846 protein-coding genes, 6 tRNA genes, 1 other RNA gene, 13 pseudogenes, 2 riboswitches and 3 other annotated features (2 of these 871 cut by a window edge) are annotated in these 922,746 nt (G+C 43.1%); of the genes and pseudogenes, 370 read left to right on the top strand and 496 right to left on the bottom strand.

Going from position 1 to position 922,746, the window contains the following annotated elements; genetic code table 11:
• The 3 genes in view from rapZ to whiA are tightly spaced (each overlapping or abutting the next) and all read left to right on the top strand, a layout consistent with a single transcriptional unit that may run on beyond the window.
• Positions 1-580: the 3' portion of an RNase adapter RapZ gene (gene rapZ, locus FOC72_RS06290; protein ID WP_002895963.1), read on the top strand. It extends 311 nt beyond the left edge of the window; 580 of the gene's 891 nt are visible here — the last part of the coding sequence; the start codon falls outside the window, past its left edge; the stop codon is at positions 578-580.
• The gene (locus FOC72_RS06285; RefSeq protein WP_002895961.1) at positions 577-1,554 is read left to right on the top strand and encodes a YvcK family protein; all 978 of its coding nucleotides are present in this window, start codon (positions 577-579) and stop codon (positions 1,552-1,554) included. Before rapZ ends, FOC72_RS06285 begins: the two co-directional genes overlap by 4 nt.
• Positions 1,551-2,462 (top strand): DNA-binding protein WhiA, encoded by a 912-nt coding sequence (gene whiA / locus FOC72_RS06280; RefSeq protein ID WP_002895960.1) that lies wholly within the window; start codon positions 1,551-1,553, stop codon positions 2,460-2,462. Before FOC72_RS06285 ends, whiA begins: the two co-directional genes overlap by 4 nt.
• Positions 2,463-2,495: 33 nt before the next feature.
• Here whiA and FOC72_RS06275 read toward each other — a convergent pair whose 3' ends face one another.
• Both FOC72_RS06275 and FOC72_RS06270 read right to left on the bottom strand, forming a co-directional pair.
• Positions 2,496-3,464 (bottom strand): NAD(P)/FAD-dependent oxidoreductase, encoded by a 969-nt coding sequence (locus FOC72_RS06275; RefSeq protein ID WP_002895958.1) that lies wholly within the window; start codon positions 3,462-3,464, stop codon positions 2,496-2,498.
• 111 nt (positions 3,465-3,575) lie between these two features.
• A complete protein-coding gene (locus FOC72_RS06270) occupies positions 3,576-4,892 on the bottom strand; it encodes an FAD-containing oxidoreductase (RefSeq protein WP_002895956.1) in 1,317 nt (438 codons plus the stop codon).
• A gap of 189 nt (positions 4,893-5,081) precedes the next feature.
• On the opposite strand from FOC72_RS06270, the gene FOC72_RS06265 reads away from it, so the two are divergent.
• From FOC72_RS06265 to rpsU, 6 genes are all read left to right on the top strand, one after another.
• Positions 5,082-5,438, top strand: a complete 357-nt coding sequence (locus FOC72_RS06265; RefSeq protein WP_002895955.1) for a DUF1304 domain-containing protein — start codon at positions 5,082-5,084, stop codon at positions 5,436-5,438.
• 114 nt (positions 5,439-5,552) lie between these two features.
• On the top strand, positions 5,553-5,930 hold the full coding sequence (locus FOC72_RS06260) for a BlaI/MecI/CopY family transcriptional regulator (protein ID WP_002895954.1): 378 nt from the start codon (positions 5,553-5,555) through the stop codon (positions 5,928-5,930).
• A 15-nt stretch (positions 5,931-5,945) separates the two neighbouring features.
• Positions 5,946-7,403, top strand: a complete 1,458-nt coding sequence (locus tag FOC72_RS06255; protein ID WP_002895952.1) for a M56 family metallopeptidase — start codon at positions 5,946-5,948, stop codon at positions 7,401-7,403.
• 379 nt (positions 7,404-7,782) lie between these two features.
• Positions 7,783-8,514 carry a polyphosphate polymerase domain-containing protein gene (locus FOC72_RS06250; protein ID WP_002895950.1) on the top strand — a complete coding sequence of 244 codons (732 nt, stop codon included), beginning with the start codon at positions 7,783-7,785 and terminating at the stop codon, positions 8,512-8,514.
• 11 nt (positions 8,515-8,525) lie between these two features.
• Positions 8,526-9,209, top strand: coding sequence for a DUF4956 domain-containing protein (locus tag FOC72_RS06245; protein ID WP_002895949.1), 684 nt, complete (start codon positions 8,526-8,528; stop codon positions 9,207-9,209).
• 147 nt (positions 9,210-9,356) lie between these two features.
• Positions 9,357-9,533 carry a 30S ribosomal protein S21 gene (gene rpsU / locus FOC72_RS06240; RefSeq protein WP_000048054.1) on the top strand — a complete coding sequence of 59 codons (177 nt, stop codon included), beginning with the start codon at positions 9,357-9,359 and terminating at the stop codon, positions 9,531-9,533.
• Between the two features lie 113 nt (positions 9,534-9,646).
• On the opposite strand, the gene mscL is transcribed toward rpsU, so the two are convergent.
• Positions 9,647-10,030: a large conductance mechanosensitive channel protein MscL gene (mscL, locus tag FOC72_RS06235; RefSeq protein ID WP_002895947.1), complete on the bottom strand. Its 384-nt coding sequence runs from the start codon at positions 10,028-10,030 to the stop codon at positions 9,647-9,649.
• 154 nt (positions 10,031-10,184) lie between these two features.
• Here mscL and dnaG point away from each other — a divergent pair, with 154 nt between their 5' ends.
• The 7 genes and pseudogenes from dnaG to FOC72_RS11725 form a co-directional block, all read left to right on the top strand.
• Positions 10,185-11,969 (top strand): DNA primase, encoded by a 1,785-nt coding sequence (dnaG, locus tag FOC72_RS06230; RefSeq protein ID WP_302479831.1) that lies wholly within the window; start codon positions 10,185-10,187, stop codon positions 11,967-11,969.
• Between the two features lie 2 nt (positions 11,970-11,971).
• A complete protein-coding gene (rpoD, locus tag FOC72_RS06225; protein WP_002895944.1) occupies positions 11,972-13,084 on the top strand; it encodes an RNA polymerase sigma factor RpoD in 1,113 nt (370 codons plus the stop codon).
• A gap of 127 nt (positions 13,085-13,211) precedes the next feature.
• Positions 13,212-13,550 carry a metal-sulfur cluster assembly factor gene (locus FOC72_RS06220; protein ID WP_002895943.1) on the top strand — a complete coding sequence of 113 codons (339 nt, stop codon included), beginning with the start codon at positions 13,212-13,214 and terminating at the stop codon, positions 13,548-13,550.
• Between the two features lie 81 nt (positions 13,551-13,631).
• Positions 13,632-13,980: a transfer-messenger RNA gene (gene ssrA, locus FOC72_RS06215) on the top strand.
• A gap of 166 nt (positions 13,981-14,146) precedes the next feature.
• Entirely contained in the window at positions 14,147-14,998 is an 852-nt protein-coding gene (locus FOC72_RS06210) for a DUF695 domain-containing protein (protein ID WP_002895941.1), read from the top strand.
• A 38-nt stretch (positions 14,999-15,036) separates the two neighbouring features.
• Positions 15,037-15,124 (top strand) — tRNA-Ser (locus FOC72_RS06205).
• Positions 15,125-15,333: 209 nt separating this feature from the next.
• Positions 15,334-15,525, top strand: a pseudogene (locus FOC72_RS11725) (KxYKxGKxW signal peptide domain-containing protein); the annotation flags it as partial.
• Positions 15,526-15,614: 89 nt separating this feature from the next.
• Here the strand turns inward: FOC72_RS11725 and FOC72_RS11720 are convergent.
• The gene (locus tag FOC72_RS11720; RefSeq protein WP_032914197.1) at positions 15,615-15,860 is read right to left on the bottom strand and encodes a hypothetical protein; all 246 of its coding nucleotides are present in this window, start codon (positions 15,858-15,860) and stop codon (positions 15,615-15,617) included.
• Here FOC72_RS11720 and FOC72_RS11715 point away from each other — a divergent pair.
• The 15 genes and pseudogenes from FOC72_RS11715 to FOC72_RS06135 all read left to right on the top strand — a co-directional run.
• Positions 15,823-16,668 (top strand): annotated as a pseudogene (locus FOC72_RS11715) (sialoglycan-binding domain-containing protein); the annotation flags it as partial. The gene FOC72_RS11720 and the pseudogene FOC72_RS11715 overlap by 38 nt on opposite strands.
• 414 nt (positions 16,669-17,082) lie before the next feature.
• Entirely contained in the window at positions 17,083-22,758 is a 5,676-nt protein-coding gene (locus FOC72_RS06200) for an LPXTG cell wall anchor domain-containing protein (protein WP_437344466.1), read from the top strand.
• A 343-nt stretch (positions 22,759-23,101) separates the two neighbouring features.
• Entirely contained in the window at positions 23,102-26,326 is a 3,225-nt protein-coding gene (locus FOC72_RS06195) for an SP_1767 family glycosyltransferase (protein ID WP_002895939.1), read from the top strand.
• 16 nt (positions 26,327-26,342) lie between these two features.
• Positions 26,343-27,347 (top strand): sugar transferase, encoded by a 1,005-nt coding sequence (locus FOC72_RS06190; RefSeq protein ID WP_002895938.1) that lies wholly within the window; start codon positions 26,343-26,345, stop codon positions 27,345-27,347.
• A gap of 32 nt (positions 27,348-27,379) precedes the next feature.
• Positions 27,380-28,603 carry an accessory Sec system protein translocase subunit SecY2 gene (gene secY2 / locus FOC72_RS06185; protein WP_002895937.1) on the top strand — a complete coding sequence of 408 codons (1,224 nt, stop codon included), beginning with the start codon at positions 27,380-27,382 and terminating at the stop codon, positions 28,601-28,603.
• An 8-nt stretch (positions 28,604-28,611) separates the two neighbouring features.
• The gene (gene asp1 / locus FOC72_RS06180) at positions 28,612-30,192 is read left to right on the top strand and encodes an accessory Sec system protein Asp1 (protein WP_002895936.1); all 1,581 of its coding nucleotides are present in this window, start codon (positions 28,612-28,614) and stop codon (positions 30,190-30,192) included.
• Entirely contained in the window at positions 30,182-31,711 is a 1,530-nt protein-coding gene (gene asp2 / locus FOC72_RS06175) for an accessory Sec system protein Asp2 (RefSeq protein WP_002895935.1), read from the top strand. The genes asp1 and asp2 overlap by 11 nt, the downstream gene beginning before the upstream one ends.
• Positions 31,708-32,187 carry an accessory Sec system protein Asp3 gene (asp3, locus tag FOC72_RS06170; RefSeq protein WP_002895934.1) on the top strand — a complete coding sequence of 160 codons (480 nt, stop codon included), beginning with the start codon at positions 31,708-31,710 and terminating at the stop codon, positions 32,185-32,187. Before asp2 ends, asp3 begins: the two co-directional genes overlap by 4 nt.
• On the top strand, positions 32,180-34,561 hold the full coding sequence (secA2, locus tag FOC72_RS06165; RefSeq protein WP_002895933.1) for an accessory Sec system translocase SecA2: 2,382 nt from the start codon (positions 32,180-32,182) through the stop codon (positions 34,559-34,561). Before asp3 ends, secA2 begins: the two co-directional genes overlap by 8 nt.
• A gap of 12 nt (positions 34,562-34,573) precedes the next feature.
• On the top strand, positions 34,574-36,094 hold the full coding sequence (gtfA, locus tag FOC72_RS06160; RefSeq protein WP_002895931.1) for an accessory Sec system glycosyltransferase GtfA: 1,521 nt from the start codon (positions 34,574-34,576) through the stop codon (positions 36,092-36,094).
• Positions 36,078-37,430, top strand: a complete 1,353-nt coding sequence (gene gtfB / locus FOC72_RS06155; protein ID WP_002895930.1) for an accessory Sec system glycosylation chaperone GtfB — start codon at positions 36,078-36,080, stop codon at positions 37,428-37,430. The genes gtfA and gtfB overlap by 17 nt, the downstream gene beginning before the upstream one ends.
• The gene (gene asp4, locus FOC72_RS06150) at positions 37,423-37,605 is read left to right on the top strand and encodes an accessory Sec system protein Asp4 (protein WP_002895929.1); all 183 of its coding nucleotides are present in this window, start codon (positions 37,423-37,425) and stop codon (positions 37,603-37,605) included. Before gtfB ends, asp4 begins: the two co-directional genes overlap by 8 nt.
• 1 nt (position 37,606) lies before the next feature.
• Positions 37,607-37,828: an accessory Sec system protein Asp5 gene (asp5, locus tag FOC72_RS06145; protein WP_002895928.1), complete on the top strand. Its 222-nt coding sequence runs from the start codon at positions 37,607-37,609 to the stop codon at positions 37,826-37,828.
• A gap of 173 nt (positions 37,829-38,001) precedes the next feature.
• On the top strand, positions 38,002-38,382 hold the full coding sequence (locus tag FOC72_RS06140) for a CidA/LrgA family protein (protein WP_002895927.1): 381 nt from the start codon (positions 38,002-38,004) through the stop codon (positions 38,380-38,382).
• Positions 38,375-39,070, top strand: a complete 696-nt coding sequence (locus FOC72_RS06135; RefSeq protein WP_002895926.1) for an LrgB family protein — start codon at positions 38,375-38,377, stop codon at positions 39,068-39,070. The genes FOC72_RS06140 and FOC72_RS06135 overlap by 8 nt, the downstream gene beginning before the upstream one ends.
• Positions 39,071-39,112: 42 nt before the next feature.
• Here the strand turns inward: FOC72_RS06135 and FOC72_RS06130 are convergent, their stop codons facing one another.
• Positions 39,113-39,946 carry a hypothetical protein gene (locus FOC72_RS06130; protein WP_002895925.1) on the bottom strand — a complete coding sequence of 278 codons (834 nt, stop codon included), beginning with the start codon at positions 39,944-39,946 and terminating at the stop codon, positions 39,113-39,115.
• Positions 39,947-39,960: 14 nt separating this feature from the next.
• The gene (locus FOC72_RS06125) at positions 39,961-40,668 is read right to left on the bottom strand and encodes an ABC transporter ATP-binding protein (protein WP_002895923.1); all 708 of its coding nucleotides are present in this window, start codon (positions 40,666-40,668) and stop codon (positions 39,961-39,963) included.
• Positions 40,669-40,848: 180 nt separating this feature from the next.
• On the opposite strand from FOC72_RS06125, the gene FOC72_RS06120 reads away from it, so the two are divergent.
• The 5 genes from FOC72_RS06120 (at position 40,849) to FOC72_RS06100 (ending at position 48,233) form a co-directional block, all read left to right on the top strand.
• Positions 40,849-43,959 (top strand): DNA polymerase III subunit alpha, encoded by a 3,111-nt coding sequence (locus tag FOC72_RS06120; protein WP_302479830.1) that lies wholly within the window; start codon positions 40,849-40,851, stop codon positions 43,957-43,959.
• A gap of 84 nt (positions 43,960-44,043) precedes the next feature.
• Entirely contained in the window at positions 44,044-45,054 is a 1,011-nt protein-coding gene (pfkA, locus tag FOC72_RS06115) for a 6-phosphofructokinase (protein WP_002895919.1), read from the top strand.
• Positions 45,055-45,110: 56 nt separating this feature from the next.
• Positions 45,111-46,616 carry a pyruvate kinase gene (pyk, locus tag FOC72_RS06110; protein ID WP_002895918.1) on the top strand — a complete coding sequence of 502 codons (1,506 nt, stop codon included), beginning with the start codon at positions 45,111-45,113 and terminating at the stop codon, positions 46,614-46,616.
• A 182-nt stretch (positions 46,617-46,798) separates the two neighbouring features.
• A complete protein-coding gene (gene lepB / locus FOC72_RS06105; protein ID WP_002895916.1) occupies positions 46,799-47,356 on the top strand; it encodes a signal peptidase I in 558 nt (185 codons plus the stop codon).
• A 139-nt stretch (positions 47,357-47,495) separates the two neighbouring features.
• Entirely contained in the window at positions 47,496-48,233 is a 738-nt protein-coding gene (locus FOC72_RS06100) for a hypothetical protein (RefSeq protein WP_032914194.1), read from the top strand.
• Between the two features lie 32 nt (positions 48,234-48,265).
• On the opposite strand, the gene FOC72_RS06095 is transcribed toward FOC72_RS06100, so the two are convergent.
• Positions 48,266-49,462, bottom strand: coding sequence for a cation diffusion facilitator family transporter (locus FOC72_RS06095; RefSeq protein WP_032914321.1), 1,197 nt, complete (start codon positions 49,460-49,462; stop codon positions 48,266-48,268).
• A 259-nt stretch (positions 49,463-49,721) separates the two neighbouring features.
• On the opposite strand from FOC72_RS06095, the gene pcrA reads away from it, so the two are divergent.
• The 8 genes from pcrA (at position 49,722) to FOC72_RS06055 (ending at position 62,693) form a co-directional block, all read left to right on the top strand.
• Entirely contained in the window at positions 49,722-52,010 is a 2,289-nt protein-coding gene (gene pcrA / locus FOC72_RS06090) for a DNA helicase PcrA (protein WP_002895912.1), read from the top strand.
• Positions 52,007-52,405: an NUDIX hydrolase gene (locus FOC72_RS06085; RefSeq protein WP_002895911.1), complete on the top strand. Its 399-nt coding sequence runs from the start codon at positions 52,007-52,009 to the stop codon at positions 52,403-52,405. Before pcrA ends, FOC72_RS06085 begins: the two co-directional genes overlap by 4 nt.
• Before the next feature lie 98 nt (positions 52,406-52,503).
• Positions 52,504-53,784 (top strand): O-acetylhomoserine aminocarboxypropyltransferase/cysteine synthase family protein, encoded by a 1,281-nt coding sequence (locus tag FOC72_RS06080; RefSeq protein ID WP_002895910.1) that lies wholly within the window; start codon positions 52,504-52,506, stop codon positions 53,782-53,784.
• 100 nt (positions 53,785-53,884) lie between these two features.
• Positions 53,885-54,811: a glycosyltransferase family 2 protein gene (locus FOC72_RS06075; RefSeq protein ID WP_002895909.1), complete on the top strand. Its 927-nt coding sequence runs from the start codon at positions 53,885-53,887 to the stop codon at positions 54,809-54,811.
• Positions 54,808-56,292: a glucosyltransferase domain-containing protein gene (locus tag FOC72_RS06070; protein ID WP_002895908.1), complete on the top strand. Its 1,485-nt coding sequence runs from the start codon at positions 54,808-54,810 to the stop codon at positions 56,290-56,292. The genes FOC72_RS06075 and FOC72_RS06070 overlap by 4 nt, the downstream gene beginning before the upstream one ends.
• Positions 56,293-56,553: 261 nt before the next feature.
• Positions 56,554-57,408, top strand: coding sequence for a dTDP-4-dehydrorhamnose reductase (rfbD, locus tag FOC72_RS06065; protein WP_002895907.1), 855 nt, complete (start codon positions 56,554-56,556; stop codon positions 57,406-57,408).
• A gap of 280 nt (positions 57,409-57,688) precedes the next feature.
• Positions 57,689-58,447 carry a triose-phosphate isomerase gene (tpiA, locus tag FOC72_RS06060; RefSeq protein ID WP_002895906.1) on the top strand — a complete coding sequence of 253 codons (759 nt, stop codon included), beginning with the start codon at positions 57,689-57,691 and terminating at the stop codon, positions 58,445-58,447.
• 64 nt (positions 58,448-58,511) lie between these two features.
• A complete protein-coding gene (locus tag FOC72_RS06055; RefSeq protein WP_002895905.1) occupies positions 58,512-62,693 on the top strand; it encodes a GBS Bsp-like repeat-containing protein in 4,182 nt (1,393 codons plus the stop codon).
• Between the two features lie 187 nt (positions 62,694-62,880).
• Here FOC72_RS06055 and FOC72_RS06050 read toward each other — a convergent pair whose 3' ends face one another.
• Genes FOC72_RS06050 through FOC72_RS06035 form a run of 4 tightly spaced genes read right to left on the bottom strand, consistent with a single transcriptional unit; the run spans position 62,881 to position 67,457 of the window.
• Positions 62,881-64,116 carry an aminoacyltransferase gene (locus FOC72_RS06050; protein WP_002895904.1) on the bottom strand — a complete coding sequence of 412 codons (1,236 nt, stop codon included), beginning with the start codon at positions 64,114-64,116 and terminating at the stop codon, positions 62,881-62,883.
• Between the two features lie 14 nt (positions 64,117-64,130).
• Entirely contained in the window at positions 64,131-65,345 is a 1,215-nt protein-coding gene (locus tag FOC72_RS06045; RefSeq protein ID WP_002895903.1) for an aminoacyltransferase, read from the bottom strand.
• A complete protein-coding gene (gene yidA / locus FOC72_RS06040; protein ID WP_032914191.1) occupies positions 65,345-66,154 on the bottom strand; it encodes a sugar-phosphatase in 810 nt (269 codons plus the stop codon). Before yidA ends, FOC72_RS06045 begins: the two co-directional genes overlap by 1 nt.
• A 1-nt stretch (position 66,155) precedes the next feature.
• On the bottom strand, positions 66,156-67,457 hold the full coding sequence (locus FOC72_RS06035) for an HD domain-containing protein (protein ID WP_002895900.1): 1,302 nt from the start codon (positions 67,455-67,457) through the stop codon (positions 66,156-66,158).
• A 115-nt stretch (positions 67,458-67,572) separates the two neighbouring features.
• On the opposite strand from FOC72_RS06035, the gene FOC72_RS06030 reads away from it, so the two are divergent.
• The 3 genes from FOC72_RS06030 (at position 67,573) to FOC72_RS06020 (ending at position 71,821) form a co-directional block, all read left to right on the top strand.
• Positions 67,573-67,959 carry a YwiB family protein gene (locus FOC72_RS06030; protein WP_032913111.1) on the top strand — a complete coding sequence of 129 codons (387 nt, stop codon included), beginning with the start codon at positions 67,573-67,575 and terminating at the stop codon, positions 67,957-67,959.
• 285 nt (positions 67,960-68,244) lie between these two features.
• Positions 68,245-70,941, top strand: a complete 2,697-nt coding sequence (locus tag FOC72_RS06025; RefSeq protein WP_032914189.1) for a cation-translocating P-type ATPase — start codon at positions 68,245-68,247, stop codon at positions 70,939-70,941.
• A gap of 88 nt (positions 70,942-71,029) precedes the next feature.
• Positions 71,030-71,821 (top strand): DUF2785 domain-containing protein, encoded by a 792-nt coding sequence (locus tag FOC72_RS06020; protein ID WP_002895895.1) that lies wholly within the window; start codon positions 71,030-71,032, stop codon positions 71,819-71,821.
• On the opposite strand, the gene FOC72_RS06015 is transcribed toward FOC72_RS06020, so the two are convergent.
• A complete protein-coding gene (locus tag FOC72_RS06015; protein WP_002895894.1) occupies positions 71,815-72,675 on the bottom strand; it encodes a metallophosphoesterase in 861 nt (286 codons plus the stop codon). The genes FOC72_RS06020 and FOC72_RS06015 overlap by 7 nt on opposite strands.
• A 310-nt stretch (positions 72,676-72,985) precedes the next feature.
• Between FOC72_RS06015 and prfB the strand changes: the two genes are divergently transcribed.
• The 3 genes from prfB (at position 72,986) to ftsX (ending at position 75,737) form a co-directional block, all read left to right on the top strand.
• A protein-coding gene (gene prfB, locus FOC72_RS06010) for a peptide chain release factor 2 (protein WP_097677707.1) occupies positions 72,986-74,081 on the top strand; the annotation gives its coding sequence in 2 pieces (ribosomal slippage) (positions 72,986-73,057 and positions 73,059-74,081; 1,095 coding nt in all).
• Between the two features lie 44 nt (positions 74,082-74,125).
• A complete protein-coding gene (ftsE, locus tag FOC72_RS06005; protein ID WP_002895890.1) occupies positions 74,126-74,818 on the top strand; it encodes a cell division ATP-binding protein FtsE in 693 nt (230 codons plus the stop codon).
• Entirely contained in the window at positions 74,811-75,737 is a 927-nt protein-coding gene (ftsX, locus tag FOC72_RS06000; RefSeq protein ID WP_002895888.1) for a permease-like cell division protein FtsX, read from the top strand. The genes ftsE and ftsX overlap by 8 nt, the downstream gene beginning before the upstream one ends.
• A gap of 68 nt (positions 75,738-75,805) precedes the next feature.
• Here the strand turns inward: ftsX and FOC72_RS05995 are convergent, their stop codons facing one another.
• Positions 75,806-76,444 (bottom strand): MBL fold metallo-hydrolase, encoded by a 639-nt coding sequence (locus FOC72_RS05995; protein WP_002895886.1) that lies wholly within the window; start codon positions 76,442-76,444, stop codon positions 75,806-75,808.
• Between the two features lie 135 nt (positions 76,445-76,579).
• Between FOC72_RS05995 and FOC72_RS05990 the strand changes: the two genes are divergently transcribed.
• The 9 genes from FOC72_RS05990 to FOC72_RS05950 all read left to right on the top strand — a co-directional run bounded on the left by FOC72_RS05990 (position 76,580) and on the right by FOC72_RS05950 (position 88,470).
• The gene (locus FOC72_RS05990; RefSeq protein WP_002895885.1) at positions 76,580-79,024 is read left to right on the top strand and encodes a bifunctional DnaQ family exonuclease/ATP-dependent helicase; all 2,445 of its coding nucleotides are present in this window, start codon (positions 76,580-76,582) and stop codon (positions 79,022-79,024) included.
• Between the two features lie 99 nt (positions 79,025-79,123).
• A complete protein-coding gene (locus FOC72_RS05985; protein WP_002895880.1) occupies positions 79,124-80,104 on the top strand; it encodes a YeiH family protein in 981 nt (326 codons plus the stop codon).
• Between the two features lie 12 nt (positions 80,105-80,116).
• Positions 80,117-81,349, top strand: a complete 1,233-nt coding sequence (locus FOC72_RS05980; RefSeq protein ID WP_002895877.1) for an FtsW/RodA/SpoVE family cell cycle protein — start codon at positions 80,117-80,119, stop codon at positions 81,347-81,349.
• A gap of 72 nt (positions 81,350-81,421) precedes the next feature.
• Complete coding sequence (locus FOC72_RS05975; protein WP_002895873.1) at positions 81,422-81,970, top strand: DJ-1 family glyoxalase III; 549 nt, start codon at positions 81,422-81,424, stop codon at positions 81,968-81,970.
• A gap of 235 nt (positions 81,971-82,205) precedes the next feature.
• Complete coding sequence (locus FOC72_RS05970) at positions 82,206-82,772, top strand: HAD-IA family hydrolase (RefSeq protein ID WP_032914317.1); 567 nt, start codon at positions 82,206-82,208, stop codon at positions 82,770-82,772.
• A gap of 12 nt (positions 82,773-82,784) precedes the next feature.
• On the top strand, positions 82,785-84,734 hold the full coding sequence (gyrB, locus tag FOC72_RS05965; RefSeq protein ID WP_002895870.1) for a DNA topoisomerase (ATP-hydrolyzing) subunit B: 1,950 nt from the start codon (positions 82,785-82,787) through the stop codon (positions 84,732-84,734).
• 86 nt (positions 84,735-84,820) lie between these two features.
• Positions 84,821-86,545, top strand: coding sequence for a septation ring formation regulator EzrA (gene ezrA, locus FOC72_RS05960; RefSeq protein WP_002895867.1), 1,725 nt, complete (start codon positions 84,821-84,823; stop codon positions 86,543-86,545).
• A gap of 149 nt (positions 86,546-86,694) precedes the next feature.
• Positions 86,695-87,342: a phosphoserine phosphatase SerB gene (gene serB / locus FOC72_RS05955; protein WP_002895866.1), complete on the top strand. Its 648-nt coding sequence runs from the start codon at positions 86,695-86,697 to the stop codon at positions 87,340-87,342.
• A 9-nt stretch (positions 87,343-87,351) separates the two neighbouring features.
• The gene (locus tag FOC72_RS05950) at positions 87,352-88,470 is read left to right on the top strand and encodes a glycerate kinase (protein ID WP_002895864.1); all 1,119 of its coding nucleotides are present in this window, start codon (positions 87,352-87,354) and stop codon (positions 88,468-88,470) included.
• On the opposite strand, the gene FOC72_RS05945 is transcribed toward FOC72_RS05950, so the two are convergent.
• A complete protein-coding gene (locus FOC72_RS05945; RefSeq protein ID WP_002895862.1) occupies positions 88,467-88,805 on the bottom strand; it encodes a hypothetical protein in 339 nt (112 codons plus the stop codon). The two genes, FOC72_RS05950 and FOC72_RS05945, sit on opposite strands and share 4 nt — an antisense overlap.
• Position 88,806: 1 nt before the next feature.
• Positions 88,807-89,256, bottom strand: coding sequence for a DUF1694 domain-containing protein (locus FOC72_RS05940; protein ID WP_002895860.1), 450 nt, complete (start codon positions 89,254-89,256; stop codon positions 88,807-88,809).
• A gap of 208 nt (positions 89,257-89,464) precedes the next feature.
• Here FOC72_RS05940 and eno point away from each other — a divergent pair, with 208 nt between their 5' ends.
• Together eno and mgtE are read left to right on the top strand one after the other, a co-directional pair.
• Positions 89,465-90,769 carry a surface-displayed alpha-enolase gene (gene eno / locus FOC72_RS05935; RefSeq protein WP_002895859.1) on the top strand — a complete coding sequence of 435 codons (1,305 nt, stop codon included), beginning with the start codon at positions 89,465-89,467 and terminating at the stop codon, positions 90,767-90,769.
• 351 nt (positions 90,770-91,120) lie between these two features.
• The gene (mgtE, locus tag FOC72_RS05930) at positions 91,121-92,461 is read left to right on the top strand and encodes a magnesium transporter (RefSeq protein WP_002895858.1); all 1,341 of its coding nucleotides are present in this window, start codon (positions 91,121-91,123) and stop codon (positions 92,459-92,461) included.
• A gap of 48 nt (positions 92,462-92,509) precedes the next feature.
• On the opposite strand, the gene FOC72_RS05925 is transcribed toward mgtE, so the two are convergent.
• Together FOC72_RS05925 and FOC72_RS05920 are read right to left on the bottom strand one after the other, a co-directional pair.
• Positions 92,510-92,695: a hypothetical protein gene (locus FOC72_RS05925; protein ID WP_002895857.1), complete on the bottom strand. Its 186-nt coding sequence runs from the start codon at positions 92,693-92,695 to the stop codon at positions 92,510-92,512.
• A gap of 67 nt (positions 92,696-92,762) precedes the next feature.
• Positions 92,763-93,773, bottom strand: coding sequence for a lactonase family protein (locus FOC72_RS05920; RefSeq protein WP_002895856.1), 1,011 nt, complete (start codon positions 93,771-93,773; stop codon positions 92,763-92,765).
• Between the two features lie 54 nt (positions 93,774-93,827).
• Here FOC72_RS05920 and FOC72_RS11660 point away from each other — a divergent pair, with 54 nt between their 5' ends.
• From FOC72_RS11660 to FOC72_RS05855, 14 genes and pseudogenes are all read left to right on the top strand, one after another.
• A complete protein-coding gene (locus tag FOC72_RS11660; RefSeq protein ID WP_002895854.1) occupies positions 93,828-94,019 on the top strand; it encodes a hypothetical protein in 192 nt (63 codons plus the stop codon).
• Positions 94,016-94,288: a YgdI/YgdR family lipoprotein gene (locus FOC72_RS05915; protein ID WP_002895853.1), complete on the top strand. Its 273-nt coding sequence runs from the start codon at positions 94,016-94,018 to the stop codon at positions 94,286-94,288. Before FOC72_RS11660 ends, FOC72_RS05915 begins: the two co-directional genes overlap by 4 nt.
• 28 nt (positions 94,289-94,316) lie before the next feature.
• Positions 94,317-95,582 (top strand): efflux RND transporter periplasmic adaptor subunit, encoded by a 1,266-nt coding sequence (locus FOC72_RS05910; protein ID WP_002895849.1) that lies wholly within the window; start codon positions 94,317-94,319, stop codon positions 95,580-95,582.
• Positions 95,569-96,243 carry an ABC transporter ATP-binding protein gene (locus FOC72_RS05905; protein ID WP_002895848.1) on the top strand — a complete coding sequence of 225 codons (675 nt, stop codon included), beginning with the start codon at positions 95,569-95,571 and terminating at the stop codon, positions 96,241-96,243. The genes FOC72_RS05910 and FOC72_RS05905 overlap by 14 nt, the downstream gene beginning before the upstream one ends.
• Positions 96,244-96,255: 12 nt before the next feature.
• Positions 96,256-97,473 (top strand): ABC transporter permease, encoded by a 1,218-nt coding sequence (locus tag FOC72_RS05900; protein WP_002895844.1) that lies wholly within the window; start codon positions 96,256-96,258, stop codon positions 97,471-97,473.
• A 21-nt stretch (positions 97,474-97,494) separates the two neighbouring features.
• Entirely contained in the window at positions 97,495-98,151 is a 657-nt protein-coding gene (locus FOC72_RS05895) for a response regulator transcription factor (protein WP_002895843.1), read from the top strand.
• Positions 98,148-99,521, top strand: a complete 1,374-nt coding sequence (locus FOC72_RS05890) for a HAMP domain-containing sensor histidine kinase (protein ID WP_002895840.1) — start codon at positions 98,148-98,150, stop codon at positions 99,519-99,521. Before FOC72_RS05895 ends, FOC72_RS05890 begins: the two co-directional genes overlap by 4 nt.
• A 170-nt stretch (positions 99,522-99,691) precedes the next feature.
• The gene (locus FOC72_RS05885; RefSeq protein WP_002895838.1) at positions 99,692-100,870 is read left to right on the top strand and encodes an AI-2E family transporter; all 1,179 of its coding nucleotides are present in this window, start codon (positions 99,692-99,694) and stop codon (positions 100,868-100,870) included.
• A complete protein-coding gene (locus FOC72_RS05880; protein WP_002895836.1) occupies positions 100,857-102,086 on the top strand; it encodes a tetratricopeptide repeat protein in 1,230 nt (409 codons plus the stop codon). Before FOC72_RS05885 ends, FOC72_RS05880 begins: the two co-directional genes overlap by 14 nt.
• Before the next feature lie 147 nt (positions 102,087-102,233).
• Positions 102,234-102,953: an acetolactate decarboxylase gene (budA, locus tag FOC72_RS05875; RefSeq protein WP_002895835.1), complete on the top strand. Its 720-nt coding sequence runs from the start codon at positions 102,234-102,236 to the stop codon at positions 102,951-102,953.
• Positions 102,954-103,027: 74 nt separating this feature from the next.
• A pseudogene (locus FOC72_RS05870) lies at positions 103,028-103,520 on the top strand (flavodoxin family protein).
• 171 nt (positions 103,521-103,691) lie between these two features.
• On the top strand, positions 103,692-113,870 hold the full coding sequence (locus tag FOC72_RS05865) for a CshA/CshB family fibrillar adhesin-related protein (protein WP_174606301.1): 10,179 nt from the start codon (positions 103,692-103,694) through the stop codon (positions 113,868-113,870).
• A gap of 210 nt (positions 113,871-114,080) precedes the next feature.
• Positions 114,081-119,981 carry a CshA/CshB family fibrillar adhesin-related protein gene (locus FOC72_RS05860; RefSeq protein WP_174606300.1) on the top strand — a complete coding sequence of 1,967 codons (5,901 nt, stop codon included), beginning with the start codon at positions 114,081-114,083 and terminating at the stop codon, positions 119,979-119,981.
• A 341-nt stretch (positions 119,982-120,322) separates the two neighbouring features.
• A complete protein-coding gene (locus FOC72_RS05855; protein WP_174606299.1) occupies positions 120,323-128,332 on the top strand; it encodes a CshA/CshB family fibrillar adhesin-related protein in 8,010 nt (2,669 codons plus the stop codon).
• A gap of 188 nt (positions 128,333-128,520) precedes the next feature.
• Here FOC72_RS05855 and fbpA read toward each other — a convergent pair whose 3' ends face one another.
• Positions 128,521-130,170, bottom strand: a complete 1,650-nt coding sequence (fbpA, locus tag FOC72_RS05850) for an Rqc2 family fibronectin-binding protein FbpA (protein WP_002895820.1) — start codon at positions 130,168-130,170, stop codon at positions 128,521-128,523.
• 171 nt (positions 130,171-130,341) lie between these two features.
• Positions 130,342-130,576, top strand: a binding site (T-box leader).
• Between the two features lie 125 nt (positions 130,577-130,701).
• Between fbpA and trpX the strand changes: the two genes are divergently transcribed.
• From trpX to FOC72_RS05805, 9 genes and pseudogenes are all read left to right on the top strand, one after another.
• Complete coding sequence (gene trpX / locus FOC72_RS05845) at positions 130,702-131,709, top strand: tryptophan ABC transporter substrate-binding protein (RefSeq protein ID WP_002895817.1); 1,008 nt, start codon at positions 130,702-130,704, stop codon at positions 131,707-131,709.
• 110 nt (positions 131,710-131,819) lie between these two features.
• A complete protein-coding gene (locus tag FOC72_RS05840; protein WP_002895815.1) occupies positions 131,820-132,119 on the top strand; it encodes an AbrB/MazE/SpoVT family DNA-binding domain-containing protein in 300 nt (99 codons plus the stop codon).
• 220 nt (positions 132,120-132,339) lie between these two features.
• Positions 132,340-133,090: pseudogene (locus FOC72_RS05835) on the top strand (ABC transporter ATP-binding protein).
• On the top strand, positions 133,087-133,821 hold the full coding sequence (locus tag FOC72_RS05830; RefSeq protein WP_002895812.1) for an ABC transporter permease: 735 nt from the start codon (positions 133,087-133,089) through the stop codon (positions 133,819-133,821). Before FOC72_RS05835 ends, FOC72_RS05830 begins: the two are co-directional and overlap by 4 nt.
• 282 nt (positions 133,822-134,103) lie before the next feature.
• Positions 134,104-135,153 carry a phenylalanine--tRNA ligase subunit alpha gene (pheS, locus tag FOC72_RS05825; RefSeq protein WP_002895811.1) on the top strand — a complete coding sequence of 350 codons (1,050 nt, stop codon included), beginning with the start codon at positions 134,104-134,106 and terminating at the stop codon, positions 135,151-135,153.
• A 45-nt stretch (positions 135,154-135,198) separates the two neighbouring features.
• Positions 135,199-135,708, top strand: coding sequence for a GNAT family N-acetyltransferase (locus FOC72_RS05820; protein ID WP_002895810.1), 510 nt, complete (start codon positions 135,199-135,201; stop codon positions 135,706-135,708).
• Positions 135,709-135,955: 247 nt separating this feature from the next.
• On the top strand, positions 135,956-138,361 hold the full coding sequence (pheT, locus tag FOC72_RS05815) for a phenylalanine--tRNA ligase subunit beta (RefSeq protein WP_002895808.1): 2,406 nt from the start codon (positions 135,956-135,958) through the stop codon (positions 138,359-138,361).
• Positions 138,362-138,519: 158 nt separating this feature from the next.
• Complete coding sequence (locus FOC72_RS05810; RefSeq protein WP_002895806.1) at positions 138,520-138,912, top strand: YbgA family protein; 393 nt, start codon at positions 138,520-138,522, stop codon at positions 138,910-138,912.
• Between the two features lie 150 nt (positions 138,913-139,062).
• Complete coding sequence (locus FOC72_RS05805) at positions 139,063-139,890, top strand: alpha/beta fold hydrolase (RefSeq protein ID WP_002895805.1); 828 nt, start codon at positions 139,063-139,065, stop codon at positions 139,888-139,890.
• Positions 139,891-140,013: 123 nt separating this feature from the next.
• Here the strand turns inward: FOC72_RS05805 and FOC72_RS05800 are convergent, their stop codons facing one another.
• Both FOC72_RS05800 and FOC72_RS05795 read right to left on the bottom strand, forming a co-directional pair.
• A complete protein-coding gene (locus FOC72_RS05800; protein ID WP_032914186.1) occupies positions 140,014-141,159 on the bottom strand; it encodes a cobalamin-independent methionine synthase II family protein in 1,146 nt (381 codons plus the stop codon).
• 132 nt (positions 141,160-141,291) lie between these two features.
• Entirely contained in the window at positions 141,292-141,759 is a 468-nt protein-coding gene (locus FOC72_RS05795; protein WP_002895803.1) for a GNAT family N-acetyltransferase, read from the bottom strand.
• Between the two features lie 234 nt (positions 141,760-141,993).
• Here FOC72_RS05795 and FOC72_RS05790 point away from each other — a divergent pair, with 234 nt between their 5' ends.
• Together FOC72_RS05790 and FOC72_RS05785 are read left to right on the top strand one after the other, a co-directional pair.
• Positions 141,994-142,464, top strand: a complete 471-nt coding sequence (locus FOC72_RS05790; RefSeq protein WP_002895802.1) for an SP_0198 family lipoprotein — start codon at positions 141,994-141,996, stop codon at positions 142,462-142,464.
• Positions 142,465-142,644: 180 nt separating this feature from the next.
• Positions 142,645-143,682, top strand: coding sequence for a zinc-binding dehydrogenase (locus FOC72_RS05785; protein ID WP_032914184.1), 1,038 nt, complete (start codon positions 142,645-142,647; stop codon positions 143,680-143,682).
• 90 nt (positions 143,683-143,772) lie between these two features.
• Here FOC72_RS05785 and FOC72_RS05780 read toward each other — a convergent pair whose 3' ends face one another.
• On the bottom strand, positions 143,773-144,498 hold the full coding sequence (locus tag FOC72_RS05780; RefSeq protein WP_002917414.1) for a hypothetical protein: 726 nt from the start codon (positions 144,496-144,498) through the stop codon (positions 143,773-143,775).
• Between the two features lie 109 nt (positions 144,499-144,607).
• Here FOC72_RS05780 and FOC72_RS05775 point away from each other — a divergent pair, with 109 nt between their 5' ends.
• From FOC72_RS05775 to FOC72_RS05600, 36 genes are all read left to right on the top strand, one after another.
• On the top strand, positions 144,608-145,216 hold the full coding sequence (locus tag FOC72_RS05775; RefSeq protein WP_002895799.1) for a TetR/AcrR family transcriptional regulator: 609 nt from the start codon (positions 144,608-144,610) through the stop codon (positions 145,214-145,216).
• A gap of 67 nt (positions 145,217-145,283) precedes the next feature.
• Positions 145,284-146,345, top strand: a complete 1,062-nt coding sequence (locus tag FOC72_RS05770) for an ABC transporter permease (protein ID WP_002895798.1) — start codon at positions 145,284-145,286, stop codon at positions 146,343-146,345.
• Positions 146,346-147,011, top strand: a complete 666-nt coding sequence (locus tag FOC72_RS05765) for an ABC transporter ATP-binding protein (RefSeq protein WP_002895797.1) — start codon at positions 146,346-146,348, stop codon at positions 147,009-147,011. It abuts the gene before it with no gap.
• A gap of 50 nt (positions 147,012-147,061) precedes the next feature.
• Positions 147,062-147,478 (top strand): GNAT family N-acetyltransferase, encoded by a 417-nt coding sequence (locus FOC72_RS05760; RefSeq protein WP_002895795.1) that lies wholly within the window; start codon positions 147,062-147,064, stop codon positions 147,476-147,478.
• A 173-nt stretch (positions 147,479-147,651) separates the two neighbouring features.
• Entirely contained in the window at positions 147,652-148,263 is a 612-nt protein-coding gene (locus FOC72_RS05755) for a TetR/AcrR family transcriptional regulator (protein WP_002895793.1), read from the top strand.
• An 18-nt stretch (positions 148,264-148,281) separates the two neighbouring features.
• Positions 148,282-150,048, top strand: a complete 1,767-nt coding sequence (locus FOC72_RS05750) for an ABC transporter ATP-binding protein (RefSeq protein WP_002895792.1) — start codon at positions 148,282-148,284, stop codon at positions 150,046-150,048.
• Complete coding sequence (locus tag FOC72_RS05745) at positions 150,041-151,786, top strand: ABC transporter ATP-binding protein (RefSeq protein WP_002895789.1); 1,746 nt, start codon at positions 150,041-150,043, stop codon at positions 151,784-151,786. Before FOC72_RS05750 ends, FOC72_RS05745 begins: the two co-directional genes overlap by 8 nt.
• A 97-nt stretch (positions 151,787-151,883) precedes the next feature.
• Positions 151,884-152,858 carry a hypothetical protein gene (locus FOC72_RS05740; protein ID WP_002895788.1) on the top strand — a complete coding sequence of 325 codons (975 nt, stop codon included), beginning with the start codon at positions 151,884-151,886 and terminating at the stop codon, positions 152,856-152,858.
• A gap of 198 nt (positions 152,859-153,056) precedes the next feature.
• A complete protein-coding gene (locus FOC72_RS05735; RefSeq protein WP_002895787.1) occupies positions 153,057-154,325 on the top strand; it encodes a DUF2130 domain-containing protein in 1,269 nt (422 codons plus the stop codon).
• A 5-nt stretch (positions 154,326-154,330) separates the two neighbouring features.
• The gene (locus FOC72_RS05730; RefSeq protein WP_002895785.1) at positions 154,331-154,717 is read left to right on the top strand and encodes a hypothetical protein; all 387 of its coding nucleotides are present in this window, start codon (positions 154,331-154,333) and stop codon (positions 154,715-154,717) included.
• Complete coding sequence (locus FOC72_RS05725; RefSeq protein WP_002895784.1) at positions 154,714-155,151, top strand: GNAT family N-acetyltransferase; 438 nt, start codon at positions 154,714-154,716, stop codon at positions 155,149-155,151. The genes FOC72_RS05730 and FOC72_RS05725 overlap by 4 nt, the downstream gene beginning before the upstream one ends.
• On the top strand, positions 155,132-155,929 hold the full coding sequence (locus FOC72_RS05720; protein WP_002895783.1) for a hypothetical protein: 798 nt from the start codon (positions 155,132-155,134) through the stop codon (positions 155,927-155,929). Before FOC72_RS05725 ends, FOC72_RS05720 begins: the two co-directional genes overlap by 20 nt.
• Before the next feature lie 177 nt (positions 155,930-156,106).
• On the top strand, positions 156,107-156,985 hold the full coding sequence (gene truB, locus FOC72_RS05715) for a tRNA pseudouridine(55) synthase TruB (RefSeq protein ID WP_002895782.1): 879 nt from the start codon (positions 156,107-156,109) through the stop codon (positions 156,983-156,985).
• A 248-nt stretch (positions 156,986-157,233) separates the two neighbouring features.
• On the top strand, positions 157,234-158,163 hold the full coding sequence (locus tag FOC72_RS05710) for a bifunctional riboflavin kinase/FAD synthetase (protein ID WP_302479836.1): 930 nt from the start codon (positions 157,234-157,236) through the stop codon (positions 158,161-158,163).
• Between the two features lie 111 nt (positions 158,164-158,274).
• Positions 158,275-158,676: a Spx/MgsR family RNA polymerase-binding regulatory protein gene (locus FOC72_RS05705; protein ID WP_002906786.1), complete on the top strand. Its 402-nt coding sequence runs from the start codon at positions 158,275-158,277 to the stop codon at positions 158,674-158,676.
• 2 nt (positions 158,677-158,678) lie between these two features.
• Entirely contained in the window at positions 158,679-158,957 is a 279-nt protein-coding gene (locus FOC72_RS05700; protein ID WP_002895777.1) for a UPF0223 family protein, read from the top strand.
• The gene (locus FOC72_RS05695) at positions 158,947-159,717 is read left to right on the top strand and encodes an inositol monophosphatase family protein (protein ID WP_032914182.1); all 771 of its coding nucleotides are present in this window, start codon (positions 158,947-158,949) and stop codon (positions 159,715-159,717) included. The genes FOC72_RS05700 and FOC72_RS05695 overlap by 11 nt, the downstream gene beginning before the upstream one ends.
• Complete coding sequence (locus FOC72_RS05690) at positions 159,718-161,022, top strand: RsmF rRNA methyltransferase first C-terminal domain-containing protein (RefSeq protein ID WP_002895775.1); 1,305 nt, start codon at positions 159,718-159,720, stop codon at positions 161,020-161,022.
• Positions 161,023-161,153: 131 nt separating this feature from the next.
• Positions 161,154-162,035 (top strand): phosphate ABC transporter substrate-binding protein PstS family protein, encoded by an 882-nt coding sequence (locus tag FOC72_RS05685; protein WP_002895773.1) that lies wholly within the window; start codon positions 161,154-161,156, stop codon positions 162,033-162,035.
• Positions 162,032-162,949 carry a phosphate ABC transporter permease subunit PstC gene (gene pstC, locus FOC72_RS05680; protein WP_002895771.1) on the top strand — a complete coding sequence of 306 codons (918 nt, stop codon included), beginning with the start codon at positions 162,032-162,034 and terminating at the stop codon, positions 162,947-162,949. The genes FOC72_RS05685 and pstC overlap by 4 nt, the downstream gene beginning before the upstream one ends.
• Entirely contained in the window at positions 162,939-163,823 is an 885-nt protein-coding gene (pstA, locus tag FOC72_RS05675) for a phosphate ABC transporter permease PstA (protein WP_002895770.1), read from the top strand. The genes pstC and pstA overlap by 11 nt, the downstream gene beginning before the upstream one ends.
• A gap of 10 nt (positions 163,824-163,833) precedes the next feature.
• A complete protein-coding gene (gene pstB, locus FOC72_RS05670; RefSeq protein WP_002895769.1) occupies positions 163,834-164,637 on the top strand; it encodes a phosphate ABC transporter ATP-binding protein PstB in 804 nt (267 codons plus the stop codon).
• Between the two features lie 75 nt (positions 164,638-164,712).
• A complete protein-coding gene (gene pstB / locus FOC72_RS05665) occupies positions 164,713-165,471 on the top strand; it encodes a phosphate ABC transporter ATP-binding protein PstB (RefSeq protein ID WP_032913561.1) in 759 nt (252 codons plus the stop codon).
• Between the two features lie 14 nt (positions 165,472-165,485).
• Positions 165,486-166,139 (top strand): phosphate signaling complex protein PhoU, encoded by a 654-nt coding sequence (gene phoU, locus FOC72_RS05660; protein ID WP_002895767.1) that lies wholly within the window; start codon positions 165,486-165,488, stop codon positions 166,137-166,139.
• A 157-nt stretch (positions 166,140-166,296) separates the two neighbouring features.
• The gene (locus FOC72_RS05655; protein ID WP_032914179.1) at positions 166,297-166,887 is read left to right on the top strand and encodes a hypothetical protein; all 591 of its coding nucleotides are present in this window, start codon (positions 166,297-166,299) and stop codon (positions 166,885-166,887) included.
• Positions 166,888-167,144: 257 nt separating this feature from the next.
• A complete protein-coding gene (locus FOC72_RS05650) occupies positions 167,145-167,774 on the top strand; it encodes a hypothetical protein (RefSeq protein ID WP_002895763.1) in 630 nt (209 codons plus the stop codon).
• Positions 167,765-169,108 carry a hypothetical protein gene (locus FOC72_RS05645; RefSeq protein WP_002895762.1) on the top strand — a complete coding sequence of 448 codons (1,344 nt, stop codon included), beginning with the start codon at positions 167,765-167,767 and terminating at the stop codon, positions 169,106-169,108. Before FOC72_RS05650 ends, FOC72_RS05645 begins: the two co-directional genes overlap by 10 nt.
• A gap of 10 nt (positions 169,109-169,118) precedes the next feature.
• Positions 169,119-169,415, top strand: coding sequence for a hypothetical protein (locus tag FOC72_RS05640; protein WP_002895761.1), 297 nt, complete (start codon positions 169,119-169,121; stop codon positions 169,413-169,415).
• A gap of 8 nt (positions 169,416-169,423) precedes the next feature.
• Entirely contained in the window at positions 169,424-169,750 is a 327-nt protein-coding gene (locus FOC72_RS05635) for a hypothetical protein (protein ID WP_002895760.1), read from the top strand.
• A 168-nt stretch (positions 169,751-169,918) separates the two neighbouring features.
• Positions 169,919-172,459, top strand: a complete 2,541-nt coding sequence (locus FOC72_RS05630; protein WP_002895758.1) for a M1 family metallopeptidase — start codon at positions 169,919-169,921, stop codon at positions 172,457-172,459.
• A 306-nt stretch (positions 172,460-172,765) separates the two neighbouring features.
• Complete coding sequence (locus tag FOC72_RS05625; protein WP_002895756.1) at positions 172,766-173,245, top strand: hypothetical protein; 480 nt, start codon at positions 172,766-172,768, stop codon at positions 173,243-173,245.
• 104 nt (positions 173,246-173,349) lie between these two features.
• A complete protein-coding gene (locus tag FOC72_RS05620; protein WP_002895755.1) occupies positions 173,350-174,024 on the top strand; it encodes a response regulator transcription factor in 675 nt (224 codons plus the stop codon).
• Entirely contained in the window at positions 174,014-175,405 is a 1,392-nt protein-coding gene (locus tag FOC72_RS05615) for a sensor histidine kinase (RefSeq protein WP_002895754.1), read from the top strand. Before FOC72_RS05620 ends, FOC72_RS05615 begins: the two co-directional genes overlap by 11 nt.
• A 15-nt stretch (positions 175,406-175,420) precedes the next feature.
• Positions 175,421-176,359, top strand: a complete 939-nt coding sequence (locus tag FOC72_RS05610; RefSeq protein ID WP_002895751.1) for a ketopantoate reductase family protein — start codon at positions 175,421-175,423, stop codon at positions 176,357-176,359.
• A gap of 113 nt (positions 176,360-176,472) precedes the next feature.
• Positions 176,473-176,859 (top strand): lactoylglutathione lyase, encoded by a 387-nt coding sequence (gloA, locus tag FOC72_RS05605; protein ID WP_002895748.1) that lies wholly within the window; start codon positions 176,473-176,475, stop codon positions 176,857-176,859.
• A gap of 61 nt (positions 176,860-176,920) precedes the next feature.
• On the top strand, positions 176,921-178,318 hold the full coding sequence (locus FOC72_RS05600) for a polysaccharide deacetylase family protein (RefSeq protein ID WP_002895744.1): 1,398 nt from the start codon (positions 176,921-176,923) through the stop codon (positions 178,316-178,318).
• A 92-nt stretch (positions 178,319-178,410) separates the two neighbouring features.
• Here the strand turns inward: FOC72_RS05600 and FOC72_RS05595 are convergent, their stop codons facing one another.
• Together FOC72_RS05595 and FOC72_RS05590 are read right to left on the bottom strand one after the other, a co-directional pair.
• The gene (locus FOC72_RS05595) at positions 178,411-179,502 is read right to left on the bottom strand and encodes a DEAD/DEAH box helicase (protein WP_002895743.1); all 1,092 of its coding nucleotides are present in this window, start codon (positions 179,500-179,502) and stop codon (positions 178,411-178,413) included.
• Positions 179,492-180,472, bottom strand: coding sequence for a Gfo/Idh/MocA family protein (locus FOC72_RS05590; protein ID WP_002895742.1), 981 nt, complete (start codon positions 180,470-180,472; stop codon positions 179,492-179,494). Before FOC72_RS05590 ends, FOC72_RS05595 begins: the two co-directional genes overlap by 11 nt.
• Positions 180,473-180,580: 108 nt before the next feature.
• On the opposite strand from FOC72_RS05590, the gene udk reads away from it, so the two are divergent.
• The 22 genes from udk to FOC72_RS05480 all read left to right on the top strand — a co-directional run bounded on the left by udk (position 180,581) and on the right by FOC72_RS05480 (position 200,524).
• On the top strand, positions 180,581-181,216 hold the full coding sequence (gene udk, locus FOC72_RS05585; protein ID WP_009660533.1) for a uridine kinase: 636 nt from the start codon (positions 180,581-180,583) through the stop codon (positions 181,214-181,216).
• Between the two features lie 163 nt (positions 181,217-181,379).
• On the top strand, positions 181,380-182,048 hold the full coding sequence (locus FOC72_RS05580; RefSeq protein WP_002895737.1) for a YoaK family protein: 669 nt from the start codon (positions 181,380-181,382) through the stop codon (positions 182,046-182,048).
• An 80-nt stretch (positions 182,049-182,128) separates the two neighbouring features.
• Positions 182,129-182,587: a hypothetical protein gene (locus FOC72_RS05575; protein ID WP_002895735.1), complete on the top strand. Its 459-nt coding sequence runs from the start codon at positions 182,129-182,131 to the stop codon at positions 182,585-182,587.
• 146 nt (positions 182,588-182,733) lie between these two features.
• Positions 182,734-183,156: a hypothetical protein gene (locus FOC72_RS05570; protein WP_002895733.1), complete on the top strand. Its 423-nt coding sequence runs from the start codon at positions 182,734-182,736 to the stop codon at positions 183,154-183,156.
• Positions 183,149-184,888, top strand: a complete 1,740-nt coding sequence (locus FOC72_RS05565) for a cutinase family protein (protein ID WP_002895731.1) — start codon at positions 183,149-183,151, stop codon at positions 184,886-184,888. Before FOC72_RS05570 ends, FOC72_RS05565 begins: the two co-directional genes overlap by 8 nt.
• Entirely contained in the window at positions 184,869-185,183 is a 315-nt protein-coding gene (locus FOC72_RS05560; RefSeq protein WP_002895729.1) for a hypothetical protein, read from the top strand. Before FOC72_RS05565 ends, FOC72_RS05560 begins: the two co-directional genes overlap by 20 nt.
• An 11-nt stretch (positions 185,184-185,194) precedes the next feature.
• Entirely contained in the window at positions 185,195-185,506 is a 312-nt protein-coding gene (locus tag FOC72_RS05555) for a hypothetical protein (protein ID WP_002895727.1), read from the top strand.
• Between the two features lie 523 nt (positions 185,507-186,029).
• Positions 186,030-187,598, top strand: coding sequence for a 2-isopropylmalate synthase (locus FOC72_RS05550; RefSeq protein WP_032914313.1), 1,569 nt, complete (start codon positions 186,030-186,032; stop codon positions 187,596-187,598).
• A 12-nt stretch (positions 187,599-187,610) separates the two neighbouring features.
• On the top strand, positions 187,611-188,648 hold the full coding sequence (leuB, locus tag FOC72_RS05545; protein WP_002895725.1) for a 3-isopropylmalate dehydrogenase: 1,038 nt from the start codon (positions 187,611-187,613) through the stop codon (positions 188,646-188,648).
• Positions 188,645-188,911: a DUF1294 domain-containing protein gene (locus FOC72_RS05540; protein ID WP_002895724.1), complete on the top strand. Its 267-nt coding sequence runs from the start codon at positions 188,645-188,647 to the stop codon at positions 188,909-188,911. The genes leuB and FOC72_RS05540 overlap by 4 nt, the downstream gene beginning before the upstream one ends.
• Position 188,912: 1 nt before the next feature.
• Positions 188,913-190,295 carry a 3-isopropylmalate dehydratase large subunit gene (gene leuC / locus FOC72_RS05535; protein WP_002895723.1) on the top strand — a complete coding sequence of 461 codons (1,383 nt, stop codon included), beginning with the start codon at positions 188,913-188,915 and terminating at the stop codon, positions 190,293-190,295.
• A gap of 9 nt (positions 190,296-190,304) precedes the next feature.
• On the top strand, positions 190,305-190,895 hold the full coding sequence (leuD, locus tag FOC72_RS05530) for a 3-isopropylmalate dehydratase small subunit (protein WP_002895722.1): 591 nt from the start codon (positions 190,305-190,307) through the stop codon (positions 190,893-190,895).
• A gap of 99 nt (positions 190,896-190,994) precedes the next feature.
• Complete coding sequence (locus tag FOC72_RS05525; protein ID WP_002895721.1) at positions 190,995-191,774, top strand: L-threonylcarbamoyladenylate synthase; 780 nt, start codon at positions 190,995-190,997, stop codon at positions 191,772-191,774.
• Positions 191,775-191,972: 198 nt separating this feature from the next.
• Entirely contained in the window at positions 191,973-193,703 is a 1,731-nt protein-coding gene (locus FOC72_RS05520) for an McrB family protein (RefSeq protein ID WP_002895720.1), read from the top strand.
• Complete coding sequence (locus tag FOC72_RS05515) at positions 193,666-194,967, top strand: McrC family protein (RefSeq protein ID WP_002895718.1); 1,302 nt, start codon at positions 193,666-193,668, stop codon at positions 194,965-194,967. The genes FOC72_RS05520 and FOC72_RS05515 overlap by 38 nt, the downstream gene beginning before the upstream one ends.
• A gap of 136 nt (positions 194,968-195,103) precedes the next feature.
• Positions 195,104-195,541, top strand: coding sequence for a MarR family winged helix-turn-helix transcriptional regulator (locus tag FOC72_RS05510; RefSeq protein ID WP_002895717.1), 438 nt, complete (start codon positions 195,104-195,106; stop codon positions 195,539-195,541).
• 3 nt (positions 195,542-195,544) lie between these two features.
• Positions 195,545-196,309, top strand: a complete 765-nt coding sequence (locus FOC72_RS05505; protein WP_002895716.1) for a nuclear transport factor 2 family protein — start codon at positions 195,545-195,547, stop codon at positions 196,307-196,309.
• Positions 196,310-196,323: 14 nt separating this feature from the next.
• The gene (locus tag FOC72_RS05500) at positions 196,324-197,052 is read left to right on the top strand and encodes an ATP-binding cassette domain-containing protein (protein ID WP_002895715.1); all 729 of its coding nucleotides are present in this window, start codon (positions 196,324-196,326) and stop codon (positions 197,050-197,052) included.
• Complete coding sequence (locus tag FOC72_RS05495) at positions 197,045-198,565, top strand: ABC transporter permease/substrate-binding protein (protein WP_002895714.1); 1,521 nt, start codon at positions 197,045-197,047, stop codon at positions 198,563-198,565. Before FOC72_RS05500 ends, FOC72_RS05495 begins: the two co-directional genes overlap by 8 nt.
• Positions 198,566-198,715: 150 nt before the next feature.
• A complete protein-coding gene (locus FOC72_RS05490; protein ID WP_032914176.1) occupies positions 198,716-199,033 on the top strand; it encodes a TfoX/Sxy family protein in 318 nt (105 codons plus the stop codon).
• A gap of 91 nt (positions 199,034-199,124) precedes the next feature.
• Complete coding sequence (locus FOC72_RS05485; RefSeq protein WP_002895712.1) at positions 199,125-199,790, top strand: SatD family protein; 666 nt, start codon at positions 199,125-199,127, stop codon at positions 199,788-199,790.
• On the top strand, positions 199,787-200,524 hold the full coding sequence (locus FOC72_RS05480) for a DUF3307 domain-containing protein (protein ID WP_002895711.1): 738 nt from the start codon (positions 199,787-199,789) through the stop codon (positions 200,522-200,524). Before FOC72_RS05485 ends, FOC72_RS05480 begins: the two co-directional genes overlap by 4 nt.
• 59 nt (positions 200,525-200,583) lie before the next feature.
• On the opposite strand, the gene FOC72_RS05475 is transcribed toward FOC72_RS05480, so the two are convergent.
• A complete protein-coding gene (locus FOC72_RS05475; RefSeq protein WP_002895710.1) occupies positions 200,584-201,345 on the bottom strand; it encodes a DNA/RNA non-specific endonuclease in 762 nt (253 codons plus the stop codon).
• A gap of 193 nt (positions 201,346-201,538) precedes the next feature.
• Between FOC72_RS05475 and FOC72_RS05470 the strand changes: the two genes are divergently transcribed.
• The 9 genes from FOC72_RS05470 to FOC72_RS05430 all read left to right on the top strand — a co-directional run bounded on the left by FOC72_RS05470 (position 201,539) and on the right by FOC72_RS05430 (position 207,865).
• Entirely contained in the window at positions 201,539-202,120 is a 582-nt protein-coding gene (locus tag FOC72_RS05470; RefSeq protein WP_002895709.1) for a GrpB family protein, read from the top strand.
• Positions 202,117-202,728 (top strand): class I SAM-dependent methyltransferase, encoded by a 612-nt coding sequence (locus FOC72_RS05465; protein WP_002895708.1) that lies wholly within the window; start codon positions 202,117-202,119, stop codon positions 202,726-202,728. Before FOC72_RS05470 ends, FOC72_RS05465 begins: the two co-directional genes overlap by 4 nt.
• A gap of 11 nt (positions 202,729-202,739) precedes the next feature.
• Positions 202,740-203,360, top strand: coding sequence for a Type 1 glutamine amidotransferase-like domain-containing protein (locus FOC72_RS05460; RefSeq protein WP_002895707.1), 621 nt, complete (start codon positions 202,740-202,742; stop codon positions 203,358-203,360).
• A gap of 114 nt (positions 203,361-203,474) precedes the next feature.
• The gene (locus FOC72_RS05455; RefSeq protein WP_002895706.1) at positions 203,475-203,885 is read left to right on the top strand and encodes a helix-turn-helix domain-containing protein; all 411 of its coding nucleotides are present in this window, start codon (positions 203,475-203,477) and stop codon (positions 203,883-203,885) included.
• A gap of 6 nt (positions 203,886-203,891) precedes the next feature.
• On the top strand, positions 203,892-204,188 hold the full coding sequence (locus FOC72_RS05450; RefSeq protein ID WP_002895705.1) for an AbrB/MazE/SpoVT family DNA-binding domain-containing protein: 297 nt from the start codon (positions 203,892-203,894) through the stop codon (positions 204,186-204,188).
• Positions 204,189-204,227: 39 nt separating this feature from the next.
• Complete coding sequence (locus FOC72_RS05445) at positions 204,228-205,328, top strand: alpha/beta fold hydrolase (RefSeq protein WP_002895704.1); 1,101 nt, start codon at positions 204,228-204,230, stop codon at positions 205,326-205,328.
• 139 nt (positions 205,329-205,467) lie between these two features.
• Positions 205,468-205,965 (top strand): GAF domain-containing protein, encoded by a 498-nt coding sequence (locus FOC72_RS05440; RefSeq protein WP_002895703.1) that lies wholly within the window; start codon positions 205,468-205,470, stop codon positions 205,963-205,965.
• The gene (dnaX, locus tag FOC72_RS05435; protein WP_002895702.1) at positions 205,965-207,635 is read left to right on the top strand and encodes a DNA polymerase III subunit gamma/tau; all 1,671 of its coding nucleotides are present in this window, start codon (positions 205,965-205,967) and stop codon (positions 207,633-207,635) included. The genes FOC72_RS05440 and dnaX overlap by 1 nt, the downstream gene beginning before the upstream one ends.
• A 38-nt stretch (positions 207,636-207,673) precedes the next feature.
• Positions 207,674-207,865, top strand: a complete 192-nt coding sequence (locus FOC72_RS05430; protein ID WP_002895701.1) for a DUF3272 domain-containing protein — start codon at positions 207,674-207,676, stop codon at positions 207,863-207,865.
• A 52-nt stretch (positions 207,866-207,917) separates the two neighbouring features.
• Here FOC72_RS05430 and birA read toward each other — a convergent pair whose 3' ends face one another.
• Positions 207,918-208,853, bottom strand: coding sequence for a bifunctional biotin--[acetyl-CoA-carboxylase] ligase/biotin operon repressor BirA (birA, locus tag FOC72_RS05425; RefSeq protein WP_002895700.1), 936 nt, complete (start codon positions 208,851-208,853; stop codon positions 207,918-207,920).
• 16 nt (positions 208,854-208,869) lie between these two features.
• On the bottom strand, positions 208,870-209,871 hold the full coding sequence (locus FOC72_RS05420) for a LacI family DNA-binding transcriptional regulator (protein WP_002895698.1): 1,002 nt from the start codon (positions 209,869-209,871) through the stop codon (positions 208,870-208,872).
• Positions 209,872-210,065: 194 nt separating this feature from the next.
• On the opposite strand from FOC72_RS05420, the gene FOC72_RS05415 reads away from it, so the two are divergent.
• The 16 genes from FOC72_RS05415 to FOC72_RS05340 all read left to right on the top strand — a co-directional run bounded on the left by FOC72_RS05415 (position 210,066) and on the right by FOC72_RS05340 (position 240,490).
• The gene (locus FOC72_RS05415) at positions 210,066-211,244 is read left to right on the top strand and encodes a galactokinase (protein WP_002895697.1); all 1,179 of its coding nucleotides are present in this window, start codon (positions 210,066-210,068) and stop codon (positions 211,242-211,244) included.
• Positions 211,245-211,463: 219 nt separating this feature from the next.
• Positions 211,464-212,945, top strand: coding sequence for a UDP-glucose--hexose-1-phosphate uridylyltransferase (galT, locus tag FOC72_RS05410; RefSeq protein WP_002895695.1), 1,482 nt, complete (start codon positions 211,464-211,466; stop codon positions 212,943-212,945).
• A gap of 45 nt (positions 212,946-212,990) precedes the next feature.
• Positions 212,991-213,992, top strand: a complete 1,002-nt coding sequence (galE, locus tag FOC72_RS05405; protein WP_032914174.1) for a UDP-glucose 4-epimerase GalE — start codon at positions 212,991-212,993, stop codon at positions 213,990-213,992.
• 350 nt (positions 213,993-214,342) lie between these two features.
• Positions 214,343-214,933 carry a CDP-archaeol synthase gene (locus FOC72_RS05400; RefSeq protein ID WP_002895693.1) on the top strand — a complete coding sequence of 197 codons (591 nt, stop codon included), beginning with the start codon at positions 214,343-214,345 and terminating at the stop codon, positions 214,931-214,933.
• A 14-nt stretch (positions 214,934-214,947) separates the two neighbouring features.
• Complete coding sequence (locus tag FOC72_RS05395) at positions 214,948-217,443, top strand: PEP/pyruvate-binding domain-containing protein (RefSeq protein ID WP_032914172.1); 2,496 nt, start codon at positions 214,948-214,950, stop codon at positions 217,441-217,443.
• The gene (locus FOC72_RS05390) at positions 217,430-218,062 is read left to right on the top strand and encodes a CDP-alcohol phosphatidyltransferase family protein (RefSeq protein ID WP_002895691.1); all 633 of its coding nucleotides are present in this window, start codon (positions 217,430-217,432) and stop codon (positions 218,060-218,062) included. The genes FOC72_RS05395 and FOC72_RS05390 overlap by 14 nt, the downstream gene beginning before the upstream one ends.
• Complete coding sequence (locus FOC72_RS05385; protein ID WP_002895690.1) at positions 218,055-218,927, top strand: phosphatidylserine decarboxylase; 873 nt, start codon at positions 218,055-218,057, stop codon at positions 218,925-218,927. Before FOC72_RS05390 ends, FOC72_RS05385 begins: the two co-directional genes overlap by 8 nt.
• Complete coding sequence (locus FOC72_RS05380; RefSeq protein WP_002895689.1) at positions 218,912-219,811, top strand: UbiA family prenyltransferase; 900 nt, start codon at positions 218,912-218,914, stop codon at positions 219,809-219,811. Before FOC72_RS05385 ends, FOC72_RS05380 begins: the two co-directional genes overlap by 16 nt.
• Positions 219,811-222,294, top strand: a complete 2,484-nt coding sequence (locus tag FOC72_RS05375; protein WP_002895687.1) for a phosphoenolpyruvate synthase — start codon at positions 219,811-219,813, stop codon at positions 222,292-222,294. The genes FOC72_RS05380 and FOC72_RS05375 overlap by 1 nt, the downstream gene beginning before the upstream one ends.
• Positions 222,281-223,354 (top strand): hypothetical protein, encoded by a 1,074-nt coding sequence (locus tag FOC72_RS05370; protein ID WP_002895686.1) that lies wholly within the window; start codon positions 222,281-222,283, stop codon positions 223,352-223,354. Before FOC72_RS05375 ends, FOC72_RS05370 begins: the two co-directional genes overlap by 14 nt.
• A gap of 203 nt (positions 223,355-223,557) precedes the next feature.
• Positions 223,558-231,711 carry an SIALI-17 repeat-containing surface protein gene (locus FOC72_RS05365; protein ID WP_002895685.1) on the top strand — a complete coding sequence of 2,718 codons (8,154 nt, stop codon included), beginning with the start codon at positions 223,558-223,560 and terminating at the stop codon, positions 231,709-231,711.
• Positions 231,712-232,099: 388 nt separating this feature from the next.
• Positions 232,100-234,517: a Spy0128 family protein gene (locus tag FOC72_RS05360; protein WP_002895684.1), complete on the top strand. Its 2,418-nt coding sequence runs from the start codon at positions 232,100-232,102 to the stop codon at positions 234,515-234,517.
• Between the two features lie 237 nt (positions 234,518-234,754).
• The gene (locus tag FOC72_RS05355; RefSeq protein ID WP_002895683.1) at positions 234,755-235,201 is read left to right on the top strand and encodes a hypothetical protein; all 447 of its coding nucleotides are present in this window, start codon (positions 234,755-234,757) and stop codon (positions 235,199-235,201) included.
• A 140-nt stretch (positions 235,202-235,341) separates the two neighbouring features.
• On the top strand, positions 235,342-236,379 hold the full coding sequence (locus FOC72_RS05350; protein ID WP_002895682.1) for a M42 family metallopeptidase: 1,038 nt from the start codon (positions 235,342-235,344) through the stop codon (positions 236,377-236,379).
• Between the two features lie 97 nt (positions 236,380-236,476).
• A complete protein-coding gene (locus tag FOC72_RS05345; protein ID WP_002895680.1) occupies positions 236,477-237,592 on the top strand; it encodes a glycosyltransferase in 1,116 nt (371 codons plus the stop codon).
• 12 nt (positions 237,593-237,604) lie between these two features.
• Positions 237,605-240,490, top strand: coding sequence for a MucBP domain-containing protein (locus FOC72_RS05340; RefSeq protein WP_002895679.1), 2,886 nt, complete (start codon positions 237,605-237,607; stop codon positions 240,488-240,490).
• A gap of 45 nt (positions 240,491-240,535) precedes the next feature.
• Here FOC72_RS05340 and FOC72_RS05335 read toward each other — a convergent pair whose 3' ends face one another.
• Complete coding sequence (locus tag FOC72_RS05335; RefSeq protein WP_002895677.1) at positions 240,536-242,002, bottom strand: alpha-amylase; 1,467 nt, start codon at positions 242,000-242,002, stop codon at positions 240,536-240,538.
• A gap of 179 nt (positions 242,003-242,181) precedes the next feature.
• On the opposite strand from FOC72_RS05335, the gene FOC72_RS05330 reads away from it, so the two are divergent.
• The 3 genes from FOC72_RS05330 (at position 242,182) to FOC72_RS05320 (ending at position 247,657) form a co-directional block, all read left to right on the top strand.
• A complete protein-coding gene (locus FOC72_RS05330) occupies positions 242,182-245,133 on the top strand; it encodes a CocE/NonD family hydrolase (RefSeq protein ID WP_002895675.1) in 2,952 nt (983 codons plus the stop codon).
• Positions 245,134-245,286: 153 nt separating this feature from the next.
• Complete coding sequence (locus tag FOC72_RS05325; protein ID WP_002895673.1) at positions 245,287-246,030, top strand: ABC transporter ATP-binding protein; 744 nt, start codon at positions 245,287-245,289, stop codon at positions 246,028-246,030.
• Positions 246,020-247,657: a hypothetical protein gene (locus tag FOC72_RS05320; RefSeq protein ID WP_002895671.1), complete on the top strand. Its 1,638-nt coding sequence runs from the start codon at positions 246,020-246,022 to the stop codon at positions 247,655-247,657. Before FOC72_RS05325 ends, FOC72_RS05320 begins: the two co-directional genes overlap by 11 nt.
• Before the next feature lie 82 nt (positions 247,658-247,739).
• On the opposite strand, the gene FOC72_RS05315 is transcribed toward FOC72_RS05320, so the two are convergent.
• Together FOC72_RS05315 and FOC72_RS05310 are read right to left on the bottom strand one after the other, a co-directional pair.
• Positions 247,740-248,513, bottom strand: a complete 774-nt coding sequence (locus tag FOC72_RS05315) for an XRE family transcriptional regulator (RefSeq protein WP_002895669.1) — start codon at positions 248,511-248,513, stop codon at positions 247,740-247,742.
• A 104-nt stretch (positions 248,514-248,617) separates the two neighbouring features.
• Positions 248,618-249,460, bottom strand: coding sequence for a DegV family protein (locus FOC72_RS05310; RefSeq protein ID WP_002895667.1), 843 nt, complete (start codon positions 249,458-249,460; stop codon positions 248,618-248,620).
• Between the two features lie 134 nt (positions 249,461-249,594).
• On the opposite strand from FOC72_RS05310, the gene FOC72_RS05305 reads away from it, so the two are divergent.
• Positions 249,595-250,170 (top strand): TetR/AcrR family transcriptional regulator, encoded by a 576-nt coding sequence (locus FOC72_RS05305; protein ID WP_002895666.1) that lies wholly within the window; start codon positions 249,595-249,597, stop codon positions 250,168-250,170.
• Positions 250,171-250,180: 10 nt separating this feature from the next.
• Here the strand turns inward: FOC72_RS05305 and FOC72_RS05300 are convergent.
• The 3 genes and pseudogenes from FOC72_RS05300 to coaA all read right to left on the bottom strand — a co-directional run bounded on the left by FOC72_RS05300 (position 250,181) and on the right by coaA (position 252,097).
• A pseudogene (locus FOC72_RS05300) lies at positions 250,181-250,799 on the bottom strand (P-loop NTPase family protein).
• Positions 250,800-250,869: 70 nt separating this feature from the next.
• On the bottom strand, positions 250,870-251,106 hold the full coding sequence (gene rpsT, locus FOC72_RS05290) for a 30S ribosomal protein S20 (protein ID WP_002895661.1): 237 nt from the start codon (positions 251,104-251,106) through the stop codon (positions 250,870-250,872).
• 70 nt (positions 251,107-251,176) lie between these two features.
• Positions 251,177-252,097: a type I pantothenate kinase gene (gene coaA / locus FOC72_RS05285; RefSeq protein ID WP_002895656.1), complete on the bottom strand. Its 921-nt coding sequence runs from the start codon at positions 252,095-252,097 to the stop codon at positions 251,177-251,179.
• Between the two features lie 94 nt (positions 252,098-252,191).
• Here coaA and FOC72_RS05280 point away from each other — a divergent pair, with 94 nt between their 5' ends.
• The 8 genes from FOC72_RS05280 to FOC72_RS05245 all read left to right on the top strand — a co-directional run bounded on the left by FOC72_RS05280 (position 252,192) and on the right by FOC72_RS05245 (position 259,961).
• A complete protein-coding gene (locus FOC72_RS05280) occupies positions 252,192-252,779 on the top strand; it encodes a class I SAM-dependent methyltransferase (protein WP_002895653.1) in 588 nt (195 codons plus the stop codon).
• 1 nt (position 252,780) lies between these two features.
• Positions 252,781-254,058, top strand: coding sequence for a pyrimidine-nucleoside phosphorylase (locus FOC72_RS05275; protein WP_002895651.1), 1,278 nt, complete (start codon positions 252,781-252,783; stop codon positions 254,056-254,058).
• Between the two features lie 17 nt (positions 254,059-254,075).
• Positions 254,076-254,738, top strand: a complete 663-nt coding sequence (gene deoC, locus FOC72_RS05270) for a deoxyribose-phosphate aldolase (RefSeq protein WP_002895649.1) — start codon at positions 254,076-254,078, stop codon at positions 254,736-254,738.
• Positions 254,725-255,114 carry a cytidine deaminase gene (locus FOC72_RS05265; RefSeq protein ID WP_002895647.1) on the top strand — a complete coding sequence of 130 codons (390 nt, stop codon included), beginning with the start codon at positions 254,725-254,727 and terminating at the stop codon, positions 255,112-255,114. The genes deoC and FOC72_RS05265 overlap by 14 nt, the downstream gene beginning before the upstream one ends.
• 71 nt (positions 255,115-255,185) lie before the next feature.
• The gene (locus FOC72_RS05260; RefSeq protein WP_002895645.1) at positions 255,186-256,241 is read left to right on the top strand and encodes a BMP family lipoprotein; all 1,056 of its coding nucleotides are present in this window, start codon (positions 255,186-255,188) and stop codon (positions 256,239-256,241) included.
• Between the two features lie 139 nt (positions 256,242-256,380).
• Entirely contained in the window at positions 256,381-257,916 is a 1,536-nt protein-coding gene (locus FOC72_RS05255; protein ID WP_002895644.1) for an ABC transporter ATP-binding protein, read from the top strand.
• Positions 257,909-259,003, top strand: a complete 1,095-nt coding sequence (locus tag FOC72_RS05250) for an ABC transporter permease (protein WP_002895642.1) — start codon at positions 257,909-257,911, stop codon at positions 259,001-259,003. Before FOC72_RS05255 ends, FOC72_RS05250 begins: the two co-directional genes overlap by 8 nt.
• A gap of 1 nt (position 259,004) precedes the next feature.
• Positions 259,005-259,961, top strand: coding sequence for an ABC transporter permease (locus tag FOC72_RS05245; protein ID WP_002895641.1), 957 nt, complete (start codon positions 259,005-259,007; stop codon positions 259,959-259,961).
• 103 nt (positions 259,962-260,064) lie between these two features.
• Here the strand turns inward: FOC72_RS05245 and FOC72_RS05240 are convergent, their stop codons facing one another.
• Complete coding sequence (locus FOC72_RS05240; RefSeq protein WP_002895640.1) at positions 260,065-261,030, bottom strand: polysaccharide deacetylase family protein; 966 nt, start codon at positions 261,028-261,030, stop codon at positions 260,065-260,067.
• A 140-nt stretch (positions 261,031-261,170) separates the two neighbouring features.
• On the opposite strand from FOC72_RS05240, the gene FOC72_RS05235 reads away from it, so the two are divergent.
• The 7 genes from FOC72_RS05235 (at position 261,171) to FOC72_RS05205 (ending at position 268,541) form a co-directional block, all read left to right on the top strand.
• On the top strand, positions 261,171-262,457 hold the full coding sequence (locus FOC72_RS05235; protein WP_002895639.1) for a homoserine dehydrogenase: 1,287 nt from the start codon (positions 261,171-261,173) through the stop codon (positions 262,455-262,457).
• A gap of 1 nt (position 262,458) precedes the next feature.
• Positions 262,459-263,325: a homoserine kinase gene (gene thrB / locus FOC72_RS05230; protein ID WP_002895638.1), complete on the top strand. Its 867-nt coding sequence runs from the start codon at positions 262,459-262,461 to the stop codon at positions 263,323-263,325.
• Between the two features lie 347 nt (positions 263,326-263,672).
• Positions 263,673-264,578, top strand: coding sequence for a UDP-N-acetylmuramate dehydrogenase (murB, locus tag FOC72_RS05225; RefSeq protein ID WP_002895636.1), 906 nt, complete (start codon positions 263,673-263,675; stop codon positions 264,576-264,578).
• 181 nt (positions 264,579-264,759) lie between these two features.
• Positions 264,760-265,917, top strand: coding sequence for an ABC transporter ATP-binding protein (locus FOC72_RS05220; RefSeq protein WP_002895635.1), 1,158 nt, complete (start codon positions 264,760-264,762; stop codon positions 265,915-265,917).
• Positions 265,898-266,704: an ABC transporter permease gene (locus tag FOC72_RS05215; protein ID WP_002895634.1), complete on the top strand. Its 807-nt coding sequence runs from the start codon at positions 265,898-265,900 to the stop codon at positions 266,702-266,704. The genes FOC72_RS05220 and FOC72_RS05215 overlap by 20 nt, the downstream gene beginning before the upstream one ends.
• Complete coding sequence (locus FOC72_RS05210) at positions 266,701-267,474, top strand: ABC transporter permease (protein ID WP_002895633.1); 774 nt, start codon at positions 266,701-266,703, stop codon at positions 267,472-267,474. The genes FOC72_RS05215 and FOC72_RS05210 overlap by 4 nt, the downstream gene beginning before the upstream one ends.
• Complete coding sequence (locus tag FOC72_RS05205) at positions 267,471-268,541, top strand: ABC transporter substrate-binding protein (protein WP_002895632.1); 1,071 nt, start codon at positions 267,471-267,473, stop codon at positions 268,539-268,541. Before FOC72_RS05210 ends, FOC72_RS05205 begins: the two co-directional genes overlap by 4 nt.
• A gap of 70 nt (positions 268,542-268,611) precedes the next feature.
• Here the strand turns inward: FOC72_RS05205 and FOC72_RS05200 are convergent, their stop codons facing one another.
• Together FOC72_RS05200 and ppdK are read right to left on the bottom strand one after the other, a co-directional pair.
• Positions 268,612-269,028: a DUF6556 family protein gene (locus FOC72_RS05200; protein ID WP_002895631.1), complete on the bottom strand. Its 417-nt coding sequence runs from the start codon at positions 269,026-269,028 to the stop codon at positions 268,612-268,614.
• 184 nt (positions 269,029-269,212) lie between these two features.
• Positions 269,213-271,834, bottom strand: coding sequence for a pyruvate, phosphate dikinase (gene ppdK, locus FOC72_RS05195; protein ID WP_002895629.1), 2,622 nt, complete (start codon positions 271,832-271,834; stop codon positions 269,213-269,215).
• A 245-nt stretch (positions 271,835-272,079) separates the two neighbouring features.
• Here ppdK and FOC72_RS05190 point away from each other — a divergent pair, with 245 nt between their 5' ends.
• The 10 genes from FOC72_RS05190 (at position 272,080) to FOC72_RS05145 (ending at position 281,463) form a co-directional block, all read left to right on the top strand.
• On the top strand, positions 272,080-272,709 hold the full coding sequence (locus tag FOC72_RS05190; protein WP_002895628.1) for a CBS domain-containing protein: 630 nt from the start codon (positions 272,080-272,082) through the stop codon (positions 272,707-272,709).
• Between the two features lie 5 nt (positions 272,710-272,714).
• Entirely contained in the window at positions 272,715-273,533 is an 819-nt protein-coding gene (locus FOC72_RS05185) for a pyruvate, water dikinase regulatory protein (RefSeq protein WP_002895627.1), read from the top strand.
• Positions 273,534-273,575: 42 nt separating this feature from the next.
• The gene (locus tag FOC72_RS05180; RefSeq protein ID WP_002895626.1) at positions 273,576-275,486 is read left to right on the top strand and encodes a fructose-bisphosphatase class III; all 1,911 of its coding nucleotides are present in this window, start codon (positions 273,576-273,578) and stop codon (positions 275,484-275,486) included.
• Positions 275,487-275,586: 100 nt separating this feature from the next.
• On the top strand, positions 275,587-276,729 hold the full coding sequence (locus tag FOC72_RS05175) for a cysteine desulfurase family protein (protein WP_002895625.1): 1,143 nt from the start codon (positions 275,587-275,589) through the stop codon (positions 276,727-276,729).
• 3 nt (positions 276,730-276,732) lie between these two features.
• A complete protein-coding gene (thiI, locus tag FOC72_RS05170; protein WP_002895623.1) occupies positions 276,733-277,947 on the top strand; it encodes a tRNA uracil 4-sulfurtransferase ThiI in 1,215 nt (404 codons plus the stop codon).
• Positions 277,948-277,968: 21 nt separating this feature from the next.
• Positions 277,969-278,490 carry a methyltransferase family protein gene (locus FOC72_RS05165; RefSeq protein WP_002895622.1) on the top strand — a complete coding sequence of 174 codons (522 nt, stop codon included), beginning with the start codon at positions 277,969-277,971 and terminating at the stop codon, positions 278,488-278,490.
• 384 nt (positions 278,491-278,874) lie between these two features.
• The gene (gene rplU / locus FOC72_RS05160; RefSeq protein WP_002895621.1) at positions 278,875-279,189 is read left to right on the top strand and encodes a 50S ribosomal protein L21; all 315 of its coding nucleotides are present in this window, start codon (positions 278,875-278,877) and stop codon (positions 279,187-279,189) included.
• 15 nt (positions 279,190-279,204) lie between these two features.
• A complete protein-coding gene (locus FOC72_RS05155; RefSeq protein ID WP_002895620.1) occupies positions 279,205-279,549 on the top strand; it encodes a ribosomal-processing cysteine protease Prp in 345 nt (114 codons plus the stop codon).
• Between the two features lie 17 nt (positions 279,550-279,566).
• Complete coding sequence (gene rpmA / locus FOC72_RS05150; RefSeq protein ID WP_002895619.1) at positions 279,567-279,860, top strand: 50S ribosomal protein L27; 294 nt, start codon at positions 279,567-279,569, stop codon at positions 279,858-279,860.
• A gap of 250 nt (positions 279,861-280,110) precedes the next feature.
• Positions 280,111-281,463: a vWA domain-containing protein gene (locus FOC72_RS05145; protein WP_002895617.1), complete on the top strand. Its 1,353-nt coding sequence runs from the start codon at positions 280,111-280,113 to the stop codon at positions 281,461-281,463.
• 97 nt (positions 281,464-281,560) lie between these two features.
• On the opposite strand, the gene FOC72_RS05140 is transcribed toward FOC72_RS05145, so the two are convergent.
• Complete coding sequence (locus FOC72_RS05140) at positions 281,561-282,301, bottom strand: hypothetical protein (RefSeq protein WP_002895615.1); 741 nt, start codon at positions 282,299-282,301, stop codon at positions 281,561-281,563.
• Between the two features lie 236 nt (positions 282,302-282,537).
• Between FOC72_RS05140 and FOC72_RS05135 the strand changes: the two genes are divergently transcribed.
• The 50 genes from FOC72_RS05135 (at position 282,538) to sdbB (ending at position 340,101) form a co-directional block, all read left to right on the top strand.
• Positions 282,538-285,336, top strand: coding sequence for a glycoside hydrolase family 3 protein (locus FOC72_RS05135; RefSeq protein WP_002895614.1), 2,799 nt, complete (start codon positions 282,538-282,540; stop codon positions 285,334-285,336).
• A 285-nt stretch (positions 285,337-285,621) separates the two neighbouring features.
• Positions 285,622-287,583, top strand: a complete 1,962-nt coding sequence (locus FOC72_RS05130) for a peptide ABC transporter substrate-binding protein (protein ID WP_002895613.1) — start codon at positions 285,622-285,624, stop codon at positions 287,581-287,583.
• 111 nt (positions 287,584-287,694) lie between these two features.
• Positions 287,695-288,552 carry a GNAT family N-acetyltransferase gene (locus tag FOC72_RS05125; protein ID WP_002895611.1) on the top strand — a complete coding sequence of 286 codons (858 nt, stop codon included), beginning with the start codon at positions 287,695-287,697 and terminating at the stop codon, positions 288,550-288,552.
• Between the two features lie 119 nt (positions 288,553-288,671).
• Positions 288,672-289,574, top strand: coding sequence for a LysR family transcriptional regulator (locus tag FOC72_RS05120; RefSeq protein WP_032908183.1), 903 nt, complete (start codon positions 288,672-288,674; stop codon positions 289,572-289,574).
• A 3-nt stretch (positions 289,575-289,577) separates the two neighbouring features.
• On the top strand, positions 289,578-290,045 hold the full coding sequence (lspA, locus tag FOC72_RS05115) for a signal peptidase II (RefSeq protein WP_002895609.1): 468 nt from the start codon (positions 289,578-289,580) through the stop codon (positions 290,043-290,045).
• Positions 290,029-290,925, top strand: a complete 897-nt coding sequence (locus FOC72_RS05110) for an RluA family pseudouridine synthase (protein ID WP_002895607.1) — start codon at positions 290,029-290,031, stop codon at positions 290,923-290,925. The genes lspA and FOC72_RS05110 overlap by 17 nt, the downstream gene beginning before the upstream one ends.
• Before the next feature lie 115 nt (positions 290,926-291,040).
• Positions 291,041-292,150 (top strand): glutamate 5-kinase, encoded by a 1,110-nt coding sequence (proB, locus tag FOC72_RS05105; RefSeq protein ID WP_032914170.1) that lies wholly within the window; start codon positions 291,041-291,043, stop codon positions 292,148-292,150.
• Positions 292,151-292,171: 21 nt separating this feature from the next.
• Positions 292,172-293,434, top strand: a complete 1,263-nt coding sequence (locus FOC72_RS05100) for a glutamate-5-semialdehyde dehydrogenase (protein ID WP_002895605.1) — start codon at positions 292,172-292,174, stop codon at positions 293,432-293,434.
• A gap of 2 nt (positions 293,435-293,436) precedes the next feature.
• Positions 293,437-294,237 carry a pyrroline-5-carboxylate reductase gene (proC, locus tag FOC72_RS05095; RefSeq protein ID WP_002895604.1) on the top strand — a complete coding sequence of 267 codons (801 nt, stop codon included), beginning with the start codon at positions 293,437-293,439 and terminating at the stop codon, positions 294,235-294,237.
• 65 nt (positions 294,238-294,302) lie between these two features.
• Positions 294,303-295,265: an aminoglycoside phosphotransferase family protein gene (locus FOC72_RS05090; RefSeq protein ID WP_002895603.1), complete on the top strand. Its 963-nt coding sequence runs from the start codon at positions 294,303-294,305 to the stop codon at positions 295,263-295,265.
• Between the two features lie 116 nt (positions 295,266-295,381).
• Positions 295,382-296,512, top strand: a complete 1,131-nt coding sequence (gene hemW / locus FOC72_RS05085) for a radical SAM family heme chaperone HemW (protein ID WP_002895602.1) — start codon at positions 295,382-295,384, stop codon at positions 296,510-296,512.
• Positions 296,513-296,515: 3 nt separating this feature from the next.
• On the top strand, positions 296,516-297,271 hold the full coding sequence (locus tag FOC72_RS05080; RefSeq protein WP_002895601.1) for an acyl-[acyl-carrier-protein] thioesterase: 756 nt from the start codon (positions 296,516-296,518) through the stop codon (positions 297,269-297,271).
• A complete protein-coding gene (locus FOC72_RS05075; RefSeq protein WP_002895600.1) occupies positions 297,268-298,038 on the top strand; it encodes a TIGR01457 family HAD-type hydrolase in 771 nt (256 codons plus the stop codon). Before FOC72_RS05080 ends, FOC72_RS05075 begins: the two co-directional genes overlap by 4 nt.
• Positions 298,031-298,660 (top strand): TIGR01906 family membrane protein, encoded by a 630-nt coding sequence (locus FOC72_RS05070; protein ID WP_002895599.1) that lies wholly within the window; start codon positions 298,031-298,033, stop codon positions 298,658-298,660. The genes FOC72_RS05075 and FOC72_RS05070 overlap by 8 nt, the downstream gene beginning before the upstream one ends.
• Positions 298,661-298,673: 13 nt before the next feature.
• Complete coding sequence (locus tag FOC72_RS05065) at positions 298,674-299,657, top strand: CPBP family intramembrane glutamic endopeptidase (RefSeq protein WP_002895598.1); 984 nt, start codon at positions 298,674-298,676, stop codon at positions 299,655-299,657.
• Positions 299,658-299,827: 170 nt separating this feature from the next.
• On the top strand, positions 299,828-300,571 hold the full coding sequence (locus FOC72_RS05060) for a DeoR/GlpR family DNA-binding transcription regulator (RefSeq protein ID WP_002895597.1): 744 nt from the start codon (positions 299,828-299,830) through the stop codon (positions 300,569-300,571).
• A complete protein-coding gene (gene pfkB, locus FOC72_RS05055; RefSeq protein WP_002895596.1) occupies positions 300,568-301,479 on the top strand; it encodes a 1-phosphofructokinase in 912 nt (303 codons plus the stop codon). The genes FOC72_RS05060 and pfkB overlap by 4 nt, the downstream gene beginning before the upstream one ends.
• Complete coding sequence (locus FOC72_RS05050) at positions 301,476-303,437, top strand: PTS fructose transporter subunit IIABC (RefSeq protein ID WP_002895595.1); 1,962 nt, start codon at positions 301,476-301,478, stop codon at positions 303,435-303,437. The genes pfkB and FOC72_RS05050 overlap by 4 nt, the downstream gene beginning before the upstream one ends.
• A gap of 126 nt (positions 303,438-303,563) precedes the next feature.
• On the top strand, positions 303,564-303,938 hold the full coding sequence (locus tag FOC72_RS05045; RefSeq protein WP_002915309.1) for a DUF1149 family protein: 375 nt from the start codon (positions 303,564-303,566) through the stop codon (positions 303,936-303,938).
• Between the two features lie 2 nt (positions 303,939-303,940).
• Entirely contained in the window at positions 303,941-304,789 is an 849-nt protein-coding gene (locus tag FOC72_RS05040; protein WP_002895593.1) for a DegV family protein, read from the top strand.
• 40 nt (positions 304,790-304,829) lie between these two features.
• Positions 304,830-305,597 carry a 4-hydroxy-tetrahydrodipicolinate reductase gene (dapB, locus tag FOC72_RS05035; RefSeq protein WP_002895592.1) on the top strand — a complete coding sequence of 256 codons (768 nt, stop codon included), beginning with the start codon at positions 304,830-304,832 and terminating at the stop codon, positions 305,595-305,597.
• Positions 305,594-306,793, top strand: coding sequence for a CCA tRNA nucleotidyltransferase (locus FOC72_RS05030; protein WP_002895590.1), 1,200 nt, complete (start codon positions 305,594-305,596; stop codon positions 306,791-306,793). Before dapB ends, FOC72_RS05030 begins: the two co-directional genes overlap by 4 nt.
• Complete coding sequence (locus tag FOC72_RS05025) at positions 306,790-308,658, top strand: ABC-F family ATP-binding cassette domain-containing protein (RefSeq protein ID WP_002895589.1); 1,869 nt, start codon at positions 306,790-306,792, stop codon at positions 308,656-308,658. The genes FOC72_RS05030 and FOC72_RS05025 overlap by 4 nt, the downstream gene beginning before the upstream one ends.
• Positions 308,659-308,698: 40 nt before the next feature.
• Complete coding sequence (locus FOC72_RS05020; RefSeq protein WP_002895588.1) at positions 308,699-309,109, top strand: GNAT family N-acetyltransferase; 411 nt, start codon at positions 308,699-308,701, stop codon at positions 309,107-309,109.
• Between the two features lie 112 nt (positions 309,110-309,221).
• The gene (locus tag FOC72_RS05015) at positions 309,222-310,181 is read left to right on the top strand and encodes an ROK family glucokinase (RefSeq protein ID WP_002895587.1); all 960 of its coding nucleotides are present in this window, start codon (positions 309,222-309,224) and stop codon (positions 310,179-310,181) included.
• A 104-nt stretch (positions 310,182-310,285) separates the two neighbouring features.
• Positions 310,286-311,125, top strand: a complete 840-nt coding sequence (locus FOC72_RS05010) for a thymidylate synthase (protein ID WP_002895586.1) — start codon at positions 310,286-310,288, stop codon at positions 311,123-311,125.
• 124 nt (positions 311,126-311,249) lie between these two features.
• Positions 311,250-311,762, top strand: a complete 513-nt coding sequence (locus FOC72_RS05005; protein WP_002895585.1) for a dihydrofolate reductase — start codon at positions 311,250-311,252, stop codon at positions 311,760-311,762.
• A gap of 224 nt (positions 311,763-311,986) precedes the next feature.
• The gene (gene clpX, locus FOC72_RS05000; protein WP_002895582.1) at positions 311,987-313,216 is read left to right on the top strand and encodes an ATP-dependent Clp protease ATP-binding subunit ClpX; all 1,230 of its coding nucleotides are present in this window, start codon (positions 311,987-311,989) and stop codon (positions 313,214-313,216) included.
• Between the two features lie 10 nt (positions 313,217-313,226).
• Entirely contained in the window at positions 313,227-313,814 is a 588-nt protein-coding gene (gene yihA, locus FOC72_RS04995) for a ribosome biogenesis GTP-binding protein YihA/YsxC (RefSeq protein ID WP_002895581.1), read from the top strand.
• Positions 313,815-313,961: 147 nt separating this feature from the next.
• Positions 313,962-314,660 (top strand): glucosaminidase domain-containing protein, encoded by a 699-nt coding sequence (locus tag FOC72_RS04990; RefSeq protein ID WP_002895579.1) that lies wholly within the window; start codon positions 313,962-313,964, stop codon positions 314,658-314,660.
• 63 nt (positions 314,661-314,723) lie between these two features.
• Positions 314,724-315,671: a homocysteine S-methyltransferase gene (gene mmuM, locus FOC72_RS04985; protein WP_002895577.1), complete on the top strand. Its 948-nt coding sequence runs from the start codon at positions 314,724-314,726 to the stop codon at positions 315,669-315,671.
• 114 nt (positions 315,672-315,785) lie between these two features.
• Positions 315,786-316,583, top strand: coding sequence for a formate/nitrite transporter family protein (locus tag FOC72_RS04980; RefSeq protein WP_002895576.1), 798 nt, complete (start codon positions 315,786-315,788; stop codon positions 316,581-316,583).
• A 237-nt stretch (positions 316,584-316,820) separates the two neighbouring features.
• Positions 316,821-317,162 carry a hypothetical protein gene (locus tag FOC72_RS04975; RefSeq protein ID WP_002895574.1) on the top strand — a complete coding sequence of 114 codons (342 nt, stop codon included), beginning with the start codon at positions 316,821-316,823 and terminating at the stop codon, positions 317,160-317,162.
• Between the two features lie 106 nt (positions 317,163-317,268).
• Complete coding sequence (locus FOC72_RS04970) at positions 317,269-317,898, top strand: hypothetical protein (protein ID WP_002895573.1); 630 nt, start codon at positions 317,269-317,271, stop codon at positions 317,896-317,898.
• 110 nt (positions 317,899-318,008) lie between these two features.
• Positions 318,009-318,144, top strand: a sequence feature (ribosomal protein L10 leader region).
• 37 nt (positions 318,145-318,181) lie between these two features.
• Positions 318,182-318,682: a 50S ribosomal protein L10 gene (rplJ, locus tag FOC72_RS04965; protein WP_002895572.1), complete on the top strand. Its 501-nt coding sequence runs from the start codon at positions 318,182-318,184 to the stop codon at positions 318,680-318,682.
• A 73-nt stretch (positions 318,683-318,755) separates the two neighbouring features.
• Positions 318,756-319,124: a 50S ribosomal protein L7/L12 gene (rplL, locus tag FOC72_RS04960; protein WP_002895571.1), complete on the top strand. Its 369-nt coding sequence runs from the start codon at positions 318,756-318,758 to the stop codon at positions 319,122-319,124.
• 116 nt (positions 319,125-319,240) lie between these two features.
• Complete coding sequence (locus FOC72_RS04955) at positions 319,241-320,965, top strand: AIPR family protein (RefSeq protein ID WP_002895570.1); 1,725 nt, start codon at positions 319,241-319,243, stop codon at positions 320,963-320,965.
• A gap of 336 nt (positions 320,966-321,301) precedes the next feature.
• A complete protein-coding gene (locus FOC72_RS04950; protein ID WP_002895569.1) occupies positions 321,302-326,866 on the top strand; it encodes a ZmpA/ZmpB/ZmpC family metallo-endopeptidase in 5,565 nt (1,854 codons plus the stop codon).
• A 367-nt stretch (positions 326,867-327,233) separates the two neighbouring features.
• Positions 327,234-328,970 carry an ABC transporter ATP-binding protein gene (locus FOC72_RS04945; protein ID WP_002895567.1) on the top strand — a complete coding sequence of 579 codons (1,737 nt, stop codon included), beginning with the start codon at positions 327,234-327,236 and terminating at the stop codon, positions 328,968-328,970.
• Positions 328,971-328,983: 13 nt separating this feature from the next.
• Positions 328,984-330,762, top strand: a complete 1,779-nt coding sequence (locus tag FOC72_RS04940) for an ABC transporter ATP-binding protein (RefSeq protein WP_002895566.1) — start codon at positions 328,984-328,986, stop codon at positions 330,760-330,762.
• Positions 330,763-330,816: 54 nt separating this feature from the next.
• Positions 330,817-331,371, top strand: coding sequence for a GNAT family N-acetyltransferase (locus FOC72_RS04935; RefSeq protein ID WP_002895565.1), 555 nt, complete (start codon positions 330,817-330,819; stop codon positions 331,369-331,371).
• 412 nt (positions 331,372-331,783) lie between these two features.
• Positions 331,784-333,112 (top strand): branched-chain amino acid transport system II carrier protein, encoded by a 1,329-nt coding sequence (gene brnQ, locus FOC72_RS04930; protein ID WP_002895563.1) that lies wholly within the window; start codon positions 331,784-331,786, stop codon positions 333,110-333,112.
• A 157-nt stretch (positions 333,113-333,269) separates the two neighbouring features.
• Positions 333,270-333,980: a thiol-disulfide oxidoreductase-associated membrane protein CcdA2 gene (gene ccdA2, locus FOC72_RS04925; protein WP_002895561.1), complete on the top strand. Its 711-nt coding sequence runs from the start codon at positions 333,270-333,272 to the stop codon at positions 333,978-333,980.
• A gap of 26 nt (positions 333,981-334,006) precedes the next feature.
• Positions 334,007-334,327, top strand: a complete 321-nt coding sequence (locus tag FOC72_RS04920; protein WP_002895560.1) for a hypothetical protein — start codon at positions 334,007-334,009, stop codon at positions 334,325-334,327.
• A gap of 70 nt (positions 334,328-334,397) precedes the next feature.
• Complete coding sequence (locus FOC72_RS04915; protein WP_002895559.1) at positions 334,398-334,961, top strand: redoxin family protein; 564 nt, start codon at positions 334,398-334,400, stop codon at positions 334,959-334,961.
• 15 nt (positions 334,962-334,976) lie between these two features.
• Positions 334,977-336,086, top strand: coding sequence for a peptide-methionine (R)-S-oxide reductase MsrB (gene msrB, locus FOC72_RS04910; protein WP_002895558.1), 1,110 nt, complete (start codon positions 334,977-334,979; stop codon positions 336,084-336,086).
• A gap of 59 nt (positions 336,087-336,145) precedes the next feature.
• Positions 336,146-336,880, top strand: coding sequence for a response regulator transcription factor (locus FOC72_RS04905; RefSeq protein WP_002895557.1), 735 nt, complete (start codon positions 336,146-336,148; stop codon positions 336,878-336,880).
• The gene (locus FOC72_RS04900; RefSeq protein WP_002895556.1) at positions 336,877-338,580 is read left to right on the top strand and encodes a cache domain-containing sensor histidine kinase; all 1,704 of its coding nucleotides are present in this window, start codon (positions 336,877-336,879) and stop codon (positions 338,578-338,580) included. The genes FOC72_RS04905 and FOC72_RS04900 overlap by 4 nt, the downstream gene beginning before the upstream one ends.
• Before the next feature lie 221 nt (positions 338,581-338,801).
• Positions 338,802-339,509, top strand: a complete 708-nt coding sequence (ccdA2, locus tag FOC72_RS04895; protein WP_002895555.1) for a thiol-disulfide oxidoreductase-associated membrane protein CcdA2 — start codon at positions 338,802-338,804, stop codon at positions 339,507-339,509.
• A 16-nt stretch (positions 339,510-339,525) separates the two neighbouring features.
• A complete protein-coding gene (sdbB, locus tag FOC72_RS04890; RefSeq protein ID WP_032914169.1) occupies positions 339,526-340,101 on the top strand; it encodes a thiol-disulfide oxidoreductase-associated lipoprotein SdbB in 576 nt (191 codons plus the stop codon).
• A gap of 50 nt (positions 340,102-340,151) precedes the next feature.
• On the opposite strand, the gene FOC72_RS04885 is transcribed toward sdbB, so the two are convergent.
• From FOC72_RS04885 to FOC72_RS04875, 3 genes are all read right to left on the bottom strand, one after another.
• On the bottom strand, positions 340,152-341,396 hold the full coding sequence (locus tag FOC72_RS04885) for an NAD(P)H-dependent oxidoreductase (protein ID WP_002895552.1): 1,245 nt from the start codon (positions 341,394-341,396) through the stop codon (positions 340,152-340,154).
• 17 nt (positions 341,397-341,413) lie between these two features.
• Positions 341,414-342,019 carry an NADPH-dependent FMN reductase gene (locus tag FOC72_RS04880; protein ID WP_002900396.1) on the bottom strand — a complete coding sequence of 202 codons (606 nt, stop codon included), beginning with the start codon at positions 342,017-342,019 and terminating at the stop codon, positions 341,414-341,416.
• A gap of 171 nt (positions 342,020-342,190) precedes the next feature.
• On the bottom strand, positions 342,191-343,126 hold the full coding sequence (locus FOC72_RS04875; RefSeq protein ID WP_002895550.1) for an FAD:protein FMN transferase: 936 nt from the start codon (positions 343,124-343,126) through the stop codon (positions 342,191-342,193).
• A 258-nt stretch (positions 343,127-343,384) separates the two neighbouring features.
• Between FOC72_RS04875 and nox the strand changes: the two genes are divergently transcribed.
• The 15 genes and pseudogenes from nox to FOC72_RS04800 all read left to right on the top strand — a co-directional run bounded on the left by nox (position 343,385) and on the right by FOC72_RS04800 (position 362,206).
• Complete coding sequence (gene nox, locus FOC72_RS04870; protein ID WP_002895549.1) at positions 343,385-344,761, top strand: H2O-forming NADH oxidase; 1,377 nt, start codon at positions 343,385-343,387, stop codon at positions 344,759-344,761.
• A gap of 143 nt (positions 344,762-344,904) precedes the next feature.
• A complete protein-coding gene (locus FOC72_RS04865; protein WP_002895548.1) occupies positions 344,905-346,461 on the top strand; it encodes a ClC family H(+)/Cl(-) exchange transporter in 1,557 nt (518 codons plus the stop codon).
• A 118-nt stretch (positions 346,462-346,579) separates the two neighbouring features.
• Positions 346,580-347,452, top strand: coding sequence for an iron uptake system protein EfeO (gene efeO / locus FOC72_RS04860; RefSeq protein WP_002895547.1), 873 nt, complete (start codon positions 346,580-346,582; stop codon positions 347,450-347,452).
• Positions 347,453-347,456: 4 nt separating this feature from the next.
• On the top strand, positions 347,457-348,665 hold the full coding sequence (gene efeB, locus FOC72_RS04855) for an iron uptake transporter deferrochelatase/peroxidase subunit (protein WP_002895546.1): 1,209 nt from the start codon (positions 347,457-347,459) through the stop codon (positions 348,663-348,665).
• A complete protein-coding gene (locus tag FOC72_RS04850) occupies positions 348,643-350,343 on the top strand; it encodes an FTR1 family iron permease (RefSeq protein WP_002895544.1) in 1,701 nt (566 codons plus the stop codon). Before efeB ends, FOC72_RS04850 begins: the two co-directional genes overlap by 23 nt.
• On the top strand, positions 350,336-351,052 hold the full coding sequence (tatC, locus tag FOC72_RS04845) for a twin-arginine translocase subunit TatC (protein WP_002895543.1): 717 nt from the start codon (positions 350,336-350,338) through the stop codon (positions 351,050-351,052). The genes FOC72_RS04850 and tatC overlap by 8 nt, the downstream gene beginning before the upstream one ends.
• Positions 351,052-351,240 carry a twin-arginine translocase TatA/TatE family subunit gene (locus tag FOC72_RS04840; RefSeq protein WP_002895542.1) on the top strand — a complete coding sequence of 63 codons (189 nt, stop codon included), beginning with the start codon at positions 351,052-351,054 and terminating at the stop codon, positions 351,238-351,240. The genes tatC and FOC72_RS04840 overlap by 1 nt, the downstream gene beginning before the upstream one ends.
• A gap of 65 nt (positions 351,241-351,305) precedes the next feature.
• A complete protein-coding gene (locus FOC72_RS04835; RefSeq protein WP_002895541.1) occupies positions 351,306-351,887 on the top strand; it encodes a xanthine phosphoribosyltransferase in 582 nt (193 codons plus the stop codon).
• 112 nt (positions 351,888-351,999) lie between these two features.
• Positions 352,000-353,343, top strand: coding sequence for an MATE family efflux transporter (locus FOC72_RS04830; RefSeq protein ID WP_002895540.1), 1,344 nt, complete (start codon positions 352,000-352,002; stop codon positions 353,341-353,343).
• Between the two features lie 115 nt (positions 353,344-353,458).
• Positions 353,459-354,400, top strand: a pseudogene (locus tag FOC72_RS04825) (AAA family ATPase); the annotation flags it as partial.
• 210 nt (positions 354,401-354,610) lie between these two features.
• A complete protein-coding gene (gene lpdA / locus FOC72_RS04820) occupies positions 354,611-355,951 on the top strand; it encodes a dihydrolipoyl dehydrogenase (protein ID WP_032914168.1) in 1,341 nt (446 codons plus the stop codon).
• A gap of 15 nt (positions 355,952-355,966) precedes the next feature.
• On the top strand, positions 355,967-357,040 hold the full coding sequence (locus FOC72_RS04815; RefSeq protein ID WP_002895537.1) for a thiamine pyrophosphate-dependent dehydrogenase E1 component subunit alpha: 1,074 nt from the start codon (positions 355,967-355,969) through the stop codon (positions 357,038-357,040).
• An 18-nt stretch (positions 357,041-357,058) separates the two neighbouring features.
• Positions 357,059-358,090, top strand: a complete 1,032-nt coding sequence (locus FOC72_RS04810) for an alpha-ketoacid dehydrogenase subunit beta (RefSeq protein WP_002895536.1) — start codon at positions 357,059-357,061, stop codon at positions 358,088-358,090.
• A 13-nt stretch (positions 358,091-358,103) separates the two neighbouring features.
• Positions 358,104-359,363 (top strand): dihydrolipoamide acetyltransferase family protein, encoded by a 1,260-nt coding sequence (locus tag FOC72_RS04805; RefSeq protein WP_002895535.1) that lies wholly within the window; start codon positions 358,104-358,106, stop codon positions 359,361-359,363.
• A 242-nt stretch (positions 359,364-359,605) separates the two neighbouring features.
• A complete protein-coding gene (locus FOC72_RS04800; protein ID WP_002895534.1) occupies positions 359,606-362,206 on the top strand; it encodes a PRD domain-containing protein in 2,601 nt (866 codons plus the stop codon).
• A gap of 111 nt (positions 362,207-362,317) precedes the next feature.
• Here FOC72_RS04800 and FOC72_RS04795 read toward each other — a convergent pair whose 3' ends face one another.
• The 3 genes from FOC72_RS04795 to FOC72_RS04785 all read right to left on the bottom strand — a co-directional run bounded on the left by FOC72_RS04795 (position 362,318) and on the right by FOC72_RS04785 (position 366,297).
• Complete coding sequence (locus FOC72_RS04795) at positions 362,318-363,703, bottom strand: MATE family efflux transporter (protein ID WP_002895533.1); 1,386 nt, start codon at positions 363,701-363,703, stop codon at positions 362,318-362,320.
• A gap of 115 nt (positions 363,704-363,818) precedes the next feature.
• Complete coding sequence (locus FOC72_RS04790) at positions 363,819-365,780, bottom strand: family 20 glycosylhydrolase (RefSeq protein ID WP_002895532.1); 1,962 nt, start codon at positions 365,778-365,780, stop codon at positions 363,819-363,821.
• Between the two features lie 79 nt (positions 365,781-365,859).
• Entirely contained in the window at positions 365,860-366,297 is a 438-nt protein-coding gene (locus tag FOC72_RS04785) for a DUF3284 domain-containing protein (RefSeq protein ID WP_002895530.1), read from the bottom strand.
• A 371-nt stretch (positions 366,298-366,668) separates the two neighbouring features.
• Here FOC72_RS04785 and FOC72_RS04780 point away from each other — a divergent pair, with 371 nt between their 5' ends.
• Genes FOC72_RS04780 through FOC72_RS04765 form a run of 4 tightly spaced genes read left to right on the top strand, consistent with a single transcriptional unit; the run spans position 366,669 to position 370,012 of the window.
• Positions 366,669-367,001, top strand: coding sequence for a PTS sugar transporter subunit IIA (locus FOC72_RS04780; RefSeq protein ID WP_002895529.1), 333 nt, complete (start codon positions 366,669-366,671; stop codon positions 366,999-367,001).
• On the top strand, positions 366,998-367,288 hold the full coding sequence (locus tag FOC72_RS04775) for a PTS sugar transporter subunit IIB (protein ID WP_002895527.1): 291 nt from the start codon (positions 366,998-367,000) through the stop codon (positions 367,286-367,288). The genes FOC72_RS04780 and FOC72_RS04775 overlap by 4 nt, the downstream gene beginning before the upstream one ends.
• A 13-nt stretch (positions 367,289-367,301) precedes the next feature.
• Entirely contained in the window at positions 367,302-368,609 is a 1,308-nt protein-coding gene (locus FOC72_RS04770) for a PTS sugar transporter subunit IIC (protein ID WP_002895526.1), read from the top strand.
• Positions 368,606-370,012, top strand: a complete 1,407-nt coding sequence (locus tag FOC72_RS04765) for a glycoside hydrolase family 1 protein (protein WP_002895525.1) — start codon at positions 368,606-368,608, stop codon at positions 370,010-370,012. The genes FOC72_RS04770 and FOC72_RS04765 overlap by 4 nt, the downstream gene beginning before the upstream one ends.
• Before the next feature lie 46 nt (positions 370,013-370,058).
• Here the strand turns inward: FOC72_RS04765 and FOC72_RS04760 are convergent, their stop codons facing one another.
• Entirely contained in the window at positions 370,059-370,241 is a 183-nt protein-coding gene (locus tag FOC72_RS04760) for a 4-oxalocrotonate tautomerase (protein ID WP_002895524.1), read from the bottom strand.
• Positions 370,242-370,364: 123 nt separating this feature from the next.
• Between FOC72_RS04760 and FOC72_RS04755 the strand changes: the two genes are divergently transcribed.
• From FOC72_RS04755 to FOC72_RS04710, 10 genes are all read left to right on the top strand, one after another.
• Entirely contained in the window at positions 370,365-370,937 is a 573-nt protein-coding gene (locus tag FOC72_RS04755) for a thymidine kinase (protein WP_002895523.1), read from the top strand.
• Between the two features lie 36 nt (positions 370,938-370,973).
• The gene (prfA, locus tag FOC72_RS04750; RefSeq protein ID WP_002895522.1) at positions 370,974-372,053 is read left to right on the top strand and encodes a peptide chain release factor 1; all 1,080 of its coding nucleotides are present in this window, start codon (positions 370,974-370,976) and stop codon (positions 372,051-372,053) included.
• Complete coding sequence (gene prmC, locus FOC72_RS04745) at positions 372,053-372,883, top strand: peptide chain release factor N(5)-glutamine methyltransferase (protein ID WP_002895521.1); 831 nt, start codon at positions 372,053-372,055, stop codon at positions 372,881-372,883. The genes prfA and prmC overlap by 1 nt, the downstream gene beginning before the upstream one ends.
• Positions 372,876-373,466 (top strand): L-threonylcarbamoyladenylate synthase, encoded by a 591-nt coding sequence (locus tag FOC72_RS04740; protein ID WP_002895520.1) that lies wholly within the window; start codon positions 372,876-372,878, stop codon positions 373,464-373,466. The genes prmC and FOC72_RS04740 overlap by 8 nt, the downstream gene beginning before the upstream one ends.
• Positions 373,467-373,497: 31 nt before the next feature.
• Complete coding sequence (locus tag FOC72_RS04735; protein ID WP_002895518.1) at positions 373,498-373,995, top strand: hypothetical protein; 498 nt, start codon at positions 373,498-373,500, stop codon at positions 373,993-373,995.
• Positions 373,996-374,009: 14 nt separating this feature from the next.
• Positions 374,010-375,272, top strand: a complete 1,263-nt coding sequence (gene glyA, locus FOC72_RS04730) for a serine hydroxymethyltransferase (protein WP_002895517.1) — start codon at positions 374,010-374,012, stop codon at positions 375,270-375,272.
• A 1-nt stretch (position 375,273) separates the two neighbouring features.
• Complete coding sequence (locus FOC72_RS04725) at positions 375,274-376,248, top strand: nucleoid-associated protein (protein ID WP_002895516.1); 975 nt, start codon at positions 375,274-375,276, stop codon at positions 376,246-376,248.
• Positions 376,248-376,850, top strand: a complete 603-nt coding sequence (locus FOC72_RS04720; protein ID WP_002895513.1) for a lysozyme family protein — start codon at positions 376,248-376,250, stop codon at positions 376,848-376,850. The genes FOC72_RS04725 and FOC72_RS04720 overlap by 1 nt, the downstream gene beginning before the upstream one ends.
• Positions 376,851-376,964: 114 nt before the next feature.
• On the top strand, positions 376,965-377,819 hold the full coding sequence (locus FOC72_RS04715) for an alpha/beta hydrolase (RefSeq protein WP_002895512.1): 855 nt from the start codon (positions 376,965-376,967) through the stop codon (positions 377,817-377,819).
• Positions 377,820-378,095: 276 nt separating this feature from the next.
• Positions 378,096-379,076, top strand: a complete 981-nt coding sequence (locus tag FOC72_RS04710; protein ID WP_002895511.1) for a DUF1002 domain-containing protein — start codon at positions 378,096-378,098, stop codon at positions 379,074-379,076.
• Between the two features lie 75 nt (positions 379,077-379,151).
• On the opposite strand, the gene FOC72_RS04705 is transcribed toward FOC72_RS04710, so the two are convergent.
• The gene (locus tag FOC72_RS04705) at positions 379,152-379,913 is read right to left on the bottom strand and encodes a TraX family protein (RefSeq protein ID WP_002895510.1); all 762 of its coding nucleotides are present in this window, start codon (positions 379,911-379,913) and stop codon (positions 379,152-379,154) included.
• 85 nt (positions 379,914-379,998) lie between these two features.
• Entirely contained in the window at positions 379,999-381,561 is a 1,563-nt protein-coding gene (guaA, locus tag FOC72_RS04700; protein ID WP_002895509.1) for a glutamine-hydrolyzing GMP synthase, read from the bottom strand.
• A 238-nt stretch (positions 381,562-381,799) separates the two neighbouring features.
• Between guaA and FOC72_RS04695 the strand changes: the two genes are divergently transcribed.
• The 7 genes from FOC72_RS04695 to xerS all read left to right on the top strand — a co-directional run bounded on the left by FOC72_RS04695 (position 381,800) and on the right by xerS (position 387,455).
• Entirely contained in the window at positions 381,800-382,498 is a 699-nt protein-coding gene (locus FOC72_RS04695; RefSeq protein ID WP_002895508.1) for a GntR family transcriptional regulator, read from the top strand.
• A 152-nt stretch (positions 382,499-382,650) separates the two neighbouring features.
• A complete protein-coding gene (locus tag FOC72_RS04690) occupies positions 382,651-382,983 on the top strand; it encodes a putative DNA-binding protein (RefSeq protein ID WP_032906723.1) in 333 nt (110 codons plus the stop codon).
• Between the two features lie 2 nt (positions 382,984-382,985).
• Positions 382,986-383,201, top strand: a complete 216-nt coding sequence (locus FOC72_RS04685; RefSeq protein ID WP_002895505.1) for a hypothetical protein — start codon at positions 382,986-382,988, stop codon at positions 383,199-383,201.
• Positions 383,202-383,229: 28 nt separating this feature from the next.
• Positions 383,230-384,804: a signal recognition particle protein gene (ffh, locus tag FOC72_RS04680; RefSeq protein WP_002895504.1), complete on the top strand. Its 1,575-nt coding sequence runs from the start codon at positions 383,230-383,232 to the stop codon at positions 384,802-384,804.
• A gap of 78 nt (positions 384,805-384,882) precedes the next feature.
• Positions 384,883-385,683: an alpha/beta hydrolase gene (locus FOC72_RS04675; protein ID WP_002895503.1), complete on the top strand. Its 801-nt coding sequence runs from the start codon at positions 384,883-384,885 to the stop codon at positions 385,681-385,683.
• 72 nt (positions 385,684-385,755) lie between these two features.
• Positions 385,756-386,199 (top strand): MepB family protein, encoded by a 444-nt coding sequence (locus tag FOC72_RS04670; protein ID WP_002895501.1) that lies wholly within the window; start codon positions 385,756-385,758, stop codon positions 386,197-386,199.
• A 185-nt stretch (positions 386,200-386,384) separates the two neighbouring features.
• Positions 386,385-387,455: a tyrosine recombinase XerS gene (xerS, locus tag FOC72_RS04665; protein WP_032914167.1), complete on the top strand. Its 1,071-nt coding sequence runs from the start codon at positions 386,385-386,387 to the stop codon at positions 387,453-387,455.
• 79 nt (positions 387,456-387,534) lie between these two features.
• Here xerS and FOC72_RS04660 read toward each other — a convergent pair whose 3' ends face one another.
• The 26 genes from FOC72_RS04660 to FOC72_RS04535 all read right to left on the bottom strand — a co-directional run bounded on the left by FOC72_RS04660 (position 387,535) and on the right by FOC72_RS04535 (position 413,789).
• Positions 387,535-388,173, bottom strand: coding sequence for a hypothetical protein (locus FOC72_RS04660; protein WP_002895498.1), 639 nt, complete (start codon positions 388,171-388,173; stop codon positions 387,535-387,537).
• A gap of 165 nt (positions 388,174-388,338) precedes the next feature.
• Positions 388,339-389,328, bottom strand: coding sequence for a lipoate--protein ligase (gene lplA, locus FOC72_RS04655; protein WP_002895497.1), 990 nt, complete (start codon positions 389,326-389,328; stop codon positions 388,339-388,341).
• A 66-nt stretch (positions 389,329-389,394) separates the two neighbouring features.
• Positions 389,395-391,101 carry a dihydrolipoyl dehydrogenase gene (gene lpdA / locus FOC72_RS04650; protein ID WP_002895496.1) on the bottom strand — a complete coding sequence of 569 codons (1,707 nt, stop codon included), beginning with the start codon at positions 391,099-391,101 and terminating at the stop codon, positions 389,395-389,397.
• 78 nt (positions 391,102-391,179) lie between these two features.
• The gene (locus tag FOC72_RS04645; RefSeq protein ID WP_002895495.1) at positions 391,180-392,223 is read right to left on the bottom strand and encodes a dihydrolipoamide acetyltransferase; all 1,044 of its coding nucleotides are present in this window, start codon (positions 392,221-392,223) and stop codon (positions 391,180-391,182) included.
• A 459-nt stretch (positions 392,224-392,682) separates the two neighbouring features.
• Entirely contained in the window at positions 392,683-393,675 is a 993-nt protein-coding gene (locus FOC72_RS04640; protein WP_002895494.1) for an alpha-ketoacid dehydrogenase subunit beta, read from the bottom strand.
• An 18-nt stretch (positions 393,676-393,693) separates the two neighbouring features.
• Positions 393,694-394,662 carry a thiamine pyrophosphate-dependent dehydrogenase E1 component subunit alpha gene (locus FOC72_RS04635; protein ID WP_002895492.1) on the bottom strand — a complete coding sequence of 323 codons (969 nt, stop codon included), beginning with the start codon at positions 394,660-394,662 and terminating at the stop codon, positions 393,694-393,696.
• 222 nt (positions 394,663-394,884) lie between these two features.
• Positions 394,885-396,051, bottom strand: a complete 1,167-nt coding sequence (locus FOC72_RS04630; RefSeq protein ID WP_002895491.1) for an ATP-grasp domain-containing protein — start codon at positions 396,049-396,051, stop codon at positions 394,885-394,887.
• A 12-nt stretch (positions 396,052-396,063) separates the two neighbouring features.
• Positions 396,064-396,804, bottom strand: coding sequence for an esterase family protein (locus FOC72_RS04625; RefSeq protein WP_002895490.1), 741 nt, complete (start codon positions 396,802-396,804; stop codon positions 396,064-396,066).
• Positions 396,805-396,836: 32 nt separating this feature from the next.
• A complete protein-coding gene (locus tag FOC72_RS04620; protein ID WP_002895489.1) occupies positions 396,837-397,661 on the bottom strand; it encodes an alpha/beta hydrolase in 825 nt (274 codons plus the stop codon).
• Positions 397,662-397,825: 164 nt separating this feature from the next.
• Positions 397,826-398,176, bottom strand: a complete 351-nt coding sequence (locus FOC72_RS04615; RefSeq protein ID WP_002895488.1) for a DUF1801 domain-containing protein — start codon at positions 398,174-398,176, stop codon at positions 397,826-397,828.
• A 99-nt stretch (positions 398,177-398,275) separates the two neighbouring features.
• Positions 398,276-399,610, bottom strand: a complete 1,335-nt coding sequence (gene trmFO / locus FOC72_RS04610; RefSeq protein ID WP_002895487.1) for a methylenetetrahydrofolate--tRNA-(uracil(54)-C(5))-methyltransferase (FADH(2)-oxidizing) TrmFO — start codon at positions 399,608-399,610, stop codon at positions 398,276-398,278.
• A gap of 93 nt (positions 399,611-399,703) precedes the next feature.
• Positions 399,704-400,198, bottom strand: coding sequence for a hypothetical protein (locus tag FOC72_RS04605; RefSeq protein WP_002895485.1), 495 nt, complete (start codon positions 400,196-400,198; stop codon positions 399,704-399,706).
• Between the two features lie 58 nt (positions 400,199-400,256).
• A complete protein-coding gene (gene topA, locus FOC72_RS04600) occupies positions 400,257-402,350 on the bottom strand; it encodes a type I DNA topoisomerase (protein WP_002895483.1) in 2,094 nt (697 codons plus the stop codon).
• A gap of 84 nt (positions 402,351-402,434) precedes the next feature.
• Positions 402,435-403,277, bottom strand: a complete 843-nt coding sequence (dprA, locus tag FOC72_RS04595; protein ID WP_002895481.1) for a DNA-processing protein DprA — start codon at positions 403,275-403,277, stop codon at positions 402,435-402,437.
• A gap of 131 nt (positions 403,278-403,408) precedes the next feature.
• Positions 403,409-403,972, bottom strand: a complete 564-nt coding sequence (locus FOC72_RS04590; RefSeq protein WP_002895480.1) for a sugar O-acetyltransferase — start codon at positions 403,970-403,972, stop codon at positions 403,409-403,411.
• Entirely contained in the window at positions 403,948-404,790 is an 843-nt protein-coding gene (locus tag FOC72_RS04585; RefSeq protein ID WP_002895479.1) for a PRD domain-containing protein, read from the bottom strand. The genes FOC72_RS04590 and FOC72_RS04585 overlap by 25 nt, the downstream gene beginning before the upstream one ends.
• A gap of 17 nt (positions 404,791-404,807) precedes the next feature.
• Entirely contained in the window at positions 404,808-405,572 is a 765-nt protein-coding gene (gene rnhB / locus FOC72_RS04580) for a ribonuclease HII (protein ID WP_002895478.1), read from the bottom strand.
• Complete coding sequence (ylqF, locus tag FOC72_RS04575) at positions 405,559-406,410, bottom strand: ribosome biogenesis GTPase YlqF (protein ID WP_002895477.1); 852 nt, start codon at positions 406,408-406,410, stop codon at positions 405,559-405,561. The genes rnhB and ylqF overlap by 14 nt, the downstream gene beginning before the upstream one ends.
• A gap of 141 nt (positions 406,411-406,551) precedes the next feature.
• A complete protein-coding gene (locus FOC72_RS04570; protein WP_002895476.1) occupies positions 406,552-406,890 on the bottom strand; it encodes an ATP cone domain-containing protein in 339 nt (112 codons plus the stop codon).
• Between the two features lie 245 nt (positions 406,891-407,135).
• A complete protein-coding gene (locus tag FOC72_RS04565; protein WP_002895471.1) occupies positions 407,136-407,735 on the bottom strand; it encodes a hypothetical protein in 600 nt (199 codons plus the stop codon).
• Positions 407,736-407,795: 60 nt separating this feature from the next.
• Complete coding sequence (gene dapA / locus FOC72_RS04560; RefSeq protein ID WP_002895470.1) at positions 407,796-408,731, bottom strand: 4-hydroxy-tetrahydrodipicolinate synthase; 936 nt, start codon at positions 408,729-408,731, stop codon at positions 407,796-407,798.
• Positions 408,732-408,813: 82 nt separating this feature from the next.
• Positions 408,814-409,890 carry an aspartate-semialdehyde dehydrogenase gene (locus FOC72_RS04555; RefSeq protein WP_002895469.1) on the bottom strand — a complete coding sequence of 359 codons (1,077 nt, stop codon included), beginning with the start codon at positions 409,888-409,890 and terminating at the stop codon, positions 408,814-408,816.
• 353 nt (positions 409,891-410,243) lie between these two features.
• A complete protein-coding gene (locus FOC72_RS04550; RefSeq protein ID WP_002895468.1) occupies positions 410,244-410,897 on the bottom strand; it encodes a DNA alkylation repair protein in 654 nt (217 codons plus the stop codon).
• A gap of 3 nt (positions 410,898-410,900) precedes the next feature.
• A complete protein-coding gene (locus FOC72_RS04545) occupies positions 410,901-411,512 on the bottom strand; it encodes a DUF5052 family protein (RefSeq protein ID WP_002895467.1) in 612 nt (203 codons plus the stop codon).
• On the bottom strand, positions 411,509-412,042 hold the full coding sequence (locus FOC72_RS04540; RefSeq protein ID WP_238525725.1) for a GNAT family N-acetyltransferase: 534 nt from the start codon (positions 412,040-412,042) through the stop codon (positions 411,509-411,511). The genes FOC72_RS04545 and FOC72_RS04540 overlap by 4 nt, the downstream gene beginning before the upstream one ends.
• A gap of 76 nt (positions 412,043-412,118) precedes the next feature.
• On the bottom strand, positions 412,119-413,789 hold the full coding sequence (locus tag FOC72_RS04535; RefSeq protein WP_002895464.1) for a formate--tetrahydrofolate ligase: 1,671 nt from the start codon (positions 413,787-413,789) through the stop codon (positions 412,119-412,121).
• Positions 413,790-414,002: 213 nt separating this feature from the next.
• Between FOC72_RS04535 and FOC72_RS04530 the strand changes: the two genes are divergently transcribed.
• From FOC72_RS04530 to FOC72_RS04510, 5 genes are all read left to right on the top strand, one after another.
• Complete coding sequence (locus FOC72_RS04530) at positions 414,003-414,686, top strand: phosphopantothenate--cysteine ligase (protein ID WP_002895463.1); 684 nt, start codon at positions 414,003-414,005, stop codon at positions 414,684-414,686.
• An 11-nt stretch (positions 414,687-414,697) separates the two neighbouring features.
• Positions 414,698-415,249: a phosphopantothenoylcysteine decarboxylase gene (coaC, locus tag FOC72_RS04525; protein ID WP_002895461.1), complete on the top strand. Its 552-nt coding sequence runs from the start codon at positions 414,698-414,700 to the stop codon at positions 415,247-415,249.
• Positions 415,233-415,796, top strand: coding sequence for an ECF transporter S component (locus tag FOC72_RS04520; protein ID WP_002895459.1), 564 nt, complete (start codon positions 415,233-415,235; stop codon positions 415,794-415,796). The genes coaC and FOC72_RS04520 overlap by 17 nt, the downstream gene beginning before the upstream one ends.
• Positions 415,797-416,034: 238 nt before the next feature.
• Positions 416,035-417,753: a phospho-sugar mutase gene (locus FOC72_RS04515; RefSeq protein WP_002895458.1), complete on the top strand. Its 1,719-nt coding sequence runs from the start codon at positions 416,035-416,037 to the stop codon at positions 417,751-417,753.
• A 124-nt stretch (positions 417,754-417,877) separates the two neighbouring features.
• Positions 417,878-418,225: a DUF6568 family protein gene (locus tag FOC72_RS04510; protein ID WP_002895457.1), complete on the top strand. Its 348-nt coding sequence runs from the start codon at positions 417,878-417,880 to the stop codon at positions 418,223-418,225.
• A 46-nt stretch (positions 418,226-418,271) separates the two neighbouring features.
• On the opposite strand, the gene mutY is transcribed toward FOC72_RS04510, so the two are convergent.
• From mutY to yjbM, 5 genes are all read right to left on the bottom strand, one after another.
• The gene (mutY, locus tag FOC72_RS04505; RefSeq protein ID WP_002895456.1) at positions 418,272-419,432 is read right to left on the bottom strand and encodes an A/G-specific adenine glycosylase; all 1,161 of its coding nucleotides are present in this window, start codon (positions 419,430-419,432) and stop codon (positions 418,272-418,274) included.
• A 65-nt stretch (positions 419,433-419,497) separates the two neighbouring features.
• Entirely contained in the window at positions 419,498-420,475 is a 978-nt protein-coding gene (gene pta / locus FOC72_RS04500; RefSeq protein WP_002895455.1) for a phosphate acetyltransferase, read from the bottom strand.
• A 23-nt stretch (positions 420,476-420,498) separates the two neighbouring features.
• Complete coding sequence (locus FOC72_RS04495) at positions 420,499-421,386, bottom strand: RluA family pseudouridine synthase (protein ID WP_002895454.1); 888 nt, start codon at positions 421,384-421,386, stop codon at positions 420,499-420,501.
• Entirely contained in the window at positions 421,383-422,201 is an 819-nt protein-coding gene (locus FOC72_RS04490; RefSeq protein ID WP_302479835.1) for an NAD kinase, read from the bottom strand. Before FOC72_RS04490 ends, FOC72_RS04495 begins: the two co-directional genes overlap by 4 nt.
• Positions 422,185-422,856 (bottom strand): GTP diphosphokinase, encoded by a 672-nt coding sequence (gene yjbM / locus FOC72_RS04485; protein ID WP_002895452.1) that lies wholly within the window; start codon positions 422,854-422,856, stop codon positions 422,185-422,187. Before yjbM ends, FOC72_RS04490 begins: the two co-directional genes overlap by 17 nt.
• 95 nt (positions 422,857-422,951) lie before the next feature.
• On the opposite strand from yjbM, the gene FOC72_RS04480 reads away from it, so the two are divergent.
• The 7 genes from FOC72_RS04480 to FOC72_RS04450 all read left to right on the top strand — a co-directional run bounded on the left by FOC72_RS04480 (position 422,952) and on the right by FOC72_RS04450 (position 427,903).
• A complete protein-coding gene (locus FOC72_RS04480; protein ID WP_032914310.1) occupies positions 422,952-423,515 on the top strand; it encodes a CYTH domain-containing protein in 564 nt (187 codons plus the stop codon).
• Positions 423,516-423,650: 135 nt separating this feature from the next.
• Positions 423,651-424,607 carry a ribose-phosphate diphosphokinase gene (locus FOC72_RS04475; RefSeq protein WP_002895448.1) on the top strand — a complete coding sequence of 319 codons (957 nt, stop codon included), beginning with the start codon at positions 423,651-423,653 and terminating at the stop codon, positions 424,605-424,607.
• Positions 424,608-424,617: 10 nt separating this feature from the next.
• On the top strand, positions 424,618-425,730 hold the full coding sequence (locus tag FOC72_RS04470; RefSeq protein ID WP_032914309.1) for a cysteine desulfurase family protein: 1,113 nt from the start codon (positions 424,618-424,620) through the stop codon (positions 425,728-425,730).
• A gap of 1 nt (position 425,731) precedes the next feature.
• Complete coding sequence (locus tag FOC72_RS04465) at positions 425,732-426,079, top strand: DUF1831 domain-containing protein (protein WP_002895445.1); 348 nt, start codon at positions 425,732-425,734, stop codon at positions 426,077-426,079.
• Positions 426,080-426,195: 116 nt separating this feature from the next.
• On the top strand, positions 426,196-426,417 hold the full coding sequence (locus FOC72_RS04460; RefSeq protein WP_002895443.1) for a DUF4649 family protein: 222 nt from the start codon (positions 426,196-426,198) through the stop codon (positions 426,415-426,417).
• A gap of 121 nt (positions 426,418-426,538) precedes the next feature.
• Positions 426,539-427,186 carry a redox-sensing transcriptional repressor Rex gene (locus FOC72_RS04455; RefSeq protein ID WP_002895441.1) on the top strand — a complete coding sequence of 216 codons (648 nt, stop codon included), beginning with the start codon at positions 426,539-426,541 and terminating at the stop codon, positions 427,184-427,186.
• 24 nt (positions 427,187-427,210) lie between these two features.
• Positions 427,211-427,903: a gamma-glutamyl-gamma-aminobutyrate hydrolase family protein gene (locus FOC72_RS04450; RefSeq protein WP_002895440.1), complete on the top strand. Its 693-nt coding sequence runs from the start codon at positions 427,211-427,213 to the stop codon at positions 427,901-427,903.
• A 73-nt stretch (positions 427,904-427,976) separates the two neighbouring features.
• Here the strand turns inward: FOC72_RS04450 and radC are convergent, their stop codons facing one another.
• The 3 genes from radC to gyrA all read right to left on the bottom strand — a co-directional run bounded on the left by radC (position 427,977) and on the right by gyrA (position 432,038).
• Positions 427,977-428,660, bottom strand: a complete 684-nt coding sequence (gene radC / locus FOC72_RS04445; protein ID WP_002895439.1) for a RadC family protein — start codon at positions 428,658-428,660, stop codon at positions 427,977-427,979.
• A gap of 148 nt (positions 428,661-428,808) precedes the next feature.
• Entirely contained in the window at positions 428,809-429,564 is a 756-nt protein-coding gene (locus tag FOC72_RS04440) for a class A sortase (protein WP_002895438.1), read from the bottom strand.
• Positions 429,565-429,578: 14 nt separating this feature from the next.
• Entirely contained in the window at positions 429,579-432,038 is a 2,460-nt protein-coding gene (gyrA, locus tag FOC72_RS04435; RefSeq protein WP_032914161.1) for a DNA gyrase subunit A, read from the bottom strand.
• 194 nt (positions 432,039-432,232) lie between these two features.
• Here gyrA and FOC72_RS04430 point away from each other — a divergent pair, with 194 nt between their 5' ends.
• A complete protein-coding gene (locus FOC72_RS04430) occupies positions 432,233-433,219 on the top strand; it encodes an L-lactate dehydrogenase (protein ID WP_002895436.1) in 987 nt (328 codons plus the stop codon).
• A 46-nt stretch (positions 433,220-433,265) separates the two neighbouring features.
• Here FOC72_RS04430 and FOC72_RS04425 read toward each other — a convergent pair whose 3' ends face one another.
• The 13 genes and pseudogenes from FOC72_RS04425 to parE all read right to left on the bottom strand — a co-directional run bounded on the left by FOC72_RS04425 (position 433,266) and on the right by parE (position 444,965).
• Positions 433,266-433,682: an NUDIX hydrolase gene (locus tag FOC72_RS04425; protein WP_032914160.1), complete on the bottom strand. Its 417-nt coding sequence runs from the start codon at positions 433,680-433,682 to the stop codon at positions 433,266-433,268.
• 54 nt (positions 433,683-433,736) lie between these two features.
• A tRNA-Arg gene (locus FOC72_RS04420) sits at positions 433,737-433,808 on the bottom strand.
• Between the two features lie 87 nt (positions 433,809-433,895).
• Positions 433,896-435,098 carry a 30S ribosomal protein S1 gene (gene rpsA, locus FOC72_RS04415; protein WP_002895434.1) on the bottom strand — a complete coding sequence of 401 codons (1,203 nt, stop codon included), beginning with the start codon at positions 435,096-435,098 and terminating at the stop codon, positions 433,896-433,898.
• 163 nt (positions 435,099-435,261) lie between these two features.
• Positions 435,262-435,333 (bottom strand) — tRNA-Gln (locus FOC72_RS04410).
• Positions 435,334-435,382: 49 nt separating this feature from the next.
• Positions 435,383-435,463 (bottom strand) — tRNA-Tyr (locus tag FOC72_RS04405).
• A 49-nt stretch (positions 435,464-435,512) separates the two neighbouring features.
• Entirely contained in the window at positions 435,513-435,743 is a 231-nt protein-coding gene (locus tag FOC72_RS04400; protein ID WP_002895433.1) for a DUF2969 domain-containing protein, read from the bottom strand.
• A 107-nt stretch (positions 435,744-435,850) separates the two neighbouring features.
• Positions 435,851-436,870 (bottom strand): branched-chain amino acid aminotransferase, encoded by a 1,020-nt coding sequence (locus FOC72_RS04395; protein ID WP_002895431.1) that lies wholly within the window; start codon positions 436,868-436,870, stop codon positions 435,851-435,853.
• 173 nt (positions 436,871-437,043) lie between these two features.
• Positions 437,044-439,494 (bottom strand): DNA topoisomerase IV subunit A, encoded by a 2,451-nt coding sequence (gene parC, locus FOC72_RS04390; protein WP_032914308.1) that lies wholly within the window; start codon positions 439,492-439,494, stop codon positions 437,044-437,046.
• A gap of 242 nt (positions 439,495-439,736) precedes the next feature.
• Positions 439,737-440,555 (bottom strand): aminoglycoside 6-adenylyltransferase, encoded by an 819-nt coding sequence (locus tag FOC72_RS04385; RefSeq protein WP_032914306.1) that lies wholly within the window; start codon positions 440,553-440,555, stop codon positions 439,737-439,739.
• A gap of 16 nt (positions 440,556-440,571) precedes the next feature.
• A pseudogene (locus FOC72_RS04380) lies at positions 440,572-440,790 on the bottom strand (GNAT family N-acetyltransferase); the annotation flags it as partial.
• A 79-nt stretch (positions 440,791-440,869) separates the two neighbouring features.
• Entirely contained in the window at positions 440,870-441,616 is a 747-nt protein-coding gene (locus tag FOC72_RS04375) for a DUF6261 family protein (RefSeq protein WP_002895428.1), read from the bottom strand.
• Between the two features lie 276 nt (positions 441,617-441,892).
• On the bottom strand, positions 441,893-442,999 hold the full coding sequence (locus FOC72_RS04370) for a hypothetical protein (protein WP_002895426.1): 1,107 nt from the start codon (positions 442,997-442,999) through the stop codon (positions 441,893-441,895).
• A 16-nt stretch (positions 443,000-443,015) separates the two neighbouring features.
• Positions 443,016-444,965: a DNA topoisomerase IV subunit B gene (gene parE / locus FOC72_RS04365; RefSeq protein WP_002895424.1), complete on the bottom strand. Its 1,950-nt coding sequence runs from the start codon at positions 444,963-444,965 to the stop codon at positions 443,016-443,018.
• Positions 444,966-445,155: 190 nt separating this feature from the next.
• On the opposite strand from parE, the gene plsY reads away from it, so the two are divergent.
• A complete protein-coding gene (plsY, locus tag FOC72_RS04360; RefSeq protein WP_002895423.1) occupies positions 445,156-445,806 on the top strand; it encodes a glycerol-3-phosphate 1-O-acyltransferase PlsY in 651 nt (216 codons plus the stop codon).
• 39 nt (positions 445,807-445,845) lie between these two features.
• Here the strand turns inward: plsY and nt5e are convergent, their stop codons facing one another.
• The 12 genes from nt5e to FOC72_RS04300 all read right to left on the bottom strand — a co-directional run bounded on the left by nt5e (position 445,846) and on the right by FOC72_RS04300 (position 458,474).
• Entirely contained in the window at positions 445,846-448,002 is a 2,157-nt protein-coding gene (gene nt5e, locus FOC72_RS04355) for a cell surface ecto-5'-nucleotidase Nt5e (RefSeq protein ID WP_002895421.1), read from the bottom strand.
• Between the two features lie 163 nt (positions 448,003-448,165).
• Entirely contained in the window at positions 448,166-449,434 is a 1,269-nt protein-coding gene (locus tag FOC72_RS04350; RefSeq protein ID WP_032914305.1) for a dihydroorotase, read from the bottom strand.
• Positions 449,435-449,446: 12 nt separating this feature from the next.
• Positions 449,447-449,911 (bottom strand): NUDIX hydrolase, encoded by a 465-nt coding sequence (locus tag FOC72_RS04345; protein ID WP_002895418.1) that lies wholly within the window; start codon positions 449,909-449,911, stop codon positions 449,447-449,449.
• Between the two features lie 8 nt (positions 449,912-449,919).
• On the bottom strand, positions 449,920-450,573 hold the full coding sequence (locus FOC72_RS04340; protein ID WP_002895416.1) for a uracil-DNA glycosylase: 654 nt from the start codon (positions 450,571-450,573) through the stop codon (positions 449,920-449,922).
• A gap of 35 nt (positions 450,574-450,608) precedes the next feature.
• A complete protein-coding gene (locus tag FOC72_RS04335; RefSeq protein WP_002895415.1) occupies positions 450,609-451,361 on the bottom strand; it encodes a DUF4336 domain-containing protein in 753 nt (250 codons plus the stop codon).
• Positions 451,358-452,896 carry a glycosyltransferase-like membrane protein gene (locus tag FOC72_RS04330; protein WP_002895414.1) on the bottom strand — a complete coding sequence of 513 codons (1,539 nt, stop codon included), beginning with the start codon at positions 452,894-452,896 and terminating at the stop codon, positions 451,358-451,360. Before FOC72_RS04330 ends, FOC72_RS04335 begins: the two co-directional genes overlap by 4 nt.
• Before the next feature lie 111 nt (positions 452,897-453,007).
• Positions 453,008-453,637, bottom strand: coding sequence for an orotate phosphoribosyltransferase (gene pyrE / locus FOC72_RS04325; protein ID WP_032914157.1), 630 nt, complete (start codon positions 453,635-453,637; stop codon positions 453,008-453,010).
• Positions 453,638-453,716: 79 nt separating this feature from the next.
• Positions 453,717-454,409, bottom strand: coding sequence for an orotidine-5'-phosphate decarboxylase (gene pyrF / locus FOC72_RS04320; RefSeq protein ID WP_002895411.1), 693 nt, complete (start codon positions 454,407-454,409; stop codon positions 453,717-453,719).
• A gap of 247 nt (positions 454,410-454,656) precedes the next feature.
• Positions 454,657-455,595 (bottom strand): dihydroorotate dehydrogenase, encoded by a 939-nt coding sequence (locus FOC72_RS04315; RefSeq protein WP_002895409.1) that lies wholly within the window; start codon positions 455,593-455,595, stop codon positions 454,657-454,659.
• An 11-nt stretch (positions 455,596-455,606) separates the two neighbouring features.
• Positions 455,607-456,413, bottom strand: a complete 807-nt coding sequence (locus FOC72_RS04310; protein WP_032914155.1) for a dihydroorotate dehydrogenase electron transfer subunit — start codon at positions 456,411-456,413, stop codon at positions 455,607-455,609.
• A gap of 210 nt (positions 456,414-456,623) precedes the next feature.
• Complete coding sequence (locus FOC72_RS04305; protein WP_002895405.1) at positions 456,624-457,598, bottom strand: hypothetical protein; 975 nt, start codon at positions 457,596-457,598, stop codon at positions 456,624-456,626.
• 30 nt (positions 457,599-457,628) lie between these two features.
• Positions 457,629-458,474: a hypothetical protein gene (locus FOC72_RS04300; RefSeq protein WP_002895404.1), complete on the bottom strand. Its 846-nt coding sequence runs from the start codon at positions 458,472-458,474 to the stop codon at positions 457,629-457,631.
• A gap of 246 nt (positions 458,475-458,720) precedes the next feature.
• Here FOC72_RS04300 and FOC72_RS04295 point away from each other — a divergent pair, with 246 nt between their 5' ends.
• The gene (locus tag FOC72_RS04295; RefSeq protein ID WP_002895403.1) at positions 458,721-459,629 is read left to right on the top strand and encodes a LysR family transcriptional regulator; all 909 of its coding nucleotides are present in this window, start codon (positions 458,721-458,723) and stop codon (positions 459,627-459,629) included.
• Positions 459,630-459,670: 41 nt separating this feature from the next.
• Here FOC72_RS04295 and FOC72_RS04290 read toward each other — a convergent pair whose 3' ends face one another.
• The 7 genes from FOC72_RS04290 to rpiA form a co-directional block, all read right to left on the bottom strand.
• Positions 459,671-460,402, bottom strand: a complete 732-nt coding sequence (locus FOC72_RS04290; RefSeq protein ID WP_002895402.1) for an NAD-dependent protein deacylase — start codon at positions 460,400-460,402, stop codon at positions 459,671-459,673.
• Positions 460,403-460,413: 11 nt separating this feature from the next.
• Positions 460,414-461,175, bottom strand: a complete 762-nt coding sequence (locus tag FOC72_RS04285) for a Gbs1250 family HEPN protein (RefSeq protein ID WP_002895401.1) — start codon at positions 461,173-461,175, stop codon at positions 460,414-460,416.
• Entirely contained in the window at positions 461,172-461,885 is a 714-nt protein-coding gene (gene deoD / locus FOC72_RS04280) for a purine-nucleoside phosphorylase (RefSeq protein WP_002895400.1), read from the bottom strand. The genes FOC72_RS04285 and deoD overlap by 4 nt, the downstream gene beginning before the upstream one ends.
• A gap of 290 nt (positions 461,886-462,175) precedes the next feature.
• A complete protein-coding gene (locus FOC72_RS04275) occupies positions 462,176-463,459 on the bottom strand; it encodes a chloride channel protein (RefSeq protein ID WP_002895399.1) in 1,284 nt (427 codons plus the stop codon).
• Positions 463,460-463,461: 2 nt separating this feature from the next.
• Positions 463,462-464,274 (bottom strand): purine-nucleoside phosphorylase, encoded by an 813-nt coding sequence (locus FOC72_RS04270; RefSeq protein ID WP_002895398.1) that lies wholly within the window; start codon positions 464,272-464,274, stop codon positions 463,462-463,464.
• Between the two features lie 29 nt (positions 464,275-464,303).
• On the bottom strand, positions 464,304-465,515 hold the full coding sequence (locus FOC72_RS04265) for a phosphopentomutase (RefSeq protein WP_002895396.1): 1,212 nt from the start codon (positions 465,513-465,515) through the stop codon (positions 464,304-464,306).
• A gap of 13 nt (positions 465,516-465,528) precedes the next feature.
• The gene (rpiA, locus tag FOC72_RS04260; RefSeq protein ID WP_002895395.1) at positions 465,529-466,206 is read right to left on the bottom strand and encodes a ribose-5-phosphate isomerase RpiA; all 678 of its coding nucleotides are present in this window, start codon (positions 466,204-466,206) and stop codon (positions 465,529-465,531) included.
• A 176-nt stretch (positions 466,207-466,382) separates the two neighbouring features.
• Here rpiA and mnmE point away from each other — a divergent pair, with 176 nt between their 5' ends.
• Entirely contained in the window at positions 466,383-467,756 is a 1,374-nt protein-coding gene (gene mnmE, locus FOC72_RS04255; protein WP_002895393.1) for a tRNA uridine-5-carboxymethylaminomethyl(34) synthesis GTPase MnmE, read from the top strand.
• A gap of 424 nt (positions 467,757-468,180) precedes the next feature.
• On the opposite strand, the gene csn2 is transcribed toward mnmE, so the two are convergent.
• The 12 genes from csn2 to FOC72_RS04200 form a co-directional block, all read right to left on the bottom strand.
• On the bottom strand, positions 468,181-468,843 hold the full coding sequence (csn2, locus tag FOC72_RS04250; protein WP_002895391.1) for a type II-A CRISPR-associated protein Csn2: 663 nt from the start codon (positions 468,841-468,843) through the stop codon (positions 468,181-468,183).
• Entirely contained in the window at positions 468,833-469,177 is a 345-nt protein-coding gene (gene cas2 / locus FOC72_RS04245) for a CRISPR-associated endonuclease Cas2 (protein WP_002895389.1), read from the bottom strand. Before cas2 ends, csn2 begins: the two co-directional genes overlap by 11 nt.
• Positions 469,174-470,040: a type II CRISPR-associated endonuclease Cas1 gene (gene cas1 / locus FOC72_RS04240; protein WP_002895387.1), complete on the bottom strand. Its 867-nt coding sequence runs from the start codon at positions 470,038-470,040 to the stop codon at positions 469,174-469,176. The genes cas2 and cas1 overlap by 4 nt, the downstream gene beginning before the upstream one ends.
• Positions 470,040-473,543, bottom strand: coding sequence for a type II CRISPR RNA-guided endonuclease Cas9 (cas9, locus tag FOC72_RS04235; RefSeq protein ID WP_002895385.1), 3,504 nt, complete (start codon positions 473,541-473,543; stop codon positions 470,040-470,042). Before cas9 (FOC72_RS04235) ends, cas1 begins: the two co-directional genes overlap by 1 nt.
• Positions 473,528-474,304, bottom strand: coding sequence for a type II CRISPR RNA-guided endonuclease Cas9 (gene cas9, locus FOC72_RS11555; RefSeq protein WP_002895383.1), 777 nt, complete (start codon positions 474,302-474,304; stop codon positions 473,528-473,530). The genes cas9 (FOC72_RS04235) and cas9 (FOC72_RS11555) overlap by 16 nt, the downstream gene beginning before the upstream one ends.
• A gap of 266 nt (positions 474,305-474,570) precedes the next feature.
• Positions 474,571-474,642, bottom strand: a tRNA-Arg gene (locus FOC72_RS04230).
• 40 nt (positions 474,643-474,682) lie between these two features.
• Positions 474,683-475,030, bottom strand: a complete 348-nt coding sequence (gene rplS / locus FOC72_RS04225) for a 50S ribosomal protein L19 (protein ID WP_002900259.1) — start codon at positions 475,028-475,030, stop codon at positions 474,683-474,685.
• Positions 475,031-475,148: 118 nt separating this feature from the next.
• Positions 475,149-475,475 (bottom strand): fluoride efflux transporter CrcB, encoded by a 327-nt coding sequence (gene crcB, locus FOC72_RS04220; protein WP_002895380.1) that lies wholly within the window; start codon positions 475,473-475,475, stop codon positions 475,149-475,151.
• Entirely contained in the window at positions 475,472-475,846 is a 375-nt protein-coding gene (crcB, locus tag FOC72_RS04215; protein ID WP_002895379.1) for a fluoride efflux transporter CrcB, read from the bottom strand. The genes crcB (FOC72_RS04220) and crcB (FOC72_RS04215) overlap by 4 nt, the downstream gene beginning before the upstream one ends.
• Positions 475,846-476,109, bottom strand: coding sequence for a chorismate mutase (locus FOC72_RS04210; protein ID WP_002895378.1), 264 nt, complete (start codon positions 476,107-476,109; stop codon positions 475,846-475,848). The genes crcB (FOC72_RS04215) and FOC72_RS04210 overlap by 1 nt, the downstream gene beginning before the upstream one ends.
• 359 nt (positions 476,110-476,468) lie before the next feature.
• Positions 476,469-477,851: a Fe-S cluster assembly protein SufB gene (gene sufB / locus FOC72_RS04205; protein ID WP_002895377.1), complete on the bottom strand. Its 1,383-nt coding sequence runs from the start codon at positions 477,849-477,851 to the stop codon at positions 476,469-476,471.
• 123 nt (positions 477,852-477,974) lie between these two features.
• Positions 477,975-478,415 carry a flavodoxin gene (locus FOC72_RS04200; protein WP_002895376.1) on the bottom strand — a complete coding sequence of 147 codons (441 nt, stop codon included), beginning with the start codon at positions 478,413-478,415 and terminating at the stop codon, positions 477,975-477,977.
• Between the two features lie 105 nt (positions 478,416-478,520).
• Between FOC72_RS04200 and FOC72_RS04195 the strand changes: the two genes are divergently transcribed.
• Together FOC72_RS04195 and FOC72_RS04190 are read left to right on the top strand one after the other, a co-directional pair.
• The gene (locus FOC72_RS04195) at positions 478,521-479,456 is read left to right on the top strand and encodes a DHH family phosphoesterase (RefSeq protein WP_002895375.1); all 936 of its coding nucleotides are present in this window, start codon (positions 478,521-478,523) and stop codon (positions 479,454-479,456) included.
• Between the two features lie 107 nt (positions 479,457-479,563).
• The gene (locus FOC72_RS04190) at positions 479,564-479,806 is read left to right on the top strand and encodes a type B 50S ribosomal protein L31 (RefSeq protein WP_002895374.1); all 243 of its coding nucleotides are present in this window, start codon (positions 479,564-479,566) and stop codon (positions 479,804-479,806) included.
• A gap of 209 nt (positions 479,807-480,015) precedes the next feature.
• Here the strand turns inward: FOC72_RS04190 and FOC72_RS04185 are convergent, their stop codons facing one another.
• The 23 genes from FOC72_RS04185 to uvrC all read right to left on the bottom strand — a co-directional run bounded on the left by FOC72_RS04185 (position 480,016) and on the right by uvrC (position 499,427).
• Positions 480,016-481,944, bottom strand: a complete 1,929-nt coding sequence (locus FOC72_RS04185; RefSeq protein WP_080555791.1) for a cell wall protein — start codon at positions 481,942-481,944, stop codon at positions 480,016-480,018.
• A 706-nt stretch (positions 481,945-482,650) separates the two neighbouring features.
• Complete coding sequence (locus FOC72_RS04180) at positions 482,651-482,941, bottom strand: cupin domain-containing protein (RefSeq protein ID WP_002895366.1); 291 nt, start codon at positions 482,939-482,941, stop codon at positions 482,651-482,653.
• 29 nt (positions 482,942-482,970) lie between these two features.
• Positions 482,971-483,711: an LD-carboxypeptidase LdcB/DacB gene (ldcB, locus tag FOC72_RS04175; RefSeq protein WP_002895365.1), complete on the bottom strand. Its 741-nt coding sequence runs from the start codon at positions 483,709-483,711 to the stop codon at positions 482,971-482,973.
• A gap of 344 nt (positions 483,712-484,055) precedes the next feature.
• A complete protein-coding gene (locus tag FOC72_RS04170; protein ID WP_002895364.1) occupies positions 484,056-484,370 on the bottom strand; it encodes a rhodanese-like domain-containing protein in 315 nt (104 codons plus the stop codon).
• Positions 484,363-485,325, bottom strand: a complete 963-nt coding sequence (locus tag FOC72_RS04165) for a zinc-binding alcohol dehydrogenase family protein (protein WP_002895361.1) — start codon at positions 485,323-485,325, stop codon at positions 484,363-484,365. The genes FOC72_RS04170 and FOC72_RS04165 overlap by 8 nt, the downstream gene beginning before the upstream one ends.
• A 272-nt stretch (positions 485,326-485,597) precedes the next feature.
• A complete protein-coding gene (locus FOC72_RS04160) occupies positions 485,598-486,086 on the bottom strand; it encodes a prolyl-tRNA synthetase associated domain-containing protein (RefSeq protein ID WP_002895359.1) in 489 nt (162 codons plus the stop codon).
• A gap of 12 nt (positions 486,087-486,098) precedes the next feature.
• Positions 486,099-486,683, bottom strand: a complete 585-nt coding sequence (locus FOC72_RS04155) for a uracil-DNA glycosylase family protein (protein WP_002895357.1) — start codon at positions 486,681-486,683, stop codon at positions 486,099-486,101.
• 53 nt (positions 486,684-486,736) lie between these two features.
• Entirely contained in the window at positions 486,737-488,143 is a 1,407-nt protein-coding gene (gene pepV / locus FOC72_RS04150; protein WP_032914154.1) for a dipeptidase PepV, read from the bottom strand.
• Positions 488,144-488,212: 69 nt separating this feature from the next.
• On the bottom strand, positions 488,213-488,818 hold the full coding sequence (locus FOC72_RS04145) for a nitroreductase family protein (RefSeq protein ID WP_032914153.1): 606 nt from the start codon (positions 488,816-488,818) through the stop codon (positions 488,213-488,215).
• A gap of 118 nt (positions 488,819-488,936) precedes the next feature.
• Positions 488,937-489,470 carry a T6SS immunity protein Tdi1 domain-containing protein gene (locus FOC72_RS04140; RefSeq protein WP_032914304.1) on the bottom strand — a complete coding sequence of 178 codons (534 nt, stop codon included), beginning with the start codon at positions 489,468-489,470 and terminating at the stop codon, positions 488,937-488,939.
• Between the two features lie 13 nt (positions 489,471-489,483).
• A complete protein-coding gene (locus tag FOC72_RS04135) occupies positions 489,484-489,960 on the bottom strand; it encodes a hypothetical protein (protein ID WP_174606298.1) in 477 nt (158 codons plus the stop codon).
• A 249-nt stretch (positions 489,961-490,209) separates the two neighbouring features.
• Positions 490,210-490,695 (bottom strand): Imm6 family immunity protein, encoded by a 486-nt coding sequence (locus FOC72_RS04130; protein WP_002895350.1) that lies wholly within the window; start codon positions 490,693-490,695, stop codon positions 490,210-490,212.
• Positions 490,696-490,699: 4 nt separating this feature from the next.
• Positions 490,700-491,188: an Imm6 family immunity protein gene (locus tag FOC72_RS04125; protein ID WP_002895348.1), complete on the bottom strand. Its 489-nt coding sequence runs from the start codon at positions 491,186-491,188 to the stop codon at positions 490,700-490,702.
• Positions 491,189-491,546: 358 nt separating this feature from the next.
• On the bottom strand, positions 491,547-492,029 hold the full coding sequence (locus tag FOC72_RS04120; RefSeq protein WP_002895347.1) for an Imm6 family immunity protein: 483 nt from the start codon (positions 492,027-492,029) through the stop codon (positions 491,547-491,549).
• 20 nt (positions 492,030-492,049) lie between these two features.
• On the bottom strand, positions 492,050-492,283 hold the full coding sequence (locus tag FOC72_RS04115) for a hypothetical protein (RefSeq protein WP_002895345.1): 234 nt from the start codon (positions 492,281-492,283) through the stop codon (positions 492,050-492,052).
• 77 nt (positions 492,284-492,360) lie between these two features.
• A complete protein-coding gene (locus tag FOC72_RS04110; RefSeq protein WP_002897455.1) occupies positions 492,361-492,837 on the bottom strand; it encodes a hypothetical protein in 477 nt (158 codons plus the stop codon).
• A 255-nt stretch (positions 492,838-493,092) separates the two neighbouring features.
• Entirely contained in the window at positions 493,093-493,425 is a 333-nt protein-coding gene (locus tag FOC72_RS04105) for a hypothetical protein (protein ID WP_002895343.1), read from the bottom strand.
• A gap of 17 nt (positions 493,426-493,442) precedes the next feature.
• Positions 493,443-495,554 (bottom strand): hypothetical protein, encoded by a 2,112-nt coding sequence (locus FOC72_RS04100; protein WP_002895342.1) that lies wholly within the window; start codon positions 495,552-495,554, stop codon positions 493,443-493,445.
• Positions 495,551-496,030, bottom strand: a complete 480-nt coding sequence (locus tag FOC72_RS04095; RefSeq protein WP_002895341.1) for a hypothetical protein — start codon at positions 496,028-496,030, stop codon at positions 495,551-495,553. Before FOC72_RS04095 ends, FOC72_RS04100 begins: the two co-directional genes overlap by 4 nt.
• Positions 496,006-496,500, bottom strand: coding sequence for a hypothetical protein (locus tag FOC72_RS04090; protein WP_002895340.1), 495 nt, complete (start codon positions 496,498-496,500; stop codon positions 496,006-496,008). The genes FOC72_RS04095 and FOC72_RS04090 overlap by 25 nt, the downstream gene beginning before the upstream one ends.
• 196 nt (positions 496,501-496,696) lie before the next feature.
• Positions 496,697-497,032, bottom strand: coding sequence for a hypothetical protein (locus tag FOC72_RS04085; RefSeq protein WP_002895338.1), 336 nt, complete (start codon positions 497,030-497,032; stop codon positions 496,697-496,699).
• Positions 497,033-497,464 (bottom strand): hypothetical protein, encoded by a 432-nt coding sequence (locus FOC72_RS04080; RefSeq protein ID WP_002895337.1) that lies wholly within the window; start codon positions 497,462-497,464, stop codon positions 497,033-497,035.
• 127 nt (positions 497,465-497,591) lie between these two features.
• Positions 497,592-499,427, bottom strand: coding sequence for an excinuclease ABC subunit UvrC (gene uvrC / locus FOC72_RS04075; RefSeq protein ID WP_002895334.1), 1,836 nt, complete (start codon positions 499,425-499,427; stop codon positions 497,592-497,594).
• Between the two features lie 364 nt (positions 499,428-499,791).
• On the opposite strand from uvrC, the gene FOC72_RS04070 reads away from it, so the two are divergent.
• The 3 genes from FOC72_RS04070 (at position 499,792) to FOC72_RS04060 (ending at position 503,324) form a co-directional block, all read left to right on the top strand.
• Positions 499,792-501,048 (top strand): extracellular solute-binding protein, encoded by a 1,257-nt coding sequence (locus FOC72_RS04070; protein WP_002895331.1) that lies wholly within the window; start codon positions 499,792-499,794, stop codon positions 501,046-501,048.
• An 81-nt stretch (positions 501,049-501,129) separates the two neighbouring features.
• The gene (locus FOC72_RS04065; protein ID WP_002895330.1) at positions 501,130-502,488 is read left to right on the top strand and encodes a carbohydrate ABC transporter permease; all 1,359 of its coding nucleotides are present in this window, start codon (positions 501,130-501,132) and stop codon (positions 502,486-502,488) included.
• Positions 502,488-503,324: a sugar ABC transporter permease gene (locus FOC72_RS04060; protein WP_002895328.1), complete on the top strand. Its 837-nt coding sequence runs from the start codon at positions 502,488-502,490 to the stop codon at positions 503,322-503,324. Before FOC72_RS04065 ends, FOC72_RS04060 begins: the two co-directional genes overlap by 1 nt.
• A gap of 162 nt (positions 503,325-503,486) precedes the next feature.
• Here the strand turns inward: FOC72_RS04060 and FOC72_RS04055 are convergent, their stop codons facing one another.
• The 3 genes from FOC72_RS04055 to rimM all read right to left on the bottom strand — a co-directional run bounded on the left by FOC72_RS04055 (position 503,487) and on the right by rimM (position 507,468).
• Positions 503,487-506,048 (bottom strand): CAP domain-containing protein, encoded by a 2,562-nt coding sequence (locus FOC72_RS04055; RefSeq protein WP_002895326.1) that lies wholly within the window; start codon positions 506,046-506,048, stop codon positions 503,487-503,489.
• Between the two features lie 189 nt (positions 506,049-506,237).
• Entirely contained in the window at positions 506,238-506,960 is a 723-nt protein-coding gene (gene trmD / locus FOC72_RS04050; RefSeq protein WP_002895324.1) for a tRNA (guanosine(37)-N1)-methyltransferase TrmD, read from the bottom strand.
• Complete coding sequence (gene rimM / locus FOC72_RS04045) at positions 506,950-507,468, bottom strand: ribosome maturation factor RimM (protein WP_002895323.1); 519 nt, start codon at positions 507,466-507,468, stop codon at positions 506,950-506,952. The genes trmD and rimM overlap by 11 nt, the downstream gene beginning before the upstream one ends.
• A 260-nt stretch (positions 507,469-507,728) precedes the next feature.
• Here rimM and FOC72_RS04040 point away from each other — a divergent pair, with 260 nt between their 5' ends.
• Complete coding sequence (locus FOC72_RS04040) at positions 507,729-508,124, top strand: hypothetical protein (RefSeq protein ID WP_420794757.1); 396 nt, start codon at positions 507,729-507,731, stop codon at positions 508,122-508,124.
• Between the two features lie 85 nt (positions 508,125-508,209).
• Here FOC72_RS04040 and FOC72_RS04035 read toward each other — a convergent pair.
• A pseudogene (locus FOC72_RS04035) lies at positions 508,210-509,019 on the bottom strand (alpha/beta fold hydrolase).
• A gap of 226 nt (positions 509,020-509,245) precedes the next feature.
• Here FOC72_RS04035 and FOC72_RS04030 point away from each other — a divergent pair.
• The gene (locus FOC72_RS04030) at positions 509,246-509,578 is read left to right on the top strand and encodes a VOC family protein (protein WP_080557398.1); all 333 of its coding nucleotides are present in this window, start codon (positions 509,246-509,248) and stop codon (positions 509,576-509,578) included.
• Here FOC72_RS04030 and FOC72_RS04025 read toward each other — a convergent pair.
• From FOC72_RS04025 to lepA, 14 genes are all read right to left on the bottom strand, one after another.
• The gene (locus FOC72_RS04025) at positions 509,500-510,021 is read right to left on the bottom strand and encodes a GNAT family N-acetyltransferase (protein ID WP_002895319.1); all 522 of its coding nucleotides are present in this window, start codon (positions 510,019-510,021) and stop codon (positions 509,500-509,502) included. The two genes, FOC72_RS04030 and FOC72_RS04025, sit on opposite strands and share 79 nt — an antisense overlap.
• A gap of 172 nt (positions 510,022-510,193) precedes the next feature.
• A complete protein-coding gene (locus FOC72_RS04020; RefSeq protein ID WP_032913402.1) occupies positions 510,194-510,865 on the bottom strand; it encodes a potassium channel family protein in 672 nt (223 codons plus the stop codon).
• Positions 510,866-510,875: 10 nt separating this feature from the next.
• The gene (locus tag FOC72_RS04015; protein ID WP_002895317.1) at positions 510,876-512,225 is read right to left on the bottom strand and encodes a TrkH family potassium uptake protein; all 1,350 of its coding nucleotides are present in this window, start codon (positions 512,223-512,225) and stop codon (positions 510,876-510,878) included.
• Positions 512,222-512,773 (bottom strand): putative immunity protein, encoded by a 552-nt coding sequence (locus FOC72_RS04010; protein WP_002895316.1) that lies wholly within the window; start codon positions 512,771-512,773, stop codon positions 512,222-512,224. Before FOC72_RS04010 ends, FOC72_RS04015 begins: the two co-directional genes overlap by 4 nt.
• Before the next feature lie 252 nt (positions 512,774-513,025).
• Positions 513,026-513,265 carry an RNA-binding protein KphA gene (kphA, locus tag FOC72_RS04005; protein WP_002895313.1) on the bottom strand — a complete coding sequence of 80 codons (240 nt, stop codon included), beginning with the start codon at positions 513,263-513,265 and terminating at the stop codon, positions 513,026-513,028.
• A 19-nt stretch (positions 513,266-513,284) separates the two neighbouring features.
• Complete coding sequence (gene rpsP / locus FOC72_RS04000; protein ID WP_002895310.1) at positions 513,285-513,557, bottom strand: 30S ribosomal protein S16; 273 nt, start codon at positions 513,555-513,557, stop codon at positions 513,285-513,287.
• 178 nt (positions 513,558-513,735) lie between these two features.
• Positions 513,736-514,425 carry a pyrimidine 5'-nucleotidase PynA gene (gene pynA / locus FOC72_RS03995; protein ID WP_032914152.1) on the bottom strand — a complete coding sequence of 230 codons (690 nt, stop codon included), beginning with the start codon at positions 514,423-514,425 and terminating at the stop codon, positions 513,736-513,738.
• A gap of 190 nt (positions 514,426-514,615) precedes the next feature.
• A complete protein-coding gene (locus tag FOC72_RS03990) occupies positions 514,616-515,542 on the bottom strand; it encodes a YobF C-terminal domain-containing protein (RefSeq protein ID WP_032913592.1) in 927 nt (308 codons plus the stop codon).
• Between the two features lie 51 nt (positions 515,543-515,593).
• Entirely contained in the window at positions 515,594-516,427 is an 834-nt protein-coding gene (locus tag FOC72_RS03985) for an AraC family transcriptional regulator (RefSeq protein WP_002895307.1), read from the bottom strand.
• A gap of 196 nt (positions 516,428-516,623) precedes the next feature.
• Positions 516,624-517,118 carry a YkgJ family cysteine cluster protein gene (locus FOC72_RS03980; RefSeq protein WP_002895306.1) on the bottom strand — a complete coding sequence of 165 codons (495 nt, stop codon included), beginning with the start codon at positions 517,116-517,118 and terminating at the stop codon, positions 516,624-516,626.
• A 167-nt stretch (positions 517,119-517,285) separates the two neighbouring features.
• The gene (locus FOC72_RS03975; protein ID WP_080557397.1) at positions 517,286-517,930 is read right to left on the bottom strand and encodes a hypothetical protein; all 645 of its coding nucleotides are present in this window, start codon (positions 517,928-517,930) and stop codon (positions 517,286-517,288) included.
• Positions 517,931-518,035: 105 nt separating this feature from the next.
• Positions 518,036-518,827 (bottom strand): nicotinamide riboside transporter PnuC, encoded by a 792-nt coding sequence (gene pnuC / locus FOC72_RS03970; RefSeq protein ID WP_002895303.1) that lies wholly within the window; start codon positions 518,825-518,827, stop codon positions 518,036-518,038.
• 327 nt (positions 518,828-519,154) lie between these two features.
• Positions 519,155-519,784 (bottom strand): hypothetical protein, encoded by a 630-nt coding sequence (locus FOC72_RS03965; RefSeq protein WP_002895300.1) that lies wholly within the window; start codon positions 519,782-519,784, stop codon positions 519,155-519,157.
• A 42-nt stretch (positions 519,785-519,826) separates the two neighbouring features.
• Positions 519,827-521,650, bottom strand: a complete 1,824-nt coding sequence (lepA, locus tag FOC72_RS03960; protein WP_032908149.1) for a translation elongation factor 4 — start codon at positions 521,648-521,650, stop codon at positions 519,827-519,829.
• Positions 521,651-521,772: 122 nt separating this feature from the next.
• On the opposite strand from lepA, the gene FOC72_RS03955 reads away from it, so the two are divergent.
• Positions 521,773-522,588: a Cof-type HAD-IIB family hydrolase gene (locus FOC72_RS03955; protein ID WP_002895295.1), complete on the top strand. Its 816-nt coding sequence runs from the start codon at positions 521,773-521,775 to the stop codon at positions 522,586-522,588.
• Between the two features lie 78 nt (positions 522,589-522,666).
• On the opposite strand, the gene FOC72_RS03950 is transcribed toward FOC72_RS03955, so the two are convergent.
• The 6 genes from FOC72_RS03950 to FOC72_RS03925 form a co-directional block, all read right to left on the bottom strand.
• A complete protein-coding gene (locus FOC72_RS03950; protein ID WP_002895294.1) occupies positions 522,667-523,032 on the bottom strand; it encodes a TIGR02328 family protein in 366 nt (121 codons plus the stop codon).
• 51 nt (positions 523,033-523,083) lie between these two features.
• Positions 523,084-524,178, bottom strand: coding sequence for a ferrochelatase (hemH, locus tag FOC72_RS03945; protein WP_002895293.1), 1,095 nt, complete (start codon positions 524,176-524,178; stop codon positions 523,084-523,086).
• 194 nt (positions 524,179-524,372) lie between these two features.
• On the bottom strand, positions 524,373-525,656 hold the full coding sequence (locus FOC72_RS03940) for a glycosyltransferase (protein WP_002895292.1): 1,284 nt from the start codon (positions 525,654-525,656) through the stop codon (positions 524,373-524,375).
• A complete protein-coding gene (locus FOC72_RS03935) occupies positions 525,625-526,272 on the bottom strand; it encodes a hypothetical protein (protein WP_002895291.1) in 648 nt (215 codons plus the stop codon). The genes FOC72_RS03940 and FOC72_RS03935 overlap by 32 nt, the downstream gene beginning before the upstream one ends.
• Positions 526,265-527,407, bottom strand: a complete 1,143-nt coding sequence (locus FOC72_RS03930; RefSeq protein ID WP_002895290.1) for a glycosyltransferase — start codon at positions 527,405-527,407, stop codon at positions 526,265-526,267. Before FOC72_RS03930 ends, FOC72_RS03935 begins: the two co-directional genes overlap by 8 nt.
• 2 nt (positions 527,408-527,409) lie before the next feature.
• Positions 527,410-528,180, bottom strand: coding sequence for an SDR family NAD(P)-dependent oxidoreductase (locus tag FOC72_RS03925; RefSeq protein ID WP_002895289.1), 771 nt, complete (start codon positions 528,178-528,180; stop codon positions 527,410-527,412).
• A 139-nt stretch (positions 528,181-528,319) separates the two neighbouring features.
• On the opposite strand from FOC72_RS03925, the gene pepT reads away from it, so the two are divergent.
• The gene (pepT, locus tag FOC72_RS03920) at positions 528,320-529,543 is read left to right on the top strand and encodes a peptidase T (RefSeq protein WP_002895287.1); all 1,224 of its coding nucleotides are present in this window, start codon (positions 528,320-528,322) and stop codon (positions 529,541-529,543) included.
• Between the two features lie 144 nt (positions 529,544-529,687).
• On the opposite strand, the gene FOC72_RS03915 is transcribed toward pepT, so the two are convergent.
• From FOC72_RS03915 to FOC72_RS03865, 11 genes are all read right to left on the bottom strand, one after another.
• A complete protein-coding gene (locus tag FOC72_RS03915) occupies positions 529,688-530,485 on the bottom strand; it encodes a hypothetical protein (protein ID WP_002895285.1) in 798 nt (265 codons plus the stop codon).
• A 201-nt stretch (positions 530,486-530,686) separates the two neighbouring features.
• Positions 530,687-534,238, bottom strand: a complete 3,552-nt coding sequence (locus FOC72_RS03910) for a pneumococcal-type histidine triad protein (RefSeq protein ID WP_002895282.1) — start codon at positions 534,236-534,238, stop codon at positions 530,687-530,689.
• Positions 534,239-534,247: 9 nt separating this feature from the next.
• Complete coding sequence (locus tag FOC72_RS03905) at positions 534,248-535,177, bottom strand: metal ABC transporter solute-binding protein, Zn/Mn family (RefSeq protein ID WP_002895281.1); 930 nt, start codon at positions 535,175-535,177, stop codon at positions 534,248-534,250.
• Between the two features lie 282 nt (positions 535,178-535,459).
• Complete coding sequence (gene carB, locus FOC72_RS03900; RefSeq protein ID WP_002895279.1) at positions 535,460-538,639, bottom strand: carbamoyl-phosphate synthase large subunit; 3,180 nt, start codon at positions 538,637-538,639, stop codon at positions 535,460-535,462.
• A gap of 23 nt (positions 538,640-538,662) precedes the next feature.
• Positions 538,663-539,739, bottom strand: a complete 1,077-nt coding sequence (locus FOC72_RS03895; RefSeq protein ID WP_032914151.1) for a carbamoyl phosphate synthase small subunit — start codon at positions 539,737-539,739, stop codon at positions 538,663-538,665.
• 114 nt (positions 539,740-539,853) lie between these two features.
• Positions 539,854-540,771 carry an aspartate carbamoyltransferase catalytic subunit gene (locus FOC72_RS03890; protein WP_002895276.1) on the bottom strand — a complete coding sequence of 306 codons (918 nt, stop codon included), beginning with the start codon at positions 540,769-540,771 and terminating at the stop codon, positions 539,854-539,856.
• A 97-nt stretch (positions 540,772-540,868) separates the two neighbouring features.
• Positions 540,869-542,161 carry a uracil-xanthine permease family protein gene (locus FOC72_RS03885; protein WP_002895273.1) on the bottom strand — a complete coding sequence of 431 codons (1,293 nt, stop codon included), beginning with the start codon at positions 542,159-542,161 and terminating at the stop codon, positions 540,869-540,871.
• An 8-nt stretch (positions 542,162-542,169) separates the two neighbouring features.
• Positions 542,170-542,688: a bifunctional pyr operon transcriptional regulator/uracil phosphoribosyltransferase PyrR gene (gene pyrR / locus FOC72_RS03880; RefSeq protein WP_002895270.1), complete on the bottom strand. Its 519-nt coding sequence runs from the start codon at positions 542,686-542,688 to the stop codon at positions 542,170-542,172.
• Between the two features lie 231 nt (positions 542,689-542,919).
• On the bottom strand, positions 542,920-545,466 hold the full coding sequence (locus FOC72_RS03875; protein WP_002895268.1) for a pneumococcal-type histidine triad protein: 2,547 nt from the start codon (positions 545,464-545,466) through the stop codon (positions 542,920-542,922).
• Positions 545,467-545,602: 136 nt separating this feature from the next.
• Positions 545,603-546,235, bottom strand: coding sequence for a Pr6Pr family membrane protein (locus FOC72_RS03870; protein WP_002895266.1), 633 nt, complete (start codon positions 546,233-546,235; stop codon positions 545,603-545,605).
• Between the two features lie 7 nt (positions 546,236-546,242).
• The gene (locus FOC72_RS03865) at positions 546,243-546,581 is read right to left on the bottom strand and encodes a zinc ribbon domain-containing protein YjdM (protein ID WP_002895265.1); all 339 of its coding nucleotides are present in this window, start codon (positions 546,579-546,581) and stop codon (positions 546,243-546,245) included.
• A 273-nt stretch (positions 546,582-546,854) separates the two neighbouring features.
• Between FOC72_RS03865 and FOC72_RS03860 the strand changes: the two genes are divergently transcribed.
• Together FOC72_RS03860 and FOC72_RS03855 are read left to right on the top strand one after the other, a co-directional pair.
• Positions 546,855-547,379, top strand: a complete 525-nt coding sequence (locus FOC72_RS03860) for an ECF transporter S component (protein ID WP_002895264.1) — start codon at positions 546,855-546,857, stop codon at positions 547,377-547,379.
• A 20-nt stretch (positions 547,380-547,399) separates the two neighbouring features.
• Entirely contained in the window at positions 547,400-547,930 is a 531-nt protein-coding gene (locus FOC72_RS03855; RefSeq protein WP_002895263.1) for a transcription repressor NadR, read from the top strand.
• Positions 547,931-547,976: 46 nt separating this feature from the next.
• Here the strand turns inward: FOC72_RS03855 and FOC72_RS03850 are convergent, their stop codons facing one another.
• The 9 genes from FOC72_RS03850 to FOC72_RS03810 form a co-directional block, all read right to left on the bottom strand.
• On the bottom strand, positions 547,977-548,444 hold the full coding sequence (locus tag FOC72_RS03850) for an 8-oxo-dGTP diphosphatase (protein WP_002895262.1): 468 nt from the start codon (positions 548,442-548,444) through the stop codon (positions 547,977-547,979).
• A gap of 22 nt (positions 548,445-548,466) precedes the next feature.
• Positions 548,467-548,892, bottom strand: coding sequence for a hypothetical protein (locus FOC72_RS03845; protein ID WP_376738822.1), 426 nt, complete (start codon positions 548,890-548,892; stop codon positions 548,467-548,469).
• Positions 548,893-548,964: 72 nt separating this feature from the next.
• Positions 548,965-549,408, bottom strand: coding sequence for a hypothetical protein (locus FOC72_RS03840; RefSeq protein WP_002895260.1), 444 nt, complete (start codon positions 549,406-549,408; stop codon positions 548,965-548,967).
• Complete coding sequence (locus FOC72_RS03835; RefSeq protein ID WP_002895259.1) at positions 549,386-549,922, bottom strand: hypothetical protein; 537 nt, start codon at positions 549,920-549,922, stop codon at positions 549,386-549,388. The genes FOC72_RS03840 and FOC72_RS03835 overlap by 23 nt, the downstream gene beginning before the upstream one ends.
• Positions 549,912-550,457 carry a DUF1697 domain-containing protein gene (locus FOC72_RS03830; RefSeq protein WP_032914150.1) on the bottom strand — a complete coding sequence of 182 codons (546 nt, stop codon included), beginning with the start codon at positions 550,455-550,457 and terminating at the stop codon, positions 549,912-549,914. Before FOC72_RS03830 ends, FOC72_RS03835 begins: the two co-directional genes overlap by 11 nt.
• 121 nt (positions 550,458-550,578) lie before the next feature.
• Positions 550,579-551,355, bottom strand: a complete 777-nt coding sequence (locus FOC72_RS03825) for a hypothetical protein (protein WP_002895257.1) — start codon at positions 551,353-551,355, stop codon at positions 550,579-550,581.
• A 105-nt stretch (positions 551,356-551,460) separates the two neighbouring features.
• Positions 551,461-553,449, bottom strand: coding sequence for an excinuclease ABC subunit UvrB (gene uvrB, locus FOC72_RS03820; protein WP_002895256.1), 1,989 nt, complete (start codon positions 553,447-553,449; stop codon positions 551,461-551,463).
• Positions 553,450-553,609: 160 nt separating this feature from the next.
• The gene (locus FOC72_RS03815) at positions 553,610-554,557 is read right to left on the bottom strand and encodes a CPBP family intramembrane glutamic endopeptidase (protein WP_002895254.1); all 948 of its coding nucleotides are present in this window, start codon (positions 554,555-554,557) and stop codon (positions 553,610-553,612) included.
• 76 nt (positions 554,558-554,633) lie between these two features.
• Positions 554,634-555,569 (bottom strand): CPBP family intramembrane glutamic endopeptidase, encoded by a 936-nt coding sequence (locus tag FOC72_RS03810; protein ID WP_002895252.1) that lies wholly within the window; start codon positions 555,567-555,569, stop codon positions 554,634-554,636.
• 195 nt (positions 555,570-555,764) lie between these two features.
• Between FOC72_RS03810 and FOC72_RS03805 the strand changes: the two genes are divergently transcribed.
• Together FOC72_RS03805 and FOC72_RS03800 are read left to right on the top strand one after the other, a co-directional pair.
• Entirely contained in the window at positions 555,765-557,933 is a 2,169-nt protein-coding gene (locus FOC72_RS03805; RefSeq protein WP_032914149.1) for an ABC transporter substrate-binding protein/permease, read from the top strand.
• Positions 557,933-558,673 carry an amino acid ABC transporter ATP-binding protein gene (locus tag FOC72_RS03800; protein WP_002895249.1) on the top strand — a complete coding sequence of 247 codons (741 nt, stop codon included), beginning with the start codon at positions 557,933-557,935 and terminating at the stop codon, positions 558,671-558,673. The genes FOC72_RS03805 and FOC72_RS03800 overlap by 1 nt, the downstream gene beginning before the upstream one ends.
• Positions 558,674-558,731: 58 nt before the next feature.
• Here FOC72_RS03800 and FOC72_RS03795 read toward each other — a convergent pair.
• The 5 genes and pseudogenes from FOC72_RS03795 to FOC72_RS03775 all read right to left on the bottom strand — a co-directional run bounded on the left by FOC72_RS03795 (position 558,732) and on the right by FOC72_RS03775 (position 565,563).
• Positions 558,732-560,509 (bottom strand): annotated as a pseudogene (locus FOC72_RS03795) (serine hydrolase domain-containing protein).
• 64 nt (positions 560,510-560,573) lie between these two features.
• Positions 560,574-562,355 carry a serine hydrolase domain-containing protein gene (locus tag FOC72_RS03790; RefSeq protein WP_002895246.1) on the bottom strand — a complete coding sequence of 594 codons (1,782 nt, stop codon included), beginning with the start codon at positions 562,353-562,355 and terminating at the stop codon, positions 560,574-560,576.
• A gap of 102 nt (positions 562,356-562,457) precedes the next feature.
• Positions 562,458-563,270, bottom strand: a complete 813-nt coding sequence (locus FOC72_RS03785; protein WP_002895245.1) for a CPBP family intramembrane glutamic endopeptidase — start codon at positions 563,268-563,270, stop codon at positions 562,458-562,460.
• A gap of 206 nt (positions 563,271-563,476) precedes the next feature.
• Positions 563,477-565,258: a serine hydrolase domain-containing protein gene (locus tag FOC72_RS03780; protein ID WP_002895244.1), complete on the bottom strand. Its 1,782-nt coding sequence runs from the start codon at positions 565,256-565,258 to the stop codon at positions 563,477-563,479.
• Between the two features lie 113 nt (positions 565,259-565,371).
• The gene (locus FOC72_RS03775) at positions 565,372-565,563 is read right to left on the bottom strand and encodes a hypothetical protein (RefSeq protein ID WP_002895243.1); all 192 of its coding nucleotides are present in this window, start codon (positions 565,561-565,563) and stop codon (positions 565,372-565,374) included.
• A gap of 617 nt (positions 565,564-566,180) precedes the next feature.
• Here FOC72_RS03775 and FOC72_RS03770 point away from each other — a divergent pair.
• Positions 566,181-567,707, top strand: coding sequence for an ATP-binding cassette domain-containing protein (locus FOC72_RS03770; RefSeq protein WP_002895242.1), 1,527 nt, complete (start codon positions 566,181-566,183; stop codon positions 567,705-567,707).
• A gap of 75 nt (positions 567,708-567,782) precedes the next feature.
• On the opposite strand, the gene FOC72_RS03765 is transcribed toward FOC72_RS03770, so the two are convergent.
• From FOC72_RS03765 to FOC72_RS03715, 11 genes are all read right to left on the bottom strand, one after another.
• Positions 567,783-569,519, bottom strand: coding sequence for an ABC transporter ATP-binding protein (locus FOC72_RS03765; protein ID WP_002895241.1), 1,737 nt, complete (start codon positions 569,517-569,519; stop codon positions 567,783-567,785).
• Entirely contained in the window at positions 569,509-571,251 is a 1,743-nt protein-coding gene (locus tag FOC72_RS03760) for an ABC transporter ATP-binding protein (RefSeq protein ID WP_002895239.1), read from the bottom strand. The genes FOC72_RS03765 and FOC72_RS03760 overlap by 11 nt, the downstream gene beginning before the upstream one ends.
• A 96-nt stretch (positions 571,252-571,347) precedes the next feature.
• Complete coding sequence (locus FOC72_RS03755; protein ID WP_002895236.1) at positions 571,348-572,535, bottom strand: MFS transporter; 1,188 nt, start codon at positions 572,533-572,535, stop codon at positions 571,348-571,350.
• 156 nt (positions 572,536-572,691) lie between these two features.
• On the bottom strand, positions 572,692-574,038 hold the full coding sequence (asnS, locus tag FOC72_RS03750; protein ID WP_002895235.1) for an asparagine--tRNA ligase: 1,347 nt from the start codon (positions 574,036-574,038) through the stop codon (positions 572,692-572,694).
• 21 nt (positions 574,039-574,059) lie between these two features.
• Positions 574,060-574,425: a VOC family protein gene (locus FOC72_RS03745; RefSeq protein ID WP_002895233.1), complete on the bottom strand. Its 366-nt coding sequence runs from the start codon at positions 574,423-574,425 to the stop codon at positions 574,060-574,062.
• A gap of 179 nt (positions 574,426-574,604) precedes the next feature.
• Positions 574,605-574,955, bottom strand: a complete 351-nt coding sequence (locus tag FOC72_RS03740; protein WP_002895231.1) for a hypothetical protein — start codon at positions 574,953-574,955, stop codon at positions 574,605-574,607.
• A 9-nt stretch (positions 574,956-574,964) separates the two neighbouring features.
• Positions 574,965-575,558: a hypothetical protein gene (locus FOC72_RS03735; RefSeq protein WP_002895229.1), complete on the bottom strand. Its 594-nt coding sequence runs from the start codon at positions 575,556-575,558 to the stop codon at positions 574,965-574,967.
• 14 nt (positions 575,559-575,572) lie between these two features.
• A complete protein-coding gene (locus FOC72_RS03730) occupies positions 575,573-575,992 on the bottom strand; it encodes a hypothetical protein (RefSeq protein ID WP_002895228.1) in 420 nt (139 codons plus the stop codon).
• Positions 575,993-576,224: 232 nt separating this feature from the next.
• Complete coding sequence (locus tag FOC72_RS03725; protein ID WP_002895227.1) at positions 576,225-576,677, bottom strand: hypothetical protein; 453 nt, start codon at positions 576,675-576,677, stop codon at positions 576,225-576,227.
• A 265-nt stretch (positions 576,678-576,942) separates the two neighbouring features.
• Positions 576,943-578,124 (bottom strand): pyridoxal phosphate-dependent aminotransferase, encoded by a 1,182-nt coding sequence (locus FOC72_RS03720; RefSeq protein ID WP_002895226.1) that lies wholly within the window; start codon positions 578,122-578,124, stop codon positions 576,943-576,945.
• Positions 578,121-578,609 (bottom strand): cell wall elongation regulator TseB-like domain-containing protein, encoded by a 489-nt coding sequence (locus tag FOC72_RS03715; RefSeq protein WP_002895225.1) that lies wholly within the window; start codon positions 578,607-578,609, stop codon positions 578,121-578,123. The genes FOC72_RS03720 and FOC72_RS03715 overlap by 4 nt, the downstream gene beginning before the upstream one ends.
• 114 nt (positions 578,610-578,723) lie before the next feature.
• On the opposite strand from FOC72_RS03715, the gene FOC72_RS03710 reads away from it, so the two are divergent.
• Positions 578,724-579,170: a MarR family winged helix-turn-helix transcriptional regulator gene (locus FOC72_RS03710; protein ID WP_002895224.1), complete on the top strand. Its 447-nt coding sequence runs from the start codon at positions 578,724-578,726 to the stop codon at positions 579,168-579,170.
• 85 nt (positions 579,171-579,255) lie between these two features.
• Complete coding sequence (locus FOC72_RS03705; RefSeq protein WP_002895223.1) at positions 579,256-579,804, top strand: NADPH-dependent FMN reductase; 549 nt, start codon at positions 579,256-579,258, stop codon at positions 579,802-579,804.
• 99 nt (positions 579,805-579,903) lie between these two features.
• Here FOC72_RS03705 and FOC72_RS03700 read toward each other — a convergent pair whose 3' ends face one another.
• The 11 genes and pseudogenes from FOC72_RS03700 to FOC72_RS03655 form a co-directional block, all read right to left on the bottom strand.
• Entirely contained in the window at positions 579,904-580,203 is a 300-nt protein-coding gene (locus FOC72_RS03700; RefSeq protein WP_002895221.1) for a DUF4176 domain-containing protein, read from the bottom strand.
• A gap of 31 nt (positions 580,204-580,234) precedes the next feature.
• Entirely contained in the window at positions 580,235-580,780 is a 546-nt protein-coding gene (locus FOC72_RS03695) for a hypothetical protein (protein ID WP_002895220.1), read from the bottom strand.
• Positions 580,777-581,319 carry a hypothetical protein gene (locus FOC72_RS03690; RefSeq protein WP_002895219.1) on the bottom strand — a complete coding sequence of 181 codons (543 nt, stop codon included), beginning with the start codon at positions 581,317-581,319 and terminating at the stop codon, positions 580,777-580,779. Before FOC72_RS03690 ends, FOC72_RS03695 begins: the two co-directional genes overlap by 4 nt.
• Positions 581,320-581,424: 105 nt before the next feature.
• Entirely contained in the window at positions 581,425-581,976 is a 552-nt protein-coding gene (locus tag FOC72_RS03685) for a hypothetical protein (RefSeq protein WP_002895218.1), read from the bottom strand.
• An 89-nt stretch (positions 581,977-582,065) separates the two neighbouring features.
• A pseudogene (locus tag FOC72_RS11550) lies at positions 582,066-582,588 on the bottom strand (hypothetical protein).
• Between the two features lie 39 nt (positions 582,589-582,627).
• Complete coding sequence (locus FOC72_RS03680) at positions 582,628-583,260, bottom strand: hypothetical protein (protein WP_002895217.1); 633 nt, start codon at positions 583,258-583,260, stop codon at positions 582,628-582,630.
• A 1-nt stretch (position 583,261) separates the two neighbouring features.
• On the bottom strand, positions 583,262-584,896 hold the full coding sequence (locus FOC72_RS03675) for an ATP-binding protein (protein ID WP_002895216.1): 1,635 nt from the start codon (positions 584,894-584,896) through the stop codon (positions 583,262-583,264).
• Complete coding sequence (locus tag FOC72_RS03670) at positions 584,887-585,246, bottom strand: hypothetical protein (RefSeq protein WP_002895214.1); 360 nt, start codon at positions 585,244-585,246, stop codon at positions 584,887-584,889. Before FOC72_RS03670 ends, FOC72_RS03675 begins: the two co-directional genes overlap by 10 nt.
• Positions 585,246-585,545, bottom strand: a complete 300-nt coding sequence (locus FOC72_RS03665; RefSeq protein WP_002895211.1) for a hypothetical protein — start codon at positions 585,543-585,545, stop codon at positions 585,246-585,248. The genes FOC72_RS03670 and FOC72_RS03665 overlap by 1 nt, the downstream gene beginning before the upstream one ends.
• Before the next feature lie 61 nt (positions 585,546-585,606).
• Positions 585,607-586,335 (bottom strand): peroxide stress protein YaaA, encoded by a 729-nt coding sequence (yaaA, locus tag FOC72_RS03660; RefSeq protein WP_002895209.1) that lies wholly within the window; start codon positions 586,333-586,335, stop codon positions 585,607-585,609.
• Between the two features lie 16 nt (positions 586,336-586,351).
• Entirely contained in the window at positions 586,352-586,936 is a 585-nt protein-coding gene (locus FOC72_RS03655) for a VanZ family protein (RefSeq protein ID WP_002895207.1), read from the bottom strand.
• A gap of 129 nt (positions 586,937-587,065) precedes the next feature.
• On the opposite strand from FOC72_RS03655, the gene FOC72_RS03650 reads away from it, so the two are divergent.
• Both FOC72_RS03650 and trhA read left to right on the top strand, forming a co-directional pair.
• On the top strand, positions 587,066-587,527 hold the full coding sequence (locus FOC72_RS03650) for a DUF1836 domain-containing protein (RefSeq protein ID WP_002895206.1): 462 nt from the start codon (positions 587,066-587,068) through the stop codon (positions 587,525-587,527).
• A complete protein-coding gene (gene trhA / locus FOC72_RS03645; protein ID WP_002900134.1) occupies positions 587,511-588,158 on the top strand; it encodes a PAQR family membrane homeostasis protein TrhA in 648 nt (215 codons plus the stop codon). Before FOC72_RS03650 ends, trhA begins: the two co-directional genes overlap by 17 nt.
• 62 nt (positions 588,159-588,220) lie before the next feature.
• On the opposite strand, the gene FOC72_RS03640 is transcribed toward trhA, so the two are convergent.
• A complete protein-coding gene (locus tag FOC72_RS03640; RefSeq protein ID WP_002895204.1) occupies positions 588,221-588,787 on the bottom strand; it encodes an ECF transporter S component in 567 nt (188 codons plus the stop codon).
• Complete coding sequence (locus FOC72_RS03635; protein WP_002895203.1) at positions 588,768-589,634, bottom strand: pyridoxamine kinase; 867 nt, start codon at positions 589,632-589,634, stop codon at positions 588,768-588,770. Before FOC72_RS03635 ends, FOC72_RS03640 begins: the two co-directional genes overlap by 20 nt.
• A gap of 39 nt (positions 589,635-589,673) precedes the next feature.
• Here FOC72_RS03635 and FOC72_RS03630 point away from each other — a divergent pair, with 39 nt between their 5' ends.
• Positions 589,674-590,993, top strand: coding sequence for an aminotransferase-like domain-containing protein (locus FOC72_RS03630; RefSeq protein ID WP_002895202.1), 1,320 nt, complete (start codon positions 589,674-589,676; stop codon positions 590,991-590,993).
• 49 nt (positions 590,994-591,042) lie between these two features.
• Here FOC72_RS03630 and FOC72_RS03625 read toward each other — a convergent pair whose 3' ends face one another.
• The 27 genes from FOC72_RS03625 to miaA all read right to left on the bottom strand — a co-directional run bounded on the left by FOC72_RS03625 (position 591,043) and on the right by miaA (position 617,372).
• Entirely contained in the window at positions 591,043-592,782 is a 1,740-nt protein-coding gene (locus FOC72_RS03625; protein ID WP_002895200.1) for an ABC transporter ATP-binding protein, read from the bottom strand.
• Position 592,783: 1 nt separating this feature from the next.
• Positions 592,784-594,526 (bottom strand): ABC transporter ATP-binding protein, encoded by a 1,743-nt coding sequence (locus tag FOC72_RS03620; RefSeq protein ID WP_002895198.1) that lies wholly within the window; start codon positions 594,524-594,526, stop codon positions 592,784-592,786.
• Positions 594,527-594,613: 87 nt separating this feature from the next.
• On the bottom strand, positions 594,614-595,285 hold the full coding sequence (locus FOC72_RS03615) for an MmcQ/YjbR family DNA-binding protein (RefSeq protein ID WP_002895197.1): 672 nt from the start codon (positions 595,283-595,285) through the stop codon (positions 594,614-594,616).
• A 32-nt stretch (positions 595,286-595,317) separates the two neighbouring features.
• Positions 595,318-595,950: a copper homeostasis protein CutC gene (locus FOC72_RS03610; protein WP_032914146.1), complete on the bottom strand. Its 633-nt coding sequence runs from the start codon at positions 595,948-595,950 to the stop codon at positions 595,318-595,320.
• Between the two features lie 64 nt (positions 595,951-596,014).
• On the bottom strand, positions 596,015-596,875 hold the full coding sequence (locus FOC72_RS03605) for a GNAT family N-acetyltransferase (RefSeq protein ID WP_002895195.1): 861 nt from the start codon (positions 596,873-596,875) through the stop codon (positions 596,015-596,017).
• Positions 596,876-596,965: 90 nt separating this feature from the next.
• Positions 596,966-597,565, bottom strand: coding sequence for a hypothetical protein (locus tag FOC72_RS03600; RefSeq protein WP_002895194.1), 600 nt, complete (start codon positions 597,563-597,565; stop codon positions 596,966-596,968).
• A gap of 203 nt (positions 597,566-597,768) precedes the next feature.
• Positions 597,769-598,815 (bottom strand): dTDP-glucose 4,6-dehydratase, encoded by a 1,047-nt coding sequence (gene rfbB, locus FOC72_RS03595; protein WP_032914145.1) that lies wholly within the window; start codon positions 598,813-598,815, stop codon positions 597,769-597,771.
• 213 nt (positions 598,816-599,028) lie between these two features.
• A complete protein-coding gene (locus FOC72_RS03590) occupies positions 599,029-599,622 on the bottom strand; it encodes a dTDP-4-dehydrorhamnose 3,5-epimerase family protein (protein WP_032914144.1) in 594 nt (197 codons plus the stop codon).
• 4 nt (positions 599,623-599,626) lie between these two features.
• Positions 599,627-600,496 (bottom strand): glucose-1-phosphate thymidylyltransferase RfbA, encoded by an 870-nt coding sequence (gene rfbA, locus FOC72_RS03585; protein ID WP_002913447.1) that lies wholly within the window; start codon positions 600,494-600,496, stop codon positions 599,627-599,629.
• Between the two features lie 124 nt (positions 600,497-600,620).
• Positions 600,621-601,445, bottom strand: a complete 825-nt coding sequence (tmpA, locus tag FOC72_RS03580; protein WP_002895189.1) for a ZIP family manganese transporter TmpA — start codon at positions 601,443-601,445, stop codon at positions 600,621-600,623.
• 22 nt (positions 601,446-601,467) lie between these two features.
• Positions 601,468-601,938 (bottom strand): 8-oxo-dGTP diphosphatase, encoded by a 471-nt coding sequence (locus tag FOC72_RS03575; RefSeq protein ID WP_002895188.1) that lies wholly within the window; start codon positions 601,936-601,938, stop codon positions 601,468-601,470.
• Position 601,939: 1 nt separating this feature from the next.
• On the bottom strand, positions 601,940-603,034 hold the full coding sequence (locus FOC72_RS03570; protein ID WP_002895187.1) for an NAD(P)/FAD-dependent oxidoreductase: 1,095 nt from the start codon (positions 603,032-603,034) through the stop codon (positions 601,940-601,942).
• A gap of 11 nt (positions 603,035-603,045) precedes the next feature.
• A complete protein-coding gene (locus FOC72_RS03565) occupies positions 603,046-603,843 on the bottom strand; it encodes a Nif3-like dinuclear metal center hexameric protein (protein WP_002895186.1) in 798 nt (265 codons plus the stop codon).
• Positions 603,830-604,519: a tRNA (adenine(22)-N(1))-methyltransferase gene (locus tag FOC72_RS03560; protein WP_002895185.1), complete on the bottom strand. Its 690-nt coding sequence runs from the start codon at positions 604,517-604,519 to the stop codon at positions 603,830-603,832. Before FOC72_RS03560 ends, FOC72_RS03565 begins: the two co-directional genes overlap by 14 nt.
• A 141-nt stretch (positions 604,520-604,660) precedes the next feature.
• Positions 604,661-605,449: a glutathione-dependent disulfide-bond oxidoreductase gene (yghU, locus tag FOC72_RS03555; protein ID WP_002895183.1), complete on the bottom strand. Its 789-nt coding sequence runs from the start codon at positions 605,447-605,449 to the stop codon at positions 604,661-604,663.
• Positions 605,450-605,516: 67 nt separating this feature from the next.
• On the bottom strand, positions 605,517-606,197 hold the full coding sequence (locus FOC72_RS03550; protein WP_002895182.1) for a DnaD domain-containing protein: 681 nt from the start codon (positions 606,195-606,197) through the stop codon (positions 605,517-605,519).
• 8 nt (positions 606,198-606,205) lie between these two features.
• The gene (metA, locus tag FOC72_RS03545; protein ID WP_002895181.1) at positions 606,206-607,147 is read right to left on the bottom strand and encodes a homoserine O-acetyltransferase MetA; all 942 of its coding nucleotides are present in this window, start codon (positions 607,145-607,147) and stop codon (positions 606,206-606,208) included.
• A gap of 147 nt (positions 607,148-607,294) precedes the next feature.
• Positions 607,295-607,807: an adenine phosphoribosyltransferase gene (locus FOC72_RS03540; protein ID WP_002895180.1), complete on the bottom strand. Its 513-nt coding sequence runs from the start codon at positions 607,805-607,807 to the stop codon at positions 607,295-607,297.
• A 274-nt stretch (positions 607,808-608,081) separates the two neighbouring features.
• Positions 608,082-610,304, bottom strand: coding sequence for a single-stranded-DNA-specific exonuclease RecJ (gene recJ, locus FOC72_RS03535; RefSeq protein WP_002895179.1), 2,223 nt, complete (start codon positions 610,302-610,304; stop codon positions 608,082-608,084).
• 105 nt (positions 610,305-610,409) lie between these two features.
• On the bottom strand, positions 610,410-611,000 hold the full coding sequence (locus FOC72_RS03530) for an HD domain-containing protein (RefSeq protein WP_002895177.1): 591 nt from the start codon (positions 610,998-611,000) through the stop codon (positions 610,410-610,412).
• 235 nt (positions 611,001-611,235) lie between these two features.
• Positions 611,236-612,045: an acyltransferase family protein gene (locus FOC72_RS03525; RefSeq protein ID WP_002895174.1), complete on the bottom strand. Its 810-nt coding sequence runs from the start codon at positions 612,043-612,045 to the stop codon at positions 611,236-611,238.
• 147 nt (positions 612,046-612,192) lie between these two features.
• Complete coding sequence (locus FOC72_RS03520; protein ID WP_002895171.1) at positions 612,193-612,903, bottom strand: class I SAM-dependent methyltransferase; 711 nt, start codon at positions 612,901-612,903, stop codon at positions 612,193-612,195.
• 6 nt (positions 612,904-612,909) lie between these two features.
• Positions 612,910-613,665, bottom strand: coding sequence for an SDR family NAD(P)-dependent oxidoreductase (locus FOC72_RS03515; RefSeq protein ID WP_002895169.1), 756 nt, complete (start codon positions 613,663-613,665; stop codon positions 612,910-612,912).
• Positions 613,662-614,591, bottom strand: coding sequence for a ribonuclease Z (gene rnz, locus FOC72_RS03510; RefSeq protein ID WP_002895167.1), 930 nt, complete (start codon positions 614,589-614,591; stop codon positions 613,662-613,664). The genes FOC72_RS03515 and rnz overlap by 4 nt, the downstream gene beginning before the upstream one ends.
• 10 nt (positions 614,592-614,601) lie before the next feature.
• On the bottom strand, positions 614,602-615,225 hold the full coding sequence (locus FOC72_RS03505; RefSeq protein WP_002895165.1) for a hypothetical protein: 624 nt from the start codon (positions 615,223-615,225) through the stop codon (positions 614,602-614,604).
• A complete protein-coding gene (hflX, locus tag FOC72_RS03500) occupies positions 615,218-616,456 on the bottom strand; it encodes a GTPase HflX (RefSeq protein WP_002895163.1) in 1,239 nt (412 codons plus the stop codon). The genes FOC72_RS03505 and hflX overlap by 8 nt, the downstream gene beginning before the upstream one ends.
• A 31-nt stretch (positions 616,457-616,487) precedes the next feature.
• Positions 616,488-617,372 carry a tRNA (adenosine(37)-N6)-dimethylallyltransferase MiaA gene (gene miaA, locus FOC72_RS03495; protein ID WP_002895162.1) on the bottom strand — a complete coding sequence of 295 codons (885 nt, stop codon included), beginning with the start codon at positions 617,370-617,372 and terminating at the stop codon, positions 616,488-616,490.
• Positions 617,373-617,454: 82 nt separating this feature from the next.
• Here miaA and FOC72_RS03490 point away from each other — a divergent pair, with 82 nt between their 5' ends.
• Positions 617,455-617,625, top strand: coding sequence for a DUF3042 family protein (locus tag FOC72_RS03490; RefSeq protein ID WP_002895160.1), 171 nt, complete (start codon positions 617,455-617,457; stop codon positions 617,623-617,625).
• Between the two features lie 135 nt (positions 617,626-617,760).
• On the opposite strand, the gene FOC72_RS11545 is transcribed toward FOC72_RS03490, so the two are convergent.
• The 45 genes from FOC72_RS11545 to FOC72_RS03280 all read right to left on the bottom strand — a co-directional run bounded on the left by FOC72_RS11545 (position 617,761) and on the right by FOC72_RS03280 (position 661,435).
• On the bottom strand, positions 617,761-618,117 hold the full coding sequence (locus FOC72_RS11545) for a hypothetical protein (RefSeq protein WP_002895151.1): 357 nt from the start codon (positions 618,115-618,117) through the stop codon (positions 617,761-617,763).
• Positions 618,118-618,313: 196 nt separating this feature from the next.
• A complete protein-coding gene (locus FOC72_RS03485; protein ID WP_002895148.1) occupies positions 618,314-618,679 on the bottom strand; it encodes a nuclear transport factor 2 family protein in 366 nt (121 codons plus the stop codon).
• Between the two features lie 83 nt (positions 618,680-618,762).
• Positions 618,763-619,689 (bottom strand): helix-turn-helix transcriptional regulator, encoded by a 927-nt coding sequence (locus FOC72_RS03480; protein WP_002895145.1) that lies wholly within the window; start codon positions 619,687-619,689, stop codon positions 618,763-618,765.
• A 13-nt stretch (positions 619,690-619,702) separates the two neighbouring features.
• Positions 619,703-620,176: a GNAT family N-acetyltransferase gene (locus FOC72_RS03475; RefSeq protein ID WP_002895142.1), complete on the bottom strand. Its 474-nt coding sequence runs from the start codon at positions 620,174-620,176 to the stop codon at positions 619,703-619,705.
• 11 nt (positions 620,177-620,187) lie between these two features.
• A complete protein-coding gene (locus FOC72_RS03470) occupies positions 620,188-620,937 on the bottom strand; it encodes a PHP domain-containing protein (RefSeq protein WP_002895141.1) in 750 nt (249 codons plus the stop codon).
• A gap of 33 nt (positions 620,938-620,970) precedes the next feature.
• A complete protein-coding gene (hisE, locus tag FOC72_RS03465) occupies positions 620,971-621,285 on the bottom strand; it encodes a phosphoribosyl-ATP diphosphatase (RefSeq protein WP_002895140.1) in 315 nt (104 codons plus the stop codon).
• 112 nt (positions 621,286-621,397) lie between these two features.
• A complete protein-coding gene (gene hisI, locus FOC72_RS03460) occupies positions 621,398-621,742 on the bottom strand; it encodes a phosphoribosyl-AMP cyclohydrolase (RefSeq protein WP_002895139.1) in 345 nt (114 codons plus the stop codon).
• Entirely contained in the window at positions 621,742-622,500 is a 759-nt protein-coding gene (gene hisF / locus FOC72_RS03455) for an imidazole glycerol phosphate synthase subunit HisF (RefSeq protein WP_002895138.1), read from the bottom strand. The genes hisI and hisF overlap by 1 nt, the downstream gene beginning before the upstream one ends.
• Before the next feature lie 2 nt (positions 622,501-622,502).
• Complete coding sequence (gene hisA / locus FOC72_RS03450) at positions 622,503-623,225, bottom strand: 1-(5-phosphoribosyl)-5-[(5-phosphoribosylamino)methylideneamino]imidazole-4-carboxamide isomerase (protein WP_002895137.1); 723 nt, start codon at positions 623,223-623,225, stop codon at positions 622,503-622,505.
• A complete protein-coding gene (gene hisH, locus FOC72_RS03445) occupies positions 623,203-623,826 on the bottom strand; it encodes an imidazole glycerol phosphate synthase subunit HisH (RefSeq protein ID WP_032914143.1) in 624 nt (207 codons plus the stop codon). The genes hisA and hisH overlap by 23 nt, the downstream gene beginning before the upstream one ends.
• Positions 623,827-623,860: 34 nt before the next feature.
• Positions 623,861-624,445, bottom strand: coding sequence for an imidazoleglycerol-phosphate dehydratase HisB (gene hisB / locus FOC72_RS03440; RefSeq protein WP_002895135.1), 585 nt, complete (start codon positions 624,443-624,445; stop codon positions 623,861-623,863).
• Between the two features lie 11 nt (positions 624,446-624,456).
• Positions 624,457-625,749 carry a histidinol dehydrogenase gene (hisD, locus tag FOC72_RS03435; protein ID WP_002895133.1) on the bottom strand — a complete coding sequence of 431 codons (1,293 nt, stop codon included), beginning with the start codon at positions 625,747-625,749 and terminating at the stop codon, positions 624,457-624,459.
• Positions 625,746-626,390, bottom strand: a complete 645-nt coding sequence (hisG, locus tag FOC72_RS03430; protein WP_002895131.1) for an ATP phosphoribosyltransferase — start codon at positions 626,388-626,390, stop codon at positions 625,746-625,748. The genes hisD and hisG overlap by 4 nt, the downstream gene beginning before the upstream one ends.
• Positions 626,387-627,376 carry an ATP phosphoribosyltransferase regulatory subunit gene (locus tag FOC72_RS03425; protein WP_002895130.1) on the bottom strand — a complete coding sequence of 330 codons (990 nt, stop codon included), beginning with the start codon at positions 627,374-627,376 and terminating at the stop codon, positions 626,387-626,389. The genes hisG and FOC72_RS03425 overlap by 4 nt, the downstream gene beginning before the upstream one ends.
• Before the next feature lie 55 nt (positions 627,377-627,431).
• Entirely contained in the window at positions 627,432-628,490 is a 1,059-nt protein-coding gene (hisC, locus tag FOC72_RS03420; protein ID WP_002895128.1) for a histidinol-phosphate transaminase, read from the bottom strand.
• Between the two features lie 472 nt (positions 628,491-628,962).
• Complete coding sequence (locus tag FOC72_RS03415; protein ID WP_002895127.1) at positions 628,963-629,268, bottom strand: DUF4298 domain-containing protein; 306 nt, start codon at positions 629,266-629,268, stop codon at positions 628,963-628,965.
• 33 nt (positions 629,269-629,301) lie between these two features.
• The gene (gene addA, locus FOC72_RS03410) at positions 629,302-632,976 is read right to left on the bottom strand and encodes a helicase-exonuclease AddAB subunit AddA (protein WP_002895126.1); all 3,675 of its coding nucleotides are present in this window, start codon (positions 632,974-632,976) and stop codon (positions 629,302-629,304) included.
• Positions 632,973-636,254, bottom strand: coding sequence for an ATP-dependent nuclease subunit B (gene rexB, locus FOC72_RS03405; protein WP_002895125.1), 3,282 nt, complete (start codon positions 636,252-636,254; stop codon positions 632,973-632,975). The genes addA and rexB overlap by 4 nt, the downstream gene beginning before the upstream one ends.
• A 201-nt stretch (positions 636,255-636,455) precedes the next feature.
• Positions 636,456-636,767 (bottom strand): hypothetical protein, encoded by a 312-nt coding sequence (locus FOC72_RS03400; protein WP_002895124.1) that lies wholly within the window; start codon positions 636,765-636,767, stop codon positions 636,456-636,458.
• Positions 636,768-636,813: 46 nt separating this feature from the next.
• Positions 636,814-637,659 carry a DUF4300 family protein gene (locus FOC72_RS03395; protein ID WP_002895121.1) on the bottom strand — a complete coding sequence of 282 codons (846 nt, stop codon included), beginning with the start codon at positions 637,657-637,659 and terminating at the stop codon, positions 636,814-636,816.
• Between the two features lie 33 nt (positions 637,660-637,692).
• A complete protein-coding gene (locus FOC72_RS03390; RefSeq protein ID WP_002895120.1) occupies positions 637,693-638,235 on the bottom strand; it encodes a ClbS/DfsB family four-helix bundle protein in 543 nt (180 codons plus the stop codon).
• A gap of 59 nt (positions 638,236-638,294) precedes the next feature.
• Entirely contained in the window at positions 638,295-638,792 is a 498-nt protein-coding gene (locus tag FOC72_RS03385) for a hypothetical protein (protein ID WP_002895119.1), read from the bottom strand.
• Positions 638,793-638,878: 86 nt separating this feature from the next.
• Positions 638,879-640,636: a glycoside hydrolase family 13 protein gene (locus tag FOC72_RS03380; protein ID WP_032914142.1), complete on the bottom strand. Its 1,758-nt coding sequence runs from the start codon at positions 640,634-640,636 to the stop codon at positions 638,879-638,881.
• A 238-nt stretch (positions 640,637-640,874) separates the two neighbouring features.
• Positions 640,875-641,753, bottom strand: a complete 879-nt coding sequence (locus FOC72_RS03375; protein WP_002895116.1) for an aminoglycoside phosphotransferase family protein — start codon at positions 641,751-641,753, stop codon at positions 640,875-640,877.
• A 309-nt stretch (positions 641,754-642,062) separates the two neighbouring features.
• Complete coding sequence (gggC, locus tag FOC72_RS03370) at positions 642,063-643,604, bottom strand: streptosactin export ABC transporter GggC (RefSeq protein WP_002895114.1); 1,542 nt, start codon at positions 643,602-643,604, stop codon at positions 642,063-642,065.
• 168 nt (positions 643,605-643,772) lie between these two features.
• Positions 643,773-644,354 carry an ABC transporter permease gene (locus FOC72_RS11540; protein WP_002895113.1) on the bottom strand — a complete coding sequence of 194 codons (582 nt, stop codon included), beginning with the start codon at positions 644,352-644,354 and terminating at the stop codon, positions 643,773-643,775.
• Entirely contained in the window at positions 644,347-645,087 is a 741-nt protein-coding gene (locus FOC72_RS03365) for an ABC transporter permease (protein WP_002895112.1), read from the bottom strand. Before FOC72_RS03365 ends, FOC72_RS11540 begins: the two co-directional genes overlap by 8 nt.
• A complete protein-coding gene (locus FOC72_RS03360; protein WP_002895111.1) occupies positions 645,077-645,976 on the bottom strand; it encodes an ABC transporter ATP-binding protein in 900 nt (299 codons plus the stop codon). Before FOC72_RS03360 ends, FOC72_RS03365 begins: the two co-directional genes overlap by 11 nt.
• Positions 645,977-646,219: 243 nt before the next feature.
• Positions 646,220-646,591 (bottom strand): GNAT family N-acetyltransferase, encoded by a 372-nt coding sequence (locus tag FOC72_RS03355; RefSeq protein WP_427195848.1) that lies wholly within the window; start codon positions 646,589-646,591, stop codon positions 646,220-646,222.
• A gap of 23 nt (positions 646,592-646,614) precedes the next feature.
• Complete coding sequence (locus FOC72_RS11710; RefSeq protein WP_002895109.1) at positions 646,615-646,746, bottom strand: GNAT family N-acetyltransferase; 132 nt, start codon at positions 646,744-646,746, stop codon at positions 646,615-646,617.
• Positions 646,747-647,019: 273 nt separating this feature from the next.
• Positions 647,020-647,259 carry a hypothetical protein gene (locus FOC72_RS03350; RefSeq protein ID WP_002895108.1) on the bottom strand — a complete coding sequence of 80 codons (240 nt, stop codon included), beginning with the start codon at positions 647,257-647,259 and terminating at the stop codon, positions 647,020-647,022.
• 18 nt (positions 647,260-647,277) lie between these two features.
• Positions 647,278-648,639, bottom strand: coding sequence for a hypothetical protein (locus FOC72_RS03345; protein WP_002895106.1), 1,362 nt, complete (start codon positions 648,637-648,639; stop codon positions 647,278-647,280).
• Positions 648,639-649,166 carry a hypothetical protein gene (locus FOC72_RS03340; RefSeq protein ID WP_032914141.1) on the bottom strand — a complete coding sequence of 176 codons (528 nt, stop codon included), beginning with the start codon at positions 649,164-649,166 and terminating at the stop codon, positions 648,639-648,641. Before FOC72_RS03340 ends, FOC72_RS03345 begins: the two co-directional genes overlap by 1 nt.
• A gap of 234 nt (positions 649,167-649,400) precedes the next feature.
• Positions 649,401-650,771 carry a 23S rRNA (uracil(1939)-C(5))-methyltransferase RlmD gene (gene rlmD, locus FOC72_RS03335; protein WP_080557391.1) on the bottom strand — a complete coding sequence of 457 codons (1,371 nt, stop codon included), beginning with the start codon at positions 650,769-650,771 and terminating at the stop codon, positions 649,401-649,403.
• 84 nt (positions 650,772-650,855) lie between these two features.
• Positions 650,856-652,205 carry an LCP family protein gene (locus FOC72_RS03330; protein ID WP_002895101.1) on the bottom strand — a complete coding sequence of 450 codons (1,350 nt, stop codon included), beginning with the start codon at positions 652,203-652,205 and terminating at the stop codon, positions 650,856-650,858.
• An 18-nt stretch (positions 652,206-652,223) separates the two neighbouring features.
• A complete protein-coding gene (gene pheA, locus FOC72_RS03325; RefSeq protein ID WP_002895100.1) occupies positions 652,224-653,057 on the bottom strand; it encodes a prephenate dehydratase in 834 nt (277 codons plus the stop codon).
• A complete protein-coding gene (locus tag FOC72_RS03320; protein ID WP_002895099.1) occupies positions 653,054-653,530 on the bottom strand; it encodes a shikimate kinase in 477 nt (158 codons plus the stop codon). The genes pheA and FOC72_RS03320 overlap by 4 nt, the downstream gene beginning before the upstream one ends.
• Entirely contained in the window at positions 653,523-654,806 is a 1,284-nt protein-coding gene (aroA, locus tag FOC72_RS03315; RefSeq protein WP_002895098.1) for a 3-phosphoshikimate 1-carboxyvinyltransferase, read from the bottom strand. The genes FOC72_RS03320 and aroA overlap by 8 nt, the downstream gene beginning before the upstream one ends.
• Positions 654,807-654,938: 132 nt before the next feature.
• Entirely contained in the window at positions 654,939-655,277 is a 339-nt protein-coding gene (locus FOC72_RS03310; protein ID WP_002895097.1) for a YlbF/YmcA family competence regulator, read from the bottom strand.
• 18 nt (positions 655,278-655,295) lie between these two features.
• A complete protein-coding gene (locus FOC72_RS03305) occupies positions 655,296-656,402 on the bottom strand; it encodes a prephenate dehydrogenase (RefSeq protein WP_002895096.1) in 1,107 nt (368 codons plus the stop codon).
• Positions 656,403-656,418: 16 nt separating this feature from the next.
• Positions 656,419-657,585, bottom strand: coding sequence for a chorismate synthase (aroC, locus tag FOC72_RS03300; RefSeq protein ID WP_002895095.1), 1,167 nt, complete (start codon positions 657,583-657,585; stop codon positions 656,419-656,421).
• A 90-nt stretch (positions 657,586-657,675) separates the two neighbouring features.
• Positions 657,676-658,743, bottom strand: a complete 1,068-nt coding sequence (aroB, locus tag FOC72_RS03295) for a 3-dehydroquinate synthase (RefSeq protein WP_002895093.1) — start codon at positions 658,741-658,743, stop codon at positions 657,676-657,678.
• Between the two features lie 10 nt (positions 658,744-658,753).
• A complete protein-coding gene (locus FOC72_RS03290) occupies positions 658,754-659,608 on the bottom strand; it encodes a shikimate dehydrogenase (RefSeq protein WP_002895091.1) in 855 nt (284 codons plus the stop codon).
• Positions 659,598-660,275 carry a type I 3-dehydroquinate dehydratase gene (aroD, locus tag FOC72_RS03285; protein WP_002895088.1) on the bottom strand — a complete coding sequence of 226 codons (678 nt, stop codon included), beginning with the start codon at positions 660,273-660,275 and terminating at the stop codon, positions 659,598-659,600. Before aroD ends, FOC72_RS03290 begins: the two co-directional genes overlap by 11 nt.
• Positions 660,272-661,435 carry a class I SAM-dependent rRNA methyltransferase gene (locus tag FOC72_RS03280; RefSeq protein ID WP_002895085.1) on the bottom strand — a complete coding sequence of 388 codons (1,164 nt, stop codon included), beginning with the start codon at positions 661,433-661,435 and terminating at the stop codon, positions 660,272-660,274. The genes aroD and FOC72_RS03280 overlap by 4 nt, the downstream gene beginning before the upstream one ends.
• A 250-nt stretch (positions 661,436-661,685) precedes the next feature.
• Between FOC72_RS03280 and FOC72_RS03275 the strand changes: the two genes are divergently transcribed.
• A complete protein-coding gene (locus FOC72_RS03275; RefSeq protein WP_002895083.1) occupies positions 661,686-663,881 on the top strand; it encodes an LTA synthase family protein in 2,196 nt (731 codons plus the stop codon).
• A gap of 122 nt (positions 663,882-664,003) precedes the next feature.
• Positions 664,004-664,700 (top strand): annotated as a pseudogene (locus FOC72_RS03270) (ISL3 family transposase); the annotation flags it as partial.
• A 100-nt stretch (positions 664,701-664,800) separates the two neighbouring features.
• Here the strand turns inward: FOC72_RS03270 and FOC72_RS03265 are convergent.
• The 6 genes from FOC72_RS03265 to FOC72_RS03240 all read right to left on the bottom strand — a co-directional run bounded on the left by FOC72_RS03265 (position 664,801) and on the right by FOC72_RS03240 (position 673,646).
• The gene (locus tag FOC72_RS03265) at positions 664,801-665,682 is read right to left on the bottom strand and encodes an alpha/beta fold hydrolase (RefSeq protein ID WP_032914138.1); all 882 of its coding nucleotides are present in this window, start codon (positions 665,680-665,682) and stop codon (positions 664,801-664,803) included.
• The gene (locus FOC72_RS03260; protein ID WP_002895080.1) at positions 665,667-667,463 is read right to left on the bottom strand and encodes a serine hydrolase domain-containing protein; all 1,797 of its coding nucleotides are present in this window, start codon (positions 667,461-667,463) and stop codon (positions 665,667-665,669) included. Before FOC72_RS03260 ends, FOC72_RS03265 begins: the two co-directional genes overlap by 16 nt.
• A 321-nt stretch (positions 667,464-667,784) precedes the next feature.
• Positions 667,785-670,082, bottom strand: coding sequence for a type I pullulanase (pulA, locus tag FOC72_RS03255; RefSeq protein WP_002895078.1), 2,298 nt, complete (start codon positions 670,080-670,082; stop codon positions 667,785-667,787).
• 24 nt (positions 670,083-670,106) lie between these two features.
• Positions 670,107-671,057, bottom strand: coding sequence for a diacylglycerol kinase family lipid kinase (locus FOC72_RS03250; RefSeq protein WP_002895076.1), 951 nt, complete (start codon positions 671,055-671,057; stop codon positions 670,107-670,109).
• Positions 671,058-671,066: 9 nt separating this feature from the next.
• On the bottom strand, positions 671,067-673,025 hold the full coding sequence (gene ligA, locus FOC72_RS03245) for an NAD-dependent DNA ligase LigA (protein ID WP_002895069.1): 1,959 nt from the start codon (positions 673,023-673,025) through the stop codon (positions 671,067-671,069).
• Between the two features lie 105 nt (positions 673,026-673,130).
• Positions 673,131-673,646 (bottom strand): QueT transporter family protein, encoded by a 516-nt coding sequence (locus FOC72_RS03240; protein WP_002895067.1) that lies wholly within the window; start codon positions 673,644-673,646, stop codon positions 673,131-673,133.
• Positions 673,644-673,780: riboswitch (PreQ1 riboswitch) on the bottom strand. Its footprint overlaps the gene before it by 3 nt.
• 28 nt (positions 673,781-673,808) lie before the next feature.
• Between FOC72_RS03240 and FOC72_RS03235 the strand changes: the two genes are divergently transcribed.
• The gene (locus FOC72_RS03235) at positions 673,809-674,249 is read left to right on the top strand and encodes a GtrA family protein (protein ID WP_002895065.1); all 441 of its coding nucleotides are present in this window, start codon (positions 673,809-673,811) and stop codon (positions 674,247-674,249) included.
• Positions 674,250-674,319: 70 nt separating this feature from the next.
• Here the strand turns inward: FOC72_RS03235 and FOC72_RS03230 are convergent, their stop codons facing one another.
• From FOC72_RS03230 to FOC72_RS03155, 16 genes are all read right to left on the bottom strand, one after another.
• Entirely contained in the window at positions 674,320-675,027 is a 708-nt protein-coding gene (locus FOC72_RS03230) for a B3/B4 domain-containing protein (protein WP_002895063.1), read from the bottom strand.
• A gap of 17 nt (positions 675,028-675,044) precedes the next feature.
• Positions 675,045-675,494, bottom strand: a complete 450-nt coding sequence (locus FOC72_RS03225) for a MarR family winged helix-turn-helix transcriptional regulator (RefSeq protein ID WP_002895062.1) — start codon at positions 675,492-675,494, stop codon at positions 675,045-675,047.
• 119 nt (positions 675,495-675,613) lie between these two features.
• Positions 675,614-676,633, bottom strand: a complete 1,020-nt coding sequence (locus FOC72_RS03220) for a hypothetical protein (protein WP_002895060.1) — start codon at positions 676,631-676,633, stop codon at positions 675,614-675,616.
• A 32-nt stretch (positions 676,634-676,665) separates the two neighbouring features.
• Positions 676,666-677,592, bottom strand: coding sequence for a YihY/virulence factor BrkB family protein (locus tag FOC72_RS03215; RefSeq protein ID WP_002895057.1), 927 nt, complete (start codon positions 677,590-677,592; stop codon positions 676,666-676,668).
• A gap of 34 nt (positions 677,593-677,626) precedes the next feature.
• Positions 677,627-678,484: a methionyl aminopeptidase gene (locus tag FOC72_RS03210; RefSeq protein ID WP_002895055.1), complete on the bottom strand. Its 858-nt coding sequence runs from the start codon at positions 678,482-678,484 to the stop codon at positions 677,627-677,629.
• Positions 678,485-678,505: 21 nt separating this feature from the next.
• On the bottom strand, positions 678,506-679,783 hold the full coding sequence (spxR, locus tag FOC72_RS03205) for a CBS-HotDog domain-containing transcription factor SpxR (RefSeq protein WP_032914135.1): 1,278 nt from the start codon (positions 679,781-679,783) through the stop codon (positions 678,506-678,508).
• Positions 679,776-680,327, bottom strand: coding sequence for a GNAT family N-acetyltransferase (locus tag FOC72_RS03200; protein WP_002895050.1), 552 nt, complete (start codon positions 680,325-680,327; stop codon positions 679,776-679,778). The genes spxR and FOC72_RS03200 overlap by 8 nt, the downstream gene beginning before the upstream one ends.
• Before the next feature lie 33 nt (positions 680,328-680,360).
• A complete protein-coding gene (gene murA / locus FOC72_RS03195) occupies positions 680,361-681,620 on the bottom strand; it encodes a UDP-N-acetylglucosamine 1-carboxyvinyltransferase (protein ID WP_002895048.1) in 1,260 nt (419 codons plus the stop codon).
• Positions 681,621-681,863: 243 nt separating this feature from the next.
• Positions 681,864-683,054, bottom strand: a complete 1,191-nt coding sequence (gene metK / locus FOC72_RS03190; protein ID WP_002895046.1) for a methionine adenosyltransferase — start codon at positions 683,052-683,054, stop codon at positions 681,864-681,866.
• A gap of 262 nt (positions 683,055-683,316) precedes the next feature.
• Positions 683,317-683,739, bottom strand: coding sequence for a hypothetical protein (locus FOC72_RS03185; RefSeq protein ID WP_223313307.1), 423 nt, complete (start codon positions 683,737-683,739; stop codon positions 683,317-683,319).
• Between the two features lie 172 nt (positions 683,740-683,911).
• Positions 683,912-684,379: a deoxycytidylate deaminase gene (locus tag FOC72_RS03180; protein WP_002895042.1), complete on the bottom strand. Its 468-nt coding sequence runs from the start codon at positions 684,377-684,379 to the stop codon at positions 683,912-683,914.
• Between the two features lie 217 nt (positions 684,380-684,596).
• Positions 684,597-684,956: a 50S ribosomal protein L20 gene (gene rplT, locus FOC72_RS03175; RefSeq protein WP_002895040.1), complete on the bottom strand. Its 360-nt coding sequence runs from the start codon at positions 684,954-684,956 to the stop codon at positions 684,597-684,599.
• Positions 684,957-685,000: 44 nt separating this feature from the next.
• Entirely contained in the window at positions 685,001-685,201 is a 201-nt protein-coding gene (rpmI, locus tag FOC72_RS03170; protein ID WP_002895038.1) for a 50S ribosomal protein L35, read from the bottom strand.
• A gap of 33 nt (positions 685,202-685,234) precedes the next feature.
• Positions 685,235-685,765: a translation initiation factor IF-3 gene (infC, locus tag FOC72_RS03165; RefSeq protein WP_002895037.1), complete on the bottom strand. Its 531-nt coding sequence runs from the start codon at positions 685,763-685,765 to the stop codon at positions 685,235-685,237.
• 16 nt (positions 685,766-685,781) lie between these two features.
• Positions 685,782-685,912, bottom strand: a sequence feature (ribosomal protein L20 leader region).
• Positions 685,913-685,938: 26 nt separating this feature from the next.
• Positions 685,939-686,616 (bottom strand): (d)CMP kinase, encoded by a 678-nt coding sequence (gene cmk, locus FOC72_RS03160; protein ID WP_002895036.1) that lies wholly within the window; start codon positions 686,614-686,616, stop codon positions 685,939-685,941.
• A gap of 9 nt (positions 686,617-686,625) precedes the next feature.
• The gene (locus FOC72_RS03155) at positions 686,626-687,063 is read right to left on the bottom strand and encodes an SAG1386/EF1546 family surface-associated protein (protein WP_002895035.1); all 438 of its coding nucleotides are present in this window, start codon (positions 687,061-687,063) and stop codon (positions 686,626-686,628) included.
• A gap of 45 nt (positions 687,064-687,108) precedes the next feature.
• Here FOC72_RS03155 and FOC72_RS03150 point away from each other — a divergent pair, with 45 nt between their 5' ends.
• Positions 687,109-687,306: a ferredoxin gene (locus tag FOC72_RS03150; RefSeq protein WP_295345912.1), complete on the top strand. Its 198-nt coding sequence runs from the start codon at positions 687,109-687,111 to the stop codon at positions 687,304-687,306.
• Here FOC72_RS03150 and FOC72_RS03145 read toward each other — a convergent pair.
• The 19 genes from FOC72_RS03145 to ftsW form a co-directional block, all read right to left on the bottom strand.
• Entirely contained in the window at positions 687,303-687,791 is a 489-nt protein-coding gene (locus FOC72_RS03145) for an EbsA family protein (protein WP_002895031.1), read from the bottom strand. The genes FOC72_RS03150 and FOC72_RS03145 overlap by 4 nt on opposite strands.
• 79 nt (positions 687,792-687,870) lie before the next feature.
• A complete protein-coding gene (locus FOC72_RS03140) occupies positions 687,871-690,339 on the bottom strand; it encodes an LTA synthase family protein (RefSeq protein WP_002895029.1) in 2,469 nt (822 codons plus the stop codon).
• Positions 690,340-690,395: 56 nt separating this feature from the next.
• Positions 690,396-692,066 (bottom strand): rhamnan synthesis F family protein, encoded by a 1,671-nt coding sequence (locus tag FOC72_RS03135; RefSeq protein WP_002895028.1) that lies wholly within the window; start codon positions 692,064-692,066, stop codon positions 690,396-690,398.
• Positions 692,067-692,082: 16 nt separating this feature from the next.
• A complete protein-coding gene (locus FOC72_RS03130; RefSeq protein ID WP_002895026.1) occupies positions 692,083-693,288 on the bottom strand; it encodes an ABC transporter ATP-binding protein in 1,206 nt (401 codons plus the stop codon).
• On the bottom strand, positions 693,288-694,094 hold the full coding sequence (locus FOC72_RS03125; RefSeq protein WP_002895024.1) for an ABC transporter permease: 807 nt from the start codon (positions 694,092-694,094) through the stop codon (positions 693,288-693,290). The genes FOC72_RS03130 and FOC72_RS03125 overlap by 1 nt, the downstream gene beginning before the upstream one ends.
• Before the next feature lie 5 nt (positions 694,095-694,099).
• A complete protein-coding gene (locus tag FOC72_RS03120) occupies positions 694,100-695,035 on the bottom strand; it encodes a glycosyltransferase family 2 protein (protein ID WP_002895022.1) in 936 nt (311 codons plus the stop codon).
• Positions 695,032-696,180 carry a beta 1-4 rhamnosyltransferase Cps2T gene (cps2T, locus tag FOC72_RS03115; protein ID WP_002895020.1) on the bottom strand — a complete coding sequence of 383 codons (1,149 nt, stop codon included), beginning with the start codon at positions 696,178-696,180 and terminating at the stop codon, positions 695,032-695,034. Before cps2T ends, FOC72_RS03120 begins: the two co-directional genes overlap by 4 nt.
• Positions 696,181-696,293: 113 nt before the next feature.
• Positions 696,294-697,541 (bottom strand): glycosyltransferase family 4 protein, encoded by a 1,248-nt coding sequence (locus FOC72_RS03110; RefSeq protein WP_002895017.1) that lies wholly within the window; start codon positions 697,539-697,541, stop codon positions 696,294-696,296.
• Positions 697,542-697,544: 3 nt separating this feature from the next.
• Positions 697,545-698,852, bottom strand: coding sequence for a DUF2142 domain-containing protein (locus FOC72_RS03105; RefSeq protein ID WP_002895014.1), 1,308 nt, complete (start codon positions 698,850-698,852; stop codon positions 697,545-697,547).
• The gene (locus FOC72_RS03100) at positions 698,839-701,820 is read right to left on the bottom strand and encodes a rhamnan synthesis F family protein (protein WP_002895013.1); all 2,982 of its coding nucleotides are present in this window, start codon (positions 701,818-701,820) and stop codon (positions 698,839-698,841) included. The genes FOC72_RS03105 and FOC72_RS03100 overlap by 14 nt, the downstream gene beginning before the upstream one ends.
• Before the next feature lie 24 nt (positions 701,821-701,844).
• Complete coding sequence (locus FOC72_RS03095; RefSeq protein ID WP_002895012.1) at positions 701,845-702,624, bottom strand: glycosyltransferase family 2 protein; 780 nt, start codon at positions 702,622-702,624, stop codon at positions 701,845-701,847.
• On the bottom strand, positions 702,614-702,973 hold the full coding sequence (locus tag FOC72_RS03090; RefSeq protein ID WP_002895011.1) for a DUF2304 domain-containing protein: 360 nt from the start codon (positions 702,971-702,973) through the stop codon (positions 702,614-702,616). The genes FOC72_RS03095 and FOC72_RS03090 overlap by 11 nt, the downstream gene beginning before the upstream one ends.
• Complete coding sequence (locus FOC72_RS03085) at positions 702,973-703,689, bottom strand: glycosyltransferase family 2 protein (protein WP_032914130.1); 717 nt, start codon at positions 703,687-703,689, stop codon at positions 702,973-702,975. Before FOC72_RS03085 ends, FOC72_RS03090 begins: the two co-directional genes overlap by 1 nt.
• Complete coding sequence (locus FOC72_RS03080) at positions 703,686-704,657, bottom strand: glycosyltransferase family 2 protein (RefSeq protein ID WP_002895009.1); 972 nt, start codon at positions 704,655-704,657, stop codon at positions 703,686-703,688. The genes FOC72_RS03085 and FOC72_RS03080 overlap by 4 nt, the downstream gene beginning before the upstream one ends.
• Positions 704,658-704,683: 26 nt before the next feature.
• A complete protein-coding gene (locus tag FOC72_RS03075) occupies positions 704,684-705,631 on the bottom strand; it encodes a glycosyltransferase family 2 protein (protein ID WP_002895007.1) in 948 nt (315 codons plus the stop codon).
• 7 nt (positions 705,632-705,638) lie between these two features.
• Positions 705,639-706,913, bottom strand: a complete 1,275-nt coding sequence (locus FOC72_RS03070) for a lipopolysaccharide biosynthesis protein (RefSeq protein WP_002895005.1) — start codon at positions 706,911-706,913, stop codon at positions 705,639-705,641.
• Between the two features lie 310 nt (positions 706,914-707,223).
• The gene (gene tuf, locus FOC72_RS03065; protein ID WP_002895003.1) at positions 707,224-708,420 is read right to left on the bottom strand and encodes an elongation factor Tu; all 1,197 of its coding nucleotides are present in this window, start codon (positions 708,418-708,420) and stop codon (positions 707,224-707,226) included.
• A 254-nt stretch (positions 708,421-708,674) separates the two neighbouring features.
• Entirely contained in the window at positions 708,675-711,521 is a 2,847-nt protein-coding gene (gene ppc / locus FOC72_RS03060) for a phosphoenolpyruvate carboxylase (protein WP_002895000.1), read from the bottom strand.
• Between the two features lie 46 nt (positions 711,522-711,567).
• Positions 711,568-712,800 (bottom strand): cell division peptidoglycan polymerase FtsW, encoded by a 1,233-nt coding sequence (ftsW, locus tag FOC72_RS03055; protein WP_002894999.1) that lies wholly within the window; start codon positions 712,798-712,800, stop codon positions 711,568-711,570.
• A 155-nt stretch (positions 712,801-712,955) separates the two neighbouring features.
• Here ftsW and FOC72_RS03050 point away from each other — a divergent pair, with 155 nt between their 5' ends.
• From FOC72_RS03050 to lysS, 6 genes are all read left to right on the top strand, one after another.
• The gene (locus FOC72_RS03050) at positions 712,956-713,432 is read left to right on the top strand and encodes a glutathione peroxidase (protein WP_002894997.1); all 477 of its coding nucleotides are present in this window, start codon (positions 712,956-712,958) and stop codon (positions 713,430-713,432) included.
• 207 nt (positions 713,433-713,639) lie between these two features.
• Positions 713,640-714,497 (top strand): glycoside hydrolase family 25 protein, encoded by an 858-nt coding sequence (locus tag FOC72_RS03045; RefSeq protein ID WP_002894996.1) that lies wholly within the window; start codon positions 713,640-713,642, stop codon positions 714,495-714,497.
• 142 nt (positions 714,498-714,639) lie between these two features.
• Positions 714,640-715,488: a DUF368 domain-containing protein gene (locus tag FOC72_RS03040; RefSeq protein ID WP_032914127.1), complete on the top strand. Its 849-nt coding sequence runs from the start codon at positions 714,640-714,642 to the stop codon at positions 715,486-715,488.
• Entirely contained in the window at positions 715,481-715,966 is a 486-nt protein-coding gene (locus FOC72_RS03035; protein ID WP_002894994.1) for an aminoacyl-tRNA deacylase, read from the top strand. The genes FOC72_RS03040 and FOC72_RS03035 overlap by 8 nt, the downstream gene beginning before the upstream one ends.
• 62 nt (positions 715,967-716,028) lie before the next feature.
• Positions 716,029-716,664 (top strand): histidine phosphatase family protein, encoded by a 636-nt coding sequence (locus tag FOC72_RS03030; RefSeq protein ID WP_002894993.1) that lies wholly within the window; start codon positions 716,029-716,031, stop codon positions 716,662-716,664.
• Positions 716,665-716,764: 100 nt separating this feature from the next.
• Positions 716,765-718,255, top strand: coding sequence for a lysine--tRNA ligase (gene lysS, locus FOC72_RS03025; RefSeq protein WP_002894992.1), 1,491 nt, complete (start codon positions 716,765-716,767; stop codon positions 718,253-718,255).
• A gap of 97 nt (positions 718,256-718,352) precedes the next feature.
• On the opposite strand, the gene FOC72_RS03020 is transcribed toward lysS, so the two are convergent.
• The 3 genes from FOC72_RS03020 to FOC72_RS03010 are packed head-to-tail and all read right to left on the bottom strand — an operon-like array spanning position 718,353 to position 721,466.
• Positions 718,353-719,621 (bottom strand): ABC transporter permease, encoded by a 1,269-nt coding sequence (locus FOC72_RS03020; RefSeq protein ID WP_002894991.1) that lies wholly within the window; start codon positions 719,619-719,621, stop codon positions 718,353-718,355.
• Positions 719,621-720,319, bottom strand: coding sequence for an ABC transporter ATP-binding protein (locus FOC72_RS03015; RefSeq protein WP_002894990.1), 699 nt, complete (start codon positions 720,317-720,319; stop codon positions 719,621-719,623). Before FOC72_RS03015 ends, FOC72_RS03020 begins: the two co-directional genes overlap by 1 nt.
• Positions 720,303-721,466: an efflux RND transporter periplasmic adaptor subunit gene (locus FOC72_RS03010; RefSeq protein ID WP_002894989.1), complete on the bottom strand. Its 1,164-nt coding sequence runs from the start codon at positions 721,464-721,466 to the stop codon at positions 720,303-720,305. Before FOC72_RS03010 ends, FOC72_RS03015 begins: the two co-directional genes overlap by 17 nt.
• Before the next feature lie 209 nt (positions 721,467-721,675).
• Between FOC72_RS03010 and gorA the strand changes: the two genes are divergently transcribed.
• Complete coding sequence (gene gorA / locus FOC72_RS03005; protein WP_032914123.1) at positions 721,676-723,025, top strand: glutathione-disulfide reductase; 1,350 nt, start codon at positions 721,676-721,678, stop codon at positions 723,023-723,025.
• A 273-nt stretch (positions 723,026-723,298) separates the two neighbouring features.
• Here gorA and FOC72_RS03000 read toward each other — a convergent pair whose 3' ends face one another.
• On the bottom strand, positions 723,299-724,030 hold the full coding sequence (locus tag FOC72_RS03000) for a cyclase family protein (protein ID WP_032914119.1): 732 nt from the start codon (positions 724,028-724,030) through the stop codon (positions 723,299-723,301).
• Between the two features lie 471 nt (positions 724,031-724,501).
• Between FOC72_RS03000 and FOC72_RS02995 the strand changes: the two genes are divergently transcribed.
• The gene (locus FOC72_RS02995; RefSeq protein WP_032914116.1) at positions 724,502-725,047 is read left to right on the top strand and encodes a biotin transporter BioY; all 546 of its coding nucleotides are present in this window, start codon (positions 724,502-724,504) and stop codon (positions 725,045-725,047) included.
• 24 nt (positions 725,048-725,071) lie between these two features.
• Here the strand turns inward: FOC72_RS02995 and FOC72_RS02990 are convergent, their stop codons facing one another.
• Positions 725,072-725,284, bottom strand: a complete 213-nt coding sequence (locus FOC72_RS02990) for a YdbC family protein (protein ID WP_002894983.1) — start codon at positions 725,282-725,284, stop codon at positions 725,072-725,074.
• A gap of 90 nt (positions 725,285-725,374) precedes the next feature.
• Here FOC72_RS02990 and FOC72_RS02985 point away from each other — a divergent pair, with 90 nt between their 5' ends.
• Positions 725,375-725,731: a hypothetical protein gene (locus tag FOC72_RS02985; RefSeq protein WP_002894981.1), complete on the top strand. Its 357-nt coding sequence runs from the start codon at positions 725,375-725,377 to the stop codon at positions 725,729-725,731.
• 26 nt (positions 725,732-725,757) lie between these two features.
• Here the strand turns inward: FOC72_RS02985 and FOC72_RS02980 are convergent, their stop codons facing one another.
• From FOC72_RS02980 to FOC72_RS02970, 3 genes are all read right to left on the bottom strand, one after another.
• Entirely contained in the window at positions 725,758-726,081 is a 324-nt protein-coding gene (locus tag FOC72_RS02980; protein WP_032914113.1) for a CHY zinc finger protein, read from the bottom strand.
• A gap of 72 nt (positions 726,082-726,153) precedes the next feature.
• Positions 726,154-727,440 (bottom strand): peptidase U32 family protein, encoded by a 1,287-nt coding sequence (locus tag FOC72_RS02975; RefSeq protein WP_032906623.1) that lies wholly within the window; start codon positions 727,438-727,440, stop codon positions 726,154-726,156.
• 225 nt (positions 727,441-727,665) lie between these two features.
• Positions 727,666-728,595 (bottom strand): peptidase U32 family protein, encoded by a 930-nt coding sequence (locus tag FOC72_RS02970; RefSeq protein WP_002894978.1) that lies wholly within the window; start codon positions 728,593-728,595, stop codon positions 727,666-727,668.
• 130 nt (positions 728,596-728,725) lie between these two features.
• Between FOC72_RS02970 and FOC72_RS02965 the strand changes: the two genes are divergently transcribed.
• Positions 728,726-729,028 carry a DUF3270 family protein gene (locus FOC72_RS02965; RefSeq protein WP_002894977.1) on the top strand — a complete coding sequence of 101 codons (303 nt, stop codon included), beginning with the start codon at positions 728,726-728,728 and terminating at the stop codon, positions 729,026-729,028.
• Positions 729,029-729,155: 127 nt separating this feature from the next.
• On the opposite strand, the gene FOC72_RS02960 is transcribed toward FOC72_RS02965, so the two are convergent.
• The 8 genes from FOC72_RS02960 to FOC72_RS02925 form a co-directional block, all read right to left on the bottom strand.
• On the bottom strand, positions 729,156-729,638 hold the full coding sequence (locus tag FOC72_RS02960) for a YtxH domain-containing protein (RefSeq protein WP_002894976.1): 483 nt from the start codon (positions 729,636-729,638) through the stop codon (positions 729,156-729,158).
• A gap of 15 nt (positions 729,639-729,653) precedes the next feature.
• Entirely contained in the window at positions 729,654-730,052 is a 399-nt protein-coding gene (locus FOC72_RS02955) for a DUF948 domain-containing protein (RefSeq protein WP_002894975.1), read from the bottom strand.
• Between the two features lie 56 nt (positions 730,053-730,108).
• On the bottom strand, positions 730,109-730,894 hold the full coding sequence (gene lgt, locus FOC72_RS02950) for a prolipoprotein diacylglyceryl transferase (protein ID WP_002894973.1): 786 nt from the start codon (positions 730,892-730,894) through the stop codon (positions 730,109-730,111).
• Positions 730,887-731,822 (bottom strand): HPr(Ser) kinase/phosphatase, encoded by a 936-nt coding sequence (gene hprK / locus FOC72_RS02945; RefSeq protein WP_002894971.1) that lies wholly within the window; start codon positions 731,820-731,822, stop codon positions 730,887-730,889. Before hprK ends, lgt begins: the two co-directional genes overlap by 8 nt.
• Before the next feature lie 137 nt (positions 731,823-731,959).
• Complete coding sequence (locus FOC72_RS02940) at positions 731,960-732,451, bottom strand: NUDIX hydrolase (RefSeq protein WP_002894968.1); 492 nt, start codon at positions 732,449-732,451, stop codon at positions 731,960-731,962.
• 205 nt (positions 732,452-732,656) lie between these two features.
• Positions 732,657-732,932 (bottom strand): PspC domain-containing protein, encoded by a 276-nt coding sequence (locus FOC72_RS02935; protein WP_032907817.1) that lies wholly within the window; start codon positions 732,930-732,932, stop codon positions 732,657-732,659.
• Between the two features lie 138 nt (positions 732,933-733,070).
• Positions 733,071-733,508 carry a SprT family protein gene (locus tag FOC72_RS02930; protein ID WP_002894964.1) on the bottom strand — a complete coding sequence of 146 codons (438 nt, stop codon included), beginning with the start codon at positions 733,506-733,508 and terminating at the stop codon, positions 733,071-733,073.
• Entirely contained in the window at positions 733,495-735,627 is a 2,133-nt protein-coding gene (locus tag FOC72_RS02925; RefSeq protein WP_002894963.1) for a Tex family protein, read from the bottom strand. The genes FOC72_RS02930 and FOC72_RS02925 overlap by 14 nt, the downstream gene beginning before the upstream one ends.
• A gap of 178 nt (positions 735,628-735,805) precedes the next feature.
• On the opposite strand from FOC72_RS02925, the gene FOC72_RS02920 reads away from it, so the two are divergent.
• From FOC72_RS02920 to zwf, 4 genes are all read left to right on the top strand, one after another.
• A complete protein-coding gene (locus tag FOC72_RS02920; protein ID WP_002894961.1) occupies positions 735,806-735,943 on the top strand; it encodes an SPJ_0845 family protein in 138 nt (45 codons plus the stop codon).
• Positions 735,940-736,845 carry a permease gene (locus FOC72_RS02915; RefSeq protein ID WP_002894958.1) on the top strand — a complete coding sequence of 302 codons (906 nt, stop codon included), beginning with the start codon at positions 735,940-735,942 and terminating at the stop codon, positions 736,843-736,845. The genes FOC72_RS02920 and FOC72_RS02915 overlap by 4 nt, the downstream gene beginning before the upstream one ends.
• Positions 736,842-737,660, top strand: a complete 819-nt coding sequence (locus tag FOC72_RS02910) for a TIGR03943 family putative permease subunit (RefSeq protein WP_002894956.1) — start codon at positions 736,842-736,844, stop codon at positions 737,658-737,660. Before FOC72_RS02915 ends, FOC72_RS02910 begins: the two co-directional genes overlap by 4 nt.
• A 174-nt stretch (positions 737,661-737,834) precedes the next feature.
• Positions 737,835-739,295 carry a glucose-6-phosphate dehydrogenase gene (gene zwf, locus FOC72_RS02905; protein ID WP_002894953.1) on the top strand — a complete coding sequence of 487 codons (1,461 nt, stop codon included), beginning with the start codon at positions 737,835-737,837 and terminating at the stop codon, positions 739,293-739,295.
• 49 nt (positions 739,296-739,344) lie between these two features.
• Here the strand turns inward: zwf and ftsY are convergent, their stop codons facing one another.
• The 9 genes from ftsY to yycF form a co-directional block, all read right to left on the bottom strand.
• Positions 739,345-740,865 (bottom strand): signal recognition particle-docking protein FtsY, encoded by a 1,521-nt coding sequence (ftsY, locus tag FOC72_RS02900; protein ID WP_002894952.1) that lies wholly within the window; start codon positions 740,863-740,865, stop codon positions 739,345-739,347.
• A gap of 3 nt (positions 740,866-740,868) precedes the next feature.
• Positions 740,869-741,687: a Cof-type HAD-IIB family hydrolase gene (locus FOC72_RS02895; protein WP_002894948.1), complete on the bottom strand. Its 819-nt coding sequence runs from the start codon at positions 741,685-741,687 to the stop codon at positions 740,869-740,871.
• Entirely contained in the window at positions 741,687-742,481 is a 795-nt protein-coding gene (locus tag FOC72_RS02890) for a Cof-type HAD-IIB family hydrolase (RefSeq protein ID WP_002894947.1), read from the bottom strand. The genes FOC72_RS02895 and FOC72_RS02890 overlap by 1 nt, the downstream gene beginning before the upstream one ends.
• Position 742,482: 1 nt before the next feature.
• Positions 742,483-746,019: a chromosome segregation protein SMC gene (gene smc / locus FOC72_RS02885; protein ID WP_002894944.1), complete on the bottom strand. Its 3,537-nt coding sequence runs from the start codon at positions 746,017-746,019 to the stop codon at positions 742,483-742,485.
• The gene (gene rnc / locus FOC72_RS02880) at positions 746,010-746,708 is read right to left on the bottom strand and encodes a ribonuclease III (protein WP_002894942.1); all 699 of its coding nucleotides are present in this window, start codon (positions 746,706-746,708) and stop codon (positions 746,010-746,012) included. The genes smc and rnc overlap by 10 nt, the downstream gene beginning before the upstream one ends.
• A gap of 121 nt (positions 746,709-746,829) precedes the next feature.
• Positions 746,830-747,189 (bottom strand): DUF454 family protein, encoded by a 360-nt coding sequence (locus tag FOC72_RS02875; RefSeq protein WP_002894940.1) that lies wholly within the window; start codon positions 747,187-747,189, stop codon positions 746,830-746,832.
• A 91-nt stretch (positions 747,190-747,280) separates the two neighbouring features.
• Complete coding sequence (locus tag FOC72_RS02870) at positions 747,281-748,081, bottom strand: exodeoxyribonuclease WalJ (RefSeq protein WP_002894939.1); 801 nt, start codon at positions 748,079-748,081, stop codon at positions 747,281-747,283.
• A 9-nt stretch (positions 748,082-748,090) separates the two neighbouring features.
• On the bottom strand, positions 748,091-749,437 hold the full coding sequence (vicK, locus tag FOC72_RS02865) for a cell wall metabolism sensor histidine kinase VicK (protein WP_002894938.1): 1,347 nt from the start codon (positions 749,435-749,437) through the stop codon (positions 748,091-748,093).
• Positions 749,430-750,131 carry a response regulator YycF gene (gene yycF, locus FOC72_RS02860; protein WP_002894937.1) on the bottom strand — a complete coding sequence of 234 codons (702 nt, stop codon included), beginning with the start codon at positions 750,129-750,131 and terminating at the stop codon, positions 749,430-749,432. Before yycF ends, vicK begins: the two co-directional genes overlap by 8 nt.
• A 339-nt stretch (positions 750,132-750,470) precedes the next feature.
• On the opposite strand from yycF, the gene FOC72_RS02855 reads away from it, so the two are divergent.
• The 5 genes from FOC72_RS02855 to FOC72_RS02835 all read left to right on the top strand — a co-directional run bounded on the left by FOC72_RS02855 (position 750,471) and on the right by FOC72_RS02835 (position 753,929).
• Complete coding sequence (locus FOC72_RS02855) at positions 750,471-751,232, top strand: amino acid ABC transporter ATP-binding protein (protein WP_002894934.1); 762 nt, start codon at positions 750,471-750,473, stop codon at positions 751,230-751,232.
• 14 nt (positions 751,233-751,246) lie between these two features.
• On the top strand, positions 751,247-752,059 hold the full coding sequence (locus FOC72_RS02850) for a transporter substrate-binding domain-containing protein (protein WP_002894933.1): 813 nt from the start codon (positions 751,247-751,249) through the stop codon (positions 752,057-752,059).
• Positions 752,060-752,071: 12 nt separating this feature from the next.
• Complete coding sequence (locus tag FOC72_RS02845; RefSeq protein ID WP_002894931.1) at positions 752,072-752,752, top strand: amino acid ABC transporter permease; 681 nt, start codon at positions 752,072-752,074, stop codon at positions 752,750-752,752.
• Between the two features lie 10 nt (positions 752,753-752,762).
• Positions 752,763-753,422, top strand: a complete 660-nt coding sequence (locus tag FOC72_RS02840) for an amino acid ABC transporter permease (RefSeq protein WP_002894927.1) — start codon at positions 752,763-752,765, stop codon at positions 753,420-753,422.
• A gap of 108 nt (positions 753,423-753,530) precedes the next feature.
• Positions 753,531-753,929: a hypothetical protein gene (locus tag FOC72_RS02835; protein ID WP_002894925.1), complete on the top strand. Its 399-nt coding sequence runs from the start codon at positions 753,531-753,533 to the stop codon at positions 753,927-753,929.
• Positions 753,930-754,032: 103 nt separating this feature from the next.
• Here the strand turns inward: FOC72_RS02835 and thrS are convergent, their stop codons facing one another.
• The 6 genes from thrS to ccpA all read right to left on the bottom strand — a co-directional run bounded on the left by thrS (position 754,033) and on the right by ccpA (position 761,002).
• Positions 754,033-755,976 carry a threonine--tRNA ligase gene (gene thrS, locus FOC72_RS02830; protein ID WP_002894922.1) on the bottom strand — a complete coding sequence of 648 codons (1,944 nt, stop codon included), beginning with the start codon at positions 755,974-755,976 and terminating at the stop codon, positions 754,033-754,035.
• A complete protein-coding gene (locus FOC72_RS02825; RefSeq protein ID WP_032914108.1) occupies positions 755,973-756,614 on the bottom strand; it encodes an adenylate kinase family protein in 642 nt (213 codons plus the stop codon). Before FOC72_RS02825 ends, thrS begins: the two co-directional genes overlap by 4 nt.
• A 262-nt stretch (positions 756,615-756,876) precedes the next feature.
• The gene (locus tag FOC72_RS02820; RefSeq protein WP_032914105.1) at positions 756,877-757,359 is read right to left on the bottom strand and encodes a hypothetical protein; all 483 of its coding nucleotides are present in this window, start codon (positions 757,357-757,359) and stop codon (positions 756,877-756,879) included.
• Between the two features lie 70 nt (positions 757,360-757,429).
• Positions 757,430-758,752 carry a glycosyltransferase family 4 protein gene (locus tag FOC72_RS02815; RefSeq protein WP_002894916.1) on the bottom strand — a complete coding sequence of 441 codons (1,323 nt, stop codon included), beginning with the start codon at positions 758,750-758,752 and terminating at the stop codon, positions 757,430-757,432.
• 1 nt (position 758,753) lies between these two features.
• Positions 758,754-759,752, bottom strand: a complete 999-nt coding sequence (locus tag FOC72_RS02810) for an LTA glycolipid anchor biosynthesis glycosyltransferase, IagA/BgsA family (RefSeq protein ID WP_002904961.1) — start codon at positions 759,750-759,752, stop codon at positions 758,754-758,756.
• A 245-nt stretch (positions 759,753-759,997) separates the two neighbouring features.
• Complete coding sequence (ccpA, locus tag FOC72_RS02805) at positions 759,998-761,002, bottom strand: catabolite control protein A (RefSeq protein ID WP_002894913.1); 1,005 nt, start codon at positions 761,000-761,002, stop codon at positions 759,998-760,000.
• Between the two features lie 162 nt (positions 761,003-761,164).
• On the opposite strand from ccpA, the gene FOC72_RS02800 reads away from it, so the two are divergent.
• The 5 genes from FOC72_RS02800 to FOC72_RS02780 all read left to right on the top strand — a co-directional run bounded on the left by FOC72_RS02800 (position 761,165) and on the right by FOC72_RS02780 (position 766,225).
• Entirely contained in the window at positions 761,165-762,247 is a 1,083-nt protein-coding gene (locus FOC72_RS02800; RefSeq protein ID WP_002894912.1) for a M24 family metallopeptidase, read from the top strand.
• Positions 762,248-762,664: 417 nt separating this feature from the next.
• Complete coding sequence (locus FOC72_RS02795) at positions 762,665-763,711, top strand: FecCD family ABC transporter permease (protein WP_032914101.1); 1,047 nt, start codon at positions 762,665-762,667, stop codon at positions 763,709-763,711.
• A gap of 1 nt (position 763,712) precedes the next feature.
• Positions 763,713-764,468, top strand: a complete 756-nt coding sequence (locus FOC72_RS02790) for an ABC transporter ATP-binding protein (protein ID WP_002894909.1) — start codon at positions 763,713-763,715, stop codon at positions 764,466-764,468.
• A 55-nt stretch (positions 764,469-764,523) separates the two neighbouring features.
• The gene (locus FOC72_RS02785; RefSeq protein WP_002894907.1) at positions 764,524-765,552 is read left to right on the top strand and encodes an ABC transporter substrate-binding protein; all 1,029 of its coding nucleotides are present in this window, start codon (positions 764,524-764,526) and stop codon (positions 765,550-765,552) included.
• A complete protein-coding gene (locus tag FOC72_RS02780; RefSeq protein WP_002894905.1) occupies positions 765,533-766,225 on the top strand; it encodes an alpha/beta hydrolase-fold protein in 693 nt (230 codons plus the stop codon). The genes FOC72_RS02785 and FOC72_RS02780 overlap by 20 nt, the downstream gene beginning before the upstream one ends.
• Positions 766,226-766,334: 109 nt before the next feature.
• Here FOC72_RS02780 and FOC72_RS02775 read toward each other — a convergent pair whose 3' ends face one another.
• The 6 genes from FOC72_RS02775 to FOC72_RS02750 all read right to left on the bottom strand — a co-directional run bounded on the left by FOC72_RS02775 (position 766,335) and on the right by FOC72_RS02750 (position 772,836).
• Positions 766,335-766,838, bottom strand: a complete 504-nt coding sequence (locus FOC72_RS02775; RefSeq protein WP_002894903.1) for a methylated-DNA--[protein]-cysteine S-methyltransferase — start codon at positions 766,836-766,838, stop codon at positions 766,335-766,337.
• Positions 766,839-766,873: 35 nt separating this feature from the next.
• Entirely contained in the window at positions 766,874-767,731 is an 858-nt protein-coding gene (locus FOC72_RS02770) for a VOC family protein (RefSeq protein ID WP_032914099.1), read from the bottom strand.
• Positions 767,732-767,960: 229 nt separating this feature from the next.
• Entirely contained in the window at positions 767,961-768,410 is a 450-nt protein-coding gene (locus FOC72_RS02765; RefSeq protein WP_002912933.1) for an Rrf2 family transcriptional regulator, read from the bottom strand.
• A gap of 56 nt (positions 768,411-768,466) precedes the next feature.
• The gene (locus FOC72_RS02760) at positions 768,467-769,315 is read right to left on the bottom strand and encodes a metallophosphoesterase family protein (protein ID WP_002894897.1); all 849 of its coding nucleotides are present in this window, start codon (positions 769,313-769,315) and stop codon (positions 768,467-768,469) included.
• A 94-nt stretch (positions 769,316-769,409) separates the two neighbouring features.
• Positions 769,410-772,133, bottom strand: coding sequence for an FtsX-like permease family protein (locus FOC72_RS02755; RefSeq protein ID WP_002894896.1), 2,724 nt, complete (start codon positions 772,131-772,133; stop codon positions 769,410-769,412).
• Position 772,134: 1 nt separating this feature from the next.
• Positions 772,135-772,836, bottom strand: a complete 702-nt coding sequence (locus FOC72_RS02750; protein ID WP_002894894.1) for an ABC transporter ATP-binding protein — start codon at positions 772,834-772,836, stop codon at positions 772,135-772,137.
• 143 nt (positions 772,837-772,979) lie between these two features.
• Between FOC72_RS02750 and FOC72_RS02745 the strand changes: the two genes are divergently transcribed.
• On the top strand, positions 772,980-773,540 hold the full coding sequence (locus tag FOC72_RS02745) for a TetR/AcrR family transcriptional regulator (protein WP_002894893.1): 561 nt from the start codon (positions 772,980-772,982) through the stop codon (positions 773,538-773,540).
• Between the two features lie 90 nt (positions 773,541-773,630).
• On the opposite strand, the gene FOC72_RS02740 is transcribed toward FOC72_RS02745, so the two are convergent.
• The 24 genes from FOC72_RS02740 to FOC72_RS02625 all read right to left on the bottom strand — a co-directional run bounded on the left by FOC72_RS02740 (position 773,631) and on the right by FOC72_RS02625 (position 800,011).
• On the bottom strand, positions 773,631-775,679 hold the full coding sequence (locus FOC72_RS02740; protein WP_002894891.1) for a C69 family dipeptidase: 2,049 nt from the start codon (positions 775,677-775,679) through the stop codon (positions 773,631-773,633).
• Between the two features lie 124 nt (positions 775,680-775,803).
• The gene (locus FOC72_RS02735; RefSeq protein ID WP_002894889.1) at positions 775,804-776,625 is read right to left on the bottom strand and encodes a PrsW family glutamic-type intramembrane protease; all 822 of its coding nucleotides are present in this window, start codon (positions 776,623-776,625) and stop codon (positions 775,804-775,806) included.
• Complete coding sequence (locus FOC72_RS02730) at positions 776,618-778,282, bottom strand: C69 family dipeptidase (protein WP_002894887.1); 1,665 nt, start codon at positions 778,280-778,282, stop codon at positions 776,618-776,620. Before FOC72_RS02730 ends, FOC72_RS02735 begins: the two co-directional genes overlap by 8 nt.
• Before the next feature lie 401 nt (positions 778,283-778,683).
• Complete coding sequence (locus tag FOC72_RS02725; RefSeq protein WP_002894885.1) at positions 778,684-780,699, bottom strand: M13-type metalloendopeptidase; 2,016 nt, start codon at positions 780,697-780,699, stop codon at positions 778,684-778,686.
• Between the two features lie 477 nt (positions 780,700-781,176).
• Positions 781,177-782,040, bottom strand: coding sequence for an SAM-dependent methyltransferase TehB (gene tehB / locus FOC72_RS02720; protein WP_032914096.1), 864 nt, complete (start codon positions 782,038-782,040; stop codon positions 781,177-781,179).
• A gap of 194 nt (positions 782,041-782,234) precedes the next feature.
• Positions 782,235-782,702, bottom strand: coding sequence for an SsrA-binding protein SmpB (gene smpB, locus FOC72_RS02715; RefSeq protein WP_002894882.1), 468 nt, complete (start codon positions 782,700-782,702; stop codon positions 782,235-782,237).
• On the bottom strand, positions 782,665-785,013 hold the full coding sequence (gene rnr, locus FOC72_RS02710; RefSeq protein WP_002894879.1) for a ribonuclease R: 2,349 nt from the start codon (positions 785,011-785,013) through the stop codon (positions 782,665-782,667). The genes smpB and rnr overlap by 38 nt, the downstream gene beginning before the upstream one ends.
• An 89-nt stretch (positions 785,014-785,102) precedes the next feature.
• Positions 785,103-785,336, bottom strand: coding sequence for a preprotein translocase subunit SecG (secG, locus tag FOC72_RS02705; RefSeq protein ID WP_002894878.1), 234 nt, complete (start codon positions 785,334-785,336; stop codon positions 785,103-785,105).
• A gap of 42 nt (positions 785,337-785,378) precedes the next feature.
• Positions 785,379-785,528, bottom strand: coding sequence for a 50S ribosomal protein L33 (rpmG, locus tag FOC72_RS02700; RefSeq protein WP_072074309.1), 150 nt, complete (start codon positions 785,526-785,528; stop codon positions 785,379-785,381).
• Positions 785,528-786,730, bottom strand: coding sequence for a multidrug efflux MFS transporter (locus tag FOC72_RS02695; protein WP_302479834.1), 1,203 nt, complete (start codon positions 786,728-786,730; stop codon positions 785,528-785,530). Before FOC72_RS02695 ends, rpmG begins: the two co-directional genes overlap by 1 nt.
• A gap of 3 nt (positions 786,731-786,733) precedes the next feature.
• Positions 786,734-787,330 carry a dephospho-CoA kinase gene (coaE, locus tag FOC72_RS02690; RefSeq protein WP_002894876.1) on the bottom strand — a complete coding sequence of 199 codons (597 nt, stop codon included), beginning with the start codon at positions 787,328-787,330 and terminating at the stop codon, positions 786,734-786,736.
• A 5-nt stretch (positions 787,331-787,335) separates the two neighbouring features.
• On the bottom strand, positions 787,336-788,160 hold the full coding sequence (gene mutM / locus FOC72_RS02685; RefSeq protein WP_002894875.1) for a DNA-formamidopyrimidine glycosylase: 825 nt from the start codon (positions 788,158-788,160) through the stop codon (positions 787,336-787,338).
• 25 nt (positions 788,161-788,185) lie between these two features.
• Complete coding sequence (locus FOC72_RS02680) at positions 788,186-788,335, bottom strand: helix-turn-helix domain-containing protein (protein WP_097677706.1); 150 nt, start codon at positions 788,333-788,335, stop codon at positions 788,186-788,188.
• A 2-nt stretch (positions 788,336-788,337) separates the two neighbouring features.
• Positions 788,338-791,295, bottom strand: a complete 2,958-nt coding sequence (locus FOC72_RS02675) for a type I restriction endonuclease subunit R (protein ID WP_002894874.1) — start codon at positions 791,293-791,295, stop codon at positions 788,338-788,340.
• A 9-nt stretch (positions 791,296-791,304) separates the two neighbouring features.
• Positions 791,305-792,210, bottom strand: coding sequence for a Fic family protein (locus FOC72_RS02670; protein WP_002894873.1), 906 nt, complete (start codon positions 792,208-792,210; stop codon positions 791,305-791,307).
• Positions 792,211-792,384: 174 nt separating this feature from the next.
• A complete protein-coding gene (locus FOC72_RS02665) occupies positions 792,385-792,864 on the bottom strand; it encodes a hypothetical protein (protein ID WP_002894872.1) in 480 nt (159 codons plus the stop codon).
• Entirely contained in the window at positions 792,854-793,699 is an 846-nt protein-coding gene (locus FOC72_RS02660) for a DUF6731 family protein (RefSeq protein WP_002894871.1), read from the bottom strand. Before FOC72_RS02660 ends, FOC72_RS02665 begins: the two co-directional genes overlap by 11 nt.
• A complete protein-coding gene (locus tag FOC72_RS02655; protein WP_002894870.1) occupies positions 793,700-795,001 on the bottom strand; it encodes a restriction endonuclease subunit S in 1,302 nt (433 codons plus the stop codon). It lies immediately after the preceding gene.
• Positions 794,994-797,102, bottom strand: a complete 2,109-nt coding sequence (locus FOC72_RS02650) for a type I restriction-modification system subunit M (protein WP_002894868.1) — start codon at positions 797,100-797,102, stop codon at positions 794,994-794,996. The genes FOC72_RS02655 and FOC72_RS02650 overlap by 8 nt, the downstream gene beginning before the upstream one ends.
• A gap of 150 nt (positions 797,103-797,252) precedes the next feature.
• A complete protein-coding gene (gene era, locus FOC72_RS02645) occupies positions 797,253-798,152 on the bottom strand; it encodes a GTPase Era (RefSeq protein ID WP_002894867.1) in 900 nt (299 codons plus the stop codon).
• Positions 798,153-798,217: 65 nt separating this feature from the next.
• Positions 798,218-798,616, bottom strand: a complete 399-nt coding sequence (locus FOC72_RS02640) for a diacylglycerol kinase family protein (RefSeq protein ID WP_002894866.1) — start codon at positions 798,614-798,616, stop codon at positions 798,218-798,220.
• Positions 798,597-799,094: an rRNA maturation RNase YbeY gene (gene ybeY / locus FOC72_RS02635; protein ID WP_002894864.1), complete on the bottom strand. Its 498-nt coding sequence runs from the start codon at positions 799,092-799,094 to the stop codon at positions 798,597-798,599. The genes FOC72_RS02640 and ybeY overlap by 20 nt, the downstream gene beginning before the upstream one ends.
• A gap of 226 nt (positions 799,095-799,320) precedes the next feature.
• Positions 799,321-799,393, bottom strand: a tRNA-Thr gene (locus FOC72_RS02630).
• A gap of 48 nt (positions 799,394-799,441) precedes the next feature.
• Complete coding sequence (locus FOC72_RS02625) at positions 799,442-800,011, bottom strand: GNAT family N-acetyltransferase (protein WP_002894863.1); 570 nt, start codon at positions 800,009-800,011, stop codon at positions 799,442-799,444.
• Between the two features lie 129 nt (positions 800,012-800,140).
• Between FOC72_RS02625 and ald the strand changes: the two genes are divergently transcribed.
• A complete protein-coding gene (gene ald / locus FOC72_RS02620; RefSeq protein ID WP_002894862.1) occupies positions 800,141-801,253 on the top strand; it encodes an alanine dehydrogenase in 1,113 nt (370 codons plus the stop codon).
• Between the two features lie 67 nt (positions 801,254-801,320).
• On the opposite strand, the gene FOC72_RS02615 is transcribed toward ald, so the two are convergent.
• The 8 genes from FOC72_RS02615 to rplK form a co-directional block, all read right to left on the bottom strand.
• Positions 801,321-802,310, bottom strand: coding sequence for a PhoH family protein (locus FOC72_RS02615; RefSeq protein ID WP_002894861.1), 990 nt, complete (start codon positions 802,308-802,310; stop codon positions 801,321-801,323).
• 90 nt (positions 802,311-802,400) lie between these two features.
• Complete coding sequence (locus FOC72_RS02610; protein WP_002894860.1) at positions 802,401-802,616, bottom strand: YozE family protein; 216 nt, start codon at positions 802,614-802,616, stop codon at positions 802,401-802,403.
• Positions 802,617-802,684: 68 nt separating this feature from the next.
• The gene (gene cvfB / locus FOC72_RS02605; protein WP_002894859.1) at positions 802,685-803,539 is read right to left on the bottom strand and encodes an RNA-binding virulence regulatory protein CvfB; all 855 of its coding nucleotides are present in this window, start codon (positions 803,537-803,539) and stop codon (positions 802,685-802,687) included.
• Between the two features lie 104 nt (positions 803,540-803,643).
• Positions 803,644-804,201 (bottom strand): ribosome recycling factor, encoded by a 558-nt coding sequence (gene frr / locus FOC72_RS02600; protein ID WP_002894858.1) that lies wholly within the window; start codon positions 804,199-804,201, stop codon positions 803,644-803,646.
• Positions 804,202-804,220: 19 nt separating this feature from the next.
• Positions 804,221-804,946 carry a UMP kinase gene (gene pyrH / locus FOC72_RS02595; RefSeq protein ID WP_002894857.1) on the bottom strand — a complete coding sequence of 242 codons (726 nt, stop codon included), beginning with the start codon at positions 804,944-804,946 and terminating at the stop codon, positions 804,221-804,223.
• Positions 804,947-805,136: 190 nt separating this feature from the next.
• Positions 805,137-806,588: an APC family permease gene (locus tag FOC72_RS02590; RefSeq protein ID WP_032914093.1), complete on the bottom strand. Its 1,452-nt coding sequence runs from the start codon at positions 806,586-806,588 to the stop codon at positions 805,137-805,139.
• Between the two features lie 130 nt (positions 806,589-806,718).
• Positions 806,719-807,408 carry a 50S ribosomal protein L1 gene (gene rplA / locus FOC72_RS02585; protein ID WP_002894855.1) on the bottom strand — a complete coding sequence of 230 codons (690 nt, stop codon included), beginning with the start codon at positions 807,406-807,408 and terminating at the stop codon, positions 806,719-806,721.
• 101 nt (positions 807,409-807,509) lie between these two features.
• On the bottom strand, positions 807,510-807,935 hold the full coding sequence (gene rplK / locus FOC72_RS02580; RefSeq protein WP_002894851.1) for a 50S ribosomal protein L11: 426 nt from the start codon (positions 807,933-807,935) through the stop codon (positions 807,510-807,512).
• A 151-nt stretch (positions 807,936-808,086) separates the two neighbouring features.
• Here rplK and FOC72_RS02575 point away from each other — a divergent pair, with 151 nt between their 5' ends.
• Positions 808,087-808,434, top strand: coding sequence for a DUF3397 domain-containing protein (locus FOC72_RS02575; RefSeq protein ID WP_002894848.1), 348 nt, complete (start codon positions 808,087-808,089; stop codon positions 808,432-808,434).
• 110 nt (positions 808,435-808,544) lie between these two features.
• Here FOC72_RS02575 and gloA2 read toward each other — a convergent pair whose 3' ends face one another.
• The 3 genes from gloA2 to FOC72_RS02560 all read right to left on the bottom strand — a co-directional run bounded on the left by gloA2 (position 808,545) and on the right by FOC72_RS02560 (position 811,664).
• Positions 808,545-808,931: an SMU1112c/YaeR family gloxylase I-like metalloprotein gene (gene gloA2 / locus FOC72_RS02570; RefSeq protein ID WP_032914091.1), complete on the bottom strand. Its 387-nt coding sequence runs from the start codon at positions 808,929-808,931 to the stop codon at positions 808,545-808,547.
• Between the two features lie 114 nt (positions 808,932-809,045).
• The gene (locus FOC72_RS02565; protein WP_002894845.1) at positions 809,046-811,352 is read right to left on the bottom strand and encodes a DNA translocase FtsK; all 2,307 of its coding nucleotides are present in this window, start codon (positions 811,350-811,352) and stop codon (positions 809,046-809,048) included.
• Positions 811,353-811,481: 129 nt separating this feature from the next.
• Positions 811,482-811,664 (bottom strand): PspC domain-containing protein, encoded by a 183-nt coding sequence (locus tag FOC72_RS02560; protein ID WP_002894843.1) that lies wholly within the window; start codon positions 811,662-811,664, stop codon positions 811,482-811,484.
• A gap of 227 nt (positions 811,665-811,891) precedes the next feature.
• Here FOC72_RS02560 and FOC72_RS02555 point away from each other — a divergent pair, with 227 nt between their 5' ends.
• From FOC72_RS02555 to FOC72_RS02545, 3 genes are read left to right on the top strand one after another with little or no spacing between them, the layout of a single operon-like run.
• The gene (locus FOC72_RS02555) at positions 811,892-812,311 is read left to right on the top strand and encodes an NUDIX hydrolase (protein ID WP_032914088.1); all 420 of its coding nucleotides are present in this window, start codon (positions 811,892-811,894) and stop codon (positions 812,309-812,311) included.
• 54 nt (positions 812,312-812,365) lie between these two features.
• The gene (locus FOC72_RS02550; protein ID WP_002894840.1) at positions 812,366-813,184 is read left to right on the top strand and encodes a peptidylprolyl isomerase; all 819 of its coding nucleotides are present in this window, start codon (positions 812,366-812,368) and stop codon (positions 813,182-813,184) included.
• Positions 813,185-813,219: 35 nt separating this feature from the next.
• Positions 813,220-813,456: a zinc-ribbon domain-containing protein gene (locus FOC72_RS02545; RefSeq protein ID WP_002894836.1), complete on the top strand. Its 237-nt coding sequence runs from the start codon at positions 813,220-813,222 to the stop codon at positions 813,454-813,456.
• Positions 813,457-813,625: 169 nt separating this feature from the next.
• Here the strand turns inward: FOC72_RS02545 and FOC72_RS02540 are convergent, their stop codons facing one another.
• From FOC72_RS02540 to FOC72_RS02385, 33 genes and pseudogenes are all read right to left on the bottom strand, one after another.
• Entirely contained in the window at positions 813,626-814,513 is an 888-nt protein-coding gene (locus tag FOC72_RS02540; protein WP_002894834.1) for a class C sortase, read from the bottom strand.
• Between the two features lie 72 nt (positions 814,514-814,585).
• Complete coding sequence (locus FOC72_RS02535; RefSeq protein ID WP_002894832.1) at positions 814,586-816,028, bottom strand: isopeptide-forming domain-containing fimbrial protein; 1,443 nt, start codon at positions 816,026-816,028, stop codon at positions 814,586-814,588.
• Positions 816,029-816,088: 60 nt separating this feature from the next.
• Positions 816,089-817,528, bottom strand: coding sequence for an isopeptide-forming domain-containing fimbrial protein (locus tag FOC72_RS02530; RefSeq protein WP_002894830.1), 1,440 nt, complete (start codon positions 817,526-817,528; stop codon positions 816,089-816,091).
• Between the two features lie 56 nt (positions 817,529-817,584).
• Complete coding sequence (locus FOC72_RS02525; RefSeq protein WP_002894829.1) at positions 817,585-819,045, bottom strand: isopeptide-forming domain-containing fimbrial protein; 1,461 nt, start codon at positions 819,043-819,045, stop codon at positions 817,585-817,587.
• An 89-nt stretch (positions 819,046-819,134) separates the two neighbouring features.
• Positions 819,135-821,204 carry an Sgo0707 family adhesin gene (locus FOC72_RS02520; protein WP_002894828.1) on the bottom strand — a complete coding sequence of 690 codons (2,070 nt, stop codon included), beginning with the start codon at positions 821,202-821,204 and terminating at the stop codon, positions 819,135-819,137.
• A 141-nt stretch (positions 821,205-821,345) separates the two neighbouring features.
• Positions 821,346-822,887 (bottom strand): ABC-F family ATP-binding cassette domain-containing protein, encoded by a 1,542-nt coding sequence (locus FOC72_RS02515; RefSeq protein ID WP_002894827.1) that lies wholly within the window; start codon positions 822,885-822,887, stop codon positions 821,346-821,348.
• A 111-nt stretch (positions 822,888-822,998) separates the two neighbouring features.
• Positions 822,999-823,307, bottom strand: a complete 309-nt coding sequence (locus tag FOC72_RS02510; protein WP_002894826.1) for a DUF898 family protein — start codon at positions 823,305-823,307, stop codon at positions 822,999-823,001.
• A 13-nt stretch (positions 823,308-823,320) separates the two neighbouring features.
• Positions 823,321-824,013, bottom strand: coding sequence for a 5'-methylthioadenosine/adenosylhomocysteine nucleosidase (locus tag FOC72_RS02505; protein ID WP_002894825.1), 693 nt, complete (start codon positions 824,011-824,013; stop codon positions 823,321-823,323).
• A gap of 76 nt (positions 824,014-824,089) precedes the next feature.
• On the bottom strand, positions 824,090-824,512 hold the full coding sequence (gene macP / locus FOC72_RS02500; RefSeq protein WP_002894824.1) for a cell wall synthase accessory phosphoprotein MacP: 423 nt from the start codon (positions 824,510-824,512) through the stop codon (positions 824,090-824,092).
• Between the two features lie 12 nt (positions 824,513-824,524).
• Positions 824,525-825,076, bottom strand: a complete 552-nt coding sequence (locus tag FOC72_RS02495) for an NUDIX hydrolase (RefSeq protein ID WP_002894822.1) — start codon at positions 825,074-825,076, stop codon at positions 824,525-824,527.
• 8 nt (positions 825,077-825,084) lie between these two features.
• Positions 825,085-826,464, bottom strand: coding sequence for a bifunctional UDP-N-acetylglucosamine diphosphorylase/glucosamine-1-phosphate N-acetyltransferase GlmU (glmU, locus tag FOC72_RS02490; protein WP_002894821.1), 1,380 nt, complete (start codon positions 826,462-826,464; stop codon positions 825,085-825,087).
• A gap of 127 nt (positions 826,465-826,591) precedes the next feature.
• A complete protein-coding gene (locus tag FOC72_RS02485) occupies positions 826,592-827,386 on the bottom strand; it encodes a hypothetical protein (RefSeq protein WP_002894819.1) in 795 nt (264 codons plus the stop codon).
• Positions 827,387-827,540: 154 nt separating this feature from the next.
• Entirely contained in the window at positions 827,541-827,675 is a 135-nt protein-coding gene (locus FOC72_RS11645; protein ID WP_002894817.1) for a hypothetical protein, read from the bottom strand.
• The gene (locus FOC72_RS02480) at positions 827,672-828,430 is read right to left on the bottom strand and encodes a GNAT family N-acetyltransferase (protein WP_002894816.1); all 759 of its coding nucleotides are present in this window, start codon (positions 828,428-828,430) and stop codon (positions 827,672-827,674) included. Before FOC72_RS02480 ends, FOC72_RS11645 begins: the two co-directional genes overlap by 4 nt.
• Positions 828,431-828,434: 4 nt before the next feature.
• Positions 828,435-829,133 (bottom strand): 3-oxoacyl-ACP reductase, encoded by a 699-nt coding sequence (locus FOC72_RS02475; protein ID WP_002894814.1) that lies wholly within the window; start codon positions 829,131-829,133, stop codon positions 828,435-828,437.
• Entirely contained in the window at positions 829,126-829,362 is a 237-nt protein-coding gene (locus FOC72_RS02470; protein WP_002899859.1) for a DUF2829 domain-containing protein, read from the bottom strand. The genes FOC72_RS02475 and FOC72_RS02470 overlap by 8 nt, the downstream gene beginning before the upstream one ends.
• Before the next feature lie 130 nt (positions 829,363-829,492).
• On the bottom strand, positions 829,493-829,957 hold the full coding sequence (locus FOC72_RS02465) for a GNAT family N-acetyltransferase (protein WP_002894810.1): 465 nt from the start codon (positions 829,955-829,957) through the stop codon (positions 829,493-829,495).
• Positions 829,947-830,826: pseudogene (locus tag FOC72_RS02460) on the bottom strand (hypothetical protein). The gene FOC72_RS02465 and the pseudogene FOC72_RS02460 overlap by 11 nt, the downstream one beginning before the upstream one ends.
• 19 nt (positions 830,827-830,845) lie before the next feature.
• On the bottom strand, positions 830,846-831,271 hold the full coding sequence (locus FOC72_RS02455; protein WP_002894805.1) for a GNAT family N-acetyltransferase: 426 nt from the start codon (positions 831,269-831,271) through the stop codon (positions 830,846-830,848).
• Positions 831,272-831,334: 63 nt separating this feature from the next.
• Positions 831,335-832,345 (bottom strand): S41 family peptidase, encoded by a 1,011-nt coding sequence (locus tag FOC72_RS02450; RefSeq protein ID WP_002894804.1) that lies wholly within the window; start codon positions 832,343-832,345, stop codon positions 831,335-831,337.
• Positions 832,346-832,416: 71 nt separating this feature from the next.
• A pseudogene (locus tag FOC72_RS02445) lies at positions 832,417-832,685 on the bottom strand (hypothetical protein).
• 193 nt (positions 832,686-832,878) lie between these two features.
• Entirely contained in the window at positions 832,879-833,385 is a 507-nt protein-coding gene (locus FOC72_RS02440) for a hypothetical protein (protein ID WP_002894801.1), read from the bottom strand.
• A 69-nt stretch (positions 833,386-833,454) separates the two neighbouring features.
• Positions 833,455-834,855, bottom strand: a complete 1,401-nt coding sequence (locus tag FOC72_RS02435) for an amino acid permease (RefSeq protein ID WP_002894800.1) — start codon at positions 834,853-834,855, stop codon at positions 833,455-833,457.
• Positions 834,856-835,011: 156 nt separating this feature from the next.
• Entirely contained in the window at positions 835,012-837,000 is a 1,989-nt protein-coding gene (locus tag FOC72_RS02430) for an ABC transporter permease (RefSeq protein WP_002894799.1), read from the bottom strand.
• Positions 837,000-837,761 carry an ABC transporter ATP-binding protein gene (locus tag FOC72_RS02425; RefSeq protein ID WP_002894797.1) on the bottom strand — a complete coding sequence of 254 codons (762 nt, stop codon included), beginning with the start codon at positions 837,759-837,761 and terminating at the stop codon, positions 837,000-837,002. The genes FOC72_RS02430 and FOC72_RS02425 overlap by 1 nt, the downstream gene beginning before the upstream one ends.
• A gap of 178 nt (positions 837,762-837,939) precedes the next feature.
• Positions 837,940-838,071, bottom strand: a complete 132-nt coding sequence (locus FOC72_RS11640; RefSeq protein ID WP_009659231.1) for a hypothetical protein — start codon at positions 838,069-838,071, stop codon at positions 837,940-837,942.
• A 272-nt stretch (positions 838,072-838,343) separates the two neighbouring features.
• Positions 838,344-843,563 (bottom strand): SpaA isopeptide-forming pilin-related protein, encoded by a 5,220-nt coding sequence (locus FOC72_RS02415; protein WP_002894793.1) that lies wholly within the window; start codon positions 843,561-843,563, stop codon positions 838,344-838,346.
• A 328-nt stretch (positions 843,564-843,891) separates the two neighbouring features.
• Positions 843,892-844,632 (bottom strand): class I SAM-dependent methyltransferase, encoded by a 741-nt coding sequence (locus tag FOC72_RS02410; RefSeq protein ID WP_002894791.1) that lies wholly within the window; start codon positions 844,630-844,632, stop codon positions 843,892-843,894.
• Between the two features lie 185 nt (positions 844,633-844,817).
• Positions 844,818-846,671: a SpaA isopeptide-forming pilin-related protein gene (locus FOC72_RS02405; protein WP_002894787.1), complete on the bottom strand. Its 1,854-nt coding sequence runs from the start codon at positions 846,669-846,671 to the stop codon at positions 844,818-844,820.
• Between the two features lie 291 nt (positions 846,672-846,962).
• The gene (locus FOC72_RS02400; RefSeq protein ID WP_002894785.1) at positions 846,963-847,148 is read right to left on the bottom strand and encodes a hypothetical protein; all 186 of its coding nucleotides are present in this window, start codon (positions 847,146-847,148) and stop codon (positions 846,963-846,965) included.
• Between the two features lie 33 nt (positions 847,149-847,181).
• A complete protein-coding gene (locus tag FOC72_RS02395) occupies positions 847,182-847,538 on the bottom strand; it encodes a class Ib ribonucleoside-diphosphate reductase assembly flavoprotein NrdI (RefSeq protein ID WP_002894783.1) in 357 nt (118 codons plus the stop codon).
• A complete protein-coding gene (locus FOC72_RS02390; RefSeq protein ID WP_002894781.1) occupies positions 847,539-847,886 on the bottom strand; it encodes a hypothetical protein in 348 nt (115 codons plus the stop codon).
• 198 nt (positions 847,887-848,084) lie between these two features.
• Positions 848,085-848,696, bottom strand: coding sequence for a TetR/AcrR family transcriptional regulator (locus tag FOC72_RS02385; RefSeq protein WP_002894779.1), 612 nt, complete (start codon positions 848,694-848,696; stop codon positions 848,085-848,087).
• Positions 848,697-848,801: 105 nt separating this feature from the next.
• On the opposite strand from FOC72_RS02385, the gene FOC72_RS02380 reads away from it, so the two are divergent.
• Positions 848,802-849,755, top strand: a complete 954-nt coding sequence (locus tag FOC72_RS02380) for a hypothetical protein (RefSeq protein WP_002894775.1) — start codon at positions 848,802-848,804, stop codon at positions 849,753-849,755.
• A 119-nt stretch (positions 849,756-849,874) separates the two neighbouring features.
• Here FOC72_RS02380 and FOC72_RS02375 read toward each other — a convergent pair whose 3' ends face one another.
• From FOC72_RS02375 to FOC72_RS02330, 10 genes are all read right to left on the bottom strand, one after another.
• Positions 849,875-850,291 (bottom strand): DUF3021 domain-containing protein, encoded by a 417-nt coding sequence (locus tag FOC72_RS02375; RefSeq protein WP_002894774.1) that lies wholly within the window; start codon positions 850,289-850,291, stop codon positions 849,875-849,877.
• A 10-nt stretch (positions 850,292-850,301) separates the two neighbouring features.
• Positions 850,302-850,757, bottom strand: a complete 456-nt coding sequence (locus FOC72_RS02370; RefSeq protein WP_002894770.1) for a LytTR family DNA-binding domain-containing protein — start codon at positions 850,755-850,757, stop codon at positions 850,302-850,304.
• 22 nt (positions 850,758-850,779) lie between these two features.
• Positions 850,780-851,625 carry an ABC transporter permease gene (locus FOC72_RS02365; protein ID WP_002894768.1) on the bottom strand — a complete coding sequence of 282 codons (846 nt, stop codon included), beginning with the start codon at positions 851,623-851,625 and terminating at the stop codon, positions 850,780-850,782.
• A 1-nt stretch (position 851,626) separates the two neighbouring features.
• Complete coding sequence (locus FOC72_RS02360) at positions 851,627-852,493, bottom strand: ABC transporter ATP-binding protein (RefSeq protein WP_002913286.1); 867 nt, start codon at positions 852,491-852,493, stop codon at positions 851,627-851,629.
• 149 nt (positions 852,494-852,642) lie between these two features.
• Positions 852,643-854,643 carry an ABC transporter permease gene (locus tag FOC72_RS02355; RefSeq protein ID WP_002894764.1) on the bottom strand — a complete coding sequence of 667 codons (2,001 nt, stop codon included), beginning with the start codon at positions 854,641-854,643 and terminating at the stop codon, positions 852,643-852,645.
• Complete coding sequence (locus FOC72_RS02350; protein WP_002899832.1) at positions 854,624-855,403, bottom strand: ABC transporter ATP-binding protein; 780 nt, start codon at positions 855,401-855,403, stop codon at positions 854,624-854,626. The genes FOC72_RS02355 and FOC72_RS02350 overlap by 20 nt, the downstream gene beginning before the upstream one ends.
• A gap of 169 nt (positions 855,404-855,572) precedes the next feature.
• The gene (locus FOC72_RS02345) at positions 855,573-856,328 is read right to left on the bottom strand and encodes a TraX family protein (RefSeq protein WP_002894762.1); all 756 of its coding nucleotides are present in this window, start codon (positions 856,326-856,328) and stop codon (positions 855,573-855,575) included.
• 148 nt (positions 856,329-856,476) lie between these two features.
• Positions 856,477-856,857 carry a class Ib ribonucleoside-diphosphate reductase assembly flavoprotein NrdI gene (locus tag FOC72_RS02340; protein WP_002894760.1) on the bottom strand — a complete coding sequence of 127 codons (381 nt, stop codon included), beginning with the start codon at positions 856,855-856,857 and terminating at the stop codon, positions 856,477-856,479.
• 11 nt (positions 856,858-856,868) lie between these two features.
• Entirely contained in the window at positions 856,869-857,849 is a 981-nt protein-coding gene (locus FOC72_RS02335) for a sensor histidine kinase (RefSeq protein WP_002894757.1), read from the bottom strand.
• Positions 857,833-858,519, bottom strand: coding sequence for a response regulator transcription factor (locus FOC72_RS02330; RefSeq protein WP_023916543.1), 687 nt, complete (start codon positions 858,517-858,519; stop codon positions 857,833-857,835). The genes FOC72_RS02335 and FOC72_RS02330 overlap by 17 nt, the downstream gene beginning before the upstream one ends.
• Positions 858,520-858,668: 149 nt before the next feature.
• Between FOC72_RS02330 and FOC72_RS02325 the strand changes: the two genes are divergently transcribed.
• Together FOC72_RS02325 and FOC72_RS02320 are read left to right on the top strand one after the other, a co-directional pair.
• Positions 858,669-859,883: a DUF2974 domain-containing protein gene (locus tag FOC72_RS02325; RefSeq protein WP_032910379.1), complete on the top strand. Its 1,215-nt coding sequence runs from the start codon at positions 858,669-858,671 to the stop codon at positions 859,881-859,883.
• A gap of 157 nt (positions 859,884-860,040) precedes the next feature.
• A complete protein-coding gene (locus tag FOC72_RS02320) occupies positions 860,041-861,237 on the top strand; it encodes a ferredoxin reductase family protein (protein WP_002894750.1) in 1,197 nt (398 codons plus the stop codon).
• Positions 861,238-861,388: 151 nt separating this feature from the next.
• On the opposite strand, the gene FOC72_RS02315 is transcribed toward FOC72_RS02320, so the two are convergent.
• Both FOC72_RS02315 and FOC72_RS02310 read right to left on the bottom strand, forming a co-directional pair.
• A complete protein-coding gene (locus FOC72_RS02315) occupies positions 861,389-861,949 on the bottom strand; it encodes a hypothetical protein (RefSeq protein ID WP_002899828.1) in 561 nt (186 codons plus the stop codon).
• 76 nt (positions 861,950-862,025) lie between these two features.
• Positions 862,026-862,745: a suppressor of fused domain protein gene (locus FOC72_RS02310; RefSeq protein WP_002894743.1), complete on the bottom strand. Its 720-nt coding sequence runs from the start codon at positions 862,743-862,745 to the stop codon at positions 862,026-862,028.
• Positions 862,746-862,941: 196 nt separating this feature from the next.
• On the opposite strand from FOC72_RS02310, the gene FOC72_RS02305 reads away from it, so the two are divergent.
• Positions 862,942-863,469: a DUF2975 domain-containing protein gene (locus tag FOC72_RS02305; RefSeq protein WP_002894740.1), complete on the top strand. Its 528-nt coding sequence runs from the start codon at positions 862,942-862,944 to the stop codon at positions 863,467-863,469.
• Between the two features lie 12 nt (positions 863,470-863,481).
• Entirely contained in the window at positions 863,482-863,691 is a 210-nt protein-coding gene (locus FOC72_RS02300; RefSeq protein ID WP_002894739.1) for a helix-turn-helix domain-containing protein, read from the top strand.
• Positions 863,692-863,745: 54 nt separating this feature from the next.
• On the opposite strand, the gene lacG is transcribed toward FOC72_RS02300, so the two are convergent.
• The 14 genes from lacG to FOC72_RS02235 all read right to left on the bottom strand — a co-directional run bounded on the left by lacG (position 863,746) and on the right by FOC72_RS02235 (position 876,582).
• Complete coding sequence (gene lacG / locus FOC72_RS02295; RefSeq protein WP_002894737.1) at positions 863,746-865,152, bottom strand: 6-phospho-beta-galactosidase; 1,407 nt, start codon at positions 865,150-865,152, stop codon at positions 863,746-863,748.
• Positions 865,153-865,235: 83 nt separating this feature from the next.
• Positions 865,236-866,942, bottom strand: coding sequence for a lactose-specific PTS transporter subunit EIIC (locus FOC72_RS02290; protein ID WP_002894736.1), 1,707 nt, complete (start codon positions 866,940-866,942; stop codon positions 865,236-865,238).
• Positions 866,942-867,259: a PTS lactose/cellobiose transporter subunit IIA gene (locus FOC72_RS02285; RefSeq protein WP_002894735.1), complete on the bottom strand. Its 318-nt coding sequence runs from the start codon at positions 867,257-867,259 to the stop codon at positions 866,942-866,944. The genes FOC72_RS02290 and FOC72_RS02285 overlap by 1 nt, the downstream gene beginning before the upstream one ends.
• A gap of 48 nt (positions 867,260-867,307) precedes the next feature.
• Positions 867,308-868,141 carry a PRD domain-containing protein gene (locus tag FOC72_RS02280; protein WP_002894731.1) on the bottom strand — a complete coding sequence of 278 codons (834 nt, stop codon included), beginning with the start codon at positions 868,139-868,141 and terminating at the stop codon, positions 867,308-867,310.
• A 196-nt stretch (positions 868,142-868,337) separates the two neighbouring features.
• Entirely contained in the window at positions 868,338-869,318 is a 981-nt protein-coding gene (gene lacD, locus FOC72_RS02275; protein WP_002894728.1) for a tagatose-bisphosphate aldolase, read from the bottom strand.
• Positions 869,319-869,321: 3 nt separating this feature from the next.
• Positions 869,322-870,251 (bottom strand): tagatose-6-phosphate kinase, encoded by a 930-nt coding sequence (locus tag FOC72_RS02270; protein ID WP_002894725.1) that lies wholly within the window; start codon positions 870,249-870,251, stop codon positions 869,322-869,324.
• A 12-nt stretch (positions 870,252-870,263) separates the two neighbouring features.
• Positions 870,264-870,779: a galactose-6-phosphate isomerase subunit LacB gene (lacB, locus tag FOC72_RS02265; protein ID WP_002894723.1), complete on the bottom strand. Its 516-nt coding sequence runs from the start codon at positions 870,777-870,779 to the stop codon at positions 870,264-870,266.
• A gap of 16 nt (positions 870,780-870,795) precedes the next feature.
• Positions 870,796-871,221, bottom strand: coding sequence for a galactose-6-phosphate isomerase subunit LacA (gene lacA / locus FOC72_RS02260; RefSeq protein ID WP_032914074.1), 426 nt, complete (start codon positions 871,219-871,221; stop codon positions 870,796-870,798).
• 208 nt (positions 871,222-871,429) lie between these two features.
• Positions 871,430-872,185 carry a DeoR/GlpR family DNA-binding transcription regulator gene (locus tag FOC72_RS02255; protein WP_002894718.1) on the bottom strand — a complete coding sequence of 252 codons (756 nt, stop codon included), beginning with the start codon at positions 872,183-872,185 and terminating at the stop codon, positions 871,430-871,432.
• A gap of 217 nt (positions 872,186-872,402) precedes the next feature.
• Positions 872,403-873,059 carry a DUF4230 domain-containing protein gene (locus tag FOC72_RS02250; RefSeq protein ID WP_002894715.1) on the bottom strand — a complete coding sequence of 219 codons (657 nt, stop codon included), beginning with the start codon at positions 873,057-873,059 and terminating at the stop codon, positions 872,403-872,405.
• 4 nt (positions 873,060-873,063) lie between these two features.
• Positions 873,064-873,198: a hypothetical protein gene (locus FOC72_RS11635; protein WP_002894713.1), complete on the bottom strand. Its 135-nt coding sequence runs from the start codon at positions 873,196-873,198 to the stop codon at positions 873,064-873,066.
• A gap of 174 nt (positions 873,199-873,372) precedes the next feature.
• A complete protein-coding gene (gene metG, locus FOC72_RS02245) occupies positions 873,373-875,370 on the bottom strand; it encodes a methionine--tRNA ligase (protein WP_032914071.1) in 1,998 nt (665 codons plus the stop codon).
• Between the two features lie 127 nt (positions 875,371-875,497).
• Entirely contained in the window at positions 875,498-876,130 is a 633-nt protein-coding gene (locus FOC72_RS02240) for a DUF421 domain-containing protein (protein WP_002894710.1), read from the bottom strand.
• Positions 876,127-876,582 (bottom strand): DUF3290 family protein, encoded by a 456-nt coding sequence (locus FOC72_RS02235; RefSeq protein WP_002894708.1) that lies wholly within the window; start codon positions 876,580-876,582, stop codon positions 876,127-876,129. Before FOC72_RS02235 ends, FOC72_RS02240 begins: the two co-directional genes overlap by 4 nt.
• A 136-nt stretch (positions 876,583-876,718) precedes the next feature.
• On the opposite strand from FOC72_RS02235, the gene FOC72_RS02230 reads away from it, so the two are divergent.
• A complete protein-coding gene (locus FOC72_RS02230; protein WP_002894705.1) occupies positions 876,719-877,546 on the top strand; it encodes an exodeoxyribonuclease III in 828 nt (275 codons plus the stop codon).
• An 11-nt stretch (positions 877,547-877,557) separates the two neighbouring features.
• On the top strand, positions 877,558-877,944 hold the full coding sequence (locus FOC72_RS02225; protein ID WP_002894702.1) for a bleomycin resistance protein: 387 nt from the start codon (positions 877,558-877,560) through the stop codon (positions 877,942-877,944).
• A gap of 27 nt (positions 877,945-877,971) precedes the next feature.
• Here FOC72_RS02225 and nth read toward each other — a convergent pair whose 3' ends face one another.
• The 8 genes from nth to tmk all read right to left on the bottom strand — a co-directional run bounded on the left by nth (position 877,972) and on the right by tmk (position 884,449).
• Positions 877,972-878,601 (bottom strand): endonuclease III, encoded by a 630-nt coding sequence (gene nth / locus FOC72_RS02220; protein WP_002894698.1) that lies wholly within the window; start codon positions 878,599-878,601, stop codon positions 877,972-877,974.
• A 94-nt stretch (positions 878,602-878,695) separates the two neighbouring features.
• On the bottom strand, positions 878,696-879,049 hold the full coding sequence (locus FOC72_RS02215) for an arsenate reductase family protein (protein ID WP_002894697.1): 354 nt from the start codon (positions 879,047-879,049) through the stop codon (positions 878,696-878,698).
• Positions 879,050-879,173: 124 nt separating this feature from the next.
• The gene (locus tag FOC72_RS02210; protein ID WP_002894695.1) at positions 879,174-880,349 is read right to left on the bottom strand and encodes a 3-phosphoglycerate dehydrogenase family protein; all 1,176 of its coding nucleotides are present in this window, start codon (positions 880,347-880,349) and stop codon (positions 879,174-879,176) included.
• A 12-nt stretch (positions 880,350-880,361) separates the two neighbouring features.
• Positions 880,362-881,453, bottom strand: coding sequence for a 3-phosphoserine/phosphohydroxythreonine transaminase (serC, locus tag FOC72_RS02205; RefSeq protein ID WP_002894694.1), 1,092 nt, complete (start codon positions 881,451-881,453; stop codon positions 880,362-880,364).
• Between the two features lie 259 nt (positions 881,454-881,712).
• The gene (gene rsmI, locus FOC72_RS02200; protein ID WP_002894691.1) at positions 881,713-882,579 is read right to left on the bottom strand and encodes a 16S rRNA (cytidine(1402)-2'-O)-methyltransferase; all 867 of its coding nucleotides are present in this window, start codon (positions 882,577-882,579) and stop codon (positions 881,713-881,715) included.
• A gap of 2 nt (positions 882,580-882,581) precedes the next feature.
• Positions 882,582-882,899 carry a DNA replication initiation control protein YabA gene (gene yabA / locus FOC72_RS02195; protein WP_002894690.1) on the bottom strand — a complete coding sequence of 106 codons (318 nt, stop codon included), beginning with the start codon at positions 882,897-882,899 and terminating at the stop codon, positions 882,582-882,584.
• A 24-nt stretch (positions 882,900-882,923) separates the two neighbouring features.
• Complete coding sequence (locus tag FOC72_RS02190) at positions 882,924-883,814, bottom strand: DNA polymerase III subunit delta' (RefSeq protein ID WP_002894688.1); 891 nt, start codon at positions 883,812-883,814, stop codon at positions 882,924-882,926.
• Entirely contained in the window at positions 883,811-884,449 is a 639-nt protein-coding gene (tmk, locus tag FOC72_RS02185) for a dTMP kinase (protein WP_002894687.1), read from the bottom strand. Before tmk ends, FOC72_RS02190 begins: the two co-directional genes overlap by 4 nt.
• 313 nt (positions 884,450-884,762) lie before the next feature.
• On the opposite strand from tmk, the gene FOC72_RS02180 reads away from it, so the two are divergent.
• Positions 884,763-885,650 carry a YitT family protein gene (locus tag FOC72_RS02180; protein WP_002894684.1) on the top strand — a complete coding sequence of 296 codons (888 nt, stop codon included), beginning with the start codon at positions 884,763-884,765 and terminating at the stop codon, positions 885,648-885,650.
• A gap of 32 nt (positions 885,651-885,682) precedes the next feature.
• Here the strand turns inward: FOC72_RS02180 and FOC72_RS02175 are convergent, their stop codons facing one another.
• The 14 genes from FOC72_RS02175 to FOC72_RS02110 form a co-directional block, all read right to left on the bottom strand.
• Entirely contained in the window at positions 885,683-886,339 is a 657-nt protein-coding gene (locus tag FOC72_RS02175) for a CBS domain-containing protein (protein ID WP_002894682.1), read from the bottom strand.
• A 261-nt stretch (positions 886,340-886,600) separates the two neighbouring features.
• Entirely contained in the window at positions 886,601-887,311 is a 711-nt protein-coding gene (locus FOC72_RS02170) for an ABC transporter ATP-binding protein (protein ID WP_002894681.1), read from the bottom strand.
• Positions 887,311-888,075, bottom strand: coding sequence for an ABC transporter ATP-binding protein (locus FOC72_RS02165; protein ID WP_002894680.1), 765 nt, complete (start codon positions 888,073-888,075; stop codon positions 887,311-887,313). The genes FOC72_RS02170 and FOC72_RS02165 overlap by 1 nt, the downstream gene beginning before the upstream one ends.
• Positions 888,075-889,028 (bottom strand): branched-chain amino acid ABC transporter permease, encoded by a 954-nt coding sequence (locus FOC72_RS02160; protein ID WP_002894679.1) that lies wholly within the window; start codon positions 889,026-889,028, stop codon positions 888,075-888,077. The genes FOC72_RS02165 and FOC72_RS02160 overlap by 1 nt, the downstream gene beginning before the upstream one ends.
• A gap of 3 nt (positions 889,029-889,031) precedes the next feature.
• The gene (locus tag FOC72_RS02155) at positions 889,032-889,901 is read right to left on the bottom strand and encodes a branched-chain amino acid ABC transporter permease (RefSeq protein WP_002894678.1); all 870 of its coding nucleotides are present in this window, start codon (positions 889,899-889,901) and stop codon (positions 889,032-889,034) included.
• Positions 889,902-890,146: 245 nt separating this feature from the next.
• Positions 890,147-891,307, bottom strand: coding sequence for an ABC transporter substrate-binding protein (locus FOC72_RS02150; protein ID WP_002894677.1), 1,161 nt, complete (start codon positions 891,305-891,307; stop codon positions 890,147-890,149).
• Positions 891,308-891,395: 88 nt separating this feature from the next.
• Positions 891,396-891,665, bottom strand: a complete 270-nt coding sequence (locus FOC72_RS02145) for a YlbG family protein (RefSeq protein WP_002894676.1) — start codon at positions 891,663-891,665, stop codon at positions 891,396-891,398.
• Positions 891,666-891,826: 161 nt separating this feature from the next.
• Positions 891,827-892,417: an ATP-dependent Clp protease proteolytic subunit gene (locus FOC72_RS02140; protein ID WP_002894674.1), complete on the bottom strand. Its 591-nt coding sequence runs from the start codon at positions 892,415-892,417 to the stop codon at positions 891,827-891,829.
• A gap of 108 nt (positions 892,418-892,525) precedes the next feature.
• The gene (gene upp / locus FOC72_RS02135) at positions 892,526-893,155 is read right to left on the bottom strand and encodes a uracil phosphoribosyltransferase (protein WP_002894672.1); all 630 of its coding nucleotides are present in this window, start codon (positions 893,153-893,155) and stop codon (positions 892,526-892,528) included.
• A gap of 97 nt (positions 893,156-893,252) precedes the next feature.
• Entirely contained in the window at positions 893,253-895,913 is a 2,661-nt protein-coding gene (mgtA, locus tag FOC72_RS02130) for a magnesium-translocating P-type ATPase (protein WP_002894669.1), read from the bottom strand.
• 157 nt (positions 895,914-896,070) lie between these two features.
• Entirely contained in the window at positions 896,071-896,682 is a 612-nt protein-coding gene (locus FOC72_RS02125) for a glutathione S-transferase family protein (protein WP_032913640.1), read from the bottom strand.
• Positions 896,683-896,832: 150 nt separating this feature from the next.
• Positions 896,833-896,989, bottom strand: a riboswitch (M-box (ykoK) riboswitch).
• Positions 896,990-897,063: 74 nt separating this feature from the next.
• Entirely contained in the window at positions 897,064-898,239 is a 1,176-nt protein-coding gene (locus FOC72_RS02120) for a MalY/PatB family protein (protein WP_002894666.1), read from the bottom strand.
• The gene (locus FOC72_RS02115) at positions 898,232-899,389 is read right to left on the bottom strand and encodes a cystathionine gamma-synthase (protein WP_002894665.1); all 1,158 of its coding nucleotides are present in this window, start codon (positions 899,387-899,389) and stop codon (positions 898,232-898,234) included. Before FOC72_RS02115 ends, FOC72_RS02120 begins: the two co-directional genes overlap by 8 nt.
• Positions 899,390-899,485: 96 nt before the next feature.
• Entirely contained in the window at positions 899,486-901,114 is a 1,629-nt protein-coding gene (locus tag FOC72_RS02110) for a putative polysaccharide biosynthesis protein (RefSeq protein WP_002894664.1), read from the bottom strand.
• Between the two features lie 86 nt (positions 901,115-901,200).
• On the opposite strand from FOC72_RS02110, the gene FOC72_RS02105 reads away from it, so the two are divergent.
• The gene (locus tag FOC72_RS02105) at positions 901,201-902,646 is read left to right on the top strand and encodes a UDP-N-acetylmuramoyl-L-alanyl-D-glutamate--L-lysine ligase (protein WP_002894663.1); all 1,446 of its coding nucleotides are present in this window, start codon (positions 901,201-901,203) and stop codon (positions 902,644-902,646) included.
• A 45-nt stretch (positions 902,647-902,691) separates the two neighbouring features.
• Here FOC72_RS02105 and FOC72_RS02100 read toward each other — a convergent pair whose 3' ends face one another.
• Positions 902,692-903,447: a CPBP family intramembrane glutamic endopeptidase gene (locus FOC72_RS02100; RefSeq protein WP_032914299.1), complete on the bottom strand. Its 756-nt coding sequence runs from the start codon at positions 903,445-903,447 to the stop codon at positions 902,692-902,694.
• A gap of 220 nt (positions 903,448-903,667) precedes the next feature.
• On the opposite strand from FOC72_RS02100, the gene FOC72_RS02095 reads away from it, so the two are divergent.
• The 4 genes from FOC72_RS02095 to FOC72_RS02080 all read left to right on the top strand — a co-directional run bounded on the left by FOC72_RS02095 (position 903,668) and on the right by FOC72_RS02080 (position 907,580).
• Entirely contained in the window at positions 903,668-904,453 is a 786-nt protein-coding gene (locus tag FOC72_RS02095; RefSeq protein WP_002894661.1) for an ABC transporter ATP-binding protein, read from the top strand.
• Between the two features lie 79 nt (positions 904,454-904,532).
• Positions 904,533-905,468: an iron-hydroxamate ABC transporter substrate-binding protein gene (locus FOC72_RS02090; RefSeq protein ID WP_032914065.1), complete on the top strand. Its 936-nt coding sequence runs from the start codon at positions 904,533-904,535 to the stop codon at positions 905,466-905,468.
• A 98-nt stretch (positions 905,469-905,566) separates the two neighbouring features.
• Entirely contained in the window at positions 905,567-906,586 is a 1,020-nt protein-coding gene (locus FOC72_RS02085) for a FecCD family ABC transporter permease (RefSeq protein WP_002894658.1), read from the top strand.
• The gene (locus FOC72_RS02080) at positions 906,576-907,580 is read left to right on the top strand and encodes a FecCD family ABC transporter permease (protein WP_002894657.1); all 1,005 of its coding nucleotides are present in this window, start codon (positions 906,576-906,578) and stop codon (positions 907,578-907,580) included. Before FOC72_RS02085 ends, FOC72_RS02080 begins: the two co-directional genes overlap by 11 nt.
• Positions 907,581-907,607: 27 nt before the next feature.
• Here FOC72_RS02080 and FOC72_RS02075 read toward each other — a convergent pair whose 3' ends face one another.
• The 8 genes from FOC72_RS02075 to treP form a co-directional block, all read right to left on the bottom strand.
• Positions 907,608-907,802, bottom strand: a complete 195-nt coding sequence (locus FOC72_RS02075; RefSeq protein ID WP_002894655.1) for a CsbD family protein — start codon at positions 907,800-907,802, stop codon at positions 907,608-907,610.
• Between the two features lie 100 nt (positions 907,803-907,902).
• A complete protein-coding gene (locus FOC72_RS02070; RefSeq protein WP_002894651.1) occupies positions 907,903-908,556 on the bottom strand; it encodes a DUF1803 domain-containing protein in 654 nt (217 codons plus the stop codon).
• A complete protein-coding gene (locus FOC72_RS02065) occupies positions 908,549-909,061 on the bottom strand; it encodes a YiiX/YebB-like N1pC/P60 family cysteine hydrolase (RefSeq protein ID WP_002894649.1) in 513 nt (170 codons plus the stop codon). The genes FOC72_RS02070 and FOC72_RS02065 overlap by 8 nt, the downstream gene beginning before the upstream one ends.
• A gap of 92 nt (positions 909,062-909,153) precedes the next feature.
• On the bottom strand, positions 909,154-910,089 hold the full coding sequence (locus tag FOC72_RS02060) for a manganese-dependent inorganic pyrophosphatase (RefSeq protein ID WP_002894647.1): 936 nt from the start codon (positions 910,087-910,089) through the stop codon (positions 909,154-909,156).
• Between the two features lie 138 nt (positions 910,090-910,227).
• On the bottom strand, positions 910,228-911,037 hold the full coding sequence (gene pflA / locus FOC72_RS02055; protein WP_002894645.1) for a pyruvate formate-lyase-activating protein: 810 nt from the start codon (positions 911,035-911,037) through the stop codon (positions 910,228-910,230).
• A gap of 223 nt (positions 911,038-911,260) precedes the next feature.
• Entirely contained in the window at positions 911,261-913,510 is a 2,250-nt protein-coding gene (locus FOC72_RS02050) for a DUF8508 domain-containing protein (protein ID WP_002894643.1), read from the bottom strand.
• A gap of 189 nt (positions 913,511-913,699) precedes the next feature.
• Positions 913,700-915,331 (bottom strand): alpha,alpha-phosphotrehalase, encoded by a 1,632-nt coding sequence (treC, locus tag FOC72_RS02045; RefSeq protein ID WP_002894641.1) that lies wholly within the window; start codon positions 915,329-915,331, stop codon positions 913,700-913,702.
• A gap of 72 nt (positions 915,332-915,403) precedes the next feature.
• Complete coding sequence (treP, locus tag FOC72_RS02040) at positions 915,404-917,401, bottom strand: PTS system trehalose-specific EIIBC component (RefSeq protein ID WP_002894639.1); 1,998 nt, start codon at positions 917,399-917,401, stop codon at positions 915,404-915,406.
• Between the two features lie 187 nt (positions 917,402-917,588).
• On the opposite strand from treP, the gene treR reads away from it, so the two are divergent.
• On the top strand, positions 917,589-918,302 hold the full coding sequence (gene treR, locus FOC72_RS02035) for a trehalose operon repressor (protein ID WP_032914063.1): 714 nt from the start codon (positions 917,589-917,591) through the stop codon (positions 918,300-918,302).
• Positions 918,303-918,668: 366 nt separating this feature from the next.
• Here treR and FOC72_RS02030 read toward each other — a convergent pair whose 3' ends face one another.
• Together FOC72_RS02030 and FOC72_RS02025 are read right to left on the bottom strand one after the other, a co-directional pair.
• Complete coding sequence (locus tag FOC72_RS02030) at positions 918,669-920,009, bottom strand: hemolysin family protein (RefSeq protein WP_002894637.1); 1,341 nt, start codon at positions 920,007-920,009, stop codon at positions 918,669-918,671.
• Between the two features lie 151 nt (positions 920,010-920,160).
• The gene (locus FOC72_RS02025) at positions 920,161-921,285 is read right to left on the bottom strand and encodes an AI-2E family transporter (RefSeq protein ID WP_002894636.1); all 1,125 of its coding nucleotides are present in this window, start codon (positions 921,283-921,285) and stop codon (positions 920,161-920,163) included.
• A 74-nt stretch (positions 921,286-921,359) separates the two neighbouring features.
• Between FOC72_RS02025 and FOC72_RS02020 the strand changes: the two genes are divergently transcribed.
• Together FOC72_RS02020 and FOC72_RS02015 are read left to right on the top strand one after the other, a co-directional pair.
• On the top strand, positions 921,360-922,154 hold the full coding sequence (locus tag FOC72_RS02020; protein ID WP_002894635.1) for an ABC transporter ATP-binding protein: 795 nt from the start codon (positions 921,360-921,362) through the stop codon (positions 922,152-922,154).
• Positions 922,151-922,746: the start of a glycosyltransferase family protein gene (locus tag FOC72_RS02015; RefSeq protein WP_002894634.1), read on the top strand. The gene runs 967 nt beyond the window's last position; 596 of the gene's 1,563 nt are visible here — the first part of the coding sequence; it begins with the start codon at positions 922,151-922,153; its stop codon lies beyond the right edge, outside the window. The genes FOC72_RS02020 and FOC72_RS02015 overlap by 4 nt, the downstream gene beginning before the upstream one ends.

Below are 922,746 nucleotides of genomic sequence, written 5' to 3'. Positions count from 1 at the left end.
CAAGGAAACGCGTCGCAGCCATCCGTTGGCAGCTGATGGACGGATTTTAGATGGGATTAAGCTGGAGCGCGAACTTTTAGCCCCTCTGAAGAATCTTAGCCAAAATGTTGTGGACACAACAGATTTGACACCACGGGAGCTCAGAAAGACCATCTCTGAGCAATTCTCAAATCAGGACGAGATGCACAGTTTCCGTATTGAAGTCATGAGTTTTGGTTTCAAATACGGTCTGCCTTTGGATGCAGACTTGGTCTTTGATGTGCGCTTTCTGCCCAATCCCTACTATAAGACTGAGCTGCGCAATCAGACAGGCTTGGACAAGGATGTCTTTGACTATGTCATGAACCATGCCGAGTCAGAAGAATTTTATCAGCATCTGCTGGGCTTGATAGAGCCGATCTTGCCAGGCTATCAGAAGGAAGGTAAGTCTATCCTGACTATTGCTGTGGGCTGTACGGGTGGTCAGCACCGCAGTGTAGCCTTTGCTCAACGCTTAGCAGATGATTTGGCTAAAAATTGGCCGGTCAATGCCAGTCACCGCGACAAAAACCGTCGGAAAGAAACGGTGAACCGCTCATGAGAAAGCCAAGAATTACAGTCATTGGCGGTGGAACAGGAATTTCAGTTATTTTAGACAGCCTGCGTAAAAAGGACGTAGAGATTACAGCCATTGTTACAGTAGCAGATGATGGAGGCAGTTCTGGTGAGCTGAGAAAAAACATCCAGCAGCTGACTCCGCCGGGTGACCTGCGAAATGTCCTGGTAGCTATGTCCGACATGCCAAAGTTTTATGAGAAGGTCTTCCAGTATCGCTTTGCGGAAGGAGACGGCGTTCTAGCGGGGCATCCTTTGGGCAATCTGATTATTGCTGGCATTTCCGAAATGCAGGGCTCAACTTATAATGCCATGCAGCTTTTGACCAAGTTCTTCCATACGACAGGAAAAATTTACCCTTCTAGCGACACCCCCCTAACTCTGCATGCTGTGTTTGCAGATGGGACGGAAGTTGTCGGTGAAAGCAATCTGACCAGCAAGAGTGGGATGATTGAGCGGGTCTATGTGACCAATACCTATGATGACAAGAAGCCTGCTGCCAGTAAAAAGGTGGTTGAAAGTATCCTAGAGAGCGATATGGTGGTTCTGGGGCCTGGTTCGCTATTTACCTCTATCTTGCCTAATCTCGTTATTGAGGAAATTGGCCAAGCTCTTCTAGACACCAAGGCTGAAGTGGCCTATGTCTGCAATATTATGACCCAGCGAGGTGAAACAGAGCATTTTTCAGACAGCGACCACGTCCAAGTTCTGCACCGTCATTTAGGCAGGAAGTTTGTAGATACAGTCTTGGTCAATATCGAACCTGTCCCTCATGAGTATATGGACAGTAACCAGTTTGACGAATATCTGGTACAGGTGGAGCATGATTTTCAGGGGTTGCAAGAGCAGGTTCCGCGCGTTATTTCTTCGAATTTTCTTCGTTTGGAAAATGGCGGAGCTTTCCATGATGGTGAGTTGGTCGTTGACGAATTGATGCAGATTATACAGGTACGTAAATGAGCTTTACAGTAAAAGTAAAAGAAGAACTGCTGAGTCTGGCAAACAGAGATAAAAATGAGCTGTCAGCCATGATCAAGATGTCTGGCAGTCTGGGCTTAGCCAGCAGTGGTTTGACCCTATCTGTCACAACAGAAAATGCTAAGATTGCCCGCCATCTCTATGAGTTGCTGTCGGACCTCTATCAGGTCAAGTCAGAAATCCGTCACCATCAGAAGACCAATCTGCGCAAGAACCGTGTTTATACAGTATTTCTGGATCAGAAAGTGGAAGAAATCCTTTCTGACCTGCACTTGGCTGACTCCTTTTTTGGTATCGAGGCAGGGATTGACCAGGCTATTTTGACTGATGACGAAGCCAGTCGAGCCTACCTACGGGGAGCCTTTCTCTCAAATGGCAGCATGCGGGAGCCAGACTCAGGCAAATACCAGCTGGAAATCCTGTCCGTTTATCTGGATCATGCTGAGGATTTGGCTGCCTTAATGCGCCGTTTTCTGCTGGATGCCAAGACCATTGAGCGCAAGAAGGGGGCTGTTACTTATCTGCAGCGGGCTGAGGACATCATGGATTTTCTCATTGTCATCGGGGCTATGGAAGCCATGGCTGAGTTTGAGTCTCTTAAGCTCATGCGGGAAGCGCGTAATGACCTCAATCGAGCTAATAATGCGGAGACAGCGAACATCGCTCGCACGGTCACAGCCAGTATGAAAACCATCAACAATATTGCTAAAATCAGTGATAATATTGGCATTGAGAGTCTACCTGTAGACCTGCAGGAGGTAGCCCAGCTTCGCATCCAGCATCCAGACTACTCCATCCAGCAGTTGGCTGATAGTCTGAGCCGGCCACTGACTAAGAGCGGCGTCAATCATCGCTTGAGAAAAATCAATAAAATCGCAGATGAATTATAAAAGCTGCTGAGCTTGAGCTCGGCAGCTGTTTTTTTATAGGCTTGTAGAATGTTTGGGTTGGACTTTTTGCTCAGGATAGATATGGTTAATGGCATTGTTGACAGCAGTAGGTGCCTCACCTAACCCAGTCGCAATCAAGTCAATCTTTCCCTCGTAGCTGCAGCAGTCACCAGCTGCATAGATACCTGGCACGGAAGTTTCTTGCTTGCTATTGACTAAGATTTTGTGACGGTTGAGCTCCAAGCCCCAATCTTTGAGATTGCCGACAGAGGATTTAAAACCGTAGTTGACAAAGAGGTGATCCAGAGGCAGAAGCTGACTTTCCTCTCCTTTGACTTGGCTGATTTCCAAGTGGGTTATCTTGCCATTTTCACCAACCAATCGGCTCGGTATAAATGGTGTCTTAATCTCAACACTAGAAGCCTTGAGTTCTTCCACACTATGCTCTAAAGCTCGGAAGTTGTCCCGACGATGAACCAGACTGGTTTCTGCAATCTTTTCAAAAGCTAGCGCCCAGTCAACAGCCGAGTCACCGCCGCCCAGAACAACAACCTTTTTGCCTGCGTACTGACTGATGTTTGAAACGTGATAGTGGAGGTTGCTGTAGGCTTCAGCATCGTCTAGCTCCAAAGCTCTCGGTTTGAAGGCGCCACCTCCCATGGCGATGATGATGGTTTTGGTTTGATGCTGGACTTGAGAAGTCGTGATAGAGAAGCCATCACCAGATTTAACGATATTCAGAACCGTTTCATTGAGGCAAATCTCTGTCTGGAATGTTTCTAGTTGCTCAATCAGACGCTGTGTCAACTCTTCGCCACTTAGATTGGTAAAGCCTGGCACATCCAGAATCTTCTTCTCTGGATAGAGAATGGCCGGCTGACCACCCAGCTGAGGCAGGGAATCAATGATTTTAACCTTGGCTTGGCGTAGATGAGCGTAAAAAGCTGCGAATAGGCCAACTGGGCCGCCGCCGACAATCGTAATATCATACAGTTCAGACATAATTTTCCTCAATCTTTTTAAAATAAACTAGCATTATTGTACCACAAAAAGTGGTTGAAATGTAAGCAAATGTTTTGAAGCCATCTTAAAAGCCCCAGCTGGGGCTTAAAATTAGATAACAAATAAATCATTGAGGTTTTCAGCCAGCGTTGGGTGGGTGAAGATTTGCTTGCTCAAGTAGGTGTAAGGAATCTTATTATCCATGGCTACAGTCAGGATATTGATAATTTCCTGAGCCCCTGCTGAGAAGATTGTTGCTCCGACGATTTCCTTGGTCTCTGTATTGACAACAGCCTTGAAAGCACCGCGTAAGTCAGCGTTGACATGTCCGCGAGGCATTGCGGCAACTGGAATCTCCTTAACTGCAATCGGCAATCCTTGCTCTTTGGCTTCTTTCTCAGTCAATCCGATTTGAGCCAAAGGTGGTGTGATGAACATGCTGGTAGGGACGTTTTTACGGTCTTCCAGTGTGTAGCTGCCATCGCCAGCCAGATAGCTATAAAGGATACGGAAGTCATCCAATGAGATATAAGTAAACTGCAGACCACCATTGACATCGCCCGCTGCAAATACACCAGGTACAGATGTTTCCAAGTGCTTATCGACCTTAATCGCTCCGCGCTCTGTCAGCTCGATATCTGTATTTTCCAACTGTAGTGGTTCAACATTCGGCTTACGACCGGTAGCATAGAGTAGGGCATCAAAGCGGAATTCTCCAGATTCTGTCACAACTACAACTTCGTCACCATCATTTTTGACCTGTGTGGTACGTACATTTTGTAAGAGTTGGATTCCGTCTTCTTCCATGTACTGCTTAGCTAGAGCAGCGATAGAAGGCTCTACTCGAGGGAGAAAGACCGGAGCAGCATCCAGCACAGTCACCTGACTGCCCATTTTATTGTAAAGTCCAGCAAATTCTAGGCCAATGTTACCGCCACCCAGAACTCCTAAACGTTTAGGAAGTTCCTTCAGATTTTGAATGCCAGTTGAGTCATAGACATGCTTGGTTTCAGTCAGTCCAGGAATTGGCAGGACGTTGGAAACAGCACCAGTATTGATGACAATAGTTTCAGCAGTCAGTTCCTCTTTCTCATCGCCAGCTGTGATTTCGATGACCTTATTTGAAAGAAAATGAGCTTCCGCATCAATGATGTCGACACCAGCGCCACTGATTGCTGCGTAGTTCTTCCCGTTGAGACGGCTGGTTACAGCGTTCTTTTCAGCCATGACTTGATCGAAAGCCAGGCCTTTTTCAGCAGCGACAAGCAGGGTTTTGGTTGGGATGCAGGCGATATTAATGCAGGTTCCCCCGTACATAGCCTTGCTTCGCTCAATCAAAGCAACTTTTTTTCCTTGGGCCGCCATTTTGGCTGCGAATGTTTTACCGGCCTTACCAAAGCCGATGACAATTAAATCATAGGTTAACATAATTTACCTCCATTTTTCAAAAAAGATTGTATCACATCTAGTCAGAAATTGCTGATTTCTGCTACGCTTTTTTTCTTCAGTATTTTTAGTGTTTATTTTTATACAGAATGTCCATTTTTGAGCAATGTTTTCGCAGTTCCAGTCAGTCTGTGTTATACTAAGTTTCATTATTTATTTTAGGAGGGCAAAATGTCTATTATTACACTTATTTTGGCAAGCTTGGTTGCCTTGGAATTTTTCTACATCCTGTACTTGGAGACCTTCGCGACGACTTCTGCGGCGACAGCTCGGGTTTTCGGCATGTCGCAAGAGGAGTTGGAGCAGCAGTCGGTCAATACTCTTTTCAAAAACCAAGGAGTTTATAACGGATTGATAGCTGTTTTGGTCTTGATTGCGGCCTTTGTACAGCCTAGTTCGTTTTGGCTGGGAATTTTTATGGTTTATATCATCTTGGTAGCAGCTTACGGTGCAGTGACCAGTGACCCCAAAATCCTGTTCAAGCAGGGAGGGCTGGCTATGCTGACCCTGCTTAGTTTATTTTTCTAAATAGAGTGAGGAAAATTGATTTCCCACTCTTTTTTATATAATAATTGACTTTTTTGTTAGACAAGTGTAGAATAAAAATAGAAATAGCATTAATTTAGAAAGCGCGTGGGAACGATGAAAAGATCTATTAAACGTTTGCCAGATGGGGAATTTACTATTTTAAAAGTAATTTGGCAACTGCCTACCCCGACGACCTCTGCCCGTATCATGGAAAAGCTGGGACCAGACAATCACTGGAAGCCCCAGACTTTGCTGACAGTCTTGGCTCGCTTAACAGAAAAGGGCTTTTTAGAAAGTGTCCGCAAGGGGCGTGAAAGGCAGTATACAGCCTTGATCTCAGAAGATGAGTATTTGGAAGTTGAGGCTTCGGATTTCTTGAAGCGTCACAGCGGCCGTTCTATGGGCGGGTTTGTCAAAACACTTTTTTCTTCTAACTCCTTTTCGGAAAATGAATTGGATGAGCTGCGCAGTTTGCTCAACCAAGGAAAGTAGGATGGAGGGATAAGCATGAAACAGTTCCTTCTTTCTTTTCTTCTGACCAGTTTGTCGACATCCATTTTGGTGCTTTTGCTTAGTCTGCTTTTTACGGCCTTTAAGACTAAGATTTCGGTCAGAGTGAAGTATTTTATTTGGTTTCTGATATTGCTGAGTTTTCTGTTTCCGTTCCGTCCCCAATTTGGCTCAGGCCTGATTCGGCTGAATACAGGATCGGTAGTTCAGACAGCAGTGACTGCCACCCAGACAGGTGGAACGCAGGGCGCCTCTCAAACTGTTGAAAAAGCTGCTCAGCCAAATCTGTGGGAGGCTTTTCTAAATCTGCCTTGGTTTGAAATTCTCTTTGCTATCTGGCTGATTGGCTTTGTCTTTAGTATTGGAAGATATGCTTATTCTTATATTCGCTTCAGAAAGATGCTGAAGCGCTGGGGCACGGAGTTTCAGGACGAAGAAGCGATGGCTCAGCTTCAGGCTGTTCAGCAGGAGATGGGAGTTAAGGGCCGGATTCGTCTGCTCCACTATCCTATGTCCCAAAGTCCTATGCTGCTAGGCTTCAGAGATATTTTAATCGTGCTGCCAGAGTTGGACTACACAGAAGAAGAGCTGCAGCTGATTTTTAAACATGAGCTGACTCACTACAAACACCGCGATGTTTTAATCAATCTCTTAGGGATTTTTGCCAAGAGTCTTCATTGGTTTAATCCGGTTGTCCGCTTTGCCTGCCGTGAAACCCAGGAAGCAGGAGAAATGTACTGTGATTACGATGTTCTAAGCAGTAGAGATACAGAGTATCGGACTTTCTACGGCGAAACGATTCTGACCATGATAGACCGCAGTAAGAAGACTCCAATTGCTCTGACGACCTGCTTTTACTCTGATAAGTTTAATCTCAAGCGGCGGATTGTTGGTATTATGGATAACCGCCTACCCAAGAGGTTTCTGTCTGCTGCCTTTGTAGTAGCAGTTCCTCTCCTTTTGCTCCTGACTAGCTCGGTCTTTGCTCTAGAAAGTCCAGCTGCCCAACAAAGCAGACCTGTTGCAGGGCAAAAACAGTCTCAAGGACTCAGTCAGCGTCAGGTTCTAGCGGCCGTCTTAAAAGAGCTGTCTCTTTCTGAAAAAGATATTAAAGATTTACAAATTTCGCGTGAGAAAGACACCTATAAAATCCGCTTCTCACATGGGCAAACAGCCCATGAAACCATTGTCAATGCTAAGGATGGAAAACTAATCCAATCCAAGCAGCATACCATTGTCGAAAAGACGGTAACGGTCGAAAAAGAAGTCAGTCCATCCTCGTCTGCTGAATCGAATCAAGCTGACAACAGTTCTACTGCAGGCGCAGGGAATACGGGAGCAGCGGGCTCTACTGGAGCTAGTACAGCGACTGTTCAAACTCCGACTCAGAACAGTTCCTCTCATACGACAGACACCGATGATCCGGACGATGATGATGACCATGATGACGATTAAATAAAGGATTCTGCCAGTTTAAGTTTCTTAAAAGCTTAGACTGGTAGAATTTTATTATCTTCTCAAAGGGGGATTTGGTAATCCTCCAAGAGCAGTTTGTCATCAGTTTATCTTTATTTTAGGACGATTTTGCTTACAGTTTGTACTTCGTTTCCTAATACCAAAAACAATCTGAAAGATTATTTATCTTTTTTCTTGACATTCACAAACGACAATTGTAGAATAAATTTATAAACTACATTTGTAGAATGTTTTTGAAAAATACTGCTTGGAAAGGAGAAGAAAGTAAAACTTATCTAGACGCTTGTAGGATGCAGAGCGGAAGCTCTATTTCTTTTAAAAGCACAAACTACATTTGTAGAATCAAAGGAGAATTCAAATGAAACAAAAGCAAATCCAAACAAATTTCCAACGAATCGAAACGAAGTATATTCTTGACCGAGCAATGCTAGCTCGTCTTGAAGCTGACATGAGGCCTCACCTCACCGCAGATGATTATGCGACATCAACCATTTCCAATGTGTATTTTGATAATGATGAGTTCCAGATGATTCAGGATTCCATTGCTAGAAAAGGTGGTCGCGAAAAAATGCGGATGCGGACTTATGCTGAGCAGCCAAATGATGATAGTCAAGTTTTCTTAGAAATCAAGAAGAAACGTGATGAAGTAGGCTTCAAATACCGTTTGGTTTCGAATCCTCTCTCTGTGACCAACTATATTGTGAACGGTGTGGCAGACCATACTATTTCTGATGATCGGGTCAAGGCAGAAGTGGAGCAGTTACAGGAGCGCTATATAGACTTGAAGCCAAAAATGGTGATTAGCTATGATCGCTACTCTATGAGAGGCTTGGAAGATAAAAAAGTCCGTGTGACAGTTGATTCCAACATCCGCTACCGTGATTATGATGTAGACTTGGCTTTAGGCCGCTATGGACTGCCCTTGCTGGATGACGACAAGGTGATTATGGAAATCAAGGTTCCTGGTCAATATCCTCAGTGGTTGGCTGATATTCTGAATAAATACGGTCTTGAAGACCAGTCCTTCTCAAAATACGGCAATGCCTACCTGAAAACTAAAGAAAGGCTGACTCGAACAGTCAAGGCCTGAGGAGGTAGTCTATGCTCAATCAGTTATTTAACAGTATCTACTCCTCCACGGAAGTCAAGATAAATCCTTTAGCATTGATTTTTTCACTAGCAACTAGTGTGGTTCTAGGAATTATCTTGGCCAAGGTCTATAAGCGCCAAACCATTTATACTAAGGAATTTGTCGTCACTCTCTCCCTTTTGCCAGCCATTATTTCCATTATCATCTTCTTGGTTAATGGAAATCTGGGTACCAGTGTCGCCGTAGCAGGGACTTTCAGCTTGATTCGTTTCCGGTCGGCCGCTGGTGGCTCCAAGGAGCTCCTAGCCATCTTTATGGCGACGGCTATCGGGATTACAACAGGGATGGGCTTTGTAGCACTGGGAATTGTCTTTACTCTAGCTATTTCAGGCATCTGGATGCTCTTTGAAAAGATGAGCTTTACTTCAGTCAGTCCGACCAGACGTTATGTTCAGGTTCAGGTTCCAGCTGACTTTGACTACGAAGTACTCTTTGATGCTATCTTTGAAACGACTTGTAAATCAGCCGAACTGACATCTCTCAAGTCGGCTGAAAAGAAGTCTATTAAGCTGGACTATGTTGTTGACTTGAATCCTGACATGAGCGACAGAGAGCTCATTCAGCAGTTCCTGTTCTATGATAAGGTGCAGGACATTTCCCTTTCCAAAGCTGCCAAGAAGCGGAAAACCCTCTAAGCAAAAGAAGACCAGCTGCAACAGAGCAGTTGGTTTTCTTGTTTGTATCATAAAAAGGGGATACATCATACTTACAGAAAATACTTGACACTCTTTTCTATATGTGGTATGATTATATAGATTTTGGACTTGAAGGGAGTGAAAAAAATGTCAAAAACAGTAGTACGCAAGAATGAATCACTTGATGATGCACTTCGTCGTTTCAAACGTGCGGTTACTAAAGCTGGTACTCTTCAAGAAACACGCAAACGTGAATTCTATGAAAAACCTTCTGTAAAACGCAAACGCAAATCAGAAGCAGCTCGTAAACGTAAAAAATTCTAATTGAACAAAAAAGCAGACTCCGGTCTGTTTTTTGTTTTCACTCTTTGGAGAGAAGGGGATGATTGTGAGCAATAGGCAAGAAAAAAACACTGATTTTCATCAGTGAATTCTCTTTATTTTTTCTCAGCCAACAAAGCTTTGATTTCTTGCAGGACTTCCAATTCAGTTGGTCCAGCTGGCGCTTCTTCAGCTTCTTCCTTCTTCTTAGCAAGGCTTTGTGCTTTTTCAGCAGACTTAACGATGAAGAAGAGAACAGTACCGATTACCAAGAAGTTAATTACAGCGCTCAAGAAGTTACCATAAGCGATCCCGTTCCATTTCAATTGAGAAATTTGCTCCAAGTTTGCAGCTTTCAAAATTGGGTTGAGGAAGAGGGGAGTGATTACGTCAGTAATCAATGAAGTGACGATTGCTCCAAAAGCGTTGGCGATGATCACACCGACTGCCAAATCAATCACGTTCCCACGCAGCAAGAATTCTTTAAGATCCTTTAACATTCTTTCTTTCCTTTCAAGAATTTATTAATGTGATTATATTATAGCTTATTTATATGACATCTACAAGATATTTGTTTGTCAAATATTTTACATTTGCTTCATTTTAGTATAAAATATAGAATGATATTCTATGATAAATTGGAGGTATTGTCTCTTGATTGATAAAGAAATCATTTCTGAAATTAAAAACAGCGTCAATATCGTCGATGTCATAGGAGAAACGGTGGCCTTGACCAAGGCTGGGCGGAATTTCCTGGGACTCTGTCCCTTTCATGGCGAAAAGACGCCCTCTTTTAACGTTGTAGAGGACAAGCAGTTTTATCACTGTTTTGGCTGCGGCAAGTCGGGCGATGTCTTCAAATTCATTGAGGATTATCGAGGCGTTTCCTTTATGGATGCTGTGCAGATTGTAGCAGATCGGGCAGGGATTCCCTTGGCTGTAGAGACAGCGGGCAACGACCGACTGAGACAAAGCCATCCGCACCAGGCTCTCTACGATATCCATACCGAGGCAGCGAAATTTTATCATGCGGTTCTGATGACGACCAAGATGGGAGAGGAAGCGCGGGCTTATCTCTACCAGCGGGGGCTGACAGATGATGTTCTTAAGCATTTTCAAATCGGGCTGGCTCCTAATGAGGGGAATTATCTTCATAAGAGTATGGCTGGCAAATTTGATGAGAATACCATCATGAACTCGGGACTCTTTAATCTGGCGGAGAATAATCTGGTCTATGATGCCTTTCAGAATCGGATTATGTTTCCCCTGACCAATGACAGTGGGCAGGTTGTGGCTTTTTCCGGACGGATTTGGCAGGCAGCGGCTTCAGACGGGCATCAGGCCAAGTATAAAAACAGTCGCAGCACCGCTATTTTCAATAAAAGCTACGAACTTTATCATCTGGATAAGGCCAAGCCGGTTATCAAGAAGAGCCATGAGGTTTATCTGATGGAGGGCTTCATGGACGTGATTGCGGCCTATCGGGCAGGGATTGAAAATGCGGTTGCCTCGATGGGAACAGCTCTGACGCCTGAGCATATTCAGCATCTGAGCAAGTATTGCAAGAAGATTATCCTGTCTTACGATGGAGATCGGGCAGGGCAGGCAGCGACTGCTAAGGCTTTGGATGAGCTGAGAGATATGACGGTGGAAATTGTTCGGATTCCGGATAATTTGGACCCCGATGAATTTCTAGCTAAAAATTCTGAGGAAGATTTGCAGCATTTGCTGAGCAAAACGCGAATAAGTAATGTGGAGTTTCTGCTGCATCATCTGAAACCAGATAATATTGAAAATCTACAGGCTCAGATTGAGTTTGTAGAGAAGATGGCGCCGATTATTGCGAAGACCAAGTCCATCACAGCTCAGAACTCCTATATTTACATGCTGGCTGAGTTGCTGCCGGACTTTGACTATCAGCAGGTGGAGCAGACGGTAAATAACAGTCGGCTTGCTGAGCGCTCTAGTCGCAGTCAGGAGGCGCCGATTCAGCAGTCTCAACCAGCCGTCATGCAGTTTTCGCCTTCGAACCGGCTGAGTCGGCTCATGAGGGCGGAAAATCATATCTTCCACCGCATGATACATCATCCTTTGATTTTGAACCAATACCGTCTGAGAGAAGATTTTGTCTTTGACTCGGAAGAATTGCAGGCCTTGTATGAGATTTTACTGGCAAATGGCGAGGTGACACCGCAGGATTTGTCCCAGCTGCCGGATCATGTCCAGCAGGCTTGGTACCGCGTCTTGGAAGAAGACTTGCCGGATGAGGTTTTGGAAGATGAATTGAAAGAAGTGGAAGAAACCAGAGAGCGGGAGATTTTGCGCAAGCATAATCAGTTTATTAGTAAGAAGATTCGAGAAGCCTCTCACAGCGGAGATACGGATACAGCCCTGTCCGAGTTGGAGCGCTTGATTGAGCAAAAAAGAAGAATGGAGTAGGAATGGCTACAAAACAAAAAGAAGTAACAACATTAGACGTTCAAATTGCAGAATTTATCCGCAACCACAAGCAGACTGGAGTTGCGACAGATGATGAAATCAATGATCAGTTGGTCATTCCTTTCACTTTGGACGCTGATGGGATTGAGGATTTGCTGCAGCGCATCCAGGATGCTGGCATCTCAATTACAGATAAGGAAGGAAATCCCAGCGCGCGCGTCTTGAATACTGAAGAGGAAGAAGCGGAGCTGACAGATGAAGAGCTCTTGGGCAGCAATTCAGCCAAGGTCAATGACCCAGTCCGCATGTATCTGAAAGAAATCGGGGTTGTGCCCCTTCTCAGCAATGAAGAAGAGCAGGAGCTGGCTATCTTGGTAGAGCAGGGAGACTTGGAAGCCAAGCAGCGTCTGGCTGAGGCCAATCTTCGTCTGGTTGTTTCCATTGCTAAGCGCTATGTTGGCCGTGGCATGCAGTTCCTTGATTTGATTCAAGAAGGGAACATGGGGCTGATGAAAGCCGTTGATAAGTTTGACTACACCAAAGGATTTAAGTTTTCAACGTATGCGACTTGGTGGATTCGTCAGGCCATTACCCGTGCGATTGCTGACCAAGCTCGGACTATTCGGATTCCAGTCCACATGGTGGAAACTATTAACAAGCTAGTCCGCGAGCAACGCAATCTCTTGCAGGAATTAGGTCAAGATCCTACGCCTGAGCAAATCGCTGAGCGTATGGATATGACACCTGACAAGGTTCGTGAGATTCTCAAGATTGCCCAGGAGCCAGTGTCGCTGGAGACCCCTATCGGTGAGGAAGACGACAGTCATCTGGGTGACTTTATCGAAGATGAAGTGATTGAAAATCCAGTCGACTATACTACTCGTGTTGTCCTTCGTGAGCAGCTGGATGAGGTCTTGGATACGCTGACAGACCGCGAAGAAAACGTCTTGCGTCTGCGCTTTGGTCTGGACGATGGGAAAATGCGGACACTGGAAGATGTCGGTAAGGTCTTCAATGTTACCCGCGAGCGGATTCGCCAGATTGAAGCCAAGGCCCTGCGTAAACTTCGCCATCCAAGCCGCAGTAAACCACTCAGAGACTTTATTGAAGATTAAGAAGTGAAGAGCAAAAAGGGGCAGAAATTTTTCATTAGGAAGCGTTAAGTCGGCAATTCTAGCTGAAAAACAAAAGCCCCCTCAAGCTAACTTGAAATTTTTGCTCTATCTATAAGGAGGATATTGCATGTCAGAAAAAAAATACAGCCCTGAAGAAGTTGAAAAGATTAAAACGCGTATTTTAGAGAGCTTGGAGCAAGTCATTGACCCAGAATTGGGAATTGATATTGTCAATCTAGGTCTAATCTATGAAATCCGTTTTGACGAGACCAATGGAGAAACGGAAATCGATATGACCCTGACAACCATGGGGTGCCCTCTGGCGGATCTTCTGACTGACCAGATCTATGATGCCATGTCAGATGTTCCAGAGGTTACCAAGACTGATGTTAAGTTGGTTTGGTACCCAGCTTGGACGGTGGAAAAGATGAGCCGTTATGCTCGGATTGCTTTGGGGATTCGCTAAGAACTGATAGTAAGTGCTGGCCTGCTGCGTGCAGGCTTTTGCTTTTTTTAGCAGATTCTGTTATAATGTTCCTATTGTCTTGGGGTCGTTACGGATTCGACAGGCATTATGAGGCACATTTTGCAACTCATCTAGCGGATGTAAAACGCCAGTTAAATATAACTGCAAAAAATAACAATTCTTACGCTGTAGCTGCCTAAAAACCAGCCAGCGTGACCCGATTCGGATTGCTTGTGTCTGATGACAGGTCTTATTATGAGCAAGCTACGGCAAAATCTGGTCTAGGGATTTTGCAAGAGATTGATAGACTCGCTTGACTTGGGCTTGAGCTATGTGTCAAAGTGAAGTTAAACCAATACATAGCCTATGGTTGTAGACAAATGTGTTAGCAGGTGTTTGGACGTGGGTTCGACTCCCACCGGCTCCATTATTTTAAAATCTTTCTAAAGCGTTGAGAAATCAGCGTTTTTTGCTTTTACAATGTCCAGGAAATCTTGATTTCTATCTGAAAAAGTAATACAATGATGTTAGTGATGACAAAGGAAATATTTGTATTTCTATTGGGTTGATTTCATAAGTATTAAGGGAAGTTTGATATGAGTTTTTTTAAGAATCTGTTTGGTAAGCAGCGAGAGCGAGAGCAAGAGGAAGAGAAAGTAGAAAAGGTTGAAGAAGCAGTGCTTGATGTGCCTTCTGAAGATTCTTTTCCGAGTGAGTGGGGATCTTTCTCAACCTATATTGATGACAAGTTGGCTAGTATCCGTCTGAATCTAGCTCTTGCTGATGAGGCACCCTATTCTCTCTATACCTATGCTATGAGGCTTAAGATTTCGCTCCTCCAGTATGATGGGGAGACGGGTTTTCCATCTAGCAGTGAGTTTGGAGAGCTGAATGTGATTGAGGACCGGCTTACTGAGGCTTTGGGCCAGGTCGGTGGCATTCATGTCGGTGTGATTACGACAGATGGAAATATTGAGTTTTACTACTATCTGCAAGATAAGAAAAGCCATCTGGAGCCGATTGCAAACGTGATGCGTGACTTTCCAGACCGCCGCTATGACTCAGCGACCTTGGAAGATGAGGAGTGGGATCAGTACTTTGACTTTCTCTATCCTAATGAATACGAGTATCAGACCATTCTCAACCAGCGGGTCTGGTACCAGCTGGAGCAGGACGGCGATGACCATAGTCAGGAGCGCGAGATTGACCATTGGGCCTATTTCGCTTCTGAGGAAGACCGAGATGGTTTCCTAAAGGAAATCGAAGAACTGGGATATAGCCTCGTATCTGCTGAAAAGATAGAAGATGCGGACAAACCATATCAGCTGCACGTGATTCGTATGGATACGACGGAAATCTTTGATTTGAACCAGAATGTTTGGACTTTGGTCGAATTTGTGAAAAAATTTAACGGAAACTATGGCGGTTGGGGCTGTAATGTGGTATAATGGTTAAAGTTTTGAGAAAGCTGGACTTTCTCTTTTGTGGAAGATTACTCAAGAGGCTTAAGAGGCTGTGTTGGAAACGCAGTAGGCGTGTAAAAGCGTGCGTGGGTTCGAATCCCATGTCTTCCGTCATAAGTTGCAAGAAACGCTATTTGGCGTTTTTTCTATTTGAAAAGGGTTATGAAAGTAAGGTGATTCTTTTTGAAAATGAGTTTTTTGGAAATGCTTGAAAACAATTTCAGCAAAAAAAATAAGTAAATTATTGTTCAATTTCTCTAATAGTGTGGTAAAATGGGATTAATGGATTTTTAAAAAGGATATAAATTAAAGGGAGAATTATGTTTTTTAAACGTCAAAAAGGTAAGTACCACGAAGTAGAGCGTGTGACTCGTTTTAAGCTGATTAAATCGGGTAAGCATTGGCTACGTGCTGCAACATCGCAGTTTGGCCTTTTTAGATCAATGAAGGGGGGAGGCCTTTCAACGATCGAGCTCAAGGTAACCGAGCAACCAGTTACCGATAAGAAGAGCGGCATAGACTTTTTGAGGGGCATTGTCGCTACGGGGGCCGTCCTGGGCGGTGCTCTTGTGACCAACACAACCGTCCACGCAGAAGAAGATCAGGCTCTGGAAAAAGTCATCGACACGACAGACGTTTTAGCGACACGTGGTGAAACAGTTTTAGGAGAAGAAAGCAGTGCTGCTGAGGCAGCGACCGCAACGACAAGCTCACATACTGAGTCAGAGTCTGTATCAGATACATCCTCAGCCAGTGCCAGTGCTTCTGTCAGTGCATCTATCTCTGCCAGCATCTCAGCTTCAGAGTCAATGTCACAGTCTAGCTCTGCCTCTATCAGTGCTAGCACATCTCAAGTAGTCTCAGATTCCTTAAGTGTATCTGAGTCTCTTTCAGTATCTTCAAGTGCATCTGATTCAGTCAGTGCTAGTACTAGTCAGCCAACCAGTTCTTCTCAGTCAGTTTCTGCCAGTCAGACCTCTGCATCGTCTGCATCAGAAACCGGCAACTCTACAAGCAACCAGCAGTCTACAGAATCCTCTAGTCAGACTGGGCGTAGAAGAACGCGTCGTGATGTAGCGAATGCTACTGATACAGAGAGACCTGTTGTTGATTTTCCTGGAGAAATAACTGTCTATCGTGGCGAAAGTTTTGAGTTTGTTGCGACAGCGACTGATAATTCAAATGCTTTCGATATCAATAAGACATATGTTCGTTGGTATAATGGTACTGATTCTGGTAGGGGAACTGAATGGATTGAAAAAACTGTCACTCAAGAAGGTAATCTACTAAAGGTCAAGGTTCATGGGAATGTGCCAGTAAATACAGATATTGGTCACTATACTCGGTATGTTATGGTTACTGATGCTGCAGGGAACCAAAACGTTTCTAATGAGGAATTTTCAGCTGCTCTTACAAACAAGGACAGAATTCTTAATGGTCAGTTTAGGATTGTTATTCGATACAGACCAAATCTTCCGGAGAATACTGTATTAGTCAACAATCCTAATCAATTATCTGAGGCTGAAAAAAATCAGGTCAGAGAAGCGATTAAACGGAGCAATCCAAACTTAAGAGTGATAGATGTAGCAAATAGAAACTTAAATACAGCTATTTCTGTTTCTAATAATGGTACGACTACTATAACATTCGCAGATAAGCGAACGGCCACTGTTGAGGGCAGTAAGTTGGTAGATACAAGAGAAGGAAGTACTTCCAAATCTGCAAGCACCTCCGCATCCGTCAGTGCCTCTACCTCAACAATCGAATCTATTGCGGAAAGTAAGTCAGCCTCTGCTAGTGCCTCAACTTCAGCAAGCAGTTCCGCGTCCACGAGCGCGTCGGTAAGTGCAAGTACCTCAGCATCGACGAGTGCATCAGTAAGCGCAAGTACTTCAGCGTCCACAAGTGCATCTGTATCTGCAAGCACATCCGCGTCCACGAGCGCGTCGGTAAGTGCAAGTACATCTGCCTCAGTGAGCGCAAGTACGTCCGCTTCAACGAGTGCATCAGTATCCGCAAGTAGGTCTGCGTCGACGAGTGCGTCAGTATCTGCAAGCACCTCGGCTTCTATGAGTGCATCAGTGTCAGCCAGCACGTCTGCGTCGACTAGCGCTTCAGTATCAGCAAGTACATCGGCGTCCACAAGTGCGTCAGTCAGCGCCAGCACCTCCGCGTCCACGAGCGCGTCAGTCAGCGCCAGCACCTCCGCGTCCACGAGCGCATCAGTAAGTGCAAGTACGTCTGCTTCAACGAGTGCTTCAGTCAGCGCAAGTACATCCGCCTCGACGAGTGCCTCAGTCAGCGCAAGCACATCGGCATCTACGAGCGCGTCAGTCAGCGCAAGTACCTCAGCATCGACGAGTGCGTCCGTATCAGCAAGTACGTCCGCGTCCACGAGTGCGTCAGTGAGTGCAAGTACGTCAGCGTCCACGAGCGCATCAGTAAGTGCAAGTACGTCAGCATCGACAAGTGCGTCTGTATCTGCCAGCACGTCAGCATCTACTAGCGCGTCAGTGAGCGCAAGTACGTCAGCATCGACAAGTGCGTCTGTATCTGCAAGCACCTCAGCGTCGACAAGTGCATCTGTGAGTGCAAGCACCTCAGCCTCCACAAGTGCATCCGTATCTGCAAGCACCTCAGCGTCTACTAGCGCATCGGTAAGTGCAAGCACGTCCGCATCGACTAGCGCGTCAGTATCAGCAAGTACGTCAGCATCTACTAGCGCGTCAGTATCAGCAAGTACGTCTGCCTCCACGAGTGCTTCAGTATCAGCAAGTACGTCAGCGTCCACGAGCGCATCTGTATCAGCAAGTACGTCCGCATCGACTAGCGCATCGGTAAGTGCAAGTACGTCGGCATCGACCAGCGCGTCCGTAAGCGCAAGTACGTCAGCGTCCACAAGCGCTTCAGTATCCGCAAGTGAATCAGCGTCAACCAGTGCGTCAGTGTCTGCCAGCACGTCCGCCTCAACGAGTGCGTCAGTATCCGCAAGTACGTCCGCGTCGACGAGTGCATCAGTAAGTGCAAGTACGTCTGCTTCAACGAGTGCATCAGTGAGTGCAAGTACGTCCGCGTCGACTAGCGCATCAGTGTCAGCCAGCACGTCTGCGTCGACTAGCGCTTCAGTATCCGCAAGTACGTCCGCGTCGACGAGTGCGTCCGTAAGTGCAAGTACATCAGCTTCAACGAGTGCATCAGTGTCAGCCAGCACGTCTGCGTCGACTAGCGCTTCAGTATCAGCAAGTACATCCGCGTCTACCAGCGCATCAGTAAGTGCAAGTACGTCAGCCTCCACAAGTGCGTCTGTATCTGCCAGCACGTCCGCATCGACAAGTGCTTCAGTGAGTGCAAGCACCTCCGCGTCTACTAGCGCGTCAGTCAGCGCAAGCACCTCAGCCTCAACGAGTGCATCAGTAAGTGCAAGTACCTCAGCCTCAACGAGTGCGTCAGTTAGTGCAAGTACGTCCGCGTCTACCAGCGCCTCTGTATCTGCAAGTACGTCTGCTTCAACCAGTGCGTCCGTTTCAGCAAGTACGTCCGCATCGACGAGCGCATCAGTGAGTGCAAGCACGTCCGCGTCCACAAGCGCGTCAGTGTCTGCCAGCACGTCCGCATCGACGAGTGCGTCAGTGTCTGCAAGTACATCTGCGTCCACAAGCGCGTCAGTATCTGCAAGCACGTCCGCATCGACGAGTGCGTCAGTATCTGCAAGCACCTCGGCTTCAACAAGTGCGTCGGTAAGTGCAAGCACGTCCGCATCAACGAGTGCATCAGTGTCAGCCAGCACGTCTGCGTCGACTAGCGCTTCAGTATCAGCAAGTACATCCGCGTCTACCAGCGCATCAGTAAGTGCAAGTACGTCAGCCTCCACAAGTGCGTCTGTATCTGCCAGCACGTCCGCATCGACAAGTGCTTCAGTGAGTGCAAGCACCTCCGCGTCTACTAGCGCGTCAGTCAGCGCAAGCACCTCAGCCTCAACGAGTGCATCAGTAAGTGCAAGTACCTCAGCCTCAACCAGTGCGTCAGTTAGTGCAAGTACGTCCGCGTCTACCAGCGCCTCTGTATCTGCAAGTACGTCTGCTTCAACCAGTGCGTCCGTTTCAGCAAGTACGTCCGCATCGACGAGCGCATCAGTGAGTGCAAGCACGTCCGCGTCCACCAGTGCATCAGTTTCAGCAAGCACATCTGCGTCCACGAGCGCGTCAGTGAGTGCAAGCACATCGGCATCAACCAGTGCCTCAGTGAGCGCAAGCACGTCCGCGTCCACCAGTGCATCAGTTTCAGCAAGCACATCTGCGTCCGCAAGCGCGTCAGTATCTGCAAGTACGTCTGCATCAACGAGTGCGTCAGTATCAGCAAGTACATCGGCGTCCACGAGCGCATCTGTATCAGCAAGTACGTCCGCATCGACTAGCGCATCGGTAAGTGCAAGTACGTCAGCCTCCACAAGTGCGTCAGTTTCTGCAAGTACTTCCGCATCGACTAGCGCGTCTGTATCTGCAAGTACGTCCGCTTCAACGAGCGCGTCTGTAAGTGCCAGCACGTCCGCGTCGACGAGTGCGTCTGTAAGTGCAAGTACATCCGCGTCCACGAGCGCGTCAGTGAGTGCAAGCACGTCCGCATCGACAAGTGCTTCAGTGAGTGCAAGCACCTCCGCGTCTACTAGCGCGTCAGTCAGCGCAAGCACCTCAGCCTCAACGAGTGCATCAGTAAGTGCAAGTACCTCAGCCTCAACCAGTGCGTCAGTTAGTGCAAGTACGTCCGCGTCTACCAGCGCCTCTGTATCTGCAAGTACGTCCGCTTCAACGAGTGCGTCAGTTTCTGCAAGTACGTCCGCGTCTACCAGCGCCTCTGTATCTGCAAGTACGTCCGCTTCAACCAGTGCGTCCGTTTCAGCAAGTACGTCCGCATCGACGAGCGCATCAGTGAGTGCAAGCACGTCCGCGTCCACCAGTGCATCAGTATCAGCAAGCACATCTGCGTCCGCAAGCGCGTCAGTATCTGCAAGTACGTCTGCATCAACGAGTGCGTCAGTATCAGCAAGTACATCGGCGTCCACGAGCGCATCTGTATCAGCAAGTACGTCCGCGTCTACCAGCGCCTCTGTATCTGCAAGTACGTCCGCTTCAACCAGTGCGTCCGTTTCAGCAAGTACGTCCGCATCGACGAGCGCATCAGTGAGTGCAAGCACGTCCGCGTCCACCAGTGCATCAGTATCAGCAAGCACATCTGCGTCCGCAAGCGCGTCAGTATCTGCAAGTACGTCTGCATCAACGAGTGCGTCAGTATCAGCAAGCACATCTGCGTCCGCAAGCGCGTCAGTATCTGCAAGTACGTCTGCATCAACGAGTGCGTCAGTATCAGCAAGTACATCCGCGTCTACCAGCGCATCAGTATCTGCCAGCACCTCGGCTTCCACGAGTGCGTCTGTATCAGCAAGTACATCCGCGTCTACCAGCGCATCAGTATCTGCCAGCACCTCGGCTTCCACGAGTGCGTCTGTATCAGCAAGTACATCCGCGTCTACCAGCGCATCAGTAAGTGCAAGCACGTCTGCATCAACGAGTGCGTCTGTATCTGCAAGCACGTCCGCATCGACAAGTGCTTCAGTGAGTGCAAGCACCTCAGCGTCTACTAGCGCGTCAGTCAGCGCAAGCACCTCAGCCTCAACGAGTGCATCAGTAAGTGCAAGCACATCTGCGTCCGCAAGCGCGTCAGTATCTGCAAGTACGTCTGCATCAACGAGTGCGTCAGTATCAGCAAGTACATCCGCGTCTACCAGCGCATCAGTATCTGCCAGCACCTCGGCTTCCACGAGTGCGTCAGTATCAGCAAGTACATCCGCGTCTACCAGCGCATCAGTATCTGCCAGCACCTCGGCTTCCACGAGTGCGTCAGTATCAGCAAGTACATCCGCGTCTACCAGCGCATCAGTAAGTGCAAGCACGTCTGCATCCACGAGTGCGTCTGTATCTGAAAGCACATCCGCATCGACAAGTGCTTCAGTGAGTGCAAGCACCTCAGCGTCTACTAGCGCGTCAGTCAGCGCAAGCACCTCAGCCTCAACGAGTGCATCAGTAAGTGCAAGCACATCTGCGTCCGCAAGCGCGTCAGTATCTGCAAGTACGTCTGCATCAACGAGTGCGTCAGTATCAGCAAGTACATCCGCGTCTACCAGCGCATCAGTATCTGCCAGCACCTCGGCTTCCACGAGTGCTTCAGTATCAGCCAGCACCTCAGCGTCTACCAGCGCCTCAGTAAGTGCCAGCACGTCTGCATCTATCAGCGCCTCAGTTTCAGCAAGTGAGTCAGCTTCAATTAGCTCATCTGCGAAAGCGAGTGAATCTGCATCGACGAGTGCATCTGTAAGTGCAAGTACGTCTGCATCGACGAGTGCATCAGTGAGTGCAAGTACGTCCGCGTCGACGAGTGCGTCCGTATCCGCAAGCACATCCGCGTCGACGAGTGCGTCAGTGAGTGCAAGTGAATCTGCATCGACGAGTGCATCCGTAAGTGCAAGTACATCTGCCTCAACGAGTGCATCAGTTTCTGCAAGCACATCAGCGTCTACCAGCGCATCTGTATCTGCCAGCACATCAGCGTCTACCAGCGCATCTGTATCTGCAAGTGAATCTGCGTCAACCAGTGCGTCAGTATCTGCAAGTACGTCCGCATCAACGAGCGCGTCTACAAGTGCAAGCACGTCAGCTTCAACTAGTTCATCTGCGAAAGCGAGTGAATCAGCGTCAATCAGTGCATCAGTATCAGCAAGTACATCCGCTTCCACGAGTGCGTCCGTATCAGCAAGTATGTCTGCTTCCACGAGTGCGTCCGTAAGCGCAAGTACGTCCGCCTCAACGAGTGCATCTGTATCAGCAAGCACATCTGCATCGACCAGTGCTTCAGTGAGCGCCAGCACGTCCGCCTCAACGAGTGCATCTGTATCAGCCAGCACGTCTGCATCGACAAGTGCATCAGTGAGTGCAAGTACGTCCGCGTCTACAAGTGCGTCAGTGAGCGCCAGCACGTCCGCCTCAACGAGTGCATCTGTATCAGCCAGCACGTCTGCATTGACAAGTGCATCAGTGAGTGCAAGTACGTCCGCGTCTACAAGTGCGTCAGTGAGCGCAAGCAAGTCTGCCTCCACGAGCGCTTCAGTATCCGCAAGTATGTCCGCATCAACCAGTGCATCAGTATCAGCAAGTACATCCGCATCCACCAGTGCATCCGCTTCAACGAGCGAATCCACTTCAGTAAGTGCATCTGCTTTAGCGTTGGCAAGTATATCTGCTTCAGTAAGTGCCTCAGAATCTGCCAGCACTTCGGCTAGTCTGTCTGGTTCAGAAAGTGCTTCGATTAGTGATTCTCAGTCAATCAGTGAGTCTACCTCAGTAAGCACCAGCACATCAGTCTTGCATAGTCAGCTGGATCTGGTTCATGAGAAGGAATTCTACTCATTAAGCATTTCTACAAGTGAGTCACTGTCAGCAGCAGTCAGCCTCAGTGAGCTTGTTCGTGTCAGTCAGTCTGTATCGGAAAGCCTGTCTACGAGCCTGTCAGCTAGTCAGAGCACATCTGAAAGCCTGTCCGCTTCAGCAAGACAGTCTGAACTGGATCTGATTTCCAGAGGTCGTCTGCCTCAGACAGGGGAAACGGAGAGCAAGGCTTCCATCCTGGCTTTGGGCTTAGGAGCATTGGGCTTGGCCTTCAAGAGACGTAAAAAGAAAAGCGACTCTGAGGAGTAGCAGTAAATAGAGCCAATCAGTTTATCTTTTAGTCCGTCAAAAGTCCACTCTGTTAGTGAGCTGTGGAAGTGATGGACAAAGTAAGCCTTAAGGAAATAATTTGATTATTTCTGGTGCTTGCTTCCTAAAATCCTAGACTAGAAACTAGTAAAAAGAAACCGAGAGGCAATAGAAACAGGAAGTTTTGACAACTTCCTGTTTTTTTGACAATTTAGTAGAAAAAAGTGTTCTTTATTCTGTAGGAAAGTCTTTGAGAATATAGATTTTTTGGACAATATTTTATATAATATCAAGTATAGAAATGATGTTTTAGAGTTTATGAAATGAAAGAGTAAGGGAAGAAATGAAAACGATTGTTTTGGTTGGGGATCAGGCCTATCAAGAGCAAGTTTCGACTGCAATTAAGTCGATTTTATATTACAATAAAAATGTAAAAATCTATGTTTTCAATCAGGGATTGAGCGACGAATGGTTTCGTGATTTTAATGAGCTGGCTGAGCAGCTGGATAGTGAGTTGGTCAATATCAGCTTGGAGCAAGTGACTATCAGTCCAGAGTGGCTGACTCAGGACCATATCAGCTCAGCAGCCTATGCTCGCTATTTCATTCCGCAGTTTGTGGCAGAGGAGCGCGTCCTTTATCTGGACAGTGATCTGGTGGTCAATAGAGATTTGCAACCTTTATTTGATATTCCTCTGGAAGGTAAGCTTGTGGCAGCGGTTGGAGATGCCGGCGGTTATGGCTTTAACTCTGGCGTTCTGCTAATTGATAATCGAGCTTGGAAAGAAAGGCAGCTGCAGGAGATCTTTATCAAGGAAACGGACCGCATCATGGGCTTGGTCCAGTCTGGCCAGATGGAGGATTTTAACGGCGATCAGACAGTTTTAAATCATGTGCTGGCTCAGGATTGGCTGCCCTTGGATAAGATTTACAATCTGCAGGTAGGCCATGACTTAGTGGCCTTTTACAGCGGCTGGGATGGTCATTTTGAGCTGGCTCAGGAGCCGTTGATTATTCATTATACGACCTACCGTAAGCCTTGGAATTCTGAGATCAGCTATCGCTACCGTCAGCTTTGGTGGGACTTTCAGGCCTTGAGCTTGGCGGAGATTTCAGCCCATCATCGGGGAGAGTTTGAGATGCAAGACCGTTGGGAGAAGGCAGCTCTGAACTGCATGCTCCTGACAGATGTACAGGAGCTGGAGCAGATTGAATTTTTAGCCCAGTCCCTGCCTAGCGTTCATTTTTATATAGCCTGTTACACAGATATGGGAGATTATCTGCGCTCTTTGGATCGCTATGAAAATATCCATCTCTATCCGCAGGTTATTCATGCAGTGCTGGATGAGCTCATTGATAAGTGCCAGGTCTATTTGGATATTCACCATGGAAGCGAGCACTATCAGCTGAGTAGTCGTTTCAAGGCACTTGGCAAGCCGGTTCTGGCTTTTGACAATACTAAGAAAAATGAAAAGGAAGAACTGGTCTATCCCCATGAGCACCCTCAGGAGATGGTGAGAAAGCTGCGCAGTCTGATGAAAAAAGAGAAGCCGCAAGTCTTTCGGGCTGTGGTGCTGGCGGCTAATGCTGCCTATAGTGAGCAGGTCTTAACCACCATTAAGTCCATCGTCTGCCACAATCGCTTTATCAAGTTTTATGTCATCAACAGTGATTTTCCGACAGAGTGGTTTGTCAGCATGCGGAAAAAGCTGGCCAAGCTGGACTGCCAGATTGTCAATGCTCGGGTGGATGGCAGTCATATTAGTCAATATAAGACTAATATCCATTATTCAGTTTTTTTGAGATATTTTACGGCTACTTTTGTACAGGAAGATCAAGCTCTTTATTTGGATTGCGATATTGTAGTAACTCGTGATTTATCGGAAATTTTTGCAGTTGATTTAGGTTCCTATCCGCTTGGAGCGGTAAGAGATCTGGGTGGAGAAGTTTACTTTGGCGAGCAGATTTTTAATTCAGGTGTTTTACTAATTAATGTGAACTACTGGAGAGAAAACGATATTGCGGGTCAATTGATTGAGATGACTGATAACTTACATGATAAAGTTACTCAGGATGATCAAAGCATTCTCAATATGCTCTTTGAAAACCGCTGGCTGGAGCTGCCTTTTGCTTATAACTGCATTACGCTACACACGACCTTTTCGGACTATGAACCTGAAAAAGGTCTCTATCCGCCTGTGATTCACTATCTGACCGAGCGCAAGCCTTGGAAAGAGTATACCCAGTCTATCTATCGTGAGGTCTGGTGGTTCTATCAGGGACTGGATTGGTCGGATATGCAGGAGCCTGTCGGAGCCCTGACTCAAAAGATGGTGGAAGGTGAAAGGGGCTCAAGTCTGTCCTGCCTAGTCTACACCTACTCTTGTGACCTGATGCATATCAACTATCTGATTCAATCCCTGCCTGCCTGTCATTTCTACATCGCTGCACCGGTAGTGGTAGCAGAGCCAATCACGCGTCTGCTCCAGTATCCTAATGTCAGCGTCAGTTCAGATATTGCGGGCATTCCGGCTCTCTTGGAGTCGCTGGAAACCAAGTCTCAGCTGTTGCTGGATATCAATGCTGGTGATGAGGTAGGGGACATTATTGCTCGCTTTAAGTCTGCCGGCAAGCCAGTCTTTGCCTTTGATAGTATAGTCCATGGCCAGCAGGGGCAGGAAGTCTTTCCAGCTGATAATCCTGAAGCCATGGTGCAGGCTATTGAGAAACTAGCCTTGGCCGAGCCTGAGGAGCGGCAGATTTCTGTACTCTCTATTGACCAATCGCTGGATTATCTCTTGGAGAAAGGTGCTTCAGTGGTTCGTTTTGGAGATGGGGAGATGGATTTGATTGCGGGCCGTAGTATCGTCTATCAAGACTTTGATCCAGAGCTGTCATCACGCTTGAGAGAGATTATGTCTATGGAAAGCAATGAGCGTTTGATGATTTGTCTGCCCGATGTCTTTACAGGGCTAGAGCGCTATTCCATCGATGCCCAGAATTTCTGGAGTCTAAATCATTTGCCACATTTTCTTGAGAAATATAAAAATATTTGCCGAGCACCTTGGTATGGATCGACCTTTATTTCCCGTCCTTATATTGACTTGGAAGATAAGACGCCGTCTGCGGGCTATTTTGCAAAGCTTAAGCAGCTTTGGCAGGACAAGGATCTCTTGATCGTAGAGGGCTTGACTTCCCGCTCTGGTGTGGGCAATGACCTCTTTGATGGGGCTAAATCCATCAAGCGGATTATCTGTCCTTCGCGCAATGCTTACAGCAAGCTGGAGGCGATTAAGCAGGCTGTTCGAGAGCATGCGGATAATCGTCTGATTTTGACCATGCTGGGTCCGACGGCCAAGGTCTTGGTCTATGATCTGGTTCAGGAAGGTTATCGAGCGCTGGATATTGGGCATATTGACTCAGAGTATGAATGGTTCCAGATGGGAGCTAGCCACAAGGTCAAGCTGTCGCACAAGCATACGGCTGAGCACAACTTTGATCAGGATATTGAGTTTAGAGACGACCAAGCTTATGACAGTCAGATTGTTGCCAATCTGGCTCAGGAATGAAGATTAGAAAAAGAATATGAAAGTTAATATTACCAATCTATACGGTATGTCTGGCCAGAGTACGGCTTTGATTGCCCAGAATGATGTGACCAAGCTAGCCAAGCAGCTGGGCTTCAATGAACTGAGTTTTTATTTTTACGATATTTACAGCGATAGCCAGTCGGAGCTCAGTCGTCGTCTGGACGGTATCATGGCTAGTGTGGGCTATGGCGATGTGGTTATCTATCAGTCGCCGACTTGGAATGGCCGGGAGTTTGACCAGGCCTTTATCAGCAAACTGAAGATTTTGCAGGCTAAGCTGATTACCTTTATCCATGATGTGCCGCCGCTGATGTTCCCGTCAAACTACTATCTGATGCCGGAGTATATCGATATGTACAATCAGTCAGATGTAGTCATCGTTCCTTCTGAGCAGATGCGGGACAAACTTCTGGCAGAGGGGCTGACTGTGGACAAGATTTTGGTCCAGCGCATGTGGGATCATCCCTATGATCTGCCCCTGCACCAGCCTCAGTTTGCACCTAAGCTGTATTTTGCCGGAAGTGTGGAGCGTTTTCCACATCTGATTAATTGGTCTTATGCAACGCCACTGGAGATTTTTTCGCCTGAGGAAGAATCAAATCCAGAGGCCAATGTCAGCTATCGCGGCTGGGTCAGCCGGCCAGAATTGCTCTTGGAGCTGTCCAAGGGCGGTCTGGGTCTGGTCTGGGGTGTTGAGGAAAATCCAGCAGACGAGCCGGAATACTACGGTCTCAATATCTCTCATAAGTCTGCCACTTATCTGGCAGCTGGGATTCCGGTCATCGTCCCTTCTTACCTGTCCAATGCAGAGCTGATCCGCGAGCGCGGTCTGGGCTTTGTTGTAGATAGTCTGGAAGAGGCCAGTCGGATTGTTGAAAATCTGACTGCAGAGGAATATCAGGCTATGGTCGAGCGGGTTAGAAAATTCTCTTTCCTGCTCAAGGAAGGTTATTTTAGCAAAAAAGTCTTAGTAGATGCGGTGATGGAAGTCTTATCTTAGAGCTTTTCCAGCCATCGTCATGAGGAGTCAGTGTGAAGTCATTTTTTAAATCGGTCATTATCAAGAAGTTTCTGTGGACCTTATTTTTCTTATTTATCTATGTCTTGGGAACCAAGCTGACCCTGCCTTTCGTCGATATGAGTAAGGCAGCTGCCATGGACGGAACCTCTACGACCTTGAACTATGCGACAGCCCTGATGGGGGGGAATCTGCGCAGTATGTCGCTCTTTTCTGTCGGCTTGTCTCCTTGGATGTCCTCTATGCTGATCTGGCAGATGTTTGCTGTGTCCAAGCGCCTAGGCTTGAGTAAGCTCCCTCTGGAAGTGCAGGAAAGGCGGCGGATGCTGCTGACCTTGGTCATTGCCTTGATTCAGTCAGTAGCGCTGGTCCTAAATCTGCCATTGCAAGAAGCAGGTGGGGTGGATATGACTACGATTATGGTCTTAGATACCTTGGTCTTGATGGCTGGGACTTACTTTCTCATCTGGCTGACGGATTTGAATGCTGCCATGGGACTTGGCGGCTCCATCATGATTGTCATGGCCAGCATGATTGCCTACATTCCGCAGGATATTTGGAACTCCATTCAGGAGCTGAAGATTTCTTCACTTTGGCTGGCCTTGATGCTGGTTTTCAGTCTAGTCTTTCTCTATCTGGCTGTTACAGTTGAACGGTCCAAGTACCGAATTCCAGTCAATAAGATCAATATCCATAACCGTTTCAAGAAATACTCTTATCTGGATATTCGTCTGAATCCTGCTGGTGGGATGCCGATTATGTACGCTATGACCTTGGTCAGCATTCCCCAGTATTTCCTTTTGATAATCCACTTTCTCCAGCCGGACAACCAGTTGATTGACCATTGGATAGAAGCACTGTCTATGGGAAGTCCAGCTTGGTTTATCCTCTATCTGCTGACTATTTTCATCCTGGCACTGGCCTTCGCCTTTATCAATATCAGTGGCGACCAGATTGCTGAGCGGATGCAGAAGAGTGGAGAGTATATTGAAAATGTTTATCCGGGAGGAGCAACCCGCCGGTATATCAATGGTTTGGTGACCTATTTTGCACTAGTGGGGGCTTTCTATCTTATCCTGATTTCTGGTCTGCCTATGATGGTGGTCCTTCTGGACATTCGCTATCTGCGGCTCAGTATGATTCCGGGGATTTTTATGATTTTTATCGGGATGGTCTTTTCTATTAAGGACGAGGTGGATGCCTTGACGCTTAATGACCGTTATCGTTCATTGTTATAGGAGAAACTATGTATTACTTTATTCCTTCATGGAGTGGCAGTGGGAATCGGGTTTGGCACCGGGATATTGTCCCTTGGTACCGCTCCATGCAGCGACTGGAGTTTGATGACTCGATTCATCAGATTCGGATTTTTCAAAGTGAGAATCTGCCAGTCCAACTGCTTTTGCCAGCCTATATGCCGCATGCCCGCTACCTCTTGCATCGGCAGGATATTTTTGAGACGGACTATTACTCGGTTTTTGATGAGATTCAGGGAATCCAGTCTAAAGAAATGCAGGTCTTGCAAATCAAGGATCTGGATTGGGAACCAGACTGTGAGTTTGTCTATACGCCCTTTCTAATCATGGTCCGCAGGCAGGGACAGCTCTATGCCCATGTCGAGTTTGGAGTAGAAGGCTTTATCAGCTTCATCAAGTTTTTCAAGGATGACCGGCTGGAGAAGTTTTATATCTTTGATGATCGGGGCTTTGTCTCCAGTATTACCTACTATGAAGAGGAGCAGCCCCTTTATCAGGACTACCTGCAGCCGGATGGTGACTGGCGGATTCGTGAGCATCTCAAGCCTGACGACTTTCGGGTAGAGGTTAATCCTGCTTACTTACTGGACTTTGATAAGCTGGAGTATGAGCGGATGCCGGACTTGATTTTGGAGAAATTGGGCCACTATATCGAGCGTAATGCAGAACCGGACAGCCGCTTCGTCCTGGCAGCGCATCCTTTATACACTCAAGCCATTCTGCGCTTATTGCCTAAGAATGTTCAAATTATTCTCAGCTTTTTCCACGAGCGCAATCATACAATAGATTGGCCAGCTTTAGAAGCAGATTTGCAGCAGGCAGATTTAGTCTTGACTGATCGTATGGATTTCAAGAAGGCTATTCAGCGCTACCTGCCTGGGCAGGCTCAGAAGGTGCATTACCTGTCGCCTTTTGATACTCGTCTGCAGCTGGGCAAGAGCCAGCGTCGTCGTGAATCCAAGATTTTTTATCAGATTAATCTGGAAGAAGGGCTTAATGACTATGCCGTTTTCAAGGTTCTCCACTATGTGGCCAAGCATCCGGATACGGAGCTGACTATCGGTGTTTACAATGCCTGGCAGGAAGGAATCCAAAAGGTGGAGACCAAGGTGCGGGAGGTTATTGATGAGTATCTGAATCAATATGAATTTGTCAAGAACTACCGCCGCAGTGAGCAGGCTGAGAATGCCCTGCTGGAAAATCAGGAGCAGGACCTCCGTTTCACTATTAAGAATATCACGGACGAGCTCAGCTTGATTCAGGAGTTGGACGATACGAGGTTAATCATTGACCTGAGTGAGCAGCCCAATCTCTATACGCAGATTGCTGGGATTTCTGCTGGGATTCCGCAGATCAATCTGGTGGGCTCGGACTATGTGACCCATCTGCAAAATGGCTATATCTTGGGCTCTATCTCTGATGTTCCGACTGCTGCAGACTATTACTTGGAAGGTTTGAAAAATTGGAACCAGGCCTTGATTTATTCTATTGAAAAAATCCATCATAATACTGGTCTGGAGCTGATTGGCCGGTGGGAGCAGTGGCTCAAGGAGGCTGAGAATGCAAAATAAGCTGAAAATCTTACAGATTGGCTCAAGCGATTGGAGCAAGGAGCTTGCTATTCCGGACAATATGGCCTGGTATTATTTCTTTCCCAACTCCAATCTAGCTATCAAAAAGGTCATGGAGATGGATAAGATTGGCAAGTTTGATGCGATTCTGGTGGACGATTTGCGTCGGATTCCAGATTTGTTTATGATTGAGTCCAAGATTATTCCTTATACAGTTTTCTATGATCAGGAACAGGAAACCCAGGAAGCGGATATTGAGTACTTCCTCAAGCGTCACTGTGCTCAGCCGACGGATATGAGCGATCGAGTTGACCTGCTCCGCAAGCTGTCCAAGGCTCTCTTTTCCGGTCAATATGGGGATAAGATGACCCCGCTTGATATGGTGGTTAGCCCCGGATTTCGGGGCAAGATTTGCTACAATGGCTATGAAAATCTAGAGTTGGAAGGTGACTTTGGTCAGGACTTTCAGTCAATCCTGTCTTGGAAATACAATATTATAGCCAACAAGTTCAATCCAGTTGAACTTTGGCTTGAATATGAAAAGTCAGGCAGCTGTGAGCTGCGGCTGCGCCTCTATAATATCCAGGAAGGCTCGACTGCAGACATTGCTCGCGAGACTGTTTTCGCAGAAGAGGATATGCGGGAATCCATGGTTCTGGACAATGACTTTACTTCCTATCTGGGCGTCAGTTTGGAGGCTAGAGGCGAGGGACGGATTCAGGTCGGCGCTCTGCATCAGCGCTTGACCCGCTATGAGTTTGGTAAGTATGTTCTGGGTGGGAAGATTTTTCGTGATAGCCACCGTCAGGAGATTAATTACTTCTTTTATCCGGGTGATTTGAAGCCGCCTTTGGCTGTTTATTTCTCTGGTTACCGTCGGGCGGAAGGCTTCGAGGGCTTTGGAATGATGCGGAGTTTAGGCTGTCCTTTTCTCTTGTTTTCAGATCCGCGCGTGGATGGCGGTATGTTTTATCTGGGCAGTCAGGAGCTGGAGAGCAGTATTCATAAGATTATCCAAGAGCATTTGGACTTTCTGGGCTTTACCGAGCGGGATCTAATCCTATCAGGTATGTCTATGGGGACCTACGGTGCGGTTTATTACGGCTCAGAGTTTCGTCCGCGGGCTATTGTTTTGTCCAAGCCCTTGGGAAATCTAGGCACTATTGCCCAACGTGGTCGTTTACGCCTGCCTAAGGTCTTTCCGACGGCGTTAGATGTCCTTCACCGTCACACAGGTGGCAAAGATCTGGAGCATGTAGAGGAGCTGAATCGCCGCTACTGGCGTAAGTTTGAGAAGGCTGATTTCAGCCGGACGACCTTTGGTATCGCCTACATGAAGGAAGAAGACTATGATCCGACGGCCTATGAGGACCTGGTAGCGGCTCTTCATCTAACCGAAGCTAAGCTGATTAGCAGAGGTGTCCCTGGTCGGCATAATGATGACTCTACTATAGCTATATCTTGGTTTATGAATTATTATCGAATGATATTGGAAAAGGAATTTGGGAGAAAGAAATGAACATTCAAAAAAGAAAGGGCATTTACTGGGGAGAGCTGAGAGGGGTTTCGGCAGCTGGTAAAATGACTGACTTTACCTATCTATATGGAACTACCCTTATTATTCATTCCCCTTCACATATATTTTTTGAAAATAAACTGATGGCATCCGGCCAGACCATCCATGAATGGTCTTCCAAATGGAACTATCAGCGAGACCGGCAGGTGCCTGCTCTCCCCTTGCTCAAAAAGGGAGCTCGCTATTGCCTGTCTAGAGATATGACCACCTATCCTGAATCCAGCGTCTTTCTGAAAATCATCTTCTTTGACCGCTATGAGAAAGAAATCAGTAATCAAGTGGAGCGCTCGGAGAGTATGATCTTTACCTACCCAAACGAAGCCTATAGCTATAAGGTTCAGCTGCTGAGTGCAGGAGTTGAGTCCTTAGAGTTTCATTGCCTAAACATTGACCAAATCATAGAGGAGTCTGATGATTAAAAATCATTTTCAAATTCAGCGCTTAAAGAAAATCTTAGCCAAAGTCAAGAGCTTTGAGTCAGAAATGGCTGGCCTGTCAGACGCTGAGCTGCGGAAGAAAACTCAGGAATTTAAGGAGAAATTGGCCGCAGGTGAGACTTTAGACGACCTGCTGCCGGAGGCTTATGCTGTGGTGCGGGAAGCGGACAAGCGGGTGCTGGGCATGTTCCCCTACGATGTTCAGGTCATGGGGGCGATTGTTCTCCATGAAGGCAATGTCGCTGAGATGGCTACAGGCGAGGGTAAGACCCTGACGGCTACCATGCCGCTCTATCTCAATGCCCTGTCTGGTCAAGGAGCTATGTTGGTGACCACCAATACCTATCTGGCTCTGCGGGATGCTCAGGAAATGGGGCAGGTCTATCGTTTTCTGGGGCTGACTATTGAGGCTGCGGTGGTAGCAGATGAGACTGAAAATCTGACGCCCAAGCAGAAGCGGCTGATTTACCAGGCGGATATTGTCTATACGACCAATAGTGCCTTGGGCTTTGACTATCTGATTGAGAATCTTGCAGAGAATAAGGATAGCCAATATCTTAGTCCTTTCAACTATGTCATCATAGACGAGATTGACTCCATCCTCTTAGACAGCGCTCAGGTGCCTTTGGTTATCTCTGGTGCTCCTCGGGTTCAGTCAAACTTCTATAGTATCATGGATACCTTCATTACGACTTTGAAAGAAGACGAGGACTACCACTACGATGACGAGAAGAATGAAGTCTGGCTGACATCAAAAGGTATTTTAGCGGCAGAGTCTTTTCTTGACTTGGAGCATCTTTTTTCCAAGGAAAATCAAGAGTTGGTCCGCCATCTCAATCTAGCCTTGCGGGCTCATAAACTCTATAAGAAGGACAAGGACTATGTTGTCCGCCAGGGTGACAAAGAAGCAGAAGTTGTACTTCTGGACCGCGCAACCGGCCGTCTGCTGGAAATGACCCGGCTTCAGGGAGGCCAGCACCAGGCCATTGAGGCCAAGGAGCATGTCAAGCTGACGGAGGAAACGCGGGCCATGGCTTCCATCACCTATCAGAATCTCTTCCGGCTCTTCCGGAAAATCTCTGGTATGACTGGGACTGGCAAGGTGGTTGAGAGCGAATTTATGGAGACTTACTCCATGTCTGTCATCAAGATTCCGACCAACCAGCCAGTTATTCGACAGGATTTGCCAGACCAGCTTTACCAAACCCTGCCAGAAAAAGTCTTTGCTTCTCTGGACGAGGTCAAGCACTACCATGCTCAAGGCAATCCACTCTTGATTTTCACCGGCTCAGTGGAGATGTCAGAGATTTACTCTTCCCTACTGCTGAGAGAAGGCATCGCCCACAATCTGCTCAATGCCAACAATGCGGCGCGTGAGGCGCAGATCATCGCAGAGTCTGGGCAGAAAGGTGCTGTGACGGTGGCTACATCCATGGCCGGCCGCGGTACGGATATAAAGTTGGGACCGGGTGTCGCTGATTTGGGTGGTCTCGTGGTGATTGGTACTGAGCGGATGGAGAACCAGCGGATTGACCTACAGATTCGTGGCCGTTCAGGCCGCCAAGGTGATCCGGGGATTAGTAAGTTTTTCATCTCGCTAGAGGATGATCTGCTCAGGAAGTGGGGGCCAGATTGGCTCAAGAAGTTCTATAAGGACTACTCAACTGAAGAAGTTCAGCAGCATCCAGTCCACCTGGGACAGCGCCGCTTTAGACGCTTAGTAGCTAAGGCCCAGAGAGCGAGCGAAAGCAGTGCCAAGATGTCCCGTCGGATGACGCTGGAATATGCCCAGTGTATGAAGATTCAGCGGGAGATTACCTATGCTGAGCGCAATCGCTTGATTCAAGCTGAAGAGCGGATTGATGAAGAAATCAGCCGTGTCCTCAGTCAGGTCATTCATCAGGCGGCCTATGAGCAGTCCTATGAGACGCGAGCTGACCTCTATCGCTTTATTTTAGACCATTTCAGCTATCATGCTGAGCGTATTCCTTATGATTTCGATATTTATTCGCCGGAGAAAATTGCAGAGCTCTTGCAGGATATTGCCGAGCAGGAATTGCAGGCAAAGAAAGACTATCTCAAGTCTGACAAGCTCTTTACCCATTTTCAACGGGTGTCCGTTCTCAAGGCTATTGATGAGAACTGGGTCGAGCAGGTGGACTATCTGCAGCAGCTCAAGACAGCCTTGAGCGGTCAGCATTTCTCTATGAAAAACCCTCTGGTAGAATACTACCAGGAGGCTTACGATGGCTTTGAATATATGAAGGAGCGCATGAAACAGCAGATTGTCAAGAATCTTTTGATGAGTGAATTGGCACTCAACCCTAAAGGAGAAGTCATCATGTACTTCCCGTAAGACGAGGAGAATATGACAGTATATAACATCAACTTAGGCATCGGCTGGGCGAGCAGCGGTGTAGAATACGCCCAAGCTTATCGGGCCCAGCTTCTGCGCAGAATCCAGCAGCCGGCTAAGTTTATCTTTATGGATATGATTTTAGCGGATAATATTCAGCATCTGACGGAAAATATTGGTTTTCTGGATGAGGAAGTTATCTGGCTTTATAATTACTTTACTGATATCAAGATTGCACCGACGACGGTGACGCTGGATCAGGTGTTGGCTCAAGTCGCAGGTCAGCCGGAGCGCTCGGAGAGAGAGGGCAAGATTGTCCGTTATTTCTATCCGCAGGATGATCAGTTTATCACTTGCTATCTGCGACAGGAAGATCAGGACTTTGTGGAGCATGTGGAGTATGTCTCGCGGGGGAGATTGATTCGCAAGGATTATTTCTCCTATGTCCGCTATGCCAGCGAGTACTTTGCACCCCACAATGACGCTGCAACCCTCTACCAGCGCCGTTTCTACCATGAAGACGGCAGTGTTGCCTATGACATGCTGATAGAGGATGGTCAAGAAGAGCTCTATCGTTTTCCAGACCGGATTTTCTATTCCAAGGCTGAGCTGGTTCGTTATTTTCTCCAGTGTTTGCAGCTGCAGGCGGATGATGTGGTCATCTTGGATAGGGAGACAGGGATTGGTCAGGTTGTCTTTGAAGAGAGCCAGAAGGCTAAGCTGGGAGTAGTGGTCCATGCGGAGCATTTCAGTGAAAATGCCAGTAGCGACGACTACATTCTCTGGAACAATTTCTATGACTACCAGTTTACCAATGCAGACAAGGTGGACTTCTTCATCGTGGCAACAGAGGCTCAGAAAAGGATTCTAGAGCAGCAGTTCCAGCATTACTCGGACAAGCAGCCCAAGATTGTTACCATACCGGTAGGGAGCCTGGACCAGCTGACTTATCCCAAAGAGCCTCGCAAGCCTTTCTCTATGATCACGGCTTCGCGTCTCGCTACGGAAAAACATATTGATTGGCTAGTGGCAGCAACTGTCCAAGCCCATGCCCAGTTGCCTGAGCTGACTCTGGATATTTACGGTAAGGGGGGCGAAGAGGACAAGCTGCGTCGCAAGATTGAGGAAGCAGGAGCTCAGGACTATATTCGGCTCAAAGGGCACGCAGATTTGAGTCAGATTTATGCAGGCTATGAGCTTTATCTGACAGCTTCAACCAGTGAAGGCTTTGGTTTGACTCTCATGGAAGCGGTCGGATCAGGTCTGCCTCTCATCGGCTTTGATGTCCGCTATGGCAATCAGACTTTTATCGATGATGGTAAAAATGGCTATCTGCTGCCGGTCAGTTCCAATCAGGTCGAGGACCAGATTATTGCTGCTTTTGTGGAGAAAATAATAGCTCTCTTTAGCCAAGGACGCCAGCAGGAGATGAGCCAACACTCTTATCAAGTGGCCGAGAATTATTTGACCAGCCGGGTTGAAGCGGCTTGGTCCCAGCTTTTAAAGGAGGTCAGAGATGATTCAGCTCTTTGATTATTACAATCAGGAAACACAGGATCTGCATGATTCCCTCCTTGCAGCTGGCTATGACTGTCCGACCATTGTCATTGAGGCCAATGGCTTTCTGCCGGACGACATGATTTCCCCCTATACTTATTTTTTAGGGGATGAAGAGGGAGCAGACCACCCGCTCTTTTTCAATCAAGTACCAGTGCCACCTTTCTGGGAAATCACAGGCGATTATCAGGCGGCGCGTGTCAGTGACATGGGAGAAGAAAGAGCACGGATTCACTATGCAAGTCAGGCCAAGGGTCGCTTGGTCAAACAGGTGGATTGGCTGGATAAAAAAGGCCAGCGGCGACTGAGTGAGCGCTATAATAAGCAAGGCCGCTGCTTTGCCAAAACAGCCTATAAATCAGGCCAGGAGGCTTTCAACACAACCTACTATAGCACAGACGGTCAGGAGCGCATCGTGGAAAATCATGCCACTGGTGACATCATCCTGACTCTGGACCAAGAGCCGATGCGGATGTTCAAAAGCCGAGTGGATTTTATCCGTTTCTTTTTAGAGCGGCTAGACTTTGACTTGGATCACATTCTCTTTAATTCGCTGGCTTATTCTTTCCTGGTTTCCCACAGCTTGACAGGCCGAGCTGGGCAGGATATTCTTTTCTGGCAGGAACCTCTGTATGACGAGCTTCCGGGCAATATGCAGCTGATTCTGGAAAATAGCCAGCTGCGGACGCAGACCATTGTCATTCCAGATTTAGCAACTTATGAAAAGGCCAAGAGTCTGGCAGCGACTGACCAGCAGCAGAAGTTCCTGCATCTGGGCTATCATTATGACTTCAAGCGGGACAACTACCTACGAAAAGATGCCTTAATCTTGACCCATTCGGATCAGATTGAAGGCTTAGAGACCTTGGTTCAGTCCCTACCACAGCTAGTCTTTCGCATTGCTGCCCTTACGGAAATGTCACCTAAACTCTTGTCTATGCTGTCCTATAAAAATGTCGTCCTTTATCAAAATGCCAGTCTCAAGCAGATCGAGCAGCTCTACTTGGAATCGGACATTTATCTGGACATCAATCACGGAGGTCAGGTCCTGCAGGCAGTTCGCAAGGCTTTTGAGAACAATCTCTTGATTCTAGGCTTTGAGCAGACCCTGCATGACAGGCACTACATTGCCCAACAGCATATTTTCGACAGCAGCCAGCCAGCTCAACTGGCATCAACTTTGGAAGAAGCCTTATCTGGTGTTGAGCAGATGCGGTCGGCCTTGCAAGCTCAAGGTCGACATGCCAATGATGTACCCGTCAGTCTTTATCAGGAGACTCTCCAAAGCTTGTTAGGAGGTCAGCATGGCTAAAAAAGATTTATTTTATAAGGATATTGAGGGACGGTTAGATGAGCTCAAGCAAGCCAAGCCCAAGAAAGAAAAGGCCAGCTTGGGAGAAAATCTCAACAAGGCCTTTGTCATCGCCTTGGGCATGATGATCTTGATTGGCTTGATTTTTACATTGATTGGAGCCTTGAGGAAATAAAATGCAAACAATATTGATTACATTTACCATTGTAGTAGCCCTTATCTTGATTTTGCTGGTTAGTCTGCTTCCTAGAGAAAACCAGCAATTTTATAGAGAAACTAATACATCGATTGGCAAGTCAGGCTACTGGGAAACCCACCTCGCAAAGAAAATCCTCGTTCTTTTGGCAAGCGTTGCCTTGATTATTCTCATGATTTTTTTTATGATTCAATCCCTCTAGCATCTGTTTAGGAAGTTACTCAGACGACTGCTAAATAAGAAAGACCCTCTATTGCAGACAATAGAGGGAATTTTTATAAGCAAATTTTGGATGTAAAGGTTTTAATTTCTGAAAGCAGCTTGATATTTTTCTGAAAAGGAGTAAACTGGATATACAAGTGATGGAGGTTTGGTATGAAATTATACGTTCAGTTGATGATTATTTTTATGATTTCCCTCGTTGGAGAAGGGATTTCAAGTGTTTTCCAACTGCCTGTTCCAGGTAGTATCATTGGTTTGGTCTTGCTGTTTTTGGCTCTGCAGTTTAAGCTCCTGCGCCTGCGTCATATCAGCATGGTTGGCAATTTTCTTTTGGCAAATATGACCATCCTTTTTCTGCCTCCTGCAGTTGGTATCATGGATAAATTTCAGGTCATTGCACCTTATCTGCTGCCGATTATTTTGATTGTTTTAGGAGCAATTGTGCTCAATGTCTGCGTGATTGCAGTTGTGGTGCAGCTGATTAAGACTCGTTTTGAAGGAGATTATGAGGAAGGAGACGCCAGCAATGTCTGATTTATGGAGCAACCCTCTCTTTGGCCTTGCCTTGTCTATCTTGGCCTATCTGTTCGGTCTATTGATTTTTCGGAGATTTCCTCATCCTTTGACAACTCCTTTGCTGATTGCAGCAGTTTTGGTTATTGCTTTTTTGAAACTATCTGGTATTTCCTACAAGGATTACTATGTCGGCGGCTCCTATTTAAACAATCTAATCGTGCCATCTACGGTTGCTTTGGGGATTCCGCTTTACAAGACTTTTCATTTGATGAAGCATCATGCACGCAGTATTTTGATTGGGACCTTTGCGGCGGTTGTAGTCAATACCAGCTTCACTGCTCTACTGGCTAAGTTTTTCGGCATGGATTTCTTTCTGGCTGTTTCTCTTTTTCCGAAATCTGTCACAACGGCCATGGCTGTCGGTATCACAGACAAGCTGCAAGGTCTTGCTACAGTGACATTAGTGGTGGTGGTTGCGACGGGCATTCTGACCAGTGTCTTAGGACCAACGCTTCTTAAGCTCTTAAAAATCACAGACCCGGTAGCTATTGGTCTAGCTTTAGGGGGAACAGGCCATGCGGTAGGAACGGGGACCGCCTTTAAATACGGTCAGGTCGCAGGAGCTATGGCAGGACTTGCGATTGGCGTGACGGGCCTCATGTACGTTCTGGTCAGCCCCATCGTGGCAGCGATTATTCTGAAGTAAAAATAAACAAGGTTGAAACGTTTTGTTTCAACCTTGTTTTGCTTATTGCAGATTTAGTTTGTTTTTTACGATGGCATAGATTGTAAAATAGAAACCGAAAATTTTGACGAGTTCAAAGACGATTCGGATAATAATGAAGCCATCTAGCATCTGTTCAAAGTCCGAAGAGGAGTAACTGTAATCATATAAACTAAGTAGTCCATATGAATCAAAAGAACTAGGTAAGAAGAGTGACAAGACTGCTAGAACAGTCCAAATCAAAAATCCGAAGAGCACAGCCATCATAATCCGATTCTTCTTGAAAAGCTGTCCGACTGAGATTGCTAGGTAAAAGAAGAGGATACCAGAAAGGATTTGAAGGAGATTAAGGAAGCCGTATTTGACAATCCATAGCCAGAAATTTTGTATTCCGTCTATAAATTTAAAAATCTCATTGAATGAAAAGCCTACAAGGGGAAGAGCAATGCCAAAGATGACTAAACCACTAATAAACATGGTCAGCATACACAAGAGGGTCCAAACAAATGCGGAAAGAAGCTTGGACAGAAGAATCTGATGCGGGGTGACCGGCAAGGTCCAAGTCAGATAGCCTTCTCTCCCAAAGACATTTTTATAAAATCGACGGATAATAATGATGGTATTGGATAGAAAGACTGCGCAAGATGCAGAAAACAGCAAGAGAAATAGTAGATAGAAAGTGATGATAACACCACTAATAGACAATGGATGTTCACTATAGCGATTCATTGCCTCAGGTCTTAGGATGCTGCCAGCTATGAATCCCATGAAGATAGATAGAGTGAGAAGAATGGCAAAGGTGATACAATACCATTTGTAATTAGACTTAAAGTCGTATTTAAACAGTTTTCCAAACATATAATGAAGACCTCCTAATAAAAGCGAAACTGGCTGCGGAAGAGATTATCAATGGATTGATTGTACTGTTGACGCAGCTGATTAGCATTTTCATGCAAAAGAATCTGACCTTGGTTAATCAGGATTACTTCATCCAAGATTGGCTCGATATCCGCAATCAGGTGGGTGGAAATGATGACAGAAGACTGAGGTGTGCGGTTTTGAATGATGGTCTGCAGGATATAGTCACGAGCAGCCGGATCCACACCACCGATAGGCTCGTCTAGGATATACAGTTCCGCATGGCGGCTCATGACCAAAATGAGCTGCATTTTTTCCTTGTTACCTTTTGAAAGGCTTCCGATGCGCACTTGAGGATCGATATGAAGATCCTTTAGAAGCTGCATGGCTTTCGCGCTGTCAAAATTATCATAAAAATCTTGGAAATATTTTACAGCTTCGATTACTTTAGAGCTGTCGCTTAGATAAGTCGTATCTGGTAGATAGGAAACGATTCTTTTGGTCTCAGGTGAAGGTTTAACTCCTTTTAGATAGATATGACCAGAGGTGGGCTGCAAGAGACCATTGATAAGCTTAATAATAGTTGTCTTGCCGCTGCCATTAGGACCTAGAAGTCCGATAATTCTGCCAGGCTGGATGTTTAAGCTCACATCATAGAGGGCGGGTGCGTCGCCATAATTTTTATGGACATGGTCAAGATAGACCAGAGGATACTGATTCATACATGTCTCCTTTGTTTTCTTCAATTTACAATTATTATACCTTTTCCTTAGGAAAATGGCAAAGAAAGCCGGAAAGGGTGAATGGAATCTTTCTGTTCAGTCAAACTCCTATTTCCCTCATTCAGTGAATTGCGGTATAATAGTTATAAGAAGAAGCAAAGCATGTTCAAGGAGAAAAATGTGGTGATACAACTTGATACCAAAACTGTTTACAGTTTTATGGATAGCTTGATCCCGATAAAGAAATATGTGCAGAAAGCCAAGGAGTTAGGATACAGTCATCTGGGCATGATGGATGTGGACAATCTCTATGGGGCTTATCATTTCTTAGAGGAAGCCGAATCTGCGGGACTACAGCCGCTTTTAGGATTGGAGCTGAGTCTGATCAAGGCAGAGCAGGAACTTCATCTCCGTCTGCTGGCCTTAGACAGTCAGGGCTATCGCAATCTGATGAAAGTCTCGACTCTCAAGATGATGGGACAAAAAAACTGGGAGGATTTCCAGCATCTCTTTAAGGGATTGGCTGTGATTGTTCCTGCTTTTGACGGAGTAGCAGATCTGGATTTGGGGTTGGATTTTTATGTTGGTGTCTTTCCAGCAACGCCCAAGCAGGAGTTCGGTCGGCCAACCCTGCCCCTGCATACCGTCCGATATTTTGACACGGGGGATTTGGAAACCTTGCAGATGCTCCGGGCTATTCGAGAAAATGCCAGCCTGCGGGAGATTGGCAGCCTTCCCAATCATGAGTTTTTGCTGGGACCAGATGCTCTGGCAGGAGCTTTTAAGGAAACTTTCCCAGAGAGTTTGGCTAATCTTGAGAAGCTAGTCCGTCATGTTCACTATGATATCAATAGGGAGCTGAAACTGCCCCGCTTTAATCGGGAGCGACCAGCCGTGGAAGAGTTGCGGGAGCGCTCCGAAGCTGGCTTGAAAAAACGCGGTTTAACAGGTAAACTTTATCAGGAACGGCTGGATCAGGAGCTGGATGTCATTCATCAGATGGGCTTTGATGATTATTTCCTCATTGTCTGGGATTTGCTGCGCTTTGGTCGCAGTCAGGGTTATTATATGGGCATGGGCCGAGGATCTGCTGTTGGCAGTCTGGTGGCCTATGCTTTGGAGATTACTGGGATTGACCCAGTCAAGAATAACCTACTCTTTGAGCGCTTTCTAAATCTAGAGCGCTATACAATGCCCGATATTGATATCGATATTCCTGATGTTTACCGGCCAGAGTTTATCCGTTATGTTCGGGATCGCTATGGCAGCATGCATGCGGCTCAGATTGTAACCTACTCGACTTTCGGAGCCAAGCAGGCCATTCGCGATGTTTTCAAGCGCTTCGGTCTGCCAGAGTATGAGCTGACCAATATTACCAAGAAAATCCGCTTTGGCGATAGTCTGACCTCTGCTTATGAGAAAAACATGGCCTTTCGTCAGATTATCAACAGCAAGCTGGAATATCAAAAGGCCTTTGATATTGCTAAAAAAATCGAAGGTCATCCCCGTCAGACTTCTATCCACGCAGCCGGCGTTGTGATGAGCGACAATGACCTGACAGACCAGATACCGCTCAAATACGGTGAGGACATGTATATCACCCAATATGATGCCCACGGTGTGGAGAGCAATGGACTGCTCAAGATGGATTTTCTGGGCTTGCGCAATCTGACCTTTGTTCAGCGGATGAAAGAAGCAACCCTGAAAAAATATGAGGTAGATATTGAGATTGCAGAGATTGACTTGGAGGATGCAGGCACTCTGAAACTCTTTGCGGCTGGCCAGACCAAGGGAATTTTCCAGTTTGAGCAGCCTGGCGCTATCAGCCTGCTCAAGCGGGTTCAGCCTGTTTGCTTTGAGGAAGTAGTGGCCACGACTTCTCTCAATCGTCCTGGAGCCAGTGATTACATCGACAATTTTGTCAAGAGAAAGCATGGGCTGGAGCAGGTGGAGCTGATTGATGACAGTTTGGCTGATATTCTAGCTCCGACTTACGGTATCATGCTCTACCAAGAGCAGGTTATGCAGGTAGCCCAGCGTTTTGGTGGCTTTAGTCTGGGGAAAGCCGATATTTTACGAAGAGCAATGGGTAAGAAAAATGCTGCTGAAATGCATCGCATGCAGGAGGACTTTGTTGCAGGTGCTCTCAAGCTAGGGCATTCGGAATCCAAAGCCAAGGAAGTCTTTGCTATTATGGAGAAGTTTGCTGGTTATGGCTTTAACCGCAGCCACGCCTATGCCTACTCAGCTCTGGCCTTTCAGTTGGCTTTCTTCAAGGCTCACTATCCAGATGTTTTCTTTGATGTCATGCTCAATTATTCTAGCAGTGACTATATCACCGATGCCCTGAGTTTTGACTTTGAAACAGCACCCCTTAGCATCAATAATATTCCCTACCATGATAAGTTTCAGGATAAAAAGATTTTTTTGGGTCTGAAAAATATCAAAGGCCTGCCTAGGGATTTGGCCTACTGGATTATCGAAGAGAGACAAAATGCCGCCTTTACTGGGGTGGAAGACTTTATTCTGCGTCTGCCTCAGAATTACCATAAAATTCCTCTGCTGACTCCTCTGATTCAGCTGGGGCTCTTTGACAGTTTTGAGAAAAATCGCCAAAAAATTCTAGCCAACCTGCCTAATCTATTTGTATTTGCGGATGAGTTGGGCAGTCTCTTTGCGGATACGACCTATTCTTGGACAGAGGCTCAGGATTTCAGCGATGCCGAAAAGTTTGAGCTGGAACAGAGCATTATCGGTGTGGGGCTTAGCGATCACCCCTTGGTTAAACTGGCCAAAGAAGCGGACCAGCCCTTTAGCTGGATTAGTGAGCTGACCGAAAATAGCAGAGCTAGGATTCTAGCTGAAGTCCAGTCTATTAAGACTATCCGGACCAAAAAGGGCGAGAATATGGCTTTCTTGCAGGTTTCAGATACTAAGAAAAAACTAGATGTTACTCTCTTTCCTGATACCTATCGCCAGCTGGGTGACCGTATTAAGGAGAAGGGGATTTACTACTTGACCGGCAAGGTGCAGGAACGGGATGGACGCTTACAGTTGGTCTTGTCAGATATCGAAGAAACCACTACAGAACGCTTCTGGATAAAGCTTGCGGGCCATGAACATGATCGGGAAATATCTCAGATTTTGCAGAAATACCCCGGCAATATTCCGGTCGTCCTACGTTATGAAGATGAGAAGCGAACCATGTCTGCACCGCATTTTCGAGTGGAGAAATCGGAGCAGCTGCAAGAGGAATTGAAGAATTATACTATGAAAACGATTTTTCGTTAAAAAATATGGAAAATAAGAGAATTTTCATGATGATTGTGGTATAATCTATAAGAATGTTAAAAAGAAAAAGGAGCAAAAAGCGAAATGAAACGTATTGCTGTTTTGACTAGTGGTGGTGATGCCCCTGGTATGAATGCTGCCATCCGTGCGGTTGTTCGTAAAGCAATTTCCGAAGGAATGGAAGTTTACGGTATTTATGATGGTTACGCTGGAATGGTAGCTGGCGAGATTTACCCACTTGATGCAACATCAGTTGGTGACATTATTTCTCGCGGTGGAACTTTCCTTCACTCTGCTCGTTACCCTGAGTTTGCCCAAGTTGAAGGGCAGCTGAAAGGAATTGAGCAGCTTAAAAAACATGGAATCGAAGGTGTCGTTGTTATCGGTGGTGATGGATCTTACCATGGTGCGATGCGCTTGACAGAACATGGCTTCCCAGCTGTCGGTGTTCCAGGAACCATTGATAATGATATCGTCGGAACAGACTTCACTATCGGTTTTGATACTGCTGTTACTACAGCTATGGATGCGATTGACAAGATTCGGGATACCTCATCCAGTCACCGCCGTACTTTCGTTATCGAAGTAATGGGTCGTAATGCTGGTGATATTGCTCTTTGGGCAGGTATTGCATCTGGTGCGGATGAAATCATCGTTCCAGAAGAAGGTTTCAAAATCGAAGAAGTTGTTGAAAGCATTAAGAATGGCTATGCCAAGGGTAAGAAACACAACATCATCGTCTTGGCTGAGGGTGTCATGTCAGCGGATGAATTCGCTGAGAAGCTGAAAGAAGCTGGAGATATGAGCGATTTGCGTGTCACAGAGCTCGGACATATCCAGCGTGGAGGCTCACCGACTGCGCGTGACCGTGTTCTTGCATCTCGTATGGGAGCACATGCTGTTAAACTGCTTAAAGAAGGTATCGGCGGAGTTGCTGTTGGAATCCGCAATGAGCAGATGGTTGAAAGCCCAATTCTGGGAACTGCTGAAGAAGGAGCACTCTTTAGCTTGACTGCTGAAGGCAAGATTGTTGTCAATAATCCGCACAAGGCTGATCTGGACTTGGCTGATTTGAACCGCAGCATCAATATTTAACTATTATTTGTTATTCAGGCCAAGAGGCCAAATAGAAGAAGGAGTTTCATACAATCATGAATAAACGTGTAAAAATCGTTGCAACATTAGGTCCTGCGGTAGAAATCCGCGGCGGTAAAAAATTCGGTGATGACGGATATTGGGGAGAAAAGCTGGATGTTGAGGCATCAGCTCAAAACATTGCTAAGTTGATTGAAGCTGGCGCAAACACATTCCGTTTCAACTTCTCACACGGTGACCATGCTGAGCAAGGAGAGCGCATGGCAACTGTTAAGCGTGCAGAAGAAATTGCCGGCCAAAAAGTTGGTTTCCTACTTGATACAAAAGGACCAGAAATTCGTACAGAATTGTTTGAAGGCGATGCAAAAGAGTACTCTTACAAAACTGGTGAAAAAATCCGTGTTGCTACTAAGCAAGGTATCAAATCAACTCGTGATGTGATTGCTTTGAACGTTGCTGGTGCCCTTGACATCTACGATGATGTTGAAGTTGGTCACCAAGTTTTGGTTGACGATGGTAAACTTGGTCTTCGTGTTTTCTCAAAAGACGATGCAACTCGTGAATTTGAAGTAGTCGTTGAAAATGACGGTATCATTGCTAAGCAAAAAGGTGTGAACATCCCTAACACTAAGATTCCTTTCCCAGCACTTGCTGAGCGCGATAATGATGATATCCGTTTCGGTTTGGAACAAGGTATCAACTTCATCGCGATTTCATTCGTACGTACTGCAAAAGACGTCGACGAAGTTCGTGCAATCTGTGAAGAAACTGGCAACGGCCATGTTCAATTGTTCGCGAAAATCGAAAACCAACAAGGTATTGATAACTTGGACGAAATCATTGAAGCTGCTGACGGTATCATGATTGCCCGTGGTGACATGGGTATCGAAGTACCATTCGAAATGGTTCCAGTTTACCAAAAGATGATCATCACTAAGGTCAATGCAGCTGGTAAAGTGGTTATCACAGCAACTAACATGCTTGAAACCATGACAGAAAAACCACGTGCAACTCGTTCAGAAGTATCAGACGTATTTAACGCTGTTATCGATGGAACTGACGCAACTATGCTTTCAGGTGAGTCTGCAAATGGTAAATACCCACTTGAGTCAGTAACAACAATGGCGACTATCGATAAGAATGCTCAAACCCTTCTTAACGAATATGGCCGCTTGACAACTGATAACTTTGAGCGTAACTCTAAGACTGAAGTTATGGCTTCAGCGGTTAAAGATGCTACAAACTCAATGGATATCAAGTTGGTAGTTACCCTTACTAAGACTGGTCACACAGCTCGCTTGATTTCTAAATACCGTCCAAATGCTGATATCTTAGCTATCACTTTTGACGAATTGACTCAACGTGGTCTTATGCTGAACTGGGGTGTTATTCCAGTGACTACTGAAACTCCATCTAACACAGATGATATGTTTGAAATCGCTGAAAAGATTGCAGTTGAGCAAGGCTTGGTTGAATCTGGTGATGATATCGTTATCGTTGCTGGTGTGCCGCTTGGTGAAGCAGTTCGTACCAACACAATGCGCATCCGTACAGTACGTTAATCTAAGATAATAAGAAGAACCGTTGATTGAAAAATCATCGGTTTTTTCTCTTGTCGAAGTGACGACCATTATCTTGTGTGGGAAGAAGGACACATCAGCGTTTTGATTTTTGAAATAAGATTGTCCCTTTGTCTATTTTATCTAAAAATGATATAATGGTATAAAAGAGATGGGGGAGACGAATGTTAAAGAGAGATTTATTAAGAAATATCATTATTTTTTCAGTACTGGCAGCTATTATTATAGGGCTGAGAGTTTTTATTTATACGCCTTATCGGGTGACTGAGCAAGACAGCAATTCCTATTTGGCAAAGAATGACTTGGTCTTGGCAACGAGAAAGCAAGACATCAAGCGTGGGGATTTTGTCCTCTATGAAGTGGACGGCAAAGACTATGTCGGCCGGGTCATTGCCCAGGAAAAGGATCAGGTAACCTATATGGATGACCTCCTTTATCTGAACGGTCAGGTCATGTCGGAAGAGTATATCGAGAAAATGCGCGAGAAATATCTGGCTTCAGCAGGAAGTTCGGGTTACTATACTCATGATTTCTCTATTATGGATTTAAAAGATTCAAAGTCTGATAAAATTACTAAAGATTCTTATCTGATTCTTAATGACCGACGTGAAAATACGAAGGACAGCCGAGAATTTGGGCTCATCAAAGCCAGTCAAATCAAGGGAGTAGTGGAGTTCCGACTCTCACCGCTTAATGAATTTGGTTTTATTAAGAATAAATAATTGAAGTCTATTTTCAACCAAGGCAGGGCAAGCCTTGGTTTTTTCTTTGAAAATCAACTTTAAAGTTACAAGTAAACATAAAGATACTTGTCCTGATATGGTATACTAATATCAAAAGACCGCAAAAAGGAGAGTGCTTTTGAAGTCAAGAAAGACAAAAATATTATTTTTGGTTATACTGGCTCTGAGTTTTCTGACTGCATGTAGCAGCATAGTAAATAGAGATGGTGAAAAAATATGGATGTCAGATACAGAAATGACAGAGCTTCATAAGAAAGAGCAAAAGCTTGCACTTTATATCATTAATCATTATGAAGATGTTCAAAAAATTGAATTTGATGAATTTTCCAAGGGAAATTTATGGAAAGGGGATTCCGTTAGTCTCATTGTAAATGACACCAGTTATATCCCACATATTTCTTTGGAGTCAAAGGATGAAAGCTATAATATAAATGATGATTCTCACACTGATTCGACAGAATTGACTTTTCGTCTGAAAAAGAAAGAGAAGGTCACAAATTTTAAAGATACGGGTGAGACAGATGTTATTTACTCTGGAGAAAATGCTTGGCTGACGACTGAGGAAAAAGTAAAGGTACGCAACCAGGAAGAGGGGCTGGCTTTATTTTTACTGAATCACTATGAAAATGTTGAAAAAATTGAATTTACAAAGATTTCAAGAAAGCCTTTTGGACAGGCAAGATATGCTGCTTTACTTGTTAATGATAAGATAAAGATTTATACCGACCTAGATGATAGCTATGACAACTATTATTTGTCTGACAATCCTGAAAAAGACGGCCTGAAAGCTAAAGAGAAACCAACAAATTTGCAAAGTCTAGATAATATTACTGTTATTTATTATACAGGGAAATGAAGGATGTGTTGCAATGAAAAAGCCAGACTGACTTAATCATCAGACTGGTTTTTTCGTGTCTCTTGGTGAAAGATGTTTTGCCATACTTCGTGGCGGCGCCAGTGGCTGGTATGGATAACACCGTCCATTTCATAGCGGATGAGTTTGGTTTTCTGGCTGACAGAAAGCAGTTCAACGTTTTTGAGAGGAGTTTTTGAGGCTCTTTCTGCCTGAAATTCAGCCTTGTTTAGCTGTCGGCCATCTTGGGAAATGTAGAGAAATTCGGCGGACAGAAGTGTATCCAGTTGGTTGCCTTGCTCCACGAGCTGTTCACGCATGAGCAGGTTTGGGTAAAGATTGTCCAGCGTCTCATCCTCGGGAATGGGAGCAGGCTCAATATGAATGTCAATATCAAAGACTCCGAAGCGCTCCATAAGCATATCCTCAACTTGGTCCGCAATCTCATGGCTTTCAAAAACAGACAAATCCGGATTCATTTCCAAGATAATATCCAGATATATATTACTGCCATAGGTCCGGCCGCGCTGTGACTTGACTTGAGTGATTTTAGGAATTTCCAAGATAGCTTGCTTATAGTCCTGCAGCAGGCTTTCATCAAATCCGTCGGACAGGCTGAAGGAAGATTCCATAAAGATATCGTAGGCCGTCTTGAGAATGAAGAAGGTAATGATAATGGCTGCTAGCTTATCAACGATTGGAAAGTTAAAGGCGCTGGCAATGATAGCAACTGAAGTGCCGATAGAAGTGACAGCGTCTGATAGGTTATCCTTGGCTGCGGCATCCAGAGCCTTGGAGTGAGCTTTTTTAGCCAGTGTTTTATTGTAAAAATAAACACCTAACATAATGATTGCCGAGATGATTCCGACCACGGCACCAACTGGGTCAAGCTTGGTCTCTTGATTGGAAATAATTTTCTGAATGGTCTCTATCAAGACATCAAATCCAACGAAAAACATGATGAAAGATGTGATGAGACTGGCCAGATCTTCTATCTTCCAGTGGCCAAAGCGATGGTCACGGTCGGCTGGTTTTCTAGCCATACGCAGGCCAATTAAAACGGCGATATTAGCCACGATATCAGAGACGTTGTTGAAGCCATCGGCCGTCAGACTGGAGGACTGGAGGGTCGAGCCTGCGATAATCTTGACCGCTGAGAGAATCAGATAGGTAGCGATGGACAGGATGGCTCCTCTCTCCGCTAGCTTCAGATTGTTACTAGGATTTTTCATGACAGCCTTTCTTTCTAGTGGGGCAGCAGAATGGAAAAGAGACTTGCGAAAAAATGTCATCTCTGGACAGGTACTCTAAGTCTCATATGGGCATATTATAGCAAAAATAGGCCTGATTTTCAATTTGAATCGGGCTTAGGGTGCCTTAAATGACTTTGCCGAAAATCTAATCTAAAATCAGAAATTCCTCTTCTTTCTGGTTTAGCTTCATCAGGATTTTTGTTATAATAGTAGCATTGACTTTGAAAGAGGAAGAAAAATGCATCCTTTATTAAACGGTATGAATGACCGTCAGGCTGAGGCGGTTCAAACAACAGAAGGGCCTTTGCTGATTATGGCGGGAGCTGGATCGGGTAAGACCCGTGTCCTGATCCACCGCATTGCCTATTTGATTGATGAAAAAATGGTCAATCCATGGAATATCTTAGCCATTACCTTTACCAATAAGGCGGCGCGGGAGATGAGAGAAAGGGCTGAAAAACTTAAAACGGAGGCCCAAGATTGCTTAATCGCTACCTTCCACTCCATGTGTGTGCGTATTCTGAGACGAGAAGCAGATCATATTGGCTACAACCGCAACTTTACGATCGTTGATCCTGGCGAACAGCGGACTCTGATGAAGCGAATTCTCAAAAATCTCAATCTGGACCCTAAAAAGTGGAATGAGCGTGCCATTCTGGGAACTATTTCCAATGCTAAGAACGACCTGATTGATGAGGTAGCCTATGCAAATCTAGCTGGTGATATGTATACAGAGATTGTAGCTAAGTGCTACACGGCCTATCAAAAGGAATTGCGCCAGTCTGAGGCTATGGACTTTGACGACTTAATCATGCTGACCCTGCGACTCTTTGATCAAAATCCTGACGTTTTGACCTACTACCAGCAACGCTACCAGTACATCCATGTGGACGAGTATCAGGATACCAATCATGCTCAGTATCAGCTGGTCAAGCTCTTGGCTTCCCGCTTTAAGAATATTTGCGTAGTCGGAGATGCTGACCAGTCTATCTATGGCTGGCGGGGAGCCGATATGCAGAATATCCTGGACTTTGAAAAGGATTATCCAGAAGCTAAGGTAGTTCTGCTAGAGGAAAACTATCGTTCCACCAAGACCATTCTTCAGGCAGCTAATGAAGTCATCCGAAACAACCGCAACCGCCGTCCTAAAAATCTCTGGACTCAAAACGAAGACGGTGAGGAAATTGTCTACTATCGGGCTAATGACGAGCAGGATGAGGCTCTTTTTGTCGCCCGAACTATTGATCAGCTGAGCCGAGAAGGATATAGTCATAAGGATTTTGCAGTTCTTTACCGGACCAATGCCCAGTCACGGACAGTGGAGGAAGCCCTGCTAAAGTCCAATATTCCCTATACCATGGTCGGTGGAACCAAGTTCTACAGCCGCAAGGAAATCCGAGATGTTATTTCTTATCTCAATCTCATCGCCAACCCTAGCGACAATATCAGCTATGAACGCGTGGTCAATGAGCCTAAGCGTGGTGTCGGACCAGGAACGGTGGAGAAAATTCGGGATTTTGCGTCCAGTCAGGAAATCTCCTTGCTAGATGCGTCGGCCAATATCTTGCTGTCTCCGGTCAAGGGAAAAGCGGCTCAGGCGGTCTATGATTTTGCCAATATGCTTCTGGATTTGCGGGAGCGCTTGGACGACTTTACAGTAACGGAGCTGGTAGAAGCCGTATTGGAAAAGACAGGCTATTCTGCAGCCTTGGCTGCCCAAGCAACCTTGGAAAGCCAAGCACGGATTGAAAATATCGAAGAATTCCTGTCTGTAACTAAGAACTTTGATGAAAGTCCAGATAATCCTGCTGATGAATCTGGTCTTGATAAGCTCAGCCGTTTTCTCAATGACTTAGCCTTGATTGCAGACACAGATGACGGAGATACGGAGAGTTCCGAAGTGACTCTGATGACCCTCCACGCAGCCAAGGGATTGGAATTTCCGGTCGTCTTTCTGGTTGGTATGGAGGAAAATGTCTTCCCTCTAAGTCGGGCGTCTGAAGATGAGGATGAGTTGGAAGAGGAACGACGTCTAGCTTACGTTGGCATCACCCGAGCAGAGAAGATTCTCTATCTGACCAATGCTAATTCCCGTATGCTTTATGGTAAAACCAACTATAATCATCCTACACGCTTTTTGAGAGAAATCAGCTCAGACTTGCTAGACTATCAGGGACTGGCTCGACCGTCAAATAGCTCCTTTAAGGTTAGTTATACCAATAGTGATACCAGTCAATTCGGTCAAGGCATGAGTCTGGCCCAGGCCCTGCAAGAACGGAAGCGTCAGGCAGCACCAAGCTCGATTTCTACAGGCAGTCTGCCTTTTGGAAAGAGCAGTCAGAGCCAGCCATCTAAGCCAGAAGTTGCTTGGGCTATCGGGGATATTGCCCACCATAAGAAATGGGGAGATGGGACAGTTCTGGCAGTCTCTGGCAGCGGAAACAGTCAAGAGCTTAAGATTAATTTCTCAGAAGTCGGTCTGAAGAAAGTGCTGGCCAGCATAGCACCGATTGAGAAAAAATCATGATGAGGCAGTCAATTGAAGCCTGGATCTATCATCCAGAGGATGGAGAAATCTTGCTATTGAAAGTGGAAGCTGAGAAAGTTTCCTTTTGGCAGCCCATTACTGGTGGGATTGAGAGTGGTGAGAGCCCAGAAGAGGCCTGCCTTCGTGAAATAAAAGAAGAGACAGGCTTGATCTTAGCTTGTTCAAACCTGACGGGTCTTGGAAATTTCACAGTAAAGATTGATGAAAATCTGACTATCCACAAAAATCTCTTTCTAGTTCTGACTGAACAGAAGGCAATCCAGATTTCTGATGAGCATGTGGGAGCTCAGTGGGTAGCTTTAGACAAAGTTTCGTCGCAGTTGTACTGGCCCAGCAATCAAGCGACTTTTGAGATTATAAAAGAGAAGCTATAAGATATAGCTTCTCTTTATTTCTTTTGATAAGGAAATTCTATTAGTCAAGTGAGGCGTTTAGTGGTAGACTTATCACATAACTATAGTGAGGTGACCTTATGACACGTGAATTTAAATTTGAAACCCTGCAACTTCATGCTGGACAGACAGTTGACCCGACAACCAAGTCGCGGGCTCTGCCTATTTACCAGACAACTTCCTATGTGTTTGATGATACTCAGGAGGGAGAAGATCTCTTTGCCCTGCGCAAACCGGGCAATATCTACACTCGGATTACCAATCCGACCCTGTCTGCTTTTGAGGAGCGCATTGCAGCTTTGGAGGGTGGAGTCGGAGCTCTAGCAACAGCTTCTGGTATGGCAGCTGTTACCTATACCATTTTAGCCTTAGCTCATGCTGGCGATCATGTAGTGGCAGCCTCTACCATCTACGGCGGTACCTTTAATCTGCTCAAGGAAACCTTGCCTCGCTATGGCATTACCACGACTTTTGTGGATATTGAAAATCTGGCTGAAGTAGAAGTGGCCATTCAGGACAATACCAAGCTGGTTTTGATTGAAAGCTTGGGCAATCCGCTGATTAATATTCCAGACTTTGATGCTTTGGCAGAGCTGGTTCATGCTCATAAAATTCCGCTGATTTCCGACAATACCTTTGCCACTCCTTATCTGATCAATGTCTTTTCTCATGGAGTGGACATCGCGGTGCATTCTGCGACCAAGTTTATCGGTGGTCATGGAACCAGCATTGGCGGTGTGATTGTGGACAGCGGTCGTTTCGACTGGGAAGCTTCTGGCAAGTTTCCGCAGTTTGTTGATCCGGACCCGAGCTATCATGATATCAGTTATACACGTGATGTTGGAGCAGCAGCCTTTGTTACTGCTGTCCGGACTCAGCTCTTGCGCGATACGGGCGCAGCCATGTCTCCCTTCAATGCCTTTCTCTTCCTGCAGGGGTTGGAAACTCTCTCTTTGCGTGTAGAGCGCCATGTGTCCAATGCCGAGAAGATTGTAGATTTCCTAGCAGAGCATCCTAAGGTCGAGCAGGTCAATTATCCCAAGCTCGCTGGCAGTCCTTACCATGCTTTGGCAGAAAAATATTTCCCTAAAGGTGTGGGCTCTATTTTCACCTTTAATGTCAAAGGTGGAGAGAAAGAAGCTCGTAAGGTTATTGACAGCTTAGAGATTTTCTCTGACTTGGCCAATGTAGCAGATGCTAAGTCCCTGGTCGTCCATCCAGCTACGACGACTCACGGTCAGATGTCACCAGAAGCTCAGCTGGCAGCAGGCATTACACCAAATCAAATTCGTCTCTCTATCGGCTTGGAAAATGTGGATGACTTGATAGAGGATTTGAGAATCGCCTTGGAATCTATCTAATTTTCAAGGCCTCTAGACTGTGAAAATGAGAATAAAACTAGGTTTTCGCCTAGTTTTTTGTTATAATAGGATGAAATATATAAAATAGTAGGAGATTAAAATGACAATTTCGGTGATTGTTCCGTGTTTCAATGAAGAAGAGTCTATTCCTCTGTTTCATGAAGCTATGGAAGCGGTCAAATACCAAATCCGTGACCAGTTTGAATATATTTTTGTCAATGACGGATCGACAGACCGGACCTTGGCTGTTTTGCGTGAGCTCAGCAGTCGCTGTCCAGACGTGCACTATCTGTCCTTTTCTCGCAATTTCGGAAAAGAAGCAGCCCTCTATGCTGGTTTGCAAGAGGCGAGAGGGGAATTTGTGACGGTCATGGATGTAGATTTGCAGGATCCGCCTGAGCTCCTGATTGAGATGAAGGCCATGCTGGACTCGAATCCTGAGCTGGACTGCGTGGGGACTCGTCGGACTACTCGCGAGGGAGAGCCACCTATCCGGAGCTTTTTTGCTAATCTGTTCTATAAGCTGATTAACAAGATTAGTCAGGTAGAGATGGTAGATGGTGCGCGGGACTTCCGCCTGATGCGCCGCCAGATGGTAGAAGCTATTCTGGAAGTTTCAGAGTACAATCGCTTCTCCAAGGGGATTTTTGCCTGGGTTGGCTTCAATACCGAGTATTTGGAATACAAAAATGTTGAACGAGTAGCTGGTAAGACCTCTTGGAATTTCTGGTCACTATTCAACTATTCTTTGGAAGGCATCGTTAATTTCTCTGATGCGCCGCTCAACATCGCCTTTTTAGGAGGTATCCTGTCTTGGATTTTAGCCTTCATCCTGATGGCAGTGATTATTATTCGCACCTTGGTTTTTGGTGACCCGACATCGGGTTGGCCGTCCCTTATGACTGTCATTCTCCTTATCGGCGGCTTCCAGCTGCTGACCATCGGCATACTGGGTAAATACATTGGTAAAATATTTATGGAAACCAAGCATCGGCCGATTTATGTGATTAAGGAGAAGAGTAAATGATTTTCCAGAAACGTTTTTCTGATTTTAAAAACTATCTTCTTTTAAATAAATCGTCTGCCCTAGTTATTTTTATTATTTATTCAGTAGTCAATATTAATATCGGTTTAGCTGAGTATCCCTATATTGATGATATTGGAAGACAATTACAAGGCTATTCAAAATTCTCTGAACATTATTCAAGATATTTAAGTGAGTATTCCGCTCGTTTAATACAAGGTGGGGATCATCTGACAGAACTAGGCTTGACTTCAAATATTCTGTCAGCTTGTTTTTTAACTTTAGCGAGCTTAATTTTATTATTTGTCTTATATCCCAATAAAAAGATTTCTTTTATAACAGCATCTGTTTCAACTATTATAGGGATTAATCCGTGGTTTTTAGAGCCATTAAGTTTTAGATTTGACAATCCTTTTATGACTTTAAGTATATTAGTTTCTATCATTCCATTTATTTTCTGGGATAATAAAAAAATATTTGGAGTTATGTCAGTTGTTGGTATATTCTTAATGTGCAATTCATACCAAGCTTCTTCAGGAGTGTACATTATTGTAACCATGACGCTAGTATTTTTAGAATTATTGCAAGGAAGTTATTTTAAAGATAAAATTCCTAAAATTGTTATTTCTATCTTGTCTTATGTAGTTGGTTTGCTTTTATATCGTATACAACTTTTTATAAAGCCTCCTATTTTTGCTGATCAAGCTGATATTCCAAAGGGATTAGAGATAATTAAAATAATTGGGGTGAATGCTACAGGATATTTGAACAATATATTTTTTCAAAGTTCAACTATCTGGGTTTTATTAACGATAATTGCTATATTTCTCTTAACTATCAGTGTGATTCGCTTATCCAGTACTAAATTCCTTTTAAACTTTATTTACATGCTGATTTGGCTAAGTTTAGGAAGTGTATTTAGTTATGGAACTTATTTGATTTTGTCTAATCCTTATTATCTTATGAGACCAAGATATGAATATGGTTTCGGAATTTTTTTAGCGATTATCTTAATTGTTAGCTTAGAGTGCGTTGAAAAGAGTAAAATTCTACGTAGAGGGAAGTCCTTCGTCTCGGGATTATTAGTTTTTTATTTCTTATCTTTCTCTTTTACTTATGTAAGCAGTTTAAAACAACAAAATGAAATGTTCAAAGCGCAGAGCATATTGCTAGCTTCCTCTCTAAACAAGTACATTACACCCGAAAAAACAGTTATTAATGTGAATCGCTTTCTTTCTGATTCGCCAGTATTTAGCAATACAGCTTCTGTTTATCCAATGTTAAAAAGTTTGATTATGCCAAATACAAATGTTTCTTGGGATATGACATTGAGATTTAATAGCATAACGAATTTAAACGTCGATTTCAAATTAATCGATATTGCTAATATAGATTTTAGTAGTGAAAACTATACATTACTTGAAGAAACAAAGTTATATAATATTTATCTTAAAAATAATGAATTATTTGTTATCATGAAGTAGAATCTTTCTAAGAGAGAAATAAAGAAAAGATTCATTTTAATATGATTATGCATTGTTAAAGTTTATACAGTCAATTTAAAATGATGCTAAGTTTTCTGATTATCACTTGCATAATGTTGCATCATTTATATATGGAGTGTAAAAAGTATGAGATTTTATTTCCTAAAAAAGACTAGAGGTATGATTCGACCAAGCAGATTTTTTCTGCTTTTTTTGTTATAATAAACTTATTGAATGTTTATGATGTGAAAGGAAAGACAAATGATTTTAATTACAGGTGCAAATGGACAGCTGGGTACAGAGCTCCGCTATCTTTTGGATGAGCGCAATGAGGAGTATGTGGCTGTTGATGTGGCGGAAATGGATATTACCAATGCGCAAATGGTGGACAAGGTCTTTGCGGAAGTCAAGCCAAGCTTGGTTTATCACTGCGCAGCTTATACTGCAGTTGATGCGGCTGAGGACGAAGGAAAAGAGCTGGACTATGCCATCAATGTGACCGGGACCGAAAATGTTGCAAAAGCAGCAGAAGCACACGGAGCGACCTTGGTCTACATCTCAACAGACTATGTCTTTGACGGACAAAAGCCTGTCGGAGAGGAATGGGAAGTAGATGACCGGCCGGATCCACAGACAGAGTATGGCCGTACCAAGCGCATGGGTGAGGAGCTGGTTGAGAAATATTCCAGCCGTTTCTATATTATCCGTGCTGCCTGGGTCTTTGGTAACTACGGTAAAAACTTTGTCTTTACCATGCAAAATCTTGCCAAGACGCACAAAACTTTGACTGTAGTCAATGACCAGCATGGCCGTCCGACTTGGACTCGTACGCTGGCTGAGTTTATGACTCATCTGGCTGAAAATCAAAAGGAATTTGGTTATTACCATCTGTCTAATGATGCGGCAGAGGATACCACTTGGTATGACTTTGCAGTAGAAATTCTCAAAGATACAGATGTGGAAGTCCAGCCGGTTGATTCCAGCAAGTTCCCAGCCAAGGCTAAGCGGCCTTTCAACTCAACTATGAGTCTGACCAAGGCTAAGGCTACAGGCTTTGTCATTCCGACTTGGCAGGATGCCTTAAAAGAGTTTTACAAGCAAGAGAAGAAACAGTGATTCTCTTTGAAGTTGATAACAGCGACAGAACTTAGTCTTAGACTAGGTTCTGTTTTTTCTTCTAGCAGCCTGAAGAAGTGATTTTCAGGTGCGTGCTCTGCTGGAGAAAGATTTGGCTTGAAGATGAGGGTGGGAAATGATAACGAGAAGAATTTTCCACAGATCTTATCCCCTTAAAATAAAGATGTTTCAATTTGATGAAATTCTGTGGATAACCTTTATTATTTCATGCAACTGTGTTACAATGTTACTATAAATAAAATAGAAGAGGTGTGTGAATATGTCACGTAAACCATTTATTGCTGGTAACTGGAAAATGAACAAAAATCCTGAAGAAGCAAAATCTTTTGTAGAAGCGGTTGCTGCTAAGCTGCCTTCTTCAGACTTGGTAGAAGCTGGTATCGCTGCTCCAGCACTTGATTTGACAACTGTTTTGGCAGCAGCTAAAGGAAGCAATCTTAAAGTTGCAGCCCAAAACGCTTACTTTGAAGATGCAGGTGCCTTCACTGGTGAAAACAGCCCTAAAGTTCTTGCAGAAGTTGGAGTTGACTACATCGTTATCGGTCACTCAGAACGCCGCGATTATTTCCATGAAACAGACCAAGACATCAACAAAAAAGCGCACGCTATCTTCCGCAATGGTCTGGTACCAATCATCTGCTGTGGTGAGTCGCTTGAAACTTACGAAGCTGGCAAAGCTGTAGATTTCGTTGGTGCTCAAGTATCAGCAGCATTGAAAGACTTGACAGCAGAGCAAGTGGCTTCACTGGTTATCGCTTATGAGCCAATCTGGGCTATTGGTACTGGTAAGTCAGCAACTCAAGACGACGCTCAAAAGATGTGTAAAGCAGTTCGTGACGTTGTAGCAGCTGACTTTGGTCAAGAAGTAGCAGACAAGGTTCGTGTTCAGTACGGTGGTTCTGTAAAACCTGAAAATGTTGCGTCTTACATGGCTTGTCCAGATGTTGACGGTGCTCTTGTTGGTGGTGCATCACTTGAAGCTGAAAGCTTCTTGGCATTGCTTGATTTTGTAAAATAAAAAATGTTGAAAAAAGACTTGTCCTCCCAAAGGTGACAAGTTTTTTAAAAGTTGGAGAGAAAAGTTGAAATCGAAAGAATTGGTTTATTTAGCGAGTACGGCTATTTTGTTGGCAGCGACTGCCAATGTTGCAAAAGCCGAGGAACATACGATCGCTGAGTCAGAAGTTTTAAAAACAGAAAGGTCTGTTAGTTCCCAGAATCAGATAGTGAATGCGGCTGCATCACAAACGTCTAATCAGCCGACTGTAGCAGTATCATCTGCAGAACAGTCAGTTCAAGCAGTTAAGCAAGAGGAGCAAGTAACGAATGCTGTAGGAACAGTTGTTGAGTCTGGAGGAGCAGCTCAATCAGCAACTGCAGAGGTACAAACAGCCCCTGCTAAGCCAGAAGGGCAAACTCAGTCAGATGCAAATGCTTCTAATCAGAATGAAACTGCAGCTGATCAGTCAGCAAAAGCAAGATCTTCTGTTGCAGATTCTGCTACTACCTCAGAGCCAAAGGCCAGTCCTGCAGTAGCATCAGCACCAAAAGCTAGTAATGCTGGAAAAACTGTATTTTATAATGCTGGGTCAAAGGCTCAGGCAGCCCGCGGGAATTCCCAAGCAGAGATTAAAGGTACTTCCTTTGTAGATGTCAGCAGCCACAATGGCCATATCAGCGTAGACGACTATCGTAAATTAGCCCAGCAAGGGGTTGGCGGTGTCGTTGTCAAACTAACTGAAGGAACCCATTACACCAATCCATTTGCCGAGTCTCAGGTGAGAAATGCGCAGGGGGCTGGTTTACAAGTATCGACCTATGCCTTCTCGCACTATACCAGTGATGAAGAAGCGAGAGCTGAAGCTCGTTATTATGCAGCCTTTGCTAATAGACTAGGTCTGCCTAAAAACACAGTCATGGTCAATGACATGGAAGATCCTAAAATGCAAAATGGGATTAACCAGCATACCCAGGCTTGGGCGGATGAGATGCGCAGACTGGGTTATTCTAACCTGATGTACTATACCAGTGCTAGCTGGCTGGATCAAAATAATCTTCGCAGCAAGGGACCGGTTAGTACATCGCAATTTGGCTATAGCAACTTCTGGGTTGCCCAGTATCCGTCTTCTAATTTAAATCTTGATGGAGCTAAATCTCTCAAATACAATAGTGGCGCTGGAGCATGGCAGTTTACAGCTCAGGCTCAGCTGTTAGCTGGCAAGCATGTATTTGACCATAGCGTTGATTACACTGGGAGATTTACCCAGCAGTCTGCTCTTGCTAAGCAGCCTTTAAAAGGTAACATCAGTATTCAGAATAAGAATAATGTCAACGGCAGCTTTGATGTTGTGATTTCAAACGTTTCTGCTCCTTATGGAGTGTCTGTTGTTAGTGTTCCAGTATGGTCTGAAGCTAATGGTCAAGACGATATTATCTGGTACACAGCTACTCAGCAGGCCAATGGTACTTATAAAGTTTCTGTTGAGTCTAGCAGACATAAAGATTCAGTTGGCAAGTACAATGTCCATCTCTATTATGTCCGCAACGACGGTCAATTAGTCGGTGTTGGCGGTACTACAACTAATGTATCTGTCATCAAGCCACAGGGCAAAATCAGCATTCAGAATCGTAACAGCGAAACTGGTGATTTCGATATTGTGGTTTCAGGTATCTCATCCCCTGGTGGTCTTAAGACTGTCTCTCTGCCGACTTGGTCAGAGGCCAACGGCCAAGATGATATCAAGTGGTATACTGCTGAACGTCAGGCCGACGGCACCTATCGTAAGCGGGTAAGCATAAGCGATCACAATCATGTGCAGGGCGAGTACAATGTTCATCTCTACTATGTCCAAAATGACGGCCGCTTGGTCGGTGTAAGCGGCACTAAAACGACCGTTTCTCTTGGCAAACCTAAGGGCACCATCAGTATTCAAAATCGAAACAAAGAAACTGGCGATTTTGATATCGTGGTTTCAGGTATTTCATCTCCGGGCGGTCTGAAGAGCGTTTCTCTGCCAACTTGGTCTACTGTGAATGGTCAAGATGATGTTAAATGGTACAACGCTGAGCGTCAAGCTGATGGCACTTATCGTAAGCATGTCCGTCTGAGTGATCACAATAATGTTGAGGGCGAGTACAATGTGCACCTTTACTATGTGCAGAATGACGGCAACTTGGTCGGTGTGGGCGGCACTAAAACGACTATTTCCATTGAGAGACCAAAAGTCCAAGGCAAAATCAGCATTCAGAATCGAAACAGCGAAACTGGCGATTTTGATATCGTGGTTTCGGGTATTGTCTCTCCAGGCGGTCTCAAGAGCGTATCATTGCCGACTTGGTCTGAAGCCAACGGCCAAGATGATATCAAGTGGTATGACGCAGAGCGTCAGGCTGATGGCACTTATCGGAAACGAGTTCGCCTGAGCGACCATAACAATGTCCAAGGCGAATATAATGTGCATCTTTACTATGTGCAAAATGATGGCAAGTTGGTAGGAGCAGGCGGCATCAAGACCAATGTTTCTATCAGTAAGCCGCAAGGTAAAATCAGCATCCAGAATCGCAACAGCGAAACTGGCGATTTTGATATTGTAGTTTCAGATATCGTATCGCCAGGCGGTCTTAAGAATGTTTCCTTGCCAACCTGGTCAGAGGTCAATGGTCAAGATGATATCAAGTGGTACAACGCAGAACGTCAGCCGGATGGTACCTATCGTAAGCGAGTCCGTGTGAGTGATCACAAAGATGTTGAGGGCGAGTACAATATTCATCTCTACTATGTGCAAAATGATGGCAAGCTGGTTGGTGCTGGCGGCATCAAGACTAATGTTTCTCTAGGCAAGCCGAAGGGCAACATCAGTATTCAAAATAAGAATAATGTCAACGGCAGTTTTGATGTTGTGATTTCAAACGTTTCTGCCCCTTATGAAGTGTCTGCTGTCAGTGTTCCGGTTTGGTCTGAAGCTAACGGTCAAGATGATATTATTTGGTATACAGCTACTCAGCAGGCTAATGGTACCTATAAAGTTACTGTTGAATCTAGTAAACATAAAGACTCAGTTGGTAAGTATCATATCCATCTTTACTATGTCCGTAACGACGGGCAGTTAGTCGGTGTTGGTGGTACTACAACCAATGTGTCAGCAGTTAAACCACAGGGCAAAATCAGTATCCAAAATCGTAACAGCGAAACTGGCGATTTTGATATTGTGGTTTCAGATATTGTATCTCCAGGCGGTCTCAAGACTGTTTCCCTGCCAACTTGGTCAGAGGCCAATGGTCAGGATGATATCAAGTGGTACAACGCAGAACGTCAGCCGGATGGTACCTATAAGAAGCGAGTTCGTGCGAGCGACCATAACAACGTTCAGGGCGAATATAATGTACATCTCTACTATGTCCAAAATGATGGCAAGCTAGCAGGAGCAGGTGGCATCAAGACCAATGTGTCAATCAGTAAGCCACAGGGTAAAATCAGTATTCAAAATAAGAATAGTGACACTGGAGATTTTGATATTGTAGTATCAGGCATTGTGGCACCAGAAGGTCTCAAGACAGTTTACCTGCCGACTTGGTCAGAAGCGAATGGCCAAGATGATGTCCAATGGTACACAGCGGATCGTCAGGCTGACGGTACTTATCGTAAGCATGTATATGCGCGTGACCATAAGAATAATGCAGGTGAGTACAATGTTCACTTGTATTACTTAAATAATCAAAATCAGCTGCAGGGAGCTGGTGGAGAAAAGACCTCTATCTCTGTAAACCGTCCTCAGGCAGCTAGTCAGCGAGACCGTGTTCTTGCAGCGGCAGCTGCTATGGTAGGTGTCAGGGGAGGCAGTGCTGAGCATCAGCGCTTGGTCAACGATTATAACAGTGTCAGACCGCTGCCAGTTGGCTATGCTGTGAAGAACACGGATGACTGGTGCGACATTTTTACTACAGTTATTTTCCAAAGAGAGGGCTTGAGCGATCTTATCGGCCGCGAGTGTGGCGTAGAGCGTCATATTCATATTTTCCAAAGACTAGGTATCTGGAATGAAGATGGCAATTCGACTCCTAGCGCAGGCGATATTATCACCTTTAACTGGGACAAAGATACCCAGCAAAATGATGGCTGGGCTGATCATATCGGTATTGTCGAAAAAGTAGAAAATGGCATCATTCACACGATTGAAGGCAACAGCAATAACGTAGTTAAACGCAATACTTACCGCATCGGTCATGGAAATATCCGTGGTTTTGCGACACCTCGTTATAAATAAACATACAAAAGAGGCTGGGACAAAAGTCCTAGCCTCTCAATTGTCTTTGGATTGTCAAGCAAGACGCAGTGGTTTAGTGGGCTCTACTACGCTGATTTCATCAGCTTTTACAGCCCTACTCAACTGTGCGGAGGTGGGACGACGAAATCGAATTCTAACGAATTACCGATTTCTGTCCCACTCTCTTTTAACGTCTTAGAATTTTCTTTATGAGCTGAAGTAGCTTAAATTTGAGAGGGTTAGGATAATAACGGAAAGTCCCCATTTTTCGGACGATGAAGCCGTTGAAGTTCTGTTTGAAGCGCAGAACACCGTCAGAACCATCGAAAATTCCCATAATACCGAGGAAATTATAAAATGGAATGCCTCTCTTGATACTTTCGGTCATAACGTATTCCTGCAGCAGGGCTGGGGCGTAGAATTTATTAAACTCAGGATAGGAGCCGCTGAAGAGGTAGGTTGCTTCCTGAGGGGTGTAGATAAAGAGGCTGGCAGCCAGGATCTGGTCTTGGTCGCCGTACTTGTCAATCAGTTCTTGGGCTTCAGCTTTGCGGGTTTCAAAGCTGTCAAACTGGCTGGAAAGTTCTCGCAGCTGATTTTGCTTCTTTTCAGATTGAGGATTGTTTTCCAAGTCCGCCTGCAGTTTCTGAATTTTCTGGCCCAGTTTCTCTTGGTCTTTTTGTAAGTTCTGAAGATAGTCCTTGAAGTTGAGACTGGCTGTCATAAAGTCCGCCTGTTGACCAAAGCTGTCATAAAAATCTTGGTAATAGTCCAGTGGCTTGTCATCGTATTCACGCCGATCAGAAGTGGCAGAGGTAATGTCTTTGAAAAGATTGAGCTGGTCGCGTTCCAGCCTTTTTAGTTTGATACCAAAGGTATTCGCCTTTTTGACGGTCGCCTTGCCGTTTTTACTGAAGGACTTGAGCAGGTCTTTCTCCGTCAGACCAGCTAAATCTTTGACATAATGCCAATCAGGCTCCCCGCCTGGATAGCCTGTCTGTAGGCCGTCAAAGTCAAAGCCCAAATCAGTCAGTTGCTGGATAAGATCGACCTTTTCATCAGATGTGGGCTGGCCATTGCTGTCAAAGGTCTGATAAGTCTCGTAGGGCTTGATGATCAGCTCCAAGGCGCCTTCTTTTTTAGCGTAAGCCTGCAAAGCTTGATAGAAGGGAGTCAAGTATTGAGCATCGGTAGAGACAGGGCCGCAGTTGATTTCCATATGGAGGCCGCCAGTCATCGGCATACTGTAGAGGACAGCAGACACCACTACCTGTCCCTGCGGGTCAGTGTAGCCGATATACTGGCTACTGAAGCCCCGCTTGCTCAGCAACTCTGCCATTTCCACGGTCTGCATAAAAGAGCGTTGGGAGCTAGCTGAGGTATGCTGGATGAATTCTTCTTGGCTGAGAAGTTTAAAGGTCATAGGCTTCCTTTCTGTTAATGCTTGCTGCGCAGTTTCTTTCTGAGAGTGTAGGCTAGATTGGAGAGGTGGTAAAGAGGATTAGTTGGCAGGTTAAACTCACCAGCAAATTCCTCAATCGTCGGATTGAACTTGGATTTAAAGCTGTAGAGACCGCCCTTGAGATCGTTTTCGATTCCGCCCATATTTTGCCAATCTGCTCCGCGCTCAAAAGCATGTTTTGCTGTTTCATACCAAGTGATGATGGCTGGCTGATAACGACGGTACTCCTCGTCCATTCCGGCATAGATATTTTCAGAGGTCTTGCCATATTCTAAGACCAGTGTGCCAGACAGGGGAACGACAGCAGCACCTTGGCTGATTTTGTCCTGCAGAAAGTCAATCTCTTCTTGGAGGCGTTTCTGTTCTTGCTGGTTATTCTCAATCTTGCCGGGCTTGGTTTTCTCGGTAAATTTCTCTGATTCTTTAAGTGTCTTGGCCAACTGAGTTTGTAAGTCTTCCAAGCGTGCCTTTAGATCAATGCTGGATAAGGTGACATAGGAATGCTCAGGATAAGTATCCAAGAGTTTTTGGTAATAGTCTTTTCCACGCAGGTGGATGTTTTTTCTGTTTTCTGTCTTTTTCATCAAGGCTGAAAAGTCATCCAGTAATTCTGCTCCGCCAAATTGGATTTGGATGCCTTTGTTACGGGCTGTGCGAATAGCCTGCCGAGTACTCTTAGAAAGCAGATCCTCGCTGAAATCTTCTTTATGGATATTGGCCTGCAAGCGAGGCTGGATGGTTTCGTCCAGAGACTCAGTCCGTCCGACCCAGACAGTTCCTGCTTCCTGTAACTGTTGAATCAGCTCAACCGTCTCTGTATTGTCTTGCAATTCAGCACCCATCTTGCTTTCTGCCAGAAAGAGGCTAGGGTCAAACTTGACAAAGAGCGCTTTTTTCTCCTTGGCAAATTTCTTGAGCGAGGCCAAAACAAAGGTCAGCAGCTCCTTGTCACCATAGTCCATGATGGGACCGCGCGGAATATAAAGCATGGTCATCCCTAAGGGCAGTGGCTTGATCAGGACACTGGCTGCAGCAACCAAGCGGTCGTCTTTATAGAAGCCCAAGCGCTCATTGGCCCAGTTATCCTTAATCTGAGCCCAGGCTGAACTCTGCAGAAGATTGGCCTGGGGATGAGCTGTGACAAAATCGTCGTGTTCCCGAGCTGAAATTCCAATTTTGTAACTAAACATTATTTTAAAACCCACTCTCTAATAGCGTGTGCTACGCCGGATTCGTCGTTTGATTTGGTGATATACTTGGCGATTTTCTTGAGTTCTTCCTTGCCGTTTTCCATGACAACAGGAGAGCCGACGGCTTCCAGCATGGCGCGGTCATTTTCTTCATCACCGATAGCCATAGTCTGCTCCTTGCTTAAGCCAAGTTTTTCAGCCAGATGAAGGATAGCAGCCCCTTTATTGACAGTCTTTTTGACAATTTCCAGATAGAAAGGAGCTGATTTAACCAGTGTATATTTTTCAGCTAATTCCGGTGGCAGCTTAGCAATGGCCGCGTCCAAAATTTCCGGCTCATCAATAAACATGCACTTGACGATTTCTTTATTGGCCATTTCCTCAGGTGTACGGTAGAAAATAGGCATGCTGACCAGATTGGACTCGTAAACAGTGTACTTGCCGATGTTACGATTGGCTGTATAAATGCCGTCCTTGGTGATGGCATGCATGTGGACACCTAATTTTCGCCCGAGCAGTTCGATATCCAGATAGTCGTCATAGGTCAGTGTTTCTTTGATTAATTCTTGACCTGTAACAGTATCCTGTACCAGTCCGCCGTTGAAGGTAACGACATAGTTGTCTGGCTGATTAAGTTCTAGCTCCTCAAGAAGCTTTTGAACACCTGCAATAGGACGGCCGGTTGCAATAACGATTTTGACACCAGCAGCCTTGGCATCCTGAATAGCGCTGAAGACTTCAGGAGTGATTTCTTTTTGGTTATTTAAAAGGGTGCCGTCAATATCAACGGCAACTAATTTAATAGACATGTTATTCTCCGTAGGTAAATTGGTCATTTTTGATATATTGCATAAAAGTCTGGTTTTTTTCGCTGAAAAGTCCGGTCTCTGCCAGCATTTCCTTGGGGAAGTAGAAGCGATTATCGCCCTGTCTGGTTCCAGCTAGCGAATGAACGATAGGAGACAGACTGGAAAGTTCTGCTAAGCTGCCATCTTTTTGCAGGATTTCTATCTGAGTCCGGGGTTTTTCAACGTCAGGCCGGTAGAAATCATAAGGCAAATCAAAATTACGATGGATAGCAGTATAGTAATCAGGGTCGAAACCAACTTGTCCAACTAGGTCTCGCATGATATCCAAATGCGCTTCGTTTTCCTGAGAGAAGACGATAGACTTAAAGACCTTGCGGTTGATAAAACGCTGAGCCAAGTCAGATAAAATCTTGTCTGGACTAGTCATCCAAACTTGGAAATAGGTATTCATAACACCATCATCCAAGGCCAGATAATTCTGCAGGGTCACTCTGTTTTCAAAGAATGGAATGAGATTGGGCGATGACAGCGCAAAATAATCCTTCTGAGCTGGATAGAGAAACTTGGCCCGCTTGAGCAGATTTTGCAGCAGAACTTCCATAGCACGGCTAGCTGGGTGGAAATAGACCTGCATATACATTTGGTAGCGGCTGACTACATAGTCCTCCACCGCATGCATGCCATTGCGCTTGAAGGCGATGCCGTTTTCTACTGGACAAATCACTCGTAAAATTCTGGTTAAGTCAAATTGCCCATAGGAAGCTCCGGTGAAAAAGGAGTCTCGTAAGAGATAGTCCATTCGATCCACATCAATCTGGCTGGAAATCAGCTGGACCACCTGCTTATTGGGATAGGTATGGTTAATAACGCTAGCTACCTTTTCTGGAAAATCTGGTGAAACCTGCACCAGTACCTGATGAATCTCTGTTTCAGGACTGGTGATGATTTGCCGCGTAATGTCCTCGTGATTGGTATCAAAGAGGCGCTCAAAAGTGTGTGAATAAGCTCCGTGCCCCAAGTCATGCAGGAGAGCGGCTGTCATGGTCAGCAGGCTTTCGTGGCTGTCCCAGTTGGATTGGTATTTTTCATTGAAAATCTTGGTGATGCGCCGAGCAATCTCGTAAGCTCCCAGACAATGCGAAAAACGGCTGTGCTCCCCGCCGTGGAATGTATAGCCGGAAGTACCCAGCTGTTTGATGCGGCGCAGCCGTTGAAATTCTTTAGTATTGATTAAATCATAAATAACCTGATGGTCCACATGAACATAATTATGAACCGGGTCCCGAAATACTTTTTCAATCATGTTACCATTATACCACAAATCATAGTAGGAAAAAAATCAAAGCTGCAACTGAAAGAAGAGCAATTTTATCCTTTTTTTGATAAAATAGGGAAAGAAAAAGAGAAACGAGATGAAGATGCAAATCAGAATAAAAAATCACATCCAGCTGGACGGGCATACCGAGCTAATCGATCAGGTCTACGATACGGACTGGACGCAAAAAGGAGACTTTCATTATCTGCTATACAAAAATGAAGAAGGAGAGAAAGTAGTTCTGAAGTTTCACGATAAAGAGCTGGTTATGACGCGTTTTTCTGAGCCTAAGTCCATCATGCGCTTCATCAGTCAAGGGCAGGCGTTGGTTGGTATCCATACACCTGTGGGCTTGCAGCAGTTTGTGACCGATACTTCTTTCTATAAGGTTGATTTTACTCAGCAGGTTCTGCAACTTCATTATCAGCTGAAAACTGTTGACAGAGAGCAGATTTTTGCTAGCTATGAAATGGAGATTAGCTGGGGTTAGCTGCTATTTTACGAGAAAACTCTTGAAAATCATAATGTTTCCCCTTGCAAAAGCTTGAAAATTTGGTATAATAGTTTCTAACTCAAGGGAGTAGCTAACGGAATAACCGTTACAAGGTCGTCAATACGAAAGAAATTTCCGGCCTTGTATGAAATAGCGAGACTTGTTAATAAACAGGTCTCTTTTTTGTTTCTGACTTTTTGGATATGACTGATGCGGCTCGAGATGATAAGTCGTAGTGGTCAGAAAAGTTCAGAAATAAAAGAGGCCAAGAGGAGGAATACATTGTCAAAAGAACAAAAGCGCCAAGCTTTTTACACTCAGAGTCCTGAGGAAATTTTCAAAACTTTGGACGCTTCAGAGCAAGGTTTGTCCAGTCAAGAAGCAGCCAAGCGTTTAGCTGATTATGGCCGCAATGAACTGGATGAAGGGGAGAAAAAATCTCTCTTAATGAAGTTTTTGGAGCAGTTTAAGGATTTGATGATTATCATCTTGTTGGTAGCAGCTGTCTTGTCTGTTGTCACATCAGGTGGTGAAGATATTGCAGATGCTTTAATCATCTTAGCTGTCGTAATCATCAATGCCATCTTTGGTGTCTATCAGGAAGGCAAGGCTGAAGAAGCGATTGCGGCTCTCAAATCCATGTCCAGCCCAGCTGCGCGTGTCCTGCGCGATGGCCATGTCACAGAAGTAGATTCTAAGGACTTGGTACCTGGTGATATCGTTAGATTGGAAGCTGGTGATGTTGTCCCAGCAGATATGCGACTTTTAGAAGCTAATTCACTGAAAATCGAAGAAGCGGCTCTGACAGGTGAGTCTGTGCCGGTTGAGAAAGATTTGACTGTTGAGGTAGCTGCAGATGCTGGTATTGGCGACCGGGTCAATATGGCCTTCCAAAACTCAAATGTGACCTATGGTCGTGGGGTTGGATTGGTTGTCAACACAGGGATGTATACGGAAGTCGGTCACATCGCGGGTATGTTGCAGGATGCGGATGAAACGGACACACCACTCAAGCAAAATCTTAATAGCCTGTCTAAGGTTCTGACCTATGCTATCTTGGTGATTGCTGCAGTGACTTTTGTAGTTGGTGTCTTCATTCAAGGGAAAAATCCACTGGATGAGCTGATGACCTCTGTAGCCTTGGCAGTTGCCGCTATCCCTGAAGGTCTGCCTGCTATCGTTACCATCGTGCTGGCTTTGGGAACTCAGGTTCTGGCTAAGCGGAATTCGATTGTCCGTAAGCTTCCGGCTGTTGAGACTTTGGGATCAACTGAGATTATCGCTTCAGATAAGACTGGTACCCTGACCATGAATAAGATGACAGTCGAAAAAGTCTTTTATGACGGAGTCCTGAATGAAGCTGGACAAGATATTGAACTTGGCTTGGAGCTGCCTCTCTTACGTTCAGTTGTCTTAGCCAATGATACTAAGATTGACCAAGAAGGAAAGCTGATTGGTGACCCAACAGAAACAGCCTTTATCCAGTATGCTTTGGACAAGGGCTATGATGTGAAGGCCTTTTTAGAGAAATATCCTCGTGTAGCTGAGCTGCCCTTTGATTCAGACCGTAAGCTCATGTCTACTGTCCATCCATTGCCAGATGGGAAATTCCTTGTGGCAGTAAAGGGAGCACCAGATCAACTCTTGAAACGCTGTGTTGCCCGTGATAAGGCTGGAGATGTTGCAGCGATTGATGATGCTACTTCACAGCTGATTAAGTCTAACAACTCAGAGATGGCTCACCAAGCTCTGCGCGTGCTGGCTGGTGCTTACAAGATTATTGATGCAGTTCCGACTGACCTGACATCTGAAAATCTAGAAAATGATTTAATCTTTACTGGTTTAATCGGTATGATTGACCCAGAACGTGCAGAAGCAGCAGAAGCTGTTCGTGTAGCCAAGGAAGCAGGTATTCGTCCGATTATGATTACTGGTGACCATCAGGATACAGCTGAAGCTATCGCTAAGCGCTTGGGTATCATCGAAGAGGGAGATACTGAAGACCATGTCCTGACTGGTGCAGAGCTCAATGAGCTTTCTGATGCAGAATTCGAAAAGGTTGTTGGCCAATACTCTGTCTATGCCCGAGTTTCTCCTGAGCATAAGGTTCGGATTGTCAAAGCATGGCAAAACCAAGGTAAGGTCGTAGCCATGACAGGTGATGGTGTTAATGATGCACCAGCTCTGAAGACAGCTGATATCGGTATCGGTATGGGTATTACAGGTACAGAAGTATCTAAGGGTGCCTCTGATATGATTCTGGCAGATGATAACTTTGCGACCATCATTGTAGCCGTGGAAGAAGGACGTAAGGTCTTCTCTAATATTCAAAAGACCATCCAGTATCTCCTTTCAGCTAATACAGCTGAGGTGCTGACTATTTTCTTAGCAACCCTCTTTGGTTGGGATGTGCTGCAGCCAGTTCATCTGCTTTGGATTAACCTAGTAACGGATACCTTCCCTGCCATTGCTCTGGGGGTTGAACCTGCTGAGCCAGGTGTCATGAGTCATAAGCCTCGCGGCCGTAAGTCTAGCTTCTTCTCAGGTGGAGTGATGAGCTCTATCATCTATCAGGGTGTCCTGCAAGGGGCTTTGGTTCTGGCGGTTCATGGTTATGCTATCTCTAATCCCGTCCATGTCGGTGATATCAAGGCTATCCATGCGGACGCTCTGACAATGGCCTTTGCAACGCTTGGTCTCATCCAGCTCTTCCATGCTTACAATGTAAAATCTGTTTATCAATCTATCTTTACAGTTGGGCCATTCAAGTCTAAGACCTTTAACTGGTCTATCTTGGTTTCTTTCATCCTATTGATTTCAACTATTGTAATTGATCCACTGGAAAAGATTTTCCATGTGACCAAGCTGGACTTGTCACAATGGTCAGTAGTTCTGATTGGTAGCTTTGCCATGATTGTCATTGTTGAAATTGTTAAGTTCATCCAACGTAAATTAGGTATGGACAAGAATGCTATTTAACAGCAAAAAGTCATCTGCGGATGGCTTTTTTGCGTACAAGGCGGTATAATCAAATTCAAAGAAAGCAACTCGAAAGGAGGTTGAAAGTATGTATCAAAATTTACGAAAGAAGTTGGAAGAAGTTTCTGCTTTATATTATGAGGAAGAAATCTTATGGTTACTGGATCATATTGGTCATCCAGAAGCGACAATCCGTGATGAGTTAGTCTTTTCGTCCTTAGCAAGGGGACTTCAAGATGACCTGTTTTCAGCTGAACAGTTTCGTTTCTTGGCTCAAGAAGCAGTCAAAAGACAAGGACTTTTTTACAAGAGTGATAAAAATGGTCAAGCCACCTTAACACGTTCCTTCACGGCTTTACTTTATGCCAATCTCTTAAACTGTGATGGTAATCCAAACTCTTCGTATTATCAGGCTCTATCAGTGCAAGGAAGAAAATATTTACTAGATAAGGGGCTAACCTACCTGTCAGTAGAAAGAGACACAAGGGGTTACTCCAGGAAATACGGTTGGGTTCATGCCTTCGCTCATGGAGCAGACTTATTGACAGAAGTGGCTTGTCACCCGGACTTTCCCTCTAGCAGGATGACAGAGGTTTTAGAGGTCATTCATCAAGCTTTTAAAAGAGTTTCAGTCCGTTTCGGAAATGATGAGGATTGGCGCTTATCCCAGGTGCTATATCAAGCTGTCTTAAAGGAAAAACTATCGCAGCGTGAACTTAGACTATGGCTTCAATCACAGAGTTTTCCATTGGAAAGCAACCAAGACTTCATTGCTTTTTCCAATTTTCGCTCCTGCTTATTAGAAGTCTATGTGCAGTTGGACAGCAAAAAACAACTCTCAGATGAGCTGAGAGCTGCAATTCAACATTTCCATTACTGAACTTCAATTACTGTTAAAGCATCTCGCAGTTCGTCTGCCAGGTGTTTTTTCTTATAGTCTCGGAATTCAACTAAATCTTTAACAGCATTATAACGCTTGTGCAGGCGGTACATCTGGGGAATCTTATACTGAGGAAAGTCATTGAAAAAATTCCGAGTCAGTTCCCATTCACGAATGTAGCCCAGAGGACGCATATGATAGCGGACACCTTCGATAACACGGCTTTGGTGGCGGTGATGAAGATGGCCGAAAACAACCTCTTTCACCCCGTATTTGACAAAGAGCCGATGAAAAGCTTGGCTTCCTAGGAAGGCGTTGAAGCGCTGGAAATAGGGATGGTCGTATAGAAAGTCTTGATGGGGGACAAAATGCAGAGCAACAATAATGGGACCATCTAAAGTCATCAGCAGTTTTTCTAACTCTTGCAGCGTCTGAGCTGTAATGCTAGGGTCGTCGAGTTGGCGCTCCAATCTGCGGTCAAACCAGAAGTTGGTCTTGGTTCTCAGATGTTCTTCTTTGCTTTTTTCTGGAACAAAGCTGTAGTCATACCAGCCAGAAAAGCTGACGAGCTTGGTCTGGCCGAAATGCTGCACCTGAAAATCATAGTCCTTAATTTCTTGCTCAGAGAGGCCCAGCATATCGTGGTTTCCCAGATTAAAAGAAAGGGGAATCTCTTGCTTCAAAGTTTCAAGAAAGGGCAAACTGATCTTGGTCAGGTCGTTGGACAAATCCCCTGCGATGTGTAGGTGGCCAATCCCTTCCTCTTTTAAAAGCTGGCGAAGAGCTTGGTGCTCAAAATCCCCAAATTGATTGGAATCCAGATGGAGGTCGCTCATAAATCCGATTCTTGTCATGGTTTTAGTCTAGCATATTTTTCAAAACTTGAAAATGCTTAAGGCCCTATAGAGTGCCTCCCTTTTATCTGAACACCTTATAAATTTTTGTAATTTTGTATTTCGTTTATCCATGGACGAAGTCTAGGAAGTCTTGAAATAATTCTTCCAACCCCATGTCATTATATTACTTTTCTAACAATTAGGTGACAAGGAGTCGCTTGTCTTGCCTAGCTAGGGAAAATCCGATAAAATGTAAGCTGCTGAATGTGAGATTAGGCAAACTGTTTAATTTATGTTATAATTAAACGATATGTGAAAAGAGGTATTTATGGACATTTCAGAAATTCGTCAAAAGATTGACGCAAATCGTGAAAAATTAGCTTCTTTCAGGGGGTCTCTTTGACTTAGAAGGTCTGGAAGAAGAAATTGCCATCTTAGAAAATAAGATGACAGAACCCGACTTTTGGGATGACAACATTGCAGCCCAGAAGACATCTCAAGAGCTGAATGAACTCAAGCAAACCTATGAAAATTTCCATCAGATGACCGAGCTTTTTGATGAATCGGAAATCTTGCTTGATTTTCTGGCTGAAGATGAGTCGGTTCAGGGTGAGTTGGAAGAAAAGCTGGCTGAACTCGAGAAAATGATGACCAGCTATGAAATGACCCTGCTCCTATCTGAGCCTTATGATAATAACAATGCCATCCTTGAAATTCACCCGGGCTCTGGTGGTACAGAGGCCCAGGATTGGGGAGATATGCTGCTGCGTATGTATACACGCTTTGGCAATGCCAAGGGCTTCAAAGTTGAGGTCTTGGACTATCAAGCTGGAGATGAAGCAGGCATTAAGTCGGTGACACTTTCATTTGAAGGACCGCACGCTTATGGTCTGCTCAAGTCAGAAATGGGAGTCCACCGTTTGGTCCGGATTTCGCCATTCGACTCAGCTAAACGTCGTCATACTTCCTTTACCTCAGTAGAGGTCATGCCGGAGTTGGATGACACCATTGAGGTGGAAATTCGCGATGACGATATTAAGATGGACACTTTCCGTTCGGGAGGAGCCGGCGGACAGAACGTCAATAAAGTTTCTACTGGTGTGCGACTGACCCATATTCCTACGGGAATTGTGGTGCAGTCTACCGTTGACCGGACTCAGTATGGAAACCGCGATCGGGCGATGAAGATGCTACAGGCTAAGCTTTATCAGCTAGAGCAAGAGAAACAAGCAGCCGAAGTCGACTCACTCAAGGGAGATAAGAAGGAGATTTCCTGGGGCAGCCAAATCCGCTCCTATGTCTTTACGCCTTATACTATGGTCAAAGACCATCGGACCAGTTACGAAGTAGCACAGGTGGACAAGGTGATGGATGGAGATTTGGATGGTTTCATCGACGCTTATTTGAAATGGCGTTTGAACTAGGAAATGTAAGAGATTAGAATTAGATTGAAAGGAAATTTCAATAGATGTCAATAATTGAAATGAAAGATGTTGTCAAGAAGTATGGCAACGGGACCACTGCCTTGCGTAGTGTGTCTATTAACGTAGAACCTGGGGAGTTTGCCTATATTGTAGGTCCTTCAGGAGCGGGGAAGTCAACTTTTATTCGTTTGCTTTACCGGGAGATAAAGCTGGATAAGGGAAGTCTGAAAGTAGCTGATTTTGACTTAGCTAAGATTAAGAAGCGAGATGTTCCAATGCTGCGCCGTCAGGTTGGAGTCGTCTTTCAGGACTATAAACTTCTTCCTAAAAAGACAGTGTATGAGAATATTGCCTACGCCATGGAAGTTATCGGTGAACGCCGCCGCAATATTAAAAAGCGGGTTATGGAAGTGCTGGATCTGGTTGGTCTTAAGCATAAGGTCCGCTCATTCCCTAATGAGCTTTCCGGTGGTGAGCAGCAGCGGATTGCCATTGCGCGTGCTATTGCTAACAACCCTAAAGTCCTGATTGCGGATGAGCCGACAGGAAACTTGGACCCAGATAATTCTTGGGAGATTATGAACCTGCTGGAGCGGATTAACCTTCAGGGAACAACTGTCCTGATGGCAACCCACAACAGCCAGATTGTAAATACTCTGCGTCACCGCGTTATTGCTATTGAAAATGGCCGTGTGGTACGTGATGAAGCGGAAGGAGAATACGGATACGATGATTAGAAGATTTTTTCGTCATTTGATTGAGTCGCTTAAGAGTCTTACGCGGAATGGTTGGATGACTGTAGCGGCTGTCAGCTCGGTTATGATTACCTTGAGCTTAGTGGCTGTTTTTGCTTCAGTAATTTTAAATACAGCCAAGTTGGCAAATGATATTTCCAATAATGTCCGCGTCATGGTATACATGCGTAAGGATGTTTTCGATAATAGCGAAACGATTGTAAAAGAAGGTCAAACAGTTCAGAATGAAGACTATCACAAGGTCTATGATGCTCTGACTTCTATGAAAAATGTAGAGAAGGTTACTTTTTCTAGTAAGCAAGAGCAGTATAATAAGCTAACAGAGACCATGGGTAGTGAGTGGGATGTTTTTGATGAAGAAAATAATCCTCTTTACGATGCTTATATTGTTGAGACCAAGGCACCTAAGTATGTAGAATCTGTTACAAAAGATGCTCGTAAGATTGATGGTGTTTCAGAGGTTCAAAATGGGGGTACCAATACCAAAAATCTCTTTGCGTTTTCTAATTTCATCCAAACATGGGGATTGATTGGGACAGCGCTTCTGATTTTCATTGCTATCCTTCTCATTTCCAATACTATTCGGATTACCATTATTTCCCGAAGTCGCGAGATTCAAATCATGCGCTTGGTTGGTGCCAAGAATAGCTATATCCGCGGACCATTCCTGTTTGAGGGAGCATGGATTGGCTTGTTAGGAGCAACAGTTCCGTCACTTGTAGTTTATTTGACATATGGTATAGCCTACCAGACTATGAATAAGAGCTTGGTAGGTCAAGGACTTTCTATGATTGATCCAAAACTCTTTAGTCCGATTATGATAGCAGCACTCTTTGTGTTGGGAATTCTTATCGGATCATTGGGGTCTATCATCTCTATGAGACGCTTCTTGAAGATTTAACAAATCATAAAAAAACAGAGTTTGAAGAATTTCAAACTCTGTTTTTGTTATAGGTATTGCTTAAATGGCTACTGAGCTAAAAATGGATTAAAGATTTTTTCATGTGAAATAGTGGTATCATGACCATGACCAGGATAAACAGCGTAGTCTTTGGGCAATACCAGAAGTTTCTCACGAATAGACGTCAATAATTGCTCCATGTTTCCAGTCGGCAGATCCGTTCGTCCGATGCTTTCCCGAAAGAGGGCATCACCTGTCAAAACAAGGCGGTCATCTGGAAAGACTAGAGAGACACCTCCGATGGAGTGGCCGGGTGTTGCAAGCACATAGAAGTGAAAGCCTCCAAGATCATAGTCTGTCTCGTAGGAGAAAAACTCCTCTGCTGGTCGACAGATAATATCATCCATATCGGCATGGCGCGCCAGACCAGATAGGTTATCTGTCGGTGTGTAGAGCCAGCTGCTTTCACTCTCAGCCACATAGACAGGTGGGGCAGCATAGTGCTCCCGGACCTTTTCTAAACTCATAATGTGGTCATAATGGGTATGGGTCAAGAGTATAGCAATCACAGGCTTGGCGAGTTCCTCCAGCTTGCGTTCAATCTTTTTCCAGTCACTGCCAGGATCGACGATTAGGAGGCCTTGATTATTTTCTAAGATATAGGTGTTTTCAAATGCAACAAGGTTGATAATTTTATGAATCTTCATTTGATTTCCTCGGAAAATGTATTCTGCTATTGAGTGTAACAGAAAAGAAAATTTTTTGCACAGAATTGCTTTCTAGGCTAGGGCTGAAAATTTTCAGATGTCTCAGAATGGCTTTTATGATATAATCATAGCAGTATGACACAAAATGATTATAAGTATGCCGTTGTGGACTTGGAGGCTACAGGAACGGGCAGCAATGCAAAGATTATTCAGATTGGCATTGTTCTGATTGAGAATGGAATCATCACCAAGACTTATGAAACAGATGTCAATCCTCATGAGGAACTGGATGAGCATATCAAAGAGCTGACGGGATTGAATGATGAGCGGCTTGGCCGAGCCCCGGAGTTTTCTCAGGTAGCAGCTGAGGTATATGAGCTGATTCAGGATGCGATTTTTGTCGCTCATAATGTCAAGTTTGATGCCAATCTACTAGCGGAGGCCCTTTTCTGGGAAGGGTTTGACTTGCTGACACCGCGTGTGGACACGGTAGAGTTGGCTCAGGTCTTTTACCCTACCTTTGATAAATATTCCTTGGGTAATCTCTGTAATTTGCTGGATATTTCTTTAGAAAACGCCCATACTGCGCTGGCAGATGCTCAAGCAACGGCTCAGCTATTTTTAAAAATACAAGACAAAATCAAGAGCCTACCCAAGGCCTTGGTTGAGAAAATGCTAACTTTGGCTGACAGCATTATCTATGAGTCGCGCTTGGCTATCGAGGAAGTTTATCAGACGATGCCGGATCAGCAAGATAAGGAACTGCAATCCTGGCATGGTATTTTCCTGCGACGTTCCCAAAAGCTGACTTCGGAAAAGAAGCTGTCGCAGGATTTCCTCACCAATCTATACCTGCTAGGCTTAGAAGAGCGGTCTGAACAGCTCAAATTTGCTCGTTTTATGGAGGAAGCTCTGGACCAGCAGGAGCCTAGTTTTTTAGAGGCGCAGACAGGCTTGGGCAAGACTTTTGGCTACTTGCTGCCTATTCTATCTAGAGGTCAAGAAAAAGTACTAGTGACGGTTCCGACTAAGATCCTGCAGGACCAGCTGCTGCAAAAGGAAGGGCGATTGTTGGAGGAAGTATTTGGTATTTCCTTTCACAGTCTCAAGAGTCCGGAGAATTATCTCAAGCTGGACCATTTCTATCAGACACTGGACAGGGAATATGACAACCGTTTGGTTAATCGCTGCAAACTGCAACTCTTGGTTTGGCTGACAGAAACCAAAACGGGTGATTTGAATGAAATCGGACAGGCTCATCGCTTCTCAAGCTACTTTAATGAAATCCGTCATGATGGCAAGCTAAGCAAACATTCTCTTTTTTATGAGGAAGATTTTTGGCGGTTGGGACAGGTCAAGTCAGCTACTAGTCGAGTCGTGGTTACCAATCATGCATACCTGCTGACGCGTTTAGAGGATGACCAGTCTTTGCTGGACAATCGTATTCTAGTAGTTGATGAAGCTCAGAAGATGTTTTTCGCCTTGGAAAGCTTCTCTCAGTCCAGTATAAATCTAACTAAAACGCTGCAGCAGATAAATCATCTCCTTCAGGAAGAAGGGAAACTTCTGCAGCAACGGCTTTTGCAAAGCATTCAGTTTGAGCTGGCTGATGCCGCAGAGAAGCATCGCAAGAAAGCATCAGAGCTAAGTCCGGAAAAGATTTCCCGACTTCTTCAGGATGTGTCCGAGTTAAAGACAAGTTCATTGCCTGAGCTGCAGCACTTGTTCAGTGGCAAATACCAGTATTATTGGTTGGTTGATGAAGTTTTGGCAGATCATCGCTTGATGACTCTGCATGCTGGCCGTTCAGAATTGCTGCATTTTACAGACTTTTTGCCTGAAAGGGCCAAGGTTATCTTGGTTTCGTCTACTCTGGAAATCAGCTCAAAGGTCAATCTGGCGCAGTTGCTAGGCTTTGAAAGTTATCATTTTTACAAGCTGAAAAGCAAGAAGAAGCCACTGCAGAAGCTCTTTTTAGATGAAAGTTTTCCAGCAGTAGTGGATTTGTCAACTGAGGATTTTGCTCGAGAGATTGTTGCTTGCTTGCGAGAAGTGACGGAACTCGGTCTGCCTATCGTCGTCCTCTTCACCTCTAAAGACTTGCTTTTAACTGTTTCGGACTTGCTGGCTTTGCCGCATTTGGCCCAATATAAAAATGGCGATGCCGGCAATATCAAGCGGCGTTTTGATAGAGGAGAGGCAGGTATCCTTTTGGGCTCTGGCAGCTTCTGGGAGGGGGCTGATTTTGCTGAGCAAGATCAGATTATTCAGTTGATCACTCGGATTCCATTTGACAATCCCAAGGATTTCTTTGTACAGAAGATTAACAGCCGCTTGAAAGCGGAAGGTAAGAATGCCTTTTATGATTATCAACTGCCTCTTGCCATCTTACGGCTTAAGCAGGCTATTGGTCGAACCCGTCGCAATGAGCATCAGAAGTCAGCTGTTATTCTTTTGGACAATCGCATTTCTAGTAAACGCTATGGCAAGCAGATTCAGCATCATCTATCACAATTGGCTTCTTTAGATATTCTGCCAGAGGCAGCCATTATGCAGGAATTACAAGCCTTTTTTGACTGAAACTATCTGAAATCAGCTGATTTTTATTGGCTGATTTTTTAGGTTCATTCAGATTTTTGGGACAAAATTTGTTATAATGAGAGGCATAGGAAAGAAGGGGTGTTCGTGAAAAAATATTTACCAGGAATTCTGTTATCCTTTGGCATAGCAGCTGTTTCTATCTTTTTAGGCGGCTTGCTTCCCTTGATAGGCTCTAGTGTTTTGGCTATTGTCTTTGGGATTGTTTTGAACAACAGCATGAAGCTACCGGCTGCTTTTCAGGAAGGACTCAGCTATTCGGGGAAGAAATTGCTGCAGTATTCCATCATCTTTTTGGGATTTTCCATGTCCATTGGTCAGGTTTCTGAGACAGGGATTTCTTCTCTTCGTATCAGTCTTATTACGATTCTGATAGCCTTTCTGGCAGCCTATCTGGCTGGCCGTTTCTTTAAGATGAATCGTGTCTTGACTATTTTAATTGGTTTTGGAACAGCCATCTGCGGTGGCTCTGCCATAGCGGCTGCTTCACCAATCTTGGAAGCTGATGAAGAGGAAATCGCTCTGTCTATCTCCACTATTTTCTTTTTCAATATTTTAGCAGTATTCATTTTCCCTTTTTTAGGGCATTTGCTGCAGATGTCGGATGCATTTTTCGGGACTTGGGCTGGAACAGCCATCAATGATACTTCGTCAGTAGTGGCAGCAGGCTATACATATAGCTCGTCAGCTGGAGACTTGGCGACCATTGTTAAGCTTAGTCGGGCCCTGATGATTGTACCGGCCTGCTTGCTCTTCGCAGCTTATCGCTATATCAAGTCTAAGAAGTCGTCACAAAAGACAAACTTGAAACAGATTTTTCCTTGGTTTATAGCTTGGTTTGTCCTAGCTTCACTTATCAGCAGTCTTGGATTTCTACCTGCTGCTGTCATCCCTTATACAAAATTCATTTCTCAGTGGCTGATGGCTATGGCCTTGGCAGCTATTGGCGCAAAGGTTTCCTTTAAGCAGTTTAAGCAAGCAGGAGCAGCGCCTTTGCTGACTGGTGCCTTTGCTTGGTTTTGCGTCGCTGTTTCTAGCTTGATTATCCAGTATTTTTTCTAAAAAGGAGGGACTATGCCCTATCAAAGACGGACGTTTGAGTCTCGGATTGATTATAGTTTAATTTTGCCTGTTTTGATGCTGCTCTCAATCGGTGTTGTGGCTATTTACATTGCTGTTAGTCATGATTATCCTGACAATGCCTGGCCCATGGTTGGTCAGCAGATTGCCTGGATTGCGGTGGGCTTCTTGCTCAGCTTTATCCTCATGTTTTTTAACACCAAGTTTCTCTGGAAAATTACGCCTTATCTCTATGTTTTTGGTCTTGGCCTCATGGTCTTACCACTGATTTTTTACAGTGAATCTCTGGTAGCCTCTACTGGTGCCAAAAACTGGATTGCTATTCGTGGTGTGACCCTCTTTCAGCCCTCGGAGTTCATGAAGATTTCATATATTCTCATGCTGTCGCGGCTGGTGGTCCATTTTCTCCAGCAGCACAAGCAGGATGAGCGAACCTTGGCTTTAGACTTTTTTCTGATTCTGAAGCTTGGGCTCTACACAGTGCCTGTTCTGGTTCTGTTAACTCTCCAAAGTGATTTGGGGACGGCTCTGGTTTTTGTTGCTATATACGGTGGCATCGTTCTACTGTCAGGTGTTTCTTGGAAGATTATCCTGCCGGTCTTTCTGACGGGAGTCTTGTTGTTGGGAGGATTTCTCTTTATCTTTATTTCTGATGGCGGTCGTGCCTTTCTGCATAATCTAGGCATGCCGACCTACCAAATCAATCGGATTTTGGCTTGGCTTCATCCTTTTGATTACGCTCAGACGACCACTTTCCAGCAAGCACAGGGACAAATCGCTGTCGGAAGTGGTGGTCTGACTGGCCAAGGCTTTAATGTTTCCAATCTCTTGGTGCCTGTTCGGGAAAGCGATATGATTTTCACCGTTATTGCAGAAGATTTTGGTTTCTTAGGTTCAACCTTGGTTATCATGCTCTATTTACTGCTGATTTATCGCATGCTCAAGATTACGATTAAATCCAACAATCAGTTTTATACCTACATCTCAACTGGCTTTATCATGATGCTGCTCTTCCATATTTTTGAAAATATTGGAGCGGTGACAGGAATTCTGCCTCTGACAGGGATTCCGCTGCCCTTTATCTCACAGGGGGGCTCTTCCATTATTAGTAATCTTATCGGAGTCGGTCTCCTGCTGTCCGTCTCCTATCAGAACAGCCTGACGGATGAAAAGAAGGAGCGAATTCCTGCTGTCCGCAAAAAAGTCGTACTGAAGAAATTAAAATAAACAGATAGCAAGTTTTTGACTCACAAATCAGATGGGATTTTGTGACTGGCTCATCTCAGAAAGGATATTTTCATGAAAAAAGCAGCTTTACTCTTAGCTCCCGGCTTTGAAGAAATCGAGGCCTTGACAGTTGTGGATGTCTTGCGCCGTGCAGGTCTTGTCTGTGATATGATTGGTTTTGCTGAATCAGTGACTGGCTCTCACGCCATCACTGTTCAAGCGGATCAGGTCTGGAAGGGGCGACTGGATGACTACGATATGGTCATTTTGCCAGGGGGGATGCCAGGATCGGCCAATCTTCGTGACGATGACCGCCTGATGCAGCTTTTGCAGGACTTTCAGCAGGCGGATAAATTCATCGCTGCCATCTGTGCCGCCCCCATTGCTCTTGACCGCGCAGGTGTCTTGACTGGTAAGTATTTCACTTGCTATGATGGTGCGCAAGACAATATTAAAAATGGAACTTACCGTAAAGAAACAGTTCTTGTTGATGGGAAGCTGATTACTAGCCGTGGTCCATCAACTGCCTTGGCTTTCGCCTATGAGCTGGTTCGCCAGTTGGGCGGAGACGCTGACCAGTTGGCTGATGCTATGCTTTATACAGATGTATTTGGAAATTAAAAATAGGCTGGGACTCAAACTATGTCCCAGCTTTTTTGAACCCTTATGATTCTTTGCCGTCCTCTATATGGAACGGGTTTAGAGCTGTTGAAAAGGACGAAACCAGCAGCCATTTTTAAATTTTGGATTCTTTGAGATATTTTGTTTAGAAAAAGGCTTGAAAAAAGTCGGAAAAGTGCTGGATTCGGGCAAATATTAGCCCCTTTTTCATGAAAATTATGGTATAATGAAAGGTATGAATTATCAAGATTACATCTGGGATTTAGGTGGAACACTCTTGGATAATTATGAAACTTCGACAGCAGCTTTTGTTCAAACCTTGAAAGAGTTTGGTCTGCAAGCTGGTCACGACGAAGTTTATAAGGCCCTCAAGGTGTCTACGGACTATGCAGTCCAGCAGTTTGCTCCCCAAGAAAAAGACTTTTTAAAGTTTTATAAGGCCAATGAAGCAGAAGAGTTGACTCACCCTGTCTTATTTGACGGCGCGGCAGACTTGCTTAGGCGGATTGTGGCCAAGGGGGGTCGGAACTTTCTGGTCTCCCACCGGGACAACCAAGTGCTGGAAATCTTGGAGAAAACGGCCATTGCATCAGCATTTACAGAAGTGGTGACATCGGCGAATGGCTTTCCGAGGAAACCCTCTCCAGACTCCATGCTCTATCTAAAAGACAAGTATCAGATTGCCTCTGGCTTGGTCATTGGTGACCGTCCGCTGGATATTGAAGCAGGGCAGGCAGCTGGCTTTGACACCTATCTCTTTGATAATATGCAGCATCTTGAAGAATTTATAGATATTGATTAGAAAAGGAACACTATGACAGAAGAAAAGCAGCAAGATATACAGGCCCAGGAATATGATGCCAGTCAGATTCAGGTCTTAGAAGGCTTAGAAGCCGTTCGTATGCGTCCAGGAATGTATATCGGTTCGACCTCCAAGGAAGGTCTTCACCATTTAGTATGGGAAATTGTTGACAACTCAATTGATGAGGCGTTGGCTGGTTTTGCCAGTCACATTCAGGTCTTTATCGAAAAAGACAATTCCATCACGGTAGTAGATAACGGTCGGGGAATTCCCGTTGATATTCAGGAGAAAACAGGCCGTCCGGCCGTGGAAACCGTCTTTACCGTGCTCCACGCCGGAGGAAAATTCGGCGGTGGGGGATACAAGGTATCAGGAGGTCTGCACGGTGTGGGCTCTTCCGTTGTAAATGCCCTATCCACTCAGCTGGATGTCCGTGTTTATAAGAACGGTCAGATTCATTACCAAGAATATCGTCGTGGTCATGTAGTCGCTGATCTAGAAATCATCGGTGAGACAGACCGTACTGGTACGACAGTTCATTTCACACCGGATCCAGAGATTTTCACTGAAACAGTAGAATTTGACTTTGAAAAGCTCAATAAGCGGGTACAAGAACTGGCCTTCCTCAATCGTGGTCTCAGAATTTCCATCACTGATAAGCGAGATGGAATGGAGCAGGTCAAGGATTACCACTATGAGGGTGGGATTGCCAGCTATGTCCAATACATCAATGAAAATAAGGATGTAATCTTTGAAACGCCGATTTATACTGACGGCGAAATGGACGACATTACGGTTGAAGTAGCTATGCAGTATACGACTGGCTACCACGAAACAGTCATGAGCTTTGCTAATAACATCCACACCCACGAGGGTGGAACACATGAGCAAGGCTTCCGGACAGCCCTGACAAGGGTTATCAATGATTATGCCAAGAAAAACAAGCTTCTCAAAGAAAACGAGGACAATCTGACTGGAGAAGATGTGCGTGAGGGACTGACAGCGGTCATCTCTGTCAAGCATCCTAACCCTCAGTTTGAAGGTCAGACCAAGACCAAGCTAGGCAATAGCGAAGTGGTCAAGATTACCAATCGTCTCTTCAGTGAAGCTTTCTCCGATTTCCTTTTGGAAAATCCTGCGGTAGCTCGAAAAATCGTTGAAAAAGGAATTTTGGCTTCTAAAGCAAGAATTGCTGCCAAGCGAGCTCGGGAAGTAACCCGCAAGAAGTCTGGCTTAGAAATCTCCAATCTGCCAGGTAAATTGGCTGACTGCTCGTCCAACGACCCGCAGGAAACTGAACTTTTCATCGTGGAGGGGGATTCAGCGGGTGGTTCAGCTAAGTCCGGCCGTAACCGTGAATTTCAGGCCATTTTGCCAATTCGTGGTAAGATTCTCAACGTTGAAAAAGCCAGCATGGATAAGATTTTGGCCAATGAAGAAATCCGCAGTCTCTTTACTGCTATGGGAACTGGTTTCGGTGCTGACTTTGATGTCAGCAAGGCCCGCTACCAAAAACTAGTCATCATGACCGATGCCGATGTAGACGGTGCTCACATTCGGACCCTGCTCTTGACTTTGATTTACCGCTATATGAAGCCGGTGCTGGAAGCTGGATTTGTCTATATCGCTCAGCCGCCAATCTATGGTGTCAAGGTCGGAAGTGAAGTCAAAGAATACATCCAGCCAGGTGCCAACCAAGAAGAAGAGCTTCAAGCTGCTTTGGCTCGCTACAGTGAAGGTCGCTCCAAGCCAACCATTCAACGCTATAAAGGGCTCGGAGAGATGGATGACCATCAGCTGTGGGAGACAACTATGAATCCTGAACATCGCTTGATGGCACGGGTTTCAGTGGATGATGCAGCGGAAGCTGACAAGATTTTTGACATGCTGATGGGGGATCGCGTTGAACCTCGTCGTGAATTTATCGAAGAAAATGCTGTATACAGTACGCTCGACGTCTAAAAAAATCAGAAAAATCAACCATTATGGGCAAAAATATGATATAATCATTATGTTTGCTTTATAGTAACAATGTGAAGGAGTTCTATATGTCTATTGGACTAGTTATTCTCGTTGCTGTGGTAGCTCTGCTTTTGGTTGTCGGCTATGGTACTGCAGTTTTGATGAGAAAGAGAAATGAAGCTTTACTTCAAAATTTGGAGGAGAGAAAAGAAGCACTCTATAATCTCCCTGTGAATGATGAAGTTGAAGAAGTAAAAAATATGCATTTGATTGGGCAGAGTCAGGTAGCCTTCCGTGAATGGAATCAAAAATGGGTAGACCTGTCCTTAAATTCATTTGCTGATATTGAAAATAATCTATTTGAAGCAGAAGGGTACAATAATTCTTTCCGTTTCATAAAAGCCAAGCATGCTATCGGCAATATTGAGAGTCAGATTGATTTGATTGAAGAAGATATCAAGATGATTCGTGCAGCCTTGGAAGATCTTAAAGAGCAAGAGTCTAAGAACAGCGGTCGTGTGCTCCATGCCTTGGATTTGTTTGAAAAACTGCAAACCCAGGTGGCGGAGAATGCAGACTCGTATGGGCAAGCCCTAGCTGAGATTGAGAAACAGCTGGAAAATATCCAGTCAGAGTTTTCTCAGTTTGTGACCCTTAATTCTTCAGGTGACCCGGTTGAAGCAGCTGAAATCTTGGATAAGGCAGAGGATCATATCCTTGCTCTGACACATATTGTTGAGAAAGTTCCTGCCATTGTCGAAGAGTTGACTGTGAAACTGCCAGATCAGTTGGAAGACTTAGAATCTGGTCACCGTAAGCTCTTGGAATCTGGTTATCACTTTATCGAAACAGATATAGAGTCTCGTTTCCAACAGCTTCACGCAAGCCTCAAACGCAATGAAGCTAATATTTCAGCCCTAGAGCTGGATAATGCTGAGTATGAAAATGAGCAGGCGCAAGAAGAGATTAACGCTCTCTATGAAATTTTTACGCGGGAAATTGACGCCCATAAAGTAGTGGAGAAGTTGATTAAAAACTTGCCTAGCTACCTGGCTCATACAAAGGAAAACAACCAGCAACTCCAAAAAGAGATAGAACGTTTATCTCAAACCTTCCTTATCTCTGATACAGAAACTTCTCATGTCAAGGAGTTGCAGGCCGAGCTTTCTGCCCAGGAAGATGTAGTACTTAGCGCGGTAGAAGATTCTTCTGAAACCAAGCAAGCTTATTCTGTGGTTCAGGAAGAGTTGGAAGCTATCCAAGAGCGTTTGAAAGAAATCGAAGATGAGCAGATTTCTCTTGGTGAAGCACTTGCAGAGATTGAAAAAGATGATGCCAACGCTCGCCAGAAGGTCAATATCTATGCTAACAAATTGCATACCATTAAGAGATATATGGAAAAACGCAATTTGCCAGGTATTCCAGACTCTTTCTTAGAAATTTTCTTCTCAACCAGCAATAATATTGAAGAGTTGGTAAAGGAATTGGAAGCTACACGAGTCAATATCGAATCAGTTAACCGTTGGCTGGAAATTCTAGGGAATGATATGGAGCAATTGGAAGAAGAAACCTATCGTATCGTCCAAGATGCTACCTTGACTGAGCAGCTGCTGCAGTATTCAAACCGCTATCGTTCCTTTGATGATAATGTACAGGCGGCCTTCAACAAGTCCTTGTATGTCTTTGAACATGACTACGACTATGCTCAATCTTTGGAAATCATTTCAAAAGCTTTGGATCTTGTCGAGCCAGGCGTGACAGAGCGTTTTGTGACATCCTACGAAAAAACACGCGAGAATATTCGTTTTTAAAAGAAGTTCCTTCGGGAACTTTTTTCTTTTACAAAGAGAACGTTAGAGAACAGTCAATAACAAGGATTCTGAGATTTCAATTTTTCCCAGCTTGTTTTGAAATAGAATTTCTTGTATAATACAAAAAATAGAAAGAATGAGGTCGGACAATGAAAACAGTCAAAGGCTTGTTAGTCATGGATGTAGATAGCACCTTAATCATGGAAGAAGGGATTGACCTGCTAGGAGAGGAGGCTGGTGTAGGAGCTCAGGTTGCGGCCATTACTGAGCGTGCCATGCGAGGAGAGTTGGACTTTGAAGCTGCCTTACGTGAGCGGGTGGCCCTTTTAAAAGGGCTGCCAGAGGATATTTTTGCTCGAATTGCTGAAAGGATAAACTTCACGCCAGGAGCCGAGGACTTGGTCGATGAGCTGCATAAACGTGGTTATAAAGTAGGCTTGGTGTCAGGTGGTTTTCATGAGACGGTGGACAGACTGGCTGAGCAGCTTGGAATTGACTACGTCAAGGCAAATCGTTTGGAAATTCAACATGGCTTTTTGACAGGCCGAGTCTTAGGAGAGATTGTCACTAAGGATACCAAGCTCGCCATGCTAAAAGCATGGGCGGCTGAAAATAAGTTTGAATTAAATCAAACAATTGCTATGGGAGATGGCGCCAATGATCTGCCTATGATTCGAGCGGCAGGGATAGGAATTGCCTTTATGGCCAAGCCTATAGTGCGCGAGCAGGCCCCTTATCAGATTCAAGAATGCAATCTCTATCGGGTCATTGATCTTTTAGACAATAGAAAAGAGTAGGAGAGAGGCATGCAGATCCTAATTGCACCGGATTCTTTCAAGGAAAGTTTGTCAGCTACTCAGGTTGCTCAAGCTCTGCAGACAGGATTTTCTCAGGCCTTGCCAGATGCCAGCTTTGACTTGCTACCGGTCGGTGACGGCGGCGAGGGGACAATGGCTGCGCTGACAGCAGCCTTGGGCTGGGCTGAATTTCATCACACTGTGACTGGACCCTTTGGCCAGCCAGTAAAAATGCCCTACGCCAGAAATGGTCAGCAAGCGCTTTTTGAAATGGCTGACTTGGTAGGACTTGCCTCTATTCCTAAGGAAAAACGAAATCCCTTGGCCTTAGAGACCAAAGGGTTGGGAGAATTGATTTTGCACCTAGCTGAAGACGGTGTTAGAAAAATTTTAGTTGGTGTTGGAGGTTCGGCCAGCAATGACGGTGGAATTGGACTGGCAGCGGGCCTGGGCTATGAATTTTTCGATGCGGACAATCATAGACTGCGCCCCATTGGCTCGTTTTTGGGAAAGGTTGCCCGAATATCAGCTGAGCAGGTTCCTGCTTTCTTGAAAGAAGTTGAGATTGAGATTTTGACGGATGTAGACAATCCTCTATGCGGTGAGCGTGGTGCGACAACTGTTTTCGGAGGTCAGAAAGGTCTAGCACCCTTATTATTCTCTCAAGTGGATCAAGCCATGGCAGATTTCTATCAGTTGGTTGATCCTCAGGTGATTGATATGGATGGAGCTGGAGCCGGAGGCGGAATGGCTGCAGGACTGGTCGCTTTTGCTGGAGGAAAAATCGTTTCGGGTATCGAAACCTGTTTAGATTTACTGGATTTTGATGACAGAGTTAAAAAAGCGGACTTGGTCGTCGTTGGCGAAGGACGGATGGACCGTCAGTCTTTGGCGGGTAAGGCACCAATCGGGGTCGCAAGACGAACACCTGAAGGCATTCCTGTACTGGCTATTTGCGGCAGTCTGGCAGATGATTTACCGGATTTCCCAGTTGAGAATATTCAGGCAGCTTTTCCTATTATTGCACAAGCAGATAGTTTAGATAAGATCCTAGAGCAGGCCGAGCAAAATTTGATTCGAACAGCCAGAAATATTGGGCATCTACTAAAAATGAAAAAAAGCGGTTAGTCCGCTTTTTTTAGTAGGTATTCAATTTCTTTGACTATCATGCCCTTTTCAAAGAAGAAGATATCACAAGACAGGTCACCCAACTCATTTTCTAAAATAGTCACAATCCGACTCTGGTCAGGACTAAGCTGATAATAAGTACAACGAAATTGGACGGGGTTGTTATGGTAGGCTTTTTGAATCTTAGTCAAGTAGTCCGCTTTTCCTTCGATGATTTCGGTTGTGTCACCTTCTAATTCCCAGCTAACTTGATTAGAAAGAAAGCTCTGATAGGTTTGCCAATCACGTTGATTTTCTGCTTCAAAGAAGGCAAAAAGTTTTTCTAAATTTTTCATCCTATCCAAACCATTTTTTCCAGAGGGAGCGCTTTTCTTTTGCTGGTTTTTCTGCTGGCTGAAGGAGTCCAGCAAACTGTTGGTTCATATCCTTATCATCTACTTGGACAAGATGGTCGCTATGGACAATCAGGCCAAAAGGAGAAGACTGGTAATCGCTTGAGACAATAGTAGCCTCGCAGCCCAGTTCCTTGGAGGTTTTTAGATAAAAGATTTGATTGCCTGACTCGACTTCTGGGGAAATTTTGACAATTACAGGTTGGCAGTTTTTCATGATGCTGCTGAGCATTTCCTTGAAATGACTGCGAATGAGAGTCTCGTTGGCTTGCTCAATAGAGCAGGAGGCCAGCACTCGCTCCTCAAAAGTCCCTAAAAATCTACGCTGTTCATCAGGGTTGAGCTTGACTCCGCCCTGGGCTTTTTCCATGATTACTTTATTAATATCAGTCATAATAAAATTGTACCATAAAAGGAGAAATTCTAAAAGGTTGAATATTCGTTCTGGCTCGCTGGAAAAACATTTATATAGTAAATTTGGAATCGTTTTCTTGTGCAAAATTTCTCAAATTTGCTTAGATTCTCTATTTTTCCTTGAAAAAAAAGCGTTTTTGAGGTATCATAGACTAGTAAATAATTTTAAATAATAAGGAGAGTAAGAAATGTCAATTATTACTGATGTTTACGCTCGCGAAGTCCTAGACTCACGCGGTAACCCAACACTTGAAGTAGAAGTTTATACTGAATCAGGTGCTTTCGGACGTGGTATGGTTCCTTCAGGAGCTTCTACAGGTGAACACGAAGCAGTTGAACTTCGTGATGGCGACAAATCTCGTTACGGTGGTCTTGGTACACAAAAAGCAGTTGATAATGTAAACAACGTTATCGCTGACGCTATTATCGGTTACGATGTTCGTGACCAACAAGCTATCGACCGTGCAATGATTGCTTTGGACGGTACTCCTAACAAAGGTAAATTGGGTGCGAACGCAATCCTTGGTGTGTCTATCGCTGTAGCTCGTGCTGCTGCTGACTACCTTGAAATCCCTCTTTACAGCTACCTTGGCGGATTCAACACTAAAGTTCTTCCAACTCCAATGATGAACATCATCAATGGTGGATCTCACTCTGATGCTCCAATCGCATTCCAAGAGTTCATGATCTTGCCAGTTGGTGCTCCAACATTCAAAGAAGCTCTTCGTTACGGTGCTGAAATCTTCCACGCTCTTAAGAAAATCCTTAAATCTCGTGGTTTGGAAACTGCCGTTGGTGATGAAGGTGGATTCGCTCCTCGCTTTGAAGGAACTGAAGATGGTGTAGAAACTATCATCGCTGCTATTGAAGCTGCTGGCTATGTTCCAGGTAAAGATGTATTTATCGGATTTGACTGTGCATCATCAGAATTCTACGATAAAGAACGTAAAGTATACGACTACACTAAATTTGAAGGTGAAGGCGCTGCTGTTCGTACATCTGCAGAGCAAATCGACTACCTTGAAGAGTTGGTTAACAAATACCCAATCATCACTATCGAAGATGGTATGGATGAAAATGACTGGGATGGTTGGAAAGCTCTTACTGAACGTCTTGGTAAGAAAGTACAACTTGTTGGTGACGACTTCTTCGTAACAAACACTGACTACCTTGCACGTGGTATCAAAGAAGGTGCTGCTAACTCAATCCTTATCAAAGTTAACCAAATCGGTACTCTTACTGAAACTTTTGAAGCGATTGAAATGGCTAAAGAAGCTGGTTACACTGCAGTTGTATCACACCGTTCAGGTGAAACTGAAGATTCAACAATCGCTGACATCGCTGTTGCAACTAATGCAGGTCAAATCAAGACTGGTTCACTTTCACGTACAGACCGTATTGCTAAATACAACCAATTGCTTCGTATCGAAGATCAACTTGGTGAAGTTGCTCAATACAAAGGTCTTCAAGCTTTCTATAACTTGAAAAAATAATCTAACAACCTTTAAGAGGAGCTAGGACTTAGTCCTAGCTTTTTTGATGTGTAAAGATGTAACAATGGATATTTTTTGATTTAGGAACCACCCTAATTGATGAGAGGGAGATTTATCATCTTTTCCGAGAAAATTGCCTAGAAGTACTGTGTGGGTCTGGTCATGCTCTTTCCCTTGAAAAATTAGAGGACAAGATGACAGTTTTTCTTTCGGAAAATATAATCAAGTAATCCCTGCGTTTCCTTGTGACTACATGCTTGAAAAAGTGAGCGATTTACTGAAGATTTTATAGCTTTCTTGTATCAAAATCAGTCTTTTATGGTATACTAGCAAAGTGGAAGGAGGAGTACAATGGAAGAATTATTAAATCAGGTCTTACTATCACAGGATAGTGAAGTTTTCAATCAGATATTTGACGATTACTATCCCATTGATATTGCTCTTTCTTTGGAGGCCTTGGAGGATGATGAAGGGAATCTTCTCAAAACCTTTACAGAAATGGCTAGTGATGATCAATTGGTAGAGATTTTAAAAGAAGCCGAGCCGGAGTTGCAACGAAAGATTATCCAATCGATTTCTTTCAAACGTACCAGCACTCTTTTTCATCTTATGCCAGATGATGATGTGGTAGATATTTTGGGTTACTTGAGTGTGGACTTGCGTAAGCAATACTTAAGTATGATGAAAAATACCAGTCAAGAGAATTTGAAAGCTATGTTGGCTTACGATCCTCAGACAGCTGGTGGTCTGATGACGACAGAATTCATTACCTTAAATGAAAATCTGACCGTCTCAGCAACTCTCAATAAATTGAGGGAGATTTCGCCCAATACGGAAGTTATTGATACCTTATTTATAAGGAATGTGCATCATTCGCTAGTTGGCTGGATTGATATCCGTGATTTGTTTATTCATGATGCGGAGATGAAACTCAGTGAATTTATGAATACTCAGATAGTGAGTGTAACACCAGAGGTTGACCAAGAGGAAGTGGCACAGCTTTCTGCCAAATATAATTTATCTGTCGTACCGGTCGTCAATCATCGGCAGGTATTGCTAGGAATCATCACTATTGACGATATCGTCGATGTTTTGCAAGAAGAGTATCAAGAAGATATCTTGCGGATGGGTGGTGTCCAAGAAAGTGAAGAAATTGGAGGACCTTTCAAAGAATCACTCAAGAAACGCTTACCTTGGTTGATGATTAACCTAGTGACAGCCTTTCTAGCTTCTGCGACAGTGGCACTTTTTGATGATACGATTTCAAAAGTTGTAGCATTAGCAGCGATTAGTCCTATTATCACAGGAATGGGCGGAAATTCTGCCTCTCAGACACTTGCTTTAGTTATCCAGGGAATTGCCTTGGGGAAACTGGATCTGAAAGAAGATCGGAATTTAGTATTCAAAGAAATCGTGCTAGCTTTGGTTAATGGTTTCTTTACTGGCTTGATTGCAGCGATTGTCATGTTCGTCTTCTATCAAAATTTCTATCTGTCTGTTATTGTGGTATTGGCTATGATGATCAATCTAGCATGTGGTGCTCTATTTGGTTACTTTGTACCGTTGATTATCAAGACCCTGCATCAGGATCCGGCTCTAGCCTCGACCATTTTCATTACCACAGCAACAGATGTGTTAGGTTATCTAGCTTTTCTAGGCTTAGCACAAATTTTCTTACCATTGATTTTATAAAAAAGAATAAAAAACGCTTGATTTTTCAAGCGTTTTTGTTATGTTTACTTAGAACAAACCTTTAATTTTATCAATTGCGCCGCTGGCCATTTCATTTCCAGCTACTAATTTTTTGGCTTGATCTAGGTATTCACCGAGTTTGTCTTTGTTTTCTTCGATAAACTTTTTGGCGCCATCAAAGTCTTTCTTTTCAATCATTTCTTTTACTTGATTAAATAAATCTACTGGATTCATGGTAGTTGCTCCTTAATAATTTTTATACTATTTAATCAAATTTCTAATAGAAAGACAAGAATTCTGCTTATTTAAAGGTCACACAAACAGCTTCGGGAACGTAGAAATCATGGGAGATTTCTGCCAATTTTCCACTTTCCGCATCGCGTTTGAAGATGGTTGCATTGTCTGAGTCTTGATGGACAGCGATGATATGATTTTGATCCGGTGTGATGTTGAAATCTCGTGGATTTTGGCCATTGGTAGGTGCAATCTGGATTAACTCCAAACTGCCATCAGCTAAGATTTTGTAAACAGCAAGAGAGTCATGGCCGCGGTTGGAAGCGTAGAGGAACTTGCCGTCAGCAGACAGGCGGATAGCAGCTGTTCCATTGGCTCCTTCAAAGTCCTCTGGCAAGGTGGAGACAGTTTGCAGGTATTCAAAATGGCCGACTCCATCGTAAATTAGGACTTCAATAGTAGAATTAAGCTCACAGATTAAATAGGCGATTTTATAATGATGGTGGAAAACGATATGGCGGGCACCAGCTCCAGCGGCACACTTGTAGGTATCCAGAGGAGCGATCTTTCCATCTTCAGCAACATCATAAGTAGTTACTTCATCAGTTCCCAAGTCGCAGGTGATCAGGTATTGATCTGGTGTTAGGTCAGCATAGTGGACGTGAGCAGAGGCCTGATTGGCATGTGGTCCTTGACCTTGGTGGGTAGCTGAGTCAGCTAGTTCCAGTCTGCCGTTAGCTAGGCGTCTGTAAACCAAGACTTGTCCTTTATGATAATTGGCACCGTAAACTAAGTCACGATCCTCGTCGACTGCCACATAGCAGAGCGGAGCCCCTTCTTCAACAACATGGTTGAGGAGCTGACCTGCTTGATCAAAGGCTGCAATACCTCCCTGTCCGTCCTTTGCTCCGACAGAATAGAGATGTCCAGCCTTATCAAAGGCTAGGTAGGTCGGACTGGGCTCTTCAGCAAACAAGGTCAAGTTTTCTAAAGTTCCTTTGTTAGAATTAAAATCTGCCTTATAAATTCCCTTGGAATCTCTGCGAGTATAGGTTCCAAAGTAAACTGTTTGTGCCATGACATTACCTCGTATTTATTTAGATTGCTTGCTACTATTATATCATAAAAGCAGATGATAGGTCTTAGAGCGGAAGATTTGCCTGATTTTCAAAAGAATAGTATTAGTTTCGAAAAAACAGATAAAAAACAGATAGTGGGTAGGAAGGGGATAGATGGCTTTGTTAGAATAGAATTGTTCAAAAAAACAATTACTGTCAGGAAGCAACAAACTTCCTGCTTGTCAAACAAAGGAGAAATCAAATGAACGTTAAAAAAATTGCTATGCTCGTTGCTCTTATCGGAATGTCAGGATTCTTTTTAGCCGCATGCGGAAATAAAGAAGCTGATAACTCAGAAATTAAGGATGGAAAACAAGTGGACTTCCAGAAAGATGCTGTTGATAAGAAGACCAAGACAGTTGATGGCAAAGAAGTGACAGAATACACAATGCCTGATGGGAACGTTATCCAAATTCCAGCAGATGGTGAGGAAATTCCAGAAGATGGATCAGGATCTAGCTCAGAAGCTGAATAAAGATTAAAACATGTAGGTTGGAGGCAATATGTTTCGAAGAAAAAAAATGAATCGTAAGACCATTCTATTGGGCAGCACGGTCATTCTCGCTTGTGCTGGACTGGGAGGCTATCTGTATTTTAGACAGATCAATCAACAACAGGCCATGAAAATGGTAGATAAGACGATTGATTCGCTGACAGTCCAAGAAGCTGTCAATAACAGTAAAAAAACAAGCCTGGTTTTATCTGGGGAAGTAGTTGCCAACAATAGCAGTAAGGTCAAGATTGACCCTTCGAAGGGGGAAGTCAAGGAAGTATTTGTCAAAAATGGTGATACCGTTACACAAGGACAGCCGCTCTTTTCCTATGCGACAGAGCAGCAATTGACAGCCCAGTCGGCTCAATATGATGCCCAGTCCAAGGCAAATGGCATTACAGCCGCTCAAAACAGCGCTGCGATTAAATGGGAAACCTATAATCGCAAGTTGGCCAGCTTAAACTCACTCAAGGACAAATACAATTCCAGTCAGGATGAGTCATTGCTGGAGCAGATAAAGTCAGCTGAAGACGAGCTGGCTCAGGCACTGAGCGATGCTAAGACTGCGGATAGTGAAGTGACGACAGCTCAGATTGAGGCTGAAAAGGCTCAGGTGACAGCTCAGACTGAATCAGACCGGATGAAGTATGATACTGTGACTGCCGATACAGCAGGAACAATTACCTCTATGAATGAAGATTTGCCTAATCAGTCCAAGGCCAAAAAAGAAGAAGAAAACTTTATTGAGATTATGGACAAGTCCAAAACTCTGGTCAAAGGGACTGTCAGTGAATTTGACCGTGAAAAGCTGAGTGTCGGCCAGAAAGTGGAAGTGGTGGATCGCAAGGATCCTAAGAAACGCTGGAGTGGTACGGTAACTCAGGTCGGCAGTCTGACAGCAGAAAATACTTCCAATAATAATGGTGGGAATAAGCAACAGGAAAATCCCAACCAAGGTAAGTATCCTTATACAGTTGAGCTGGATCAGGGTGGCGAAATGCCACTGGTGGGCTCCCATTCCTATGTCAACATCGTGGAGAATGCTCCCGAGGCAGGAAAGGTAGTTGTCAATAAGGCATATACTTTCAGTAAAAATGGCAAGACCTATGTCTGGAAGGTAGAGGGCAAGACTCTGAAAATGCAGGAAGTCAAGACCAAGAAAGTTTCTGACCGTTTGGTAGAGATTACAGAAGGTCTGACTATGCAGGATACCATTTCAACACCGAGAGCAGGTATGGAAGAAGGGATGGAGGTAGGACAGCATGTTAAAGCTTAAGGATATCCACAAATCTTATCAGCAGGGCAGTCAGGAATTTCCAATTTTAAAAGGAATTGATCTGCATGTGAAAGAGGGGGATTTTCTGGCTATCATGGGACCGTCTGGATCTGGCAAGTCCACTCTGATGAACATTATCGGCTGTCTGGATAAGGCAAGTTCAGGGACTTATCATATTGAAGGGACCGATGTGTCTGAGCTATCTGACAATCAGCTTTCCGATCTGCGTAATCAGAAGATTGGCTTTGTTTTTCAAAATTTTAACCTCATGCCCAAGCTAACGGCCTGTCAAAATGTGGAACTGCCTCTGACTTACATGAAAATTCCTAAAAAAGAGAGACGGGAGCGGGCTCTGGAAATGCTGCGGTTGGTCGGGCTGGAAGAAAGAAGTGATTTCAAACCTATGGAGCTGTCCGGTGGTCAGAAGCAACGGGTAGCCATTGCGCGAGCCTTGGTAACTAATCCCAGCTTTATCCTTGGGGACGAACCAACGGGGGCACTGGATACCAAGACCAGTGTGCAGATTATGGACCTCTTTAAGCAGTTTAATGATGAGGGTAAGACCATTGTCATCATTACCCATGAGCCGGAAGTAGCCCAACTCTGCAAGCAGACGGTTATCCTGCGGGACGGTAATATAGAGAGCAAAGCGATAGGATAGAAAGGAAGCTGTATGGAAGATATTTTTGTAGCTCTGAATTCAATCTTGTCGCATAAAATGCGCTCTATGCTGACCATGTTGGGGATTATCATCGGGATAGGCGCTATCATCGCTATCTTTTCTATCATTGAGGGAAATACGGAAAATACCAAGCGTCAGCTCATCGGCGGCAACAATAACACAATCAAGGTCGTCTATGACAAGAAAAGCGCCATCGATCCGACCATTCCAGAGAAATCTCAAGCTCAGAAGCCTTCTTATATTCCCTTTATGGGAGAGGATGTATTAAGCAAGATTAAGGAAATCTCTGGGGTCAAGAATGCTCTGCTGACCTATGGTACAGATGAGAAGATTTACTATCTGAGCCAAAAGTCATCTGGGAAGATTCAGGCTGTTTCGCAGACAGCCGCTGACATCAAGCAGCAACGTCTGCTAGAAGGTGAAGAATTTGACTCAGAAGCCTTTAAAAATCAAGAACAGGTGACCTATCTGGAAAAGTCCCTTTATGACAGTCTTTTTCCAAAGGGGGATGGCATTGGCAAATATGTGGAAGTTTTGGGCAATCCTTTCAAGGTCATTGGCGTGTTTGAGTCCACAGAGCAGAGTGGCTTAACAGCTGGTGCGGAAAAGGTGGCCTATATTCCCCTGCAGCAGTGGCATCGGATTTTTGATACCATTAATGTCAGTCCTGAAGTGACCGTCCAAACCCATAAGGCAGATGATTTGAAGAAGGTAGCCAAGAAGGTTAGTGATTACCTCAATCAGCAAATGCCACCGTCAGACTATATGTTTGGCGTGCTCAACCTACAGGAATTTGAACGGCAGCTGGATAATCTCAACAAGTCTAACTTCGTCTTGCTAGCGGGTATTGCCAGTATCTCCCTCCTAGTCGGAGGTATCGGTGTTATGAATATCATGCTGGTTTCAGTGACAGAGAGGACTCGTGAAATCGGGATTAAAAAGGCTCTGGGAGCTCGGCGGAAGATCATTCTCAAGCAGTTCCTGATTGAGGCAGTTATCCTGACTCTGATGGGAGGGATTATTGGCGTGGTAGCTGGTATCGCCTCGGGCTTTGCCATCACCCAGTCTCTAGCCTATCCGTATATTCTATCCCTCTTTTCTGTCTTTGTAAGTTTGCTCTTTTGTTGTATAATAGGAGTAGTATTTGGGCTCCTGCCAGCTGTGAAAGCATCTAAGCTGGATCCGATCGAAGCCCTGCGATTTGAATAGGTAAAGGAGAAAAAGCTAAGTATGCACAAGATTCTAGTGGTGGAAGATGATACGACGATTAATCAAGTGATTTGCGAGTTTTTAAAGGAAAGTCAGTATGAGGTAAGGCCAGTATTTGATGGTGGCGATGCCTTACAGGCTTTTGAAGAAGAGCCCTTTGATCTGGTCATCTTAGATATGATGCTTCCTACCAAGAGCGGTCTGGAAGTACTGAAGGAAATCCGCAAGACTTCTCAGATTCCGGTCATGATTTTGACAGCTCTGGATGACGAGTATACCCAGCTAGTCAGCTTTAATCATCTCATCAGTGATTATGTAACCAAGCCTTTTTCACCGCTAATCTTGGTCAAACGGATTGAGAATATTCTGCGCAGAAATACAGTTGCTTCAGAGATTGCTGTTGGCGACCTGACGGTTTCTATTGATGACTGCACGGTTTACTGGCAGGGTGAGAAGATGCCTCTGACCAAGAAAGAATATGAAATCTTGCAGACTCTGGCTAAGAGGAAGGGGCATTTGGTGACCCGAGATCAGCTGATGACTACCATTTGGGGCTACAGCGAGCTGGATAGTCGGGTGCTGGATAATCATATCAAGAATATCCGCAAAAAGATTCCAGGTGTGCCGCTGAAAACCATTACGGGTATGGGTTATCAGCTTGGAGGAGAAGACAAGTGAAAATTGTCAAAAAGAACTTTCTCTTGACCTCGTCCATCATTTTCGTGGTGGTGACTATCGTTCTAGCCAGTCTTTACTTTGCCATGCCGGTGTATTATCAGCAGGTTAAGAGTGGAGAAGCTCAGCGGGAATTTGACCAAGTTTCCAAGCAAGTCAAGGGAAAGTCCAGTCAGGAAATCGGCGAGCTGTTGAGTGATTATAGTAAAAAGAGCAATCTGATTTGGTTTACCTTGCTAGCGAAAGACAATACGATCCTCTATCCCTCTCTTGAAGCTGGCGATGAAAGCTCTCTGCAGCTGACTATCGTTCCAACGATTGCCAATAGTGACTATGAGAGCAAGAGTTTATCAGAAAGCTTTCGAACTTCAGATGGTAAAGAAGTTGTCCTGAGAGGGGAATATTCCTTACAGCCGGTTTCTGATGCTAGTCGGATTTTGCTCAATCTCTATCCATTTGTCTTGCTCATATCTCTGAGTCTGGGTGGCCTGGCTGCCTATCTCTACAGTCGGACTTCCAGTCAGCGTATCAAAGCCATCTCTAAGAGTACCCGTCAAATGACGAGTCTGGCTCCAGATGTGACCTGTCAGGTCAAGGGGCGTGATGAGATTGCCGAACTGGCCCAAGACATCAATCACCTCTATGCTAATCTACTGACCAGTATTGAAGCTCTGCGCCTAGAAAATGAAAAGGTAGCAGAAAGCGAGCGGGAAAAGGCTGAGTTCTTGCGGATGACATCACATGAGCTCAAGACACCCATTACCAGCATGATGGGGATGGTTGATGGCATGATCTATGGTGTAGGAGAGTTCAAGGATCGCGACAAGTACTTGCAGAAGTGCCGAGAAATCCTAGAGGAGCAGTCGGAGTTAGTCCAGTCTATCTTAGCCATTTCTAAACTGGAGATGAAGACTGAAACCGAACAGGAAGTCTTTTCACTCAAGCAGGTCTTGGAGGAAAATCTGAGCACCTATCGAGTTTTAGCAGATGTCAGACACTACCATTTTCAGGTTGAGCTGGCAGAAGCGAAGGTCAAGGGTAACCGCACCTATCTGCTCAAGGCTATCAAAAATCTTCTGGACAATGCCTTTCATTATACAGTAGAAGGCGGACAGATTCTACTCAGGCTGGAAGAGCGTAAGCTAGTCATCGAAAATGAGGCGGAACGAGTTTTGAACAAAGACCAAATTCAGCAGATTTTTCAGCCTTTCTACCGGCCAGACTACAGTCGCAATCGCAAGGATGGCGGAACTGGTCTGGGACTCTTTATCGTTCAGCAGATTTTGGATAAGCATGGTCTGCGATATCAGTTTGAAGCCGTTGATGGGCGGAAGATGCGCTTTAGCATTTTTCTGCCAACTGTCGAGAAATAACCTTGCATTCTAGCTGGCCTTGCAGGAACCGAAGAGGGAAGTCAGAAGCTGTATTTTGCGAAAAATACAAGTTTTCTGGCACCTCTCTTTTTTTGCTTTTCCCTATAGCTGAGCAGAGAATTTTTCTCCGAAAAATGTTACAATGAAATGACAAGTCAAAGGAGGAGAATATGGAGCACAAAGAGAAAGATTTTAGCCTATCTTGGTTTTTTAAATGGTTTTTGGATAACAAGGCCATTACAGTATTTTTAGTAACACTTTTGATGGGACTGAATATTTTTATACTTAGTAAAATCAGTTTTATTTTTAGTCCAGTCATTGAATTCTTGGGAGTGATTATGCTGCCGGTTATTTTAGCTGGCCTGCTTTATTATCTGTTAAATCCAATCGTCGACTGGATGGAAAAGCATAAGATTAATCGACTGGTTGCTATTACCATTGTCTTTGTTTTAATTGCTTTTTTGATTATCTGGGGCTTGGCTGTTGCTATTCCTAGCTTGCAGCATCAGGTCATGGCCTTTGTCAGAAATGTTCCGGCTTATCTGAAGCAGGCTGACAAGTTCATCGACGATGTTGTGACCAAGTATATTTCGGCAGATTTCAAGCCGCAGATTGAAGAATACACTAGCAATCTATCTAGCCAGATTACCGATTGGGCCAGCAATTTTTCATCGCGAGCAGTTAACTGGGCGGGGAACTTAATCAGTACAACTTCGCAGATCATCGTGGCAATTATCATCATGCCTTTTATCCTTTTTTACCTGCTGAGAGATGGGAAAAATCTGAAAGGCTATGTGACCCAGTTTCTGCCAACTAAATTCCGCGAATCCTTTGGTCAAGTGATGACGGATATCAACAGCCAGTTGGCTAATTATGTGCGAGGTCAGGTGACGGTTGCTATCATTGTAGCTCTGATGTTTATTGTTTTCTTCAAGATTATTGGTCTGCGCTATGGTGTCACTCTTGGAGTAATTGCCGGCGTTCTCAATCTGGTGCCTTATCTGGGCAGCTTTTTGGCTATGCTTCCGGCTCTGGCCATCGGTTTGATTGCTGGCGGTCCAGTGATGCTGGCTAAAGTCATTGTTGTTTTCATTGTTGAACAGACTATCGAGGGGCGTTTTGTTTCTCCTCTGGTCTTGGGCAGTCAGCTCAGCATTCATCCAATTACGATTTTATTCGTATTATTGACTTCTGGTACCATGTTTGGCATTTGGGGCGTTTTCCTGGGAATTCCCGCCTATGCTTCAGCAAAAGTAGCCATTGCAGCCATCTTTAAGTGGTATCAGAAAGTAAGTGGCCTCTACGAAGCCGATTTTGAACAAGAAGGAGAAATCAGTGAGCAAGAGTGAGCAAATGTTGGCAGCTTTACAGGAGCAGGACCTAGCTCTGGCTGATCGCTATTTCGAGCAAGCCCTGACTACAGACAGCGAAGAAGAATTATTGGATTTGGCCGATTACTTAGAGAGTATCGGCTTTTTCCCTCAGGCCAAGCGTATTTTTGAAAAGTTGGCCCCTGACTATCCGGCTTCTTATATCAGCTTGGCAGCTATTGCCAGTGATGATGGAGAGTTGGAGCAGGCTTTTGCCTATCTGGAGGAGATTCAGCCAGATAGTGATTGGTATGTTGCTGCTCTCTTGGCTAAGGCTGACCTCTATCAGCTAGAGGGGCTTCCTGATGTGGCTCGAGAAAAATTAGCTCAGGCAGCAGAGCTGACTGATGAGCCTTTGATAACCTTTGGTCTGGCTGAGATAGATTTGGAGCTGGGGGATTTTTCACAGGCGATTAAGGAATACTCCCAGCTAGACAATCGCTCAATCTTAGAGCAGACAGGCGTCTCAACCTATCAGCGAATTGGGGTATGCTATGCCAGTCTTGGAAAATTTGCAGCGGCTATTGAGTTTTTGGAGAAAGCGGTTGAGCTGGAGCATGACGATGCTGCGGTTTATGAGCTGGCAACTATATTAGCGGACCAGGAAGAATACCAGAAGGCCAATCTTTATTTCAAGCAACTGGATACTCTGTCACCGGATTTTGAAGGCTACGAATATGGCTATGCCCTGTCTCTTCATGCGGAGCATCGGACGGCTGAAGCCTTGACTCTTGCCCAGCAGGGCTTGGCTAAGAATCCTTTTGAGACTCGGCTCTTGCTTTTAGCCTCGCAGCTTTCTTATGAACTTCATGATGAGAAAGCGGCTGAACATTATCTCTTGCAAGCTCAGGAAGATGCGGATGATTTGGAAGAGATTGCCTTGCGATTGACTACTCTTTATTTGGAGCAGGAGCGCTATGAAGATATTTTAGAATTTGCTGAGCAAGAAGTCGATAATGCCTTGACCCGCTGGAATCTGGCGCGTGCTTATCAGGCTTTGGAAAATCTGGAAAAAGCAGAGGAACTCTATAATCAACTGGCTCGTGAATTGCATGATAATCCAGAGTTTCTAGAGCAGTATGTCTATCTTTTGCGAGAATTAGGCAGATTTGAAGAAGCTAAAAGGGCTGCTGCTTCTTACCTGAGATTGGTACCTGATGATGCTAGTATGCAGGAGCTTTATGAAAGTTTATAATAGCTGAAGAAGCACTCGCTCAGCCCTTTCCCGAGATTTATGGTATAATGATTGGCGTAGAAATTCAGTAAGCCAATGTAATAAAGATGAAAAAACTTAGCTGGATGGGCAATAATATTTATAAGAAGAGAAAGATTAAGGAAAAAGATGGCAGAACCAATCAAATTATTTCAATATAATACTTTGGGAGCTTTGATGGCTGGTCTTTACGATGGCAGTATGACTGTTGGAGAGCTGCTTCAGTATGGAGATTTGGGCTTGGGAACACTGGACTCTATTGATGGTGAGCTTATTATTCTCGATGGTAAGGCTTATCAAGCAAAGGGCTCTGGAGAAGTGCCAGAAGTGGTTGAGGTGTCACCGGATATGACAGTACCTTATGCGGCAGTTGTTCCACATCAGGCGGAGGTCATTTTCCGTCAGCGCTTTGAGATGGATGACAAGGAGCTAGAAAAGCGAATTGAGTCTTACTATGATGGGGAAAATCTTTTCCGCTCTATCAAGATTCACGGTGATTTTGCTCATATGCATGTTCGGATGATTCCCAAGTCTACGACGGAACGGAAGTTTGCAGAAGTAGCAGTCAACCAGCCTGAGTATCGTAAGGAAAATGTCACGGGCACCATCGTTGGTATCTGGACGCCTGAGATTTTCCACGGGGTCAGTCTGGCAGGCTATCATCTGCATTTTGTATCGGATGATTTAACTTTTGGTGGACATGTTATGGATTTTGTTATCAAGGAAGGTGTCGTCGAGTTGGGCGCTGTAGACCAGCTGGATCAGCGTTTCCCGGTACAAGATCGCAAGTATCTCTTTGCTAAGTTTAATATGGATGAGATGAAAGAAGATATGGAAAAGTCGGAATAAATAGTAGGGGTGAGCATTGTTTGCTTCCCTCTTTTTTGATATAATTGGAAAAAGAATAGAGGAGAAGAGAAGCTATGATTTATTTGGTAAACGCCAGTCCGAATAGGAATGGTAATAGTTTTAAGTTTGGGCATTTTTTTTTTGCGGGATAGAGATTACGAGGCCCTTCAATTAGTGGACTACCACATTGAGCAATATGGCCAGTCAGCAGAAAACGACCAGTTCTTTCAAGTCTATGAGCAACTGAGTCAGGCTGATGTACTGGTCTTTACCAGTCCTATTTATTGGTGGTCTTTTTCGGGTCTGCTAAAAACCCTGTTGGACCGATTGGCTGATGTGCATGAGCCGCAGGAAGCACTCAAGGGCAAAAAGGTGTTTTTCCTCCTGCAAGGTTCTCAACCTAGCAAAGAAATTGAAATGCTGGACTACGTGATGAGCCGCTTTTGCCAGAACTGCGGACTCGAATATGAGGGGCTGGCAGTAACCAATCATGAGCTAAAAGAAATCGAAGGTTGGGAATTAGCAGCCCTACAGGAAAAATTAGATAAGGTTTTATCAGAAGGTTAAAAGTGAGAAGATTCGTTTGCGGATCTTCTTTTTTTGCTATAAAAATGGAGTCTTTTTTTTATGTGTCTATTTTTGGACACTATGCCCCTCAACTACAGTCATATCCATGGCTAACTAAATATAAATGTTGTATAATACCAATTGCTATTAAATATTAATATAGGAGATTCTATGGGAAAAGAATTATTTAACCCCCATTTAAACAAGTTTTCGATTCGAAAATTAAATGTCGGAGTTTGCTCGGTATTATTATCTACCGTTTTCCTTTTAGGTACTGCGGCTACAGTCAATGCAGATGAAACTGCCAGCGGATCTGTAGATGATAATATCTCACTGCCCGAAAAACCGACGGACTCTGCTATGAGTCAGCCAGTCAGTCAGCCTGCTCTTGAGAATACAGCAACATCCGCTGTTTCTGAAACAGCTAACTCAGAAGCAATTGTTAATCAAAATCAGCTGGTAAGTCCAGCTTCTGCCCCAGAGCAAGTGACACCTGAAAAGGCGCAAGAAGCTAATCAAACAGCTGAGACCTCTAATGAAGCAAGACCTGCTGAAGCTAGTCGGACTCGCTCTTATTCAGTACAATATACGCCAAAACCAAGTTCTGCAGCTATACCGAGGTCTGAGCGTAATGGCCAGCCAATGGAGGCAGGAACATCATTCCGTACAGCCAGTCCTGCTGGTCAAGCTAGCTCTGCTATACAAGATGCAACACCTAATCCTACAGTTTCTAAACCAACACTGGAAGAATCAGTGAGGAAACGTTCTGATGAGTTGATGAAGCAGGTAAACTGGCTAGATTTTGGTGATACTAAATCACTGAGAAATCTAGATAAAGATGGCTCCTTTAAAGTTGGAACAGTATATGAGAAGGAAATTTCTCCAGGCTATGTGGTCAAACTGACTGTTACTGAATTGAAACCTTTCTATGCGACAGAGATCTATCGTGATCGAGTAAAGGGAACTGAGTACGAAAGCAGTTATGATCCCAATGCAAAAAATACTTGGCTTCAATATAACAATAGCAATAATTATGCTTATCAGTATTGGTATGGTGATGATTACCGTCCTAAAATTACTGGTGCTGCTCAGAATCAATATTCAGCTATTAAGTCAGAAGGAATTGATACCAAAGGCCGTAAAACCCAACTCCAGGTTCCTAAAGATGAAGCCAACTATGGCGTGAAGTTCAAAGTTGAAGCTAGATATCGTGGGAAGCCTGTTAAAGCAACCGTTGTCATGGCTGATGGAGAAGAGGCAAACCCTGGTGAGTATGCTATCTTTACAACCAATGGTAAGGGTTGGGAACATTTGGCCGAATGGAAGCGTACAGTTACAGGCGCAAATGGTGTGACTACTGAGATTACAGAAACCTATAAGCCAATGAAGCCTACTACAGAAGGCCAATTTATTGGAAATGACGGTACTGGGGTTCATTGGCAGGCCTATGTCAGTCCTGATCAAAAGACTGGCGGACTGGGAAGTCAAGTATTTGGACCGAACGTTTCTAGACACAATACAATTCCGCTTGTCATGACACGTGGTGCATCAGAGGTTGGTATTTATATAGCTTCTTCTGGCCAGCAGGCTGCGATGATTGGTTTTATGGCAATTGATGAAGGGGATGCACCGGATTCTTATGGAAAAGCTATCCATGCTATTTCAAGATACAATGCTGAAACTGGCGGTCAAAATCCACAGCCATTCTTGGGCCGAGTGGAGGCTGATATTGATACCACATCTGGAAACAACTGGAAGCATGACGATCAGAATGATTTAGCCGATGAAGGTATTAATCAGCTCTTGTCTGATGATTTAGTCGGGAAAACCAATGGTCTTTTTCCAGTAAACCGTCTGCATGACGGAGATTATTCTCTCGGCATCCATGCTTCAGCTAACGGATACGAAAAAGCCTATGTCCGCGCCTGGATTGACTTCAATAATAATGGTGTCTTTGACGAAGACGAAGCCAGTGAATTTACCGAAGTAACAACTGCGGGAGATTATACTGTCAACTTTAAGAAGAATCCAGCCATGACCAATCCTGAACTTAGCAAGCTGGGAATGCGGGTTCGTATTGCCTTGAACAAGGGAGATATTGAAAAGCCTACTGGAACAGCATTTAGTGGTGAGGTTGAAGACCTAGAAGTTGAACTGACCTATCCACCAAAAGGGGAGAAGAAGGAAAGTACTGGAATCCGTGATCAGAGACAGACAGCCACTCTTCATTTCACTCCTCAGGGGATTGCTAAAAATACTGAAAATAAGAGAGTAGCGATTGATACTACTAAAGCTCCGATTGTATTGGATGCGAGAGGAAATGCCCTGACTGCTGATGCAGCAGGCTGGTATAACACTGCTGAAGGCCGTTATAAAGTAACAGCAAACGGTGCGGATGTAGATGTGGTATATGAGCCTAAGACTGGCTTTGTCGGCACAGCCCAGGGGATTAACATCCGTCGTTTTGATACTAACGGCGCAAGTACAGATTGGATTGCCAAGAATCAGGCTGAAGCAGCCATCAATGACCAGCTCAACACCATGGATGGACGCTATGTGCCAACCGTGCTCAATGTTCCTAAGTATGAAACAACGGATGCTCAAGGACTAAAGCAAGAAAAGACGCCTGTCTTTAATGATGGTGATGCTGGCAAAACTCCGGCAAATCCGACTGCAGCAAATCCTGTGAAATTTGTGAAAGCAGATGGAGCGACTACAGATGATACTAGAGTTCCAGCTTTATCAAATGGTCGGGAAGTCGGTCGTTTTGAAATCCAACCTGCAACAGGTAAGATTACTTTCAAACCAAACAAAAACTTTGTTGGGACTGTAGACCCTGTTTCCGTTCAGCTGACTGATGGCAAAGGTATTCCGCATCAAGCTGTTTATCAGCCAAAGGTGACTCCTGTTAGACCAACTGCTCAAGGTGCCAGCAGCGAGGGCATTCAAGGTGCAGTTCAGACAGGGCAATTGACCTTCAATCCAGGCAATAATCGTGTTCCTATTGATAGCAAGAAGTTGCCAACCTTTGATAATGACAGCCAAACTAAAACAGTTGCTGGTGTCGGCACTTATCAGGTGGATAATCAAGGCCTAGTAACCTTTACTCCACTGCCGACTTATACTGGACGTCCAGCGGCAGAGACTGTCAAGCGAGTAGATGTCAATGGAACAGAAGTAACAGCTACCTATCAGGCTGATGTGAAAGCAGCAGCACCAAGTGCAACGAATGCTGAAACCAGTGGTAGACAAGGTCAAGTTCAGCGAGGAAAAGTCAGCTTCACAGAAGGTTCTGCGCAAGTCAATGGTCAAAAACAAACGGTGGCCTTTCCAGCTGGCTCAACTCCGCTCTTTGACAATGGTTCGGCTGTTAAAGAAGTGCCTACTGTTGGTAAGTTTGAAGTGGATGAGGATGGAAATGTAACCTTTACTCCAGAGAAACAATTTAAAGGCCTTACGCCAGACATCAGGATTACTCGTACAGATAGGAATGGTAGCACAGCTACAGCTATCTACAAGGCAACAGTCACTGCTGTTACTCCAACAGGGACAAACATTACCAGCACTGGTAAACAAGGCCGTCCACAGATAGGTAAGCCAAACTTTGTAAGTGGCAATCCAGATGTACCAATGGATAATGACACTCCTGCGACTTTCGATGATGGAAGCAAGCGCAAGGTGGTTCCAAATGTCGGTATCTTTGAAGTAACACCAGATGGATCTGTCACTTTCACACCTGACAAGCAATTTGTTGGGACACCAGACCCAGTTCTTGTTAAGCGAGTGGATAAGAATGGTACGCCAGTGACTGCTAAGTACACGCCTACTGTTGAGAAAGTGGCCCCAAGAGCAACAGGCGCTCAGACAAAAGGGCCACAAGGTCAAGTTCAAAAAGGCAAGGTTACTTTTGAACCAGGAAGTCCTCAAGTTGGTTTCCCAGAAAACAGCACGCCAGTCTTTGACACCGGCACTAATGTCAAAGAAATTGCCAAAGTCGGTAAGTTCGAAGTGGACGGAGAGGGTAATGTCACCTTTACTCCAGTCAAAACCTTTGTAGGTAAAACTCCTGAAGTTGAACTCAGTCGTACAGATGTCAACGGTACATTAGCCAAGGCCAAATATCGAGCGACTGTGACCGCTGTGACTCCGACGGGAACTGGAGATCAGACAGAAGGTCCGCAAGGCCAAGTTCAAAAGGGCCGTGTAACTTTTAAAGCTGGCGATCCAAAAGTCGGATTCCCAGCCAACAGCACGCCAGTCTTTGACACGGGTACGAATGTCAAAGAAATTGCCAAAGTCGGTAAGTTTGAAGTAGATGCGGAGGGCAATGTCACCTTCACGCCAGACAAACAGTTCAAGGGTGAAACACCAGAAATTAGCATTTCTCGCAAAGATGCAAATGGTATTGCCGCGAAAGTCACTTATATCGCGACGGTCACATCAGTAACTCCAACAGGAACTAATGTGACTAGCACAGGTCCTCAAGGTCTTCCGCAAACGGGTACCCCAACTTTCCAAGGTGGTGATCCGTTAGTTCCGATTGATGAAGCAGTAGAGCCAACTTTCGAAGATGGCAGTAAGAAGAAAGCTATTCCAGGTCAGGGAACCTACACCATTGCACCAACTGGCACAGTGACCTTCACGCCAGAGAAGCAGTTTGTAGGCAAGCCAGATCCAATCACTGTAAAACGAGTCGATAAGAATGGTACACCAGTCACTGCGACTTACAGTCCAGAGTTTACCAAGGTGACTCCAACTGGTACTGGTGATAAGACAGAAGGATTGCAAGGTCAGGTTCAAGAAGGTCATGTCACCTTCACGCCTGGTCATGCTTCTGTACCATTCCCAGCTGAAACAACTCCACTCTTTGACAATGGTTTGACTGTTAAAGAGATTCCAACCGTTGGTAAATTTGAAGTGGATGCCAATGGTAAGGTTACTTTCACGCCAGAGAAGCAGTTTAAGGGAACCACTCCTGAGCTGACATTGGTTCGAGCTGATGTGAATGGCACTCCTGTCACCGTCAAATACCAAGCTGTAGTGAAAGAAGTGGTTCCAACGGGAACAAATATTACCAGCATTGGTGAGCAAGGCCGTCCACAAACAGGCAAGCCAAACTTCGTGAGCGGCACTCCGGGAGTTCCACTGGATAATGATACTCCGGCTACTTTCGATGATGGAAGCAAGCGCAAGGTTGTTCCAAATGTCGGTATCTTTGAAGTGGCACCAGACGGTTCTGTTACCTTTACCCCAGATAAGCAATATGTTGGGACGCCAGATCCAGTTGTTGTTAAGCGAGTGGACAAAAATGGCACTCCTGTGACAGCTAACTATACGCCAACTGTTGAGAAAGTGACTCCAAGAGCGACAGGTGCTCAGACGGAGGGGCTTCAAGGCCAAGTTCAAAAAGGCAAGGTTACTTTTGAAGCAGGAAGTCCGCAAGTCGGCTTCCCAACCGGCAGCTCACCGGTCTTTGATACTGGTACGAATTTCAAAGAAATTGCCAAAGTCGGTAAGTTCGAGGTTGATACAGAGGGGAATGTTACTTTCACACCAGTCAAATCGTTTGTTGGTAAGACACCAGAAGTTGAACTTAGCCGTACAGATGTCAATGGTACAGCAGCAAAAGCCAACTACCAAGCAACTGTGACAGCTGTTACTCCGACAGGTACTGGTGATAAGACAGAAGGATTACAAGGTCAGGTTCAAAAAGGTCATGTCACCTTCACGCCAGGCCATGAATTAGTTCCATTCCCAGCAGGCTCGACTCCGCTATTTGGTAACGGAAAAAATATTAAAGAAATACCAAATATCGGTAAGTTCGAAGTAGATGCAGATGGCATTGTGACCTTCACTCCAGACAAACAGTTCAAGGGTGAAACACCAGAATTAGGAATTATTCGTGTGGATGCCAACGGAACTCCTGTTACAGTTAAGTACCAAGCGGTAGTGAAAGAAGTAACTCCGACAGGTACCACCGTGACGAGCATCGGTCCACAAGGTATGCCGCAAACAGGAACTCCAACTTTCAAAGGTGCAGACCCACTAGTTCCAATCGATGAAACTGTTGAGCCAACTTTCGCAGATGGAAGTAAGGAGAAGAAGATTCCAGGCCAGGGAACGTACACCATTACTCCAGATGGCGTAGTGACCTTCACGCCAGAGAAGCAGTTTGTAGGCACACCGGACCCAATCACAGTGAAGCGAGTGGACAAGAACGGCACACCAGTGACGGCAACTTACAGTCCAGAGTTTACTAAAGTAACTCCAACAGGTACCAATGCAACAAGCACCGGTCCACAAGGTCTTCCTCAAATTGGCACACCGACCTTTGCAGGTGGTGATCCATTGGTTCCGATTGACGAAACAGTTGAACCGACCTTTGAAGATGGAAGCAAGAAGAAGACCATTCCAGGTCAAGGAACGTATACCATCACTCCGGATGGAGCAGTGACCTTCACGCCAGACAAGCAATTTGTAGGTAAACCAGATCCAGTCACAGTAAAACGAGTGGATAAGAACGGCACACCAGTGACAGCGACCTACAGTCCAGAGTTTACCAAGGTAACTCCAACAGGCACCGGTACTAAGACAGAAGGCTTGCAAGGTCAGGTTCAAGAAGGTCATGTTAGCTTCACTCCAGGCCATGATTCAGTTCCATTCCCGGCAGGTTCAACTCCATTATTCGATAATGGTACCGCAGTTAAAGAAGTGCCAAATGTTGGTAAGTTCGAAGTGGATGCGGACGGCAAGGTGACTTTCACTCCAGACAAACAATTCAAGGGTGAAACGCCAGAACTTGAATTGACTCGTGTAGATGCCAACGGTACCCCTGTTACAGTTAAGTACCAAGCGGTAGTGAAAGAAGTCACTCCGACAGGTACTACCTCAACCAGCTCTGGCCCACAAGGCCGTCCACAAACGGGTAAACCAAACTTTGTTGGTGGCGACCCGAATGTACCACTGGATAATGATACCCCAGCGACTTTCGATGATGGAAGTAAACGCAAGGAAGTTCCAAATGTCGGTACCTTTGAAGTAGCACCAGATGGATCTGTCACTTTCACACCTGACAAGCAATATGTTGGTACACCAGATCCGGTAACTGTTAAGCGGGTAGATAAGAATGGTACACCAGTGACGGCTAAGTACACACCAACTGTTGAAAAAGTCACTCCAAGAGCCACAGGTGCTCAGACAGAGGGGCTTCAAGGCCAAGTTCAAAAAGGTAAGATTACTTTTGAAGCAGGAAATCCGCAAGTCGGCTTCCCAGAAAACAGTACACCAGTCTTTGACACTGGCACGAATGTCAAAGAAATTGCCAAAGTCGGTAAGTTCGAGGTTGATATGGAGGGTAATGTTACCTTTACTCCAGTTAAAACGTTTGTCGGTAAGACACCAGAAATCGAAATCAGACGCGCCGATGTCAATGGTACAGTAGCTAAGGCTAACTACCAAGCGACTGTGACTGCTGTTATTCCGACAGGTACTGGCACCAAGACAGAAGGTCTTCAAGGCCAAGTCCAAGAAGGCAAAGTGACCTTCACGCCTGGTCATGATTCAGTTACATTCCCAGCTGGTTCGACTCCGTTATTTGACAATGGCTCTTCTGTCAAAGAAGTACCGAATGTTGGTAAGTTCGAAGTGGACGCAGACGGTAAGGTTACTTTCACTCCAGACAAACAATTCAAGGGTGAAACACCGGAACTCGAATTGACTCGTGTGGATGCCAATGGAACATCAGTAACCGTCAAGTACCAAGCGGTAGTGAAAGAGGCAGCTCCAACAGGCACCACCTCAACCAGTACAGGCCCACAAGGCCGCCCTCAAACAGGTAAACCAAACTTTGTTGGTGGCGACCCGAATGTACCACTGGATAATGATACTCCAGCGACTTTCGATGATGGAAGCAAACGCAAGGAAGTTCCAAATGTCGGAATCTTCGAAGTAACACCAGATGGATCTGTCACTTTCACACCGGACAAGCAATTTGTTGGAACACCAGACCCAGTTGTTGTTAAGCGAGTAGATAAGAATGGTACTCCAGTGACGGCTAAGTACACGCCTACTGTTGAGAAAGTGACCCCAATAGGAACTACCGCAACTAGCACTGGCCCACAAGGCCTTCCTCAAACGGGCACCCCAACCTTTGCAGGTGGTGATCCATTGGTTCCGATTGACGAAACAGTTGAGCCAAGCTTCGACGATGGTAGCAAGGAAAAGACCATTCCAGGTCAGGGAACTTACACCATTACTCCAGATGGCTCAGTGACCTTTACTCCAGACAAGCAGTTTGTAGGCAAACCTGATCCAATCACTGTTAAACGTGTGGATAAGAATGGTACTCCAGTAACTGCGACTTACAGTCCAGAGTTTACCAAGGTGACTCCAACAGGTACCGGCACTAAAACAGAAGGCTTGCAAGGCCAAGTTCAAGAAGGCAAAGTTACCTTCACTCCAGGCCATGATTCTGTTCCATTCCCAGCAGGTTCGACTCCGTTATTTGACAATGGTTCCACAGTTAAAGAAGTACCAAATATTGGAAAGTTTGAAGTGGACGCAGACGGCAAGGTTACTTTCACTCCAGACAAACAATTCAAGGGTGAAACGCCAGAACTTGAATTGACTCGCACTGATGTCAATGGTACCTCTGTTACAGTTAAGTACCAAGCGGTAGTCAAAGAGGTAACTCCAACAGGCACCACCGCAACGAGCACAGGTCCTCAAGGTCTTCCGCAAACCGGCACTCCAACTTTCAAAGGTGCAGACCCACTAGTTCCGATCGATGAGACAGTTGAGCCAACCTTTGCAGATGGCAGCAAGCAGAAGATCATTCCAGGTCAAGGAACGTATACCATCACTCCGGATGGAGCAGTGACCTTCACCCCAGACAAACAATTTGTAGGCACACCGGACCCAATCACTGTGAAACGAGTAGATAAAAATGGTACACCAGTGACTGCGACCTACAGTCCAGAGTTCACCAAGGTAACTCCGACAGGTACTGGTACCAAGACAGAAGGTCTGCAAGGTCAGGTTCAAAAAGGTCAAGTGACTTTTACGCCAGGACATAAATTAGTTCCATTCCCTGCTGGTTCGACTCCACTCTTTGGTAACGGAAAGAATATTAAAGAAGTGCCAAATGTTGGTAAGTTCGAAGTGGATGCGGATAACAAGGTGACCTTTACTCCAATAAAACAATTCAAGGGTGAAACGTCAGAACTGGGATTGATTCGTTTAGATACTAACGGAACTCCTGTTATTGTCAAATATCAAGCAATAGTGAAAGCAGTAGTCCCAACTGGTAAAAATGCTTCCTCTACGAATATCAAAGGCCATGTTCAGACTGGCAAACCTGTCTTCGAAGCAGGTGATCCATTGGTTCCAATTGATGAATCAGTAGAGCCAACCTTCGAAGACGGAAGCAAGGAAAAGACTATTCCAGGTCAGGGAACATACACCATCGCACCAGACGGTACAGTCACCTTCACTCCAGATGCTGATTTCCTTGGTCAGGGTACTGGTGTGACCCTTGTCCGTCGTGATAAGAATGGCACTTCAGTTACAGCTCGCTATGTTCCAACCGTAGTTGAACCATCAACTAGCAAGGACAGTGTATCTAGCGGCCGCAAGGGCCAAGCTCAAACGGGCACGCCAATCTTTGAAGGAGCGATTGACCAGGCAGTAGCACCGACCTTTGCGGACGGCAGCACAGAGATGGTTGTCCCAGGAGAAGGAACATATCGGTTCAATATGCTGGGAGCAGTGACCTTTGTGCCGGAAGCCGACTTTGTCGGAACTGCTCGCGGAGTTGTCGTGAAACGTTCAGATATTTATGGCAATGCCGTGACGGCAACCTATACCCCAACTGTTTTGGGAAGTACTGCTACAGAAGATACCAGCAGCATAGGTCTAAAAGGACAGCCGCAGACTGGCAAACCAATCTTTGAAGGCGACGTGGATCCAACTGTTCCGCCAACTTTCGAGGATGGAAGTACTGAAAAGGTTGTTCCAGGCCAAGGAACCTACACGATTGCGCCAGATGGCACTGTAACCTTTGTACCAGAAACGGGCTTTGTCGGCCAAGCTGATGGCGTAACAGTGATTCGCAAAGACCGTAATGGCCAGACGATTTCAGCGGTTTACGTTCCAACTGTGACAGAAAATCCTGTTCAGCCAGAGCGGACGATTACGCCTGCACCGCCATCACTTTCTAAGAGTGCGGGTGCAAAATCTCTTCCTAAGACCGGTACAGAAGAAACCTCCTACTTGGCAGCAAGCTTACTTGCGGGAGTATCAGGTTTAGGACTGATTGGTTTAGAGAAGAGAAAGAAGAAGTCTGAAGACTAAAAATTAAGAATTTAGGTTTCAGATACTAAATTAAAAGAGGAAAGATTCGTTTATGGATCTTTCCTCTTTTTTTGTTAAAAATAGACTGTTTTCAACAAAGTGTCTAATTATAATGTTGGTTTCTTACAATTATAGTTATATATATGGATAACTAAAATAGAATAGTGTATAATAAAATCTGCAATTTAAATGATTATTTAGGAGATTATTATGGGAAAAGATTTATTTAATCCTCACCTGCGTAAGTTTTCGATTCGGAAACTAAACGTCGGTGTTTGTTCTGTGCTCTTATCAACCCTGCTTCTTTTGGGTGCGGCAACGCAGGTTAGCGCTGATGAGACTGTTTCTTCTGGGACTCAAAGCGAGGTTTCTCAAGCAGGCATAGCAGATTCCGCAGGAAGTACTGCAGAATCAGTAAATTCACCAGCTGAGGAAAGTAAGCCTGACACTATTGCAGTTCAAGCAGAAGATGCGTCTTCAGTAGCGGCTGCAAGGCCTGATTCAGTTGATAAGCCAACAAGTGAGCAGCCGACTGCAGAAACTGCCTCTTCGCAAACAACTGTTCCTGCAGAAGTTAAGTCTGAGGAAAACAGCCAACCAGCTCCTGCTCAACCGGCAGGAACTACAGAGACTCCTCAGCCTAGTCGCTCTCGTCGCGTAAGACGGGATGCGGCACCTACTGGTCTGCGAGATGGTGACCCTAACAACACCATTGAGAAGCCTACTTTGGCTGATTCTGAAAAAAAGAACCCGACAGACTTGATGAAGCAGATTAACTGGCTGGATCTTGGTGATAAAAGTGCCATCAGCAACTTAGATACGGACGATTCCTTTAAAGTTGGTACTGTCTATGAAAAAGAAATTTCACCAGGCTATCGTATCAAACTGACAGTGACGGAATTAAAACCTTTCCACTCAACAGAGATTTATCGTGACCGCGTCAAGGGTACTGCGTATGAAAATAGCTATGATCCGAATGCGAAAAACACTTGGTTCAGGTATGTAAATGAAGACTATAAAAAGCAAGAAGCTGAGGGAGATTCAGCTAGACCAAAAATTATAGGAGCGGAGCAGAATCAATGGACATCTGTTCGAGACCAAGGGATTAACACCAATGGCCGAAAGACTCAATTACAAGTCCCTAAAAATGGTGCTAGCTACGGAATAAAATTCAAGGTAGAAGCGACTTACCTTGGGAAACCTGTAAAAGCGACGGTTATCATGGCAGATGGAGAAGAAGCCAACCCAGGAGAGTATGCTATCTTCACGACCAACGGCCAAGGATGGGAACACTTGGCAGAGTGGAAACGTGTTCGGCCAGATGGGTCTGTAATTACCGACACTTATGCACCGATGAACCCTAACAGATATGGACAATACATAGGGGATAATGCGACTATACCTGTAATCGACTGGACTGCTTTTACTAATCCAGATCAAAAAACAGGAGGCTTAGGTTCTCAGGTCTTTGGTCCTAATACTTCTAAAGATCGCACTGTTCCGATTGTGATGACACGAGGTGCTTCAGAAGTTGGGATTTATATTGCTTCTTCAGGTCAGCAAGCTGCTATGATTGGTTTTATGGTAGTTGATGAGGGGGATGCACCGGCTTCTTATGGAAATGCTGTTCATGCTATTTCTGGTTATGATGCCAATACGGGTGCAAGAACTCCTCAGCCATTCTTGGGTCGAGTTGAAGCTGATATTGATACTACTTCGGGTAATGACTGGATGCATGATGACAGTACTGATCACGCAGACGAAGGGGTTAATCAGCTTTTGCCTTCAGATTTGACCGGTAATACAAATAACCTTTTCCGAGTCAATCGTCTTCAAAATGGTGACTACTCAGTTCGCCTGCAAGCCTCTGCCAATGGCAATAGCAAGGCCTATGTCCGTGCTTGGATTGATTTCAATCAAAACGGTGTTTTTGATGAAAATGAGGCTAGCGAATTTACTGAAGTAACAATAGCTGATGACTATACTGTTAATTTCAAGAATAATCCAGCGATGACCAATCCTGCAGTTAGCAAGCTGGGAATGCGGGTCCGTATTGCCCTGAATAAAGGAGATATTGAGAAACCTACTGGAACAGCCTTTAGTGGGGAAGTTGAAGACTTAGAAGTCATCTTGACCTATCCGCCAAAAGGTGAAAAGAAGGAAAGTTCAGGAATAATCGGCCAGCCTCAGAAAGCTACTCTTCAGTTTACACCTCAAGGTATTGATCAAAATGATGAAAGCAAGAAAGCGGCTATTGATACAACTGTAGCACCTGTCGTTTTGGACAATGCTGGCAATACATTAACAGCAGATGGCGACGGTTGGTACAGTACTGCTGAGGGACGATATAAAGTAACAGCCAAGGGTGCAAATGTGGATGTGATATTTGAACCTAGCAATGGCTATATTGGTACTACTCAAGGAATTAATATCCGACGTGTTGATACTAATGGTGCAAGTACTGATTGGATTGCGAAGAATAATGAAGAACCTGTTATCAACGATAAGTTGAATAACATGGATGCCCGCTATATTCCGACTGTTTTGAATTTCACGGAACATCGTTCGACGGACGCACAAGGTTTGTCTCAAGTACAAGATATTGTCTTTAATGATGGAAATCCTGCTAAGACACCTGCTCAACCATCTGCAACGAATCCTGTCTTTTTCTTGGATGCTGATGGCAATCGTATTGCTGGAACAAGCGTGAAAGCAACCTCGCAAGGCCAAGAAGTGGGAACCCTTGAGTTAGATCCAGCTACTGGGCGTGTGACTTTCACTCCGAATAAGTCATTTGTGGGGACGGTCGACCCTGTTAACCTACAATTGTATGATACCGATGGAACAGAGCACCGTGCAACCTATCAACCGACAGTAACGCGTCTTGTTCCAACAGCACAAGGAGCAAACTCTGAAGGTATTCAAGGTGCTGAACAATCTGGTATTTTGATCTTTACGCCAGGTGATAATCGTGTGCCAATTAATGAGGCAGTTGCTCCAACTTTTGATAACGGTCAAACAACTAAGGTTGTTCCGAATGTTGGAACTTATATGGTTGATAACGCAGGTCGCGTAACCTTCCAACCAGTTCCTAGCTACACTGGCCGTCCAAGTGCTGAATATGTTAAACGTGTTGATATGAACGGGACAGAAGTAACCGCAACTTATCAAGCTGAAGTTAAGGCTGCGACCCCAACTGGTCAAGATACACAGACTGTTGGGCTTCAAGGACAACTTCAAACTAGCCAGCTTAACTTTACTCCAGGTCAAGCAACTGTTAATAACCAAACACAAACAGTCCCATTAAACCCAGCAGGACCACAATTCGTTGTGGATGGGCAGGTTCAACAGGGTAATACCTTGGCAGTTAACGACGCAAGTGGCAAGCTACAAGGAACTTACACTGTTCAAGCTAATGGAGATATTAGCTTCCAACCTGCTCCTGATTTCTACGGAACGCCTACTCCTGCACATCTTCGTGTAAGGGATAAGAACGGTTCTACTGCAGATGCAGTTTATTGGCCAAACGTTACGCAAGTAACTCCAACTAGCACTGATGCGACTAGCACTGGTCCTCAAGGTGTGCCACAAACTGGCACCCCAAGCTTCCAAGGTGGTAATTCACTGGTTCCAATCGATGAAACAGTTGAGCCAACTTTCGAAGGTGGAAGCAAGAAGAAATCCATTCCAGGTCAAGGAACATACACGATTGCCTCAGATGGGGCAGTGACCTTCACACCAGAGAAGCAGTATGTTGGTACACCAACACCAGTCACAGTAAAACGTGTGGATAAAAATGGCACGGAAGTGACTGCAACTTACACGCCAACTGTGACTAAGGTAACGCCGGTAGGTACTAATGCGACTAGCACTGGCCCTCAGGGTGTTCCTCAAACTGGTACACCAACTTTCCAAGGTGGTGATCCATTAGTTCCAATTGATGAAACCGTTGAGCTGACCTTGGAAGATGGCAGCAAGAAGAAGACTATTCCAGGTCAAGGAACCTACACGATTGATCCAGATGGCTCAGTGACCTTCACCCCAAACAAGCAATTTGTAGGTAAACCAGATCCAATTACTGTGAAACGTGTTGATAAGAACGGCACACCAGTAACGGCTACCTACAGCCCAGAGTTTACTAAGGTAACGCCAACCAGCACTAACGCAACAAGTACAGGACCTCAAGGTGTTCCACAAACGGGCACTCCGACTTTTGCGGGTGGCGACCCACTAGTTCCGATTGATGAAACCGTAGAGCCAAACTTCGAAGATGGAAGCAAGAAGAAGACCATTCCAGGTCAAGGAACCTATACCATTGCTCCAGATGGCTCAGTGACCTTTACTCCAGACAAGCAGTTTGTAGGTAAACCAGATCCAATCACTGTGAAACGTGTTGATAAGAATGGAACTCCAGTAACTGCGACATACAGCCCAGAGTTCGCCAAGGTAACTCCAACTGGCACCACAGCGACTAGCACCGGTCCTCAGGGTGTTCCGCAAACCGGTACCCCAACCTTTGCGGGGGGTGATCCACTGGTTCCAATTGATGATACAGTGGAGCCTACTTTCGCTGATGGCAATAAGGAAAAAGTGATTCCAGGTCAGGGAACCTATACCATTGCACCAGATGGTGCAGTGACCTTCAGTCCAGACAAGCAATTTGTGGGTAAACCAGATCCAATTACTGTGAAACGTGTTGATAAGAACGGCACACCAGTAACGGCTACCTACAGCCCAGAGTTTACTAAGGTAACTCCAACCGGCACCACAGCGACTAGCACTGGTCCTCAGGGTGTTCCGCAAACAGGCACTCCAACTTTCCAAGGTGGTGATCCACTTGTTCCAATCGATGACACAGTGGAGCCAACCTTCGAAGATGGAAGCAAGAAGAAGACTATTCCAGGTCAAGGAACTTACACGATTGCTCCAGATGGTGCAGTGACTTTCACGCCAGACAAGCAATTTGTGGGTAAACCAGATCCAATCACTGTGAAACGTGTGGACAAGAATGGAACTCCAGTAACTGCGACATACAGCCCAGAGTTCGCCAAGGTAACTCCGACTGGTAAAGATACCACATCTATAAATATCAAGGGGCATGTTCAGACTGGCAAACCTATCTTCGAAGCAGGTGATCCATTGGTTCCAATTGATGAAACAGTTGAACCAACTTTCGAAGATGGAAGTAAGGAAAAGACAATTCGAGGTCAAGGAACTTACACCATCACTCCAGATGGCTCAGTTACATTCACACCAGACAAGCAATTTGTAGGAAAAACCGATCCAGTCACAGTGAAGCGAGTGGATAAGAATGGCACCTCAGTGACGGCTCGCTATGTTCCGACCGTGGTTGAACCATCAACCAGTCAGGACAGTGTATCTAGCGGTCGCAAAGGTCAAGCTCAAACGGGCACGCCAACCTTTGAAGGGGCGATTGACCAAGCCATAGCACCGACCTTTGCGGATAGTAGCACCGAAATGGTTGTCCCAGGTGAGGGAACATATAGCTTTACCGTTCTGGGAGCAGTAACCTTTGTACCGGAAGCCGACTTTGTCGGAACTGCTCGCGGAGTTGTCGTGAAGCGTTCAGATATTTATGGCAATGCCGTGACGGCAACCTATACCCCAACTGTTTTGGGAAGTACTGCCACAGAAGATACCGGCAGCACCGGTCTCAAAGGCCAGCCGCAGACTGGTAAACCAATCTTTGAAGGAGACGTGGATCCAACCGTTCCTCCAACTTTCGAGGATGGCAGTACTGAAAAGGTTGTTCCAGGCCAAGGAACCTACACGATTGCGCCAGATGGCACTGTAACCTTTGTACCAGAAACGGGCTTTGTCGGCCAAGCTGATGGCGTAACAGTGATTCGCAAAGACCGTAATGGCCAGACGATTTCAGCGGTTTACGTTCCAACTGTGACAGAAAATCCTGTTCAGCCAGAGCGGACGATTACGCCTGCACCGCCATCACTTTCTAAGAGTGCGGGTGCAAAATCTCTTCCTAAGACCGGTACAGAAGAAACCTCCTACTTGGCAGCAAGCTTACTTGCGGGAGTGTCTGGTTTGGGACTTCTTGGCTTAGAGAAGAGGAAGAAAAAGTCTGAAGACTAAGAGGTGAGAACTTAGGTTCTAACACCTGAATTAAAAGAGGAAAGATTCATTAGTGAATCTTTTTTCTTTATATTCAAAGAAATAGATCTTAAAAACTTCATGATAGCATTTCTAAAATGTTAAACATTAAAGTAGAATCTGAGATACTCTCAGATTTATTTAATTTATAAGGATTTTTCTATGGTCTATTTTTTCTTTTGTTTTCAAAAATAGACTATAAAATGCTTTGTGTCAATTTTTTTAAAAATTTTTTATATAATTATAGTTATATATATAGCTAACTAAAATGGAATGTTGTATAATAAAACTATTGTAACTAGATGATTATTTAGGAGATTATTATGGGAAAAGATTTATTTAATCCTCACCTGCGTAAGTTTTCGATTCGAAAACTAAACGTCGGTGTTTGTTCTGTGCTCTTGTCAATCCTGCTTCTTTTGGGAGCAGCGGCACAAGTTAGTGCTGATGAAGCTAGTGATTCTGGTGCCCAAAACGAAGTTTCGCAAACAGGAATAGCCGAATCATCAGTGAATTCTGCTGAAACTGTGGCTTCTGAACATTTACATGCAAAAGAAAGTTCAGCACTTCCTTTTGCTACTGATACCCCTCAATCAGATGATAATCCTAGTCCAAGAAGCTCAGATTCTGAGAAAGTTGAAGAACCTACTGAATCTACAACAACTAAACCAGTTGAGAATACTCAACCAATCACTGTTCAACCAGAAACATCCAACGCGGCTGTCGTGGCTGAAAAGTCAGAAGCAACCGCAGATCTAGCTCAGCCTAATCGGTCTCGTCGTGTGAGACGGGATGCTACACCTACTGGACAACAGAACAGCGTAACAACAGGAGTTCCGATAGGTACTGGACCAGCTGGGGCAGATGATGCTATCTCTACGCCACGAGTACCTAAACCAAGCTTGGAGGAATCTGTCAAGAAAGATAGTACCCAATTAGCCAAACAAATTACTTGGCTTGATTTTTCGGATACTGCAAGTTGGAAAGGATTGGATTCACGAGGCGGACTCCAAGTAGGAACGACCTTCAAGAAGGAAATTTCACCTGGCTATGAAGTAACCCTGACGGTCACTGAGCTTAAACCTTTTAACTCGACTGAAACTTATAGAAAACGGGTTGAAGGAACACCGACAGCAAATACTTATGACCCAAATGCTCAGAATGGATATCTAAAGTCTGCTCCACAATATGGGAAAACACCTCCTACAGTGACGGGGGCAATCCAGAACCAATGGACTTCTATCCGTGATCAAGGTTTTAATACGCAAGGACGAAAGACGCAGCTTGTCTATCCAGAGAACTCTACCAACTGGGGAGTGAAATTCAATATTGAGGCAACCTATCTCGGTAAGCGCGTGGCCCCTACGGTGGTTATGGCCGATGGTGAAGACGCCAACCCAGGTGAATTTGCTATCTTCACTACTAACGGAGAAGGATGGGAATATCTCGGTGAATGGAAGAATAAGAGTACTGCCAAAGAAGCCTACACCGTTATTACCAAGCAAATGCTGGATGATGAAAATGTAAAGAGAAGAGGTCTCTTAATCTTAAGAGATACAAGCGTAGACTGGTATAAGTACCTCAGTCCGGATACAGTGACAGGTGGCTTGGGGACTCAGGTCTTTGGACCAAACCGTTCGAACGAACGGACGGTTCCTGTGGTGATGACACGCGGAGCTTCTGAAGTAGGATTTTACGTAGCATCATCTGGGCAACAGGCTATGATGATGGGATTTTTAGTGGTGGATGGCAGTGATGCGCCAGCGACTTATGGCGAAGCCTTCCATACCATTTCAGGTCGTGATTCGGTGACTGACGCTCCCATTAATCAACCTTATTTAGGAACAACGCCAGCTGATATAGATGTTGAGTCATCCAATGATTGGGTTCTGGACGATAAAAAGGAACATAAGGACGAGGGGGCCAGCCAATTACTAGCGGACGATCAATTAAGTAATTCTAATGATTTGCTTGATTTAGACAAAGCAAAAAATGGAACTTACACAATTAAAATCAAAGCTAATCCAAATGGCAATGCTAAATCCTATGTCAAGGCATGGATAGACTTCAACAATGATGGAGTCTTCAATGAAAGCGAAGGTAGCAACCTACAAGAGATTACAGCTGCTGGTGACTATACCTTGACCTTCAATGCCAACCCAAATATTACTGGCGGTCAAGTAGACAAATTGGGTATGCGTTTCCGTATTGCCACAAACGCAGGCGATATTGAGCAATCAACCGGTATTGCCTTTAGTGGTGAAGTAGAAGATATGCTCTTGCACCGAATTTATCCTCCAAAGGGGGAGAAGCAGACTACGGACGGATTTACAGGTGAGACTCAAACTGCTGTCCTTCACTTCACACCTAAAGGAACGGATCGCTCAGACGACAGTGTCAATGCAGTTATGAGCACCCAAGCGCCTCAGATTTTGGATAAGCAAGGCCAAGTTCTGACAGCCGTTGATGGCAACTATATTCGTCCAGAAGGGACCTATCACTTGACCGTCAATGGCAATGATGTGCAAGTAACCTTTACACCAAAAGCGGACTTTTCTGGAACTGCTGACGGAATTAATATTCGTTGGACTGACAGCAATGGTACATCAACTGGATGGACTTCGACGGATGCTTCTGACCCTAATAAAAATGATCAATTGACTAGTATGGACGGCCGTTATGTGCCGACAGTTCGTAAGATTCCAAACTACGAATCAAGTGGTCTTCAGGGACTGGAACAAAACAAAACGCTAGTCTTTAACGATGATGATGCGAATATGCCTCCTGTTACGCCAGACGCTTCTCATCCTGCTAGTTTTGTTGATGCGAGTGGACGACTGGTAACAGAAAATACGGTGCCTGCCATGGCCAATGGCCAGCAAGTGGGAACCTATGAATTGGATCCAAATACCGGCCAAGTGACTTTTAAGCCAAACAAGAGCTTTTATGGCACGCCAGACCCAGTGGTAGTTCAAGTCAGTGATACCGATGGTAAAGCACACCGAGCACGTTATCAACCTAAGGTAACCCAAGTAACGCCAAGAAGTATCAATGCTGAATCAACTGGTCTCCAAGGTCAAGCACAAAGTGGTAAGCCAACTTTCACTGCAGGTGACCAACAAATCCCAATTGACATGAGCAAATCCATGACTTTTGAAAATGGGATGAACACCTTGGAAGTAGCTAATGAAGGAACTTATACTATCAATTCAGATGACACCATTACCTTCAAGCCACTTAAGCAATTCACTGGCAAGGCGACTCCAGTGACAGTCAAACGTGTTGATACCAATGGCACCGAAGTGACTGCAACCTATACACCGAACGTGACTAAGGTCACACCAACCAGCACACCTGCTACTTCATCAGGTCCTCAAGGGGTGCCACAAACAGGAACGCCAGTCTTCAAGGAAGGCGACCCAGCAGTCCCAATTGACTATAACAAGCAAATGACCTTTGACGATGATCAACCTAAGAAGATTGTTGCGGGCGTGGGAGAATACACCATCAATTCAGATGGTTCTATTACCTTTACTCCAGATAAGAAATATGTGGGAACCCCAGCCGCGGTGACAGTCAAACGAGTTGACGAAAATGGCACAGAAGTAAGAGCAACCTATACGCCAACTGTGACGGAAGTGACGCCAAGAAGTACCAATGCCGTTTCAAGCGGCTTGCAAGGACAACAACAAAGTGGCAAGCCGATCTTCACCCCAGGCGACAAAGCTGTGCCGATTGATATGGCCCAACCAATGACCTTTGAAGATAATCAAACAACCAAGAAGGTAGACAAGGTCGGGACTTATGTCATTGAGTCAGATGGTACGATTACCTTCACGCCAGACAAGCAATATGTGGGTACCCCATCTCCAGTAACAGTTAAACGCGTTGATACGAATGGAACGGAAGTAACCGCCACTTACACGCCAACGGTAAAACGTGTCACACCAAGAAGCACAAATGCTGAGTCAACAGGCCTGCAAGGACAACCACAAAGTGGTAAGCCGACTTTCACCCCAGGTGACCAAGCAGTTCCAATCGATATGACAAAGCCCATGACCTTTGAAAATGGGACTGACACGTTGGTAGTAGCTGATCAAGGAATTTATACTATTAATTCAGATGGTTCCATTACTTTTAAGCCAGAGAAGAAATTTACTGGCAAGGCGACCCCAGTCAAGGTTAAACGAGTTGATACAAATGGAACAGAAGTAACGGCCACTTACACACCTACTGTTGAAGAAGTTATTCCAAACGCAACTGGCGATCAGACTGAAGGTCCACAAGGATTGGTTCAGAATGGTAAGATTACTTTTGAAGCTGGAAGACCAGAAGTAGGTTTTTCAGTAGACAGTACCCCAGTTTTTGACACGGGTACCAATGTGAAAGAAATTGAAAATGTTGGCAAGTTTGAAGTGGATATTGATGGTAATATTACCTTTACACCTGTTAAGACATTTGTAGGTAAAACACCTGAAATTGAAGTCAGTCGTGCAGATGTCAACGGTACCATCGCTAAGGCAAAATATCAAGCAACGGTGACAGCAGTAAAGCCAACTGGTGTTGGAAATAAGACAGAAGGTCTGCAAGGTCAAGTTCAAGAAGGTAAAGTGACCTTCACACCAGGGCACGACTCTGTTCCATTCCCAGCTGGTTCGACTCCATTGTTTGATAACCATTCAACAGTGAAAGAAGTACAGAATGTCGGTAAGTTTGAAGTGGACTCTGATGGTAAGGTTACCTTCACTCCAGTCAAGCAGTTTAAGGGGGAAACACCAGAACTTGAATTGACTCGCACCGATGCTAATGGCACTCCAGTAACCGTCAAGTACCAAGCAGTTGTGAAAGAAGTGGTTCCAAGAGGAACTGACGCGACTAGCACAGGTCCTCAGGGGGTTCCGCAAACAGGTAGCCCAAGCTTCCAAGGTGGTGATCCGCTAGTTCCGATTGATATGGATTCTCCAATGACCTTTGACGATGGTCAACCTAAGAAGACTGTTCCAGGAGTAGGGGTATACACTATTAACTCAGATGGTTCTATCACCTTTACTCCAGATAAGCGGTATGTGGGTACCCCAGTTCCAGTGACAGTGAAACGTGTAGATAAGAACGGCACGGAAGTGACTGCTAGCTATACGCCGACTGTTACCAAGGTAACTCCTACTGGCACCAACGCAACCAGCACTGGTCCACAGGGTGTTCCGCAAACTGGTATACCAACTTTCCAAGGAGGCAATCCACTAGTTCCAATTGATGAATCAGTAGAGCCAATTTTCGAAGATGGAAGTAAGGAGAAAAAGATTCCAGGTCAAGGAACTTACACCATTGCACCAGATGGCGTAGTGACTTTCACACCTGAAAAACAATATGTTGGTAAACCAGATCCAGTCACTGTGAAACGTGTAGATAAGAACGGCACGGAAGTGACGGGGACTTACAGTCCAGAATTTACGAAAGTAACTCCAACTGGTACTGGCACTAAGACAGAAGGCTTGCAAGGCCAAGTTCAAGAAGGCAAAGTAAGCTTCACTCCAGGCCATGACTCTGTTTCATTCCCTGCTGGTTCGACTCCGCTGTTTGATAATGGTTCTGCAGTTAAAGAAGTTCCAAATGTCGGTAAGTTTGAAGTTGATGCGGACGGCAAGGTGACCTTCACTCCAGACAAACAATTCAAGGGTGAAACGCCGGAACTCGAATTAACTCGGACTGATGCGAATGGAACTCCAGTAACCGTCAAATATCAAGCGGTAGTGAAAGAAGTTATTCCTACAGGTATCAACGCAACTAGCACTGGTCCTCAAGGTGTTGCGCAAACGGGCACTCCGACTTTTGCTGGCGGTGATCCACTAGTTCCAATCGATGAAACCGTTGAACCAAGCTTCGAAGATGGTACCAAGAAGAAGACTATTCCAGGTCAAGGAACATACACGATTGCACCGGATGGCGCAGTGACCTTCACGCCAGACAAACAGTTTGTAGGTAAACCAGATTCAATCACTGTAAAACGTGTGGACAAGAATGGCACTCCAGTGACGGCTACCTATAGTCCAGAATTTACGAAAGTAACTCCAACTGGCACTGGTGCCAAGACAGAAGGCTTGCAAGGTCAAGTGCAAGAAGGTAAAGTGACCTTCACCCCTGGTCACGATTCAGTTCCATTCCCTGCTGGTTCGACTCCGTTATTTGACAATGGTTCTTCTGTCAAAGAAGTACCAAATGTTGGTAAGTTCGAAGTGGATGCAGATGGTAAGGTGACCTTTACTCCAGACAAACAATTCAAGGGTGAAACACCGGAACTCGAATTAACTCGTGTGGATGCCAACGGTACTCCTATCACCGTCAAATATCAAGCAGTAGTGAAAGAAGTGATTCCAACTGGCACCAATGCGACTAGCACTGGTCCTCAAGGTGTTCCACAAACTGGTACACCAACTTTCCAAGGTGGTGATCCATTAGTTCCAATTGATGAAACCGTTGAGCCGACCTTTGAAGATGGAAGCAAGGAAAAGACTATTCCAGGTCAGGGAACTTACACCATTACTCCAGATGGAGCAGTGACCTTCACGCCAGACAAGCAGTTTGTAGGCAGACCAGATCCAGTCACTGTGAAACGTGTAGATAAGAACGGAACTCCAGTAATGGCAACTTACAGCCCAGAGTTTACTAAGGTTACGCCAACAGGTACTGGCACTAAGTCAGAAGGCTTGCAAGGTCAAGTCCAAGAAGGTCAAGTCACCTTCACTCCAGGCCATGACTCTGTTCCATTCCCAGCTGGTTCAACTCCATTATTCGATAATGGTACCGCAGTTAAAGAAGTACCAAATGTTGGTAAGTTCGAAGTTGATGCGGACGGCAAGCTTACTTTCACTCCAGACAAACAGTTCAAGGGGGAAACACCGGAACTCGAATTGACTCGGACTGATGCGAATGGAACTCCAGTAACCGTCAAATATCAAGCAGTAGTGAAAGAAGTAACTCCAACTGGTACTAGTGCAACGAGCACAGGTCCTCAAGGTGTTCCACAAACTGGCACCCCAATTTTTGCGGGTGGTGATCCACTAGTTCCAATTGATGAAACCGTAGGGGCAACCTTCGCAGACGGCAACAAGGAAAAAGTGATTCCAGGTCAAGGAACTTACACGATTGCCCCAGATGGCTCAGTGACCTTCACTCCAGACAAGCAATTTGTAGGCAAACCGGATCCTATCACTGTGAAGCGAGTGGATAAGAACGGTACGCCAGTGACGGCTACCTACAGTCCAGAGTTTGCCAAGGTTACTCCAACTGGTAAAGATGCGACCTCTACGAATATCAAAGGCCATGTTCAGACTGGCAAACCTGTCTTCGAAGCAGGTGATCCATTGGTTCCAATTGATGAATCAGTAGAGCCAACCTTCGAAGACGGAAGCAAGGAAAAGACTATTCCAGGTCAGGGAACATACACCATCGCACCAGACGGTACAGTCACCTTCACTCCAGATGCTGATTTCCTTGGTCAGGGTACTGGTGTGACCCTTGTCCGTCGTGATAAGAATGGCACTTCAGTTACAGCTCGCTATGTTCCAACCGTAGTTGAACCATCAACTAGCAAGGACAGTGTATCTAGCGGCCGCAAGGGCCAAGCTCAAACGGGCACGCCAATCTTTGAAGGAGCGATTGACCAGGCAGTAGCACCGACCTTTGCGGACGGCAGCACAGAGATGGTTGTCCCAGGAGAAGGAACATATCGGTTCAATATGCTGGGAGCAGTGACCTTTGTGCCGGAAGCCGACTTTGTCGGAACTGCTCGCGGAGTTGTCGTGAAACGTTCAGATATTTATGGCAATGCCGTGACGGCAACCTATACCCCAACTGTTTTGGGAAGTACTGCTACAGAAGATACCAGCAGCATAGGTCTAAAAGGACAGCCGCAGACTGGCAAACCAATCTTTGAAGGCGACGTGGATCCAACTGTTCCGCCAACTTTCGAGGATGGAAGTACTGAAAAGGTTGTTCCAGGCCAAGGAACCTACACGATTGCGCCAGATGGCACTGTAACCTTTGTACCAGAAACGGGCTTTGTCGGCCAAGCTGATGGCGTAACAGTGATTCGCAAAGACCGTAATGGCCAGACGATTTCAGCGGTTTACGTTCCAACTGTGACAGAAAATCCTGTTCAGCCAGAGCGGACGATTACGCCTGCACCGCCATCACTTTCTAAGAGTGCGGGTGCAAAATCTCTTCCTAAGACCGGTACAGAAGAAACCTCCTACTTGGCAGCAAGCTTACTTGCGGGAGTGTCTGGTTTGGGACTTCTTGGCTTAGAGAAGAGAAAGAAGAAGTCTGAAGACTAAAATAGCCTTGAAGAAATTCCGTTAATAAACTAGAAGAATTTCGGAAAAGCTCAAAAACAGGTAGAACTTATGTTCTACCTGTTTTTTTTTAACAAAAAATTGTTGGAATTAATAGAAAGAATAGAAAGCTTCAGCTAGCTAATGACCGTCCTGCTCCTAAGTCAGTTTGATAGTTAAAGAGGGTAACTTTATATCTTCATGCTTTTAATTTTCTCTTCATCTGGTGTGACGCGCAAGGTTTTCTGGCCTGTATAGGTGACAAATCCTGGCTTGCCACCAGTTGGTTTATTGAGTTTTCTAGTCTCAATCATATCTACTTGGACCAGATTAGAGAGTCTGGCCTTGGAGAAGTAGGCCGCTAGCTCAGCAGCGTCAGTCTTAACTTCATCGCTGGGCTGAAGATTGCCTGTGATGACCACATGACTACCTGGAATATCCTTGGCGTGGAACCAAAGCTCGTCTTTCTTGGCTATCTTAAACGTCAGCTCATCATTTTGTAGATTGTTGCGGCCAACTAGGATAATGGTTTGGCCATCTGTTGCCAAATATTTCTCCGGTTTCTGCCTTTTCTGGATTTTCTCTCTCTGGCGCCGTCGGATAAAGCCAGTCTGGACTAGTTCTTCTCGGATTTCTGCGATTTCAGTCAGGCTGGCCTGAGCAAGGGCTGTTTCCACGCTCTCTAGGTAGAGAATCGTAGCCCGAGTCTCCTCAATTAAGCTGGTCAGGTGTTTGACAGCTTCCTTGAGCTTCTGGTAGCGTTTAAAATAGCGCTGGGCATTTTGGTTGGGAGTTAGGGCTTTGTCAAGCGAGATGATAATCTTCTCACCTGTGTAGTAATTGTCTAGCTCTACCTGGTCCTGATCGTTGGGCACCTGATGGAGAAAGGTGGTCAAGAGTTCCCCTTTTTGGCGGAATTCTTCTGCATTCTCCGTTGCTAGGAGCTCTTCCTCTTGCTTACCTAGTTTTTTTCGGTTCTTTTCCAACTCATTTTCTACTCGGCGTATGAGCTCGCTGGCCTGCTGGTTGACCCGATCGCGCTCCGCCTTGTCCTTGTAGAAAGTGTCTAAAAGCTCGGATAAGGTGCAGATTTGGGTCTTGCTGTCGGAAAATAGCAGAGCAGAGAAGGATTTTTCGGTCAGGCTTGGCTGAGTCGGACTGGCAAAGAAGGCTCGGAAAGTTTTGAGCTTGTCAGTTGTCAGACGGGCACTGAGTTCAGTAGCCGTATCCCGCCCCAATCCCTGAAAAATTTGCTGCAGGCGTTTGGGCTCTAAGTCTTCAGTATGTAGGATTTCAAAGAGCTTTTCATCGCCCACAGTGAAAGGATTGAGACTGCCAGTCTGAGGAGGCGCGACATAAGTTGAACCCGGCAGAATCGTTCGATAGCTATTTTGCGAAAATCCGACGTGTTTGATAGCCTCAATAATCTTACCGCTAGCCTTATCCAAGAGAATGATGTTGCTGTGCTTGCCCATGATTTCGATGATCAGAGTCACAGCCACGCTATCGCCGATTTCGTTCTTATTGGAGACACTGATTTCCAAAATCCGGTCATTCTCCACTTGCTGGATTGCTTCAATAACAGCGCCCTGCAGGTATTTGCGCATCACCATGATAAAGGTATTGGGAACAGCTGGATTTTCAAACGTGGTATCTGTCAGCTGGACGCGCCCAAAGATCGAGTGAGCTGATAGGAGCAGCTTGTGGCTTTGGCGGTTGCTGCGAATCTGTAAAACCAGCTCCTGTTCAAAGGGCTGATTAATCTTCTGAATACGGCCGCCCAGCAATTCGCGGCGGAGCTCCTCTGTCATGTGGTGTAAAAAAAATCCGTCGAAAGACATGCTTTTCTCCTTGAAAGTTGCTACAGAAAATTATAACAAAAAACCAAGCTAAAAGCTTCTAAAGTCTCGTCAAAAAGTAATTTAATTTTTGCCTATAACTGCCTCGATAAATCAAATCCGAACATTTTATAAAAATTTTCAAAAAGGTCTTGACATCCTTTCAGGAAAAACTTAAAATATAGGAAATTAGAAAAGTAGTAGATGCATTTGTTTATAGCGAGCTTGTGGTTGGTGGGAATAAGCAGCAAATCTTTACGAAATTGGGCTAATTGATAAAATGAATTTGAAACAATAAGAATTCGGTTGGCACACCTTACAGTGCAGCTTGTTTGATGACAAGATAGAGACATGGGGAATATTAGCTATTTTCCATAATTGAGGTGGCACCGCGATTTTCGCCCTCACACAGAATACCTGTGTGAGGATTTTTTGTTGCTTATTATAAAAAACAAGGAGAATTGCCTATGTTTAAACGATGGCGTCCCTAGGGATTAAATAGGAAATTATAAAACATAGAAATGGAGAAAGAACATGAAAAACAAACGATTAGTAACTATCTTAGGCCTTCTGGCCGTTTTGGCAATCGGTGGGATTGTCTATTCCAGCTTGAACAGCAAAGGTAACACCACTAAGACTAGTGGCGACAGTCAGACAGTCAAGGTCGGCGTGCTGCAGTATGTCAGCCACCCTTCGCTGGATTTGATTTACAAGGGGATTCAGGATGGTTTGGCTGAGGAAGGCTATAAGGGAGACAAGATTAAGATTGACTTTATGAATGCTGAGGGCGATCAGAGCAAGGTCTCTACCATGAGCAAGCAGTTGGTTTCCAATGATAATGATGTGTTGATTGGGATTGCGACTCCGTCTGCACAAGGACTGGCAGCAGCTACTAAGGACAAGCCTATCGTCATGGGAGCTATCACAGATCCGGTCGGAGCAAACCTAGTGAAAAATCTTGACAAGCCAGGTGGCAATATCACTGGTGTCTCTGACCGCAATCCAGCTAAGCAACAGCTAGAGCTGATTAAAAAATTGACTCCAGATGTCAAAACTATCGGTGCGCTATACTCTAGCAGCGAAGATAACTCTAAAACTCAAGTGGAAGAGTTCAAAAAATTGGCTGAAGAGGCAGGCTACAAGGTAGAGGAATACTCTGTTCCTTCGACCAATGAAATTGCTTCAACTATGAATGTCATGACTGGCAAGGTTGACGCTATCTGGATTCCAATTGACAATACCATTGCTTCAGCTTTTGCGACAGTTGTGTCCAGCAATAAAGAAGCTAAGAAACCAATTTATCCAAGTGCGACAGCCATGGTAGAAGAAGGAGGCCTTGCCTCTGTTGTTGTAGACCAGTATGACCTAGGTGTTGCGACTGGTAAAATGGTAGCTAAAGTCCTTAAAGGTGCTAAACCTGCTGACACTGCAGTAGATATTTTCGATACAGGTAAATCTGTTATCAATACCAAAAATGCCAAAGAACTGGGCATTACTGTACCAGAAGATGTTCTGAAAGAAGCAGGACAAGTGATCAAATAGAAAGAAGGAAGTCTGTTGTTTGACGGACTTCTTTTTCTCGATAGTCTCTTCTTGTAAAACCTTTCTCGCAGTTGTATAATAGAATTGGCTCAAGTGAATGAGAAGAGCAAATGAAGTGCAGTTTGCTCCAGTGGATTTTACGAAGAGATAGAAGCGGAAAGGGAGTTAGTCAAGAAAGAATGGAAGAAGATATTCAAAAAAACCGCTATATGGGATCGGTCAAGGTTGGCCCCAAGGGGCAGATTGTCATTCCAAAAGAAGTGAGAGATATGTTTGAAATTCGACCTGGGGATGCTCTGGTCCTCTTTGCAGATGCCCAGCAAGGTATTGCCATCCAGCGTTACGAGCTCTATGAAGATCTATTTAATCAGACCTTCAATGGAGACAAAAATTCAAAAAGTGATTTATAAAACAGAAATCTGCGTGAGCAGATTTTTTCTTTTGCTTTTATTTGCTATTACTAATGAATAGGTGTATAATAAGTATAAGAAGTTATACAAATTATACAAAACTCTTTCGAAATTGAGTTAAAATAGCTTAGTTTTTAGCTAAATGAGTAAGTTGTGACTAGCTTTAGATGTCAAAGTCATATCTTTAAATAACATTTCATTTTTTAGTTCCTCATATCTGATGAAAGGAGATGTCCTTATGTATGCAGTTGAGATGCAGGATTTGACCAAACAATACGGCTCAAAGACGGGTTGTTGATGGTTTGGATCTAAAAATTGAAGAGGGTGAATTCTTTGCCATGCTGGGTTCTAATGGTGCGGGGAAGACAACGACAATCAAGATGCTGTCCTATCTAGTTGAACCGACAGCAGGAGATGCCCTAATGCTAGGTCATAGCATTCGCAAGGAGGAAGATGCTGTCAAGGAAATGATTAATGTTTCACCTCAGGAAACAGCTGTTGCTCCCAAGCTGACTGTCAAGGAAAATCTGGAGATGATTGCGCGTCTTTATGGATTTTCTAAGGAAAAAGCGGCGCAAAAGACAGAGCATCTGATGGAGACATTTGACCTGACGGATAGGCAGCATGATCGGGCCAAGTCCCTGTCAGGTGGCTGGCAGCGCAAGCTCAGTATTGCAATGGCTCTAATCAGTCAGCCCAAGATTCTGTTTCTGGATGAACCGACCTTGGGGCTGGATGTAAGGGCTAGAAGGGAGTTATGGAAGAATATTGAGCAACTAAAGGGAAAAGTTACAGTGATTCTGACCACCCATTATCTAGAAGAAGCCGAGGCTTTGGCCGACCGACTTTGCATTATGGATAAGGGAGTGGTGCAGATCTTGGGAACAGCAGAGGAAATTATCCAAGCTTCCGGCAAGAAGGATTTTGAAGAGGCCTTTTTGTCCTATACGGAAGGAGGGGAATTAGCATGAGAGCCTTCATTTTTGCAAAGCGCAATTTCAAAGAAATCATGCGTGATTATGTCAGCAGTCTGATGGGAATTGGTTTTCCTGTCTTTCTGATTATCGCCCTGTCCCTTATGAAACAGAGCCTCAAAGGGATGCCAGCTATATTTTCCATTGAAAATTTTGCCCCAAGTATGATGGTGTTTGGTGCTTCCTGGCTAACTATTTTTGTTGGCAGTTTAATGACCACGGATCGCAATAGCTCTTTTCTCATGCGTCTCCTATCAACTCCGCTTCGGAGTGTGGATTACATTTTGGGCTATTCGATTCCAGTTCTGCCTCTGGCTCTTTTACAGGGCATAGCCAGTTTTGCGACTGCCATGATTTTTGGCTTATCCTTAAATCTGGGAACTTTTTATGCCCTCTTGGTTTTGATTCCAGTGGCTTTGTTCTTTATTTCCTTGGGCTTGCTTTTAGGATCAGCCTTCTCTAGCAGTAATGCAGTCAGTGGTTTTGGAACTATTCTTGTCAATGCCACGGTTTTTCTCAGTGGAGCAGTGCTTCCGATTGAGATGATAGGAGGTGGTTTTGAAGCATTTTGCAATACCTTGCCATTTGCCCATGCAGCAAAGGCTGTTCAGTTGGCATTGGCTCAAGATTTGAATTCGCTTTTGCCTCATCTGTTTTGGGTTCTGCTCTATGCTTTCCTATTCTTTATCCCTTCTGTCTGGATCTTCAAAAAGAGGATGAAAGGGTAGGGCTTCCATTCGAGCGTGGAAATCAGCTGGATTAGCTTGCGAAATGTTTAGAAATCTGTTAGAATGAAATATAACTAAATAGCAATCCGCAAGACCAGTAACCTAGGGGAAGTTTAACAGGGAGGGGAGCCATCGACTGAAAGCTCTCTAGATGAAAGCTAGGTGAATTCACTTGCTCTAGGATTGATAAGTAAGGTCTGGCTTGCCAGATAAAAAACGGATGGTACCGCGTGTCAACGCTCCGCTTATGGAGATTGGCGCGCTTTTTATTTTGGAGGGAAAATGACGAAAACGATTGAAGAACAACTAAAAAGCTTGCGAGAAGAGACTCTAGCTTCTCTCAAGCAGCTCAAGGCTGAGAATCAAAAAGAACTGCAAGACTTGCGTGTAGCTGTCTTGGGTAAAAAAGGTTCACTGACTGAAGTCTTGAAAGGGATGAAGGATATCTCAGCTGAAATGCGTCCGATTATCGGGAAGCATGTCAATGAAGCGCGAGACATTCTGACAGCAGCCTTTGAGAAGACTGCTCAACTGATGGAAGAGCAATTAGTAGCTCTGAAACTGGCTGAGGAATCCTTGGATGTGACTCTACCAGGCCGTCGAATTCCAGTAGGGAACCGTCATATTCTTAGTCAGACTAGTGAAGAAATTGAAGATATTTTCATCGGGATGGGCTATCAGGTCGTGGACGGCTTTGAAGTGGAAAAGGACTATTACAACTTTGAGCGGATGAATCTGCCTAAGGACCACCCAGCACGGGATATGCAGGACACTTTCTACATTACAGAGGAGATCCTGCTCAGAACCCACACTAGTCCGGTACAGGCGCGAGCTATGGACGCTCATGACTTTTCTAAAGGGCCACTCAAGATGATCTCACCAGGGCGCGTTTTCCGTCGGGATACCGATGATGCGACTCACTCCCACCAGTTCCATCAGATTGAAGGCTTGGTGGTTGGAGAAAATATTTCCATGGCCAACCTGCAAGGAACGCTGCAGCTGATTGTCCAGAAGATGTTTGGCCAAGACCGCAGTATCCGTCTGCGTCCGTCTTACTTCCCATTCACAGAGCCGTCTGTTGAAGTGGATGTTTCCTGCTTTAAGTGTGGCGGAGCCGGCTGTAATGTCTGCAAGAAGACCGGCTGGATTGAGATTATGGGAGCCGGTATGGTGCATCCACGCGTGCTGGAAATGAGCGGCATTGATGCAGAGAAATACTCTGGATTTGCCTTTGGTCTCGGCCAAGAGCGGGTAGCTATGCTCCGCTACGGTATCAACGATATTCGTGGCTTCTACCAAGGAGATATTCGTTTTTCTCAGCAGTTTAAGTAGAAACCTGTATTCATAGATGCAGCTTTTCTGAGAAAGGAGTGCAGTATGCTAGTCAGAGTCAAGAAAGAAGAAGCGAGTCTCTTGCGAGAGTTGGAGGTCGCGACTTATCAAGAAACTTTTGGTCCTTTTATCAAGGAAGCTGATATGGCTCATTATTTTGACAATGAGCTGTCGCTTGCAACTATCGAAAAGGAACTGGCAGATCCTGAGTCAGAGACCTATTTTGTTGTCAAAGATGATAAAATTGCTGGTTTTCTCAAGTTTAACTGGGGCCGGGCTCAAACAGAGCAAGAACTGCCACAAGCCTTTGAGGTTCAGCGAATCTATGTCTTGAAAACCTATCATGGTCAAGGTTTGGGCAAGGAAATGTTTGAATTTGCCTTAGATGAAGCCGAGAAACGAGGCTTTGACTGGGTCTGGCTGGGCGTCTGGGAAAAGAATTTTAGAGCTCAAGATTTTTACTTCAAATACGGCTTTGAAAAATTCAGTCAGCACGACTATATTACTGGCGAGACAGTAGATACAGACTGGCTGCTGCGCAAGAAATTAAAATAAACAAGAAAATTTAAAGAGAGGAAATGAATACGACCTAAAAGCTCGAAATTTAGATGATTAGTTTCTGAAATCAGGATTTCAGACAAATCCCTAAAATTTGGTCGGTCAAGTTCCTCAGCGATAGAATAGAGAAAGGAATTGAACCCGGGCTAAAAACTCGAAAAAAAGATAGACTTGCGATCATTCGTCGAATGTTTAGCAAATCTCCTATTTTTCAGTCGTTTTTGACGCCCTTGGTATCTTAAATATGCTAGTAAGTTATAAGTGGTTAAAAGAGTTAGTAGACATTGATGTGGCGAGCGCTGAGCTGGCTGAGAAAATGTCAACGACAGGAATTGAAGTGGAAGGTGTGACATCACCAGCTGCGGGCCTGTCTAAAATTGTCGTTGGTGAGGTGGTATCGTGTGAGGATGTTCCTGATACCCACCTGCATGTTTGTCAAGTCAATGTCGGAGAAGAGGAGAACCGTCAGATTGTCTGTGGTGCTCCAAATGTTCGTGCAGGCATCAAGGTTATGGTGGCTTTGCCAGGTGCTCGCATTGCGGATAATTATAAGATTAAAAAAGGGAAAATCCGGGGCTTGGAGTCGCTGGGCATGATCTGCTCTCTGGGTGAGCTGGGTATTTCTGATTCTGTTGTGCCAAAGGAATTTGCGGATGGCATTCAAATCCTGCCTGAAGAAGCAGTGCCGGGCGAGGAAGTCTTCTCTTATCTGGACTTGGATGATGAGATTATCGAACTTTCCATCACACCAAACCGGGCTGATGCTCTGTCTATGCGTGGGGTGGCTCATGAAGTGGCTGCGATTTATGATAAGTCAGTACATTTCAAAGATTTTTCGCTGGTGGAAAATGAAAAGCAGGCAGCGGACAGTCTTTCAGTAGCCCTTGAGACAGAGAAAGCTCCTTATTACGCGGCTCGTATCTTGGAAAATGTCACTATTGCCCCAAGTCCTCAGTGGCTGCAAAATCTCCTCATGAACGAAGGAATCCGTCCGATTAACAATGTAGTGGATGTGACCAACTATATTCTGCTCTACTTTGGTCAGCCCATGCATGCCTTTGATTTGGATACGTTTGAGGGTGACGAGATTGTCGTGCGGGAAGCGCGTGCTGGTGAAAAACTGGTGACGCTGGATGGCGAAGAGCGGGAGTTGGAAGTGAGCGACCTAGTCATCACTGTGGCAGATAAGCCTGTTGCTCTGGCTGGTGTCATGGGTGGTCAAGCAACAGAAATCTCTGAGAAATCTAGTCGTGTCGTCTTGGAAGCAGCTGTCTTTGATGGAAAATCAATTCGCAAGACTAGCGGTCGCCTTAACCTGCGCTCGGAATCATCTTCCCGCTTTGAAAAAGGAATCAATGTGGCAACTGTCAATGAAGCTCTGGATGCGGCAGCAAGTATGATTGCAGACTTGGCAGGTGCAACTGTTCAGGCTGGTATCGTATCCGCTGGCAGCTTAGACACTAGTGATATAGAAGTGGTATCCAGTCTAGCGGATGTCGACCGAGTTTTGGGAACAGACTTACTTTATACAGATATTGTGGATGTCTTCCGCAGACTTGGCTTTGGCTTGTCAGGAAATGCTGAACAGTTCACTGTCAGCGTCCCTCGCCGTCGTTGGGATATTTCAATCGAAGCAGACCTCTATGAAGAAATTGCCCGCATTTACGGCTATGACAAATTGCCAGCTAGTCTGCCAAAAGATGACGGGACTGCTGGTGAATTGACTGCAACACAACAACTGCGCCGTCAAGTGCGGACCTTAGCAGAGGGAGTTGGTCTGACAGAAATCATTACCTATGCTTTGACGACACCAGAAAAGGCGATTGAGTTCACTCTCAATCCTAGCAACTTGACTGAGCTCATGTGGCCAATGACAGTGGAGCGCTCTGTTCTTCGTCAGAACATGGTTTCCGGTATTTTGGACTCCTTAGCCTACAATGTGGCTCGTAAGAATAAGAACCTAGCCCTCTATGAGATTGGTAAAGTCTTTGAGCAGACTGGCAATCCTAAGGAAGACCTGCCAAACGAAATCAATAGCTTTGCCTTTGCTTTGACAGGTCTGGTTAATGAAAAAGACTTCCAGACCAAGCCAGTAGCAGTTGATTTCTTCTATGCTAAGGGTGTAGTGGAAGCACTCTTTGCTAAGTTGGGCTTGAAAGCTGAATACGCAGCTAGCAACCAGATTAAGAGCCTGCATCCTGGGCGTACTGCCTTAATCTCTATCAATGGCCAGCCTGTCGGCTTTGTCGGCCAAGTCCATCCTGCGACAGCCAAGGCTTACGACATTCCTGAAACTTATGTGGCTGAGCTCAATCTGTCTGCTATCGAAGAGCAGCTCCAGCCAGCACAGCCATTTACGGAAATCACTAAATTCCCAGCTGTCAGCCGTGATGTGGCCCTTTTGCTCAAGGCTGAAATCACTCACCAAGAGGTCCTTGATGCAATCCAAGCTGCTGGTGTTAAGCGCTTGACAGATATTAAGCTCTTTGATATCTTCTCTGGTGACAAGCTAGGTGTCGGTCTCAAATCCATGGCCTACAGCCTGACTTTCCAAAATCCAGAAGCTAGCCTGACTGACGAGGAAGTGGCTAAATACATGGAAAAAATCGAAAAATCTCTGATCGAAAAACTCGGCGCAGAGTTGCGTTAATGAATTATTCCCCAGTCATGTGATTGGGGATTTTGATTAATACTCTTCGAAAACCTATTCAAATCATATTTGATTTGCTTTCTATCTTACTAGGATGCGAGCAGTGATGCAGATGAACGAGTAGTGTTTGAAATTGAAAATCAGTAGGAAAAGTAATTATGGAAAATTCAAACCAAATATCCCAATGTCAGACTCTTTGGGCTAGAAATAAATATCTGGTTCTCAGTCATTCCAGTAAGATCTATCTGGAAATCCGCAAATATCTAAAAAGCGACTCGGTGGAAGCAGCACATGTTCAAGGCTTGATTGACCAGGCGGTAGCCTTGCCTGAAAATCGTGGTCAGGTCAGCAATGCCTTTCAGCATATATGGGGCTATTTTAAGAAAAAAGCGAGTACGACTGAAAAAGAAGATTTTATGCATCTTTTGCTTCGTTACCAATCCGGTCAGGCTGAGCAGAAAGACTTGGTAACAGCTGTAAGGAACCTGCTAGTCAAGTATCCCAATCCTTATCTGCAGAAATCCACTTTGTTATTTGGTGATGAAGAATGAGGAACTGAAATCAAGGGGAAAGAATAAGCTTGCTCGTCTAGTAGCTTTGAGGGGTGTAGATGGTAAGAATAATTTGTTAGGCTCATAAACAATATTATTTTGACTGGTTTCGATACAGGCTCCACCTCGAGCAAAACGTGTCTTTAAGGTATGATTGGAGAAAAAATGTTTTTTACTTATCAGGGAAATAAATTATATTATAAAGTGATTGGTCAAGGAAAGCCAGTCTTGGCAATTCATGGTTTGGGCTGTTCATCTGAATTGATGGAAGGATGTTTGGAACCTATTTTTGAGAAACATGCTGACTATAAAAGGATATATTTAGATTTGCCTGGCATGGGTAAGTCTGATGCCAATCCTGCTTTTGCAAGTGCGGATGCGATTTTAGAGATGCTCTTGAACTTTATAGAGACTGTAATCAGCGGACACACCTTTCTCTTAGCTGGAGAGTCTTATGGTGGCTATCTTGCTAGAGGAATTTTGGCTAAGAAAAGGTCGGAGATTGATGGTTTGCTGCTTATTTGTCCAGTAGTTGTACCCAATCCGCAAGAAAGAATTCTGCCAAAAGACAGCCTGCTAATTAGAGAGGTAGGTTTTGATACAGCAGGCAAAAGCGAAGATTTCGTTGATTTAGCGATTTTACAGACTAAAGAAACTTATCGACGGTTTGCAAAAGAAATCCTAGTAGGGCTTCAGATGATGAATGCTCCCTTTGTCCAAAAGCTGCAAGAAAACTATGCTTTTTCGTTTGAAGTGGATCAAGAGATACAGGAAAAGAGCTATGACAAGCCCAGTCTTTTTATAGCAGGAAAGCAGGACCAAGTCGTGGGCTTCCAGCAGTTAGCCCAGCTGTCTCACTATTATCCAAGGGCAACTCATGCTGTAATGGATCTTGCTGGCCACAATGCACAGATAGATCAAGAGGCTCTCTTTACGGCCTTGGTTGAAAATTGGCTCAAGCGAATTGAACTTTCCTGATACTCCAAGATTTAATATGTTGAACAGATGTAGATGAAACTGGAGTTCATCAAAGAGATCTAATTCAGCTCACAATTGATTTTAAAAGCATAGAAAAAGCGGTCATACCGCTTTTTTTGCTTATTATCCCCAGAATTTCTGGGCGATTTCTTGGCCTTGTTTGATTTTGGCCCATTGTTGTTCAATGGTGAGTTCGTTTCCAGAGTCACAAGAGGCGAAGCCGCATTGGTGGGAGAGCAGGAGACGCTCTTTTGGTAGAACGGTTGCTGCTTTCTCGAGGAGGTCTAGGACACGCTTTTCATCATCCAAGCCTGTCGTCTTACTAGAGAGCAGTCCTAAAACGACTTCTGCATCCTTGTCTTTAAAAGCTGCTAGAGCTGATACATCACCAGCTACATCGCTGTCCCACTCTAGGAAGTAGCGATCATAGTGTTGGTCGCGCAGGAATTTTTCCGCGATAGCTTCGTAGGTGCCTTCAGCAGCAGAACGGCTTTCGTAGTTGCCACGGCAGTTGTGGGTCCAGACAGTCAGTCCTAGCTCATGAGCGTAGTCTACAACTTCGTTATTAATAGCGACAAACTCGTCTGCCAGGTCAGCCAGACTAGCATTGCCCTCCGCAAAGAAGCTAGCAGGATTGGACTCGTCAAAGAGTTCCCAGAGGCAGTCGTCAAACTGGATAATCTGTCCGCCAGCAGCCTTATAGTCGTCCAAAAACTCTTTGTAGGCTTGAATCAAGCCTTTTTTCAAGTCTTCATTGGACTCATAAACTTGTCCCGGTCCTGCCAAGCGGTCAAAGACAGCTAACTCAGTATAAGCATGGGCAGGTCCCCAGACAGTCAGCTTGGTATCGTCACCAGCAGCCTCTTCCTTGACTAGCTTATAAATCTCGATAAAGTGATGGTTTTTACCAGAGAGTGGCGCTGTGATGCGGATACCAATATCCTTACGGGTCTCGTATTGCCCGCCGTCGTGGTCCTTGAAGGTATAGCCGTGGTCAGCAATGTAGCGCTCGATTCCCTTAAGTCCCCAGACAAAGTCCAGATGCCACATAGACTTGGAGTATTCTCCATCCGTCAGGATGTCAATACCCTTAGCCTTTTGCTCAGCGATAATCTCCTTGATGTCTGCTGTCTCCGTCTCATGGTAGCCTGGGAAGCTGTCGTAGAAGGGATATTGAATATCATCGCGGTGCTCAATTTCTGTTTTATACTGGCGCAGATTTTCTGGGCGCAGAAGAGATCCAACTAGTTGAAATTTTGATTTTGTCATAAGATTTCTCACTTTCATTAGGGATTACGGTCTATTGTATCGAAAATTCCTCGGCAAATAAAATAGTTAATTATACTGGTAGAGTATAGCCGAAAACTATTGCTAGCGCTTCCTAAAATTTGTCTTTCAAGATCAAAGAATCTTCTCCATCACTGTTTCCTGAGCCTGAAGCCCTAATCGCTCATAGAAACGCAGGGCTCCAACATTGTCGTTCCAAACATTGAGAGTCAGATTATAGCAGCCGATTTTTCGAGCATAGTCTTCTGCAAAGCGATAAAGCTGCTCGCCGACCTTTTGCCTTCTGGCTTTCTCATCCACACATAAGTCCTCAATAAAAAGTGTTTTGATGGGATTGAGTATAGGACTGACAGGTTCCTTGATGGAGCAAAAGAGGTGACCGAGGATTCCTCCAGTTTCATTTTCAAAGACAAAAATAGGGGTGGATTCTTGACCCAGAATCTTCTCTAATTCTTCATTGCTAAACTTGCTGCCCTTGGCCTTGAAAATGTCCGGACGAGCCTGATGGTGGACAAGCAAGATTTGCTGAAGGAGTTCTTGGAGTTCAGGAATATCGCTGACTTGGGCTTTTCTGATTGGCATAATCTTCTCCTTTTATCTTTTTAAGAATCATTATACGACAGGGAACTATTTTGTCAAGTTAGCTCGGGAAACCTATCAGAACAATTGGCGTCTGAATAGCAAAGTTCAGTCAGAGTGAGTCATTTCCTTTAGATGTATTTTCCTTATGGTAAAAACTGCTTTTTCTTGACAAATGAAACAGACAAGTGTAGAATATAAGTATAAACTACAAATGTAGAAAAAGGAGAAAGCGATATGACTATTACAAAAAAAGCCTTTATCGGAATTCTATCTCTGACAGCAGCAGTCCTATTGGCTGCCTGCTCAGGCAATACTAACCAAGGAGGGAATACTAGTTCATCACAGAATACACAAGGCCAAACATCACAATCTGCGCAAAATCAGACTTCGCAGTCATCAGCTGCATCTTCCTCTAATCAGCCTTCGTCATCATCAAATACAGGGCAGGCTACAAATCTAGATGGGCGCTACCAAGCAACCGACCATGATGGTGACCAGCATGTCCTAGAAATCAATGGTTCGACTGGTACTTGGACTGAGACCGAGGTCGATGGCAGTAAGGAAATCAAGCAGGTACAAGTAGATAGTGCTAATCAAAGACTGATTGTTGGCGATGATGTCAAAAGTTACCGCCAAAATGGCAATCAGCTGATTGTGGATGAATTGGATGATGATCCAGACACTATGACCTTTACTAAGCAGTAAAGTGCTTCTCATTCTGCTCAGGACAACAGGAAGAGCAGTGAGGAAATCTAACTAGGAAACTCTGAGAAAGGAGTTTCCTTTTTTATGAGAATTTTATCGTAAATGATACCAAAAATTTGACTTATGGGGTGCCCTAAGTTGTATAATAGTTACTATAAAGATATCAAAGGAGAAGAAACGATGAAATCAGCAGTTTATACAAAAGCGGGCCAAGTTGGGCTGACTGAGATTGATCGTCCGCAAATCATTGAGGCAGATGATGCCATTATTCGGATTGTTCGGACCTGTGTCTGTGGCTCTGATCTATGGCGCTACCGCAGTCCAGATATTGAAGCAGGCCATCAAAATAGTGGGCACGAAGCGATTGGAATTGTCGAGGAAATTGGCGATGCAGTAACGACTGTTAAACCTGGCGATTTTGTTATTGCTCCATTTACTCATGGATGCGGGCAATGTGATGCCTGTCGAGCAGGATTTGATGGCACTTGTGATTCTCATATTGGGAATAACTGGTCAAATGGGGTGCAGGCAGAATATATGCGCTTCGAATTTGCGAACTGGGCTCTTATCAAAATCCCTGGTCAGCCCTCTGATTATACAGAAGGAATGCTCAAATCACTCTTGACACTGGCTGATGTCATGCCAACCGGCTATCATGCTGCGCGAGTGGCAGATGTTAAGCCTGGTGATAAGGTGGTCGTGATTGCTGACGGAGCTGTGGGACAATGCGCTGTTATCGCAGCTAAAATGCGTGGCGCTTCCCAAATCGTTCTTATGAGTCGTCACGAAGATCGACAAAAGATGGCCTTGGAATCCGGTGCGACAGCTGTTGTGGCAGAACGTGGCGAAGAAGGAATTGCCAAAGTCCGTGAAATCCTTGGTGGCGGGGCAGATGCAGCTCTGGAATGTGTTGGAACAGAAGCTGCTGTTGATCAAGCTCTAGGAGTCCTTCACAACGGCGGCCGCTTAGGCTTTGTCGGTGTGCCACACTATAATAACCGAGCACTTGGTTCTACCTTTGCTCAAAATATTACAGTGGCAGGCGGAGCAGCCTCTGTCACGACTTACGACAAGCAAATATTGCTCAAGGCAGTTCTTGACGGCGATATTAATCCGGGGAAGGTCTTTACTTCAAGCTACAAACTGGAAGATATCGATCAAGCTTATAAAGATATGGATGAACGCAAGACTATTAAGTCCATGATTGTCTTTGATTAGGTAAAGAAGAAAACAGCCTTGCTGCGGTCTCTTTAAGATGGCAGTGGGCTGTTTTTGCATGGCTTGGTAGTTCTTTTCATGAAAGGAAATTCATTCTTTATGCTCTGTGCACCAAGTTATCCATCTTGACCATTCGGCAGCCAGGTGGAGCTGGTGTTCTTTGATAAGGCTGTCTGGACAAAGGCCGGGAAATTCGACGCAGAATCGGGCTTCTAGGCCTTTTTCTGTGTCGCGAAATTGATGGCGAATTCCACCGATATTGCAACCATTTGCTAGACTGGCAGCACCGACAGTTTGGAAGGGATAAGACGCATCACGAGGCTCCTCTATCTCAGCTTCACCACCAAGGTCAAGAAAAAACTGTGTCGGTAGCGGGCTGTTTCCTGCTGTCTCAATGACTTCCAGTTTGCTGCCGTACGGCTGCAAGGCATAATGGTCTGGACAGGCACCAAGATTGACTCGTTTATGAACATTTGTCTTTTCTAACATCAACTTTTCTAGCATTTTACTGAAAGAAGCAGCAGTCAGTCCATTTGCAAAAATCGTGATGATAGCTCTTTTTCGTGGTTTATTGGACCATTTGGCCGCCCATTTCATCAAATATTGGCTCCATTTGAGTTTGGTTCCGATTTGCTGGATTAGCTCTTCGTATGTCAGCTTCATTTTTGCTTCCAGTAGGGCTTGGTCTAAAATCTCCGTGTTGTCAGTATTAGGTAGCTGTAGATTAAGTATCTTAGCTGCTTTAAGGATTCTCTGCTTCCGCCATTGCTCAATTCTTTCTTGACTGACTTCCTTTTGATTGATCATAATCTTCATTTTTTGATCCTCTTGTTCTTGTCTTCTGCTTATATTTATTATATAGTGGAAGCTGGATGGCATACAAGCATCAATTTTAGAGAGACTGTTGCATTTTGAGGTGAATGACATGTATGAGAAAAAAAGAAGAAAGACAGAAAAGCAGATAGAGGATAGCTTGCTGCAGCTGATGAAAGAGCAGACTTTTGAGACTATCAGTATTCGCCAATTGATTGATTTGGCAGAGGTGAATCGCAGTACCTTTTATCGTCATTATTTGGATAAATATGATCTGCTGGAGAAGATAGAAGACCGCTTGCTAGGTGATTTGCAGACATATTATCAAAAGTCTCTAGAATCTGCCTGCTTGTTCAAGTTAGAAAAGGATTTTAAAGTGGAAGACTATATCCATGAGAAACAAAATCTTTTTCATTTTTTTGAGCCTTACTTGGAAGACTTGGCCATTCTTTTGGGTCCAAATGGCAGTCCAACTAGTTCGAGGCGGTTGCAGGAAGCTCTGAGGGAGATTTTCTGGCAGAGTATTTCCTTGGCTGATCCACATTTAGAGGAGGTTGAGGTGGACTTGCTCCTGAATCATCAAGCCGTGTCCTTTATGGGAACACTGACTTACTGGCTGGCTCATCTTCGCTATAAGGCTCAGCAAATGAGTGATTTTCATGCTAGGGTGACCTCTGTCGGTCTGGCGGGCTTTGTCAGAGAGCATATGGAGGGGGATTGACAGGATAGTTTTTCCAGCTTGCTTCTTTATGGTATAATAGTCTCGAATATCTCAAAGGAGGACAGTTTTGTTTTTAGCTTTTAAAGAGATTGTCTACAGCCGCGGACGCTATCGTTTAGTGGTTGCTGTGGTCTTTCTCATTACCTATATGGTTTTCTTTTTATCTAGTCTTTCCGTCGGTTTGGCTAGGCTCAATCGCTTGGCTTTGGACCAATGGCATGCTGAGTCGATCGTCTTGTCAGAGTACGCCAATAAGAATCTAATAGCTTCGACTCTCAAGGAAGAGGAGTACAGTCGCCTGCTTCAAGGGGGCTCAATCGCTGCTTTGGGACAGACGTCAGCAGTGGCCAATTATGAAGATGGGACTGATAAACTCAATGCTCAGGTTTTTGGTCTCTCTTGGGATAGTTTTCTAGCGCCTGACATTATTGAGGGACGTCCTGCTGAGAATGCTTATGAAGTTATTGCGGATAAGCGTCTGCAGCAAAAAGGTGTGAAACTAGGCGACCAGCTTCAGCTTAATGGCAGTGAGCGCCTCTATCAGGTTGTTGGTTTCACAGAGGATAATAGCTTCTTTACGCAACCTGTAATTTTTATGGATCTAGATGATTTCAGGGAATTAAAGTACGGCTCTAGTCAGGTTAAGAATATCAGTGCACTTGTGGTCAAGGATGGTCAGAAGATTGAAGAAGCTGGACTTAGTCAGCTCTCTATGAGTGATTTTATAGAAAATATCCCTGGTTATCAGCCTCAGGTACTGACTTTTTCCTTTATGATTGGGGCCATGGTTCTGATTACATTTTTGGTATTGGGAATTTTCATGTATATTATTACCATCCAAAAGACGCATCTTTACGGTATTATGCGCGCCCAAGGAATTGCCAGTGGGAAGATTATTGCTTCTATTTTTTGGCAGATTTTCATCCTGTCCACTCTGGGAATCAGCTTAGCTGTCTTGGCTCTCTTGGGAACCCAGCTAGTCTTGCCGGCTTCTATGCCTTTTTACAGTGACTGGAGAGCTTATGCTGGTTTAATTATCCTCATTGTTTTCATGTCACTGGCTGGCGGACTCTTGTCCATTCATCGGGTTCTGAAAATTGACCCTATCACAGCGATTGGAGGTGAGTAAATGTCAATCATAGAACTAAAAGGGGTTACAAAAGAATACGGCCAGGGGCATACGCTAGTCCAAGCTCTGAAACCAACTGACTTCCAACTGGAAGCGGGGCAGTTTGTAGCTATAATTGGGCCGTCAGGCTCAGGTAAAACAACCTTTCTGACCTTGCTGGGGCATCTGCAAACTCCCTCAAAAGGACAGATTCTGCTGCATGGGAAAGATACTTCCCAGCTCAAGGAAAAGGAACGGGCAGCCCTGCGTTTCAATGATTTCGGCTTTATTTTGCAGGCTTCCAATCTCATTCCTTTTTTGAAAATCGAAGACCAGTTCCAGCTGATTGACCGCTTATCTAAAAAGGAAAGGACGGATCTAGACAGTCTGATTGAGCTGCTGGATCTACAAGGAACACTCAAGCAGTATCCGAAAGAATTGTCCGGCGGAGAACGGCAGCGGGCTGCTATCGCCCGAGCACTATACAATAGCCCAGATATTATATTGGCTGATGAGCCGACAGCTAGTCTGGATACGGAGCGGGCCAAGCGCGTGGTCCATCTGCTCAAAGAGGTGACCCAGAAATTCCATAAGAGCGTGGTCATGATTACTCATGATACCCGCTTGCTGGACGAGGTTGACAAGGTTTATGAGATGCAGGACGGAGTACTGACTCAAGTTCGATAAAGCGTTAGAAGCTTTAGGCAATCAAACAGAGAAAAAACAAGGAGATAGCCATGATTCATTATAAAATAAATCCTCAGCTAGATTTTGCGGCAGTGCTAGACCTCTACGCTTCGGTTGGTTGGAGCAATTACACTAATCGACCTCAGCAGTTAGAGCAAGCCTTCCATCAGTCCTTGTTTGTGATGGCGGCCTATGATGGTGAAGAGTTGGTTGGTTTGATTCGAGCGGTCGGAGATGGGCTTACCATTGTCTTTATTCAGGATTTGTTGGTGTATCCGCAGTACCAGCGTCAGGGGATTGGCCGGAGCCTTCTTCAGCAGACGTTGGGAAGATTTAAGGATGTTTACCAAATCCAACTGGCAACGGAGCAGTCAGATAAAAATCTAGCTTTTTATCGAGAGCTCGGCTTTCGCCGACAGGAAGATTTCGACTGTACTGGCATGATTTATGCACCTGATAAAAAGTAAATTTTTAGAGGAGCTTGTTAATAAGCTCCTTTTGTCATGTTTACAAGAAAAAAAGGAATAGAACTAGACCGATGAAAATATTTCTCGGTCTTTTTTGTTTTTCCTTGACACTTAAATTGTCAGAATTTATAATAAAAGAAGAAAGGCGATAACAGTGTTATCGAATTGAAAGCATGAAAAAAGAAACAGATGAGTTAAACGAAAAAATCTTGGAAAGCGCGAGGAGTGAGTTCTTAGCTTATGGCTATCAGAATGCTTCACTGCGGAGAATTTGTCGCGCTGCTGGCTTGACGACTGGGGCTCTTTATAAGCGCTATGAGAGTAAGGACAGTCTCTTTGTTGCCCTGCTTGAGCCTACTCTGACAGCCTTAGACCAGTATGGACAAGAGCAGAAGCGACGTGACTATGCTTTCCTAGAAGAGGGGCACCTGTCTGATATGTGGGCCCATCGCTTGGTGGATCTCCAGTCCCTGATGCGGATTCTCTATGAACATAAGGATATTATGCAGCTCTTGCTCTTTAAATCTCAGGGATCTTCGCAAGCGGACTTTAGGATGCGTCTGCCTCATTTGGCTGCAGACGAGACTTATCGCTATTTGGAGCTGGCTTACAAAGAGGGGAAGATCAATCATTTGGTCAAACACGAGTTTCTGCGATCGTGCATGACAGCTTATTACACTGCTGTATTTGAGCCCTTGGCTCAAGACTGGCCCCAAGAGCAGGCGCTGGAATTTTGCCATTCCATCATGGACTTGTTTGACTGGGGAGGTTTGCTAGGTTTTTGATAGAAAGAAGGAAATTCTATGAAGAAAAAATCTGTCCTTGCTTGGATCTGGGATTTTGTTTCCCTTCATAAGATATATTTTGTGCTCAGTCTGATCTTTGCCTTTGCCTCTGTGATTTCAGGATTTCTGCCTTATTTCTTTATTGGTAGAATGATTAATCAGCTCTTGGCTGGCAATAAAAACTGGGATTTCTACCTGCTGCAGTCGGCATGGGCGGGTCTGGCCTGGATTGGCTACTGGGGATTTCACGGTATTTCCACCATGCTGTCGCATACGGCTGCTTTTAAGATTCTAGCGGAAATGCGGCACCGCCTGACAGACAAGCTAGCTAGGCTGCCTCTGGGTACAGTGCTTAGTCAGTCATCAGGAAGTTATAAGAACATTATCGTTGAGCGGGTGGATGCGACCGAAACGACCTTGGCTCACCTGATTCCAGAGTTTACCGCTGGGATTTTTGGTCCGATTATTGTGCTCATTGCTATGCTGGTTATTGATTGGCGGCTGACTTTGCTGTCTTTCCTGACTATTCCCATCGTGGCGCTGGCCTATATGCGTATGGTTGCCAATAGCGAAGCAGACTATCAAAATACTCTGGTCAAGACCAAAAAGCTCAATGATACAGCGGTGGAATACATCAATGGGATTGAGGTTATCAAGGTTTTTGGCAAGGAAAAGTTCTCTTACGATAAGTTTGTGACGGCTGCTAGAGAAGGAGCAGACTGCTTTATTGAGTGGATGCGCAAGTTCAATCTGGAGATGGGCATTGTGACTGCATTTTTGCCATCAGGCTTGCTTTTTCTGCTGCCGGCTGGCTGTTATTTCTATCTGCAAGGTAGCTTGACTGCTGGCAATTTCATTCTGATGATTATTCTTTCGCTCAGTCTTCTGACTCCTCTGATTTTAGTGGCTAGTTACATGGACGATTTACGGAAAATCGGGACTATTTTTGGCCAAGTCATTGATATTCTGGAAAAGCCTGATTTGAAAAGGCCTCAGGAGCTGCGAGAACTTCCAAAAGGAAGGGATCTAGTTATGATGGATGTCAGCTTTGGCTATACAGGTGAAGAGGAAGTACTGCATGGTATTTCGCTAGATATTAAGTCTGGCAGCATCAATGCTTTAGTTGGGCCATCAGGCTCAGGTAAGTCTACAATTGCCAAGCTTCTAGCTTCTTTCTGGGATGTCACTTCTGGTCAGATTACCTATGGTGGATTGGACATTCGCCAGCTTCCGCTAGATTATTACAGTCGGCAGATTGCTTACGTGACCCAGGATAACTATCTCTTTGATGAGACTATTATGGAAAATATCCGGATGGGAAATCCAGCAGCTTCTGATGAAGAGGTCATCGAAATTGCCCGTCGCTGTGGCTGTTATGACTTTATCATGAACTTAGAAAACGGCTTTGAGACGCAGGTCGGATCTGGCGGCGGGCATCTATCTGGTGGTGAGCGCCAGCGGATTGCCATCGCCCGTGCCATGCTTAAGGATGCGCCGATTCTTATCTTGGATGAAGCGACTGCTTATACAGATCCGGAAAATGAAGCGCGGATTCAGTCCAGTCTAGCTCGTCTGATTGAGGGTCGGACCTTGATTGTCATTGCTCACAGGCTGTCTACGATTATGAGTGCAGACCAAATAGTTCTGGTCAATGATGGTCGGATTGAAGCTAGAGGCCGGCATGAAGAGTTGCTGACAGCCAGTCCGCTTTATGCTTCCATGTGGCGAGCCCATATTGCAACCAGGGATAGTGGTGAGATGGAAGGAGGGCTGACTCATGCTTAATATACTGAAGAAATTCTTTGATTTCTGTACGTCAGAGGACCGTAGGAAATTTTATCAATCCATTTATCTGGGCGTCATCAAGTCCTTTATCATCGCTCTGCGTATCCCAGCAATCGGCCTAGTCGTTATGGGACTGATTGAGAAGAATCTCTCTATGCAGACTTTCTGGCTGGCTCTGGGTATCATGCTGGTATCCACCGTACTAAACGTCTGGATTACCCTGAAAATCACCATGTTGCAGACGGAAGCGGGCTATCATACCTGTGCTCAGAAGCGGATTGAAATTGCCGAGCACATGCGCTATCTACCCATGGGTTACTTTAATCAAAATAGTTTGGGCAAGATTACCAGTGTTACGACCAATACGCTGGAAGGTTTGTCTGATGTGGCTACGCGAGTGGTTATGATGACTGTGCAGGGATTTCTGACAACTGGCCTCATCACTATTTTGGTTTTTCTTTATGACTGGCGGGTTGGTCTGGTTCTCTTGGTGGGTCTCGTCCTCTTTCTCCTGCCCAATACCCTCATGCGTTGGCAAGTTGGCAAGATTTCTGATGACAAGTATCAGGCGGATATGGACCTAGTAGCCGTTGTTTTGGAGTACAGCCAAGGAATTGCTGAAGTAAAGAACTATAATCTGGTCAACCGTTCTGCCAAGAAGCTGTCCAAAGCTATTGAAGGCAAGAGTCAGCTAGATACCAAAATGACACTCGTGACCTCACCTTTCATTGCCCTCCAAGGCATCGTGACCAAACTGACCGGTCTCTTTATGGGGCTTTTCTCTATTTATTTTTATCTCAATGGCAGTATGGAGCTGCTGGTAACCATTATGATGATTGTCAGTGGTTTTATGATTTATGAAAATCTAGACGGCGTTGGCTCATTCTCTTCTCTCCTGCGCATTGTTGATCTGTCGGTTGACATGGTCAATCAAGTCTTGGCTATCCAGCCGATGGACATCAGCGGTCAGGATATTGAGCCTAAGAGTAGCCGGATTGAGCTGAGAGATGTTAGCTTCTCTTATGGGAATAAGAAAATTATTGACCGGGTTTCCCTCACCATTCCAGAAAAAACGACAACTGCCCTGGTCGGACCTTCTGGATCAGGCAAAACAACGCTCTGCAATCTCATCGCCCGCTTCTGGGATGTGGATCAGGGAAGTATCAGTCTGGACGGGCATGATGTCAGGGATTACAGCTATGACAGCCTGATTCGTAATTTCAGCTTTGTCTTTCAAAGCGTCTATCTCTTTGAGGATACCATTGCCAATAACATTCGTTTTGGCAAGCCGGAGGCCAGTCAGGAAGAAGTGATAGAAGCTGCCAAGAAAGCAGCCTGTCATGACTTTATTCTCTCGCTGCCTGATGGCTATGATACCAAGATAGGTGAAGGAGGTGCCAGTCTTTCTGGAGGTGAGCGCCAGCGCATTTCCATTGCTCGGGCAATTATCAAGGATGCGCCTATCATCATTATGGATGAAGCAACAGCCAATGTTGATCCAGAAAACGAAGAAGCTCTCATGCAGGCTATTCAGGCTCTGACTAGCGATAAGACCATTATCATGATTGCCCACCGACTCAAGACAGTTGAGCATGCAGATCAGATTTTGGTGCTGGATCAAGGCCGCATTGCCGAACAAGGCAAACACCAAGACTTACTAGCTAAACAAGGCATTTACAGTAAGTTTATCCAAGAAAGAAAAACTGCTGCCAGCTGGCGGATTGAGATGGGGGAGTGATAACCTGAAACAGCAGGCCAACGGCTTGCTTTTTTTCATCTGATAAAAGAATGGTATAATAAAACTATCTTTGTTAATTAAAATAAGAGGGGGTCCTATGTTTAAATCGAAAAAGTGGATTTTTATTCTTTTCATTGTTATTGCCCTTCCGATTCTTATTATAAATCTACCATTTTTGACTAAGCCTCAATATAGTAACGATGGTAAGTTTATTCTTGAGCATCAAGATTCTATCAAAAAAAAGATAATTGAAAACTTGGATTTCGAAAAGAAACGTATAAAGTCTGTGACACTTTTGCCAGGTTCTGCTAGCGGAGAGTATGACAATGGCGGTGACGTGAGTGGGAATTATCATATCTATTTTTCAGCCTACGTCAATGATAATAAAGAACAATCATTAAGAGCGGAATTGTCTTTTCCAGATGCTGGCATTGCACCCTTTACTTTTATCCATCCTAACCCTTATAAAGACAAAAGTCAGGATATGAGTACCTGGTATATGAGCGAGATTGAAATATCGGAAGACTCTTCTTGGGATTGGAAGCGAGAGCAGGATGAGGCAAAGGAAGCCTTGTATAATTTTTCGAATGCTCTTGCTGATTCAGGAGAGAATATCGTGTATCGGGTTCAAAAAGAAAGGGCGACTCGTTTCTTTAATGAATGGTTGCAAGTACATCAGGAAAATTTCAAATCAGCGATTCAATCAGAACTGTATAGGGAACTTCCAGAACTCGAACAATCATTGGGAAAGATTCAAAGTATTCGTCTGAGTGAATATCAAGCCTATTTTCCATCTTCTTCTAGAGAACTTAGTTTTGATATATCCTTTGAAAAATACCCTGAAGAAGTTGCAACCATAAAAGGAGTGGTTCGTTCTCAGAGTGAACAATCTATCTTTCAAGGTTCTTCAGCGTCTGCATCTATAAGTTTTGACAATGGACGTTTTGTCATTGATTCTGAGAATGATTCAAAGCTATATTCCATTTTTAGTAAGAGTAGACTAGGAAGCAGCGCAGGGGACATATCTTATTACCTCCCAGAGGATCATGGACATAGCATTTTAATTCCGTGAAAATCGAGCAAGCCAATGGCTTGCTGTTTTTCATTTATTGGCAGGAATGGTATAATAGTTGATAGTCGTGAGAAGTAGATTAGTGAATTTGGGAGAATATTGAAAAAAGAATAACAAAGAATAAATGATAGCGATATAATCTATCAGCTTGAAAAAAACAAGGAATAAAATGTTTAATTTTAAATAAAGAGGTACCCCATGAACGAAATCAAATGCCCCAACTGTGGGGAGGTTTTTACTGTTAATGAGAGCCAGTACAGTGAGCTTTTGTCGCAGGTTCGGACTGCAGAGTTTGACAAGGAAATTCATGCTCGGATTGAGCAGGAACTGGCTTTAGCAGAGCAAAAATCCCAGAATGCCCAACAAGCTCTGCTATCGCAGAAAGAGCAGGAAATTAGCAATCTTCAAAGTCAAATTGCTCAGTTTGAGACCCAGCAGGAATTGGCAAAGAAAGAGGCGGAGCAGGCAGCTAGTCTTCAATTGCAGGAGAAGGATAAGGAAGTCCAGCAACTGGAAAATCAGCTGACAACTCTGCGCTTGGAGCATGAAAATCAACTGCAAAAGACCTTGTCTGCGCTGGAAAAAGAGCGAGACGAGGTTAAGAACCAGCTAGTCTTACAAGAAAAGGAAGCAGCGCTGGCTCAGACCTCGCTCAAAGAGCGTTATGAGGTAGAGCTGCGGCAGAAAGATGAGACCATAGAGTTCTATAAGGATTTCAAGGCCAAGCAGTCTACTAAGATGATTGGTGAGAGTTTGGAACAGCACTGTGAGTACGAGTTTAACAAGAATCGCATGGGGATGTTTCCACGAGCGGAGTTTGGCAAGGACAATGATGCCAGAACAGGCAGCAAGGGCGACTACATTTACCGTGAGGTGGATGAAAATGGTGTAGAAATCCTCTCCATCATGTTTGAGATGAAAAATGAAGGCGATGAGACAGCGACCAAGAAGAAAAACGAGCATTTCTTCAAAGAGCTGGATAAGGACCGGCGGGAGAAAGGCTGCGAGTATGCTATTCTGGTGACGCTTCTGGAGGCTGACAGCGAGCTCTACAATTCGGGTATTGTCGATGTGTCCTATGCCTATGAGAAGATGTATGTTATCCGGCCTCAGTTCTTCCTGCCTATGATTACCCTCCTGCGTAATGCTGCGCTTAACTCGCTCCAGTACAAGCAGGAACTGGCCTTGGTGAGGGAGCAGAATATTGATATTACGCATTTTGAGGAAGATTTGGATGCCTTTAAAGTAGCTTTCGCCAAGAACTATCAGTCTGCATCAACCAACTTTGGCAAGGCCATCGAAGAGATTGATAAGGCCATCCGCCGGATGGAAGAAATCAAGAAATTCCTGACAACCTCTGAAAACCAGCTACGATTGGCAAACAACAAACTGGACGATGTCTCTGTCAAAAAATTGACACGTAAAAACCCTACCATGAAAGCTAAGTTTGAAGCTTTGAAAGAGTGAGAAAAATGGACTTAACAACCCGTTGGATACAATCAACCAAATTTGCTGAGATTGATCGAATTATAGAAAGACTGCCACAAGAAGGGAAGGCAACTTTTTATCAGCAATGGCAGGCTGCTTCTTCAGAATTACGTAAAGAAATTTGGATTGAACTAGGCAAACAAGTACTGTTAGCTAATGTAGTTTATTTTTTACTACTTTGCTATTTAGTCTTTTTTCAAGGGATGCCCTTATCTGTTAAGGATTTACCTTGTCTTGGACTAGGTTTGTTAGTTTTTTCAGGGATTGGATTTATGGACGATGAAGAGGCGACTGACTTAGTTATTAAGAAAAGACGTCAGATAGCAGTAACTATTTATAAGCAGTATTTTGAAAGAAAAATAGAAAAATGATAGATCAATTGACTGTTCAAGAATATCAGAAAGAAGACACAGAAGTTCTGCCACCCCTGTATGAAGCATTAGGCTATTCAGTAAAAGAAGATAAATTGCAAAGTAGACTCAGGGATGTTCTTGCTAATCCAGCTTACGGTTGTTTAGTTGCTGAGAAAGAATCTCAGATTCTTGGCTTTATCGGCTATGTTAAGCTTTACTTTTTCGAGGCCACAGTTTTCTACTATCGGATTTTATCTCTGGCGGTCAGTCGAAATGCTAGGCGGCAAGGAATTGCGACATCTCTGATGGACAAGGTCAAGAAGATAGCTAGTCAAGACGGCGCCAATGATGAACGGTTGGCTGCGCATGCCCAAAATTATGGCTTTCGTCAGACTAGCCTAGCTTTTGCGATGAACGTAGAGGAGGATGAGTATGGGAAAGAAAAAAGCTAAGACTAGACCGGAAATACCGAAGGAGCCCGACCTCAGCCCTGCTATGCAAGCCCTTTTAGAAGAGGCCTACACCCTGTTTAGTTGCGATTTACACTTTCCTCTGACCCTTTGTACCTGCCCCGTCTGCATCTCCGAGGAGAATCTCAGAGCTTTGCAAACCATTCCTGTCAGGGAACTGAGTGAGGTGTTAATCTATGAATACCTCAACGCGGTGGTTACTAAGAGTGATGACGACTACCAAATCAGGCATTTTCTGCCTCGGATTTTAGAGATGATTGCTCACTACATTGAAATCAGAGTCGATGATTCTCTTAATCTGGATCGGTGTCACTTTGAAAGTGACAGTTGGAAGCCACAGGAGTTAGATTTTATGCGGCGCTTCTCACGTCAGTTTATCCTTGATACGATTAATTTTAGACCCAGTCAAGCTGATGGTGTGGCGGTTTATTTGGTTATGTTTGATCTGGCTGGCCTTGAAACCAGCCATCTGCTAGATAGGAGTCTTTGGCTGGAGGAAGTTGATCCCATCAAGGCACTACTTGCTCTGGAGGAGATTTACTACTATTACACCAAGAATTATGCTCACTTTGACTATATTTTTTCGGATAATCCTGCCTTTAACCAGCAGATGACAGATTGGCTGAACAGTCGAGAACTGGCTCAAGGTTTTTTTCCAATATTGGAAAATGTTCTCCTATCGGAGGAAGAAATGGTGACTACTGAGGACTACCGCCTTGAACAGCTTTATCAGATTTTTGAAAGTCGGATAGAAGTGTGACGGTTTCGTTAAGTTTTTGAAGTCAATCATTAACATCCATATAAACTGATGAAATTTTTGGAGAAAATCAAGAATAAAAAGTGACTGCTGATTCAGGCTCAGACCTTTCAAGAATATGATGCAAGAGCAGACAAGGATTTCCAAAAGAGAGTTTTACTATTTTTAGAAAGTTAATCAATGAACGGAATTATCAACCTAAGAAAAGAAGCGGGCATGACCTCGCATGATGCGGTATTTAAGCTGCGCAAGATTTTAAAAACCAAGAAAATCGGTCATGGGGGAACCTTGGATCCAGATGTAGTAGGGGTGCTTCCGATTGCTGTGGGCAAGGCGACGCGCTTGGTCGAGTTTATGCAGGAGGAAGGCAAGGTCTACGAGGGGGAGATTACTCTAGGCTGCTCAACGACGACAGAGGATGCCAGCGGAGACATCTTAGAGCGGACGCCAGTGACAGAGCTTTTAGAAGAAGCCCTTATCGATGAAGTGATGGAGTCTATGACTGGTGAGATTCGCCAGATTCCACCCATGTATTCAGCAGTCAAGGTCAATGGCCGCAAGCTTTATGAGTATGCAAGAGCGGGTCAAGAAGTGGAGCGGCCAGAGCGGCAGGTGACCATCTATAGTTTCGAGCGTACCAGTCCGATTTCCTATGAAGGTGAACAAGCCCGCTTTCGTTTTCGAGTCAAGTGTAGCAAGGGGACCTATGTCCGAACCCTGTCTGTTGATTTGGGAACCAAGCTTGGCTTTGCCAGTCACATGTCCCAGCTGACACGGACTTCCTCAGCAGGTATGAGCTTAGATGATGCCTTGACCTTGGATGAAATAGCAGAGCGAGTAGCAGTAGATGATTTCTCCTTTCTCCAACCACTCGAGTTAGGAATCGGAGATTTAGTGAAAGTTGAGCTCTCTGACGAGCAGGTTGAGGATGTGAGAAATGGCCGTTTTATCAACTTGGTGTCAGAAGAAGCTGAGCTAGCTGGCTTTTATGAGGAGAAGTTAATAGCTATTTTGGAAAAGCGGGAAGCAGCCTACAAGCCCCGCAAAGTCTTCCTTTAATATCCGCAGTAGAATTGTCAAAAGATTGTTACTCTTTTGTAATATGAAATGTGCGCTTGCATGTTATAATAATTTTATTAAACCTCACAAAAGGACAGCAACTGCACAACTGCTGTCCTTTTGTTTTGCTTTTTTCAGATTTTGACAAACAATCTGACTAGAGCAGTAAAAATCTTTTTGCTTATTTTGCGTTTTCACACGGTAGGTATATTGTAAAAATCCCAAATGCGTAGTAAAATAGAGGAATGATGATAACCAAGAGAATTATAGATGAAAAAGGGATTGATCAGACAGAAGATACGGTCCTTGTTCTAGGCTATTTCGATGGGCTGCATAAGGGCCATCAGGCACTCTTTGAGAAAGCGAGAGAGATTGCAACGGAGCAAGGTCTCAAGATTGCAGTACTAACCTTCCCAGAGTCTCCTAAGCTGGCCTTTGTCCGCTATCAGCCTGAGCTCATGCTGCATCTAGCTAGTCCTGAAGACCGGATGGCGCAGCTGGAAAATCTAGGTGTTGACTATCTTTACCTGATTGACTTTACTAGCCATTTTGCAGGCAATACAGCCCGAGACTTTTTTGAGAAGTACGTATCTCGTCTGCGCGCCAAGGCTGTGGTGGCTGGCTTTGACTATCATTTTGGCTCAGACCGCAAAGAGTCACATGAGCTAAGAGATTATTTTAACGGTAAGATTGTTATCGTTCCCTCGGTTAATCTGGATAATCGGAAGATTTCTTCCACTCGGATTCGGGAGACGATTGCTGTCGGAGATATGCTAAAAACTCAAGAATTGCTAGGCTATCCTCTATCTACGCGTGGCATTGTGGTTCATGGAAATGCCAGAGGACGGACGATTGGCTATCCAACAGCCAATCTAGCTCCTTTGGATCGAGTCCTTCTCCCAGGAGATGGCGTCTATGTCGCGGATGTTGAGCACAATGGTCAGCGCTATCGTGGTATGGCTAGTGTTGGGAAAAATGTAACTTTTGACGGGGATGAACTTCGTTTTGAGGTTAATATATTTGATTTTTCTCAGGATATCTATGGTGATACCATTCGGATTTTCTGGCTGCATAAGATTCGCGAGATGGTTAAGTTTGATGGTATTGACAGCTTGATTGCTCAGCTGCAGAGTGATGAACGGATCGCTAGAAGTTGGACTGCTTATCGAAATAGTTGAAAAATTTATATTTTCATGACATTCGGCAGTAATTTTCAAAAAAATATAGTCAAGCCAAATAAAATTTAGTATAATAGAGGTAGTTATTATACAGAATTAGAAGAGAAACGCATGATTACATTATTTTTATCGCCGAGTTGTACTTCTTGCCGTAAGGCGCGTGCTTGGCTGCTAAATCATGAAGTGCCCTTTCAGGAACATAATATCATGACGAGCCCTCTGTCAGCTCCCGAATTGCAACACATTCTTTCTCTGACAGAGAACGGTACAGACGACATTATTTCAACTCGCTCAAAAATTTTTCAGAAATTAGATTTGGATGTGGAGGATTTGTCCATTTCAACCTTGATTCAGTTGATTGAGGAAAATCCCAGTCTTTTGCGACGCCCAATTATTTTAGACGGCAAAAGGATGCAAATCGGCTTTAACGAGGATGAAATTCGTGCATTCCTGCCTCGGAGTTATCGTAAGGAAGAGTTAAGATCCGCAACTATGCGGGCAGATATTCAGTAAAGATGAACAAAAATTATAGTTACCCACTAGATTTATCGTGGAGCACTGAAGAGCTTGCTTCGGTGCTCTCTTTTTTTAATGATGTAGAAGCAGCCTATGAACAGAAAGTCCAAGCGGACAAGCTCTTGAAGTCCTATGCGGCTTTCAAGCAAGTTGTTCCTAGCAAGGGCCAAGAGAAGCGAATCGACCGTGAGTTCGAAAACGTCAGCGGTTATTCGCTTTATCGTGCTGTTCAAGAGGCAAAAAGTAAAGGTAAAGGAAGCATTTCTCTTGGAAAATAAATTTCATTTTGCTAAAGAAATCATCTACCAAGCTGGTGCTTTTTTGAGAGAACATCTCTATGATGATTTGGATGTGAGTCAAAAGACCAGTGCTACCGACTTGGTCACCCAGATGGACCGGAAGGTTCAGGATGACTTGGTGGCTAAGATTCTAGCCCGCTATCCCCAGGATGCTATTTTAGCGGAGGAAAATGGACTCCGACATAATATTGCTGATGGCAATGTCTGGGTGATTGATCCGATCGATGGGACCACCAACTTTATCACTCAGAAAGCTGATTTTGCAGTCATGATTGCCTATTTTGAAGAGGGCATTGGCCGTTTTGGCCTGATTTATGACGTGACCAGAGATCAGCTCTATCATGGTGGCGGAGACTTTGATGTCTATTGTAACGACCGGAAACTTCCTGCTTTTGAGGACCGGCCTTTTCAAGACTTTCTCATGGCTTCTAATGCCGGTATGCTGCAAGCCAATGATTGGGGCTTGGCAGACTTGGCCCAGGAGTGTTTAGGGGTTCGTGTTTATGGCAGTGCTGGGATTAGCTTTAGCAAGGTGCTGTCAGGCGGTCTCTTGGCTTATTTTTCCTACAACTGGCCTTGGGATTATGCGGCGGCTTCGATTATGGCGGAGAAGTTGGGCTTTGTCGTCCAGACCTTGGATGGCAGTCAGCTAAATTTCCAGACTCGGCAGCCTGTCATGATGGCACCTAAATGCAAACTATCAGCTCTGAAGCCTTATTTAGAAAAGGGGAAGCAGTAGATGGACTTTCCTAAAGGTTTTGAAGAAAAATATGAGCAGATTTTAGGCGAGGAAGCGGCGGACTTTTTTGCGACCTTTGACGAGGAGCCGATTTCGTCCTTTCGTAGCAATCCTCTAAAAGAAGGCCAGCAGAATTTCTCAGATGCTATTCCTCAGACAGACTGGGGCTTTTATGGTAAGGTGTCTGGCAAGTCTGCTGAGCATGTGACTGGTCTGGTTTATTCGCAGGAGCCAGCAGCTCAGATGGTGGCTCAGATAGCAGCGCCATCTAAGGAGATGAAAGTCTTAGATTTGGCGGCAGCACCAGGTGGCAAGTCAACTCATCTTTTATCTTTTTTAGATAATACGGGCCTGCTTGTCTCCAATGAAATCAATAGTAAACGCTCTAAAATCTTAGTGGAGAACATTGAGCGCTTTGGTGCTAGAAATGTGCTTGTTACCAATGAATCTGCTGAGCGGTTGGCTCAGGTTTTCGAGGGCTATTTTGATTTGATTGTGCTGGATGCCCCTTGTTCGGGGGAGGGCATGTTTCGCAAGCAGCCAGATGCTACCCAGTATTGGACTCCAGATTATCCAGCTCAATGCGCCCAGCTCCAGCGAGAGATTTTAACAGCTGCTATGAGCATGCTTGCCAAGGACGGTCGTCTGGTTTATTCGACCTGTACTTGGGCTCCTGAAGAAAATGAAGACATCGTTGCTTGGTTACTGGAAGAATTCCCTCTTGAACTGATTGATATTCCTAAGATAAACGGGATGACTGAAGGAATTGGCTTTCCTGAGACGGCTCGGATGTATCCGCATCGCTTCAAAGGTGAAGGTCAGTTTGCAGCCCACTTTCGTTTTACTGGTGAGAATAATAGTAAGAAGATTAAATCAGCTAAGAATCGCTTGACGAGTGAGCAAAGAAAGCTATGGCAGGACTTTGAGAGCAAGCATCTAAAAACGGTCTTGACTGGAGAACTGCAGACCTTTGGGGACAATCTTTATTTGTTGCCTGCTGGCCTGCCAGACCTGTCCAAGATTAAGATTGCGCGTAACGGTTTGCATCTAGGAATGTTTAAGAAAAATCGCTTTGAGCCTAGCTTTGCCCTAGGCTTGGCTATGAAGCCCAGCGAGGTTCTGAATCGAGTTGAAATCAATAATCAGGACTTCAAGAAATATGCGGCAGGAGAGACGATTGAACTGGCAGAACCGCAGCCGAACGGCTGGTACCAGCTGGTCCTTGGCAGGAACGGTCTGGGCTTTGCAAAAGTCACTGGAAAAACCCTGAAAAATTATTTTCCAAAAGGCCTGAGATTTAGATAAAATATTAGGAAAAGCTGGTATTATATGATATAGTTGAAGATGTGAATGTATTGAAAAAAAGCTTCTTTCTGCTAAGTAAGAAATACTCAAGATACTTCCCATCCTCTTGATTTTATTAAAGGAGAAATCTTTTGAACAAATTGAAAAAATTTGCTTTAGCGCTGACAGCTCTGGGCTTAGGACTCACCTTATCAGCTTGCTCATCTTGGATTGACCGTGGTGAATCTATGACAGCGGTAGGCTCAACTGCCCTGCAGCCTTTAGTTGAAGCAGCAGCTGATGACTTTGGCTCTAACAACATCGGTAAAACGGTCAATGTGCAGGGTGGCGGATCTGGTACAGGTCTTTCTCAAGTGCAATCAGGAGCTGTTGAAATCGGGAACTCTGATGTTTTTGCTGAAGAGAAGGAAGGGATTAAGGCATCTGACTTGGTGGACCATAAGGTCGCTGTGGCTGGTATTGCGGTGATTGTCAATAAAGAAGTTGATGTGGATAATCTAACGTCTGAGCAGCTGCAGAAAATTTTCACTGGTGAAATCACCAACTGGAAAGAGCTGGGCGGTAAAGACTTGGAGATTTCGATTATCAATCGTGCGGCTAGCTCTGGATCCCGCGCAACCTTTGACAGTGTCATTATGGAGGGGAAATCAGCTGTGCAGAGTCAAGAGCAGGATTCCAACGGTATGGTAAAAAATATCGTTTCGCAAACTCCTGGTGCGATTTCTTACCTAGCCTTTGCCTATGTTGACGAGTCTGTAAAAACCTTGAAACTTAATAACTACGAGCCAACAGCAGAAAATGTTGCTACCAATAACTGGTCGCTCTGGTCTTATGAGCATATGTATACACTAGGCAAGCCGACTGGTCTGGCTGCTGAGTTTCTGGACTATATGCTGTCAGACGATGTTCAAAAAGGCGTTGTTACTAGCATGGGCTATATCTCAATCAACGATATGAAAGTCAGCAAGGATGCTGATGGGAATGTCACAGCAATAGAAGGAGATTCAAAATGAAAAATGAGGAATTAACCAAAAAGTTGTTATCGCCTTCTAAGAATTCTCGCTTGGAGAAGTTTGGCCGCTATCTGACTTTTGCCTGTCTGTCACTGATTGTGGTGATTGTGGCTATGATTCTAATCTTCGTTGCTCAGAAGGGTCTATCTACTTTCTTTGTCAACGGCGTTAATGTTTTTGATTTTCTTTTTGGTGGCGTCTGGAATCCTTCTGGTAAGGAATTCGGTGCCCTGCCAATGATTTTAGGCTCCTTTATCGTTACCATTCTGTCAGCTCTGATAGCAACTCCCTTTGCGATTGGTGCAGCTGTCTTTATGACAGAGGTTTCTCCAAAAGGAGCGAAAATACTTCAACCGGCGATTGAGCTTTTAGTTGGTATTCCGTCTGTTGTTTATGGATTTATCGGTCTGCAAATCGTGGTGCCTTTTGTCCGTACAGTCTTTGGCGGGACTGGTTTTGGGATTTTGTCTGGTATTTTTGTGCTCTTTGTCATGATTTTGCCGACAGTAACCTTTATGACAACGGACAGTCTGCGTGCTGTGCCACGTCATTACCGTGAAGCAAGTCTGGCTATGGGCGCAACGCGCTGGCAGACCATTTGGCGGGTAACACTCAAGGCTGCTCGCTCAGGTATTTTTACAGCTGTGGTCTTTGGAATGGCGCGTGCCTTCGGTGAAGCCCTAGCTATCCAGATGGTCGTTGGTAACTCTGCGGTGATTCCAACTTCTCTGACAACACCAGCAGCTACACTGACCTCTGTCTTGACCATGGGAATTGGAAATACCGTTATGGGAACTGTGGACAATAACGTTCTCTGGTCTCTGGCCCTGGTGCTCTTGATGATGAGCTTGGCCTTTAACAGTGTGATTAAACTAATTACAAAAGAAAGAGGTAAGAAAAACTATGCACGCTAAGAAATTAGATAAATTGGCGACTGGTGTTCTCTACACAATAGCGAGTATCATTGTTGCCATCCTTGCCTCTCTTATCCTCTATATCTTAGTTAGAGGTCTGCCACATGTTTCCTGGTCTTTCTTGACAGGGAAATCCTCTTCTTACCAAGCTGGCGGTGGTATTGGCATTCAGCTATACAATTCCTTCTTCCTGCTGGTGATTACTCTGATTATCTCTGTGCCTCTTTCTATGGGGGCTGGGGTTTATCTGTCAGAGTATGCTAAGAAAGGTCCAGTGACCAACTTTGTCCGTACCTGTATTGAAATCCTGTCTTCACTGCCTTCGGTAGTAGTTGGGCTCTTTGGTTATTTGATCTTTGTTGTCCAGTTTGAGTATGGCTTCTCAATTATTTCTGGGGCCTTGGCTCTGACAGTCTTTAATCTGCCTCAGATGACGCGGAATGTTGAGGATAGCTTGCGCCACGTCCACCATACGCAACGTGAAGCTGGTTTGGCCTTGGGAATTTCCCGCTGGGAAACGGTCTTGCATGTGGTCATTCCGGAAGCTTTGCCTAGTATTGTGACAGGGATTGTACTGGCTTCCGGTCGTATCTTTGGTGAAGCAGCAGCCTTGATTTATACAGCAGGTCAGTCAGCTCCAGCTCTTGACTGGTCAAATTGGAATATTTTCAGCGTCACCAGTCCTATCTCTATCTTCCGTCAGGCTGAGACCTTGGCCGTCCATATCTGGAAGGTCAACAGTGAGGGTACAATTCCTGATGGAACAGCTGTTTCTGCTGGTTCAGCAGCAGTTCTCCTGATCTTCATTTTGATTTTCAATCTGGGAGCCCGCAAACTGGGCAGCTATCTGCATAAGAAATTAACCTCTGCTTAAAGGAGAAGAAATGACAGAATATAATTGGAATGAAAAACATATCATTACTTTTCCTGAAGAAAAGGTAGCCCTGTCGACCAAGGATTTGCATGTTTACTACGGTAAAAAGGAATCCATCAAGGGCATTGATATGCAGTTTGAAAAAAACAAAATCACTGCTTTGATTGGCCCCTCTGGATCAGGTAAATCAACCTATCTTCGCAGCCTCAACCGCATGAACGATACCATTGATATTGCCAATGTGACTGGAGAGATTCTCTATGAGGGGATTGATGTCAATCGCCCTGAAATCAATGTTTATGAAATGCGCAAGCATATCGGCATGGTTTTCCAACGGCCAAATCCTTTTGCCAAGTCCATCTATCGAAATATCACCTTTGCTCATGAACGGGCTGGTGTCAGAGATAGAAAGGTTTTGGATGAGATTGTGGAGACCTCGCTTAAGCAAGCAGCTCTTTGGGATCAGGTCAAAGATGACTTGCACAAGTCAGCCCTGACCCTCTCTGGGGGTCAGCAGCAGCGGCTCTGTATTGCCCGTGCTATCTCAGTCAAACCAAACATTCTGCTCATGGATGAGCCAGCGTCAGCCTTGGATCCGATTGCGACCATGCAGCTGGAAGAAACCATGTTCGAACTTAAGAACAACTATACCATTATCATTGTGACCCACAATATGCAGCAGGCTGCCCGTGCTAGTGACTACACTGGATTCTTCTATCTGGGCGACTTGATTGAGTACGATAAGACGGCTAATATTTTCCAAAATGCCAAGCTTCAGTCCACTAATGACTATGTTTCAGGTCACTTTGGTTAAGCTGCCGTCCGTATTCATCACGATTCAACAAGCTTAGTCTTTGCTTGAATGTAAAATAAAATGAAGGAAAAACGTATGACAGAACCTATTTTGCAAGTCAAGGACTTGTCGGTTTATTATAATAAAAAGAAAGCCCTTAATAGCGTTTCACTTGATTTCATGCCAAATGAGATTACAGCTTTGATTGGACCGTCAGGCTCAGGTAAGTCAACCTTGCTCAAGGCCATCAACCGAATGGGCGACCTGAATCCAGAAGTAACAACTACAGGAACGGTCATTTATAACAGTCACAATATCTATGGTCCGAGGACAGATACGGTAGAGCTTCGCAAGGAAATCGGCATGGTTTTCCAGCAGCCCAATCCTTTCCCTATGACCATCTATGAAAATGTGGTCTATGGACTTCGGATTAATGGTGTCAAGGAAAAGGCTGTTTTGGACGAAGCAGTAGAACGATCCCTGATTGGAGCTTCTATCTGGGACGAGCTCAAGGACCGTCTGCATGATTCCGCTATCGGTCTTTCCGGTGGTCAGCAGCAACGGGTTTGTGTTGCTCGCGTGCTAGCTACTAGCCCTAAGATCATTCTCTTGGACGAGCCGACATCAGCCTTGGACCCAATCTCTGCTGGGAAAATCGAGGAAACCCTCTACAGTTTGAAAGACAAATATACCATGCTTTTAGTCACTCGCTCCATGCAGCAGGCGTCTCGGATTTCTGAAAAAACAGGCTTCTTCCTTGGTGGAGACTTGATTGAATTTAATGAAACCAAGAAGATGTTCCTCAATCCAGCCCATAAAGAGACCGAAGATTACATTACTGGTAAATTCGGATAACAGAAAGGAATCTTATGCTTAGAGTACAATTTGAAGAAGATTTAGAAAAACTTCATAATCAATTCTACGCGATGGGAAACGAAGTCCTATCGCAGATTAACCGAACGGTTCGTGCCTTTGTCACACATGACCGTGAACTGGCTCGTCAGGTCATTGAAGACGATGCCGAAGTCAATGAATACGAAGTGAAACTGGAGAAAAAATCTCTGGAAATCATCGCCCTGCAGCAACCTGTATCTCAGGACTTGCGGACTGTTATCACCGTGCTGAAAGCCAGCAGTGACTTGGAACGCATGGGTGACCACGCCGTATCGATCGCCAAAGCCACTGTTCGGATGAAGGGAGAGGTCCGCATCGAGTCTGTAGAAGATGCCATCAGCAAGATGGGGCGCGATGTTAAGAATTTCGTTGAAGAAACCCTAAACGTCTACCTCAATGGGAACGTAGACCAAGCTTATGCCGTAGCAGCTATGGATGAGAAAATCAACCAATACTTTGATGATATTCGCGATCTTGCTACAGAGGAAATCAAACAAAATCCAGAACTGATTGTGACTGGCCGTGACTACTTCCAAGTTATCTCTTACTTGGAACGAATCGGCGACTATGCCAAGAATATTTGTGAATGGGTTGTTTACTTTGAAACAGGTAAAATTATTGAGTTGTGATGATAAAAAAGGTACGATTTGTTTCGTGTCTTTTTTGTATATTCATGATTATGCTGAAGTATCCTGTTTTTCATTGGAACTTGAGTCCGACTATGTTACACTATAAGAATATAAAGAATGTAATGTATTTTCATAATGAAGAATTTAGGAGAAAATGATGAAGAAAAAAATTTTTACGACACTTGCTCTTATTCTTGTTTTGGTATCAGGCGGAATCTATATATACAACAAAGTAACCAAACCTAACTTAAGTCCCAAAACAACCAAGCTCTATCAGCATGGCTTTCGACTTCTGGAAGAGCAACTAGGAACTTATATAAAAGAGCATTACTCAGGGGTTGAAAAGATTGAGTTTTCCCCAATCTACGTTACTGAGGAAGGGTCAACTTTCTCAAATGTCTATATCCGTCCAACTATTTATGATAAGCATGGAAATAAAGCCACTCTTGGCACTAAAGTTAATAATGTGTATCCAAGTAGCTTTGGTATCGTCTCACATATAATTCTTAATTTTGATGGTTCAGGAAATGATGTTATAGAATTAATGGACTCAGAAGGTAATGACATTGATGTTTCAAATGCAAAACATTTGCCAGACGAAGCAAAGCTCACGAAGGCTAGAAGTACAGATGAAAATATTTCTTTATTGGTTGAAGACAGTCAGTTAAAGGATGTTGTTAAGGATGAAAAAGGAAGCCCAGAAGCTGAAATCATTTACAATGTTAAGCTAAGTAAAGAGGAAGAATGATGTGGCTTTGCCCGATCAAGAGGTTCGAAGAATGTAGTTAGATCTTAAGAAAGACGTAAAGAATGAAAGCGAAGTTATTTATAGGATTTGAAATAAAACTTTTTTATGTAAAAGACTCCAGATATTATAAACAGATAATTGAGAGCGCTTTTATAAAAAATGAATGAGACCAGAAATAATGGTATGACTAGAAATATTATGATATACTATAATTAAAAAATAAAAGCGTTTTCATAAAGGTGTGAGGTAGGTAAACAATGAAGAAAAAAAAATTTGCGCTCATTGCAGTTCTTATAGTTTTAATTTCAGGAGGAGTATATTGTATGACAAAATGGATTGAACACAAAAACTCTCCATATAATGTTAGTGATGTTTTAGACGACAAAGGAGTGAAACTTTACAAACGAGGATTTCGTTTGTTGGAAGAACAACTGGCAACTTACATTAAAGAGCACTATTCCGGAGTCACTAAAATAGAATTTTCACCTATACTAGTTCGAGGAGGTGACGGACGATATATGTTTCATGCCAATATTGTTCCTATAGTTTATGATGAATATGGAGATAAGGCGTATTTAGGTAAAAAAATTGGAAATCAAACATTTGCTCATTATGATGATTTTAGTAGTATTAGACTCGATTTTAATGGCTGGGATGAAGAAATCATTGAAATAAGAGTTGGTAGTGAATTTATTGATATATCTGATAGTAAATGTTTACCTGAAAATGCAAAACTTAATTCTGTTAAAGAAATTGATGAAAATATTGAAGCGCTTGTCAATGCTGGTCACCTAAAAGATGTGGTAAAAAGTGAAAAAGGTAGTCAAAAAGCGGAAATTCTCTATAATACAGAAATTAGGAAAGGAGACCATTTGGAATGGCGTTGACAGATGAAAAAATACAAGAGCTACAAGTCAATGTGCTTGATATAATAAAAGAAAGCGATGCTGGAAAAGACTATACAATCCCCAGAACTAATTATAAGTATAGGTTAATCAACGAAATCAATGAAACCACCCAAGCTATTGCTGTTGCGCCTCTTGATAAGGAAGGGAATCCAGATTTCAGTCAAACTACTATTGTTGTTGCTGGTACTCAATCACCTAATAACGAAAATAATAACCATGTTATAGAATCTGGATTTAATGCGGTACTGGCAAGAAATCAATTAACAGAACAGACAAAGGACGTTCGAGAATTTTATAATCAATCATTAGCTAGTGCTAAAAAAATGGCTGGCAAAGGACAAGAAGTTGATATCAGTAATATGTCGGGATTTAGTCAAGCGGGACCAGCAGTTGCTAAAGTAGCTGCGGAAATGAAAGTCCAAAAGATTACAAATTTCATGGACTGGGGTGCGTGGAATTCGTTGACAAAAAATACAGCCGACTATAGAGGTATTAGTGATGAAGAATTAGCATATATTAATAAACACTTACATTCATACAGTGATCAAGGGAAAGATTTAACAAGTTGGGATGGTCATGGAGGGATCATTCCGTATGGAAAAGTATTTACTGTAGAGGGAAAACATCATAATGCTGGGTTACCAAAGATTAAAGGTAATAGGCCAGATTTTGAATGGTATGAAAAAAATGGTCTTTTCTGCTCTGGCATGACCGAAAAGCAAGTCAAAAAGATTGCAAAACTTAAAGCAAAAATGTACGAAATAAATGCCGCAACCGCAAATTATGGATTAGACTATGCAAAAAAAAATCCTGATCATTATGTCCTTGAGTATTTAAAGGAATATGGAGACTTCGCTCCTGAGCCTTCTAAGCAGGATTTAATCGCTATAAATAGAGAATACATTGATGAATTGCATGCCTCATTAAGAACCAGTTCTGGCGACAAAACAATTAGTTTAAGAGAGGAACTCGTTCGTACAAGTGCTCAAACTGCTCAGCTTCAAGCTGAGCAGTTTGAGCAAGAGATTAAAGATAAGTTAGCAAGTGCAAAATCAAAAGTTGAGGCGCACATCTCAGAACTAAGAAACGCATCTTTTACATTAGCTCACAAACTTTCATCTGGAGAAGTAGAAGATCTCTTGTCTGAACTGACCTTATCCAAAGCTTGGAATGGCGGAACAGAAGCCTCTACTCTCGCCTCAGCAAGTGCATATACGACTAAAATGACGGAAATCGCTGGTAATTTAAACAAGGCCGCTGATAATATCGTAGCGATTGATCAAAAAGGCGCCCAGATTTTCGAGAAAAGCTAGGAGGAAGAGCATGATTGAACCAAATACAGAAGATCGAGCTGAAGCCGAACGTATAAAAAAAGAATATTTAAAGATTCAGGAACGCATAGCTATTCGTGGTTTAATTTCAGCTAAAATAGCTGTCCTTCTTGAAGAAAGTCAAGCTTTGCAGAGTTGGCTAGATAGTCAAGCAGATACTATGAAAACTTTTGCCTCTACTCAAGTACCTGCTGACTTATCTGGAGCTTTCACAGGTGGAGCAGCAGATTCAATCAAGGAGGTACTAGGCGCTGTTCCTAAGCCTAGTTTGACCAGCCCTATCTTATAGGAGGCTTTATGGATATTCAGAAAAAGATTGATCGTCTTGATGACGATCACATAGCTTTTCGAAAGAAAGTTAGTGAGTATGAATGGGATTACCAAGATATGAGACGAGAGGCTAAAAATGTTTCAGAGCGATTGAGCGAATGGATAGTATCTTTTTGTCGTAATAGTCCTGATACCGTGCCCTCATATGAATTAAGACAAATAGAAGAAAATAGAGAAATTTTTGAGAGAAAAATTCAGCGTTATGAAGAACGGCTAAACAAAACTTATCACGAAGAAAATCGAATCTATAATAAAAAATTAGAGGAACTTGAGAAAGAAAAGAAGAACTCTTGACCTTTCTTCCATTTTCATAAACTACATAGATAGGTTATTCCCCTGTCTTTTTGTTTACATTTATTCTGCAACGAAATCTTCTAAATATGATACAATAATAACAGATTATAAGCGGACAAGTATGGCGGAGTAATCTTGCCATGATGTTCGTTAGATGAGGAGAAGCTGATGCAAGCAGTTAAACATTTTATTGAAACATTTGTTCCTGAGCACTATGATCTCTTTTTGGATCTGAATCGTGCTGACAAGACTTTTTCAGGCAAGGTGACCATTACTGGGGAAGCTAAGACGAGTAAGATTTCCCTACATCAAAAAGATTTGACAGTTGAAGCTGTAGAGGTTGCTGGCCAAGCTCGCCCTTTCACACTTGATAAGGACAATGAAGCTCTTTATATCGAGCTGGAAGCAGCTGGGTCTGTAGTGGTGACAATAACTTATACTGGTAAGATTACGGACAATATGACGGGGATTTACCCATCTTACTACACGGTAGATGGTGTGAAAAAAGAGATTATTTCTACGCAGTTTGAGAGCCATTTTGCCCGCGAAGCCTTTCCGAGTGTGGATGAGCCAGAGGCTAAGGCAACTTTTGATTTGGCTTTGAAATTTGACCAAGCAGAGGGTGAGTTGGCTCTGTCTAATATGCCAGAAATTGATGTTGAAAACCGCAAAGCGACTGGCGTTTGGAAGTTTGAAACGACTCCACGTATGTCTTCCTATCTCTTGGCTTTTGCTGCAGGTGATATGCAAGGAATTACTGCTAAAACCAAGAATGGAACTTTGGTAGGAGTTTATGCGACCAAGGCCCACCCAGAGAGCAATCTTGAGTTTGCTTTGGACATTGCGGTTCGCTGTATTGAATTTTACGAGGAATACTACGGAGTCAAGTACCCTATTCCTCAGTCCCTCCATGTGGCCCTGCCTGACTTTTCTGCTGGGGCTATGGAAAACTGGGGCTTGGTAACCTATCGGGAAATTTATCTGCTGGTAGATGAAAATTCAACAGCCCTAAGCCGCCAGACAGTTGCCTTGGTTGTTGCGCACGAACTAGCCCACCAATGGTTCGGAAATCTAGTGACCATGAAGTGGTGGGATGACCTCTGGCTCAATGAAAGCTTTGCCAATATGATGGAGTATGTTTCAGTTGATGCAATTGAGCCTAGCTGGAAGATTTTTGAAGATTTCCAGACCAGTGGAGCCCCTTATGCCCTCAAGCGTGACGCGACTGATGGCGTTCAGTCGGTCCATGTAGAGGTCAAGCATCCTGATGAAATCAATACTCTTTTTGATGGAGCGATTGTCTATGCCAAGGGTAGCCGTCTTATGCACATGCTGCGTCGTTGGCTGGGAGACGATGCCTTCCGTAAGGGGCTAGGCGCCTACTTTGAGAAGCATCAGTATGGACATACCATCGGTCGTGACCTTTGGGATGCTCTTTCTCAAGCTTCTGGCCGTGATGTAGCTGCCTTTATGGATGCTTGGTTGGAACAACCGGGTTATCCAGTTGTCACTGCTAAGGTTGAAAATGACTGCTTGATTTTGACCCAGAAGCAGTTCTTCATTGGAGAGCACGAAGACAAGGGCCGTCTCTGGCCAGTACCGCTCAATAGCAACTGGCAAGGACTTCCTGATACTCTGACGACAGAAAGACTGGAAATTCCTAATTATGCAGCCCTGGCAGCGCAAAATGAAGGAGCCCTGCGCCTCAATACAGAGAATACAGCCCACTATATTTCAGATTATCAGGGTGAGTTGCTGGATGCTCTTCTGAATAATCTCAGCTCTTTGGACAATATTAGTAAACTGCAAATCGTGCAGGAGCGCCGACTTCTGGCAGAGTCAGGTATGATTTCCTATGCGGACCTGCTGCCAGTTATCAGCAAGCTGGCAAACGAAACTTCTTATATGGTGGTTTCAGCTGTTTCCCAAGTGCTGGAAGGATTGAATCGCTTTGTGGATGAAGGCAGTCAGACAGAAGAAGATTACAAAGCCTTGCTGAAAGTACTTAGTCAAAGCAATTTCGACCGTCTTGGTTTTGAAAAACAGGAAGGCGAAAGCGATGAGGATGAGATGGTTCGTCAACTGATTGTGGGTAATATGATTAAGGCCGACGACGAGACAGCTAAAGCTCAAGCTAGCCAGATTTTTGACCGCTATCGTGATAATTTGGAAAAACTCCCTGCCGCTATTCGTCTGCAGGTATTGGTCAACCAAATCAAGCATCATGAAAGCAAGGAGCTGACTAAGCTTTATCTGGACTTATATGTCGCTTCAAATGACGGAAGCTTCAAAAATGCACTTTCTACAGCCCTTTCTTATACGAAGAACAAGGAAACCTTGGATGAACTGTTAGCGACTTGGAAGGATAAATTTACTGTTAAACCGCAGGATTTGTCAGCTTGGTATGCCCGTTTCCTCAGCCGAGATTTTACTCAAGAAGCAGTGTGGACTTGGGCGCGTGAAAATTGGGACTGGATCAAGGCAGCACTAGGTGGCGACATGAGCTTTGATAGCTTTGTCATTAGCCCAGCAGTGGTCTTCAAGACAGAGAAGAGATTGGCAGAGTACAAAGCCTTCTTTGAGCCGCAGTTGGACGATATGGCGATTAGCCGAAACATCAGCATGGGAATCAAGGAAATCGCTGCGCGTGTTGAATTGGTGAAGCGTGAGAAAGAAGCAGTGGAAAAAGCAATTCGAGCTGCTATCTGATAGTTTTAATTAAATTGAGAAGAAAGTCTGAGATATTATCCTATCTCAGGCTTTTTGTTTTATAAAATTTCGAAAATGAAAGTTCAATTTATTGCTTTTTATGAATGACAATAAAGAACTTTATATCCATTTTTCCTATCTTTCAGCCTTTTTTAAGAAAAAATTCAGTCCTGTTTAAGTAAAAAACTATATGATAATGCTATTCTAGTGAAAGGATGTGCATGGGATGACTTGTAAGCTGCATTAGCTTCTTGCTTGAAAGAATGAGTCAGAAAAATTTACAAAAGAAAGAAGGAATCGTATTAAATGGATATGGAAAAAATGATTGTTGTAGAAAAAAGTACTAAATGGTGGCTGACGGTTGCGACGGGTGGTGCTCTAGCAGTCGGACTTCTAGGTGGCTATGGTCTTGCGACAGCTATTCACGATACAAACAATCAGCAATCAGCTATTCAACAGACAGCTACTATACCAGGAGCACCGGAGCAGGGACAGAATGGTCAGAATGCAGGAAATGGCATGCCACCGCAGCCAGGTCAGAATGGTCAAAATGGTGGACCAGATAATGGAATGCCACCGCAGGATGGTGGTTCAGGACAAAGCGGTCAAGACCAAGGAATGCCGCCTCAAGACGGCCAGCAGTCGGGTAATGACAAGAGCAAGAATTCTTCTGCTCAGCAAAATGACAACGGGAAGAAAAACAAGAAAAAGTCTTCAACGAACACAAATGAACAATCGGACAAGAATAATAAGTCTACAAAAGAAAATAAAACGTCGCAGTCGTAGAAAAAACTTACTGATTTTGACCCAAGTCATGATATAATAAGAATAGCAAATAAAACAAAAACCAAAAGACGTGATCTTGGTAAGTTTTATTGGAGGAAAGAAAGATGATTAAAATTCTATTGGTAGAAGATGACCTTGGACTGTCAAACTCAGTTTTTGATTTTTTAGATGATTTTGCGGATGTAATGCAGGTTTTTGATGGTGAAGAAGGTCTATATGAAGCAGAAAGCGGTGTTTATGACCTCATCTTGCTGGATCTCATGCTGCCTGAAAAGGACGGTTTCCAAGTGCTGAAAGATCTCCGAGCAAAAGGAGTTACAACACCTGTTCTCATCATGACAGCTAAGGAAAGCTTGGATGACAAAGGACATGGCTTTGAGCTTGGGGCTGATGACTATCTGACAAAACCTTTCTATTTGGAAGAACTGAAAATGCGGATCCAGGCGCTCTTGAAACGCGCTGGCAAGTTCAACGAGAATACTCTTTCTTATGGCGATGTGACGGTCAATCTATCCACAAATTCAACATTGAAAGACGGTAAAGACGTGGAGTTGCTTGGTAAAGAGTTCGACCTCTTGGTTTATTTCCTGCAAAATCAAAATGTAATCTTGCCTAAGACTCAAATTTTTGACCGTCTGTGGGGCTTTGACAGTGATACCACTGTTTCCGTTGTCGAAGTGTACGTTTCAAAGATTCGTAAAAAACTGAAAGGAACGGCATTTGCGAAAAACCTACATACTCTTCGTAGTGTCGGCTACATTTTAAAAGATGCTGAATAAAATCAAGAAGACCTTTTATGCGGATGATTTCTCTTATTTCATTCGCTATTTTGGGTTGTTTACATTAATCTTCTCAGCCATGACCTTGATTATTATTCAGGTTATGCGCTCCAGCCTTTATACGTCAGTTGATGAAAATCTGAAAAACCTGAGTAATGATCCTAGTTCAGTAGCTGATTTGGCCTATCGGACGACAGGTCAGCAGTCTGATCCGAGCAATAAGGTCAATTCTAAAAGTCCTAAAAGCAGTAAAGAGCCAGATGGTGATTCAGATGAAGAGCCTAAGCCTAACAATCTAACTACGCCAAATGTCAGCTCTAATACTTTTGCCCTGCTTTTGGATGATGATTATAAAAATATTTCCACCAGCAAGAGCGATGGTTTTCTGGACTTTAACTCGCTGGAATTTAACAAGTCCTATCTGAATCAAATCAAGGAAATCGTGATTGGTAATAGCTTTGGCCAGACAGAAAGCTATCGGGCTTATCTCTTTGATATTGATCCTAAAAATGAGTATCCTGATATCAAGTATGCTGTGGTCATGACTAGTATCAGCCAGCTGGAGCAGACCAGCAGCAAGCATGAGCAGTTGATTGCCATGGTTATGGTCAGTTTTTGGGGAATTTCCCTGATTGCCAGTATTTACCTTGCTCGGATGAGTGTCAAGCCTCTGCTGGAAAGTATCCAGAAGCAGAAGGCTTTCGTGGAAAATGCCAGCCATGAGCTGCGGACACCTTTGGCTGTTTTGCAGAGCCGCTTAGAAACGCTCTTTCGTAAGCCTGAAGCAACAATCATGCAGAGCAGTGAAAATATCGCTTCTAGCTTGGATGAAGTGCGCAATATGCGCTTGCTGACGACTAATCTGCTCAATCTGGCCCGTCGCGATGATGGCATCAAGCCTCAATATGGTGAAGTTGAACCAGAATTTTTTGATACGACCTTTGCTAATTACTGTATTATCGCAAGGGAGAATAAAAAAGCCTTTCATTCAGAAAATATGATCAAGCACCCTATTGTGACCGATCAAATTTTTCTCAAACAACTGATGACTATTCTATTTGATAATGCTATCAAGTATACAGATGATGATGGCGTAATCAGTGTCATGGCTACTTCGACAGATCGCTACCTTATTTTCCGAGTAGCGGACAATGGCCCTGGTATCAGTGATGAAGATAAGAAGAAGATTTTTGATCGCTTTTATCGGGTGGACAAGGCTCGGACTCGTCAGAAAGGTGGCTTTGGTCTGGGACTTTCTCTGGCCAAGCAGATTGTCGATGCTTTCAAAGGCTCTATTTATGTCAAGGACAACAAACCAAAAGGTACGGTCTTTGAAGTTAAACTGCTATTGAAAGAAACGAAAAAGCGCCCTGTTAAATAGCGGGAGAGGCCTAATATGAACATTTTGGTTTATGGTGCTGGCACAATTGGTTTGACATACGCTTGGTTACTGTCTAATCAGCATCAAGTTACTGTCTTAGTTAGAGAGCATAAGCTGTCGACTTTAGAGCAAGGCTTCACACTTTCTATTAAAGATTTAAGAAAAGATGATCAGGTCTATAAAGAACATCATTTCCAGCCGCCGTTGGTGACGATCATTGATCAAGACTATGACCTGATTCTCTTAACGGTAAATAGTTTGCAACTAGAGCAGGCATTGGATCATTTGGCGGCTATAAAGGAAAAAGCTCATTTACTTATTTTACAGAATAACTGGAATATCAACTCCAAGATTCCTTCTTATTTGGACAGAAAGCAGGTGTCGCTAGCTTTTCCTTCTTCTGTTGGAGGAGGGCGAAAGAGTGATGGTCGGATCCAAGCTATCATTTTCAAAGAAGCTACGTTACTTGATGATGATTCTTACACATCAAAGTTGTCTCCTATCTTCACAGCTAGTGGGATAGGCATTGATGCTATGCCCGACTTGGCTTCTTGGATGAAGGTTCACTGCCTTCAGGAGGCGGTAATGGCAGGTGCAGTTGCAGAAGCGGGGAGTTTTGATGCACTCTTGAAAGATAAAAAAGCAATTCGAAAGATGATTTGCGCTTGGCGAGAAGGTTTAGAACTCTGTCAGCGATATGGCATTCCTAAACATCGTTATAAACCTACTAAATATCTATCCCTGCCCCTATTTCTCTTGGTTCCAGTAATGAAGTTCATGTTGAGTCAGCCTTTGGTTTCCGAAATGGTCACAAATCACATGCATTCAGGCTATGCCGAATGGGTTGATCAATATTTTGAAATCAAAAGAAGTGCTGAGAAAGAAAGCATTCCCATGCCTCAATGGAATTCGTATAGCGACTTCATCGAACAGTTTTTGAAAAACAATTCTTAGCAGGCCTTATTGGCTTGCTTTTTATCTGGTACCTATTTACTTTTTTAAAAATTTAATATAAGTTTTGCCCAAAATAGGGTATAATAATAAACAAGAAAGAATGAGGTGAAATTATGGCATCAAAAATGTTACATACTTGTTTGCGTGTGGAGAATTTGGAAGCGTCTATCGCTTTTTATGCAGAGGCTTTTGGCTTTAAAGAGCTGCGCCGCAAGGATTTTCCAGATTATCAGTTTACTATCGTTTATCTAGGTTTGGAAGGCGATGATTATGAGCTTGAACTGACCTATAACTATGACCATGGTCCTTATGTGATTGGGGACGGTTTTGCTCATGTGGCACTTAGCACGCCAGACTTGGAAGGTCTGCACGCTGAGCACAAGGCCAAAGGCTATGAAGTGACAGATCCAAAGGGTCTTCCTGGCAACCCGCCTAATTATTATTTTGTAAAAGATCCTGATGGCTACAAGGTGGAAGTCATTCGTGAGAAGAGTCTCTAACATCTAGCTGCAGTTAATTTTGCAAGATAAATGATGATTTTTATTCATTTAGGACAGGTGTATGAAAAGACAAAATAACAAGAAACACGTTAAGAAAACATTCATTGTTCTCAGCTTGCTAGGTTTAGCTTTTGTTGCTGCTCTATTTCTGGGTGCTGTAAAGATTTACGCTATTTTCCAAGAAAAGGAACTGCAAGAGAAGGTTAGTGTGCTGATTTCTCAAGAAGAGACCTTCCACGCTGAAAAAACTGAAAAGCAGAATAAGATGATTGGCAGTCACTATGTAGAGTCCTTCTATCCTCTGCTGGATGGTCAGGTTATGGCAAGTGTCAAGGAGCAGATGGACGCAGATAGCCAGACGATTAAGGATAATCAGAAGAAGGGTGATAAGATTGAGGAATTGACCTTCTACTATGCTGAGGAAAAAGAAACGAGCCTGAAGGATGTCAAAGAAGTACTGGTGCATCGAAAGGACTATCATGTTAAAGAGATGAAAATCAGTAAAGGAGAAGAGCGGGAAGTTGCTGACAGCTATCTCGGTCCAGACGGCAGCCCTTTCACTCTGGATAAGCTCTTTCAGGATCCAGATGTAGCTAAGGAAATCTTCATCAACGAGATATCCAGCCAGCTGACCTTTAGACAGGCCGATGAGGCGGTGCAGACAGAAATTCTCAACACCCTCAATGGAACGGAGTTGGGTCAGTGGTCCTTCCGTTATGAGTACAGCCATTTTTCTATTAAGCTGAGTAAGGAAGTGCAAGGCTTAACCAGCATTGACGTTCCTTTATCTAGCTTTTATGACCAGATCAATGCGGACTATCTGACTGGAGATGACTTGGCAGCTTATCAGAGTTTTGAAGCTAAGAAGCATGTGAAGATGGTTGCTCTGACCTTTGATGACGGTCCAGATCCTAAGACAACACCCCAGGCTCTAGATATCCTCAAGAAATATGGTGTCAAGGCGACCTTCTTTATGGTTGGTCAAAACATTGCTGGTAATGAAGCGATCGTCAAGCGCGTGCACAATGAAGGTCATCAGATTGGGATTCATACATGGGACCATCCAGTCTTAACCAAACTTCCTCTGGAGTCGGCCCAAAAAGAAATCCTTGATACCCAGACCGCTATTAACAATGTCATAGGCATCAAGCCAACGATTACGCGGCCTCCTTATGGAGCTATTAATGCTACAATTCAAAATTCGGTTGACCAGTCCTTTATCATGTGGAATGTGGACAGTCTAGACTGGAAGACACGCAATACTAAAGCTATTATGCAAGAGATTGCTAAAACCCAGCCAGGTTCAATTATCCTCATGCATGATATTCACCAGACCAGTATTGACGCTCTGCCAAGTGTCCTCGAGTATCTGAAGAGCAACGGCTATACTCTGGTAACGATCGATGAGCTGCTGGAAGGTCAGCTAGAGCCCCATCGTATTTATTACGGCAGAGACTAAGACGGTCCTTGGGTTTAGATTTTGGAAATCATTGTTGGTAATGAGTAAAAGCAAAAAGCTTTGGAAACATTTGATTTCCAAAGCTTTTTAGCTTAACTCGTTACATAAAGTTCTTGATTTTTTAGTACAATTTCGCGAACGGAAGCGTATTTTTTTAATGTCTTCAGCTCTTCTGGATGGCTGATGAGGGTGATGACGTAGCCTTCCTTGCCCATGCGGCCGGTTCGCCCAGAGCGGTGGGTATAGGTTTCTAAATCGCGTGGAAGATCATAGTTGACGACACATTCTAGCGAGTCAATATCAATGCCGCGAGCAACCAAGTCAGTGGCTAGCAGGAGAGTAATCTGGTGTTCTTTGAACTTATCTAGAATCACCTTGCGGAACTTAACATTGACATCGCTGGCTAGAGAAACCGCGTTGGCTTCACGATACTGGAGTTTTTCCTCGGCGCTTCCTAGGTCTGACAGAGCGTTGAAAAAGACCAGTCCGCGAAAATCTTCAACATTTGATAACTTGCGGAGCAAGTCCACCTTATCACGTTTCTCAACTTGCATGTAAAAATGCTGAATATTGTCCAAAACTTGGTCGTCAATGCTGATTTCTAGGGTATTTTCAGCAATCTTATCGTGGTCGAACTTAGCAGTAGCGCTCATATATATCAGCTGGTGGTCACGAGGCGCATAGTGGGTGATTTTATCTACAAAGTGATACTGAGAATCGCTGAGCAGCTGGTCAAATTCATCCAAAATGATGGTTTCGACATTCATCATCTTGATCTTCTTGAGCTTGATTAATTCGAAAATCCGCCCAGGCGTTCCGATGATAATTTCCGGACCTTTCTTAAGGCGCTCAATCTGTCGCTTCTGGCTGGATCCGGAGAGCAGAAGCTGGGCTGTCAACCCTAAAGGCTCCGCCCAAGTCTTGCAGACCTCAAAAATTTGTCCAGCCAACTCAGTATTAGGAGCTAAAATCAAGAGATGTTGGGCTTTTCTAGGTGTCAGCTTGAGTAGACTAGGAAAGAGATAGGCCAGAGTTTTACCAGTACCAGTCGGACTGATTCCCAGCACCGTATCGCCTGCAGAAATAGGCCCAAACATCTTCTCTTGAATAGCCGTCAAATCTTCAAAGCCAAGCTGAGCCAGCTGATTTTGCCAGCTCGGGGGAAATTGTTCCTTAATCATCATCAACCTCAAATCTAATGCCAGCGTCCTTGCGCATGGCAAATAAGCTTTCATGAACAGCCGCTGCCGCATCTAACCATTTCTCGTAAGCCTCATCCTGTCCGCCCTTGAGCACTCGTGCGAAAGCCTGAGCTTCTTCCAGCATGGTATAGGAAGCACGCTGGATAGGCAGCACCTCTTCTTGACCGTCCAGATTTTGGAAAATAGCAGAGCTGATAAATTCAATCCCGTCTAAAGTCAGAGTTCCCTGATCCGTATAAATCTCTGCTGGCAGATTGCTGTTTATATTTTTACCGGCCTGAATCTGAACTTGAAAATCCGGATAGATGAGACAGCCGGATCCATTTAAATCAATCGTATTAGCTAGCTGCTGGGCGCTATAGCGAGCGAAGCGCGGATGGCCGAAAAGTCTGATAGCCGCATAGACAGGATAGACACCCAGATCCATCAAAGCGCCGCCAGAAAATTTAGCTGAGAAAACGTTGGGCTGCTCTCCTGCAAGCAGAGCCTGCATTTTTGAAGAATACTTGGCATAGGTGAAGTTGGCTCCCAAGACGGTCTTGTCCTTGAGAAAATCACTGATTGTATCAAAGGCCTGCTCATGATAGTTGCGGGCAGCTTCAAAGAGATAGACTTGATGCTCGTCAGCCAGCTTGACCAATTCCCGCCATTCTTTGGGACGAGAAACCGCAGGCTTTTCGACAATGACATGTTTCCGAGCCAGAATAGCTACCTTGGCATGATTAAAGTGCAGACTGTTGGGACTGGCGATATAAACAACATAGATATCGGACGACAGAAAGTCCAGCATTTCAGTATAGACGGCTGTATTTTCATAGTTTTGCACAAAGCGCTCAGCAGAAGCCAGAGTCCGAGAGTAAACAGCTGCCAGCTGATAGTCGCCTGTTGAGTGAGCAGCCTTGATGAACTCATGAGAAATAGAACCTGTTCCGATGATTCCAAGTTTGAGCATAAAAACCTCCTTTTTCTATTTTTAAGCATGTACTTTTTTTATTTTAGCTCTTTCATTATAACATGAATTGCGGTAAAATAGATAAGATAACAAGAGATGGAGCTTATAATGCAAAATAGACCTATTATTATTGGTGTAACTGGTGGTTCCGGAGGGGGAAAGACCAGTGTTTCTCGAGCAATTTTGGCTAATTTTCCAAACGAAAAAATTGCCATGATTGAGCATGACTCCTATTATAAGGATCAGACGCATCTGACTTTTGAGGAGCGGGTGAAAACCAACTATGACCATCCTTTTGCTTTTGACACGGACCTGATGATTGAGCAAATCAAGGAGCTCTTGGCTGGTCGGCCTGTGGATATTCCTACTTATGACTATACGGAGCATACCCGCAGCAAAAAGACCTATCGTCAGGAGCCTCAGGATGTGTTCATCGTTGAGGGGATTTTGGTATTGGAGGATCAACGCCTGCGGGATTTGATGGATATTAAGATCTTTGTGGACACAGATGATGATGTTCGGATTATCCGCCGGATTAAGCGGGACATGGAAGAGCGTGGACGCAGTTTGGATAGTGTTATTGAGCAGTATTTGGGTGTCGTTAAGCCTATGTACCATCAGTTCATCGAGCCGACCAAGCGCTATGCGGATGTCATCATTCCAGAGGGAGCTTCTAATAAGGTGGCTATTGACCTGATTACGACCAAGATTGAAAAAATCCTTAAGGAAGCCAGAGAAGGCTAGCACACGTAGCTTTCTGCTCTGTCATTTGAGGAAATAAAAGTTTGTGAATCTGGCGAATCACAGTAGCTACAAGATTTTGAAATGTAATCTAGCAAGGGGAAGTGGACGGACTGAAATCTATGATTTTCGGAGTCTGGTCACTCCCTTATTTTGTAGGTGATTTATGAAACAATTTGTAAAAAGAGAGTTTCACTCTCGTTCAAAATTTTTTGCCTGCCTCTTGACCTTTTGTGCAGGATTTATCGACGCTTATACCTTCATTGAGAGGGGAGGGACCTTGGTGGCAGGTCAGACGGGAAATGTCGTTTTCCTTTCGGTTGAACTCATCAATCAGGAGACAAGAGGAATCGAAGTGAAATTGGCAACTATGTTGGCCTTTATGCTGGGGATTTTTCTGATGACCGTTTTTCAGCATCATTTTGAGCATTCTTGGCGCAGGCTGTCCAGTGTTTTTCCTTTGATATTGACGACAGTTATCGCTGGATTTTTGCCAGCAAATGTACCTCATCTCTATATCGTGCCGCCACTGGCTTTCTGCATGGGCCTGGTTGCGACGGCTTTTGGCGAGGTGGATGGTATTGTCTATAACAACTCCTTTATGACGGGGAATATCAAGAAAACCATGGTAGCTTTTGGCAACTATGCTCGAAACAAGGAAGGAAAAGATTTGAAAGAAGGCCTTTTCTTTGTTGCCCTATTGGCAAGTTTTGTAGTCGGAGCCATCATCTCTACCTATCTGATTCAGTTTTACCTCTTGAAGACCATCTGGCTTGTTTCCCTGATTCTAACAGCCTTTCTCCTTTTCCGAGGCGTTCAGTATATGAGGAGGTGAAGATGGAATATTCTTAGAAACGAAGTGACTTAAGAAGTGATATTGTGAAATTATAGAAAGAAGTAGAAATATAAGAGAAAATGATGAAAAAAAGCAAAATAGCGACTCTATCTATCGTAGCGCTAATCTCTGCTCTAGTCGTAGGAGGAACGATTCTGACAGTTCAAAATAAAAGTTTGTTTACACATGAAACTAATCAGGAGAAAAAGAAAGAGCAAAATCCGCGTGAAAAGCAGCTTGATTATCTTAAAAATCATGAAGAAGAGTTGGCTGAGTTTGCTAAAGCTTTGAATCCTAAAGTTGAAAGTGTTCAATTTGATTGGGACAGTATGAAAGTCGAAGACACAGGGAATGGCACCCCTCAAGGTGGAGGATATATTCTGACTTTGGATGGCGGAATAAATAATAATAAAGACACTGAATTTACATTGGGAATTCCTTTAAACCACAATTCAAATGAAGTTCCTGATAAGCTAGTTATTTATGAAATGCAGCCGATAAGAATTTTACGAGATGGAGGTTGGTTCTTATATGAGTAACAGTAATTTAAAGAGTTTTGACAATCTTTATGCAGATTTGGCGCAATCAGCCAATTTCTAATTTAACTAGAATACTTTTCAAAAGTATTTTTTTAATGCATTCATGATATAATAATAGTAACTTCTATTCACAAGGAGGACAAATAATGAAAAAAAGCAAAATAGCTATTCTATCAATCGTAGCGCTAACTGCTACTCTAGTCATAGGAGGGACGATTATGACAGTTCAAAACAAAAGTTTATTCACAGATGGTATTTTTGATTTTCGGAGTTCAAAAGAAAAGCAGTTGGCTTATTTGAAAGAGCATGAAGAAGAGATTAAGGAGTTTGTAAAATCTCAAAATTCAAAGATAGAATCGGTTCAAATTGATTGGGAACAAACACAATGGGATCAGATAGGGAATGGAACACCCCAAGGTGGAGGTGATATTGTTCAGGTTTATGGAGGCTTTAATAATATAGAAAAATCAAGCTGGAGTGTTGTAATTGAGATTGAAAATGGAAAAGTTTTAATTGATACTATTGGAATAGTTAGCCCTTTAAGTATAGGAGGTGATTTGTTTGAGTAACAGCAATTTAAAAACATTTGATAATTTTTATGCAGATTTAGCGCAGTCTTCTTATAGGGGACGTCCAAACCTTTTCCCTTATGAGAGGTTGCCTAAGCATAGAAAAGAAATATTAGATTCGGGGGGATCAATCTCATTTGATTTTTCCCAAGATGTTGTTTATAAGAAAGAAATCACCTCTGGAGGTAAGAATCTCGATAATGATGGCAAAGTTTACCTGCAGCCAGATCCAGATCTTCACACAGAAAGAATTATTGATTACCCTTATTTGGATGATGACAATGAATTTATCAAAGATTTTAAGTCAAAATTGGGAATTGGAGATTATCAAAAAGGATTGATGACTGATGAATTAGCTGGATTTAATTCTTATTTTCTGACCGATACGCCGACCTTGGAAAAGAATACAAAGAAAACTTATATGCCTATTCGAGGCAGTGATGGATTTAACATAGATAAATTATCGGAGCTTGGTATTAAAGGGCTGAATCTAAATGATTGGGTAGCTAATGATGGTCAATTTGCTATCAATCATATCCATATTCCACAAGCTCCTTTGGCAACCGAGGCCATGAAAACTCGTATTCAAGAAATGAGAGAGAAAGCGCCTAATGCAACAATGGATCTTACTGCACACTCGCTAGGAACCATGGTGACGGTTCAAGGTATTGCTGGATTGAGCAGTAAAGATATAAATAAGATTGGAAGAGTAGTCCTGTTCGACGGACCAGATACAACAAAGAGCTTAAAGAAAATGGGACTCAGTGATGAGAAAATCAAAAAAATCAGCGAAAAAATAGAGTATTATGTCAATCCCTTTGATATGGTGAGTATGCTCAATCGGGAACATACTATCGCTCATCTACCTGGTGATTCCAATGAACCACTTAAAAAGCCAGTTGGTAAAGTCAATATTGTGGTTCCCTTATACTATACCCAGAGTTTCGATTCGGAGAGTGCCCATGATTTTGGTGTTTTTCAGGGAGACGGTAAAGGTTCTTTTTTGACCGCTTCTGCTGATTATCATCCAGAACTGCTGAGAGCGGGTGAAAAGCTAGCTCGTCTAATTGCTAAAACTCTGGATGCTCTTCGAAAACTGGGAGTTGATGAAGAAACCGCTTCAAATATATTCAATTCTCTAATGAAAGGAGATCTTCCTGATAGGGCTGTTTTGGGGTATGCCTTCTATCATCAATTTGAGACAGAATACAAGGAAATTATTAGGGTTGCTCGCTTGGAATCTATGGCTTGGGATCGTGAAGCTATTACTCGCTATCAGGAACAGTTGGGAAATGGCAATCTTACAGGAGAAGATAGAATTTTGGTTCGTGCTCGTCTCCTTCAGACTGCAGCACAGCTGGCTATCTTTGAAATGGAAGATAAAGTTAAGCATGTTCAAACCTTATTGTCGGATGCCAAAGAATTTGTCCAAAATACAGTAAAGGATACGAGTACAGAGGCGATGGGAATGGTGACCTATCTGAGTGGTACAGAGGTAGCGAGTTTATTGGCTGATTTTAATGTTTCTCGTTTTTGGGATGATACGATTGAAAGCAACACAGAGACATCTGCAAAAGGCTTTATGACAGAGATTGAACAGTTGGGAATGACTTTGGTTAGAGCTAGTGGAGATTTTGCAGCAGTCGATACTCAGCAAGCTGAGGATTTCAATAATCTCTTGGCAGATGTAAAAGGAACATGGAGGGGTAAGAATGGTTCTGATAGTAAATGATGATGCCCTCATAACTAAAACGGAGTTGGCAAAACAGTTTAAAGAAAAGATGAAAGAGCAGGAGCGGCAAGCTATCAAGGCTTTGATAGCAGCCAAAGAGCAGCTTATTCTTGCTAAAGGAGCGGAGTTAGCAACTCAGCTACAGGCGGTGGCTTTGGATATGAAAAATTATGCGTCTACTAACTATGTTAAAAACATTCAGGGTGGATTTGAAGGTAAGGCAGCGCAAGCTGCTGAAACTCATCTAACTCAGACGATGCAGACCCCTTCTTTGGATAGCCCGATTAAGGGATAGGTGATGAGGCAATGCTGGATAAAAAGAAGCTTCAGGAACTGGAAGATGAACATGCTCTAAAAATGCGTGAGTTTGAGCGAGTAGAGACAGACTTAGATACATACTATCATAAGTTTGACAGAGAGACGAACAAACTCTTAGAGGCGATTTCTTATGCATGTAGAGAGGTTCCTTTGACAGCAGCTCAACCTTATATTTTTCAAATAGAGGATAATCTGGATCAATACCATCAGCAATACAAAAAATGCATAGACGATGTTCTAGAAGCTCGCTATCAGGAGAACAGACGCTTTCAGAATAAGCTGGATGAAGTGAGTAAATAAACTATGTTACGATTCCTGAAAAAATAGAAGAAGTGAGACTTACCTTACTTCTTTTTTCTCGTATTTACAGTTTTAAATCCCCCAAAATAATCCAGCATATTAAAAATTTTCAGAAAATATCGACTTTTTCTTGACAGGTTTATGATACTGTGTTAAAATACTAAACAATAAGAAACCATCTCAAAAAGGAGTTAGTCAAACATGAAGTCAACCCAATCTTCAAACTTTGCTTTGTTGTTGCGTTACTCGGGCTAGTGCAAAAGCATTAGTCCTGTTTGGCTTACCAAGCGGGAGTAAATCAACATCTCGCTTGTTCCTCAAGTGAGATGTTTTTTATTTCACCTATCTTACCTCAAATTCTGATGAGGAAGAAATGGTTTCTAAAGGAACGACGGGAGTGGGGCTACATCTTGATTTTTCTGAAATCAATTTGTCTCATACTGTCTCAGTCATTGAACATGACCTAGAAGTTGGGAAAGAGTTTTTCCTAAATGGTCTATGTATTTTAGAAAAGGAGTTGTCTATGACACGCAAAGTTGAGTTTTTTGATACCAGCCTCCGGGATGGTGAGCAGACACCAGGAGTGAATTTCTCTATCAAGGAAAAGGTTGCTATTGCCAAGCAGTTAGAGAAGTGGGGGATTTCAGTCGTTGAAGCCGGTTTTCCAGCTGCGAGTCCAGATTCATTTGCGGCGGTGCAGGAGATTGCTAAAGTCATTACAAAAGCTTCTGTTACTGGTCTGGCGCGTTCAGTCAAATCCGATATTGATGCCTGCTATGAAGCGCTCAAGGATGCCAAGCATCCACAGATTCATGTCTTCATTGCGACCAGTCCTATTCACAGAGAGTTTAAGCTGAAAAAGTCTAAGGAAGAGATTTTAGAAGCTGTGAAAGAGCATGTCTCCTACGCGCGCTCCAAGTTCGATATAGTCGAGTTTTCACCAGAGGATGCGACACGAACAGAGCTGGATTTCCTTTTTCAGGTGGTACAAACAGCAGTTGATGCAGGTGCGACTTATATCAATATTCCAGATACAGTCGGCTTTACTACTCCGGAAGAGTTTGCAAATATTTTCGACTACCTAGTGGCAAATGTGACTTCTGATCATAAGGTTGTATTTGGTGTTCATTGTCATGATGACCTTGGCATGGCAACGGCCAATACTTTGACGGCTATCAAGCACGGTGCTGGTCGTGTTCAGGGAACTATCAATGGAATCGGTGAGCGGGCTGGAAATGTAGCATTGGAAGAAGTAGCAGTTGCCTTAGAGATTCGTCAGGACTATTACCAAGTTGAGACAGATATTGTCCTTAATGAAACCATCAACACTTCTGAGCTGGTGTCCCGCTTCTCAGGTATTCCAGTGCCTAAGAATAAGGCGGTCGTTGGTGGCAATGCCTTCTCTCATGAGTCCGGTATCCATCAGGATGGTGTTCTTAAGAATCCACTGACCTATGAAATCATCACACCTGAGCTGGTTGGAGTCAAGAGCAATTCACTGCCGCTTGGCAAACTGTCTGGCCGTCATGCTTTTGTCGAAAAACTCAAAGAACTGGCTCTGGACTTTGCGGAATCTGAAATCAATGATCTCTTTGCTAAGTTTAAGGTCTTGGCTGATAAGAAAAATGAAGTCACTGACGCTGATATTCGGGCTTTGATTGCCGGAACGACGGTCGAAAATCCTGAAGGCTTCCACTTTGATGATCTGCAGCTGACGACCAATGATGACCATACCATCACAGCAGATGTGCAGCTAGTTAATGGAGATGGTGAAACGGTTAGCTGTGTGGCGGAAGGCAAGGGAAGCGTCGAAGCCATCTTTAATGCCATTGACCAATTCTTTAACCAGTCTGTCCAGCTTTTGTCTTATAACATCGAAGCGGTAACGGACGGTATTGACTCTCAGGCTCGCGTCTTGGTAGCTGTTGAAAATACGGATACAGATACAATTTTCAACTCCTCTGGTATTGACTTTGATGTTCTTAAGGCCAGCGCCATTGCCTATATCCATGCTAATACCTTTGTGCAAAAGGAAAATGCTGGTGAAATCGGCCATCAGATATCCTACCGCGATCTGCCTGCAAATAATTAGAAGGAAGCGACTATGACAAGAGAAATTGTAGCACTGGCGGGTGATGGTATCGGCCCAGAAATCATGGAAGCGGGTCTCCAAGTTCTAGCTGCTGTTGCGGATAAGTTTGGCTTTACTTACCATGTCACAGAGAAGGCTTTTGGTGGTGCTGGTATTGATGCGGAAGGTCATCCTCTGCCTCAGTCAACTCTAGAAGCGGCCAAGGAGGCGGATGCTATTCTCCTAGCAGCTATCGGCAGTCCCCAGTATGATAATGCACCGGTTCGTCCTGAGCAAGGCTTGCTCGCTCTGCGTAAGGAGCTTGAACTTTATGCTAATATTCGGCCGGTTAAGATTTTTGATGCTCTTAAGCATTTGTCGCCTTTGAAGGCAGAGCGTATTGCTGGTGTAGACTTCGTGGTCGTGCGTGAGCTGACTGGTGGGATTTACTTTGGCGAGCATATTTTAGAGGACAGATCTGCGCGGGATATCAACGACTACAGCTATGAAGAGGTGGAGCGGATTGTCCGTAAGGCCTTTGACATTGCACGTGGTCGCAGAAAGCGTGTGACTAGTATTGACAAGCAAAATGTACTAGCGACATCCAAACTCTGGCGCAGAGTAGCAGATGAGGTGGCCAAGGATTATCCAGATGTGACCTTAGAGCACCAACTGGTGGACAGCGCTGCGATGCTCATGATTACCAATCCTGCTAAGTTTGACGTTGTTGTAACGGAAAATCTCTTTGGGGATATTCTCTCAGATGAGTCCAGTGTCTTGTCAGGAACGCTGGGAGTTATGCCATCAGCTAGTCATTCGGCTACTGGACCAAGTCTTTATGAGCCTATTCACGGCTCGGCTCCAGATATTGCAGGGCAAGGCATTGCCAACCCAATTAGTATGATCCTTTCTGTAGCAATGATGCTACGGGATAGTTTTGCAGAGCTTGAAGCTGCAGAAGCGATTGAAGCAGCAGTGGAGAAGACTTTGGCTCAAGGTATCTTAACCCGAGATCTTGGTGGTCAGGCAGGGACAGCTCAAATGATGGAGGCAATTATTAATAATTTATGAAATGGATATTAACAGGTATTTGCCTGCTATGGAACCTTGTCGTTTTCCTGCTGTATGGCTGGGATAAGCGAAAGGCTAAGAAAAATCACTATCGCATTCCAGAGAAGACTTTGCTCTTGTCAGCATTGGCAGCCGGAGGTTTGGGCGCTTTATTAGGCGGCCGCCTCTTTCATCACAAGACCAGAAAATGGTATTTCTGGTTGGCTTGGATTTGCGGAATAATAGTGGAAATCGGAATTTTATATTACATATGGAGAAGCTAGTATGGCTGGAAAATCGATTTTTGATAAGCTGTGGGAAAGGCATCTGATAACAGGTGAAGAAGGCCAGCCCCAGCTTATGTATGTGGATCAACATTATATTCATGAAGTGACCAGCCCTCAGGCTTTTCAGGGCCTTCGAGATGCAGGTCGCAAAGTTAGACGGCCGGATTTAACCTTTGGAACCTTTGACCATAATGTACCTACGGTCAATATCTATGATATTCGGGATGTGATTTCCAAGGCTCAGATTGATAAACTTTCTGAGAATGTCAAGGATTTTGGCATTGAACACGCGGCTCACGGATCGGAACTGCAGGGGATTGTCCATATGGTTGGACCGGAAACGGGCAAGACTCAGCCGGGCAAATTTATCGTCTGCGGTGACAGTCACACGGCCACTCACGGAGCTTTTGGAGCTATTGCTTTTGGAATCGGTACTTCGGAGGTGGAGCACGTCTTTGCCACGCAGACCATTTGGCAGGTCAAGCCTAAGAAAATGCTGGTCAAATTTACTGGGGTGCCACCTAAAGGTGTCTATTCCAAGGACTTTATCCTCGCTCTGATTGCCCGATATGGTGTGGCTGCAGGTGTCGGTCATGTGGTCGAGTATGCTGGTGATGCGATTGACCATCTGACCATGGAAGAGCGCATGACCATCTGCAATATGTCCATAGAGTTTGGCTCAAAGATGGGCATTATGAACCCCGACCAGAAGACCTATGATTACGTTCAAGGTCGGCCGGGCGCTCCAAAGGACTTTGAGGCGGCGGTAGCTGATTGGAAGACTCTAGTCAGTGATCCTGATGCTGTCTATGATAAGGTCATTGAGATTGATGTCTCTGAGCTGGCACCTATGGTGACTTGGGGAACCAATCCTTCTATGGGAGTAGAGTTCGGTGCGGCTTTCCCAGAAATTCGCGATATGAACGACGAGCGGGCCTACAATTACATGGACCTCTCACCGGGTAAGAAAGCAGAAGATATCGACCTAGGTTATATCTTTATCGGCTCCTGCACTAATGCCAGACTCAGCGACTTGCAGCTTGCAGCTAAGTTTGTCGCTGGAAAGCATATCGCTCCCAATCTTACAGCTATCGTCGTACCAGGCTCTCGTCCGGTCAAGCGGGCTGCTGAAAAGATGGGGCTGGATAAAATTTTCATGGATGCTGGCTTTGAGTGGCGCGATCCAGGTTGTTCCATGTGCCTGGGAATGAATCCAGATAAGGTGCCAGACGGAGTCCACTGTGCCTCTACAAGTAATCGGAACTTTGAGGATCGTCAGGGATTTGGCGCTAAAACCCATCTTTGCAGTCCTGCCATGGCAGCAGCGGCAGCAATTGCCGGGCGATTTGTAGACGTCCGCCAGCTACCGGAGGTCCAGTAAGGAAGGCTTATGGAAAAATTTACAATCTACACGGGGACAACGGTTCCCCTCATGAACGATAATATCGATACAGACCAAATTTTGCCCAAGCAGTTTCTCAAGTTGATTGATAAAAAAGGCTTTGGCAAGTATCTCATGTACGCATGGCGCTATCTGGACAATCAATACACCGAAGATCCTGATTTTGTCTTTAATAGACCGGAGTACCGTAAGGCGACTATTCTGATTACAGGTGACAATTTCGGAGCCGGTTCCTCTCGGGAGCATGCCGCCTGGGCCTTGGCTGACTATGGCTTCAAGGTAGTCATTGCTGGATCTTTCGGGGATATTCACTACAACAACGAGCTTAATAACGGTATGCTGCCTATCGTCCAGCCATTGGAAGTCCGACAAGCCTTGGCTAACCTGAAGCCGACAGATGAAGTGACGGTGGATTTGGAGCAGCAGAAGATTTTTTCACCGGTGGGGGAATTCTCCTTTGACATTGATGGAGAATGGAAGCATAAGCTCCTCAACGGCCTGGATGACATTGGCATTACGCTGCAGTATGAGGATTTGATTGCAGAATACGAAAAGAATCGTCCATCTTATTGGCAGTAACCATATTTTTGCTATATTGAGAAAATTCTGAAAAAACCTTGTCTCCGATAAAAATATATGGTAAAATAAATCTTAATTTAATAGAAAAGGAAGAAACTTATGACAAAACACATTCAATGGAACGGACAGCTTTCACAAGAAGGTTATGACATCTTGAAAGGCGACGGCGGCTGTATCGTTTGCCCGACTAAGGTGGGTTACATCATCATGACCAGCGATAAAGCTGGCTTAGAGCGTAAGTTCGAAGCTAAGGCTCGTAACCGTAATAAGCCAGGTGTTGTCCTCTGTGGCAGTATGGATGAGCTCCGTGCTTTGGCTCAGCTAAATCCGGAAATTGAAGCTTTTTATCAAAAGCATTGGGATGAAGACATCCTCTTGGGCTGTATCCTTCCATGGAAGCCAGAAGCATTTGAAAAGCTTAAAGCCTATGGTGACGGTCGGGAAGAGCTGATGACAGATGTTCGTGGAACTAGCTGTTTTGTTATTAAGTTTGGTAAGGCGGGCGAGCAGCTGGCAGCTAAGCTTTGGGAAGAAGGCAAGATGGTTTATGCTTCCTCAGCTAACCCATCCGGTAAAGGAAACCGCGGCAAGGTCGAAGGAATTGGCGAGCGTATCGAAAATGCTGTTGATTTGGTCATTGAAGCAGATGACTATGTAGCCTCTATCCAGCCAGACAAGACAATTGAAACTCGCTACGAGCAAGGCGTTATGGTCTCTATGGTGGATAAAAATGGAAAACTGATTCCAGAACAAGGTGGCCAACGTTCCATCTCACCAGCACCAGTGGTCATCCGCAAAGGCTTGGACATTGACAAAATCATGATGCACCTGTCCGATACTTTCAACTCATGGGATTACCGTCAGGGTGAATATTACTAAGATAAAAAAATAAGCTCAGTGTAAGAAGGGGATTTCCTGTTTATACTGGGCTTTTTTGTTTATAATTTCTTTTATTTTTCCTATAATTATGCTATGATAGAAAATGATATATTAACAGATTACAAAGCTATTTAAGTTATACTCATAAAATAATTTTAAAAGACAGTAATAGGTTATAAAATTGGAGGTGTTTTATTAATGAATAATAAAAACTTTTATTTTGTTGGTACAAAATTTGGAAATGATGATTATCTTGAGTATTTTAATAAAGAAGGGAAGTGGGAACTAGGATGGCATAATGATGAAGAAAATAAACAGTATCAAAAAATGTTAAAATTATTCAATAAAATAAAACAAGGAGATATCTTATTTGCCAAGTCTTCATATACAAAAAAGCATAATCTACCTTTCTTAAAGAAAAGTGAAATGAAAGTCTCTGTTATGAAAATTCGTGGTAGGGGTATTGTAAAAGAGATTCTAAATGATGGGCATACAGTAATTGTTGATTGGGAACAAGGCTATTTAGAACGGGAATGGTATTTCTTAACTAGCCAAGAAACAATCTGGTGTCCCTTAGATAATAATTATCGAAAGAAAGAAGCAAATCAGTTAATTGATTTTGCTCTGAGTGATGACATTAAAGAGCAAGATTATAATTATTTCTTAAATCATCTTGATTGGAAAAGGTATAAAGTGGAAAACGATGTAAACAGTGAACAGAAAGGGGACTCGATGAAATATGCTAACGTATTAAAACAATCCAAAAACCTCATCCTCCGTGGTGCTCCTGGTACGGGAAAAACCTATCTTGCTAGACAAATTGCAAGGGAGTTGACTGGAGGAACTGAGGAACAAATCGATTTTGTTCAATTCCATCCCTCTTATGACTATACGGATTTTGTAGAGGGTTTGCGGCCTGTTTCTAATGATAATAGCCAGATAAGTTTTGAGTTACAAGATGGAATTTTTAAGAAGTTTTGTCAGAAAGCTAACGAAGCTCAAAAAACAGGAGGACAAGATAATTTTGATGAAGCTTGGAATGCCTATCTTGAATATGTAAATAATAGAGATGAAAAAGAGCGTTTGACAGATTTTTCTTATCTTACTGTTAATAGCCGGAATAATTTTAATGTCAATTATGAGAGCAAAAGTCAAGGGACAGTCTTGACTAAATCCTATGTCTATGAACTCTATAAAGATGAAAATTATTTAAAACAGACTTATTATCGTAGTCAGGGAAAAAAAGTTCTTGAAACGTTAAGAAAAAAGTTTGGTCTAAAAGACTATATTTTTCCAACAGAGATTGATACGGATAAAAACTTCGTATTCATCATCGATGAAATCAATCGTGGTGAGATTTCTAAGATTTTTGGCGAACTTTTTTTCTCTATTGATCCGAGCTATCGTGGGAAGGATGGAGAGGTTTCGACTCAATATGCTAATTTACATGAAACTAATGAGAAGTTTTATATCCCAGAAAATGTCTACATAATTGGAACAATGAATGATATTGACCGTTCGGTAGATACCTTTGATTTTGCCATGCGCCGTCGTTTCCGTTTTGTAGAAATCACGGCTGAAAGTCAGCTGGGAATGCTTGATAAACTTCTTGGAGATGATGCTGAAGAAGCGAAAATACGTCTAAGAAACTTGAACGCTGCTATAGAAAAAGTAGAAGAGCTCAATAGTCATTACCATGTTGGACCAAGTTATTTCCTTAAGTTGCAGGAAGTAGACTTTGACTATGAATTGCTCTGGTCTGATTATATTAAGCCGCTCCTAGAGGACTACTTGCGAGGTTCTTATGAAGAGGTTGAAACTTTGGAAACTTTGAAAAAGGCATTTGATAAGACAAGTAACGAGCGAACCAATCAGTCAATAACTGGTGACAATGAAAGCGATGGAAATGACGATAAGGATAACAGATAATCAGCAACTTATAAAAAAAGAGGATTTTGTTGAAATCTATCCAAAAATTAGTCAGGTACTTTTAGATAGAACTTTAGAAAGCCTTTCTCAAGAGGATAGTATTTTCATTTTCCCAAATGACTTGAAAAATATTTCTGACTTGGACAAGGACCATAGAATTTTTGAAACTGTAAATCAGAACATTAAGACAGGAAATGTGATTGGTTTTCTGGGTTACGGTCAGGAAAGATTAACGATTTCCTCTCGTTTTTCAAATGCTAATAACGACTATTTTTTACATTATCTCTTACAAAAGGTTCTCAATATCAATCTCACTAATTTGGATGTTGGTTTATCTAGCGAAGATAAACTCTATCAACTATTGGTTTACCTCTTTCCAAAATATCTGCAAGTGGCTTTGAGAAAAGGGATTTATAAGGAATACCAGAGGTTTTTCCATAATGATAGCCATGTAAAGGGAGCGATTGATGTAGGAAATCATCTTAAGAAAAATGTTCCTTTTATAGGAAATATTTCCTACACTACTAGAGAGTTTGCTTATGATAATCCACTTATGCAGTTGATTCGGCATACGATTGAGTACATTAAGAATCAAAAAAGTTTTAGAGCACTACTCGATAGTAATCGTGAAACTATAGCTGAAATTAATCGTGTAACCCCTTCTTATAAACTAGCTAATCGTGTTAAGATTATCAGACTAAATCAAACTAAACCCGTCCGCCATGCCTATTTTCGAGAATATAGAAAATTACAGGAACTCTGTCTGTTGATTCTAAGTAGAGAAAAGCACGGTTTAGGACTTCAAGAGCAAAAAATACACGGTGTTCTCTTTGATGTTGCTTGGCTTTGGGAAGAGTATGTCCAGACATTATTGCCAGAAGGTTTTATTCATCCACGAAATAAAGAAAAGACGGAAGGGATTTCTGTATTTAGCAGTCATGTTCGAAAGGTTTATCCAGACTTCTATCATAAAGATTTAAAAATCGTACTAGATGCTAAATATAAAAAGCTAGAATTTACTGAAAAAGGAATCAATCGTGAGGATTTATATCAACTGATTTCCTATGCATACATTTTAGAAGCTAAAACAGCTGGTCTTATTTTCCCAAGTGTGGAGAAGGTTGTTGATAACGACATAGGTAAATTATCAGGTTACGGGGCACTCTTGAAAAAGTGGTCCATTCTTATTCCTCAAGAAGCTGAAAATTATGACCATTTTGTTCAACAGATACACCAATCGGAAACAATAAATTTTAGATTTTAAAGCAGGATGAACCTGCTTTTTTTCTTTGCCCCAGTTTAAAATTATTTCGAAACAGAACAAAATCCTTGACAGATGTAATTCTAGATGTTACAATCAACAAAAAACGATTCGATATAGAAATAAATTGGGAGAAAGTATGAAAGACAGTCATTTAGTTGCCCATCATATTCATTTGTTGAATGGGCGGATTTTTCAAAAGTTACTGAATCAGGATCCTGAAGCCCTTTATCGGAGTGAACAGGGCAAGATTCTCACAGTTTTATGGAATAGTGAAACGGGTTGCGCTACGGCGACAGATATTGCACTGGCGACAGGATTGGCCAATAATACGCTGACGACTATGCTGAAAAAGCTGGAAGAACAGGGTTTGGTGACCTTTAGTCAGTGTGGTTTAGACAAGCGAAAAAAATATGTCAAGTTGACGGAGCAAGGTTGGTCCCAGAAAGAAGTTGGCCATCGCGTCAGTCAAAAATTGGATGCTATTTTTTATAAAGGTTTCTCAGAGGAAGAAATTCGCCAGTTTGAAAGTTATCAGGAACGTATTTTAGCAAACCTTAAAGAAAAAGAGGGATAAATCATGTCAAAACAAGTTGAAAATGCACAAAATTTATACATTCATGCCATTCAAGACGGGCGAGTTGCTGAGGCTCAAGCTCAGTCTGTAGGAGATACCTACATTCAACACTCGACAGGTGTGCCAGATGGGAAAGAAGGGTTTGCGGCTTTCTTTGCAAATTTCTTTGAGCGTTATCCCGAGCGTGAGATGAAGATTGTTCGCACCATTGAAGACGGCAATCTGGTCTTTATCCATGTCCATCAATATCTCAATGGCGGGGAAGCTCAATGGGTGACGACAGATACTTTCCGTGCGGATGAGAATGGTCGTATCGTGGAGCATTGGGATGTCATTGACTACTATCGTGCTCCGGAAAATGGACAGTTAGATCAGATCTTTGGAGATTTTGAAATCACGGATTTGGATAAGACAGCAGAAAATAAAAAGTTAGTCCGCCGTTTCTTGACAGAAATTTTCCAAAATGGGGAGCTAGAGCAGTGGAGTGATTATGTGGCAGAAGATTTGATTCAGCATAATCATGAGATTGGACAAGGAAGTCAGGCTTATAAAGACTATGTAGCTGAGCACGATCTTACTTTTGACTTTGTTTTCCAGCTTTTGGGTCAAGGGAACTATGTGGTTAGCTATGGGCAGACTCAGATAGATGGGGTGGCTTATGCCCAGTATGATATCTTCCGTTTGGAGAATGGATTAATTGTGGAGCATTGGGACAATAAAGAAGTCATGCCTAAGGTAGAAGACTTAACTAATCGAGGGAAGTTTTAAATTGAGGACAAACAATGATTGAATACAAAAATGTAGCGTTACGCTATACAGAAAAAGATGTCTTGAGAGATGTCAACTTACGGATTGAGGATGGAGAGTTCATGGTTTTAGTGGGTCCTTCTGGATCTGGTAAGACGACCATGATTAAGATGATCAACCGTCTCTTAGAGCCAACAGATGGTAATATCTATATGGATGATAAGAGGATCAAGGACTATGACGAGCGTGAACTCCGCCTTTCCACAGGCTATGTCTTACAAGCGATTGCCCTCTTTCCAAATCTAACGGTGGCTGAAAATATTGCTCTCATTCCTGAAATGAAAGGATGGAGCAAAGCAGATATTCAGCAGAAGACAGATGAATTGTTGGAGCTAGTGGGCTTGCCTGCAGAAGACTATGCTCAGCGTATGCCAAGCGAGCTGTCTGGCGGTGAGCAGCAACGGGTGGGCATTGTCCGTGCCATTATCGCCCAACCCAAAATCCTGCTGATGGACGAGCCTTTTTCAGCTCTTGATGCCATCTCGCGTAAGCAATTGCAGAGCTTGACCAAGAGTATCCATGACCAGTTTGGGATGACGACAATCTTTGTGACTCATGACACGGATGAGGCTTTAAAGTTGGGGAATCGGATTGCTGTTTTGCAGGACGGAGAGATTCGTCAAGTGGCGACACCTGAGGAAATTTTATCTGCACCTGCAACCAGCTTTGTAGCAGATTTGTTTGGAGGTGTTCAACATGGCTAATTTGTTTTCTACCTTTCAGGAGCGCTTTGGCGAATGGTTGGCAGCCTTAGGGCAACATCTCCAGCTGTCTCTTCTGACCTTATTAGTGGCGATCTTCTTGACCATTCCGCTCGCTATCTATCTTCATAGTCACAAAAAGACAGCCAATTGGGTGCTGCAAATTGCAGGAATCTTTCAAACCATTCCTTCAATGGCCTTGCTGGGACTCTTTATCCCCCTTATGGGGATTGGTACACTACCAGCACTGACTGCTCTGGTGATTTACGCTATTTTCCCGATTTTAGAAAATACTGTCACGGCTTTGAATGGGATTGATCCTAGTTTAGAGGAAGCTGGAATCGCCTTTGGGATGACCAAGTGGGAGCGGCTCAAAAAGTTTGAACTGCCTCTAGCTATGCCCGTCATCGTGTCAGGAGTTCGGACGGCAACGGTTATGATTATCGGGACAGCAACTCTGGCAGCCCTTGTCGGAGCTGGCGGACTAGGTTCCTTTATCCTTCTAGGAATTGACCGTCGCAATGCCAGTCTAATCTTGATTGGAGCTATTTCATCCGCAGTTTTGGCTATTCTTTTCAATAGTCTCCTTAAATGGATGGAAAAGGCTAAGCTTCGGACTGTATTTACAGCTTTTGCTGTCTTAATACTCGGACTTGGCGCTTCTTATACGCCAAGTTTTCTACCAAAACAGGAGAAGGATCATCTGGTTATTGCTGGAAAATTGGGTCCAGAGCCAGAAATTCTCATGAATATGTATAAACTTCTCATAGAGGAAAATACGGATATGACTGTGACAGTCAAACCTAATTTTGGGAAGACCGACTTCCTTTATCAAGCTCTGAAAAAAGGTGATGTTGATATCTATCCTGAGTTTACCGGTACGATTACTGGAACTCTCTTGCAGCCTGCTCCAAAGGTTAGCAATGATGCTGAAGAAGTTTTTGAAGCAGCACGTGATGGAATCAAAAAACAGGACAATCTAGTCTTACTCAATCACATGGCCTATCAGAATACCTATGCAATTGCAGTTCCCAAGAGTATCGCCAAAGAATACAATCTTAAAACCATTTCTGACCTTAAGACAGTTCAGGATAAGCTAAAAGCGGGTTTTACCCTAGAGTTTAACGATCGTGAAGATGGAAACAAGGGACTCCAGTCTGTCTATGGACTGAATCTCAATGTATCAACCATGGAACCAGCCCTTCGCTACCAAGCTATCCAGTCGGGTGATATTCAAATCACGGATGCCTATTCGACTGACGCAGAACTTGCGCGTTATGATTTACAAGTTTTAGAAGACGATAAGCACCTTTTCCCTCCTTATCAAGGGGCGCCTCTCATGAAGGCTGAATTGTTAGAAAAACACCCTGAATTGGAAGGTGTTCTCAATAAGCTGGCTGGTAAAATTACGGAAAGCCAGATGAGCCAGATGAATTATCAAGTTGGCATTGAAGGCAAAAAAGCGGAAGCTGTTGCGCGTGACTATCTGGTCAAGGAAGGACTTCTAAAAAAATAAGAAGTAAAAAAGTTAGACTTGTAAGGTCTAGCTTTTTTGCTTACTTGAGGATAGACAGACTACGGATTGAAGGAGATGAGTTTATCTCTTAGTCAGGAAATCTTCATCCATTTTTGGTATAATAAAGTATCAATTCATGGAGGTATTCCGATGGCATCTAGTCAAGAATATTTGGATTTTATTCTGAAGCAGCTGCAGGGCTTAGGCCAAGAAATTAGCTTTCGCAAGATGATGGGAGAGTATTTGCTCTATTATCGGGGGCGCTTATTTGGCGGGATTTATGACAATCGCTTGTTGCTTAAGTCAGTCCAGCCAGCCCTGGATTTTTTTGAAAATCCGGTTTATGAGTTTCCTTATCCAGGCGCAAAGCCAATGCTTTATATAAAAGAAGTAGAAGATGCTGCCTTTCTCTGTAATTTGATTGAAGCTGCCTATCCTGCCTTACCAGCACCCAAAAAGAAAAAATAGTCTTTTCTTTAAAATAGACATTCTAAAAAATTGCCGTTTAAATAGACATTTTTAAAATTTTCCTTTATAATGGACTTAAAGGAGGTTTGGTATGCTTTATATTGCTCTTATTGGAGATTTAATAGAATCCAAACTGCTGAAAAATCGTAAGCAGGCGCAGAAGGACCTGCAGGACATGATGGCGGTGCTAAATCAGGATTATCGGGATTGTCTGGTGTCACCTTTCACGGTAACGACTGGAGATGAGTTCCAAGCTTTGCTACGGCCTAATCCAGAAATCATGCAGCTCCTTGATCAGATTGCCTTGGGCTTTCCTCATCCGATTCGCTTTGGACTTGGTCTGGGAGAGATTGTGACGGATATCAATCGGGAGCAGAGTATTGGTGCGGACGGTCCGGCCTACTGGAGGGCACGCGCAGCCATTGAGGCTATTCATGAGAAGAACGACTATGGTAGCAGCCGTATAGCTGTATCCTTGGGAGATGAAGAGCTCAGTCAGGCGGTCAATACGGTGCTGGCAGCTACTTCATTTATCCAGAGCAAGTGGAATAACAGTCAGAGAGAGGTTCTGGAGCGGATGCTCATGGAATATATCTATGACGAGAATTTTTCTCATGGAGAAATAGCAGAGCTGTTGCAGATTAGTCCCAGTGCGCTTAGTAAGCGACTCAAGTCCTCTGGTTTGAAGATCTATCTGAGAAATCGCCGTTTAGCTATGAGAATGATTCTACAGGCAGCAAAGGAGGCTGAACAATGACAAATTTTATGGGATTTTCAGAATTTTTCATGCAGAATCCGATTCTTGTGTTGACTTTGCTGGCTCATGTACTAGCTGATTTTCAGCTTCAAAGTCAGAAATTGGCCGACCTTAAAAGCCAGCGGTTGAATTTTTTGATTCTCCACTTGGGAATTGTTCTGCTGCCCTTATTGCTCTTGGGGCTTATCTTACCTAATTATCTGCTATATTTCGCCTTGGTCTGGCTCAGTCATGCGCTTATTGACTTCTTGAAGAATAGGTTGAATTCATCGATTGTCCGACATCATGCTCAAAAATCAGCCTTTTTACTGGATCAGATCTTGCATTTGATTAGTATTTTTGCTCTTTATTTTCTCTTAGGGCAGCAGCAAATTCCAGCTCCTAATTGGCTGTCTGACCGCTACCTCATGCTGCAGGCTCTCTTTTTCTTCGCACTTACTGGTAAGCCAATTAATATCCTCTTTAAACTCTTCTTCAGTAAGTATCAGGCAGGAGAAGACAGTGGGGAGACTATTGCGGGGGCTGGTGCCATGATTGGGATTTTGGAGCGCTTGATTATGGGACTTTCTCTTATTTTCGGGCAGTTTACTGCCATTGGGCTAGTCTTTACGGCTAAGTCTATTGCCCGCTATAATAAGATTTCAGAAAGCCAGTCCTTTGCTGAATACTACCTGATTGGCTCGCTTTTCAGTATGATTGCAGTCTTGTTGGTTTATGGCTGTCTGTATTGGTAAAAAAATAAAAAAACAGATCATCATAGCGATGGTCTGTTTGTATGTTCTGATCTGTAACTCTACTCAATCATGGTATTGACAGCAGTGCCTGTCTGGTAGTCAATCTCTGCATTTGGAGAAACATTGTCCAAGAGGACATGAGACATTCCGTCTTCGTCTATGGTTTCCTTGCCCCCTAGCTGGATGCTGACAACATTGCCTTCTGCGTCAAGCCCGACATACTGGAGCTCAATCTTGCGAGGAAGAAGCTCATTATCCGTGTAAATCGGAGTGACCTTGTAATCCAGCCAGTAATCTGGATTTTCCTCTAGCCAGCGTTCCAAGCGATGTTCATAATAGAGCATGCTATCTGGGTTATTGTCGTCCAGTCCTTGGAAACTGCCAGAGTTGAGCCAAGCGGTCATTGGAACGAGGTTTTTCCCTTCGTTATTGAGGCCGCTGAAAGTGAAGCCAATCAGATGAGCGCGATTCATGAGCCAAGCCCGATCATCTCCATTTCCGTAGTAGAATTTGTAATTGTGCCAACCGATGGGATTGTAAGTGACCTTGGTCTCCTTTTTCTTTTTGGCTTTGTGTTGCTCCTGCATTTGAACATGAGCAGCAGTAGCCCGACCGTATTTGTCCTTTTTCCCAAGCTTTAGCTGATACTCCCCATTCAACTCCAGAGTGCCGATAGCTGTTTCATCGCTATGGTTAAGCAGCTGGACCTTGATCTGGTTCTTCTGATTAGCAGCGACATTCTCTGCAGGAAGAGCCTGTGAAAGTAACAACAAAGAGCCGGCTGACAGGACAAGCCAAGTGCCAAACCTAAACTTTTTCATAAAGAACTCCTTTTAAATAATATATCTCCGACATCATTCTACTAAAAAATAGATTGTTTGACAACTAAAACTTTTCAAAAATATTACAAAAATAAATATCTGTTCAATAAGTGCAAGGTTTGACTAGGATGTGTATTTTTTCTATAATTATAACTAGAGAAAACGCTTGTATATATTACCTAAGGAGGTGCTTATGAGTCCATCTTTAGAGAAAATGTCACTAGAGGAGCTGTGGCAGCTTTTTCCGATTTTTCTGAGAGAGCATCAGGATGAGTGGAAAGAATGGTATGATGAGGAACGGCTTCGGCTTTTGATTTTTTTGCCTGCAAATCAGCTGGTTCGGATTAGTCATATTGGCTCTACATCCCTTGAGACCATCTGGGCCAAGCCTATAGTGGATATCTTGCTGGAAATTCCCAAAGAAACAGATATGGCAGTGATGAGAGACTTGTTTCTGAAAAATGGCTATCTGCTTATGTCAGAAAGCCAAGGGCAGATGTCATTCAATAAAGGCTACACACCGAGTGGTTTTGCGGAGCGGGTTTTCCATCTGCATCTGCGCTATGAGGGTGATCATGATGAACTTTACTTTAGAGACTATTTACAGGAGCACCCTGCTGTAGCTAAAGACTATGAAAAGCTCAAGCTATCCTTGTGGAAGCAATATGAGCACAACCGTGATGCCTATACAGAGGCGAAAACGGATTTTATCAAGAACTATACAGAGAAAGCTAAAAAGCTTTATGGCGGAAGATACGAGAGGGAAGACAGATGATTTATCCAATTATTGGCTTTCTGGTTATTCTTGCTTTTCTTTACTTAATTTATCAATCAAAAAGGCCGTTCGGCTTTGTAGGATTGTGGATGATGAAGTTATGGAATCGTGTTTATCTGCCCATGGTTGTATGGTCGATCAGTCAGCTGGATCATAAGAAGCGATTTTATGCCATTTTGGATGTTGGAGTTGGAAACGGAGCGTCCTCAAAATATTTGAAAAACTACTTTCCTAATAGTCGAGTTCTGGGGATTGATATTTCTTCTACAGCTATTAGAGCAGCTGAAAAATTGGATGAGCCTGGCCTATCTTTTGAGGTGAAAAATGTTGAGAATACAAATCTTCCAGTTGAGGAATTTGATTTGATTACAGCCTTTCAGACTCATTTTCATTGGTCGGATTTAACTCAAGCATTCACAGAACTTAAACGGATACTTAAGCCAGATGGAATCATCTTACTAGCATGTGAATGGAGCAAATTAGCTTATTACCTACCAGACTTTACAAAGCAAGAAAAACTGGAAAACTATTTGACAGACTTGGATTTACATCTCATCGATAGTCCAAGAAAGGGCCAATGGATTCTTTATAAAATTAGGAAAAAATAAGGAGGTATCCTATGAAACAATTATTTTTATGTTCATATTTTGCAGGAGTCAAGGACTTGTTCAGACAATATGCGTCTGAAAAGCAATTGGACAAACAAGTACTTTTTATCCCGACGGCTGGAAATGTAGAAGAGTACAGAGGTTATATTGACGAAGCCCTGCAGACCTTTGCAGACTTGGGATTTCAAGTAGAAATTTTAGATATCTCAGCTTGTGATAGAGAGACAGCTCAGGCCAAAATTTTCCAAAGCAAACTCCTCTATGTCTCTGGTGGCAATACTTTTTATCTTCTGCAAGAACTTAAGAAAAAGCAGCTTCTATCCTTGATAACAGAGCAGATTGCGGATGGCATGGTTTATGTGGGCGAATCCGCTGGTGCTATCATCACAGCCCAAGACATTGACTACAATAAGCTTATGGACGATAAGGCGGTCGCTAAGGAACTGAATGATACAGAGGCACTAAACGAGGTGGATTTTTATGTTCTTCCTCATGTTGGCGAAGAACCCTTTGTCGAAAGCGCTCAGGCAACTCTGGATACTTACAGCGACCAGCTGAATCTGCTTCCCCTCAATAATCACCAAGCTGTGCTTGTGAAGGGTAAAGAAGTGAGGGTTTTAGAGGTGGAATAAAATATTTTTGCCACGAATTTTAACAAAAGGTCTATAAAAAGTAAGAAAAGCTTGGTTGAAGCAACCAGCTTTTTTGCTATACTAACAGTGTAATCATAAAAAGGAGATTAAAAAATGATTTCTAAAAATATTGCTATTTTAAGAAAAAGAGAGAATATTTCTCAGGAAAAACTGGCCGAGGAAATAGGTGTATCAAGGCAGACTATAGCAAAATGGGAAGCAGGAGAAAGCGTTCCAGATGTGATTTATTCCTCTCAATTAGCTGATTTTTTTGATGTGAGTTTGGATGAACTAGTACATTTAGAAAGCAATTTATTGACAACTCCTAGTTTCAAAGGGAAATATATTTTTGGAACAGTAACGGTGGGAGAGCGTGGTGAAATCCACTTACCCCCTCGGGCACGAAATATTTTTCAAATAAAAGCGGGAGATCAGCTTCTTTTGCTAGGAGATGAAAATCAAGGATTGGCGTTATTAGATCCGAATTTTTTTCTAGAAACTCCTAAGTATTTTTCAGAAAAGTAGCAGGCGATGAATGAAAAGGACAATGATGTTAGTTATTTTGATATTGATAGCTCTTATATTAGTAAGTGCGCTGATTTTTTTGATGTGAGTTTGGATGAACTAGTACATTTAGAGAGCAATTTATTGACAACTCCTAGTATCAAAGGGAAATATATTTTTGGAACAGTAACGGTGGGGGAGCGTGGTGAAATCCACTTACCCCCTCGGGCACGAAATATTTTTCAAATAAAAGCGGGAGATCAGCTTCTTTTGCTAGGAGATGAAAATCAAGGATTGGCGTTATTAGATCCGAATTTTTTCTAGAAACTCCTAAGTATTTTTCAGAAAAGTAGCAGGCGATGAATGAAAAGGACAATGATGTTAGTTATTTTGATATTGATAGCTGTTATATTGGTAAGTGCAGGGTGGTTTGCTTATCGTAATCTTCACTATGATAAGGCTAATCTTGAATATATCCGACAAGCTGGGATGCTAGAAAAGCAAGTGACTTTACCAGATGGATCTCTTATTAATTATGGCGAAGGTCCCAAAAATGGTCCCCCTTTACTCCTGATCCATGGCCAGCAAGTATCTTGGGAGGACTACGCCAAGGTTTTTGGAGAATTGTCTAAGCGATATCATGTATATGCAGTAGATTGTTATGGACATGGTGGGTCTAGTAAAAATCCTGCTAAATATTCAGCACTGGAAAATAGTCAGGATTTCATTTGGTTTATTCATAATATTATAAAAGCTCCTGTGTTCATTTCAGGACATTCATCAGGAGGGCTTCTGGCAACAATGGTAGCTGCACTAGCTCCTGATACTGTTAGAGGACTATTGATAGAAGATGCACCGTTCTTTTCAACAGAGCCTAGTCGAGCACTTTCTACTTTTTCTTGGTTAGGATTTAAAGATATGTGTGATTTCTTAAAAAGCGGTAAAAAAAATTATACTGCCTATTTTTTAGAACATACTTATTTAAAAAAACTTTTTGGTGAGGAAAATTTTAATAAAATTGTCAAAAAACCAGCTCTGAACTATATGAAAAATCATCCAGGAAAGATTCCTAGAATTTGGTACTATCCGCCAGAATTACAAGTGAATCTCATCTATGACTTAACAGCTAATTTACAGGATGGAACAGGAGATTACGATCTTCGTTTTGGCTCAACATTTTATGATTTTTCTTGGTTCAAGGGATTTGAACAGGAAGAAATCTTGAAAAAAGTTCAATGTCCATCTATATTGTTTCATGTGGCTCGGCCTTTGAATCAGAAAAATTACTATGACAAAAATGGGATTCTCTTGAGTGCTATGGATGACAAAGATGCTAAGCGAGTAGACAAACTTTTGTTGAACAATCATCTAATAGATAATATCAAGAGTGGGCATGATATTCATGCTGAAAAACCTGAGATTTTTATTCGGGCGATTGATGATTTACAAAAAAGGTGTAAATAGAATCTTAAAGGTGAGAGATGTTTTTGCTTTATCTATTGGGATTTTCACTTGACAAAAAGTTTAAAGTCTATTTTAGTTGTGCTTCTTATTTTTATTTCAAAAACAGCCATCAGACTGTTTTTTTGATATAATAGACTCTATGAATACAAAAGAAAAAATTTCAAGTTATCAACTTTTACTGGCTCAGCTGGAAGCCTTGTTAGAGGGTGAGACCAATGCTTTGGCTAATCTTTCCAATGCTAGCGCTCTTCTCAATCAAGCTCTGCCTCATTCGGTATTTACAGGTTTCTATCTTTTTGATGGGAGTGAGCTGATTTTAGGGCCTTTTCAGGGTGGTGTTTCCTGTGTCCATATTGCGCTAGGCAAGGGGGTCTGTGGGGAGTCTGCTGAGAAAGAGCAGACGATTATCGTGGATGATGTGACCCAGCATGCCAACTATATCTCTTGTGATAGTAGAGCGAAAAGCGAGATTGTGGTGCCCATGGTAAAAGACGGTCGTTTTCTGGGAGTGTTGGATTTGGACTCAGCCTTGGCGGGTGATTATGATCATGTGGATCAGGAATATCTGAAAAAATTTGTCCAGATTTTGCTTGAAAAAACGACTTGGAATTTTGAAATGTTTGGAGAAAAAGCCTAATGTATCAAGCTTTATATCGAAAGTACCGCAGTCAGACCTTTGGACAGCTGGTGGGGCAGCAGGTAGTAGCTACCACTCTACGGCAGGCTGTTGAGCAAGGCAAAATCAGCCATGCTTATCTCTTTTCTGGTCCTCGTGGAACAGGGAAGACCAGTGTTGCTAAGATTTTTGCCAAAGCTATGAATTGTCCGAATCAAAAGGACGGCGAGCCCTGCAATGACTGCTATATTTGTAAGGCCATTACTGAGGGGAGCCTTGAAGATGTCATCGAAATCGATGCGGCTTCTAATAATGGGGTAGATGAGATTCGTGACATTCGGGACAAGTCAACCTATGCACCCAGTCTAGCCAAGCATAAGGTCTATATCATTGACGAGGTCCACATGCTCTCGACTGGGGCCTTTAACGCCTTGCTCAAGACCTTGGAAGAGCCAACGGAAAACGTAGTCTTTATCCTAGCGACGACAGAGCTGCATAAGATTCCAGCGACCATTCTTTCCCGCGTCCAGCGTTTTGAGTTTAAGTCTATCAAGACGCAGGACATTATTGGTCATATTGAGTGGATTTTAGAGCAGGAAGGCATTGATTTTGAGCAAGAAGGTGTGCAGATTATTGCCCGTCGAGCTGAGGGCGGTATGCGGGACGCCTTGTCTATCCTCGATCAGGCTCTTAGCTTGACTCAGGAAAATCGTTTAACTACAGACATAGCTGAAGAAATCACTGGATCCATCAGCTTAGGAGCCTTGGATGCCTATGTAGCAGCCTTGATTTCTCATGATGCAGTAGCAGCCTTGGATAATCTCAATCTGATTTTTGACAGCGGTAAAAACATGGCTCGTTTTGTGACGGACCTCCTGCAATACCTGCGTGACTTGATCATTGTCAAAACTGGCGGGGAGAATCATCATGCCAGTGAGCTCTTTCTGGAAAATCTCAAGACACCGCAGGACACTCTCTTTGCCATGATCGATATGGCGACCAAGAGTTTGGCAGATATCAAGAACAGCCTGCAGCCCAAGATTTATACAGAAATGATGACCATTCGACTGGCAGATACTGTCAGTCATCCTGCAGCGGCAGTCATTCCAGATAATCTAGCTGATGAACTTAAGGGATTGAGACAAGAGATTGATAGTCTTAAACAGCAGCTGGCTAATGGCAATGGGAAACCTGCAGAAGCTGTCAAAACTTCGGATATTCGGCCGCAGAAGTCTAAGGGCTACCGAGCAGACCGCAATAAGGTCAATGCCATCCTAGAAGAGGCTGTTGAGAATCCTAGTCTGGCTCGCAGCAATCTGACTAAGCTGCAGAATGCTTGGGGCGAGATTATCGAAAGTCTGGCTGGAGCTGATAGGGCCTTGCTGGCAGGATCGCAGCCGGTGGCGGCCAACGAAAGCCACGCTATCTTAGCTTTTGAGTCTAATTTCAACGCTGAGCAGACCATGAAGCGGGACAACCTCAATACCATGTTTGGCAATATCCTCAGCAATGCGGCGGGATTTTCACCAGAAATTTTGGCCATTTCTTTGGAAGAGTGGACCAAGATTCGGGCGGATTTTTCGGCTCGCAGCCGCAATGGCAAGGCAGAGGTTAAAGAGAAGGAAGAGGAAAGTTTGATTCCAGAGGAATTTGACTTTTTAGCAGAAAAAATTACCATTCAAGAGGATTAAAAAAAGATTTTTCTAAGCTTTCGTGTTATAATAAATCTATGAACAGACGACAATTTATTGTGATGGCTGTTTTCACAGCCTTAGAAACCTATTTTTTCAATGAATCCATCATGGCGGGGCGCTATTTCATGGCTGCTTTCTGGGCTGTTTTGGTGCTGCGCAATCTGCAGATTTCCTATGTCATGGGGCGGATTGTGGATGAAATCGATAAACATTTAGGACCGAAATAATGAAAACAGGACTGAGCTATGAGACTCAGTCCTTTTGAAATGAAATTTTTGATTACCAACTAGTCAGCGAGACTTCGCCGCTATTGAGCCAGATTTCCTGACCATCTGTCAGCTGGACTAAAAGTTGCCCGCTGTCTGAGATATCCTTGGCCAAACCTTGGTAGTCCACGCCTTTTTGGCTAAAGGTCACTTGTCGTCCTAGCGCCAAGGAGCGCTGCTTGTAGAGATAGATGAGCTCTTCTGGGTCACTTTCGTAGAAGCATTTCCAAATCTCGGCAATGATCTCATTGCGACTAATGGCTGGTTTCTCTTCAAAGAGGGAGCCAGCTTTTTCTTTAATCTCAGCGGGAAAGTCTTTAATGAAAAAATTAAAGCCAACACCAATGATAACATCAGTGACGAGCCCTGTCTCAATAGAAGTTGTAGCCTCGGTCAGGATGCCGGAAATTTTCTTGTTTCGATAGTAAATGTCATTGACCCACTTGATATCAACCTCTATAAGGGTTAGATTTTTTACTGCCTTGTAGATAGCTCCTGCGGTCAAGATAGTATAGGAGGGGAGCTGGTCGAAGGGAAGGTTGGGCTTGAGATGGAGAGACATATAGAAGCCGCCCTGGCTGGGGCAGAAGAAAGCACGACCGAAACGGCCACGGCCAGCAGATTGGGCAGCAGCCAGATAGAGAGTGTCGGCAGGGCGTCCGGCTTCCATGCCAGCCTTGGCATCCATCTGAGTGGACTGGCAGTCAGGATTAAAGGAGACCTGAACAGGGGAATTTGCTTCAATCCAATCAGGAATCAGCAAGTCACCCGCTGTCAATCGATAGCCTCGGTTTTTGACTGACTCGATTTGGATGCCTTCTTTCTCCAGTTTTTGAATGGCTTTCCAAATGGAAGTTCGTGAAACGCCCAATTCTTGGGCTATTTTTTCGCCGTTGACATAGTCGTCAGCCTGACTGAGGATGTCAAAGATTTTTTCGTAGGTTTTCATAGGCGGTCTTTCTAGCTTAAAGGCTGCTTTCTCTTAGTGTCAGCTTGGTTGAGAGCTTAATCATGTAAGGGATGAGGTTTTCGTCGGTTTTAATCACCTGGTCTAGCATTTGCAGAGCTTGCTTGCCCATTTCCTCTGTAAAGACTGTCACAGTGCTGAGAGGCGGATAGACGTATTTGGCAATGGATGTATCATTAAAGGAAATAATCTGGACATCTTGGGGAACAGCTATTCCCGCTTCCTGAAGAGCACGGAGGGCACCGACAGCCAGAGCATCGCTGGCTATGAAGAATGCTTTGGGCATCTGTTCTTTTTGTTGGTCAATCATGTCTTTCATCAGCTGGTAGCCAGACTCTGAGGAGAACTTGCCTATCTTGACATAGGCCGGCTGATAAAGGCCTTTGTCACTAAGGTAACGGCAGAAGCAGGCCAAGCGCGGATCGTCAAGACTTGTCGTTCCATCTGCTGTTTCTTCACGTCCAGCAATCATACCGATTTCTCCAATACCCTGCTGAAGAAAATGGTCGAGAACATGAGTAACGGCATGCTCAAAGTCTGTTGTTACACAGCTGTGGCCTTGGTCGATCGTATCGCTATCCACGAAAACCAGGGCAGGACTGTATTGCTCCAGCTCCTTGACTTGCTTGCTGCTGAATTTTCCGATGGCAATGATGCCGTCAATCTGTTCTAGCTGGCTCAGAGAGTCGTTGTTGAAAATCCTCACGATATCATAGCCCAGTTCTCGGGCTTTCTTTTCAATGCCTAGGCGGATGGAGTAATAGTAAAGATCATCCAGCTCTTCCAGCTCGGTGTACCATTCAACGATAGCAATGCGATGGGTCTGAGGTGAAGTTTTTTTCTGTTTTTTGCTTTTTTTGTAGTTGAGCTGTTCAGCGATATCGAAAATCTTCTTACGCGTCTCATCGCTGACAGACATGGACTTGTCATAGTTCAAAACCCGCGAAACAGTTGCGGGAGAAACACCAGCTGTCTGGGCGATATCTTTGATAGTAGCCATTTGATTGGATCCTTTTCAATTTACTGTCTACATAAATTATAACTCAAAAATTAGTAAATAACAAAGAAGAATTTAGTAAACATTTTGTTAAGTAAAAATTTACTAAATTTATTGAAGTTTTACTCGGAAACAGTTATAATAAATATAAGAAAACGATTACAATGTCGATTATTCATTTTAAAGGAGTTTAGCTTATGTCAAACCTAATTTCAGCGGAGCAAGTCCGCGCAGATTTTGCCAAGGTTTTTGGAGTAGAAGCGGACCACACTTTCTTTTCACCCGGTCGGATCAATCTGATTGGTGAGCATACGGACTATAACGGCGGCCATGTTTTTCCTGCTGCGATTTCTCTAGGAACTTATGGAGCGGCTCGCAAGCGGGACGATCAGCTCTTGAGATTCTTCTCAGGGAATTTTGAAGAAAAAGGGATTATTGAAATGTCGCTGGAAAACCTGCACTTTGAGCCTGAGCATAACTGGACCAACTATCCGAAAGGAGTTCTGCATTTTCTGCAGGAGGCAGGCCATACAATTGACCGAGGCATGGATGTCTATGTTTATGGAAATATTCCAAATGGTTCTGGCTTATCATCTTCTGCATCGCTAGAGCTTTTGACGGGTGTCATTGCTGAGAAACTCTTTGATTTGCAGTTGGAACGTTTGGACCTAGTGAAAATCGGTAAATTAACTGAAAATGAGTTTATCGGGATTAATTCTGGCATTATGGACCAGTTTGCTATCGGAATGGGTGCTGACCAGCGGGCTATTTACTTAGACACCAATACTCTCGAATATGATTTGGTGCCGCTTGATCTTAAGGATAATGTCGTAGTGATTATGAATACCAACAAGCGTCGTGAGTTAGCTGACTCTAAGTACAATGAGCGTCGAGCGGAGTGCGAAAAAGCTGTTGAAGAGCTCAATCGCAAGCAGTCTATCGCTACTTTGGGTGAGTTGGACGAGTGGTCCTTTGACGAGTATAGCTATCTGATAGAGGACGAAAATCGTCTCAAACGGGCTCGCCATGCTGTTTTGGAAAATCAACGCACTTTGCAAGCGCGGGCAGCTTTGCAGGCAGGCGATCTTGACAAGTTTGGCCGTCTCATGAATGCGTCCCATGTTTCTTTGGAACATGACTATGAGGTGACTGGTCTAGAGCTGGACACCTTGGTTCACACGGCCTGGGAGCAAGAAGGTGTTTTGGGTGCTCGTATGACTGGAGCTGGCTTCGGTGGTTGCGCCATTGCTTTAGTTGCTAAGGATGCGGTGGAATCTTTCAAAGAAAATGTTGGCCGCAAGTATCAAGAAGTCGTCGGCTATGCCCCTAGCTTTTACATTGCAGAAGTAGCTGGCGGAAGCCAAGTGCTGGACTAATTCACAGAAAAGAAACTTGGGTCTGGGACAAAAGTCCTAGTCTCTCAATTGTCTTTGGATTGTCGAGCAAGACGCAGTGGTTGAGTGGGCTCTATTACGCTGATTTCATCAGCTTTTACAGCCCTAATCAACTGTGCGGAGGTGGGACGACGAAATCGAATTCTAACGAATTACCGATTTCTGTCCCACTCTCTTTACTAGCAAAAGAAAGGAAGAACTATGTCCAAGAAGTTACTGGATGCTTTTGTATCTGCAGTGATTGACAATAGCACTTTTGAGGAAATGGACACCATCTATCTGAACAATCGTGTCATGGCTCTGGTTGGAGAGGCAGTGGCAGAGCAGGAGACCGAGGCTGAGCAGCTAATTGACCTTAAAGATGACTTGGTAGCTGTAGCTGTGAAGAATGGGAAGATTGGTGATACTCTGGCTGAGCAGGATATACTGGGAGCTGAGCTTATGAACTTGATTACTCCTACCCCTAGCCAGCTCAATCAGGACTTCTGGACTTCTTATGCCTCCAATCCTGAGCAAGCTGTGGCTGATTTTTACCAGCTTAGTCAAAAGAATGACTATATCAAGGTCAAGGCCATTGCTAAAAACATTGCCTTCAAATCGCCAACTGAATATGGAGATTTGGAAATCACCATCAATCTCTCTAAGCCAGAAAAGGATCCCAAGGAAATTGCGGCAGCTAAAAAGGTTAAGAATAGTAATTATCCAGCCTGCCAGCTTTGCATGGAAAATGAAGGTTATCAAGGTCGCTTGGACCACCCAGCCCGCGCTAACCATCGGATTGTTCGTTTTGAATTGGCTGGACAGGAGTGGGGCTTCCAGTATTCGCCCTATGCCTATTTTAATGAGCATTGCATCTTTCTGCACAGCCAGCACCTTCCCATGGCTATCAGTCGGCTGACCTTTGAGCGCTTGTTGGACATCGTTGAGACCTTTCCAGGCTATTTCGCAGGATCCAACGCCGATTTGCCTATTGTCGGTGGCTCTATCCTGACCCACGACCACTATCAGGGCGGACGTCATACCTTTCCTATGGAAATAGCAGAGCTGGATTGCAGCTTTACTTTTAGCGGATTTGAAGAGGTAGAGGCAGGCATTGTCAAGTGGCCTATGTCCGTCATTCGGCTGAAATCTGAGAAGAAGGAACATTTAATCAAGTTGGCTGACAAAATCTTGAAAGTTTGGCGGACTTATTCTGACCCAAGTGTGCAGGTATTGGCAGAGTCTGAGGGGGAGCCACACCATACCATCACACCGATTGCCCGCAGGAAAGATGGATGCTTTGAGCTGGACTTGGTCTTGAGGGACAATCAAACATCCCCAGAACATCCAGACGGCATTTACCACCCTCATAAGGATGTGCAGCATATTAAGAAAGAAAATATCGGCCTGATTGAGGTTATGGGACTGGCTATTCTGCCGCCTCGGCTCAAGGAAGAACTCAAGCAGGTGGAACTTTTCTTGCTGGGAGAAGACTGTCAGGTTGCAGCCTATCATCAGGAGTGGGCCAATCAGCTCAAAGACCAGAATCCAGATGTTACCGCTGAGACAGTGGAAGGAGTAGTTCAGGCATCGGTTGGACAAATTTTCAGCCGAGTACTGGAAGATGCGGGTGTTTACAAGCGGACAGAGGAGGGGCAGGAAGCATTCATGCGCTTTGTCCAATCCGTCGGCATCCAGCCCTAGGAAATGTGTTATAATGAATCTAGCGTAACAGGGAAAGGAAGTTTTATGGCAATTTTAGTATTAGGTGGAGCTGGCTATATCGGTTCGCACATGGTAGACCGTCTGGTAGCAGCAGGTAAGGAAGAAGTAGTCGTCGTTGATAATTTGGTGACTGGCCATCGGGCAGCTGTCCATCCGCAAGCTGTCTTTTATGAGGGGGATTTGGCGGATAAGGATTTTATGCGTAGTGTATTTGCCAAACATCCATCCATCGATGCAGTCATTCACTTTGCTGCCTTTTCACTGGTCGCCGAGTCCATGGTGGACCCGCTCAAGTATTTCGACAATAACACAGCTGGCATGATTTCTCTCTTGGAAGTCATGCAGGAATGCGGCGTTAAAAACATTGTCTTTTCTTCGACTGCGGCGACTTATGGCATTCCTGAGGAAGTGCCGATTCTGGAAACGACTCCGCAAAGGCCGATCAATCCTTATGGTGAGAGCAAGCTTATGATGGAAACTATTATGCGCTGGGCTGACCAGGCCTATGGCATCAAGTTTGTAGCCCTGCGTTATTTCAATGTGGCCGGTGCCAAGCCCGACGGCTCAATCGGCGAGGACCACGGACCTGAAACCCATCTCCTGCCCATTGTGCTTCAAGTGGCTCAGGGCAAACGTGAGAAGATTGCTGTTTTTGGTGATGATTACGATACTCTGGACGGGACCAATGTACGCGATTATGTCCATCCTTTCGACTTGGCTGACGCCCATATTCTGGCTGTCGAGCACCTGCGTGCTGGTCAACCATCAGATGCCTTTAACCTTGGCTCTTCGACTGGTTTTTCCAACCTGCAGATTGTAGAAGCAGCACGAAAGGTGACCGGACATCCTATTCCTTTGGAAATAGCAGAGCGGCGCCCAGGCGATCCGGATACGCTGATTGCTTCCTCTGAGAAAGCAAGAAATGTTCTGGGTTGGCAGCCGAAATTTGACAATATCGAAACCATTATCGAAACTGCTTGGAAATGGCATTCCAGTCATCCAAATGGCTATGATGACAGAAGATAAACTGACAAACCAGCTAGAAAAGCTGGTTTTTTACTTTGAATTATAAAACCCTTCTTTACAAATTTTTAAAAGCCTTTTATAATAAAAAGAAGATTGATTGACATATTATCTACAATCTTGTTTATTTGTTACTAATTATTAGAATATCTTGATAAATCATTGTAGTCACAGATGCAAGGAGAAATAAAAATGTAGAATAGCGAATTTTTTGCACCACTATCAGATGAGACAGTTGTTGACAGTTTGTTGTGTAAGGGCTTTAGAGACTTATGATATAATGAAGCCATAAAAGTTTGAGAAGTCTCTTAATCTTTTCAAGCTGATTTTCATAAAAAGAATAGGAAATAAGTATGCACTCGATTCTTGCCTTATATATCACCTTGATGCCGGTCATTCTGGCTGGAGTTCTGAATATGATCTTTTGCAAGTCTTCACTGCTAGAGGTGGCTTATCGACCCATGGACGCTGGGCTGATTTTAAAGGATGGGAAGAGGCTTTTTGGGGCTAACAAGACCTGGAAAGGTTTCTTTGGTATGATTGTCTGGGGAGCCTTGGCTCAGATCCTTTGGGGTTTGCTCTTAAAGAGTATTCCTACCCTAGAGAAGCTGCACTTAGTCTATGCTTTCTACGAAAATACCGTGCTCTTTAATCTGGTACTTGGGGCTCTTTTGGGGCTGGCTTATGTTTTGTTTGAGCTGCCCAATAGTTTTATCAAGCGCCGTTTGGAAATCAGAGAGGGCAAGACGGCGGAGAATGGCTGGAAATGGACCTTTATCTGGATAGACCAGATTGATTCCTTGATTGGCTGTATTATTTTCTTGCTTTTCTATATCTCTCTGTCTTGGCAGCAGATGCTGGGCATACTTATTCTCGGGGCGGGCACGCATCTAGGAGTCAATCGTCTGCTCTACTGGGCTAAGCTTAGAAAAAATCGTATGTGAGATGGGAGTTTTTGATGAAAGAACTATGGCTGGAAAAAGAGCCTTCGGCCGTCTATGGCGGTAAAATCAATCAGTTAATCAACCTTTGTCAGCTGGGACTTTCGGTTCCTAAGGCTCTGATTTTGCCAGCGGACCAAGTAATGGATTGGCTAAGAGCGGCTCTGCCAGAATATTCAAAAGAGGGACTTAAAGAGTTAATTCATTTGTGTAAGGAGGAAATCGCGGAGCGTTTGCAGCAGTATCCCTTGGATCCAGCTTGGCAGCTGGAGTTAGCAGACTTTTGTCAGGAAAATCAAGCTTATATTGTTCGCAGCAGTGCCCTTTTAGAAGATGGACTGAACATGTCATTTGCTGGTCAATATGACTCGATTGGTAACTGCCGGACACTGTCAGAAATTGAGCAGGGTATTCGTTCATGTCTGCTTTCCCTCTTTAATCCAGAAGCCTTGGCTTACTGGCAGCGTCAGGGTCTGGCAGAGCAGAATTTTGCCATGGCAGTGCTGATTCAGGAGCAGATTGAGCCTGACTTCAGCGGTGTCTGCTTTTCCTTAGACGTAGCGACTAATCAGGACCAGACCATGCTGTTGGAGTACGTAAAAGGCTCGGCTGAGAGCTTGGTTAGCGGTCAAGTCAATCCTGAGCAGCTGACTCTTGCTTGGTACAAGCCGGACTGGCTCCAGTTTGAAAAGGCTGAAATCTCTCTGGGAGTCTTGCAGAAGCTGCATGCGCAGGTTTTGCAGATTGTGGCGTATTTTGGTCGGCCGATGGATATTGAGTGGTGTGCCGTACAAGAGCAAGTCTATCTACTACAGGCTCGGCCCATCACAACAGTACCAACTAAAATCGACAGTGGTCGCTGGACGACGGCGAATTTTCGGGATGGAGGCGTGGCGGCTCAGCCCTGCCCAAACCTAATGTGGAGCCTTTATCGCCATTCTTGGCAAGAGGCACTCTCCAGCTTTTTGCTGGCAATTGGCCTAGAGCCTGAAGGTGTGATGCCGCCACTGATGTGCCTGCATTATGCTCGGCCTTTCTGGAACTTAGGCGTGGTCAAGCAAGGTATGGAGCAGATTCCGGGCTATATTGAGCGAGACTTTGATGATGAGCTGGGAGTCAATAAAGACTACCAAGGTCAAGGTTTTACCAGCAAATTAAGCCCAGTCTTGCTCTTGAATTTCCTGCGGGTAGCTTTGAAAACGCAAAAAGTAACTAAGACTTTTCTGCATCAGGCGCCAGACAAGCTGCAAGAGCTGCGCCAGCAATTTACCCGCCTGAATCAAGAAATACGAGAACTGAACGACCAAAGCCCGCTCCAGCAGGTCGAAAGTCTTTGGCAGTTGGTGCTAAATCAGGCTTATTTAGACAGTGAGGGAACTTATTTCTGGCAGGCCTACATCAATACGGTCCAGCTGTCTATGAAAAAGACCAGTCTGCTTAAATGGCTGACGGTCGATGAATTTTTCCAACTGATAGCTAAATTGGGAAATGTTTCGCATACCAAGCCTTTGGCTGGAATGCTGGAAGCTGCGGATCTTGTTTTGGCAGACGAGAAACTGACAAACGATTGGCTGAAGCTATCGGTAGAAGAGTTGCAGGGACTGGCAGCACAATATCCTGAGCGAGCTGATTTTATCAAGATTCAGGATTTCCAAAAGGACTTTGGCTATCACTCGGCACGGGAGCTGGACTTGCGAGTAGCTAGTTACGAAGAAGATGCTCATCAGGTACTGAGAGCGGTTCAGCAGTTGGTTGCTGATTCAACGTATTACCAAGCGGCCAAAGCTTCGCTCAGTCCTGTCTCAGAGTCTGAGCTAGATCTTGCTCATCTATCTCGAGCCAAGCAGAAAAAGATAGAAAAAATCAATCAAGACCTTCGGAACTTGCTCTGGTGGCGAGAGGAGTTCAAGGATATTTCCACGCGCTATTACCACCTCATTCGTCAAATTAGCCTCAAACTCGGCCGATCCTATGAAAAGCGAGGTTTTCTGAAAAATGAACAAGATATTTTTTACATTAAGAAAGAAAGTCTGACTGCCTTTATGAAAGGGCAAAAGACTGCTGACCAGCTTCAAGAAGAGGCTGCTGATAATCAGCATTATTGCCAGGCCTATCGGAATTTTGAACCAGTGGGTGATTTGACCGACAAAGAGATGAGCTTGGAGGAGGTAGCCCATGACAGTCGGACTCTGCTGATGGGAATGCCAGCCAGCAGTGGTCAGGTGACCGGTCGGGTTCGCGTCCTCTTGGAATTAGCTGATATTGAGACGATTGAGCCGGGAGAAATTCTTGTCACTCGCTATACAGATACGGGTTGGAGTTATGTTTTCGGTATTCTAGGCGGTCTTGTGACAGAGTATGGCGGGGTTCTCTGCCATGCATCCATTGTCGCTCGGGAATGTGGGATTCCTGCTCTGGTCTGCGCTAAGAATGCAACTCAGCTGTTAGAAACTGGCATGCTAGTAACCTTAGATGGAAGAAGAGGAGAAATAAGAATTCATGAAGAAGAGTAAACCTTTGTTTATCGGTGAATACGATAAATCTGTTATCCTGACTTATATGGGCGCTGCTTTTGCACTGTTGGCAGTCTATGCCGTCATTCAGTCCCAGCTGCGGCTGGCCATGATGGCCTTTATCGTTAGCGGTATCTGTGACCTCTTTGACGGTGTGGTTGCGCGGCGGATGAAGCGGACTGAAAGCCAGAAGCGCTTCGGCATTGAGATTGATTCGCTCTGCGACATGATTAGCTTTGCGGCTCTTCCGGCTGTGCTTCTCATGACCCAGCTGCCCTTGGGAGCGGCCAATATCATCTTGGCTGTCCTCTATGTCTTGGCTGCTGTCACGCGCTTGGCGCATTTTAACCGCTTGGCCAAGCATGATGAAGGATTGGGCTCTTATTTTATCGGCTTGCCCGTGACTTACAGTGCCCTATTTTTTCCTCTGACCTATCTGGTCTGTCAATGGCTGGCACTTGATCTCTATGCTTGGGTGTGGCTGGGCTTGTCTCTTTTGCTGACCTTCCTATTTGTCTACAACTGCCGAATTCCCAAGCCGAATAAGCTGGCCTACCTGGTCTTTGCGATTCTGGCTGTTGCTAGCTTGATTGGTCTGGGGGTTCTCCCGCATGGTTAAGGTCTATCAGAGAAGGACTGGCCAAGTAGTGGAACCGACAGAATACAAGGCGGGTCTGTTAGACAAGCTTTATGGTACTGCTTGGGGCCGCTTTCTGTTACCTGTCCTGACCCGACCCAGCCTGTCTTATCTTCTGACTTTGAAAGACTACACTCCTTTTTCTCGCAAGAAAATTGCAGCTTTTGTGGAAAATTATCAGCTGGATTTAGCTGACTATGAAGATGGCCCCTATTCTAGTTTTGCGGCTTTCTTCCAGCGAAAAATCAAGCCTGGTCTGCGTCCAGTCTGTTCTGACAATCAAGTACTGGCAGTGGCGGATGCCAAGCTAGAGGCTTTTACCATCAGTCAGGACTTGCAGCTGCTGATTAAGGGGCAAACATACAGGCTACCTGACTTACTGCTGGATGATGACTTAGCTCAGCTGTTCACTGGCGGAACAGCGCTGGTCTATCGTTTAGGAGTGGAAGACCTGCACCGCTATTTGGCGGCTGAATCTGGCAAAATTACCCAAAGACGAAAAATCAAGGGACGCCTCCATACGGTCAGACAGGTAGCCCAGAAGCGGCGTTTGATTTATAAGGAAAATAAAAGAGAATACTGTCTTTTAGATACCGACCTAGGACCTGTCCTGCAGATGGAAGTAGGCGCTCTCTTGGTCGGAAGAATATACAATCACAGTCAGGACCATTTGGTCAGGGGACAGGAGAAGGGCTGCTTTGGTCTGGGCGGCTCAACCATCCTTGTCCTCTATCCAGCAGGCACGATTCGCTTGGATCAGGATATCCTGACTTACTCAGACCTCGGAATAGAAACCCAGATTCAAATGGGGGAAAAGATTGGAGAAAAGCTATGTTTAAACGATTAGCTGTTTATTATAAGGAAATGTTTCCTTTGCTGCCACGTTTTTTTGTGGCTGCCATCATGTTTTTTGAGATTTATTTTGTCCTTCTGCTCAATGACGGAGTGACTACCTTTCACTTTGACCATCAGGAGTTGATTGGGATTTTTACGATTTTCGTCTTTCTGATGATTCTGCGGATTGCGGATGATTTCAAGGACTACGAGACCGACAGACGCCTCTTTCCTCATCGAGCTCTGCCATCTGGCCGGGTGAAAAAGAAGGACTTGGCTATTGCCCTCAGCTTTATCGTAGCTGTATCTGTACTTCTCAATGTTCTCTTTATGAACAATATCGGCTGGTTCCTCTTTCTCTACATCTACGGAACTCTCATGTCCTTCTGGTTCTTCAAGCGTGACAAGATTCAAAATTCTCTGCCTCTGGCTCTAGTAACCCATAATCCAGTCATGATGATTTTGAATCTCTATACTATCTCTTTTGTCTGCTACAAGTACAATCTGCCTCTCTTGTCTTTACCGACCGTCTTGCTGGCCTTTACCATGTATTTCCCAAGTCTGATCTGGGAAGTCTGCCGCAAGATTCGGGCGCCAAAAGACGAGACAGAGTATGTGACCTATTCTAAGCTTTTTGGCTACAAAAAAGCCACTCGCTTTATCGAGGTGGTGACTCTGCTGGATATCTTGACCAATTTCGCCCTTCTCTGGAATATTTCCCATGTCGGAGTGGTAGTCTTGGTGCTGAATGTCATCTGGATGACCGTCCAGTTTGAGCAGTTTATCAAGGATCCGACTTGCTTTAATATACGGGAGCGGGTGGAACGTTATACTTATATCACGGAGACGACCATGGTTCTGTCCGTTGCTGTTTATCTCTTGATGGGGGTACTTTGATGAAAAGAATCAAGCAGACAGGGCTTGACCAGGTCGGAGGCAAGGTCTATCATTTGCTGAAAATGCAGGCTGCTGGTTTGCCGGTTCCTGACTTTGCAGTGTTTGCTTTTGACTTTTTTCAAAATCTGGCCACCTCTGCTGACTTGAAGCGGATGGAAGAAGCTTATCGGTCTGGAGAGTTGGACTTGTCCCAACTCAGTCAGCAATTGCAGGATTGGGCTAAAGAGCAGTTTGCGCAAGAAGATCTGACAGCAGCAGAAAACTGGATTCGGCAGGAGCTTTCTCAGACAGACTGTCGCTTCGCAGTCCGCTCATCTGCTACCATTGAGGATGGGAAGACCTCATCCTTTGCCGGTCAGTTTAAGAGCCAGCTCAATGTGAAGCCAGAGCAGCTTAAAGAAGCCATCCAAGCAATCTTGCTCTCTCTTTATCAGGAGTCAGCACTTAGCTATCTATTTGAGCAAGGACTATCGTTGAAGCAAGCGCAGATGATTTGCCTTGTGCAGGTCATGCAGGAGGGAGACTTGTCTGGGATTTACTTCACAGCTAATCCCAAGGGCATTTTGAACGAGCATATCATTGTTATCGGTCGAGGTTTGGGGAACAAGGTTGTCGAGGATAAGATTCCTACAACAATGGTGACCCTCCATCCCAAGGACCAGCTCTTTTATATAGAGCAGACGGAGGACTCACCAGGCGTATCATTGGAACAACTTGAGGAGTTACAGGCCTTGGCGAGTCAGGTAAGTCAGCTTTTCGGACCTTATATGGATATGGAATTTACCTTCGCCAATGGCCAGCTCTATCTTTTGCAAGCACGACCTATTACTACCTTGCCAGAGGGACAGCGGGTTATTCTGGATAACAGCAACATTGTCGAGAGCTATCCGGGCGTTTCTAGTCCTTTGACCATTAGCTTTATCCAGGAGGCCTATGCTAGCATTTTCCGCAGTCTGGCCCAGCGCTTGGTTGGCAAGGATGCCCCTGAGTTTGCTGCCTATGAAGCCACCTTTCAAAATATGCTGCAGCCGGTCAACAGCCGGGTTTATTACCAGATTCAGAGCTGGTATCAGCTCTTGCAGCTTCTGCCTTTTTCGAAGAAAATCATTCCTATCTGGCAGGATATGCTGGGCGTTCGAGAGACAGAGGTACCTCAGATGCCAGTGCACCTGTCTGCTTTCAAACGCCTGCAAATCATGCTCCGTATCATCCGAGAGTTCTGGACAGCGCCCAAGCAAATGCGGCAATTGGAAGAGCAGTTTGCCCAGATTCAGCGCGAATACGAAGCGAACTTTTCTCCCGACGCAGATGCTGAGACCTTGATTGCCTTGGTCAGTAAGCTAAAAGAGGATATTCTGGCTCACTGGGACATTACCCTGGTAAATGATCTCTATGCTTTTGTCTATACCGGACTCCTGAAGAAGTCGCGTCGCGGCGGGGCTGTTCAGGCTGAGATTGCAGGAATTGAGCAGATTGAAAGTATGCAGCCGGCTTTGGCTCTGCAGGCTTTAACAGCTCAGCTGAAAGCAGAAGAAAATGCAGAGATTAGACAGGCCATGGCAAGTGAAAGTCCAGCAGTCTTTCTAAGTCGCCAGCACCCTTTGGTCCAAGAAATTGCCCATTTTATCCATGAATTTGGCGATCGGGCTCCGGAAGAGTTGAAATTAGAAACTCCAACCTTTCGAACGCACCCAGAGCGTCTGCTTAAGCTCCTGCTGCAAATGTGCCAACAAGAGGAGAAGAAGTTGGCGCCTCAAAAACTTGAAGAAGAGGTGCAAAAATCAGGCTGGTGGACGAATTTTCTTCGCAAGCGAGCCATGACTGGTGTTAAATATCGGGAAAGCTCCCGCTTAAACCGCACACGGATCTATGGCATGATGCGGCAGATTTTCAGAACATTTGGCCAGCAATTAGCCGAGCAAGGGTTGCTGGCTAACCCTGACGATGTTTTTTACCTGACAAAGGAAGAGTTGTTTGAGCTGACCAGAAAGCCCAGAGATGTTAGCGGCTTGATAGCCGAGCGTCGAGAGAAGTTGGAGGCTGATAAGGAGCTGCCAACCTTTAGTCGCTACGTTTTTGCTGGACAGGTCTTTGAGAAATATCTGAAACCGCAAAACCGTACCAGCAGTCATAATACGGGCAATCAAGCCTTACAAGGGATTGGCTGCTCACCTGGCTGCGTCAAGGCTCAGGTTTTGGTCGTGAAAGATGTGCAGGAGATTGAGTCTGCTCAGGACCGGATTATCGTGACCAAGATGACCGATCCGGGCTGGGTCTATCTTCTGACCCAAGCCAAGGGTGTCATTGCCGAGCAGGGGTCTTTGCTCTCGCACACGGCAATTATTTCCCGCGAGCTAGGTATTCCTTCCATTGTCAATGTCAGAGGTGCCTGCAGCCAGCTGCAAAACGGTGATTGGATTGAGATGGATGGCCTTACTGGCAAGATTCGACTGATCAAGGAGGAAGACCATGCTGCAAATTAAACCAGTCAAACCCAATACGACAGAGCTGGATGATTTTCTAGCTCTGCCCAAGCGGATTTACCAGCCAGACCACCTTATGCAGTCTGAAGAGGAAGAACTGGCTTTGATTGAGGGCAGTCACCCGCTGAGTTCTGACCTAGAAACCTATGCCTTTGTTGGCTATGAGGAGGGTCAGCCTCGTATTCGAGGTATCCTGACCTTCTATTCAGGGGATGAGGCTGCTTACTTGGGATTTTTCGAGTCGATCAATGACCAACAGATTGCATCTGCTTTTATCGAGCATTTAGCAGGTTTTGCCCGCAGTCTCGGAGCTATTAAGATAATCGGTCCCGTACAGGCAAGTTTTTGGCTGGGCTATCGAATGCAGCTGACTGGAACAGAGGCTCTCCCTTTTACTGGTGAACCTCATAATCCAGCCTATTATCCCCAGCTGTGGCAGGTTGCTGGTTTTGAACTCAAGGAGCGCTATCTGTCCAATTTTTATCCCAAGGTCAGCAATCAAACTCATCAGGACAAGCTGGCTCATCGCTTTGAGTCTTTTGAAGAAGCGGGTTTCACCATTTGCTCTCCCAAAAAGAAGGACTGGGAAGAAGCCTCGCTGCAGGTTTTTGAGCTTCTCAATCGTCTCTATCAAGATTTTCCGATTTATCGGTCAATTTCTAGTCAGCAGTTCAGTCAGATTTTTCAAAAATACCAGTATATTCTTGATTTTTCAATGGTTAAGCTGGCTTATAAGGAGGGTAAGCTTGCTGGTTTTCTGATTGCCATGCCGGACTACGGCTCTCTGGTTTATCAAAAACTGACTCCGCTTAACCTAGCCAAGCTTTTTTGGACCAAGCGTTTTCCAAAACGTTATACGATTATGTATCTAGGAGTAGATGAGCAATTCTTGGGGTTGGGCTCTGCCTTGGCCTATCCGATTTTTAAAGAAGCGCAGAAGCGACAAGCTTCAGCTATTGGGGCCTTGATTCATCAAAAAACTGTCACGCGCCACTATGCGGCAGAACTGCAAGGGGACAAGCATGAGTATGGCCTCTTTGAATTGGATTTAAACTCTTGATTAACAAATTAAAATATAGACAAAAAAGCAAATTTTCTAACCGAAGATTTGTTTTTTAGTTAAAAATGAACACTATTTTCAGGTTGTTCAAAAATCAAAAGATTTCAGCCTTCAAAGATATATTTTTAAGCAAAAGCATTGAATTTTTGTAGGAAATTCTGTAAAATTTTAAGAGATTATTATATGAAGAAAAGGGAATTATTATGGAAAAAAGAATCACTGGCGATACGCTCCAGCGTTATTCTTTTAGAAAGTTATCAGTAGGATTGGTTTCCGCCACTATCGGAAGCTTCTTTTTGAGTACCGCCATAGGGGGAAATATAAGCACGGTTGAGGCCGCAGAAGTCTCAGCCGGCAAAACCGTTCCAGTTCAGTATCACTACGTAGTAGAGTCTGAACTGACTGAAGCTGAGAAGAATGCAGTTGTTAAGGAGCTTCCAAAGTTTGTGGAAGAAAACTCTGATGCTTATTACCTGGTTTACCGTCCTAAGACCCAGGGCCTTTCGGCAAAAAGTTTGCCAAAGACGGGCTACTCAAGTCTGTGGGAAGCGACATTTGCAGCTGCTGGGTTGACCTTAGCAGTCTTAGTAATTGCACGAGGTCGAAATGGTAAGCGGTACCTGTCTTCTATTTTGCTGGTGACAGGTCTAGGCTCTATTCTCCTAGCTCCTTCTGTATTTGCGGTGACCAATATTGAATTAGCCGCCTACAATCAAAGGCTGAATTTGACGGTGGGAGATAAACTGCCGGAACCTTTAGAGATTGCTGGTTTTGAGTATGTTGGCTATCTGAAAAGCGGTGAACAGGGCAAGGAGAACGCAACAGGAAGTCATCAGCTTCCTACGGCACAGAAGGACTTGTCAGCTGTCGAAGTCGATCAACAGGCGGGCAAATCTGCTAGCCTTTCTGGGAATCCGGGTACTGCCAACAAGCCTGTATCTACTGAAACAGAGAAACTGACCGAGCAAGAAAAAGAGATTATTGCTGCCAAAGAACGCGAATTTGCTCGGTTTTCTCCAGTCACTGAAGTACCAGAACTGGAATTCGAGAGCCAAGAAAGCAGCCAGACCCAAGTCCTGCCTTATCAAACAGAATACCAATATTCAAATGAACTCGCAGAGGGGCAATCTCAGGTCATTCGCGCAGGTGTCGCTGGTACACGTACTGTCGTCACTCGCAATTATATTGCTGGTAAAGAAATTGTAAAAAGCGAAGTGATTTCAGACCAGGTAACTGCAGAGCCAGTTTCGGAAATTGTGTTGGTCGGAACTGCCGCAGTCAAATCTGTTCCAAAAGAAGCGCCAGTGCAAGAAATTCCAGAGCTCACCAGCTATGGAACTGCATCAGATACTGCACCGGTTCAAGAAGTGCCTGAGCTAACAACTTATGGTACCGCACCAGATACTGCACCAGTACAAGAAATCCCAGAATTGACGACTTATGGCACAACGCCCGATACCGCACCGGTTCAGGAAGTGCCAGAGCTAACGACTTATGGCACGGTACCAGACACTGCTCCCGTGCAAGAAGTTCCGGAACTAACCACTTATGGCACTGCGCCCGATACCGCACCGGTTCAAGAAGTCCCAGAATTGACGTCTTATGGCACAGCACCAGACACTACACCGGTTCAAGAAGTTCCAGAATTAACGACGTATGGCATTGCACCAGATACAGCGCCAGTTCAAGAGATTCCGGAGCTAACGACTTATGGCACAGCACCAGACACCGCGCCAGTACAAGAAGTTCCGGAACTAACAACTTATGGTACCGCACCAGATGAAGCACCCGTGCATCAACCCCCAGAATTAGAGCTGACTGCGACGGATGAAACAAGAAGAGAAAAGATAGATTTTTCTGTCGAAGAACAGTATACTGATGAGATTCCAGAAGGCAGCCGCCAAATTGTCACACCAGGAGTACAGGGTGAGCGGGCTATTACCACTCGTATCTATACCTCGAATGGCCAAGAGGTTGATCGCCAAGTTTTATCGGATGAAGAAATTCTTGCAGCAGTCACTCAAATTATTAAGGTCGGTACAAGTAAGTCAAGTCTGATTCCGGCTGATGCACCAAAGGTAGAAGAGCTATCAGAATACCCGCTAACTTACACGGACGAAACGCGCGTAGAGAAAATCAACTATATTATTCGTGAAGAGGAAACGGACGAACTTGTTCGAGATGCCCGTCAAATCACAACTCCAGGTGTGCAAGGTGAGCGAACAATCAAGACCCGTGTCTACAGTTCCAACGGTCAGGAAATTGATCGTCAAGAACTATCTAATGAAGAGACTCTAGCGCCAGTAACACAAATTGTCAAAGTTGGTACGGCTAAGCCAAATATGGTACCAGGCGATGCACCAAAAGCAGACGCTTTGCCAGAGTATCCATTAACATACACGGACGAAACTAGAGTTGAAAAAATTAACTTCACAATTCGTGAGGAAGATACAGATGAGCTGGTTCGTGATGCTCGTCAAATCGCAACACCGGGTGTTCAGGGCGAGCGTACCATCAAGATCCGCGTCTACAGCTCTAACGGTCAAGAAATTGACCGGCAAGAGCTTTCGAATGAGGAAACTCTCGCTCCAGTAACGCAAGTTGTCAAAGTTGGCACGGCTAAGCCAACCATGGTCCCAAACGCTGCGCCAAAAGCAGAAGTTCTTCCAGAGTATCCTCTGACTTATACGGACGAAACCCGAGTAGAGAAAGTTGCTTTCAACATCGAGGAACAATATACCGATGAGTTGCCACAGGATGCCCGTCAAATCGCAACTCCGGGAGTGCAAGGTGAGCGTACGATTAAGACCCGTGTCTACAGTTCTAACGGTCAAGAAATCGAACGCCAAGAGCTTTCTAACGAGGAAACATTGGCTCCAGTAACGCAAGTCGTCAAAGTTGGCACGGCTAACCCGCACATGGTACCAGGTAATGCACCAAAAGTAGATACTTTACCAGAGTACCCGCTGACATACACCGACGAAACTCGTGTAGAAAAAATCAACTTCACCATTCGTGAAGAAGAGACGGACGAGCTTGTACGAGATGCTCGTCAAATCGCAACACCGGGTGTCCAGGGTGAACGAACCATCAAGACCCGTGTCTACAGTTCCAACGGTCAGGAAATTGATCGTCAAGAGCTGTCCAACGATGAGACTCTAGCTCCAGTAACACAAATTGTTAAAGTTGGTACCGCTAAGCCGAACATGGTACCAGGTGATGCACCAAAAGCAGATGCTTTGCCGGAGTATCCACTGACTTACACGGACGAAACGCGTGTAGAGAAAATCAACTTCACAATTCGTGAAGAAGAAACGGACGAATTGGTTCGTGATGCCCGTCAAATTGCCGCTCCGGGTGTGCAAGGCGAGCGAACCATCAAGACCCGCGTCTACAGCTCTAACGGTCAAGAAATTGATCGTCAAGAGCTATCCAATGAAGAAACCTTGGCTCCGGTAACGCAAGTTGTCAAAGTTGGTACGGCTAAGCCAACCATGGTACCAAGTGAAGCTCCGAAAGTAGAAGCTCTGCCAGAATATCCGTTGACTTACACGGACGAAACCCGAGTGGAGAAAATTAACTTCACCATTCGTGAAGAAGAGACAGACGAACTTGTTCGTGATGTCCGTCAGATTGCGACTCCTGGCGTTCAGGGCGAGCGCACCATCAAGACTCGTGTCTACAGCTCTAACGGCCAAGAAATCGACCGCCAAGAGCTTTCGAATGAGGAAACTCTAGCTCCAGTAACGCAAGTTGTTAAAGTTGGTACAGCTAAGCCGCATATGGTACCGAACGATGCGCCAAAAGCAGAGGTTTTAGAAGAGTTCGATTTAATTCCACTGCATAATCTATTAGCAGAAGCGGATCAGATTAAAGCTCAGGCACGTTATTTCAATGATAGTCTGAGTCATCAATCTAGCTATGATACTGCTTTGACAGCAGGTCAAGCACTCCTGAACCAATCACATGCTAGCCAAGCAGAAGTCAACCAACTGGTGGGACAAATCAATCAAGCCAAGGCTCAGTTAAGCGGTCTTGAGGTTGTCAAAACGGCTCTTCAAAACGAGTACGATTTAAATCCAACTGTTAAAACAACTGCTAAATATAAAAATGCGGATTCAGATAAGCAGACAGCTTATACTGACGAATTGACAAAGGCAGAAGGAGTTCTGAATAATCAAACTGCTACACAAGTGCAGGTTAACCAAGCTTTTGCTAGTCTGACAGCAGCCAAAGAAGCTCTAAATGGAGTGCCTAAAGTCAAGCCTACGGTTTCCATTCTAAGTCTGACAGAAAATGCGGACGATAAGTCGGTTACAGTCCAATATAGATTAGAAGACCAGACCCAGTCCTTCCGTTCAGCAACTGCAGAATTGTACCAGGGTGATCAGCTTGTCCGCACTCTTCCGATTACCAATTTCGCAGGAAGTCTGAAGATTGGCGACTTAGACTACTACACAGGCTATAGCCTGAAAACCAAGCTGACTTATGAACTGGATAATGGCAGCTTCACAGGCCTTGAAACGGACAGCCGCAATTTTGAATTGGAATACAAGAAGATTGCCTTCCGAGATATTGATTCGGCAGAGTTTTACAGAAAAGAAAACGACCAGTTTAAGCGCGTCGTGTCCATGAACTCTATGCCTACGGATCTGTCAAACTACTTCGTCAAAGTCAAATCAAGTGAATCTAAGGAAATGCTCCTGCCAGTTCACAGCATAGCGGAAAGTCATAAGGATGGCAGGGATGTCTATAAGGTGACAGTCTCTCTGCCTGAGCTGGTACAAGAAGGTGAGGCAGGCTATAAGTCTGGCTATGATTTCTATATCAGTAAGGCAGTCCCTAGCCAGCAAAATGTCTACACCAGCTTTGCTGGTTTGGTAGACGCTATGAAGCAAAATATGGCTGGCAACTATGTTCTGGGAGCAGATTTGGATGCTAGCGAAGTTAGTCTGGCACCTGCGGACTATGTCTACCTCAAAGGGAACTTCACAGGCAGTCTGACAGGTAACCATAATGGCAAGCAGTACGCTATTTATAATCTAGCCAAGCCTTTATTTGAAAACCTCAAGAGTGGTTCCTCTATTTCTAATCTGGATTTGAAAGAGGTCAATATTGTCGGTACTTACGACTCAGCTGCCCTAGCTCGCAATGCAGAAAATGCTCGAATCACAGATGTTTCAGTCCAAGGTAGAGTAGAAGTAAAAGAAAATGCTTCACAGGTAGCAGGTTTGGTAGTTATTGCTAACAATACCCAAATTACCAATAGCTCCTTTACTGGAACTATCGTGTCAAATGATAAGCAGGGCAAGGAATACAATGTCGGTGGTTTGGTTGCTAATCTTAAGGGAGGAAACTCCTTGATTAGCCAGAGCAGGGCAGATGTGACCATTCTAGCAGGTGCTAGAGCCAACAACCAACGCTTTGGCGGTTTAGTCGGCCGTTTAGAAAACAATGCCCGCATCAGCCGCTCTTATGTAGCTGGTAAGATTCAAAACTCTACTAAAAACGGTCAGATTGGTGGCGTAGTTGGTTCCAATTACTTCAATGGCTTAATTGATAATGTCATCAGCAATGTCAGCGGTACAAATGTTTACAGTATTTCTGGCGATCAGGGATATGAGAATAACCGTATCACAGAAGCTTATGCCGTTGAAGGAAATAAAACGCTGGAAAATGACAAGTTTGTCACTTCAACACTGACTCTGAACGAGGCAGAAGAGAAGCTAACTAGCTTAGACATTACGACCACTCTAGAAGACACGAATCTCAATATTTATTCTGTCAACTATGCTCAGGAAAAGAATGCCCGAGAAGATCGTCTGATAGCTTATGCTAACATGGAAAAGCTCCTTCCATTCTACAATAAGGAGACCATCGTTGCCTATGGAAATAAACTTCCAGATAATCACAAGCTCAATACAGAGTACTTGCTGGACGTTGTTCCGATGAAAGGCGACCAGATTATCACTGATATCAATAGCAACAAGACTGGGATTAACCGTCTGATGCTGCACTTTGAGGATAATACGGTTGACTACCTGGATCTGACCTATAAGGGAGATTTCAAATATAAGGCAATTGCAGAGTACAGTGTAAACGGCTTAGACCTCCTTTATACGCCAGAAGCTTTCCTATCAGACTACAGCAGGGTTCTCAATCAAGTGCTGCCAGAGTTGAACAAGGTTGTCCTTGACTCCCCCGCTATGCGAACTGTTTTAGGCGTGAATGCTGACACTTCTCTGGATGATCTCTATCTGGATACAGCCTTTGACCAAGTCAAGACCAAGCTGTCAGAAGAGTTGCGCAAAGTTCTGGCTATGGATAAGTCCATCAATACTGAAGGCGATGTCGTGGCTGACTATGTAGCTCAGAAGATTACAGCCAATAAGGAAGCCTTCCTACTGGGTCTAACTTATCTCAACCGTTGGTATAATATCAACTATGACAATATCAATGTTAAGGATTTGTCGGCCTATAAGTTTGACTTCTTTGGAAATCATAATGCTTCAACCTTAGATACCATTATTTCACTTGGTAAGTCAGGCATGAACAATCTTAAAGCTAAGAACAACTATATGGCTTATGATGCCTCGCTTTCTGAAGCGACTGGTAAGCGTGGACTCTTTAACTATCTAGAAGGTTATCGTCAGCTCTTCCTTCCGGACAAGAGCAACAATGAATGGCTCAAGACCAATACAAAAGCCTATATCGTTGAGGCTAAGTCGGATGTGCCAGAAGCTAGACAGCTTCAGGATGGAGCCGAGGACAAGAGCAAGTATTCTGTCGGCGTTTATGACAAGATTACTGCAGATAACTGGGAACACAAGGGCATGCTTCTGCCGCTCTTGACCATGACTGAGAAGGGCGTCTATGCTATCTCCAATATGTCTACCATCTCCATGGGGGCTTATGACCGTTATCGCCTTGATGCCAATGGCAGGGTTCGGACAGATGCAGAGCTAGCTGAATTTGTCGAAGACAGAGTGAGAAAAACTGCTGAATACCAGCGCGATCATTATGACTTCTGGTATAAGATTCTAAGCGATGAAAGCAAGGACAAGCTCTTCCGTTCTGTTCTGGTTTACGATGGATTCTCATTGGTTGACAAGGATGGTAAAAGATATTGGGCTCCAGCTAATGACAAAAAATCACTGGCTATGCAGGAGTTCTTCGGACCAGCCGGCAAGTGGTATCCAAGCAAGGGCTATAATGCCTATGCTACAGGAAATGTAACCCACTTTGATGCCGCTCGCTTGTTAGAAGACTATGGTAACTCTGTCTACACGCATGAGATGACCCATAACTCTGACGGAGGCATCTACTTTGAGGGCAATGGTCGTCGCGAAGGTCTGGGAGCTGAGCTTTATGCTCGCGGACTCTTGCAGTCTACTCCAAGTGCAGATGAGGCAACTATTACGCTCAATACCCTCTTCAAGGTGGACAAGGACTCTAAGACGCGCCTACACACATATAACTTCAAGGAACGCGTTCAAAATGCAGAAGACCTGCAGCACTATGTCCATGGTATGTTTGACATGATCTACACCCTAGATTACCTAGAAGGGACCTCTATGCTGAAGCAGAGTGATGATGCTAAGCTTCAGTGGTTCAGGAAAATGGAGAATTACTATATTACAGATAAGTATGGTAAGGAGACCCATGCCGGTAACCAGACGCGAAGCTTTACTGCTGAGGAAATCAAGCAGCTGAAGACTTTTAACTCACTGATTGAAAATGATGTTATCACTCGTCGGGAGAATAAGGATAGTGGGAAATACGGCCGAAATGGCTACCTCAGTCTCAGCCTCTTCTCACCAATCTACTCAGCCTTGAGCAATCCAAATGGAGCTCCGGGTGATGTCATGTTCCGCCGTACAGCCTATGAGTTACTAGCAGCCAAGGGTTACCATGAAGGATTTATCCCTTATGTTTCTGGTAAGTACTCTAAGGAAGCCTTTGATGAAGGTAAGAAAACTTGGGATGGATGGTCCGGAAGAGATGTTGGTCTCGTGACTGACCAGAAAGTCTTGGAAAATGTATTCAAGGGTGAATATGACTCTTGGCTAGCCTTCAAGAAAGCTATGTATAAGGAGCGGATTGATCAGCTGACCAAGCTCAAGCCAATCACTATTGAGTACGAGCTCAGAAACCCAAGCAGTACCAAGAAAGTAACTATTCGCTCTTATGAAGAGATGCAGAAGCTGATGGACGAAGCAGTAGCAGAGGATGTACGAAACATTACCAATGCTACCAGCCGTGTTGATGCTAGCTGGGTCAACCTGCTCAAGAAGAAGATTTATAACGCATATCTTCGTGAGACAGATGACTTCAGACAATCAATCTTTAATAAGTAAGCGGCAAAATGTTTTTCAGAAATACATTTAAAAATATCTAGACTAAAAAAGTCTAGGTATTTTTTCTGCCATTTATTTCTAATATATCAATAATAATCCATCCGAGTCTGAATAAAACAATTTTTTGTGACTTTTTTGTAACGATAGTAGACAAAGAATAGAAAAATGATAATAAAAATTATAGTTTACAGGTCGTAAATTATAATTTTTATGTTATAATTGATATGTATATGTCATATTTGCTTATCATATACGAGTACTATCATTTTTAGTTTGGTAATAAATCTTGATTTAGAATTGGCTGAAAATGAGGGGGTAGACAAGTGATGGTGTGCCTGCCAGCATTTGTCAAAAATAAAATATAAAAAGAAGGAGGACCGCATTCAAGGTGAAACAAACTTATCATAAAGTGTCTCATGCTCTGATGACTTTGCTGCTTTTGGTATCAACCTTTCTTCCCTTGTTAAGCTCAAGTCCTAGGGTTTCTGCTGCAGAGTTAGGTGAAAGTGATTATCATCTAACTACAGATGTCACTATTAATACTAATCCTTTAAAGGATACAGGCTACGGTGAAGGTAAATTTTACATTGCTCCGACCTATACATTTGCAGATAGCAAAGTATTAAATAATGGTGATACCATGGTTTATCGTGTTCCATCACAGTTCAAAATTGAGCGAACTTTGGAGGAAAACATAAGTGCACCGGATGGTACTGTTGTTGCCAAGTTGGTGACAGATCCTGTTACCAATACAGCGACCATTACTGTCACAAATGCTGAGTATTTTGCGAAAATGCCAGATACCAAGCGTATTCAATCTTCTTTCACAGTGGTTTGGGCTGATAATATGCCTTATGACCAAGAGCAAGAAGTTAATTTCCCAGGTGCTAGAACCTATAGGCTGAAGCGTATCAAGGTTGATGAAGAACCTCAGGGGTATTCCAAGTGGGGTGTTCAGGATTCTAAGGATCCAAACTACGTCAACTGGCGTATCCGTGTCAATCGTGATGTCCAAAATCTTGGTCAAGTTGTCATTGAGGACGCTATTCCAGAAGGTCAAGAGCTGGATGAAGATTCAGGGATTACAGGTTACTACTTTACTGAGTGGGAAGGTGCTTCTGGCACACGTAAATCCTTTAACCCAAGCGATGTCGTTTCAATTACAGACTCCAATCATTTCACAGTTAATGCTGGGGATTTGAGTGGAAGAGGTATTTATGTTATCTACCGGACACGTTTGACAGAGCCAGTTGATAAGGTGACCAAAAAAGCCTTTAACGATGTAACCGTTACGGCTAATGGACAAAAGATGCCAGATTTAGTATCACGTCCATTTGCACCTTTGACAACTCTTGATGGTGTCGGGGAAGGTACCCGTTCGGATGAAGTTATCTTCAAAGTCAAAAAGGAATTGACTGGCCGCAATTTGGCAGATGGTGAATTTACTTTTGATTTGATCAATAAGGATGACAACGACAAAGTTGTTCAAACGGTAACAAACAAAGATGGTGCCGTAACCTTTAAGAAACTTCGTTTCAAAAATGAGGGAACCTTTAACTATGTCATTCGTGAACGAGCAAGCAATCTACCAGGTGTGACAAACGATGCCAATTCAGACATCAATGTCACTGTTACTGTAACAGATAACAATGGCGTTAAGACAGCAGCGGTTACCTATGACCGTGATGCTTTCACCAATACATACAAGTTAGAGCCAGCGACTGCAGCAATTACCGCTAAGAAACTTCTGGATGGTAAAGCACTTGAAGCTGGTAAGTACACTTTCAAGCTGACTGAAGTTGGCGGAAATAACGTGGAACTTCAAGCAACAAATGACGCCAATGGTAATATCAAGTTTCCTGAAATCAACTATGATAAAGAAGGGACTTATACCTACAAGCTGAAAGAAGTGGCTGGAAATGAAGCTGGAGTAACGTATGACAGTAAAGAACATACTGTGACTGTCACAGTGACTGAAAACAATGCTAAATTGGAAGCTGCTGTCGCAGGTAACAATCCAACATTCACCAACAGTTATAAAGACTATGGTGTCAGCTATGAGTTTCTCAGCTCTAACCCAGCCTATCCAAACCTGCCAAAAGAAGTAACGGATTTGCTTCCAGCAGATACTAATCGCTACACTAGTGGTACTAATGTAGACGCTAAGCAGCCTGCTAAAACAAGTGTTACAGTTACTGAAGGCACATGGACTTTCGAAGGCTATGCAGAAACGAATGCACAGACTGTTGCGGATAAGGACCTTAAATTTACTGGTAAATGGAATTTCACTCCAGCACCGAAATATAAGGTAACGTATGAATTTGTAAGCGAAGATCCGAATCGCGCCTTGCCAGCAGAGGTAACAGAATTGTTGCCGACCGATGCCAATGAATACACAGATGGTACTGCAGTTCAAGCGGTTCAGCCAGCTAAGGATTCTATTGAAGTAACTGGAGGTACTTGGAAATTCCTTAAATATGACGCGGATAGTAAAACTATTGCAGGCTCAGATGTCAAATTTACAGGCACATGGACATTTGAAGCTAGACGTCCACAAGGACCAACACCACCACCATCTTCTTCAGATTCTACACCACCGTCATCATCTGGTGACAAACCAGTCGGTTCGACGGATGGAACCCCAGGTAATTCATCAGATAAAGATGGAAAAGATGTTCGTGGATCAGCAACTGGCAAAAAAGTTTTGCCGAAAACTGGCAGTGAAACATCTATCTTTGCGATAGCAGCAGGATTTGCACTGATTCTTTTATCAGCTCTTGTCTATCGTTTCAAAAAAGCTAATTAATTTTAGCTAAACGAATCATCTCAGCTAGCTGAGATGATTTTTTTGTCTTTGTCACCATCTATCCTTGATAATGTACTGACGCTTAAACATATAAACTCTAAAGTAAGCAGGCATTTGAATGGCTGTTTTTACGGTGACTAATATTTTCTGACCTTATTTTGACATTCAGTGAATACTTGTTTTATAAAGAAGATTTGTTATAATAAAATGATAAAAAGTTTCTTTATTTAAAGGGAGATGTTGATGAAAAATAAGAAGTTTAGGGTGATTCCTTTTTTGCCCCTAGTTTTGTATCTACTGGTGTATCTGTACGGTTATTCGGGAATTGAGCCAGAGCCGGAGGTTGCTTATGGTTATCTTTACCTTTTTCTATTTTTAGTTCCTGTTGTCATTGTTTATTTTGTAATTGCTGTTATGAATTTTGCAACACTGATGGGGGAAGTTACTTATTTATTCAAAGGACAGCTGCTAGGGCATCTCTATCGGCTTTATTTTTCTATCTTTTTCTTTTCGATTTTGTTTTGCGGTCTTAATTATTATCAGTTGATAGCTCCATATGGCTCTCAGATGAAAATTAGTGCTGGAGAAGCTTATAATCCCCTAGCAGCTTATGCCATTCCTATCTTGCTTTTTCTCTTAGGATTGTTGGGCAATCTATTCTTTTGGGAGTTGAAAAAGAATTAAGTCCAGGAGGATAAAGAGCAGCAGTACAGCGATAGTAATTGAGGAGTTTTTCTTGCATTTGATCATTAAAAGCCTGCTGAAAATCTATTTGCTCAGGCTTTCTTTGTGCTATAATAAAGAAAAACGATGAGGAGACATTCATGAATCAAACTGTTCAATATTTACAAGAATTAACGGCTATGCCTTCCCCAACAGGCTTTACGGCTGAGGTGGCAGACTATTTGATAAAAACGCTGGAAAGATTGGGCTATGAGCCTGTCCAGACTAATAAAGGCGGCGTCCATGTTGTGGTTAAGGGTGAAAATGATGCCCAGCATCGGGTAGTGACTGCCCATGTGGATACACTGGGGGCTATTGTTCGGGCTATTAAGTCTGACGGTCGTCTCAAGCTGGATCGGATTGGTGGTTTCCCTTGGAACATGATTGAAGGAGAAAACTGTCTAGTCCATGTGTCTAGCAATGGTAAGACTATCAGTGGGACTATCTTAGTTCACCAGACATCTTGCCATGTCTATAAGGATGCTGGGACGGTTGAACGTACTCAGGACAATATGGAAGTCCGTTTGGATGAAAAGGTGACGAATGAGAAAGAAACACGAGATTTAGGAATCGAAGTCGGTGATTTTATTTCCTTTGATCCGCGTACCACGGTTACTGAGTCCGGCTTTATCAAGTCCCGCTTTCTGGATGACAAGGTCAGCGCAGCTATTTTACTCAATCTCTTGCGCATCTATAAAGAGGAAAATATTCAGCTACCAGTGACGACGCATTTTGCTTTCAGTGTCTTTGAAGAGGTTGGTCATGGGGCTAATTCCAGCCTGCCGGAGCAAGCGGTAGAGTATTTGGCGGTTGATATGGGGGCAATGGGTGACGATCAGCAGACAGATGAGTATACGGTTTCTATCTGTGTCAAGGATGCATCAGGACCTTATCACTATGGCTTCCGCCAGCATTTGGTAAATTTGGCTAAGGAGCAGGACATCCCTTACAAACTGGACATCTATCCATTCTACGTGTCAGATGCCTCTGCAGCCATGAGTGCAGGAGCAGAAGTCAAGCATGCTCTGTTAGGTGCCGGCATCGAATCCAGCCATTCTTATGAGCGAACCCATATCGATTCGGTTTTCGCGACAGAGCGCATGGTGGATGCTTATCTAAGGAGTGGCTTGGTGGAGTGAGCAATCAAATTTTTAAAAAATCATCTGAAACGCTTGCATAAAATTGTAAGTTGTGAGATATTATTATATAGAATTACTTTAGGTTAAAAGGGAGAAAATGAAAGTAGTTTGTGTGGATTCTTGTATCCGTTCTAGGGCGTTTGGGATTGACATAGCTCTCCGCAATCGATTTGAACTTTTTGAAGGCATGAAAGTGCCTTATGAATTGTGGGTTTCTGAAACGGATACAGATATATATGCTAATGCCTCTTCTAGACAGCTTGTGCTGGATAGTTATGAAGCCTTGGGCATTGATAGAACCAAGGTTCGTTTTCTGGGCTTAGAATTAGCTGGTAGGAGCCTGCAGGAGTTTGCTGAGGAGGAGCTTGAGCCAGAAGACTGGCTGATGATGGAACGTTTGGATATTCCAGAAAATATTCTCTTGAGACGTGTACAAGATTTTCATGTAGCGCGCGTCCTTCATCAGGATCACATGATAGCCCTCGGACAAGAGTTAAATAAAAAGGTCATGGGCTGGCTTGACCAAGATGTTTTAGACTGTTTGATTTTGGTTGGAGAAGGTCAGGAGGCCTATCTGCCTCAAAAGATGAGGGAAAAGGCCCTCTTTATCCCAACTACCTATGCAGATCAAGTGCTCCAAAATCCAGGAGAGAGAGTCTTTGATCCAAAGGATATTCGCTTGGTGACAGTCAGTCGTTTATCTGAGGAGAAAAACGTTCTATTATTGCTGAAAATCATGGCTTTATTGAAATTTAAAGGTCATAGGCAGTTTACTCTTGACATCTATGGAGATGGTCCAGACATGGCCATGCTACAAGATGTAGTCCAGCTCAATGATTTGGAAGATATGGTTCATTTTAAGGGCTATCACTCTCAGGTGCCTTATCAAGCTTATGATGCCTATATTAGCAGCTCCTTATCGGAAGCCTTTGCGACATCGCTCTATGAGTCTCTGGTCAATGGCTTGCCTCTGATAGGTCTGGATGTGCGTTATGCCAATCGAGCTTATATTAAGCATGGAGAGAATGGCTGGCTGATACCGCAAAATGACGCTAATCAATATATTGCCTATCTGGAGCAATTTAGCCAATTTGGAGAAAAAGAATGGAGGGGATTTTCGGAAAAATCCAAAGAACTTGCCTATCGTTATAACAAAGAATTACTAGTCAATCTATGGGAAAAAGTTTTTAAAATTTCAAAAATAGGAGATTAAAAGAAGAATAATATGAAAAAGACTTTAGGGAAAAAAGTAGAACTGGGAATGAAATTAGTCCCAATTCCTCTGTCTTTACTGCTTGCTGGGACAATGGCAGTGACTGTGCAGGCTGAGGAGGTAAGTAGTGAAACAGAGGGGAATCAAGTCCAAAATAACCAAGCGACTCCTCCTGTCAATCAAGAATTGCCAAATGATGGGACAATCAAAAATACACCAGCAGAGGGACCTTCTGGTCTGACTATCTCAGAAGAAGGAGAGAAGGGAGCAGCCCAAGTCACGCCTGAAATCAAACAGTTAGCTCAAGAATTTTATGACTATCATACTCAGGAAGAGAGCTATGAAATAACTAAGGCTGCAACCATGACATCTGTCATGCCAGAGATACAGTCGGTGGAGCAAATAGAAGAAGCAGCTAAAAAGTATGATCATGCTTATGCGATCCGTAAGATGGATGGTGTCTTTAAATACATTAACTTAAAGGAAGTTGAAAATTTAAATCTAGTCAAAGATGAGGATTTTAGACAAGTTCCATCAAAAAGAGTATCTAGTTGGGATTCATTTATTCAAAATAATACAGCACTCTTCTTTTTGAATAAGTGGGAGTCTATATTCAATCCAAATCCAACACCTGAAGAAGTTGCTAAGATACCAAAAGCCATCATTCCGCGTTCTGAGTTGGATTTGACTGACGAGGGAACCTTTCCTACAAAGAGATTTTTGGAGATGAGACTATGGGGTTACTCAGGTTTAACATTTGAAGAGGCATTTTCTAGAAAGTATTTACCTGAGTCAGATAATAGAGTATTATCTATGAAAGAGATTAAGGAGATTATCCTCACCAGCCCTGCATTCTTTCAAATTCAAGCAGTCGCTGAGGATAATATTTATTATATGAACCCTTTCTTTCAAAAACTGTTTATCAATGGAAAGGAAGTTGAAGATGTTTATGGTAATTTTCCAGGAAAAAAATTCTTATTCTTAATAGATTCAAGAGAAAATGATACGTATAAACTTCGTTTTCAATCTTTTGATTATAACTCTCGATATCCTGTAGGATTTGCGTCTTTAGAATGGAAAAATCCTGAAACATATGATATTGTTAAGAATATTTTGACAAAATATAATCTAGTTGAAAAGCCTTGGGTACATATTGATTGGCTGGGTAAAAATCCTTCTCTAGAGAGACCTTGGTTTGGTAAGGATAATATCAAGACCTTCCACTATAGACTATATCTTATGAAACCTAATGATAAGACCCGCTATTATCTTGATCGAGACTATACGATTGATATCGCAGGAGTTCCTAATATTGCTGAAACACCAGATGGTGGCTTCAAGTTTATAGAAGATACTATCCTTGGTGGTGGAGAGACAACAGGTGGTTATAAAACTGATCAAGGAGAGCTAGACAAACTTTTCAGAACGGTCAAAGCTGAAGGTTTCGTCTTTAAACTTTCAGATGTTAAGAAGGTTAATGAGAGAGAGATCGGACCGGGCAAGGTTCTTGTCCGCTACCAAGACGAGCAGGGGCATTCTATTGCTAACCCTATTACGGATGAGAAGCCGGGTAAGACTAGATACACAGTCAGTCCTAAACCTCTAATTTCCTATAATAACAAGCTCTATACTTATAAATCTCGGCTAACTGCCTATGATGCTGAATCGGGAGAGTATGAAGCAGGAAGAACCAAAGAAATCGTCTATGAGTATGAACTCAGCCAGTTCCAGCTTCCAAATGATGCACCAAGTGAAGACAAGCCCATCATGGAAATGACCCGCTTTGTAGATGAATCGGGTCAAGAGCTATCAGATCCAGAGCGCGGTTTAGTAGCTTCTAAGACTATCGCTGGCTATGACTTCCAGTCTAGCAGTGATAAGGACGGCATTCGCACGCATGTCTATCGCGCCAGTGTGCATGAATTACCGTCAGACGCTCCAAGTGAAGAGAAACAAGTTTTAGAAATAACCCGCTTTGTAGATGAATCAGGTCAAGAGCTGTCAGACTCTGAGCACGGTTTGGTAGCGTCTAAGACTATTGCCGGCTATGATTTCCAATCCAGCAGTGATGAGGACGGCATTCGTACGCATGTCTATCGTGCTAGTGTGCACGAAGTACCAACAGATGCACCAAGTGAAGAGCGCCCAGTCATGGAAATGAGTCGTTTTGTAGATGAATCAGGTCAAGAATTATCAGCCCCAGAGCGCGGTTTAGTAGCTTCTAAAAGTATCGCTGGTTATGATTACCAGTCCAGCAGTGATGAGGATAGCATTCGCACGCATGTCTATCGTGCTAGTGTGCATGAAGTGCCGTCAGACGCTCCAAGTGAAGAGCGCCCAGTCATGTCGATGACTCGCTTTGTAGATGAAACAGGTCAAGAGTTATCAGCCCCAGAGCGTGGTTTGGTGGCGTCTAAGACCATCGCTGGTTATGACTTCCAATCCAGCAGCGACGAGGACGGTGTTCGCACTCATGTCTATCGCGTCAGTGTGCACGAAGTACCGAAAGATGCTCCGGTTGAGGACAAGCCATCTATCGAAATCACTCGCTTTGTAGATGTAGAAGGAAGACCTTTAGCAGCAGCTGAATTCGGTTTGCTTGATGCTAAGACTATTGAGGAGTATGGTTTTGTTTCAGTGTCAGATGCCAATGGCGTTCGTACTTATGTTTACAAGCCAAAAACGCACATTCAGACAGCTTTGGGGACAGAAACATCTGAGCAGAAGAGTCCTGCAAGGGTTGAAAACTCTGAGACTAGTCCGGTTCTGTCTCGAGTGTCCAAACACACATTACCAAATACAGGTAGTGCACCTTCATCATTCTTGGGAGAAGCAGTCGTTAGCCTTTTGGCTTCCTTTGGCTTACTACATTCCAAGAAAGAAAGAAGAAAAAAATAAGGCCAATTCGGTCTTATTTTTCTTTTTCCATATGTTTTCTGTGACTTATCTAGCACTCCAAACACTGACTGATTTTTCCTCCACAGGAAATTCTCCCCAGCCTTGGTCGTCAATAGTTACGATTTGAGAGCTGTTGCCTAGATAATCGCTGAATTCTCTGCCAGCCCATTCTAGACCGATTAGCATGGATTTGCTAGCGGCTTGAGCATTGCTGATAAGGACAGCGATTGGCTGACCATCGTGCTTACCTTGACGAGTCCAGCCGATACAGTTGGCATCGTCGAAGTAGTCGGTTTGCTCACCATAAGCCAGATTGAGACGGATGTCTAGGAGTTTATCCAGTATCTCTTGAAAGCTCTCTTGTGCAAATTCTCCGCTAATGCCATAGTAGTCTCCATAAAAGACGCAGGGCAATCCGGCTTCTCTTAGAAGTATAAGAGCATAGGCGGCTGGTTTGAACCATTCTTCGATAGTAGACTCCAAAGCCTGACCTCTCTGGGTATCGTGATTGTCCACAAAGGTTACAGCCGATTCGGGATGATTTTTTGCAAGTGTTTGATCAAAAATAGTTCGCAGGTCATAGTCTGCTCCAGATTTGCTGGCATCAAATAAATTCTGATGGAGCTTGACATCGACTAGGTCAAAGCGATAGTCAATATTTTCTAGATAATCGTTATTAGCTGTCTCGTCACTATTCCAAAATTCCCCAAAGACATAGAAATCATCGCCGTATTTTTCAGTAATATCTCGGATGAAATTCTTCATAAAGAAGGAATCAATATGCTTAACAGCATCTAAGCGAAAGCCATGTACACCAGTGCTTTCAATAAACCAATGAGCCCAGTCGTAGAGATTTTGGATGACTTCGGGGTGCTTGAAATCAATATCCGCATACATGAGATAGTCGTAGTTGCCATTCTCGTTGTCCACTAGCTCATCATCTGCCCAACCTTTATTGTCCCCTTGGATGAGAAAAATGCCTGACTTGTTGTTTTTGGCATCATAGTCAGTACCGGTGAAGTGGTACCAGTGCCATTCGAAGTCATTATAGGCTTTTTTGCGGCCTGGGAAGACAAACTTAGTCCAGCCTTTGATCTCGAAAGGTTCTGACAAGATCTTTGTGCGGTCGTTAGGATCAACTTCAACAACGGTAAAGCGCTCTTTATAGTCAGCTGCGGCCTTGTGATTGAGGACAACATCCGCAATCGCTTCGATGCCGTTCTGTCCAAGCACCTCAATTGCTCGGAGGTATTCTTCTTTCAATCCATACTTGGAGCGTACGGTTCCTTTTTGGTCAAACTCTCCTAAATCAAAGAGGTCATATACGCCATATCCGACATCATTAGAGCTGGTTCCCTTGAAAGCCGGCGGCATCCAGACCTTGCGAATTCCTTTCGCTGCTAAGTTAGGTGCGTCTTCTGCCAAGCGATTCCAATGCTGACCGTCATCTGGCAGATACCATTCAAAATACTGCATTAAGGTTTGGTTTTCCATATAAATTCTCCTCTTCATTCTCACTGATTGGCTTTATTGTACCAAAAGAAGCAGAAAGGCGCAAACGTTTGCGTCTTTCTGCTTCTATAGATATTTTGACATTTCCATAGATAAAAGATAGAATAGATTGAAATAAAAGCGCTTACATAGTATAATGGGCTTATTATAAAAGATTTTATCTAAGGAAAGGTGTCTTTATGAGAAAGAAAAGACTAGTTACATTACTCTTACCAAGTTTGTTACTTGCACCTTTGGTATTGGCGCAAGCTGTTCAGGCGGATGAGGCGACTCAAGCTAGTAGCGAGCGCACGGACAATCTCAAGACAGAAACAGTTGCAAAGGCTTCTGAAACTGGCTCTCAGGATCAACAATCAACGGCAGTAGAAACTGCAAGTCAGACTTCTTTAGAAGAACCGGTTTCGGAAAAGCAAGAAAAGGCACCACTTGTGCCTGATGAAGCAGCACCTAGCCTTAGCCAAGCGCAGGAGCAGGAGCTTCTGGCTCTGGCTAAAGATGTCAGCTCAGCGCCTTCCGCTGGCTCAACTGCTGTGAAAGGCCAAGATTTGTCTGCCTATACTGGCGGCCTTTCAAACCCTTCCCTCGCTGATAAGGAAATAACCCTGCAAGAGGCTGTAGATGAATTGCTCAAATGGGCAGCAGTCAGTGATTCTCAGTTGGGCAGCAGTGCAGAGGACAGAGCAAATCTTGCAAAGAGTCTGGGGATGATTGAAAAAGAAGCTGATTTGACAGCCAGTGTCCAGGGAGCCAATCTGCAATCTATGTATTCGGTTGCCAAGCGACTGCATGATGCTTATCGCTCTGAAAAGAAAGTGCCCCTCTTTTTGAATGGTCGTTCACAGCCAATTTTTCCATATAGTAGTGGTGAAGATAGATATGAGGAGTATACTTATGAAGGCAGTGAGATTGTTCGTTTCCCTGTCTATGTAGAGACTGACTACGATACGGATGGTGACGGTAAGCGAGATTTGGTCAAGGCTATTGTGCAGCTTCCTAAAGCAGCTGCTAAGGGTGATTATAAGGCTGCGACAATCTTGGAAGCTCGTCCCTATGTCGCTGGAACTTTAGACGAAGATCATGTGACGCTGGAAAGTCTCAATCTGCCGACAAACGGCTCTTATGACATGAATAGCCTCCGCAATCAGCCAGCTAAGCGCCAGCCAGTTTCTAGCATGAGCAGTATTGAGGCGGCAAAAAGAGCAATGTCATCGGATTGGTATTATTACAGTCCTTATGAGGGGATTTATGACTATGAAAACTTGAACTGGTATGATTATTTCCTCGTCCGAGGCTATGCTTTTGTTTCTAGCGCTGGTCTAGGAACCAAAGGTTCTGAAGGTTTTAATACAACCGGCTCTGATTTAGAAATTGAAGCATTTAAAAATATTGTCGAATGGATTAATGGTAAACGAACGGCCTACACAGATAGGACTAATAATATCGAAATCAAGGCCGACTGGGCTAATGGAAAGGTCGGTATGACTGGTCTGTCTTGGGCTGGTACGACAACTTTCGGTGTGGCCACGACTGGTGTTGAAGGCTTGAAAACCATTGTTCCAGCTGCTGGAATTGCCAGCTGGTATGATTATTTCAATAGTCAGGGGTCGGCTTACACCAATCCGCCTTACAGTGATTTATCTTGGCTTTCTCTCTATGTCGCTACACGCTTGCTGGATCAAAAAGATTGGGCTGCTATTGGTAACAAGTATGCTGACTACATTAATCAGTTAAATAAGGACCAGAATGCGCACGGCCGTAACTATAGTCCGGTATGGCAGGAGCGGGATTATACACTGCATCCAGAAAAGATAAAAACCAGTGCTCTGCTAGTTCATGGTTTGAATGATGACAATGTCAAAACCAAGCACTTTGAGCTCATGTATGATGCGCTAAAAAAAGCCAGCCAAGATGTGAAACTTTATCTTCACCAAGGAAATCATATCAATCCAGCTGCCGTATCTAGAGGCTTTGGTATTACAGCTAACAAGCAAGATTTTTATGACTTACTCAATACCTGGTTCTCTCATTACCTTTATGGTGTAGAAAATGATGTCAGCAAACTTCCTGCTGTTTTGGCGCAAAATAACTATGATCCAAATAAATGGACCAGTTATGATAACTGGAAAAGCAGTAATCGCTTGATTCTGACAGCTCAGTCCAAGCGCTTAGAAGAAACGATTTCTAGTGACTACGCGGGAGCGGGAATTGATACTAGCAAGCGTGATGAAGCGGTTAGCAAAGCTTCTTCTAAAGCTAATTTGACCTTTATGACAGATGTCAAAGAGGATATGACCATTAAAGGACATATCCCAGTCCATTTCAAGGCGGCTCTTGCCAAGGGGGGCGGCAGTAATCTGCAAGTCAATGCCCTCCTAGTAGATGTATCAGACCAAGAGTTTGATGTGGTTGGAAACGGTGCAGCCAGCGATGAAAGTCAGAAAAACGGCTTTTGGATGGGCAGCAATCTCAGCAATATGGATATCAAAAATTTTGCGACTGTCAAAACTAAATACAAAGTCATTGCCAAAGGATGGGTCGATCTGGCTAATCCAGAATCGGGCTATGCACCGTCTAGCTCGCAAAATAGTATTGAGCCTCAGATTGGCCAGTTCCACGACTATACAGTCTATTTGCAGCCTAATCTCTATACGGTGAAAAAAGGCCATAAGCTGGCTCTGGTTTTCAACACATACGACCCAAGCGACCTCAAAATTGATCGTCAATATGAAGTGACTTTCAAGACGGACTCCATCAGTGCCCTAATACCTACTTTGGAAGCTAGTCGCCTGCAAAAGGCAAACTATATACCGAATGCTCTTGATACAGCTTATGCAGCTCTACCAGAGATTATTGGTGCGAAATTAGTCGCACCAGCAATTTTAGAAGTTCCTGAGTATATCTTAGATAACGTGGAAAGTAGAGAGGCTCCATCAGTTCAGGTGGTGGTTCACTATGCAGAACATTATGAACAGGCAGTAGGAAAAGTTCAGAAGATAAGCAAGCAGCAAGCTCCAACTGCCTTACCTGAAACTGGCAGCAATTCAGATAAGGGAATCCTGCATTTTGGTCTTGCTCTGCTAATCAGCACACTAGGCTTATCTAGTTTAGCAAAGAAACACAAACAACCTTAGTGGTTCTATTTAAAAAAGCAGCTAGAATTTCATAGTTAGATGAAGTTCAGTTGCTTTTTGCTTTATCTTGTAGCAGTCGTTAGGCAGAGACGAGACAAAAAGGCGCAAAAAGAGTATACTAATCTGTATAGAAATCGGTAAAGGAGCTCTCTTATGATTGAATTTAAAGATGTCACTAAAGTTTATGAAGGAACGGTAGCTCTCAATCAGCTGAATTTGACCTTGCAAAGCGGAGAAATCGTCGGTCTGATTGGTCACAATGGCGCCGGAAAATCTACCACCATTAAGTCATTGGTCAGCGTCATCAATCCTAGTAGTGGACAGATTTTTGTAGATGGGAAAGAATTATCCGCTAATCGCTTGGAAGTCAAGAAAAAAATCGGCTATGTAGCTGATTCACCAGATTTATTTTTGCGCCTAACTGCCAATGAGTTCTGGGAACTGGTAGCGACTTCTTACGATATGACAAATGCTGAAGTAGAAGAGCGATTGGGAAATCTGCTCCATCTTTTCGACTTTGGCTCTCATCGGTATGAGGTCATTGATTCATTTTCTCATGGGATGAGGCAAAAAGTCTTCGTTATTGCAGCTCTTTTGTCTGATCCAGATATTTGGGTGCTGGATGAGCCGCTGACGGGTCTTGATCCGCAGGCAGCTTTTGACCTCAAGCAGATGATGCGCCAGCATGCAGATAAAGGAAATACAGTTCTCTTTTCAACCCACGTCTTGGAAGTTGCAGAGCAGCTCTGTGATAAGGTGGCTATTCTCAAAAAAGGGAAATTGATTTTCTATGGAACCATTGAAGAACTAAAAGGCCAACATCCAGAACAGTCTCTTGAAACCATTTATCTTGGTCTAGCAGGCCGCAGAGAAGAGGTGAGTCCTGATGCGCATTAAAGCTATAAAAAAACTCGTTGATATCAACATCCTCTATGCTATTCAGCCGTCTCAGCTGCAACAGTACCGCAAGATGCAAGCTAAGAATCCTGAGCGCAAGGTCAATGTATCGCTGAAGGCCATCCGCATGTATCTGATTTTAGGACTGGTCTATCTCTTTCTTTTCGGCTTGATGGGCTCCCTGAACCAACTGGTTGGCAATCCTGGTCTCTTTGCCAATTTGGTTTCTGCTTTTGCTCTCTTTTCTATGTCTCAGGGCTTTCTGGTTTTTTACAATGTCTTTTATGAAAGCAAGGACTTGCAGTCTTATCGTCCCTACGCTTTTAGCGAAGCAGAAATCATCGTCGGCAAAAGCATTTCAGTTATTCTGACCTTGCTGATTGCCATTTTGCCTATGTTCAGTTATTTCTTGGTTTTGGCTTTTCAAGGTGGCAATCCTTTCTTTGGGCTTCCCTTGGCTCTGCTTGCCATTCTGATTTTAAGTTCAGTCATTACCTTTCTTATTTTGATTGCCGTCCACTTTACTACCAAGACAGCCTTTTTCAGGAAGTACAAGACCATCCTGTCCAATGTCATTCTGGCTCTTGTTTCCGTTGGCTCCTTTTTCCTCTATTTTATGATTAATCAAATGAACAGCAGAAGCGTTATAAATCGTACGGAGGTTAAAGCTTTCTTCCCTCCAGTTCAAGCTTTTTATGATTTTATCCTTCATCCTTTTCATACAGCGTCCTTGCTGGGATTTTTGGGATGGGTGGCAGTTGCGGCTCTTCTATTTTTCATCGTAAAGACCAAGGTGATTCCAGAATTTTATGAGGCCGCTCTCATGACGGGTTCCTCAGTAGGAAAGCGGGAGCGCGTGCATGACATCAATATTGCGGAAGCAAAAAATCTCAAAAAGTTTGTCTGGCGCTACAATATCAGGCTCTTGAGTGAGGGTTCTGTCATTATGCAGGCTATCTTTATGTCGGCCTTTCTCCCTTACATTGTCATTTTCAGTATGGGAATGGGCATGATACAAGGCGGCCTGTCTTTGACTTCTTATCTGGGACCACGTTTCCTCTTGCCAATGATGGCCCTGGCTGTTTTGATTGCAACACTAAACTCAGGCGGCAGCAACCTTACGGCTATTGGGATTTCTCTGGAAAGGGAAAATTTTGATTATCTCAAGGTTCTCCCCTTTGATTTGAAGCAGTATATTCATCTGAAGTTTTGGCAGCTCTTTGCCGTCCAGTCTATCCTGCCTTTGACCTTGCTTTTGATAACCAGTCTTGTTTCCGGTATGCATCCAGTTACTTTCTTGGGCATGGTGATTGTTTGGGCCTTGATTAGTCTAATGTGGAGTTCTTGGGGTTACTACCGAGACTATAAGCATCTCGTGACTAATTGGTCCAATGTCACAGAATTGATGAGCCGAGATAATAGTATGGTGAAAACTCTCTTAGCCATCGCTCTGATTTTAGGAATGTTGATTGTCATTACTCTTCTCTTCTTTATATCCAATGTTATTGCGCCTCTAGTAATTTATACGATAGTAGCTCTAGTTCTAGTAGGATTAGCTGTGTTGTCTTACATAGTCCACAAACACTACATGAAAAAGCTGAATGAAGAGTTAGCAGTATTTTATTAAAAGAGCATCAGGAAGTCGAAAGACTTTCTGATTTTTTGACTGATAATCATCAAAATAACAGTTCTGCAAATGTACAGAACTGTTATTTGTTTTTCTTTATTTTTTCTACATCCAGTGGCATGAAAGTCGCCATAACTCGACCGATGAGTTTAGGTTCTTCCTCATGCGGGATAAACTTATCACTGTATTTTTTATTAAGGGAAATTAAGCGAATTCCTGTTGGATCATTGAAAACCCTTTTAATAATGGTTTGGCCGTCATAGTCAATTGCATAGATAGCACCGGCAAGCTCAAAATGAGTCTGCTTGATTAGGGCTACGGAATCTCTCGGATACTTAGGCTCTAGCGAGTCAGTTCGCACCCAGAGGGCAATATCGTAGTCGATTTCTCTGTCCAACCAGACTAAATCAGCTTGTTCAGGCTTATGCTGAGAGAGATAGTAATTCTCATAGACCAAGTAGGGAAAGTAGTCATCCTTTAAGCTGGCTTGTGTTTCTTGCTCAGTCAGGCTAGCTTCTAGTAGCTTTAATCCTTTCTCCTGTCTGTCTTGGTCAAGTTGCTGATAAATACGATTTAAATCGGGAAATCGTTGAGGGATATCTGCAATTAGTCGGTAACGAGGGTCGATTTCTTCGACCTCTACCTCAAAAAATCTTGCAATCTTTTCTAGATTGGCTGCGATAGGCAGAGATGTCCCTTTGATATAGCCAGTCAGTGTACTAGCAGGAATGCCTGTTTCACGAGACAGTTCGACTTGTTTTTTCCCTGTTTCCTTGAGAAGTTCTTTGAGCTTTTTAGAAATGAGAAGACTTGCTTCCTTATCTTGGGGGCTTGCGGCGCCTCTTCCTCTGGCCATAATATCAACTCCTTTACTTGGTTTTATTATAGCGAATTAAATCGAAAAAGTAAAGGGATAGGTCAATTATCTTAGCCTAATCCTTTACTTTTTTAGATACCTTATTAAATTTCGTAGCCCATTAAGATTCCGCCTTCCTCAGCGTAGAAGCTGCAGAGACCTGAAGTTGGTATTGTTTCGATTTGAGCTTGGGGATACTTTTCTTGTATCAGCTGACTAAATTGCTGGCAGAACTTCTCGTTATTGCGGTGAGCGATGATGAGTCGGCCACCCTTGTAACCAGCTTTGAGTAGCTCTTCGATTGCAGAAGCAAGAGCCTTTTTCGAGCCGCGTGCCTTTTGCAGAAGCTCTAGCGTGCCAGTCTGGCTAGCTTCACCGACCATACGGATATTGAGCAAGCCGACAACGGTTCTCAGAAGTTTGCTAAGCCGGCCGTTTTTGACCAAGTTATCTACCTTTGCCAGAACGAAGAGAAGCTTGGTTTTCTCTTGATAGCGACTAATGACTTGAACGACTTCATCAAAGCTGAGATCTTGCTGAATGAGTTCATTGAGTTTAGTCACAAGTAAGTCCACCTCGCCGCCAGCAGAAAGACTATCAATGACATGAATATGGGCATCAGGATGTTCTTCCAAAAAGATTTTCTTAGCAACCTGTGCACTATTATTGCTGCCAGATAGAGTTCCAGTGATAGTCACCACAAAGATCGTGTCGGCTCCCTCAAAGCTTTTGAGATAGTCATCTGGACTAGGGCAGGCAGACTTTGAAGCAGCAGAAGAAGCATACATCTTCTCCATCATCAGGTCAATATCAAGCTGCTTGTCATCTACAAAAATCTCATTTTCCACTTGAATGGTTAAGGGAACACTTTCAAACTGGGTGTCTTTAGCCAAGTTTTTCATTTCACGAAAGTCACAGCCAGAGTCAGCTATAATTTTCCAAGTCATATTTTTCTCCTTTTTTGTCAAGTATGTACAATAAAAAAATTGACAAAAAACCTGTCTTTTTTTAAAATTATAACATGAAGAATGCTTACTAGAAAGCGGAAACTGTCAGCTGAGACAAGAGGGAAGAAATTGTTATGTCGGAAAAGAAAATATCGGAAAAATCACTCGCGAATTTAAAGAAATACAATCAGGAATCCAATCAAATCACGAGAGAGTCTCTGGAAATTTCTCTCATGCAGCTGCTGGAGAAGAAAGAACTCAAAAAAATTACGATTTCAGAGCTGGTTGAGCGAGCAGGGGTTTCCCGCGCTGCTTTTTACCGCAATTATAGCTCTAAAGAGCAGATTCTGGAAGAGATTTTTAAAAACACTGTTCAAGGTATTACGGATAAATTGGAAGAGTTTAACTTTAAAACTGAGATGTACCAAATTTGGCTTTTTCTTTTTAAGGAAGCCAAGAAAGAAGCTCGGGTTATCAGTCTAGCCATTGACTATAATTTTGAAAAGCTGCTGACTCAGGCCGTGTTTGACTTTTTGGAAAAGCGCAATCGCAATGCTAAGAAAACGACTAACTCTTACATGAATTCCTTCTGGAGTTCGGCAGTTGTTTCCGTTCTTTCCAAGTGGATTAAGGACGGGATGAAGGTTCCAGCTGAAAAAATAGCTTCTCTAGGCCTGCCTCTTTTCCCACAGAAAAAGAAAATTAAATAAAACAAGTGAGTCACAACGGCTCACTTGTTTTTAGCTTCTGTAAGAAGCTAGTCAGTTCTTTTTGGTTCCTTAATTCGTAGAATTTCTGAGGAAAGGTTTGACGGATTCTCTTATATCTTGCCAGTGCTGTTTGACGTCGTCCTTTCCAAAGAACCCAGCAGATAAATTCCCAGTCAAACTTTTCTGGACAGCCTGGAGTCATGCTTTCTCTGGTCCGGTTGCGGTATTTTAGATAGCGTTTGAAAGCTCGATAGAGGCAGTTCCAGCGAGAGAAGTTCAGAAAGATAATTTGGTCGGCTTCTGCCATCCGCCGTTCATAAAAACACCAAGAATAGCTGCCGTCAATGATCCAGTCGGTATTTTTTGACAAAAAATTGTCCATCTGTTCTCGCATCCAATCATGGTCACTATCCTTCCAGCCAGGTTGATACTCTTCGAAAATCAAATTCAAACTACGTCAGCGTCGCCTTGCCGTACGCCAGTACTGCCTACGGCTAGCTGCCTAGTTTGCTCTTTGATTTTCATTGAGTAAAAAATAGCAATCTATCCATGTGAAGTTTGGGAATGGGGTAGTGGTTGAACAGTTGTGCTACTAAAGTGGATTTGCCAGAACCGGAATAACCAATAATTGCTTTTTTTCATCCCTATCTCTTTTATGTTAGAAACAAAAAAAGCTCCTGAGAGCTCCCTTTGTATGCATTATTTAGCAAGTTTAGCTGAAAGGCGTGCTTTATCGCGGCTTGCTTTGTTTTTGTGGATCAAACCTTTTGTTTCTGCTTTATCGATAGCTGAGCTAGCAGCACGGAAAAGTTCTTCAGATGGGTTTGCTTCAAATGCTTTGATTGCAGTACGCATAGCTGACTTTTGAGCTGAGTTTTTTTCGTTATGTTTCACGTTCAATTCAGCGCGTTTGATAGCTGATTTAATGTTTGCCAAGTTGTTTCACCTCCATTGAAAATACTAACTATCTAATTATATATGAAAAGTTAGGATTTGACAAGCTTTTTTATTTTTTTAAGTAAATTTCATCAATTTCATGATTTCCAGCTTTGTGCAGGATAATTTCTGCCCGATTGCGAGTTGGCTCAATGTAGTCTAGCAGGTTGACAAGGTTAATGCTTTTCCAAACATTATGGGCGAAGGTTACTACTTCCTCTTCTGATTGAGTGGTGAAGCGGTGGTAGTAGTTTTTGGGGTCATTTTCAGCCAGCGTCAGCATTTTTTTAAAGCGATCCAGATACCAATTTTCAATATTTTCGACTTCAGCATCAACATAGATAGAAAAGTCAAAAAAGTCTGTCATATATAGGCGCTCGTTCTGTGGATTTTGGAAAACATTGATGCCTTCGACGATAACAAAATCTGCAGCCTTTACCTCCTGCATTTCCTGAGGGACGATATCATAAGTTTCATGCGAGTAGACTGGAATTTGGAAATCCTGACCGTTTTTTATGCTGTCCAGAAAGGAAAGAAGTAGCTCCATATTATAGCTTTCTGGGAAACCCTTGCGGTTTAAAATGCCATGATCTTCCAAGGTTTTATTCGGAAATAAAAAACCATCTGTGGTAACTAGCTCGACTGTCGCATTTGAAAAAGTCCGAGAAAGCAAAATCTGCAGCAAACGGCTGGTGGTGGATTTCCCAACGGCCACACTACCAGAAACTCCGATAATAAAAGGTTGTTTTCGGCTTTCCTTTTGTAGAAAAATCCCCTTGGAAAAAGCCAAGTCTTCCTTGGAACGTTTATAAATCTGAATGAGATTGGTCAAGGGTAAATAAATGTCCGTCACGTCCTGCAGGCTGATCTTATCATTGAAACTCTTGATGGAGTTAAGTTCCGCCTGAGTCAGAGGCGGAGTTGTTTTACGGTGCAGGTTTTGCCAAGTATGGCGGCTGATTTTTTCAAAGTGAAGAAATTCGTTAGTCATAAGTTACTCCTGTATGATGGACTTTAGTATAACATACTTTTTGGAGAAATGAAAACGATTTACAAATCTAGGAAAATTATGATAAAATGGTTGTATGACTAAAATGTATTTTGCAGAAAATCCTGATGCCAAACATGATATTCATGAATTAAATGTGGAACTGTTAGGACAGCGGCTGACTTTTTTGACAGATGCTGGTGTCTTCAGTAAAAAGATGATTGATTATGGCAGTCGGGTTCTTTTGTCTGTCTTGGACTTTGAAGCTGGAGAACGGGTCTTGGATGTTGGCTGCGGCTATGGGCCACTAGGTTTGACTTTAGCCAAAGCGTACGGAGTGGCTGCGACCATGGTAGATATCAACCAGCGGGCCTTGGACTTGGCTCAGAAGAATGCTGAGAGGAATCAGGTATCTGCTCATATCTTCCAGTCAAATGTTTATGAAAAGGTCAGTGGCATTTTCGACCATATTATCAGTAATCCGCCTATCCGTGCTGGTAAGCAGGTTGTACATGAGGTTATCAGCGGAAGCTATGAGCATTTGACAGAAGGCGGTGATTTGACCCTTGTGATTCAGAAGAAGCAAGGAGCGCCCAGTGCCAAGTCGAAGATGGAAGCTATCTTCGGTAATTGTGAGATTGTTAAGAAGGACAAAGGCTACTATATACTAAGGAGCGAAAAATAGGATGCGTGCTGTAGATATTATCCAAAAGAAGAGAGACGGTCTGGAACTAACCAGTCAGGAAATTCAGTGGCTGATTGAGGGTTATGTGGACGGGACGGTGCCTGATTATCAGATGGCAGCCTTTGCAATGGCTGTCTATTTTAAGGGAATGACAACTCAGGAAATTTCAGACTTAACCATGACGATGGTTGGAACTGGTGAGCAGTTTGACCTGTCGGAAATCGCAGGTATAAAAGTAGACAAACATTCCACCGGTGGTGTTGGTGATAAAGTGACTCTGGTCTTGGTTCCTTTGGTGGCTAGCTTTGGTGTGCCCGTTGCTAAAATGAGCGGCCGCGGGCTGGGCCATACTGGAGGAACCATTGATAAATTGGAATCCATTAACGGATTTCAGGTGGAGCGCAGTCAAGAAGACTTTATCAAGCAGGTGCAGGAAATCGGCTTATCAGTAATCGGGCAGTCAGATCAGTTGGTGTTGGCGGATAAGCTACTCTATGCCTTGAGAGATGTAACAGCAACTGTTGATACGATTCCGCTGATAGCCAGCTCTGTCATGAGTAAGAAGATTGCGGCTGGTGCAGACAGCATCCTTCTGGATGTGACGGTTGGTGAAGGCGCCTTTATGAAAAATATAGAGGATGCTCGCGTGTTAGCTCGCACTATGGTCGATTTGGGCAAGGCTGTTGGCAGAAAAACAGTAGCCGTTCTGACAGATATGAGTCAGCCTTTGGGAACCAGCATTGGCAATCGTCTGGAAATCTTAGAAGCTCTGGATATCTTGCAGGGCAGGGGTCGTGAAGACATCACAACTTTCATTTGTGAGTTGGCTCAGATTATGCTCGGACTGGCAGATGTTGAGAAAACGGTGGAAGAAGTAAGAGAACAGCTGACCAACGGTGCTGCCTTGAAGAAATTTGAAGCTATGGTTGTAGCTCAAGGTGGTGACTTGGAAGATCTCTATCGTCCATCAAGTGCAGTTCATATTGTAGATGTGAAAGCAGAACAGGCAGGTTATATCACTGAACTGCCTGCTATGGAATTCGGCCTCTTTGCCATGAGACTTGGAGCAGGACGGGCAGTTAAATCTGACGACTTAGATTATGAAACAGGAATTGTTTTCGAAAAGAAAGTCGGAGACAAGGTCGAAATTGGAGAAGTTTTCGCAAAAATTTATTCAAATGAAAAAATTTCTCAAGAACTAGTTACAGATTTTCAAAAAAATGTTAAAATAGGTGATGAAAGCGTTGCAGTAAGCGAGATTATCGAGGTTATTGCTTAATTCTAGGAGAAGCCAACATGAAATTAAACAAATACATAGACCATACGCTTTTAAAACCTGAAGCGTCAGAAGAGCAGATTCTGAAGTTAATTGAAGAAGCAAAAGTTTATGATTTTGCCAGTATCTGTGTCAATCCAACCTGGATAGAGTTTGCTGCGGAGCAGCTGAAAGGATCAGATGTCAAGGTTTGTGTGCCAATTGGTTTTCCTTTAGGAGCCAATACTTCCGATGTGAAAGCTTTTGAAACGCAGGACGCAATTCAAAAGGGTGCGGGCGAAGTGGATATGGTCATCAATGTCGGCGCTCTGAAGTCTAAAGATTATGATTTGGTAGAGCGAGACATCCGTGCGGTTGTAGAAGCTGCTAACGGTACCTTGGTCAAGGTAATTCTGGAAACTTGCTTGCTGACAGATGAGGAAAAGGTTAAGGCTTGCCAACTGGCTCAGAAAGCTGGAGCTGATTTTGTTAAGACCTCTACAGGATTTTCAACTGGAGGTGCGACAGTCGAAGATGTCGCCCTCATGAGAAAAACAGTTGGTCCTGACATGGGGGTTAAGGCTTCTGGTGGCGCTCGTTCTTACGAAGATGCTCTGGCCTTTATTGAAGCTGGTGCGACTCGGATTGGAACTTCGGCCGGTGTGGCTATTATGAAGGGAGAAGAAGCTAGTGGCGACTACTGAGTTGATTGACTTGGCTGTCCAAGCTAGTAAAAATGCTTATGTTCCCTATTCTCATTTCCCTATCGGAGCAGTTTTGGTCGCTAAAGACGGACGGATATTTACTGGCGTTAATGTTGAAAATGCCAGTTTTGGCTTGACCAACTGTGGAGAGCGGACAGCTATATTTAAGGCAGTTTCAGAAGGAGTTTTAGACTTCGAGGAGCTGATTGTCTATGGTGAGACGGAAAAACCCATATCACCCTGTGGTGCCTGCCGCCAAGTAATGGCAGAATTTTTTGCTGAGGATCTAAAAGTGACCTTGGTCGCTAAAGATAAATCGACGGTCGTGATGACGGTCAAGGAATTACTTCCATATTCTTTTACAGATTTAACATAAGTCTGTTATCGGTCATCTGACCAAACTCAAACTTGCAACTGTGTTGCACATCTTAATTAGGAGGTTCAGAAATGAACAAAAAACAATGGCTAGGTCTTGGTCTAGTAACTGTCGCAGCAATCGGACTTGCTGCATGTGGAAACCGTGCTTCTCGCTCAGATTCTTCAGATGCGAAAACTGACTTGAAAGCTGCTATCGTAACAGATACTGGCGGTGTTGATGATAAATCATTTAACCAGTCAGCTTGGGAAGGTTTGCAAGCTTGGGGTAAAGAAAACGGTCTTTCAAAAGACAATGGTTACACTTACTACCAATCTAATGATGAGTCTCAGTACGCAAACAACCTGAATCAAGCTGCTACAGATGGTTACAAGCTAGTATTTGGTATCGGATTTGCCCTTCGTGATGCGGTTGAATCTGCTGCCAAAGATAACACAGAAATCAATTATGTTATTATCGATGATGTTATCGAAGGACAAAAGAATGTTGCTTCAGCTGTCTTTGCTGATAATGAAGCTGCTTACCTTGCTGGTGTTGCTGCTGCAAAAACTACTAAGACAAAACAAGTTGGTTTCGTAGGTGGTATAGAAGGCGCAGTTATCACACGTTTTGAAAAAGGTTTCGAAGCTGGTGTGAAATCAGTTGATCCATCTATCAAGATTCAAGTAGACTATGCTGGCTCATTCGGCGATGCTGCTAAAGGTAAGACAATTGCTGCTGCTCAATATGCTGCAGGTGCAGATGTGGTTTATCAAGTTGCTGGTGGAACTGGTGCTGGAGTATTTAACGAAGCTAAGTCAATCAACGAAACAAGAAATGAAGATGAAAAAGTTTGGGTACTTGGTGTTGACCGTGACCAAACTGAAGAAGGTAAATACAAGTCTAAGGATGGTAAAGAGTCTAACTTTGTTTTGGCATCAAGCTTGAAACAAGTTGGTAAGACTGTCCAAGACATCGCTAACCAAACTGCTAAAGGTAAATTCCCAGGCGGTAAAACTACAACCTTCGGTCTGAAAGACGGTGGAGTTGACTTGACAACTACAAACCTGTCAGAAGATACTAAAAAGGCTGTTGAAGAAGCGAAAGCAAAAATCCTTGACGGCAGCATCACTGTTCCTGACAAATAAAACAATTTAAGAGCGATCCGACCGTGTAGGGTCGCTTCTTTTTGAAATTGAGACGCCTTTGTGTCAATAGAATTTATTAGCACTGGCTGTGCTAGTAAATTTTATTGAAATAAAATGAAATTCTGGAAAGGAAAGAGCCATGACACATGAAAATGTCATTGAAATGCGAGAAATCACCAAAATTTTTGGTGAATTTGTAGCCAATGATAAAATCAATTTGGAACTCAGAAAAGGTGAAATTCACGCTCTTTTGGGAGAAAATGGTGCCGGCAAGTCAACCTTGATGAATATGCTGGCTGGCCTGCTTGAGCCGACCAGCGGTGAGATTGTAGTGAATGGAAAGTCAGTTAAACTGGACTCTCCATCAAAGGCGGCCTCACTTGGTATCGGGATGGTGCACCAGCACTTTATGCTTGTTGAAGCTTTTACTGTCGCTGAAAATATCATCCTTGGAAGTGAAATCACAAAAAATGGTGTGTTGGACTTGAAAGGTGCCACTAAAGAAATTAAGGAACTGTCTGAGAAATACGGATTGGCAGTTGATCCATCTGCTAAGGTAGAAGATATCTCTGTCGGTGCCCAGCAGCGGGTTGAGATTCTGAAAACTCTTTATCGTGGGGCGGACATTCTCATCTTTGACGAGCCAACAGCCGTTCTGACGCCAGCTGAGATTGATGAATTGATGAAAATCATGAAGAATCTGGTAAAAGAAGGAAAATCTATCATTCTCATCACTCACAAGTTGGATGAGATTCGGGCAGTTTCTGACCGAGTAACGGTTATTCGTCGCGGAAAATCCATTGAAACAGTTGAAATCGCTGGTGCAACTAACCAAGATTTGGCTGAAATGATGGTGGGCCGGGCTGTTTCCTTCAAGACTGCGAAAGAGCCTGCTAATCCTCAAGAAACTGTCTTGTCAATAAAAAATCTTGTTGTTGAAGAAAACCGTGGTGTTCCAGCTGTTAAGGGCCTTTCTCTTGATGTCCGTGCTGGTGAGATTGTTGGTATTGCTGGGATTGACGGCAATGGTCAAACTGAGCTGATTCAGGCTATTACAGGTCTTAGAAAGGCTAGCTCTGGCGAGATTACAATTAAGAACCAGTCTATTATTGGTAAGCAGCCGCGGCAGATAACTGAAATGAAAGTCAGCCATGTTCCTGAAGACCGTCACCGTGATGGTTTGGTCCTGGCAATGTCCATTTCTGAAAATATTGCTCTGCAGACTTACTATAAAGAACCGCTCAGTAAAAATGGAATCCTGAACTACGGTAACATTTATTCTTACGCACGCAAGTTGATGGATGAATTTGATGTTCGGGCGGCTAGTGAATATGTACCTGCTTCAGCTCTTTCAGGAGGAAACCAACAGAAAGCTATCATTGCTCGGGAAGTGGACCGTGATCCAGACCTTCTGATTGTCAGTCAGCCAACTCGCGGACTTGACGTGGGAGCTATTGAATACATTCATAAACGTTTGATTGAAGCACGGACTCAAGGCAAGGCTGTCCTAGTTGTTAGCTTTGAGCTAGACGAAATCCTCAATGTTTCTGATAGAATCGCCGTTATCCACGATGGTAAGATTCAGGGAATTGTAACTCCAGAGGAAACTAATAAGCAAGAGCTTGGTATTCTCATGGCTGGTGGTAAGATTCAGAAGGGAGCTTCAAATGTCTAAAAAAGCACAACAGATTGCAGTTCCTTTAATCTCAGTTCTTCTAGGGATTTTATTGGGAGCGGTTGTCATGGCCATCTTTGGTTATGATGCTATCTGGGGGTATGAATCCCTCTTTAAAACAGCTTTTGGTTCTTTGAGAAGTTTGGGTGAGATTTCTCGTGCGATGGGACCTCTGATTCTCATTGGTTTGGGCTTTGCTGTAGCTAGCCGTGCTGGATTCTTTAATGTTGGGCTTCCAGGACAGGCTTTGGCCGGCTGGATTATGGCTGGCTGGTTTGCACTTTCCTTCCCAAATTTACCTCGTCCACTGATGTTATTGGCGACTGTAGTCATTGCAGCAGTAGCTGGTGGTATTATCGGATCTATTCCAGGAATTCTGCGTGCTTATCTGGGAACGAGTGAAGTCATCGTAACCATTATGATGAACTATATTGTTCTTTTTGTTGGAAATGCCCTTATTCATAGTTTCCCAGAATCTGTGATGCAGAGTGTTGACTCTAGTAAGCGTGTCAGTGCAAATGCGATTTATCAAACAGAGTGGTTGAGAAGTCTTACATCTAACTCTCGTATGAATATCGGTATCTTCTTTGCCTTGATTGCAGTAGTGGTTATTTGGTATTTGCTTAAGAAAACAACACTTGGTTTTGAAATTCGTGCTGTAGGGCTTAATCCAAATGCATCTGAATATGCAGGGATGTCATCTAAGCGTACTATTATCGTATCTATGATTATTTCAGGTGCTCTTGCAGGACTTGGAGGAGTAGTAGAAGGACTTGGAACTTATCAGAATGTCTTTGTTCAAGGAAGTTCCTTGAGTGTTGGTTTCAATGGTATGGCGGTAAGTCTCTTGGCAGCCAATTCTCCAATTGGAATCCTCTTTGCAGCCTTCCTCTTTGCAGTTTTGAGTGTTGGTGCTCCAGGTATGAATGTGGCTCAGATTCCAACAGAACTTGTAAACATCGTAACAGCTTCTATTATCTTCTTTGTCAGCGCCCACTATCTGATTGAGCGTATGACAGGTATGACAATCTTTGATTTCCTTAAAAATCGACGTCAAGAAGCTAAAAAAGTGAAGGAGGGAAACTAGGATGAATATTGTAACGGTATTAAGTTTATTAGTATCATCTATGCTGATTTATGCGGCTCCCTTGATTTTCACAAGTATTGGCGGGGCTTATTCTGAACACGCTGGTGTTGTTAATGTCGGCTTGGAAGGAATCATGGTTATGGGGGCTTTTACAGGCGTTCTCTTTAACCTGACTTTCGAGAAGAGCTTGGGTAGCGCGACTCCGTGGCTTTCTTTGATTGCTGCTGGTTTAGTCGGAGTTGTCTTCTCTCTTATCCATGCTGTTGCGACCATTACCTTCCGTGCTGACCACGTTGTGAGTGGTACAGTGCTGAACTTGCTGGCGCCAGCCTTGGCAATTTTCCTTGTTAAAGCTATTTATAACAAGGGACAAACAGATAACATTCAGCGTTCATTCGGGAAGTTTAATTTCCCTGTTCTGTCTGATATTCCAGTCTTGGGAGACATTTTCTTCAAGCATACAAGCTTGGTTGGTTACCTTGCTATTGCTTTCTCTTTCCTTGCTTGGTTTATCATGTTTAAGACCAAATTCGGACTGCGTCTTCGCTCAGTCGGAGAGCATCCGCAGGCGGCAGATACCTTGGGAATCAATGTTTATCTCATGCGTTATTGCGGTGTCATGATCTCTGGTCTGCTCGGTGGTATTGGTGGAGCTATTTATGCTCAGTCAATCTCGGTTAACTTTGCTGTGACAACTATCGTAGGTCCAGGATTTATCGCCTTGGCAGCTATGATTTTTGGTAAATGGAGTCCTATCGGAGCTATGCTGGCGAGTCTCTTCTTTGGAGCTTCCCAAAGTTTGGCGGTTATCGGGAACCAGTTGCCATTGCTTTCAAGTGTTCCAACGGTTTATCTGCAGATTGCACCTTATGTATTGACGATTGTAGTCCTTGCGGCATTCTTTGGTAAAGCTGTTGCTCCGAAAGCGGATGGTATCAACTATATCAAGTCTAAATAAACCTTTACACCAGTTCTTTGGAGCTGGTGTTTTTGGTGTTTGAAAGAAGCTATAATCATAGGAATAGAAAAAGCCTGCTTCAAGTGAAGCGGGCTTTTTAAGATTAGTTGGTTGCAATTTCATTTAGCAGGTCTTCTGCAGTGGTGGTTGGGTTTATGCGAACGCGGTTGAGTGAGAGTAAGCCATTGGATAGAGAAGCTAGTCCGTTATTGGTTGTCAGTCCCATTTTATAGCCAAGGCTTTCAGCAATCTGCAAGGTTGCATCACTGTATCGTCCAGATGGATAGGCAACGGTTGTTGTTGTTTGAGACAGTTCTTTGTCTAAGTAAGACTTGGAGTCTTTTAACTCAATTTTTTGTTGGTCTTCTGCAGTCGCTGAGAGATCAGGATGGTTGACGGTGTGATCTTCAAAAGACATGCCTTTGTCCTTCATTTCCTTTATCTCATCCAGTGTCAGCATATCTTCACGACCCGCTTGAACAAATCCAGTAATGACATTATTGGTTGCTTTCATGTCATATTTCTGGAGAAGTGGAAAGGCATTAGTATAGAAATCCCTTAAACTATCATCGAAGGTCAGCCAGACGACTTTTTTGTTTTCTGGTAGGACATTTTCCGTCAGTACCTTGTATGCTTCTGCTGGTGTTAGTGGATAGTAGCCTGCGTCTTTCAAGGCTTTCAGATGACTTTCAAATGTGGCTGGGTCCACAATCAAACCGGCGTTAGCTGCTTCTGATGGATCCATGACGTGAATAGCATGATACATCAAGATAGGTACTTGAACTGGTTGGTCTTGCTTAACCCATTTGACCTTGTCTTTGCTACTGTCATCCGAAGTCGTCTTTTTTTCCCGAGTCGGTGCTGACGAAGTTTTAGATGAAGTATTGACTTGGTTCGTTGACACGTTATTAGCTTCTTTTTGGTTGTGCGAGTTTTGCAGCTTGGCTAGTAAAGAAAAGCCACCTACAATCAGGACAAGAAAAAGTAATAAACTTGTTAAAGAAAGCAAAATAGCTCTTTTCCTAGCTTTGCGTTGCTGCATGCGATTTCCTCTATGTTTTCCTGTCATAATATCTCCTTTTTTAAAAAAATTACAATTCCTTGCGGAAATTTACATCTATTATAACAAATAAAGAAGTAGTTTTGTAGGCATTTTTATATAATTTTGTTATAATATTTTTTATACAAGAAATTTTCAAGGAGTGCTTCATGTCTATTAAAATAGCTTTACTTGGTTTTGGAACAGTGGCCAGCGGTGTGCCTTTTTTGCTGAAAGAAAACGGAGAAAAAATCGTTCAAGCAGCTCATTCAGAGATTGAGGTTGCTAAAGTCTTGGTCAAAGATGATGACGAAAAAGATCGTCTTTTAGCAGCTGGAAATGACTTTAACTTTGTCACAAATGTTGAAGAAATTCTGAAGGATCCTGAAATTACTATCGTTGTGGAATTGATGGGACGAATCGAGCCAGCGAAAACGTTCATCACTCGTGCTCTTGAAGCTGGCAAGCATGTGGTAACGGCCAATAAGGACTTGTTGGCTGTTCACGGAGCAGAGTTGCTGGAAATCGCTCAAAAGCAAAACGTTGCTCTCTACTATGAAGCAGCTGTTGCTGGCGGGATTCCAATCTTGCGTACCTTGGTTAATTCACTGGCTTCTGACAAAATCACTCGTATCTTGGGTGTGGTTAATGGGACCTCTAACTTTATGATGACCAAGATGGTGGAAGAGGGTTGGTCTTATGAAGACGCTCTTGCTGAAGCACAACGCCTTGGCTTTGCTGAAAGCGACCCAACTAATGACGTAGATGGCATTGATGCGGCTTACAAGATGGTGATTCTTAGCCAGTTCGCCTTTGGTATGAATGTTAAATTTGAAGATGTGGGCCATCAGGGAATTCGAAATATCACACCAGAGGATGTGGCTGTTGCCCAAGATTTGGGCTATGTAGTCAAGCTGGTAGGTTCTATCGAAGAAACGGCATCAGGTATTGCAGCAGAAGTGGCTCCAACTTTTCTGCCAAAAACTCATCCGCTGGCTAGTGTCAACGGGGTGATGAACGCCGTCTTTGTCGAATCCATCGGCATCGGAGAATCCATGTACTACGGACCGGGAGCTGGTCAAAAACCAACTGCAACTAGTGTTGTAGCAGATATTGTCCGCATCAGCCGCCGTTTGAATGAAGGAACAGTTGGCAAGGCCTTTAATGAATTCAGCCGTGAGCTTGTGCTAGCTAAGCCAGAAGATGTGAAGAGCAGCTATTACTTCTCTATCTTGGCACCTGATTCTAAAGGCCAAGTTCTGCATTTGGCTGAGATTTTCAATGCTGAGGATATTTCCTTTAAGCAGATTCTGCAGGAAGGTACAGATGGTGAGAAGGCTCGGGTGGTGATTATTACCCATGCTGTCAGCAAGACACAGCTGGAAAATGTCACTGCTAAGCTTAAAGAAGTTGCTGAGTTTGACTTGCTCAATACCTTCAAAGTATTAGGAGATTAAGATGAAAATTATTGTACCAGCGACCAGTGCCAATATCGGTCCTGGCTTTGACTCTGTTGGGGTAGCCCTCTCAAAATATCTGGAAATTGAAGTCTTGGAAGAAAGTCAGGAGTGGGTGATTGAGCATGACCTCAATCCGAGAATTCCTAAGGACCGGCGTAATTTACTGGTTAAGATTGCCCTGCAGTTGGCTCCAGATATTCAGCCGCGTCGTTTAAAAATGACCAGTGATATTCCATTGGCTCGCGGGCTTGGATCTTCTAGCTCGGTCATCGTAGCTGGGATTGAATTGGCCAACCAGTTGGCTCATCTTAATTTGTCGGATTATCAGAAGCTGAAAATCGCTACAAAGATTGAAGGACATCCTGACAATGTTGCGCCGGCGATTTATGGTAATTTGGTCGTATCTAGCTCGTCCAGGAATCAGGTATCTGCTGTTGTAGCGGACTTTCCGGACGCAGACTTCATCGCCTATATCCCAGACTATGAGCTTCGGACGGTTGAGAGCCGCCAAGTCTTACCAAATCGGCTTTCTTACAAGGAAGCTGTTTCAGCTAGCTCCATTGCCAATGTTGCGATTGCAGCTCTTTTAAAAGGTGATATGAAAATCGCTGGTCGGGCTATCGAGTCTGATTTGTTCCACGAAAAATACCGTCAACCTTTAATCAAGGAATTTTCAGATATTAAGTTCTTAGCCAGAAAAAATGGCTCTTATGCAACCTATATCTCAGGAGCGGGACCAACTGTCATGGTCTTATCGCCTAAGCACAAGACAGAGAAGATTTATCAGCTTCTGCAAAAACAGAATTTCAAGGGGCAAATCTTCCGGCTTCAGGTGGATACTGAGGGTGTCCAGGTAGAAAAATAAATCATCAAGAGGTTTTCCATGAGCCTCTTTTTTCTTTTCTAGGAACACGTATACAATAGAAGGAGTGGATATCCCTATCTTTTTATACCTAACTGTGCTATAATGGGTCTAGCTTAAAGGAGGATAATTCACTTTATGGATCATTTAGAATTACAGGCTCTGGCGAGTGAGCTAGCTTTCGGTGCCATCAGGAATGCTCTTTCTAGCCAAACACAGCGTTTCACTACTAGACAATTATAAGCGTTAAAAAGCTGACCTTTCTCAGCTTTTTCTTTGTAATCTATCGTAAATGCTATAGATTTTTGATATAATAGAGTGTATTTTGTTTACATAAAAGAGAGAAAATCATGCAAAAACTAGAGAAATTAAAAACTGAATTAGAGGGAATCGACATTCGCTTCAATGAGCCTTTGAGTCAATACACCTACACAAAGGTCGGGGGTGCAGCCGATTTCTTAGTTTTTCCCCGCAATCGTTATGAGCTGGCTCGTATTGTCAATTTTGCCAATCAAGAAGATATTCCTTGGATGGTGCTGGGAAATGCCAGCAATATCATTGTGAGAGACGGTGGTATCCGAGGTTTCGTGATTATGTTTGACAAGCTCAACAATGTAGCGGTAGATGGCTATATGATTGAGGCAGAGGCTGGTGCGAATCTGATCCAGACTACCCATATTGCCTTACAGAATAGTCTGACAGGCTTTGAGTTTGCCTGTGGTATTCCGGGCAGTGTCGGCGGAGCTGTCTTTATGAACGCTGGGGCTTATGGCGGCGAGATTGCTCATGTCTTGGTATCTTGCAAGGTACTGACTCCTCAGGGCCAAGTCAAAACGTTGGACGTTCGGGATATGAAGTTCGGCTATCGTCACTCACTTGTTCAGGAAACAGGCGACATTGTTATTTCTGCTAAGTTTGCTCTTTCGCCTGGTGTTCACAGAACGATTCGTCAGGAAATGGAGCGCTTAACCCATCTGCGGGAGCTCAAGCAGCCTTTGGAATATCCATCCTGTGGCTCTGTTTTCAAGCGTCCTTTGGGTCACTTTGCTGGTCAGCTCATTAGTGAAGCAGGACTCAAAGGTCATCGGATCGGTGGTGTAGAGGTATCTGAGAAGCATGCCGGCTTTATGATTAACGTTGATAAAGGAACGGCTCAAGATTACGAAAATCTTATCGCTCATGTGATTGAAAGGGTGCGGGAAAATTCAGGTATTACTCTGGAGCGCGAAGTCCGCATCATTGGTGAATCTCTGTAAGACAGATATGATTTCCAGTAGAAGTATGCTGGATAAGGAACTGCAGTTGGCTGCAACTTAGTAAGGGGGTGAAAGCCTATCGACACGGAATTTATAAAGGGCCTTTACAGCCCTCACGAGGTAGCAGCGGTCTGACAGAACCCTTAATCTGTTAATACGAGAAAGAAGGAATTTATGACAATTGAAAAAACCAATCATCGAGTTTAAAAACGTTTCAAAAGTTTTTGAAGATAATAATACTGTCGTCCTGAAAGATATTAATTTCGAGCTGGAAGAAGGAAAGTTCTATACTTTGCTGGGGTCTTCTGGTTCTGGCAAATCAACGATTCTGAACATCATTGCTGGACTTTTGGACGCGACGGACGGGGATATTTTTCTTGATGGCGTCCGCATCAATGATATTCCAACTAATAAACGAGACGTCCACACGGTTTTTCAGTCCTATGCACTGTTTCCGCATATGAATGTTTTTGGAAATGTGGCCTTTCCGCTGCGTCTGCGCAAGGTTGATAAAAAAGAAATTCAAGAGCGGGTTGTTGAAGTACTGAAAATGGTTCAGCTGGAAGGCTTTGAGCGCCGTTCTATTCGCAAATTGTCGGGCGGTCAGCGACAGCGTGTAGCCATTGCGCGGGCAATCATTAATCAGCCGCGGGTTGTTTTGCTGGATGAGCCTCTGTCTGCTCTGGATTTGAAGCTGCGTACAGATATGCAGTATGAGTTGCGGGAATTGCAGCAGCGTCTGGGTATTACCTTTGTCTTTGTCACGCACGACCAAGAGGAAGCTCTGGCTATGAGCGACTGGATTTTCGTTATGAATGACGGCGAGATTGTTCAGTCGGGGACGCCTGTTGATATTTATGACGAGCCCATCAACCACTTTGTTGCAACCTTCATTGGCGAGTCCAATATTCTGCCAGGTAAGATGATTGAGGACTATCTGGTTGAGTTTAACGGCAAGCGCTTTGAAGCAGTGGATGGTGGGATGCGCCCAAATGAATCTGTTGAAGTGGTGATTCGGCCGGAGGACTTGCGGATTACTCTGCCAGAAGAAGGCAAGCTGCAGGTTAAAGTTGACACCCAGCTTTTCCGTGGCGTTCACTATGAGATTATCGCTTATGATGAACTGGGCAATGAATGGATGATTCACTCAACTCGCAAGGCCATTGTTGGTGAAGAAATTGGCCTGCATTTCGAGCCTGAAGATATCCACATCATGCGTCTCAATGAAACTGAAGAAGAATTCGATGCCCGTATCGAAGAATATGTAGAAGTAGAAGAGCAGGAAGCGGGTCTGATCAATGCTATTGAGGAGGAACGTGATGAAGAAAACAACCTCTAATCTTTTTCTCTTGCCTTACCTGCTCTGGATTTTCCTCTTTGTTTTGGCACCTGTTGTTATGATTATCTGGAAATCCTTCTTTAACATTGAAGGCCAGTTTACGCTGGAAAACTACCAGACCTACTTCACATCGCAGAACTGGACCTATCTCAAGATGAGTCTGAATTCGGTTCTTTATGCAGGGATTATTACTGTCGTAACCCTGCTGATTTCCTATCCGACCGCATTCTTTTTGACTCAGCTCAAGCACAAGCAGCTCTGGCTGATGCTGATTGTCCTGCCGACCTGGATCAATCTCCTGCTCAAAGCTTATGCTTTCATTGGTATTTTCGGTCAGAATGGCTCAATTAATCAATTTTTGACTTTTATCGGAGTAGGACCGCAGCAGATTCTCTTTACGGACTTTTCATTTATCTTTGTAGCTAGCTACATTGAGCTACCCTTTATGATTCTGCCCATTTTCAACGTTCTGGATGATTTGGATCCTAATCTTATCAATGCCAGCTACGACTTGGGAGCTAATCGCTGGGAGACATTCCGTCGGGTTGTTTTCCCTTTGTCCTTGAATGGTGTCAGAAGTGGAGTGCAGTCAGTCTTTATCCCTAGTCTCAGTCTCTTCATGCTGACCCGCTTAATCGGTGGTAATCGAGTGATTACTCTGGGAACTGCCATTGAGCAGCACTTCCTGACTACTCAAAACTGGGGCATGGGCTCTACTATCGGAGTGGTACTGATTGTTGCTATGCTCTTTACCATGTGGGCAACCAAGGAAAGGAGAGGGCGATGAAAAAAATTGCAAATCTCTATTTGGCCTTTGTCTTTTTGGTGCTCTATATCCCCATCTTTTACCTGATTGCTTATGCTTTTAATGCTGGGGAAGATATGAATCGCTTTACAGGATTCAGTCTCAGCCATTTCCAGAATCTCTTTGAGGATTCACGTTTGATTCTGATTTTGGTTCAGACTTTCTTTCTGGCTTTCCTGTCATCACTGATTGCGACGCTGATTGGAACTTTTGGAGCCATCTATATCTATCAAGCCCGCAAGAAATATCAGGATGCCTTTCTGTCTATCAACAATATCCTCATGGTGGCGCCGGATGTCATGATTGGAGCAAGTTTTCTGATTCTCTTTACCACAGCTAAATTCCAGCTGGGCTTTCTCTCTGTGCTGGCTAGCCATGTGGCCTTTTCCATTCCGATTGTGATGCTGATGATTCTTCCGCGTCTGAAAGAAATGAATGATGATATGATTAAGGCTGCCTATGACTTAGGCGCCAGCCAATTGCAAATGCTGAAAGAAATCATGCTGCCCTATCTGACTCCAGCCATTATCGCTGGCTACTTCATGGCCTTTACCTACTCACTAGATGACTTTGCTGTGACCTTCTTCGTTACAGGCAATGGCTTCTCTACTCTGTCTGTTGAGATATACTCCCGCGCTCGTCAGGGAATTTCTCTGGAAATCAATGCCCTGTCAGCCTTGGTCTTTCTCTTCAGCATTGCTTTGGTAATTGGGTATTACTTTATCACCCGTGAGAAGGAGGAGACTGTATGAGAAAGCTCTATTCATTTTTAGCGGGGATTCTGCTGATTATCTTAGTCTTGTGGGGTGTCAGTTACCAGATTGAAAGTCGGACGCAGAGCAAGGAGAGCGATAAGCTGGTCATTTACAACTGGGGTGACTATATTGATCCTGAGCTGCTGACTGAGTTTACTAAGGAAACTGGTGTCCAAATCCAGTACGATACCTTTGACTCGAATGAAGCCATGTATACAAAAGTGAAGCAGGGCGGCACAACCTACGACATTGCTATTCCCAGTGAATATATGATTGCAAAGATGATGAAGGAAGGCTTGGTGGAGAAGCTAGATCATAGCCAGATTAAAGGCTTGGAAAATATTGGATCTGACTTTTTAGACCAGCCTTTCGATCCAGGAAATCAGTACTCGATTCCTTATTTTTGGGGAACGCTGGGTATTGTCTACAATGAAAAAATGGTTGATAAAGCTCCAGAGCATTGGAATGACCTCTGGCGTCCTGAATACAAGAACTCCATCATGATGATTGACGGAGCCCGCGAAGTCATGGGAATTGGTCTGAACTCGGATGGTCATAGTCTTAACTCCAAAGATACTAATCAGCTGCAGGAGGCTGTCGATAAGCTCTACACTCTGACGCCAAATATCAAGGCTATTGTGGCTGATGAGATGAAGGGATACATGATTCAGAACAATGCAGCTATTGGTGTGACCTTTTCTGGTGAGGCTCGTCAGATGCTGGAGGCCAATGAAGACCTGCGCTATGTCGTGCCTACAGAAGCCAGCAACCTTTGGTTTGACAATATTGTCATTCCCAAAACCGTCAAAAATAAAAAAGCAGCCTATCAGTTTATTAACTTTATGCTGAGACCGGAAAATGCTTATAAAAATGCCCTTTATGTCGGCTATTCGACACCAAATCTTCCTGCCAAGGCCATGTTGCCTAAGGAAGTTCAGGAAGATGAGGCTTTTTATCCGACTGAGGAAACGATGAAACATCTGGAAGTTTATGAGCAGTTGGGCCCTAAATGGCTGGGGACTTACAACGACCTCTATCTTCAAGTCAAGATGTATCGGAAGTGATCATCAAACAAGCTTGCTTGATGAATACAAAAAAACGCCTAGCTCAATGAGCCGGGCGTTTTCTGCTTTCTTAGTTTGAAGCTTCTGTTTGAGTATTGGTTGCAGTGTCTTGACTCTGGCTAGAAGCGGTAGTGTCGCCTGCTGCTGTATCTGCAGCGGAGCTAGACGCACTAGTCTCAACAGCTGCTGTATCACTGCTGGAAGCTGCTGTATCAGTTGCAGTTGTTGAAGCAGGGTTGCTAGTTTCTTTTTCGATTTCCTTGATGATGGTAGTCGTTGCAGTAGAGCTACTGGTATCAGTTTTTGATTTTTCATCCTTTTGGCCGGTTAGATTCATGATCGTGATGCTGGCAATGATGATAGATAAGATACTGGCAACAGTTGCAATAGTCTTTTGGAAGGCTGAAAGGCCAGTTTTAATATGCTGTTTAGTAGGTTTTTTAGATGATTTTGTCTTGTTTTTATTGCTGCGAGAATAGTTTTCCATGCTCGAAAGAATCTCCTTTTAAAATTTCAATGATTTCTTATCTCTCATTATACGTTTTTTATCTGAAAATGTCTTTAAAAAATCAAATTTTTATCTATGAAAACGCACACAGAAGATTGCTGTCAAGAAAAGAGGCTGCTCAAGTTTTGGTTGAGCAGCTTCTTGAGCTAGAATAGCAAAGTAATTACGCTTTTTCATCTTGGAGTACCGTTTGAGCGACAGCCAGCCTTGCTGCTGGAACCCGATAAGGAGAGCAGGAGACGTAGGTGACACCAATTTCTTGGAAGAAGGGGATGGAAGCCGGATCGCCACCGACCTCACCACAGATGCCGATTGAAAGGTCAGGCTTGACTTGACGGCCCTTGCTGATAGCTATCCGCATCAATTCACCAACACCGGCTTGGTCGACACTTTGGAAAGGATCGAAAGGAAGGATTTCTTTCTCCTTATAATGGCCGATGAATTTTCCAATATCGTCCCGTGAGAAGCCATAGGTCATCTGGGTCAGGTCGTTAGTACCAAAGCTGAAGAAGTCCGCTTCCTGAGCCAGCTGGTCTGCAACCAGACAGGCACGCGGAAGTTCAATCATGGTGCCAATTTCATAAGGGAAAGGCTCCTGACCTTGATGCCTAAAGAGCTTGTTGATATGTTGGGTGAGAAAGGCTCTGACAGAGTCCAGCTCAGCCTTATCTGCAATCAGCGGAATCATGATTTCTGGCTTGACGGTCAATCCTTCCTGACTCAGCTTGATAGCACTCTTGAAGACAGCTTCGACCTGCATTTTGTAAATCTCTGGTTGCGTAATCCCCAGACGGCAGCCGCGGTGACCTAGCATTGGATTGCTTTCTTGCAGCTGTTCAATGCGGCGAGTCAGTTTCTCTGGTGACTTGTGCAGCTTGTCAGCCAAAGCCTTGATTTCCTGTGAATCTTTAGGTAAAAATTCGTGCATCGGTGGATCCAAAAGACGGATAATCATAGGTTTGTCCTGAACTGCTTGTAACATTTGATAGAAGTCTTCTTCTTGGAACTCCAGCAGTTTTTTGAGGGCGGATCTGGTTTCCAATTCGTTGTCGGCTAGAATCAGGCGCCGCATTTCTAGAATCCGTTCCTGGCCAAAGAACATGTGTTCGGTACGAGCCAGACCAATGCCCTTTGCCCCAAACTTAATAGCTGTTTTTAGATCTTGAACGGTCTCTGCGTTGGCACGGACTTTGAGCTGTGCGACTTCGTCTGCCCATGAAAGCAGTCGTTGGAGTTCTTGGTCATTTTCGACTAGGACGGTCGGAATCTCACCGCTATAAATGCGCCCAGAGCTGCCATCAACTGAAATGACGTCACCTTCGGTCAAGACAAGACTTCCGCAGGAAACGGTCTTGCTGTCCTCGCTGATGGTCAGCTCTCCACAGCCAGCCACACAGCAGGTTCCCATTCCCCGGGCTACGACAGCTGCGTGAGAAGTCATCCCTCCCTGGCTTGTCACGATGGCCTGGCTGACCACCATGCCCTCAATGTCTTCAGGTGATGTTTCCTGACGGACTAAAATGACCTTTTTACCCAAGGAGTGGTAGTCTTTCGCGCGCTCAGCTGTAAAGACAATCTCGCCAGTTGCAGCACCAGGGCTTGCTGGCAGTCCTTGAGCCAAGAAAGGAGCATCTTGCAGAGCTTTTTCTTCAAATACAGGATGGATGAGCTGGCTAATCGTAGCAGGAGATACGCGTTGTAGAGCTTCTTTTTTGCTGATAATGCCCTCGTCTACCAGATCTAAGGCGATTTTCAAAGATGCTTTGGCGGTCCGTTTACCGTTTCTAGTTTGGAGAATATAGAGTTTACCCTTTTCTATGGTAAATTCGATATCTTGCATGTCCTTGTAGTGGTTTTCGAGAATCTTAGCATAGTCTTGGAAGGCTGCATAGGCCTGAGGGAGAGCTGTCTCAAGTGCAGCAATAGGCTCAGGGGTTCGAATGCCGGCTACGACATCCTCTCCTTGAGCATTGAGCAAAAATTCACCAAATAGCTGATGCTCACCGCTGGCGGGGTTTCTCGTAAAGACGACTCCTGTACCACTGGCTTGGTCGCTATTGCCAAAGACCATGGCTTGGACATTTACCGCTGTTCCCAGGTCGTGAGGAATATTATTCAAGTTGCGGTAGACCTGAGCTCGGGGATTATTCCAAGACTTGAAGACTGCCTTGATAGCAGCATAGAGCTGCTCTTTTGAGCTTTGGGGGAAGGTCTGATGATGCTCACGATAAAGCTGCTTGTACTGGTCGATTAACGCTTGATGTTCTTCCGATGTAAAATCCTTGGCCTGTTTGCCAGCATTCCTTTCAAAATAGCCCAATAGGTCATCGAACTCATCCTTGGAAATGCCATAAACCACATCAGCAAACATTTGCAGCAGACGTCGGTAGCAGTTGTAGGCAAAGTCAGCATTGGTCTGCTCAGCCAGAGTCTGGGTTCTTAAATCGTTTAGACCTAGATTGAGAATAGTGTCCATCATGCCGGGCATGGAAAACTTGGCTCCGCTTCGAACAGACACTAAGAGCAAGGCTGAGTCGTTGCCACTGAAATATTTACCTGTTTTTTCTTCTAATTCAGTAACCGCTTTCAAAACATCTTCTTTTAAAGAAGATTCAAAGAAATAAGGGCTTTTTAAATATTCGATACAGCTTTCTGTAGTAATAGTAAAACCTGGAGGGACAGGCAGTCCCAAATTGGTCATTTCAGCTAGATTGGCTCCTTTTCCGCCAAGCAAAGCCTTGTCATCTGCACATCCTTCCTCGAAGGAGTAAATCCATTTCGCCATATTTACCTCCAAAATTATGAAATATGTGTCATATTGTAGGACAACTACATTGTAATATACATCACATATATTTGTCAACCGAAAAAATTATCCTATTTTATTGACAATTTTTCTTTTTTTGTTATAATGTGTTACAAAATGATGATTATTTAAACGTCTGAAAATGAAATATGAGCAATAATTCCTAAATTTTAAGCGAAATCAGGCTAATCATCTATTATAAAGAACGAAGGAGTCAGACCTATTTGAAATTAAGTGAACGGCAAAAGAAAATTGTAGAAATTGTTAAAGAACACCAGCCACTCAGCGGCGAGAAAATTTCAGAATTACTCGATATTTCTCGGGCGACTCTGCGCTCGGACCTGTCTTTTCTGACTTTGGTTGGGATTTTGAAGGCTACACCTAAAGTTGGTTACACGTACTCGGGCTCGGATTTAGAGACGCTTTTCTTTTTCGATACCTTTCGAAAGGAAGTGGCGGAAATTATGACATCGCCTGTTTTGGTATCTCATGATTCTTTTATTCAAGATGCCATTATTACCTTATTTATGTATGATGCGGATGTTCTCTATGTCATTGATGAGCATAAGCTGCTCTTGGGGATTTTGTCGCGTAAGGACTTACTGCGGGCTTCGCTCAATACTAACATTGACAGCACTCCTGTAGCGGTCTGCATGACCCGAATGCCCCATATCAAAACTTGCTACAAGGATATGAATATTTTGGAAGCAGCAGCAGTTTTGCAGGATTTTTCGATTGATTCGCTGCCGGTAGTGGATAAGGATAATGAGCGTAAAATTTTAGGAACTGTGACCAAGTCAGCTCTGTTGGATTACATTATTCAAGAGGCCAGAAGCGCTGAGGTTAATAGATAAGAGGAATGAACATGAAGAAAGAAATTATTGTTTACAGCATTTCAGATTCTTTGGGGGGGACTTCGCAGAAGCTATTGTCTGCGGTGACAGCCCAGTACCCAGATATTATTTTTAATAACAGCTATCGTTTCCCATTTATCAACAAGGAAGAAGAATTGCTGGAAATTCTGCGTGATGCCATCAAGGATGATGCCCTTGTCATCAGTACACTGGTTGATGGCAGCTTGGCAGCAGCTGCTAGGGAGTTCAGTCAGGCCAATGGCCTTGCTTATCTGGATTTGATGCATCCATTTTTTGAGATTATCAGAGAAAAGACAGGCACCAGTCCTATAGAGGTGCCGGGTACTCTGCACCGGCTGGACACTGAGTATTTTAATAAGATTTCCGCTATTGAGTTTGCAGTTAAATACGACGATGGCAAGGCGCCGCAAGGATTTTTGGATTCGGATTTGGTGCTCTTGGGCGTCTCCCGAACATCTAAAACACCACTCAGTATTTATCTGGCTAATAAAGGCTACAAGGTTTCCAATCTGCCTTTGATTCCAGAAGTTCCTCTACCTCAGGTCTTGGATAAGGTTGATCCGGAGCGGATTATCGGCCTCTTATGTGAGCCAGAAAAACTGTCTAAGATACGCAGTAATCGCTTGAATTCTCTGGGATTGACCCAGTCGACCAGCTACACAGATCTGGAAAAGATATACGAAGAACTAGACTACTCAAAAGAAGTCTTTAAAAAGTATCGGGCTCATGTCATCAATATCACGGATAAATCAATTGAGGAGACGGCTTTCTTGATTGAAGACCGTTTGAAGAAATTGAGATAAGAGAGAAGATTGCAAAAAGCGGTTATAGAGTGAGGGCTGAAGATGGAGCAATATAAGCGTATTTTATTGAAAGAATTTGATAGTCGGCAGAAGGTCATTACAGAGCTGACCAACCTAGAGGCAATTTTGAACCTGCCCAAAGGAACGGAGCTGTATATCAGTGACATTCACGGGGAGTTTGCTGCTTTTGACTATATTTTGAGAAGCTGTGCAGGTATCCTCAATGAGAAGATTAAGGACTGTTTTGGGGACAGCTTGTCAGAAGCTCATAAGGACCGCCTGTCAGCGCTGGTTTCCTATCCTGAGCTTGTGCTGGGGGAAGAAACTAAAGGCCAAGACTGGTATCAGGAAACCATTCCTCAGCTCTTGAACTTGCTGGCTTTTGCAGGTGCAAAATACAGTCGCTCCAAGGTCAGAAAGGCCTTGCCGCCACAGTATGCCTATATTATCGAGGAACTCCTCTATAGCGACAGGGCTCTAGCTGATAAAAAGTCCTATTTTGAGAATATCCTGACTTATGTGATTGAGCTGAGAGAAGCGGCGCCCTTTATCCTAGGCTTGTCCCGAAGTATCCGGCGGTTGTTGATCGACCATCTACATGTGGTTGGAGATATTTTTGACAGAGGAGCTGGCAGCGCTCAGGTCATGGATGAACTGCAGCATTTTCACTCGCTTGATATTCAGTGGGGAAATCACGACATTATCTGGATGGGAGCATTTTTTGGCTCCAAGGCTTGCTTGCTAAATGTGCTGCGCATAGCAGCTCGCTACGGTTATCTCTGGGATATCGAGAAAGATTATGGTTTAAACCTGCGCTCCTTGACTCTTTTTGCGGACAAGACTTACCAGTCTAATCCTAAGTTTAGACCCATTCTAGGCGGTAGAGAGCAGGAGTTTTCAGATGAGGAAATTCTGCAGCTGGAAAAGGTTCACCAAGCCTTAGCGATTATCCAGTTCAAGCTGGAAAATCAACTCATCAAACGACGGCCTGAATTCCAGATGCAGGACCATGTGATGCTAGACAAGATTGATTATTGGGAAGAAAGTGTTACGATTGACGATACCAAGCATGCCCTAGTCAACACCTGCTTCCAAACTATCGATCCTGAAAATCCGTCAGCCTTGACACCTGAAGAAAATCAAGCAGTAGACAGTATGCTGGCCTCATTCCAAAGTTCTCTAAAGATGGCTGAGCATATGAGTCTTCTTATGAACAAGGGCTCTATGTATAAGATTTACAACCAGCACTTGCTTTTTCACGGCTGCATCCCGCTGGAGCCGTCAGGAGAATTCCAGCCTTTCATTCTCAATCAAGCCCATTATGCGGGCAAGGAATTGCTGGATTTCTTTGAGTATCATATTCGGCAGGCGGCCAAGGACAAGGAAGTGGGCGATGATTTGTCGACTGATTTGATTTGGTATTGCTGGAAAGGTAAGTTATCGCCCCTGTTTGGCAAAGAAAAGATGACCACCTTGGAGCGCTATTTCATTGAAGATAAGGATACCCACAAGGAAGTAGAAAATTCTTATTTTTCTTATCGAAATTCTGAGAAAGTCTGCCAGCTGATTTTGGAAGAATTTGGCCTCTTTTCTCAAGAGTCTAGGATGGTCAATGGCCATACTCCGGTTAAGACGGGCAAGGGAGAGTCGCCTATCCGTGGGGGCGGTCTGCTTTTTGTCATTGATGGTGGCCTCTGCAAGGCCTATCAGAAGAAGACTGGAACGGCCGGATATTCACTGCTCAATAATTCCTATGGCTTCCAGCTAGTGACCCATCAGCCTTTCCAAAACGCTCAAAAGGTTGTGGAATCGCCGTTTGCTCAAACCTCCCTGAAAAAGGTAATTGAAAATGTAGAGGAACGAACCCTCATCAAATCTACTACCATCGGTCAGAGCTTGTTAGCTCAACAACAGGAACTCTTTGGCTTGCTGCATGAGTTTTATGACCGGTGAAGTTTAGCCTTAAGTTCTAACAGAATTTAGGGCTTTTTCTTTCTTGTTCCAGTTTCTCTTTCGTGTTACAATAGGAGTATTGAAATTTAGAGGAAAGAACATGATTTATTTAGATAATTCAGCGACAACCAAACCTTATCCTGAGGCTTTGGCCGCTTACACGGAGGTAGCTTCTAAAATCTGGGGAAATCCATCCAGTCTGCACAGTTTAGGCAATCAGGCAACCCGTCTCTTAGAAGCTTCACGCAGGCAAATAGCAGAGCTTTTAGGCAAGTCTTCGTCGGAGATTTTTTTTACGTCTGGTGGGACAGAAGGTGACAATTGGTTACTTAAGGGAGTTGCCTTTGAAAAGATTCCCTTTGGAAAACACATCATCGTATCCAACATTGAGCATCCCGCGGTCAAAGAGTCAGCCCTCTGGCTGCAGAGTCAAGGCTTTGAAATAGATTTTGCGCCAGTCGATAAGGCAGGTTTTGTTGATATAGACAAGCTAGCAGAGCTAATTCGACCAGACACCACTTTAATCTCCATCATGGCTGTCAATAATGAAATCGGCAGTATTCAGCCCATTCAGAAAATATCAGACCTGCTAGCAGATAAGCCGACTATTTCCTTTCATGTGGACGCTGTACAGGCTGTTACGAAGATTCCTACAGGGGCTTATCTGACGGACCGTGTGGATTTCGCGACATTTTCCAGTCATAAATTTCACGGTCTTCGGGGTGTGGGATTTGTCTATATCAAGTCTGGCAAGAAAATCAGTCCGCTTTTGACTGGTGGCGGTCAAGAGTCGGACAAGCGATCAACGACGGAAAATTTAGCTGGCATTGCAGCGACAGCTAAGGCTCTGCGATTGTCCATGGAAAAACAAGAAATATTTGCCCAGCGGACGGCTCAGATGAAGAGACTTCTCCTTGAAGAGTTGCAGAAGTATCCAGATGTGATGATTTTCTCAGGCCTGGAAAAATTTGCGCCTCATATACTAACCTTTGGTATCAAGGGAGTGCGGGGTGAAGTCGTCGTCCATGCATTTGAAGACTACGAGATTTATATCTCGACTACCAGCGCTTGCTCTTCTAAGGCTGGAAAGCCAGCAGGAACCCTAATCGCTATGGGCGTTGAGAAATCTCTCGCTCAGACTGCTGTTCGTATCAGTTTGGATCTTGACAATGATATGAGCCAGATGGAGCAGTTTTTGACAACCTTTAAAATCATTTACGAAAAAACCAGAAAAGTAAGGTAAACAATGCAATATTCAGAAATTATGGTGCGCTACGGTGAGCTGTCTACTAAGGGCAAGAACCGCATGCGTTTTATCAACAAGCTCAAACGCAATATCCAGGCTGTTTTGTCAGTCTATCCGCAGGTCCATGTCAAGGCTGACCGTGACCGGACCCATGTCTATCTGCATGGAACAGACTATCAGCCAGTCGCTGAGTCACTCAAGCAGATCTTCGGGATTCAGAATTTCTCGCCGTCTTACAAAATTGAAAAATCTGTACCAGCCCTAATCGAAGCTGTCCAAACCATCATGAAGGAAGTCTATCAAGAGGGCATGACCTTTAAGATTTCCAGCAAGCGCAGTGACCACAGCTTTGAATTGGATAGCCGCGAGCTTAACCAGACACTTGGTGATGCTGTTTTTGAGGCTATTCCCAATGTTCAGGTCAAGATGAAAGCGCCTGATATTGAGCTTCGTGTCGAGATCCGTGAAGAAGCGGCCTATATCTCTTACGAGACGATTCGTGGTGCTGGAGGCCTGCCAGTCGGGACTTCAGGAAAAGGAATGCTTATGTTGTCAGGTGGGATTGACTCACCAGTGGCTGGCTATCTGGCTCTCAAGCGAGGTGTAGATATAGAGGCGGTTCACTTTGCCAGTCCGCCTTACACCAGTCCAGGTGCGTTGAAAAAAGCTCAAGATTTGACGCGAAAATTGACCAAGTTCGGTGGCAACATCCAGTTTATCGAAGTTCCTTTTACAGAGATTCAAGAGGAAATCAAGGCCAAGGCTCCAGAAGCTTACCTGATGACACTGACACGTCGTTTTATGATGCGCATTACAGACCGGATTCGGGAGGAGCGGGGCGCTCAAGTCATTATCAACGGAGAAAGTCTCGGTCAGGTAGCAAGTCAAACGATTGAAAGTATGCAGGCTATCAACGCAGTGACCAATACACCGGTTATTCGTCCTGTCGTGACCATGGACAAGCTGGAAATCATTGAGATTGCAGAGAAAATTGATACTTTCCAAATCTCTATCCAGCCATTTGAAGACTGCTGTACTATTTTTGCTCCAGACCGTCCTAAGACCAATCCGAAAATCAAGAATGCTGAGAAGTACGAAACTTACCTAGATGTTGAAGGCTTGGTTGAGCGCGCTGTTGCAGGCATCATGATTACAGAAATCACACCACAAGCAGAGGCTGATGAAGTTGACGAGTTGATTGAAGGGCTGTTGTAAAAGCGAGAGAAGGTGACGTTTATGCTTGCTGTTTTTCTCTTAATTCCTTTTTTGCTGATTCGTTTTCCTTTATTGAGTCATTTCGGCAAAAATGCTTTATCACGCGCAGCTTATTTTGCACCTGTCCAAGGAAAAGAAAAGATAGCTTATATGATTTATCAATTGAGCAATCTAGCCTTGTTCATAACTTCTTTTTTGCTTGAAATTAAGTTTGATTTTTCTGTTTACTTTTATGCTGGAGTAGCTATCTATCTGCTTGGTTTGGCTTTGTGTGCTATCAGTATGAGGGACTTCGCTAGACCAGATGAAAACGGTATGAATACAAAGGGGCTTTATCGCTATTCCCGTAATCCCATGTATGTAGCTTACCTTGTTTGTTTTTTGGGAATAGCTTTTTTGACCAAGTCAATGATTTTCATTTTGATTCTAGTCATGTTTCAGACTGCGGCCCACTGGATTATCCTCTCTGAGGAGCGCTGGTGTCTTGAAAAATTCGGGAAATCTTATCAAGAATATCAAGATAGGGTGCGGCGTTATATTTAGAAATTTTTTGAACTAATAATTTTTTAATAAAGCAGTTAGCGGATACCAGAAGTAGTCTTTGTGCATTAGCAGACAAAATCTAAAAACAATTCTTAAAAATCCGTTTTCATGAGATGAAAAAGCTTGCTAAAGAGCTGCAGAAGTGCTATACTTATAGAGTTGACTATGCACATTCCTGTGCAACCGCACGAACATCGTTGCTCGTCGTATAACAAATTTAAACTTGGTCATTGTCGCCTTGCCTAACACAAGTTATGCCTTCGGCTCAATTCCTAGTTTATTCTTTGTTATACTTAGAGCTCTTCTCTTAAGCGGTTCGTCCCACGATGCTAGGCGAGTCTTCACAAAATCCGGGGAAACCCTAAAAAACATAGGAGGTGCATAATGAGCACATACGCAATCATTAAAACTGGCGGAAAACAAGTTAAAGTTGAAGTTGGTCAAGCAATCTACGTTGAAAAGTTGAACGCTGAAGCTGGTCAAGACGTTACTTTTGACGAAGTTGTTCTTGTTGGTGGTGAAAACACTGTTGTCGGAACTCCGCTTGTTGCTGGAGCTACTGTTGTCGGAACTGTTGAAAAACAAGGCAAGCAAAAGAAGGTTGTTACTTACAAGTACAAACCTAAAAAAGGCAGCCATCGTAAACAAGGTCACCGTCAACCATATACAAAAGTTGTCATCAACGCTATCAACGCTTAATTTTAAGGAGATTAAATGATACAAGCAGTCTTTGAAAGAGCCGAAGATGGCGAACTGAGGCGTGCAGAAATCACAGGTCACGCCGCGAGTGGTGAATACGGCTTTGACGTCGTGTGTGCGTCCGTTTCGACGCTCGCCATTAATTTTGTCAATTCAGTTGAGAAATTCGTAGGCTACGAACCAAACTTAGAATTAAACGAAATAGAAGGCGGTTATCTGAAGGTCGAAATTCCTCAGGATATACCGTCGCACCAAAGAGAAATGACTCAGCTTTTCTTTGAATCATTTTTCCTAGGAATGGCAAACTTATCGGAGGACTCATCTGAGTTCGTCCAAACCAGAGTTATCACAGAAAACTAACACGGAGGAAAAACATTATGTTAAAAATGAATCTTGCTAACTTGCAACTATTCGCCCACAAAAAAGGTGGAGGTTCTACATCTAACGGACGTGATTCACAAGCGAAACGTCTGGGAGCTAAAGCAGCTGACGGTCAAACCGTAACAGGCGGCTCTATCCTTTACCGCCAACGCGGCACTCATATCCATGCAGGTGTCAATGTTGGACGCGGCGGAGATGATACTTTGTTCGCAAAAGTTGAAGGCGTAGTACGCTTTGAACGCAAAGGACGCGATAAGAAACAAGTTTCTGTTTACCCAATCGCTAAATAATTAATAAGAAATCCCCATGCTCGGATAATTGAGCATGGGGATTTCTTATTAGAGACGGCACGATAAAGCATTTGTTTAATGATTCATGATGATGCTCATCAATTTTAGCATACAAACTCTGATAATATTCTAAAATTTTAATTTTTAGACTAATAAATATCTGAAATCGCTTGCAGTTCCTATTTTTTATGTTATTCTATATAAAATAGATGCAATCATGTTTCTAAATCTAAAAAGATAAGGAGAAATTATGGAAAAAGAATCATTTAAACTTCCAGGCTTTTCATTGTACAAATTGAAAGTTGGATTAGCATCAGCAACTCTTCTATTTGCCTTTTCACAAGTTTCGCATGTTTTTGCAGACCAGGTTGGGACACCACCTTCAAGCAGTATAGCAAAAACTGAAGCAGTAAGCTCTCCGATTGAAGCTGCTGGTGCTGAAATTGCTGCTGATACGACGAAACCTGTTGTTGAAGAATCTGCAGCGAAACCAGGAGATTTGATCGATGTCTCAAAAAATGTATCGCCTGTTGATGTCAAAGAAAGTCAAGAAGGCAATCAAACAGTCCGTGTAGAAACGGCAACCGTTGATGTTACAAAGACAGAAGTGGCTCCAGGAAAGGTTGATAAGGCGCCAGAGCCAATAACTAGACGTACTGAAAATACTTTATCTGGCACAGATGAAAATGGGAATCCCTATACGCAGTATGAGCGAGTAGATAAGACTACAACCATCACCTACACCTCAACGCCACCAACTGTGACAAAAGCTGGTTCAGCTGATATTGTCTTTGTTGTCGACCGTTCAGGATCCATGGGTGGCACAATTGATATTGTTCGTGCAAATATTAATGAATTTGTGCGAAATATTACTAAAGAGGGGATTACAGCACGTTTTGGCTTGGCGACATTTAGTGATGAAGTCTACGGCCGTAATTCTGGCAGTAAAGATGAAGATACGGTTCTAACACGGTTTGGGTCATCTTATTTTACAACTGATCCTACTGAGCTCGAAAAGGCATTGGCTGCGATTCGTATAGCGAGTGGAGGGGATACTCCAGAAACACCAACGCCTGCCCTGAACCAGATTATTTCGACCTATGATTGGTCTAAGTCATCTAAAAATAAGAAATTCGTCGTTTTATTGACAGATGCTGAGATGAAAGAAGATCCTTCAATTCCAACGGTTGCTGATACACTTGCGGCTCTAAAAGCTGCTGGTATAGAAAGAACTGTAGCGACGGTAAAAGCGATTGAGGGAATTTACAAAAATTTTGCAACAGAAGGCAGAGTGCTTGATATCGAAAATAACTTGGCAGATGCTCTGACAAAGGGAACCACTTCATGGATTGTTGAAAGTGTCAATGAAGCTCGTTACTATAAAATCATAAAAGATAGTTATCAATTCTATCTTGAGCGTCGTACTACAATGCCTACATCTACCGTCTACCATGTTCAGGCACCAACACTTTTGGCCAAATCTGAACAGTCTCTTCCTAAAACAGGAAGTAGCGAAAAGGCGGTCTATAGTGTTGTGGGACTTGGTTTGCTTCTGGCTGGATTGGGGCTAGGTATTAGTGTAAGAAAATCAAAAGAACAATAAGCATCTGCTTATAAAAAATGAATTTTCTATTTGAGTGATTTTGAATAAAATAAATACCAGAAACGAAGACATGCGTCCTCATTTCTGGTATTTTTCGTTATGGTGTAACTTCTTCGTCTTTTATATTAACAACGCCATACCAATTAGTATAATAGGTCTTTCCTTTGTAGTCGAAAGAACCTTGCCTCAAAAGATCGCCATACTCGGTAAAGTAATAATAGTACTTGCCAATCTTATAAAGTCCGTTTTTATAAGGTGTCCCATCTTCTCCAAAGTAATAAGTGTATTCAGAGTAACTAACAAATCTGTTTTTAACCATTTCTCCGTAAGAATCAAAGAAGTATTGCTTGCCGTCTACACTGTAAAGATTGATGACCCTTCGTCCTTTTTCGTCAAAATAATAGACCTTACCTGTTGGGCTAGTATAGAAAGAGTTTTTTAGATTCGTCGGAATTTGTTCTCCTGGATCATCCCGAACTTCGTATATAGATCTATTAGGATCAAGTGCATAGTATTTACCCTTGTAAAGAACTATTCTATTTCTAATCCTTTCACCAGTTTCTTCATCAATAGAGCTAGGAAGGTCACGCTTAGGAGCTTCCGGAACCTTGATAGGTCCTGGATCATCAAAGATAGTAGGGTCGTCCTCAATATCTGGTACACTAGGATCGTAAATACCAACTTCACGTCTAGAAACCCAGTCAGGGATTGACTTGTTCTCCGCTTGAACTGTTCCGGTGGAAATCAAAGCAGCGGCCAAAGTCGCAGCAGAAGCGAGAGAGAGGCCCAGCCAATAGCGGCGGTTGAACATTGCTTTGGTGTTCTTTTCTTGTCTCATAGCAAATCCTTTCTATGCAACTGTTAGCACAAGATAAAAGATTCTTGTTTTTAACAGTTAGGTTATGTTATTTCTATAAAATTATACCTCTGTAACATTTCTATAATATTGTAATACTATTTCATTTTTATAGAGATTATATTACTAATTGGTGATAAAAACAAACAATCATTAGATAATATGTAAACGTTTACAAACATCGTTTTTTATGCTATTATTATAGGGATGAAAGGAGAATGCCTATGATGAAAAGGTATAAATTGCTATTGGCGCTTGCCTTATCATTACTAGTTTTTTGGCCATTGGGAGCCATAAAAGCAGATTCGGTTAATCAGCCGCCAGAATCTGCTAACCAGTCTGAACAAGCAAGTGCAGCAGTTGTAACGGACTCTTCTGATAGTGTTGCAGGGGCTAGTGGCACGACAAGTCAGGATAGTCAAATTGCCGCAAAAGCCTTGCCAGTCTCTGATGCTTCGGAAGTTGCAGCTACTGAAACGGCTGCTTCAACCCAAGAAGCCAATACTGGTAATTTGGTAGAAGATTCTGCCAAACCAGCGACCGCTCAGTCTGCAGAAGTTTCCTCAGATGCCAATCAGGCGCAAGGTCAAGCGGCGACTGATGCGCCACCAGCTTCTAAGAGAGTACAGGAGCTTGTGGCAGATATGACGCTTCGTCAGAAGATTACCCAGATGCTGATGCCAGACTTCAGAAAATGGCAGCAAGAGGGCCAAGCCGCCCAGTCCGATATGACGGAGCTTAATAAAGAAGTGGCAGAAGCGGTTGATAAATACGACTTTGGCGGAGTTATTCTTTTTGCTGAGAATGTGAAAGGAACTGCTCAAACCTTAGCCTTGACGCAGGCCCTGCAACAAGCAGCTATCAGCAACCAAGCTAATAATGGTAAGTTGCCGCTCTTGCTTGCTATAGACCAAGAAGGTGGTATTGTCTATCGTTTGGGCAGTGGGACTGCTCTTCCAGGCAATATGGCAGTTGGCGCGACGCGAGATCCAGAATTAGCCAATCAAGCAGGTCAAATCATCGGACGGGAATTATCGGCTCTAGGTTTGAATGTCAACTTTGCCCCAGTATTTGATACAAATAATAATCCGCAGAATCCCGTTATTGGTTTGCGGTCCTTCTCTTCTGATCCTAAGGTGGTTGCCCGTTTGGGAACGGCTATGATGGAGGGGATTCAGAAATACAATGTTGCAGTAGCGGCTAAGCATTTCCCTGGGCATGGTGATACGGCGGTAGATTCTCATACTGGTCTGCCTCTGGTAGATAAGTCCTATGCAGAGTTAGAAGCACTGGAGTTGCTTCCTTTCAAGGCTGCCATTGACAAAAACGCTGATATGCTGATGACAGCCCATATTCAGTATCCTCAGATTGAAAAAGACACGGTTATATCTAAACAAACTGGAGAAACCATCTATATCCCTGCTACCTTGTCTGATGACATTATTACCGGCATTGTTCGCAAGAAATTTGGCTACAAGGGAGTGGTAGTGTCTGATGCTATGGGCATGGATGCGATTGCCAAAAATTTCGGAGAATCTGAAGCGGCTATCATGGCAATCAAATCAGGTGTAGATGTGGTGCTGATGCCAACCGTCTTACGTAGCAAGAGTGATTTAGCCAAGATTGATAAGATTATCAACGATATTGAACAGGCGGTTCAGAGAGGTGATATTCCAGTCAGCAGATTGGATGAGTCTGTGACCCGCATCTTGAACCTAAAAGAAAAACGAGGTATTTTAGACTTTGACCCATCTGAGCGCACACAAGCTAAGGCTGAAGCAACTGTTGGCTCAGAGTTAAACAGAGATACTGAACGAAAAATCGCTGCTAGCGCAGTGACTGTAGTTAAAAACGATGATACTGTTCTGCCCTTTAAAGTCAAATCTGGCGACAGGATTTTGCTGTTAGCGGCTTATGACGATGAAGTGCCTGGACTAGAGCTGGGTGTCAAGCGTCTGATAGCGGACGGAGTGATTCCAGCAGGTGTCACATACGAAGCGCTAAACTACAACAAAACAACCAAGTTAGAAGATTTGAAAGGAAAAATTGACCAGGCGACACACCTTGTCTTGATTTCTGAAATTGGGCGTCAATCTCAACTGGCCAGCGATTTCTGGTTGACAAGAGTTCCGACAGAAGTCGTGGACTATGTAAATGCAACTGGAAAACAGGTGGCTGTCATGAGCATTTCTAAACCTTATGATGTAGCGAATTATCCTAATGCCAAGGCTATTGTAGCAGTTTATGGAAACAAGGGAATGGATCCAACCGAGTCTCTGAAGCCTGACAATGCCTTCGGACCTAATATCCCAGCTGGTGTGGAAGTCATTTTTAATGGTCAAAATCATGTTGGGAAGTTACCAGTAAATGTGCCGAGTATCAAGGATGGTATCATGTCTGAGACAGAGGTTGCCTATCCTATCGGGCATGGTCTCTTTTATACAGATCCGGTTAAGGATATCAAAGTCAATATCCCTGCATCTGCTCAGCTAGATCAGCCTTTTACAGCTACGGTTACCCTGAGTGAATTAAACGGTCTAGAGAAAAATGACTACCGTCTTGCCCTTAAGATGGATAGTCAGCATTTCAACATCCTGCCAAGTCCTGACTATACCATCTCTGGCGATACTGTTCTGATTTCTAAAAAAGCCAATGATACCAATCCGGTTGAGATCAGCTTGAAAGGTTTAGTAGAGGGTCAGTTCAGTCCAGTGCTTTCCCTAACCTTGATTGACAGTCAAGATAGAGAATTCGGCATGGGAGAAGGTTATTATAAGGAGCTTATTCAGATTACTGCAGCTGGGCAGAACACGATTCCAGGCCAACAAACTCCTCCTCAGTTGAGTTTGCGTTCTGTTGAACCTGTAAGTTCTCGTCGGCAACTAAGTCAGCAGGCTACACAGTTTAGCCAACTTCCTGAAACAGGAGCCGGAAGCAGCTTGTTCTTGTCCTTGCTGGGTGCTTTGTTCTTGTTTGGAGCTGTCTATCTATATGACTTGTCTTCTCGCAGACTATAATCAATAAAAGAATGAGCGAGCAGTGTTGAAGGGCTCACAGTTTTACTTATTCTTGATAACATAACAAAAAGGAAGAATCCAAAGCAAGTTTGCGGTAAAAGCGGATTCTTCTTTTTTTGCTTGGAAATTTGCAGGAATGCGGTAACAGAAAGCTTTGTGTATTTCCTAAAAACACACGGGCTTGAATATTTTACTCATCTGTCATCGGTTTACTATTTACTTTTTATACGCTTTTTGGTATAATAGTTCATGTTATAAAATGTAACATCAAAGGAGGTTCTATCCATGAAAGCATCAAAGTGGCTGATTGCGACTGGAGTTGCACTGAGTGCCGGGCTATTGCTGACGGCTTGTAGCCAGTCTTCATCTAGCACAAATAATTATACTTACGTTTATAGTTCAGACCCTGACAGCTTGAACTATCTTGCTACAAACCGTGCAACGACAGGTGATGTCATTTCCAACCTGGTCGATGGACTTTTTGAAAATGACAAGTACGGGAATCTAGTTCCCTCAATCGCGAAGTCATGGACAGTTTCTAAGGACGGTCTGACCTATACTTATAAGCTGCGTGATGATGCTAAATGGTACACATCCGATGGTGAAGAATATGCAGAAGTAAAAGCCCAGGACTTTGTGACTGGCTTGAAATATGCAGCGGATGAAAATTCTGAAGCTATTTATCTCGTTCAGGACTCTGTGAAGGGCTTGGATGCTTATATCAAGGGTGAAGATAAGAATTTTGACAATGTTGGTGTCAAGGCTATTGATGACCATACCCTGCAATACACTCTGGCCCGCCCTGAGCCTTACTGGAACTCTAAAACAACCAGCACGATTCTCTTCCCAGTCAATGAAGAGTTTCTGAAAGCAGAAGGAAGCAATTTTGGCTCTGTCAAGCCATCTAGCATCCTCTATAATGGTCCTTACTTGCTTAAGTCTCTGACTTCCAAGTCTGTGATGGAATTTGTCAAGAACCAAAACTACTATGACAAAGACAATGTCACTCTGGATAGTATTAAACTGACCTACTACGATGGAAATGATCAGGAAGCGCTGATTCGTAACTTCAGCGATGGCGTTTACAGCACAGCTCGTCTCTATCCGAATAGCTCTGGCTTTGCTTCAGTCAAGAAGAAATATGCGGACAATATCGTGTACAGCCCGCAGGATTCTACTTCTTATTACTATAATTTCAACTACAACCGTCAGTCTTACAATCATACTTCTAAAACAACAGACGCTCAAAAATCTGCGACCAACGAAGCAATCATGAACAAGGACTTCCGTCAGGCTATTAACTTTGCCTTTGACCGTACATCTTATGGTGCGCAAGGAAATGGTGAAGACGGAGCGACTAAGGTCTTGAGAAATACCTTGGTACCACCTAGCTTTGTTCAAATTGGCGACAAGGATTTTGGAACTGTTGTTGGAGAAAAATTAGTCAACTATGGCAGCCAATGGCAAGGAATTGACCTCTCTGACGCTCAAGACCCTTACTACAATCCTGAAAAGGCTAAGGCGAAATTTGCAGAAGCGAAGCAGGCCTTGCAGGCTAAGGGAGTTGAATTCCCAATTCACTTAGATATGCCTGTGGATCAGTCTAGCACGATTGGCGTTCAATGGGCTAGCTCAACCAAGCAGTCTATCGAATCGGCTCTTGGAGCAGAAAATGTCGTCATTGACCTGCAAAAGATGAGCACAGACGACCTTAATAATATCACTTATTTTGCTAACTCTGCTGCTCAGAAAGACTATGATATGTCTACTGGTGGCTGGACTGGTGACTACCAAGACCCATCTACCTATCTTGATACTCTCAATATCAAGAACGGCGGAAGCTTGCAAAACTTTGGTTTTGAGCCAGGTCAAGACAATGATAAGATTAAAGAGCTAGGCTTGGATACTTATACCAAGATGCTGGAAGAAGCTAATGCTGAAACCAACGATGTGCAGTTGCGTTACGAAAAGTATGCAGAAGCGGAAGCTTGGTTGCTAGATAGTGGCTTGATTATCCCGACTGTTTCACAAGGGGCAACACCGTCTGTTACTAAATCAGTGCCATTTACAAAGGCCTACTCACCAGTTGGTGTTAAAGGTTCAGGCTACAACTTCAAGCTGACTAAGCTTCAGAAGGATGTTGTAACGACCAAAGAATACGAAGCAGCTAAGAAAAAATGGAAAGAAGAAGCTACTGCGGCAAATAAAAAAGCCCAGGAAGAACTTGCTGACCACGTTGAAAAATAAAAACGATTCACTTAGCGACATTGGGGCTGGATTTTTCCAGCCTCTTTTTGAATGACTTGACTAAGGTTTTTGTAGTAAAATAGAAAGAAATACTGGAAGGAAGTGAGACGGATGCAAATAGGAATTTATAGTGCATTGCCTAAGAAAGAAAAGCAAGTATTGTTTGAATTAGTTCAAGAGTGTAATAAGGTGGACGGAGGCTATAGACTGCCCTATCTGGATAATAATTATAATGCAGATCCTGAAATGCCAGCCTTTTTCTTAGCTGAGATGGATGGCCGAACCATCGGATTTTTATCAGTCTATGCGGACGAACCTGGTCAAGCAGAGGTTTCTCTCTATGTTCTGCCGACGTATCGCCGTCAGGGTGTGGCTAATCAGCTTCTGGCAGCTTTTGCAAAAGTAGCTGATAAGTATAATTTGACCGAGATTGAGTATGTAGCGGAGCTAGCTTTTTTGAACGGTCATCCCGATTTTGCTAAGAGATTTGATTACCAAGAGGATGAAGCAGAAATCTGGCTAGCGCAGTCTGCTCAAATTTTTCCTCTGGAAGAAAGAGAAGGGATAGAGGTCTTGCTAGGGAGTTTGGACTTGGCCGAAGAGATTGCAGCCTTTCAGTCCCAAGTATTTGAGACACCCCTGGATGTTGCCTTGAAATACGCCCAAGAATCCATAAGTAGTGGCTCCAGTCTGCTTTATATCTTGAAGAAAGATGGTCGGGTTGTGGCTTCTGTGTCGGTTGATACGGATTTTGGGACCAATTATTTCTTTGGCTTGGCGGTTTATCAAGATTTTCAGGGGCAGGGGTTAGGAAGCTATCTCTTGCTTGCAAGTATGCAGGATTTGAATGAGCTCAATGGACAGGAGTTTCAGATTGTCGTAGAAAAGCAGAATACTCGAGCTTTGAAACTCTATAAAAAGCTAGGCTTCAAAGAGATGACAGAGGTTGTCTATCTAAAAGAAAAATAGCAAATTTGTCTCAGATTGCTCATTAACTTAAAAAGAGAAACTGGCTTCTTACAGCTGGTTTCTTTTGTTCTGCCTTTGTTTATGGTATAATGAGACGATATGTAAAGAAGGAAAATGTTATGAATATTCAACAATTGCGTTATGTGGTCGCCATTGCTAATAGTGGGACTTTTCGAGAAGCTGCGGAAAAAATGTATGTCAGCCAGCCTAGTCTGTCTATCTCTGTCCGTGATCTGGAAAAAGAGCTGGGTTTCAAGATTTTTCGACGGACCAGCAGCGGGACTTTTCTGACTCGCCGAGGAATGGAGTTTTATGAAAAGGCTCAAGACTTGGTCAAGGGTTTTGATGTCTTTCAAAATCAATATGCCAATCCCGAGGAGGAGCGTGATGAGTTCTCAATTGCCAGCCAGCACTATGATTTTTTGCCGCCTTTGATTACTCAATTTTCTCAGACCTACCCTGAGTACAAGAACTTCCGGATTTTTGAGTCAACAACTGTGCAGATTCTGGATGAAGTAGCGCAAGGCCACAGTGAAATCGGCATTATCTACCTTAATAATCAGAATACCAAGGGCATTATGCAGCGGGTGGAAAAGCTAGGCTTGGAAGTAATTGAGCTGATTCCTTTTCAGACCCATATTTACCTGCGGGAAGATCATCCTCTGACTCAGAAGAAGGAGTTGGTCATGGAAGATTTGGCTGCCTTGCCGACTGTTCGCTTTACCCAGGAAAAGGACGAATATCTCTATTATTCAGAGAATTTTGTCGATACCAGTGCCAGCTCACAGATGTTCAATGTGACGGACCGTGCAACTTTGAATGGGATTTTGGAGCGTACCGATGCCTATGCGACCGGATCTGGCTTTTTGGACAGTAACAGTGTAAATGGTATTACTGTCATCAAGCTTCGTGACAATTTGGACAACCACATGGTCTATGTCAAGCGTGAAGATGTGGAGTTGACCCAGGTCGGAGAAGACTTTGTATCAGTTATGAAAGAGTATTTTGCACAGAAAAAATAAAGTATGAAAAGAAAAATTATTATTCCGTTTGCTGTCTTGGTTCTTATTGTTGTGGATCAGCTGGTTAAGTTGTATATTGTCAGCGATTTTAAGCTGGGACAGGTCAAGAGTTTCATTCCTCATCTGGTGAGTCTGACCTATCTTCAGAATACCGGCGCAGCCTTCTCCATGCTGGAAAATCAGCAATGGCTCTTTACTTTGGTAACGTTTCTGGTTATTGGCGGAGCAGTTTACTACCTCATCAAGCACCTCCACGCCTCAAAGTGGATGTTGGCTGGGCTGACCTTGGTGATTGCTGGTGGTTTGGGAAACTTTATTGACCGGATACGCCAAGGTTTTGTCGTGGACATGTTTCAGTTAGATTTTATTAATTTTGCTATTTTCAATGTGGCAGATATGTATCTAACCTTTGGTGTAGCTATTTTACTGCTGATGATTTTGAAGGAAGAAAAAGATGGAAGTAAGAATTGAGGCTTCAGTAGCCAGTCAGCGATTGGACAAGGCGGTGGCAGAGCTGACAGACCTATCGCGGAGTTTGGCTCATGAGCAGATCAAGGACGGCCGGATCTTGGTCAATGGACAAGCCAAAAAAGCCAAATACGCTGTCAAAGAAGGCGATGTCATCTCCTATGAGCTGCCTGAGCCGGAAGTGGTTGAGTATGTGGCAGAGGATATTCCGCTAGAAATCGTCTATCAAGATGAGGATGTGGCAGTCATCAATAAACCTCAGGGAATGGTGGTTCATCCTTCTGCGGGCCATACCAGCGGTACGCTAGTCAACGCCCTTATGTACCACATCCAAGACCTCTCTGGCATCAACGGTGTCCTCCGTCCGGGGATTGTTCATCGGATTGACAAGGACACTTCAGGGCTTCTTATGATTGCAAAAAATGACCAAGCTCATGTGGCTCTGGCTGATGAGCTCAAGGATAAGAAATCCCTACGCAAGTATTGGGCTATTGTTCATGGAAATCTGCCTAATGACCGTGGAGTGATTGAAGCACCGATTGGTCGCAGTGAAAAAGACCGCAAGAAGCAGGCAGTGACTGCCAAAGGCAAGCCAGCTCTGACGCGTTTCCAAGTCTTGGAACGTTTTGGTAACTATAGCTTGGTTGAGCTTCAGCTGGAAACAGGACGAACTCATCAGATCCGAGTCCATATGGCTTACATTGGACATCCTGTGGCTGGAGATGAAGTCTACGGACCTCGTAAAACTCTGAAAGGACATGGCCAATTTCTGCACGCGCGAACGTTGGGCTTCACCCATCCTCGAACCGGTGAAGAGCTGGAATTTACAGCTGAAGTGCCAGCCATTTTCCAAGAAACCTTGGCAAAACTGCGACAAGAATAGGTAGGTTTGTTCATTGTTAAAATACAAATTTTCCTTTGACCGCTTCAATCGCGGTCGTTTTTATTTTCCGTAAATCGTGGTATAATAAGACAATCTAGCAGTGAAGGAAAAGGAAATGAAAGCAAAGCGTATCGTATTTAAGGTGGGGACTTCGTCATTGACCAACGCAGATGGCAGTCTGTCACGCGCCAAGGTAAAGGAAATTACTCGGCAGTTGGCTCTCTTGCATGAGGCGGGACATGAGTTAATCTTGGTCTCATCAGGAGCTATTGCGGCAGGTTTTTCTTCTCTAGGCTTTAAAAAGCGACCGACCAAGGTAGCAGATAAACAAGCTTCAGCTGCGGTTGGACAGGGTTTGCTCTTGGAGGAATATACAACCAATCTTCTTTTGAAACAAATCATATCTGCTCAGATTCTTTTGACCCAGGATGATTTTGCAGATAAGCGGCGTTACAAAAATGCCCATCAGGCCTTGTCTGTCTTGCTGAATCGTGGCGCTATTCCTATCATCAATGAAAATGACTCGGTGGCTATCGAGGAGCTCAAGGTCGGGGATAATGATACACTGAGTGCTCAAGTGGCTGCCATGGTTCAGGCAGACCTCCTGGTGCTCTTGACAGATGTAGATGGACTCTACACTGCCAATCCCTCTACCAATCCAAATGCTCGTCGACTTGAAAAGATTGAGAAGATTTCTTCTGAGTTGATTGATATGGCGGGCGGTGCAGGAACGAGCAATGGGACTGGCGGTATGCTGACAAAGATTAAGGCTGCAACCCTGGCGACCATGTCTGGTGTTCCGGTATATATCTGTTCCTCGCTCAAGACGGATGCTCTGCTGGAAGCTGCGGAGAAAACCAAGGATGGCAGTCTCTTTTTGGCACAGGAAAAAGGTCTAAAAACGCAGAAACAATGGCTTGCTTTCTATGCTAAAAGTCAAGGGGAAATCTATGTAGACCAAGGAGCAGCCGACGCTCTCAGAAATAAGGGAAAAAGTTTGTTGGTATCCGGACTTGTATCTGTATCGGGTAGCTTTGCCTATCAAGATACGGTGACGGTTTATGAAGAAGGAAACGGAACTATTCTCGGTAAAGGGCGAGTTCGTTTTGGCAAGTCAGCTCTTAAAGATATGCTCAAGTCCAATAAACCTAAAGGTGTTGTCATTCATCGGGATGACTGGATCTCTTTGACGCCGGAATTGAATGATTTATTTGCAGAATTTTAGAAGACGAGGAAAGGAGAAGGGATGACCTCAACACAAGCGATTTTTGAAAAGGTTCAGAAAGTCAAGAAGACGATCAACACGGCTACAACGGCTGAGAAAAACCATGCTTTGGAAGAAATGGCAAAGCAGCTCTGGCTCTCTCGTGCGGACATTTTAGCAGCCAATGAATTGGATATGACCACGGCTAAAGGTAAGATTTCAGATGTAATGCTGGACCGCCTCTATCTGGATGAGGATCGGATTGTTGCTATGGCAGAGGGAATTCGCCAGTTGATTGACTTGGAGGATCCTGTAGGGCAAGTCTTGGAAAGGACCGAGCTTGAGAACGGCCTTGTCATCAGTAAGAAGCGGGTGGCCATGGGCGTGATTGGGATTATCTACGAAAGTCGGCCTAATGTCACCTCTGACGCTGCGGCTCTGGCTCTAAAGAGTGGTAGTGCAGTCGTCCTCAGAAGCGGCAAGGATGCCTATCAGACAGCGCTAGCCATTGTCACAGCTTTGAAAGAAGGTTTGGCTCAGACGAAGATTTCGCCGGATTGTATCCAGTTGGTTTCTGATACCAGTCGGGCTTCCGCCCAGGCCATGATGAAGGCCAAGGGATATCTGGATTTACTCATTCCTCGCGGAGGTGCTGGACTGATTCAGGCGGTTGTGGAGAATGCGACTGTGCCGGTTATTGAGACGGGTACTGGAATTGTCCATGTCTATGTAGATAAGGATGCTAATCAAACCAAGGCTTTGGCGATTATTGAGAATGCCAAGACCAGTCGCCCCTCTGTCTGCAATGCCATGGAGGTACTGCTGGTTCATGAAGAGATTGCTGCAGCATTTTTACCACGTTTACAAAAGATTTTGGTAACAGATCGTGATGCTGCGCGAGAAAACCCTGTTGAATTGCGTTTGGATGAGAAAGCGGCTCAGTATATCTCGGGCTCGCAAGCTAAACCAGAAGATTTTGATACCGAATTTTTGGACTATATCTTAGCAGTCAAGTTGGTTTCTTCGCTGGAAGAAGCGGTGGAGCATATTGAAGCTCACAGCACCCATCATTCGGATGCCATTGTGACGGAGAACGATTCAGCGGCAGCTTACTTCACAGAGCAGGTGGATAGTGCGGCAGTTTATGTCAATGCCTCAACCCGCTTTACAGATGGCGGTCAATTTGGCCTCGGCTGCGAAATGGGGATTTCTACTCAGAAACTGCATGCCAGAGGTCCTATGGGGCTGAAAGAGTTGACCAGCTATAAATACGTCATCCAAGGGACTGGTCAAGTGAGGAAATAAAGATGAAAATTGGATTTATCGGTCTGGGAAATATGGGGGGTAGTCTTGCTCGCCTAGTTTCCCAAGATGAAAGATTTAGAAGCGAATTACTCCTGGCCAATCGCAGTCGTGACAAGGCTGAAAAGATTGCTGCGGAAGTTGGTGGACAACCGGTTAGTAATGAAGAGGTTTTTGCTCAGGCAGAAGTGATTTTTCTGGGTATCAAACCGGCTCAATTTACTGACTTGCTGGCTGAGTATCAGGCAATTCTAGAAAAACGGGAGTCTATTTTGTTGGTTTCAATGGCTGCTGGTCTAACCTTAGAGCTATTAGAAAAATTTACACCTGGCCAGCATCGTTGGATTCGAATCATGCCTAATACACCAGTAGCTGTTGCCGAGGGTGTTATTACCTATGCTTTATCCCCAGAAGCGAATCAAACGGACGAAGACTTGTTACGTGAGCTTCTGTCTTCAGCTGGCCTTTTAGTCAAACTAGAGGAAAAGCAGTTGGATGCAGCGACAGCTCTTGCTGGCTGTGGCCCAGCTTTCGTCTATCTCTTTATAGAGGCCTTAGCGGACGCTGGGGTGCGGGCGGGACTCAGTCGCGATATATCACTTGAACTGGCCAATCAAACTCTCTTAGGCGCTGCCAAGTTAAGTCGGGTCAGCGGGCAACATCCGGCTCAACTCAAAGATCAGGTCTGCAGTCCGGCCGGATCGACTATCGCCGGGGTAGCCAGTCTGGAAGAAAATGCTTTTCGAGGAACGGTCATGGATGCCGTTCAAGCTGCTTACAAGAGGACGCAGGAGTTGGGAAAATAAAAAAATCTACCAGTTTTAAGCTGGTAGATTTTGTATAGCTTGGTAGTCAAATCAGAGGGGGAATTATGTTCTTTCAACAATTTGCAGATGAAAATTTTATCTTGAATAATCTTCATAAATGGTATGGTCATGATTGTCAGATTTCTCAACTCTCAAAAGGTAGTGAAAATCTAAATTATTTGCTCGACGGCCAGTTGGTGGTTCGTGTGCTTTATTTGGCCAAAAGTTCGCCAATTTTTTCGCAAGCCTTTCCGTATCTAGAAAGAGAAGTGTATTTTGTCAATACTTTATACGAGAACAAGTTAAATCCGCTTCGGTATCTGTCTTTTCCAGATGGGAAGTTCATTCATCGGTTGGATGTGAAGGATGGAAGTCTCTTTTTTCTGAAATATCCTTATTTAAGAGGTGAACGAATGACTTTCTCTTCCTATAATTTGACAAAACTTGCTCGAAAATTAGCAAATATACATGATTTTTCTCAGAGATATTTGATGACATTTGAAAGAGTCCCCTTTTATGACGACTTGATTTCTTCTTTACATTTCAGAGCTTTTTCTTACAATCCTCAGCTTGAAAGAATCATTCCAGGCTATCAGGCATTGTGGAAAATATTTCAAGAGAACACAGAAACTTTGAAGTCAATGAAGTGTGAGAAGAGGAATATTTTTATTCATAACGACTTACATAATGAAAATTTGCTGCTTTGCGAAAAGGAAGTAGCCATATTGGATTTTGGAGATTGCAGATATTCATTGCCTGAAGAGGATATTGGAACCTTATTTTGGGGAATCCTGCAAAAAGTTGAAAGGTCAAAATATGAAGAAATGCTAGATCATTTTTTTAAATATTATTCCAGACCAATCGATAAAATAGTTTGTTTTCGTTATGCCTTGCAGAGATTTTTAGATATTCATTTGTATTATCTGAATGAAAATCTAAAAGAAGTAGGCTTAATCAAGTATCAAAAAGAAAAATTCAACAAAGAAGAAGCGATGATTGATTTTCTTATATCGAAAATTACTGAATAACACTTGCTTAATAAAAGTGTTTAAAGCTTGAAGCAGGGATTTGGCGATTATGATTTTAACCGTATTAATTCAACATTTCTCCCGCTTGTCTTTGTGATTTATGTTATAATCTTACTATGCAAACCAAACCGACTTCTGCTTATGTGCATATTCCTTTTTGTACTCAGATTTGTTATTACTGCGATTTTTCCAAGGTTTTTATCAAAAATCAGCCGGTAGATAGTTATCTGGAGCATTTGATTGAGGAGTATCATTCTTACGATATCAAAAAGCTCCGTACACTCTATATCGGTGGCGGAACTCCGACCGCTCTATCGGCGCGTCAGTTGGCTTTTTTGCTGGAAAAGCTGACAGACAAGCTGGACTTGTCTTATCTAGAAGAGCTGACTATTGAAGCCAATCCTGGGGACTTGGATCAGGAGAAGATTGCTGTACTTAAAGACTCGCCTGTCAATCGGGTTTCGTTGGGCGTACAGACTTTCAATGACCACATGCTCAAGCAGATTGGCCGCAGTCACTCAGAAAAGGACATCTACGAGAATATTGCCAATCTCAAAAAAGCAGGTTTTGATAATATCTCGATTGACCTGATTTATGCCCTGCCCAAGCAGACTATGGAAGATATGAAAATCAATGTAGCTAAGGCTATTGCTCTGGGCATTCCCCACATGAGTCTGTACAGCTTGATTTTGGAAAACCATACGGTCTTTATGAATCGGATGCGGCGTGGGAAGCTGCCTCTGCCCAAGGAAGACTTGGAAGCGGAGATGTTTGAATACATTATAGCTGAGCTGAAAAAAGCAGGTTTTGAGCATTATGAGATTTCAAACTTTTCCAAGCCAGGCTTTGAGAGCCGCCATAATCTCATGTACTGGGACAATGCGGAATATTATGGTATTGGAGCGGGAGCGTCTGGCTATGTCGATGGTGTTCGCTATAAAAACCACGGGCCGATTCGTCATTATCTGCAGGCGGTGGAAGCGGGCAATGCCCGTGTGCAGGAAGAAGCGCTGACATTGAATGAAAAGATGGAAGAAGAGATGTTTTTAGGCTTGCGTAAGAAGTCAGGTGTTTCAAAAAAACGCTTCGAGGAAAAATTTGGTATATCCTTTGAAGAACAGTATGGAGCTATTGTGGCTGAACTGACTGAGCAGGGTTTGCTAGTGCCTGACAGAAACATTGTGCGTATGACCAAACAAGGTCTCTTTTTGGGCGATACGGTTGCTGAGAAATTTATATTGGAGTAAATCATGGGCTTAACTTATCAAATGAAAATGAAAATTCCTTTTGATATGGCAGATATGAATGGCCATATCAAGCTGCCGGATGTCATCTTGCTGTCCTTGCAGGTATCGGGGATGCAGTCAATCGAGCTTGGCGTCAGTGACAAGGATATGCTGGAGCGGTATAACCTAGTCTGGATTATCACGGACTATGATATTGATGTGACACGTCTGCCACGATTTGCAGAGGAGATTACTATCGAAACAGAAGCCTTAACTTATAATCGGCTCTTTTGCTACCGTCGCTTTACGATTTTTGATGAAGCGGGTGAAGTCATTATACAGATGATGGCAACCTTTGTTCTTATGGATCGGGATAGCCGCAAGGTTCGTGCCGTTGATCCGGAGATTGTGGCGCCATATCAATCTGACTTTTCCAAGAAATTACTGCGCGGTCCTAAGTATCCAGACTTGGAAAATCCTGTCAGCAAGGACTACCATGTGCGCTTTTACGACTTGGATATGAATGGCCATGTCAATAATAGCAAGTATCTGGACTGGATCTTTGAGGTCATGGGTGCAGACTTCCTCACGAAACATATTCCTAAGAAGGTCCATCTCAAGTATGTCAAGGAAGTTCGACCAGGCGGCATGATTGCTTCTAGCTACGACCTAGAAGGTCTGCAGAGCAATCACCAAATTTCCAGTGACGGCGAAGTCAATGCCCAGGCTTTGGTTACCTGGCAAGAGTTTAAACATGAGAATGAGGAAGAGCAGAAATGACTTATAAAGGATATTTGATTGATTTAGACGGGACGATTTATAAGGGCAAGAGCCGGATTCCGGCTGGTGAAGCCTTTGTGCATGACTTGCAGAGGCGCAAGATTCCCTATCTTTTCGTGACCAATAATACCACGCGCACGCCAGAAACAGTGCAAACCATGTTGGCGGAGAATTTTAATATTGAGACGCCACTTGATACCATTTACACAGCAACTCTAGCTACCATTGACTATATGCAGGAGAAAAATCTGGGCAAGAAAGTCTACGTCATTGGTGATGTGGGACTTAAACATGCTATTGAAGAAGCTGGATATATAGAAGACACAGAAAATCCAGATTATGTAGTAGTTGGGCTGGACTGGGAAGTGGATTATGAGAAGCTGACAATAGCGACTCTGGCTATTCAAAAGGGTGCCCACTTTATCGGAACCAATCCAGATCTCAACATTCCGACTGAGCGAGGTTTGCAGCCGGGAGCTGGCGCAATCAATGCCCTCTTGGAAGCAGCCACTCGGGTTGAACCGACCTTTATCGGCAAGCCCAATGCCATCATCATGGAAAAAGCCATAGAGCATCTAGGGTTGGCGCGTGAAGAAGTGGTCATGGTGGGCGATAACTATCTGACAGATATTCGAGCAGGAATCGACAACGGCATTCCGACTCTATTGGTTACGACAGGTTTTACCCTGCCAGAAGAAGTGCCCAATCTGCCGATCCAACCGACGCATGTCTTGTCCAGTCTAGCGGAGTGGGATTTCGATGCGTGATAAGTTGAGATTTTCAGCCAGCGCTTTGTGCTTGTTGGCAGCAGCGATATTGCTAACCATTTATCTGGCTTGGCTCTTATACCCGATGGAGATTTCTTATTTCAACTTGCCAGATAAAGTATATTTGAAAGCAGAGACCATCCAGTATAATTTTAATATTTTGATGAATTACCTGACCAATCCTTTTAATCAGAAACTGGCGATGCCAGATTTTCGTTCGTCAGCAGCAGGGCTGCATCATTTTCAGGCGGTCAAGTATCTTTTTCACTTGGCGCAAGCTATTTTTCTAATAACTTTGCCGGCTTTGATTTTCTTTATCAAAAAAGTGGTTAAAAAGGGATTTTTGGGTCTTTACAGACTGGCTTTTCTGGTGATTAGTCTCTTGCCACTTGTCTTTGCTGGACTGGCTTTTATGATTGGTTTTAATAATTTTTTTACACTCTTTCATCAAGTCCTCTTTGCCGGAGACAATACCTGGATGTTTGATCCAACTAAGGATCCAGTCATTTGGATTCTACCAGAAGAATTTTTCATGCACGCCTTTATTCTTTTTGCTTTACTTTATGAGGGAATCTTTTTAACCTTGTATTTTCTAAGCCGAAAGGGTAAAGAGAAAATTTAATATAGGAGATTTTATGTATTATATGCCCGAACCTTTAAATCCTAAAAAAGATCTAGGCCGATTTTCAGCAACTTGCTTTACTTATTTATGGGTTATGCTTGCTTCTGTTTTCGTTTATGCATTTGTAGCTTTTTTCGTTATTATGCCAGGGCAAGATATGGATATCCAAAAGACCCAGGAAGTTCTCACTAAATTTATTGAAAAGGACGGTGGAGCTTATATTTTAGCTTCTTGTCTCGGTGTTCTTACTTTCACGGTGTCTCGGGGTAAGCAGCTCTTTAAATACGACCTTCGTCGCAAGGGACGGAAGATGACTCCTAAAGTTTTCTTTTGTATGATTTGCTTCCTTTTGTTCGCCCAATTGTTTACAGCTGTTGTCAATCAGATGATGCAGGCTATCATGCAACTCTTCAATATAGACCTATCTGGTATGGAATCAGGGAGCGGTGGTTCTGAGACACTGACTATGCTGATTTATTCATCTTTGATGGCCCCAGTTACAGAGGAAATTATTTTCAGAGGCGCTGGTTTGCGAGCTTTAGAGAAGCATGGAAAGATTTTTGCCATTCTTATGACTTCGATTTTATTTGGCCTTTTTCACGAAAATCTTTATCAGCTTTATTTTGCTAGTTTAATTGGTTTGGGGCTTGGCTATATCGCTTTTGAGTATTCGATTATCTGGTCTATCATTTTTCATGCTATTAATAATTTTGTTATAGCAGAAGGTTTAGCTTTTCTTTCAAAAAGAGCTCCGGAGCCTATAGTTAACATCTTTTTTTACGGCTTATTAATTGCTGGAAGCACAGTATTTCTTTTGTTTTTAATCTTGAAATGGCCAAAATTTAAGGAATACATTGCTTCCAATCGTTCGCTCCCAGGGACCTACAAACAGGCTTTTAAATCAGTCTGGTTCTGGGTTCTGGTTGTGTTTACTTTTCTTGGAACTTTTCTGCCTGTCATGGCAGCCTATATTGTATCCTTAATCAATAATAGCTAATTGCCTTTTATTTGGCAGCTATGCAACGATATGAAAGGAGTTGGATGTAGTCCAGCTCTTTTTTTGTTCGATAAAAAGATAGAAATTGAAAGTTTTTGATAGAAAATGCTTGACATTGAAAATTAAAGAGGTATAATAATAATCGTAAACGATTTCAAAGGAGGTGCTTTATGCTGAAGTCGGAAAGAAAGCAAGTTATTCTAGAGACAGTCATAAGAGAAAAATTTGTTTCTCTAGACTATCTAGTACATGCTTTAAACACTTCAGAATCAACTATCAGAAGAGATTTGGATGAGTTGGAGAGTGAGCACAAGCTGCGACGAGTTCATGGTGGAGCCGAGAGCCTTCATTTTCTACAAGAAGAGGAGAGTAATCAGGAAAAATCTATCAAAAGCATTCAAGAAAAGACAGCCATTGCCAAGATGGCAGCAAGCTTGATTCAAAAGCATGATGTGATTTTTATTGATGCGGGGACAACCAATGAGCTTTTAGTTAATGAGCTGCATGACCCTAGAGTGACAGTCGTCACCAACTCCATTCACCATGCGTCCAAGTTGGTAGAGCGCAATATACCGACAGTCATTATCGGCGGAAAGGTCAAGCGCTCAACGGATGCCAGCATTGGCGGTGTTGCCCTAAATCAAATCGGTCAGTTGAATTTCGATAAAGCCTTTATTGGAATGAATGGCATTGACGATGGCTTCTTTACCACTCCAGATATGGAAGAAGGAGCTATCAAAAGAGCGATTTTGGAGAACGCTAAGAAGACTTATGTCTTGGCTGATCTTTCTAAACTAGGACAGACATCATTTGTCAAAGTCGCTCCTCTTGCCAAAGCAAGCATTATTACTATTCAAAATGAATCGGAAGTGATTCAAGCACTGAAAGAAAAAACGGAGGTGATTGAAGTATGATTTATACTGTCACACTAAACCCTTCCATCGACTATATTGTCCGTCTGGACAAAGTCCTTATAGGAAGCGTCAATCGGATGGACAGTGACGACAAATTCGCTGGCGGAAAGGGTATCAACGTTAGCCGAGTTCTAAAACGTCTAGGTATTGAGAATACAGCAACTGGCTTTATCGGTGGTTTTACTGGTAAGTTCATCACAGATACTCTGGAAGAAGAAGGAATTTGCAGCCATTTCATAGAGGTTGAGCAGGATACTCGTATCAATGTCAAGATTAAAGCGGATGCTGAGACAGAAATTAACGGACCTGGTCCAGAAATTTCCAGTCAGAAACTAGAAGAACTTGAGAAGTACCTTTCTTCTCTGACATCGGAAGATACAGTAGTCTTCGCAGGCAGCAGTCCTAAAAATCTAGGAAATGTTGTCTACAAGGAGTTGATTGGCCTGACCAGAAAGACAGGAGCACAAGTTGTCTGTGACTTTGAAGGCCAGACGCTGCTGGATTCTTTAGAGTTTGAGCCTCTCTTGGTTAAACCTAACAACCACGAACTAGGTGATATTTTCGGAGTCAAGCTTGAAAGCTTGGATGAGATTGAGAATTATGCCCGCCAAATCTTAGACAAGGGTGCCCAGCATGTCATCATTTCCATGGCTAGTGATGGTGCCTTACTGGTAACTCAAGAAGGTGCTTACTTCTCTAAGCCTATCAAGGGCGATGTGAAAAATTCTGTTGGCGCTGGCGACTCTATGGTGGCTGGGTTTACTGGAGAGTTTGTCCGCTCTGGCGATGTTATTCAAGCCTTCAAATGGGGAGTGGCCTGCGGAACAGCAACCACCTTCTCAGATGATTTGGCAACAGCTGATTATATAAAAGAAATCTATGAAAAAGTAGAGGTAGAAAAAATATGAAAATTCAAGACTTACTAAGAAAAGATGTGATGTTGCTAGACTTGCAGGCAACAGAGAAAAAAGCCGTTATCGAAGAAATGATTCAAATCCTAGTGGATCATGGCTATGTGACAGACTTCGAGACTTTCAAAGAAGGGATTTTGGCTCGTGAAGCCTTGACTTCTACAGGCCTGGGTGACGGAATCGCTATGCCTCACAGCAAAAATACTGCAGTGAAAGAAGCGACTGTACTTTTTGCTAAATCAAATAAAGGAGTCGATTATGAAAGTTTGGATGGACAACCAACTGATCTTTTCTTCATGATTGCAGCACCAGAAGGTGCTAACGACACTCACTTGGCGGCCTTGGCTGAATTGTCTCAATACCTGATGAAGGATGGTTTTGCGGATAAATTGCGCCAAGTGACTTCGCCTGATCAGGTGATTGAGCTCTTTGACCAAGCTTCGGAAAAAGCAGAAGAACCTGCTGTCGTCGAACCTGCCAATGAAGGCGGAGACTTCTTAGTTGCTGTAACAGCATGTACAACAGGGATTGCGCATACCTACATGGCTCAAGAGGCTTTGCAGAAGGTTGCAGCTGAAATGGGTGTTGGGATTAAGGTTGAAACCAATGGTGCTAGCGGTGTTGGAAACAAGCTGACTGCAGAAGATATCAAAAATGCAAAAGCTGTTATCATTGCAGCAGATAAGGCAGTAGAGATGAATCGCTTTGACGGCAAACCGTTGATCAATCGTCCAGTTGCGGATGGTATTCGTAAGACAGAAGAACTGATCAATCTGGCTCTTTCAGGAAATGCTGAGATTTACAAGGCTGCTAACGGTGGCGGTGCTGCAGAATCAAGCAATGAGAAACTTAGTCTGGGCGGCGCTTTTTACAAGCACTTGATGAGCGGTGTTTCCCAAATGTTGCCATTCGTTATTGGTGGTGGTATTATGATTGCCATTGCATTCTTGCTGGATCAGATTTTAGGTGTGCCAAAAGATCAGCTTTCTAATCTGGGAAGTTATCATGAAATTGCAGCTCAGTTTAAAGCAATTGGTGCAGCGGCCTTTGGCTTCATGTTGCCAGTATTAGCTGGTTATATCGCTTACTCAATCGCTGAAAAGCCAGGTTTGGTTTCTGGTTTCGTAGCTGGTGCAATTGCGAGCAGCGGTGCATCATTTGGTGGTGTTGCTTACGCTGAAGGTGGTCAGAAAACTCTTGATTTAGTTGGTGTATCATCTGGTTTCCTTGGTGCTTTGGTAGGAGGATTCTTAGCCGGTGGTGTTATCCTGATTCTTCGTAAGCTTCTTGCAGGTCTGCCTCGCTCACTTGAAGGTATCCGTTCAATCTTACTCTTGCCTCTTCTGGGTGTTCTTGTGACTGGATTTGTGATGTTGGCGGTTAATATTCCAATGTCAGCAATCAATACGGCTTTGAACGATTTCTTGGCAAGTCTGAGCGGAAGCTCTGCAGTCCTTCTCGGTCTCTTAGTCGGTGGTATGATGGCTGTCGATATGGGTGGACCAGTTAATAAGGCTGCTTATGTATTCGGTACTAGTACACTTGCAAGCACTGTTTCAACTGGCGGTTCTCCTGTAATGGCAGCGGTAATGGCAGCTGGTATGGTTCCGCCTTTGGCAGTATTTATTGCTACTCTTCTGTTCAAACATAAATTCACTGAAGAAGAACGCGATTCAGGTTTGACAAACATTGTCATGGGTCTGTCTTTCATCACAGAAGGAGCTATCCCGTTTGGAGCTGCTGACCCAGCCCGTGCTATTCCAAGCTTTATCGTCGGTTCAGCTCTTACCGGTGCTCTTGTAGGCCTGTCTGGTATCAAGCTCATGGCTCCTCACGGAGGAATCTTCGTTATCGGCTTGACAAACAATCCAATCCTTTACTTGGTATATGTATTGATTGGTGCGGTAGTCAGCGGTCTTATCTTTGGTTACCTGCGCAAACCACTTAAAAAATGATATTTAAAAGAATCTCGCTTGTCAGTGAGGTTCTTTTTTGTGTTTTCAAACATGCAAATTTTAGCATGGAAACTTCGCTCGATATATGGTATAATGGGCCTATCGCATATTTTTAGGAGAATAAAAATGAACATACAGCGCGAAAAAGAATTTGTTAGTCAATACCATTTTGACGCCCGGAATTTTGAATGGGAAAAAGAAAATGGAACACCTGAAACTAAGGTTGATGTGAATTTCCAATTGGTCAAAAGAGATGTTGAAGCTCACACAACTTCATTGATTGTGATTTTGACCTTTATGATTGTTTTTGAGAATTTTGTTATCAGCGGAACTATTTCGCAAGCTAACCACATTCACGGTCGCCTTATTGAAGAACCGAGTGAATTTGACCACGATGAAGTAGAAGAGCTGGCTCGGCCTTGCTTAACCATGCTCAACCGCTTGACTTATGAAGTGACAGAAATTGCTCTGGATTTGCCAGGCATTAATTTGGAGTTTTAATTATGAAGTTAGCGGTTATCACAGATTCATCGGCCTATCTGCCGGCTTCCCTGCTGGAGAATGAAAATCTTTTCGTCTTGGATATTCCGGTCGTGATTGTTGGTGAGACTTATGTCGAAGGTAGAAACTTAACAGCCAGTGAATTTTATGAAAAAATGGCTCAGTCAGATGAATTACCCAAGACCAGTCAGCCTAGTATTGCTGAGTTAGAAGAGATTCTCACCATTCTAGACGGAAAGGACTATACCCATGTTCTGGGGCTCTTTCTATCCAGCGGTATTTCTGGTTTTTACCAAAATATTCAGTATCTGAAAGATGAATTTCACGGTTTGAAAATCGCCTTTCCCGATTCTAAGATTACCAGTGCACCGCTCGGTATCATGGTCCAATCTGCTCTAGAATGGGCAGCGCAAGGCCTGGAGTTTGAAACAATTTTAGCTAATGTCCAGAAGCAAATCGATGGCACCAGCGCTTTTATCATGGTGGACGACTTGAACCACTTGGTCAAAGGAGGACGCCTGTCTAACGGTGCAGCTATTCTGGGAAATCTGCTCAGTATCAAGCCTATTCTGTATTTTAACGATCATGGTGTGATAGAGGTTTTTGAAAAGATTCGGACGGAGAAGAAGGCAACCAAGCGTATGCTGGAACTTGTCCAAGAAAGAACAGCAGGCGGTGCTTATCAGATTATGGTTATCCATGGCAATGCACCAGAAAAAGCAGCTGATCTACAGCAAAATCTGCTAGACAGCGGTATTGCTAGTAAAGTCCCTATCGTAACCTTTGGCAGCGTCATCGGGACGCACTTAGGTGAGGGCAGTGTTGCACTTGGGTATATTCCTGTGATCTGATTGCTTGAAAGTCTGAGCTTGTCTCTGTAAGGAGGAAAACATGAGTATCAAAGTTATTATTGCTGGTTTTAAAGGAAAAATGGGCCAAGCAGCCTATAAAATGGTGACAGAAGATCCTGAATTAGAATTAGTTGGACTACTGGATCCTTTTACGGATGAAAAAGAAGTGGCTGGTGTTCCTGTCTTCAATGCCAAGGAAGAATTGGCTGGGCTGGAAGCCCATGTCTGGGTTGATTTTACAACCCCAAAAGTAGCTTATGACAATACTCGCTTCGCTCTAGACCAGGGATTTTGCCCAGTGGTCGGAACTACAGGTTTTACTCCAGAACAGTTGGAAGAGTTAATCACATTGTCTAGGGAAAAGGAGCTGGGCGGATTGATTGCTCCGAATTTTGCTTTGGGAGCTGTTTTGCTGATGCAGTTTGCAGCACAGGCATCCAAGTATTTCCCGAATGTAGAAATCATTGAGCTGCATCATGACCAGAAAAAGGACGCACCGAGCGGGACGGCTATCAAGACAGCTGAGCTCATCAGCCAAGTAAGACCGAGCAAGCAGCAGGGAGCTGCTGATGAGGAAGAATCTATAGCTGGCGCTCGTGGAGCTGATTTCGACGGCATGCGTATTCACTCGGTTCGCTTGCCTGGTCTGGTTGCCCATCAGGAAGTAATCTTTGGCAGTCAGGGAGAGGGATTGACCCTGCGGCATGATTCCTATGACCGTGCTTCCTTTATGACAGGAGTTAATCTCGCCATTAAAGAAGTTGTCAAACGCTCAGAATTAGTCTATGGATTGGAACATTTACTATGAGATTAGAAACTCTGCCTTCTGAATTTCAGGAGGCTTTGCCAGTATTAGAGAAGATAAAAGCGGCTGGCTTTGAAGCTTATTTTGTTGGCGGTTCTGTTCGAGATGCCCTTTTGCAGCGACCTATTCACGATGTGGATATAGCTAGCTCTAGCTATCCTGAGGAAACCAAGCGTATCTTTGACCGGACAGTTGATGTTGGGATTGAGCATGGAACCGTCTTGGTTCTGGAAAATAACCATGAATACGAAGTGACGACTTTCCGGACCGAGGATGTCTATGTGGACTACCGCAGACCCAGCAAGGTTTCTTTTGTACGATCTTTGGAAGAAGATCTCAAGCGGCGCGATTTCACCATCAATGCTCTGGCTTTGGATGAAAACGGTCAAGTCATCGATCTTTTCCAAGGATTGGATGATTTGGAAAATCGGATTTTGCAGGCTGTTGGAACTGCTGCAGAGCGCTTTAATGAAGATGCTCTACGCATCATGCGAGGCTTTCGTTTTCAAGCAGCCTTGGATTTTGACCTGGAGCAAGATACTTTTGCAGCAATGAAGGATTGTGCTCCCTTGCTGGAAAAGATTTCAGTTGAACGAATTTTTATCGAGTTTGACAAGCTCTTGCTGGCTCCGTTTTGGCGCAAGGGCTTAGAAGCACTCTTGACAAGCGGTGCTATAGAATTTTTGCCAGATTTGAAGGGAAGCAGAGCTAAGTTAGAACGGCTTTTTGACTTGGCTTCAGATTTTCGTTTTTCAGCATCCGAGCAGGCTTGGTCAGCCCTTTTACTGGCCTTGGATGTGCAAAATGTCAAAGGATTTCTAAAAAAATGGAAGACCTCTCGTGAATTTGCCAAGAAAGTAGAAGATTTGGTTGAGATTGCGGCCATTCGCTCAGAACGAGACTTGACCAAGCGAGACTGCTATGACTATGATATTGACTTATTGATACAAGCAGAAGAGCTTCGGGAGGCGCAAGGTTTGGCAGTGGATTTCTCTGCGATTCAGAATCTTGATGCCAGTCTGACTATTCATAGTAAGCAGGAAATGGTGGTCAACGGCGGCATGCTAATGCAGGATTTCGGATTTAAGCCCGGACCAAAACTTGGCCAAATTTTGAAAGAGTTGGAATACGCTATTGTAGACGGCCACTTACCTAATAAGCTAGAGGCCATTTACGCCTATATTGAGGAGAAGAAATGAGCGATTTTATCGTTGACAAGCTAACCAAATCAGTAGGTGATAAGACTGTTTTTCGGGATATTTCCTTTATCATTCATGACTTAGACCGGATTGGTCTGATTGGTGTCAATGGAACTGGAAAGACAACGCTGCTGGATGTATTGTCGGGCAAGTCGGGCTTTGACGGAGATGTCAGCCCTTTTTCTGCTAAGACAGGCTATAAGATTGCTTATCTGACTCAGGAGCCTGATTTTGATGAGGAGCAGACGGTGCTTGACACCGTTTTGTCCAGTGATTTACGGGAAATGCAGTTAATTCGAGAGTATGAGTTGCTCCTGACAGCTTATGATGAAAGTCAGCAGTCTAGACTAGAAGCAGTTATGGCCGAGATGGACTCGCTGCACGCTTGGGAAATCGAAAGTCAGGTCAAGACGGTTCTGTCCAAGCTTGGTCTGACTAATCTGTCACTTAAGGTTGGTCAGTTATCAGGAGGCCTTCGTCGCCGAGTTCAGCTAGCCCAGGTCCTCTTAGGTGATGCCGATTTGCTCTTGCTGGACGAGCCGACCAACCATCTAGATATTGATACTATTGAATGGCTGACGCATTTCTTAAAAAACTCTAAGAAGACCGTCCTTTTCATCACCCACGACCGCTATTTCTTGGATAATATTTCGACGCGGATTTTTGAGTTAGATGGCGGTAGCTTGATTGAATACCAAGGAAATTATCAAGACTATGTCCGTCTCAAGGCGGAGCAGGATGAGCGGGATGCGGCCTTGCTTCACAAAAAACAGCAGTTATACAAGCAGGAGCTTTCTTGGATGCGGCGGCAGCCTCAGGCTCGGGCAACCAAGCAACAGGCTCGGATCAATCGTTTCCATGACCTCAAGAAAGATTTGGCAGACCAGACGACTGACAGCAATCTGGAAATGAATTTTGAAACCAGTCGTATCGGTAAGAAAGTCATCGAGTTTCAAAATGTAGACTTTGCTTATGACCAGAAGCTTATTCTCTCTCAGTTCAGTCTTTTGATCCAGAACAAGGACCGTATTGGGATCGTCGGAGATAACGGTGTCGGCAAGTCGACCTTGCTCAATCTGATTGCCGGTAAACTTCAGCCTCAGGCTGGCCAGCTTATTGTAGGAGAGACAGTCCGAGTGGCCTATTTCTCTCAGCAGATTGAGGGCTTGGATGAGTCTAAGCGAGTCATTAATTACCTGCAAGAAGTGGCTGAGGAGGTCAAGATAGGCGGTGGAACGACTTCCATTGCAGAACTCTTGGAGCAGTTTCTTTTTCCTCGTTCTACTCATGGGACTTTAATCGAAAAGCTTTCTGGCGGAGAGAAAAAGCGCCTTTATCTGCTCAAGCTTCTTTTGGAAAAGCCTAATGTCTTGCTTCTTGATGAGCCGACCAATGATTTGGATATTGCGACTCTGACGGTCTTGGAAAACTTTCTGCAAGGCTTTGCAGGCCCAGTCATTACAGTCAGCCATGACCGTTATTTCCTAGACAAGGTAGCCAGCAAGATTTTGGCTTTTGAGAATGGGGATATCAGAGAGTTTTTCGGAAATTATACAGATTACTTAGACGAAAAAGCCTTTCTGGCAGAACGCTCTGCTATTTCTCAAAAGACTGAAAAGGAAAAATCTACCAAGGTGCGCGAGGAGAAAAAGCGCATGACCTACTTTGAAAAGCAGGAGTGGGAGTCCATTGAGGCCGATATCGAGGCGCTGGAGGAGCGGATTTCTGAGATTGAAACGGCCATGCAGGAGAATGGCTCTGACTTTGCTCGCCTGTCTCAACTCCAGCAAGAACTGGATGAGCAGAACGAGAAACTGCTGGAAAAATACGAGCGCTATGAATACCTAAGTGGGTTAGACGGATGAAAGAAGTAGTGTTTAGGCAGAAATCTAAACGGAGGCATCTATGAAACTAAGATTGGAAAATACCAACTCAAAGAAGACACAAGAATTGGGAAATTTAATCAGATCCTACAATCGCTCTAAGAGAGAGTCCTCCAAAAGTGAACCTCTTAACATCTATGTGGAAGATGAACATGGAAATTTGCTGGCTGGTATTGCGGCCGAAACTTTTGGTAATTGGCTGGAGATTGAGTATTTGTATGTGAACGAGGATTTGCGAGGACAAGGCATAGGCTCAAAAATACTGTGTAGGGCTGAACAAGAAGCCAGAGAAAGGAAATGCAAATATTCATTTGTAGACACGTATCAGTTTCAAGCCCCGGATTTTTATAAGAAGCACGGCTATACAGAAGTGTTTGCGCTGAAAGACTATCCTTATACTGGTGAAAGATATTATTATACAAAAGACCTGTGAGTTTACTTTGGGAATAAAGAAGAATTCGATTTTCACTTTTCTTTATGCAAACCTTTTCCTTACTGAAAAAATCTGATATAATGATGATAAATAAAACACAGAGGAGAACATCATGTCGAAAAAAATAATCGGAATTGACCTTGGTGGAACATCTATTAAGTTTGCTATTTTGACTTCAGAAGGCGAAATTCAGGAAAAATGGTCCATTAAAACCAATGTTTTGGACGAAGGTAGCCACATCGTAGAGGATATGATTGAGTCAATCCTGCATCGTTTGGACTTGCTTCAGCTTTCAGCAGAGGATTTTATCGGAATTGGTATGGGATCGCCAGGAGTTGTTGACCGAAAAAAGGGCACTGTTATTGGTGCTTACAACCTCAATTGGAAGACGCTGCAGCCGGTCAAGGATAAGATTGAAAAAGCGACTGGGATTCCTTTCTATATTGACAATGATGCTAATGTTGCTGCTTTGGGTGAACGCTGGATGGGAGCTGGAGAAAACCAGCCTGATGTAGTCTTTATGACACTGGGTACAGGTGTTGGTGGAGGAATTGTTGCAGAAGGTAAGCTCTTGCATGGACTTGCTGGAGCAGCAGGAGAGTTGGGCCACATCACTGTTGACTTCGATCAGCCGATTCAATGTACCTGTGGCAAGAAAGGCTGCCTAGAGACTGTTGCATCTGCGACTGGTATTGTTAATTTGACTCGTCGCTATGCTGATGAGTATGCTGGTGATGCTGAGCTGAAAAAACTGATTGACAACGGTGAAGATGTCAATGCAAAAGTTGTCTTTGACTTGGCGAAAGAGGGCGATGAGCTGGCTCTGATTGTCTATCGCAATTTCGCTCGCTATCTAGGTATTGCCTGTGCCAATATCGGCTCTATCCTAAATCCATCTACAATCGTTATCGGAGGTGGCGTATCAGCTGCGGGTGACTTCTTACTTGATGGTGTGCGCAAGGTTTATGAAGAGAATAGCTTCCCGCAGGTTCGTACTTCAACCAAGTTGGCCTTGGCTACTCTTGGAAATGATGCTGGTGTTATCGGGGCAGCTTCATTGGTCTTACAATAATTCAACAAGTATGCTTCATTTGTTCTCCTGCAGAAAGGTCTGTAGGAGAATTTTTATGGAAAATTTGCTATACTAGAAAAAGCTCACTGAACGAAGGAGAAATCATGACGCTAGCAGATACGATTTTCAAAGAGAATATTAAAAAAATTATGGAGCAGGGTGTTTTTTCTGAAAATGCCCGTCCGCGCTACAAGGATGGAAATGTGGCCAATTCCAAATATATCACTGGTTCTTTTACGGAATATGATTTGAGCAAGGGAGAATTCCCAATCACGACTCTGCGCCCTATTGCTATCAAGTCAGCCATCAAGGAAGTTCTTTGGATCTATCAAGACCAGTCCAATAGCCTGGAGTTGCTCAATGACAAGTATCATGTTCACTACTGGAATGACTGGGAAGTTGGCGATACAGGTACTATTGGCCAGCGCTACGGAGCTGTTGTCAAGAAGCACAATATTATCCATAAAATTCTTCAACAGTTGGAAGCCAATCCTTGGAACCGTCGCAATATCATCTCTCTCTGGGATTATGAAGCTTTTGAAGAGAGTGACGGCCTGCTTCCATGCGCTTTTCAAACCATGTTTGACGTTCGGCGTGTAGATGGAGACATTTATCTGGATGCGACTCTGACTCAGCGCTCAAATGATATGTTGGTTGCTCACCACATTAATGCTATGCAGTATGTGGCTCTGCAGATGATGATTGCCAAGCATTTTGGCTGGAAGGTCGGCAAGTTCTTTTACTTTATCAATAACTTGCACATCTATGACAACCAGTTCGAGCAGGCGGAGGAGCTATTGCGTCGGGAACCTAGCGACTGTCACCCTAGGCTTGTGTTAAATGTGCCGGATGGAACCAATTTCTTTGATATCAAAGCAGAAGATTTTGAGTTGCTGGACTATAATCCCGTTAAACCTCAGCTGAAGTTCGATTTGGCTATTTAACGATTTTGATAAGTGTATGCGAAAACGGCCAACCTCTGCAAAAGTTCTGCTTGAATCATACTTTAAACATGCCTTTTTACAGCAAATTTGATAGAATAGAGTTACTAATACAAAGGATAAAAGGATGACAAAGAAGATTATTGCCATTTGGGCTCAGGCAGAGGATGGTCTGATTGGAAAAGACAAGGTCATGCCCTGGCATCTCCCGGCAGAATTGCAGCATTTTAAGGCAACGACGACTGGACATGCTATTTTGATGGGGCGTGTGACCTTTGATGGTTTGCAGCGTCGCGTTTTGCCAAATCGGATTAGTCTGATTTTGAGCAGGGACAAGAACTATCAAGTTGACAATGAGAATGTCCTGTTGTTCAGCAATGTGGAAGATGTCTTGGATTGGTACCACAAGCAAGATAGAAACTTGTATATTATTGGCGGAGCGCAGATTATCAGGGCTTTTGAGCCGTATTTGGAAGAATTGATTCAGACTCAGATTGCTGCTAAGCTGGAAGGAGATACCTATTTCCCTGAGACATTTGACTGGGCTCCTTATCAGGAAGTTAGCAGTGAATTTCATGCCAAAGATGAAAAGAATCCTTATGATTTTACTATAAAAAGATACCGAAGGAAGGACTCGTAAGAATGGAACGTAGTATTTTTGGTTTTTTTACGGCCTTTTTATGTGTCATTTGTCTTATTTGTGCCGTTCAAACCTTTCGGAAAAAGCGGTTTGGACTGGCAGCTTTATTTTTGCTGAATGCTTTTACAAACTTGGTAAATTCCATTCATGCATTTTATATGACACTTTTTTAACATGTACGAAAGAAAATAAATAGATTTAGAATTTTAGAATTGGAGTAAACAATGCCTACAAGTCGTAATGATGATATGATGGTTTTTTGTTCTTTCTGTGGGAAGAACCAAGATGAGGTGCAGAAAATTATTGCTGGTAACAATGCCTTCATCTGTAATGAATGTGTGGAACTGGCACAGGAGATCATCCGTGAAGAGTTGGCCGAGGAAGTGCTGGCAGATCTGTCTGAGGTACCAAAACCTCAGGAGCTGCTGAACATCTTGAACCACTATGTTATCGGGCAAGACCGAGCTAAGCGTGCCTTGGCAGTAGCGGTCTATAATCACTACAAGCGTATTAACTACCATGACAGCCGTGAAGAAGAAGATGTGGAACTGCAAAAGTCAAATATTTTGATGATTGGCCCAACCGGATCTGGTAAAACCTTCTTGGCGCAGACTCTGGCTCGCAGCCTCAATGTGCCTTTCGCCATTGCGGACGCAACAGCTTTGACTGAAGCTGGTTATGTCGGAGAAGATGTTGAAAATATCCTGCTCAAGCTTTTGCAGGCGGCTGACTTTAATATTGAGCGTGCGGAACGTGGCATTATCTATGTCGATGAGATTGACAAGATTGCTAAGAAAGGTGAGAACGTCTCAATTACTCGTGATGTTTCAGGTGAAGGGGTTCAACAAGCTCTGCTGAAGATTATCGAAGGAACAGTAGCGAGTGTACCGCCGCAAGGTGGACGCAAGCATCCCCAGCAGGAAATGATTCAAGTTGATACTAAGAACATTCTCTTCATCGTTGGCGGTGCTTTTGACGGTATCGAAGAAATCGTAAAACAGCGTCTGGGTGAGAAAATCATTGGTTTCGGTCAGAACAACCGAGCAATCGACGAAGATAGTTCCTACATGCAGGAAATTATCTCAGAAGACGTTCAAAAGTTTGGGATTATTCCTGAGTTGATTGGCCGTTTGCCTGTTTTTGCTGCTCTGGAGCAGCTGACAGTTGATGATTTGGTCCGGATTCTGAAAGAGCCTAGAAATGCACTTATCAAGCAATATCAGGCACTTCTATCTTATGATGATGTTAAACTTGAATTTGACGAGGATGCTCTGCAGGAGATTGCCAATAAAGCGATTGAACGTAAAACAGGTGCTCGCGGTCTTCGCTCTATCATTGAAGAAACTATGATGGATGTCATGTTTGAAGTTCCGAGTCAGGAAAATGTCAAACTTGTCCGCATTACCAAAGAAGCAGTAGATGGAACAGATAAGCCTATTCTAGAAACTGCCTAACGAGGTGCTTATGGAAATCAATACCCACAACGCAGAGATTTTGCTGAGTGCAGCCAATAAATCGCATTACCCTCAAGACGATATTCCAGAGATTGCCTTAGCCGGCCGCTCCAACGTTGGAAAGTCCAGCTTCATCAATACACTGCTTAATCGCAAGAATTTAGCGCGAACTTCTGGAAAACCTGGAAAAACTCAGCTGTTAAATTTTTTCAACATTGATGATAAGCTGCGTTTTGTCGATGTGCCAGGTTATGGCTATGCCCGTGTTTCCAAAAAAGAGCGTGAAAAATGGGGCCGGATGATTGAGGAATATCTGACCAGTCGTGAAAATCTCAGAGCGGTTGTCAGCCTTGTTGATCTTCGTCATGATCCGAGCGCAGATGATGTGCAAATGTATGAATTTCTGAGATATTATAACATTCCAGTTATTCTAGTAGCGACCAAAGCTGATAAAATCCCTCGCGGAAAATGGAATAAGCACGAGTCAGCTATTAAGAAAAAACTGGACTTTGACAAAAATGATGATTTCATTCTTTTTTCCTCAGTCACCAAGGATGGCTTAGATGCTGCTTGGGATGCGATTTTGTCAAAAATTTAATAATGCGAATTAAATCCAACTCGTTTTTGAGTTGGATTTTTTGAAATAAAACGAAAAATGTCATATACTTGTAAATTATCAATAGTGTTTTTTTAATCTTTAGTATGTTACAATGGTATCATTAACATCTTATTCAGGAGAAGTGCTGTGAAAAAGAGAATTTCAAAAAAAGGTAAGAGAATCCTTTCAGCTTTATTCATCATGACGACGACGATTGCTGTTGGTTTCGTCTTGGCAAAGCATATTAATCCTGCTAGTGCCAATAATAGCGACCAGCAGCCTATGAATCAAACAGACTATTTCATCTCACAAATCGGTGAGCCAGCGCGTCAGTTGGGACAGGACAACGATCTTTATGCCTCTGTTATGATTGCACAGGCTATTTTGGAAAGTGGTTCAGGACAGTCTGGTCTGTCTGGTGAGCCTCATTATAACCTTTTCGGTATCAAAGGTCACTATGATGGCCAATCTGCTAATATGGAGACTTGGGAAGATGATGGAGAGGGAAATGCCTACACCATCAACGATAGTTTCCGTTCATATCCTAGCTATGTAGAGTCTCTGCAAGACTATGTTGCAGTGCTCAAGCAAGGCCATTTTGCAGGTGCATGGAAGAGCAATGCGCCAACCTATCAGGATGCAACAGCTGCCCTAACCGGTGTCTATGCGACAGATACTAGCTATAATGCTAAATTGAATTATATTATTGAAAAATATGATTTGACTCGCTTTGATTCGCCACTCTCTGAGTCTGGTGCTGGCTATATCGTTTACAATCCTTATCGTCAGCAATATACTACTCAGGATATCTTGGACGTCGATACTGCCTGGGCGAATAGATCTTAATGTAGAAAATAAAAAAGAGGGAGACCTCTTTTTATATTTAATCGTAGATTTCAGGAGTATTTCATGGGAAAATTTAAAGATTTGCTTGAAAAGCAAGAAATTATTATTTTAGATGGAGCCTTAGGTACAGAGTTGGAAAGCCTGAGTTATGATGTATCTGGTAAGCTTTGGTCAGCTCAATACCTATTAGACCAGCCTCGGATTATTCAGGATGTGCATGAAAGCTATGTGAGAGCTGGCAGTGATATCATCACTACGTCCAGTTATCAGGCCAGCATTCCAGCATTTATAGAGGCAGGACTAACTCCTGAAAAGGGTTATGATCTTTTAAAAGAGACAGTCTTCTTAGCACAAAAGGCAATCGAAAATGTCTGGACAGGATTATCTCCTGAAGAGCAGAAACAGAGACCTTGTCCTCTAGTTGCAGGCTCGGTAGGGCCTTATGCCGCCTATTTAGCTGATGGTTCGGAGTATACGGGAAACTACCAGCTGAGTGAAGAAGAATATCGAGATTTTCACCGTCCGCGTATCCAAGCTTTACTAGAAGCTGGGAGTGACTTGCTGGCTATTGAAACGATTCCAAATGGAGTAGAAGCGGCAGCTATCCTCCGACTTTTAGCTGAGGAATTTCCGCAGGCTGAGGCTTATTTGTCCTTTGTCGCCCAGTCGGAGAATGCCATATCAGATGGCACTAAAATTGAGGAATTAGGAAACTTGGCTCAAGAAAGCCCACAAGTCTTGGCAGTTGGTTTTAACTGTACAGCTCCACATTTAATTGCTTCTTTATTAGGTGAGCTTGGACAAGTGTGCAACAAACCTTTTCTGACTTATCCTAACTCTGGCGAAACTTATAATGGCTTGACCAAGACATGGCATGATGATCCAGAGCAGGAGCGGAGCTTGCTGGAAAATAGTAAACTTTGGCAAAATCAAGGTGTACGGCTTTTTGGCGGTTGCTGCCGAACACGGCCAGAAGATATTGCTCAGTTAGCAAAAGGATTTAAGGGTTGAAAAGTTATTTTTCAATCCTTTTTTAGAAAATTTAAAAAGGTTCTCGAAAACGCTATCAAAAGAAAGAACTTTGTGATATACTATACATAGTTTAAATTAATAGGAGAATTTTTTATGCCTGAATCGACATTTATCCCGAAAATTGAAGCAGCTTGCCGCAAGAAAGAAGCATTGTTTGATACAAGCAAGGCCAAGTACGCTGTTCGTTCCATCTTTGCTGGAGCTTTCCTAACCTTTAGTACTGGTGCTGGAGCTATTGCAGCAGATTTGACGAATAAGATCGTTCCTGGAACTGGGCGCTTTCTCTTTCCTTTCATCTTTGCTTGGGGATTGGCTTACATTGTCTTTCTAAATGCAGAATTGGTGACTTCCAACATGATGTTTCTGACTGCTGGTACCTTTTTGAAGAAGATTGACTGGAAAAAAGCCTTGATGATTTTGCTTTATTGTACCTTTTTCAATCTGATTGGCGCCTTGATTGCCGGCTGGCTCTTTGCTAACTCGGCTGCTTATGCAGGGCTTAGCAAAGAAAGTTTCATTTCTGGTGTTGTGCAGATGAAGCTTGCTCGATCTAATGAGCTGATTCTGCTCGAGGGAGTCTTGGCCAATATCTTTGTTAATATCGCTATTCTTTCCTTCGTTTTGGTCAAGGATAGTACAGCTAAGCTCTTCTTAGTTATATCAGCGATTTATATGTTTGTATTCCTAACCAACGAACACTTGGCAGCCAACTTTGCTTCCTTTGCTATCGTGAAATTCAGCTCAGCAGCAGCGGAAGTGCAAAATTTTGGTATTGGAAATATCCTGCGTCACTGGGGCGTAACCTTTATCGGTAACCTCATCGGTGGTGGTCTACTCATAGGTTTGCCATACGCTTGGTTTAATAAAAAGGAAGAACATTACGTAGATTAAAATGCAGCCTTGGGGCTGTATTTTTTTGAAAAAATATTTGGATTTTACACTTTAAAGTTCTAATTTAAACCAAGTGTAAATTCCTTTCAGTTCTTTAGTACGATCTTTGACTAACTTTCTAGTCTCTTTTTTAATGTTCATTGCCTATCAATCTCTAATATCTAAGCAAAACAGTTGACAGAATTATCGAAGTTTGTTAAATTAATTTGGTATATTATGTAATCAAAAGGAGATGTTATGAATAAGATTACTATTCAGTCACCAGATGGAATAAAAGTCAAAACCTTGTCACCATCCTACTCTATTACAACGTTACTATTTAGTTTTTTTGTCCCGCTTTTTCGAAAGGACTGGAAATACTTTGGTATTATTTTAGGTTCTTTCTGCGCTTTGCTTGTTATTGCTGTGCTTTTCATTCCAGAAGATTTGTTAAAGCCAACTGGAACAGCCTTTAATTTCTTTTGGACTTTTTTCTATAATCGTTTTTGGATAAAAGATCGTGTTTTCAAAGATGGATGGCTGCCTGCAGATGAAGAAAGCAGAAGTCTACTTAAAAAGACTTTTCCTAATATGTCATAAAACTACTGAAATAAATTTTTTCTATGATAAACAAAGTTAAATACACAAGAGGGGGGATGCGATATAAAAGGAGATAAAGAATTGAGTTTAGGAGGAACTGAGGGAAGTGGGAAAAAGATTTGAGTTTTCGCCGCTTAGAGCTAGAATTTTGATGATGATTGGTCCAGTAATAAGTGCTATCTTCTTTGGTTTATATTCGTGTAGTTTTATTTATTATACATTAAAAGAAGGATTATCATTTTGGCTAGATATGATTCGTGATAATTTTATGTTTATTCTTTTCTTTATTTGGATCCATATGAGTTTAGTCGAGTCTATCTATAGAATGATAAAAAATAATCTTTTATTAAACAGCAATATTCAGGAATTGAGAGGTTGTTACCCTGAGCTTGAAGATAGCTGGGACTATCTCAACGATGCGGACTACCTTGACAAAGATTTGCAAGTTTTGGTTTATGGCGATCATCTCATTTGTTACAGGACATTTGATATTGCCTACCTACCAGAATGTTCTAAGATAGGTGCATTTATGAAGGCGTCTGTTTTTCGTCTTTCCCGTTTTCGTGAGGTAAGACGAGTTCATTTTTCTGCATGGTACCTTGATGGCAGTGAATCTGAACTCCGGACAGATGAGTTGCGAAAGTTTATTGGAATGAATCAGAAAGCTCATAAAGACGCCTTATTTGACTATATAAGAGAGAACTTTGATTATATTGAACTCGAAACATACGACTAAGGGAAAGAAGTAGATATTAGTCAAGTAAGAAATTTGCGGGATAGAAATATTAAATTCAAAAAGATTGCTTAAAAGACTTGCAATCTTTTTTTTCTTTTGCTATAATTATCAATGGTTTGAAAAAACTGCCTAAGACAGTAGGGGAGCTCGACTCATAAAGATCCTACCGAGGACAAAACGTATCATGTAAAAAGAAGCGTATTGTACTTTCGTGTCTAGGTTTGGGCGCGTTTTTCTTTTGGAAAATTCCCCAAGCAAAATAATTACGGAGGTGAAACACTAAATGAGTGAAGCTATTATTGCTAAAAAAGCGGAACTGGTTGACGCAGTTGCTGAGAAAATGAAAGCTGCTGCATCTATCGTCGTTGTGGACGCTCGTGGTTTGACTGTTGAGCAAGATACCGTTCTTCGTCGTGAGCTTCGTGGAAGCGAAGTTGAGTACAAAGTTATCAAAAACTCAATCTTGCGTCGTGCAGCTGAAAAAGCTGGACTTGAAGACTTGGCATCTGTTTTTGTTGGACCGTCTGCAGTAGCATTTTCTAACGAAGATGTTGTTGCTCCAGCGAAAATCTTGAACGACTTTGCTAAGAACGCTGATGCACTTGAAATTAAAGGTGGTGCAATTGAAGGCGCTGTCGCATCAAAAGAAGAGATTCTTGCACTTGCAACTCTTCCAAACCGCGAAGGACTTCTTTCTATGCTCCTTTCTGTACTTCAAGCGCCAGTTCGCAACGTTGCACTTGCTGTCAAAGCAGTTGCAGAAAACAAAGAAGACGCAGCTTAATCTTAAGCTACGCAGCGTAGCCTAGCTACGAAAAAAATATTATAAATTTAAAAATTATTTGGAGGAAATAACAATGGCATTGAACATTGAAAACATTATTGCTGAAATTAAAGAAGCTTCAATCCTTGAATTGAACGACCTTGTAAAAGCTATCGAAGAAGAATTTGGTGTAACTGCGGCTGCTCCTGTAGCTGTAGCTGCTGCTGGTGCTGGTGAAGCTGCCGCTGCTAAAGATTCATTTGACGTTGAATTGACTGCAGCTGGTGACAAGAAAGTCGGCGTTATCAAAGTTGTACGCGAAATCACTGGTCTTGGCCTTAAAGAAGCTAAAGAACTTGTTGATGGTGCACCAAACGTTATCAAAGAAGGCGTTGCTGCAGCAGAAGCTGAAGAACTTAAAGCTAAATTGGAAGAAGCTGGTGCTTCTGTTACTCTTAAATAATAGAGTTTCCAATCATAGAAATCAACCAAGTCGAAAGACTTGGTTTTTATTTTGGGTTTATTAATTTTATTATATTTGTTATACTGGAGTTATAATAAAGCTTAGGAGTATTGATCGTGAATATAACACAAGCAGAATTTGGTATATTAGGTGACAAAAATAAGCGAATTTTTGATGAATATTTAAGTGTTTCTGGAAATGATAAGAGTTTTCCAGAAAAAAAGAAAGCAGAGCTTGGCTTCTATTTTAACATTTTTAGATCTCAGCATGATATATCGTTAAAAGATATTCCCGACTACATTATTGATGGCGATTTTAATCGCGAAATCTTAGGAGAGAATAATGACGATCTTGGAATTGATGCTTACTATGTAGACGAGGAGAATGGAATAATATATCTTTATAATTTTAAATATAGACATGAATTCAATATTAATAGCCAAATGAACCCAAAAGTATTATCGGATGTTTCTAGTTTTCTAGGTGCATTAAAGATACTAAAGGAGAAAAATAGGGAACACAAACTATCAAAATATGACTTACAAAAATACTCTAGGAAAACCGCTGGTGTTTTAGAGGAATTAGCTGGCATACTTGCTGAAATAGGAGCTACGTTTAAAATTTACTTGGTTTTTGTTTCCAATAATATGAAACAGTTGTCAGTTAAAAGTGATGAAAAAAAATATTTGTTAAAGTGTGGAGTAAATAATTTTTCTGAATTTACCTTACCCACTATTTATACTGAATGGTTTGGTAAACCAGAGTTTAATACGCAAATAATCATTGATAATTCAGAAATGATAAGTTATAAAATTAATAAACTACAGAATACATATATTTTTCCGATATCAATCATTGATTTAGTAGGAATTACAGATGAGGAAGAAACTAACCGCGATAATTATAAGAGAAAAGATAGCGAATGGGATCCTAAATTTAATGATCAAATTATAGAGAAAAATGTTCGAAGATATCTAGGGAGAAAAAAATCGAAGTACAATGAAAGTATAGTCAAGACGTTACAAACAGAACCTGAGCTTTTCTTTCTATATAACAATGGCATTACTATAATTGTTGATGATACAGAAATTATTGAAGAATTTTCAGATTCTAAACGTTATAATTTGAAAAATTTACAAATTGTAAATGGAGGCCAAACGGTTCGTGCGGTCTATGATTTTATAAAATCACAAACTACTAATTGGTTTGAGAGTTTAAAAAATGCTAAGGTATTAATTAAACTTGTTAAAGTTGATAATGATAAAGTTAGGTCTGAGAAAATTGCAGAATATACAAATAGCCAAAATCCAATATCCAATATAGATTTAAGAAGCAATGATAATGTTCAAATTAGGTTAGAAACTTTCTTTAATCAAAATAATTATGGATATAATAGAAAAGTTGGAGATTTAGATGCTTCTTATACTGATTATCCTGAAACATTAGAGATGGTAAAACTTGGACAGTTGCTCTTTTCTAAAAATGGCTATCCACACATGGCTTCAAATACTCGGAGTAAAATCTTCGGAACGGAATATGAGAAAATATTTTCAGTCGAAAATATTTTAGAACAATCTTTAGAGTTATTTAAGTTATTCCTAGATATTAAAAAGAATTATAATGAGTTGTCTGACAAATATGTTTATTCAGATCAAAAAGCATTTTATATAATTTATTTGTTAAAAAATTCTAAAAGAAGGAAAATTCCTAATACAATCAAATTTTTAGAACAAACAATAAAAGGTTTTGATAATAATGGTATTGTTATTGCTGACTCTCGAAAACTTATTAAAGCTGACTTTAAGATGTACTTAGATAAAAAAGCCAATATTAAAAAGTAAGTTTAGTAGTTTGGCCATAAGCCAAAAGAAATTCAATGTTAGCAATCTATTAACCTTTCCAATCATAGAAATCAACCAAGTCGAAAGACTTGGTTTTTTTGTATCCCAAAATCATTTTTATGTTAAAACGCTAACAAAAAATAGGATTGTATGATATAATTTAGACAGATTATTGCGATTTAGGAGATATTATGAATAAAATAAAAGTTATATGAGATTGTTGATTAGGAGATTTTTGTTAGGGGGATTCAGATGAATGAATGCAATGGCTTACTGTTGCTCATTCTCTGGTTAAAGGATTTGTTATTCTTTTTAGAATAATTTGAAAGGGTTTTTATGAAAAAGTTTTTTGGGGAGAAGCAAACTCGGTTTGCTTTTAGGAAATTAGCTGTCGGGCTTGTTTCGGCTGCTATTTCTAGTTTGTTTTTTGTGTCTATCGTTGGGGTTGACTCTGTTCAAGCGCAGGAAAAGTTGAATGTACACTATAAATACGTGACAGATACTGAAATAACTCCGCAAGAAAAGGAGTTGATTGTAAGTGGAGTTCCTAAAATGCCTGAAGGCAATGAGGAGACTTACTATCTTGTCTACAGGTTAAACTCAAATGCTGGAGCAAAAACGTTACCGAATACAGGCGACAGTAGCAATTCCAATACTATGATGACGGCTGGTCTGTTAACGACGATAGGATTGGTTGTTTTTGTTGTGTCAAAAAGAAAGGTTCAAAGCAAGTTACTATTGACTGTTTTGGTGGGTGCTGGTGTCGGAGGAGGTTTGATACTATCCGTTGATGCACTGGAAAATGGTATCTTGCTACAGTATAATGCGGAATATCAAGTGTCGGCCGGGGAAAGTCTGCCGTCACCAGGTGAAATCTCTGGCTACACCTATGTTGGCTACATAAAAGATGAATCGATTCAGAAATTATTAGACAATAAGATCCTTGATCATCAGCAAAATGCTAGTCTAGATAAAGAAACTTTAAACCAAAATAAGAAGCTAGATTATTCTGTTTCTTTTGATAAGAATGGGCTGAAAAATCAAACTCTTGGCGTCAATACAATTGAGCCTCAAGATGAAGTTTTGTCTGGCCGAGTAGCTAAGCCTGAACTATTATACAAAGAAGAGACCATTGAAACTGAGATAGCCTTTGGAGAACAAATACAAGAGAATCCGGATTTAGCTGAAGGTACTGTAATAGTAAAACAAGAAGGCAAACCAGGCCGTAAAATCGAAGTCGTTCGAATTTTTACTGTAGATATTGCGGAAGTTTCTAGAGAGGTTCTTTCGACTAAAATAGAGGAAGCGACTCCTAAAATAGTGGAGAAAGGGACTAAAAAGCTTGAAACGCCTAGCGAAAAACCAGTGGGTGCTAACTTGGTCGCTCCCGAGCAAGTTACACCATTACCGGAATACACAGGAATTCAAGCCGGTGCGGTAGTCGCTCCCGAGCAAGTCGCTCCCTTACCAGAATACACAGGTGTCCAATCCGGCGCAATTGTTGAGCCTGAGCAGGTGACTTCATTGCCTGATTATTCAGGTACATTATCTGGAGCTATAGTTGAGCCTGAACAAATTGAACCGGAGATTGGAGGCATCCAATCCGGGGCAATAGTAGAACCTGCGCAAGTTACTCCATTACCTGAATACACTGGTGTTCAAGCAGGTTCAGTAGTGTCACCTGAACAAGCTACACCCTTACCAGAGTATACGGGGACTCAAGCAGGTGCAGTAGTAGAACCTGAACAAGTCACCCCGTCGCCTGAATACACAGGAACTCAATCAGGTGCGGTAGTGGCACCCGAGCAAGTTACTCCATTGCCGGAGTACACAGGAGTCCAAGCAGGAGCAATCGTAGAACCTGAACAAGTGTCTTCATTACCAGAATACACAGGACCTCAAGCTGGAGCAATAGTTGAGCCTGAGCAGGTAGAGCCTCCGCAAGAGTATACTGGAAACATCGAACCAGCAGCTCCAGAAACGGAAAATCCTACTGAAAAAGCTCAAGAGCCGAAAGAGCAGAAGCAAGAACCAGAAAAGAATATCGAGCTAAGAAATGTATCTGATGTAGAGCTGTATAGTCTAACTGATGGAAAATACAAGCAACACGTTTCTCTGGATGCAGTTCCAAGCAATCAAGACAATTATTTCGTTAAAGTGAAATCATCTAAATTTAAAGATGTTTTCTTGCCGATTTCTTCAATAGTAGATAGCACAAAAGATGGTCAGCCAGTTTATAAAATTACTGCAAGTGCTGAAAAATTAAAACAGGACATTGACAATAAATACGAGGACAACTATACTTTTTACCTTGCCAAAAAGGCAGAGAAAGAAGTTACAAACTTTACGTCCTTTAGTAACCTGGTTCAAGCTATAAATAATGACCTTGGCGGAACCTATTATTTAGGTGCTAGTCTGAATGCCAACGAGGTCGAACTAGAAAATGGTTCTAGCAGTTATATCAATGGGACATTCACTGGTAAGCTGATTGGCAGCAAAGACGGAAAAAATTATGCTATCTATAATTTGAAGAAGCCTTTATTTAACACTTTGAACACTGCTACTGTAGAAAATCTGACTCTTAAAGATGTAAATATTTCAGGGAAAAATGATATTGGGGCTCTTGCAAATGAAGTCAATAATGCAACAAGGATTAATAATGTCCATGTAGATGGTGTTCTGGCTGGCGAACGTGGCATTGGTGGCTTGGTTTGGAAGGCTGATAACTCTAAGATTGCGAACAGCAGTTTCAAGGGAAGAATTGTCAACTCCTATGAAACAAGGGCACCATACAATATCGGAGGATTAGTAGGTCAACTGACTGGCATCAATGCAGTAGTTGATAAGTCAAAAGCTACAATTACCATCTCATCAAATGCGGATAGCACAAACCAAACTGTCGGCGGCCTTGCAGGTCTTGTCGAGAAAGATGCGCTTATCAGCAATAGTTATGCTGAGGGCAACATTAATAATGTGAAGCGCTTTGGAAGTGTTGCTGGTGTGGCTGGCTACTTGTGGGATAGAGATTCTAGCGAAGAGAGACACGCTGGAAGATTGCATAATGTTCTTAGTGATGTCAATGTTATGAACGGAAATGCCATTAGTGGTTACCACTATCGAGGAATGAGGATAACTGACTCATATAGTAACAAGGAGAACAGAGTCTACAAAGTGACTCTTGAAAAGGATGAGGTTGTCACCAAGGAATCGCTCGAAGGGAGGGGAACAATCCTCAATGCTTCTCAAATCGCAAGTAAGAAATCTGAAATCAACTCTCTTGCTGTACCGAAAGTCGAAAGCTTACTGACTAGCAGAAATATAGAAAGTGATTTTTCTAAGGTTAAAGACTATCAAGCTAGTCGAGCATTAGCATATAAGAATATCGAAAAATTACTGCCGTTTTATAATAAGGCAACCATTGTCAAATACGGTAATCTGGTAAAAGAAGATAGCGCTTTGCATAAAAAAGAAGTCTTATCTGCAGTCATGATGAAGGATAATGAAGTAATTACAGATATTGCTTCGCATAAAGAAGCGGCTAATAAGCTCTTGCTTCACTATAAGGATCATTCATCTGAAATACTAAATATCACCTACCAATCTGACTTTAGTAAGTTAGCAGAATATCGCGTGGAAGATACAGGTCTTATCTATACGCCAAATCAATTCTTGCATAATCATAGTTCAATCATCAATGAAGTTTTGCCTGATTTGAGAGCGGTAGATTATCAGTCAGAGGCTATCAGAAGCACCTTAGGTATTTCTTCAGGAGTTTCATTAACGGAATTATATTTAGAAGAGCAGTTTGCCAAAACGAAGGAAAATTTAGCAAATACACTGGAAAAACTTTTGTCTGCTGATGCAGTCATTGCCAGCAAAAATCAAACGATTAATGGTTACATCGTTGATAAAATCAAACGCAACAAGGAAGCCTTGCTTTTAGGCTTGACCTATTTAGAGCGCTGGTACAACTTTAACTATGGTGACGTGAATGTCAAAGACATAGTCATGTACCGCATGGATTTCTTTGGTAAGGGCAACGTATCACCGCTAGACACGATCATTGAATTAGGTAAATCAGGCTATAACAATCTTCTGGCCAAGAACAACGTAGATGCCTATAGCATCAGCCTTGCAAATAATAATGCAACAAAAGATTTGTTTAGCACGCTTGCCAATTACCGGGAGGTATTTTTACCAAACAAAACAAATAATCAATGGTTTAAAGAGCAAACCAAGGCTTATATCGTTGAAGAAAAATCAGCTATTGATGAGGTGAGTGTCAAGCAAGAGCAGGCTGGCAGCAAGTATTCTATCGGGGTGTATGATCGAATTACCAGCGACACTTGGAAATACCGGAATATGGTCCTTCCTTTGCTGACAATGCCTGAAAGATCGGTCTTTGTCATCTCTACTATATCCAGTCTTGGCTTTGGTGCCTATGACAGATATAGAAATAATGAGCACAGAGCAGGGGCAGAACTCAATAAGTTTGTTGAGGATAATGCCCAAGAAACTGCAAAACGCCAACGCGACCATTATGATTATTGGTACAGAATTTTAGATGAACAGGGCCGTGAAAAGCTCTATCGAAATATCTTGGTCTATGATGCCTATAAGTTCGGAGATGATACAACTGTCGACAAGGCTACAGTGGAGGCACAATTTGACAGTTCTAATCCAGCTATGAAGTATTTCTTTGGGCCGGTTGGAAACAAGGTCGTACACAATAAGCACGGAGCTTACGCTACTGGGGACAGTGTTTACTACATGGGCTATCGGATGCTGGACAAGGACGGAGCTATTACCTATACCCATGAAATGACGCATGATTCTGATAATGAGATCTATTTAGGCGGATATGGAAGAAGAAGCGGACTTGGTCCAGAATTCTTCGCTAAGGGCTTGTTGCAAGCACCGGATCATCCGGATGATGCGACAATCACGGTCAACTCAATTCTCAAATATGACAAGAATGATGCGACTGAAAAATCTCGTTTGCAAGTCCTTGATCCAACTAAACGTTTCAGAGATGCGGATGATTTGAAAAACTATGTCCATAACATGTTTGATGTCATTTATATGTTGGAGTACCTAGAAGGGATGTCAATCGTGAACCATCTGTCCGATGTGCAGAAAGTGAACGCTCTGAGAAAAGTCGAGAATAAATATGTTCGAGATGCTGATGGAAATGATGTTTACGCAACGAATGTGATAAAAAATATTACAATGGCGGATGCGCAAAAATTAAACTCATTCGACAGTCTCATTGAAAATGACATTCTTTCAGCTCGTGAGTACAAAAACGGCGACGTAGAAAGAAATGGCTACCATACGATTAAACTCTTCTCTCCGATTTATTCTGCTTTAAGCAGTGAAAAAGGAACGCCTGGAGATCTTATGGGACGGCGTATGGCTTATGAACTTCTGGCAGCCAAAGGCTTCAAAGATGGTATGGTCCCTTATATCTCTAATCAGTATGAAGATGATGCTAAGCAAAACGGGAAAACAATCAGTATCTATGGTAAGACCAGAGGTCTGGTAACAGACGACTTAGTTTTACGCAAGGTCTTCAATGGTCAGTTTAATAATTGGACTGAGTTTAAGAAGGCTATGTATGAAGAACGTAAGAACAAGTTCGACAGCCTGAACAAAGTCACATTTGATGATACAAGACAACCATGGACAAGTTATGCTACCAAGACTATAAGTACTGTTGGAGAGTTGCAAGCCTTGATGGATGAAGCCGTACTCAAAGATGCAAATGATAATTGGTATTCTTGGAGTGGCTATAAACCAGAACATGACAGTGCTGTCCACAAGCTTAAAAAAGCAGTCTTCAAAGCTTACCTTGATCAGACTAAAGATTTCAGAACATCAATCTTTGAAAACCAGAAGTGATTGGTTTGAGCTGTCAAATGGTTTGCAAAGTTGCAAGTCTGAAATGTTAGGGCAGAGCTTGAATTACTCTTAAATTCAGACCTTCTTGCAGATAAGAAATGACGAACCTAGTGAAAACTAGGTTTGTTTTTCTATATAAGTCAAGCAATTAAAACAGTTGCTAGTCTGCTTTCAGGCAGTTTACTGCTGACAGTCATTTATGAGGCTGATAATAAGCGGAAAAAAGTCTGAAATGACCTTTACCCTCCTTCATATTTTTGTTATAATATTTGTATTAAAGCGTGCATTTGCGCGCTCTTTTCTGTGTTTTCAAAGCACTGAGTCCTTTAGAGTGAGTTATTTTTGAATAGATGGTGAAGGAGGAATTATGTTATACATTTGGTCTTATTTGAAGAGATATCCTAAGTGGCTGGTCTTGGATTTTGTAGCGGCAATCTTTTTTGTGATTGTCAATCTAGGGTTGCCAACGGTGCTGGCTCGCATGATTGATGAGGGAATCAATCCTAAGCAGACAGACCGGCTCTTTTTCTGGGCTTGGGTGATGTTTGGCGTTATTATCTTAGGAGTGCTGGGGCGAATCGTTCTGGCTTATGCGGCTGGGAAGCTAACGACGACCATGGTGCAGGACATGCGCAATGATCTCTATGCCAAGCTGCAAGAGTATTCTCATCATGAGTATGAGCAAATCGGTGTGTCTTCTTTGGTCACGCGCTTGACCTCGGATGCTTTTGTACTTATGCAGTTTGCGGAGCAAACCCTGAAAATGGGTGTCATTACTCCCATGATGATGCTGTCCAGTATTCTCATGATTTTTCTGACTAGTCCGTCTTTGGCCTGGATTGTAGCTGTTTCAGTGCCTTTCTTGGCTGTCGTAGTCATTTATGTGGCGGTTAAAACCAAGCCCCTGTCTGAAAAGCAGCAGAAGACCCTTGATAAGATTAATCAGTATGTGAGGGAAAATCTGACTGGTCTGCGCGTTATTCGAGCTTTTGCGCGGGAGGAATTTCAAGAGAAGGGTTTTGCCGATGAAAATGAGGTCTATGCGCAAAACTCCAATAAGCTCTTTAAGCTGACTGGTCTGACAGAGCCACTCTTTGTGCAGATTATTATTGCGATGATTGTGGCTATTGTCTGGTTTGCCCTAGATCCTTTGCGGGACGGCAGTCTTGAAATCGGAAATCTCGTTGCCTTTATCGAATACAGCTTTCACGCCCTGCTATCCTTCCTCTTCTTGGCCAATCTCTTTACCATGTATCCACGGACGGCGGTATCGAGTCAACGGCTTAAGGAAGTCATGGACATGCCAATCTCAATCAATCCTAACGAAGATGGTGTAACCGAGACAGAGACGAAGGGTTATCTGGAGTTTGACAATGTAACCTTCGCTTATCCAGGTGAGACAGAGAGTCCTGTACTGCATAATATTTCCTTCAAGGCCAAGCCAGGTGAGACTATCGCCTTTATCGGCTCTACTGGTTCTGGTAAGTCTACACTGGTGCAGCTGATTCCGCGCTTTTACGATGTAACACTTGGTAAGATTTTAGTGGACGGTGTGGACGTCCGTGAGTACAATCTGAAAGCTCTACGTCAGAAGATTGGCTTTATTCCGCAGAAGGCTCTGCTATTTACTGGAACTATCGCAGAAAACCTGCGCTATGGAAAGGAAGAGGCTAGTCAGGAAGAGCTGAGTCAGGCGGCTGAGGTTGCTCAAGCCAAGGACTTTATCGAGAGCCGGGAAGAGCGTTTTGAGACTCATCTGGCTGAGGGAGGCAGCAATCTATCCGGTGGGCAGAAGCAGCGGCTTTCTATCGCCCGCGCGGTGGTCAAAAAGCCGGATATTTATATCTTCGACGACTCTTTTTCTGCTCTGGACTATAAGACAGATGCGGTGCTTCGTCGTCGCCTCAAGGAAGTGACAGGTCAGGCAACGGTGCTGATTGTAGCCCAACGTGTGGGAACCATCATAGACGCTGACCAAATTATCGTTCTGGATCAGGGTGAAATCGTTGGACGCGGGAAGCATGAAGAGCTGATGGAAACTAATGATATCTATCGTGAAATTGCGGATTCGCAGCTGAAGAATCAAGCTTTGACAGAGGAATAGAAAGGAGACTGACATGAAAAACACGTCAAGTTTTGCTCGTCTGTGGAGCTACCTAAAAGTTTATAAATTTGCAGTCGCCTTTGCGATTTTCCTCAAAATCCTCAGTGTCGTTATGAGTGTCGTCGAGCCCTTTGTCTTAGGTCTAGCCATTACTGAACTGACAAATAATCTGCTAGATATGGCTAAAGGGGTGGCTGGCGCCCAGATTAATGTGTTCTATGTTGGCTGGGTCATGGTCTTGTATTTTCTGCGGGCGATTTTTTATGAAATCGGTTCTTACTATTCTAATTACTTTATGACCAATGCAGTGCAGGCTACCATTCGGGACTTGCGCGATGAACTTAGTCATAAGATTAATCGTATTCCCGTTTCTTACTTTGATAAGCATCAGTTTGGTGACTTGCTGGGGCGTTTTACCAGCGATGTCGAAGCTGTTTCCAATGCCTTGCAGCAGTCCTTTCTGCAAGTTATCAACGCAGTCTTTACTCTAATCTTGGTCATCGTAATGGTATTAGTACTCAATCTGCAGTTGGGGATAATTGTGGTAATTTCTATTCCGATTACCTACCTCAGTGCTCGCTTTATCGTAAAGAAATCCCAGCCGTACTTTAAACAGCAGGCAGATGCACTAGGAGCTATGAATGGCTTTGTTCAAGAAAATCTGACAGGCTTTAATATTTTGAAGCTCTATGTCAGAGAAGAAAGCTCCCAGGAGGATTTTCGTCAAATTACGCAAAATCTGCAGAAAGTAGGTTTTAAAGCCAGCTTTATTTCTGGTTTGATGATGCCTGTTTTGAATGTTATTTCAGATCTGACCTACCTCTTGTTGGCCCTGCTGGGCGGCCTTCAGGTTATTGCAGGGCGATTGACAGTCGGAAATATGCAAGCCTTTGTTCAGTATGTCTGGCAGATTAATCAGCCCATTCAAAACCTGACTCAGCTGGCTGGTCAGCTGCAGAGTGCCAAGTCTTCTTTAGACCGGATTTTCCAAGTGCTGGACGAAGCAGATGAAGTCAATGATAGGACAGAAAAGCTGGAGCAAGATCTGACAGGTCAGGTTAGCTTCAAGGATGTGGACTTCCAGTATGTGGCAGACAAGCCGCTCATTCGGAATTTCAATCTGGAAGTCAAACCTGGAGAAATGGTGGCTATTGTCGGTCCGACTGGTGCTGGTAAGACTACGTTGATTAACTTGCTCATGCGTTTCTACGATGTAACCAAAGGCGCGATTACAGTTGATGGGCATGACATACGCCATCTGTCCCGTCAGGACTACCGTAAACAGTTCGGTATGGTGTTGCAGGATGCCTGGCTTTATGAGGGGACTATAAAGGAAAATCTTCGTTTTGGCAATCTGCAAGCCACTGATGAAGAAATTGTAGAGGCGGCCAAGGCGGCTAATGTGGACCACTTTATACGGACCTTACCAGGCGGCTACAATATGGAAATGAATCAAGAATCCAGCAATATCTCGCTGGGGCAGAAGCAGTTGCTTACGATTGCGAGGGCTCTTTTGGCCAATCCTAAGATTCTGATTTTGGATGAAGCGACCTCATCTGTCGATACACGGCTGGAGCTCTTGATTCAGAAAGCTATGAAGACTCTCATGCAGGGGCGGACCAGTTTTGTCATTGCTCACCGACTGTCGACCATTCAAGAAGCGGATAAGATTTTGGTGCTCAAGGATGGTCAGATTATCGAGCAAGGCAATCACGAGAGTCTCTTGGCTGATAAAGGATTTTATTATGACCTTTATCAGAGTCAATTTTCTAAAAAAGCAGAAGAAGTTTAAAAGGTTTGCTAAATCATTTGATAACTGCTAGAATATAAGCAAAGTGAGGTAGCAATGTCTTTAACTAGTCAAATTATTACAGCAGAATTTCCTGATTTAGATAAGGTGGAGGCCTTAAATCGAGAAGCCTTTCCTGAAGAAGAGAGAGTTCCTATTAATGAATTTCTCCGCTATACCAATGATGAACGGTCTCATTTCTTTGCCTTCTACAATGAGGAAGAATTTGTTGGTTTTGCTTTTGCAGTTTATAACGAAAAAATGTTCTATGTCAGCTTCTTTGCGATTATGCCGCACCTTCGCAGCCATGGCTATGGGGGAGAAATCATTCATAAACTGACAGAGTTTTATCAAAAAACTATGGTTCTAGAGGTAGAACGTGTCGATGAAGAATGTGACAATTTAGAGCAACGTCAAGCACGTATGGACTTCTATAAGCGTAATGGCTTTCGAACGACCAATGCCTTTCTGGAATATGAAGGGTTAAGCTTTGAAATCTTGTATTTGGGACATCATTTTGATGAGGAGGCTTATCGAGATATTTTCCATATGCTGCAAGAGAAGAACTTCTTTGAATTCGAAATTAAGTACAGAAGATTTAGCGATGTGTAAAGATTGCTAAATGTTTTATAGCCATTTTTAAAAGGTTGAGATAGGATGTCTCAACCTTTTTACTATGAAAAATCTCTTTTATTTTGTTTTGGATCTGGAAGGACAATATTGTATTTTTCTCGCATTCAGAAACAGTAGAGCATATATATTTAAAGTAAGGAAACTTTTAAAAAGATAGGTAATAGTGAAGTTATATAAATACGATTTAAAACAAATTTATTTGTATTATTCTAAAATAATTTAAAATAAGCCTTAAATCTGTGGATAAGTCAGGAATTTGCTAAAAATCTTCAAAAATATTTCGATTTATTTCGTTTTTTAAACTAGCTTACCGTGAAAAGTTAAAAGTGTTGCGGAGCGGGCTATTTACGTATATAATGATAAATCATGAAAAATTAAAAAGGAGATTCTCGTGATTAAAAAAGGTGCTTTGACAGGTTTGCTCCTGTTTGGAATGTTTTTCGGTGCTGGAAACTTGATCTTCCCGCCTTCACTTGGAACATTATCTGGTCAGCATTTTTGGCCGGCTATTGCAGGCTTCGTCCTATCTGGGGTTGGGCTTGCTGTCCTGACTTTGATTATTGGAACGCTCAATCCTAAGGGCTATATCCACGAGATTTCTCAGAAGATTGCGCCTTGGTTTGCTATTGTCTATCTTGTAGCCTTGTATCTGTCAATCGGGCCTTTCTTTGCTATTCCGCGGACAGCGACAGTGGCCTATGAAGTCGGTATTGCCCCTATGTTGTCTAAAAATATGGCGGGCATCGGATTAATTGTTTTCACGACACTTTACTTTGCGGCGGCTTATCTGATTTCTTTGAATCCATCTAAGATTTTGGATCGGATTGGACGTATTCTGACGCCGGTTTTTGCAGTTTTGATCATCATCTTAGTCATTCTAGGGGCTTTTAAATACGGCTCCAATGCTCCTCAGCAGGCATCGGAAGCTTATTTAGCGTCAGCTTTTGGGCAAGGCTTCTTGGAAGGTTATAATACTTTGGATGCCTTGGCTTCCGTGGCTTTCAGCGTAATTGCTGTAACAACTCTTAACCAGCTTGGTTTCAAGAATAAAAAGGAATATGTTTCAACCATCTGGGTTGTTGGTTTGATGGTAGCGTTGGGCTTTAGCGCCATGTATATCGGTTTGGCTTTTCTAGGCAATCATTTCCCAGTTCCAGCTGAGATTATTGCCAAAGGCAATCCAGGTGTTTATGTCCTGTCGCAGGCGACACAGGCTATCTTTGGACCTACAGCACAGATTTTCCTTGCAGCTATGGTCACTGTGACTTGCTTCACCACAACAGCGGGACTTATTGTATCAACTGGGGAATTCTTCCATAAAACTTTCCCTAAGGTATCTTATAAAGTGTACGCAACGGTCTTTACTTTGATTGGGTTTGCGATTGCTAATCTTGGGCTTAATGCTATTATTCAATATTCTGTTCCAGTCTTGCAAATTCTCTATCCAATTACCATTGTTATCGTTCTGATTGTCATCGTCAATAAATTCTTGCCACTGTCCAAAATCGGCATGCAATTGACAGTAGCAGCAGTGACTCTGATTTCCTTTGCGGCTATTCTTGGGCAGCAGTTCCATATTACAAAGGTAAATGATATGGTAAATGCCCTTCCATTTTCTCAGGCTTCATTGCCTTGGTTGGTGCCGGCTCTAGTTGGAATCCTGCTTTCTCTCTTTTTGCCAAATAGGCTAAAGAGTGAGCGTTTCGAGATGGAAAGCTAATAGATAACATCTGTCACAATGTGGTGGATGTTTTTGCAAAATCCAGAAATCTCAAGCAATATAACATCAAATTCAAGTTTTTTCAAATCGATCTCCCTATTTTTAGGGAGATTTTTATTTTATACTAGAGTCAGAAATTGATAGAGAGGTTTTTGAAATGGCAACAAGTTTTTTGTTCTTTATTTCTGTTTTTCTGGCGGGGATTCTCTCTTTTTTCTCGCCTTGTATCTTACCGCTTATGCCAGTCTATGTCGGGATTCTGCTGGATTCGGATCAGCCGAAAACAGTTCGGTTTATGGGAAAAGATATTTCCTGGTATGGTCTAGTTAAGACGCTCTGCTTTATAGCTGGCTTATCAACTGTATTCTTAGTTTTGGGCTATGGAGCCGGTGCTTTGGGGCAAGTCCTCTATGCCCCTTGGTTTCGCTACGTTCTTGGTGGGATTGTCATTCTACTGGGAATCCACCAGATGGGAATCATTAATATCCAGCAACTGCAAAAGCAAAAGAGCATCCAACTTAAAAAGAATAGTAAAAGAAGTGACTTTCTTAACGCTTTTCTCTTGGGGATTACCTTTAGCTTTGGTTGGACGCCCTGTGTGGGACCTGTTCTGAGTTCTGTTTTAGCAATTGCAGCTTCTGGAGGTAACGGCGCTCTTCAGGGAGGCTTGCTTATGTTGGTTTATACACTTGGATTAGCGCTTCCATTTCTAGCAATGGCTTTGGCTTCTGGCTGGGTATTACAGCGCTTTGCGAAACTCAAACCTTATATGGGAACACTTAAGAAAATCGGCGGAGCACTCATCATTCTCATGGGAATTTTGCTAATGCTTGGAAATCTAAACGTTTTAGCATCATTATTTGGATAAAAATTATATAATTGAAGGAGAACATCATGAAAAAAATCACTACACTTACAATCGCTGCACTTAGTATCTTTGTCCTAGCAGCCTGCTCTAATCAAAAGTCAGATTCTGATATGAAGAAGACGGATGACAGCAGCATGATGAAGAAAGATGACATGAAAAAAGACGACATGAAGAAAGAGGATATGAAAGACTCCAGCATGTCTGATGATAAAATGAAAAAAGATGATATGAAGGATTCTTCTATGATGTCAGACGATAAGTCTGATATGAAAGATGATATGAAATCAAGTGATTCAAGCATGAAGGATGACATGAAAGATTCATCCGAAATGTCATCTGACAAATAAGAATTCCACCATAGGAAAGAAAGTCGTCAGTTTTGTCGGCTTTCTCCTTATTTTGAAAGGAAAGAAAACGATGAAGAAGTTATCAATATTGACTATCAGTCTGCTTTGTGTCGGCTTTTTGGGAGCCTGTTCAAATCAGAAAATGAACTCGGAAGTTTCTAAAAGTGATAAAAGCAATATGCAAACAAAAGCGGATTCTGGGCAATCTACCAAGATGGCAAAAGACTTTAGCCTGCAAGGTGTGGACGGCAAGACCTACAAACTGTCTGATTTTAAAGGCAAGAAAGTATACCTTAAGTTTTGGGCTTCTTGGTGTTCTATCTGTCTATCCACACTTGGTGATACTAATGATTTGGCTAAGGAGCAGTCAGGAAAAGATTATGTTGTCCTGTCGGTGGTGTCTCCGACTTTTAATGGAGAAAAGTCTGCTGATGATTTCAAGGAATGGTACAAGTCTTTAGATTACAAAGACTTCCCAGTTCTCATGGACACCAAGGGTGAATTACTGAAAGAATACGGGATTCGCTCTTATCCATCTGCACTTTTCGTAGGCAGCGACGGTTCTCTTGCCAAGACGCATATTGGCTACATGAGCAAGGAAGATATTGAGAAAACACTAAAAGAAATCAAGTAGAAAGGAGTAATAAACATGGAAGGCAAATGGAAGATTCTTCTGGTTCTGCTTGGCTTGCTTGTCTGCTTTGGACTGGTCTATGTGATTGTGGGGAATGGTAAGCAATCATCTCCTGAACAGATCAAGAAAGCCTCTATGAGCAAGACAGAAGCTGTATATCAACAAAAACAAGAAGACGTCAAGGAAGAGGACAAGCGGGAGATTTATCTGGCTGGCGGCTGTTTCTGGGGAGTAGAAGAGTACTTTTCACGCGTGCCAGGTGTAATTGATGCAGTATCAGGCTATGCAAATGGTAAGGGAGACACGACCAAGTATGAATTGGTCTCTCAAACTGGTCACGCTGAGACTGTTCACATTACTTACAACGCCAAAAAAATCTCTCTCAAAGAAATTCTGCTGCATTATTTCCGCATCATTGATCCAACTTCTAAAAACAAGCAGGGAAATGATCAGGGTACCCAGTATCGGACAGGCATCTACTATACGGATGAAGCTGATCTTGAGACTATTAATCAGGTCTTTGATGAGGTTGCTAAGAAATATGATAAACCTTTAGCTGTTGAAAAAGAAGCTCTGAAAAACTTTATCAAAGCAGAAGATTATCACCAGGATTACCTAAAAAAGAATCCTAATGGATATTGCCATATCGATGTCAATCAAGCTGTTTACCCAGTTATCGAAGCTAGTCGCTATCCTAAGCCTAGCGATGAAGAGATTAAGGCTAAGCTTTCGCCAGAAGAATACGCAGTTACACAGAAGAATGACACAGAGCGGGCTTTTTCTAACCGCTATTGGGATAAGTTCGATGCTGGTATCTACGTGGATGTGGTGACGGGAGAGCCTCTCTTTTCATCGAAGGATAAGTTTGACTCTGGCTGCGGTTGGCCAAGTTTCACCCGTCCTATCAGTCCAGATGTAGTGACTTACAAGGAAGACAAGAGTTTCAACATGACTCGGACGGAAGTTCGCAGTCGGGTTGGAAATTCCCATCTGGGCCATGTTTTCACAGACGGTCCTAAGGACAAGGGCGGCTTGCGCTATTGCATCAATAGTCTTTCAATTAAGTTCATTCCCAAAGCTGAGATGGAGGAGAAGGGCTACGGTTACCTTTTGGATTATGTTTAAGAGCATTTTGATTAAAAATTTGCTATAATAAATCCAGTATAAATAAGGAGTTGAATCTTGTGTATTCAATTATGATTGTAGAGGATGAGTATCTGGTAAGACAGGGAATTGCGTCCTTGGTAAACTATGAACAGTTTGGTATGCAAGTCATTGCCCAGGCTGAAAATGGAAGAGAAGCTTGGCAGAAGTTTCAGAAAAATCCTGCTGACATCCTGCTAACCGATATCAATATGCCACAGATGAACGGCCTCGAACTGGCCAAGCTAGTCAGAGATCAGGTTCCTACTTGCCATATCGTTTTTCTGACGGGCTATGATGATTTTGACTATGCTCGGACGGCCATTAAGCTAGGTGCTGATGACTATCTGCTAAAGCCTTTTTCCAAGGATGATGTTGAGGAAATGTTGGCCAAGGTGCAGACCAAGCTTGATAAAGAACGCAAAAAAGCCCAGATTCAAAACTTGGTCGATCAAGGTCAACGTTCTGAGTTGGAAGAGGCTATTCATGCGCGTCTAGCTGATTCAGAATTAAGTCTGAAAAGTTTGGCTTTCCAATTGGGTTTTAGTCCGTCCTACCTAAGTGTTCTTATCAAAAAAGAATTAGGCTTGCCTTTTCAAGATTATCTGATCCAAGAGCGGATGAAAAAAGCAAGGCTCTTACTCCTGACTACAGATTTGAAGATTTATGAAATAGCAGAGCAGGTAGGTTTTGAAGATATGAACTATTTTTCTCAGCGCTTCAAGCAGGTGGTCGGGCTGACACCTCGGCAGTTTAAAAAAGGAGAGGAGAAATGAAACGATATCCGCTTCTTATCCAGTTGATTGTCTATATTTTTCTGCTGGTTCTTTTACTCTTGGGGGTTGTTGGGAGTCTTTACTATCAAACTAGCTCGGGGACTATTCGACAGCTGACAGAGCGGACGACGCGTAATAGCATGGAGCAAAGTGGGCAGTTCATTGCTTCCTATTTGCAGAAATTAAAACAAACCACCTCTACACTAAGCAAGGAAGAAACGATTCGTAAATTTGCTCAGAATCAAGAAAGCAGCGAAACGGCAGTTCAGTCTTTGATGAAAACCATCATTGAGACAGATCCGGATTTGGTGTCGGCAGTATTGGTTACCAAGGACGGGCGCGTGGTCTCGACAGATTCTCAAATCAGTATGCAGACTTCCTCTGATATGATGAATGAAAAATGGTATCAGGAAGCTGTCCATACCAGAGCCATGCCTGTCTTGACTCCTGCTCGCAAGGAGTCTCTGTCATCTGAGAAGGAGAAGTGGGTTGTTTCTGTCACTCAGGAAGTGGTGGATGAAGCAGGGGAGAATCTCGGTGTTTTGCGTCTGGATATCGGCTATAACAGTCTCAAAGCCTATCTGGATCAGCTTCAGCTAGGGAAGAAAGGCTTTAGTTTTATTGTCAATAGCCAGCATGAATTTGTCTATCATCCAAAGAAGAGTGTTTATTCCTCCAGTCAGGAAATGAAAGCTATGCAGCCCTATATCTCGGTCAAGGACGGTTACGCAGATCAGAAACAGGCTTTTGTCTACCAGATTGATATTGCGGACAGCGACTGGACTTTAATTGGCATTGCTTCATTAGAGCAATTGCAGATGCTTCAGTCACAGATGCTTTATTCTTTTGTGGGAATGGGCATTTTAGCACTCCTGATGTGTTTGACTGGTATTTGGTTTGTCCTGCGTTTGTGGATTAAGCCTCTGCAGAATCTGCAGGCTGTCATTCTGAAGATTGGCTCGGGCGACTCAAACCTTCGGGCAGAAGCAAAGGGTTCTCCAGAGTTGGTTGACTTGGCTCAGCAATTCAATAAAATGTTGGATCAGATTGAACAGCTGATGGAAGCTGTCAAGACTGAAGAACAAAATGTCCGACGCTATGAGCTCCGAGCTCTCTCAGCTCAAATCAACCCCCACTTCCTTTATAATACCTTGGATACCATTGTATGGATGGCTGAGTTTAACGACAGCAAGCGTGTTGTTGAGGTAACAAAGTCACTTGCTCAGTATTTCCGTTTGGCTCTCAATCAAGGACACGAACAGATTGCTCTTAAAGATGAGATTGATCACGTTCGCCAGTATCTCTTTATCCAGAAGCAGCGCTATGGTGACAAGCTCCAGTATGCGATTGAAGAGGATCAATCTATAGCTGATTATAAACTGCCCAAGCTGGTACTTCAGCCTTTGGTTGAAAACGCCATCTACCATGGCATCAAGGAAATTGACCGACAGGGCATGATTCGCGTTACTGCGGCAGCAGAAGAGAAGCAGCTGGTACTGTCTATCTATGATAACGGCTGTGGCTTTGAACTCCGCGACTCTACGGACAAGACTCTCCCTCGCTTAGGTGGTGTTGGTCTGAAAAATGTCGATCAACGCTTAAGATTGCAGTTCGGAGAAGACTACCATATGGAAATCCAGTCCGAACCAGATAAATTTACCCAGATTAGTCTTTATTTGCCGCTAGTTACAGATGATTAGGTCTATTAAGTTTTAAAATATTCAAGCCGGTAGAACTTTCTCCGGCTTTTTACTGTTTGAAAAAATGCACTATTTTTGCTGTTCATCAAGCAGTTTTTCTCTTTTCCGAGTCACACAATGTTTGCAAGAAAATTACCGTAGCAGATTTGTGAAAAATCTATAAGATTCATTTATAATGATAAGTGAATGTATATTCTACGTAAGTAGTTAGAGGAGAGTAAATGGAATCACCTTTATTTTTTGTTTCAGTTTTTTTAGCGGGTATTTTGTCCTTCTTTTCCCCTTGTATTTTTCCCTTATTGCCGGTTTATATTGGCATTTTATTGGATGACAAGGAGGTCAAGACCCTAAAAGTATTTGGCCGGGAGCTTGCTTGGCAAGGCATGGTCAGAACGCTCTTTTTCATTGCAGGCATCTCGACAGTCTTCTTTTTGCTTGGCTTTGGAGCTGGATTTTTAGGAACTATTATTTACAGTCCGACCTTTCGTTATGTGATGGGCGGCCTCATCATTCTGCTAGGTCTGCATCAGATGGAGCTTATTAATATTCGTCAGTTACAGATTCAAAAGAGCTTGACTTTTAAAAAGAACGGCCAGAAACATCATTTTTGGTCTGCTTTCTTACTGGGGATTACCTTTAGCTTTGGTTGGACTCCCTGCATTGGTCCGATTCTCAGCTCAGTCTTAGCCTTAGCAGCTTCAGGTGGGAATGGTGCTTTTCAGGGAGCAATTTTGACCTTGATTTACACTTTGGGAATGGCCCTGCCTTTCCTAATCCTAGCTTTGGCATCTAGCTTTGTTATGCAGTATTTTAATAAAATCAAGCCTTATATGGGCCTGATGAAGAAAATCGGCGGAGCTCTGATTATTCTGATGGGAATTCTGCTGATGTTAGGACAGCTTAATGCCCTGTCTGGACTTTTTGGATAAAAGGAGAGAAAGAAATATGAAAAAATTCGTTACATTATTAGCAACTGTGTCAGCTGTAGCCTTTTTGGCAGCCTGCTCAGAACAGGAGGATAAGCCTATGACTATGCCTACAACCAGTAGTTCATCTAGCGAAGTTGCTCAGACAAGTACAGTCGCCCAAGCAGCTGTCGGTCAAGAGGCACCTGACTTTACTTTGCAGTCTATGGATGGAAAAACAGTCAAACTTTCTGACTACAAAGGCAAGAAAGTTTATCTAAAATTCTGGGCTTCTTGGTGTGGACCTTGTAAGAAGAGTATGCCGGAATTGGTCGAATTGGCTGGTAAAACAGATCGTGATTTTGAAATCTTGACAGTTGTAGCACCAGGTCTCCAAGGAGAGAAATCTGTCGAGGAATTTCCAAAATGGTTTCAAGAACAAGGTTATAAAGATGTACCAGTTCTGTTTGATACTTCAGGAGAAATTTTCCAAGCCTATCAGATCCGCAGTATCCCGACTGAATTCCTCATTGACAGTCAAGGGAAAATCGGTAAAATCCAGTTTGGAGCTATCAGTAATGCTGATGCAGAAGCAGCTTTCAAAGAAATGAAATAAAGCAAAAAAGAATGGACTTATCATCCATTCTTTTTAAGTTTGTAAGGTAATTAAGCGCTAGCACCTGATGTTGCATCAGCTCCTCCGTCTCCATGACCTCCATCGCCTCCAGCATCAGAAGCACCAGAAGTAGCGTCTGCGTCTCCATGACCTCCGGCAGGAGCAAATGGTCCGCTGCCTCCAACCAAACGTTGACCAGTTTCTTTTAAGTACCAGTCAAGCCATGGTTGGAAATTAAAGACGATTTCATTGATACCTGCGTATGATCCGTCAGGATAGTACATAGCTTGGTAGTTGTGGGTATTGATAACGCCTGCAGGTGAACCTGGGACGATTGTACGTACGTATTCTTGGTTTCCGTTGCGAAGTGTTCCGATAACCCACTCTACATTTTTCATCCGAGCTGGTGGAAGAGAACCATGAACGGTTGACATGCGGCTACCTGACTGAGGTGGCACACGTTTGGCAAACATGGTGTCTGGGTCTTGGTGGGCGTTGTTGTAGTAGAGGAATTGATTGTTATCGTCAGCGTACGTCAATTCAAACGGCATAGCCTTCAAGAACATATCAATCTGGTTAACGGTCAAGATACCATGGTCGAGTTTGACATAAGTATCGCCTGAAACAGCGCCGGTGATTTCAGCGACTTTTTCCACCCATTCTGGATCATCTGGATCAACTTCTGTAATTGTCGTAGCGATTGGTTTTCCGCAGTCTAAGTCTTCAGGTTCAATTGGTTTTGGTTTTTTCAATTTTGAAACGACCTCTACATATTTGATAAAGTTATCTAAGCATGTTTCAAGGAAATTCACAGTTCCTTCGTTGGTAATATTGCCATCATTGTCAAAAGCTTCCTTAGCTTTGCCCAGCAAGAACTCATTACCTGGAAGAGTGTATGCATTGACACCAGGAGCGTCTAGGATTTTACGCAGGTGAACTTGAGCACGAGAAGTTCCTTGGTCGTAGTAAGAAGCACCGACAATCATGACAGGTTTGTTTTCGAAAGGATGAACCTCGTAAGAGAGCCATTCTAAGACACTCTTTAAAGGAGCGCTGATAGTATGATTGTGCTCAGGGGTTGCGATAATGACACCGTCTGCACGTGTGATTTTGTTATACAAATACCGTAATTGGAAGCTTTCATCCCATTTTTCATCCTGGTTAAACATTGGGACTTCATCGATTTCCAAGACTTCCAATTCAAATTTAATTTTGAACTGACGGCGGATGAATTCCAATAATTTTCGGTTATATGATTGTTCGTAGTTTGATCCTACAATTCCAACAAATTTCATTCTTTCGGTCTCCTATCTTACAATTTTTCCCAGTTGAATTCTTCAGCATCTTTGCGAAGCAATTCTTGTGCATTGCGCAATTTTTCAGTGATTTTGACAAAGATACGGAAGTCATCAAAGATAGCATCCAACTTTTTGACAACGTCAAGATCTACCAAGTCTCCGCTTTGGTCAAAAGCTTGAAGAGAATGCGAAAGCAAGAACTCATCTGGAAGGACAGTTGCCTTGATTTCTGGAGCGTTCAAAATTTGACGGAGCTGCAACTGTGCACGAGAGGAGCCAAGTGTACCATAAGAAGCACCAGTGATCATGACTGGCTTGTTCAGCAATGGATAGATTCCGTAAGAAAGCCAAGCTAGGGCGTTCATGAGCACAGCTGGAATAGAGTGGTCGTACTCAGGTGTACCGATAAGTACGCCATCCGCAGCATCGATTTTTTCGGCAATTTCTGATACCAACTCAGGGACGTTTCTGTCAGCAGGTTTATTAAACATTGGGATATCTTTAATCTCAACAAGCTCGATTTCAGCCTTATCAGCGAAGTGCTTAGACATATATTGAAGAAGTTGCCGGTTTGTAGAACGTTTAGAATTTGTTCCAACAATTGCAATAAGTTTTAACATAAAATTTCCTTTCTGAAATGAAGATACAAATCCCTCGTAAGTGCATTTATTTTTCTTGAGGCAAGTAAAAACCTGAAGAAAGAGAGGGTGTTTTTTAATGGGCATTAGTTATAAAAGCTAGAGCGATAGAAGTACCGCTTAGTGCTGTAGCAAATTCATCACTTTTGAGAATTAAGAAGCAGTAATTATCTGCTCTAAAAGACCTGAGCTACAGAAGAGCTGACTGTCTTGGGTGATTATCAAGGCTTCAATCCCTGCTTGCTCTTCAATCTGAGACAGAATTGATGTCGGACTTTCACCAAATAGACGGGTTGTCCAGATTTCGCCATCTACCGACTTGTCTGAAACAATGGTCAGACTAGCCAATTGATTTTCGATAGGATAGCCTGTTTTGCGATCCAGAATGTGATGGTAGTTCTGCCCTTCAACTGTAAGAGTTCGCTCGTAGATTCCTGATGTGACCACTGACTGATTGGTGACAGCTAGTATAGCTGAATGATTTCCGCGAGGCTGCTTGGGATTTTGGATGCCAATTCGCCAGGCATGCTGGCTGACTGCATTTTGCCCAATTGTCAGGACATTGCCACCAAGATTGATAAGAGCAGAGGTCACTCCCTGACTCAGCAAATAGTCTTTAATCTTATCAGCGATATAACCTTTAGCCAAGGCACCTAAATCCAGCTTCATGTCTTTCTTAGTCAAAAAGACACTACAATCTTCTGGATTCAGCTCAAGGAAGTTTGTGTCAGTTAAGCTCAGAGCTTGCTGAATCTCTTCTGTGCTTGGAAGACGAGCATCTGAAAATCCTATCCGCCAGGTCTGAACGAGAGGGCCAATAGTGATATTTAAGTGGCTGCCTTCTACTAGGCTGTGATATTTCCCCAGCTCAATCAGCTCAAAAAGCTCTGGATGAACTGAGACACTTTCAATTCCTGCCAAATGGTTGATAGTCATAAGTTCAGAGTCTTCATCATTGGCACTGAAGCGATTTTTATAGACATGAAGCAGTTGGACCGCCTCATCTAAGAGTATTTCCGCTCGCTCATGACAGAGAGATATGCAAATCGTACTTCCCATCAAATGGATTGAGCGAGAAGCAAAGTCCACATTATCACAACCTTTCTAAAATTAACCTCTCTAACCTTATTATATCAAAAAGATACCGGTTTCACAATCTTAAAATTGTTATATTTTCAGAAAATTAACTTTCGCACAAAGCTGTATTTTCGAAGCGATAAGACAGTGGTGGTAAAGCTTTTTAGGCAGTATAAGAATTTTTGAAAATCTCGAGCAAATTTCTTGTAAACGCTCACAGGAGATGATATACTGGTCTAGTAAATTATAAATTAAGGTAGGACTATTCTTATGAGTAAAATCGTTGTAGTTGGTGCAAACCACGCAGGTACAGCGTGTATTAATACAATGTTGGACAATTATGGTTCAGAAAACGAAGTAGTTATTTTTGACCAAAACTCAAACATTTCATTCTTGGCATGCGGAATGGCTCTTTGGATTGGACAGCAAATCAGCAAGCCAGATGGACTTTTTTATGCAGATAAAGAAACTTTTGAAGCAAAAGGCGCAAAAGTTTATATGAATTCACCAGTTGAGTCAATTGATTATGATGCGAAAAAAGTTACAGCTATTGTAGACGGTAAAGAGCATGTAGAGTCTTATGACAAATTGATTTTAGCAACAGGTTCTCAGCCAATTTTGCCTCCGATTAAAGGTGCTGAAATGGATCCTAACAGTCGGGAATTTAAGTCAACCTTGGAAAATCTGCAGTTTGTTAAATTGTATCAAAATGCTGCAGATGTTATTGAGAAATTGCAAGACAAGAGCAAACATATCGAACGTGTGGCAGTAGTAGGTGCTGGCTACATTGGGGTTGAGTTAGCAGAAGCCTTCAAGCGCCTTGGTAAAGAAGTGATTCTGATTGACGTTGTGGATACTTGCTTGGCGGGTTACTATGACCACGACTTGTCTGAAATGATGCGTCAAAATCTTGAAGACAATGGTGTTCAATTAGCCTTTGGCCAAACTGTTCAAGCTATTGAAGGTGAAAACAAGGTAGAACGCATTGTAACGGATAAAGCTAGCTATGATGTAGATATGGTCGTCTTGGCAGTTGGCTTCCGTCCAAACACTGGTCTTGGTGCTAACAAGTTGGAAACATTCCGCAATGGTGCTTTCTTGGTGGATAAGAAGCAAGAAACTAGCATCAAAGATGTTTATGCAATCGGTGACTGTGCAACTGTCTACGATAACTCTATCAACGATACAAACTACATCGCCTTGGCTTCTAACGCCCTGCGCTCTGGTATCGTAGCAGCTCATAATGCTTGCGGTCATGAATTGGAGTCTAACGGTGTTCAAGGTTCTAACGGTATCGAAATCTTTGGTTTGAAGATGGTTTCAACTGGTCTAACTGAAGAGAAAGCAAAACGCTTTGGTTACAGCCCAGCTGTGGTTGAGTTTAAAGATACTCAAAAACCAACCTTCCTTGAAAAAGTTGAGCATCATGATGTAACAATTAAGATTGTCTATGATAAGGACACGCGTGTAGTTCTTGGAGCTCAGATGGTTTCTAGAGAAGATATGTCTATGGGTATTCACATGTTCTCATTGGCCATTCAGGAAAAGGTTACAATTGATAAATTGGCCTTGCTGGATCTCTTCTTCCTGCCACACTTCAACAAACCATACAACTACATTACTCAAGCAGCTTTGAAAGCAAAATAAGAAAATGAGTCTGGAATAATTTCCAGACTTTTTTGTAGAGCCTGTAAAAAGAAAAGTGAAAGAAGAAATTTATATTTCATCTGTTTATCAGGCCTGCTTTGTGCTAGAATAGTGGTAAAGTAACAATTTAGAGGAGATTGGGAATGGCAAAAGAGTCTATCTCGCAAGAGGACGATATCAAGAGAGAATTTAATTTCACAACTCATTCGATTATTTCCCAGGTTTTGCGAGGTGTCTTAGTTGGGATTTTTGCTGGACTGGTAGTCGGGATTTTCCGCTTTCTGATTGAAAAAATCTTTCATTTAGTGCAGGATGTCTACCATAGGAGTCAGCAGTCTTTGCTTTGGTTACTGGCCTTGGTGTTCTTTTATGCTTTCATCGTCTTTCTCAACGCTCGCTGGGTAAAGTCAGAGAAAAACATTAAGGGGTCAGGGATTCCGCAGGTTGAAGCAGAGCTGAAAGGCCTGATGTCACTTTCTTGGTGGAGTGTTCTCTGGAAGAAGTTTGTATTGGGGATTTTAGCCATTTCTAGCGGTCTGATGTTGGGTCGAGAAGGACCAAGTATTCAGCTAGGCGCTATGAGCGGCAAAGGCGTCTCTAAATTTCTGAATTTGAGTGCTGCTGAGGAGAGAGCGCTCATTGCTAGCGGTGCAGCAGCAGGCTTAGCAGCAGCTTTTAATGCACCAATCGCAGGCCTGCTTTTCGTAGTAGAAGAGGTTTACCGTCATTTTTCACGCTTTTTCTGGGTTTCTACGCTGGCGGCCAGTCTAGTTGCTAACTTTGTCTCACTCTCCATGTTTGGCCTAACGCCAGTGCTGGACATGCCGGATAATATCCCGGTCATGAAGCTGGAGCAGTATTGGATTTACCTAGTCATGGGCTTGCTGCTAGGTTTGTCAGGTTATATTTATGAGAAAGTCATTTTGAATATTCAGCAGGTTTACCAGTTTTTGGGGCGCTTGTTTAGGATTTCAGAAGCTTATTATCCTATTCTGGCCTTTGTCTTGATTCTTCCGATTGGTTATTTCCTGCCTCACTTGCTGGGCGGGGGCAATCAGTTGATTTTATCATTGACCGCTAGTCATTATACTGTGGGAACCTTGCTCTTATTTTTTATTCTGCGTTTTGTCTGGAGTATGTTAAGTTATGGAAGCGGCTTGCCGGGTGGCATTTTTCTGCCTATTCTAGCTCTGGGTTCACTGCTTGGCGGAGCAATGGGGGCGGTCTGTCTGCAGCTAGGTTTGATTTCTCAGGAGCAATTTCCGATTTTCATTATTCTGGGTATGAGTGGCTACTTCGGTGCCATTTCTAAGGCTCCACTGACAGCCATGATTCTGGTCACAGAGATGGTCGGCGACATCCGTAATCTCATGCCTCTGGGATTGGTCACTCTGACATCTTACATTATCATGGATCTGCTAAAAGGAGCGCCAGTCTACGAAGCCATGCTGGAAAAAATGTTGCCAGACAGTATCGAGGACCAGGGAGATACGACTTTAATTGAAATCCCTGTTTCTGAAAAGATTGCTGGTCGGCAGGTGCATGAGCTAAACTTGCCTGATGGGGTCTTGATTACCATGAATGTCCACAAGGGCAAGACTCAAACGGTCAATGGTAGCACGCGCCTCTATCTAGGAGATACGATTTACTTGGTGCTGAAAAAGACGGAAATCGGAAAAATCAAAGAAGAGCTGCTTTAATGGTCTTAATATATAGTTTTTGATTAAATTGTCAGACAATTTCTTGAAATATGAGAGAAAAACTGGTATAATTTACAGGAAATAATCTCTATCTAGGAGAGAAAACAAAGGAGTCACCATGAAAAAACTTGGCATCGTCCTATTTTCAACAGCAATTTTACTGACTGGCTGCGCAGCCAACAACTCTTCAAACAAGACTGGCTCAAGTAGCCAAGCATCCAGCAGCCAAACGGCTGTCAATCAGAAAGAATTGGACAAGGCGACGGCAGATTACAAAACGTTTGTCCAAGGACAAATTGATCAGCTCCTGACAGATACGGAGAAGTTTCGTGATACTCTTAAAGAAGGCAAGCTTGATGAGGCTAAAAAGCAATATCCGCTTATCCGGATGGCCTACGAGCGCTCGGAGCCGATTGCTGAGAGCTTTGGTGAATCAGATGTTAAAATTGACTTCCGCTTAGTCGACTATGTGGACGAAAACAAGACCGAAGAAGGCTGGTCTGGTTTCCACCGCATTGAAAAAATCATGTGGGAGCAAAACACAACCAAGGGAACTGAAAGCTATGCCGATCAGCTGGTCAACGATATCAAGGAGCTAAAAGCTAAAATCGCAACAGTTGAAGTGACGCCGGATATGATGCTGACAGGTGCTGTTGACTTGCTCAATGAAGTAGCGACCAGCAAGATTACAGGCGAGGAAGAAGTTTTCTCTCATACAGATCTCTATGATTTCCGTGCGAATATTGAAGGAGCAGAAAAGATTTTTGAGCTCTTCAAGCCATTGATTAAGGATAAGGACGAGAAACTTGTTAAAACCTTGGAACTTGAGTTTAAAAACGTCAACGGTCTTTTAGACAAGCACATGACCGACTCGGAAAACTACAAGCTCTATACAGAATTGACAAAGGAAGACACCAAGGAGTTGGCAGAAGCAGTGACCAAACTGGGTGAGCCTCTTTCACAAATGGGAGTCATTCTAAACGGGGAGTAATCATATGACAAACGACGAAAAATGGTTTAATAAAAAGATGGATCGTCGTGAATTTCTTAAAAAAGCAGGGATTGGAGGCGCTGGTCTTGCACTGGGTGTCTCTGGTGCATCTGCTTTTTTCGCTAATCAGGCCAAGGAAGATAAGAAATTCGCTGACGGTGAGGAAGAAATCAGCTTCTATGGAGAACATCAGGCTGGTATTACAACTCCGATGCAGAAGAATATCTACTTTGTTATTCTGGATTTGCATACGACAGATAGGGAGACCATTGTCCAGCTCTTCAAGGACTGGACAGCCTATAGCGAGAAGCTGGTAGATGGAGAATTGGTCAAAAAAGATAATTCCAATGCTCTTTTGCCACCCACGGATACTGGAGAAACTGTTGGTCTCAACCCTTATCGACTGACTTTGACCTTTGGGGTCTCAGCCTCTTTTCTGAAAAAAATGGGCTTATCAGACAAACGACCTAAGGCTTTTCGGGATTTGCCGCCTTTTCCAAAGGAGCAGCTTAAAGAAAAATATACTGGTGGCGATATTGTCATCCAAGCCTGTGCAGATGATGAGCAGGTGGCCTTTCATGCGGTCCGCAATCTGGTCCGTAAGGGGAGAAATGCCATCACTATGAGGTGGAGTCAGTCAGGATTTGCTGCTATCGGAGACCGGATGTCAACACCTCGTAATCTCTTTGGATTTAAGGACGGTACAGCCAATGTAACCAAAGAAAAAGACTTCGACAAGGTCATTTGGTGCGATAGCAAGGACTGGATGCAGGGCGGCTCTTACATGGCTGTCCGCCGAATACAGATGTTCCTTGAGACCTGGGACCGGACCAATCTGCAGGAGCAGGAAAACACTTTCGGCCGCTATAAAGATAGCGGAGCGCCTTTTGGCAAGAAAGACGAGTTTGACGAGGTTGACTTGGACCTGCTGCCAGAGGATTCACATGTCCGTCTGGCCAAGGAGGTTGATAAACCCATATACCGCCGGTCTTATTCGTACTCGGATGGGATTGATGAAACTACTGGTCAGTTCGATACAGGACTGCTCTTTCTTTCCTTCCAGAAAGATCCAGATAGCTTTGTCAAAGTTCTGACTAATCTAGGCGCTCAAGATAAGATGAATGAATATGTCACGCATATCGGTAGTGGTTTGTTTGCCTGCTTTGGTGGAGTGAAAAAAGGAGAATACCTTGGTCAAAAATTATTTGAATAAAAGTCTGTTGATATTAGGCCTTTTGCTGATCTTTTTGGCTAAGCCGGTTTTAGCGGACGATAGCTACAGCAGTCTATTCGTCAAAATTACTGATGCTGGCACTGCCGTCAAGCTGAAGGATCAGGAAAAAGCCAAGCAGCTAGTCGGAGAAATCAAGACTGACTTTGAAAGGGTGGCTAATCACGACTCTGCAGCGGGGCAAGAGGTAAGCAAGGCACTAGACTTATCGGGTCAGGTGACGGAGGAGAAGCTGACACAAATCTCTTCGGCCCTCTTGAAATTCGAGAAAGAGCAGAATCCAGTCGACTTAGAGGCTGAGAAAAAGAAGCTTCTCAGTAAGCTAGAGCCAAAATTTGAAAATCTACAAAAGGCTATTAGTGCTAAGGATTTAGAAGCGACAAGAGAAGCATACAAGAAGATGAATAGCACCTGGACCACCAATGAAAGCGTAGTGCGAGACAACAGCACAGCCCATTACGGCAAGGTAGAAACAGCTATTTCATTCCTGCGCAGTGCCATTGAGACGGAGCCTACTGACTTTGACATGATTCAGTCTTCTTTTGATGATTTGAAGGCCGCTATTGATAATTTTGTCAAAGGTGAGAAAGTCCAAGAAGCTGCTGGCAATCTGACGCTGAAAGATGGAATTAAGCTCCTAGAGGAAGCCTTGAGTCTCTTTCAAAGCGGAGATGATAAAAAGGCTGCTGCCAAGATGAAAGAGTTCATCACCATTTGGCCAACGATAGAAGGAGATGTCAGTGTCAATAACCCTTCGCTTTATACCAAGGTAGAGAGTCAGACGCCTGTTATTATGGTCAAGGGGAGCGAAGAGAAGTATCAAAAGCAGCTAGAATCCTTGATTAGTGAGCTGTCCCAGATTGACACGACAGCTTCCTATCATTTCTTTGATGCTATGCTGATTTTACTGCGTGAGGGTGTAGAAGCGCTCTTAATCGTCATGGCTTTGATAACGACTCTGAAAGCCTCTAAGATGAAAAAAGGACTCAAATGGGTTTATGCCGGCGCAGCAAGTGGAGTTCTAGCCAGCGCTGTGATTGCGGCTTTGTTGCAGTTTCTTTTCCCAGCAGTTGCTTCCGGATCCAATCGTGAAATTATTGAAGGTGCAGTGGGAATTTTCGCTGTCGCCATGATGATATTAGTTGGTATCTGGCTACACAGCAAGGCATCTATTGAGAAATGGAATGACTTTATGGAAAGCCAAATGAAGGCTGTAACAGCCACAGGCAGTTTTATTTCGATGTTTGCTCTTAGCTTTCTGGCAGTTTTCCGTGAAGGAGCTGAGACCATTCTCTTTTATGCAGGAATTCTGCCGCGCATCACTATGACTGATTTCCTTTTGGGAATCGGCTTGGCCGTTCTGGTCTTGGTCTTGCTGGCCTTTATCATGAGCAAGGCGTCTGGTTTTCTCAAGCCACACAGCATTTTCTTCTGGCTGACTTGGCTAATCTACGCCTTGGCGTTTAAAATGCTGGGCGTCAGCATCCATGCCCTTCAGCTGACCAATATCCTACCGACTCACCTAATCAATGGCTTTGTGACAGTGGACTGGATGGGGATTTATCCAAGCCTAGAAGTGGTAGTTAGTCAGGCCCTCTTTATCCTGCTAGTCGTTTATGTTAGCTTTAAAAATCAGAAAAGCGAGCAGCAGCATGGATAAAAAAGAGCAGACTATTATTGAGCATTTGACAGAGTTCAGACGACGTTTTCTAGCGGTATTGGCTTGCTTCTTCATAGTTTTTCTGGCCAGCTTGCTTTTTTCGGCTGATATTTATCGATGGCTGACTAGTAATTTTGAGCAGAAGCTGCTGGTACTGGGGCCGGATGATATCCTTTGGATTTATATCAGTCTGGCTAGTCTGGTCGCTTTTTCCCTGACCTTGCCATTTTTGGTTTATCAGGTCTGGGAGTTTGTCCGACCAGCTTTGCGGGCCAATGAAGCTCGGGCTGTTTTCGCTTATATCCCGGCTACCTTTCTCTGTTTTGTTCTGGGGCTGGCTTTCGGCTTTTACTTTGTAACTCCGGCTATTTTGCAGGTCTTACTGTCGCTGGGGGAGGGTCTCTTTGAGACACGGTTAACAGCACAGAATTATCTTAGTTTCGTCTTTCATACCACTATTCCGATTGCTTGCCTTTTTGAGCTGCCAGTTCTTGTGTCCTTTCTGACTTCTATCGGTTTGCTCAATCCGAAATTTTTGGTAAAATATAGACGATACGCTTACTTCATTTTGCTGGTTTTAGCAGTTGTCCTGACACCCGCCGACTTTATCAGCGACTTGTCTATGACAGTGCCTTTGATTTTGCTCTATGAAGTCAGCACCTTGCTCAGTCGCATCATTTATCAAAGAAAATCAACGAGGAGAAATTAATGGGACTTTTAAAAGATATCGGAGTACCTGGGGTAATCATTATTATTCTGGGCGCCCTGCTTATTTTCGGACCAAAACGCCTGCCCGAACTGGGACAGTCTATCGGTAAAATGTTTTCAGAATTCAAAAAAGCAGTCAATCATGCTGGAGAAGAAGAAAAGACCGAGAATAAAAACGAAAAAGAGTAAAGGGAAAGCACGGATATCTGTGCTTTTTCTGCTAGAATCAAGATGGATTTTGGAAAGGAAGACGAATGAAAAAATTAGAAGAACGGATTCTCAGAGATGGACAAGTGTTAGGTGAAAATATCCTGAAAGTTGACTCTTTCCTGACTCATCAGGTTGATTTTTCATTGATGAAAGAGATTGGCCAGGTCTTTGCGGAGGCAGTAAAGGATGCAGGAATTACCAAGGTAGTGACCATTGAGGCTTCTGGTATTGCTCCGGCTGTTTACGTAGCAGAGGCACTGGGTCTACCAATGATTTTCGCTAAGAAGGCCAAAAACATCACAATGACAGAAGGGATTTTGACGGCTGAAGTTTATTCTTTTACCAAGCAAGTGACTTCGACCGTTTCGATTGCTGGGAAATTTCTCAACTCTGATGATAAAGTGCTGATTATTGACGATTTCTTGGCGAATGGTCAGGCAGCCAAGGGATTGATCACCATTATTGAGCAAGCAGGAGCCCAGGTTGAGGCAGTTGGCATTGTCATTGAAAAATCGTTTCAGGGTGGCCGTCAACTTTTGGAAACTGCTGGTTATCGTGTCCTTTCTTTGGCGCGAATCGCAGGATTTGATAAAGGGCAGATTGTCTTCACCGAGGCAGATATATAATTTCCTTTTCCTTTTGACTATCTGTCTGGCTTATAGTATAGTAAAGATAGTTGATATTCTAAAATCTAAGATCATTGATTTTACTTGGGTAGAAAAAGTTTGAGGGATTTCTATGCACCAAACTCATAATTTAAATCAGCGGATACGGCTCTTTATTTCTATTTTTTTGCCAATTTTGATCTACCAACTGGCCAATTTTTCTGCTTCATTTGTTGATACGACCATGACTGGTCAGTATGACACCTTGCATCTGGCTGGTGTTTCTATGGCAACTAGTCTTTGGATTCCATTTTTCGACCTGTTGATAGGGATTGTGTCTGCCTTGGTACCCATAATCGGGCACCATTTAGGGCAGGGGAAAAAAGAAAAGATTGCTTCTGATTTTTATCAGTTTATTTATCTTTCTTTGGGGCTATCGCTAATTTTATTTGCCTTGGTATTTGTGGGCGCTCCTCTAGTTTTGTCTCACCTTGGCCTAGAGCCTTTGGTAGAAGAAGTGGCAAAGAACTATCTTTGGTATCTAGCGCTCGGCATTATCCCTCTTTTGCTCTTTAGCACCATTCGTTCTCTGTTTGATGCTCTGGGGTTGACCAAGCTTTCCATGTATCTCATGCTCTTACTTTTACCTTTGAATGGCACTTTTAATTATGCCCTAATCTACGGAGCATTTGGTTTTCCAGAAATGGGCGGAGCTGGAGCCGGACTTGGGACTTCTTTGGCTTATTGGGTTTTGCTTCTCATATCCTTGTTAGTAGCAGTCAAACATCCAAAAGTCCGAACCTATGAGCTGTGGAAGATTCGACCGCTAGATAAAAAGGGCTTCATCGAAGGCATTCGACTTGGACTGCCTATCGGTGGAACTTTTTTTGCAGAAGTTGTGATCTTCTCGGTTGTTGGCTTGGTCATGGCTAAGTTTTCGTCACTAATCATTGCCAGCCATCAGGCGGCCATGAATTTTTCAAACTTAATGTATGCCTTTCCTATGAGTATTTCAACCTCAATGTCTATTATCGTTTCTTATGAAATTGGAGCCAATCGTCCTGACGATGTTAAGAAATTCTGTAAACTTGGGCGGCTGACGGCCTTGGGCATTGCTGGATTTACCTTTCTCTTTCTCTATATCTTCCGCGACCGAGTGGCTGCTCTCTATGGGTCGGATACCGAGTTTATCCGTATGACATCTGTTTTTCTGACCTACAGCCTCTTTTTCCAATTAGCAGATACTTTTGCGGCTCCTTTGCAGGGCATTCTTCGGGGCTACAAGGATACTCAGGTGCCATTTTACTTAGGTTTGATTGCTTATTGGGGAGTTTCGCTGCCTCTGGGGCTCTTCTTAGATTACTATACTAGTTTAGGCCCTTATGGATACTGGATTGGTCTCATTGCCAGCTTGGTGACGAGTGGCATTCTCTTTCAGTGGCGGCTTAATCGTTTGGCTAAAAATATTACAAATTAAAGAGTGTTGGTTTGTCCCTTTAGGATAAATTAGTGCTCTTTTTTTCACAATCTTTTGTTAAAATTAGATTAAAACATGAAAAACGCTTACATTTTTTCTAGTATATTGATTGTGAAAGGGAATCATGGACAATGAGCGCGAACACCTGCTAAATCTAGACAAGCTCCTGCGCCAGAGAATTGTAGGGCAAGACCAAGCTGTTCGAAAGGTTTCGGAGGCGATTTTGCGCTCGAGAGCAGGAATTCAAAATCCAAAGCGTCCTATTGGGTCCTTTCTCTTTCTGGGGCCGACTGGAGTCGGGAAAACTGCTCTGGCAAAATCCCTTGCTGAGCGGCTGTTTGGTAATGAGCTGGAAATGGTCCGGCTGGATATGTCTGAGTACATGGAAAAACATGCTGTAGCTCGTTTAGTTGGTCCGCCACCAGGTTACGTCGGATTTGAAGAGGGAGGACAGCTGACAGAAGCTGTTCGTAGGAGGCTTTATTCGATTGTCTTGCTGGATGAGATTGAAAAAGCCCATCCGGATGTATTCAACACACTGCTGCAAGTCTTGGACGAAGGACGCTTGACAGACTCTAAAGGCCGTACTATTGACTTTAAAAATACTATTTTGATTATGACAAGCAATATTGGCTCCCAGCAGATTTTGGAAAGTCTCAAAAGTGAACAGGGACTGACTTCTGAAACGCAGGATGAAGTTCTATCCTTGCTGCAACATAGCTTTAGACCAGAGTTTTTAAATCGGATTGACGAGACGGTTATTTTCAACCCTCTAAGGGCAGAAGATATTGTCAATATCGTAAAGATTTTGGTTCGGCAACTTCAGGAGAGACTGAAACAACAGAAGATTCAGCTTCATCTGAGCGAAAAAGTCTATGCTTTTTTAGCCCAGAAAGGCTACCAGCCAGAGTTTGGTGCTCGCCCTATTCAAAGAAGCATTATGCGCTATCTAGAAACACCTTTGGCTCGTTATTTGGTCGAAAATAAGGAAACAACTGAAATGACAGTTCATGTCAGTTTGAAAGATGGGCAACTGGATTTTAATTATTTGGTATAAGTTTCTTTCGGAAAGTAAGCGCTTACTATATATAGACAAAGAAAAATGAAGAAAGGAGGTTTATCTTTTTTAGAGCAGACTGTATTTTAAGATTTCGAGATGAGTCTTAGATATATGAATAAATAATGAGATACTTTTTTGTATCTATAGCCGACAGCAATCATTTTGATTGTTGGAGCACCCTTTGCATTTTATGAAAGGAGGCCTGTTTTGTCTGTTTATGATGTTTTGATTATCGGTGCTGGACCGGGTGGTTATGTAGCTGCTGAAGAAGCAGCTCGTTTGGGTAAGAAGGTGGCCGTAGTAGAAAAGAAGTCTATCGGCGGAACCTGCCTGAATGTAGGATGTATACCGTCTAAGGCCTATCTCCAGCATGGTCATTGGTTACTGACAATGGAGGAAGCCAGACGTTATGGGATTGAGAGCAAGCTTGAAAGGATTGATTTTGAGAAATTGGTAGACCGAAAGAACCAGGTTATTGCCAGTTTACAATCTGGAATTCATGCTAGCTTTAAGTCTTTAGGCATTGAGTATATAGAAGGTCAGGCCAAGTTTGTCAAAGACCGAACTTTCTCCGTCAATGGTAAAGAAATCAGTGGCAAAGATGTGATTTTGGCTACTGGCAGTTATCCTTTTGTGCCTCCTATCAAGGGATTGGAACAGGTTGACTATCTAACGACGGATACGTTTTTTGACTTGAGGGAGCTTTCTGAGAAGTTAGTCATTATCGGAGGTGGCGTTATCGCAATTGAGCTAGCTTTCGCTATGGCTCCTCTGGGTGTTGAGGTCACTGTTATCGAGGTTGCGCCGGAAATTCTTTTGACTGAAGAAGTAGAAGCGAGGCATGTAATTCAAAAGAAACTAAAAAAAATGGGGGTGATGATTTATCAGGGAGCGCAGATAAAGGAAGTAACTGGTAATTCTGTCTTGCTTGAGAACGAGCAGGTTGCTTTCGACCATCTTTTGGTCGCTACTGGCCGCAAACCAAATCTAGAGCTAGCACAGGATATGGGTTTAGCTTTGACAGAGCGAAATTTTGTCCAGGTGGATCAATACTACGAGACATCAAAAGAGCATGTGTATGCTATTGGTGATCTCTTGGAATCTTATATGCTTGCCCACGTAGCTAGTGCAGAAGGGATAAAGGCTGTAAGAGCTATCTGCCGGAGAGCTGAAGAAGCAGTTGATCCGCTGGGTGTCCCCCGTTCGCTCTACACCAGTCCTGAAGTAGCTTCTTTTGGCCTCAGCAAGGAAGAGGCTGAGAAGGCTGGATATGATGTTCAGGTTCAACAGTTGCCTTTCTCTTATAATGGGCGGGCAATTGCTATAGGTGAGACAGAGGGCTATGTCAAGCTAATCTCAGAAAAGAAATACCATCTTCTACTAGGTGCAGTCATCGTTGGTCCGAACGGTACAGATCTTCTGCAGAATTTGATTTTGCTGAGACAGGCTGAAGCAACGCTGGATCAAGTTCTTGAAACAGTTTTTGCCCATCCTACCACATCAGAACTAATACAAGAGGTCGCTAAAAGACTCGTTCAGGACGATTAATGAGGAGGTAAAAATATGTCAAATTATAAAGATTTACCACAACAATTGAGCAAAACAAGAAACCAAAGTGCTGTATCAGAGCTAGTAGATTTAAAAGTCTATGATGCTACTGAAGTTGAAGTAGAGCAGGTTTCCAAAGAAAAAGCCAAGACCATGTATAAAACCATGTGGGATATCCGTAATTTTGAGGAAAATACTCGGCGTTTCTTTGCTGCAGGACAGATTCCTGGTTTTGTTCACCTTTATGCTGGAGAGGAAGCGATCGCTACTGGCGTCTGTGCCAATCTGACAGACCAGGACTATATTACCAGTACTCACCGGGGACACGGTCACTGTGTTGCTAAGGGCGGAGATTTAAAGGGAATGATGGCAGAAATTTTTGGCAAGGAGACTGGGCTTGGAAAAGGAAAAGGCGGATCTATGCACATCGCCGATTTGGACAAGGGAATTCTCGGTGCCAATGGTATGGTTGGTGGAGGCTTTGGTCTAGCTACCGGTGCTGCTATGCGCAACAAGTACTTGAAAACCGATAGTGTGGCTGTCTGCTTCTTCGGTGACGGTGCAGCCAATGAAGGAAATTTCCACGAATGTCTCAATATGGCATCAATTTGGAAACTGCCAGTTATCTTTGTCAATGAAAACAACCTCTTTGCAGAATCGACACCGCAATGGTATTCTTCAGCGTCTGGCACCATTGCTGAGAGAGCGGCTGCTTATAATATGCCCGGCGTTCGGGTTAATGGTAAGGATTTATTTGCTGTCTACCAAGTAGCCAAGGAAGCTGTAGAGCGGGCTCGTAGAGGTGAAGGACCTACCTTAATTGAAGCTGTAACATATCGGGATCATGGTCACTTTGAAGGGGATGAGCAGAAGTATAAGGCTTTGGAAGGTGAAGAAAAAGACTGGGCTGATGTGGATGCTCTAGATGTCTTCCGTGACTACGCTATCGAGCATGGCCTCTTGACTGAAGAGGAACTTGATGCCATATTAGAGGAGTCTCGAAAGGATGTGGAAGAAGCTATCAAATTTGCTCAAGACAGTCCGATTCCTCGTTCCGAGTCTCTGCTGGAAGATGTATTTGCTGGTTGATAGAAGGAGGTTGATCAAATGGCTAGACAACTGTTATTTATGAAAGCAATCAATGAAGCGCTGGATCAGGCAATGGCAAAAGATGATACCGTAATACTTCTGGGAGAAGATATTGCTGGCGGTGTAACAGTCAAGCACTTGGAAGAAGAAAACGAAGATGCTTGGGGTGGCGTAATGGGTGTGACCAAGGGGCTCATGCCAAAATACGGCCGAGAGCGGGTGATTGATACTCCGATTTCTGAGCACGGATACGTGTCAGCTTCTGTTGGAATGGCTCTGACTGGCTTGCGGCCAGTACCGGAGCTGATGTTCAATGACTTTATCGGTTTCTGCTTTGACGCTATTCTGGGGCAAGGATCAAAAATGCGCTATATGTTTGGCGGTAAGGCCAAGGTTCCGATGACAATGCGGACCATGCATGGGGCAGGAGCTTCGGCTGCAGCTCAACACTCGGGTTCATATTACGGTCTCTTTGGATCTATTCCTGGTATCAAGGTAGTTGTTCCAGCAACTCCGTATGATGCTAAAGGGTTACTGCTGGCTTCCATTGAAGACGATAATATCGTGATTTATTCAGAAGATAAGACTCTCTATGGTATCAAGGGAGAGGTGCCAGAAGAATATTATACAGTTCCAATTGGAAAGGCTGCTGTCCGCCGTGAGGGAACTGATCTTACTATCGTTACTATCGGTAAGATGCTCTATGTAGCTTATGAAGTAGCGGATCGATTGGAAAAAGATGGTATTTCGGTTGAAGTCATTGACTTGAGAACGGTAGCTCCTTGGGATGAGGAGACTGTCTTTGAATCAGTCAAGAAAACTGGACGACTGATTATCGTTGATGAATCCAACCCTCACAATAACACAGCGACGGATATCGCAGCTGTAGTGACTGATAAATGCTTTGATTATCTTGATGGTCCAGTAAAATGCGTCTGCGCGCCAAATGTGCCAGTGCCGTTTGCTGTGAATCTGGAACAGCTCTATATCCCTAATGCTGATAAGGTTCTGACTGTTGCTGCAGAATTGATTGACGATCTGAAGAGATAGAAGGGAGGCAAGTATGGCTACAGAAATTGTAATGCCTAAGCTAGGCTTAACAATGACCGAAGGTTTGATAAATAACTGGCTGGTCAAGGAAGGAGACACAGTAGCTGCTGGTCAGCCTGTCTTAGAAATCAGTTCTGAAAAATTGACCAGCGATGTAGAAGCACCAAGCGCAGGAGTGATTTTAAAAATTATCAGTCAGGCGGGCGATACTGTCCCGTGCAAGAAAGTAATTGCATGGATTGGTGAAGCAGGAGAATCTATTCCAGGTATGGAAGCAGAAGGAGCCTCTGCGAACCAGTCAGAAAGTGAGCGAGGGGCAGCTGATTCAGGGGTTGGACTAGCAGAAAAAACTGTGGCAGCAAGTTCCAACTCTGTCGGAAACAGTGAACATGGACGTATTTTCATCACTCCTCTTGCCCGCAAGATTGCTAAGGAAAAAGGATATGATATTTCCTTGATTTCAGGAACGGGAGGCAATGGCCGTATTACCCGACGGGATGTGGAAAACTATAAACCAGAGACGCTTCCAAACCAAACACCTGAAAGTAGCTTAGCAGTCCTTCAACATGCTGGTCAAGTTGACTATGGTGCAGGATTGACAGGTATGCGCAAGACTATTGCAGAGCGGATGATGAATAGTCTCCAGGCATCTGCTCAGGTGACCTTGCATCGTAAGGTGGATATCAGTCGGCTGATAGCCTTTAGGCAGGATATGAAGGGTAAGGTCACTTCACCACTAGAAAATGGCGAAATCAGCATCACAACTCTGCTTACAAAGGCTGTTGCCAAGGCGTTGAAAGATCACCCTCAGCTCAATGCTTGGTATTTCAATGGTCAATATCAGGAAGTAGAAGATATTCATATTGGTATCGCGACGGCACTTAGTGATGGTTTGGTGGTTCCGGTCATTCGTCACGTGGATAAGCTAACGCTGGCTGACTTGGGCTTAGCTATCAAAACGGAAGCCAATCAAGCTCGTAAAGGAACTTTGGATCCAGCTCTTTACTCAGGTTCAACCTTCAGTATTACTAATCTCGGGGGAGCAGGAATTGAATATTTCACTCCTATCCTAAATACACCAGAAGTAGCCATTTTAGGAGTTGGTGCCTTGCAAACGACGCTGGCTCTTGATAGCCAAGGACAGGTCTACGAGCAAAAATTCCTGCCGCTCAGCTTGACTTTTGACCATCAAGTCGTAGATGGTCAGCCTGCAGCGGAATTTCTAGCCAGTTTAGCGGACAAATTGGAGTCCCCTTACGACTTGGTTTTCTGATAAAAGAATGAATAATGAATTTCATTCCTGAATGATAAAGAAAAAGGCCAGCTGTTTATATCATTCATTAACAGTTGGCCTTTATGTATTCTGTTATCCTCTTGTTTCAAATTTATAAAGGTTAGATAAGGAAATGACAGGATGATAGGGAGTAAGTTCTAAGGCTCTAAGTGGGTGAATAAAGCTGCTGTATAAGATAAATTGAATGACGATAACGGGAAAAAATATCAGTGAGGTAGAATATGAAGGTTGCCAAAACACTAGTCTTAGAATATCTAGAGCAAGAATTACTAAAGAATAATAAGCAAGGGCTTGAAACGAAAGTAATTGCTGCCGCTTTAGGAATGCAACGCTCAAATGTGAGCACTATTTTGAATCAATTGGTAAAAGAAGGGATACTCGTTAAAGGAAATACACGGCCAGTTCAATACAAGTTAAAAGAGGTATTTGTAGAAAATCCTTTGGATTTTCCAAGCATTATAGGTGAAAACGGCAGCTTGCGAACAGCCATACAGTTAGCACAGGCAGCTATTTTATACCCAAATTATGCCCTTCCTGTACTTATTTTATCCGAGGTCGGTGCTGGTAGAACTCACTTCGTTAATAAAATGGTGGAGTTTGCCATTCAAAATCAAGCGATTAGTAAGCCTCAGTTGTTTGAAAAAATTAACTGCTTAGACTATATTGATGTTCTGGATGATTTGCTGAAGTTGTTATTTGGCTCAGAAGCGACGAAGTCTGTATTTGAGAAAGTGGCAGAAGGAATTTTATTTATAGATAACATACAAGTTCTATCTTCGGCGGATCAAAATAGATTGATTTCCTGGCTGAATCACAGAGAAGGAGAACAAAAGAGACGTCAGAAGAAAGGTTTGGTAATTATCGGAAGTAATGCTAAGCTATCTGAACATTTATCCAATAAACTTCCTGTTGTAATCCAGCTGCCTTCTTATCCGAATAGACCGATTAGTGAAAAGCTAGAGTTACTAAATTACTTTTTAGCTATCGAATCAAAGAATTCTGCGCATGATATACAAGTGCCGCGTGATGTCATTCATTCCTTCATCCTATCAGCGAATATTAGCAATATAAAAGAATTAGAATATGCAGTTCGAACAGCTTGCGCCAATGCTTTTGTAAGAAGCCTGAGGTCAGAGCTAAAAGATTTAACACTTAGTAATGACGATTTGCCCATTCCTTATCAAGGGATTCGGCATTTAGGAAGTCATAATGTAGTTAAAATCGATGAATTGATTGGCAAACGTAAGGTGCTAATTTATGATAAGGAGTTGGGATTGCTGGATTTTCCAGAGCAAGAGTCAGATGATTTATATAACAAAATTAAATCAGAATATACTCAGTTATCAGAAAGAGGCATTGAGCAGGATGATGTTTTTGAGGCAGTGAGAAACTATATTCAAAGCTATATTGAATACAAACCTTTTGTTGAGAAAGAAGATGAGTTGGAAAATCTTAATCAGCTTGAGACGATTGTTTCTGCTGAAGTGATTCAGTTGGTACAAGCCTTTGTTCTATCTGTTCAAAAAGAACTCAATCTAGAGCTTAATTCGACGGCATATTACGGCATCAGTCTTCATGTCAATGCGATGATTAAGCAGAAAGGCTCGTTGAATCGGCAGTTGGATAATGATGCTATTGTGAAAGTGATTCGGGATTATCCAATAGAGTATGCACAATGTTCTAAATTTGCCAGGCAACTAGAAACAAGATTTCAACTAGCTGTTCCAATAGATGAAATTGTCATCCTAACTATGTTTATTATTGAATCCGAAAAGAAACAAGATAGTCTACGACCTATCTTGCTCTACGTCCTGCACGGTAAAGGGGTTGCCAAGTCCTTGGCTGAGTCAACCAAGATGCTAACCAAAAATAGCCAAGTGTATGGCTTTGATATTCTATTAGAAGAATCTCTAGAGGAAAGCTATCGCAAATTAAAAGAGAGAATTGAGGGACTAGACCAAGGTTTAGGTGTCATCGTTCTCTATGATATGGGATCGATTAAAGAAATGCTGGATAAAATTCGAGAAGAAACTCTGATTAAAATCAGAGAATTTGAAATTCCCATTACTATGATTGGCATGGGGATTGCACGGCGTTGTTTGATAGAAAATGATATTGACAGTGTCTTTCACGCTTTTCATATGGAAATGAATCAGCTGTATAAAAATAGGGACCAGGAAAAAATCATCATTACACTCTGTTATACTAGCGAGGGCGGTTCTCTTCAGCTAAAGCACTATCTTGATCAGTATTCAAAGTTGGGTTACCGTGTCATTGCTTTGTCAGTTGCTAATAAGGAGATGTTGATTGAGGAAGTGATGGCCTTAAGAAAGACCTATCAAGTTCATGCTTTTGTTGGAACTTTCGACCCCCAAATTATGGGTATCCCTTTCATTTCCATTAAAGATGTTTTTGAGCAGCCCAAGGAGCACCTAGATAAATTATTGATGTTTGTACCGACCTCTGTCAATAGCTACGATTATGAGAAAGTTTACCAATTTTTAGAAGAGCAATTTGTCTATACTTCCTTAGCTAAGATTAAAAAGATTCTTCCTGCTATTTTAGATGAATTTGATTTTTATTATCAGCTGACAGAGGAGCAATCAATAGGCTTGTTTGTCCATATTGCCTGTCTTGTGGAGCGAACCCTTTCAGGAGAATGCCTAAAGAAGGGCAGTAGAGAAATTGCTGGTATTATCGAAAAATTCCCTGATGACTATAAGCACATTAGGAAAATCATTCGAACAGTGGAGCGAAGCTTTAAGATTCTTATAGATGACGCAGAGGTCAGTGTTTTAATTCAGATGTTGCGCAAATTATAAAATTGTAAGTTGAAGTCGCAAGCCAATAAAAAAGCACCTAACTCTCATTACCGTTTTAGTCGGAATTTACATTTCCGATTTCTGTGGTAATGTTGTGATTTAGATGCTTTTTTACATGCGCTCGTGCACAAGATTATGCAGCCATTTTCCTGAGAAAACACGAGGGATTCCCCAGATTGGCTTGAGAATGTCTTCGCCATTTATCACAAGAAAGATTAGCCAAATGGGAGCCTGCAGACTAACCAAGGCATAGCCAAGTGGAATGCTGAAGAGCCAGACAGGTAAAATATCTAGCAGACAGGCATAGTTGGTATCGCCCCCGCTACGTAAAATCCCAACGATTAAAACAACACTAAAAGCTTTTGGGATAAACAACAGGGCATTTAACTGAATCATCAAGATGGTTAGCTGCTCTGTCTGATTGCTTAAGTTGTAGAGTTTCAGAGCTAAAGGCATAGCCCAGATGAGTAGGACGCTGACGATAAGTCCGATAAGAGGTAATAGAAGTAAGAAGCGCTTGGCATCTTGTAAGGCTTTTTCTACTTGATTCTCTCCGATGGTATTGCCTAGCATAACAGCTACGGCATTTCCCGCACCGCGTACAAAGACAAATCCAATTTGGGCAATGGCGCTAGCAATCTGGGTGGAGGCCACCACTTCAGTACCTAATAATCCGATAATAGCCAAGCCAATTGATGTTCCAAGAGACCAGGCGCCTTCATTGAAGACGACTGGCAAGGTTTTTTTCAAAAATTGATAAACGAAGTCTTTGTGGAAATCAAAGAGTTCAGCTATGCTAGCGGCTCCAGCCATCCTTGTTCGATAGACACCAAAGACTAACCAGCAAAGCTCTAGCAATCGAGCCATAAAGGTAGCAATAGCGGCACCAACCAGTCCAAGTTTAGGAAACCCAATCAGCCCAAAAATAAGGACGGCATTGCCAATGATATTGGTTGCCATAGATAGGAGACTAGCAAGAGTTGGTAAGAAAACTTCATTACTGCAGCGACACATAGTAGCCAGAGAAGTTGTAATAGCTGTCATCAGGTAGGTCCAAGAGACGATAGATAAGTACTGGGCGCCCAACTGAATAGCTTCGGTATCATGAATATAAAAACCAATCAGTTGCTTGGGAAAAAGTAAAGCGACTAAAGTAAAGGAAGCGGAGATGAGCCCGCTCAGCATATAGACTAATCCCAAGGTTTTTCTCATATCAGCAATTCGCTGGGCTCCCCAGTATTGGGCCATGAAGACAGAAGCTCCGCTACCAATACCAAACTGTACAATAGTCAAGAGAAAGAAAATCTGGTTGGCAGCACCAGCAGCTGCGATTTGTTTTTCCCCTAGCTGTCCAATCATGACAACATCAGCTAGATTGACAGCGCTGGCCAGTAGAAATTGAAGAGAAAACGGTAGACTGAGACGTAAGAATTGTTTCAGAAATGTTTTCTTTTCACTCACTCTCCCACCTCCTTTCGTTTCAAATAGGATAAGCAATCAGTGTGTCCAGTAACCTGATATCTAGAAATTTGTAGTTCTTTTTGAATTGGATGATTCTGATTCCTCATAAATTTCGCCCTTTCTACCTGATAGCTTGAAATAAGCCTCAAGTTTAGTGATAATAGGCAATTTGATCAACAAAAATTTGACAATCTTTGTTAGCTTCTGTTTGAACCTCTACATTCTTCAATTCCTTTTCAGGATAAGGGTTTTGAATAGGAAATGCAAAGAAAGTCTGGCCGTCTTTTTGATAAGGTTTGGTGCTAAGCGAGACTTCAAATAATTGCTCATCTACCTTATAGATGGGTTCGCCAGGTAGAGGGTTAGTATTGGTAGACCGTTCCCAGTTAACACTTGTTTTGCCAATGTTTTCTCCAAAGATAATGGGAACAGTAAACTCGGTTTGATCAGTATAGGTTAGTAGGATATTTCCGATTTGATAGGTTTCCATTTCAGGGAAGACACCGTCCACAAACCATTGGTATTCCACAAAATAGTCTGTAGCATAGCCAATTTCAATCCAGCTAGGGTGCGCCAGTGCTTCAAGACTGCGTGTGTGGTTTTGAAGGTCGGGATAGTGGTAATGGAAGAGATAAGATAAGGTTTTATCACGGATAGTCGCATAGTCTTCATCACGATAGTCATGATTCCAAAACATCTCGTAAGCATAGGCCAAGCCGAAGAAAATGACATTTCTCTGCAGGATTACCTCGTTTAAGGTGCTCCAGTTGGAGATGATAGCTCCCTTGCTACCCTTCTTCAAATGCTCAGCCCAATGCGGAAAGAGATAGCCTTCAAAATTACCATAACGGATGCTAAAGCCTTCTTCCAAAACTTCATCTTCCAGTTTTTCATCCAAACTCCAGAGCCAATGAAGAATTTCGACATCTTTGGGAATCTGGTGAATGGCTTGCCAGGTTGCCGGCATGATGCCAACTTTTTTGCCTGTATCTTTTTTGAACTGAGGAGTAAACATGACGATTTCTGCCCCACCAAAAGGCCCCGCATCAGGAACGATAGCATTTTTCAGAAGCTTGTCTCCCCAAATCATGGTTCGGACATTTTTCTGCTTGAGGTAGTCATAAATCTTGATAATGTCCTCTGCAAAGATATCAGCTCCAGCCTTCCCTTTGCAGCACTCACACATGGCAATTGAATAGTATTCATCATGCCCGATATTGATGACTTCAGGTTCAAAGACCTCAATGATTTCATCCAGAACATCAAATAGGAGTTCATAAGAGGCAGGATTTGATGGGCAGTAAGTATCCGGATAAGGATCTTCAGGGATTTCTGCGATTTCTGGGTGACCAAGCATCAGGTAGTCACAGTGGCCAAGAGAGGGAACCTCAGGAATCACTTCAAAAAATCGTTCCTTGCAGTAGAGGACCAGATCTTTCACATCATTTTGACTTAGAAACTCCCCGTCACCATTCTCCATGTGAATGGCATTCTTGTACCAAGGGAAGGTATAGTCTTGGATTTCTTTGGTCTTGCCAGAGTATTCAGCCATATCAGCACAATATTTAATCCACTCTTGATTAATTTCAGGGTGTTTTTTATATTCCATAGCACCGCCGATTTCAATCATAATCGTATTGTACTTGAAAAAAGCAAGCATATCTACAAATTGCTTGAAGAAATCCATATTCTTACGAGACGGTAAAAAGACCTTGAGACCACGCTCGGAACAAACAGGTTCGTCGTAGGCCAAGCCATAAGGCAAGTAGCCATCCTGCAACATTTGGATAATTGAAATGACCCCATAAAATAAGCCGCGTTGGGACAAGGCATAAACGAAAATGCCATCTTGAGCAATCTTTACGATGTGCGCTTCAGGGTCGGATGGATAGGGAAGTGAAAAGGACTGCATGACCTCTTGTCCGACTTCTCGGGAAATCCCTTCTATGAAATGAATAGCAGGGAAAGCTAGCTGGCCATCATTTCTTGCTTTTGGATGAGCCAGTAAAGTGTCGGTTAAAATAGGCAGAGGGCTGAATATTTGAGTTTCTTTAGTGAAATAGCGACCGCTGTTTTCTTGTTTCCAATATTGAGGTGTGATGCCTTGTTTCATAATCTGCTCCTTGAACTATCTGAATATCTGCAAGTCATAAATCTGGGCGCAAAAAGAAGGTATGGATCGGATTTGCCTGTTACTGAGTTCTCTCTTTTCTAGTCTTCTCGATTTCGCCTTGAATCTTATAAAGATTTTCCGAAAGACGACCAAAGTAGAGTAGCTCCCCCATCCACTTGATGATCTTGCTTTTTGAATTTTTTGTCAATTTATTTTGTTCTTGTTCTAGCGTAACCTCAAGCCCTTTTGCGCAAGGCTTGGTCTTGTAGGAAGTAATCGTTTTTTCACTATGGGACGAGATTTGAATGACGTAGGTTTCATGGCGACGATAGTCCAGAATCTCATAATCAGTCTTAGTGTAAATATTGTCTGACAATTTTGAGTAACGAAGTCCTTTCTTTAACCTATCTATCTTTTTTGTTTGATTGTCAGCTTGATTGATTTGATTCAGAAACTCGCTTTCCAAAAAGTCATAAAATTCATCTGAAGTGACTTGGAGTTCTCTAATAATCTTCATAAATTAAGTATATAATAAGCCCTTGTGGAAAGTAACCCCTTTAGAGAAATGAGACAGTTTTTAGCGCTTTTTTATACTCTTTAGCTTCGTGTTATACATTATCATAAAAAACGATTATTTTTTATACACTAATTTTACGATAGGTTCTAAAATATATTAAGGGAACTATTTAAAAATAGCGAGTGCCAGCAGTAAAGCACGCAAGAAACTAATGCTTTAAATTTTTTATAACAAATTGAGTATGAATGGCATTCGAAAATGGATACACTAAGATAGAAAACTGTATATCAAGAAAATGTAAACGTTTTTGACAGTGGAATAGAGCTATAGTAAACTGTGGGTAAGAAGTCAACTGGAAAGGAGGAGCTTGTATGGAAGAATGGAATAGTTCAGCGGAGATTATTGCCATGTCCTTAATTGCCAATTCTGGTGCAGCCCGATCCTTAGCTTTTGAAGCACTTAAAAAAGCAAAACTAGCAGAATTTGATGCAGCTAAGGAATTAATGGATGAGGCAAATAGTGTTATTTTAAAGGCCCATCATTCCCAAACAGATTTATTGCAGGAAGAAGCACAAGGAAACGGTCATCAGTTGAGTATACTGCTTGTTCATGCGCAAGACCATTTTATGACCAGTCTTTTGGCCATTGACCTTATCACTGAGATGATTGAGCTGTATTCCAATCGAGAAGGAGAAAGACAATGAAAATCTTATTAATATGTGCAGCTGGTATGTCCACGAGCATCCTGATGAAAAAAATGGAGCAATATGCAAATGACCAAGGTATTGACCTCGATATCAAAGCGGTCGGATTGATGGACTATCAAGATTATGCTCAGGAATATGATGTGATTTTATTAGGTCCTCAGGTCTCTTATAAACTTGATTCGGTCAAAGAGACAGTATCAAAACCTGTTGCCACCATTCCAGCCATGGATTATGCAATGGGAGATTGTAAGAATATCTTTCAATTAATTAAAGCAATATCTTAAGGAGGTTTTTCTAATGGAAAAATTCTTTAACAGTAAATTTATGACCAAACTTCAGGAAATTGGTTATAAACTGGCCAACAACGTGTTTATACAGTCTTTACAAGCTGGATTAGGATCTCTCTTGGGATTGATTACCGTGGGTTCCTTATTTCAAGTCTTAGCTGCAATTGGAAATGAAACAGCTCTAGGTTGGTTCAAAACTGGGGATGCAGTGTATAATACATTGACCTTGCCTTTCCGCTATTCGATGGATTTTATTTCTATCTGGGTTGCTATCTTCTTTGCTTATCATTATGCTAAGAATTTGAAATTGAAATCTCCTATTATGGCCGCGGTTGATACAGCAGTTACTTTCATGCTGGTAGCAGGAGCTTTTGTTGATACTGAAAAATTCTCCGGACTACAATTAGACTATCTTGGGTCACAAGGTATGTTCATCAGCTTCTTCATTGTCTTTGTAGTCGTACAGATTGAAAAATTCTGCTATGAAAAAGATATTAAAATTAAGATGCCAGATGTAGTACCGCAATTTCTTCAAGATAGTTTTGGATCTATTTTGCCAGTATTTTTCTCCATTACTCTCTTTCTCTTACTGAATGTTGGTATTGGTGCTTTGACAGCAGGAGCTTATAATGTTCCGTCTGGTTTTATGGCTCTCTTGCGTGCACCGCTTGGCGCTGTATCATCTGTTCCAGGTATTGTCATGCTTTGTATGTTAGCGCTGGTTCTTTGGTGCTTCGGTATTCATGGTACCCTCATCATTATTCCAATCATTTCTCCACTTGGGATTCAAGCGGCAACGACCAATGCTGCTCTTCATGCGAACGGTCAGCCAATGCAATTCTTCCCAGTCTTACTCTACACTTCCATGGCTTTAGTTGGTGGTACAGGAAATACCTGGGCCCTGGTCCTGATGGGCTTGCGCTCAAAATCCAAACAAATTAGTGCCGTTTCTAAGATTTCGCTCATTCCTGGGTGGTTTGGTATCAAAGAGCCGGTAACATTTGGTATGCCAATTATGTTCAACCCAATTCTTTGCATCCCTTATGTACTCAATGTGCCAATTATGATGATCTTGACTTATTTTGCTTACCAAACAGGCTTTATTATTCCTGCTTGGATAGTGGTTAGTGCACAGTTGCCAATGGGATTCAGCAACTACTTGACAACCCTTCGTTGGCAAAACTTCGTTTGGGACTATATCTTGATTTTACCAGCTATGTTAATCTACTATCCATTCTTCAAAAAATACGAAGAGCAATTGGTTAAGCAAGAAGCTGAAGCGGAAGCAATAGAAGCCAAAGGAGGTGCAGCAGCTTGATTGATGTAACAAAATTTTCCAGAGACTTTCTCTGGGGATCGGCTTCAGCTGCCTATCAAGTTGAAGGAGCTTGGGATGAAGATGGTAAGAGTCTATCTATATGGGACGTCTTTGTTCGCCAGCCTAATAGGACTTTTAAAAACACGACTGGCAACGTGGCAGTGGATCATTATCATCACTATAAAGAAGATGTTAAACTGATGGCAGAAATGGGGCTGAAAGCTTATCGTTTTTCTATTGCTTGGACCCGTATTTTGCCTGAGGGACGAGGAGAGGTCAATCAGAAAGGGATTGAATTTTATTCAAATCTGATTGATGAACTTCTCAAATACAATATTGAACCCATTATTACAATCTATCACTGGGATTTGCCTCAAGTACTGCAAGATGAGTACGGCGGTTGGGAATCCAGAAAGATAATCGACGATTTCCTGTATTATGCAGAGGTTCTCTTTGAAAACTTTGGAGATCGAGTGAAATATTGGATTGGACTCAATGAACAAAATGTCTTTGTTGGACTAGGTTATCGGGATGGTCATTTTCCACCAGGAATCAAAAATATTCAGTTAATGCATCAGGTAAATCACATTGTCAACTTGGCTAATGCAACGATTATCAAACGATTCCATGATTTGAAAATAAAAGGTCAAATCGGTCCAAGCTTTGCTTTTCCTGTCCTCTATGCTCTGGATAATCAGCCAGAGAATGTTCTAGCCATGGAGAAATCTTTGGATGTCAATGTTTGGTATTGGATGGATGCTTATTTATTGGGACGTTATCCAAAGACAGCTCTAGCTTATTTGAAAAATCAATTCGGTATAGAATTAGATATCCGAGAAGGAGATTTAGATATTTTAAAAGCAGGCCGTCCAGATTTCGTAGGCGTCAACTATTACCAATCCCATACTTTTGCTGCTAATGTACCGAATGCTGAAGCTGGAGAGCCGGACCAGTTTAAGCATGTGCCAAACGAACACTTAGAGCGTACTAGCTGGGAGTGGGAAATAGATCCAATTGGTTTGCGAATTGCTTTGCGACGAATTACCAGTAGATATGACATTCCGATTATGATAACTGAAAATGGACTAGGAGAGTATGATACCTTAACGGAAGATAGAAAGATTCATGACCCATATCGGATTGAATATCTTGATAACCATATTACAGCTGTACAAAATGCCATCGAAGATGGTTGCCAAGTCATCGGCTATTGTACGTGGTCTTTCACAGATCTACTTTCATGGCTAAACGGTTATGGTAAGCGCTATGGATTTGTTTATGTAGACCGTGATGAGGAAGAAGGAGGTAGTCTAGAGCGGATTCGAAAAGATAGTTTTTATTGGTATCAAAAATTAATTAAAGAATTTGAGAGCAAAAGAGATAACAGTAGGACTCATTCATAGAAAAAGTCAGCAGTTTATAGGGATATAAACTGCTGACTTTTCTTTTTTATTTTTTTCGCATTTGACCTTGTGGGAAGTAGGTTCCTTCTGGCATGTCGTTAATAATGACATGAACAGCAGACTGAGGTGCGCCAGTATTTCTGACAACGGCTTCAGTTACTTCCTTGGCAAGAGCTTTTTTCTGCTCCAGAGTACGTCCTTCAAACAAATCAATTCTAACAAATGGCATATTTTCTGCCTCCTTTATTTCGTTATTATTATTTTATCACAAATGAGGTTTTAAAGAGTAGTGAATTATGGTAAAATAATGTGAAGTAAAAATGGAGATAGTGAATTAGCAAAGATTTAAATTATGGCTCAGTTATACTACAAATATGGCACGATGAATTCGGGCAAGACCATTGAAATTTTGAAAGTGGCTCACAATTATGAAGAACAAGGCAAGAGCGTGGTTATCATGACCTCGGCTGTTGATACCCGCGACGGCTTTGGTGTCGTTTCTAGTCGTATCGGTATGAAGCGGAATGCTATGGCTATTGAAGATCAGACGGATATTTTTGGCTATATCCAACAGCTGCCTGAGAAGCCTTATTGCGTTTTGATTGATGAGGCTCAGTTCTTGAAACGCCATCATGTCTATGATTTGGCTAGAGTGGTGGATGAGCTAGATGTTCCAGTTATGGCTTTTGGTCTGAAGAACGATTTTCGCAATGAACTCTTCGAAGGTTCCAAGCACCTCTTGCTCTTGGCTGACAAGATTGAGGAGATCAAAACCATTTGCCAATATTGCTCTCGCAAGGCCACTATGGTTTTACGGACTGATAACGGAAAACCAGTTTATGATGGTGAGCAGATTAAAATTGGCGGCCACGAGACCTATATCTCAGTCTGCCGCAAGCACTATTTTAACCCCGACATTAAGTAATCCTACGATAGAAACAAAGGAGATGATGAAAAATCTATGAACATCTATGAACAGTTACAAGCAGTTGAAGATCGCTATGAAGAACTTGGTGAACTCCTAAGCGACCCTGATGTAGTCAGCGATACCAAGCGTTTTATGGAGCTTTCTAAGGAAGAAGCCAGCACCCGCGATACAGTGACAGCTTACCGTGAGTATAAAAAAGTCCTTCAAAACATCACAGACGCTGAAGAAATGATAAAAGACGCCTCTGGTGATGCTGACTTGGAAGAAATGGCTAAGCAAGAGCTTAAAGATGCCAAGGCTGAAAAAGAGGAATACGAGGAAAAACTAAAAATCCTCCTTTTACCGAAGGATCCAAACGATGATAAGAATATTATCCTTGAAATCCGCGGGGCTGCGGGAGGAGACGAAGCGCAGTTGTTTGCTGGTGACCTCTTGCAGATGTATCAAAAATATGCTGAAAGCCAAGGCTGGCGCTTCGAAGTCATGGAGGCTTCTTATAATGGTGTAGGCGGGATCAAGGAAGTAGTCGCTATGGTTTCGGGTCAGTCGGTCTACTCAAAGCTTAAGTATGAATCAGGTGCTCACCGCGTACAGCGGGTTCCTGTAACAGAAAGCCAAGGTCGCGTTCATACTTCCACAGCAACTGTCTTGGTTATGCCAGAAATCGAAGAAGTAGAATACGACATTGATCCTAAAGATCTGCGCGTTGACATCTACCATGCATCTGGTGCTGGCGGACAGAACGTCAATAAGGTTGCAACTGCTGTTCGTATCGTCCATCTGCCTACCAATATCAAGGTTGAAATGCAGGAAGAGCGTACTCAGCAGAAGAACCGGGATAAGGCTATGAAAATCATCCGAGCTCGTGTAGCAGACCACTTTGCTCAAATCGCTCAAGATGAGCAGGATGCAGAGCGCAAGTCCACAATTGGTACAGGTGATCGCTCAGAGCGGATTCGCACCTATAATTTTCCGCAAAATCGAGTGACAGATCACCGTATCGGCTTGACCTTGCAAAAGCTGGACACGATTTTAGCTGGCAAACTGGATGAAGTCGTTGACGCTCTGGTTCTCTATGACCAAACGCAAAAACTAGAAGAGCTGAATAAATAATGACATTGGCTCAATATTTGGTGGAGCTAGAGCAGGAGTTAGTAGCAGCGGGAGAAGAAGCAGAAAGCCTGTCTTTCGTTTATCGAGCTCTCAATAAGCTCTCCTTTACCGACTTTGTTCTCAAACTTCGGACAGAAGTCAGCCAGGAAGACCGTAAACAGCTAAAAGCAATTCAAGAGCAGCTGCTTGCCCATAAGCCGGCTCAATATATCATTGGCAGCAGTGACTTTCACGGCTTGACTCTCAAGGTGGACGAGCGAGTTCTGATTCCAAGGCCTGAGACGGAGGAGCTGGTGGAGCTGATTTTGTCAGAAAATCCTGAAAGTTCTCTGTCTGTCTTGGATATCGGAACGGGTAGCGGAGCCATTGCTTTGGCACTGGCAAACAGCCGTCCAGACTGGCAGATTACTGCTTCTGATCTCTCTGGCGATGCTCTTGCCTTAGCAGCAGAAAATGCTCAATCCAGCGGACTTAACCTTGTTTTTGTCCAGTCTGATTGCTTGGATGCAATTCAAGGAAAATTTGACATTATCGTCTCTAACCCGCCCTATATTTCAGAAGCAGATAAAGACGAAGTCGGACTCAATGTTTTGACCTCAGAGCCTCACATGGCCCTTTTTGCTGAGGAAGATGGCTATGCCGTCTATCGGAAAATAGCCGAGCAGGCAGGAGACTATCTGACAAAAATAGGAAAAATCTATCTGGAAATTGGTTACAAGCAAGGAGACGGTGTCAGGGAGTTGCTGGAAAAAAACTTCCCTCAAAAACGAATCCGAGTCCTGAAAGATCAATTTGGCAAAGATAGGATGGTGGCGATGGACAATGGATAAGATAGAAAAGATTCTAGCGGCCAGTGGAGCGGTTGTCCTGCCGACAGAAACTGTTTATGGCCTCTTTGCTCAGGCTTTAAATGAAGAGGCAGTTGAGCGAGTCTACGAATTAAAACGAAGACCTCGTGACAAGGCTCTTAATCTCAATGTGGCGAGTTTAGAAGAGATTTATGCTTTTTCTAAGAAACAGCCCAGTTATCTGAAGCAACTCTATCAAGCCTTTCTGCCTGGGCCTTTGACTATTATCCTTCAAGCTAATGACCGAGTGCCGACTTGGATCAACTCAGGTATGGAAACTGTGGGCTTTCGGATTCCTAAGCATCCGGTTACGCTTGACTTGATTCGCAAGTACGGGCCCTTGATTGGTCCATCCGCCAATCTTTCTGGAAAAGCTAGTGGAACTTCTTTCCAGCAGATTATGATGGATTTTCAAGAGGAGGTCTCGGGAGTAGAAGATGATGCTACTTTGACAGGTCAAGATTCAACTATTCTGGACTTGTCAGGAGAAAAGGCTCTTATTTTACGCCAGGGAGCGATTACTCGCGAGGATATTCTCGCCCAAGTAAATGATATAAAATTTTAATCCAATTTTATTAAAGCAAGGAAGTTTTATTATGAAAAAAATTAATAGTGAAAAAGAGTTGCTAAATTATCTTAATGTTCCTAGTTTTCGACATGTTACAAAAGACAAGCTACTGTCTTTTGCATCAATCCTAAACAATATTGATCCTGAAGTAGCTAAACAAGCAATTGAACAGTTTCCTAATTTTTCAGAAAACATGAAAGAAATTGTTCAAAATTATAAAGAGGTGATTGATAAAACTATCTTATCTAACGACAATAGTCAAAACAATTACATTGAGATTTGCAAATCAATTATTGATTCACTAAAAAAAGAATTAGATAAAGACAATCATTCTTTTGAAGAAAAGCAGTACCTGATTGATAAAATGTGTGTGCTTTCTGATAAAATAGCTGCAAAAGATACTGAGAATAAAATCTGGTTGGGTAAGTCAAACAAGTCATTTCAGCTCATCGCAGCTTTTGCTATTTTTGCATTAGCTACAGCTATCGGTACAACAATTTCTATTGGAAATGATAATAAGAATTAAAAAGGAGACACCTTATGATTTTTGACCAAGAAGACTACAAAGCATTTGACCCAGAGATTTGGGAAGCAGTTGCTAAAGAAGAAGAACGTCAGCAGCATAATATTGAGCTGATCGCTTCAGAAAATGTCGTTTCTAAAGCTGTCATGGCCGCTCAAGGTTCTATTTTGACCAATAAGTACGCTGAAGGCTACCCAGGTCGCCGTTACTATGGTGGGACAGATGTAGTGGATGTGATTGAGAGTCTGGCAATTGAACGAGCCAAGGAAATCTTTGGTGCCAAGTTTGCTAATGTTCAGCCTCACTCAGGTAGCCAGGCTAATTGCGCTGCTTATATGGCTTTGATTGAGCCAGGCGATACAGTTATGGGCATGGATCTGTCTGCTGGCGGCCACTTGACTCATGGTGCATCAGTCAGCTTTTCTGGTCAAACCTATAATTTTGTATCCTATAGTGTTGATCCCGAAACAGAATTGTTGGACTTTGATGCCATCCTCCAGCAAGCCAAAGAGGTTCAGCCTAAGCTGATTGTGGCAGGTGCTTCAGCCTATTCTCATATCATCGACTTTTCAAAATTCCGTGAAATCGCTGACGCTGTAGGTGCCAAGCTTATGGTTGACATGGCTCACATCGCTGGTTTGGTTGCTGCAGGTCTCCATCCTAGCCCTGTGCCTTACGCGGATATCACAACCACGACGACCCACAAGACCTTGCGCGGGCCTCGCGGTGGCTTGATTTTGACAAACGATGAAGAATTAGCTAAGAAAATCAACTCAGCTATCTTCCCAGGCATTCAAGGCGGACCATTAGAGCACGTTATTGCAGCCAAAGCGGTTGCCTTTAAAGAAGTACTGGACCCAGCTTTCAAGGTTTATGCTCAGCAGATTTTGGACAATGCCCAAGCTATGGCTCAAGTCTTCCGTCAGCATGACAAGTTCCGTGTGATTTCTGACGGTACTGAAAATCACCTTTTCCTAGTGGATGTCACTAAGGTTGTAGAAAATGGGAAAGTCGCTCAAAATCTCTTGGATGAGGTCAATATTACGCTCAATAAAAACTCCATCCCTTACGAGACTTTGTCACCATTTAAGACTAGCGGAATTCGTATCGGTACAGCAGCTATTGCAGCTCGAGGCTTTGGTGTAACGGAAAGCATCAAGGTAGCCGAGCTCATTATCAAGGCTCTGGAAAACGCTGAAAACGAAGCGGTGCTGAATCAGGTGCGGGCAGAAGTTCGAGAATTGACGGACGCTTTTCCACTCTATGAGGGCTTAAACTAAGATGGATATTTACGTAAAAAAAGCGATTATTCATCAATTCAGCCCAGCTGATACCGAACTGCTGCTGGCGGATAAGTTTCTCAACATTACTCCTAAGATTGAAGAATACCTGCGCAAGAAGATTGAGCGGGTCTATTCTGACGATGCTAAAACAGGTGTTTTCGATCCCGAAAACGTCTTTTTAGCCCATCTTTCAGACGACCTACTAGAAACATCAGTGACAGTGGCCAAGCTCTGGCAGGAGGAGTTTTCTGTCAGTGAAAACCAGAAAACCAATGATTTGATTTTTGTCCAGTTTGACAAAGAAGGTGTGGAACACTTCGCTTTTCTGCGGATTGCTCTGCGGGAAACTCTGACCCACTTGGGTGGTGAGGTGGACAATCCTATCAAGCTGACGCAGAACAATTTACCTGGATTTGGTACAGGTGCAGACGAGGCTTTGGTCATCAATCTCAAGTCTCGCAAGTACCATCTGATTGAAAAACGCATCAAGTATAACGGTGCCTTTCTCAATTATATGTCGGACAATCTCTTGCAGGTCAATCCGACAATCTCAGCCAAGAAATCAATCAAAGCGCTTGAGAAGACTGCTCAAAAAGTTGCCGAAAGTTTTAACAAAGACGATTTCCAGTTTCAGTCTAAGGTTAAATCCAGTATTTTCAAAAATCTGGAAGAAAACGACGAATTGTCGCCTGAGAAACTGGCCGATGATCTTTTTGACAGCAATCTAACTGCCCGACTTACCTTTATTGACCAAGTCAAGGAAGCTATTCCTGAGCCAGTCAAGTTTGATGAGATTGACAGCAGCCGCCAGAAGAAAAAGTTCGAAAATCAGAAACTCTCCCTTTCAAATGGAATTGAGCTCATCGTTCCTAATAATGTCTATCAGGACGCAGAGTCTGTAGAATTTATCCAGAACGACAACGGAACCTATTCTATTTTGATTAAGAACATCGAGGATATCCAAAATAAATAATGTTTAAATTTCTAAGAAGACTGATTTTAGTCCTTTTCGTGCTATTTGCCGGCTATAAAATTTATCAGGTTCATCATGATGTCAAACAAGTCATGAAGTATCAGAGCTTAGTCAGAGAAGTGCTGGACGAGCAGGACACAGCGGCCAATGAAGAATTGGTTCTGGCCATGATTTATACAGAGACAAAGGGAAAAGACACTGATGTCATGCAGTCCAGTGAAAGCGCGACTGGTCAGACTAATGCCATTACGGACAACAAAGAAAGTATTCGCCAGGGCGTTCAGACCTTGTCTGATAACCTAGAGTTGGCCAGCGAGAAAAAGGTGGATGTTTGGACAGCTGTACAAGCCTATAATTTCGGTCAGGCCTATATCAACTACGTCGCTAAAAACGGTGGCGAAAATACGCTGGAGCTGGCTAAGAAATATTCCAAAGATGTAGTAGCGCCAAGCTTAGGAAATGTAACTGGCAAGACCTACGGCTACTATAACCTGATTTCAATTTTTCACGGACCAGAGCTCTATATCAACGGCGGTAATTATTATTATTCCCGTCAGGTCAAGATGAACATGCATATCATGCGCCTCTTAAAATGGTTTTAGAAAGAAGTAGTTAAGCTTCTTTCTTTTTTGATGGTGAAGTAATAATCCAGATATTTGTAACCATGATAGATACATGATATAATTTTGTACATCTATCATAAAAAGGAATGAAAAATGAACAAGAAACTTGCTTTTAAGCTCCTCATTCTGGTCTTGGTGACAATTGCCGGTCTAACAGCTTTTTACAACCATAAAGAAGCCACTAGCCTCAATACAAAACAATTTGTGCAGTCAACAACGCCGACCTTGTTTTTCCACGGTTTTGGATCCAGCTCTAATGCTGAAAATCATATGACAGAGGCAGCCAAAAAGGCTGGAGTCACTCAGACAATTATCACAGCAAATGTCAGTAAAAACGGTCAAGTAAGCTTATTAGGCGAGATACCGAAAGGTGCAATCAATCCTATTATCAAGGTAAACTATGAAGATAACCGCAATGCCGACTACGCTCAAGATGGTAGGTATGCAGCAGCTGTGATTCGCAAGCTACAAGAAACTTATGGTTTTAAGAAGATGAATCTGGTAGGCCATTCGATGGGAAATATGTCCATCCTCTTTTATATGCTGGAGAACGGTCAGGATGAAAAGCTGCCCGAGCTGCAAAAGCAGGTCAATATTGCCAACCATGTTAATGGTCTGCAAGGAAGAGACTTGCCTGAAGATTTGAGTATCCTAGACGACCAAACTGGCCAGCCTAGTGCTATGAGCCAGACTTATCAAAAACTACTGGGATTACGAGAAGTTTACCCGCAAGAGCAGGTAGATGTTCTGAACATTTATGGTGATTTTAAAAACGAATCCGATGGCTCCGTACTCAATACCTCTTCCCGTAGCCTCAAATATCTCCTAGTTGAGAATGCCAAATCTTACCAGGAAAAGAAAATTACAGGTCAGTTGGCTCAGCACAGTCAATTGCATGAGAATCCAGAAGTAGACGAGTTATTAATTGATTTCCTTTGGAAAAAGTAGAAAAGAGCAGTTACTGGCAAGCAAATCCAGTGACTGTTTTTTCTTTGAACTTCTTTGAGAAATATTGTAAAATGTATCTATTATCTCAAGCACTTAATGGATGAGATAATAATAACTCCATCATTGCAGCAAACAAGCTGAAGCACTCTGAATATCAAAAGGAGCGGAAATCACAAGCTCAAGAAACAGGGATTCGAGGCAGTCAGATAGAAAGTTTGTTGCGAAAAAAGCTATAGAATTTGGGAAACTATAGCAGGAGGAAAAGAGGAAAAAAATATGAAATTCAAAAAAACTTTAATGACAGCAGGAGCCTTGCTGGCTACTCTGTTTACTGTATCGACCGCAGCTGCCGATTCAAATGTTCAGAAAGTCATTGATGAGACTTACGTGCAGCCTGAGTATGTGCTGGGTTATTCCTTAGATGAAAGCCAAAAACAGCAGACCTTGCAGATGTTGGGCTACAATTCATCTAGTGACAACAAGCCACTTAAGACCATGACTCCAGAAGTCTACTCTAAAATCATGGATGTTGCTAACGACCCTAGCCTGCAGCTTTATTCTTCTGTAAAAATCCAGAAGTTAGGCAGCAATAAGCCATTAGAGGTCAAAATTGTCACTCCGCAAAACATCACTAAGGTTACAGAAGATATGTATCGCAATGCGGCTGTAACACTGGGTGTTCAGCACGCGCAGATTACCGTTGCTGCACCGATTCCGGTAACAGGTGAGAGTGCCTTGGCAGGGATTTACTACTCTCTAGAAGATAACGGTGCGACCATTCCACAGGAAAATAAAAACCTAGCGCAGGAAGAACTGGCTGCCCTTTCTGGCATCAATGCTGAAAACACAGGTAAGGAAGGCTATGACGCAGACAAGCTCAACGTAGCTCTGGCTGATATCAAAGCAGCCATCGCCAATGCTAAGAAGAACAACAGCAATCTGACAGCAGATGATGTCCGTAAGATTGTTGAAGAAACCTTGAAAAACTACGGTCTGACTCAGTCAGTGACCAGTGACCAAATCAACCTCATCGTGAATTTCGCTATCAATCTTTCAAACAGTGGAGTCATTACAGATTCTGACTTTACAAAGACACTTAGTGACTTGAAAGACAGCATTGTTTCAAAGGCAGGGGATACTTTTAACAATATTAACCTCAACTTTGATGCAAACGGCCTCCTTCAAGAAGGTGGTAATTTCTTTTCTAATATCTGGAATGCCATTGTCAACTTCTTTAAAGGATTGTTTGGCGGTTAATTCCAAGACTATATAAAACAAGGCTAGGACATTTTAGTCCTAGCCTTGTTTTATGTCTAGAAATGAAATTTTAATTTAGCTTTTTAAAAAGAAAATACGGAAGAGCAGCAGTAGACAAAGGTGAAGCGGATAAAAAGCATAAAAACCCCACTTTACCCAGGCAGGCGAATAACCGCGCTGGCCGTTATAGGCCTTGAGAAGCGGCAGAGTCAGGAGTAGACCCAACATAGCAGCCGCATCGCAGAGCAGGACAGGATTGGGAACTGTATAAAAGGCCCAAAGATTTATCAGAATAGACACTACCATAAGGGTGAGGATTGGTGTGACAAAGCCGTCTGATTCCTCTCGTTTTTCGTAGAAACCAACGATCGTCAAGATTCCCAAAAAGCCCCAGTCCGATTGCCAAGTCAGAAAAGAGAATGTTAAAATCAAGAGCAAGCGCAGAAAAGAATGTTGAACCTTTTCCAAAAATACTAGCAATAAAAGCCCTAAGAGCAAAGTGTAGAGAATGTTATTATTAACCGTCAATGGTTTGTGGCTTTCAAAAAGATAATAGAATGGTAGAATGGATAGTAACCAAAAAAGAGTTAGGCGAAGTGCGTATTTCCCTCTGCTTCGTGTATACTGAAAGCCCTCAACCAGTAAATAAGCCATGATTGGAAAAGTCAGTCGTCCAATTGTTTCAGTCAAGAAATACAAGTAAATATTCTGGTTTTCCAACTCTAGCGTATGTCCCAAATGGTTGATAAGCATAGCAGCAATAGCAATCAATTTCAAATGAAAAGCATCCAGCGATTTTTTCATCTCTAACTCCTTCATCAATATTTTACTAGTCATTATATAAAAAATGGTGTGCGAAGTCAATGCAATCAAAAAGGGCTTTTCGCCCTTTTTGAAGTAAGAATAATATGTTTTTATATTTTTACTCCCACTCTACAGTTGCAGGTGGTTTGCTGGTGATATCGTAGACGATGCGGTTGACGTGATCCACCTCGTTGACGATACGAACAGAGATTTTTTGCAGAACATCCCAAGGAATCTTGGCAAAGTCAGCTGTCATGCCATCAATAGAAGTGATAGCGCGAATCGCAATTGTGTAGTCGTAAGTTCGGCCGTCGCCCATGACACCAACAGAACGGACACCTGTATTAACAGTAAAGTACTGCCAGATGTCACGGTCAAGACCAGCTTTGGCGATTTCTTCGCGGAGAATAGCATCAGATTCACGGACAGTTTCCAATTTTTCCTCAGTGATTTCTCCCATAACGCGAATAGCAAGTCCTGGTCCTGGGAATGGCTGGCGCCAGACAATTTCATCAGGCATACCAAGCTCTGTCCCCAAAGCACGCACTTCGTCCTTGTAAAGTGTGTTCAACGGCTCAATCAGCTCAAACTGCATGTCTTCCGGCAGACCACCAACGTTATGGTGAGACTTGATAGTCTGAGCAGTATCGGTACCAGATTCGATAACGTCTGTATAGAGCGTTCCTTGAGCCAAGAATTTTACATCTTTCAGTTTGCTGGCTTCGTCGTCAAAGACATAGACAAACTCGTTTCCGATGATTTTACGTTTTTGCTCTGGATCTGAGACACCAGCTAGTTTATCAAGGAAACGTTTAGCTGCGTCAGCCTTAATGATATTCAAGCCAAATTTGCCGCCCAGCATATCCATGACCTGATCTGCTTCGCCTTTACGCAAAAGACCATGATCCACAAAGATACAGATTAGTTGATTGCCGATTGCTTTCTGCAAGAGAACACCGACGACAGAAGAGTCAACACCACCAGAAAGTCCCAACAGCACCTTCTTGTCACCAACGGTTTGGCGGATTTTTTGAATTTCCATGTCAATGAAGTTATCCATAGACCAGTCGCCTTTGGCTCCACAAATATTAAGAGCAAAGTTGCGCAGGATATCATAACCAAATTCTGAATGACGAACCTCAGGGTGGAACTGAATGCCGTAGATTTTCTTAGCTGGATTTTCAATAGCTGCAAAAGGACAGTCAGCAGAAGTACCAGTACGGACAAAGTCAGCAGGAATTTCTGTTACTGCATCTCCGTGGCTCATAAGAACTAACTGGCTTTCAGGCGTACCGTTGAAAAGGCTGGAATTAGCAGTATGTGACAGATTTGACTGACCGTATTCACGATTTCCAGCATGACCAGCAGGAACAACCTTGCCGCCCAGCTTGTGAGTCAACAGCTGCATACCATAGCAGATCCCCAAAATCGGGATTCCCAACTCGAAAATTTCCGGGTCAATATCAAAAGAGCCGTCTTCATATACAGAATTCGGACCGCCGGAAAGGATAATTCCGATAGGCTGGATAGCACGGACTTCGTCAGCGGTAATCTTGTGGCTCTTGAGCTCAGAAAAAACACCGATTTCACGAATGCGGCGTGAAATCAGCTGGTTGTACTGGCTGCCGTAATCAAGCACGATGATCTTTTCGACATCTTGCAATTCAGTTCTAGTAGTCATCTGTTCCCTTTCTTAAAAGAAGTAATCTTTTCCCCTCATTTTATCACAAAAAAGGAATTTTTCCAAGGCAATAAGGAGCAAGAGTGCTGAAAAAACGAATATGAGTCTTTATTTGACAAAACTGCTAAAATCGTGAGAAAAGCAAGTATTTGAGAGCTAATCCTTATCATTTAGTTTGACATTTGAAGTATTTGGTACTAAAATAAAGGAAGGTACCAAATAAGAAAGAAGAGTCAACATGTTGCCCGCATATATCAAAATTCATGATCAGATTAAGAAAGACATCGACGATGCCGTTTGGGAGATTGGAGAGCGCCTGCCCAGTGAGCGAGATCTAGCCGAAACCTTTAAGGTCAGCCGTATGACCCTGCGTCAGGCCATTACGCTCTTGGTTGATGAGGGGGTGCTAGAGCGTCGAGTCGGTAGTGGCACCTTCGTTGCCAGTACACGTGTTCAGGAGAAAATGCGCGGCACCACCAGCTTCACGGAAATCATGAAGGCACAAGGCAAAACGCCATCCAGCCAGCTCATTTCTTATCGACGCACTCTGCCGAGTGAGCAGGAAGTGGAGAAGCTAGGCATCCATAAGACAGAAAATGTCATTCGGATGGAGCGGGTTCGCTACGCTGACGATTTGCCAGTGGTTTACGAGGTAGCTTCAATTCCTGAGAAGTTCATTAAGAATTTCAAAAAAGAAGAGGTGACTAGTCATTTCTTCCAGACCTTGCAGGAACATGGCTATAAGATTGGCAAGTCCCAGCAGACGATTTATGCTCGACTGGCTAAGGAAAAAATTGCCAATTACCTTGATATTCCCCGCGGTCATGCCATCTTAGGACTGACTCAGATTTCTTACTTTGATGACGGCACAGCTTTTGAATATGTAAAAAGCCAATATGTCGGCGATCGTTTTGAATTTTATTTGGAAAACAATTAATTATTGCAAAACTCTTGGTTATCACCAAGGGTTTTTAACTTGCCTTTTACTCGGTAGAAAAAGCTGATTGAAGTTTTGCAATCTCATATTTCGAGTGTTTATTTCCCTTGTCAGACTAGAGTTTATCATGCTTTTCTGGTATAATGTTTCTTATGGAAATTGAAAAAACAAACCGAATGAATGCTCTCTTTGAGTTTTATGCGGCGCTTTTGACTGACAAGCAGATGAACTATATTGAACTCTACTATGCAGATGATTACAGTCTGGCGGAGATTGCCGAGGAGTTTGGTGTTAGCCGTCAGGCTGTTTACGATAATATCAAGCGGACAGAGAAGATTCTGGAAGACTATGAGAAAAAGCTGCACATGTACTCGGACTACATTGTCAGAAGTCAGATATTTGACCAGATTACAGAGAAATACCCTGGCGACAGCTATCTGCAGGAGCAGATCGGGATTCTGTCTGGTATTGACAATAGGGAGTGACCATGGCTAAACAAGTTAGCTACAAGGGAATGTCTTGCTGGTTGTTAGAGTTGGAAGAATCTTTTCCTGCCAGGGTGCAAATCATCTCCCCTGACGATCTTTCTAAGGCAATGCAAGAAGGCTTCAGCTGCTGGGGCTACCCAAATGAGATTATGAAAGAAGTCTCCACTGAGGAATACGCTTGTTTAACTCGTTTTGGAAAATTTCCACTGAATTGATTGAAATAGAAACTAGGAGAAATAAAATATGGCATTTGAAAGTTTAACGGAACGTTTACAGAACGTCTTTAAAAATCTGCGTAGAAAAGGAAAAATCTCAGAGAGCGATGTCCAGGAAGCAACCAAAGAGATTCGTCTGGCCCTTTTAGAAGCCGATGTTGCCCTGCCAGTTGTCAAAGACTTTATCAAGAAAGTCCGTGAGCGCGCTGTTGGTCATGAGGTTATCGACACCCTCAATCCAGCGCAACAAATCATCAAGATTGTTGACGAAGAGCTGACAACTATTCTGGGTTCTGATACTGCTGAGATTATCAAGTCACCAAAGATTCCAACTATTATCATGATGGTTGGTCTGCAAGGGGCTGGTAAGACCACCTTTGCCGGAAAGCTTGCTAATAAGCTCAAGAAAGAAGAAAATGCTCGTCCTCTCATGATTGCGGCGGATATTTACCGTCCGGCGGCTATTGATCAGCTGAAAACACTTGGACAGCAAATTGATGTACCTGTCTTTGCTCTGGGGACCGAAGTTCCAGCAGTTGAGATTGTCCGTCAGGGTTTGGAGCAAGCCAAAGCAAACCACAATGACTATGTCCTGATTGATACGGCTGGGCGCCTTCAGATTGACGAAAAGCTCATGCAGGAGCTGTCAGATGTCAAAGCGCTGGCTAATCCGAATGAAATCCTCTTGGTTGTCGATGCCATGATTGGTCAGGAAGCGGCTAATGTCGCTCGTGAGTTTAACAGTCAACTGGAAGTGACCGGGGTTATCCTGACTAAGATTGATGGCGATACCCGTGGTGGTGCAGCCCTGTCTGTTCGTCAGATTACTGGTAAGCCTATTAAATTTACTGGTACCGGTGAAAAAATCACTGATATCGAAACCTTCCACCCAGACCGTATGTCTAGCCGGATTCTAGGCATGGGGGACATGCTGACTTTGATTGAAAAAGCCTCTCAAGAATATGATGAGAAAAAATCGCTTGAAATGGCTGAAAAGATGCGGGAAAACACCTTTGATTTCAATGATTTTATTGATCAGTTGGATCAGGTACAAGGCATGGGACCTATGGAAGACTTGCTCAAGCTGATTCCAGGTATGGCCAATAATCCTGCCCTCAAGAATATCAAAGTGGACGAGAAAGAAATTGCCCGCAAGCGCGCTATCGTATCCTCTATGACACCGGCTGAGCGTGAAAATCCTGACTTGCTGAGTCCTAGCCGTCGCCGTCGGATTGCTAATGGTTCAGGTAACAGTTTCGTTGATGTCAATAAATTTATCAAAGACTTCAATCAAGCTAAGCAGATGATGCAGGGCGTTCTGTCAGGCGATATGAGCAAGATGATGAAGCAAATGGGTCTCAATCCAAACAATATGCCTAAGAACATGCCTGGTGGCGGAGGAATTCCCGACATGTCAGCTCTTGAAGGCATGATGGGCCAAGGAAGTATGCCAGATATGTCAGGCTTAGGAGGAGCCGGCATGCCGGATATGAGCCAAATGTTCGGAGGTGGTCTCAAAGGGAAGGCCGGAGAGTTCCTGATGCGCCGCAGCATGAATAAAATGGCCAAGCAAATGAAGAAAAACAAGAAGAAGCGGAAGTAATAACAAAAAAACAAGTCGCATAACTAAGTTTTATGTGGCTTGTTTTTGGAAACATCAGATTCAGATACGGAGACTAGAATGAAGCCTTTTTTGACTCAATTGATTCATCGACTTGCTAAAACCTTTCAAAAATTATTGAATAAGCTGCCTTCCCACCCTATTTCTCATCTACCTGCCAGCAAGGTCGAAATATGTCCCATTATCATGATTCCAGGTAGTTCGGCGACAGAGAATCGATTTAATCGAATGGTTAAAAAGCTCAACCACAATCAGCATCCGCGTCATAGTCTGGTCCGTATTAAAGTCTGGAATGACGGACACATGACTTACCGAGGGCATTTGAAGCGGAAAGACGGAAACCCCATTTTTGTGGTTGGCTTTCAAAATAATCGTGATGGTTATAAAAATATCAAGAAACAAGCGGCCATGTTTGATGCTGCCTTGACTGTCTTGCGAGAGAAGTACTCTTTTAACAACTTTAAGGCGCTGGGGCATTCTAATGGAGGACTAGTTTATACAGTATTCCTGCAGCAATACCTGACAAACCATTCTGATTTGGAGGTGGAAAAGCTCCTGACTATTGGCAGTCCTTATAATCTGAACAAGAAAAATCTCAATCATCGAGTCGCGATGCTAGATGACTTTGTAGCCAATCAGGGAAAACTTCCTAAGAAGCTGCAGCATTTGTCAATTTTGGGAATTTTTTTCCGAGATGGTGACGGAATTGTCCATAAAAGCAGTGTAGAGGCTGGGAGCTTGATTTACAAAGGAAAAATAGCTTCACACAGAGAGGTTGTCATCGTAGGTAAGGATGCCCATCATTCCTCTCTGCCCCAAAATGAACAGGTAATTGATTTGATTAGGGATTTTTTGTTATAATAAAAATAAACTTAAACCGATAAATCTTTACATAATTTAATTTTGGTAAAAAATTAGAAAGGCGACAAAACAATGAAAATAACAGAAATTCTTCATAGGTATTATGGTGACTTTGATCTGATAAATGAAAAATGGAATGAAGACTATGAAAGCATTTTGATTAAGCCAAAGGATGATCAAGAATATAAAAGATGCCGTTTGGCAAAGAAAACGCCCAAAAAAGAAGGCTACTTTACAGTCTTTTGGAAAAAAGACCAAGACAACAAGAATATCCCTTATACTGATAAAGACTTGGGTAATAAACTGGTTATTGTCGTCATCGAAGACCGTCATTGCGGTATATTTATCATTCCCAAAGAGGTGGCTATCAGTAAAAAAATTCTTTCTACAAAGGATTGTAAAGGAAAGATGGCAATGCGGTTTTATCCGTCCTGGTGCACAAATTTAAATAAAACAGCTCAGGCAACACAAAAATGGCAACTGGATTATTTTCAAAAAATCGAATCAGATGAATAAGTTTCAGGTAAAACAAGACAGAGTTTAGTTTCTCAATTCTGTCTTGTTTTTATTATCTGTTATCTGTTTTGTAGTAAAGTTAGATTACTTACCTCCCTCTATCATCTTTCCGAAAAACTATAATTTTCTTGAAAAATATATCTAGATATGCTATACTACTTTTATAGAAAAAACGGAGAAATATGATGAGACGTGAACTGTTATTAGAAAGAATTGATAAACTTAAGGCTACCATGCCCTGGTACATTTTGGAATATTACCAGTCTAAGCTGGCAGTACCTTATAGTTTTACAACCTTATACGAATATCTCAAAGAATATGATCGCTTTTTTAACTGGGTGCTGGAATCTGGCATCACAGACGCTTCGCATATTGCTGAGATTCCTCTTTCGGTCTTGGAAAACATGACCAAGAAAGACATGGAAGCCTTCATTCTGTATCTGCGAGAGCGTCCGCTTCTCAATGCTAATACGACCCAAAACGGTGTTTCTCAGACAACCATCAGCCGAACTCTTTCGGCTTTGTCCAGCCTCTATAAATATTTGACTGAGGAAGTTGAAAACGAACAGGGTGAGCCCTACTTCTATCGAAATGTGATGAAAAAGGTTGCTACTAAGAAGAAAAAGGAAACTCTGGCTGCTCGTGCTGAGAATATTAAGCAGAAGCTCTTTTTAGGAGATGAGACAGAAGAATTCCTCCAGTATATTGATACAGAGTACCCTAAGAAGCTCTCTAATCGCGCTCTGTCCTCCTTCAACAAAAACAAAGAACGTGATCTAGCTATCATTGCCTTGCTGCTAGCCTCTGGTGTTCGTCTGTCTGAAGCTGTTAATCTTGATCTGAAAGACATCAATCTCAAAATGATGGTTATCGAAGTAACTAGAAAAGGCGGGAAAAGGGATTCTGTCAATGTTGCTGCTTTTGCCAAGCCCTACTTAGAAGAATATCTAAACATTCGGAGCAAACGATACAAGGCCGAAAAGACTGATACAGCCTTCTTTTTGACTGAATACCGCGGCACTCCTAATCGAATCGATGCTTCCAGTGTCGAAAAAATGGTGGCCAAGTATTCTGAGGACTTCAAGGTGCGAGTGACACCTCACAAACTCCGCCACACGCTTGCTACACGTTTATACGATGCAACCAAATCTCAAGTTCTCGTCAGTCATCAGCTAGGGCATGCTAGCACTCAGGTAACGGACCTCTACACCCACATTGTCAATGATGAACAAAAGAATGCTTTAGATAAACTATAGTTTACATAATTAAAAATATGTAAATATTGTAATAAAAATAAAAGAGCGAAAATCCATTTTAGATGCTTCGCTCTTTTTCTTATAAAAACTCAATCCAATAATTACGATGGGGTTCAACAATCAGCGGTTTGCCCCAGAAGTGCTTGAGATGTTCTAGATTTGCTGCTGTGACAGGTCGATTCTTGGAGTTGTACTTTTCAGCGCTTTCTCTAGTTAGGAAACATTTGACTGCTTCGTAGGAGCCTTCTGCTGTCTCTCTATTCAGCCCTTCGAAGCTAACTTCATCGCCTGGCTGAGGATTATCCGTGAAGAGTTTTCCGATAAAATAGACCGTTTTACTCTTCATCAGATCGTAAGCCTTGATATTCTCTATTCGATTATTAGCTGCTGCAAACATGATACAAAAGCTGTCTACAAGATCCTTCAAGGGCATCAGGTCTTCCTTGGGAACGAAAACATCTATCATGTAGAGCCCGCCAATAACTAGGTTTTGAAAAGAAGGTTGCTGAATGACATTATCTAACGCCATACCAAGTGGCAATTTCACTGCTTGATAGCCAGATTTTTCAAATTCTTCTTTCTTTTTCTCATAATCTTCTTCAGATATGCTAACATAAAAATTGTCTGGATTAGGAGAAGTTTTTTTCTTCAGAAAAGCTACAACTGTGCGATCCAACTGCTCAAACAGACCAAGGCTTTCTACTGGGACTTTCTGCATCAAGACACCTCTTTCTCTAATTCCCTATCATTTTATCATATCTAGCAGATAAAGCCTAGAGAAAACTAGCCGGTCAAAGAAACGTAAGAATGTTGTCGATTTGAAATAAACTCTTTACATGAAAAACCAAACTCTCGAAGAGTTTGGTTTTCTTTATGTCATATTTTAACCGACGATAGCTTCGGCAATCTCTTCTCTGCTGATTCCAGCAAAGTAGCGGCTAATATCAATCGTTTCAAGAGCTTTCAGGACATCTTCACGCTCGTATTTAACACCGCGCAGCACATCTTCTACTGCTGCTACGTCCTCAATACCAAAGAAGTCTCCATAGATTTTAATATCCTGAATCTTAGATTCAACAACATTGGCAAAGATTTCTACCTTACCGCTGGTAAATTTGGTGCCACGGCGCACATTGTATTCAGGTGATTTACCATAGTTCCAGTCCCAAGTTCCAAACTTGCTATCTCTGATTTGCTTGATTTCTTCCAGTTCTTTCTCGGAAAAGACATATTCTGTCATTTCTGGATACTCTTTCTTCATATAGTCCAGAAGCAGGTCACGGAATTCTTCGACAGTAATCTTTTCTGGCAATTCATTGACAATATTTGTCACGCGTGCACGAACAGATTTAACCCCTTTTGATTCGAACTTATCTTTAGAAACCTTAAGTGCATTGGCCAAGACTGACAGATCAACATCAAAGAGCAGGCAACCATGGTGCATGATACGGCCATTGATATAGGCCTGCGCATTGCCACAGAACTTCTTACCGTCAATTTCCAGGTCATTACGGCCAGTGAATTCAGCCTTTACTCCAAGTTCTGCTAGAGTGTTGATAACCGGCGTAGAAAAACTCTTGAAGTCAAAAGCTCTATCTTCACTTTCCTTAGAGATAATGGTGTAGTTAAGGTTGTTTAGATCATGATAAACAGCTCCTCCGCCACTGATACGACGCACAACTTCAATGCCATGCTCACGAACATAATCACGGTTGATTTCTTCGATAGTGTTTTGGTGGCGCCCTACGATGATAGAAGGTTTGTTAATCCAGAGCAGGAAAATTTCATCCTCATCTAAGAGGTGTTTGAAAGCATATTCTTCCAGAGCAATATTAAAAGCTGTGTCATTTGAGTAGTTAACAATGTATTTCATAAGCTACCTCTTTATACGATAGAGACTGGAACAATGATTTATGTCCAGTCTAATCTATCTTTTAAATTATTTTTTCTTAGGTGAGTGAACTGCCAACCCCAGTACGTCTGCAAAAGCTTCGTACATAACTTCTGAGAAGGTTGGGTGACCGTGAATGGTCTTAAGCATTTCTTCTACAGTGATTTCCATTTCGATGATGGTTGATGCTTCGTTGATCAATTCTGCAGCTGCAGGACCGATGATATGAACACCTAGGACTTCACCGTACTTCTTGTCGGCAATGACTTTAACGAAACCTTGAGCTGCATCTGAAGCAATGGCGCGGCCGTTAGCAGCGAAGTTGAACTTACCGATTGCTACATCGTATTTCTCACGAGCTTGCTCTTCTGTCAAACCAACTGCTGCTACTTCTGGCAGGGTGTAAATAGCTGCAGGCGTCAGATTGAGTTTAGCAACATGGTGATTACCTTTCAGCGCATTTTCAGCAGCAACTTCACCCATACGGAAGGCTGCATGAGCCAGCATCTTAGTACCATTGATATCACCTGGTGCGTAAATACCTGGAACAGAAGTTTCCATGTACTCATTGACCTTGATACGGCCACGATCCAGTTCGAACTCAACCTCGCCAATACCTTCTAGGTCTGGCACACGTCCGATAGATAGCAGAGCCTTATCTGCAACAATATCTTCTTTTCCTTCTACCTTGATACGAAGTTTTCCATTTTCTTCGATGATTTCTTCTAACTTAGTTTCAGTCAGGATTGTCATGCCCTTGCGCTCCAAGATGAGGCGAAGGTTTTTAGAAACTTCCGCATCCATAGCGGGTACGATGCGGTCCATCATTTCGATAACGGTAACTTTTGAGCCAAATGTCATGAAGGCTTGTCCAAGCTCAATACCGACAACACCACCGCCGATAATAACCAGATTTTCTGGCACTTCGTTCATTTCCAAAATATCATCACTGGTCATAACAAGAGATGATTCCATACCAGGAACATTGATCTTGCTGACTTTTGAACCACCAGCCAAGATAATCTTCTTCGTTTCTAGCAGCTCGCTGCCGTTTACAAGAACATTCTTGTCTTTAGTAATGGTGCCAATTCCCTTATGAACATCTACGCCATAGCTGCGAAGAAGGCCAGCAACACCGCCAACGAGTGTATTGACAACCTTGTTTTTGGTTTCCAAAACCTTGTCCATGTCCACTATGAAGCTTGGGTTTTCGATGATGATACCACGGTTAGCAGCGTGACCAAGGCTTTCAATGATTTCAGCATTGTGCAAGTAAGTCTTGGTAGGAATACAGCCACGGTTCAAGCAGGTTCCGCCGAGTTCGGACTTCTCAACTAAGGCAATCTTACCACCCAGCTGGGCTGCTTTTATAGCCGCTACATAACCAGCAGGTCCGCCACCGATAACAACGATATCGTAAGCATCATCACTCTTATCATCATCTGTACTTACTGCCGCTGTCGTAGGAGCTGGTGCTTCCGCAGGTGCAGAGCCGCCAGCGGTTGGGATATTTTCCCCTTCTTCTCCCAAGTAACCGATGACTTCCGTTACTGGAACAGTTTCTCCGTCACCTTTGAGAATAGCAATCAGGTAGCCGTCTTCTTCGGCTTCCAATTCCATACTGACCTTGTCAGTCATAATTTCCAGAAGGATTTCCCCTTCTTTGACAAATTCGCCGACTTTCTTATTCCATTGGACAATTTGCCCTTCAGTCATATCCACGCCGGCTTTTGGCATAATTACTTCTAAAGCCATTTTTCTTTCCTTTTCTAATTTAATTTTTCATTTGCTGAGTGTTTCGTTTCTTTGTTTTTCAGACTAGCAAAGAAAATCTTATACCAACATTGAAATTGGGTCTTCAATAAGAACCTTCAAGTCCTTCATAAACTTAGCTCCAGCCATTCCGTCAACTACACGGTGGTCAATGGTCAAGCCTAGGCTCATAATTGGACGAATAACAATTTCACCATTAACAACGACAGGTTTTTCTACTGTTGAGCTCACACCCAAGATAGCAGAGTTTGGCTGGTTGATGATTGGCCCAAAAGACTGAACGCCAAACATACCCAAGTTACTGATTGTGAAGGTTGAATTTTGCAGCTCGCTCGGAGCTAATTTGCCTTCCAAGGTACGTCCGATTACATCTTTAAAGGCTACTACAAGCTCTGATAGGCTCATTTTTTCTGCATTGTAGACAACTGGTGTCATCAGGCCATTATCCATACCGACTGCCATTGAAAGGTTGACATAGTTGTGTGTAATAATGGTCTTGCCGTCCTCTGTCAAAGTTGAGTTGAGGTAAGGATGCTTCATCAATGTCTTCACAACAGCCAGCGAAAGCAGGTCTGTGACAGTTACTTTTTTGCCAGTTGCTTCCATGATTGGATCCAGCACTTTTTTACGCAAGGCCAGCATTTCTGTCATATCAACATCATAGTTGAGGGTGAAGGTTGGCGCCGTCAGGTAAGATTCTACCATCCGCTGAGCAATGACCTTCCGCATCGGCGTCATTGGAATACGCTCAATTTCGCCATAAGGAGTGACATTATCAGGCACTTCTTCCACTTTTTCAATTTGAGCAGGAGATTTGATTGTGTCGCTCTCAACATTCTCAGGCAAGAAAGCAAGTACATCCTTCTTCATAATCTTGCCACGATGGCCAGTTCCTTGGATCTCTTGCCAAGCAATATTGTGTTCTTGAGCAATTCGTTTTGCCAGTGGTGAAATGCGCACCACATTTGTATCTTTATAAGTTTCCACGTCTTCTTTGTGGACACGACCGTTTGCGCCTGAGCCAGAAACATCATAGAGGTTAATTCCCAAATCATCCGCTAACTTTCTAGCTGCAGGAGTCGCTCTTAGCTTGTCATCAGCCATGACCTCTCCAATTCTATTATAAGATATTAAGGACGCAGAGGACAATGAAAAAATAGGAGATTGACGCTGTGTTCGATGAACACAAGGAAATCTATCTTTTTTCGCAGTCCTCCGTCCGAATTCAATTACATGATACTAAGGGCGTAAAAAGCGACTGAAAAATAAGAAATCAACGCTGGCTTCAATGAAACCAAGGAGATTTATCTTTTTTCCGAGCTTTTAGCCCATGTTAAACTCTACAAGTAACTTGGATACAAATGTATCTAAAGTTATTATAGTTACCGCTATCTGCGACCAACCTTGTAGACCTACTAATTCGCTCATCAGATAAAATCGATCCGAATAACGATTGTCTGCAATTAGTAAAATTTTAGCTACTTTGACCCTCTACACAAGATTAGATTACATAAAATAATTTATGTAATCTAATTCGTAAGAAAGCCTTTTCTTTATTATACCTTATTCTTTATGATATGTCTTCCGAATAGCGTCTTTGATGCTTTCAACGGTCGGAATCATCGCATTTTCCAAGTTTTGTGCATAAGGCATTGGCACATCTTCACCTGCACAACGGCGGATTGGCGCATCTAGATAGTCAAATGCTTCTGACTCAGAAATAATCGCTGAAATTTCTCCAATGAAACCGCTAGTTTTGTGGGCATCATTAACCAAAACGACCTTTCCAGTCTTCTTAACAGAGTTGATGATAATATCCTTATCAAGTGGCACCAATGTACGTGGGTCAACCACTTCTACAGAGATACCTTCTTCTGCTAATTCTTCAGCCGCCTGCATGACACGGCGAAGCATTTTTCCGTAGGTAACAACTGTTACATCGGTACCTTCTTTTTTGATTTCACCAACACCAAGTGGTATTACATACTCAGGATCCAGTGGCACTTCGCCTTTTTGGTTAAATTCAGACTTGTATTCTAGAATAATGACTGGGTTGTTATCTCGGATAGAAGCCTTGAGAAGCCCCTTCATATCAGCCGGAGTTCCTGGAGCGACTACTTTAAGGCCTGGAATGTGGGTAAACCAAGATTCCAAAGACTGCGAGTGTTGAGCAGCAGAACCAACTCCATTACCTGCTGCACAGCGGACAGTCATTGGTACTTGTCCTTTTCCGCCAAACATATAGCGCGTTTTAGCGGCTTGGTTAACAATAGAATCCATGGCGATTACAGAGAAGTCCATAAAGGTCATGTCTACGATTGGACGCAGCCCTGTCATAGCTGCTCCAGCTGCTGCTCCAGAAATAGCTGCTTCTGAAATAGGACAGTCACGTACACGCTCTGGACCGAACTCTTCCAGCATACCAACAGATGTTCCGAAATCTCCACCAAAGACTCCGACATCTTCTCCCATCAAGAGTACATTTTCATCGCGACGCATTTCCTCAGACATAGCGAGGATAATGGTGTCACGAAAAGACATAGTTTTAGTTTCCATTTTCTTTTTCTCCTCTCTTTAGTCTGCGTAAATATCTTCAAAGGCAGATTCAAGCGGCGGGAATGGGCTTTCTTCTGCAAATTTTACAGACGCTTCTACTGCTTCTTTTACTCCAGCTTGGATAGCTTCCAGCTCTTCCTCGCTTGCAATCTTATTTTCCACCAGGTATTTACGAAGATTTTCGATTGGATCCTTCTTCTTCCATTCTTCTACTTCTTCACGAGTACGGTATTTACCTGGGTCCGAAGACGAGTGTCCCAACCAACGATAGGTCACACTCTCAATCAAGACAGGTCCTTTACCACTACGAACATGCTCTACAGCCTTTTGGAAGCCTTCATAGACATCCAGAACATTATTGCCATCTTCGATGAACATACCTGGAATGCCATAAGCTGCACTGCGCTCGTGGATGTGCTCTACATTGGTCATTTTCTTGATGTCGGCAGAAATACCATAGCCGTTATTGATACAATAGAAAATAACTGGTAGATTCCAGATAGAAGCCATATTGACTGCTTCGTGGAAGACACCTTCGTTGGTAGCCCCGTCTCCAAAGAAGCAGACAACAATCTTACCTGTCTTCTGCATTTGCTGGGTCAAGGCTGCTCCGACAGCAATTCCCATGCCGCCGCCAACGATACCATTGGCACCAAGGTTTCCAGCATCTAGGTCAGCAATGTGCATAGATCCGCCTTTTCCTTTACAGGTTCCAGTATATTTACCAAGGATTTCCGCCATCATTTCGTTGAGGTTGATTCCTTTGGCGATAGCTTGACCGTGCCCTCGGTGGTTAGAAGTCAGCAAATCATCCTCATTCAAGGCCAGCATAGCACCGACATTGGCCGCTTCCTCACCTACTGAGAAGTGAGTCATTCCAGGAACCTTTCCTTTTTTTACAAGTTGAGCAATTTTTAAGTCCATGCGACGGATTTCTTCCATCTTACGGAACATCTCTAACAAAAGATTTTTATCTAAAGTTGCCATTTTTTTGCCTTTCTAAGCATAATTCTTCTATTTAATTCTATCTAAAGCTGTAAGCACTGTCAAAACTTTTGCTCACTTGCATTTCACAAAGAAAAACCAGTCAATCCATTGGATAAACTGGTTTTCGATGCCAAAATAGAAATTTCACAAACTTTTTGTGCTAGAGTAGTTTTTACTATTTTGAAACTGTTATACGAAAATAATAGCAGAGCACGACTCCGATTAGTCTGCCTGTTTAGCAAAGTCTGCAATCATCTGCTCCATCTGCTCACAGCTTGGTGTTGTCAGCATATAGAGGTAATCACCTTGCAGCTCCGCAAATGCAGCTGGCATGTCTTTCTTAACTTTGAAATTATCTCTGTATTTCTCCAGCAAGTCAGCCTCAGGGTAAGCATAGTTCGTTGATGCACGGCGTGATGTTGCCAGACAATACAGCGGCTCCATGTGGGCAGCTGGGAAAGGCTCTCCTGCTACAATCGCTGCATAGCCTCTGTAAAGATCGATTGAGTGGGCGAAATTATAGACATCAATGGTAAAGCCGCCTGCTGGACGGTTATTGTACTCAATGGCTACATAATCATCACCTTCGCGGAAGAACTCAATATGGAAAAAGCGTTCTTTCATGCCGAAAATTTTGACAATCGCTTCTCCATATGCACGGAGTTTGGGATCCATATCCTTGAGAACGTAGTAGGAATTGTCCATCTTATAGATCATCAAATCCAGCGGTGTATGAGCATAGTCAAAGGTAGTTGAAAAGACGATCTGACCATCCTTATCTACCAAACCATCAAAGGTACAAATCTCGCCAGACTGGACAAACTTTTCAAAGAAATAAGCTGTCTGATGATCCCATTCTTGCTTGAATCGTTCGACATCTTCTGCTGTTTCTAATTTAAAGGTTGCAGCTGCTCCTACTCCATTATCAGGCTTAGCAATCAAAGGCAGACCAAGTTTCTTGACAGCCAAATCAGCGCCTGCTTCTGTATTTACAATCTGACCTGGAACGACTGGAACACCTGCTTTTTTAAAGAGCTTCTTCATCTCTGATTTGAACTTGGTCTTTTTCAAGTCTTTTGGTTTTGCTCCAAAGACATTGAATTGCTCACGCAACTCAGCGTCCAGTTCTAGCCAGTATTCATTATGCGACTCAATCCGATCGATAGGTCCATGCTTGTAGAAGAGAAAGGCCACTGCTCTTTTTACTTCGTCAAGATTTTCAAGATTTTCTACTCTGAAATATTCGGTCAATGAATCCTTCAAAGGCTGGTCTAGCTGGTCATAAGGCTCCTGACCGATTCCCAGAACAGTGATTCCTTTGTTAGCTAGTTCCACAGTAAACTGCTGAAAATTTTGTGGATAATAGGGAGAAATAACGATATAATTCATAGGAAACCTCCTTTAAAGATTGAGTTCATTAAGGAAATAAGGCATTTGCTTACGCCACCAAATCCAGTCATGGGAAACATCATGACCCCATTCGGCAAACCAAGCTGGAATATTCTTATGCTCAAAAGCTTCTTTCAGCGTGTAGAAGGAAGGTAGACCATCCTGCTCCCAGTCGCCCAAGCCAGTACAAACGATAATATCGGCCTGTCGATAGCGGTCAATAAACCAGCCATCATTTTGGTTCCAGATATAGTCGGCTGGTGAGTTTTGATAAATGACTTCGTCGTTCAAATTGTCACCGACAAAGAAACGTGCATCATAGACACCACTGAGGGCAATCACTTTATTGAAAACATCTGGATGCTGCAGAAAGAAATTAACAGCATGATAAGCTCCCATGGAGCAACCTGTCGTCATCATAGGGTCAAACCAGCCCGTCTTATGCTTAACGAAAGGAATAGCTTCCTCGATGACATAACGCTCATATGCACGATGCATTTCTGCTCGATCGTGAGGATGCTTCCAGTCCGCCAACCAACTCTCACTATCAACACTACTGAGAGTGAAAAACTGGACTTTACCAGCTTCGATAAAGCCTGCGCAGGCCTCAATCATACCAAAGTCAGCATACTCATTGTGGCTGCCGCCTGATGATGCAAAGACTATAATCGGGAGCCCAGCGTGGCCATAGCGATTGATATACATTTCACGGCCTAGATTACCGCTCCAATGGCTTAAAAATTCTACATGCATAGTTTCTACCTCTTTCTCACTGTTTGACTAGCTTACCACTTCTCGCTGATAAAACGGAAACAGTCTGGCAAGTGCTCTGCCCAAGCAATCTCGTTGTGAATAGCTCCAGACTGGATCTTAATCTGAATATTTGCCAAATCTACCCCAGACACAAGCAACTGCCGGAAATAGCTGAGCGATGAATCAATATAGGCCTGCTTGATATTGCCCGCCATCAATGTCTTATCTGTATCATCAGCCTCTTCCGTCCCAACATAAATGAAAACTCGCTGGTCTGCCTGAAGCGTTTTTCTCTCAATATAACGATCAAAAGCTTCCTGATGAAGCCAATTAGCTGATGAAAAGATGCCCAGACAGCCAATCTGATCTTGGTATTCAACACCGATAAACTGGCTGATATTTCCCCCAAGAGAAGAGCCAATCATAGCCGTATGCAACCGATCCGACTTGGTTCGATAATGCTGGTCAATGAAAGGCTTGACGACTTCCATGACGAACTCCGCATACTCCGTTCCCTTGCCGCCAAACTGAATGCCGGGAATATTGGACTCTTGGAACTTCCAAGCTGCGTATTCATTCATCCGCCGTTGGCCATCGTTATCAATAGCCACGACAATCATTTTTTCAATATCTGGATTGCGTTTGATTGTCGGAATAACTTTCCACGAATGGCCGCTGAAAGACTCCTTGCTATAGAGAACGTTTTGTCCGTCATGAAAATAAACGACTGGATAAGTCTTGTTTGTGTCCTGGCTATAGTTCTTTGGAAGCAATACGCGGACACGGCGTTTCTGCTTGGTATAAGGAACGACTAACTCATGCGTTTTCATTTCAAGATAAAAATAGGATTTATTCATTTTCAGAAAACTTTCTATTTTCAAAATTTTTATTTATTATATCACAAATTAAGCAAAAAAGTTAGGGATTTCCTAACTTTTTAATGATTTTTATTAGATAATGATAGAAAATAGATTATTTATCCAAATAAGGCTGTAAATCCTGCAAGGCTCGCTCAGCAATTTTATTCTGCTACTTTTTGAGCCAATCGCAAGTAATCCGTCAAATGCTTGTTTTCTATATCTTCAAGCGTATGTAATTTCAAATGGCGACGGCCTTTACCCTTGCCTTCCAACAAACCGTATGGGTCTGCCATCTCGGCGCCACGACCAAATTCCACAGTTACATGCTGCTTATAAACAAAAATGCCGCAAAACGGTTCGGGGGCGGCAAACAAAATACCGCCATATTTCACTTCTTCGACTACCGTATCTGACAGTTGCCGTATTTTCGTGCGCACACTATTGGCGATTTCATACAAGGCAGGATTATTAATTAGCCAATCATCCAGCAGATTTTTTACTTTTTGGTTCATGGTCTCCTCCTAATTTGAGATTGTAGGTTGGTCATTGATGTCCGATTTCCAAATTTTTTATTTATTATAGCACAAAATCAAGAAAATCCTAACTTTTTTTTAAATTTCTTGATAAAATTGTAAGTCTTTTAATGCTCGCTCGGCGATTTTTTCGTAACGTTCTTTTTTATCACGAATGCGCGGACCTTCCAATTCTTTGATAATCCCAAAATTGACATTCATGGGTTGGAAATGCTTGCTGTCAGCATGAGTAACATAATGAGGCAGACTTCCAATAGCTGTTGTTTCTGGAAAGACAAGTGCTTCTTCTCCCTTGAAGAGTCGAGCAGCGTTAATACCAGCAACTAGACCTGAAGCTGCTGACTCTACGTACCCTTCAACTCCAGTCATTTGACCTGCAAAGAAAAGATTTGGCTGTTTCTTAGAGCGGAAAGTCTGTTCAAGCAGATTTGGAGAGTCCATATAAGAGTTTCGATGCATGACACCATAGCGGACAAATTCTGCATTCTCAAGGCCAGGAATCATTTGAAAGACCCGCTTTTGCTCTCCCCACTTGAGATGAGTTTGGAAGCCAACGATGTTGTAAAGACTGCCCGCTGCATTATCCTGACGAAGCTGCACCACAGCGTATGGCGTCTTATATTCACCATCTCGAGGGCCTTGATAGTCATCTGGATATTCCAAACCAACTGGCTTCATCGGTCCATAAAGCATAGTTTTAATCCCTCGCTTAGCCATGACTTCAATAGGCATGCAGCCTTCAAAGTATTTTTCTTTTTCAAAGGAATTGAGCGGTGCTTCCTCAGCATTGACCAAAGCATCATGGAAATCCATAAATTCTTGCTTAGTCATTGGCGCATTGAGATAGGCAGCATCCCCCTTATCATAGCGGGATTTGAGATAGACCTTGCTCATATCAATAGTATTGACATCAATAATTGGCGCTGCTGCGTCGTAGAAATAAAAACCGTCACCTCCATTGAGCGTGTGGATTTTTTCTGCTAAAGTATCGCTGGTCAAGGGTCCTGTCGCAATAACTGTGATGGCATCCTCCGGAATTTCGGTGATTTCTTCACGAATGACCTCAATCAATGGATGATTGGTCACTAGCTCCGTCACCATCTGCGAAAAGCCTTCTCTATCAACCGCTAGAGCACCACCTGCTGGAACCCGAGTCGCTTCTGCTGACTTTAAGATGACCGAGTCCAACCGTCGCATTTCTTCCTTGAGCAGACCGACTGCGTTGGTCAGCGCATCTCCTCGCAGAGAGTTAGAGCAGACCAGTTCTGCAAAGTCTGCAGTTTTGTGCTGAGGTGTTGACTTAACACCCCGCATTTCATAGAGTTTGACCGGGATGCCACTCTTGGCAATCTGGTAAGCTGCTTCACTGCCAGCCAGACCAGCACCGATAACATTGATATAGGATAATGACATGATACTCTCCCTTGGATATTTCTAGATTTTCACTCTGACCATTATAACAAAAAGATAGTAAAAAAGACAGACAGGAGAATTCCTGAATGTCTATCATTTTGTCATTTTTTCCAAGTAAGCAATCTTAGCAAAATCTTTATGATTGTTATTTTCATTTCGGTAAGAATCTTGTGAAGAAGCACGATAGATAGCTAAAAATTGCTCTGCAGTTGGCAGTAGAAACTCAACATCTTCAACTTCTTTTCGAGTCAACTTCTCCATCGGCACACCAGCGAATGCCTCCAAGGTTTCCATGGCTCCAAATTCAATAGATAAGTCTTCTTTTTGAAATTCATGCTCATGCAGATCGACTAAGCGATAGCCCAAGCGCTCCATCATAGGCTCAATCTTGTCCATATCATAAATACGTTCTTCATCTGGTGCTTCCCAGCCACGCTCATCACCATGAACATGAATATCAATATCCCGCGCCTGCCAGTCCTGACCAGTAACCTGTTCCAGACCTAGAGAACCCATCAGAAGTGGAACAATGCCCATCTTATTCAGTTGAGATGTGATTTTTAGAAATTCTGCAAATTTATCCGTCATAAAACTATACCTCTTCTTCAGAAAGATATTTTACGTAATATAAATTATGTAAAAATAACTATTTCACTTTTTCTTCTTCGTAATCGCCATTGCTGCAGACCACTTGCTTACCGCCACCGCGAACTTTCTTTTCGATCAGATAATGGTCACATTTTGGACAGTTCCGACTGACTGGCTTATCCCAAGATGTGAAATCACAGTCAGGATAACGATCACAACCGTAGAAAATGCGATTTCGCTTAGTCTTACGCTCAATAACTTGACCTTTCTGACACTGCGGGCAGGTCACGCCGATTTCCTTGACAATAGCCTGAGTGTGACGGCAGTCAGGGAAATTGCTGCAGGCGTAGAATTTTCCAAATCTCCCCAACTTGATAACCATAGGACTTCCGCAGACCTCGCAGTCAAAACCAGCTGGTTCATCTTTGATTTGGATTTTCTCCATTTCAGTTTCGGCTTTAGCCACTTCCTTTTCAAAAGGTTGATAAAACTCGTCAATAACTTTCTGCCATTGCTCTTTGCCAACTTCTACATCATCTAGTTTAGCTTCCATTTCTGCTGTGAATTTCACATTTACGATGCCTGGGAAGAATTCGACAATCAGAGAATTGACAATCTCTCCTAGTTCCGTTGGCTCAAAGCGCTTGGAAACCAGCTTAACGTAATATCGTTTCTGAATAGTTTCAATGGTCGGTGCATAGGTAGACGGACGACCAACACCATTTTCTTCCAAAGTTTTGATGAGAGTCGCTTCAGAATAACGAGCAGGTGGCTGGGTAAAGTGCTGTTCTGGATTGGTATTGACACGTTTGACGGTATCGCCCTTTTCCATGTCTGGCAGCATTTTATTCTTGTCAGAGTCATTATAAATAGCCAAATAGCCATCAAACTTGACCTGACTGCCGTTGGCAGCAAATTGGACACCATTTTGCCCCAACTTAACATTCATAGTATCAAAGACTGCTGCTGTCATTTGGCTAGCTACAAAACGGTTCCAAATTAGCGTATAGAGCTTAAGTTGATCCTTGTCTAGATACTTTGCAATGCTTTCTGGTGTGTTAAAAACGCTGGAAGGACGAATGGCCTCGTGGGCATCTTGAGCTCCAGAGGCGTTCTTAGCCTTGCTGCCATGTTTGGAATATTTGGCGCCAAATTTATCCGTGATAAAGCTTGCTGCTTCATTCTGCGCTACTGGGCTGATACGAGTCGAGTCGGTACGCATATACGTAATAAGACCTTGTACGCCAGAACCGATATTAATCCCCTCATAGAGCTGCTGAGCCACCATCATGGTCTTACGAGTCCGGAAATTAATCTTATTAGCAGCATCCTGCTGCATAGAGGAAGTCGTGTAGGGCAGCGGAGCATTGCGTCGACGCTCTTTCTTTTCGACGCTGTCGACTGTAAAGTCATCACCCTTGAGGTGAGACAGAACTTCTTTGACCTCATCGTTGTTGGTCAGCTTCATCTTTTTACCATTCATACCATAGAAGCTGGCCTGAAACTGACGAGTTCCCTTCTTGAAGGTTCCGTCAATTGTCCAGTATTCTTCTGGTTTGAAGGCGTTGATTTCATTTTCCCGGTCGATAATCAGCTTAAGCGCAACAGACTGCACCCGGCCAGCTGATAGGCCCTTTTTGACTTTCTTCCAGAGAATAGGAGAAATGGAATAACCAACCAAGCGGTCCAAAACTCGTCGAGCCTGCTGGGCATCGACCAGATCCATATCAATCTGACGCGGCTCTTTAAAAGCGTTCTTGACTGCATCTTTGGTGATTTCATTAAAGACGACACGGTTTTTCTCTTTCTCATCCAGATTCAGAATGTGAGCCAGATGCCAAGAAATAGCTTCTCCTTCGCGGTCCGGGTCACTTGCCAGAAAGACTTGTTTAGCTTTCTTTGCTTCTTTTTTCAAGTCATTAATCAACGGACCTTTACCACGAATATTGATGTACTGCGGCTCATAGTTGTTCTCAAAATCAATGGACATAGTAGACTTTTTCAAGTCACGAATATGCCCGACACTGGCCAGAACCTTGTAGTTTCGTCCCAGATATTTTTCTATTGTTTTTGCCTTAGCAGGCGACTCTACGATGACAAGATTTTTCTTGGTCGTAGACTTTTTCTTTGTTTTTGTTACCAATTTAGACACCTTCTATAAGAAATAAATCTCATAGAGTTTAAACTATTTTTTGATAGATGTCAACTGCTAACTTTTCTTATAGGAAAACTTGTTTTAAAAATCAAACTCAGATAGGACGTCAGAGCCTGATGTGATGCACTTTGCACCCTCTTGAATCAAATGATGGCAACCGTCAGATTTTCCATCTAAAATTGACCCCGGAATAGCAAAGACATCCCGCCCTTCTTCCATCGCTCGCTCACAGGTAATCAGGCTGCCTGAGCGCATCTTAGCTTCTGCCACGATGACGCCTCGACAGAGACCGGCGATAATACGATTCCGCTCTGGAAAATGAAATTTCAAGGGCTGTTCACTTGGACCATACTCTGTCAATAATAAATGATTTTTGCCAATGTAAGCTTGTAGTTTTTTATTTGCCTTAGGATAAAAGACATCTAATCCTGTTCCGATGACAGCAATGGTCTGACCTCCGTTTTGCAGGGCAGCCATATGAGCCGCTGTATCAATCCCACGAGCCAAGCCGCTGACGATAACCAATTCATTATTTAGCTCTTTGATAATCTTTTGTACAGAGGCATTTCCTTGCTTACTGCTGTCTCGACTGCCAACGACCGCAGCCTTGGGCAATTCTAGTAGATTTAGATTTCCCTGATAAAATAACAAAGTCGGGGCATCATAAATCTCGCATAAATCCCAAGGGTAAATATCATCCAAGATAGAAAAGGACGGGAAAAGTTCAAATTCTTCCTTCAAAGCTGGTAAATCAAGCCTCTTGTATTTCTCTATAAAGAGAGCGGGATTGCGGCACTCAGATACGACAGCCTTATCTCGCAGAGAAAGCTTGCCATCTCTACTCTCGGCGTATCTCAAAACATTTAAAACCTGATGATTAGTCAAGCCAGCTTTTTTCATTTTATAAATCTCAAAATTATTCATTTTTTCACCTCACTTTCTTATTCGTAAAAAGTTCAAAAAAAGAACTGCGATACAGTTCCTCCTTTACGATTTTATTGAATTTGATGTTGTCAATAGCTGGTCTCCTTGACTATTTGCCTTTAACCCATCATTTATACTTTATGAACAGGAATTTCCTTAATAATTCGTGCTGGATTACCAGCCAAGACTACATTGTCACCAAAAGACTTGGTCACAACCGCTCCTGCTCCGACTACCACATTATCCCCTAGTGTCACGCCTGGCAGAATCGTCACACCTCCGCCAGCCCAGAAATTATCACCAATAGTGATTGGTGCTCCGTACTCAATACCGGAATTTCTTTCCACTGGATCAAGCGGATGAAGAGGTGTCAGAAGCTGGCAATTTGGACCAAGCATAGCATTGTCTCCGATGCGAATGGGGCAGACATCTAACATGGTCAGGTTCCAGTTAGAACAAAAATTCTCCCCTAGATGAATATTGATTCCATAATCACAGACCAAATCAGGCTTCATAGCAAGATTCTCCCCTGTGCTGCCAAACCATTCTTTGATAATAACACTGCGCCGGTCACTGTCTTGCTCTTGGTTAAAACGATATTGAAATTCTTTGGATCGGGCTCTAATTTTTCTTAAATCTTCATCTTGTGGTCGGTAAATCTCCCCAGCAATCATCTTTTCGTATTCGCTTCGCATAGCATCCTCCTTTTCATGCGTGACAAATGGATAGTCAGGTACAGTTGTTCATCCTCTGATGTTTGGTAATTTCTGGTTTGCTTTAAAAATTCAGCAATCTTCCTAGTGGTTTCATAGGCCAAGGGATACTTACATTTAAGTAAGTCAAACATTTCATTGTCCTCCAAGTCACGGTGGCCTCTATCAGTCAGGACTCGCTCACAGAAAAATTTTAGATGGGTCATGAAGCGCTCAAGGTAGATGTCTTCCTCGTCTAAAGAAATTTCCAAACTGTACTTGACAATGGTCATGATTTCCTCCATCATCATAGTCAAATCACGCGCAGTTCCATCGCCATTTTCCAACTCTGCATTGACCAAGGTCAGCGCCATAAATGCTGCTTCATCATCTGGAAGTTCCTTGCTGACATAAGCGCTCAAAAGCTGTTTTGCATACTGACCAACCTCAAACTCGATAGGAAAAAAGCGTTTAATATCCCACATGAGGAAATTCTTGAGATAAATATCATCTTCCAAGCGCAGCAAGACTCCGTGGATATGATCTGCCATCGCCAGAAAAGCAGTGTCTTTGAGTTTCTTCTGCAGTTTCTCCCTTGCGAAAGAAATAATCTTATCTGACATTTCCATGACCTCTGCTGGCAACTCCATCAGAAGCTGTCGTCTATTTTCTGACAAGACATACTTTTTCTCAATCAGCTCATCTGGAATCTCCTGGCCAACTTTTCGACCAAAGGCCAGTCTTCGTCCCATGAGAATAACTTCTTCTTGGTTTTCTTCAGAAATCACCACATTATTGTTTAAGATTTTACTGATAAGCATGCCTCACCTCTTCGTGCCTATTCATACATGGATTTTATTGGTTCAAATGTCTTGCGATGAATAGGAGTTACGCCGTTTCGCTCCAAGCCCTGCAAATGTCTCATAGTTCCGTAACCTGCATTTTGCGAAAAATCATAGCCAGGAAATTTCTTGTCATAGTCTGTCATCAGCTTATCCCGAGTAACCTTAGCTACAATACTGGCCGCTGCAATAGATAGCGAATTAGCATCACCTTTGATGATGGACTCTTGCGGAATCTCGACATCTAGCTTCATGGCATCAATCAGCAGATAATCTGGCTTGAGACAAAGCTTAGACAAAGCATCTTTCATAGCAAGCTTGGTCGCTTCATAGATATTGACTTGGTCTATAATCTCATTGTCTATCAAGCCAATACCCACTGCCAAAGCTTTATCTAGAACTGCCTGATAGATTTCTTGATGTTTTTTCTTGGGTATCTTCTTGCTGTCGTTGAGCCCCTTAATCTTACATCCTGGAGGTAAGATAACAGCTGCAGCGACAACAGGTCCAGCTAGAGGACCACGACCGACCTCATCAATCCCAGCGATCGCCCGAAAGCCGGTTTTATAAAGCTCTTTTTCATACCGTAGCATCTGCTCCAGACGCAGTTCCTCGTCTAACTCCGCCTGAATGGCTCTTTTACGCTTTTCAATCGCCTTTTGAACTCCGCTCCGCTGGTCATTAGCTGCTTCTGCCAGAAAAGGATCAGCCAAATCAGTCACTAACTCTAAACGTTGCTGGATTTCTTTAATCGTTGCCATCTAGTTCTCCAACCGTGTCCAAGCAATAACGACCTAACTTGCCATCGCGGACATCTTTGACAAATAGGCTGTAAAAACGGTCATAGTCATCGCGGAAGCCAAGTTTTTGAGTCATATCCATAATCATGTCAGGCGCTTCCTGGCTAAGATCCAGCTGCTTGAAGCGTGCTATCAGCTCCTCAGGATAATGCTCCTTGAAATAATTGAGGCCAAAAATCGTCACCTCATCCATAGGCAGCAGATTATCCTTGATAGCACCAGTCAGGGCAAGCTTGAGAGCAACCGTCTCATCTTCAAACTTAGGCCAGAGAATCCCTGGTGTATCCAAGATTTCCAAGTCTTTATTTGACTTGAGCCATTGCTGCCCCTTGGTCACACCTGGCTTATTCCCTACAACGGCAATTTTCTTACCTGCCAAGCGATTCATGAGGGTTGATTTTCCGGCATTGGGAATACCGATTATCATGGTACGCAGGGTTTCGATGCGAATTCCTCTTTCTTTCTGACGCGCCAATTTATCAGCCATAAGCTTCTTAGCTGCGTCTGTAACTTTTTTAACAGCAGATTGCTCTTTGGAATTAATAGATAAAGTCGGAATCCCCTGACTTTCAAAATAACTCTGCCATTCCTTAATACGAACAGGGTCAGCTAAATCAGCCTTGTTTAAAATCAAAAGCTTGGGCTTATCCCCCACAATCTTAGTCAGCATAGGATTTTGACTGGATAAAGGAAGTCTCGCATCAACCAATATCGTCACAAAATCAACAAACTTAATATTTTCCTGTACCTGTCTCCGTGCCTTGGACATATGCCCCGGAAACCATTGAATCGTTGCCATAATTTATCCTTTCAACGAATATCATTGATAAAATTTTATATCTTTACCTATTTTAACATATTTCTAGGATTTAAGCGGGTGAATTCTAAAGTGATACTCTCTACCGCAAGAGTAAAAAAAGCCCTAACGGGCTTTCTAACTTTATCTTACTTGTTCAAAATGCAGATGCACAGCTATATGATCTCCATAGCCATTGCGCTCTAAATCGCGCTGCAAACGATAAGAAATATAATGCTCTGCAATAGTAATATAACCTGCACCCAAGAGGCGACTTTCAACCATGGACTGAATCATGCTAATCGTCGCACGTTCAACTTTAGCTTCTTCCAAATCCAGAACAACTTTCTTTGTAACCTGCGCTAAATTCTGACGCAAATCATCTGTCAACACATAGACAGTCTGTGCTGCCTTTAAAACTGCTTGATAAATTTTATCTGGATCGAATTCTACGACCTCACCACTCCGTTTAATAACTTGCATAAAAAAACTCCTTTTATATTATATATTTCTAATCTAATGTAAGTCTCTAACATGACTGCTGCCAATCCAGTTGTCTATAGTCTGCTCAAAAAGAATTCTGGAAGCTAGACTACACCTTAACATTATATAATTTTTTCCAATATTTTTCAAAGGAAGCTCTCTTTTTTATATGCTCTTCAAAAACTATCAGATTCTGAATTCACTTTTCAGTTTAAGTCAATACAACTAAAATAACAAGCCAAACACTATGTATCGGATTTCTCTAATGTTATGTCCTGTCTTTTATAACGATAGTGTATTTTCCAGTGATTTTCAGACACTTCTTCTAAACTCAATGTTTTGTTAATAGCCTTAAAGGACAATTTTTCTTCTTCAACTCTCTTTAAGAGCTCAACCAATAACTCTCCCCCAGCATTCAGAGAAATTAAACTATCATCCTCACTATCATATTGAAGTAGAATTTTCTTTGTTGGTTTGTGAATGATGTTATAAAGATTGAAAGCTTTATCAATTTCAAAATTTTTCTCTTTATCAGCCACCATTGACAAACTGTGCAGCTCCAACTGACCGATTTTAAAAGCTCCAAAGAGACTGAAAACTATCCCTAACGCAGCAAGTGTTTCCCAGATGAAAGAGAAAAGTTTCAAATCCCAGTCCGTTATCAGTATTAGAAGTAAATAAATAATTCCTAAAACAGATCCAAGTAAAATCAATCCTGAACCATAGCAACCTGCCTTATCACCAGTTCGGATAACTGGCTTATCATAAACTTTTTTTCCCTCAAGTTTTTCCAGTCTATGCTTATCCTTATACTCCTCAATTCGTTCACTATGTTTTTCTGTCACAATTTTCAATTCTTTCTTTATTATTTTTATCTATGTCAATCCTAAAACTGCTGCTATCAATCAATAATCCGGTCTCAGGACACCTTTAACAGTCTCTTTGGTTGCTTGGTAGTCGCCATCAACCACAACCTTAATAATGCGCTTGGCATCTTCCTCAGGCGCTGGAACAAGCGGTAAACGAGTTGGCCCAGCAGCAAAGCCTAAGTAATTAAGGACTGCCTTGACTGGAGCTGGACTTGGGTAAGAGAAAAGGGCATTGACTTTAGGAATGAATTTCCGTTGGATAGCTGCAGCTTTTTTGATGTCATTGTGTTCAATAGCGTCTAGCATTTCAAACATTTCATCACCGTTTGTGTGAGAAGCAACAGAAATAACTCCATCAGCCCCCAGATTCATAGCATGAAAAGCATCGCCATCCTCACCAGTATAAATCAGAAACTCCTCTGGACGATGCTCAATCAGATAGGCCATATTCGCCAGACTGGTACATTCTTTAACGCCGATAATATTTGGATGTTCTGCCAACCTCAGCATAGTCTCAGGTGTCATCTCAACTACTACCCGTCCAGGTATATTGTAGATAATGATCGGCAAGTTTGAAGCATCCGCAATGGCTTTAAAATGCTGATACATGCCTTCTTGAGAAGGTTTGTTGTAATAGGGAACAATGGCCAAACCAGCTGCAAAACCACCAAATTCATCTACTTCTTTGACGAATTCGATAGAATCGCGCGTTTCGTTGGTACCGACGCCGGCTATCAAAGGAACACGCCCCTTGACAACCTTTTGAACTGCCGCAAATAACTCCAACTCTTCATCGTGAGTCAGGGTTGGACTTTCTGCAGTTGTTCCAGCCAGCAAAATCCCATCCGTATGATGTGCCAAAAGGTGCTCAATCAAGTCTGGAATAGCATCAAAATTGATGGAGCCATCTTCATGAAAAGGAGTAATAAAAGCTGTGATTATTTTACAGTTTTTCAGATCCGCATACGCCATAAACTTACCTCTCTTTATTATACGAAAAGAGGGTTGAAAGAACGATTATTCAACCCTGTACTGTCAAGTTTCCTTGGTCACTTTATTTTAATTCAAAAACAACTTCTGCTGTTGGACGAACTAAACCACGCTCATGCAGTGTCTCTGCGATTTGAACAGAATTCCAAGCCGCCCCCTTAAGAAGATTGTCTGAAACAACCCACATGTGGATTCCTTTTTCCGCATCAAGATCCTTACGAATTCGGCCAACAAAGGTTTCTTTCTTACCAACAGCATTGATTGCTTGCGGATAAACCTGATGAGCTACATCATCTTCTAAAACAGCTCCTGGGAAAGCTGCGATTGCTGCTTTTACCTGTTCAATAGGTGCCACTTCCTTAGTCTCGATGTAAACAGACTCCGAGTGAGCAGACAAAATTGGAAGACGAACACAAGTCGCAGAAACAGCAATAGAATCATCTTCCATGATTTTCTTAGTTTCCTTAGTCATCTTCATCTCTTCATAAGTGTAGTCGTTATCTGTAAAGACATCAATCTGAGGTAAGGCATTAAAGGCAATAGGATAATGCTTTTTATCGCCGCCACATGGCAGGATATTGGCTTCCGCATCCTTAGGATTTACACCATCATTGAGAACAGAGCGTAATTGAGCTTGGGTTTCAAGAATGGCTCCCATACCTGCACCAGAAACTGCTTGATAGGTAGACACGATGATACGCTCCAGACCCCATTGCTGACGAACAGGCTCTAAAGCCACCATCATCTGAATTGTCGAGCAGTTAGGGCAAGCGATAATTCCCTTGTGCTGATCTAAGGCATGGGCATTGACTTCTGGAACAACCAGAGGAACATCAGGATTTTGACGGAAATAAGAGGTGTTATCAACCACTACTGCTCCAGCTTTGACTGCGTAAGGAGCGAATTTTGCTGAGGTAGAACCTCCAGCTGAGAAGAGAGCAATATCTACACCTTCAAAAGCAGTCTCGGTCGTCTCTTCGATAGTAATATCTTGTCCTTTGAACTGGAGAACTTTTCCAGCTGAACGAGCAGACGCCAGATAGCGTATTTTATCAATTGGAAGGCTAGATTCTTCCAGCATTTTAATCATTTGAGATCCAACGGCGCCAGTGGCACCTACTACAGCAACTGTATATCCCATGCGATAACCTCTCTGAATTTTCAAAAAATTTTTATTGTTAGTATTATACTATTTTTAGGGAAAAATGCAAATATTTCTGAAGAATATAAGTGCGATATTTTGATAAAACACACCAACTCAACTTCCTCCTGCGGACTCATTTCATCAAGAGCAATAGAAAAATCCCCAATCCGAAGACTGGGGATAAGGGCACTTTCGTGTGATCAGCAGGTTCACACAACTGATCAAGATCCGCTCCTGCGTTATGACCTCCCATGCTTCAATTTGCAGAAAATCTGCATATCGACTCATCGCACTTATCTATCATAAGCTATCACATAAAAAATGTCAAGACAGACAGATTATTAGAATTTTCATAAATACTTACTTCCCTCTCGAATACTAAGTGCAGCCATTTCTGTCTGATGCCGTTCGATAAAAGCTCTGACCCAGTCTGGATTGGTTTTGGAATAATCTCTCAGCGCCCAGCCGATGGCCTTGTTAATAAAGAATTCTGTTCGGCCTAGATTATTCACTAAAATCTTCTCCAAGAGCTCTGTGTCTGTTTTCTCTTTTCGTAGCAGCTGATAATCGATGGCCAAGCGCCGTAACCAAATATCCTCATCACAACTCCAAGCTACAATAATCTCTTTGGTTTCCGGAAATCGAGCAATGATTGATCCAACCAAGCGGTCCAAAAAGTCTATGGTATCCCACCAAGATTTTGTTTGGGCCAGCTTTTTCAAACGTGGCAAGTCAGATGGTGTCAATAGTTTCTTGCGAATCTCCAGATAATCTAGCGCAGTGTACTGCAGTTCTAGATAGGGATTATTCCAAGCTTCATTTATAAAATCCCAATCAATAACAGAGTCAGTCTGCTGTTTGAAAAAAGCCTTTGTGAGTTTCCGCCTGGCCGGAGTCTTGACTCCTAGAAACTCAAATTTATTTTTCATATAGGCTTTCATAGCCGCCGCATCGTTAGGGTTAGCTATAGCTTTTAACTCTTTTGCCAATTCTTCTACATTCATAGCTTACTCCAGCAATTCACGGTCATAAATAGTGTAGTCGCAGCGGTAAATCACGAGGCGCTTGCCGTCAATCAGCAACTCAGAGGTTTTAGGAGCATCGGATTTATCTAGAGAAACACGGTCTCCAGCATAGGCAGCCAACGGAGTGCCGTTTTGAGAGCGAATCAAAATGACCTTTTTCTTTCCGGTAAAGTCGTTTTTAAAGGCTGAAATCATGCGATTTAAAACAGGAACAGAATGGCTGTTCTCCTCAACATCTGCAGTCTTTTGATACTGGGTAAACACATCTTTCAAGCCTTTTTCTTCTGCAATCAAGGAAGAGCCCACATGGTCAATCTCATACTTACCCAAGGTGATTTTGAGCACAGAAGAATCTTCTTTAGAATTTCCTTCCTCATCAACTGAGTCGAATTCCTCATTACGTGAGATGGATAGTGACTTGCCCGACATTTGGTCAATGAGCTGAGAATTCTCATCATAGGTGCGAACCGTCATCTCCAACCCCAACCATTCCTCTTTGGCATTTTTGAACCAATTTTCAACTGCCTGACAGCCGCTCAAAGTCAAAAGGGCAATACTTAGAAGAGTTATTAATAAATGTTTCTTTTTCATCATTTCCACTCCATTTCTTTTAAAAGTTTGATGGGTCCAGCCTGCTTGTCTAAGGACTTTTGCAGCCAAACAATGTCATGCCAACACTCGAATTTATAGCCGATTTTAGGGAAATGCGCTACTTGTTGGTATCCTCTTTTTCGATGCAAAGCCATGCTAGCTTCATTTGGCAGAGCAATACAGGCTAGAAAATGCATATATCCCATCTGTTCTAATAGGTCTTCGAGCTTATCATAAAGTTTACTGCCGACTCCTTTTCCTCTAGCATCTTGACTGACATAGACGGACAATTCCACCGCCCAATCATAGGCGGCACGCGCATAATAGGTCGAAGCATAGGCATAACCTAAAATTAAACCGTCTTCTTCCGCTACCAGATAAGGATATTTTTCCAACGTTTTTTCAATCCTAGTTGCAAAATCCTCAATGGTTGGTACTTCATATTCAAAAGTGATGGCTGTATTTTCTACATAAGGCGCATAAATAGCAAGCAAGGTCGCAGCGTCTGATGGTCTTGCAAATCTAATGTTCATGTTGTCTCCATATTCTATTCTCATTATTTTCACTATTATACCAAAAAAGACTCGTAAAGAGCCTTTTAGACCAAGATCAAAATAGACCAATCGCTGTGCCGTCTGTCGCCACATTCATATTAAGTGCCGCAGGTCGTTTTGGCAATCCTGGCATGGTCATGACATCTCCTGTCAAAGCCACAATAAAGCCTGCCCCAAGTTTTGGTACCAGTTCACGAATGGTAATTTCAAAGTTTTCTGGTGCACCAAGAGCTGCAGGATTGTCAGAGAAGCTATACTGTGTTTTGGCCATGCAGATTGGCAGCTTGTCCCAGCCATTTTTGACAATTTCTCGAATCTGAGTCTGCGCTTTTTTCTCAAAGTTCACCTTTGAACCTCGATAGATTTCTGTGACAATTTTCTCAATTTTTTCTTCAATAGAGAGGTCATTGTCATAGAGGCGAGTGTAATGAGCAGGCTCTTCATCAATGGTTTTAACTACAGTTTCAGCCAAAGCTACACCACCTTCGGCGCCATCAGCCCAGACGCTAGCTAGCTCAACGGGCACCTTAATTTCTGCACAAAGCTCTTTAAGCGTAGCAACTTCAGCTTCCGTGTCAGATACAAATTCATTGATGGCTACTACCACTGGAATACCGAACTTACGGATATTTTCAACATGGCGTTTAAGGTTAGCAAAACCTGCACGAACTGCTTCTACATTTTCTTCTGTCAGAGTATCTTTCTCAACGCCGCCATTCATCTTAAGAGCACGAAGGGTTGCGACAATCACTATTGCATCTGGTGAAGTTGGTAAGTTCGGAGTTTTAATATTCAAGAATTTTTCCGCTCCAAGGTCCGCACCAAACCCTGCTTCAGTAACTGTATAATCAGCCAAACGCAGCGCTGTGCTAGTCGCCAAAACAGAATTACATCCGTGGGCGATATTGGCAAAAGGCCCGCCATGAACAAAGGCTGGTGTCCCGTAAATAGTCTGAACTAGATTTGGCTTAATCGCATCTTTCAAGACTAATGCCAAGGCTCCTTCTACCTCAAGGTTACGAACATAGACTGGTGTACGGTCATAGCGATAACCAATAACAATGTTAGCCAAGCGCTTTTTCAAATCTTCAATATCCGTAGCCAGGCAAAGAATCGCCATAATTTCAGAAGCGACCGTGATATCAAAGCCATCTTCGCGTGGAATACCGTTAACTGGACTTCCTAAGCCAACAGTCACATGGCGAAGAGCCCGATCATTCAAGTCCACCACACGTTTCCAGATAATGCGGCGCTGATCGATTCCCAGGGCATTTCCTTGATGTAAATGATTATCAATAAGAGCTGACAGGGCATTATTAGCAGTCGTAATGGCGTGCATATCACCAGTAAAATGCAAGTTGATATCTTCCATCGGTAGAACCTGCGCGTAACCGCCGCCAGCTGCTCCCCCTTTGATGCCCATAACTGGCCCCAGAGACGGTTCCCGGATAGCAATCATAGTTTTCTTGCCAATTTTATTGAGTGCATCAGCTAGTCCAATGGTAATGGTAGACTTACCTTCTCCAGCTGGTGTCGGATTGATTGCCGTTACCAAAATCAGTTTGCCAACAGGATTTTTTTCAACCTCACGAATCTTATCAAAGCTGAGCTTGGCCTTATACTTACCATATAGTTCTAAGTCATCATAGTCGATGCCGACTTTTTTCACCACATCAACAATAGGCTGCAATTCAACACTTTGAGCAATTTCAATATCTGTTTTCATCAAGAACTCCTCTATCAATTAATATAAAGATTATAACAAAAAAGAGCAAAATCTACATGATTAAGCTCTAAATAGATTTTAATGTTCGGGAAAAACAAAAAACTTGGAAATTTTTGTTCTCTAAACTATAAGATTTTAGAGTCACTTCTCCGCTGTGACACTCTGCAATTAGAATTATTTTACTAAATTTCTTTTTTATTGTAAAATAGTGCTATGAACATATTGATTACTTCTGGCGGGACCAGCGAGAAAATCGACCGTGTCCGCTCTATTACCAATCATTCGACAGGCCGGCTTGGGAAAATCATAGCCGAAACTTTCCTAGACAAGGGCGATCAGGTGACTCTGGTGACGACTCCCAAGGCTGTCCGCCCTGCAACCCATCCCAATCTCACCATTGTTCAGATTGAAAACGTTGCAGAACTGCTTGAAAGCTTGAAGCCGCTCGTTCACACACATGATGTACTGATTCATGCAATGGCTGTTTCTGACTATACTCCCGTCTACATGACTGGTTTGGAAGCTGTAGCGGCTAGCCCTGACATGACTGAATTTTTGAATAAGACTAACTCAGAAAGCAAAATTTCTTCTCAGGATGATGTTCAAGTCCTTTTTCTCAAAAAGACTCCAAAAGTCATCAGCCTGATAAAAAAATGGAATCCAGCCATTCGCTTGATTGGATTCAAACTCTTGGTCAATGTTACTAAGGAAGAGTTACTCAAGACCGCACGAGACAGTCTCATAAAAAATCAAGCAGAAATTATCGTCGCCAATGATTTGACAGAGATTTCTAACCATGGGCACAGAGCCTATCTCGTCGGAAAAGATACTGTAACTCAAGCTCAATCCAAAGAAGAAATCGCTCAGCTCCTCTGCCTGCATATACACAATACATAAGGAGGATTAAGATGACTCAGATTACCTTAGCTGTCAGCGGAAGTATATCAGCCTATAAGGCTGCTGACATCACTAGCCGTCTAAAGAAAGAGAACTTTGAAGTAGCTGTCCTCATGACCAATGCTGCGACAGAATTTATCACACCGCTGACCCTGCAAGTCTTGTCGCAAAAGCCAGTTGCAATTGATATTATGCAAGAACCTGACTCTAGCAAGGTCAATCATATTGATATCGCTAAAAAGTCTGACCTCTTTTTGCTGGCCCCCGCTACAGCCAATACCATCGCTAAACTAGCCAACGGCTTAGCTGACAATATGGTGACAGCTACTGCCCTGGCTCTGCCGACTCATACTAAGAAAGTTTTGGCTCCAGCTATGAACACTAAGATGTTTGAAAATCCACTAACCCAACACAATTTGGAGCGTCTGCAGCGTTTTGGATGGAAGATTATCCAGCCGCGCGAAGCTGTTCTAGCCTGTGGCGATCAGGGGACAGGTGCTCTAGCTGAAATTGATACAATTATTGATACAGTAAAGGAACTTATTTATGAAAAAACAATCTAAAATTGCTCAAATTGCTATTTTCTTTGCCATCATGTTGGTACTGCACCTGCTCAGTTCAGTCATTTTTAACCTGCTTCCAGTACCGATTAAGCCTACAATTATTCACATCCCAGTGATTATCGCCAGTATCCTCTATGGCCCTAAAGTCGGGGCTGTCCTAGGCGGCCTCATGGGATGTATCAGCGTTATTACCAATACCTTGGTGCTGCTGCCAACCAGCTATCTCTTTAGCCCTTTTGTGCCAAATGGAAGCCTTTCTTCACTTGTTGTTGCCATGATACCTCGCATTCTCATTGGTATCACTCCTTATTTCGTATATAAAGCAATGAAAAATAAGGTCGGCTTGCTTGTGGCTGGTTCCGTTGGTTCTGCCACCAATACCATTTTTGTCTTGGGCGGAATCTTCTTTCTCTTTGCAAATGTATACCAAGGTGATATCAAAGCGCTTCTGGCTGTGATTCTATCAGCAAATTCCATTGCCGAGTTAATCATTTCTGCGATTTTGACAGCAACTATCATTCCTGCGCTTGAAAAAGCCAAAAAATGATGATAAATTAGCTTTCCAGACCAAGCCTTGCTTTGGTCTTTTTTTAATCCCGCATTTCAACTTTACCATCTTGAAATCCTTGAAACAATGCCTTGAAAAGTATTTCATCGTTTTCTAGGTAACCTCTTTCAAAATTAATGAAAATATGCTACAATGTAAGCGATTAAGAAAATTTAAGAGCAGGATTTTTTACTAAAATTTCCAACTCTTCATTTCAAAAATAAAGGAGACTCCACCTATGACTTATCAAGATAACTTCAAAAAATGGCTTGATTATGCTGAACTTCCTGACTATCTTCGCCAAGACTTGAACAGTATGGACGAAAAAACTAAGGAAGATGCTTTTTACACCAATCTTGAGTTTGGTACCGCTGGTATGCGTGGTTTAATTGGCGCTGGTACCAACCGTATTAATATTTATGTTGTCCGTCAGGCAACTGAAGGTTTGGCTCGTTTGATTGAAGAAAAAGGTGATGAGTTCAAAAAACGCGGTGTTGCGATTGCTTACGACTCCCGTCATTTCTCACCAGAATTTGCTTTTGAATCTGCTGCTGTTTTAGCAAAACACGGCATCAAGTCCTATGTTTTTGAAAGTCTGCGCCCAACTCCAGAGCTTTCATTCGCAGTGCGCCATCTGGGAACTTTCGCTGGTATCATGATTACAGCCAGCCACAACCCTGCTCCATTTAATGGCTACAAGGTATATGGTGAAGACGGCGGACAAATGCCTCCGCATGATGCAGATGCATTGACTGACTACATCCGTGCTATTGAAAATCCTTTTGCTATTGAGGTCGCTGATGTTGAAGCTGAAAAAGCTTCTGGCTTGATTGAAGTGATTGGCGATACTATTGATGCTGAATACCTCAAGGAAGTTAAAGATGTCAATATCAACCAAAAACTGATTAATGAATACGGTAAGGACATGAAGATTGTCTATACTCCTCTGCACGGTACTGGTGAAATGCTGGCTCGTCGCGCTTTGGCTCAAGCTGGATTTGATTCTGTAGAAGTTGTTGAAGCTCAAGCTGTAGCTGATCCTGACTTCTCTACTGTTAAGTCTCCAAACCCTGAAAGCCAAGCAGCCTTTTCCTTGGCTGAGGAATTGGGTCGCAAGGTTGGTGCAGATGTCTTGGTTGCAACTGACCCAGATGCTGACCGTGTCGGTGTAGAAGTTCTGCAAAAAGACGGCAGCTACCTCAACCTTTCAGGTAACCAAATCGGAGCCATCATGGCTAAATACATCTTGGAAGCTCATAAGAGTGCTGGAACTCTGCCAGCTAACGCAGCTCTCTGCAAGTCTATCGTTTCTACTGACCTAGTGACTAAGATTGCTGAAAGCTACGGCGCAACCATGTTCAATGTCTTGACTGGTTTCAAATTTATCGCTGAAAAGATTCAAGAATTCGAAGAAAAGCACAACCACACCTACATGATGGGATTTGAAGAAAGCTTCGGCTATTTGATTAAACCATTTGTACGTGATAAAGATGCTATCCAAGCTGTTTTGGTTGTTGCTGAGCTTGCTGCCTACTACCGCTCACGTGGCTTGACTCTGGCTGACGGTATCGAAGAAATCTACAAAGAGTATGGTTACTTTGCTGAAAAGACTATCTCTGTAACCTTGTCTGGTGTTGATGGAGCTGAGCAAATCAAGGCTATCATGGCTAAGTTCCGTGACAATGCTCCGAAAGAATTCAACGCTACTGCTATTTCTGTTACTGAAGACTTCAAGGCACAGACTTCTACCGCTGCAGACGGTACTGTTACAGCTCTGACAACTCCTCCAAGCGATGTGCTCAAATACACCTTGGCTGATGGCTCATGGATTGCTGTCCGGCCATCCGGAACAGAACCAAAAATCAAGTTCTACATTGCCGTTGTCGGTGACAGCAATGAAGATGCTCAAGCAAAAATTGCTGCTATTGAAGCAGAGATTAATGCCTTTATCAAGTAAAACAACACTATCAACCAATCAACCAGAGGATGAATTTCACATTCTCTGGTTTTTCGTTTCCAAATCAAGCATTTTTCTGCTTTTTATGGCATACTAGTTTTATCAAAAGAAATGAGGATTATTTATGGAACAATTTGCTCAAAATATTAAAGACTTGGAAGTCGCAACTGTTGACCGCGCTCGTCAAGCAATTGCTGACAAAGAGACAGCAACTTTCTTCGTCGGTCGCAAAACTTGCCCTTACTGTCGTAAATTCGCTGCTACTCTTGCTGGCGTGGTCGCTGATACCAAGGCGTATATTTTCTTTATCAATAGCGAAGAAGCTAGCGAATTAGAGAAACTGCAAGCCTTCCGCTCTGAATACAGCATTCCGACAGTTCCTGGTTTTGTTCATGTTCAAGACGGCCAAGTATCTGTTCGTTGTGATTCTTCTATGACTGCAGATGAGATTAAAGCTTTTGCAAACTTGTAAAATTGATTCAACTCAAAAATCTGAGACTCGCGAGTCTCAGATTTTTTTACTTATTTCTAGCTTCCTGAAAGGACTCCCACATCTTCTGCTGGGGCTTGGCGAAGGGGTAGTTTCCAAAGTCATCTGGATGAAGCCACAAGACCTCTCCATCAGCTGCGTGCTGGCTATCTTTAACTCGGCCATAAGCGAGCTGGATATGCCACTTGCGATGGCTGAAAACATGTTGCACTTTTGAAAAGAACTGCTGCTGCCAATCAACAATCAAATCATAATCCTGCTCAAAGCTTTCTTGAGGAGACAAGTCCAGACTTGACTGATTTTCAGCCACCTCAAAGAGGGACATCTGATTTTCAGTTTGAAATTCCTCGATTTCAATCAAGGGAAAATGCCAAAAACCTGATAACAAGCCAGCAGCCTCATTCTTTTCAAGTAAGAATTGTCCCTGTTCGTTTTCGATAATCAAGCCTTGCAGATAAACCGGAACTGGCTTCTTTTTAGGTGCTTTGATTGGATATTTATCCATAGTTCCGTGCAAATAAGCTGCGCTGAACTCTTTTACAGGACTGTCTTCTGGATGAGGATTAACAGGAGCTTCGATATCTGACCCCAGATCCATCAGTGCTTGATTGAAATCTCCGGGTCTGCCTGGATCAATCAGAATCTCCATCATATCCTGAAAGACCTTCCGATTGCTAGGTTGGCCAATATCTAAATCAACTTCAAATAATCGACTCAGCACCCGCATGACATTGCCATCTACCGCAGGCTCAGCTAGGCCAAAGGCAATACTAGCAATGGCACCAGCTGTATAAGGTCCAATCCCTTTAAGACTAGCAATTCCTTCATAGCTATCAGGAAATTTTCCAGCGAAATCCGTCATTATCTGCTGGGCTGCTTTTTGCATATTTCGCACCCGCGAATAATAGCCTAACCCTTCCCAAGCCTTGAGCAGTCTATCCTCTGGAGCCTGAGCTAAATCAGCTACTGTCGGAAACCAGTCAAGAAAACGCTCATAGTAAGGAATCACCGTATCAACTCTAGTCTGCTGCAGCATAATCTCAGAAACCCAGATATGATAAGGATTATTTGTTCTGCGCCAAGGCAGATCACGTTTGTTTTCATCATACCAAGTTAATAATTTCTCTCGAAAAGAGGCGATTTTATCTGCCCCCCACATCTCAATTCCGTATTCTTTCAAATCTAACATAAATCTAGTATAGCATAAGGCAAGAAAAATTGAAGAGCTTATGTCCTCCAATTGTTTCTTATCGTTTAATAATGACCAACAGCCTGACTGGCTGTAATCAAAGTCAGCTTGTATACGTCATCCGCATTACATCCTCGAGAAAGGTCATTAACTGGATGGTTAAGACCCTGCAAGATAGGACCTACTGCTGAAAAGCCACCCAAACGCTCTGCCATTTTGTAGCTGATATTTCCAGCTTCGATACTTGGAAAGACAAAGACAGTCGCTTGACCAGCCACCGGGCTGCCAGGTGCTTTCAGCTCTGCTGTTGCAGGAACGAAAGCTGCATCAAACTGCAATTCACCATCGATAACCAAGTCTGGACGCATTTCCCGAGCTAGCTTAGTTGCCTCTACGACCTTATCAACCTTCTCTCCGAAACCAGAGCCCTTGGTCGAATAGCTGAGCATAGCAACTTTTGGATCGATACCGAAAATCTGTGCTGTTAGGGCTGAGTTAACAGCAATCTCTGCCAAGATATTGGCATCTGGATCGATATTAATGGCACAGTCACTGAAAATGTAGCGTTCGTCATCACGCACCATGAGGAAGGCTCCTGAAGTACGAGACACCCAAGGCAGGGTCTTGATGATTTGAAGAGCTGGCCGAACAGTCGCTGCTGTAGAGTGGATTGCTCCTGAAACCATCCCTTGAACCTTGCCAAGATAAACCAACATAACACCAAAGTAGTTGACATCTTCATTGAGCAACTGACGTGCTTCATCTGCAGTGATTTTTCCTTTACGACGCTCAACGAATGCTTCTACCAATTCCTCAAAGCAGGAACAGTTTGAAGGATCAATAACCTGATATCCTTCTTTTACTCCCTCAATTTCCAGATAAATACGGATTTTATCAGGATTCCCCAAAAGAACTGGTGTAATATCGGTTTCTTTCACCAAGCGTTTAGTTGCTTGCAAAATCCGTGGCTCCTCACCCTCTGGCAAGACAATTTTTACTTCCTTATCTTTCAAGGCTTCACGAATTGAATCAAAAATTTTCATGTTTCTTAAAACTCCTTTATCTCTTATTCTTTTAATTTCTCAATAACTTGTTTAAAATCTTCTGGCAAAGGACTGGCACGCTCAACTTCCTGACCACTAAAAGGATTATAAAATTTCAAAGAATGACAATGTAAAGCCTGACGCTCTATTCCGCACTCCAAACTCCCTCCATAAAGGTCGTCACCCAAAAGCGGAAAGCCAATATGTGAAAAGTGAACGCGGATTTGATGAGTCCGCCCGGTATGAAGATGGATATCCACCAGATAGACATCTCCGAACTGCTCTATAATCTTGTAACTGGTATGGGCGCACTTGCCATCCTTTGTCACACGCCTTGTAATGATACTCTCAGGGTTGCGCCCAATCGGAGCAATAATCTCACCTTGCTCTTCTAAGTCACCAGTCCCCCGAACTAGAGCGTAATAGCGCTTTTCTATCAGCTTCTTCTGCAACTGTTTATCCAATCTGGCATGAGCATAGCCATGCTTGGCAAAGAGCATGAGCCCACTTGTATCCTTATCCAGACGCGTCACGATATGCACCTGCTGGTTTTCATAGGCATGACGAATATAGTAAGCCTTAACAAAGTTTGCCATAGTATTGGAATGATTAACACTGGGAATACTGGCCACCCCTGCCGGTTTATCCAAAACCAAGAAATGCTCATCCTCGTAGACGACAGACAAGTCCTTATCAACAGCTTTCAGACTCTCAAATCCTTTTTCAGAAGGAATGTCAATCGTCACTTTATCGCCAATATCCAAGAGATAAATAGCGTTCTGAGGCTGATGGTTGACAAGAATGTTTCCGCCGGAAAATTTTATCTTTGCCAAGAGGCCTTTGGAAATTTCGTGCCGTTTTAAAAAGGTCTTTACCTTGACATGCTCATCAGCAATAAACTCAAACCTCATTCCCGGCACTCCCCAATAAAGGAGTCTCTAACACGATTCCAAAAGCTGGTATGGCTTGGCGAAGCCACAAAATGTATCTTGTGATTGTCAATCTGATACTCAATGCGGACAATGTTTTTGAAAGAGAAAGTCTGATTATCAACCGCAATAGTGTGATAGTCGCTGCGGGTCGGCACCAGCTCAATCTTATCCTTTTTGGGAACAATGACAGACGAACCCAATGTCCGATAAACCCGATTGTTGAGACTGGCAATTTCTGTCACCTGCAAGGCTTCGATTGTCGGATGCAATACCGCTCCACCTAGAGATTTGTTATAGGCAGTACTGCCCGTCGGAGTAGAGACGGAAATCCCATCTCCTCGGAAACGCTCGAAATGAACCCGATTGATAATGACATCAGCTACCATAGTCCGATCCGAACGCTTGATTGTTGCTTCGTTCAAAGCACGAATAGTGCGTGTATCACCATTTTCAAAAGTGATTTTTACATTTAAAATTGGATAAGAAACCTGAGCACCAGTATCTAATTTGAGATTTTCTACCAGCTTATCTAGTTCAAAATCACGGTAGTCTGTATAAAAGCCGAGATGCCCTGTATGCACACCGACAAAGCGGACCCGATCCAGCTGTTCTTCATACATATGAAAAGCCGACAGCAACATGCCGTCACCACCCACCGAAATCACGATGTCGGGATTCTTAGGAGTTAAAATAAAGCCGTTCTGTTTAAGCTTCTGCTTCAAATCCTGATAGACTTGTTCACTCTGTCTTTTCCGATTGCGGATAATCGCTATTTTTTTATCTGTATTCTTCATCTGTATCATCACTATTTCCCACACCGTCATTTAACTTGCGGTGAAGAGGATCAAAGAGAGCCTGCGCCTCCTGGATAGCATCACGGATTTCTCCCATCTCCTCATCCAGCTGATAGGCAAGATTAGCTGTCGTTTCCAAGCGACACTTGATCTCCTCGGGAAATTCTCCTTTATACTTGTAATTCAAAGAATGCTCAATCGTAGCCCAAAAATTCATCGAAAGGGTGCGAATCTGAATCTCAGCCAGAATAAGCCTATGACCATTAATCGTATCAACTGGATACTCTATAATCACATGGTAGCTCCGATAGCCACTGGCTTTTTTGTTTTTTATATAATCCCGCTCCTGCACAATGCGCATATCAGTCCGATTTCGTAAGACTTCTAAAACTTCATCCACATCATCGACGAACTGGACCATGACCCGTAAGCCAGCGATATCCTGCATCTCTTGCTCAATATTCTCCTCGCGAATGCCTCGCAAAATCATCTTTTCTTTAATGCTCTCAATAGGCTTGACACGTCCGGTCACAAACTCAATCGGAGAATGACGTTGCTGCTTGCGGTATTGCTTTCGCACTCCACGCAACTTAATTTTCAGCTCTCCAACCGCTTGAATATAGGGGTCTAAAAACTCTTCCCATTCTATTGTCATACACTTACCTTGTCATATCATTATTTTTTGTATAAAATAAACACAACTGTTATTATAACATAAATCGCTTTCAAAAAAAAGAAAAGGATATGAAAATGAATCACTTAGAAATTGAATTCAAAACCATGCTGACCAAAGAAAAGCACGACCGTCTGCTTCAGTTATTTGCTGATATTTCCCCTATTAGCCAAACCAACCACTACATCGATTCAGATCAGCAGAGTATCCGACACGCTCACATGGCTTTTCGAGTACGGACTTTTAACCATCGCGAAGCAGAGCTGACGCTCAAGATTCCTCAAGAAGTCGGAGCCTTGGAACTCAATCAGAACTTGACACCAGAAGAAACTGAAAATATTTTGCAGAACAATGAATTTCCTACGGGAGAGATTTTAGAAACGCTGCTTCAGAAAGAAATTCCCATCCAAGACTTGAAGATTCTAGGCTCTCTAGAGACTATCCGCTATGAAAAAGAAGACGAAATTGGCCTCCTTGCTCTGGATGAGAGTCACTACTTGGGCAAAACTGACTTCGAACTCGAAGTCGAAGTTGAAGATTTCGAAAAAGGAAAAGAAAATTTCCTCAACTTCCTAAAACTACATAACATCGACTATAAACCTGGCAAGAGCAAGATAGCAAGATTTTCTGAAAACTTGTAAACCAACAACCACAAAATAGCTGAAATAATCCAATTTTTTTGGTAAAATAAAAGGTAGCAATCTAAAGCCTATTGAAAAATAAATTTCATGGAGCATTAGATATAGAAATGAGACAAAAAGAGGACGGTCCAACTCATGTCAGATAAAAAAAATATGAAGCTTTTTTCCCTCAACTCCAATCATTCCATAGCTGAAAAAATCGCTGAAGCTGCTGGGGTTCCTTTGGGAAAACTTTCCTCCCGCCAATTCTCGGACGGCGAGATTCAGATTAACATCGAAGAAAGTGTCCGCGGCTATGATATTTACATCATTCAGTCCACTAGCTTCCCTGTCAATAATCACTTGATGGAGCTCTTGATTATGGTGGATGCCTGCAAGCGTGCCAGTGCCAATACGATTAATGTTGTGATGCCTTATTTTGGATATGCCCGTCAGGATCGGACTGCTGCTCCTCGCGAGCCAATCACAGCTAAACTGGTTGCCAATATGCTTGTCGGTGCTGGAGTGGATCGCGTGATTTCTCTGGATCTTCATGCCGTGCAGGTCCAAGGATTCTTTGATATCCCAGTAGATAACCTCTTCACTATCCCACTCTTTGCCAAACACTACTGCAACATGGGCCTTACTGGCGATGATGTCGTTGTCGTCAGCCCTAAAAACTCTGGCGTCAAACGCGCCCGCAATCTTGCTGAGTATTTGGATTCCCCGATTGCGATTATTGATTATGGCGAAGATGAGGCAGGTCGCTCCGAAGGATATATCATCGGAGATGTCGAAGGTAAGAAAGCTATTCTAATCGACGATATTTTAAATACCGGTCGGACTTTCTCTGAAGCGTCTAAAATTGTCAGCCGCGAAGGCGCAGTCGAAATTTATGCCGTATCCAGTCATGGACTCTTTGCAGATAAAGCTGCGGAATTGCTGGATGATTCTCCTATCAGGGAAATACTTGTGACAGACTCTGTTGATACCAAAGAAAAAACACCTAAGAATCTCCACTACATTACAGCTAGTGAACTGATTGGTGATGCCATTGTCCGCATTCAAGAGAGAAAACCAGTCAGCCCACTCTTTGCCTATCAAAAGAAATAAGGTAACCAGAGTGATTTATTTAGATAATGCCGCTACAACTGCTTTGTCGCCCGCTGCAATCCAAGCAATGACCAAGAATATGACTGTCTTTGGAAATCCTTCCAGTACGCATAGCCATGGCCGAGAAGCTAGTAAACTCCTCAGACAGGCGCGTGAGGATATTGCTCAAGCTCTGCATACTCAAAGCAATAAGATTCTTTTTACTTCAGGTGGCACTGAAAGCAACAATACTGCTATCAAAGGCTATGCCCTTCGTCACCAAAACCGAGGAAAGCATATTGTCACCACTGCTATTGAACACCATGCTGTCTTAGAAGTGGTGGAATACCTAGTAGATAAATTCGGCTTCGAAGCTACTTTTGTTCAGCCGGTAGATGGTCAGATTCGAGCGGAGGATATTAAGAAGGCTCTTAGACCTGACACTATTCTTGTGTCCGTCATGGCAGTTAATAACGAGACGGGTGCCATGCTCCCCATTAAGGAAATTGGTGAATTACTACAAGAACATCCTGCTGCTTTTCACGTTGATGCTGTCCAAGCAATTGGTAAACTTCCCATCTACCCTGACGAGCTAAGGATTGACTTTCTCTCTGCTTCAGCGCATAAGTTTCATGGTCCCAAAGGCGTTGGCTTCCTTTATGCCAAGAAGATGGATTTTGACAATTTCATGCACGGTGGCGACCAGGAAGAAAAACACCGGGCCGGAACTGAAAATCTAATCTCTATCACAGGTATGGCGGCGGCTCTGTCAGATAGCACGGAACATCTTGAGGAAAATCTAGCGCATGCGCAAGACTTAAAAGACAGCTTACTTGCTGACTTATCGGACATTAAACATTACTTAAATGAAAGTCAGCCAAGCTTGCCATATGTCATCAATTTGGGATTTCCCAATCAAAAGAATGACCTACTTCTGCTTCAAATGGATTTAAATGGCTTTTCCATTTCAACAGGCTCAGCCTGTACAGCCGGAGCTATACAACCCAGTCATGTCTTGCAGGCTATGTATGGCAAGGATTCCAACCGCTTGTATGAGTCCATTCGGATCAGCACTTCGGACCAAACGACTCTGCAAGAGATTCAATCATTTACAAAGAAATTAAAAGAATTTTTAGGAGGATAAGATGGCCTTTCAAACATCTGTTAGCTTAGCAAACTGTGAATATACCTATTCACTTCATCCAAATGTCAAGAAATTTACCTTGCGCGACAATACATTCGCTGAAAGCAAGGTTGGCAACTATGAACTCTCACGTCTGCTGGAATCTGTTCCCAACAGCGGAAATGGTTTTCTGCTGAAAATCATCGTCAATAAAGAGTTGAATGGTTTCAAAATCAACATCACTGACAAATCAGGCCTGCGCTTGGTCAATATTTTCAAATCAGAAGACCATCACATTATCCAGCAAGAATTTTATTTCTTGATGGATAGCTTGGTTGAAAGAAATATTTTTGAAAAGACACCACAATAAGCAAGATTCTCGCAATTTTGCTTTTTTGGTTTTGAATCTTCAAAATTTAAACGAGCTTGACTTCTACTTAGAACACTTGAAGAAAAGACTAACCGAACCCAAAGAAAGGATTAACAATGGTTGAACTGACCTATTTGGACTCATATAAGGTGAAACGAACACTTACCTATGAAGACTTCGACGAATTTCTTCTCGCCTTCTCTGGCTGTGTCACAGTTCCTGACTCGCTCAAAGTACTTTCCATCACTTATAATGGACACCAGCTGCCTTTTGCAGGGCTAATTGGGGACTTGTACCGCCAGATGTACCAGTTAGACCTTAGTCCCTACCAGGACTAAGCTTTTAAACACTATTATTCCCAGCAATTCCTGATTTTCTTTTTTAGTGCATTAAACATCCTTAATTAGTTGATTTTTTCACAAACTTCCTATAAAATAGAATTAGAAAGGTTGTGATTTTGTGAAAACTGAAAAAAATACTACAATTCCTCGAGCAACTGCTAAAAGGCTATCGCTCTACTATCGTATTTTTAAACGTTTTAATGCTGAGAAGATCGAAAAAGCAAACTCCAAGCAAATTGCAGAAGCCATTGGTATTGACTCTGCTACTGTCAGACGAGATTTTTCTTATTTCGGTGAACTTGGCCGCAGAGGATTTGGTTACGATGTCAAGAAATTGATGAACTTTTTTGCTGACCTCTTGAACGACAATGCTATTACCAATGTCATGATTGTTGGCGTTGGTAATATGGGACGTGCTCTGCTGCACTATCGTTTTCATGAGCGCAATAAAATGAAGGTTGTAATGGCTTTTGACATAGATGACCATCCAGAAGTTGGCAGCACAACCAGCGATGGAATTCCTATCTATGGAATTTCCCAAATCAAAGAAAAAATACAGTCAGGAAATGTGCAAACCGCCATCCTAACTGTACCTAGCGTAAAAGCTCAAGAAGTCGCATCTATCTTAGTTCAGGCTGGTGTCAAGGGCATTCTCTGTTTCTCACCTGTAAACCTATCCCTGCCTAAGGATGTGGTCGTCCAGTATGTTGACCTGACTAGCGAACTGCAGACTTTGCTCTACTTCATGAGAAAAAATGATTATTAATTTGAAAGAGGTATTAAACACTCTATGAGTAAACCTATTATTGGAATAACCGGAAATGAAAGAGAAATCCCAGACGATCACTTCATCCATATAAGCTATACAGCGACAGGATTCGTTGAGGGTGTCAAAGAAGTTGGCGGAATTCCAATGATTTTGCCAATCGGTGATGAAGAAATGGCTAAACAGTATGTTTCCATTGTCGATAAATTAATCATCACAGGAGGTCAAAATGTATGCCCTCAATTCTATGGTGAAGAGAAAACCATTGACAGCGATGATTATTTACTCAAGCGAGACATTTTTGAGTTAGCTTTAATCAAGGAAGCTCGCCGCCAAAATAAACCAATCTTCACTGTCTGCCGCGGAACCCAACTTTATAATGTCGCTTTAGGCGGTACGCTTCATCAAGATATTGAAGATCATTGGCAAGATAGCTCTGCTGAGTACACAACCCAAAGCATGGTGACCAAGAATGGTTCTATTCTGCACGAAATCTATGGACCAGCATCCGAAATCAACTCCTTCCACCATCAGAGTATCAAGGATTTGGCTACTGGCCTAGAAGTCATCGCCTATGATCCTCGCGATAAGATTATTGAAGCCATCACTTCTACTGATGGTAGTCCTTTCCTTGGCGTCCAATGGCATCCAGAGTTCTTGTTTGGCTCCAGAGAAGGAGACTTAGCTCTGTTTGATTATGTTGTCAATATTCTTTAAAAGCTTCTATTCCTAGATAAACTTCTGTTCTACTCGAATAGAAGTTTTTTATACTCAAGTAAATCGAATTATATTATATCATATCTGTCTCCTCTCGGTAGCTATAGTAGTTGCATTTGGACACAATCAAATGATCCAAAAGAACTAAACCCATCATCTCACATGCTTCTTTCATATGCTGGGTCACCTCATCGTCGTTTCTGCTGGGAACGACTGATCCTGATGGATGATTGTGTACCAGTATGATAGATGTCGCCAAATGTTTGAGAGCGTAGTGGAGAATCTCTCTTGGCTCAGCAATGCTTCTGCTTACCGTCCCCATGAAAATAGTCTGCTGGTGCAGAATTTGATTTTGACTATTAAGATAAATAGCAACCAAGCACTCCTGCCTCATATCTCCCAATTCCTGCTGCATCTTCTGGGCTAATTTTTGACTGCCCATAATCTGTTCTTTCTGCAGAACCTCTGCTCGGTTAATCCGACGCCCCAATTCGATAATGGCCTGCAGCTCCACAGCCTTAATCGGACCGATTCCAGAAATAGTCTGCAATTCCTGCAAAGTTAAATACTTAAGATCGTTCAAACTGGAAAGCGATGATAAAATTCTTTGAGAAACTTGAAAAACAGTTTCTTTTTTGTTGCCTGTTCTGAGAAAGATTGATAAAAGCTCCTGGTTGCTGAGTTTTTCAGCCCCTTCTCTCATCAAACGCTCCCGTGGCATCATGCTAATATCATCTTGAAATGAAATGCTATACATAGAAACCTCCTTACCTTATAATTCGGAAAAAGAGTAAAAATCAGCAAGAGTAGATACAAAAAATCTTTCGTCCAGAACAAATTTTAGATAAAAAAACACTCCAAAAGTAGAGTTCTTCCTAACCTTTGGAGTGAAATGTTTTTCGCCTTTAAATCTGCATTTGGTTATAAGACTTACTGAAAGATTCAAGAACTTCCTTAGGAGCCTTATCATACTCGACAGAACCTTCTAATGTTCCCTTGACAATAGTCCGGTTGGTTGCCGCAGCATCCTCACAAGTAACTAAAGTAATCTCTGTAACACCTTCTGTATCCTCAATCAGATCCGTTCGATCTGGAGTTACCGTTTCAACACTGGTGATTACATAAGTATAGACTTGCTCTTTATCGGTGATATAGATTTTCATACCAGCCTTAGCACGATCCAGTGGGGAAAAGAGCATATTACTAGCCCCTGTGATGCCAAAGACATGGTGGCTAGCCAAGGCATAATTCCCCTGCCCCATCTGCTGGGTCTCTTTCATCGTACCAGCACCATAATACAATCCAGCATTATCCAGTCCTTTGAAGATTGGCAAATTCATGGATACTTCTGGAATAGAGATGCCTCCGATAACAGGCAGTTGCTGCGCTTTCCACTGAGCATTGATAACTGCTTCTGTAGAAAGCGACTCTACCTTATTAAAATCAAAACTAGTCTCAGCGTTTTTATTTTTACTAATAGAGTCTTTGGAAACCTTGCTGACCTGATATTGGTTGGTATGCCAAACCATAATCATGTTTCGGATTTGCGCATTAAAGATTAAACCCAGAGCCACAATAATTAATAATGACGCAACAATATTGATAAAAATATTTCTTTTGCTTTTTTGTTTTCTTTTTCGACTTCTTTTTCCTTGTACCATATAGAGGTCCTCTTTTACGATTCGTTTTCTTCCTCTGCTACATCTTCTTTATCGTTTGCTTCGACGCTTGTAAAGGTGACAATCTGTGCATTTTGGTCCAGACGCATGACCTTAACTCCCATGGTTGAGCGGCCAGTCTGAGAAATATTCGCCACACTTGTCCGAATGATGACACCAGTATTAGTGATAATCATCAAATCTTCCTCGCCAGTTACTGTCATCAGACCGGCAAGAGGTCCATTCTTATCAGTGATATTGGCTGTTTTAATCCCTTTACCACCACGGCCCTTGGTTGGATACTCACTAGCAAGAGTTCGCTTACCATAGCCTTTCTCGGTGATGACAAGCACTTCGTCTCCCTCAGCAATCACACCAGCTCCAACGACCTGGTCCCCCTCTCGAAGATTGACTCCGCGAACACCAGTCGCTATACGGCTCATGCTCCGGACAGCTGTCTCATTAAAGCGGACAGAATAACCAAACTTCGTACCAATGATAACGTCTGCAGTACCGTCCGTCAGAAAGACATTGATTAACTCGTCTTCATCCTTCAAATTCAAAGCTTTGAGACCATTCTGACGAATATTAGCAAATTCTGTTACACTGGTCCGTTTGACCACCCCATGACGGGTAGTAAAGAAGAGATAGGAATCATCACTTCGGTCTTGCTGGACATTAATAATAGTCTGAATAGTCTCACCTTCATCCAGTTTCAAGAGATTGACCACTGGCAAGCCCTTGGCTGTCCGGCCGTACTCAGGGATTTCATATCCTTTGAGACGATAGACTCGGCCCTTGTTAGTAAAGAAGAGCAGCCTATCGTGGGTACTCGTTGAAACCAGCTCTTTGACGAAGTCATCATCTTTGACACCAGTTCCTTGAACACCTCGACCACCACGTTTCTGAGCAGTGAATTCAGCCTGATTCAGACGTTTGATATAACCTTTATTAGACAGGGTAATCAAAACATCCGCTTCCTCAATCAAATCTTCATCTTCAAGAGAAAGAACTTCTCCCACCATCAGCTCAGTTCGGCGATCATCCGCAAATTTACGTTTGACCTCGTCTAACTCTTCCTTGATAATAGCGATAACGCGCTCTGGCTTAGCCAAAATATCAGCCAAGTCTGCAATCAAGGCAATCAGCTCGTCATACTCTGACTGAATCTTATCACGTTCCAAACCAGTCAGACGACGAAGACGCATATCAAGGATAGCCTGACTCTGGCGCTCAGACAGTTCAAACTTAGCCATCAATTCAGCCTGGGCTTCTGCGTCCGTCTCGCTATTACGGATAATGCGAATCACTTCATCAATGTGATCCAACGCAATCAGCAAACCAGCTAAGATGTGCGCTCGAGCTTCCGCCTTTTCTTTATCGAAAGCCGTCCGTCGAGTCACTACTTCTTTTTGGTGCTCAATGTAGGCCAACAAAATCTCACGTAGAGATAGAATCTTTGGCACACCATTTTGAATAGCCAGCATATTGAAGCTGAAATTGGTCTGCATCTGAGTCAGCTTGAAAAGATTATTTAGAATGACATGTGCAGAGGCATCTCGACGAACCTCGATGACAAAACGAACTCCTTCACGGTTGGACTCATCACGAACAGCTGTGATACCATCAATTCGTTTTTCCTGCACCAGACGAACGATGTGCTCATGGACCTTGGTCTTATTAACCATGTATGGAAACTCGGTTACGATAATTCGCTCACGACCATTTTTCATCTCTTCGATTTCAGTGCGAGAACGAAGGACAATCGAACCCTTCCCTGTTTCATAAGCCCGGTGAATACCGGACTTGCCCATAACCAGTGCTCCTGTCGGAAAATCTGGTCCAGGCAGGACTTCCATGATATCGCGAGTTGTTGCCTCTGGATTATCCATGACAAGCTTAACCGCATCAATAGACTCACCAAGATTATGCGGTGGGATATTGGTCGCCATCCCAACTGCAATCCCTGTCGCACCGTTTACAAGCAAGTTAGGGAAGCGAGCAGGAAGAACTACAGGCTCTCTCTCGCTGGCATCATAGTTGTCAATATAATCAACAGTGTTTTTATTAATATCACGAAGCATCTCCAGAGCAATCTTGCTCATTCGTGCTTCTGTATAACGCTGAGCAGCAGCCCCGTCTCCGTCCATAGAACCGAAGTTTCCATGGCCATCTACAAGCATATAGCGATAGCTCCACCATTGAGCCATCCGTACCATCGCTTCATAAATAGAGGAGTCTCCGTGCGGGTGATACTTACCCATGACATCCCCAGTAATACGAGCTGATTTCTTGTGAGGCTTTTCAGGCGTCACGCCCAGCTCATTCATACCATAGAGAATCCGACGGTGAACTGGCTTTAGTCCATCACGAACATCTGGAAGTGCCCGAGCCACGATAACGCTCATCGCGTAATCGATGAAACTAGTCTTCATTTCACTAGTCAGATTAACATTTACTAAGTTTCTGTCTTGCATTAAAAAATGCCTTTCTTTCATATTAAACTACCCTTTATTATACCACATTTTCTTTAATTTTTCAGTATTTTGAACCGTTTGTAAAAACGTTTACATCGCTAGATACACAAGTTGACCGTGACAAAATATCGCAAAAGTGGTAGAATGAATGTGTACGGGAAATATTCCCTAAAAAAATAAGGAGATGTTTAGAAATGACTGCTACTAAACAACATAAAAAAGTCATCCTTGTCGGTGACGGTGCTGTAGGTTCATCTTACGCATTTGCTCTTGTAAACCAAGGTATTGCTCAAGAACTTGGTATCATTGAAATCCCTCAATTATTTGAAAAGGCTGTCGGTGATGCTGAAGACCTTAGCCACGCCCTTGCCTTCACTTCACCTAAAAAAATCTATGCAGCTACTTATGCAGACTGTGCGGATGCTGACCTCGTTGTTATCACTGCAGGTGCACCTCAAAAACCAGGTGAAACTCGTCTTGACCTTGTTGGCAAAAACTTGGCTATCAACAAATCTATCGTTACTCAAGTTGTTGAATCAGGCTTCAACGGTATCTTCCTTGTTGCTGCTAACCCAGTTGACGTTTTGACATACTCTACATGGAAATTCTCTGGTTTCCCTAAAGAGCGCGTTATTGGTTCAGGTACTTCACTTGACTCAGCTCGCTTCCGCCAAGCTCTTGCTGAAAAGATTGGCATCGATGCTCGTTCTGTCCATGCCTACATCATGGGTGAGCATGGTGACTCTGAGTTTGCCGTTTGGTCACATGCTAACGTTGCAGGTGTAAAATTGGAGCAGTGGTTGCAAGCTAACCGTGACTTGAACGAACAAGACTTGGTTGATCTTTTCATCTCCGTCCGTGACGCAGCATACTCAATCATCAACAAAAAAGGAGCAACTTACTACGGAATCGCGGTTGCTTTGGCTCGTATCACAAAAGCTATCCTTGACGATGAAAATGCTGTATTGCCACTATCAGTCTTCCAAGAAGGACAATACGGTGTTGAAAATGTCTTCATTGGTCAACCAGCTATCGTTGGTGCACACGGTATTGTACGCCCAGTAAACATCCCACTGAACGATGCTGAAACACAAAAAATGCAAGCTTCTGCTAAAGAATTGCAAGCAATTATTGATGAAGCATGGAAGAATCCTGAATTCCAAGAAGCATCTAAAAACTAATTATAAAAAAACATCTCCTAATACAAGGGGATGTTTTTTTGTTGCTTTATACAGATTTGTCAGCAAAAATATCAGTCAAATAAGGTACGATGAGATTTCCCTCTAGGTCTTTCAAAGAAGTAACCCAGACAAAGTCTGAATGCTCTTCTGGATCTAATATAATATCACGCTGCTCCGTAATCCTACCCGCATAAACTAAGCGTGTAAAAACAGTATCTTTGCTAGAATCAAACTGGCTATCTTCATGGATAATTCTATCAATCTGAATCTTTTGATTAACCTCCTCCATAGCCTCGCGTAGAGCCGCCTCTCTGGGAAGTTCATTCTCTTCTACACTTCCACCTGGAATATCCCAATAAGATGGATAGACATTAGGAAGGCTGCGCTTTATTTTAGAGCGTTTGATAAGCAAATACTTTCCGTTTTTCTCTATTAAGGTATGGGCGATTAGTTTTACTATCAATGCATTCTCCTCCAAGAAAGAAAAAAAGACTCCGAAGAGTCCAATTTTAAGTCATCCACCCTGAGAGAATCGAACTCCCATCTCAAGAACCGGAATCTTACGTGATATCCATTACACTAAGGGTGGCAACTAATTCATTATAACTGATTTTCTCTGAAAATACAAGTGAAAATCAGAAAAAGAAGTTGAGATTTCTCAACTTCTTTTACCTAATTACAATTCAATATCGCCAAACAAATCAGCCATTGAGAATCCAGTTTGAGTTTCTGGAAGTTCAAAGTCACGTTTTTCTTGACGTTTTGGACGACGAGGACGTGATTGACGTTTCTCATCTTTTTGTCCTTCTTCTTGAGCTGGACGTTCTTCAAGAGCCTTGATAGAAAGTGATACACGCTCATCAGCAGCATTCACTTCAAGAACCTTAACAGTCACTTCTTGACCAACCTTAAGGGCATCCTTAGGGCTTTCAACACGTTTGTGTGAAATTTGTGAAATGTGAACCAATCCATCGATACCTGGCAATACTTCAACGAAAGCACCGAAATCAGTTAAACGTTTTACAGTTCCTTCAATCACATCGCCTGCAGCAAGTTTTTGCTCAACGCCATCCCATGGTCCAGGTGTTGTTGCTTTAAGAGAGAGAGACACACGTCCTTCTTCTTCGTTCAAGTCAAGAACTTTTACTTCGATTTCATCACCAACTGATACAACAGACTTAGGTGATACATTGCGTTCATGCGACAATTCAGTCAAGTGAACTAATCCATCAACTCCGCCAAGGTCAATGAAAGCACCGAAGCTAGTGATGCGAGCAACTTTACCAGTTACAATATCACCAACGTTCAACTTACCAAAGACTTCAGCACGTGCTGCTGCAGCTTCAGCTTCTACAATCTCACGACGTGAAAGGATGAAGCGGTTTTCTTTTGGATCTACTTCTTTAATCTTAGCATCAAACTCTTGACCTACAAAACGCTCAGTGTTACGAACGAAACGAGTATCAAGCATTGAAGCAGGAATAAATCCACGGAGTCCTTCAAACTCAACTGAAAGTCCACCTTTAACAGCACGAGTGCCCTTAACAGTGACAACTTCTTCTTCACGACCAACCAATTTGTCCCAAGCTTTGCGAGCTTCCAAACGTTTTTTAGATACCAGGTAAGTTACTGTGTCTGTATCTTTACCCACTACTTGACGAAGAACAAGCAATTCAAGTGTTTCACCTGGTTTTACAAGGTCGTTGATATCAGCGTCGCGGTCATTTGTCAACTCACGAAGAGTCAAAACACCTTCAACACCAGTTCCAGCGATTGCAACATTAGCTTGGTTAGCGTCAACAGTCAATACTTCAGCAGTAACGACGTCACCTGGCTCAACTTGGCTAACACTGTTTAGCAAATCTTCAAATTCATTCATCTAAAAAAATCCTCCAACAATCAAGCTTACGCTTGACATACTACTTATTTATTTTCCTAAGCACCCGCAAATGACATTGATCTATCGTTAACGATTTCCATCCTATAAAGAAATAAAACACCTAAAGACATTTTATTATTTTATCAGATCTATTACCTAAGAACTGGGGTAGCTGGATTCGAACCAACGCATGAGGGAGTCAAAGTCCCTTGCCTTACCGCTTGGCTATACCCCAAAAAGAGCGCTGACAAAAGTCACTTTATCATCGTCACAATGAACGCTAATGGAGAGAGAGGGATTCGAACCCCCGAACCCGAAGGAGCGGATTTACAGTCCGCCGCGTTTAGCCTCTTCGCTATCTCTCCGACAATCAACGCTATCTATTATAACATTGATACAATGAAAATGCAAGCCCTATTTGCTTAAATTATAGGTTTCAATCAAAGTTTCCACGGCTCTTTCAAGTTTTTTATAAAAACTTTCAGCATTTCCATTTTTGATGATTGCAAACTGGCCATCTAGTTCGGCAATCTCTCCGATAACCTTCTTGCCAATAGCAAGACTATAACCGTCAAATTGGTCTGCTCCGACCTTCACTTTGCTGTCTGTGATTTGAATTTCAATTTTTTTATCTTTTTTACTCATAACTTACCTCTTTCAAATTTCTATTGTACACGAAAATAGCTGAGTGCGCAAGCTATCTTAGGCTAGAATCACAGAAAAAAACTGCCCAATCAAGGACAGTTTTTAGATTATACTTTTACAATCCAACCTTCTGGCGCTTCAACATCGCCGAATTGGATACCAGTTAATTCGTCATATAGCTTGCGAGTGACTGGACCGACTTCTGTCTCGCTATAAAAGACATGGAAATCATTGCCGTGCTGGATACCACCGATAGGAGAGATGACTGCAGCTGTTCCACAAGCGCCAGCTTCAGTGAATTTACCCAAGTCTGCCAGTGGAACATCTCCCTCAATCGGCTTGAGTCCTAGTCTGTGCTCCGCCAGATAAAGCAAAGAGTACTTGGTAATAGATGGCAAGATTGAGGGACTGAGTGGCGTTACAAACTCATTATCCTTGGTAATACCAAAGAAGTTGGCAGAACCTACTTCTTCAATCTTGGTATGGGTTGCTGGATCCAGATAAATCACATCTGAAAAATGCTTATCCTTGGCAATCTTTCCTGGTAATAAGCTAGCAGCATAATTGCCTCCCACTTTTGCTGCACCTGTTCCGTGCGGTGCCGCGCGATCATAGTCATCTGACACAATGAAGTTAGTCGGAGTCAGACCGCCTTTGAAGTAATTACCAACAGGCATTACAAAGATCGTAAAAATATATTCTTCAGCTGGTTTTACGCCGATAATATCGCCGACTCCAATCAAGAGAGGTCGAATATAAAGGGTTCCGCCTGTTCCATAAGGTGGAACATATTCTTCATTAGCTCGGACAACCTGCTTGACTGCTTCTACAAACATTTCTGTAGGAACTTGCGGCATAAGCAAGCGGTCAGCTGTTCGCTGTAAACGCTCCGCATTTTTATCCGGACGGAAAAGCTGAATACTGCCATCCTTAGTTCGATAAGCCTTCAGACCCTCAAAAGCCTGCTGACCGTAGTGAAGGCTGGGAGACGACTCAGAGATATGGAGCGTAGCGTCCTCCGTTAACGTTCCTTCTTCCCACTGGCCATTGCGATAGTATGCTATGTAGCGATAAGGCAGTTTCATATATGAGAATCCTAGATTTTCCCAGTCAAGATTTACAGTCATGGTCTTTCTCCTCTTCTTCCAAACTTCATTTTTAGATACTCCCTATTTTACACCTTTTTAAGATATTTTCAAGTATTATTTTCAATTTTCAGAAAATTTTGTTATACAATCTTTTTTCTGCTATCAAGATTTTAGAAATTGAAAAAACCAGCTCCTGCGAACTGGTTTGATGATTACTTGATGTAAGCTGAGAAGACTTCTTCGTCTGAAATGGTATCAGAAATGAAGCTGCCGTTGCTAGTTCTCTCAGATAGACTGAGATCAGCTAGATTAATCTCATAGGCAGTTCCTTTATTGGAAAGCACCTGCAAAATCTGATCCTCACTAGCTTCTGCTTCTGTGGTGAAGAGGTCAAAGTCCACTGCTTCACCAAAGACTGGTCCGGCTGAAAAGACACGATGCGGCTTGGTCTTAAGCTCTCTCAGAACTTGAAGACCGCGATTTGCCCGACTGGTAACAGGAATATCTGCGACTGCCATACGCTTGAGCGAACCACGCTGAGTCAAGAGGTAAAGTGAGTCTGTATTGGCGATAAAGGCTGCTGCTAGGACATCGTCTTTCTTGAGATTGATGGCTTTAACCCCAGCTGCCTTAGCTCCGATGACAGGAACTTCCTCAATATTGAAGCGAAGGGCATAGCCATTCTTGGTCACGAGCATAACATCATCCAGCTTAATCGGCGCCAGAGCAATGACCTGGTCGTCTTCATTTTTCAGCTTAGCAAACTTAAGCGACTTAGACTTGTAGGTCCGCCAAGGACTAAATTCCTTGCGCTCTACACGCTTGATTTGACCTAACTTGGTCGCTGCAAAGTAGGTTCCCTCCTCAAAGCTGTCCAGTAATTCCGTATAGATAACCTCTTCCTTGGTATCAAAGTTACTGATGGTCTGGCTGAGGTGTTCTCCGATTTCTTTCCAGCGGATATCTGACAGCTCATGAACAGGACGGTAAATAACATTTCCAAGACTCGTAAAGATCAGCAAATGCTGAGTCGTCTTGGCCGGGCTAACAAAAATCAGTCTGTCATCGTCACGCTTGCCCATCTCTTCTAGGGTTGAAGCAGAGAAAGAACGCGGACTGGTCCGCTTGATATAACCAGAACGAGTCACGCTGACATAGGTCTCTTCCTCAACAATCAGACTAGCCGTATCAATCTCAATAGCGTTTGCCGTATCCTGCAGCTCACTGAGACGAGGATTGCCAAACTTCTTCTTGACATCGCGGAGCTCTCGCTTCATAAGATTATACATAGTGCGCTCATCACCGATAATGGCTGCCAGCATGGCAATCTTCTCGCGCAGCTCTGCTTCTTCCTCTTCCAGAACCACTACGTCTGTATTGGTCAAACGGTAGAGTTGGAGAGTGACGATAGCCTCAGCCTGCTCCTCAGTGAAATCATAGCTAACCTTAAGATTTTCCTTGGCATCTGCTTTGTTTTCAGAAGCACGAATCAGGGCAATAACCTCGTCCAAGATGGAAATAACCCGAATCAGTCCTTCCACGATATGAAGTCGTTTTTCAGCCTTGGCCTTGTCAAAACGGCTGCGAGCCAGAATAATCTCCTTGCGATGGGCAATATAACTAGTTAAAATTGGTACAATCCCCACCAAACGAGGCGTGAAATTGTCAATCGCCACCATGTTGAAGTTGTAATTGACTTGCAAATCAGTGTACTTGAAGAGATAGTTGAGAATCAGCTCAGTATTTGCGTCTTTCTTGAGCTCAATGGCAATGCGAAGACCGTCCCGGTCGGATTCGTCCCGAACCTCAGCAATGCCAGCCACCTTATTATTGACCCGCACATCGTCAATTTTCTTGACTAAGACTGCTTTATTAATCTCGTAAGGAATCTCGGTGATGACGATTTGTTCTTTTCCGCCCTTTAGCTTTTCAATCTCAGTTCTGGAGCGCACCACGACGCGACCTTTACCAGTCTCGTAAGCTTTCTTAATCTCATCTCTGCCTTGGACAATGGCTCCTGTCGGGAAGTCTGGACCAGGTAGAAACTCCATGAGTTTGTCCACCTTGGCAGACGGATGGTCAATCATATAGATGACCGCATCAATGACTTCGGCTAGATTATGAGGTGGAATGTCGGTCGCATAACCAGCGGAAATCCCAGTTGCTCCATTGACCAAAAGATTAGGAAAGGCTGCCGGCAGAACAGTCGGCTCCTTCTCGGTATCGTCAAAGTTCCAAGCAAAAGGAACAGTATCTTTCTCGATATCCTGCAAAAGATAGCCAGCCATCTCAGACAGCCGCGCCTCAGTATAACGCATAGCCGCCGGCGGATCACCGTCCATAGAACCGTTGTTGCCATGCATCTCAACGAGAATCTCACGGTTTTTCCAGTCCTGAGACATGCGGACCATGGCATCGTAGATGGAGCTGTCACCGTGAGGGTGGAAATTCCCCATGATGTTCCCGACAGACTTGGCAGACTTGCGGTAGCCCTTGTCAAAGGTATTGCCGTCCTTGTTCATGGAATAAAGAATACGGCGCTGAACAGGCTTCAAGCCATCGCGAATGTCCGGCAAGGCCCGCTCCTGAATGATGTATTTGGAGTAGCGACCAAAGCGCTCTCCCATGATGTCCTCGAGGGACATGTTTTGAATGTTACTCATAGGATACAGAGCCCGTAAAATACAAAGTGAAAATAGGCAATTCTTGCTGTGAGCGATGCTCACAAGAGAATTTATCTTTTTCACACAGTATTTAGGGCGTGTTCAACTCCTTTCAAAGAATGTAGAGTATTTTTTTATAAAATAAAGGATATTTTACGGAAATTAGTCCCGTGTTCAGTTACTATAAGTAACCAAACTATCCTTTCTGTAGTTTAATGTTTTAAATTACGTTCTTTATATAGTCAGTGATTGGGAAGTCTTGCCTCAGCATACTCAATCATCTTCTCTGCGCTTTCTTTGTCATAGTGGAAGCCAGTTTTGAGAGAGAAAGCTTGTGCTTCTTTGTGGAAAAATTCCATGGTAGCAAAGAGAGACCTGGTGATTTTTTTCTGTTCGGAAAAGTCAAGCAAGGCTGCAAATTCTTTCTCTTTCTCAGCAGGCAAATACTGAAAGAGGTACTTGTAGTTCTTGCCAACATCAACCGTCCCCTTATCTGCTGCCACTTGCCAAGCTAAAAGCTTGAGCAATTCTTGTTGACAGATTCCATACAGATGATCCGTCGCATAGACAAGGTGGTTTCGATGAATGCCCTTGACTACATAAGCTGACACCCACCAGAATTCATTGCAGGATTTGTCAAAGTCAGTCGCACTGGCTGGTGCCGTCCAATAGCGCTTGGGTGTCGGTGCATAAGGAGCAAACAGCCCCTGCACGTCATCCAGCACAGTGAAATCTGCTTCGCTATCCACCCACTCTTTGATGTGCACCTTAGGACAAAGAGTCAAATCTATCCGATTGCCATCTTCAAAAAGCATGAGATAGAGGCGGCGATGGTCTAGTAGGACATGCTGCTCGATCATGCGCTTGCCAAACTGGTCCAACCAAGCAAGGTCAGCCACCAGACCATCCAAATCCTCCACGATATAGACCACATCATAGTCTTGGAACTCGTCCTTGGGAGCATTTGGATTTGTCCGCGAGCCGGACATGGCGACTGCATCAACTTGTAGCACTTTTGCGGCTTGCAAAATTAAATCTAGCATTTCGGGTTCAGTTCTCATGGGAATACCTGCCTTTTTAGGAGAAACTCTTGATTCTGTAGAGGACATGTCTATAAAGCGGACTGTCTGCTGGAACTTTTTCATTATCAAATTCTTTGACAAATTCCATGCTCAGTTTTTGCATGACTTTCTGAGAAGGTTGATTGAGTAAGGATGTAAAAGAGTAAACTTCTGATAAGCCAGCTTGCTGAAAAGCAAAGTCTAGACAGGCTTGGGCAGCCTCCGTCGCATAACCATCTTGGCTAGTTCAAGCGAATCCGTCAGACCCAGTTTATTGTCAAGCGTCATTGGCTGTCTCCTTTCGTCAGAAGTTGCTAGTTCGCCTCCACCACTTCTTCTTTAACCTTCTTAGCTGGTTTGCGTTTTTTATAGCGGCTGCGAATGGTGTTGAGGTGGTCGCGAAGATTGACCACGTGAGTTCTTTCAGGATAAGCATAAGCGATGATTGCAGTGAAATCCACTAGAAAATCATAGATTTCTTGCAGCTTGAGGCGGACGTTCTTATTCTGGCTCGGTGTCTTACCCTTAAGCTCAGTCAGGCGCTCCTTGTAGACCTTTTCAAAGGCCTTCTGAGCGGCAGCAAGACTGTCGACATGGGCTTCCAGATGAAGCTTAGCCAGTGCTGTCTGATAGGCCGGCTTTTTCAGCTCTTGGAGCAAGTGGTTGATGCCCTCGGTCTCCTTTTCCAAGCTAGTCGCAGCTAGACCGGTGTAGTTTTTCAGAAGCTGAGACAGGGTCTCATAAGCTTCCTTGGTCGCTGCATCCTTGACCCTTGCAAAGGCCCGAACTAAAGACTGGAGCGTGCCCAAGGCATCATCGCGCTCGCGGTCAGCCTGATCCAAACTAGCCACCAGCTTGCTGGACTTGGTCTGATGAAGCCCGCCCTGCAGCTGTTCCAGAAGTTTGTCCATCTCATCCAGCTTGGTCGTGTAAATGCCATCCACCTTATTTTCCTTGATAAATGCCGCAACCTCGCTCCGACTCTCGGACATGAGCTGGAAAAATTCGTTGTTTTCTAAAGTCTGAACATCTACACTAGTAATTCCATAAATTTTTTTCATTTCTATAATCTCCTAAATTTTTTATTTATTTTAACTTTAATTCCCTTTTTATCTTTTCTGATTTTCTGAAAAAGTTTTTTGCTTTAAAACCGCTTGCCAGAAAAATAAACGTTCGTCTTTTACTCAAAAAATACTCGCCAGATTTTCTGCCAAACAGAATTTGCCCCAAAACACTCCGTCAGAAAATCTGACGACCTCACTTTAGCTCCAGTGAGCTTGACAGAAAATTTGGTGAGGTGTTTGTTGTATGTTATGGCACATTCATCAAAGTGCTTACTATATTTTTGCATTAGCAAAGGTTCTAGCAGCATAATATTTATCATAAATTAACTCACTATTAAAAGTATTGATTAGATCTTTATTATAATCAATATCATCATTTAAAGCATGATTCAATTTAAATAAGAATAAATAAAAATCACCATAAAAAGTCCCCCTTTCCTGTTTATACACAGGAACTCGAATATCTATAGAATATTCTTGTTTATCTTCTATTCTTTTCTTACCACATTTAACAGCTACATTATATTTCAATTCACAACTTCTATCAACTAAAACGGTAAACTTAACATCATTAGAACCATGAGTTAATCGTTGGAAGCAAGTAACAGATTTTTGTTTGGTGTCTTCCAGCAAATTAATCAATGGAACTTCGCCCATTCCAGGACCAGCAAAACCTCGCGGGCTATTGTGAAATCTCTTTTCATTTCTATCGTAAACTACAGTTAACATTAGATCAGGTATTTCTTTTCCAGTATTATCAAAAATTGAAACTTCTAGAAATTGTAATTTGCTATTTTGTTCAAATTCAGAAACAAATTCATCGAATGGAAATATAATTAAACTCTTAATATCTCCAGACTTTAAAATCAGAGGATTTTGTAGAACTTTCTTTGTTTCATAAATTTCCTTAAAAGTATCTTTCTCAATCCTAGTAAACTTAACAATATACTGGTCTACCATTGACTCTTTAGTTCCATTGTTATATGCTAGCAACACAAATTTCTGATTTCTTTCGTAAAAACCACCATCGTATTGAATATCTTGAAAATCATTATTGTTTTTCCTGATATTATATAATTCAATTTCTGTTACTGATTGAGTAGTACTTCTTTTATTTTCTACAGTTAGAGTGTTTAATATAAAATTTGAATATAATTGCTGTCCAGAAGTTGCTGGTTCAGGAAGTCCATTTCTGTTATTTATGTTTAAAATACTATTTCCAACTATATATATCTTTTTTGCATTGTCAAATCCATTTTTTAAACTATGCACTATAAATGGTCCCAAAATCGTAGTCATTATCAGAGCTAATACTACCCACCACCACTGTTGTGATATTGGTAAATTATTTTGCTGAACATTTTGTATTGCTATAAACATACTTTGCTATATCCCCCTAAAACACCATCTCCCCACTCTCCTCAAGCGTAAACTTAACATTATCTTCAATCCACTTGCGGCGTGGTTCGACCTTGTCCCCCATGAGGACATTGACACGGCGTTCGGCGCGAGCCAGGTCTTCAATGGTGACGCGGATAAGGGTGCGGGTGTCGGGATTCATGGTCGTCTCCCAGAGTTGATCGGCATTCATTTCACCGAGCCCCTTGTAGCGCTGAAGCATGGCTCCCTTGCCAAACTTGCGGCGCAGGTCATCTAGCTCGCCATCGGTCCAGGCATACTCGACGACTTCGCTCTTGCCCTTGCCCTTGGACATCTTGTAGAGAGGCGGCAGGGCGATATAGACGCGGCCAGCCTCAACCAGCGGGCGCATATAGCGATAGAAAAAGGTCAGCAGCAAGGTCTGGATATGGGCACCGTCGGTGTCCGCATCAGTCATGATGATGATCTTGTCATAGTTGGCATCCTCAAGGGTAAAGTCTGTACCAACACCCGCTCCAATCGTGTAGATCATGGTGTTGATTTCTTCGTTCTTGAGAATGTCGGCCATCTTAGCCTTGGCAGTATTGATAACCTTACCGCGCAGGGGCAGAATGGCTTGGAACTTACGGTCACGGCCTTGCTTGGCAGAGCCGCCGGCAGAATCTCCCTCGACCAGATAGAGTTCGTTCTTGGCTGGATTCTTGGACTGGGCCGGAGTCAGCTTACCAGACAGCAAGCCCTTGTCTTTCTTATTCTTCTTGCCATTCCGACTTTCGTCACGCGCCTTACGGGCTGCTTCCCTAGCATCTCTGGCCTTGATAGCCTTGCGGATAAGATTAGAAGCTAACTCGCCATTTTCCAAGAGGAAGAAAGTCAGCTTGTCAGAAACGATAGAGTCCACGGCTGGACGAGCCAAAGGACTGCCCAGCTTGTCCTTGGTCTGGCCTTCAAACTGCAGGTGAGCCTCAGGGACCAGGATGGACAGGACAGCAGCCAAACCTTCGCGGTAGTCCGATCCTTCCAGATTCTTGTCCTTTTCCTTGAGCAGGCCGGTCTTTCTGGCATAGTCGTTCATGGCCTTGGTAATAGCGGTCTTGAGTCCCGTCTCGTGAGTCCCGCCGTCCTTGGTGCGGACGTTATTGACAAAGGACAGGATATTATCGGCGTAGCCGTCGTTGTACTGGAGGGCCACCTGAACTTGGAAGCCACTCTCCTCGCCCTCGAAATAGAGGACAGGAGTCAGGGTTTCCTTGTCTTCATTGAGATAGCTGACAAAGTCTTCAACCCCGTTTTCATAGTGAAACTCTACTTCTTCGCCAGTCCGCTCATCAGTCAGCGACAGGCGGACATTCTTGAGTAAGAAGGCTGATTCCTTAAGCCGCTCAGCAATAGTATTGTACTTGAAGTCCGTCGTTGAAAAAATCGTATCATCCGGCATGAAGGTCACTTTGGTTCCAGACTTGGACTTAGGTGCAGTGCCGATTTTCTTGAGCGTGGTGACTGGTTTCCCACCATTTTCAAAGCGCTGCTTGTAAACAGTCCCATCCCGTGTGATTTCCACTTCCAGCCAACTGGACAGGGCATTGACAACAGAGGAACCTACACCGTGGAGACCACCTGAGGTCTTATAGCCACCTTGGCCGAACTTACCTCCGGCGTGGAGAACGGTGAAGATGACCTCAACCGTTGGAATACCCATAGCGTGCTTGCCGACTGGCATCCCGCGTCCGTGGTCTGCGACCGTCAGACTTCCGTCTTTGTTTATCGTCACATCGATTCGGTCGCCGAAGCCTGACAGGGCCTCATCAACAGCATTGTCCACAATCTCCCAGACCAGATGGTGAAGTCCCGCTCCATCAGTTGATCCGATATACATCCCTGGACGTTTGCGGACCGCATCCAACCCTTCTAATACCTGAATGGCATCGTCATTATAATTGTTAATATTGATTTCCTTTTTTGCCACAAGAACCTCCTAATGATTCATCTTTTCTATCTTACAAGTTTTTGGCAAATATTGCAAAGATTTTTTTGAAAAAACTGCTGATAAGAACTGATTTCACACGAAAAACGATCCAATATCCGAGTAGACATTTCCTGCTATAAATTCTATCCTTTTCTATTGTAAGAAAGCGAAATAATGGTATAATAAAATCATGATGAACACGATAATTGGATTAATACTAGCATACTTACTGGGCTCTATTCCGACTGGGCTTTGGATTGGGCAAATTTTCTTTAAAAAGAACCTGAGAGAATACGGCAGTGGCAATACCGGAACGACCAATACTTTCCGTATTTTGGGAAAGACGGCAGGGACGGCTACTTTTGCTATCGACTTTCTCAAAGGAACTGCAGCGACCCTGCTGCCTTTCTTTTTGCATATTGAGGGAGTTTCGCCGCTTGTCTTTGGTCTCTTGGCCGTAATCGGTCATACTTTTCCCATATTTGCTGGCTTTAAGGGCGGCAAGGCTGTGGCAACCAGTGCAGGGGTTGTTCTGGGCTTCTCACCAGCCTTCTTTGTCTATCTGATTGTTATCTTTGCCAGCATCCTTTATCTGGGAAGTATGATTTCTCTGGCAAGCGTGCTCTCAGCAGTCATCGCTATCCTGTCTGCTCTGCTCTTTCCTCTAGTTGGCTTTATACTGCCCAGCTATGACCTCTTCTTCACTCTGATTATCATTGCGCTGGCTTTGATTATTATCCTTCGGCACAAGGACAATATCCAACGTATCAAACAGAAAAAAGAAAACTTAATCCCTTGGGGCTTAAATATCACACATCAAAATCCTAGAGCTAAGAAATAAAACGGAAGTGAACAACTTCCGTTTTATTGTGTCTTCTAACTAGTCTTCTTTGTGACTTTTCTTGATTCCTGCCAATCCAAAGAAACCTAAAACCATACCAACTAAGCTCAGGGCAACTGTTGATTCGCTGCCTGTCTGTGGCAGTTCTTTAGCTGCAGGATCCTTAGTGAAGGTCTTGGCAATATGAACTGCTACTTGCTTGGTTTGTTTTGGAGTATTAACCAGTGGAGCTGCCTGTTTTCCAGGATCAGCTGCTTTGGCACCAGCTGGGTAGGAAGCTGCATTAGCCGGATCCGTTCCTTGCTTGATTTCTTCAATATCTGTATAGCCATCACCGTCTGTATCCTTAGTGGATGAAATAGAGATAGCGCGTGAGTTTGGATTGATAACCGCATAGGCTGTCAAATCAGCTTTTGCCAGATAGTCTGCGAAGGCCACATCCATAGATGGTCCTTCCTCGCGAGGGCCGCCCAGCATGGTATAGCCGTCACCACCAGCAGCCAAGAAGTCATTGGTTGTCAGATAGTAGGTCTTATTTGGATCAAGAGGCTCATAAACACCCGTTTCTTTGTTCTTAATCTCAATGTGGAGGACACGTTGATTAGCTGGCAGAGTGGTATCGTAGTAGACTTTAGCTCCAGAGATTTGCAGGTAGCCACCACTTGGTTCTAGCAAGGGTTGTCCATTCTCATCCAGCACAGGCTTGCCATCTTTTTCCTGAAGAATAGAGCCCAGAGATTTAGCAAACATATCTGCGATATTTTGACCAGTCACCTTGATTTGTGAAATGGTGTTTCCAAAAGGCAATACAGCGATGACATCTCCCTTGGTGATTGGCTTGTCTTTAGCAATAGTTTCGCGTAGGCCGCCCCCGTTAGTAACAGCTAGGTCTGTTTTATTGGCAAAGCCAGTTTGACCATAATCGTAGAGAGCATCGGCTACGACATTGCCCAGATTGGTTTCCCGAACGCGGACATTTTCACGGTCGCCATTAAGCTCTACAGGGCTGTTTGCCACGATAACCTTGGCGTTATCAGCGTCGTATCTAGCTTTAATCTTGCTGACCATGTCTGCTACAACTGGGTCTGGAGTGACTTTTTTAGCTGTTTCAGCAGGGATTTGCTGAGGATTTCCCAGAAGTTGATTGGCTTTGAAAGTTACTTTTCCGATATTGTGTAGGTAGCTACCGGTCTGGTTGTAGGTGACATTATCGCCATAAGTCGTAGACTCTACTGTGTGGGAGTGGCCGTCAATAACGGTTACGCGCTTTCCTTTGAGCTTAGGATTTTTAGAAAGAGCTTCAGCCAAGGTTGAACCGCGCCACTCAGTCGGTGTGGTCGTGTCAACACCCAAATGAGCCAGAACAACATAGTTTTTGTAGTTCTTTCCTTCTGCCGCTGCGCGTGCTTCAATTTCGTCAATAACCCGATTAACCTCTGTGATTGGATCAGTGAAGGTCACACCTTGGATGTTTTTAGGGTGAGTTTTTGTAGCAGTTTCTGGTGTTGTCACACCGATTACTACGAATTCGTCTCCCTCAACCGCTGGATCCTTGTCTACAATGGTAGAGGCTTGGAAAACTCGAGCATTATTAGCGTAGGTATTGGAGCTGAGAAGTGGGAATTTAAGAATTTCCTTGTATTTCTTTGCCTCATCTAGACCAAAGTCAAACTCATGGTTCCCGACTGCCATAGCATCGTAGCCTATTTCATTGAGGATTTTAGCCCGTTCTTCCCCTTTTGAGCTATTGGAAATTGGCAGCCCCTGGAAGGCATCACCCGCATCCACAACTAGCACTTTAGGATTTTTAGCGCGCTCTTCCTTGATAACAGTAGCCAGCTTAGCATCACCGATAACGCCTTTTTCCTCTACGATGCGGCCATGCACATCGTTGGTATGGAGAATTGTAGCCTCTGGCAAGTTTTCAGACTGGGCTGGAGCAGCAGCGGCTTCTGTCGCAGCTGGAGCAGCCAGAGCAGCTGTATTCTGACTATCTGCTGGCTTTTCTTCTGCTGAAGCTGCTGGAGCAGTTGGTTGCGCTGCAGAAGCTGTCTCAGCAACTGGCTGATTGGTCAACTCAGCCTTTGCCGGCTCTGGACTAGCCTGTGCCTCTTCTGCAGAGACTTGATGAGCCAAAAAAGCAGGTGCCAAAAGCACTGTCGATAGAACAGGTAAGATGAAAAATTTCTTCTTCATATAACGAACACTCCTCTTTAGTATTTTGTTATATTATACATCTTTTTTGCTTAAAAAGGAACTAAACCGCTACTATTTCAACAAATATTCGGTTTTTCAGAAAATTACTAGAAAATTTTCTGTGTTAAAAAAGACCCTGAAATTCATCAGAGTCTAATCTGCATTATCCTTTAAAGACAACTTCCCCATCACAGATGGTAAACTTCACTTGGCCTTTAAGCTTTTCACCAACAAAAGGTGAATTGGCTGCCTTGGAGGCAAAATGGTCCGTCACAAGTCTATCTGCTTCTGGATCAAATATTGTCAAATCAGCAGGACCATCCTGAGCGATGAATCCAGCATCAAAACCATACAACTGAGCTGGATTAAAAGTCATTTTCTCTAAAAGTTCCATCAAGCTCAGATGACCAGCCTCAACCAAGTAGGTCAGTCCCAGAGAAAGCGAAGTCTCAAGACCAGTCATACCAGAAGGCGCCTGAGTGATATCTGCTACATTTTTCTCGTCAGCATGATGTGGAGCATGATCCGTCGCAATGACAGAAATGACACCAGATTTGAGCCCCTCGATAACCGCTAGCCGATCCGATTCTAAGCGCAGAGGCGGATTCATCTTAGCATTGCTGCCCTTGACCAATAGCAGAGCTTCTGTCTTAGAGAAGTGCTGAGGCGCTGCTTCAGCAGTGACTTGAGCGCCTAGCTTCTGAGCGAATTCCACCACCTTTACACTCTCAGCCTTGGACAAATGCTGGATATGTACATGAGCCTTTGCATCATAAGCAATCATGACATCGCGTGCAACCATGCTGTATTCTGCCACACCTGTCGCGCCACAGATATGAAAATGCTCTTTGGCAATATGCTCGTTAAAACCGAGTATGCCATTGAGATTAGGGTCTTCCTCGTGCAAGCTGATAAAGGTATCGTTTTTACGCGCTTCTACGAGGGCTTGGCGGACAATGCCAGCGTTGGTCAGCGGAATACCGTCATCAGAAAAACCAACCGCTCCTGCTGCCAAGAGACCTTGGAAATCTGTCAGATGCTGCCCATCAAAATTCTCTGTAATTGTTGCAACCGACTTGATATGGATATTTTCACGACCAGCCGAGTCCAGCACTTCTTTCAGAGTTTCAACTGTAGAAATGGTCGGATTGGTATTGGCCATCATAACAACTGTCGTAAAGCCACCTGCTGCCGCAGCCAAAGCCCCCGTATGGATATCTTCCTTATGAGTCTGGCCTGGCTCCCGGAAATGCACATGTATATCCACCAAACCTGGAGCCACAACCAAACCACTGGCATCGATAACTTTTGCATCTTCAGCCTGCAAATCTTGACCGATTTTGACAATTTTCTTCCCCTCAACCAAGAGGTCAGTAATTTGGTCAAAACCAGTCTTAGGATCCATAACTCGTCCGTTTTTGATTAATAGCATCATCTTATCTCCTTATTCGTAAAAGTCCACCTGCGTATCCAACAGCTTATCTCCATCATAAACAAACTTTGCAGAAAAGAAAGGCTTGTCTTCTAAAAGCCACTCAACAAAAGTATGATCGCCTTCCCAGGTTGGTTTAGACAAAACCTGATCATAGGGCACCCATTCCAAAGTCCCTTCGTTGCAGTCAATCAGTTCCCCCTCAAACTCCGTCACCTTGAAAACATAGGTATACCAGTCCAAGTTGGGAGTAAACTCAGGAAAAGTGATAACGCCTTTAAGAACAGGCTTGGCCTTTAGGCCCGTCTCCTCTAGAATCTCGCGCGCAGCGCATTCCTGTGGGGTTTCTCCTCGCTCTAGCTTGCCACCGACACCAATCCACTTCCCAGCATGAACATCGTTGGGCTTTTTGTTGCGGTGCAACATGAGAAATTCTCGGCCATTATCGATATAACAAATCGTTGCTAACTGAACCATACTACCTCCTAAGCCAACCAATCGATAGGTTCCAAGCCCTTATTCACTAAGAAATCATTGGTACGAGAAAAAGGTTTACTACCAAAGAAACTACGGTAAGCAGACAGCGGGCTTGGGTGAGCCGACTCGATTATCAAATGTTGAGGATTGCTTATCAAGGCTTTTTTCTTGCGGGCGTATGAACCCCATAGGATAAAGACGACTGGATCAGACTTTTCATTGACTACCTTGATAATAGCATCTGTAAATGGCTCCCAGATTAAACCTGCATGCGCATTGGCCTGACCAGCAGGCACAGTCAGCCCAGCATTGAGCAAGAGAACACCTTGCTGAGCCCAGGAAGTCAAATCATGCGACTCTTTCACTCCGATATCATCAGCCAGTTCTTTGAGAATATTTTGCAAAGAAGGCGGAGCTGGAATATCATCAGGTACTGAAAAACTCAAGCCCTGTGCCTGTCTTGGTCCATGGTAGGGATCCTGCCCCAAAATAACCACCTTAACATCTGCTAAATCTGTCGTCTGAATCGCATTAAAAACCTTTTCCCGAGGTGGGTAAATGGTCCCTGAAGCATACACTTCGTCTAAAAAATGATTGATTTTTGCAAAATAACCTTCCGGCAGCTGTTCCTTAATCAAAGCGTGCCAAGCTGAATGCTGCATATATGTCTCCTCTCATTTCCTACGATAAAATTCTCTTACCTTATCCACCTAAGCGCTCTTTTGAGTTCTGCTGTGCCATTTTCCAGAAAACAAGAACCATGAGCTAGGATGATTTTTTCTGGTTGCCAAGCCAACATCTGCTCTAGACATTCTTTGGCTTCTTTTTGATGACCGATAAAGGTCATGCGGTAGTCAATAGGTGTCTGGCCATCCGGAGCTGCAACTCGAACTAATTTATAAGCTTTGCCGCGAATCTGACTTGGAAAATGCTCTGTTTCAAAATTCTCAATCAAATCTGTTAAAATCAAGGTTTGACTGTCCTTGTGAAAAAAGACAACTTCCTCAATATAAGTACTTCCCTTGAAAACCAACTGATCTATCTGACCTGTCCAAGCTTCAGGAGCCTCATCCGTCAGCTTTTCATCAAAATAGACTGGGATTTTCTGCTTGGCCGCTCTCTCTTCAACACCTGGGCTAGACCAAGCAATTGCCTCCGGATAACGCTTCTTCCAGTCAGCAATATAAGCATAGTGAATCTTATTAGGTGAAACGAGATGTGCGACCGGTCCCAAAGCGTCCAACTGGTCAAACAAGGCTTGATTTGGCTGGATTGGTGAATGGCACCAGAGCTGACCATTTGATAACTTGATAACAGTCATGCGGGTAGAAAAAGGCAACTTTGTCACCACAGCATCCATCTCAATCAAATCACCGTCAACAATCCAGATATTCTCAGCAATGGGCTTCAAGCTATAAAGCGGTTCATAGATAGGAACAGGTCTTTTCATTTCAAAGAGTCCTTCTTTCTAGTCCAAAAGCGAAACTTCCCTAGGGCTTGAGGATACTGGGCTAATCCTAGGGCGGATAGAATCAAAATCTGTGGCAAAAACTGAATCAGATAACGCGTCTTTCCTCCTTCAAAAATCTGCAGAAAGAGCAGGCCGCCAAAAACAGCTAAGGTTAGAAAATTCAGTTCATCACTAGAGCGATATTTCCAAAGGGCAAAGACAAGTCCTGCCGCCATGACAATCCAAACCACCTGCTTGGACAGCGAGAAATAGACAAATTCTGACTTGTCAGTGTTCAGAAAGAAGTCACGGACAAACTGAGTTAAAGGATTATCCTTCGTATCTTGGTAAAAAGGCGATATATAAGGCGTCTTTTCATTTTCGACACTGCGGTAGAGCCAGCCCAAATCTCCTTCTGCTACAGTCAGAGACTGCTTATGGAAGAGATGATGAGCTAAAGTCAAAGGATTATATTCACTTAAACGCCGCTTGATTTCCTTGATAACATATTCCTTAGCAAACATGCCATTGTTATAGTCATATTGCTTATCAGGCTCAATATACTGCAAGAGCCCTTCTTTCATATCTTCCTGATTGTGGCCATTGAAGGTCAGACCTAGATTAATAAAGAGCAAGGGGCCTTTTTCCAATCCCTCTCCCTCCATAATCGGCACTTCCGTCTGGTGCTTGGACCAGTAATGCAGCGGAGCATAGCTAATCGCAAAACTGCAAGCAAAAACGACTAGTGTCAGAAAGAACTTGTTCCAGTTCTTTTTGAAAAAGAGGACTCCGAAGACAGCTATCAGCAGAATCATTACTGTTGGTCTAAAGAAGAAAGCCAGACTAGTCATCAGACCAAGCAAAATACTGCGCCAAACCAGCTGTCTACCGGTTTCTTCCCCCTTCAGCAATCCTAGAACTAGGAAAATCTGCAGACTAATGAAAGGCAGGGGCGGAATATCCGTATACATTGAAAAGAAATAAGGAGAAAAGCCCAGTAAAAGCACATAAAGACTAAAGACAGCATCTGCAGCCTTTTGGGAAAAATACTTTTGGCAGCCCTTATAGAGAATCAAGGCCGTTACGTTAGTATAAGCAATATTCAAGGCTTGCATGACCCATAGACCAGATTCCCCAAATACATTAAAGAAAAAACGCTCATAGAGAAAGAGAGAGACATTGTTAGGGTTGCGGGTCAGATAGTTAGAAATGGAGCTTTCTTTCAACGTTTTAAAAGCCCCTGTAAAGACTACTGCTGCATCCCGCCTAATCAAAAGCTCAGCTGAAAAGAGCATAATCAGCTGAAAAATAAAGGCAGCTAGCATAATAAGAAGTTTATGCTTCATCAGCCAATGATAAGCTTTTTCTAGAAAAATCCGATAGCGATAGGCCAGATAAGCCAAGCCAGCAAAGGCAATTATAGCTATACTATTCAGCTCTGCAACATGCCAGATGGCAATCAGAAACCAGTGAACAGCCGTAATCAGCATAACTTTCTGTAATATCGAAAAGGATAGATGATAAATCTTAGACATAGCTCTATTATACCAAACGCCGAGACTTTAAGCCATTTTAAAAGGCAATACAAAGACGTTTTACTGAAAAATGACCTGAATAAGAGTCAGATCATTTTATTTGTATTCGGTCTAAGACTGCCAATTCTCTTGGTCATGCTTAAATTTCTCAAGCAAGGCCAAACCCTCTGGACTGACATAACCCTCTGCTTCAGCCAGAGTGATTAGCTCAGTGTAGTTAGAAAGGATCACCAATTTCACACCCGCTTCATTGAAGTTCTTTTCTGCTTTTGGCAGCTCATAGGTAAAGATGGCCGCTGCGCCAATCACATCCGCACCTTCACGTTTGGCGGCAGCGATAGCATCCAAGACTGAACCACCAGTCGAGATTAAGTCTTCGATGACAACCATCTTCTGCCCAGGCGCTACGCGACCTTCGATTTGATTGCCCGCTCCGTGATCTTTTGGTTTGCTGCGGATATAGGCAAATGGCAGGTTCATCTTATCAGCGATAATGGCTCCGTGAGGAATACCTGCTGTCGCAGTTCCAGCAATGACTTCTACATCTGGAAATTCCGCCCGAATCTTTTCGACGAAACCATCCTCAATCAAGGTCCGAGTTTCTGGATAAGCCAATGTCACACGGTTATCCGTATATATAGGTGACTTGATGCCCGACGCCCATGTAAAAGGCTCTTCTGGCTTCAAATACACTGCTTTGATTTTCAATAAATCACGCGCAATCTCTTTTGCTAAAGTCATTTTTTGCTCCTTATAAATTTGAAATTTTATGATACTGTTAATTTTTATAAACGATTTAATTCGAATTTCTTGTTTTTGCCTAGCTATTCCACTGCTTCTTGATCTCGTGATAAGCATCCCAAGGATTTTCAGCTTGGATAATCGGACGGCCGACTACAATATAATCACTGCCGATTTGATGGGCTTCCTGCGGTGTCATGACCCGTTTTTGGTCGCCGATTTCTGATCCAGCTGGCCGAATACCCGGCGTCACACAAAGAAAGTCATTTGCAGTTGCCGCCTTAATCAGTTCCACTTCTTGAGCTGAGCAAACGACGCCATCCAAACCGGCTTCTTTGGCCTTCCGAGCGTAATTGACAACAGATTCCTGAACAGTAGTCTGGATGTTTTGACAATCACGCATATCTTCCTCACTGGTCGAGGTCAGCTGGGTCACCGCAACCAACTTAGCCTTATCCCCCAAGACCTTCTTAGCTTCGCTCATCATTTCCACACCACCCGCTGCATGGACCGTCACCATGTCAATACCAAAGGTACCTAGGACAGACATGGCTGAGCGCACTGTATTGGGAATGTCGTGCAGTTTCAAATCCAAGAAAATGCTGTGTCCCAGCGCTTTCAGATAATGAACGATTTCTGGACCGATGGCATAGAAGAATTCCATACCGATTTTGACATAGAGTTTTTCATCTTCCGGAAAATGCTCCAAGAAATCTTTGACATCGTCAAAAGATGGAAAGTCGAGGGCGATAATAGGCCGTTCTTCACGCATGAGGGGAAAATCTCCTTTTAAATTATTATCTTTAAAGAAGTCTGCTAGGCAATCCTATCTCAAAACCAACTGTCACGCTAGGTTCATAGACATAGAAAAACCTTGCCCGAGAGCAAGGTTACACGAAAATGTGGCAGTATCTGCCATTCAAACGTATGTACCTTAGTAGCCTCTCTGGACTTCTTTAAAGGTTATATTTAGTTCATTCTATAATTTCACAGCAGGATTGTCAAGTAAAAATGTAACTTTAAAGCAAATTCTCTCGAACTTCTTTTCGTAAGCTTTCAAGACTTTCGATGCCGTATTTATCCATAGCCTTAGGCAAATTTTCAATGATGGTCGGGCAGGCATATGGATTTGTGAAATTGGCAGTTCCCACTCCAATGGCTGAAGCGCCTGCTATAAACATCTCCAGAGCAGCCTCCGCAGAATCAACTCCTCCCATACCAATAATGGGAAGTTTGCTTGCCTGCGCCACTTGACGGATCAGCTTGAGCGCTACAGGAAAGACAGCAGGGCCAGACATGCCACCAGTGCCATTGGCGATAATAGGCTTGCGCGACCTCAAGTCAAATCGCATACCTACCAAGGTGTTAATCATGGTAAAACCAGCAGCACCAGCGTCTTCAACAGCCTTGGCTACCTGAGTAATGTCTGCTACGCTCGGAGTCAATTTGACATAGACTGGTACAACAGAAGTCTCTACTGCTGCCTTGGTTGCTTCGTAAGCCAACTCTGGAACTTGGCCAATCAAAAGGCCAGCATTTCCATGGTCAACATTAGGGCAGGAGATATTGAGCTCAATAGCCTTTACATTAGAGGCTTGAGAAATTTTCTCAGCCACTGTGGCATACTCTTGATTGGAAAAGCCTGCTACATTAGCTATGATTGGAAGATTGGGATAATTTTTTTCCAACCAGGGCAGTTTTTCAGCTAGAACAACCTCAACACCTGGATTTTGCAGGCCAATGGCATTGAGCATACCAGCGGGCGTTTCTGCCACACGCGGAGTGGGATTGCCAAAGCGGGGGTCCAAAGTCGTAGCCTTTATCATGATGGAGCCCAGCAAGTCTAGATCATAGTATTTGGCATATTCCTGTCCGAACCCAAAGCAGCCGGATGCTGGAATAATTGGATTTTTCAGGTCCAAGCCTGGCAAGGAAACTCTTAAACGTTGATCACTCATTCTTTCCCCTCCTAGACAATAATCGTGCCCGTCTCAAAGACCGGACCGTCTTCACAAACGCGCTTATTGACTGACTCATCCTGACCTGCCACATGAACGACACAGGCATAGCAGGCGCCCATGCCACAAGCCATACGGGATTCCATAGAAAGATAAGCATGCGGATGGTCCTGAAACTTACGATCGACATACTGGAGCATGGCTGGCGCTCCACAGGAATAGACAGCAGCATAGTCTTGGGGCAATTTATCTACAACTGCTGATACATAGCCCTTGCGACCGTAAGAACCGTTATCCGTCGTGACAATGACTTCGGAGTATTTTTTCATTTCTGATTCCAAAATGACAGCAGCTTTATCAGCAAATCCCAATACAGCCGTCACCTGAGCACCCTTGGCATGCAATTCTTTAGCAACCTCAAGCAGAGGTGGAACACCAATCCCACCACCGATAATCAAAACTTGGTCACCTGACCTTACAGGGGTCAAATCAAAACCATTTCCCTGAGGCCCCATAACATCAAGATAAGAACCAGCAGGAAGTTGAGAAAAAATAGCTGTTCCGCCGCCTTCTATCCGATAAATAATGCGACAAGTCAGATTGTCTCGGTCAATCTCCGCGATTGAGATAGGCCGGCGCAAAAGCTTGCTGTCATCTGGTACCCGAATATGTAAAAACTGCCCAGCCTGCATCTGTGCAACCATTTGTCCCTTTAGAATCATGGAAAAAATATTAGGCGCAATTTCTACTTGCTCAAGCAGCTCCATCTGCTCCAGCATAATCTTGCCAAATCTCTTTTTACAACTATCACTAACCATGATAACCTCACTTTCTACAAGAAAAAACCTCGCCGCAGCAAGGTTTCGCAAAAAACAAGGCAGCCAATTGCCTCTTATACCGTTTTTCCCACCTTGCAGCCTCACTGGACTTGATTAAAGGTTAAATTGTAAACATTATATCGTTAGAGATGAGGAATGTCAAGGCATAAAAAAATATTAGAATTTTCATGTCACTAATGAATCGAAGCATTACCAGCTCTTGTCAAATTCGCTACTTACATCTGCTAGACAAAAGCTTCCATCCTCCTGCCTCTTGAAAATCAAAGACACTCTATCTAATTTTCGTTCAGCAGGTGGACGATGAATATTAAAATAATTCACCTGCAATGATAACGGGCTATAATCTGTATCACTTCCAGAAAAATTCATCTCTGAAGGCAGTCCAAATCGAGCAACAATCTCCTGATATGTCATTCCACCTTTTCCATATTGACTATCACCTACTGTCAATGTATCCATATCTTCTGGCTTCCACTTAAAAACAAACTCATTTTTGATAGCTGGTAGGTTATGAATGTCATCCAAGTAAACTGCCGTTTTAGTTATTAAATAGTACTTTTTTCCATTGGAATCGGGGTCATAAAAACCCAAACTGATTTCCTGAGGATGTCCTGATGAACCATATCTCGGAACATCTACAATTCTTGTCTTATAAGTTAGTGTCAATCCATTTTCGGTAAAACTCACATTTGAACCCTTACCGTATTTCGTAATAACCTCTTCCAAAGTCGGATTATTTTCCCACTCCCCGACTTTGGCTATTTTGAGTTCTACAAAATTGTCTAATGTCCAATTAAAAACAAACTTTTTTTCATCTTCCTCAACAATTTTCTTTTTCAGTTCCTTCTGTTTTTTGTCCATTTCTAACTCAGCTTCATCTTGCTGAGTAGTAGAGCTTTCTTTACTAACTGACGACACTGTCTTATTATATTTGTACTTAAGGTTGGCTCTAGGAATCTTTTGAGAAAAATAATAGAAGCCAAAGAATAAAGCAAATGACAAGGTCAAACAAAGAAGAATAAAGGCCGAATTAATCCTTTTTTTCTCCTCCTGTATGGCCATCATGCTAAGTTCTTCTCTTTTTATCTTTTGTTGTTGATAAAGTTCTTTTTTTATGGCTCTAAATGAATTAGCATCATGTTTTTTCTTGCTACTCCTTCTCAAGATTATCTCCTCTGTCTTTTTTATTTTAGTTTACTGGTTTTGTTTAGAAACCAAACGCCATGTTCCATCTTCTTGCTTATAGAATTCTAGATTGACAGACTTCAATTGTTCCGGATTTGTCAAAGAATGAGGATTATGATAAGTAACTCGCATTTGAAGTTGATTGTCCTCTCCCAAAATCGTCTGATACAGCGGCAAACCAACATTTGAAACAATCTCATCATACACCGTACCTTTGTCAGTACCTTCTCTAGCACCAATAACAAGACTATCTATATATTCTTGTGTCCATAAAAAGTTTCTATTAGGATTTTGATCCACCTTAATTTCATCACTTGCAAGGTTAGAGTGGTACTTGGAAATGAGCTTATAGACACCATCAAATTCAGCAAAGGTTAAAGAAACATAACCAAGAGCACCATCCTTCTCTTTCCAAAAAAGACGAATATGCTTTTGAATTTCATTATTTGATGAAAAATCAATCCACGAACCAGCTTCAACAGGTCTTCCAAATTCTTTTAAAACATCTTCCAAGACAGCTCCGCCTTTATCTTTGTCCATGGGTAGAGAAACTGCCTTGTCAACCGTCCAAAGAAAGGAACCACTTTTTTCTGGAGGAACTGTAAGACTTTCAGCGAATTTTTTCACTTCAGTCTTCTTATCCTCTAATTTTTTTGATGGTGAAATAATCTGACTTGACTGGCTCACCGGTTGCTTAGATTTAGTCTTTTGCGATATAGAAAGCATCAAAAAAACTGCTCCAACGATAGAAAAGCCAATAATGGATAATAGAACGAATGGTAAGAACTTAGACTTAGATGTCTCCTTCTCCAACTCAAAAGCAATATCTTCAAAAGAATCTTCTTTTCTCTTCATAACTACTCCTTTTACAGTCTAAAAATCATCATATCACGAATAACTTGAAATTGCAAAACCTGTTTCATTATAAAAGACTTGATAAAATCGCTTTATAATTCCGATAAGAATAAACTTTAAAAATGTCACTATATCCAATAGAATTGCTTTTACCATCTGTCCATTTTAATAAATTCAATTATAAAAACATGCTACCTTTCATTGATTTACCGGGAAAAAATCCCCAGTTTGTGATAAAATAGTCCTATGAGAATTCAACAGTTACACTATATTATCAAAATTGTCGAGACTGGCAGTATGAACGAAGCTGCCAAGCAGCTTTTCATTACTCAGCCTAGTTTGTCTAATGCTGTGAGGGATTTGGAAAATGAAATGGGCATCGAGATTTTCATTCGCAATCCAAAAGGAATTACCTTGACCAAGGACGGCATGGAGTTTCTTTCTTATGCCCGGCAGGTTGTTGAGCAGACTCAGCTTCTAGAGGAGCGGTACAAAAACCCTGTCGCCCACCGTGAGCTTTTCAGCGTTTCTGCTCAGCACTATGCCTTTGTGGTCAATGCTTTTGTTTCCCTACTTAAAAAAAGCGATATGGAGAAATACGAGCTCTTTTTGCGGGAAACTCGGACTTGGGAGATTATTGACGACGTAAAAAACTTCCGCAGCGAAATTGGTGTCCTCTTTCTCAATAGCTACAACCGCGATGTCCTATCCAAGATGCTGGATGACAATCACTTGATTGCCACTCATCTCTTCACAGCTCAACCCCATATCTTTGTCAGCAAGTCCAATCCACTTGCCAAGAAAAAGTTGGTCCAATTATCTGACTTAGAAAACTTCCCCTACCTCAGCTATGACCAAGGGACTCACAACTCTTTCTACTTTTCTGAGGAAATTCTCTCTCAGGAACACCATAAAAAATCTATCGTGGTCAGCGACCGTGCGACCCTCTTTAACCTTTTGATCGGTCTGGATGGCTACACGATTGCAACCGGTATCCTCAACAGCAACCTCAACGGAGATAATATCGTGTCAATCCCACTGGACATTGATGATCCGATTGAACTGGTTTACATCCAGCACGAAAAGGCTAGCCTATCCAAAATGGGAGAACGCTTTATTGAGTATCTGATTGAGGAAGTACAATTTGATAAATAAACTGCAAAAAACACCTGAAAAAGCTATCTCAGGTGTTTTTTCTATTGTTTCAACTTCCCCAACACTTCTCCAATCTTGCCCTCAATCACTAAGTCTGCCTGGCTGTCTTGAGGAATACTGGTCTTGTTGATGACGACCAGATGCTTTCCTGCAAAGTACTGGATGAGGCTGGCTGCAGGATAGACGACCAAAGAAGTACCGCCAATTATCAACAAGTCTGCTTTCTGGATAGCTTGAGCTGCCTGCTGGAAAACTTCCATATCTAGCGGCTCTTCATAGAGAGTCACATCTGGCTTGACAATACCGCCACAGTCAAGACAGTGAGGAACGGTACCCTTCAAAGCTAAAAAACCGGCCAAATCATAGAATCGCTGACAATTCAGACAGTCATTTCTATCCGCACTGCCATGAAGCTTGAGAACCTTTTTCGAACCGGCCATTTCATGCAAGCTATCGATATTTTGAGTCACCACAGCCTTGAGCTTGCTCGTCTTCTCCAAGTCTGCCAAGTAGACATGAGCAGCATTGGGCTTAGCATCCGGATAAAGCAGATACTTCTTGTAAAAGTCAAAAAACTCCTGCGGATAGCGCTCAAACATAGTGTGAGAAACCAGCTGCTCTGCTGTAAAATGCCGTCCCAGCTTGACGCTGTATATCCCATCTGAACTGCGGAAGTCCGGAATATTGGACTCCGTCGAAACACCCGCCCCACCGAAAAAGACGATATTTTGACTTTGGTCTATTAATTCTTGCAGCCTTGCAATCTTATCCATCCTGCTACTCCTTATAAGAGACTTTCTATGACCGCATTCGCTCGGTCGAAGTAAAAAGGTTTCCTCTGGTAGACAATGCCTGTCTCCTGCGCCAAATCAATCAGAAGCTCCATAAAGTGCTGAGATGAGAAACCTGTCGTCCTGTGCAATTCTTCCTCATCAAAAGGCATGATAAGATGAGCCAGTGGATTACGGACTGACTTTTCTAACTCTCTTAGCTGCTGTGCCGACTCTTTGACAGATTCAGACAAATTCAACTGCAAAATCAGCTCCGTCAAACTAGAAGAATTAACCGTGCTTTCTGCATGAAAATTTTGCAGATCAGGATTATCTGAATGTCGCATCTTTTCAAACTTCCATCGGTCGTAACTAGCCCCTCGAGAATTATGAATATAGCTGTCAATATCTGGTATTTGCATGCGAATCAGCCGCATAAAAATCCGATAAATAGCCGGACTGACTGCTCGGATAAAGTCAATCAGCTGCTCATTTCTCAGCTTGGCTTCCAGATCATACAGGTAATTGACCAACTGCTCATCCGCTTCATTTTCATGGCAAAAAAGCTGAAAATCAGCTAGGTTAGCCCCGGTGATTTCCAACTTTAGATTCATCATAGATTGGATGTTGAGCTCTCTTCGCTCCGCTAAAGCCTCAAGAAGACGGACCAAGTCAGACTGGGCACTGCTTCCTGCTCGCTCAGCTAGTTTATGGGCATAAGCATAGTCATAGCGGGAAATAGCAAAGAGAATGGCTTCTTTGACATCTACTTTCATGCTTCTGCAATCAAGGTTTCCAAACCAACCTTCATCATGTCGGTAAAGGTATTCTGACGTTCTTCAGCTGTTGTATCCTCTTCAGGATTGACCAAGCTGTCAGAAATAGTCATAATTGCCAGAGCATCTACATGGTGCTGAGCAGCCAAGTAGTACAGAGCTGCCGCTTCCATCTCCACAGCTTTGACTCCCCACTTACCAAGCTCGATGTTCTTTTCAAAGTAATTTGAGTAAAAGACATCTGACGACAAAACATTCCCAACATGGGTTGTCATACCGAGATCTTTGGCGATATGATAGGCCTTATCTAGTAAATCAAAGCTAGCGATTTGTGGAAAATCATACTGTGGCCAGTCATTGCGGATAATGTTGGAGTTAGTTGCAGCCGCCTGCGCCAGTACTAATTCACGGACATGGACATCAGCATTCAGCGAGCCAGCAGTTCCGACACGGATTAGCTTTTTCACACCGTAGTCAACAATCAACTCACGCGCATAGATAGAGATTGAGGGCATTCCCATTCCAGTCCCCATAACAGATACACGGTGCCCTTTGTAAGTACCAGTGTAGCCGAACATATTACGGACTTCATTGAAGCAAACAGCATCCTCAAGGAAATTCTCCGCAATAAACTTAGCCCGAAGTGGATCACCTGGAAGAAGGATTTTATCAGCAATCTCGCCTTGTTTAGCAGCAATATGAATAGACATAATTTATGATACAAAGAGCGACAAGAAAACGACTGAAAATTAGGAATCTGACGAGAAATCCTGATTTCTCAGTCAGATTATTTATTTTCCGAGTTTTCCGCTCGTGTTCAAATCTGAACACTTCACTCTACCTTTCTTTTTTTATTTTTATATTTCATAGCTAGGAAAAATCGTATTCAATCATGACTCCGATAATCCTACTTCATTTTTATTTCAAACAGTTATTGATAAACTGACAATAGTTTTTAATCTTTTAAGATAAATCCTTGGTTAGAAGAAACGGGCATTTCCTACCTAATTACTTTATTCTTTGACATCTTACACAGTATACTAGCCCAAGGAAAGCGGTCTAACACTTTTGCAAAACCATAAGCTAGGAAAGCTGTTACTAAGAGATACGGAAGAGAATCTAAACCTAACCCAGTGAAACCTATTACTAATCCAGTTGCAGACCAGGGAGCCCTCAAGGTCACTGATAAAAAGCAAACCGATCCCAAAAGCAAAATGCTTGACTGGCTGTCCAAACCTAGAATCATGGCTAAGAGAGCAGCTCCAGCCATCCCCAAGGCAAAAGATGGCGTAAGAGTACCACCATAGGCCCCTGCCCAAAGGATAATAAGAACGACCAATGCTTTTAGGAAAAACATGAGAAGCACTGTTTTACCATCGCTACCATTTAAAATTTCCTGAGCCATCATGCGTCCATTGCCAAGTAGATGTGGAAAGTAACTTGCCAGACCAACAAGAAACAGAAAAGCTGAGGGCAAAGTGAGAAGTATTCGTTGATCTTTTATCTTGTTTAAAGACACTTCTTTACTTAAGCAACCAAAAAGCCAAGCTAGGGGAGTTAAGAAAAGAAGTAATAAAGGGACAATCCACACTTCCTTTAATGACCATGTGATAGCTGGATGCTGGTAAAGAGCATGATCTGAAATAACCAAGCCTGCTATATAGGTAGACACATAGGTAGTCAAACCGACTAAGACAAATCGCTTGATAGATAAAGAAATTCCTAGAGTCTCAAAAACGAAGAAAACACTTGTTAATGGAACCTGATAGACAGCTGCTAAACCAGCACCAGCACCACAAGCAAGGAGAAAGATACGATCCTTCATAGACAGTATACATATTTTTCCAATTGGACCTGCAAATAGGGCTCCAATCTCTCGTGGTGCAGCTTCTTTGCCAATAGGTGCTCCCCCTCCAACTGCAATAATCTGCCAAATTGAATGAAATAGCTGTTTTAAAAAATGAAGCTTGTATTGTGAAGTCTCATCCTTCATCTGAGCTTTGATGGAATAAATCTTCGACCTTTTTTGCAAGAAGTACCAGACTAAGGACGAGCTAAGACCCACGATTATTAAACTTAGTCCTATCCGTGAGGAGGAAACTCCATCTGTCAAAAATCCATTATGATGCTCTGACTGACCAAAAGCTAGCCCTTCCGCCATCTCTAAAAGATAATGGAGAAATATACCAGATAAACCCGAAACTATTCCTTGTAGAATTACTGCTATGAATAATCTAAAATTATAAGGGATTTTTCGAAAAATTCTCCTCAATTCTATTAACATGATTACAATTCAGCAAGAGTTTCTTTAAGAAGTCGTTTGAAATCACCCTTGACACGTTCTGTTACTTCAACCACTTCCTCATGATTAAGCTCTTCTTGGAAACCAGCAGCAAAGTTTGTAATGCATGAAATTCCAAGGACTTTCAAACCAGAATGTGCTGCTACAATCACTTCAGGAACAGTAGACATGCCGACTGCATCTGCACCCAAACTCTTGTAAGCACGAATTTCAGCAGGTGTTTCATAAGTTGGTCCAGTTACACCGATATAAACACCCTCATCCAGCTTGATGTCGAGCTTATCAGCAACTTTATGAGCGGTGGCACGGTATTCTGGAGTGTAAGATTTAGACATATCAGGGAAACGCGGACCAAATTCATCCAAGTTTTCACCGATCAAAGGATTTTGACCAGTCATATTGATGTGGTCAGTGATGGCCATCAGTGTACCAGGGCCATAGCCAATACCGCCAGCAGCATTGGTCACAATGACACCTGTCGCACCAAGAGCCTTCATCACACGCACTGGGAAAGTAACGATGTCTAACGGATTTCCTTCATAGAAATGGAAACGGCCTTGCAGCGCCAAGACTTTACGTCCTGCCAAGTCTCCATAGACTAATTTACCAGCGTGACCAACAACAGTTGAGCGACCCCAGTTTGGAATATCCGCATAGTCAAGACTAACAGCATTTTTGATTTCAGAAGCCAATTCTCCCAAACCAGATCCCAAAATCAGACCAAATTCAGGTTCTGTCATACCTTTTTCTTTTAAGAAGGCTGCTGTTGCTTTGATTTTTTCTGATAAGCTTGTCATAAAATATTTTCCTCACTCTCCTATTATGCTTATACCAATTTATCCAAGAAGCTTTCGCCAATCATCGCCTTGTCCACTCCGAAGTTTTCAGCAATAGTAGCTGAGATATCCGCAAAGTGTCCGACAGGAATATGTCCATGACCGCTCAGCGATTTTCCGAAGACCAAAAGCGGAATGTATTCACGAGTATGGTCGGTTCCAGCATAGGTTGGGTCATTACCATGGTCAGCAGTAATCATGAGCAAATCATCTTCACGCATGTTTTCAATGATTTCTGGGATGCGTGCATCAAACTCTTCCAAACAATCACGGTAGCCATGTGGATCACGGCGGTGACCATAAAGAGCATCAAAGTCTACTAGGTTAGTGAATGAGAAGCCTTCTTTGAAATTCTCGTCTTTCAGAGCTTTGACCAAAGTATCCACACCATGATTGTTAGACTTATTATGTCCCATGTCATGGTTGATTCCAGCGCCGTTGAAGATGTCGTTAATCTTACCAACAGAATAAGTATCAATTCCGGCTTCATTGAGCTTGTCAAGTACAGTTGGATTGAACGGAGATACGGCATAGTCGTGACGGTTGGCTGTACGAGTGAAGTTGCCTGGCTCACCTACATAAGGACGAGCAATGATACGTCCCAGAAGCGCAGGCCGTTCCAAGGTAATAGAGCGGGCGAATTCACAAATACGATAAAGCTCTTCCAAAGGAATCACTTCTTCGTGTGCCGCAATTTGCAATACCGGGTCAGCAGAGGTGTAGATAATCAGCTCGCCTGTTTCCATCTGACGAGGGCCAAAGTCATCAATAACTGCTGTACCAGAGTATGGCTTGTTAGCCTCACGAATGACCTTGCGACCAGAAAACTCTTCAATCTGAGTCAGGATTTCTTCTGGGAAGCCATTCCAAAAAGTATCAAAAGGCTCAGTAATATTGAGACCCATGATTTCCCAGTGGCCTGTCATCGTGTCTTTTCCAAGCGATACTTCCTCCAGCTTGGTATAGTAGCCGCTAGGATTTTCTTCTTGAGGAACTGTCTTCAAAGGAGCAGGACGCTCAATATTTCCCAGACCAATCTTAGCCATGTTTGGTACATTCAGTCCTACCGTTTTGGAAATATGTCCCAGAGTATCTGAAGCACCATCTGGTACCCCTGCATTGACAAAGTTATTGGCATCTGGTGCAGCACCGATACCAACTGAGTCCATGACTACCAAGTGAATACGATTAAATTTTGGCATAAAATACCTCTTTCTATTTATTGGCCTCTAAAACTTGGAGACCCGATTTTCCAGCAACAATGACCTTGTCTACCATTTGATTAAACAATCCATGCTCCACTACTCCCACAACATGATCAAGTTCTTGTGCAAACTCAACTGGATTTTCAATCACACCTAAATCTAAGTCAATAATGAAATTCTGCATGTCTGTGACAAAGCGCTGGCCATCTTTCTCACGAAAGGCTGGCTTATATCCAGCACGCTCAAAGCGACGAAAGAGCTGTTCAGCACCATACTGAACAACTTCTACTGGTAGTTTGAAGGCGCCTAGCTTCTCTACCATCTTGCTCTCATCGACCACCCAGATATAGTGCTTGGTAGGTACCGCTACGACTTTCTCCATGAGAAGTGCGCCGCCACCGCCCTTGATACCGTTAAAAGCTGAATCAACCTCATCAGCACCATCAACAGTGACATCCACCTGATCCACATCGTCGATAGATTTGAGCGGAATACCTAATCCTTCCGCCTGTTTGCTAGTGACACTGGAAGTCGTCACAGCTGTAATCTTCAGTCCTTCTTCTTTTATACGACGGCCAATCTCTTCGACAAAATAATAAGCGGTCGAACCCGTCCCGAGACCAACTATCATCCCGCTTTGGACAAATTCAGCAGCCTTGATTCCTGCCAGTTTCTTTAGATTTTCCATAGAACCTCCTCAAATCACACTACTTTTATTATATCATGATTCTCACTAACATGAAAGTGTTTTCTTTACCAGACTTAAATTTCATTCCTTTGGCTTGATAATCGAAAGCCTTGCTCCTCCTTGATTTTTGCGTTACAATTAGAGTAATTGATTTTAAACACAAGGAAAAATGCAATATGATTACCAGAGAATTTGATACAATCGCTGCGATTTCTACACCTCTTGGCGAAGGAGCCATCGGTATCGTTAGACTAAGCGGAACTGACAGCTTTGCTATTGCCCAAAAAATCTTCAAAGGCAAAAATCTAAGCAAAGTGGAAAGCCACACGCTCAATTACGGCCATATCGTTGACCCTCAAAATCAGGAAATTCTGGACGAGGTTATGCTTGGTGCTATGCGCTCTCCCAAGACCTTCACGCGCGAGGATATCATCGAGATTAACACCCACGGTGGAATTGCGGTCACTAATGAAATCCTACAGCTGGCTATCCGCGAGGGCGCTAGAATGGCTGAGCCTGGCGAGTTTACCAAGCGGGCCTTTCTCAATGGGCGCGTGGATTTGACTCAGGCTGAGGCTGTCATGGACATCATCCGCGCCAAGACTGATAAGGCTATGAACAATGCTGTCAAGCAGCTGGATGGCTCTCTCTCCAACCTTATCAACAATACTCGTCAGGAAATTCTCAACACACTGGCTCAGGTCGAGGTCAATATTGACTATCCCGAGTACGACGACGTGGAAGAGATGACGACCCAGCTTATGCGAGAAAAAACAGCTGAATTCGAGACTCTGCTGAGCAACCTTCTCAATACTGCACGACGAGGTAAGATTTTACGCGAAGGCATTTCCACTGCTATCATCGGCCGGCCTAATGTTGGCAAGTCCAGTCTGCTCAACAATCTACTGCGCGAGGACAAGGCCATTGTGACTGATATCGAGGGGACGACTCGTGATGTGATCGAGGAGTATGTCAACATCAAGGGTGTGCCGCTCAAGCTCATCGATACCGCAGGCATTCGGGAAACCGATGACCTTGTAGAACAGATTGGAGTTGAGCGCTCTAAAAAAGCCCTGCAGGAAGCCGACTTGGTCCTCTTAGTTCTCAATGCCAGCGAGCCTCTGACGGATCAGGACAGACAATTGCTGGAAATCAGCCAAGTCAGCAATCGCATCGTCCTGCTTAACAAGACCGACCTTGAAGAAAAGATTGAGCTGGACCAGCTGCCAACTGATGTCATCAAGATTTCTGTCCTTCACAATCAAAATATCGATAAAATTGAAGAACGCATCAATCAGCTCTTCTTTGAAAATGCTGGTATTGTCGAGCAAGACGCCACCTACCTGTCAAATGCCCGCCATATCTCCTTAATTGAAAAAGCCCTAGAAAGCCTGCAAGCCGTCAACCAAGGCTTGGAAATGGGTATGCCGGTTGACCTTCTCCAAGTCGATATGACTCGCACTTGGGAAATCCTCGGTGAAATCACTGGTGACGCCGCACCAGACGAACTCATCACCCAACTCTTCAGCCAATTTTGCTTGGGGAAATAGAGAAACAAAAAGGACTGTTTTATTCAGTCCTTTTTATGATGAATAAAAACAAAACAACACAGCTCTAAAACTGTAATCTGCATCATCACTACTAGTGACGAGTTTTGGAACCATTCGAAACAACACAGCTCTAAAACTTATCTCTTTGATACATATTGCATGTATCTGTTTTGGAACCATTCGAAACAACACAGCTCTAAAACAGTTTCTGATTGAGGTAAGATATGATCTCCGTTTTGGAACCATTCGAAACAACACAGCTCTAAAACTTTGCAGCAAGAGATAGAAAAGAATTATAAGTTTTGGAACCATTCGAAACAACACAGCTCTAAAACCTCGTAGAAAAATTTTTCTCACGAAATTTCGTAATCGCGCCATTCGTCCCAGCCAGACTTCAGTTCGTCTGATTCCATTGTTACTCTTATTATACCATATTTTCAGGGTTCAAGAAATAGTCCTGATCCAGAACATACTGCGGAAAATCATAGACTTTTCGAGGTTCAACAAATAAAACCCTTAGTTGATTGAGTTGGATATACTCTATCAGATTTACTAACTCATCCTTTGATAGATAGGCAGATGCATTGATGAAAACAAGGAGTTTCTTTTTAGAAAGATATTTAAAAACTTGGACAATTTCTAGCATCTTTTCAAAAGGTGTATCACTCAAGGTTTCGACTTTGACACCAAGTGCATCGATTAACTCTAGAATGGTAATTTCATCATACTCTAGGTCTAACTCGTTTTCTAAACACTCAAATGCTAACAATTCTGTAATCGTAGCTACCAACTTTTCAATCATGGACTTGACTTCTGGCTTGTCATTGAGTTGATTTTCTAAATCAGCATGTATCAGCTTGAGCATGGCAGGTGAGTTGAGATTGTATCCTAAGACATCCGTTATCACTAGTAATTCAGTCTCTTTCAGAGATTTTAGATTTCTATCAAACAACTTCAACTCCCCATCATCAGTATATTGGTAGAACTGCTTGACGATAGTTGAAAAGGTAAATTGGTCTTCCAACACTAAAAAAGTTGCATTTTCAATAGCTAATGGTTCATCCAATAATGGGAAATTAATCTTCATCTCTAGGCTCCTCTCCTAGAAAAACTAAACGTGCGTCGGAGTTTGCTACGCTGGTATTTCGCTCGCCATTTAAGTAAATCATGCGAGAAAACTGCTTTTCTGTAACGGTTAAGAGTGTAATGTTTCCTTTTTTAGGATTGTGCGTCTTAAGGCGTTCAATCATGGCATTATTAGCAGAGTTATTGAGCAAGAGCTTGCTATAGATGGAGAATTGGTGCATGATAAATCCCTCATCTATGAGGAACTTGCGAAATTTCCGATAGGCCTTGCGTTCCTCTGCGGTATCAACCGGCATATCAAACATTAAAATCATACGCATATATCGATAACTCATATCCTAAACTCAGGAACTCCTTTCTCTGGTTGATTGAGAGCTTGGATGACTTTCTTAGTATAGTCACTGACGATATTAGTCAGATACATATCCTTTCCATTGTAGTGGAAGGTGTCTGAGAAAATAGTGAAAAGTTCTCGTTTGATTTTAACAAAAGAACTGTTTCGGTTTTCATAGACAATTCTGTCAATAATCGGACGGAAAGGCTCCATAATATCACTAGCTAGGTTGAATTGATTAAATTGATTGACATGTTTCAAGCCAAACTGAGTCATGCAGCCGGACAACACAATCTCACGCGCAAACATACTCAAAATCAAGGTATAGCCGTAGTCCAAGGCGGCATTGACATCATTATCTTGCTCACGACTAAAATCATTCCCAAACAAGGTGTTGAAATAAATACGAGCTGCATGTCCCTCACGGTTACTAGGATCAAATAAATCCAAACCATGATAGAGATCGATGACGGACTGGCTCTTTTCCAGAAAACCACAACTCCCCAGGTAAAGCGCTTGATTTACAATCTTTTGTGCAATGATGGTTGTCCAGATTTCTGCCTTTACATCTTCATTCCAAGCAATTTGCCGAGAGAGTTGCAAACTGGAATCGTGCCGACCGTAGTAGGGCATCAAGTATGCAGTTGGCAAGCGTTTATCATCACAAAAGATGACCAGAATATTTTCATCCACCAAGCGTTTAATTAGCATAGTGGAGAGAACGATATCTGTCGTCTCCAAAAGCAGGATGTCCACCTCGGACAGATGAATCAACTCTGTCCGAGAGGTATCTTTAAAAATCAAGTGGTTGTTCTTGTAGGAGAGCTTAGAGTGTGTACTGACTACAACTGTTCTCCATCCCATTAGTCTTCTCCCAGTTTGCTTAAGTCAATCCGAGTCTCATAGAGACCAGTGATTGATTGGTGGATAAGGGTGGCGTTGAGCAATCTTTTGTCTGGTTTAGGACGCATCCTTGCGACTGTATACTTATTATCAAAGAAATCATTTATATCTTTTGGGGCACCACTTTTGACAAAGCTAAACATTTTTATAAAATTATCATAAAAATATTTGATGGTTTCCTCTCTGATATCAATTTCTTTAATCTTTCTCTCATTATATCCTTTTATAAGATTTTTTAACGATGTAGTGTTACCCAACATTTTTTGCGAAAAAGCTGATAGCTGGTTCGAAATATTATCAAATTCTTCCTTGTGTTTAAGTATGAAATTTTGACTTTCCTTTATTGCACTTTCAGATTTTAAATCCATCAAATTCGAATTAGTCAAAAGTCTTTTCATATGGAAAAATAATTCATTTTGAGTTTTTGTTAATTTAAATTGGGTAGCTTTATGAAGGTTTAACTTGCTTTCAAATAGCATCCTTGTTCCATCAATTTTCTGCATTAGTGAATATTTTGGAATTCTATAGAAGCCTAGAACACGATTTATATTATTCTTTTTAAGAAAACCATTTTCTGAAGTGTCATTTAAGAATTGAAATGGATTATTATTAAATTTTTCATAATCTATGATAAAAATGTCATGGAATTCTTTTACAGTTTCTATCTTTCCTTTCTTTTCATTAAACCGTTCTGCGATTATGATAATAGATAAGGTAGAATTCATTGGTCCATAACCTCCATATATAGAGGTATCTAAACATAAAGCTTTTGTTTTTAGTGGATAGCGATTATTTGCAGCAAGTTGTTTATTAAATTTTCCAACAGGATTTTGATTATAAAATGCTCCTTTTTTAATCATTGTTCGTTTGACAAAGTTGATTTGAGAGTTGTAGATGACATGTTTTATAATCGGTAAATCCCTATTACAATCCCAAATATCTTTACTAACTTTGGAATCTGGATTATTAAAGAATCTCATGATGTTAGAATAGAGATGCTTTCTTAACGTTGCTTTATTCTCCTCGTGCCGATTAAAGTGAACATGGTGGCCATATATCAACTCAGGAGCTAATTTGGGATAGGCTTTAAGAAGAGTTTGTCCTACAACAACAGCTAGATAAGCATCGTGAGCATGGTGATAATCATTCAGTTCACGTATTTTGGCAATATGAAAGGTGTTTCTAAAATTGGTAACTAGTTGAGATTTTAAAGTAATGATTTTGGTGTCTGAAAAACGATTGTCTAGTATGCGAGCAACATGCTTTATAATTTGTCGTGTTTCGACTAATTGACGTTCAATAAAACCGGCTTTCATGCTCTCGGTCAGAACACCATCGGGAGTTCGTTCGCTAGTAGTTAATCTTTGATATTTCGTTTGAGAAATTAGCTTGGCATTATATAATGCCTCCCAGAAAGGTTTCATATGAGCAACTGTCTCTTTGTCCGGTATATTATCCAACTTTCTTTGATTATTTTTCCTATGCGTTAATACTTTATTATCTATTGAATCAATTGGTAAAAAACTATAGGGAATAATATGATCGACTTCGTATTGATCTAGCTGGTCTAGGTATATGGGGGCAGGACTTCCTGTTTCATCTAAGGAGTAAATATCCTTCCCATTTTGAAGATAGTATAAATATAATTTCTCAGATTGTAGTTGTTCATCTGAATGAAGAACTTTTCCATTTTCTAATACACTATTTTCAATATTTTTTAGTGCAGATTCTAATTTAGATTTACGAGTTTTTGTCTTTTTTTGCCCCTCTTCGGTGGTCATATTTTCACGAGCCATTTCAATGACGATATTTTGGGGTGGATATCCTATAATCTGAACCAGTTCATCAACAATTTTAATACTATTTAAAATTCCTCGTTTGATAGCTGGGCTACCAGCCAATTTTTTAATTTCGTCAAAAACATCATCTTCAACAGTTGATTTAGATTGAATGGCTTTAATCTTAGGATCAAAAGATAAGGTGTTATCAGAAATGAGGTTAGTTAAATTACGATTTTCTTCATCGTTTCGAAGGAATTGCAATAGATTAAAACCCGTATCCTCATCACGAATATCTAATAATAACTTCGCAGAATAACGTCCCCAACCTGTATAGCGCAATTTTGAGAGTTGATTAATTTTCTCTTCATCTAAAAATTCAAGATGTCCAAAATATTTTGTAAGGTAGTTTTTAATAGATTTTTTATCATCAAAAACAGTAATAACCTTGATAATCTCCTCTAACTCTTTTTGATAGATTTCAGAATCTAGAAATTCTTCTGAAAAAATAGTTTTGAAATCATTATATGTTTTTAATGTGGAATTAAAAGATTTTCCTTTTTCAACTCCAGAAACAATTTCAATAGCATTTAAATCTTTGTGATTATCTGATAGGTATTTAATAAGCCTTTCAGCATTTACACGTTTACTATTAATTTTAAATAAACCGTTGATTATATTTTGTCGGTGTTCTGAATCAAAAAAGTGAGCTTTTCCATATTTATCTTTATACTTGACCCTAGTTAATTCATTTTGCAGCATGACTTCTTCATAAATCAAACTACGTTTTGGTAAAACTTTTTCATTTAAGAGAATAGTATCATTTCCTATTAAATTGGTTATGAAGGCATCTCTAGTTTCATCCATATTTATCAGTTTATGATAGTTCCACGGACGTATTTTGCCATTTCTAGTATCTTCATCATTATCATCTAAAATATCTGAGCTATTCGCTCGTTTAATCCAAGCAAATCTACTATTATTTCCTTTTGCTAACGGACCAACATAATAAGGAATTTTAAATGTCAAGATAGATAGTAATTTATCTTTGTTTTCTAGTAGAAAAGGATAATCTTTCCCTTGTCTTTCGATTATCTTTTCTAGTTCATAAGCATGAATTTGATTAGGAATAGCTCCATTGTCAGATGTACGAAGTTTTCTTAAAAATGTTCTATCTGATATTTTATTAAGAAAATATTCTGATCCTTCGATACCTGTTATTTTTCCACTAATATAATCATAAAAATTTTGTTGTATTGTTTTTTGTTTCTGTGGATTAGTTAACACCATCTTGTTGGTTATATATCCAACATATCCTTTTGTTTCCTTATCTACATCAAAACCATTTTGCGTTTTTCTGCCAAAAATATCTAAATAATCTTGCTCAGATAAATTTTGTTTAATAAAAGATTTGAAGCGTTGCAAATCTTTGCGATGTTCCTCATATCGCTCGACCATAGTAGCAGAAAAGCGAGCATGAGTTGCTCCAGTGTATGTTAGCATTCCAGATAAAAGGATAGTATCACGTAAAATTTTTAGTTTATCAAATACGTCGGAAAAGTCTTCTCCTAATTCCCCAAGAAGTTTTTCTAGATTATCATCATAGTTTTCTTTGGAGAAATTAAGATCAGGTTCTTCTTCTAATTCAAAACAATCTTTAAATTTTGTTTTTAAACCAAATAGCAACTGTAATAGTTGTTTAAAAACACTTTTATCCTTTTTTCAAACTCTTTTGGGAAATAGTAAAGTATTGTTTTTATTTTTTCTTGTCTGTTATCACTTGATTTAAAGATATCTGCTATAGTTTTAGATTCATCAGAGACTTCCAAATCAAAAACATCTTGACATGATTCAATGAAGTCAATCCAAGAGTTTTGCATATTGATATTGTTAGGGTCAATGTCACCTAACGTTAAAAAGTGCCCTCTATACTTCAAAATGTGAGATAAAGCCAAATAAATTTCGCGGATATCAGCTACAACCGAATTTACATCTGCATCTGCTAAGTGTTTTCGTAAATGGTAAATTGTAGGGTACTTCTTGTGATAGGCTGTTTCCAATTCTTTATTACCAAAAAATGGCTGTTTTATCTGTATGTCCTCACTCTTATCACCAAGCACTCTAAAACTTTCATCTAGTCTACGATAGAAATTTTTGTCTACCTTCTCTATTTCATTACGAAAAATATCTCTTAGATACATGATTCTGTTATTTCTTCTTTCAATCCTTCTGCGATTGATACGAAATACCCGAGTTCCTTGAGCTGATTGGGCGGGCACAAAGGTGGTAGATCCTATTAAATTCTTCTTTATTTTTTCTTTTTCTGTATTACCTAAAACTTTAAATCTAAAAGCAGGTACTCGATAATCTTCAGTCACAACGGCGTATCCAACAGAAGATACGCCTATATCTAAGCCGATTGAATAATTCTTATTAAAGTTTGCCATAAAACTACTCCTTGTCTTGATTTTCGATTTTATTTTTTGTATAATAACTATGTTGGAACTATTCGAAACAACACAGCCAAAAGATTTTTCTTTTGAGTTAAAATATGGTTATCCATAATCAATGATGCGCACCGATTCGGTGCTTTTTTAATTACTACACTAACTTATTGTACTCCTATTTTCCTAAAAAAACAATTTATTTTAGAGCGCTTTTATTTAAAAATAGAAAAAAACTACGTTAAATGACGTAGTTTTCTTCATATACATGTCCCCTGCCGGAATCGAACCAGCAACTACTCCTTAGGAGGGAGTTGTTATATCCATTGAACTAAGGGGACTTAGAGAAAAACTCTGCCCAACGACAGAGTCTTTCTAAGATTAACGGCGAATTTCTTTGATACGCGCTGCCTTACCTTGCAATGCACGAAGGTAGTACAATTTTGCACGACGGACTTTACCGTAACGAACGACTTCAATCTTGTCAACACGTGGAGTGTGGATTGGGAAAGTACGTTCAACACCGATACCGTTAGAGATTTTACGAACGGTGTAAGTTTCTGAGATACCAGCACCTTTACGAGCGATAACCACACCTTCAAAGATCTGGATACGTTCACGACTTCCTTCGACAACTTTCGCGTGAACGCGGACAGTGTCACCAGGACGGAATGCAGGGATGTCAGTACGAAGTTGACCTTCAGTCAAACTTTGGATTAATGGATTCATTTTTTCTACTCCTATCTTACTAATCTTAAGGTTCAAGACCGCAGCGGATTAGTCGTTTTTTGTGCTTCCATTAGGCACAAATTATATTATATCAAAATTTCTAAAAATGTAAAGATGTTTAAATGAAAATTCCTAAAAGAATCGCTAAAAATCCGAGGATATAGGTCAAAGCCAAGTAGAGAAGAAATTTCTTTCGCTCCGAAAAGAGACCGGCCAGCTCAGCATTCAAAGTCGAAAAGGTCGTCAGTCCACCACAGAAGCCTGTTGCCAAAATCACATAAAGCTGCTTGTCTTCTATATGATTATAAAAATATCCAATGAGAAAAGCACCTAGCAAGTTCGCCAATAAAGTCCCAATCGGCAGAGATGCTCTGCTATTGACCTTGGAGAAAACATAACGCACAAGAGCACCAGCGCCACAGCAGATTAACATCGCCCACATCATGCCTTCACCTGCTTTCCAGCCCATAGGGCGATTGCAAGGCCACCACCTACACTTAAAACTAGATAGATAAGAAGCTCCATATAGCGCCCTGAATCTGCTAGTTTGATACTGTCTAGCAGAAGACCAGAAAAAGTCGTCAAACCTCCGCAAAAGCCGGTCGAAAGCGCTAAAATTAGGCGCTGAGACTTAACTTTACTGCTAAGATAGCCCTTGATAATATAGACCAGCAAAAAAGTTCCCAAATAATTGACCAGTAAGGTAGGCAGCGGAAATGAATCAGCAACAACTAATAAAAGAGCTATCTGATAACGCAGCCATCCGCCTGCCATCGCAGATAAAGCCACAGCTATTGAGTTCTGTACTTCTTTCATTAGACATTTTTATTCTGAAATTCACGCGAACGTTTTAAAATGTCAGAAAAGGTCGCAACAACAGTTTCCTTGTAGCTCTTGTTTTCTACCTTATCCGCAACTCTGGCGAAAATCGCATCTTCTCTCTTACTATCCAATACAGCCGTACCCGTTAATTTTTTTAAAGTCACGACTTGGTCAACCAGATTCATGCGTTGCTCCAGTAAGGTAACGATTGCATCATCCACTTGATCAATTTCCTGTCTGATTTCTTCTAACGTCATCTCATTCCTCCTTATATTCTATCTATCATATCAAAAAATAGTAAAATTTTCTAGTTTAATTCTAAATAAAAAGGTCCACTGGACCTTGATTAAAGGGAACTCGCAAGGGCGAGTCTTTATCTGCAACCTAAAACAGCTCCTATCTATAGATTAAAAAGGTTCCCCGAACCTTATTAAAGAGCACTCGCTTAACCGAGTGCTTAGCCACAACCTAAAAATACCCGTTAGGCTTGTCTCAGGGTAAACCGACTACCGTCGGTTCTCATCCGCAGATTAAAAAAGTCCACCGAACCTTGGATTAAGGATAACTCGCAAAAGCGAGTTTTTATCTACTGATTAAAAAGGTCCACTGGACCTTTTTAACCAACTGAGCCTTCCATGCTCATGTTGATGAGTTGGTTGAGTTCGACGGCGTATTCCATTGGTAGTTCTTTGGTAATGGGTTCCATAAATCCATTGATAATCATAGCTGTGGCTTCTTCTTCGCTGATACCTCGGCTCATGAGATAGTAGAGCTGGTCCTCAGATACTTTGGAAACCTTGGCTTCATGCTCTAACGCGACATTGGAATTATGGATTTCATTAAAAGGAATGGTGTCCGAACTGGACTCACCATCCATCAGAATGGTATCGCACTCGATATGAGATTTGGAGCCAGCGCTATTCTTCCCAAAGCGGACCTGACCACGATAGTCTGTCTTTCCACCATCCTTGGCAACTGATTTAGAAATCAGAGTACTGGAAGTCTTGGGCGCATTATGAAAAACCTTGCAGCCTGCATCCAAGTGCTGACCATAGTTGGCAAAGGACATAGAGAGAACAGAAGTTCTTGCGTTGCGGCCATTAAGAATGCTACAAGGATATTTCATATTGACCTTACTGCCTAAGTTCCCATCAATCCACTCTAAGGTGCCACCCTCCTCAACAATCCCCCGCTCGGTTACGAGGTTATAGACATTGTCCGACCAGTTTTGAATGGTTGTATAGCGGAAAAAGGCATCCTTTTTGACAATGATTTCGACATTTGCAGCATGAAGACTATTGCTTGTATAGGTCGGTGCTGTACAGCCCTCGATGTACTGTATAGAACCGCCCTCCTCGATAATCATCAAGGAGCGCTCAAACTGGCCGGCATTTTCACCATTGATTCGAAAATAGGTCTGAACAGGAACTTGGCACTGGACGTTCTTGGGCACATAGATAAAGGTTCCGCCAGACCAAACTGCGCTATTAAGCGCAGAAAATTTATGCTCAGCGTTTGAAATCACAGTACCAAAATACTGCTTGACCAAGTCCGGATATTCCTGAACAGCCGTATCAGTATCGGTGAAGATAATCCCCAGCTTGGCAAACTCTTCCTTCATATTGTGGTAAACCACTTCAGATTCATACTGAGCCACAGCTCCAGATAGGAACTGCTTCTCAGCTTCTGGAATTCCCAAGCGGTCAAAGGTTTTCTTAATCTCTTCTGGAACCTCATCCCAACTGCGAGCCCGATCTCCGCTTAGCTTCTGATAATAGATAACATCATCAAAGCGAATCCCTGACAAATCTGGGCCAAAGTCGGGCATGGGCAGCTTATGAAAGAGTTCCAAGGAGCGCAGACGATAGTCCAACATCCACTGGGGCTCATTCTTGATTTCTGAGATTTCTCGAACAACTTCTTCGGTCAAACCTTTACCAGTCGAAAAGAGCGGCTTGACATCATCATGAAAGCCAAAGGCATAGTCACGTTCTTTCATAGGAACTCCTCCTTTATCTGATGGATAGCGCTTACCTATATTATACTCCTAATCATGAGAATTGTCAGAAAATAACACTTTCGCACAAAAAAACGGCCGCAGCCGTTTCCTCTATTTATCACTTTAAACTTTATTAACCAAGCCTTCCGCAAAAGCTTCCAAGCGTGCAATATCATCATCTTCCGCAGATAGGTCCACCTTAACACTTTCTGCACCCTTCGTCGCTCCTGTAGCAGCAAAGGCAGCATCAAAGTCATCGACAGCCTTGCAGAATTCGTCATAGAAAGTATCGCCTGAACCGACCACCCCATAGACCTTGCCAGACAAATCCAAACTAGACAAGTCTTCGTAGAAGTCCATCATTTCATCCGGCAGCTCACCATCACCATAGGTATAGGTCGCTACAATCGCAATATCTGCTTCCAAGAAATCTTCTGCATCGACAGTGGTGCACTCGTCCACTTCAACTTCTACATCCAGGTCTCTTAGCTTATCCGCCACAATATCAGCAATTTCCTCGGTGTTTCCAGTCATGCTGGCAAATACAATTTTCGCTAAGGTCATATTTTCCTCCAAATTCTAATCTGCTCTCATTATATCATATCTTTTTTATTTTAAAAATAAAAACTCTTATGCTACAATGGGTAAAGAAAGTTGACGAGGTTATTTATGACTCTTTATCATGATATTTTAAGTAAGATCAAAGAATACGATACTATTATTATCCACCGCCATATGCGGCCAGATCCTGATGCTCTTGGTAGTCAGGTCGGACTGCAAAAGCTGCTTCAGTACCACTTCCCAGAAAAGACAATAAAAGTAACAGGCTACGATGAGCCCAATCTCATGTGGTTGGCACAAATGGACCAAGTCACAGATGAAGAATACCAAGAGGCCTTAGTCATCGTCTGTGACACTGCTAATACAGCCCGCATTGATGACCAACGCTATACGACAGGCGATTTCCTCATCAAAATTGATCATCATCCTGATGATGAGGTTTACGGAGATATTTCTCTTGTAGATACAAGCTCTAGCAGTGCCAGTGAGGTGATTGCTCTCTTTGCCTTTGAAAATAACTTAGACTTGAGCAAGGAAGCTGCTGAACTCCTCTATGCTGGTATCATCGGCGACACTGGCCGCTTCCTTTATCCTTCCACTAGCGCCCGCACATTCGAAGTAGCTGCCAAGCTGCGCCAGTACGATTTCGACTTATCAGTCTTGTCCCGCAAAATGGACTCTATCAGCCGCCAAGTAGCTAAACTGCAGGGCTATGTATATGAGCAATTGGAAATAGATGAAAATGGAGCTGCGCGGGTCATTCTGCCTCAGAAAGTTTTACAAGCCTATCAACTAACCGATGCTGATACAGCAGCCATCGTCGGGGCACCTGGACGAATCGAAGAAGTCGGTCTGTGGGCTATCTTTGTTGAGCAACCAGACGGGCACTATCGTGTCCGCATGCGCAGCAAGGTTATTCCTATCAACGGTATTGCTAAAAATCATCACGGCGGTGGACACCCCTTAGCCAGCGGAGCCAATGCATTTTCAAAAGAAGAAATAGAGCAAATCTACACTGAGATGAAAGAATTGGCAAAAAAGTAAGAAATTAGTCTAAAAGTCTTGTCAAATCAATCAGAATTTGATAAACTATCAAAGTAACTAATCTATGGCTCGCAAAGAGACCATGGCAGAAAGGAAATTTTTGTAAAATGAGAAAAGATATTCATCCAGAATACCGCCCAGTTGTTTTCATGGACACTTCTACCGGCTACCAGTTCCTTAGTGGTTCAACTAAGCGTTCAAACGAAACAGTTGAATTCGAAGGGGAAACTTACCCATTGATCCGTGTAGAAATTTCATCAGACTCACACCCATTCTACACTGGACGTCAAAAGTTCACTCAAGCAGATGGACGTGTGGATCGTTTCAACAAAAAATACGGTCTCAAATAATCATAAGCACCAATCGGTGCTTTTTTTGTACTCAAAAATTTCTTTTCGCCTTTTTAAACTTTAAAATCTGTTCACAACCGCCACTTTTGCTTCCGACTTAATTCAACAAAAAAACTCCAAAAGTCAGACAATTAAAATCTAACTTTTGGAGTGTGGTTTATATGCAACCAAAGATTAAGAGCACAGATATTTAAGAATACAATTCCTTATTATTTATAGCTGTAGGCCCAGTAGTAAACACCATTTCCGTCTACAACTGTCGCTACTGCCCCTTCAGTTACGTTAGGATCAAGAAGCAATTCTCTCAGACCGCTGTTAGCCCATTTCTTAACGACAACAGATGGATCTTCATCGCGACGTCCAACAAAGCCTGAGCTATCGTATTGACGTGAGATTTCATTTACTTTTGGAAGTGCTTGATTTTGATAAATATCTTCTGACCATGTCAACTCTTTCAAGCCTTGAGCTTTACGCTCTTCATTGATTTTAGCGAAAGCTTCTTTAGCTTTTGAAACATAGTCATAGTTTGTATCGTTTGTTGCTTCAACACGGTAAACAAACTTAACATAACCAAATTCTACATCACTGTATTTCTTGTCCTCAACGCCACTCTTAAGGTTTGCAATCAAGACATAATCCTTAGCATATGGGTTTTCTTTGGTTTTTTCAAAGATTTCTGGATCTTCGATTTCCCATTCAACTTTGGCATCCCATCCTGCATTATCAAGGAACTTAGGATTCATCTTTTCGATAACGTAGTTCTTGAACTCTTCAACGTTCTTGAATGGAAGCGGCTGACCAGCTTTAGCAGTTGTCACTAGGTTAGTTGAGTACAATTTCACGCTAGAGTCTTTATCACTGTACATGTATTCATCATCAGCAGTGTTTTCGTGAAGTTTTGGATCAAGAGCTGGATCGTTTGGATCAGTCATACCTTGAAGTTTCCATTTGTCACCAAACCATTTCCAATATGGAGAGTATCCATTTGCTTCTGAGTCAGATGGTATACGGTAATAATGTGTAGAACCATCAAAGTAATAGTTAGGATCTGACTCGAGAGCCTTGTCACCTGGTTTTCCAGTTGGGTAGATGATTTTTGGAGCTCGTCCATTCGGTGCCCATGTCAAATGTTCAAGACCTTCTGCTGGTTTTTCAACATACGGCGGAATTTGATCTTCACTTGGTTTATCAGTTGTTACCAAACCAGGAGTCTCTGGCACAGCAGGTCTTGTCGGAGTTTCTGGTTTTGGTTCTGCTGGTTGCTCTGGTTTCGGAGCAAATGGATTAAGGTCGCCTTCTGCACCGTTAATTGGAGGATTTTCTGGCAAATCAACACTTGGTACCTCTGGTTTTGGTTCTGCTGGTGTAGTAGGCTCATCTGGTTTATCAGTAGGAGCTGGCGTTGGTTGTTCTGGTTCCGCTGGAGTCGGAGTTGGAACTTCTGGTTTTGGTTCTTCCGGCTGACTTGGAGTTGTTGGATTAGTAGAGTTATCAGTAGAATCCTTAACAAACACCCACTTGCCATTTTGATAGTAGTAATAGTCGCCATTATCCAGCACATAGTAATGATAACCATTTTCATAACGATAATGTGGATCGTTTTCCAGGTTGTTATTGGATGTGCTGTTATTGTTAGTATTTGTCAGTGGTTTCCACTCACCATCACGATAGATACGGTAAGAACCATCTGTCATACGGTAGTAATGGTTACCATTCCAGTAAATATAGTTCTCATCATTTGCCAGATTGTTGTAGTTATTCCAACCATTATATCCGTAGTTGTTGCTATAGTTGTAATTCCAGTTGTTATAGCCTGGATAATAGTTATTATAACCATAGTCGTAATTATAGCCATTGTAACCGTAGTTATATCCGTAGTTATAGTTGTTATAGCCATAATTATAGTTATTGTAACCATAGTTGTAATTGTTGTAACGGTAGTTGCGGTTGTTACGGTAATTATAGTTGTTATAACCATAGTTATAATTGTTGTAACCACCATTCCAGTAATTATAACCTGGTTGATAGTAGTTATAGCCATAATCTTGAGCCTGAGCATTATTCGCAAGAGCAATTGCTGGAATAATAGCCGCAGCCGCTACAACAGATCTTGACAAGAGTCTGAAACGATTGTTCATATTAATTAAACCTCCAAAGTGATCAACATCACTTTATTTTTTTGTGGGGGGGGGAATTTATTTTTTGTGCACAACTTCATAAAAAAGAATTTCACGAAAATACTGCCAGCTGACAGTTGACTGCTCCATCATTATCAAACGCAAAAAAACGAATCACTAGTTAGTGAATCCACCTATTTAAAGGTTGCACATAAATGTTTTTATAACATTTGATTTAGAAATAAAGAAATCAATATGCTTGAAAATACTTTTTTATGCATATCTCACCCTCAAGACGAATTATAGCACAAGAAATTTTTGAATGCAAGCATTTTAGTTAACAAGGTGTAAATTATTTTTATGGGTAATTTTTTATAGTTCGTCTTTTTGTTTATTTTCCTGTTTTTTAGCTTTAAAAATCTATAAAATGTTCTTTTTAACGAACCAAAATAATAGAAAAATGTTTATAATTTGGTTTACATGGTGTAAATTATTTTTATTGTTTATTTATAAAAACTTCTCACCCTCTCATTTCGATTTTTTATTTAAGTTTATTTTAAGCTTCTATTAAGCCTTTTTTAAGCTTATCTTAAGTTTGTTTTAAGAATCAAAGAATCTGTTTATAAATTCCTTCCTTATGGGTTTTTATTTACAGAAATGAATAAGCGTTAAAAAGTAGTAAAAAATACTAGAAGCATTTATTCCAGCTTCTAGTATTTTGAATTTATTAATATTTTAGTTGTTTGATAACTAAGAGGTGGCTATCTTCCTCTCCGACCAAGCTGTGTGGCTCATTGGGCTCCATCGTCAAAAAGGAGCCTGCCACTAGCCGCACAGTTTGTTCTCCAGCAGAAAAGCTCACATCTCCCGACAAACAAACAACTGTTACTAGTGCATCAGCACTGTGCTCTGGTACTTCTTTTCCTTTGGCAAGATGCAGATGATGGATGATTCTGCCTTCTTCTTGCACAGGTGTTTCTGCAAAATCATTATTGGGATTGGTAACAAAAAATTTCATTTTCTTCCTCCTTCTAATGGATGATGTGACTACTGATCTTCATAGCCTCCACCAGTAATGCCGAAATATTCTTCTAAAGATTTGCCTGATTGAGCAATTTCCTTGGCTTCTTGACCAATATAGCGCAGATGCCAGCTTTCAGGCATATAGCCAGTTGAACCTTCCTTGCCCTCTAGATAGCGAACGATAAAACCGTATTTATAGGCATTATCTAGAAGCCATTGACTTGCTCCAGCTTCTTGTACGAGGTTGCCATTCTTGTCAATCAAGTCAAATGCCAAACCAGTCTGGTGCTCGCTGTAGCCTGGCCGAGCCGAATAGCGGTCTGCAGCTGCCTTACCATCCTGATTGACATAGTTTTGATAGAGTTCTGTCTGAGTATCATAGCTACGGAAACCACTGTATTGGTCGCTAATGGCATAGCCTTGTGCCTGCATGTCTGCAATCAGTTTGAGCAATTCTGCTTTAGCAGTCGCATTCTCACCTGGGTTATAGGAAGCTGACAAAGGATAGTGTTTGTTGACAAGAAGAATCTCATCATATTTCCCTTTGACACTGTAGTAGCTGCCGTTATAAGAAACATTTTCGTCAATATTTTTGACTTCTCCTGCCTTGTTTTCTGCTACTTGACTAGAAAACGATTTTTCCTGAGACACAGAAGAATCAGGTTGATTGCCGCCAGTACTGCTGTTATTACTCTTGCTGTTCGTGGAACAAGCTGAAAGGCTGAAAACAGCTACGCTTAGAAGTAATAATTTCTTGTATTTCATAATGATTATAATCACCTTCCAATTGAAAAAAATTAAGACTGATCTGAATTCGCATTACCCACTCAACGACTTTTAGCCAACATGAATTACCAAGTGTTTTGGCCTGAAAAGTCAGAAATTTGAGACTAGTTTGCTTGTTTAATCCCAAATCGTTCTAACCAACTGCGTTTAAACAAATTCTTCTTGCTTTAGTTGGGAAGAACTTTGTTTTTTTTAGAAATATCTAAGCCAATCTTCTTTTGACATAGATATTCTCCTATCTATAAATTATTATACTACTATAGTATACAAAAAAAGGGCCGGAAATTCAATCTATTCCGGCATTTGCTCTTCTTAATCGCTTGTCATATCGTCAATTTAGCAGGAAAAGCTTCCACTCCTCCTTCAACATTGGTTACTTGGTAACCCTTAGCTTCCAAAAATTCGCAGGCACGCGCTGAGCGTCCGCCTTTTTGACAGATGATATGGTAGGGGATTTGTTTATCTAGTTTTCCATAATTTTCAGGCAAGGTGCTGAGAGGCAGATTCTGAGCCCCAGAGATATGTCCAGCAGTAAATTCATCCACCTCGCGAACGTCAATCAACCGCAGTTCTTCTGCCTGTAATTTGTCATATAAATTTTTCGCACTAATTTTTTGCATCATTTTTCTCCTATTCATTCATAATCACGATTTTTCCAAAACCTGCCGTCCCCTCGACAAATGCATGAGCTTTGGGCACCTGCTCTAGGGAAAAGACACGCCTTGGTGTAACATTGACCTGATAGCGGTCAATATAGTCAAATAATTCATCCATCAAGTCTTGACTCACATGAGCAGAGTGAAAACTTGTCAGAAAACTGTTATTTCTAATTTCCTCAATTGGGTTGAAACCTGCCAGCTCCCATTGGCCACCCAAGAGGCCGGTCACACAGATAATCCCGCCCTCTGCGATATGGTCAAAAGAATCCTTGACAGTTGCTGGACCGACCAACTCAAGGATTTTATCAAACTTCTCCTCTGTTTCCAGTCGGCCATCCTGATCTATAATGATATCGTCGTAAGCTTGGTGTTTGAGCAGAAATTGTTTAGAACCGCTATTGACCGAACCAACGATATGTGTGTCTGGAAACTGTGCCTTGACCAGACGAGCAAAGGCCAAACCGACACCGCTAGTGGCAGCCCGAACCAAAATCTTGTCATTAGGCTCAATGCGCAGATTTTTCATAGAGCCTAAAGCAGTATAATAGGTCTCTGGTACTGCTGCCAACTCTGTCCAGGTCAGGTTGGTCTCGACCGTATAAATTTGGTCGTTAGGCAGGAGGACATACTCAGCATAAGAACCATCAAAAGATCGCCCCATTTCTCCCATGATGGAAACCACTTTCTGACCAATTTCTAAATCAGACCGAGTCGTTTCGGCCACTTGGCCAACGCACTCAATGCCTAAAATCCGAGGAAAGGCGACACTAGGCGATAAACCCTCACGAGTAAAAATCTCCGAACGGTTAATCCCAAACCCTCTGACCTTGACCAAGGTCCAGCCTTCTTGAAGTTGTGGAATCGGTCTTTCTTCCAGCAGAAGCTTTTCTGGCCCACCCGCTTCGTAAATGACTATAGCCTTCATCGTTTCCATAGAATCACCTCGCTTTCTACAAAGTTTAGCATTCTAAGCTTATTATCAAAAAATCAGTCAGATACTCCAGCAAGATCTAATAGTTCTTTGACAAAATCATCAGCCGGCTGTTGGAGAATCTCCTGAGGGGAAGCACGTTGCTGGATATGTCCTTCATCCAAAATCAAGATAGAGGTACAAAGACGCTAGCAAACGAGTGATAGCAATCCGCTAGGTTTAATCACCCGAAAGAGCAGCTGGATAGTACTACTCTATCTCAGCAAAACAGTTAGTTAAAGCTCCAGCACTTGGTAAGAGTAGCCCAAATCATGCAGGAATTTAAACAAATCTGTTGTAGAGACAAAGATGGTCTTTTCATTGGTATTAGGATGAAAAGTCATGATATCCTCAGATACAATGTCCTTATCAAAATAAACTTGAATGTCCTTTTCCTCGTTGTTGAGGAGACCAAAAGGCGAAACCGTTCCTGCTGGTAGGTTCATTTTCTCAGCCAAGGAGTTCAATGAGGCCATGCGAATCCTATCAGCTCCCACTTGAATTTTAAAGTCATTCATATCCAATCGTTTCTTGTCATCCATAATCAGCAAATAATACTGAGTTTTCTTTTTGTTGGTCAAAAACATGGACTTAGTTCGAACTCCTTCCATGCCTTCAATATAGCTATCTGCTTGCTCTGTCGTAAATGCAGGTGGGTGCTCCACCACATCAAAGGTGATTCCCAACTCGTGCAACTTATTTGCTACTTGTTGATAAGCATCCATAGTTTTTCTCCTTTATTGATGAATAATCTTTTGTACCAATGCTTGCAGGTCTGGCACAACCTGCTCTGCAAACCAAGGATTTTTAGCCATCCAGATTTGGTTGCGGGGCGATGGGTGTACCAAAGGGAAAAAATCAGGCAGATAGTCTTGATAATGCTGAACTGTCTCGGTCAGCTTGATATTTCCTTTTTGATGCAGATAGTATTTCTGTGCATACTGACCAATCAAAATGGTCAGCTCAATATCTGGTAAAAGCTTTAAAATCGGCTGATGCCATTTGTCCGCAAAGTCCTTACGAGGCGGTAAATCACCAGATTTCCCATGTCCTGGAAAATAAAAATCCATGGGCAAAACTGCAAAGTAGCCAGAATTATAAAACATCTCTTCATCAACACTCAGCCATTCTCTCAACCGGTCACCACTCTTATCTTTCCAGTAAAGCCCTGCCTCTTGAGTTTTCAGCCCCGGCGCCTGACCAACAATGTTAATTCGAGCATTCTTTGGTGCCGCAAAAAGCGGCTTGATCCCTTGCTCCGTAAATTCTTTATTTTCTGGGTCGGCCATGATGGCCTTAGTAATATCTTCTAAAGTATGCATAGCAACTCCTTGCAAAGAAACTCATTTGGCAAGACCAAACGAGTTCTTCTTTTTTATTTGATTAATTCGTAGATAGCTTCCGCGTAAATGGCCGCAGCACGGAAAAGGTCTTCTACATCAGTAAATTCGTTGGCTTGGTGCATAGTGTTGACATAGTCTGGGAACATAGCACCAAAAGCCACACCTCGCTTCAAAAGACGGCCAAAGGTTCCACCACCGATGACTTGTTCATGCCCTTTAAGACCTGTTTGTTTTTCGTAAACACTCAAAAGAGTTGCTACCAACTCATCATCTGCTGGGACATAGTGCGGAGTGTGCCCATGATCAGACAGACTCACTGACACAACACCAGCAACTTTTTCAAGACCGGCCTGAATTGTTTTCGGATCAGTTCCTTGAGGGTAACGGATGTTCAGAGCAATAGTATTGTCAGCCTTGGCGCTGTCAAAATGGAAGACACCGGCATTCATGCTGAGAGCGCCCATTTTAGCATCCGTATAAGCAATTCCTAACTTTTCACCAGTAAAATCCTCGTGCAGAACTCGAGCCGCCACTTCCAGATAAGCCTTGGCATCATCAGCAAAATCAAATTGGTTGAGGAAGAGAGCTAAATAGGTTGCTCCGTTGATACCATCCTCTGGTGTAGAACCATGAGCTGATTTCCCAATAACTGTCACTTCAAGAGCGTCGCCACTTGCTTTCAGACTAGCTGAAACCTTGTGCGTAGCAGCAAAGTCTTGTAATTTGGTATCCAATTCCGCTGCATCAATTGGCGCTGTAAAAATGGCTGTCGCTGATTCTGGCACCATATTCTCACGAAGTCCTCCAGTGAAGCTTTTGAGTTTAAAGCTGCCATCATTACTGTTACCAAAGTGGAGATATTCTGTGATATTCCCTTTTTCACCATTAATGATTGGAAATTCCGCATCTGGTGAGAAACCAAAGTCTGGCTTAGGCAAACCAACATGCTTGAAATAATAGTCCATGTCTTGCCAACCGGATTCCTCGTCTGTCCCCACCACAAAGCGCACACACTTAGATACTGGCAAGCCCAAGTCTTTGATGATTTTCAAACCGTAGTAACAAGCCATGGTTGGCCCTTTATCATCAGACGAACCACGCGCATAAAGCTTATCATCAATAATTTCAGGTTTGTAAGGATCTGTATTCCAGCCACTTCCAGCAGGAACCACATCCATGTGGGCAAAGATTCCCAATTCTTCCTCACCCTCACCAAAAGTAAAGTGGCCAGCATAATTGTCCACATTCTTGGTTTCATAACCATCTCGTTCAGCAATTTCTAAAAACTTATGCAGAGCTTGAACAGGACCAGGTCCAAAAGGATGTTCCTTGTCTGCCTTGGAATCGTCCCGTTCTGAGTTGATTTCTAAAAGACTGAACAAGTCAGCTAAGAGATCTTCTCTTCGTTTTTCAACTTCTGCTTTAAAATCAATTGTCATTATTTTACCCCAATCTCTAATTCGATTTAAATCAATATACATACGAATTAAATCAAAAACATAACTATATCAACGTTTCTCAATGATTTCATCAACCGGCAAACGATAACTAGGGTCTAGTTTTTCATTAGTATAACCAACCGTAATTAAGAGTTCCGGACGAAAACGCTCATCAATTTCCAAAACCTCATTAACCTTAGATTTATCGAAACCTAAGATAATGTTAGATCCGATACCTTGGTCAGTCAGAGCCAGAACAAGATTCATAGCCACCAGACCAGCATTAAGAGCTAAATAATCACTCTTTTGCTGTTCACTATAGCGAGCAAACTCAGCAGGCAGATTCTGCATGTAAAATTGAAGCTGCTCATCAGAGAAATTCTTAACTCCAGCCACACGCGCAATCTTGCGAGCCCGCTTGGGCAAATCTGTATCCGTAAAGAGAGCAATGGTCACTGGTGCTTCCTTAATCTGGTCCACATTTCCACCGAAAGCTGTCTCTGCTAGAGCTTGATTATGCTCCCGCACCACAACAAACTTCCATGGCTGGCTATTGTGAGCACTAGGTGCCAAAGTCGCAATCTCAATCGCTGTACGAACATCCTTTGGATCCACGGGTTTGTCATTAAAATGCTTGGTTGCATGACGCTTTTTATTGAGTTCTAGAAATTTCATAAGTCGCATCCTTTTCTAAATATACTAGCTTCATTTTATCATATTTTGTAAGAGTTTGCAGAAGTTTTTCACAGAGGAGTTTTTCATTCCTTCGCAAATAAGCTCAATTTTCAAAATATCAACCAATATTACCAGCCAATTGAGCAATCAATAGAATATGTTCATAAATCTTTACCCTATTTAAATGTTTTACATCTTTAAAGACACCTAAAGCTAATAGAGGAACAAAACCAAAACATTGGGAATAATCAAGAGGACCATATTTCTCTATCGCTTCATGATAAAGCGGTAGATCAAAATGTTTTGTAATATGATTACTATCTATAAATTTCAAAAAATGAGTAAAGTTTTTTATCATGATATTAAAACTGCCATTTTTGTATTTAATAATTCCCACATATTTGTTTTCTTCCCAAGTTATGATGTCGCCAAAACCTGTCACAAAAATTGGAATGGAAATATCCCCTCTGAAATATGTCTCCCTAACCAGTTCAAGATACTTATCTGGATTAATCACCTTTAGGAAACCGTCTAAAAAAGTCCCCAGACCATCTTCTCTCCATATTTGAACTAGTTCTGCTGGAACTTGATTCTTATACTTCTCAATGATTTCTTGGGGCATGACCGTCCCTTTAATAATATTTTTTAACATCTCTTCTAAAAAATTAATCTTCCGCAGCAATCTTCAAAAATGCTTGCTTAAAATCTTCATACATTTCAAAAGCGATTTTCATGACATCCCGAAAATCTACATAATCGGAAATAATGGGATCCATTATCTTATTTTCCGGTGAAGTTAGTAATCTTATAATTGTAAACAAATTAGTTCCTAGCAACACTTTTTGGTTTGAATCTTTTAAGTCCCAAATCAATTCAACCATTCCATATTCCAAAGAAAATTTAAAACCGAATTCATATTGACCATTTTTTTCCTTTTTTAACGAGAAAAAATACTCTTTCTTATTAAATTTCACTTCATAACCGAATGAATTGATTATTTCCATTAAAAAATCACCATCATAATAATCTAAAGCTTTCTCTTTAGGAGTTCTACCCCTACTAAATTTATTGGACAATGCTTCATATCTTTCTACAAAATTTATATTTTGTAAAGCTTTTTCAACTCTAGTATCTAATTTCATCTATTTATTCCTCAGTAAATTGTAATTCTAGGGTGTACTTTGGACATATTATATCACAACCAGATAATTGAGTAATTAATAGAAATCTAGTATAGCAAAAACTTTTGAAAATATAAAAATGTGATAACACCTATTTATCACATTTTAAACAATAAGACCACAACCTAACAATCATTTGCTCACGACTTGCAAATCCAGCAATTTCTTCTTAACAAATTGTTATCATTTCCAAAATATTTAAAAGCTATATTACAATTCAATTAGTCCCAATTCCCCCAATTCGTTGAGAGCAGCAATTTTTGAAAATGAGTGATTATTCCCCGCAAATTTTTTTATCTCTCCAACACATTTATATAAATTTGAGTTTATTTCTTCTAAATTTTCAATAAATATGTCTAATAAATTTGAATCTATATTTTCCAAAGCTGAAGGTAACTGTGTTTGATGTTCAAATAAGTACGCCTCCTTAGCAGTTGCAGCTATCGCATAGCTGATATTATCCCATAAAGGAATATTAGATTCATCATTATCTAATTGCATGTAGATAAAAATTCCATTAAAATCAGTTCCATCATCTAACAGAATATAAAGATCTTTACCTGACTTATTTTTGTTTTCTAAAAAACACCAACATTCATCTAAAGCACTTCGAATTTGAGTTTTATATTGTGTTTTTATTTGAGCAAAAATTGCCTCTGAATAAGTTAGCATAAAGCAAAGTTCAACTACTCTCATATTCTTATCTTTTTCCTTCGAAAAGAAATTTAAAATAATGGCCAACAACTTTATCTTTTAAATACTTCTCATCCTGGAGTGAGTTGTTCAATTTTGATAATTCTTTATACGAATTGATTAGTTTTTTATAATTATCAAAATAATCTTCTAGTGTTTCTTCATCCACATTCTCAATGGTCTCAGGAAAATATTTTTCACCAGTAGCTTCATAAGAGTAGTAACTAACTAAAGCAAGGAAATTCGCGATGCAACTCCAAATAGCAGGATTGGTCTCTTTATCTAACTCAAAATAAGTTAAAATATCTTCCTCATCAATGTTTTCCAATCTACTATACAATAAGTCTGGATCAGACTCACTAATTCTATCAATAGATTTACTTGTGAGTTCTAATGTTTTATGCACATATTCCTTATAGTCTAAGTTTTTTATATACCTTTCTAGAGAATCCGTTAGTTTTTGCATAAAGTGTAAAAGATTAAGGCTTAATTCCATTTCTATTTTCTTTCTAATCTATGATATACAGACCATTCTCAACTACAAATTGTAAGCGTCCATTTACTTTAATACCTTCAACCACTTCAGAGCTTACTTCAATTCTAAGTTTAGGAAATATTTCACTCAATGATACAACCAATCATTGACTGAATACAGTGTATTAAAGGGATAAATCTAGTATAACAAAAACTTTTGAAAAACGAGAAAACCATCCATTTGAATTGGATGGTTTCGTTTTATGTATATCAATTATATTCATTAAACTTTAAAAAAGCTATCTACCAACTCTATGTTTTGTATACATTTAACCCGACAGTTTAACAGCTGATAAAATGAAATATTACTAACTTCACATTTAACCGAGTATCTCTGATAATTTATTTAAAATTCCATCTTTTGTTATATCAAGATTGCTTGATAAATATTTTTTGTAATTTTCTAAAACATCAATTTTGTTTCCAAAAATATCCTGTAATTGTTCATTAAAGTACTCCTCTTCTTGTTCAGAATCAATTTCTTCTAATAAAGCAGGTTTATATTCTTTTCCCTCGAACTCAAAAGCTAATGAAGATATCGAAGCCCCCGCTTCAAAGATACAGTTCCACCTTGATTCATATTTTGGATCATCCTCTTGCATATAAATAAAAGCCCCGCCAAATTCAGTCCCATCATCAAGAAGAGAGTATAAATAATCTGCTGGTACCTCCTGATTTTCTACCCATTCCCAACAAGCTTCAAGAAGCTCATCAATATTTTTATAAAACTTACTTTCCTGCATAGATTTGGATAACCACGTAGCAATCCCTAGTTTATATATTGCGTTTATATTTTTACTCATTTTTTACTTTCCTTACCTCACTACTTCAAATACTTTCCATTTTGGATTGTGAAATTTAACCTTCCAACTTTTCTAACACCCTCTCTCTCGACTGATGTAACCACAATTTTTAAATCTGGATATTTTTTTGAAAATTGTAAAAAAATTCCTTCTTTAGCAGCCTCATTTGTGATGCCAGAAATGCACGAAGTACATACACCACTTGGATTAGATTGATGCATTTCTAATGTACCTTTTACTTTTTCAGGATCCATATGTTGTACTGCTTCTTCAAAATGTGAAAACCATCCAAAATTATTTGGATGGTTTTCTACTATTGTAATTTTTAAAATTACTCCACTTCAGAAATCTTTAAAAATGCTTGCTTAAAATCTTCATACATTTCAAAAGCGATTTTCATGACATCCCGAAAATCTACATAATCGGAAATAATGGGATCCATTATCTTATTTTCCGGTGAAGTTAGTAATCTTACAATTGTAAACAAATTAGTTCCTAGCAACACTTTTTGGTTTGAATCCTTTAAGTCCCAAATCAATTCAACCATTCCATATTCCAAAGAAAATTTAAAACCGAATTCATATTGACCATTTTTTTCCTTTTTTAACGAGAAAAAATACTCTTTCTTATTAAATTTTACTTCATAACCGAATGAATTGATTATTTCCATTAAAAAATCACCATCATAATAATCCAAAGCTTTCTCCTTAGGAGTCCTACCCCTACTAAATTTATTGGACAATGCTTCATATCTCTCTACAAAATTTATATCTCGCAAAGCTTGTTCAACTCTAGTATCTAATTTCATCTATTTATTCCTCGAAGGTAACTGGGAGAATTACTTCTGGTCTATTTGCTAAGTGTGGATATTATGAAGCACTATAAGTAAATCAACAGGGATGCTTCCTACAAGAAAGTAGCTTAAAAAGACAATAGTTAATAAATATAGTATAACAAAAAATCTCCGAAGATGTAAAAACCATCCAAAATATCTCAGATGGTTCAATACTCTTGAAACTTATTATTTGTTTAAAATGATAAATCTGTTTCAATATATGGCATTTTATTCCTCATCAGAAAACATAAGTTCATCTAGTTCTTCTGTGTCTCTTGCAATCCCCTCATAACTAGTAATAATATTATTCAATATTTCTAAAGTTATTTCACCAGTAACATCCTTTATTATCACTTTAGTTCCTAAATTATTTAATCGGTTTATTGCTTCTCTAATTTTCTTTAATTCATCTAGTTTCAAATCATTGGCTGACATTACTGGTTCGTGTTTTTCTATTCTAGACTTTATTTCGCTTAAAGAGAATGGGGTAACTTCCCTTAACACCTTATATGTCATTGTTTTATTTGTAATTTGTTTAATTATTATATCTACTGTTTCCATGACTATTCCTTCCTATATTAAAAATCATCAATAATATCAATTCGTTTACCTGGTAAACTTGTTTTCCAGTTTCCACCATGCCATCCGCGAAAATGCTCATTGAATGTTACAGGATAAATCACTTCACTTCTATTTGCTAAATGAGGATATTGAGAAGCACTATAAGTGTGATGACCTTGGAGTGTTTTTCCATCAAATTTCGCTCGCTTACCACTCAAAATATCTTTTATCTGATCTTCAGACCAATTCCGAGTCCCTTTTTCACCTCTTGATAAGCGTACTCTTTCATCTCTCCAAAAAGATTCAACTCCTTCATTTCTTCGCTGAGTAAATCTTTTATTCCAATCATACTGTTCATATTCTTCTCTTGTAATTGTTCGATCAGCAATCTTTTGTTTGAGTTCCTTCATTTTTTTAGGACTAAGCTGCTTTTGAGTAGTTGGATGAGGTACTAGATCTAACCCTTTTGTTCTCTCAGCAATAATGGTTTCAGGTGTTTTGGTTTCAATAGTATTCGAAAATACAGTTTTCGAACCGCTATTTCCTCCAACTCCCTCAAAGTCCTGAATCTGTTGTCTGCGCTTGACAGAAAACTGCTGGATCTTTTGAGATAGGTTTTCCATACTTTCAGAGAAGTTAGGTTTGACTCCAATGCCCGGTGCACCTCCTGCCAACTGAAGCTCAGGCGCAAGATTTCCTTGCATAGCCGCTAGATTCCTCTGGAAGTTTTGCTTTTGAGCTCCCCACGCTGCATTGAGATTATCAAGCTTTTCAGATACCTTCTCCGCTCCAGAAGCCAAGGCTCGATTTTTCGTATTATTCGCTTTCGTTTTGAAATCATCCCAACTCTGGCTAGCTTGGGCTCGGACATTTCCCGCCTTAGTCTTGACATCTGTCCAAGTATTGCTCAAGCGTTCCTGGATGCTACCTTTATAGGAAGTCGCCTTTCCGCTTCCCAGATTAACATCTGCTGCTTTACTAGCCCGATAAGCCTGAAAGCGCTGGCCAAGATGCCCCACTGTTCTACCGATTAGCTGACTGGTTGCTAGGTTAGTCAGGGCCATTTGCGGATCTTCAATAAAGTCATGGCCAAACTGGGCAACATCGTAGGCATTAGCTCCAAAACGGGCAACCTTATCCGCATTGAGCACACCTTGGGAGACTGTTCGCTCTGCAATACTGGCTCCCTTCAGGTAGGAACCAAGACCGCCCGATACAAGAGTAGTAACTGCCTCTGCACCGGCCCATATTCTCTGCTCATTCGTTAGGACATCGCCTGTAATGGTTTCTCCGGAGATAGCGCGATAAGCTGCTTCTCCACCTAGAAGTGTTGTCCCTAAAGCCAAAGCTACTGGAGCTAAAGTTCCACCAGATGCAAATGTTCCGACAACCAAGGCTGCTGTCCCAACGACCTTGACGCCTATATCCACCCAACCCAGCCACCATTCATTATCTTTTGACCAAGTAGATTTAAGACGTTTGTATTCACCTAGTTCTGTTGGGAAGAAGGTCTCCACTAGCTCTTTCTCAGACAGGTCTTTGATTTTATCATAGGTCTCCTTGTCTTCCGCTTCCAGCTTTGCAAGGTTTTCTTTGGCAACCTTGAGCTTATCCTGATATTTAGCTGCAGCAGATGAGATAGGGCTTTTATCGCTGTTCAAGATATCGGACAGGCTGTAATAGGCCTTACGCTTGCCCTTAACGGTCTGTATCCCATAACCTGTCTGATAAGATGTCTGATAGGTGTATGTTTCTTCATAGGTCAAGTGCTCAGACTTATATTTGTTCTTCCCTTCATTGATCTTATTCAGAGCCTCCATCGCATCTTCCAAACCACTTATGTACTTATTCTCAATGTTTTGAACAATCTCCCGATGCACCCGCTTCATCTCCTCCATTACATCCAAAACAGTGTGCTCGGAATCAACAAAGGTCTTCTCTGGCATGTCCTTGCCTAGGGTCGCACCTCCTTTGGCAATGTAAAGGTGGGACAGATCGTTACTCTTGACAATCTCAGCGGTCTCCGAAATATCCTTGAGCAAGTCCTTGACCTGACTGACATTATCCTCAAACCAACCAATCCGCTTCCCTTGTTCAAAGTCACTTTTATTTGTATAGTACTCTGTCATGAAGCACCTCCCTGAGAAGTCTGACCACTATAAAGTATGGCTTCCTCTGATTTAGGTCCCTTATAGTCTGGCGCTGCTTGATCTTTTTTCAAACCATCACGTGTCAACTCAAAAGCTTTCTGAGGATCCTGCTCTAAGGCTTGACGAGTTTCAGAATCTAGGTTTGGATCTACCAAGGCCGCATTGACAATATCCGCTGCTAAAAGTTTATCAGTATCGATAAAGCCACGGTAGGTTGCCTGTATATGGTGAAAAAGAAGCTCTGTTAGCGCCTGAAAAGTCTGCGCTTTTGCAGTGAAATGATTGAGAGGAAGTTCACCCAGACGAGATTGGAGAGATCCTTCTTTACATACAGCAGGAATTTTATCAATCAGACCTTGCAATTGAGTTGTTAGCTGGCTAGAGCTTGTTGCTAGTTCACGGGATGCTAAGAGTAATTCCTCCTGTTCTGTTAAGGAAATACTAATTTTTGGCATGGCTGTATCCTCACTTTCAACTGGTTGATGATTTCTTTCTTTAACTCGTCAGTACTGATAGAGCGGATTCTCTGCTCAAGAACATCATACTGATAGATAGCCGAAGGCGCATTCAGATAAAGATAATCTCTGGATTTATTTTGTCCTGAGTATGACGTAATTCTCAAAGCAGGCGCTTTACGATAGTAGATAATCAATCTCTCTTCAGAATAGGTTCTCCATTCCGCAGCTGCTGGGTTGGGATCTCGTTCTGGTATCTTCTCACTCAAGAAAAGATGCTCCTTTATAACCGTACCTAAAAATTGGAAGCTATGTATACGATCCAATCTATAGGCGTTTTTATCTACTTTTTCAATGACGATATGATACCAACGATTGGAGTCTACTAACTGAGCACAAAAATACTTATCATCTACTTCGCAGTGAGAATAAGCTTCTTGGTACTTTTGAAGATAGACAGCTTTGGCCATGCAGGCTGTTGTTGGCTCACTATTTCATCAATAAGCCCCATAGACTGGAGGTCAGAAAATCCCTTTTCCAGTATCTGCTTGAGCTGCACAGGCTTCTCCTCATCGGTAAGTTCTGGAAGAGGAAGTAGAAACAAATCCTCAGAGTAACCATTATAATTCAGCATATGCAGTGCATATAAAGATTCAAGTGTAAATATCATTTGCTTTCAATATCCTTCAGTACTTGTGCATCTTCAATGTGATAAAAGAGAGTCTCTAACCCATCAGTAGCCTCATGAAGCTTTCCAATTGCTTCTGAAAAATCTGATTGATACTGTTCAATGAAATCCTTAAGTCCCAAATACTGCTCCTTAGTCTCACCCGACCAGAGCGAATCCTTTTGTGCCAAGGTGTTAACCTGAGAAGGAATAGTTGTATTGATTAAATCATGGAGCGTCTTAAGCTGAGAGATGATATTCCTTAGTTCTCCATCATCATAACGAATTGTATCATGAGAAAATCTATCTTGAATGCTATTGATATTTGTATCCATTTAAAAGATGCCTCCTCCAAAAAAATCAAGCGGATTCTCATCCAAACCAAGTCTATTGAAGTGCTTCTTGCCTTTATTGTACTCTGTTTTAATACTTTCTAGCTGAGATTCTAAAGAGCTAATCTTGGCTACAACATCATTATAAAGGCTTATAAAGGACGAATTAGAATTCTGCACAAAGTCTACATAATCCTGTAGGACTTGCTTATGCTCTTTTAATTTGCTCGAAGCTGACTCCAAGTAAAAATAACCACTTTCACCATCAATGGTATTAACAATACTCTCAATATAGCTGATATAATCTTCCATATCTGAAGTAGAACGTTTGTAATCTAGCCGATGACTGGAAATACCATCACGTACTCTCCGGTAACGGTCTCGATCAGCTTTGACACTGTAATACTGACTTTTTAATTCTGCATCGCTTGCCATTTTACACCTCGCATTCTTTTGCTGCCTCTAGTTTACCATAATTATTATTCCTTTTACACTTTTAACATTTTTTTATACCAGATATATTGTTTTATTTTCTAATCACTTAATGATTAACAAATCCCATCTACTCCAAACCTATTTGTGGCTCCGCCACCTCTCGCAACTGTGCCTGTTCCTGCTCCTGAGTTTTCGGATTCAACTTCTCCCGCACTGCTTCTGCCACTGCTCGTGGAACGCCGACTTCGACGATTTGGTCGACACTGGCTTCTTTAATCTTGGTTAGAGATTTGAAATGCTTCATAAGATTTTGCTTGCGTTTTGGTCCCAAGCCTTCAATGCCATCTAGCTGCGATGAGAAGGAATTCTTCGAACGGAGCTGACGGTGGAAGGTAATAGCAAAGCGGTGAACCTCATCTTGGATACGCTGGAGTAGGAAAAATTCCTGCGAATTGCGGGATAATTCTACAACCTGCAGAGGGTCACCAAAGAGCAATTCATGGGTCTGGTGCTTATCATTTTTTTGCAGTCCAGCGATGGGAATATCCAATCCCAACTGCTCCTGAATCACTTCTTTAGCAATATTGACTTGGCCCTGTCCTCCGTCAATGACTATCAGATCAGGCGGAGTCAGTCCATCACGAATCACCCTACTATAGCGTCGCTTAATGACCTCACGCATACTGGCGTAGTCATCAGGTCCTACCACAGTCTTAATCTTATACTTGCGATAGTCCTTCTTACTTGGTTTACCATTGACAAAGACCACCATAGCCGATACAGGACTGGTTCCCATGATGTTGGAGTTATCAAAAGACTCAATGCGAACAGGTGTTGGAATGTTAAGAAGCTGCCCTAAATTTTCAATTGCACCTTGGGTCTTTTCAATAGATTTCTCCAAGAGGTCAAATTTCTGCTGAAGACTGACTCGAGCGTTTTTGATAGCGAGATTGACCAACTGCTTCTTCTCGCCTCGCTGGGGCTTAAGCACCTTGGTATCCACTATGGCTCGGACAGCTTCTTCGTCAATATCTGCTGGAATCAAAATTTCATTGGGCTTGAGGTGGGATTTTTCCTGATAGAACTGGCCGATATAGGTCAGAAAATCTTCGTCAGGATCATTGTAATAAGGAAAAAGGTTGACGTCACGCTCGATTAGCTTACCCTGGCGGACAAAGAAGACCTGTACGCACATCCAGCCCTTATCCACATAGTAGCCAAAGACATCGCGATTCTGCAAATCCTTGGCCATAACCCGCTGCTTGGTTCGCAGGGTGCCAATGGACTGAATCAAGTCGCGGTACTCCGCTGCCTTTTCAAACTCCATAGCTTGCGCTGCGCCAGCCATTTTTCCCCGTAAATCCTCAATAATCTGGTCATCCTGACCCTTGAGAAAGGCCGCAACCTCCTGAGCTAGCTCCTTGAAATACTGGCTGTCTACCTGGCAAATAGTGTGGGCCTTGCACTGCCCCAGATGGTAGTAAAAACAAACCTTTTCAGGCGGATTGGTACACTTACGAAAAGGAAAGAGCCGATCTAAGAGACGCTTGATTTCATTGGCCGCACCAACATCGGGGTAAGGACCAAAATAAAGTCCGCCGTCCTTTTTGACTTGGCGCGTGATGATTAGGCGCGGATAGGTTTCGTTGGTAATCTTGATAAATGGATAGGACTTATCGTCCTTGAGCATGATATTGTACTTGGGCTTGTTTTCCTTGATTAGGTTGATTTCCAGCAGCAAAGCCTCAATATTGGACTCGGTGACAATAAACTCAAAATCCTCAATCTCAGAAACCAGAGCCTCCGTCTTGGTATCATGGCTACCACGGAAATAAGAACGAACCCGATTGCGAAGATTCTTAGCTTTGCCGACATAGATAATGGTACCGTTTTTGTCTTTGTGAATGTAACAGCCTGGACTGGTCGGCAACAGTTCCAGCTTTGATTGGATTAGCTTGTTCATAGGTCTATTATAGCAGAAAAGGGGAGTATTCAACAGGTAGACACTAGATTATTAGAAAATCATAAGTTGAATTCCTTTCATAGATAATTCTGAACAACAACTTCTCTTCATCTCTTCATACAAGTACCAAAAATATATTGCGAATGAGACAAAATCCTCTCCATAATAAAGCGTTTTCTATGCAAAAATCAAGCAAGCGATTGCACAGCCATTTTAATAGGCTTTGATTAAATAAACAGAAATAAAATAGAAAAATTTTAGAAAAATTAATATATTTTTAAAAAAATTTCAAAAAAAGGCTTGACAAAAAATGCAAACGGTTGCATAATAGGATTGTAAATAAAAATTCCGGGAGGAAATAGGAATGAAAACATGGAAAAAAGTAGTATTGGGCAGTGTCAGCTTGCTGGCTGCAGGAACGCTGTTAGCAGCTTGTAGCTCGAATAGTAGCAAGGAGAGCTCTTCTTCTAAAGCCGATAGCAAGACCTTGAAACTTTGGGTACCAACCGGTGCTAAAGATTCTTACTCTGATACAGTTAGCAAGTTCGAGAAAGAATCAGGCTACAAGGTTGACGTAGTCGAAATGGAAGATCCAAACGCTCAGGAAAATCTGACAAAAGATGCTAGTACTGCTGCCGATGTTTTCTCTCTGCCACATGACCAACTTGGTAAATTAGTTGAAGCTGGAGCGATTCAAGAAGTTCCTTCTAATATGGCAGAAGAAATCAAGAAGAACGATACAGAACAAGCAGCTATTGGTGCTCAGTACAAAGGTAAAACTTATGCTTTCCCATTCGGTATCGAGTCACAAGTAACCTACTATAACAAGTCAAAACTTTCTGCTGACGATGTTAAGTCTTATGAAACCATCACTTCTAAAGCTAAATTCGGCGGAAACTTGAAAGAAGTTAATGCCTACGCTACTGCTCCACTCTTCCTTTCTGTTGGCGACACTCTCTTTGGTAAAGATGGTGAGCAAGTAGACGGAACAAACTGGGGTAACGAAGCTGGTGTGAACGTTCTGAAGTTCATCGCAGCTCAAAAGAATAACAGCGGTTTTGTAAACGTAGATGCTTCTAACCTTCTTGCTAAATTTGAAGATGGCTCAGTTGACGCTTTCCAATCAGGCCCATGGGACTACGCAGCTGCTGAAAAAGCTGTCGGCAAAGACAACCTTGGTATCTCTGTTTACCCAACAGTTAACATCGGTGGACAAGACGTTCAACAAAAAGCTTTCCTTGGTGTAAAACTTTACGCAGTTAACCAAACACCATCAAACGGCGACACTGACCGTATCGCAGCAAGTTACAAACTGGCTCAAGCACTTACTAGCAAAGAAAGCCAAGAAAACCAATTCAAGTTTGAAGGACGTCACATCATCCCTGCTAACAAAGAAGTACAAGAGTCTGAAGATGTGAAGAAAGATGCCTTGGCACAAGCTGTTATCACAATGGGATCTTCTGATACCTACACAACAGTTATGCCTAAACTTAGCCAAATGTCTGTCTTCTGGACTGAAAGTGCTGCAATCCTCAGCGATGCTTACAACGGTAAATTTGGTGAAGATCAATACCTCGCAAAATTACAACAGTTTGATAAAGATTTAGCAGCAGCTAAATAATCCTCAAACGAATAAAAATAAGCATTGAAGTGAGGAGGGCAGCCTCCTCACTTCTTTCTTTGTAAATATAAGGAGAATACTATGACTCAGTCATCCTATGACAATGCATCCATGGTTCAGGTCTTTAAAGAAGGAACCTGGGATGTCAAACTCTCTTTTCTGGTAATGGGACTGAGCAACCTTGTAAACAAACAATTTATCAAGGGGCTGCTCTTCCTCTTCTCAGAAATTGCTTTCCTGATTGCTTTTGCAGTCCAAATCATACCAGCTATTGGCGGCATGATTACATTGGGGACTCAAGAGCAGGGAGAAGCTATCAAAAAAGTTAACGGCTTGGAAATCACAGTTCAAGTAGCCGGTGACAACTCTATGCTGATGCTGATTTTTGGACTTGCTTCTCTTATCTTCTGTGCAGTCTTCGCCTACATCTACTGGTGTAACCTGAAAAGTGCTCGTCACTTGATGGCTCTCAAGCAGTCCGGTCAGAAGATTCCTAACTTCGTTGAGGACTTCAAGACGCTGGCTGACGGACGATTTCACATGGGCCTAATGAGCATCCCTCTTATCGGAGTACTGCTCTTTACCATCCTGCCTCTGATCTATATGATCTGTTTGGCCTTTACTAACTTTGACCATAACCATCCAGCTCCTAAATCACTCTTTGACTGGGTTGGCTTCTCTAGCTTCGGTGATGTTTTCTCAGGTCGCATGGCTAGCACCTTCTTCCCACTTTTAGGCTGGACCTTGATTTGGGCGGTTGCTGCGACAGCTACTACTTTCTTCTTCGGTATTGTTCTCGCTCTCTTACTCAATACCAAAGGCCTCAAGTACAAGAAAGTTTGGCGCACACTCTTCGTTATCACTATTGCTGTACCCCAATTCGTATCCCTGCTCTTGATGCGTAATTTCCTGAATGACAATGGACCTTTGAACGGATTATTGCAAAGCCTCCATCTCATTCAGCATCCAATTCCATTCTTGAGTGACCCTGTTTGGGCTAAGTTCTCAATCATCCTTGTCAATATGTGGATTGGTATTCCATTTACCATGCTGGTAGCGACTGGGATTATCATGAACCTACCTAGCGAGCAAATCGAAGCCGCTGAGATTGATGGAGCTAGCAAGCTTCAAATCTTCAAGAGCATTACTTTCCCTCAAATTCTCTTGATTATGGCGCCATCACTCATTCAGCAGTTTATCGGAAACATTAACAACTTCAACGTTATTTACTTCCTGACAGGCGGTGGACCTACTAACTCTTCCTACTATCAGGCAGGCTCAACTGACCTCTTGGTTACCTGGCTCTATAAACTGACTGTTTCTGCCAAGGACTACAATCTAGCATCTGTTATTGGTATCCTGATCTTTGCAATCTCTGCAACCTTCAGCCTCTTAGCCTATACTAGATCCGCATCATTCAAGGAAGGAACTGCTAAATAATGAAAAATAGAAAAAAACTCAGTTTATTAGGGATTTATGTCTTACTGGCTGTTCTAGCATTTATCTGGCTTACACCGATTATCTGGATTTTTCTGACCAGTTTCCGTGGTGAAGGCTCGAATGCAGTCCCTTACTTCTTCCCTAAGACTTATACTCTTGACAACTATATCAGACTGTTTAATAACAACACATATCCTTTTGTTCAGTGGTTTATGAATACCCTGATTGTTGCGACAGCGACCTGTATCCTGTCTACTTTGATTACCGTGGGTATGGCTTACTCACTCAGCCGTATCAAATTCAAGCATAAAAACCGTTTCCTCAAGCTGGCTCTGGTACTTAACATGTTCCCAGGTTTCATGTCTATGATTGCGGTTTACTACATCTTGAAAGCACTCAATTTGACGCAAACCCTGACTTCACTGATTCTGGTTTATTCAGCTGGGGCTGCATTAGGCTTCTATATAGCCAAAGGTTTCTTTGATACTATCCCATATTCTTTGGACGAATCCGCTATGATCGACGGAGCGACTCGCTTCCAAATCTTCCGGACTATTACATTGCCGCTGTCAAAACCGATTATCGTTTACACAGCGCTTATGGCTTTCATGGGACCTTGGGTCGACTTCATCTTCGCCTCTGTCATTCTAGGCGATGTCAAGGAAAAATACACAGTAGCTTTGGGACTTTTCCAAATGCTTAATAAGGACGCCATCAATAAATGGTTCTTACCTTTCACATCTGGAGCGATTATCATCGCTATCCCAATTACTCTTCTCTTCATCTTCATGCAGAAATACTATGTAGAAGGTGTTACAGGTGGAGCAGTCAAATAGAATCTATTATGTATATCAAAAACTTCCGACAATTTAAATCGGAAGTTTTTATCTTTCTTAGAAAATATGGAACTTAACTCCACATCCCTTTTATATGAGATTACTTATTAACTTGGACAAAAAATGAGTCTGGAAATTATTCCAGGCTCATTTTGTATTTCTTTAATTATAATCTTCGTCTCTACGACGGCGTTTGTTGGTTCCCAAAAAGGCAGCTGCACCAAGTGCCATACCAAAAATTGCAAGGCGTTCTGCTTCTGAACCAGTATTTGGCAGAATAGCAGGAACTGTTGGAGCCTTATCAGCAGTTGTAGCCACGCTAGCAAGTTGAGCTGCAGGATTTACAACAAAATCAGTGAATACGTCACTACCTGCCGCTTGAACAGCACCTGTAGTTGCTCCTTTGACTTCACGAGTGTTCGCATGAACTTCTGCAGTCTTAGCATCTGAATCTTTCTTAGATTCATCCTCTGCACCTGGACCAGCAGCTCCGCCTTTTACAGCAGTTAGAGTCTGTTTATCTTCACCTGAGCGATAGTTACTATTCAGAGCATTTCCATACAGGAGAGCTGCTTGATTCAAGATATTCAAGAGAGTTTCATAATTCGCTTGAAGACTGTTGTAGGATTCCTCAAGAACAGCTAAAGTTGCAGTCTCTTGATTTAAGATTGCTTGTTTAGCTTCATAATCAAGCTGCGCTTCTGCCAACTCCCGCTCTGCTTCTGCAAGTAACTGAGGAGCATTCTGAAGGTCAATAACTTTCTTTTTAGCTGCTGCTAATGTCTTTTGAGCAGCCATGAAGTCCTCTTGAGCAGTTGTCAAATTAGCTTTCGCAGCTTCTTGAGCCGACTGAAGTTCTGCCAACTTATCCTTAGCTGCTGCTAGAACTGCCTGAGCATTGCTCAAGTTAGTTTGGTAAGGAGCCAAGCTTGCTGCAATCTTAGCTGTAGCTCTATCGAGAGCTTCCTGCTTAAGGGCAACATTTTGCTTGGTCAAGGCTAGATTATTTTCAGCAGTTGCTACCTTCTGACGAGCTGCTTCAACTGCTGAAATCTGCGCTGCCACTGCCTTTTGAGCATCAGCTAATTGAGCATTGAGGATATTGATAGCTGATTCCTGACCGACTTTTTGAGCCTTGAGTTCAGCCAATTGATTCTTAAGTGCTGTAACATTAGCGTTAGAACCTGCAGAACGACCGCCACCAGCACGCAACAACTGCTCCATAGCCGCAACAGTCAATAGAGTACCGTTATTAACACGTTGGTCAAAGTTGCTAATGTGATGGAAACCAACTTCGGATGTACCATGAGGAGTGCCCCATTGGTTTGGATGTTTATCATAAGCCGCCGAGATAGCATTGGCTTTATTGTCCATCATCTGAACATAGTGGCCAATCTTAGCAAATACAGCCGCTCCAACTCTCATATAGATAGCATTAGCATCAATCTGAGTTTCATCTGTAGGCAGTCCATATTGCGCCGCAATCTTTTGATAGAGTTCTTTTTCACTGTGCCAGAAATTGACAGCCCCTTGCGGGTCAAAACTAATCGCCACATTCTCATTACCAATCAGCTTACCCATATGCCAGTTATTGCGCTCAAAGTAGATAGTCTGAATCTGGCTAGCCACATTCGCATACGGATCAACCAACAACTCTTGTAAGCCGGCATTACGACGGTAAGCATTAATCGCCTTAACCAACTCTAAAGCTTGCAGGTTATTTTCTAGATTAGCTGGACTGGTTGGGTCAGAATTAACTGAGATACCAAATTCATTTTGTCCGCGTTGGTAAACAGCAAGTGCATTGTTGGCAGCATCACGAATTTCTTGATTAGCCGCATTGTTACGAACATTTTCTAAAAATTGGGAATAAGTCGTATTGCGAAGGTCAACAGGAGCTGTTGCTGCTGCTTGCTCGGCAGCCGGAATCTGCCCTTCAAGAGACTTAATAGCTTGATTGGTTTGACCCAAAGATTCCTTTGCCTGATTGATTTTATTCTGGATTTCAGCCTGCACTTGTGGAGCAGAAGAAGCTGCTTGCTCTGCCTTTGTCAGTTCAGCCTTTGCATTGTCTAAAGCAGTCTGTGCTTGACTTTGCTGACTCTTAGCAGTTGCTACAGCTTGCTCTTCTGAGTTAAGTGGTGTTTTAGCTTGTTTCAATTCAGTCTCTGCAACATCTACAAGAGATTGACTCGCCTTAATAGTATTTGCTTGATCTTTAACAGCCTGTTCTGCCTTAGCAGCTTTAGCCGCTGCTTCTCGAACAGCAGTGTCTTTTGCACTAACCTCTTGCTCTGCTGTTTTTGCTTCTGTCTCCGCCTTAGCAACATTTTCTTCTGTTGCTTCTGCCTGTATTTCTTTAGCAGTCTCAACTGCGGCTTCAGCCACTTTCACGCTAGTTTTTGCATCTTCAGCTTCTGTTTTAGCAGTATCTACTATCGATCTTTGCTCATCGAGTTTAGCTTTGGCAGCTTCAGCATTTTCTTGGGCAACAGCTACATCTGCTGCTGTCACCGGTTTTCCAGTTACTTCAGTCGCTTGTGGAGCTGTTACAGTTGATTCAACCAACTCATCCGCGTGCACTTGATGGGTCAGTCCACCAGAAATAATAGTTGTAGCCGCGATACCAGTCGCTACAACAGACTTGCCTATTTTCTTTTCCATAATCAATCTCCTTTTTATAATCTCACATACTATAATTAACCTGGGTATAGCAGCCCGCATAGTAATATACTATCACAAAACGCTAGTATTAACTAGTAGCAAACGTATCCTTTTAATAGTTTTTTTATTACAATTTAGTTACAAAAATGTTGTATTAGAAAAATAAGGTGGTTTTTCCAACAAAAATGAGCATTTCTGTATCGAATAAAGAAAAACTCCTAGATCTTTTCTAAGAGTTAACTTTGCTTGTCAGTCCGATTGAGCTTGTCGAATTTCCTCTAACATCGCTTCTTCTTCGACCGTCATTTGATAGTGTTCCAGCAAGTCTGGACGTCTTAGATAGGTCTTTTTCAGACTTTCATAGAGACGCCACTTGCGGATGTTTTCATGATGGCCGCTCATAAGGACTTCAGGAACAACCATACCCCGATAGTCATAAGGCCGAGTGTACTGAGGGTATTCCAAGAGTCCAGACGAAAAACTGTCATCTGTATGACTGGCTTCCTTTCCAATAACCTCTGGAATCAGGCGAACGGTAGCATCAATCATAGTCATTGCTGCCAATTCTCCCCCAGTAAGGACATAGTCGCCAAGGGAGATTTCGTCTGTCACTAAAGTCTTGATCCGCTCATCATAGCCTTCGTAATGGCCACAAATGAAAATGAGTTCCTCTTCCTTAGACAGTTCCTCAGCATAGGCTTGGTCAAAAGTCCGGCCAGCAGGATCCAGCAAAATCACGCGCGGCTGCTTCTTTTCAATGGCATCATAAGCATCAAAAATAGGCTGAGCCCGCAACAACATGCCTTGGCCTCCGCCGTATGGCTCGTCGTCTACATGCCGAGATTTTTCAGCCTTCTCTCGGAAATTGTGGTAGTTGATTTCTAAGAGGCCTTTTTCCCGAGCTTTACCGACGATAGAGTGCTCTAAAGGCGCAAACATCTCCGGAAAGAGTGTCAAAATATCAATTTTCATCGTCCAATCCTTCCGGTATCTCTACATCAACCCGACCTTGCTCAATGTCAATCCCCAGAACCACTGGCGGAATGTAAGGGAGAAGCAAGTCGCGCTTGCCTTTACGCTTGACCACCCAGACATCATTGGCTCCTGGTTGCAGAATTTCCTTAATCGTACCAAGAAGAATGTCATTTTCATAGACTTCAAGGCCGATGATTTCATGGTAGTAAAATTCCCCGTCTTCCAAGTCCGTCAAATCTTCCTCTCGTACCTTCAAAGTGAAATCACGGAATTTCTCAATGTCATTGATGTGGTACATCCCCTTAAACTTGATAATATCAAAGTTCTTGACCTTGCGATGGCTGGCAATCTCCACATCCATGACAAACTGGTCTTTCTTATCGAAAAGGGCAAGGGTATTGCCTTTTTTAAAACGCTCTTCTGCAAAATCCGTCACTGACAAAACCCGCATCTCACCTTGCAAACCTTGCGTATTGACGATTTTTCCAACATTAAAATAATTCATCTCGACTCCAACATATTATACTCTGCCTAGTATTTTATCATGATATAGGGGAATGTACAAGGGAGATAAGGGGGAATTCTCTTGCCTATATTTATTTGATTAAAGTTGCTGTTTAACGTATAATTATACATATAGAATCTCAACACTATAAATACCCAAGTGTATTTACGCAAAACCAGAAAGAAGTTGGTGATACCTATGGGAAAAAGTTAAGCAAACTCCTTCTCTCTACTGCTATTCTAGCTACCACAGCCGCCAGTCTGACTGCTTTGACACAGGTCAAAAAAGGCCAAGCAATAGAAAACGAAACGAGGGAAACTAGAAATATCTCAGCCCTTGACGAAAAAATTGCTCAAATTGACAATCCAACCATCAAGGCTTTTCTAGAATACTATGCTAGTCAGAACATGACCTCCGCATCGTCTCTTCCTATGATAGATGATTTAGAGGCGGATACACGCATCATCGTTATTGAGATAGACTATGCAGATACAAGCCAACCCCCTGCCATTGGAACATCAGTCGATGGATCCGAAGGGCCAGTCGGTGGAACTGTTGGTGCTGATGGCCAATACATCGAGTTTGATACCAGTGACCATAGCAAATCCGCAACCGTTCAGGAAATTCGAGATGCTATTGCTGAGATACTAGGATAAAACTCTCATAAATATGTTCAAAATAGCTGAGATTTTAATCTCAGCTATTTAGCATGTATCTTCACTCACGCTTTCAATGTACCAATTAAAGTTTGTATACCTCTTGCCCATCACACTTCAAAAGAAACTCAGCTATCTTTTCTGACTGACTCCAATGTAAATAATGATGGTTGCCTCCTAAAATAATCCGAGTATTTTGTGAAGCAAATTTGGAATCTTTATATTCTTGTTCTCGATAGGCTTGACTCAGGATAAAAATCGGAAATTGAAAAGAGATATCTAAGTTTTGAAAATCGCTTTTTGCGATACTGCAATAATGTTAAAATCCTTCTTGTACAGATTTTAATCTATCTGAACTCCTTTCTGCCTTCGCCCATAAGATTTTAAAATCAGCTACTGAAAAACTCTCTTGTCCTATTTTTTTCAGATACTCATATCCTCCACCGAGCGTCTGAACTTTATCCTGTAAGGATAAAAATTCGGGATAAGGATTCTGAGCTAATTCGCCATATAGAACAGAATAAGTGGTCGGCTCAATTAAGATTAGTCCCTGACAAAATGGCTCTGACTCAGCAACTTTAACTGCTACAAGACCACTAATACTGTGCGCGCAAACAGCATACTGGAGGACTTTAAAATGTGATAAAACCTCCAAAATAGACTGAACCAAATCGTCCAAAGCAAAATTTTCTTGATTTTCGAGTGGACTTTGGCCAGCATTAGGGTAATCTATTGTTAAATAGCCCCAATTTTTAGGTAACTTCCGAATGACTGGCAAAAAATTTTCATAGGTCGGCAGACTCCCTGCACCGCTTAAAAATACAGCAATCTTTTCCGCAGGTTGATAAGATACAAATAGCTGTCCTACTTTTGTTTTGATTATTTTTTCTTTCATAATGTTTCCAATCAATTCTTACAAATATTATCTGGGCACACACTAGTATCTGAGAGCTAGCTATTTTACTAGCAGAATAAGGACACCCCAATACCAAAAATTATATACCAAAAATTTTTCATATTCAATCAAGATTCGTGTTAGAAGAGGCAGTTGCTTGCACTGTGAATGAAGGCTAATCTCAAGGCTTGTTTTTCCTAAAAATCTATGCTAAGGTAAAGGCAGAATGCAAAAAGGAGGGCCTACTATGATGAGAAGCGGCCATCTGATTTACAAGGTAAAAGACTTGCAGGAATCGGTCAAGGAATGGGAAGCAAAGGGTTTTGTCGTCGAATACGGCAGAAGGGAAAAACCCAACAATGCCTTAATATACTTTAGTCAAGGCCCCTATATTGAGCTCCTGGAAAATACAGGTATTCCTGTAATAGCCAAAATCATAGCTAAACTATTTGGCAGACCTAAAAATCTGGAACGCTTTTTCTACTGGGATGAGTGCGAGGAAGGCTGGCAGGGACTTTGTATCGAAAAAGATTCTTCGTCAAAAGAATCCCCTCGATAAAGAATTTCAAAGCTAAGATCCTCATATTCCAGAAATGCATTCGATGAGCGGAAACCCTTGCTTTTATAAAATTCCCAGCGAGCCTGACGCTGTTCAAGATTATCACACGGCTCATCTAGGCGCTCGATTTCTAAAAGCATGGTTCGCTGATAGAAATTGACCAGCTTTTCGATGATTTCACCGCCATAGCCATGGCTGCGCAAGTGGGGCATAATAGCAAAGAAACTAACATAAAAGGCTTGCGCGTTGGAGATGGCAAAGGCAAAACCAACAAATTCCTTTTCATGATAAAAGGCGAAAAAATTAGCATCCTCCTGTTCCTCATATCGTAAAAATTCACTGAGCGGTATCCTTTCCTCTTCTGGGAAACCTTCATTATTCAAGGCTTCTACCTTATCCAAATCTGGAAAATCTGCTGTAATGATCTGGCTGGTTAAGCTCATAAAATCACTCCTTTTCTAGTGATAGTATAATAAATTTTGCAACTGGTTTCAAAAAAGAGCCCTGAAAGAGCTCCTATGTATCCATTTTTTCTTCATATATTTTTCTTCATATAATAGAAAGGTGCCGAATGCCTAGATAGAATCGGTTGGCCCCCACCGAAGAGGAATTATCCTAGCTGCTACTCACTATTTCACGTAAATTATCCAAATGCTGGTTATCAGTCACAGCCATAATGCTGACTCCTTCTGGCCAAACAAAGTCTGGAGTAAACTTGCTTTCCAAAGGCTGATTTTTTGTCAGACGGTAGCCGATAATATTAAGATGATAAAGCCTGCGAGCATCTACTTCACGGACCGTTTTCCCGACCCAGCTAGCAGGCAGTTCAAACTCAGCCACTACTACATCGTCATCCAGCTGGAAGACCTCAATCGAATGGTTCAAGAGAATAGTCTTAGCCAATGAAATACCAGCCTCCACTTCAGGCAGAATAACCAGATCAGCTCCCACCTTTTCCAGCACCTGCTGAGTTACTTCATCTTTGACCTTGGCAATGACATTTTTAACGCCCAATGCCTTGCAGTGCATGACCGCTAGGACGCTGGATTCCAGACTTTCTCCCGTCGCTACGATGACCGTATCACAGGACCCAACGTCTGCCGCCTCTAAAAGCTCCATATCAGTAATGTCTCCGATCACACCAACGGCAATCATGTCTTCATACTGATTGATTGTCTCTTCGTGATTATCAATCGCAATGATTTCTACATCCTGAGAAATCAAGGCCTCAATGATACTCTGTCCAAAAATCCCCAAGCCGAGGATTCCAACTGTTTGATTTGCCATTTCTTTTCTCCTATCCAATCATAATGTCCGCCTTGCTGTAATGCAAGGTTGCAGCCTTCTTCGGTTGATAATGGTTGAGACTGACCATAAGAGTCAGCGGCCCCACCCGTCCAATAAACATTAGCAACATAATCACAATCATACCAGCTGTATTGAGGCTGGTAGTGATATTGGCCGTGACACCAACTGTAGCCAATGCCGACACAGTCTCAAATATCAGGTAAATAAAACGATGACTGCTATCGGTCACTAGCCCAAGAGCCAAAAGACCAAGCAGAAATGTCAGCTGAAAAATCACTGTCACACCAAAAGCCTTCTGCACTAGCTGAGGAGACAGCGTTCTCCGTCCCATATTGGTATGAGGCAAGCCCAGGATTTCCTTTCGAGCAAAAAGAAAAAGAACTAGGAAGGTCGTAATTTTCAGACCGCCCGCTGTACCACCCGGAGCCCCTCCCAGAAACATCTGGAGCAGATAGATAAACAGGGTTACTGGACGAGCAGCTGTATAATCAATGGAAGCAAAGCCAGCTGTCCTCATACTGACTGTCTGAAAAAAGCTGACCAGTAGCTTATCGCCAAAGGAAAGATTGCCAATCGTTCCAAGATTATTGTACTCCGTCCAGAGACTCGTGACCGTCCCAAAAACGAGGAGACCAGCAGTCAGTAGCAAGACTACCTTAGTATGAAAGTGCAGCCCCTTCTGTTTTCCTCCCAATTTAGTCGCCAAGTCAAACCAAACCATGAAGCCAAGTCCTCCAGTAATAATGAGGAGAGCCAAGGTGATATTGACCAAAACATCTGTCTGCAAGCCTAGTAGGCTATCATTGCCAAAATTATCAAAGCCCGCATTACAAAATGCAGAAACGGCTAAAAAGATAGAATTAAAAATCCCTTTTCTCAGACCAAACTTGGGAATGAAGCGAATCATGAGAAGGAGCGCACCCAGTCCTTCGATACTAAAAGTCGTGATAAAAATCGAACGGACAAATTGACCTAAGGTACGATTGTTACCATAACTAAAACTATCCCGCAGAATACGGCGATCCTTGAGGCTGAGCTTTTTCCGACTTTCCATGGTGAAAAATCCGATAAAAGTCAGGATTCCCAAACCACCAATCTGAATCAGCAACATACAAAGGAGCTGTCCCCAGACATTGTATGTATCCACAACCGATTGAGTAAAAAGCCCTGTCACACAGACCATCGAGACAGCTGTAAAAAGATGATCCAGATAGCTCGCTTGGGAACTTGCCGTCTGCACCCAAGGCAGACTGAGTAGCAAGGAGCCACAGAATATCACCAGAAGAAAAGACAAGATAATCTTTTGCGCTGGTGACAAGCGTGAAAATAAATGCTTCATAAAGTTTCCTTTCCTGATCTAATAAAAGCAGAGGCTAGCTCTATCTGCCCTTCTCTTTCCTTGACAGCCCGCTGCAAATCATCTGGACTCTGCAAGTTTCTGACTTTGATGGCATAATCCGCTGCGACGATAGCATGGCCCCGCATGTGGCCTGTTGCGACTGCTTGGGCAAAGACACGCGCAGCATATTTACCGATTTGTGATTGGGCTTGCTGCGACAGTTTGTTAGCCAAGAAACCAGCCTGCCTTAGTTCATAGGCAGATGCCCTACCATCAAGTCGAGCCTGAAAAATCGCTCTTACCTGAGTCAAAATCTTCTGCTTTTCAGACTCATCTTCCGCATCTATCAGAGCTATAAAGCTTGACGCTATTTTCATAGCCCATCGAGCCAGTTTCCCTTGAGGAAGTTCCTCCAAAACAAGCTCCAATTCCAATCTCTTCTCACCATCATCCAGGATTTTCAGCTTGTATGGGCTCGGTAAAATCACTTGGCTATTCTCATAACACTTGCGCTCATGAGCGTTCCAAGCATAATCTTCTGGCTTCATATGCCCTCCAGTTTCGAATTTTTCTAAACTCGCCCCTGCATTTCGTTCTTCTCTTAAATGAAGTGTCTAGTTCTCACATACGCTCGAACTGCATCAATTCCCCTAAATTCAACTGCGCCTAACGGCTTATTTCATTAAGGGCTTTGTACCCACGCTTTGCTGGGCATCAATTTCCCTAAGCTCACTTGAGAGCTGCGCACTCAGTTCGCTAAGAGAAATAGAAAAAAACGGGACACATAGCCCCGCTGCTTCTTATTTCTCATCAATGACGATGCGAACTTTTTTGTACTCGGTTGGGACAGAGTAAACAATCGTCCTTATAGCGGAGATAGTACGACCTTTACGACCGATTACACGTCCAACATCACTCTGATCAAGATCCAGGTGATATTCTAAAAATTCAGGTGTATCCTCAATCTTGATAGTTAAGGCATCTGGCTGTGAAATCAAAGGTTTCACTATCGCAATAATTAGATTTTCAATCGTGTCCATATGTCAACCTACGCTTCTATTATTTAGAGTATTTTGAATCGTGGAATTTCTTCAATACGCCTTCTTTTGAAAGGATGTTGCGTACAGTATCAGAAGGTTGTGCACCATTACCCAACCACTCAAGGATACGGTCTTCCTTCAAAGTCACTTGGTTTTCAGCTACAAGTGGGTTGTAAGTACCAACTGTTTCGATGAAACGTCCGTCACGAGGTGAACGTGAATCTGCAACATTGATACGGTAGAAAGGTTTTTTCTTAGAACCCATACGAGTCAAACGGATTTTTACTGCCATTATTAAGGTCTCTTTTCTTTATTTTTTTCTTTTGGTGAAATAGCAGAGCTATTAAGCACATGTTCTATTATAGCAGATTAAAAATAACTGTCAAGTTATTTTCTTGACAGAGTTAAAAAATTTTTTTAGATTAGTCTTTCTTGTTTAAAAGAACAATAGTTTTTCATTTGCAATCTCCTTATGGAAGCAAGAGTCTGATAATGTCGTCATAAGAATAGGCGGTATAGGTCGGCTGAAAAAGACTTTTATTTTCTAGCTGCTTGGGATTGTACCAGAGAGAGTCCAGTCCGGCATTATTAGCGCCAGCAATATCTGCAGTCAAAGAGTCCCCAATCATCAAAGTCTGAGAAAGATCAAAATCTGGTATCTGCTCTGCTATTTTTTCATAAAATAAAGCTTCAGGCTTCTGAGTCCCCATCTGCTCCGAGATGAAAATATGGTTAAAATAGGGTGAAATGTCGGAATGGGCCATACGGCCGGTCTGAATAGCCGTGATGCCATTGGTCGCTCCGTAAATCTCATAATCAGCTGCTGTCAGACTGTCCAAAAGCTCACTAGCACCAGCGTAGGTTTGTCCTTGCTGTGCAATGTGCTGTTGATAGAGGAGAGCTAACTCAGCGCCATCCTTCTCAATGCCAAAATGAGCAAAAAGACGAGAAAAGCGAGTATTGACCAGCTCCGGCTTGGTGATTTTCCCCTGCTCTAGATCCCGCCAAAGCCCCTTGTTCATGGGAATATAATAGTCTTTGTAGATCTGAATCTCCGTCACGCCCTGCTCCTCCAAAAAATGAGTCAAGGCGATATCTTCTGCCGTATCAAAATCCAGCAAGGTATGGTCAAGATCGAAAAGTAGAAATTTGTATGACAAGGTAGAAATCCTTTCTGTAACTGTAGTAGCTTCATTATACCACAAGCTACAAAAAACAGCCGCTCAAAAATGAACGGCTGATTTCTAATCTATTCCACTACTGGAATCCAGACTTTCATTTGATAGTTTGGTGGCTCTTGTTTTGACTCTGCTGCATTACCAAACAGCATCTTCGCTTTTCCCACTTCTTCTACTCTTCTTTATAGTGAATACACAAATCTCTAAATTTATTATCTAGCGCTGCAATATCAAACAAGACTTTTGACAGTTTCTGATAATCTTCCTTGATACAAAATAGATGAGCTTGGCCGAACAACTTTGCTAAATTTTCTTTTAGTTCAGATCTGACCGTATCGTGGTCTTTTAAGAAGTTGCTCATGTATAGATTTCTGATAGAAGCTAATTTGAAACTAAAGTATTGATGAAGATGCTTTTGTTCTTCATTCAAGCCATAGTCCGCTACCGACTTAGCATATCTTGCTATCACATTCTCCTCGCCATGTTCATATTGTTGCTTCATCAGCATAGATGTTTTCTGGTAAATCTCTTTGGAAGTAGGAAATTTGATTTTTTTGAAGTTTCCCCACATAGAGAAAGAACCTCTTTTATAGTCGATATTTTTAGCTTCCCAGGCTTTCGAAAATTCTGAGAAACTCATTTTCATACAAGCAAAGCCTGCTGGATCATGGAAATAGATAAACTCATCATCTAGATCATAAACCGAAACAAAATGGTCCACCCCATACAAATGAATATGATTGGGATTATAAGTGAGATAACCCATGTCCAAGGGGCCAAGAACAACAGATCCGGTAAGTAATAACTTACTTAAGATTTCTCTGATAGAGAGAAGATCCACCGCATTTGAATCCTTTATATAGTATTCATCATAGATAAAACCCAGAATGTTTAAAGAATGGCTGATAGAACTATCTGGCATCCCATTATCAAAGAAAACTAAGGGGTGTTTTTCATCTTCCTTTATAATACTAGCGCCATTTCCCATCACCATAATGGCTTCCAAAAACTCAGGGCGAACATCATAACCATACGAATGCAGCGCCATCGCAAGTGAATATGTGTAACAAAGAGAAACATCCCCAAAATACATCTGCATAGCATCATCCTCCTCTGTAATTGACACCAAAAATGACTTGCAATCACCATTTTATTTCACCACAGGTATCCAGAGTTCTATTTGATAGTCTGGGGAGGACATATTACCCTCGCTGTAAACTTCAAAATCTGGTGTTCCTGAGTGGCGATAACCTGTTTCTGGGAAAAAGACTTCTAAGACGTATTTCCAAGCATGGTGGATGCTGGCTGGTATAGCCCCCTTGACTGGTACGATAGCATATTCAGCTTCTGCGATTTCTTTGATTGACAGACCAAATTCTTCTGCTTTGGCTTTATCCGTCACATCATAAGCGGCCATATAGTTGATGATTTCGCCTTCTTTGACATCCGAGCAGACGCCAAAGGATTGGCCACTGCCCAGACTTTCTAGGCTTTCAAAGTTGTGATTGGCATAGAGCTGCTCCCAAGCAGTTGGGCACTGGCTATTGTCAATCGCTTCTAATAGGACGCCTGCCACGGTAAAAGCAGGTTTCTTTTGAATCTTGATATCCATGTTCTTTCCTCCTGTAATCTTTAAGGATAATTGAAGTCTAGGAAAGACGCGATAAGGCTTTCCATTTCGAACTTCTGAGGGAGTCGCACCATGGAATTTCTTAAAGGCTGCACTAAAGGCATCCGCAGACTCATAGCCGTATTTCATCGCTATGTCAATGACTTTCTCAGAGCTTTCCCGCAAGTCCGTCACAGCTTCTGATAGCCTGCGATTGCGCAAGTATTCTGCTAAAGTCATATCTGCCAGGATAGAAAAGAGCCTGCTGAAGAGAGCATAAGAATAGCCCGATAGCTGCTGAAATTTCTGCAAATCTACTTCTGCGTCCAACTTACTTTCCAGATATTCCATGGTTTGATTGAATTGATGCATCATATTCTTTTTCACCTCACAAAAGATACTAAAGCCGTTAAAAGCAAAGTGAAATAGGAAAATTGACGGAGGGGCTCCTGCTCCGAGAAAATTTTGTCTTTTTCACATCGCTTTTAGGCCGTGTTCAATTCTAACTATAGTCTAACAGATATAAGATACTTACGCCCTAGAATTTTTGTACAAGATTTAGAGGGGGATTTTACAACCTATCCCGCAGCTTCTCCACAAAGAGATAAGCCGCTGGACAGGTCAGGGTATTTTTGATTGTCAGATGATTAATCTGATGAATCTTTTTTCGGTCTGTATGGGGAAATTCTCTGCAAGCCTTGGGACGGACATCGTAGATCGAGCAGAGATTGTCCCCACCTAAAAAAGGACAAGGCATCGCCTTGAAAACCTTGTCACCGTCTTCGTCCACCTGCAGAAACTCCTCTTCAAAAGCCGGCAGCTTCATCTTGAAATACTTGGCAATGCGGACAATGTCGGCTTCCTTAAAGTCTGGCCCCAGAGTTTTACAGCAATTGGCACAGGCTGTACAGTCAATCTCTTCAAAGACCTCATCATGGATTTGCCGAGCAATTTTATCTAGATTTTTTGGTGGCTTTTTCTTGAGACTGGCTAAAAATTTTCGGTGCTCTTTCTGCTTCTGCAGAGCTAATTGATGGTACTTTTCAAGGTCGATTTCTTGAGTCATATATTTTTCTTTCTGTATTCAAATTGTTTTTATTATATCATAAAATGAGCGCTCTTAAATGTCATCAAAACCCAAAAATATGACATATTCCACCTCACAAAAAAATCTGAGAACGAGTCCCAGATTTGCTTTTTATGAATTTAGAGAGCTATCATCACATTCTGAGGTTAAATGCTTTTTCCACCGTCCTTGCTGGTGCTCCAAGTTTCTTCGATATAGGGGATAAACTCATACAGAGTATCTTCATCGCCTTCAAAGGACATCATATAGACCTTATCGCCTTGTTTGAAGACCCAAACCGTTAAGTTTTGAGTAGATTTTAAAACAACATTAATCTGAAAGGCTTCATTGCCGGCTACAGTACTCTTTGCACCCCAAAAGTCATCGACTTCCTTATTATCCTTCCAGTGGTAGGCAATCCGTTGGGCAATAGTTTCAGCGTTGAATTCTTCCCCTTCTCCGATATTAGCCTTTTCTTTTGTATAAGCATTCATCGTGACAATGTTATAGCCACTTCCATCCGTATACTGGACGCTGTCGCCACCATCTACGTCTGTAAACTTAATCCAATTATCAGGAATACTAATATAACCGTAATCATCAGACCCGACACGCATCGTACCAGTTGTCTTTGACGAATCTTTTTCTCTACGACTGCTACTACTTGTATCGCTGTCATCTCTCAGGGAAACCCGACTAGAAGAATCAGATGGTTTCCGACTGCTATAGCTCTTAATAAGGCTACAAGAGGACAGGGAGAGGCCGGCTAAGATAGTCAGGGAGAGCAGAAAGTACTTCTTTTTCATGGTCATTCCTTCCTAAATCTAATAAATTTTACTAATACTAGTTTACCATATTTTTAGTACGAAAGGAAAGAGAGACATTGTCGCATCCGATTTCTTTTTCCGTTTATAGGACTATGCTTTTTTAGCGGCCTTATTCCACTGGTACCATCCTACCAAACTGTTGATTAAATAGATCAAATACTTCCCTTGAATTTGAAGGCTTTCACCCCACCAGAGGTAGATAGAAAAAATATTGGTCGCTGCCCAGAAAATCCACTGTTCGCGATAAACAGCCGTCATCAGGATTTGCCCTACACCATTTGTTGCATCTGTGATTGAATCACGATAAGGACGATTGGCACCCACAGACTGATAAATCAAGCCAAATACCAACCACCAAAGCACACTGAGTGATAGATATTTTGTCCATCCTTTGGCATCTAGCTTACGAGCAACAAACTCTTGCTTTTCTTTTTTGAACTGACCTTGGTAAATCCACACTAAGAGTCCAATTGGCTGCATGATGGTAAAGTAAAGTGTCGTCAGGACCTCGCCATAGAAGCCTTTCTGCAAAGCTAAAATCAAGTAAATCACAGAATTAATCAAACCAAAGAGGTAATTGCTAGCCCGTCCTTCAGAAACGAAGATCACACAGATAATCCCAGTCAGACTGCAAATCATCCCCGTCCAATCCACGATGCGATGTTCATATATCAGCTCCAGCCAAAGCGGAAAACTCCCTAGAATCAAGAGATAAACCCATTGACCTAGACTGCGATGAGCAAACAAATCGTCCCAGATAAGCTTCAAGGTACCAGAAAAGCCGAGCTTCTTCATACTAGTCACCATTCGTTTATAGCCACCAGACATTTCAGAAAGCGTCAGCTTCATGTTTGCGATTTTCTTTTGGATATAAGTATTCATTCTTTCTCCTTTTGTTTTTTAAGAGCCGTGTCAAATTGACTTACGGATGCAACGCTCTATTATTTTCAAACACGTACAAGTTTTACTTATACAGTGTTCACATTTTATCATATTCCTATTTCAGAAAATGTCAAGTAAAATCAAAAAAAGATTTCCTAATGTTCGGATTTCAAGAAAAGACCTACAAATTTTTGTAAGTCTTTTTGATTGGATTTGATAGTAGTCGAACGTTTTTTGATTAGTTACAATCTTTTTTGTGAAACATAATTAGCTTCTACACTGAAAAAACAAGAGACTTAATAAATAAGCCTCTTGTTTTTTAAACTATTATTCGCTGACTGCTCCCTTGCCATCAAGGCTCCAAGTATCTTTCATGTTTGTAATGAAATCATCAAGAGTTTCTTCGTCGCCTTCAAAGGATAGTATATAGACTTTGTCATCTTTTTGGAAAACTAATGTATTAGCAAGTTGCCCCGATTTCAAAATAATGTTTATTTGAAAGGCTTCTATTCCTGAGACAGTACTTTTAGAGCCCCACATCTTCTCAATATTATCTTTTTGACTCCAATTATAGGCTACATGTTGAGCAATCGTTTCTGCATTGAAGTTCTCACCTTCTGCCACTTCAGCTTCTGCCTTAGAAACGGCATTCATGGTGACGATATTATAAGCAGAGCCATCTGTATATTGAATAAGTCCCTCAACCTCTGCATCAAAAAATTTAATCCATTTACTTGGAATATCGATATAACCAAACTCTGGAGAACCAACACGTTTTGTTTCTTGATTGGTTTTGTTCTTGCTTCTTTTAGAAGAATTTGAAGAATTCTTTTTCACTTGTGCACTGGAACTGGTTGAAGAACTAGATTGACCAGGCTTTTGTCCAGAATCGGCACACGATGCAAGAGTAAGTGAAGTTAATACCAGAACTGCTCCAAGCAGATACGATTGTTTCATGATTTTCTCCTTTTGGGATATATTACTTAGAGAAATAAGACTTTATTCCTCATCCATACTCAGGACACTGAGGAAGGCTTCTTGTGGGACTTCGACAGATCCGATAGCTTTCATCCGTTTTTTACCCGCTTTTTGTTTTTCTAGGAGTTTGCGCTTCCGGGAAACGTCACCACCATAACACTTGGCCAAAACATTTTTACGCAGGGCCTTGATGTCTGTCCGAGCCACGATTTTCTGTCCGATAGCGGCTTGAATAGGTACTTCAAACTGCTGACGAGGAATGATTTTCTTGAGCTTGTCTACAATCAGCTTACCGCGCTCATAGGCAAATTCCTTGTGAACGATAAAGCTGAGAGCATCAACTTTGTCGCCATTGAGGAGAATATCCATCTTCACCAGCTTGGACGAGCGATACTCAGAAATTTCATAGTCAAAGCTAGCATAGCCACGAGTAGAGGACTTGAGCTTGTCAAAGAAGTCAAAGACGATTTCAGCAAGTGGGATTTGATAGATGACATTGACCCGATTATCATCGATATAGTCCATGGTCACAAAGTCACCGCGCTTGCGTTGAGCCAACTCCATCACCGCTCCGACAAATTCCTGGGGAACCATAATCTGCGCCTTGACATAGGGCTCCTCGATGGAATCAATCTTGGTCGGGTCCGGAAACTCGCTCGGATTGGACACATCAATAGACGCCCCATCTGTCATATTGACCTTATAGATAACGGATGGCGCCGTCATAATTAGATCAATATTAAACTCGCGCTCCAAACGCTCCTGAATGACGTCCATGTGCAGTAAGCCCAGAAATCCACAACGGAAACCGAATCCTAATGCTTGCGATGTTTCTGGTTCAAACTGCAGACTGGCATCATTTAGCTGGAGCTTTTCAAGCGCCTCACGCAGGTCGTTGTATTTATTGGACTCGATAGGATAGAGACCAGCGAAGACCATGGGATTCATCTGCTTGTAGCCAGCTAGTGGCTCTGCAGCTGGATTGTCCGCCAAGGTCACTGTATCTCCGACCCGGGTGTCCTGTACCGTCTTGATAGAGGCTGCGATATAGCCAACATCCCCTGTCGCTAAGAAATCACGACCAATTGCCTTGGGCGTAAAGATGCCGACCTCAGTTACATCAAAGGTCTTGCCGTTGCTCATGAGCTGAATGGTATCTCCTGGCTTGACCACACCGTCCATCACCCGCACTTGCAGGATTACCCCACGATAGGCATCATAGACTGAGTCAAAAATCAAGGCCTTGAGCGGTGCTTCAACATTTCCAGTCGGAGCTGGAACTTTTTCCACAATCTGCTCTAAAATTTCTTCAATTCCGATACCAGCCTTGGCAGAAGCCAATACGGCTTCGCTAGCATCCAGTCCAATCACGTCTTCAATTTCTGCCCGAACCCGCTCTGGATCCGCAGCTGGCAAGTCAATCTTATTGATGACTGGCAGGATTTCCAAGTCATTATCCAGCGCTAGATAAACATTAGCCAAGGTCTGAGCTTCAATCCCCTGAGCCGCATCCACTACCAAAATAGCCCCTTCGCAAGCCGCTAACGACCGCGATACCTCATAGGTAAAGTCCACGTGTCCCGGCGTGTCAATCAAGTGGAAGATATAAGTCTCACCGTCCTTGGCAGTATAATTGAGCTCGATAGCATTAAGCTTAATGGTGATACCGCGCTCCCGCTCCAAGTCCATGCTGTCCAAGAGTTGGGCCTGCATTTCCCGGCTGGAAACCGTCTCAGTCGCCTCCAAAATCCGGTCAGCTAAGGTTGATTTCCCGTGGTCGATGTGGGCAATGATGGAGAAATTGCGGATCTTCTCCTGACGTTTTTTCAAATCTTCTAAATTCATTTTTCTCATCCTTTTAGGGTATTCTATTTATTATAACACAAGACCAGTGATTTTTCCTATAGACTCGGACTTTCTCTATAAATTATGCTATACTAGTCAGAGAATAATTTTGGAGACACTTTATGATTAAAATTCTTGCACTTGATATGGACGGCACCTTGCTCAACAGCAAAAAAGAAATTCCTCAGGCTCACATTGAAGCCCTGCACCTAGCTATTGAAAAAGGAGTCAAATTGGTTCTTTGCACAGGTCGTCCCTTGGTCGGTGTCAAGCCATACTATGACAAGCTGGGCCTGGCACAAGAAAACGAATATGTCATCGTGGACAATGGCTGTGCTACTCATCAGACCAGCGACTGGAGTCTGGTGGACTGGCAAGAGCTGAGCGGTCAGGATATTCGCTATCTCTACAGCCTGTCTGAAAATAGCCCTGTCCAGCTGACTCTCTTTGATGAGGAGCATTATTTCGTCGTTGGAGAAAAAGCTAGTTCCTATGTCGTGAATGATGCTAGCTTGGTCTTCACCACTCCAACCGAGATTAGCCTAGAAGAGGCATGCAGCGGTCAACACAGAATGTTTCAAGCTATGTTTTTAGGCAGCCAAGAACAGGTAGATGCTTTTGAAGCTGACTTTGGCCAAGAAATCTGCCAGCGTTTCAGCTGCGTTCGCTCCCAGCCAGTTATTTACGAGGCCATGCCGTCTGGTGTGACCAAAGCCTTTGCCCTAGAGCGACTGGCTAAACAATTGGACGTCAATCCTCAAGAAATCATGGCAATCGGTGATGCCAACAACGACATCGAAATGCTGGAATATGCAGGTCTCGGTGTTGCCATGGGAAATGCTTCAGACTATGTCAAAGGCCTAGCCGATGCCATCACAGACAGCTGCGAGGAAAATGGGGTCGCAACTGCTATTGAAAAGTTTATTTTGAATTCGTAAAAGTCAAAAAAGAAGAGCAATGTCTCTTCCTTTTTTTGTTCTATAACCTTAATACTATGCCGTCTTGGCACTTGGAAATCAGACAATATCTATCCCCTTCTCTTTCAGATTTTCCAAGCATTCTTGCAGATAGGTTGCGTCATGCTCCGGATAAATGGGATGTTCGAGTTCCTCAGCTAGCAACTCCTGGTAGGGTGGGCAGGTCTTGCCACGGTAGTCCTTATCCAGCCAAAGGCTGTCTGGCTGATAGCCCCGTCGTTGCATCTCCTCCATAATCAGCAGGTGATAAGCATAGAGGCAATAAGGGCTGTGCTCAAAAACATAGTTGACCGTTGCATGCGGCTTGCCCCAACCTCGTCCACGTAAGGCTGCACACTCTCGATGCTGGCCTAAAAGCTGCTGGCGCGGAAGTTTTTCAATTAAATCTTGGTGCCAAAGTCTCACGGTTTTCTCCTTCTAGAAAGATCTTATAAAGTCATCAACGAATATGAACAATCAACTCTTGGGCAGCTTTCCTGCTTTCTCCAGCATTTTCTTGACAAAATATGGCATCTTAACATTCTCGCGCCCTTTTTTCTCAATCAGTTTCTTGACGAAATCTGGCATTTTCAGCTCTTCATCCTCTGCAAGAATCTGGCTGCTCTCCTCCGACGGCTGCAATTCATCGAAGGTTTCTTCTTCTGGAAAGCATTCTTTGAAGGGTTCATGCTCATGGCGGCGGATAGTTTGAATCAGGGCATCAATTAAACGGTCGTCTGCATTGGGCATAGGCGGTCTATGATAAGCAACACCCAGTTCATCGCAAAGTTCCTTACACTCCACGTCATTGTCAAAAAGGACCTCTATATGCTCACTGATAAAGCTAATCGGCACAAAAATATAATGCTGCGGAAGTGTTTCTTGCTGGCGCATGTAGTCCAGCACGTCAGGTTTGATCCAAGGGAGTCCGATGTCACTCTCACTTTGCCAAACATTGAGATAATCCTCTTCTGTCAGACCTAACCTTTCAGCAATCAAACGGGCATTGTCATAGATCTGATCAATGTAAGGATCTCCGAAATCCAAGGCCAGAATAGGCACACTGTGGGCTGAGAAGAAAATCTTGAAGGTCTCTTCTCTAACCTCTTCTGTAAGAATCTTTCTCAGCTCCTCTGCCCAATAATCAAGAATAGCTTCTTCCTGATACCATTCCTTAATGATATTAAAGCGGATGGAATCACTCTGGATAAACTTCTCATAGCCCATGACAGAATAGTAAGAAAAATGAGGCTCTAGAATCAAACAGATACTATCCTCAATACCATCCTCTTCCATCTGCTCAATCACATCTGGAATAAAAGGACATGAGAATTTATTGGCAAAATAAACCGCATACTCGCCAGCCAAACGCTGACGGACCTTTTCCACCTCTTCTAGACTGATACGCTGCAGAGGCGTTCCACCGATGAGGACATAGTTATCATAGAGGGTCTGAATTTCATGGTCTTGCGGCCTGACACCGCGGCGAATATTGGTAAAAAATTCAGCCACTCCCTCAAAGCTAATCTCCTCTGGCGAGCCAAAAGTCATCATTAGAATTGCTTTCTTCATTATCTTTCCTCTTCAGTCACTCAGAGAAAGCCAAGTTGACTTTCCAACGACTTTCTTGTAATCACTTTCATTTTAACATCTTAAAAAAGACTTGAATAGATCAAAAACCTATTCCTTGAAAAGAATAGGGAAATTTAATAATTCAGATATTTTAATATTAGAGGTATGCTTTAATGGTTTGTTGAGTTTTCCAGTTATAAATCAACCTTAAGCAACCGCCCCAGCTCTTGATAGAGAATCTCTGTAGGCTCATATTCTTTACTTTGCTGGGCAAGAGTTTTCAACTGAGACCAGTCCGCGCGATCCGTCAATTCCTTAAAAAGGCGCAGCACTTCTGCATCAGTCTTTCTGCGAGCAACCAGCCCCACCTGGGCAAGCTCAGCACGAACGGCATTGTCAAACTGGTCATAATCCTGCGGCAAAATGAGACTGGGAATCTCATGCTCAATACAGGCCATCATGATACCCGTTCCTGCGTGGTGAATAGCAAGATCTATCTTGTCCAGAATATCTGTATAGGGCAGATAGTCAAAGAGCAGCAGGTTTTCCGCCAGTCTGTGCGGAGGATTCTCCAAGCCACTAGCTTCTCCCAAGGTGATGTAAAAGAGGTAATCTGGGTAGAGCTGACTCAGCTTTTTCGCTCTTTCCACCATTCGCTCCTTCTCCCATTTCAAATGCGTACCGCAAGTCACTAAAACCCGCTTCTTATCGGTCTCAAAATAAGACTCATGGGCTGCAGGCAGACGATCAAAGGACAGGCATTTGTAGCCCACCCAGCGAAGGTGCTTAGGAAAATCATCTCGAAACTCCAGCTCTTTCATGCCCAAAGCCAAGATAGAGTAAGGCGAGTAAATAGCTTCTGTGCCGTCTTCCCGATAGAGTTTAAAATCTTGATAGTCTCCCAAACTCTTCCGGACTAAAGCAAAGGCCATTTTTTTTCCACAGCGAATAACTTGCCTGCCAAAAGCATCTCTGAATTTGTACAAGACACCTTGGTGAGGTTTCCAGCCTCCCAAATAAGTCGGAGTTGTCGTCCGGCACTCAATCGCAACCGGACTCGGAATCGTGGTTATCCAGGGGATGTCAAAGCGATCAGAAATCAGACCTGCTGGTGAAGCAACAAAATCTGCTATGACCAAATCCGGTTTACCACCCTCTTGCCAAATTCGATTTAATTCGTCTATAACCTCTGGAATTAGTCTAGAATTGGCCCGAAACTGCTGATAGGTAATTAGAGGATTGCTTTGCTGCGGGGTATTAGCAATATCCTCCATCACCGTCGGCCTTTCTGGAAAGAGGGCCAGACAGTCGAAACCAATTTCCTCTACTAACACTTTCTTTTGGCAGCCAGTGATAACCCGAATCTGAAAACGCGGATCCGTCAGCAGAGGCTTGACTAAGGTCAAAGTAGGCAGCAGGTGGCCACTAAATGGCACACTAATCACATCAATCTTTATCACTTTTTCTAATCCAGTCATAAACTAATCCTTTCACATCTTCCCTGTATTCATAATCAAAATGGTTGCTATCCACTACCACATCAGCTAGATGGCCATCTAGACATCTGCTGTAAATATCCTTCCTGCCCTTGATGACCAGCGAGTCAATATCCTTGCGATTTAGGAGTCTCCGTGAAACAGGCCCCAGCGCAATCACTCTCAGTCTGATCGGCAGATTTTCCTCACCCAAGCCCTCCAGCCACTGGGTCAGCATATTGAGTCCAGAGCTCTTGCAGATAATGACAGCCTCCTCATCATTCAGTAAAGGAGATAAATGCCGCTGCAAAGCCTCCTGAAAGCGAGAATTGTAGAGAGTATGCCAATAGTAACGGATATTGGAAATGGAAGCTGTCAACAAGGAAACTTGGATTTGTCGCTCATGCTCAAATTCCTGATTAAACGGAAAATTACTGGGCACTACTGAAAAATCCGATGGACAAATCTGCTCAAGAAACTCAAGCTGTCCTGCAGTCAGACTAGCGCTCTCCAAATGACTGCTGCCACTGAGAAAAAACAAGACCTTACTAGATTTCAACATGGTTTGGTCTGGCGACAGAGAATCCAACTTATCCAAGTACTGCTTCATCTTACTCATAGCGGATTTTCCCATCCGTCACTCGAATCTTCCTTCCCCGCCAGTTAATCAGAGGCGGACTAAGCAAGACATAGAGGAAAAGCCAAGGCAAGATAAGGTCATTCAGTACCTCGTAAAACACCTCATCCAGATACGGCCGGCCGGTTAGGATAAGGCGACGATAAGCCAGCATCCAAACCGACTTGACCAAGAGCAAAAGCAAAGTCAGCAGCACAAAAGGCCAGCCAAGAAAGAAACTAATGAGCAAGGCAGGAAAGGACAGAAAACTAGGAAAAACAATTAAAATAATAACCTTCCAGTCCAAGTGTTCCTTCAGATAGATGGAGCTAAAAAGCAGCCAACGCTTCATCTGCAGCAAATATTGCTTGGCATTCTTGATAGTAGTCCGAACATTGCAGGTCACCCGCGTCTGGATAATCTCCACTCCCTTGCTGCGCAGAAAATCCGCTACAGCCAAATCATCACATAGATAGTCTTTAATAGCACTGAAAAGCTTCTGCCCCCTAGCCAGTTCAAGCGGCAGAATGTAGAACATGCCATTAATCGAGTGATTAGCTTTGACTTCTGCCATGGTAAAGTAGGTAATGAAAGAATTCCCATTGACAAAAGCCGCGACTAGCTTAGACCAGAAATTACTTCGCTCCTGATTATAGGGAATGCCGGTCAAAATAACATTCTCGCCCAGATAATCTGTCAACTCCCCCATTTTTGAAAAATCAATGACACTGTCGTCATCGAGAACAATCAGATATGGCCGGGTCAGCTCATCTATGATCTGCTCAATCTTATAACTCTTAGGATTAATCCCCTGTGGGACATCCTCCATGAGAAAAACGCGAATGCGCTGGGCATAAGATGGATTTTGACAAATCTTGTCAGCCACTCGCTGTGCCTCTGGATCGGACTGATCAATCAGCCAATAAAACTCAACCGCTTCTGTCTGCTGGAGATTGGCTAGTAAGTCATTTTCCAAACGAGGATCACCAGATAGGATGGGCTGAACCACCGTATAAAGCTCCTCTTGAAAGTCTGATGAAGAGCTCTGCCCTTTTTTCAAATAAGCCAAAGACAAGAGCCAACGCAAGATAAAAATAAGCAGGTAAGCAGTAGTCAGCAGGGAAAAAATAAATTTCATGTTCAAAGCCCCTTTCGTAGATATGCGCCAATCAAACGGATAATCCATCTTTGCGGAAGTAGTCTCATGAGCCAAGCCAATAGTCGATATCTCTTGCCCACTATAGCATAGGAACGGTCTTGCTGAAGGAGTCTGATGATGCGTCGTGCTGCTATCTCCGGGCTCATCTGTAATTGACCACCACCTAAAGCATTCTGCAGCTCTGGAGGAAAGATAGAAGTCCGAACCGGTCCCAGTATATAAAGACAAACTGTCATTTCAGAGCCTTTGAGGCGCAGCTCTTCTTGCAAGGCTAGACAGTAGGTCTGCAAAGCGGCCTTACTGGCGCTGTAAGCTGCCAGATAAGGATGGGGACAAAGTGCCGCTAGTGATGAAAGCTGGACAAGCCTTACCTTGCAATTACGCTCCGCAACTTGCTTGATCAGTCGAATCGGTGCCTGATAATTAACCTGCCAGAGGGCATTTTCATCTGCTTCCGAAAGAGATAGCGCTGGACCAAAGTTCGCCAGACCGCAGCAATTAATCAGTAGATCTGCCTCTAGCTGCTGAGCAAAATCGTCTACCGCAGCTGCATCCAGCAAATCCAAAACTCTGCAGGAAAGCTTAGCTCTAACTCCAGACAAGTCCTCTTGCAGCTGAATGAGATTAGCTTCATCTCTGCCGACCAAAATAAGCTGGTTTGTCCTTTGAGCCAGTTCTCTAGCCAGCTGACGACCTATACCTCCCGAAGCCCCCAAAATCACAGCTTTGCTGATTGTTTTTTCCATTTGCATAGATATAGTTTACCAGATTTTGACAAGATATAAAACTAATTGCTAGATTTTACCTCTACCCTCAAGAAACGAAAAACATTTCTCACTCTCTCCTGAATATGCTAAAATAGACTTAAATGAATTGAAACAAGGAGCATTTATGAAATATCCTAATCTTTTAGAGCGTTTTCTGACTTATGTCAAAATCAACACGCGCTCAGACGAGACATCTACTACTACGCCCAGCACCCAGAGTCAGGTGGACTTTGCCAAAAATGTCCTCATCCCTGAGATGAAGCGGGTCGGCTTGGAAAATGTCTACTACCTGCCCAATGGCTTTGCGATTGGAACTCTGCCAGCCAACGACCCTAGCTTTACCCGCAAGATTGGCTTTATTTCCCACATGGATACGGCGGACTTCAACGCAGAGAACATCCTGCCACAGGTCATTGAAAATTATGACGGCGGTGTGATTCCGCTAGGGCAATCCGGCTTTAACCTAGATCCTGCGGACTTTTCCAGTCTCCATAAATACAAGGGTCAAACCTTAATTACGACTGACGGAACAACTCTTTTGGGAGCAGATGACAAGTCAGGTATTGCTGAAATCATGACTGCTATCGAATACCTGTCTGCCCATCCAGAAATCAAGCATGGAGAAATCCGAGTTGGCTTTGGACCAGACGAGGAAATCGGTATCGGTGCTGATAAGTTTGACGCTGAAGACTTCGATGTGGACTTTGCCTACACAGTAGACGGCGGCCCTCTAGGAGAACTCCAGTACGAAACCTTTAGCGCTGCTGGAGCAGAACTGACCTTCCAAGGCCGAAATGTCCATCCGGGAACTGCTAAAGACCAGATGGTTAACGCTCTTCAGCTTGCTATTGACTTCCACAACCAGCTGCCAGAAGCCGACCGACCAGAGAAGACCGAGGGCTACCAAGGCTTCTACCACCTGATGAACCTGACTGGTACTGTCGAAGAAGCTCAAGCTAGCTACATTGTCCGCGACTTTGAGACAGAGGCTTTTGAAAATCGCAAAGCTGCAATGCAGGCTATTGCTGAAAAGATGAACCAAGAGCTGGGCAGCGAACGCGTTATCCTGACCCTCAAAGACCAGTATTACAACATGAAGCAGGTCATTGAAAAGGACATGACACCTATCCATATCGCCAAAGCAGTCATGGAAAGTCTGGACATCCAGCCTATCATCGAGCCTATCCGCGGCGGAACTGACGGCTCTAAAATTTCCTTTATGGGCATCCCGACACCTAACCTCTTTGCCGGCGGCGAGAACATGCACGGCCGCTTCGAATATGTCAGCCTAGAAACCATGGAGCGCGCTGTCGATACCATCATCGGCATTGTTTCCTATCAAGAGTAAAAAAAGAAACCACAGAAGTTCACGAAGAATTTCTGTGGTTTTGTTGTGATTTGTAGAGAAAAGCTACCTCACCATTATAATTTGCAGAGAATAATACATTCAGTGAATGTAAACAGCTCACCCATAAACATTTCTTATCAACTATCATTCTGTCAACTTATTTTGTGTTCTCTTATATTCTTTCGACTTTTCACCATACCAGTCTTTAACTGAGTAGCCGAATTGTTCCCGATATTGTTCAGAATATTTAAAAAGATAATAGCCTCTTAGAAGGTCAATAGAAAAGACATATACAGCAAATAAAAGAATCGCAGGCACAAAAGGTGTGACAATAGCATTGATTGCCCCCCTAGTATCACTTCCTGTCGAACGATCAAATAACACTAAAAACGCAGTAATTCCCGTTCCCCCTATAAAAATAAGGCCATCAGAGACTTTCTCTGTAAACAAAGCTGATAAAGGAACAAATGATTCCCTTTTTTCTACCGATTCTCTTATTTTTCTAGGAACGGTTCTCATGAGATAATAGCAGACAATTACAAACAGAAATCCCGATAGAATTCCTAGAAGATTTCTTCGTGAAGCTATTGATAAAGTTAAACAAATTTCCATTATGAATATTAACAAAAGCATATAACAAAAAGTTATATATTTTAAAATCATTGGATTGTTTCTATACTTTATAGAAGAAGTAATATAAATGATGTAAAACATAAGGAACATAAGAATTAAAGGTACATTGAACCAACTGAAATTTTGCGTAGTATATATAGTATCACCGCTTAATAGTACAGGAACTACTAAAGATAAAACATATAGCAAGATTGAAAACAATGCAAATCCTATGAAGCGTTTATAACTCCCTTTGGTCTTTACTTTATTTATAATATCTTCATTAACGAAAGATTGACTTTCTTCAAATGTATAATTGAATAATCTCATTTTAATATTCCTCTCCAAGCAACGGTCAAATCATTCCAATAATAAGCATACCTTGCCAATCCTTATTATTTTCTCTGTTTATTTTAACACAATATCAATCAAATAAGTATAGGCTTGTGAAAATCAAAAACGAATGATGGTCTTAGACTTAGTTTAGTCTTCATCATTCGTTTTATTGTTGTTTTACATCAAAATATAGTATTAACTAATCTGAACAGTTTTCAGTTGGCCATCAGCTCCTGTAAAGCTGATGCTTCTGGTTGCTGCATTATAGCTGAAAGTCTCTGGGCTGACACCGTAGAGCTGAGAAAGCTCCTGCAATTTCTGGTTGAATGCTTCCTCTGACATGCCGAAACTCGCTGCTAAGCTTGATTGACCAGCTGGATTTGCAGTTGTCGAAACTTCTGCTGGTTTGTCAGATTGGTTTTGGGCTGCTTCTCCAGTGGCAGATTCAGAAGGTAGATTGCCAGTTTGCGCAGTTTCTGGAGCACTGCTGCTTGCTACCTGACCAGAAGCAGGTTGTTCAGCTGGTGCTTTCAGGAAGCCTTTTTGCACCGCATAGGCATCTGCTGCTTGACGCTCGGCTTCTGACAAGTCTTTCTTGTAAATATAGTGCTCGTGATCCAGATGGGCTACCCGATAGCCTTGCTCATCCGCTCCGACCATATCCTGCAGATTAAAATGATAGTCATCATCTTCCCTATGCTGAGAATCGGACTCGTTTGCCCCCTCAGGATGGACGAGTGACTGCTGGAAGGCTAGGATTTCCTTGAGCAGCTCTTTCTTGTCTGTAGCTCTCTGTCCAAGCTTATCAAAAAGCTGGTCCAGCTGCTGGTATTGCTGCTCACTACCTTGATTCTTTTCCAAATACTGATGGATCGACATGAGCAGATTATAAAGCTGTTGATAAACTTCCTGATTTTCCGTATTAGCTGGCTCTTCCTTTTGTCCGGCAATAGTTCGGCTCATCTGGTCCAAAAGCTTCTGACTTGCTGCCAGCAGAGCTTGCTTATCCGAGCTGCTGCTTTTTAACTCCTTGCCTAATTCCAAGATTCTAGCTGCATAGTCTGCCCGGCTGTTTTGGTCCTTTACTTCTCCAAGCAGTTCCTGAGCTTTTCCAAGAAAGACAAGGGCTTGAGCGCTCTTCTCGCTCTCATCCGAGGTGCCAAAATCATCATAAATCCCCTTCAAAAAGTCATAAATCATGGCTTTGTAGGTTGGCTGATTTGGCTCTCCCTGATCCAGCTCGGTTTTTTCATAGGACGGAGAAGGTTGGCCGCTAGCAAGGGCTGCTGTAATCTCTTTCTTAGTCTGATAGAGGGCAGGGAAAAGCTGCTGAAGATTGGTCGCTTCTATAAAGGCTTGAGACTTATAGAGAGTCAAGGTCAGCCCAGCTGCTTTTCTGCGCAGCTCAGGGGTCAAGCGCCCATCCTCTAATGCTTGGTAGAAATAGCGAATATAATCAACCGCTGTGACGCCTGTCCGATCATGATAATCTTCTAAAGCTGATAGTAATTGTCCTAGCTCTGCCATTTCAGCTTGATTCTGGCCAGCATAAGCATTTTGCAGACGCTGTAGCAAGTCAGCTTTCTTCAGTCCATAGCTATCCGTGTCAAGTCGGTTCATTCTCTCCAAAAGTCCTTGATAGGTCTTGTCTAGCTCGGTCTCTTGGATTGGCTTGACCGTCTGATCCACATGGATAAACTGCTTATCAAAGTTATCCAGACTGCTCAGATAGCCAGCTGTTGAGTTGCTAGGCAGCTTCTTCATGGTTTCCACAAACTGCCCCAAAGCCAGCTCAATCCGCCGCTGCATAAGAGGATCATCGGCATAGAGACGCTGACTGTCCGCTTTTAGGCTTTCTACTTTTTGCAAAACAGCAGCCTCATCATAATCGCCCTGCTCATACTTAGATTGAATCTGAGGCAGACGATTTTTCAAGGCTTCTGCTGCGCCCTTGGACTGGATCTTGATATAGTGGTTATGGTCGCCATGAGGAATCACAAATTGACCATCCTCTACCTGCAGACTGTAAGGCGAAAGACCTGAGCGCAAGGCTGTTGTGTAGAGCTCATTCATGAAGTCCAGCTCTGCATTGCCCGTTACTAGAGGAATGCGGACATGCTCCTTGCGGACAGCATAGGGGTGGATATGAGTCGGATCGTAGGCCTGGTCAGGGTTATTAAAGACAAAGAAGCCATTTGAGATGCGAACCGCTTCCTTGGGAACGCCATAGGTTTGGCAGATATAAGCAATCTTTTCCTCATCGCTGGCATCGCGTGAATAGCGTTCAGCGTCATTGACCGCTGCAGAAGGTTTTGCTGGCTGCTGCTTGGCCAAGACCTGCTCCGCTGCTTGAATCTGTTCAGAAGTCAAGTCTTTCTTGTAAAAGTAATGAGCATGGTCTCCGTGCGATACCATGTAGCCTTGGTCGTCCTTACCAATGACAGCTTCCGAACGAAAACCATGGTCGTGTTCAGGCTGTGACGGTAGCTGAGGCTTCAAAGCTTGCAGAAGATCTCCTAGCGGCTCGTAAGTATAGCCAATAGGAATCAAGCGGGCAATCTTCGCTTCCAAGTCTGACAGCTTGTCATAAGGAATGAAATGATGGTGGTCTCCGTGAGGTATAACAACCCCATTTTCTGTCCGCCGGCTGATTTTCAGCGGGTCAAACACCACGCCGTCCCCTTCATGATAGCGCTGAGACTGAGGCAAGGCATAGAGTTGCTGCAGCAGACTTGGCAAAGATGGCTGAGATGGTTGAGACGGCTGGAGCGGATTGGATAGACTCGGCTGAGTGGTCGCTAAGCCAGCACTCGGCTGCTCAATCTTTGAATGATTTGGTAGCTCTGGAGACGGATTTGAGGCTGATCCACCCTGATTGCCAGCACTATTTTGATTCCATGTGTTGGAAGAAGCAATCGTCCTGCCGTAGTCAGGCGTATTCACCCTTCCGCCAGCCTGCCTGCTATTCCAGTAGCTCTGAGCCGCAGCCAATTCTGCTGGTGACAGGTCGCTCTTAGGAATGTAGTGAAAATGCCCGCCATGTGGCACGATAAATGCATCGCCAGTATCTTCGATGATATCAGACGGACTAAACGTATAACCATCATCCGTCCTATATCCCCCTTGACCTTGGTAAGAAACTCCTGCAAGGTCTGCGGCCGTCTTTCCCGCAGCTAGGGACTTGCTGGGCTGGCTGAAATCTCGAATCCTGCTTGATTTTGTAGTGGAAGATTTGCCGCTATCGCCTTCTTCCTTGGACTTATGCAGCTTCTTCTGCCTCGCAATCTCATCCACCGAGCGGACATTGCTGGTATGTTTGGCATCCTTGAGGTAGAGATAATACTTCCCCTCCACCTTGATGATATAACCATCCTTGACCTCATTGACAATATCTGCTTCCTGCAGCGTGTAGTTAGGATCTCGGATAATCAACTCTTCGCTGATAATGGCATCAAAAGGCACCTTTCCATCAAAGTAATGATAATGGTCTCCATGGGAAGTGACATAGCCCTGATCTGTGATTTTCACGACGATTTGCTCTGCTTCAATACCTTCCTCATCATTGAATTGCTCAGATGTCAAATTTTTATTTTTATCCGTCTTGTCACCCGAAGTCTTGTCCTCAATATAGGCTACTTTGTTATTTTTGGTCTGGGGTCGGGGCTGAGATTGCCATTGGATAAGCCCGTAAGTTCCGAGACCGAGAGCTAATACAGCTGCTGAAGCAAGGAAATATTTCTTTTTCATGGTTGTCTTTTATCCTTTCAAATCTTTAGCTAAAACAGCTAGATTCTTTTCTAAATTTTCTAAATAAGATAGTTGGTTGGCTGGGTCTGCTTCCAGAGGATTCAGCTCCTTGATTTGTACACCTGTCTCCTTGACCAAGGTTTGAGCCACTTTGGAAGAAGCATTGCTCTCCACAAAAATGGTCTTCACCTTGTGCTCCTTAACAAAGTCTTCTATCTCTGTCAGCTGACGCGGACTAGGCTCCTGCTCCGGTGAAATACCGGCAATGCCCAGCTGGGTCAGACCGAAGCGCTTGGCCAGATAAGAAAAGGCTGTATGCTGGGTGACAAAGGTCTTGTTGGGCACTTCATCAAAAATCTCCTGATAGCGTTCTGTCAGCTTTCTGGCCTCTTCTTGAAATTTTCGAGCATTGGCCTGATAAGTATCCCGATGGTCGCTATCCAGCTCCGACAGTCTGTCGGCGATAATCTGGGCTTCCTCCGCAGCCTTCTGAGGATCCAACCAAGTATGGGGGTCATAGAGCGTCTTCTCATCCACTCCCTCTCCTGCTTGGACATCTTCCAAGCCTGCAACCCGATCCAGCTTCATACCCTGGGAAGCCTCAAGGACTTGAACCTTGGAATTCTTGAGACTAGGATTCAGCTCGCCAGCCCAGGACTCCAAGGTCCGTGAGTGATAGACAAAGACATCTGCATCATAGATGGCTGCCACATCATTGGCTGAAGGCTCAAAATCATGAATGCCGCTGCTAGACTGAATCATGCGCACATCATTCAGATCGCCCGATATAGCCTTGACCATAGAGTAGATAGGATAAAAGCTGGTTACAATCCTCAATCCTTGCGAGGGACTGGATTCCTTTTGAGACTGACAAGCCCAGAGACACAAGGCCAGGGCCAGCAGGCTAAGGCAAGCTGAGAATTTTAAAGCGCGTTTCATAATATCTCCTTAACTTATTATTAACCAGTTTATTAACTGGTTAATATCATACACTTTGTCAACTTCTTTGTCAAGTTTTTTAAGAAAATAAAGAAAAAAGGAAGTAGAATTCCTTCCCGCTTCCTCTTTGCTTTTAATTCCAATATATTGAAAGGTTATTTAATATTACTATTCAAGGATAGAATAAATTTGAACAGATGCATTTCTCAAGCTTAGCTATGCGAGATTACTTTTCCAACTTTCAGACCGGCAAACGACAATCTGGAACACAAAAATCTAGCTCTATATCGCCTCTGTAGTGAAACTGCGGCTTTCCAGCACCTTCAGCATGGCATCAGCCGTATCCAAGGCGGTGAAGAGGGGCACTCCGTGCTCAATAGCTGAGCTGCGGATAATTTGACCATGCTTATCTGCTGTCCGCTTGGTTCCGACCGTGTTGATAATAGCCTGAACCTTGCCCTTGCGAATATAGGCTGGGATATCCTTGTTATCATCACTGCCGATTTTTTCCACCAGACGGACGTGTAGACCATGATTTTCAAAATAAGAGGCTGTCCCCTTGGTTGCCCAGATACCATAGCCAATATTGGCAAAACGCTGAGCCAGCTGCAGGGCTTCTTCCTTGCTATCGTCTGCGATAGTAAAGACAACATTACCAAAGTTTGGCAGATGGAGATAGGAAGCCTCAAAAGCCTTGTACAGCGCTTTTTCCAAAGTTCGGTCGCTGCCCATGACTTCGCCGGTAGACTTCATTTCAGGTCCCAAGAGACTGTCGACCTTCGCCAGCTTGGTAAAGGAGAAGACTGGCGCCTTGATATGAACCATGGAACTTTCTGGATGAAGGCCATCTTCATAGCCCAGCTCTGCCAAGCTTTCCCCAAGAATCAAACGAGTCGCTACTTGTGCCATCGGAATATCAGTCACCTTGGACAAGAAAGGAACAGTCCGGCTGGCCCGTGGATTGACCTCAATGACATAGACCTGCTCATCCTTGATGACGAACTGAATATTCATCATGCCAATACAGTTGAGTCCCAGAGCCAAACGCTTGGTATAGTCTGCAATGGTATCCTTAACTTTCTGCGATAGGGTTTGCGGCGGATAGGCTGCCATGGAATCCCCTGAGTGAACCCCTGCCCGCTCGATATGCTCCATAATCCCTGGAATCAAGACCTGACAACCATCAGAAATAGCATCCACTTCGCACTCATCACCAACAATATAAGAATCAACCAAAACCGGATGGTCTGGACTGGCCTTAACCGCTGTCCGCATATAAGAGCGTAGAGCCGCTTCGTTTTCTACGATTTCCATGGCACGGCCACCCAAGACATAGGAAGGTCGCACCAGGACTGGGAAGCCAATCTTACGAGCTGCTTCTACTGCTTCCTCTTCATTAGTAGCCGTCTGGCCTGGCGGCTGCGGAATATCCAGCTCCTTCAGAGCTTGCTCAAAGAGATCCCGATCCTCAGCTCGATCCAAGTCCGCTACTTGGGTACCTAAAATCTTCACACCAGCCTTGGACAGAGGCTCTGCCAGATTAATGGCTGTCTGTCCGCCAAACTGAACAATAACACCTTTAGGCTGCTCCAGCTCAATGACATTCATAACATCCTCAAAAGTCAGCGGCTCAAAGTAGAGCTTGTCAGAGACAGAAAAGTCAGTCGATACAGTCTCCGGATTGCTGTTCATGATAATTGCTTCATAACCAGCTGCCTGAATGGCCTTTACCGAATGAACAGTCGCATAGTCAAACTCCACTCCCTGCCCAATTCGGATAGGACCAGAACCCAGCACCAGAACTGATTCCTTGCTGGATTTGACAGATTCATTTTCAAAGCCATAGGTAGAGTAGAAATAAGGCGTCGCAGACTCGAACTCAGCAGCACAAGTATCTACCATCTTGTAAACCGGCACAATCTTCTGATCCTGCCGGATGCGACGTACCTGCTCAGCTGTTGTGTCCCATAAGGCAGCAATCTTAGTATCCGCAAAGCCATTTTGCTTGGCTTTCTTGAGCACATAGCTATCTCCGATATGACAAGCCAGTTCCTGCTCGATTTCGTAAATATGGAGCAGCTTATCCAGGAAAAAGACATCAATTTTGGTCAGCTCAGCAATTTCATCCGGACTGTAACCACGGCGAATAGCCTCTGAGATGTAGAAAAGTCGGTCGTCTTGCGCCTTGACAATCTTCCTCATCAGCTCATCATCGCTTACTTGACTGAGAGCAGGCAACTCATTGTGGTCCACACCAACTTCCAGAGAGCGGCAAGCCTTGAGCAGACTCTCCTCGATATTGCGGCCGATAGCCATGACTTCACCGGTCGCCTTCATCTGGGTTCCCAGACTGCGCTCACCCTGCTCGAACTTATCAAATGGAAAGCGTGGAATCTTAGCGACCATATAGTCCAGAGCCGGCTCAAACATAGCATAAGTAGAACCTGTCACCGGATTAATGATTTCATCTAATGTAAGCCCGACCGCAATTTTCGCCGCCAGCTTGGCAATCGGATAGCCGGTCGCCTTAGAGGCAAGGGCTGATGAGCGGGAAACCCGTGGATTGACCTCGATAACATAGTATTTGAAACTATGCGGGTCCAGAGCCAGCTGCACATTACAGCCCCCCTCAATCTTCAACGCACGGATAATCTTGAGGCTGGCGTCCCGCAGCATCTGGTATTCATAGTCTGAGATGGTCTGACTAGGTGCAAAAACGATAGAATCACCTGTGTGGATGCCGACTGGATCAAAGTTTTCCATATTACATACGACCAGCGCATTGTCTGCACCATCCCGCATGACCTCGTATTCGATTTCCTTAAAGCCTGCTATGGAGCGCTCAATCAGACACTGGGTAACCGGAGAGAGTTTGAGGCCGTTTTCTGCGATTTCCTGCAGCTCTTCCTCATTGCTACAGATACCACCGCCAGTTCCTCCCAGTGTAAATGCCGGACGGACAATGACTGGATAGCCGATGCCAGCCGCAAATTCCAGTGCTTCATCAACTGTATTGACAATTTCTGACTCAGGGATGGGCTGGCCTAACTCTTCCATCAGCTGCTTGAAGAGATCCCGGTCTTCCGCTTGGTCAATGGCCGATAGCTTGGTTCCCAAGAGTTCCACTCCCAGCTCTTCTAAAAGTCCTGACTTGGATAGTTCCATAGCCATATTGAGTCCGGTCTGGCCGCCCAAAGTAGGCAGCAGAGCATCCGGGCGCTCTTTACGCAAAATCCGCGCAACAAACTCCAGCGTGATAGGCTCGATATAAACTCGGTCTGCAATTTCTTTGTCCGTCATAATGGTCGCTGGATTAGAATTAACCAAGACGACACTGTAGCCCTCTTCTTTCAAGGACAGGCAAGCCTGAGTCCCAGCATAGTCAAACTCCGCAGCCTGACCAATAACGATAGGACCAGAACCAATGACCATAATTTTCTGAATATCTTTACGTTTTGGCATAGTGCACCTCTCAATCTTGCTTCCTAGTAAGCCTGATGGGCATCCATCATTTCCATAAACTCATCAAAGAGATAGTCTGCATCATGCGGTCCCGGCGCAGCATCTGGGTGGAACTGCACAGAAAAGGCAGGATAATCCCGATGGCGCACACCTTCGACAGACTTATCATTGATTTCTTCATGAGTCACAATCAGGCATTCCGGCAAATCCTCACGACTGACTGCATAGCCATGATTTTGACTGGTAAAGTCAACTCGGCCTGTCGCAATCTCACGTACCGCATGGTTGAAGCCACGGTGGCCGAACTTCATCTTATGCGTCTTAGCACCGTTAGCCATGGAGAAGAGCTGATGTCCCATACAGATTCCGAAAATTGGAATTTTGCCCTGAACACCACGAATCATGTCCAGAGCCTCCGGCACATCTTCCGGATTTCCCGGTCCATTTGACAGCATGACTCCGTCAGGATTGAGCTGGAGAATTTCCTCAGCTCTGGTATCATAAGGCACCACTGTCACGCTGCAGTTGCGCTTAGCTAACTCCCGCAGGATAGAATGTTTGAGACCAAAGTCAACCAATACCACACTGCGACCCGTTCCCGGAGCTGGATAAGACTGCTTGGTAGACACCTGCTTGATGTTATCAGTCGGCAGAACTGTCGCCTGCAGCTGGTCTTGCAAATGCTCAATGCTATCCTCTGCATTGGCAATGGTTGCCCGCATGGTTCCATGCTGGCGGATAATCTTGGTTAGTGCCCTTGTATCAATTCCCGAAATGCCTGGTATCTTTTTGATTTTGAGGAACTCATCCAAAGACAATTGCTGGCGCCAATTGCTGGCACGACGTGCATACTCATAGACCACCACTCCCTTGCAGGTTGGCAGAATGGATTCATAATCGTCCCGATTGACGCCATAATTTCCAACCAAGGGATAGGTAAAGGTCAAAATCTGGCCGTTATAAGACTGGTCCGTAATCGATTCCTGATAGCCTGTCATGCCTGTGTTAAAGACGATTTCGCCTGTCACAAAAAGATCTGCCCCAAAAGCTTCCCCTTCGAAGATCATGCCATTTTCTAATATTAAAAGTCTCTTTGCCATTGTTCCCTCCTGTCCAAGATGCAGACCGCCCACGACTATCCACATAAGATATATAATAATAGGGAGTGGGATTGCTTCACATAGCTTCACCCACTCCCGGCCTACTGTCCGAGATTATTGACGGCCTTTCAGAACTGCTTCGATAATAGCCATTCTAACAAAGACGCCGTTGGTCATTTGTTCAACGATACGCGATTTTGGTGCTTCGACCAAATGATCCGCAATTTCTACATCGCGGTTAACTGGAGCTGGATGCATCAGAATCGCCGTATCTTTCATGCGGTCATACCGCTCTTGAGTCAGCCCATGCAGTCTGTGGTAATTTTCTTTAGAAAAGATGGACTCGTAGTCATGGCGCTCATGCTGCACGCGCAGGAACATCATGACATCCACTTCTTCAATCACCTCATCAATAGTGACAAACTTACCATAGTCCGCAAACTCCTGGCTCCGCCATTCTTCCGGACCTGCAAAGTAGAGCTCTGCACCCAAGCGCTTGAGAATCTGCATATTTGACTTAGCCACGCGCGAATGGTCCAAGTCACCAGCAATCGCAACCTTGAGGCCTTCAAAGCGACCAAACTCTTGATAAATGGTCATCAGATCCAGCAAGCTTTGACTAGGATGCTGACCAGAACCGTCTCCACCGTTAACGATGGAAGTCGTAATGGTTGGGCTTTCCACTAGCTCTTTGTAATAATCCACTTCCGGGTGGCGAATGACACAAACATCAACGCCAAGAGCAGACATAGTCAGGATAGTGTCATACAAGGTTTCTCCTTTATTGACCGAGCTGGTCTTGACATCAAAGTCCAGAAGATCGCAGCCTAACTTCAACTCCGCTACCTCAAAGGCCTTGTGGGTCCGTGTAGATGGCTCAAAGAAGAGGTTAGATACGATATGCTGCTCATCATAATGGACTTTAGCGCCATTTTTAAATTCGATTCCGCGTTTAATCAAGGCCATAACTTCTTCATTTGACAGAGTTTCCATAGAAACAAGGTTCTTAAGAGCGATTTGATTGGATGACATGATGTAATCTCCTTTATGAAAGAATGAGGGCTTCCAGAGTGCTGCAAGTAAAGTCGCTCTGAGAGCAAGCTATTTTTGAACGAAAGTTAATGATGTTTTACCTAGCTGAATCCTTGGGCTCAGGCAGGACAAGATAGAGGACAATTCCCAGAATAGTTGACAAGGCAACTCCTGAGATTTGCAGACCCGACAGCTGCAAGGTCAGACCGCCGATACCAGATACCAAGATGACACTGGCAATCAAGAGGTTCTTTTTATTGTCAAAGTTGGTCTGTGCTTCGATCAGAATTTTGAGACCGCTCGAAGCAATTACCCCAAAGAGAGCGATGGAAATACCACCCAGCACAGGGCTCGGGATGGATTGGAGTAAGGCTGAGACCTTGCCCACAAAGCTCATGACAATAGCCAGCACTGCTGCACCTGCAATGACATAGACGCTGTAGATTTTATTGAGCGCCATGACTCCGATATTCTCTCCGTAGCTAGTCACCGGCGGTGCTCCGAAAAACCCTGCAATAATCTGAGCCAGACCATCACCAGTCAAGGTCTTGTCCAGTCCTGGATCCTTGAAGAAGTCCTTTCCTGTCAAGCTATTCAGTACCATGACATGCCCGAAGTGTTCTGTCATGGTTACAAAGGCGATAGGCGCCATGGTTAAAATCGCACTAGGATAAAATTTCACATCGTAGTCCAAGAAAGGCAGACTCATGGGCGGAAGGTGGAACCAAGAAGCTTCTCCTACCTTGGCAAAAGAAACGATTTCCTGCCCAGTCACGATTCCTAGAATCAAGCTAAAGATGTAGCCGACTATCAGGCCTAGCAAGACTGGGATGATTCCCACAATTTTCTTACCATAGATATTAAAGAGGATGACTGCTAAGAGCGTTACCATACCGATAATGAAGTAGGTCAAATCATACACCTTTTCACCATTAGTCAAAGTCTTATTCATGACATCGCTAACAGCCGTTCCAGCTAAGCTCAGACCGATAACCATGATGATAGGCCCTACCACTACTGGCGGCAGCACCTTGTCAATCCAAGCATTACCAGCAAACTTGACAATCAGGGCTACGATGAAATAAACCAATCCACCAGTGATGGCTCCCTGAGCAACCGCTCCGATACCATCTGTCTTCATCAGCATCTGCATGGCTGCGATATAAGCAAAGCTGGATCCCATGTAGGCTGGAATTTTGTACTTGGTAACAGTCAGATGGGCAAGTGTTCCCAGACCGCTGGAAAAGAGGGCTACCGCTGGGTCAATTCCCACCAGAATCGGTACCAAGACTGTCGCCCCAAACATGGCGAACAAGTGCTGAAAGGATAGTCCTAAAAGCAAACCTGGCTTTGGCATATCATGCACATCATACTTAACATCTTGACTCATTTAGCTTATTACTCTCCCATAATCAAAACTCGATCTTGACCGTCTGTCTCGGTCATCTCAACAATAATCTCCTCAGTTTGGCTAGTCGGAATATTCTTGCCGACATAGTCTGCCCGTATCGGCAGCTCGCGGTGACCACGGTCTACCAAGACAGCCAGACCAACGCGAGAAGGCCGCCCATGACTGACCAGATTATCAATAGCCGCTCGAATAGTTCTTCCTGTGTAGAGGACATCGTCGATCAGAATTACTTGACGGTCGGTAATATCCACTGGAATCACTGTCGTATCTTCTTCAACCTTGATATCATCACGAAAAGGCTTAGTGTCTACTTCAGCGACTGGAATATCGATATTCTCCAACTGAGCCAACCGCTTCTGAATCCGGTGAGCCAAGTGAACCCCACGGGTCTTAATCCCAGCCAAGACCACTTTATTTAAGTCCTTGTTGCGCTCGATGATTTCATAGGTAATCCGCGTAATCGCGCGATTCATGGTGATGTCATCGACAACTTCTTTTGTTTTCATTCTTTCCTCCTCAAACAAGAAAAAGTCTCCTTATTACAAGGAGACTTCAGAAAAATCTAATCAGGCAAACTAAAACAAGACGCACTTGCTTACACTCCACCCATCTTTTTACTTGCTCCTTGTCTATCTCTCTGGATAGAATTAAAGGATTATTTAATTTTTTATACTATATCACAAATTCAAAACTATTTCAAGAAAAAATTGTATTTTTTCTGCTCAACTGGATAAGGATTAGTGATTAGCTTCTTTCTCTTCTTGTTCCTTATCTTTTGGATCCTTTTGATTTTCTTTGTTTTCTGCTTGAGCTAGCTCATCTTTTAATTCAGGATTTTCAGCAGTTGGCACTTCTTCCGATGATGGTTTAGAAGAGTTTTCTGAATCCACTGTTCGCTCATTTAAGTCCGCTTCAGGAGTTCCAGCTGGATGCTCATTATCGTTTGAAGCTCCTTGGTTGCTTGCTTCAGCTGGGGCTGGCTTATCGGATGCGGGCTTCCCTTGGACATCTGCTTTATTAGGCTCACTTTGCTTAGGCTCTTCCTTCTTTTCTTCCTTTGCATCGGCTGGCTTATTATTGTCAATGCTGCCACCCTGAACACCTGGGAAATGCTGTGCTAAGGATTTCGGAATTTTATTTTCATTCAATTCAAGCTCTGCTTTAGGGATGTGATTGTCGCTGACATTAATATAAGTCACCGTCTTATTTGGTTCCTGCAGCGCTAAGGTTGTGATTTTATTCTTGTTGACAGCCAGATTGTCTAAAGACCTAAACTGATTAATTCCTTCCAAGTTTTTCAGCTCATTCTCACCCAAGTTTAAATTCTTCAAGGAAGACTGAGCGGCTGGAATGTCCAAAGATGTAATCTTGTTTTGACTTGCGGACAAAGTTACTAAATTCTTAGCAGCTTCAACTCCTGCCAGAGAAGTCAGGCGATTGCCATTTAGGCTTAGAGTTGTCAGATTTGGATTAGATTTCAGGAAGTTCAAGTTCTCAACATTGGAATTGTCAGCTGTTAATTCTTCCAGATGGGAATCTTTGAGGGTATTGAGATTTAAGTTTGGATTGTTGGATAAGAAAAGCCTTGTTAAATCTTCTTTTTGGCTCAGAGCAGAAACATCTTGCAGTTGATTGTGCTCTAAACTTACAGCTTTTAATTTTGGAAGCTTGGTCAAAGCAGAAATATCTGAGATATTGTTGTAGTCAAGGTTCAATGACTCCAGATTTTTCAGCTTCTCCAAAGGTGTAATATCGGTAAGGTCATTCCCCGCTGCTGCCACTGTTTTGAGGTTTGGATAATCCTTCAAGAAAGATAAATCAGTGATGCCATTCTGGGAAATGTCCAAGCCTTCCAAGGTCGGAATTTCTTTTAAGAAATCATAGTTGGTAACGCCTGTCTTTGTCATCCACAGCTGTTTCAAATGTTTTAATTGCAGCACTGGTCTGATGTCCTTTATCGGAGTAAAGCCAATCCCCAGAACTTCAATATTTGGCATTAGTTCCAAGCCTTTTCGCTGCAAAGGGTCTTTGCGCTGGCCGATATTTAGATACTTCACAGTTGCCAGCCAGGCTTTCATCTTTTCCGTATCCGTCTCATCTGATGGGAATGGGCTGTCCGCCGTAGCATGTAAAATATCTTCAATGATTTCATCATCGAATCCTAGAGCTTTCAAGGTTGCCATACCGACTGCGTCATGAGCATGTGGATTTCCATGAGGATCAAAAGGCTTGGTCGTATCAATCTCACTAATCAAGGTCGAATGGCTGTGGTCGCCATGCGGATAGATAAATACCTTTCCTTTATCTGTATCGCTCACCTGAATCAGACTTTCATTAATTCCTAATTGCTGAGCCAAATAGGCCTTTTTCTTGGCAATTTCTTCTTCCTCGTCTGATGGACTTGGCACAGGCTCAGGTGTAGGAGCTGGTGCTGGAGCTGGCGACGGTTCTGGTGAAGGCTGTGCTTGCCCTTGCCGGCCATAGTAGGCATCTTCAGCAGCTTTCTTATGTTCCGCTGGAATCAATGACTCCCAAGGTGAAGCAATCAGCTGCTCATATGGGATGAAATGAGTATGACCATTATGATCTGCCAGCAAGCCAGTAGCTAACTTGCCTGTTACCCCTGTGCCTCTAAATAAGAATCCATCACTTGTAGGATAATCAATCCCAGCAAACTGGCGTTTAGTTGTCCCTTGCTGCTGGGGAAGAGATGGCGTAGGTGTTGGCTGATAAACATGTCCGCTAGGATTTCTAGACGGCGTTGGACGATAGGTCGGTGCTTGTGCAAGATTACCCACAGACTGTTTCAAAATGTAATGGAAATGATCCCCGTGACGCACAACATAGCCGTATTGGTCTTCTGATACAATGTCTCTAGGATTAAAAACATAGCCATCATCAGCAGTGCTCATTTGATTTGCCAGCTGAGGCGATCCTGCAGGCACTTGCCCATCTTTTGGTATCAGATAGGCCCATTTACTATTCTTTAGATCAGAATAAAAAATAAAGTGCGTATGGCCATCATGCTCTAAAATCAAACCTTCACTAGTTCTAGCTTTAATTTGAGACTCGCTTTTGAAGAGAAAACCATCATCCGTCGGCTTATCAATTCCAGGAACCTGTCCTTTTTTGGCCCCCTTACTTTTCTTCTTCACTTCTTGCTTGGTCTTCACCTTCTCTTGACTGCTTTCCTGTTGAGATGTCTGAGATTGACAAGCAGCCAAGCAAAGATTACAAGCTAGAATGATCCCTGCTAGTCCTAACAGTTTCTGATTGTGTTTCATTCTTTCCTCCTTTTTTGTTTAACCGGTTAATTATTAACTAGTTAACTATATCACACAAATCTGATATTAGCAAGAAAAAATAGAAACCAAAATAAAAAACAGATAAAATCTGTTTTTCATCTACTAGTACATGCCTCTAAGAAGTCTTCTTCTTTGAGAAAGAGATGGATTTTATCCCGTAAAAGACAAAACCAAAGATCAGATAGGCCGCAAAAATAATCAGACACATCTGGATGACATAAGGCCAGCCTTTCTTAAAGACATTGAGGAAAAAGTAAGGAAATGGATTGTCCTTAGATCTTGGAATATTTATTTTCAAGAAAAAGCCATTAAAGAGGGCAAAGGCCATGTAGACCAAGGGCACACTTGTCCAAGAAATCGGATCAAACCAACGGTACTGGCGCGACTTGTCAAAGATTACTGTATCCAGAAGAAACGCCAAGGGTACTATATAATGACACAGAAAATTCTCTAAACGGTAAAAATCCGTCGCAATGGGAGCCAGCAAGAGGTGGTAAACGACGCAAGTAATCATGATGGACATGGTCACCCCGCCCTTGATTCGCAAGATTTTCGGCGTTTTCCAAGCATCGCCAGGTCTCGTCATCAGATAGACCAGATAGCCCGTAAAAAGCAGGACCAAGAGATTGGACAAAACCGTATAGTACATGAGCATGCCCACGCCATACTTAGTGATTTCCAGATACACACCCAAAAAGGCTAGAATAAACAGAATAATTCGATAAATTAAGATAAAACTGCGATTCATAGAGACCTCAAATTTTCTTAACAAACTCTGACTTGAGCTTCATCGCACCGAAGCCGTCAATCTTACAGTCAATATTATGGTCACCTTCCACGATGCGGATATTTTTCACGCGCGTTCCCTGCTTGAGATCCTTGGGTGCTCCTTTAACTTTCAGGTCCTTAATCAAGGTAACTGTGTCGCCATCAGCCAACTTATTGCCATTAGCATCAATTGCTACTGGTCCTTCTTCTGCTTCTTGGATTTCAGCTGGATTCCACTCATAGGCGCACTCTGGGCAGACCAAGAGCGTTCCATCTTCGTAGACATACTCTGAATTACATTTAGGACAGTTTGGTAAGTTGTTCATTTTTTCTCCATTTCTAGTCAAGGCTGCTAAATTCCCATACCAGCCTTCTATATATGATTAAGCTCTTCTTTCATTTTTCAAATCCAGCAGAACACTAATCAATGTGAAGGTCAACTAAATTCTAAAAATCTAGTTTGCTCCTATTTTCACACCCTTCTAGTATAAGCTATTTTAAGCATTTTGACAAATCTCTTTTAGGATTTTTACAGGTCTTGACCTTTCTGCAAAAACAGTGTACTATACTAGTGTATATACAGATAAAAAGGAGTCACTATGAAACCAAAATCTAAAAATCAGTTTATGACACTGACCGCTTTTTTGACTGCACTAGCTATTGTTATCCCACTAGTTATGCCGATTAAAATTGTCATTCCGCCTGCTTCCTTCACCTTAGCCAGCCATGTCGCTATTTTTTTGGCTATGTTTATTTCACCTCTCATGACGGTGATTGTTGTGATTGGCTCCACTATTGGATTTTTTATGTCTGGGCTTCCTTTTATCATCACGCTTAGAGCCCTGTCCCACTTGCTCTTCGGCAGCATCGGTGCTTTTTATCTGCAGAAGCACCCGGAAACACTGGACAGCCAGAAGAAAACTTGGATATTTAATTTCCTACTGGCTTTGATTCATGCCTTTGGCGAAGTGGCCGTCTGCATCCTCTTTTACACAACGTCTGCCTATCCTGCTAATGCTTTCTATATCTTATTTGGTCTGGTTGGACTTGGTACGGTCATCCATAGCATGGTCGACTTTGTCATTGCTAAGTTCATCTATCAAGCGCTGAAAAAGATTCGCTAGAGCTTGAAGATTCCTGACTTTTGGTTTACAATGAAGCTATGACCAAGCAAAGACGAGAAGAACTATTAAACCTTTTGAAAACATCATCTGCTGCCCTTAATGGCCAGTCACTGGCTGAACATTTCCATGTGACCAGGCAGATTATCGTGCAAGATATTGCCCTCTTGCGGGCTGATGATGCCCCCATTCTCTCAACCAACCGTGGCTATCTTTATAAAGACCGCCAAGAAAGCACAGCTTTTCATCAGCTCTTCAAGGTTCAGCATAGGGCTGAGGATATGGAGGCCGAGCTGCTGGCTATCGTGGATAATGGCGGCCGCGTGCAGACTATTTTGATTGAGCATCCAGTTTACGGTGAAATCCAGACTTACCTAAAGCTGACCTGCCGCCGAGATGTCCAGCATTTTCTCCAACAGGTCGCTTCCTGTGCCTTTCGCCCCTTATCTGAACTGACAGATGGAGTCCACTATCACCTAGTACAAGCCGACTCTCAGCAGGATTTGGACTATGTAGAAGTCGCTTTGAGAGACCTAGGATTTTTACAGGAATAAATAGCAAGAAAAAAAGACTGATTAGGCCCCAACCTATTCAGTCTTTTTAGTACATACTCTTGCGCCAACCGGCTTCAATACGCTCATGATAGTAATATTCGGATAATTCCTCATCTTCCATCATACGTAGAAGTTCAAGCATATCGTAGGCTAAGTCCAGCTGAGGCAGGGTTTCCTTGTCTACCCAAGAGATCTCGCCCTCTTCTGTCGAATGAATCTGACCAGAAAATTCAGTCGCTTTGTAACAAAAGACAATGTAGCGAACCCCTTCATCCGTATGCCAGTTCTTAACTCCGACCAGTTTTGGATGAGTAATAGTCAAACCCGTTTCCTCTAAAATCTCACGGACAACTGAATCATGGAGAGATTCTCCCTTTTCAATATGACCACCCGGAAAAGCATATCCAGACCAACGATAGCGCTCAGGAGAGCGATATTGCATTAGAAGTTTACCGCGCGATACATCTTCAACAAGGCAGATGTTTGTTAGAATTGTTTCTTGGGCACGTGACATGAGTTCTCTCGCTTTCTATTTGTTAATATTCAACTTGAAATTTCACTTCGGACTTCATCATAAAAGGATTAACTAAATCGTGGTATTCACGATAACCATGAAGCAAAGATCCTCTAACGATGATAGCTTCGCTGTCTACTATTTTAAAATCTACTGTAATTGGAATGCGTGAATCTTCTATAAAAGAAAAAGCTAAAAGTGAAACACCCCAGATACAAAAAACTACAAAAGCACTAAGAAGCTCTAGAATAAGATGACGCTTTTGATCTATCCTTGATTTATAAAATCGAGCCCATAAATGCAACAACAAGGTTAAACCAAGACAAAGCAACCAGATATTCCACAAAGTTGGAATAAATGCTAAACCAAATGTTAATAAAATAAGATGAAAAATGACAAAGGATAACAAGGCAAGATAAGCCATTCTAAACACATTTAAATATTTCAAAATAATTTTTCCTCTTCTCGAGATTATGACTAGATCTAAAACAGACTATGGATTTGCTCACTTTCTAAGTTATTAAAACATATCTTCGTTATATTTCACTTCTGACTTCATGATAAAGGGATTGATCAATTCATGATGTTCATAGGTACTATGGACCACAAAACCTCTGACAATGATGATTTCATTATCTTGTATATGATAGTCTATATTGATGGGCATTGCTGGATCCGAGATGATTGACAAAGCAAAGAATGCCGAAAACCAAAGATAAAGTGCCACTAGTGCACTGAATAATTGAAAAATTAGGTGGTACCATTGAAAATCTCTTGTCCTAAAAAAGACTATCCAAGGATGGATAAAGAAGGTCAAACAAAGAATAAAAAACCAGCTATTCCACAAAACTGGAGTAAAGGATAGACCAAAAGCTAACAAAATCAAATGAAGAATAACAAAGGTTAGCAAGGCCAGATAGAGTGTTTTAAATGAAAATAACTTAGATAGATTTTCTTTGGTCATGTTTTTTCCTCTTTTTTTCATTATATTTTAAAATCAACATCGTTAACGCTGGAATGAAGAAAAAGATTAAATAGGTGGCAATTGGAAACCAAACATAGCGAGGATTCAAGTTCCACAATGGTGGCAGAAATCCCTCTCCGTCTTCTAATTCTATTCCTATAAAATAATGCAAAAGAAAAAGTAGACCATTAAGATAAAGAAAAACTTCTGAAAAACCTTTCAACGTGTTGAAGCCTTCTTCTCTTAGACTTCCAAACCAGGAATAATATGGAAGAGCAATCAAGAAAACCAAATTTATATACAAAGGGCTAACATATTTAAACTCTCGAAGCGGACCCGGAATTGACTTATTCCCAAATGTTAAAAATCCCACTCCAATCGCAACCATTATAAAGAATATATAACCTAAAAGAGCTTCTACTATCCAATGTTTTTCCAACCAAATACTAAATTTATTTCCCTGAGCTTTTACTTTTCTTTTGTTTTTAGTTTTCTTTTTGGTTTTACTTTTCATTCACCAACTCCACAATCTTCTGGAAGGTCTTGCCATTTCGGATAGTCAGTTGCTTGTAAAAACTGGACTTGAGCAGTTTCTTATGGTAGTTGGACTTGAGATAGTCCGCTTGGTCAGCATTGCTATAAAAGAAAGCCGTCTGCCCAAAGTGCAGTTGCTCCTTCTCATTCGCCCAGCTGCCTGCCAGCTCTTGAACGCTCTCCTTGTCGGTCTCCGGCAGATAAAAGAGAACATCTCGCCGAAAGGCAGTTTCATCCTGCCACCAAGTAGGCAGATTGGCTGTTTCTTTTTCAAGCATGGCAGAGCTGACAAGGACAAAAGGCAGAGGGAAATCGTAAGACCGACTGAAATAAGCCGACAATATCTCCCGAATCCTCTCCTCCTGCTCCTCGCTATCAAAGAAAAGATTGCCGCTGTTGATGTAGGAAACCGGATTTTCAAAACCCAACCCAGCTAAATCCTTCTTCAAATCAGTCATAACGACCTTGTTTTTCCCGCCGACATTGATGCCGCGGAGTAAAAGTGCATAACGCATGTGTGCTCCTTGTTTATTTCTAAATAGATATTCAAACTTTATACGAATTATCAATTTTTAAGTAATAAATCATTTTTATATTGTTCTTAATTCAATTCAAAATGTAGTATCGCCATCTAAATCATTCTGCCTGAAAACCATTGCTATCTAATTTCCCTTTTTCTCCCCAAACAACTACATAAACATTTTTGGGTAAGCTAGTAAAATCAATATAGTCACTTAAACTCGCACCTTCAGGAATATCTCCTTCCAGATATAGATCGAAAAACAACAGAACCTCGTAATTTTCCGATAAACGAATGAAATCTTTTCTCAAATCCTTTATTTCTTCTGCCGATGCTTCATACTTCCCTGTCTTGGGATTATACTTTAGTTCTTTTTTAATTTGAACCAAATCACGATAAAACCCTTTTTGGTCATCAGTTACATCGTAATCTAAATCTGTTCTCAGCTCCTTAAATTTCACTGGCTTTAGAACAGACTCTTTATCAAAATATAAGGTATTCAACATAGGATGAGAATTTGTATCTAAGACATAAGAAAAGATAAGATTTGTTAGTATCGAAGATGGTTCATCATCGCTATTAGAGTAATAGGAATAAGTTCTTTCTTCTAACTTATCTGTTAAAATTTTGTCCGCCTCTTCTGTCAATTGAACTTTTACATAATATTGATAAGTAACATGACTAACCCAAGTTGGAATCTCTATTTTCTTAACCTTCAATCCTAAATTATCTTCAAAAGCTGTGTTCACAACATATTCAATATGCTGCTTTTCCTCTTTCGTAACAAGTTTTGTCGGCATAAATGCCCAAATAAATTGAACTATCGGTATCATGCCTATCACAAAAATTGAAATAAAGAAAATAAGTATTAGTTTAATTAGATCCTTTTTCACTTGAATTCCTCCACTTAAACTTCTCTAACTTTTTTCACATAGCGACTCATTGACTAGAGAAGTAATTAAGAGCTTAGCTTGCAACTTTGGTACTAACTGTATTTTCTAATCCATCGCCTTTATTTCCAGAATCATATCGCGAATCTGTGCGGCCAGTTCGAAGTCGAGAAGTCCGGCAGCTTCTTGCATCTGGCCTTCCAGTTTCTTGACCATGTCCTTGCGCTCTTGCTTGTTGAGACTTTCAATTTCGACTGTTTCTTCCTTGTCTGGCAGGGCAGCCTTGGTCACACTGATCAGGTCTCGGATTTCTTTCTTGATGGTCTGCGGTACAATGCCATGCTCTTCATTATAAGCCATCTGGATTGCCCGACGGCGGGCAGTCTCATCAATAGCTAGCTGCATGGACTGGGTTATAGTGTCCGCATACATAATTACATGCCCTTCGCTGTTGCGGGCTGCCCTTCCGATGGTCTGGATAAGCCCACGTTCGTTGCGGAGGAAACCTTCCTTGTCTGCATCAAGGATCGCTACCAGACTAACCTCGGGAACGTCGATTCCCTCGCGCAGCAGGTTAATCCCAACCAGAACGTCAAAGACACCCAAGCGCAGGTCTCGAATAATCTCAGTCCGCTCCAAGGTCTTGATGTCTGAGTGCATGTACTTGACCTTGACACCCATTTCCTTGAAGTAGTCCGTCAAGTCTTCCGCCATCTTCTTGGTCAGGGTTGTGATAAAGGTACGCTCATTCTTTTCGACACGAGCATTGATTTCGCCCAAAAGATCATCAATTTGCCCCATGGTTGGACGGACTTCCACTTCTGGATCCAGAAGCCCTGTCGGCCGGATAATCTGCTCAATAACAGTATCCGTCTGTTCATTTTCATAGTCGCCCGGCGTAGCCGATACATAGACAATCTGGTGAACATGGCTTTCAAATTCTTCCCGGCGCAGCGGGCGGTTGTCCAAGGCAGACGGCAGGCGGAAACCATAATTAACCAGCATCTCCTTACGAGAGCGGTCGCCATTGTACATGCCCCGAATCTGTCCCATGGTCATGTGACTCTCATCAATCATAATCAAGAAATCATCAGGGAAAAAGTCAAGAAGGGTATAAGGAGGTTCTCCTTCGCTCCGACCATCCATATGACGAGAATAGTTCTCAACGCCATTTGTATAGCCCATCTCGCGCAGCATTTCGATATCATACTCTGTGCGTTGCTTCAAGCGCTGAGCTTCCAGAAGCTTGCCTTCCTTCTCAAAGATAGCCAGCTGCTCCTCCAACTCCGCCTGAATCTTAGCAATCGCCACTTCCATGTGGTCTTCATTGGTCACGAAGTGAGTAGCTGGGAAGATGGCCAAATGGTCCACCTCACCCAAGACTCGACCTGTCAAGGCTTCAACCTCACGAATCCGGTCAATCTCATCTCCGAAAAACTCTACTCGAAAGGCATGCTCATCCCGAGAAGCTGGGAATATCTCTACCACATCACCACGAACACGGAATTTCCCCCGCTGAAAGTCAATGTCATTGCGCTCAAACTGGATATCTACCAGATCATTAAGCAGCTTGTCACGGGAAATCTCTAGTCCAGGACGCAGGCTTACCACACTGTCAGAGTATTCCTTAGGCGATCCCAGACCATAGATACAAGAGACCGAAGCCACGACAATCACATCATTCCGCTCCAAGAGGGCTGATGTCGCTGAGTGACGGAGCTTGTCAATCTCGTCATTGACCGAGCTATCCTTTTCGATATAAGTATCGCTGGAAGGCACATAGGCCTCAGGCTGGTAGTAATCATAGTAGGAAACGAAGTATTCCACCGCGTTATTGGGGAAGAACTCCTTGAACTCACCATAAAGCTGGCCAGCCAGCGTTTTATTATGGGCAATAACCAGAGTTGGCTTGTTGACCTGAGCGATAACCTGACTCATGGTATAGGTCTTACCAGTACCAGTCGCTCCCATGAGAATCTGAGCCTTCTCTCCTCCCTCGATATTATCCACCAGTTGCTCGATAGCCTGGGGTTGGTCACCTGAAGGCTCATATTTAGAAACCAATTCAAATTTATTATCTGTTATTCTGTTAATCATCTTTTATTCCTCAAATTGTGCTTCTATTATTTTACCATATTTGGCCTATTTTCTCTGAATTTGGGTGTAGGTAGAATGGCCACGCTTCTACCATCTTCTGTCCCTTGTCATACACCTATTTAAAAGACATAAAAAAGCCCAGCTAAACTGGGCAAAATGCTTATTTCTTAAAGATCAGCGCCTGAGGCAGGCGATTTTCTTTTTTAAGTGACCAGTAAAGATAGGCAATGCAGCCAATCAGGACGATACTGGCAAAAATAGATCCTTCAGCACCGAAAGCTCCGCCGGATAGCAAATCCACAGAAGATTGTGAGCTATAGCTCAAGATTGAGGTAGATGCTCCTTGGCCACTGACCTGAATGCCATAGATATTTCCTTGCACAAAATTCCAAGCGCCGTGCATGCCAGCCAGTACCCACATATTGTCATACTTGAGCATAAGGAAACAAGCAAAGATACCGTCTAGTATGATATTGACAATAGAAAGAACGGTCACACCAGGGTTAAAGAGGTGCAGTGCCCCGAATAGAGCACTAGAAATCAAGATACCAATGAAGATATTTGACTTAACACTAACTGCTGGAAAGAGCCAACCACGCGTCACTAGTTCTTCTGTTCCGCCTTGTAGAATCCAGAAAGGAATGATAGCTAGGACAAAAATCAAAGACTGCAAGTTAAGCTGACCTAATTTCAGGCTGCCTGTCCCCGTTACCAAGAGCAAGACAACAACCAGTGAAAACTGAACAGCTCCAATAAGGAAGCCTTTGAGGAGATTTTTGAACCAGTCTTGTTTATAAAATCCCAGACTAGAAAAAGGACGCTTCTCACGATATCGAACCCAGAGGAAAACTGCTAGGGCGATAAAGAAGAAACCAGCTAGCTGAAAAAAGACCGTATAGTGACTAATGGCTGCCATTGCTTCTGTCCGATTAATCGTCGGATCTGCAAAGCCAAACAAGAGTCCGACAATGATACCAATTGGTAACATTCCGACAAAACTTAAAATTCCTCCTCCATAAACAAAACCAATAGCAATCAAGATAGCTAACCAAATCGGCGGAATATAGCGCGATTGCTTGATAGCATCCAACATACGAGATTTAAACATATACACATCCCTTTCCTTATTTTTATTTATTATAGCATATTATTTTAGGATTAGCAAAAGAGTGCCGTTCGAATAGTTATTCTGTCTTTCCCACTAACCCTGTCAAACTGCCATCTTTTTTCATCTTGAAAAGCAAGTAAAGCACGGCTAACAAGAGAATGAGCGAGCTGAAAACAGAGGCTTCAGCGCCGAAAGCTCCACCAGTCAACCAGCTCCATTCTGACTTTGGAATAAAGTTCAGGACTGCCGCGTCAACGCCAGTACCACTAACGCTGAAACCATAGATATTTCCTTGGGTAAAGTTCCAAGCAGTATGAAGTCCTATAATCCCCCAGACATTGTCCGTCCGGAGCAGATAGAGACTTGCAAAGAGCCCAAATAAGGCAATGTTAAGAATGGAAAGAATACCAATATCTGGATTGCCTAGGTGCAAGAGGGCAAAGAGCAGGCTTGAAGTCAGCAAACCGATGGGCAAGTTGGTCTTTTTGACTGAAACTGGCAGAAGCCAAGCCCTTGTCACTAGCTCTTCTGCCCCGCCCTGAATCATCCAAAGCGGAAGCAAAATCAAGATATAGAGGAAAGGTTCCAGCGTCAGCTGTCCCCATTCGAAAGAGACAGCTCCGCTCAACAGCATAAGCAGAGCGACTAGACTAAAGAGGAGAAAACCTACTGTCAATCCTTTGACTAACTCCACCAAGCTTCCTTTTTTAACAAAGCCCAGAGTCGCGAGCGGTCGTCCTTCAGCCCAGCGCACCCAGAGAAAGAGAACCAGTATCATAAAAACAAAGCTAAACAAAAGAAAAGGCAGGGCAAAATTGAAGAAGATTTCAAAGAATCCGCCTTGCCCCAAGAAACCTAGCATAAGACTTAGGAAAGCAGAAATTGGCTCCAAAGCCAAATAAGCCAACTGCTGTCCTCCTTGCACAAAAACAATCGCCAGAAAAAGAGACAAAATATAAGGAGGGACAAAGCGAGCTTGATTGACTCCGTCCAAGATACGTGATTTTTTCATAAGAACCTCATTCTAATCTTGCTTTCATTCATTTCCAGTATAGCAGACTTTGCTCTAAGAACAAAGAAAAGTTACAGTTCTTCTTACAAAAAACACAGAGTTTATATGTCAGAAAATCTAACATAAAAACAGGAGAAATTTGCCTAATCAGTGATTTTTTGCTATAATGCTAGAATGCTAAAAAGGAGGAAGAAAATGAAGAAAAAATTCTTAGCAGTTTTGCTAACATTATTTCCATTTTTTGCGTTAGGGGCGACAGCCCAAGCAGATACGGTCAAAATAGTGTCCGATACTGCTTACGCACCATTTGAATTTAAAGATTCTGATCAGACTTACAAGGGGATTGACGTTGATATCATCAACAAGGTCGCAGAAATCAAGGGCTGGGACATTGACATGAGCTTCCCAGGCTTCGATGCAGCTGTCAATGCGGTTCAAGCCGGCCAAGCGGACGCCATCATGGCTGGTATGACCAAGACAAGCGAGCGCGAAAAAGTCTTTACCATGTCTGATACCTACTATGACACCAAGGTCGTTATCGCGACGACCAAGGCAAACACCATCAGCAAATATGAACAGCTGAAAGGAAAGAAAGTCGGTGTCAAAACAGGAACGGCTGCCCAACGTTTCCTTGAGAAAAACAAAGATAAGTACGGCTTCACTCTCAAAACCTTTGACACAGGTGACTTGATGTATAATAGCCTTTCTGCTGGTGATGTCGATGCAGTGATGGATGATCAGCCGGTCATTGAGTACGCCATCAATCAAGGCCAAAACCTGAAAATTTCTATGAAGGGAGAGGCTGTTGGAAGCTTTGCTTTCGGTGTCAAAAAAGGTAGCAAACATGAGCACTTAGTTACTGAGTTTAACGAAGCTTTAGCGCAGATGAAGGAAGACGGCAGTCTGGATGAAATCATTAATAAATGGACTTCTTCTAAGGGCAGCTCTGACTCAGCTGTTCCAGAGACTTCTACTCCTGCCGGTCAAAAAGCTACTTCGACAAAAGACAAATACATCATTGCCAGCGACTCATCTTTTGCTCCTTTTGTCTTCCAAGATGACAGCAACCAATACACTGGGATTGACATGGAGCTGATTAAGGCTATTGCCAAAGACCAAGGCTTTACTGTGGAAGTAACCAACCCTGGCTTTGATGCAGCTATCAATAGCGTTCAGACCGGTCAGGCTGACGGAATCATCGCCGGCATGTCTGTCACTGATGCCCGCAAGAAAACTTTTGACTATTCTGACCCTTACTATACAGCCAACTCTATCTTGGCAGTCAAGGACAGCAGCAATATCAAGTCCTACGAGGAACTCAAGGGCAAGACAGTCGGTGTCAAAACTGGTACCGCTTCTCAGACTTTCCTTGAGGAAAACAAGAGCAAGTACGGCTACTCTATCAAAACTTTCTCTGATGCAGCTTCCATGTATGACAGCCTCAATACTGGCTCTGTCGCAGCTGTGATGGATGATGAGCCCGTTGTCAAATACGCCATCAAACAAGGCAAGAAACTTAAAACACCTATCGAAGGTACACCAAGCGGTCAAGTCGCTTTCGCAGTCAAAAAAGGCAGCAATCCTGAGCTGATTGAGATGTTTAACAATGGACTTGCTAATCTAAAAGAAAGCGGCAAGTACCAAGAGATTTTAGACAAGTATCTGGCTAGCGAAGAAAAGGAATCCACTGTAGATGAGTCCACTATTTGGGGCTTGCTGCAAAACAACTACCAAGAACTTCTTAAAGGTCTGGGAGTGACGATTGCTTTGGCCCTGATTTCATTTGCGATTGCTATGGTCATTGGGATTATCTTTGGTATGTTCAGCGTCAGCCCTTATAAACCGCTGCGCTGGATTGCAGAAATCTTTGTCGATGTCATTCGTGGTATTCCACTGATGATTGTGGCAGCCTTTATCTTCTGGGGTATTCCTAACCTAATCGAATCCATGACTGGTCAACAAAGCCCAATCAATGCTTTCGTTGCAGGAACCATTGCCCTCTCTCTCAATGCTGGTGCTTACATCGCTGAAATTGTCCGTGGAGGTATCCAGGCAGTTCCAGTTGGACAGATGGAAGCCAGCCGCAGCTTGGGGATTTCCTACTCCAAGACCATGCGCAAGATTATCCTGCCACAGGCAACCAAGATTATGCTGCCAAACTTTGTCAATCAGTTTGTCATCGCACTCAAGGATACAACGATTGTCTCAGCTATTGGACTGGCCGAGCTCTTCAAAACAGGTAAGGACATCATCGCCCGCAACTATCAGAGTTTCCGGATGTATGCTATCCTGGCTGTGCTCTATCTCATCATTATCACGCTCTTGACCCGCTTGGCAAAACGCTTAGAAAAGAGGATTAAGTAATGGCAAAATTAAAAATCGATGTGAACGATCTTCATAAATATTACGGGGAAAACGAAGTCCTAAAGGGGATTACTGCTAAATTCTACGAGGGAGATGTGGTCTGTATCATCGGTCCTTCTGGATCTGGTAAGTCAACTTTCCTGCGCAGTCTCAACCTGCTAGAGGAAGTGACCAGCGGGACTATCACGGTTGATGGCTTTGATCTGACAGACAAGAAGACTGATGTGGATCTGGTCCGAGAAAATATCGGTATGGTCTTCCAGCACTTCAACCTCTTCCCGCACATGACTGTTCTGGAAAATATCACCTTTGCTCCTGTTGAGCACAAGCGCTTGACCCAAGACGAGGCAAATAAGCTGGGTATGGAGCTTTTGGAAAAGGTCGGCCTAGCTGATAAGGCAGATGCTAGTCCAGACAGCCTGTCCGGCGGTCAAAAGCAGCGGGTGGCAATTGCTCGCGGTCTGGCTATGAATCCAGACATCATGCTCTTTGATGAGCCTACTTCTGCTCTTGACCCTGAAATGGTCGGCGACGTTCTCAACGTTATGAAGGATCTGGCCCAGCAAGGTATGACCATGCTGATTGTGACCCATGAGATGGGCTTTGCCCGTCAGGTAGCCAACCGCGTTATCTTTACCGCTGATGGTGAATTCCTAGAAGACGGCAAGCCTGACCAAATCTTTGACAATCCACAGCATCCACGTCTTAAAGACTTCTTGGACAAGGTGCTGAATGTATAAAACCAAACGAAGAGCCAGCTTATATGCCGGCTCTTTTCTTGTTTCAAAAATTTTTAAACTAGATCACCCACCACTGGTAAAGAGACCAATAGAGAATATTCACGACAATAGCCAACGCAGATAGGCTGGTCAGAACTGTCAGGAAGAGCCGACCTTTTCCAAGTCCCTTTTTCGCTTTGCTAAAGAGCGGAAAAACTGCACAGCCTGCTAAGAACAATCCCAAACCTGCAAAAGCCATATAACGCCACTGAGCGATGATACTGAGATCCGTAGCACTTGAGCTAAGCAGGAGCAAGAGTAAATCGCCAGCCGCGGCCACTACTCCTGCAGCTGTCAAGATGTGCCACCATTTCCAAGTTCGATTTTGCTTTCCTTTTTCTTTGCCAAAGACCAGTCGATAAAGGACTAGCGCAAGTCGTACAAGTAGGTTTCCCAAAGAGTAAACGACACTAAGAGCTGCCAAAGCAACCAACCCAAACTTAGTCCAGATTTCCCTGTCAGGAACTCTCTCAAAATCACTGACCGGAGTAGCGATTCGCGTTTTACCATTTCCACTTTTATAAATAGTCCAAAACAAATGATCCATTCGCTCCGAGGACGGCTTCTTCATATGAAGCATATTACCTGGAAAGAGCTGGTACAAAGAAAGCGGACCTTGATTAAAATTCCGAAGGATTTGATAATAGCCTGGTTCGAACTTTTTCTGAGTCTCAGCACTGGCTGTCGGACGTTTTCCGAAAATCAATTCTGGCATGCCATCATTATAAATTTCTTCCACGCCTTGATTGGTCATGATTACCTGGCCGATACCATCCTTCAGATCCAGCAGAAGATAGCTGGAAAAACCATTTGTATTCCCTCCGTGCCCTAGCACTGTAACTGCAAATTCACTAGCCCAGAAGCCATGAGCATTACGAACGATGTCTGTATTAGGATAGGTTGCTGTCGTCGAATAGAGAGTCGTCCAAGTCTCCGACCGAGTAAAGAGACTTTTACGACTTAGCAGGGCCTGAGCAAATTTTTGAAAATCACTCAATGTTCCTGTGGCTCGACCAACTGGATACAGGCCGACTTCATAAAGTGCATCGCCTAACAGGCTGCCATCTGTCGCATATCCTTTTACTTCCTTGCGCTTGGTTTTGACATAAGCATTGTCAGACAAGTCTTGAGCTATGTCCGTTCTCTCCATGCCCAGAGGCTGGAAGATATGCTCATGAACATACTCAACAAAGGATTGCCCAGAAATTTGCTCCACAATGTAGGCCGCCAACCCCGTACTGTAGTTGGAATAAGCTGTCGTTGTGCCCGGCTCAAAGGACTGTGCCGGCTGATATTGGAGCAGTAAATCCTCTAAACTCTTGCCCCCTTGCATATAGAGAGGAGCCTCGTCAAATCCTGACTGATGGTTCATCAAATCTAGCATAGTAATGGGCTTGTTATAGCGGAGATTTCTAAGAAAGTCCTCTGGTAGATACGTGCGAATATCTTCTTCTAGGTTAATCTTACCTTGCTCCCAGAGCTGCATAACAGAGACCCAGACAGTCAGCTTAGTCACGGAACCCCATTCAAAAACGCTGTCATCATCGGCTTTGATTCCCTTTTCCTTATCCATAAAGCCAAAATTTCCTTGATAGATAGTGCCTTCTTTGTCAAATACCGCCGTTGCCATGCCAGCTGTTGTCTTTTCGTGCTCTTTGACATAGTCTTGGATCTTCTGACCAATTTTATCTCGATCCGTACCAGACGGTAACTTCTGCTCTTCAGCTAGCGAAGTCGCTGGGCAAAAAGTCCCAATGTTAAAATAGTTAAAAGTGTTAGAACAACTGATTTTTTCATGAGATACTCCTTTGCAGAATTATGCCGACAAAGCCCGCCATCCCAAAGGAAGGCAGGCAACTTATCACATCGCCCAAAACTGATAAAGCGACCAGTAGAGAATATTGGCAACAATAGCCAGAGCGGATAGACTAGTCAGAACTGTCAAGAAGAGGCGGCCTTTTCCGAGATCCTTTCGAGTCTTGCTAAAGAGCGGATAAACCGCACATCCTGCTAAGAATAGGCCCAGACCTGCAAAGAGTATGTAACGCCAAGATTGAACAATTGAGTAATCCTGATTCATGGCAGCCAGTAAAAGCAGAATGAGATTGCCAGCAAACAGCAGCATTCCTAGAGAGGTCAGGCAATTCCAGACCTTCCAAGAGCGAGGAGCCGAACTTTTTGCTTTACGCAGGATGAGACAGAAACCGCCAATCAAAGAACTAATCAAGACATTTCCAAAAGCAAACACGAGTGCCAAACCTCCGAGAAACACGACCAGATAATGCCTAAAGAGAACTGAATCGGAAATCCTTTCTGCATTAAGGACACCGAATTCGAGGCGGTCAGCACCTTGGCTTCGGTCAATGGTCCAGAAAGTGCTCAACAGATCTGGCTGATCTGATACTTTGTTGATCTTTTGGATGGCCCCAGGGATCATGAGCATGAAGGACAGTGGCCCCCTATTATAGCTTCTCAGATAGTGGTAAGAGCCAGGCTTGAATTGCTTTTTAGTAGCTTCGCTGACAGTCTGCATCTTGCCAAATATCAGCTCCGGCATTTGAACATTGTAAACTTGTTCATATAGTTGGTTGGTTAAGATGACTTGGCCGATGCCATTTTTCAGATCTAAGTAGAGATAGCTAGAAAAGCCATCAGCATTACCACTGTGTCCCAGCAAGGTAACACCGTAGTGACTGGCCCAAAAGCCATGAGCATTACGAACAATATCCGTACCAGGGTGAGTAGAGGTTGTTGAGTAAAGCTCGGTCCAAGTTTCTGGATGATGAAAAAGCGTCTTACGTTCCAGCAAGGCCTGGGCGAATTTCTGCAGGTCTCCTAGAGTCCCCACAGCCCCTCCGACTGGGTACATCCAGAGCTTAAATGGTGTATCTCCCAAGAGCTTACCTTGGTCATCATAGCCCTTATCCTCCTTGCGCTTTTCCTGTACATAAGCGTTGTCCGATAAGTCAGGCAAGATAGCAGTCCGATCCATGTCCAGCGGCTCAAAAACATGCTCATGGACATAGTCTGCATACTTCTGCCCAGATATCCGCTCCACGATATAAGATGCCAAAGCCGTGCTGAAGTTAGAGTATGATGTCGTCGTACCCGGCTCAAAGGACTGAATAGGCTGGTAATCACGGAACTGCTCTTCCAAGTCGCTCTTGTCTCCCTTTTTGTAGAGTGGCATTTCATCAAAGCCAGCCTGATGGTTCATCAGATCCAGCATGGTGATAGGCTTATCATAGCGAAGATTGCGGAGAAAACCTTCTGGCAGATAAGTTTTGATGTCTGCTTCTAGGTCGATTTTGCCCTCTTCCCAGAGCTGCATGACCGATACCCAGACTGTCAGTTTAGTGATTGAAGCCCATTCAAAAACACTGTCATCGTCAACTTTGACTTTGTTTTCCTTATCCACATAGCCAAAATTTCCCTTGTAGATGGTTCCGTTTTTATCAAAGACAGCGGTCGTCATTCCGACAGTTGTCTTTTCGTGCTCTTTGACATAGTCTTGGATTTTCTGACCGATTTGGCTACGGTCCGTACCAGACGGAAGCTTCTGCGAGTCAGCTAAAGCAGCTGTCGGCCGGAAGATTCCTAGAGTTATAATCGTTAAAAGTGTCAGAATAAATGATTTTTTCATAGCATTTCCTTTCTGTTCGACTCAAAGATTCATATGAGCTAAGGTCAGATAATTTGTACAGTCTCCTTTTAATTTTATAATCAGCTTATTCTTATTTTTTAGTCATGCGTTTTTCTCTTCCTTATCCGCCCGATACCAGAGATAAATACTGTAAAGGGTCAGAATACCCAAGCCGCCAAGGTAAAAGAGGGAGTTGACCTGAGAGAAATCAAACTTATCAGCTAGGTTGATGCCGACAAAGGTTTCTATCAGAATGTCTAGCAGGGCATGGAAAACCATACAGGCAAGGACAGATTTCGTCTTCTTATGCAGTGCAGCAAACCAGATAGACTGGACTATAGTTACAATGATAAAGACTAGAAAGGGATTCTGACTTCGATCATAAAAGCGGTCATAAAACCAGAGAGGAATATGCCAGCAAGCCCAAGCTAGTCCAGTTATCGAGGAGGCGATAAACATAGAGAACTTCTTTTCCAAAGCCGGCTGCAGAAAGCCTCGCCATCCAGGCTCTTCCATGCCACCAGCCAAGGTCATAAGGTAGATAAAGGATCCAATAAATGAAAGCAGAGCTCCGTCTACTAGCTTGCCTCCGGAAGCTAATGCAAAAGTCACAGCCAGACCTCCACTGAAGAGGAGGAGATAGAGCCAAGTCCCTTTCTTGCTTGAGAAGATAAAGGAACAGATGGCTTTGAAGCCTTTTATTTTCAGCACTATTAGACTAGCTATTACTGGTCCGAACATACTGAGACTCGTTAGGAGGCCTTCCAGAGCCAGATAAAGTACGGGTGGATTTTCCGGCCAGAGATTTTTGAGAATGATCGCTAGCAACATAAATCCCCAAGTCCAGCCGAAGTTCCAGGCTAGGAACGGCCAGACTAGTTTTGGTTGTGGTTCTATTCTTGTTTCATTGGTCATCGAATTTTCTCCTTTAAATGGTTTGATTTTTGTACTCTGATAAGGTCATTGATTTTTTTGCCTCGTTTAGCCGCGCTCTGTATAAAAGACAGCTATTGTACTTCAGCTCCTGTTGAAAAATCACTAACCTTAAGATTGTAAAAAGAATTAATCAAATGGTTTACCTCATGAGATTGTCCATTCCCCCAGAAAAAACAAGCAAATAATCACAATGCCCACCACTGATAAAGTGACCAGTAGAGAATATTGACAACGATAGCTAGAGCTGACAGACTAGTCAAGACAGTCAGGTAGAGTCGGCTCTTACTCAGCCCTTTTCTTGCCTTGGTCAGAAGTGGGAAGACTGCACAGCCAGCCAGAATCAATCCCAGACCGGCAAAAACAATGTAGCGCCAGCTAGCTAAAAAGGTCAGATCACTGGTAGCAAATGTGTTAAAGAGGAGGAGGAAGTTTATAGCCACACCTACTCCAGCTAAAGAAGTTAGGTAAGTCCAGATACGAAGAGGTTTTGGTGTTTTAGATTGACCTTTTTTGAAGACCAAGCGGAAGAGATCCAGTCCGCCCCGTGCCAAAAAGAGAATGATACTGAAAACAATTCCGACTGCCGCTGAAATAAGCAAGGACCAGTCTTTCAGAATCTCGCTATCCTTGACTCTGAAGTTATCGCCATAGGAAGCTGTTACCTTAGTCTCGTCTCCACTACCGCTGACTACTGAAAAATTCTGACTCAAAAGCGGATTGTCCTTGGATTTCTCAACAAACTGAGTGTAAAGCAAGGTTCTGGAGATAGACATAGGACCACTGGCAAAGTAGCGAGCAGATCGGTAATTTCCAGACTGGAATTTGTCAAAGGTGGCTGAGTCCGTCTTTTTCTTAGGTCCAAAAACCAAGGCTGGCATTTCATAGTTATAAACCAACTCATGATCTTGATTCGTCATAATAGTCATACCTATACCATTTTTCAAGTCCAGCAGAATATAAGATGAGTAGCCAGTTGAGTTTCCTCCATGGCCAACAAGCGTCGTGCCGTACTCCCGTGTCCAAAATCCGTGCATATTGAGCGGCATATCCGTTCCTGGATAATTCGAGGTTGCCGTGTAAAGGGTTGTCCAAGTCTCAGCGTGCTTGAAAAGCTTTTCTTTCTTCAAAAGCGCTTGGGCAAACTTCTGGAAGTCAGCCAGAGTAGAGACGGCATTCCCTGCCGGGTAAAGTCCTAAATGAAAATAGCTAGTTCCCATAGATGTCCCGTCCGCCCGATAAGAGATTTGCTCCATCCGCTTCTGGTAAATCTTTGGATTTTCTTTAAAGTCGGCTGATAGAGCAGTGTCTTTCATTCCTAGTGGTTGGAAGATATGTTCATGGACATAGGCTGAGAAGTCCTGACCAGATATTCGCTCGACGATGTAGGCTGCCAGACTAGCAGAAAAGTTTGAGTAGGCTGTCATGGTGCCGGGCTCGTAGGACTGTTCTGGCTGATTAACTGCCAGAATCTCCTCAATAGACAAGCCCTTATCTTCCTTGTAGGCATGGGTAGACTCGCCAAAGCCGGCCTGATGGTTCATGAGGTCTGTCATAGTAACGGGCTTGTCGTAGCGCAAAGTCTTCATAAATCCCTCTGGCAGATAGGTGCGAATGTCTTCGTCAAGGTCAATCTTACCCTCTTCCCAGAGCTGCATGACAGAGACCCAGATAGCTAGTTTTCCGACTGAGCCCCATTCAAAGACGCTGTTGTCGTCGGCTTTAATGCCTTTTTCCTTGTTCATATATCCAAAACTGCCTTGGTAAATAGTCCCGTCCTTGTCAAAAATGGTTGTTGCCATACCGGCTGTTGTCTTTTCATGTTCCTTGACAAAGTCTTGGATTTTCTGACCAATTTGGCTGCGCTCCGTGCCAGACGGTAACTTCTGCTCCTCAGCCAAGGCTGTAATTGGTCGGAAGAGTCCTAGAGTTATAATCGTTAAAAGTGTTAGAATAAATGATTTTTTCATGATATTTCCTTTCTATTTAGCTTCAACAATCGCATAGGCGATACTTCTGTATACCATTCGGATAAAAATTCTTAGCATATCTTTCTCCTTTCTTAAGCAATGATTTGCATCATCTAATCAAAAGTCACTGCTTCTACAGCCACCCTTGTCGCATCATCTTTCTTGACATGGTCCTGAATCTTTTGGCTAATCTCAATGGCCGCCGTGTTAGACTTCAAAGATTGCTCCATCGTCTTAGCTTGAGGCGTTTTTACTAGCCCTAAGCTTAGGACTGTCAAAAGCCAGAGAAATAACGTTTTTGGCATGATTTCTTACTCCTTATATACAATTTAAAATGACGACTGAAATCTATCCCATTCCAGCTCTTCTTATCTTTTACAAATTTTAGGCCTATTTGTATAATCATTTTATATATATAATTTTTATATACAAGAAGATTATATATAATTTCTGAGTATATGTCAAATTTTTATATAACTAAAAAATTATATATCAAAATCAGCTTAAAAGCCTTGAAATCAATAATCTTAGAGAGTTTATAAAAATTTGCTCCAAAAATCTTTTAAAAATTTTTATTTATTTGAAAGCGCTTGACGAATTTACTTTCTTCTGTTAGACTTAAAGCAGAACTATTTCGGAGGTACACGGAGACATGAAAAATTAAGTCTATTTTTTAAAGGAAACTTTATTTAGTAGATTTTGTCATGTTTCTGCATATCCGCGGGATGTTCATTTTTTGTGCTTTCTAGCTTCTATTTGCTTATCTTTAGATCAATCCTGTCGCTCCTATGACAGTGTAAGCTGGAAGCCTATGAACGAATAATCCTACTTAGACACTCCTGTGTCTGCTTTGTGCAACTAAAAACAGCTCTGCTAAATAAAGCAGGGCTGTATTTTGTGTTATAAAACGAAGGAGACATCTATGCTTCAAATAAGAAATCTAACCATTACCCACCTAAAAGACCTGAAAGAGTTAGTCAAAGATTTGTCACTGACTGTCAATCAAGGAGACAAGGTCGCTATTATCGGTGAGGAGGGCAATGGCAAGTCCACCCTGCTCAAGCTCTTGCTAGACGAGCGACTGGTCAGCTCCTATGTCAGCTACAGCGGACAGATTGATAAGTCCTATACTGCTGCTGTCTACCTGCCCCAGCAGCTGCCTTCAGAGGATGCCCAACTGACGCTCAATGACTATTTCTTTGCTGATTTTGAGACCGAGCTGGACTATGCCAAGCTCTATCGCTATGCTGGAGAGCTCAACTTTGACAGCCGGCGTTTTGCCAGTCAGCAGCAGCTCGCCAGCCTATCTGGAGGAGAAAAGCTCAAGGTCCAACTCATCAAGAAACTAGCCAGTGATTGGGACATTCTCTTTCTTGATGAGCCCTCTAATGACCTCGATCTCGAAACTCTGACTTGGCTGGAAAACTTTATCAGCCACAGCCAGAGAACGGTCCTTTTCGTCTCTCACGACGAGCACTTCCTCGCTCAAGCTGCGACCAAGATTGTTCATCTGGAGCGAATCAAAAAGAAGCAGGAGGCCAGAACCAGCGTCAAGAGTCTGGACTATGAAAATTACCGCCATCAGCGTCAGGAGGCCTTTGAAAAACAGGGACAACTAGCACGGAAAGAGCGAGAAGAACACGCCAAGACCATGGAAAAACACCGACGGGTTAAGCAGAGTGTGGAGCATACTTTACGAAACACCCATGATGCTACTGCAGGTCGACTGGTGGCTAAGAAGATGAAAAACGTTCTCTCGCAGGGCAAACGATTTGAAAAGGCAGGCGCTGAAATGACCGAAATCCCGACACAGGAAGATGTCATCAGCCTTCACTTCTCAGACATAGAAGCTCTGCCATTGACCAAAAGAATCCTCAAATTAGAAGGAATGAAACTGAAAACAGACGAACGACAACTGGCAAAGAACCTGACTCTGGAAGTCTGCGGCCAGGAAAAAATCGGGCTGATTGGTGCTAATGGTGTAGGCAAGTCTACTCTGCTTAAGGAAATATGGAAAATCCTGCGTGAGCGGACAGACATGCGGGTCGGATACATGCCCCAGCATTATGGTGACTTGCTGACTGATGAGAGCAGTCCTTTAGACTTTCTGGCTCCCTCTGGTGACAAGGCTCAGGAAGAGAAAATCCTGACGCATCTAGCTAGTCTCCAGTTCACTCGCGACGAGGCCCGCCACCCGATTGAGCAGCTTTCTGGTGGCCAAAAAGCCAAGCTCCTCCTGCTCAAACTAGTCTTAGACCGCCCCAATGTCCTCCTTCTGGACGAGCCAACCCGCAACTTCTCTCCCACCTCTCAGCCTCAGGTTCGCCAGCTTTTGGCGACCTATCCTGGCGCCATTATCTCTGTCTCCCACGATCGGATTTTTCTCAAAGAAGTCTGCACGAAGATTTATAAACTGACAGAGACAGGGTTGGAAGATGTTGAATTATAAGCAAAAAGAGTTGGAAATTCCAACTCTTTTAGTTTTGTTTAGCATCAATCTGTGAACTTTAATAAAGCTCCTCTTCTACTCCTGCGCCATCTGCATTTGGTAATAAACACCTCTGGCTGCCATGAGCTCCTGGTGATTCCCATGTTCGACGATATCACCATCTACCATGACGAGGATGATGTCAGCATTTTGAATAGTAGACAGGCGGTGGGCGATGATAAAGCTAGTCCGTCCCACCATGAGCTTGCTGAAAGCCTCCTGAATCAAGACTTCTGTCCGGGTATCGATAGAGGAAGTCGCCTCATCCAAGATTAGGATTTTAGGAACCGAAAGGAAGACGCGCGCGATGGTTAATAGCTGCCGCTGACCTTGAGACAGTGAGTCCCCAGCATCCGCCAGATAGGTGTCATACCCCTGAGGTAGCTGCTGGATAAAGAAATGTGCATTGGCCGCCTTGGCAGCTGCAATGACTTCTTCTCGGCTAGCATCTGGCCGGCCAAAAGCTATGTTGTCGTGTATAGTCGCCGTCTTTAGCCAAGTCTCTTGCAGTACCATGCCAAACTGCTGACGATAAGAGGCTCTGGTGTAATGCGAGATGGGAGTACCGTCTAGCGAAATAAGACCACTATCAACATTGTAAAATCGCATGAGGAGATTGATCAAGGTAGACTTGCCAGCACCAGTTGGCCCGACAATTGCGACCTTGCTAGCTGCTGGAATCCTTATATTCAAATCCTGAATCAGCTCTTTGCCAGGCTCATAACCAAAAGCCACATGCTCAAAGCTAATCTGTCCTCTGACATCTTCCGACTGGAGGATTTCCTGACCAGACTCTGCTATTTCTTCTTGGTCCAAAACGCTGTAAATTCGCTCCGCACAAGCTAAAGCGCTCTGCAATTCTGACATGACTGACGATATATCGTTGAAAGGCTTGGTGTACTGGTTGACGTAGTTGAGAAAAGTTACCAGCTGCCCAACCGTAAAACCTGTTCCCTGAATGATTCGGACAGCCCCAAAGCCTACAATCAAAGCATAAATCAGGGCATTGATAAAACGAGTCGAAGGATTGACCGTCGAAGAATAGAAAATAGCCGCCTGAGAATAATCTGCATAAGTTTGATTGCTGCGAGTAAAAGCTTTGTCAAACTGCTCCTGAGCATTAAAAGCCTGTATCAGACTTTCCTGGGTCAGACTTTCCTCAATCAGCTGGGTCTGTGCCCCTCTCGCCTGCGTCTGCCGTTGGAAAAAGCTAAAACTCTTTCTGGCAATAAAGCGCGCTAAAAAAAGAGAAAGGGGCGTCAAAAGCAGAACCAAAAGCAAGAGGAAAAAGTCCAATCTGGCCATGCTAATGATGGTGACTAAGATGGTCAACAAACCCACAAAAAACTGATTAAAAACCATAAGCAAGCCATTGCTAAGCTGCTCCAAGTCCGTCGTCACCCGACTAACCAAGTCTCCGGTTCCCTGTCGATCCAGATAAGCCAAAGGCAGATAATGAACTTTCTTGATAACACCCTGTCGGAGTTGCTGGCTATAGCGATAAACCAGCTGATTATAGAGCAAGGGATTGAGCCACTGAATCAGCGTATTGGCTAAGATGACCAACAACATCTGGCCCAAAATCGGCACCAAATGCTGGTCCGCTTGAGGCAGAAGAACGCTATCGACCGCATTCCCGATTAAAACTGGTAGAAGAACAGTCAGAGCCACTTGAGCCACCGTTCCCAGACTAGCTAGGAAAAAGAGCCAGCGCGCCTGCAGCAAATCTCGAGTCAAACGCCTCAAGCTGCTAGGTGATGTCTTATGCTTCATGCTTGTCCTCCTCTCCTTGGCTATGCTGTGAGTGATGGATTTCTCGGTAAATGGCAGAGCTGACTAGGAGTTCCTCATGGCGACCAAGGGCCACCTGTTCTCCCTTATCTAGTACTAAAATTTGATCCGCCGAGCGCAAGCTATTGGTTCGCTGAGAGATCAAGACCAGACTGGTATGAGTCAATTCATTCTTAATAGCCCGCAAGAGTCTAGCCTCTGTCAGATAGTCCAGAGCAGAGGTTGCATCATCTAAAACCAAGAAAGGCGCCCTCCGCAAGACAGCTCTGGCAATGGTTAAACGCTGACGCTGACCGCCAGAAAAATTCCGACCAAAGGCCTCTACAGTCGCATCCAAGCCACCTTCCTTCTGAGAGACAAAGTCCGCTGCCTGAGCAATCTCTAAAGCCTGCCACAAGTCTGCGTCTGTTGGCTTGCTTGACATACCCAAGGTCAGATTGGAACGAACAGTTCCTTGAAAAAGCTCCGCCTTCTGAGGCACTAGACTAATCCAAGACCGCCATTCTCTGAGATTTTTAGGACTGCGTCCTTGGGAAAAGATGGTCAACTGACCAGCAGCCACAGGATAAAGATAAGCCAGAAGCTGAACCAGGGTAGACTTCCCTGAACCTGTCCCGCCAATAACCCCCAAAGTCTGACCGCTTTTCAAATCAAAAGTCAGACCAGTCAAAGAAGGACTAGCTGCATTTGGATAAGAAAAGCTGACCTGCTGGACTTTGATGGCTTGATCCGGCAAAGCTGTTTCCTGCACTAATTCCTGCAGGACATCTTCTTCTGCTTGCTCGAATACCTGACTGATACGACCAGCACTGATATAGCTTTGATTGAGCGAGTTGACCAGCATAGCCAGCTTGAGCAATTCCACCAAAATCTGCAATAAATAATTAACCAAGGCCACTAGCATCCCCTGGGTCAGTAAGCCCTTGCCGATAAAAGCATTCCCCTGCCAAATCACAGCAATCAGAGTACCATTGACTGTAAGAAAGGTCAGAGGACTAATCAGACTAGCCAGAGCTCCCGTCCTGATTTGCCAAGTTTTATAGAGCTCGTTGCGATTGCGAAAGGTCTGAACCTCACGCTGGGTCTGACCGAAAGCTCTTATAACCCGCATACCCTGCAGCTGCTCACGAGTCAGATTGACCAGTTGGTCTGTCAGCTGGCGAATTTTGGCATAGAGAGGATTCATCAGACGAGACATGAGGACGATAATAGCCGTTAAAATTGCCACCATGAGCAAGAACCACAAGGTAATGGCTGGACTGATAGTAAAGGCCATAATGATGGAGCCGAAAACGATGATAGGCGCCCGCAGAAAGAGACGAAGAAATTGATTGATGCCCGTCTGGATCTGGTAGCTGTCGCTCGTCAGCCGAGTCACCAAGCTAGAAGTCGTCAGCTCATCCCGACTAGCCTTAGGCAAACGCAGGATTTTTTGATAGAGGTCGCTTGTCATCTGACGAGTAAAGCCCACTGCCGCCTTTGACGAATAATACTGGGCTACCACTGCTACCACCACGCCCAGCGCAGCCAAGCCCATCAAAAGAAAAACCATCCAGTAGAGATGGGAGCTGTCGTGTCTAGGAATGGTCTCGTCCACAATCCCCGCAATCAAAATCGGAACCAAGAGTTCAAAACTGGCCTCCAAGAGCTTGAACAAGGGCCCCAGCAAAGACTCCCTGATATAGCCCTTGAAATATTTCAATAAATCTTTCATACTACCTTCTTCTCCATTAAACTGTATTTATTTTACCATAATTTTCAAAGGCTAAAAAATATTCTCCTTCTGACCAGCAGAAAGAGAATATTGATATTAGACTTCTTGTAAGCTCTGGCTTATTTTCTTTAGACCCATATACAAAAATGGTGTTACAGCTAATAAAAAGCCGCCTAAAACTATAAACGTCCAGTCAAAGCCAAAGTAGTCAATCAACCAGCCCGTCATAGGAAAAATGACAATCATACTCAGGCTGAACATCATAGAATAGACACTGAGCATGGTTGCCCGTACTTCACTTGGCAGCTGCTTTTGTAAATCATTGTCAAAAATCGGCTGGAAAAGAGCGTACAAGGCGTTGCTGATTAGATAAATCAAAATATAAATGACTGGTGTTCCAAAATAGGACAGCAGGTACGTTCCGCCTGTTAAAAGGACTACTGAAGGGAAAAGTTTTAGGGCAGAATACTTCTTTCCAATCACACTCGCCAGATAGACCGCCAAGATATTCAAAGCACTGCCAATCAGCATGACCAGCGAAATCTGCCAATCTTTTAAGTCAGGCAATTGATTTTGATAGTAAAAATAAAACATACACATCAGTGTTCCAATGATTTGGGACAGAATCATCCAGATAAAAAGACTAGGATTTCTTTGCAACTCCTCTTTGACCGTCCAGATTATCTTTTTCATAGTCAGACGTTCTTCCTTTTCTGCTTTGATGCTAGGTTCTTTCAGCATCCAGGTTAAGAAAAGAACAATGATGGAGGTCCCAATCATGATATAGTAGGTCAAATGCAATTGTCCATGGACAAAAAATCCAGCCCAGACCGTTCCCAAAGACCGAGTCGCTTCAGCCACCCCAGACATAAAGCTGGAGATGGACAGGTAACGTTCCTTAAGTCCAGCCTCCACAGATGAATCATAAACCATGGCTGCGCTTGTCCCCGAATCAAAGTTATAGGACCAAGCACTAATCACCATAGCCAGTGCATAAACCCAAAAATTTCCCTGCCCAGCCAACATGAGAACAGAAGACACAATCCCAGCTATCCGGCTCAGATACAGATTAGTCTTGTAGGAAAAGCGATCCGCCAACATCCCAGAAGGAATTTCACAAATAACGCTAGTCGCATGAAAGATACTTTCCAAAAGCCCAATCTGCCAAAGGGACATGCCATTTTGACTTAGAAATAAAATCCAAAAACTAGTAATACCTAGAAAGGCAAAAAATTCTACTCCGGCCATAAGACCGATATTTTTCCGATAACTTCTTTTAAACATTTTTTCTCCTTTAACAAGTGTTTTCTAATTTCTATCCTTTGTCACTTGTTAATCCGCTGGTTACATGACCTCTACCTCTTCTTTCTCTAAATTTCTAAATTTGGATTATTTCATAGTTCATTGTTGAAAAAACGCCACATGGGCGTTTGATTCGTTTTAAGGTTTAATACGGTGCAGCATACGTGGGAATGGGATGGCTTCACGGATATGCTTGGTCCCTGCTACAAAGGTTACCATACGCTCGATACCGATACCGAATCCACCGTGCGGAACTGTTCCATACTTACGAAGATCAAGGTAGAATTCATATTCTGTCGTATCCATACCAAGATCATTCATCTTAGCAACAAGAGCATCGTAGTCTTCTTCACGCATAGAACCACCGATGATTTCACCGTAGCCTTCAGGTGCCAGCAAGTCTGCACAGAGGACGCGATCTGGATTTCCTTCCACAGGCTTCATGTAGAAAGCCTTGATGGCTGCTGGGTAGTTCACGACAAAGGTTGGTACACCAAAGTGGTTTGAAATCCATGTTTCATGCGGTGAACCAAAGTCATCTCCATGTTCCAGATGCTCATAGTCAGCATCTTCATCATTCTCATGAGCTTGCAAGAGGTCAATCGCTTCATCATAGCTAACACGCTTGAAAGGCTCAGCAATATAGCGTTTCAAGAGTTCTACATCACGTTCCAGCGTTTCCAAAGCTTGAGGAGCGCGGTCAAGCACACCTTGGATCAAAGCCTTAACATAAGCTTCTTGCAAGTCAAGCGACTCATCATGCGTCAAGTATGAATACTCTGCATCCATCATCCAGAACTCAGTCAAATGACGACGGGTTTTTGATTTTTCAGCACGGAATACAGGACCAAAGTCAAAGACACGGCCAAGAGCCATGGCACCTGCTTCCAGATAAAGCTGACCTGACTGACTCAAGTATGCTGGAGTTCCGAAGTAGTCGGTTTCAAATAGCTCAGTAGAGTCTTCTGCTGCATTACCTGACAAGATTGGGCTGTCAAACTTCATAAAGCCATTCTTGTCAAAGAATTCATAGGTAGCGTAGATGATGGCATTGCGGATTTGCATCATAGCCACTTGCTTACGAGAACGCAGCCACAAGTGACGATTGTCCATGAGGAAGTCAGTCCCATGTTCTTTTGGCGTGATTGGATAGTCATTTGACTCACCAATGATTTCGATGTCTGTAATGTCCAGCTCGTAGCCAAATTTTGAGCGCTCGTCTTCCTTGACAACCCCTGTCACATAGACAGAAGTTTCTTGGCTAAGCTTTTTAATCGTATCAAACTTCGCCAATCCTTCTTCTTCGCCAAATTTCTCAATGAAGTTAGGCTTGAAGGCCACCCCTTGGAAAAAGGCAGAGCCATCGCGCAACTGCAAGAAAGCAATCTTACCCTTACCTGACTTATTGGCTACCCAAGCACCGATGGTCACTTCTTGACCAACATAATTTTTCACATCAATAATTGTTACGATTTTCTTTGACACGTTTTTTCTCTTTTCTATTTTTTATTCTTTATGACAGACTGCCTCGACATTATTACCATCCGGATCCAAGACAAAGGCCGCATAATATGATAAAAGGTTCCCCCGATAATTTGGCGCACCGTTGTCTTTTCCCCCTGCCTTTAAACCAGCCTCATAACAAGCTTGAACCTGCTCATGGTTTTCTGCCAAAAAAGCAAAGTGAATCGGAGACTGCTCTCCCTCTCCCAACCAAAAATCTCCACCAGGATGTGGGCTGTTGGGAGCAACAAAACTGAGTAGAGAACTACTTCTAAAAGCCAATTTGTAGCCTAGAGGAGAAAGAAAACTTGTATAAAAGTCTTTTGAAATTTGTAGATTCCTGACCTTTATCTCAAAATGATCAATCATATCTGCCTCCTAGATTGGTTGCTAAATGTCACTTTATTTCAAGACAAATCTTTTGGACATCTGTTCTATATTTTACCATAAAGCGATTGCAATAGCTATCCTTGAAGAGTCTAAATCTCAGAAAAATTAAAAAACCAGCCTCCTAAAGGCTGGCGGATAACTCTCTCTGAATAAGAGGACTAATTTTTCGTTCCATATAACAGTCGATCAACCATGTCATCATCATAGTTCAAGACTTTTTTCAAAGCCATCTTAAAGCGCTGATCACTGAGAATCTGACCTCCAGGACTCTGGTCAATCGTCGCATAATTCCCCTCCCCATCCTGAGTAAAGGCTACAGTCAGCTCTTGGTCAGGGTCTTCACAAACATCTCGCTGAGGATCTTTTGAACTGCTTGATGGACGAAAGTCCATTCTTTGCAGACGAAACGACAGTTCTTTATGAAAAGCCGTAATGTCCTTCTGACGATTGGCCACTGGCTCATGTTTGTCCAACCAAGTCAAAACATCTTCTTTTGTAATATATATCATCTTCCCCTCCTAAACCAAATCAAAGTTCGCCCTGTAAATGACCGTATCATAGCTTGGGCTAGCTGCTGACAGAGCTGCTTGAATGATATGGAGCACGCGCTGCTGTTGACCTTCAAAAGCTAAAGGCAGGAGCATATTGGAGACATTTTTGACAATCACTCCCTTAGTGAATTCCCCATCTTCATAAGAAAAATCCTGCTGATGAAAAATGGTCTTAGTCTTAAATTCAATCACCTGTCCTTGCAAAATTAGCTTATAAGTCTTCTTCCAGTTGGTTCTGCCACCAAAGCGATAAAGGACCAGATAAATCCCCAAATCATGGTCTGCGACCCAATCGCCCGTTTCAAAGACTAGCTCGTCATCAATCCCAGCCTTCTTTAAAAGCTCAATCCCTTCTTCAGAAATCATCTCGTGCACAAACTTCCAACTTCCTTCTTGGGGAAGAGTTGCTGTTCCCTCAGTCTCCTTCTGAGTGCTACTACTGACTTCTTTATGATGAACTCTTTTAGGGGGAAATTCTTCCTCCCAAGTCATATCTTCTTCTATGTCACTGACAGCCCGCCTAGTCGGTAAAAAGTCCAGACACTTTTCTAATAATCCCATATCCTATCTCCTCTTTATCTGTACTCCACGTGGTTTACTTCCCTTATCTTTGTATCATAATAAGGGTTAATTTGCGACAGGGCATGTTGAATCACTGTTACGATTTTGTCCTCTCGTCCTTTTAAAACCTTGGGAATCACAAGCTGGGAGATTGTTTCTGTTGATAGACCTTTTACACTTTGATCTTCCTCATTGCGAACTGGATATCTATCGGCCCGCTCTTCTTCTAGGCGAAATTCAAGCAAGTGCCCACCGAGCATCATGGCTAAGACTTGATATTTCCCTTCTCCGATACGAAATTGCTTGACGCAGAGAAAAATCCCTCTCTTCTCATCCTCTAGTAAAAATGGCAGAGCCAGTTCTTTTTCTTCAATAGAAAAATCCTCGAGAAGCTTCTTCTCTCTTTCCCCTATTTCCTTTCTGATAAAACCCATTTTATCTCCTTTTGTACAAAATAATCTTCATCCCTATTATTACTTAAGTAAAAAGACCATGAGGAACACACTGCAAGTCAATAGAATGCAGGGCTAGACCAAATGGACTTCTTTTATTATACACCGAAACACCATCATCTTCAACTAAATACTCCTCAAATTTATAAGTCGTGTGGTGATTTCTATCAGAAAGTTACTCCTACTAACTTAATCTACCATTAATAGCTGCTATTTAATCAATAGGCGGATCATCCTTTGCCTCTTCTTCCGTCTTCCAGTAGGTCATACTGCTCTTCTTAGTGTCTACCTCCATCTTTTTATTAAGTCTAATATCAACCTTATAATAGGCACGTTTAATTAAAAACTTTTGACTGTTCTCTGCAGAACCCCAAGTTCTACAAACCATCAAAAAACTTGCAGAGCCCTGTCCGGCTATCTCCTCCTTAGTGTAAGAACCGGGGGCAGTTGGACGTTCTAAGATTCTCATATTTAAATTCAATTCTGGCTGGTAATTGTTCAAATACCAGTCTATTCGGGCCGAGTCATTCTCATAATATTGGATACGGTAGCGATGACCATTGGATTCGGAAATAGTGGTCCAACCCTGCTCTGAATCAAAGAAAACATAAGCTCCTAGCAAGACTAGACCGCCTAGCAAGAATAAGAAAATCAAACGACGTTTCATATTGTTCTCCTTCCACTCCTGTTTGAAAGCCCTGACAGCTAAATTCCAACTCCTCCCAGCTTTTATTTTCTGAACAAAACCTTCTCAATTCGAGCAGAAAATATGAAAGCGATTTTATGATATTCTATATTATTTTACCATTTTGTCAAACGATTTGCCAATGCAGTTTAGGGGAACTAAAAAGGACGAACTTTGAGTCCGTCCTTATCTATTGTTTATAAATCTTTGTAGGCTCTCTTTAGCAAGCAATGTCGTACTTAGAGCTCTATTTACTCTCCATAAATTGCTGCAGGCGCTGAACGGCTTCTTTGAGCGTATCCAAATCCGTCGCATAGCTAAGACGGACATTTTCTGGGGCACCAAATCCTGCTCCGGTCACCAGAGCCACACCAACTTCTTCTAAAATTGCTGTCGTAAACTCGGTCACATCTGTGTAACCTTTCATTTCCATGGCTTTCTTGACATTTGGAAAGAGATAGAAGGCACCTTGTGGCTTGACCACTTCAAATCCTGGCACCTGAGCCAAGAGAGGATAAATAGTATTCAGACGCTCTTCAAAGGCTTGACGCATAGTCTCAACCGTTTCCTGACTGCCAGTCAGCGCTTCTATAGCTGCATATTGAGCCGCTGCTGTCGGGTTAGAAGTCGTCTGACCTGCAATCTTACTCATGGCCGCAATAATCTCCGGCTCACCAACTGCATAGCCAATCCGCCAGCCTGTCATGGAGTAGCTCTTAGAGACACCATTGATGACCACCGTCTGCTTGCGAATCTCCTCAGATAGACTGGAAATTGGCGTAAATTTATTGCCGTTATAAACCAGACGTCCATAGATGTCATCTGCCAAAATCAGAATATCGTGCTCTACAGCCCAGTTCCCAATCGCCAGCAGCTCCTCTGCTGTATAAATCATACCAGTCGGATTGGACGGCGAGTTCAAAACCAAGACCTTGGTCTTATCAGTCCGAGCAGCTTCTAACTGTTCCATCGTTACCTTGAAATTATTTTCCTCAGTGGCTTGGACAAAAACAGGAGTTCCCTCAGCCATCTTAATCTGGTCGCCGTAGCTGACCCAATAAGGCGTTGGAATGATAGCCTCATCACCTGGATCAAGCACACTCATAAAGAAGGTGTAGAGGGAGAACTTGGCTCCGGTTGCCACCGTCACTTGATTCGGCTGGATTGTGTAGCCGTAATAGTTGGCAAAATACTCCACCACTGCTTCTTTTAGCTCTGGCAGACCGCTAGTCACCGTATAAAAGCTAGCACGCCCATCCTCAATAGCTGCTACAGCCGCATCTCGGATGTTCTTAGGCGTTGGAAAATCCGGCTCTCCCAGAGTCAGAGATAGAATATCCCGCCCCTGCGCTTTCAAAGCCTTAGCTCGTGCTGCTGTTGCTAAAGTCACGCTTTCTTCCATTTTTAAGACACGATTTGATAATTTCATAGTCCCTCCTTGCTGACCAACTGTCCGCTTTCAAAACCAATCAGGTAGTAGGTGCCTCCCGACTTGACTTCCCAGATGGGCTGATCCTGAAAAAAGCCCATGGTCACCTTATCAATAGTTCCTGCTCCATTTTCCTTGGCAATGCTCTCCGCCTCTGCCTGACTGACACCTTGGTCCAGTCGATAGACCCGAATCTCATTGGAATCTTTAGCAATCAAAACAGCTTTTTCGACACCTTTACTTGTCTTGCCAAGCAGACTGTAGTAGGATTCCTGCCCATTGTAGATGGCAAAAGAATCCACTTTTTCAAGATCTGCATATTCCTTGGCCAAGCGTCTGCTTGCTTCCTTAGCCGACTGTCTCGGCTGCATAGACACTTGCAAAACTGCAAAAAATGAAAAGACAAGAACGCTGAGAACGATAAAAATACCGATAAGGTACTGCCAAATTGGAAAACTGGCTTTATTTCTATTTTTATATTTCACTCCGTCATTATACTACAAATACTCCTATTTTTCTATCTTTTTTTGATGAGAATATTCTCAAAATTCTAAAGCAATATCCTTGCATATGATACTATTTATTGGTAAAATATTGTTATGAAGATTACAGACGATTTAAGCAAAGAAGCTCTGCTTGATTTGAAAACCATGATTGTCTTTCACAAGGCAGCAAGAACCATCCGTGCCATTGAAGCCCAGATTTTTAAAAAGCATGATTTGACTCCTACTCAGTTTTCCGTCTTAGAAACCTTGTACAGCAAAGGGGAACTGCGTATTCAGGACCTGATTGACCGTATACTGGCTACTTCTGGCAACATGACTGTCGTCATCAAAAATATGGAACGCGACGGCTGGATTGTTCGCACCTGTGACCCAAATGACCGCCGGGCTTTTTTGATTGGCTTGACGGAACAAGGCAGAGCTAAAATTGAAGCCGCCCTGCCTGATCATATCAAAAATATCCAGCAAGCTCTGTCCATTCTCGAAGAAGACGATAAGCAAAATTTGATTCGCATTTTAAAAAATTTCAAAAAATTGAGCTAAATAATTGCTAACTAGTAATTAATGTTGTAACATATATTGTAACAAGAGAAATATCTCTTTATTTTATAAAAAAGGAGACAATGCAATGTCTAAAGTATTATTCATCGTCGGCTCGCTTCGTCAAGGTTCTTTCAACCACCAATTGGCTGAGCAAGCTGAAAAAGCTTTGGCTGGCAAGGCAGAAGTTTCATATCTTGATTACAAAGATGTACCATTCTTCAACCAAGACATCGAAAGTCCTGCTCCAGCTGCTGTTGCTAAGGTTCGTGAAGAAATTTTGGCCGCTGATGCCATCTGGATTTTCTCACCTGTCTACAACTGGGCTATCCCAGGAGTAGTGAAAAACCTCTTGGACTGGGCTTCACGCGCTCTGGATTTGTCAGACCCAACTGGCCCATCTGCTCTGAATGCTAAGGTTGTTACTGTTTCATCTGTAGCTAACGGCACATCACCAGACGAAGTATTCAAGCACTACCGTAGCCTGCTGCCTTTCATCCGTATGAATGTGGTAGAACCATTCACAGGTGTTGGTATCAACCCAGAAGCATGGGGAACTGGACAACTGACTGTCGCAGAAGACAAACTTGCTGAACTCTCAGCACAGGCTGATGCTCTTTTAGCAGCCCTTAACTAAAAAGAGACGATTATAAAAAGAAAAGAAAACTTATAAGACACTAACCCCCCGCAAATAATTGCGAGGGGTTTTAGAATACTTTACTGACAGGAACAGGTATTATAAATCAGCTAAAGAATATTTAGGATAAGGAATTTGAGATAATTTATCTTCTATTTTTGCTAGCATTTTCTCTTCTGATTCATCTATATACCCCTCAAACCAAACTTTTTCAATATCTTCATTGTTAAAGAAGCAAGCTTGATTATCCGTCATACCAAAAGGATATACACAGCCGGAATAGTCTAAATAACCAATTTCACCCTTATTATCATAAAGAGGATAACGGTTAATAATCATAATTTTCACTTGTCCATTTTTAAGTTGGACAACACTCCCTATCGGTAGTAGCTCAGTCATTAGAAACCTCCTTTAAAAATCTTCTCGAATTCTAAGTATTCTTCTTTTTTAATCTTTTCAGAACTTTTATCTGTTTGAATAAATGGGACCTTATGAGACTAAAATAAGCAAGAAAGAAACCCATGTCACTTAGCAAATAAGACAAGTAGCTGCCTTTGCTTAAATACTCAACAGATTGATAGATGGCAAAAACAGCAAAAATCAAGCCAATTCCAAACTTCCCATATATATTTCGACTAAAAATATATAAAAACTCATCTTTTATAGGTAGTGTTTCAAAGTGAAACTCTTTAAATGACGGCTCTTTCCTTGTCCTTGCAAGCAATTCTACTAGATACCCAACAATAACATAACCCAAAACTAACAAGATTATTTTCCATAGGAAGGACAAGCGGCTATTCGAAACAGAAGTAAATCCATGTAGCAGCATAATGCTAGCTGCGGGAACATATTTCGTGAGATCCAGATGGAATTGTGGACTATGAACATTTGCATAAATTTTATTAGTTTTTAGATCTAAATAATAGTTTCTACCTTGAAAGGTCAAGAGATAGGTTAAATATTCTTTTTCCTTCATTTCAATTGCTTTTCCAACCTTTTAAGGATAATCAATTTTTCTAATGGCCTATTTCCAAATAATAAGAGCCCAGATACTGGGAGAAAACCAATGATAGCTATAAAAGAAATAAAGCTTCCTGAAAAATAATAATCAATTATAAATTTAATTGACGTAAAAAATAGTATAGTCCCAAAAAACAATATTCCTTTACATTGTGTTTGTTGGTTATAAAGAAAATTAGGCCAGTCAAAATATAGTTTCTGATTAAAACTTTTTATAGTTCCTTTTCTAGTATTTCTTAGAACAAATATTATCAAAACTAAAACGCAGAGAACAGTCGAACACAAAATAAATATTCTGATAGGCACACTGGCAACCTGAGGTGCTGTTGCTTCTGAATAAATGTTTCGTAAAAGAAAGGAAGCAGGCAGAATAGCCCAAGTGAGATTAGGAGCTTTCTCTTCTTTCTTATCTATAGAGTATAGTTGTCCAGTTTTTCTATCATAAAAAATATTTTTATCTCTGAAATTACCTAACCAAAATACATTCTTATTCATTGATTTCTTCCAAGTGGCGACGGTTCATAATCATAGCACTTCCATTCAGTAAGTAATTGGTCATACATTACCTTGATTCATAGATTATAAGCTAAAATTCTTTCTTTATTGTTTCATCAATTCCTTTATTGCCATCATTCTTTTCATAAAATTGCTTTTTGTTATTGCCATATAAAATATAAAATAAAAGGCAATAACTTCTATTAAGTTTGTCATGGTAGGAGCGTTCAAATATTCTCTCATTTGAAAAACAGTTAAGAAAGAACTCACTGAAAATGTAATAAGAAGAATGTATAATCGGTTTCTCTCTTCTTCTAAAAAATTCAACCAACCAACATGTTCATATAATTTGGGATTAAATACTTCAACGTTTTGCCCTAAATACTCATCTTTAAATCCAAAGTGACAGACCAAAGATATAAGAATAAGAGTCGCGCACAAAACAATTACTTTGAAAATAGGGGATTCAAATTTTATATTGTTTACTTGAATGAGAAAAGCATTTCCTAGAATTCCAAAGGATATTACTAACCACCTGAGATTAGGAAAAACTCTCTCATTGACTTTATTAGAATATACTTTTTTTCTTTTCACATCATAAAAGATGTTTCGACCTTGAAAGCCGCCTATGATAACCATAGATTTCATTTTCTTCATTTTTCAATACCATCATATTAATAAAAAATAGAGCTGAAAGAAAGAAAGAAAGAAAGAAAGAAAGAAAGAAAGAAAATTCTTCCTAAACTTTACCTATCCACCACTTGAGCTTCAAATTTAGCAGGTTTGTTGTCTACATTGGTGATGGTGATAGTATAGGGTTTGTTATTCGTGACGTCAAAAACTTTTTCTCCCTGATAATTAACAACAATCCCATCTTTTACTAAATGAATACCTTTTTGATTATTAGGAAGCTCATTCTTGTCTCCCTCGGTACTGCCTATCTTAATAATTTTCTTTTCACTTACCCCAAATAATACATCCCCAAATTTTTCAGACCAAACATTTGTACCTGATAATTTTATTTTAGCATCATTTAATTTTTTTTAACATTAATTCTGAACTATACTCTAACTGATCCGTATTTGGAGACACTCTTAATTCAACGCTTTGACCTGATTGCAGAGTATATTTGCCGTAATTTAAAATTGCCTGAACGTACCAGACAACAAACAGACTATACAGCAGGCCAATAATAATCCTTGAACGCCTACTTTTAAAACAGCGCAAAAGGAATAATAGAGAAGCAATAAAAATTACTGAAGTTATCATTCTTTATTTCCTTTATAGACCCCATATCATATTAGGACTCTATCCATTCTGCAATATTTCATCTTCTTTCCTTTTTCTCCGCTGACCCGACAACCTGATACATAGCAACAGTACTATCATACGAAGAATCAAATAGACCAAACGAAGGATTTTCATCTTACCAAGAGCAGACAAGAAGTCCTCCCTTGCATACCCTATCTCATGGGTTAATTCCTCAATAGTCTTACCTGTCTTTTGCTCCACAATAGCTGCATTCTTTGATATTAGAAAGTATCTAGTGTCTAATGTCGAAAAATTTGATTTGGACAACGACCCGTCTAAAGGAAATGAAATCGCATAATTTTCCTTATTAGGAATCCGATTGTATTCAGCGGAAACCTGATCATCATATTTACTAGGGTAACAAGTCATTTTTATATTTTCATAGTCCAGATGCATAATTCCATCTAATACATCATTAGTCCATTCTTCCGCATAGTGGTATAGATTCGCCTTTCTATCTACTATTGGCCAAACCATAACATACCGACTATGCATGAATTCCTTGGTCAAGGCCGAGTTGTTAGCTAAACTAGTCGCACCAATCTCGTATACTGACCAAATAAGAACTATGAGCATTAAGAAAGCTTGAGTTGGTTTGTTTTTATAATAGTTTTTCATTTTTTTTAACATTTTACTCTCCGATAGAGGGATTGGGTTTGTCTAAATCCTTTTGGAAATGTTGGATAGCATTCATGAATTTTTCGAAGTTTGATGATTGTTCACTAGAATGAGAAGAAACGTATAATTTATAAGTTTCTTCTAATTTATTCATTCCTTTCGTGTAATCCCCTTCTCCAATATTTTGAACAAATTCATAAGCTCTATAGCCAGATGTTCTCTCAACACTATCGTAATATGAGTTTGTAACATCAACTACGCTATCCCCATTCTTCATTTTGTTGTAAATATTAACAGCATCTAAATCTGAACGATAGTCATCGTTACCAAGACTCGGCGGAAGTCCCATAGTACCAGCTACATCACCTTGCCATCCCGCTAAATCATCTTCATTTTCAATAAAATGATTACCTGTATAATGTGCGGAAATAGTTGCGGCCATATGGGAATAGTCTGTGGTTCCTCCAAATTGAGATAGTAATTCTCTTACTCTAGATTTTTGATTGGCATCTAAATCGGCATATCTAACATCTTTCCCATATGCCTTTGAAGCACCAGCATCTAGTTTTTGAGTAAGTTCTGCTTCTGAATCTGTTTCCTGAATCTTTTTTAGGTTAGTAAAATTATGCTGATTCTGAATAGCTTTCTGAATCGTATCAATTTCATCATCTTTTAAGCCATATTTTTTCAAAACAGATTTCATTCTATAATTAATACCAACATTTATACCGTTTACCCCATTCGGGCTATATAATCCACCGACCACTTGCCAAGCTCCATAAGATTTATCACCATAAGAGTAAGATGCAACTATTTTAAAGAATTCTATATTTGCTTTCTTGGATCCATATTCCTTTTCTAGCTTTTGATATAAATTTAGTAATATCTCTGATTCAGTTCGACTAAATCCATACTGTTGTCTAATAGTTTGAATAAATTTCTCTTTTTTAGTTACTGGTATGTATGTCTCAATCTTCTGTCCCTTCATTTTAATAGCCCAGCTCATATCTACACCATCAACTGAGTAATTTCCATCACTATCCACTAGGACTTGGCTTAGCTGGCTGGCTCCTTGGATAGCTAGACGAAGAACTTCTAGACTATCGCTGAAATATTGGGAGACTTGAGCGACAAAGAACTCCAGCTTTTCAATCTTCTCTTCCAATTCTTTGATTTGTGATTCAATTTGCGATTCTGCACTAGAAAGAATCACCAGAGACTGCATGTGAGAAACGATATTAAATGTAGCAATAGACTTCATGCGCTCTAAGAATGATTCTTTTGCTTCAATAGCCTTTTTGACAGAGGCTAGCTGCTGCTCTCTCAACTCTTTTGTCTTCTTCAGCTGATCCAGGTCGAGGTTTCCGTACTCAGCTACCTGAGCATCTGCAGCTCTGTATGAATTTAACTCCGTTTGAATGTCGTCCACTGCAGCCTGTAGCTTCTTAATGGCAGGAATGATAATCTCTGAAAAGAGGCCTTTCCCTGCTGTATAGGCTGCTCCCATGAGTTCTCCAGAGTCTAGGGTAGCTATCAGGTGATCACATCCCTGAGATAATCGGTCTGTCACCTCATTAGCCACTCGAATATTATTAGCCATTGCCTCCATCAGCTGTGAAGACTCTGACGCACTGTACTTTACTCCCATGGTAAAGAGTTCCTTTCTTTCGTCAATTTTTCTCGATTTTCATCTAATTTTTGCCGAACTTTCCTTGTTTGTTTGGAAACATTGTCCAACTCTTGCTCTACGTAGCTGTCAATTGCTTGCTGCAAGGCTTGGTTTTCTTCCCATATTTTACGATTGGTAGAACTAGTCTCTGATACGGGATCTATCAAGTTTTCTATTTGGGCATTCATCGTCCAAATATCTGTACGAAAATCCATTACCTTCTCTTCATAACGCCTTTTGAGAACTAAAAGATCTTCTTCTTGATTCTCAAGCTGAATGATTTGCTTATGTAATTGCCCACGTTTTTCTTGATTTTTATCTTTTATCATCAGTTGCTCCAACGTTGCGCTTGCTCTACATCACGCTTTTCAATTTTATAAGCTATATCAGGAAATTTATTAGCCTGAGCCAGGACAGCTACGCTAAAGTCACTGACAGCCTGCAGCATTTGATTGCATACCTGACGGCCTGCTTCCATCCCAGCAATCTCTGTTGTATAGCTAAACTCTACCTGCTGATTTTGCTTGTCGCTTGTATCTACCCCAACCAATTCACTGATAGCATTCTGAGCGGAAATACTATCCGACTTGATTTTTCCCATAGTTCTAAAACTCCTTAGAAAATTCATTTTTTATAACAATTTTATCACAAAAATATTACGTAGATATTACAAAAATTGATTTCCCTTTTCACACTTCCTTGACATAAACCAACTCTTGTTCACTAGACAGGTCAGGTCGGTAGGTGAAGCCAGCAAAGCTTAATTTTTTCATCTGTTCGATTTCTGTCACTTGGTTAGTTATTAAAGCTGTTAAAAACTCACCGCGCGCTTTTTTAGAAATGGTCGAATGGACTTTCAGCTTTCCGCCTCGGTCTTCCAGAAATTTGAAACCTATCATGCGCTGGCGGGTTTCCGTGGAAAAGACTGTTTCAAACTCGCTGGACAGGAGGGAGAAAATCATCTCATCTTCTGCCAGAGCTTGGTCATAAGCTTCTTTCCAAAATGCCTTGAAACTCTTCCCATCTAACTTGAGTGGCATCATAAAGTCCAAGCGATGGGGAGCTATGGGCTCCAGGGCTGGGATGACACCGTAAAGCGCTGATGTAATAGCAAGATACTTCTCGATATACTGACTTTCCTCCTTGGTATAGTCCTGTCTCTTGATATGACGGTACATGAGTCCATCAAAAAGATAAAGGGCTGGAGCATGCTGCGCAGTTCCTTCTCGCAAAGCCTGAATGGCTTGCCACTCTACCTCCGCTCTTTCTGGGGAGATTTTATAAAATGATGCCAAGTCAGTTACTGACATGGTTGCCAACTCATCCAACACAGCCTGAGTTTGTGCTGAAAGTGGATTAGGAGTTGCTGATGGCGCAGTTAGATTCAACTCTTTGGCAGTTGGGATAAGAATTTTCATAGTTTCCTTCTTTCATTTAGTGAATATGACGGACAACCCATTTACCCAAGGCTGTCTCTAGTAGATAGCTGCCGATAATGAAGCCTAGCAGATTAGTCAGGATATCACCCAAGTCAAAAATGCCAAGATGAAAGAGATACTGGCTCCCCTCAACCAGACTGATAGCCAAGGTAAAATAAGCCGCATGTTTCCATGACAGCTTGCAGAGAAAGCCCAGCGGAATGAACATAATGATATTCATGGTGGGTACCAGCTTATCTCCATAAATCCAATTATAGGTAAAAGACTGCAGGTCCAGACTGAAGCCCTGCCTGCCGATATTTTTCAAAAAGAGGGCATAGAATAGAATGAGAAAATAGAGGGTGTAACTGGCTAGCACCAGCCAACGAGGAATGTGCCGACTATAGAGGCCGCGAATAAAAAGCGAGCTAATAGCTGTCAGAGTCAGGATGATAGAAGCTGGTATCAGCAGGTTCCACTCTGGCTGATTCTTGTAAAAGACAAGGGCTACATAGGCATAAAAAAAGCGCATATAGAGCCAAGACCAAAAAATCAGACTGCCTAGGAAGGCTGCCATATCAAAGATTATTTGTTTTTTCATCTGAAACCTCCCTTTCTTCTTTTTAAGATTATATCAAATTTCAATGGGACATTCTATTTTTTGCTTGACTTTGATTTACAGAGATGTTATCATCTAGTTATAAAGACTAGATAAGAAAGTGATAAAGATTTGAACGCTCAACAAGTTTTTCCCAAGTGGGACGAATTACCAGAACTGGAGCTATATTTGGACCAAGTTCTGCTCTATGTAAACAATGTCTGTGGCTCTTCCATTTCAGCTGCTGACAAGGGACTGACCGCTTCTATGATTAACAACTACGTCAAGCATGGCTATATTGCCAAGCCGGTCAAGAAAAAATATCAACGTCGTCAGGTAGCACGCTTGATTGCCATAACAACCTTAAAAACGGTCTTTTCTATCCAGGAAATCTCAGCTACTTTAAATATGCTGCATAAATCAGCAGATTCGCGAGAGCTTTATGATGACTTCGTTGACTACATGAATGGCAATAAACTAGAGGTGGTACCCATTATTTCCACAGCCTGCCAGACGGTCAAACTCTATCAAAAGACCTTATCCCTAATCCAAGTACCAAATGAGGAGGAAGAAAATCTTGAACTACGCGCTTAAACTCAGTAAAAAACTATCCTTCGGAGAGGAAATTGCCAATGCTGTTACCCATGCGGTAGGAGCCGTCCTGATGCTGATTCTGCTGCCTATCTCAGCCATTTATAGCTATGAAGGGCACGGGTTGGTGGCTGCTGTCGGAACTTCTATCTTTGTTATCAGCCTCTTTCTCATGTTCCTCTCCTCGACAGTCTATCACTCTATGTCCTATGGCTCGACCCACAAATATATCTTGCGCATTATCGACCACTCCATGATTTATATCGCCATTGCTGGCAGCTACACGCCAGTCGTGCTGTCGCTGATGAATAACTGGTTTGGCTATCTCATCATTGCTATCCAGTGGGGAACGACCATCTTTGGTATCCTCTATAAGATTTTCGCTAAGAAGGTCAATGAAAAATTCAGTTTGGCACTCTATCTGATTATGGGCTGGCTGGTGGTCTTTATCATTCCGCAGATTATCGGTCAAACCGGACCAGTCTTCTGGGGACTCATGCTGGCTGGTGGCCTCTGCTATACTGTAGGAGCTGGCTTCTATGCTCAAAAGAAGCCCTACTTCCACATGATTTGGCACCTTTTCATTCTAGCGGCCTCTGCCCTGCAATACCTTGCTATCGTTTATTTTATGTAAGAAAAAATACAAAACCGTCTGAGGATTCTCAGACGGTTTCTTTGTTTATGCTGATTATTGATTCATCCCTGCTTTTCTAGAGGACTTCTTTGCTTGTGCGCTTTTCTGACTTGCTTAAAGATTGGATATAAGATTGGAACAGCGATGACTGTGGCTAGACTGGAGCCAAATGTACCAGTAATCTCAGCTACTGCCAGTAAAAAGGCTGCTGGTAAACTACTCCCGCCAAACAGTGTTCCTGTCAGAGTGTACTTGAAGATATTGAGTACAATCTTCACCAAAGCTGCTGCTACTGCTGTCACAAGAATATTTCTTAGTTTATCCTTTCTCTGAAAAAGTTCTTCATACAGAAAATGAATCACCACGGCCACCGCAAGTGCTTCTAGCAAGATAACTGGGATTTCCACTGCGTAACCATTCAGCAAGTCAAATATTCCCAATCCGATAGCGGCCGCTAAAAAACCGAGTTTACTGCCAAAAATCAGACAGCCCACTACCACCAGTGCATTCCCAAAATGAATAAATTGAGCTCCGACAGGAATTTTAAAAAACTGAATGCTCAGAAAAATCAAAGCAGCAAATAAACTAATCATGGTTAAGGTTTGCAAATCAAGTGTTTGTTTCTTCATCTCTTTCCTCCATTAAGGCTTGAAAATCAGCGAAAAGCTCTCCTAGGTAGGGCTGGTAAAAAACGCCCTTCTTTGGATCTATTTGCTCTTTAAAGCTAAGTACCAAGCTCTTTTCAATAAACTTCAAAATCACCGGCAGGGCTTGCTTGATGTCAATCCCCTGAACAAAAGCCGCAGCTACAAGTGTCGTCAATATATCACCCGTTCCAAAAAATTGCTGGGGCAGAGCTGGACTGGAAAAGAGGTTAAACTCCTCTGTTGCCGCATCAAAATAGGCCACACCAATCTGATTCTCTTTCATCGGCAAGCCAGTCAACAAGACCTTGCTCGGTCCTAACTCAGCCAAACGCTTGCAGTAGTCCTCCCATCTATCTTCTGATAAACTCTCTTCGTAGGATTCTTCTAACAACAAACAGGCTTCCGTCAAATTGGGCAGAACCAAATCGGCATGCTGGCAGAGGCGACGCATATGGTCTAGATGGGCATCTGAAAATCCCTGATAAAAAGTCCCCTTGTCTCCCATGATAGGATCCACGATAAGGGGCAAGCTTTTTTCCTTTTTAAAGTGCAGCAAATTTTCCACCTGTATGTCAGATTTCAAATATCCTGTTACCAAAGCTAAAAAGTCGAACTCTAGGCTCTGCCATTGTTTCAAAAAAGCAAGCATCCCATGCGTGTAATCATCTATATAGACGTCTGGAAAACCGCCTGTATGGGACGATAAAATCATGGTTGGCAACAGGGCCACCTCTAGCTGGCAAATTGCAAAGAGCGGCAGGGCAGCTGTTACAGCAACCTTACCTAAGCCAGAAATATCTGTGGCCAGAATGACTGTTTTTGTTTTCATGACTTCTCCTACTTGCTCTCTATTGTAAAATATCTGAAAATGAGTTACAATATGAAAAAATCAAATCTGTATGGGGACAGTTTTATGACCAAGGCAAAATACCAACGCATCGTCGATAAGATTACTAAGGATATTAAAGAGGGAAAACTGACAACTGGTCAGAAAATTCCTTCTGTCCGGAAGCTGGCAGAGCGTTATCACTGTAGCAAGGATACTGCGCAGAAGGCTCTGATTGAGCTCAAGTATCAGAAGTACATCTATGCCGTTCCCAAAAGCGGCTACTATGTGCTGGAGAATGCTCAGGAAGAAAAGCAGGATTTGGAGTTACCTGTGAGGGATGACCGTCACCAAGCCTATGAGGATTTCCGACTCTGTGTGAATGAAACTCTGATTGGCCGGGAAAATTATCTCTTCAACTATTACTCTCAGCAGGAAGGACTGGAGGATTTACGTCGCTCTGTGCAAAAGCTAATGCTAGACTCTGCTGTTTATGCTTCTAGGGATCAGTTGGTACTGACTTCCGGCACCCAGCAGGCTCTCTATATCCTTTCACAGATTGACTTTCCCAACCAAAAAGAGCGTATCTTAGTAGAGCAGCCGACCTACCATCGGATTAATGATCTTCTGCTAGCGCAAAAACTTCCTTATGAAACCATTGAAAGAACACCACAGGGGATTGACCTGCAAGAGCTGGAGAGGATTTTTCAAAGCGGAAAGATTAAGTTTTTCTACACCATTCCGCGTTTTCACTATCCCTTGGGCCACTCTTACAGTCGGCAGGAAAAGGAAGAAATTCTTCGGCTAGCCCAGCTCTATAATGTCTATATCGTAGAAGATGACTATCTATCAGACTTTGATAGCCGTCGGGAGCTGACCTTTCACTATCTAGACAATAGCCAGCGGGTCATCTACATCAAGTCCTTTTCAACCAGCCTTTTCCCAGCCCTGAGGATTACCGCCCTACTCCTTCCGCCCCAGATTCAAAAAACCTTCATCGTTTACAAAAGCGCCGTGGACTATGACAGCAACCTCATCATGCAGAAGGCTCTATCTCTCTACATCAACAGTCTCATGTTTGAAAAAAATAGGCTGGCGCTGCTGCAGCTTCAAGAAGAGGAAGCAAGAAAGGCGCAGATACTACTGGAGCAAGCTCAGCTGCCACTATCCAGCTATCTGACAAAGGACGGCATTCTGTTAGACTTGAGGTCACTTTCTTCCGTCAGTGCTCTCAAACACAGCAGCCTGCCGCTTGACTTCTTTGAACAGAGCTACCTTGCTAGCTGCCCTTACCAGTATGCTAAGCTGCCTTATGATAACTTAGAAAAAAATGTAGAGAAATTAAAAGACTATTTAAAATAGGTGTAGAATTCCAAATGAATTCTACACCTGTTATTTATAATCAGGCTTTTCAAGACTTCATCATGCCAGCCTGGAGTTGGTACATTTTCTTATAGGTGCCATCTTGAGCTAGCAATTCTTCGTGGCTGCCGGATTCGATAATGCGGCCCTTGTCTAAGACATAGATGCAGTCGGCATCCTGAATGGTAGATAATCGATGGGCTATGGCAATGGTTGTCCTACCCTGCCGCATCTTTCTCAGTGAGGCTTGAATCAGCTCCTCTGTTTCCGAATCAATATTGGCTGTCGCCTCATCCAAAATCAATATTTTAGGCTTGGTGGCGATGGTCCTAGCAAAGGCTAGAAGCTGCCGTTGACCGCTGGAAAAAGTCGCTCCCCGCTCAGTCACAGGGGCATCATAGCCTTGAGGCAACTGACTGATAAATCCATGAGCATCTACAAACTTGGCCGCTTCTATAATTTCTTCTCGCGTCAGCTGCTCTTGGTAAAGCTTGATATTGGAAGCAACGCTACCGTGATAAAGGAAGGGATCCTGCAAAACAAGGCCAATCTTTCGCCGCAGCTCCGCCTGACTATAGTCTTTAATATTGCGTCCATCAATCAAAATCTGTCCCCGCTCAAATTCATAAAAACGCAGGAAAAGATTGATAATAGAGGACTTGCCAGAGCCAGTCGAGCCCACAAAGGCAATCGTCTGGCCTTTTTTGACAGAAAAGGAGATATCCCGCAAAACATCTCGCTTTCCATCATAAGAAAAGGAAACATGCTTGAATTCGATGCTGCCATCTTGGATTTGCAAGTCTTGGTTAGCCTGCTCAGGCTCATAGTCTGTGCGGTCCATGATTTCAAAAACCCGCTCCGCAGCAACCATAGATGTCTGTAAAACAGAGTAATTCTGCATAACATCAATCAAAGGATTAAAAAGCTGATTGACATACTGGATAAAGGCATACATAATACCTGCCGTAATACCCGCCACTTGCCAAGTCATGCCAAAGTAAGTCAGAATCACTCCATAAGCCAAGATTTTCAGCAGGGACATGGCCGGTCTCAGAAAGAGACTGTTGATATTGAGATAGCGATTGGTGAAGCCTAAATGCTGACCGTTGATTTCTTCAAATTCCCTCAGCAAGCGCTTCTCTTGCCCAAACGCCTGAATAATCCGCATCCCCTCAATACTCTCAGATAGCTTGACATTCAAATCGCTGAGTTTATTCCGGACCTGCTTCAGCTGACGATTGGATAGATGCTGATAGAGCAAGATAGAGGCTGCCATCAGAGGCAAAAAGAGAGCAATCATCAGGGTCAATTGCCAGTTGAGGGCAAACATGGCGCTCAAAGTAACAACTAAAATCAGCAAGGAGCTCAAAAAATTAGAAAAAATCTCACTGAACATATCTGCGACTGCCTGAGTATCATTAGTCAGGCGGGAAACGATAGCACCAGCTGGCGTTTTATCAAAATAAGCCATTTGCAGGCGCTGGATATTGGCAAAACTTTCCTGTCGCAAATCCCGAACCACACTTTGAGCCACACGCGCAAAGAAATACTTTCCCAAGAAGGTAAAAAGTACCCGCAAGAGGAAAAGGCCATAGTAAAGAGCCAGCAAAGGCAGGCCAGCAAAGGCTTGGTTACGGCCGATAAATTGATCAATAAAATAGCGGGCCAAGAGCGGCAATGCTGTTGTTACCAGAGTCGTCAGCAGGATAAATGTCAAAGCCATGCTGCTCACTATCCTGTAGCGCCACATATAGCCAAGGAGGCGATGAAAAGTTGCTTTCTTTTTCATATTAATCTTCCTCCTTCAAGCTTTCTGCCAGCTGCTGATTATGATAAGTCTGGGCATACCAGCCCTTTTGCTCCAATAGCTCTTGGTGGGTGCCCCGCTCCTTGATACGCCCCTCTTCCATAACCAAAATCAGGTCTGCATGCACCAAGGCTGACAGCCGATGAGCTGTGATGATGGTTGTCTTGCCAGCACGCTCTGACTTTAGATTTTCTAAAATCAGATGCTCTGTCTTGGCATCAACAGCCGACAGGGAATCATCCAAAATCAGGATTTCAGGATTGGTAATAATAGCCCGACTCATCGCCAAGCGCTGCTTCTGCCCACCAGATAAGGACAAGCCCCGCTCACCGACAACCGTATCCAGCCCCTCTGGCATAGCCTGAATATCCTCATACACACCGCATAGTTTAGCGGCAGCTAGAACCTGGCTATCTGTCAGCTGGGGATTAGCAAAACGGATATTGTCCCGAATGGACAGAGCAAAAAGCATCTGTTCCTGTGGTACATAGCCGATAAGACGGCGCAAGTCTTTGAGACGGTACTCTCGGATATCATGTCCATTCAAATAGATAGCCCCCTCCTGAATATCTTGCTCCCGCAGCAGCAAGCGCAGAAGAGTGGTCTTCCCTGAGCCCGTCTGACCGACAATTCCCAGTGTCTGTCCCTGCTCAATAGAAAAATAAATATCCGATAAACTAGTCCCCTCTGCATAAGCAAACTTCCGAATGTCATAATCCAATCGACCATTTTCCGCATGAGAGAGGGGTTGTTCAGCTTCCTTGACATCTGACTCCTGAGCCAGCAGTTTCTCAATCCGTTCATAGGAAACAGCACCTCGCTGGCCGATGTTAAAAAGATAGCCTGTAGCCTGCAGCGGCCAAACCAGCATATCCAGATAAGTGATAAAAGTAACCAACTCTCCTATGGTAAACTGCCCTTGGGAGATAAAAATTCCACCGAAAATCAAGGTCAAAACATAAGAAAGACCGATAAAAAGCAAAACCAAGGGGTCAAAAAGAGAATCGTACTTGGCAGCCAAAACGTTTTTTTCGTAGACCTCCTGATTGGTCTTGGCAAAAGACTGAGTCTCCGCCTCCTGATAACCAAAGGACTTGGTCACTCGAATCCCTGAAACACTCTCCTGAACCTTATTGTTCAAATCCGAAAACGCCTCTTGAGCAGCCTTAAAACTTTCATGATTTTTTCGGCCAATCAAGCCCGTACCCCACGACAAGAAGGGCATGGGCACAATGGCAATCAAGGTTAGCCGCCAGTCCAAAACGAAAAACATAGTCAGCAGGGTCACCAGGGCTGTAATAGAAGCATCCACAGCTGACATGACTCCACCCCCAGCCAGACTGACAATTGCATTGATATCGTTGGTCGCATGAGCCATCAAGTCCCCTGTACGGTATTTCTGATAAAAAGAGGGAGACATGTGAGTAAAGTGCTCGAACAATCGAGAGCGCAGAATTCGTCCCAGATTATTAGACGTCCCTAAGATATAAAGACGCCAGACATAACGGAGGCCGTACATGATAAAAGCTGAAGCAATCAGCAACAGCAAATTAAAGAGCAGCTCTTGAGAAGTCAGATGTTTGCTAGCAATTCGGTCAATAACCTGACCGATGACTCTGGGCGGTATCAGATTGAAGACACTGACCAAGGACAAGGCCAGGATACCGATGATATAGCGCCGCTTTTCTAACTTAAAAAACCAGGCTAATTTTCTAATGAGGTTCATAATTTCTCCTATTCTTACTAGTCTTTTTATTATACTGTTTTTTAAGGAAAAATGAAACACAGCGGATTGGAGCGCTGTGCTTCGATTCTATTTTTTACTGGTCAGCTGGTAACTAACAGCCAGTAAATCAAAGATTTCCTGATCGCTCAGGCTATCATCCAAGGGCAGACTGAGCCAATATTTCTTATTCATGTGAAAGGCTGGATAAATCCCCTTTTTCTGAATCAGTTCTGCTACATGATCATTCTTAACATTTAGCACCTCAATAGCGCCGCTTCGCTCTGCTTCAAACTTAGACCAGTCTGTGGTCAGAAAAGCCCCATACCATTTTTTACTGTCCTGGTGGCGGAAAACTCCAGCCTTGGTCGAGCTCTTTCTGGACGACTTCTCCCAGAGGTACTCTATTTGCCCCTGATAAACCTCAGCCGCATGATCCCGCAGTCGCTTACTCTGCTCATAGAGAAAGCCAACCTCATCAAAACAGTGCTGACGGATAGCCAGAAGAGCTGCCTGACAAGCTTCACGAACCTGACCGACAAACTCCCCCGTCACCTGCTCCATCTTGACCTGCACATAGGCGTCATCAGTATCGCAGTCAAAAACCTGATAGTCTAGCTCTGCATCTCTGATAGTCACTTCCAAGCGAAAGTCACCCTTCATAATCTTCTGCGAGAAACGGTAAGCTCCATCAGACTCCTTAAAGCCGTAAGTCTGAAGCTTATTTAGATTAGACTTGTATTTTTCAAATAGTTCCAACATTTTATTAGGAGCCGCTAGAGCCCTTCTCCTCCTTAAAATACAATTTTAGTTCCATGCAGCTGGTCAACTGCCAGACTGTCTATAATTTGCTGACGATTGCCCAGATGAATGCCACCGCCCGGCATGATATCAATCCGATCAGCAGCATGCTCGATTAACTCATCCAGCCAAGCAAAATGCTTCTCAATCGGCTCACTGGCAGGTCCTCCGTGGGTCAAAATTCGCTGGACACCGTTCTCAATCAGCCAGTCTATTTCGCCAAACTGGTATTCAGCCGGTATGGCATCAAAAGCCATGTGGAAGACTACTTCCAGTCCCTTGCAAGCCTCCAGCAGGCGCTGCATCTTCGAAACATCTATTTCGTTCTTCTCCGTCAAGACACCAAAGACCACTCCCTGACTCCCGGCTTCCTTGGCTTTTTGGATATCTGCCAGCATAATCTCAATTTCAAGATCCGAGTAAACAAAATCACCGCCCCGAGGCCGAATCATGGTCATCACTGTCGCACCATAAAGCTTGGCTAAGTCAACTGCTGCTCGAATTACGCCATAGCTGGGCGTCGTACCACCGACAGCCAGATTATCACAGAGCTCAATCCGTTGAGCTCCCGCCCTCATAGCCTTTTCTAACAAAGTTACATTTTCCGCACAAAATTCATAAAGCATCATCTCACCTCTGATTTAATATATTGATTCCCTCTACCTATTATAACACAAGAGCTTCGCGATATCAGCTCTTATCAAATTTTCTAGCTTCTCTCTTACACCAATCAAGCCAATTAGTCTGATAGTCTTCCTTGGACAAGATGCGGTTCTGTAAATCAGCTATCGAGAAGATGCCTCTTTCTTGACAAGCCTGGACACAGTATCGATAAAAGACCCAGTTAAGCTCGTCCCTATCATAATAGATGGGAATATGAGAGAGGCCAGCCTGATAAGCCTTAAAGGCTCTGCTATGTCCATCAGTAAAGAAAACTTTTCCATCCATACGCTTGACAGGTAAAGCTTCAAGTTCTTGTTGGTCAAAATCAATACAAATCCTGTCCAGCTTTTCCCGTGAAAGGTAGAACTGACTGGGCTGGATCTGCGCTATGGACAAGGTCAAATCAAGTGTATAGGATCTGCCTTTCTCTGTAGCAAGGGTTGGATAGAAACCAAGCGACTCAAACAAACTGCGAGAGGGCTGATTGAAATCGTAAATTTCTTGAACTGCTAGTTTTTGATAGTCTAGATTGCGTGCGCGCTGTATCAAAGCAGAAAGAACTTTCTTGCCAACTCCTTTCCTACGGTAGTCCGCATTTCCAATGATAATAGGCAAATCATCTTGCCAAAAGGTCACATCCCCAATGGCCAGCCAGCACTCCTGCTCCCAAACCTCAATAAAATACACTTCACCTTGCCTAGCAAGATAATCATACATCCTTTGAACTCGCTCCGGCGAATAGGGCTCTCTTCTGCCATCAATCATATAAATCATATCTGGATCTTGGTACCAGTCCAAGGCCAGCTCAAACTGACCATCATAGGCCCGCAAACGCAGATTGTCATCAATAATAATCAGCTCCTCTTGCTGGATATTGGGAATAGGCATCTTCTCTCCCTCACAATGCTATTGCTCAAATAATAGTATAAAAACTCCATTTGATTCGGAAGGACTCCTCCTCAAATGAAGTTTTCTTTTTTAGAATCCATAGCCCATGCTGAACTGGATTTTAGCAGCACCGTTCTGGAAGCTGATCTTGTTAATGCTGAATTGACTCTGCGGCAGAGCTAGAAGGAAACTATCTCCCTCCGTTGTGATAGATGAATTAGAGGCCTGCATTTGTTGCTTCAGCATGCCTGTCACCCAAGATTTAGGGATAGGAAGAGAGCCCAGCTTGGCACTATCGATTGTGATGTGCAAGACATTATCTCTCACCGTCACATCCACCTCTAGGTCCAGCTTACTGTCAATAAAGAGCAGTTTGACTGGATACTGGATGCGTAGCTTATTGCCTTCAATACTGTAAACACTGTTCAGCAGCTCCTGATTCTCAGAGTCAGTCAGAGAAGACTTGAGCACCTGATTAAGCTGGACGCTATTGAGAGAAACTTCTGTGCTGACTCCCTGAGCCGTCACATTGGCATTGCTCAAAGCCGGCTCAATAATACTCATCCAGGAAGCACTGCCTTGAACATTTTTTAATTGTTCACTTTGATTAACAGATGCAGGAACTAGAAACAGCACCGCTGCAAGCAACAGCACCAAAGCAATTCCCACTACTCTTTTTACCATTTTCATGTTTGTATTCCTTTAATTTGAGAAAATCCCTTTAGCTAAAAACACAGAAAGGATTTATCTTATTTTACACTATTTTTGCATAATTTTCTGTAACAAACATATTAAAAAGCTAACAATCTTGTGAGAAAAGGCTGGGACAGATACTCCCAGCCTCTCAATCACATAGCGCTAGTTTTACAAGGCTCATCATAGATAGCCTATTCTTACTTAATTACTTCCTGAGTCTTAGCATAGTTGGCTTCGACTGCTTCTTTTTCTGATTTCCACCAGTCTTGGTTATCCGTGTACCACTTGATGGTCTCTCTTAGACCTGCTTCAAAGTTGGTGAACTCTGGCTTCCATCCTAGCTCATCGCGGAGCTTGCTGGCATCAATGGCATAGCGAAGGTCGTGGCCGGCACGGTCTGTCACATGGTCATAAGCATCAGCTGGCTGTCCCATTTCCTTGAGAATCAGCTCTAGAACTTCCTTATTATTCTTCTCACCATCAGCACCAATCAAGTAAGTTTCGCCGATTTGTCCCTTGGTCAAAATCGTCCAAACACCTGATGAATGGTCATTGGTATGAATCCAGTCACGGACATTCTTGCCTTCACCATAGAGTTTTGGCTTGATACCGCTCAAGATATTGGTGATCTGGCGCGGAATGAACTTCTCAATGTGCTGGTAAGGACCATAGTTGTTTGAACAGTTAGAAATCGTCGCTTTCACGCCAAATGAACGCACCCAAGCTTTAACGATTAAGTCTGAAGCTGCCTTGGTTGATGAGTAAGGTGAGCTTGGATTGTACTTGGTTTCAGCAGTAAATTTCTCACCTGGTCCTTCGCCATGACCTGGCAAATCTTCACGCAGAGGCAGGTCCCCATAGACTTCGTCAGTCGATACATGGTGGAAACGAATGTCGTATTTACGAGCTGCTTCCAAGAGTGTGTAAGTTCCGATAAAGTTGGTGTGGATAAACGGACTCGGGTCATTGAGTGAGTTGTCATTGTGGCTTTCTGCCGCATAGTGAACGATAGCATCAGCTTCGGAAGCCAGCTTATCTACCAAAGCTGCATCAGCAATATCTCCAACAACCAACTCAACGCGGTCGCCTAAAATTTCTTCAATATTAGCCCGATTACCCGCGTAAGTCAGCTTGTCCAGTACTGTCACATGGACATCTGGAAAGTTATTGTAAACATAGTGGACAAAGTTAGAACCGATAAAACCAGCTCCGCCTGTCACAATAATCTTTTTGTATTCAGTCATTGATTTATTTTTTCTCCATAATAAAACAAAATAAGGAATTATTTGTTTCGTAAAAAATAGTAATTTTGAAATTATATAAAGGGCTAAGAAAATAAACAAAAAGAGGAGAACCATCATCAGAATGAATCCTAATGGTCCTAGAGAAATAAGAAAATAGAATATAATCAGCAAGAAATAGATAATATATTCAAACACTTGTTCTATTCACTCTTCTTACAAATCTTCTTTTCTTAGAGGTTTTACATCCTTGAGTAATGGATGGTTCTTGTCTGCTTCTGAGACTTCTGCTGCTTCTAGGTTTTCCCACTGGATGCCTAGAGCTGGGTCTGCATAGTTGACAAAGGCATACTTCGGTTTGAGCTCCAAAGCCCAATAGTCGTTTACCAGATAGCTATAAGAAACAGTGTCAGAAAGGACTTGGAAGCCGTTGGCTACACCACGCGGCACAAAAATCCCCTTGCTGGCATCAATGACTGTCTGGTAGGTGTTACCAAAGGTTTCACCCTCACGTAAGTCTACCCATGAGCCTAGTACTTTACCATCGTCAGCGACTGAAATGTACTTATCCCATGGCTCAGCATGAAGACCACGCAGGACATTTTTACGAGAAAAGCTGACATTATTTTGCAGTTTCCCTTCTGCATAGAAGCTTTCAGGGAAGCCTAGCGGCAGCATTTTTTCCTTTTGGAAATTCTCCTTAAACCAGCCTCGATTGTCCCCACGAACAGGGATATCAAACTCCAGCATTCCAGGAATTCCAGGAATCTCACGCGCTGCTAATTCCTTATCAAAAAATTGTTCCGTCATCTTCTTATTCTTCTCCAATCAAACGCAAGAGATAGTGGCCATATTCATTCTTTTTCAACGGCTGCGCCAATTCGTGCACTTGCTCTTTAGTGATATAGCCCATACGATAGGCAATTTCTTCCAGATTTGCCACCTGAACGTTCTGCATACGCTGAACTGTTTCGATATATTGAGCTGCCTCTAAGAGACTTTCGTGGGTACCTGTATCCAACCAGGCAAAACCACGTCCCATGAGCTCAACAGACAAATCACCACGTTCCAAGTAAGCCTTGTTAACATCTGTAATTTCTAATTCTCCGCGAGGACTTGGCTTGATGTTCTTGGCAATTTCTACAACATCGTTATCATAGAAATAGAGTCCAGTCACTGCATAGTTAGAGCGAGGCTGTTCCGGTTTTTCTTCGATGGAAATAGCATTCATATTCTCATCAAATTCTACTACACCAAAGCGTTCTGGATCCTTAACATGGTAGCCAAAAACTGTTGCCCCTTTTTCCTTAGCCGCAGCATTTTGGAGCATTTTACTCAAACCTGGGCCATGGTAAATATTATCCCCAAGAATCAGCGCCACGCGGTCATCTCCAATAAAATCAGCCCCAATGATAAAGGCTTGTGCCAATCCATCCGGACTTGGCTGCTCTGCATAAGAGAGCTTGATACCAAACTCAGAGCCATCTCCCAGCAAATCCTCAAAACGAGGCAAATCCGTCGGAGTGGAGATAATCAAGATGTCCTTGATGCCAGCCAGCATAAGAGTTGACAGTGGATAATAAATCATGGGTTTGTCATAAACCGGCATGAGCTGTTTTGACGCAGCGCGGGTCAATGGATACAAACGTGTACCAGAACCACCTGCAAGAATAATACCTTTCATATGAGTTTCCTCTCTGTTATATATTCCCTTTATTTTATCATTTTTGCAAACGAATGTCACTTTTTATATGATGATTCCCCAGAATGAAAAACTTCTGACACCAAAGGTCAGAAGCCCAATTAAACTATCCCAAAGCCACATCCAAGACCATCATGAGAACAAAGCCCACCATGAGACCTAAAGTCGCCACATCAGTATTGCCATTGGTCTGCGAATCCGGTATCAGCTCCTCTACCACCACGAAAATCATAGCACCCGCCGCAAAGGATAGGGCATAGGGCAGAATAGCCGTCATAGCCATAACAGCCACTGCCCCCAGAACAGCCCCAATTGGCTCTACAATCGCAGACATGGAACCCCAATAAAAGGCTTTAAGCCGAGACTTGCCGTCCGTCCGAATCGGAATGGACAGAGCCGCTCCTTCTGGGACGTTTTGCAGGCCAATTCCCAAAGCTAGGCCAATTGCGACGACAAAGGCTTCCAGGCTAGGATTGGCGGCCAAAGCACCAAAGGCTACTCCGACTGCCAAACCTTCTGGAAAATTGTGAATGGTAATGGCTAAAAAGAGCAGAGCAGTCTTGGACAGCTTATTTCGGCTATGCTCGGGAACACTCTCTGCCTCCGAAATATCCTTGCTCAAGTGCAAGTGAGGCACCACAGCATCAATCAGCCGCAGGAAAAAACCTCCCACTAAAAAGCCAATCGCCGCAGGCAACCAGGATAGCTTACCATAAGAAACCTCCGCATACTCAATTGACGGTGCCAAAAGCGACCAAAAGGAAGCCGCAATCATGACGCCTGCCGCAAAGCCCATCATAATATCCAGCAACTTGCGACTGACCTGTTTAAAGAAAAATACAACAGCCGAGCCCACAATGGTACATCCCCATGTAAAAAGCCCAGCCAAGAATGCCTGCATAACTACAGGCTGCGATCGTAACCAGTCCATAACTTCTCCTTATCCTCTGAAATCAATCATACAAAATCGTCTTGGTTTCCCCTATACAGTGTTTTTCCTCATTCCAGTAATGAATCCGCTCGAAAGAGCCTTTCCGCCAGTAGAGAGGCAAACGTTCACGTATGTCGTCCTGCATATCTATTTGGCCAAGTTCCGAAATCTTCCACCATTTGGGCTCCCCTTCATGATCGTTTCCCCTAACTTGCCCCTCAAAGGCAGTACAAAGAAAATCGTAATACACATACCGTTCTTTTTTACTCGGATTAGTGAAGCCTGAAATTCCCTTCAATTTCATGTTTAGAGCAGTCAGCCCTGTTTCTTCTTTTAATTCGCGCCTTGCAGCTTCGAAAAAAGATTCTGGAAACTCCACCTTCCCGCCTGGTTGTATCCACCCTTTAAAGTTATCATGCTGGCGATTAAGCAGTAAAATTTCATCATCTTTTTTCACACAAATATTGACCCAATTCAAAATGGTTTCTGTCATATCAAACCTTCTTCACATACTGTTCAATAGGATAGTCAGCTGGATTCAGCAGCCCCGCTTCTCCCAAAGCCATCTGAGCCAATTGGCATCCGATGAGCGGGCCAGTTGTCAGACCAGAAGAGCCTAATCCGCTGGCAGCGTAGACATTTAGCAAATCTGGTACAGCTCCGAAGAAAGGCGCAAAGTCACTGGTATAAGCCCGTATTCCCACGCGCTCACCTAGAATCTCTGCATTAGACAACCTTGGCAAGTAAGTTTCCGCTTCTCGCTGCAACTGATCCAGCACTTTCTTATCTACCGTTAAATCAAAGCCCTGATCATTTTCATGGCTAGCACCGACGCTGACCTTGCCTGCTGGAAAGGGAATAATATCCAGCTCGCCCTCAGGCATAACCACAGGGTAGTCATCCGTCTTTTCAGCCAGCTTAAAATCACGTAGCTGTCCCTTTTGCGGCCGAACATCTGTCTTATAGCCCAGTGGCTGCAAGATTTCTCCTAGCCAAGCCCCCACAGCTAAGATAACACAGTCAAATCTGCGTCCGTCCACAAGAAGTTGCTCTCCATCTACTGTCAAGCTTGCCTTTTTCTCAACCAACTCTGCCTTGCTTGCTTTCACAAGCGTCTCCGTCAAGAGTGCTCCCTCCACACGGGCACCACCGGAAGCATAAAGAAGCCGCTCAAAGCCTTGCAAGTCTGGAAATTTCTCATGGGCTTCCTGAAGGCTGAGAAGACTCAAGTCCCCTATTAAGGGCGACTCTTCACGACGATTAGCAGCCAAATCATAAAGCTCCTGCAGCTTGCTCTCATCCTTTTTCAGCAGATAAACACCTGTCTGTTGGTAAAAGTCTGTCTGGATTCCAGCCGATTTCAGTTCCGCAATCAAGTCCTGATAAAAATCAGCGCCCAGACGCGCCATCCTGTACCAAGCCTTATTGCGCCGCTTGGAAAACCAAGGACTGATAATGCCAGCGGCTGCCTTGGTTGCCTGCCCCTTGCCGTCATCAAAGACAGTCACTTCCACATCTGGGGATTTGGATAGATAGTAAGCGGCTGTTGAGCCAACAATCCCAGCTCCAATCACTGCTACTTTTTTCATGTCGCTCCCTCTCAAATATGGCGGAAAGGATTGGTCCAAGCCTGGCTAGATAGAATCTCAATCTCCCAGCCCTCTTCTGCCTTCCAAGAATCAAGCTTTTCTTTCAATTTTTCCGTGAAAAGAACCTCGATATGGTGTCCAGGATCCAGCGCCAAAAGACCTTCTGTCAGCATTTCCTGGGCTGTGTGATAGTAAATATCACCTGTAATGTAGACCTGCGCTCCCTTGGAAATAGCCTCTGGATAAAAGGACTGACCGCTGCCACCGCAGATAGCTACACGCTCAATCACGCGTTCGAGATCCGCTTCTTCATAAGCGACCAGACGCAAACTATCTAGTCCAAAAGTTGCCTTGATCTTAGCCGCAAAGTCCCCAAAGGTCTGAGGAGCAATCTTCCCTACGCGGCCAATACCGTAATCTGGCCCCGTCTGACTAAGATAACTTGTCTCCTCAATCTCTAAAAGCTGGCAGAACCAATCATTAAGCCCGTCCTCCACGACATCAATATTGGTATGGCTGACATAGACAGCAATATCATGCTTGATAAGATCTAAAATGATTTGATTTTGTGCCTTATCTGCCACTAGGTCTTTGAGCGGGCGAAAGATAGGCGCATGCTTAACGATAATCAGTCCAGCATTTGCCTCAATAGCCTCCGCCACCGTCTGCTCACGAATATCCAGCGCCACTAGAACCTTGTCCACTTCCTTATCCAAAGTCCCGATTTGCAGACCTGAAATGTCGCCCTCCATGGACAGTTCTTGCGGGCAATAGGCTTCATATCGGGTGATGATTTCACTTGCTAACATGGAGCACCTCCTTGATACTTTCGTTTTTTTGAGACATAGCAGAGCGTTCCAGCTCATTCTTTTCTGGGATATGGGCTAGTGCTCCTTCTAGTTTCTTCAGTTCTTTCTGCCATCTTAGCTGAAAAGCAGGTGACTGTTGCTTCATTAGAAAAGGCCCAAAACGCTTTTCTTGCTCTGTTAAAGTTTGCTGGCCAGCTTCTGCTACCAGGATTTCGTAAAACTTCCCCGCCTCTTCTAAGATATCCTCAGCCAGCAAACGAAAACCGTTAGATACCAGCCAGCTGCGAAGCTCATCCTCTCGGTTATTGGGCTGCAAAATCAAGCGGGAAATAGCTCCAAGCTTAGCTCTGCCATTTTCCAAAATCTCTGAAATCAAGCGACCACCCATGCCAGCTATAACGATAGTATCAATCTGATCTTCCACTTCAAAAGCCGCCAGACCATTGGCAAGACGAACCTCAATCTGCTTCGTCAGCCCATGCTCTGCCACATTTTTCTGGGCAGACTGAAAAGGGCCTTCTACCACTTCTCCGGCTAGAGCATTCTCAATCCGTCCCTCCTGAATCAGGTAAATAGGCAGATAGGCGTGATCGCTCCCAACATCCAGCAGCTTAGCCCCATCCGGCACAAAAGCAGCTACTCGCTCCAAGCGTTGGGAAATAGTCTTTTTTTGCATTGCTCACTCTTTTCTAAACATTCTTCTATTCAGTATATCATTTTTAAGGGTATAAAAAAAGCAACGAAAGAAAAATCAGCCTGTTGATAAACTGATTTTGTCTCGTCACTTGGTGATGGGATATTCCCACCCGACACTTATTTATTTAATTTCCTGATACTCAGAAGCTAAACCACGCTGGACTGCCGGACGAGCTGCAATCTTCTCCGCCCAAGCAGATAGATGTTTGTAGGATGCAGCATCCAAGAACTCAGCTGCGCCTGGATAGAGCTTATCCTGTACTAACTGCCCATACCAAGACCAGATAGCAATATCAGCAATACTGTAGTCATCTCCAGCGATATAAGCTTTCTTGGCCAATTCTTTGTCCAATAAATCCAGCTGTCGCTTGGCTTCCATCGTAAAGCGGTTGATGGGATATTCTAGCTTTTCTGGAGCATAGTTAAAGAAATGACCGAATCCGCCTCCCAAAAAGGGCGCAGCTCCTGTCTGCCAGAAGAGCCAGTTGAGCACCTCAGTCCGACCGACCAAATCTGACGGAATTAGCTTTCCAAACTTCTCTGTCAGATAGAGCAAGATATTCGCCGATTCAAAGACAGGAATCGGCTTATGACCTGACTGGTCCAACAAGGCCGGAATCTTGGAGTTGGGATTGATTTTCACAAAATCTGAGCCAAACTGCTCGCCATCCATGATGCTGATCTTATAGAGGTCATAGGCTGCCTCTGTCACCCCTGCTGCCAGCAGTTCCTCCAGCATAATCGTCACCTTGACCCCATTTGGAGTTCCAAGCGAATAAAGCTGAAAAGGCTCTCTACCAACAGGAAGCTTCTGCTCAAAGCGTGCGCCAGCAGTAGGCTGATTGATACCTGAAAATTTCCCTTGGTCGCTGTCCGCAGCAGACCAGACTTTTGGCAATTGATAGGTCATACTTTTCTCCTTTTTTATAAAACCAAGGGCCTGTCATATCTAACAGGCCACTATAAATCTAATAAAGTCAGTCCTTCCACAAATTCATGGCATTGAGGAAATCATCTGAAACTGTCACGTTTTGAGGATTAGCTGCTTCACGTTCTTCCCGTTTGGCTTCTACCTGAACAAGCGTAGTGATGCCTTCTTTACGCCAATTGCGCAAGATAGCCTGAATATACTTCCAGTTGGCCTTGCCATTAAACACAGCCTCACGAAGGGCAGCCTTGACCAAGTCAGGATTGGTTTTATCATCTTGAACAGTCTTGGTCAAGTCCTCAATTTCAAAGGGTGTCAAGAGACGACCCAGCTCCTGCTGAAAGGTCTCAACCAAATCTTTCAAGACATTCTGAGGCGCCTTTGCTACAGTCTGATGACCGCTTTTTGCTGCCAGCAGTTCATCCAGCTTTTCCAAAGCCGGTGAAGCATCAAAGATAACCTCTGTCTCTCCATTCAGCTCAATGGTCTTATACTGTAAGAGACCTTTCTCCGTCAAATGGGACATAGAGCGATTGACTTCCGACAGGGTCTTGCCAATATGCTCCGCAATCTGACTAGGCGCCAGCTCTTCCAGAGAAGTCGTATTTTGCAGATAGAAAAACTGCCAGACCAAAAAATCATCGCTGGAATCAAAGATGTCCTTAAAATGTAAAAGAAGGGCACTCGGGATTACAAGATTGCCCGATTTAAAAGCTGATAAATAAGTCATGTTACCTCTTATAGATAAGCAAAAAACGATACATCATTTTCAGGACTTTCCCAGTCAAAAGGCGTCTCCTGATAGACAGCGTAATTGACCCAATTGCTGAAAAAGAGTGCCGCGGCTGAACTCCAACGCAAGGCCGGTGTAGCATGGACATCATCGTTTTTGAAATAATTCTCTGGAATGTGTGGATTCTTGCCCGCCTTTAAATCGCGGAAATACTCCTTGGATAGAGTATCGCGGTCGTATTCCATGTGACCGAAGCTATACACCTCTCGCAAGTCTCGGCTAGCCAGCACGGAGAGGCCGGTATCTTCACCATATGAGAGAATTTCCAGATTGGTCAGGTTGACAATATCTTCCTTCAGAACTTCAGTATGACGGGAATGCGGTGCATAAAACTCATCGTCAAAGCCACGGAAAAGCAGATTGCTGCTATCAGCTGACTGGCTATAAACACCCGATAATTTGCGCATCATCTGGTGCTTGTCAACGCCGTAGCGAGCGTAAAGTCCAGCCTGAGCTCCCCAACAGATATGCAGAGTCGAAAAGACATGGGTCTTGGACCATTCAATCACCTGCTGGAACTCTTCCCAGTAGTCCACCGCTTCAAAAGGCAGATGCTCTACTGGCGCACCAGTGATAATCAAGCCATCAAAATAGCGATTCTTAACCTCATCAAAAGTCTTATAGAAAGTCTCCATATGCTCTGCACGTGTCGTTTTAGACTGGTGAGAGCTCATGTAGAGGAAGTCAATAGTCAACTGCAGCGGGGTATTAGCCAAATGGCGCAGTATCTGAGTCTCCGTCACCATTTTCTGGGGCATGAGATTGAGTACCAGAATATTCAGAGGGCGGATATCCTGATGGTCCGCCCTGTCGTCATCCATGACAAAAATATTCTCAGAACTTAAAATGTCAACAGCTGGCAGTTTCTTATCAATCTTAATTGGCATGAAAATATCTCCTTCAATCGTTAGAAAGGCTTGGAAATACTTTTCCAGCCTATTCTTTGTTTATCCAATGTACTTTCATTATACTGAAAGGAGATATAGTTTTCAATTATACTTTTTCTCTAACTAGATATAGCTAGAAACTATGTATTAATAGTGCATCAGAACCTTGTAGTCGTATTCACCGATAGCTTCGCGACCATTGAGCTCATCCAGCTCAATAAGGAAGGCACAGCCAGCTACTACGCCGCCAAGGCGCTCAATCATCTCAATCGTTGCCTTCACTGTTCCACCAGTCGCAAGAAGATCATCGACAATCAGAACGCGCTGACCTGGCTTGATAGCATCCGCATGCATGGTCAAGGTATCCATACCATACTCTTTTTCATAGTCAGCTGAGATAACCTCACGAGGAAGCTTACCAGGCTTACGGACTGGAGCAAAGCCGATTCCTAACTCAAAGGCAACTGGACAACCCACGATAAAGCCACGAGCTTCCGGTCCAACGATCATGTCAATCTTCTTGTCTGTCGCATACTGAACAATCTCACGAACAGCGTAGCTATATGCATTTCCGTCAGCCATCAATGGGCTGATATCACGGAATGTCACGCCTTCCTTAGGATAATTTTCGATTGTTGCAATGTAATCTTTTAAATTCATGATATACTTTCTTTCAAAAAAATTTTTTACTCTCTATTATATCACTTTTTCATCCAAATGGTAACAGAAAACTTACTTTTTATTGGTATCTATTATTTAATCTGAAAAATCATGTCTGAGCCATTCATAGACCATCACATTGAGGCCGGGATTAAGTTGGTTATTCTTTATTATCGTTTTTCTACTAGTTCCAAGAGCGAAACTTCCTTTTCCCTAACATGCTGAGCCATAGGTCCAAGACACTCACTTTTTAACGAGATTAGCTGAACAATTTTCAGTCTGCTTCCATCAAATAATCATAAATCTCCTGCACAGTTCCCAGTGCCATGAGTTCTTGTTCTTTGACTAGGCGCTTGAGGTCTTGGTAAATGTGACTGCTGTCAATTTCTTTCTTTTCAGCTTCCTTATTGACCGTCATGACTCCTTCTGTGATGCTGACAAAGCCCAGCTCTTCAAAAATTTGAATCATTTTGACCAAGAGAATTGGGTCAATTTTCAGATAAGCTGCTAGATCCTTAAGCTTATAGCGAACGTCAAACTCGGGAAACTGATAGATAGTCTTGTAGAGTTTGGCAAATTGCTCACGGTTACCATAACCAGTCAGATAGTAAGGCTTGGCAATCTCATTCTTAAAGTAAATAGCTTCGAAATCCTGAGACTGAAAAATCGTCTTCAAGTCCTGCAAATCATCAGGCAGGTCATAAACCACAACCGCTCTGCTATTTGTCAAATCTGGCAGCTCTTCTGTGAAACGCAAGACTGGAACCTTGTCAGGCAGCGTCGCATTTTTGCTGCGGATATTGAAAAGCTGAACGCCGTCCACACGAGCATCTACCAGCATGAGCTGGAGACTAGTCTGTCCATTCCATTTATTAACAGAGAGGCTGACAGCCAGCTCCAGATTCTTGGTTTGGGCAAACTCTGTCGCCAGGCTTCCTTGCCCAAAAGCTACTACTTCAAAAGATGCATCTTGTTGAGAAATTTTTAGCTTGAGATGGCTATTGCCAGCTCCCATAGTCCGAGTATTGTCCACTTTAAAATCCTTGAGGTAAAAAAGCGGCTTCTTATTATCCATACCAAAAGGCGCCAGTTTTTCAAAGCTTTTGAGTGTATCCAGGGTCAGTTCTGGCAGGTGCAGCTCCTCGTCCAAATACAGGACTGTTTTGCCAGTCAAATCTAAATCATTGTCTAAGATGTAGGCTGTCAGGATATCAGATAGCTCTGCTAGTTTGTCTGCTTCAAGGGTCATTCCAGCCGCTCCAGCATGGCCACCAAAAGCTACAAAGAGATCACGATGACTGTCCAAGGCTTCAAAAATATTGACCGCTTCAATACTGCGGGCGCTGCCCTTAGCGATACCATCCTCAATATTGAGCACTATGACTGGCTGGTGCAACTCTTCCAGCAAGCGCCCAGCGACAATCCCTAGCACTCCAGGATTCCAGCCTTCCTTAGCCAGTACCTGCACTGGTCTCTTAGGGTCCAGCATGGTTTGTGCTTCTTCATAAATCTGCTGGACGATTTCCTTGCGCTCGTCATTTTTCTGGTTAATCATAAGCGCAATATCACGAGCTTCTTCGTCATCAAAGCCTGTTAAAAGCTCAACCGCTGGATTTGGATCATCCAGCCGTCCCAGTGCATTGAGTCGAGGAGCAAGCTGGAAGCCAACCGTTTCTTCGTCTAGCTCATCTGGCTGAATGCCTGCGATTTTGAAGAGCTCCTGAAGACCCACCCGCTGGGTATTTTTGAGGACGGAAAGGCCGTATTTGACCAAAATCCGATTCTCTCCCGTCAGACTGACCATATCAGCAATGGTACCGATAGCCACTAAGTCCAAAAGTTCGACTTGGACTTCTTCCAGCAAGGCTGTTGCCAACTTAAAAGCCACTCCACAACCAGCTAGATGCTTGAAAGGGTAATCCGCTCCTCTATGTTCCGGATGAACAATCGCATAGGCATTTGGCAACTCCTCAGGCATGGAGTGGTGATCCGTCACGATGACATCCACGCCCAGAGATTGGGCCAGATCGATAGCTTCGAGGCCCGCTACTCCATTATCCACTGTAATAATGAGCGAGATGCCTTGATTTTCAATAAAATACTTGTAAACACTGCTATTAGGACCATAACCGTCCGTAAAGCGATTAGGCAGATAAACTTGACACTCAGCCCCCAGCTGCTCCAAGGTTTCCTTGACAATCGATGCCGAGGTCATCCCATCAGCATCATAATCACCATAGATTAAAATCTGTTCATAATTCTCAATTGCTGAGCGAATGCGATTCACTGCCCGCTCCATATCATGCAGATCATAAGGGTCGTGAAGCTGGTCTAAACTAGGCTCCAAAAATTCCTGTAAAGCCTCTTCAGTCTGCACACCTCTTTGGTAAAGGAGACTGGCAGCGGCGGGTTCCAATCCGGCTTTCTTGGCCTTTTTTAAAAATTTTTCGTCTGTAAAATTTGTGGCAAACTGCCAGTCGTATTTTGAGCTAATCATGATAAGTGAAACACTTTCTCCGTTCAATCTTGTCTGAATATTATAACACGAAAAGACTGGTTCAACCAGTCTCAAACTTTCTATCTACGAGCAAAACTCTCAGGATCACTCATCTAGGTAAAGCCCCTTGGCAACACTTTGGTCAATAACTTCCTGAGCCAATTCCCAAAGATTTTCAGAGGTTTCTTGGATAAAGGATTTCTTTGCGATGACCTGCGACTTGGTCAGGCCATGAGGGTTGTCATGGGGCTGAGCGACTTCCAAGTGATTGAGCAGGGGAACCAGAGCATCCAGCACTCGGGCATATTTAGCCTCCATGCTAATACCGGTTTCAAACTCCTGCCAAAGCCCTAAAAAGGATTCCTGCTGATCCGACGGCAGCTTGTCTAAACTGATTTTCAAGGACTCAAACTCTCTATCGTAAGAATCGCTCTTGCCCACATCGTCAAAGATAAAGGTATCGCCAGCATATATTTCGCCCAAATCATGAATCAGTAACATAGACATGACCTTTTCCAGATTGACTTCTTCGGGGATATATTCTCGAAAGACTAGCGCCATAAGCGCCCCCTGCCAACTATGCTCAGCAGAATTCTCAAAACGATAGGCGTCCAAGGTTCGATTGTTGCGATGAGTGGCTTTCAGCTTTTCCAGCTCATTGGTAAAAGCCAGTTGCTGTTGTAGACGTTTAAGCATGTGGAACTCCTTTGAAATGTTTTTATAGCTAATTCTATTCAAAATTGATAGTTGCTCTTAACGTTCTATATGATTTTCTTCAAAAACTAAACTTTCACTTCTTTTCTGTTTTTTCCCTCGCCATCGAATCACCAACTCTGACGTCAGATGGGTTAGGATAATCGTCAGAAGGAAGGTCCAACGGCCATTTTCCCACTTGGTCAGCTGCTGGGATTTGAGCAGAAAGAAAGATAACTCAATAAAGATAGGATGGAGAAAGAAATAAAGGATACTTAAATCTTTTAAATGTCGCCAGTTTTTTTTTACGCTTCCACTGAGTTTTTAACAGCCAATTGAATAAGAAGAGCGTAAAGGGAATGAGAGCAAAGAAAAAGTTTTTATCCAGTCCCTGCCTGATGTAAACCAGTATTCCTTCGCCTGCTAGGAAAAGACTTGCCAACAGAAGAGACAGCCAGCGTTTTTTCTGAAATAAGGCTATCTGCCCGTAATCAGCTAGAAAGTAGCCTAAATAGATAAAAATGGGCGTATAGAAGAGGCCATTCCTGCTGGTGAAAAAGAGCTTGGCATAAGCATCATACCAGTCTGTCAGCAGACTAGGCGACAGATAGGCGTGATAAGTCTCAATAGCACCTAAGGCGTAGAGAATTAACAAAAGGGCAAATGTTTTCTTGGGACCCAACTTCCTATACAAAAAATGGACCAGCAGCAAGCCTAAGAGAAAGGCGGGGATATACCGGAGCTGGTAACTCATTCCGATGTAGAGGAGCGCTGCTAGAATAGCCAGAGGAGCTAGATAGAGGGGGAAATGCAGAGATTGGAAATAAGTCAAAGCATAGGGGAGATAGACCAAGCTCCAAAAGCCATAGACCTTTAAAATACCTTTAATATACAGAGTAAGTTTCACGTCTTGAGGCTCTTGCTTCCAGCGTACTCGGAAAAAATAGGCTGAAGAAATTAAAAAGAAAGGGACCGCCATGCGGCCAAACATACTCTTCTGAATAAAATGTAGAGCTTCATGTTCAAAAAGCCTCTGGCAATGGACCATAATCACAAACACAGAAGCGATATATTGAAAAAGGCTGAGCAGGGCATAATTGACTGGCTACCCTGGCTCTATGACTTCTCTCCCTTGCATCAAGTTTTCTCCTTACGAGGTTTGTTTAAGATGTAAATGAGCGCTTTTTCATTCAATTTAGGACTTGACTAGCCAAACATGCTGAAAGGCAGCGATGTCTCGATAAGGAGATTGGTTGCAGACAGCCAGCTCCATCTCAAGCATCTTTTCAGCCCAGTCAGGGGCAGTTTTGTAGTAATTGGATTGCAGCCCGTAAAAAATTCGTACTCCCTGATAATCCTCAACTTCTAATGGAAGACCTGAAATCACTTCTTTAATCTGATAGACCTTTGCAGCTCCCATGCTGTGGGTTTGATATTCCTGACCCGCCAAAAGCTGCTGGGCCTTTTCTGGGTCATTTTCAAAAACCACTGTATGCATAATCCGCCCAACTTCGTGATGCTTGACCAGAGAAATTTTGCCGTCCTTTTTTAAGAGACGGGAAAATTCTGCTAAATAAAGAGCAGGGTCAGATACATACTCTAAGACATTATGACAAACGATGACATCAAAAGATTGGTCTTGTAATGTTTGCAGAAGGTCCAAGCTGCCTTGCAATTGCTCATAGGAAAAGTCCTGCTTGCGCTCAGCAATCATTTCTGAGTTTGGCTCGATGGCGGTCACTTGGTTCTTTTCCGCTAGAAAATCAGCCACAATTCCAAAACCGCTGCCAAAATCAAGGATTTTCTGGCCCTTCAGCGACTCAAGAAAAGCAAAAATAATATCATACTGAAGCTTGCCCCAAGGCGCCTGCAGATGAGCTTTGTAGGCTTGTAGATTAGCTGTCATAAAACCTCACTTATAGTTAAACATATTGGCTGCCATCTTGTCGGCAATTTTTGGAAAAAGGGTATAAAGCTTGTGGGCTAGATTGAGAATTCCAGGTAGATTAATTTCCCACTTCTTTTTGCCAAAGGAACTGACAATTTTGCTTGCTACAAAGTCAGGCTCAAGGATGTACTTGTCGACTGCTTTTACATAGGAACCGTCAGGATCTGCCTGATCGAAAAAGGCTGTTTTGATAGGTCCAGGATTGACTGTCGTGACATAAACCCCAAAAGGCAGGAGTTCCAAACGCAGGGCATTAGAAAAGCCAATAGCAGCAAACTTGGTCGCTGAGTAAAGACTGGACTTGCCACTTGCAATGAGGCCAGCCATACTAACGATATTGACGATATGTCCTTGACCTTCCTGCTTCATTCGAGTCCCAAAGATACGGGACAGATTCATCAGGGCAAAGGTATTGACTTCAAACATGGCCTCAATATCGCTTGAGCTAATTTTGTCAAATTCTTCAAAAATTCCATAGCCAGCGTTATTGACTAGGACATCTACGTGGCCATACTGACTGTCAATCCAATCAGCAAATCTCTCCAAAGCTAAGTTGTCTGTAATATCCAGCTCCACTAGGTCAAGATTTTCCCTTCCTCCATATAGTTCTTCCAGCTTGTCCTTGCTCCGGCCAACTAAAATCAGTCGGTCATGGGGCAAGAACTTAACCATTTCCTGGGCCAGTCCACCGCTAGCCCCTGTGATGATGATGGTTCTCATATCTCCACCTCTTCCAAGTCCTTGACCACATGGACGTTGTCAAAGACGCTACTTGCATCGCGGCGCATTTGGCTGATGTCCTTAGCTAGAAAGCGAGCACTGATATGATTCAGAAGGAGGCGCTTAGCGCCAGCTTCCTTAGCTACTTCTGCGGCTTGCATATTGGTAGAATGACCGTGATTACGGGCCAATTTTTCGTCTCCCTTGCCATAGGTCGCTTCATGTACAAGCACATCTGCTGCCACAGCTAAGCGGACGCTAGCAGCAGTCTTACGGGTATCACCTAGAATAGCAATGGTCTTACCTGGACGAGGGGCTGAGATATAGTCAGCTGCAATGATTTTGGTTCCATCTTCTAGGACGATATCCTGACCATTCTTGACTTTACCAAAGAGGGGACCAAAGGGAACGCCCGCTGCCCGTAACTTGTCCGCATCCAGCGTTCCTTCCAAATCTTTCTGCATCACCCGATAACCCACACAGAAAATCGTGTGATCCAGCTTATCCGCATAAACAGTGAACTTGTCCGTTTCCAGAATCTTGCCCAGACTGTTTTCATCAAACTCACGAAAATCAATCCTATAAGGCAGACGAGATCCAGACACGCGCAGGCTAGACAGGACAAAATTCTTAATGCCTTTAGGACCAAAAATCTCTAGGTCCGTCTGCTCTTCATTAGCCTGAAAAGAACGACTGGATAAAAAGCCCGGCAAGCCAAAAATATGGTCGCCATGCAGATGCGTGATGAAAATCTTGCTGATTTTGCGCGGTTTAATCGTCGTCTCCAAGATCTGGTGCTGGGTACCTTCACCGCAGTCAAACATCCAGACCTCATTGATTTCCTCCAAAAGCTTGAGGACAAGACTTGACACATTGCGAGCCTTGGAGGGCTGACCGGCTCCGGTTCCTAAAAATTGTATTTGCATGTTTTTCTTTCTAAATGATATAAATCATGGCAGAGCGATTCTGCGAGTGATAGTATTTTCTGCCAGCATAGGACTGAGCAAGCTGACTGACTTCATCTTGATTGTAGCCCAGAACTTTCTGGCTGCCATCTGCTAGCTGCTGCCAATCGGTCAAAGCAGTCAGAGCCTGACTGTCCACGACTTGAGACTCAGCTTTGAGAGGTACCATTTTTATTCTCCCAGCTTCTTCGTAAACCAAGTACTGTGGAAAGACTTGAGCGATTTCAAAGAGCAAGTCAGCTGTTACCGGCTCTGGCTTTTCAGGGAAGACCAAGCCGACTTTCTCGCTCTCATAGCAAAATCCATAGGACTTGCCAGAAAGATTAAGCCGGACAAAAGGTTTGCTTTCTACAAAGCTAGGCTCCGCATTCCACAAGTCCAGCGCTTGAGTAATTTCTAGAAAATAGGCTGTCGCGGCTTCCGGACTTTTCTTTTGATAAAGCTCAGCAAAGTAAGCATTGATAACACTGGGGGGCGGAGTGATAAAGCTACGCTTCTGCTCCTCTGTCAGGCCAGCCAACACTTGCTCTAAGTAGACCCTGTCTAGGCTTGTAAAACCGCCGTATTTGAGGGCCAGGTCAATATAATCAGTCATAAAATTCTTCCAGTTTCCATTTGTTTTTCTCGGCAATCCAACCTGAAATGGTTTCGACATCGTCTATGTATTCTCGATTCCCCATAATCGCGACTTTCTCTAAATCATGAATCTTGTATGCTTTAGCAGGCGCTACCTTGATGGTAAAAGGCAAAAATAACTCTTTCATCCGCTCCAGCAGGACTTGCTGCAAAAGAGCTCTGCTATTGTCCGCCTTAGCCGAAATCAAAGAATAAGGAGTCAAGGTCGGGGTGAAATCCTCCGCCTTGTCCGCTTTGTTATAGAGTGTCAGCCGAGGAATATCCAGCATATCCAGCTCTTTCATGATGTCAAGGACTGTTTTTTCATGCTCCTCATGATGAGGGTCACTAGCGTCAATAACATGGACCAGCAAATCGACATTTTTGCTCTCTTCCAGTGTGGATTTAAAGCTAGATACCAGCTCTGTCGGTAAATCCTGAATGAAGCCAACTGTGTCTGTCAGAGTGACATTGAGCTGACCACTGAGATTGATGTTCTTGGTCGTGGCATCAAGCGTCGCAAAGAGTTCGTCCGCCTCATACTGGCTCTTACTGGTCAAGCAGTTCATGATAGTGGACTTACCAGCATTGGTATAACCGATGAGGCCGATTTTGAAAATACTGGATTCCAGCCGTTTTTCACGAACGGTAGCCCGATTTTTCTCGACCGCCTTGAGCTGGCGCTCAATATCATGAATCTGATTGCGGACACTACGCCGATTGAGCTCCAGTTGGCTTTCACCAGGACCGCGGGAGCCGATTCCACCTGCTTGACGGCTGAGCATAATTCCCTGACCAACCAAGCGAGGCAGCAGGTACTTGAGTTGGGCCAGATGCACCTGCAGCTTGCCCTCATGACTCCTAGCCCTCATGGCAAAAATATCCAAAATCAGCTGCATCCGGTCAATGACCTTGACCCCCAAGCTTTCCTCCAGATTGACATTTTGGCGAGGTGTCAGACGGTTATTGACAATGACGGTCGAAATCTCTTCGGCATCAACCATCTGTCGGATTTCTTCTAACTTACCAGAACCGACAAAGGTCTTGCTGTCATACTTTTCCCGCTTCTGGCTATAGGAGCCGACTACCTCAGCCCCTGCAGTCTTAGCCAGACTTTGCAGCTCCTCCATAGATAGGTCAAAATTCTCCGTGTCTGCTAGTTCCACACCGACCAAAAAGACACGCTCTGTTTTTTTCTCTGTTTCTATCATCTCATATCCTTACTAAGACTTGGTCAGCCAGCTACTTATCCAAAAACTTTCTGATATCCTCCATGACCTGATTCTTATAGTCTGGATTTCCCACCTGATAAAAAGTCACGGACATCCGGTTACGAAACCAAGTCAGCTGGCGCTTGGCGAAACGACGGGTATTCTGCTTGAGCTTGTCCACGGCCTCTTCTAGGCTCATCTCACCTTCGAAGTAGAGGAAAAGTTCCTTGTAGCCAATCCCCTTGCTGGCTTGACTGGTCGGACCTTTCTCAAACAGCCAGCGAGCTTCTTCTAAAAGCCCAGCTTCTAGCATCAGATCTACTCGCTGATTGATTCGATCATAAAGTCGCTCCCGCTCATCATCTAGACAAATCAGCAGGGCTTCATAGTCTGGTTGATTGTTTTCTAGTTGACCACCTAACTGAGCAATCTCCAGCGCCCTCATAGCCCTGCGTCGATTCAGCTGGGGAATCTCGATACTCAGCTCTGCTATTTTTTCAAACAAATCCTCATCCGACCAACTGTCCAGCTGCGCCCGATAGGCCAGAATCTCCTCGTGAGGAACGGAGCCGCCCAGATGGTAGCCCTCGAGCAAACTCTGGATATAGAGTCCTGTGCCACCGCAAATGATGGGAAGCTGACCTTGAGCCGCAATCTCACGAATAGCCTGAGCCGCCTCAGTCACAAAATCATAGGCCGAGTAGCTTTCTCCAACCTCCCTCACATCCAGCAGATGATGGGGAATGCCCTCCTGCTCTTCAGGACGAATCTTGGCCGTGCCAATATCCAAGCCACGATAGACTTGCTGGCTGTCACCGCTGATGATTTGGCCATTGAAGCGCTTGGCTACTTCAATACTCAGAGCTGTTTTCCCAACTGCCGTAGGCCCCACTATCACAATTATCTTGGTTTTCATCTTTTTTCCTTGAAAAAATTTTGATTTTTCGTTACTATTAATTATAACATAAATAATAAAAGTTCAGAAAAGGAGAAATCACATGGCTAAAGGATTTGGAAAAGGCGTTCTTACAGGAGTTGCAGCTACTGTTGCTGCTGTGGCAGGCGCAGTATATGCAGTTAAGAAAAAAGTCATCGAACCTGAAGAACAAAAAGCGGCTTTCATCGAAGAAAACCGTAAAAAAGCAGCTCGCAAACGTGTAGCGCACTAAGCCTGCACATTTCACTAAAAAGCCTGGATTTTTTCCAGGCTTTTTTCTTTTTTGAAAAAACAGCAATCAAATTGACTGCTGCAAACAAAGCTATTATACTCTAAGAGCCCTCTCTTTCTTGGGCGGTTGAATGCCCTAAGAGCTAAAGATATAATTGCTTAAGAGCAAGAATACTAACAACTCAAGCACAAAAAACAAATCGAAAGCAGGATTGGAAGACAGAGAAACGAAAGGAATTGCGAGACACACAATTGTGACATAAAAGATTTTCAAGCGTTTGATATAAAGCCAGAAGAATTCAAGGCTTTGCCCGCCACTGTTCTGCGACTTAGACTTACTTCCTGAGTACCAGATGATAAATACTTCCGCAAAAAAGAATAGACCTAGCAAAATGATCATTCTCCAAAAATGAACCTGCAGTAGAATTCCCACTGCTAGCAATAACAAAACACCCAAGCTCAGTGCTAGCACTGCTCGCCTAGTATTAGTCATAAAATCAACTCCTTTATATGACTACGAAGAACAGTCAAATTAATTGTTCCTAATCGATTAGATTGCTCTAGGAGAACATATTTTATTTCGGCTTTATTTTATCACTTGGCAAGAAAACTTACAAATAATACGATAAAGCATTTGCAGAAGTCATTGGTTACTGAAAAAAGCCACCATCGGTGACTTTTCTACATGCTTATCTCCCTTGCATAAACTCTTGGAAACGATGAGTATCAAAGTAAATAGTAGACGCAATCAATTTATCTGATTCGTCAAATTTTAAAAATTCTGCGACATCCAATTCTAGTTCTTTTCCGCTCGGCGACTGCAGGCGATAGCGATTTAAAGCCACTGCTTCTCGTCCCTCTACCAATAACTTCTTCACTTCAAGATGCTGACTTAAAGCATAGAATTGACCTGCACCTTGCAGATAAACATCACGACCTCGCCTGATCTCCTGACTATCACACATCCCATAATCAAAACGTTCAGCCACGAAATCTTCCCAGCCACCTTTATTGACTGCGGTAAAATAGCTTTCTGCTAATCTTCTTGTATCCATTTGGAACCTCCAAAAATAATTTAGGCAAGCACTCAAACAATGAGATTTTCAAGCCATTTAAGATTATACAAAAAGCAATATGACTACAGTCTGTCATATTGCTGAAGATTTTTTTGAAGAGAATCAATTAATTTACCCTGCAGTTTTTTTGGCGATATGACTTTTACTTGATGAGCAAAACTTAAAATCAATTCGAAAAAGGCCGGTGTCAATGCTCTGAAAGCATGGACCTTTATTCTGGTTTGCTCAACAGTGATTTCTTCTTCTGTGAAGTGGTCATAAATCTTTGGGAGCGCAGACTCTGTGAAAATCAGCTCTACTTCTTCTTTATTGCCCTCAACTTTATCTTTGGATGGATTTAGAAAAAGATCTAGCTTTTCTTGAGATAAAAGAGGGTAATCTCCAGCTTCGATACCCTCTTCTACTGGATGCAAATCACGAATCCTGCTGAGTTTGAAAAAACGAAAATCTAACTTTTCTAAACAGTAGCCGATAACATACCAAGCATTTAGTTTAAAAATCAGACGATAAGGAAGAATCGTTCGCTGGCTTCGTTCTTGTGTTTTAGAATAGTAAGAAAAAGAAACTTTCTTCCCTGTTTGTATAGCCTGCTCAATCTCAAGTAAATAATTTGTATTGAGAGACCAGGAAGTAAGATCGAAGTAAAAAGGATTGACCTTGTCGGTCGCTTCTTGAGAAACAAGCTTATGCTCAATATTATCAAAACTAGGATGTCCAACAATTTTGCCAACATTTTGACTCATATTGATGATAAACTGCTTTTCTTCTTCTGTGAAAAAGCTGCTGTCCATCTTGTAGTCATCTGGTATATAAAAGCCACCCTTATCTCCGCGTTCTGAGTAGATAGGGATTCCAGCTAAGCTGAGCGTATCCATATCTCGATACACGGTACGAGTAGATATTTCAAAACGTTCAGCAATTTCTTTAGCTGTTATCTGCCTTTTATTCAAAAGGGCTAATAGAATATAAATTAATCGTTCTAGTTTCATGAGTTTTCTTTTCTTATTTCAATCGGCACAGCATCAAATAATCTTCTTCCCTCTCTTCAACCGTGACAAAGCCCAGTCTTTGATAAAATCGAACGGCAGGATTGTCTTTGGAAACGGAAAGGGAGACACTTGGGTAGCCTTTGGCCTTGAGCAAGTCCAGCATGGCCGTCATCAACTGCTGGCCTAGTCCTTGGCTTCTGAACTCAGGCAGGAATGAAATGGACAGAGAGGGCGTCTGGTCGTCATAATAACTGTAATCTTTCATGATGCGAATCCAAACGGCTCCGACCAACCGGTCGTCCATTTCTGCAACTAAAGCCCAATCATCTGGCTGCTTGCCAAAGTCCTTGATATACATCTCTAAATCTGACTCTTTCAGGATTCTTCTAGAAAGCGGCGCTAGACCTTGGGGAATAAAAATAGCTTGGTAAAGAAATTCCTCTAAGAGCGGGATTTCCTCTGATTTTAAGGGCCTAATTTCGGCCATGATTTCTCCTTCTAGATCAACTGCTCCTCGCCTATGCCGGCCTCCGCTAAGATTTTGGCAACTCGGTCAAACTGCAAGCGGAAATGCTCCAGCTTGTGGCCGTCTGATCCCACTGAAAAGCGCTGACCGCCCAGCTCCTTAACTAGCGAAAGAGCATAGATATAGAGTTCCTCGTGACCATATAGATACATAGACTTGCAGTTAAGCTCAAAGGCCAGACCATGGTCAATCATCTTTTGAAAAAGCTGTCGCAGCTCTGGTTCAAAAGTTTTTAACTCCTCTACGGTAAGCGCAAATTTCCGAAAACCATAGTCAAAGTGAGCTAGTACATCTGCTGGCACAGCCTCGATAGCCTCCTCTAACTCTATCAGATAGGAGGGAATCAGCTCCATCTTATCCAGCTGCAAGACTGGCTCTTCCAGATAGTCAAAACTGCCATTGTGGTGGACAGACAGAAGCTTGAGGTCATAATCCTTGTCCGCTAGGAAAGCTAGGATATCATCCTTACGCGGAGCGTAATAGCCAATTTCAATTCCCTTTTTGATGCGGTTGCCATACTGCTGGTTCAGCTCTGCTATTTTTGCTGAATAGGCCGCATAGTCAGGTACATCATCATGGGGCGAGACAGCTTCGTAGGGGTAGGGATTGGACAAATCATAGTGCTCAGTAGTGACAATCTCGCCCTCATAATGGTCCAGATAGTCACAGAAATCCGCCTCAGAATCATAGGAAAAATAGGTATGAAGATGGTTGTCGCGCATGCTGGACCGCCTTTCTGCAAATCTTATATCCGTTTAGTAATGGTCAATTTCAGGTCGGTCGTGAATCCGGCTCTGCTTGCCCTGTCGAGCCTGGAGGACGGTCTCTACCTCTTCCAGACTGACGCCAGTCTCGACGAGAGCGACCGCCAGATGGTAGAGCAGATCAGCTGTCTCATTGGCCATCTCGTTCTTGTCATCATTTTTAGCCGCAATGACCACTTCTGTCGCTTCTTCACCGACTTTTTTGAGAATCTTGTCCAGCCCCTTGTCATAGAGATAGCTGGTATAGGAGCCTTCCTTGGGCTCTTTTTTGCGTTTGAGAGCTTCTTGATAGAGGGTTTCTAGCATGGTATCTCCTTGTTACTGTCCTTATTTTACTATAAAAAGCAATTCTTTCCAATGGCAGGCTGATGTCTTAGTTTTATTTTTGCATTAACCAAGTACTAAAGTAAGGGACCTTTTAGTCAGTTTTGCTGCCATCCTCTTCCCAGATTGGATGGAAAAAGCAGGATTTAGCACCGGTGTGGCAGGCTGCTCCCAGCTGGTCTACCTCGATCAGCAAGGTATCTTGGTCGCAATCAGCTGTGATTTTTTTGACGGTTTGGTAGTGGCCACTGGTGGCTCCCTTATGCCAAAGCTCCTGACGCGATCGACTCCAATACCACATCTGACCGCTGGTGCGGGTCAGCTGGTAGGCTTCTTCATTGAGATAGGCCAGCATGAGGACTTCTTTGCTAGTGTGGTCTAGGATAATGGCAGGTATAAGACCGCCTTGCTTTTGAAAATCTAACTTCACTTCTGTCATCAGATACGCACCTCCAACCCAGTGGCCTGCATGGCTTTTTTGGTCTCTGAGATGGAAACCTGACCATAATGGAAAATCGAAGCAGCCAAAGCACCTGTCGCTGCAGTCTTTTCAAAAACTTCTAGGATATGCTGGCTACTGCCAGCACCACCAGATGCGATGATGGGAACGGAAACCACTTGGGAGACGGCTTCCAGCATAGGCAAGTCAAAACCGGACTTGGTCCCGTCCTTGTCCATACTGGTCAGAAGAATTTCCCCCGCTCCAAGACTGACAGCTTCTTGGACCCAGTCTAACAGGTCACGATCGCTGTCCTTGCGGCCGCCAGCCAGATAGACATGCCAGCTACCATCCGCTTCTTTCTTAGCATCCACTGCCAGTACCACGCATTGACTGCCGAATTTCTCAGCGCAATCAGCCAAAAGCTGAGGATTTGCCAGTGCTGAGGAATTAACTGCAACCTTATCCGCCCCAGCCTGCAGCATCCGCTTCATGTCCTCAACCGTGCGAATGCCACCCCCGACGGTAAAGGGAATGAAAACCTGCTCTGCCACGCGCCGGACCATCTCAACCGTCGTGTCCCGCTCCTCATGGGTGGCGGTGATGTCCAGAAAGACCAACTCATCGCAGCCTGCTTCATAGTAAGCCTTGGCAGCATCGACTGGATCGCCCACATCAGTCAGATTGAGAAAGTTGATGCCCTTGACCACCCGGCCGTCCTTGACATCCAGACAGGGAATGATTCGTTTTTTCAGCATGGCTAGCCCCTTTCTGCTTCCTTGATCTGCTCTAGGCTAATTCGTCCACTGTAATAGGCCTTGCCCACAATGGCTCCAGCCAAACCCAGTTTTTTCAGCTCTTCTAAATCATCCGCTGACTGGATGCCACCAGAGGCAATGACTTGAGCATGCTTGAGAGACGCCAGCAATTTTTGATAATGCTGGATATTGGGGCCAGTAAGAGTCCCGTCTCGGTCCACATCTGTATAGACAAAGAGACGGATGCCGATTTTTTCCATGGCCAGCGCCAGACTGATATAGTCCTGACTGCTGGTTTCCAGCCAACCCTCAGTCGCAACCAGCCCCTTTTTCGCATCAATGCCAATCACGATTTTGCTGCTTCCAAAGCGCTCCAGCGCAGCCTCAACAAATTCAGGATTCTTAACAGCCATAGAGCCAATAATGACACGGTCAATGCCAACCGCCAGGTAATCTTCAATCTGCTCCAGACTGCGGATGCCGCCCCCGACTTGGATAGCTAGACCAGTTTCCGCTTTAATCTGGGCAATCAAATCCCGATTGGCCGCCCGACCTTCTAAGGCTCCGTCCAAGTCAACCACATGAATCATAGTAACCCCGGCTTCTTTGAAAACTCGAGCTTGCTCCAAGACATCGGGATTGACTACCGTCTTCTTGCTAAAATCCCCTTTAAAAAGGCGGACGGCCTGGCCATCTTTGATATCAATAGCGGGCAGTATTTTCATAGACATACTCCTTAAACTTCTCTAGGATACCGAGGCCAACAGCACCAGACTTTTCTGGGTGAAACTGGCAGCCAAAGACCGACCCTTGGTGAATCATGGCTGGGATAGGCAGCCCATAATCAGCCGTCACATCCAAGTACTCCTCTGGAACATCCGTATAGTAGCTATGGACGAAATAGACTGACTGGCCATCAAGACCAGCTGTCAAAGCAGACGACTGCTGGATTTGTAAGTCATTCCAGCCCATGTGAGGCACAGGCAGACCAACCTGGTCCGGAATCCGGCGGCAAACACCGGGAATCAAACCCAGTCCAGAGCTTTGACCATTCTCCAATCCAACCTCTAGCAGGAGCTGCATGCCTAAGCAAATGCCCAAGAGAGGCTTGCCATCAGCCACAGCCTGCTGAATAACTGACACCAGCCCTCGCTTTTCCAACTCCTGCATGGCAGTAGGAAAAGCACCGACACCTGGTAAAATCAAACCATCGGCAGCTAAAATTTCCTGCGGATCAGCTGACAGGCGCGCTTCTACTCCGACTTGAGCTAGAGCACGGAGAACATTGGAAGTATTTCCCGCGTCATAATCAATAACAATCATCATCTCTACATCAACTCCTTTCACTCAGAAGGACAAGCTAAAGCAAGCCCTTAGTGGAGTTGACTCCATGAATCTCTGGATTTATCGTAATAGCCTCCCGTAGAGCTCGGCCAGTCGCTTTAAAGAGGCTTTCCGCCTTATGGTGACTGTTCTTGCCATGAAGGATTTTCATGTGCAGATTCATCTGCAGATTAAAGGCTAGGGCTTGGAAAAATTCCTCCACCAGCTCGGTGTCAAAGTTCCCAAGCTTGGGATTATCAAAATCAGCCTCAAAGACCAGATAGGAGCGACCTGATAGGTCTAGACTAGCCATACCTAGTGTTTCATCCATGGGTACAAAGCTAGTACCGTAGCGGTTGATGCCGGCCTTGTCTCCCAAAGCCTGACGCAGAGCCTGTCCTAACACGATGCCCACATCCTCGACCGTATGATGGCTGTCCACCCAAAGGTCGCCTTCAGCCTTGACCGTCAGAGAAATCCTACTGTGGCGGGCAAAAAGGGTCAACATGTGGTCAAAGAATCCGACACCAGTCTCAATAGCTACCGGCTCCTGTTGGTCGAGATTGACAGCTAGTTCAATATCGGTCTCCTGTGTTTTTCGCTTGATTTCGGCTTGTCTCATGGCAACTCCTTTTATTTTTCCTGTCTGCGGGCTTCGATGGCCTTGGCATGTCCCTGCAGGCCTTCTGCATAGGCCAGACTGGTAATATCCTTGTCAGCTGCCCCTACAGCAGCACGGCTGTACTGAATGTACTGGATACGCTTGATAAAATCATAGACCCCCAGAGCTGATGAAAAGCGGCTGGTGCTGGTTGTCGGCAAAACGTGATTGGCTCCCGCATAATAGTCACCGATCGGCTCACTGGTATAATGCCCCAGAAAGACAGAGCCAGCATTTTCAACCTGATCCAGATAGCTGTAAGCATCATCCATGGCAATTTCCAAATGCTCAGGTGCCACCTGATTCATAAGCTCAAACATAGCTTCCTTGGAAGGCGCAAGGATGATACGGCCGTTGTTCTCAATCGAAGCACGCGCGATTTCCTCTCGCGGCAGCTCTTTCAGCTGTCTGTCTAGCTCTGCTTCCACTTGGTCTGCCAGCTCCTCCGAGTCGGTCACTAGAATAGCCCGAGCCAGCTTGTCATGCTCGGCTTGCGACAGGAGGTCAGCTGCCACATAGACGGGACTGGCTGAACGATCCGCAATGACTCCAATCTCCGAAGGACCAGCAATCATGTCAATCCCCACGACCCCATAAACCATCTTCTTTGCCGTAGCCACAAAGATATTGCCTGGTCCCGTTATCTTATCCACCTTGGGAATGGTCTCAGTTCCATAAGCCAGGGCTGCTACGCCTTGGGCTCCGCCAATTTGGAAAATCCGATCCACACCAGCCAGCTTGGCAGCGACCAAAATCGCTGGGGTAAAGTGCTCTTGGGGCGGTGTAATCATGATGATTTCCTTGACACCGGCAATCTTGGCTGGGATAACATTCATGAGGACGGAGGATGGATAAGCTGCGGTGCCCCCAGGTACATAGGTGCCGACCCGTTCAATCGGCCGAATCAACTGACCACGGACAACGCCCTCGCTGTGACTATCCTCAAAACCAGTCTCCAACTGCTGGCGGTGGTAGGATTCGATATTGGCTTGGGCATTTTTCAGGGCAGTCAAGACCTCTGAATCAATCTCCTCAAAAGCCTGATCAATCAGCTCCTGCCCAATCTCAAAATCTGTCACCTCAACCTTGTCAAAGAGCATGGTATAGTCTCTTAAAGCTTGGTCACCGTCCTGTTTGACCCTTTCAATAATCTCAGCCACTGCTTCTTCCACATCTAAGTTCTGCTGACTAAGCTGCAGCTGCTCTTCGTATAAAATCCGTGAAATTTCTTCGTTACTTCCGCTTAAACGCTTGATAATTGTCATTTAAAAGCCACCTCTCTTCTTCCTACTAGGGATTCAATCCTTGCCACAAAAGGCATGATATCCGGGTTATTTTTCAGGGAAGCCTGATTGGCAATGAGCCGAGCTGACACCCGACAAATGTCTTCAAAAACCAGCAGGCCGTTAGCTGACAGGGTATGCCCCGTTTCCACAATATCAACAATGGCATCCGCCAAGCCCAGCACCGGTGAAATCTCCACACTGCCTTGGATGGAGATGATTTCCACATCTTCCCCTTTTTGATTAAAATAATCAGTCGCTACTGTTGGGTACTTGGTCGCAATCCGCTTGCGCTTGTGATCATGAGGTTCATAGCTGGGCACTGAGGCTAGTGAAAATTTACAAAGGCCAAAGTTCAGATCCAGCAGCTCCAGATAGCCGGTCGGATGCTCAAAGAGAATGTCCTTGCCGACAATTCCTAGATCAGCAACTCCATTGCGCACATAGGTCGTCACATCAGGCCCTTTGACCAAGAGAAAGCGAAAGCGACCGTCGGGGCTTTCAAAAATCAAGCTGCGCCCCTTGTCTGCCATGAAGGACATATCAAAGCCAGCCTGGGTCAAGAGCTTGACCGTATCTTCCTCAATCCGCCCCTTGGTCAGGGCAATGGTAATCTGACTCATCTGCCATCACCTCCCTTTCCGCCCTCGTCAGGCAGGTCATCATGAATGGACTGATAGACACTGTCAATGTCTAGGGACCAGCCGATAGCTGTCAGCTCTGCTGCCCCGAAGCGCTTGAAAAGCTGGTCATAGCGACCACCAGATAGAAAGGCATCTGGCACTCGGTCGCCAAAGACCTTGAAGGTAAGGCCAGTATAGTAAGGCATGGCCGCTACCTGCCCCAAGTCCATGGTTGTCTGATCCAGCAAGCCTGATAGGCTCCGCAAAACTTGCTCCACATCATCTAAAGCCATCAATATCCGCTCGTTGTCAACTATCTCTCTAGCCCTAGCTAAAACCTGTTGGCTAGGACCAAACAGATAGGGAAGCTCTTGTAAAAAATCATCAAATTCACTCGATCTGGTCTGGGTGAATTCAAAGAGTCCCGTCCTATTTTTCTTGCGAATATAATCTAGCAGCTGGGCCTCCTCCTGCGAATCCAAGGCCAAACTCTCTAGGATGGTCTGCAAGATTGCCGCATGGGAAAACTCAAACTGATAAGACTTAACCTGCGCCAAATCCAGCGACTGCTTGGCTGTCTTGATAGCCTCAAGCACCGCCTCGCGAGCTGGATAGCCGATAATCTCAATACCTGCTTGACTGAGCTCGTTAGCAAGACCGCGCAGTTCTTCTTGATAGTGAAAAACCTTGCCCGAATAGGAAAACTTAGTCGGCGTATGAACCCTGGTCGAAGCAATAACCCGACCAATCTGGCTAGTTACATCTGGCCGCAGCACCAATAGCTCGCCTTTTTTATCGAAAAGATGATAATGATGGGGTTCCACATGGTCACTGAAGACCTCAAAATGCTCCAAAGTCGGCGTGTCAATCCGATTGAAGCCCTGAGCCATCAGAAAATCACTGATGTCCCGCTCAATCTCGTAAGTCACACGCGCCCTCTTGAAAAGCTTGTCGTGCATGCCAATCGGAAGGGTGATTTTATTCATAGGCTGCTTTCCTTTCTTGCTCTATTCTTACACTGGCTGGCTTTGAGTCAAACTCTCAGCTGCTGCAAATTTCCTCGATAGCTGCCAGGACTGTTTCCATCTCCTCTCGCCGTCCGATAGAGATGCGCAGAAAGTCTTTGATTCGCTCTGCTTTTGGAAAATACCGCACATAAATCTGAAGCTCCTCTAGCTGCTGAAAAAGCTCTGCTGCAGAGATTCTAGTAGGCTGGGCTAGGACAAAGTTGGTCTGACTAGGCAGAACTTGGAAATCCAGCGCAGCCAATTCTCCAGCAAACCAATCTCGGGTCTCTTGAATGGCTCTACCGGTCTCGAGATAATAATCCCAATCTTTCACCGCTGCAAGAGCCAAGCGCTCTGCTAACATATCCACTGAGTAAGGATTAATGGAGTCCTTGACAGCTTTCATGACAGCTATTAAGTCTGGATGGCCGATGCCGTAGCCCACCCGCAGACCAGCCAAGGCCGCATCCTTGGAAAAGGTCCGCGTGATAAAGAGGTTAGGATAGGTTTCTAGAAGAGGCAGGGCAGATTGACCACCAAAGTGAATATAGGCCTCGTCCACCACCACGACCACATCTTGATTGGACGCCAGAATTTCCTCCAACTGTTCCAGCGGCAGATAAATCCCCGTCGGAGCATTAGGATTAGCTAGGATAATGCCGCCATTATCTCCAAAATAATCTGACGGATGGACCTCAAAATCAGCTGTCAGAGGGATTTCGCGAAAAGGCACGTGGTAGAGGTCAGCCCAGACCTTGTAAAAACCATAGGTCAAGTCTGGAAATAAGACCGACTCGCCACTGTTAAAGAAGGCCAGAAAAGCCATGGACAAGATGTCGTCACTTCCGTTTCCGATAATGAGCTGGTCGGGTGATACACCCAAGTTGGCCGCCAAAGCCTGACAAAGCTCCGCCTGATCCAAACTGGAATATTTGCGCAACTCTTGGGCATCAAAGTTCTGCAGGGCCTCTGCCACCTTAGGGCTTGGTCCATAAGCATTTTCATTGGTATTGAGCTTAATCATGTCTGGCTCATTGGGCTGCTGCCCTGCTACATAGGGATTAATCTGCCTGAGACCTTTTAGCTTAACCATCCTGCCACCTCTCTTTCACACACTAGCCATTATCTGATTCTGATTATCTTTTAGAACTTCTAATAAATGAAAAACGAAATTTACCACTTTGCTAAAGGAAAATAGGGGAATCTTCTAATTTAAATATAATAAAAAGCCCTCGCAAAAAAACTTTGCAAGGACGTTGACACGCGGTTCCACCTTTATTCGGACCCCAGTCGCCTGAGGACCCTCTGGGAGTACGAGACTCCAGATTGATAACGGCAATCAGCCGTCGGACACTAGTCTCAGACTGCTGACTGATTTCGCATCCGCACTCAAGAATGTGTCGTCTAAGGATTGCGCGCCGTCTCACCATTAGGCACTCTCTGTTTCTTGTCTTAGACTTTTTCTCTCATCGCTTTCAATTTATTGTTGAATATTCTACATGAATTTTTATTAAAAAGCAAGAGGAAAATTGAAAAAAATTAATTATTTTTTCTTTCTAAATAAATTAACGTTCTTTCAGCATGGAACTAGACAAATCCAACAGATTAATCGCTGTCTCAAAATGCTCCCCCATCAGGTCATAGACAGCATCTTCGCTTAAGACGCCGCAAGCTATATTTTCAGGGAAATCCGGTCCATTCGAGAATTCTAAATCATCAAAAAATTCCTGACCAGTATAGTAGTCCCTCAACTGGATATAATCTGACTGGCAGCGCTCCAGCTCAGCTAAAGCTTCCTGGGCTCTTGCCAATACCTGAGAATATTTATTCAGGTGCTTTTCCATTTTTTGAATGCGTTCTAACTGTTCCACAGGCTTCCTTCCTTTCCGAACACGACAAACGAATCAGTCCACCTTAACCACCTGCAGCTGCTCACCACCCAGCAGAATCAAATATTTTTCAATCTGCGAAATGCCATAAGAACGGCTGAGAGCTTGAGCATATAAGTCTAGCTGGCCATGGTAGCGAGCAATCAACTCAGACGAATCCTTGTATTTATCCGTCTTGTAGTCAAAGAGAATGATTCGGTCCTCAAAAAGCAGGTAACCATCCAAAATACCCCGCAAAACAAATTCCTGACCGCTGTCCTCATCTTGCTTGAGCATGGCAAATGGTGCTTCTCGACGAACTCTGTCACTGTTCTCAATCAAGAGGCGTCCCAAATCCGTCTCGAAGAAAGATGCAATCTTAGGCAGCTGAATCTGATTTTTGACCGCTTCATCGGCCTGAACCTGAGCCAAGGCAGAACGAAGTACAGCCATGCTGGGCCTGCTATCTAAAGGAATCCGCTGCATGAGTTCATGAACGGCACTGCCGACTTGAGCCCCAGTCACTTTGGCTTTCTTGCCAAAATCAGGCAACTCAAAGCTGGGCTGCGGCCGAAAAGCTGCTCGCTCATCCATGATATCCAGACCATCCATATCCATGATTGGCTCATAAAACTTCTTAATCTGGCTTGGAGTTCGTACACTAGGTAACTCAATAGCAGAGCGATACTGGCTATTCAGCTGGTCCACGCTTTCTAAAATATCCAGAGCCCGACGGATATCATCCGTCTGACGATTATTTGCCAAATCATCCGCTGGAAAGAGCACAGGCTCATTAATCTGCCCTATCTCTTCAGCAGTTAGCTCCTCATCAGTGACAAAACGGGTCTCGTAGGCAAGATTCTCATCGGAAAAAACAGCCTGAATGGCATAGAGCCAGTCTTGGAAATTACTGAGTTGGCTGCGCAGACTGGCAGACAAACGCCCTTGTTGGCTCTTGCCCCACTGACGCTTATCCAAGGCCTCTTGACTGCCCTTGCCGACCAGATAAAGCTTGGTTTCAGCCCGCGTCATGGCCACATAAAGCAAACGCATCTGCTCAGACAGACTGGCCAACTGCAGCTCTGCTAAATTCTGCTGATAAGGCAGCGTATCCATGGAAATGCGCAGCTGATTCGGCGCATAAGGATCTTCCACAGACACCGATACATCCGCCACATACTTGATGCCGACTCCTTTGGTCCGGCTGAGGATAATAGCCGAGCTGCTATCCTGACGGTTGAAGGCCTTGTCCATATTGAGCAGGAAGACATACTTGAACTCCAGCCCCTTACTCTTATGAATGGTCATGAGACGAACGGCGTCCTTAGGCACCGCCACTGGCACACTGGCTAGGTCATGCTGGTTTTCCAAGATACGATCTATCATCCCGATAAAGCGAGACAGGCCTTTAAAGCTGGACTTTTCATACTCATTGGCCCGCAAAGAAAGAGCATAGAGATTGGCCTGTCTCTGGGCACCATTGGTCAGAGTCCCCACCATGTCATAGTAGAAACGGTCCTGGTAAATCTTCCAAATCAAATCATACAGCGAATGCGTCTTGGAATAGGTTCGCCAGCCTTGCAGGGTCTCATGGAAGTGCTGCAGCTTTTTCTGCAGTTCCTGGGTGACTAAAGCAGGGTTCAAACCTCTTCCTTGGAGGACATTGAGCAATTTTTCATAGAGATTTTCCTGAGAACGCTCTTGACTGGCCTGCAGGGACAGCCGAGCCAGCTCGTCCTCACCAAAGTCAAACATAGGAGACTTGAGAAGGGCGGTCAGGGCATAGTCATTCAGCGGATTATTGATGGTCCGCAGGGTATCCAGCATGACTAAGACCTCTACTGACTGCAGATAGTTTGCGGCGCCATCATCTGGTACCAGCGGAATCTGGTGCTGCTCAAAGGCAGCTAAAATCAAATCATTGCGGGTTCTGGAAGCCGTCAGCAGCGTAATATCTTTAAAAGCCACTCCTTCTTCATTGTGCAAGCGAATGATTTCCTTGATGACTAGGTCCACTTCCCCAGCTGATACTGCCTGTGGCAAGCCCTCATCAGCCTCCTCTTCCGGACTCTCCTTAGAGCCTTCATAGATTAAGAAAGAAGCGCGGTTAGCTAGATTAGGCTCGCGTTTGACAGGATTTCCAGCCACCAGATAGTGGGTTTCATTGTAGTCAATTTCCCCGACTTCTTCATCCATCAGGCGTTTGAAAACATCATTGGTCGCTTCCAGTACCTCAAGATGACTACGGAAATTTTCCTTGAGGACAATCAGCTTGCCCTGACTGCTATCCTCTTGATAGGCCTTAAACTTATCACTGAAAATCTGCGGATCCGCTTGACGGAAACGATAGATAGACTGCTTGATATCACCCACCATAAAGCGATTTTGCCCTCTGGCAAGCAAATCCAGCATGCGCTCCTGCGTGTGGTTGGTATCCTGATACTCATCCACCATGACCTCGTGGTAGCGCTCCTGATAAAAGCGACGTACCTCTGGAAAAGTCTCTAAAATCTCAATAGCAAAATGGCTGATATCACCAAATTCAAAGGCATTTTCTACTTTCTTACGCTCCAAGTAAGCCTGTGCAAAGTCCGCCACAAAATCCCGCAGAAGCTCAACCAGAGGCAGACACTCATCCTGATGCTGCTCGATAAAGTCCAGTTGATAAAGCTGCTGGTCAAAACTGCGCAACCGCTCAATCATAGGCTTCCTGGCTTCATTGTAGTCCTTGGCCATTTCTTTTTTGAGCTCGTCTGCATTCTTGCCAACCCGAGCTGTAAAGACCTGGCCATTGGACAGTTGAGAAAGTGCCACGATCTGTTTGAGAATTTGAGCTGTTTCCTCTATTGAGGACAGTTCATTCAGGCCTGCTAAGAGGGTCAGAGCATCTTGGACATTTTCCTGATATTTAGCACCTGCAAATTCTCTCCCCTCATGCTCCATATGGGCAGAAAAGAAAGCTTCCAGTTCCAAAAGAGCTGATTTGATTTGACCAAATATCCGCTCTCTCTCTGCTTCAAAGTCGCTGTGCTCATAGCCATAAAGGAAGGTTTCCTTCAGCCAGCGCTGAGGACTGCTGGTTGACTGCAGAAAGCTGTAAATCCGATAAACTTGCTCCCGGAAGCCTGATAAATCCTTGCGCTTACCAGTAAAATTCTTAACCAAACGGCTAAACAAATCCTGACGCTCGCTGTTATAGTAACGATCAAATACTTGGCTAAAGACTTCATTTTGCAGAATCAGCTGCTCACTGGCAGACTGGAGAATCCGAAAATTCGGTGCTAAACCAAGCAGGTAACCATAGCGACTAAGTACTTTCTGGGTAAAGGCGTCCATGGTGCCAATGTCAGCATTGGGCAGATCAGCCAATTGCTGGGCCAAATGTTGCTTGAGTTCAGGACTTTCAGCCTCCTTCAAGGCCTGACCCAGTTCCTTCTCCAGCCTCTCTTTGAGCTCTCCTGCCGCCTTGACAGTAAAGGTCGAGATAAAGAGCTGACTGACAGCAACACCTCGAAGAATCTTGTCTATGATTCGTTGGACCATGACAAAAGTCTTACCCGAGCCGGCCGATGCGGAGACTAGAATATTCTGGCCAGAGGAGTAGATGGCCTCAATCTGCTCTGCCGTCTTTTTCTGTGGCTTGTCCGAAGCAGCTTCTTGGGCTTGCTTAAGAGCAATCTCTTCCGCAGTTAAAAAAGGAATTCTCTTCATCTTTCCATCTCCTCCCTCATCTTTTCTAGCCAGGCCTGACGCAACTTCTCACCAGTCGGACGCCTATCAAACTTGCTTGCATCCAGCTTTTCTAATTGGCGTGCCTGTCCCAAGTGTAGATTGGCTTCAAAGCCTGTAATGGCCTTAAACTGCTCCACATAAGGTGCAATGCTGCGACCATTCTCTGTATAAGGATTGACTGCAAAATGGCCTGATAGAATGCCTTCTGCAGCTTTTTTGTAGAGATAAGCATTATAGGCCAGCAGCAAGTCCAAGTCTTCCTGGCTCAGCAAGTTGGTCTTATTTTTTTCATAGAGCGGACCAAGCTCCTTGACAGCATCAGCCACAAAAAGCCCCTTGTACTGGAGTGGTTTCATAGACTGATTGACTGCATCCGCCAAGGTCTTGGTATCTTTAAGCGCCACAATCGGATCGGTCATCTGCAAATACATGGCGCCAAAAGTCCCCTTATCCTCTTGATAGTCTGCTAACTCTTCAATCGCTGCTAGATAGGTTGGCAGCTGAGAATTCAGTCCATTAAAGAACTTTTCAAAGCTGAACTTAATATCGCCAGACTTATAGTCCACCACTCCCAGACTCTCGGTCTTGGTCAGACGGTCAATCCGGTCCACCTTACCGCTCACGGTCACTGCTCTGCCATTTCCCAAGGTCAGGAAAGGCTTAGAAGCAGAACCAAAGCCTGTCTCCTCACCAATGGTCTCAATCCCGCTTGGATGAGCTAGCACACGGCCGGTCGCCCTCGCCGTATCTAGCAAGAGCTGGCGGGCAAAACGGGTCTGTCCTGACTCACCGTAGATGCTCTCAAACTCGGCCTCTCGACTGGTCTCTTCCATAGCTTGTGCTAAACGCCGGTCAAAATCAGCCGACGAATCATCCTGCAGAACCTTTTCAAAGATCCGGTGGAGGAAAATCCCATGGCTGCGAGCATCAGGATGAATGGTCCACTCTTCCTGCAGGCGCAGAACATACTTGAGAAAATAAGCATACTGATGCCGAAAATATTCGTTTAGAGCAGACGCTGAAAGTCGGAGAGGCTGCTCCTGAGGGTAGAGGGCTTGCAGAGTTTCTGGCTGTAGAGACTCCGTTTTCAGTTCCTTGCTGATGTGCGGAATGCTGATGCCTTCTGCTGCCAATTTCTTGCGCAGAACCCGTACAGCCACCGCCCAAAAAGTCTGCTCCTCCGCTGTCCACTCTCGATCAATCTCCTCTTGGTGAAGCTCGATAATTTGAGAAAGTAGAGCTCGGTAGCTGCCAATATCGTCACTGGAAGCCTGAGGCTTTTTGACAATGATAGGCAAGGAAAGCGGAGCTGCAGTCAATTCCAGCAGATAGGTCGACATGCTGTCCTCTACTTCATTGACCAAGGCCGGCGCAGACAAGACCAGCTCTTTGGTAGCAGAATTCATCAGCGACAGAGCCGTATAGCGATTCTTTTTGAGATTTTCTGAGCTGGCAATCTGGAGTTCCGCCTGAGAATCCGTTGCATCATTGAGCCGAGCCCGGTCTTCATCACTAAGCAGACTCTTGTTTTGCGCGATTTTCGGGAAACGCTCTTGGGTCAGTCCAATCGCGTAGACGTAAGGAGCTGCTAAAGGCTCTATCAGGTCATAAGACTGGACCTTGACCACATCTACTGTCGCCGGTACCGTCCGGTAGTTGGACAAAAGCATACCTGACAAGACCAAGGCTAGAAAATCATCCAGTTTGACCTTACTATCTGCAAAGACCTGAGCAAACTGCTCTAAGACATGGCTGAAAGCCTTCCAGACTTCCTCATGGCGCTCCTGCTCCTGCTGACTTTCTCCCTGCAGCAGAGCCGTCAAATTGTCAGACAAACGGGCCACTTGGACAAATTCTGTAAATTTAGCTAAGAGCCCCGACGTTGTCTGGCTACGGGATTTGAAAAAATCTTGCAATGGAGTCATAACCCGACGACGAATATGATTGAGACGGTCTAGGTCAAATTTTCCTTGGCTATTGGCCGTGAAATCCTTGGCTAGCTTGGCTGCTCCCTTAATGTCCGCAAAGCGCAGATATTGCTCAAAATGATCCAGCTCTTCCTGAGTCAAATCGCCGTAGAGCCCTGTCTTTAAGAGATTGAGCAGGTCTTCCAGTTGAAAATTATAGCGTTTGAGCCGCTCCAAGGACTCGACAAACTGGACCAGCGGATGCTGGGCCATTGACTCGCTCCGCCCCAGATAGTAGGGAATCTGATATTGGTCAAAAATAGTCTTGAGCTGAAGCTGGTAGGCTTCTACATCTCCCAAAAGCAGACGAATATCCTTATAGTGCACACCATCATGAACCCGCTGCCGGATGGACTTAGCCACATACTCCAACTCTTCTTTCTGGTTCATAGTAGCCCAAATTTGAAGCTGTGAGCGATCTGTCTCACTAACTTCAACAGCCGGCTCAGAAAAATCATAACGACTCTCCAAGACCTTGGAAATCCGTCCAAAGGCATCTTCCGCTTCCGCATGAGAGATATAGTCAGGCTTGACCTGATAGTCCTCGGCTAGCTTTCTCAAAAAATCCACGCTGGCCTGATAGAGATTGCCTTCACGAAAGGCTGCTCGATAGGCTTTTTGGCTGGCATAGGTCCCGATGACAATCTCCACACCTTTTCGATGCAGGAGACCGACCAGGTATTCCTCTTCGGCAGAAAAACGAGTAAAGCCATCAATGACCAGAGCTAGATTCTCCAATTCCTCATCTGTGTCGCCAGCCAGAATATGCTGGGCAAAAGCAGCAATCTGAGAAGACGAATCAAAATCGCCCTTATTCAGAGCAGCAGTCACCGCTGTAAAAATCTTGACCAGATCCTCCCGCTTCTCAGGCTCCTCGAGAAATTCCAGATCCGCAAAGGACATCTGGGCAGTCTGCAGTTCATGGTAAAGATCCATCAGCTGCTGGATAAACTGAGGATCCTTCTTAATACGGCCATAGACTTTAAGCTCTCCATCATCCAGCTCTGTCAAGGTCCGATAAATCAGCATTCCCAGACCAATATCGTCCAAACTCTGCCCTTGCCGAACATCATTGAGGACAAAATATCGAGCCATCTGGGCAAAGCGCGTCACTGTAATGGCAAAGGAAGCTTTGTTCTTCAGGCACTCCAAAACCGCCCGCTCCTTCTCAAAAGATAGCGAATTAGGCGCAATATAAAAGACTCGCTTACCAGCCGCCACCAAGCTCTCAGCCTCAGCCACTAAAACCTTGGTCAAAGAATGGCGAATATCTGTATAAAGTAATTTCATAGCCTGCCTTTTCCTCTAGAAAATATAGGAACATTATACCATTTTTACCGATAATTCTCATGGAGAATAGTCCCAAAGCCCAATTAGAAGCCTGCATCCAAAGATAGCGTTAGTGAATAGCTTCGTCATGTCCATAAAAAACGAAAAAGCCACTGCTTCCAGTGGCTTTCTAAAGCTTCTTACTTCTTTCAAAGTAAGAGTTCATTTAATCTTATGCTTATTCATCTTTTCTTCAAAAATGCTTGTCATAATCCCGCGCAAGTCTTCTCTTTCCTTGTCAGGAAGTTCGCCTTGCTGCTTGGCTACAGCGTACAACTCAGGATATTGCTTAGCAACTCGCTCAACCGTCTTGGTCGTCGCATGCCCTCTCACGAAGAAAGGAATCCTCTTAATCCACTCTTGGGGCACGAGTGCTAGAATCTTTTTGGCAGCTTCCTTATCGGAAATTTCTGCAGTGCTGAGCCCTTGATTGATCTGCTCCTGTTCCTTTTCTGTAAAATCTTTTAATTCCATACGCTAAATCTCCCAGTTCTCTTTTCTTAATACTAACTGAAGCACACTACTTACCCTCTACCCACTTATCATTGTCCATGATAAAGGGCTTGGCCAAACCTTCCCCTGTGTAGTTCTTATATTTGGTCTGCAAGTATTTGTAGACATCTTCCTTGGTCGCAAATTTGATTGCCTGATAAGGCTCTTCAAATGTCAGCTTTTCGATAAATAAGTAGCCATCTTTATCTGGAACCAAGACGCCGACATGCCCTACAAAGAGAGAATCACCATCAAGATTATCGTGGACAATGACTGAAAGCATTCGAGCCTTTTCATTAAACTTGAACTGTTTGAAGTATTCCTCCATCTTCTTAGCATGGACTTTGACATCTTGAGTCGCTTCAGTCTTGACTCTTGAAAACAGAATATTAAAATCTTCCTTATCTTTTGCATCAAAGAGCTTGCCCTTGTCAATCGAATCATTATCTATGAACAAAAGTTCGTCATCTTTTTCTATTTGAGGGATGTCGATGCTATTTTTCAGCAAAGTATAAGTATTAATCCGACAATTTGTCCCAATAAAATCGCCCTTCTTTGCCTGCCATAGAGGATTGATTTTTTCTACGTCATATTCAGTTTTGGTAAACTTAGTGAAATCGCCTGTTAATCCAGTAGAACCAACAAGTCCGTTGTAGTCATTGACGAGATTGACAAAGTTATCGACACTGTCTTTATCCAAATGAGCTGATAACAAACTCCTCACTTCTTCGACACTCTTTTCACTGTTTAAATTTGAATAAGTCGATGTAGTTTGACTTGTTTGATTATTTTTCTGCGAACTAGCACATGCTGCCATCCCAAAAGCTAAAGCCAGGCAGGCGCAGGACATGATTATTTTGCTGTATTTCTTCATTCTTATTTCTCTCTAATTCTTGTCTTCTACAGACTATTTTGCTTTACAATTTTTCTGATGAGCATTCAACTTTTTCATGGCCCAGTCATAATGGCTGGAAGTAGCACTTACAAAATAGGAACCTAATACAGTCCCTCCGACCCATTTATAGACATTTTTTAAAAATAATTCTTCGTTTGTAAATGTGTCGGCTAAGTCCAAAACATCTTGATGGGACTGATGAAATACCTCAGTTGCCTCTTTTAGAGAAGTCTTTTGATGCTTCTTCCAAAATTCCAGATTCAACTCTCCATAAGTCTTCCAGTTATAGGGCGCAGGAAGAAAGGGCTGCTCTTGACCCTTTTGATTGGAATGCACCCAATCTAACAAGAGCTGGTGCCATTCATAGAGGTGAATCAAAACATCTCTTATATTTTTATCTCGTCTCCAATGTGCCTCTTTCTTCTTTTCATCCCGAGAAAAATCAAAAGGCATATTTAACTCTTGATCAGACAATTTGGAAATGAGAGTTTGCAACTTCTCATAGTTTTCCTTAGCGGCCAGCATCAAATCTTCTTTAGTTTTCGGTCTGGGCATAAGATTGCACTCCTTTGCATCTTTCGTCTCTTGGAAATTATCTTGCTAAACGCCAGAATTTATAGGATTTTCTCAATTTCCTTTGCTATTTTACTCTTTTTCAATTTCCTATGTCTAATGTATCTCCATAAAACAGCAGGATTCAAGCTGTATGACAATTGCAATTGATAGTAATTTACCCACTCTATAAGAGCAAACATCCAAATCCCTAAAGAAATGAACAATATGGAAAATTCTCCGTGATTCAATAATATCACAAAAATTCCCGTAGCTAGTAAAATAAAATCCAATTTCTTCAATATCTTGTAAATTTGTCCTGTATACTTTTCAGCAAATCCTAGATTGGAAATCCTCTTGATTAAAATCAACCAAAAAACGGAACCCTGTATCAAGATAAAAGTTAGGAGAAACAAGGAGAAGGAAATAGAAATGAAGGCTTTAGTAGTAAGAATCCACTTTTTAAGCAGAAAAAAATTCATCCAAAATACTAAAACAGCGACCAACTCCCCACTAGCTAGATTAATCAACTTTTTCTTCAGAAGTCCTTTTGATTTCATCTTACACCACCATGAAAAAATTCTAACACTTTTAAAGAAGGAATTTTTAAGACCTTGTTTGTTCGGATTCCTTTATTTCTATTCCATTACTTTTTAGACTCATCACAATAAACTACAAATCCCTTTGGTAAGATGACAAGTTGTTGGTCATCAGTTTGGTAATGACTCACCAAATCAGCTGAATCTCTGTCTAACAGATAATTCTCTTTGGACTGATTAAAAATAGCTCGGATTACTTGATGATCATGTTGCCATTCTAAAGCCAGCACATTAGGAGCGATTTCTTCTAAGGTAAATTTCCCATACTGAATAATGCCCGCAACATCCTTGCGAAGCTGAATTAAATTCTTCATAAAATTGAGCATGTCATTGCTACTAGAAACCCGTTCCCAAGGCATAACCCGTCTACAATCCGGGTCCATACCTCCATCCAATTCTAGCTCGGTCCCATAATAGATACAAGGCGTCCCTCTTTGTAAAAAGAGAAAGGCGAGTGCGGATTTGACAAGCTGGATATCACCTTGAGCTGTCGCCAAAATGCGCTCCGTATCGTGCGAGTCCAAGAGATTAAACATAACCTCAGAAATCTGCTGCTTGTAATACATGGACTGGCAATTAATCTCAGCTATGAATTGACTGATCTTCTTGCTCCTGCTCAAAAAGTAGTCCTTGATACTATCGGATAGAGGATAGTTCATGACTGCGTGAAACTCATCACCATTTAACCAAGGCTGAGAGGTATGCCAAACCTCTCCAAGAATATAAAGGTCAGGCTTTTTGGCCAAAACTGCCTTCCGAAAATCACGCCAAAATTGGTGATCAACCTCATTGGCCACATCCAGCCGCCAAGCATCAATATCAAAATGTTCAATCCAATAGGTTGCAACGCTTAAGAGATAGTCTTTCACCTCAGGATTTGCCGTATTTAACTTAGGCATATAGCTGGCAAAGGCAAAGGTATGATAAGGCAGTTCTTTGGGATTCACAAGTTTGTCATTCGTCACTGGGAACTCTTGAATGTGGAACCAGTCTTTATAAACAGACTTTTCACCATGTTTGAGAACATCCAGCCATTGAGCGGATTGATCGCCCATATGATTGAAAACCGCATCCAGCATGACCTTCATGCCACGCAGATGAGCTTGCTCCACCAGTTGACGGAAAGTCTCCTTGTCCCCAAAGTGTCGATCAATTTCAAAGTAATCAGTCGTATTGTACTTGTGATTACTTGGCGATTCAAAGATAGGACAGAGGTAAAGCCCTGTAATCCCTAAGTCTTGCAAATAATCTAGATGATCAATAATCCCCTGTAAATCCCCGCCAAAGAAATCACTACTTTTAGGTCTGATAGACGAATCCCAATCTAGAGCTCTCTCTGGTGAAAGTTCAACATTTCCATTGGCAAAACGTTCAGGAAAAATCTGATACCAGACCGTTTTTGAAACCCAGTCAGGAACCTGACAACCATCAATTTCGTGAATATAAGGGAGTTTAAAACCGTTACCCTCTAAAGCAAGATTTTCTGGACTATTGTCAGCGAAACCTTTATCTCCATACAAGATGCTTTGACTTTCTTTATCCTCAAGCTCAAACAAATACTGAATCCGAGCAAAGCGCACAGAGACAGCTACTTGCCAATAGTCAAATAAGGCATCAGAAGTCACTTTGACCATCTCTTTCGCATCTTCAAAAGAATCCTCAAGAAAAATAAAGGGATCGCCATAGTGCAAAACGATTTTCTCTATATCCTCTTTCTTAGTCCTAATTCTGATATGCACTTGCCCTTCTTTATAAAGGTAGGCATACTCCGACTCCGGTCTATGATAAATGGCTGTTAATTCCATACTTTTCATCTCCTAGATTTCACTTTTTAAACTCATCGTAATTCTATGCAAACGATTCCATAGCTTAGCCCTAGTATACTATTTTAAAAAAATGATTGCAAGCTATTGTTCAAGTTTGGGAATAGGAGGTATAGCAGAGAATATTAAAAAGCCTTGAGGACAAGGCTTAATATTAGTTTCTATCTTGAGATTTCATTGTATTCTATTCTTTTTCCAAATTGATATTCAAACGCTTAAATTATTCAGTATTATTCTTGTTCATATACCAACTTGGGACTAGTCGGTTCATATCATCATACCATTCTAAAATTTCCTTAGCTTGATTTTGCATTACTGATATTTCCTCTTCTCCATAAGAAATAGCCCATGGAAGACCTCCAATTAAGTTACTTAGAATGTAAACGGCAAGAAGTTTCCAAAATAAATCTGGAACCTTGTCATCAAAATATCCATCTATCATACCTGATGCAAAAGAGGGAGATACTTGAGCTGACCACACAATACGATTGAACTCCTCCCAAGGATCTCCAAAGTCAAAACGATCAAAGTCAATGACATAAATCTCACGATCTTCTCCAATCATGAAATTTCCAATATGATAATCACCATGTTGCAAAACTTGGGGTCTATTTTTTAGCAGTTCACGGTTTTCGTTCAAAAAATCAATAAAGACCTGCCCGCTTTCAAATTGGACGGGACATTCTTTGTATTTGGAGATTTTATCATCAATTTTTCTATTAAAAAAGATTTCCCAGTCTTCACAAACTTCTGTAGCAGGAATTGTATGAATCTTTCTAAGTATCCTTCCTGCTTCTATCCCGTAAGTGTATTGTTGTTTTTCTGAATAAGTTAAAATTGTATCTATTGCATCTCTTCCGTCTATCCACTCGTGTATAGAATGTACTTCGTCACCGCAGAATTCAAATTTAATCGGTTTACACATACGAACTTCCAGAGAAGCAACTTTCTCCATCATATCAAATTCAATTTTCTTAGAATCTAACTTCTCTTTATCAGAAACACGCAATAAATATTTTTGATTGTTCTGGTCTGTAACACAATATTTTTTATCATCTGACCATCCTTTATTTATGGCTATCTTACCAATAAAATCCATCAATAACTCCTCGATTAACTTTACAAGATTACTATATAGTTCAAACTCTAATTCAAGAAAATCGCTTTATTTTTTAAGCTTTTAAAATTATTCAGTCGTTCATCAAGTTCTTCAACATAATCTTCGTTTGACATTTTTGTACCGATATTTTCAGACAGAGTTGTTTTTTATTATCCATTACATCGCTCTTCTATACTCCTTAGTTAACTTTATTGTATATTATAAATGGAAAAAAAGCTAATTATCTTATTTTCCAACCCACAAAAAAGAGCGGCCTCTGCCACTCCTTTTTGAAATCTATGCCTCCACCTATCTATCCAGTTTTATCACCTTATCGTAGCGCTTCAAGTCCTCTTCGCTATAGTGATGAATCACTTCTACGACTGCTTGTGGGAGTGAGAAAAGGAGTCGACTGATTTTCTCTTGATTTCTAAGGTCCAGATTGGCCTTGACCTCATCAGCTAAGATTAATTGGCGATTGTGATAGAGCGCGCGGGCAATTTCTAGCCGCTGCTTCTCACCGCCTGACAGAGTTTGATTGCTGGGTGTTTTGCCTTGGAGAGCTTTCAAACCGGTTTGCTGCAGAATCTCTTCCATCCTTCTGGAATCAAGTTCTTGTCCCAAAGCGATATTTTCTTCTAGTGTCAATCCATCAAAGACATGACTGGACTGGAGAATGTAGGCTCCTGCCTGATAAAGTTCATCCGAGCTTAGCTCTTGTCCATGGTAGCGAATCTGACCTTGACTAGGCTTGATTTCACCATAGATGAGGTTCAGTAAGGTTGTTTTCCCAGACCCACTTTCTCCGATAATGGCAATCTTTTCCCCTTCTTCAATGGTAAGATTGCAAGGGGCTAGGATTTCTCGACCATCACGCTCTACGCTAACTTGCTCTAGCTGGATAGGAAAGACGGAACTTGCAAGAACAGAAGGCATTGTCAACTCCTCTCCCAGCAATTTTTGATACTTATCACAAAGAGACTTGGCTGACTTCCTGGTATTGATAAAGTAAGATAGCTCTTGAAATTGATAGCCGATATTATGCGATACTAGGTAAATCCCAACAAAGCTGGCTGCAGACAGGTAATTATAATAGGTCATGAAACCACCAATGACAATAGGCGCGACCGAGCAAAAGGCATCAATCCCATTGATAAAGAAACTGTTTAAAGTCCGTTGCTTTTCATAGGCGACTTCTTGCTCTAAAGCCTTGTGTAAATCTTTGGAAAACAGTTTGTAAAATAAGCTTTGTCCCCGATAATGCCGTATGGAACGAGCACCCGCAATCATATTGGTCACTTGAGAGACGTAGCTCTGGTTAGCCATGGACTTATGCTCAGAAATCGTATCCAAACGTTTGGAACCAATCCCACTACAAAGAACCGGTATCGAATAAAAAATGATAAAGAGCAAGCCGAGATAAAAATTTGTCCAGAGAGCATAGCAGATGGAGACGGTTGTAAATCCCAAAGAAGAAATGATAATAACAGTCGGCTCAATATAGTTATCTTCTAGCTGTTTCACATCATTTTCCAGGTCGGACAAAACCTCTTCATCCGCTATCCGACGGCTATATAAGAAAGTCTGAAAGATAGCCTGCTTAATACCCAACTTGAAGTCCGTCAGCACTCGTGCATAGTAATAACGTTTCCCCGCCAAACCCAGCAAGAGAATCAAATTCCCCACAATCCCCCAAATCAAGACCTGCAACAGCAAATGCAACTGGTGATTGGTAAAACTAGAGACAATATACTGAATCAAAGCCGGTGTAATGACAGCCTCCAGCCAAGTAATCATAATCGCCACAAAATAGAAGAATAAATACTTTTTAGTTACATAAGATCTAAGCATAGCGTATAAACCTCCTGAAGTTATTTACCAACTTAGATGGTCTTTTTTTATCTAGACGGGGATAAAATAGGAGCCTGATTATTTGAATGAAAGCATCAAATGTAAGGCTACTTTATAATCTTTCGAAAAAAGAACTGAATAAGAAGTTCGAAGCATATCAATTCACTTTTACTTTTTACTCAAAAATATATCTAACACATCTGCATAGCTAACAAAGGGAGCTGGAAATACTAGTCCAGAATAAAATAGCATTATGGTATTAAATAAATTCAATAAGACAGACACTCGTTTGAAACGTTCTGTTAATTTAATTGCCATGGTATATAAGACAAAAAATACAGCATAATTAAGTATTGATATCAAAACCAAATCCACTAAATGGAATGAGGGCATCAAAAATTTTCCATTAAAAAACAGATGCGATAGAATGATTGAAATCAAAAAAATGAATGTCGACCAAATAAAATAAGTTGTTGATCTAGCAATATAAATCATCATTGGTGTCCGTCGAGTTGTTTTGATATTTGTATATTGATTGGTACGAATTTCAAATTCCAACTCCTCATTAGCAAGCAATATCACATTAGTTATAGAATAATAAATAAAAAAATAGAGTAGATTTATCGGTTTATCACTATTGAAAATAATAATGATTCCTGTAATAAAAATCATGGAATAAATCACTTCGCAAATACTATCAAACGTGTATCGAACTCTATAATTGAAATATCTTCTTAATTCACTAAACATGGAAAAGGCTCCCTCTTTTTTTAGCAATGTTCAATAAAGTGAAAAATAGGAAAGTTCCAGCTGACCAATATACTGCACAATAGACTATAATAAAAAAGATACTCTGGTAGGACGGAGAAATAATAAAATTTCTCAAGGCATAGTAAGGGAAAAGCTTTCCTATAAAGCCAAATAAACCACCTAGCGGTGTTAGTATGCCAGTAAAATACAGCATGAAATAAGAAATTAACGATGTAATGCTAGAAGTACGATTAAAAATGAAGCAGAGACTTGATAGGAAAAAACCCAAACCATATATGCTAATAACAGTTAGCATACATGCAGTCAGGTTTCCAACTAACTTTAAAATACTATCCGGAAAATCAATATCATTAAGCGTGGATAAAACGATAAATATAGGTATGGCTTTAACTAGATCCACCAATATCTGAACAATAATTTTAAACATTAAGACATGAAAAACACTCTTACTGCTCTGGATTACACTTATCAAAGTTCTATCATAAAGGTCATCCTCAATAAAAAAAGTTGGGTGCGTAATACTATGACTCGTAAAATACCAAGTAAATAATAAACATAACAATAAAAATTTACTTTGCGTATCTTTAAAGTATTGAAGATAAGCTGAAACCATTATCAAAATTCCAAAATTTGAAAAAAATAAATTGAATTTAAACTGCATCATCTCTTGCAGCTGTCTCTTTAACTCCCTTCTTATTTCTTTAATCATCATTGATAACCTCATACAATATTTCTTCGATACTTTCCTCAACTTCTTCAAAAAATATTATCTCAAAATTATTAAAGATATTATTTTTCACCTGACTATCTTTTACTTCAACAATCAATCTTTCGTTTTCTATTTGGTAAGATAAATCAGGAAACAGTCTCTCAAAAGCATCTTTATCAGAGTCTGAAATACCAATTCTATATTTAATCCACCTAGTATTTTTCCCAAAGATTTCTGAGAAACTACCTTGCTGGATTATTTTCCCTCTACTCATAATACAAATTCTTGTTGATATTTCTTTTGCAAAATAGATATCATGAGTAGTCATGAGAACAATAGTTCCTTTTTCTTGGCTGAGAGTTAGTAATAATTTCGCAAACTGCTTTTTGGCAATGACATCCAGACCATTTGTTGGCTCATCTAAACACAATACTTTTGGCTTACAAAGTAAGGCAATGATCAAAGACAATTTTTGTCTCGTTCCTTGTGACAATTCGGACACCAATACATCAACATAGGGATGGAAAGCTAGTTTATTAAATAAATCCTCCAATTCATCCTTAACCTGACCACGCGAAATTTTATTCAAATGTAAAAAGTAATCAATATTTTGATTTGCCGTCAGATATTCATAGTAGCCTCTACCGCTTTCTAGTACGAGCTTAACATTGTTATGAATATCTTTCGAAGTATTCTTACTGCCAAAAACAAATACATCACCTGCATCTTGTAACATTAAGCCAGAGATAATTTTTATGAAAGTTGATTTACCCGCACCATTGGTGCCCACTATAGAAACAATCTCTCCTGAATGCGATCCAAAGCTAGGAATGTCCAATACAACTTTACCACGAAAATTTTTCTTTAGATTGCTTACAATAATTTCATTCATACTCGCATTAACCTATTTCGATTACTAATACTTACACTGCCAAAAATTTAAAAACAAAGATTTTTGAATTACTTTCACTTAAATATGCCTAATTTTTCACAAGCAGAGCTACACACTTGACATGGATTGAATGCTCACTTAGTACTTCAAGCAGCATTATTTGTATGTAGGAACATATCCACTTATCTATTTAACGATAGCATAAGGTTATCGTTAAAAGAGTTTGCCTCGACAAACTGGGATTTACTTAAATGAAATCCACTCTGACTTTGATAGACAGGTTATGTGTTCTGTGCGAAGAACACCTTCCAATACACATGGAATGTTCTCTTTTGTATGATGATAACGGAACCCACATTTTTCCTGAACTCTCTTTGACTTTGTATTGCCGTCAAAATAACCGCACCACATTTTCTCTAGATTCAGGTCATCAAATCCAGGTCTCATCAACTCACGAACTGCTTCCGGTATCAGACCCTGACCCCAATACGGAACTACTATCCAGTAACCAATCTCCGCCTCAGTATCAGGAATACCTTTATCACTTACAGTGCCGATCATCAATCCTATGCTACCCACTGGCTGCATTGTTTCTTTTAAAACTATGGCGTATATCTCAGGTGCTGAAAAATAACTTTTTATAATCTCCCTACTGTTTTCAATACTGGTATGTACAGACCAACCTCTGGATGACTGGCATATTGAAATAAATCATTGGCGTCTCTTTCTTCCCATGGGCGAAGAATCAATCTTTCCGTTTCTAAAATCATTTTTTTCCTCTTCAAATTCCAAATGTTTATAAAGTCGCTTAAGATGAAGTCTTTTTGATTTGACTTTTTTTACAACACTACCGCCTCAACATGATGCATTTGTGGGACTTAAAATATTTGGAGAAGCTTTTGAGGATTAGCTGCTCTTCTCTACTAAACTTACCACAACAGCATATGGTTCGTATGTGAACCTTATTAGATTTGATTAGTAAGACCCCAGTGAAAACTATGAAGCTCATCTCCTTTAATGTAAAACTGAGACGTTTAGTTTATCTATTGCTTAAACTTTAATTCAAGTATTTTATTATAACCTTCATAAAAACGTTCTCTTGTTACCACTTCACCTGGATATTTTTCCTCTAGAAATGTATAAATTTCAATTGGTCTAATCCATTCTTCCGCCATATCTTGAAAAAATGGACTACATAGCCTCATCTCACCTTTACTCGATTGTTTTAATAAAATTCCATATATAGGAATTTTAGTTAATATATTATAGGTGCTCTTTTTCATAGATTCTCCTTCAATAAATTAATCGAATGTAAATACATAATCGTTGCTGAAGTTATCAAACGTACTCTTTATCTGATTGTAAACTTCCTGGTTTTCTTTAGAAATTTTTTCCGAAACATATAGGTCTTTCATTTCGTTTTTTTCAATTAGTACCCACTTTAAATGTGAATATGAGTACTTTGCAAAAGTGACCCATTGTGCATAATTTATTATCATAGGATTTTTTGTAAAGTATATTTTCCCAGCATTAGCTGCTGTAGCTGTGGAATGTCCTATAAATAGCATAGTATGTAATTTTGGATGTTTTTCTCTATCCACCGAAAATGGGATAGAGTTTTTTAAAGAATTTCCCTCGTTAATTCTTTTTAAAGCATATCCTAGTCTGATGACAACTTCAACAATCATAGTTGAAATTGCCATGCTGCTAAAATGAATAAAATCATAACCTTCGTAATACATCCCTTGTACTATTTCTGCTATTGTTTGTTCCTCATTCCCAATTTTTCCGAACTGAAATAAATTGAATAGTCCCATCAATGGAGCAGGTAATCCCATTGAAGTTGTAATATCAGATTTAAAATGAATTATCTGCTTAGCAATTGCAGCGAAAATATCACTTTCTTTTCTATCTGTGTAGTTGTCCATAAATTGAGATACTATTTTTCCAGTTTTATCAATAGTAGTCATCTTTCCATTAAGAATATCACACACACCAATTACTAGACCAAGAAGTGGGTCATGTCTAAGAGATAGTAATCTATGATAGTAAGCAGATAGGCCATTAACATTAACTTTTGTATGACGATTATCTTGTGCATCAAAAGGAACCTTACTAACTTTTGAATTTGCTAGCTTTTCCATTTCTTCTTCGGGGAATCTCTGATTGAACCAATCTCTTACATGATTCGATAAAGGACCACCTTTCAAACCTTGTGGAGTTTTTTTAGGTATTCCAATTAAAAGTATATCAACTATTGCCGCTAATACACCAGCACCAGCACAAATCGAAATGTCAATAGCATCAAGTTTATGTATATTATTAAAATCATCATTCAATTCTCGAACAATAGCTTCATTTATCTCTAGCTCTTCATTTGTAAAAAGTACTTCTAAGTCATTCGTAGAACCGACTTCATGCTCAGACTTTGCAATTAAATCTTCCCATTTAGGAACTACTATAGTTCGTTTTTCTGCTTCAGTATCTATTTTTGGTAAATAATTTAGATTATACCCTAGCTCTTTTAATAACTCTTCACTTTCTGATATCCTTGCTTCCACACCTGTCTTATCATGTCTTTTGATTAGACTTAACTCTCTAGTTTGATAGACTAAAATATTATTAAATTGTCTTTCTTCATCTGAATATTTAAATTTACTCATTACGATTTTCCTAAATCATTTTTTAAATCTTTTATCGCTTGTGTAAGAAGAATATTTAAACTTTGTAAATAATCCAGACGCTCTTTATCAGCATCCGTCTCAGCCTTCAGTGCTTGTATAATTGCTTCATGTTTTTGTAGCGCCTCTTTATATAATCGTTCTTTTTCCTGTTTAAGTTGATTATTTTTTAAATTAGATGCTAATAAAATAGCTCCTCCAGCTAAGACAACAGCAGGTGCTGCTAAAACAAAGACGCCAGCTACCATTCCGCCACCAACAATACTTCCTGCAGCTGCAAGTCCAGATGTAATTCCGGCAGCGGATAAACCAACAGTACCTAAACCGTAGAGAGCAGCAAATGATCCAATTCCACCGACGCCTGCTCCCAGGGCACCTGCTAAAACTTCTGGTATTGCACTCTCTCGCATTGTACGTGTCTTGTCATTCAGCGCAGCAGACGCTTCATTAATGACATTTACGACTTGCTGTAATGATTCTACATTTTGAAATACTTGTTCTTTTTTCATAAAAGCTCCTCTATATTTTGTTTTCTTAATTATATCATGATGTAATAAAAAAACTGCAACATAAAAGTTACAGTTTTCCACTTATATATCAAAAGGTAATGTAATAATTTATCTTGACTAAGATATTAAAATTTTTTTATTATTTTACCATCAAAGCTACACAGCTGTTACCGTATCGTTTCGTCATAATTTCCTCGCTCTACGACAGCTATCGCATGGGCGGAACATCTGCTTCTACTTCGCTGATACCTCAGCTCGTACAAGCAGTGATACCGTCTCAACATGATGCGTTTGCGGAAATAAGTCCACCGGCTGGACTTTCTTCAACTCATATCCTAATTCTCGGTAGAGCTTGATATCACGCGCCATGGTTGCGACATTGCAGGAGATATAAGTGATTTTCTTGGGCTCCATGCTGATGCTGGCTTTGATGAAGCTCTCTGTCAGGCCTTTTCGTGGTGGATCGACTAGGATAACATCCGCTTGGATGCCCTCTTTAAGCCAGTTTTGAATGGCTTCTTCAGCAGGGGCGCAGACATAGCTGGCGTTGGTAATGCCGTTGATTGCCGCATTCTTTTGGCTATTTTCGACAGCTTCAGGAATCACTTCCACACCATAGACTTCCTTGACATGCTTGGCAACTGATAGACCGATAGTCCCGATGCCAGAGTAGGCGTCAAGCACCACATCGTCAGAGGTCAGCTCAGAAAAGTCAATAGCTGTCTGATAGAGTTTTTCTGCCATTTCGGTATTGACTTGGTAAAAAGCTGGTCCAGAGATTTGGAAGTCATTTCCCAGCATGCGGTCGGTAATGTAGTCTTGACCATAAAGCGTTCGCCAGTCTTTTCCGAAAATCGCATTGCCCGGCTGATCATTGATATTCTGCATGATGGACTTGATAGCTGGGAAAGCCTCTGTCAAGCGCTCCATCAACTGCTCTACTCGGAAAATTTTAGGTCGAGTTGTGACCAAGATTACCATGATTTCCCCTGAATAATGGCCACGGCGGACGACTAGATTGCGAATGAGTCCAGTCTTTTCTTGCTCATCGTAAGGCTTGAGGTCAAAGCGACGCAGCAAATCGCGTGTAAAGATGATAACTTGGTCAATGACTGGATCCTGAATATAAAAATCTTCAATCGGCAGGAGGTCATGGGAATTTTTGCGGAAAAATCCTGTTTCCAGCTGGCCATTAACGCGGCGGACAGGCACTTGAGCCTTATTACGGTAGCCCAGCGGCTGCTCCATACCAAGTGTCGGCAGCACTTCAACATCGGACAAACCAGCAATCTTATAAAGACTGTCCTTGACCTGCTTGCGTTTGAAGTCCAGCTGAGCTGGATAGTTCAGATGCCCCAAGTCAGCAATCCCTGTACGCAGATAAGCCATATCAAGATTTTCATTGCGCTGGTCTGAGGTACGGAGAAATTCCTCCACCTTGCCAAAGCCGATTTTTTTGTTGACCTTGAGCACACGCATCCGGATGAGCTCACCCGGCAGGGCATTTTCCACAAAGAAAACCAGGCCTTCTGCCTTGGCCACCCCTGCTCCCTCGTGGCTCAGATCCACGATTTCAACTTCAATCACATCATTCTTTTTTAACATATTTTTCTCTTTCTGCTTTATCGCTCTGCCATTTCCCAAAAGAAAAGGCAGGACATCGTCCTACCTTTCATTATATCATATATCTTATCTGAGACCCATTTGCTGCAGTCTTTCTTTATAGGCTTCAAAGTCAATCAATAGCCCTTGGCCGCCGTACATGTCATAGGTATCAACCCAGTCGCCATTTTCCGGAATCGTCAGGCGCTCAACTCCATTGCGGGAATCTCCAGCCATAGAGAGACCATTAGTCAATAAGAAGCTGTAAGGCACATTGGTCGAAGTCAAGGCAAAGACCTTACCCAGAGCCTCTGACCCAGTAAAGAGCTTAGTCGGATCCTTGACCTGCTGGAAAACAGCCGTCAAAACTTCCTGCTGACGGCGGGTTCGGCCAAAGTCGCCCTCGTCATCCTTACGGAAGCGAGCGTAGTTGAGCAAGGTTCGACCGTCCATCTGCTGCTGACCAACCTTGATTGTTTGATTGGGTACCACACCGTCCTTCATATTCAGGTCATCTGGCACTTCAACTTCTGTCACTTTCTCCCCATCGATCGTTGAGAACTGGGCATTCATGCTGACGCCATTTGGGAAAAGAGTGTCAATAGCTGTAGCAAAGGTCTGGAAATCCACCAGTGCATAATATTTGATGTCCAAATCGAAATTATCTTTGAGCATCTGGCGGACATAGTCTGCACCACGGTTGTGGTTTTGCTCCCCAATTGTATAGGCAGAATTGAGCTTTTGGTCATAATAATCTGCCTGCGAAGGGTCCGTGTACTCATTGCTGACGCCATCGATGTGAATAAGGGTATCACGCATAAAGCTGACCAATTTCACCTTGTGGTCCTTATTACCAACATTCAAGACCATAATAGAGTCAGTCCGCGTCTCAGTCGAGTCGTCACCAACCCGGCCGTCCGTTCCGAGAATGAGGATATTCACTCCGTCCTTAGTATCCTTGCCGTCAAAGAATTCCGTTTCTGCTGGCTTAGAATTGCCATTATGAGCTGTCGTCAAGCCTTTGACAAACATGAAAATCATGCCACCCAAGACCATCAGCAGGAAAATCCCTGCCCAAAGCAGAATCCGTTTCAAGCGGATTTTTTTGCGAGGCTTCTTGGGCTTGTCTTGTCCCAGACCAGCTTCTGCCAGAGCTTCCGGCGCCTTCTTTTGCCTTCTACTGCGAGAAGAACGCTCAGGGTACTTGGGCAAGAGGCCAGAAGAATCCATTTCCACAGGCTCTTGCTCGTAGGCGTCGCTAACTGTATGCGGCTGCTCTTCATGGTCAGGCACACTGGCTGAATTGCCAATCCCCTTGGACTTCTGACGCAGATAGTCAAATTCTTTCTTTTCTTTATCGTTTAGATAATAATAATTTTTATAGAGATAATCTAAGCGGAGCTGTTCATGATGGCTAAGATTTTCTGGTTTCTTCATCTCTTCTCCAATCTACTGCTACTTGTCCTGAATCAGAAACACACTGTAGCTACCAAAAATTTTATAAGTAATTCCAAGACTTGTCAACTCTTGATAGGCAAAATCCGCCAATTTTTTCTGTTCGTTGTCAATGTCTATAATGAAGAAATATTCTCCCAGAGCCGTTTTTAGAGGCCGGCTCTCAATCTTGGTCAGGTCAATCCCACGCCAAGCAAAGGTCGACAAAGCCTTATAGAGGGCACCAGGCAGATTGTCCGGCAAGGTCAAAGCCAGTGTCTGCTTGTCTCCTGTCTTGGTCAGTTGAAGCTCAGGCACCTCATGACCCAGAATCCAGAAGCGGGTATAATTTTCTTCCATTTCCTGAATGTCGCTGGCCGCTACTTTGAGCCCGTATTCTGCTGCAGCCGTGCGCGGGGCAATAGCCGCAAAATTCTTTTCAGGATGTTCTGCTACAAAACGAGCTGCATAGGCCGTACTAGCCGTCACCTCAATGGCAGCCTGCGGATAATGCTGGCGGATATATTTCTTTCCTTGGGCAATAGCCTGCGGATGAGAAAATATTTTCTCAATTGTCTTTTCTAAATCCGTCACCAAAAGCTGCTGCTTGATGGGCTGAACGATTTCAGCCACCGCCTGAATGTCTGCTTGATGAAAGAGATAGTCCAAGGTCTCGTGGACACTGCCCTCGATGGAATTTTCCACCGGAACGACCGAGTAATCCACTTCCCTAGCCTCATAAGCCTTCATGACCTCGGTGATATTCTGATAAGGCACCAAGTCCTGGCTGGGAAAAGCAGCTTGGGCTACATGGTGAGAAAAGGAGCCTCTGGGACCTAAAAATGCTATTTTCATTGAATTTCCTCAATAATTTCCTGCGGGCTTTTGAGCCTCGTATTGACAATCTGGGTCGCTACTTCCTCGTACCAAGCCTGACGCTGCTCAAAAATCTGCTGCAAGTCTGACTTGCTCTGGTTTAAGAACAAGGGCCGCTCCTGCTCAGCATCCTGCTGGATTCGCTGATAAAGCGTTTCAAAATCAGCTTTCAGGTAGATATTATCAGCATTCTGAGCCAGTAATCTACGGTTTTCTGAGCTGACGACTACACCGCCGCCAGTTGAGACGACTAAGTCCGTATCGATCAACTCAGCCAAGAGCTGGGCTTCTGCAGTCCGAAAGGCCGCTTCACCATGCTGATCAAAATAATCCTTGATAGACATACCCAACCGCTGGCAGAGCAGTTCATCCATATCGGCAAAGTCTTGGGCTAGGCCTCTGGCTACTGTGGATTTTCCGGCTCCCATAAAGCCCAGCAATATCTTAGCCATGCGTCAAGACCTCCAAGTCGCTGAAGAAGCTTGGATAGCTAGTCTTAATAGCTTCAGACCGCTCAAGTTCTACCTGACCGCTTTGAGCCAACAAAGCAGCAATTGCCGTCATCATCCCAATGCGATGGTCGCCTAAGGTGTTGACTTGGGCACCATGAAGAGGTGTTTTCCCGTCGATAATCATACCGTCTTCCGTCGGGGTAATAGCTGCGCCCATGCTATTGAGAGCATCTGCTACTACCTGGATACGGTCGGTTTCCTTGACTTTGAGCTCCTCTGCATCACGAATGACAGTCCGTCCCTGAGCCTGAGTCGCAAGAAGAGCAATAATCGGCAACTCATCAATCAAGCGCGGGATAATCTCGCCTCCAATCTCCGTTCCCTTAAGCTCAGAAGTCTCAACGGTGATGGTAGCAGACTTAGCTACTGGATCGACATCTGACAGCGTCATCCGTCCGCCCATAGCCTCTATCACATCTAAAATCCCTGTACGAGTTTCATTGATGCCGACATTTTCTAAGACAATCTTAGAGTCCGGCACAATCAATCCAGCCACCAGCCAAAAAGCCGCACTGGAAATGTCACCTGGAACCGTCACTTCCTGAGCAGTGAATTCCTGACCGCCCTGAATGCGAATTTCCTTGCCCTTGACCTCAATCTGCCCACCAAACTGGGCAATCATATCTTCCGTATGATTACGGGTGATTTCCTTTTCTATAATGACCGAATCTCCCTGAGCCTGCAAGGCAGCAAAAATCAAGGCCGACTTAACCTGGGCAGAAGCCACTGGCAGCTGATAATGAATAGGCTGCAGCTCCTTGCTGCCCTTCATCTTGAGCGGTGGTAAATCACGCTCAGTCCGACCAGCAATCTCTACCCCCATCTGCCGCAGAGGAATGGTTACCCGATCCATAGGCCGCTTGGATAGACTGTCGTCACCAAACATCTCTGCTTCGAAATCCTGACCAGCCAAAACACCAGAAATCAAACGGATAGACGTTCCAGAATTCCCCATATCCAGCTTATTTTTCGGTGCTTGCAGGCCTTCAAATCCTACACCATGTATCTCGACTAGATTTCCATCGTCCTCAATCTGCACACCTAAGTCACGAAAAACCTGCATGGTAGACAGTACATCTTCTCCTCGCAGAATGTCACGAACAGTAGTGACTCCCTGAGCCAAACTGCCAAAAATAATGGAGCGGTGGCTGATAGACTTATCTCCTGGTACTCGGATACGGCCCTTCAGGCCTTTTACATTGGTTGATAATTTCATAGATGACCTCGTACTTTCCTTTGTTGCTTCTTATTTTATCATAAAAAGACCAGAAATTCTTAAAATTTCTGGAATCCTAGCCGAAGCAAAAAGAATCCAGGTAGTCAGCCCAGATTCCTCTTTTTTATTAGCTTACTTAAGCAAATCCTGCACCGGATCAAAGATGATACGCTCAATGTCCGCCAGATAGATGGACAGTTGCTGCTGTTTATTGAAGAATTCAGAAAGAACAGCATTGCCCTGAATCTTCTCACCAAAGGAAGTCATCTTGTCCTGCACCTCCTGAGTCGGTACCTGACCAGTCTGAGCCAGCTGTTGCAACTCCTGCTGGAAAGCCAGATAATCTGTAAAAATAGCCTTCGCTTCGCTATCAGCATCCACTGCTTTCTTGCTTTCTGCAACTGCCTTGTACTCAGGTAAATCACGCAGATTTCTGCTCAGTTCATTGGCTAAATCATAAATATTTGACATAGAGTTCTCCAATCTATATTAGTCTACGGACACTAGATAATCCGTATTTTCTCTTACTATTTTAGCAGATTTTTCCAAATCTTGGCGATTTTTAAAGGTGATTTGCAGAATACCGTTGATATCTTCACGGTTTTCCTCGTTGATACGAATATTAACAACAGAAATTCCGCGCAGAAGCTCCAAAATACCCAAAATCGCATCTTCTTCGTCGGGCACCTCAATAAAAAGGTCATAAAAGCTATCTACACCGGCACGCTTATGAATTTCCATCTGCTTGCGGCTCTGCCGTCCTCGATCGAAAAATTCCCAGATAGCTCTCTCGTCCTTGGCCTCAATCGCTGCGGCAACCTTGTCTAACTGGTCTTTAAAATCTTCCAGCCGCTCCAAAATGGATTCGGGATTTGTCAAGAGGATAGAGGTCCACATGCCCGGCTCACTCTCCGCAATCCGCGTCATATCTCGAAAACCACCGGCTGCAAAAGACTGGGTCAGCTCATGCTCCTGGCTATAAGCTGCCGCTTGCTCCATGAGGCTGGAGGCTAGGATATGCGGAAAATGACTAATTTGACTGGTCACTCGGTCGTGCTCGGCTGCGTCCACCTGGATAAAGCGGGCATGAAGACCACTTAGCAAGTCTTTCATTTCCTCAAGAGTACCAGGATTGGTCAGGCTAGAGGGCGTGAAGATATAATAGGCATTTTCAAAGAGGGTGACATGGGCTGCCTTGGCTCCAGTCTTGTGACTTCCGGCCATCGGGTGAGCTCCGACAAAGCGGACGGGCTTATTCTGAAGATACTTTTCTGCAGCTGCCACAATCTCAGCCTTGGTCGATCCAGCATCAGAGATGATAACATTTTCCTTCAGATCCAGCTCCGCTAGTTCCTTGATAAATGCTATGGTCTGCTTGATGGGCACAGCCAGAATAATCACATCAGCCAATGGAGCAAAGGCCGCAAAATCATCCGTCACTCGGTCTACCATTCCCCGTTCCAAGGCAACTCTGCGGGATTCCTCACTTCGATTATAACCAAGAATCTCTATCTCAGGATGAGCTCTCCTGATACCCAGAGCTAAGGAAGCTCCAATCAGTCCCAGACCTATGATATAGACCGTTTTTCTCTCCATGCCCTTCTCCTTACTTCTAAAAGTTCTTGACAAATTCCCGATGGCGAGCTACCGCATCCTTTAGTTCTTCTAAATTGTCCGAAGAGAACTTCTCCAGAACTTCAGTGGCTAAAACTGTCGCCACCACGCTTTCCATAACTACACCCGCTGCTGGCAGAGCCGTTGGATCGCTCCGCTCGACTGTCGCCTTATAAGGCTCGTGGGTCTCAATATCCACGCTCATCAGTGGCTTGTAAAGGGTTGGAATGGGCTTCATAACACCTCGCACCACGATTGGCTGACCATTGGTCATACCGCCCTCAAAGCCGCCTAGATTATTGGTTCTGCGAGTGAAGCCATCTTCCTCAGACCAGAGGATTTCATCCATGACTTGACTGCCCTTGAGACGGCCGGCTTCAAAGCCCACGCCAAACTCGACTCCCTTGAAAGCGTTGATGGACACGATTCCTTGAGCAATCTTTGCATCCAGCTTCTTGTCCCATTGGACATAGGATCCCAGACCGACCGGCACACCTCCCACGATAGTCTCAATGACACCACCGATGGTATCCCCATCTTTCTTAATCTGGTCAATATAGGCCTTGATTTCTTCTTCGCGCTCGGGATTGACAATGGAAACCTCTGATTGGGCAGCTCTTTCCTTGATTTCTGCTACAGTTAGATTATTCGGTACATCAATATCAATGCCACCAAAGGTCACGATATGGCTGGCTACCTCCACACCGATTTCTTCCAGCAAGCGCTTGGCTACTGCTCCGACTGCTACACGCATGGTCGTTTCACGCGCAGAAGAACGCTCCAGAGAATTCCGCAAATCGTCAAAGCGGTATTTCATACCACCGACTAAGTCCGCATGGCCAGGGCGTGGTTTGGTAATCTTGCGCAGCCCTTTTTTCTTTTCATCCACATCCGCCGCGCTCATAATTTCCAGCCATTTCTGATGATCCAGATTCGTGACATTGAGGGTAATCGGTCCGCCCATGGTCAAGCCATGCCGAACCCCAGACGTAATCTCGACTTGGTCGCTTTCAATCTTCATGCGGGCACCACGACCGTACCCACCCTGACGACGCTTGAGCTCAGCATTGATATAGTCAGCGGTCAGAGGAAGACCAGCCGGCACCCCTTCAATAATAGCTGTCAAACGTGGTCCGTGGGATTCTCCTGCTGTTAAGTATCTCATACATTTTCTCCTATTTCTGGGATGGAAAGAACTGGACATCCTGTCTATTTTTATCCAAACTGTCCAATCGTCTTAAACTCCATCGGGCACTTATTTCTTCAGAAATTCTTTCATCTCTTCCAGCGGAATCTGGTGAATACTAGCCGAACCCAACTCAGGAACAAGTACTAGTTTAATAGAATTCCCTCGAGCCTTCTTATCATGGGTCAAGGCCTGATAAAGAGCATTCTCATTCCATGGCTGGTAATCCACCGGCAAGCCAAACTTCTGACACATACGGATGATATTTTCTGTAATCCCGGCTGGCATAAGGCCTTTCTTTTCAGCGACACGAGAAACCTGTACCATGCCAATCGCCACAGCTTCACCATGCATAACCTTCCCATAGCCCGCTGTCGCTTCAATAGCGTGCCCAATAGTATGTCCGAAATTCAGATAGAGGCGGACGCCATTATCCAGCTCATCCTCGACCACAATCTTACGCTTGACATCGCAGGAATGGTAGATGATGCTCTCCGCATGCTCCAAAATAGACTCTGGACTGCCATCCATTTCTGAAAGCTCATTCCAGAGTTCCTTATCCTCAATCAAGCCGTACTTGACCACCTCGCCCATACCTTCAATCAGTTCCCGCTGACCCAAAGTATGCAAGACTTGAGGGTCAATCAGAACTCCGTCAGGCTGGGTAAAAGTGCCGACCATATTCTTGGCCCAAGGCGTATTGACACCTGTCTTACCACCGATAGAGGAGTCCACTTGGGCTGTCAGACTGGTCGGAATCTGCACGAAATGAACGCCCCGCATGTAGGTCGAAGCGGCAAAGCCCGCCAAATCACCGACGACTCCGCCTCCCAAGGCTACAATGCCGTCACTGCGGGTCAGACCAACCTTGACCAAAAACTCATAGACCTTGTTGACCGTCTTTAAGTTCTTGCTGGCTTCACCTTCCAAAAAGTCAAAGACAAAGGCCTCAAACCCAGCCGCTTCCAAGCTCAGCTTGACCTTTTCCGCATAGAGTCTAGCCACTCGATTGTCCGTGACGATAACTACCTTCTGAGGCTGCCAAAGCTGACTCAGCCAACTTCCAGCCTGAGATAAAGACCCCTTTTCGATGAGAATATCATAGGGATGATGCGGGAGATTCACATTTAGTTTCATAAGCGCCTCCTTATTTATACAATTCTTCTAAACACTGCCAAATTTCCTGACTGGGCATGGTCTTGCCGGTCCAAAGCTCAAAGGCTTCTGCTCCCTGATAGAGCAGCATACCAAGTCCATTGACCGCTGTGACATTTTGATTTCTGGCCCATTTGAGAAAGGGCGTTTCAAAAGGTTGGTAGATAACATCTGCAACTAAAATCTGGCTAGGCAGTTCAAGCTGTTCAGGCAGGGGCATGCTGATGCCATCCATGCCTAGACTAGTCCCATTGACCAGAAGGTCTGATTGGTTGATTTTATCCTGCAAGCTATCCACTTCTTCCAAGGTTAGTACTTGGATACGACTCTTGGTTTGGCGACTGATAGCTGCCATTTTGCTGACAATCTTCTCATAGGAGGCTTGCCGAGTAAAGACGAAAATTTCATTTGCATTGTCCAAAGCTGCTTGAGCAATAATCGCTGTCGCTGCTCCACCTGCCCCCAAAATCGTCATTTTTTTGCCCTGAATAGCAAAAGAAGGCAAGCTCTTAAAAAATCCCTTGCCATCTGTGTTATAACCAACTAAAATTCCATTTTTATTCACAACCGTATTGACTGCTCCGATAAGGCGGGCGCTGACATCAAGCTCGTCCAGATAAGGTATCACTTCTTGCTTGTAGGGCATGGAAAGATTGACACCAAACATATCGAATCTGCGGATATTTTCTATACTGGCCTGCAGATCTTGAGCTTCTACTTCCCAAGCTAGATAGACACCATTAACACCAGTCTTTTCAAAAGCCATATTGTGAATAAGAGGAGAAATACTGTGCTTAATTGGCTTGGCAACCACAGCAGCCATGCGGGTGTGGCCATTAATTCTCATTCAAAATCTCCTGGATTTTCTTCATATTGCTCAGAGAAATCTGACCGGGTGCTGACGCCATCTCCTGACTAGCAAAAGACCAGCTGGAACCTGTCAAATCAGCCGCAATGCGTGAAATTTTGCCCACTTTTCCCATGGAAATAGTAACAAAATCCTGCTCAGGATTTAAAGTCTTGAAACCGCGAGTATAGTTCATTAAGTCCAGCACATCCTGCTCATTGTGAGCCATGACAGAAACCTTGACCACCTTAGGGGTCAGAGAAGTCAGCTCAGACAGGATTTCCATCATATTTTCAGGCGTTTCCTCGAAGTTGTGGTAGCTTAGCACCAGATTAGGAAACTCTAGCATTTCTTCAAATTTCCCCTTGTGAGAGAAATATTCAAAGTCGATATAATCCGGCTGGTAAAAACCGGCCACTTCCTTGATAAGAGCTACATATTCATCATCGGACAGTTCGATTTCTCCGCCTTCCTGACGGGTCCGCAGCGTGAAAATCAACTCACGTCCGGCAAATTTTTCAAAAATAGCTGGCGCAACATTTAAAATGTCATCCTTGGCCAGAAAATCTGCCCGCCACTCAATAATATCCGCATCTTCGTAGCGTGATACATCAATTTCTTGAGCTTCTTCTAAACTCTTGGGCATTACAGAAACGACTAATTTCATTGGTCCACCTTTATTGTAAATACCTTGAGGTAATTACTGCTCCCGTCTTTTTTATTATAGACAAAGTCTGCTGGCAGGCCATACTCCGCAAGATAGCGGTGCTTTCTGCCGGCAAGACCTTTTTCAATTTCTTGTTTAAACTTACTTTTGGAAAGATTGGCTGCATTGGTACTTAAAATCATGATTCCCTTAGGATTCAGGATTTCCAAAGCTTGTGCAACCAAACGATGATAATCTTTAGCAACTGAAAATGTTCGCTTTTTATTTCTGGCAAAGCTAGGCGGATCTATCACAATGACATCAAAACTTAAATCGTGACGCTTAGCATACTTGAAATAATCAAAGACATCCATCACCTGAAAGCGATGCTGATCCAATGTCAGACCATTGGCCAGAAAATGAGCCTCTGACAGCTCACGGCTGCGCTTGGCCAAATCAACTGATACTGTCTGACTGGCACCGCCCATGGCTGCAGCTACTGAAAAAGCAGCTGTATATGAAAACATATTGAGTAAACTTTTACCAGCAGCCAGACCATCTACCAGACTAGCACGCACATCGTGCTGATCCAGAAAGATACCGGTCATGAGACCATCATTCAGAAAAACCTGATAGCGAACACCGTTCTCCAAGACTGTGAAGGTTTCTGGAGCTTCCGCTCCGTAGAGATGAGCTGATTCATAGTTCAAACCCTTGAAACGAATCTTTTCATAAGCTCCCTGAATCTCTGGGAAAACCTTAGCGAAGGCTGTCAGAATCCGCTCCTTTATAGCAAAAACAAAGTCATTGTACCAAGAAAAAAGCGCAAAGTCATTGTAGAAATCCACTGTGAAGCCACCGAAGCCATCCCCTTCTTGATTAAAGAGTCGAAAGGCTGTCGTGTCAGACGAATGGAAATAAGTAGAACGTCTGCTCTTAGCCTGCTCAAAGAGGCCTTGAAAAAAATCCGAGTTCAGCTCTACTTTCTTCTGGGAAATCAGCCAGCCAACTCCCTTATTCTGCGGAGAGAGATAAGCTGTGCCTAAAAACTTTCCCTGACGGTTTTGGAGCTCCACACATTGATTCTGAAGCGAGAGAGCGCCAAAATCCTTTTTATCTAATAAAAGAATGCCCTTTCTCAGTTTTTCTTCTGCCTGTTGAGTAACAGTAAGTTTATTCATAAATTATATTATACCAAAGATTGTGAAAATTCTCAAAGCATATTTTACATTTGAGTTAATAAAAGATTTCACAAACAAGTGCAAAACGACTATAAACCTCTCCATAGAGAGGATAAGGCTTTTATAGAAATATTACAATTTCGCCGATTTAAAATATCTCAAATGCGGCTCAAATTTTCCTTAACTGGAGAAATTATGTTATACTTAGAGGAGAAAATTTTTAGGAAATAAGACAAGGAAGTAACTTTTTGTGAAAAAAATAACCAAGAATTTACTCAATTTCATGAGTACGAGACTAGGTTTTGTCTTGATTTTACTGGTCCTCTATTGGATAAAAACCATGTGGGCCTACACGATTGATTTTAACCTTGATATCCAAGGTGCCTATCAAGTATTTTTAGCTATTATCAACCCTTTCCCTATCAGCCTCTTGCTGCTAGGACTAGCACTTTATGTAAAACGAACCAAATTATTCTACAGCCTAGCCTTCGGAATTTATCTGCTCCTCTTTGCTTGGCTGGTATCTAATTCCATTTACTACCGCGAGTTCAGTGACTTTGTTACGGTCAACACTATGCTGGCTTCTAGCAGCGTTTCAGCTGGACTTGGGGAAGCAGCACTCGAGCTCTTCCGCCCTTGGGATATTCTTTATCTGATTGATTTCCCAATTTTGGCCTTCTTATTCTTTAAGAAATACATCCGTATGGATGACCGGCCTTTCAATAAACGCGCCAGCTTTGCTGTGACATCCCTGTCCGCCATGCTGTTCTCAGCCAACTTATTCTTGGCTGAAATTGACCGGCCTGAGCTCTTGTCACGTGGATTTTCCAACTATTATGTCGTTCGGGCTCTGGGCTTGCCAGCCTTTCTAGGTTACAGTGCTAACCAGACATATACCGCCAATCGTGAGCGCTCCAAAGCTTCTGAAAAAGACTTGGAACCAGTAACAGAATATATCCAATCCCATTATGCGGAACCAAATCCAGAATATTACGGGATTGCCAAAGGCCGCAATGTTATCTATGTCCATCTGGAAAGCTTCCAGCAGTTCCTGATTGACTATAAGCTGCAGGCAGATGGGAAAGAGTACGAGGTGACACCTTTCCTTAATTCCCTCTACCACTCCAATTCGACTCTGGCTTTCTCCAATGTCTTCAACCAGGTCAAGGCTGGTAAGACTTCTGATGCTGAAACCATGATTGAAACTGGGCTCTTCGGTCTCAATCAAGGATCTTTCATGGTCAACTACGGTGGTACCAATACCCAACAAGCTGCACCTTTTATTCTTTCCAAAAACGGCAACTATACTTCTGCTGTTTTCCACGGAAATACAGGAAGCTTCTGGAACCGCAATACAGCTTACAAGCAATGGGGTTATAACTATTTCTTCGATGCGTCTTACTTTACCAAGCAGGACGACACCAACTCCTTCCAGTACGGCTTAAATGACAAGATTATGCTGAAAGATTCCATCAAATATCTGGAACACCTGCAGCAGCCTTTCTATGCTAAGTATATCACGGTTTCCAACCACTATCCTTACACGACTAGCTTGATTGGTGACGAAATTGGCTTCCCGCAGGCTAAGACCAAGGATGAAACCATCAACGGTTACTTTGCTACTGCTAACTATCTAGATTCTTCTGTCAAAGCCTTGTTTGACTATCTCAAAGAATCCGGCCTCTATGACAACTCTATTATCGTTCTCTATGGAGACCATTTTGGAATTTCCCAAACCCGCAATCCTAACTTGGCCCCTCTTGTAGGCAAAACCTCTGAGACTTGGTCCAATTATGACAATGCCATGATGCAGCGCGTGCCTTACATGGTAGTGGTGCCTGGCATGGACAAAGGAAAGATAATTGATACATACGGTGGTCAAGTAGATATGCTGCCAACATTGGAGCATTTACTGGGCATTGACTCTAAAAACTACCTTCAGGTCGGCCAAGATATGCTATCAACTCAGCATCAGCAAATCACAGCATTCCGATCCAGCAATAACTTTGTCACTCCAAAATACACTAGCTTCAACGGACGGACCTACTACACCCAAACCGGTGAGGAAATTACCAATCCAGATGAAACTATCAAGAAAGAACTGGATGAGATTCGCAATGCCGCCAATACCCAGCTTAAGATGAGTGATGCAATTCAAACCGGCGACTTGATTCGCTTCTACAAGGGAAATGACTTAGGCAAGGTCAACCCTAAAGATTACTCTTATCTTAATTCAATGAAAGCCTTGTTGGCTATTGAAAAGGAAAAAGGTGACCAATCAACCAGTCTTTACTCTAAACGAGGCAATGTCTCCACTGTGGACCTCTTTAATTCGCCAAGCTATCGTGCACTGCATCCAGAGCAGTTCCAAACTAGCAGCAGCGACGAAGACATCAGTCAGGAAGACTCGAGCTCTTCCAGCTCTAGTTCCACAGCCAATCCATAGATAGCAAGAGCCTTAAGTCCAATGGACTTAAGGCTTTTCAGGCTCTATAATTTCTGTAGTGGGTAAAACCGCTGTAGGAATTATGGAGTCCCTTTTGTTGTAGAAAAAAAGTCCTATAACGAAAAGCAACGATTCGCAATCACTTTCTGCGCTATTCCAGACAGGTGAGAAGTCGCGTGAAAGTCATTACAATGGACATGTTTAGGCCCTATTACGATATTGCCAGACAACTATTTCCATGCGCTAAAATTGTCCTTGATCGCTTTCACATTGTACAACATCTCAGCCGGGCTATGAACCGTCTTCGCATAAATCATGAATCAGTTTGATAGGAAATCGCACGAATATAAGGCACTCAAACGCTACTGGAAACTGCTCCAACAAGATAGTCGAAAACTAAGTCATAAACGCTTTTATCGTCCAACTTTTCGGTTGCATTTGACCAACAAAGAGATTCTGGAAAAGCTTCTCTCTTACTCTCAAGAACTCAGAGAACATTATGAACTTTATCAACTCTTACTTTTTTATTTCCAAGAGAAACAAGCTGAGCATTTCTTTGGTCTCATCGAAAATACCATTTCTTGTGTAAATCCTATCTTTCAAACTGTTTTTAAGACCTTTCTTAAGGACAAAGATAAAATTATCAACGCCCTTGAACTACCCTACTCAAATGCAAAACTAGAAGCTACTAACAACCTCATCAAAGTCATCAAGCGAAATGCTTTTGGCTTTCGAAACTTTGAAAACTTTAAAACTAGAATTCTCATCGCTTTGAATATCAAAAAGGAGAGGACTGATTTAGTCCTCTCCAGATTATAACTTTTCATCAACCCACTACAGTTGACAAAGAGCCCGAAAAAGAGGGATAAGTTGCAGATAAGTGAAAACCTCTAAAGTTGGAAAACTTTAGAGGTTCATGCTAAGGTTGAAAATGCTGGTGCAAGATAGCAAAGTAATCCTGCGGATTATGAAGAAATGGGAAGTGGCCGCTGTTTTTAATCGTAAAGACTTGGGCGCTAGGGTAGCGGCTGATGACAAAATGTCCACTGGCACCAAAAATATCATTGTCACCAAAGGTCACGGTGATAGGAAAAGGAGGATGTTCTAGGCGGGGCAAGAGAGGGTAGGTAGTGATTTCCTTTCTCGTTTGATTGCTTGCCTGGACTGAAACATTGCTCATGTCTAGTTTCACATCATGAAAGGCTGGATAGTCGGCATTGTAATTACGGACAACTTGGCGAAAGAGAGCCTGCGAAGCCTTGGAACTACCGAGACCGCCAAGCAGAGTGTTGAGCCCCATTTTCGTCCACTCAAGAAAAGTGCAGTGTTTTCGATTGTAGCGCATCATCTCCTTTTCCATTTCTTGCCACTGGGAGCCTGTCCCTGTTCCTGACGAGGAAAGCAAGAGACTAAGGAGGCGGTCGGGATTTTTATTGGCGTAGATTTGCGCGTACAGACCGCCCCAGGAATGTCCAAAAAGGTGAAATTTTTCTAGTCCGAATTGGTTGGCGATTGTGTTAATGTCTGTTATGTAGGCTTCTATGCTATAATCACCGCTCAGGCAGGGAGATTTTCTGGTTCCCCGCTGGTGAAAGGTGATGATTTGGAAGTTTTCTTCAAACTCTGGCGCAAACCAAAGAAAGTCGTCAGGTGCTCCCGGTCCACCGTGTAGCAAGATAATCGTTTCCTTGTCGGGATTGGGGTAGCAGATGGTGTAGAGCTGGTCGGAGCCATTTCGGATCATCGTTTCGATTTTTTGAGAATGGGTCATAGCTTTCCTTTCTATTAAAGTGCCCACCATTGGTAGAGGCTCCAGTAGAGGATATTGAGAACGACGATAAGTGAAGCGCTGCTGGTCAAGTAGGTCAAGATTTTTCGACCCTTGCTCACTTGGAAGGTTGAGCGCAGGAAGATGGGCAGCGCAGCATTGACCAGAAAAATCAGTGCTAAGAAGGCAAAGAGAATGGCTTGCCAGCGATAATCGGGCATGTACTTGCCCGAAACGGCAACGATGACGAGACCTGCTAGATTGACTAGGCTAACCAAAATCAGTCCGCAAGTGCCATAATGCCAAATTTTCCAACTTCTTGGAGTCGGTCTTTTGCTTTCTTTTCCAAAAAGTGAGCGATATATCTTGCTCAAAGCAGCTAACAGAAGAACAAGTACGGCATAAACCGATGCCAGTCCCAGCAGAGCGACAGAGCCATAATCCTTTATCACCTCCCAAAGCGAGAGCTTTTCTAAATTATTATAGGTTGTTTCAACTTCTGTTCGGCCTTGGCGCTGTTGCAAAAGCCAATAGTTGCTGACTAATAAATGACCGTCTTTTATCACATCTTTCACATAAAAGGTATAAGCGGGGGCAAGGCGCGAAATAGAGGTCGGGCCTTGCTGAATGGAGCGAGAAGTTCGATACATGCCCTCTTGAAAGTCTTTTTGAGACTGGCTAAGGGCTTGCTTTTTCTTACCAAAGACCAAATCGGGTAGACCAAAAGAATAGGTGGCTTCTTCTCTCTGATTTACCATAGTAACCATGCCAATACCCGATTTGAAATCTAGCGAAATCAGGGTGGAAAAACCGGCAAAAGAATAGCCGCCGTGTCCTAAAATCGCCCCTGTCTCATACTCTGTCACCCAAAAGCCGTGAGCGTTCTTAGCGACTGCTTTATCTGAGAATGTAGAAGTTGTCTGATACAGTTCATTCCAGGTTTCTGGGCGCTTAAAGAGCTTTTCCTTTCTCAAAAGAGCTTGCGCGAACCGTTTGAAATCGGCAAAAGTCCCTGTCGCCTGTCCCGCTGGATAAATATCTGCGGGAAGCAATTTATCTAGATATAAGTTTCCATTTGTATCATAGGTTTTCTCGCCCTGCCGCTTGTCTCGGACATAGGTATTGTCCGACAAATCAGGTAAGAGAGCGGTGTGTTCCATACCCAAGGGCTGAAAAATATGCTCGTGGACATAAGCCGCAAAGTCCTGTCCGCTGATGCGCTCCACGATATAGCCTGCTAGAGCTGTACTGTAATTGGAATAGGATGTCACCGTCCCTGGCTCATAAGTTTGAGCGGGCTGGCTTTTTAGTAATTCTTCCAAGCTCTTGCCTGCTCCTGTGCTCAGCGGCGTTTCATCAAAACCCGCTTGGTGGTTCATGAGGTCAAGCATGGTAATGGGCTTGTCGTATTTGAGGTGTTTCAGGAAATCCTTGGGCAGATACTCTTTTATATCTGTTTTTAGGTCAATTTTTCCTTCTTCCCAGAGCTGCATGACGCTGAGCCAGACGGTCAGTTTGGTGGCAGAGCCCCACTCGAAAACTGAACTGTCGTCCACAGCCAGCTTCTTTTCCTTGTCCATATAGCCAAAGTTCTTTTGGTAAATGGTTTGGCCGTCCTTATCAAAGACTGCTGCCGCCAGTCCCGCGCTGGTTTTTTCGTGTTCCTTGTGGTAATTTTCAATCTTCTGTCCGATTTGGTCGTAAGGTGTGCCTGACGGCAACTTTTGCTCATCAGCTTGGACTTGCGCCGCTCCAAAAGCGAGCAAGCCACAGCTTACTAACGCCACAGCGTTTTTCAAAAATGATGGTTTCATGATATCCTCCTTAAGATGTATTTTCCCCTTTGCACCCTTATCCTAACAAATGGACAATAGTAAATCTACCCCTTTTCGGTAAGTGGTAAGATTTCCTAAGTAAGTGGTAGAAAAAGTAGCTCTATAATTTCTGTAGTGGGTAAAACCACTGTAGGAATGAGCGAAATGCTTTCGGATTTCGGAACTTTGAAAACTTTAAAACTAGAATCCTCATCGCTTTGAATATCAAAAAGGAGAGGACTGATTTAGTCCTCTCCAGATTATAACTTTTCATCAACCCACTACGGTTGACAAAGAGCCGCTTTTCATGTAGCTAATAACTTATTGAATAACTTCAAAAACAGAAACCGTCAGATTTTCAACATAGAAAGGCTTCTTATGACGGCTATTGCCAACTACAAGGCACAGCTTATCTGCATTAGGCAGATAGTAAGGCAGGCCGCTGGCATTAAAAATGACTTGATAGTGCTTGTCATCCTTGATTTCAAAGATAATCAAGCCACTGCCCTGCTCTGCTGATTGGACAAAGACATGCTTATAAATATCTTCATAGGTCTGATAAGAAAAGGCTTTGCAGGATGTCTTAAGACGAATAATGTCTTTGATAAAATCAATGCTCTCTTGATGGTCCTGCAATATATCCCAATTCACCTGATTGACTGCATCTGGCGCATTGTAGCTGTTCATAGCCCTTTCGCGATCACTGTGAAGAACTTGGCCGTCCTCTCCCGTAGCTACGAACTTGGTGCGGGAAAATTCCTGTCCCACCTCCATGAAAGCCATACCCTGCATGAGCAGGTTCATGGCAGTTGCCAGCTCAATCCGCTTGGTACGAGTCAGAATGTCATCATCGGGATGCAGCTCCGCAAGCAAATCATGCAGATTGAAATTATCGTGAGCCTCCACATAGTTAAGGACTTGATCAGGACTGAGATAGCTGCCTAGCTCACTGCTGCCAAGGATAGACTTAGCAACGATATCCTCCGTCGCCTGACCACTGACAAAACCAGCCTTGATGCCACCGTAAACTTCTGCTCCCTTGACTGCATCTCGCTCTGTATCATTGAAAAATCCAATCCGCGGCAACTGATAAGCATTGTCCTTCTTAGCCTTGCCTTCTGGTCTCAGGCCCGTTCCCATATCCCAGCCTTCTCCATAGAGCAGGATTCGTGGATCCACCTCATCCATTGCTTGGCGGATGGCATTCATCGTTTCTACGTCATGAATTCCCATCAGGTCGAAGCGGAAGCCGTCTACATTGAACTCCTCTACCCAGTAGAGCAGAGAGTCAATCATAAACTTGCGGAACATCTCATGCTCACTGGCTGTCTCACTCCCCACTCCAGTTCCGTTTTGGAAAGAGCCGTTAGGATTCATCCGATAGTAATAATCCGGTACTGTAGCCTGAAAAGCAGAATCATAGGTCGAGTAGATGTGATTGTAGACAACATCCAGTGTCACAGAAATCCCCGCATCATGGTAGGCCTGAATCATCGTTTTCAAATCACGGATGGCCTGCGCTGGGTCAGCAGGATTGCTGGAAAAGCTCGTCTCTGGAGCATGATAGTTCTGCGGGTCATAGCCCCAGTTGTAGATTAGCTCTCCATTTTCATCATAGTCCTTGTGACGATCAGACACGGGCTGAAGCTGGACAACATTAATGCCTAAATCACTGATATAGTCAAAGCCTGTCTTTTGCCCTAGATGATTGGTAGTACCTTTTTGACAGGCTCCCAAGAAGGTCCCACGCAGCTGACTATCCGCGCCTGAAGTCTCCGACTTGGTCAAATCTCGAATGTGCATCTCATAAATCACTGCCTGATTTGGATTGTCCAAACGCCAGACGGCTTCTTTACCCTGCCGGACCTGAAAACCGGCTACTTCTGTCTCATCCGCTCCAAGAATCGCTGAGCGTTTGCCATCTGGACTGGTCGCAATGGTATAGGGATCTCGAGTATAAAAATTGCGGTATTCAAAGCTAACATGGTAGTGATAAGTTTTGCCGGTCAAGTCTTCTGCTATTTCAACTGACCAGACACCGATGGTGTTTTCCTTATGATCGTGAGAATATCGGTCTCCTTTTTTCATTGGGAAAATTTTACAAACAGGAGCTTGATTGTCAGCCGATTCATAGACTACCAACTCTACCTTCCTAGCTGTCGGTGCCCAAACTTTGAAAGTATGTTCGCCGTCCGTCTGACGGTGTCCCAACCAGCCTTGATAGCCCCAGCATTCATCAAAATAGTCTGTTCTTAGAGCCATATCAAAGTTATGCGGACGCCGGCGTGAATACTGGTGACTTGTCGTTGCAGCCTGCAGGGAATAATACACCTGAGCATCTCCCTCAATCAGCCAAATTTCCGTCACCAGATGAGGAGGCAACAGATCAATATGATAGTCACAGGACTGGCTAGACCAGTCTGAGCGTTTGATAATCACATGAGCATGATCTAAGGGCTCCCAGGTTTGAAATGATAATTCCCCCTGAATACCAAAATAATCAAGTTTGGAAAAGGCTACTTCCTGTCCCCATTGGTTTATTTGCCACTGCCACATATCATAGGAGAAATAATCTCCAGTAGGATTGTGATAATGGACTAAGACTTTATAGTCTAGCATGTTCTTTCATCTCTTTATCTAAAATTATTCTATTGAAAGGGCTGTCTGACTGATTTCATCAATATTGGCAAAAAATTCCAAATGTCCGTGCAGCACTTCCAGTTCAACAGGCGTATCGCCACCGTATTCTCCATCCAAATTCAGCATAAATGGACCTTTTTTATCTAAAACTTCCAGCTGCAGCTTGCTTGTTTTAAGGTATTCTACATTGATATCGCCAACGTGCTGACCGCCATTGATAGCCTGCATCATCAGGCTTAGCATATCAAAGAGATTGGCTGTCTTGACCAAAATCAAGGTAAAATTCCCATCGTCTAATTTAGTGTCTGGCGCTAGCTTTTCAAAACCACCGATAGAATTGGTCAGAGCCGCAAACATGAGCGAAATCTTTCCTTCAAAGACACCGTGGTCGTGCTTGATACGGACCTTGCGGAACTTAGAGCGAGGGAGTTTTTTTGCTCCTTCTGCAACATAGGCAAAGTAGCCTAGGCGGGATTTGACCTCGCTAGGAACGCTGTAAGTTAGCTCTGTCAGGGTTCCAGCTGCTGCAATATTAATAAAATACTTGCTGCCATATGCCCGGCCAATATCCATTTTAATGGTCTGGTTCTTTTCAATAATGCGGGCCGCCGCTACTGGGTCTCCCATGGGAATCTTCAGAGCACGCGCATAGTCGTTGGTTGTACCAGTTGGGATAAAGGCCAATTTAGGCCGTTCATCCAGATTCGCCACGCCATTAACTACCTCATTGATGGTACCGTCGCCGCCTGCCGCAATAATCAAATCAAATCCTGCTTTTGCTGCTCTTTCAGCTTCTTTTTGAGCAGAAAGAGGCGCTGGAGTGGTCTGGTAGGCGCTGGTTTCATAGCCCACATCCTCCAAAACATCCAGAACTTCCGCAATATTTTTCTTAATAATTTCCTGTCCCGAAGTCGGGTTATAAATCAATCGTGCTCGTTTAATCTTATCCTTCATACTTCAGCCTCATAAGCTATCAAGCCAATCTTCATCCCGAATTTCAATTCCTAACTCCTGAGCCTTGGCTAGCTTGCTGCCAGCATCTGCGCCAGCCACTACCAGATTCGTTTTTTTAGAAACAGATCCGGAAACATTAGCTCCCAGACTCTGCAATTTTTCCTTGGCTTGATTGCGTGTCAATTTTTGTAATTTACCAGTCAGGACAACCGTCATACCAGATAGAGCTGCATCAGCCGCTGCCTTTTGCCCCAGATAGTCCAGATTCACACCTGCTTCTTGTAGCTCCGCCAAAAGAATCTGGGAGCCTTCCTGCTCAAAATAGGTATGCAGGCTTTGGGCAATCACAGTTCCAAGGCTGTCAATAGCCGCAATCTCTTCTTGGCTGGCCTGAGACAGCTTAGGAATATCATGGAATTTCTCCAGCAAAATCCGACTAGCCTTGCTTCCCACATGGCGAATCCCCAAGCCGAACAAGAGGCGTTCAGCCGAGTTCTCCTTGGAAGCTTGAATAGCAGTATACAATTTATTTGCTGATTTTTCCTTAAAGTTCTCTAGTTCTAGTAAATTTTCCACCGTCAGCCGATAGATTCCAGCCACATCCTTGACTAGATTTTGAGCAAAGAGCTTCTCTACTACTGCTGGACCAAGACCATTAATATTCATGGCATCCCGGCTGGCAAAGTGAATCAAACCTTCCTTGATTTGGGCTGGACAGAGCGGATTGATGCAGCGTAGAGCGACTTCATCTTCAAAATGTACCAGCTCACTCTCACAGCTCGGACAGTGACTTGGTATTTCCAGAGGCTCCTCTGAGACACGCTTGGACTCCACCACTCGCAAGACAGCAGGAATAATATCCCCCGCCTTATAGACGATAACGGTGTCTTTCTGACGAATATCCTTCTCTGCAATATAGTCCACATTGTGCAAGGTTGCTCGGCTGACAGTCGTTCCCGCTAGCTGCACTGGCGTCAGATTGGCTGTCGGAGTCACCACTCCCGTCCGCCCCACTGTCCAGTCAACAGACAGAAGCTGGGCTTCCTTTTCCTCAGCCGGAAACTTATAGGCGATGGCCCACTTAGGTGCCTTGACAGTAAAGCCAAGCTCCTCTTGCACCGCCAAGTCATTAACCTTGATGACAATACCGTCAATCTCATAAGCCAGACTGTCTCGCTCCTGCGCAATCTTTTCGATAAACTCCCAAACTGAGTCGATAGAATCCGCCAGAATATGAGTAGGATTGACTGAGAAGTCCAAATCTGCCAGCTTGTTTAAGACGGCTTCTTGGCTGTCAGCCTGAGTCGGACTGGCTTCTTGGTAGAGGAAGGTTGCTAGATTGCGCTTAGCCACAACTGCTGTGTCCAGCTGGCGCAAGGTTCCCGCTGCTGCATTACGTGGATTGGCAAACTCAGGCTCACCATTTTCCTGTCGCAGCTGATTGACCGCATCAAAGGATGCCTTGGGCATATAGCACTCTCCGCGAACCGTAATGTCCAGCGGTTCTTTCAAAGTCAGTGGAATATCCTTGACTCGCTTGAGATTTTCAGTAATGTTTTCACCAACAGAACCATCCCCCCGAGTCGCTCCTGCTACCAAGATTCCATTTTCATAGGTCAGGGAAATAGAGAGCCCATCAATCTTGAGTTCACAAAGATAAGAAACTTGTGGAAATTCCTTGCGAACCCGCTGGTCAAAGGCTAGTAATTCTTCACGTGAAAAAGCATCCTGCAAACTAAAGAGAGGATACTGGTGTGGATATTTTTCAAATCCTTCTAAAATCTTCCCGCCCACCCGATGCGTCGGACTGTCAGGCAGGATATCGGTTGGGTACTTTTCTTCTAACTCCGCTAACTCACGATAGAGTCTGTCATACTCGCTGTCCGATACGCTTGGCCTATCTGCCGTATAATATTCATGGGCGTATCGATTGAGCAATTCTACTAATTCTGACATTCTTTCTTTCATACTTCTATTTTATCACAAATACACAAAATCTTCCTCTATTTGTTCCCAATTTTTCCTAAAAAAGAAAGGGACATAAAAAGAGCGGAAATTCCGCTCTCAGCTGTTTTATTTTGTTAAATCAATTCGTCGGGCAATCTGGTTAATAAGGATAGCTCCAGCAATCAAAGAAGCAAATTCTCCAATGGCTGTTGTGAACCAAGTCAGGAGGAATGGATAGCCTTGCAAGAAGTGTAATTCTGCAGCAATGGTCACCATCGAAATAGAGAATAAAACTGCAAAATAGAAATGATCCAAACGAATCAAGCCTTTAATCAGATATTGATTCTTATAGCGACTGAAAAGGTAGACACCTAGTGACAGGAAGACTAAAGTGGACCCACCACCGACAAAGACATCAACGATTCCAAAACTATAGAGATTGGCAATCATACAGCCAATGGTCACACCCATGATATATTTCCGATTATAAAAGGCCATAAAGTTCATCATTTCAGAAATTCTGAACTGGTAAGCACCATAGCTTATAGCATTTAAAGGGGGCGTAATCGTAAGAGCTACATAAATAGCAGCAACAATGGCAATCTGAGCCAAATCACGAACTGTCAGTTTTTCTTGTTTCATGTTTTCTCCTTTAGCGGCTTTACCGCGTGTAATATGCTTGGCGAAAGAAGCTAAGCGCCAAGGGTTGCGTCACATAAGAGGAGCATCATTCGTTGATTCCCCCACAGATTTGGCAACCCAACTAGTATAGCATAAATCCTAGAAATATGATAGACTATCTTTATGAAAACTTTAATCAAAAAATTCTTTGACAATGAGGTTCTGTCCTATCTTTTCTTTGGTGTGGCAGCTACCCTTGTTTATATGACCACTCGTCTTCTTATCTTTGCTCTTACAGGACAGACATTATTTGCGACCATTACTGCTAATGTCACAGCAGTTCTTTTTGCCTTTATCACAAATGATACCATTGTCTTTAAGCAGCAACGCAAAGGTTGGCAAAAGCGACTTTTTAAATTTGCTCTGGCGCGTTCTGGCACTCTTTTGCTAGACATCGTTCTTGCAAAATTATTAGTGGATACTTATCCTAATATTATCGGGCAATTTGTCAACAATAACCGCAATCTTATCAACTCTATCGAGTCACTTTTTTCTCAAGTACTTATTATTGTTCTCAACTATGTTTTCAGTAAAGTCTTTATCTTTGAAAACAAGAAAAGCTAATTGACTATGATACTTCAACCTTAAAATATCAAATCTGGACCAGATAATTCTGATCCAGATTTTTTTATTCTCAGATTTGCAAGCTTGGATTATCAAGCGTCAGATGGGTGATTTCACCTTTGACACCAAAATAGTCCTCAATCAAAGTCTGAAGCTCTGTCATGGCTGCTTGTGCACGCGCTGCTTGCTCTCCATTGATGGCCTCGATGACCAATATGGCATTCTTGGTCTCCTCAGTCAGCATGGTCCGCTGGGCTTCTCGCCAGTTAAGACAACGGCATACAGCTCCCTCTGCATCATAGTAGATGATTTCTTCTGGCAGAGCCGGCGCGTCACTCTCAGCACCCAATGGGAAAAAGGCCTCCCCACCCTTGGCTTTACCTAAATAAAGACCTCCGACAATCTTATCCAAATCCTCACCACCACATGGAACCGCATAAGACAGCGAGACACTGTTGTAGATATCAACCAAAGGATTGATTGGATGAAATTCACGCCCCTGACTGACCCGCTTGAGCAGAGCTTCGATAGAGGATCGTGCCCCTTTCTTGGTCTTGAATTGGCTGAAGGCCTGCCGCCACTCCTGAATGACTTCATTCTGAGTGAAGTTCTCGTCTGGGATAAAGTCCTCAGCTCGCTTCGCTCCCTTATCCAGCAGAGATTTGAAATATGGATCCTTACTTTCATCCACTCTATTATCCAGTCCCTTGACCACTAAAATACTTATCTGAGCTTCCGGAAATACTTGCCAAAATTCATGTTCAACTGTAACTTTCATGATGCACCTCTTTAATCTTAATAGTTTCTTTTTTGTCCTTTTTTGACTGCTTCCCAGTCACCTGTGATGTTTTCACGCACTCGAACTAGCATTTCCTCCAAGGCTTGAACTTCTGCCTGAGAAAAGCCCTGCAGGGATGTCTCTTCAGAATAGTCATTCTCAGCTAGGATAAAAGGATAAAGTTTTTCCCCTGTTTCCGTCACAAACCATTCCTTGTTCTTCTTGTTGTCTTTGGCTGCCTTCTGCTGCACCAAGCCCTTGGCCTCTAGCTTCTTAACAGAGCGGGCAACCGTTGAGCGATCCACCTTGAGCAGCTCCGACAGCTCCTCTTGGATAATTCCCGGATTCTCCGCGATTCGGACCAGATAAAGATATTGTCCTCGTGCCAGCTCTATATCACGGAACTCAATATTAGCAATGGAATCTAAAGCTCGGGCAATAATCCCAATTTCCCGCAATACTGACATATCCCCTCCTTTGATTTTTATTTGAAACTATTATAACACATTTTGTTGCAAATGCAATAAAATTAACTAAAAAGAAAAAAGAGGATAAACCTCTTTAAATTTGACAAAAATATCTTTTTCTAGTTTTCTTCCTTATAGTATTTTTGTAATTCTTCCGCTGAATTAATGACATGTTCCTGCCCATCTACTGAATATTTAGCAGGGATAGTCACATTCTCAAATACATTCGTTCCTGGCGGAAAGAAGAGTTCGGTTACGTTTTTTACTAATGCTACATCGGTTGTTTTATTTAGGAATGTAACCTGTCCACCATGTCCTTGAATGATTTTATATAAATCTGGATAGTTTTTAGCAAGAACTGTTTTTTTGAGGTTTTCTGGAGGGTAGTCCTCACTCAGACCGGCATCAATATAGGACACAATTACCCCCTTTTTAATTAGATTATCATGAAAACTCGTATAAGAAACAAAATTGTTTTGGTTAGATACACCTTCCGTTTTCACCTCATTAGCTGGTAAAATCTTACCTTCGTCCAAATCAATAAAGTGAACCTTATAATCTTCATCTTTTTTAGAATGTTTAGGATGGAGAAGGATTCGAACATACTTCTTTTGATGAGAAATATCTATCCAAATTCCGGTTGATTCTATTTCAGACGGGACAAGACTATTATCAAAAGAACGCACCATCTTAAAAATATCAAATTCTTTTCTTTCTAGTTTTTCTCCCACCAGCTTATAAACAGCTAACCTCCAATATTCTCCTTTTTCTGGTACATTCCGATTAAAATCATATAAACTTTGTTTTGGATTATTCTTCAACTTCATATAACTATTCACAAAATAACCATGACCAAATGTCATTATACTATCATAATTAGGAACAGCCTCTGACTCGACTGCAGTCATTTCCCTTTGTTCCTCAGACTTTACAACTTCCCAATTATAAAAGATGGCTTTTTCCCCTTCAAAAAATTTATAATTCGGTCTATACTCAGGCACATAGTAGGTATATTGACCATAATTTTCTTGAAATTTTGCCTTTTGACAATTATCCCAGATATAATAGCCTACAAATCCTAGAATCAATACTAGAGCGACCACAATACTCTTCCATTTAGTTATTTTTTTAATTTTCATACTTATTGATCCTTCTCCCCTTTAAAACACCTTCAGTTCCCTTCCCCATCCTGCTCTTTCTTCTTGAAACTAAAGCGTCCAGTGCTTTCAACTTGAAACCCTGACTCACAGCAGCTCTGGATACTGGCATTGAGTACTGCACCAACAATCAAAATTTTAGCAATTATGATAAACCAAAACATCATCACAACCATAATGATGGAGCTGAAAAAGCGAACATCAACTAGGTGATTTAAATAATTATCCATGTATACAGAAAAGATATTCAGCAAAGCCAGAATGGTCAGGAGCACAAAGGCGCTTCCGGGCAGAACAAAGCGTTTTTTGTTGATTTTCACATTAGGAAGAAAATAATAGAGCATAACCAAAACCGCAAAGAGTAAGGCGTAAATCAATGGCTCCGTAAAATGCTGCAAGTGCTGATAAAGCTGACTATCTAGTTTCCAGTAAGTACGGAGGAAATCCAGCGACATATGGCCAAACATGGTCAGAAAGAGGGCCAAGGCAAAGAGAATCTGCAGACCAAGACTCACAAATAGACTCATGACGCGATGAGAAATCAGCCCCCGGCTCTTAGCCACCCCATAGGCTTTGTTAAAGGCAATTTGTAGGAAATTCATGGACTTGGAAAAAGTCCAAAGGGCCGACAAGACTGAGAAGCTCAGCAGGCCAGTCGAAGGCTGGGTCAGCACTTCACGCATGACTTTTGCTACAACATCATATAAAGTCTCTGGCAGCATGTCCTTAATAGCTGTCAGAAAATCCGCAATTGGAATATGGAAATAAGGCAGAATATTGACGATAATCAAGAGCAAAGGAAAAACGGAAATCAGCCAATAATAAGCAACTGCAACGCTGCTCAGCTCACTATCTGCCTCTTTATAAAAACGGAAAAATTCTCTTAAAAACTGATTGTTGCGAACCTTACTAAATAATTTCTTCACTCTCTTCTCCTTCAAAAAAAAGCTGAGACAAGTGCCCAGCCTTTGATTTCTAATAAGTTCCTTCTTCTCCCTGGCTGGTCAGAATGACAGGACCATCTTTTGTAATGACAAACTGATGCTCATACTGACAGGACAGGCCGCCATCCAGCGTTTTATGTGCCCAGCCGGTCTCAAAGTCCGTATCAATTTCCCAGGTACCTGTATTAATCATGGGTTCGATAGTCAGAACCATTCCCTCACGCAAGCGCAAGCCGCGTCCTTCTCGACCGTAATGCGGCACCATAGGCTCCTCATGCATGGTTGGGCCAACACCGTGACCCACCAGATCCCGCACAACACCATAGCCATGACTTTCAGCATATTCCTGAATAGCTGCGCCAATGTCACCGATACGATTGCCAACCTTGGCAGCCGCAATTCCACGATAGAGACATTCCTTGGTCACATCCATCAGCTGCTGAGCCTCTGGGCTAATTTTCCCTACTGCATAGGTCCAGCAAGAATCCGCCACACCGCCCCGAAAGCTCTCTGTGTGTTGCTTCATCTGTTCCACATTGTCAAAATCTAGCTTGGACACATCCAGCTCTGCCTTATCGACCAAGCCAACAACCATATCAACGCTGATGACATCGCCTTCTACCAGTTTCTGATGACGGGGAAAGGCATGGGCTACCTCGTCATTAAGAGAGCAGCAAGTCGCATAAGGATAGTCCATGACAGACCCTTCAACACCAATCTGCAGAGGCAGCGCATTGTCTTCTTTACAACGCTTGCGGACATACTCTTCTATGTCCCACATGTCAATGCCTGGCTTAATCAAGTCTCTCAAACCGATATGGACCGAAGCCAGAAAATCTCCACTCTTGTCCATCAAGTCAATTTCACGCTGTGATTTTAAAGTAATCATTCTTTCTCTAAATTCCTCTTCTTAATTAATTTTCACTGTAATCGTGGCTTTGGCAACCAGCATCGCTTCCAAATACATCTCAAAGTCAATAATGGCTGTCCGCCTAGTCTGACGGATAATACGCGGCTGGATATGCAGCAGGTCATCAATCTGAACCGCCTGAAAGAAATAAAGCATCAGCTGGTCGATTATCAGGCTGCGGCCGCTGTTGACCATGAGCTGCTGGGTAATCCGAGTCAAAATTTCTGTCAGCACACCGTTGGCTAGCACACCATTTTGCTCCAGCATAAATGGCTCAACAGTAAAGGAAAACAAATCATCCTGACGGCTAATCTTCTGTCCCACTTGCTCACTGAAAGTCGGCAGGCTGGAAATCTGAGAACGGCTCATTTTTTCCATAATGTCCCGCCTCGTAATCACACCCAGCAAGGTCTGGTTGCTGCGAACCACTGGTATCATTTCAAAATCTTCTGCAATCATGCGCTGGCTGATATTGGCAATATTAGCAGATAAGCCTGTCATAAAGACATTTTTCGTCATGACCTTATCCAAGGTTGTCAGAGGAGACTTATCCCCTGCATCCCGCATGGTTACTACTCCCACCAGCATCTGCTGCTGGTTGATAACCGGAAACCGGCTGGCACGATTGCGACGAACCAAGTCCAGATAATCACGCACAGTATCAGTATCATGCAAGAAGCCGTACTCGTGGCTGGAGCGATAGACCTGCTCCACTGTTAATATATCGGTCTTGATCTGCATATTGGACAGGGCACGATTAATCATGGTTGCAACAGTATAGGTATCGTGCTTGGTCCTGAGAACCGGTATATTAAGCAGATTAGCCATCTTCAGAACTTCCGAGCTGACTTCAAAACCTCCAGTAATCAACACCGCATTCTCATTTTCCAGAGCCAAGAGCTGGATTTTCGTCCGGTCTCCAACAATCAGGAGACCGCCCTCTGTCAGATAGCGTAGGATATTCTGCTCCGTCATGGCTCCGATGGAAAATTTATTGAATTCTTTTTCTAGACCATCTTCTCCAGCCAATACTTCTGAGCCCGTAATATCAACGATTTCCTTATAGGTCAGATGCTCCAAGACAACTTTCTTGGACTTAACCCGAACCGTACCGCTCCGAGGCCTGGTCTCAACAATACCTCGATTCTCCGCTTCCTTGATCGCTCGATAGGCCGTCCCATCGCTGACTCCCAGATAGTTTGAAATACTGCGGACACTGACCCTCTTGCCGATTGGAAGATTTTCAAGATAGGTTAAAATTTCCTGATGCTTACTCATTAAAATCTCCTCTCTCATAACGGTACTCCAGATAATCTCTCATCTTCCTCGTGTACCGATCGCTCCCTTTAAACTGCCGGTAGAGGCTGAAGCCAGATTTTTGAGCTACCTTCTGACTGGCTAGGTTCTCTGCATGAGTGATAATGCTGAGACGCTTGAAGTCAAAGCGGGTAAAAGATAGAAAAACAATCTCTCGGACAATTTCTGTCATCAGCCCTCGTCCCCAGTAGTCTTGCCGCAGAAAATAACCTAACTCAGCTTCTTTCTTGATCTCGTCCATCTTTTCAAACTTGACAGAGCCAATCATTTCATGCGTTTCCTTGTGACAAATGGCCCAAATCCCCAGAGGATTTTTCATAAAGAAATTGGCAATGACGTATTCACTTTCCTCTAGGCTTGCTTCTGTCGGAAAGATGAACTGAGTATTTTCCGGATTGGACGCAATCTTATATAGGGCTCCTGCATCTTCAAAGACAATGGGCCGCAAAAAAGCATGCTCTGTCTCAATAAATGAGCAGGCTGCTAAATGTGTCCACAAATTCATCTGCTACCTCTACAAAAAATAAGCGAAAAACGCTTATTCTTCTATCAACTGGATATCTGCACCCAGACTTGTTAATTTTTCAATAATATTAGAATAGCCGCGCAGGATAAACTCGATATTAGTAATCTCTGTCTTTCCTTGAGCCATCAAACCTGCAATAACCAAAGCAGCTCCTGCTCGTAAATCGGTCGCCTTGACCTGAGCTCCCTGCAGTTGATTTGGTCCCTCATAGACAATCTGGTCGCTGCTAGTTGAAATTTTGCCTGCCATCTTAGCTAGCTCCGCCACATGGTTAACCCGCTTCTCATAGATTGTGTCCGTAATCTTACCATGGCCATTAGCCGTCAGCAAGAGCGGAGTGATGGGCTGTTGTAGGTCAGTTGCAAAGCCTGGATAAGGAGAAGTCTTAATGTTTATAGCACGCAGATTTTGCTGCTCTTCGACAAAAATGCTGTCTTCAGAAACCGTCATCCGAACACCCATTTCCTCAAGCTTGGCAATAAAACTCTCCAAATGCTCATAAAGGACATTATTAATCTGAATTCCCTGACCAATAGCTGCAGCAAGGGCGATATAGGTCCCTGCCTCGATACGATCAGGAATTACTTGATGACGCGTTCCATGAAGGTGTGGAACCCCCTCAATCGTAATAATATCAGTTCCTGCTCCACGGATATGTGCTCCCATATTATTCAAGAGAGTTGCCACATCAATGATTTCTGGCTCCCGCGCTGCATTTTCAATAATAGTCCGACCTTTGGCCTTGACAGCAGCCAACATCGTGTTGATGGTAGCACCCACGCTGACCGTATCCATATAAATGCTAGCGCCTTTCAGCTGCTGACCCCCTGTGGATAGGTTCATGTAGTTGCCATCCATGGTCATCTTAGCCCCCATTGCTTCAAAAGCCTTGAGATGCAAGTCAATAGGACGCGGCCCCAAGTCACAGCCACCAGGCAGACCTACCGTCGCTTCACCATAGCGGCCAAGCAAGCTGCCATAGAAATAATAAGACGCTCTTAGACTGTTGATCTTTCCATAAGGCATAGGGACGTTTTGGATACCACGCGGATCAATCGTCAGACTGTCCTCAGAGCGAGTAACACTAGCCCCCATGGCAATCATGATATCAATCAGACTATCCACATCCGAAATATCCGGAACGCCATCCAACGTTACAATATCATCTGCCAGAATCACAGCCGGAATCAAGGCAACGACACTGTTTTTAGCACCATTAATAGTCACCTCTCCTTTTAAGGGGCGACCACCATGTATTACAATTTTTTTCATGTTTAAAATAAAGCTCTTTCAAGGTATTGCCATTTATTATACCACAGATTCAGGAAATTTCCTATACTTTTAGATAAATAAGACAATTGAAATTAAAATGAAACAGAGAAAATGGCTTTTTCAATAATTTTTCAGAAAAAATAGTATTGCAAAAAATGAGAGAAGCGCAAGGCTAGACTGCTTGCCTTGTAAAAGCCACCTATATAAAAAAGCTCTCAACCATTACGATTGAGAACTGTCATCTTACTGCACTGCTGCTTTCAATGCCTCTACCTTATCCAACTTTTCCCAAGGCAGGTCAATATCTGTCCTACCCATGTGGCCATAAGCTGCTGTCTGACGATAGATTGGACGTTTCAGATCCAGCATTTGAATGATACCGGCCGGACGCAGATCAAAAATCTGACGAACTGCTTCCTGAAGCTTGCTTTCTGCAACAGCACCAGTTCCAAAAGTATCAATCCGTACAGAAACCGGCTGAGCCACACCAATGGCATAGGCTAACTGCACTTCTGCTTTCTTGGCCAGTCCCGCCGCCACGATGTTTTTAGCAATGTAGCGAGCTGCGTATGAAGCAGAGCGGTCGACCTTGGTTGCATCCTTACCAGAGAAGGCACCGCCACCGTGACGAGCATAACCGCCATAAGTATCCACAATAATCTTACGGCCAGTCAAGCCAGAGTCTCCTTGCGGACCGCCAATTACAAAGCGGCCGGTTGGATTGATGAAAAATTTTGTCTTATCATCCAGATACTGGGCTGGGATTACTGCTTTAATCACCTTTTCAATCACATCACGATGAATCTCTTCATTAGTCGCTTCTGGGTCATGCTGAGTCGAAATAACCACCGTATCCACGCGCACAGGCTGGTCATTTTCATCATACTCAACTGTCACCTGTGACTTAGCATCTGGACGAAGATAGGCAATCTCTCCTGATTTGCGCAACTCTGCCAATCGACGGACTAGCTTGTGACTGAGCGAGATAGGAAGCGGCATGAGCTCCGGCGTTTCATCCACTGCAAAGCCAAACATAAGCCCCTGGTCTCCAGCACCAATTAAGTCCAATGGATCTTGATCCACATTCCCACGAACTTCCAGAGCTTCATTGACACCTTGAGCAATATCTGGAGACTGCTCCACCAAAGACGGATGCACACCGACTGTCTCAGCTGAAAATCCATACTCTGTATTGGTGTAGCCAATGTCTGCAATGGTATCTCGAACCACACGGTTAATATCTACATAAGCTGTGGTCGAAATCTCACCAAAAACATGAACCGAGCCCGTATAAACGGCTGTTTCAGCAGCCACATGGGCATCTGGATCCTGACTCAAGACAGCATCCAAAATAGCATCGGAAATTTGGTCTGCAATCTTATCAGGATGCCCCTCCGATACAGACTCAGACGTGAAAAGTTTACGTTCTGACATAGAAATGTCCCCCCTTAAATAAATTGTTATAGAGTTACAAAGTACTGATAGAAAGAACTACCACCTTATCGGGACTATATAACTTCTTCATTATACCATAATTTACGATACCACTCCTTTTTTTAAAAAAAGAACAAGATATAGATTAAAACTATACCTTGTTAAGCTCCATTCATTCTTGGAAGTTAACCAACCTATCCAGACTAAATAACAAAATAAAAACATAAAGAGAAGATATAGTTTAGCACCAAATTTTCTTCTGTTACCTCTCCACTTCTTTAGCCATTAGAGTTCCGAACAAAACAAGAGCTGCTAAAACAAATGGAGCGATTTGAAAAAGAAACCAATCTGGGTCTCCTGCAAAAAAGGCAGAAATCAGGTAAAGTCCTGAACCTGCATACAGTAAACCCTTATTTCCTCTATTCTTTCCAATACCAGTTAAAACGGTCGCAATTAAAATACAAATTAAGCTGGGTGCTAGGAAAATTAACAAGACGATCCCCCATGGAGCTGCTAGAGTGAAAAGTAAAACAAACAAGACAAGATAAATTATCGATAGATAAAAAGCAAATGACAGCAGACCTGACCTATACTTGGTTTCTTTTGAATTCTTCATAGTAACGTCAGGAATATTTTGTTCCTCAATAGATTGATTATTATCTTTATTCATCTCATTATTCGTCATTTGATTCATCCTTTCTAATTATTTTTTAGACTGAAGAGGCAAGATATCTATCCCACTATTGTTCCTCAGATAATAGCATTTCGCTTATGTCCAACCTCTATAATACACGCTTGATTCAGAGAATATTTTGCTACATAACATACATATGCGCTTTTCACATAAACTCCTCATTCTATACCAAATCCGTCTGAGCGATAGCCTTCTTGACATCATCCAGCGGCAGATGAACTAATTCCACCTCTTTCTCCTTGTATAGATACTGAGCATAGTCATCTATCCGATATTGGTTGATGTAGACCACTCGCTTACAGCCGACCTGAAGCAGTTGCTTGGTACAGTTGAGACAGGGAAAATGAGTCACATAAGCCGTAAATCCCTTGGGGACTCCCCGCTCGGCTCCTTGCAAGATGGCATTGACCTCAGCATGCAAGGTCCGCACGCAGTGACCGTCAATAACCAGACACTCATGGTCAATACAGTGCTCAGTCCCTGAAACCGAGCCATTGTAACCAGTTGAAATAACCTTATTATCCTTGACCAATACAGCGCCAACCTTGGCTCGCTTACAGGTTGAACGATTAGCGATTAAGAGAGCCTGAGCCGCAAAATACTGATCCCAAGCTAAACGATTCTCCGACATAATTTCTCCATTCTACTGATTTTTTATTCACATAAGTATCTGTTTTTTCTATTATATCGCAATTCCCTATTTTTAACTAGCTTTACCATGAAATCTGTCTTATCAGTAACAAGCCTTTATCTATACTATAAGTGGCATGGCGGGCTATTTCTTTCTTTATACTTTTCATTAATAGTTATCGAAAAAGAACCAAGGAAATCCTCAGTTCTTATTTTAATTATTTACCAAGCTTAGCTTTAGCTGCATCTGCAAGAGCTGTGAAAGCTGCTGCATCGTTAACAGCCAAGTCAGCCAATATTTTACGGTTAACTTCAATCTCAGCCAATTTCAAACCATGCATCAATTGTGAGTATGAAAGTCCGTTCAAACGAGCTGCCGCATTGATACGAGTGATCCAAAGTTTGCGGAAGTCACGTTTTTTCTGACGGCGGTCACGGTATGCATAGTAGTAAGAGTTCATTACTTGCTCTTTTGCAGTACGGAACAAGATATGTTTTGCTCCATAGTAACCTTTAGCTAATTTTAAAATACGTTTACGGCGTTTGCGTGATACAACGCCACCTTTAACACGTGCCATTTATATTTCCTCCAATATTTCCTAGATAATCGTTACAGTAGCTCTTATTTCAGACCTGTAAGCATTGCTTTGATACGCTTGAAATCTCCTGCATGCACCATTCCTGCTTTGCGAAGATGACGGCGTTGTTTCTTAGTCTTTCCGTGGAAACGGTGAGAAGTGTAAGCACGGAAACGTTTCAAGCCACCAGAACCTGTACGTTTGAAACGTTTAGCTGATGCGCGGTGTGTTTTTTGTTTTGGCATAATGTTTTCTCCTTTTTCTATCTTTCTGACAATCTATTTTTTGTCAGGAATTGGCGCCATCTGCATGAACATCTGACGTCCATCCATCTTAGGCTTTTGCTCAATAATAGCAACATCTTGAGTCGCTTCAGCAAAATCTGCTAAAACTTTAGCCCCGATTTCTTTGTGGGTAATCATCCGGCCTTTGAAGCGGATAGATACCTTTATTTTATTTCCTTTTTCAAGGAACTTGCGTGCGTTGCGAAGTTTAGTGTCAAAGTCTCCCTTGTCAATAGTTGGACTCAGACGAACTTCCTTCACAGTAACAACACTTTGTTTCTTGCGTTGTTCTTTTTGTTTTTTCTGGTACTCAAATTTGAACTTACCGTAGTCCATAATTTTTGCAACAGGTGGTTTAGCTTGTGGCTGAATCAGGACCAAATCGACATTTGCTTCATCCGCAAGAGACTGCGCTTCGCTCAGCGGTTTAATACCTAATTGTTCGCCGTCAAGACCGATCAAGCGAACTTCACGCACACGAATTTCATCATTGATGAATAAGTCTTGTTTTGCTATGGTTTTCACCTCTTTTTTTATTTTTAGAGAAAAACAAGTGCGGACCTGCTAACGCAAACCCGCACTACATGATAATATTTCATTACTGAAACTAAATCCTGTAGAGCCAGACAACGTTAGTCGCAAGGCGAGAAGCTCTCACTTCTGCTTTTCTCAACTCTACTATCATACCAAGTTTCATTTTATTTGTCAATGATTTTTTTCGCTTTTTCTTCGATAAATGCAACAACTTCAGAAATGCCAACACCCGTGGTATCAAAATGAATGGCATCGTCTGCCGGTTTCAATGGCGAAACCTCGCGGTGACTGTCCTTATAATCCCGCTCTGCAATTTCTTCTTTCAGTTTGTCCAAATCAGCTGGAATACCTTTTGATAGATTTTCCTTATATCGGCGCTCAGCTCTTTCATCAACCGAAGCTACCAGATAAATCTTGAGCTCAGCCTGAGGCAAGACAACCGTTCCAATATCACGGCCATCCATGACAATCCCTCCCTGAGCAGCAATTTGCTGCTGCAAGGCCACCAGTTTCTCACGTACTTGAGGAATGGCTGATACCCAGGAAACATTATTGGTAACTTCATTTTCCCGAATCGGGTGAGTCACATCCACGTCGCCGACAAAGACTAGCTGCTCGCCATCTTCCGCTCGACCAAAACTGACCGAATGATTATTGAGCAAGTCTACAATTTCAGTGGCATCTGCTTCTGTTAGATGATGCCGCAGAGCCAGATAGGTTGCAGCCCGGTACATGGCTCCTGTATCTAAATAAGTATAGCCAAAGTCCTTGGCAATAATCTTAGCAACAGTCGATTTTCCACTGGAAGCAGGACCGTCAATCGCAATTTGAATCTGTTTCATGGTCAGCTCCTACTCAATCTTCACAACATCACCTGGATTGGCATACCAAGACCCAGTGGACATATGAGAAGGGTTCAGCTGTTCCAGCTTGGCAATAGAAATACCCGCACGCGCCGCAATGGCTGCCTCTCCTTCACCAGGCTGGACAGTCAGAGTTCCTTCAGATGATTCTGTCGTATTTGCCGCTGTCTGCTCTGCAGTAGAAGACGCTTCACTGCTGGAACTTGCTGCTGAAGTGCCGTAGAAACCTTCCATTTGGGTCTGTCTATTACTTCCCCCAGTAGACAGATAGGTCAAGAAGCACACCACCGCAACCACTAAAATACAGAAAATAATGGTTAAAATGGTCAACAAGCGGTCTGCATTCAAGGCGCTAAATTTCTTGGTTCGTTTCAACTTATCTTCTCCGTTATCGTATACATCTTCTTCCCACGGTTCTTTTTCCATGACTTCCTCCTTGAGTTTTTCTTAAAATCTTATTACAATATGGGTATGAAAGTAACACTCATTCCCGAACGGTGCATTGCCTGTGGGCTCTGTCAAACCTACTCAGATCTTTTTGACTATCATGACAATGGCATCGTCAAATTTTACCAGGACGACCAGCTCCTAGAAAAGGAAATCGCTGAGGATCCCGATGTCGTGGAAGCCATCAAAAACTGCCCAACCCGAGCTCTTTTGAAAGACTAGGATTTTTTGGACTGACTGCCATAGTAAGCTTCAAAATAGTCAATATGGGTAAAATTATCTACTAATTCTACCTCACCCTTAAAATGCTCATTAAGGGCTAGGGCATTGACAAAATATTTCTTAGGCCACTTGCGCATACAAAAACTCCGGCTGCGGCTCTGCCCTTTAAAATATAAGGTAATTGACGTCTTGGTCACTTCGACTTTTTCAATATCTGAAATCTTGACCTTTATCGGAGTAAAGGGATTGGCTGTGATAATTCGCAAGGTTCCATCATCATAAATGGTAAAATAACGATGAACTCCCATTCCCAACAAAACCATGAACAAGAAGAAAGAAAACAGAACAAGAGTCGGCACTCGTGAGCTTTCATACATCAAAGCTAAGCCAACAAAAATCGGAATGACCGATAAAGACCAATATATTATCAGGATGGCTACATCTGGCTGCCAGTGATAGCGAACCTTACCGAAAATCTTTATCATGCTCACACCCCCATACTACTAGTTTAGCATAAATTAAGAAAAAATAGAACAGGTAGACTTGCCTATTCTATTTTTTTATTTATGATTTTGCTGTCTTAAAGAAGCTATCAGACAAGTAGCCCTTGCCTCTGACCATATCATACTCAATCAGTTTCAAATCATCTGCTATTTCTTGAGCTTCTTCGTCCAATTCCTTTTTATCTATACTGGCCTTATGCAATACTTCTGTTAACAAAGCATAGTAAGGTGATACTTTGGAATTTGTCTGCTCCAGTAAGAGAGCGGAGAAATCACTAGAATTGACTCTTGGATAATCGAGTTTAGGAGTTTCATAATTACTCCAAACGAAATAATCTGTCAGATATTGGCTTTCTGGATTTTCTTTAAAGGCTGACTGAGGATAGAGACCAGGCAAATGGTCACCGTAAAAGACGACCGTTACCTTTTTATCTACCTTTGAAAGCTTCTCCAAAAACTCCTTGGTCGCCTGATCTGTATGGTAAAGCATTCTGACATAGCTGGAAAGAGATTCGTTCCCTTCCTTGCTAAAGTCAGGATAGCTGGCAGACATGTATACAGGATTGGGCTCACTCCAAGGCATGTGGTTCTGCATGGTCATGACAGAAAAAAACTGTCCCTGCTTGCCATTCAAATGCTCCAAGACCTGATTATAAGTCGTTTGATCGCTGTAATTACCACCTATATTATCACCCTTCAGGCCTTTAGTGCCATAGTGAATAAAGGTATCAAATCCCAAATCCTGGTAAATGACATTTCTGGCATAATTGCTAGGGGAGGCCAGATGGATTACTGTCCGATTCTTAGATGAATAAGCATCACTAATGGAAGGGAATCTATTCATCCTCGGGACAATTTCAGTATAGAGAACCGAAATAGATGGAGACAGATTATAAAAAGGCAAACCTGTCAGGGTCTGAAATTCCATGTTGGCCGTTCCTCCACCATAGCCGTCTGACTTCATCAGTCCACTGGTGGTGCGAGTTTTAACTTCCTGAATATAAGGAATTGGATTCTCAGACATAGTAACGCCGTCAACCCGAGCAGGGTCAGAAAAACTTTCACTTAGGAGATAAATTACCGTTTGATCTTCGATTTTATTCTGGCGTTCTTTATTAATAGCTTCCGCAATACTCTTATACTTTTTTTCTATCTCTTGAATCTTTTCCTTGGAATAGCCACGCGGTTCGATCATGGTTGTATCCGACATCTGTGAAAACCAGACAAAAGAAAGGGAGCGCAGCTGTGAATTGACAGTATTTCCCATCCAAGTCAGGTCATGGTAATTATTTAAGACCGAAATGACTGGGATATTCTCTACTATCTTGCCATTCTTTTTAGTAGCAAATATATCCATGACTCCCAAGAAAAAGACTAGGGGTAGGACTAGCAAGAGAAGTTGGTATTTAAGAACGGTAATGAACTTGCCTGGCAAGATTTTCTTACGCAAATACCAGTAGAGAGCGCCTAGAGCAGCTAGTCCCAAGATAGCATAAAATCCATAATTGCCTCCGAGAAAGTCAAAGAGGGTCTTGGGATTTCTCAGCCAGACCATATCACTAGGCAATATTGGCTCTTGGCGATACTGAAATTTCAGACTGCTAGCTATGGTGGCAATCACCACTAGCGCTGTTATCAGCATGGTTGGCAGGAGAAAATGATTGAAAATCAGGTAAAGAGCCATAAAAATCATGAAAAAAACGATAATTTGAAAGAGACTGGCTCCAGTGAAAAGATACTGATCCAAAACAATCACGTCTCCTCGGATACTATTTTGGATAGTATAGTTAAATATAAGAGCAAACACTGCACTCAACACAAAAGCAACAGAAACACTGGCTTTATTCTGAGCGAGATCGCGCAATCCCTTAACAGCTAGAAAGCTGGGGAGAGAAAGCAAGATAAAGATAAGTGCGATAAGGCAGAGGAAAGTTAGCACAAAGTTCTGCGTTATATCCAACTTGCCTTCCTCAAGGAAATTCACTAAATAGCTTTGGTGATGCAGCAATTCCGGCATCTTATCGTCCATCAAAGCAAGAAATAGAAAGAATTGGGAGAGAAAAAGATTTTCCAGTACCTCTCTATTTTTCTTATTAACCTGCAAGAACTTACCTGGAAAGCGTTTTTTAAGCTTTGGAAAATGGATAAAAATATACGCAAATAAGAAAATCAAAAGCAAGCCAGACAGGGAGTTAAACTGCCAAAAATGATTGCTGAAAACCCGTTCTGCTTTGAACTCAAAATCATTGACGTGCTGAGTTACTGTCAGTAAGTAAGAAAATCCTGTATAGAGAGCGTAAATAATAGCTGACCATAGGAAGAATCTTTTGCTGAAGAACTGAGACAAAAGCTTACCCAAGCCAAACAAAAGAGGGAACAACATCAGAAAAGCCAGCCACAAGGCAGGATAATTCCGTAAATCTTCGCCTTCCTTCAATAGTAAGACTGTTGTAACAGAGACTGTATCTAAAAGTAAAAAACTAATCAGCAGGTATGAGAACTGCTTATAGTGGTTGAGTAAAAATTTCATTTTTCTTTCTGGTAAATAGTTATATTCTCTAGTGAGATTTTTGTGAATTAAGAATCTCACTTTTTCTTTAAAAGATTGGACAAACGATTTCGAATCTTTTGAGATAAATTTTTCTGACTTAATTTTTCTTTTTGCTCGGTCAATTCTGCCCTCTTCCTCTGCCAGTCCAGTAAAGAGGGTAGAGAAGATAAGAGCATAATCTTGAAATCGTAATGACTGTCCCAAGCTAGATAAACTAATAAATGCTCTAAAACATCAGACAGCTCCTGATCAGAGGATGGCAAACTTTCTAAGCTCTTCATCTGGAACAAACTAGCCAAAGCAGAATTTTTGAACCATAAGAAGCCGCCATAGACTCTCGTCAGAGAAGAGGCGGTCATAAAGTCAAAAGACTTATGCAAACCAGCTTCCTGCCAGACAGCAGACAGACTTGGACGCAGTGGTTCTGTCTCAAACAAGCCATCTCTGACTAGGCGCGGCAAATCCGGAATAACCAGACCTACAGCAGACTCCTGCTCTAGCGCTTCTATACTCGCATCCGCATAATCCACCATCAGATTTATCAAATCAGAGCGCATAGCTTGGTCAAAAACTGCCTGATTCTCTACCAATCTATGAGTAGATAGATGACCGATATAAGCATAGTCTTGCAGAATTTCCTTCTGCTCTAGCATGGCAAGCCAGGCACGAGATTTCTGACTTAGGACAATCTGAACTTTATTGCCCAGATGACCAAGAGCTGTCTGCAGCTGTTTCAGAACTTCTGGCTGGTTTGTTGTCAATAAATACTCGTACTGAGACGATAGAGAGAATAGCTTGTCCTGATACTGCTGAAAAATAGGAAAATCCGTTACATGAATATGCAGGAGGACAGGCTGATCTGTCCGATAGTTCGAAGTTGCCTGAGACAAATACTTGTCCTGCAGCAAACAAGGAAGGTCTGGACCAAAATGATAGAACAGGTGTTCCCTAATAAGCGAAGTTGGATAGGATGAGTTGGTTTCAAGATCTTCCAGCAAATACCTAGCCAAAAAAGGATTGCCCGTGAGAGCCTTCACCTTTAGAAAAGGAATCTTTGCTTCCAGAATCCTAAGAGGCTTATAGTATGAAAAATCTGGATGAACCAATTCTCCTGCTTCTTCCTGACGGGTATCAAGGAGAGCTTGATATTTGAATCCTGCCTCTACAAAACGTTTGGTAAACTGGGTCTCGTAATGGTCTATCACATCTTGAACGTCAGTAAAATCTTCTACCTGAGACCAAAATTCACGGAAAGACTTGTCTTTGAGAACTGACTGCTTAAAGGTGACAAAGTAGCTCTGCAGGTGTTCTTCAAAGTATCTGGTCTTGCGAAAATTAGTCATTCCCCAAAAATCGACTTGCGAATCCTCTTCAAAGCGCTGATAAATCGTTGATAAATCCCATAGAGGCCCGAAGCAAGTGTCGTTCATGAGAGTCAGAGAGTCTGAGTTCTGCAAAGTGTCAAAACCCAGCCAGTTCATACCGTCACGCCAGGCTGCAAAATCAAAGCCTCGATTATCACGCTCAAGCAAGTCAGAAATTCCCAAGTCTTCTCTCAGCCGGCATTTGTCCTCATTGCTCAAAGGACTATTTGAAATAAAAAGAATCTTAGAAAAAAGCGGCTTTAGCTGCTTCAATTGATAGAAGACATGACCGCTTATATGATTGCATTTATTGAAATGAACATAGAGTAATATTCGTTCCATGAAAATACCTTATTCTTTATGATTGAGAAATCTTCCAACTGCCATTACGCTGGATTAAGCCAGTGGCAGAATCCTTAGCAGAGACATCATCATCCTTAATATCCTGACGATTGATTAAGATAACTGGGTTGTTCTGAGAGTCTGCAAAGGCTAGAATTTGTTCTTCCTGATCCCGCACTGAAACCTGCAGCTTTAACTTAGCGTTATTTATCTGTGACACATGGCACTTGTAAGTCAAGCGCTTCTGTCCAGGTCCTTCTGTCGGCTGATCCATGGAATTATCATTATAAAGCCAGATGGTTCGATCGATATCTGTCAGAGAAAAGGAAACATAGGTCGGTAGGTCTTGATTTACCTGATAAGAAATTTCAAATTCAATCTCTTGTTCAGGTGAAATCTGAGGCGAATGCAAGAGCTTAACTTTCAAATCAGAAACCGCTGCATTCTCAACCTGGAATCCTTCGTTCATGGCTTTTGTTTCAGTCGCATTGTCCAGACTGTACTGGTTGGCTACATCATCTGGATTGCCGATAGCCTTGACCAAGCCATTTTCAATCAAGACAGCTTTGTTACAATACTTTTTAACAGCTCCCATGTCATGGGTCACCAGAATGGTCGTCTTACCTGATTCCTTACGATCTTTAAAGTAGTCATTACACTTACGCTGAAAGGCTTCGTCCCCGACAGCCAAGACCTCGTCCAAAATCAGAATATCACCCTGAGCCTTGATGGCCACAGAAAAGGCCAAACGCACCTGCATACCGCTGGAGTAGTTCTTAAGTTTTTGGTTCATAAACTCGCCCAGCTCGGCAAACTCCACGATATCATCGTACATGGCGTCTACTTCTTCTGTTGAGAATCCCAGCATAGCACCGTTCATATAGACATTTTCGCGGCCAGTTAGTTCTGGATTGAAACCGACACCTAGCTCAATAAAGGAAACCAACTTACCATCAATAGTTACCTTGCCCTTCTCCGGAATATAAATCTCAGAGATAATTTTCAGGAGGGTGGACTTACCAGATCCATTGCGGCCAACAATCCCGTAGAAGTCACCTTTTTCGACCTCAAAGGAAATATCTTTCAAAACATGCTGTTCTTTGTAGCCTTTAATCCCCTTAAAACGATTAACCAGACTGGTTCTCAAACTCTGAGTAGCCTCAGTAGGCAATCGAAAGAATTTACTTACATGGTCGACTTTTACTGCAATATTATTTGACATTATAAAATCTCCGCAAATCTCTTAGCATTTTTATTAAAGAAGAACAAACCTAGAGCCAATATCACAAAAGGAATCAAGTAAGGGATGAGGGCGATTAGTTTGTTATTCACGATATCCCAGCCTCTGACATTAACAGGAGAAACGATGAAATGGCGCATATCCTGCAGCATCTGGGCAATCGGATTGAGCATCATAATTTTAGCGACAAAGAATTGCTTCCGCTGCAAAAGAAAGGTCAGAGAGTAAATAATAGGACTAGCATACATTCCTGCTTGAAGTGCCACTTCCCAAATCGGTCCAATATCCCGATACTTCACAAACAAGGAAGACAGCATGAGGGCACAGCCCATTGCCAAAACCAATACCTCCAGAAAAAGAGGAATAATCACTAGCGTATGCAAGCCGAATTCCACCTGATTGATCAAGGCGAAAAGGAAAACAACGACCAGATTAATCAGAAAATTGATTGCCGCTCCAAGAACCGATGAAATGACGATGGTATGCTTGGGAAAGTTCAATTTACGAAGCAAATCTCCCCGAGAAACGATGGAAAGCATGCCCATGTTAGTAGCTTCGGTAAAGAAAGACCAGAAAACCATCCCCAGCAAAAGCCCCACTGTATAGTGGGGTGTCCCGTCATCAAAGCGCAAAAAGCGGACAAAGACCAGATACATGATGGTAAACATCATCAATGGCTTCAAAATCGACCAGAGATAGCCGACTAAGGATCCTTGATAACGCAACTTAAAATCCGTCTTGATTAATTCTTTCAAAAGAATTCGATTTTTTTTACTAAAAAAATCCATGAATATTACTCCTTATAAGCAAACTTTGTGAGAATGAGGCTTGTAAAAACAAGCGTATGAAAAGTGCGGTTTTTACGATAGCCATACTGGCGAATCCTGCGCCAACGCTCCTTAAAAGGCACCTCCATAATGGTCACAAAGTTCTCAATTAACTCTCTATTTTTAGCAGTCAGCGGCAGGACCAGCAAATTTCTGGCCTGAGTCTGACTGTCTTTTATCAATTTCCAATATTTGGCAAAAAGAACATGGGGACGCACCCAGTTTTTTACGCGTTTTCTGAGCGTTCGAGCTCCTAGCACATTATTCGAATGCTGACGATAGAGCTCACCCGGCTTGTCAATATAGACTAGATTGCCAAAAGCCGCAGCCAGCAAGCCCAGATACCAATCGTGCATGAGCAGTTCATGCTCTTCCTTCCCAGTCCAAAGTTGAGCCAAGGCGCGATTTATCATAGAAACACCACCCGTCACCGTATTCTCCGTCAACTCTTGGACTAGTTCTGTATTAGCGTGATCTGACTGAGTACGAATCATACTTTCGTGAACAACCTGTAGCTCTTGATCTACGACCTTCAAGTCAGTATAAACCAACAGGGGCTGACTGTTATCATACTTGTCTGCCTCAGCCAATTGCATGGCAATCTTGTCTGGCAGCCAAACGTCATCTTGGTCGCTAAAGAGATAGAAATCCGAATCTTGGTATTGAAGCAGGCTATGAAAACTCTGAATGACACCCAGATTTTGTGGATTTTCCCGATTGATAAAGGCAATGCGGTCATCCTTGCGGCAAAAGTCCTCAATGACAGCCCGCGTCCCATCTGTAGAGCCATCATCACGAATCAGCAGTTGCCAATCTCTATATGTCTGCTCTTGAATACTCTTAATCTGCTCGGCCAGAAACTGTTCCCCATTATAGGTGGACAGAAGAATGGTCACTTTCATGATAAAAATAAATCCTCGTATTCACCCACAATTTTTTCCCAGGTGTAGTTTTCTTTCATATTTTCTTTGGCGGCTTGGCCTAGCTCCGTAAAATCAGTTTGAGCATCTACTTGGTCAATCAGTTGGGCCAGCTGGCCAGGTTCTTTTTGCCAGTATAGAGCCGTTTCCTTGGCTACCTTCCGATTGAAATCCACATCCAATACCAGATTGGCATCTGTCTGAGCCAGAGCTTCCAAGAGTCCCGGATTGGTCCCACCAACCTCATGCCCATGTATGTATGCAAAAGCATGATTACGGATATATTTGAGCAGATTCTGATCGTAGACCGTACCGACAAACTTAATGCGAGAATCACGGTCAAAGCCTGTTTTCTGCTTGAGCTCTTCAAAATAGGGATTGCCCTCATGATTGCAGATGATCAGCAAGTCACGTCTGGTTTTGGATTTCATGAATTCTTGAATGATGGTTTCATAGTTGTTTTCCGGAACGAAGCGTCCGACAATGAGGTAATAGTCTTTTTCCTTACTGGCCCACTTTTCAAAGAAGACCCTGACCTTGCCTTCGTTTTCCGTCAAATTGGACAGATAAAGGTCGGTTCCATAAGCGATACAGGTCGTTTTAGACCAAGGATAAGCTTTTTGAACATAGCTTTCGATGCCTTGATTGTCCGCGATAACCAAGTCTGCGTACTTGGTCATAACCTTCTCAGAATATTTGAGATAGGCTTGGACTGGCTTAGACCACTTGGCCCGCTTCCACTCCAACCCGTCAGGATTGATAAAGAATTGACCACCTGCCTGATGGATACGACGAGCAAAGGGAAGGATAAAAGCACCAATCGTATTTCCAAGAATGTAAAAAATTGGCTGCTCAATCTGCTCTTTCTTAGCAAACTTGAGGGCGTAGGAGACAGCCATCATGTCATAGGCAATTACGCGGGCAGGACCAAGCTTGGGTGGCTTGACTGTGAAGCAGTCTACTCCCTTGTAGTCAAAATGATGAAAAGCTTCATCATCTGATAGGCAAGCCACATGATACTGGATTTGAGAAGAGATTTGATGCTCTGTCAATTTCTCGACAAAGGTTTCAAATCCTCCATATTTGGCAGGAAGTCCCCGACTCCCGATGATGAAGACATGTTTCATGATTTCCCTCAATTCAAGATTTTACAATCCATTCTATTATACCACTTTCTAGTGTGTTTGTATAATACAAAAAGGACAGGTAGAGCCGCGGCTACACTTGTCCTTTTCTTTCTTTAACCTCTTCTACCAGAAAGCAGCTTATTTTTCACTTTGCGTAAGAAAGAGCTGGCTGATTGAGAAGGTAAATTTGTATCCAATAAGCACTTGACATGGCGCAAGGAGTTAGCCTGGTACATTTCAGTGTTTTCTATCTTATCCAATAAGTTTTGGTAAACACTCTGAACTGTGTAGCGCTCTTGGATTTTGCCAAGATTGGCCACCGACTGGTCTTTTAATCCCTCAAAGTTTGCCAAGGCAAGGTTTATCTTATCAGCCAACTCCTCGATATTGCCAGAAGAATAGAGCTGGCCTTCTTCAAAGATTTCATAGGCGGATAGATGACCAGGATTATCCGACAAAATGGTCGGAAGGCCATTCATAATCGCTTCAATATAGACTAAACCAAAGGTCTCCATCGCAGACGGAAATACCGCTAGGTCTGCTGCCGTCACCTCTGCCCAAGGATTGTCCTTGGGCCCTAAGAAGCTAATATTTTTTATCTGGTGTTCAGAGATATAAGTATCGCATTTTTTTTTGTATTCCTCATCCCAGGCACCTATAAAAACTAAGGCCGGTTTTGGCTGAGATAGCTGATCATAGGCTTTTATCAATTCTAATTGATTTTTCCGCTCTGTCAAACGTCCGACTGACACAATACGTCTTTCGGCTCTATCCTTTTCTCCTGTATTAGTAGGATAAATTTTCGTAAAAGGGGCAAAAGACAAGACTTTTCTGTTTGGCAGCAGCTCCTGTAACTGTCTCTGCAAGGCACCTCTAACTGCAAATATTTCCTGTGAATAATCACTGATAAAATCTAGCTTTTCCTTATAGTAGCCAAACTCTCCGTCAGGAAATTCATGAATCAGCCAGAAATGCGGAACATCCTCGCAGGCCGCTGCCACTGCACCTTGAAACATATTGACCGTATTGGTAATAACCAAATCAATCTTTCGCTCCGTTAGTATCTTTCTGAGCGCTGAGGTATTATCCTGATATGACCGAGCTCTAGTCTCAGGACTATCTGGCAGGCCACCAGGCGCATCCTCCCACCACCATTTAACTGACGGCAAGGCTATAGTCTCAATAGCCAAGGCAGCCAAGCTGGATATATAGTCCTGCTGAACGGCTACATGATAATCCGGAATCGCATTGATAACCTGATGGCCCGTCTGGACCAAGTATTCCATCAAATTGACAATAGAGATTTCAGCTCCATTATCCAGCGTTCCAGTCGGCGAAATGAATAATATCTTTTTTTTCATAGCTTATCCTAGTACATTCCAATAAAAGGGCACCATCAAGTAGAGGGAAACCAAGAAGTTAGCTATCAGAGTCCCAACCATCATTTGATTCACCACTCTGTCTTTAATATCCAAGGTTCCTAGATTAGCAACAGTTGGTAGCAGTAAGATCAAGAAGGGTGTAAAATAACGTCCCTGAGCACCAACTGATATCATGGCACCTTTACCGAGGACAATGGGTGTCCACTGCAGATACATAATTGACACAACAGCAATCACTTGAACCAGAAACAGATACCGCGACATGACTGCGTAGCCCTTGGTCATAAAATCCTTCTGCGATTGCAAGAAGATAAGCGCCAAGACTGCCACATCGATAAAAATCAACCAAAGCGGCAGCTGGATAGTAAAATTCCCCAAAAAGCCAAACACACCGATTGTCAAAATCGTATTCAAGTCACCATTGACGCTTTGCTTAAAGAGCGTATTCAGCAAGACTTGGCCATAGTGCAAGAGCCCTCCCTGATTGCGAAAGGCCAAATGCAGGGCAAGAAAGAAAGCTGCAAAGCCAAGTATATAAAAGATAATGCGATAACGAGCTACAAAAGCTTTGGTTGCAACAAAAGGCTTGTTCAGAACCGCAAGGAATCCTTCAAACTCAAAATGAACAAAAGGTAGCAAGCCTAATAAAAGGACATTATTCGGTTTGGTGACAAAGAGGCCTATAGAAATCACCAAAAGCTCCAGTACATTTCTATTAGTGAATTTCTTATGGTAGGCAATATTGGTCAAAAAGCCAACCGCCAACATAATTTCCAGGTAGTTCATCACATCGTAAGAGAGAGAAGCTGCCTGCTGGACCATAATAGGCAAAAGAGATAGGAAAAGCAGAGCTTTTTTGCCATATTTGAAATATTTAATCATCAGATAAACCCCGATGATGTATGCCAAGGCATTAAAGAGCCGCCCCATCATCACGATGAAGCCTACTGACGGATAAAGCAAGCTTCCTAAGGTCATACCTATGAGCTGAGGCAAGAAAGAGATAGCCTTGAGATTAAAGCCAAAGGTAAACTCTTCTTGCGCCAGATCTATCTTCTCTGAGAACAGCTGCTTGTACTCTGCCGGCGAAACATTCGGAGTGGATGGGATTTTGTCCATCCATTTATATGTTCGACTGGTAGGTTTATGGAAGATTTCCCATGTCATACGAGCGTGATTGGTCTCATCAGGCACCCGATTAATCGGCTGTGCAATCATAAAAGTCAAGACAAAGATACTTGCCAATAATAAGAAAATATTCTCGACTTTTACTTCTTTATTTCTTTTCAAAATAAGTCACCATTTCATCTTTTTTATCTAAACTGCAATTTTTTAATACAAAAGTGTAGGCATTCTCCGCCAGTTCTCTGCGTAAATCCGCAGAAAGAATCAGGCTTTCTAGCTTTTCTTTCCATTCACTATCTTTAGCCAAAAGTCCCGTCTGACCATCTATCATCATGTCCGCAAAAGCACCGATATGACTGGCAATCGTTGGTACCTTGACTAGAGCTGCTTCTATCCACTTGATTTCTGACTTAGCCCGATTAAAGACTGAGTCTACTAGTGGAGCCAGATTAATATCAACCTGACTAATCAGCTGAGGCAAGGCCTTCCAGTCCACATACTCATGGACGATAATACGCCGCGAATATTGTTTCATATCCTGCGGGATATCCAAGTGCCCTACAATATGAAGCTCAACGGTTGGGTAGTTGTCAAGAACTTCTTTGATAGACGGCTTGATGAGCTCAAAATTTTCATTGTGGCTGATAGAGCCAGAGAAATAGCCGATTTTGATTCTGTCGTCTGCACCAAAGTCTTCCTTCAAGAACTGCGAGCTAACCGCAATCAATTCGCTGGACGCCAGATTACGATTCAGCAGGACGGAGTCCTTGTATTTGAGCAATTCCTCTTTTAGCTGATTAGTGGAGGTAATCGCCCCATCACAAGCCGCCAGCATTTTCCCGTAATTCTTGACACCAGCATCGTAATTGCCCTTTTCCTTCTCAGACAAGCCTTGGGTATAGCTTAGCTGGTCCGTATAAAGGGTATCAAAGACCAAATCATCAATATCAAAATAAACTGGCTTATGCTCCTCCCGAGCCAAATCGCATAAAAGCTGGAGCTGGGCAGACCAAGGAGCGCGGTAGATAATGATGTGGCTGGCATACAGGGCTTGAGTCAGACTAAACTCAGACGCATTGACCACTTTCACAGCAAAACCATTCTTTCTAAGCTGCTCTGCCTTATTGAGCACACGGTAGCGCGTACACTGCGGAATGATATTCTCTACACCGTCAATGATGAGAATATATTGATCACGAGGCACATCTTTGAATTTTTGAACGATGTTCTCAAGAATCTCCACTGGATAATCTGTCTTCTCCCGAACGTAGTCCAATAAATCAGGAACTTCCGACTCTCTTTCCAGACCTTGCCATAAAAACTGCTGATCATCATAATTCTTCAAAGAAGTATACTTAATCAGAGGACTACCCGCTTTTAACATCCTTAATGGATGAATATACATAGCCGAATCCTGATTTTCGTGAACCAAGGCATCGTAGCGATAGCCCAAGTCAGCAAAGTACTTGGTAAAAGTCGTTTCATGCTTTCCGATAGCTTCTTCCCGTGAATCCGTGTCAGTCAGCACTTGCCAATAGTCGTAGAATTCTTCGGACTGAAGCAGCAAAGGCTCAATCACCAAAAAATAAGACTGTAGGTGGTTGGGAATGTAACCATAGCGGTTAAAACCAGTGATATCTTCCTGAGTTTCACCATAGGAAATTCCCCAAAAATCAAGATTTCGGCCAACCATAGTTTGAAAGACAGCCGCCAGATCACTCATAGGTCCGATATTGGTGTCATTGACGAGCATCAGCTGAGAGCAATGCTGCAGCTTTTCCTTTCCTAAGGAAAGAATGCCTTCACGAAAAGCTGCTGTATCATAGCCGGTATTATCCCGCACCAAGACTTGCCCATACTGCTCTAAAGTTTCTAAATCCTCTGCAGCCAGTCCGCCGTTAACGACGATGAGAGTCTTATCAGCCAAAGTTGCTAATTTTTCTAAAAAGATAACCTTATACTGCTGCAAGCGAGGCTCGGATTCAAAAATGACATAAATTAAGACTTTTTCGCCGCTTGAAACTGAAGCAAGAGCTTTTTCCCTTTGGGAGTTCCGCAGCCATTGATAATAATAAACTTTAGGAGACTTAACTTGACGTTTTAGACGAATCAACTGTTGCTTAATCCGACTTAAAACAGCTTTGATACTGCGAGGATTTTTGACTAATCGAGCCAGACGTTTCAATGGGGTAATCACACCATTCCCCAGCCGATAGGAAATAGATCGGCGAATACGAAACTGCTCCTGAATAGCCTCATCTCGCTGTTCCTTTATCGTTCTCAGTCTGGATTTCAGAGAATCTAAATTTTTATGTAACTGTCGCTGATCCTCCTGCAGTTCAAGAACATAGTCGTTCACTTTATCCATATGCTGAATCAGTTCATCCAAACGGCCTTCCAGAGTAAATATGTTCTTGCCCAAAGCTTGATATATTTCATCTGGTATCTTTCTCACATACTTACGCAAGATTTTCAGATACATTTCGTAATGATATCTCGTAGAATCCCGTTTAGAGATTGATTCCTTATCAAAGACCCGGTAATTCAGCTTTGTTTTTGCATCATAAACTGGTCTCGCTCCTTGATTGATAATTAAGTTTAAAAGGAAATCATAGTCCTCCAGTTTTTCACGATTCAGCGCTTCATCATAATAAATACCATCAGCAACCGAACGACGAATGAGGGAACAGTTGGAAATATAATTCTCTGTTAAGAAAGCTAGCTTGTCAAATGGCCGTGATTTAAGGTAAAACTCCTTTTTATCAGGATCATACAAATCCCCATAGACAATATCTGCTTCCTCTTGCACCATGGTTGTGTAGAAGCTCTCAACATAGTCTGAATCCAGAAAATCGTCACTATCCACAAAAATAAAATAAGTGCCTTGAATTTGCTGCAAAGCCTTGTTTCTTGTCTTGACAACCCCCATATTTTCATGGCTTTCAAACCGCGTCGGAAAAGGGGAATTCACCAAGACAGATTCTATGATTTCAGCAGAATGATCAGAGGAGCCATCATCCAATACCAGTAACTCAATATTTCGATAGGTCTGAGCAAAAATGCTGCGCAAACACTGTTCAATGTAATCTTGATGGTTGTAACAAGTTACAACAACAGATATTAAATCTTTCATATACTTTCCTTGTAAATAACTCTATTAGTTTGAGTTAGCATCTTGACTCTTCATATATGCTTTATTTATCAGATTAGCCATCCACTTAGGCCAGAAAAGCTGATACATAAACAAGTCCTCTTTGGTTCGAGTATTATCTGAAATAGTCTTGGTTGTTTCCGACTCTCCATGAATCCGGTGGCACATAAGCTTCTCAGAAATATAAGCAAAGCGACCCTTATAGGCGCTAATCTTGTACCAAGCATACCAATCCAGACTCACGCGCATTTCCTCATCAAATCGAAAATCCCTTAATGTCTCTAAGTTGTAAGTCACCGCCGGACAGGAAATGGGATTGCCAAAAGCTAGAACCCGATTTCTCCAAAAACGACTGGATGGCATCAGATTCAAGGTTTTAAGCATGAGAGTCTTGATTTTCAGATTGGTATTAGCCGGAATTTTGACTCCATTTTTCTCTTCAAAGTAGTCTGTATAGGCAATGAGAATGTCCTTAGACTGCTCTATCTTCTGCATCACTGCTTCTAGATAAGTTGGCTCATAGTAGTCATCCTGGTGGGCAATGGTAGCATAAGAAGTCTCAACAAAGGAAAGGGCATTGTTCCAGTCCTTACCGATACCGCCTCCTTCTTTCGTATAAAAAGGAATACCGTACTTCTGGCACAGCTGCTTGATTGAATCCAACGGTGTTGAGCTATAGCAGATAATCTTTGATGGCAAGGTTTGAGCTTGCAAAGACAGGATACAAGCTTCTAAAAATTCACTTTCGCCATAGGCGCAAATCACCCAGGTATGGTTATTTTTCATCTTTTTTACTCTCTAACTTTGACATTCTTTGCTTCATGATGGACAGTTCTTGCACCAACTGCTTGATTTGCTCCTTTTGTTTGGAAATGGAAATAGTATGTAAAAAAACAATAACCAGCAGGAAAAAGATGGCCAAGGACATGACAAAGTTTGAGGTCAACTCAAAACCTAACAATTTGGCAATCGAAACGGGAATCCAATCAAAAATAGAAATAACAATCAGAACGAAGCCAATAATAATCCACATAAAGGCTTGCTCAAATAAAATATTGTTTTGATTGATATTCCGAAAGACAAAATACAGGAATAGGACTGAAGCCACCAGCATAACAATAGACAAAATGGACATTATTCACTCTCTTTCATAAAAGCAGCAATCAAGATCGAAGAGCAAACTTCAATCATATAGCGAATGGACTTAATCGGAGTAATCGAAGAGACTCCTCCTGCACGTTCAAACATATTGGCCTGTGCTTCCACCACTTTATATTTCCGCTTCAAGATATGGACGATTGATTCTGGCTCAGGATACTTGATAGGATAGCGCGCAGCGAATTGTCGAATAATGTATCGATTGGCCAAACGATAGCCTGATGTGGTATCCAGAATCCTTTTGCCTGTTGTTAATTTAATAAAAGCTGAAATAATGGTAATGCCAAAACGCCGCATAAAAGTCGTCTGAAATTCCGAAGACTTGTCACCGATAAAACGAGAACCAACAACCAAATCAGCCTGCTGACGACGAATAGGCTCCAGCAAAGCATCCAGCGACTCAATATCATGCTGACCATCTCCATCAAACTGTACGGCCACATCATAATCCTTCTCAAGAGCATACTTATAACCCGTCTGAACAGCTCCGCCAATCCCTAAATTTATAACCAAATGAATAGCATTCAGATGATGGCTGTCCAAAATATCCTTGGTTCTATCAACTGACCCATCATTGATAACTACGTAGTCTAAGTCAAAATCAACTTTCTTCCGATATTCTACAATGCTCATAACCGTATTTAAAATACTTTCTTCCTCATTATAAGCAGGAATTATCATTAAAACTTTCAATTATCTTTCTTCCCTTTACAATAAATTTTAGCAAATAATGGAACTAACCTTAACTTCTCTATGCTCAAAAAAACAATAAGTGAAATTTTAGTCTGAAACCTTTCGCCCTGAACCTTCTTAGACAACGGAGAGATAGTACTGATGAGTTTATTCTCTTTTAACCATTCCTTGATCCTAATATACTGATGAATAAACTCCTGATTTGATGAGGCTCTCCCAGAAAAAAGCAAATACCAAACATAATATCTTTTCAAGTAGTATACTACTAGCTCAGATGGCTTACCCAGCTCTAATATTTTTGAAAAAAGAACTAAAATATCAATTTTAGGAGAAAAACCTCTCTGAGAAGTGTTAGAAATACTCTTATTATTGTAATACCAATTATATCCTTTATAGTCTAACAATCCTATTTTATCTGTTGTCTTATAGGCAGCTAGGTTAAAAATGATATCTTCTCCTATACCATAGTCAAAAAATTCTAGATTGTTCGTTTTCAAGAACTCGGTGCGGTAAACTTTGGCCCAAGGAGCCATTATAATATACTTGGACCACTCTGACTGCTGTATATCTTGACTAAAGATAATCTGGTTATCCTGATTGACACGTTTGTACCCACCAATAACCAAGTCTAAATTTTTCTCATGGATAGCCTGATAAAAAGTTTCAATGTAATCACTATCAACAAAATCATCATTATCCATGAACATAGTATATTCTCCCTCAGCTAGAAGAATCCCCTTATTTCTAGTTACTGCAACTCCTTCATTTTGTTTGTCAATTACTCTTACAAAACTATACTTCAATTCATATTCTTTTAAAATATTTAAAGAGTTATCTTTCGAACCATCGTTCAGAAGAATAATTTCAAAATTCTTAAACGATTGATTCAAAAGAGAATCTACACAGCGTTTAATCCCGTCTTGTGCATTATAAACTGGAATAATAACTGAAATAGCTGGTTTAGACATATTTTTCCTTTCATAACTAATCCGCTCTATTTATAAAACTTCAATAAAACAGGAAATAGTTTTATTGAAAATTTTATCCCCAATAACTTGGCTACTAGGCCTGTTAATTTAAATGCTCGGTTCTCTATATATTTTGCATACTGTAGCAAATACTTATACTGATAAAGCAACTCTTTAATTTTAAAATTATCAATGTATTGATTTACATAAGGTAATATAGAGATAAAAGAGATTGCAAAATAGATATTTAAGGCTTTTTGAATTTCAACTGAATAGTTTTTCAAGTCAGAAAGTCCCATCCTGATTCCTTCAAGAGTATCTTGAACATTTTTTTCTTTCACGACATTAGTCAAACTTCCTTTGCGGTTCTGTCGATACATGTATTGAGTACTATTAAGAATTGAAAATTTCTTTGTCATTTTTAAAATCCGAGAACAATATAAACTATCCTCAGATACCATTCCCTCTGGAAATTTCAGGCCGTTTTGAAATAATTTTTTCGATACACACTTATTCCAATTTGGACCATTAAATATTCCAAAGCAAGTAGCTTTTAAAATATTTTCCTCAAACATAGATATAGGGAAATCTATAATTCTATCATCATAAAAATAACTGTAGCCAAAAACGATAACATCATCAACGCATTCTGTAGTTATTTCATCAAGTTGATTCAAAAAGTGTTGATCACTCCAAAAGTCATCACCATCTAAAAACAATAAGTACTCTCCCCAAGCAGACTCAATACCTGTATTTCTTGCTTTTGAAGCTCCACCATTTGTTTGATTTAACACCCTTACTTTATTGGTATTCTCCACAGACAATTTATCAGCGACTATTGCAGTAGCGTCAGTTGACCCATCATTTATGATTAAAATTTCATAATCTTTAAATTCTTGAATTAAGACACTCTTAACACATTTTTCCAAATAATCCGCTACATTATAGGCAGGTATAATAATTGAAAATTTCATAAGTTCCTTATTTTTTCCTTCTCAAAAAAGTATATGGATTCGTCATAAAATAAATAATCAGCGAGACACTCAACCAAGCAATCATAGAGATAAGAAAAGACAAAGAGGCTCCAAAAATTCCGTATTGGGATACTAGTGGTTCAGCTGTAAGAATGGATACAAGATACCCCGCTAAGAATGAAATGACTAAATAATGATGTTTTCTAAAAACAGTTAAAATATTATCACATACTGTAGAAAACGTACTAGCAATACCACCTAACAAAAGAATGACGAAACTAATTTGATATTGATCCAACCTTGTCCCATAAATGATATTTAAAATAGGTATGGCAACAATCGTCCCACCAAGACAAATCAAAACACTTGTTCCCCATAAAATTTTAAACAAGTTATTTTTATACGTAATAAAATGAGAAATTTTATTCTCTTCTTTGAAAATTGCTAGTTGTGTAACCATAGGGCGTAAAAAAACAATCATTAGATTCATTGCAAAAATTGGAGTGAATAAAATACTAAAGTCTCTCTGTACTCCCGCTTCAATCAATCCTCTATTAAAAATATCGTTTAATGCATACTTAGGTTGGTTATAGATTGAAACTAATAAAAAAGCATTTATAAATAAAGGTAAGCAGTCCTTTAAAATACTATAAATATCTTTTAGCTTTACTGTAGAGATATTAATACGATGAAACAACTTAGATTTTGGAAAATCAAAAAAAAGAACTACTATGAAAGAGGTGAGTGTTTGAAAAACAATAGATAAAAGAAGATTTTTAGAAAATAATAACAGAACAGCAAATGTTATTGTTGAAATCATATTTCTAAAAAATAATGATTGACCAGCTATATCTAATCGTTCTTTTTGCTGAAATAAACCTTGAAATACATCAGACAGCGCTTCGCTAACTCTGAAAAAAGATACCCAAAATATAATCCAAAAATTTTCATGAGTAGAAGAATTTAAAATTAAATAACCTAATAAAATTAATATCATTAAAATATTAGTTAGAAATCTAGTAGTCAAATATGCATCAAAAGAATATTTTTCTTTAATATCTGTTGCTTGAAAATCTCGAACTTGAAACCCCGCAACAATAACTAGTAAATTCGCAATTGCATAAGAAAAACTATATAAGTCAGCTGACTCACTAGATAAAGTCCGAGTAACTATAAATAATAAAATAACAGATACAGCTGCTGAAGACAGGCTGCCAAGAATATTCCAAAAGAAAATCTTTTGTGGCGATACCACTTTCAATATAATCAAACTCTCTTTCATTATAAATAAAACTTTATCCAATTATACCATAAATTCCTGTAAAAAAAGTATCCTTAGGGTACTAGATACTCATTTCTCCCCAACCTAATTAAAAAGGGCAAAACTTCTATCAAGCTTATGTCTACACTTCTTGCCTTCCCGCCTCTTAAATCATCTTCAAGATGCTTCTGCAAAATCGAGCTATCTACTCTGGAGATTACCGGCCGCCTTCTATTCTTCCTTATTTTTTAAAACAATTACAATATTAAAAAACCCCGTTTTCACGGGGTTTAGTGTCTGACTATAATTGTTATCTGGGAACGGAATCGAATTAAGCTTCGATTTCTGTAACCATACCTGAACCAACAGTACGTCCACCTTCACGGATAGAGAAAGTAGTACCTTGTTCAACGGCGATTGGGTGGATCAACTCAACGTCGATTGTTACGTTATCACCAGGCATTACCATTTCAGTACCTGCTGGAAGTTCGATTGAACCTGTAACGTCAGTTGTACGGAAGTAGAACTGTGGACGGTAGTTGTTGAAGAATGGAGTGTGACGTCCGCCTTCTTCTTTAGTAAGGATATAAACTTCACCCTTGAATTTAGTGTGTGGGTTGATTGAACCTGGTTTAGCGATAACTTGTCCACGTTCAATTTCATCACGTTGGATACCACGGAGAAGCACACCTACGTTGTCCCCTGCAAGACCTTCGTCAAGCTGTTTACGGAACATTTCAACACCAGTAACAACTGCTTTTTGGATTTCTTCTTTGATACCAACGATTTCGATTTCGTCGTTGACTTTAACGATACCACGGTCGATACGTCCTGAAGCAACTGTACCACGACCAGTGATTGAGAATACGTCTTCGACTGGAAGAAGCAATGGCTTGTCAGTATCGCGTTCTGGTTCTGGGATGTACTCATCAACAGTATCCATCAATTCCATGATGATGTCTTCATATTTAGAGTCACCTTCAAGAGCTTTAAGAGCTGAACCTTGGATAACTGGAAGATCGTCACCTGGGAAGTCGTATTCTGACAAGAGGTCACGGATTTCCATTTCAACCAATTCAAGCAATTCTTCATCGTCAACCAAGTCAACTTTGTTCATGAAGACGATCAAGTGTTTAACACCAACCTGACGTGAAAGCAAGATGTGCTCACGAGTTTGTGGCATTGGTCCGTCAGTTGAAGCTACTACAAGGATAGCTCCGTCCATTTGAGCGGCACCAGTGATCATGTTTTTAACGTAGTCCGCGTGTCCTGGAGCGTCGATGTGAGCGTAGTGACGCTTAGCAGTTTCATACTCAACGTGCGCAGTGTTGATAGTGATTCCGCGTTCGCGTTCTTCTGGAGCAGCATCGATAGACGCATAGTCTTTAGGTTGGTTAACTGCTGAAGGCAAGCGACGTGCCAATACAGTTGTGATAGCTGCTGTCAAAGTAGTTTTACCGTGGTCAACGTGTCCGATAGTACCAATGTTAACGTGTGGTTTACTACGATCGTATTTTTCTTTTGCCATTTGAGTAAAAGCCTCCAATAAAATATATTTTATAGATAGACAGTAGGCAATACAGTCTAACTTTCCTTACTATTTTATCAAATTTAAATGAAAATGCAAGTCTTTTAGCATTTTTTTGTGAATTATTCCTTGTCTAATTTGTAGTAGGCTTGATACCAAGAAAAGCGGTTGAACTGTCACAAATATAACGAATTAAAAAGCACTTTGGTTACAAAAATAGAAAAAACCGGAACAATTCCGATTTTTTCTTTGTATTAGCCAGAGTTTCTCAGACCAGTCGCAATACCATTGATGGTGATGTGAATCAGCTTTTCTTGATCTGGTGTAAGCTGACCGTTGCGCTGACGCTTGATTAGCTCTAACTGGATATAGTTCAAAACATTAAAGTAAGGCATACGATAGTGCAAGCTATCTCTCAGATATGTGTTTTCTGCTAGGAGTTCATCATGACCTTCAATCTCTAGAATGACATCCTTAGTTAGCTGCCACTCATCCAAGATAATATTGAAAATATCTCGCACATTCTGATCTTCACAAAGCTGCGCATACTCAAAAGCGATATTCATATTTGACTTAGACAGAACCATGTCTACATTTGATAAGAGTGACTTGAAGAACGGCCATCTCTTATACATAAATTGCAGAAAGGCTAAGTTATTTTCTGGGTCTTCATCAATGAATTCCTTGAAACTCGACCCGACACCATACCAGCCTGGGAACATAACACGACTTTGAGACCATGAGAAGACCCATGGAATAGCCCTGAGACCGCCGATTTCAGTGATGGTTTTACGAGCAGCTGGACGAGAACCTATATTAAAGCTAGAGATAGCCTTGATTGGACTGGATTCGAAGAAATAATCGTAAAAACGCTCATCCCCAAAGACTAAATCACGGTAAATCTGATAACTGCGATTAACTACTTGGTCCATGATTCGCTCATATTTATCAGAAGTATGGCTATCGCTCTTCTTATGAGTGACCATGCGGTTAATGGCAGCAGACACCAGCATTTCCAAGTTATAGTAGGCTGCATCTTTGTTTCCATATTTATTACCAATGACTTCCCCTTGCTCAGTCAGACGAATTCGGTCATTGATACTGCGGAGTGGCTGAGAAGTGATAGCTTCATAGGTTGGACCACCACCACGTCCTACTGTACCTCCCCGGCCATGGAAGAAGGTGATTTTCACGCCAAATTGATCACCGATAGCTGTCAGCTGCTGCTGAGCCTTGTAGAGGGTCCAGCAAGAAGACAGGTAACCACCGTCCTTATTACTATCTGAATAGCCCAGCATGATTTCCTGGTAATTATCCTTAGAGGCAATCCACTTCTGCGCAATTGGCAGAGACAGGTATTTCTCCATAGTATCACAGGAATTGTCCAAGTCCTCAATGGTCTCAAAGAGCGGAACAATCTGGACACGTGCCCCGTTTTCATCAATCAGCCCTACTTCCTTAAGCATAATAGCCAACTCAAGTAGATCTGATACACTGGTCGAGTGAGAGATAATATTCTGCTTAATCACTTCCTCACCAATGGCATCTTTTAGCTGACGGGCTGTTTTGAAAATCTCCAGTTCCTTTTGCAGAAGTTCGGACTTAGGCTCGTGAGTAGCTGATAGGATACGAGGATCTTCAAGCAGCTGTTTGAGGAGAACCTGGCATTTTTCTTCTTCCGACAGATTGCTATAATCCTGAACAATATTAGCTGAAGCCAAGAGCTCAGCCACACAAGCCTCATGAACGCTGGAATCCTGACGCATATCAATGCTGGCCAAGAAGAAGCCGAAAACATCAACCGCTTGGAGAAGTTCAGTCAAGTCGCCACTTACCAAAGCTTCCCCATGATGTTCAATAAGAGAATCATAAATGACCTGCAAGTCTTCCTTGAATTCCTGAGCTGTTTTGTAAGAAGGTGTCTCCTCCTTCTTGAGCTCAGTCAGGGTCTCGCTAATACGAGACTGGATATAGTTAGGGATGATTTCTCTTCCTTTATTGCTGACAGAAAGGTTGGCCTTCGCAGAGAATTTTTCCTCAGCTCGGTCAGTCAATCGCTGACCGTCAGTTGAAAAGTTGCCTTCTTTAAGGTAAAGCAAGGTTTGAATCAGCTTGGACTGGATATAGTGGAAAGCTCGACGGTAAGGTTCGTTTTCCCGATAAACAGACTTGTCAGTAGACAGAGCCGCCATTTCTGCTACTGCCTGACTGGTTTCTGAGAGGTTGGTCGAGAGCGAGAAGGTGCGATAGAGTGTATAAACCTTGTCAATATAATAGTTGAGAATGACTTCACTCTGGAGGGTAGCTGATAGTTTGAGGGTTTCTGCTGTTACAAAAGGATTGCCATCCCGGTCGCCGCCAATCCACATTCCCATGGTAATAGGCTTAGGATTATCCAACTTGATGCCCCGCTCTTCCGCCAAGCGTCTGTATTCGACCATAAAGTTGGTAATTGCTTGTAGGAAAGAGCTGTTATAGTATTCCATGACATTGGTAATCTCATTGGTCACTTTCAGCTTCTTCTCACGGATCATATCTGTCTGCATCATAAGCTCAATATAGCGGCGGAGATTTCCTAGCCACTTCTTCTCATTGACTAGTCCTGCTTTAACATCTCGATGCTGACGCAGTAAACTATGAATATGATTGGTTAAGTCCAGAATAGTCTTGCGCTGGACCTGGGTCGGGTGAGCTGTCAGTACTGGCACAACATTCAGATTTTCCAGAATCTCCTGAGCATTTTCCCGCGTTGAAATCAGGTCAATAGTTGTTGACAGCTTTCCAAGATAATCCTGATTGATATTGTTTTGATGGTTGATTTCATAAGCTAGGTCCACGTCTTCTGAGATATTAATCAAAAGCGGCAAAATAGAGAAATAACGAGAAATATAAACCATTTCATCCGTCGTCAGTTCTTCCACAATCGCTTTTAACTCATGATATTTGGAGTTAACGGCCAGCTCTTCCATGAGGGAGATTTTTTCAAAGGTCTCAGGGCTGAGAAGATTCCGAGTAATATCGGCAAGCAAGTCTGTCAAAATAGCGACTTCTTCTCGAATCACTTCTTTATTGCTGTAGCTTTCTAATTTGTTAAATGACATAATCTGCACCTTTCATTTTTGCAACAACTGTTCATACGAACTGCGTTTAAGCTTCCTCAGACTGGTCTTGCGCCTCCGCTTCCATCTGTTCATAGAGGGCATCACGGCGCTCGTTGGCATCAATATTAAGTACCAAGGCGATGGCTACTGACAAGACCAGAAGACTGTTCCCTCCTTGCGATAGGAAGGGGAAGGTTACTCCTGTAGACGGAATGAGACCTGATATTCCACCGATATTGATGAAGGTCTGCATGAGTATCATACCGCCAATTCCCAAGGCCATCATGGAGTTAAATGGATTCTTTGCCCGAATCCCTACCAAGATAATTCTCAGAATCAGGAAAAAGAGTAAGGCCAAAATCAGACTGGCACCAAAGAAACCAAACTCTTCTATCACGATAGAAAAAACAAAGTCCGTATGAGCTTCCGGCAGATAACCGCGCTTCTCAATAGAGTTCCCCAAGCCTAGACCAAACCAGCCGCCATTACTCATAGCATAGTAGGAATTAGCCAATTGGTGGCCTGAGCCAGACAGGTCCTTGAAGGGATTGAAGAAAGCACTGAAACGCTTGGCCACATACCCAAAGACTGGAATCTTGGCCACGCGCTCAACCCCAATCAACCAAATGCTCGCCAGAACCAATCCCGAAACACTGACAATGGCTCCCAGCATCGTAGAAAACCATCGATAGCCAATCCCGCTGACAGCAATCATTATCACGACGGTCAAAAATAGAATAGTCGCATTTCCAAGGTCTGGCATAATCGCTACAATTCCAATTAGAATAGCCACCATGGTCCGCCAGTCGTTAAAGGCTTTAGGAAACCAATGGTTGTGAGTCAGAGCTTGATAATCATAAACCTTTATCTCCTCCTGCCTCTTTGTAAAGCGAAAGGCTAGATACCAGACCAGAATAATCTTCAAATACTCAGCAGGCTGAATACTGAAAGCTCCAAGCTTGAGCCAACCATGGGCGCCGTTAATAGTCCCAGTTATAAAACGAGATAAAAGCAAGAGGATAATCTCAGCAAAGATAACTATAGTCAGGATGCCTCCTTTTTTCAGGAAACCCAAGCGGATTCTATATAGGAGCGCAATTATAAAGAGACTTATTACCCAAAAAATCCCCTGATTCAAGACCATGCCAAAACCATTTCCTCCGGCCTGAATCGAGGTAGGACTCGTCGTTGAATAGACCACAATCAATCCCAAAACAGATAAAATCAAATAGGGAATCAAGATGGAATAATTCAACAAGTGCTTCTTGTCAATTTTCATATTTCACCATTAAACTTCTAAAAATTCAATTCTCATTATACCACCTTTTGGATTGAAAAAAAAGCATTAGTACAGAGACTGGAATAATAAGGACTTGCTTTCTCTCTTTTTACATAAAATTGTGATAAGATAGGAAGCAAACAAAGGAGGAGAACATGACAGACATTTATGATATCGAAATCCAAAAACAAGACGGAAGTCTGCAAAAAATGAGTGATTATAAAGGAAAGATTCTGCTGATTGTAAATACAGCGACCGGCTGCGGCTTCACTCCTCAGTATCAAGAACTGCAGGAACTCTATGAGCGCTATCAGAAAGACGGATTTGAAATCCTGGATTTCCCCTGCAATCAGTTTGGCCAGCAGGCACCTGGAGACGCTGCAGAAATCAACAGCTTTTGCAGCCTTAACTACGGAACGACCTTTCCCCGATTTGCTAAGATTGATGTCAACGGCCCTCATACTGCTCCACTCTTTGACTGGCTCAAAAAAGAAAAGGGCGGTCTTCTGGGTGAAAAGATCAAATGGAATTTCACAAAGTTTCTGGTCAGCCGAGATGGCAAAGTTGTCAAACGCTTCTCTCCACAAACATCTCCCAAAAAGATTGAAGAGCTCATTCAAAAGCTATTATAAAAGGTAAGAAAAAGCAAAATGATTTATCCAACGGCAACTCACCGTCCACAGCTTCGCTAATCTCTTAAAAAAACAAGACATTTTGAGCTTTCAAAGCGTCTTGTTTTTGCTTTATAATATTTCAATTATATTACATTTTATTCATTTTCTATCAATTATGGGGATATTTTTTGCTTTTTTATTTGTTTTAAGTTAAAATAAACCAGTATGAGGAAGAGGATTAAACCGCTTGCAATCCTAATTTTCTTTGCTTCTTTTATCGCTTTTATTTTGATAAGCAAGCAAATTACTGACTCTCAGGAAAAGCAAGCACAGGCAAAAATTTCACAAACTAAACAGACTCCAAGTTCCTCAAAAAAAGAGGAAACATCTGACGATTCGTCCTTAGATGAAGAGTTTATTTCCAGACCAATCATTGACATTTCTGGCTGGCAACTGCCAAGTGAGATTAATTACGACTTACTCGCACAGAATGTTTCAGGAGTAATTGTCCGTGTTCATAGTGGAGCGCAGGCAAAAAAAGAAAACGCAGCAACCCATCTGAATGGTCTGGACAAGTCTTATGAAAGACATATCAAAGAATTTCAAAAGCGTAACATCCCTGTTGCTGTCTATGCCTATGTGGCCGCCAATAGCAAAAAGGAAATGGAAAAAGAAGCTGAAAGTTTCTACAAGGCTTCTGCCAAGTACCATCCAACCTATTATTGGCTAGACGTCGAAGAAAAGACCATGTCTGACATGAATGCGGGAGTTGAGGCTTTCCGAGCCAAGCTAGAGTCACTTGGTGTTAAAAATATTGGTATCTATATTGGAACTTATTTTATGGAAGAGCATAGCATCTCTACCGATAAGTTCACAGCAATTTGGATTCCGACTTATGGTAATGACGACGGCTACTACAATGCCGCACCAAATACTGAGCAAGATTACGACTTGCATCAGTACACATCACAAGGTCAGCTGACTGGTTTCTCCCATTATCTTGATTTGAACCAGCTGTCAACCTTGAAAGACCAGACAGCTACTTATCAAAAGCTATTTACAGTTCCTAAAGAAAGTCAATAGCTCAGAACGACAGCTCAAGTCTCAAAGACTGCTGTCGTTTTTTATTGTCATAAAATAGGAAATTTCCAGTCGTTTCCTCTTAATAAAGCCTATATTTTATGATATAATGATTTGATAAATGAAATTAGAAAAGGAAAATACAATGATTTCTTGGTTGAATAGAATTTTCAAAGGAATGGTCATTGCACTTGGCTTTATTTTGCCAGGAGTTTCAGGCGGTGTTTTAGCAGCTATCTTAGGTATTTACGAGCGCCTGATTCATTTTTTAGCACATTTAAAAGAAAACTTCGTCGAAAATGTTCTCTATTTCATACCAGTTGGAATCGGAATGATTTTAGGAATTGCCGCTTTCTCCTATCCTGTCAATCTGCTGCTGGACAACTACAAAGTGATTGTCCTCTGGGGATTTGCCGGAGCCATTATCGGAACTGTTCCCAGCCTCATTAAAGAGTCTATCGCTAAAAGTGAGCGTGATCGGATTGATATTCTCGTTTTCTGGGTCAGCCTCATCCTTTCAGGAATCTTTCTTTATTCCCTAAATGGGATGGTCGGCACCTTGCCAGCCAACTTCCTCTCTTTTATCTTAGCAGGAGCCTTGATTGCACTGGGCATTTTAATTCCCGGACTCAGTCCGTCCAACCTTCTCCTGATTTTAGGACTCTATGCCCCTATGCTGAATGGCTTTCGCAAACTGGATCTATTGGGAACCTTTTTTCCTATCGGAATCGGAGGCGCCTTAGCACTGATTCTATTCTCTAAGCTCATGGATCATATTTTGAAAAACTACTACTCTCGTGTCTATCACTTTATCATTGGTATTGTTCTATCCAGTACACTTCTCATTGTAGTGCCACAAGCAGGAAACAGTGAAAGCATTAGCTATCATGGAGTTTCTATATTGACACTTGTCCTTGCAGCCTTTTTCTTCGGCCTGGGAACCTGGCTGGGACTCTGGATGTCACAATTAGAAGAGAGATACACTAATGGCTAAAAAAACAAAAATCAAAAAAACACTGGTCGAGCAAATTTTAAGCAAGGCTAAGATTGAACATCGAGGTCTGCAGCTAAATGCCTTAGCAGAACAGCCAGTCGATGGTTTGGACCGTTCGCAGATTTATAAAACCTTGGCCTTGACAGGAGACAAGACTGGCACACTAATCGGTATCCTGCCAATCACAGAGCATCTATCTGAAAAGAAAATGGCCAAGATTTCCGGCAATAAAAAAGTCAGCATGATTCCTCAGAAAAACTTGGAAAAGACAACGGGCTATATCCACGGAGCCAACAATCCTGTCGGTATCCGGCAAAAGCACAACTTTCCAATCTATATCGACCAGTCAGCTCTAGAGCGAGATAGCATCATCGTTTCTGCCGGCGAAGTCGGCCGCAGTATCGAAATCAAAGCTCAAGATTTAGCAGATTTTGTTCAAGCTGACTTTGCAGACCTCAAGGAAAATCCTGGCTCATAATTCTTCAACACTGCACCTAATATTCTCAATAAACTCTAACAAGAAAGAAACAATCAACCACTATGAAATTATATTTTGTCCGACACGGAAGAACGGAATGGAATCAGGAAGGCCGCTTTCAGGGAGCCGGCGGTGATTCGCCACTGCTGCCAACCGCCATTGAAGAACTGCATACCCTAGGAAAACATCTGGCTCAGACACAATTTGGAAAAATTTTCAGCAGCGACCTCCCACGCGCCGTTCGCTCTGCTGAGATTATTCAAGAAGAAAGCCAGTTTCCGACTGAAATCGTATCAGTACCTGAACTGCGAGAATGGCAGTTGGGAAAACTGGAAGGCGCAAGAATCTCTACCATTGAAGCCATCTATCCGCACCAGATGACTGCCTTCCGCCACAACCTTTCGCAATTCAATCATACTTTTTTTGACGCTGAGTCAGTCTACCATACGACCCACCGGACCATTTCCTTTATCAAGACCTTAAAGGACAAGAACTACGAACAAGTGCTCATTGTCGGGCACGGAGCCAACTTAACCGCCAGCATTCGAACCATGCTGGGCTATGACACACCTCTCCTGCGCAAGAATGGCGGTCTGACCAATGCCAGTATCACCATCCTTGAAACAGAAGACTTTGAGAATTTTGAGCTGTTCACTTGGAATAATACGGATTATTTAGTTGAAAAAGCAGAAAATTAAGGCTGGATTTCTAGCTTTTTTTCTTACTTTATAGCCAAATATAGATGAATTTCCCTATCTTTTGTGATAAAATAGGTAGGAAAACTTTTGGAGGAAAAACATGACTACTGAACATATCGAGGAATTAAACGACCAGCAGATTATCCGCCGTGAAAAAATGGCTGCGCTGGCTGAGCAGGGAATTGACCCTTTTGGCAAACGCTTTGAGCGGACTGCTAACTCTGCTCAACTAAAAGAAAAATACAACGATAAAGATAAAGAAGAATTAAACGAACTCAACGAAACAGCTATTATCGCCGGCCGTCTCATGACCAAACGCGGCAAAGGAAAGGTTGGCTTTGCTCATATCCAAGATCGTGAAGGCCAAATCCAGATTTATGTGCGTAAGGATGCTGTTGGTGAAGAAAATTATGAAATCTTCAAAAAGGCTGACTTAGGAGATTTCCTCGGTATCGAAGGTGAGATTATGCGGACGGATATGGGGGAGCTTTCTATCAAGGCGACCCACCTTACTCATTTGTCTAAGGCTCTGCGTCCCCTGCCTGAAAAATTCCACGGTCTGACAGATGTCGAAACTATCTACCGTAAACGTTATTTGGATTTGATTTCCAACCGCGAAAGCTTTGAACGCTTTGTCACTCGTTCAAAAATCATCTCAGAAATCCGTCGTTACTTGGATGGACAAGGCTTCCTTGAAGTTGAAACTCCTGTTCTCCACAATGAGGCAGGCGGTGCTGCTGCCCGTCCATTTATCACCCACCACAATGCCCAAAATATTGACATGGTACTGCGGATTGCAACCGAGCTTCACCTTAAACGTCTTATCGTTGGCGGTATGGAGCGAGTTTATGAGATTGGCCGTATCTTCCGTAACGAAGGAATGGACGCAACTCACAATCCAGAGTTCACTTCCATCGAGGTTTACCAAGCCTATGCAGATTTCCAAGATATCATGGACTTGACGGAAGGTATTATCCAACATGCTGCTGTCTCTGTAAATGGAGATGGACCAGTCAACTACCAAGGGACTGAAATCAAGATCAACGAACCATTTAAACGCGTTCACATGGTTGATGCCATCAAGGAAATTACGGGTGTTGATTTCTGGCAAGATATGAGCTTTGAAGAAGCTGCTGCCTTGGCTCAGGAAAAGAAAGTTCCGCTTGAAAAGCACTTCACCGAAGTTGGTCATGTTATCAATGCTTTCTTTGAAGAATTTGTGGAAGAAACCTTGATTCAGCCAACCTTTGTCTACGGTCACCCTGTAGCAGTGTCACCTCTGGCCAAGAAAAATCCAGAAGATCCACGCTTCACGGACCGTTTCGAGCTCTTCATCATGACCAAAGAATATGCTAATGCCTTCACCGAGTTGAACGATCCAATTGATCAACTATCTCGTTTTGAAGCACAGGCAAAAGCCAAAGAACTGGGCGATGACGAAGCAACTGGCATTGACTATGACTTTGTCGAAGCTCTGGAATACGGTATGCCACCAACTGGAGGTCTAGGAATCGGTATCGACCGTCTGGTTATGTTACTAACAGATGTAACTACCATTCGAGATGTCCTGCTCTTCCCAACGATGAAATAATCTGTATTTTATAGGATATTAAGAAAACAAATCCTGCTGAAATTCCAGCAGGATTTTTACATCACAAAAAAGTCTGGTTTCCCAGACTTTTGTTGTATTATTCATATCTCAGTGCTTCAATTGGATCCAGTTTAGAGGCTTTATTGGCCGGCAGGATTCCGAAGAGAACACCGATAGTCGCTGAGAAGAGAAGACTAATGATGCTGACTGTGAGTGATACTGTCACTGGTGTTCCTTCCAGCATTTGACTCATGGCTGAGCCTAGTACAGACGCAAGTCCTGCCGCTAGAAGCAGTCCAATCAAACCACCAATCAGTGTCAAAATCATAGACTCAATCAAAAATTGCATCAGTATGTTGCCACGTGTTGCTCCCAGAGCTTTTCGCAGACCGATTTCACGAGTTCGCTCAGTGACAGATACCAACATGATATTCATAACGCCGATACCACCAACAAAGAGAGAGATTCCGGCAATGGCTCCGATAACACCTGTCATGGCACCATAAATATTTTGCACTTCCTGATAGAGGGCACTATCATCTGTCACTTGATATTCTCCCTGTTGGAGACCAGCTATTTCTGTTAATTTCTTGGCAACCTTAGGGCCAAGTTCTGGAACCAAGCTTGTATCATTCACTCGAAGAACAATCTCTGAAATCTCATCTACTCCAAAGTTAGCAGCTATGAGAGTATTGGTCGTAATGGCATTGCCACCATAGACCTGCATGGAGCCAGATGCAGCAGCAGTTTCAGGATCTCTATAAACCCCAATCACCCGATAGTTACTTGCACCTACTGTCACAATTTTATTGATGGCTTCTTCAGCGGAAGAAAAGAGGGTCGCAGCCAGATCTTCGTCCAGCAGCACAACACTGGCAAAGCCTTGATAGTCTTGCTGTCTCAAAGCACGACCAGCAATGATTTTGTATTTTTTCACCTGAATATAGGTCATGTTTGCACCGACAAAGTTGACTCGCTCAGCCTGCTTATTTTCGTAGCTAAAGGTTTCCATAGCAGAGTTGGTCACATAATAACCATCCACTCCCTTGATATGGGTCAATTCCTTAACCCATGCTTCCTGGGCCTTGGGTGGTTCCACCACTTCTTCGCTTTCATCTTCTACATTTACTGAATAAAGATCAGCCGTTTGTGTGTAGGAGCCGTCCTTGCTCTTTTTAGGAGAAAAGACAAGACGCATATTTTTCTGACTTTTGGTAAAACTCTCATTGACCCGCCGGGTAATAGAATCTCCTAAGGCCATGATAACCACAACCGAAGCTACTCCGATGATAATCCCAATCATAGTCAGGAAAGACCGCATCTTGTGTCCAAGAATGGAACTAATGGCAAATTTCCAGTTTTGCATTAGACTAGTCCTCCTTCCTTAGTGCTATCAGATGAGATGACACCGTCACGAATGACAATCTGTCGTTTAGCATAGGCCGCAATCTCAGGCTCGTGAGTTACCATGATAATGGTTTTCCCTTCTCGATTGAGCTCAGTTAAGAGCTCCATAATCTGCTCACCAGTCTTGGTATCCAAGGCCCCCGTCGGTTCGTCAGCCAGAATCAGAGAGGGATTATTGACCAAAGCACGCGCAATGGCTACCCGCTGCTTCTGTCCTCCGGAAAGCTCTGAAGGCAGATGATGCATCCGCGTGTCCAGCTCCACCTTGGTCAGAAACTGCTCAGCCAAAGACTTACGTTTAGATTGACCGACACCTGCATAAATCAAGGGCAGTTCCACATTTTGCAAGGCATTAAGCTTAGACAAGAGAAAGAACTGCTGGAAGACAAAGCCGATTTGCTTATTTCGAACCTTGGCCAGCTTCTTATCACCTAGCTTAGCGACTTCTTCGCTTCCTAGATGATATTCACCAGTGGTCGGACGATCCAGCATCCCAATGATATTCATCAGAGTAGACTTACCAGATCCAGACGGTCCCATGATGGCAACAAACTCGCCCTCTTCAACCTCCAGACTGATGTCTTTTAATACCTGCAGTTCCTGGTCTCCATTGCGATAGCTTTTATTAATATTTTTTAACTCAATTAGCTTCTTCATAAGATTTCACCTCTTGACCGTCTTTCAAGCTATCTGTCGGATTGATGATAACTTTACTATCCTTTGTCAAACCAGATGAGATTTCTTGATTTTCAGCATCAGCATTTCCGAGCGTTACTTCTGTCTTCTTAGCAACTCCTTTTTCCAGAACCCAAACATAGTTTTTATCTCCGTCCATTACCACACTGCTGACTGGTACAATGAGTCCCTGAGTATTGTTTTTAACTTCAATGTTGACAGAGAAACCTTGCTTGAGCTCACCAATCTCACTGGTAATGTCAATTGTAAATGGATATTTAGAACCTGAAGCTGTTCCGCTGCCACCTGTTCCAGATGGCTGAGCTGCTGCCTGCTGGCCGTCTTTCGGATAGTTGGAAATGTAGCTGATTTTACCAGTCCATTTCTTGTCTGGGTAAACCTTTGATGTAATGGTCACTTCTTGACCGACAGACAAGTTAGCCAGGTTGTATTCGGATAATTCACCCTTAATCTGCAGATTCCCATTGCTGACGATGTGAACCAAGGTTTGAGTGGCACCTGTTGTTGATTTTGAAACATCGCGATTGACTTCTACGACCGTACCATCTGCTGTGCTGGTCACTGTTAAGGCATTGAGAGTAGCTTGTGCTTTGTTCATATTATCAACTGCATCAGCTCGAGCATCGCGCAGGTCAGCTGCCTGAGACTCCACAGAACGCTGAGCCTGAGCTTCAGACGCCCCATCTGCTTCTTCATCACCAGTTGTATTTACAGTCACACCATTGGTTTGCAAGTCATGCAATTGACGATCGGCTTTGCTAACCGCCCGAGCAGCCGCATCATAAGCAGCCTGAGCCTCTGCACTTTTATAAGTGACCAACGCTTGACCGGCAGTCACTTGGTCACCAACATTGACCAGTACATTTTCCAAGTCACCTTTGGTGCTGTCATAGTAGATGTACTGCTCATTGCTGGCTGTGACATTTCCTGTCAGCAAGACTGAAGAAGCTACTGAGCCTTCCTTGGCCTTTTGAACTAAGGGAGTCGTATCGATCGGTGCCTCAGAAGGATTCCCTCCATTTAGAAACATGAAGAGAATTGCTCCTGCAACAACTGCAATCGTAGCTCCAATAATGCTAAATAATTGCCATTTCTTTAACTTTTTCATCTCTTTTCCTCCTCTTGATGAAAACGATTTTCTTTTGTTATATTATATCACAAGGCTATCATAATTCTTCTAAAAAAATTTACAGTTTTTCACAAATGGTTGCTATTTTATCTCAGATAGTCACTCCACTTAAATCCGTAGCAGATTTTTGCATTCACCTGCTAAAAAAGGTACAATTACCTCATATAATAGAAGGAGATTCTAACAAGATGAAAGAATTTGATATGATTGCTATTGGCGGTGGCAGCGGGGGAATTGCTACCATGAATCGAGCCGGCGAATATGGTGCCAAGGTTGCCGTTATTGAAGAAAAGAAACTGGGTGGCACCTGTGTCAATGTCGGCTGTGTCCCAAAGAAGATTATGTGGTACGGAGCTCAAATAGCTGAAGCTATCCAGCATTATGGACCGGATTATGGCTTTACCTCTGATAATCAAGCTTTTGATTTTGCTACCCTTCGGAAAAATCGCGAAGCTTATATTGACCGAGCACGTTCATCTTACGATGGTAGCTTCAAGCGGAATGGGGTTGAGCTGATCGAAGGCCGTGCCCGTTTTGTGGATGCAAACACTGTCCAAGTCAACGGTGAGCTTATTCGCGCCAAGCATATTGTCATCGCGACGGGTGCTCATGCAGCTATCCCCAAGATCCCTGGCGCAGGCTACGGAGAGAATTCCGACGATGTCTTCGCTTGGGAAGAGTTACCTGACTCTGTTGCCATTGTCGGAGCAGGCTATATAGCAGTTGAGCTAGCCGGCGTGCTCCATGCTCTAGGAGTTAAAACAGACCTTTTTGTCCGTAAGGATCGACCACTACGCAACTTTGACAGCTATCTGATTGACGGTTTGCTCCAAGAAATGGAAAAGTCTGGACTTCAGCTTCATACCCATAAGATTCCACAAAAGCTGGAAAAACTGCCTGATGGTCAGCTCAAGCTCTACTTTGAAGATGGCAGCAGTCACACAGCCCAGCATGTTATCTGGGCAATCGGTCGTAAGCCAAACGTTCAAGACCTTAATCTAGACGCAGCTGGCGTCACTCTCAATGAACGTGGCTTCATCGCTGTAGATGAGTATCAAAACACTGTTGTACCAGGTATCTATGCTCTCGGCGATGTAACAGGTGAAAAAGAATTAACTCCTGTTGCTATCAAGGCTGGACGAACCCTGTCTGAGCGTCTTTTCAATGGCAAAACAAATGCTAAGATGGACTACTCAACCATTCCAACCGTCGTCTTCTCCCATCCCGCTATTGGAACAGTCGGCCTAACTGAGGTAGAGGCTGTTAAGATTTACGGAGCAGAAAATATTCACGTTTACACATCTAGCTTCACATCCATGTATTCAGCTGTCACCCAGCACCGCCAACAGGCCAAGTTCAAGCTTATCACTGCCGGTGAGGATGAAAAGGTCGTTGGCCTGCACGGCATTGGCTACGGAGTAGACGAGATGATTCAAGGTTTCGCTGTTGCTATCAAGATGGGTGCTACCAAGGCTGACTTTGATGCTACAGTTGCTATTCACCCGACTGGCTCCGAAGAATTCGTGACCATGCGATAAAAAATTCAAAATCAGAAGAGGTTTGGTATTCCAACCTCTTTTTGACTTCTGCTACCATTTTATAATAAAGATATTGACCGTTCCATAACCTAATCTTTCATTTTACAGACAAATCTTACATTTTTGTAAGATTGTAATTAAAGCTATTTCAGCTTCATTTGACATTCCTTTGAAATATCCATCAAGAAATTCCAAAGATTATAAAAAGCGATCTTTTTATTAGTTATTATATGCGACAAGGAGCCTGAAATGAAATCTCAGACTCCTTTTTCTTTATGGTAAAATAGCTACAGCTCTAACTGGTGAACCGCTGGCTTGATGCCAGTTAGGGAAGCTAATTGAGATGAGAGCACCCTTAGCCGGCAGCTGATCCAGATTGGTCATAACTTCTAGCTGATAAATGTCCTGTTCCAAAAGATAGTATTCATTGAGCAGCCCATGCTCCGCTGTAGGAATACCCGCATCTGTATCAAAAGTTTCGTGACCTACCGCCTTGACACCACGCTCATGGATAAGGAACTCTAGAGCATCCCGTCCCCACCCAGGAGTATGCTGAATCTCCTGATCATCCAGATTGCGCATAGCTGATTGACTTGGCCAACGCTTGGACCAGTCTGAGCGAAAAGCAACAAACGTTCCTGGCTCAATCTGCCCGTGCTCCGCTTCAAAATCTAAAATATCCTGCTTGCCCAGAATAAAGTCTGGATTCTCTGCTACTTCCTTAGACTTATCAATAACCACCAAAGGCAGGAAAAGATCTTTTAGCTCAATCTCTTCCAACCAGCGACCGCCCTCCACAAAGTGAATCGGAGCATCAATATGAGTCCCGTACTGGCCAACTACAGAAAACTGCTGAACATGAAAACCGTCTTTCAAAGTGAAAATATCCTTCTTCTCCAAGGCAGGCAGAGCTGGAAAATGCGGACTGTCTTCCCTAATCTGATGGGACAAGTTAACCCATTTTTTCTCCTGTAGTTCCTGATAAATTTTTAATAAATTTGTCATAGCCTTCTCCAATCTAGTCAGTCTTGCTTTAGGAAGATGTTGATTACGCACCCACACCTCTAGCAAAAACTCTTATTTACTTTTGCATTATTATATCAATCAAAGTGTGCTGCCGCAATTCTTTATAGCACTTTTAGATAATCCTTTTTTATTGATAAGAATATAGTTTGAAGCTATAGCTAATTTTTCTAATGAAGCCTATTCAAACATTGAAAATTTTGATATGATAGTACAAAGCAATCCAGAAATGAGGAAAACTGATGAGTAAAACAAAAAAACTTCTTGCGGCCTTGGGCATCCTTTTCTTTAATATTTTTGGTCTTATCGCCTTCTTCGTCTTGCTCATCAGAAGCAAGAAACGAAAATAAGAATCTGTCTGTATAATTGTCTCGTCCGATTAAGAAGGACTTGACTTTTTTTTATTTAGCTTTTAAAATAGTTACCATAAAATTAAAAAGAGGTTTACTATTTATGAACAAGAACAAAGCATTTCTTCTTGCCCTCCCGGCTATCGGAGCTGCCTTCCTAGCTGTCCTGTCCCAATTAACTATTTCCATCGGCCCCGTTCCCATCACGCTGCAGACTTTTGCTGTCGGTTTGATTGCAACGATTTTCAAACCTCGCGAAGCTGTTTTGTCAGTCTTTATTTATCTGCTGCTGGGAGCTATCGGCCTACCGGTCTTTGCTGGAGGAAGTGGTGGTTTCCAGGCTCTCTTTGGCCCTAGCGCCGGCTATCTCTGGTTCTACTTACTCTTTGCCTTTGTGACATCCAGTCTGACCCATAAGGACAGTCCTTTCTATATGGTTTTTATAGCCAATGTATTGGGTGATGCTCTCGTCTTTGTCGGTGGTATCCTAGGACTCCATTTTTTGGGAGGATTTGATTTCTCTAAGTCGGTCGCGGTTGGTCTTACTCCTTTTATCCTGCCTGACTTGCTAAAAATGGTTGCCATCACCATTATCAGCATTCCTATTTTTAAGAGTCTGAAATTCCATCCCTACTTTTCAGAGAAATAGAAAAAACTGATAGAGCTTTCTCTATCAGTTTTTAAATGCATCCACGAGAACTTGGAATTCTTCATTAGAAAGTGTAATTCCCTTGCCCATTTTGCTGTGGTCTGGACTCCAAGTCCGAATATCATACTTAGCTGGTGCTCCGTTAAAGCTAACTCGGTTGAGTTCCTTGGTCCAGCCCTTGTCATTTTCAGACAGGACCAGAAGTTTTTCTTCGATTTCGAATGTAAATTCAGTCATATTTCACCTCTTGTTTTATTTTCCAACTAATAATTCGTAAAAGAATTTACAATTTAGGGAATTTTGTTATATAATATATTGTAACAAGTTATGGAGATTTTAGCTATGAAAAAATATCTCGAAATGATTTTACAAAGAGCCAACGAATTTATCAGTGGCAAAAAGAATGAACAGGGACCAGAGGACAGCGGCCGCATTCTGCGTACCATTGAACTAGCTCTGCGAAAACAATCTGGTGTCCACGTTATCTTTTTGGATAAAAGCTTCACCGGCGATATTGTCAAATACGATCGCGAGCGCCTGCAGCTGATTATCAAGAATTTCAAGAAAAGTATGACCACTATTATCCGCGTGCAGGACATCAAGCGAATCAGTCTCGTACCCAATAATATCCGTGAAGCCCAAAAGAAAGACATTCGCGTCACCAACCGTCGTTTCAAAAGATAACTCTTCCATCCAGCTGGATGGAAGAGTTATTTGTTTGTCTGAAAATAAATTGATCGATGCTTCTTGCATCCTGGATTAAAAGGATGATTACAGATAGGACAGGCATCCTCACAGCCAAGGTACTGAGAAATAGTCAGCTCTGTCCTGCAATGTCCGCAAAGAACTACTCGATCTTCTGACCGACTCATGGGATAGGCCAGAAAAGCATGGTCTTCGTAGCGGTCATGGCAGAGAAAGCAAGGATAGTACTTCTGACAAGCAAAGCACTTAAGGGCTATGATATCTCTTTCACTGTGATAATGCTGGCAGCGAGTCTCCTCATCAAGAATATCTCCGTAAACCTGAATCACGTTATTTCCTCTCTGAAAACCTCTATTCATAAAAATGGCTTTTAGATTAAAAAGCCACCTATGAATAAAATATTAAGCTCGGACGGTCACGCTAGTGCCATCTTCCTTGTAAAGATTAATCAAGCCTTCCTTTCGAGCCCGCACCATATCGCCAGCCTCTACGGGCTGCTCCAAGTGAATGGTCAGGAGTTCCATCGGATTAGGAGCCCGATCAATTTTGTTACCGTCAGCATCTCGAAGGTCTGTGATAAAGGTTTCAAAATGACGGAAGCCCGGTCCGTAAAACTCAACCTGATCTCCTTCATGAATAACATTTCGCTGACGAATAGTCGCTGTCTGACTGTCTGCGTCATAAGCTACTACTTCAGCTACAAATTTGTATTCTGGAATCTTGCGTCGCGCTCCGAAAAGCTGCTCATTTTCAGTTGGAGTATGATAGTAGAATCCTGTGGCCAATTCACGTTGAGCAACCTTCCACATCTCATCGACCAAATCCTGCTTGATAGCTTCGAACTTTTCAGGACTTTCTAGATAAGCATTCACAGCTGCTTTATAGCAGTTAGTCACCGTAGAAACGTAATGAATAGACTTCATCCGTCCCTCAATCTTCAAGCTATCCACTCCATTTTCAATCATGTCTGGTATGCGGTCAATCATGGACATATCAACTGCGGACATGGAAAATTCTTCTGGAACTTCACCCTTCAAGCTCTTACGTTCTTGACCAAAAGGCATGTCGTAGAGGTCGTATTTCCAACGACAGGATTGCGAGCAGCCTCCACGATTGGCATCGCGCATACTCATGTGGTTGGATAACGTACAGCGGCCGGAGTAAGAAATACACATGGCTCCATGAACAAAGGCTTCTATTTCAACGTCAGTACGTCGGCGAATCTCAGCCAGCTCAGCCATAGAAACTTCGCGAGCTAGGACAACGCGAGTCAGTCCTAAATTCTTCCAAAATTCAAGCGTTTCATAGTTGGTCGCACTGGCCTGAGTTGATAGGTGGATTTCCAGACCAGGTGCTTCTGATGCTGCAATAGCAATCAAAGCTGGATCTGAAACAATGACAGCCGCAATCCCGATGTCTCGCAAACGGCGGAACCACTCACCAGCTCCCTCTTCATTGCCCTCGTGCATGACCATATTGGCCGCGACATAGACCTTGGCACCATAACTAGCCGCAAACTGAACCCCTTCTTCCATCTGTTCAAAGGTAAAGTTCCCAGCTCGGCTGCGCAGACCATAGGCCTGTCCGCCAATAAAAACAGCATCTGCTCCATATCGAACAGCTACTTTTAGCTTTTCCAAAGTACCAGCAGGTGATAACACCTCTGGTCGTTTCAACTTTCTTGCCATCATTTTCTCCTATTTGCAATATAAAAGTGTTGATGTCTAATCCTTATTATTTTATAGTAATTTACCCCTAAAAGCAAGGTTCTTTGAATTATTTTCACAATTCTAATTTTCAGATTATTCGAATTAATTCAAAAAATATTTAAAAATATCTATTTTTTAACCCTAATTTATAAATGTTTTTTATTCTCAAAAAAGAACTCCTAAAAAGAGTTCTCGTTTCTAATTTTATTTTACCATATCAGGGTCATAATCATAAAATCCGGTATCGAGAAAACGATTTTTCGGATGCAGTTTGTGAATCGCCTCATCCAGCACAAAGGCTTGATCTGAGCTAAACTTGCCTGCTTCAATCAAATCCCTTGCCTCTACAAAAATCTTAGCAATCTCGACAAAGTTGTGACCAGGTGTGTAGAGACCTTCCAACTTCCAGTGGCAGAAGCCATGGTCAACCAACTCTATCAGCTTGGTCATCAAATCCAAGTCATTATTGGCAAAAATATGAGTACCATGATTGTCCTCAAAAATCGAGTAATGGCTCTGCGGATCGCTTGGTTCCGCCAGAAAGAGGTCTCGCTCCCGTGTCTTTTCATCATCGATATGAGTAAAATTATAGTAATTCTGCAAAAGAGGACGCTTGGAGTGATGGATGACACTAGCTCCGTAAACCAAGACTTCAGCAGGAATTTCCAGAATCTCTGGCATCTTAAAAAGCTCAGCAGAAGGAATCTCACGCGCTAGGACAGCTTCTGAAACTCCTGCGTTCTTAGCCCAAAAATTAATCTGACGGCTGCTGGTAACCATGGTCGAGGCATCGTAAATAGTCTTTAATTTGTAGCCATCTCGCTGCAGCACATAGAAAACACCAGCATCTCCAACGGTAATATAATCTGCTCCAATCTCCTGCAAGAAATCAAGGTAGGGCTTGATATTATCCATCATTTCCTGATGCATGAGCGCGTTCACTGCAACGGTCAACTCTTTTCCTGTCTGGTGAACTAAGTCAGAAATTCGAGTTAATTCGTCTAAACTAAAATTATGAGGCAAACGAAGGCCATAATTTTTCTCACCGACATAAATTCGATCGACATTTGCCTCCAAAAGTTCTTCAACTTGTTCTATACTTTCAGCTGTTGCTGTAATAATTATCTTTTTCATACAACCATTATAGCAAAAAAATATAAAGGAGTGGTTTTTCATTCGAATTTATTCGTTTTGTAATCCTTTTGTAATATTTAAAACTGCAAAAAAATGGTAGAATTAGAGGGTACTGTAAGGAGAGAGAATTATGCACGTAAGAAAATACCAACAATATGATGACCCAACTGACTACTACTATCAAGAAATTGAATCTGAACAAACACCACTCTATCAAGAATACCTACCTGAAGCAGAAACATCACCAAGATTAAGTGAACTCTTTTTCTTCTTAAATATTGCTGTTTTCTGTGTCTTGACAGTTTTGTTTAGCTTTGTATTTTTGAGTTTAAAAATGAATACATTTATGTCCTTCACTTTGGCCATTGCTTCTAGCTTGATTAGCATTCAATCTTATCGCCTGTTCGCAAAGAAACGCCAAACTAGCAAATAAACCAACCCTGTGATTCTACGATTTTAAAATAAAAATATAAGAAGAAACCGAAGACGCCTTATGTCCTTGGTTCTTTTTTCGTTCTTGTAAACAAAGAAGACTAGCAATTTTGCTAATCTTCTTTATTTTATTTTTCTTCTTGATTATCAGTTTCAACAGCCTTCTCTTCTTGTCCTTCTGTCACTTCTGCTCCGAAGTCAATGATGATTTCTTCTGAAGGTTCCTCTTCTTCCTCTTCGAAGATCACAGGTTCTTCCTCAGCAAAGCTGCTTTCTTCTTTATCAAATTTTTCTTTGATTTCGTTAAACTTATCTTGCGAGTAGTCAACTACTGACTTTGTCGTTTCTTTGACCGATTCGATGACTGTTTCAGTTGTAATCTCGCCTTTCTCAACTTTTTCTTTGGTTTGTTGGATTGCGCTGACAGCTTGATTTGAAAAGTCTTTAGCAGACTGAACGACAGCTTCGTGAATATCATCAGGATTTTCTTGGTATTCCTTAACAAAGTCCCGAACCTTATCTGTCGTTTCCTTTCCTTTCTTACTGGTCAGAAAATAGGCAGCAGCTGCACCTGTAACGGCGCCCAATAACAGTGATGAAAATTTTCCCATAATAGACCTTCTTTCTTATTTTTTAAACAATTTTGAAGCAAAACGCAAAGCAGATAAACCAGCTGTTGTCTTGACAGATCCCTTACCAACAGACACAGCTTTTTTACTCAGCGTGCGTGCCTGAACGTTTAAATCTGAAACAGACTCAGACAGGTCCGCTACAGCTGTAAACAAAGGATCAATAGTTGCGACTTTTTGATTGATGTCGTCAGTTAAAACATTGACCTTGGCCAGCAAATCATTGGTTTGATGAAGGGTCACGTTAACATCAGAAGTCAAAACCTTGATGGTATTTTCAGTTTCATCAAGCATCTTACCAGCTTTCTCGCCCAGATTTTTGACTGTTATCGTCAAATAAATCACGAAGATAATGAGGGCAACCGCCAGTAAAGCATAAGCAATTTCAATTATCATATTTCTCTCCTTTCATCGCTGACATCTCTTAGAAGAGTCAACGGATCTATTATTTCTTATTCTTGATAATAAGGGGCTTTCTTTTTTCTTTGGTAAATGATGATGCCGATTCCGACAAAAATAAGAATCAGCGACAGCCATTGGGAAACACGCAGACCAGCAAACATGAGGCTGTCCGTCCGCATACCCTCAATAATCATCCGACCAAATCCATACCAAATTAGATAGAAGGCGGCGATTTCTCCCTGTCTCAGCAACTTAGGCCGACGGCGGAGAACAATAATCAAGATAAAACCAATCAGATTCCATACAGATTCATAGAGGAAGGTTGGCTGTCTGTAGCTGCCCTCGATATACATATTTTCACGAATAAAGCTAGGCAGATAGTCCAAACTCTTAACTGCCGCACCATAGGCCTCATGGTTGGCAAAATTTCCCCAGCGACCAATACTCTGGGCAATCATCACACTTGGTGCTGCAATATCCAGAAAATCAACTGGATGAATCAGCCTTCTCCGACAGAAAAAGTAGAGAACGATAGCACCAGCTATCAGCCCACCGTAAATGGCAATCCCGGCTATTCCGCCATTCCAAAAATCAATGATTTTTATCAGATTCTTACCGTAATAATCCCATTCAAAGGCCACGTAATAAAGCCGGGCACCCACGATGGCTACGGGAAAAGCCACTAGGATAAAATCCAAAATATCATCAGGAATAATCTTCCGACGCGGAGCCTCTTTCATGGCAAGATAAACGGCTAAAACTAAGCCCGTGACAATACAGATGGCATACCAGCGAATACTGATAGGTCCTAGTTGGATAGCTACTGGATCAATCATGTTTCACCTCATTCCGGCTAATTAAATCGGTGAGGCGCTCTTCAAATATCTTTGTAGCATCATAGCCCATTTGCTTAGCTCGATAGTTCATCGCCGCAGCCTCAATTACGACCGAGATATTGCGACCAGTCTTTACAGGAATTCGAATACGTGGAATTCTGACACCTGCAACCTCCAGCTCCTCTGTATCATTACCTAGACGGTCAAAAGTTTTTTGAGTGTCGTAATTCTCCAAATAGACAGCTATCTGAACTTGAGAAGAATCTTTGACTGCACTGGCTCCGTATAAACTCATGACATCGATGATACCAACACCACGAATTTCCAATAGGTGGCGCAGGATTTCAGCTGGCTCTCCCCAAAGAGTCACTTCATCCTTAGCATAGATATCCACTCGATCGTCCGCAACCAAACGATGGCCACGCTTAACCAATTCAAGCCCAGTCTCACTTTTACCAATTCCACTGTCCCCTTGGATGAGAACCCCCATGCCATAGATATCCATCAGAACCCCATGAACACTGGTTCTCTCAGCTAGCCGAGAATCAAGATAACTGGAAATTTCTCCAGACAAGCGGCTAGTAGAGGCTTTGCTTCTAAGAATAGCAACCTGCTTCTCATCAGCCGCATCAATCATTTCTTTAGGAATCTCTAAATTTCGAGCAATGATAACCACCGGCGTCTCAGGCTGGAACATTTTCAGCAGTACTTGATGGCGATTATGAGAGCTCATCTTCATCAGATAAGACCACTCTTTCATCCCAATCAGCTGTATCCGCTCGGGTGTATAAAAATCAAAATATCCAGTCATTTCAAGTCCAGGCCGAGAAATATCTGAAGTTTTAATTTCTTTCTCCAGTAAAACTTTATCTCCGTACTCCTGAGACAGACGAGACATTTTTAAGAGGTCTTTGACCTTTACTGACATTGTCTTCTCCCTTCAAATTTGTCTGCTTCTATTATAGCAAATTTTTACCTCAAAAGAATCTTTAAGATTGATTTTAGGTCGAAAAAATATTTTGATTTAAATCAACTTTTAGTAAAAATAAAAAAACAGCTGAGACATCAATTGATCAGGCTGCCGAGAATTTTCTTTTGGTTCTTAAAACAAGGATGGTTTTCTACAAAATCTGGGACCTCTTCCAGAGGCAACCAGACATGAGCATCTGTTTCGCCTTCCTGATAGCGGACTTGACTCTTATCGCCAGACACAACCACTTCATAGTAGTCGAAATGGCACTGATCTTTGACAGAGCACACCTGCTCCAAAAGTCTGATGCTGTCAGGAACCAGGCCTGTTTCTTCTTCTAATTCACGTAAGGCGGCTGTCAGACTATCCTCTCCAGCCAACACACTCCCTCCTGCTCCGAACTCATAGTAGCCAGGATAGAGACTTTTATTTGCTGACCGCCGCATAAAGAGAATATCACCATCCTGATGGCGAACCAAGACATTAACACAGAGATGAAACTGTCCTTCAGGAATTTTTTCTCCTCGAACCAGGAGATGAGGGAGTTGATTTCGATTTAAGTCATAGGCATTCCAAACTTCTGTCATATTTCCTCCTTGAATAAATTGCTAATATTTTGGTGATGTTTTTAAGTGTCAGTTTACCTGGTTTTCTATCCTGCTTCTTTTTTAGATTTTATCTAAAAGAAGCAAGCAGAAAATAAATCACGGCATAGAAATGTCTTACTAAAACATTCCCTACTTCAAGTAAAAAATCGGGAGTGCATCCCGAAATTTTCTATTTTATTAAGAATTACCAAAACCAACCGTCTTTATCATCTTCGATAGCTTCCGCTTCTTTTCGTTTGCGTGGACCAGTTCCGTACATTTCTTCTTCTATGTCTTCTTTATAGGGCATAACCATAGCCAGCAGGATATAGATGAGAATTCCCAAGCCGAAATTGACCACAGTAAAGATAATAAAGAGGAAGCGCACCAAGCTCAGATCAAAATCAAATTTATCACATAGACCGGACAAGACACCGGAAATCAGTCGATTCTTTTTCAACTTATAGAATTTCACGTTCATGATAGAGACCTCAATGATCATATTTACTTTATTCTACCATATTTCATGAGAAAACAATCGGGCCAAAGGCTGATTATACCTTAGAAAATTCATTCTTTTGAAAAAGAGAGTTCTTCAAGGAACTCTCTTGCTAATCTATCAAGCTTTCTCTGACAAACGAAGCTTGCCCATACAGCGTCCGCAACGGTATTTTTGAAGATTGACTCTACGTCTACGACGGATAAGTGCTCCGCAGCTCAGGCATTCATAGACGAGAAAAGATTGCGAATCGGACAAGGATGGAGCGTAACGTAGACCATCAACTCGCTTGAGCAGGTCTTTAAAATCTCGATCCCCATGGCGGTAACCTTTGCCTCGATAATAAAGGTGATAGTGAGCCAGCTCATGGCGGACAATTTTTCGGAAGGTCTCCAGCCCAAAAGTTTCATATATTTTGGGGTTAAAATCCAGGTGGCCGTCTTTAGGAAAGAAGCGTCCCCCCGTAGTGCGGAGACGCTTGTTCCAATAAGCTTGGTGGCGGAATTCCCAGCCAAAATCTTCAACTGAAACCTGCTTGACATAGTTAGTTAGATTCATTTGGTGCTATCAGAGAGAGGTTGACCTTCTCCCGCTCCACATCCAGTTTATCCACCCAGACTGTGACTAAGTCGCCAACAGATAGTACCTGACTAGGATGCTTGATATAGTCTGTACTCAGCTTGGAGATATGAATAAGACCGTCTTCGTGGATACCGATATCCACAAAGGCTCCGAAATCGACGACATTCCGGACGACACCTTCCAGTTTTTGACCGATACGTAGGTCCTTGATATCCAAGACATCCTGCCGCAGAACTGGCGCGTCAAAGGAATCACGCAAATCTCGGCCAGGCTTAAGCAAATCCTCAATAATATCTTTGAGGGTTTCTTCTCCCAAGCCTAGCTCTGCAGCCAAACTAGCAGTCTGAACAGCTTTTAACTTAGCTTGGGCAGCTTCATCCAAACTGTTGATTTCCAGACGCTTAAAGAGCTCCTCCACAGCCTTATAAGACTCTGGGTGAACGCCCGTATTGTCTAGCAGGTTATCACTCTCGGGAATACGCAGGAAGCCGGCTGCCTGTTCAAAAGCCTTTGCGCCCAGACGCGGCACTTTCTTGATGGCTTCGCGAGACCGAATCAAACCTTCCGTTTCTCGGTACTTAACAATATTTTCTGAAATAGTCTTATTGAGACCAGCTACATGAGCCAGCAGGGCAGGACTTGCGGTGTTGATATTAACTCCGACCTGGTTGACCACGGTATCAACGACAAAGTCCAAACTTTCAGACAGTTTTTTCTGGCTAACATCATGCTGGTACTGACCAACCCCGATCGACTTAGGATCAATCTTAACAAGCTCTGCCAAAGGATCCTGCAGACGGCGGGCAATGGAAATAGCTGAACGCTTTTCAACCGTCAAATCTGGAAACTCATGACGAGCCAGTTCACTAGCAGAGTAGACAGATGCTCCGCTTTCATTGACGATGACATAGCTGACATTCGGATGAGATTTCAAAACTTCTGCTACAAAGGCTTCGCTTTCTCGGCTGGCAGTTCCATTTCCGATGGCAATAATTTCCACACCAAACTGCTCAATCAGCTCTGACAACTCTTTCTTAGAAGCTTCAATCTGAGCTGGCTTTGCTGGCGCTACTGGATAAATAACATGAGTCGTCAGCATTTTTCCTGTCGCATCGACAATAGCTAGCTTGGCTCCTGTCCGAAAGGCTGGGTCAAAGCCCAGTACTACGCGACCTTTGAGAGGGGCAATCAGGAGAAGATGGCGGAGATTATCTGAGAAGAGCTGAATCGCACCATCCTCAGCAGCCTCAGTCAGCTCGGTCCGAATACGGCGCTCCATAGCTGGAATGATTTTCTTTTTAACTGCTTGCTGGACAGCTTCGATAATATAGGCATTTTTCACCTTGAAGCGTACTTCAAAGAAGCGCAGGATTTTCTCAAGATTGTGCTCAAAACCAACCTTGAGAATACCTAGCTTCTCACCACGATTAAGGGCCAGTGTCCGGTAGCCTTGCATAGTCGCTACTTTTTCGGAAAAATCATAATAAATCTGGAAGACCTGCTTTTCATCCAAATCACCGTCTTTGAGACTGGATACGATAGAAGAATTGGTCTGCATCTCGTGGTAGGTCCAAGCCCGCAGCTTGGTGTCTTCAGAAATCGCCTCGGTCAGAATATCCACTGCTCCAGCAAGAGCAGCTTCTGCTGTCGGAAAGGCTTCACTAGTCAGTTTCTCAGCTTCTTCCTGCAAGTTAGCCGCATCCTGTAGGATGAGGCGGGCCAAAGGAAAGAGACCTGCTTCACGAGCAATTGTAGCCTTGGTACGGCGTTTCTCCTTATAAGGCAGATAAAGTTCTTCCACATCAGCCAGCTTTTCAGCAGCCTCAATCTCAGAGCGCAACGCATCCGTTAGTTTTCCCTGCTCCTCAATTTTAGCTAAGACCGTCACTTTTCGCTCTGCCAAAGCAGTCATGCTCTTATCTAAGTCAATGATCGCCTTAATCTCGACCTCGTCCAGATTTCCTGTCATTTCCTTACGGTAACGAGCAATAAAAGGAATCGTATTTCCCTCAGCGGTCAGATCTAGGACCTGTGATACTTGGCTTTCTTTAAGACCCAATTTCTGGGCAATTTTTTCAATATTTATATTTTCCATAACAATCCTATTATATCACAAGTGCTTTGAAAGATAGGCAGTTTTAGAACTATTTAGTACTATTTGTACAAAAAAATTTAGGGTAAATTAACGACAAATGGTCTCTTATGTCTCAAAATTTCATTTTTTGATAATTGGTAGTATAATAGAATTATTATTTTAGAAATGAGGTGCCTTTATGGCTGTGAAATTTACTAGATCAGATGATTTGGACAAAATGTTTGAGGAGTTTGCGACCCTGCCCAAAATTGAAAAGGTAGAGTTCCCTGAGGAAGACAAGAAAAAATCTAAAAACGAGAAGGATAAGAAAGAATGAGCTTCTTCTCTCAGCTACCTGCCAGTGTCCTGCAAGCCGGAGCCATTTTTCTCTCTATTATCATTGAGGCTCTGCCTTTTGTCTTGATTGGAAGTATCATTTCTGGCTTTATCGAGGTGTATGTCACGCCAGACAAGGTTTATCGTTTCCTGCCCAAGAACAAATGGGCTCGGATTTTCTTTGGAAGCTTGGTTGGTTTTGTCTTCCCCTCTTGCGAGTGCGGAATCGTTCCCATTATAAACCGGTTTCTGGAAAAGAAAGTTCCCAGTTACACGGCTGTGCCTTTTCTGGTAACGGCTCCAGTCATCAACCCCATCGTACTCTTTGCGACCTACTCAGCTTTTGGAAATTCCTTCCGAATGGCTCTGCTTCGTGCTTTAGGTTCTATGGTCGTGGCTATTCTTTTAGGGATTTTTCTGGGCTTCTTTGCAGATAGCAATATCCAAAAAGAAAATCGCAAGGCTGTTCATGAGCATGATTTTTCACATCTCAGCAAGGGACAAAAGTTTTTTCAGGTCTTTGTGCAGGCCATTGATGAATTTTTCGATACAGGTCGCTATCTGGTCTTTGGCTGTCTCTTCGCCAGCCTGGTCCAAGTCTATGTGCCAACCAGAATCCTGACCTCCATCAGCTCAACACCAGCTGTTGCTATTCTTCTGCTCATGCTGCTATCCTTCCTGCTCTCACTTTGCAGCGAAGCTGATGCTTTCATCGGGAGCTCCTTGATTGCTAGCTTCGGCTTATCGCCAGTCTTAGCTTTCTTGGTCATTGGGCCTATGCTAGATGTCAAGAATTTGCTGATGATGAAAAACTACTTTAAGACGCGCTTTATCTGGCAATTTATCAGCCTGGTTACCGTCATTGTCTTTCTTTACTCTTGGCTTGTGGGGGTGGTGCTATGATTCGATTTCTAATCTTAGTCGGCTACTTTGAGATTACCATGTATCTGCAGCTGACGGGCAAGCTTAATCAATATATCAATCTCCATTACTCCTATCTGGCCTACTTGTCTATGATTCTGTCTTTTGTCTTGGCAGTCGTGCAGCTCATTATTTGGATGAAGAAGATGGAGGTCCACAGTCATTTAAGCACTCGCTGGGCCAAGTTTGGCAGCGTGCTGCTCCTAGTCATTCCGCTCTTTGTGGGAATTTTCTTTCCAACTGTAACCTTGGATTCGACAACAGTTTCGGCTAAAGGATTTCATTTCCCACTGGCTGAGGGAACTTCAACTGCTATTCAGCAGGACGAAGGAACTACCAGTCAATACCTGAAGCCGGACACTAGCACCTACTTTACCAAAGGGGCTTACGAAAAAGAAATGCGGGCAGCCGCCAAGAAATATGTCAAGCAAGATACCATTCAGGTCACAACTGAGAACTACATGGAAATCATGGAGGTCATCTATGATTATCCCGACGAGTTTGTAGGCAAAACGCTGGAGTTCACTGGCTTTGTCTACAATGACCCCAGCGACCAGAAGAGCCAATTTCTCTTTCGTTTCGGTATTATCCATTGTATCGCCGACTCAGGTGTCTATGGCCTCTTGACGACTGGAAATACCCAGCATTTCGAGAATAATACCTGGATTCATGCCAAGGGAAAAATTACTATGCACTACCATAAAAGTCTGGGACAAAGCCTTCCAACTCTAGAAGTTGAAAGCTTTGATAAGGTAGAAAAACCAGACAATCCTTACGTTTATCGGGTATTTGAATAAAGAAAACGAGGCTGGCACAATTGTGTCTAAGCCTCATTTTTTATCTTTGAATATGTTTCAAGCAGCAGTCACTTTCTTTCTATTTATCTCTCTTTTCAGAAACCGAATTTCTGAATACAATCTTTAGAAAAATTGTGATAAAATAGAGACATCATTTAGAAAATAGGTATCAGGATGTCTTCAAAAGTTATTGTAACAATTTTCGGAGCCAGCGGTGACTTGGCCAAAAGAAAACTCTATCCATCCCTCTTCAGGCTCTATAAGTCTGGCAATCTTTCCAAGCATTTTGCAGTTATTGGAACAGCCCGCCGGCCTTGGAGCAAGGAGTATTTTGAGTCTGTCGTTGTCGAAGCAATCGCTGATTTAGCTGACAGTCCAGAGCAAGCCCAAGAGTTTGCCAGCCACTTCTACTATCAAAGCCATGACGTACAGGATACCGAGCACTACATTGAGCTGCGCAAGCTTCAAAATCGACTCAATGAGCAATACCAAGCTGAGCACAATAAACTCTTCTTCCTGTCCATGGCTCCGCAATTTTTCGGTACCATTGCCAAACATCTCAAGTCTGAAAACATAGTAGATGGCAAAGGATTTGAACGTCTGATTGTTGAAAAACCTTTCGGGACAGACTTGGCAACTGCCAGCCAACTTAACGAAGAACTCTTGGCAGCCTTTGATGAAGAGCAGATTTTCCGTATTGACCATTATCTAGGCAAGGAAATGATTCAGAGCATCTTTGCTATCCGCTTTGCCAATCTTCTCTTTGAAAATATCTGGAATCGTGACTACATTGACAATGTCCAGATTACTTTTGCAGAAAAGCTAGGTGTCGAAGAACGTGGTGGCTACTATGACCAGTCCGGTGCTCTACGAGATATGGTTCAGAATCATACCTTGCAGCTCCTGTCACTCTTAGCTATGGACAAGCCGAAAAGCTTCAGCAAAGAGGATATTCGGGCAGAGAAAGTCAAGGTTTTTGAGCGCTTGGTACAGCCCGACAAAGAAGACCTAAAACGCTTCTTTATCCGCGGTCAGTATAAGTCTGGCACGGTCAAAGGCAAGAAATACATCTCTTACCGAAGCGAGCCTAATGTTAATCCTGACTCCATGACCGAGACTTTTGCTTCAGGGGCTTTCTTTGTAAATAGCGATCGTTTCCGTAATGTTCCATTTTTCTTCCGGACTGGTAAACGCCTCACTGAAAAAGGCACTCTTGTTAATATCGTCTTTAAGCAGATGGAGTCTATCTTTGGTGAGGAATTAGCACCGAATGTTCTGACCATTCATATCCAGCCAACTGAGGGCTTTTCACTCAGCATGAATGGCAAAGAGGTCGGTGAGCGCTTCAGCCTAGCTCCCCTCTCTCTGGACTATCGAACAGACGCAACAGCCAGCGGTGCTTCCCCTGATCCTTACGAAAAATTAATCTTTGACGTCCTTAACAATGACTCAACCAACTTCAGCCACTGGGATGAAGTCCGCTCCAGCTGGGAGCTGATCGATCAGATTGAAGAGCTCTGGCATAGCAACGAAGTGCCTCTCCATGAGTATCCTGTCGGTTCTATGGGACCAGATGCTTCCTTTGAACTCCTTAGAGAATTTGGAGCTGACTGGCAGTGGTCTCCAAACAAGTAAGATTTAAAAATTACTCATAAAAAACCAGTACTCGTACTGGTTTTTTGTTTTATACCAAGCCTTCAAGCAGGCCTTTCATAAAGTTCTCTGAGTTAAACTCACCGATATCATCAATCTTTTCTCCAAAGCCAATCAGCTTCACTGGAATATCCAATTCCTGACGAATGGCTAGCACAACCCCACCTCGAGCTGTTCCATCAATCTTCGTCAGTACAATTCCTGTGACTGGGGTGATTTTAGAAAATTCCTTGGCCTGAACCAGAGCATTCTGACCGGTTGAAGCATCGAGAGCTAGGAAAGTTTCATGTGGCGCTTCTGGATCCACCCGCTTAATAATGCGGCCAATTTTCTCCAGCTCCGCCATGAGATTGTCCTTATTTTGCAGGCGGCCAGCCGTGTCAATCATAAGAACATCAACCTGCTCTGCCTGAGCACGCTCCATACCGTCATAGACTACACTGGCAGGATCACTCTTCTCTGGACCAGTCACTACAGGAACATCTACACGACGACCCCATTCAGCCAGCTGAGCTACTGCTCCCGCTCGGAATGTATCTGCTGCTACCAACATGACTTTCTTGCCTTGTTGTTTGTACTTATAGGCTAATTTACCGATAGAGGTCGTCTTACCGACTCCGTTGACCCCAACAAAGAGCATGACAGTCAGACCATTTTGGAAATTGATTTTTTCATTAAAGCGGCCATCTTTCTCATAAATGTCCACCAATTTTTCAATAATCAGCTGGCGTAGAGCAGCTGGTTTTTTAGCATTTTCCAGACGGGCTTCATAGCGTAGTTCCTCAGTCAGACTGGAAGCTACCTGCACCCCTACATCACTAGTGATGAGCAGCTCTTCCAAGTCTTCGAAGAACTCTTCATCTACTGAGCGGAAATTAGCAAAGAAGGCATTGAGCCGTGCTCCAAATCCTGTCCGAGTCTTCTTTAGGCTGCGGTCATATTTTTCCTGAGTGGATTCCTCTTGAGGAAGTTCAGCAGGCTCTTCTGTAGCTGCTGCTTCTGATTCTTCAGCAACATCAGCTGCTTGATCGACCTGTTCTGATTCTGTTAGTGGAACATCTTCTGTTTCTGGCTCAAACTCACTATTTGAATCAGTTGCCACCTCGTCATAAGAAGTTGCTTTATACTCAGTATGAGATGATGCTTCATCCGAAAGATCTGCTTGTTCAACAAGTTCTTCTACCGTTTCGTCACTGCTCTTGGAATGGTGCTCTTCTAGAGTTTCTTCAGTCTGAGTTGCTCCTTGAGCCACTTCTTGATTTTCTGCAATAATTTCTCTTTCATGCTCTGGCTCCTTGCTTTCTTCTTGGATAGCTTGAGATGCTGGCTCTTCAACATCAGCCAAACTATCTTTTGTATCCGAAATTTGGTCATCAAGTTGCTGCTCGCCCTGATAGAACTGAACAGCTTCCGCTTCAAGATTTTCTCCTGCTTCTGGAACAGGCGCTGTTTCTTCTTCAAGCTCGTCAATGTTTTCCAATGCTTCCTTGACAACTTCGTCAATTGGTGGTTCTTGTTTTTTTCGGCCGAAAAGGCGGTCAAATAATCCCATCAGCTAATCCTCCTTTAGTATATATTCTTCAATAGCCCAAGCCACTGCATCCTCATCATTGGTCATAGGTGTCACCACATTGGCTGCTTCTTTGACGATGGCTACTGCATTCTGCATGGCTACTCCCAGACCAGCCCACTCAATCATAGAAAGATCATTGGCTTCATCACCACAGGCCATGACCTGACTTCTCTCAATGCCTAAATGGGCAATCAGTTTCTCCAGACCATTAGCCTTATGCACATTTTTCGGTGACCACTCCAGCAACATTTCTCTAGATTTGAAAATCTCATAGCGCTCAAATAATTCTGGAGAGATTTGCTCAATAGCAGCATCCAGTGGTTGTTGAGCATAAGCAGTGACACATTTATTATAAGTCTGCTGACTGGACAAATTACTGAAATCAATAGACTCAAAGGTTAGAGCAGGATTGAACTGGGCATAAAGCGAGTCTTGATCGGACTGAATCTGATAGACAAGTCCTTCGCAGATAGCATCAAGAGGGATATGGAGCTTGTCTGTCTCCTCGTAAATCCGGGCCACATCATCATAAGAAAAGACCGTTTTATCAAGGATTTCTCCAGTGTTGCGCTGAACAAGACCACCATTAAAAGTAATGGTGTACTCATCCTCTCGACCGTCTGTTCCCAGCTCATGCAGGAAAAAGTCCATGGCCTTGAGGGGACGACCAGTAGTCAGAACTACCTTAACTCCCTTATCCTGAGCTGCTTTTAGAGCTGCTAAATTGCGGTCAGAAATCTTCTTGTCTGAATTCAGAAGAGTTCCATCCAAGTCCAGAGCAATCAGTTTTATATCTGCCATTATAATCCCTCCATGTAAGTGATAACCGACTGAGCATCATGGTGACCGATGACTTCCTTGGCGACTTCTAAAACCTCAGGGCGAGCATTTTCAGTCGCAATCGGATAGCCAGCCACCTGCATCATGTGCAAATCATTGAGATTATCACCAAAAACCATAACCTGAGAAAGATCTATATCTAGCTTCTTGGCCAGCTCAACAATGGCAACCCCCTTATCCACATGGTCCAGAACGATGTCAATGGACTTGTAGCCAGTTGTCATGGCCTTGACTCCATCAATATTCTCATTGACCCAAGCTTCACCAGCTGCGACTTGGTCCTCAGCAAAATTGGTCGTAAACTTGAAAATTTCATCGTCGATATCAGTCAGGCTAGCTACTTTTTGAATGTTTTCATTATAATGAGCACTGAAGGAAAGATAGGTCGGATCCACAGTCTCCAAGACATAGCAGGCACGTTTGCCCGTCAAAAGCAGCTCGTTGACATTGACATAGGGAGATTCCTGCAGCTTGTCAAAAACCTTGAGGTAAAAGTCCCGAGGCATAGTTGCTTCATAGAGATCCTCGCCGTGAAATTCCACCAAACTGCCGTTTTCAGCAATAAAAATAATCTCATTGCGCACTTCCTCAAACAACTTTTCCAGCGACAAGAGGCCCCGCCCGCTGGCTACGGCAAAATACATGCCTTTTTCTTTGAAGCGAGTCAAAACATGCTTGAGCCGGTCCATATCAAACTGACCTTTACTGTCCAAAAAGGTGCCGTCCATATCCGTTGCTACTAATTTTATACTCATTTTACATACTTTCTAAATCTTTTAACTTGACCGAGACAATCTTGGAAACCCCAGACTCCTGCATGGTAACTCCGTAAATAGAGTCTGCAGCTGACATGGTTCCCTTACGGTGAGTGACCACGATGAACTGGCTGTCCTTGTCAAATCGATTGAGATAATCCCCAAAGCGTTTAACATTAGCCTCGTCCAGCGCTGCTTCTACCTCATCCAAGATGACAAAAGGAATGGTCTTAACACGGATGATAGAGAAAAGCAGAGCCAAAGCTGACAAGGCCTTCTCGCCACCGCTCATCAGATTGAGCGACTGGATCTTCTTGCCGGGAGGCTGCACGGAGATTTCTACACCAGCCGTCAGCAAGTCTCCCTCCGTCAATATCAAGTCTGCCGAACCACCACCAAACATCTGTCGGAAAGTCACCTTGAAGCTTTCACGAATGGCTTCAAAGGTTGATTTAAAGCGTTCCTTGACTTCGTCATTCATCTCTTCAATCGTCTCTAAGAGCAGATTTTTAGCTGATAGGACATCGTCTCGCTGCTCGTTGAGGAAGTTCAAACGGTTGCTGACTTCTTCAAACTGCTCAACTGCTTCCAGATTGACTGGACCTAAAGCTCGAATGGCTTTTTCTAGATCCTTAACCTGACTTTCAGCAGCTGGCAAACTTTCTAACGGACGAGCCTGGCTGCTTGCTTCTTCAAAGCTCATCTGATAGTCATCTGTCAGATTGCTTGCCAGACGGCGCATGACATCCATGAGCTTATCCTTTTCTGCCTCTGCCTTGGCTTGCCGACGAATCAATTCTTCATTTTGATGGCGGGCTTGCTCCAAACGACTGGCAATATCGTCAGACTGACCTTCCAGATCTTCAAGCTCAAATTTCAGACGAATCAGTCTTTGATCCAGCTCACTCTTTTCTTGCTTGGCGGCCTCTAATTGCTCTTCCAGAATCGTAATATCCACCTTTTGCAAGCTGGACTGCTCCTTTTGCTCCATCAAAAGTTCCAAGGTCGCCTGCTCTTTTGCAAGGCTGGCTTTTTCCTCGGACAGACGCTCCAAGTCATTCTTTTCAAAGCGTTGGTTGGAGGTCAACTCTGTTCGCTGGAGCTTGAGTTCAGCTAGACGAGAGGAAAGCTTGTCGAAACGAGCCTGAACAGCATCTTTGTTCGACTTAACCTGCTCTATTTCTGCAGTGATATCCGTTTTTTCTTGCACAATCTCAGTCAAGCGGGCCTGCAGTCGGTCTTTCTCTTCTGAAATATCCAAAGCAGACTGACCAGCCAACTCTTGCTCCTGTAGATTTTTCAGACTTGTGAGTTCTTCTACACGCTTGGCCAACTGTTCATAGGCTAGATTAGCCTTTTGCTCAGCCAAGCGAGCTTGCTCACCGTCTGTCTTGATTTGTTCCAATACCTGCTTAGCCTGACTTAGCTGGTTTTGCAGAATTTGCACTGCTTCTTCCTGCTCTTTCAAGCTGATATTTTTCTGCTTAATCTCTTCAAGCAGAGCATCTAGCTCCGGCTTGATAAAGATAGTATTGTTGTTGCGGTTGGCACCACCAGCATAAGATCCGCCAGTCCGAAGCTCTGTTCCATCCAAAGTCACCATGCGAACCTGATAGCGCACTTGATGAGCCGCTGCTCGGGCATGCTCCACTGTATCAAAAATAGCGGTCGTTCCCAGCAGATTTTGAAAAATGCTGTCTAACGATGACTCATAGGTGACCAAAGAAGAAGCCAGTCCCAGAAAACCAGCACTTTTTTCAATCGTAGCACGGTTATGGTCAGGCAGCTGACGCGGCTTGATGGTTGTTAAAGGCAGGAAGGTTGCCCGGCCAGCTCGATTTTTCTTCAGAAATTCGATAGCCCGAGTCGCAGCCGCCTCATCTTCTACGATGATATTCTGACTGCTGGCTCCCAACGCAATTTCCAGCGCTGTCTGATAGTGGGGATCGAAGCTGAGTTTTTCGCTGACTGCTCCAACAATGCCACCCAGTCGGCCAGCTTCCTGCAGCACACTCTTGACCCCAGCATAGAAATTGCTGTGATTTTTGAGAATGGCTTCCAAACTATTAGAACGTGCCTGCTTGTTTTTGAGGTCGTCCAAAAGCTCAAACATCTTAGTCTGCTGATGCTTATAATCAGCCTCTAGCTTCTCTACCAACTGAACCTGACTTTGGTAGTCTGCTAGTAGATTCTTGAGGGCTTGGCGAGCAATTTCCAACTCCTCCAAACCAGCCTGCTCCTGAGTCTGACTAGCTTCCAAATCAGCCTGTAGCTTAGCATAGTCTGCTTTCTTGCTCTCAGCCAATTTAAGCTCGCTAGCCAGCTGGCTCTCCAGAGAAGTCAAGTCATTAGAAAGATTTGCCTCTTCCTGCATGAGCTTGACATACTGCTCACGCAGATGCTCAATCAGCTGATCTGGATCATCTGAAAAGTCTGCTAATTCTGCTTCCAAAGCAGCGATAGACTCCTCATTGTCAGTCAGTTGGGCAGCTATTTGGCTCAATTCAGCCTGCTTGTCTTCTATGTTGCTTTCTATCTGAGCCAGTTTTTCTGACAAAGCAGCCAAACGCTCTTCATTTTCCCGGCGGCTCGTCGCTGCCTGACTGGACTCCAACTTAGAAAGATCAATCTGACGCTCCAAATCACTGATTAAGCGGGTCAATTCCAGCAAACTAGCTTGATCATCAGACAAAGTTTGATTGAGCTCATGGCGCTTGGCCTTCAAGGTTTGGTTTTCAACTTCCAGCTCATCTCGCTTGCTGTAGTAGGCTGCCAGCTCCTGCTGGATATTCGTCAAATCTTCTTCAGCCTTGATCAACTTTTCCTTATTAGCTGTCAGCTGAGCGACCAAAACATCCAAGTAAAGCTCTCGGCGCTGGCCATCCAGACTCAAGAAGCGCTTAGCAGTTTCAGCCTGCTTCTCCAAGGGCTTGACCTGGCTCTCCAGCTCGTAGATAATGTCTTCCAGTCGATCCAGATTATCCTGAGTTTGACTAAGCTTGCTTTCCGTTTCCTTACGACGTGTCTTATACTTAAGCACTCCAGCAGCTTCTTCAAAGATTACCCGACGTTCCTCTGGCTTGCTGTTGAAGATTTCCTCAACCTTCCCTTGGGAAATGATGGAGAAGGAATCTCGTCCCAGTCCAGTATCCATGAAGAGATCATGGACATCGCGCAGACGGACCTTTTTGCCGTCAATCTTATACTCACTATCACCGCTGCGGTAAATGTGACGCTCCACCCGAATCTCATTGGCAGCATCCTTGATAAATTGGTCACTGTTGTCCAGAACCACTACCACGGATGCGTAATTGAGTGGCTTGCGGGTTTCTGTTCCCGCAAAAATCACATCGGGCATCTTGCCGCCCCGCAGACTTTTCACACTGGACTCTCCCAAGGCCCAGCGCAGGCTCTCCGTAATATTGGACTTGCCGGAACCGTTTGGCCCAACAACCGCTGTCACTCCCTGATCAAAGACAACTTTAGTCTTATCAGCAAAAGACTTGAAGCCCTGAATTTCAATTTCCTTTAAAAACATGAAGAACTTTCCTTTTCAAATGCGTTTTTAGCAGCTTCCTGCTCGGCCAGCTTTTTAGAACGCCCCTGGCCTTGACCGGACTTGCGGCCATTGATAAGAACAGCCACCTCGAAATTTTTTGCATGAGCCGGCCCTGTCTCAGAGACGACCTGATAGGTAATTTCCACATCACCATTAATCTGCAGCAACTCCTGCAGCTTGGTCTTATAGTCCGTCACCCGCTCAAAATCTCCCGCTTCCACCTTAGGAATCATGACTTGATAGAGAAAGCTTTTGACTGCTTCCACACCCTTATCTAAGAGCAAGGCACCTAAAAAGGCCTCGAATAAATCCCCTAAAATCGTATCACGATTCCGTCCGCCAGACTTCTCCTCACCGCGTCCCAGCTTGATAAAATGATCAAACTGACAATCACGGGCAAAGCCTGCCAGGCTCTCCTCCCGAACAATCATGGAACGCAGCTTGGACAAGTCGCCCTCTGGTCTCTTAGGATACTTGGTATAAAGATACTCCGAAATAATCAGTTGCAGAACAGCGTCTCCTAAAAATTCCAAGCGTTCATTGTGTGAAATTTTTAAGAGGCGGTGCTCATTGGCATAGCTCGTATGGGTAAAAGCTGTTTCCAACAAGGTCTCATCAGAGAAAACCAAGTCAAACTGCTCCAGCAATGCTTTTTTCAAATTTTCCATTACTATTTTACATCATGCTGACTTCAGTCAGATAAGCAGCACGATACCTTTTCCTTTCCAAAGATATACAGTCTCTATTATAACAAAAAACAGGCGCAAACGCACCTGCTGACAATGATTTCTATTCCTTATCTGGAATTACTTTAAACAAATAATAGGTGATAAAAATGGTCAGACCCAACAGTCCAATCTTGACCCAAATAATAGGCGCTAGAAAAATGGAAATCCCCATCAAGATATAGATGGAAATAATAATCTTTTTCTTTCGCTCCTTGGCAATCGTTCCCGTCTCTCGAAAATCTGCCACATAGGTCTGATACATCTTTGTATGATAGAGCCAATTCTCAAAACGCTTGGAACTGCGTGAAAAGCAGGCAATGGACAAGAGAAGAAATGGTGTCGTCGGCAGGAGAGGAAGAAAAATTCCCAAAACACCTAACCCTAAAGATAATAGACCTATCACAAAGTAAATTGGTCGCATACAAGCTCCTTTGCAAAATAAAACCGTTACTTTTTAAATATATAATGGATATCGCACTAGAGCAATAAAACCAAACCTTTTGCTTTGATTTCTAAATACTCGTCAAAGGTGTCGCGGTATCAGGCGAGGTATCATAGACCTGGAAATCGTGGCCGACTGCCATATCGGCTTGAGCCAGTTGATTGACCATGGTCATGTGAGCCAATTCCTTGATATTATTTTCCTTACTGAGATGCCCCAGATAGATTCGCTTGGTGCGATTGCCTAGAGTCCGAATCATGGTCTCTGCTCCATCTTCATTGGACAAGTGACCCATATCCGACAGAATTCGCTGCTTGAGACTCCATGGGTAGGCACCGCTGCGAAGAATTTCAATATCATGGTTGCTCTCAATCAGGTACCCGTCGGCATTTTCGATAATCCCAGCCATCCGGTCACTGACATAGCCCGTATCCGTCAGCATGACAAAACTCTTGTCATCCTTCATAAAACGGTAAAATTGTGGACAGACTGCGTCATGACTGACACCAAAGCTCTCCACATCCAAGTCTCCAAAGGTCTTGGTCTTTCCCAATTCAAAGATATGCTTTTGGCTCGCATCCAGCTTGCCCAAGTCCTTTTCCATAGCCTTCCAAGTGGCCTCATTAGCATAAATATCCAGATGATACTTGCGGGCCAATACACCAACACCATGAATGTGATCCTTGTGCTCATGAGTCACTAAAATAGCATCCAAATCCTCAGGCTTGCGGCCAATTTCGCCCAACAAACTAGTAATTTTCTTGCCTGATAAGCCAGCGTCAACCAGAATCCGCTTTTGGTCTGTTTCCAGATAGAAACAATTACCGCTTGATCCTGACGCCAGAATACTGTATTGAAATCCTTTAGTCATGTTTACTTTCTATATATCTTCATTATCCCAGTCGTCATCCCGGACACCATCATTCTCATAAGGCAAGACAATGGTAAAGGTCGAGCCCACACCATACTCACTCTTAGCCCAGATAAAGCCCTGATGCTGCTTGATAATTTCCTTGGCAATAGCCAGCCCCAGACCTGTTCCGCCCTGTGCGCGACTGCGTGCCTTGTCCACTCGATAAAAGCGGTCAAAAATCTTAGGCAGGTCCTGCTTGGGAATTCCCAGACCTTCATCCGCAATCGAGAGGATCAACTGCTCATCAGTTGTCTTGATGGAAACAGTAATGGTTCCACCATCTGGCGAATACTTGATGGCATTGTTCATGATATTATCAATCACCTGGGTCAGCTTATCTGTATCAATCTCCACCCAGATCGGTGTTATAGGATAATCACGGATAATCTCATATTTCTTGGTCTCGTCTTGATTTTTTATCTTGTCAAAGCGATTGAGGATAAAAGTGATAAAGGCTGTGAAATTCGTCAGTTCCACTTCCAGATGACTGGTCTCATTGTCGATACGGGATAGACTAAGCAAGTCCGTCACCATCCGCATCATGCGATTGGTTTCATTGAGCGATACCTTGACAAAGTCCGGTGCTACTGGCTCAGACAAGGCTCCCTCATCCAAGGCTTCCAGATAGGACTTGACACTGGTCAGCGGAGTCCGCAACTCATGGCTGACGTTAGAGACAAAGAGGCGACGCTCCCGCTCTTCCTTGTCCTGCTCGGTCGTATCATGCAGGACAGCTACCAAACCAGAAATGAAGCCCGACTCCCGCCTTACCAAGGCAAAGCGAACCCGCAAGCTCAAGTACTCACCATTTTCATCCTGAGAATCTATCGTCAGCTCAGGAACATTGGTAATTAGATCCCGCAAATCATACTCGTCTGAAATCGAAAGCAGATCCAAAATACTCATATTTTGGACCTCATCTCTCTTAACTCCCAACTGCTTGGTTGCCATATCGTTGATAGTAATAATCTGTCCCCGGCGGTTGGTCGCAAGCACGCCATCTGTCATATAGGACAGGATACTGGAAAGGCGTTTTGTTTCTTGCTCAAGGTTTTCATGTGTCAGTCGAATGACCTCTGAAAGATCATTGATACTGTTGGTCATATCTGTGATTTCCGGACTTCCCTGCATGTCCAGCACTTCAGAATAGTCACCTGCAATCAAATCTTTAACCTTTTGATTAAGCTGTACAAGCTTTTGGTTATCCCGGCGATTTTCCAATAAAAGCAAGGCCACAACTACAATGAAGCCGATAATAATGATTGCAAAGACAAAATCCGCAGAAATCACAAATTGTTTAATTGCTTCAATCATTATTTCTCATATAATAGCCAACTCCGCGGCGAGTCAAGATATACTCAGGACGGCTTGGCGTATCTTCAATCTTTTCACGCAGACGGCGAATCGTCACATCCACTGTACGGACATCGCCAAAATAGTCATAGCCCCATACTGTTTCCAGCAAGTGCTCACGTGTCATGACCTGACCGATATGTGTCGCCAAATGGTGAAGCAGTTCAAACTCACGGTGGGTCAGCTCCAGCTCCTTGCCATGCTTCTTAGCAACAAAAGCATCTGGCAAAATCTGCAGTTCTCCAATGGTCAACTCGTTCGGGCCACTTTCTTCTACTTGGTTTTCCACAACAAGGTCTGCCCGACGAAGAAGTGCCTTGACACGCGCCTGCAGCTCACGATTTGAGAAAGGCTTGGTCACATAGTCATCTGCACCGATTTCAAGGCCGATAACCTTGTCAAACTCACTGTCCTTAGCAGACAATACAATAATCGGAACATTGCTGGTCTTGCGAATAGTCCGAGCAACTTCCAGTCCGTCCACTTCCGGCAGCATCAAGTCCAGAATCAAGATGTCTGGCTGTTCTGCTTCAAACATTTCCAAGGCTTCCTTGCCATCAAAGGCAGTCAAAACCTCATAGCCTTCTTTGGCCATATTAAACTTAATAATATCTGAGATTGGCTTCTCATCATCTACAACTAATATTTTCTTCATATGTTCACCTTAACATAAGATTGGGATTGAATCAACTCCATGATAGAAAAGTTGTGACATAGTCAGCTAAGTCGTCCTGCATCAAAACGTGCAAAAGGCAATCTAGTTTGCCTAGCTAGACTCCCAATCCAATTTTATTTATTTATATAGTCTTATTATACCAAAGTTTTCTTAAAAAACACTAATTCAAGCCATTTTTATTCCACATTTGTAGAAAATGGACGATTCTCATCAAAAAAATTTCTCTCTTAATAAAAATAGTCATTTTTATTCAATTTGACAGTTTATTTATTCTATGGTAAAATCTATGTCATATTATCTAACACAAAGGAGAAAGATATGGCTTTAGTTGAATTTAAAAATGTCGAAAAGTATTACGGAGACTACCATGCTCTGCGCAATATCAATCTCAGTTTTGAAAAAGGACAAGTAGTCGTACTGTTAGGACCATCTGGCTCAGGAAAATCTACTCTTATCCGTACAATCAACGCTTTAGAAGGTATTGATCAGGGGAGCTTGATCGTCAATGGCCATGAGATCGTGAACGCTGCTGCCAAAGATCTGGTCAACTTACGCAAAGAAGTCGGAATGGTCTTTCAACACTTTAATCTTTACCCCCACAAAACGGTGTTAGAAAATGTCACTTTGGCGCCTATTAAAGTTCTAGGAATGGATAAACAAGAAGCTAAAAAAATCGCTCAAAAATATCTAGAATTTGTCAACATGTGGGACAAGAAAGACTCTTACCCAGGCATGCTGTCCGGTGGACAAAAGCAAAGGATTGCCATTGCCCGTGGATTAGCCATGCACCCTGAGCTCCTGCTCTTTGATGAACCGACTTCTGCCCTGGACCCTGAAACAATCGGGGATGTTCTGGCTGTTATGCAAAAATTAGCCAAAGACGGCATGAACATGATTGTGGTCACACACGAAATGGGATTTGCCCGTGAGGTTGCTGACCGTATTATCTTCATGGCAGACGGTGAGGTGTTAGTGGATACTACTGATGTTGATGCTTTCTTTGACAATCCTACCGAACCCCGCGCTAAGCAGTTTCTCAGTAAAATTATCAACCATGAGAGTGATAACGTGCTTTCTTAAAAAGGAGAAGACCTATGAAATTACAAAAAATACTCATCAGCCTACTCTTACTCCTTCTGACTCTAGGCTTTATTAATGCTGTTCCTGCACAAGCCGATTCTAGTACCAGCCAACAGGTCAAGGCTATCCAAAAACGCGGTGTCCTCAATGTCGGTGTCAAGCAGGATGTACCTAACTTTGGTTACCTCAATCCTGATAGCAATACTTACAGCGGTCTAGAAATCGATATTGCAAAGAAGATTGCCAAGGAACTAGGCGTCAAAATCAACTACGTTCCAGTTACCGCACAAACACGCGGACCACTTCTGGACAACGGACAAGTTGACATGGTCATTGCGACTTTTACCATCACAGATGAGCGTAAGGAAATCTATAATTTCACAACCCCTTACTACACCGATGCTTCTGGTTTTCTAGTTAATAAATCCAGCAAAATTACAGACGTCAAGGACTTGAATAACAAGACTATCGGCGTCGTCCAAGGCTCTATTACTCAAACCTTGCTGGAAGAAATCGCCCAAGAGAAAAAACTCAACTTCAAATATGTGGAGTTAGGTTCTTATCCGGAACTTGCTGTTTCCTTGCGGGCTCACCGTATTGATGCCATTTCTGTTGACAAGTCAATCCTAACCGGCTATGTAAGCTCCAAGTCAAACATTCTGGATTACAGCTTCAAAAAAGCCGATTATGGTGTGGTAACAAAAAAATCCAATACTCAATTGAATGACTATGTAGATGGCCTAATCTCTAAATGGAAAGAAGACAGCAGTCTGCAGAAAATTTATGACAAATATGATTTAAAACCATCTACTTCAACAGATGATTAGAAAGGAGACCCCATGAGTTTTAGTATTTCTTCTTGGCAGGCCTACTTTGCGGACTTTGGCAAGTTTTTCCAAGGATTCCTCTTTACCTTAGCTATTTCTATCGGTGCCCTGACCTTGGCTCTTCTACTAGGGATTTTCTTTGGAGCGATCAGCACAGGTAAGCACAAAGTTCTACGTGGTCTAGCTCGTATTTTTGTTGAGTTTTATCAGAATACACCACTCTTAGTTCAATTTGTAATTGTCTTTTACGGTCTTCCACTAGTCAGCAATTACACCATCATGCCCTCAATCTATTGGACTGCGGTTCTCTGTGTAGGACTGTATCACGGTGCTTACATCGCCGAAGTCATCCGCTCAGGTATCCAGTCCATTCCTCGCGGACAGACTGAAGCTGCACTATCTCAGGGCTTTACCTATGTAGAAACCATGCGATACATCATCCTGCCCCAAGCTTTTCGGATTATCCTGCCACCGTTAATCAATCAGGTCGTCAATCTGATAAAAAACACTTCTACTGTCGCTATTATCTCTGGTATGGATCTGATGTTCGTGACCAAGTCCTGGTCTGCTCTGAACTCCAACTACATCCCAGCCTTTGCTGGAGCAGCTCTGCTCTACTTCCTCCTTTGCTTCCCAATCGCCAGCTGGGGACGTAAGGTAGAGGAAGCCAATAAACAAGCTTACAGCATCTAAGGAGGTCTCTATGGAAAATATTTTAAAAGTCTTAACCACAACCAACCTCCTCTTTATCCTTAAGGGGCTCTGGCTGACGCTGCAAATTTCTTTCATTTCCATTGTCCTATCCACGATTTTTGGAACTATTCTAGCCGTCATGCGAAATGGAAAAAATAAACTGCTCAAGCTGATTGCCAGCATTTATATCGAATTTGTCCGTAATGTACCCAATCTGCTCTGGATTTTCACTATCTTTTTAGTCTTTCAGATTAAATCAACGCCAGCCGGTATCATCAGCTTCACTGTTTTTACTTCTGCTGCTTTGGCAGAAATTATCCGGGGCGGTCTCAATGCCATTGACCCAGGTCAGACTGAAGCTGGCTTATCTCAAGGATTTACTCAGTTTCAGATTCTGCGTTACATCATCCTACCTCAGGCTATTCGGAAAATGCTGCCAGCCATCATTTCTCAGTTTGTCACAGTGATTAAGGATACCAGCCTGCTCTATTCTGTTATTGCGCTCCAAGAACTTTTTGGTTCTGCTCAAATTCTGATGGGACGCTATTTTGAAGCTGAACAAGTCTTCGCTCTCTACCTACTAGTAGCAGCCATCTATTTCCTGATTAACTTCGCCATTTCCAGCTTCTCGCGCAAGCTATCCCAACGCTGGGCTCAAGCTGCAGAATAGATAGCTCAAATACAGAACTACTTTCTAAAAGTTGAGTTTACCAACTCAGCTTTTTTATTTTTAATATTTGTGGTAGAATAATATCAAAGGATAGACAAGGAGAACGATATGAAAAAACTGACATTGCTTTTCACCACTTTCTTAACACTAATCTTTCTCAGCGCCTGCGGTCAGCACACTAGCTTCCAGGGAAAATGGAAGGCTCAGAAAGCAAACGGCGAGGACATTGACATTGTCTTCAATGACAAGACAGGCAAGCTAGGTGATAAAGAATTTCACTATAAGATAGATAAGTCAGGCTATCAAGATAACACCAAATATTACAGTATCACTGTCAGCGATACCTATCACTACACCATCCTTTTCCCAGATGATGATATGAAAATAGCTACTCTTCTAGAACCTGATGACCCGTCAAGTGACCCTCTCTATGGGGAAATGCTCTATGCCATGAACAGAAATGAGTATCCTGATTTTGATGATTATGTGGATAAATACTTGCATTAAGATTAAACTTGCTAACATAATTAGTTAAAGAAGTTTTTACCTACAGATAGAAAACAATAAAACCCGAGCTAATTGCTCGGGTTTTATTGTTTTCCAATGAATTCTACTTTTCAACGCGGGACTTGCTGGCAATGTCTGCTAAGATTTGCTCTACAAATTCGTCTACTGGTATTGTATGTGTTTCTTTTTGACCATAGCGGCGGACATTAACAGTACCGTCTTCTACTTCCTTGTCACCAACGATGAGCTGATAAGGAATCTTGCTAGTTTGTGAGGCACGAATCTTGTACTGCATTTTTTCATTACGCTCATCCACATCAGCACGAACACCCTTGTCGCGCAGCTTCTTAGCTACTTGCCAAGCATAGTCAATATGGGCTTCGTTAGAAACAGGAATCAAAGTCACTTGATGCGGAGCCAGCCAAGTCGGGAAGGCACCCTTGTAATTTTCAATCAAGATAGCTGTGAAGCGCTCCATAGTTGAGATAACCCCACGGTGAATCATAACTGGCCGATGCTCTTCACCGTCAGCTCCGACATACTTGAGGTCAAAGCGCTCTGGCAAGAGGAAGTCTAGCTGGATAGTTGACAGAGTTTCTTCATTTCCAAGGGCTGTTTTAACTTGGATATCGAGTTTTGGACCATAGAAGGCTGCTTCTCCTTCTGCCTCAAAGTAGTCCACACCCATTTCGTCCAAGGCTGCTCGCAGCATGGTTTGGGCATTTTCCCACATCTCATCGTTGTCAAAGTACTTGTGAGTATCTTGAGGGTCACGAAGAGACAGACGGAAACGATATTCTGTCAAGTTGAAGTCGGCATAAACGTCGATAATCAACTGCAGCGCACGCTGGAATTCTTCTTGGATTTGTTCAGGAGTAACAAAGAGGTGACCATCGTTCAAGGACATTTCACGTACACGTTGAAGACCAGTCAGGGCACCAGATTTTTCGTAGCGGTGCATCATGCCAATCTCAGCAATACGGATTGGAAGCTCACGGTAAGAATGAACGTGGTGTTTGTAGACTTGGATGTGGTGAGGACAGTTCATAGGACGAAGAACAAACTCTTCTCCATCACCCATATCCATGGTTGGGAACATATCCTCCTGGTAGTGCTCCCAGTGACCAGAAGTCTTATAAAGCCCCACAGAGGCCAAAGGCGGAGTGTAGACGTGTTGGTAGCCTGAAGCCAACTCTTTGTCAACGATGTAGCGCTCCAACTCGCGACGGACCGTCGCACCGTTTGGCAGCCAGAATGGCAAGCCTTGACCCACTTCTTGTGAAATCATGAAGAGATCCAGCTCTTTACCTAACTTACGGTGGTCGCGTTCTTTAGCCTCTTCCCGCATTTGCAGATATTTCTTCAGGTCTTTCTTGTCAAACCAAGCAGTACCATAGACCCGCTGCATCATAGCATTGTCGCTGTTCCCGCGCCAGTATGCCCCAGCCACATTCAAGAGGTGGAAGATTTGGATTCTACCTGTAGATGGAACGTGAGGCCCACGGCAGAGATCCACATATTCACCCTGACGGTAGATGGTCAAACCGCCCTCATCTTCTGAGTGCTCTTCAATCAATTCCAACTTGTAAGGATCGTTTTTGAAAATTTCACGGGCCTGATCCTTGGTCACTTCCTCACGGATGGACGGGAAGTTTTCTTTGACGATTTTCTTCATTTCTTCTTCGATACGAGGCAGGTCTTCATTTGAAATTTGCCCTGCTTCATTGTCCGTATCGTAGTAGAAACCATCCTGAATGGCAGGACCAACGCCCAAGTGAATATCTGGGAAAAGACGGCGAGCTGCTTGTGCAAACAGGTGGGCTGCTGAGTGACGCAAGATGTCTAAAGCATCTTCGTGGTCAGGTGTCACGATTTCAATGGCACCATCTTCAGTGATGGCACGAGTTGTATCAATCAGTTTGCCATTGAATTTACCAGCCAAAGCTTTTTTAGCCAGGGAATTGCTGATAGATTGAGCAATTTCAAAAGTTGTAACGCCAGACTCGAATTCACGCACAGCGCCATCTGGGAAAGTAATCTTAATCATGTGTTTTCTCCTTTAATATCTATTCTATTTATATTGGACAATTTAAAGATTCGAGCAATCTCTTCCGCAGTCTGCTTTTCTGACTGACTACCATCTGTTATGAGGCTAGGATAGCCTAATCTCACCGCTTCCTTCCGAACCATTTGAGCAAAAAGAATGTCTCGCTGCATCCAGTTTTCAAAAGCTTGCTCAGGATTGGTTGTTCCCTCTAAGACATAAGGAACCCATTCTCTCTGTCTATAATGCTTTTTCTGAAAATCAGCTGTCGGAGTCAAGCATAGATAAGAGGGCACTGGGCATTCAAGCTCCTTTACCAAGTGAGGCAAGAGTCCTGCCCCCTCAACCAAGAGTGGTCTATCTTGATTTTTTATCAAGTAAGATTTTACATAAGGAAAAATCTCTTCATAAAAGCGCCATTCTTCATCTGCCATCTCTTCTGGATTTCTCATCCAGATTTGTTCCGGATTTCTGTCCTGTCTAAGAAGGCAAATCGGCTGTGAGTCTGCACTTGCTTGACTCATCATCTCGTCTACCAAATCATCCAGTTTGATATGAAGCAGCTGATACTGTCTAGCAAGAAGTGAAGCAATTGTTGACTTCCCACTACAAGGCGATCCGCCAATCATATAAAGCACCATTCTCCCTCCTTCTGACAAAAGAAAAACGACATCCTCAAAAGGACGTCGCAACGTGGTTCCACCTTCATTTATGTAAGTCAAAAGACTTACACCTCGAATCGGCTCTAACGTAGCCACCGTTTTATGTTTGCATAAAAGCTAATAGAGTAGTCCCAACTGCATCCTCTACGCGATTTCCAGCTCCACGCGCTCTCTAAAAGATTTCCTGCAGGTGATTTGTCTCTAGAAAACATTATAGCACGATTGGAAAAATTTGCAAGAACTATTGACCATCAAAACCAGAAAAACGATTTAGAGCCTCTTGACTCAAAGTGGCAGCTTGACGTTTTTTACGGTATTGCTCTGCCAACAGCATTCCTCCCAAAGAAAGGAATAACAAGACATGAATATCCCTAGCATTATAAAGCGTGGAAGTGATTGGATTATAAATCTTGTCTCCTGAGTAAAAAAGTCCATCAAAAAAGTTTTTGAATAAGTAATAATACTGAACCCCTGGAATCAAAAGAAGAAAGGGCAGTGAAAAACCTTGCATCCGAGTATTTATATAAGCAATCACTGCACCAAACAAAGGAAGCAGCAAAGCATAATAAAATAAATTAAGATTAGAAAGCCAGTTCAAAACACTTTCTACACTTTCTGTATTGTCTATAAGATATCTCCAAAGCTCTTGCCAAATCCAATCTGAAGCAATGAAAATGCCATAGAACAAAAGCAGCCACGGCAGCTGTTTGAGATATTTTTTCATAAGATTTCTCCTATATTCTATACAAAACCTTGCATAAATAGCTATTGCCACAATGATGCAAGGCATGTTTCTATTCTAATAACTTAGTAATATTCCTGATTTTTTTCACTTGCTTACTCGAAGCTTTGAGGATACGAACAGAGCCATTGATTGGTAGAGAGATGACCTTGCCAGGCAGATAGGCCACTGTCTTGGCCAGACGCTTAGCAGCACTTTCCTCTGGGCTGAGCTCGTTATGGAAGTCTTTGGAAATAGTCAAATCTAGATAAAACTCATAGACTCTGCGACCAAAATTCTCCGCTGAAATCTCGTAAAGCTTGTCTGCTAGCTTTTGCTCATCCATGTCAGGCGTCGCAATAATCGCCTCTAAAATAGCGCCTGATAAATCCCGCTCTTGGTAATAAAGGGTCCCAAAAATCTTGTCACTGATAACATTATCCAGATAAGGATTTCCATGGGCAATAATCGGTGTGCCGCTGGCTAAGCTTTCCAGATAAGTCAGACCTTGAGTCTCACTGGTTGAGGCAGAGATAAAGAAATCCGCAGCTTTATAGTAAAGGGCCGTATCACTTGGAGCAATCATCCCCGTAAAGATGACAGCTTCTTCAATCTGAAGCTTGGCAACCAATTCTTTCAAGTCTTCTGCATAAGGACCGTCGCCGACAATGACTAGCTTGACTTTGTCATTTTCTTCAAGGACGGCAGGCATCGCCTCAACGATAGCCTGGATATTCTTTTCATAAGAAATACGGGACAGACTGAGCAGCATAATCTCGTCTTCAGCAAGACCTAACTTGAAACGAAGCTTCTTGATATCCTCACGCGAAATTTCCGGCCGCTCAAACTTCGCCAGCTCAATCCCTGTCGGAATTACCCGTTTTTCTGCTTCGATTTTATAGTCAACCAAGAGATCATAAACAATCTCACTAGGGCAGATAACCCCATCCAAATCACTCATGAAGCCGCGGACGATGTACTTGACCATACTAGGACGGATGACCATTCCCTTGGCAATATAGTGCACATAATCCTCATACTGGGTATGATAGGTATGTACTACCGGAATCCGCAGCTCTTTGGCGATCCAAATCCCCAGCAGCCCTAGTGAAAACTCAGTCTGGGTATGGATAATATCCAGCTGGTACTGACGGGCAATTTCTAAGGCGTGAGAAAAGCCTCGGTAAGCCACTCTTCGGTCCTTAAAGGCAAAGAAAGGTACGCTGGGAATCCGAATAATCTGCCAATCCTCATAACGATTGACATCCTTGTCCGTCGTTGTAAAAATAAATACCGTGTGACCTAATTTTTCCAGCTCCGTCTTCAAAGTCCGAATACTAGTAGCAACCCCAGAGACCTGAGGAAAATAGGTATCTGTAAAAAGACCAATACGCATCTTACATCTCCAAAACTGTTTGATAAGCCTCAACTAACTGATCTGCAACATCGTCAATAGACCGGCTTTTAGCCACCTGATAGCCTGCTTCGCGCTTGTCCACCTTTTTATCTAAGACATTTCTCAGAGACTGGACAAACTCATCTACATTATGGCAGAGCTCGGCTGAACGCTCATCCACCCAGCCCTGATAGACTGGAATATCACGCAGCACAACATTCTGCTCACTAGCCAAGGCTTCCAGGACAACAATTCCTTCAGTTTCCTCATAGGACGGGAAAAAGAAGGCATCTGCTCCAGACATGGCTCCCTGAAATACCGCTCCCTTAAAATAGCCGGGAAATTCGACATTATCAGGGTGGTCAAAAAGAACCAGCCGGCGAATCTTACGCGGAATCAACCAGAGATTGATAGAGCCCAGCCAGATAAAGCGCACATCTGGCATCCTGCGGGCAACCTCTACAAAATCCTCAATCCCCTTGCGGCGGAAATAAAGTCCAGCACAGACGACCACCTTCTGTCCTTCTTCAATCTTAAAATACTTTTTAAAAACTTCTTCCTTGCGAGCATCTTTCTTATACTTAGGCAGGTCAATACCGTTTGACACAGCCACCATAGGCGTAGTGACCCCATAAGACTGGATAAGCTGCTTGGAATACTCCGATGGCGTGATAATGAAATCCGCCTTTTTATACATGTGAGTCAGATATTTACCAAAAAGCGGAGCAAAGAGATTGGATCCAATAAAGGAATTTTCAAAGTCCTCCTTGGTCGAATGCCCATGCATAATCACTTTTTTATTGCCCCTCTTGGCAGCATGCAGAAGAAGCAAGCTACGGGGACCATAGGTATTGATGTGAACCACATCATAATCTCCTAAAACGTCCGTCGTATAAGGAATCCCAGCCAAATCCAAGGCGTGCATCTGGTGCTGGAGGGCTCGGCCGATTCCTGATTTCTCCAAAACGGACTTTCCTTCAAGGTACAGTAATACTTTCATACTTCCTATTATACCGAAAATCAAATAAAAAGGAAAACCACAAGGGCAAATGAGGTAAAAAATCCATCCAAAGCCTGATAGCATATAGAAAACGCTCTAGCTGAACGGAAACACAAAAAAGCTGAGGTACTACACCTCAGCCTCGCTTCATAATCATGAAACTCTCTTAAAGCAGTCATTGACTTAGTCTCTTCAGTCGCTTTTCAAGCTCAGAAGACTTGATAATCAAGCTTCTATCTCACCGCTTATTTCCGAGTTGATTTACGCTCGCTAATGCTGTGAGCTAGGAGAACTTCGCGTTCTTCCAATTCTTCCTTATGCATAATCTTAGTCAGCATGCGCATACTGATTGCGCCGATGTCATAGAGAGGCTGACCGATTGTGGAAAGGTTAGGACGAGTGAAACGAGCTACTTGCGAATCATCACTGGTAATGATTTCAAAATCTTCTGGAACCTTGATGCCTTGATCAGACAGACCATTTAAGAGGCCTGCAGCCAGTTCATCTCCTGTGACAAAAGCAGCTGTTGCTTTGGAAGCAATGACACGCTCTGCCAAGTGGTAGCCATCATCATAAGAATATTTAGATTCAAAAACCAAGCCTTCGCTATATGAAAGTTTCTTGTTCTTCAAGCCATCTTTATAACCTGATAGACGGATTTTCCCGTTGATATCATCTACAAGCGGTCCGCTAACAAAGGCAATTTTCTTATTGCGCTTAGCCAGTAATTCTACAGCATCAACAGTTGCTTGCTTGTAGTCAATATTGACGCTCGGAAGCTGATGCTCCACATCGACAGTACCCGCCAAAACGACCGGTGTGCGCGAACGTGAAAACTCTGAGCGAATTTTCTCTGTCAGATGATAGCCCATGAAAATAATCCCATCCACCTGTTTAGAAAATAGAGTATTGACAACGGAGACTTCCTTATCATCGTCCTCATCACTGTTAGCCAAGACAATGTTGTATTTATACATTTCGGCAATATCATCAATCCCTTTTGCCAGGGTTGAGAAATAGCTGTTGGTAATATTAGGAATGACAACGCCGACGGTTGTAGTCTTCTTGCTGGCTAGTCCACGTGCCACTGCATTTGGACGATAGTCAAGACGATCAATGACCTCTAAAACTTTTTTACGTGTGTTTTCTTTGACGTTCTTGTTTCCATTCACTACTCGACTGACTGTCGCCATCGAAACTCCCGCTTCACGGGCGACATCATAAATCGTTACTGTGTCGTCTGTGTTCATATAGTTTCCTTTCTTCTATTGAAAATATCGTTTTCACTTTCCTACATTCACCATTTTATCACTTCTTGTAAACACTTTCAAGTATTTTGATAAGTTTTTGAAAAGTCTTGCTTTTTTTGACATTTTTTGCCAAAATAGAGGCATAGAAAGAAGGTTGTGACCATGACAAAAATTCAACAAATCACCCACTATCTCGAGAATGAGAAGCTAGATGCTGCTGTCCTGTCTGATCCAGTCACTATCAATTATCTGACTGGTTTCTACAGCGACCCACATGAGCGGCAGATGTTTTTGTTTGTCTTTCCTGACCATGAGCCCCTGCTCTTTGTGCCTGCTCTAGAAGTTGAGCGTGCTTCAGGAGCTGTTCCCTTTTCAGTTCTTGGCTATATGGACTCGGAAAATCCTTGGCAGAAGATTAAAGCAGCCCTTCCGGCTCACTCCTTCAAGACTGTCGCTCTTGAGTTTGATAACTTGATTTTGACCAAATATCATGGATTGAAAACTGTCTTTGAAACTGCAGAATTTGCCAACCTGACACCTTACGTCAACCGCTTGCGCCTGATTAAGTCCACCGATGAAATTCAGAAAATGCTGGTAGCTGGGCAATATGCGGACAAGGCTGTTAATATCGGTTTTGACAATATTTCACTGGAAAATACCGAAACTGATATCATCGCTCAGATTGACTTTGCCATCAAGCGCGAAGGCTATGAGATGAGCTTTGAAACCATGGTACTGACGGGAAATAATGCAGCTAATCCGCACGGCATTCCCGGTGCCAATAAAGTTGAAAATAACGCCCTCCTCCTTTTTGACCTTGGCTGCATGGTCAATGGCTATGCCAGCGATATGACACGGACCGTTGCTGTCGGCCAGCCGGATCAGTTCAAAAAATATATCTACCATCTGACATTGGAAGCCCAGCAAGCTGCTCTTGACTTTATCAAGCCAGGCGTCACAGCTCATGAAGTAGACCGCGCCGCTCGGCAAGTCATCGAAAAAGCGGGCTATGGTGAGTATTTCAATCACCGCCTCGGCCACGGTATCGGTATGGATGTTCACGAATTCCCATCCATCATGGAGGGCAACGACATGGTCATTGAGGAAGGCATGTGCTTCTCTGTTGAGCCTGGCATCTACATCCCTGGCAAGGTCGGTGTCCGCATCGAAGACTGCGGCTATGTCACTAAGAACGGTTTTGAACTCTTCACCGAGACTAGCAAGGACTTGCTGTATTTTGAATAGAATTTTATAAGCCTATATTATGTCTTGAATGATTATTGGACTTGGCAAAGGACTTCTGGTTATTTGAGCTATCATTGTTGTACATCGTTATAGCTATCTCAGTCCTTACGCATTTATAATTTCAAAAAGCGATAGAAAACTTTCTGTCGTTTTTTCTTGTTTCCTGGTATTTATTTAGATTCAGCTGCTTTCCCTCTAATGATGTGAGCTGTCAGAGACTTTCCGAAGAACTCAATTGATCTTCACTATCCAGTTCTTACACCAGCAAGATGATTTCATCATTGAGAAGAGAAAGAATCACAAATCCTTATCATATCAGAGGTTTTTATCCCTTCTTGCCCTTCTGATTTAAAAATGTTATAATTTTTTATGAAAAATTGTCTAAAAATTCTAATCTTTGCTGTTAAGGAGGTCTGGATGCTCTTCAAAAGGTCAGAAAATCACGGATTTTCTCGCTATATCTGCCTGCTCTTGCTTCTCATCATTTTTCTGGCTTGTTCTCTCTTTTTAGCTGTCTCCTTGGGATCGGTCACTATTGATATACAAGACACTTACCAGATTATTTTCAGCAAGCTCGGTTTTCCCCTTGGCACAGGCAAACTATCTCCGTCCACAATCGCGATTGTTTGGAACATGCGGGTTCCAAGAGTGCTTTTGGGAATCCTAGCTGGTGCTGGCCTGTCTGTCTGTGGCAGCGTCATGCAATCTACTGTCAATAATCCCATCGCAGAACCTTATATCCTAGGAATTTCAGCAGGTGCAACCTTTGGAGCCACACTGAGCATTATCTTAGGGCTCAAATCCATTACTGGCGCTGGCGCCTTTATAGGAGCCATTCTGGCATCAGCTGTGGTCCTTTTTATCGCATCCATGCAGGGAAAGATGACGACAAGCAGTCTGATATTATCAGGAACAGTTGTAAATGCTCTCTTTATTGCCTTTTCCAACTTTATCATTTCCGTCGGTGCCAATGCTGATAGCCTTATGACAATCAAGTTCTGGACTATGGGCTCACTGGCTGGAACTTCTTGGTCAGATTTAGCCTTGCCGGCTCTTGTTGTTGGTCTCTCCTTTTTGTTTTTCTGTTCTCAGTATCGTATTTTCAATACTATGATGATGGGGGACGAAGCAGCTTTGACCCTGGGAGTCCCTCTGCGTTTTTACTGGTTTCTTTATATCACAGTTGTCGCAGTCATGACAGCGGTGCTGGTTGCCTGCTGTGGTATTATTGGCTTCGTCGGACTAATCACTCCGCACATTGCTCGTAGATTAGTCGGTACCAACTACAAAAGGCTCTTTCCTATCGCTACCCTGCTCGGCTCTCTCTTTCTTGTCTGGGCGGATGTTTTAGCTCGAATTTTGGTCAAAAATGCCGAGCTGCCGATTGGGATCTTTACCGCTTTGGTCGGCGCACCCTTCTTTATCTACATTGTAGCCAAAAGCCGAAAGGAGGTCAGCAGCTGATATGGATCTAACTTGCCAAAATATCCACTATTCTATTGGCCAAAAAGAGATTTTAAAAGGGATTTCACTCAAGGTCGATGGAAATCAGTTTCACACTATTTTAGGACCCAACGGAAGCGGCAAAACTAGTCTGCTCAAAACAATCTACCGCCAAATCAAACCTGATAGCGGGGACATTTATCTAAACGGAAGGCCGCTTGAACAGGTCAGCATAAAAAAAGCAGCCCAGAAAATAGCCGTTGTAACTCAGTTTAACCATCTTCAGTTTGACTGCACCGTCCAAGAAATCGTCATGCTGGGCAGGACGCCGCATTTGTCCATTCTTCAAAAAGAGAGCGATAAAGACTACGCCCTTGTTCGTCATGCCTTGAGTCAGGTAGACATGCTGTCCAAGAGAGATCGAACCTATTTATCCCTGTCTGGCGGTGAGAAGCAAAGAGTCCTGCTGGCACGCGCTTTGGCTCAACAGCCAAGCCTACTGCTCCTAGACGAGCCGACCAATCATCTGGATATCAAATACCAGCTGGATATGCTGCGTATCGTCAAAGACCTGAACATCAATGTTTTGGCTGTTTTACATGATATCCAACTGGCTTGTCGGCATTCAGACTATTTGTACCTCATGAAGGGAGGTGAGATTGCATACCAAGGCGCTCCAAAGGAGGCCATCACCCATGATTCACTGCAAACCGTTTACGGTATTCAGAGCAAAGTGATCTGGACCAAGGATCGACAGGCCATGATTCAGTATCTATAAGAATCTGTTTTCAGCTTTATCTATACAAGCTCCAAGCCCAAGAAAGGAAGGCAATATGAAAAAAACACTCAGTATCTTACTCGTCGCAACTGCTGCACTGACAATGGCAGCCTGCAATTCTTCATCTAAGGAGAGTACGAAAGAAAGCTCAACTTCACAATCTTCCTCCAAAACAGAAAGCGCGAAAAAGAGCACAGCAGAGACAAAATATCCAGTGACAATCAAAACTTACGATGCCGAAGGCAAGGAGATTGATCAGGTCTTTGAAAAGGCACCGGAAAAGGTCATTACCAACAACCTTTCGACGACCGAAATCCTGATTGAACTAGGATTGAAAGACAAAATCGCCGGTATGCTCAATCCAGACAACGATGTCACAGATAAATACAAGGCTGATATTGCTTCCATTCCGCAAGTCGGCGACAAGAAAACCGTATCACAGGAAACTGTGCTATCTTATGAGCCAGATGCTCTTCTTGGCCGAAACATGATGTTTTCTGAGAAGTCTCTGGGGACAGTCAGTGCCTGGAATGAAAACAAAATCCCTGTCTACACACAGAAGGCTTCCCTGTCCAATACCAAGCAAGATCTAGGCAATATCGTTGAAGATATCAAGAATATAGGAACCATTTTTAATGTCCAAGACAAGGCCAATCAGTATGCTGATCAACTGCAGGCAAGAATTGACACTGTCAAGAAGGCCAATAAGGCTAGCCAAGGCGAAAAGAAAAAAGCGCTCATCATGTGTGCCTACAACGATGAGACTTTCGGTGCTTATAAATCTGCCCTGCAGGAGAGCCTGCTTAACCAGCTCGGATATACCAATGTAGCGACCGGAACCTCTGACTTGACCTTGGAAAATCTGGTCTCTATGGATCCTGAAGTCATCATCTATGTAACCAGCGACCGCAACAAGTCTATGGATGAGCAAGCAGTTGATCTAATGAAAGCCAATCCAGTTCTGGAAGATGTACCAGCGGTCAAAAATCAGAAGATCATGACCATCTCCTATGATGAGTTCATGGATTATGGTCCTGCTGTAATCGACTCACTCGAGAAAATCAATGACTTTATCAATAAATAAGACCTTTGTATGGGAAGGTATCACTGTCAATATTGCCCTGCCCCAAGATTATGACGGATCACGAGCTTATCCAGCAATCTTGCTAAATGATGGACAGATAAACTACCTAAGCAAGCTTTCTCCGTCGGTAATCTTAATCGGACTGATATCAAACAACAGGCTGGACGATTATACACCCTGGAAAGCCAATGCTCTAAAACCTGGCAATCCTGATTTTGGCGGCAGAGCAGATAGCTACCATCAGAAGCTCTTCAACGGTATATTAGCCGAAATCAGACAGCACTACCTACTGGATGACAAGAGAATTGCCTATGGTGGCTACTCTCTCGGTGGACTAGCGGCTGTTTACAGTCTCTATAGTGTCTGCGAAGTTCCCTGTGTCTTTTCTATCTGTGGTTCCTTTTGGTACTCAGGTTTCACCGACTATTGTCGGACACAGGACTTGAAACACAAGGACTGTCTAATCTATTTGCAGAATGGAAAGACAGAAGGTGCGAATCACTCGAACCGACTTTCCAAAGCTCCTTTTTATGCTAAAGAAATTCATCGCTTGATTCAGAAAGAAATCCTTACCACCTGCTCCGTCTTTGACCCTTACGGTCATCATGAAGCCCTCAAGGAGCGCTATGCTGCCTTTGCAGAATGGTTGACTACACAATGGCATATCGACTAACGAAAAACCCCTTTGTCACTCACAGCGGCTGACAAAGGGGTTTTTTAGTTTATTAATGCAAGCAAAAGACTCTCACCAGTAAAATGGTGAAAGTCTTGAGTAGAAAGATTTATTCAGTCTTCTCCCCCGCCTCTAGTTTCAACAGGAAGGCTTTTTTATCAAGGCCACCGGCATAGCCAGTCAGCTTGCCGTCGCTTCCGACAATCCGGTGACAGGGAATCAGTAGTGAAATAGGATTATGGCCGATGGCACCACCGACTGCTCTAGCCGAGCCAATCTTACCGTACTCAGCCTGCAACTCCCGCAAAATGTCTGAATAGGTAGCCGTTTGCCCATAGGGAACCTTCTGTAGTACGGTCAGAACCTTGCTTCTGAACTCAGTAACTTGGGGTGCCAATGGAATTTCATTTATTGCGGGATTTTCTCCCTTAAAATAAGCATCCAGCCAAGCAGAGACGCGTCGGCTGATTTCTGTCTCCTCCTGCTGCGCTTGCTCCAGATCATAGCCTGCCCCAAAATATTTCTGATTCTCCAGCCAAAGCCCCAACAAGGCATTTGCGTCTGTCAAGATGAGAATCCGGCCAATCGGCGATGTATAATAAGTCTTGTACATATTTTTTCTTTCTTTTAGCTTCTTGATAAGCCTTATTATACCACTCTTGTCTTAACTTTTGCCACAATCCCATCTGGGTCTGTAACTTCTAGCTCCTGGGAGCTAATCCATCGGACTGGCGCCTGCAAGTCCAGAGCATTTTCATAAATTGCTACTAGGTCTTCTTTTACTTCCACTTGCGCCTCAAAATAGGCTAGTCCCAGTTGCTGCGGTTGGCGATGATTCAAGTGAGAACCTCCCCATTCATTAACTGCTAAATGATGATGGTAGTTACCTGATGCCAGCCAGCTAGCAGAAGGTACAGAAAATTTGTCCTCCAAGCCTAGAAGTTTTTGGTAAAAATGACTGGCTGCTCTGCTATTTTTCACAGACAGGTGGACATGGCCCATACGAGTGCCTTTAGCAATACTAAACGGTTGGACTTCCTGACCTAGTTCATAGATTTCTTGAGCCGCGAGCGCTTCCGTCACTCCGATAATACGGCCATCTTCTCGAATATCCCAATCAGCCTGAGGCTTGTCCCGATAAAGTTCAATGCCGTTGCCTTCTGGGTCCTCCAGATAAATGGCTTCACTATAACCGTGATCCGCTCCTCCAACCATAGGAACTTTATTTTCTGATAAATGCTTAAGGATATCCGCCAAAGCTTGACGACTTGGAAGCAAAAGTGCCAGATGATAAAGACCGTAAGCCGACTTGACTGTCTGACGGTCACCGGTCGCTAAGAGCCTCACCAGCACTTGTCCATCCCGACCCAAAGCCACCTGTCCGTCCTGCTCTTCCAAAAGCTCCAGTCCTAAAACACGCTGATAAAAGTCCTTTTGTCTTGCTACATCGGCCACATAAAGTGCCACCTCTCCTAGATAAATCTTGCTTTGATATTCAAAAGTCATGTTTTTCTCCTCTCTTAAATTTAAAATTTCAGCAGTGCTCCTGCCAAATCTTTTTTTATTTTCCCAAAACAGAGATAGGTTCCTTGATATGGTTTTCCACATCTCCATTTGCTCTGAAAGCTTATTTGGATTGTAATTATTTTTGTTACATCTATTAGTATAGCACATCTTAATGTAATGTCAATAATTACATCTCAGAATATTATTCACCAAAAAAACAATCTGCTCACTAGGAAACAGATTGTTCTTTAATTTCTTTTTCGGTTGCTGCGACGACTTCGTCAAGGCTGGTCTGAGCCAATTCAGCTTCCATGGCTGCTTGAATAGCTGCCAAGCGATCGTCTAAGACATTGTGAATGTTCTTGCCGATAGGACAGTCTGGATTGGGCTTGTCATGAAAGCTAAAGAGCTGGCCGCTCTTGCCCAGACATTCAACCGCACTATAGACATCCAAAAGGCTAATGTCTTTCAAATCTTTGGCAATCTCTGCTCCTCCAGTTCCACGAGCAACGGTAATCATTCCGGCATTCTTGAGCTGGGACAGGGTCTTGCGAATAATAACTGGATTGACGCCGACACTGCCAGCAAGGATATCACTTGTCAGTTTTTGTTTTTTTCCCTCCAAAGCCAGAACAATCAGCATATGAGTGGCAATGGTAAAGCGGCTAGAAATCTGCATTTTTTCTCCTCCCTCATCATCTTCTCTCACTATTATATCCCAAAAATGGTGTAACTTCAAGAGTTACGACTGGACTTTAAGAAAGCTGCAATCTCATCCGCATAGCCTTCCCGCTCACTGATTTCCCGCAGTAGGTCGTGATTGTGGGTATGGTGGATACCATTGACCAAACTTTCCCGATAAATCTCATAGTAAGGCAAGTGGAGCTCCCGAGCCAAGCGTAGCTCCTGCTCCACATCGTAGGCCACGCGCCGAAGGTCGACATCAGCCAGACCAGTCTCATCAATCTCTAAAATGGCATACTGGGCTCGCAAGTCCTGACGCAAAGCCGAATCTAGAAAGAATGGCTGACCAATAGAGCCGGGATTGATAATCAGCTGCCCCTGAGTCCCGTAGCGGAGAAACTGCTGGTGAATATGACCATAAACAGCGACAGCGCAGTCGTTTCCTTCAAAAAGGCGGTCGAAATCGCTCTGATCGCCAATATGAATCAGCTCCCTCCCCCAATTCTTATCGGGCAAATGGTGGCTGACCGCAATCTTCAATCCCTCTACTTCCGTCAGGAGCTGCAGAGGAAGTTCTTGCATGCGCTCAATCTCTTCTGGACGGATTTCCTCTAGGACAAAATGGCAAAGCCGGGTCAGGTAGAGATGGCTGGGACGTGTCAAGTCTAGCTTTTGATGCAGGGCATGCCAGAGACTGTCTTCCCAATTCCCCCTGACCTGGAGGCTGATGTGTAACTGCTCCATCCTATCTAGGATATTTCTGCGACCGGTTCCAGGCAGGAGCAAATCCCCCAAAAACCAATAATCTGTCACCTGCTGGCTTTCCGCATCCGCCAGTACTGCTTCCAAGGCTGTGCTATTCCCATGCACATCGGATAATAAGGCAATTTTTCGTGTCATCGTATGTCTTTCTCTTTCTTTACAAGGAATATTATATCAAAGTTCAAAAAAACTTCCACCCATCAAGCGAGTGAAAGTTTTGAAGTATTTTTTATCAATCAACAGACTTGAGCGCTTCCAGCATATCCACCCGTCTGAGGCGGTAGTTGACAAAGAAGCCAAGTAAGGTCAGAATAAGGGTCACTGCTGTTAGAGGAAACAGATAGACTGAGGGACTTACTTGAGGGGTTAAGCTGATAATGCTAGGCGCAACCTTCTCAATCAAAAAACGATGCAGGAAGAAACCGCCTAGAAGCCCAACTGCCATCCCGATCACTGAAAGAATAATGGTCTCTCGATAGATATAGAGGGTCACTTCCTTATTATGGAAGCCCAAAACCTTGATAGTGGACAGCTCGCGAATCCGCTCAGCTACATTGATATTGGTCAGGTTGTAGAGAATGACGACTGCTAAAAGAATGGAAATCAGGACCAAAACCAGCATCGTATTATTAAGAGAATAAGCTAAAACGTTGAACTGCTTCACCATGCTAGCATTTTGGGAGACACTCTTGACAGATTTGAGGCTCATAAATTCATTGGCCTTATCAACAATATTTTTACTAGAAGAGTCCTTGAGCCGCACTAGATAAGCATTTTTCTCAGGCTTTTTCCCGTAAATCTTCTGGTAGTTAGTTGCCTTCATAAAGGCAAAATGGCCAAAATGATTCTCATTGACTGCTGCGAGCTTGACAGACTTGCCACCCAGCTCTATACTGCCACCGGGTCCAACTCCAGCTATACGGGCCAATTTATCCGAAACAACTACACCGTCCTTCAGGGACAGCTTCTGTCGGCTGTCAGGACTTTCTAACGAGATGAACGGTTCAAAATTTTCCTTGTCCGTAACCATTAAAGTGATTGATTCTGTCTCTTTTTTTCCTTTGTATTTCTCTGTTAAGGTTTCACTGTAGATCTCCTGATAATCAGCAATCGAGTCATCTGCCAGCAGCTTTTTCAGCTTGTCTTGCTCAGCTTGATTTTCTCTAGGATTGACAGAGACAATCAAGTCGTATCGCAGAATCTCCTCAAACTGACGTTTGGGAATACCACCAATAGAAGATTGGAGTCCTAGGCCGGCAAAGAGCAGGGCAACAGAACCCGCCACACCAAAGATGGTCATAAACATCCGCTGCTTATAGCGAAAGATATTGCGAGCTGTGACCTTCTGAGTAAAGCTAAGACGTCGCCAGATAAGGGTCAGTCTTTCCAAGAAAATCTTGGAGCCCTTGACCGGTGGCTTGGGCAAAAGCAAGTGAGCTGCTTCCTCTGTCAGCTCCCGTCTTGCCACCAAATAGGCAGGAAGAACACTGGATAGAAGGGAAAGCCCAAGGGCCAGTAAACTATAGGAAACATAAAAATATGCATGAGGGGCAGAGAGCACCATCCCTCTGGTAATAATAGAAGAAATCACTCCCGACAAGAAATAATGTCCCAGCAGAATCCCTATGAGGGTACCTAGACTGCCTGCTACCAAGCCGTAAAGAGCAAACTTGCGAATGATATCTCGGCTATGATAGCCTAGAGCCTTGAAGACGCCTGCATTTGTTCGCTCCTCATCGACAAAGCGAGTCATGGTGGTAAAGGTCACCATAGCAGCCACCAGATAGAGCACCACTGGGAAAATATTACCAATCGACGCAATACTATTCATGGAGTTTTTATACATATGATAGCCATTCCCACCTGGCAGAGACTTGCGGTCATAGCTATGATAGGTCGGCTCTTTCAAACGATTCAGGTCTGCCTTAGCGTCAGCTATCTTGTCCTTGCTAGCTGATAAGTCTTTCTCTGCCTGAGCTAGCTCTGCTTTTTTCTGATTGAGCTGGGACTCAGCTTCCTGAATCTGCTGCTGGCTCTGGCTGAGCTGGGCAGGAGGGAGGATAGAAGCGGATTGAGTTGCTGCTAGCTGGCTTTTTTGCTGGTCCAGCTGACTCTGAGCTTGCTCTAATTGCTTTTTACCTTGGGTCAGCTCGCTCTCAGCCTGAGCAATCTTATCTTGGCCCTTCTGAATGGTGCTTTTGGCATCTGCCTCTAATTGCTTAAACCTGACCACTCCGTTATCTTCAAGGCTCTTGTCCAAAGCTGTCTGGTGCTGCTCCAAACGCTCCTGATAACTTTCAGAGAAGGGAGCCAGCTTTTTTAAATCATGATAGCGCAGGCGGGCAATACTGTAAACATCTGTATCAAAGGCCTTGGGGCTGACTACAGCATAGGCAGATAAAGCCCCGCTGCCACTAGTCGCATTGCCCAGATTTCTATCAGACCAGAGCTCTGCCGAGTTGACAAATCCTACAATCTTATAGGTCTTGTTTTTCAGAACTGACCGACTGCCGGCCTTTTCAGTCAGATCAATCTCCTGACCAAGCTTATATTTTTTTGACCAAAAGCTAGCCAGAGCAATCTCTTGCTCTTTCTTAGGAAGACGACCAGAGGTCACTTGAAAGTTTGAAATATCCTTGGTATCTGAGAATACTCGGAGGGCCTCCTCGTCCACGGTGACATCTGTCAGATAGCCAAACTCGACATCAGCTCCCTTGATAGCTTCCAGCTCTTTCTGATCCGCCTTATCCAAACCATAGTCCGCCATCACGGCCAAGTCCATGGTTCGCTGCTCTTTCAAATAATCTGTTGCTGTTCTGCGCATATTGGGTGGAGCGACCTTAAGTCCCACAAGAGCTAAAGAGCCCAGCATCATGAGGATTAAAATAGATAGGAAACGTCCTTTAGAGCTAGTGAAGGATCGCAGAATATCTTTCCAATAAATCTTTCTCTTCATATCAATACTCCAATGTACTTATATCCTGAGGCTCTTCATTGACTGTAACACTCTTGACCCTCGCGTCATGCATGCGAATAACCCGGTCAGCAATGGGAGCCAAGGCAGCATTGTGGGTCACGATAATCACCGTCGCCCCTTGATTGCGGGACATATCCTGTAAAATTTGCAGCACTTGCTTGCCGGTATTGTAGTCCAGAGCTCCTGTCGGTTCGTCACAGAGCAAAATTTTGGGATTTTTTGCCACCGCCCGAGCGATAGACACCCTCTGCTGCTCCCCGCCTGATAACTGCGCAGGAAAATTATTGAGGCGATTTTCCATACCAACCGCAGTTAGAACGGCCACTGGATCTTGAGCATCCTTGACAATCTCTGAAGCCAATTCGACATTTTCCTTAGCCGTCAGGTTGGGCACCAAATTGTAAAACTGAAAGACAAAGCCCACATCATTGCGACGATAGTCCGTCAGCTGGTGGGAATTGTAGTCAGCAATATTCTGGCCGTCTATCAGGATATCTCCCTCATCATTGGTATCCATACCTCCGAGGATATTGAGCACCGTAGACTTACCAGCACCAGAAGCACCCAAGATAATGACCAGTTCCCCCTTTTCAATCTCAAAAGAAATATCGTTATTGGCGACAATCTCCGTGTCACCTACCTGAAAACGTTTAAAACTATGTTTCATTTCAATGTAAGCCATGTTATCATCTCTCCTTTTCAAAGCTCGTCTCCTTAAATCAACAAGCTGTTGATTCTAAATCACAGATATTATATAATGAGCTTAGATAAAAAGCAATAATCAAAAATCAACAAAGTGTTGATTTAAGCAAGAAGGAAGAAAAAATGGTCCAGAAACGAAAGACTAGTACCAAGGAAGACATCAAAGAAGCCTTGATTCAGCTACTATCAGAGGAAAGGTTTGATACTATCTCCATCAGCAAACTCTGCAAACGGGCTGGGATTAACCGCGGCACCTTCTACCTCCACTACCAAGATAAATATCAGATGGTTGATAGTCTCAAAAACGACATTATTTCCCAACTTTCTAGTTATAGCTTGTTTGAAGCGGAGAACGAATACCCCAAAAAGTTAATGATAGCAAAATTTCATATACTCCGAGCTAATGAACGTCTTATCAATGCCCTGACCAGAAGCCATTATATTGACTTTCGGGAGGCTATTCGGGAGTACATAACCACTATCATTCTGAGTGATAAGCAAAAGGCTGCTACCCAGCGTTTTTTAGAGGAGAACTTTCATATCCCTCAGAAATACGCCTTGGAAATCTTCCTATCCAGTGTTGAGGGGATTATTTCTCTTTGGATAGCCGGCGGAGCTCAAGAAGAACCTGAAGAACTCACTGACATAATTTTGACTACTTATAACTATGATTATTTGAGATAAGGGCTCTAGCTTGAAGGCTAGCCTGGACAAATGTCGTTTCTTCCACTAAGAAAGGCCGAACATTTTGCTCGGCCTTCTTTTTATTTTAGATTAGTTTTTCTTTGTTTTCTTCAAAAGTAAGAAGACTCCTGCTAGGATGATCAAACCTGCAATCCCCATGATGGTGACTTGCTCACCTGTTGATGGCAGGTCTTTTTTCTTGGCCTTGACGGACTGCTCATTTCGATACTGCACTTGGTAAACAGAGAAATGATTGGTCGTGAAGCTGATGGTCTGGTTTTGATTAACCGTTACATCAAATTTCTCAACCTGCTTGCCATTTTCATCCAGAGCATAGACGGCATCTACTGGCAGATCTTTGCGGACTGGGATCGTCACAAGGGTTGGACTGACCTGATGCACCGGCTGACCATTCGGATCGGTCAAGCTAATGTCATAGGTATCTGTCGGCTGAATCTTGCTTTCTAGTTTTTTCACTGACAGCTGAAGACTGGCCTTGACCAAGTCAGTATTTTTCAAGCGAATGCCAGTTGCGACATCCACCAAGCTGTCATCTTCTACATTGACTTCCGTCCGTGTATCCGAACTACTAGAAGTTGCTGAAGAAGAATTTGACGAACTTTGGGATGACAAAGAGCTGCTAGAATCTTTGCTGGAGCTAGAAGGAGTTGTTTTTGTTGCTTCCTTGATTTTAGCCTCCATTTCAGCTTCTAGCTCTTTCATTTCCTTAAAGACTTGCGCTGCTCGAGCTTGTGTTTCCTCAGTAACTTTGGCTGAAGAGTCTGGCAGAGCTGCATTGGCTGCATCTAGAGCATTTTGCTCCTCAATAAAGCGGGCTTCCAAGGCCTTCCACTTGTCTTGGACAGAAGTACCAAAGAGGTCCTGATGCTTGGCCGCCATATCATAGATATGAGATGCTACCCAGTACCAAGAGTCTGGACTATAGCTAGTTGTGTTAACCTTATAAGCGTCGTAAGTATCTGTGATATTCCCATTATAAGGCAGGTAAGGTGAGAAGCGCGGACTGCCTACCGCCAGCCACATAGTGCCTCCGCCCATATTGGCTGGAACACCGTCTTTGAGCTGGAAGATATGAGCTTCCATGACATTTGGGTTGCCCAATGGATATTTGTAAACAGGGTCTGTCGTACCACGTTGTGGCAGTCCCTTACCATCTAGCTCCATTTGGTCCAGCGGTTTGAACTGAGTGCCCTCAAAGCGATTGCGCTGCATAGCCATAACATCTGCTACACTGATCTTTCTGTCTGTGGAGTGCATGAGATCAAAGTAAGAGTCGTTATAAGACACGGCCGCATTTGGATCTAGACTGGTGATACCTGCCCAGGCACGTGAACGATCTGCCTCTGCCATCGGTGGATTGTAGGACTGAGAAATGTGGAATTTGCCGTCAATTTCTTTATAAGAGTTAGCTTGCTTGGCTACATCCTGAACACCTTTTGAGGCAATGACGTTTTCTGTATCGTCAAAGTCAACACTGCCCAAGAAGAAAGTATTAGGAAAGACAGCATACTTGTCATCTGGGAATTTAATAGCAACATATTGGTGGCCAGATAGGATTTCCATATACCAGACACCAGTCTTGTCAGCAATGGTGATAATATTCCCCTCTGCTGCTCCCTGCTCTCTGACAATCTGCGCCATCAGTTCCACACCCTGACGGGCTGTCTGAACATGAGGCAGAACGACAGTTGTCAGGATAGACTCAGCCAAGCCATTTTCTACATAAGGATCCACTTTTTGAATGGCATCATTGGCCTTGGCAGAAACAGTCGCAGAAATGGAAACACCGTATTCATTGAAGCCAACCTCGTCAAAAATACCTTGGGATGGGGTCACATCTGATACCGAAGTATACTTGTAGCTTTCTGCCGGCAAGGTCCATTCAAAACCGTTGGCTTCATCGACTAGTTTGGCACCACTCGCATTAGTCTTTCTCGGATGAACCAGAAAGACCTTATTGTGATTTGGCTCCAAGTCCTCTGTCCGACCGTAAAGCGTTGTGCCGTCTGCCGTAAGGTCTTTCCCGACAATAAATCCTGTGCAGGCTTCGACCACTTGGAAAGGAAAGAGAAAAATGGTCGAAAGAGCTAACAAGGAACGAAACAATATTTTTTTCATAAAAATATCTCCTTTGTTTTTTTGTAAAAAATTACAAAATTAAATACTATATTCAGTATAGCCTTTTACTTCAGGTTTTGCAAGCGATTTCAAGCTCTTGTTTGATATATTCCCTGAAAATTATTTAAATTTCTAAATCTGTCTTTTTCTCCTTCAAAACCAGTCGGTAGACTTCTATAAAGGTAGCAACGAGAAAGGCAAATAAGAAACCGACAACGATGTTAATCCGATGCTCTGTTTCGAAGAAAGGAGAGTTCCAAATAAAGTGATTGGCAACGGTTGACACGACGCACCAGAGACCAAAGAGACGGTATTTCTTGTAAGCCGTGGAAAAGAGAAGATAAACCCCAACAGTCACCACTGCTGTATAGAGAGTATGCGAAGCCAATCCGCCAGCAATTCTGCCAACTGCTTCTAAGGAACCACTATATTGTCCTCCGAAAGTCACTCTGGATACATAGCCAATATCCTCTATGACTTGAAAGCCAAAACCCGAACTCAGTCCAGCGATTAAGACAGACTGAATATCCTTGCGTCCCAAAATGTAGAGAGCGGCAAAGGCTGTCAGAGACTTGAAAAATTCCTCTGCAAAAGGAGCTGTCAGTGCATTTGTCCAATCATTGAAAACAGCAGGATCCTTGATAAAGTTAGAGTTAATAATATCAATCAAACTATTGCCCGCAAAGCTTAGCCAGCCAGAGATAAAGGCACCTCCAAAGAGGGCTGTTGCTAGAACAATCATCTCAACCGATAACTTCTTGGCAAGTTTTTTAATCAAGAAATAGAAAGGCAGGAAAAAGGCAGCTAAAACAGCTAAGTTCAGAACCAAGTCGCGGCCAGCTTCTAAGGTGACATCCTTCTCCGCCATGTCTCCAAGCTCAAACTGCAAGCCAATACCAGCTAGGACTAAGTAGATATAGAGAGCAATTCTTCTTGTTTTATTCATGACTGTCTGCTCCTTTTCTATTTTTTCCTTTGACAAGATAAATCGCTATTCCAATGACAGTCAGCACAAAGATGACTCCTGCAATAGCAATATCGTAGTCAAAATCTTCCAGACGAATTGTCTCCTCTGTGTCAGAGCCCTCCAACTCCTCAATCTCTTCTAAAGCACTTGTACCATATTCCGCCACGACCTTATCTTCAGCAATCTTTTGGATTTCCTTGAGGCGCTTAAAGACTGAATCCGCTCGCTCCATAGAATCTTTTGTTGCTTTCAGACTGGCTTGTTCTGGCTGTTCAGACAGACTAATCTGCTCGCTGTCATGAGCAGGCTGTTCCTCCATCCATTGGCTTTCCATACGCTCAATTTCACTGCGAATAGAGCCATCTTCAAATAGTTCTGGATATTTTGCAACCAAATCATTGATTCGGCTAACAGTCCAATACCAGGAATTCTCATTATAGGCTGTACTCATTTCTTGATAAGGCTGAGAGGTATTGCTGATATTGCCATAGTAAGGAAGGTAAGGTGCATTGCGCGGACTTCCCATAGCTAGCCAGAGAATCCCTCCTCCAGTAGAGGCAGGTAAATTCTCCTTGAGCTGGAAAATATGGGCCTCCATGACATTTGGATTGGAAATAGGATATTTATAAACCGGGTCTGCTTTGGTTTTATCTGGAATCCCTTTTCCGTCTAGCTCCATCTGATCTTGCGGTTTGAAGTCTGTTCCTTCCAAGCGATTGCGCTGCAAGTTCATCGCATCACGCAGACTAAGCTTGTCGCTGGTTGAGTGCATGAGTTCAAAGTATTCATCATCATATTGCACATCTGCATTGGGATCCAGCGCCTTGATACCAGACCAAACCCGAGAGCGGTCAGCCTCTGCCAGCGGCGGATTATAAGATTGGGCTACATGGAAGCTGCCATTGATTTCCTTATAGGTGCCAGCATCCTGGGCTATTTTTTCCAGATCAGCTGATAAGATGGTGTTTTCAGTATCATTTTTATCTACACTGCCTAGGAAAAATGTATTAGGAAAAACAGCGTATTTGTCATCCGGAAACTTGATGGCAGCGTATTGGTGGCCAGAAAGGATTTCCATATACCATACACCCGTCTTGTCAGCAATCGTCACGATATTGCCTTCGGCTGCACCTTTTTCTCTGACAATTTTAGATAAGAGCTCCACTCCCTCTTTAGCTGTTTTCACATGAGGCAAGACTACAGAAGTTAAAGCTGATTCAGCGATACCGTCCTTAACGTAAGGGTCTACTTTTTGAATATCATCATTAGCACTGGCCGAGACTGTCGCAGATATAGAAACGCCTTCCTCATTAAAACCGGCCTCATCGAAAACTCCCTGCTCTGGTGTCACATCCGGTACCACCGTATACTTGTAGCTAACAGCTGGCAAATCAAAGCTAAAGCCATTGGTTTCATCTACAAATTTATCACCAGCCTTGTTATACTTGCGCTCCCGTACCACAAAATTCTTGTTGTGGTTGGGCTCCAGGTCCTCTGTTCGACCATAGAGAGTCGAACCATCCGTCGTCAAATCCTTGCCGATAATAAATCCGGTACAGGCTGAGACAGCCTGAAAAGGGAAGAGTGTAAGAAGCATCAAGGCTGGAATAGCCCAACTGAAAAATTTCTTTTTCATCAGTTTCTCCTTTGTATATTAATTGATAAAATATTTATCGCATATTTAGTATACTATTCTCTTACCACGGTTGCAAGCGTTTCCAAAACCTCTTCTGCTAGCTAAAATGAATAAATTCCCCTAGGAAAAAATTACTCTAGCTGTATACCTAGCAGCCCCTCCAAGCCTCTTGTATAAATTTCCATAGATGTATATCAAGCTGTATAAAAATTTTTTTGTAAAAGAAAAAAGCCAGATAAAATCTGACTTTAAAGATACGTGGCTGCGGAGGCACAACCCGCAGCCGCGCAAGTGTCGCAGGAAAGAATGGATTGGAAAAAAGAACGAACTTCTCTCCTATTACCAAACTGGTTGTGCTTCATAGCTTAGATTATTTTACCGTCTTCTCTAGACAAGCAATCTTACCATACGCTGACCCGCTTATCTGGAGCCAGATACATGGCATCACCTTCTTTGATTTCTGGATAGGTTTCATAGAAGGCCTCTACATTTTTGAGTTGCTGGTTGACCCGCAGCTCGGACGGAGCATGGACATCTACCTTCAGGAGAAGTTGGTTAAATTGCAGACTGGCCTTGCTTCTCCAGATATTGGCATAGTTTTCAAAGTAATTCTTCAAGTCTGCATCTGGATATTTCTTTTTCACAACTTCGAGAGTAGCTGAAAGCCCACCTGCATCGGCTACATTTTCTGTTACCGTAAGCTTGCCGTTGACCTTGCCGCCGTAGATTTCAATACCATCCCACTGCTTAGTAACAGCTTCAATTTTCTTGTCAAAAGCTTTCTTATCTGCTTCTGTCCACCAATTGTTCAAATTCCCCTCTTCATCAAAGTTTGCACCGTTTGAGTCAAAGGCGTGAGTAATCTCGTGACCAATAACCATACCGATACCGCCATAGTTCTTTTCCATCTCTTGCTTAACATCAAAGAATGGATTCTGCAGGATTGCGGCTGGAAAGTTGATACTGTTATTTTCCTGTGAGTAGTAAGCGTTGATATCATAGGAAGGCATCACCCACTCGTCCTTGTCTACTGGCTCAGAGAAGTGCTCAACATCATATTGATGTTTTGCTTGACTCAAAGCAATTGCATTCTCAAAGAAGGATTTTTTATCGTCTACTTTCAAGGCCTTAGTCGCTTCGCGAACTTTTTCAGGATAGCCGATATAGAGTTTCATAGTATCCAGCTTCTTGACTGCCTTCTGTTTGGTTTCTTCTGATAGCCATTCGTTTTTCAGCATACGTTCCCGATAGACTTCCTTGATATCCTTGACCATTTGGGTCACTTCTTGCTTGGCTTCCTCACCAAAATATTTGCGACCATAGTAAAGACTAAAGACATCTGAAAAAGTTCCTGTTGTCAGATTGTATGCTGCATCTTCTTTTGAAGTTGCTTCCTTAGTACCTTGCAAGGATTTTTGGTACTCTGCAAAAATCAGCCGATAGTCATCGGTTAGAAAACTAGATGCTGATGCTGCCTGCTTCACAAGCATCCAAGATTTGAGCTTGCCAAAGTTCTTGTCATTAACTACCTTGGCAAAATTTTCATAATACTTAGGGTTAGGTACATTGACATCACCAGATTCCTGGCCTAGATAGGCATTGATAATATCGTGAAACTTAAAGGTATCAGAGTAGGCATTGATGTCTTCTGCCGTCTTAGGATGGTGAAGATTTTTAATTTCCGAAGTTTCTTCATTGCTTTGGGCATATTTGGCCAGTTCTCCATCAAATTCTAAGGCTTCTTTGACAATCTTTTCGCTGTTTTTTTCACTGTAGCCCAGCTTTTGCATGGCTTCTTTGAATGCTTTTTCCAGCGGATCCATCATCCTTTTCTTAGCACCTTCATCTTCATAGTAGCTCTTATCCGGCAGCATAAGACTTGGACTGGACAGATTCACTTGTTTCTGATTGGTATTTTCTAGGTTAGAACTAATTTCAAGGGTAAACGGCAGTGCTAGACCACGCTTTTCCCAGTCAACAGCCTTACTGGCTAGGTCCTTCAAATCGGACAAGTCTTCAATTTCCTTGAGATAGGGCTTGAGAGGGGCTAGGCCATCCTTTTCCCGCTGCTTGAAGTCAGTCGCTTGCTGATAGTATTTGATAAACTCAGGCATGCCTTCAATCGTTGACTCTTCTTTACCAGAGACTAGATTTTTGACATCCGCCTTCATCTTATCCTTGACCTGCTCGTTCAGTTCATAAAACACACCGTTAGACGGCTGGTCGCTAGGGATCTCTGCCTTTTCCAGCCATTTCTTATTGATGGCCTGATAGTAATTGGTCCTCACTGTGGCATTCTTATCGATCGGTGTCTCCTGAGGGACAAAGGTCTTATAAGCCCAGTAGCCACCGGCAGCCAAGATTAGGCCGGTCACAGTCAACGTAGAAGTTAGAATAATTTTCGTTCTTTTCTTCATGAGTTCCTCCTTTTATCTTAAGTAAAATATAATTGACTTTTTTATTTTACTCATTTACTTTAACATATTCTTTTTTCCTCGTCAACAGAAAACTGAAGGTCTGGAAAAAATTGCCGCAAGAGGAGAGAATAAGGTCGTTCAGTCTGCTTTTAAAAGTGATCTGCTCTAGACTCACACTTAAAGAAAAACTAAAGTTTCTATCAGCTGTCCTGTTGCTTCCAGCTCTTTTCTCTCCTCCTTACACTTTCTAGTATAGCCTCCAAACTTCAGATATTTCTCAAGAAATTCTAAAATATTTCTAAAGTTTTTTACTAAAATAAAAAGACTGAGACAAAAATATCTCAGTCTAGCTTTATTATGTTCAAAAAATATTGTGGCTGAGACAATTTAAATTGCCTCCCAGACATTTTAAACCTGAACCTCAAAATAAGTGAGCAAAGCTAAATTTTAAAAAATCAACTTCTGTCCCACTGTCTTCTACTGAACCTTTTTAGCCAGCATAGTCGCAAAGCGCAGCTGAATTCGATTGCCATTTTCATCACGTCGGTGGAGGTGACCAGGATTTTCATTGTACTTAACCAGCTCCCAATCCTTGTAATACTCGGCAAGCTCGCCTTCCTTAAAAGTAAAAGGAAAGGGAACAGAGCATGGGAAGTCTTCTGTATCCATAGCACAGACGATGAGATTATAGCCGCCAAGCGCTGTGTGCTCTTGCATATTTCGGATAATATCTGGAATCCGCTCCGCCTGCAGGAACATAAGGACAACAGTGGAAACGATCAAATCATAAGTCTGGGTCAAACTAGCTGAGTTGATATCGTAGCTACCCACTGGCAGATCTAAATCCTCCTGCTCCACAATGCTCCGTAAGATCTCCAGTGCCAGCTCATTCTGATCTACAGCCGTCACTTCAAAGCCCTGCTTGGCTAGAAAGAGAGCATTGCGACCTTGACCACAGCCTAGGTCTAACGCCCGCCCTGGCCGGACTGTCTGCATAGCTTCCAAAACCTCTGAGTGCACTGGATTACTGCCGTATTTCTTTGGGAAATAATCCTCAGGCCGACAGTAAAACTCCAAATACCACTCTAGGTCATCAGTCAGGGCTTCAACCCGATGCCAAGCTTGGGGTTGGGCAAAAGGATTGTCCTGACCAGCCTCAAAGATGTGCTCAGCCAGCTCCTCACCCTCCTCTGACATCTCAACAAACTTAAGGCGTCCCTTGAGAACAGTGATTTTACCCCAAGTTCCCTCTTTGGTATTGTGCTTTCTCTTTACCGCCTCTGGCATGGTCTCAGCCGTCCACAGCGGCATGCGTTTATAAGCTAGCAATTCTTCTGTCATAAAAAATCCTTTCTCTAAAAGCAAAGCTACGAATAATCTAACTGTCTTTATCATACTCGAAAAGCACAGACTTTACAAGTGGAAAAGTGGTCAGAAGTTTTCTGTTTAGTAAATTTGACAATAAACAATTTAAGATAACTACTGTAGATGAGAATCACTAATATAAAACTAAAAAAGACCGGTCACCCGATCTTTCATCTTGTATTAAAGTTCTTCATTTGTCTTGCAATGTCGCGGTTTTGCTCGCGGCGTTTGATGGACTCGCGCTTGTCATAGTCGTGTTTCCCTTTGGCTAAGCCCAGTAGCAGCTTGGCATAGCCGTCCTTGAGATAGACCTTGAGCGGCACCAGCGTCATCCCAGTTCCCTTGGTCTCCTGCTCCAGCTTTTGGATCTGCTTCTTATGCAGCAGCAGCTTTCTGCGACGCTCAGGCTCTTGATTCCAGATATTGCCCTCTTCATAAGGCGCGATATGCACATTGCTGAGCCAGGCCTCACCGTTCTTGATCTGGGCAAAGCCATCTTTGAGATTGATACGGGCTGCGCGGACGCTTTTGATTTCCGTCCCCGTCAGCACCATGCCAGCCTCTATGGTGTCTACGATGGTGTAGTCGTGTCTGGCCTTTTTATTTTGCGCGACGACCTTTCCTTCTCCCTTTGCCATGCTTGGCTCCTTTCTTGACTAGTTCCTTGTAAAATGCCTTCTGGCTCTTACCTTTCTTGGACTTCTTATCTTTCTTATCTCTATAGCCTTTTTCTTTGGAAGGATGGCTGCGCTTGTCATCCTCACGGCGTCTCTTTCTGCCCGACTTACCTCTGCCAGTCTTACTGGTCTTTTCTACCAGGTCAAATTCACTGGGCAGGTATTCAAAGTCAATCTCTCCCGTAGCCTTATCCGCTCGAACCAGCTTGATGCGAATCTGCTGACCGACCTTGAAGATCACGCCGGACTTTTCTGCTTGTAGGGTCATCGTCCGCTCATTGTAGCTGTAAAACTCTGGCAGGTTGGTGACATGAATCAAGCCTTCGACCGTATTAGGCAACTCGACAAAGAGTCCAAACTTAACCACGCTTGAAACCACACCGTCAAACTCTTCTCCGACAAATTCTTCCATGAATTCAGCCTTCTTCATGGCTTCGACTTCTCGCTCAGCCTCGATAGCCCGACGCTCCCGACTGGAAGACTGGCTAGCAATATCTGGAATCACTTGCTCAAAGTGCTCTGCTATTTCTTTAGACTTGCCATAATCCCGTACCATCCGGTGAACCAGAAGGTCTGGATAGCGGCGAATCGGACTGGTGAAATGCGTATAAAACTCCGCTGCCAGACCATAGTGGCCGTGATTGTGCTCAGAGTAGCGAGCCTGCTGCATGGAGCGCAGAAGCATCATAGACAGGACATCCTCATAAGGCTGGTCTTTGACCGATTCCATAATATCCTGCAGAGCCTGCTGACTCATAGAGCTAGCCGTCCCGTATATCCGAATCCCAAAGCTAGAGGCGTAGTCGATAAACTTCTGCACCTTCTCCGCCTTAGGCTCCTCGTGAATCCGATAAATAAAGGGGAGATTCAGCTTAGCAAAATTCTCAGCCACTGTTTCATTGGCCACCAGCATAAAGGACTCAATCATGCGCTCGGCAATTCCACGCTGACGCAGGACAATGTCCACTGGGCGTCCTTCTTTGTTGACCATGATTTTGGCTTCATTGGTATCAAAGTTGAGCGCACCGCGTTTAAAGCGCATGTTTTCCAGAATCTCATGCAGCTGGACCATGCTGTCAATGCTAGGTACAATGGCCTTGAACTGCTCAGCTTTTTCCTGATCTCCTGCGATGATGTCGTTGACATCGCTGTAGGTCATGCGGAAGGTTGTCTTGATGACAGTCTGGGTGATAGTATGCTTGACCACGCGCCCCTTGGCATCTATCTCCATGATCGCCGACTGGGTCAGCCGGTCCACATTGGGATTGAGGGAGCAGATACCGTTGGACAGGCGCTCTGGTAACATAGGCACCACGCGGTCAGTCACATAGACAGAGGTCGCCCGATTGAGGGCTTCCTTGTCCAGCTCAGAGCCTTCCTTGACATAGTAGGACACATCTGCGATATGGACACCAAGTTCAAAGTTGCCATTTTTCAGACGCTTGATATGGACCGCATCGTCCAAGTCCTTGGCATCCGCCCCATCTATGGTAAAGGTAATCTCATCGCGCAGATCCAAACGCTCTTTCAAATCACTCTCAGTCGGTGCATCTGGAATTCGCTCGGCCTCTTCCAAGACCTTTTCTGGAAATTCGGAGACAATATCCATCGACTCCAGCACCTCCAGCACATCAATACCTGGATCGTTGACATGGCCGACCACATCGACCAGACTGGCCACAAAGAAATCGTGTTTCTTGGTAGGATATTTGTCAATAGCAACCTTGAGTACTTCTGTGCCATCCAGAACCAAGGCTGGTTTTTTGACATAAATAGGCTGGCTGACTTTCTGATTTTTCGAGCGAATATAGCCCGCATACTTGGGCTTTTCCTCATCCAGAACCAGCTGGCCAACTGCCGACGTCAGGCTGTGCTCCAAAATATCGATAATCTTAGCCTCAGCTGACGTTCCCTTGATCCGGTCTGCCACCTTGGTGATGACTACTTCCACCGTATCGCCATCAATGGCATGATTGACATCATTACGGCCGACAAAGAGGTCATCCTCTTCCTCATTCAAGGTAACAAAGCCAAAGCCATTCTTGTGGGCATGAAAAACACCCTTGAGTGTCAGACGCTCCTGCTTTTTCTTCTCATAAAGCTCAATCCGCCCCTTGTCATCAAAGCGAATCTGATGCTTTCTTTCCATCTGGGAAATGGTCTTGACCAAGCTACTAAAATCTTTGGAAGACTCTTTCCCCAAAGCAGCCGCCAGCTCATCTACGCTAGCCTGCTGCCTGTCTTTTAAATATTCAATGATTTCTGATTTCATATTCCTCTTCTCTTGATGAGCGTTTTCTTCATCCTTGCTAAATCTCTTTAAAACTTAAAAAATAGGCCGAGACGAAGTCAGAGCCCATTTTATTTACTAGATAATACTGCTAATACCAATGCAATCAGTAGCCAGAAGAAAATCATGATTCCCGTCATACGCTGCATCACAGCTTCAAAACCACGTGCCTTAGGACGTTCAAACAAGTCGTTGGCACTGGCATCAAAGACGTTGCTGGACTGATTTTTGGTTGGTTGCATGAAAATTGCAATGACAATAATAGCTGATAAAATGACTAAAATGGTTAATAATAGGTTGTACATAAATAAAAACTCCTTAAAATCCTATCTATTTTATCATAAAATCTACTTGGATTCAAGATGTAAAGTAACTTTTCTTTCCTTAGGACAATACTTTAAGACCTCAATTTTTTCCGGATGCGTTTTAGTATTTTTGCTGGTCAGATAATTCTGACTGCCGCAGCTGGAACATTTTAAATTTATTTTAACGCGCACTAGATATCCTTCTTTTTAAATAAATTTCGAAAACTAAAGAGATTAGCCAACATACTGACGGCGACCAGCCCTGCTGTTGCATAAAAGACTGAATGATAGCCATAGGCTGCCGCAATGAACGATCCAGACATAGGGCCGACCACTCCACCCAGATAAAAGAAAATCTGATTATAGCTGAAAATCCTAGAGATTCCAAACTTGGGTGTTATCTTACTTAGCAGAGCATTAACACCTGGTATCAGCGCCCCTGTTCCTAGGCCAAATAAAAAGCGATAAAAGCCCAGCTGCATAGGGGAGCCAGCATTGGCACAGAGCAGATAAATCAGGATTGAATAGAACTGAGCCAGCACTAGAAGCCTATGATTGCCGATACGGTCTCCTAACCGCCCCAGAATGCTGGAGCTCATCATGCTGGAAAGTCCCATGCTAGAAACGATGAGACCCGAAACAAAGATCAGATTGTCCTTTTGCCCCAGTTCTCTGACATAGAGGGCAAGGATGGGGCTGATAGATTGAGCTGCAAACTGGATAACAAAGCTGGTCAGAAAGAGATTAATCAACATCTTAGGATACCTGAGTTGGCGCAGCAATTCCCTAAAGCCTACCTCTTCTTGTCGGGTCACTGGCACAAAATCCTCCCGAATCAAATAAAAGGTCATCAAGGCTGCCACTAGAAAGAAGCCGCCAATCAGGAGAAAGACATTGCGAATACCGAACATCTCCGCAATCAGACCGCCAATAAATGGCCCCATAAGATTACCCGCAACGACACCGGTCGAGAGAGTTCCCAGTGCATAACCAGTTTTTTCCTTGGGAGCCTGACTGGCAATCAGAGCTGTACTATTGGGAACATAACCAGCAAAGACACCGTTTAGAAAGCGCAGGAGCAAAAGCCAGAAAATATTGGGTACAAAGGCAATGCCGCCCATCGTGAAAACCATGGCAGTAGCTGCACGTATCATCATAGGCTTACGGCCATAGCGATCAGCCAGACTTCCCCATACAGGAGAGAGCAGTGCCGCTGAGATTGCAGAGAGGGAAATCCCTAGCCCAGCGTAATACTCTACCTCATGACCACTAGCCCCAAGCTGCTCCACAAAAAGTGGCATAAAAGGCGTCACCAGAGAAATGCTGACACCTGTCAGAAAATTCCCAAACCAAGCGATTTTCAGGTTATGTTTCCAGTTTACTTGTGACGTGATAAATCATCCTCTTTCTAATTTCTGCAAAGCATCGAGAAGTTGCTGTCGAGTTTCCTCAAGCGAGCCATTATTATCTATCAGCACGTCCGCCCTCTTTCGTTTTTCTCGGAGAGATAGCTGAGCTGCTATGCGTTTTTCTGCCTCTTCCTGACTGAGAGCATTTCGAGACATAAGACGACTGAGCTGAGTTTCCACCGTCACATCCACCAGCCAGATCTGGTCAAACCAATCTTCATATTGTAGCTCAAACAGCAAGGGAAGATCCATAAAAAAGATGTCTTCCGTCTCTGCCAGCAAATCTCGCCTGCCAGCCAGATCCTCGCGGATAATCTGATTTTGTATTTGACTGGACTGCGCCAAGAGTTCGGGATTCCCAAAAATCATAGCTCCCAGCTTAGGCCGGTCCAAGCGCCCATCTTCCTGTAAAATAGCTGGGCCAAAAGTAGATAAAAGAGCTTGATAAAGCCGTCCCCCCGGCTCTTGCAGCTCATGCACTACCTGATCCGCATCGATGACCTGATAACCCTGCTGCCTCAAAAACTCTGTCACTGTTGACTTACCCGAGGCAATACCACCAGTAATACCGATAATTCTTGCCATGACAGCTACCTCGCTTTCTGGCAGTGAGGGCAGAGATGTGTACCTCGTCCGCCCAGCTTAATTTTCTCAATCGGGCTGCCGCATCTAGCACAAGGTTGACCAGTCTTTCCATAGACCTGCAGAAAATCCTGCATAGTGCCATCCTCACCCAAAGCATTGCGGTAGGTCCGAATGGTCGATCCTCTCTTTTCAATCCCAAGCTGCAAAACTTCTATAATCTGCTCACGTAGACGCTTCACTTCAGTAGGCTTCAGACTATCTGCTGGCCTTGCCGGATAAATTCGCGCACGCCAAAGGGCCTCATCTACATAGATATTACCCAGACCAACGACCAAGGTCTGCTCTAGCAAATAGGGTTTGATGAGCTTCTTGGAACGACTCAAAGCTGCGGCAAAAGGCGACAAAAGAAAGTCCACCTCTGTCGGCTCAGGACCAAGCTTTCTGGCAGTAAAATAAGTCTCCAGCTGGTCCTTTCTCAAGAGCTCCATGGTCCCAAACTTGCGAACATCCTCATAAACAAGCGTCCCACCATCCGTCATCTGGAAAAAAACATGGGCATGCTTGCGCTCAGGCACCGCATCAGGATAAAAAAGATACTTGCCTTCCATTCGCAGATGGGAAATCAGCACTCCACCCGTCAGGTGAAAAAGCAAATACTTGCCCCGACGACCAATCTTTTCAATGGTCTGACCTGGTAAGTCGTGGACAAAGCTATCCACTCCCGTACCAATCATCTTGGCATAGCGGACCTGCACCTGCCCAATCGTCTTGCCAACAACCAGACGCTCCAAACCGCACCGAACCGTTTCCACTTCAGGTAATTCAGGCATAAAGCTCCTTTCTATCTTCTATTTATTAGTCAGAAATATACTCTAAAATATCAGCAGGCTGACAATCCAGTGTTTCGCAGATAGCCAGCAAGGTCGCAAAGCGAGTACCTTTAGCCTTACCTGTTTTTAGAATGGACAAATTTGCTTGTGTAATTTTTGTTATTCCTAATAGAATTTTTAATCACTACTCTTTTTAAAACTTTGGTAAACATCATCAATAAAAATCTTTGCAATACGCTTTTTGAAATCTTCATTACTCAATAGCACTCCAAAGAAATCTTGATTTTGGGTGTAACCATCAGTTAAAGCTTTATCAATTTCATCCTCAAATGAAAATTCGAAATCTTCGCGAGAGTTTACTAAAGCTGATTGCTTCAATTTAGGATTCTTCTTCATCAATTCCCTAATTGAGACTGCCCCGCTAACAGCAATTTGATCATCAATATCTAAATCAAGCTGCTCATTAATTTCTTCAATGATTTCAGACAATTTTTTCTCTTGTTCTTCAGAAACATTTGATAAATTCGGCTTATTTAGTGTCACCGAATAATTTCCCTCTAACTCTGCCACAGTGTAAAAACCGGTTTGTTTGTGTTTCATATAATCTACAACAATCTTATCAGCAATAGTGAAATCATTCCCTCCCAATCGGACATCAATCATTTTCACAAGACCTTGCAGATAATTGTATCGTTCATGAAGCAATTCATTTTGATAAGCTGTAGCCTGAATCAAGAAGGTATACATCCGTAAAAATCCACGAATAACTTTACGGATATTTACTTGTTCTTTTTCATCAAAACGCTGCACTCGTGCATACCCGTTTGACAGTAGAGCGAGCATCTTTTGTTTATCGCGGCTGGAACGTTTCTCTTGATATAAGAATTGATTATAGGCATGAACATCATCATTATCTACTATTCCATAACTTTCAATTTTAGCATCTAAATCAAATACATCGCTCGGAGTAATCGTTTCAGTCAAAATTGTTTCTCGGTAGTAGGGAGCAAAAGCTCTATTAATATCCTCATAGGTATTTTTAAAATCAAGAATAAAAGTCTTTTTGTGATAGCCTTTTACAATACGATTCAAACGAGATAAAGTCTGTACTGCTGCTACATCACGCAACTTTTTATCTACATACATAGCCAATAATTTAGGCTGGTCAAAGCCCGTTTGATATTTATTTGCAACGATTAGCACTTGATAATCATCAGTATCAAACTTACTTTTGAGCTTATCTTCACTAAAGCCATTCATAGAAGATTCGCTAAATTCAGCTCCATCAAGGCTCAACCTTCCTGAAAAAGCGACGGCCGCTCCGATACTAGTAATATGATGCTCTTTTAAATATTTCTTAAAAGCTTGTTGGTATTTGACAGCTGCCTCACGTCCTGAAGTTACAATCATTGCCTTTCCATGTCCACCTAAATCAGCCATGATGTCATGAGTAATAAAATGGTCCATGATAATTTCGACCTTTTGATGAATATTTTCATCAGATAGCTCCACAAATTTAGCAATTTTCCGCTTTGCCACTGTCGTTTTGAGTTCAGGATCCTCTTCGACCGCCTTATTTAGCTTGTAGTATGTTTTATAAGTGGTGTAGTTATTGAGAACATCTAAAATAAAACCTTCCTCAATAGCCTGCTTCATACTGTACAAGTCAAAAGGAACCTTTGAACCATCTGGTCTAGTAGAGCCAAACAACTGCAATGTAGTAGCTTTAGGTGTCGCTGTAAATGCAATAATAGAAATATTATCTTGTTTCCCTGTACGGGCAATTTCCTGTTCAATAGCATCGCCGACAGACACTTCTTGTGGCTCATCCATTGTGCCGTTCTCTATATCCGTTTCAGTCAATACCTGACTGACTGCACTCATATAGGAGCCAGTCGTAGAACTATGCGCCTCATCAATCAAAACGGCAAATTTCTTTTCTGCTGTTACACCCGCAGACATCCAGTTTGATTTATTTATTTGTGCAAACTTATGGATAGTGGTCGCAACAATTTTTGTATTCCCAGCAAGTGCATCTGCTAAGTCGCTAGAAGTAGCCTTATCATCCATAACCTTAATCACACCAGGCTGATGCTCAATAGAACGAATAGCATCTTGAAGTTGACGGTCAACAACGATACGGTCAGTAACAACCAAAACTGTATCAACGATATTTTGATTTTCTTCATCATGAAGACTAACTAAGCTGTGTGCCAACCAAGCAATCGTATTTGTTTTACCCGACCCCGCAGAATGCTGAATCAGATAGTTTCTATCAGTATGGTTGACTCGCATATCTTCTAAAATACGATTAACTGCTCGTCTCTGCTGATAACGCGGAAAAATGATATCCTTTTTATCAGGCGTTAAAAAGATAAAACGTTCAATCAACTGTAGGATACTTTCTTTCTTCAGCAAATCTCTCCATAGATATTCTGTTTCTGGCCCCTGATTATTCTGGGGATTCCCTGCTCCTTGGTCAATCCCTTCACCCTTTCCTTTATTAAAAGGCAAGAAGTAGGTATCTGATCCCTTAAGCTGAGTTGTCATATAGACTTCCATCCAGTCAACCGCAAAACTAACTAATACTCCTGCATTAAATCGGAAAAGACGATTTTTAACATCACGTCCTTTTAACTGATTAATAGCATCCTGGACAGATTGGCCACTTGAATTTAGTTTCAACTCAATAGCAAACAAGGCTAAGCCATTAAGAAAGATGACTAAGTCAATACGTTCTTGGTCCTTATAGACCACTTCTTCCATTACTGTCAAGCGATTTAAATTATACTGATGACTAGCCTTTTCATTAAAGTCTGTTGCTGGTCTGCGGTACATAAGACGAAGTTTTTTATTCTCAATATACACTCCATCTTTTAAGGCAAATAGAAGACCACCTTTGATAATTTCTTGATTAATCAAATTGAGAATAGTCTCTCTATCAAAACGCTTCAAGAGTTTTTCGACAGTTGCTTCTTGGGTTGACATCAGAAATTCCCATAAAATATCTATATCCATAGCCAACCTTTGATTATAAGCAGACTGAGCACGCTGAATATAGCCATTATACTGAATGAGATCTTTTAAAATCCATTGCTGAAAATCATAACGCTCAGTAATATTTAAATTTGCCATCTGCTCTCCTTATCCTTCATCAGCAAGAGATAAAATCTCCAAATACATATCCAATCTTTCATTGATATATTTGGCAAATAAATCCTCCATTGCAGATAAACTTCCTTTTGAATGAAAGTCATCAAATGCTTGGTAATAAGCTAATCTGTCCATAAATTTTATATCAATTGGTGGATAGCCTGCCTTCATCAACTCCAAATTCACCAAGAGCCTACCTGTTCGGCCATTGCCGTCAATAAACGGATGGATACTCTCAAAGGCAATATGAAACTGAGCTAGTTTGGTCACCATATTTTCCTGACTTGCAGCATAGTCCATTAGGATCTTCTCCATCAATGGAGCAATCATATACGGCTGAGCCGGTTCATTGGCTGCTCCCATGATGCGCACCGGGACTCTCCGATAAATGCCTCGGTCATTTTTTTTATCCGCTAATACTAGATAATGAATATCCTTTATCATCTGTTCTGACAAAGGCTGGTTCTCCTCAACAAGCCTTTGAACATACTGAAAAGCCTCCTGATGACCGATTGCCTCCATATGATCTTTTAAAGGCTTTTGGTCAATAGTCAATCCACGCAGGACCAAATCTGTCTCACGCAAGGTCAGAGTATTGCCCTCAATGGCATTTGAATTATAAGTATATTCGACTGTGAACTCTTCATTCAGCCGCTCCAGCTCTCCATCCGTCAAAGGGCGAAGTTTTGATAACTTCATCATCTTTTCATCAATCAAAGGCAAGAGGCTCTCTGCTTTTTTATAGCGACCATCCGCTGGTTTTCTGGCATCTGAGGGAATTCTCCACAAACGCCCTTCTTGGACAGCACCCGGAATCTTTCCCTGACTGCACAGAGACCGAACTCGACGATCAGAAATCCCCCAGAGATCAGCTGCCTGCCTCACTGTCATATACATGAGCACTCCTCACTTTCTCCCTCTATTATACCATAGTTCGGAACAATATGAGGAATAACGGAACAATATTTGCGGATTAACGGAAGGATAATAAACGGAAATAATATGTAGGCCATACACATTAGTCTTATAAAACTCACTATTCCCAATTATGTCCCCATTACTTACAAATATCTAATTAGTCTTTCTTTTTTCCTTTTCACTATCTAAACTTAAACATAGAATCTTTCTAAAAGTTAATACTAAACTACATAGCGATAAAATGAAATACAATAAACTTCCGATAAAGATGCTCATACCCACATGTACAATATTTGCTGAGTTATTTTGTTCAAGAGATATAAAAATAGAAGGAAAAATTAATAATAGTACTGATAAAATCGACAGATCAAAAAGTTGTTTCATTATTAGCAAGTCTAAATTCAGAGTTTTTAGTTTTTTGATAAATGGATTGTCCGGTAAAAATGAAGTAATACTAAATGAAGCTATAAGTACACCTGATGTAAAAATAAGGACATTTTGAATAGATGATAGAAAATCTGCATAATTCTGAAAAACGGACAATTTGATTGGACATATCAAAAAATACAAAGCTACTAACAAAGAAAGGAAAAAAAATATTTTTTTCTCATGTTTTCTAATTTTAGTAATCATTCAAATACTCTTCCCTTACTTTATAAGCTCTTTCAAGTTTATCATAAAAGACATTGTTATCAACTTCATCTAGATAATATTTTTCATAATAGTTTAACTTATGAGTTACTAAATCAATTATCTCTGAGTCACCATAAACAGACATAGTTCGGATCTTCATATTCTGGTTATCTTTATACGAACACAATTCGTCTATAGCGCGTTTAATTCTATTTTTATTTAAACTAGCTCCCTTTATTCTCATTTCCATACTTTGTGCCGACATCTCTTTAGCAAATTCAACACCACTATTAATATCTTTTACTTGCTCTGAGAATAACGATAAATTTTCTGGAATAGCAATTGAAAAAACAACGTCATGGATATGTCGCATGTTATTTAGATTTTCAATAGCATTTTTATCCTTTATAATATTAAATTCGAATTCTCTATAATCAATACCAACCTTTAAGGCTATGAATTTTCTTAATTCTTCTATTGTAGTTTGAGATTTACCGCGTTTCTGAACTAAAATGCTATTGTTGAAATCATATAAAAATTGAGCGTCATTAGCTATTCCTTCGGTATCTTCTTTTTCTACTATATCTCTATTTTGAGTCTGAATATCATCTATCTGAATATCTTGATTCAAATCAACTTTTGCAATAGTAAATAATAAATAAGTATCCGTTTTTCGAATATCGCTACGTAAATAATAAGATAGATTTCCAATAGATTCTGTACTAAGTGGTGTCATTGGATTAATCTCAGCAAAAAAAGCATTAATCTTTGAAACGGCATTTTCTTTAGAAACAACTTTATAAAACAGACACTTGAATTCGCGTTCTACAACCATCTACACTCTCCTTTTCCCTGTCACATAATCATAAATAAGAGTTTGTCGTTGTTTGTTAATATTTTTAATTTGCTCGTTCTTGATTTGAATAAGTTTATCTATTTGAACTGTTTTCTTATCAAGAAAATCAACAACTTGTTCTTGTTCTTCATTTTTAGGCTGAGGAATGCTCCAATTTTTTATTAAATTTTGACTGATATTTGGTTGAGTCCCACCTTGTGCAGAAAAAATCAAATTACTCTTACTTGCTTCTATAGCATATTTCCCAAAGCTAACTTTTTCAGAGGATCCCAACATTGCGACAACTGCTTGATTAACACAAGCATCAATGTAACTAACAGCCACATTGCCAACTGAAGCACCGTACATTGCTAAAGCAACAAAAGGTTGTTGATATATTTTTAATGCCGAAGTAGATTTAAAACCTTGATAACTAATAGTTTTACTTACACTCGTCACCGTATCAGTTTGATATAAATCTCCAGATTGAATCCAATTTATATCACCATCATAGAATATTTCATTATCGCTTTTAGGAGTAGAGCCACTACCAATTTCATCAAAGATATATTTGATAGCTTTTACTCCCCATCCTTCAGGTACATGTCCAATCCAGTCGATTCCTGAATCTTTCAGTGGGACTGTTTTATCCAGTCCTTTTGTGACGGTCTCATAAATCAAGCTAGAGCGGTAGTCTTTGAGTTTTTGAATCTGCTCCTCCAGTAGACTTTTAACCTTATCCAACTGAGCAGTTTTCTTATCTAAGTATCTAGATATAGAATTTTGCTCATTTATGTTGGGTAGTGCAAAAATAAATTCTCCCATTTTTTCTTGAGACAATGAATCCATAGTACTACCTATCGAAACTTTTTGAAAATAATTTTTAAATTCTAGAGAGCTTAAAACGTAATAGAGAAAGTGATTTTCATATCTATTAAACAAAGGTCTAAGTACAAGTAAATGACTATTTAACGACGCACTATCTGGCAATTCATCAATAAGTGCTAATTTCCCAACAGTTCCATCTTTTGTAACTAGTAAGTCTCCCTGCTTTAACTGAATTTCTGGAGCTTGTTCATATCTCTTTTGTGATATATGATATGCTGTATCCCAGTTGACTCGACCATTTTTAAAATCGGTTCCTGTAACTAAATACGGTCCCTCATCAATAAATTCATCAGCTTTTAATCCTTGCCAGCCGATTCTCCCCTTCATATAAGTAAAAAATTTAACTTTAATTACTTCCCACTCCTCTGGTATCTGCCCAATCCAGTCAATGCCACTCTCTTTCATCCTAGTCATGTTTGAGCTCCTCCAAGAGGTTTTGTAGTTCTTCTTCAAGCTCGTAGAACTCTGCCAAGAGCTTATCTGCACTTTCTGGGGCTTGGTACTGGTAGAAATACCTAGTAAAAGGAATTTCAGCTCCATAGCCCTTTCCCTCATCAAACCAATAGTGGGCGTCTGGTACATGTGGATAGACTTCACGCGCAAAGTAGTCTTCAACATTCTCTGTCAGTTTGACGATTTCACTATCCTTGGTGGTCTTATCATAGACAATACCATCTGCTATCTCGCCAAACTTGTCCTTCTTGGTCGTTGTGACAATTTCTGCTGTCTTATCCATCTCGCTCATAGCAAGCGCAATAGCATTGACATTAGCTGGTGTCACCTTCACCTCAGATAATAGCTCTCTGATTACCTGACTAAATTCCTCAAAATTAGGGTAGCTGTCATCAGTGATTCCAAGCCGGAGAGCATTTAATAACTGCTCCTGCTTAGTTTTCCCCGCTGCTAAGTCTTGTAATTTCTTCTCATCATTGGCTGTGCGAGGCTCCATTTCAAGCAGTTCCTGATATTGGTATTCATCATAAAGCTTTGCTACAAATGGGACACTTTTAACCTTTTCGATGGTATCTTCAGTAATTCTGCCTCGACGTTGCAGAGGCTGCATAACGATATACTCTTTATAAAGAAATTCTTTGTTATCAAATATTTTCACATGATCGTTTTCTTCAAAATTATGGTACCACTGGATAATCTGCCGGATATTGTCCTCAGAAAGTTCACGACGCTTTTGTCCCAGAGACTTTCTCAATGGTACAAACTCTTCGGTCGCATCGATAAACTGTACCTTATTCCGACGCTTAGGAGCTTTATTTTTATTGTAGATCCAAATATAGATGCCAATTCCTGTATTGTAGAAAAACTGACCAGGGAGTGCGATGATAGCTTCTAGCAAGTCATTCTCTAAGATATAACGCCTAATCTGACTTTCTCCAGATGTTGTTCCACCTGAAAAAAGCGGAGACCCGTTAGAAATAATAGCTGCACGTCCATTCTTTTCTAGTTTAGCCAAGCCATGCAAGTGGAAAAGCAGCTGAGCATCACCTGTTGCCGGAGTATTGACAAACCGACCTTGTCTGCCATCGGTTGCCTCAAAGAGTTCTTGATCTTTTTTGACAGCCTGTTCTACACCATCATCTGCGTCCTTTCCTCCCCAAGACTGGCCAAAGGGAGGATTGGCAATGACAAAATTCATCTTTTTGTCCGCAAAGGGATCACCATCTTTAAGAGTATCTGTCTTCACAAAGTAGTCAGAATTTTCCTGCCGAATCAGCATATCTGCCCTTCCGATACCATAAGTTTCTGAGAGATATTCCTGACCAAAGAGAAGAACATTCACTTCAGAATTCAAACGGCGAATATAACTTTTGGCTGTAGCCAGCATGCCTCCTGTACCAGCAGCCATGTCTAGAATTTTTACTATTCTCTTATCTACAAACAGTTCCTCATCTGCTTCAACGAGCAGTAAGTTGACCATCAAAGCAATGACCTCCCGAGGTGTATAGTGAGATCCTGCTTCCTCATTTTCGGAGAAACGGCGAATGATGTCTTCAAACATATAGCCCATTCGCATAGAATCCACTGTACTCGGGGATAGATCAATTTTGGAGAATTTCTTAATGACAGTGAATAGGCGTCCTGTCTGTGCCAAGGTATGGACCTGCTCCTTAAACTTAAGGTTTTCAATAATGTCCTTTACTCGTTTGGAATAACCATCTAAATAAGCGAGAAAGTTTTCTTCGATTGCATCAGGATCATTTTGCAAATTTTCAAGAGTAAAAGGGCTTGTATTATAGTATTTATATCCTGATATATCTTCAAGAATCTGTTCCGGTGTTTTTTTGTCTTTCTTGTAGGCTGCAATCACTTGATCCTTGGTTGGCAGTAGAGCTGCTTCCAATCTAGCTAATACAAACATGGGAATAATCACATCACGATATTTATCTGCGCGATAGGCTCCTCGAAGTGTATTCGCAATAGACCAAACTGTGTTGACATCGCTAGAAATATTAACATCATTTTTCTGAAAAAGAGGAAGTTGTGATTTTAATTTTGACATATATATACTCTATTTCCAATTCTTATTTTAGTATCTTTCTGGTGAAAAAAATGTAGACCATCTCTCGTTTGTAGTAAAAAGAGATAACAAAATGTTATGCTCTCTTTCACTGCTATTTCAAACATAATTTTTCAAAGCTTGCTTAGAACCTCAATACTCCTTCTTATTATAGCCAAAGTCCGCCAAGTCCAGCTTCTTGTCCCGCCAGTTTTTCTTGACTTTGACCCAGGTTTCTAGGAAGACCTTGTCCCCCAGCATGAGCTCAATATCGCGCCGAGCCATGGATCCGATTTTCTTCAGCATGGAACCGCCTTTGCCGATGATAATGCCTTTTTGGCTGTCGCGCTCCACCATTATGGTCGCTCGGATATGGACCTTGTCCGTTTCCTCGTCTCGCTTCATGCTGTCAACAACCACCGCGACTGAGTGGGGAATTTCCTCCCGTGTCAACATCAACACTTTCTCCCGAATCATCTCTGACACCAGAAAGCGCTCCGGATGGTCGGTAATCTGGTCTTCTGGGAAATACTGGAAGCCTTCCTCCAGATTCTCACTGAGAATATCAATAAGATGGGACACATTATTGCCCTGCAGGGCTGAAATCGGCACGATTTCTTTGAAGTCCATCTGCTGACGGAAATCATCAATTTGCGCTAAAAGCTGATCCGGATGGACTTTATCAATCTTATTAACTACCAAAATAACTGGTACTTTGGCCGCTTTCAGGCGTTCGATAATCATGTCATCGCCCTTGCCACGCGGCTCATCAGCCGGCACCATGAAGAGAACGGTATCCACCTCACGCAGGGTGCTGTAAGCTGCTTCCACCATAAAATCACCTAGAGCCGTCTTGGGCTTGTGGATTCCCGGCGTGTCGATAAAGACAATCTGCTCCTTATCCGTCGTGTAAATCCCCATAATTTTATTGCGAGTGGTCTGAGCCTTGTCGCTCATGATGGCAATCTTCTGCCCCATAACATGATTCAAAAAGGTTGATTTCCCAACATTAGGACGTCCCAAAATAGCTACAAAACCTGATTTAAAAGTCATTATTTTACCTCAATATTTCCATTAAAACAGCAGAAAATCGGCAGTCTCCCCCGATTTTCAAATCTTTAAAAAATCCAATCCCAAATCTTGGGAACAAAAATAATCAGTCCCGTCACAACTGCAAAGCCAGACACGACCAGAACAGCTCCCGCTGCCATATCCTTGGCATTCTTAGCCCGCATAGAAAAGTGGTAATCACTGGCCAGATCTACGACATTTTCAATGGCAGAATTGACAATCTCAAAGGCAATGACTAGAAAAATGCTCAAAAAGAGAAAGAGCCATTCTATCGCGGACAAGTCAAAAATCAGTCCCGCAACTATCACCGCCAGAGCCGAAAGTACATGCTTGCGCAGGTTGCGCTCCTCTTTAAAGGCTGTAAAAATACCGGTTAAAGCAAATTCCAGACTCGAGACCACATCTCGATTTTTCCATTTGCGTTTGTTATTTCCTTGTGAGTCCATAAGCAGTTAAAATTTCTTCCTGTAAACCAAACATTTCTGCTTCTTCTTCCGACGTATAGTGATCATAGCCGTTGATATGCAGAAAACCATGCACTGCCAAAAAGCCCATCTCCCGCTCAAAGCTGTGGCCGTATTCTTCAGCCTGCTCACGTGCCTTGTCCACTGAAATGAACAGCTCGCCGATATAGGCGTCAAAATCTTCCAGCATCTCAACTAGCTCAGGATGGTCCAGCAAATCCTCCTCGTCAACAGCGATGTCCAACTCAGGCTTATACTCCAAGCTAATCACATCCGTCGGCCGATCCGTATCTCTATATTCCAAGTTGAGTTCATGGCTACGCGCATTGCTGACAAAAGTCACAGCCATTTCCTTATTTTCCTTGCCCGTTTTCTGGGCCGCAAACTCCAAAATTTCCTGAGTCTGTTTAAGAATCTCTTCTGAAACCTGACCCGTTTCATCTACCATTTCGATATACATATCTTACCCACTCTGCTAGTATTACCTTATTATATCATATTTTGACTCACTTTAGGGAGCCGAGGGCAGGGTTTTGGAAAATAGCAGAGCAGATTTGTCAACCACTCACCGCAAAGACAAAAGCAGTTCTTTTTTTATTTTGTACCTCCTCAAAACTTTGCTTTTCACTACCAGTTATCATTGACAAAAAGAAAAGGCTGGGAAAACCCAACCTTGTCCTACAAGATGCTAATTGCCGGGATCGAACCGGCGACCTCATCCTTACCATGGATGCGCTCTGCCAACTGAGCTAAATCAGCGTACCTATCTAATATAACATGTAGATAGGTGCTTGTCAATATCCTTTCTCATTTTTTTGCAAAATAATCTTCCCTAGTCAGATAGTAATGCAACCGCGTCACTATGCAGCCTTTCTCATGCTTGTCTAGTGATGCGTAAGGCTCTTCGTGGGAATATTTCATACCAGACTTGACCATAACCCTGCCAGATGCTGGATTATCCACATCATGCAGCGCCACAAGTTTGTGCATCCCGATTTGCTCAAAAGCCAGCTTGATGACTGCGCGATTGGCCTCTGTCGTATAACCCTGATTCCAGTATTTTTTATTGATTACATAGCCGATAGCTGCCGTTTTCAAGTCCAGTCTAATCTTATGCAGGTCAATAGTCCCGATGAATTTGCCGCTCTCCTTTACTTCTATTCCCCAGCGTCCCAGAGGATTAGCCAGATAAAAGAGAGCGATATTATTGCGTGTTTCTTCCAGGCTTTTGTTTGTCTCAAAAGTATAGCGAGTATTTTCCTCATCTGAAGAGTACTCAAACATTGCCGGGGCATCCTCCAAGGTCACCGGACGCAGAATCAGCCGCTCAGTTTCCAGTCTTGCATGACGAGCCAGCTTGACATAAATATTTTCCATCAGGGCCTCCTATTTTTCTTAACAGAATAGCACAATTCACTAATGAAAGCAAACCGCTCCGATTTTTTCTTGATTTTTGAAGCGTTTTCATATACAATAAAAACATCTTAAAAAAGGAGCATATTTTTTATGTTAATCGGTATTCCAAAAGAAATCAAAAACAATGAAAATCGTGTCGCTCTGACACCAGCTGGTGTTCAAAGCCTCGTTGGTAAAGGACATGAAGTGCTGATTGAGACAAATGCTGGGCTGGGATCTGGTTTTACAGATGCAGACTATGAAAAGCAAGGTGCAAAAATCGTTCCTACTGCTGCAGAAGCTTGGGCAGCTGAGCTGGTGGTCAAGGTCAAAGAACCTCTGGCAGCTGAATATGGCTTCCTCCGCGACGACCTCTTGCTCTTTACTTACCTGCACATGGCTGCCGCTCCTGAACTTGCAGATGCTATGACAAGTGCCAAGACGACTGGTCTGGCCTACGAAACTGTCCGCGATCAAGATGGACAACTGCCACTCTTGATACCTATGAGTGAGGTGGCTGGTCGGATGGCGGTCCAAATCGGAGCCCACTTCCTGACTAAGCGTGAAGGCGGATCTGGCGTACTTCTCGGCGGTGTACCGGGCGTTCCAAAAGGAAAAGTTACCATAATTGGTGGCGGTGTCGTAGGTACTCATGCCGCTCGTATTGCTCTAGGACTAGGTGCTCAAGTGACTATTCTGGATATCAGCGCTAAGCGTCTGTCTGTCTTAGAAGATGTCTTCGGCCATCAAATCCAGACCCTCATGTCTAATCCTTTCAATATCGAAGCTAGCGTTCGAGAAGCAGATGTCGTGATTGGTGCCGTCCTCATTCCAGGTGCGAAGGCTCCAAAACTGGTGACAGACGATATGGTTAAGCAAATGCGTCCTGGCTCTGTCATTGTAGACGTAGCCGTTGACCAAGGCGGTGTCATTGAAACAGCCGACCGCGTGACGACCCACACCGAACCTGTCTACGAAAAACATGGCGTCCTCCACTATGCAGTTGCTAATATCCCTGGTGCCGTAGCCCGCACTTCTACCATTGCCCTGACCAATGTCACCCTTCCTTATATTGAAGCCTTGGCAGGAAAAGGCTTCAAACAAGCCATTACAGATGACCAAGGACTGCGCCAAGGTGTAACGACTTACCAAGGTCATATCACCAGCCTGCCAGTTGCAGAAGGCCTCAACAAGAACTACACATCTATTGACGAACTCGTTTAGTTGAAAATTTCGACTTTAAAATCAATCTCACAAAAAAGAGCAGAAATAAATCTGCTCTTTTCGTATGTTATTCCATTTCTTCTGGCTCAGTTGCAGCCTCTCTAACAGGAGTTGGTTCATAAGCTCGGATAATCTCCGCCACCACTGGATGACGAACGACATCCTTAGCTGAGAAATGAACAAAATCAATCTGGGAGATATTCTTCAATTTCTCCTGAGCGTCAATGAGGCCGGACTTAACATTGCGAGGTAGGTCAATCTGGCTGATGTCTCCATTGACAATCATCTTGGACTGGAAACCGAGGCGTGTCAGAAACATCTTCATCTGCATGATGGTAGTATTCTGTGCCTCGTCCAGAATCACAAAAGCATCATCCAGCGTCCGCCCCCGCATATAAGCTAAAGGTGCAATTTCAATGATTTCTCGCTCCATAAGGCGCGTCGTCTGATCCTTACCTAAAATCTGATACAAAGCATCATAGACTGGACGCAGATAAGGATCCACCTTTTCCTTAAGGTCACCAGGCAGAAAGCCCAAACTCTCACCAGCTTCTACCGCTGGCCGTGTCAGAATGATTCGCTTGACCTGCCCACGCTTGAGAGCTGTCACGGCCAAGGTCACCGCTAGAAAGGTCTTCCCTGTTCCGGCTGGCCCGATACCAAAGACAATATCATGATTTTTAACACTGTCCACATAGATTTTCTGACCAAGTGTCTTGACCCGAATTGGCTTGCCATAGCTGTCCTTGATAATCTCTTCTTCGTAAAGAGCTACAAACTTATCAATTTCATCATTTTTGACCATGGTAATGGCTGTCACAACATCGGGAGTACCAATGGTCATGCCACGATTGACCAAGACCAACAGAGCCTGAATGACCTGTCTGGTCTCTTCACAGGCAGCCTTCGTACCTAAAATCTGCACAATCTCGGTTCGGGCATGAATAGTCACCTTCAATTCCTGCTCCATCAGGCGCAGATGGCGTTCATTAGAACCAAAAAGATGAAAGGCATCATCTGGATGGCCCAGTTTCAATTCTACTGAATGTTCCTGCAAACAAAGAACCTCTCTATTTTATTTTTTTGAATGAATTATCTTTATTATATCAAAGCAAGCAGAAAATGACTATCCCTAGCCACTATCCACTTAATGCGCCTGATATTCCTCCCAAATAGCATCGAACTCGCCAAGGTTAAAGGAAAAATTTGCATGCTCCTCCAGAAAACGACTGACCTCGTCAAAATCATCCGTATGCTTGGGAAAGGCTGTATCCTGAAAAGCCAAATCCGCCAAAATAGCCTTGGGCTCCTTGCTCTTAGGATTTCGCTCTGTCATCAGCCAGCTGTAAAAAGATTTTCTCATAGGTTCCTTTCATTTCTTTAAGACAGTATCCTTCCAAGCATCAGCTCTAGATACGTGATTCTTTATCCTCACACCAACTCCGTTCCGGTCGGATCTTGCTTGATTTTACCAGCTTTCATCAGCCCACCTAGAGCTTTTTTAAACTGGCCTTTGGAAATACCAAAGGTAGCCTTGATGTCGTCTGGTGAAGACTTGTCGTTCAAGGTCATAAAGCCGCCATTGCTCTCCAGATAGGTCAGAATCATCTGGGCATCGTTTTCCAGCATTTCAAAGGAACGAGGCTTAAGCGAGAGGTTAAGAGTGCGATCTACTTCACGGAAGCCAATCACCCGTGCATCTAAGACCTGCCCCAAACGTGGCTCTGCATAGCGCTCACTCGGATGAATGAAGCCCAGCATATTATTCTCTGGCAGGTAAACAAAAGTGCCAGAAAGCTTGAGACGATAAACGATGGCTGGCCAGTTTTGGTTCTGCATGTTATTGTAGGCAGGACGAGCCAGACGCTGGAAATCCTCCTGATAAGCCAGTTGACCCCAGATGCGGTCTTTCTTATCTACTTCCATACGGATATAAAGGCGGTCCCCCTTCTTAGGCCAGAGTTCCTTGATTTCTGGCAAGATGTCTAGTGACACGACAATTTGCTTATCCGGCAGACCGGTATCAACAAACACGCCTAAATCCTTGCGAACCTCCGTTACTGTTCCCCAGCCAAACTGGTCTTGAGTAGCTGTAACTTCAAGAGTTGTCAGACGAAGCTTCTGCTTCATATCGCTGTAGGCAAAGCCTTTGACAGACTGCCCCAGCTCATGCGCGCCCTCTTCCTTAGAAAGAGCGTAAACCTGACCGTCCTTTTGAACAAAGTAAAAGCGATCATTTTCATCCGTGATGATACCCACGATGAAGCTGGCAAGATTTGTATTCATATAGACCTATTTTCTACCTTGCTTCTTCAAACCGGGCAAGGATTTTTGATGTTAAAACAACTCAGTCAGCCAAAGCCAACTGAGTTTTGATTCTGATAAAAATGTTAAACTTCTAAAAGTTCTTTTTCTTTATTTGCTGTCATCTCGTCGATATGTTTGACAGCATCGTCCGTTACTTTTTGAATATCCTTTTCCAGGGTCTTCAATTCGTCTTCAGTGATTTCTTTAGCTTTTTCCTGCTTCTTAGCTTCGTCCATAGCATCGCGGCGGATGTTACGGATAGCAACTTTAGCATTTTCACCGACCTTTTTCACTTCTTTAGCCAAGTCTCGGCGAGTTTCCTCTGTTAGAGCTGGAATGACCAGACGAATCACAGAGCCATCGCTGGCTGGCGTAATCCCGAGGTCAGAAGCATTAAGCGCACGCTCAATGTCCTTGATAGAAGACTTGTCAAAAGGTGTCACCAAAAGAACACGCGCTTCTGGAATCGTAATAGAGGCGATTTGGTTGAGCGGCGTTTCTACTCCGTAATATTCCACATGGATGCGGTCCAAAAGGCTGGCATTGGCGCGGCCTGCACGAATGCTACCAAATTCACGAGCCAGACTTTGGTGCGAGTGGGTCATTCTTTCTTTTGCTTTTTCTACAATTGCATTTGCCATGAGTTTCTAATCTCCATTCTTATAAATTATTTGATACTGTTGTTCCGATTTGCTCACCGATAACAACGCGTTTGATATTGCCTGGCTCATTCATGTTAAAAACAACCAAGTCAATATCATTGTCCATAGACAAGGTCGAAGCCGTTGAGTCCATAATCCGCAGCCCCTTGCTGATGACATCCCGGTGGGTCAGCTCATCAAACTTAACAGCGGTCTTGTCTTTCTTAGGATCGGCATTATAGACACCGTCCACGCCATTTTTAGCCATGAGAATCGCATCTGCTTCAATCTCTGCTGATCGCAAGGCAGCGGTTGTATCGGTTGAAAAATAAGGAGAACCAATACCTGCACCGAAAATTACGATACGGCCTTTTTCCAGATGACGAAGGGCTCGACCACGGATGTAAGGCTCAGCCACCTGCTGCATAGCAATCGCTGTCTGCACGCGCGTATCTACACCGACTTGCTGCAGCGAATCCGCCATTACCAGCGCATTCATGACAGTGCCCAACATACCAGTATAGTCGGCCTGCACGCGGTCCATGCCCGCTTCTGCTGCCGGCTCACCCCGCCAAAGGTTTCCGCCTCCGATGACCAGAGCAATCTGAACTCCCAAATCGTGAACTTCTTTGATTTCTTCCGCCATCTTCTGAACGGTTTGAATATCAATACCAACACCTTTTTCACCGGCAAGAGCTTCACCTGACAACTTAATCAAAATACGCTTATACTTAGGTTCTACCATTTTTTTACTCCTTATTTTATCTGTACTATTTTACCACATTTTGAGATTTTTATATAGTTAAATCACTGAAATTTTTCTTTTTTCCTTTTAGTAAAATAGCAGAGCAGACAAGCTCATTTCACAGAAAAACCAGCCCCATCATAAGATAGGACTGGGAATGAATACTTTAATCATCTTTTGCTAGGTCTACTCACTGCTTGAATGACTGTTTCTTTTCTCGTTTAGCTAAGAGTGGCAGGATAACACCCAGACTAATCAAGACAATTGGTGTCAGGATATTTGTCAAGAGAGAGAATTGCCAGCCAGCTGGGTCTTTGGCAAAGTCCACTTTGGGAACCATCCCTAAGATGCAGGCAAAGGCTGTAAAGAGGAAGCACCAAGCTCCGATGGCAAAGCCAACTTTGGGATTTTTGGTAAACTTATACTCGGCATCCTTGTACTTCTTCCAGGCATTGTTCAACATCATGTAGGCCAGGAATACCCAGAGATAACGCATGGGCATAACGATGGAGTTGAGATTGGTCATCCATTTGACCAGGCCGTCAATTTCTTTGATTCCAAAGATAGGCAGAATAATCAAGAAGCTAACCAAAATCCCTGTCAGGATGTAACCGTTAATGAGGACTCCTTTTGATGTCCGCTTGCGCAGCCAGCTTGGGACAAACTCTTCATCAGCATTATTGAGCATGATTTGCAGAGGTGCGTCAATAGAGAAAGCCAGTGCAGCAATCTGTCCAACCATGTTGGTCAGGGCATAAATGACTACTAGTACATTTCCCACACCCCAGTAATTGCCCAGCTTTTGGAAGGCTTGGTAAGCGCCGTTTCGCATCAGATCCTCAGGGATATTGCTGCCATCAAAAAGCATGCCCATAGCTATAGAACCTAGGATAGCAGATGCACCAACCATGACAGCCATGACAATCATTCCCTTTGGAAATTCCTTGGCTGGATTGCGTGTTTGATTAACGTAAGGCGATATTTTCTCAGCCCCGCCGACCGCAAAGACTAAGAGGGAGATAGTCGTGAAATAAGAAAAATCAAAGTTGGGAATATAAGTGCTGAGTTTATCCATATTGGCCGTCGCAAACTGCATATCAGGTTTGATAAAAGGCGCCCCGACCGCTAAGAGAACAAATAGGAAGGACATAATCAGCATAGCGCTACCAGCCAGCCCCCCAATCACCTTGAGCGTGGACAGGCCTTTGGTGGACAAGTAGAGAAAGGCGCCGAAAATAAGTAAGCTAAGAATAACGATCCAGTGAATATCAAGACTGCTCAAAAAGTCTCCATTTCCCTGAATAGCCCAGCCCAGCGGAATCAAAACTCCCTGCGGCTTCTGAGCCAGATAAGGAATATGCACCACCCAGTAAGTCCAGGCCGCAAAATAAGCCAGACGCTTGGTAGAGGTCTTCTCCACCCAGTCGCTGACACCGCCTCCGCTCTCCTTGAAAGTCGAGCCTAGCTGCCCCACGATGAGGGCATAGGGAATAAAGTAAATAGCTAGGATAAGAATCCAAGAAACAATTACCGAAATGCCCTGCTGGGAGTAGTTATTAACCACATTGCCCAGACCCCAGACCATATTAAAAGCAATCAGAGATACCATCAGCCAGGTTAGCTGGTTCTGATCTTTTTTCATGACACCGTCTCCTTTTGTTATAAAATAAATTGATTCGATATTATTATAACATGTTTCCATGAGTTTGTAATCGCTATCATCAATTTTATTTCAAAAAAAGAACTACCCGAAAGCAGTTCTATTCAAATTCTTAAAGTGAGTTTACATCAACCTTGATACCAACACCCTGTGTAGTAGTGATAGTCAGGTTGGTTACGTAAGTACCTTTAGCAGTAGCTGGTTTTGCTTTTTGGATTGTGTCGTTAAAAGCTTTGAAGTTTTCAACCAACTTGTCAGCTTCAAATGAAACTTTACCAATGATAGCTTGTACGTTACCTGCACGGTCTGCACGGTAAGTAATCTTACCACCTTTAGACTCTTCAACTGCTTTTGCAACGTCCATTGTTACAGTACCAGTCTTAGGGTTTGGCATCAAGTTACGAGGTCCAAGGACACGTCCAAGGCGACCTACAAGAGCCATCATGTCAGGTGTAGCGATTACTACGTCAAAGTCCAACCAACCGTCGTTGATTTTTGCAACGAGGTCATCTTCACCAACGAAGTCTGCACCAGCAGCTTTCGCTTCTTCTGCTTTAGCACCACGTGCGAAAACAAGAACGCGTGAAGTTTTACCAGTTCCGTTTGGCAATACCATTGCGCCACGGATTTGTTGGTCAGCTTTTTTAACGTCAATGTTCAAGTTGTAAGCAACTTCTACAGTTGCATCGAATTTTGCAAAGTTAGTTTCTTTTGCAAGTGCTACAGCTTCTTCTACGCTGTATGCTTTTGTGCTGTCGATTTTTTCAAGAGCAGCACGAAGTTGTTTGCTTTTTTTAGCCATTTTATCTTTCTCCTTGTAAGTGGTTCAATCGATTTTCATCTCCCACGTCACTCGTCAATCTGATCAAGTGTAGTGCGGGCAAATGGGATGAACGTTATTGATTAGTCAACAACAGTGAATCCCATAGAACGAGCAGTACCTTCAATCATACGCATTGCAGACTCGATGTTTGCAGCGTTCAAATCTGGCATCTTAGTTTCAGCAATTTCTTGTACTTGCGCACGAGTAACTGTTGCAACTTTCGTTTTGTTTGGCTCACCAGAACCTTTTTCAACACCTGCAGCTTTCTTCAAAAGAACAGCAGCTGGCGGAGTCTTAGTCACGAAAGTGAATGATTTGTCTTCGTATACTGAGATAACAACTGGAATAATCATACCAGCTTGATCAGCTGTACGAGCGTTGAACTCTTTAGTGAATCCCATGATGTTGATACCGGCTTGACCAAGCGCAGGACCAACTGGTGGAGCTGGAGTAGCTTTACCAGCAGGGATTTGCAATTTTACAAGTTTTTCGACTTTTTTAGCCATTTTTAAATCCTCCTTTGTGGTTTTGGCGGTAAATAAAGATTTTTACCTCCCACAAGTATGCTTTTCGCATACCTTTCTATTATACACTAAACTTTGTTAAATGCAAGGAATTTTATCTTCTTTTTTGAATTTTTTGTGGTAAAATAATCTTATGACACTATTAAAGATTGCTTCGATTTTATTTATCTTTTTAACATTGATTTTAACCACTATTACAGTGCGAGTTTTTCAATTAAGAAAATATGGTTTAAACTTCGCGGACTTGGCTTTTCCGCTTTTTGTTGTGGAATTTTATATTATTTCAGACAAGGCCTACTATCATAGCTTGCTGCCCCAACTGACTCTAGCTCTCTCAGTTCTCGCTATCTCCATCACCATCTATTTTCTCAAGAAAAAACGGAGCTTCTACTACCCTAAGTTCTTTAAGTTCTTCTGGCGAGCAGGTTTTCTTCTGACCTTCTTCATGTACCTAGCCATGGTCATCGGACTCTTTTTGTAGCAATATAAAATAAAACCCATCGGTTATCAGATAGCCGATGGGTTTTTCATATGCGGGACTTACAAGTCCTTCTTTTGCCGTGAAAGAAGGACCTCCCGATTTTCCTAGTTTTATTCATGAATCTCTAAAGGCAGTCCATCCGGATCAAAGAAGAAAGCCATCTTACGGCCGTCGAAGTCGTCATAGCGCAGCTCAGTATGGGGAATCTCCAAACGGTCAAATTCCGCTAACGTTTCTTCGACATCTTTCACTCGGAAGGCCAGATGCCGTAGACCGGTGTGCTCTGGAGCAGGCAGGGCTGGACGCTTGGGAGCTTCTTCCTTGATAAAAATTTCCAGAGTCAGATTTCCCTTGCGGACATTAAAGAGAATATCCTGCTTGTCCGACCGATGGTGCTCATCCAGCTGCTCAAAGCCCAGCTTGTCCACATAAAACTCCCTAGTCTTGGCATAATCATGGCCAATGATGGCTATATGGTGAATGGTGTCTAGTTTCATACCTTCTTTTCCTTTCCTTGGCAATGTGTAAGTAGAGAAAATCTGCCGGCTGACTGCTGGCAGATTTATTTTTATCAAATGATTTTCTTCCTAGCAAACTCGTAAAAATAAAGATTAATTAGTCTGCAAAACTTTTCTCGGCTTGGTTCCCTCGGCTGGCCCGATAACGCCTGCTGCTTCAAGTTCTTCCATAAGACGCGTGGCCCGGTTGAATCCGACTGAGAGTCGCCGCTGAATCATAGAAGCGCTGGCTTTCTGAGTCTCGATGACCAAGGCCTTGGCTTCTTCAAAGAGCGGATCTCCTCCATCATCGCCTCCGCCAGACTCCATATCACTTTCAGATACTTCACCAGGATCAAAGCTATCATCATAATCAGCTTCAGCTTGATTCTTGACAAAGGCTACGATTCGCTCCACATCTTCATCTGAGATAAAGGAGCCCTGTAAACGAACCGGGTGGTTTTCATCAATGGGCTTAAAGAGCATGTCTCCTCGACCCAAGAGCTTTTCTGCTCCATTTTCATCCAGAATGGTCCGACTGTCTGTCCCACTGGATACAGCAAAGGCAATCCGAGAGGGCACATTGGCCTTAATCAGCCCCGAGATTACATCTACAGATGGCCGCTGGGTAGCCAGAATCATGTGAATTCCAGCCGCACGCGCTTTCTGTCCCAGACGGATAATGGCGTCTTCCACTTCCTTGCTGGCCACCATCATAAGGTCAGCCAGCTCGTCCACGATGACGACGATTAAAGGCAGGGGAACCTGCTTGTACTCTGATTGGGCATTGTACTCGGCTACTTTAGCATTATAGCCAGCAATGTTACGGGCACCGACCTTGGAGAAGAGTTCATAGCGGTTTTCCATCTCATCTACAACCTTCTGGAGTGCACGGCTAGCCTTGCGAGGATTGGTCACGACTGGGATAAGCAAGTGGGGAATGTCATTATAAACGGACAGCTCCACCATCTTAGGATCCACCATCATAAATTTGACTTCATCAGGTCTGGCTTTCATGAGAATGCTGGCAATAATACCGTTGACGGCCACAGATTTTCCAGAACCAGTAGAGCCCGCTACCAAGAGATGGGGCATCTTAGCCAGGTCAAAGGAGCGGACAGAGCCGTTGACAGCCTTCCCAAGTGGGATTTCTAGGAGCTTGCTGGCATCCGTCTTCGACTGTTCCCAAAGTTCTCGGAAAGTCACGGTCGCAACTTCAGAATTGGGCACTTCAATCCCGACTAGGGATTTCCCAGGAATTGGTGCCTCAATCCGCACATCCTTAGCAGCTAGGGCAAGAGCCAAGTCATCAGCCAGATTGGAAATCCGATTGACCCGAACACCAACAGCTGGCTTGACCTCGTACTTAGTGACGGAAGGTCCGATTTCAGCCCTCTCAACAGCAGCCTTTATCCCAAAACTAGCAAAGGTCTCTTCCAAAATTTTGATATTATCTCGAACAATGCGCTTTTCCTTGGACTGATTCTTAGGCTTGTCGGGCGCAAAGAGGTTGATGGTCGGCAGCTTATAGTCCAGACTTTCCTTGGTGGTAAAGTCCACTTCTACGTCTACGTCCGCCTCTGCCTCTTCCGTCTCTTCTTCGCGACCAAAGTCCAGAGGCTCATGGGGGTCATACTCTCCTACTTCCTCATAGTCTGCCTCGTCAAAGTCCACAGCTGTTTCTGACAAGTCCTCGCCATCTAAAATCTCTCCTGTTTCAGGATCGACTTCAGCTTCTTCTTGCTCTACTTCAATGGCTTGCATCGCTGCCTGTGCCGCTTTCTCTTCCTGCTCAAGGAAACGGATCTGCCGCTTTTCTTCCTGCTTCTCTCTCCAATTTTGAAAGGCTGCCATAGCCTTTTCTGAAATGTCATAGATAGACCAAGGGCTCATAAGCAGACCGCCCAAAAAAATGAGCAGCAGACCGAAGAAATAAGAACCGATATTTGAAAAAAGGAAAGAGATAGGCGCGTAAAGGAGAGAACCTAGCAGGCCACCACCCGCGAAGGAGCTGACCTTAAAGGCTGTCAGATCAGTCAAAACCCTGCCTAGAGTTGTGGATAAGACAGCTGCTCCCTCTAGCTTCAACACACTGACAAAATAAGCTTGGAAAATTAACTCCAGTCCTAAAAAGAGGCTGATAAATCCTGAAACTGTCCCCTCGTGCTTGTGCAGCCACTTGAAAAAAAAGAGATAGCCAAAGCTGGCCAGAATAGCCAGATAGGCCAAGCTTCCCACCAAGAGGCGAATCATATTATAAATGGTAACCCCAAAGGCGCCCAGCTTTATAGCTGCAAACAAAAGAATAAGAGCCAACACAAAGGTGGCAATCATTCTCTTTATTGCTTTTTGTCTTTCTAATTCTGCTTTTGTCGGCCGGCGAGTTGTCCGACCTTTTTTCGTGTTTTTCTTAGTTGCCATAACCCTTATTATACCATATTTGAGCCTTAGATGAGAAATCTTTTATCTAGATCAGAAACAAAAAACTTATTTATCCACGCAAAAAGAACTGGACTAACCAGTTCTCATTTCACTATCACAAAATTCTTATTAAGCCTCTGGCATAACCGCCCAGGCAATCAAGTAAGCCAAGACACCTGTACCTGCCACACAGACCAAAAGAATCCAAATAACACGAACCAAGGTTGGATCTAAATCAAAGTAGTTTGCGATACCAGCACATACACCAGCGATTTTCTTGTTTTTGACATCTCTTGTCAGTCTTTTCTCCATGGAAAACACTCCTTATTATTTTTACACTGTTTATTTTACCATAACATCTCTCAATGCACAAGTTCTCCTGCTATTAAGCACTCTCTTTAGATAAAATTTAATTACATCAAGATGAATTTGTTCACTCTACCATACTTTTAGCAAGTCTCAGCAAAACTCTTCTTCTTGTGTTAAAATAAAAGGAAATTCTAATTAATTAACAGTAAAAACATATCAGGAGGAAGATGATGCGAGCCGGAGTCATTCTTTTCAATCCCCAAACCAAGCAAATACTGCTCATCCACCGCTGGAAAAATGGAGAAGAGTATTTTGTGATACCGGGCGGCGGAGCCGAATCAGGTGAGACTGCAGTCCAAGCAGCTCAGAGAGAAATTCAGGAAGAACTGGGTTGGAGCTTGTCTGAAAAGCAACTGCAGCCAGCCTTTTCTTTCAGAAACGGCCAACTATTAGAAATCTATTTTCACGCAACTATCAGCCATACATCAGTCCCAATGATTCAGGGCGTGGAAGCCCTTCGCAGTCATGCCCAGAATATCTATCAACCTGAATGGTTAGACATAGAAGCAATTTGCGACCTGAACTTACGGCCAGCAGGACTTAAAAACCTGCTCCAGGATTGTCTGACACAGGAGGGTTTGAAAAACTAGCTTAATTGTAGTAAAATATCAGTAGTTTACAATCTAATGCGAGAAAGGTCTTATATGAAAAAAATTCTTCTTATTAGCCTCTTATCAGGACTTGTCTTGGCTGGCTGCTCTGGTAAAGGTAAGAAAGAGGAGACTACTAGCTCCTCCAACTCATCCAGCAGTTCTTCGCTAGTGAGCTCTAGCTCTGACCCAGAGGAAACCAGCAAACTCCGTGAGCAATTCAAGGATGCCATGACCAACGAAAATGCCAATTTTCCGCAGCTATCTACAGAAGTTGCTGAAGATGAAGCGGAAGTCAAGTTGATAACGACTGAAGGCGATATCCGTATCAAGCTCTTTCCAAAACAAGCCCCACTAGCCGTTGAAAACTTCCTGACCCATGCTAAGGAAGGCTACTATGACGGCGTTTTGTTCCACCGCGTTATCAATGAATTTATGATTCAGACCGGAGATCCTAAAGGCAACGGCACTGGAGGCGAGTCTATCTGGAAGGGAAAAGACAAGTCTAAAGACTCTGGAAACGGCTTTAAAAATGAGTATTCTCCATATCTTTATAATATTCGTGGCGCTCTATCCATGGCCAATGCAGGCCCTGACACCAATGGCAGTCAGTTCTTCATCAACCAAAGCAAGAAAGATTTGACTAGCCAAATGTCTACAGATTCTTTCCCAGCTAAAATCATCGAAGCCTATAAAAACGGTGGAAATCCTACTTTAGATGGCGGAGCTTATACCGTATTTGGCCAAGTGCTGGAAGGGATGGATGTGGTGGACAAAATCGCTGCCGCAGAAACAGACGATAATGACAAGCCTAAAAAAGATATCAAGATTGAAAAAATCGAGATTATCAAGGACTATGACTTCAGCAAATAAGCTGACCGCCCAACCAATAAAGGAGGGAAATCAATATGATTATCTGGGGATATAGAGGATATCAGAAAAACTTAGGACAGACCCAAAGCAATATCGAGTGTGCCAACTGCCATAACATCGCACCTTGGGACATTATTGAAACCGGCCGAAAGTTTACACTCTATTGGATTCCTACCTTTCCTTACGGTAGAAAACATTACCTCACCTGCCCAGTCTGCCAGCACGGCAAACAGATTGAAAAGCAGGAAATCGAGCAGTTTTTGAATTATTAATAAAAAGCGACTGAGACAAGATTTGTCTCAGTCGTTTTTTGTAAGAGTAAACTATGAAGACTAGTTATCTTATCGTGTGAGGATTTTTAAGAATAAAACACTGTTACCTAGATAAAAAAGGAATTGTCTTCTTCATTAATTCTCACATAACTGTTCCTATTTCCATAAATCATTTAGCATGACGCCCCTTTTTGCACTGTTTGCGATAAACAGCTGATCTCAAACCTGTTTTACGACGTAGCTCAGCTCTTTTCTTCTTTCTTCTGACGTAAAGGAGAAGCAAAATAAAGATCAGCACTAGAAGAATAATGGCTATACAAATCCAAGGAATCACATCCGTCTTCTTCTTACTTGATTTAGAAATGTACTTCTCATTTGGAACTCGGTGACCTCTAACCAACAAGCGGTGACTATTTATCCCATAAGGGGTACAGGTAACCAATGTGCAATAATCCTGCTCTGGGTCAATGGCCAAAGAAGAAATATCTTCAGGCTCAACCGTCAAGGTCTGATCCACTTGATAAGTGATAGTCTTTCCCAAGACATGGATCATAAACCGATCTCCATTTTTTAATTTGTCAATATCTGTAAACAGTTTGGCTGAAGGCAAACCTCGGTGGCCTGATATGACTGAGTGAGTCCCTTGACCGCCAACTGGCAGTGAACTTCCTGGAATATGTCCAATTGCTACTTGCAAAATAGCATCATCCGTCCCATGGTAAATGGGAAGGTTGGTTCCTAGCGTGGGAATTTCCACATAAGCCATAATGCCAGTCCCTGTAACATCTAATAGGCTATTGTAGTTGTTTTTTTCTTCCTCTGAAAGACGATAGTTAGGAACAACTCCTTTTTCGAGGGTTTGGTTATAGAACTTTGCAGCCTCTCTCATCTCATCTGCTTTACTCGTGTCTAGCTTTTCTACTTTATTTTCATAATTTGAAATAGCTTGCGACTGATGATAAGAGTTCCAAAGTTCACTTACAGTAGGGTAGAGTAACAATCCTATCCCACTAACTAAAAATAAAATTAGCAAAAAATTAATAAGATGTTTTTTCATAATATTTATTCAGTCGCATAAGAAAGGAAAAGAGATAGTATACTTCATCTACCTCTTCCTTTCTCCCTAAGATTACCTAGAGTCAGCGCGTTTCTTGATAATAAATAGAACTCCAGCACCAAGAACTAGGCTTGTTCCGATTAGGTAAAGAATGGTTGTTCCAATTCCACCTGTGTTTGGCAGAAGAGCACCTCGCTTATTGACCACTTTCAGGGTGATTACACCAGTATTGACATTAGAATCAAATGTCGCGGTCGCTGAAGTTGCTGTCAGATTTGTCAAAGCTCCTGTGGAGTCGATTGTACCTGAAATGGTAAACTCGACATCTTTCATAGCATTGTAGCCCACTGGAACTGTACTTTCCACAAGCTTGTAGTCACCCGAATCCAGCCCCATAAAATCAAATCTGCTGTTTGATCCAGCTTCAAACTTTTTAATCTCAGTGTATTGGTTATTGATCTTCTTATAAAGAGTAAATCCTGCACCAGCAAGAGCTGCTTGGTTTTCTTTGACCTTATTCACTGTCAGCTGGTAGGTATAGACATTTGCCTTGGTTTCAGGAGTTTCAGTAGTTGAAGAATTATTTCCATTTGGATCATTTGAATAGGTCAGGCTAGCTATATTAGGATTTCCTACCCCACCCATTATAGGATAATTGTTTAAACTTGCAGTGTAGCGAACGACAATCTTACTAGATGCTGTAACTTCTTGATTGCCTTTAAGATCACCAGCAGTTATCGTAATGACATTGCCTGTATAGGAAATTGGGAAAAATGTTGAAATGTCTTTTTCAGTTCCACCTTCTTTTAGATAAACTCGAGCATCATTATTATAGGTCATTCCAGCAGGAATCTTATCCTTGATTGTAAATACATATTGCGGAAATTCAGCATAGTTGCTTGGAAGAGTTGCGGTAATTTGGAAAGGAATGTTTTGTCCGATTCTATATTCCGTCGCTGCAGTATAATTTTGAGAGCCATTAGCTTGAACTTGTTTTGTAAGAGTTGGAACATCTGCTTTCACGGCTACAGTTGTATCCTTGGCCACTTGCAGCATAAATCTAGTATAGGCTTGACCACTTCTATTATCCAATGATCCCCGACTATCCTTAATAAGATAGTAACCAGGTTTTAGTCCTGAAATGGTTGTCGTACCTTGCTGGGATTTAACGGTTGTTACACCTGAACCTGATAAATATTGATTCAATTCTTGGGCAAAGGCTTTAGCCTCCGCAGAGTCGTTTTGCTTACCGTTTAAAGAAGCTGCTTTTTCAGATGCATCTCCAAAATGAATTCTACCTGCTCCAGTAACCCCAGGTCCCCACTCGATATTGGTCAAGGTGTTGCTAGCATCTAAAGTCCCTGAAAAAATATGATAGACTTCATAAGTGTGACCAGTTGTCGTTCCGGTCAGTTGGATGGTGTAGGTCGTTGTATCAGCCGATACGACCGGTAGCCCTGCAAAAGTCAGGATAAAGACCAAGACGGTCATCAATAGTTGTTTTAATTTTTTCATTTTAATCTCCTTTGAGGAGGGAGATGAATTAAACGTTCATCACTTCCTCTAGTTCTCCTTTTATTTTGTTGAAACACGTTTTTTGACTACAAAGAGCACGCCTGCTCCAAGCACAAGACTTGTGCCGACTAGGTAGAGAATGGTTGTTCCGATTCCACCTGTGTTTGGCAGAAGGGCTCCTTGCTTATTGACCACTTTCAGATTAATGTATCCTCTATTTACATCTGTTTCAAAGGTTGCTGTTGCGGATGTAGATGTCATATCTGTTAAAGCTCCAGTCGAATCAATAGTTGATGTAATGGTAAATTCAATATCTTTCATAGTATTATAACCAGCTGGTGTCGTGCTTTCGACTAGCTTATAGTCACCTGCGTTAATACCATAAAAATCAAAGGTACTACTTGAGCTCGCTTCAATCTTTCTCACTTCGCTATATTGGTTATTAATCTTTTTGTAAAGAGTAAAGCCTGCACCAGCTACACGCTCTTGTCTTTCGTTAACCTTGGTCAATCTTAAGCGATAAGTATAGACTGTTGCCCTACTATCGAGAGTTTGGGCAGTTGTACTGGCATTATTATTTGGATTGTTTGAATATGTTAGACTAGCCGTATTTGAATTTCCGGTCGTTCCTAAGGTAGCACTATCTTTCAACCTGGCGGTGTAACGAATCACGATTTTACTATTTTCATTTACGTTTGGCAGAGTTTTTAGATCCGCAATGCTGACCGTCAATCCATTGTTCGTAGTGATGGAAAAGGAGTCTGTAATTGCTACTTCTGAACCACCTTGTTGTAGATAAACTTGAATATCACCATTATTGATCATTCCCGAAGTCATACTGTCTTTGACAGAAAAGTGATACTTGGAAAAGTCTCCGTAGTTACTTGGAAGAGTCACAGTAATTTGGAAAGGAACGGTATCCCAAATTGCATAGTCAGTTGCTGATATGTAGTTTTCAGAGTTGCTAGCTTTTACTTGTTTTGTAAGAGTAGGAACATCTGATTTTATAGCTATTGTTGTATCCTTAGCAACTTGTAGCATAATGCTAGTATAGGCTTGACCTTTTACATTATCTAAAGATCCATTACTATCTTTAATCAAGTAGTAACCTGGCTTTAGTCCAGAAATGGTTGTCGTTCCTTGCTCAGATCGAACTCTTGTTCGCCCAGCAGCAGATAGACTATTCGACAATTCTTGAGCAAACGCTTTAACTTCAGAGGAGTCATTCTGCTTACCACTTAAGGAAGCTGCTTTTTCAGATGCATCTCCAAATTTTGCTCTATCTCCAATTGCAACTCCTGCCCCCCACTCGATATTAGTCAGGACATTATTAGCATCTAAATCACCAGAAAAAATGTGGTATAGTTCATAGACATGTCCTGAAGAAGTTCCAGTCAGTTGGACAGTGTAGGTCGTTGTATCAGCTGATGCGGCCGGCAGACCGGCAAAGGTCAGGAAAAAGACCAGGATGGTCATCAATAGTTGTTTTAATTTTTTCATTATAATCTCCTTTTAAGGAAGAGACTGATTTCCCGTTCAGTTCTTCTGATTTTATCCTATTTTTTATTCACTCTTTTCTTTAACATCCATAGGATTCCTGCACCTAGCACAAGCCCTGTACCACTCAGGTAAAGGATAGTCGTTCCGATTCCACCAGTGTTTGGCAGAAGAGCTCCTTTTTTATTGACAATTTTCGTAGTAAAAATTCCATTTGTCAATTCATAAGTAAAAGTTGCTCTGTCTGAAGTTGCTTGAATAGCGGTTCGAGTAATTGGCAATGTCGGATCGTAGGTTGCTCGTAGGCTAAACTCAATATCCTTCATGGTGTTGTAGCCTTTTGGAGTGATTGTTTCTACTAGTTTATAATCTCCTGATCCCAGTCCTTTAAATCCCGAGAAATTACTTCTTTTGTATTCTTGTGTAGATCCAACCTTTACATACTGATCGTTTACTTTTTTATAAAGAGTAAACTCTGCTCCTGGAAGAGCTCCTCCCCTTTCATCCACCTTATAGACATTAAGTTGGTAGGTATGAATCTGAACTTTGCTTTGGGGCGTTGTCCCGATTGATTTTGCCAAAGCCGTATTGGGGTTATTAGAAAAGCTTAGACTAGCCACGTTCATGTTAGTATTAGCACTGGCATGTGTTGTTGCGTATTGATTCAGTTGAGCAGTGTAGCGAACCACAATCTTACTAGAAGCATCTACATTTGGCACCTGCCTCAAATCACTAGTTGCTATGGTTAAATTACGAGACGATTCTACAGAAATATTAAAATGGTCAGTTATTAAGCTTTCTTCATCACCGCGTTTTAGATAAACTTGTACATCATTATTATAAGTCAAACCAGGCATTAAACTATCATTAAAAGATAGCTCATACTCAGAATAATCATCCAAGTTCCTTGGAAGTGTTGCTGTCAGTTGGAATGGAACCATGTCACCGATGGAATAATCCGTTATAGTCGTTTCCTCTCCCGTCGTACTTGACTTGGTGACCTTAGTAAGACTAGGAACATCAGACTTGATTGCTACTGTCGTATCTCTTGCCACCTGCAGCATAAAACGAGTGTATGTCTCATTTTTTTTGTATAAGGTATTATTTACTTCCTTAATCAAATAGTAGCCTGGAGCCAAGCCAGAAATAGTCGTTGTCCCATTTTGGCCTGATACTGTTTTTCGTCCACCGCCGGATAAGTATTTTGAAATTTCCTGAGCAAATTCTCTTGCTTCTTGCGAATCATCCCCTTTAGCACTTAAAGAGGCTGCTTTATCAGCCGCGTCTCCAAATCTTCTTTTACCTGAATCCCAAATTCCCGGAGCCCATCTAATATTGGTAAGAGTATTGGTGGCTGGATCGAGGTCTCCCAGAAAAATCGGGTGAGCTTCGTAAGTATGGCCCGTTGATGTCCCAGTCAGCTGAATGGTATAGGTCGTGTCTGCTGATACGACCGGAAGGCCGGAAAAAGTCCAGACAAAGACTAAGATCGCCATGACCAGCTGTTTTATCTTTTTCATTATAATCTCCTAATTTTTTCTTCACTCAAGCTTGATCTTCGAGGTATCCCATTCCTCTTCAAAGCTTTCGTGATTTCCTATCTTTTTCTTTATTGAAATTTCCTATATAGTTTATTTCGGACAATCAGCCAAAGAGCTGAGCCCAATGTGATGACAGAGCCACCCCAGAGGTATAAGATGGTTCCATTCCCACCTGTTTCTGGAAGGACATATTTTTTTATAGCTGTCGGATTGCTCGTCCTATTTGTTTCTAATGTAAACAGATCTGTCGATACTTGAGCTGAGCTTTGAAGAATGTGCCCATCTACATCCTGATTCACTCGGACTTTAAAGGACACTTCTACTGTCTCCTCTGGTGCCATCCTTCTTCGCCATGTCAATCTGTTATGAGCAAAATCATCATATACAGTTGAACCATTAACAAAGTCCGTGTGTTTAGGGAGTTCATCTGTAATAGTGACATCCAACTCTCTATCACTGGTATTCTTGTAGGTGATTTTATAAGTTAGAACATCATTGGCCTTGACTTCTTGGTTATCAATATTTTCATTATTTTTATTGAAGACTTCTTTTCTTGGCTTTTCGTATTCTTGAAAATTCCATATTCCGGTGAAAAGTACATCCTGATTTTGAATTGTGTCAGATTCTTTATCATAGTTTTGGAAAACCCAATTTCCTTCTGAAGTACTGACAAGTCTTTTATTCCCTTTTGGGGAATCAGGTGTGACTGTCGAACCATTTTCTAGGTCATGTTGATCTTGTGGTAGAACATTTAAAACTTCTTGAGGAAGAGACTTATCCTGCGTTCCACTTTCGAATTGGTAACTTTTCTTGTAGAGCACATTAGTTGTAACGATTTCTGATGAAACAGGGATATTATCAATTTCTTGTGTGACCTTATTTTCAATAGGTGCCCTATTTTGTAAAATGTTATCGTTTGTTTTTGTTTTGTATATGATAGTAAATTCTTTTCCAGCATTGCTACTGGTCAGGTGCTTGGCATTGATTGCCACCGTTACCTTTTGCCCATCTCTGGCTAGTGTATAGTCAGAACCTTGGGCTAGTGTCCAACCGTCCAATTGAAGGGTTAAGCTCTGAAAATCCAAACGATCGTCCAAAGTCTCAATCATCTGCATTGAAGATAGAGAGCCAATGACATCCTTACCCGGGGTCGGCATAGTAAATTTGGCCGTATAATTTAGTGATTCTCCGGCAAGGGCAGGAAGCTTATCCTTTGAAGCCTGCTTCACTGGTGCCTTTGGCGTCTCTGTATAAAAGCCAAACAAACCACCGCTACCTGCCGTTGTTGTAAATTCAAATCGAATGGCATTGGTTTCAGATCGAACCGCAAATCCTGAAACATTGTGTTCGTCACTGCCTCCCTGCGTACTCCTTGTAGGATGCCATGTCGTTTTATTGCCCGCTAGAGTTTCATTAAGGGCATAGGAAGTGTTTTTTACGATTTTATTTAGTGCTGTATCTTTATTATAGATTGAAAAGTTTTCTTCTCGACCGAGTGCATTGTAGACTACATCAATATCAGACGGCAACATGACCATTTTTAAATCTGTTGGCGTTCCGTCCTGGTATCTCAATTCTGCAGTGACATCCGTATCCAGAGCAAAGCTTCCATACATATCATGAGTCAGAGTTGGATGTGGTGCCCAAATAAAGTCCATGATCTGGATGGATTTGCTTCCCCAGTTTTCATCCACTGTAAGAAAGGGGACAAGCGTCTTATTTGGATCCTGATAATCTGCATTTCTCTGAACTAGATGAGTCTCTATGCTGTGGAAGGTCACATAAACATCAACAACCTTGCCATTAACTATACCTGCATTATTAAACCGCAATTGAATGGGGCTATTAAAGGTTTGCTGAGTTTGGTTTTTATCTACTCTTAGCGAGAAGATCGTACTTTCTTTCCAATTTCCATTAGCTGGGATAAAATCCCTTTCGACCGAGGCGCCTTGACTTAGGACCTCCATATTATCCTGAGTCAAGGTAAACTGATAAATATCAAGCGTTGATAGATTCGTGCTTTCAGTAAGCTCCGTAACAGCATAGACTGCTGAAGAAAAGAGCACAAAAATAAAAGTCAACCCAAAAAGAAATGACTTAACATATTTTTTCATAAGGTATTTCATAATAATTTCCATTTAGTCTTCAAAAAAGAACTGCTTATGGATATACTAGCAGTTCTTTACATATTTGTCAAGGTGTCTAAATAAAATTGAGCACCTTTTAGACTTGAAATTTCTCTTGATTGTCAACTTTCAATTTGATTAAAATCAATGCTCTTAAGTCAACTGGTTAAAATCCCAGATCTGGTCCATCCAGCCTTCATAGAAATCAGGCTCGTGACAGACCATGAGGATGCTGCCCTTGTATTCTTTCAGAGCTCGTTTGAGCTCTTCCTTGGCATCGACATCCAGGTGATTGGTCGGCTCGTCCAGCACCAGAACATTATTTTCTCGATTCATGAGGAGGCAAAGGCGGACCTTAGCTTGCTCCCCACCTGAAAGAACCTGAATCTGGCTCTCGATGTGCTTAGAAGTCAAGCCACATCTAGCTAGAGCCGCTCGGACTTCTGCCTGATTAAGTGCCGGAAAGGCGTTCCAGACTGCTTCCAGCGGTGTCTGACGATTGCCACCTTCGACTTCCTGCTCGAAATAACCCAGCTCCAGATAGTCCCCACGCTCGACCTGACCTGAAATAGGCGGGATAATCCCCAACAAACTCTTGAGCAGGGTTGTTTTTCCAATCCCATTCGCTCCGATGATTGCTACCTTCTGATTGCGCTCAAAGGTCAGGTTAAGGGGCTGGGTCAGCGGTCGGTCGTAACCAATCTGCAAATCCTTGGCTTGGAAGATAAAGCGGCCAGGTGTGCGGGCAGGCTTGAAATCAAAGGAAGGCTTAGGCTTCTCACTCTGCAGCTCAATAATATCCATCTTATCCAGCTTTTTCTGGCGGGACATAGCCATATTACGGGTCGCCACGCGGGCTTTGTTGCGAGCTACAAAATCCTTGAGGTCAGCAATTTCTTTCTGCTGGCGTTCATAGGCTGCTTCCAGCTGAGATTTTTTCATCTCATAGACTTCTAAGAATTGATAATAATCCCCAGAATATCGGGTCAAGTGCTGATTTTCTACATGGTAGACGATATTGATGACGTCATTCAGGAAAGGAATATCATGCGAGATCAGAACAAAGGCATTTTCATAGTTCTGTAGGTAGCGCTTGAGCCAGTCAATGTGCTCAGCATCTAGATAGTTGGTTGGCTCGTCCAAGAGCAAGATATCCGGTTTTTCCAGAAGCAACTTAGCCAAGAGAACCTTGGTCCGTTGCCCACCAGATAGCTCCGTCACATCGCTCTCCATACCGTAGTCCATGACGCCCAGAGCCCGTGCAACCTCGTCAATCTTAGCATCTAGGGTATAGAAATCTCGGCTCTCCAAGCGGTCCTGCAGTTCGCCCACTTCTTCCATCAGGGCATCAACATCGGCCCCTTCCTCAGCCATGCTCATATAGATTTCATTGATACGAGCCTCTGTCTTGAAAAGCTCGTCAAAGGCCGTGCGCAAAACATCGCGGACAGACTGGCCTTGCTCCAAAACAGCATGCTGATCCAGATAGCCAGCCGTCACATATTTGGACCACTCGACCTTACCTTCGTCTGGCAGCATTTTACCCGTCACAATGCTCATAAAGGTTGACTTTCCCTCACCATTGGCACCGACCAAGCCGATATGCTCACCCTTAAGCAGGCGGAAAGATACATCCTCAAAAATAGCCCGGTCTCCGAAACCGTGGCTGAGATTTTTTACTTCTAAGATACTCATTTTTTCTCCTCTATCATTGATTGCAGTTCCTTGATTATACCATCAAAAGGGATTTTTTGGCAAGACAGAAGAAAAGGAAAAGCGAGCCACTTAAGTCTCGCTTGCTTGTTTTCAATTCACATGATGCGTATGCTTGGTAATCCACTGGGTCAGTTTGATTTTCAGCCAAAAGCCATAAATACCAAAGGTAACAATGGTCAGAAGCCACCACTTGATCCAATTCCCAAAAAGCTGCATAGCGGTACCGTCAAAGTAAAGGCGGTGCCCGTCAATAACTGTATGTTTTATCTTCCAATTATATAGAATGCACATGCCCCAAGGTGCACAAATCCCCAGTGTAAATACTGTAATCAAGGTAGCTAAAATCACATGACCGATGTAAGAAAAGAGACCACCATCAAAATAAGACTCTTTGTACATATTATCCTCCCCTTTAAACCAACTCTTTCAGAAATTGAATCAGGGTTTCTGCCGAACGTTTACCAGCTTCAAGAATAAATTCATCAAAAGTGACATTGGCATCATGACTAGCTGTGTCGCTCATTGCCCGAATAACCATAAAAGGCAGGCCAATCGAATATGTGGCTTGAGCAATAGCTGCCCCTTCCATCTCAACAGCCAAGACATCTGGGAAATGCTCCTTGATACGGTCAATCTTGTCTTGACCAGCAACAAAGCTGTCACCTGTCGCAATCAAACCTACTCTAGCCTTCTGATGAGTCTTGTCTAAAATTTTCTTCATTTCAGCAACCAGATAGCGACTCGCTTCAAAATAGAGTGGCTGTCGTGCCATCTGACCGTAGTCATAGCCAAAGGCCGTCACATCCACATCATGGTAGACCAGACGATCTGCGACCACCACATCGCCGATAGCCAAACCTTCTGCCACTGCTCCAGCTGAGCCTGTATTAATCACAGCTGTAACCTTGAAATCATTGACCAGAACAGCCACACTCATAGCGGACATAACCTTGCCAATCCCGCTTTCGACCAACACCACTTCATGGTAGCCGATGGAGCCCGTATGATAGACATGGCCCAAACGTAGGTGCTTCTGCGGGTTTTCTAAATGCTCCAGCAGTATCTTCAACTCTTCGGGCATGGCAGCGATAATTCCAATTTTCATATAATACCTCAAATCATCTGATGAAAAAGAAGCTTAGACAGACTAGGCTTCCTTTTAAGTGCAATAGAGCAGGTTTTTAAGGCCACCAAATAATAGCAGCAATCAAACCAATCAGCAGGATAACTACCCAAAGGAGAATCTTATTGAGTTTGGCTTGAAAGAGGCTCCGCTTCTGGTTTTCAATCCGACGGCTCTTAGTCACGGTCGGATCTACCTCAATGTGCAGAGTCTCATCTGTAAACTCCTCTTGGTTTTGAGCTGTCTGATAGCCAAAACGACTCTGATTCTGCTGAGACCGAGCTTCTTCATAACCAAAGCGGTTTTGAGGGCTTTGATAGCCAAACTGAGTATCCTGTCGGCTAGACTGCTGCGAGTTAAAGGAGCTTCTGCCAGTTGAAAGAATCTTAGTTTCTTCATCATCCATGAGAGGCGGCCCCGAAATATCCTCACCGCGGTTAGCCCGCTCAATGATTTCATCTGTTAATAAAGCTTTTCCCATTGATCTACGTTCCTATTTATTCAGATTTTTTTGTTCCCAGTACTGAAGTGCCATGATGGTCTTGGCATCGCAGATGTCACCGTTTTGCAGCAACTGATGTGCCTCCTCCAGACTGACTTCAAAAAGTTCCAATGTTTCATCCTCGTCTTGGGGACGAGGGTTTTCGACCTTTGTTAAATGGCTGGCGCTGTAGAGCTTGATTTTTTCATTGCAAAAACCGATGGCAGAGTAGAAATCATAGACCAACTCCAGCTGTCCAGTGTAGCCGGTCTCTTCTTCTAATTCTCGGAGGGCAGCCGCTTGGGGATCTGCATTCTCTCCTACCTCAAGCTTACCAGCTGGAATCTCGTAAGAAGTCGCTTCAATTGCCTTGCGGTACTGCTTGACTAAAATCATCTTATTTTCCGGAGTGATAGCAATCACAGCCACCGCGCCATTATGAAAAATCAAATCCCGTTGGGCTTGACCTTTGCCTTCTGGCAGCTCTACCTGGTCCTGAACCACTTTAAAAATCGGCCCCTGATAAATTTCCGTCCGTTGGACAGTTTTTTCTTCAAATTCCATGACTGAACCTACTTATTTTGAGGGTGATGAGGAAGACGCTTAGCATAATCTTCCTTGTTAATCTGACGGCCACGTCCCAGAGCAATGGCATCTGCTGGTACATCCTTAGTAATGGTAGAACCCGCACCGATCAGCGAGTTGTCACCCAGCTCAACTGGGGCAATAATGGTCGAGTTGGAACCAACAAAGACATTGTCGCCAATGATAGTCTTGTACTTCTTCTGACCATCATAATTGACCGTAATCGTACCTGCACCAAAGTTGACATTAGCACCAACTTCAGAGTTTCCAATGTAGGTCAAATGACCAGCCTTGGTGTTTTCTCCAATTGACGATCCTTTAACTTCAACAAAGTTGCCGACATGGACATCCTTAGCCAGACTAGAACCTGGACGAATGTGAGCGTAAGGCCCGACCGTCACTCCATCTGCTACACTAGACTCTTCAATCATGGAGTTGGTAATGACAGTCCGTTCTCCAATGACAGAGTCCACAATATAAGTACCATTGGTCAGGATTGTCTCTGCCCCAATCTTGGTCTGACCTTTCAGGGTCACATTTGCTTCAACCTGAACTTCAGGCGCAATCTCTACATCCACATCGATATAGGTCGCATGAGGATTGACAAAGCTGACACCGTTGACCATATGCTGCTGGTTAATCCGACGGCGCATAACACTTTCAGCTGTAGCCAAAGCTACACGGTCATTAACCCCCAGACTTTCATCAAAGTCTTTGAGCGTATAAGCACCGACTTTTTCACCATTTTCGCGGAAAATACCAATCATATCTGTGATATAGTATTCGCCTTGAGCATTATTAGTATTGATATTTTTGAGGGCTTCAAAGAGACGAGCATTGTCAAAGACATAAGTCCCCGTATTGATTTCCTTGATTTGCTGTTCAAAATCAGAAGCATCCTTCTGCTCAACAATTTTCAAAACTTCGTCGTGCTGATTGCGAACGATACGGCCATAGCCGAAAGGATTATCTGCTTCTGCTGTCAGGATAGTCGCAACATTCTTGTGGTTGATATGGAAGTCAATCAGATTTTTCAGGCTTTCTCCTGTAATCAGAGGAGTATCGCCAGCAATGACCAGCGTCTGACCTGTCAGATTTTCCAAAACAGGCTCTGCCATCATAACGGCATGACCCGTTCCCAACTGCTCAGTCTGACGGACAAAGTCTGTCTGACCTGCCAAGACTTGCTCGACTAGCTCTGCCTTGTGCCCAACAACTGTCACGGTCTTTTCTGGATTAATGGCATTGACACTGCGGAACACATGTTCCAGCATGGAAATTCCTGCAACCTTGTGCAGTACCTTTGGTAAATCTGACTTCATGCGAGTACCTTTACCCGCAGCCAAAATAATCGCGTAATTTGTCATCAATTATCTCTTTTCTGTAGGATATCACCTTTATTATATCACTAAAAGGTAATTTTTAAAAATTTAAAATCAAGCCATTCCCTTAAAAATCTGCAACGAAAAAATTTTTGCACAAAAAAATCAGCCTTTAAACAGCTGATTTTGCTTCTTTTTCTTTGATTTTCTTTGGAAGATGGACTTTTGCTTTGCCATAGTCCTTGAAAACAGCCCGCTGCTTGAAGTAAATCAATTCTCCATCTAAGGCTGTATCTTCATCCAAATCCATGGTCATATCAATAGAGCGGATGGTCCGAGTCTTAGGGTCAACCACAAAGGCAACCTGACACTTCTCAATATCGATGGTCGTATCATAATGTTCATCATTATAAGCATAGTAGAAGGCATCGATAAGGTCATAGGCCAAATCACCTTCTGCTGTCACCGAAAACTCATAGCCCCCGTCCACTTTTTTCTTAGTCAGTTCTGACTCATTATCTACCATGACCTGCAGCAAAGCCTTAAAAGAGGACATGCCCGAATAGCCATCAATATGTTTCCGTGACTCAGTGTCATCAATGGTCTCAAATCCATCCTTTTCTTCCAAGTACATCCGATCTTCGCTGAAATAATGGGTCAGTTCTTGATCATCATAGGTTTCGTAAAGCTTAGCTAAATAAGGTGAATCTGAGACAGTCAGCTGTTTAACCGTCTTGGCTTTTCTTTTTTTGTTGCCTTCTAGATAAGTCGACTCAGACAGCCGATCCATGTAGAAACTATCATGATCGAATTTTTTCAAGGATGCATCCACTACAGCAGACAGCTTAAAGCGGGATTCAAGAGCTTCTGCGATTCCTTCAGGCTTAAAGTAAGTATAGAGAAAGGTTCCGCCAATCAGTACAAAGCAGACACAGCCGTAAATGATAAAAAAATGAACCTTCTTCAAAATCAATCCTCCTAGAAGCTTTCTGTCGTTTTATAGCTTTTATTATAAGCTTTTTTGGACCTATTTTCAATCTTTTTCAGAAACGGTCTTTGAAGACTGTAGCGAAAGAATTGCTAATTTGTTTTTCAAACTCTCAAAGTCATTGCCAAATGTATCAACAAGGCAAGTAGCTGTCCTGAAAATTCAGTTCTCCATTTTCCTTAGCATACAAACAGAAATCATCATCTAGCTTTTCCGACTTTACAGCCTGAATGATATCTTTTAAGTCATAGCTTTGGTTTTTCTTCATTGGTCAAAAGTCCCTTTCCATTCATAGGCCGGATAAACTCCTAGACTCTGATAGCCCAAGCTTTCTGCAACCTTCTTAGAAGCTTCATTATGCGCATCCCAGAGAGGAAAGAGTGAGCGGTTTTGGGCTTCTAGAATCATCTGGGCACCCAAGATTTTGGCCAAGCCTTGTCTTCGGTAGGCCGGCTTGGTAGCAATTTCAATCTCAAGGGCTCCATAATAGACCAATCCCGTTGATACAGCAGCGATGATTTCCTTCCCGGAATAGAGTAAAAAGCCAAAGCCACCCGCCGCTTGAAAATGGTCAAAATCGGAAAAGTCTCCCTGCAAATCCTGAGACCAGACTTCCTCAGCCAAACGCTCATAACTCTCCTTATCAATCGGACTAAGGTAGTAATTTGCTGGTAGCCTGCTCTGCCATTTCTCCAAAGCCTCTGTGTCAAAGGAAGCCCTGTCCGCAAAAGCATAACGAGTAAACTGCTGCAGATCAGTCTGACTATCGAGAAACTCTTGCCAGCTAGATTCCTCGGAGATAATGACCTTGTCAGCCAAGCTGTATTTTGTGATGTACTCTTGCCAAAAATAACAATCCACCTGACCAGCCGGAAAAATGAAATTTCCTAGTTGGTAAAGGCAAGATGTCTCAGGCGCATTCATGAAGAACTGTCCTAGGCCAGCATCCAAACCGTAAAGTACCATATTTTGGGCCCAGGTTTGGAAAAGGTTCTTAGCTTTTTCATTGTTTTCATTATTCATTTACTTACTTCAAACTCCAGCCACCGTCGATTTTGATAATCTCACCCTGCATAGCAGCTGCCTTGCCACTGGCTAGAAAGAGGCTAACATTAGCTATTTCCTGAGGGTCTAACCAGCGCTTGATCGGCGTTTCCTCAGCAACCCAGTCTGCCAGTCCGTCTGGCTCAAAATCTGCGGCAGTCATAGCTGTCTTGACAGCGCCCGGCGCCAGGCCAAACACTTGGATATTTTTATCCGCATAATCCAAGGCTATCTGCTTGGTCAGGCCAGCCAGAGCATGCTTAGAGGCTGTATAGGCAGCACCGCCGCCGCCAGCCAGAAAGCTAGCAATCGAGCACATGTTAATGATTATACCGGACTTTTTCTCCAGCATTTTCTGCAGGTAAAAGCGAGTAATTTTCATAGTCGCGGTCAGATTAAGCGCAAAAATCTGCTCCCAGTCCTCGTCACTGGTCTCGTGCAGGGGATGATAATCGTCCAAGATACCTGCTGTATTACAGAGAATGTCCACCTCAGGTAAGCTGGTGAAGAGCGGTGTCAAATCCCCTGTCAAATCCATCTTGACAAAACGAAGTTCATTGAGAAAAACAGGATTTTCATCCTTATCCACCCCATAAACCCGGTAGCCATTTTCCAAAAAGGTCAGAACCTGAGCTCGGCCAATGCCAGAGCTAGCTCCCGTAACTAGTACCGTCTTAGTCATCTACTTCCACCCAATCTGTCGCGAGGACATCACAAGGAGTCGGACTCCACATGGAGAAGCCCTCCCCCTCACCTGAAACATTGATGAGGAAATAAGGTGTCACTTCGAGAGCTACACCATTCTGCTCAATCGTATCAAAGAGCTGGACGTAGTTTTCCGCCCCACCCCAGCCTGTACGCACATATTTTTTCTTGGCCTTAAGGCCAGGTAAAATCTCTTCAAATGTCATGGTTTTCTCCTTTTGTTTATTGGTAATCATTGACAAATTCCCTGCTAGCCGCCAGTAGTCATAAGTATATTGAACGACTTTTTCTTGACTGTCAACAAGTTTTTCTGTTGCTTTGCAACAAAGTCTAAAATTAGGTGTTTTTTTCCATCTCCACAAAGAGATGAATATCACCATTGCTTTCCTGCGGGATGCGCCTCACCACTTCAAAGCCCATGTTGAGATAAAGCTGTTGGGCTCGGTGATTGAAATCAGCCACGGATAAACTTATGACTTGGGGCGCAAAATTTTCCATAATAAAGTCCAGAATTTCCTGCAGAAATCCACCGCCCTGACCTTTTCCGCAATGCTCCGGCTTCATCCCCAAACCAAGCTCCAAAGTTCGCTCTCCTTTCTGCTCTAAGCAGAAAAATCCATAGAGTTTCTCTTCTCGCATAACTTGATAATAACGGTCCCCACGCGCTATTGGGGAAATCATTTCTTCATAATCCTCCAAGTCATTTTTCATATCATAAAAATCATAAGGCGCCTCATAATGCCAATCATTGGCAATTTCTAAAGCATGCTGCTGAGTTAGTGGTTCAATTTTATTGCTCATATTTTTTCACCTCCTCAGGGTGGGCTTCTCGCCATGCTAAATAGTCATCAAATGACTTGATTTGTGTTTTCTCACCTGTTGCAGAATCTGTCGCATACACCTCCATCACATCCTGTCCCTTAGGTGCAAACCAATGCAAAAGGTTGTCAAACCATTCTTTCTGATTATACTGTTTAGGCCGGAAATAAAGTCGAGTCATATCCTTCATATTCTTAGCGACTTCTGTCCTCCGAAGATGGTATCTAGCTAACTGATTTTCTAGACTATCAGAAAGACCACCTGGAAGAAAACTCACTTCATTTCTATATGGATCATCTTTTATCGTAGAAATTATTTTCGCCTCTATATCTTCCGTACTTAGTTTTTCTTTCTCTACATCAAACCAAAATTCTTTCTCACTATAACTATGATTTTGATAACTCCTTAATTCTCTAGAAAAATAATCTTTCCCGTTCCCATAGTAGTCAGAGCACTTCGTCATTACGATATCCCTCAGAGGGATTAATAAAAGAATATAAATCTATTTCCTTTTTATCTAGCTCAGTACTGTTTAAATCATAGCTAATGATTTTATAAAATTCATCTTTTCCAATTGGCGGAGATTCTTGACCTGATTTTAGATCAAGTGAATGGACGGCGATGGTTGAAACATAATTTTGTCCATAGTAAATATGACCATAATTATCTTTCTCCCCTACAGCGACCAATACAAACTTATTATTATCGAAAAGCTGAATGCTTTTGAATTTTGTTTCTTGTCTATTAATATAATTTTTAGTATTTGTTTTAATAATCCATAAGGAGAGTAGAGCTAAAGCTCCCAACAAGAGAATACTCAATAATACATACACTATCTTCTTTTTTTTCATGACCGTCTCCTTAGTTTCTCTAAAATCCCCAATAAAATCGTTTCTGGTCTGCTTTTTCGCTGCAGCCGAGGCTGCGATAAAATTCATGGGCTGCGGAGCGGGAAATGCCTGAATTAATCCGAATTCCTGTGTAGCCTGCTGCTTTTCCCTCTTCACGCAAAGCTTGCATCAGCGCTCTGCCATGTCCCTGCCCTTGAAAATCCTGAGCGACGGCCAAAGCCAAGAGATTGAGCAAGGACGGGAAATAGAGACAGTCGTAGCTAGCAGCATGAGCATAGCCTATGACCTGACCGTCTTCTTCAACTACCAAAATCAAATGCTGGTCACTCTCTAGTAACCTCTTTAGTTGAGCCTCCGTCGCTTCCCTATCGAAGTCATAACCCAAGCACTCTGCATTAAGCCGCTGAATGGCTACGGCATCTCTTAGTTTTACTTTACGAATCATTTGTCACCTCGTTCTTCTCTTTATTATAGCAGAAAAGCAGTCTCTTTGACTGCTTTCAATGAACTATTCTCCTAACTGTTCCTTCAACCAAGACTCCGCCTCTTCTAAAGGCTGGTCTGTTTGGATATCGGGCTGAATTGCCTCATTCTCATAAAGCTTACCCGTGCGATCTAAGATACTCGAGGTAGTCAAGAGCAAAACCGCTCCATCATACAGTTGATAATAATTATTTCCCGTAGTATAGCTTGCCGTTGGCTGACCAAATATTTTGACGTTTTCCAGTCCCTTAAAAGCTAAAACAGTCATTTCTCCTGAGCTGCCTGTCTTCCCATTGATAAGGACGGCTATTTGCACTTTCTTTGCTTTCTCATCAGTCTGTTCCAGACCAAGCTGCTTCAGAACATCTGATCGCGAAACCGCGCTCTTGCTTCCATTTTTTTCAACGAATTGGAAGAGATCTTCATCAGGCAAAAGAGAGGACAGGCCCGCAATCATCGGATACATATTCCCGCCGGTATTATCTCTCAAATCCACAAGAACTGCCTGATAATCATCCTTTTTAAGAGCTGCTGACAGTTTGTTGGCATAAGTCTTCGCCGCTTGTGCATCACCGGTAAAAGCAGGAACTTTTAAATAGAGAATCCCCTCCCGATTCTGCACTTCAGGCTGATTTTTGCTTTCTGGACTATTTTCGGGATTATCCTGTGGGCTTAAAAAATAAGAATGCTTCCCGCCAGCCTCTTTGGTTAATTCTTCCAAGACGGGATAGGTATCTTGATAAGTCTTGGCTGATTCAAGCTTCTCCAAGGCTTTCTTCTTCTCATTTTCCCAATCTTTGTCCGTATAAAGACCGAAATCAAGCTTTTTTACAACCGAGCGAGCATAGTCCTGCGGACTTGGTGGAAAAAGAAAAATTCCATAGTCTGGACCAAAGTAGGCTAGAAAACCTATTAAAAGAGCAAGCAAAACCAGTACTGTTCCCAAGCAACCTAAAAGGACTTTTTTCATAATCACGCAACCTTTCTTGTTAGGATTCCTGATCTGATTATAGCAAAATAGAGACACGTTTTCCATGTCTCTACCTTACATTTATCATCGTCAATCTTACATTTTTGTAAGATTATTTCGTTTAAATCTACAGAAGTTTATTTCCATTTCTCACTCTTGGAGAATGCAATCATTAAACCAGACCCAGCCAGAACTGCCAGAATAACAAGACAGATATTTTCAGTGGATAGAGCCAGTCTTTATTTTTCTCATGCCAAGTTGTCTTCCAAAGCCGAACATAATCAGCATGCATATCTTCAGGCTGGTTCAGTTGGATATTGATCACAATCGCTAGTAAGATCAGGGCAAGCAAAGCAAGGGCAAAGAGCCAGATTTTCTTCTTTTGGGTTAGGTTAAGTTTTTTCATTCTTTTCTCCTTCTATTAGTTCAAATTCTATCTCTTTGTCTCCACTAACTTCTATACCTCTGAAAAACAAGACTATTCCAAGAAAAATAGGTAGTAAAAGAAAGAATCTGGGCTGAGTAAAAAACATAACAAATAAGACTATACTTGACAAAGTGCCAATTACCAATAATTGACGAATACTAAACCGTTTCATTTACCATACCTCTATTCCGTTGGGCAATTTTTTAATAGGCTCTTTTGTTCTTACTTTTCCAATCAAGCTAAGTTTGCAACCTTTTTTATTTAGAAAAAATTCAAGTCGTTTCTTTCTATAATACTTTACAAGAAACATAGCAAGAACCATCGTTCCTATTGTCACACCAATATTTACAAGACCAGTTCCGATATTCATTGGTCGATTTACTGGCCCAAAGAAAAAATCTAGCGGAATTATTTTTCTCAGCATTCTAGCCAAGATAAGACCTATGGAAGTTCCTGCAATAGCAGGTAGATTATTTGATTTGTTTAAAAATTCAGTATGCGGTATGAAAGAATAGGCTGTTTGATAAACCTTTCTAAAACAGCCACAGGACATCGTTCCATTTCTCTCCACGAGATATTCCTGCCCATTATCAGAAATTATTAAGAACCATCCGAGAAAAGCTTTCTTACCATTCAAAGAGATATTATAGCATCGGCCTTTTATACAATTTTTCTTCATAAAACTCTTTCTGCTTTGTTTATAGTTACCAAGTTCCTACACTTCATCTTCTCGACCAATCTCTACACCCTACTCCTCTTTTACAGCGATTTCTGAGTTTCTATAGCCATAGAATGCATAGATGAGACTTCCCAGCGCTAGGGCAATTCCAAAGGCTTGCCAGGTTTCCTTGGTATACTGGGTCATGAAGGACAGGCAGATGATAATGGACAAAATCGGTGTCAGAGGTACCAGAGGCGTTTTGAATTCTCCAGCTTTTGGCATTCCCTGATCTTTCCGCAATTTCAAGACAGCAAGTGCCAATAAAATCAGATAGGCCAAGGTACAGATATTGAGGAAAGAAGCGATGCTAGCCAAGGGGAAGATACCGGCACAGACAGCTGAGGCAATCCCTACCAGAATCGTTGCATTCTTTGGAACCCGACTGGTCTCTGTCAATTTCTTGAAAGAGCGAGGCAAGAGACCATCACGCGCAATACTGTAAATCATCCGCGACAGGGCGTAGGTCATGGAGATACAGACCGTAATCAGAGTCAAAATAGCGACGACAGAGATATAGTTAGCCGCCCAGCCAAGTCCGACACTGCGCAGGGCAAAGGCCACCGCATCAGAAACATCCAGCTTGCTATAGTGGACAATCCCGGTTAAGACCAAGGTCACCAAAATGTAGAGAATGGTCACGATGCTCAAGGACAAAACAATCCCGCGCGGAACGTTCTTTTGGGGCTCCTTAATTTCATCGACCGCCATGGAAATGGACTCAAAGCCTAGAAAAGCAAAGAACATGAGTGAAGCTCCAGCCATGATGCCGACCTTCCCACCATAAATTTCTCCAAAGCCAAATGGTGCAAAGTTAGACCAATTTTCTGGTTTGATGAAGAAAAATCCTGCAATAATAAAGAGTGCCAAGGCTGAGAATTTCAGAACCACCAAGGCTGAGTTGAAGCGCAGGGCGGCCTTTGAGTTCAAAAGGACAACCCCCGTAACAAAGGCCAAGACCAGAATAGGCAGCAAGTCCACATAAGTACCTGCTTTTGGATTGAAGGTACCATTCAGAGCTGCCGGCAGCTGGATACCAAAGCCGCTCAGCAAGCCCTTCAGATAAGAACCCCAGCCAGAGGCAACACCTGAAATAGCGGTCATGAACTCCATGATGGTCAGCCAGCCAGCCAGCCAAGCAGGAAATTCTCCCAGAACCGCATAAATATAACTATAGGCTCCGCCATTGGCCGGAATCCGTGAGGCAAACTCAGCGTAAAAAAGGGCCGAAATACTCACACAAAGAGCTGAAATGACAATCGAAACAGTCAGAGCAGGTCCAGCATATTTGGCCGCTCCAGTCCCTGTGATGGTAAAAATCCCAGTTCCTACCATTGCTCCAATACCAAGCAAAATCAGATCAGGAATTTTCAAGTGACGGCGCATGCCCGTTCTATCCTTGCTGGCATCTTTTTTTCTAAAAATATTCATCTATTCTTATTCTCCTAATTGCATTAACGCCCTATTTTATCATATTTCCTCCCTTTTAGGAATCCTTCTCAGAAATTTACCGAAAAGAAAGGCTGAGAAAAATCTCAGCCTAAGTCTTTAAAATAAATGAAAGGTATATGATGCCTGTCTCTGCTATCACATAGCCACAATTTTACGATAGCTGCGAGATGTGATGAGAAAGACACCGACATATACTGCAATAAACAGAGCGCAAACACCCAGAGTCACCACTAACATGAGTGTGGCATTCAGCACCCCTAAAGCAGATAAAATCAAGCTCAACATGTGATAGGCAAATGCCAAATGAAGAAAAGCAAAGATTAGTGGTAGGAAAAAGACTATCAGAATTTGCCTACGAATCGTTTTCTTAATTTGTTTTTCGTCCAATCCAACCTTTTGTAAAATAACAAAGCCTTCTCGATCTTCATAGCCTTCAGAAATCTGCTTGTAGTAGATGATAAGAACAGTTCCAAGCATAAAAACGATTGATAAGAAAATTCCAATAAAGAACATACCACCTAGCATTCCTTTTATTTCTTGCTTATCGAAGGCTGTCACCGAACCATAAATACCTTGATTTTCAGGTAAGGTGGTATTAAAACTGCTTAGCTTTTCTTGGTATGCTTCTTTGAGTTTTCTCTGTTCTTCTTTTGGAAGCTTGAGATTTAATCCTCCATAATAGTTAACATTGACAGCGTAATCGTTCATCAATGAAGAAAAGATTTGACTCGGATTTTTAGCTACCATATAGATTTTTTCAGGCACTATCATATTCATCGGATCGGGTAGATTACCGAAAACGAAATCTTCTTTTAATTTTTTCTTGATTTTTAAATTTTTATCAGCTAGCTGTAAATCTTTTTTGCTGTCTAGTTCCAGTCCTTGCTCAAATATGGCTATTTCATCATCTTTAAGCTGAAGACTTTGACCCGTCATTCCTTGATAATCACTCTCAGAAATGGCCAAAATATAAAGATTTGGAGTGAATGATTTCTGTCCCTTAGAATAAATATCTAGCTGATTACCAGCTCGGCTTCTAACTCCTATCGTATAATACTGGTAAATAACTTTTTTACTAATCTGCAGCTGCTGCTCTTGAACAAACTCTGTCAAAGCTTGATCCAGCACCTCACCTGTTATTTCTTTTCCTTGGATACTGAAATCATGCGGGAACATGGCATTCTGCATATAATCACCACCAGCATAAATGTTAGCTCCACCAGATAAGGTAACCAGAACCATTGTCGACAAAATAGAAATCGTCGCTAAACCGATTGCATTTTTCTTCATTCGAAAAATTAGATTAGATACCGAAATCATGTTATCAGGCTGATAATAAAACGTCTTCTTCTTTTTCAAAAATTGCAAGAAAACAGTTGTTCCTGCATTAAAAAGCAGATAAGTCCCTAGAATAACAAAAAGTACGGCCACGAAGAAAATGATAATGGCTGCCATCGGATTAGATACACCTAAAGCAAGATAATAGCCAAAAGCGAGAGAAGACATACCAATAATAGTTTGCAAGAGTAAAAAGCGACTCTTTTTCTCCCCGCTATTTTTTTCTTTGACTAATTGCAGAGCATCAAACTTTCTTAAGTAAAAGCCGTTTTTAATTAGCAAACAGAAAAATACAAAAGCATAGAAAATGATAATCAATACCAATACAAAAGGTTGAAATGTCGAAACTAGAACCACCTTGGTACCCATGAGCTTGAGCAAAAAGGCATAAATCAACTGGTCAAAGAGAAGACCTATAGTCAGCCCCAAGCTTACAGCCACTAGCCCGAAGATTAGTAGCTCAATAAAGGTCATAACAAAGAGATGACTCTTATTAAGACCTAGCATACCATAAAGCCCTAGCTCCTTGGAGCGATTCTTCATAACAAATTGATTGGCATAAAAGACAATAATTCCAGCTGTGATGTTTACAATAACAACCCCTAGGACCAAAACGAGGATAACAGAGCTGGCACCTGTCATTTTGGATAGATTGGGATTAAAAGCCAAGGAGTTGAAAATATAAGAAATGGCTACAGCCACACAGGTAGCCAGTGCAAACGGATAATAGAGACGGCGGTTCTTAATCAGATTGGATACCGCCAATTTTGCTGCTAATCGAAACACTAGTCCTTCACCTCACTTGCCATAACTGTCAGAGTGTCAGAAATCTCTTGGAACATCTGCCGCTCAGTCTTGTCACCGCGGAAGATTTGATTATAAAGAATCCCATCCTTGATAAAGAGCACCCGCTTGGCGCGGCTAGCTGCTGCCGTTGAGTGGGTCACCATGAGAATGGTTTGACCGCGGGCATTAATATCATCAAAGACATCAAGCAGAGCTGCCGAAGATTTGGAATCCAAAGCTCCCGTCGGCTCGTCCGCCAGCAGAATCTCAGGGTCTGTGATGATGGCCCGAGCCACTGCTACCCGCTGCTTTTGACCACCAGAAATCTCATAAGGAAACTTCTCTTGTAGCTTGTTAATCCCTAGCTCATTGCAAGTCGTAACCAGCTTTTGCATCATCTCGGTAATGGGACGACGAGAGAGGACTAGCGGCAGAAGAATATTATCCTTGACTGATAGGGTGTCCAGCAGGTTGAAATCCTGAAAGACAAATCCTAATTTTTCTCGGCGGAAACTGGAAGCCTGGCTGTTTTTGATGGTTGCTGTGTCAGTTCCGTTGAGAAAGACGCGGCCCTCAGTCGGCTTGTCCAGCATGGCTAGGATGTTGAGCAGGGTGGATTTCCCAGAGCCTGACTCCCCCATGATGGCGACATACTCGCCTTTTTCTACCGTAAAGTGAATGTCTTTCAGTGCCTCTACTTGGCTGCCCTGAAAGCGAGTTTTATAAATCTTTTTCACGTGTTGTACGTCTAATAATGTCATACTCGAACCTCTTCTTTATTTAACTTGATACTACTATCATACCGGAAAGACAGACAAGTTTCCATAACCTAATCTTTCATTTTGCCTGCCAATCTTACATTTTTGTCATCTTGTGCTCCAAGTCGGATAAAGAGAAAAGTCAACTGACCTTTCTCTCATCCTTAAATACTGGAAACTATCAGTGGCTGTACTGCAGCCAGAAATAATATTGACTGGAAGCACAGCCTAGGCGAGTCTTCTCGATTTCTTCCTTGGAAATCTTTTGAGCTTTAGGTTTACTTTGGCGATGGTTAAAAAGATTGATTTTCATAGCAAGCCTCCTTCTTGAAATCTGATTATTAGTTTGGAAGACGTTTATCTTCTTTTTCTTTACACTTATAGGATACCGAATTCCCAGGCTAGCTGCCATAAGATAACCTTTCATTTTAGCCTTTAAACTTACATTTTTGTCACTTATAAAAAATAGTTTTCGATTGCCCTTAAACTGCATCAATAGGCATAAATTCAACGATGTATATCGGCTTCTTTCATCAAGCGCATAAAAAAACAAGCGTCAATGTTCATTGACACTTGTTTTCTGTTTTATTTTTTGAAACGGATCCCGAAATAAACCCCACAACCAACTATCAGAATCAGACCGAAAGCAAGTAGCGTAAAGCTGATTTCTGTACCTGTGAAAGGCAGAATTTTCTTCGTCTTCCCCTTATCTCCAGGTTTATCTTGGTCTTTTTCTATTGGTTTATCTTGATTTGATTTTTTCGGATCTGGTTCATCTGTTTTTTTAGACGGATCCTTGTCTGGGCCAGTCGGTTTCGTTTGGTCAGTTACGACTAACTTCCCATCCTTGTATTCTACTGTATTTCCATTGGCATTTACGACTGTTACTGTGCCATCGAGATTCACTTGGAACACGATGTCGGTAACAGCTAGGTAACCGGTTGGGGCTGCAGCTTCATGGAAGGTATATATCCCAGGAGCTAATCCAAGCTCATGCGATGTATTTGCTTCTGAAGTCCATTTTGCTACAGGATTGCCAGTTGCCTCTTTGCCTTGGAAAATTTGAATCTCTGCACCAGCAATCTCAGTACCGCCGAGGTTGACCTTACTGAAGGTTACCTTACGTGGAAGATTATCGTCCTTATCCGTTACTGTAACAGTTGAGCCGTTGGTTACGACCTTGTTCTCTTCACCCTTGGAGTCTTTCTCACCAACATTTGTTACTTCTACTGTTCCGTCAGTTTTTACTTGGAAAGTAATGTCTGTCACTTTGAGGTAGCCGGTTGGTGCCGCTTCCTCATGGAAGGTGTAAGTACCTGGAGTCAAGTTCAATTCTTTAGACTTACCAGCTTCAGATGTCCAGCTTTCTACTGCTTGGCCTTCTGCCTTGTTGCCCTTGTAGATCTTGATTTGAGCTCCTGCGATTTCTGTACCACCAAGGTTTACTTTACTGAAAGTAATCGCTTTGGGACTATCATCGTCTTTATCCGTTACTGTAACAGTTGAGCCGTTGGTTACGACCTTGTTCTCTTCACCCTTGGAGTCTTTCTCTCCGACATTGGTCACTTCCACCGTTCCATCATGTTTGACTTGGAATGTGATGTCCGTTACTTTGAGGTAACCCGTTGGAGCCGCTTCCTCATGGAAGGTATAAGTGCCAGGTGCCAAGTTGATGTACTTAGACTTACCTGCTTCGGATGTCCAGCTTTCGACTGCGTTTCCTTCAGCTTTCTCGCCCTTGTAAATCTTGATCTCAGCACCGGCGATTTCAGCACCACCGAGGTTGACTTTGCTGAATGTCACCTTACGTGGGAGATCATCGTCCTTGTCGGTAATAGTTACTGTTGAACCATTGGTTGCAACGGTGTTAGCTTCGCCCTTAGCGTCTTTTTCTCCTACGCTAGTCACTTCCACTGTACCGTCATACTTGACTTGGAATGTGATGTCGGTAACCTTAAGGTAACCGGTTGGGGCTGCCTCCTCATGGAAGGTGTAAGTGCCAGGTACTAAATTTATATCCTTAGACTTACCAGCTTCAGAAGTCCAGCTTTCGACTGCTGTGCCTTCAGCCTTGTTGCCCTTGTAGATCTTGATTTGAGCTCCTGCGATTTCTGTACCACCAAGGTTTACTTTACTGAAAGTAATCGCTTTGGGACTGTCATCGTCTTTATCGGTTACAGTTAGAGTTGCACCATTCGCTACAACACGGTTGTCTTCACCCTTAGAGTCTTTCTCTCCGACATTGGTCACTTCTACTGTTCCGTCAGTTTTCACTTTGAAAGTGATGTCGGTCACTTTGAGGTAGCCTGTTGGAGCGGCTTCCTCATGGAAGGTATAAGTACCAGGTGCTAAGTTGATGTCTTTAGACTTACCAGCTTCGGATGTCCAGCTTTCAACTGCATCGCCTTCAGCTTTCTCGCCCTTGTAAATCTTGATCTCAGCACCGGCAATTTCAGTACCGCCAAGGTTGACCTTACTGAAGGTCACCTTACGTGGGAGATCATCGTCCTTGTCAGTCACTGCAACAGTTGAACCGTTTGTCGCTACGGTGTTAGCTTGGCCCTTAGCGTCCTTCTCACCAACATTGGTCACTTCCACTGTGCCGTCATGTTTGACTTGGAAGGTGATATCCGTTACTTTGAGGTAGCCCGTTGGTGCGGCTTCCTCATGGAAGGTATAAGTACCGGGTGCTAAGTTGATGTCCTTAGACTTACCAGCTTCGGATGTCCAGCTTTCTACTGCTTGGCCTTCAGCTTTTTCGCCCTTGTAAATCTTGATTTGAGCACCGGCAATCTCAGTACCGCCTAGGTTTACTTTACTGAAAGTCACCTTACGCGGGAGATCATTATCCTTATCGGTTACTGTAACAGTCGAACCATTTGTCGCAACGGTGTTAGTTTCGCCCTTAGAGTCTTTCTCGCCAACATTGGTCACTTCCACTGTACCATCATGCTTGACTTGGAAGGTGATGTCGGTCACTTTGAGGTAGCCTGTTGGAGCGGCTTCCTCATGGAAGGTATAAGTACCTGGTGCCAAGTTAAGGTCTTTGGACTTGCCAGCTTCTGAAGTCCAGCTTTCTACTGCTTGGCCTTCAGCTTTATCGCCTTTGTAGATCTTAATCTCTGCACCGGCAATTTCAGTACCACCTAGGTTAACCTTACTAAAGGTAATCTTACGCGGTAGGTCATCATCTTTGTCAGTCACCGTAACAGTTGAACCATTAGTTGCAACGGTGTTAGATTCACCCTTAGCGTCTTTCTCGCCAACATTAGTCACTTCCACTGTTCCGTCTGTTTTGACTTGGAAAGTGATGTCGGTTACTTTGAGGTAACCTGTTGGTGCGGCTTCCTCATGGAAAGTGTAAGTGCCAGGTGCTAAGTTGATGTCCTTAGACTGATTAGCCTCGGAAGTCCAGCTTTCAACGGCTGCACCTTCAGCTTTGTCTCCCTTGTAGATCTTAATCTCTGCGCCAGCAATCTCAGTACCGCCGAGGTTGACCTTACTGAAAGTAATGGCTTTCAGACTATTGTCCTCTTTATCGGTTACAGTAAGAACCAAGCCATTTGCTTCAACAGAATCTGTTGCACCTTTAGCATCAACTGTAATGGTACCATCAAAATGAACTGTGAACTTAATATCTTCTACAGCTACAAATCCAGCAGGAGCAAGGCTTTCTTTCAGAGAATAGGTCCCTGGAGCTAACTTAACCACCTTAGATGCGTTGGCTTCGGATGTCCACTCTGCAAGAGGCTTAGCTTCAGGACGAATCTGACTGCCTTTGTAGAGTTTCAATTTCGCACCAGGGATTTCCTTCCCGTTTGGATCTACTTTCTTGATCGCCACATCACGTTCTGAGTCGTCATCCTTGTCTGTTACCTTCAAGGTTGCTCCGTCAGTCACAACTTTATTGTTTTCACCTTTGGAGTCTTTCTCACCGACATTGGTCACTTCTACTGTGCCGTCATGTTTGACTTGGAATGTGATGTCGGTCACTTTGAGGTAACCGGTTGGAGCTGCTTCCTCATGGAAGGTATAAGTACCGGGTGCTAAGTTGATGTCCTTAGACTGATTAGCTTCGGATGTCCAGCTTTCAAGAGCTTGACCCTGAGCTTTGTTGCCCTTGAAAATCTTAATTTGAGCACCAGCAATCTCAGTACCACCTAGGTTGACCTTACTGAAGGTAATGGCTTTAGGACTATTGTCCTCCTTGTCGGTAATCGTCAGAATTGAGCCTGCTGCTTGAACAGTATCTTCTGCTCCTTTTTTCACAAGAGCAACAGTGCCATTAGCACCTACTGTAAATGTGATGTCTTCTACATATTGATAACCAGCAGGAGCATTCGCTTCAGTCAGTGTATAGGTTCCTGGAGACAATTTTATCACTTTAGAAGTATTTTCTTCTGAAGTCCAGTCTGCAACAGGAGCTTCTTCCTGATCAACATGATCACCTTTATAGATTTTCAGTTGCGCACCAGGAATTTCTTTCCCGTTTGGATCTACTTTTTTGAAAGTTACATCCTGCTCGGTTACCGTCTTCTTATTGACGATCTCGCGCGATACAGATTTGTCTGTTCCAAAATCCTGGGAACCAATCTTAATTTCCTCAGTTAATTTATCATATCCTGTAGGAGGAGTCACTTCACGGATGGTATAATCATCGCGCAACAAGTCACCCAAGTTGGCATTCCCGTTAGAATCTGTGGTTAATTTTCCGACAACTGCTCCGCTTCGATCACGAACAACTTCAAATTCTGCACCTTGCAGGTTCTCACCATTTTCATTAACCTTATGAAGCTTAATAGTGAAAACATAGCCTTCTCCAACACCGCCGGCAATCTGATAAGAGCGATTTTCAGCTGATGTCGTTGTTTGACCACCGTTATAGGTCATGGTAGCACTATTGGAAACACGCTCACCATCAACAAGATCGTAATCTGCTTTTGTCTTATAGTCCAGCAAATACCCGAAACCATCCATGTCGCCAAGATCAATCGTGAATCCATCACCAGCGGCATTTTCCGTAATTTTTGATTGGAAATTAGCTGTCACGTCTTCTGTTGAATCCCGCACCCAATCTCCATTATTCCAGCGCCAAGCAATTTTATAGACTCGAATTGAGTCTCTCATGATTTTAAAATTAGGCGAGGTAATCTTGTCAGTTATCGTTACATCGGTATAATGTTCCATATTGCGGTTAATCGCAATATTGTAATGAACTTCATTCTTACCGTCTTCTGCTGCCTGATAAGAGCTCTTCTCAATTTTTGAGTCATATCTTTTGGGTGGTCCATTATAATGGACGATTCCCGGATACAACATCCGACCTCCTACGGTAAATCCACCATTCAAGTCACCTTCTTGTCTCACAACATCATGGTCAACTCGTGCATAGAAGAAGAATTCTCCTTGGACACCAGACTTTTGCTCAACATAATTTGTATAGGTCAAAGTAATGGTCTTGTTGGTTGAATCCAAAAATCCATTTGCAACTACATTATCCGAGCTGTCCTTAAGTTCAATAGCTGAAGAGTTCCCAAAAGCATACTCAGAAGGCAAGGTGATTGTTGTCGTGTCCCCTTGATGTACTTGGTTATCCGGCAAGACAAACTTTGCGTAAACTCGAAAAGTTTCCCAAATATCAACCCCCTGCGTTAATTCTCCACCAGAAGAATTCTTTATACTCATCTCCGTGATAGCATTACCAATCTCAGCTGCTTGCACCTGAGTCAGTGGAGCCAAAGATGGCAGAATTACTCCTAAAAAAAGAATAATAAGGTGGAGCAATGCTCTAATCCTTTTGTTCATGCAATTTTCCTTTCTCACAATATTCAGTTTTAAATGTACAATGTAATTGTATACTAACTGAGCTTCCCCATCTTGTCAGTGCCCGCTTTCTAGAAAGCGAACATTTATAGATACATTACATCTACATTTTATCATACTATAAGAAAAATGGCTATACACAAAAGGAGATTTTTTTTTACATTTGTTTACCTTTTTGTCATTTAGAAAAGGTAGACGATTTGCATAGTTCATTTGCAAATCAGATCAATATTGTTAAGGTCAATCGTGTCTGATAAGCAATGTCCCTAATAAAGCAGAAAAACCGGAAACAAAGTCCGGTTCTAATCATTTATTTCCTAAAGGTTAGGGCATAAAATTTTCCGTCCCAGAGGAGTTTCAACTCCTTTTCTTTGACGCCGGCCGGTATAGCAGCCTCAATTTCTCCCAAATCAACGGTAGCGTCCTTAAAATAGTCCTTGCTGAAGTGGTTCTTCTTATATTGCTGGTCCACATAGTCTGCCGTCTCGTCTGAAATCATAATCTTAGTTCCTGGCTTAGCCACCCGCAGCATTTCCTGCATGGCCTTGGCCTTATCACTAAAGAAATTAATTCCGCCGATATGATAGACGATGTCAAAGCTATTATCCGCAAAGGGCAGGTCTTCTGCACAAGCATGAAAGAGTTGCAGATTTGTCTTCTTGGCACAGGATTTCTGACATTTTTTCAGCATGCCTATGGAAATATCCGCCCCGACAAAGTCTAGGCTTTTCAGGTCAATATTCTCAGGGATGTAGCGTAGGTCGTGACCTGTTCCGATAGAGACATAAAGAATTGACAAATGATCCTTCCATTCTATTTCTGCCATCAGATCCCTTCTCAACTTGTCGACTGTCTTGCCATAGAGAAGGCCGCCCAGCCATTTCTCACTCATATCATACCAGCGAGCAAAACGATTGTACATGGTCATGTATTTGGCATTGTCCCCTGAGACATAGTCCGGATTCAGCGCCAGATAGATGTCTCCATCTTTTTGAAAATCCGCTAACTTCAAACCTGGCTTCAGCTTCTCTTGTATTTTTGTATCTGTCATATCTTCTGTCTCCTTTTTCTATTTGCCATTTATTATAGAGGATTCTGAGACAAAAACAAGGGGTTTTCCGTAAGTGGCTGCCCAGCATGAGTAACTGGAAGAAATTGCTCAGTAAGCTGCAAAATAGCTAGACCAAAATAAGCAAACAAAAGAAGATAAAGCATTCTGCTCTATCCTCTCTTTATTTATTTGCTCAGTCGAGTCTTACGGTAAAGTCCTAAAAGAGCCAGGACTACCAGACCAGCAAGAACCAATCCAAGGCTTTCAGCAGAGCCAGTCGCAGGAAGAACTTTTTTAGATTTTCCTTGACTGTCTGCTGCTTTATCAGAATCAGATGATTGATTTGGCTTAATACCGCCTTGAACTGCTTTATCAGGCGTACCAGGTTCAGATGGTGCCGCTTGGTCAGTAATGAACAACTTACCATCTGTATATTCTACAGCATTGCTATTGGCATCTAGAACTGTTACAGTGCTATCTTCATTGACTTGGAAGATAATATCAGTCACAGCCAGATAACCTGTCGGAGCCGCTTCCTCATGGAAGGTGTAAACACCTGACTCTAGGTTAATTTCTTTAGATTTGTCAGCTTCTGAAGTCCAAGATGCGACAGGACTGCCCTTGCTTTCCCGTCCCTTGAAAATCTGAATCTGTGCACCGGCAATTTCCTCACCAGCTAGATTGACCTTGCTGAACGTTACCTGTTTATCTGTTGGAGTTTGAGCTTGTTTATTGACTACATTGACTGCAACCAATCTGCTGTCTCCAGAGTCTCCAGAGGCAGGACTGCCTACGTTCAAAGTCTTACCAAAATCCGTCGGACTGATGGTAATATCCTCTGTCAGGCGGTCATAACCAGCTGGGGCAGTCGTTTCACGCAGGATATAAGTGTCGCGTAGAAGGTTACCAACTTCCGCATTCCCATCTGCATCTGTCGTGATTGTGCCAACCACCTTATTGGTCGCTTTCCGCACCACTTCAAAGACTGCACCGCTCAGAGAGGCATTAGACTCATCTGTCTTGTGAACCTTAACCTTGAAGTTATAGCCTTCAGACTTTCCTCCAGCAATCTGATAAGAGTACTCGTTGGTGACAGACACAGTCTCGGTATTGTTGTAGTTCATGGTAGCCTTATTTCCTACAACCTCTCCATCAGCCAAATCGTAGTCGGCCAGCGTCTTGTACTCAACTAGATAGCCGAAACCTTCTACATCTCCGAAGTTGATTGTCAAGCTATCACCTTCAGCGCCAAAGGTCATCTTAGACTGGAAGTCTGCTGTTACATCTTCAGTCGAATCACGCGCCCAATCACCATTATTCCAGCGCCAAGAAACCTTATACACTCGCACAGAATCTTGAACAATCTTAGCGTTTGTATCACCCAGCTTGTCCGTCACAGAGACATTTTTGTAGTTGCCCATGTTACGGTTAATGGCTACATTGTAGCGGATTTCATTCTTAGCATCAGCATCCCACTGAAAAGCACTCTTTTCTAGCAGAGACTCATACTTTTTCGGCGGCCCATTATAGTGAATGCTGCCAGCCGGAATCCTATTATTGCCTACTGTGAAAGTAGCTGGAATATCCCTTTCCTCTGTGACAACTTCGTGGTCAATCCGCGAATAGAAGAAAAACTCGCCTCTGACACTGGACTTCTGCTCCACATAGTCTGTGTATGTCAATGTGATGGTCTTGGCATCGCTATCCAGGACTCCATTAGCCACCAGGGCTCCGTTTTCATCCTTGAGCTCAATAGCTGAAGAATTCCCAAAGGTAAATTCATTCGGCAAATGAATCACTGTCGTATCACCCGCATGGGCCTGGTTGTCTGGCAAGGCAAACTTAGCATAGACACGGAAGGTCTGCCAGATATCCACACCGTTGGTCAGCTGTTCACCAGAGTTAGTGGTGAGGTGCATCTCAGTGATGACATCATTGAGTTCCGCCGCCTGAGCCTTAAGGGTTCCGGCTAGGAAAGGCAGGAACACGCCTAGACAGAGAATGATGAGCTGAAACCATACTCTCAGTTTTTTATTCATGCAATCTTCCTTTCTCACAAGTAAAATTTGTTTAAAAGTACAGCGTATTGGCCAGCCAGTCGAACACGTTCTTTTCATGTTTTTCTGCCTTTTTGACAAACACTGGAAAGACAATACTAATTCATTGTACCATATTGACTGTTAAAAAACTATAGGAATGCTCAGAGGGTTTTATCATAAAAAGGAGAAAGAAGATGCTAAGCCTTCTCTCTCCTTTTGGTAAGCAAAACAGGCCAAAAGATGACCTAAAAATCATTGAACAAATTCAGCTCTTCTATTTTGACAAAAAAGTCAATCTTTCTGTGACGCACTGGAAGTTGCATCTACCTGATTCTGATCTGTTTCTTCTTGTTTGGAAGAATTTCTTTCCGTCTTATCTGAAGTGTCGGGCTCTTTCTGTGTATGCCCGCAGGCCGTTAGGATAAAGACAGAAATCAGAGCCAGAAACAAGCTCCCAATTTTCTTGAACCTAGACATACGAGTTCTCCATTTATGCGAAACTTGATGAGACTAGCACTCCGCCAAAAATGCCTGCACAATCTTGACATCTTCTGGACTACCGCCTTGGTCAATATCGCAGATATGCTGGAGCCCGTATTTTTCAATAATCAAGGCAGTCGCCCCGCAGAAAGTCCGGCCGTGTTTAACAGAGTCACCATTGTTTACAAAACCTTTAATCAGCCCAGGATGCTTCTTGATAAAGCGTTTGGTAGACCAAGGAATTTTCCCAGCACCAGCATTTCGAGTAATGAGAATACAGGGCTCTTCCAGTTTTTCCTTGATGGTCTGGGTCGGATAACCCAGTGATTCTGCAAATCGTTTTCCAATACCAGTATTTGAATCATAAACTACAATCATCTTCATCACCTATTTTCTTAAAAAAAGGATAGCAAACCAAGCCGCAAAGCCTAAAACCACGACATCTGAGATGAGCATAAGCATGAACTCCAAATCTGGCATCATGTGAATGTACATCAGCAATGCTAAAGTAGTCAAAGCCAGTACCGTCAGCTTAGCAACTGCTGGCAAGCCCGGAATCAAAGCTGCTCCGATTAGGATCACAATGAGACCTCCGACTAAAAATGACTGAAAATCCACACTCAAACTAAAACCAACTGTCACACCGCCGTAGCCAATGGTCAAAAGACCAATCAGCACCAGACAGATACCAAAAATAGCCAATCCGCTCATGGCAAATCCTCCTTGCTTATTCATTCTTTTCCTCACTTTCTTTTTTTGAATGAACAATTCTTAGCATTCATTCAAGACCTTCTAAAAAATAATTCACTTTATACTTATCCAAGCACATGTCTTCCCATCCCTATTCGCACTACATAAGACATCACCTCCTTCTTTATGAATGAATAATTTTATAAATTCATTCATATCTGCTTCTAAGTAAAGGAATTTCCTCTATTTGGAAAAAATTCCCTTAACAAAATATTTCACTAAAGTCTCAAGACTATCGAAGTAGCCTGAAAATTCCTGTTCTGTGACATGCATGTCTATGTAGTAAATCAAGTCATAAACCTTCATAATCTCAGCTATTTTCTCCTTCGAAAAGCCCTCTTCCTGCAAGCGCTGACTGAAAGTCTGAATCAGAAACTGATGAAAGGCATTGGACGCTCGTCCGGAATCCTGATTATAGTAATCGTGCAGAATCTGAGAAATGCCCGGCTTGTTCCACTCAGCCAGTATTTTATTGGGCGAAATCAACTCAAAAGTGACTGCAAAAAGCTGTTCAACGATTGCCTCGGGCTCACCCAGCCAATTCACACGTCGCATGGTTTCCTCACGTATACGGCTATTTTCAGCTATATAAACCTCCAAGAAGATAGCTTCCTTGGACTCATAATACTTGTAAAAAGATCCGACAGCCATCTGGCTTCTCTTAGCAATATCAGAAATTCCAGCTGCCTTATAGCCTTTTTCTGCAAAGACTTCTCTAGCCGCAGCTAGGAGCTCATTTTTTTTATCCATTTCCATGCCTCTTTTGTGAATGAATTTCGTTTTGTATTCATTCATATTTTAACACAATATTGCCACTTGTCAAGCATTTATGTTATACTATACAAAAAAGATAGTTTACTAATCAAATTATTTTTTAGATTATATTTTGGAGGTTGAGTCATGCTCAAGGAAAGACGTAACCAGGGTACCATCGCCCTACTGGTAATTACTTTTATTTTTCTAGCTGTTGCTGCAGTGATGGGCTTTATCCAATACCAAAAAGTCAACACCAAGACTGCCTATGATCGAAATAGCGAGTCTGGAGCAGATTCAGCAGTCTATGCTGAAGTGTCATATATTTTCCCAGAGGCCCTGATTGAAGTAGAAGATAATACTCAAGTTTGGCTGGTTGCTTACCAAGACGGATATGTTGGTCTGCAGGCTAAAAAAGGGGACAAGCAAATTGCCCAGCTCTTGGAAAAAGAGAAGAGTGGAGAGCTAGAAAAAAATCCTGTCCGAATTGTTGGCTCCTACGTTAATGCTAACTCCCCTAAGAAGAATCAGGGATATATCTCTAATTATGGCAGCCTCGTTCGCGGTCTCCTAGCAGACAATCCCGAAGTCATCACAGTAATGTCAAGCAGCTCCTATATCTCTATCACTGAATTTGAATCTGACAATCTTGCATTCATGTTCTACATTCTGTTTTTGATTGGACTCTGTGTTTTCTTTATCGTTATGGGAATTATCGGCCGCAAGAAAAATATCGCTGCCTACGAAGAAATCTATGCAGCCTATCCAGAGGCCAAGGACAATCTCAATATCCTGCTTGAGCAAGCTTCTTTCCACGATGATGTACTGAAAATTGCTGTTTATAAAGACCATCTCATTACCTACTATCGAGGTTTCAAGGCGATTGATCTCAAACAGGTCGTCCATCTCTACCACCACATTCTCACCATGCATCGCGGCTTCGTTGCTTCAAACAGAAACTCAACCTTAGTTGCTATTCGAAACAATCAAAAGAAATACCAAATGCCTATTAAGAACATTGGTAAAACAACCGATACCAAACTCCAGTCAACTTTTGACTATATCTACAACCACTTCCCTCATATCAGATTGGGAGTGTAGTATCACATAGAACTCAAGCTAGAAGATCTAGCTTGAGTTTTTTAGATACAAAAAAACAGGAGCAGGATACAATCCAGCTCCATTTTTATGATATGCTTGTCAGAACGTTTTTCAGCAAGTTACTTGCCTTCTTTTTCCTTTCTGCGCTTAGCCAAGGCGCTGTTAATCTTCTTGGTCTTAAGATTTGTATCCAAGTAACGAAAGAGCCATACAAAGAGGTAAATCAGAATAAAATTAAACCAGAAATGCCAGCTGGCAATTAAAAATCCCCAGTTATTGTAGACCATGAAGCAGCATACTAGGACTGCGACCGCAACAAAATGCAGTAACATCGAGACTGAAAAAGAGAATCGGTCTTCAAGAGTTTTTAACATTGAACTGATAATCCCAATCAAACCGCTCATCACCATGACACTGACGATATTACTTGTTGTGGGCGGATTTTTTTGAATAGAGAGCGCAAGGACAATCAGATAGACTGCACTCCCTGTTTGGATGCCCATTAATATAGCGTGTAGACATTTTTTTATACTCATCACTTACCTCCTAGATTCCCAGATATTCCATTAAGAGTTTGACATAGCGACGGCTGACTTCGGTCTTGATTTGATTGGTCAGCTTGGCCGTCATATTGCCATAAAAGCTGTCAGACAAGGACTCCAAATGGTCAATATTGATGACAGCATGCCGGGAAACCTGGATAAAGTTCGAGCTGCTAATCCGCTGCTGAAAGCGAGTCAAGGTCTCTGTCGTCTGGTAAATGCCTTCTCTACTGTAGATCATCAGAGTTGTCTGGTTGATGTCTGCTAGGATAATATCTTCAGTCCTCAGCATGACCAGCTTATCGTCCGACTTGATAGGCAGGACGCCACTAGGTCCTGCCTTGTACTGTTCTAAATAATCTAAGATGGCCTTGGCTTCTGCCCCTAGCTGGTCTGCCTTGACCACAACCAGCGGATCCTTGGATGAAATGGTTGGATCTGTTTCAAATTTTGCTTGCAAGAGGAAGCTCCCTATTCACATTCTATTGTAGTTTCAGCCGGCGGATGGCAATCATATTTTGCACCATCCAAATAAGCGCTATTGCAACTAAAACTATTCCAACTATATAGAAAGTTTCTGTCCTTGTCAAGAGCTCCTGCCATTCAATGCGAATTCCCATTGTTTTTTCAAAAGCTGCTTGTGACTGGCTGCTATTAGTAAAAGTATCTGCTAGACTTTCTTTCATGAGAACCTGTCTGAAAAGAGATGCCATGTAGTTAGAAGGCGTAAGCTTCATCAGGTTTTGCGCCATGTTCGGCAAGGTTCCAATGGGGATATAGGTACCCACTAGAAAACCAGAAGTTGCTCCGACTACTGTCGCCAATTTCCCTAAACTATCCACTGATTTGAAGCATTGAACAATCAGAGCATTTATCAGTGTGGCCAAGAGGCTGTTTAAGATCATCAGAAGAAGCAGGTAAGGAAGGATTCTCCACTCAAAGGAAATGTTATCCGCCAGCGTAAAATAGCTGAGCATAAAGGCAAACATAATGACCTGCATCAAAAAGCCGATAATAACAGAGCTGACAAGATAACTAAACTGCAACCCCCATGGTCCCAAGTCTGTGATAAAGAGGTCGTCTGTTACCTTCCGCTCCCGATCTTCGACCTGCCGTGAGAAAGCTGCCAATGTGGTTGTTAATGCTGTAACTGCCAACACGCCGCCAATCAGCCACAAGTCCATCAGCTGGCTGGAATAGCCTCCAGAATTACTTTTCAAAAAAACGATATAAAGCACAAAGGGAATAATGGCTCCAAAGAGGGACAAAATTACCCCACTGCGGTTGCGAAAATAAAGTAAAAAATTGCGTTTAATCAAAGCGAGCATATTAGCGTACCTCTCTTCCTGTCAGTGCCATAAAGGCATCGTCCATGGTTCCGGGTTGGAATTCAAATTGTTCGATATAGGGACCAGCCTGAGCCAATAAGGTCAGAGCTTCTTGAGTCGTTTTAGGGTGGAGGATAAATTTCCCTTCCTTGACTTGCTCCCAAGCGCAGCCTCTTGGCAAGCTTTTCTCTAAACCTGCTGCATCTTGACTTAAAATCCGTAAGACATTGCGGGCATAGTTTCCCTTAATCTGGTCTGCAGAGCCTTGGGCAATGACCTGACCATGATCTACGATATAGATCTTATCTGCATCATCAGCTTCATTGAGATAGTGGGTTGTCAAGACAATGGTCATCTGCTCTTCTTTCTGAATTTGCTTGAGCAGGCTCCAAATACTCTCCCGAGTCTGAATGTCCAGTCCTGTCGTAGGTTCATCTAGAAAAAGCAGGTCGGGACTGTTGAGCAGGGCTCGAGCAATGTCCACCCGGCGCTTTTGGCCGCCAGAAAGTGTCCCATAAGGCTGCTTGGCAAAGGCTGACAAGCCCAGCTGAGAGACCAAGCGCTCGATTCTACCTGTCGGCATCTCCTTGTACTGCTTGGCTCTGATAGTCAGATTTTCCAAAACTGTCAGCCGGGCGTCCAACACACTGTTTTGGAAAACCACACCCAACTTAAGCTTTTCAGCATAGCAAATCTGCCCGGATGTCGGCCGCAAGAGACCTATCAGCATCTGGATAGTCGTAGACTTGCCTGCGCCATTAGGGCCTAGAATAGCTGTAAAACTACCTCTCTCAATCTGAATATTCAGATCATTAACTGCCACCTTATCGCCATAAACCTTGCTAAGATTTTTCGTTTCTACTAACATGATATTTCTCCTGTCCTTAACTTCTGAGACTATGATAGCAAGTCTTTTTTGAAAAATCTCGGCTTTTTGGACAAGCGGTAAAATGAGGGAGATGAGAGGTAAAAATCCAGACATCAAAAAATCCCCGACCAGAGGTCAGGGATTTGCTCTTAGCGGGCGACAATCTTGCGGTAACTGCGTGAAGTCAGTAAGAAAACTAAAATATAAGTCAGGAGGAAGACTCCGCAAGTTGCAAGTGTTGTCTGAATCAAAAGAGGAAGATTGGTCACACCTAGTAGGGCAACTATCAAGCGCAACATGTGAAAGACCGCTGCTACATGTAGAAAAGCAAAGATGAGAGGTAGGAAGAAAACAGTCAAAATCTGCTTGCGAATGGTACTTCTAGTCTGCTTTTCATCTAAACCAACTTTTTGCAAGATGATAAAGCCATCTCGGTCTTCATATCCTTCAGAGATTTGCTTGTAGTAAATTACTAGAACAGCTCCTAGGAGGAAGATAACCGAGAGGAAGACACCGATGAAGAGCAAGGTTCCAGTAAGTTCTTGATAGCTCTTTTCTGAACTATAACGGTCACTAGCCATTGCGAAGCTACCATCTTGAGCTTGTTCCTGATCCAAAGTGTCCCTCAACCCCAGTTGGACTTGCTCGACAAACTTTTTACTTCCCTTAGTCTCTGAAGCAACTCCAATGTAGTAGTAATGATCCACATCGAGATTAACCTCTTTGCTATCATTGACCACCATATAGAGACCCTGCTCCATGGTCACATCGTTTGGATTAGGAATTTCCCCATGCGTGAAATTCGACGATAAAAGCTGCTTAATCTTCCAGTCCTTGCCATTCACTCGAAGAGGCTTGTCCTTATTTAAGGAAATATTTTTCCCGTAAACTAAGGTTTCATTGTCTGCCAAGTCTATCTTTTCCCCTGTCATTTTTTCATAATCCTGACGATTGATAACTGTAATCGTGCCGGCAGACTTGGTCAAGATACTTGTATCCGACTCCAGCTCTCTTTGCATTGGAACTGTCACATCATTACCAGCTAATTTCATGATGAAGGCTGATTGGTAGAGATAGGTAGTATAGCTTGGCTTCTTCAGACCTGTGTCCTGAGCGACTTGCTGGACCTTGTCCAACAGAGCCTCCTTCTGATCGGTCGATTTCGGCAAGACGACGCTGACATTGTAATCCTTTGGATGCAAGGTTGTAATATAATCCTGACCCCCAACATAGATATTGATTGTACCAACCAGAGTCACTAAGAGCATGGTAGATAGAATGGAGATAGTTGCCAATCCTGCTGCATTTTTACGCATCCGCGAGATGAGATTGGAAACAGAAATGAAATTCTGCGTTTTATAGTAGTAGCCTTTGCGTTTTTTGAGAAATTTCAATAGTGTAATTGAACCTGCATTAAAAAGCAGATAAGTTGCTAGGATAACCATGACCACAGCTATAAAGAAATTGCCGATAGCAGCGACAGGCTTGGTAACGGTCAAAGCCATATAATAAGCCACACCCATGAGCAGGAGCCCCAGCAAGGTTTGCAGAAAAAGGAAGCGTCCTTTCTTCTCGCCTGCTTTCTTTTCCTTCATTAGGTTAAGAGAGCTATAGCGTAGAAGACGCGTAGAGTTGAGCAACAAAATCACCGCAAAAGCAATACCCAGACTGGCTAGAGTCATCCAAACATTCTGCCATTGGAAGGTCGAGGCAAGAACTGCCGGCATTCCCATCAATTTCAAAAGAACTGCGTAGAGCATCTTATCTAAAGCTAGGCCAGACAAGATACCCAGACCAACTGTAAGTAGATAAAAGACACAGAGTTCAAAGAAGGTCATGACTAGCAGATGCTTTTTCTCCATGCCCAGCAGACTATAGACTCCCAACTCTCGGGAGCGGTTTTTCATGACGAAGCTATTAGCATAGGTAATGAGGATAAGGACGGCAATCTGAATGACATGGATGCCAAACTGCAAGGTCATGCGAGCTGCCGAACCGCCATAAGAGGTCTCCATATTGGGGCTATGAGCTAGTGAGACAAAACTATACAAAATCGCTGTTGCCAGTACCGTCGCCAAAGCAAATGGATAATACAAACTGCGATTTTTAACTAGATTGGACAAAGCTAGTTTACTCGTTAGTTTGAACATAATTGCCCACCTCACTTGCCATAACTGTCAGAGTATCAGAAATCTCTTGGAACATCTGCCGCTCGGTCTTGTCACCACGGAAGATTTGATTATAAAGAATTCCATCCTTGATAAAGAGCACCCGCTTGGCGCGGCTAGCCGCTGCAGTTGAGTGGGTCACCATGAGAATAGTTTGACCGCGGGCATTGATGTCGTCAAAGACATCCAGCAACGCCGCCGAAGACTTGGAATCCAAGGCTCCTGTCGGCTCGTCCGCCAGCAGAATCTCAGGATCTGTGATGATGGCCCGAGCTACTGCAACCCGCTGCTTCTGGCCACCGGAAATCTCATAAGGAAACTTCTCTTGCAGCTTGTTAATCCCCAGCTCATTGCAGGTCGTAACCAGCTTTTGCATCATTTCGGTAATGGGACGGCGAGAGAGGACCAGCGGCAGGAGAATATTATCCTTGACCGACAAGGTATCCAGCAGATTGAAGTCCTGAAAGACAAAGCCTAATTTCTCCCGGCGGAAGCTGGAAGCCTGGCTGTTTTTGATGGTTGCTGTGTCAGTTCCGTTGAGAAAGACGCGGCCCTCAGTCGGCTTGTCCAGCATGGCTAGGATGTTGAGCAGGGTGGATTTCCCAGAACCTGACTCCCCCATGATGGCGACATATTCGCCTTTTTCTACCGTAAAGTGAATGTCTTTCAGCGCCTCTACTTGACTGCCCTGAAAGCGGGTTTTATAAATTTTTTTCACGTGCTGTACGTCTAATAATGTCATCTTGCTTCCTTTCTGTTTAGCAGGCACCTATCAATGCCCTGCTTTTAGCAGTATTTATAAACTGCCTCCTAATTGATAAGTCTATTTTATCTCAATACCAAACGCCCTGCCATAACCTAAGCTTACATTTTAAAGTGCAATCTTACACTTTTGTAAGATGAGATGAGCTTTATTTTACCCAAAAGGCAATCAAAGCAATTAGCCAAAGGTGGGCTGGATAGAAAATATAGAAGAAATATTTGCTCCACTTGCTGCTGGATCCTCGCTCACCATTGTAGAAGTGCAAGAGAGGAAGAACACTGATAAAGAGCCAGTCTGAATTATAGAGCAGCATCGATAGCGTGTCCTGCAGAGTTGGATAAATTTGAATACTCATGGCAAAGAGAATTCCCGCCCAGACCACATAGGACAAATTTCTGAAAAAGACTTGATTTCTAAAAAGGTAGGTCAAGAGCATGAAAGGAAGCAGAGCCATGCCGCCTTCGCTAAAGAGAAGGCCAGCCAGCAAGACTAAGGCTCCTGCCGTCAGCCGCAAACCACGCTTCCTATCCTTAGCAGCTCCGCCATTGTCAGAAAAGCCAAAGAAAAGACTCAGCATGAGGACCCCACAGGCCAAGGTCAGGAAGATATTGTGAGTGAGATAGATGCCCTTTTCCTGAAAGAGGAGCGTCAGGATACAGTTTCCTGTCTGCATCAGGGCTGCCCAAAAGAAGAGCCTCATATTGTAAGCCAGGCGGTTGCGAGTGTGGAGAAAACCTTCCACTGCCATGAAGGCAAATGCTACTCCGACACAGCGGGTTAGGGCATGCAAGACACCATCCCAGCCGTATGGCACCAGCCCCGGTATCTGACTGATATGGTCAAAAACCATAAGAAATGCCATGAAGAGCTTCAACTGAAAAGCATTCAAACCTTTTGATTTCATTTTTCTGTCTCCTTCTTATTTCTTGTCTCTATGATAATAAAAAAGAAAGGTCAGTACCATAACCTAACCTTTCATTTGCTAGTTTTATTCTTACAATTTTGTCACTTTTAAAAATCATGCAAAGAATCTACCTAAAATAGCTCAAAACCTAATGGATTTCATGAAAACTCTCTTCAGCCTGCAACTGTTCTAAAAAGCCTTTGACCGCTTGTCGGTCTGCTTCCGTTCCAGAGCCCTCTATATTACGAATATGACGTAGACCATATTGCTCCACTATCTTATCCGTTGCCCCGCAAAAGGTCCGTGGATAATGCTTCTGATTGCCATTGATGACAAAGCCTTTAATTAGACGTCTGTACTTTCTGATGAAGCGCTTGGTCGTCCATGGAATCTGCCCTGCTCCGCTATTTCTGCTGACTAAAATACAGGGTCCCTCCAGTCTTTTCCAGACTGACTGGCTAGGCAGTTCCAGACTATTAGCAAACTTCTTGCCCAAACCAGTTAGACTATCATAAACCACTACTAGCAACTTTCTTCCTCCTACTCAAAGATCAATTTCTTCTCAGGAAAGGCGATGGAAACCGTCGTTCCCTGACCAACTTGAGAGTCTATAGAAATCTTGTGTCCCAACTGGTCAGCAATTTTCTTGGACAGATAAAGACCTAAGCCTGATGACTGCTGGGTCAAACGACCGTTGTAACCTGAGAAACCACGCTCAAAAACCCGCAGCAAATCAGCATTTTGAATCCCCAAACCCGTGTCCTTAATGTAGAGGCTGCCCTCGTGAAAATAAATCTCTATGCTGCCTTCTTTGGTGTATTTAAGACTATTGGATAGGACCTGCTCCAAAATCACTAGAAACCACTTTTTATCAGTGACAATCGTGTGGTCTAGGTCATGAAGATTGAGGCTGAGTCCTTGCTGAATAAAGAAAAGAGCGTATTTCTTGACTACTTCTCTGACCAAATCAGCCAGATTTTCCTGCTTCAGCACTAGATCGTCATGGAAGCTTTCTAGACGGAGGTACTGGAGCACCAGATGAACGTAGGACTCAATTTTAAAGAGCTCCTGCTCCAACTGAGACTTGGTTTCCTTATCCTTCAAGTCTCCAATCAAGAGCGAGCTGGCTGCAATAGGTGTCTTGACTTGATGAACCCAAAGAGTATAGTAGTCCAGCAAATCATTGTATTTTTCCTGCTCAACCAAGAGCTGATTCTTCTGCTCGTACTCCAGCTCTTCCACTCGTTCCTGCAAAAGCTTTTCTAGAGGAGTCTGAGCCTGAGCAGATGCCTGCAGCTTCTGGCTGCGATAGCCCTTAAAGGACGTCCAAGCATCTGCTCCGATAAACAAGAAAGACAGAAAAGCCAGCAAGAGCGCGACATATTCCAGCAGACTGCGGTAAGTATCAAAGACAAAGGCAAAGAGCAGAATAAAACCTAGCAGCAAAATCAGCAGAGCTAAAAAAAATCGCCGCGAATAAAGGTAAGACTTAAGAAAGAAAAATTTATCCTGTATGTCCATTGATGAGACCGTATCCTATTCCTTTTTTGGTTTCGATGAAATTCTTCAGTCCGTGCTCTTCAAGCTTCTTACGCAGGCGAGCCACATTGACCGATAGGGTATTGTCATCGATGAAAAAATCGCTGTTCCAGAGTTCCTTCATCAGATCATCACGCGCTACGATACCATCTGCGTGCTCAAAGAGGACCCGCAAAATCTGAAATTCGTTCTTGGTCAAGGTCACCACTTTCCCATCAAAAACCAGATCTGTCGACTTGAGATTAAGAATGACACCCTGGTGCTCCAGGAGACTCTGGTCGTTTCCAAACTCATAGGAACGGCGCAGCAAGCCCTGAACCTTAGCCAGAAAGACATTATTGTCAAAAGGTTTGGTCACATAGTCATCTGCCCCCATATTGATAGCCATGACAATGTCCATGGACTGATCGCGAGAAGACAGAAACATGATGGGCACCGTTGAAATCTTGCGGATTTCCTGACACCAGTGATAGCCGTTAAATAAGGGCAGGCCGATATCCATCAGCACCAGATGCGGCTCCTCTCGAACAAAGACAGTCAGCACATCCATAAAGTCCTCGACTGCCACTACCTGAAAGCCCCACTGTTCCAGCATTTTCTTAATCATCTGACGAATGACTGGATCATCTTCTACTAGTAAAATCTTGTGCATCTTTCCCTCCCGATTTCTTACTAGTAACATTATACCAAAAAATGCGATTGCTTGTTTATCATCCTCGGTCTAAGGTAGGATTTTTCTGGAAAAGAGAAATTCTATCAGAAAAATATGCTATACTAACTAGTAGAAATTGGAGATATAACATGAGCAATATTTTTACTTACCTTGAAGAAGTGCAGCATGACAGCATTTATGATAAACCTTTCAATGAACTGGATCTGCTAATTCTGACAGAGATGACCTACTTGCCTTTTGACCAACTAGTGCATGAAGACATGTCCCCCTACTGCGACTGCCGGCTGCTGGATTTGGCCGATCAAGTACCGCGTGACCTCTCCATGATGGTCAGCAAAAACCGACTAAAACTGCTGGATTTGGCCGCAGCCTCTACCCGCTTTAAAAATCTAAAACTGATGGGCTATGTCAATGACGTTGACCAAGATATCCAGAAGCAATTCGCTGCCTTGATTTTCAAAGTCAAGCCTGATACCTATGTCCTGGTCTTTCGCGGCACAGACGACTCCATTGTCGGCTGGAAGGAAGACTTCCACATGACCTATATGGCTCAAATCCCTGCTCAGAAAATGGCCGCCCGCTATCTGCAAAACGCCTTAGAAAACCTGCCCGGTAACTTTATCCTAACCGGCCATTCCAAAGGGGGAAACCTAGCTTCTTATGCAGCCAGTCAGATGGAAGCATCGCTCCAAGACCGCATTGAAGCCATCTACAGCTATGACTCTCCTGGTCTCAATCACTCTGTCATCGAAAGCGATGGCTATCAGACTGTGGTTGAAAGGATGAAACGCTACCTGCCTCAGAACTCCATCGTCGGCATGATGCTGGAAACACCCAAGGAAGCAAGGATTGTCAAAAGCAGTGCCATCGGCGGCTTTGCCCAGCACGATACCTTTTCGTGGAAAATCAAGGGAGACTCTTTCCTATTGCTGGATACACTAGATGCAGAGAGCCTGCAGATAGACAAGACTTTTAAAAATTGGGTCAGCACCGTTTCAGATGAAGAACTTAAAGACTTTTTCGACCTCTTTTTCGGACTGATTTTAGATGCTGGTATCCAATCTGTCGACGAACTGTCCAATGTTGAAAACTTTAACAAAGTCCTCGATATCCTGAAAAATGCTCAATCCCTAACAGACCAAGAACGTGACATGCTGCTGCGCTTGTCCAAGCTCCTGCTGAATATGCGTGTTCAAAGCTGGAAGGATGACATTAGCATACCTAATCTTTCTGAAATTGGCAAAGATATCCGAGAAAACCTATCACGCTGGAGCAAGCAGTTGCCTTTCGGCCAGTCTGAGACTGATAAAGTGGAAGAGACTGCTACAGAAGTTCACGAGTAAAATCGCAAAAGTCCCACTAGCTTGGCTAACGGAAGACTTGACCTATCTATCCCAAAAACCAAACAAGCTCTTATCTTGACAGCTTGTTTTTTCTTTGTTAGAATGTAACAAACCTATTTACAACTAAGTAGTAATAAAAATCAGAAAGGAAACCATCATGAAATCTATCAAAGGAATTGCCCTTATTGCTGTCAGCATAATCCTGACCATCTATGCTTGGGCTTCAGCTGGGATGACCAACTTTATCGTACCCGGTCTGGCCTTGACTACCCTCTCGCTGACCTTTTTACTTGCGACTCGGAACGCCCTTTTGGAAAAATGGTTCCACGGCATCGAAAAGATGTATGCTTATCATAAGTTTACAGCTATCTTTTCCGTTGTTCTTCTTGCTCTCCACAATGTTGCCATGGGTGGCAGTCTCTGGGGCTCTCATCTGGCAGCCCAGCTTGGGAATGTCGGCATCTATCTCTTTGTCAGCATTGTTCTGGTGGCCTATCTCGGCAAGCACATCAAATATGAGGCTTGGCGCTGGATTCACCGCTTTGTGTATCTGGCCTATATCTTTGGTCTCTTTCATGCTTATATGCTGATGGGCGGTCGACTCCTGACACCGACCTTGCTAGGCTTCGTAGTCGGATTCTACGCTATCATCGGTTTAGCTTCTGGCTTTTATATCATCTTCCTCTATCAAAGTTTGGCCTTTCGACATCTGGGGAAAATTCTGCAGGTCAAACGACTGAACCACGATACCGTGGAGTTGAAAATCCAACTCAGTCAAAAGCTAGACTATCAGTACGGTCAGTTTGCCTTCGTCAAGATTTTCCAAGAAGGATTTGAACAAGCGCCACATCCTTTCTCTATCTCTGGCGGCCATGACAATATCGTCTACTTTACTATCAAGAACTCTGGCGATCACACTAAGAAACTTTATGACAAGATCCAAGAGGGAACCAAGGTCACCATTGACCGAGCTTATGGTCACATGATTCTGGACCAAGGGCAGGAAAAACAAATCTGGATTGCTGGTGGGATTGGCATTACGCCCTTCATCTCCTATATCCGAGAAAATCCTAATCTGAATCGTCCAGTCAGCTTCTACTATGCTTACACTGGAGCTGAAAATGCAGTCTACCTAGACCTACTCAAAGACTACGCAGCCAAGAATCCGCAGTTTGATCTTCATTTGGTCGATAGCAAGGTCTCCGGCTATTTAGACTTCAAGAATTATCCTTTGGACGACAAAACTACTGTCTTCATGTGCGGACCTGTCAAGATGATGGATAAACTAGCCAACGAATTTAAAAAGACCAATCCTAAAGCAGATCTGGTCTATGAAGGCTTTAAATTTAAATAAAGAGTATAAAACATCAGGAGCAACGATAAGGTTGCCCCTGATGTTTTATTGTCTAGTAAGGTATGGAGCTGAACCAAGATACAGATTGGGAGATCTGCCTGATTAGTAAAAATCTTCTCCAGAGAATAAGGACTAATTTCAATCATCAATCTTACTGTTTTTTAGGCATGTTTGAAACAAAAATATAAGACATTTTCAAAACATTTACCAGTTTATCACGTTTCTCTTTTAAGTTCTGCAGGAACGGATCTCGTACTTCTGCTGGAACTTCTAAATCATCTGAACCATACTGAGATAATTGATCACTAAGAGTCTGTTTTGATTCCTCAAAAGCTTTCAAACCTTCTTCCGCTTCTTGGTCAAAATCTGCTCTTTCAGACTCGGGGAGTTTTTCTTTAATTTCTCCACTATATTTGATGTAATTATCCGCAAGCTTATTGTACACGGTTTTCAAATCGCCAATTGTTGTTGCATTAGCGATTTCTTCGTCTGTAACCAAGACAAAGTCAGGTGTTTCTAAATTGGCACTTGACGAAGTGCTTGAGCTGCTTGAGTTACTTTCTTTACTGCTTGATTTTGAAGACTTTTTAACTGAGCTAGAAGCAGCCTTTCTTTCTGAAGATTTAGAAGTAACGGATGAATGATTATTTGAACATGCTGCTAAGGTAACTGCTGCTAAAAGAGCCACGCTGGCTGAAAAAATTTTTTTCATTTTTATCTCCTTAAATAATAATTAATTTCATTATAGAATAAAACTAATAAGCTGTCAAAAAGTTGCAGAAAACTCGTCATCCAACAAGCGACTGCCGACCATAGTCTGTTAGGTCGCTGCCCAAGCGAGCGTAGAGGCCTTGGGCAGTCTCTTCTTCATTGAGGATTTGCTGTAATTCTGCATCTGTCACACCAACCAACTCAATAAAATCTACCCGGCCGTGGACTGTCTCCAAAGGCTGGGCTTCTACATCCGGAACCGTGATAAAACCTGTCAAAGCAGACTCCTGTTCACGGTCAAAGCCAAGAAGCTGTCCAGTATAAATGTACTCAAAAGGCTGATAAACCTCTCCGGTCTCAAAGGTCCGGCGCGCCAACTCCTGAAAAATCGTGACGATATTGATAAATTCATCATTAGCTTGGTAGTTTCCTTTCTTCAGTCGCATGGTAAATTCAAAACCATAGCCACTATAGTTTGGATCTTCACTGAGCTTTTCATACAGCTCAGACAAGCCATAACTAACCAAATGCCAAGAGTCACCTGCATCATAGACATCTACACCATCCAGCGGATCCGGCCCGCCAAAACGCCATTTTACAATGGCCTCAATATGGTCTACCGGCTCTTGATTATTATATATCCGAGCAAATTCTGTTGAGATGGCTTCCCATCCCGGAGCCTCCACATAATCTTCTACCGGCTCGACATCCTCTACTACTTCTTCGTACTCTTCATAGACAACTTCCTCAGCTTCCTGATTTTCCGACTGTTTTTTAAAGAAATCAAAAATTCCCATTTTTTCCTCCTTGAATTAATTTGAAAACAGTATAGCATAAAAAATAAGGAATTACTTTTATGATAGAAGGAAATTTATTTTTGTATTTATCGTTTTTCGATATTTTTTTCTTGAAATACAATAAAAAATAGATTATAATAAGAATAAAAGGAAAAGAAAATCTACTGCCGGCTGATTTTCGATAGAGGTAAGCATCATGAAAAAGATTGAATTAAAAAATAACTCTTTGCTCAAAGATATTGTTACTCTATTAAACCTTATCATAGTGGGTTATACTGCTATTCTGGTGTTTCTTACTATCCTAAGTGTGATTTCTTACACCGGTCTTTCCGACAGGTTGGGAATAAAGCTCAATGTTCAATTTCTGCCCTCAGTTGATTTTTCAAATTTGTGGAGTATTCTAGCCTTTGTTATAAATCTTCTCACAGCTTCTTTGACTATTTATCTCATATATCTTGCTCGTAATTTTATCAAAAATTTGATTGGTGGAAAGATTTTTGATTCATCAAACACGCAACTAGCTGATAAGGCATGGAAAGTCTTTTTGGCTCTGACCTTTCTTTCCGTTAAGGTTGCTGCATCAGGCAATCCCATCACCCTCCCCTTCTCTTTTAACGCCAGTATGAGCTTTACACCTCTCTTGGGTGCTCTGATTATTTGGCTGATGATGAAAATTCTGGAAAAGGGGATTGATATAGCTGAAGAGAATGAATTTACCATCTAGGAGGCTGCTATCATGATTATCGTTAATCTTGATGTCCAACTGGCCAAGAAAAAGATGAAACTAGGTGAACTGGCCGATATCATCGGTATTACCAACGCCAACCTTTCCATTCTCAAAACGGGCAAGGCCAAGGCTATCCGCTTTAGCACCCTCAATGCTATCTGTCAAGCCCTTGATTGCCAGCCCGGAGACATCCTAGAATTTACAGATGATGAAGAATAAAAAAAACTCCTATTCTAGCCGATTTCATTCAGCTAAGGATGGGAGTTTTTTTGCCTATTCAATCATTTGTGTTTCAGCTAATTTCTTATACCAGTGAGCGGATTTCTTTGGATAGCGTTCTTGCGTTTCGAAGTCTACGTAGAATAAGCCGTAACGTTTTTCATAACCGTTAGACCAAGAAAAGACATCCATCAGAGACCAGATAAAGTAGCCCTTGACATTAGCCCCATCCGCAATCGCATCGGATAAAACTTCCAGATGCTGCTTGACGTAATCAATCCTAGCATCGTCGTAAACCGTATTGTCCACAAATTCATCCTTATAACCCAGACCATTTTCTGTGATATAAATCTTCTTGTAGTTGGGATAATCCTTCTTAATCCGCATGATCTGATCATAGAGGCCTTGCGGATAGATAATCCAATCCCAATCAGTTTTCGGAATATGAGTTGGAGATTCTCTGCGCCCTACACCCTTAATCTGGTACTTGGAGCTTCCCTTTTCGCCTTTACCGTTATGGATAATTTCTGTTTCACCGTCAAAGTCGCGCATCCAGTCACTCATATAGTAGTTGATGCCAAGGAAGTCATTAAGATCTTTAGCTGCTTCTAAAGCCGCAAAGTCTTCATCTCGTAGATCCAGCTGACCACCATTGACCTTAAGGATATGATTTACTCCTGCCAGAGTTACATCTGAATAGTGCCCCAGATAAGTCGCATCTAGGATAAACTTGTTATGGATAATATCTTCCAACTCTGCTGCTCTGACATCTGCTGGATTTTCTAGATCATAAGGATATTTTGTCGGAAGTGCATGAACGACACCGATTTCACCCTTGTAACCCTTGTCCTTATAGAGCTTAACAGCACGGGCATGTGAGACCATCATATTGTGATGGGATTGGAAAACCTTGGCCAAGTCATACTGGATACCCGGCGGGAATTTTCCGACTAAGTACTGACCATCACCAATAGGACCAATTTCATTGAAAGTCGTCCAATAGCGAACTTCTGGAAATTCTTCAAAACAGAAAGCCGCATAGTCCACAAAGTGCTCAATATTTTCTCGATTGAGGAAATCGCCATTTGAATGAAGGGCCTCTGGTGTATCAAAGTGGTGGAGGGTCACAAAAGGTTCTACATGGCGTTTGTGGCATTCTGCGAAAAGATTATGGTAAAATTCCACACCTTTTGGATTGACCTCGCCATAGCCTGTCGGGAAAATCCGTGACCAAGCAATGGAAATCCGAATACCATTGACACCATACTCTTCAGCCAATTTCAGATCCACAGGGTATTTGTGGTAAAAGTCGCTGGCAGGTTCTGCCGTATACCAGTAGTTATCCTCTAGGTATTTATCCCAGGCAACAGGTCCTTTTCCATCTGTGTGGGTTGCTCCCTCAGCTTGATAGGCCGCTGTTGCACCACCGAAAATAAAATCTTTAGGTAAACTTTTTGTCATCTTATTTTCCTTTCAATAGCCTTTGAGATGAAGTCAAGCTTGATGACATTCTTATCAAGTTGCTTCATCTCAAATAAACAGATTTAGTTGTTAAATTGCTCCTGAACGAAGGCAAGCGCCCCTTTGCCATCACGGGTTAGTTTGATGTATTGGCCGCCTTCAGTCTTAGCTAGCTTGATGCCTAATTTATCTGTTTCCGCTTTCATATCTTCAAAGTTGGAAGCAACTTGAGGAGCCAGGATAACGAGATCAAACTCAGGCAACATTTCACGGTGAGCACCGTAGCCGCCAGCTGCTGCTTTGACAGGAACATTGTATTCAGCTGCTGCTTTATTCAAAGCGTTGGCCAGCAATCCGCTAGTACCACCGCCTGCACAGAGCACCAGAACATTGGTTTCTTCGCTTATATTGTTTTGAGATGGAGCTTCTTCATCCACTCCTGCTTTTTCAAGGATAGCGTCTGCTTTAGCAGTATTAAAGTTAGCTGCTACTTTTTCTTTAAGAGCATCGTTAGCTTTGCCGGAACGTTCTTCTTCTAGGATTTGTTCGTCGTAAACCTTGACAAATGGATAGTAAATAATCACATCCACTACAACAAGAAGGGCTGCAAGAACAAAGGACAGAAGCTGGAAGTTGGTACCCAGCACAATTCCCAGAGGTCCAGGTGTCACCCAAGGAAGGTTAGCTGAGAAGGAGTTCATGTTCAAAGTATCAACAAAGAATTTGAAAATCCATACGTTTGCGATAGGTGCAAAGATAAATGGAATGAAGAAAATTGGATTCAGTACGATTGGAGCACCAAAGAGAATTGGCTCATTTACACCAAAGAAAGTTGGGACAACAGATGCCCGTCCAATTGCACGGTTACGCTCGGACTTACAGATCCACATGAAGAGGAATGGAACAATCAAGGTCGCACCAGTACCACCCATAGTAACGATAAACATTTGCGTACCAGAAGTGATGACCTTATCCGCATGCTGACCAGCTTGTACCAGAGCCAAGTTGGCATCGATATTGGCATAAGTAATGGCAGCAATGGCAGGCTCAACGATAGATGGACCGTGAATTCCCACAAACCAAAAGAAAGCATAAGCACCAAAGATAAGCGTGATTCCCAGATAGCCATCTGCCGCTGAGAAAAGCGGAGCGAGAAGTGTTCCGATGGATTCAGCAACCGTTACTCCCAGACTTGCTTTAACAAGCAGTTCCAAACCGTAGAGCAGAACGACTGAGACAGTAAATGGAATCAAGTCTTTAAATACTTGCGAGATATTTGGTGGAACTTCTTCTGGCATGCGAATGGTGACATTATTTTTCACGCAAACTTTGTAGACATTAACCGTAACAAAGGCTGCGATGAAAGCTGTCAAAAGACCTTTCGTTCCCATGAAGGCAGTTAGGAAGCCGCCTTCCTTGGCAGGCTCAGCTGCCATGAGGAGGAAGCCGACCATAGAAGCCAGCATAGTAGACAAGAAGTTAATCTGGTTTGTCGCAGGCAGGTCGCGGTTGACAGAGTCTGTCAAAGCCTTTGCAGTGGTCCCACCCACAAAGAAAGCCAGAATCCCCATTGAATAGCTATAAGGAGTCATTAGGAAAGTTTCAATATCCTTAGACCAGTGGAAGCCCCAAGCATTTGGCACATAGGCAATCAAGATAAAGATAGATGAGAAGAGGATGACTGGCATACCAGCGATAAAGCCATCCCGAATGGCACGGAGATAGATATTCCGAGAAATCTTCTCAAAGAAAGGCTTCCCTTTCTCAATAAGTCCGATGAGTTTGTTCATTATTTTACTCCTCTTTTATATAATTCAATCAAATGGTGCATCATGTCTTTTAGCAAAATAGTAGTCATTAAGTGATCTTGACCGTGCATCATGGTCACACTGTAAGCCAAGTCCTCACCAGCCGCTTCTTTTGTCAAAAGACTGGTCTGAGCATGGTGTGCTTCAGCGATGCAGCCATTTGCTTCTTCTACCAAGGCATCTGCCTTGGCAAAATCCCCAGCCTCTGCGGCTTTCAAAGCTTCCAGGAGCTTGGATCGAGCGTCACCAGCGTAGGCCACAATTTCAAAACCGAGCAATGTTACTTCTTCTCTATTCATGATAGTTCCTCCTTGTATTCTTATGTGAAATTTTATTATTATTTGCTATTATAAAAGGCGTTGGATATGCAGCACTAGGTAGACCCGTTCGCTACGATATAAATCAATTCCCGTCTTCTGGGCAATGATGTGGTAAATATCACTTCCGACCTGATAGGCTTGAGGATAGGTCATCTGGATCTGACTTTCCATTTCCAGCAGGGAAACATTGTCATCACGGCTTCTGTCCAGATAGTCCAAAAAGTAGTTCAGGTGAATCATAAAACGGTCATAAAAGTTGCTGTTTTCTGCACTTCTTTTAATGCCATTTTTCTTCAGCTCTGCCTCAACAGCAGCCAGAATATCTTTTCGCTTGCCCAAGTGACTTTGCCCCTCAGGATTGGTCTCCCCTTCAGCATTGATAAAGTGATAGGCAATGCGATTGACCTCGTCGCTAGGGAAATGATCCAACAACCGCTCGCGGTATATCGCTACTGCTTCCTGAGCAATCTGATAAGGGACAGGGTATTTGTCCGAAGCATCCGGCAGATCACTCTCCTTGTACCGCCCCTGCTGCACAGCCTGATAAGAACAGTAGATGTGATCCGTCAGCGTGACATAGATGTACTCCTGAACAGGGTAATCATACTTCTTAGAAAGGGTGTCAATCACATCATAGGTCACTGTGATAAAGTCCAGCGGAACATCTTTGAGCAAGGCCACAAAGTTTTCTTTAGACTCTTCCGTTCTTAGGCGAAAGATTTTCTCAATCTTACTTTCAAGAACGATATCACCCTTCTTTTTATTAAAGGCTATACCACTGCCAATCAGAACAACCTCTTCACCATTTTCATGTTTGGCTAGAGCAACATTGTTGTTCATAGGATGTATGATTCGATACATATCTCCTCCTCTTCATTTTCTAGGGTTCTGGCAAAACAAAAAGACCACAAACAAACCGAGGCTAGATCTTCCCTCAATTTATTTGCGGTCACGCCTAATCCAACTTAGTAACGCTCACCCTATTCAATTTCTGATTTCATTATAGCATATCAGTTCAAGAATGTAAACCCTTACTTTATTTATTTTTTAACAAATTTTAGGCTCTTTCTTTCCAAGAGGTAGCTGTTTTTTGAAGAACCTTGTTGAGCTCATCAATATTTTCAAATCCAGTTGTACGAAGCCACTTGCGAGCTGCTTCTTCGCCTTGCTCAATGTAGTCTTTGACACTGCCAGCCCAAGTCGCCCGTCCGCAAAGAACGCCGTTGAAGTTAGCACCTGACTCATGAGCAAACACAAGTGTTTCTTGGAAGAGTTTTGCAGATACACCAGCACTCAAATAGATGTATGGCAGGTTAGTTGCTTCATCCTGTTCCTTGAAGAAGGCAGCAGCTTGTTCTTTAGTATGAACCACTTCACCATCGCCAAAGCCTTCAACGTATTTAACATTGACTGGAACTTCCACTTTCAAGACATCAATGTTGAAACGTGGATCTGAGAAGACCTTCATGGCACCGATAACCTTGTGAGGTTTCACTTTAGCGTACTCAGCGCTGGAAGCATCCGCAATCTTTTCATCGTAAGCCAAGATTTCAAGGAAGAAAGGAATATCTTCTGCCACACACTCAGAACCCACACGCTCGATATAAGCCTGCTTTTGCTGGTTGAGTTCTTCTGAGCTGTCTACGTCATAGTAAAGGAGGAATTTCACTGCATCCGCACCTTGTTCTTTGATACGTTTTGCTGACCAAACATCCAGACAGTCTGGCAGGCGCTTGGTGCTAGAAGTATCATAGCCTGTCTTTTCATAGGCCAATAGCAAGCCTGCATTCTTGTCCAAAGCTTTCGTAGCAGGCAGTCCATACTCAGGATCCAACAGCATAGACGAAGCGTAAGGAGTCAGCTCTTCTGCGACCAAAACTTTCAGTTCTTCCATTTGAGCTACTGTTGGTTCTGCTTCCTGGTGTTGAGCCATGAGACGTTTCAAAGCACCACGTTGGTCAAACGCCAAGGCAGAAATGATGCCATTCTCATCAGAGAGTTTTTCCATGTACTTGCGTTTTTGTTCTGTTAATACCATTCTTTATACCTCTTTTACTGTGATTTGATTGTATAGGCCGTCGTAGTTTGTAACATTGACATGACCGGTCATTTTTTCTTGAGCATTGAGCATGCCGAGAACATTTGCTTTCTTCAATAAGGAAGCATCATCTAAGCGAAGACTCAAAGCCGAAGAAATCCCTGCAACAGTTGAGTCCCCGGAGCCAACTGGATTGACTACTTGGATTTTAGGGATATCTACTTTATAGAAAGTATCCCAGTGTTTGGCAAAAGCGCCATCTGCACCGAGTGATACGATAATCCACTCGATTCCTTCAAATAGCGATTCTGAAAGGACAGCTTTTAACTCATCCAAATCTTTGGAAACGTCGCGACCCAACAACTGAGAAAGTTCCTCATTATTAGGTTTGATGGCAGTTGGTTTGACATCTGATTTGAGCACAGCTTCCAGAGCAGCTCCAGAGCAATCCAGCACCACCTTATTGCCAGCTTGATTAGCAATTTCAACCAATTGAATATAATATTCAACAGGTAAACCGGCTGGTAGACTTCCCGAGATGCTAACTACTTCAGCTGATTCCATTAATGATTTAAAATGATGTAAAAAACCATTTGCCTCATCCGCTGTAATAGTCGGACCGGCTTCCAGGATTTCTGTTTGTTTACCTTCATGTAAGATTGCAATGCAATTCCTCGTATCTCCCGAAATATTATAAAATAATGGCCGTACAGCTTGATGAAGATTCCGCAAGAGAAATTCACCATTGGTCCCACCAATCAGTCCCGTCGCAGCGACATTGTCTCCAATTTCTGCCAAGACCCTGGTTACGTTGAGGCCTTTGCCGCCCGCTGTTTTACTGACTTCCGCAACACGATTAACAGTATCTATTTTCAATTCTTCTAAAGGATAGGAAATATCGATAGAAGGATTCATGGTCACTGTAAGAATCATCTGGCTACCTCACTAGTCGTGGTACTCTCCACGATCCCATTTTTCAAGAAATTCTGTAAAGAAGTTGGCATCTGTTTGATGAGCATTGTGAGTCTCAACGTGCTCAATTTTTGCGATCAATTTTTTATTTTCTTCAGTTGGCTTGTACTCCGCATGAATGAAAGCTTCAATGATGTCACACATAAGGAGCTCACCAGTGATTTTTCCGCCAAAACCGATAACGTTGGCGTTGAGCTCTTCTTTAGCATAGAGCGCTGAAGTCATGTCACGTACCAAAGCTGAACGAACACCAGGAACTTTATTTACAGCGTTGTTGATACCGACACCTGTACCACAGATACAAACACCAAGATCAGCTTGTCCACTAACGACTGCCTCCCCTACTTTTTTACCAAAGATTGGGTAGTGAGTACGTGTATGGTCATAAGTTCCAAAATCAAGAACTTCATAGCCTTTTGATTTTAGAAAATCTGAGACTGCCATTTTTTCATTGGTAACGATATGGTCACATCCAATTGCAATTTTCATTTGATTTCTCCTTTTCTTAGCACATCTTGTTGAGCATGTCGACCCGGATTTGGTGGCGGCCACCGTCGTATTTCCCATTGACAAAGCCTTTGGCAATATTCTTAGCCAGACCTTCACCAACGATTTCAGCTCCCATTGTAACCATGCGAGAGTTGTTATGGCCGCGAGTCATGTAGGCAGAGCGTTCATCTGAGACTTCCGCCGCTACCATACCTTTGATTTTGGTCGCTACCATAAATGGACCAGCACCATAAGCGTCAATGACAATACCAAGATTTTCCTCTTGTTTATTCACCTCAGCCGCAACTGCAAGGGTCACATCAACAAAATCTTGACCTTCTTTCGTCACATCCACCACTTCAAAGTTTTCTCCGACGAGAAAATCCTTGACCACATCTTTCAGCTTGCTTCCAGCAGCATCTGCTCCAATAATAATTGCCATGAGCATTCTCCTTTGTTTGATTTTTTGCACAGAATATTGTTTATAAAAAACACTTTCTGTTTCCTATAAGCATACTATACTCCTTTAAAAGTTATTTGTCAACATATTTTTGTTTATTTTAATCAAAATATTTTTAAAGATGATTAAAATAAACAAAAAAAGCCCTAAAAAGAGCTTTTTGATATTTTTTTCATCCATTTAAAATAAACTAGGAAATAATCTTGGTATAAACTTCCAGTTCTTCCTGAGCATTTTCAGACATCTGGTCCGTGATAACAGCTGTAATATCTGCCAAAGGACAGATAGAAGTGAAATCTTCCTTGCCAATCTTAGAAGAATCAATCAGTAGGTAGGTCTCTGTCGAGCGCTCCAAAGCTAGCTTCTGGGTGTAGGCTTCTTCAAAAGAAGAAGTCATAATCTGACCATTTTTGATACCATTGCCGCTGAAAAACATCTTGGTAAAATACATCTTATCCATGATGGCATTGGTCATCTCGCCGACAAAGGCTTGAGTCGCTTCCCGCATCTCCCCACCAAGTAGAAAGACTTTGAAGGTATCCGACTTCTTCTTCAGAAGATCATGAAAGATCGGCAGGCAGTTGGTAATCACGCGCAAGTGCTGATTGCTGATTTCCTCAGCCAGCACTTCTACAGAAGTCCCTGGTCCAAGAAAAATAGTATCGCCATCTTCAATCAGCTCCACAGCCTTCTTGGCAACGGTCCGCTTGGCCTCGATATTCTGATAAAGCTTCTCTTCATGAGGGATTTCTCTGTACTTGAGATGCTGATTACTTTTAGCCCCACCGTGAACACGAGTCAGCAGCCCTTTACTTTCCAACTCAATCAAGTCCCGCCGAACCGTCATGTCGGAGACCTTCATACTCTCTACAATCTCAGCAACCGTCACCGTCCCAGCTCGATCCACCAGCTTAACTATTTCGCCCTGTCTCTGATTTTTACCCATACTATTCCCTCTCTACACTCTAGTTTTGTTTATTATAACTCATTTCTCTGTTTTTTTCCATATTATTTGTTTGTTTTAAACAAAATTGAGGGGTTTACGATATGCTATAGGACATAAAAAAACACCTTGCAATGATGTGCAAGATGCTTTCCCAAGTTGATAGAACGATACATTTCACTATCAGCTAAACTGTATCACTATAAAGAAATTTTGTTTCCTATTGGTTTACATATTTAAAGGTCACTTTAGCATCTGGGTCAATACTAGTCACGATATTTGTATAATAGTCTTCTGCCGATTCCGTAATAAGATTTTTATACTGTTTAATATACCCTTCTTGTTCTTTATTGCTAAGAGATTTAGCAACATGCTCTCCAGTATCAATATTTTCCGTTGAACCGCTCAATAGCTGTCCGCTCATATCATAGAGTTTGTATCGATCTTTTGGATTATCTGAGACCTCTACACCTATGACTTCATATTTAGGTATAGTTAGCTCGTACTCATGTTCAGCAATTTTCTTAATCTTAATTCTTTCTTTAATTCCAAATTTAGCCGTGTAATTTAGAATGATAATAGCTTTCTTAACAGACAGTGGAATACTGAAATTGGTACCAGGTATTTTTTTATCTTTCTCAATCGTTTCAACCTTTTGAATCCCTACATCCAAAAAAACACTTTCTTTGACTTTCTCTAAGCGAGTGATTTGAGTATAGATTTGGCTTCGCTCATCTGAAGCGTTTTTACCCTGGAAAAATCCAATGATATTATAAGTTTTCGCAACAACAAAAAAGATAGCAAGAACGGCTACCACAATCCATATGTAAACCTTAGCCCCCAAAACTTTTTTTATGAAATCCTTAACTATTTTCATTATACTACCTCCTCCGAATCAAAAATGCTGCTCCAAGGCTAATAATAGCTAGAAAAGCTGCTAAATAAGGGTTCAGCGGAAAGAGAATGACAATTAAAAGCAACAACAAAATAAGTGATGCAATTTTTACTATTTTCATAATATAACTCCTAAAACTTTTTCAATAAAAATTATATAAATATATATACCTTTTGTCAAGCGGTTTCAAAAAGAATATTACATCAAAAATCCCCCAGCAGCCTCCTGCTAGGGGAACATTATCGAACAAAGTCAAAAATTCTTTTTGTGAAGCTTAGCCTTCAATCAAATATTGCTATCCAATCAAACTTCCATTTGGGACCTTTTCGTCCACGGTAAGGAGAGTCAGTTGGTCGCCGTGCTCGGCTGATAGAATCATACCTTGGCTGATGCGGCTCATCATTTTGCGCGGTTTGAGGTTGGCTACGATTTGGACTTTCTTACCGACCAATTCTTGCTCATTTGGATAGTATTTAGCAATACCAGAGAGGATTTGGCGGTCCTCACCGTCTCCTGCATCCAAGCGGAACTGAAGAAGCTTGTCAGAACCTTCAACCTTAGACACCTCTTTGACTTCTGCGACACGGATTTCTACCTTATCAAAGTCGTCAAACTTGATTTCCTTGCGGTTAAGTTTGAGCTCGACTTCTTCTGGATTCCATTCTTTTTCAACCGCAGGTTTGTTGCCTTCCATTTGTCCCTTGATATAGGCAATTTCTTCTTCCATATCCAGACGTGGGAAGATTGGTGTTCCTTTTTCTACAACTGTCAGGCCTGCTGGGAGCTGGTCAATTGCTAGGTTTTCCAGCGAAGCTGCTTGAGGCAAGCCAAGTTGGCTGAGGACTGCCTTGCTGGTTTCCATCATGAAAGGCTCAATCATGTGTGCCACAACACGAAGGCTGGCTACCAAGTGGCTCATGACTGCTGCCAGTTCTTTGACCTTGGAATCATCCTTAGCCAGAACCCAAGGAGCGGTTTCATCGATATATTTATTGGTACGGGAGATGAGCGTCCAGACTGCTTCTAGGGCGCGTGGGTAGTCTACTGCATCCATGTGTTTGTAGTAGTCAGCAATAGATTGAGCTGCTACCTGAGCCAAAGCTCCATCAAAGTCTGTCACATTTTCTTCATAAGTTGGCACTTGACCATCAAAATACTTATTAATCATAGAAACCGTACGGTTGAGGAGGTTTCCGAGGTCATTGGCCAATTCATAGTTGATCCGACCTATATAGTCCTCAGGAGTGAAGGTTCCGTCTGAACCAACAGGAAGACTGCGCATGAGGTAATAACGCAATGCATCCAAACCATAGCGTTCTACCAGCATTTCGGGATAGACCACATTGCCCTTAGACTTGGACATCTTGCCATCCTTCATGACAAACCAGCCGTGAGCAATCAAGCGGTCGGGCAGCTTAATATCAAGCATCATAAGAAGGATTGGCCAGTAGATAGAGTGAAAACGCAGAATGTCCTTGCCCACCATGTGGAAGACTGTTCCATTCCAGAATTTATCGTAGTTAGCGTGATCATCCTGACCGTAGCCAAGAGCAGTCGCATAGTTAAGCAGGGCATCAATCCAGACATAAATTACGTGTTTAGGATTAGATGGCACTGGCACGCCCCAAGTAAAGGTCGTCCGAGATACAGCCAAGTCTTCCAGACCTGGCTCAATGAAGTTTTTCAGCATTTCATTGAGACGACCGTCCGGCGTGATAAAGTCAGGATGAGATTTGAAAAATTCTACCAAGCGGTCTTGGTACTTGCTGAGACGGAGGAAATAAGACTCTTCTGATACCCACTCCACTTCATGTCCAGACGGTGCGATTCCACCAGTTACTTTTCCATTTTCATCACGGAAGACTTCTGCCAGCTGGCTTTCAGTAAAGAATTCCTCATCAGATACAGAATACCAGCCTGAATATTCACCCAAGTAGATATCATCTTGGGCTAAGAGTCTTTCAAAGACATCGGCTACAACCTTTTCATGGTAGTCATCAGTCGTCCGGATAAACTTATCGTAAGAAATATCCAGCAGTTTCCAGAGTTCCTTGACCCCAACTGCCATCCCATCGACATAAGCTTGAGGACTGATACCAGCTTCTTCAGCCTTTTGCTGAATCTTCTGTCCATGCTCGTCAAGGCCAGTCAGATAGAAAACATCGTAGCCCATGAGACGCTTGTAGCGAGCCAGAACATCACAAGCAATGGTCGTATAGGCAGACCCGATGTGGAGTTTACCGCTCGGATAGTAGATAGGGGTTGTAATATAAAACGATTGTTTTTCAGTCATTTTTAATCCTTTCAAGGCTAATGAAACCTTTTTTAATAGCACTTCATTATATCATATTTTGTTCAGTTTGCGAAAAGACATTCATTTACAATAAAATCAATTAAAAAACCTAGAAAATATTCTAGGTTTAATAGGTCACAACATTCAAATTGCCGCTTTCATACTCAGCAATGAAGATATTTGAAATATCGGTGTATCCATCTTTAGCCAGTCTATCCACCAGCCACTCTTCTGTTTTATCAATAGACTCCAGAATATCAATTTGGACAACACCATCTGTGATAAGGGGATATTTAGGATTCTCTTCACCAGCCTGTACGATGATGAGTTGGCCGTTTTGCTCCAAAACCGCTCGCTTGACCTGCTTGAGCTGAAAAATACCTTGGCTGCGCAACTTCAAAGCTACATCTGCTGCTGAAAGACCAACAGAACGGCAGGCTTCGGGACTCAGTTCTCCATGCTTAATCAACGTTGTCGGCTTACCATCAATCAGATGCTTGACCGCACGGACATTGTTATTGAGACACTTCAGGCTTAAGACCAGGATGGTCCACATGATGAGAATGACCGCATACTGGAGGATGTTAATGGAGCTATTGTAAATCACCCCACCGATAATACCACCAAGAACATAGTTTTGAATCTGGTCGATCGCTGAATTAGGCGCCAGGTTTCCTTTTCCCGTCACGTTGATGACAAAAACTAGTGAGAAAAGCCCCAGCGCTAGTTTAATTAGGATTTCAAGAAAATTCAATGTCATTTTTCAACCTCCACTATTTCTATATCTGTCGTCTTATGCAAGTTAATTTTTTCAAGCAGATATTTATCCGGCTCACTGCCGCTCATAGCCCGATAAAAGTTCTTTCCGACCTTCAAAATCGCTCCATCCGTCGCGGCTGAAGTATTGACATAGACCTCCGACTTATCCACACCCAAGTCTTCTGAAATAACCTCAATAAAATGCAGAGAGGTTTGAAACTGGTTGTTAGAGTCTTGGTCAGTCTGAAAATTGCTAATGCCAATCAAGACCATGGCCACCAAGGCCAAAACAGAGATGATGGCTAGTTCTCGAAATTTTGAATCACGCTTATTGCGATAGGCCTTAAAAGCAAAAAAACCTGTCACAAGCAACAGCAAGACAGAAAGCGCAACTGTCACCCAGTTTTGCTGGCTAATCTGACTCAAAACATAATCATAAGAATAGAATTTCATGGCTTCCCCCTATTTTCTCGCTCTATTATAGAAAATCTTTCCTACTTTTTCAAGTCTCTTACAATCTCTTTGCTATAAATCAGTTCTAAATTTTGTTATAATAAACTCAGTAAATTTTACTAGAAAAGGAAATTTTATGAAACTCATCTCTTGGAACATTGACTCTCTCAACGCTGCATTGACCAGTGATTCTGCCCGAGCTCAGCTCTCTCAAGCAGTCCTTCAAACCTTGCAAGCAGAAAATGCAGATGTTATCGCCATTCAGGAAACAAAACTGTCTGCGTCTGGCCCAACAAAAAAACACTTGGAAATTTTGACAAATCTTTTCCCAGACTATGAAAACACTTGGCGCTCCTCCCAAGAGCCGGCCCGCAAAGGCTATGCAGGAACCATGTTCCTCTACAAAAAAGAACTGACGCCAACCGTAACCTTCCCAGAAATCGGCGCTCCGTCAACCATGGATGTTGAAGGCCGCATCATTACGCTGGAATTTGACGGTTTCTTTGTCACACAGGTCTATACGCCTAATGCTGGCGATGGCCTCAAACGTTTGGATGACCGTCAAGTCTGGGATGCCAAATACGCTGAATACTTGGCAACACTAGATGAACAAAAACCAGTACTTGCAACTGGTGACTATAATGTGGCCCACAAGGAAATCGACTTGGCCAATCCAGCCAGCAACCGCCGTTCACCAGGCTTTACTGACGAAGAGCGCGCTGGCTTCACCAACCTGCTGGCTAAAGGCTTCACCGATACCTTCCGCCACTTACACGGCGATATCCCTAACCAATACACTTGGTGGGCGCAGCGTAGCAAGACTTCTAAAATCAACAATACAGGCTGGAGAATCGACTACTGGCTGACAAGCAACCGTGTAGCTGACAAGGTGACCAAGTCTGATATGATTGACTCCGGTGCGCGCCAAGACCACACACCGATTGTCATGGAGATTGAGCTCTAAGGAGAAAACGAATGGACTATCAAGCTGTCATTCCCGAATTTGTGGTATCCAACATCGAAAAGTCGCGCCACTTCTACTGCGACTTGCTGGGATTCTCTGTCCAATATGAGCGTCCAGAGGAGAAATTTCTCTTCCTCTCACTTGAAGACTGCCAACTTATGCTAGAAGAAGGCAGCGTAGAAGAATTAGCCCAACTAACCTATCCTTTCGGGCGCGGTGTCAATATTTCCTTTGGCATTGAAGATGTCCCTCAGCTCCACCAAAAACTACTGGAAGCTGACTATCCCATCCATCGTCCTCTGACGAAAAGAGAATTTCGAGTGGGAGATAGCTTTATTTATCCCCATGAATTTGCGATTTTGGATCCAGATGGTTATTTTTTAAGATTTAGTGAATAAGAAAGCGAAGTCATCAGACCTCGCTTTTTAAATGTCTTTAAAGTTATAGAGTTGCGGATAGTGATCGCACTCGGGATTTTTAGGATGGCAGATGGCACGTCCAAAGTAAATCATGGCCTGATGGGCTGGCAGCCAACGTTCCGGTGGAAGGACATCCATAACTCGCTTTTCTACTTCCAGTGGCGTTGCCGACTTTTTAACGATATCATGGTGCTTGCAGATGCGCTCCACATGGGTATCGACAGCAAAGGCTGGAACGCCAAATCCCACACTCATGACTACATTGGCCGTCTTGCGACCAACTCCCGCTAAACTCTCCAATTCTGCCCGCGTTTGTGGTACTTGACCGTCAAAGTCGTCCAAAAGCTGCTGGGCACATTTCTTCAAAAACTTAGCCTTGTTTCGATAGAGACCCAGACGGGAGATGTATTTAGCAATATCTGCTTCACTAGCCGCAGCCATCTCCTGCGGACTTGAATAGGCTTCAAATAAAGCCGGCGTTGCCTTATTGACAGCAGCATCCGTCGTCTGAGCCGACAGCATGACCGCTACCAAAAGCTCAAAGTGATTGCGAAAATCCAGACTGGGCTTGGCGTCAGGGAAAAGAGCAATAATCTCTTCAATCACATGACGAGCCCGTTTTTTTGATAAAACCATGATTCTTCTTTCTAAGATTGAGATAGATTTATTATATCATGAAAGGAAGAAGCATCCAAAAAACATGATTGAGAAAGCAGCTGGTCTTAATATTTCACAAACCCAACTCTTCATACGCCTTTCGGTAGCCAATCTGCAAGATCTGGTTATCTCGAACCAGAAGCGGTCGCTTAATCAGCATGCCGTCTGTCGATAATAAATCTGCAGCTTCCTGAGCTGTCAAATGTGGCACCTGTTCTTTGAGTCCCAGTTCACGGTATTTGAGTCCGCTGGTATTGAAAAAGGCCTTGATCTCAAAGTCCGAGTTCTGAATCCAGTCTAGGAGCTGATCCCGGCTAGGTGTATTTTGGACAATATCCACCGCTTCAAAATCCACTCCTAATTGATTGAGCTCAGCCTTGGCCTTGCGGCAGGTAGAGCATTTTGGGTATTCGATAAATTGTAACATTGTTTTTCCTCCGTCCCTATGATAGCCCAGCTAGCTCCTTCTTGTCAAGCCGAGACTTATTAGAAAAAGCCGACAAGCGAAAGGCTCATCGGCAGGCACAGACGCATTCCATGAAGAAACACCTCTATTTTTTGATTAAACGCACGCGCACAATATTATCGCTATTCTCAAATTTATCAACCAGCTCCTGAATCTTGCTTTCGTCTGACTCATCCAGATCCAGCAAAGTATAGGCATAATCACCCTTGGAACGATTAATGATATTGTCGATATTGATATTCAAGTCACTAACAGCTGTTGAAATCCGAGCCACAATATTCGGTACATTTTTGTTAATCAGGGTAATCCGATAAGGCGCTGAGAGAGCCTGACGGACATTAGGGAAATTCACTGAGTTGATAATCTCGCCTGTTTCCATGAAGCGTCGAATGGTTTTCCCAGCCATAATGGCACAGTTGAGCTCAGCTTCTTCGGTCGATCCGCCCAGATGCGGAAAGACTGTAATCTGCGGATGACGGAGCAGCTCATCTACACCAAAGTCTGTGATATAGCGCTTGATAACACCTGCTTCCAAGGCTTCAAAGAGGGCAGCGTTGTCCACCAGCTCGCCGCGGGCAAAGTTGATAAGAGTCGTTCCTTTTTGCATGAGACCAAAAGCAGCCTGATCAAAAGTAGCTCGTGTATCCTCAGTCAGGGGCACATGAATAGTGATATAATCACTCTTCTCAAAGATTTCCTTAATGTCTGCTACCCGCTTGACATGGCTAGAGATATTCCAAGCCGTTTCAATGGATACATAAGGATCATAGCCTAAGACGTTCATCCCCAGGCGATAGGCATCGTTAGCAATACGGCCGCCGATAGCTCCTAACCCAATGACTCCCAAAGTCTTCTCTGCAATCTCTGTCCCAGCAAACTGCTTCTTACCAGCTTCCACTTGCTTGGGAACATCATCTCCAGAAAGGCCGTTAGCCCAACTGTTAGCTGCGATATAGTCACGCGCAGACAGGAGAATGGAAGCCAAGACTGCTTCTTTCACCGCATTGGCATTAGCTCCTGGCGTGTTGAAGACCACAATTCCCTGAGCCGTTGCCTGGTCGACAGGAATATTATTGGTTCCTGCGCCTGCCCGCGCAATAGCTTTGAGCTTGCTTGGAAATTCCTGTCCATGCAGGTTTTGACTGCGCAGGATATAAGCATCCGGATTGTCAGACTTATCTCCGTCAATCTGAAAAGTATTGCCCAGCTCCTTAAGTCCGATTTGATTGATATTATTAAAGGTTTTGACACTAAAGACCATAGTTTCCCTCTCTTAAGAATTTTCTTCTTCAAATTTCTGCATAAAGGCAATCAAGTCCTTGACACCTTGGAGCGGAAAAGCATTGTAGAGACTAGCTCTCATGCCGCCTACGCTGCGGTGCCCCTTGATATTCTTGAATCCCGCTGCTGCAGCCTCTTTGTTAAATTTGGCGTCCAGCTCTTGGCTAGGAGACACAAAGGGAATATTGGCGACTGAGCGCTGCTCCTTGTAACGGACTGGACTGCGATAAAAGTCAGACTGCTCAATGAAGTCGTACAAAAGGCCAGATTTTTCACGATTGCGCTTTTCCATTTCTGCTACGCCACCCAGCTCCTTGACCCACTCAAAGACCAGCTTGGCCATATAGATGGCGAAAGTCGGTGGTGTATTGTAAAGAGAGCCATTGTCCGCCTGAATGCGGTAATCCAACATGCTAGATAGAACTGGTTCGTCATCTAGCAGGTCTTCTCGGATGATGACAACTGTCACGCCGGCAGGTCCGATATTCTTCTGAGCCCCAGCATAAATCAAACCGAAATCCTCTACTCGGTATTGAGCAGCCAGGATATTAGAAGACATATCCGCCACAATCGGCACGCCATTTGTTGCAGGCAGATCATAAATAGCCGTTCCTTCGATAGTATTATTGGTTGTCAGATGTACATAAGCCGCCTGCGGATCAATCTCCTTTTCATCAAAAGAAGGAATTTCCGTGTAATTTAAATCCTCTGACGAAGCCAAAAGAATAGGCTCAAAAGGAATGAACTTAGACAGCTTGACTGCTTCAGTGTAAGCTTTCTTTCCCCAAGATCCGGCCACTAGGTAGTAGGCCTTGCCGCCTTGGGCTAGATTAAGGGGAATCATACTAAACTGAGTAGAAGCTCCACCCTGCAAGAAGAGCACGCGGTAATTGTCCGGAATATCCATGAGCTCACGCAGCAAGCTCTCAGCTTCTTTGATAATATCGTCAAATTCTTTGGATCGGTGGGACAGCTCCATCACACTCATGCCACTTTGGGCATAGTCTAAAAACTCAGCCTGAGCTTTTTTCAAGACTTCCTTGGGCAATACTGCCGGTCCAGCAGAAAAATTGTAAATCGTCATATCCTACCTCCAAAATTTATTTTGTATATCATATCACAAAGTTTAGAAAATATCTATTTTATTTCAGAAATCAAGCACTTTTTTAGCCAATTCCCGAACATTGTTGAAATAGAGATAAGCAAAACCAACTGTCTAATCCAGATAACAAAAAAATCCTGATTTTAGGTCAGGATTAAATAGTCTTACTAAAAAGCTGAGTTACACTTTCTCCAATTTTTAAACAGACAACTGGTTGTATTGAGAAATTTCTGAGCTTCTATCAATCCTTATTTTCATGATAAACCGCATAGAGCTCGCTCTTGTTCTTGCCGTATTTCTTGGCCACTTCCTTGATGGCCTGATTTTTTTTGCTGCCAGCTTCAACTAAAAGATCAATTTCAGCTAGGATCTGCTCTTGAGATATGTCTTGAAGAGCATCTTCTTCCGCCCCAGCTACAATCAAGAGACACTCTCCTTTAGGCGGATGTTCAGCCGTATAAGCCAACAAGTCTGAAATCATCCCTCGCTGATACTCCTCGTGAATCTTAGTCAGCTCGCGCACCAAGACGACTTGGCGGTCACCATAAACCGCTAGCATATTTTCCAACGTAGCCCGAACCCGATGAGGGGATTCGTAGAAAATCTGAGTCTCAGGATAGGATTTTTTGCTAGTAAAAAATTCCTTCTGCTGTCCAGCCTTTCTAGGCAGAAAGCCATAGAAAATGTGCGGTTGAGGAGCCAAGCCGCTGGCAATCAAGGCAGTAATTCCAGCACTAGGCCCAGGAATCGGTACTACAGTAATTCCAGCTTCTAGCGCTGCCTGAACCAAATCATGACCTGGATCAGAAATGCTGGGCAGACCAGCATCCGAAACCTGAGCTATATCATTTCCGCTTTGAAGCATGTCCAAGAGAACTGGGATTTTCTCCTTGGCATTGTGCTCATGAAAGCTGATCTGTTTGGTCTCAATCTCAAAATGCTTAAGCAGAAGGCCCGTATTTCTCGTATCTTCAGCCGCAATCCTGTCAACCTCTTTCAGGGTATTGACCATACGGATGCTCATATCATCCAGATTGCCGATAGGAGTAGCGACCAAATAGAGCTTGCCGTAGGCAGTTTCGCCCTTAAAACTTTTTTGAACCTGCATCACTACTCCCTAAATAATAACTCATCACAGAACATACACTCTGCGTCATTCTCCCGGCGCTGACCATAGAAATCCGTACAGACATGAAAGCCGTCATAGTAAAGCTTACGCAGATTATCCCGGTTTTTCTTGGTCTTGGTCGGAGCTTCCTTCTCTACCTCTCCCAAGCGCTCCCTCAGCTTGTCATTTTCCAGATGCAGAGCAATATTTTCCTCTACCACACTCTTGAGATTTTTCTTGACAGCCTCCACCTCAGCAAGGGTCACTAAAAGCGTCTGTGAAAAATCATCCAAGGCGTCAAATAAGTCTTTTTTATCCATTTTATACTCCTGTGCTGCCTCTTTTTACTTTCCCTTCAAAGTCATATATTCTAAAGCGTTTTGAAAAGATACATTGGCCCGCCACATCTTGCGAGCCAGCAAAAGCTGCTCCAAGGCCTGTCGACCGCTTTCTGATGCTATTTCCTTATAAAATAACACTTCCAAGAGCTTGAAGATTTGTTCCTGCTTCTCCTTATCATCAGCCAGCTTTGCCAGACGTGAAACCTGCAGAAATGCCTGACTGGGACGAGTTTGAAAATCCTTGACAAAGCGCTCGCATTCGCTGACTAATTCAAAAAAGGCATTATTATGAGCCAAGCTAGCCGCTTCTGACTGAGTCTGACTATAAGCAGCTAGTAGCTCCGCTCGGCTCTTAATCAAGCCATCCTGTTCCAAGCTGTGCTGCAGAGCAGCTGTATTTTTCAAGAAATGATAAACCTGAGTCCGACTTCGAATCGTCGGCAGAATCAGCTGTTCATCAGCAGTCAGAAGAAAGATATAAATCTCACTCTGCGGTTCCTCAATGACTTTGAGCAAGGAATTGGCTGCATTGACGTGCATCCGATCCGCATCGCAGATAATGAAAACCTGCCGACTGCCTTCTAAGCCACTTTGAGAGAAGTTTCGGACCAGCTCCCGAACTCGGTCTGTTTTAATAATGTTATTAACCGGTCGCACCACAGTTACATCAGAAAAATCTTCCTCTGCAATCAAACGACAAGAACGACAAGAACTACAAGGCCAGACGCCTTGCTTATTCTCGCAAAAGAGACTCTGGGACAGGATTTGGGCCATTTCAAAGCTGCCAAAAGCTCCGGTAAACAAGTAGGCATGGCTAAGCCGTCCCTGTTCCAAAATATGCTGAAACTGCTCAAACAAGCTGGGCTGGCTTTGCTGTAAATCTTTTATCTTCATGACGGATTCCCAAATCGTTCCTGAATGATGGCCAAACTATCAGCCACTACCTTATCCAAAGGTTGACTGGCATCTACCTTGACAAAGCGCTCAGGCTCCTTGTCAAGAATCGCCAAATAGCCCTGCCGAACCCGCTGGTGCAAGTCCAAACCTTCCAGATCAAGCCGATTCACCTCTCGGCTCTCGCTCTTAGCAATCCGCGCCAGCCCTTCTTCCACATCAATATCAAAATAGAGGGTCAAATCAGGCTTGAGTCCATCTGTCGCAAACTGATTGAGCCATTCAATATCTGCCACATCCAGACCCCGTCCGTAGCCCTGATAGGCCACTGAACTATCGATAAAACGGTCCATCAAGACAAGCTTTCCTTGCGCCAAAGCTGGCAAAACCCGCTCAGTCAAGTGCTGACGGCGGCTGGCAATGTACAGCAAGAGCTCAGTTTTAGCATCCATAGCCGTATGACTAGGTTCCAAAATCACTTCGCGAATGGTCTCCGCAATCTGGACGCCACCCGGCTCCCGCGTCGTAATAAGACCAGTGCCATAATTTTTCAAAAAAGGAAGCAAGGCTTCCAACACACTCGACTTTCCAGCCCCTTCCGGACCTTCCAGCGAAATCAAAATACCATTTTTCATCTTTACTTTTAATCTCTAACTTCTAATTTCTTAATCTTTATAAGAAAATGCAGATGCGACTTGCTCTAAAGCTTGATATAATCTACTTTTCAGAGTCCGTCCACATTACTGAGCAGCCTGATAAGAACCAACGCCGTCAGTTCGTTATTTTCATTCTACTCTTTTTTATCTATTGTTTATTTTACCAAAAAAAAAGCTAAAAGCCCATCATAAGAAAAGACTTTAAAAATTTTTTCAAAGTGTTTCACAAAGGCTAAATTTTTGGTAAAATATATTCAGAATAAATTTCTGGAAATAGATTTAGGAGGATGTTATGTTTAAATTAAAAAACGTACTGGCCATCATTTTTGGGGCTGGAATTTTTTCTTTTGGGATTCATTATTTGGTCATTCCCTTTCACTTATATGAAGGTGGCGCGACAGGTCTGACCTTGATTGCCTACTATCTATTTAAAATCCCTGTCTCGACGACCAACCTGATTATTAACATTCCTCTCTTTATTATTGCTTGGAAACTACTAGGCTCACGAACCCTCTATCTCAGCATTCTGGGGACCTTCTCCGTGTCTGCTTGGCTCAAGATTTTTGAAATCCTACCTGCCTCCAAACACCTGCAAAACTATTTTCTCTCAGCTCTGGACGGGGATGTTTTACTGGCCTGTCTTGGAACAGGGATTGTTTTAGGGATTGGACTAGGCATCATCTTCAATGCTGGCGGAACGACGGGCGGTACTGACATTGTAGCCCGTATCTTTAATAAATACACTAGCATTTCCATGGGCAAACTCATGCTGACTGTTGATTTTGTAGTCATTACCTTGGTTCTCCTTGTTTTCAAAGACCTACGCATGGTATCTTATACCCTAATGTTTGTCTTTATCACCTCGCGCGTCATTGACCTGATTGCAGAAGGAGGCTTTGCCGGCAAAGGATTCCTCATCGTTACCAGCAAACCGGCAGAACTGGCTGAAGCTATCAATAACAAGCTGGATCGTGGAGTGACCTACCTCAAGGGGCAAGGCTTCTATAGCAAGCAGGATCTCCAGATTGTCTACTGTGTTGTTTCCCGTAATGAAATGCAACAGATGAAGAAACTCATTAACCAAGTCGATCCATTTGCCTTTACAACTATTACCGAAGCCCATGAGATTTTGGGCGAAGGCTTTACTTTAGATGCCAACAAACAACCTATTGTACGTTAAAAACCTCATCCATGATGAGGCTTTTTTATCGCTTATAAAGCTTTTGCAGCAGTATGTGTAATCTCAGCCAGCTCAATAGCATGCTCCTCAAATTTTTTCTTGAGAAGCGCCGTATCTATATTACCGGCTAACTGTACTTCAATGACGACTTTGCCATCCTTGCGTGGGATATTGACGGTATTGGAGATGTTGAGATTTTCTTCCACCAGAAGACGGATAATCTGCTCAAGAACCCCCACCTTATTCTCAGTGACAAAGCGCAGACGGACTCCCTCTTCACCATAGCCAGATACTTCTAAGAAAGCCTTGAAAATATCACGGTCAGTAATAACCCCGTAAAGTTGCTCATTGTCCACGACAGGCAGGATACCAATCTTATTTTTCAGCATCAGATAGGTCGCATCTTCCAGACTGGCAAACTGAGAAATCGTGACAACATCACGAATCATAACATCACCAACTTTTGTTTTGTTGAGAAGATAGTTCATCTCATAAATAGACAGACTCGTTGCCTTAGATGGACTAGCTTCTGCAATCGTTCCTTCTGTCACCAGTCCCACTAGTTGGTCATTCTCAATCACAGGCAGACGGTGGAGCTTTTGTTCACGCATCATATCTGCCGCATGAGCAATCGTAGTATTTGGGCTGATATAAACCACCTTACGCGTCATAAAATCTTTAACTGCCATAAAAGTTCCCTCTACTTCCTATCCATAATTCTTATACTTATTATACTTTATTTTGAAGCTGATTTCAAACGCTTTCAAGCCCTTTGCCTAAGTTTTCAAAATTTAGAAAAATCCCGCGATTGGAAAAATTGAATATAGGAAATGGCTAGCTAAACTATTTTAAGCATCTAAGATAAGAAAAAGGTCCATTGGACCTTTTCTAAATGTTAAGTTACTACCATAACTTTCTATCAACAACCTAAAAATGTCTCCCAGACATTTTTAGCCACCTAGATATGCTTTGCGGACTTCGTCAGAAGCGAGAAGCTCTTGGCCAGTTCCGGACAAAACGATTTTGCCTGTTTCAAGGACATAACCGCGGTCAGCGATAGAGAGAGCCTTGTTTGCATTTTGCTCAATCAAAAGAACTGTTGTGCCTTGCCGCTGGATATCTTGGATAATATCGAAGATTTCCTGGATAAAGATTGGCGCCAAGCCCATAGAAGGCTCATCCAAGAGCAAAAGCTTAGGTGTAGACATCAGAGCCCGTCCCATAGCCAGCATCTGCTGCTCACCACCTGAAAGGGTTGCAGCATCTTGGTTTTTACGCTCTTCCAAGCGTGGGAAACGAGAGAAGACCTTTTTGAGATTGGCTTGATTTTCTTCGCGGTTTGTTTTGAGAAAGGCACCCATTTCCAAATTCTCCAAAACGGTCAAACCTGGAAAGACATGACGGCCTTCTGGTACTTGCGAAAGTCCAGCTGCTACGATTTTTTGAGCAGGAACTTTTTGAATTTCATTGCCGACAAATTCAATTTTACCAGCACTTGGACGAACCAAGCCTGAAATCGTGCGGAGAATGGTCGTTTTTCCAGCGCCATTTGCACCAATCAGGGAAACAACCTCTCCTTCATTTACTTCAAAGCTGACATCACGGACAGCCTGAATCATGCCATAATGGACAGAGAGATTCTCAACTTTAAGCATGGACATTAGGCTTCACCTCCTAGATAAGCTTCAATAACGCGTTTGTCATTCTTGATTTCATCAGGTGTTCCGTGCGCAATCAAGCGGCCGTACTCCAGCACATAGATGCGCTCAGTGACTTCCATTACCAGACTCATGTCATGCTCAATCAGCATGATGGTAATGTTAAATTCGTTTTTAATCCGACGGATTAGGGCAGTCAGCTCAGCTGTCTCCTGAGGGTTCATCCCTGCAGCCGGCTCATCCAAGAAAAGGATCTTTGGCTCCGTTGCCAAGGCCCGAACAATCTCCAAGCGGCGCTGCTGACCATAAGCTAAGTTCTTAGCCAAGGTTTCTGCTTCCTTATCCAAATCAAAAATTTTCAGCAACTCCAAAGCCTTAGCTTTGAGTTCTTCTTCGTTTTTGTAGTAGGCTGGCAGGCGGAGGAAAGAAGCCAACACATGAGCCTTATGATGATTACCAAAGGCAATCAGAACATTATCCAAAACACTAAGGTCCTTAAAGAGCCGGATGTTCTGGAAGGTCCGCCCTAGACCTAAAGAAGCAATCTTGTAAGGTACCTTACCATTAAGCAGGTGACCATCTAGTATCACTGTCCCTTCACTAGGTTCATAAACACCAGTTAGGAGGTTGAAAAGAGTCGTTTTTCCTGCACCATTAGGGCCAATCAGACCAACCAGCTCGCCCTCGTTGAGTTCCAAGGTCACATCGCTGACAGCAGTCAAGCCACCAAAGTTTTTAGTTAGATTTTTCACATCAAGAAGTGCCATTATTCTTTGACCTCCTTATTCTTTTTGAAGAGCTTAGACAAGCTCAGCTCCCAAGTTCCTAAGAGTCCGCCTGGACGGAAAATCATGACCAAGATTAAAGCCAAAGAATAGACAATCATCCGAATGCTGGATACATCCTGCAGCAACATATTGAGAACTCCCAATACCACTGCAGCTACAATGGTTCCAGTCATAGAGCCTAGGCCACCAAAAACGACAATAATCAAGATATTGATAGTGTTGGTAAAGGAATAGTCCTTAGGAACAACTGAACCAACGAAGCCAGCTTGAAGAGAGCCAGCAATAGAAGCCGTGATAGCTCCCAAGACAAAGGCTGTCACTTTGATTCTAGTAGTATTAACCCCAACAGACTCGGCAGCAATTTCATCCTCACGGACAGACAGAGTACTGCGGCCAATAGGACTGCGCAGGAAATTCAAGGTCAAAATAGTTGTGATAACAACAAAGACATAGACCATCTGCCAAGAAGTAAAGGGCGGAATGGATAGGATACCAGCTGCGCCATTCGTCAAAGTACCCCCATTAATAATCAGAATCCGGATAATCTCTGAGACACCAAGAGTCGCAATCGCGAGATAGTCTCCTTTAAGACGAAGCGTTGGTAAACCGACTGCCAAAGCCACAATACCAGCAATGATAGCTCCAGCCAGCATGGCAATGAAGAAAGCTCCATATGTTGGCGATTTAGAGCCAATAATTGCTACTGCGTAGGCACCGATTGCCATAAAACCAGCATGGCCAAGAGAAAACTGACCTGAGAATCCGACGATGAGATTAAGCCCCACAGCCAGAATAATATTAATCCCGATCTGCTCTAAGATTTGAATATAAAAAGCATTGAGAACACCGGCACTAACCAATACTGTCATCAACAAGTAGCCAATTAAGACAAGGCCAAGCCAGAAAATATTTATCTTTAAATTCTTTTTCATACCTTACACCTTCTCTTTCACATTTTTGCCAAGGATACCAGCTGGACGGATCAGAAGAATGACAATCAAAATCGCATAGACAATGGCATCACGGAAATCAGATAGTCCAAGCGCTGTCGCAAAAGTCTCCAAAAGACCGATAACAAAGCCACCAAGCGCGGCACCAGGAATGATTCCAATACCACCGAGAACGGCCGCTACAAAGGACTTAATCCCTGGAGTCATCCCCATCAGAGGCTCCAATGAATTATAGTAAAGGGCAATCAGGACGCCAGCAGCTCCTGCAAGAGCTGATCCCAGAGCAAAGGTGAAGCTGATTGTACGATTGACATTGATTCCCATGAGCTGGGCAGCATCACTGTCTACAGATACAGCTCGCATAGCCTTACCCATCTTTGTCTTCTGCACGATGAACTGCAGAGCCACCATGAGGAAAATCGAAATTCCCAAAATCAGCAGCTGAATATTTGAGATAGAAATCGGCCCTAAGTTAAAGCGTACCGTTTTAATAACCTGCGGGAAGGAACGGGTATTGGCACCGACAAAGAAAATCATGCCATACTCAAGAAGAAAAGAGACCCCAATGGCTGTAATCAAAGCCGCAATCCGAGTCGAATTTCGCAGAGGACGATAGGCTAAAAACTCAATAAGCACACCGAGAATCGCTGTCCCAATCATCGCTAAAATGAGAGAAAGGAAGAAATTAAACTTCAAGATATTAATCAAGTAATAACCCATAAAGGCACCGATCATATAGATATCGCCGTGGGCAAAGTTAATCAGCTTAATAATCCCATAAACCATGGTATAACCCAAAGCCAGAAGCGCATAAACACTACCCAGGATTAGACCGTTGACTAATTGTTGGAGCATTAGACACCACTCTTTCTATAATAAAATAAGGAATGGGAGAAAAATCAGCAGACTAGGTCGTGATTTTATCATCCCACTCCCAAAATACGAATAATAGTTGATTGAGAAACGAAGAAGAATAGATTATAAAACAATACTCTTTCAAATCCGTAGATTTATAAAGAAAGAAATCATCTACTAACTTGCTCAAGCAACTAGAAATAGAAAACAAGTCAAAGACTGGGAAAGCCCCAGCCTCATAACTCTTATTCCGCTTTAACTGTTTCTACAGTATCTACTTGACCGTCTTTCAAGCCAATCATCAAGGCTGTTTTCACTGGATTATGGTCTTTATCAATAGTGATTGAACCAGTCACTCCATCAAAATCTTTAAGCTTAGCCAAGTTGTCTTTGATATCTACAGAAGTTTTAGCACCTTTGGCTGCTTCTGCTGCCATATAAACAGAGTCATATGCCAGAGCTGCAAACATAGATGGCTCTTCTTTGTACTTAGCTTTGTATGCTTCAATAAACTTCTTAGCTTTTTCTGACATTTCACCAGAAGTTGTAAAGCCAGATACATAGTAAACATTTGTAGCTGCAGCTGGAGTTGCTTGCTCAACGAACTTAGCATCACCAAAGCCATCAGGACCAACGATTGTTTGGTCAATACCCAAACCACGCGCTTGATTGACAATTTTACCAGCTTCAGTATAGTAACCTGGAACAACCAGAGCGTCAAATTCTTTACCCTTAATCTTTGTCAAAGCAGCTTGGAAGTCTGTATCCTTAGATTGGAAGGTTTCTGTTGCTACAATCTCACCCTTGAATTCCTTCTTGAAGGCATCTGCCATTCCTTTAGCGTAGTCGCTGGATTGATCGTAGTAAAGAACGACTTTCTTAGCTTTCAAGTTATCAGTAACATACTTAGAAATGATTTTACCTTGGTAGCTATCAATGAAAGTTGCACGGTATAGATAATCTTGCTTGTTGGTCAGATCATCCTGTGTCGCACTTGGTGTAATGATTGGCACACCTGCTTTAGCAGCATTTGCAGTAGCTGAAGCTGTCGCTCCAGAAGTCGCAGGGCCAATGATTGCATTTACCTTGCTTTGGGTAACCAAGCTAGTAGTGATGGTAGATGCTTCAGCTGTTTCTGATTTGTTATCCTTATCAGTAACTTCAATCTTCTTGCCATCTACGCCGCCAGCAGCGTTGATTTCATCAACGGCCAACTGAGCACCATGTTGTTCAGCTGTACCGTAGGCTGCTACTTCACCTGATTCTTCAAAGTTAAAACCAAATTTAATCGTATCGCCAATTTCTGTACCAGTTGCTGTTGAGTTGTTATTGGATACTTCTCCACAAGCTGCGAGAAGAGCCGCACTAGCAAAAGCTACTAGGGATAGTGCAAATTTTTTCTTCATTAGGAAATCTCCTTAAGTGATTTGATTGATGATATAGTAAGAATATATCGAATTATCTGACAATTGTCAACCCTTTATAGAAATTTTATCAAATGATAACGTTTTCTTGCTCTCTATACAGGCTTCCAACAAAGTTTTGATCTAGTTCTTTTATGTGAGAAATCCGAACTTGCTTAACATAGCGCTCCTTGGGCAGATTCTCCTGTAGGTTCTGGGCGTCCTCTTGATTGACATAGAGATGCAGATAACGATGCTTCTTAGAATGATAAATAATATCACCGAAGTTCGCCAGTTTTTTGGCATCTCGATTATAGTAAAGATAGACAATCAAGCCCACTCTTTCTTCTCTCTCTATCATAAAACTCCTTTCCGGTCCATGTAGTTCTTAGATGATTATAGCAAAGATAGGGCAAAAAGACTAGCCCTGAAAAGCTTTATGGCCTGTTTAAATCACCTGAACTTGGTAACTTGTCAGACTCAAAGCAACAAAAAAAGGAGCCGGTTTTGGCTCCTCCTATGTTAGTTCAAGTTGCTATTTTCCATGATTTCGTCAATAAAGCCGTATTCCAAGGTTTCTTGAGCGCTCATCCAGTAATCGCGTTCTGCATCTTTGTGGATTTGCTCAACGGACTTGCCAGAGTTTTCAGCTAAGATTTTTTCCAAGGTATTACGAGTTCTAAGCAAGTGTTCAGCTACAATGGCCATATCCGTTTGCTGAGTGCCGCTTCCAGCTCCGCCCATCGGCTGGTGAATCAGATATTCTGCATTTGGAAGCATGAAGCGTTTGCCCTTAGCACCACTGGAAGCAATGATTGTTCCCATGCTGGCAGCTACACCCATAACAATGGTCTGAACATCAGACTTGATGAAGTTCATAGTATCCACAATAGCCAGACCTGCTGAAACGGATCCCCCCGGCGTATTTACATAGAGATAAATATCTTTAGTATTGTCCTGTGCATCCAAGAAAAGGAGCTGGGCAATGACTGAATTAGCCATATTATCCTCTACTGGGCCAGTCAGCATGATAATGCGGTCTTTTAATAGCCGGGAGTAAATATCATAGGAGCGTTCTCCTCGGCTGGTTTGTTCAATAACTACAGGAATCATAGTTTTCTCTCTTTCTCTTTTTAAATTTTTCTATCAAACTAGGGGAATAGAATTTCAAATTACGAGACTATTATATCCTTTTGGTCAAAAAAGGTCAAATAGAAACTTTTACTTGGTCCCGAAAAGACGATCTCCTGCATCTCCTAGTCCTGGTACGATATAACCATGATCATTGAGATGATCATCCAGAGCAGCTGTGAAAATATCAACATCTGGATGAGCTTCCTGCAAGGCTTTTACTCCTTCAGGCGCTGAAACCAAGCAGACAAATGTAATATGGCTAGCACCACGTTTCTTCAGAGAATCCACAGCCAAGATAGCAGAACCACCCGTAGCCAACATTGGATCTACAACGAAAATCTGACGTTGGTCAATATCTTCTGGCAACTTGACCAGATACTCAACCGGCTTCAAAGTTTCTTCATCACGGTACATTCCGATATGCCCAACTTTAGCTGCTGGAACCAAGCTCAGAAGTCCATCCACCATGCCAATACCAGCCCGCAGGATTGGTACAATAGCTAATTTTTTCCCTGCAATCTGCTTTTGAACTGTTTTCGTAATCGGTGTTTCAATTTCTACATCTTCAAGTGGTAAATCGCGCAAAACTTCATATCCCATGAGCATTGCGATTTCATCAACTAATTCGCGAAAAGCCTTGGTAGAGGTATCTGTACGACGCAAGATAGACAATTTATGCTGAATTAGTGGATGAGCGATAACTTCAAGTTTTCCCATGATTGGATTTCCTTCTTTCAATTTATTCTTCTTATTATATCAAAAAAAGTGTGAAAAGGCTTGCTATAAGCAAGCCTTTTCAAAGATTTTCTTCATCTTACAGCCATTCTCTATAGCGCTTGATATAAAGGTGTTTAACAAGAGTTACACTAACCATATAAAGCGCAATAATCAAGAAGAGGAAAAGGAAATAAGTGCCATTCAGCGGGGCAGTTTTCAGAACTGACGCAAAGAGGCTGTATGGCAAGGAAGTAACAAAGAGAGCTGCTGCCATGGTCGTCACAATAACGGATAAAGCAGGACGGCTCTGCACAAATGGCAGCTTAGGTGAGCGCAGCATGTAGATGACCATGGTCTGGGTCCACATAGACTCAATGAACCAGCCTGTTTGAAAAAGAGTGATAAAGGTTGCCGCTTGCTCAGTACCAGCTTGATAACTACTTCCTGTTATCATAGGAACAATGATAAAGTAAAGGGCCAAGTAAGTCAAAACATCAAAAATGGATGAGATAGGCCCAATCCAAGCCATAAAGCGGGTAATAGAGTTAGCAGACCAAATCCGTGGTCTCTTGAGAAATTCACTGTCTACGTTATCAAAGGGCAGAGCGATACAAGACAAGTCATAAACCAGATTGAGGACAATCAAATGAACTGGTGCCATAGGAAGAAATGGCAAAAAGATACTGGCAAAGAGGAGAGAAAAGATATTCCCAAAATTGGAACTGACCGTCATCTTAATGTACTTGGTCATGTTGGCATAGACCTTGCGTCCCTCTACCAACCCCTTCTCCAGAACCATGAGATCCTTGTCCAGCAGAATGACATCTGCCGTTTCCTTGGCAATATCGACAGCTGTATCAACAGAAATACCCACATCTGCTACCTTCATAGAAGGTGCATCATTGATACCATCACCCATGTAGCCAACCTTGTGACCATTGGCCTTGAGTTGGAGAATGATCCGAGCTTTTTGGTCAGGTGATAGCTTGGCAAAAACCGTTGTATGCTCCACTGCCTGACTCAATTCTTCATCAGATAAGGCATCCACCTCTACACCTAGTAAGATATTATCTACATCTAACCCAACCTTTTGACAAACTGCCTGGGTCACCTTATCATTATCACCGGTCAAAATCTTAGTAGCAACGCCGTACTCAGCCAAGGTTTCAATAGCTGGAGCCGCAGATGACTTAGGTGGATCTAGAAAGGCCAGATAGCCCGTCAAAATCATGTTAGATTCATCCTTGACTTCATAGTCGTAATCTTCTTCTAAGTCTGACTTGTAGCTAACACCAAGCACGCGCAGCCCTTGCTCATTGAGTTGAGCCACTTCCGCAAGGATTTCCTGACGAATCTCCTCAGTCAATTCCGTAATGCGTTTCTTGTATTCTACATGGCTAGAGATAGCCAGCATTTCCTCCAAGGCCCCCTTGGTCACCATGCTGATAACATCCTCATCATCCTTGACGATGACACTCATACGACGACGCTCGAAATCAAAGGGCAGTTCATCAATTTTCTTAAAGGTTTGGTCTAGATTACGGACAATCTCATGCTTTTCTGCTTCTTTCTCCGTCCGATTGATAATGGCCCGGTCCATAAGATTTTTGAGACCAGTTTGATAGTAGGAATTGAGAAAAGCACGACGGAGCACTGCTAAGTCCAAATCTCCATGAATATCCAGCGGGTATTCTAACACAATCTCGTCTTGGGTCAGTGTGCCCGTCTTATCCGTACAAAGGATATCAATAGCTCCTAGGTCTTGGATGGCATTCAGCTTCTTAATCACGACCTTTTCCTGAGCCATGATAATAGAACCTTTAGCCAGGCTCGCTGTGATAATCATAGGCAGCATTTCTGGAGTCAGGCCGACCCCAACGCTGAGGGCAAAGACACCTGCTTCCAGCCAGTCGCCGTCTGTCAGACCGTTTATGAAGAACACGACTGGAACCATGACGAGCATCAGACGAATCAAGAGCCAGGAAATGCTATTCATCTCGCGCTCAAAAGAGGTCGGCTCATCATAGGTGTTAAGCGTCTGCTCAATGGCTCCCATCATGGTCTCATCGCCAACCACCAGCACCAGAGCTGTAGCTCTTCCGGAAATAACGTTGGTTCCCATAAAAGCCAGCGACTCTGTTTCTAAAAGGCTATCTAGATTTTGCCCATCCGACTTGGCCAGACAGACCTTTTCTACTGCATCGCTTTCGCCTGTCAGGCCGGACTGCTGAACAAAGAAATCACGCGAATCCAGCAGCAGTACATCTGCAGGAATCATGTCTCCAGCACTAAGTTTGATGATGTCTCCTACAACAAGCTCATCAATCGGCAGTTCCTGCTCTGCTCCTTCACGGATAACCGTAGCCGTGTTGACAATCAGCCGAGACAGATTGCTAGCAGCGCGGTCGCTCCGCAATTCCTGAACAAAACGAATGCCTCCAGAAATCAGCACCAGAACAACAATGATGATGGAAGTCGTCGGATCTTCCTCACCAGGCTTAGCCAGCCAAACATTGGTCACTAAGGACACGAGGGCAATCACCAATAAGATGACTGTAAAGGGGTTAATGATAGACTCGTAAATTTTCTTTAGAATAGAGTCTTCCTGACCCTTTGTGATGATATTTTCACCATAGAGGTCACGATTTTCTTCGACCTGCTCTTCTGTCAGGCCGCGAAAGGAACTCTTGTAAAATACCAGAGTTTCTTTTACAGGAAGCTGCAGCGCAGCAACTAATCTTTCTTTTACTGTTTTCATTGGTTTCTCCTTGATGTATGATTAATAATTTTCATACACAGGGACCAATCACTTTATGAGGACAGAACGACACAAATCAGCGATTGGCTGTGTATGTGCGGTTCCGGATAATCGTCAATTTGCATCGCGTGTCTCCTTTCTTAATTTATAAAAACAATTAAAAGTCCCAAGATGCCTGCAAGACGTCAAAAGTGGCATTCATCTTCTGTGTCCAATCTTGCAATTCTGGAAAATTTTCTTTTAAAGAAAATCCAATAACTTCTTCACGTAAATTCCACCAATCTACAAGAGCAACTACTTGGATTGTTGCAATATTTAAAGAGAGCCCTTGCTCAGTAGCCAGTTTCTCTAACAAAGACAAACTCCGTATATTTCTCTCTTCAATTTGCTGATGTCTGTCTTTCCACCAATGTTCTTTTTCATGGAAAAATTTTTCCGCAACAATCGGCATTGTATTTTCCAAAATTCCTTCAGCAATGGACAGTATATTTAAAACATGCCATTTATCCATTCCATTGGGGAAAAGTGAGACTTCCTGACCTAGTTCGTCTAAATATTGAGAAATTAAATCACTACCATATAACCATTCTCCACTGGAAGCTTGAAAAGCAGGAATTCTACCTAAAGGATTATCTTGATTGTGCGGTGAATTTCTATCAAAAGCCACCTGAACTTTCTGAATATCCACTTGCTCCTCTAAATGATGATGTAAAATTGTAACATATACTTTACGCGCAAAAGGACTGGTACTAGAATACCACAACTTCATCACTATTCCTCCTTCTTTTTTCTTAAGAGGCAGGCCAATCAACTATTTACTCTCTTGAAATATTTTCAACAAAAAAGAATACCCTGCCAATTTCTCAGCAGGGTTGTTTGCATGTCAGGTTATTTGCTTCATTGTTTTAAGCACAGATAAAGCAAGCATTCACCGTTCAAGCTTTAACTCCATAAGGCGATGAAATGAGCTTAGTCTTGACCTTGGCGATCAGGACTGTTAACCAACGAGTAGTGTCTCCACTGCTTTGCGGTAGTCATCCGTATCCTTATGGTAGCCTCACCTACCGATTTTTCACTCTTACTATACTCCTCTTTAGAAAGATTGTCAATCATTTTTCTCGCTTGAAACAAATTTCAAAAAATTTTTGATTTATTTTGGCAATACCTCTGCAATACGGGAGCAGACTTCTTCAACCATGGTCTCTGGAGCAGCAACATTTAGGCGGGCATGACCTTTACCTTCTTGACCAAAATCACTTCCTCTATTCAGGACGACCTTTGCCTCTTCTCGTAGCAGCTGAAACAGCTGGTCATCTGTCAGGCCATAATCTGAAAAGTCCAGCCAAATCAGATAAGTCCCTTGAGGCTTCATGACCCGCAGGCGCGGTGCTTCCTTGGCAAAATAATCAACTACAAAATTCACATTCTTCTCAAGAACTTCCTTTAGCTCCATCAACCAAGACCAACCGTAACGGTAGGCTGCTTCTGTCGCTAAAAATCCAAGACCAGGAATTTCATGCTGGTTATTGGCTAGCTGGCGTTTCTTAAACTGATGTCGTAAGCTTGGATTCTCAATCACTGCATAGGAATTTTTAGTCCCAGCAATATTAAAGGTCTTAGTCGCACTTGCTAAAATCAAACTAAAGTCCTTAAAGTCAGGCGAGACAGTATTGAAAGACTGATGTTCATGGCCAAACAGCGTCAAATCTTGGTGAATTTCGTCTGAGACCAGGAGGACGCCGTACTTTTGGCAGAGGCGGCCGATTTTCTCTAAAACTTCCCATTCCCAAACTCGGCCTCCAGGATTGTGCGGATTACATAAAACATAAATCTTGACTTCATTGTCTGCAATGTCCCGCTCCAACTGCTCAAAGTCAATCTGAAAGAGACCTTCCTGCTCTATCAAAGAATTGGTAATAAGCTGACGATTATTGAGCTTGACACTGCGGGCAAAAGGTGGGTAAACAGGAGTGTTGATTAGAACGGCATCACCTTCCTTGGTAAAGGCTTGGATAGCCGTCGAAATAGCAGGGACAACCCCCTCAATAAATACCAAGGCTTCCCGATCAAAGGTATAGTCGTGCTCATCCCGCTCCCAATCAAGAACAGCATTGATTAGCTCTTCACTGGCATAGGTATAGCCATAGACCAACTGATTAGCGTAGTCATGAACGGTTTGCTGGATTTCAGGCAAGACTTCAAAATCCATGTCTGCAATCCAAGCTGGCAGGACTTCTTTGTCCTTCTCCGCTTCTTTCCATTTATAAGTATGATGCCCTACACGACAGGGTGCTTTTTCAAAATTATATCTTCCCATATTATTCATTCTCCAAGGCTGCACGTAAATCGTCTACCAAATCTCGACTATCCTCAATTCCAATCGACAGGCGCAGCAAATCATCAGTCAAACCATAAGAATGACGCACTTCCACCGGAATGTCTGCGTGAGTCTGGGTCGTCGGATAGGTAATCAAGCTCTCCACTCCTCCTAAACTTTCCGCAAAGGTAAAGACTTTCAGGCTATTTAAGAGATGAGGAATCTTCCCTTCGTCCACAACTTTAAAGGAAATCATACCACCCTTACCTGGATAGAGAACCTCTTTGACCGCAGGGGATTTCTTCAGAAAAGCGACTACTTCTTGCGCATTCTGAGTAGAACGTTCCATGCGGAGAGCAAGTGTCTTGAGACCACGCAAAAGCAGATAGCTGTCAAAAGGAGACAGGACAGGCCCAGTTGTATTGAGGTTATAGAATAGCTTGTCATAAATAGCAGCGTCATTGGTCATGATAGCTCCAGCCAAGACATCATTGTGCCCACCCAGATACTTGGTCGCAGAGTGCAGAACTATATCAGCTCCATCCTCCAGCGGTCTTTGGTAAATAGGACTGTAGAAGGTATTGTCCACAATGACAGCTGCTCCTCGCTCATGAGCTGCTTGGGAAATGTGGGCAATGTCAAACTCTACCATAAGAGGATTGGTCGGTGTCTCGATATAGACAATATCTATATCCTCTGTTAGACTATTCAGAAGTTCTTCTTCTGTATTGGCATAGCTAAAGGCAAAACGCCCTTCTGCTTCAGCTTGGGCAAACCAACGGAAAGATCCGCCATAGAGATCCCGAACAGCCAAAACCTTACTGCCAACTGGAAAGGCACTAAAGGCCAGCACAATAGCTGACATACCAGAGCTAGTCGCTAGAGCATAATTTGCACTTTCGATAGCAGCCAGAGTCTCTTCCAAGCTAACCCTTGTTGGATTCTTGGTTCGAGTATAGTCATAACCTGTTGACTGGCCAAACTCAGGGTGCTGGTAGGTCGTTGAAAAATGCAGGGGTGTTGTTAAAGCACCAGTTGTTTCATCTGTTTTAACCCCAGCCTGAGCCAGTAGTGTATTTAATTTTACGTCCTTACTCATATTAACCTTCCAATCCTTCGCTAATATTTCACCCTCTATTGTAACATCTTTTGAAAACATTTTTCTTTTTTCTTTTCAAGAGCTAGCTATAGTTTGAAACTATAATGTTAATGTTTTAGAAAAACAAAGCTAAAAATTAAAAAGCCTAGCGGCTTTTTAATAGATATGAAAGCGTCGTCGCAGACTAGCCGCTTTTGAACCGATAAAGCGATCCATAAGGCGAACTTTGAGCGCCAGACCGCCATAGACAGCAAGGCCGATACCGCCAATCAGAGCGATATAGACAAAGCTGGAAATCCGACCGCTTGGATGTAGGAAGAGTCCAATGAGCAGCTCTGCCACCAAGACAAAGATGATCATCAGAACTGTCAGAATCACTGACAGGAGGCTCCGCTTAAAGAGATTCTTAGGATTCAGACCTGTTACCTTGCGAATTTCCTGATACATGAGCAGGATTGGGATAATCAAGCCAACTGTCGTCGCAAGAAGAGGACCATAAGCTTTGAAAATATAAATCAAGGGTACTTGCAGCACCAGCTTGACTCCTACTCCATAGAGGAAGTAAATAATAGCTTTTCGATTTTGGAAGAGGGCTTGAATCATCGGAGCCAACACCGTATATAGACTGAGGATAATGGTCTGCAGCATAGCAAAGATGAAAAGCCCTAGTGCTAGACCATCTGGCTTGCCATAGAAAACAGTATACAGAGGTTCCGCTACCAAAACAGCACCAATGGTTGCTGGCAAGATAAAGAAAATCAGCATACTAAGATTATCCTGCACCAAGCGTGCAGCCGATCGGAAATCACCTTTGACATAGTTCTCAGTCAAGAGAGGAATCCCGACACCGCCGATAGAGGTAGCCACTGCAATTAAAATCATGGTAATTTTATTAGGATTGGCTGAGAAATAGGCAAACTGAACCAGCAGCTCGGATTTGCTGTACTTGCTAATCCAGCCCATGACATGGATAAAGGTAGCTTGGTCAATAATCTGAAAAAGCTGAATGGCAGATCCTGTGATAATGAAAGGAATGGCTTCACGAATGGTATCCCAGAGGAGGGCACGGCCATTGATCTCCCCTGCATTAGCAGGCTTATGAAGGATGGAAATCAGCATCCCTGTCTTCCAGAGATAGAAGGCTAAGACAGCCATGCTAGCCAGCATACCGATAAATGCTGCAAATGTTGACTGGGTAACCGCTTCTACATAGTTGCCAGAGCCGATTTTCATGATAAAAAAGGCTGTCAGCAGCATCCAGATAACCCGAATGACCTGCTCCGCAATCTGACTGATGGCATAAGGCTTGAGATTGTTAAAACCTTGGAAAAAACCTCGGATAACACTCATCGATGGGAATATCAAAACGGCCAGAGACAGACTCTGCATGACTGGAACCAAGTCTGAACCACCGCCTGACATAGAAGCGAAAACTGGTGAGAGCAGGTACATAATCACTGCAAAGACAGCTCCCAAAAGCAGCATAAACTTGAGAAACTCTCGAATGAGAGTAAAGCTATGCTCTTCCTTGTCAATGGTATTGTACTTAGCTACCTGCTTGGCCACTGCCACTGGCACGCCGGCTGTAGAAATCAGTAAAAACCAGGCATAGATATTGTAGCCCATAGTAAAAAGGCCGTTGGCCTCGGCGCCGTGCTTGCCCATCCAGATATACCAAGGAATGATATAGATGGCCCCCAGAAGACGACTGATAAAATTGCTGGCAGTTAGCCAGGCAGTTCCCCGCAGCATCTGCTGCTGCTGGCTTGTTGTTTCTTGGCTCATAGAAAACCTCTTCTATTTATTCTTCTTTTATTATAAACTTTTCCTTGCCTCTTGTAAAACCCAGCCATAAGGTTTACAATAGATTTATGATTAAAATTGAAACCGTATTAGATATTTTAAAAGAAGACCATAATTTTCGTGATATTGTCAAAGACGGAGAATACTTCTTCTCTTATAGCGGCTTGACTTTCGATAGTATCAGTTATGACAGCAGGGAAGCAGATGCCTCTACCCTCTTTTTTGTCAAGGGTGAGGCTTTTAAGAAAGAATTTCTAGAAAAAGCCGTCACAGCTGGCCTGCGCTTTTATATCAGCGAGACAGACTTTCAAGTGGGCATTCCGGTCCTCTTAGTCAACGATGTCAAGCAGGCCATGAGTCTCTTAGTCATGGAATTTTACGGCCATCCTGAGAAAAAGCTCAAACTGCTGGCCTTTACTGGCACCAAGGGCAAGACAACTACAGCTTATTTTGCCTATCAAATCCTTTCTCAAAGCCATCGTCCTGCCCTGCTCTCGACTATGAACACTACTTTGGATGGCGAGACCTTCTTCAAGTCAACTCTGACTACACCAGAGAGTCTGGATCTTATCAAAATGATGGCCCAAGCCCTTGCTAATGGTCGGACTCATCTCATCATGGAAGTTTCCAGTCAGGCTTATCTCAAGAAGCGGGTCTACGGCCTGACCTTTGATGTGGGTGTCTTTCTCAATATCAGCCCCGACCATATCGGCCCCATTGAACATCCAACCTTTGAAGACTACTTCTATAATAAGCGGCTCTTGATGGATAATAGCCGAGCAGTTATCGTGAATAGCGGCATGGATTATTTCCAAATCGTGAAAGAGCAAGTCGCCTCTTTGGAACACGATTTCTATGGAGCAGGCTCTAACAATACTATCAAGGATTCTCAGGCTTTCAGCTTTGAAGCTGCTGGGAAATTAGCTGGCCACTACGACATCCAGCTCATCGGCCGCTTCAATCAGGAAAATGCAGTAGCTGCTGGTCTTGCCTGTCTGCGTCTGGGTGCTAGCCTCGAAGACATCAAAAAAGGAATTGCCGCAACCCGAGTCCCAGGCCGTATGGAAGTTCTGACTCAGAAAAATGGTGCCAAAATCTTCGTTGATTATGCTCACAATGGCGTCAGCCTGAGCAACCTGCTGTCTGTGGTAGAGGAACACCAGAAGGGTAAGATTATCCTCCTCTTGGGTGCTACCGGCAACAAGGGTGAAAGCCGGCGCAAAGACTTCGGTCGCCTACTTAATCAGCATCCTGAGCTGACCGTTATCTTAACCGCGGACGACCCCAACTATGAAGACCCTCTAGCCATTGCGGAGGAAATCGCATCTTACATCTCCTATCCAGTGGAAAAAATAGCCGACCGAGAGGAAGCCATCAAAAAAGCTCTCAGCCTGACAGACCGAGAGGGAGATGCCGTCATTCTGGCCGGTAAAGGAGCGGATGCTTACCAAATCGTAGAAGGAGAAAAAGTAGCCTATCCAGGAGACTATGCACTTGCAGAAAAGTATTTATAAGAAAAAAGGCGAGCATATCGCCTTTTTATTGTCGTTTTGTAAAAATCACCGCCATTTAATCAGAACGTACATCAAGCTGGAGCCAAACATATCCGCCAAGGCGTGCATGAGAAAGAAAGGCAGGAGGTTCTTGACCTTGTACTTGTAAAGGAAATAGTAAAAGAGACCGTACACCACTCCGATAACCAAGGCCCACAGCATGCCCTGATAGGTGTGGAAAGAAATCCGAATGATAGTAGAGTAAGCCAGAGCCCACCACTTATACTTATCCTTAACAGAGGTCATAAGCCCCAGAAAGAAGAATTCCTCATAGAAGCCATTGAGAAGTCCGTAGAGGATGGCCATAGGTGTCAGTTCAGCAAATTTCCGGAAAATTTCTAGCAGGTCCACATAGGACCAGAGGGTTGGATCAAAGTAATTATACTCGCCGCTCAGTGTCGTTACAATGTCAGCAAAGAACCCTACCACTACAAAAATAAGAGGAGTCCAAAGGAGAACCGACCAGCTCATACGAATAGGAAGCTGCTTAAAGTCAAAGCGCCGAAACAATAGGTAAAGAATGGTCAAGACCAGCATCAGCAGCTGAAAATTGAAATTACTAGAAAAAGCCGCTCCTTCAGTGGCTGTATTGGTCACCGTTTCAGTCGCTCCTGTGCTGGAAGCTGGCGCAAAGCTAGCTAAATAAAGCTCCGTTGAGCGATAAATAAACTGCCCAAACATGAGCAGGGTAATCACTGCAATATCAAACCACCTCAGCTCTTTCAAAGGCTTAGAGGGGCGTAGGTTTGTCAATAATTTCATCATTTTCCCTTTCACCACCTGTAAATTCATATCATCATTGCAGGTCCTTTTTAATATTTCTATCTTAGCATGAAAAGCTTAAATTTTTATTATTTACAAATTTATAAAACTTTTTTATTTTATTTTTATTAAATTGTCAGAAAACTCTTTTTTTAGAAAAATTTTTATGGTATAATAAAAGGTGTAATTCTGATAGAAGAATCAGCCAGAAAGGAAGTCTATGTCCACTATCTCTGCAGCAAGTATCCAGGTCGCCTACGATCAAAAGGTTATTATTGACGGACTGGACTGCCAACTCGCCGAGGGAAAGATTACAACTATTATCGGTAGCAATGGCTGCGGTAAATCCACGCTTCTCAAGGCTTTTACCCGTATTTTGCCGACAAAAGCTGGCAGCATAACTCTGGATGGACAGTCCATCGCCCTACTGCCGACCAAGGAGGTGGCGCAAAAGATTGCCTTGCTGCCCCAAACCATGGAGGCGACCGATGGCATCACCGTCTATGATCTGGTCTCTTATGGCCGCTTTCCGCATCAAACTGGCTTGGGGCGGCTCAGTACAGAAGACCGGGAAAAAATCTGCTGGGCTATGGAAGCAACTCAGGTCAGCGAATTTTCGGACTGGCAGGTGGATGATTTGTCTGGAGGTCAGCGTCAGCGCGTCTGGATTGCTATGGCTCTAGCTCAAGATACAGAGACTATTTTTCTGGACGAGCCAACCACCTATCTGGATATGAATCATCAGCTGGAAATCTTGGAGTTGCTGAATGACCTCAACCGACTCAGCGGAAAAACCATTATCATGGTTCTGCATGACATCAACCTAGCTGCCCGCTTTTCCCATCAGCTGATTGCCATGAAAAATGGGTGTATTCAGTACCAAGGAAGTGTTGAGCAGGTCATGACCTCGGATATTCTGAGAGACATTTTTCAGATTGAAGCCCAGATTATTCGGGATCCTATTCAGGATAAGCCGCTCTGCCTCAGCTATCAGCTCGTTAAATAAGTCATGTATTCATAGATAAGTTTCCCATATCTTCTTCATGGATACATCTTCTAAACTTTTTATAGAATTGGAGGAAAAAATGAAAAAGTTTTTATCATTTGCCATCCTTACTGTCACCATCTTCCTTTTAGTTGCCTGCGGCAGCTCATCTAAATCCGAAAACTCTGCCTCTGCAGACAAGGTCGAGCTATCCAGCAAGCCCAAAATTGATGGATTTCACTACTACGGCGATATTCCTAAAAATCCAAAACGCATCGCCAGCCTCTCCTCTACCTACACAGGCTATTTGCTGCAACTAGGTTTCGACCCTGTCACTGTAACATCCTATGATGCTAAAAATCCTGTCCTCAAAGAAAAAGTCAAAAATGCCAAGGTCCTGATGCCAGAAGATTTGGAGTCTATCGCCAAGCAAAAGCCAGACCTTATCGTGGTAGATGCCAGTGACAAAAATATCGATGAACTAAAGAAAATCGCTCCAACTATTGCCATTGATTATGGAAAAAATGACTATTTAGAAATCCTGAATCGCTTTGGCCAAATCTTTGGTAAGGAAAAAGAAGCTGACCAATGGATTGCTGATTGGAAGAGCAAAACAGCTGATATTGGCAAGCAGTTAAAAGAAAAGCTGGGACAAAATGTCACTTTCACGGTTGTCGGGCTATATGAAAAGGAAATCTACCTCTTCGGTAACAACTGGGGACGAGGCGGAGAAGTTATCTACAAGTCTCTGGGATTTGATGCCCCACAAAAGGTGAAGGATGAAGTATTCCCAAGTGGCTACTTGCAAGTCAGCCAAGAAACGGTGAGTGAGTACATTGGCGATTATGTCCTGGTTGCAGCTGAAGATGATAAAACAGGCAGCGCTCTTTACGAAAGCGATGTTTGGAAATCCATTCCCGCTGTCCAACAGAACCACATCTTAAAAGTGGATGCCAACGCCTTTTATTTCAACGATCCATTGACACTTGAATACGAACTCAAAACCATTCAAGATGGTCTTGAAAAAATGAACTAGGCCATTCCTTGCAGAAACTTAGATTAGTTAAAAACATTGCTAGTAAGCGATATATCTCATGACAGCTATTTGATTTTCAACTATATAAAGGACACCAGATGACGCTTCATACACTCTTCACTCAAAAAAATAGGCCAAACATTTTTTGGCTTGTTTTTTTCGCCCTCATTCTCCTGCTGATTGGCGGACTCTATCTCTACCTGCGCTTTGGCATTCCCAGCTACTCCCATCGGCAACTGATAGAAACACTGAGCCATCCCTTCAAGGAAAGTCCAGCCCAGAACATCATCATAGATCTGCGCTTACCTAGAGGAATTGCAGCTCTGCTAGTCGGAGCTAGCTTGGCCGTTTCAGGAGCCCTCATGCAGGGGATTACCCGCAATGCCATTGCTGATCCGGGACTTTTGGGGATCAACTCTGGAGCTGGCCTTGCGCTCATCTGCGGTTATGCCTTTTCTAAGAGTATACACTACAGTAGCATCCTCCTGCTCTCACTTGCAGGAGCCTGTCTAGCCAGTATTCTGGTTTTTAGCCTCTCCTACCATCCTAGAAAAGGTTTTGAGCAACTACGTCTTGTCTTATCCGGTGCCATGGTAACAACACTCCTGACCGCTATCGGACAAGGCTTGACCATTTATCTCAACCTGACCAATGCTGTCATCGGTTGGCAGGCTGGAGGGCTTCTAGGAACCAATTGGAAAATGCTGCAAATCATTGCTCCCTTTATCCTATTAGGCCTTTTACTGGCTCAGCTATTTTCTCACCAACTAACCATTCTCAGCCTCAATGAAACAGTAGCCAAGGGCTTAGGCCAGCGAACGACTCAGATAACCCTGTTCTTTCTGAGTATTGTTCTACTGTTATCAGCGGCAACCGTTGCCCTAGTAGGAAGCCTGGCTCTTGTCGGACTGATTATTCCACACTTTGTCAAAACCATCAGCGGAAAGAATTACCAAAAAATCTTGCCACTGACGATGCTAACAGGAGCGCTCTTTCTATTGATCTGTGATTTCGCTGCGAGTCATATGGTCGGTCTGCCTCTTAGCTCTATTATCAGTCTCGTTACGCTGCCAGTCTTCCTGTGGCTGATGAGAAAGGGGGCCTTCTATGAGAGATAAAAAACGAATTCTTTTGGTTCTAATAAGTCTCAGCCTCCTGACTTTCCTAATTTTCCTACTGTCTCTATCATCAGGCGATCAGGAATTTAATATCGGTGAAGCTTTTCGATATCTGCTGGGGCAAGGAGATGATGGCAGCGCCTTTATCATGGAGCAGATCCGCCTGCCTCGAATTCTGGTCTGCCTTCTAGCAGGAGCTTCGCTAGGGATGAGCGGTGTACTGCTGCAGACCTTTACTCGAAACCCACTTGCCGATTCAGGAACCTTGGGAATAAATGCCGGAGCTGGTGTTATCATTACTCTTGCTATCAGCAAGCTAGAAGTGACTGATCCTTTCTATATCCGCTATCTTCCCTTTATCGCAACCTTTGGCGGTATGATGACAGTAGCTCTTATTTACCTGATCTCACATCAAAAAGGCCAAGCTATCAGCCCCGTCAAGCTCATTATCGCTGGTGTGACCTTGTCAACCATTCTGTCTTCCAGTATGATTGCCATCACCGGCCGTGTCAATCAGAACAAACTGACCTATGTAGTTAGCTGGCTAGCTGGTAAGATTACGGGTAATAACTGGGAAAGTCTAGCTATTGCTGGCCCCTTCTTGCTTTTATTCTGGTTGCTGACCTATCTGCGCTCCCACAAGCTCAATATCCTCGGCCTAAATGATGAAACAGCTCTAGGCCTAGGGCTTCATCTAAAAAGAGAGCGTCAGATAACCTTGTTATTAGCCAGTGCTCTCGTCGCTTTTAGTCTATCCCTAGCTGGAAATATTGTCTTTATCGGTATGTTGGCTAGCCATATCAGCAAACGATTCCTGCCTAGCGATCATCGCTTACTCTTTCCAGCCGCCATGCTGCTAGGTGCCTTTATCATGACAGGGGCAGATACGATCACAAGAACCTTCCTCATCGGAAGCTCCGTCCCGACAGGCATTTTGATTTCCATTATTGGAGCCCCCTACTTCCTCTACCTTATGTATCAGCAAAAAAAATAATCAGCCGAATAATCGACTGATTGTTTTTTATTTATCCAAGCTGTTTTTGATTCCTTCTACAGCACCTTCTACAGCTTCTTTAGCATCTTCAGCAACTTCTTTGGCTTTAGCAACTGTTTTTTCTACAAAGCCTTCTGCTTCTGTCTTATTATCTCCTGTAACTTTGCCCACGCCTTCTTTAACAGCGCCTTTAGCTTGATCGAATTTATTTTCTAGTGACATATGATTGCCTCCGTTCTTTTTTACAGTATTTGATACCGTTTACAGTAGTATAAGTTTTTTCTTTTCAAAGGTCAAATATTCTGCTCATTCTACAGGAACATCAGTCCAGCTGGAAAGTCAATCTCTCCTTATCAAAGCTGGCCTTCAACTCATACTTACCTGCTTCGTTTTGCCGAATATAGCCCAAAATCACTAGGCTATCGACAAAAATGTCCCGTCTCTTCTGCATGAGCTCATCCTTGCGGACATACTTGAGAAGAAAGGTCGTCATATACTTGAGTGCATACTCTGGATTGACATCGCCCAAGACAGCATAGAGGGGCTTTTGTTCCTCAGACAGGGGATATTGGCGCTGCATCTTGTAAAAATAATTTGCCAAGGTCAGCTTATCTCGCTGAAAATCTGTCTCTTCCAGCAAGATCGCCGCATTGGTCTGATTGGAAAGCTGAGTCTCAAAGCGCAGCTCTAATAATTCCTGATAGAGCGGACTATCATCACGGATAAAGATTTCCTGATCCAAACGCACATCCTCCAAACTTTCCACAAAGGGCAGCGTCAGGTAATATCGCTTGTTCTCCCGCTTGATGTAGCCAGCCTTGATAAACTCCTCTATCGAGCGGTCAATATTAGCCACGCTCTCAAACTCTCTCTTAATCTCCCGTAGAATCACCGCCTCATGCTGATCCAAATAATCAATCAGCTCCTTAAAAAAAGGCTGGCGCGTCAAACGGCTGGGATTGATGATTTTAATCATGAAGTTCTCCTTTGTAGATGAGTTTTCTTGACTGAGCCAACTGGCTAGGATTCGTCCCAGGCTGACCTATGGGAACCGCTAAGCCCAAGTCCCGATAATATTCCTGCCAAAAATCAGAAATCAGATTTTCCTCATCGCCAAACTGCATGGGAATCGTATCAAAAATCGGCAAAATTTCCGCAATATACTCCGAACAGTAAAAACCATCGGACTGCGGATAAAAGCTGAAATTGTATGGCTTTCCTAGATGTGATTTGGCTCTTTTAAAGACTGCTTCTGCTTCAATAGCTGGATAGCGATATACGTCATAAACATCCTCATCCTGCAAAAAATCAGACAAATCTTGATTGACAACCCCCTTCTCATGGGTTGCATGATAAATCTCACCATTAAAAAAGATGGCCACATGGCTGTATGAGCCAGTTGCTGCTCGGATTGCAGCAGCAATTTCTGAAGATCCGACTGTAAAAATCAAATCTCCGTCTTGTAAATCTTGAATCTTCATTTCTCTCGCCTATCAAAAAAGGAGCCGAAACTCCTTTTTAGTATGAGGGGAATGGTCCCTCATCTAGTAACTTATTTAACCAAATAAGCTCTTTAAGCATTAAAACTTTCTGTCAGTTGAGGCACCACTTGCTTCTTACGAGAAACAGCGCCTGCAAGGAAAGCATGGTTGTTTTCAAGAACAAAGTTGAAGGCGGCTTCGACCTTGTCCATATTGCTTCCGATAGCCAAAATTTCTGAGTTTGAGTTAATAATATCTGTAATCATCAAGACAAAGTCAGAGTAGCCGTTATCAGCGATTGCTTTTTCAATAGCCGCTTCGATTTCTGCTTGACGCTCCAAAACTTCAGCAATATCAACTGTGTTGACCTGTGCCACACGGACATTGTTTCCGTTGAGCTCAAACGTTTTAGCATCGATGTCGATCAATTCTTCTGCAGACTTGCTAGCCAAGTTTGTACCTGCCTTAAGCATTGCCAAACCATACTCTTCCAAGTTGACACCAGCCAGCTCAGCCAATTCTGGTGCAATGACCTTGTCAGTCGGATGAGTTGTTGGTGATTTGAGCAAGAGAGTATCAGAGATCAAACCAGACAGCATCAATCCTGCAATTTCTTTTGGAACTTCTACGCCGTGCTCCTTGAACATGCGGTAAACAATAGAGGAAGCAGATCCCACTGGCTCCAAGCGCATGTGAAGGGGACTAGCTGTTTCAAAGTTAGCAACACGGTGGTGGTCCACCACGCCATAAACTTCAACTTCAGCGATATCAGCCACAGACTGTTGGAATTCATTATGGTCTGTCAGAATAACCTGCTCAGCACCCTCTGCCTTTGCAGATGTAATCACGCGCGGCGCAGCTACACCAAAGTAATCTAAAACAAAGGCTGTTTCTTCATTAGGCTCACCCAGAGCAACAACTTCTGTATCCAAGCCATAAGCTTCACGAGCCAAGTAAGCAAAAGCGTAAGATGAACCAATGGCATCTGAGTCAGGATTTTGGTGACCGAAAACTAAAATTTTAGACATGATAAACCTCTTCTTTTATATAAACTTATTGCATTTATTTTACCACAATTACAGGCATTTCACAAAAGCAGAAGAACATTTTCTTAAGAAAAATGGACTGGTCAACCCACCAGCCCATTTATTCGTACTCAAAGTAGATTAGCTATTATGCACCCGATTCATATACTCTGTATAGGATTCAGTCTGCATGAGTTCCTTGGCATTCTTGACCCGATCAGCTGTTGGAGGCTTAACACCTTCCAGCTTGTAAGGAATGCCCAACTCCCGCCATTTGAATTCTCCCATGGTATGGTAAGGTAGAATTTCAAACTTATCAACATTCTTCAGTGTCTTAACAAATTTACCTAGCTCAATCAAGTCATCATCGCGGTCGGTCAATCCCGGCACCAAGACATGGCGTATCCAGACTGGCTTTCCAATGTCAGACAGGTACTTGGCACAGGCCAAGATATTCTTGTTGGTCTGGCTGGTCACAATTTTGTGTTGTTCTTCATTAATTTCCTTGATATCTAGCAGGACAAGGTCGGTGACTGCCATAAGCTTGTCAAATTTTTTCAGGTAGCGAGGCGTATTTCTAAAAGGTAGGGCACAGGTATCCAATGTACAGTGAATGCCCAGCTCCTTAGCCTTGGTAAAGAAGGCGATCAGAAAATCAATCTGCAGCAAGGCTTCTCCTCCGCTGACGGTGATGCCGCCTTTATTGCCCCAGAAGCCCTTATAACGGAGAGCCTCTTGCAAGACATCGTCCACGGTCCGCAGCTGAGATTTGTTGGTCTCCATCTCCCATGTGTCTGGATTATGGCAATACTGGCAGCGCATGTGACAGCCCTGCAAAAAAACAATAAAACGGATACCCGGTCCATCAACTGCTCCAAAACTTTCGGTGGAGTGGACCATGCCCGTTACCTTTCCATAATCAACTGCTTCTTCAATTTTCTCTTCAACCATCGCGCAACCTCTTAACTCTGAAAACGTTTTATAACTAACTACATTATAACATGATTAAAGCAAAAATAGACTTAATTTGCCTATTTTTTAGAAAACAAACTGTTTTTCAGTTTCATTTTCAGTGTTTTACAACAGATAAAACTTTAGGACGAAAGCAGTAAGCAAAAAAAATCAGGGCAGAATCTTTATTCCACCCTGATTTCACTTTTTAAATTGATTTTAGTTAATTTCTGCTTCTCTTTTTGAGAGTAAAAGCAAACATTAGCAAAGTTAATCCCAAGACTGCCCAGCCACTGTTATTTTGGCCGGTCTGTGGTAGTCCCTTCTTCTTGCTGCCAGCAGCCTGACCTTGTCCGGTTTGATTGGACGATGGAGGATTGGTCTGAGACGGAGCTCCTTGTTCTACTGCTACAGAAGATTGTCCAGTTGATTGAGACGGTTGGGAGCTGTCAGAAGACGAAGCTGCAACATCCTTAGAAAAGTCCAGCTGCACCACTACTGGATCATGGTCTGAAGCTCTGCCATGTTCCTCCATGAAAGAGGCATTGATATGGACAGGCGCAAAGACTGTCTTGCCAGCCAGGTTCTTCGAAATGAAAATATTGTCCAAGCTTTGATTGCTGCCGCGGTAGAAATAGGAATAACGGTCAGCAACATCATGCTCCTGCATGAGATTAATCAGTTCATTACCCGCCAGTGCTTTAGCTGTTTCGGAAAATTCAAAATCATTAAAATCACCAGTCAGAACAAACTTAAGGTTAGGATTTTGTCTCAGTCCTTCCTGAACAAAGCTATTTAAAATTTTAGCCTGTTCTATCCGGGCTGCCTGCGTATGCTGAACTGCTGGCTGAGCGGAACCATAAACGGCATCATCCCCAATCTTGGACTTCAAATGATTTGCGATAACGACGATGTGCTGTCCCTTGAATTCAAACTCAGCTGCCAAGGATTTACGAACCTTAGTAAAAGCTGGATTTGTTGGAGCAATCCGAGCAGGATTCTTAACCAGATGGCCACCAGAGAAGCTAGCTGCTTCGTCACTCGTACCAGCTTCTTTTTCGACTAACTTCACCCGATTTGGATCGTAGAGAAAGGCCACACGGATATTAGAGCCAGGCTTGCCGCCATCTTGACCGTCAAGGGGGGCAACTTCGGTGTACTTGTAAGTTTTTCCGCCCAGTTCTTTGATGCGGCTCGCTAGTTTCTCACCGCTTTTGACACCGCTGGTCGTTCCGTCATTAACACTTCCGTTCTCATCTTGAACTTCAATGAGCGTGATGATATCTGGACTGTGGATTTCATTGATAAAGGAATTAGCGATTCTAGTCACTTTTTCCTCAGGCGTTTCACCTTTTTTAGCATTAGCAGAAAAATTCTCGATATTGTAGGAAGCAATTGTCAGCTTGTCCTCGCTTGGATAGATAGGAGAGACCTGTCTCTGCAAGCCACCGTCCACCAAATCAGGCAGCTGCGTCGGCTCCAACTTGTAAATCTTCCCACGATAAGTTACAACTCCGACCACATCACCATTGAAATAATCCTTGGCCTTGGCAATGAATTTATTGCCAACATAGACTGGAATGGTTGCGGTATTTTGAGCGTTTGGACGAAGATTGAGGCCACCGATATTGTTTAGCGGTAAAGCTTGGTAACCTTCAGGTAAGAGATAAATGTCTCCACGGTACTGCGGGCCTAAAACGCGGGGCCTCTTCACCGTCGTCAACATTCCTTCCAAACTTTCCCAGTAGTCCAACGCTTCACTTTGAGGCTGATAGTTATTAATATCGTTATCGACCGTGTCCTGAGGCATATTAGCCACGATGTCAACTGGAGCAGGTAAATCTGCTTTCCCTTCCTTGGTCACTTTAGAAGCGACAAGCATGGTGACAGTCAAACTATCAATGGGCTTGTTGAAGGTTTGCCCTTGGCGAATGCTGAGCTCTTCCATATAGCCTTCTTTGACTCGTCCTTCAAGACTAAGTTTGTCACCGACATCGACTTTTTCTTTAGAAACAACATAAAGAGCATCAGAAGTCCTGCTATTTCCATCAGGAGTCAGGTCTTGAACATAAAAGCCATAGCGGTCTGTTTTCGTCACAACTACATTGGAAACTTGAACCTCTTTGTCCTCATAGGGAGAGGCTTGTGATTCTCCCTGAATGGTTCCCACATTGGGCACAGCTTCTGGTCCGCTAGCTGCAGCTTGTGCTGTAGCAGGAGCTTGGCCTTCCTTTTCCACTGTCTCTGTAGAAGCTGCCTTTGACTCTCCTGATTCTGCTGATGGGCTCTCTACTTGACTGGCAACCGACGCATCACTTACAGCCGGATTCTCTGTAAGAGCAGCCGCCTCAGAAGTCGACGAACTTACCGCTTCTTCTGCTCCGACCGGTTGGACAGAAAAAAGCAGGGACAGAAAAGCAGCTAGCAAGACCACTGTGGGAAAGAGCTGCTTGTAAGAAACTTGTTTTTTCATGAACTTCTCCTTTTCTGTATAAATGTATATTATCCTATTTAATTTTTATTATAAAGAAAAGAATCAATTTTTGCAAAGGCTTTCTTAAAATTCTGTATTAGTTTCTCTCACTTCAGAAAAATACTTGTCTAGGCTGCTGGCCCAACACAAAAAAGAATCTGGAATTTTTTTCCAGATTCTTTCGAGACTTTAGTTTTCCACCACTAAGATAGTCAAGGTTTCGTATGGCTGCAGGGTCAGCACATGGTCAATCTGAGCCTTGCCGTAATTGGATAGGAGAACCTGACCATTTTGATAATCTGGCAGGATGTCCACCGTAATCGGATCAGCATAAAAGTTGTTAAGGACTAAAAGTTTTTGTCCTTGCCACTCCCGCTCAAAGGCATAAACCTGAGGACTGTCCTCATAGGCTGGCTGATAGCTGCCCTCTGCGATGATAGGCAATTCCTTACGCAAGCCAATCAATTTCTGATAAAAGGTAAAAATCGGGCCCTTGATTTCATTTTCCACATTGATGAGAGGATAGGATTTGCCCGCCTTCAGCCATGGAGTTCCTGTTGTAAAACCTGCATTGACTGAATCATCCCACTGCATAGGCGTCCGAGAATTATCACGAGATTTAGCCTTGATAATCCTGAAGGCTGCCTCTGGCGATTGCCCTTCAGCAAGCAGACTCTGGTAAGCATTGAGAGACTCGACATCTACATAATCTTCCATGGAGTCGTAGTCAGGGTCCACCATTCCAATTTCCTCCCCCATGTAGATATAAGGCGTCCCGCGCGACAGATGAATACTGGCTGCCAACATGGTTGCCCCTTCATTGCGGAAATTCTCTACATCGACAAAGCGGTTGAGAGCTCGCGGCTGATCATGGTTGTTCCAAAAGAGGGCCGACCAACCGTCGTGTTCGCTCATTTCCTTGCCCCAAGTATGGAAAAGGCGTTTTAATTCTTCAAAGTCAAAAGGCTTAAGGGTCCACTTCTGTCCAGCTTCATAGTCCACCTTGAGATGATGGAAATTAAAAGCCATAGATAGCTCCTGCCGGTCTGGTGCGGTGTAAAGGATACAGTTTTCAATCGTCGTAGCACTCATTTCGCCAACCGTCATAACGGAAGCATCCTGCCCGAAGGTCGCTTCGTTCATCATACGCAGATAGTCATGCACAATTGGCTTATCAGTATAGGCTGGCTTGCCCTCCTGCTCTGGACAGTCCGTCAGCACCTCATCTTTTCCAATGACATTTATGACATCAAAGCGGAAGCCCTTGACTCCTTTGTCCCGCCAAAAATTCACCACTTTAAAGAGCTCTTCACGAACATTGGGATTGCGCCAGTTAAGATCAGCTTGAGTCACATCATAGAGATGCAGATAATATTTGCCCGTATCGCCAAATGGCGCCCAGGCACTGCCGCCAAACTTGGACAGCCAGTCCGTTGGCTCATCTCGCAGGATAAAGAAGTCCTGATAATAGGAATCCCCAGCCAGTGCCTTTTGGAACCAATCATGCTCAATCGAGCAATGATTGAGAACCATATCCAGCATAAAGTCAATACCATGCTGCTGGCCGACCTTGACCATCTCTTCAAAATCCGCCATATCTCCAAAGATAGGATCAACCGCAGTATAGTCAGAAATATCATAACCATTGTCCCGTTGCGGACTCGGATAGAAAGGATTGAGCCAGATCATATCCACTCCCAGCTCTTTCAGGTAAGGAAGTTTTTCAATAATCCCGCGAAAATCTCCCAAACCGTTGCCAGTTGTGTCTTTAAAAGATTTTGGATAAATTTGGTAGACAACCTTTGTTTTATCAAGTGTCATATTTTCTCCTTTTTTGAGAAAAGGGACAGATTTTAAAGCACCGTCCCTTTCTATAAGTCATTTCATTTTTCTTTAAAGTGGATTAGCTGCCATCAACTGACTTCCTCGCTCAACTGCCTGAGGAAGTTGTTCAAGCACCTCCACCTCGTACTTGTCTGAGTTCGTAATGATGACTGGTGTTTCTGTTACATAGCCTGCTTTCTTGATCATGTCTATATCAAAGGAAATGAGTTTGTCGCCAACCTTGACCTTATCTCCTTGAGATACATAACCTTCAAAGCATTTGCCCTCCAGATTGACAGTGTCCATTCCGATATGCATCAGGATTTCAACACCTTCATCTGACAAGATGCCGATGGCATGCTTGGTTGGGAAGAAGACTGTTACTCTACCATTGACTGGTGAAACCAACTCACCTTGGCTAGGAACAATGACAACTCCACGCCCCATCAAACCTTGTGCAAAGACAGGATCTGTTGCCTGACTCAATTCTTTGACTTCTCCTGCCAGCGGACTAGTAATCGTTACAGGAGCTGATGAATCAGCTGCTTTCACCTCTGGAGATGACTCGGCTTTGGATGGCCCGGCAAATTCAGCCTCTTCCTGAGCTGCAAACTCTGCCTGCAATTCTGGATCTTCCTCTGTCTTCGTCAAGAAGCCTGTCTTGTGGAAAAAGAAAGTCAGGAACATTGGTACAAGGATTGCTACAAGCATAACTCCTGCAAATGGAATCATATATTTTGCTTGGATAGAAAGGATACCTGGTAAACCACCAATACCAATAGCATTTGCCGTTATATTAAAGGTTACAGAAAGCAGACCCGCAATAGACGAACCAATCATTCCCGCAACAAATGGATAAACGTACTTAACATTGACCCCGAAGAGAGCAGGCTCAGTAACACCAAGGTAAGCTGAAATGGTTGCAGGCAGGGAAATTTGCGCTTCCCGCTCATCATGGCGTTTCATAAGGTAATAAGCAAATACAGCTGAGCCTTGAGCGATATTGGACAGAGCAATCATTGGCCAAAGACCAGTACCACCGGCATCAGCTACCAACTGAGTATCAATGGCATTGGTCATATGGTGAAGACCTGTGATAACAAATGGAGCATAAAGGGCACCAAATACTGCGCCAAAGAGCCATTTAACTGGACCAGTTAAACCTGCAAGTACAACTGTTGAAAGCCCCTGACCGATTGTCCAACCGATAGGACCCAAGACAGTATGAGCCAGAATCAGAGCAGGAATCAATGATAAGAATGGCACAAAAATCATAGACACTACTTCTGGAATATGTTTACGCCAAAAGATTTCCAGATAAGATAGAGATAAACCTGCTAAAAGGGCCGGAATAACCTGAGCTTGGTAACCAACACGATTGACAGTGAAGAAACCGAAATCCCAAACCCAGTCCTTAGCGATTTCAGCTGCTGGTGTCGATGCTACTGAATAAGCATTGAGCAATTGTGGTGACACCAAACAGATTCCCAAGACAATCCCAAGAATTTGGCTAGTTCCCATTTTACGAGAAACAGACCAAGTGATTCCTACCGGCAGGAATTGGAAAATTGCTTCTCCCGGAAGCCACAAGAAATGGTTAATTCCAGACCAGAATTTGGATACCTCTGTGATTGTTTTCCCATCCAACATAGACCAATGCACGCCCTCAAGAACATTGCGGAAGCCAAGGATTAACCCTCCGACAATCAAAGCTGGAATGATCGGGGTGAAAATTTCCGCCAGAGTGGCCATAACCCGCTGAAGGGGATTTTGCTTGCTCTTGGCAGCAGACTTGGCTGCTTCTTTTGATACTCCCTCAATACCTGATACAGCAGTGAAGTCATTGTAAAAGATTGGCACATCATTTCCAATGATGACTTGGAATTGCCCAGCATTTGTAAAAGTTCCCTTGACCACTGGGATTGTCTCAATGGCCTTGACATTGGCCTTTTTATCGTCGCCAAGTACAAAGCGCATCCGCGTTGCACAATGGCTAACTGCTGTGACATTCTCTTTGCCGCCGATTGCATCTAGCAGATCTTTAGCTTCCTTCTCAAATTTTCCCATTTGACTAATGGCTGAATGAGAATCCAGCACTCTCCTTATATTTTTTACGAGTCGGTTTTTCAACACATCTCTACAAATTATTGTAATCGATTTCAAAGATGTATGCAAGTTGTTTGTTGAAAAAAGCCTTTATTTTTGATAAAATTTTCTAGGTTGTATGCAAAAAAGAAAACAAGTGGAGTTTATGATGAAGAAATACAAACAATTGTTCAAACAGATTGAGAAAGACATTTTAGAGGAACGTTATGCAGTCGGAGACTTCTTGCCCAGCGAACATCAGCTGACAGAAGACTACCAGGTCAGCCGCGATACAGTCCGCAAGGCTCTGGCCCTGCTGCAGGAAGAAGGATTGATTGAAAAAGTCCGTGGACAAGGTTCCAAAGTCATCAAGCAGGAACAGTTTGACTTTCCTGTGTCTAAGCTGACCAGCTATCAAGAAGTAGTCAAACAGAATAATATGCAGTCCAAAACCAATGTTGTCAGCTTGGAAAAGATTACCGTGGACCAGAAATTGTCCGACATCACTGGCTTCCCTCCTTACCGACTGGTTTGGCGAATCGTCCGTCAGCGCGTTGTGGACCAAGTCGCCTCTGTATTAGATATTGACTATTTAGACAAGGGCATCGTCCCTGACTTGACAAGGGAAATCGCTGAGCAGTCCATTTATGCCTATTTGGAAAATGACTTAAAGCTCAATATCGATTATGCCAAGAAAGAATTTACCATTGACCACGCCAATGACCGAGACAAGATTCTCATGGACTTAGGCAAGGATCAGCAGGTCGTCTCTGTCAAATCCCAGGTCTATCTGGCAGACGGCCGCCAGTTTCAATATACCGAGAGCCGTCACAAGCTAGACAAATTTCGCTTTGTGGATTTCGCTAAGCGTCAGAAAGAATAACCTTGAGTTCCATCCAGACCACAAAACCACCCTTGCCTTCCAGCTGGCAGAGGTGGTTTCTTTTATGAGTGGTCTAAGGCTGCTTTGTTTTGGAGCGACAAAGAGCCTCAAAATTTCTTTTTACTTGTTTTAGGAGATTTATATGAAAAAATTAGTTAAGGGTTTCTGCTGCTTTTTAAACGTTACTGATTCTTATTACTTCCTTTCTTACTTTTGCGCCTGTGAGAATGTCAATACTTGCTTATCATATAGGGTAACTTTAGATGTCATTGGACTGTCCTCATTTCTATTTTGATGGTATTAGTATAATCCCAGAAACTTAAGACAGACTTATAAAAAACTTGAAGGAAACTTAAAAGGCTGAGTTTATTTCTCAGCCTTTTCTGCTTCTTCAACAATTTCTGAAATTTCAACCTTAACCTTCGTAACACGGCCATTTTTAACCTTGTCATTGGTCAAAATGAGTAGCTTATTTTGACTTTCGACTTCGTAGCTAATGCGTTCCTTCGGATCTGGGATAGTCCCCACACAAGTCAAGTAATAACCAGCTATTGTATCCACATCATCGCTTTCGATTTCGACTTCAAAATATTCATTAAAATCATTAAGGGTCATGGTTCCTAAGACAATGTAGGTATTCTCACCGATTTCATGGACTTCAATTTCAGCTTTGTCAGTCTCATCGTCGATCTCACCGACAATCTCCTCCAAGAGGTCTTCCAGTGTGACCAGACCAGCCATACCACCATACTCATCCAAAAGAATCGCCATTTGATTTTGCGTATTGCGTAGCTCCTTAAGCAAATCATCAACAAACATGGTTTCCGGTACAAAGAGCGGCTCCTGCAGGATCTTGCGCAGAACGATATTGTCAAAACCATTGACAAATCCTTCATTGAGCAGCCGCTTGGTATGAATCAGTCCAATGACATTGTCCTTATCCCCATCATAGACAGGAATCCGCGAGAAGCTCTGTTTGAGAATGCTTTCGATAATTTCTTTGGTATCATCCTGAATGTCCACCATAAAGGCATCCGTCCGTGGCACCATCAATTCACGCGCCATCAGCTCATCCAGAGAGAAAATCCCCTGCAGCATCTCAATCTCATCTGCATCCAAGGTCTCCTCACTCTTAGTCAGCATATACTCAATCTCATCCCGAGTCATCTTTTCGTCTGCATCATCAAACTTCATCGGGGTTATCCGACTCAGTAGATTAGTCGACGCTGACAGCAACCAAACGAAGGGACTGACAATCTTGCCAAGAAAAATAATAACCGGAGCAGCCCGCACAGCTAGATTGTCTTTCAGGTTCATGGCAATGCGCTTGGGATAAAGCTCGCCCAAAACAATAGAAATATAGGTTAATAAGACCAAAGCCAAGAAAGTTCCGATAGCACGTGCTGTTTCGGAATTTCCCATCCAAGAAGAGAACAGTTTCCCCAAATTATCCGCAAAACTGGCCCCAGACAGGATATTGATAACAGTAATCCCAACCTGAATAGTTGATAAGAAGTTATTGGGGCTTTCTAAGACAGCTAAGAGCCGGATATACTTGAGGTCACCCTCTTCAGCCTTTTGCTCCACACGCGCCCGATTGAGCGATACCATTGCCATCTCAGCAGCTGAGAAAAAGGCATTTAACAAAGTCAATATAAACAGTAGTAAGGCTTGCCATAACATATTCTGACTGCCAGGGTCTTCCATTGATTCTTTCTCCTCGAAATGTATAAGTAAATCTGATTATATCATATTTTTAAATTTAGTGCACAGGAAATGAAAATAAGACGGAAGGCCTTCCTTCCGTCTTATTTTCTGGTATCGAGACTCTGGAATCAATCGAATTCCAAACTCATCCTTATTTATTAATAATCCCAAACTCTTCGTTCTTCTTCTGCTGCTGGGCTTCCTTGTGATTATCATAGAGGTTAGCCAAGAACTTGGCGATTTCTTTGAGGATAGAATAGGTCGGGATTGCCACAATCATCCCCAGCACACCATAGATATTGCTGGATAAGAGCAAGAGCACCATGATGGTAATAGGATGAACCTTCATCACACCACCAACGATACGGGGATAGAGGATATTACCATCGACCTGCTGGATAATCAGCATGTAAATCAAGGCCGCCACCATCTTCTGAGGATCGGTAAAGGCATACGTAATGACCATGGGAATCAAGCCGATACTCGGTCCAACATAAGGAATCAGATTAGCCAGACTGGAGAAAATAGCAAAGACCAAAGCGTACTTGAGTCCAATGACGCTATAGCCAATATAGGCCAGAGCACCTATAATCAGGGCATCGATTGAAATCCCACTGATATAGCGGGCAACAGTAGCATTGAGATTGGTCAGCAAGCTGGAGATATTGAGCTTATCGCGCTTGAGGACAGTCCGCTCCAGCATGGGCAAAAGCTTATGGCCGTCCATGAGGAAGTAAACCAAGAAAATCGGCGTCATAATCAAAATCATCAGTGTATTGACGACTGCTGACAGAACACTGCCCAGACTGTTGGTCACACTGTTGAGAATATTCTGCAGAATATCCACATAAGACAGGTTGAGCTGCTGGATGGTGGACTGGATATTCAGATTTCGAAAGAGCGGATTTTTAGATAATTGATTGACAAAACTTTGAATTTCCCAATAAAGGCCTTGCGTTGAATTAATCAAGCTGCTCAGCTGATTAATCAAAATCGGCAAGAGATAAATAACACCCAAAGCAATCAAGCCAAACAAAAGGCTGAGCGTAATCAGAATCCCAATCATTCGGTTGATTTTGAGCTTGTCCTGGAGAAATTTCACCAGCGGATTCGTAATATAGTAAAGAAATCCTCCCACAAGAAAGGGAATCAAGATTGTATTCACAACGCTAACAATCGGGGTTATCATATCCCCCATCTGGCGCCAGATAAAGAAAATAATCGTTAGCAAAAGGACCTCACTGGTCCAAAACATCAGCTTACTTTTATGAAACATTTGACTCCTCCTATCAGTTATTTTACCATAAATTTTGTTATAATAAAGGAGATTTAACGAAAGAAAGAGTAAAAATGGAAAAGATTATCAAACTGGAAAATGTAAGCTTGGCTAAACAAGGCCGAACCATCTTAAAAGATCTCAACTGGCAAGTGAAAAAGGGAGAACATTGGGCTATTCTCGGTCTCAACGGTTCTGGAAAGTCCACTCTTCTGCGCCTGCTCATGGCTGAACATTGGAAGACTCAGGGCAAGGTAACGGTTCTGGGTACGGAATTTGGTGCCGGCGACATTCCTCAGCTGCGAACTAGGATTGGAGTAGTCGGCTCCTTCATTGCTGAACGCCTGCCCAGCCATCTCACTGCCGAAGAAATCGTCCTGACAGGCAAGTATAAAAGCAGTATTCTCTACGCTCCTTACGGGCAAACTGAGCTGAACCAAGCTAGGGAAATGCTGGCTTCCATTGGCGGACAAGATTTGATTGGCCGGAGCTACATCAGTCTATCTCAAGGGGAAAAGCAGCTCTTGCTAATTGCACGCAGTCTCATGGAAAAACCAGAATTGCTTATCTTAGACGAAGCGACCAGCGGTCTGGATCTCTTTGCCCGCGAGCGCCTGCTGGATCAGATTGGTAAGATTACACAGATGGACCAAGCTCCAACCATCCTCTATGTCACCCACCATGTAGAGGAAATCACTGCTGCTATGGATCATGTCCTGCTCCTAAAAGAAGGAGAGACTATTGCCCAAGGTCCTAAAGAAGACATTCTTCAAAAAGAGGTCATGGATCGATTTTATCCCCAACCAGTCGAGCTGATTGAGCTGGGAGAAGATCGCTATTTCGTCAAGGTGGAGGTCAGGTCCTCATGAAGCAATTTTCTAATACCATCTTCAACCTGGGCTACTTCCTGATTCTGACCATGACTGCGATTGCCTTGCTTTTCCTGTCTGGGCAGATTCTGCTGTCCCACACTTACATCCCTTTGAGGATTGCAGAAGGAGTCCAATTCGTCAGTAATCCTTGGTATTTCTACCCTATCCTCCTGCTCTTTCTCCTCAGCCTCTTTTTAATCCGACCCCTGTTGGAAAAGGTTCAGACCGAGCATCTTTTTTGGATTTTGTCCCTCATCTTTATAGCAGCAGCGATTTTTCTGATAACGGCCTATGATGGCCGCATCCGAGCTGACGCCAAGCATGTTTTCAATGCAGCGTTGGCCTTTAACCGAGGAGATTACAGCTCGCTGACAACCGTCGGAAGCTACACGTATCGTAATCCCCATCAGCTAGGACTGATGACTCTGGAGCGACTTTATGCTTTTATTTCTCCAACGACTCAGTTTGCCTTTAGCATGAATGTCGTCTGGACTTTACTCAGTCATTTCTTGATTTACAAGATTACTGCCCTGCTCAATGCCAGAGAAATGATTCAGAAATACACGATTCTGCTGACCTTTCTCTTTCT

The sequence above is a fragment of the Streptococcus sanguinis genome, assembly GCF_013343115.1.
GTDB classification, from domain to species: Bacteria; Bacillota; Bacilli; order Lactobacillales; family Streptococcaceae; genus Streptococcus; species Streptococcus sanguinis_H.
Note: the sequence above shows the minus strand (reverse complement) of the source record. Positions and strands in the feature narration are given on the sequence as shown.

Bases quoted from the DNA above. Each gene is read 5' to 3' on its own strand.
- FOC72_RS06260 (WP_002895954.1), top strand. From the start codon at position 5,553: ATGAAAAGATCTATTAAACGTTTGCCAGATGGGGAATTTACTATTTTA.
- FOC72_RS02175 (WP_002894682.1), bottom strand. From the start codon at position 886,339: ATGGCAGTTAAAGATTTTATGACGCGTAAGGTGGTTTATATCAGCCCA.
- FOC72_RS05840 (WP_002895815.1), top strand. From the start codon at position 131,820: ATGAAGTGCAGTTTGCTCCAGTGGATTTTACGAAGAGATAGAAGCGGA.
- FOC72_RS03980 (WP_002895306.1), bottom strand. From the start codon at position 517,118: ATGACTCAAGAAATCGACCTTGAAAAGTACCATCAATTAGCTCTGCAG.
- FOC72_RS02390 (WP_002894781.1), bottom strand. From the start codon at position 847,886: ATGAATAAGCAAGGAGGATTTGCCATGAGCGGATTGGCTATTTTTGGT.
- FOC72_RS05420 (WP_002895698.1), bottom strand. From the start codon at position 209,871: ATGGCTACTATCAAAGATATCGCCCAGACAGCTGGTGTTTCTCCCGCA.
- FOC72_RS05030 (WP_002895590.1), top strand. From the start codon at position 305,594: ATGAGATTAGAAACTCTGCCTTCTGAATTTCAGGAGGCTTTGCCAGTA.
- hisA (WP_002895137.1), bottom strand. From the start codon at position 623,225: ATGAAAATACTGCCCGCTATTGATATCAAAGATGGCCAGGCCGTCCGC.
- FOC72_RS04385 (WP_032914306.1), bottom strand. From the start codon at position 440,555: ATGAGAACTGAACCCGAAATGCTAGATTTAATTTTGCAAGCCGCAAAA.
- FOC72_RS04685 (WP_002895505.1), top strand. From the start codon at position 382,986: ATGGCTAAACAAGTTAGCTACAAGGGAATGTCTTGCTGGTTGTTAGAG.
- FOC72_RS05655 (WP_032914179.1), top strand. From the start codon at position 166,297: ATGAAGAAAAAAATTTTTACGACACTTGCTCTTATTCTTGTTTTGGTA.
- FOC72_RS05200 (WP_002895631.1), bottom strand. From the start codon at position 269,028: ATGGAAAACTATTCTCGCAGCAATAAAAACAAGACAAAATCATCTAAA.
- FOC72_RS03280 (WP_002895085.1), bottom strand. From the start codon at position 661,435: ATGAATAAACTTACTGTTACTCAACAGGCAGAAGAAAAACTGAGAAAG.
- FOC72_RS04315 (WP_002895409.1), bottom strand. From the start codon at position 455,595: ATGAGTGATCAACGTTTAAGAGTTTCCTTGCCAGGCTTGGACCTGAAA.
- FOC72_RS06190 (WP_002895938.1), top strand. From the start codon at position 26,343: ATGAAAGTTAATATTACCAATCTATACGGTATGTCTGGCCAGAGTACG.
- pnuC (WP_002895303.1), bottom strand. From the start codon at position 518,827: ATGAATACTTATATCCAAAAGAAAATCGCAAACATGAAGCTGACGCTT.
- FOC72_RS02255 (WP_002894718.1), bottom strand. From the start codon at position 872,185: ATGGGTAAAAATCAGAGACAGGGCGAAATAGTTAAGCTGGTGGATCGA.
- FOC72_RS05485 (WP_002895712.1), top strand. From the start codon at position 199,125: ATGCTTTATATTGCTCTTATTGGAGATTTAATAGAATCCAAACTGCTG.
- FOC72_RS03735 (WP_002895229.1), bottom strand. From the start codon at position 575,558: ATGGGATTATTAGAAAAGTGTCTGGACTTTTTACCGACTAGGCGGGCT.
- FOC72_RS04090 (WP_002895340.1), bottom strand. From the start codon at position 496,500: ATGGCCAAAGCTGTCTATCTTCAAAAGTACCAAGAAGCTTATTCTCAC.
- pheT (WP_002895808.1), top strand. From the start codon at position 135,956: ATGCTAGTAAGTTATAAGTGGTTAAAAGAGTTAGTAGACATTGATGTG.
- FOC72_RS03685 (WP_002895218.1), bottom strand. From the start codon at position 581,976: ATGAAGAAAATGAAATCTATGGTTATCATAGGCGGCTTTCAAGGTCGA.
- FOC72_RS02235 (WP_002894708.1), bottom strand. From the start codon at position 876,582: ATGAAATTCTATTCTTATGATTATGTTTTGAGTCAGATTAGCCAGCAA.
- FOC72_RS05390 (WP_002895691.1), top strand. From the start codon at position 217,430: ATGAAGAAGAGTAAACCTTTGTTTATCGGTGAATACGATAAATCTGTT.
- gtfB (WP_002895930.1), top strand. From the start codon at position 36,078: ATGATTCAGCTCTTTGATTATTACAATCAGGAAACACAGGATCTGCAT.
- FOC72_RS03865 (WP_002895265.1), bottom strand. From the start codon at position 546,581: ATGAACAACTTACCAAACTGTCCTAAATGTAATTCAGAGTATGTCTAC.
- FOC72_RS02575 (WP_002894848.1), top strand. From the start codon at position 808,087: ATGACACTATTAAAGATTGCTTCGATTTTATTTATCTTTTTAACATTG.
- FOC72_RS04740 (WP_002895520.1), top strand. From the start codon at position 372,876: ATGGATAAGATAGAAAAGATTCTAGCGGCCAGTGGAGCGGTTGTCCTG.
- FOC72_RS05790 (WP_002895802.1), top strand. From the start codon at position 141,994: ATGACTATTACAAAAAAAGCCTTTATCGGAATTCTATCTCTGACAGCA.
- FOC72_RS03560 (WP_002895185.1), bottom strand. From the start codon at position 604,519: ATGCAAAAAAAGACTATTTCCCAACGCTTGGAGCGAGTAGCTGCTTTT.
- metG (WP_032914071.1), bottom strand. From the start codon at position 875,370: ATGACTGAAAAACAATCGTTTTATATTACAACCCCTATCTACTATCCG.
- FOC72_RS04270 (WP_002895398.1), bottom strand. From the start codon at position 464,274: ATGACAAGCTTATCAGAAAAAATCAAAGCAACAGCAGCCTTCTTAAAA.
- FOC72_RS03220 (WP_002895060.1), bottom strand. From the start codon at position 676,633: ATGAAAATTAAAAAAATAACTAAATGGAAGAGTATTGTGGTCGCTCTA.
- FOC72_RS05335 (WP_002895677.1), bottom strand. From the start codon at position 242,002: ATGAAGAGGAGAATTTATATGGAAAACCAAACCTTAATGCAGTATTTT.
- FOC72_RS02745 (WP_002894893.1), top strand. From the start codon at position 772,980: ATGGTCCAGAAACGAAAGACTAGTACCAAGGAAGACATCAAAGAAGCC.
- FOC72_RS02780 (WP_002894905.1), top strand. From the start codon at position 765,533: ATGACTTTATCAATAAATAAGACCTTTGTATGGGAAGGTATCACTGTC.
- FOC72_RS05505 (WP_002895716.1), top strand. From the start codon at position 195,545: ATGTCAAAACAAGTTGAAAATGCACAAAATTTATACATTCATGCCATT.
- FOC72_RS02840 (WP_002894927.1), top strand. From the start codon at position 752,763: ATGGAAAATATTTTAAAAGTCTTAACCACAACCAACCTCCTCTTTATC.
- FOC72_RS03525 (WP_002895174.1), bottom strand. From the start codon at position 612,045: ATGGTCCATTGCCAGAGGCTTTTTGAACATGAAGCTCTACATTTTATT.
- FOC72_RS02280 (WP_002894731.1), bottom strand. From the start codon at position 868,141: ATGTATCGAATCATACATCCTATGAACAACAATGTTGCTCTAGCCAAA.
- FOC72_RS04780 (WP_002895529.1), top strand. From the start codon at position 366,669: ATGGAAGAATGGAATAGTTCAGCGGAGATTATTGCCATGTCCTTAATT.
- FOC72_RS03955 (WP_002895295.1), top strand. From the start codon at position 521,773: ATGATTAAAATTCTTGCACTTGATATGGACGGCACCTTGCTCAACAGC.
- FOC72_RS03305 (WP_002895096.1), bottom strand. From the start codon at position 656,402: ATGGAGAGAAAAACGGTCTATATCATAGGTCTGGGACTGATTGGAGCT.
- FOC72_RS02725 (WP_002894885.1), bottom strand. From the start codon at position 780,699: ATGAAGAAAAGAACGAAAATTATTCTAACTTCTACGTTGACTGTGACC.
- lacB (WP_002894723.1), bottom strand. From the start codon at position 870,779: ATGAAAATTGCAATTGGATGTGACCATATCGTTACCAATGAAAAAATG.
- FOC72_RS03675 (WP_002895216.1), bottom strand. From the start codon at position 584,896: ATGGGAGTAAAGTACAGTGCGTCAGAGTCTTCACAGCTGATGGAGGCA.
- rplK (WP_002894851.1), bottom strand. From the start codon at position 807,935: ATGGCTAAAAAAGTCGAAAAACTTGTAAAATTGCAAATCCCTGCTGGT.
- FOC72_RS03940 (WP_002895292.1), bottom strand. From the start codon at position 525,656: ATGACTGGATTAGAAAAAGTGATAAAGATTGATGTGATTAGTGTGCCA.
- FOC72_RS02775 (WP_002894903.1), bottom strand. From the start codon at position 766,838: ATGTACAAGACTTATTATACATCGCCGATTGGCCGGATTCTCATCTTG.
- FOC72_RS02915 (WP_002894958.1), top strand. From the start codon at position 735,940: ATGAGCTTCTTCTCTCAGCTACCTGCCAGTGTCCTGCAAGCCGGAGCC.
- FOC72_RS04885 (WP_002895552.1), bottom strand. From the start codon at position 341,396: ATGAAATTTGTTGGAATTGTAGGATCAAACTACGAACAATCATATAAC.
- FOC72_RS04465 (WP_002895445.1), top strand. From the start codon at position 425,732: ATGGCCTTTCAAACATCTGTTAGCTTAGCAAACTGTGAATATACCTAT.
- pyrE (WP_032914157.1), bottom strand. From the start codon at position 453,637: ATGACTTTAGCAAAAGAGATTGCGCGTGATTTATTGAAAATCAAAGCA.
- FOC72_RS05860 (WP_174606300.1), top strand. From the start codon at position 114,081: ATGGGAAAAGATTTATTTAATCCTCACCTGCGTAAGTTTTCGATTCGG.
- FOC72_RS03885 (WP_002895273.1), bottom strand. From the start codon at position 542,161: ATGAGTCAAGATGTTAAGTATGATGTGCATGATATGCCAAAGCCAGGT.
- FOC72_RS02170 (WP_002894681.1), bottom strand. From the start codon at position 887,311: ATGTCCATGCTTAAAGTTGAGAATCTCTCTGTCCATTATGGCATGATT.
- FOC72_RS03480 (WP_002895145.1), bottom strand. From the start codon at position 619,689: ATGAAACTAGAACGATTAATTTATATTCTATTAGCCCTTTTGAATAAA.
- glmU (WP_002894821.1), bottom strand. From the start codon at position 826,464: ATGACAAATTACGCGATTATTTTGGCTGCGGGTAAAGGTACTCGCATG.
- FOC72_RS03850 (WP_002895262.1), bottom strand. From the start codon at position 548,444: ATGTCACGTGCCCAAGAAACAATTCTAACAAACATCTGCCTTGTTGAA.
- rsmI (WP_002894691.1), bottom strand. From the start codon at position 882,579: ATGCAGGTTCAAAAAAGTTTTAAGGGCGAAACTGCCTACGGCAAGCTC.
- cvfB (WP_002894859.1), bottom strand. From the start codon at position 803,539: ATGAATACAAATCTTGCCAGCTTCATCGTGGGTATCATCACGGATGAA.
- FOC72_RS04370 (WP_002895426.1), bottom strand. From the start codon at position 442,999: ATGTTTATAGCAATACAAAATGTTCAGCAAAATAATTTACCAATATCA.
- secA2 (WP_002895933.1), top strand. From the start codon at position 32,180: ATGATTAAAAATCATTTTCAAATTCAGCGCTTAAAGAAAATCTTAGCC.
- FOC72_RS02190 (WP_002894688.1), bottom strand. From the start codon at position 883,814: ATGAAGATAAAAGATTTACAGCAAAGCCAGCCCAGCTTGTTTGAGCAG.
- FOC72_RS03710 (WP_002895224.1), top strand. From the start codon at position 578,724: ATGAAGATTACAGACGATTTAAGCAAAGAAGCTCTGCTTGATTTGAAA.
- FOC72_RS02320 (WP_002894750.1), top strand. From the start codon at position 860,041: ATGAAATCTATCAAAGGAATTGCCCTTATTGCTGTCAGCATAATCCTG.
- FOC72_RS05025 (WP_002895589.1), top strand. From the start codon at position 306,790: ATGAGCGATTTTATCGTTGACAAGCTAACCAAATCAGTAGGTGATAAG.
- FOC72_RS04625 (WP_002895490.1), bottom strand. From the start codon at position 396,804: ATGCATGTAGAATTTTTAAGCCATTGGAGCGGTAATCTAGGCCGTGAA.
- FOC72_RS06095 (WP_032914321.1), bottom strand. From the start codon at position 49,462: ATGAAAAATCCTAGTAACAATCTGAAGCTAGCGGAGAGAGGAGCCATC.
- FOC72_RS05065 (WP_002895598.1), top strand. From the start codon at position 298,674: ATGTATTATATGCCCGAACCTTTAAATCCTAAAAAAGATCTAGGCCGA.
- FOC72_RS04585 (WP_002895479.1), bottom strand. From the start codon at position 404,790: ATGCTTATCAGTAAAATCTTAAACAATAATGTGGTGATTTCTGAAGAA.
- FOC72_RS05980 (WP_002895877.1), top strand. From the start codon at position 80,117: ATGCCCTATCAAAGACGGACGTTTGAGTCTCGGATTGATTATAGTTTA.
- FOC72_RS03860 (WP_002895264.1), top strand. From the start codon at position 546,855: ATGAAACCAAAATCTAAAAATCAGTTTATGACACTGACCGCTTTTTTG.
- FOC72_RS05595 (WP_002895743.1), bottom strand. From the start codon at position 179,502: ATGATGATTAAGGAACAATTTCCCCCGAGCTGGCAAAATCAGCTGGCT.
- FOC72_RS04105 (WP_002895343.1), bottom strand. From the start codon at position 493,425: ATGGAAACAGTAGATATAATAATTAAACAAATTACAAATAAAACAATG.
- rnz (WP_002895167.1), bottom strand. From the start codon at position 614,591: ATGCAAATACAATTTTTAGGAACCGGAGCCGGTCAGCCCTCCAAGGCT.
- FOC72_RS03030 (WP_002894993.1), top strand. From the start codon at position 716,029: ATGAAATTATATTTTGTCCGACACGGAAGAACGGAATGGAATCAGGAA.
- proC (WP_002895604.1), top strand. From the start codon at position 293,437: ATGAAAATTGGATTTATCGGTCTGGGAAATATGGGGGGTAGTCTTGCT.
- FOC72_RS05925 (WP_002895857.1), bottom strand. From the start codon at position 92,695: ATGAATCCAGTAGATTTATTTAATCAAGTAAAAGAAATGATTGAAAAG.
- FOC72_RS02820 (WP_032914105.1), bottom strand. From the start codon at position 757,359: ATGAAAAAATATCTCAAACAGCTGCCGTGGCTGCTTTTGTTCTATGGC.
- tehB (WP_032914096.1), bottom strand. From the start codon at position 782,040: ATGACAGAAGAATTGCTAGCTTATAAACGCATGCCGCTGTGGACGGCT.
- pulA (WP_002895078.1), bottom strand. From the start codon at position 670,082: ATGCTAGACTATAAAGTCTTAGTCCATTATCACAATCCTACTGGAGAT.
- FOC72_RS05645 (WP_002895762.1), top strand. From the start codon at position 167,765: ATGGCGTTGACAGATGAAAAAATACAAGAGCTACAAGTCAATGTGCTT.
- FOC72_RS05235 (WP_002895639.1), top strand. From the start codon at position 261,171: ATGTCTATTAAAATAGCTTTACTTGGTTTTGGAACAGTGGCCAGCGGT.
- FOC72_RS05205 (WP_002895632.1), top strand. From the start codon at position 267,471: ATGAGAAAGCTCTATTCATTTTTAGCGGGGATTCTGCTGATTATCTTA.
- FOC72_RS03835 (WP_002895259.1), bottom strand. From the start codon at position 549,922: ATGAAAAGTAAAACCAAAAAGAAAACTAAAAACAAAAGAAAAGTAAAA.
- FOC72_RS03130 (WP_002895026.1), bottom strand. From the start codon at position 693,288: ATGTCAAATAATATTGCAGTAAAAGTCGACCATGTAAGTAAATTCTTT.
- FOC72_RS02440 (WP_002894801.1), bottom strand. From the start codon at position 833,385: ATGAAGAAAAATTGTATAAAAGGCCGATGCTATAATATCTCTTTGAAT.
- FOC72_RS06015 (WP_002895894.1), bottom strand. From the start codon at position 72,675: ATGACAAGAATCGGATTTATGAGCGACCTCCATCTGGATTCCAATCAA.
- hemH (WP_002895293.1), bottom strand. From the start codon at position 524,178: ATGAAGAAAGCAATTCTAATGATGACTTTTGGCTCGCCAGAGGAGATT.
- FOC72_RS02640 (WP_002894866.1), bottom strand. From the start codon at position 798,616: ATGGACTCACAAGGAAATAACAAACGCAAATGGAAAAATCGAGATGTG.
- FOC72_RS04715 (WP_002895512.1), top strand. From the start codon at position 376,965: ATGAACAAGAAACTTGCTTTTAAGCTCCTCATTCTGGTCTTGGTGACA.
- ftsY (WP_002894952.1), bottom strand. From the start codon at position 740,865: ATGGGATTATTTGACCGCCTTTTCGGCCGAAAAAAACAAGAACCACCA.
- FOC72_RS05155 (WP_002895620.1), top strand. From the start codon at position 279,205: ATGATACAAGCAGTCTTTGAAAGAGCCGAAGATGGCGAACTGAGGCGT.
- FOC72_RS03070 (WP_002895005.1), bottom strand. From the start codon at position 706,913: ATGAAAGAGAGTTTGATTATATTGAAAGTGGTATCGCCACAAAAGATT.
- FOC72_RS03340 (WP_032914141.1), bottom strand. From the start codon at position 649,166: ATGAAAAAAGAACAAGTATTTCAAAATGTAGAATCATTACAGCAAGTC.
- pflA (WP_002894645.1), bottom strand. From the start codon at position 911,037: ATGGTTGAAGAGAAAATTGAAGAAGCAGTTGATTATGGAAAGGTAACG.
- FOC72_RS03680 (WP_002895217.1), bottom strand. From the start codon at position 583,260: ATGTTAAAAAAAATGAAAAACTATTATAAAAACAAACCAACTCAAGCT.
- FOC72_RS04775 (WP_002895527.1), top strand. From the start codon at position 366,998: ATGAAAATCTTATTAATATGTGCAGCTGGTATGTCCACGAGCATCCTG.
- yidA (WP_032914191.1), bottom strand. From the start codon at position 66,154: ATGTCTATTAAATTAGTTGCCGTTGATATTGACGGCACCCTTTTAAAT.
- mscL (WP_002895947.1), bottom strand. From the start codon at position 10,030: ATGTTAAAGGATCTTAAAGAATTCTTGCTGCGTGGGAACGTGATTGAT.
- leuD (WP_002895722.1), top strand. From the start codon at position 190,305: ATGGAAAAATTTACAATCTACACGGGGACAACGGTTCCCCTCATGAAC.
- FOC72_RS05900 (WP_002895844.1), top strand. From the start codon at position 96,256: ATGGAAGATATTTTTGTAGCTCTGAATTCAATCTTGTCGCATAAAATG.
- FOC72_RS03630 (WP_002895202.1), top strand. From the start codon at position 589,674: ATGAGTTACAATATGAAAAAATCAAATCTGTATGGGGACAGTTTTATG.
- kphA (WP_002895313.1), bottom strand. From the start codon at position 513,265: ATGGACACGATTGAAAATCTAATTATTGCGATAGTGAAACCTTTGATT.
- FOC72_RS05785 (WP_032914184.1), top strand. From the start codon at position 142,645: ATGAAATCAGCAGTTTATACAAAAGCGGGCCAAGTTGGGCTGACTGAG.
- FOC72_RS04550 (WP_002895468.1), bottom strand. From the start codon at position 410,897: ATGAATGTAGAAGAATTGGCAAAAGAGTTAAAAGCTATAGCTAACCCT.
- FOC72_RS06200 (WP_437344466.1), top strand. From the start codon at position 17,083: ATGAGTGCATCAGTGTCAGCCAGCACGTCTGCGTCGACTAGCGCTTCA.
- hprK (WP_002894971.1), bottom strand. From the start codon at position 731,822: ATGTCAGTAAAGGTCAAAGACCTCTTAAAAATGTCTCGTCTGTCTCAG.
- FOC72_RS06270 (WP_002895956.1), bottom strand. From the start codon at position 4,892: ATGTTAACCTATGATTTAATTGTCATCGGCTTTGGTAAGGCCGGTAAA.
- FOC72_RS02165 (WP_002894680.1), bottom strand. From the start codon at position 888,075: ATGGCACTTCTTGATGTGAAAAATCTAACTAAAAACTTTGGTGGCTTG.
- FOC72_RS03610 (WP_032914146.1), bottom strand. From the start codon at position 595,950: ATGCTTTATGAATTTTGTGCGGAAAATGTAACTTTGTTAGAAAAGGCT.
- yjbM (WP_002895452.1), bottom strand. From the start codon at position 422,856: ATGACAATAGAATGGGAAGAGTTTTTAGACCCCTATATTCAAGCGGTT.
- FOC72_RS02985 (WP_002894981.1), top strand. From the start codon at position 725,375: ATGGAGATTTTAGCTATGAAAAAATATCTCGAAATGATTTTACAAAGA.
- FOC72_RS03990 (WP_032913592.1), bottom strand. From the start codon at position 515,542: ATGCAGATGTATTTTGGGGATGTTTCTCTTTGTTACACATATTCACTT.
- FOC72_RS05745 (WP_002895789.1), top strand. From the start codon at position 150,041: ATGCTTAATATACTGAAGAAATTCTTTGATTTCTGTACGTCAGAGGAC.
- FOC72_RS02930 (WP_002894964.1), bottom strand. From the start codon at position 733,508: ATGAATCTAACTAACTATGTCAAGCAGGTTTCAGTTGAAGATTTTGGC.
- pepT (WP_002895287.1), top strand. From the start codon at position 528,320: ATGAAATATCCTAATCTTTTAGAGCGTTTTCTGACTTATGTCAAAATC.
- FOC72_RS02815 (WP_002894916.1), bottom strand. From the start codon at position 758,752: ATGCGTATTGGTCTTTTTACAGATACCTATTTTCCTCAGGTCTCTGGG.
- FOC72_RS04165 (WP_002895361.1), bottom strand. From the start codon at position 485,325: ATGGAAACGATGAAGGCTATAGTCATTTACGAAGCGGGTGGGCCAGAA.
- FOC72_RS05490 (WP_032914176.1), top strand. From the start codon at position 198,716: ATGGCATCTAGTCAAGAATATTTGGATTTTATTCTGAAGCAGCTGCAG.
- FOC72_RS02555 (WP_032914088.1), top strand. From the start codon at position 811,892: ATGCGAGCCGGAGTCATTCTTTTCAATCCCCAAACCAAGCAAATACTG.
- FOC72_RS03720 (WP_002895226.1), bottom strand. From the start codon at position 578,124: ATGAAATTATCAAATCGTGTCTTAAAAATGGAAGAAAGCGTGACTTTA.
- FOC72_RS02080 (WP_002894657.1), top strand. From the start codon at position 906,576: ATGAGAGATAAAAAACGAATTCTTTTGGTTCTAATAAGTCTCAGCCTC.
- FOC72_RS05700 (WP_002895777.1), top strand. From the start codon at position 158,679: ATGAACAAAAATTATAGTTACCCACTAGATTTATCGTGGAGCACTGAA.
- FOC72_RS04670 (WP_002895501.1), top strand. From the start codon at position 385,756: ATGAAAATAACAGAAATTCTTCATAGGTATTATGGTGACTTTGATCTG.
- FOC72_RS03260 (WP_002895080.1), bottom strand. From the start codon at position 667,463: ATGAAACCATCATTTTTGAAAAACGCTGTGGCGTTAGTAAGCTGTGGC.
- FOC72_RS03425 (WP_002895130.1), bottom strand. From the start codon at position 627,376: ATGAATAAAATCACCCTTCCGATTGGCATGCACGACAAGCTTTTCAAG.
- FOC72_RS03375 (WP_002895116.1), bottom strand. From the start codon at position 641,753: ATGGATTTTATTGGTAAGATAGCCATAAATAAAGGATGGTCAGATGAT.
- FOC72_RS04185 (WP_080555791.1), bottom strand. From the start codon at position 481,944: ATGAACAATCGTTTCAGACTCTTGTCAAGATCTGTTGTAGCGGCTGCG.
- FOC72_RS05430 (WP_002895701.1), top strand. From the start codon at position 207,674: ATGAACAGACGACAATTTATTGTGATGGCTGTTTTCACAGCCTTAGAA.
- lacA (WP_032914074.1), bottom strand. From the start codon at position 871,221: ATGGCAATTATTATTGGAGCAGATGCTGCTGGAAGCAAGCTGAAAGAT.
- dprA (WP_002895481.1), bottom strand. From the start codon at position 403,277: ATGAATAATTTTGAGATTTATAAAATGAAAAAAGCTGGCTTGACTAAT.
- FOC72_RS02360 (WP_002913286.1), bottom strand. From the start codon at position 852,493: ATGTTAGTAGAAACGAAAAATCTTAGCAAGGTTTATGGCGATAAGGTG.
- ylqF (WP_002895477.1), bottom strand. From the start codon at position 406,410: ATGGCAACGATTCAATGGTTTCCGGGGCATATGTCCAAGGCACGGAGA.
- FOC72_RS04290 (WP_002895402.1), bottom strand. From the start codon at position 460,402: ATGGATAAGATTGCAAGGCTGCAAGAATTAATAGACCAAAGTCAAAAT.
- FOC72_RS04785 (WP_002895530.1), bottom strand. From the start codon at position 366,297: ATGAAGATTATTAGAGAACTCCAAGTCACTTCAGATGAATTTTATGAC.
- FOC72_RS02150 (WP_002894677.1), bottom strand. From the start codon at position 891,307: ATGAAGAAAAAATTTGCACTATCCCTAGTAGCTTTTGCTAGTGCGGCT.
- hisF (WP_002895138.1), bottom strand. From the start codon at position 622,500: ATGCTGAAAAAACGAATCATTCCCTGTCTGGATGTCAAGGACGGCCGG.
- FOC72_RS03640 (WP_002895204.1), bottom strand. From the start codon at position 588,787: ATGAAGAAACAAACACTTGATTTGCAAACCTTAACCATGATTAGTTTA.
- FOC72_RS03385 (WP_002895119.1), bottom strand. From the start codon at position 638,792: ATGAAATCAAAAGGACTTCTGAAGAAAAAGTTGATTAATCTAGCTAGT.
- FOC72_RS04800 (WP_002895534.1), top strand. From the start codon at position 359,606: ATGAAGGTTGCCAAAACACTAGTCTTAGAATATCTAGAGCAAGAATTA.
- FOC72_RS05260 (WP_002895645.1), top strand. From the start codon at position 255,186: ATGAACAAAAAACAATGGCTAGGTCTTGGTCTAGTAACTGTCGCAGCA.
- lspA (WP_002895609.1), top strand. From the start codon at position 289,578: ATGAAAAGAAAAATTATTATTCCGTTTGCTGTCTTGGTTCTTATTGTT.
- FOC72_RS02800 (WP_002894912.1), top strand. From the start codon at position 761,165: ATGACAAAAATTCAACAAATCACCCACTATCTCGAGAATGAGAAGCTA.
- FOC72_RS05240 (WP_002895640.1), bottom strand. From the start codon at position 261,030: ATGACAGGAAAACATAGAGGAAATCGCATGCAGCAACGCAAAGCTAGG.
- FOC72_RS04805 (WP_002895535.1), top strand. From the start codon at position 358,104: ATGGCTACAGAAATTGTAATGCCTAAGCTAGGCTTAACAATGACCGAA.
- FOC72_RS05830 (WP_002895812.1), top strand. From the start codon at position 133,087: ATGAGAGCCTTCATTTTTGCAAAGCGCAATTTCAAAGAAATCATGCGT.
- pyrF (WP_002895411.1), bottom strand. From the start codon at position 454,409: ATGCGTGAAGAACGGCCTATTATCGCCCTCGACTTTCCATCTTTTGAC.
- FOC72_RS05370 (WP_002895686.1), top strand. From the start codon at position 222,281: ATGCTGCAAATTAAACCAGTCAAACCCAATACGACAGAGCTGGATGAT.
- murA (WP_002895048.1), bottom strand. From the start codon at position 681,620: ATGAAAAAAATTGTAATACATGGTGGTCGCCCCTTAAAAGGAGAGGTG.
- FOC72_RS04790 (WP_002895532.1), bottom strand. From the start codon at position 365,780: ATGAAACAAGGCATCACACCTCAATATTGGAAACAAGAAAACAGCGGT.
- FOC72_RS04140 (WP_032914304.1), bottom strand. From the start codon at position 489,470: ATGTTAAAAAATATTATTAAAGGGACGGTCATGCCCCAAGAAATCATT.
- smpB (WP_002894882.1), bottom strand. From the start codon at position 782,702: ATGGCAAAGGGAGAAGGAAAGGTCGTCGCGCAAAATAAAAAGGCCAGA.
- FOC72_RS06050 (WP_002895904.1), bottom strand. From the start codon at position 64,116: ATGACCTTTAAACTTCTCAGCCAAGAAGAATTCATCCAGCATACCTCA.
- FOC72_RS02120 (WP_002894666.1), bottom strand. From the start codon at position 898,239: ATGAATAATATGGGAAGATATAATTTTGAAAAAGCACCCTGTCGTGTA.
- FOC72_RS03760 (WP_002895239.1), bottom strand. From the start codon at position 571,251: ATGAAAGATTTATTGAAATATTTCAAGGGCTATATCAGGGAGTCTTTG.
- FOC72_RS04815 (WP_002895537.1), top strand. From the start codon at position 355,967: ATGTCAAATTATAAAGATTTACCACAACAATTGAGCAAAACAAGAAAC.
- FOC72_RS11640 (WP_009659231.1), bottom strand. From the start codon at position 838,071: ATGAAAATCAATCTTTTTAACCATCGCCAAAGTAAACCTAAAGCTCAA.
- FOC72_RS05730 (WP_002895785.1), top strand. From the start codon at position 154,331: ATGGACTTAACAACCCGTTGGATACAATCAACCAAATTTGCTGAGATT.
- FOC72_RS02365 (WP_002894768.1), bottom strand. From the start codon at position 851,625: ATGCTCGCTTTGATTAAACGCAATTTTTTACTTTATTTTCGCAACCGC.
- FOC72_RS05075 (WP_002895600.1), top strand. From the start codon at position 297,268: ATGACTTATAAAGGATATTTGATTGATTTAGACGGGACGATTTATAAG.
- FOC72_RS04275 (WP_002895399.1), bottom strand. From the start codon at position 463,459: ATGTTAATAGAATTGAGGAGAATTTTTCGAAAAATCCCTTATAATTTT.
- FOC72_RS02415 (WP_002894793.1), bottom strand. From the start codon at position 843,563: ATGAACAAAAGGATTAGAGCATTGCTCCACCTTATTATTCTTTTTTTA.
- FOC72_RS02920 (WP_002894961.1), top strand. From the start codon at position 735,806: ATGGCTGTGAAATTTACTAGATCAGATGATTTGGACAAAATGTTTGAG.
- hisH (WP_032914143.1), bottom strand. From the start codon at position 623,826: ATGATGATTGTTATTGATTATGACGCGGGAAATACTTCCAATGTTCTC.
- mgtA (WP_002894669.1), bottom strand. From the start codon at position 895,913: ATGAAAACAGTAAAAGAAAGATTAGTTGCTGCGCTGCAGCTTCCTGTA.
- FOC72_RS03390 (WP_002895120.1), bottom strand. From the start codon at position 638,235: ATGCCCAGACCGAAAACTAAAGAAGATTTGATGCTGGCCGCTAAGGAA.
- FOC72_RS02435 (WP_002894800.1), bottom strand. From the start codon at position 834,855: ATGAATATTTTTAGAAAAAAAGATGCCAGCAAGGATAGAACGGGCATG.
- FOC72_RS03625 (WP_002895200.1), bottom strand. From the start codon at position 592,782: ATGAAAAAGAAAGCAACTTTTCATCGCCTCCTTGGCTATATGTGGCGC.
- rfbA (WP_002913447.1), bottom strand. From the start codon at position 600,496: ATGAAAGGTATTATTCTTGCAGGTGGTTCTGGTACACGTTTGTATCCA.
- FOC72_RS02230 (WP_002894705.1), top strand. From the start codon at position 876,719: ATGAAACTCATCTCTTGGAACATTGACTCTCTCAACGCTGCATTGACC.
- FOC72_RS03575 (WP_002895188.1), bottom strand. From the start codon at position 601,938: ATGACAGAAACCATTTTGAATTGGGTCAATATTTGTGTGAAAAAAGAT.
- FOC72_RS03805 (WP_032914149.1), top strand. From the start codon at position 555,765: ATGAAGAAAAAATTCTTAGCAGTTTTGCTAACATTATTTCCATTTTTT.
- FOC72_RS02770 (WP_032914099.1), bottom strand. From the start codon at position 767,731: ATGACTTTTGAATATCAAAGCAAGATTTATCTAGGAGAGGTGGCACTT.
- FOC72_RS04690 (WP_032906723.1), top strand. From the start codon at position 382,651: ATGGAAATTGAAAAAACAAACCGAATGAATGCTCTCTTTGAGTTTTAT.
- yabA (WP_002894690.1), bottom strand. From the start codon at position 882,899: ATGGATAAAAAAGACTTATTTGACGCCTTGGATGATTTTTCACAGACG.
- FOC72_RS04495 (WP_002895454.1), bottom strand. From the start codon at position 421,386: ATGAGGTTTGAGTTTATTGCTGATGAGCATGTCAAGGTAAAGACCTTT.
- era (WP_002894867.1), bottom strand. From the start codon at position 798,152: ATGACTTTTAAATCAGGTTTTGTAGCTATTTTGGGACGTCCTAATGTT.
- FOC72_RS02470 (WP_002899859.1), bottom strand. From the start codon at position 829,362: ATGACATTTGAAGAGATTTTACCTGGCCTTAAGGCCAAGAAAAAATAT.
- FOC72_RS02940 (WP_002894968.1), bottom strand. From the start codon at position 732,451: ATGACAGAAGTTTGGAATGCCTATGACTTAAATCGAAATCAACTCCCT.
- FOC72_RS05275 (WP_002895651.1), top strand. From the start codon at position 252,781: ATGCGTGCTGTAGATATTATCCAAAAGAAGAGAGACGGTCTGGAACTA.
- FOC72_RS03365 (WP_002895112.1), bottom strand. From the start codon at position 645,087: ATGATGATTAAAGAAATAAGAAGGGAGTTAAAGAGACAGCTGCAAGAG.
- FOC72_RS04675 (WP_002895503.1), top strand. From the start codon at position 384,883: ATGAAGCCTTTTTTGACTCAATTGATTCATCGACTTGCTAAAACCTTT.
- pheS (WP_002895811.1), top strand. From the start codon at position 134,104: ATGACGAAAACGATTGAAGAACAACTAAAAAGCTTGCGAGAAGAGACT.
- FOC72_RS05120 (WP_032908183.1), top strand. From the start codon at position 288,672: ATGAATATTCAACAATTGCGTTATGTGGTCGCCATTGCTAATAGTGGG.
- FOC72_RS05455 (WP_002895706.1), top strand. From the start codon at position 203,475: ATGATTTCTAAAAATATTGCTATTTTAAGAAAAAGAGAGAATATTTCT.
- deoD (WP_002895400.1), bottom strand. From the start codon at position 461,885: ATGTCTATTCATATTGCTGCTAAACAAGGCGAGATTGCTGATAAAATC.
- galE (WP_032914174.1), top strand. From the start codon at position 212,991: ATGGCAATTTTAGTATTAGGTGGAGCTGGCTATATCGGTTCGCACATG.
- asp1 (WP_002895936.1), top strand. From the start codon at position 28,612: ATGTATTACTTTATTCCTTCATGGAGTGGCAGTGGGAATCGGGTTTGG.
- FOC72_RS02115 (WP_002894665.1), bottom strand. From the start codon at position 899,389: ATGTTTTCAAAAGATGTTACAATAGAGGGTGAAATATTAGCGAAGGAT.
- hisG (WP_002895131.1), bottom strand. From the start codon at position 626,390: ATGAGTCAGATTACCATTGCCCTGACCAAGGGGCGGATTGAGGAAGAT.
- FOC72_RS05330 (WP_002895675.1), top strand. From the start codon at position 242,182: ATGAGAAAGAAAAGACTAGTTACATTACTCTTACCAAGTTTGTTACTT.
- FOC72_RS02400 (WP_002894785.1), bottom strand. From the start codon at position 847,148: ATGTCTAGGTTCAAGAAAATTGGGAGCTTGTTTCTGGCTCTGATTTCT.
- asp4 (WP_002895929.1), top strand. From the start codon at position 37,423: ATGGCTAAAAAAGATTTATTTTATAAGGATATTGAGGGACGGTTAGAT.
- FOC72_RS02095 (WP_002894661.1), top strand. From the start codon at position 903,668: ATGTCCACTATCTCTGCAGCAAGTATCCAGGTCGCCTACGATCAAAAG.
- FOC72_RS02740 (WP_002894891.1), bottom strand. From the start codon at position 775,679: ATGAAAAAAATATTGTTTCGTTCCTTGTTAGCTCTTTCGACCATTTTT.
- FOC72_RS03895 (WP_032914151.1), bottom strand. From the start codon at position 539,739: ATGGCAAAGAGACTTTTAATATTAGAAAATGGCATGATCTTCGAAGGG.
- hisE (WP_002895140.1), bottom strand. From the start codon at position 621,285: ATGCTAGAAACCCTCTATCAAGAAGCTCTCAAACGCAAAAAAGAGCCC.
- csn2 (WP_002895391.1), bottom strand. From the start codon at position 468,843: ATGAAGATTAATTTCCCATTATTGGATGAACCATTAGCTATTGAAAAT.
- prfA (WP_002895522.1), top strand. From the start codon at position 370,974: ATGAACATCTATGAACAGTTACAAGCAGTTGAAGATCGCTATGAAGAA.
- FOC72_RS05070 (WP_002895599.1), top strand. From the start codon at position 298,031: ATGCGTGATAAGTTGAGATTTTCAGCCAGCGCTTTGTGCTTGTTGGCA.
- FOC72_RS02085 (WP_002894658.1), top strand. From the start codon at position 905,567: ATGACGCTTCATACACTCTTCACTCAAAAAAATAGGCCAAACATTTTT.
- FOC72_RS05395 (WP_032914172.1), top strand. From the start codon at position 214,948: ATGAAAGAACTATGGCTGGAAAAAGAGCCTTCGGCCGTCTATGGCGGT.
- FOC72_RS04265 (WP_002895396.1), bottom strand. From the start codon at position 465,515: ATGCCAAAATTTAATCGTATTCACTTGGTAGTCATGGACTCAGTTGGT.
- rfbB (WP_032914145.1), bottom strand. From the start codon at position 598,815: ATGACTGAATACAAAAAGATTATTGTGACAGGCGGAGCTGGTTTTATC.
- FOC72_RS03810 (WP_002895252.1), bottom strand. From the start codon at position 555,569: ATGAAAAAATCACGTATCTTGGACGGAGTCAATCAAGCTCGCTTTGTC.
- FOC72_RS05590 (WP_002895742.1), bottom strand. From the start codon at position 180,472: ATGCTCAAACTTGGAATCATCGGAACAGGTTCTATTTCTCATGAGTTC.
- FOC72_RS02665 (WP_002894872.1), bottom strand. From the start codon at position 792,864: ATGATTACTAAAATTAGAAAACATGAGAAAAAAATATTTTTTTTCCTT.
- FOC72_RS02250 (WP_002894715.1), bottom strand. From the start codon at position 873,059: ATGAAAATAGTTAAGGATTTCATAAAAAAAGTTTTGGGGGCTAAGGTT.
- ccpA (WP_002894913.1), bottom strand. From the start codon at position 761,002: ATGAACACAGACGACACAGTAACGATTTATGATGTCGCCCGTGAAGCG.
- FOC72_RS05740 (WP_002895788.1), top strand. From the start codon at position 151,884: ATGTTTAAATCGAAAAAGTGGATTTTTATTCTTTTCATTGTTATTGCC.
- FOC72_RS03040 (WP_032914127.1), top strand. From the start codon at position 714,640: ATGATTTCTTGGTTGAATAGAATTTTCAAAGGAATGGTCATTGCACTT.
- FOC72_RS04125 (WP_002895348.1), bottom strand. From the start codon at position 491,188: ATGGAATTAAGCCTTAATCTTTTACACTTTATGCAAAAACTAACGGAT.
- FOC72_RS03125 (WP_002895024.1), bottom strand. From the start codon at position 694,094: ATGGATTTTTTTAGTAAAAAAAATCGAATTCTTTTGAAAGAATTAATC.
- crcB (WP_002895379.1), bottom strand. From the start codon at position 475,846: ATGAAAGAAGTACAGAACTCAATAGCTGTGGCTTTATCTGCGATGGCA.
- FOC72_RS02995 (WP_032914116.1), top strand. From the start codon at position 724,502: ATGAACAAGAACAAAGCATTTCTTCTTGCCCTCCCGGCTATCGGAGCT.
- FOC72_RS02510 (WP_002894826.1), bottom strand. From the start codon at position 823,307: ATGTACAAAGAGTCTTATTTTGATGGTGGTCTCTTTTCTTACATCGGT.
- FOC72_RS05640 (WP_002895761.1), top strand. From the start codon at position 169,119: ATGATTGAACCAAATACAGAAGATCGAGCTGAAGCCGAACGTATAAAA.
- spxR (WP_032914135.1), bottom strand. From the start codon at position 679,783: ATGAGTAAGCATCAGGAAATTTTAACCTATCTTGAAAATCTTCCAATC.
- FOC72_RS03935 (WP_002895291.1), bottom strand. From the start codon at position 526,272: ATGAGTAAGATGAAGCAGTACTTGGATAAGTTGGATTCTCTGTCGCCA.
- FOC72_RS04660 (WP_002895498.1), bottom strand. From the start codon at position 388,173: ATGCAGAAAGTCCCAGTAGAAAGCCTTGGTCTGTTTGAGCAGTTGGAT.
- FOC72_RS06250 (WP_002895950.1), top strand. From the start codon at position 7,783: ATGAAACAAAAGCAAATCCAAACAAATTTCCAACGAATCGAAACGAAG.
- FOC72_RS05320 (WP_002895671.1), top strand. From the start codon at position 246,020: ATGCGCATTAAAGCTATAAAAAAACTCGTTGATATCAACATCCTCTAT.
- FOC72_RS03830 (WP_032914150.1), bottom strand. From the start codon at position 550,457: ATGCGTTATGCACTTTTACTCCGCGGCATCAATGTCGGCGGGAAAAAC.
- FOC72_RS05570 (WP_002895733.1), top strand. From the start codon at position 182,734: ATGAAAAAAAGCAAAATAGCTATTCTATCAATCGTAGCGCTAACTGCT.
- radC (WP_002895439.1), bottom strand. From the start codon at position 428,660: ATGTATAGCATTTCATTTCAAGATGATATTAGCATGATGCCACGGGAG.
- FOC72_RS02845 (WP_002894931.1), top strand. From the start codon at position 752,072: ATGAGTTTTAGTATTTCTTCTTGGCAGGCCTACTTTGCGGACTTTGGC.
- FOC72_RS02145 (WP_002894676.1), bottom strand. From the start codon at position 891,665: ATGATAGAGAGAGAAGAAAGAGTGGGCTTGATTGTCTATCTTTACTAT.
- FOC72_RS03775 (WP_002895243.1), bottom strand. From the start codon at position 565,563: ATGCCAAAAACGTTATTTCTCTGGCTTTTGACAGTCCTAAGCTTAGGG.
- FOC72_RS02100 (WP_032914299.1), bottom strand. From the start codon at position 903,447: ATGAAATTATTGACAAACCTACGCCCCTCTAAGCCTTTGAAAGAGCTG.
- rlmD (WP_080557391.1), bottom strand. From the start codon at position 650,771: ATGTTAAAAAAGAATGATGTGATTGAAGTTGAAATCGTGGATCTGAGC.
- FOC72_RS04030 (WP_080557398.1), top strand. From the start codon at position 509,246: ATGCAAAAAGGAGGGCCTACTATGATGAGAAGCGGCCATCTGATTTAC.
- pstB (WP_002895769.1), top strand. From the start codon at position 163,834: ATGACAGAATATAATTGGAATGAAAAACATATCATTACTTTTCCTGAA.
- FOC72_RS04400 (WP_002895433.1), bottom strand. From the start codon at position 435,743: ATGAGTAAAAAAGATAAAAAAATTGAAATTCAAATCACAGACAGCAAA.
- FOC72_RS03620 (WP_002895198.1), bottom strand. From the start codon at position 594,526: ATGAACCTCATTAGAAAATTAGCCTGGTTTTTTAAGTTAGAAAAGCGG.
- FOC72_RS02405 (WP_002894787.1), bottom strand. From the start codon at position 846,671: ATGAATAAAAAACTGAGAGTATGGTTTCAGCTCATCATTCTCTGTCTA.
- FOC72_RS03705 (WP_002895223.1), top strand. From the start codon at position 579,256: ATGTCTAAAGTATTATTCATCGTCGGCTCGCTTCGTCAAGGTTCTTTC.
- rpmI (WP_002895038.1), bottom strand. From the start codon at position 685,201: ATGCCAAAACAAAAAACACACCGCGCATCAGCTAAACGTTTCAAACGT.
- glyA (WP_002895517.1), top strand. From the start codon at position 374,010: ATGATTTTTGACCAAGAAGACTACAAAGCATTTGACCCAGAGATTTGG.
- FOC72_RS02285 (WP_002894735.1), bottom strand. From the start codon at position 867,259: ATGAATAGAGAAGAAGTAACATTGCTCGGTTTTGAAATTGTGGCCTAC.
- ftsE (WP_002895890.1), top strand. From the start codon at position 74,126: ATGTCAATAATTGAAATGAAAGATGTTGTCAAGAAGTATGGCAACGGG.
- FOC72_RS04900 (WP_002895556.1), top strand. From the start codon at position 336,877: ATGAAACGATATCCGCTTCTTATCCAGTTGATTGTCTATATTTTTCTG.
- FOC72_RS02030 (WP_002894637.1), bottom strand. From the start codon at position 920,009: ATGGAAGACCCTGGCAGTCAGAATATGTTATGGCAAGCCTTACTACTG.
- FOC72_RS04645 (WP_002895495.1), bottom strand. From the start codon at position 392,223: ATGGCTGATGACAAGCTAAGAGCGACTCCTGCAGCTAGAAAGTTAGCG.
- FOC72_RS03890 (WP_002895276.1), bottom strand. From the start codon at position 540,771: ATGTCATCCAATCAAATCGCTCTTAAGAACCTTGTTTCTATGGAAACT.
- FOC72_RS05910 (WP_002895849.1), top strand. From the start codon at position 94,317: ATGTTTCGAAGAAAAAAAATGAATCGTAAGACCATTCTATTGGGCAGC.
- FOC72_RS04605 (WP_002895485.1), bottom strand. From the start codon at position 400,198: ATGACGGATAAATTTGCAGAATTTCTAAAAATCACATCTCAACTGAAT.
- FOC72_RS05110 (WP_002895607.1), top strand. From the start codon at position 290,029: ATGGAAGTAAGAATTGAGGCTTCAGTAGCCAGTCAGCGATTGGACAAG.
- rplS (WP_002900259.1), bottom strand. From the start codon at position 475,030: ATGAATCCATTAATCCAAAGTTTGACTGAAGGTCAACTTCGTACTGAC.
- FOC72_RS02050 (WP_002894643.1), bottom strand. From the start codon at position 913,510: ATGAAAAAACAAGTTTCTTACAAGCAGCTCTTTCCCACAGTGGTCTTG.
- FOC72_RS02850 (WP_002894933.1), top strand. From the start codon at position 751,247: ATGAAATTACAAAAAATACTCATCAGCCTACTCTTACTCCTTCTGACT.
- FOC72_RS04630 (WP_002895491.1), bottom strand. From the start codon at position 396,051: ATGAATTATATCGTTATTTCTCCCTATTATCCACAAAATTTTCAGCAG.
- mutY (WP_002895456.1), bottom strand. From the start codon at position 419,432: ATGTTAGATTTGAAAGAATACGGAATTGAGATGTGGGGGGCAGATAAA.
- FOC72_RS04695 (WP_002895508.1), top strand. From the start codon at position 381,800: ATGTTGCCCGCATATATCAAAATTCATGATCAGATTAAGAAAGACATC.
- FOC72_RS02315 (WP_002899828.1), bottom strand. From the start codon at position 861,949: ATGAAAAAAATTTTTTCAGCCAGCGTGGCTCTTTTAGCAGCAGTTACC.
- FOC72_RS04570 (WP_002895476.1), bottom strand. From the start codon at position 406,890: ATGCAAGTTATTAAACGGAGTGGTGAGGTCGTAGAATTCGATCCAGAT.
- FOC72_RS05380 (WP_002895689.1), top strand. From the start codon at position 218,912: ATGTTTAAACGATTAGCTGTTTATTATAAGGAAATGTTTCCTTTGCTG.
- asp2 (WP_002895935.1), top strand. From the start codon at position 30,182: ATGCAAAATAAGCTGAAAATCTTACAGATTGGCTCAAGCGATTGGAGC.
- FOC72_RS05525 (WP_002895721.1), top strand. From the start codon at position 190,995: ATGACAAAACACATTCAATGGAACGGACAGCTTTCACAAGAAGGTTAT.
- FOC72_RS05040 (WP_002895593.1), top strand. From the start codon at position 303,941: ATGAAGTTAGCGGTTATCACAGATTCATCGGCCTATCTGCCGGCTTCC.
- FOC72_RS02855 (WP_002894934.1), top strand. From the start codon at position 750,471: ATGGCTTTAGTTGAATTTAAAAATGTCGAAAAGTATTACGGAGACTAC.
- ftsX (WP_002895888.1), top strand. From the start codon at position 74,811: ATGATTAGAAGATTTTTTCGTCATTTGATTGAGTCGCTTAAGAGTCTT.
- FOC72_RS03600 (WP_002895194.1), bottom strand. From the start codon at position 597,565: ATGAAAATGGTAAAAAGAGTAGTGGGAATTGCTTTGGTGCTGTTGCTT.
- FOC72_RS02540 (WP_002894834.1), bottom strand. From the start codon at position 814,513: ATGAAAAAACATCTTATTAATTTTTTGCTAATTTTATTTTTAGTTAGT.
- hisI (WP_002895139.1), bottom strand. From the start codon at position 621,742: ATGACAGAAGTGAAGTTAGATTTTCAAAAGCAAGGCGGTCTTATACCT.
- FOC72_RS05515 (WP_002895718.1), top strand. From the start codon at position 193,666: ATGAAAGCGATGGAAATGACGATAAGGATAACAGATAATCAGCAACTT.
- FOC72_RS03180 (WP_002895042.1), bottom strand. From the start codon at position 684,379: ATGTCGGAGAATCGTTTAGCTTGGGATCAGTATTTTGCGGCTCAGGCT.
- msrB (WP_002895558.1), top strand. From the start codon at position 334,977: ATGGAAGGCAAATGGAAGATTCTTCTGGTTCTGCTTGGCTTGCTTGTC.
- FOC72_RS03360 (WP_002895111.1), bottom strand. From the start codon at position 645,976: ATGAATGAAATTATTGTAAGCAATCTAAAGAAAAATTTTCGTGGTAAA.
- FOC72_RS05400 (WP_002895693.1), top strand. From the start codon at position 214,343: ATGCACTCGATTCTTGCCTTATATATCACCTTGATGCCGGTCATTCTG.
- FOC72_RS03395 (WP_002895121.1), bottom strand. From the start codon at position 637,659: ATGAAGAAATACAGCAAAATAATCATGTCCTGCGCCTGCCTGGCTTTA.
- FOC72_RS02355 (WP_002894764.1), bottom strand. From the start codon at position 854,643: ATGTTCAAACTAACGAGTAAACTAGCTTTGTCCAATCTAGTTAAAAAT.
- FOC72_RS05615 (WP_002895754.1), top strand. From the start codon at position 174,014: ATGCTGAATAAAATCAAGAAGACCTTTTATGCGGATGATTTCTCTTAT.
- galT (WP_002895695.1), top strand. From the start codon at position 211,464: ATGTCCAAGAAGTTACTGGATGCTTTTGTATCTGCAGTGATTGACAAT.
- FOC72_RS05780 (WP_002917414.1), bottom strand. From the start codon at position 144,498: ATGAAGATTATGATCAATCAAAAGGAAGTCAGTCAAGAAAGAATTGAG.
- FOC72_RS02240 (WP_002894710.1), bottom strand. From the start codon at position 876,130: ATGACATTGAATTTTCTTGAAATCCTAATTAAACTAGCGCTGGGGCTT.
- FOC72_RS03615 (WP_002895197.1), bottom strand. From the start codon at position 595,285: ATGTTGGAACTATTTGAAAAATACAAGTCTAATCTAAATAAGCTTCAG.
- asp3 (WP_002895934.1), top strand. From the start codon at position 31,708: ATGAACATTCAAAAAAGAAAGGGCATTTACTGGGGAGAGCTGAGAGGG.
- FOC72_RS04620 (WP_002895489.1), bottom strand. From the start codon at position 397,661: ATGAATAAATCCTATTTTTATCTTGAAATGAAAACGCATGAGTTAGTC.
- FOC72_RS02020 (WP_002894635.1), top strand. From the start codon at position 921,360: ATGGAAAAGATTATCAAACTGGAAAATGTAAGCTTGGCTAAACAAGGC.
- FOC72_RS02075 (WP_002894655.1), bottom strand. From the start codon at position 907,802: ATGTCACTAGAAAATAAATTCGATCAAGCTAAAGGCGCTGTTAAAGAA.
- lplA (WP_002895497.1), bottom strand. From the start codon at position 389,328: ATGAAATACATTGTTAACTACTCAAATGACACAGCTTTTAATATTGCT.
- coaE (WP_002894876.1), bottom strand. From the start codon at position 787,330: ATGGCAAGAATTATCGGTATTACTGGTGGTATTGCCTCGGGTAAGTCA.
- FOC72_RS05810 (WP_002895806.1), top strand. From the start codon at position 138,520: ATGGAAAATTCAAACCAAATATCCCAATGTCAGACTCTTTGGGCTAGA.
- uvrB (WP_002895256.1), bottom strand. From the start codon at position 553,449: ATGATTAACAGAATAACAGATAATAAATTTGAATTGGTTTCTAAATAT.
- FOC72_RS05250 (WP_002895642.1), top strand. From the start codon at position 257,909: ATGTCTAAAAAAGCACAACAGATTGCAGTTCCTTTAATCTCAGTTCTT.
- nox (WP_002895549.1), top strand. From the start codon at position 343,385: ATGAGTAAAATCGTTGTAGTTGGTGCAAACCACGCAGGTACAGCGTGT.
- FOC72_RS02345 (WP_002894762.1), bottom strand. From the start codon at position 856,328: ATGAAATCAAAAGGTTTGAATGCTTTTCAGTTGAAGCTCTTCATGGCA.
- ftsW (WP_002894999.1), bottom strand. From the start codon at position 712,800: ATGAAAATTGACAAGAAGCACTTGTTGAATTATTCCATCTTGATTCCC.
- FOC72_RS06135 (WP_002895926.1), top strand. From the start codon at position 38,375: ATGTCTGATTTATGGAGCAACCCTCTCTTTGGCCTTGCCTTGTCTATC.
- FOC72_RS11635 (WP_002894713.1), bottom strand. From the start codon at position 873,198: ATGAAAATAGTAAAAATTGCATCACTTATTTTGTTGTTGCTTTTAATT.
- FOC72_RS11545 (WP_002895151.1), bottom strand. From the start codon at position 618,117: ATGACTAATACTAGGCGAGCAGTGCTAGCACTGAGCTTGGGTGTTTTG.
- sufB (WP_002895377.1), bottom strand. From the start codon at position 477,851: ATGAAAGAACGTGACTATGCCTTTGGCTTTCATGATGATGTCAAGCCG.
- FOC72_RS04535 (WP_002895464.1), bottom strand. From the start codon at position 413,789: ATGAAAACAGATATTGAAATTGCTCAAAGTGTTGAATTGCAGCCTATT.
- tatC (WP_002895543.1), top strand. From the start codon at position 350,336: ATGGATAAAAAAGAGCAGACTATTATTGAGCATTTGACAGAGTTCAGA.
- FOC72_RS05480 (WP_002895711.1), top strand. From the start codon at position 199,787: ATGACAAATTTTATGGGATTTTCAGAATTTTTCATGCAGAATCCGATT.
- FOC72_RS05800 (WP_032914186.1), bottom strand. From the start codon at position 141,159: ATGACAAAATCAAAATTTCAACTAGTTGGATCTCTTCTGCGCCCAGAA.
- FOC72_RS04640 (WP_002895494.1), bottom strand. From the start codon at position 393,675: ATGGAAACTAAAACTATGTCTTTTCGTGACACCATTATCCTCGCTATG.
- FOC72_RS03780 (WP_002895244.1), bottom strand. From the start codon at position 565,258: ATGAAAAAATCATTTATTCTAACACTTTTAACGATTATAACTCTAGGA.
- crcB (WP_002895380.1), bottom strand. From the start codon at position 475,475: ATGATGTGGGCGATGTTAATCTGCTGTGGCGCTGGTGCTCTTGTGCGT.
- efeB (WP_002895546.1), top strand. From the start codon at position 347,457: ATGACAAACGACGAAAAATGGTTTAATAAAAAGATGGATCGTCGTGAA.
- FOC72_RS05475 (WP_002895710.1), bottom strand. From the start codon at position 201,345: ATGAAAAAGTTTAGGTTTGGCACTTGGCTTGTCCTGTCAGCCGGCTCT.
- FOC72_RS03590 (WP_032914144.1), bottom strand. From the start codon at position 599,622: ATGACGGAACAATTTTTTGATAAGGAATTAGCAGCGCGTGAGATTCCT.
- dnaX (WP_002895702.1), top strand. From the start codon at position 205,965: ATGTATCAAGCTTTATATCGAAAGTACCGCAGTCAGACCTTTGGACAG.
- phoU (WP_002895767.1), top strand. From the start codon at position 165,486: ATGCTTAGAGTACAATTTGAAGAAGATTTAGAAAAACTTCATAATCAA.
- FOC72_RS05765 (WP_002895797.1), top strand. From the start codon at position 146,346: ATGTCAATCATAGAACTAAAAGGGGTTACAAAAGAATACGGCCAGGGG.
- FOC72_RS04735 (WP_002895518.1), top strand. From the start codon at position 373,498: ATGAAAAAAATTAATAGTGAAAAAGAGTTGCTAAATTATCTTAATGTT.
- yaaA (WP_002895209.1), bottom strand. From the start codon at position 586,335: ATGAAAATTCTTATCCCAACTGCCAAAGAGTTGAATCTAACTGCGCCA.
- FOC72_RS03815 (WP_002895254.1), bottom strand. From the start codon at position 554,557: ATGTTTAAATCTCGTATGTTGGATGCTATCAAGCAATCGCGCTATATT.
- leuB (WP_002895725.1), top strand. From the start codon at position 187,611: ATGACAAGAGAAATTGTAGCACTGGCGGGTGATGGTATCGGCCCAGAA.
- budA (WP_002895835.1), top strand. From the start codon at position 102,234: ATGGCAGAACCAATCAAATTATTTCAATATAATACTTTGGGAGCTTTG.
- secG (WP_002894878.1), bottom strand. From the start codon at position 785,336: ATGTACAACCTATTATTAACCATTTTAGTCATTTTATCAGCTATTATT.
- FOC72_RS04635 (WP_002895492.1), bottom strand. From the start codon at position 394,662: ATGGCAACTTTAGATAAAAATCTTTTGTTAGAGATGTTCCGTAAGATG.
- serB (WP_002895866.1), top strand. From the start codon at position 86,695: ATGAAAACAGTCAAAGGCTTGTTAGTCATGGATGTAGATAGCACCTTA.
- FOC72_RS02610 (WP_002894860.1), bottom strand. From the start codon at position 802,616: ATGAGAAAATCTTTTTACAGCTGGCTGATGACAGAGCGAAATCCTAAG.
- FOC72_RS06125 (WP_002895923.1), bottom strand. From the start codon at position 40,668: ATGAATCAGTATCCTCTGGTCTATCTTGACCATGTCCATAAAAATTAT.
- FOC72_RS04835 (WP_002895541.1), top strand. From the start codon at position 351,306: ATGAAAAAATTAGAAGAACGGATTCTCAGAGATGGACAAGTGTTAGGT.
- FOC72_RS04120 (WP_002895347.1), bottom strand. From the start codon at position 492,029: ATGAGTAAAAATATAAACGCAATATATAAACTAGGGATTGCTACGTGG.
- FOC72_RS03150 (WP_295345912.1), top strand. From the start codon at position 687,109: ATGAAAGTAACACTCATTCCCGAACGGTGCATTGCCTGTGGGCTCTGT.
- FOC72_RS05310 (WP_002895667.1), bottom strand. From the start codon at position 249,460: ATGACTTGGAAAATTATAGCTGACTCTGGCTGTGACTTTCGTGAAATG.
- FOC72_RS02810 (WP_002904961.1), bottom strand. From the start codon at position 759,752: ATGAAAGTATTACTGTACCTTGAAGGAAAGTCCGTTTTGGAGAAATCA.
- FOC72_RS04725 (WP_002895516.1), top strand. From the start codon at position 375,274: ATGGATATTTACGTAAAAAAAGCGATTATTCATCAATTCAGCCCAGCT.
- FOC72_RS05625 (WP_002895756.1), top strand. From the start codon at position 172,766: ATGGATATGGAAAAAATGATTGTTGTAGAAAAAAGTACTAAATGGTGG.
- FOC72_RS03310 (WP_002895097.1), bottom strand. From the start codon at position 655,277: ATGTCAAATATTTATGATTTAGCCAATGAACTGAGCAGAAATCTGCGT.
- FOC72_RS03550 (WP_002895182.1), bottom strand. From the start codon at position 606,197: ATGACTTATTTATCAGCTTTTAAATCGGGCAATCTTGTAATCCCGAGT.
- FOC72_RS03095 (WP_002895012.1), bottom strand. From the start codon at position 702,624: ATGAAAAATAACCATACCTGGGTGATTTGCGCCTATGGCGAAAGTGAA.
- FOC72_RS03785 (WP_002895245.1), bottom strand. From the start codon at position 563,270: ATGACCAATGAAACAAGAATAGAACCACAACCAAAACTAGTCTGGCCG.
- rpmA (WP_002895619.1), top strand. From the start codon at position 279,567: ATGTTAAAAATGAATCTTGCTAACTTGCAACTATTCGCCCACAAAAAA.
- FOC72_RS11540 (WP_002895113.1), bottom strand. From the start codon at position 644,354: ATGTTTAGTGAATTAAGAAGATATTTCAATTATAGAGTTCGATACACG.
- FOC72_RS03200 (WP_002895050.1), bottom strand. From the start codon at position 680,327: ATGAATTTGTGGACACATTTAGCAGCCTGCTCATTTATTGAGACAGAG.
- FOC72_RS03870 (WP_002895266.1), bottom strand. From the start codon at position 546,235: ATGAATCGCAGTTTTATCTTAATTTATCGAATTATTCTGTTTATTCTA.
- FOC72_RS05465 (WP_002895708.1), top strand. From the start codon at position 202,117: ATGATTTATCCAATTATTGGCTTTCTGGTTATTCTTGCTTTTCTTTAC.
- birA (WP_002895700.1), bottom strand. From the start codon at position 208,853: ATGAAAACCTACGAAAAAATCTTTGACATCCTCAGTCAGGCTGACGAC.
- tuf (WP_002895003.1), bottom strand. From the start codon at position 708,420: ATGGCAAAAGAAAAATACGATCGTAGTAAACCACACGTTAACATTGGT.
- FOC72_RS03475 (WP_002895142.1), bottom strand. From the start codon at position 620,176: ATGGCCGAAATTAGGCCCTTAAAATCAGAGGAAATCCCGCTCTTAGAG.
- FOC72_RS04810 (WP_002895536.1), top strand. From the start codon at position 357,059: ATGGCTAGACAACTGTTATTTATGAAAGCAATCAATGAAGCGCTGGAT.
- FOC72_RS02890 (WP_002894947.1), bottom strand. From the start codon at position 742,481: ATGAGTATAAAATTAGTAGCAACGGATATGGACGGCACCTTTTTGGAC.
- hisC (WP_002895128.1), bottom strand. From the start codon at position 628,490: ATGGTTAAGCTAAAAGGTCTCAGGCAGATTAATCCCTATGTAGCAGGG.
- clpX (WP_002895582.1), top strand. From the start codon at position 311,987: ATGCCTACAAGTCGTAATGATGATATGATGGTTTTTTGTTCTTTCTGT.
- FOC72_RS05520 (WP_002895720.1), top strand. From the start codon at position 191,973: ATGAATAATAAAAACTTTTATTTTGTTGGTACAAAATTTGGAAATGAT.
- FOC72_RS06220 (WP_002895943.1), top strand. From the start codon at position 13,212: ATGTCAGAAAAAAAATACAGCCCTGAAGAAGTTGAAAAGATTAAAACG.
- FOC72_RS02835 (WP_002894925.1), top strand. From the start codon at position 753,531: ATGAAAAAACTGACATTGCTTTTCACCACTTTCTTAACACTAATCTTT.
- FOC72_RS04395 (WP_002895431.1), bottom strand. From the start codon at position 436,870: ATGACTGTAAATCTTGACTGGGAAAATCTAGGATTCTCATATATGAAA.
- FOC72_RS03570 (WP_002895187.1), bottom strand. From the start codon at position 603,034: ATGAAAAAAGTAGCAGTGATTGGAGCTGGGATTGTTGGCTCAACAGCC.
- pyk (WP_002895918.1), top strand. From the start codon at position 45,111: ATGAATAAACGTGTAAAAATCGTTGCAACATTAGGTCCTGCGGTAGAA.
- FOC72_RS03965 (WP_002895300.1), bottom strand. From the start codon at position 519,784: ATGAAACAATCGTATCTGCTTGGAGCAGTTCTGGTATTAACTTCACTT.
- FOC72_RS02210 (WP_002894695.1), bottom strand. From the start codon at position 880,349: ATGGTCTTTAGTGTCAAAACCTTTAATAATATCAATCAAATCGGACTT.
- FOC72_RS05550 (WP_032914313.1), top strand. From the start codon at position 186,030: ATGACACGCAAAGTTGAGTTTTTTGATACCAGCCTCCGGGATGGTGAG.
- FOC72_RS02990 (WP_002894983.1), bottom strand. From the start codon at position 725,284: ATGACTGAATTTACATTCGAAATCGAAGAAAAACTTCTGGTCCTGTCT.
- FOC72_RS04025 (WP_002895319.1), bottom strand. From the start codon at position 510,021: ATGAGCTTAACCAGCCAGATCATTACAGCAGATTTTCCAGATTTGGAT.
- FOC72_RS03800 (WP_002895249.1), top strand. From the start codon at position 557,933: ATGGCAAAATTAAAAATCGATGTGAACGATCTTCATAAATATTACGGG.
- FOC72_RS03690 (WP_002895219.1), bottom strand. From the start codon at position 581,319: ATGAATAAGAATGTATTTTGGTTAGGTAATTTCAGAGATAAAAATATT.
- FOC72_RS02650 (WP_002894868.1), bottom strand. From the start codon at position 797,102: ATGTCAAAATTAAAATCACAACTTCCTCTTTTTCAGAAAAATGATGTT.
- mmuM (WP_002895577.1), top strand. From the start codon at position 314,724: ATGGGAAAATTTAAAGATTTGCTTGAAAAGCAAGAAATTATTATTTTA.
- FOC72_RS04010 (WP_002895316.1), bottom strand. From the start codon at position 512,773: ATGAAGCCAGAAGATTATGCTTGGAACGCTCATGAGCGCAAGTGTTAT.
- FOC72_RS05855 (WP_174606299.1), top strand. From the start codon at position 120,323: ATGGGAAAAGATTTATTTAATCCTCACCTGCGTAAGTTTTCGATTCGA.
- FOC72_RS04865 (WP_002895548.1), top strand. From the start codon at position 344,905: ATGGCAAAAGAGTCTATCTCGCAAGAGGACGATATCAAGAGAGAATTT.
- FOC72_RS03700 (WP_002895221.1), bottom strand. From the start codon at position 580,203: ATGACTGAGCTACTACCGATAGGGAGTGTTGTCCAACTTAAAAATGGA.
- FOC72_RS02625 (WP_002894863.1), bottom strand. From the start codon at position 800,011: ATGGAAAATATTTATGTCAAGCTGGCTCGTCATGCAAGACTGGAAACT.
- FOC72_RS02325 (WP_032910379.1), top strand. From the start codon at position 858,669: ATGAGCAATATTTTTACTTACCTTGAAGAAGTGCAGCATGACAGCATT.
- gyrA (WP_032914161.1), bottom strand. From the start codon at position 432,038: ATGCAAGACAGAAACTTAGTAAATGTTAATCTGACTAGTGAAATGAAG.
- pta (WP_002895455.1), bottom strand. From the start codon at position 420,475: ATGAAAATTTTTGATTCAATTCGTGAAGCCTTGAAAGATAAGGAAGTA.
- FOC72_RS06245 (WP_002895949.1), top strand. From the start codon at position 8,526: ATGCTCAATCAGTTATTTAACAGTATCTACTCCTCCACGGAAGTCAAG.
- FOC72_RS03905 (WP_002895281.1), bottom strand. From the start codon at position 535,177: ATGAAACGCGCTTTAAAATTCTCAGCTTGCCTTAGCCTGCTGGCCCTG.
- FOC72_RS04935 (WP_002895565.1), top strand. From the start codon at position 330,817: ATGTCTTTAACTAGTCAAATTATTACAGCAGAATTTCCTGATTTAGAT.
- FOC72_RS04705 (WP_002895510.1), bottom strand. From the start codon at position 379,913: ATGACTAGTAAAATATTGATGAAGGAGTTAGAGATGAAAAAATCGCTG.
- FOC72_RS06130 (WP_002895925.1), bottom strand. From the start codon at position 39,946: ATGTTTGGAAAACTGTTTAAATACGACTTTAAGTCTAATTACAAATGG.
- FOC72_RS03470 (WP_002895141.1), bottom strand. From the start codon at position 620,937: ATGCGCGACAACCATCTTCATACCTATTTTTCCTATGATTCTGAGGCG.
- FOC72_RS05500 (WP_002895715.1), top strand. From the start codon at position 196,324: ATGATTGAATACAAAAATGTAGCGTTACGCTATACAGAAAAAGATGTC.
- FOC72_RS03010 (WP_002894989.1), bottom strand. From the start codon at position 721,466: ATGAAAAAGTTAAAGAAATGGCAATTATTTAGCATTATTGGAGCTACG.
- FOC72_RS05145 (WP_002895617.1), top strand. From the start codon at position 280,111: ATGGAAAAAGAATCATTTAAACTTCCAGGCTTTTCATTGTACAAATTG.
- whiA (WP_002895960.1), top strand. From the start codon at position 1,551: ATGAGCTTTACAGTAAAAGTAAAAGAAGAACTGCTGAGTCTGGCAAAC.
- FOC72_RS11645 (WP_002894817.1), bottom strand. From the start codon at position 827,675: ATGAAGAAAAACCAAAGCTATGACTTAAAAGATATCATTCAGGCTGTA.
- FOC72_RS05470 (WP_002895709.1), top strand. From the start codon at position 201,539: ATGAGTCCATCTTTAGAGAAAATGTCACTAGAGGAGCTGTGGCAGCTT.
- FOC72_RS03930 (WP_002895290.1), bottom strand. From the start codon at position 527,407: ATGAAATTTATTTTTTCCCTGCTGACTACTGCTTACCTGCTTATTTTT.
- FOC72_RS02155 (WP_002894678.1), bottom strand. From the start codon at position 889,901: ATGCTCCAACAATTAGTCAACGGTCTAATCCTGGGTAGTGTTTATGCG.
- FOC72_RS05865 (WP_174606301.1), top strand. From the start codon at position 103,692: ATGGGAAAAGAATTATTTAACCCCCATTTAAACAAGTTTTCGATTCGA.
- asp5 (WP_002895928.1), top strand. From the start codon at position 37,607: ATGCAAACAATATTGATTACATTTACCATTGTAGTAGCCCTTATCTTG.
- FOC72_RS04940 (WP_002895566.1), top strand. From the start codon at position 328,984: ATGAAAAACACGTCAAGTTTTGCTCGTCTGTGGAGCTACCTAAAAGTT.
- FOC72_RS03140 (WP_002895029.1), bottom strand. From the start codon at position 690,339: ATGAAATTTTTACTCAACCACTATAAGCAGTTCTCATACCTGCTGATT.
- FOC72_RS05135 (WP_002895614.1), top strand. From the start codon at position 282,538: ATGCCTATGATGAAAAGGTATAAATTGCTATTGGCGCTTGCCTTATCA.
- FOC72_RS05725 (WP_002895784.1), top strand. From the start codon at position 154,714: ATGATAGATCAATTGACTGTTCAAGAATATCAGAAAGAAGACACAGAA.
- FOC72_RS04590 (WP_002895480.1), bottom strand. From the start codon at position 403,972: ATGCGAAGCGAATACGAAAAGATGATTGCTGGGGAGATTTACCGACCA.
- FOC72_RS05325 (WP_002895673.1), top strand. From the start codon at position 245,287: ATGATTGAATTTAAAGATGTCACTAAAGTTTATGAAGGAACGGTAGCT.
- gloA (WP_002895748.1), top strand. From the start codon at position 176,473: ATGGCATCAAAAATGTTACATACTTGTTTGCGTGTGGAGAATTTGGAA.
- FOC72_RS03290 (WP_002895091.1), bottom strand. From the start codon at position 659,608: ATGAGAATTAATGGCCACACCCGCATGGCTGCTGTGGTTGCCAAGCCA.
- FOC72_RS03350 (WP_002895108.1), bottom strand. From the start codon at position 647,259: ATGAAAAAGAGCACCTATAATATATTAACTAAAATTCCTATATATGGA.
- FOC72_RS03035 (WP_002894994.1), top strand. From the start codon at position 715,481: ATGGCTAAAAAAACAAAAATCAAAAAAACACTGGTCGAGCAAATTTTA.
- FOC72_RS03695 (WP_002895220.1), bottom strand. From the start codon at position 580,780: ATGAAGGAAAAAGAATATTTAACCTATCTCTTGACCTTTCAAGGTAGA.
- FOC72_RS05720 (WP_002895783.1), top strand. From the start codon at position 155,132: ATGGGAAAGAAAAAAGCTAAGACTAGACCGGAAATACCGAAGGAGCCC.
- FOC72_RS06255 (WP_002895952.1), top strand. From the start codon at position 5,946: ATGAAACAGTTCCTTCTTTCTTTTCTTCTGACCAGTTTGTCGACATCC.
- FOC72_RS05245 (WP_002895641.1), top strand. From the start codon at position 259,005: ATGAATATTGTAACGGTATTAAGTTTATTAGTATCATCTATGCTGATT.
- FOC72_RS04345 (WP_002895418.1), bottom strand. From the start codon at position 449,911: ATGGTTCAGTTAGCAACGATTTGTTATATCGATAATGGCCGAGAATTT.
- FOC72_RS05280 (WP_002895653.1), top strand. From the start codon at position 252,192: ATGACTAAAATGTATTTTGCAGAAAATCCTGATGCCAAACATGATATT.
- FOC72_RS04070 (WP_002895331.1), top strand. From the start codon at position 499,792: ATGAAAACATGGAAAAAAGTAGTATTGGGCAGTGTCAGCTTGCTGGCT.
- FOC72_RS02505 (WP_002894825.1), bottom strand. From the start codon at position 824,013: ATGAAAATTGGAATTATCGCTGCCATGCCCGAAGAGTTGAAGATACTG.
- FOC72_RS03225 (WP_002895062.1), bottom strand. From the start codon at position 675,494: ATGTCAGTATTGCGGGAAATTGGGATTATTGCCCGAGCTTTAGATTCC.
- FOC72_RS05635 (WP_002895760.1), top strand. From the start codon at position 169,424: ATGGATATTCAGAAAAAGATTGATCGTCTTGATGACGATCACATAGCT.
- trmD (WP_002895324.1), bottom strand. From the start codon at position 506,960: ATGAAAATTGATATTTTGACACTCTTTCCGGAGATGTTTGCGCCTTTA.
- FOC72_RS05950 (WP_002895864.1), top strand. From the start codon at position 87,352: ATGCAGATCCTAATTGCACCGGATTCTTTCAAGGAAAGTTTGTCAGCT.
- FOC72_RS04350 (WP_032914305.1), bottom strand. From the start codon at position 449,434: ATGCTATTAATCAAAAACGGACGAGTTATGGATCCTAAGACTGGTTTT.
- FOC72_RS04210 (WP_002895378.1), bottom strand. From the start codon at position 476,109: ATGACGTTAGAAGAAATCAGACAGGAAATTGATCAAGTGGATGATGCA.
- FOC72_RS06285 (WP_002895961.1), top strand. From the start codon at position 577: ATGAGAAAGCCAAGAATTACAGTCATTGGCGGTGGAACAGGAATTTCA.
- FOC72_RS03230 (WP_002895063.1), bottom strand. From the start codon at position 675,027: ATGAAAGTTACAGTTGAACATGAATTTTGGCAAGTATTTCCGGAAGCT.
- FOC72_RS04520 (WP_002895459.1), top strand. From the start codon at position 415,233: ATGAAAAAACAATCTAAAATTGCTCAAATTGCTATTTTCTTTGCCATC.
- FOC72_RS02925 (WP_002894963.1), bottom strand. From the start codon at position 735,627: ATGGAAAATATAAATATTGAAAAAATTGCCCAGAAATTGGGTCTTAAA.
- FOC72_RS05080 (WP_002895601.1), top strand. From the start codon at position 296,516: ATGGGCTTAACTTATCAAATGAAAATGAAAATTCCTTTTGATATGGCA.
- FOC72_RS03925 (WP_002895289.1), bottom strand. From the start codon at position 528,180: ATGCAAATGGAAAAAACAATCAGCAAAGCTGTGATTTTGGGGGCTTCG.
- FOC72_RS06035 (WP_002895900.1), bottom strand. From the start codon at position 67,457: ATGATTGAAAAAGTATTTCGGGACCCGGTTCATAATTATGTTCATGTG.
- lepA (WP_032908149.1), bottom strand. From the start codon at position 521,650: ATGAATTTAGAAGATTTGAAAAAACGTCAGGAGAAGATCCGCAATTTC.
- FOC72_RS02525 (WP_002894829.1), bottom strand. From the start codon at position 819,045: ATGAAAAAGATAAAACAGCTGGTCATGGCGATCTTAGTCTTTGTCTGG.
- FOC72_RS02975 (WP_032906623.1), bottom strand. From the start codon at position 727,440: ATGGCAAGAAAGTTGAAACGACCAGAGGTGTTATCACCTGCTGGTACT.
- lpdA (WP_002895496.1), bottom strand. From the start codon at position 391,101: ATGGCTTTAGAAGTAATTATGCCAAAAGCCGGCGTGGATATGACTGAA.
- FOC72_RS05705 (WP_002906786.1), top strand. From the start codon at position 158,275: ATGATTACATTATTTTTATCGCCGAGTTGTACTTCTTGCCGTAAGGCG.
- smc (WP_002894944.1), bottom strand. From the start codon at position 746,019: ATGTTTTTAAAGGAAATTGAAATTCAGGGCTTCAAGTCTTTTGCTGAT.
- FOC72_RS05340 (WP_002895679.1), top strand. From the start codon at position 237,605: ATGAAAAAGACTTTAGGGAAAAAAGTAGAACTGGGAATGAAATTAGTC.
- uvrC (WP_002895334.1), bottom strand. From the start codon at position 499,427: ATGAACAAGCTAATCCAATCAAAGCTGGAACTGTTGCCGACCAGTCCA.
- FOC72_RS04285 (WP_002895401.1), bottom strand. From the start codon at position 461,175: ATGAAAGTAGATGTCAAAGAAGCCATTCTCTTTGCTATTTCCCGCTAT.
- hemW (WP_002895602.1), top strand. From the start codon at position 295,382: ATGCAAACCAAACCGACTTCTGCTTATGTGCATATTCCTTTTTGTACT.
- rpoD (WP_002895944.1), top strand. From the start codon at position 11,972: ATGGCTACAAAACAAAAAGAAGTAACAACATTAGACGTTCAAATTGCA.
- FOC72_RS05610 (WP_002895751.1), top strand. From the start codon at position 175,421: ATGAACATTTTGGTTTATGGTGCTGGCACAATTGGTTTGACATACGCT.
- rimM (WP_002895323.1), bottom strand. From the start codon at position 507,468: ATGAATTATTTTAATGTTGGAAAAATCGTCAATACGCAAGGTTTGCAA.
- FOC72_RS05130 (WP_002895613.1), top strand. From the start codon at position 285,622: ATGAAAGCATCAAAGTGGCTGATTGCGACTGGAGTTGCACTGAGTGCC.
- FOC72_RS04915 (WP_002895559.1), top strand. From the start codon at position 334,398: ATGAAGAAGTTATCAATATTGACTATCAGTCTGCTTTGTGTCGGCTTT.
- dapA (WP_002895470.1), bottom strand. From the start codon at position 408,731: ATGGCGTATGCGGATCTGAAAAACTGTAAAATAATCACAGCTTTTATT.
- FOC72_RS02730 (WP_002894887.1), bottom strand. From the start codon at position 778,282: ATGAAAAAGAAATTTTTCAGTTGGGCTATTCCAGCCTTGATGCTTCTT.
- rpsU (WP_000048054.1), top strand. From the start codon at position 9,357: ATGTCAAAAACAGTAGTACGCAAGAATGAATCACTTGATGATGCACTT.
- FOC72_RS04950 (WP_002895569.1), top strand. From the start codon at position 321,302: ATGAAAAAGTTTTTTGGGGAGAAGCAAACTCGGTTTGCTTTTAGGAAA.
- FOC72_RS03185 (WP_223313307.1), bottom strand. From the start codon at position 683,739: ATGACGAATAATGAGATGAATAAAGATAATAATCAATCTATTGAGGAA.
- FOC72_RS05140 (WP_002895615.1), bottom strand. From the start codon at position 282,301: ATGAGACAAGAAAAGAACACCAAAGCAATGTTCAACCGCCGCTATTGG.
- FOC72_RS05440 (WP_002895703.1), top strand. From the start codon at position 205,468: ATGAATACAAAAGAAAAAATTTCAAGTTATCAACTTTTACTGGCTCAG.
- FOC72_RS05885 (WP_002895838.1), top strand. From the start codon at position 99,692: ATGGAGCACAAAGAGAAAGATTTTAGCCTATCTTGGTTTTTTAAATGG.
- gloA2 (WP_032914091.1), bottom strand. From the start codon at position 808,931: ATGAAACTAGACACCATTCACCATATAGCCATCATTGGCCATGATTAT.
- FOC72_RS05555 (WP_002895727.1), top strand. From the start codon at position 185,195: ATGCTGGATAAAAAGAAGCTTCAGGAACTGGAAGATGAACATGCTCTA.
- FOC72_RS05350 (WP_002895682.1), top strand. From the start codon at position 235,342: ATGAATCAAACTGTTCAATATTTACAAGAATTAACGGCTATGCCTTCC.
- FOC72_RS05510 (WP_002895717.1), top strand. From the start codon at position 195,104: ATGAAAGACAGTCATTTAGTTGCCCATCATATTCATTTGTTGAATGGG.
- metA (WP_002895181.1), bottom strand. From the start codon at position 607,147: ATGCCAATTAAGATTGATAAGAAACTGCCAGCTGTTGACATTTTAAGT.
- vicK (WP_002894938.1), bottom strand. From the start codon at position 749,437: ATGATTGAAGCAATTAAACAATTTGTGATTTCTGCGGATTTTGTCTTT.
- FOC72_RS05010 (WP_002895586.1), top strand. From the start codon at position 310,286: ATGACGCTAGCAGATACGATTTTCAAAGAGAATATTAAAAAAATTATG.
- FOC72_RS04770 (WP_002895526.1), top strand. From the start codon at position 367,302: ATGGAAAAATTCTTTAACAGTAAATTTATGACCAAACTTCAGGAAATT.
- FOC72_RS05690 (WP_002895775.1), top strand. From the start codon at position 159,718: ATGGACTTTCCTAAAGGTTTTGAAGAAAAATATGAGCAGATTTTAGGC.
- rnc (WP_002894942.1), bottom strand. From the start codon at position 746,708: ATGGAAAATTTGAAAAAAGCATTGCTGGAGCAGTTTGACTTGGTTTTC.
- cps2T (WP_002895020.1), bottom strand. From the start codon at position 696,180: ATGAAACATGTCTTCATCATCGGGAGTCGGGGACTTCCTGCCAAATAT.
- ald (WP_002894862.1), top strand. From the start codon at position 800,141: ATGTTAATCGGTATTCCAAAAGAAATCAAAAACAATGAAAATCGTGTC.
- FOC72_RS03910 (WP_002895282.1), bottom strand. From the start codon at position 534,238: ATGAAAAAGAAATATTTCCTTGCTTCAGCAGCTGTATTAGCTCTCGGT.
- FOC72_RS04020 (WP_032913402.1), bottom strand. From the start codon at position 510,865: ATGGCAAATCAAACAGTTGGAATCCTCGGCTTGGGGATTTTTGGACAG.
- FOC72_RS03015 (WP_002894990.1), bottom strand. From the start codon at position 720,319: ATGAAGAAGCTAATTGAGTTAAAAAATATTAATAAAAGCTATCGCAAT.
- prmC (WP_002895521.1), top strand. From the start codon at position 372,053: ATGACATTGGCTCAATATTTGGTGGAGCTAGAGCAGGAGTTAGTAGCA.
- FOC72_RS04920 (WP_002895560.1), top strand. From the start codon at position 334,007: ATGAAAAAAATCACTACACTTACAATCGCTGCACTTAGTATCTTTGTC.
- FOC72_RS04115 (WP_002895345.1), bottom strand. From the start codon at position 492,283: ATGGATCCTGAAAAAGTAAAAGGTACATTAGAAATGCATCAATCTAAT.
- ybeY (WP_002894864.1), bottom strand. From the start codon at position 799,094: ATGTATATCGAAATGGTAGATGAAACGGGTCAGGTTTCAGAAGAGATT.
- FOC72_RS02465 (WP_002894810.1), bottom strand. From the start codon at position 829,957: ATGAGCAATAAAATTGAACCACTAACTCAGCAGCATGCTTTAGAAATT.
- FOC72_RS02590 (WP_032914093.1), bottom strand. From the start codon at position 806,588: ATGAAAAAAGATCAGAACCAGCTAACCTGGCTGATGGTATCTCTGATT.
- FOC72_RS04760 (WP_002895524.1), bottom strand. From the start codon at position 370,241: ATGCCATTTGTTAGAATTGATTTGTTTGAAGGACGTACTCTGGAGCAG.
- xerS (WP_032914167.1), top strand. From the start codon at position 386,385: ATGAGACGTGAACTGTTATTAGAAAGAATTGATAAACTTAAGGCTACC.
- FOC72_RS05375 (WP_002895687.1), top strand. From the start codon at position 219,811: ATGAAAAGAATCAAGCAGACAGGGCTTGACCAGGTCGGAGGCAAGGTC.
- FOC72_RS03725 (WP_002895227.1), bottom strand. From the start codon at position 576,677: ATGAAACGTCGTTTGATTTTCTTATTCTTGCTAGGCGGTCTAGTCTTG.
- lgt (WP_002894973.1), bottom strand. From the start codon at position 730,894: ATGATTGATCCAGTAGCTATCCAACTAGGACCTATCAGTATTCGCTGG.
- FOC72_RS02350 (WP_002899832.1), bottom strand. From the start codon at position 855,403: ATGACATTATTAGACGTACAGCACGTGAAAAAAATTTATAAAACCCGC.
- FOC72_RS04055 (WP_002895326.1), bottom strand. From the start codon at position 506,048: ATGCGGGCTGCTATACCCAGGTTAATTATAGTATGTGAGATTATAAAA.
- lepB (WP_002895916.1), top strand. From the start codon at position 46,799: ATGTTAAAGAGAGATTTATTAAGAAATATCATTATTTTTTCAGTACTG.
- FOC72_RS05015 (WP_002895587.1), top strand. From the start codon at position 309,222: ATGTCGAAAAAAATAATCGGAATTGACCTTGGTGGAACATCTATTAAG.
- FOC72_RS06020 (WP_002895895.1), top strand. From the start codon at position 71,030: ATGTATCAAAATTTACGAAAGAAGTTGGAAGAAGTTTCTGCTTTATAT.
- FOC72_RS03240 (WP_002895067.1), bottom strand. From the start codon at position 673,646: ATGAAACAAGAAAAACTGACAGTTCGTGATTTGGCTCAGATTGCCATT.
- carB (WP_002895279.1), bottom strand. From the start codon at position 538,639: ATGCCAAAACGTAAAGATATTCAGAAAATTATGGTCATTGGTTCTGGT.
- ccdA2 (WP_002895561.1), top strand. From the start codon at position 333,270: ATGGCAACAAGTTTTTTGTTCTTTATTTCTGTTTTTCTGGCGGGGATT.
- FOC72_RS03740 (WP_002895231.1), bottom strand. From the start codon at position 574,955: ATGATATATATTACAAAAGAAGATGTTTTGACTTGGTTGGACAAACAT.
- FOC72_RS05090 (WP_002895603.1), top strand. From the start codon at position 294,303: ATGTTCTTTCAACAATTTGCAGATGAAAATTTTATCTTGAATAATCTT.
- metK (WP_002895046.1), bottom strand. From the start codon at position 683,054: ATGTCAGAACGTAAACTTTTCACGTCTGAGTCTGTATCGGAGGGGCAT.
- FOC72_RS03000 (WP_032914119.1), bottom strand. From the start codon at position 724,030: ATGACAAATTTATTAAAAATTTATCAGGAACTACAGGAGAAAAAATGG.
- upp (WP_002894672.1), bottom strand. From the start codon at position 893,155: ATGGGAAAACTTGAAGTTATCGCTCATCCACTAATTCAGCATAAATTG.
- truB (WP_002895782.1), top strand. From the start codon at position 156,107: ATGAACGGAATTATCAACCTAAGAAAAGAAGCGGGCATGACCTCGCAT.
- FOC72_RS04145 (WP_032914153.1), bottom strand. From the start codon at position 488,818: ATGAAATTTCTAGAACTCAATAAAAAGCGTCATGCAACCAAGCATTTT.
- FOC72_RS05450 (WP_002895705.1), top strand. From the start codon at position 203,892: ATGAATGAAAAGGACAATGATGTTAGTTATTTTGATATTGATAGCTCT.
- FOC72_RS04975 (WP_002895574.1), top strand. From the start codon at position 316,821: ATGAATAAGATTACTATTCAGTCACCAGATGGAATAAAAGTCAAAACC.
- FOC72_RS04755 (WP_002895523.1), top strand. From the start codon at position 370,365: ATGGCTCAGTTATACTACAAATATGGCACGATGAATTCGGGCAAGACC.
- FOC72_RS03530 (WP_002895177.1), bottom strand. From the start codon at position 611,000: ATGCTTAAACGTCTACAACAGCAACTGGCTTTTACCAATGAGCTGGAA.
- FOC72_RS04200 (WP_002895376.1), bottom strand. From the start codon at position 478,415: ATGACCTTAGCGAAAATTGTATTTGCCAGCATGACTGGAAACACCGAG.
- FOC72_RS05970 (WP_032914317.1), top strand. From the start codon at position 82,206: ATGAATTATCAAGATTACATCTGGGATTTAGGTGGAACACTCTTGGAT.
- coaC (WP_002895461.1), top strand. From the start codon at position 414,698: ATGACTCAGATTACCTTAGCTGTCAGCGGAAGTATATCAGCCTATAAG.
- treP (WP_002894639.1), bottom strand. From the start codon at position 917,401: ATGGGAAAATTTGAGAAGGAAGCTAAAGATCTGCTAGATGCAATCGGC.
- FOC72_RS02550 (WP_002894840.1), top strand. From the start codon at position 812,366: ATGAAAAAAATTCTTCTTATTAGCCTCTTATCAGGACTTGTCTTGGCT.
- FOC72_RS02310 (WP_002894743.1), bottom strand. From the start codon at position 862,745: ATGGGAATTTTTGATTTCTTTAAAAAACAGTCGGAAAATCAGGAAGCT.
- FOC72_RS04300 (WP_002895404.1), bottom strand. From the start codon at position 458,474: ATGAAGAGAAAAGAAGATTCTTTTGAAGATATTGCTTTTGAGTTGGAG.
- FOC72_RS02565 (WP_002894845.1), bottom strand. From the start codon at position 811,352: ATGGCAACTAAGAAAAACACGAAAAAAGGTCGGACAACTCGCCGGCCG.
- pfkB (WP_002895596.1), top strand. From the start codon at position 300,568: ATGATTTATACTGTCACACTAAACCCTTCCATCGACTATATTGTCCGT.
- FOC72_RS03655 (WP_002895207.1), bottom strand. From the start codon at position 586,936: ATGAAAAAACAAATAATCTTTGATATGGCAGCCTTCCTAGGCAGTCTG.
- FOC72_RS04065 (WP_002895330.1), top strand. From the start codon at position 501,130: ATGACTCAGTCATCCTATGACAATGCATCCATGGTTCAGGTCTTTAAA.
- ccdA2 (WP_002895555.1), top strand. From the start codon at position 338,802: ATGGAATCACCTTTATTTTTTGTTTCAGTTTTTTTAGCGGGTATTTTG.
- FOC72_RS03235 (WP_002895065.1), top strand. From the start codon at position 673,809: ATGAAAACTTTAATCAAAAAATTCTTTGACAATGAGGTTCTGTCCTAT.
- FOC72_RS05185 (WP_002895627.1), top strand. From the start codon at position 272,715: ATGAACATGAAGAAAGAAATTATTGTTTACAGCATTTCAGATTCTTTG.
- FOC72_RS06195 (WP_002895939.1), top strand. From the start codon at position 23,102: ATGAAAACGATTGTTTTGGTTGGGGATCAGGCCTATCAAGAGCAAGTT.
- FOC72_RS03100 (WP_002895013.1), bottom strand. From the start codon at position 701,820: ATGAAAGATTTAATATCTGTTGTTGTAACTTGTTACAACCATCAAGAT.
- FOC72_RS11660 (WP_002895854.1), top strand. From the start codon at position 93,828: ATGATAGGTCTTAGAGCGGAAGATTTGCCTGATTTTCAAAAGAATAGT.
- FOC72_RS03670 (WP_002895214.1), bottom strand. From the start codon at position 585,246: ATGATAAAAGATAAAAATCAAGAAAAACGTGGGCAATTACATAAGCAA.
- FOC72_RS04515 (WP_002895458.1), top strand. From the start codon at position 416,035: ATGACTTATCAAGATAACTTCAAAAAATGGCTTGATTATGCTGAACTT.
- aroB (WP_002895093.1), bottom strand. From the start codon at position 658,743: ATGAAACTAAATGTGAATCTCCCGCATCATCCCTATGATATTCTCATC.
- FOC72_RS03975 (WP_080557397.1), bottom strand. From the start codon at position 517,930: ATGACCATGAAAAAGAAGTACTTTCTGCTCTCCCTGACTATCTTAGCC.
- FOC72_RS02065 (WP_002894649.1), bottom strand. From the start codon at position 909,061: ATGAAGATTCAAGATTTACAAGACGGAGATTTGATTTTTACAGTCGGA.
- FOC72_RS03250 (WP_002895076.1), bottom strand. From the start codon at position 671,057: ATGAAGGATAAGATTAAACGAGCACGATTGATTTATAACCCGACTTCG.
- FOC72_RS02475 (WP_002894814.1), bottom strand. From the start codon at position 829,133: ATGACTAAGACGGTACTAGTTACGGGAGCTAGCTCTGGCATTGGCCGA.
- FOC72_RS04545 (WP_002895467.1), bottom strand. From the start codon at position 411,512: ATGATGAAAAAGAAACATTTATTAATAACTCTTCTAAGTATTGCCCTT.
- FOC72_RS05165 (WP_002895622.1), top strand. From the start codon at position 277,969: ATGCTTGCTGTTTTTCTCTTAATTCCTTTTTTGCTGATTCGTTTTCCT.
- FOC72_RS04195 (WP_002895375.1), top strand. From the start codon at position 478,521: ATGACTCTTTATCATGATATTTTAAGTAAGATCAAAGAATACGATACT.
- FOC72_RS05630 (WP_002895758.1), top strand. From the start codon at position 169,919: ATGCAAGCAGTTAAACATTTTATTGAAACATTTGTTCCTGAGCACTAT.
- FOC72_RS05735 (WP_002895787.1), top strand. From the start codon at position 153,057: ATGAACGAAATCAAATGCCCCAACTGTGGGGAGGTTTTTACTGTTAAT.
- mutM (WP_002894875.1), bottom strand. From the start codon at position 788,160: ATGCCTGAATTACCTGAAGTGGAAACGGTTCGGTGCGGTTTGGAGCGT.
- FOC72_RS05385 (WP_002895690.1), top strand. From the start codon at position 218,055: ATGGTTAAGGTCTATCAGAGAAGGACTGGCCAAGTAGTGGAACCGACA.
- FOC72_RS03020 (WP_002894991.1), bottom strand. From the start codon at position 719,621: ATGCAAAACTGGAAATTTGCCATTAGTTCCATTCTTGGACACAAGATG.
- pepV (WP_032914154.1), bottom strand. From the start codon at position 488,143: ATGACAATTGATTTTAAAGCAGAAGTTGAAAAACGAAGAGAAGATCTC.
- FOC72_RS05895 (WP_002895843.1), top strand. From the start codon at position 97,495: ATGCACAAGATTCTAGTGGTGGAAGATGATACGACGATTAATCAAGTG.
- FOC72_RS06140 (WP_002895927.1), top strand. From the start codon at position 38,002: ATGAAATTATACGTTCAGTTGATGATTATTTTTATGATTTCCCTCGTT.
- ffh (WP_002895504.1), top strand. From the start codon at position 383,230: ATGGCATTTGAAAGTTTAACGGAACGTTTACAGAACGTCTTTAAAAAT.
- FOC72_RS03050 (WP_002894997.1), top strand. From the start codon at position 712,956: ATGACAGACATTTATGATATCGAAATCCAAAAACAAGACGGAAGTCTG.
- cas2 (WP_002895389.1), bottom strand. From the start codon at position 469,177: ATGAGTTATCGATATATGCGTATGATTTTAATGTTTGATATGCCGGTT.
- FOC72_RS02025 (WP_002894636.1), bottom strand. From the start codon at position 921,285: ATGTTTCATAAAAGTAAGCTGATGTTTTGGACCAGTGAGGTCCTTTTG.
- FOC72_RS03665 (WP_002895211.1), bottom strand. From the start codon at position 585,545: ATGAATTTTCTAAGGAGTTTTAGAACTATGGGAAAAATCAAGTCGGAT.
- treC (WP_002894641.1), bottom strand. From the start codon at position 915,331: ATGACACTTGATAAAACAAAGGTTGTCTACCAAATTTATCCAAAATCT.
- FOC72_RS03155 (WP_002895035.1), bottom strand. From the start codon at position 687,063: ATGGAAAAAGAACCGTGGGAAGAAGATGTATACGATAACGGAGAAGAT.
- udk (WP_009660533.1), top strand. From the start codon at position 180,581: ATGCAAAATAGACCTATTATTATTGGTGTAACTGGTGGTTCCGGAGGG.
- FOC72_RS02545 (WP_002894836.1), top strand. From the start codon at position 813,220: ATGATTATCTGGGGATATAGAGGATATCAGAAAAACTTAGGACAGACC.
- FOC72_RS05060 (WP_002895597.1), top strand. From the start codon at position 299,828: ATGCTGAAGTCGGAAAGAAAGCAAGTTATTCTAGAGACAGTCATAAGA.
- FOC72_RS03755 (WP_002895236.1), bottom strand. From the start codon at position 572,535: ATGTTTAAAAGAAGTTATCGGAAAAATATCGGTCTTATGGCCGGAGTA.
- FOC72_RS02750 (WP_002894894.1), bottom strand. From the start codon at position 772,836: ATGGCTTACATTGAAATGAAACATAGTTTTAAACGTTTTCAGGTAGGT.
- FOC72_RS02375 (WP_002894774.1), bottom strand. From the start codon at position 850,291: ATGAGTATAAAAAAATGTCTACACGCTATATTAATGGGCATCCAAACA.
- FOC72_RS04945 (WP_002895567.1), top strand. From the start codon at position 327,234: ATGTTATACATTTGGTCTTATTTGAAGAGATATCCTAAGTGGCTGGTC.
- FOC72_RS02515 (WP_002894827.1), bottom strand. From the start codon at position 822,887: ATGAGTATCTTAGAAGTAAAAAATCTCAGCCACGGTTTCGGAGACCGG.
- murB (WP_002895636.1), top strand. From the start codon at position 263,673: ATGCAAAAACTAGAGAAATTAAAAACTGAATTAGAGGGAATCGACATT.
- FOC72_RS05210 (WP_002895633.1), top strand. From the start codon at position 266,701: ATGAAAAAAATTGCAAATCTCTATTTGGCCTTTGTCTTTTTGGTGCTC.
- deoC (WP_002895649.1), top strand. From the start codon at position 254,076: ATGAAATTAAACAAATACATAGACCATACGCTTTTAAAACCTGAAGCG.
- FOC72_RS03330 (WP_002895101.1), bottom strand. From the start codon at position 652,205: ATGAAGAAACCAGAAAATCTTAGCCATCATGAACAGCTCCGCTTAGAT.
- FOC72_RS04510 (WP_002895457.1), top strand. From the start codon at position 417,878: ATGGAACAATTTGCTCAAAATATTAAAGACTTGGAAGTCGCAACTGTT.
- FOC72_RS04475 (WP_002895448.1), top strand. From the start codon at position 423,651: ATGTCAGATAAAAAAAATATGAAGCTTTTTTCCCTCAACTCCAATCAT.
- FOC72_RS02935 (WP_032907817.1), bottom strand. From the start codon at position 732,932: ATGAACGTGAAATTCTATAAGTTGAAAAAGAATCGACTGATTTCCGGT.
- FOC72_RS02480 (WP_002894816.1), bottom strand. From the start codon at position 828,430: ATGAATAATGAAAACAATGAAAAAGCTAAGAACCTTTTCCAAACCTGG.
- FOC72_RS03730 (WP_002895228.1), bottom strand. From the start codon at position 575,992: ATGGGTTTTATCAGAAAGGAAATAGGGGAAAGAGAGAAGAAGCTTCTC.
- FOC72_RS05750 (WP_002895792.1), top strand. From the start codon at position 148,282: ATGAAGAAAAAATCTGTCCTTGCTTGGATCTGGGATTTTGTTTCCCTT.
- FOC72_RS04460 (WP_002895443.1), top strand. From the start codon at position 426,196: ATGGTTGAACTGACCTATTTGGACTCATATAAGGTGAAACGAACACTT.
- rplL (WP_002895571.1), top strand. From the start codon at position 318,756: ATGGCATTGAACATTGAAAACATTATTGCTGAAATTAAAGAAGCTTCA.
- FOC72_RS04180 (WP_002895366.1), bottom strand. From the start codon at position 482,941: ATGAAATTTTTTGTTACCAATCCCAATAATGATTTTGCAGAAACACCT.
- FOC72_RS02870 (WP_002894939.1), bottom strand. From the start codon at position 748,081: ATGACTAAAGGATTTCAATACAGTATTCTGGCGTCAGGATCAAGCGGT.
- FOC72_RS04060 (WP_002895328.1), top strand. From the start codon at position 502,488: ATGAAAAATAGAAAAAAACTCAGTTTATTAGGGATTTATGTCTTACTG.
- FOC72_RS02450 (WP_002894804.1), bottom strand. From the start codon at position 832,345: ATGGAAAACGTGTCTCTATTTTGCTATAATCAGATCAGGAATCCTAAC.
- plsY (WP_002895423.1), top strand. From the start codon at position 445,156: ATGATGAACACGATAATTGGATTAATACTAGCATACTTACTGGGCTCT.
- FOC72_RS05805 (WP_002895805.1), top strand. From the start codon at position 139,063: ATGATTGGAGAAAAAATGTTTTTTACTTATCAGGGAAATAAATTATAT.
- FOC72_RS02530 (WP_002894830.1), bottom strand. From the start codon at position 817,528: ATGAAAAAATTAAAACAACTATTGATGACCATCCTGGTCTTTTTCCTG.
- FOC72_RS05650 (WP_002895763.1), top strand. From the start codon at position 167,145: ATGAAGAAAAAAAAATTTGCGCTCATTGCAGTTCTTATAGTTTTAATT.
- FOC72_RS02795 (WP_032914101.1), top strand. From the start codon at position 762,665: ATGCTCTTCAAAAGGTCAGAAAATCACGGATTTTCTCGCTATATCTGC.
- FOC72_RS02225 (WP_002894702.1), top strand. From the start codon at position 877,558: ATGGACTATCAAGCTGTCATTCCCGAATTTGTGGTATCCAACATCGAA.
- FOC72_RS02455 (WP_002894805.1), bottom strand. From the start codon at position 831,271: ATGATTCGTAAAGTAAAACTAAGAGATGCCGTAGCCATTCAGCGGCTT.
- FOC72_RS02790 (WP_002894909.1), top strand. From the start codon at position 763,713: ATGGATCTAACTTGCCAAAATATCCACTATTCTATTGGCCAAAAAGAG.
- FOC72_RS04430 (WP_002895436.1), top strand. From the start codon at position 432,233: ATGACTGCTACTAAACAACATAAAAAAGTCATCCTTGTCGGTGACGGT.
- FOC72_RS02290 (WP_002894736.1), bottom strand. From the start codon at position 866,942: ATGAACAAACTCATCGGACTTATTGAGAAAGGGAAGCCTTTCTTTGAG.
- aroC (WP_002895095.1), bottom strand. From the start codon at position 657,585: ATGAGATACTTAACAGCAGGAGAATCCCACGGACCACGTTTGACAGCT.
- recJ (WP_002895179.1), bottom strand. From the start codon at position 610,304: ATGATTAGCTCAAAATACGACTGGCAGTTTGCCACAAATTTTACAGAC.
- thrS (WP_002894922.1), bottom strand. From the start codon at position 755,976: ATGATTAAGATTACTTTCCCAGATGGCGCTGTGCGTGAATTCGAGTCT.
- FOC72_RS04710 (WP_002895511.1), top strand. From the start codon at position 378,096: ATGAAATTCAAAAAAACTTTAATGACAGCAGGAGCCTTGCTGGCTACT.
- FOC72_RS04540 (WP_238525725.1), bottom strand. From the start codon at position 412,042: ATGAACATTAGATTTGCAAGACCATCAGACGCTGCGACCTTGCTTGCT.
- pyrR (WP_002895270.1), bottom strand. From the start codon at position 542,688: ATGAAAACAAAAGAAGTTGTCGATGACATCACCATGAATCGCGCGATT.
- FOC72_RS04100 (WP_002895342.1), bottom strand. From the start codon at position 495,554: ATGACAGAGTACTATACAAATAAAAGTGACTTTGAACAAGGGAAGCGG.
- FOC72_RS02090 (WP_032914065.1), top strand. From the start codon at position 904,533: ATGAAAAAGTTTTTATCATTTGCCATCCTTACTGTCACCATCTTCCTT.
- FOC72_RS03320 (WP_002895099.1), bottom strand. From the start codon at position 653,530: ATGGCTAAGATATTGCTGGGCTTTATGGGAGCCGGAAAATCCACAGTA.
- FOC72_RS03985 (WP_002895307.1), bottom strand. From the start codon at position 516,427: ATGATGCATCAATTCAATCAAACCATGGAATATCTGGAAAGTAAGTTG.
- FOC72_RS03135 (WP_002895028.1), bottom strand. From the start codon at position 692,066: ATGGAACGAATATTACTCTATGTTCATTTCAATAAATGCAATCATATA.
- aroD (WP_002895088.1), bottom strand. From the start codon at position 660,275: ATGAAATTAGTCGTTTCTGTAATGCCCAAGAGTTTAGAAGAAGCTCAA.
- FOC72_RS05460 (WP_002895707.1), top strand. From the start codon at position 202,740: ATGAAACAATTATTTTTATGTTCATATTTTGCAGGAGTCAAGGACTTG.
- FOC72_RS05125 (WP_002895611.1), top strand. From the start codon at position 287,695: ATGCAAATAGGAATTTATAGTGCATTGCCTAAGAAAGAAAAGCAAGTA.
- cas1 (WP_002895387.1), bottom strand. From the start codon at position 470,040: ATGGGATGGAGAACAGTTGTAGTCAGTACACACTCTAAGCTCTCCTAC.
- FOC72_RS02965 (WP_002894977.1), top strand. From the start codon at position 728,726: ATGCACGTAAGAAAATACCAACAATATGATGACCCAACTGACTACTAC.
- FOC72_RS02070 (WP_002894651.1), bottom strand. From the start codon at position 908,556: ATGATTAAAATCATCAATCCCAGCCGTTTGACGCGCCAGCCTTTTTTT.
- FOC72_RS05020 (WP_002895588.1), top strand. From the start codon at position 308,699: ATGAAACTAAGATTGGAAAATACCAACTCAAAGAAGACACAAGAATTG.
- FOC72_RS02060 (WP_002894647.1), bottom strand. From the start codon at position 910,089: ATGTCTAAAATTTTAGTTTTCGGTCACCAAAATCCTGACTCAGATGCC.
- zwf (WP_002894953.1), top strand. From the start codon at position 737,835: ATGTCTTCAAAAGTTATTGTAACAATTTTCGGAGCCAGCGGTGACTTG.
- rplJ (WP_002895572.1), top strand. From the start codon at position 318,182: ATGAGTGAAGCTATTATTGCTAAAAAAGCGGAACTGGTTGACGCAGTT.
- FOC72_RS05540 (WP_002895724.1), top strand. From the start codon at position 188,645: ATGAAATGGATATTAACAGGTATTTGCCTGCTATGGAACCTTGTCGTT.
- FOC72_RS03745 (WP_002895233.1), bottom strand. From the start codon at position 574,425: ATGATTGATCATTTTGAGATAAAGGTCAGGAATCTACAAATTTCAAAA.
- FOC72_RS02380 (WP_002894775.1), top strand. From the start codon at position 848,802: ATGCTCAAGGAAAGACGTAACCAGGGTACCATCGCCCTACTGGTAATT.
- lacG (WP_002894737.1), bottom strand. From the start codon at position 865,152: ATGACAAAAAGTTTACCTAAAGATTTTATTTTCGGTGGTGCAACAGCG.
- FOC72_RS03605 (WP_002895195.1), bottom strand. From the start codon at position 596,875: ATGCCTATTCCCAATATCCAGCAAGAGGAGCTGATTATTATTGATGAC.
- efeO (WP_002895547.1), top strand. From the start codon at position 346,580: ATGAAAAAACTTGGCATCGTCCTATTTTCAACAGCAATTTTACTGACT.
- rplU (WP_002895621.1), top strand. From the start codon at position 278,875: ATGAGCACATACGCAATCATTAAAACTGGCGGAAAACAAGTTAAAGTT.
- FOC72_RS02955 (WP_002894975.1), bottom strand. From the start codon at position 730,052: ATGATAATTGAAATTGCTTATGCTTTACTGGCGGTTGCCCTCATTATC.
- fbpA (WP_002895820.1), bottom strand. From the start codon at position 130,170: ATGTCTTTCGACGGATTTTTTTTACACCACATGACAGAGGAGCTCCGC.
- macP (WP_002894824.1), bottom strand. From the start codon at position 824,512: ATGGGAAAAGCTTTATTAACAGATGAAATCATTGAGCGGGCTAACCGC.
- FOC72_RS05795 (WP_002895803.1), bottom strand. From the start codon at position 141,759: ATGCCAATCAGAAAAGCCCAAGTCAGCGATATTCCTGAACTCCAAGAA.
- tmpA (WP_002895189.1), bottom strand. From the start codon at position 601,445: ATGGACTGGTTACGATCGCAGCCTGTAGTTATGCAGGCATTCTTGGCT.
- FOC72_RS02825 (WP_032914108.1), bottom strand. From the start codon at position 756,614: ATGGTGCTTTATATGATTGGCGGATCGCCTTGTAGTGGGAAGTCAACA.
- FOC72_RS05560 (WP_002895729.1), top strand. From the start codon at position 184,869: ATGGTTCTGATAGTAAATGATGATGCCCTCATAACTAAAACGGAGTTG.
- FOC72_RS02300 (WP_002894739.1), top strand. From the start codon at position 863,482: ATGATTATCGTTAATCTTGATGTCCAACTGGCCAAGAAAAAGATGAAA.
- FOC72_RS03075 (WP_002895007.1), bottom strand. From the start codon at position 705,631: ATGAAATTTTCAATTATTATACCTGCCTATAATGTAGCGGATTATTTG.
- FOC72_RS04340 (WP_002895416.1), bottom strand. From the start codon at position 450,573: ATGCAGCATTCAGCTTGGCACGCTTTGATTAAGGAACAGCTGCCGGAA.
- FOC72_RS04555 (WP_002895469.1), bottom strand. From the start codon at position 409,890: ATGGGATATACAGTTGCTGTAGTAGGTGCCACTGGCGCCGTTGGATCT.
- nt5e (WP_002895421.1), bottom strand. From the start codon at position 448,002: ATGAAGAAGAAATTTTTCATCTTACCTGTTCTATCGACAGTGCTTTTG.
- FOC72_RS02910 (WP_002894956.1), top strand. From the start codon at position 736,842: ATGATTCGATTTCTAATCTTAGTCGGCTACTTTGAGATTACCATGTAT.
- FOC72_RS04490 (WP_302479835.1), bottom strand. From the start codon at position 422,201: ATGAAGAATACAGATAAAAAAATAGCGATTATCCGCAATCGGAAAAGA.
- mnmE (WP_002895393.1), top strand. From the start codon at position 466,383: ATGATTACCAGAGAATTTGATACAATCGCTGCGATTTCTACACCTCTT.
- FOC72_RS06085 (WP_002895911.1), top strand. From the start codon at position 52,007: ATGATGAGGCAGTCAATTGAAGCCTGGATCTATCATCCAGAGGATGGA.
- FOC72_RS02760 (WP_002894897.1), bottom strand. From the start codon at position 769,315: ATGACACGAAAAATTGCCTTATTATCCGATGTGCATGGGAATAGCACA.
- rexB (WP_002895125.1), bottom strand. From the start codon at position 636,254: ATGAAATTACTTTATACAGATATTCGCCATTCTTTGACCAAGGTTTTA.
- FOC72_RS02270 (WP_002894725.1), bottom strand. From the start codon at position 870,251: ATGATTCTTACAGTGACCATGAATCCTTCTATCGATATTTCCTATCCT.
- trmFO (WP_002895487.1), bottom strand. From the start codon at position 399,610: ATGTCATTATCCTATATCAATGTTATCGGTGCTGGTCTGGCTGGCAGT.
- FOC72_RS05760 (WP_002895795.1), top strand. From the start codon at position 147,062: ATGATTCATTATAAAATAAATCCTCAGCTAGATTTTGCGGCAGTGCTA.
- rpsA (WP_002895434.1), bottom strand. From the start codon at position 435,098: ATGAATGAATTTGAAGATTTGCTAAACAGTGTTAGCCAAGTTGAGCCA.
- pcrA (WP_002895912.1), top strand. From the start codon at position 49,722: ATGCATCCTTTATTAAACGGTATGAATGACCGTCAGGCTGAGGCGGTT.
- rplA (WP_002894855.1), bottom strand. From the start codon at position 807,408: ATGGCTAAAAAAAGCAAACAACTTCGTGCTGCTCTTGAAAAAATCGAC.
- FOC72_RS05580 (WP_002895737.1), top strand. From the start codon at position 181,380: ATGAAACAATTTGTAAAAAGAGAGTTTCACTCTCGTTCAAAATTTTTT.
- FOC72_RS02520 (WP_002894828.1), bottom strand. From the start codon at position 821,204: ATGGAAATTATTATGAAATACCTTATGAAAAAATATGTTAAGTCATTT.
- FOC72_RS02755 (WP_002894896.1), bottom strand. From the start codon at position 772,133: ATGAAGAGAAAGATTTATTGGAAAGATATTCTGCGATCCTTCACTAGC.
- FOC72_RS04615 (WP_002895488.1), bottom strand. From the start codon at position 398,176: ATGAACCAAAAAGTAAAAAATCTGCTGGATGATTGGCTAATTAATAAT.
- proB (WP_032914170.1), top strand. From the start codon at position 291,041: ATGAAAGCAAAGCGTATCGTATTTAAGGTGGGGACTTCGTCATTGACC.
- serC (WP_002894694.1), bottom strand. From the start codon at position 881,453: ATGACGATTTACAATTTTTCTGCTGGACCGGCAGTATTGCCCAAGGAA.
- FOC72_RS03485 (WP_002895148.1), bottom strand. From the start codon at position 618,679: ATGGATACAAGAAGATTAGCAGAAAGCTATTTTACCGCAGTCAATAAA.
- FOC72_RS04840 (WP_002895542.1), top strand. From the start codon at position 351,052: ATGGGACTTTTAAAAGATATCGGAGTACCTGGGGTAATCATTATTATT.
- FOC72_RS04330 (WP_002895414.1), bottom strand. From the start codon at position 452,896: ATGTCTAAGATTTATCATCTATCCTTTTCGATATTACAGAAAGTTATG.
- trpX (WP_002895817.1), top strand. From the start codon at position 130,702: ATGAAAAACAAACGATTAGTAACTATCTTAGGCCTTCTGGCCGTTTTG.
- ppdK (WP_002895629.1), bottom strand. From the start codon at position 271,834: ATGGCGAAATGGATTTACTCCTTCGAGGAAGGATGTGCAGATGACAAG.
- treR (WP_032914063.1), top strand. From the start codon at position 917,589: ATGAAGAAATACAAACAATTGTTCAAACAGATTGAGAAAGACATTTTA.
- pyrH (WP_002894857.1), bottom strand. From the start codon at position 804,946: ATGGTAGAACCTAAGTATAAGCGTATTTTGATTAAGTTGTCAGGTGAA.
- FOC72_RS05365 (WP_002895685.1), top strand. From the start codon at position 223,558: ATGGAAAAAAGAATCACTGGCGATACGCTCCAGCGTTATTCTTTTAGA.
- ligA (WP_002895069.1), bottom strand. From the start codon at position 673,025: ATGAAAGAAAGAATGTCAGAATTAGTAGAATTGCTCAATCGATACGCC.
- FOC72_RS05575 (WP_002895735.1), top strand. From the start codon at position 182,129: ATGATGAAAAAAAGCAAAATAGCGACTCTATCTATCGTAGCGCTAATC.
- rpsP (WP_002895310.1), bottom strand. From the start codon at position 513,557: ATGGCAGTAAAAATCCGTTTGACTCGTATGGGTTCTAAGAAAAAACCT.
- FOC72_RS03875 (WP_002895268.1), bottom strand. From the start codon at position 545,466: ATGAAACACAATCAGAAACTGTTAGGACTAGCAGGGATCATTCTAGCT.
- FOC72_RS03790 (WP_002895246.1), bottom strand. From the start codon at position 562,355: ATGAAAAAATCATTTATTCTGACACTTTTAACGATTATAACTCTAGGA.
- FOC72_RS04440 (WP_002895438.1), bottom strand. From the start codon at position 429,564: ATGGTACAAGGAAAAAGAAGTCGAAAAAGAAAACAAAAAAGCAAAAGA.
- aroA (WP_002895098.1), bottom strand. From the start codon at position 654,806: ATGAAATTATCAACCAATGTAAAAGGCCTGAAGGGCCGTATCCGAGTA.
- FOC72_RS03490 (WP_002895160.1), top strand. From the start codon at position 617,455: ATGGCTAAAGGATTTGGAAAAGGCGTTCTTACAGGAGTTGCAGCTACT.
- mgtE (WP_002895858.1), top strand. From the start codon at position 91,121: ATGGAAGAATTATTAAATCAGGTCTTACTATCACAGGATAGTGAAGTT.
- FOC72_RS02140 (WP_002894674.1), bottom strand. From the start codon at position 892,417: ATGATTCCTGTAGTTATTGAACAAACCAGCCGAGGAGAACGCTCCTAT.
- FOC72_RS06265 (WP_002895955.1), top strand. From the start codon at position 5,082: ATGTCTATTATTACACTTATTTTGGCAAGCTTGGTTGCCTTGGAATTT.
- FOC72_RS05710 (WP_302479836.1), top strand. From the start codon at position 157,234: ATGATAACCAAGAGAATTATAGATGAAAAAGGGATTGATCAGACAGAA.
- yycF (WP_002894937.1), bottom strand. From the start codon at position 750,131: ATGAAGAAAATATTAGTTGTAGATGATGAGAAGCCAATCTCAGATATT.
- FOC72_RS02495 (WP_002894822.1), bottom strand. From the start codon at position 825,076: ATGGAATTTGAAGAAAAAACTGTCCAACGGACGGAAATTTATCAGGGG.
- FOC72_RS05315 (WP_002895669.1), bottom strand. From the start codon at position 248,513: ATGGCCAGAGGAAGAGGCGCCGCAAGCCCCCAAGATAAGGAAGCAAGT.
- FOC72_RS02160 (WP_002894679.1), bottom strand. From the start codon at position 889,028: ATGAAAAAGAATTTAAAGATAAATATTTTCTGGCTTGGCCTTGTCTTA.
- FOC72_RS05920 (WP_002895856.1), bottom strand. From the start codon at position 93,773: ATGGCACAAACAGTTTACTTTGGAACCTATACTCGCAGAGATTCCAAG.
- FOC72_RS04095 (WP_002895341.1), bottom strand. From the start codon at position 496,030: ATGCCAAAAATTAGTATTTCCTTAACAGAACAGGAGGAATTACTCTTA.
- FOC72_RS06030 (WP_032913111.1), top strand. From the start codon at position 67,573: ATGCAAATCAGAATAAAAAATCACATCCAGCTGGACGGGCATACCGAG.
- FOC72_RS05345 (WP_002895680.1), top strand. From the start codon at position 236,477: ATGAAAGTAGTTTGTGTGGATTCTTGTATCCGTTCTAGGGCGTTTGGG.
- tmk (WP_002894687.1), bottom strand. From the start codon at position 884,449: ATGAAAAATGGTATTTTGATTTCGCTGGAAGGTCCGGAAGGGGCTGGA.
- FOC72_RS03540 (WP_002895180.1), bottom strand. From the start codon at position 607,807: ATGAATTTAAAAGATTACATTGCAACAATCGAAAATTATCCTAAGGAA.
- FOC72_RS02560 (WP_002894843.1), bottom strand. From the start codon at position 811,664: ATGGAGAAAAGACTGACAAGAGATGTCAAAAACAAGAAAATCGCTGGT.
- FOC72_RS05995 (WP_002895886.1), bottom strand. From the start codon at position 76,444: ATGAAGATTCATAAAATTATCAACCTTGTTGCATTTGAAAACACCTAT.
- hflX (WP_002895163.1), bottom strand. From the start codon at position 616,456: ATGATAGAAACAGAGAAAAAAACAGAGCGTGTCTTTTTGGTCGGTGTG.
- FOC72_RS05180 (WP_002895626.1), top strand. From the start codon at position 273,576: ATGGAGCAATATAAGCGTATTTTATTGAAAGAATTTGATAGTCGGCAG.
- guaA (WP_002895509.1), bottom strand. From the start codon at position 381,561: ATGACTACTAGAACTGAATTGCAAGATGTCGAAAAGATCATCGTGCTT.
- FOC72_RS04480 (WP_032914310.1), top strand. From the start codon at position 422,952: ATGAATCACTTAGAAATTGAATTCAAAACCATGCTGACCAAAGAAAAG.
- FOC72_RS04980 (WP_002895576.1), top strand. From the start codon at position 315,786: ATGCCTGAATCGACATTTATCCCGAAAATTGAAGCAGCTTGCCGCAAG.
- FOC72_RS04015 (WP_002895317.1), bottom strand. From the start codon at position 512,225: ATGAAGCATTTATTTTCACGCTTGTCACCAGCGCAAAAGATTATCTTG.
- FOC72_RS05905 (WP_002895848.1), top strand. From the start codon at position 95,569: ATGTTAAAGCTTAAGGATATCCACAAATCTTATCAGCAGGGCAGTCAG.
- FOC72_RS05755 (WP_002895793.1), top strand. From the start codon at position 147,652: ATGAAAAAAGAAACAGATGAGTTAAACGAAAAAATCTTGGAAAGCGCG.
- FOC72_RS06275 (WP_002895958.1), bottom strand. From the start codon at position 3,464: ATGTCTGAACTGTATGATATTACGATTGTCGGCGGCGGCCCAGTTGGC.
- FOC72_RS02330 (WP_023916543.1), bottom strand. From the start codon at position 858,519: ATGCACAAGATTTTACTAGTAGAAGATGATCCAGTCATTCGTCAGATG.
- FOC72_RS02875 (WP_002894940.1), bottom strand. From the start codon at position 747,189: ATGCGACCAATTTACTTTGTGATAGGTCTATTATCTTTAGGGTTAGGT.
- hisB (WP_002895135.1), bottom strand. From the start codon at position 624,445: ATGAGACAAGCCGAAATCAAGCGAAAAACACAGGAGACCGATATTGAA.
- FOC72_RS04085 (WP_002895338.1), bottom strand. From the start codon at position 497,032: ATGGATACAAATATCAATAGCATTCAAGATAGATTTTCTCATGATACA.
- FOC72_RS06210 (WP_002895941.1), top strand. From the start codon at position 14,147: ATGAGTTTTTTTAAGAATCTGTTTGGTAAGCAGCGAGAGCGAGAGCAA.
- FOC72_RS03045 (WP_002894996.1), top strand. From the start codon at position 713,640: ATGAGGAAGAGGATTAAACCGCTTGCAATCCTAATTTTCTTTGCTTCT.
- FOC72_RS03080 (WP_002895009.1), bottom strand. From the start codon at position 704,657: ATGTCTAAACCAGCTATTTCAGTTATTATTCCAGTTTATAATGCACAA.
- nth (WP_002894698.1), bottom strand. From the start codon at position 878,601: ATGGTTTTATCAAAAAAACGGGCTCGTCATGTGATTGAAGAGATTATT.
- FOC72_RS02970 (WP_002894978.1), bottom strand. From the start codon at position 728,595: ATGAAAAAGATAATTATTACAGCAACAGCTGAAAGTATAGAACAAGTT.
- sdbB (WP_032914169.1), top strand. From the start codon at position 339,526: ATGAAAAAATTCGTTACATTATTAGCAACTGTGTCAGCTGTAGCCTTT.
- cmk (WP_002895036.1), bottom strand. From the start codon at position 686,616: ATGAAACAGATTCAAATTGCGATTGACGGTCCTGCTTCCAGTGGAAAA.
- rpiA (WP_002895395.1), bottom strand. From the start codon at position 466,206: ATGGAAAATCTAAAGAAACTGGCAGGAATCAAGGCTGCTGAATTTGTC.
- FOC72_RS02655 (WP_002894870.1), bottom strand. From the start codon at position 795,001: ATGACTAGGATGAAAGAGAGTGGCATTGACTGGATTGGGCAGATACCA.
- FOC72_RS04335 (WP_002895415.1), bottom strand. From the start codon at position 451,361: ATGAAAAGACCTGTTCCTATCTATGAACCGCTTTATAGCTTGAAGCCC.
- FOC72_RS11710 (WP_002895109.1), bottom strand. From the start codon at position 646,746: ATGATTTTAGAAACGGAAAGATTGATTCTTCGCCCATGGGAAGAAAGA.
- FOC72_RS03120 (WP_002895022.1), bottom strand. From the start codon at position 695,035: ATGAAAGTGACCATTCTTCTGTCCACCTATAATGGGGAACAGTTTCTG.
- FOC72_RS05100 (WP_002895605.1), top strand. From the start codon at position 292,172: ATGACCTCAACACAAGCGATTTTTGAAAAGGTTCAGAAAGTCAAGAAG.
- FOC72_RS05975 (WP_002895873.1), top strand. From the start codon at position 81,422: ATGAAAAAAGCAGCTTTACTCTTAGCTCCCGGCTTTGAAGAAATCGAG.
- miaA (WP_002895162.1), bottom strand. From the start codon at position 617,372: ATGAAAACCAAGATAATTGTGATAGTGGGGCCTACGGCAGTTGGGAAA.
- FOC72_RS03515 (WP_002895169.1), bottom strand. From the start codon at position 613,665: ATGAGAACCATCATCATCACAGGGGCTAGCGGTGGACTGGCCCAGGAA.
- FOC72_RS05445 (WP_002895704.1), top strand. From the start codon at position 204,228: ATGAAAAGGACAATGATGTTAGTTATTTTGATATTGATAGCTGTTATA.
- FOC72_RS02535 (WP_002894832.1), bottom strand. From the start codon at position 816,028: ATGAAAAAATTAAAACAACTATTGATGACCGTCTTGGTCTTTATCCTG.
- FOC72_RS02670 (WP_002894873.1), bottom strand. From the start codon at position 792,210: ATGTATATGACAGTGAGGCAGGCAGCTGATCTCTGGGGGATTTCTGAT.
- FOC72_RS04170 (WP_002895364.1), bottom strand. From the start codon at position 484,370: ATGAATAGGAGAAAAATGATGCAAAAAATTAGTGCGAAAAATTTATAT.
- FOC72_RS05305 (WP_002895666.1), top strand. From the start codon at position 249,595: ATGTCGGAAAAGAAAATATCGGAAAAATCACTCGCGAATTTAAAGAAA.
- tpiA (WP_002895906.1), top strand. From the start codon at position 57,689: ATGTCACGTAAACCATTTATTGCTGGTAACTGGAAAATGAACAAAAAT.
- FOC72_RS03915 (WP_002895285.1), bottom strand. From the start codon at position 530,485: ATGAGATTATTCAATTATACATTTGAAGAAAGTCAATCTTTCGTTAAT.
- FOC72_RS05495 (WP_002895714.1), top strand. From the start codon at position 197,045: ATGGCTAATTTGTTTTCTACCTTTCAGGAGCGCTTTGGCGAATGGTTG.
- FOC72_RS02180 (WP_002894684.1), top strand. From the start codon at position 884,763: ATGTTTAAATTAAAAAACGTACTGGCCATCATTTTTGGGGCTGGAATT.
- FOC72_RS05255 (WP_002895644.1), top strand. From the start codon at position 256,381: ATGACACATGAAAATGTCATTGAAATGCGAGAAATCACCAAAATTTTT.
- FOC72_RS05005 (WP_002895585.1), top strand. From the start codon at position 311,250: ATGACAAAGAAGATTATTGCCATTTGGGCTCAGGCAGAGGATGGTCTG.
- gggC (WP_002895114.1), bottom strand. From the start codon at position 643,604: ATGCTTAGATCTTATGTAACTAAAAAGTATTTATTCTTCTATTTTGTG.
- FOC72_RS05775 (WP_002895799.1), top strand. From the start codon at position 144,608: ATGTATGAGAAAAAAAGAAGAAAGACAGAAAAGCAGATAGAGGATAGC.
- FOC72_RS04130 (WP_002895350.1), bottom strand. From the start codon at position 490,695: ATGAGAGTAGTTGAACTTTGCTTTATGCTAACTTATTCAGAGGCAATT.
- FOC72_RS03110 (WP_002895017.1), bottom strand. From the start codon at position 697,541: ATGAAAAAAAAGATATTATTCATTTCGCCGACTGGAACGCTGGATAAT.
- FOC72_RS02410 (WP_002894791.1), bottom strand. From the start codon at position 844,632: ATGACAGATACAAAAATACAAGAGAAGCTGAAGCCAGGTTTGAAGTTA.
- FOC72_RS04450 (WP_002895440.1), top strand. From the start codon at position 427,211: ATGAGTAAACCTATTATTGGAATAACCGGAAATGAAAGAGAAATCCCA.
- hisD (WP_002895133.1), bottom strand. From the start codon at position 625,749: ATGACAATTATCAAGCGTTTAAGCGGAAGTAACGAAGAAATTTCACGG.
- rnhB (WP_002895478.1), bottom strand. From the start codon at position 405,572: ATGGCAACGATTAAAGAAATCCAGCAACGTTTAGAGTTAGTGACTGAT.
- frr (WP_002894858.1), bottom strand. From the start codon at position 804,201: ATGGCAAATGCAATTGTAGAAAAAGCAAAAGAAAGAATGACCCACTCG.
- FOC72_RS05045 (WP_002915309.1), top strand. From the start codon at position 303,564: ATGAACATACAGCGCGAAAAAGAATTTGTTAGTCAATACCATTTTGAC.
- pfkA (WP_002895919.1), top strand. From the start codon at position 44,044: ATGAAACGTATTGCTGTTTTGACTAGTGGTGGTGATGCCCCTGGTATG.
- FOC72_RS02765 (WP_002912933.1), bottom strand. From the start codon at position 768,410: ATGCAGATTTCTAGCCGCTTTACCATTGCCACTCATATGCTGATTGTT.
- FOC72_RS04530 (WP_002895463.1), top strand. From the start codon at position 414,003: ATGAACATATTGATTACTTCTGGCGGGACCAGCGAGAAAATCGACCGT.
- FOC72_RS03635 (WP_002895203.1), bottom strand. From the start codon at position 589,634: ATGAAAACAAAAACAGTCATTCTGGCCACAGATATTTCTGGCTTAGGT.
- FOC72_RS05415 (WP_002895697.1), top strand. From the start codon at position 210,066: ATGTCAAACCTAATTTCAGCGGAGCAAGTCCGCGCAGATTTTGCCAAG.
- eno (WP_002895859.1), top strand. From the start codon at position 89,465: ATGTCAATTATTACTGATGTTTACGCTCGCGAAGTCCTAGACTCACGC.
- FOC72_RS04880 (WP_002900396.1), bottom strand. From the start codon at position 342,019: ATGTTAAAACTTATTGCAATTGTTGGAACAAATTCTAAACGTTCTACA.
- dapB (WP_002895592.1), top strand. From the start codon at position 304,830: ATGAGTATCAAAGTTATTATTGCTGGTTTTAAAGGAAAAATGGGCCAA.
- FOC72_RS02105 (WP_002894663.1), top strand. From the start codon at position 901,201: ATGATTAAAATTGAAACCGTATTAGATATTTTAAAAGAAGACCATAAT.
- gyrB (WP_002895870.1), top strand. From the start codon at position 82,785: ATGACAGAAGAAAAGCAGCAAGATATACAGGCCCAGGAATATGATGCC.
- ldcB (WP_002895365.1), bottom strand. From the start codon at position 483,711: ATGAAATACAAGAAATTATTACTTCTAAGCGTAGCTGTTTTCAGCCTT.
- FOC72_RS05050 (WP_002895595.1), top strand. From the start codon at position 301,476: ATGAAAATTCAAGACTTACTAAGAAAAGATGTGATGTTGCTAGACTTG.
- FOC72_RS03345 (WP_002895106.1), bottom strand. From the start codon at position 648,639: ATGAGTAAATTTAAATATTCAGATGAAGAAAGACAATTTAATAATATT.
- FOC72_RS04720 (WP_002895513.1), top strand. From the start codon at position 376,248: ATGTTTAAATTTCTAAGAAGACTGATTTTAGTCCTTTTCGTGCTATTT.
- FOC72_RS04155 (WP_002895357.1), bottom strand. From the start codon at position 486,683: ATGCATACTTTAGAAGATATTACTAAGGCCATCATGGCCGACCCAGAA.
- FOC72_RS05355 (WP_002895683.1), top strand. From the start codon at position 234,755: ATGTTGATGAAAAATAAGAAGTTTAGGGTGATTCCTTTTTTGCCCCTA.
- thiI (WP_002895623.1), top strand. From the start codon at position 276,733: ATGCAATATTCAGAAATTATGGTGCGCTACGGTGAGCTGTCTACTAAG.
- rfbD (WP_002895907.1), top strand. From the start codon at position 56,554: ATGATTTTAATTACAGGTGCAAATGGACAGCTGGGTACAGAGCTCCGC.
- FOC72_RS03380 (WP_032914142.1), bottom strand. From the start codon at position 640,636: ATGGAATTAACAGCCATTTATCATAGACCGGAGTCGGAGTATGCCTAC.
- FOC72_RS02895 (WP_002894948.1), bottom strand. From the start codon at position 741,687: ATGGCAGATATAAAACTGATTGCTCTGGACTTGGATGGAACTCTTCTG.
- coaA (WP_002895656.1), bottom strand. From the start codon at position 252,097: ATGACTAACGAATTTCTTCACTTTGAAAAAATCAGCCGCCATACTTGG.
- FOC72_RS02385 (WP_002894779.1), bottom strand. From the start codon at position 848,696: ATGAATGAATACAAAACGAAATTCATTCACAAAAGAGGCATGGAAATG.
- FOC72_RS02215 (WP_002894697.1), bottom strand. From the start codon at position 879,049: ATGTTACAATTTATCGAATACCCAAAATGCTCTACCTGCCGCAAGGCC.
- FOC72_RS05940 (WP_002895860.1), bottom strand. From the start codon at position 89,256: ATGACTGATATTAATAAAGTAATCATGGAAAAAGCCCAGGGCGGAGTC.
- FOC72_RS04190 (WP_002895374.1), top strand. From the start codon at position 479,564: ATGAGAAAAGATATTCATCCAGAATACCGCCCAGTTGTTTTCATGGAC.
- ezrA (WP_002895867.1), top strand. From the start codon at position 84,821: ATGTCTATTGGACTAGTTATTCTCGTTGCTGTGGTAGCTCTGCTTTTG.
- FOC72_RS05175 (WP_002895625.1), top strand. From the start codon at position 275,587: ATGATTTATTTAGATAATTCAGCGACAACCAAACCTTATCCTGAGGCT.
- FOC72_RS03090 (WP_002895011.1), bottom strand. From the start codon at position 702,973: ATGTCCATTTTGTCTATTGTTATGCTGGTGGCTTCAGTCCTATTCCTG.
- parC (WP_032914308.1), bottom strand. From the start codon at position 439,494: ATGAGTAACATTCAAAACATGTCCCTCGAGGACATCATGGGAGAGCGC.
- rnr (WP_002894879.1), bottom strand. From the start codon at position 785,013: ATGAAATCAGAAATCATTGAATATTTAAAAGACAGGCAGCAGGCTAGC.
- FOC72_RS02335 (WP_002894757.1), bottom strand. From the start codon at position 857,849: ATGGACATACAGGATAAATTTTTCTTTCTTAAGTCTTACCTTTATTCG.
- addA (WP_002895126.1), bottom strand. From the start codon at position 632,976: ATGAAGAGAATTCCTTTTTTAACTGCGGAAGAGATTGCTCTTAAGCAA.
- FOC72_RS03265 (WP_032914138.1), bottom strand. From the start codon at position 665,682: ATGGTGGGCACTTTAATAGAAAGGAAAGCTATGACCCATTCTCAAAAA.
- FOC72_RS02425 (WP_002894797.1), bottom strand. From the start codon at position 837,761: ATGACATTATTAGACGTACAACACGTGAAAAAGATTTATAAAACTCGC.
- FOC72_RS02785 (WP_002894907.1), top strand. From the start codon at position 764,524: ATGAAAAAAACACTCAGTATCTTACTCGTCGCAACTGCTGCACTGACA.
- pstA (WP_002895770.1), top strand. From the start codon at position 162,939: ATGCACGCTAAGAAATTAGATAAATTGGCGACTGGTGTTCTCTACACA.
- FOC72_RS03520 (WP_002895171.1), bottom strand. From the start codon at position 612,903: ATGACAGCTAATCTACAAGCCTACAAAGCTCATCTGCAGGCGCCTTGG.
- FOC72_RS05945 (WP_002895862.1), bottom strand. From the start codon at position 88,805: ATGAAAAATTTAGAAAAACTTTTTGCCTTCTTTGAAGCAGAAAATCAA.
- FOC72_RS05990 (WP_002895885.1), top strand. From the start codon at position 76,580: ATGACACAAAATGATTATAAGTATGCCGTTGTGGACTTGGAGGCTACA.
- FOC72_RS05620 (WP_002895755.1), top strand. From the start codon at position 173,350: ATGATTAAAATTCTATTGGTAGAAGATGACCTTGGACTGTCAAACTCA.
- FOC72_RS05600 (WP_002895744.1), top strand. From the start codon at position 176,921: ATGAAAAGACAAAATAACAAGAAACACGTTAAGAAAACATTCATTGTT.
- FOC72_RS04830 (WP_002895540.1), top strand. From the start codon at position 352,000: ATGCACCAAACTCATAATTTAAATCAGCGGATACGGCTCTTTATTTCT.
- lacD (WP_002894728.1), bottom strand. From the start codon at position 869,318: ATGGTATTAACAGAACAAAAACGCAAGTACATGGAAAAACTCTCTGAT.
- FOC72_RS03765 (WP_002895241.1), bottom strand. From the start codon at position 569,519: ATGAAGCATAAGACATCACCTAGCAGCTTGAGGCGTTTGACTCGAGAT.
- FOC72_RS03770 (WP_002895242.1), top strand. From the start codon at position 566,181: ATGCTTCAAATAAGAAATCTAACCATTACCCACCTAAAAGACCTGAAA.
- FOC72_RS03565 (WP_002895186.1), bottom strand. From the start codon at position 603,843: ATGTTAGCAAGTGAAATCATCACCCGATATGAAGCCTATTGCCCGCAA.
- gtfA (WP_002895931.1), top strand. From the start codon at position 34,574: ATGACAGTATATAACATCAACTTAGGCATCGGCTGGGCGAGCAGCGGT.
- FOC72_RS05215 (WP_002895634.1), top strand. From the start codon at position 265,898: ATGAAGAAAACAACCTCTAATCTTTTTCTCTTGCCTTACCTGCTCTGG.
- FOC72_RS02125 (WP_032913640.1), bottom strand. From the start codon at position 896,682: ATGAAGTTGTGGTATTCTAGTACCAGTCCTTTTGCGCGTAAAGTATAT.
- pstC (WP_002895771.1), top strand. From the start codon at position 162,032: ATGAAAAATGAGGAATTAACCAAAAAGTTGTTATCGCCTTCTAAGAAT.
- FOC72_RS03505 (WP_002895165.1), bottom strand. From the start codon at position 615,225: ATGACTGATTATATTGACCTGGCCCTCAAATACGGCGGTTTTACAAGC.
- lysS (WP_002894992.1), top strand. From the start codon at position 716,765: ATGACTACTGAACATATCGAGGAATTAAACGACCAGCAGATTATCCGC.
- FOC72_RS02305 (WP_002894740.1), top strand. From the start codon at position 862,942: ATGAAAAAGATTGAATTAAAAAATAACTCTTTGCTCAAAGATATTGTT.
- cas9 (WP_002895383.1), bottom strand. From the start codon at position 474,304: ATGGCAAACTTTAATAAGAATTATTCAATCGGCTTAGATATAGGCGTA.
- FOC72_RS06080 (WP_002895910.1), top strand. From the start codon at position 52,504: ATGACACGTGAATTTAAATTTGAAACCCTGCAACTTCATGCTGGACAG.
- ppc (WP_002895000.1), bottom strand. From the start codon at position 711,521: ATGTCATTTAACAAATTAGAAAGCTACAGCAATAAAGAAGTGATTCGA.
- FOC72_RS04310 (WP_032914155.1), bottom strand. From the start codon at position 456,413: ATGGTTAGTGATAGTTGTAAAAAGAGATTTGGCAAGATTATGCTGGAG.
- FOC72_RS04110 (WP_002897455.1), bottom strand. From the start codon at position 492,837: ATGAAATTAGATACTAGAGTTGAACAAGCTTTGCGAGATATAAATTTT.
- FOC72_RS03840 (WP_002895260.1), bottom strand. From the start codon at position 549,408: ATGACCAAAGAAAATCTATCTAAGTTATTTTCATTTAAAACACTCTAT.
- FOC72_RS06070 (WP_002895908.1), top strand. From the start codon at position 54,808: ATGATTTTCCAGAAACGTTTTTCTGATTTTAAAAACTATCTTCTTTTA.
- pheA (WP_002895100.1), bottom strand. From the start codon at position 653,057: ATGAAAATAGCATTTTTAGGTCCCAGAGGCTCCTTTTCTCACCATGTA.
- FOC72_RS04160 (WP_002895359.1), bottom strand. From the start codon at position 486,086: ATGGATGCTTATCAACAAGTAGCAAATAAGTTGCACGAGTTGGGAATC.
- FOC72_RS02675 (WP_002894874.1), bottom strand. From the start codon at position 791,295: ATGGCAAATTTAAATATTACTGAGCGTTATGATTTTCAGCAATGGATT.
- FOC72_RS02960 (WP_002894976.1), bottom strand. From the start codon at position 729,638: ATGGGAAAATTTTCATCACTGTTATTGGGCGCCGTTACAGGTGCAGCT.
- FOC72_RS04135 (WP_174606298.1), bottom strand. From the start codon at position 489,960: ATGAAATTAGATACTAGAGTTGAAAAAGCTTTACAAAATATAAATTTT.
- yghU (WP_002895183.1), bottom strand. From the start codon at position 605,449: ATGACCTATCAATTGCCAAAAGTCTGGTCTGCTGCGGACAGCGACCAA.
- yihA (WP_002895581.1), top strand. From the start codon at position 313,227: ATGGAAATCAATACCCACAACGCAGAGATTTTGCTGAGTGCAGCCAAT.
- FOC72_RS02735 (WP_002894889.1), bottom strand. From the start codon at position 776,625: ATGAATAAAACAAGAAGAATTGCTCTCTATATCTACTTAGTCCTAGCT.
- FOC72_RS05820 (WP_002895810.1), top strand. From the start codon at position 135,199: ATGCTAGTCAGAGTCAAGAAAGAAGAAGCGAGTCTCTTGCGAGAGTTG.
- FOC72_RS04080 (WP_002895337.1), bottom strand. From the start codon at position 497,464: ATGGCAAGCGATGCAGAATTAAAAAGTCAGTATTACAGTGTCAAAGCT.
- FOC72_RS06075 (WP_002895909.1), top strand. From the start codon at position 53,885: ATGACAATTTCGGTGATTGTTCCGTGTTTCAATGAAGAAGAGTCTATT.
- thrB (WP_002895638.1), top strand. From the start codon at position 262,459: ATGAAAATTATTGTACCAGCGACCAGTGCCAATATCGGTCCTGGCTTT.
- FOC72_RS03210 (WP_002895055.1), bottom strand. From the start codon at position 678,484: ATGATTACTTTAAAATCACAGCGTGAAATTGACTTGATGGACAAGAGT.
- FOC72_RS05915 (WP_002895853.1), top strand. From the start codon at position 94,016: ATGAACGTTAAAAAAATTGCTATGCTCGTTGCTCTTATCGGAATGTCA.
- FOC72_RS02110 (WP_002894664.1), bottom strand. From the start codon at position 901,114: ATGAGCCAAGAAACAACAAGCCAGCAGCAGCAGATGCTGCGGGGAACT.
- FOC72_RS04375 (WP_002895428.1), bottom strand. From the start codon at position 441,616: ATGAAAAAAATTTATGGAATTACTAGTGTAGATGTTCAGACTTTAGAA.
- leuC (WP_002895723.1), top strand. From the start codon at position 188,913: ATGGCTGGAAAATCGATTTTTGATAAGCTGTGGGAAAGGCATCTGATA.
- FOC72_RS06045 (WP_002895903.1), bottom strand. From the start codon at position 65,345: ATGTTTAGTTACAAAATTGGAATTTCAGCTCGGGAACACGACGATTTT.
- rplT (WP_002895040.1), bottom strand. From the start codon at position 684,956: ATGGCACGTGTTAAAGGTGGCGTTGTATCACGCAAACGCCGTAAACGT.
- gorA (WP_032914123.1), top strand. From the start codon at position 721,676: ATGAAAGAATTTGATATGATTGCTATTGGCGGTGGCAGCGGGGGAATT.
- pstB (WP_032913561.1), top strand. From the start codon at position 164,713: ATGACAGAACCTATTTTGCAAGTCAAGGACTTGTCGGTTTATTATAAT.
- FOC72_RS04295 (WP_002895403.1), top strand. From the start codon at position 458,721: ATGAGAATTCAACAGTTACACTATATTATCAAAATTGTCGAGACTGGC.
- FOC72_RS03400 (WP_002895124.1), bottom strand. From the start codon at position 636,767: ATGGAATTAAAAGATTTTACAGAAAAGGAACAGGAGCAGATCAATCAA.
- FOC72_RS03145 (WP_002895031.1), bottom strand. From the start codon at position 687,791: ATGATAAAGATTTTCGGTAAGGTTCGCTATCACTGGCAGCCAGATGTA.
- FOC72_RS02660 (WP_002894871.1), bottom strand. From the start codon at position 793,699: ATGGTTGTAGAACGCGAATTCAAGTGTCTGTTTTATAAAGTTGTTTCT.